The 922,746-nt window shown below is 46.0% G+C and carries 779 protein-coding genes, 34 tRNA genes, 9 rRNA genes, 1 other RNA gene, 12 pseudogenes and 5 riboswitches (2 of these 840 only partly in view); of the genes and pseudogenes, 447 read left to right on the top strand and 388 right to left on the bottom strand.

What is annotated here, in order from left to right; genetic code table 11:
• A protein-coding gene (gene bioH / locus AC1HDP_RS11795) for a pimeloyl-ACP methyl ester esterase BioH (RefSeq protein WP_479638914.1) crosses the window boundary here: on the bottom strand, nucleotides 1-398 show its beginning. The gene continues 400 nt to the left of window position 1, outside the view; 398 of the gene's 798 nt are visible here — the first part of the coding sequence; the start codon lies at nucleotides 396-398; its stop codon lies beyond the left edge, outside the window.
• A gap of 44 nt (nucleotides 399-442) precedes the next feature.
• On the opposite strand from bioH, the gene AC1HDP_RS11790 reads away from it, so the two are divergent.
• Nucleotides 443-1,225, top strand: a complete 783-nt coding sequence (locus AC1HDP_RS11790; RefSeq protein WP_479638913.1) for a ComF family protein — start codon at nucleotides 443-445, stop codon at nucleotides 1,223-1,225.
• Between the two features lie 60 nt (nucleotides 1,226-1,285).
• Here AC1HDP_RS11790 and AC1HDP_RS11785 read toward each other — a convergent pair whose 3' ends face one another.
• Nucleotides 1,286-3,829: a M14 family zinc carboxypeptidase gene (locus AC1HDP_RS11785; RefSeq protein ID WP_479638912.1), complete on the bottom strand. Its 2,544-nt coding sequence runs from the start codon at nucleotides 3,827-3,829 to the stop codon at nucleotides 1,286-1,288.
• A gap of 213 nt (nucleotides 3,830-4,042) precedes the next feature.
• Between AC1HDP_RS11785 and nfuA the strand changes: the two genes are divergently transcribed.
• The 14 genes and pseudogenes from nfuA to tnpC (AC1HDP_RS11715) all read left to right on the top strand — a co-directional run bounded on the left by nfuA (nucleotide 4,043) and on the right by tnpC (AC1HDP_RS11715) (nucleotide 21,258).
• A complete protein-coding gene (gene nfuA / locus AC1HDP_RS11780; protein ID WP_140929979.1) occupies nucleotides 4,043-4,621 on the top strand; it encodes a Fe-S biogenesis protein NfuA in 579 nt (192 codons plus the stop codon).
• Nucleotides 4,622-5,168: 547 nt separating this feature from the next.
• Nucleotides 5,169-6,715 (top strand): 16S ribosomal RNA (locus AC1HDP_RS11775).
• 300 nt (nucleotides 6,716-7,015) lie between these two features.
• Nucleotides 7,016-9,908 (top strand): 23S ribosomal RNA (locus tag AC1HDP_RS11770).
• A 100-nt stretch (nucleotides 9,909-10,008) separates the two neighbouring features.
• A 5S ribosomal RNA gene (rrf, locus tag AC1HDP_RS11765) occupies nucleotides 10,009-10,124 on the top strand.
• Together the 16S, 23S and 5S rRNA genes form the textbook arrangement of a ribosomal RNA operon.
• Nucleotides 10,125-10,292: 168 nt before the next feature.
• Nucleotides 10,293-10,646, top strand: a complete 354-nt coding sequence (gene tnpA / locus AC1HDP_RS11760; protein WP_479639808.1) for an IS66 family insertion sequence element accessory protein TnpA — start codon at nucleotides 10,293-10,295, stop codon at nucleotides 10,644-10,646.
• Nucleotides 10,640-10,987 (top strand): IS66 family insertion sequence element accessory protein TnpB, encoded by a 348-nt coding sequence (tnpB, locus tag AC1HDP_RS11755; protein ID WP_479637569.1) that lies wholly within the window; start codon nucleotides 10,640-10,642, stop codon nucleotides 10,985-10,987. The genes tnpA (AC1HDP_RS11760) and tnpB (AC1HDP_RS11755) overlap by 7 nt, the downstream gene beginning before the upstream one ends.
• Nucleotides 10,988-11,066: 79 nt before the next feature.
• Nucleotides 11,067-12,688, top strand: a pseudogene (gene tnpC, locus AC1HDP_RS11750) (IS66 family transposase).
• Between the two features lie 919 nt (nucleotides 12,689-13,607).
• Nucleotides 13,608-15,154, top strand: a 16S ribosomal RNA gene (locus tag AC1HDP_RS11745).
• 300 nt (nucleotides 15,155-15,454) lie between these two features.
• Nucleotides 15,455-18,347 (top strand): 23S ribosomal RNA (locus tag AC1HDP_RS11740).
• Nucleotides 18,348-18,434: 87 nt separating this feature from the next.
• A tRNA-Val gene (locus AC1HDP_RS11735) sits at nucleotides 18,435-18,510 on the top strand.
• Nucleotides 18,511-18,541: 31 nt separating this feature from the next.
• Nucleotides 18,542-18,657 (top strand): 5S ribosomal RNA (gene rrf / locus AC1HDP_RS11730).
• A gap of 207 nt (nucleotides 18,658-18,864) precedes the next feature.
• The gene (gene tnpA / locus AC1HDP_RS11725) at nucleotides 18,865-19,167 is read left to right on the top strand and encodes an IS66 family insertion sequence element accessory protein TnpA (protein ID WP_479638911.1); all 303 of its coding nucleotides are present in this window, start codon (nucleotides 18,865-18,867) and stop codon (nucleotides 19,165-19,167) included.
• Nucleotides 19,168-19,188: 21 nt separating this feature from the next.
• Complete coding sequence (gene tnpB / locus AC1HDP_RS11720; RefSeq protein WP_479638910.1) at nucleotides 19,189-19,536, top strand: IS66 family insertion sequence element accessory protein TnpB; 348 nt, start codon at nucleotides 19,189-19,191, stop codon at nucleotides 19,534-19,536.
• A gap of 79 nt (nucleotides 19,537-19,615) precedes the next feature.
• Nucleotides 19,616-21,258, top strand: a pseudogene (gene tnpC, locus AC1HDP_RS11715) (IS66 family transposase).
• 86 nt (nucleotides 21,259-21,344) lie between these two features.
• Here the strand turns inward: tnpC (AC1HDP_RS11715) and AC1HDP_RS11710 are convergent.
• From AC1HDP_RS11710 to AC1HDP_RS11685, 6 genes and pseudogenes are all read right to left on the bottom strand, one after another.
• Nucleotides 21,345-21,761 (bottom strand): annotated as a pseudogene (locus tag AC1HDP_RS11710) (IS3 family transposase); the annotation flags it as partial.
• Between the two features lie 32 nt (nucleotides 21,762-21,793).
• Nucleotides 21,794-23,325, bottom strand: a protein-coding gene (locus AC1HDP_RS11705) for an IS3 family transposase (RefSeq protein ID WP_479637392.1) whose coding sequence is annotated in 2 segments (ribosomal slippage) — nucleotides 21,794-22,881 and nucleotides 22,881-23,325 — 1,533 coding nt in all. Because the reading frame shifts where the segments join, the coding sequence is not laid out codon by codon here.
• On the bottom strand, nucleotides 23,322-23,552 hold the full coding sequence (locus AC1HDP_RS11700) for a transposase (RefSeq protein WP_479638909.1): 231 nt from the start codon (nucleotides 23,550-23,552) through the stop codon (nucleotides 23,322-23,324). The genes AC1HDP_RS11705 and AC1HDP_RS11700 overlap by 4 nt, the downstream gene beginning before the upstream one ends.
• Before the next feature lie 131 nt (nucleotides 23,553-23,683).
• Nucleotides 23,684-23,941 carry a ubiquinone biosynthesis accessory factor UbiK gene (gene ubiK, locus AC1HDP_RS11695; RefSeq protein ID WP_479638908.1) on the bottom strand — a complete coding sequence of 86 codons (258 nt, stop codon included), beginning with the start codon at nucleotides 23,939-23,941 and terminating at the stop codon, nucleotides 23,684-23,686.
• A 304-nt stretch (nucleotides 23,942-24,245) separates the two neighbouring features.
• Complete coding sequence (locus AC1HDP_RS11690; RefSeq protein ID WP_479638907.1) at nucleotides 24,246-27,347, bottom strand: multidrug efflux RND transporter permease subunit; 3,102 nt, start codon at nucleotides 27,345-27,347, stop codon at nucleotides 24,246-24,248.
• Between the two features lie 12 nt (nucleotides 27,348-27,359).
• The gene (locus AC1HDP_RS11685) at nucleotides 27,360-28,475 is read right to left on the bottom strand and encodes an efflux RND transporter periplasmic adaptor subunit (protein WP_479638906.1); all 1,116 of its coding nucleotides are present in this window, start codon (nucleotides 28,473-28,475) and stop codon (nucleotides 27,360-27,362) included.
• Between the two features lie 247 nt (nucleotides 28,476-28,722).
• On the opposite strand from AC1HDP_RS11685, the gene rep reads away from it, so the two are divergent.
• The 5 genes from rep (at nucleotide 28,723) to AC1HDP_RS11660 (ending at nucleotide 31,573) form a co-directional block, all read left to right on the top strand.
• The gene (gene rep / locus AC1HDP_RS11680; RefSeq protein WP_479638905.1) at nucleotides 28,723-30,735 is read left to right on the top strand and encodes a DNA helicase Rep; all 2,013 of its coding nucleotides are present in this window, start codon (nucleotides 28,723-28,725) and stop codon (nucleotides 30,733-30,735) included.
• Nucleotides 30,736-31,159: 424 nt separating this feature from the next.
• Nucleotides 31,160-31,236 (top strand) — tRNA-Arg (locus AC1HDP_RS11675).
• A gap of 37 nt (nucleotides 31,237-31,273) precedes the next feature.
• A tRNA-His gene (locus tag AC1HDP_RS11670) sits at nucleotides 31,274-31,349 on the top strand.
• A 27-nt stretch (nucleotides 31,350-31,376) separates the two neighbouring features.
• Nucleotides 31,377-31,453 (top strand) — tRNA-Pro (locus tag AC1HDP_RS11665).
• Nucleotides 31,454-31,496: 43 nt separating this feature from the next.
• A tRNA-Pro gene (locus AC1HDP_RS11660) sits at nucleotides 31,497-31,573 on the top strand.
• 106 nt (nucleotides 31,574-31,679) lie between these two features.
• On the opposite strand, the gene AC1HDP_RS11655 is transcribed toward AC1HDP_RS11660, so the two are convergent.
• The 11 genes from AC1HDP_RS11655 to hemC form a co-directional block, all read right to left on the bottom strand.
• A complete protein-coding gene (locus tag AC1HDP_RS11655; protein ID WP_479638904.1) occupies nucleotides 31,680-33,602 on the bottom strand; it encodes a bifunctional diguanylate cyclase/phosphodiesterase in 1,923 nt (640 codons plus the stop codon).
• A 5-nt stretch (nucleotides 33,603-33,607) separates the two neighbouring features.
• Nucleotides 33,608-34,309, bottom strand: a complete 702-nt coding sequence (locus AC1HDP_RS11650; protein ID WP_140929964.1) for a transglutaminase-like cysteine peptidase — start codon at nucleotides 34,307-34,309, stop codon at nucleotides 33,608-33,610.
• 16 nt (nucleotides 34,310-34,325) lie between these two features.
• Nucleotides 34,326-34,655: a hypothetical protein gene (locus AC1HDP_RS11645; protein WP_479638903.1), complete on the bottom strand. Its 330-nt coding sequence runs from the start codon at nucleotides 34,653-34,655 to the stop codon at nucleotides 34,326-34,328.
• A complete protein-coding gene (locus AC1HDP_RS11640; protein WP_479638902.1) occupies nucleotides 34,652-36,049 on the bottom strand; it encodes a TolC family outer membrane protein in 1,398 nt (465 codons plus the stop codon). Before AC1HDP_RS11640 ends, AC1HDP_RS11645 begins: the two co-directional genes overlap by 4 nt.
• A 19-nt stretch (nucleotides 36,050-36,068) precedes the next feature.
• Nucleotides 36,069-37,460 carry an HlyD family type I secretion periplasmic adaptor subunit gene (locus tag AC1HDP_RS11635; protein WP_479638901.1) on the bottom strand — a complete coding sequence of 464 codons (1,392 nt, stop codon included), beginning with the start codon at nucleotides 37,458-37,460 and terminating at the stop codon, nucleotides 36,069-36,071.
• Nucleotides 37,457-39,619, bottom strand: coding sequence for a type I secretion system permease/ATPase (locus AC1HDP_RS11630; protein ID WP_479638900.1), 2,163 nt, complete (start codon nucleotides 39,617-39,619; stop codon nucleotides 37,457-37,459). Before AC1HDP_RS11630 ends, AC1HDP_RS11635 begins: the two co-directional genes overlap by 4 nt.
• Before the next feature lie 834 nt (nucleotides 39,620-40,453).
• Entirely contained in the window at nucleotides 40,454-50,482 is a 10,029-nt protein-coding gene (locus tag AC1HDP_RS11625) for a retention module-containing protein (RefSeq protein ID WP_479638899.1), read from the bottom strand.
• Nucleotides 50,483-50,715: 233 nt separating this feature from the next.
• Nucleotides 50,716-51,897 (bottom strand): heme biosynthesis HemY N-terminal domain-containing protein, encoded by a 1,182-nt coding sequence (locus tag AC1HDP_RS11620; RefSeq protein WP_479638898.1) that lies wholly within the window; start codon nucleotides 51,895-51,897, stop codon nucleotides 50,716-50,718.
• Nucleotides 51,894-53,135, bottom strand: a complete 1,242-nt coding sequence (locus tag AC1HDP_RS11615; RefSeq protein ID WP_479638897.1) for a uroporphyrinogen-III C-methyltransferase — start codon at nucleotides 53,133-53,135, stop codon at nucleotides 51,894-51,896. Before AC1HDP_RS11615 ends, AC1HDP_RS11620 begins: the two co-directional genes overlap by 4 nt.
• A 54-nt stretch (nucleotides 53,136-53,189) precedes the next feature.
• Nucleotides 53,190-53,909, bottom strand: coding sequence for a uroporphyrinogen-III synthase (locus AC1HDP_RS11610; protein WP_479638896.1), 720 nt, complete (start codon nucleotides 53,907-53,909; stop codon nucleotides 53,190-53,192).
• Complete coding sequence (gene hemC, locus AC1HDP_RS11605; RefSeq protein ID WP_479638895.1) at nucleotides 53,910-54,842, bottom strand: hydroxymethylbilane synthase; 933 nt, start codon at nucleotides 54,840-54,842, stop codon at nucleotides 53,910-53,912.
• 205 nt (nucleotides 54,843-55,047) lie between these two features.
• Between hemC and AC1HDP_RS11600 the strand changes: the two genes are divergently transcribed.
• Nucleotides 55,048-57,462 (top strand): class I adenylate cyclase, encoded by a 2,415-nt coding sequence (locus tag AC1HDP_RS11600; protein ID WP_479638894.1) that lies wholly within the window; start codon nucleotides 55,048-55,050, stop codon nucleotides 57,460-57,462.
• Nucleotides 57,463-57,552: 90 nt separating this feature from the next.
• Here AC1HDP_RS11600 and cyaY read toward each other — a convergent pair whose 3' ends face one another.
• On the bottom strand, nucleotides 57,553-57,891 hold the full coding sequence (gene cyaY, locus AC1HDP_RS11595; protein ID WP_140933883.1) for an iron donor protein CyaY: 339 nt from the start codon (nucleotides 57,889-57,891) through the stop codon (nucleotides 57,553-57,555).
• A 78-nt stretch (nucleotides 57,892-57,969) separates the two neighbouring features.
• Between cyaY and lptM the strand changes: the two genes are divergently transcribed.
• From lptM to AC1HDP_RS11565, 6 genes are read left to right on the top strand one after another with little or no spacing between them, the layout of a single operon-like run.
• On the top strand, nucleotides 57,970-58,098 hold the full coding sequence (gene lptM / locus AC1HDP_RS11590; RefSeq protein ID WP_240778781.1) for an LPS translocon maturation chaperone LptM: 129 nt from the start codon (nucleotides 57,970-57,972) through the stop codon (nucleotides 58,096-58,098).
• 18 nt (nucleotides 58,099-58,116) lie between these two features.
• The gene (gene lysA / locus AC1HDP_RS11585; protein ID WP_479638893.1) at nucleotides 58,117-59,364 is read left to right on the top strand and encodes a diaminopimelate decarboxylase; all 1,248 of its coding nucleotides are present in this window, start codon (nucleotides 58,117-58,119) and stop codon (nucleotides 59,362-59,364) included.
• Between the two features lie 59 nt (nucleotides 59,365-59,423).
• On the top strand, nucleotides 59,424-60,266 hold the full coding sequence (gene dapF, locus AC1HDP_RS11580; protein WP_479638892.1) for a diaminopimelate epimerase: 843 nt from the start codon (nucleotides 59,424-59,426) through the stop codon (nucleotides 60,264-60,266).
• Entirely contained in the window at nucleotides 60,263-60,907 is a 645-nt protein-coding gene (locus AC1HDP_RS11575; protein ID WP_479638891.1) for a DUF484 family protein, read from the top strand. The genes dapF and AC1HDP_RS11575 overlap by 4 nt, the downstream gene beginning before the upstream one ends.
• Nucleotides 60,900-61,784 carry a tyrosine recombinase XerC gene (gene xerC, locus AC1HDP_RS11570; protein WP_479638890.1) on the top strand — a complete coding sequence of 295 codons (885 nt, stop codon included), beginning with the start codon at nucleotides 60,900-60,902 and terminating at the stop codon, nucleotides 61,782-61,784. The genes AC1HDP_RS11575 and xerC overlap by 8 nt, the downstream gene beginning before the upstream one ends.
• Entirely contained in the window at nucleotides 61,784-62,506 is a 723-nt protein-coding gene (locus AC1HDP_RS11565) for an HAD-IA family hydrolase (protein ID WP_479638889.1), read from the top strand. The genes xerC and AC1HDP_RS11565 overlap by 1 nt, the downstream gene beginning before the upstream one ends.
• 33 nt (nucleotides 62,507-62,539) lie before the next feature.
• Here the strand turns inward: AC1HDP_RS11565 and ric are convergent, their stop codons facing one another.
• Both ric and AC1HDP_RS11555 read right to left on the bottom strand, forming a co-directional pair.
• The gene (gene ric / locus AC1HDP_RS11560; protein WP_479638888.1) at nucleotides 62,540-63,250 is read right to left on the bottom strand and encodes an iron-sulfur cluster repair di-iron protein; all 711 of its coding nucleotides are present in this window, start codon (nucleotides 63,248-63,250) and stop codon (nucleotides 62,540-62,542) included.
• 102 nt (nucleotides 63,251-63,352) lie between these two features.
• Nucleotides 63,353-63,853, bottom strand: coding sequence for an AlbA family DNA-binding domain-containing protein (locus AC1HDP_RS11555; protein WP_479638887.1), 501 nt, complete (start codon nucleotides 63,851-63,853; stop codon nucleotides 63,353-63,355).
• A 463-nt stretch (nucleotides 63,854-64,316) separates the two neighbouring features.
• On the opposite strand from AC1HDP_RS11555, the gene AC1HDP_RS11550 reads away from it, so the two are divergent.
• Together AC1HDP_RS11550 and AC1HDP_RS11545 are read left to right on the top strand one after the other, a co-directional pair.
• A complete protein-coding gene (locus AC1HDP_RS11550) occupies nucleotides 64,317-65,897 on the top strand; it encodes an EAL domain-containing protein (protein ID WP_479638886.1) in 1,581 nt (526 codons plus the stop codon).
• 316 nt (nucleotides 65,898-66,213) lie between these two features.
• Nucleotides 66,214-66,660: pseudogene (locus tag AC1HDP_RS11545) on the top strand (opioid growth factor receptor-related protein); the annotation flags it as partial.
• A 198-nt stretch (nucleotides 66,661-66,858) separates the two neighbouring features.
• Here the strand turns inward: AC1HDP_RS11545 and fis are convergent.
• The 5 genes from fis to trxA form a co-directional block, all read right to left on the bottom strand.
• On the bottom strand, nucleotides 66,859-67,164 hold the full coding sequence (gene fis / locus AC1HDP_RS11540) for a DNA-binding transcriptional regulator Fis (protein ID WP_140933867.1): 306 nt from the start codon (nucleotides 67,162-67,164) through the stop codon (nucleotides 66,859-66,861).
• 17 nt (nucleotides 67,165-67,181) lie between these two features.
• Nucleotides 67,182-68,150 (bottom strand): tRNA dihydrouridine synthase DusB, encoded by a 969-nt coding sequence (gene dusB / locus AC1HDP_RS11535; RefSeq protein WP_140933865.1) that lies wholly within the window; start codon nucleotides 68,148-68,150, stop codon nucleotides 67,182-67,184.
• Between the two features lie 148 nt (nucleotides 68,151-68,298).
• Complete coding sequence (gene prmA / locus AC1HDP_RS11530) at nucleotides 68,299-69,180, bottom strand: 50S ribosomal protein L11 methyltransferase (protein ID WP_479638885.1); 882 nt, start codon at nucleotides 69,178-69,180, stop codon at nucleotides 68,299-68,301.
• A 292-nt stretch (nucleotides 69,181-69,472) separates the two neighbouring features.
• Nucleotides 69,473-70,738, bottom strand: a complete 1,266-nt coding sequence (gene rho, locus AC1HDP_RS11525) for a transcription termination factor Rho (RefSeq protein WP_479638884.1) — start codon at nucleotides 70,736-70,738, stop codon at nucleotides 69,473-69,475.
• A gap of 231 nt (nucleotides 70,739-70,969) precedes the next feature.
• A complete protein-coding gene (gene trxA / locus AC1HDP_RS11520) occupies nucleotides 70,970-71,296 on the bottom strand; it encodes a thioredoxin TrxA (RefSeq protein ID WP_140933861.1) in 327 nt (108 codons plus the stop codon).
• A 152-nt stretch (nucleotides 71,297-71,448) separates the two neighbouring features.
• Between trxA and rhlB the strand changes: the two genes are divergently transcribed.
• Entirely contained in the window at nucleotides 71,449-72,750 is a 1,302-nt protein-coding gene (rhlB, locus tag AC1HDP_RS11515; RefSeq protein WP_140933860.1) for an ATP-dependent RNA helicase RhlB, read from the top strand.
• Nucleotides 72,751-72,757: 7 nt separating this feature from the next.
• Nucleotides 72,758-73,675: a Ppx/GppA phosphatase family protein gene (locus AC1HDP_RS11510; RefSeq protein ID WP_479638883.1), complete on the top strand. Its 918-nt coding sequence runs from the start codon at nucleotides 72,758-72,760 to the stop codon at nucleotides 73,673-73,675.
• Nucleotides 73,676-73,820: 145 nt separating this feature from the next.
• On the opposite strand, the gene AC1HDP_RS11505 is transcribed toward AC1HDP_RS11510, so the two are convergent.
• From AC1HDP_RS11505 to rraA, 13 genes are all read right to left on the bottom strand, one after another.
• On the bottom strand, nucleotides 73,821-74,390 hold the full coding sequence (locus AC1HDP_RS11505; protein ID WP_479638882.1) for a thioredoxin family protein: 570 nt from the start codon (nucleotides 74,388-74,390) through the stop codon (nucleotides 73,821-73,823).
• 160 nt (nucleotides 74,391-74,550) lie between these two features.
• A complete protein-coding gene (gene hemB, locus AC1HDP_RS11500) occupies nucleotides 74,551-75,564 on the bottom strand; it encodes a porphobilinogen synthase (protein ID WP_140933854.1) in 1,014 nt (337 codons plus the stop codon).
• A gap of 34 nt (nucleotides 75,565-75,598) precedes the next feature.
• A complete protein-coding gene (locus tag AC1HDP_RS11495) occupies nucleotides 75,599-77,440 on the bottom strand; it encodes a sensor domain-containing diguanylate cyclase (protein WP_479638881.1) in 1,842 nt (613 codons plus the stop codon).
• A 1-nt stretch (nucleotide 77,441) separates the two neighbouring features.
• The gene (locus AC1HDP_RS11490) at nucleotides 77,442-78,233 is read right to left on the bottom strand and encodes a TatD family hydrolase (protein ID WP_479639879.1); all 792 of its coding nucleotides are present in this window, start codon (nucleotides 78,231-78,233) and stop codon (nucleotides 77,442-77,444) included.
• Between the two features lies 1 nt (nucleotide 78,234).
• Nucleotides 78,235-78,750: a type VI secretion system-associated protein TagO gene (locus tag AC1HDP_RS11485; RefSeq protein ID WP_479638880.1), complete on the bottom strand. Its 516-nt coding sequence runs from the start codon at nucleotides 78,748-78,750 to the stop codon at nucleotides 78,235-78,237.
• 109 nt (nucleotides 78,751-78,859) lie between these two features.
• Nucleotides 78,860-79,615 carry a twin-arginine translocase subunit TatC gene (gene tatC / locus AC1HDP_RS11480; RefSeq protein ID WP_140933849.1) on the bottom strand — a complete coding sequence of 252 codons (756 nt, stop codon included), beginning with the start codon at nucleotides 79,613-79,615 and terminating at the stop codon, nucleotides 78,860-78,862.
• Nucleotides 79,616-79,618: 3 nt separating this feature from the next.
• Nucleotides 79,619-80,035 (bottom strand): Sec-independent protein translocase protein TatB, encoded by a 417-nt coding sequence (gene tatB / locus AC1HDP_RS11475; RefSeq protein WP_479638879.1) that lies wholly within the window; start codon nucleotides 80,033-80,035, stop codon nucleotides 79,619-79,621.
• A gap of 6 nt (nucleotides 80,036-80,041) precedes the next feature.
• Nucleotides 80,042-80,302, bottom strand: a complete 261-nt coding sequence (tatA, locus tag AC1HDP_RS11470; protein ID WP_140933846.1) for a Sec-independent protein translocase subunit TatA — start codon at nucleotides 80,300-80,302, stop codon at nucleotides 80,042-80,044.
• Between the two features lie 63 nt (nucleotides 80,303-80,365).
• The gene (ubiB, locus tag AC1HDP_RS11465; protein WP_479638878.1) at nucleotides 80,366-82,015 is read right to left on the bottom strand and encodes a ubiquinone biosynthesis regulatory protein kinase UbiB; all 1,650 of its coding nucleotides are present in this window, start codon (nucleotides 82,013-82,015) and stop codon (nucleotides 80,366-80,368) included.
• Nucleotides 82,012-82,626 carry a ubiquinone biosynthesis accessory factor UbiJ gene (locus AC1HDP_RS11460; protein ID WP_479638877.1) on the bottom strand — a complete coding sequence of 205 codons (615 nt, stop codon included), beginning with the start codon at nucleotides 82,624-82,626 and terminating at the stop codon, nucleotides 82,012-82,014. Before AC1HDP_RS11460 ends, ubiB begins: the two co-directional genes overlap by 4 nt.
• Nucleotide 82,627: 1 nt before the next feature.
• Nucleotides 82,628-83,383, bottom strand: coding sequence for a bifunctional demethylmenaquinone methyltransferase/2-methoxy-6-polyprenyl-1,4-benzoquinol methylase UbiE (gene ubiE, locus AC1HDP_RS11455; RefSeq protein ID WP_140933841.1), 756 nt, complete (start codon nucleotides 83,381-83,383; stop codon nucleotides 82,628-82,630).
• Between the two features lie 190 nt (nucleotides 83,384-83,573).
• Nucleotides 83,574-84,596, bottom strand: a complete 1,023-nt coding sequence (locus tag AC1HDP_RS11450) for a formimidoylglutamase (protein ID WP_479638876.1) — start codon at nucleotides 84,594-84,596, stop codon at nucleotides 83,574-83,576.
• 241 nt (nucleotides 84,597-84,837) lie between these two features.
• Entirely contained in the window at nucleotides 84,838-85,323 is a 486-nt protein-coding gene (rraA, locus tag AC1HDP_RS11445) for a ribonuclease E activity regulator RraA (protein WP_140933839.1), read from the bottom strand.
• A 209-nt stretch (nucleotides 85,324-85,532) separates the two neighbouring features.
• Here rraA and AC1HDP_RS11440 point away from each other — a divergent pair, with 209 nt between their 5' ends.
• Complete coding sequence (locus tag AC1HDP_RS11440) at nucleotides 85,533-85,790, top strand: YgjV family protein (RefSeq protein ID WP_479638875.1); 258 nt, start codon at nucleotides 85,533-85,535, stop codon at nucleotides 85,788-85,790.
• Between the two features lie 130 nt (nucleotides 85,791-85,920).
• Here the strand turns inward: AC1HDP_RS11440 and AC1HDP_RS11435 are convergent, their stop codons facing one another.
• From AC1HDP_RS11435 to argS, 5 genes are all read right to left on the bottom strand, one after another.
• Nucleotides 85,921-86,304 (bottom strand): gamma-butyrobetaine hydroxylase family protein, encoded by a 384-nt coding sequence (locus AC1HDP_RS11435; RefSeq protein ID WP_479638874.1) that lies wholly within the window; start codon nucleotides 86,302-86,304, stop codon nucleotides 85,921-85,923.
• Nucleotides 86,305-86,580: 276 nt separating this feature from the next.
• A complete protein-coding gene (gene hslU, locus AC1HDP_RS11430; RefSeq protein WP_140933834.1) occupies nucleotides 86,581-87,912 on the bottom strand; it encodes an HslU--HslV peptidase ATPase subunit in 1,332 nt (443 codons plus the stop codon).
• 24 nt (nucleotides 87,913-87,936) lie between these two features.
• Nucleotides 87,937-88,461 (bottom strand): ATP-dependent protease subunit HslV, encoded by a 525-nt coding sequence (hslV, locus tag AC1HDP_RS11425; protein ID WP_140933832.1) that lies wholly within the window; start codon nucleotides 88,459-88,461, stop codon nucleotides 87,937-87,939.
• Nucleotides 88,462-88,639: 178 nt separating this feature from the next.
• A complete protein-coding gene (locus tag AC1HDP_RS11420) occupies nucleotides 88,640-89,239 on the bottom strand; it encodes an SPOR domain-containing protein (protein ID WP_479638873.1) in 600 nt (199 codons plus the stop codon).
• 8 nt (nucleotides 89,240-89,247) lie between these two features.
• The gene (gene argS, locus AC1HDP_RS11415) at nucleotides 89,248-90,993 is read right to left on the bottom strand and encodes an arginine--tRNA ligase (protein ID WP_479638872.1); all 1,746 of its coding nucleotides are present in this window, start codon (nucleotides 90,991-90,993) and stop codon (nucleotides 89,248-89,250) included.
• Between the two features lie 419 nt (nucleotides 90,994-91,412).
• Between argS and AC1HDP_RS11410 the strand changes: the two genes are divergently transcribed.
• Nucleotides 91,413-92,069, top strand: a complete 657-nt coding sequence (locus AC1HDP_RS11410) for a DedA family protein (protein WP_140933827.1) — start codon at nucleotides 91,413-91,415, stop codon at nucleotides 92,067-92,069.
• A 71-nt stretch (nucleotides 92,070-92,140) separates the two neighbouring features.
• On the opposite strand, the gene priA is transcribed toward AC1HDP_RS11410, so the two are convergent.
• Nucleotides 92,141-94,336 carry a primosomal protein N' gene (gene priA / locus AC1HDP_RS11405; RefSeq protein WP_479639878.1) on the bottom strand — a complete coding sequence of 732 codons (2,196 nt, stop codon included), beginning with the start codon at nucleotides 94,334-94,336 and terminating at the stop codon, nucleotides 92,141-92,143.
• A gap of 135 nt (nucleotides 94,337-94,471) precedes the next feature.
• Between priA and AC1HDP_RS11400 the strand changes: the two genes are divergently transcribed.
• The 22 genes from AC1HDP_RS11400 to AC1HDP_RS11295 all read left to right on the top strand — a co-directional run bounded on the left by AC1HDP_RS11400 (nucleotide 94,472) and on the right by AC1HDP_RS11295 (nucleotide 116,880).
• A complete protein-coding gene (locus tag AC1HDP_RS11400) occupies nucleotides 94,472-95,359 on the top strand; it encodes a FimV/HubP family polar landmark protein (RefSeq protein WP_479638871.1) in 888 nt (295 codons plus the stop codon).
• Between the two features lie 191 nt (nucleotides 95,360-95,550).
• Complete coding sequence (gene rpmE, locus AC1HDP_RS11395; RefSeq protein WP_140933825.1) at nucleotides 95,551-95,763, top strand: 50S ribosomal protein L31; 213 nt, start codon at nucleotides 95,551-95,553, stop codon at nucleotides 95,761-95,763.
• A 414-nt stretch (nucleotides 95,764-96,177) separates the two neighbouring features.
• The gene (locus AC1HDP_RS11390; protein ID WP_479638870.1) at nucleotides 96,178-97,422 is read left to right on the top strand and encodes a malic enzyme-like NAD(P)-binding protein; all 1,245 of its coding nucleotides are present in this window, start codon (nucleotides 96,178-96,180) and stop codon (nucleotides 97,420-97,422) included.
• 124 nt (nucleotides 97,423-97,546) lie between these two features.
• Nucleotides 97,547-99,451 (top strand): RNase E specificity factor CsrD, encoded by a 1,905-nt coding sequence (gene csrD / locus AC1HDP_RS11385; RefSeq protein ID WP_479638869.1) that lies wholly within the window; start codon nucleotides 97,547-97,549, stop codon nucleotides 99,449-99,451.
• 222 nt (nucleotides 99,452-99,673) lie between these two features.
• Nucleotides 99,674-100,549: an MSHA biogenesis protein MshI gene (locus AC1HDP_RS11380; protein WP_479638868.1), complete on the top strand. Its 876-nt coding sequence runs from the start codon at nucleotides 99,674-99,676 to the stop codon at nucleotides 100,547-100,549.
• Nucleotides 100,546-101,163, top strand: coding sequence for a PilN domain-containing protein (locus AC1HDP_RS11375; RefSeq protein ID WP_479638867.1), 618 nt, complete (start codon nucleotides 100,546-100,548; stop codon nucleotides 101,161-101,163). Before AC1HDP_RS11380 ends, AC1HDP_RS11375 begins: the two co-directional genes overlap by 4 nt.
• Nucleotides 101,160-101,819 (top strand): MSHA biogenesis protein MshJ, encoded by a 660-nt coding sequence (locus tag AC1HDP_RS11370; protein WP_479638866.1) that lies wholly within the window; start codon nucleotides 101,160-101,162, stop codon nucleotides 101,817-101,819. Before AC1HDP_RS11375 ends, AC1HDP_RS11370 begins: the two co-directional genes overlap by 4 nt.
• Nucleotides 101,806-102,138: an MSHA biogenesis protein MshK gene (locus AC1HDP_RS11365; RefSeq protein ID WP_479638865.1), complete on the top strand. Its 333-nt coding sequence runs from the start codon at nucleotides 101,806-101,808 to the stop codon at nucleotides 102,136-102,138. The genes AC1HDP_RS11370 and AC1HDP_RS11365 overlap by 14 nt, the downstream gene beginning before the upstream one ends.
• Nucleotides 102,138-103,838, top strand: a complete 1,701-nt coding sequence (gene mshL, locus AC1HDP_RS11360) for a pilus (MSHA type) biogenesis protein MshL (RefSeq protein ID WP_479638864.1) — start codon at nucleotides 102,138-102,140, stop codon at nucleotides 103,836-103,838. The genes AC1HDP_RS11365 and mshL overlap by 1 nt, the downstream gene beginning before the upstream one ends.
• An 8-nt stretch (nucleotides 103,839-103,846) precedes the next feature.
• On the top strand, nucleotides 103,847-104,752 hold the full coding sequence (locus tag AC1HDP_RS11355) for an ExeA family protein (protein WP_479638863.1): 906 nt from the start codon (nucleotides 103,847-103,849) through the stop codon (nucleotides 104,750-104,752).
• Nucleotides 104,749-106,158 (top strand): tetratricopeptide repeat protein, encoded by a 1,410-nt coding sequence (locus tag AC1HDP_RS11350; RefSeq protein ID WP_479638862.1) that lies wholly within the window; start codon nucleotides 104,749-104,751, stop codon nucleotides 106,156-106,158. The genes AC1HDP_RS11355 and AC1HDP_RS11350 overlap by 4 nt, the downstream gene beginning before the upstream one ends.
• Nucleotides 106,155-107,900 (top strand): GspE/PulE family protein, encoded by a 1,746-nt coding sequence (locus tag AC1HDP_RS11345; RefSeq protein ID WP_479638861.1) that lies wholly within the window; start codon nucleotides 106,155-106,157, stop codon nucleotides 107,898-107,900. The genes AC1HDP_RS11350 and AC1HDP_RS11345 overlap by 4 nt, the downstream gene beginning before the upstream one ends.
• 11 nt (nucleotides 107,901-107,911) lie before the next feature.
• Nucleotides 107,912-109,129: a type II secretion system F family protein gene (locus AC1HDP_RS11340; RefSeq protein WP_479638860.1), complete on the top strand. Its 1,218-nt coding sequence runs from the start codon at nucleotides 107,912-107,914 to the stop codon at nucleotides 109,127-109,129.
• Between the two features lie 5 nt (nucleotides 109,130-109,134).
• The gene (locus AC1HDP_RS11335; protein WP_479638859.1) at nucleotides 109,135-109,629 is read left to right on the top strand and encodes an MSHA biogenesis protein MshF; all 495 of its coding nucleotides are present in this window, start codon (nucleotides 109,135-109,137) and stop codon (nucleotides 109,627-109,629) included.
• 75 nt (nucleotides 109,630-109,704) lie between these two features.
• Nucleotides 109,705-110,334, top strand: a complete 630-nt coding sequence (locus AC1HDP_RS11330) for a pilus assembly FimT family protein (RefSeq protein WP_479638858.1) — start codon at nucleotides 109,705-109,707, stop codon at nucleotides 110,332-110,334.
• Between the two features lie 92 nt (nucleotides 110,335-110,426).
• Complete coding sequence (locus AC1HDP_RS11325) at nucleotides 110,427-110,906, top strand: type II secretion system protein (protein WP_479638857.1); 480 nt, start codon at nucleotides 110,427-110,429, stop codon at nucleotides 110,904-110,906.
• A 347-nt stretch (nucleotides 110,907-111,253) separates the two neighbouring features.
• Nucleotides 111,254-111,763, top strand: a complete 510-nt coding sequence (locus AC1HDP_RS11320) for a type II secretion system protein (RefSeq protein ID WP_479638856.1) — start codon at nucleotides 111,254-111,256, stop codon at nucleotides 111,761-111,763.
• 135 nt (nucleotides 111,764-111,898) lie between these two features.
• Complete coding sequence (locus tag AC1HDP_RS11315) at nucleotides 111,899-112,378, top strand: type II secretion system protein (RefSeq protein ID WP_140933810.1); 480 nt, start codon at nucleotides 111,899-111,901, stop codon at nucleotides 112,376-112,378.
• Between the two features lie 16 nt (nucleotides 112,379-112,394).
• Nucleotides 112,395-112,946 carry a prepilin-type N-terminal cleavage/methylation domain-containing protein gene (locus AC1HDP_RS11310; RefSeq protein ID WP_479639877.1) on the top strand — a complete coding sequence of 184 codons (552 nt, stop codon included), beginning with the start codon at nucleotides 112,395-112,397 and terminating at the stop codon, nucleotides 112,944-112,946.
• The gene (locus AC1HDP_RS11305; RefSeq protein WP_479638855.1) at nucleotides 112,946-113,800 is read left to right on the top strand and encodes a PilW family protein; all 855 of its coding nucleotides are present in this window, start codon (nucleotides 112,946-112,948) and stop codon (nucleotides 113,798-113,800) included. The genes AC1HDP_RS11310 and AC1HDP_RS11305 overlap by 1 nt, the downstream gene beginning before the upstream one ends.
• On the top strand, nucleotides 113,766-114,251 hold the full coding sequence (locus AC1HDP_RS11300) for an MSHA biogenesis protein MshP (protein ID WP_140933808.1): 486 nt from the start codon (nucleotides 113,766-113,768) through the stop codon (nucleotides 114,249-114,251). Before AC1HDP_RS11305 ends, AC1HDP_RS11300 begins: the two co-directional genes overlap by 35 nt.
• On the top strand, nucleotides 114,241-116,880 hold the full coding sequence (locus tag AC1HDP_RS11295; RefSeq protein WP_479638854.1) for a DUF6701 domain-containing protein: 2,640 nt from the start codon (nucleotides 114,241-114,243) through the stop codon (nucleotides 116,878-116,880). Before AC1HDP_RS11300 ends, AC1HDP_RS11295 begins: the two co-directional genes overlap by 11 nt.
• A 68-nt stretch (nucleotides 116,881-116,948) precedes the next feature.
• Here the strand turns inward: AC1HDP_RS11295 and AC1HDP_RS11290 are convergent, their stop codons facing one another.
• A complete protein-coding gene (locus AC1HDP_RS11290; RefSeq protein ID WP_479638853.1) occupies nucleotides 116,949-117,134 on the bottom strand; it encodes a hypothetical protein in 186 nt (61 codons plus the stop codon).
• A gap of 32 nt (nucleotides 117,135-117,166) precedes the next feature.
• On the opposite strand from AC1HDP_RS11290, the gene AC1HDP_RS11285 reads away from it, so the two are divergent.
• The 12 genes from AC1HDP_RS11285 to AC1HDP_RS11230 all read left to right on the top strand — a co-directional run bounded on the left by AC1HDP_RS11285 (nucleotide 117,167) and on the right by AC1HDP_RS11230 (nucleotide 133,023).
• Nucleotides 117,167-118,216 (top strand): rod shape-determining protein, encoded by a 1,050-nt coding sequence (locus tag AC1HDP_RS11285; protein ID WP_140933805.1) that lies wholly within the window; start codon nucleotides 117,167-117,169, stop codon nucleotides 118,214-118,216.
• A 37-nt stretch (nucleotides 118,217-118,253) separates the two neighbouring features.
• Complete coding sequence (gene mreC / locus AC1HDP_RS11280; protein ID WP_479638852.1) at nucleotides 118,254-119,108, top strand: rod shape-determining protein MreC; 855 nt, start codon at nucleotides 118,254-118,256, stop codon at nucleotides 119,106-119,108.
• A complete protein-coding gene (gene mreD / locus AC1HDP_RS11275) occupies nucleotides 119,105-119,593 on the top strand; it encodes a rod shape-determining protein MreD (protein ID WP_479638851.1) in 489 nt (162 codons plus the stop codon). The genes mreC and mreD overlap by 4 nt, the downstream gene beginning before the upstream one ends.
• A gap of 3 nt (nucleotides 119,594-119,596) precedes the next feature.
• The gene (locus AC1HDP_RS11270; protein WP_479638850.1) at nucleotides 119,597-120,175 is read left to right on the top strand and encodes a Maf family protein; all 579 of its coding nucleotides are present in this window, start codon (nucleotides 119,597-119,599) and stop codon (nucleotides 120,173-120,175) included.
• Nucleotides 120,176-120,289: 114 nt separating this feature from the next.
• Complete coding sequence (rng, locus tag AC1HDP_RS11265; protein ID WP_479638849.1) at nucleotides 120,290-121,795, top strand: ribonuclease G; 1,506 nt, start codon at nucleotides 120,290-120,292, stop codon at nucleotides 121,793-121,795.
• Nucleotides 121,795-125,835: a YhdP family protein gene (locus AC1HDP_RS11260; protein WP_479638848.1), complete on the top strand. Its 4,041-nt coding sequence runs from the start codon at nucleotides 121,795-121,797 to the stop codon at nucleotides 125,833-125,835. The genes rng and AC1HDP_RS11260 overlap by 1 nt, the downstream gene beginning before the upstream one ends.
• Complete coding sequence (locus tag AC1HDP_RS11255; protein WP_479638847.1) at nucleotides 125,780-126,610, top strand: carbon-nitrogen hydrolase family protein; 831 nt, start codon at nucleotides 125,780-125,782, stop codon at nucleotides 126,608-126,610. Before AC1HDP_RS11260 ends, AC1HDP_RS11255 begins: the two co-directional genes overlap by 56 nt.
• Before the next feature lie 36 nt (nucleotides 126,611-126,646).
• Complete coding sequence (gene tldD / locus AC1HDP_RS11250; RefSeq protein ID WP_479638846.1) at nucleotides 126,647-128,095, top strand: metalloprotease TldD; 1,449 nt, start codon at nucleotides 126,647-126,649, stop codon at nucleotides 128,093-128,095.
• A 264-nt stretch (nucleotides 128,096-128,359) separates the two neighbouring features.
• A complete protein-coding gene (locus AC1HDP_RS11245; protein WP_479638845.1) occupies nucleotides 128,360-129,748 on the top strand; it encodes a TolC family protein in 1,389 nt (462 codons plus the stop codon).
• Nucleotides 129,738-130,709, top strand: coding sequence for an HlyD family secretion protein (locus tag AC1HDP_RS11240; RefSeq protein ID WP_479638844.1), 972 nt, complete (start codon nucleotides 129,738-129,740; stop codon nucleotides 130,707-130,709). The genes AC1HDP_RS11245 and AC1HDP_RS11240 overlap by 11 nt, the downstream gene beginning before the upstream one ends.
• 12 nt (nucleotides 130,710-130,721) lie before the next feature.
• Nucleotides 130,722-131,867 (top strand): ABC transporter permease, encoded by a 1,146-nt coding sequence (locus AC1HDP_RS11235; RefSeq protein WP_479638843.1) that lies wholly within the window; start codon nucleotides 130,722-130,724, stop codon nucleotides 131,865-131,867.
• Between the two features lies 1 nt (nucleotide 131,868).
• Complete coding sequence (locus tag AC1HDP_RS11230) at nucleotides 131,869-133,023, top strand: ABC transporter permease (protein WP_479638842.1); 1,155 nt, start codon at nucleotides 131,869-131,871, stop codon at nucleotides 133,021-133,023.
• Between the two features lie 225 nt (nucleotides 133,024-133,248).
• Here AC1HDP_RS11230 and AC1HDP_RS11225 read toward each other — a convergent pair whose 3' ends face one another.
• Nucleotides 133,249-134,241 (bottom strand): TerC family protein, encoded by a 993-nt coding sequence (locus AC1HDP_RS11225; protein ID WP_479638841.1) that lies wholly within the window; start codon nucleotides 134,239-134,241, stop codon nucleotides 133,249-133,251.
• Between the two features lie 513 nt (nucleotides 134,242-134,754).
• On the opposite strand from AC1HDP_RS11225, the gene AC1HDP_RS11220 reads away from it, so the two are divergent.
• Nucleotides 134,755-136,286, top strand: a protein-coding gene (locus AC1HDP_RS11220) for an IS3 family transposase (RefSeq protein WP_479638840.1) whose coding sequence is annotated in 2 segments (ribosomal slippage) — nucleotides 134,755-135,199 and nucleotides 135,199-136,286 — 1,533 coding nt in all. Because the reading frame shifts where the segments join, the coding sequence is not laid out codon by codon here.
• Between the two features lie 60 nt (nucleotides 136,287-136,346).
• Here the strand turns inward: AC1HDP_RS11220 and AC1HDP_RS11215 are convergent.
• Nucleotides 136,347-136,880, bottom strand: a complete 534-nt coding sequence (locus AC1HDP_RS11215; protein ID WP_479638839.1) for a GNAT family N-acetyltransferase — start codon at nucleotides 136,878-136,880, stop codon at nucleotides 136,347-136,349.
• The gene (locus AC1HDP_RS11210) at nucleotides 136,877-137,146 is read right to left on the bottom strand and encodes a type II toxin-antitoxin system TacA family antitoxin (RefSeq protein WP_479638838.1); all 270 of its coding nucleotides are present in this window, start codon (nucleotides 137,144-137,146) and stop codon (nucleotides 136,877-136,879) included. Before AC1HDP_RS11210 ends, AC1HDP_RS11215 begins: the two co-directional genes overlap by 4 nt.
• Nucleotides 137,147-138,067: 921 nt before the next feature.
• A riboswitch (TPP riboswitch) is annotated at nucleotides 138,068-138,192 on the top strand.
• 160 nt (nucleotides 138,193-138,352) lie between these two features.
• On the opposite strand from AC1HDP_RS11210, the gene thiD reads away from it, so the two are divergent.
• From thiD to thiE, 6 genes are all read left to right on the top strand, one after another.
• Complete coding sequence (thiD, locus tag AC1HDP_RS11205; RefSeq protein WP_479638837.1) at nucleotides 138,353-139,198, top strand: bifunctional hydroxymethylpyrimidine kinase/phosphomethylpyrimidine kinase; 846 nt, start codon at nucleotides 138,353-138,355, stop codon at nucleotides 139,196-139,198.
• Between the two features lie 65 nt (nucleotides 139,199-139,263).
• A complete protein-coding gene (locus AC1HDP_RS11200; protein WP_479638836.1) occupies nucleotides 139,264-139,947 on the top strand; it encodes an ABC transporter permease in 684 nt (227 codons plus the stop codon).
• Between the two features lie 107 nt (nucleotides 139,948-140,054).
• Nucleotides 140,055-141,035 carry an ABC transporter substrate-binding protein gene (locus AC1HDP_RS11195; RefSeq protein WP_479638835.1) on the top strand — a complete coding sequence of 327 codons (981 nt, stop codon included), beginning with the start codon at nucleotides 140,055-140,057 and terminating at the stop codon, nucleotides 141,033-141,035.
• 36 nt (nucleotides 141,036-141,071) lie between these two features.
• Nucleotides 141,072-141,734 carry a thiaminase II gene (tenA, locus tag AC1HDP_RS11190; protein WP_479638834.1) on the top strand — a complete coding sequence of 221 codons (663 nt, stop codon included), beginning with the start codon at nucleotides 141,072-141,074 and terminating at the stop codon, nucleotides 141,732-141,734.
• Between the two features lie 38 nt (nucleotides 141,735-141,772).
• Complete coding sequence (gene thiM / locus AC1HDP_RS11185) at nucleotides 141,773-142,573, top strand: hydroxyethylthiazole kinase (RefSeq protein WP_479638833.1); 801 nt, start codon at nucleotides 141,773-141,775, stop codon at nucleotides 142,571-142,573.
• Between the two features lie 56 nt (nucleotides 142,574-142,629).
• Nucleotides 142,630-143,262, top strand: a complete 633-nt coding sequence (gene thiE, locus AC1HDP_RS11180; protein WP_479638832.1) for a thiamine phosphate synthase — start codon at nucleotides 142,630-142,632, stop codon at nucleotides 143,260-143,262.
• A gap of 94 nt (nucleotides 143,263-143,356) precedes the next feature.
• On the opposite strand, the gene AC1HDP_RS11175 is transcribed toward thiE, so the two are convergent.
• A complete protein-coding gene (locus AC1HDP_RS11175) occupies nucleotides 143,357-144,232 on the bottom strand; it encodes a hypothetical protein (protein ID WP_479638831.1) in 876 nt (291 codons plus the stop codon).
• 143 nt (nucleotides 144,233-144,375) lie between these two features.
• Between AC1HDP_RS11175 and ubiD the strand changes: the two genes are divergently transcribed.
• Both ubiD and fre read left to right on the top strand, forming a co-directional pair.
• Nucleotides 144,376-145,857: a 4-hydroxy-3-polyprenylbenzoate decarboxylase gene (ubiD, locus tag AC1HDP_RS11170; protein WP_140933788.1), complete on the top strand. Its 1,482-nt coding sequence runs from the start codon at nucleotides 144,376-144,378 to the stop codon at nucleotides 145,855-145,857.
• 75 nt (nucleotides 145,858-145,932) lie between these two features.
• Nucleotides 145,933-146,631, top strand: a complete 699-nt coding sequence (gene fre, locus AC1HDP_RS11165) for an NAD(P)H-flavin reductase (protein ID WP_479638830.1) — start codon at nucleotides 145,933-145,935, stop codon at nucleotides 146,629-146,631.
• Nucleotides 146,632-146,749: 118 nt separating this feature from the next.
• On the opposite strand, the gene AC1HDP_RS11160 is transcribed toward fre, so the two are convergent.
• The 3 genes from AC1HDP_RS11160 to arfB all read right to left on the bottom strand — a co-directional run bounded on the left by AC1HDP_RS11160 (nucleotide 146,750) and on the right by arfB (nucleotide 147,968).
• Entirely contained in the window at nucleotides 146,750-146,944 is a 195-nt protein-coding gene (locus AC1HDP_RS11160; protein ID WP_479638829.1) for a DUF2986 domain-containing protein, read from the bottom strand.
• 120 nt (nucleotides 146,945-147,064) lie between these two features.
• Nucleotides 147,065-147,499 (bottom strand): type II 3-dehydroquinate dehydratase, encoded by a 435-nt coding sequence (aroQ, locus tag AC1HDP_RS11155; protein WP_140933785.1) that lies wholly within the window; start codon nucleotides 147,497-147,499, stop codon nucleotides 147,065-147,067.
• A 55-nt stretch (nucleotides 147,500-147,554) separates the two neighbouring features.
• Nucleotides 147,555-147,968, bottom strand: coding sequence for an alternative ribosome rescue aminoacyl-tRNA hydrolase ArfB (gene arfB / locus AC1HDP_RS11150; protein ID WP_479638828.1), 414 nt, complete (start codon nucleotides 147,966-147,968; stop codon nucleotides 147,555-147,557).
• 151 nt (nucleotides 147,969-148,119) lie between these two features.
• Here arfB and AC1HDP_RS11145 point away from each other — a divergent pair, with 151 nt between their 5' ends.
• The 6 genes from AC1HDP_RS11145 to AC1HDP_RS11120 all read left to right on the top strand — a co-directional run bounded on the left by AC1HDP_RS11145 (nucleotide 148,120) and on the right by AC1HDP_RS11120 (nucleotide 155,079).
• The gene (locus AC1HDP_RS11145) at nucleotides 148,120-148,491 is read left to right on the top strand and encodes a SpoIIAA family protein (RefSeq protein WP_140933783.1); all 372 of its coding nucleotides are present in this window, start codon (nucleotides 148,120-148,122) and stop codon (nucleotides 148,489-148,491) included.
• A gap of 53 nt (nucleotides 148,492-148,544) precedes the next feature.
• Entirely contained in the window at nucleotides 148,545-148,718 is a 174-nt protein-coding gene (locus AC1HDP_RS11140; RefSeq protein WP_479638827.1) for a DUF3012 domain-containing protein, read from the top strand.
• A 233-nt stretch (nucleotides 148,719-148,951) separates the two neighbouring features.
• On the top strand, nucleotides 148,952-149,338 hold the full coding sequence (locus AC1HDP_RS11135; RefSeq protein ID WP_479638826.1) for a hypothetical protein: 387 nt from the start codon (nucleotides 148,952-148,954) through the stop codon (nucleotides 149,336-149,338).
• A gap of 119 nt (nucleotides 149,339-149,457) precedes the next feature.
• Nucleotides 149,458-150,738, top strand: a complete 1,281-nt coding sequence (locus AC1HDP_RS11130) for a TolC family protein (protein WP_479638825.1) — start codon at nucleotides 149,458-149,460, stop codon at nucleotides 150,736-150,738.
• Complete coding sequence (locus AC1HDP_RS11125; RefSeq protein ID WP_479638824.1) at nucleotides 150,735-151,952, top strand: efflux RND transporter periplasmic adaptor subunit; 1,218 nt, start codon at nucleotides 150,735-150,737, stop codon at nucleotides 151,950-151,952. Before AC1HDP_RS11130 ends, AC1HDP_RS11125 begins: the two co-directional genes overlap by 4 nt.
• Before the next feature lie 10 nt (nucleotides 151,953-151,962).
• On the top strand, nucleotides 151,963-155,079 hold the full coding sequence (locus AC1HDP_RS11120; protein ID WP_479638823.1) for an efflux RND transporter permease subunit: 3,117 nt from the start codon (nucleotides 151,963-151,965) through the stop codon (nucleotides 155,077-155,079).
• 93 nt (nucleotides 155,080-155,172) lie between these two features.
• Here AC1HDP_RS11120 and AC1HDP_RS11115 read toward each other — a convergent pair whose 3' ends face one another.
• Nucleotides 155,173-156,228: an alpha/beta hydrolase gene (locus AC1HDP_RS11115; RefSeq protein WP_479638822.1), complete on the bottom strand. Its 1,056-nt coding sequence runs from the start codon at nucleotides 156,226-156,228 to the stop codon at nucleotides 155,173-155,175.
• Nucleotides 156,229-156,514: 286 nt separating this feature from the next.
• Between AC1HDP_RS11115 and AC1HDP_RS11110 the strand changes: the two genes are divergently transcribed.
• The 3 genes from AC1HDP_RS11110 (at nucleotide 156,515) to AC1HDP_RS11100 (ending at nucleotide 158,919) form a co-directional block, all read left to right on the top strand.
• On the top strand, nucleotides 156,515-157,129 hold the full coding sequence (locus AC1HDP_RS11110) for a DedA family protein (RefSeq protein ID WP_479638821.1): 615 nt from the start codon (nucleotides 156,515-156,517) through the stop codon (nucleotides 157,127-157,129).
• A gap of 177 nt (nucleotides 157,130-157,306) precedes the next feature.
• Nucleotides 157,307-157,876, top strand: a complete 570-nt coding sequence (locus AC1HDP_RS11105) for an LON peptidase substrate-binding domain-containing protein (protein WP_140933776.1) — start codon at nucleotides 157,307-157,309, stop codon at nucleotides 157,874-157,876.
• 110 nt (nucleotides 157,877-157,986) lie between these two features.
• Nucleotides 157,987-158,919: a pseudouridine synthase gene (locus AC1HDP_RS11100; protein ID WP_479639876.1), complete on the top strand. Its 933-nt coding sequence runs from the start codon at nucleotides 157,987-157,989 to the stop codon at nucleotides 158,917-158,919.
• A 50-nt stretch (nucleotides 158,920-158,969) separates the two neighbouring features.
• On the opposite strand, the gene AC1HDP_RS11095 is transcribed toward AC1HDP_RS11100, so the two are convergent.
• Nucleotides 158,970-160,865, bottom strand: a complete 1,896-nt coding sequence (locus AC1HDP_RS11095; protein WP_479639875.1) for an alkaline phosphatase family protein — start codon at nucleotides 160,863-160,865, stop codon at nucleotides 158,970-158,972.
• A gap of 332 nt (nucleotides 160,866-161,197) precedes the next feature.
• Between AC1HDP_RS11095 and AC1HDP_RS11090 the strand changes: the two genes are divergently transcribed.
• Nucleotides 161,198-162,406, top strand: a complete 1,209-nt coding sequence (locus AC1HDP_RS11090; RefSeq protein WP_479638820.1) for a conjugal transfer protein TraF — start codon at nucleotides 161,198-161,200, stop codon at nucleotides 162,404-162,406.
• A gap of 64 nt (nucleotides 162,407-162,470) precedes the next feature.
• Here AC1HDP_RS11090 and metJ read toward each other — a convergent pair whose 3' ends face one another.
• Nucleotides 162,471-162,785 (bottom strand): met regulon transcriptional regulator MetJ, encoded by a 315-nt coding sequence (metJ, locus tag AC1HDP_RS11085; protein WP_479638819.1) that lies wholly within the window; start codon nucleotides 162,783-162,785, stop codon nucleotides 162,471-162,473.
• Nucleotides 162,786-162,989: 204 nt separating this feature from the next.
• Between metJ and metB the strand changes: the two genes are divergently transcribed.
• From metB to AC1HDP_RS11050, 7 genes are all read left to right on the top strand, one after another.
• Entirely contained in the window at nucleotides 162,990-164,156 is a 1,167-nt protein-coding gene (metB, locus tag AC1HDP_RS11080) for a cystathionine gamma-synthase (protein WP_479638818.1), read from the top strand.
• Between the two features lie 3 nt (nucleotides 164,157-164,159).
• Nucleotides 164,160-166,565 carry a bifunctional aspartate kinase/homoserine dehydrogenase II gene (locus tag AC1HDP_RS11075; protein ID WP_479638817.1) on the top strand — a complete coding sequence of 802 codons (2,406 nt, stop codon included), beginning with the start codon at nucleotides 164,160-164,162 and terminating at the stop codon, nucleotides 166,563-166,565.
• 256 nt (nucleotides 166,566-166,821) lie between these two features.
• The gene (locus tag AC1HDP_RS11070; protein ID WP_479638816.1) at nucleotides 166,822-167,883 is read left to right on the top strand and encodes a glucokinase; all 1,062 of its coding nucleotides are present in this window, start codon (nucleotides 166,822-166,824) and stop codon (nucleotides 167,881-167,883) included.
• A gap of 207 nt (nucleotides 167,884-168,090) precedes the next feature.
• A complete protein-coding gene (gene metF, locus AC1HDP_RS11065; RefSeq protein ID WP_479638815.1) occupies nucleotides 168,091-168,993 on the top strand; it encodes a methylenetetrahydrofolate reductase in 903 nt (300 codons plus the stop codon).
• Nucleotides 168,994-169,222: 229 nt separating this feature from the next.
• Nucleotides 169,223-169,810 carry an HdeD family acid-resistance protein gene (locus tag AC1HDP_RS11060; protein ID WP_479638814.1) on the top strand — a complete coding sequence of 196 codons (588 nt, stop codon included), beginning with the start codon at nucleotides 169,223-169,225 and terminating at the stop codon, nucleotides 169,808-169,810.
• Between the two features lie 285 nt (nucleotides 169,811-170,095).
• Nucleotides 170,096-171,502: a basic amino acid/polyamine antiporter gene (locus tag AC1HDP_RS11055; protein WP_479638813.1), complete on the top strand. Its 1,407-nt coding sequence runs from the start codon at nucleotides 170,096-170,098 to the stop codon at nucleotides 171,500-171,502.
• A 97-nt stretch (nucleotides 171,503-171,599) separates the two neighbouring features.
• Nucleotides 171,600-172,220: an HAD family hydrolase gene (locus AC1HDP_RS11050; RefSeq protein WP_479638812.1), complete on the top strand. Its 621-nt coding sequence runs from the start codon at nucleotides 171,600-171,602 to the stop codon at nucleotides 172,218-172,220.
• A gap of 180 nt (nucleotides 172,221-172,400) precedes the next feature.
• Here the strand turns inward: AC1HDP_RS11050 and AC1HDP_RS11045 are convergent, their stop codons facing one another.
• Together AC1HDP_RS11045 and uvrA are read right to left on the bottom strand one after the other, a co-directional pair.
• Complete coding sequence (locus AC1HDP_RS11045; RefSeq protein ID WP_140933766.1) at nucleotides 172,401-174,245, bottom strand: DEAD/DEAH box helicase; 1,845 nt, start codon at nucleotides 174,243-174,245, stop codon at nucleotides 172,401-172,403.
• Nucleotides 174,246-174,447: 202 nt separating this feature from the next.
• Nucleotides 174,448-177,273, bottom strand: a complete 2,826-nt coding sequence (uvrA, locus tag AC1HDP_RS11040; RefSeq protein WP_479638811.1) for an excinuclease ABC subunit UvrA — start codon at nucleotides 177,271-177,273, stop codon at nucleotides 174,448-174,450.
• A gap of 248 nt (nucleotides 177,274-177,521) precedes the next feature.
• On the opposite strand from uvrA, the gene AC1HDP_RS11035 reads away from it, so the two are divergent.
• Both AC1HDP_RS11035 and ssb read left to right on the top strand, forming a co-directional pair.
• Nucleotides 177,522-178,889, top strand: coding sequence for an MFS transporter (locus AC1HDP_RS11035; protein ID WP_140933764.1), 1,368 nt, complete (start codon nucleotides 177,522-177,524; stop codon nucleotides 178,887-178,889).
• Nucleotides 178,890-178,920: 31 nt separating this feature from the next.
• The gene (ssb, locus tag AC1HDP_RS11030) at nucleotides 178,921-179,601 is read left to right on the top strand and encodes a single-stranded DNA-binding protein (RefSeq protein ID WP_140933763.1); all 681 of its coding nucleotides are present in this window, start codon (nucleotides 178,921-178,923) and stop codon (nucleotides 179,599-179,601) included.
• A gap of 139 nt (nucleotides 179,602-179,740) precedes the next feature.
• Here the strand turns inward: ssb and AC1HDP_RS11025 are convergent, their stop codons facing one another.
• The 3 genes from AC1HDP_RS11025 to AC1HDP_RS11015 all read right to left on the bottom strand — a co-directional run bounded on the left by AC1HDP_RS11025 (nucleotide 179,741) and on the right by AC1HDP_RS11015 (nucleotide 181,376).
• A complete protein-coding gene (locus tag AC1HDP_RS11025; protein ID WP_479638810.1) occupies nucleotides 179,741-180,112 on the bottom strand; it encodes a hypothetical protein in 372 nt (123 codons plus the stop codon).
• Nucleotides 180,113-180,237: 125 nt separating this feature from the next.
• On the bottom strand, nucleotides 180,238-180,648 hold the full coding sequence (locus AC1HDP_RS11020; protein WP_479638809.1) for a DUF1801 domain-containing protein: 411 nt from the start codon (nucleotides 180,646-180,648) through the stop codon (nucleotides 180,238-180,240).
• A 158-nt stretch (nucleotides 180,649-180,806) separates the two neighbouring features.
• Nucleotides 180,807-181,376, bottom strand: coding sequence for a DUF502 domain-containing protein (locus AC1HDP_RS11015; RefSeq protein ID WP_479639874.1), 570 nt, complete (start codon nucleotides 181,374-181,376; stop codon nucleotides 180,807-180,809).
• A 567-nt stretch (nucleotides 181,377-181,943) separates the two neighbouring features.
• Between AC1HDP_RS11015 and yedE the strand changes: the two genes are divergently transcribed.
• From yedE to AC1HDP_RS10995, 4 genes are all read left to right on the top strand, one after another.
• A complete protein-coding gene (yedE, locus tag AC1HDP_RS11010; protein ID WP_479638808.1) occupies nucleotides 181,944-183,203 on the top strand; it encodes a selenium metabolism membrane protein YedE/FdhT in 1,260 nt (419 codons plus the stop codon).
• Nucleotides 183,204-183,345: 142 nt separating this feature from the next.
• Entirely contained in the window at nucleotides 183,346-183,588 is a 243-nt protein-coding gene (gene yedF / locus AC1HDP_RS11005) for a sulfurtransferase-like selenium metabolism protein YedF (protein ID WP_140933759.1), read from the top strand.
• A gap of 163 nt (nucleotides 183,589-183,751) precedes the next feature.
• Nucleotides 183,752-184,765 (top strand): NAD(P)H-quinone oxidoreductase, encoded by a 1,014-nt coding sequence (locus tag AC1HDP_RS11000; protein ID WP_479638807.1) that lies wholly within the window; start codon nucleotides 183,752-183,754, stop codon nucleotides 184,763-184,765.
• Between the two features lie 357 nt (nucleotides 184,766-185,122).
• Nucleotides 185,123-185,524 carry a hypothetical protein gene (locus tag AC1HDP_RS10995; protein WP_140933757.1) on the top strand — a complete coding sequence of 134 codons (402 nt, stop codon included), beginning with the start codon at nucleotides 185,123-185,125 and terminating at the stop codon, nucleotides 185,522-185,524.
• 49 nt (nucleotides 185,525-185,573) lie between these two features.
• Here the strand turns inward: AC1HDP_RS10995 and AC1HDP_RS10990 are convergent, their stop codons facing one another.
• The 3 genes from AC1HDP_RS10990 to cutA all read right to left on the bottom strand — a co-directional run bounded on the left by AC1HDP_RS10990 (nucleotide 185,574) and on the right by cutA (nucleotide 189,491).
• Complete coding sequence (locus AC1HDP_RS10990) at nucleotides 185,574-187,193, bottom strand: cation:proton antiporter domain-containing protein (RefSeq protein ID WP_479638806.1); 1,620 nt, start codon at nucleotides 187,191-187,193, stop codon at nucleotides 185,574-185,576.
• Between the two features lie 118 nt (nucleotides 187,194-187,311).
• Nucleotides 187,312-189,159, bottom strand: a complete 1,848-nt coding sequence (locus tag AC1HDP_RS10985; RefSeq protein WP_479638805.1) for a protein-disulfide reductase DsbD — start codon at nucleotides 189,157-189,159, stop codon at nucleotides 187,312-187,314.
• Complete coding sequence (gene cutA / locus AC1HDP_RS10980) at nucleotides 189,156-189,491, bottom strand: divalent-cation tolerance protein CutA (protein ID WP_140933754.1); 336 nt, start codon at nucleotides 189,489-189,491, stop codon at nucleotides 189,156-189,158. The genes AC1HDP_RS10985 and cutA overlap by 4 nt, the downstream gene beginning before the upstream one ends.
• A 280-nt stretch (nucleotides 189,492-189,771) precedes the next feature.
• Between cutA and AC1HDP_RS10975 the strand changes: the two genes are divergently transcribed.
• A complete protein-coding gene (locus tag AC1HDP_RS10975) occupies nucleotides 189,772-190,314 on the top strand; it encodes an FxsA family protein (protein ID WP_479638804.1) in 543 nt (180 codons plus the stop codon).
• On the opposite strand, the gene AC1HDP_RS10970 is transcribed toward AC1HDP_RS10975, so the two are convergent.
• Nucleotides 190,281-192,098 (bottom strand): serine/threonine protein kinase, encoded by a 1,818-nt coding sequence (locus AC1HDP_RS10970; protein ID WP_479638803.1) that lies wholly within the window; start codon nucleotides 192,096-192,098, stop codon nucleotides 190,281-190,283. The two genes, AC1HDP_RS10975 and AC1HDP_RS10970, sit on opposite strands and share 34 nt — an antisense overlap.
• A 321-nt stretch (nucleotides 192,099-192,419) precedes the next feature.
• Here AC1HDP_RS10970 and AC1HDP_RS10965 point away from each other — a divergent pair, with 321 nt between their 5' ends.
• On the top strand, nucleotides 192,420-192,767 hold the full coding sequence (locus AC1HDP_RS10965) for a hypothetical protein (RefSeq protein ID WP_140933751.1): 348 nt from the start codon (nucleotides 192,420-192,422) through the stop codon (nucleotides 192,765-192,767).
• 62 nt (nucleotides 192,768-192,829) lie between these two features.
• Nucleotides 192,830-193,489: a thiopurine S-methyltransferase gene (locus AC1HDP_RS10960; protein WP_479638802.1), complete on the top strand. Its 660-nt coding sequence runs from the start codon at nucleotides 192,830-192,832 to the stop codon at nucleotides 193,487-193,489.
• Between the two features lie 85 nt (nucleotides 193,490-193,574).
• Here AC1HDP_RS10960 and AC1HDP_RS10955 read toward each other — a convergent pair whose 3' ends face one another.
• From AC1HDP_RS10955 to AC1HDP_RS10945, 3 genes are all read right to left on the bottom strand, one after another.
• The gene (locus tag AC1HDP_RS10955; protein WP_479638801.1) at nucleotides 193,575-194,654 is read right to left on the bottom strand and encodes a porin; all 1,080 of its coding nucleotides are present in this window, start codon (nucleotides 194,652-194,654) and stop codon (nucleotides 193,575-193,577) included.
• 184 nt (nucleotides 194,655-194,838) lie between these two features.
• A complete protein-coding gene (locus AC1HDP_RS10950; protein ID WP_479638800.1) occupies nucleotides 194,839-195,870 on the bottom strand; it encodes a porin in 1,032 nt (343 codons plus the stop codon).
• Nucleotides 195,871-196,199: 329 nt separating this feature from the next.
• Nucleotides 196,200-197,243, bottom strand: a complete 1,044-nt coding sequence (locus AC1HDP_RS10945) for a porin (protein ID WP_479638799.1) — start codon at nucleotides 197,241-197,243, stop codon at nucleotides 196,200-196,202.
• A 442-nt stretch (nucleotides 197,244-197,685) separates the two neighbouring features.
• On the opposite strand from AC1HDP_RS10945, the gene tcdA reads away from it, so the two are divergent.
• Nucleotides 197,686-198,483 (top strand): tRNA cyclic N6-threonylcarbamoyladenosine(37) synthase TcdA, encoded by a 798-nt coding sequence (tcdA, locus tag AC1HDP_RS10940; protein WP_479639873.1) that lies wholly within the window; start codon nucleotides 197,686-197,688, stop codon nucleotides 198,481-198,483.
• An 11-nt stretch (nucleotides 198,484-198,494) separates the two neighbouring features.
• On the opposite strand, the gene AC1HDP_RS10935 is transcribed toward tcdA, so the two are convergent.
• Complete coding sequence (locus AC1HDP_RS10935) at nucleotides 198,495-200,081, bottom strand: sensor histidine kinase (RefSeq protein ID WP_479638798.1); 1,587 nt, start codon at nucleotides 200,079-200,081, stop codon at nucleotides 198,495-198,497.
• Between the two features lie 165 nt (nucleotides 200,082-200,246).
• On the opposite strand from AC1HDP_RS10935, the gene AC1HDP_RS10930 reads away from it, so the two are divergent.
• Nucleotides 200,247-200,858 (top strand): superinfection exclusion B family protein, encoded by a 612-nt coding sequence (locus AC1HDP_RS10930; protein WP_479638797.1) that lies wholly within the window; start codon nucleotides 200,247-200,249, stop codon nucleotides 200,856-200,858.
• A gap of 106 nt (nucleotides 200,859-200,964) precedes the next feature.
• Here the strand turns inward: AC1HDP_RS10930 and AC1HDP_RS10925 are convergent, their stop codons facing one another.
• Nucleotides 200,965-201,099: a DUF3149 domain-containing protein gene (locus AC1HDP_RS10925; RefSeq protein ID WP_479638796.1), complete on the bottom strand. Its 135-nt coding sequence runs from the start codon at nucleotides 201,097-201,099 to the stop codon at nucleotides 200,965-200,967.
• 283 nt (nucleotides 201,100-201,382) lie between these two features.
• Here AC1HDP_RS10925 and AC1HDP_RS10920 point away from each other — a divergent pair.
• Nucleotides 201,383-201,468 (top strand) — tRNA-Leu (locus tag AC1HDP_RS10920).
• Nucleotides 201,469-201,590: 122 nt separating this feature from the next.
• Here AC1HDP_RS10920 and AC1HDP_RS10915 read toward each other — a convergent pair.
• From AC1HDP_RS10915 to AC1HDP_RS10890, 6 genes are all read right to left on the bottom strand, one after another.
• Nucleotides 201,591-201,932, bottom strand: a complete 342-nt coding sequence (locus AC1HDP_RS10915) for a YegP family protein (protein WP_479638795.1) — start codon at nucleotides 201,930-201,932, stop codon at nucleotides 201,591-201,593.
• Between the two features lie 119 nt (nucleotides 201,933-202,051).
• A complete protein-coding gene (locus AC1HDP_RS10910) occupies nucleotides 202,052-202,456 on the bottom strand; it encodes a DUF2787 family protein (RefSeq protein WP_479638794.1) in 405 nt (134 codons plus the stop codon).
• Nucleotides 202,457-202,538: 82 nt separating this feature from the next.
• Entirely contained in the window at nucleotides 202,539-203,027 is a 489-nt protein-coding gene (locus AC1HDP_RS10905) for a hypothetical protein (RefSeq protein ID WP_479638793.1), read from the bottom strand.
• A 22-nt stretch (nucleotides 203,028-203,049) separates the two neighbouring features.
• Entirely contained in the window at nucleotides 203,050-204,819 is a 1,770-nt protein-coding gene (locus AC1HDP_RS10900; protein ID WP_479638792.1) for an AAA family ATPase, read from the bottom strand.
• A gap of 268 nt (nucleotides 204,820-205,087) precedes the next feature.
• Nucleotides 205,088-206,020 (bottom strand): tyrosine-type recombinase/integrase, encoded by a 933-nt coding sequence (locus tag AC1HDP_RS10895; protein WP_479638791.1) that lies wholly within the window; start codon nucleotides 206,018-206,020, stop codon nucleotides 205,088-205,090.
• A 254-nt stretch (nucleotides 206,021-206,274) separates the two neighbouring features.
• The gene (locus AC1HDP_RS10890; RefSeq protein ID WP_479638790.1) at nucleotides 206,275-206,973 is read right to left on the bottom strand and encodes a hypothetical protein; all 699 of its coding nucleotides are present in this window, start codon (nucleotides 206,971-206,973) and stop codon (nucleotides 206,275-206,277) included.
• 477 nt (nucleotides 206,974-207,450) lie between these two features.
• On the opposite strand from AC1HDP_RS10890, the gene AC1HDP_RS10885 reads away from it, so the two are divergent.
• Nucleotides 207,451-207,828 carry a hypothetical protein gene (locus tag AC1HDP_RS10885; protein WP_479638789.1) on the top strand — a complete coding sequence of 126 codons (378 nt, stop codon included), beginning with the start codon at nucleotides 207,451-207,453 and terminating at the stop codon, nucleotides 207,826-207,828.
• Here the strand turns inward: AC1HDP_RS10885 and AC1HDP_RS10880 are convergent.
• Nucleotides 207,801-208,960, bottom strand: a protein-coding gene (locus AC1HDP_RS10880; protein WP_479638788.1) for an IS3 family transposase whose coding sequence is annotated in 2 segments (ribosomal slippage) — nucleotides 207,801-208,711 and nucleotides 208,711-208,960 — 1,161 coding nt in all. Because the reading frame shifts where the segments join, the coding sequence is not laid out codon by codon here. The genes AC1HDP_RS10885 and AC1HDP_RS10880 overlap by 28 nt on opposite strands.
• 48 nt (nucleotides 208,961-209,008) lie before the next feature.
• On the opposite strand from AC1HDP_RS10880, the gene AC1HDP_RS10875 reads away from it, so the two are divergent.
• Genes AC1HDP_RS10875 through AC1HDP_RS10865 form a run of 3 tightly spaced genes read left to right on the top strand, consistent with a single transcriptional unit; the run spans nucleotide 209,009 to nucleotide 211,741 of the window.
• Nucleotides 209,009-209,548 carry a hypothetical protein gene (locus AC1HDP_RS10875; protein ID WP_479638787.1) on the top strand — a complete coding sequence of 180 codons (540 nt, stop codon included), beginning with the start codon at nucleotides 209,009-209,011 and terminating at the stop codon, nucleotides 209,546-209,548.
• Between the two features lies 1 nt (nucleotide 209,549).
• A complete protein-coding gene (locus tag AC1HDP_RS10870; RefSeq protein WP_479638786.1) occupies nucleotides 209,550-211,259 on the top strand; it encodes a ThiF family adenylyltransferase in 1,710 nt (569 codons plus the stop codon).
• Entirely contained in the window at nucleotides 211,256-211,741 is a 486-nt protein-coding gene (locus AC1HDP_RS10865) for a Mov34/MPN/PAD-1 family protein (protein WP_479638785.1), read from the top strand. Before AC1HDP_RS10870 ends, AC1HDP_RS10865 begins: the two co-directional genes overlap by 4 nt.
• A gap of 519 nt (nucleotides 211,742-212,260) precedes the next feature.
• Here AC1HDP_RS10865 and AC1HDP_RS10860 read toward each other — a convergent pair.
• Nucleotides 212,261-213,502, bottom strand: coding sequence for a site-specific DNA-methyltransferase (locus tag AC1HDP_RS10860; protein ID WP_479638784.1), 1,242 nt, complete (start codon nucleotides 213,500-213,502; stop codon nucleotides 212,261-212,263).
• Nucleotides 213,503-213,582: 80 nt separating this feature from the next.
• Here AC1HDP_RS10860 and AC1HDP_RS10855 point away from each other — a divergent pair, with 80 nt between their 5' ends.
• Nucleotides 213,583-214,248 (top strand): hypothetical protein, encoded by a 666-nt coding sequence (locus tag AC1HDP_RS10855; RefSeq protein WP_479638783.1) that lies wholly within the window; start codon nucleotides 213,583-213,585, stop codon nucleotides 214,246-214,248.
• Nucleotides 214,249-214,428: 180 nt separating this feature from the next.
• Here the strand turns inward: AC1HDP_RS10855 and AC1HDP_RS10850 are convergent.
• The 5 genes and pseudogenes from AC1HDP_RS10850 to AC1HDP_RS10830 all read right to left on the bottom strand — a co-directional run bounded on the left by AC1HDP_RS10850 (nucleotide 214,429) and on the right by AC1HDP_RS10830 (nucleotide 219,880).
• Nucleotides 214,429-215,125: pseudogene (locus AC1HDP_RS10850) on the bottom strand (IS6 family transposase).
• A gap of 730 nt (nucleotides 215,126-215,855) precedes the next feature.
• The gene (locus AC1HDP_RS10845; RefSeq protein WP_479638782.1) at nucleotides 215,856-216,824 is read right to left on the bottom strand and encodes a DUF4862 family protein; all 969 of its coding nucleotides are present in this window, start codon (nucleotides 216,822-216,824) and stop codon (nucleotides 215,856-215,858) included.
• Between the two features lie 258 nt (nucleotides 216,825-217,082).
• Entirely contained in the window at nucleotides 217,083-217,529 is a 447-nt protein-coding gene (locus tag AC1HDP_RS10840) for a hypothetical protein (protein WP_479638781.1), read from the bottom strand.
• Nucleotides 217,530-217,611: 82 nt separating this feature from the next.
• Nucleotides 217,612-218,706 carry a site-2 protease family protein gene (locus tag AC1HDP_RS10835; RefSeq protein WP_479639872.1) on the bottom strand — a complete coding sequence of 365 codons (1,095 nt, stop codon included), beginning with the start codon at nucleotides 218,704-218,706 and terminating at the stop codon, nucleotides 217,612-217,614.
• A 145-nt stretch (nucleotides 218,707-218,851) separates the two neighbouring features.
• On the bottom strand, nucleotides 218,852-219,880 hold the full coding sequence (locus AC1HDP_RS10830; protein ID WP_479638780.1) for a methyltransferase: 1,029 nt from the start codon (nucleotides 219,878-219,880) through the stop codon (nucleotides 218,852-218,854).
• Nucleotides 219,881-220,052: 172 nt separating this feature from the next.
• On the opposite strand from AC1HDP_RS10830, the gene AC1HDP_RS10825 reads away from it, so the two are divergent.
• The 3 genes from AC1HDP_RS10825 (at nucleotide 220,053) to AC1HDP_RS10815 (ending at nucleotide 224,076) form a co-directional block, all read left to right on the top strand.
• Complete coding sequence (locus tag AC1HDP_RS10825) at nucleotides 220,053-220,460, top strand: substrate-binding domain-containing protein (protein WP_140933739.1); 408 nt, start codon at nucleotides 220,053-220,055, stop codon at nucleotides 220,458-220,460.
• The gene (locus AC1HDP_RS10820) at nucleotides 220,447-221,391 is read left to right on the top strand and encodes a hypothetical protein (RefSeq protein ID WP_479638779.1); all 945 of its coding nucleotides are present in this window, start codon (nucleotides 220,447-220,449) and stop codon (nucleotides 221,389-221,391) included. Before AC1HDP_RS10825 ends, AC1HDP_RS10820 begins: the two co-directional genes overlap by 14 nt.
• Nucleotides 221,392-221,652: 261 nt before the next feature.
• The gene (locus AC1HDP_RS10815) at nucleotides 221,653-224,076 is read left to right on the top strand and encodes a putative bifunctional diguanylate cyclase/phosphodiesterase (RefSeq protein WP_479638778.1); all 2,424 of its coding nucleotides are present in this window, start codon (nucleotides 221,653-221,655) and stop codon (nucleotides 224,074-224,076) included.
• A gap of 13 nt (nucleotides 224,077-224,089) precedes the next feature.
• Here the strand turns inward: AC1HDP_RS10815 and AC1HDP_RS10810 are convergent, their stop codons facing one another.
• From AC1HDP_RS10810 to AC1HDP_RS10785, 6 genes are read right to left on the bottom strand one after another with little or no spacing between them, the layout of a single operon-like run.
• Nucleotides 224,090-225,595: an alkaline phosphatase gene (locus tag AC1HDP_RS10810; protein ID WP_479638777.1), complete on the bottom strand. Its 1,506-nt coding sequence runs from the start codon at nucleotides 225,593-225,595 to the stop codon at nucleotides 224,090-224,092.
• A 23-nt stretch (nucleotides 225,596-225,618) separates the two neighbouring features.
• Nucleotides 225,619-226,569, bottom strand: coding sequence for a glutathione synthase (gene gshB, locus AC1HDP_RS10805; protein ID WP_479638776.1), 951 nt, complete (start codon nucleotides 226,567-226,569; stop codon nucleotides 225,619-225,621).
• 55 nt (nucleotides 226,570-226,624) lie between these two features.
• Nucleotides 226,625-227,356 carry a 16S rRNA (uracil(1498)-N(3))-methyltransferase gene (gene rsmE, locus AC1HDP_RS10800; protein ID WP_140933734.1) on the bottom strand — a complete coding sequence of 244 codons (732 nt, stop codon included), beginning with the start codon at nucleotides 227,354-227,356 and terminating at the stop codon, nucleotides 226,625-226,627.
• Nucleotides 227,357-227,370: 14 nt separating this feature from the next.
• Nucleotides 227,371-228,105 carry an endonuclease gene (locus AC1HDP_RS10795; RefSeq protein WP_479638775.1) on the bottom strand — a complete coding sequence of 245 codons (735 nt, stop codon included), beginning with the start codon at nucleotides 228,103-228,105 and terminating at the stop codon, nucleotides 227,371-227,373.
• A 56-nt stretch (nucleotides 228,106-228,161) separates the two neighbouring features.
• Complete coding sequence (locus AC1HDP_RS10790) at nucleotides 228,162-228,707, bottom strand: SprT family zinc-dependent metalloprotease (protein ID WP_479638774.1); 546 nt, start codon at nucleotides 228,705-228,707, stop codon at nucleotides 228,162-228,164.
• A 40-nt stretch (nucleotides 228,708-228,747) separates the two neighbouring features.
• Nucleotides 228,748-229,935 carry a pyroglutamyl-peptidase I gene (locus AC1HDP_RS10785; RefSeq protein WP_479638773.1) on the bottom strand — a complete coding sequence of 396 codons (1,188 nt, stop codon included), beginning with the start codon at nucleotides 229,933-229,935 and terminating at the stop codon, nucleotides 228,748-228,750.
• Here AC1HDP_RS10785 and AC1HDP_RS10780 point away from each other — a divergent pair.
• The 7 genes from AC1HDP_RS10780 (at nucleotide 229,934) to AC1HDP_RS10750 (ending at nucleotide 236,578) form a co-directional block, all read left to right on the top strand.
• Complete coding sequence (locus tag AC1HDP_RS10780; protein ID WP_479638772.1) at nucleotides 229,934-230,056, top strand: hypothetical protein; 123 nt, start codon at nucleotides 229,934-229,936, stop codon at nucleotides 230,054-230,056. The two genes, AC1HDP_RS10785 and AC1HDP_RS10780, sit on opposite strands and share 2 nt — an antisense overlap.
• 161 nt (nucleotides 230,057-230,217) lie before the next feature.
• Nucleotides 230,218-231,540, top strand: coding sequence for a sigma-54-dependent transcriptional regulator (locus AC1HDP_RS10775; protein WP_479638771.1), 1,323 nt, complete (start codon nucleotides 230,218-230,220; stop codon nucleotides 231,538-231,540).
• A gap of 419 nt (nucleotides 231,541-231,959) precedes the next feature.
• A complete protein-coding gene (locus AC1HDP_RS10770) occupies nucleotides 231,960-232,616 on the top strand; it encodes a hypothetical protein (RefSeq protein WP_479638770.1) in 657 nt (218 codons plus the stop codon).
• 36 nt (nucleotides 232,617-232,652) lie between these two features.
• A complete protein-coding gene (locus AC1HDP_RS10765) occupies nucleotides 232,653-233,756 on the top strand; it encodes a hypothetical protein (RefSeq protein ID WP_479638769.1) in 1,104 nt (367 codons plus the stop codon).
• A 73-nt stretch (nucleotides 233,757-233,829) separates the two neighbouring features.
• The gene (locus AC1HDP_RS10760) at nucleotides 233,830-234,477 is read left to right on the top strand and encodes a C39 family peptidase (protein WP_479638768.1); all 648 of its coding nucleotides are present in this window, start codon (nucleotides 233,830-233,832) and stop codon (nucleotides 234,475-234,477) included.
• A 34-nt stretch (nucleotides 234,478-234,511) separates the two neighbouring features.
• Nucleotides 234,512-235,237 (top strand): hypothetical protein, encoded by a 726-nt coding sequence (locus tag AC1HDP_RS10755; RefSeq protein WP_479638767.1) that lies wholly within the window; start codon nucleotides 234,512-234,514, stop codon nucleotides 235,235-235,237.
• A 69-nt stretch (nucleotides 235,238-235,306) separates the two neighbouring features.
• On the top strand, nucleotides 235,307-236,578 hold the full coding sequence (locus tag AC1HDP_RS10750; protein ID WP_479638766.1) for a transporter family protein: 1,272 nt from the start codon (nucleotides 235,307-235,309) through the stop codon (nucleotides 236,576-236,578).
• A gap of 3 nt (nucleotides 236,579-236,581) precedes the next feature.
• On the opposite strand, the gene AC1HDP_RS10745 is transcribed toward AC1HDP_RS10750, so the two are convergent.
• Nucleotides 236,582-237,493, bottom strand: coding sequence for a LysR family transcriptional regulator (locus AC1HDP_RS10745; RefSeq protein ID WP_479638765.1), 912 nt, complete (start codon nucleotides 237,491-237,493; stop codon nucleotides 236,582-236,584).
• 128 nt (nucleotides 237,494-237,621) lie between these two features.
• Here AC1HDP_RS10745 and AC1HDP_RS10740 point away from each other — a divergent pair, with 128 nt between their 5' ends.
• From AC1HDP_RS10740 to fusA, 5 genes are all read left to right on the top strand, one after another.
• Nucleotides 237,622-242,178 (top strand): ATP-binding protein, encoded by a 4,557-nt coding sequence (locus AC1HDP_RS10740; RefSeq protein ID WP_479638764.1) that lies wholly within the window; start codon nucleotides 237,622-237,624, stop codon nucleotides 242,176-242,178.
• A 111-nt stretch (nucleotides 242,179-242,289) separates the two neighbouring features.
• Nucleotides 242,290-243,573, top strand: a complete 1,284-nt coding sequence (locus AC1HDP_RS10735; protein ID WP_479638763.1) for a porin — start codon at nucleotides 242,290-242,292, stop codon at nucleotides 243,571-243,573.
• Entirely contained in the window at nucleotides 243,573-244,010 is a 438-nt protein-coding gene (locus AC1HDP_RS10730; RefSeq protein WP_479638762.1) for a hypothetical protein, read from the top strand. Before AC1HDP_RS10735 ends, AC1HDP_RS10730 begins: the two co-directional genes overlap by 1 nt.
• A complete protein-coding gene (locus AC1HDP_RS10725; RefSeq protein ID WP_479638761.1) occupies nucleotides 243,985-245,592 on the top strand; it encodes a diguanylate cyclase domain-containing protein in 1,608 nt (535 codons plus the stop codon). The genes AC1HDP_RS10730 and AC1HDP_RS10725 overlap by 26 nt, the downstream gene beginning before the upstream one ends.
• Nucleotides 245,593-245,843: 251 nt before the next feature.
• Complete coding sequence (gene fusA, locus AC1HDP_RS10720; protein WP_479638760.1) at nucleotides 245,844-247,934, top strand: elongation factor G; 2,091 nt, start codon at nucleotides 245,844-245,846, stop codon at nucleotides 247,932-247,934.
• Between the two features lie 246 nt (nucleotides 247,935-248,180).
• On the opposite strand, the gene AC1HDP_RS10715 is transcribed toward fusA, so the two are convergent.
• From AC1HDP_RS10715 to aspA, 12 genes are all read right to left on the bottom strand, one after another.
• On the bottom strand, nucleotides 248,181-249,080 hold the full coding sequence (locus AC1HDP_RS10715) for a LysR family transcriptional regulator (RefSeq protein ID WP_479638759.1): 900 nt from the start codon (nucleotides 249,078-249,080) through the stop codon (nucleotides 248,181-248,183).
• 89 nt (nucleotides 249,081-249,169) lie between these two features.
• A complete protein-coding gene (locus AC1HDP_RS10710; protein WP_479638758.1) occupies nucleotides 249,170-249,430 on the bottom strand; it encodes a DUF5062 family protein in 261 nt (86 codons plus the stop codon).
• Nucleotides 249,431-249,947: 517 nt separating this feature from the next.
• Complete coding sequence (locus tag AC1HDP_RS10705) at nucleotides 249,948-250,376, bottom strand: nitrate reductase cytochrome c-type subunit (RefSeq protein ID WP_479638757.1); 429 nt, start codon at nucleotides 250,374-250,376, stop codon at nucleotides 249,948-249,950.
• Nucleotides 250,373-251,254, bottom strand: a complete 882-nt coding sequence (gene napH / locus AC1HDP_RS10700) for a quinol dehydrogenase ferredoxin subunit NapH (protein ID WP_479638756.1) — start codon at nucleotides 251,252-251,254, stop codon at nucleotides 250,373-250,375. Before napH ends, AC1HDP_RS10705 begins: the two co-directional genes overlap by 4 nt.
• Nucleotides 251,251-251,973 carry a ferredoxin-type protein NapG gene (napG, locus tag AC1HDP_RS10695; RefSeq protein WP_479638755.1) on the bottom strand — a complete coding sequence of 241 codons (723 nt, stop codon included), beginning with the start codon at nucleotides 251,971-251,973 and terminating at the stop codon, nucleotides 251,251-251,253. The genes napH and napG overlap by 4 nt, the downstream gene beginning before the upstream one ends.
• Before the next feature lie 78 nt (nucleotides 251,974-252,051).
• Entirely contained in the window at nucleotides 252,052-254,541 is a 2,490-nt protein-coding gene (napA, locus tag AC1HDP_RS10690; protein WP_479638754.1) for a nitrate reductase catalytic subunit NapA, read from the bottom strand.
• Nucleotides 254,538-254,807: a chaperone NapD gene (locus AC1HDP_RS10685; protein WP_140933716.1), complete on the bottom strand. Its 270-nt coding sequence runs from the start codon at nucleotides 254,805-254,807 to the stop codon at nucleotides 254,538-254,540. The genes napA and AC1HDP_RS10685 overlap by 4 nt, the downstream gene beginning before the upstream one ends.
• A gap of 466 nt (nucleotides 254,808-255,273) precedes the next feature.
• On the bottom strand, nucleotides 255,274-255,999 hold the full coding sequence (locus AC1HDP_RS10680) for a fumarate reductase iron-sulfur subunit (RefSeq protein ID WP_140933715.1): 726 nt from the start codon (nucleotides 255,997-255,999) through the stop codon (nucleotides 255,274-255,276).
• On the bottom strand, nucleotides 255,996-258,005 hold the full coding sequence (locus tag AC1HDP_RS10675; RefSeq protein WP_479638753.1) for a fumarate reductase flavoprotein subunit: 2,010 nt from the start codon (nucleotides 258,003-258,005) through the stop codon (nucleotides 255,996-255,998). The genes AC1HDP_RS10680 and AC1HDP_RS10675 overlap by 4 nt, the downstream gene beginning before the upstream one ends.
• Nucleotides 258,006-258,087: 82 nt before the next feature.
• Nucleotides 258,088-258,813 carry a fumarate reductase cytochrome b subunit gene (locus AC1HDP_RS10670; RefSeq protein ID WP_479638752.1) on the bottom strand — a complete coding sequence of 242 codons (726 nt, stop codon included), beginning with the start codon at nucleotides 258,811-258,813 and terminating at the stop codon, nucleotides 258,088-258,090.
• A 140-nt stretch (nucleotides 258,814-258,953) separates the two neighbouring features.
• On the bottom strand, nucleotides 258,954-260,255 hold the full coding sequence (locus AC1HDP_RS10665) for an anaerobic C4-dicarboxylate transporter (protein ID WP_479638751.1): 1,302 nt from the start codon (nucleotides 260,253-260,255) through the stop codon (nucleotides 258,954-258,956).
• Nucleotides 260,256-260,382: 127 nt separating this feature from the next.
• On the bottom strand, nucleotides 260,383-261,819 hold the full coding sequence (gene aspA, locus AC1HDP_RS10660; RefSeq protein ID WP_479638750.1) for an aspartate ammonia-lyase: 1,437 nt from the start codon (nucleotides 261,817-261,819) through the stop codon (nucleotides 260,383-260,385).
• 953 nt (nucleotides 261,820-262,772) lie between these two features.
• Between aspA and AC1HDP_RS10655 the strand changes: the two genes are divergently transcribed.
• Nucleotides 262,773-263,930 carry a TDT family transporter gene (locus AC1HDP_RS10655; RefSeq protein WP_479638749.1) on the top strand — a complete coding sequence of 386 codons (1,158 nt, stop codon included), beginning with the start codon at nucleotides 262,773-262,775 and terminating at the stop codon, nucleotides 263,928-263,930.
• Between the two features lie 6 nt (nucleotides 263,931-263,936).
• On the opposite strand, the gene AC1HDP_RS10650 is transcribed toward AC1HDP_RS10655, so the two are convergent.
• From AC1HDP_RS10650 to AC1HDP_RS10640, 3 genes are read right to left on the bottom strand one after another with little or no spacing between them, the layout of a single operon-like run.
• Nucleotides 263,937-265,076: a lipocalin-like domain-containing protein gene (locus tag AC1HDP_RS10650; RefSeq protein WP_479638748.1), complete on the bottom strand. Its 1,140-nt coding sequence runs from the start codon at nucleotides 265,074-265,076 to the stop codon at nucleotides 263,937-263,939.
• Nucleotides 265,076-267,748 carry an ABC transporter permease gene (locus tag AC1HDP_RS10645; protein ID WP_479638747.1) on the bottom strand — a complete coding sequence of 891 codons (2,673 nt, stop codon included), beginning with the start codon at nucleotides 267,746-267,748 and terminating at the stop codon, nucleotides 265,076-265,078. Before AC1HDP_RS10645 ends, AC1HDP_RS10650 begins: the two co-directional genes overlap by 1 nt.
• Nucleotides 267,749-267,751: 3 nt before the next feature.
• On the bottom strand, nucleotides 267,752-268,528 hold the full coding sequence (locus AC1HDP_RS10640; protein ID WP_479638746.1) for an ABC transporter ATP-binding protein: 777 nt from the start codon (nucleotides 268,526-268,528) through the stop codon (nucleotides 267,752-267,754).
• Between the two features lie 283 nt (nucleotides 268,529-268,811).
• Nucleotides 268,812-268,955, top strand: a riboswitch (glycine riboswitch).
• Nucleotides 268,956-269,102: 147 nt separating this feature from the next.
• Here AC1HDP_RS10640 and AC1HDP_RS10635 point away from each other — a divergent pair.
• Both AC1HDP_RS10635 and AC1HDP_RS10630 read left to right on the top strand, forming a co-directional pair.
• Nucleotides 269,103-270,458 carry an alanine/glycine:cation symporter family protein gene (locus AC1HDP_RS10635; RefSeq protein ID WP_479638745.1) on the top strand — a complete coding sequence of 452 codons (1,356 nt, stop codon included), beginning with the start codon at nucleotides 269,103-269,105 and terminating at the stop codon, nucleotides 270,456-270,458.
• A 37-nt stretch (nucleotides 270,459-270,495) separates the two neighbouring features.
• A complete protein-coding gene (locus tag AC1HDP_RS10630) occupies nucleotides 270,496-272,211 on the top strand; it encodes a response regulator (protein ID WP_479638744.1) in 1,716 nt (571 codons plus the stop codon).
• A gap of 143 nt (nucleotides 272,212-272,354) precedes the next feature.
• Here the strand turns inward: AC1HDP_RS10630 and ygfZ are convergent, their stop codons facing one another.
• Nucleotides 272,355-273,311, bottom strand: a complete 957-nt coding sequence (gene ygfZ, locus AC1HDP_RS10625) for a tRNA-modifying protein YgfZ (RefSeq protein WP_479638743.1) — start codon at nucleotides 273,309-273,311, stop codon at nucleotides 272,355-272,357.
• Nucleotides 273,312-273,514: 203 nt separating this feature from the next.
• Between ygfZ and AC1HDP_RS10620 the strand changes: the two genes are divergently transcribed.
• A complete protein-coding gene (locus AC1HDP_RS10620; RefSeq protein WP_479638742.1) occupies nucleotides 273,515-274,705 on the top strand; it encodes a class I SAM-dependent rRNA methyltransferase in 1,191 nt (396 codons plus the stop codon).
• A 156-nt stretch (nucleotides 274,706-274,861) separates the two neighbouring features.
• Here the strand turns inward: AC1HDP_RS10620 and serA are convergent, their stop codons facing one another.
• A complete protein-coding gene (gene serA, locus AC1HDP_RS10615) occupies nucleotides 274,862-276,091 on the bottom strand; it encodes a phosphoglycerate dehydrogenase (protein ID WP_479638741.1) in 1,230 nt (409 codons plus the stop codon).
• Between the two features lie 670 nt (nucleotides 276,092-276,761).
• Here serA and AC1HDP_RS10610 point away from each other — a divergent pair.
• The 4 genes from AC1HDP_RS10610 to katB all read left to right on the top strand — a co-directional run bounded on the left by AC1HDP_RS10610 (nucleotide 276,762) and on the right by katB (nucleotide 281,195).
• Nucleotides 276,762-277,988, top strand: a complete 1,227-nt coding sequence (locus tag AC1HDP_RS10610) for a NupC/NupG family nucleoside CNT transporter (protein ID WP_479638740.1) — start codon at nucleotides 276,762-276,764, stop codon at nucleotides 277,986-277,988.
• Between the two features lies 1 nt (nucleotide 277,989).
• Nucleotides 277,990-278,697, top strand: coding sequence for a purine-nucleoside phosphorylase (deoD, locus tag AC1HDP_RS10605; protein ID WP_479638739.1), 708 nt, complete (start codon nucleotides 277,990-277,992; stop codon nucleotides 278,695-278,697).
• A gap of 346 nt (nucleotides 278,698-279,043) precedes the next feature.
• Nucleotides 279,044-279,487 (top strand): PaaI family thioesterase, encoded by a 444-nt coding sequence (locus AC1HDP_RS10600; RefSeq protein WP_140933699.1) that lies wholly within the window; start codon nucleotides 279,044-279,046, stop codon nucleotides 279,485-279,487.
• A gap of 244 nt (nucleotides 279,488-279,731) precedes the next feature.
• Nucleotides 279,732-281,195, top strand: coding sequence for a catalase KatB (gene katB / locus AC1HDP_RS10595; RefSeq protein ID WP_479638738.1), 1,464 nt, complete (start codon nucleotides 279,732-279,734; stop codon nucleotides 281,193-281,195).
• A 114-nt stretch (nucleotides 281,196-281,309) separates the two neighbouring features.
• Here the strand turns inward: katB and AC1HDP_RS10590 are convergent, their stop codons facing one another.
• Nucleotides 281,310-281,867: a TMEM165/GDT1 family protein gene (locus tag AC1HDP_RS10590; RefSeq protein ID WP_479638737.1), complete on the bottom strand. Its 558-nt coding sequence runs from the start codon at nucleotides 281,865-281,867 to the stop codon at nucleotides 281,310-281,312.
• Nucleotides 281,868-282,532: 665 nt separating this feature from the next.
• Here AC1HDP_RS10590 and AC1HDP_RS10585 point away from each other — a divergent pair.
• On the top strand, nucleotides 282,533-283,717 hold the full coding sequence (locus tag AC1HDP_RS10585; protein ID WP_479638736.1) for an amino acid permease: 1,185 nt from the start codon (nucleotides 282,533-282,535) through the stop codon (nucleotides 283,715-283,717).
• A 128-nt stretch (nucleotides 283,718-283,845) separates the two neighbouring features.
• Nucleotides 283,846-286,002: a S46 family peptidase gene (locus AC1HDP_RS10580; RefSeq protein WP_479638735.1), complete on the top strand. Its 2,157-nt coding sequence runs from the start codon at nucleotides 283,846-283,848 to the stop codon at nucleotides 286,000-286,002.
• Between the two features lie 11 nt (nucleotides 286,003-286,013).
• Here AC1HDP_RS10580 and AC1HDP_RS10575 read toward each other — a convergent pair whose 3' ends face one another.
• From AC1HDP_RS10575 to AC1HDP_RS10560, 4 genes are all read right to left on the bottom strand, one after another.
• The gene (locus tag AC1HDP_RS10575) at nucleotides 286,014-286,733 is read right to left on the bottom strand and encodes an RNA pseudouridine synthase (protein WP_479638734.1); all 720 of its coding nucleotides are present in this window, start codon (nucleotides 286,731-286,733) and stop codon (nucleotides 286,014-286,016) included.
• A gap of 22 nt (nucleotides 286,734-286,755) precedes the next feature.
• Nucleotides 286,756-287,433: a hypothetical protein gene (locus AC1HDP_RS10570; RefSeq protein WP_479638733.1), complete on the bottom strand. Its 678-nt coding sequence runs from the start codon at nucleotides 287,431-287,433 to the stop codon at nucleotides 286,756-286,758.
• A gap of 69 nt (nucleotides 287,434-287,502) precedes the next feature.
• The gene (locus AC1HDP_RS10565) at nucleotides 287,503-288,189 is read right to left on the bottom strand and encodes a hypothetical protein (protein ID WP_479638732.1); all 687 of its coding nucleotides are present in this window, start codon (nucleotides 288,187-288,189) and stop codon (nucleotides 287,503-287,505) included.
• Between the two features lie 70 nt (nucleotides 288,190-288,259).
• A complete protein-coding gene (locus AC1HDP_RS10560) occupies nucleotides 288,260-289,591 on the bottom strand; it encodes a Na+/H+ antiporter NhaC family protein (protein WP_479638731.1) in 1,332 nt (443 codons plus the stop codon).
• A gap of 391 nt (nucleotides 289,592-289,982) precedes the next feature.
• Between AC1HDP_RS10560 and mpl the strand changes: the two genes are divergently transcribed.
• The 5 genes from mpl to AC1HDP_RS10535 all read left to right on the top strand — a co-directional run bounded on the left by mpl (nucleotide 289,983) and on the right by AC1HDP_RS10535 (nucleotide 294,297).
• Nucleotides 289,983-291,344, top strand: coding sequence for a UDP-N-acetylmuramate:L-alanyl-gamma-D-glutamyl-meso-diaminopimelate ligase (mpl, locus tag AC1HDP_RS10555; RefSeq protein WP_479638730.1), 1,362 nt, complete (start codon nucleotides 289,983-289,985; stop codon nucleotides 291,342-291,344).
• Complete coding sequence (locus AC1HDP_RS10550) at nucleotides 291,344-291,985, top strand: flavin prenyltransferase UbiX (protein WP_479638729.1); 642 nt, start codon at nucleotides 291,344-291,346, stop codon at nucleotides 291,983-291,985. The genes mpl and AC1HDP_RS10550 overlap by 1 nt, the downstream gene beginning before the upstream one ends.
• A gap of 7 nt (nucleotides 291,986-291,992) precedes the next feature.
• Nucleotides 291,993-292,523, top strand: a complete 531-nt coding sequence (gene hpt / locus AC1HDP_RS10545; RefSeq protein WP_479638728.1) for a hypoxanthine phosphoribosyltransferase — start codon at nucleotides 291,993-291,995, stop codon at nucleotides 292,521-292,523.
• Nucleotides 292,524-292,594: 71 nt separating this feature from the next.
• Nucleotides 292,595-293,530 (top strand): ABC transporter ATP-binding protein, encoded by a 936-nt coding sequence (locus AC1HDP_RS10540; RefSeq protein ID WP_479638727.1) that lies wholly within the window; start codon nucleotides 292,595-292,597, stop codon nucleotides 293,528-293,530.
• Nucleotides 293,527-294,297, top strand: coding sequence for an ABC transporter permease (locus AC1HDP_RS10535; protein WP_479638726.1), 771 nt, complete (start codon nucleotides 293,527-293,529; stop codon nucleotides 294,295-294,297). Before AC1HDP_RS10540 ends, AC1HDP_RS10535 begins: the two co-directional genes overlap by 4 nt.
• Before the next feature lie 134 nt (nucleotides 294,298-294,431).
• Here the strand turns inward: AC1HDP_RS10535 and AC1HDP_RS10530 are convergent, their stop codons facing one another.
• The 9 genes from AC1HDP_RS10530 to sfsA all read right to left on the bottom strand — a co-directional run bounded on the left by AC1HDP_RS10530 (nucleotide 294,432) and on the right by sfsA (nucleotide 303,500).
• On the bottom strand, nucleotides 294,432-296,747 hold the full coding sequence (locus AC1HDP_RS10530) for a methyl-accepting chemotaxis protein (RefSeq protein ID WP_479638725.1): 2,316 nt from the start codon (nucleotides 296,745-296,747) through the stop codon (nucleotides 294,432-294,434).
• Between the two features lie 91 nt (nucleotides 296,748-296,838).
• A complete protein-coding gene (locus AC1HDP_RS10525) occupies nucleotides 296,839-297,345 on the bottom strand; it encodes a DUF4124 domain-containing protein (RefSeq protein WP_479638724.1) in 507 nt (168 codons plus the stop codon).
• Nucleotides 297,346-297,550: 205 nt separating this feature from the next.
• On the bottom strand, nucleotides 297,551-298,399 hold the full coding sequence (panC, locus tag AC1HDP_RS10520) for a pantoate--beta-alanine ligase (RefSeq protein WP_479638723.1): 849 nt from the start codon (nucleotides 298,397-298,399) through the stop codon (nucleotides 297,551-297,553).
• Nucleotides 298,400-298,408: 9 nt separating this feature from the next.
• Complete coding sequence (gene panB / locus AC1HDP_RS10515; protein WP_479638722.1) at nucleotides 298,409-299,203, bottom strand: 3-methyl-2-oxobutanoate hydroxymethyltransferase; 795 nt, start codon at nucleotides 299,201-299,203, stop codon at nucleotides 298,409-298,411.
• A gap of 74 nt (nucleotides 299,204-299,277) precedes the next feature.
• Nucleotides 299,278-299,757, bottom strand: a complete 480-nt coding sequence (gene folK / locus AC1HDP_RS10510; RefSeq protein ID WP_479638721.1) for a 2-amino-4-hydroxy-6-hydroxymethyldihydropteridine diphosphokinase — start codon at nucleotides 299,755-299,757, stop codon at nucleotides 299,278-299,280.
• Nucleotides 299,754-301,121, bottom strand: a complete 1,368-nt coding sequence (pcnB, locus tag AC1HDP_RS10505; RefSeq protein ID WP_479638720.1) for a polynucleotide adenylyltransferase PcnB — start codon at nucleotides 301,119-301,121, stop codon at nucleotides 299,754-299,756. Before pcnB ends, folK begins: the two co-directional genes overlap by 4 nt.
• 146 nt (nucleotides 301,122-301,267) lie before the next feature.
• The gene (gene gluQRS, locus AC1HDP_RS10500) at nucleotides 301,268-302,134 is read right to left on the bottom strand and encodes a tRNA glutamyl-Q(34) synthetase GluQRS (RefSeq protein WP_479638719.1); all 867 of its coding nucleotides are present in this window, start codon (nucleotides 302,132-302,134) and stop codon (nucleotides 301,268-301,270) included.
• Nucleotides 302,135-302,181: 47 nt separating this feature from the next.
• On the bottom strand, nucleotides 302,182-302,625 hold the full coding sequence (gene dksA / locus AC1HDP_RS10495) for an RNA polymerase-binding protein DksA (RefSeq protein ID WP_140933675.1): 444 nt from the start codon (nucleotides 302,623-302,625) through the stop codon (nucleotides 302,182-302,184).
• Between the two features lie 170 nt (nucleotides 302,626-302,795).
• Nucleotides 302,796-303,500, bottom strand: coding sequence for a DNA/RNA nuclease SfsA (gene sfsA / locus AC1HDP_RS10490; protein ID WP_479638718.1), 705 nt, complete (start codon nucleotides 303,498-303,500; stop codon nucleotides 302,796-302,798).
• 103 nt (nucleotides 303,501-303,603) lie between these two features.
• On the opposite strand from sfsA, the gene pepB reads away from it, so the two are divergent.
• The 4 genes from pepB to mrcB all read left to right on the top strand — a co-directional run bounded on the left by pepB (nucleotide 303,604) and on the right by mrcB (nucleotide 312,361).
• Nucleotides 303,604-304,893 carry an aminopeptidase PepB gene (gene pepB / locus AC1HDP_RS10485; protein WP_479638717.1) on the top strand — a complete coding sequence of 430 codons (1,290 nt, stop codon included), beginning with the start codon at nucleotides 303,604-303,606 and terminating at the stop codon, nucleotides 304,891-304,893.
• Between the two features lie 193 nt (nucleotides 304,894-305,086).
• Nucleotides 305,087-307,282 carry a putative bifunctional diguanylate cyclase/phosphodiesterase gene (locus AC1HDP_RS10480; protein WP_479638716.1) on the top strand — a complete coding sequence of 732 codons (2,196 nt, stop codon included), beginning with the start codon at nucleotides 305,087-305,089 and terminating at the stop codon, nucleotides 307,280-307,282.
• 46 nt (nucleotides 307,283-307,328) lie between these two features.
• Nucleotides 307,329-309,869 carry an ATP-dependent helicase HrpB gene (gene hrpB / locus AC1HDP_RS10475; protein WP_479638715.1) on the top strand — a complete coding sequence of 847 codons (2,541 nt, stop codon included), beginning with the start codon at nucleotides 307,329-307,331 and terminating at the stop codon, nucleotides 309,867-309,869.
• Nucleotides 309,870-310,030: 161 nt separating this feature from the next.
• The gene (mrcB, locus tag AC1HDP_RS10470) at nucleotides 310,031-312,361 is read left to right on the top strand and encodes a penicillin-binding protein 1B (protein WP_479638714.1); all 2,331 of its coding nucleotides are present in this window, start codon (nucleotides 310,031-310,033) and stop codon (nucleotides 312,359-312,361) included.
• A gap of 146 nt (nucleotides 312,362-312,507) precedes the next feature.
• Here mrcB and AC1HDP_RS10465 read toward each other — a convergent pair whose 3' ends face one another.
• Nucleotides 312,508-314,694, bottom strand: a complete 2,187-nt coding sequence (locus tag AC1HDP_RS10465) for a TonB-dependent receptor family protein (RefSeq protein WP_479638713.1) — start codon at nucleotides 314,692-314,694, stop codon at nucleotides 312,508-312,510.
• A gap of 375 nt (nucleotides 314,695-315,069) precedes the next feature.
• Here AC1HDP_RS10465 and AC1HDP_RS10460 point away from each other — a divergent pair, with 375 nt between their 5' ends.
• From AC1HDP_RS10460 to AC1HDP_RS10440, 5 genes are all read left to right on the top strand, one after another.
• Nucleotides 315,070-315,780: a DUF3581 family protein gene (locus tag AC1HDP_RS10460; RefSeq protein ID WP_479638712.1), complete on the top strand. Its 711-nt coding sequence runs from the start codon at nucleotides 315,070-315,072 to the stop codon at nucleotides 315,778-315,780.
• 382 nt (nucleotides 315,781-316,162) lie between these two features.
• Nucleotides 316,163-319,837, top strand: coding sequence for an ATP-binding protein (locus tag AC1HDP_RS10455; protein ID WP_479638711.1), 3,675 nt, complete (start codon nucleotides 316,163-316,165; stop codon nucleotides 319,835-319,837).
• Nucleotides 319,838-320,485: a condensin complex protein MksE gene (locus AC1HDP_RS10450; protein WP_479638710.1), complete on the top strand. Its 648-nt coding sequence runs from the start codon at nucleotides 319,838-319,840 to the stop codon at nucleotides 320,483-320,485. It begins immediately after the preceding gene.
• Nucleotides 320,482-321,702, top strand: coding sequence for a phosphoenolpyruvate carboxylase (locus tag AC1HDP_RS10445; protein WP_479638709.1), 1,221 nt, complete (start codon nucleotides 320,482-320,484; stop codon nucleotides 321,700-321,702). Before AC1HDP_RS10450 ends, AC1HDP_RS10445 begins: the two co-directional genes overlap by 4 nt.
• Nucleotides 321,703-322,161: 459 nt before the next feature.
• Complete coding sequence (locus tag AC1HDP_RS10440) at nucleotides 322,162-323,406, top strand: dicarboxylate/amino acid:cation symporter (protein WP_479638708.1); 1,245 nt, start codon at nucleotides 322,162-322,164, stop codon at nucleotides 323,404-323,406.
• A 181-nt stretch (nucleotides 323,407-323,587) separates the two neighbouring features.
• Here AC1HDP_RS10440 and AC1HDP_RS10435 read toward each other — a convergent pair whose 3' ends face one another.
• Nucleotides 323,588-324,580, bottom strand: a complete 993-nt coding sequence (locus tag AC1HDP_RS10435) for a class 1 fructose-bisphosphatase (RefSeq protein WP_479638707.1) — start codon at nucleotides 324,578-324,580, stop codon at nucleotides 323,588-323,590.
• Nucleotides 324,581-324,731: 151 nt separating this feature from the next.
• Between AC1HDP_RS10435 and AC1HDP_RS10430 the strand changes: the two genes are divergently transcribed.
• Complete coding sequence (locus AC1HDP_RS10430) at nucleotides 324,732-326,993, top strand: S9 family peptidase (protein ID WP_479638706.1); 2,262 nt, start codon at nucleotides 324,732-324,734, stop codon at nucleotides 326,991-326,993.
• 266 nt (nucleotides 326,994-327,259) lie between these two features.
• On the opposite strand, the gene arcA is transcribed toward AC1HDP_RS10430, so the two are convergent.
• Nucleotides 327,260-327,976 (bottom strand): two-component system response regulator ArcA, encoded by a 717-nt coding sequence (gene arcA / locus AC1HDP_RS10425; RefSeq protein WP_140933659.1) that lies wholly within the window; start codon nucleotides 327,974-327,976, stop codon nucleotides 327,260-327,262.
• Between the two features lie 643 nt (nucleotides 327,977-328,619).
• On the opposite strand from arcA, the gene AC1HDP_RS10420 reads away from it, so the two are divergent.
• Both AC1HDP_RS10420 and lysC read left to right on the top strand, forming a co-directional pair.
• Complete coding sequence (locus AC1HDP_RS10420; RefSeq protein WP_479638705.1) at nucleotides 328,620-328,997, top strand: DUF3293 domain-containing protein; 378 nt, start codon at nucleotides 328,620-328,622, stop codon at nucleotides 328,995-328,997.
• A gap of 123 nt (nucleotides 328,998-329,120) precedes the next feature.
• A riboswitch (Lysine riboswitch) is annotated at nucleotides 329,121-329,295 on the top strand.
• 140 nt (nucleotides 329,296-329,435) lie between these two features.
• On the top strand, nucleotides 329,436-330,797 hold the full coding sequence (gene lysC, locus AC1HDP_RS10415; protein WP_479638704.1) for a lysine-sensitive aspartokinase 3: 1,362 nt from the start codon (nucleotides 329,436-329,438) through the stop codon (nucleotides 330,795-330,797).
• Between the two features lie 176 nt (nucleotides 330,798-330,973).
• On the opposite strand, the gene AC1HDP_RS10410 is transcribed toward lysC, so the two are convergent.
• A complete protein-coding gene (locus AC1HDP_RS10410) occupies nucleotides 330,974-334,939 on the bottom strand; it encodes a S8 family serine peptidase (protein ID WP_479638703.1) in 3,966 nt (1,321 codons plus the stop codon).
• A gap of 183 nt (nucleotides 334,940-335,122) precedes the next feature.
• Between AC1HDP_RS10410 and AC1HDP_RS10405 the strand changes: the two genes are divergently transcribed.
• From AC1HDP_RS10405 to asnC, 3 genes are all read left to right on the top strand, one after another.
• Nucleotides 335,123-335,428, top strand: a complete 306-nt coding sequence (locus AC1HDP_RS10405; RefSeq protein ID WP_140933654.1) for a hypothetical protein — start codon at nucleotides 335,123-335,125, stop codon at nucleotides 335,426-335,428.
• Between the two features lie 112 nt (nucleotides 335,429-335,540).
• Complete coding sequence (gene rluA, locus AC1HDP_RS10400; protein WP_479638702.1) at nucleotides 335,541-336,218, top strand: bifunctional tRNA pseudouridine(32) synthase/23S rRNA pseudouridine(746) synthase RluA; 678 nt, start codon at nucleotides 335,541-335,543, stop codon at nucleotides 336,216-336,218.
• Between the two features lie 68 nt (nucleotides 336,219-336,286).
• Nucleotides 336,287-336,751, top strand: a complete 465-nt coding sequence (gene asnC / locus AC1HDP_RS10395) for a transcriptional regulator AsnC (protein ID WP_140934187.1) — start codon at nucleotides 336,287-336,289, stop codon at nucleotides 336,749-336,751.
• A 53-nt stretch (nucleotides 336,752-336,804) separates the two neighbouring features.
• On the opposite strand, the gene AC1HDP_RS10390 is transcribed toward asnC, so the two are convergent.
• Nucleotides 336,805-338,787, bottom strand: coding sequence for an alpha/beta hydrolase family protein (locus tag AC1HDP_RS10390; protein ID WP_479638701.1), 1,983 nt, complete (start codon nucleotides 338,785-338,787; stop codon nucleotides 336,805-336,807).
• 176 nt (nucleotides 338,788-338,963) lie between these two features.
• Here AC1HDP_RS10390 and AC1HDP_RS10385 point away from each other — a divergent pair, with 176 nt between their 5' ends.
• The gene (locus AC1HDP_RS10385) at nucleotides 338,964-341,738 is read left to right on the top strand and encodes a TonB-dependent receptor domain-containing protein (protein WP_479638700.1); all 2,775 of its coding nucleotides are present in this window, start codon (nucleotides 338,964-338,966) and stop codon (nucleotides 341,736-341,738) included.
• Between the two features lie 96 nt (nucleotides 341,739-341,834).
• On the opposite strand, the gene AC1HDP_RS10380 is transcribed toward AC1HDP_RS10385, so the two are convergent.
• Nucleotides 341,835-342,230, bottom strand: a complete 396-nt coding sequence (locus AC1HDP_RS10380) for a hypothetical protein (protein WP_168195219.1) — start codon at nucleotides 342,228-342,230, stop codon at nucleotides 341,835-341,837.
• Between the two features lie 350 nt (nucleotides 342,231-342,580).
• On the opposite strand from AC1HDP_RS10380, the gene AC1HDP_RS10375 reads away from it, so the two are divergent.
• Nucleotides 342,581-344,359: a flavocytochrome c gene (locus AC1HDP_RS10375; protein ID WP_479638699.1), complete on the top strand. Its 1,779-nt coding sequence runs from the start codon at nucleotides 342,581-342,583 to the stop codon at nucleotides 344,357-344,359.
• 259 nt (nucleotides 344,360-344,618) lie between these two features.
• The gene (locus AC1HDP_RS10370) at nucleotides 344,619-345,608 is read left to right on the top strand and encodes a 2-hydroxyacid dehydrogenase (protein WP_479638698.1); all 990 of its coding nucleotides are present in this window, start codon (nucleotides 344,619-344,621) and stop codon (nucleotides 345,606-345,608) included.
• A gap of 155 nt (nucleotides 345,609-345,763) precedes the next feature.
• Here the strand turns inward: AC1HDP_RS10370 and AC1HDP_RS10365 are convergent, their stop codons facing one another.
• The gene (locus AC1HDP_RS10365; RefSeq protein WP_140933648.1) at nucleotides 345,764-346,300 is read right to left on the bottom strand and encodes a DUF3332 domain-containing protein; all 537 of its coding nucleotides are present in this window, start codon (nucleotides 346,298-346,300) and stop codon (nucleotides 345,764-345,766) included.
• A 312-nt stretch (nucleotides 346,301-346,612) separates the two neighbouring features.
• Here AC1HDP_RS10365 and AC1HDP_RS10360 point away from each other — a divergent pair, with 312 nt between their 5' ends.
• Together AC1HDP_RS10360 and lpxL are read left to right on the top strand one after the other, a co-directional pair.
• The gene (locus tag AC1HDP_RS10360) at nucleotides 346,613-347,356 is read left to right on the top strand and encodes a spermidine synthase (RefSeq protein WP_479638697.1); all 744 of its coding nucleotides are present in this window, start codon (nucleotides 346,613-346,615) and stop codon (nucleotides 347,354-347,356) included.
• Between the two features lie 274 nt (nucleotides 347,357-347,630).
• Entirely contained in the window at nucleotides 347,631-348,560 is a 930-nt protein-coding gene (gene lpxL / locus AC1HDP_RS10355) for an LpxL/LpxP family Kdo(2)-lipid IV(A) lauroyl/palmitoleoyl acyltransferase (RefSeq protein WP_479638696.1), read from the top strand.
• 73 nt (nucleotides 348,561-348,633) lie between these two features.
• On the opposite strand, the gene AC1HDP_RS10350 is transcribed toward lpxL, so the two are convergent.
• On the bottom strand, nucleotides 348,634-350,046 hold the full coding sequence (locus AC1HDP_RS10350) for a TonB-dependent receptor (protein ID WP_479638695.1): 1,413 nt from the start codon (nucleotides 350,044-350,046) through the stop codon (nucleotides 348,634-348,636).
• Nucleotides 350,047-350,330: 284 nt separating this feature from the next.
• Between AC1HDP_RS10350 and ppnP the strand changes: the two genes are divergently transcribed.
• Together ppnP and AC1HDP_RS10340 are read left to right on the top strand one after the other, a co-directional pair.
• Complete coding sequence (gene ppnP, locus AC1HDP_RS10345) at nucleotides 350,331-350,642, top strand: pyrimidine/purine nucleoside phosphorylase (RefSeq protein ID WP_479638694.1); 312 nt, start codon at nucleotides 350,331-350,333, stop codon at nucleotides 350,640-350,642.
• Nucleotides 350,643-350,922: 280 nt separating this feature from the next.
• Entirely contained in the window at nucleotides 350,923-351,216 is a 294-nt protein-coding gene (locus AC1HDP_RS10340; protein WP_140933643.1) for a DUF3144 domain-containing protein, read from the top strand.
• 394 nt (nucleotides 351,217-351,610) lie between these two features.
• On the opposite strand, the gene AC1HDP_RS10335 is transcribed toward AC1HDP_RS10340, so the two are convergent.
• Complete coding sequence (locus AC1HDP_RS10335) at nucleotides 351,611-352,987, bottom strand: GntP family permease (protein WP_479638693.1); 1,377 nt, start codon at nucleotides 352,985-352,987, stop codon at nucleotides 351,611-351,613.
• A 188-nt stretch (nucleotides 352,988-353,175) separates the two neighbouring features.
• Here AC1HDP_RS10335 and AC1HDP_RS10330 point away from each other — a divergent pair, with 188 nt between their 5' ends.
• Nucleotides 353,176-353,691, top strand: coding sequence for a gluconokinase (locus tag AC1HDP_RS10330; protein ID WP_479638692.1), 516 nt, complete (start codon nucleotides 353,176-353,178; stop codon nucleotides 353,689-353,691).
• Between the two features lie 141 nt (nucleotides 353,692-353,832).
• Here the strand turns inward: AC1HDP_RS10330 and AC1HDP_RS10325 are convergent, their stop codons facing one another.
• The 20 genes from AC1HDP_RS10325 to AC1HDP_RS10230 form a co-directional block, all read right to left on the bottom strand.
• Nucleotides 353,833-354,840 (bottom strand): substrate-binding domain-containing protein, encoded by a 1,008-nt coding sequence (locus AC1HDP_RS10325; RefSeq protein WP_479638691.1) that lies wholly within the window; start codon nucleotides 354,838-354,840, stop codon nucleotides 353,833-353,835.
• 295 nt (nucleotides 354,841-355,135) lie between these two features.
• Nucleotides 355,136-355,603, bottom strand: coding sequence for a DUF6491 family protein (locus tag AC1HDP_RS10320; protein WP_479638690.1), 468 nt, complete (start codon nucleotides 355,601-355,603; stop codon nucleotides 355,136-355,138).
• 287 nt (nucleotides 355,604-355,890) lie between these two features.
• Nucleotides 355,891-356,523, bottom strand: a complete 633-nt coding sequence (locus tag AC1HDP_RS10315) for a sugar transferase (protein WP_479638689.1) — start codon at nucleotides 356,521-356,523, stop codon at nucleotides 355,891-355,893.
• Nucleotides 356,520-357,731 (bottom strand): glycosyltransferase family 2 protein, encoded by a 1,212-nt coding sequence (locus tag AC1HDP_RS10310; protein WP_479638688.1) that lies wholly within the window; start codon nucleotides 357,729-357,731, stop codon nucleotides 356,520-356,522. The genes AC1HDP_RS10315 and AC1HDP_RS10310 overlap by 4 nt, the downstream gene beginning before the upstream one ends.
• A gap of 2 nt (nucleotides 357,732-357,733) precedes the next feature.
• Nucleotides 357,734-358,837: a glycosyltransferase gene (locus AC1HDP_RS10305; protein ID WP_479638687.1), complete on the bottom strand. Its 1,104-nt coding sequence runs from the start codon at nucleotides 358,835-358,837 to the stop codon at nucleotides 357,734-357,736.
• Between the two features lie 161 nt (nucleotides 358,838-358,998).
• A complete protein-coding gene (locus AC1HDP_RS10300; protein WP_479638686.1) occupies nucleotides 358,999-361,749 on the bottom strand; it encodes a hypothetical protein in 2,751 nt (916 codons plus the stop codon).
• 7 nt (nucleotides 361,750-361,756) lie between these two features.
• Entirely contained in the window at nucleotides 361,757-363,250 is a 1,494-nt protein-coding gene (locus AC1HDP_RS10295; RefSeq protein WP_479638685.1) for a GumC family protein, read from the bottom strand.
• On the bottom strand, nucleotides 363,247-364,743 hold the full coding sequence (locus tag AC1HDP_RS10290) for a glycosyltransferase (RefSeq protein WP_479638684.1): 1,497 nt from the start codon (nucleotides 364,741-364,743) through the stop codon (nucleotides 363,247-363,249). The genes AC1HDP_RS10295 and AC1HDP_RS10290 overlap by 4 nt, the downstream gene beginning before the upstream one ends.
• Nucleotides 364,744-364,911: 168 nt before the next feature.
• Nucleotides 364,912-366,312: an O-antigen ligase family protein gene (locus tag AC1HDP_RS10285; RefSeq protein WP_479638683.1), complete on the bottom strand. Its 1,401-nt coding sequence runs from the start codon at nucleotides 366,310-366,312 to the stop codon at nucleotides 364,912-364,914.
• Entirely contained in the window at nucleotides 366,309-367,748 is a 1,440-nt protein-coding gene (locus AC1HDP_RS10280) for a lipopolysaccharide biosynthesis protein (RefSeq protein WP_479638682.1), read from the bottom strand. The genes AC1HDP_RS10285 and AC1HDP_RS10280 overlap by 4 nt, the downstream gene beginning before the upstream one ends.
• Complete coding sequence (locus AC1HDP_RS10275; RefSeq protein ID WP_479638681.1) at nucleotides 367,749-368,939, bottom strand: glycosyltransferase family 4 protein; 1,191 nt, start codon at nucleotides 368,937-368,939, stop codon at nucleotides 367,749-367,751.
• Complete coding sequence (locus tag AC1HDP_RS10270; RefSeq protein WP_479638680.1) at nucleotides 368,936-370,195, bottom strand: glycosyltransferase family 4 protein; 1,260 nt, start codon at nucleotides 370,193-370,195, stop codon at nucleotides 368,936-368,938. Before AC1HDP_RS10270 ends, AC1HDP_RS10275 begins: the two co-directional genes overlap by 4 nt.
• A 159-nt stretch (nucleotides 370,196-370,354) precedes the next feature.
• A complete protein-coding gene (locus AC1HDP_RS10265; protein WP_479638679.1) occupies nucleotides 370,355-371,392 on the bottom strand; it encodes a glycosyltransferase family 4 protein in 1,038 nt (345 codons plus the stop codon).
• An 85-nt stretch (nucleotides 371,393-371,477) separates the two neighbouring features.
• Nucleotides 371,478-372,947, bottom strand: coding sequence for a sigma-54-dependent transcriptional regulator (locus AC1HDP_RS10260; RefSeq protein WP_479638678.1), 1,470 nt, complete (start codon nucleotides 372,945-372,947; stop codon nucleotides 371,478-371,480).
• A 57-nt stretch (nucleotides 372,948-373,004) separates the two neighbouring features.
• Nucleotides 373,005-376,133 (bottom strand): PAS domain S-box protein, encoded by a 3,129-nt coding sequence (locus AC1HDP_RS10255; RefSeq protein WP_479638677.1) that lies wholly within the window; start codon nucleotides 376,131-376,133, stop codon nucleotides 373,005-373,007.
• Nucleotides 376,123-377,673: a SpoIIE family protein phosphatase gene (locus tag AC1HDP_RS10250; protein ID WP_479638676.1), complete on the bottom strand. Its 1,551-nt coding sequence runs from the start codon at nucleotides 377,671-377,673 to the stop codon at nucleotides 376,123-376,125. Before AC1HDP_RS10250 ends, AC1HDP_RS10255 begins: the two co-directional genes overlap by 11 nt.
• Before the next feature lie 3 nt (nucleotides 377,674-377,676).
• Nucleotides 377,677-378,372: a CpsD/CapB family tyrosine-protein kinase gene (locus AC1HDP_RS10245; RefSeq protein WP_140933625.1), complete on the bottom strand. Its 696-nt coding sequence runs from the start codon at nucleotides 378,370-378,372 to the stop codon at nucleotides 377,677-377,679.
• On the bottom strand, nucleotides 378,372-380,483 hold the full coding sequence (locus AC1HDP_RS10240; RefSeq protein ID WP_140933624.1) for an SLBB domain-containing protein: 2,112 nt from the start codon (nucleotides 380,481-380,483) through the stop codon (nucleotides 378,372-378,374). Before AC1HDP_RS10240 ends, AC1HDP_RS10245 begins: the two co-directional genes overlap by 1 nt.
• Complete coding sequence (locus AC1HDP_RS10235) at nucleotides 380,480-381,442, bottom strand: OmpA family protein (RefSeq protein ID WP_479638675.1); 963 nt, start codon at nucleotides 381,440-381,442, stop codon at nucleotides 380,480-380,482. Before AC1HDP_RS10235 ends, AC1HDP_RS10240 begins: the two co-directional genes overlap by 4 nt.
• The gene (locus AC1HDP_RS10230; protein WP_140933622.1) at nucleotides 381,439-381,780 is read right to left on the bottom strand and encodes an STAS domain-containing protein; all 342 of its coding nucleotides are present in this window, start codon (nucleotides 381,778-381,780) and stop codon (nucleotides 381,439-381,441) included. The genes AC1HDP_RS10235 and AC1HDP_RS10230 overlap by 4 nt, the downstream gene beginning before the upstream one ends.
• A gap of 301 nt (nucleotides 381,781-382,081) precedes the next feature.
• On the opposite strand from AC1HDP_RS10230, the gene yvcK reads away from it, so the two are divergent.
• Nucleotides 382,082-383,029: a uridine diphosphate-N-acetylglucosamine-binding protein YvcK gene (gene yvcK / locus AC1HDP_RS10225; RefSeq protein WP_240778770.1), complete on the top strand. Its 948-nt coding sequence runs from the start codon at nucleotides 382,082-382,084 to the stop codon at nucleotides 383,027-383,029.
• Between the two features lie 302 nt (nucleotides 383,030-383,331).
• On the top strand, nucleotides 383,332-384,843 hold the full coding sequence (locus tag AC1HDP_RS10220) for a hypothetical protein (RefSeq protein WP_479638674.1): 1,512 nt from the start codon (nucleotides 383,332-383,334) through the stop codon (nucleotides 384,841-384,843).
• A gap of 144 nt (nucleotides 384,844-384,987) precedes the next feature.
• Here the strand turns inward: AC1HDP_RS10220 and AC1HDP_RS10215 are convergent, their stop codons facing one another.
• The gene (locus AC1HDP_RS10215; protein WP_479638673.1) at nucleotides 384,988-386,223 is read right to left on the bottom strand and encodes a RidA family protein; all 1,236 of its coding nucleotides are present in this window, start codon (nucleotides 386,221-386,223) and stop codon (nucleotides 384,988-384,990) included.
• Nucleotides 386,224-386,814: 591 nt separating this feature from the next.
• Nucleotides 386,815-387,747: a helix-turn-helix transcriptional regulator gene (locus AC1HDP_RS10210; RefSeq protein ID WP_479638672.1), complete on the bottom strand. Its 933-nt coding sequence runs from the start codon at nucleotides 387,745-387,747 to the stop codon at nucleotides 386,815-386,817.
• Between the two features lie 664 nt (nucleotides 387,748-388,411).
• Between AC1HDP_RS10210 and AC1HDP_RS10205 the strand changes: the two genes are divergently transcribed.
• The 9 genes from AC1HDP_RS10205 to artM all read left to right on the top strand — a co-directional run bounded on the left by AC1HDP_RS10205 (nucleotide 388,412) and on the right by artM (nucleotide 397,224).
• Entirely contained in the window at nucleotides 388,412-389,644 is a 1,233-nt protein-coding gene (locus tag AC1HDP_RS10205; RefSeq protein WP_479638671.1) for a serine/threonine protein kinase, read from the top strand.
• A gap of 257 nt (nucleotides 389,645-389,901) precedes the next feature.
• Nucleotides 389,902-391,122, top strand: a complete 1,221-nt coding sequence (locus AC1HDP_RS10200; RefSeq protein WP_479638670.1) for an arginine deiminase — start codon at nucleotides 389,902-389,904, stop codon at nucleotides 391,120-391,122.
• 38 nt (nucleotides 391,123-391,160) lie between these two features.
• Nucleotides 391,161-392,093, top strand: a complete 933-nt coding sequence (gene arcC, locus AC1HDP_RS10195) for a carbamate kinase (protein WP_479638669.1) — start codon at nucleotides 391,161-391,163, stop codon at nucleotides 392,091-392,093.
• Between the two features lie 84 nt (nucleotides 392,094-392,177).
• Nucleotides 392,178-393,182 carry an ornithine carbamoyltransferase gene (argF, locus tag AC1HDP_RS10190; protein ID WP_479638668.1) on the top strand — a complete coding sequence of 335 codons (1,005 nt, stop codon included), beginning with the start codon at nucleotides 392,178-392,180 and terminating at the stop codon, nucleotides 393,180-393,182.
• A 130-nt stretch (nucleotides 393,183-393,312) separates the two neighbouring features.
• Nucleotides 393,313-394,251 carry a DMT family transporter gene (locus AC1HDP_RS10185; RefSeq protein WP_479638667.1) on the top strand — a complete coding sequence of 313 codons (939 nt, stop codon included), beginning with the start codon at nucleotides 393,313-393,315 and terminating at the stop codon, nucleotides 394,249-394,251.
• Between the two features lie 62 nt (nucleotides 394,252-394,313).
• On the top strand, nucleotides 394,314-395,045 hold the full coding sequence (locus AC1HDP_RS10180) for an ATP-binding cassette domain-containing protein (protein ID WP_479638666.1): 732 nt from the start codon (nucleotides 394,314-394,316) through the stop codon (nucleotides 395,043-395,045).
• A 55-nt stretch (nucleotides 395,046-395,100) separates the two neighbouring features.
• A complete protein-coding gene (locus AC1HDP_RS10175; protein ID WP_479638665.1) occupies nucleotides 395,101-395,841 on the top strand; it encodes an arginine ABC transporter substrate-binding protein in 741 nt (246 codons plus the stop codon).
• A 35-nt stretch (nucleotides 395,842-395,876) separates the two neighbouring features.
• Nucleotides 395,877-396,545: an ABC transporter permease subunit gene (locus AC1HDP_RS10170; protein ID WP_479638664.1), complete on the top strand. Its 669-nt coding sequence runs from the start codon at nucleotides 395,877-395,879 to the stop codon at nucleotides 396,543-396,545.
• Nucleotides 396,526-397,224, top strand: a complete 699-nt coding sequence (gene artM, locus AC1HDP_RS10165; RefSeq protein ID WP_479638663.1) for an arginine ABC transporter permease ArtM — start codon at nucleotides 396,526-396,528, stop codon at nucleotides 397,222-397,224. Before AC1HDP_RS10170 ends, artM begins: the two co-directional genes overlap by 20 nt.
• Nucleotides 397,225-397,513: 289 nt before the next feature.
• On the opposite strand, the gene AC1HDP_RS10160 is transcribed toward artM, so the two are convergent.
• The 5 genes from AC1HDP_RS10160 to AC1HDP_RS10140 form a co-directional block, all read right to left on the bottom strand.
• A tRNA-OTHER gene (locus tag AC1HDP_RS10160) sits at nucleotides 397,514-397,649 on the bottom strand.
• Nucleotides 397,635-398,438: a hypothetical protein gene (locus tag AC1HDP_RS10155; RefSeq protein WP_479638662.1), complete on the bottom strand. Its 804-nt coding sequence runs from the start codon at nucleotides 398,436-398,438 to the stop codon at nucleotides 397,635-397,637. Before AC1HDP_RS10155 ends, AC1HDP_RS10160 begins: the two co-directional genes overlap by 15 nt.
• 325 nt (nucleotides 398,439-398,763) lie before the next feature.
• Nucleotides 398,764-399,531 (bottom strand): hypothetical protein, encoded by a 768-nt coding sequence (locus AC1HDP_RS10150; protein WP_479638661.1) that lies wholly within the window; start codon nucleotides 399,529-399,531, stop codon nucleotides 398,764-398,766.
• A 494-nt stretch (nucleotides 399,532-400,025) separates the two neighbouring features.
• Nucleotides 400,026-401,480 carry a sodium:solute symporter family protein gene (locus tag AC1HDP_RS10145; protein ID WP_479638660.1) on the bottom strand — a complete coding sequence of 485 codons (1,455 nt, stop codon included), beginning with the start codon at nucleotides 401,478-401,480 and terminating at the stop codon, nucleotides 400,026-400,028.
• A complete protein-coding gene (locus AC1HDP_RS10140; protein WP_479638659.1) occupies nucleotides 401,477-401,617 on the bottom strand; it encodes a hypothetical protein in 141 nt (46 codons plus the stop codon). Before AC1HDP_RS10140 ends, AC1HDP_RS10145 begins: the two co-directional genes overlap by 4 nt.
• A gap of 607 nt (nucleotides 401,618-402,224) precedes the next feature.
• On the opposite strand from AC1HDP_RS10140, the gene AC1HDP_RS10135 reads away from it, so the two are divergent.
• Both AC1HDP_RS10135 and AC1HDP_RS10130 read left to right on the top strand, forming a co-directional pair.
• Nucleotides 402,225-403,700, top strand: coding sequence for a carbon starvation CstA family protein (locus tag AC1HDP_RS10135; protein ID WP_479638658.1), 1,476 nt, complete (start codon nucleotides 402,225-402,227; stop codon nucleotides 403,698-403,700).
• A 332-nt stretch (nucleotides 403,701-404,032) separates the two neighbouring features.
• A complete protein-coding gene (locus AC1HDP_RS10130; RefSeq protein WP_479638657.1) occupies nucleotides 404,033-407,332 on the top strand; it encodes a S41 family peptidase in 3,300 nt (1,099 codons plus the stop codon).
• Between the two features lie 111 nt (nucleotides 407,333-407,443).
• Here the strand turns inward: AC1HDP_RS10130 and AC1HDP_RS10125 are convergent, their stop codons facing one another.
• Nucleotides 407,444-407,695 carry a DUF2999 family protein gene (locus AC1HDP_RS10125; RefSeq protein WP_140933605.1) on the bottom strand — a complete coding sequence of 84 codons (252 nt, stop codon included), beginning with the start codon at nucleotides 407,693-407,695 and terminating at the stop codon, nucleotides 407,444-407,446.
• A gap of 288 nt (nucleotides 407,696-407,983) precedes the next feature.
• Between AC1HDP_RS10125 and AC1HDP_RS10120 the strand changes: the two genes are divergently transcribed.
• On the top strand, nucleotides 407,984-409,798 hold the full coding sequence (locus AC1HDP_RS10120) for a DUF3413 domain-containing protein (protein ID WP_479638656.1): 1,815 nt from the start codon (nucleotides 407,984-407,986) through the stop codon (nucleotides 409,796-409,798).
• Nucleotides 409,799-409,938: 140 nt separating this feature from the next.
• On the opposite strand, the gene AC1HDP_RS10115 is transcribed toward AC1HDP_RS10120, so the two are convergent.
• Entirely contained in the window at nucleotides 409,939-411,009 is a 1,071-nt protein-coding gene (locus AC1HDP_RS10115; protein ID WP_479638655.1) for a type I restriction endonuclease, read from the bottom strand.
• A 497-nt stretch (nucleotides 411,010-411,506) separates the two neighbouring features.
• On the bottom strand, nucleotides 411,507-415,247 hold the full coding sequence (gene metH / locus AC1HDP_RS10110) for a methionine synthase (RefSeq protein ID WP_479638654.1): 3,741 nt from the start codon (nucleotides 415,245-415,247) through the stop codon (nucleotides 411,507-411,509).
• Between the two features lie 439 nt (nucleotides 415,248-415,686).
• Between metH and AC1HDP_RS10105 the strand changes: the two genes are divergently transcribed.
• The 13 genes from AC1HDP_RS10105 (at nucleotide 415,687) to AC1HDP_RS10045 (ending at nucleotide 427,490) form a co-directional block, all read left to right on the top strand.
• On the top strand, nucleotides 415,687-416,427 hold the full coding sequence (locus AC1HDP_RS10105; RefSeq protein WP_479638653.1) for a histidine phosphatase family protein: 741 nt from the start codon (nucleotides 415,687-415,689) through the stop codon (nucleotides 416,425-416,427).
• Nucleotides 416,428-416,615: 188 nt separating this feature from the next.
• Nucleotides 416,616-416,765, top strand: a riboswitch (cobalamin riboswitch).
• A 115-nt stretch (nucleotides 416,766-416,880) separates the two neighbouring features.
• Nucleotides 416,881-417,729 (top strand): ABC transporter ATP-binding protein, encoded by an 849-nt coding sequence (locus tag AC1HDP_RS10100; RefSeq protein WP_479638652.1) that lies wholly within the window; start codon nucleotides 416,881-416,883, stop codon nucleotides 417,727-417,729.
• A gap of 67 nt (nucleotides 417,730-417,796) precedes the next feature.
• Nucleotides 417,797-418,795 carry a FecCD family ABC transporter permease gene (locus AC1HDP_RS10095; protein ID WP_479639871.1) on the top strand — a complete coding sequence of 333 codons (999 nt, stop codon included), beginning with the start codon at nucleotides 417,797-417,799 and terminating at the stop codon, nucleotides 418,793-418,795.
• Nucleotides 418,788-419,870, top strand: coding sequence for a nicotinate-nucleotide--dimethylbenzimidazole phosphoribosyltransferase (gene cobT / locus AC1HDP_RS10090; RefSeq protein ID WP_479638651.1), 1,083 nt, complete (start codon nucleotides 418,788-418,790; stop codon nucleotides 419,868-419,870). The genes AC1HDP_RS10095 and cobT overlap by 8 nt, the downstream gene beginning before the upstream one ends.
• Nucleotides 419,870-420,667, top strand: coding sequence for an adenosylcobinamide-GDP ribazoletransferase (locus tag AC1HDP_RS10085; RefSeq protein ID WP_479638650.1), 798 nt, complete (start codon nucleotides 419,870-419,872; stop codon nucleotides 420,665-420,667). The genes cobT and AC1HDP_RS10085 overlap by 1 nt, the downstream gene beginning before the upstream one ends.
• The gene (gene cobU, locus AC1HDP_RS10080) at nucleotides 420,664-421,242 is read left to right on the top strand and encodes a bifunctional adenosylcobinamide kinase/adenosylcobinamide-phosphate guanylyltransferase (protein ID WP_479638649.1); all 579 of its coding nucleotides are present in this window, start codon (nucleotides 420,664-420,666) and stop codon (nucleotides 421,240-421,242) included. The genes AC1HDP_RS10085 and cobU overlap by 4 nt, the downstream gene beginning before the upstream one ends.
• 168 nt (nucleotides 421,243-421,410) lie before the next feature.
• The gene (locus AC1HDP_RS10075; protein WP_479638648.1) at nucleotides 421,411-422,982 is read left to right on the top strand and encodes a cobyric acid synthase; all 1,572 of its coding nucleotides are present in this window, start codon (nucleotides 421,411-421,413) and stop codon (nucleotides 422,980-422,982) included.
• Nucleotides 422,975-423,598: a cob(I)yrinic acid a,c-diamide adenosyltransferase gene (cobO, locus tag AC1HDP_RS10070; RefSeq protein WP_479638647.1), complete on the top strand. Its 624-nt coding sequence runs from the start codon at nucleotides 422,975-422,977 to the stop codon at nucleotides 423,596-423,598. The genes AC1HDP_RS10075 and cobO overlap by 8 nt, the downstream gene beginning before the upstream one ends.
• A 126-nt stretch (nucleotides 423,599-423,724) precedes the next feature.
• On the top strand, nucleotides 423,725-424,612 hold the full coding sequence (locus tag AC1HDP_RS10065) for a cobalamin-binding protein (RefSeq protein ID WP_479638646.1): 888 nt from the start codon (nucleotides 423,725-423,727) through the stop codon (nucleotides 424,610-424,612).
• Between the two features lie 153 nt (nucleotides 424,613-424,765).
• Nucleotides 424,766-425,293: a superoxide dismutase [Cu-Zn] SodC gene (sodC, locus tag AC1HDP_RS10060; protein ID WP_479638645.1), complete on the top strand. Its 528-nt coding sequence runs from the start codon at nucleotides 424,766-424,768 to the stop codon at nucleotides 425,291-425,293.
• Nucleotides 425,294-425,485: 192 nt separating this feature from the next.
• Complete coding sequence (locus AC1HDP_RS10055) at nucleotides 425,486-425,932, top strand: cold-shock protein (RefSeq protein WP_479638644.1); 447 nt, start codon at nucleotides 425,486-425,488, stop codon at nucleotides 425,930-425,932.
• Nucleotides 425,933-426,119: 187 nt separating this feature from the next.
• The gene (locus tag AC1HDP_RS10050; protein WP_479638643.1) at nucleotides 426,120-426,623 is read left to right on the top strand and encodes a YbhB/YbcL family Raf kinase inhibitor-like protein; all 504 of its coding nucleotides are present in this window, start codon (nucleotides 426,120-426,122) and stop codon (nucleotides 426,621-426,623) included.
• 96 nt (nucleotides 426,624-426,719) lie between these two features.
• Nucleotides 426,720-427,490 carry a helix-turn-helix transcriptional regulator gene (locus tag AC1HDP_RS10045; RefSeq protein WP_479638642.1) on the top strand — a complete coding sequence of 257 codons (771 nt, stop codon included), beginning with the start codon at nucleotides 426,720-426,722 and terminating at the stop codon, nucleotides 427,488-427,490.
• Between the two features lie 66 nt (nucleotides 427,491-427,556).
• Here the strand turns inward: AC1HDP_RS10045 and AC1HDP_RS10040 are convergent, their stop codons facing one another.
• The gene (locus tag AC1HDP_RS10040) at nucleotides 427,557-428,576 is read right to left on the bottom strand and encodes a class I SAM-dependent rRNA methyltransferase (RefSeq protein ID WP_479638641.1); all 1,020 of its coding nucleotides are present in this window, start codon (nucleotides 428,574-428,576) and stop codon (nucleotides 427,557-427,559) included.
• A gap of 265 nt (nucleotides 428,577-428,841) precedes the next feature.
• Between AC1HDP_RS10040 and mltC the strand changes: the two genes are divergently transcribed.
• The 3 genes from mltC to chrA all read left to right on the top strand — a co-directional run bounded on the left by mltC (nucleotide 428,842) and on the right by chrA (nucleotide 432,576).
• Nucleotides 428,842-429,930 (top strand): membrane-bound lytic murein transglycosylase MltC, encoded by a 1,089-nt coding sequence (gene mltC / locus AC1HDP_RS10035; protein ID WP_479638640.1) that lies wholly within the window; start codon nucleotides 428,842-428,844, stop codon nucleotides 429,928-429,930.
• Between the two features lie 241 nt (nucleotides 429,931-430,171).
• Nucleotides 430,172-431,323: a 23S rRNA (uracil(747)-C(5))-methyltransferase RlmC gene (gene rlmC, locus AC1HDP_RS10030; protein ID WP_479638639.1), complete on the top strand. Its 1,152-nt coding sequence runs from the start codon at nucleotides 430,172-430,174 to the stop codon at nucleotides 431,321-431,323.
• A 71-nt stretch (nucleotides 431,324-431,394) separates the two neighbouring features.
• Nucleotides 431,395-432,576: a chromate efflux transporter gene (gene chrA / locus AC1HDP_RS10025; protein ID WP_479638638.1), complete on the top strand. Its 1,182-nt coding sequence runs from the start codon at nucleotides 431,395-431,397 to the stop codon at nucleotides 432,574-432,576.
• Between the two features lie 94 nt (nucleotides 432,577-432,670).
• Here the strand turns inward: chrA and fdhF are convergent, their stop codons facing one another.
• The gene (gene fdhF, locus AC1HDP_RS10020; RefSeq protein ID WP_479638637.1) at nucleotides 432,671-436,885 is read right to left on the bottom strand and encodes a formate dehydrogenase subunit alpha; all 4,215 of its coding nucleotides are present in this window, start codon (nucleotides 436,883-436,885) and stop codon (nucleotides 432,671-432,673) included.
• 317 nt (nucleotides 436,886-437,202) lie between these two features.
• Nucleotides 437,203-438,183 (bottom strand): pentapeptide repeat-containing protein, encoded by a 981-nt coding sequence (locus tag AC1HDP_RS10015; RefSeq protein WP_479638636.1) that lies wholly within the window; start codon nucleotides 438,181-438,183, stop codon nucleotides 437,203-437,205.
• 283 nt (nucleotides 438,184-438,466) lie between these two features.
• Here AC1HDP_RS10015 and prfB point away from each other — a divergent pair.
• Both prfB and lysS read left to right on the top strand, forming a co-directional pair.
• Nucleotides 438,467-439,565, top strand: a protein-coding gene (gene prfB, locus AC1HDP_RS10010; RefSeq protein WP_168195217.1) for a peptide chain release factor 2 whose coding sequence is annotated in 2 segments (ribosomal slippage) — nucleotides 438,467-438,541 and nucleotides 438,543-439,565 — 1,098 coding nt in all. Because the reading frame shifts where the segments join, the coding sequence is not laid out codon by codon here.
• Between the two features lie 61 nt (nucleotides 439,566-439,626).
• Nucleotides 439,627-441,138, top strand: coding sequence for a lysine--tRNA ligase (lysS, locus tag AC1HDP_RS10005; protein ID WP_479638635.1), 1,512 nt, complete (start codon nucleotides 439,627-439,629; stop codon nucleotides 441,136-441,138).
• Nucleotides 441,139-441,204: 66 nt separating this feature from the next.
• On the opposite strand, the pseudogene AC1HDP_RS10000 reads toward lysS, so the two are convergent.
• Nucleotides 441,205-442,452: pseudogene (locus tag AC1HDP_RS10000) on the bottom strand (IS4 family transposase).
• Nucleotides 442,453-443,025: 573 nt separating this feature from the next.
• On the opposite strand from AC1HDP_RS10000, the gene cspE (AC1HDP_RS09995) reads away from it, so the two are divergent.
• Nucleotides 443,026-443,238 (top strand): transcription antiterminator/RNA stability regulator CspE, encoded by a 213-nt coding sequence (gene cspE, locus AC1HDP_RS09995; protein WP_140933585.1) that lies wholly within the window; start codon nucleotides 443,026-443,028, stop codon nucleotides 443,236-443,238.
• Between the two features lie 58 nt (nucleotides 443,239-443,296).
• The gene (cspE, locus tag AC1HDP_RS09990) at nucleotides 443,297-443,503 is read left to right on the top strand and encodes a transcription antiterminator/RNA stability regulator CspE (protein WP_140933584.1); all 207 of its coding nucleotides are present in this window, start codon (nucleotides 443,297-443,299) and stop codon (nucleotides 443,501-443,503) included.
• A gap of 70 nt (nucleotides 443,504-443,573) precedes the next feature.
• Here the strand turns inward: cspE (AC1HDP_RS09990) and AC1HDP_RS09985 are convergent, their stop codons facing one another.
• Entirely contained in the window at nucleotides 443,574-443,750 is a 177-nt protein-coding gene (locus AC1HDP_RS09985; RefSeq protein WP_168195216.1) for a hypothetical protein, read from the bottom strand.
• A 135-nt stretch (nucleotides 443,751-443,885) separates the two neighbouring features.
• Nucleotides 443,886-444,308, bottom strand: a complete 423-nt coding sequence (gene trxC, locus AC1HDP_RS09980; protein ID WP_479638634.1) for a thioredoxin TrxC — start codon at nucleotides 444,306-444,308, stop codon at nucleotides 443,886-443,888.
• A 204-nt stretch (nucleotides 444,309-444,512) separates the two neighbouring features.
• On the opposite strand from trxC, the gene AC1HDP_RS09975 reads away from it, so the two are divergent.
• Nucleotides 444,513-445,688, top strand: a complete 1,176-nt coding sequence (locus tag AC1HDP_RS09975) for a type III PLP-dependent enzyme (protein ID WP_479638633.1) — start codon at nucleotides 444,513-444,515, stop codon at nucleotides 445,686-445,688.
• 21 nt (nucleotides 445,689-445,709) lie between these two features.
• Here the strand turns inward: AC1HDP_RS09975 and AC1HDP_RS09970 are convergent, their stop codons facing one another.
• From AC1HDP_RS09970 to codB, 7 genes are all read right to left on the bottom strand, one after another.
• Nucleotides 445,710-446,309, bottom strand: a complete 600-nt coding sequence (locus AC1HDP_RS09970) for a CBS domain-containing protein (RefSeq protein ID WP_479638632.1) — start codon at nucleotides 446,307-446,309, stop codon at nucleotides 445,710-445,712.
• Between the two features lie 168 nt (nucleotides 446,310-446,477).
• Complete coding sequence (locus tag AC1HDP_RS09965; RefSeq protein WP_479638631.1) at nucleotides 446,478-446,951, bottom strand: rhodanese-like domain-containing protein; 474 nt, start codon at nucleotides 446,949-446,951, stop codon at nucleotides 446,478-446,480.
• A gap of 344 nt (nucleotides 446,952-447,295) precedes the next feature.
• Complete coding sequence (locus AC1HDP_RS09960) at nucleotides 447,296-447,544, bottom strand: GlsB/YeaQ/YmgE family stress response membrane protein (RefSeq protein ID WP_479638630.1); 249 nt, start codon at nucleotides 447,542-447,544, stop codon at nucleotides 447,296-447,298.
• A 132-nt stretch (nucleotides 447,545-447,676) separates the two neighbouring features.
• On the bottom strand, nucleotides 447,677-447,910 hold the full coding sequence (locus tag AC1HDP_RS09955; protein ID WP_140933578.1) for a hypothetical protein: 234 nt from the start codon (nucleotides 447,908-447,910) through the stop codon (nucleotides 447,677-447,679).
• Nucleotides 447,911-448,005: 95 nt separating this feature from the next.
• Entirely contained in the window at nucleotides 448,006-449,238 is a 1,233-nt protein-coding gene (gene kch / locus AC1HDP_RS09950) for a voltage-gated potassium channel protein (protein ID WP_479638629.1), read from the bottom strand.
• 111 nt (nucleotides 449,239-449,349) lie between these two features.
• Entirely contained in the window at nucleotides 449,350-450,630 is a 1,281-nt protein-coding gene (locus AC1HDP_RS09945; protein WP_479638628.1) for a cytosine deaminase, read from the bottom strand.
• Nucleotides 450,631-450,645: 15 nt separating this feature from the next.
• Nucleotides 450,646-451,899: a cytosine permease gene (codB, locus tag AC1HDP_RS09940; protein WP_479638627.1), complete on the bottom strand. Its 1,254-nt coding sequence runs from the start codon at nucleotides 451,897-451,899 to the stop codon at nucleotides 450,646-450,648.
• A 323-nt stretch (nucleotides 451,900-452,222) separates the two neighbouring features.
• Here codB and AC1HDP_RS09935 point away from each other — a divergent pair, with 323 nt between their 5' ends.
• From AC1HDP_RS09935 to dbpA, 4 genes are all read left to right on the top strand, one after another.
• On the top strand, nucleotides 452,223-452,894 hold the full coding sequence (locus AC1HDP_RS09935) for a nitroreductase family protein (RefSeq protein ID WP_140933574.1): 672 nt from the start codon (nucleotides 452,223-452,225) through the stop codon (nucleotides 452,892-452,894).
• A gap of 184 nt (nucleotides 452,895-453,078) precedes the next feature.
• Nucleotides 453,079-453,738 carry a CatB-related O-acetyltransferase gene (locus AC1HDP_RS09930; protein WP_140933573.1) on the top strand — a complete coding sequence of 220 codons (660 nt, stop codon included), beginning with the start codon at nucleotides 453,079-453,081 and terminating at the stop codon, nucleotides 453,736-453,738.
• A gap of 28 nt (nucleotides 453,739-453,766) precedes the next feature.
• The gene (locus AC1HDP_RS09925) at nucleotides 453,767-454,816 is read left to right on the top strand and encodes an endonuclease/exonuclease/phosphatase family protein (protein WP_479638626.1); all 1,050 of its coding nucleotides are present in this window, start codon (nucleotides 453,767-453,769) and stop codon (nucleotides 454,814-454,816) included.
• Between the two features lie 147 nt (nucleotides 454,817-454,963).
• On the top strand, nucleotides 454,964-456,370 hold the full coding sequence (gene dbpA, locus AC1HDP_RS09920; RefSeq protein ID WP_479638625.1) for an ATP-dependent RNA helicase DbpA: 1,407 nt from the start codon (nucleotides 454,964-454,966) through the stop codon (nucleotides 456,368-456,370).
• Nucleotides 456,371-456,568: 198 nt separating this feature from the next.
• Here dbpA and AC1HDP_RS09915 read toward each other — a convergent pair whose 3' ends face one another.
• On the bottom strand, nucleotides 456,569-458,023 hold the full coding sequence (locus AC1HDP_RS09915; protein ID WP_479638624.1) for a DEAD/DEAH box helicase: 1,455 nt from the start codon (nucleotides 458,021-458,023) through the stop codon (nucleotides 456,569-456,571).
• 318 nt (nucleotides 458,024-458,341) lie between these two features.
• Between AC1HDP_RS09915 and cydD the strand changes: the two genes are divergently transcribed.
• Both cydD and cydC read left to right on the top strand, forming a co-directional pair.
• Nucleotides 458,342-460,126, top strand: a complete 1,785-nt coding sequence (gene cydD, locus AC1HDP_RS09910) for a heme ABC transporter permease/ATP-binding protein CydD (protein WP_479638623.1) — start codon at nucleotides 458,342-458,344, stop codon at nucleotides 460,124-460,126.
• Nucleotides 460,126-461,859 (top strand): heme ABC transporter ATP-binding protein/permease CydC, encoded by a 1,734-nt coding sequence (gene cydC / locus AC1HDP_RS09905; RefSeq protein WP_140933568.1) that lies wholly within the window; start codon nucleotides 460,126-460,128, stop codon nucleotides 461,857-461,859. The genes cydD and cydC overlap by 1 nt, the downstream gene beginning before the upstream one ends.
• Nucleotides 461,860-462,195: 336 nt before the next feature.
• On the opposite strand, the gene AC1HDP_RS09900 is transcribed toward cydC, so the two are convergent.
• From AC1HDP_RS09900 to AC1HDP_RS09890, 3 genes are all read right to left on the bottom strand, one after another.
• Nucleotides 462,196-462,687: a NifB/NifX family molybdenum-iron cluster-binding protein gene (locus AC1HDP_RS09900; protein ID WP_479638622.1), complete on the bottom strand. Its 492-nt coding sequence runs from the start codon at nucleotides 462,685-462,687 to the stop codon at nucleotides 462,196-462,198.
• A gap of 246 nt (nucleotides 462,688-462,933) precedes the next feature.
• The gene (locus AC1HDP_RS09895; RefSeq protein ID WP_479638621.1) at nucleotides 462,934-464,289 is read right to left on the bottom strand and encodes a DUF5666 domain-containing protein; all 1,356 of its coding nucleotides are present in this window, start codon (nucleotides 464,287-464,289) and stop codon (nucleotides 462,934-462,936) included.
• A 174-nt stretch (nucleotides 464,290-464,463) separates the two neighbouring features.
• Nucleotides 464,464-464,640 carry a helix-turn-helix domain-containing protein gene (locus AC1HDP_RS09890; RefSeq protein ID WP_140933565.1) on the bottom strand — a complete coding sequence of 59 codons (177 nt, stop codon included), beginning with the start codon at nucleotides 464,638-464,640 and terminating at the stop codon, nucleotides 464,464-464,466.
• Between the two features lie 183 nt (nucleotides 464,641-464,823).
• Here AC1HDP_RS09890 and AC1HDP_RS09885 point away from each other — a divergent pair, with 183 nt between their 5' ends.
• The gene (locus AC1HDP_RS09885; protein WP_140933564.1) at nucleotides 464,824-465,735 is read left to right on the top strand and encodes a LysO family transporter; all 912 of its coding nucleotides are present in this window, start codon (nucleotides 464,824-464,826) and stop codon (nucleotides 465,733-465,735) included.
• A 23-nt stretch (nucleotides 465,736-465,758) separates the two neighbouring features.
• A complete protein-coding gene (locus AC1HDP_RS09880; RefSeq protein WP_276613147.1) occupies nucleotides 465,759-465,881 on the top strand; it encodes a hypothetical protein in 123 nt (40 codons plus the stop codon).
• Nucleotides 465,882-466,011: 130 nt separating this feature from the next.
• Here the strand turns inward: AC1HDP_RS09880 and AC1HDP_RS09875 are convergent, their stop codons facing one another.
• The 5 genes from AC1HDP_RS09875 to AC1HDP_RS09855 form a co-directional block, all read right to left on the bottom strand.
• Complete coding sequence (locus AC1HDP_RS09875) at nucleotides 466,012-467,016, bottom strand: CobW family GTP-binding protein (RefSeq protein ID WP_140933563.1); 1,005 nt, start codon at nucleotides 467,014-467,016, stop codon at nucleotides 466,012-466,014.
• Nucleotides 467,017-467,203: 187 nt separating this feature from the next.
• The gene (putA, locus tag AC1HDP_RS09870) at nucleotides 467,204-470,380 is read right to left on the bottom strand and encodes a bifunctional proline dehydrogenase/L-glutamate gamma-semialdehyde dehydrogenase PutA (RefSeq protein ID WP_479638620.1); all 3,177 of its coding nucleotides are present in this window, start codon (nucleotides 470,378-470,380) and stop codon (nucleotides 467,204-467,206) included.
• A 273-nt stretch (nucleotides 470,381-470,653) separates the two neighbouring features.
• Nucleotides 470,654-471,187 (bottom strand): TIGR04211 family SH3 domain-containing protein, encoded by a 534-nt coding sequence (locus AC1HDP_RS09865; protein WP_140933562.1) that lies wholly within the window; start codon nucleotides 471,185-471,187, stop codon nucleotides 470,654-470,656.
• A gap of 160 nt (nucleotides 471,188-471,347) precedes the next feature.
• Entirely contained in the window at nucleotides 471,348-472,619 is a 1,272-nt protein-coding gene (locus AC1HDP_RS09860) for an inorganic phosphate transporter (RefSeq protein ID WP_140933561.1), read from the bottom strand.
• A 24-nt stretch (nucleotides 472,620-472,643) separates the two neighbouring features.
• Nucleotides 472,644-473,324: a TIGR00153 family protein gene (locus AC1HDP_RS09855; protein ID WP_140933560.1), complete on the bottom strand. Its 681-nt coding sequence runs from the start codon at nucleotides 473,322-473,324 to the stop codon at nucleotides 472,644-472,646.
• Nucleotides 473,325-473,549: 225 nt separating this feature from the next.
• Here AC1HDP_RS09855 and AC1HDP_RS09850 point away from each other — a divergent pair, with 225 nt between their 5' ends.
• Nucleotides 473,550-474,689 (top strand): CYTH domain-containing protein, encoded by a 1,140-nt coding sequence (locus tag AC1HDP_RS09850; protein WP_479638619.1) that lies wholly within the window; start codon nucleotides 473,550-473,552, stop codon nucleotides 474,687-474,689.
• Nucleotides 474,690-474,896: 207 nt separating this feature from the next.
• Here the strand turns inward: AC1HDP_RS09850 and AC1HDP_RS09845 are convergent, their stop codons facing one another.
• The 8 genes from AC1HDP_RS09845 to AC1HDP_RS09810 all read right to left on the bottom strand — a co-directional run bounded on the left by AC1HDP_RS09845 (nucleotide 474,897) and on the right by AC1HDP_RS09810 (nucleotide 481,821).
• The gene (locus AC1HDP_RS09845) at nucleotides 474,897-475,766 is read right to left on the bottom strand and encodes a potassium channel family protein (RefSeq protein ID WP_479638618.1); all 870 of its coding nucleotides are present in this window, start codon (nucleotides 475,764-475,766) and stop codon (nucleotides 474,897-474,899) included.
• A 97-nt stretch (nucleotides 475,767-475,863) separates the two neighbouring features.
• The gene (locus AC1HDP_RS09840) at nucleotides 475,864-476,193 is read right to left on the bottom strand and encodes a hypothetical protein (RefSeq protein WP_479638617.1); all 330 of its coding nucleotides are present in this window, start codon (nucleotides 476,191-476,193) and stop codon (nucleotides 475,864-475,866) included.
• On the bottom strand, nucleotides 476,190-476,867 hold the full coding sequence (locus AC1HDP_RS09835; protein ID WP_479638616.1) for a hypothetical protein: 678 nt from the start codon (nucleotides 476,865-476,867) through the stop codon (nucleotides 476,190-476,192). Before AC1HDP_RS09835 ends, AC1HDP_RS09840 begins: the two co-directional genes overlap by 4 nt.
• A gap of 83 nt (nucleotides 476,868-476,950) precedes the next feature.
• Nucleotides 476,951-477,637 (bottom strand): PspA/IM30 family protein, encoded by a 687-nt coding sequence (locus AC1HDP_RS09830; RefSeq protein ID WP_479638615.1) that lies wholly within the window; start codon nucleotides 477,635-477,637, stop codon nucleotides 476,951-476,953.
• A gap of 10 nt (nucleotides 477,638-477,647) precedes the next feature.
• Nucleotides 477,648-478,061, bottom strand: a complete 414-nt coding sequence (locus tag AC1HDP_RS09825; RefSeq protein ID WP_479639870.1) for a YjfI family protein — start codon at nucleotides 478,059-478,061, stop codon at nucleotides 477,648-477,650.
• 89 nt (nucleotides 478,062-478,150) lie between these two features.
• Nucleotides 478,151-479,869, bottom strand: a complete 1,719-nt coding sequence (locus tag AC1HDP_RS09820; protein ID WP_479638614.1) for a polyamine aminopropyltransferase — start codon at nucleotides 479,867-479,869, stop codon at nucleotides 478,151-478,153.
• 6 nt (nucleotides 479,870-479,875) lie between these two features.
• Entirely contained in the window at nucleotides 479,876-480,775 is a 900-nt protein-coding gene (locus tag AC1HDP_RS09815; protein WP_479638613.1) for a DUF350 domain-containing protein, read from the bottom strand.
• Between the two features lie 11 nt (nucleotides 480,776-480,786).
• Nucleotides 480,787-481,821, bottom strand: coding sequence for a hypothetical protein (locus tag AC1HDP_RS09810; RefSeq protein WP_479638612.1), 1,035 nt, complete (start codon nucleotides 481,819-481,821; stop codon nucleotides 480,787-480,789).
• 217 nt (nucleotides 481,822-482,038) lie between these two features.
• Here AC1HDP_RS09810 and glnE point away from each other — a divergent pair, with 217 nt between their 5' ends.
• Nucleotides 482,039-484,903 (top strand): bifunctional [glutamate--ammonia ligase]-adenylyl-L-tyrosine phosphorylase/[glutamate--ammonia-ligase] adenylyltransferase, encoded by a 2,865-nt coding sequence (glnE, locus tag AC1HDP_RS09805; protein ID WP_479638611.1) that lies wholly within the window; start codon nucleotides 482,039-482,041, stop codon nucleotides 484,901-484,903.
• On the opposite strand, the gene AC1HDP_RS09800 is transcribed toward glnE, so the two are convergent.
• On the bottom strand, nucleotides 484,889-485,878 hold the full coding sequence (locus AC1HDP_RS09800) for a sodium-dependent bicarbonate transport family permease (protein WP_479638610.1): 990 nt from the start codon (nucleotides 485,876-485,878) through the stop codon (nucleotides 484,889-484,891). The genes glnE and AC1HDP_RS09800 overlap by 15 nt on opposite strands.
• Nucleotides 485,879-486,065: 187 nt before the next feature.
• Here AC1HDP_RS09800 and AC1HDP_RS09795 point away from each other — a divergent pair, with 187 nt between their 5' ends.
• A complete protein-coding gene (locus AC1HDP_RS09795) occupies nucleotides 486,066-486,347 on the top strand; it encodes a DUF3081 family protein (protein ID WP_479638609.1) in 282 nt (93 codons plus the stop codon).
• A gap of 82 nt (nucleotides 486,348-486,429) precedes the next feature.
• On the opposite strand, the gene AC1HDP_RS09790 is transcribed toward AC1HDP_RS09795, so the two are convergent.
• From AC1HDP_RS09790 to AC1HDP_RS09755, 8 genes are all read right to left on the bottom strand, one after another.
• Nucleotides 486,430-486,900, bottom strand: a complete 471-nt coding sequence (locus tag AC1HDP_RS09790) for a CreA family protein (RefSeq protein WP_479638608.1) — start codon at nucleotides 486,898-486,900, stop codon at nucleotides 486,430-486,432.
• 114 nt (nucleotides 486,901-487,014) lie between these two features.
• Entirely contained in the window at nucleotides 487,015-489,027 is a 2,013-nt protein-coding gene (locus tag AC1HDP_RS09785) for an EAL domain-containing protein (protein ID WP_479638607.1), read from the bottom strand.
• A 370-nt stretch (nucleotides 489,028-489,397) separates the two neighbouring features.
• Nucleotides 489,398-492,001: a TonB-dependent receptor gene (locus tag AC1HDP_RS09780; RefSeq protein ID WP_479638606.1), complete on the bottom strand. Its 2,604-nt coding sequence runs from the start codon at nucleotides 491,999-492,001 to the stop codon at nucleotides 489,398-489,400.
• A 251-nt stretch (nucleotides 492,002-492,252) separates the two neighbouring features.
• Nucleotides 492,253-492,489 carry a DUF3955 domain-containing protein gene (locus tag AC1HDP_RS09775; protein WP_479638605.1) on the bottom strand — a complete coding sequence of 79 codons (237 nt, stop codon included), beginning with the start codon at nucleotides 492,487-492,489 and terminating at the stop codon, nucleotides 492,253-492,255.
• Between the two features lie 146 nt (nucleotides 492,490-492,635).
• Complete coding sequence (locus AC1HDP_RS09770; RefSeq protein WP_479638604.1) at nucleotides 492,636-494,048, bottom strand: glycosyltransferase; 1,413 nt, start codon at nucleotides 494,046-494,048, stop codon at nucleotides 492,636-492,638.
• 521 nt (nucleotides 494,049-494,569) lie between these two features.
• On the bottom strand, nucleotides 494,570-497,251 hold the full coding sequence (locus AC1HDP_RS09765; protein WP_479638603.1) for a family 20 glycosylhydrolase: 2,682 nt from the start codon (nucleotides 497,249-497,251) through the stop codon (nucleotides 494,570-494,572).
• Between the two features lie 248 nt (nucleotides 497,252-497,499).
• Entirely contained in the window at nucleotides 497,500-498,414 is a 915-nt protein-coding gene (locus AC1HDP_RS09760; protein WP_479638602.1) for a L,D-transpeptidase family protein, read from the bottom strand.
• Nucleotides 498,415-498,441: 27 nt separating this feature from the next.
• Complete coding sequence (locus AC1HDP_RS09755) at nucleotides 498,442-499,368, bottom strand: LpxL/LpxP family Kdo(2)-lipid IV(A) lauroyl/palmitoleoyl acyltransferase (RefSeq protein WP_479638601.1); 927 nt, start codon at nucleotides 499,366-499,368, stop codon at nucleotides 498,442-498,444.
• A 103-nt stretch (nucleotides 499,369-499,471) separates the two neighbouring features.
• Between AC1HDP_RS09755 and hldE the strand changes: the two genes are divergently transcribed.
• Both hldE and AC1HDP_RS09745 read left to right on the top strand, forming a co-directional pair.
• On the top strand, nucleotides 499,472-500,899 hold the full coding sequence (hldE, locus tag AC1HDP_RS09750; protein ID WP_479638600.1) for a bifunctional D-glycero-beta-D-manno-heptose-7-phosphate kinase/D-glycero-beta-D-manno-heptose 1-phosphate adenylyltransferase HldE: 1,428 nt from the start codon (nucleotides 499,472-499,474) through the stop codon (nucleotides 500,897-500,899).
• Nucleotides 500,900-500,909: 10 nt separating this feature from the next.
• Entirely contained in the window at nucleotides 500,910-502,010 is a 1,101-nt protein-coding gene (locus AC1HDP_RS09745) for a hypothetical protein (protein WP_479638599.1), read from the top strand.
• 116 nt (nucleotides 502,011-502,126) lie between these two features.
• On the opposite strand, the gene AC1HDP_RS09740 is transcribed toward AC1HDP_RS09745, so the two are convergent.
• Genes AC1HDP_RS09740 through AC1HDP_RS09730 form a run of 3 tightly spaced genes read right to left on the bottom strand, consistent with a single transcriptional unit; the run spans nucleotide 502,127 to nucleotide 504,950 of the window.
• Nucleotides 502,127-503,509 carry an NAD(P)(+) transhydrogenase (Re/Si-specific) subunit beta gene (locus AC1HDP_RS09740; protein ID WP_479638598.1) on the bottom strand — a complete coding sequence of 461 codons (1,383 nt, stop codon included), beginning with the start codon at nucleotides 503,507-503,509 and terminating at the stop codon, nucleotides 502,127-502,129.
• 6 nt (nucleotides 503,510-503,515) lie between these two features.
• Entirely contained in the window at nucleotides 503,516-503,791 is a 276-nt protein-coding gene (locus tag AC1HDP_RS09735) for an NAD(P) transhydrogenase subunit alpha part 2 (RefSeq protein WP_140933540.1), read from the bottom strand.
• 1 nt (nucleotide 503,792) lies between these two features.
• Complete coding sequence (locus tag AC1HDP_RS09730; protein WP_479638597.1) at nucleotides 503,793-504,950, bottom strand: Re/Si-specific NAD(P)(+) transhydrogenase subunit alpha; 1,158 nt, start codon at nucleotides 504,948-504,950, stop codon at nucleotides 503,793-503,795.
• Between the two features lie 262 nt (nucleotides 504,951-505,212).
• Between AC1HDP_RS09730 and AC1HDP_RS09725 the strand changes: the two genes are divergently transcribed.
• The 4 genes from AC1HDP_RS09725 (at nucleotide 505,213) to AC1HDP_RS09710 (ending at nucleotide 511,576) form a co-directional block, all read left to right on the top strand.
• Nucleotides 505,213-507,006, top strand: a complete 1,794-nt coding sequence (locus tag AC1HDP_RS09725) for an assimilatory sulfite reductase (NADPH) flavoprotein subunit (protein ID WP_479638596.1) — start codon at nucleotides 505,213-505,215, stop codon at nucleotides 507,004-507,006.
• Nucleotides 507,007-507,023: 17 nt separating this feature from the next.
• Nucleotides 507,024-508,721 (top strand): assimilatory sulfite reductase (NADPH) hemoprotein subunit, encoded by a 1,698-nt coding sequence (gene cysI, locus AC1HDP_RS09720; protein ID WP_479638595.1) that lies wholly within the window; start codon nucleotides 507,024-507,026, stop codon nucleotides 508,719-508,721.
• Entirely contained in the window at nucleotides 508,714-509,472 is a 759-nt protein-coding gene (locus AC1HDP_RS09715) for a phosphoadenylyl-sulfate reductase (RefSeq protein ID WP_479638594.1), read from the top strand. Before cysI ends, AC1HDP_RS09715 begins: the two co-directional genes overlap by 8 nt.
• Before the next feature lie 502 nt (nucleotides 509,473-509,974).
• Nucleotides 509,975-511,576 (top strand): AMP-binding protein, encoded by a 1,602-nt coding sequence (locus AC1HDP_RS09710; RefSeq protein WP_479638593.1) that lies wholly within the window; start codon nucleotides 509,975-509,977, stop codon nucleotides 511,574-511,576.
• A gap of 119 nt (nucleotides 511,577-511,695) precedes the next feature.
• Here the strand turns inward: AC1HDP_RS09710 and AC1HDP_RS09705 are convergent, their stop codons facing one another.
• Entirely contained in the window at nucleotides 511,696-512,322 is a 627-nt protein-coding gene (locus AC1HDP_RS09705) for a response regulator (protein WP_479638592.1), read from the bottom strand.
• Nucleotides 512,319-514,010, bottom strand: coding sequence for a nitrate/nitrite two-component system sensor histidine kinase NarQ (gene narQ / locus AC1HDP_RS09700; protein WP_479638591.1), 1,692 nt, complete (start codon nucleotides 514,008-514,010; stop codon nucleotides 512,319-512,321). Before narQ ends, AC1HDP_RS09705 begins: the two co-directional genes overlap by 4 nt.
• A gap of 300 nt (nucleotides 514,011-514,310) precedes the next feature.
• Here narQ and nrfA point away from each other — a divergent pair, with 300 nt between their 5' ends.
• Nucleotides 514,311-515,708 carry an ammonia-forming nitrite reductase cytochrome c552 subunit gene (nrfA, locus tag AC1HDP_RS09695; protein ID WP_479638590.1) on the top strand — a complete coding sequence of 466 codons (1,398 nt, stop codon included), beginning with the start codon at nucleotides 514,311-514,313 and terminating at the stop codon, nucleotides 515,706-515,708.
• Between the two features lie 69 nt (nucleotides 515,709-515,777).
• Here the strand turns inward: nrfA and AC1HDP_RS09690 are convergent, their stop codons facing one another.
• Nucleotides 515,778-516,320: an isochorismatase family protein gene (locus AC1HDP_RS09690; RefSeq protein ID WP_479638589.1), complete on the bottom strand. Its 543-nt coding sequence runs from the start codon at nucleotides 516,318-516,320 to the stop codon at nucleotides 515,778-515,780.
• Between the two features lie 208 nt (nucleotides 516,321-516,528).
• On the opposite strand from AC1HDP_RS09690, the gene AC1HDP_RS09685 reads away from it, so the two are divergent.
• The 5 genes from AC1HDP_RS09685 to aroG all read left to right on the top strand — a co-directional run bounded on the left by AC1HDP_RS09685 (nucleotide 516,529) and on the right by aroG (nucleotide 521,229).
• A complete protein-coding gene (locus tag AC1HDP_RS09685; RefSeq protein WP_140933530.1) occupies nucleotides 516,529-516,867 on the top strand; it encodes a P-II family nitrogen regulator in 339 nt (112 codons plus the stop codon).
• 11 nt (nucleotides 516,868-516,878) lie between these two features.
• Nucleotides 516,879-518,129, top strand: coding sequence for an ammonium transporter (locus tag AC1HDP_RS09680; protein WP_479638588.1), 1,251 nt, complete (start codon nucleotides 516,879-516,881; stop codon nucleotides 518,127-518,129).
• Nucleotides 518,130-518,250: 121 nt separating this feature from the next.
• Nucleotides 518,251-518,715 carry a hypothetical protein gene (locus tag AC1HDP_RS09675; protein ID WP_479638587.1) on the top strand — a complete coding sequence of 155 codons (465 nt, stop codon included), beginning with the start codon at nucleotides 518,251-518,253 and terminating at the stop codon, nucleotides 518,713-518,715.
• A 46-nt stretch (nucleotides 518,716-518,761) separates the two neighbouring features.
• Nucleotides 518,762-519,967: a tetratricopeptide repeat protein gene (locus tag AC1HDP_RS09670; RefSeq protein ID WP_479638586.1), complete on the top strand. Its 1,206-nt coding sequence runs from the start codon at nucleotides 518,762-518,764 to the stop codon at nucleotides 519,965-519,967.
• A gap of 197 nt (nucleotides 519,968-520,164) precedes the next feature.
• On the top strand, nucleotides 520,165-521,229 hold the full coding sequence (aroG, locus tag AC1HDP_RS09665) for a 3-deoxy-7-phosphoheptulonate synthase AroG (protein WP_479638585.1): 1,065 nt from the start codon (nucleotides 520,165-520,167) through the stop codon (nucleotides 521,227-521,229).
• Between the two features lie 41 nt (nucleotides 521,230-521,270).
• Here aroG and AC1HDP_RS09660 read toward each other — a convergent pair whose 3' ends face one another.
• Nucleotides 521,271-521,444, bottom strand: coding sequence for a hypothetical protein (locus AC1HDP_RS09660; RefSeq protein WP_479638584.1), 174 nt, complete (start codon nucleotides 521,442-521,444; stop codon nucleotides 521,271-521,273).
• 180 nt (nucleotides 521,445-521,624) lie between these two features.
• Between AC1HDP_RS09660 and AC1HDP_RS09655 the strand changes: the two genes are divergently transcribed.
• Nucleotides 521,625-523,406: an ABCB family ABC transporter ATP-binding protein/permease gene (locus AC1HDP_RS09655; RefSeq protein ID WP_479638583.1), complete on the top strand. Its 1,782-nt coding sequence runs from the start codon at nucleotides 521,625-521,627 to the stop codon at nucleotides 523,404-523,406.
• Nucleotides 523,407-523,479: 73 nt separating this feature from the next.
• On the opposite strand, the gene AC1HDP_RS09650 is transcribed toward AC1HDP_RS09655, so the two are convergent.
• The gene (locus AC1HDP_RS09650; RefSeq protein WP_479638582.1) at nucleotides 523,480-523,674 is read right to left on the bottom strand and encodes a hypothetical protein; all 195 of its coding nucleotides are present in this window, start codon (nucleotides 523,672-523,674) and stop codon (nucleotides 523,480-523,482) included.
• 425 nt (nucleotides 523,675-524,099) lie between these two features.
• On the opposite strand from AC1HDP_RS09650, the gene AC1HDP_RS09645 reads away from it, so the two are divergent.
• The 6 genes from AC1HDP_RS09645 to AC1HDP_RS09620 all read left to right on the top strand — a co-directional run bounded on the left by AC1HDP_RS09645 (nucleotide 524,100) and on the right by AC1HDP_RS09620 (nucleotide 530,690).
• Nucleotides 524,100-524,840, top strand: a complete 741-nt coding sequence (locus AC1HDP_RS09645) for a ferredoxin--NADP reductase (RefSeq protein WP_479638581.1) — start codon at nucleotides 524,100-524,102, stop codon at nucleotides 524,838-524,840.
• Between the two features lie 4 nt (nucleotides 524,841-524,844).
• Nucleotides 524,845-525,444: a glutathione S-transferase N-terminal domain-containing protein gene (locus AC1HDP_RS09640; RefSeq protein WP_479638580.1), complete on the top strand. Its 600-nt coding sequence runs from the start codon at nucleotides 524,845-524,847 to the stop codon at nucleotides 525,442-525,444.
• 292 nt (nucleotides 525,445-525,736) lie between these two features.
• Nucleotides 525,737-526,744, top strand: coding sequence for a Fe(3+) ABC transporter substrate-binding protein (locus AC1HDP_RS09635; protein ID WP_479638579.1), 1,008 nt, complete (start codon nucleotides 525,737-525,739; stop codon nucleotides 526,742-526,744).
• Nucleotides 526,745-526,795: 51 nt separating this feature from the next.
• A complete protein-coding gene (locus AC1HDP_RS09630; protein WP_479638578.1) occupies nucleotides 526,796-528,424 on the top strand; it encodes an ABC transporter permease in 1,629 nt (542 codons plus the stop codon).
• A complete protein-coding gene (locus AC1HDP_RS09625; RefSeq protein ID WP_479638577.1) occupies nucleotides 528,421-529,503 on the top strand; it encodes an ABC transporter ATP-binding protein in 1,083 nt (360 codons plus the stop codon). The genes AC1HDP_RS09630 and AC1HDP_RS09625 overlap by 4 nt, the downstream gene beginning before the upstream one ends.
• A gap of 251 nt (nucleotides 529,504-529,754) precedes the next feature.
• Complete coding sequence (locus AC1HDP_RS09620) at nucleotides 529,755-530,690, top strand: Dyp-type peroxidase (protein ID WP_479639869.1); 936 nt, start codon at nucleotides 529,755-529,757, stop codon at nucleotides 530,688-530,690.
• A 160-nt stretch (nucleotides 530,691-530,850) separates the two neighbouring features.
• Here AC1HDP_RS09620 and AC1HDP_RS09615 read toward each other — a convergent pair whose 3' ends face one another.
• Nucleotides 530,851-531,879, bottom strand: a complete 1,029-nt coding sequence (locus AC1HDP_RS09615; protein ID WP_479638576.1) for a DNA-methyltransferase — start codon at nucleotides 531,877-531,879, stop codon at nucleotides 530,851-530,853.
• Between the two features lie 440 nt (nucleotides 531,880-532,319).
• Between AC1HDP_RS09615 and AC1HDP_RS09610 the strand changes: the two genes are divergently transcribed.
• On the top strand, nucleotides 532,320-532,595 hold the full coding sequence (locus tag AC1HDP_RS09610) for a hypothetical protein (RefSeq protein ID WP_479638575.1): 276 nt from the start codon (nucleotides 532,320-532,322) through the stop codon (nucleotides 532,593-532,595).
• A 433-nt stretch (nucleotides 532,596-533,028) separates the two neighbouring features.
• Here the strand turns inward: AC1HDP_RS09610 and AC1HDP_RS09605 are convergent, their stop codons facing one another.
• The 14 genes from AC1HDP_RS09605 to AC1HDP_RS09540 all read right to left on the bottom strand — a co-directional run bounded on the left by AC1HDP_RS09605 (nucleotide 533,029) and on the right by AC1HDP_RS09540 (nucleotide 543,902).
• Nucleotides 533,029-534,198 carry an HpaII family restriction endonuclease gene (locus tag AC1HDP_RS09605; protein ID WP_479638574.1) on the bottom strand — a complete coding sequence of 390 codons (1,170 nt, stop codon included), beginning with the start codon at nucleotides 534,196-534,198 and terminating at the stop codon, nucleotides 533,029-533,031.
• A gap of 1 nt (nucleotide 534,199) precedes the next feature.
• On the bottom strand, nucleotides 534,200-535,114 hold the full coding sequence (locus tag AC1HDP_RS09600; protein ID WP_479638573.1) for a DNA cytosine methyltransferase: 915 nt from the start codon (nucleotides 535,112-535,114) through the stop codon (nucleotides 534,200-534,202).
• Nucleotides 535,115-535,231: 117 nt separating this feature from the next.
• Nucleotides 535,232-537,352: a phage tail tape measure protein gene (locus AC1HDP_RS09595; RefSeq protein ID WP_479638572.1), complete on the bottom strand. Its 2,121-nt coding sequence runs from the start codon at nucleotides 537,350-537,352 to the stop codon at nucleotides 535,232-535,234.
• Nucleotides 537,353-537,384: 32 nt separating this feature from the next.
• Nucleotides 537,385-537,486 carry a GpE family phage tail protein gene (locus AC1HDP_RS09590; RefSeq protein ID WP_479638571.1) on the bottom strand — a complete coding sequence of 34 codons (102 nt, stop codon included), beginning with the start codon at nucleotides 537,484-537,486 and terminating at the stop codon, nucleotides 537,385-537,387.
• Nucleotides 537,487-537,530: 44 nt separating this feature from the next.
• Nucleotides 537,531-537,800: a phage tail assembly protein gene (locus AC1HDP_RS09585; protein ID WP_479637148.1), complete on the bottom strand. Its 270-nt coding sequence runs from the start codon at nucleotides 537,798-537,800 to the stop codon at nucleotides 537,531-537,533.
• On the bottom strand, nucleotides 537,781-538,581 hold the full coding sequence (gene gpM / locus AC1HDP_RS09580; RefSeq protein ID WP_479637149.1) for a phage terminase small subunit: 801 nt from the start codon (nucleotides 538,579-538,581) through the stop codon (nucleotides 537,781-537,783). The genes AC1HDP_RS09585 and gpM overlap by 20 nt, the downstream gene beginning before the upstream one ends.
• 9 nt (nucleotides 538,582-538,590) lie before the next feature.
• Nucleotides 538,591-538,956, bottom strand: a complete 366-nt coding sequence (locus tag AC1HDP_RS09575) for a phage tail tube protein (protein WP_479637150.1) — start codon at nucleotides 538,954-538,956, stop codon at nucleotides 538,591-538,593.
• A 14-nt stretch (nucleotides 538,957-538,970) separates the two neighbouring features.
• Entirely contained in the window at nucleotides 538,971-540,143 is a 1,173-nt protein-coding gene (locus tag AC1HDP_RS09570) for a phage tail sheath subtilisin-like domain-containing protein (RefSeq protein ID WP_479637151.1), read from the bottom strand.
• A 2-nt stretch (nucleotides 540,144-540,145) separates the two neighbouring features.
• Complete coding sequence (locus AC1HDP_RS09565; protein WP_479637152.1) at nucleotides 540,146-540,319, bottom strand: DUF2635 domain-containing protein; 174 nt, start codon at nucleotides 540,317-540,319, stop codon at nucleotides 540,146-540,148.
• Nucleotides 540,320-540,853: a phage virion morphogenesis family protein gene (locus AC1HDP_RS09560; RefSeq protein ID WP_479639786.1), complete on the bottom strand. Its 534-nt coding sequence runs from the start codon at nucleotides 540,851-540,853 to the stop codon at nucleotides 540,320-540,322.
• Nucleotides 540,840-541,313 (bottom strand): phage tail protein, encoded by a 474-nt coding sequence (locus AC1HDP_RS09555; protein ID WP_479637153.1) that lies wholly within the window; start codon nucleotides 541,311-541,313, stop codon nucleotides 540,840-540,842. Before AC1HDP_RS09555 ends, AC1HDP_RS09560 begins: the two co-directional genes overlap by 14 nt.
• Before the next feature lie 2 nt (nucleotides 541,314-541,315).
• Complete coding sequence (locus AC1HDP_RS09550) at nucleotides 541,316-541,774, bottom strand: head completion/stabilization protein (protein ID WP_479637154.1); 459 nt, start codon at nucleotides 541,772-541,774, stop codon at nucleotides 541,316-541,318.
• 107 nt (nucleotides 541,775-541,881) lie between these two features.
• Nucleotides 541,882-542,916 (bottom strand): phage major capsid protein, P2 family, encoded by a 1,035-nt coding sequence (locus AC1HDP_RS09545; RefSeq protein WP_479637155.1) that lies wholly within the window; start codon nucleotides 542,914-542,916, stop codon nucleotides 541,882-541,884.
• Between the two features lie 62 nt (nucleotides 542,917-542,978).
• The gene (locus AC1HDP_RS09540; RefSeq protein ID WP_479638570.1) at nucleotides 542,979-543,902 is read right to left on the bottom strand and encodes a GPO family capsid scaffolding protein; all 924 of its coding nucleotides are present in this window, start codon (nucleotides 543,900-543,902) and stop codon (nucleotides 542,979-542,981) included.
• Between the two features lie 190 nt (nucleotides 543,903-544,092).
• Here AC1HDP_RS09540 and AC1HDP_RS09535 point away from each other — a divergent pair, with 190 nt between their 5' ends.
• Both AC1HDP_RS09535 and AC1HDP_RS09530 read left to right on the top strand, forming a co-directional pair.
• Nucleotides 544,093-545,841, top strand: coding sequence for a terminase large subunit domain-containing protein (locus AC1HDP_RS09535; RefSeq protein ID WP_479638569.1), 1,749 nt, complete (start codon nucleotides 544,093-544,095; stop codon nucleotides 545,839-545,841).
• A gap of 10 nt (nucleotides 545,842-545,851) precedes the next feature.
• Nucleotides 545,852-546,811, top strand: coding sequence for a phage portal protein (locus AC1HDP_RS09530; RefSeq protein WP_479638568.1), 960 nt, complete (start codon nucleotides 545,852-545,854; stop codon nucleotides 546,809-546,811).
• A 180-nt stretch (nucleotides 546,812-546,991) separates the two neighbouring features.
• On the opposite strand, the gene AC1HDP_RS09525 is transcribed toward AC1HDP_RS09530, so the two are convergent.
• The 15 genes from AC1HDP_RS09525 to AC1HDP_RS09455 all read right to left on the bottom strand — a co-directional run bounded on the left by AC1HDP_RS09525 (nucleotide 546,992) and on the right by AC1HDP_RS09455 (nucleotide 557,458).
• Nucleotides 546,992-547,411 (bottom strand): hypothetical protein, encoded by a 420-nt coding sequence (locus AC1HDP_RS09525; protein WP_479638567.1) that lies wholly within the window; start codon nucleotides 547,409-547,411, stop codon nucleotides 546,992-546,994.
• On the bottom strand, nucleotides 547,401-547,616 hold the full coding sequence (locus tag AC1HDP_RS09520; RefSeq protein ID WP_479638566.1) for a hypothetical protein: 216 nt from the start codon (nucleotides 547,614-547,616) through the stop codon (nucleotides 547,401-547,403). The genes AC1HDP_RS09525 and AC1HDP_RS09520 overlap by 11 nt, the downstream gene beginning before the upstream one ends.
• A complete protein-coding gene (locus AC1HDP_RS09515; protein ID WP_479638565.1) occupies nucleotides 547,613-548,005 on the bottom strand; it encodes a M15 family metallopeptidase in 393 nt (130 codons plus the stop codon). The genes AC1HDP_RS09520 and AC1HDP_RS09515 overlap by 4 nt, the downstream gene beginning before the upstream one ends.
• A complete protein-coding gene (locus AC1HDP_RS09510) occupies nucleotides 548,002-548,238 on the bottom strand; it encodes a hypothetical protein (RefSeq protein WP_479638564.1) in 237 nt (78 codons plus the stop codon). Before AC1HDP_RS09510 ends, AC1HDP_RS09515 begins: the two co-directional genes overlap by 4 nt.
• Nucleotides 548,239-548,336: 98 nt before the next feature.
• Entirely contained in the window at nucleotides 548,337-549,599 is a 1,263-nt protein-coding gene (locus tag AC1HDP_RS09505) for a phage tail-collar fiber domain-containing protein (RefSeq protein ID WP_479638563.1), read from the bottom strand.
• A gap of 125 nt (nucleotides 549,600-549,724) precedes the next feature.
• Entirely contained in the window at nucleotides 549,725-551,512 is a 1,788-nt protein-coding gene (locus tag AC1HDP_RS09500) for a phage tail-collar fiber domain-containing protein (protein ID WP_479638562.1), read from the bottom strand.
• Nucleotides 551,509-552,057 carry a hypothetical protein gene (locus AC1HDP_RS09495; protein ID WP_479638561.1) on the bottom strand — a complete coding sequence of 183 codons (549 nt, stop codon included), beginning with the start codon at nucleotides 552,055-552,057 and terminating at the stop codon, nucleotides 551,509-551,511. The genes AC1HDP_RS09500 and AC1HDP_RS09495 overlap by 4 nt, the downstream gene beginning before the upstream one ends.
• Entirely contained in the window at nucleotides 552,039-553,091 is a 1,053-nt protein-coding gene (locus tag AC1HDP_RS09490) for a baseplate J/gp47 family protein (RefSeq protein ID WP_479638560.1), read from the bottom strand. Before AC1HDP_RS09490 ends, AC1HDP_RS09495 begins: the two co-directional genes overlap by 19 nt.
• Nucleotides 553,088-553,474: a phage GP46 family protein gene (locus AC1HDP_RS09485; protein WP_479638559.1), complete on the bottom strand. Its 387-nt coding sequence runs from the start codon at nucleotides 553,472-553,474 to the stop codon at nucleotides 553,088-553,090. Before AC1HDP_RS09485 ends, AC1HDP_RS09490 begins: the two co-directional genes overlap by 4 nt.
• Nucleotides 553,471-553,668 (bottom strand): hypothetical protein, encoded by a 198-nt coding sequence (locus tag AC1HDP_RS09480; protein ID WP_479638558.1) that lies wholly within the window; start codon nucleotides 553,666-553,668, stop codon nucleotides 553,471-553,473. Before AC1HDP_RS09480 ends, AC1HDP_RS09485 begins: the two co-directional genes overlap by 4 nt.
• A complete protein-coding gene (locus tag AC1HDP_RS09475; protein WP_479638557.1) occupies nucleotides 553,668-554,180 on the bottom strand; it encodes a phage baseplate assembly protein domain-containing protein in 513 nt (170 codons plus the stop codon). Before AC1HDP_RS09475 ends, AC1HDP_RS09480 begins: the two co-directional genes overlap by 1 nt.
• On the bottom strand, nucleotides 554,173-555,117 hold the full coding sequence (locus AC1HDP_RS09470) for a hypothetical protein (RefSeq protein WP_479638556.1): 945 nt from the start codon (nucleotides 555,115-555,117) through the stop codon (nucleotides 554,173-554,175). The genes AC1HDP_RS09475 and AC1HDP_RS09470 overlap by 8 nt, the downstream gene beginning before the upstream one ends.
• On the bottom strand, nucleotides 555,114-556,379 hold the full coding sequence (locus AC1HDP_RS09465) for a DNA circularization N-terminal domain-containing protein (RefSeq protein WP_479638555.1): 1,266 nt from the start codon (nucleotides 556,377-556,379) through the stop codon (nucleotides 555,114-555,116). The genes AC1HDP_RS09470 and AC1HDP_RS09465 overlap by 4 nt, the downstream gene beginning before the upstream one ends.
• Nucleotides 556,380-556,680: 301 nt before the next feature.
• Nucleotides 556,681-556,920, bottom strand: a complete 240-nt coding sequence (locus tag AC1HDP_RS09460) for an ogr/Delta-like zinc finger family protein (RefSeq protein WP_479639787.1) — start codon at nucleotides 556,918-556,920, stop codon at nucleotides 556,681-556,683.
• A 271-nt stretch (nucleotides 556,921-557,191) separates the two neighbouring features.
• Nucleotides 557,192-557,458 (bottom strand): PapB/FocB family fimbrial expression transcriptional regulator, encoded by a 267-nt coding sequence (locus AC1HDP_RS09455; protein WP_479637172.1) that lies wholly within the window; start codon nucleotides 557,456-557,458, stop codon nucleotides 557,192-557,194.
• 175 nt (nucleotides 557,459-557,633) lie between these two features.
• Here AC1HDP_RS09455 and AC1HDP_RS09450 point away from each other — a divergent pair, with 175 nt between their 5' ends.
• Complete coding sequence (locus AC1HDP_RS09450; protein WP_479637173.1) at nucleotides 557,634-558,107, top strand: hypothetical protein; 474 nt, start codon at nucleotides 557,634-557,636, stop codon at nucleotides 558,105-558,107.
• A gap of 60 nt (nucleotides 558,108-558,167) precedes the next feature.
• Here the strand turns inward: AC1HDP_RS09450 and AC1HDP_RS09445 are convergent, their stop codons facing one another.
• From AC1HDP_RS09445 to AC1HDP_RS09420, 6 genes are all read right to left on the bottom strand, one after another.
• Nucleotides 558,168-559,961, bottom strand: a complete 1,794-nt coding sequence (locus AC1HDP_RS09445; RefSeq protein WP_479637174.1) for a rolling circle replication-associated protein — start codon at nucleotides 559,959-559,961, stop codon at nucleotides 558,168-558,170.
• A 134-nt stretch (nucleotides 559,962-560,095) separates the two neighbouring features.
• Nucleotides 560,096-560,575, bottom strand: coding sequence for a DUF7446 family protein (locus AC1HDP_RS09440; RefSeq protein ID WP_479637175.1), 480 nt, complete (start codon nucleotides 560,573-560,575; stop codon nucleotides 560,096-560,098).
• Nucleotides 560,572-560,916, bottom strand: coding sequence for a hypothetical protein (locus AC1HDP_RS09435; RefSeq protein WP_479637176.1), 345 nt, complete (start codon nucleotides 560,914-560,916; stop codon nucleotides 560,572-560,574). Before AC1HDP_RS09435 ends, AC1HDP_RS09440 begins: the two co-directional genes overlap by 4 nt.
• Nucleotides 560,913-561,167 carry a hypothetical protein gene (locus AC1HDP_RS09430; protein ID WP_479637177.1) on the bottom strand — a complete coding sequence of 85 codons (255 nt, stop codon included), beginning with the start codon at nucleotides 561,165-561,167 and terminating at the stop codon, nucleotides 560,913-560,915. Before AC1HDP_RS09430 ends, AC1HDP_RS09435 begins: the two co-directional genes overlap by 4 nt.
• Nucleotides 561,164-561,466 (bottom strand): hypothetical protein, encoded by a 303-nt coding sequence (locus AC1HDP_RS09425; RefSeq protein ID WP_479638554.1) that lies wholly within the window; start codon nucleotides 561,464-561,466, stop codon nucleotides 561,164-561,166. The genes AC1HDP_RS09430 and AC1HDP_RS09425 overlap by 4 nt, the downstream gene beginning before the upstream one ends.
• 226 nt (nucleotides 561,467-561,692) lie before the next feature.
• Nucleotides 561,693-561,932, bottom strand: coding sequence for a DNA-binding protein (locus AC1HDP_RS09420; protein WP_479638553.1), 240 nt, complete (start codon nucleotides 561,930-561,932; stop codon nucleotides 561,693-561,695).
• 95 nt (nucleotides 561,933-562,027) lie between these two features.
• On the opposite strand from AC1HDP_RS09420, the gene AC1HDP_RS09415 reads away from it, so the two are divergent.
• Together AC1HDP_RS09415 and AC1HDP_RS09410 are read left to right on the top strand one after the other, a co-directional pair.
• Nucleotides 562,028-562,306, top strand: coding sequence for a helix-turn-helix domain-containing protein (locus tag AC1HDP_RS09415; protein WP_479638552.1), 279 nt, complete (start codon nucleotides 562,028-562,030; stop codon nucleotides 562,304-562,306).
• Between the two features lie 48 nt (nucleotides 562,307-562,354).
• Entirely contained in the window at nucleotides 562,355-563,323 is a 969-nt protein-coding gene (locus AC1HDP_RS09410) for a phage integrase (protein WP_479638551.1), read from the top strand.
• Between the two features lie 149 nt (nucleotides 563,324-563,472).
• On the opposite strand, the gene argR is transcribed toward AC1HDP_RS09410, so the two are convergent.
• Entirely contained in the window at nucleotides 563,473-563,943 is a 471-nt protein-coding gene (argR, locus tag AC1HDP_RS09405) for a transcriptional regulator ArgR (protein ID WP_140933519.1), read from the bottom strand.
• A gap of 259 nt (nucleotides 563,944-564,202) precedes the next feature.
• Between argR and mdh the strand changes: the two genes are divergently transcribed.
• From mdh to AC1HDP_RS09385, 4 genes are all read left to right on the top strand, one after another.
• The gene (mdh, locus tag AC1HDP_RS09400; protein WP_479638550.1) at nucleotides 564,203-565,138 is read left to right on the top strand and encodes a malate dehydrogenase; all 936 of its coding nucleotides are present in this window, start codon (nucleotides 564,203-564,205) and stop codon (nucleotides 565,136-565,138) included.
• 153 nt (nucleotides 565,139-565,291) lie between these two features.
• Entirely contained in the window at nucleotides 565,292-565,648 is a 357-nt protein-coding gene (folX, locus tag AC1HDP_RS09395; protein ID WP_479639868.1) for a dihydroneopterin triphosphate 2'-epimerase, read from the top strand.
• A gap of 157 nt (nucleotides 565,649-565,805) precedes the next feature.
• On the top strand, nucleotides 565,806-567,104 hold the full coding sequence (locus tag AC1HDP_RS09390; protein ID WP_479638549.1) for a methyl-accepting chemotaxis protein: 1,299 nt from the start codon (nucleotides 565,806-565,808) through the stop codon (nucleotides 567,102-567,104).
• Nucleotides 567,105-567,243: 139 nt separating this feature from the next.
• Nucleotides 567,244-567,618 carry a PH domain-containing protein gene (locus AC1HDP_RS09385; RefSeq protein WP_140933515.1) on the top strand — a complete coding sequence of 125 codons (375 nt, stop codon included), beginning with the start codon at nucleotides 567,244-567,246 and terminating at the stop codon, nucleotides 567,616-567,618.
• 79 nt (nucleotides 567,619-567,697) lie between these two features.
• Here the strand turns inward: AC1HDP_RS09385 and AC1HDP_RS09380 are convergent, their stop codons facing one another.
• From AC1HDP_RS09380 to yjjX, 6 genes are all read right to left on the bottom strand, one after another.
• Nucleotides 567,698-568,024: a cation diffusion facilitator family transporter gene (locus AC1HDP_RS09380; RefSeq protein WP_479638548.1), complete on the bottom strand. Its 327-nt coding sequence runs from the start codon at nucleotides 568,022-568,024 to the stop codon at nucleotides 567,698-567,700.
• Between the two features lie 137 nt (nucleotides 568,025-568,161).
• Nucleotides 568,162-568,602: a SufE family protein gene (locus AC1HDP_RS09375; RefSeq protein ID WP_479638547.1), complete on the bottom strand. Its 441-nt coding sequence runs from the start codon at nucleotides 568,600-568,602 to the stop codon at nucleotides 568,162-568,164.
• Nucleotides 568,599-569,825 carry an aminotransferase class V-fold PLP-dependent enzyme gene (locus AC1HDP_RS09370; protein ID WP_479638546.1) on the bottom strand — a complete coding sequence of 409 codons (1,227 nt, stop codon included), beginning with the start codon at nucleotides 569,823-569,825 and terminating at the stop codon, nucleotides 568,599-568,601. Before AC1HDP_RS09370 ends, AC1HDP_RS09375 begins: the two co-directional genes overlap by 4 nt.
• A 74-nt stretch (nucleotides 569,826-569,899) precedes the next feature.
• Nucleotides 569,900-570,940, bottom strand: coding sequence for an NADP(H)-dependent aldo-keto reductase (locus AC1HDP_RS09365; protein ID WP_479638545.1), 1,041 nt, complete (start codon nucleotides 570,938-570,940; stop codon nucleotides 569,900-569,902).
• 129 nt (nucleotides 570,941-571,069) lie between these two features.
• Nucleotides 571,070-571,987, bottom strand: coding sequence for a GNAT family N-acetyltransferase (locus AC1HDP_RS09360; RefSeq protein WP_479638544.1), 918 nt, complete (start codon nucleotides 571,985-571,987; stop codon nucleotides 571,070-571,072).
• Nucleotides 571,988-571,990: 3 nt separating this feature from the next.
• On the bottom strand, nucleotides 571,991-572,527 hold the full coding sequence (gene yjjX / locus AC1HDP_RS09355) for an inosine/xanthosine triphosphatase (RefSeq protein WP_479638543.1): 537 nt from the start codon (nucleotides 572,525-572,527) through the stop codon (nucleotides 571,991-571,993).
• 296 nt (nucleotides 572,528-572,823) lie between these two features.
• Here yjjX and AC1HDP_RS09350 point away from each other — a divergent pair, with 296 nt between their 5' ends.
• From AC1HDP_RS09350 to AC1HDP_RS09330, 5 genes are all read left to right on the top strand, one after another.
• The gene (locus tag AC1HDP_RS09350) at nucleotides 572,824-575,400 is read left to right on the top strand and encodes an acylase (RefSeq protein WP_479638542.1); all 2,577 of its coding nucleotides are present in this window, start codon (nucleotides 572,824-572,826) and stop codon (nucleotides 575,398-575,400) included.
• 494 nt (nucleotides 575,401-575,894) lie between these two features.
• The gene (locus AC1HDP_RS09345) at nucleotides 575,895-577,175 is read left to right on the top strand and encodes a serine/threonine transporter (protein ID WP_479638541.1); all 1,281 of its coding nucleotides are present in this window, start codon (nucleotides 575,895-575,897) and stop codon (nucleotides 577,173-577,175) included.
• 77 nt (nucleotides 577,176-577,252) lie between these two features.
• Nucleotides 577,253-578,614 carry an L-serine ammonia-lyase gene (locus AC1HDP_RS09340; protein ID WP_479638540.1) on the top strand — a complete coding sequence of 454 codons (1,362 nt, stop codon included), beginning with the start codon at nucleotides 577,253-577,255 and terminating at the stop codon, nucleotides 578,612-578,614.
• A 200-nt stretch (nucleotides 578,615-578,814) separates the two neighbouring features.
• Entirely contained in the window at nucleotides 578,815-579,099 is a 285-nt protein-coding gene (locus AC1HDP_RS09335; protein WP_479638539.1) for a hypothetical protein, read from the top strand.
• A 142-nt stretch (nucleotides 579,100-579,241) separates the two neighbouring features.
• Nucleotides 579,242-580,552 carry a dicarboxylate/amino acid:cation symporter gene (locus AC1HDP_RS09330; RefSeq protein ID WP_479638538.1) on the top strand — a complete coding sequence of 437 codons (1,311 nt, stop codon included), beginning with the start codon at nucleotides 579,242-579,244 and terminating at the stop codon, nucleotides 580,550-580,552.
• 74 nt (nucleotides 580,553-580,626) lie between these two features.
• Here AC1HDP_RS09330 and AC1HDP_RS09325 read toward each other — a convergent pair whose 3' ends face one another.
• Together AC1HDP_RS09325 and AC1HDP_RS09320 are read right to left on the bottom strand one after the other, a co-directional pair.
• On the bottom strand, nucleotides 580,627-581,034 hold the full coding sequence (locus AC1HDP_RS09325) for an META domain-containing protein (RefSeq protein WP_479638537.1): 408 nt from the start codon (nucleotides 581,032-581,034) through the stop codon (nucleotides 580,627-580,629).
• A gap of 88 nt (nucleotides 581,035-581,122) precedes the next feature.
• Nucleotides 581,123-582,079: a GGDEF domain-containing protein gene (locus AC1HDP_RS09320; protein ID WP_479638536.1), complete on the bottom strand. Its 957-nt coding sequence runs from the start codon at nucleotides 582,077-582,079 to the stop codon at nucleotides 581,123-581,125.
• Between the two features lie 134 nt (nucleotides 582,080-582,213).
• Here AC1HDP_RS09320 and AC1HDP_RS09315 point away from each other — a divergent pair, with 134 nt between their 5' ends.
• The gene (locus tag AC1HDP_RS09315) at nucleotides 582,214-582,726 is read left to right on the top strand and encodes a GNAT family N-acetyltransferase (RefSeq protein WP_479638535.1); all 513 of its coding nucleotides are present in this window, start codon (nucleotides 582,214-582,216) and stop codon (nucleotides 582,724-582,726) included.
• 10 nt (nucleotides 582,727-582,736) lie between these two features.
• Nucleotides 582,737-583,060, top strand: a complete 324-nt coding sequence (locus AC1HDP_RS09310; RefSeq protein ID WP_479638534.1) for a hypothetical protein — start codon at nucleotides 582,737-582,739, stop codon at nucleotides 583,058-583,060.
• A 67-nt stretch (nucleotides 583,061-583,127) separates the two neighbouring features.
• Here the strand turns inward: AC1HDP_RS09310 and metK are convergent, their stop codons facing one another.
• Nucleotides 583,128-584,279: a methionine adenosyltransferase gene (gene metK, locus AC1HDP_RS09305; protein WP_140933498.1), complete on the bottom strand. Its 1,152-nt coding sequence runs from the start codon at nucleotides 584,277-584,279 to the stop codon at nucleotides 583,128-583,130.
• A gap of 267 nt (nucleotides 584,280-584,546) precedes the next feature.
• On the opposite strand from metK, the gene tkt reads away from it, so the two are divergent.
• The 9 genes and pseudogenes from tkt (at nucleotide 584,547) to AC1HDP_RS09260 (ending at nucleotide 595,088) form a co-directional block, all read left to right on the top strand.
• Nucleotides 584,547-586,541 carry a transketolase gene (gene tkt / locus AC1HDP_RS09300; protein ID WP_479638533.1) on the top strand — a complete coding sequence of 665 codons (1,995 nt, stop codon included), beginning with the start codon at nucleotides 584,547-584,549 and terminating at the stop codon, nucleotides 586,539-586,541.
• Nucleotides 586,542-586,678: 137 nt separating this feature from the next.
• Nucleotides 586,679-587,692, top strand: coding sequence for an erythrose-4-phosphate dehydrogenase (gene epd, locus AC1HDP_RS09295; protein WP_479638532.1), 1,014 nt, complete (start codon nucleotides 586,679-586,681; stop codon nucleotides 587,690-587,692).
• A 32-nt stretch (nucleotides 587,693-587,724) separates the two neighbouring features.
• A complete protein-coding gene (locus tag AC1HDP_RS09290) occupies nucleotides 587,725-588,900 on the top strand; it encodes a phosphoglycerate kinase (protein ID WP_479638531.1) in 1,176 nt (391 codons plus the stop codon).
• A gap of 105 nt (nucleotides 588,901-589,005) precedes the next feature.
• Entirely contained in the window at nucleotides 589,006-590,073 is a 1,068-nt protein-coding gene (fba, locus tag AC1HDP_RS09285; protein ID WP_479638530.1) for a class II fructose-bisphosphate aldolase, read from the top strand.
• A 101-nt stretch (nucleotides 590,074-590,174) separates the two neighbouring features.
• Nucleotides 590,175-590,984, top strand: a pseudogene (locus tag AC1HDP_RS09280) (IS4 family transposase); the annotation flags it as partial.
• A gap of 131 nt (nucleotides 590,985-591,115) precedes the next feature.
• Nucleotides 591,116-591,850 (top strand): DUF481 domain-containing protein, encoded by a 735-nt coding sequence (locus tag AC1HDP_RS09275; protein ID WP_479638529.1) that lies wholly within the window; start codon nucleotides 591,116-591,118, stop codon nucleotides 591,848-591,850.
• Nucleotides 591,851-592,266: 416 nt separating this feature from the next.
• A complete protein-coding gene (locus tag AC1HDP_RS09270; protein ID WP_479638528.1) occupies nucleotides 592,267-593,007 on the top strand; it encodes a hypothetical protein in 741 nt (246 codons plus the stop codon).
• Nucleotides 593,000-593,530 (top strand): hypothetical protein, encoded by a 531-nt coding sequence (locus AC1HDP_RS09265; RefSeq protein WP_479638527.1) that lies wholly within the window; start codon nucleotides 593,000-593,002, stop codon nucleotides 593,528-593,530. The genes AC1HDP_RS09270 and AC1HDP_RS09265 overlap by 8 nt, the downstream gene beginning before the upstream one ends.
• Nucleotides 593,531-593,675: 145 nt before the next feature.
• Nucleotides 593,676-595,088: a hypothetical protein gene (locus AC1HDP_RS09260; protein ID WP_479638526.1), complete on the top strand. Its 1,413-nt coding sequence runs from the start codon at nucleotides 593,676-593,678 to the stop codon at nucleotides 595,086-595,088.
• A gap of 26 nt (nucleotides 595,089-595,114) precedes the next feature.
• Here the strand turns inward: AC1HDP_RS09260 and AC1HDP_RS09255 are convergent, their stop codons facing one another.
• The 6 genes from AC1HDP_RS09255 to AC1HDP_RS09230 all read right to left on the bottom strand — a co-directional run bounded on the left by AC1HDP_RS09255 (nucleotide 595,115) and on the right by AC1HDP_RS09230 (nucleotide 605,079).
• Complete coding sequence (locus tag AC1HDP_RS09255; RefSeq protein WP_479638525.1) at nucleotides 595,115-597,358, bottom strand: nucleotidyl cyclase domain-containing protein; 2,244 nt, start codon at nucleotides 597,356-597,358, stop codon at nucleotides 595,115-595,117.
• A gap of 64 nt (nucleotides 597,359-597,422) precedes the next feature.
• Nucleotides 597,423-598,031 carry a TatD family nuclease-associated radical SAM protein gene (locus tag AC1HDP_RS09250; RefSeq protein ID WP_479639867.1) on the bottom strand — a complete coding sequence of 203 codons (609 nt, stop codon included), beginning with the start codon at nucleotides 598,029-598,031 and terminating at the stop codon, nucleotides 597,423-597,425.
• 124 nt (nucleotides 598,032-598,155) lie between these two features.
• Entirely contained in the window at nucleotides 598,156-601,401 is a 3,246-nt protein-coding gene (locus tag AC1HDP_RS09245) for an efflux RND transporter permease subunit (RefSeq protein ID WP_479638524.1), read from the bottom strand.
• A gap of 5 nt (nucleotides 601,402-601,406) precedes the next feature.
• Entirely contained in the window at nucleotides 601,407-602,696 is a 1,290-nt protein-coding gene (locus tag AC1HDP_RS09240; protein ID WP_479638523.1) for an efflux RND transporter periplasmic adaptor subunit, read from the bottom strand.
• Between the two features lie 262 nt (nucleotides 602,697-602,958).
• Entirely contained in the window at nucleotides 602,959-604,224 is a 1,266-nt protein-coding gene (srmB, locus tag AC1HDP_RS09235; protein ID WP_479638522.1) for an ATP-dependent RNA helicase SrmB, read from the bottom strand.
• A 129-nt stretch (nucleotides 604,225-604,353) separates the two neighbouring features.
• On the bottom strand, nucleotides 604,354-605,079 hold the full coding sequence (locus AC1HDP_RS09230) for a tRNA1(Val) (adenine(37)-N6)-methyltransferase (protein ID WP_479638521.1): 726 nt from the start codon (nucleotides 605,077-605,079) through the stop codon (nucleotides 604,354-604,356).
• A gap of 481 nt (nucleotides 605,080-605,560) precedes the next feature.
• Between AC1HDP_RS09230 and brnQ the strand changes: the two genes are divergently transcribed.
• The 4 genes from brnQ (at nucleotide 605,561) to recJ (ending at nucleotide 610,645) form a co-directional block, all read left to right on the top strand.
• Entirely contained in the window at nucleotides 605,561-606,883 is a 1,323-nt protein-coding gene (gene brnQ, locus AC1HDP_RS09225) for a branched-chain amino acid transport system II carrier protein (RefSeq protein ID WP_479638520.1), read from the top strand.
• Nucleotides 606,884-606,987: 104 nt separating this feature from the next.
• Nucleotides 606,988-607,905, top strand: a complete 918-nt coding sequence (gene xerD / locus AC1HDP_RS09220; RefSeq protein WP_479638519.1) for a site-specific tyrosine recombinase XerD — start codon at nucleotides 606,988-606,990, stop codon at nucleotides 607,903-607,905.
• 152 nt (nucleotides 607,906-608,057) lie between these two features.
• Complete coding sequence (gene dsbC / locus AC1HDP_RS09215; RefSeq protein WP_479638518.1) at nucleotides 608,058-608,786, top strand: bifunctional protein-disulfide isomerase/oxidoreductase DsbC; 729 nt, start codon at nucleotides 608,058-608,060, stop codon at nucleotides 608,784-608,786.
• A gap of 134 nt (nucleotides 608,787-608,920) precedes the next feature.
• Nucleotides 608,921-610,645 carry a single-stranded-DNA-specific exonuclease RecJ gene (gene recJ, locus AC1HDP_RS09210; RefSeq protein ID WP_479638517.1) on the top strand — a complete coding sequence of 575 codons (1,725 nt, stop codon included), beginning with the start codon at nucleotides 608,921-608,923 and terminating at the stop codon, nucleotides 610,643-610,645.
• A 151-nt stretch (nucleotides 610,646-610,796) separates the two neighbouring features.
• On the opposite strand, the gene rpiA is transcribed toward recJ, so the two are convergent.
• The gene (rpiA, locus tag AC1HDP_RS09205) at nucleotides 610,797-611,456 is read right to left on the bottom strand and encodes a ribose-5-phosphate isomerase RpiA (protein WP_479638516.1); all 660 of its coding nucleotides are present in this window, start codon (nucleotides 611,454-611,456) and stop codon (nucleotides 610,797-610,799) included.
• Between the two features lie 203 nt (nucleotides 611,457-611,659).
• Here rpiA and AC1HDP_RS09200 point away from each other — a divergent pair, with 203 nt between their 5' ends.
• A complete protein-coding gene (locus AC1HDP_RS09200; RefSeq protein WP_479638515.1) occupies nucleotides 611,660-612,559 on the top strand; it encodes a DUF808 domain-containing protein in 900 nt (299 codons plus the stop codon).
• A gap of 42 nt (nucleotides 612,560-612,601) precedes the next feature.
• Here the strand turns inward: AC1HDP_RS09200 and AC1HDP_RS09195 are convergent, their stop codons facing one another.
• The 3 genes from AC1HDP_RS09195 to AC1HDP_RS09185 all read right to left on the bottom strand — a co-directional run bounded on the left by AC1HDP_RS09195 (nucleotide 612,602) and on the right by AC1HDP_RS09185 (nucleotide 613,954).
• The gene (locus AC1HDP_RS09195; protein WP_479638514.1) at nucleotides 612,602-613,387 is read right to left on the bottom strand and encodes a 5-formyltetrahydrofolate cyclo-ligase; all 786 of its coding nucleotides are present in this window, start codon (nucleotides 613,385-613,387) and stop codon (nucleotides 612,602-612,604) included.
• A gap of 33 nt (nucleotides 613,388-613,420) precedes the next feature.
• Nucleotides 613,421-613,599: non-coding RNA, 6S RNA (gene ssrS, locus AC1HDP_RS09190), on the bottom strand.
• Between the two features lie 7 nt (nucleotides 613,600-613,606).
• Nucleotides 613,607-613,954, bottom strand: a complete 348-nt coding sequence (locus AC1HDP_RS09185; RefSeq protein ID WP_479638513.1) for a cell division protein ZapA — start codon at nucleotides 613,952-613,954, stop codon at nucleotides 613,607-613,609.
• 240 nt (nucleotides 613,955-614,194) lie between these two features.
• Between AC1HDP_RS09185 and AC1HDP_RS09180 the strand changes: the two genes are divergently transcribed.
• The 9 genes from AC1HDP_RS09180 (at nucleotide 614,195) to AC1HDP_RS09140 (ending at nucleotide 624,245) form a co-directional block, all read left to right on the top strand.
• The gene (locus AC1HDP_RS09180; protein ID WP_479638512.1) at nucleotides 614,195-614,764 is read left to right on the top strand and encodes a UPF0149 family protein; all 570 of its coding nucleotides are present in this window, start codon (nucleotides 614,195-614,197) and stop codon (nucleotides 614,762-614,764) included.
• An 11-nt stretch (nucleotides 614,765-614,775) separates the two neighbouring features.
• Nucleotides 614,776-615,981 carry a 2-octaprenyl-6-methoxyphenyl hydroxylase gene (gene ubiH / locus AC1HDP_RS09175; RefSeq protein ID WP_479638511.1) on the top strand — a complete coding sequence of 402 codons (1,206 nt, stop codon included), beginning with the start codon at nucleotides 614,776-614,778 and terminating at the stop codon, nucleotides 615,979-615,981.
• Nucleotides 615,982-616,011: 30 nt separating this feature from the next.
• On the top strand, nucleotides 616,012-617,235 hold the full coding sequence (locus tag AC1HDP_RS09170) for an FAD-dependent oxidoreductase (RefSeq protein WP_479639866.1): 1,224 nt from the start codon (nucleotides 616,012-616,014) through the stop codon (nucleotides 617,233-617,235).
• A 298-nt stretch (nucleotides 617,236-617,533) separates the two neighbouring features.
• Entirely contained in the window at nucleotides 617,534-618,625 is a 1,092-nt protein-coding gene (gene gcvT, locus AC1HDP_RS09165) for a glycine cleavage system aminomethyltransferase GcvT (protein ID WP_479638510.1), read from the top strand.
• A 25-nt stretch (nucleotides 618,626-618,650) separates the two neighbouring features.
• Nucleotides 618,651-619,040, top strand: a complete 390-nt coding sequence (gcvH, locus tag AC1HDP_RS09160) for a glycine cleavage system protein GcvH (RefSeq protein WP_479638509.1) — start codon at nucleotides 618,651-618,653, stop codon at nucleotides 619,038-619,040.
• Nucleotides 619,041-619,130: 90 nt separating this feature from the next.
• Nucleotides 619,131-622,028: an aminomethyl-transferring glycine dehydrogenase gene (gcvP, locus tag AC1HDP_RS09155; RefSeq protein ID WP_479638508.1), complete on the top strand. Its 2,898-nt coding sequence runs from the start codon at nucleotides 619,131-619,133 to the stop codon at nucleotides 622,026-622,028.
• Nucleotides 622,029-622,263: 235 nt separating this feature from the next.
• On the top strand, nucleotides 622,264-623,001 hold the full coding sequence (locus tag AC1HDP_RS09150; RefSeq protein ID WP_479638507.1) for a hypothetical protein: 738 nt from the start codon (nucleotides 622,264-622,266) through the stop codon (nucleotides 622,999-623,001).
• A gap of 172 nt (nucleotides 623,002-623,173) precedes the next feature.
• On the top strand, nucleotides 623,174-623,542 hold the full coding sequence (locus AC1HDP_RS09145) for a DUF1801 domain-containing protein (protein ID WP_479638506.1): 369 nt from the start codon (nucleotides 623,174-623,176) through the stop codon (nucleotides 623,540-623,542).
• A gap of 226 nt (nucleotides 623,543-623,768) precedes the next feature.
• Nucleotides 623,769-624,245: a DUF1097 domain-containing protein gene (locus AC1HDP_RS09140; RefSeq protein ID WP_479638505.1), complete on the top strand. Its 477-nt coding sequence runs from the start codon at nucleotides 623,769-623,771 to the stop codon at nucleotides 624,243-624,245.
• Nucleotides 624,246-624,278: 33 nt separating this feature from the next.
• Here the strand turns inward: AC1HDP_RS09140 and AC1HDP_RS09135 are convergent, their stop codons facing one another.
• The 3 genes from AC1HDP_RS09135 to metC form a co-directional block, all read right to left on the bottom strand.
• Nucleotides 624,279-624,992 carry an RluA family pseudouridine synthase gene (locus AC1HDP_RS09135; RefSeq protein ID WP_479638504.1) on the bottom strand — a complete coding sequence of 238 codons (714 nt, stop codon included), beginning with the start codon at nucleotides 624,990-624,992 and terminating at the stop codon, nucleotides 624,279-624,281.
• A gap of 229 nt (nucleotides 624,993-625,221) precedes the next feature.
• Nucleotides 625,222-626,103 (bottom strand): alanyl-tRNA editing protein, encoded by an 882-nt coding sequence (locus AC1HDP_RS09130; RefSeq protein WP_479638503.1) that lies wholly within the window; start codon nucleotides 626,101-626,103, stop codon nucleotides 625,222-625,224.
• A gap of 307 nt (nucleotides 626,104-626,410) precedes the next feature.
• Nucleotides 626,411-627,601: a cystathionine beta-lyase gene (gene metC / locus AC1HDP_RS09125; protein WP_479638502.1), complete on the bottom strand. Its 1,191-nt coding sequence runs from the start codon at nucleotides 627,599-627,601 to the stop codon at nucleotides 626,411-626,413.
• Nucleotides 627,602-628,028: 427 nt separating this feature from the next.
• On the opposite strand from metC, the gene AC1HDP_RS09120 reads away from it, so the two are divergent.
• Genes AC1HDP_RS09120 through AC1HDP_RS09110 form a run of 3 tightly spaced genes read left to right on the top strand, consistent with a single transcriptional unit; the run spans nucleotide 628,029 to nucleotide 630,698 of the window.
• A complete protein-coding gene (locus tag AC1HDP_RS09120; protein ID WP_479638501.1) occupies nucleotides 628,029-629,003 on the top strand; it encodes a DUF2157 domain-containing protein in 975 nt (324 codons plus the stop codon).
• A complete protein-coding gene (locus AC1HDP_RS09115) occupies nucleotides 629,000-630,058 on the top strand; it encodes a DUF4401 domain-containing protein (protein WP_479638500.1) in 1,059 nt (352 codons plus the stop codon). Before AC1HDP_RS09120 ends, AC1HDP_RS09115 begins: the two co-directional genes overlap by 4 nt.
• Nucleotides 630,051-630,698 (top strand): GDYXXLXY domain-containing protein, encoded by a 648-nt coding sequence (locus AC1HDP_RS09110; RefSeq protein WP_479638499.1) that lies wholly within the window; start codon nucleotides 630,051-630,053, stop codon nucleotides 630,696-630,698. The genes AC1HDP_RS09115 and AC1HDP_RS09110 overlap by 8 nt, the downstream gene beginning before the upstream one ends.
• Before the next feature lie 157 nt (nucleotides 630,699-630,855).
• On the opposite strand, the gene trmY is transcribed toward AC1HDP_RS09110, so the two are convergent.
• Complete coding sequence (gene trmY, locus AC1HDP_RS09105; protein ID WP_479638498.1) at nucleotides 630,856-631,461, bottom strand: tRNA (pseudouridine(54)-N(1))-methyltransferase TrmY; 606 nt, start codon at nucleotides 631,459-631,461, stop codon at nucleotides 630,856-630,858.
• A gap of 15 nt (nucleotides 631,462-631,476) precedes the next feature.
• On the opposite strand from trmY, the gene AC1HDP_RS09100 reads away from it, so the two are divergent.
• From AC1HDP_RS09100 to AC1HDP_RS09075, 6 genes are all read left to right on the top strand, one after another.
• Nucleotides 631,477-631,599, top strand: coding sequence for a hypothetical protein (locus tag AC1HDP_RS09100; RefSeq protein WP_479638497.1), 123 nt, complete (start codon nucleotides 631,477-631,479; stop codon nucleotides 631,597-631,599).
• Between the two features lie 78 nt (nucleotides 631,600-631,677).
• Nucleotides 631,678-632,247, top strand: a complete 570-nt coding sequence (locus AC1HDP_RS09095) for a DUF4287 domain-containing protein (protein WP_479638496.1) — start codon at nucleotides 631,678-631,680, stop codon at nucleotides 632,245-632,247.
• Nucleotides 632,248-632,470: 223 nt separating this feature from the next.
• Entirely contained in the window at nucleotides 632,471-633,628 is a 1,158-nt protein-coding gene (locus tag AC1HDP_RS09090; RefSeq protein ID WP_479638495.1) for an iron-containing alcohol dehydrogenase, read from the top strand.
• A gap of 187 nt (nucleotides 633,629-633,815) precedes the next feature.
• Nucleotides 633,816-634,076, top strand: a complete 261-nt coding sequence (locus tag AC1HDP_RS09085) for a hypothetical protein (RefSeq protein WP_479638494.1) — start codon at nucleotides 633,816-633,818, stop codon at nucleotides 634,074-634,076.
• Between the two features lie 49 nt (nucleotides 634,077-634,125).
• Nucleotides 634,126-634,305, top strand: a riboswitch (cobalamin riboswitch).
• Nucleotides 634,306-634,408: 103 nt separating this feature from the next.
• On the top strand, nucleotides 634,409-636,349 hold the full coding sequence (locus AC1HDP_RS09080) for a TonB-dependent receptor family protein (RefSeq protein ID WP_479638493.1): 1,941 nt from the start codon (nucleotides 634,409-634,411) through the stop codon (nucleotides 636,347-636,349).
• Nucleotides 636,350-636,490: 141 nt separating this feature from the next.
• Complete coding sequence (locus tag AC1HDP_RS09075) at nucleotides 636,491-637,216, top strand: HDOD domain-containing protein (protein ID WP_479639865.1); 726 nt, start codon at nucleotides 636,491-636,493, stop codon at nucleotides 637,214-637,216.
• A 47-nt stretch (nucleotides 637,217-637,263) separates the two neighbouring features.
• Here the strand turns inward: AC1HDP_RS09075 and AC1HDP_RS09070 are convergent, their stop codons facing one another.
• A complete protein-coding gene (locus AC1HDP_RS09070) occupies nucleotides 637,264-638,154 on the bottom strand; it encodes a LysR substrate-binding domain-containing protein (protein WP_479638492.1) in 891 nt (296 codons plus the stop codon).
• A 185-nt stretch (nucleotides 638,155-638,339) separates the two neighbouring features.
• On the opposite strand from AC1HDP_RS09070, the gene AC1HDP_RS09065 reads away from it, so the two are divergent.
• Nucleotides 638,340-638,552 (top strand): dodecin, encoded by a 213-nt coding sequence (locus AC1HDP_RS09065; RefSeq protein WP_140933458.1) that lies wholly within the window; start codon nucleotides 638,340-638,342, stop codon nucleotides 638,550-638,552.
• A gap of 46 nt (nucleotides 638,553-638,598) precedes the next feature.
• On the opposite strand, the gene queG is transcribed toward AC1HDP_RS09065, so the two are convergent.
• Entirely contained in the window at nucleotides 638,599-639,762 is a 1,164-nt protein-coding gene (gene queG / locus AC1HDP_RS09060) for a tRNA epoxyqueuosine(34) reductase QueG (RefSeq protein WP_479638491.1), read from the bottom strand.
• A 291-nt stretch (nucleotides 639,763-640,053) separates the two neighbouring features.
• On the opposite strand from queG, the gene AC1HDP_RS09055 reads away from it, so the two are divergent.
• Both AC1HDP_RS09055 and AC1HDP_RS09050 read left to right on the top strand, forming a co-directional pair.
• Nucleotides 640,054-640,551, top strand: a complete 498-nt coding sequence (locus AC1HDP_RS09055) for a phosphatase PAP2 family protein (protein ID WP_479639864.1) — start codon at nucleotides 640,054-640,056, stop codon at nucleotides 640,549-640,551.
• Nucleotides 640,552-640,567: 16 nt separating this feature from the next.
• Nucleotides 640,568-640,999: a DUF3069 domain-containing protein gene (locus AC1HDP_RS09050; protein ID WP_479638490.1), complete on the top strand. Its 432-nt coding sequence runs from the start codon at nucleotides 640,568-640,570 to the stop codon at nucleotides 640,997-640,999.
• A 54-nt stretch (nucleotides 641,000-641,053) separates the two neighbouring features.
• Here AC1HDP_RS09050 and AC1HDP_RS09045 read toward each other — a convergent pair whose 3' ends face one another.
• From AC1HDP_RS09045 to AC1HDP_RS09025, 5 genes are all read right to left on the bottom strand, one after another.
• Nucleotides 641,054-642,742, bottom strand: coding sequence for an NAD-dependent malic enzyme (locus tag AC1HDP_RS09045; protein ID WP_479638489.1), 1,689 nt, complete (start codon nucleotides 642,740-642,742; stop codon nucleotides 641,054-641,056).
• A gap of 136 nt (nucleotides 642,743-642,878) precedes the next feature.
• Nucleotides 642,879-643,343, bottom strand: a complete 465-nt coding sequence (locus tag AC1HDP_RS09040; RefSeq protein ID WP_140933454.1) for a YehS family protein — start codon at nucleotides 643,341-643,343, stop codon at nucleotides 642,879-642,881.
• A 292-nt stretch (nucleotides 643,344-643,635) separates the two neighbouring features.
• Nucleotides 643,636-644,139, bottom strand: a complete 504-nt coding sequence (locus AC1HDP_RS09035; protein ID WP_140933453.1) for a DUF4447 family protein — start codon at nucleotides 644,137-644,139, stop codon at nucleotides 643,636-643,638.
• A gap of 24 nt (nucleotides 644,140-644,163) precedes the next feature.
• A complete protein-coding gene (locus tag AC1HDP_RS09030) occupies nucleotides 644,164-644,571 on the bottom strand; it encodes an SMI1/KNR4 family protein (RefSeq protein ID WP_140933452.1) in 408 nt (135 codons plus the stop codon).
• A gap of 160 nt (nucleotides 644,572-644,731) precedes the next feature.
• Nucleotides 644,732-646,837: a M13 family metallopeptidase gene (locus AC1HDP_RS09025; protein WP_479638488.1), complete on the bottom strand. Its 2,106-nt coding sequence runs from the start codon at nucleotides 646,835-646,837 to the stop codon at nucleotides 644,732-644,734.
• Nucleotides 646,838-647,042: 205 nt separating this feature from the next.
• Between AC1HDP_RS09025 and rsuA the strand changes: the two genes are divergently transcribed.
• Entirely contained in the window at nucleotides 647,043-647,744 is a 702-nt protein-coding gene (gene rsuA / locus AC1HDP_RS09020; RefSeq protein ID WP_479638487.1) for a 16S rRNA pseudouridine(516) synthase RsuA, read from the top strand.
• A gap of 117 nt (nucleotides 647,745-647,861) precedes the next feature.
• On the opposite strand, the gene AC1HDP_RS09015 is transcribed toward rsuA, so the two are convergent.
• Complete coding sequence (locus AC1HDP_RS09015; RefSeq protein WP_479638486.1) at nucleotides 647,862-652,859, bottom strand: S8 family serine peptidase; 4,998 nt, start codon at nucleotides 652,857-652,859, stop codon at nucleotides 647,862-647,864.
• 286 nt (nucleotides 652,860-653,145) lie between these two features.
• On the opposite strand from AC1HDP_RS09015, the gene AC1HDP_RS09010 reads away from it, so the two are divergent.
• Nucleotides 653,146-654,060, top strand: coding sequence for a LysR family transcriptional regulator (locus AC1HDP_RS09010; protein ID WP_479638485.1), 915 nt, complete (start codon nucleotides 653,146-653,148; stop codon nucleotides 654,058-654,060).
• A 120-nt stretch (nucleotides 654,061-654,180) separates the two neighbouring features.
• Here the strand turns inward: AC1HDP_RS09010 and AC1HDP_RS09005 are convergent.
• The 8 genes from AC1HDP_RS09005 to AC1HDP_RS08970 form a co-directional block, all read right to left on the bottom strand.
• A tRNA-Leu gene (locus AC1HDP_RS09005) sits at nucleotides 654,181-654,267 on the bottom strand.
• Nucleotides 654,268-654,304: 37 nt separating this feature from the next.
• A tRNA-Phe gene (locus tag AC1HDP_RS09000) sits at nucleotides 654,305-654,380 on the bottom strand.
• Nucleotides 654,381-654,427: 47 nt separating this feature from the next.
• Nucleotides 654,428-654,514 (bottom strand) — tRNA-Leu (locus AC1HDP_RS08995).
• Between the two features lie 49 nt (nucleotides 654,515-654,563).
• Nucleotides 654,564-654,639 (bottom strand) — tRNA-Phe (locus AC1HDP_RS08990).
• Between the two features lie 49 nt (nucleotides 654,640-654,688).
• Nucleotides 654,689-654,775 (bottom strand) — tRNA-Leu (locus AC1HDP_RS08985).
• A gap of 28 nt (nucleotides 654,776-654,803) precedes the next feature.
• Nucleotides 654,804-654,890: transfer RNA gene (locus AC1HDP_RS08980), tRNA-Leu, on the bottom strand.
• A gap of 37 nt (nucleotides 654,891-654,927) precedes the next feature.
• A tRNA-Leu gene (locus AC1HDP_RS08975) sits at nucleotides 654,928-655,014 on the bottom strand.
• Nucleotides 655,015-655,060: 46 nt separating this feature from the next.
• A tRNA-Phe gene (locus AC1HDP_RS08970) sits at nucleotides 655,061-655,136 on the bottom strand.
• Nucleotides 655,137-655,397: 261 nt separating this feature from the next.
• Between AC1HDP_RS08970 and AC1HDP_RS08965 the strand changes: the two genes are divergently transcribed.
• The 4 genes from AC1HDP_RS08965 to AC1HDP_RS08950 all read left to right on the top strand — a co-directional run bounded on the left by AC1HDP_RS08965 (nucleotide 655,398) and on the right by AC1HDP_RS08950 (nucleotide 659,406).
• The gene (locus AC1HDP_RS08965; protein ID WP_479638484.1) at nucleotides 655,398-655,595 is read left to right on the top strand and encodes a hypothetical protein; all 198 of its coding nucleotides are present in this window, start codon (nucleotides 655,398-655,400) and stop codon (nucleotides 655,593-655,595) included.
• Nucleotides 655,596-655,598: 3 nt separating this feature from the next.
• Nucleotides 655,599-657,401: an MMPL family transporter gene (locus tag AC1HDP_RS08960; RefSeq protein WP_479638483.1), complete on the top strand. Its 1,803-nt coding sequence runs from the start codon at nucleotides 655,599-655,601 to the stop codon at nucleotides 657,399-657,401.
• 130 nt (nucleotides 657,402-657,531) lie between these two features.
• Entirely contained in the window at nucleotides 657,532-658,254 is a 723-nt protein-coding gene (locus tag AC1HDP_RS08955) for a hypothetical protein (RefSeq protein ID WP_479638482.1), read from the top strand.
• A gap of 87 nt (nucleotides 658,255-658,341) precedes the next feature.
• Entirely contained in the window at nucleotides 658,342-659,406 is a 1,065-nt protein-coding gene (locus AC1HDP_RS08950) for a 3-oxoacyl-[acyl-carrier-protein] synthase III C-terminal domain-containing protein (protein WP_479638481.1), read from the top strand.
• Between the two features lie 129 nt (nucleotides 659,407-659,535).
• Here the strand turns inward: AC1HDP_RS08950 and AC1HDP_RS08945 are convergent, their stop codons facing one another.
• Nucleotides 659,536-660,303 carry an outer membrane protein assembly factor BamD gene (locus tag AC1HDP_RS08945; protein ID WP_479638480.1) on the bottom strand — a complete coding sequence of 256 codons (768 nt, stop codon included), beginning with the start codon at nucleotides 660,301-660,303 and terminating at the stop codon, nucleotides 659,536-659,538.
• A 120-nt stretch (nucleotides 660,304-660,423) separates the two neighbouring features.
• Here AC1HDP_RS08945 and rluD point away from each other — a divergent pair, with 120 nt between their 5' ends.
• From rluD to clpB, 3 genes are all read left to right on the top strand, one after another.
• Entirely contained in the window at nucleotides 660,424-661,398 is a 975-nt protein-coding gene (rluD, locus tag AC1HDP_RS08940; RefSeq protein WP_479638479.1) for a 23S rRNA pseudouridine(1911/1915/1917) synthase RluD, read from the top strand.
• 1 nt (nucleotide 661,399) lies between these two features.
• A complete protein-coding gene (pgeF, locus tag AC1HDP_RS08935) occupies nucleotides 661,400-662,122 on the top strand; it encodes a peptidoglycan editing factor PgeF (protein ID WP_479638478.1) in 723 nt (240 codons plus the stop codon).
• 84 nt (nucleotides 662,123-662,206) lie between these two features.
• Complete coding sequence (gene clpB, locus AC1HDP_RS08930) at nucleotides 662,207-664,780, top strand: ATP-dependent chaperone ClpB (RefSeq protein ID WP_479638477.1); 2,574 nt, start codon at nucleotides 662,207-662,209, stop codon at nucleotides 664,778-664,780.
• A 137-nt stretch (nucleotides 664,781-664,917) separates the two neighbouring features.
• Here the strand turns inward: clpB and AC1HDP_RS08925 are convergent, their stop codons facing one another.
• Nucleotides 664,918-665,385, bottom strand: coding sequence for a DUF4124 domain-containing protein (locus tag AC1HDP_RS08925; RefSeq protein ID WP_479638476.1), 468 nt, complete (start codon nucleotides 665,383-665,385; stop codon nucleotides 664,918-664,920).
• Nucleotides 665,386-666,036: 651 nt separating this feature from the next.
• Here AC1HDP_RS08925 and AC1HDP_RS08920 point away from each other — a divergent pair.
• The 5 genes from AC1HDP_RS08920 to AC1HDP_RS08900 all read left to right on the top strand — a co-directional run bounded on the left by AC1HDP_RS08920 (nucleotide 666,037) and on the right by AC1HDP_RS08900 (nucleotide 671,252).
• Nucleotides 666,037-667,583: ribosomal RNA gene (locus AC1HDP_RS08920) — 16S ribosomal RNA — on the top strand.
• A 300-nt stretch (nucleotides 667,584-667,883) separates the two neighbouring features.
• Nucleotides 667,884-670,776, top strand: a 23S ribosomal RNA gene (locus AC1HDP_RS08915).
• A gap of 87 nt (nucleotides 670,777-670,863) precedes the next feature.
• A tRNA-Val gene (locus tag AC1HDP_RS08910) sits at nucleotides 670,864-670,939 on the top strand.
• 31 nt (nucleotides 670,940-670,970) lie between these two features.
• Nucleotides 670,971-671,086, top strand: a 5S ribosomal RNA gene (gene rrf / locus AC1HDP_RS08905).
• 89 nt (nucleotides 671,087-671,175) lie between these two features.
• A tRNA-Asp gene (locus AC1HDP_RS08900) sits at nucleotides 671,176-671,252 on the top strand.
• Between the two features lie 427 nt (nucleotides 671,253-671,679).
• Here AC1HDP_RS08900 and AC1HDP_RS08895 read toward each other — a convergent pair.
• Nucleotides 671,680-672,312 carry a hypothetical protein gene (locus tag AC1HDP_RS08895; protein ID WP_479638475.1) on the bottom strand — a complete coding sequence of 211 codons (633 nt, stop codon included), beginning with the start codon at nucleotides 672,310-672,312 and terminating at the stop codon, nucleotides 671,680-671,682.
• A gap of 160 nt (nucleotides 672,313-672,472) precedes the next feature.
• On the opposite strand from AC1HDP_RS08895, the gene AC1HDP_RS08890 reads away from it, so the two are divergent.
• From AC1HDP_RS08890 to rimI, 6 genes and pseudogenes are all read left to right on the top strand, one after another.
• Nucleotides 672,473-672,549 (top strand) — tRNA-Trp (locus AC1HDP_RS08890).
• Nucleotides 672,550-672,692: 143 nt separating this feature from the next.
• Nucleotides 672,693-673,022, top strand: coding sequence for an IS66 family insertion sequence element accessory protein TnpA (gene tnpA, locus AC1HDP_RS08885; RefSeq protein WP_479638474.1), 330 nt, complete (start codon nucleotides 672,693-672,695; stop codon nucleotides 673,020-673,022).
• Entirely contained in the window at nucleotides 673,016-673,363 is a 348-nt protein-coding gene (tnpB, locus tag AC1HDP_RS08880; protein WP_479638473.1) for an IS66 family insertion sequence element accessory protein TnpB, read from the top strand. The genes tnpA (AC1HDP_RS08885) and tnpB (AC1HDP_RS08880) overlap by 7 nt, the downstream gene beginning before the upstream one ends.
• Before the next feature lie 133 nt (nucleotides 673,364-673,496).
• Nucleotides 673,497-675,085: pseudogene (tnpC, locus tag AC1HDP_RS08875) on the top strand (IS66 family transposase).
• 121 nt (nucleotides 675,086-675,206) lie between these two features.
• Nucleotides 675,207-675,644, top strand: coding sequence for a hypothetical protein (locus AC1HDP_RS08870; protein WP_479638472.1), 438 nt, complete (start codon nucleotides 675,207-675,209; stop codon nucleotides 675,642-675,644).
• Entirely contained in the window at nucleotides 675,634-676,086 is a 453-nt protein-coding gene (gene rimI, locus AC1HDP_RS08865; RefSeq protein ID WP_479638471.1) for a ribosomal protein S18-alanine N-acetyltransferase, read from the top strand. The genes AC1HDP_RS08870 and rimI overlap by 11 nt, the downstream gene beginning before the upstream one ends.
• A gap of 131 nt (nucleotides 676,087-676,217) precedes the next feature.
• Here the strand turns inward: rimI and lipA are convergent, their stop codons facing one another.
• The 14 genes from lipA to leuS all read right to left on the bottom strand — a co-directional run bounded on the left by lipA (nucleotide 676,218) and on the right by leuS (nucleotide 690,482).
• Nucleotides 676,218-677,183, bottom strand: a complete 966-nt coding sequence (gene lipA, locus AC1HDP_RS08860; protein WP_479638470.1) for a lipoyl synthase — start codon at nucleotides 677,181-677,183, stop codon at nucleotides 676,218-676,220.
• Entirely contained in the window at nucleotides 677,180-677,881 is a 702-nt protein-coding gene (gene lipB, locus AC1HDP_RS08855; RefSeq protein WP_479638469.1) for a lipoyl(octanoyl) transferase LipB, read from the bottom strand. Before lipB ends, lipA begins: the two co-directional genes overlap by 4 nt.
• Nucleotides 677,882-678,041: 160 nt before the next feature.
• Nucleotides 678,042-678,314: a DUF493 family protein YbeD gene (gene ybeD, locus AC1HDP_RS08850; protein ID WP_479638468.1), complete on the bottom strand. Its 273-nt coding sequence runs from the start codon at nucleotides 678,312-678,314 to the stop codon at nucleotides 678,042-678,044.
• 98 nt (nucleotides 678,315-678,412) lie between these two features.
• A complete protein-coding gene (locus AC1HDP_RS08845; protein WP_479638467.1) occupies nucleotides 678,413-679,591 on the bottom strand; it encodes a serine hydrolase in 1,179 nt (392 codons plus the stop codon).
• Between the two features lie 190 nt (nucleotides 679,592-679,781).
• On the bottom strand, nucleotides 679,782-680,654 hold the full coding sequence (locus AC1HDP_RS08840) for a septal ring lytic transglycosylase RlpA family protein (RefSeq protein WP_479638466.1): 873 nt from the start codon (nucleotides 680,652-680,654) through the stop codon (nucleotides 679,782-679,784).
• Complete coding sequence (mltB, locus tag AC1HDP_RS08835; RefSeq protein ID WP_479638465.1) at nucleotides 680,635-681,654, bottom strand: lytic murein transglycosylase B; 1,020 nt, start codon at nucleotides 681,652-681,654, stop codon at nucleotides 680,635-680,637. Before mltB ends, AC1HDP_RS08840 begins: the two co-directional genes overlap by 20 nt.
• Nucleotides 681,655-681,665: 11 nt before the next feature.
• Nucleotides 681,666-682,772, bottom strand: a complete 1,107-nt coding sequence (gene rodA, locus AC1HDP_RS08830; protein ID WP_479639863.1) for a rod shape-determining protein RodA — start codon at nucleotides 682,770-682,772, stop codon at nucleotides 681,666-681,668.
• Complete coding sequence (mrdA, locus tag AC1HDP_RS08825) at nucleotides 682,772-684,625, bottom strand: penicillin-binding protein 2 (RefSeq protein ID WP_479638464.1); 1,854 nt, start codon at nucleotides 684,623-684,625, stop codon at nucleotides 682,772-682,774. Before mrdA ends, rodA begins: the two co-directional genes overlap by 1 nt.
• Nucleotides 684,626-684,719: 94 nt before the next feature.
• The gene (gene rlmH, locus AC1HDP_RS08820; RefSeq protein WP_479638463.1) at nucleotides 684,720-685,190 is read right to left on the bottom strand and encodes a 23S rRNA (pseudouridine(1915)-N(3))-methyltransferase RlmH; all 471 of its coding nucleotides are present in this window, start codon (nucleotides 685,188-685,190) and stop codon (nucleotides 684,720-684,722) included.
• Complete coding sequence (rsfS, locus tag AC1HDP_RS08815) at nucleotides 685,190-685,516, bottom strand: ribosome silencing factor (RefSeq protein ID WP_479638462.1); 327 nt, start codon at nucleotides 685,514-685,516, stop codon at nucleotides 685,190-685,192. The genes rlmH and rsfS overlap by 1 nt, the downstream gene beginning before the upstream one ends.
• Nucleotides 685,517-685,725: 209 nt before the next feature.
• Entirely contained in the window at nucleotides 685,726-686,358 is a 633-nt protein-coding gene (gene nadD, locus AC1HDP_RS08810) for a nicotinate-nucleotide adenylyltransferase (RefSeq protein WP_479638461.1), read from the bottom strand.
• Between the two features lie 8 nt (nucleotides 686,359-686,366).
• Nucleotides 686,367-687,386 carry a DNA polymerase III subunit delta gene (gene holA, locus AC1HDP_RS08805; protein WP_479638460.1) on the bottom strand — a complete coding sequence of 340 codons (1,020 nt, stop codon included), beginning with the start codon at nucleotides 687,384-687,386 and terminating at the stop codon, nucleotides 686,367-686,369.
• Nucleotides 687,386-687,883 carry an LPS-assembly lipoprotein LptE gene (locus AC1HDP_RS08800; RefSeq protein WP_479638459.1) on the bottom strand — a complete coding sequence of 166 codons (498 nt, stop codon included), beginning with the start codon at nucleotides 687,881-687,883 and terminating at the stop codon, nucleotides 687,386-687,388. The genes holA and AC1HDP_RS08800 overlap by 1 nt, the downstream gene beginning before the upstream one ends.
• A 19-nt stretch (nucleotides 687,884-687,902) precedes the next feature.
• Nucleotides 687,903-690,482, bottom strand: coding sequence for a leucine--tRNA ligase (gene leuS / locus AC1HDP_RS08795; RefSeq protein ID WP_479638458.1), 2,580 nt, complete (start codon nucleotides 690,480-690,482; stop codon nucleotides 687,903-687,905).
• A 118-nt stretch (nucleotides 690,483-690,600) separates the two neighbouring features.
• On the opposite strand from leuS, the gene AC1HDP_RS08790 reads away from it, so the two are divergent.
• The 4 genes and pseudogenes from AC1HDP_RS08790 to AC1HDP_RS08775 all read left to right on the top strand — a co-directional run bounded on the left by AC1HDP_RS08790 (nucleotide 690,601) and on the right by AC1HDP_RS08775 (nucleotide 695,390).
• Nucleotides 690,601-691,101 carry a zinc ribbon-containing protein gene (locus AC1HDP_RS08790; protein ID WP_479638457.1) on the top strand — a complete coding sequence of 167 codons (501 nt, stop codon included), beginning with the start codon at nucleotides 690,601-690,603 and terminating at the stop codon, nucleotides 691,099-691,101.
• Nucleotides 691,102-691,252: 151 nt separating this feature from the next.
• Nucleotides 691,253-692,576: pseudogene (locus tag AC1HDP_RS08785) on the top strand (IS4 family transposase).
• Between the two features lie 192 nt (nucleotides 692,577-692,768).
• Entirely contained in the window at nucleotides 692,769-694,025 is a 1,257-nt protein-coding gene (locus tag AC1HDP_RS08780) for an EAL domain-containing response regulator (RefSeq protein ID WP_479638456.1), read from the top strand.
• Nucleotides 694,026-694,196: 171 nt separating this feature from the next.
• Nucleotides 694,197-695,390, top strand: coding sequence for a pyridoxal phosphate-dependent aminotransferase (locus AC1HDP_RS08775; protein ID WP_479638455.1), 1,194 nt, complete (start codon nucleotides 694,197-694,199; stop codon nucleotides 695,388-695,390).
• A gap of 83 nt (nucleotides 695,391-695,473) precedes the next feature.
• Here the strand turns inward: AC1HDP_RS08775 and lnt are convergent, their stop codons facing one another.
• From lnt to miaB, 5 genes are all read right to left on the bottom strand, one after another.
• The gene (gene lnt, locus AC1HDP_RS08770) at nucleotides 695,474-697,060 is read right to left on the bottom strand and encodes an apolipoprotein N-acyltransferase (protein ID WP_479638454.1); all 1,587 of its coding nucleotides are present in this window, start codon (nucleotides 697,058-697,060) and stop codon (nucleotides 695,474-695,476) included.
• A 3-nt stretch (nucleotides 697,061-697,063) separates the two neighbouring features.
• Nucleotides 697,064-697,939 carry a CNNM family magnesium/cobalt transport protein CorC gene (corC, locus tag AC1HDP_RS08765; protein WP_140933424.1) on the bottom strand — a complete coding sequence of 292 codons (876 nt, stop codon included), beginning with the start codon at nucleotides 697,937-697,939 and terminating at the stop codon, nucleotides 697,064-697,066.
• A gap of 34 nt (nucleotides 697,940-697,973) precedes the next feature.
• A complete protein-coding gene (gene ybeY / locus AC1HDP_RS08760; protein ID WP_479638453.1) occupies nucleotides 697,974-698,438 on the bottom strand; it encodes an rRNA maturation RNase YbeY in 465 nt (154 codons plus the stop codon).
• Nucleotides 698,428-699,462 carry a PhoH family protein gene (locus AC1HDP_RS08755; protein WP_479638452.1) on the bottom strand — a complete coding sequence of 345 codons (1,035 nt, stop codon included), beginning with the start codon at nucleotides 699,460-699,462 and terminating at the stop codon, nucleotides 698,428-698,430. Before AC1HDP_RS08755 ends, ybeY begins: the two co-directional genes overlap by 11 nt.
• Before the next feature lie 183 nt (nucleotides 699,463-699,645).
• Nucleotides 699,646-701,070, bottom strand: a complete 1,425-nt coding sequence (gene miaB / locus AC1HDP_RS08750; RefSeq protein ID WP_479638451.1) for a tRNA (N6-isopentenyl adenosine(37)-C2)-methylthiotransferase MiaB — start codon at nucleotides 701,068-701,070, stop codon at nucleotides 699,646-699,648.
• Nucleotides 701,071-701,506: 436 nt separating this feature from the next.
• On the opposite strand from miaB, the gene AC1HDP_RS08745 reads away from it, so the two are divergent.
• The 11 genes from AC1HDP_RS08745 to AC1HDP_RS08695 all read left to right on the top strand — a co-directional run bounded on the left by AC1HDP_RS08745 (nucleotide 701,507) and on the right by AC1HDP_RS08695 (nucleotide 707,211).
• Nucleotides 701,507-702,694: an FAD-dependent oxidoreductase gene (locus tag AC1HDP_RS08745; protein ID WP_479638450.1), complete on the top strand. Its 1,188-nt coding sequence runs from the start codon at nucleotides 701,507-701,509 to the stop codon at nucleotides 702,692-702,694.
• A 102-nt stretch (nucleotides 702,695-702,796) separates the two neighbouring features.
• Nucleotides 702,797-703,384, top strand: a complete 588-nt coding sequence (pth, locus tag AC1HDP_RS08740; RefSeq protein ID WP_479638449.1) for an aminoacyl-tRNA hydrolase — start codon at nucleotides 702,797-702,799, stop codon at nucleotides 703,382-703,384.
• A gap of 71 nt (nucleotides 703,385-703,455) precedes the next feature.
• Nucleotides 703,456-704,547, top strand: coding sequence for a redox-regulated ATPase YchF (ychF, locus tag AC1HDP_RS08735; RefSeq protein WP_140933418.1), 1,092 nt, complete (start codon nucleotides 703,456-703,458; stop codon nucleotides 704,545-704,547).
• 203 nt (nucleotides 704,548-704,750) lie between these two features.
• Nucleotides 704,751-704,827, top strand: a tRNA-Met gene (locus AC1HDP_RS08730).
• A gap of 31 nt (nucleotides 704,828-704,858) precedes the next feature.
• Nucleotides 704,859-704,943 (top strand) — tRNA-Leu (locus tag AC1HDP_RS08725).
• 31 nt (nucleotides 704,944-704,974) lie between these two features.
• Nucleotides 704,975-705,049: transfer RNA gene (locus AC1HDP_RS08720), tRNA-Gln, on the top strand.
• 23 nt (nucleotides 705,050-705,072) lie between these two features.
• A tRNA-Gln gene (locus tag AC1HDP_RS08715) sits at nucleotides 705,073-705,147 on the top strand.
• 1 nt (nucleotide 705,148) lies between these two features.
• A tRNA-Met gene (locus AC1HDP_RS08710) sits at nucleotides 705,149-705,225 on the top strand.
• A 42-nt stretch (nucleotides 705,226-705,267) separates the two neighbouring features.
• Nucleotides 705,268-705,342 (top strand) — tRNA-Gln (locus AC1HDP_RS08705).
• Between the two features lie 190 nt (nucleotides 705,343-705,532).
• Complete coding sequence (gene pdxY / locus AC1HDP_RS08700) at nucleotides 705,533-706,390, top strand: pyridoxal kinase PdxY (RefSeq protein WP_479638448.1); 858 nt, start codon at nucleotides 705,533-705,535, stop codon at nucleotides 706,388-706,390.
• Nucleotides 706,391-706,605: 215 nt separating this feature from the next.
• A complete protein-coding gene (locus AC1HDP_RS08695) occupies nucleotides 706,606-707,211 on the top strand; it encodes a glutathione S-transferase family protein (protein ID WP_479639862.1) in 606 nt (201 codons plus the stop codon).
• A 73-nt stretch (nucleotides 707,212-707,284) separates the two neighbouring features.
• Here AC1HDP_RS08695 and AC1HDP_RS08690 read toward each other — a convergent pair whose 3' ends face one another.
• The 3 genes from AC1HDP_RS08690 to lolB form a co-directional block, all read right to left on the bottom strand.
• Nucleotides 707,285-708,232 carry a ribose-phosphate pyrophosphokinase gene (locus AC1HDP_RS08690; RefSeq protein ID WP_140933415.1) on the bottom strand — a complete coding sequence of 316 codons (948 nt, stop codon included), beginning with the start codon at nucleotides 708,230-708,232 and terminating at the stop codon, nucleotides 707,285-707,287.
• A gap of 66 nt (nucleotides 708,233-708,298) precedes the next feature.
• The gene (gene ispE, locus AC1HDP_RS08685) at nucleotides 708,299-709,156 is read right to left on the bottom strand and encodes a 4-(cytidine 5'-diphospho)-2-C-methyl-D-erythritol kinase (protein WP_479638447.1); all 858 of its coding nucleotides are present in this window, start codon (nucleotides 709,154-709,156) and stop codon (nucleotides 708,299-708,301) included.
• A 67-nt stretch (nucleotides 709,157-709,223) separates the two neighbouring features.
• Complete coding sequence (lolB, locus tag AC1HDP_RS08680) at nucleotides 709,224-709,853, bottom strand: lipoprotein insertase outer membrane protein LolB (RefSeq protein ID WP_479638446.1); 630 nt, start codon at nucleotides 709,851-709,853, stop codon at nucleotides 709,224-709,226.
• 260 nt (nucleotides 709,854-710,113) lie between these two features.
• Between lolB and hemA the strand changes: the two genes are divergently transcribed.
• The 9 genes from hemA to AC1HDP_RS08635 all read left to right on the top strand — a co-directional run bounded on the left by hemA (nucleotide 710,114) and on the right by AC1HDP_RS08635 (nucleotide 717,630).
• Nucleotides 710,114-711,364 carry a glutamyl-tRNA reductase gene (gene hemA, locus AC1HDP_RS08675; RefSeq protein ID WP_479638445.1) on the top strand — a complete coding sequence of 417 codons (1,251 nt, stop codon included), beginning with the start codon at nucleotides 710,114-710,116 and terminating at the stop codon, nucleotides 711,362-711,364.
• A gap of 15 nt (nucleotides 711,365-711,379) precedes the next feature.
• Nucleotides 711,380-712,471, top strand: a complete 1,092-nt coding sequence (prfA, locus tag AC1HDP_RS08670) for a peptide chain release factor 1 (RefSeq protein ID WP_479638444.1) — start codon at nucleotides 711,380-711,382, stop codon at nucleotides 712,469-712,471.
• Nucleotides 712,458-713,327 carry a peptide chain release factor N(5)-glutamine methyltransferase gene (gene prmC / locus AC1HDP_RS08665; RefSeq protein WP_479638443.1) on the top strand — a complete coding sequence of 290 codons (870 nt, stop codon included), beginning with the start codon at nucleotides 712,458-712,460 and terminating at the stop codon, nucleotides 713,325-713,327. Before prfA ends, prmC begins: the two co-directional genes overlap by 14 nt.
• A gap of 90 nt (nucleotides 713,328-713,417) precedes the next feature.
• Nucleotides 713,418-713,810, top strand: coding sequence for a SirB2 family protein (locus tag AC1HDP_RS08660; protein WP_140933410.1), 393 nt, complete (start codon nucleotides 713,418-713,420; stop codon nucleotides 713,808-713,810).
• Between the two features lie 11 nt (nucleotides 713,811-713,821).
• Entirely contained in the window at nucleotides 713,822-714,634 is an 813-nt protein-coding gene (locus AC1HDP_RS08655) for a transglutaminase family protein (RefSeq protein WP_479638442.1), read from the top strand.
• A gap of 55 nt (nucleotides 714,635-714,689) precedes the next feature.
• Nucleotides 714,690-715,946, top strand: coding sequence for a DUF819 family protein (locus AC1HDP_RS08650; protein ID WP_479638441.1), 1,257 nt, complete (start codon nucleotides 714,690-714,692; stop codon nucleotides 715,944-715,946).
• Between the two features lie 190 nt (nucleotides 715,947-716,136).
• Nucleotides 716,137-716,985, top strand: coding sequence for a 3-deoxy-8-phosphooctulonate synthase (gene kdsA / locus AC1HDP_RS08645; protein WP_140933407.1), 849 nt, complete (start codon nucleotides 716,137-716,139; stop codon nucleotides 716,983-716,985).
• 65 nt (nucleotides 716,986-717,050) lie between these two features.
• Nucleotides 717,051-717,308: a DUF2164 domain-containing protein gene (locus AC1HDP_RS08640; RefSeq protein ID WP_479638440.1), complete on the top strand. Its 258-nt coding sequence runs from the start codon at nucleotides 717,051-717,053 to the stop codon at nucleotides 717,306-717,308.
• 82 nt (nucleotides 717,309-717,390) lie between these two features.
• Entirely contained in the window at nucleotides 717,391-717,630 is a 240-nt protein-coding gene (locus AC1HDP_RS08635) for a GNAT family N-acetyltransferase (protein WP_479638439.1), read from the top strand.
• Between the two features lie 10 nt (nucleotides 717,631-717,640).
• Here AC1HDP_RS08635 and AC1HDP_RS08630 read toward each other — a convergent pair whose 3' ends face one another.
• Both AC1HDP_RS08630 and AC1HDP_RS08625 read right to left on the bottom strand, forming a co-directional pair.
• On the bottom strand, nucleotides 717,641-718,594 hold the full coding sequence (locus AC1HDP_RS08630; protein ID WP_479638438.1) for a ketopantoate reductase family protein: 954 nt from the start codon (nucleotides 718,592-718,594) through the stop codon (nucleotides 717,641-717,643).
• Nucleotides 718,594-718,956 carry a VanZ family protein gene (locus AC1HDP_RS08625; RefSeq protein ID WP_479638437.1) on the bottom strand — a complete coding sequence of 121 codons (363 nt, stop codon included), beginning with the start codon at nucleotides 718,954-718,956 and terminating at the stop codon, nucleotides 718,594-718,596. Before AC1HDP_RS08625 ends, AC1HDP_RS08630 begins: the two co-directional genes overlap by 1 nt.
• Before the next feature lie 162 nt (nucleotides 718,957-719,118).
• On the opposite strand from AC1HDP_RS08625, the gene AC1HDP_RS08620 reads away from it, so the two are divergent.
• Both AC1HDP_RS08620 and AC1HDP_RS08615 read left to right on the top strand, forming a co-directional pair.
• Complete coding sequence (locus tag AC1HDP_RS08620) at nucleotides 719,119-719,604, top strand: YajQ family cyclic di-GMP-binding protein (RefSeq protein WP_479638436.1); 486 nt, start codon at nucleotides 719,119-719,121, stop codon at nucleotides 719,602-719,604.
• A gap of 151 nt (nucleotides 719,605-719,755) precedes the next feature.
• Nucleotides 719,756-721,080, top strand: a pseudogene (locus AC1HDP_RS08615) (IS4 family transposase).
• A gap of 49 nt (nucleotides 721,081-721,129) precedes the next feature.
• On the opposite strand, the gene AC1HDP_RS08610 reads toward AC1HDP_RS08615, so the two are convergent.
• The 4 genes from AC1HDP_RS08610 to AC1HDP_RS08595 form a co-directional block, all read right to left on the bottom strand.
• Nucleotides 721,130-722,533 (bottom strand): AmpG family muropeptide MFS transporter, encoded by a 1,404-nt coding sequence (locus tag AC1HDP_RS08610; RefSeq protein ID WP_479638435.1) that lies wholly within the window; start codon nucleotides 722,531-722,533, stop codon nucleotides 721,130-721,132.
• A 178-nt stretch (nucleotides 722,534-722,711) separates the two neighbouring features.
• Nucleotides 722,712-723,032: a hypothetical protein gene (locus tag AC1HDP_RS08605; RefSeq protein WP_479638434.1), complete on the bottom strand. Its 321-nt coding sequence runs from the start codon at nucleotides 723,030-723,032 to the stop codon at nucleotides 722,712-722,714.
• Between the two features lie 167 nt (nucleotides 723,033-723,199).
• Nucleotides 723,200-723,790 (bottom strand): peptidylprolyl isomerase, encoded by a 591-nt coding sequence (locus AC1HDP_RS08600; RefSeq protein WP_479638433.1) that lies wholly within the window; start codon nucleotides 723,788-723,790, stop codon nucleotides 723,200-723,202.
• On the bottom strand, nucleotides 723,787-724,359 hold the full coding sequence (locus AC1HDP_RS08595) for a YajG family lipoprotein (RefSeq protein ID WP_479638432.1): 573 nt from the start codon (nucleotides 724,357-724,359) through the stop codon (nucleotides 723,787-723,789). The genes AC1HDP_RS08600 and AC1HDP_RS08595 overlap by 4 nt, the downstream gene beginning before the upstream one ends.
• 300 nt (nucleotides 724,360-724,659) lie before the next feature.
• Here AC1HDP_RS08595 and AC1HDP_RS08590 point away from each other — a divergent pair, with 300 nt between their 5' ends.
• Together AC1HDP_RS08590 and AC1HDP_RS08585 are read left to right on the top strand one after the other, a co-directional pair.
• On the top strand, nucleotides 724,660-725,700 hold the full coding sequence (locus AC1HDP_RS08590) for a DUF2804 domain-containing protein (RefSeq protein WP_479639861.1): 1,041 nt from the start codon (nucleotides 724,660-724,662) through the stop codon (nucleotides 725,698-725,700).
• 103 nt (nucleotides 725,701-725,803) lie between these two features.
• A complete protein-coding gene (locus tag AC1HDP_RS08585) occupies nucleotides 725,804-726,655 on the top strand; it encodes a sterol desaturase family protein (RefSeq protein ID WP_479638431.1) in 852 nt (283 codons plus the stop codon).
• A gap of 35 nt (nucleotides 726,656-726,690) precedes the next feature.
• Here AC1HDP_RS08585 and AC1HDP_RS08580 read toward each other — a convergent pair whose 3' ends face one another.
• Nucleotides 726,691-726,945, bottom strand: coding sequence for a hypothetical protein (locus tag AC1HDP_RS08580; RefSeq protein WP_140933396.1), 255 nt, complete (start codon nucleotides 726,943-726,945; stop codon nucleotides 726,691-726,693).
• A 383-nt stretch (nucleotides 726,946-727,328) separates the two neighbouring features.
• Entirely contained in the window at nucleotides 727,329-728,573 is a 1,245-nt protein-coding gene (locus tag AC1HDP_RS08575) for a DEAD/DEAH box helicase (RefSeq protein WP_479638430.1), read from the bottom strand.
• Nucleotides 728,574-729,124: 551 nt separating this feature from the next.
• Between AC1HDP_RS08575 and AC1HDP_RS08570 the strand changes: the two genes are divergently transcribed.
• Both AC1HDP_RS08570 and AC1HDP_RS08565 read left to right on the top strand, forming a co-directional pair.
• Nucleotides 729,125-729,865, top strand: a complete 741-nt coding sequence (locus AC1HDP_RS08570; protein WP_479638429.1) for a hypothetical protein — start codon at nucleotides 729,125-729,127, stop codon at nucleotides 729,863-729,865.
• Nucleotides 729,852-731,363, top strand: a complete 1,512-nt coding sequence (locus AC1HDP_RS08565; RefSeq protein WP_479638428.1) for an EAL domain-containing protein — start codon at nucleotides 729,852-729,854, stop codon at nucleotides 731,361-731,363. The genes AC1HDP_RS08570 and AC1HDP_RS08565 overlap by 14 nt, the downstream gene beginning before the upstream one ends.
• Nucleotides 731,364-731,447: 84 nt before the next feature.
• Here the strand turns inward: AC1HDP_RS08565 and AC1HDP_RS08560 are convergent, their stop codons facing one another.
• Complete coding sequence (locus AC1HDP_RS08560; protein WP_479639860.1) at nucleotides 731,448-732,620, bottom strand: methyltransferase; 1,173 nt, start codon at nucleotides 732,618-732,620, stop codon at nucleotides 731,448-731,450.
• 122 nt (nucleotides 732,621-732,742) lie between these two features.
• On the opposite strand from AC1HDP_RS08560, the gene AC1HDP_RS08555 reads away from it, so the two are divergent.
• The 15 genes from AC1HDP_RS08555 (at nucleotide 732,743) to dinB (ending at nucleotide 745,442) form a co-directional block, all read left to right on the top strand.
• Nucleotides 732,743-733,324, top strand: a complete 582-nt coding sequence (locus tag AC1HDP_RS08555; protein WP_479638427.1) for an alpha-ketoglutarate-dependent dioxygenase AlkB family protein — start codon at nucleotides 732,743-732,745, stop codon at nucleotides 733,322-733,324.
• 82 nt (nucleotides 733,325-733,406) lie between these two features.
• Entirely contained in the window at nucleotides 733,407-733,712 is a 306-nt protein-coding gene (locus AC1HDP_RS08550; RefSeq protein ID WP_479638426.1) for a BolA family protein, read from the top strand.
• A gap of 325 nt (nucleotides 733,713-734,037) precedes the next feature.
• Complete coding sequence (luxS, locus tag AC1HDP_RS08545; protein ID WP_479638425.1) at nucleotides 734,038-734,547, top strand: S-ribosylhomocysteine lyase; 510 nt, start codon at nucleotides 734,038-734,040, stop codon at nucleotides 734,545-734,547.
• Between the two features lie 543 nt (nucleotides 734,548-735,090).
• Nucleotides 735,091-736,428 (top strand): Na(+)-translocating NADH-quinone reductase subunit A, encoded by a 1,338-nt coding sequence (locus tag AC1HDP_RS08540; RefSeq protein WP_479638424.1) that lies wholly within the window; start codon nucleotides 735,091-735,093, stop codon nucleotides 736,426-736,428.
• Complete coding sequence (locus AC1HDP_RS08535; RefSeq protein ID WP_479638423.1) at nucleotides 736,425-737,624, top strand: NADH:ubiquinone reductase (Na(+)-transporting) subunit B; 1,200 nt, start codon at nucleotides 736,425-736,427, stop codon at nucleotides 737,622-737,624. The genes AC1HDP_RS08540 and AC1HDP_RS08535 overlap by 4 nt, the downstream gene beginning before the upstream one ends.
• Nucleotides 737,617-738,414: a Na(+)-translocating NADH-quinone reductase subunit C gene (locus tag AC1HDP_RS08530; RefSeq protein WP_479638422.1), complete on the top strand. Its 798-nt coding sequence runs from the start codon at nucleotides 737,617-737,619 to the stop codon at nucleotides 738,412-738,414. The genes AC1HDP_RS08535 and AC1HDP_RS08530 overlap by 8 nt, the downstream gene beginning before the upstream one ends.
• On the top strand, nucleotides 738,414-739,046 hold the full coding sequence (locus AC1HDP_RS08525; RefSeq protein ID WP_140933386.1) for an NADH:ubiquinone reductase (Na(+)-transporting) subunit D: 633 nt from the start codon (nucleotides 738,414-738,416) through the stop codon (nucleotides 739,044-739,046). Before AC1HDP_RS08530 ends, AC1HDP_RS08525 begins: the two co-directional genes overlap by 1 nt.
• 4 nt (nucleotides 739,047-739,050) lie before the next feature.
• On the top strand, nucleotides 739,051-739,659 hold the full coding sequence (gene nqrE / locus AC1HDP_RS08520) for an NADH:ubiquinone reductase (Na(+)-transporting) subunit E (protein WP_140933385.1): 609 nt from the start codon (nucleotides 739,051-739,053) through the stop codon (nucleotides 739,657-739,659).
• 43 nt (nucleotides 739,660-739,702) lie between these two features.
• A complete protein-coding gene (gene nqrF / locus AC1HDP_RS08515; RefSeq protein WP_479638421.1) occupies nucleotides 739,703-740,959 on the top strand; it encodes an NADH:ubiquinone reductase (Na(+)-transporting) subunit F in 1,257 nt (418 codons plus the stop codon).
• A 22-nt stretch (nucleotides 740,960-740,981) separates the two neighbouring features.
• Nucleotides 740,982-742,001, top strand: a complete 1,020-nt coding sequence (locus tag AC1HDP_RS08510; RefSeq protein WP_479638420.1) for an FAD:protein FMN transferase — start codon at nucleotides 740,982-740,984, stop codon at nucleotides 741,999-742,001.
• Nucleotides 742,002-742,027: 26 nt separating this feature from the next.
• A complete protein-coding gene (gene nqrM / locus AC1HDP_RS08505) occupies nucleotides 742,028-742,261 on the top strand; it encodes a (Na+)-NQR maturation NqrM (protein ID WP_479638419.1) in 234 nt (77 codons plus the stop codon).
• Between the two features lie 74 nt (nucleotides 742,262-742,335).
• The gene (locus tag AC1HDP_RS08500; protein WP_479638418.1) at nucleotides 742,336-743,286 is read left to right on the top strand and encodes a GGDEF domain-containing protein; all 951 of its coding nucleotides are present in this window, start codon (nucleotides 742,336-742,338) and stop codon (nucleotides 743,284-743,286) included.
• Between the two features lie 75 nt (nucleotides 743,287-743,361).
• Nucleotides 743,362-743,835 carry a bacterioferritin gene (gene bfr / locus AC1HDP_RS08495; RefSeq protein WP_479638417.1) on the top strand — a complete coding sequence of 158 codons (474 nt, stop codon included), beginning with the start codon at nucleotides 743,362-743,364 and terminating at the stop codon, nucleotides 743,833-743,835.
• Nucleotides 743,835-744,314 carry a bacterioferritin gene (bfr, locus tag AC1HDP_RS08490; protein WP_479638416.1) on the top strand — a complete coding sequence of 160 codons (480 nt, stop codon included), beginning with the start codon at nucleotides 743,835-743,837 and terminating at the stop codon, nucleotides 744,312-744,314. The genes bfr (AC1HDP_RS08495) and bfr (AC1HDP_RS08490) overlap by 1 nt, the downstream gene beginning before the upstream one ends.
• 54 nt (nucleotides 744,315-744,368) lie before the next feature.
• Nucleotides 744,369-745,442, top strand: coding sequence for a DNA polymerase IV (gene dinB, locus AC1HDP_RS08485; protein WP_479638415.1), 1,074 nt, complete (start codon nucleotides 744,369-744,371; stop codon nucleotides 745,440-745,442).
• Nucleotides 745,443-745,479: 37 nt separating this feature from the next.
• Here the strand turns inward: dinB and AC1HDP_RS08480 are convergent, their stop codons facing one another.
• The gene (locus AC1HDP_RS08480; RefSeq protein WP_479638414.1) at nucleotides 745,480-746,019 is read right to left on the bottom strand and encodes an ACT domain-containing protein; all 540 of its coding nucleotides are present in this window, start codon (nucleotides 746,017-746,019) and stop codon (nucleotides 745,480-745,482) included.
• Between the two features lie 190 nt (nucleotides 746,020-746,209).
• Nucleotides 746,210-747,661 carry an aminoacyl-histidine dipeptidase gene (locus tag AC1HDP_RS08475; RefSeq protein WP_479638413.1) on the bottom strand — a complete coding sequence of 484 codons (1,452 nt, stop codon included), beginning with the start codon at nucleotides 747,659-747,661 and terminating at the stop codon, nucleotides 746,210-746,212.
• A 1,051-nt stretch (nucleotides 747,662-748,712) separates the two neighbouring features.
• Between AC1HDP_RS08475 and AC1HDP_RS08470 the strand changes: the two genes are divergently transcribed.
• The 3 genes from AC1HDP_RS08470 to AC1HDP_RS08460 all read left to right on the top strand — a co-directional run bounded on the left by AC1HDP_RS08470 (nucleotide 748,713) and on the right by AC1HDP_RS08460 (nucleotide 752,558).
• Nucleotides 748,713-750,002 carry an NCS2 family permease gene (locus AC1HDP_RS08470; protein WP_140933375.1) on the top strand — a complete coding sequence of 430 codons (1,290 nt, stop codon included), beginning with the start codon at nucleotides 748,713-748,715 and terminating at the stop codon, nucleotides 750,000-750,002.
• A gap of 166 nt (nucleotides 750,003-750,168) precedes the next feature.
• Nucleotides 750,169-751,287, top strand: coding sequence for a glutamate 5-kinase (gene proB, locus AC1HDP_RS08465; RefSeq protein WP_140933374.1), 1,119 nt, complete (start codon nucleotides 750,169-750,171; stop codon nucleotides 751,285-751,287).
• Nucleotides 751,284-752,558 (top strand): glutamate-5-semialdehyde dehydrogenase, encoded by a 1,275-nt coding sequence (locus tag AC1HDP_RS08460; protein WP_479638412.1) that lies wholly within the window; start codon nucleotides 751,284-751,286, stop codon nucleotides 752,556-752,558. Before proB ends, AC1HDP_RS08460 begins: the two co-directional genes overlap by 4 nt.
• Nucleotides 752,559-752,682: 124 nt before the next feature.
• On the opposite strand, the gene ybaK is transcribed toward AC1HDP_RS08460, so the two are convergent.
• Together ybaK and AC1HDP_RS08450 are read right to left on the bottom strand one after the other, a co-directional pair.
• Complete coding sequence (gene ybaK / locus AC1HDP_RS08455; RefSeq protein WP_479638411.1) at nucleotides 752,683-753,162, bottom strand: Cys-tRNA(Pro) deacylase; 480 nt, start codon at nucleotides 753,160-753,162, stop codon at nucleotides 752,683-752,685.
• Between the two features lie 85 nt (nucleotides 753,163-753,247).
• Nucleotides 753,248-754,168, bottom strand: a complete 921-nt coding sequence (locus AC1HDP_RS08450) for a DMT family transporter (protein WP_479638410.1) — start codon at nucleotides 754,166-754,168, stop codon at nucleotides 753,248-753,250.
• A gap of 242 nt (nucleotides 754,169-754,410) precedes the next feature.
• Between AC1HDP_RS08450 and dnaK the strand changes: the two genes are divergently transcribed.
• Together dnaK and dnaJ are read left to right on the top strand one after the other, a co-directional pair.
• Complete coding sequence (dnaK, locus tag AC1HDP_RS08445; protein WP_140933370.1) at nucleotides 754,411-756,324, top strand: molecular chaperone DnaK; 1,914 nt, start codon at nucleotides 754,411-754,413, stop codon at nucleotides 756,322-756,324.
• Nucleotides 756,325-756,425: 101 nt separating this feature from the next.
• Nucleotides 756,426-757,559 carry a molecular chaperone DnaJ gene (gene dnaJ / locus AC1HDP_RS08440; RefSeq protein ID WP_479638409.1) on the top strand — a complete coding sequence of 378 codons (1,134 nt, stop codon included), beginning with the start codon at nucleotides 756,426-756,428 and terminating at the stop codon, nucleotides 757,557-757,559.
• A gap of 472 nt (nucleotides 757,560-758,031) precedes the next feature.
• Here dnaJ and AC1HDP_RS08435 read toward each other — a convergent pair whose 3' ends face one another.
• Nucleotides 758,032-759,141, bottom strand: a complete 1,110-nt coding sequence (locus tag AC1HDP_RS08435) for a permease (protein ID WP_479638408.1) — start codon at nucleotides 759,139-759,141, stop codon at nucleotides 758,032-758,034.
• Between the two features lie 329 nt (nucleotides 759,142-759,470).
• Here AC1HDP_RS08435 and AC1HDP_RS08430 point away from each other — a divergent pair, with 329 nt between their 5' ends.
• From AC1HDP_RS08430 to AC1HDP_RS08390, 9 genes are all read left to right on the top strand, one after another.
• Nucleotides 759,471-760,811, top strand: a complete 1,341-nt coding sequence (locus tag AC1HDP_RS08430) for a DEAD/DEAH box helicase (protein WP_479638407.1) — start codon at nucleotides 759,471-759,473, stop codon at nucleotides 760,809-760,811.
• Entirely contained in the window at nucleotides 760,808-761,380 is a 573-nt protein-coding gene (locus tag AC1HDP_RS08425) for a DUF6942 family protein (protein WP_479638406.1), read from the top strand. The genes AC1HDP_RS08430 and AC1HDP_RS08425 overlap by 4 nt, the downstream gene beginning before the upstream one ends.
• A 167-nt stretch (nucleotides 761,381-761,547) precedes the next feature.
• The gene (locus AC1HDP_RS08420; RefSeq protein ID WP_479638405.1) at nucleotides 761,548-762,357 is read left to right on the top strand and encodes a M48 family metallopeptidase; all 810 of its coding nucleotides are present in this window, start codon (nucleotides 761,548-761,550) and stop codon (nucleotides 762,355-762,357) included.
• A 91-nt stretch (nucleotides 762,358-762,448) separates the two neighbouring features.
• Nucleotides 762,449-763,066, top strand: a complete 618-nt coding sequence (locus AC1HDP_RS08415; RefSeq protein ID WP_140933364.1) for a BamJ family beta-barrel-assembly machinery protein — start codon at nucleotides 762,449-762,451, stop codon at nucleotides 763,064-763,066.
• A gap of 49 nt (nucleotides 763,067-763,115) precedes the next feature.
• A complete protein-coding gene (dapB, locus tag AC1HDP_RS08410; protein WP_479638404.1) occupies nucleotides 763,116-763,931 on the top strand; it encodes a 4-hydroxy-tetrahydrodipicolinate reductase in 816 nt (271 codons plus the stop codon).
• 178 nt (nucleotides 763,932-764,109) lie between these two features.
• Nucleotides 764,110-765,258: a glutamine-hydrolyzing carbamoyl-phosphate synthase small subunit gene (gene carA, locus AC1HDP_RS08405; RefSeq protein WP_479638403.1), complete on the top strand. Its 1,149-nt coding sequence runs from the start codon at nucleotides 764,110-764,112 to the stop codon at nucleotides 765,256-765,258.
• A gap of 24 nt (nucleotides 765,259-765,282) precedes the next feature.
• Nucleotides 765,283-768,501, top strand: coding sequence for a carbamoyl-phosphate synthase large subunit (gene carB / locus AC1HDP_RS08400; RefSeq protein ID WP_140933361.1), 3,219 nt, complete (start codon nucleotides 765,283-765,285; stop codon nucleotides 768,499-768,501).
• A 287-nt stretch (nucleotides 768,502-768,788) separates the two neighbouring features.
• A complete protein-coding gene (locus tag AC1HDP_RS08395; RefSeq protein WP_479638402.1) occupies nucleotides 768,789-769,355 on the top strand; it encodes a mechanosensitive ion channel domain-containing protein in 567 nt (188 codons plus the stop codon).
• A 78-nt stretch (nucleotides 769,356-769,433) separates the two neighbouring features.
• Complete coding sequence (locus AC1HDP_RS08390) at nucleotides 769,434-770,075, top strand: LysE family translocator (protein ID WP_479638401.1); 642 nt, start codon at nucleotides 769,434-769,436, stop codon at nucleotides 770,073-770,075.
• A gap of 156 nt (nucleotides 770,076-770,231) precedes the next feature.
• Here the strand turns inward: AC1HDP_RS08390 and AC1HDP_RS08385 are convergent, their stop codons facing one another.
• On the bottom strand, nucleotides 770,232-771,242 hold the full coding sequence (locus AC1HDP_RS08385; RefSeq protein WP_479639859.1) for a nucleoside hydrolase: 1,011 nt from the start codon (nucleotides 771,240-771,242) through the stop codon (nucleotides 770,232-770,234).
• A 193-nt stretch (nucleotides 771,243-771,435) separates the two neighbouring features.
• Between AC1HDP_RS08385 and AC1HDP_RS08380 the strand changes: the two genes are divergently transcribed.
• Both AC1HDP_RS08380 and AC1HDP_RS08375 read left to right on the top strand, forming a co-directional pair.
• The gene (locus tag AC1HDP_RS08380; protein WP_479638400.1) at nucleotides 771,436-771,843 is read left to right on the top strand and encodes a globin; all 408 of its coding nucleotides are present in this window, start codon (nucleotides 771,436-771,438) and stop codon (nucleotides 771,841-771,843) included.
• Between the two features lie 118 nt (nucleotides 771,844-771,961).
• Nucleotides 771,962-772,732, top strand: coding sequence for an MBL fold metallo-hydrolase (locus AC1HDP_RS08375; RefSeq protein WP_479638399.1), 771 nt, complete (start codon nucleotides 771,962-771,964; stop codon nucleotides 772,730-772,732).
• A gap of 121 nt (nucleotides 772,733-772,853) precedes the next feature.
• Here AC1HDP_RS08375 and AC1HDP_RS08370 read toward each other — a convergent pair whose 3' ends face one another.
• The 5 genes from AC1HDP_RS08370 to AC1HDP_RS08350 form a co-directional block, all read right to left on the bottom strand.
• Entirely contained in the window at nucleotides 772,854-775,220 is a 2,367-nt protein-coding gene (locus AC1HDP_RS08370) for a phosphoketolase family protein (RefSeq protein ID WP_479638398.1), read from the bottom strand.
• A 455-nt stretch (nucleotides 775,221-775,675) separates the two neighbouring features.
• On the bottom strand, nucleotides 775,676-776,293 hold the full coding sequence (locus tag AC1HDP_RS08365; RefSeq protein WP_479638397.1) for a MarC family protein: 618 nt from the start codon (nucleotides 776,291-776,293) through the stop codon (nucleotides 775,676-775,678).
• Between the two features lie 249 nt (nucleotides 776,294-776,542).
• Entirely contained in the window at nucleotides 776,543-777,910 is a 1,368-nt protein-coding gene (locus AC1HDP_RS08360; RefSeq protein WP_479638396.1) for a TrkH family potassium uptake protein, read from the bottom strand.
• Nucleotides 777,907-778,569: a potassium channel family protein gene (locus tag AC1HDP_RS08355; protein WP_479638395.1), complete on the bottom strand. Its 663-nt coding sequence runs from the start codon at nucleotides 778,567-778,569 to the stop codon at nucleotides 777,907-777,909. Before AC1HDP_RS08355 ends, AC1HDP_RS08360 begins: the two co-directional genes overlap by 4 nt.
• A gap of 203 nt (nucleotides 778,570-778,772) precedes the next feature.
• A complete protein-coding gene (locus AC1HDP_RS08350) occupies nucleotides 778,773-779,495 on the bottom strand; it encodes an SDR family oxidoreductase (protein WP_479638394.1) in 723 nt (240 codons plus the stop codon).
• Between the two features lie 137 nt (nucleotides 779,496-779,632).
• Here AC1HDP_RS08350 and AC1HDP_RS08345 point away from each other — a divergent pair, with 137 nt between their 5' ends.
• Nucleotides 779,633-780,460, top strand: a complete 828-nt coding sequence (locus AC1HDP_RS08345; RefSeq protein ID WP_140933352.1) for a LysR family transcriptional regulator — start codon at nucleotides 779,633-779,635, stop codon at nucleotides 780,458-780,460.
• A gap of 87 nt (nucleotides 780,461-780,547) precedes the next feature.
• On the opposite strand, the gene AC1HDP_RS08340 is transcribed toward AC1HDP_RS08345, so the two are convergent.
• Together AC1HDP_RS08340 and mutY are read right to left on the bottom strand one after the other, a co-directional pair.
• Nucleotides 780,548-780,820, bottom strand: coding sequence for an oxidative damage protection protein (locus tag AC1HDP_RS08340; protein ID WP_479638393.1), 273 nt, complete (start codon nucleotides 780,818-780,820; stop codon nucleotides 780,548-780,550).
• Nucleotides 780,821-780,823: 3 nt separating this feature from the next.
• Nucleotides 780,824-781,887: pseudogene (gene mutY / locus AC1HDP_RS08335) on the bottom strand (A/G-specific adenine glycosylase).
• 262 nt (nucleotides 781,888-782,149) lie between these two features.
• On the opposite strand from mutY, the gene trmB reads away from it, so the two are divergent.
• The 4 genes from trmB (at nucleotide 782,150) to AC1HDP_RS08315 (ending at nucleotide 785,082) form a co-directional block, all read left to right on the top strand.
• Nucleotides 782,150-782,866: a tRNA (guanosine(46)-N7)-methyltransferase TrmB gene (gene trmB / locus AC1HDP_RS08330; protein WP_140933349.1), complete on the top strand. Its 717-nt coding sequence runs from the start codon at nucleotides 782,150-782,152 to the stop codon at nucleotides 782,864-782,866.
• Nucleotides 782,867-782,967: 101 nt separating this feature from the next.
• A complete protein-coding gene (locus AC1HDP_RS08325; protein WP_479638392.1) occupies nucleotides 782,968-783,294 on the top strand; it encodes a 50S ribosome-binding protein YggL in 327 nt (108 codons plus the stop codon).
• Nucleotides 783,294-784,208 (top strand): glutaminase B, encoded by a 915-nt coding sequence (gene glsB / locus AC1HDP_RS08320; RefSeq protein ID WP_479638391.1) that lies wholly within the window; start codon nucleotides 783,294-783,296, stop codon nucleotides 784,206-784,208. The genes AC1HDP_RS08325 and glsB overlap by 1 nt, the downstream gene beginning before the upstream one ends.
• 85 nt (nucleotides 784,209-784,293) lie before the next feature.
• The gene (locus tag AC1HDP_RS08315) at nucleotides 784,294-785,082 is read left to right on the top strand and encodes a DUF2884 family protein (RefSeq protein ID WP_479638390.1); all 789 of its coding nucleotides are present in this window, start codon (nucleotides 784,294-784,296) and stop codon (nucleotides 785,080-785,082) included.
• On the opposite strand, the gene AC1HDP_RS08310 is transcribed toward AC1HDP_RS08315, so the two are convergent.
• Nucleotides 785,058-785,324, bottom strand: a complete 267-nt coding sequence (locus AC1HDP_RS08310) for a hypothetical protein (protein ID WP_479638389.1) — start codon at nucleotides 785,322-785,324, stop codon at nucleotides 785,058-785,060. The two genes, AC1HDP_RS08315 and AC1HDP_RS08310, sit on opposite strands and share 25 nt — an antisense overlap.
• Here AC1HDP_RS08310 and AC1HDP_RS08305 point away from each other — a divergent pair.
• Entirely contained in the window at nucleotides 785,323-786,264 is a 942-nt protein-coding gene (locus AC1HDP_RS08305) for a LysR family transcriptional regulator (protein ID WP_479638388.1), read from the top strand. The genes AC1HDP_RS08310 and AC1HDP_RS08305 overlap by 2 nt on opposite strands.
• A gap of 461 nt (nucleotides 786,265-786,725) precedes the next feature.
• Here AC1HDP_RS08305 and hemW read toward each other — a convergent pair whose 3' ends face one another.
• The 7 genes from hemW to AC1HDP_RS08270 all read right to left on the bottom strand — a co-directional run bounded on the left by hemW (nucleotide 786,726) and on the right by AC1HDP_RS08270 (nucleotide 791,619).
• Nucleotides 786,726-787,865: a radical SAM family heme chaperone HemW gene (gene hemW / locus AC1HDP_RS08300; protein WP_479638387.1), complete on the bottom strand. Its 1,140-nt coding sequence runs from the start codon at nucleotides 787,863-787,865 to the stop codon at nucleotides 786,726-786,728.
• Nucleotides 787,865-788,464 carry an RdgB/HAM1 family non-canonical purine NTP pyrophosphatase gene (rdgB, locus tag AC1HDP_RS08295; RefSeq protein WP_479638386.1) on the bottom strand — a complete coding sequence of 200 codons (600 nt, stop codon included), beginning with the start codon at nucleotides 788,462-788,464 and terminating at the stop codon, nucleotides 787,865-787,867. The genes hemW and rdgB overlap by 1 nt, the downstream gene beginning before the upstream one ends.
• A gap of 88 nt (nucleotides 788,465-788,552) precedes the next feature.
• The gene (locus AC1HDP_RS08290; protein WP_479638385.1) at nucleotides 788,553-788,993 is read right to left on the bottom strand and encodes a DUF4426 domain-containing protein; all 441 of its coding nucleotides are present in this window, start codon (nucleotides 788,991-788,993) and stop codon (nucleotides 788,553-788,555) included.
• Nucleotides 788,994-789,090: 97 nt separating this feature from the next.
• Nucleotides 789,091-789,390: a DUF167 family protein YggU gene (gene yggU / locus AC1HDP_RS08285; protein WP_479638384.1), complete on the bottom strand. Its 300-nt coding sequence runs from the start codon at nucleotides 789,388-789,390 to the stop codon at nucleotides 789,091-789,093.
• Between the two features lie 4 nt (nucleotides 789,391-789,394).
• The gene (locus AC1HDP_RS08280) at nucleotides 789,395-789,943 is read right to left on the bottom strand and encodes a YggT family protein (protein WP_140933340.1); all 549 of its coding nucleotides are present in this window, start codon (nucleotides 789,941-789,943) and stop codon (nucleotides 789,395-789,397) included.
• A 46-nt stretch (nucleotides 789,944-789,989) separates the two neighbouring features.
• On the bottom strand, nucleotides 789,990-790,808 hold the full coding sequence (gene proC / locus AC1HDP_RS08275) for a pyrroline-5-carboxylate reductase (protein ID WP_479638383.1): 819 nt from the start codon (nucleotides 790,806-790,808) through the stop codon (nucleotides 789,990-789,992).
• Nucleotides 790,809-790,914: 106 nt separating this feature from the next.
• Nucleotides 790,915-791,619 carry a YggS family pyridoxal phosphate-dependent enzyme gene (locus AC1HDP_RS08270; RefSeq protein ID WP_479638382.1) on the bottom strand — a complete coding sequence of 235 codons (705 nt, stop codon included), beginning with the start codon at nucleotides 791,617-791,619 and terminating at the stop codon, nucleotides 790,915-790,917.
• Between the two features lie 35 nt (nucleotides 791,620-791,654).
• On the opposite strand from AC1HDP_RS08270, the gene AC1HDP_RS08265 reads away from it, so the two are divergent.
• From AC1HDP_RS08265 to hemH, 4 genes are all read left to right on the top strand, one after another.
• Nucleotides 791,655-792,692, top strand: a complete 1,038-nt coding sequence (locus AC1HDP_RS08265; RefSeq protein ID WP_140933337.1) for a type IV pilus twitching motility protein PilT — start codon at nucleotides 791,655-791,657, stop codon at nucleotides 792,690-792,692.
• Nucleotides 792,693-792,704: 12 nt separating this feature from the next.
• A complete protein-coding gene (locus tag AC1HDP_RS08260; RefSeq protein ID WP_479638381.1) occupies nucleotides 792,705-793,823 on the top strand; it encodes a PilT/PilU family type 4a pilus ATPase in 1,119 nt (372 codons plus the stop codon).
• Between the two features lie 140 nt (nucleotides 793,824-793,963).
• Nucleotides 793,964-794,515 carry a glutathione peroxidase gene (locus AC1HDP_RS08255; protein ID WP_479638380.1) on the top strand — a complete coding sequence of 184 codons (552 nt, stop codon included), beginning with the start codon at nucleotides 793,964-793,966 and terminating at the stop codon, nucleotides 794,513-794,515.
• A gap of 36 nt (nucleotides 794,516-794,551) precedes the next feature.
• Nucleotides 794,552-795,565 carry a ferrochelatase gene (gene hemH, locus AC1HDP_RS08250; protein ID WP_479638379.1) on the top strand — a complete coding sequence of 338 codons (1,014 nt, stop codon included), beginning with the start codon at nucleotides 794,552-794,554 and terminating at the stop codon, nucleotides 795,563-795,565.
• A gap of 130 nt (nucleotides 795,566-795,695) precedes the next feature.
• Here hemH and ruvX read toward each other — a convergent pair whose 3' ends face one another.
• From ruvX to yciH, 3 genes are read right to left on the bottom strand one after another with little or no spacing between them, the layout of a single operon-like run.
• Nucleotides 795,696-796,112 (bottom strand): Holliday junction resolvase RuvX, encoded by a 417-nt coding sequence (gene ruvX / locus AC1HDP_RS08245; RefSeq protein WP_479638378.1) that lies wholly within the window; start codon nucleotides 796,110-796,112, stop codon nucleotides 795,696-795,698.
• A 55-nt stretch (nucleotides 796,113-796,167) separates the two neighbouring features.
• Nucleotides 796,168-796,731, bottom strand: a complete 564-nt coding sequence (locus tag AC1HDP_RS08240; protein ID WP_479638377.1) for a YqgE/AlgH family protein — start codon at nucleotides 796,729-796,731, stop codon at nucleotides 796,168-796,170.
• 30 nt (nucleotides 796,732-796,761) lie between these two features.
• Nucleotides 796,762-797,091, bottom strand: coding sequence for a stress response translation initiation inhibitor YciH (gene yciH, locus AC1HDP_RS08235; RefSeq protein WP_479639858.1), 330 nt, complete (start codon nucleotides 797,089-797,091; stop codon nucleotides 796,762-796,764).
• A gap of 290 nt (nucleotides 797,092-797,381) precedes the next feature.
• On the opposite strand from yciH, the gene AC1HDP_RS08230 reads away from it, so the two are divergent.
• From AC1HDP_RS08230 to AC1HDP_RS08220, 3 genes and pseudogenes are all read left to right on the top strand, one after another.
• Nucleotides 797,382-797,963: a DUF4136 domain-containing protein gene (locus AC1HDP_RS08230; protein WP_479638376.1), complete on the top strand. Its 582-nt coding sequence runs from the start codon at nucleotides 797,382-797,384 to the stop codon at nucleotides 797,961-797,963.
• Between the two features lie 531 nt (nucleotides 797,964-798,494).
• Nucleotides 798,495-799,648 (top strand): IS3 family transposase gene (locus tag AC1HDP_RS08225; protein ID WP_479638375.1). Its coding sequence is split into 2 segments (ribosomal slippage): nucleotides 798,495-798,738 and nucleotides 798,738-799,648, totalling 1,155 coding nucleotides; the frame shifts between segments, so codons are not numbered across the junction.
• Between the two features lie 22 nt (nucleotides 799,649-799,670).
• Nucleotides 799,671-800,429 (top strand): annotated as a pseudogene (locus AC1HDP_RS08220) (mechanosensitive ion channel family protein); the annotation flags it as partial.
• 63 nt (nucleotides 800,430-800,492) lie between these two features.
• Here the strand turns inward: AC1HDP_RS08220 and AC1HDP_RS08215 are convergent.
• Nucleotides 800,493-801,134 (bottom strand): trimeric intracellular cation channel family protein, encoded by a 642-nt coding sequence (locus AC1HDP_RS08215; RefSeq protein WP_140933330.1) that lies wholly within the window; start codon nucleotides 801,132-801,134, stop codon nucleotides 800,493-800,495.
• Between the two features lie 211 nt (nucleotides 801,135-801,345).
• Between AC1HDP_RS08215 and ltaE the strand changes: the two genes are divergently transcribed.
• Together ltaE and AC1HDP_RS08205 are read left to right on the top strand one after the other, a co-directional pair.
• Nucleotides 801,346-802,371: a low-specificity L-threonine aldolase gene (gene ltaE / locus AC1HDP_RS08210; protein WP_479638374.1), complete on the top strand. Its 1,026-nt coding sequence runs from the start codon at nucleotides 801,346-801,348 to the stop codon at nucleotides 802,369-802,371.
• A 387-nt stretch (nucleotides 802,372-802,758) separates the two neighbouring features.
• Entirely contained in the window at nucleotides 802,759-804,519 is a 1,761-nt protein-coding gene (locus AC1HDP_RS08205; protein WP_479638373.1) for a SulP family inorganic anion transporter, read from the top strand.
• Nucleotides 804,520-804,528: 9 nt separating this feature from the next.
• Here the strand turns inward: AC1HDP_RS08205 and recN are convergent, their stop codons facing one another.
• Entirely contained in the window at nucleotides 804,529-806,187 is a 1,659-nt protein-coding gene (recN, locus tag AC1HDP_RS08200) for a DNA repair protein RecN (RefSeq protein ID WP_479638372.1), read from the bottom strand.
• A gap of 211 nt (nucleotides 806,188-806,398) precedes the next feature.
• On the opposite strand from recN, the gene AC1HDP_RS08195 reads away from it, so the two are divergent.
• The gene (locus AC1HDP_RS08195) at nucleotides 806,399-807,301 is read left to right on the top strand and encodes a LysR family transcriptional regulator (RefSeq protein WP_479638371.1); all 903 of its coding nucleotides are present in this window, start codon (nucleotides 806,399-806,401) and stop codon (nucleotides 807,299-807,301) included.
• Between the two features lie 298 nt (nucleotides 807,302-807,599).
• Here AC1HDP_RS08195 and AC1HDP_RS08190 read toward each other — a convergent pair whose 3' ends face one another.
• Nucleotides 807,600-808,220, bottom strand: coding sequence for a YjaG family protein (locus tag AC1HDP_RS08190; protein WP_479638370.1), 621 nt, complete (start codon nucleotides 808,218-808,220; stop codon nucleotides 807,600-807,602).
• Nucleotides 808,210-811,158 carry a two-component sensor histidine kinase BarA gene (barA, locus tag AC1HDP_RS08185; protein ID WP_479638369.1) on the bottom strand — a complete coding sequence of 983 codons (2,949 nt, stop codon included), beginning with the start codon at nucleotides 811,156-811,158 and terminating at the stop codon, nucleotides 808,210-808,212. Before barA ends, AC1HDP_RS08190 begins: the two co-directional genes overlap by 11 nt.
• Nucleotides 811,159-811,272: 114 nt before the next feature.
• On the opposite strand from barA, the gene rlmD reads away from it, so the two are divergent.
• The 13 genes from rlmD to rpoS all read left to right on the top strand — a co-directional run bounded on the left by rlmD (nucleotide 811,273) and on the right by rpoS (nucleotide 825,291).
• Nucleotides 811,273-812,607 carry a 23S rRNA (uracil(1939)-C(5))-methyltransferase RlmD gene (gene rlmD, locus AC1HDP_RS08180; RefSeq protein WP_479638368.1) on the top strand — a complete coding sequence of 445 codons (1,335 nt, stop codon included), beginning with the start codon at nucleotides 811,273-811,275 and terminating at the stop codon, nucleotides 812,605-812,607.
• A 159-nt stretch (nucleotides 812,608-812,766) separates the two neighbouring features.
• On the top strand, nucleotides 812,767-814,974 hold the full coding sequence (relA, locus tag AC1HDP_RS08175; protein WP_479638367.1) for a GTP diphosphokinase: 2,208 nt from the start codon (nucleotides 812,767-812,769) through the stop codon (nucleotides 814,972-814,974).
• Nucleotides 814,975-815,011: 37 nt separating this feature from the next.
• Nucleotides 815,012-815,821, top strand: a complete 810-nt coding sequence (gene mazG / locus AC1HDP_RS08170) for a nucleoside triphosphate pyrophosphohydrolase (protein ID WP_479638366.1) — start codon at nucleotides 815,012-815,014, stop codon at nucleotides 815,819-815,821.
• Between the two features lie 118 nt (nucleotides 815,822-815,939).
• A complete protein-coding gene (locus AC1HDP_RS08165) occupies nucleotides 815,940-817,580 on the top strand; it encodes a CTP synthase (protein ID WP_140933320.1) in 1,641 nt (546 codons plus the stop codon).
• Between the two features lie 212 nt (nucleotides 817,581-817,792).
• Nucleotides 817,793-819,088, top strand: a complete 1,296-nt coding sequence (gene eno / locus AC1HDP_RS08160) for a phosphopyruvate hydratase (RefSeq protein ID WP_479638365.1) — start codon at nucleotides 817,793-817,795, stop codon at nucleotides 819,086-819,088.
• Nucleotides 819,089-819,184: 96 nt separating this feature from the next.
• Entirely contained in the window at nucleotides 819,185-819,469 is a 285-nt protein-coding gene (gene ftsB, locus AC1HDP_RS08155) for a cell division protein FtsB (RefSeq protein WP_140933318.1), read from the top strand.
• A 27-nt stretch (nucleotides 819,470-819,496) separates the two neighbouring features.
• Nucleotides 819,497-820,219: a 2-C-methyl-D-erythritol 4-phosphate cytidylyltransferase gene (gene ispD / locus AC1HDP_RS08150; RefSeq protein WP_479638364.1), complete on the top strand. Its 723-nt coding sequence runs from the start codon at nucleotides 819,497-819,499 to the stop codon at nucleotides 820,217-820,219.
• A 16-nt stretch (nucleotides 820,220-820,235) separates the two neighbouring features.
• Nucleotides 820,236-820,727 carry a 2-C-methyl-D-erythritol 2,4-cyclodiphosphate synthase gene (gene ispF / locus AC1HDP_RS08145; protein ID WP_479638363.1) on the top strand — a complete coding sequence of 164 codons (492 nt, stop codon included), beginning with the start codon at nucleotides 820,236-820,238 and terminating at the stop codon, nucleotides 820,725-820,727.
• Nucleotides 820,728-820,748: 21 nt separating this feature from the next.
• Entirely contained in the window at nucleotides 820,749-821,840 is a 1,092-nt protein-coding gene (truD, locus tag AC1HDP_RS08140) for a tRNA pseudouridine(13) synthase TruD (protein WP_479639857.1), read from the top strand.
• Complete coding sequence (gene surE, locus AC1HDP_RS08135; protein WP_479638362.1) at nucleotides 821,824-822,570, top strand: 5'/3'-nucleotidase SurE; 747 nt, start codon at nucleotides 821,824-821,826, stop codon at nucleotides 822,568-822,570. The genes truD and surE overlap by 17 nt, the downstream gene beginning before the upstream one ends.
• Complete coding sequence (locus tag AC1HDP_RS08130) at nucleotides 822,567-823,202, top strand: protein-L-isoaspartate(D-aspartate) O-methyltransferase (RefSeq protein WP_479638361.1); 636 nt, start codon at nucleotides 822,567-822,569, stop codon at nucleotides 823,200-823,202. The genes surE and AC1HDP_RS08130 overlap by 4 nt, the downstream gene beginning before the upstream one ends.
• Nucleotides 823,203-823,303: 101 nt before the next feature.
• A complete protein-coding gene (locus AC1HDP_RS08125) occupies nucleotides 823,304-824,230 on the top strand; it encodes a peptidoglycan DD-metalloendopeptidase family protein (protein ID WP_479639856.1) in 927 nt (308 codons plus the stop codon).
• 83 nt (nucleotides 824,231-824,313) lie between these two features.
• On the top strand, nucleotides 824,314-825,291 hold the full coding sequence (gene rpoS, locus AC1HDP_RS08120) for an RNA polymerase sigma factor RpoS (protein ID WP_479638360.1): 978 nt from the start codon (nucleotides 824,314-824,316) through the stop codon (nucleotides 825,289-825,291).
• 291 nt (nucleotides 825,292-825,582) lie between these two features.
• Here the strand turns inward: rpoS and mutS are convergent, their stop codons facing one another.
• Nucleotides 825,583-828,165, bottom strand: coding sequence for a DNA mismatch repair protein MutS (mutS, locus tag AC1HDP_RS08115; RefSeq protein WP_479638359.1), 2,583 nt, complete (start codon nucleotides 828,163-828,165; stop codon nucleotides 825,583-825,585).
• A 270-nt stretch (nucleotides 828,166-828,435) separates the two neighbouring features.
• On the opposite strand from mutS, the gene recA reads away from it, so the two are divergent.
• Both recA and AC1HDP_RS08105 read left to right on the top strand, forming a co-directional pair.
• Nucleotides 828,436-829,494: a recombinase RecA gene (recA, locus tag AC1HDP_RS08110; protein WP_140933311.1), complete on the top strand. Its 1,059-nt coding sequence runs from the start codon at nucleotides 828,436-828,438 to the stop codon at nucleotides 829,492-829,494.
• A 4-nt stretch (nucleotides 829,495-829,498) separates the two neighbouring features.
• Entirely contained in the window at nucleotides 829,499-829,951 is a 453-nt protein-coding gene (locus AC1HDP_RS08105) for a regulatory protein RecX (protein ID WP_479638358.1), read from the top strand.
• A 235-nt stretch (nucleotides 829,952-830,186) separates the two neighbouring features.
• On the opposite strand, the gene tnpC (AC1HDP_RS08100) is transcribed toward AC1HDP_RS08105, so the two are convergent.
• From tnpC (AC1HDP_RS08100) to AC1HDP_RS08090, 3 genes are all read right to left on the bottom strand, one after another.
• Entirely contained in the window at nucleotides 830,187-831,668 is a 1,482-nt protein-coding gene (gene tnpC, locus AC1HDP_RS08100) for an IS66 family transposase (RefSeq protein WP_140929968.1), read from the bottom strand.
• A gap of 80 nt (nucleotides 831,669-831,748) precedes the next feature.
• Nucleotides 831,749-832,099 (bottom strand): IS66 family insertion sequence element accessory protein TnpB, encoded by a 351-nt coding sequence (tnpB, locus tag AC1HDP_RS08095; protein WP_140929967.1) that lies wholly within the window; start codon nucleotides 832,097-832,099, stop codon nucleotides 831,749-831,751.
• Complete coding sequence (locus tag AC1HDP_RS08090) at nucleotides 832,096-832,440, bottom strand: IS66 family insertion sequence element accessory protein TnpB (protein WP_140929966.1); 345 nt, start codon at nucleotides 832,438-832,440, stop codon at nucleotides 832,096-832,098. Before AC1HDP_RS08090 ends, tnpB (AC1HDP_RS08095) begins: the two co-directional genes overlap by 4 nt.
• 355 nt (nucleotides 832,441-832,795) lie before the next feature.
• Between AC1HDP_RS08090 and alaS the strand changes: the two genes are divergently transcribed.
• The 18 genes from alaS (at nucleotide 832,796) to AC1HDP_RS08000 (ending at nucleotide 844,905) form a co-directional block, all read left to right on the top strand.
• Nucleotides 832,796-835,420, top strand: coding sequence for an alanine--tRNA ligase (alaS, locus tag AC1HDP_RS08085; protein ID WP_479638357.1), 2,625 nt, complete (start codon nucleotides 832,796-832,798; stop codon nucleotides 835,418-835,420).
• A 9-nt stretch (nucleotides 835,421-835,429) separates the two neighbouring features.
• Nucleotides 835,430-836,665 (top strand): aspartate kinase, encoded by a 1,236-nt coding sequence (locus tag AC1HDP_RS08080; protein WP_479638356.1) that lies wholly within the window; start codon nucleotides 835,430-835,432, stop codon nucleotides 836,663-836,665.
• A gap of 118 nt (nucleotides 836,666-836,783) precedes the next feature.
• Complete coding sequence (gene csrA / locus AC1HDP_RS08075; RefSeq protein ID WP_140933309.1) at nucleotides 836,784-836,978, top strand: carbon storage regulator CsrA; 195 nt, start codon at nucleotides 836,784-836,786, stop codon at nucleotides 836,976-836,978.
• Nucleotides 836,979-837,332: 354 nt separating this feature from the next.
• A tRNA-Ser gene (locus AC1HDP_RS08070) sits at nucleotides 837,333-837,424 on the top strand.
• A 23-nt stretch (nucleotides 837,425-837,447) separates the two neighbouring features.
• Nucleotides 837,448-837,524 (top strand) — tRNA-Arg (locus tag AC1HDP_RS08065).
• 25 nt (nucleotides 837,525-837,549) lie between these two features.
• A tRNA-Arg gene (locus tag AC1HDP_RS08060) sits at nucleotides 837,550-837,626 on the top strand.
• Nucleotides 837,627-837,651: 25 nt separating this feature from the next.
• Nucleotides 837,652-837,728, top strand: a tRNA-Arg gene (locus tag AC1HDP_RS08055).
• Nucleotides 837,729-837,769: 41 nt separating this feature from the next.
• Nucleotides 837,770-837,846 (top strand) — tRNA-Arg (locus AC1HDP_RS08050).
• Nucleotides 837,847-837,870: 24 nt separating this feature from the next.
• A tRNA-Arg gene (locus AC1HDP_RS08045) sits at nucleotides 837,871-837,947 on the top strand.
• 30 nt (nucleotides 837,948-837,977) lie between these two features.
• A tRNA-Arg gene (locus AC1HDP_RS08040) sits at nucleotides 837,978-838,054 on the top strand.
• Between the two features lie 22 nt (nucleotides 838,055-838,076).
• A tRNA-Arg gene (locus AC1HDP_RS08035) sits at nucleotides 838,077-838,153 on the top strand.
• Nucleotides 838,154-838,162: 9 nt separating this feature from the next.
• Nucleotides 838,163-838,254, top strand: a tRNA-Ser gene (locus AC1HDP_RS08030).
• 43 nt (nucleotides 838,255-838,297) lie between these two features.
• Nucleotides 838,298-838,374 (top strand) — tRNA-Arg (locus AC1HDP_RS08025).
• Nucleotides 838,375-838,613: 239 nt separating this feature from the next.
• Nucleotides 838,614-839,039 (top strand): YqaA family protein, encoded by a 426-nt coding sequence (locus AC1HDP_RS08020; RefSeq protein WP_479638355.1) that lies wholly within the window; start codon nucleotides 838,614-838,616, stop codon nucleotides 839,037-839,039.
• Nucleotides 839,040-839,189: 150 nt separating this feature from the next.
• A complete protein-coding gene (locus AC1HDP_RS08015; RefSeq protein ID WP_479638354.1) occupies nucleotides 839,190-842,045 on the top strand; it encodes a M16 family metallopeptidase in 2,856 nt (951 codons plus the stop codon).
• A 187-nt stretch (nucleotides 842,046-842,232) separates the two neighbouring features.
• Complete coding sequence (gshA, locus tag AC1HDP_RS08010; RefSeq protein ID WP_479639855.1) at nucleotides 842,233-843,804, top strand: glutamate--cysteine ligase; 1,572 nt, start codon at nucleotides 842,233-842,235, stop codon at nucleotides 843,802-843,804.
• Between the two features lie 6 nt (nucleotides 843,805-843,810).
• Nucleotides 843,811-844,203 (top strand): hypothetical protein, encoded by a 393-nt coding sequence (locus tag AC1HDP_RS08005; RefSeq protein ID WP_479638353.1) that lies wholly within the window; start codon nucleotides 843,811-843,813, stop codon nucleotides 844,201-844,203.
• A 75-nt stretch (nucleotides 844,204-844,278) separates the two neighbouring features.
• Entirely contained in the window at nucleotides 844,279-844,905 is a 627-nt protein-coding gene (locus tag AC1HDP_RS08000) for a transglycosylase SLT domain-containing protein (protein WP_140933305.1), read from the top strand.
• A 141-nt stretch (nucleotides 844,906-845,046) separates the two neighbouring features.
• On the opposite strand, the gene AC1HDP_RS07995 is transcribed toward AC1HDP_RS08000, so the two are convergent.
• The 12 genes from AC1HDP_RS07995 to rdgC all read right to left on the bottom strand — a co-directional run bounded on the left by AC1HDP_RS07995 (nucleotide 845,047) and on the right by rdgC (nucleotide 858,231).
• Nucleotides 845,047-846,249 (bottom strand): sensor domain-containing diguanylate cyclase, encoded by a 1,203-nt coding sequence (locus AC1HDP_RS07995; RefSeq protein ID WP_479638352.1) that lies wholly within the window; start codon nucleotides 846,247-846,249, stop codon nucleotides 845,047-845,049.
• Nucleotides 846,250-846,337: 88 nt separating this feature from the next.
• Nucleotides 846,338-847,423, bottom strand: coding sequence for a 5-(carboxyamino)imidazole ribonucleotide synthase (gene purK, locus AC1HDP_RS07990; protein ID WP_479638351.1), 1,086 nt, complete (start codon nucleotides 847,421-847,423; stop codon nucleotides 846,338-846,340).
• A gap of 1 nt (nucleotide 847,424) precedes the next feature.
• Nucleotides 847,425-847,913: a 5-(carboxyamino)imidazole ribonucleotide mutase gene (gene purE, locus AC1HDP_RS07985; protein WP_479638350.1), complete on the bottom strand. Its 489-nt coding sequence runs from the start codon at nucleotides 847,911-847,913 to the stop codon at nucleotides 847,425-847,427.
• Nucleotides 847,914-848,026: 113 nt separating this feature from the next.
• The gene (gene hydF / locus AC1HDP_RS07980) at nucleotides 848,027-849,247 is read right to left on the bottom strand and encodes a [FeFe] hydrogenase H-cluster maturation GTPase HydF (RefSeq protein ID WP_479638349.1); all 1,221 of its coding nucleotides are present in this window, start codon (nucleotides 849,245-849,247) and stop codon (nucleotides 848,027-848,029) included.
• A complete protein-coding gene (hydE, locus tag AC1HDP_RS07975) occupies nucleotides 849,240-850,343 on the bottom strand; it encodes a [FeFe] hydrogenase H-cluster radical SAM maturase HydE (RefSeq protein ID WP_479638348.1) in 1,104 nt (367 codons plus the stop codon). Before hydE ends, hydF begins: the two co-directional genes overlap by 8 nt.
• On the bottom strand, nucleotides 850,340-850,945 hold the full coding sequence (locus tag AC1HDP_RS07970; RefSeq protein WP_479638347.1) for a hypothetical protein: 606 nt from the start codon (nucleotides 850,943-850,945) through the stop codon (nucleotides 850,340-850,342). Before AC1HDP_RS07970 ends, hydE begins: the two co-directional genes overlap by 4 nt.
• Nucleotides 850,942-852,375 carry a [FeFe] hydrogenase H-cluster radical SAM maturase HydG gene (gene hydG, locus AC1HDP_RS07965; RefSeq protein WP_479638346.1) on the bottom strand — a complete coding sequence of 478 codons (1,434 nt, stop codon included), beginning with the start codon at nucleotides 852,373-852,375 and terminating at the stop codon, nucleotides 850,942-850,944. The genes AC1HDP_RS07970 and hydG overlap by 4 nt, the downstream gene beginning before the upstream one ends.
• 80 nt (nucleotides 852,376-852,455) lie before the next feature.
• Entirely contained in the window at nucleotides 852,456-853,127 is a 672-nt protein-coding gene (locus AC1HDP_RS07960) for a cytochrome b/b6 domain-containing protein (RefSeq protein ID WP_479638345.1), read from the bottom strand.
• A gap of 10 nt (nucleotides 853,128-853,137) precedes the next feature.
• Nucleotides 853,138-853,458, bottom strand: a complete 321-nt coding sequence (locus AC1HDP_RS07955) for an iron hydrogenase small subunit (RefSeq protein ID WP_140933296.1) — start codon at nucleotides 853,456-853,458, stop codon at nucleotides 853,138-853,140.
• Nucleotides 853,459-853,469: 11 nt separating this feature from the next.
• On the bottom strand, nucleotides 853,470-854,702 hold the full coding sequence (gene hydA / locus AC1HDP_RS07950) for an iron hydrogenase large subunit HydA (protein WP_479638344.1): 1,233 nt from the start codon (nucleotides 854,700-854,702) through the stop codon (nucleotides 853,470-853,472).
• Between the two features lie 434 nt (nucleotides 854,703-855,136).
• Complete coding sequence (gene dauA, locus AC1HDP_RS07945) at nucleotides 855,137-856,864, bottom strand: C4-dicarboxylic acid transporter DauA (RefSeq protein ID WP_479638343.1); 1,728 nt, start codon at nucleotides 856,862-856,864, stop codon at nucleotides 855,137-855,139.
• 455 nt (nucleotides 856,865-857,319) lie between these two features.
• Nucleotides 857,320-858,231 carry a recombination-associated protein RdgC gene (gene rdgC / locus AC1HDP_RS07940; RefSeq protein WP_479639854.1) on the bottom strand — a complete coding sequence of 304 codons (912 nt, stop codon included), beginning with the start codon at nucleotides 858,229-858,231 and terminating at the stop codon, nucleotides 857,320-857,322.
• A 312-nt stretch (nucleotides 858,232-858,543) separates the two neighbouring features.
• On the opposite strand from rdgC, the gene AC1HDP_RS07935 reads away from it, so the two are divergent.
• The 7 genes from AC1HDP_RS07935 (at nucleotide 858,544) to AC1HDP_RS07905 (ending at nucleotide 866,603) form a co-directional block, all read left to right on the top strand.
• Complete coding sequence (locus tag AC1HDP_RS07935) at nucleotides 858,544-859,473, top strand: porin (protein ID WP_479639853.1); 930 nt, start codon at nucleotides 858,544-858,546, stop codon at nucleotides 859,471-859,473.
• Nucleotides 859,474-859,735: 262 nt separating this feature from the next.
• Nucleotides 859,736-860,425: a phosphate regulon transcriptional regulator PhoB gene (gene phoB, locus AC1HDP_RS07930; RefSeq protein WP_479638342.1), complete on the top strand. Its 690-nt coding sequence runs from the start codon at nucleotides 859,736-859,738 to the stop codon at nucleotides 860,423-860,425.
• Between the two features lie 44 nt (nucleotides 860,426-860,469).
• A complete protein-coding gene (phoR, locus tag AC1HDP_RS07925) occupies nucleotides 860,470-861,801 on the top strand; it encodes a phosphate regulon sensor histidine kinase PhoR (protein ID WP_479638341.1) in 1,332 nt (443 codons plus the stop codon).
• Between the two features lie 86 nt (nucleotides 861,802-861,887).
• Nucleotides 861,888-862,853: a PstS family phosphate ABC transporter substrate-binding protein gene (locus AC1HDP_RS07920; protein ID WP_479638340.1), complete on the top strand. Its 966-nt coding sequence runs from the start codon at nucleotides 861,888-861,890 to the stop codon at nucleotides 862,851-862,853.
• Between the two features lie 1,115 nt (nucleotides 862,854-863,968).
• Nucleotides 863,969-865,345, top strand: coding sequence for a magnesium transporter (locus tag AC1HDP_RS07915; protein WP_479638339.1), 1,377 nt, complete (start codon nucleotides 863,969-863,971; stop codon nucleotides 865,343-865,345).
• 90 nt (nucleotides 865,346-865,435) lie between these two features.
• Nucleotides 865,436-865,948, top strand: a complete 513-nt coding sequence (locus tag AC1HDP_RS07910; protein ID WP_479638338.1) for a GNAT family N-acetyltransferase — start codon at nucleotides 865,436-865,438, stop codon at nucleotides 865,946-865,948.
• 118 nt (nucleotides 865,949-866,066) lie between these two features.
• Complete coding sequence (locus tag AC1HDP_RS07905; protein WP_479638337.1) at nucleotides 866,067-866,603, top strand: YfaZ family outer membrane protein; 537 nt, start codon at nucleotides 866,067-866,069, stop codon at nucleotides 866,601-866,603.
• A gap of 110 nt (nucleotides 866,604-866,713) precedes the next feature.
• Here AC1HDP_RS07905 and AC1HDP_RS07900 read toward each other — a convergent pair whose 3' ends face one another.
• From AC1HDP_RS07900 to AC1HDP_RS07890, 3 genes are all read right to left on the bottom strand, one after another.
• The gene (locus tag AC1HDP_RS07900) at nucleotides 866,714-866,866 is read right to left on the bottom strand and encodes a hypothetical protein (protein WP_479638336.1); all 153 of its coding nucleotides are present in this window, start codon (nucleotides 866,864-866,866) and stop codon (nucleotides 866,714-866,716) included.
• A 217-nt stretch (nucleotides 866,867-867,083) separates the two neighbouring features.
• Entirely contained in the window at nucleotides 867,084-868,430 is a 1,347-nt protein-coding gene (locus AC1HDP_RS07895; RefSeq protein WP_479638335.1) for an RsmB/NOP family class I SAM-dependent RNA methyltransferase, read from the bottom strand.
• Between the two features lie 179 nt (nucleotides 868,431-868,609).
• Nucleotides 868,610-868,864 (bottom strand): putative hemolysin, encoded by a 255-nt coding sequence (locus AC1HDP_RS07890; protein WP_479638334.1) that lies wholly within the window; start codon nucleotides 868,862-868,864, stop codon nucleotides 868,610-868,612.
• 220 nt (nucleotides 868,865-869,084) lie between these two features.
• Here AC1HDP_RS07890 and AC1HDP_RS07885 point away from each other — a divergent pair, with 220 nt between their 5' ends.
• On the top strand, nucleotides 869,085-869,426 hold the full coding sequence (locus AC1HDP_RS07885) for a zinc ribbon domain-containing protein YjdM (protein WP_140933284.1): 342 nt from the start codon (nucleotides 869,085-869,087) through the stop codon (nucleotides 869,424-869,426).
• Between the two features lie 88 nt (nucleotides 869,427-869,514).
• On the opposite strand, the gene AC1HDP_RS07880 is transcribed toward AC1HDP_RS07885, so the two are convergent.
• Together AC1HDP_RS07880 and queF are read right to left on the bottom strand one after the other, a co-directional pair.
• A complete protein-coding gene (locus AC1HDP_RS07880; protein ID WP_479638333.1) occupies nucleotides 869,515-870,258 on the bottom strand; it encodes a sporulation protein in 744 nt (247 codons plus the stop codon).
• 210 nt (nucleotides 870,259-870,468) lie between these two features.
• On the bottom strand, nucleotides 870,469-871,326 hold the full coding sequence (queF, locus tag AC1HDP_RS07875; protein ID WP_479638332.1) for an NADPH-dependent 7-cyano-7-deazaguanine reductase QueF: 858 nt from the start codon (nucleotides 871,324-871,326) through the stop codon (nucleotides 870,469-870,471).
• Between the two features lie 49 nt (nucleotides 871,327-871,375).
• On the opposite strand from queF, the gene syd reads away from it, so the two are divergent.
• A complete protein-coding gene (gene syd, locus AC1HDP_RS07870) occupies nucleotides 871,376-872,032 on the top strand; it encodes a SecY-interacting protein (protein ID WP_479638331.1) in 657 nt (218 codons plus the stop codon).
• A gap of 26 nt (nucleotides 872,033-872,058) precedes the next feature.
• On the opposite strand, the gene AC1HDP_RS07865 is transcribed toward syd, so the two are convergent.
• The 3 genes from AC1HDP_RS07865 to AC1HDP_RS07855 form a co-directional block, all read right to left on the bottom strand.
• The gene (locus AC1HDP_RS07865) at nucleotides 872,059-872,832 is read right to left on the bottom strand and encodes a Zn-ribbon-containing protein (protein WP_479638330.1); all 774 of its coding nucleotides are present in this window, start codon (nucleotides 872,830-872,832) and stop codon (nucleotides 872,059-872,061) included.
• Nucleotides 872,832-873,155, bottom strand: coding sequence for a hypothetical protein (locus AC1HDP_RS07860; RefSeq protein WP_479638329.1), 324 nt, complete (start codon nucleotides 873,153-873,155; stop codon nucleotides 872,832-872,834). The genes AC1HDP_RS07865 and AC1HDP_RS07860 overlap by 1 nt, the downstream gene beginning before the upstream one ends.
• A 129-nt stretch (nucleotides 873,156-873,284) precedes the next feature.
• Nucleotides 873,285-873,515: a DUF2789 family protein gene (locus AC1HDP_RS07855; RefSeq protein ID WP_140933278.1), complete on the bottom strand. Its 231-nt coding sequence runs from the start codon at nucleotides 873,513-873,515 to the stop codon at nucleotides 873,285-873,287.
• 147 nt (nucleotides 873,516-873,662) lie between these two features.
• Here AC1HDP_RS07855 and AC1HDP_RS07850 point away from each other — a divergent pair, with 147 nt between their 5' ends.
• Both AC1HDP_RS07850 and AC1HDP_RS07845 read left to right on the top strand, forming a co-directional pair.
• Nucleotides 873,663-874,298 carry a GNAT family N-acetyltransferase gene (locus AC1HDP_RS07850; protein ID WP_479638328.1) on the top strand — a complete coding sequence of 212 codons (636 nt, stop codon included), beginning with the start codon at nucleotides 873,663-873,665 and terminating at the stop codon, nucleotides 874,296-874,298.
• Complete coding sequence (locus AC1HDP_RS07845) at nucleotides 874,279-874,605, top strand: Mpo1-like protein (RefSeq protein WP_479638327.1); 327 nt, start codon at nucleotides 874,279-874,281, stop codon at nucleotides 874,603-874,605. Before AC1HDP_RS07850 ends, AC1HDP_RS07845 begins: the two co-directional genes overlap by 20 nt.
• 1,375 nt (nucleotides 874,606-875,980) lie before the next feature.
• Here the strand turns inward: AC1HDP_RS07845 and AC1HDP_RS07840 are convergent.
• The gene (locus AC1HDP_RS07840; protein WP_140933275.1) at nucleotides 875,981-876,382 is read right to left on the bottom strand and encodes a DUF3301 domain-containing protein; all 402 of its coding nucleotides are present in this window, start codon (nucleotides 876,380-876,382) and stop codon (nucleotides 875,981-875,983) included.
• Complete coding sequence (locus AC1HDP_RS07835) at nucleotides 876,379-877,389, bottom strand: DUF3549 family protein (protein WP_479638326.1); 1,011 nt, start codon at nucleotides 877,387-877,389, stop codon at nucleotides 876,379-876,381. The genes AC1HDP_RS07840 and AC1HDP_RS07835 overlap by 4 nt, the downstream gene beginning before the upstream one ends.
• Nucleotides 877,390-877,499: 110 nt before the next feature.
• Between AC1HDP_RS07835 and AC1HDP_RS07830 the strand changes: the two genes are divergently transcribed.
• Genes AC1HDP_RS07830 through AC1HDP_RS07820 form a run of 3 tightly spaced genes read left to right on the top strand, consistent with a single transcriptional unit; the run spans nucleotide 877,500 to nucleotide 879,107 of the window.
• Nucleotides 877,500-877,811: a YqcC family protein gene (locus AC1HDP_RS07830; protein WP_479638325.1), complete on the top strand. Its 312-nt coding sequence runs from the start codon at nucleotides 877,500-877,502 to the stop codon at nucleotides 877,809-877,811.
• On the top strand, nucleotides 877,808-878,635 hold the full coding sequence (truC, locus tag AC1HDP_RS07825; RefSeq protein ID WP_479638324.1) for a tRNA pseudouridine(65) synthase TruC: 828 nt from the start codon (nucleotides 877,808-877,810) through the stop codon (nucleotides 878,633-878,635). Before AC1HDP_RS07830 ends, truC begins: the two co-directional genes overlap by 4 nt.
• Before the next feature lie 22 nt (nucleotides 878,636-878,657).
• Nucleotides 878,658-879,107, top strand: a complete 450-nt coding sequence (locus AC1HDP_RS07820; protein WP_479638323.1) for a flavodoxin — start codon at nucleotides 878,658-878,660, stop codon at nucleotides 879,105-879,107.
• A gap of 97 nt (nucleotides 879,108-879,204) precedes the next feature.
• On the opposite strand, the gene dapD is transcribed toward AC1HDP_RS07820, so the two are convergent.
• From dapD to map, 3 genes are read right to left on the bottom strand one after another with little or no spacing between them, the layout of a single operon-like run.
• The gene (gene dapD, locus AC1HDP_RS07815) at nucleotides 879,205-880,029 is read right to left on the bottom strand and encodes a 2,3,4,5-tetrahydropyridine-2,6-dicarboxylate N-succinyltransferase (RefSeq protein WP_479638322.1); all 825 of its coding nucleotides are present in this window, start codon (nucleotides 880,027-880,029) and stop codon (nucleotides 879,205-879,207) included.
• A 17-nt stretch (nucleotides 880,030-880,046) separates the two neighbouring features.
• Entirely contained in the window at nucleotides 880,047-882,620 is a 2,574-nt protein-coding gene (gene glnD / locus AC1HDP_RS07810) for a bifunctional uridylyltransferase/uridylyl-removing protein GlnD (protein WP_479638321.1), read from the bottom strand.
• A 20-nt stretch (nucleotides 882,621-882,640) separates the two neighbouring features.
• Nucleotides 882,641-883,438, bottom strand: a complete 798-nt coding sequence (map, locus tag AC1HDP_RS07805; RefSeq protein WP_140933268.1) for a type I methionyl aminopeptidase — start codon at nucleotides 883,436-883,438, stop codon at nucleotides 882,641-882,643.
• A 370-nt stretch (nucleotides 883,439-883,808) separates the two neighbouring features.
• Here map and rpsB point away from each other — a divergent pair, with 370 nt between their 5' ends.
• The 18 genes from rpsB (at nucleotide 883,809) to tilS (ending at nucleotide 903,711) form a co-directional block, all read left to right on the top strand.
• Nucleotides 883,809-884,537: a 30S ribosomal protein S2 gene (rpsB, locus tag AC1HDP_RS07800; protein ID WP_479638320.1), complete on the top strand. Its 729-nt coding sequence runs from the start codon at nucleotides 883,809-883,811 to the stop codon at nucleotides 884,535-884,537.
• A 119-nt stretch (nucleotides 884,538-884,656) separates the two neighbouring features.
• On the top strand, nucleotides 884,657-885,508 hold the full coding sequence (gene tsf / locus AC1HDP_RS07795; protein WP_479638319.1) for a translation elongation factor Ts: 852 nt from the start codon (nucleotides 884,657-884,659) through the stop codon (nucleotides 885,506-885,508).
• Between the two features lie 67 nt (nucleotides 885,509-885,575).
• Nucleotides 885,576-886,304, top strand: a complete 729-nt coding sequence (gene pyrH / locus AC1HDP_RS07790; RefSeq protein WP_479639852.1) for a UMP kinase — start codon at nucleotides 885,576-885,578, stop codon at nucleotides 886,302-886,304.
• Nucleotides 886,305-886,360: 56 nt separating this feature from the next.
• Nucleotides 886,361-886,882 (top strand): ribosome recycling factor, encoded by a 522-nt coding sequence (gene frr / locus AC1HDP_RS07785; RefSeq protein WP_479639851.1) that lies wholly within the window; start codon nucleotides 886,361-886,363, stop codon nucleotides 886,880-886,882.
• Between the two features lie 81 nt (nucleotides 886,883-886,963).
• Nucleotides 886,964-887,776 (top strand): polyprenyl diphosphate synthase, encoded by an 813-nt coding sequence (gene uppS / locus AC1HDP_RS07780; protein WP_479638318.1) that lies wholly within the window; start codon nucleotides 886,964-886,966, stop codon nucleotides 887,774-887,776.
• Between the two features lie 49 nt (nucleotides 887,777-887,825).
• Entirely contained in the window at nucleotides 887,826-888,683 is an 858-nt protein-coding gene (locus AC1HDP_RS07775; RefSeq protein WP_479638317.1) for a phosphatidate cytidylyltransferase, read from the top strand.
• 4 nt (nucleotides 888,684-888,687) lie between these two features.
• On the top strand, nucleotides 888,688-889,872 hold the full coding sequence (gene ispC / locus AC1HDP_RS07770) for a 1-deoxy-D-xylulose-5-phosphate reductoisomerase (RefSeq protein WP_479638316.1): 1,185 nt from the start codon (nucleotides 888,688-888,690) through the stop codon (nucleotides 889,870-889,872).
• A gap of 15 nt (nucleotides 889,873-889,887) precedes the next feature.
• Nucleotides 889,888-891,252: a sigma E protease regulator RseP gene (rseP, locus tag AC1HDP_RS07765; protein WP_479638315.1), complete on the top strand. Its 1,365-nt coding sequence runs from the start codon at nucleotides 889,888-889,890 to the stop codon at nucleotides 891,250-891,252.
• A gap of 31 nt (nucleotides 891,253-891,283) precedes the next feature.
• Nucleotides 891,284-893,764 (top strand): outer membrane protein assembly factor BamA, encoded by a 2,481-nt coding sequence (gene bamA, locus AC1HDP_RS07760; RefSeq protein ID WP_479638314.1) that lies wholly within the window; start codon nucleotides 891,284-891,286, stop codon nucleotides 893,762-893,764.
• Nucleotides 893,765-893,820: 56 nt separating this feature from the next.
• The gene (locus AC1HDP_RS07755; protein ID WP_479639850.1) at nucleotides 893,821-894,318 is read left to right on the top strand and encodes an OmpH/Skp family outer membrane protein; all 498 of its coding nucleotides are present in this window, start codon (nucleotides 893,821-893,823) and stop codon (nucleotides 894,316-894,318) included.
• A gap of 3 nt (nucleotides 894,319-894,321) precedes the next feature.
• Nucleotides 894,322-895,341 carry a UDP-3-O-(3-hydroxymyristoyl)glucosamine N-acyltransferase gene (gene lpxD / locus AC1HDP_RS07750; protein ID WP_479638313.1) on the top strand — a complete coding sequence of 340 codons (1,020 nt, stop codon included), beginning with the start codon at nucleotides 894,322-894,324 and terminating at the stop codon, nucleotides 895,339-895,341.
• Nucleotides 895,342-895,371: 30 nt separating this feature from the next.
• Entirely contained in the window at nucleotides 895,372-895,833 is a 462-nt protein-coding gene (fabZ, locus tag AC1HDP_RS07745) for a 3-hydroxyacyl-ACP dehydratase FabZ (protein WP_140933257.1), read from the top strand.
• Nucleotides 895,830-896,600 (top strand): acyl-ACP--UDP-N-acetylglucosamine O-acyltransferase, encoded by a 771-nt coding sequence (gene lpxA / locus AC1HDP_RS07740; RefSeq protein WP_140933256.1) that lies wholly within the window; start codon nucleotides 895,830-895,832, stop codon nucleotides 896,598-896,600. The genes fabZ and lpxA overlap by 4 nt, the downstream gene beginning before the upstream one ends.
• A 1-nt stretch (nucleotide 896,601) precedes the next feature.
• Nucleotides 896,602-897,747 (top strand): lipid-A-disaccharide synthase, encoded by a 1,146-nt coding sequence (gene lpxB, locus AC1HDP_RS07735; protein WP_479638312.1) that lies wholly within the window; start codon nucleotides 896,602-896,604, stop codon nucleotides 897,745-897,747.
• Complete coding sequence (gene rnhB, locus AC1HDP_RS07730; protein ID WP_479638311.1) at nucleotides 897,747-898,370, top strand: ribonuclease HII; 624 nt, start codon at nucleotides 897,747-897,749, stop codon at nucleotides 898,368-898,370. Before lpxB ends, rnhB begins: the two co-directional genes overlap by 1 nt.
• A gap of 9 nt (nucleotides 898,371-898,379) precedes the next feature.
• Nucleotides 898,380-898,583 carry a hypothetical protein gene (locus AC1HDP_RS07725; RefSeq protein ID WP_479638310.1) on the top strand — a complete coding sequence of 68 codons (204 nt, stop codon included), beginning with the start codon at nucleotides 898,380-898,382 and terminating at the stop codon, nucleotides 898,581-898,583.
• A gap of 88 nt (nucleotides 898,584-898,671) precedes the next feature.
• Entirely contained in the window at nucleotides 898,672-902,145 is a 3,474-nt protein-coding gene (gene dnaE / locus AC1HDP_RS07720; RefSeq protein WP_479638309.1) for a DNA polymerase III subunit alpha, read from the top strand.
• 48 nt (nucleotides 902,146-902,193) lie between these two features.
• A complete protein-coding gene (gene tilS, locus AC1HDP_RS07715; RefSeq protein WP_479638308.1) occupies nucleotides 902,194-903,711 on the top strand; it encodes a tRNA lysidine(34) synthetase TilS in 1,518 nt (505 codons plus the stop codon).
• A 108-nt stretch (nucleotides 903,712-903,819) separates the two neighbouring features.
• Here tilS and AC1HDP_RS07710 read toward each other — a convergent pair whose 3' ends face one another.
• Nucleotides 903,820-904,704, bottom strand: a complete 885-nt coding sequence (locus AC1HDP_RS07710; protein WP_479638307.1) for a GGDEF domain-containing protein — start codon at nucleotides 904,702-904,704, stop codon at nucleotides 903,820-903,822.
• A 203-nt stretch (nucleotides 904,705-904,907) separates the two neighbouring features.
• Between AC1HDP_RS07710 and AC1HDP_RS07705 the strand changes: the two genes are divergently transcribed.
• Entirely contained in the window at nucleotides 904,908-906,848 is a 1,941-nt protein-coding gene (locus AC1HDP_RS07705) for a monovalent cation:proton antiporter family protein (RefSeq protein ID WP_479638306.1), read from the top strand.
• 36 nt (nucleotides 906,849-906,884) lie between these two features.
• Here AC1HDP_RS07705 and AC1HDP_RS07700 read toward each other — a convergent pair whose 3' ends face one another.
• Nucleotides 906,885-907,478 carry a TetR/AcrR family transcriptional regulator gene (locus AC1HDP_RS07700; protein WP_479638305.1) on the bottom strand — a complete coding sequence of 198 codons (594 nt, stop codon included), beginning with the start codon at nucleotides 907,476-907,478 and terminating at the stop codon, nucleotides 906,885-906,887.
• A 130-nt stretch (nucleotides 907,479-907,608) separates the two neighbouring features.
• Between AC1HDP_RS07700 and AC1HDP_RS07695 the strand changes: the two genes are divergently transcribed.
• Genes AC1HDP_RS07695 through AC1HDP_RS07685 form a run of 3 tightly spaced genes read left to right on the top strand, consistent with a single transcriptional unit; the run spans nucleotide 907,609 to nucleotide 910,734 of the window.
• Nucleotides 907,609-908,508: a virulence protein gene (locus AC1HDP_RS07695; RefSeq protein ID WP_479638304.1), complete on the top strand. Its 900-nt coding sequence runs from the start codon at nucleotides 907,609-907,611 to the stop codon at nucleotides 908,506-908,508.
• Nucleotides 908,505-909,614 (top strand): BamA/TamA family outer membrane protein, encoded by a 1,110-nt coding sequence (locus tag AC1HDP_RS07690; RefSeq protein ID WP_479638303.1) that lies wholly within the window; start codon nucleotides 908,505-908,507, stop codon nucleotides 909,612-909,614. Before AC1HDP_RS07695 ends, AC1HDP_RS07690 begins: the two co-directional genes overlap by 4 nt.
• A gap of 1 nt (nucleotide 909,615) precedes the next feature.
• A complete protein-coding gene (locus AC1HDP_RS07685) occupies nucleotides 909,616-910,734 on the top strand; it encodes a DUF4056 domain-containing protein (RefSeq protein ID WP_479638302.1) in 1,119 nt (372 codons plus the stop codon).
• Between the two features lie 77 nt (nucleotides 910,735-910,811).
• Here AC1HDP_RS07685 and AC1HDP_RS07680 read toward each other — a convergent pair whose 3' ends face one another.
• The 11 genes from AC1HDP_RS07680 to AC1HDP_RS07630 all read right to left on the bottom strand — a co-directional run bounded on the left by AC1HDP_RS07680 (nucleotide 910,812) and on the right by AC1HDP_RS07630 (nucleotide 921,618).
• Nucleotides 910,812-911,930 carry a patatin-like phospholipase family protein gene (locus tag AC1HDP_RS07680; RefSeq protein ID WP_479639849.1) on the bottom strand — a complete coding sequence of 373 codons (1,119 nt, stop codon included), beginning with the start codon at nucleotides 911,928-911,930 and terminating at the stop codon, nucleotides 910,812-910,814.
• A 529-nt stretch (nucleotides 911,931-912,459) separates the two neighbouring features.
• Nucleotides 912,460-912,918, bottom strand: coding sequence for an FKBP-type peptidyl-prolyl cis-trans isomerase (locus AC1HDP_RS07675; protein ID WP_479638301.1), 459 nt, complete (start codon nucleotides 912,916-912,918; stop codon nucleotides 912,460-912,462).
• Between the two features lie 151 nt (nucleotides 912,919-913,069).
• On the bottom strand, nucleotides 913,070-914,785 hold the full coding sequence (locus AC1HDP_RS07670; RefSeq protein ID WP_479638300.1) for a proline--tRNA ligase: 1,716 nt from the start codon (nucleotides 914,783-914,785) through the stop codon (nucleotides 913,070-913,072).
• A gap of 82 nt (nucleotides 914,786-914,867) precedes the next feature.
• Nucleotides 914,868-915,518: an acyltransferase gene (locus AC1HDP_RS07665; protein WP_479638299.1), complete on the bottom strand. Its 651-nt coding sequence runs from the start codon at nucleotides 915,516-915,518 to the stop codon at nucleotides 914,868-914,870.
• A gap of 8 nt (nucleotides 915,519-915,526) precedes the next feature.
• Entirely contained in the window at nucleotides 915,527-916,243 is a 717-nt protein-coding gene (gene tsaA, locus AC1HDP_RS07660) for a tRNA (N6-threonylcarbamoyladenosine(37)-N6)-methyltransferase TrmO (RefSeq protein ID WP_479638298.1), read from the bottom strand.
• Nucleotides 916,244-916,245: 2 nt separating this feature from the next.
• On the bottom strand, nucleotides 916,246-916,632 hold the full coding sequence (gene rcsF, locus AC1HDP_RS07655; protein WP_140933243.1) for an Rcs stress response system protein RcsF: 387 nt from the start codon (nucleotides 916,630-916,632) through the stop codon (nucleotides 916,246-916,248).
• Nucleotides 916,633-916,685: 53 nt separating this feature from the next.
• Nucleotides 916,686-916,925 carry an amidohydrolase family protein gene (locus AC1HDP_RS07650; protein ID WP_479638297.1) on the bottom strand — a complete coding sequence of 80 codons (240 nt, stop codon included), beginning with the start codon at nucleotides 916,923-916,925 and terminating at the stop codon, nucleotides 916,686-916,688.
• Nucleotides 916,922-917,086: a hypothetical protein gene (locus AC1HDP_RS07645; protein WP_479638296.1), complete on the bottom strand. Its 165-nt coding sequence runs from the start codon at nucleotides 917,084-917,086 to the stop codon at nucleotides 916,922-916,924. The genes AC1HDP_RS07650 and AC1HDP_RS07645 overlap by 4 nt, the downstream gene beginning before the upstream one ends.
• A 93-nt stretch (nucleotides 917,087-917,179) precedes the next feature.
• Nucleotides 917,180-917,902, bottom strand: coding sequence for an amidohydrolase family protein (locus AC1HDP_RS07640; RefSeq protein ID WP_479638295.1), 723 nt, complete (start codon nucleotides 917,900-917,902; stop codon nucleotides 917,180-917,182).
• 104 nt (nucleotides 917,903-918,006) lie between these two features.
• A complete protein-coding gene (locus tag AC1HDP_RS07635) occupies nucleotides 918,007-921,066 on the bottom strand; it encodes an amidohydrolase family protein (protein WP_479638294.1) in 3,060 nt (1,019 codons plus the stop codon).
• A 159-nt stretch (nucleotides 921,067-921,225) separates the two neighbouring features.
• On the bottom strand, nucleotides 921,226-921,618 hold the full coding sequence (locus AC1HDP_RS07630) for an H-NS histone family protein (RefSeq protein WP_479638293.1): 393 nt from the start codon (nucleotides 921,616-921,618) through the stop codon (nucleotides 921,226-921,228).
• A gap of 455 nt (nucleotides 921,619-922,073) precedes the next feature.
• Between AC1HDP_RS07630 and AC1HDP_RS07625 the strand changes: the two genes are divergently transcribed.
• Nucleotides 922,074-922,746: the 5' portion of an electron transfer flavoprotein subunit beta/FixA family protein gene (locus tag AC1HDP_RS07625; protein ID WP_479638292.1), read on the top strand. Its footprint extends 77 nt past the window's final position; the window shows 673 of its 750 coding nt (coding positions 1-673); the start codon lies at nucleotides 922,074-922,076; its stop codon lies beyond the right edge, outside the window.

Here is a 922,746-nt window from a genome sequence, read left to right as displayed (position 1 = left end):
TGAAACAAGCTCAGCACTTGTGGTTTTATCCCCGGCCAATCTTGCTCTGCTTGAGCTAAAAAGCATGGCGATGACGCCACGGTAATTAAGCCTTGGTAATGCTGAGGATGTTGATGCACCAGTAAACTCGCTAGCAACCCGCCTAACGACCAACCCAAGATAATGGCATTGCTTGGCATCACGGCTTGTAATTGTTCTAACCACACATTTAACTCGTTACTAGTGAGCTGGCTATGGCCAAAGCCCGGCAGGTCAATTAAATGCACTTTATACTGAGACAATTGCGCCACTAAGGGCATAAATACGCCGCTATTGACTCCCCAGCCGTGCAATAACACTAGATTTGGGCCTTCACCTATTATGTTGACGGCAAGCGGGGAAGATACAGGCAGAGTCACGGCGAATTCCTTGGTTTATGTGGGGTTTGAGGGCGGAGTTATCAGTGCGACAATCACTTCACTATTATTGGCGCCAGTATTGGCACAAGTTCATCCATACAAGCTTAGTGCGCGCTGTCGTTGCCCCAGTGCTTGCCAGTTTACCCAACCGCTGCCTCTTGTGTCATCAAGCAATTGTCCATCCCGGCAAAGGCTTATGCGGATTTTGCTTACATGCGTGTTTATATCAGCAAGAGACATGCTTAGGCTGTGGCAGGGAGTTAACTTGCTACAGCGATTTTTGCGGGAGTTGCCAGCGCTTGCAGCCTGCTCGCATAGTCGCGCCCATGAGTTATCACACCTTACTTGGCCCTTGGGTGGCCGCAATTAAATATCGCCGGCAGTTTGTGGCCATTCCACCGTTATGCAAAGCCTTGTTAATTCGAGTTAATCACTTATTAGCTTTAGGGTATGTGCGGCCGGTGCAAGCACTAATTCCTGTGCCTTTGCATCCTAATCGATTAAAGGCGCGGGGGTTTAATCAGGCGCGGGTGATTGCAACTGAGCTTGGAGCAATAAGCGGTTTGCCAGTGCTCACTGACATACTTGTGAGAGTGCGTGATACCTTGCCGCAAGCTGGGTTAGATGGTCGGCAGCGTCGCCATAATATGCAGCATGCTTTTATGCTTAAGCAGCGCCCCGCAGTGTTTAGTGTGGCGCTGATTGATGATGTGGTCACTACCGGTGAAACTGTACGTGAAATTATTACCCTACTTGAGGCCGAGGGAATCTTGGTGCAAGTCTGGTGTCTTGCTCGCGCCGAAGCCCCTGAGCTAAGTGCTCGCTAACTTGGTAAGTATTGCTAGCTAAACTCTAAAGGCTTAACTGCACACTACATTGTGTAACAGCTATTTAGTCATAAAGGTTGGCACCATAAATAAGGCGTTATCAATAATCTTCTCATTTTGCGGCCAAGTATTTCTAAACAATAAGTTATCAGTTAATAGCACTAGGGCGCCTTGGCCTTGTTGCTCAACGCGTAATGCCGTCATACCCGCAAAGCTTTGCTGATATTCTGGCGCTAAATAGCCGCTTGAAAGTAAGTCATCACTATAAGTCGCTGCGCTTAAAAATGGTTCTATGCCTGGCTCGATGGCGAGCACTTGGTTTTTAAGCACGCGGATCTGCGCCGACTGAATGCCAAAGTTAAGTGGATGGCTGTTATCAAGCTCGAGCGTCACTATGGCGCCACCAATATTTTTTTTGGCAGCGAGCTTAGCTTGCTCGCTATAACTTAAGCCTAGGGAGTTAAATTGCGAGGCTAACTGCTCGTGACTAATCAGGTTGGCACGAGTCAAATTTTTGCTTTTAAGCCAGCTTAAGGCGCCTTGATTGGCGATGAGAACTCCGCCTTGAGCCACAAAGGTTTGCAGCTTAGTGGTGACATCGGCTTTAAGTTCCTGATAGCGACCATCAGCGAGAATAATATGGCTAAAATCCGATAAGTTAATCTGGCTATTGTTATTGAGCTTGTCGATATCTATGCGCTGCGCAGTTAATCCCAGTTGCTTATCAAGATAAAACCACCATTCACCCACTTCACTTGGATTCGTGCCTTGGCCGCTGATGATAAGCGGCGTGACACTGGCTATGGCGGCAATGTTCTCACTACCAAGATCTATGCCTTTTATGCTGGCAAAGCTAGTGCTGCTATACACTGGCAGTGAATAGCGCGCGCCTAACTCCTGCACTTGGGCAAGGAGCTCGGCTTTATCCATTAACGGCTGCGTTTGAAAAATAATTATCGAGCCAGCGCTAAAGGCTACATCACCGGCGTTGGTTGAGAGCGTAAAAGCTTGATTGCTAGTCCTAACTTTAATGCCTAGTTGCTGCAATTGAACTAATAACTGGGCACTGGCATGGGAGTGCCAATCTATGATGAGCGCAGCGCCTGCAGTTAAACTAACAGGCTTACTCGCAGGGCTAGCGCTTAATTGCTTGTCGGTGAGGCTGGTCGCGGCAACATCTAAGTTAAAGGCCGCACTAATGTCCCAGCTTGAGACATCATAAAAAGTGGCATCCTTAAATTCTGTGGTTTTATCAAAGAGCGCATTGACTAAGCTTGCTTGCGGCTGCGCCTCAGGAATAAAAATGCTGGTCTCAGGCGTAAATTGAATCTTGTTTAGTGCAATGGTTTGACTGAGGTAGCGCCAACGAATGTGGTGCTGCGTCAGCAGTTTACCTAAAGCTTGTAAGCGCGAACTATCACTTTGGGTCCCGACTAAGCGGCCTGCGTAGCTCGCTTGTGGCTGAAATTTCTTGCCTTGATAAAAATCTTGCTGATGGCTAAGTAGCGATTTTTTCAATGCTAACGCGCCTTGTAAGCTTGAGATTGAGGTCGCGAAGTGATTGCCTATGGCTATGGTTAGGCTCACTTCGCCATCGCTAGAGTGTTGACGCTGACCGCGCGCGCTCGCTTGCTCAAATAAAATGCCAATGGCGCCATTAATGTCAGGATAAGTTGAGCCTTTGCCGTAATAGAAATCATCAAATGACTCGCGGCTAAAATAAGGCTGATCGAGCTTATCTAAGGCTTGGCGATGAAATTGTGCCAATTGATTGGTTAGAGTTTGGTTGTTAGCTGAGGTGAGGGGGTGAGTGCGCTCAGGCACGCCAGGTTGAAAAAAGTAACTTTGGTGATGCCCCATCTCATGAAAATCAGCCACTAAGTGCGGCATCCAGCGATGAAATAACGCTAAACGCCCCGCGGTTTCGGGGTGCGATACCGCCAACCAGTCGCGATTAAGATCGGCTAAATAATGGTTAAATCGCCCGCCAGGCCAAACTTGATTGTGTTCTCTATCATCAGGATGGCTTACCGCTTGCTGGCTTTTATTATCATTAGCCCAAGTAGCAAATCTATCCATGCCATCTGGGTTTTGACTCGGGGTGATAATAATTACCGCATCATTAAGTAACTCTTGCACCCAAGGCTCTTGGCTATGGCTCAGGTAATAGCTTAATGCCATGGCCGCATGGGCACCACTCGCTTCATCGCCATGAATAGAATAGGCAAGCCACAGTACTAACTTATCTTGCTCCCCCGTTGGTTTAACTTGTTGGCGTTGCTGTTTGATTTGCGCCAAATTGGCTTGGTTAGCAGCAGATGTGATGATTAACGACAGCTGCTGCCTGTGCTGGTGGCTATGGCCTGTGGCCTCGATACTCAATCTTGGGCTGGCGGCCGTTAATTGCTGTAAATACTGATTAAGTTGGTCGTGACGTAAATGCCACTCGCCTAAGGGGTAACCTAAAAATGCCTCGGGACTTGGCAGCTCAGGCTGGTGCAGCGACAGTTGCTGCCAAGGCTCATTGGCTGCTAGCGCGTCACTGAGCATAGCTGCCAGTAACAGCAGGGATGCGATAAGGGGCTTACAGCTCAAAATAGGCATGCTTTTATTGTCCCGAACTCATAACAAATTCATTGCAAATTAACAGTTTGTTTACCTTGGTGGCAAGTGTTGTTGTATTTGTGTTTATTCGACAGATAGCTCAAAATACGCCGATAATCTCAGGTCAGGACTACAAAGGTGACTTGAGTCAGCGTATGATAGAGTTAATTCTTACTAAATCACTCAGGTATTAACCTGTAGAGCAGGATTCAGATGATTACGATTTCCGATGCCGCCCAGGCACATTTTGCGAAGTTATTGGCCGATCAACCTGAAGGCACCCATATTCGGGTATTTGTGATAAGCCCAGGTACCCCTTCAGCTGAGTGTGGTGTGTCATATTGCCCACCCGATGCCGTTGAAACCGATGATGTTGAAATAGAATTCAATGGTTTTAGTGCCATGGTTGATGAAAAGAGCGCGCCATTTTTGGCTGAAGCTAGCATCGACTTTGTGACCGACCAACTCGGTTCACAACTGACATTAAAAGCTCCTAACGCCAAAATGCGTAAAGTGGCCGATGATGCATCGTTAAATGAGCGGATTGAATACATGATCCAATCGGAAATCAATCCACAGCTTGCCAGCCATGGCGGCAATATTATGCTGGTAGAAATCACCACCGATGGTGTGGCTATTCTGCAGTTTGGCGGTGGTTGTAATGGTTGCTCTATGGTTGATGTTACCTTGAAAGATGGTATCGAAAAGCAAATGCTAGAGCGCTTTGCTGGTGAATTGACGGGGGTGCGCGACGTGACTGAGCATCAACATGGCGATCACTCTTATCAGTAATCACTTGCCTGATATCAGGTTACATAAGTAAGTAGCCCAAAGTGATGACTTAACTTACTAATGGCTTAGCCTACTATAAGTAAGCAGTTACTAAGTGATTTAGTCATTACTTAATACCGAGTTCCCATTGTGGACTCGGTTTTTTTATATCCACCTTGTATGCGTTAGATAACCGTCCATGTAAGGAGTGCCTTTACTTACCTATCTCTGTTTTATCTTAGCTGCTTTATCTCGGTATATTAAGGAAGGCGTTTTTTAATCGCCAGTAGCGAAGAAAAACTAAATGCAGATTATTTAAATAAAAACACTTGACGCTAAAGATAAAATACGTAGAATACGCACTCTTGGCCCAGCGAGGCAACGTTCTTTAACAAGTAGAAGACAAGCAAATCTGTGTGGACATTCACAGTAGTTGATAAATCGACAACGATTTAAAACGTCTCGCAAGAGACTTCAACGAAGATGTCCGCATAACATGCAAATTCGGTGATTTATCATCGAATCGACAGAATTCATTGAGCAGGACCTTTGGGTCCGAACAAAACTTTAATTGAAGAGTTTGATCATGGCTCAGATTGAACGCTGGCGGCAGGCCTAACACATGCAAGTCGAGCGGCAGCGGGAAGTAACTTGTTACTTTGCCGGCGAGCGGCGGACGGGTGAGTAATGCCTGGGAATTTGCCCATTTGTGGGGGATAACAGTTGGAAACGACTGCTAATACCGCATACGCCCTACGGGGGAAAGCAGGGGAGCCTTCGGGTCCTTGCGCTGATGGATAAGCCCAGGTGGGATTAGCTAGTAGGTGAGGTAAAGGCTCACCTAGGCGACGATCCCTAGCTGTTCTGAGAGGATGATCAGCCACACTGGGACTGAGACACGGCCCAGACTCCTACGGGAGGCAGCAGTGGGGAATATTGCACAATGGGGGAAACCCTGATGCAGCCATGCCGCGTGTGTGAAGAAGGCCTTCGGGTTGTAAAGCACTTTCAGTAGGGAGGAAAGGTTGACGGTTAATACCCGTTAGCTGTGACGTTACCTACAGAAGAAGGACCGGCTAACTCCGTGCCAGCAGCCGCGGTAATACGGAGGGTCCGAGCGTTAATCGGAATTACTGGGCGTAAAGCGTGCGCAGGCGGTTTGTTAAGCGAGATGTGAAAGCCCCGGGCTCAACCTGGGAATTGCATTTTGAACTGGCAAACTAGAGTCTTGTAGAGGGGGGTAGAATTTCAGGTGTAGCGGTGAAATGCGTAGAGATCTGAAGGAATACCGGTGGCGAAGGCGGCCCCCTGGACAAAGACTGACGCTCATGCACGAAAGCGTGGGGAGCAAACAGGATTAGATACCCTGGTAGTCCACGCCGTAAACGATGTCTACTCGGAGTTTGGTGTCTTGAACACTGGGCTCTCAAGCTAACGCATTAAGTAGACCGCCTGGGGAGTACGGCCGCAAGGTTAAAACTCAAATGAATTGACGGGGGCCCGCACAAGCGGTGGAGCATGTGGTTTAATTCGATGCAACGCGAAGAACCTTACCTACTCTTGACATCCAGAGAATTCGCTAGAGATAGCTTAGTGCCTTCGGGAACTCTGAGACAGGTGCTGCATGGCTGTCGTCAGCTCGTGTTGTGAAATGTTGGGTTAAGTCCCGCAACGAGCGCAACCCTTATCCTTATTTGCCAGCACGTAATGGTGGGAACTCTAGGGAGACTGCCGGTGATAAACCGGAGGAAGGTGGGGACGACGTCAAGTCATCATGGCCCTTACGAGTAGGGCTACACACGTGCTACAATGGTCGGTACAGAGGGTTGCAAAGCCGCGAGGTGGAGCTAATCTCACAAAGCCGATCGTAGTCCGGATTGGAGTCTGCAACTCGACTCCATGAAGTCGGAATCGCTAGTAATCGTGGATCAGAATGCCACGGTGAATACGTTCCCGGGCCTTGTACACACCGCCCGTCACACCATGGGAGTGGGCTGCACCAGAAGTAGATAGCTTAACCCTTCGGGGAGGGCGTTTACCACGGTGTGGTTCATGACTGGGGTGAAGTCGTAACAAGGTAGCCCTAGGGGAACCTGGGGCTGGATCACCTCCTTACCTATGCGATTTAGCATTACTGTTGAGTGTTCACACAGATTGCCTTGTCTTGTTGACGAGCAAAACATTACCTTCCTTTGAAGGGATGTCGTTCTTTAAAAATTTGGAAAGCTGATAGTAGAACTTAATGCGCGAGCATTAGGTGATACAAAATTGAGTTCTCAAAATACTTTAATCAAGTGTTTTGGATATTCTTTAACTTCAGAAATGAAGTAAATCAAGGCGTTCTTTTGCGAAAGCAAGAGACAGTAAAAACCAGCTAGTTGCAATGCGCTCAAGTGAAACTCATTTGGGTTGTATGGTTAAGTGACTAAGCGTATACGGTGGATGCCTTGGCAGTCAGAGGCGATGAAGGACGTAGTAACTTGCGAAAAGCGTTGGCGAGCTAGTAACAAGCATTTGAGCTAACGATGTCCGAATGGGGAAACCCGGCCACATAAGTGGTCATCATACAGTGAATACATAGCTGTATGAGGCGAACCTGGGGAACTGAAACATCTAAGTACCCAGAGGAAAAGAAATCAACCGAGATTCCCTAAGTAGCGGCGAGCGAACGGGGATTAGCCCTTAAGTCTAGGGGGTGTTAGTGGAATGGTCTGGAAAGTCCAACGGTACAGGGTGATAGTCCCGTACATGAAAACTAACCTTAGATGAAAACGAGTAAGGCGGCACACGTGATATGTTGTCTGAACATGGGGGGACCATCCTCCAAGGCTAAATACTCCTGACTGACCGATAGTGAACCAGTACCGTGAGGGAAAGGCGAAAAGAACCCCTGTGAGGGGAGTGAAATAGAACCTGAAACCGTATACGTACAAGCAGTGGGAGCGGTTCTTGAGACCGTGACTGCGTACCTTTTGTATAATGGGTCAGCGACTTACATTTAGTAGCGAGGTTAAGCGAATAGCGGAGCCGTAGGGAAACCGAGTGTTAACTGCGCGTTTAGTTGCTAGGTGTAGACCCGAAACCCGGTGATCTAGCCATGGGCAGGTTGAAGGTTGAGTAACATCAACTGGAGGACCGAACCGACTAATGTTGAAAAATTAGCGGATGACTTGTGGCTGGGGGTGAAAGGCCAATCAAACCGGGAGATATCTGGTTCTCCTCGAAAGCTATTTAGGTAGCGCCTCGCACGAATACCATTGGGGGTAGAGCACTGTTAAGGCTAGGGGGTCATCCCGACTTACCAACCCTTTGCAAACTCCGAATACCAATGAGTACTATGCGGGAGACAGACAGCGGGTGCTAACGTCCGTTGTCAAAAGGGAAACAACCCAGACCGTCAGCTAAGGTCCCAAAGTACTAGCTAAGTGGGAAACGATGTGGGAAGGCTTAGACAGCTAGGATGTTGGCTTAGAAGCAGCCATCATTTAAAGAAAGCGTAATAGCTCACTAGTCGAGTCGGCCTGCGCGGAAGATGTAACGGGGCTAAGCTAGTCACCGAAGCTACGGGTGCATTTCATTAGAGATGCGCGGTAGAGGAGCGTTCTGTAAGCCGTTGAAGGTGAAGGGGTAACCCACGCTGGAGGTATCAGAAGTGCGAATGCTGACATGAGTAACGATAAAGGGGGTGAAAAACCCCCTCGCCGGAAGACCAAGGGTTCCTGTCCAACGTTAATCGGGGCAGGGTGAGTCGACCCCTAAGGCGAGGCCGAAAGGCGTAGTCGATGGGAAACGGGTTAATATTCCCGTACTTGTGCTAACTGCGATGGAGAGACGGAGAAGGCTAGGCTAGCGCGGCGTTGGTAGTCCGCGTTTAAGGTGGTAGGCGGTATTCTTAGGCAAATCCGGGAATACATACGCTGAGAGCTGATGACGAGGTCCTACGGGACTGAAGTAGTTGATGCCATGCTTCCAGGAAAATCTTCTAAGCTTCAGGTTAGCAGGAATCGTACCCCAAACCGACACAGGTGGTCGGGTAGAGAATACCAAGGCGCTTGAGAGAACTCGGCTGAAGGAACTAGGCAAAATGGTACCGTAACTTCGGGAGAAGGTACGCTCCTGCCGGTGATGAGACTTGCTCTCTAAGCTAGCGGGAGTCGCAGATACCAGGTGGCTGCAACTGTTTATCAAAAACACAGCACTGTGCAAAATCGCAAGATGAAGTATACGGTGTGACGCCTGCCCGGTGCCGGAAGGTTAATTGATTGGGTTATCTTCGGAGAAGCTCATGATCGAAGCCCCGGTAAACGGCGGCCGTAACTATAACGGTCCTAAGGTAGCGAAATTCCTTGTCGGGTAAGTTCCGACCTGCACGAATGGCGTAATGATGGCCACGCTGTCTCCAGCCGAGACTCAGTGAAGTTGAAATTGCGGTGAAGATGCCGTATACCCGCGGCTAGACGGAAAGACCCCGTGAACCTTTACTATAGCTTGGCACTGAACATTGAACCTACATGTGTAGGATAGGTGGGAGACTTTGAAGCATGAACGCTAGTTTGTGTGGAGTCGTCCTTGAAATACCACCCTTGTAGTTTTGATGTTCTAACCTAGGTCCCTTATCGGGATTAGGGACAGTGCCTGGTGGGTAGTTTGACTGGGGCGGTCTCCTCCCAAAGAGTAACGGAGGAGCACGAAGGTTGGCTAAGTACGGTCGGACATCGTACGGTTAGTGCAATGGCATAAGCCAGCTTAACTGCGAGACAGACACGTCGAGCAGGTACGAAAGTAGGTCATAGTGATCCGGTGGTTCTGAATGGAAGGGCCATCGCTCAACGGATAAAAGGTACTCCGGGGATAACAGGCTGATACCGCCCAAGAGTTCATATCGACGGCGGTGTTTGGCACCTCGATGTCGGCTCATCACATCCTGGGGCTGAAGTCGGTCCCAAGGGTATGGCTGTTCGCCATTTAAAGTGGTACGCGAGCTGGGTTCAGAACGTCGTGAGACAGTTCGGTCCCTATCTGCCGTGGGCGTTGGATGATTGAGGGGAGCTGCTCCTAGTACGAGAGGACCGGAGTGGACGAACCGCTGGTGTTCGGGTTGTCATGCCAATGGCATTGCCCGGTAGCTACGTTCGGAATCGATAACCGCTGAAAGCATCTAAGCGGGAAGCGAGCCCCAAGATGAGTCATCCCTAGGACTATAAGTCCTCTGAAGGGCCGTCCGAGACTAGGACGTTGATAGGCAAGGTGTGTAAGCGTTGTGAGGCGTTGAGCTAACTTGTACTAATGACCCGAGAGGCTTAACCATACAACCCAGATGGGTTTTACTGAACAAGCCTGAAAGAATCGAAAAATACTTGATTGAAGATTGAGTACTCAATAATTAGCTTTCTGAATTTCCAAATTTGTCTGGAGACCATAGCACTGTGGCACCACCTGATCCCATTCCGAACTCAGAAGTGAAACGCAGTCGCGCCGATGGTAGTGTGGGGTTTCCCCATGCGAGAGTAGGTCATCTCCAGGCGCCTAATTTCTCGTAAGAGAGTCGATAAAGCCCGTTGCCATGCAACGGGCTTTTTTCGTTTAGATTTTTGATTAACTTGCGTTCACAACGTCTGACGCTAGAGCTTGCTATGTAAGCGTCCGGGCAAGTACATCTTCACCTTATATTGTTGAACCTCTATCTTAACGACTGACCATTTCATCAGGAGTTAATATAGCTAAACGTTCCCATGAAGACTGGGCTGTTTTGATACAACAACAACCCGCTAGCGGCTTAACGATTACCGCTTTTTGCCGTCAGTATAAGCTTAGTCTTAGCGGATTTTACGCCCGTAAAGCCGATATGACTAAAACAAGCAGTCCAAAGGTTACGCCGTTTGTTCAGGCCACCGTGACCTCGCCGACAGCGATGACGACCCAAGCTCAACCTGGCCCTCCTCAACAAAGTATCTGCTTACAACATCAAACAGGTTTATGGACTTTTCCCTGTTCATTACCCGCAACTTATTTGCTTGATATCATCAAAGGCCTGCAAGCATGTTGATGTTTCGTGAGCTTCCTCGCGTGTACCTGCATCGAGCACCAGTGGATTTTTGTCAATCAATAAATGGCTTAGCCGTTATCGTTGAGCAACAATTGTCGCTATCAGCCACCGATGGCAGCGTGTTTGTGTTTTGTAATAAAGCCCGTGACAAACTCAAGATTTTGTATTGGGATAACACCGGTTTTGCACTTTGGTACAAGCGCCTCGAACAGGCTAAATTCAAGTGGCCAACTCAAAGCGAAGATGAGTGTATGAGCTTATCTGAGCAGCAGTTTCATTGGCTACTTTCAGGATTTGACGTATTAGGCCATCAACATATTAAGGGCTTGAGTTACAGTTGATCGCCATTACGTATGCTGTTTCCCATAATTAGATCACTGTTTCACCCTTATCTAAGGAGCGTTTTGGTATAATCACACCATGAAATTAAGCCCTGAAAACCTACCCAACGACGTTGATTTACTTAAGCAATTATTGCTTGAGACGTTGGCGGCTAAAGAGGCGGAAATCGCGGCGCTCAAACAATCGGTGCAACGTTTGCTGGAGCAGTTTAGGTTAGCCCAGCAAAAGCGTTTTGGTGCCAGCAGTGAAAGCCATGATTATCAAGGTGAGTTGTTTAACGAAGCTGAAGTCACGGTTGATGAGCCCGTTGAATTAACGGCAGATGCTGATGTGTCAGTACCGCCTAAACAACGGGCCAAGCGTAAATTATTGCCTAAAGACCTGCCGCGAGAAATTATTATCCATGACATCAGCGATGAAGATAAGCAGTGTGATTGCTGTGGACATCAGCTGGCGTTAATGGGCCAAGATAGCAGCGAGAAGCTTCAGTTTATTCCGGCACAAATCAGTGTGATTGAACACGTTATATTAAAATACAGCTGCAAGCATTGCGAAACGCAAGGCACTCAGGCCAATATTAAACAAGCGCCGGTGCCCGCCAGTCCTATTCCTAAAAGCTTTGCCACTCCAAGCCTATTAAGCCAACTTATCACCAGTAAGTATCAGTACGCATTACCGCTGTACCGGCAAGAAACCTTGTTCAAGCAACATGGTATCGCCTTAAGTCGGCAAACCATGGCAGATTGGATGATGAAATCGGCCGCGCTGTTTAAACCCTTATATGATTTACTGCACCAGCATTTGTTAACACAAGAAGTCATCCATGCGGACGAAACCACGCTCAACGTGATTAACGATGAGCGGGTGAAATCCTATATGTGGGTGTATTGCTCCGGTGCGGATGGACCAAGCACTGAGCCTAGATATCAAGGTTTACGCAGCATTGTACTGTACGACTATCAAGACGGTAGCCGTGCGAGCTCGTGCGTGAGTCATTTTCTGGCCACCGAGCAAACGGTGTTTAATGGTTATTTACCGGTCGATGGTTACGCAGCTTACCAGCAGGTAAGTCATAAACTTGTGGGCTGTTCGGCTTAGTCTCCTGAGTCGCTCTACCTCCTGCATCCATGCAGTCGTGGGCACACGCGCGGCGTAAGTTCAAAGAAGCGATAGTGGCACAAGGAAAAAACAAAACAGGCAAAGTCAGTAAAGCAGATATGGCACTGAGCATGATAGCCAAGCTGTACCGGATTGAAACGCAAATACAATCACTGAGTTTACAGGAACGGCTGTATTTTAGGCGCACGCACTCAGCTGCCCAACTGGCGTTATTTAAGCAATGGCTGGATAAATCAGCGCAGCAAGTGTCAAAGCAAAGCCCTCTGGGCAAAGCCATCCATTACAGCCTCAATCAATGGTCAAAGCTGAGTCTTTATACAGAAGACAGCCGACTGAATATCGACAACAACCGTGCCGAACGCGCAGTAAAACCGTTTGTGATAGGGCGTAAAAATTGGCTATTTAACCACAACCATCGTGGTGCTGAGGCGAGTGCTATTTTATACAGCATCATAGAAACGGCCAAGGCAAATGGGCTAACGCCATTCGATTACATTGAACACTGTTTAGAGCAATTATCTCACCCTCACTGCGACCTCAATAGCCTCTTACCTTGGCAGGTTGATCTAGGCAAGGTGTAGATCACCGGACGTTTACTTTGTAAAGAGTGGTATTTATCAATAAATCAGGTCTTGGTGAGCCATTGCACCTTCTTTATTTAAACGTGTGGCGGCTTGAGTCTCGATAGCATGGATTACTTGGATAAGTCCATAGCTGCAACAATCAAGTTAACTGCTCAGTGAAGGATGGTTATCCGTAGCTTAATCTTCGGCACGATGATTGGCTCTAGGCATAGTCAATACTGCTCCTCAGCTGGTGATAATGCTGTAATGCTCCCTGTGCTTTACTTTAGGGATGGATTGTCATGTTAAAAAAAGCTTGGTTAGCGGCTTTTATTGCACGATAAGTAAATTATGGTGCTATTTGATGATGGTGGCTTAGCGAAAAATAAAGGGATTAGCCCTTTCACTGGGGAAGTTCGTCATGGATAACCTTGATAGAACGATAGAGTCGCGAGGTCTAGCCTACTGAGTTTATGAGTGTGCAGTGGGTAACTCTGTGGGTAAGCTGTGCGCCTCATGGTCGTAAGTTGAGTGTAAATAAATAATGACACTTTATGGCGAAAAGCGCTTGCACAATAGCGAACACTCCCTATAATGCAGCCCATCGACACGAGATGGTGCGGCAACGCAGTAGATAGTGACGACTTACTGACTACTTAAGGTATTCAGTAGTGACGACAAGTTGTTGAATAAAACACTTGACGCACAACAGGAAATGCGTAAAATACGCATCCCTAGCCCGTAGCGGCAACGTTCTTTAACAAGTAGAAGACAAGCAAATCTGTGTGGACATTCACAGTAGTTGATAAATCGACAACGATTTAAAACGTCTCGCAAGAGACTTCAACGAAGATGTCCGCATAACATGCAAATTCGGTGATTTATCATCGAATCGACAGAATTCATTGAGCAGGACCTTTGGGTCCGAACAAAACTTTAATTGAAGAGTTTGATCATGGCTCAGATTGAACGCTGGCGGCAGGCCTAACACATGCAAGTCGAGCGGCAGCGGGAAGTAACTTGTTACTTTGCCGGCGAGCGGCGGACGGGTGAGTAATGCCTGGGAATTTGCCCATTTGTGGGGGATAACAGTTGGAAACGACTGCTAATACCGCATACGCCCTACGGGGGAAAGCAGGGGAGCCTTCGGGTCCTTGCGCTGATGGATAAGCCCAGGTGGGATTAGCTAGTAGGTGAGGTAAAGGCTCACCTAGGCGACGATCCCTAGCTGTTCTGAGAGGATGATCAGCCACACTGGGACTGAGACACGGCCCAGACTCCTACGGGAGGCAGCAGTGGGGAATATTGCACAATGGGGGAAACCCTGATGCAGCCATGCCGCGTGTGTGAAGAAGGCCTTCGGGTTGTAAAGCACTTTCAGTAGGGAGGAAAGGTTGACGGTTAATACCCGTTAGCTGTGACGTTACCTACAGAAGAAGGACCGGCTAACTCCGTGCCAGCAGCCGCGGTAATACGGAGGGTCCGAGCGTTAATCGGAATTACTGGGCGTAAAGCGTGCGCAGGCGGTTTGTTAAGCGAGATGTGAAAGCCCCGGGCTCAACCTGGGAATTGCATTTTGAACTGGCAAACTAGAGTCTTGTAGAGGGGGGTAGAATTTCAGGTGTAGCGGTGAAATGCGTAGAGATCTGAAGGAATACCGGTGGCGAAGGCGGCCCCCTGGACAAAGACTGACGCTCATGCACGAAAGCGTGGGGAGCAAACAGGATTAGATACCCTGGTAGTCCACGCCGTAAACGATGTCTACTCGGAGTTTGGTGTCTTGAACACTGGGCTCTCAAGCTAACGCATTAAGTAGACCGCCTGGGGAGTACGGCCGCAAGGTTAAAACTCAAATGAATTGACGGGGGCCCGCACAAGCGGTGGAGCATGTGGTTTAATTCGATGCAACGCGAAGAACCTTACCTACTCTTGACATCCAGAGAATTCGCTAGAGATAGCTTAGTGCCTTCGGGAACTCTGAGACAGGTGCTGCATGGCTGTCGTCAGCTCGTGTTGTGAAATGTTGGGTTAAGTCCCGCAACGAGCGCAACCCTTATCCTTATTTGCCAGCACGTAATGGTGGGAACTCTAGGGAGACTGCCGGTGATAAACCGGAGGAAGGTGGGGACGACGTCAAGTCATCATGGCCCTTACGAGTAGGGCTACACACGTGCTACAATGGTCGGTACAGAGGGTTGCAAAGCCGCGAGGTGGAGCTAATCTCACAAAGCCGATCGTAGTCCGGATTGGAGTCTGCAACTCGACTCCATGAAGTCGGAATCGCTAGTAATCGTGGATCAGAATGCCACGGTGAATACGTTCCCGGGCCTTGTACACACCGCCCGTCACACCATGGGAGTGGGCTGCACCAGAAGTAGATAGCTTAACCCTTCGGGGAGGGCGTTTACCACGGTGTGGTTCATGACTGGGGTGAAGTCGTAACAAGGTAGCCCTAGGGGAACCTGGGGCTGGATCACCTCCTTACCTATGCGATTTAGCATTACTGTTGAGTGTTCACACAGATTGCCTTGTCTTGTTGACGAGCAAAACATTACCTTCCTTTGAAGGGGTGTCGTTCTTTAAAAATTTGGAAAGCTGATAGTAGAACTTAATGCGCGAGCATTAGGTGATACAAAATTGAGTTCTCAAAATACTTTAATCAAGTGTTTTGGATATTCTTTAACTTCAGAAATGAAGTAAATCAAGGCGTTCTTTTGCGAAAGCAAGAGACAGTAAAAACCAGCTAGTTGCAATACGCTCAAGTGAAACTCATTTGGGTTGTATGGTTAAGTGACTAAGCGTATACGGTGGATGCCTTGGCAGTCAGAGGCGATGAAGGACGTAGTAACTTGCGAAAAGCGTTGGCGAGCTAGTAACAAGCATTTGAGCTAACGATGTCCGAATGGGGAAACCCGGCCACATAAGTGGTCATCATACAGTGAATACATAGCTGTATGAGGCGAACCTGGGGAACTGAAACATCTAAGTACCCAGAGGAAAAGAAATCAACCGAGATTCCCTAAGTAGCGGCGAGCGAACGGGGATTAGCCCTTAAGTCTAGGGGGTGTTAGTGGAATGGTCTGGAAAGTCCAACGGTACAGGGTGATAGTCCCGTACATGAAAACTAACCTTAGATGAAAACGAGTAAGGCGGCACACGTGATATGTTGTCTGAACATGGGGGGACCATCCTCCAAGGCTAAATACTCCTGACTGACCGATAGTGAACCAGTACCGTGAGGGAAAGGCGAAAAGAACCCCTGTGAGGGGAGTGAAATAGAACCTGAAACCGTATACGTACAAGCAGTGGGAGCGGTTCTTGAGACCGTGACTGCGTACCTTTTGTATAATGGGTCAGCGACTTACATTTAGTAGCGAGGTTAAGCGAATAGCGGAGCCGTAGGGAAACCGAGTGTTAACTGCGCGTTTAGTTGCTAGGTGTAGACCCGAAACCCGGTGATCTAGCCATGGGCAGGTTGAAGGTTGAGTAACATCAACTGGAGGACCGAACCGACTAATGTTGAAAAATTAGCGGATGACTTGTGGCTGGGGGTGAAAGGCCAATCAAACCGGGAGATATCTGGTTCTCCTCGAAAGCTATTTAGGTAGCGCCTCGCACGAATACCATTGGGGGTAGAGCACTGTTAAGGCTAGGGGGTCATCCCGACTTACCAACCCTTTGCAAACTCCGAATACCAATGAGTACTATGCGGGAGACAGACAGCGGGTGCTAACGTCCGTTGTCAAAAGGGAAACAACCCAGACCGTCAGCTAAGGTCCCAAAGTACTAGCTAAGTGGGAAACGATGTGGGAAGGCTTAGACAGCTAGGATGTTGGCTTAGAAGCAGCCATCATTTAAAGAAAGCGTAATAGCTCACTAGTCGAGTCGGCCTGCGCGGAAGATGTAACGGGGCTAAGCTAGTCACCGAAGCTACGGGTGCATTTCATTAGAGATGCGCGGTAGAGGAGCGTTCTGTAAGCCGTTGAAGGTGAAGGGGTAACCCACGCTGGAGGTATCAGAAGTGCGAATGCTGACATGAGTAACGATAAAGGGGGTGAAAAACCCCCTCGCCGGAAGACCAAGGGTTCCTGTCCAACGTTAATCGGGGCAGGGTGAGTCGACCCCTAAGGCGAGGCCGAAAGGCGTAGTCGATGGGAAACGGGTTAATATTCCCGTACTTGTGCTAACTGCGATGGAGAGACGGAGAAGGCTAGGCTAGCGCGGCGTTGGTAGTCCGCGTTTAAGGTGGTAGGCGGTATTCTTAGGCAAATCCGGGAATACATACGCTGAGAGCTGATGACGAGGTCCTACGGGACTGAAGTAGTTGATGCCATGCTTCCAGGAAAATCTTCTAAGCTTCAGGTTAGCAGGAATCGTACCCCAAACCGACACAGGTGGTCGGGTAGAGAATACCAAGGCGCTTGAGAGAACTCGGCTGAAGGAACTAGGCAAAATGGTACCGTAACTTCGGGAGAAGGTACGCTCCTGCCGGTGATGAGACTTGCTCTCTAAGCTAGCGGGAGTCGCAGATACCAGGTGGCTGCAACTGTTTATCAAAAACACAGCACTGTGCAAAATCGCAAGATGAAGTATACGGTGTGACGCCTGCCCGGTGCCGGAAGGTTAATTGATTGGGTTATCTTCGGAGAAGCTCATGATCGAAGCCCCGGTAAACGGCGGCCGTAACTATAACGGTCCTAAGGTAGCGAAATTCCTTGTCGGGTAAGTTCCGACCTGCACGAATGGCGTAATGATGGCCACGCTGTCTCCAGCCGAGACTCAGTGAAGTTGAAATTGCGGTGAAGATGCCGTATACCCGCGGCTAGACGGAAAGACCCCGTGAACCTTTACTATAGCTTGGCACTGAACATTGAACCTACATGTGTAGGATAGGTGGGAGACTTTGAAGCATGAACGCTAGTTTGTGTGGAGTCGTCCTTGAAATACCACCCTTGTAGTTTTGATGTTCTAACCTAGGTCCCTTATCGGGATTAGGGACAGTGCCTGGTGGGTAGTTTGACTGGGGCGGTCTCCTCCCAAAGAGTAACGGAGGAGCACGAAGGTTGGCTAAGTACGGTCGGACATCGTACGGTTAGTGCAATGGCATAAGCCAGCTTAACTGCGAGACAGACACGTCGAGCAGGTACGAAAGTAGGTCATAGTGATCCGGTGGTTCTGAATGGAAGGGCCATCGCTCAACGGATAAAAGGTACTCCGGGGATAACAGGCTGATACCGCCCAAGAGTTCATATCGACGGCGGTGTTTGGCACCTCGATGTCGGCTCATCACATCCTGGGGCTGAAGTCGGTCCCAAGGGTATGGCTGTTCGCCATTTAAAGTGGTACGCGAGCTGGGTTCAGAACGTCGTGAGACAGTTCGGTCCCTATCTGCCGTGGGCGTTGGATGATTGAGGGGAGCTGCTCCTAGTACGAGAGGACCGGAGTGGACGAACCGCTGGTGTTCGGGTTGTCATGCCAATGGCATTGCCCGGTAGCTACGTTCGGAATCGATAACCGCTGAAAGCATCTAAGCGGGAAGCGAGCCCCAAGATGAGTCATCCCTAGGACTATAAGTCCTCTGAAGGGCCGTCCGAGACTAGGACGTTGATAGGCAAGGTGTGTAAGCGTTGTGAGGCGTTGAGCTAACTTGTACTAATGACCCGAGAGGCTTAACCATACAACCCAGATGGGTTTTACTGAACAAGCCTGAAAGAATCGAAAAATACTTGATTGAAGATTGAGTACTCAATAGCAAAAAATCCCAGGTCGCTTAGCTCAGCTGGGAGAGCACCTCCCTTACAAGGAGGGGGTCACTGGTTCGAGCCCAGTAGCGACCACCAATTTTTGACAGCTTTCCGAATTCCAAATTTGTCTGGAGACCATAGCACTGTGGCACCACCTGATCCCATTCCGAACTCAGAAGTGAAACGCAGTCGCGCCGATGGTAGTGTGGGGTTTCCCCATGCGAGAGTAGGTCATCTCCAGGCGCCTAATTTCTCGGAAGAGAGTCGATAAAGCCCGTTGCCATGCAACGGGCTTTTTTCGTTTAGATTTTTGATTAACTTGCGTTCACAACGTCTGACACTAGAGCTTGCTATCCTAATCGTTGGGTTGTAAGCGTCCGGGCAAGTACATCTTCAGCTTATATTGTTGAACCTCTATCTTAACGACTGACCATTTCATCAGGAGTTAATATGGCTAAACGTTCCCATGAAGACTGGGCTGTTTTGATACAACAGCAACCCGCTAGCGGCTTAACGATTACCGCTTTTTGCCGTCAGCATAAGCTTAGTCTTAGCGGATTTTACGCCCGTAAAGCCGATATGACTAAAACAAGCAGTCCAAAGGTTACGCCGTTTGTTCAGGCCACCGTGACCTCGCCGACAGCGATGACGACCCAAGCTCAACCTGGCCCTCCTCAACAAAGTATCTGCTTACAACATCAAACAGGTTTATGGACTTTTCCCTGTTCATTACCCGCAACTTATTTTGCTTGATATCATCAAAGGCCTGCAAGCATGTTGATGTTTCGTGAGCTTCCTCGCGTGTACCTGCATCGAGCACCAGTGGATTTTCGTCAATCAATAAATGGCTTAGCCGTTATCGTTGAGCAACAATTGTCGCTATCAGCCACCGATGGCAGCGTGTTTGTGTTTTGTAATAAAGCTCGTGACAAACTCAAGATTTTGTATTGGGATAACACAGGTTTTGCACTGTGGTACAAGCGCCTCGAACAGGCTAAATTCAAGTGGCCAACTCAAAGCGAAGATGAGTGTATGAGCTTATCTGAGCAGCAGTTTCATTGGCTACTTTCAGGATTTGACGTATTAGGCCATCAGCATATTAAGGGCTTGAGTTACAGTTGATCGCCATTACGTATGCTGTTTCCCATAATTAGATCACTGTTCCACCCTTATCTAAGGAGCGTTTTGGTACAATCACACCATGAAATTAAGCCCTGAAAACCTACCCAACGACGTTGATTTACTTAAGCAATTATTGCTTGAGACGTTGGCGGCTAACGATAATGCTCTCGCGTTAAAAGAGGCGGAAATCGCGGCGCTCAAACAATCGGTGCAACGGTTACTTGAGCAATTTAGGTTAGCCCAGCAAAAGCGTTTTGGTGCCAGCAGTGAAAGCCATGATTATCAAGGTGAGTTGTTTAACGAAGCTGAAGTCACGGTTGATGAGCCCGTTGAATTAACGGCAGATGCTGATGTGTCAGTACCGCCTAAACAACGGGCCAAGCGTAAATTATTGCCTAAAGACCTGCCGCGAGAAATTATTATCCATGACATCAGTGATGAAGATAAGCAGTGTGATTGCTGTGGACATCAGCTGGCGTTAATGGGCCAAGATAGCAGCGAGAAGCTTCAGTTTATTCCGGCACAAATCAGTGTGATTGAACACGTTAGATTAAAATACAGCTGCAAGCATTGCGAAACGCAAGGCACTCAGGCCAATATCAAACAAGCGCCGGTGCCAGCCAGCCCTATTCCTAAAAGCTTTGCCACGGCAAGTCTATTAAGCCAACTTATTACTAGCAAATACCAATATGCGTTACCACTGTACCGGCAAGAAACCTTGTTCAAGCAACATGGTATCGCCTTAAGTCGGCAAACCATGGCAGATTGGATGATGAAATCGGCGGCGCTGTTTAAACCCTTATATGATTTACTGCACCAGCATTTGTTAACACAAGAAGTCATCCATGCGGACGAAACCACGCTCAACGTGATTAACGATGAGCGGGTAAAATCCTATATGTGGGTGTATTGCTCCGGTGCGGATGGACCAAGCACTGAGCCTAGATATCAAGGTTTACGCAGCATTGTACTGTACGACTATCAAGACGGTAGCCGTGCGAGCTCGTGCGTGAGTCATTTTCTTGCCACCGAGCAAACGGTGTTTAATGGTTATTTACAGGTCGATGGTTACGCAGCTTACCAGCAGGTAAGTCATAAACTTGTGGGCTGTTCGGCTTAGTCTCCTGAGTCGCTCTACCTCCTGCATCCATGCAGTCGTGGGCACACGCGCGGCGTAAGTTCAAAGAAGCGATAGTGGCACAAGGAAAAAACAAAACAGGCAAAGTCAGTAAAGCAGATATGGCACTGAGCATGATAGCCAAGCTGTACCGGATTGAAACGCAAATACAATCACTGAGTTTACAGGAACGGCTGTATTTTAGGCGCACGCACTCAGCTGCCCAACTGGCGTTATTTAAGCAATGGCTGGATAAATCAGCGCAGCAAGTGTCAAAGCAAAGCCCTCTAGGCCAAGCCATCCATTACAGCCTCAATCAATGGTCAAAGCTGAGTCTTTATACAGAAGACAGCCGACTGAATATCGACAACAACCGTGCCGAACGCGCAGTAAAACCGTTTGTGATAGGGCGTAAGAACTGGCTGTTTAACCACAACCATCGTGGTGCAGTGGCGAGTGCTATTTTATACAGTATCATAGAAACGGCCAAGGCAAATGGGCTAACGCCATTCGATTACATTGAACACTGTTTAGAGCAATTATCTCACCCTCACTGCGACCTCAATAGCCTCTTACCTTGGCAGGTTGATCTAGGCAAGGTGTAGATCACCGGACGTTTACTTTGGGTTGAAGAATGTTGGATATGTGGTTTTAAATGGCGCTAAGGTAAGGCCTAGGATAACTAGACACTTTATAATGTCCTAAAATAACGATTTTCATATTCAGTGGGTGAAACCCTGCCATTAGCAGTGTGACGCCGTTTCGGATTATAAAACATCTCAATGTATTGAAAAATATTTAACCTAGCTTCTTCTTGTGTTTTGAACTGAATACGTCTGACTTTCTCTTTCTTTAAGTTACTGAAAAAGCTTTCTGCGACAGCATTATCCCAACAATTTCCACGCCGGCTCATGCTTTGCTCAATATTTAATGTCGCCAGTAATTTCTTGTATCGACGACTCGTGTATTGGCTGCCTTGATCAGAATGAAGCTTAACGGTGTTAGTTGGTTTTCGCCGCCAGTAAGTCATCGTTAACGCATCGAGCACTAAATCATCTGTCATTCGATTCGACATCGACCAAGCGACAATATTCCTGGCATACAAATCGGTGTTTTTCAAGGTAGTTGTCGCTTGAGCTATTAAGCTGCCTCTTTTTTCCTCTCCGGATTTAGATCCACATCGCCAACATGATCCCAGTTCCTAACCTCTTTGGACCAGCGATTTGGATTCAGTGTTCTTGCCTTTGCATACAACTCTGAACGATTAGCCAGTATTGCCTGATCCTCACCTTTATGTCGCTGCGCTGGGGTGACAAATTTTATCCTGCTGTGACGATGCTCAGTGTTGTACCATTGAACAAAGTCTCTGACCCAGGCCCTGGCATCGTCCAGTGTTTTAAAGCCTTCACTCGGCCATCGACGACTGTATTTGACTGTGCGAAACAGGGATTCTGAGTAAGGATTATCATTGCTGACACCTGGTCGGCTACGTGAGCCAACAACTCCCATTTCCATCATCTTTGCTTGCATGGTCAAACTCTTCATTGGGCTGCCATTGTCAGAGTGCAAAACAATCTTTTCATTGACGCATTTCTCAGACCATAAGGTGCGTTCCAGAAGGTTGGCTGCATGCTCACCCGACTCGCTGTCATGCACTTCCCATCCCACCACTTTGCGGCTAAATATATCCATTATCATATACAGATAGAAAAACCGACCAATGACTGTTGAGGGGCAATACGAAATATCCCAAGTCCACACTTCACAAGGCCCTGTAGCGGTAAACCCATTTGGTTTTGCTATGCTCCCTTTAGGTTTAGCCTTGCCCCTGTGTTTCAGCTGATTATGGGCTTTGAGGATACGATAAAAGCTCGATTCCGAACCCAGATACACGGCTTCATCAGCCAATATCGGTACGATTTGGCTGGGTGACAGGCTGGCAAATCGCTCCTGGTTACTGATGTCTAATATGGCTTGTTGTTCCGCTTCTGTTAACTTGTTAGCAGGCACGGGTCTGGCCGCCTCTGGCCGTTTATCTGCACTGACACAACCCGTTTCCAACCATCGTTGTAATGTGCGTAGGGATAATCCGATTTCCGCACAGGCTTTATGCTTTCTCGCACCTGCGCTGACAGCATCATCAACCAAAGATACATAGTATTGCCTATCTGAGAGCGTGGTTAATTGTCCTCGTCTTCCCCCCAGTAGGCATTTAACTTTTTTCTGAGCACCAGAAGAGCTGCGGTTTCGGCCAAGGCTGCATCTTTCCGTTTTAACTCTCTCTCCAACTCTTTAATGCGTTTTTTGTCGGCTTTACGCTCTTGTGCCTGCTGCTTGCGCTTCTGTGCCTCGGTCTGATTACCTGAAATACAGCTCAGTTTCCATTGCTGGATTTGCTCAGGAAACAGTCCTTTCTTGCGACAATACTCACTTAACTCAACTGCCGACATTGCGGCCGTTTCTATCACCGCAGAAAACTTCCGCTCCGCGGACCAATCATCTGGTTCATTACTTTTTGTCAAACTGAAATCGGCCTCTGCATACTTTTCCCGCCAACCATACAGAGTAGAAAGACTAATACCTTCTCTCTGTGAAAACTGACGCAATGATAAACCGCTTTCCATCAACTTACTAACGACTGCTTTTTTGTGCGCTTCAGGATAATGTCTCACTCAAACCTAACTTCCGCCTCCTGTCCAATAGTATTAAAAACTGAGGCGACAACTATCCTGACACAGGGGGTTTTTGAGGATTTTGAGAATGTTTTGGTCCAAACATATAAGGTTTTATAACTGATCCCTAAACGCTCAGATACATCGTTGACAGAATAACCGTGCTTAATGACTTGATTGACGGCTTCTTGTTTGAATTCAGTGGTATAACGAGTGCCTTTACTCATGATTGACCTCTTATGGTTTAAGTTACAATTTTTACCATAAAAAGTGTCTACAAGTCTCAGGCCTTACCACTAACGCGTTGATTGGCATGAGGCATGGCAGTCGCTAATGCTGACTGCCAATGCCATAGGAACTATTTATCTGACTGTTTGATAAGTTCTTCTAGCTCATTAACCTTGCCTTGTAAGGTTTCAAGTTTTTCTCGAGTTTTGATCAATACATGCTGCTGGATTTCAAATTCTTCTCTGCTAACCATATCAAGTTTCAATAGCTGCTGTTGTAGAATTTGTTTGGTCTTATCTTCAAAATCTGCGGCCGCTTGTTTTAGCCCTGAGGGTAAGTTGTCGCTAAGCTGTTTGGCCATTTCTTCAATTTTCTTAGGATTTAGCATAATGCACTCTGTACTAGATTGAATCTAGCTAGTGTACCTTAGGGAAGATGAAACCCCAAAAGTGGCTGACTAAAGTGCTGGCACTAGCTAGATTGTCATTGATGACGCGTATGAATCAAACCATGAATAGTTACCGCTTCTTAGTATGTTAGCTATGTTGGAAGATTACAGGGGGGGGCTGAGTTTTTAAGGTCGTCGCCATGAGCTTATGGGTCTATATGCAGACGCTCTATCTACAAATATAGGGTAATCAAAAGCGTCTAATTGAGCTGCCAGAATGGATTCACTCTGACAGCCCATAGGCCTACTTTGTTACTGCTACTTCTTGTGGACTAGATTCTAGAGTTTCATCAAACTCAGTCAGAGGATGGTGTTTTTCGGCGATAAAGGTATAGATCACAGGTAAGACGAACAAGGTGAAAATAGTACCTATGCCAAGGCCTGCGACTATGACTATTCCTATGTTAAAGCGTGATGCAGCGCCTGCGCCCGAGGCAAATAGTAAGGGTAATAAGCCGGCTATCATGGCTGCGGTTGTCATTAATATCGGCCGTAATCGGATTGCGGCGGCGTGCATGATGGCATCTTGGCGATTGAGACCATTATTCATTTGCTCTTCTTTAGCCACTTCACACATCAAAATACCGTGTTTACTGATTAAACCCACTAAGGTTATTAGTCCCACCTGGGTATAGATATTTAAGGATGTGAGTCCAAAAATATGGGTCCAACCTAATGCGATTAATGCGCCACTCACGGCCAGTGGTACAGAAATAAGAATCACTATGGGGTCGCGTAGACTCTCAAATTGGCTGGCAAGCACTAAGAAAATAATCAATAAGGCTAGGCCGAAGGTGGTGTACATGGCATTACCTTCTTGGACAAACTGACGGGCTTCACCGAGGAAGCCGTAGGTGTAGCCTTTAGGTAATTCATTGTCACCAATATTTTGTAGGAAGTTGATGGTGTCACCCATAGCAACCCCTGGTGCGGGCACTGCAGCAATGGTGATTGAGTTCATCTGATTGAAGTGTGGTAGCGATCTCGGTTCAGAAATAACATCCACGTTGACTAAGCTCGACAATGGCACCGCCATGCCGTCGGCGGCCACTAAGTAATAATCTTTTAAGGCCTCAGGATTGGCACGATATTTACGTTCAACTTGAGGGATGACCTCATAGGCCCTGCCATCAATGTTGACGCGGTTGACGTAACCATCGGTGATCATAGTGCTTAGGGTTGTACCTATATCTTGCATAGTAATACCGTAAGCACCGGCTAAATCACGATTAATTTTGATTTTCATCGTACCAGAATCATATTTTAAATTGATTTCTGAATAGACGAACAGCGGATTCTTTTGCACTTTGTCTAACACGCTACTGCCAATTTGAAACAGGCTTTCAAATGAGCTTGAGCTAGTAATAACAAACTGAACAGGTAACCCACTAGAAGCTCCTGGTAAGGACGGCATGTTAAAGGTGGTTACTGCTATGCCAGGGATATCTTTGACTTCTTTACCTATGACAGCTTGCAATTGTTGCTGGCTCAAGCTGCGATCGCTCCACGGCACTAACGGGGCTATGCCCATGGCTTGGTTAGAGGATGGAATACCAATAAATGCCAATGAGGCGGCCACTTGTGGGTGGGTTTTAATGATATTGGTTACTAGCTCCATGTTGCTTTGAATATAGTCAAGGTTAGCATCAGATTGCGCTGTGCCCATTAACATGACTACACCTTGATCTTCCGTTGGCGCTAACTGCGATGGAATAAACTTGAACATAATAGGTAGCGAAATAAACACTATGACGGCAAAGGTAATTATCACAGGTTTATGATTCATGATGGCTTTTAATGCCTGACTATAGCGACTTGCGAGTGTCTCAAGAAAATGCTCAATCCTACGTTCAAACGCATTCGGTGTAGCATTAGCAAGCAATAACTTGGAGCACATCATAGGTGATAGCGTTAAGGCGACTATTCCTGAGATAAATACTGCCCCTGCGAGCGTAAGTGCGAACTCCTTGAATAATGAGCCTGTAACTCCCCCCATTAAAGCAATAGGTGCGTACACTGCCGCAAGGGTAATAGTCATGGAAATAATGGGGACGGCAATCTCACGAGTACCAATAATGGCGGCTCTAAATGGCGGCTCCCCAAGCTTGATATGACGGTCAATATTTTCAACTACCACAATGGCATCATCAACCACTAGACCAATGGCAAGCACCATAGCGAGTAGCGTCATGAGGTTAATGGAAAAGTCGAATAGCTGCATCACCATAGCCACGCCAATGAGCGATAGCGGAATAGTGACTATTGGGATCACCACCGCGCGCAGCGAGCCCATAAATAACATGATGACTACTATTACAATCAGTGCGGCTTCGATAATGGTCTTAGCGACTTCATCGATAGAGTCATTAATGGCTAATGATGAGTCATACAAAATACTGGCAGACATAGATGATGGCAAGTTTTGCTGAATTTCAGGCAGCATGGCTCTCGCATCGGCCGCAACCGTTAATGGGTTGGCGGTAGGCGTAACATCAAGGCCAACTACCACAGCTTCTTTGCCATTGGCTAAGGCACGATAAATATCATGGCTTTTAGCAAGGCTGACAGAGGCAATATCTTTTAGCCTAACTATGGCGCCTTTTTTACTGCTAATGATCAAGTTTTCAAGTGCTTCCGCGGTTGTTACCTGGGTATCAGCAGTGCCGTTGAGCAAGGTAAAGAAACTGTCAGTTTGCCCTACTGCGGATTGGAAGTTATTGGCTTGCAAGACTTGCATTAATTCAGTGGAACTAATGTTAAATGCACCCATGCGAGCGGGATCTGGCCAAATTCTTAAGGCGTAAGGGGTGCCACCATATAGGTTAACTTTGGATACACCATTGATAGTAAAGAATTGTGGCGTTACCACCCGCTGTAAATAATCGGTAATTTGGCTGGAGTTGATTTCTTCACTGGAAAAAGAAATATACAGCGCTGAGGTTTGTGACCCGGTTGACATAGTCACGGTCGGATCTTGCGCTTCTTTGGGCAGCTGTGAGGCCACTGAGTTTATTTGTGATAACACATTGGCAAGTGCGGCATTTGGGTCAGTATTCAATTTCATATTGACTGAAATTGATGATGTGCCAAGAAAGCTTTGCGAGCTCATAAAGTCGATATTTTCAACTTGAGCAAGTGCTTGTTCTAAAGGTTGAGTGATAAAGCCTTCAATCAAGTTAGCATCGGCGCCGTAATAACCTGTACTAACAGTAATAACGGTATTGGTCATCTTTGGGTATTCGCGCACCTGCATGCCAAGCAGCGCATTAATGCCTAATACAAGCATTAATATGCTGATAGACGCGGCTAAGACAGGGCGACGAATAAAAATATCAGTAAAGCGCATATCCGCCTCCGTCTACAGTTGTGGCAAGGTCGTTGGGGTGGTGATTTCGTCGGGTACAATCTTTACTTTGCTTTGATTGCTTAAACGTACTAAGCCTGAAGTGGCAATCTGTTGACCTGCCGTCAGCTTACCTTTGACAAGTGCCTGACTTCCGCTGCGCTCAAGCACTTCCACGTTCACTTGCTCGACTCTATCAACTGCTTTTCCTTGTTCATCGCTGCGATTAATCACATACACAGAATTACCATAGAGGGCAAAGTTGATAGCCGTTTGTGGTAACACCAGTTGGTCAGTTAATTCAGGTAAAATAATCGAGACTTGCGCGAACATACCGCTGCGTAATTCTGCGCCTTCATTAGGTATGCTGGCCTGCACTTGAATTAAACCACTTTGGTAAAATACCGCAGGTTCAATGGCGCTAATTGTGCCGCTAAAGGCTTTATCTGGGTAAGCATCCACAAATACTTGTAGTGCTTGGCCGACGCGAATTTTAGAGAGTTGGGTTTGTGGAATTGTGAAGCGGATTTTCATGCTACTAAGGTCTTCTAAGCGCACTATATCAGTACCAACTTGCAGATACTGACCTAAATTAACGCTTCGAATACCAACTAAACCCGCAAACGGCGCTTTTATTTGGCGCTGGGCAATGGTGGCTTTTAGGCTCTCAATATTGGCTTGCATAGAAAGATATTGCGACTGCGCATTGTCTAAGTCTTGGCGCGACACAGAGTTTTGCTTATAGAGACGATTTAAGCGTTCATAGTCGGCTTGGAGTGCTGGTAACTGTACTTGGCTGGTTTTTAAGTTAGCGAGTTGTACTTGGCTATCTAGACTAATCAATAGGGCCCCGGCTGCAACTCGGCTGCCATTGTCAAAGTTGATATTAGTGACTATGCCGGCGACTTCGTTTTCTAGCTCAACACCTTGATTAGGTTCAATAAAGCCGATGGTATTTATCGTTGGCTGCCAGCCTTGTGGTTGCAATGTCATGGCGGTTACAGGAAACTCAGCTTCAGGAATATTAGCAATGGCCTCGGCCGTTTTATGTTCCACAAATAGATTGAATGCAATCACGCTCCCAAAAGCGAGGATTGCAATAATGATCATCACACTGAACCACTTCTTCATAGCAGAAGCCTCTTGTTGTAAATAGATAAACATATCGAATGTAAGCTTAGTTCAAGAATGGTAGCAGGTAGGTTGAGTTTAAAAATTATCTTATTTTACAGATGTTAACTGGAACATCGGTATGAAGTAGGTTTCACTATCCATTTAGCTTCCGCTCACTAAAATCAGTGAAATGATGGCTTTTAGTTATAGTCGAAGGTGGATCTGATATGATCACGACAGGTCAGGTGTTTTAGGTTATACGTCAATGAAATTGAATGCTGCGCAAGATGATGCGGTTCACTATGTGTCAGGTCCATGCTTAGTGTTAGCGGGGGCCGGTAGTGGTAAAACTCGAGTTATTATCAATAAAATTGCGTATTTAGTGCAAAAGTGTGGCTACCAAGCCAAACACATTGCTGCGGTAACATTTACTAATAAAGCCGCGCGTGAAATGAAAGAGCGTGTCGCCAGCACCATGGGGCGTAAAGAAGCGCGTGGATTATGGATTTCAACTTTCCATACTTTAGGGTTAGAAATCATTAAGCGTGAATATAAACACCTGGGTTTGAAACCTGGTTTTTCATTGTTTGATGATCAAGATACTTTAGCCTTGCTCAAGGAATTAACTGAAAAAGAATTACAGGAAGATAAAGACTTACTTAAGCAGTTAGCGACGGCTATATCGAATTGGAAAGGGGCATTAGTCATTCCTGACCATGCGCGAAAAATCGCTAAAGGCGAGCAAGAGCAGCTGTTCTCCTTGCTATATCAGCGTTACGCCCTGCATATGAAGGCCTATAACGCTTTAGATTTTGACGATCTTATTTTACTACCAACCTTACTATTAAGGCATAAAGATGAAGTGCGCCAGCGCTGGCAGTTACGTATTCAATACTTATTAGTGGATGAATACCAAGACACTAACACTAGTCAGTATGAATTAGTGAAGTTGCTGGTTGGTGAGCGTGCTCGTTTCACTGTGGTAGGAGATGATGATCAATCCATCTATTCATGGCGTGGCGCTAAACCACAAAACTTGGTATTGCTTGGAAAGGACTTCCCACAACTTAAACTGATTAAACTTGAGCAAAATTATCGCTCGAGTCAGCGTATATTGCGCGCCGCCAACATATTAATTGCCAATAATCCGCATGTGTACGACAAAGCCTTGTTCAGTGAGTTGCCTTATGGCGAGCCGCTGCGGGTACTGACGGCAGCCAATGAAGAACAAGAAGCGGAGCGAGTCGTCGCTGAAATTGTTCGCCATAAGTTTGTCAATCGAAGTCAGTATGGCAGTTATGCGATTCTTTATCGCGGCAATCATCAGTCGCGTTTGTTGGAGCGCGCCTTAATGACTAACCGTATTCCTTATAAATTAAGTGGCGGCACCTCATTCTTCGCGCGCGCTGAGATTAAAGACATCATGGCTTACCTCAAACTAGTGGTGAATCCTGATGATGACAATGCCTTCCTGCGCATTGTCAATTTACCTAAACGTGGCATAGGGCCAGCGACGCTGGAGCGCTTAGGTAATTTTGCGAATGAAAAGCATATCTCTATGTTTGATGCAATTTTCCAAGCTGAGTTGAATCATCACTTGCCGCCGGCAGCCATGGGCACCTTGTACGAGTTTGGGCGCTTTATTGTGGATACTAGCGAAATCGCTAAGCGCGGCGAGCCAGTTGATGCCATCAAACAGCTTATTCGTAAGATTAACTACGAAGATTATCTTTACGAGACAAGTACGAGTGCCAAGGCCGCCGAAATGCGGATGAAAAATATTTCTGAGCTTTATCGCTGGGTCACCGAAATGCTTGAAGGTGATGAGCTAGATGAAGGCATGACCTTACCTGAAGTGGTCACCCGCTTAACGCTGCGAGACATGATGGAGCGCAATAGTGAAGATGAAAGCGGTGATCAAGTGCAATTGATGACTCTGCATGCCTCGAAAGGGCTTGAATACCCTTATGTGTTTATGGTCGGAACAGAAGAGCGAATATTGCCGCATCAAACCAGCATTGATGAGGATAATGTTGATGAAGAGCGACGCTTAGCTTATGTGGGGATTACCCGTGCTCAGCGGGAGTTATGGTTTACTATGTGCCGTGAGCGTCGGCAATTCGGTGAGACCTTGCGCTGTGAACCGAGTCGTTTCTTGATGGAATTACCCCAAGATGACTTAATTTGGGAAAACCGCAAATCGACTCAGTCTGCAGAAGAGCGCCAGCAGTCAGGTAAAGCCAATATCGCCAACATTCGCGCCATGCTGAAAAAGTAATCGTGAAGCTGTTGATGACTTAGATTTACAAGGTTCAAGGTTATTGCTCAATGTTTAGAAAAGGATAATGCTCAGATTTGAACTGACATTATCCTTTTTTGATCTTATTTATTGGAAAGCGATATGGTTATTGACGGCTTTTGAACTTAAGAATGTCTTGACCAATGGTAAATATTCTCATTTTTTTGAGGATTTATAGCCAAGGGTAAAATTATTACGCGGCAGCGCGAGTGTTTTGCGTCCAATCATTTACCTTTCGCTTTCAATTTCAACAAGATTTAGTTACCAGTCAGTTAACTTTGCCTATTGGAGGATACTATATTGGTGCCAACTAGCTAAATCTTGAGCAAACGAACAAGAAGTTACAATCAGTGCTAGACGTAGGCGTGATTTGCCCATACTATATGCCTCGTTGACACGGCAAGCGCCCATAGCTCAGATGGATAGAGCGCACCCCTCCGGAGGGTGAGGCCGAGGGTTCGAATCCTTCTGGGCGCACCAGAAAAGATTCGGCGGTTAACAAATTAGAAAGTCAGTGGTGATTGTAGCTCAGTTGGTAGAGTCCCGGATTGTGATTCCGGTTGTCGTGGGTTCGAGCCCCATCAGTCACCCCATTCTAATGTGTCATAGTTTTACAATTTCGGTGATTAGCGCAGTCCGGTAGCGCATCTGCTTTGGGAGCAGAGGGTCAGAGGTTCGAATCCTCTATCACCGACCAAATTTTTAAGCTTAATTTCGATTGAGTTTGACACACCAGTTTTCGGTGATTAGCGCAGTCCGGTAGCGCATCTGCTTTGGGAGCAGAGGGTCAGAGGTTCGAATCCTCTATCACCGACCACTTTTAACAAAAAAGCCTCGCATTGCGAGGCTTTTTTGTATCCATTTTTCACGAATTATTTTTTGTGAGAACTAACCACTGATAGTGCTTCTACCAGTGGCCATCATTAGTCTTCTTTTATATCTTGCGGTGGCGATATAAATCCTTGATACGCCTGAGTGTATAAGGACTCAAATCGTTGTAATTGCGCCTGTTCTTGAATGCCAGTAACAATCACTTGAATATTAAGGCCTTTAGCCACATTAATCAGGGCGCGGCATAATTCGCTGTTGTGTTGGCTTTCATCGTAAAAGGCAAAGGATTGATCGAGTTTGACATAGCTTGGTCGTAAGGTTTGTAAATAAGTCATAGAACCAAATTGACGGCCAAAGTGATCAATACCAAAGCTTGAGCCAGAATCGCGAATGATTTGGCACAAGGCTTGGCAAGCCTCGGGATTGCTATACACCCCAGCCTCAGGAATATCAAAAGCAATTTTGTGTGGGTGTTGTTGCTTTAAAAATTGCCCAAGCCATTGATGGAAGCTAACATCGGTTAAGCTCTGATGGGTTAAGTTAATGGCTATCGACTCAGGGAGTTTAGTGAGGATACCGCGCTGAGCTACTGAGCTAATCAGGCATTTATCTAATAACGATCCTAATGACAGTAACTCTATATAAGGCATAAATTGCCCCGCATGCACGGTTCTGCCTTGCAGTTGTAACTGGCAATAGATTTCTCGCTGTAATACTCCAGCTTCGGCATTGAGGCACACTTCTTGCCAGCGGAACTGGAAAGCATCAGATGTAATGGCGCTATTGAGTTCAGAGCGCCATTGCTCGCGGGTATAAAGCTGTTTAGTGTCAGTCTCAAACCAGTGAAAGGTTTTATTGGCTTGCAAGGCTTGCTGCAAGGCATTATCTGCTTGTGACAAGATATCTGACACTGTCATTTGGCTATGGCGCTGCGCAATACCAATAGCAAAGCCCTCATTGGGGTTGCTACCTGCCTTAGCGATTTCCTGATTGACCGCTCTGACTAAGGTTTGCAGATAAGTCACGATTTTGTCGTGCTCAACATCTGTCAGTAAAAATGCGAATTCATAGGCGGAAATTCGGCAAATAACCGATTGGGACACTTGTGCTAACTCGTCTTGCAGCGCCTTAGATAATATACGTATGGTTTCATCTCGAACTTGATAGCCATATTTATTGTGCACTTCATCAAGCCAGTCCATCTTAACCATGAAAAATGCACCTGAGTTAGGTTCACTGACCCATGAGCTCAGGCGTCCCATCATGTATTGCCGATTAGGCAAGCCAGAGGCGTGATCCATCAAGTTTTTTGTGCGTAAGGATGACACTTCCTCATCCAATGAATCGAAAATCATTTTCAGCTGGGAAGACATGCTATTAAAAGCTATTACCAGCTCTTTAAGTTCTTCGGTTTTAGGATGTTCCATTTCTGGGCCGAACTGGCGCTGAGCAATATTTTTGGCATGAATTGAAATTTGATGCAGAGGTTTTAGAATCCAAGTTAACCCAAAGCGGGCGATAACAATGGCAATCAAAAACAGAATCGAAAATAAGATCACCATATTACTGAGGATGCGCCAGAGTTCGAGATAACCAAAACCTGGATGCGCGACAATTTCGAGTTCGGCCAGTTGCAGCCAACCTGAAGTAATGGTCGACTTATTGGAAATGACATCAAAAAGGCCAAGATCAATAAACCATTGCGGTACGCCTTCAATGACTAATTCATTATTCCACACTTGCTGGTGGCCATCGACATTCCACAATAAGATGACTTTTTGATAATAGCCGCCTTCAAAAATCACGTTGATTAATGTTTCTGCTGTCACATTGTCGCCAGCCTCTAATGCTGGGGATAACATCAATCCCAGAGAGTGACTGGTATTATTCAGATCCGATTCCATTTGTTTAGTTAAAAACTCTTGGGTTTCAGTAAACTGAACATAGCCAGTGGTGGCAATGACGAGAATAAACAAGCTAAATAACAGCGCATAAAGCTGTCTAAACAGTGTCATGTCAATTACTCCAATAAATGTTTGGGTTTTCTCAGTTGTTTTACGTTCAACCTTTGTTTCAGGTTGGTCCATTTTTCCAGTTTTGATGATGAACCTGCCAATTTACCTTGGCCTTTTTCTTTGTTTAACCATAATTGCTTACCATTAAAGCTATACACAGGTAACAGGTCTTTACGTTTAGTGGCTGGTTTTAATTTGGGATCGAGGTTATCGAGTACTAACGGAATTGAGCCTGGGGTTTCATAGTAAGTTAAAACCATATGGTATTGATTTACGGTGGTGGCCTTAACCATGGTAATCCGCATTTTCTCTTCGGGGATGCCTAGCTGCAATAATGAAAAGAATTTAGCGATAGCAAAATCTTCGCAATCCCCACCATTAGCGCCAATAAACTCAAGCGGAGTCGCCCAATAGTTGGCTTCTCCCCAAAGCTTAATGTCATCCACAAATTGAAATAGATTGAAAAAACGATTAACGGCAGTCAGCTTTTCTAACTCACTACTGGCTTGATGGCTGGCTAGGACTTTAAACCAAGCGGCAGAGCGCATGCCAGCTCTTTCACCGTAACGAGAGATTAGGGCTCGATTGATAGTGCTTTCATCCAGCCAGGCGAGTGATGCTTTGACTGGGCCTATGAGGCCCTGAGTTGCCAACATCAAGCAGCAACTCAGGATGAATAAACTGAACTTCCGTTGTCGTTTATGCATAATCCCTTAGTGTTAGTTATTCTTTTTTTACTTCATCTGTTTCAACAGCTTCAGCCGCTTCAATAGGTTCCGCAAGCTCAACCGCTTCAAGGTCATCTTCGTCATCAACACTAAAGATAGTCCATTTCATTTCGGCAGTCGTATCTTCTGCCATTTTGCCGCAGCCAAAGTTATCGATAGCGGCGCCTTTAGTGGTATCTTTACAGCGCTCTCTCGCGTCAATGACACCATCTTGGTCAATATCGGTGAGATTGTTGGCTTGCGTGGTCCCATTGATTGTATGTATATCTCGCATGCCACATGCGCTGACTAGCAAGGCCATACTTACGATTAATAACGTTCTCATTGGGTGACTCCTCCTTCATAAGTATCTTCGCCAAGCCATTCTTGTGGTCTAGATACCCGCAAAGAATTTAGCAATTGCCCCGTGGCATTTAATACTCGGTACTGAGCAATAATTTCATCGTACTCAGCTTGTAAATAATCTTTTCTTGCTTCGAATAATTCATTCTCAGTATCGAGTAAGTCGAGTAAGGTGCGTTGTCCAAGATTAAATTGCTGGGTGTAGGCCGATTGAGTTTCTTTTGATGCAATCACATGTTCTTTAATGAAGTTTTTTTGTGGCCCCAAGGATTCATAAGCATTCCACGCCAGATTTGCGCCTTCAATCACTTGTCTATAAGCGCGCTCTCTGATTTCTTTGGATTCACTTACCTTGTAAGCCGCACCTTTTTCTTTGGCGAGATCTCGTCCGCCATCAAACAGGTTGTATCTCATTTTAACCATGGCGACTAAATCGTTGTTATAACCACCGACTTGAGCCGAACCTATGCCCGAGCCATCCTCACCATCAAGATTATTGTTCCAGTTACCATCAAGCTCTAGCGATATTGTTGGGTAATAATTAGCTTGTGCCGAGTCTTTTTGATTCTCAGCCGCTTGAATATCGGCCGCTGCTGATTTGAGGATAGGATGATTTTCTTGCGCTAATACTGAAACATCAGCGAAGGTCTTAGGTAGTAAATCCGTATCCGGCACAGGTGTTATTAGGCTGTCAGGATCGAGATTTGCGACTTTGGCAAATTCAGCTTTAGCATCAAAAAAGTTATTTCTAGCAGAAATCACATTGGCGTTAGCGCGGGCTAAACGGCCTGAAATTTGTGATAAATCTGCGGTAGAACCTAGGCCTGAGTCGGTTCTTTCTTTGATTTGATCATAAATGCTTTGATGGGTCTGTAAATTTTTCTCCGCCAGCGTCAATACTTGTTGGTTTCTGAGGTAATTGATATAGACCTTACTGACTTCTAACGCCATATCTTCAGCGGCAGAATACAGTGCCCATTGCTCAGCACTTGCTTCATATTGAGTTCTATCCAATTCACTGAAACTATAAAAGCCATCGAAAAGTATTTGGCGAATAGTTAGGCCGGCTTCACCGCGTTTCAGTTCCACATCGCCATTATTTCTACCATTGCTTCTTCTTGAGCTTGGGCTATCGGTATTTTCAACCCCGTAGCCAGCGCTAACATCAACCGTTGGCAAAAAGCCGCCGAAGGCTTGATTGACTTGTTCTTCTTTTTCTTTAAAACGGTTAAAGGCGATGCGCAGATCAGGATTGGTATCCAAAGTATGAGCAACGACTTGTTCTAAGGTTTGGCTATGTGCAGCTGCAGGCAATAGTAAAGCTAACCACATTGCCAGAATGCTTTTTTTTGCGCCAAGATATCGCTTGGTTTTCATTTCATTTCTCCAGTAGTACCTATCGCTCACGAAGAGCATTTTCCTTGGCTCTTAAAATTGGATTTAAGATGTATTCCATAATAGAGCGCTTACCTATGATGACATCCACAGTGGTTAGCATTCCTGGAATAATGGGCATGCGAGTTCCATCATCTTTTTTTATTAAACTCGACTCATCAGTTCGAACTTTAATGATATAAAAACTATTACCTTCTTCATCTTGAGTGGTGTCTGCGCTGATATGCTCAACTACACCAGTTAAACCTCCATAACGAGTAAAATCATAGGCTGAAATTTTGACAATTGCAGGTAAACCCGGATATAAAAACGCAATATCTTGCGGCAATATTTGAGTTTCAATTAATAACTGATCTTCTGATGGCACAATTTCAATAATATCGACACCTGGCTGAATAACTCCACCGAGTGTATTGATATTGACACTTTTTACTGTGCCATTGACCGGGGAGTTAATAATGGCCTTGCTTACTTTATCTTGAGCGCCAAGCTTAGCTTGATTGAGGCGGGATAAACGCGATTGCTGTTCATTGAGTTGTGCGCGCGTGTCTGAAATATACACTAGTGCGGCTTCGCGGCGCTTTAAAATCGCCTCATCTAATGCTGCTTTTATTTTAGGCAGCATTAAACGCATCGAGGCCAGTTCACCTTGAATTTCATTGACAGCACGCTGCAATTTAAGCAGTTCAACTTCAGGAACTATGCCTTTTTTGGCTAAGGGTTTAGTCATTTCTAACTCGCGACTAATGAGCTGAAAGCTATTCGTCATAGTGCGGATTTTGGAATTAACTTCCTCGGCTTCTTGCTGGCGTTGCTGAATTTGGCGCGCTTGAATTTCTAATTGATTGTGTAAATTATCTAGGCGGCTATTGTATTCTTGAATTTGACTGGCGATTAATGCCGCCTGTGATTCGATTAAATTCTGAGGAAATAACAGGGCTTGTTTGTTGATTTTTACCTGTTCGCGCCAATTGGTATCCACTTCTACTAAAGTAATACTCAATAACTCTGTCGCTAAGCGCACTACATTGGCTTGCAGGCTATCGACTTCTTGTTCTTGCTGTGAATAATCAGAGCGAAATCGCGTGTCATCGATCCTAACTAAAGGTTGTCCCTTAGTGACGAGATTACCTTCTTGAACAAAAATATTTTGAATGATGCCACCATCAAGGCTTTGAATGACTTGAATTTGCGATGAAGGGATCACTTTGCCAAGACCTGAGGTGACGCGATCAAGCTTAGATAGCGAGGCCCAGATTAAAAAACTCACCACAAAGCCTGCGATAGCCCAGATAATATATTTATGACCCTTGGAGGCGTCGGTAAGCATGGCGCCATAGAGGTCATCGACCATTTCAAGATCTTGATTTGAAAGCGGTTGGTTTTTTTTCATGACAATTTTTCCGCTAATAAACCAAGACTTAATTGCCTTAATACTTCATCTTTATTGTCATCGGCTAAGATCTTGCCTTTATCAAGCACGATAACTCTGTCGACTAACGACAATAATTGCAGCTTATGGGTGATTAAAATGAGGCCGCGATTATTGGTCGCTTGCTGCATAGCGCGAACAAATTGTTTTTCTGCGCGTGAATCTAGGCTCGCTGTAGGTTCATCCATAATGAGCGTCGGCGGGTCGTTTAAGATGGCGCGAGCCAAAGCGACCGTTTGCCTTTGACCGCGAGATAATGACAGGCCGCCTTCACCCACCTGTTGATCTAATCCTTCAGATTCCAAATTAGTAAATAAGCTTACCCCCGACAGTTGCACGGCGCGGATTAATTGATGCTCAGTCACCTGGCGGCTACCAAATAAAATATTATCCCTAATAGACCCATGAAAAAGCACTATATCTTGCGGGAGGTAACCAAAATTACGGCGGATATCGCATGGATGAATTTGATTGCTATGAATACCATCATATCTCAGGCTGCCACCACTGGGTTGGTAAAGCCCTGCGAGCATTTTGGCTAAGGTCGATTTTCCTGAACCATTGCGGCCAATGATGGCGACTCGCTCATTGGGGGCGAAACTAAAGGAAATTGGATGCAGAATAGGTTTAGTTGACTCTGGATAGCTAAAACTAATATTGTCGGCATCAATCTTGACATTGAGTTTTTGAACATTGATCAGATGGCCCTTACTTTCGAGTTCATCGTCAAAATTCATTATGGTTTCAATTTGCTGTAATGATGCTTGCGTCTGATTAGCTTTGGTCATTAAATTGGCTAGCTGCGCCATAGGTGAAATGGCACGGCTGGACAACATAACCGCGGCAATTATACCACCCATAGAAATATCGCCATCAGCTACTCGGTAGACTCCTAAAATCACTACCGCGACCACGACTAGTTGCACTACCACATTCGCCACATTACTCACTGAGTTAGACAGGTTTTTGGTTTTTAACTGCCAGTTAGCGGTATGGCCAATCATTTGCTGCCAAGTTCGTTGTACTATTCCTTCAGCGCCGTAGGCCTTGATTGATTCAAGAGCGGCGAGAGTTTCAATTAGATGGCCATGTTTTAGCATGGAATACTTGCTGCTTTCTTCTATCGCGGCCTTGAGTTTTGGTTGAATGTAGAGGGTGTAGCCAATAATAATGAGGCCACCGACGACTGGAATAGCGGCTAAGTCTCCGGCCACAATGTAAATAATAAATACAAATAACAAGGCAAAGGGTAAATCGACCAAGGTTGTTAATGTCGCTGAGGTTAAAAACTCCCTGATACTGTCGAATTCGCTGAGTTTTTTGGCCATAGCCCCAATGCTAGGCGATCGTTGTTGCAGTGGGATACCTATGGCTTTAGCAAATAGTTTAGAGGAGATAATGATGTCCGCTTTTTTGCCGGCGACATCTATGATGTAGCTACGCAATTGCCGCAAAATAAAATCAAATAAATAGGCAACTGAAGCACCAATAGCAAGAACCCATAAAGATTCGAAGGCAAGATTAGGAACCACCTTGTCGTAAATGTTCATGATAAAAAGGGGGGAAACTAACGCAAATAAATTGATCATTACTGAAGCGATTAAGGCATCACGATAAATGGAAGAAGAGTCTTTGACGGTTTGCCATAACCAGTGAGCTTTTGAGTCATGCAGGTAGGCTTCCATGCCTTTATCAGAACGAAATTGCTGTTTGATAAGAAATAAGTAACCAACATACAGGGCTTCTAGTTCTTCAATCGTGAAAATTTGCTCGCCGCCAGTTTCTGGTAGCTGCACCACGGCTTTATCATTTTCAGTATCAATATCTCGGATCACGCAGGCTTGCTTGTCTTTAAGCAGAATAATACATGGCAGCATTATGCTGTTAATTTGGGTTAAATTTTTTCTAAACAGTTTAGCGCTAAAGCCAGCTCGCGCGGCAGCTTGAGGAAGTAAGTCAGCAGAGATAACCGTTCCCGACAAGGGTAGTCCTGCCGCTAATGAGTCGCTAGAGCAAGGGCTTCCATAGTACTCAGTGATTAGTACTAAGGAGTCTAATAGAGGATCGCAAGTCACACGTTGTGATGCTGAGATCGTCCATTGTTCAGAGTTATTACTCATGGGTTGCTGCACGTAAACATAATCCCTTATTACGGCGATAACTAATGGTTCATTGTAGTTGTAATTATGTTGCATTTGAAGCTATTTAGTTGCTAGCGCACTCACCATTCGTGTGGTGATTGTTGTTTGTATAATGTAGCTATTACTTTTAGTTGGGTTAGTGCAAGCAACTATCCTGACTTTGATTGCCCAATATAAACTAAAATGTAGCCTTAAAATCGAGTGGATATATAGCCTAATCTTGAGTGGTTAGTGGATTATGCTATTTTTATCTCTCAATGCGATATGAGCATCTGACGTGGGGTAAAATTAAAAGGTCGATAAGTTGGGGATTTTGGCGTGCTAGGATTTATATGTAATGACAGGTAATTTAAACTTTATGCTGCGTCAACATTGGTATTACTTAACATGATTCGGTAAAAGCTTTTTAGTTTAGTCATTTGTTTGATGAGTTATTTGTTTTATCCATAAACCTTATAGCAATAGTTAATGAAATTTTTGTTTCCAGCAAAGTTTAGATTCATTTTTATGTGTAAGTAGAGTTTGGCGTTTTACTATATTGGCATGATTTGGTATTGGCCGGTAGGAACCGCAATCATAATTTAGATGTGATTATATCTTGATATTGGCTGCGCTATTGAAATCAGTGCTCCTCCGCAAAATTGAGTATTATTTTTAAAACTAAATTTTTTATAAAACTTGTAATTGATTAGTTAATTATCAAACTTTGGCTATTTCCTCCTGTTATTTATTCACTTCATTCTGGAGCATCACTATTATGTTTTTGGCTAAAATGGGAGCGCAGAAAGGTTACCTGCGCCCCCATCGAGATAGTTATGGGATCACATTGGTAATATCATCCAGTTTCAGTAAAGTGCTATCTGTGTAACCAGGCACACTTTTTCCTGAGTCTAATTGGGACTCTAATATTAATGGGCCATCACCATTTAAACCGATTAAACCATTGATGATATCTTCTTTATCTAATCCATATATTTCAAATAAGTTTACGCCATCAAGTATGATTTCTTGCTGTATCGTGCCGCTGCCTTTTCCATCGGCATCGAGAAATATTGTAGAGCCATCAATGCTGAAGCTTAAATAGTCTTCTAAGTTTTCTGCATCTTCGCCTTGTAGCAGATCGCTTAAATCTAATTTATCTTCCTTAATGTTGAAATCGACAATATGGTCAGAACCAGTTTCAGCATCTCGCCATACGAAGGTATCTGCACCGCTATTGCCTCTTAATACGTCATCGCCTAGGCCGCCGATCAGAGTGTCGTTACCTTCTCCACCGCGAAGAACATCGTTCCCTAAGTTTCCGGATAATGTATCATTTCCCGCACCACCTTGAGTTATAAGGTTATTACTGTCGCTGTCAATCTTGTCGTCTTCACTACCTAAATTGATTGGATCGTCTTGTATAAATGTGGTGTTTTTAGTCAGTAGTGACTTGCTAACCTTCAGAATCGTGACTGGGATGACGGCAGTACTTGTGGCGCTATCCTGGTTGCTGCTTTCCGTCGTTGTCGCCGATACCGTGATATTAAAGCTACCGCTAGTCGCCACTTTAATTTGTAAACTAGTATGATCCCAGTGCGTGATATCGACTTCACCGTTGACACTCACTATGGCTAATTTTCCATTACCATCTTTTAAGGTTGAGCCTTCAGGCAGGCCTTGCAGTTTAATGAGCAAAGACTCGGAATTATCAGTATCTTTTAGTGATGCAGAGATATCACTTAGGTTGATAAACTCCTCGGGATATCCCATATTGTCGACAACCTTGAAGGCTAAGTTATCTAAAATAGCGCCATAAGAGTCAGCGTTATCGCCCTCAAACAGCAAGCGATATTTACCCGTTTGAGAGATAGGTAAGGTGACTTTTATATCTCTTAACCAATTAGCGTTAGTAGGGTCAAAATTATATAAAACAATGGCTTTAGAGTTGATTGGATTACCACTCTCATCAAGTGGGATGAGCTTAATAGTCAGCCCCGAGCTGCTCACGCTACCTGAGCGTGCTGTAATATCAAACCCAAGTTCATAGAATCTGCCTGCATCGGCTTGAATATCGGTATAAAGCGTGTTGTCACCGCTATTAAATTCTATTTCCATCACTTTATTGCTGCTGGAGCCGCCAGCAACGTAAGTGTTTTCGTAGCCAACCTCAATTTTCCCACCAGAATTACTGGTATGCCAAGTACCTATGGTATTTAGGCCTTTAATATCATTTGCTTTTACCCCACTCCAACCGCCTGTAATGACTGCATCCTCAAAATTGATAGCAGCAGCAGAGGAAAAACCATTAATGTTAAGCGTCGGTTTATCGGCAACGGCAGTCACATTGATATTTAGCGTGGCTGTAGCGCCAGAATTGGTTGTGTAAGTAATTTCTGGTAGCTCGCCACTCCAGTTGTCCTTGGGGTTAAAACTATAGTTACCATCGGCGTTGAGCGTGAGTTCACCCTGAGTTAAGGTAACTTTACTACCAACCCCATGCTGAGTGGTATTGTTCCCGACAGTAAAGTAAGTAACACTGGTATTGGGTTTACCATCGTTAGTTAGCACATTACCGCTTACCATATTTTCTTCAACGGCACTGCCGGTATCGTCATTCACATAGGAATTAGCTACTGTCACTGGGTTAACATTGATAGTTAAATCTGCGCTTGATGTGTCACCGTCGTTGTCTTTGATAGAGTATTTAAATATTTCAACTGCATCTTTGGGGATCAGACTGCCCACTGTGGTGACTTGATAGCTATAACTGCCATCACTTTTAAGTGTCAGGGTGCCGTAGGTGCCTTTTAGTACAAAGTCACCGTTAGATAGAGTTGCGCTGCTACCGCTGTGTGATAGTGCATAGATTTCAATGTCACCATCAGCACCCTGAATATCGTTCTCTAGTACATCGCCCTTAATTTCTGGCAGAGTAAATCCAACCCCTGGAATTAACTGCACCACTAATGGGAAACTGGTGGATTTGTCTTCTGCGGTTTGAATGCTTGTCACTACTTGCCCATCACTATTTAGGAACCCCAATACCTTTAATGTGTATCGAGCACCATCGTAGGTGAATTCGGATGTAGTATTGGCAACTGTCACTATATCCGGTGGGTTACCGTTTCCCCCTGTCTCATCATGGTTAAAATTAAGGGTTATTTTTGCGGGCACGCCATTAATCATTAGAGTGACTTCAAGCGCCGCATTAGTGATTGATGAATTGGAGTTAATGGTATTATTCACATGGGTAAAGTTACCTAAAACAATATTCTGGTTAAGGCCAAGATTACCCACTTGGATATTAGTATTTTCGTCAAAGTTATAACCAGAACGAGGTGCGCCGCTATCGACTTCACCCCAGCGAATCTTATCGTGGGCTGAATCATCATCTGGACCATCAGAGGTTTTAACGTTGGATTTATTTGATTGTACAGTCCAATTAGTCCACTTAGCTGTGACCTCGCGTAATTCAAAGCTATCAGTTAGCACCTTGACTTCATTGGTGTCATTAACAGCAGTGTGTTGGCTGTCGGCCACAGTGACAGTAACATCAGCTTTTGCAGTTTGATTGCTAGTATCCGTTGCCACCACTTTAATGCCTGTCACCGACAGGGAATTTTCATCCACATTATGTGGCAGCTTTCCAAGGAGCTCTGCTTTAACCACAACAGAACCTTGCTGACCGGCTTTGATTGCGGCCCAATCCAGAGTTAGCTTTAGTAAATCACCCTTACCAGGCATTGAGCCTATAAGTGTACCTGCCTCCATCCTCCAACTCATTGATTGGTTAATGCCTGCAACACGAATATTGCTCAGATCGGCGCTGAAACTGACGCTGTTGATATCAGCGATACCCGCTTTGAATACGAGGTTGTCAGTGTCGGTATCCTTAGATGCCGCTTTCAATACGCCTTCATCAAGGCTGGTGAAGGCTGCAGATGTAATAGCTGCCGGTGAAGTGGGTGGGGTCAGTGTTATTTTGAATGGGTTATCGGTGTCAGCATCGCCGTCACTATCTTTGATCGTGACGTTAAAGTTTAATACTGATCCTAATGGATTAACTACTATGCTGTTGGTGCCGAAGCTCTTAAGATTAAAGTCACCGCCACCAGTGGCCTTGGAAAGCTCAATCGTACTAAATGAGGCAAAGCCTTCAGCTGTAATCTTATTTACCACATCAGCAGAAGTGGTGACAAATGTCTTGGTTATGCTATTACCAGCTGCATCTTTACCGACAACGGTAATAGTAAATACACCGAGATAAGCACCACCGCTGTTAGTGGATAGGCCAAATTCAGTAAAGTTGGTGACAGACTGGGCGAAGCTAAGTTTCAGCGTATCCCCGTCCCCAATGTCTTTGCCTGAGCCTACGCCAATACCGTTGGGGCTGGTATTTACTGTACTAACACCTTTTGAATCTGTTGCTGTGATAGCGCAAAGTAGAGGGTCTCCGGCATCTAGTTCGCCTTTAATCGTGTTATTAAGTAATACAAACAAGTCTGCATCATTCCCGCCGGGAATGCTGTCTTCAATGATAACGCTGCTACTTTTGATTTCAGTGATCGGAGTATGTAGAACCAAATCATATTTGCCAGTATTAGGATCCAGCGTCAGAGTAAAGACTTTAGTTTGAGTCGCACCAGCTTCGCCCCACTTGGCTGGTGGGTTACTGGTACTAGTATAGGCAATTAGTACAGAAGTGTCAGCAGGATCCACATAGTAGTAAATTGCCTTGCCGCCTGTCAGTAAGCCAGAGTCAGCGAAGTTTGATGTGTTACTCCAACCTGCAATATTAACCGATAGATCTGCGGTATATTTATCATCAGCTTGGTTATCATTTCCATCCGCACCTTGAACAGAGATAGTTCCATTAATTAGGATATCTTTGATATTCAGGCCGCTACTGTTTGTAGCCGAGGCAGAAATTAAGTCATCAACCACAGTCACAGTAATATTCTGAGAAATAACACTACCATTACTGCCCACCGCCTCAATCACAATACCATTGATTAATGAATTAAGGTTGTCTGCTTTTAGGCCATTCACTTGCTTAATGTTATCCAGCAACTCGACATTAACTGTAATCTTGCCAGTGGAATTAGCGAGGATGCCATTAGTATTGGTTAAGCTCAACTTGATAACTTCAATTTTGTTGATAGAACCCACCAAATTTCCATTTGGTGCCAGACTCCAATCAATGTTTACCCCAGAGGCAAGATTGGTGGCTTGAATGTTAGCAATAGCACCAAATGTGAATACGGTTAGTGCTTCGTTGCCAGCAGTAAAGTTAATGTCGGTTGTTACAGTGTTTAGCACATTATCACGCAGGTCAGACTCGTTAACTGCTATCTCACTGGTTTCCGTGATAGTAGCTGTGCCAGTACTGCCACTACCGTTGATAATCGCAGTTAGTTTATAAGTTTCGTTGCCTTCTTTATTGGCGCTGTCATTGAGAGTGTTGACCTTCACCTGGAAGCTAGTTTGGCCGGCAGGCACACTTACGCTGAAGCTGCCATCTGTACCCATTGTCACTGTTTGACTCGCGCCATTGATGACCACGATCACTGAGTTGCCGGTGAAGTCAACCTCCTTGGTGGCGCTGCCACTGGCCAAGGTGAAGGTGACTGTGGTGGCGGTGGTGCTGGCGTTGGACAGGCTCACGGTAAAGGTGTTGATACCGCCTTCGGTGATGCTGTCACCCTCCACGCTGCTGACTTTGGGCAGGTCAGCAGTATCTGTAATGGTAGCGCTGCCTGTGACACCGATAGCGCCATTGGTGGTGATCCCTCCGGCCTCGGTAACCTTGAGGCTGAACGTTTCACTGCCTTCATAGGTTGTATCTTGATTAGTGGGTACAGTGACGGTCAGGCTGGTGATGCCCGCGGGCACAGTGATGTTGCCATTGGCGTCCACGGCTAAGGTCTGAATGATATTTTGGCCATCCACATAAGTGACGGTCATCGAGCCCACATCAGACGCTTCCGCTGTGCCATACACCAGTCCCAAGTTGATGGTTAGCGGTGCTTCAGAGGCGTTGCTAAGGCTGACGGTAAACGCGGCATTGCTGCCTTCATTTATATTGCCAGCATTGGTAACGGCCAGGGTAGGCTTGTCATTGTCCGGGTTCTCGCCGGGGCCGCTGCCATCGTCTTTAATGGTAGCGCTGCCTGTGACACCGATGGCGCCATTGGTGGTGATCCCTCCGGCCTCGGTAACCTTGAGGCTGAACGTTTCACTGCCTTCATAGGTTGTATCTTGATTAGTGGGTACAGTGACGGTCAGGCTGGTGATGCCCGTGGGCACAGTGATGTTGCCATTGGCGTCCACGGCTAAGGTCTGAATGATATTTTGACCATCCACATAAGTGACGGTCATCGAGCCCACATCAGACGCTTCCGCTGTGCCATACACCAGTCCCAAGTTGATGGTTAGCGGTGCTTCAGAGGCGTTGCTAAGGCTGACGGTAAACGCGGCATTGCTGCCTTCATTTATATTGCCAGCATTGGTAACGGCCAGGGTAGGCTTGTCATTGTCCGGGTTCTCGCCGGGGCCGGTGCCATCGTCTTTAATGGTAGCGCTGCCTGTGACACCGATGGCGCCATTGGTGGTGATCCCTCCGGCCTCGGTAACCTTGAGGCTGAACGTTTCACTGCCTTCATAGGTTGTATCTTGATTAGTGGGTACAGTGACGGTCAGGCTGGTGATGCCCGCGGGCACAGTGATGTTGCCATTGGCGTCCACGGCTAAGGTCTGAATGATATTTTGGCCATCCACATAAGTGACGGTCATCGAGCCCACATCAGATGCTTCCGCTGTGCCATACACCAGTCCCAAGTTGATGGTTAGCGGTGCTTCAGAGGCGTTGCTAAGGCTGACGGTAAACGCGGCATTGCTGCCTTCATTTATATTGCCAGCATTGGTAACGGCCAGGGTAGGCTTGTCATTGTCCGGGTTCTCGCCGGGGCCGCTGCCATCGTCTTTAATGGTAGCGCTGCCTGTGACACCGATGGCGCCATTGGTGGTGATCCCTCCGGCCTCGGTAACCTTGAGGCTGAACGTTTCACTGCCTTCATAGGTTGTATCTTGATTAGTGGGTACAGTGACGGTCAGGCTGGTGATGCCCGCGGGCACAGTGATGTTGCCATTGGCGTCCACGGCTAAGGTCTGAATGGTATTTTGGCCATCCACATAAGTGACGGTCATCGAGCCCACATCAGACGCTTCCGCTGTGCCATACACCAGTCCCAAGTTGATGGTTAGCGGTGCTTCAGAGGCGTTGCTAAGGCTGACGGTAAACGCGGCATTGCTGCCTTCATTTATATTGCCAGCATTGGTAACGGCCAGGGTAGGCTTGTCATTGTCCGGGTTCTCGCCGGGGCCGCTGCCATCGTCTTTAATGGTAGCGCTGCCTGTGACACCGATGGCGCCATTGGTGGTGATCCCTCCGGCCTCGGTAACCTTGAGGCTGAACGTTTCACTGCCTTCATAGGTTGTATCTTGATTAGTGGGTACAGTGACGGTCAGGCTGGTGATGCCCGCGGGCACAGTGATGTTGCCATTGGCGTCCACGGCTAAGGTCTGAATGGTATTTTGGCCATCCACATAAGTGACGGTCATCGAGCCCACATCAGACGCTTCCGCTGTGCCATACACCAGTCCCAAGTTGATGGTTAGCGGTGCTTCAGAGGCGTTGCTAAGGCTGACGGTAAACACGGCATTGCTGCCTTCATTTATATTGCCAGCATTGGTAACGGCCAGGGTAGGCTTGTCATTGTCCGGGTTCTCGCCGGGGCCGCTGCCATCGTCTTTAATGGTAGCGCTGCCTGTGACACCGATGGCGCCATTGGTGGTGATCCCTCCGGCCTCGGTAACCTTGAGGCTGAACGTTTCACTGCCTTCATAGGTTGTATCTTGATTAGTGGGTACAGTGACGGTCAGGCTGGTGATGCCCGCGGGCACAGTGATGTTGCCATTGGCGTCCACGGCTAAGGTCTGAATGATATTTTGGCCATCCACATAAGTGACGGTCATCGAGCCCACATCAGACGCTTCCGCTGTGCCATACACCAGTCCCAAGTTGATGGTTAGCGGTGCTTCAGAGGCGTTGCTAAGGCTGACGGTAAACGCGGCATTGCTGCCTTCATTTATATTGCCAGCATTGGTAACGGCCAGGGTAGGCTTGTCATTGTCCGGGTTCTCGCCGGGGCCGCTGCCATCGTCTTTAATGGTAGCGCTGCCTGTGACACCGATGGCGCCATTGGTGGTGATCCCTCCGGCCTCGGTAACCTTGAGGCTGAACGTTTCACTGCCTTCATAGGTTGTATCTTGATTAGTGGGTACAGTGACGGTCAGGCTGGTGATGCCCGCGGGCACAGTGATGTTGCCATTGGCGTCCACGGCTAAGGTCTGAATGATATTTTGACCATCCACATAAGTGACGGTCATCGAGCCCACATCAGACGCTTCCGCTGTGCCATACACCAGTCCCAAGTTGATGGTTAGCGGTGCTTCAGAGGCGTTGCTAAGGCTGACGGTAAACGCGGCATTGCTGCCTTCATTTATATTGCCAGCATTGGTAACGGCCAGGGTAGGCTTGTCATTGTCCGGGTTCTCGCCGGGGCCGCTGCCATCGTCTTTAATGGTAGCGCTGCCTGTGACACCGATGGCGCCATTGGTGGTGATCCCTCCGGCCTCGGTAACCTTGAGGCTGAACGTTTCACTGCCTTCATAGGTTGTATCTTGATTAGTGGGTACAGTGACGGTCAGGCTGGTGATGCCCGCGGGCACAGTGATGTTGCCATTGGCGTCCACGGCTAAGGTCTGAATGATATTTTGACCATCCACATAAGTGACGGTCATCGAGCCCACATCAGACGCTTCCGCTGTGCCATACACCAGTCCCAAGTTGATGGTTAGCGGTGCTTCAGAGGCGTTGCTAAGGCTGACGGTAAACGCGGCATTGCTGCCTTCATTTATATTGCCAGCATTGGTAACGGCCAGGGTAGGCTTGTCATTGTCCGGGTTCTCGCCGGGGCCGCTGCCATCGTCTTTAATGGTAGCGCTGCCTGTGACACCGATGGCGCCATTGGTGGTGATCCCTCCGGCCTCGGTAACCTTGAGGCTGAACGTTTCACTGCCTTCATAGGTTGTATCTTGATTAGTGGGTACAGTGACGGTCAGGCTGGTGATGCCCGCGGGCACAGTGATGTTGCCATTGGCGTCCACGGCTAAGGTCTGAATGATATTTTGACCATCCACATAAGTGACGGTCATCGAGCCCGCATCAGACGCTTCCGCTGTGCCATACACCAGTCCCAAGTTGATGGTTAGCGGTGCTTCAGAGGCGTTGCTAAGGCTGACGGTAAACGCGGCATTGCTGCCTTCATTTATATTGCCAGCATTGGTAACGGCCAGGGTAGGCTTGTCATTGTCCGGGTTCTCGCCGGGGCCGCTGCCATCGTCTTTAATAGTCGTGGTCGCGCTGCCATTATTGCCAACACTAGCATTACCACCAGTTACATTACTGATGGTAATGATTAAATCTTCAGATCCTTCGTAAATATTGTCGTTAATTGTATTTACACTAAAATCAACACTGGTTTGTCCTGCAGGGATTACAACGCTGGCAACACCAGTAAAGTCACTACCGTCGTTTGCTGTGCCGGTATAAGTAAAAGTAATGGTAATATCTTCTTTCGTCGAGGCTTGGTCTAGGCTAACTGTAAAGCTTGCAGAGTCACCTTCGCTGACGTTGGTTTGATTGGCTACAATGCTTACTTCTGGATATACAACATCCCCATTGTCACTATCGGTACCAATATTGCCCGCGGGGTCGGTCACACTGGCAACGGCAGTGTATCCACCTTCTGGTAATGATTTTGTTACATCAATTGCGTAGGTGCCATCGTCCTTGACTGTAGTGGTCAGAATTTGAGTGTCGCCATTGTTGTCGGTTATAACAATTGTTACAGTGCTGTCAGGGCTAGCATTGGTAGTACCTGTAATGGTTGGAGTATCGTCAGTGGTGTTATCAGGCGCTTCTACTGAGATTGTGGGCGGGGTGATGTCGACATTGCCATTAGTATTGCCAACAACTTGATTGTTATTAGGATCAGTCACTACTGCATCAACGGTAAAGCCCCCTTCTGGTAAAGGTGCTGGTACATCCACAGTGAAGGTGCCATCAGGGTTAACCACAGTGATTATGGTTTGCTGATTGCCATTACTGTCAGTCACCACGAGTTCAACTTGACTTCCGGGCACAGCATTGGTGGTGCCTGTAATTGTAGGGGTGGTATCGTTTGTTTGAGTTGGAACGGTAACAGTTATGGTCAATTCGGCATTATTAATGATACTAGTATCGAGCGGTTCATTGTCAGTACTGGTATTGCCAAGTGTGCTGGTATCGGTTTCAAACCCTGCAGTTGCAAGTGTTTCACCACCGCTTCTGCCTACAGTGATAAAACCATTATTACCTTGGCCACCACCGGCAGTGCCAGCAGCGGTATCAGGTAAACCTGCGGTTGGGTCTTCGCCTGATTCAATCAATTGCTGTAACTGCGCAATTTCATCCAAACTGGCTGCATCGGCATCAGAAGGTGCATCGGCCTGCGCGGTTTCTGCCGTATTTTCTTGTTCTGCGGTGTTTTCTTGATCGGTTGGCATGCCATTTAATGATTCAGTGGTGCCATCATTAAAAGCGATTTCGAGGGCTGCGTTGGCGGCTAAGGAGATTTTGGCGCCGTTGGTTATGATGTCGCCAGCCTGCAAAACTACATCTTTATCGGCGATAGTAATAGTTGCTTCGCCGTCGATAAACTTAAGCATCCCAGCTTTGGGTGAAACATAAATGGCCATAACAAACCTCGAAAACACACACGCAATTAGAAAGCAAATACATACTGGTTGTACATATTTGCAACATATATGGGCTGAGTTTAGTCGTGTGGCCAAGCCGAGTCAAATTTATGATGGCTTATAAGTTGGTGTTTTTAAAAAGTTTATTCTTAGATTTTTTAGAATGCGCCTAAATTGACTACCAATAATTAACCTTCTACTTAATAAGGAGTTTTTGTTATCAGATGGTAGCGTCAACCCTTTTTTAATACTAGGTCGCTGGCACGATGGAAGCTTATCAAGGCATCTTGATTGTTGCCGAGACGCTCTTGGATAGTAGCTAAATTAAACCAATGACTGGTTTCCATCGGTTCCAATTTACATAGTTTTTGATAGTGAGTAATGGCTGCTTTAAAGTCGCGATTAAGTAGCGCTAATTGCGCTAAGCAAGAATGCAGTTGTGGGTTGTCATAAAAGCGTTCTAATAGCTTATATAAATGTGGCAACACTTTGACGTCATCAGTGCGATACACATGGGTTAACTGTTTAAGAATGACAGTGGGCGCTGCGTTATCACAAGCTTTTAATAGCAGTTTGATGGCCTCGCTATGTTTGTCCAAACGGGATAAGCCAAGAGCATAGGCGCTGATAAACGCCGCTTGCTGCCGCTGCGTCCGTGTTAGCCAATGCCAGCAGGTTTCTAGCGCGGTAATATCGTGCTGGGCGGCTTGCAGTAAACTGACTAGCGTCGTGGTTTCTAGCTGCTCATATTGTGCTTTTGAAACTACCTTGTTGTTTTTTAGAAGTGGTAGTAACAACTTTAATTCATGCCAATTTTGATGAGCGTTATACACATCACTTGCCAATTTAAGCAGGGTGTTCGGGCTCTTACTCGTTAATGATAATTGCTGCAGGCTTGCGTTGGCTTTAATCAATTCCCCTTGTTGCAACCAGTAACGCAGCTGCGTAATTTTGGCGCCTAATTGTGCTTCTGGATATTCGATGGCTTTAGCTAAATAGCTGTCTCGCTCTTGATTTTTACCTAAGTGATGAGCAGCGCTGGCCGCCGAAAAGTAAGTGATCGCTGGGAACTCGCTAGAATCTGCCGCTTTGGCAAAAGAGTGTTCAGCTTGCTGCCAGTTTTCTTCAGCTAAGGCTAGTGCACCAGTATAGTTGTGCTTTTTAGCGGCCTGCTGGCGCCAGCGCACAGGTAAATAGCGACTGCGAAACATTAATCCTAACAGGCCAACGACTAACATTTCGAGCAGTTTAACGGCGGACATAATCACAAATAGCGCGACCGCGGCAAAAATCAGGCTGGTTTCTAATTGCCAATCACCAAAGGCTATATATACATAGCCGCTATTGCCAAAGATATAAGGGCTTAAGCTCAGGCCAATTAAGATGACCATTAGATAAACAAGGGATTTAATCATTGTACTGCCTCGTTAACTAAAGGTGCTTCATCTTGTGCCATAGGTAATTGTCCATAACTTGTCAGCTGTTGCAATGGCTGGGTTGATTCAAGTTGAGGAATGGCCACCGGCTTGATTTCGAGAGCGGATAACTTGTGCAAGGTATTGATGATGTGAGCGACTTGCTCATTATTGACGTCATAATATTGCGATACCCATAAACTTGCGGTCTTAAGTGACGCGCTAAAGTTCACTTGGTCATTGCGATATAAGGCTAATTGCGCCTGCAGCAACTTATTCTTAATATTCTCAGTAAGATACCAGCGCTGATCGGACGATAACAAAGGGGTGATATTATTGGTTCTATGACTGATAGTGACAAAATCTTTGGTAATAGTGTGCCAAGACTTAGCTAAATTAGCGCGCCAATCAGACCATGAAGAGCTGAGCTCTTGATTAGTATCTTCGGCGTTTGATTTGGTAATCTCGCGGTTTAGCGGCAATTGGTTAAGCATCTCAATGACTTGCTCAATTCTTAGGGCTGAACTTGCCACATCCACAGGTGTGATGGATTGCACCATAGCTATATCTTTGGCGAAGGCTTTGCGTAAAGGAATTAACGCTGGATCATTGATGGCGGCAATGCGCTGATCAGCCGCGATTAATAACTGCGCCGCTGTGGCAGGGTCTTGCTCTAGCAGCAGTTTTCTGCCGGCTAATGAGCTTAAGTACTGAGCTTCGGCCGCTATCCAATGGGTTGGGCTGCGCTGCGCCAATGCTGACACTTTTTGGGTTAAGCCTTGTTGATTCTTTTGCAGATTATCAACTTGAATGGATGTTTTTGATATGGCTTGTAGTTGCTGGCTGAGTTCTGCAATTTTAGCTTGCGGCGCACTCAATTCTTGCTGGAATTGACTCTGCTGCTCACTAAGTTCAGTCATAAATTCAGATTTTTGTTGAGTGATTTGCTGATATAGCCAAGCGCTAACTGCTAATGCCCCGAGAGATATCAGCAGTAGCAAGAATAAAACCAGCCATACCAGTTTGTTAGTTTTGGTTGCCGCTTGAGTTCGCACGCGGGGAGTTGTGGCCTTGCTGGCCTCAGGAATTGTCTTAGAACTAACCTCGTGGCTGGGTTCATGACTGCTTTCATGAGTGGCTCCATGATTAGGCTCGAGTTTATCTGACTGAGCAGAAGCGTCATTAGTGTCTACGGCTTCAGTACTCATAGGGCTATTCTCGACCTGTGGTTTTTTCATGAAAGCAATCCTTGATGCTTAGATTGAATAATTTGCTAGGCATCAAGGCAATGATTACAAAGCTGCCATCATGGCTTGGCTATGCGCTCCACCTGCGTTGGTGACCTTTAGCATGCCTAAGGCAATTGCCTGGCGTTCGACTCGGTTACTCGGAACTATAATATGACATGCTTGCAGCCAAGGAAATAATTCTTTTGGCACCAAGGTGATAAGGTTTTCCAGCACGGCACCACTAGTGACAATTATGGTATCTATGCCAAATTGGTACCAAGCTAAAGCCGCACCTGTTGTTAATGCTGGACACACTCTTTGATACACTTGCCAGAAGCTAACCTTGGCGCCACGCTGCTGCAAGATGATGCCTAAATCTTCTCGGCCACCATTACCGCGCACTATCACGACTTGTTTATTAGTGACTTGATTGAGCTCTGCTAATGTCAGCAGTCCTTCGGTTTCTTGGCAATCAATAGGGGCTTGCAATGCTTCAATATCATCGGCTTTTAGCGCCGCCCAAGTGGCTTGGCCGACGGCAAAATATTGCTTATCTTGCGGCCACTCTTGCCCCAAGGCTTGTTTACCAAAAGTAACGGCATTCGTGCTAACAAATATCAATATATCTGAGCCCAGCACTTGCTCTTTGGTGAGCAAATGTTGACTTGCTGGCACCTCGGCTACCGCAAGTAAAGGCGCCACCAGATGCGCAATGCCACGGGCGGTTAAGCTATCTATCATGTCTTGATTGCGGCCGTGAGGCCGCGTCAATAAGACTTTCATTTACGCCGTCGCGTATACGGCATCTAAAATAGTCTTGGCGCCTTTCGCAAGTAACTCATTGGCTAAGTCGATACCCATTTGCACGGCATCTTGCTTATGACCTGTGATTTCAGCAGTAATTATCTGGCTGCCATCTGGGCTGCCCACTAAACCACGTAAGTGCATGCTATCGCCATCAATTACAGCAAAAGCACCAATAGGCACTTGGCAACCGCCTTCTAAACGGGTGTTCATAGCGCGCTCGGCTAATACGCGGTAGCGAGTTTCAATGTGCTCAAGTGGCGCAAGTAATGCTTTAACTCTCACGTCATCGGTGCGGCATTCAATGCCCACAGCACCTTGGCCGTTGGCTGGCAGCGAATCTTCGGCGCTAATAAAGCTAGCAATGCGTGAGTGTAATTCAAGGCGAATTAAGCCTGCAGCCGCCAAGATAATCGCATCATATTCGCCATTATCTAACTTGCCTAAACGAGTGCCCACGTTACCACGTAAGTCTTTAATCACTAAGTCTGGACGACGAGCGCGCAGTTGGCACTGGCGACGCAGGCTTGAGGTACCGACAATGGCGCCTTGTGGTAATTCTTCAATGGTTTGGTAGTGATTAGATACGAAGGCATCGCGTGGATCTTCGCGCTCACAAATCACTTCTAAACCTAACCCTTCAGGGAAATCGACTGGCACATCTTTCATTGAGTGCACGGCAATATCGGCTTGATTTTCTAACATTGCCACTTCGAGTTCTTTAACGAACAAGCCTTTACCGCCTACTTTAGCTAAAGGCGTATCGAGAATGATGTCACCTTTGGTGCTCATAGGCAGCAATTCCACTTGCAACCCTGGGTGAATACGCTCTAATTCGGCTTTGACAAATTCGGCTTGCCACATAGCCAAAGGGCTTTTACGGGTGGCAATGCGGATAAGTTGTTGTGACATGCTTTCTATTCCATCAGGACGATTAATTTAGTTAATGCTATCACCGTGGCTAGGGGGATGTCAGGAAGCGCTGCCGAAATCTTTGAAGTAGAAAGAGTCTATTCACGCTATTTATAGTGATTTAGTTCACAAATATTCCAACAGCGTGAGTATTTTTGTTAAAATGCGCCTTTGGAACTTCATAGCAATATCAAGGACATTACTATTGCAAACAACTGGGTTGCTCAACTCGACCAGCTTGCGGGACAAAATTCAGCTTTCAGCGCGCCTAAATCGGGTGCGACTTGCCCGTGCCAAAGCCTTGATGACCCCCTTGCAGCGGCAGTTATTGCATCTTATTCCTTGGGTGTTTCATCATAACGATCCTCAATTACCTGGCTTTAATGGCCCGCTCACACCCCATGGGGTTGAAGCTTATATGGGCGGAGACATTGAAGACAATGTGGCTAAGCTTTTCGACTTTCCAGCCATTAATAATAACGCCCAAGGTGCGCCTGCCATTGCCGGTGTATTTGCCATGGGAAGCACGGCGACTTTTGGTCAAAATCAGCAAAGCGATCTCGATATTTGGTTGGTGATAGAGCAAGAATTTACCGATACCCAGACGCACGCCTTAATGGCTAAAGCCCGCAGTATCTGCCAGTGGTACGCTGAATTTCAGCTCGAGATGAATTGTTATCTAGTGCATGCCGATCAGTTTATTACTAAGGGCAGTGGTCAGCGGCAATTACTCGGCAAAGAGCATAGCGGCAATGTGCAGCATTGGTTATTGCTGGAAGAATTTTATCGCAATCATATTCATTTAGCTGGGCGCCCCATCGCTTGGTGGCCTAACGCGTCTTCTGACTCTAGCGTGTTGTATTTGGGTGATGTGTCGCAATTGCCAGCCAGTGAGTATTTTGGCGCCAGTTTATGGCAGCTCTATAAAGGGTTAGTCAAACCCCATAAAGCCTTGTTAAAGGTGATGCTACTGGAGGCTTATGCCAGTCAATTTCCGCGCACCGCCTTAATTAGTGAGCAAGTGTGGCAAGGCTTAACTCAAGGGGATTTTTCATCGGAAACTGACCCTTATCTGCTCTTGTATCTGTCGATAGAAAAGTACTTAGTTAAACGCGAAGAACATAAGCGCCTTGAAGTTGTACGTCGCTGTTTTTATTTAAAATGTGGCGTGCGCCTAAGCGATAGCCAAAATAGCAATGACTGGCGCTTTCATAAGATTAAGAGTTTAGTGACTAGCTGGGGTTGGCACAGCGATTTAATTGAGCTACTGGATAATTGCCATCAATGGGATAGCGTGCAGCTGCAATGGTTTAATCAGCAGCTTAACGAAGTGATGCTCGAGTGCTATCAAGTGCTGCTGCAATTTGCTTCGTGTCAGCAATTAAACGAGCGCTTACGTTTTAGCGAACTTAATATGTTGTCGCGTAAGTTATCCACCTATTTTGTTGAGTCAAAACACCAAATTGTAAAACTCAACATGCTGTGGAGTCAGTCGATTTGGGAGCAAAAACTCACCATAGTGGGCGACCCTGGTAAGTATCAATTATGGAGCGGTGAGGGCGAGCATGCCCAAGTTGTGGCGCGCGCAGAAACTAAGGGCGCCTTATTGTGCTGGGCTTGCCTTAATGGTGTGGCCGATCAGCGCACCTTATGGGTACGCCAAGCGCATCGCTCCGATCCGAGTGTGTTAATTGATTATGCCCGCCTGTGCCGCGAGTTAGTGCAAACCATCAAGGTGGGCTCGAATCTAATTTCAGGGCGCGACTTATCTATTCCTTGGTATTTTAAACAGCTGATTTTTATTCTTAATTTAGAAGATGATCCGACTGCGCGCTGGCAAGGACAAGAAATGATGGTGGATTACACTCAAGGCAATGTCTTGTCTTTGGGGTTAGCCAAGCAGAATATGCTCGCCAGTATTGATGTCTTTAGCGTTAATAGTTGGGGTGAGTGTCACTGCGTGCGCTATTCAGGTAATAGCGCCATCTTACAAGCCTTGCATAAAGTCAGTCATGGTTTGCGCCGCGCCCCTAAAAAGGTAGATATCTCGGTTATTTGCCACAGTCAGCGCTTAAAGCAGCAGTTAAGTCTTGCGGTCAATTGCATAGCGCAGCAGGCGGCGCGTTTAAGTCATCATCAAGGCGGTACTTATTTAGTGCGCCATCTATTTATCGGTCCAAGTTGCTACAAGCTGACCTTTGGTTCTGATGGCATGTCTTACAGTATTGAGCCGGATATCAAGCATCTTGATACGCAAGCACAAATTAAGTTTGAAGAAATTGCGCGTCCCAATTTAGGTGAGCAGCCATTATCTGTCTTGCCCATTGCCGCGCGCGAAATGGCGAGCTTTGGCGTAGTGCAATACTTCTTGCGCGAGCGTGAAACTGGAATTTATGTGTTTGTACTCAATGAGCAAAATGAGCTCAGTCATTATGTCGAGTCGAACCTTGATATGGTGACGTTAGTGCGCAACATCAGTAGTGAGTCAATATTTGAAGATAAAGCCATAGCCGCGCTTGGCTTTAATTTGCCGCAGTTTTACTCATTAGAGCAAGGAGACGGCGAGCTTGCCGTCTTACCCTTTGGTTTTTCAAGTGCTGAGCTTAACGGTCAGTTTTAATCGCCCAAGTTACAAAGTTACAAAGCGACAAAGCGACAAAGTTACAAAGTTACAAAGTTACAAAGCGACCAAGCTAAGCGCACTCACTCATCAAGATTGGATCTTGATAGTAATTTGGGCTTGGCGGGCAATGGAGTGCTCAATGAAAGGAATAAACTCACCCACATCACTGCGGTTATCAAGCCATAAGCCTTGTTTTAACTCAAAGTGATGACCACCAAAACGGGTTGCTACCCAAATCTGATGCAATGGCTCTTGCTTGTTGATGACAATTTTTGAACCGTCTTCAAATTCAAGCTGCAGCACGCCACCGCTCGCATTAATATCAACATCGGCGCCGTCATTATCAATAGCGGCTTCAATAGCATTTTCAATTTGCTGAAAAATTTCATCGGCTAAACGGTGAAACTCAGTGTCTGTCATCGTCATGATTATCTGTCCTTTGCATTCTTGCTGATGAATGCGATTATAAGCGCATTCATTGACGCTGCACAGAAGATGAGAAAAATGAAACTGCTTTTAATTGCATTGCTTGCTAGCCTAACGCTGGCAGGTTGCGGCCAGATTGGCCCGCTGTATAAGACGCCGGCGCCAGAGACGAATAAGACGCAAGCGCAAGGTTTACCCCAACAATAACGAGTAAGGAGGCTGGCATTGGATCACTTTGGATATCGGGACGGCGCCCTATTTGCCGAAGACGTAGCGGTTAAGGATATAGCCGCAGAATTTGGCACGCCTGTGTATGTCTATTCTCGAGCGACCTTAGAGCGCCATTGGCATGCCTTTGATTCTGCTGTCAGTAGTCATCCTCATTTGATTTGTTATGCCGTAAAAGCCAATGCCAACTTGGCAGTGCTCAATGTGCTCGCGCGCCTTGGCAGCGGCTTTGATATTGTTTCAGGCGGCGAATTAGCCCGTGTAATAGCAGCGGGCGGCTGCCCTAGTAAAGTCGTGTTTTCTGGGGTGGGTAAAACCGTCAGCGAAATGCGCGAAGCCCTAAGCGTGGGTATTCATTGTTTTAATGTTGAATCAGCGGCTGAACTTGAAGTGCTCAATGAAGTCGCTGCCGAGATGGGCGTTAAGGCGCCGATTTCACTGCGCGTGAATCCTGACGTTGATGCTGGCACTCATCCTTATATTTCTACCGGCCTTAAAGAAAATAAGTTTGGCATTGCCATGGAGCAAGCCGAAGCCATTTTTGCGCGCGCGCAGCAATTAAGCCATCTCGAGATTAAAGGTGTTGATTGCCATATTGGCTCACAGCTAACCGAATTAAAGCCCTTCCTTGATGCCATAGATAAGATGTTGGCCTTGATTGATCGCCTTGCGCTGCAGGGCATTAGCATTCAGCACTTAGATGTTGGCGGCGGTTTAGGCGTAACTTATGACAATGAAACGCCGCCTCATCCTAATGATTATGCTAAAGCCTTATTAGCTAAGGTCGCTGATAGGAAACTCAGTTTAGTGCTGGAACCAGGGCGCGCCATAGTGGCAAATGCCGGCATCTTTGTTACCCAAGTCTTGTATCTTAAAAATAACGCCGACAAGCATTTTGCCATTGTCGATGGCGCTATGAATGACTTGCTGCGCCCGTCACTTTACAGTGCTTGGCAAAAAATTATTGAAGTAAACCAGAATCTTGAGCGCCATCAGCAAGTCTATGATGTGGTAGGCCCTGTGTGTGAAACCGGTGACTTTTTAGGTAAATCAAGGCCATTATCAATTGCCAGTGGTGATTTACTCGCGGTGCGAAGCGCCGGCGCTTATGGTTTTAGCATGTCATCTAACTACAATTCTCGCCCACGCGTGGCGGAGGTCATGGTAGATGGCGCACGCAGTCATTTAGTGCGCCAGCGAGAAAAGCGTGAGCAACTGTGGCAAGGCGAACAGCTCCTGCCGTAAACTAGCGATATTAAGCGCACTGAGTCGCTAATTTAGCTGAGCTAATAAGGACATAACTTTTGATCCATTTCACCAAGATGCACGGATTGGGCAATGACTTTATGGTGATTGACGCCATCACCCAAAATGTTTTTTTCTCACCCGAACAGATCCGCCGGTTAGCAGACCGGCACCAAGGCGTGGGCTTTGATCAAATGCTATTGGTGGAGCCGCCTTACGATCCGGATCTCGATTTTCATTATCGAATTTTTAATGCCGATGGTTCTGAGGTTGAGCAGTGCGGTAATGGGGCGCGCTGCTTTGCGCGCTTTGTGCATAACCAAGGCTTAACCCATAAAAGTAAGATTCGAGTGAGTACTACGGCTGGCAAAATGACCTTGCGCCTAGAGCGTGATGGCAATGTCACAGTCAATATGGGCGTACCTAATCTTGAACCGAGCAATATTCCATTTAAGGCCAAGCGCGCCGAAAAAACTTACTTATTAATGACCGAAGTGCAGACCTTTTTATGTGGCGCGGCTTCTTTAGGTAATCCGCATTGCGTCATTGATATCAGTGATTTAAGTGTGAACTCTTTAGATGAAGTCGATGTCGATAGAATTGGTTCATTACTGACTAAACATGAGCGTTTTCCTAAAGGCGTGAATGTCGGCTTTATGCAAGTCATTAGCCCAGAGCACATTAAGCTGCGGGTATATGAGCGCGGCGCCGCCGAAACTATGGCGTGCGGCAGTGGTGCTTGCGCTGCTGTGGTGGTTGGACATTTTCAGGGTAAGTTAGCGCAGAAAGTAAAAGTAGACTTACCGGGTGGCAGTTTGCTTATTCATTGGGAAGGCGAGGGTAAGCCGTTATGGATGACTGGCCCTGCGGTTACCGTGTTTGATGGGCAAATTCAGTTATGAAAGATGTGACTATTTCCGCGGCCGCCTTGTTTGATGGCGAATTTATTAAAGAATATCTGCAAGATAATCCAGATTTTTTTAATCGGCACCCTGAGTTATTACTGACGCTGCGCATTCCTCATGGCGAGCAAGGCACAGTGTCTTTAGTTGAGCGTCGTCAACAGATGTTGCGCTCACGGGTGATGCAGCTTGAAGAAGAAATTACTCTGCTGCTTGGCACAGCAAGGCGTAACGAGCACATTTTTAATGTCTTAAATGAGCTGTGTTTTGCACTACTAAAATGCAAAGAAATCGGTGAAGTGCATCAGTTACTCGCCAAAGGCCTGCGGCAGCACTTTGGCTTTAGTCATGTGCGCTTAATTAGCGTGCCTAAGGATGATGCCGAGCTAACTACGCTGTGGCGCACCCGCCTCATTCATAGCCATTACTTTGGGCGTTTAACCATGAGTGAATCTAAGCGCTTATTTGGTAGTGAAGTAGGCTCAGCGTCATTAAGCCGTTTAGCGACTGACGATGGTCAGCTGATTTTTGCCATCGCCAGCCCAGATGCTATGCATTTTCATCCCGAGATGGACTCCTTGCTACTTAATCAGTTAGTGCGTTTGCTCAATCATGTGTTGCCGAGTTTATCCCATGGATAACATCATCTATCTTGATGATTTTTGTCGTTATATAGCAACCGAGCGCCGCCTTTCAGCTTATACCTTACGCAATTATGAGTTCGAGCTTAAGCGTTGTCAGCAGTTGTTAGAAGGCACGCCCTTATGGCAGGCCAATAGCAAACAACTACAAAGCTTGCTGGCTAAATTGCATCGCCAAGGCTTAAATGCCCGTTCCATTGCTTTATGTGTGAGCGCCCTTAAAGGGTTTTATAGCTTCTTACTTAAGCGCGGCCACCTTAAATTATCTCCAGCGGCTGGCCTTAGCGCTCCTAAGCAGGCCAAAAGTTTACCTAAAAACCTTGATGCCGACGCTGTGTCGCACTTACTTACTGTCAGTGATGATGAGCCGTTAAGCCTTAGGGATAATGCCATGATGGAGTTATTTTACTCAAGCGGCCTGCGCTTAGCGGAGCTGGCGGGGCTGGATATCAAGGATATAGACGTGCAAGCCGCGCAAGTGCGGGTATTGGGTAAGGGCGATAAAATGCGCATAGTGCCTGTGGGTAAAATGGCATTAAGTGCCATTGCCACTTGGCTTAAGGTTCGCCCTAGCATAAACGATGAAACCGCTTTATTTACTAGCATTAAAGGTGAGCGTTTATCCCATCGCAGCATTCAAGCGCGGCTTAAGTTACGCGGTCAGCAACAAGCGCTTGATGCGCCTTTGCACCCACATAAACTTAGGCATTCATTTGCAACCCATATGCTTGAATCCAGTGGTGATTTGCGTGCGGTGCAAGAGTTGTTAGGTCATAGTGATTTAGCCACTACCCAGATTTATACCCATGTCGATTTTCAGCATTTAGCTCAGGTTTACGATATGGCCCATCCGCGCGCGAAAAAAGGCGGTAAGTGATGAAAATTCTACTGCGCCCACAGCCGTTTACCGCTATCAGTTTTGACTTAGATGATACCTTGTATGACAACGGCCCGATTATTCGCCAGGCGCAGCAAAGCTTAGATGAGTATTTGCGCTCAAAATTCCCAGCCTTGATGGCGTGGTCGAGCGTGGATTGGTTGGCGCTGAAGGCGCTGCTAATTCGTCAAACCCCTTGGTTAGGTAACGATGCGACCGCCGCAAGAACGGCGGTGCTAACCCATGCATTGCAGCAGATTGGCGTCAAAGACGTTAAGGCAGAAGTTGCTCATGCCATGGCGGTATTTTTGCATCATCGCAGTAATTTTAAGGTTGCGTCTGAAGTGATAGCGCTCCTTAATCAGCTAGGGCGCTATTATCCTTTGATAGGCATTACCAATGGCAATGTTGATCATGTCGCCATTGGTTTAGGTGAGTTGTTACGTTTTGTTATTCACCCTTCGCAAACTGTGGCGAAAAAGCCTGCGAGTGACATGTTTATGCTGGCGTGTCAGCGGCTTAATATAACTCCTGCAGAGCTGCTGCATGTAGGCGATCATCCTGAATCTGATGTTATGGGCGCGCGCTGGGCTCAGTGTCAAGGTGTGTGGCTAAGCCCAGCCTTTGGTGGCAAGCAACGCGCCGAGCCCAAATTACTGCCAACTTTTCAAATTCAGCAATTAAGTGAGCTTAGTCAGCTGTTACCTACAGCAAACAACTAGTACCTACAGCAAACCACTCGTTGAACTGACAAGCTATTGCGCCGTTAACGCTAAGGCTTGTGGAAATAACAGATTATTTTCAATATCAATATGTTGAAGTAAGTCTTGCTCAAATTCAGCCAGACTGGCGTAACATACCCGCCAAGTCGTGCAAGCATGGCTTGGCGGCTGAAAATCTTCAGTCAGGGCGCGGATTTTAGCCATGATTTGCAGCGCTTCATCATGTTCATAACTCATGGCATTGATGGGATGGCTTAAGTGCGTAAAGCAGTGCTGCTTGATCACGCCTTGGTGTAAATCGCGAATGGCGGGAAACAAGATTTGCTCTTCTTTGTTTAAGTGCGGAATAAGATCGGCCACCAAGGCACGTATCCAACCCGCTAGCGGTTTAATCTCAGCATATTTCTCGCCATGAGCACGCACCATTTTTTGGCTGTAATCTAGCAATAGCTCTGCTTTTTCTCGCACAAAACTGTGGTGAGTCGCCTCGATATAGTTGATGAGTTGCGGCAAGGCTAATTGATCTAACCCTTGCTGCTTATCACCTGTCACCATAAGCGAACTAAGGGCTTGCAATAGTGGCTCTTTGTCGGCATTAAAACGGCTAATGGCACGCTCCAGCGTAATACCGCCACCACAACAAAAATCTATGCCAAATTGACTGAAGATATGGGCACTGCGAAAGTCATTAGCGACTAATTCGCCCACTCGTGAGTTCAACAAAATATCCTGTTCTTGAAGCATGGCTAAGCCTTAGATAAAAATAATAGATGCATTTTAATTGCATCTTTTGTTTCGCACAAGCAGTACTTGAGTTGATTGCTCGGGTAAGGCTTTTAGCCAAGCTTAATGGGGGGGAGCCAACTGAGTCGTTTTAGCTTGCAATAACATGCGCGCGACTTGCTCATGACTGGCACGCATATCGGCATCATTAATGCGAAAGTAACTACCAGAATAAGGGTCTTCACCAATAAAAATTGGGCGAAAGGCTAAGGGCGCTTGTGGCACGCGAATGCGAATAAGGGTTTTATCTTGAATGCGAATAAGCTGAATATCATTAACGGATAGTAAGTTATGGCTAACGTGGTGTTTATCGTTAAAACGCTGCCACAAGTGTTCTAGCAGAGGCTCAGGTTTAGGTATGCCTTCGAGGGTGAAATGCCCTTTAACTTCTCTAACCCCTAAGATGATTTCACCGCCAATGGTATTGGCAAAGGCACTATAACTTTCCCACATATCTTCAGGCACTTTGCCTTGACCATCTCGGCCGCCAGCGAGTTTAAACTCCACTTGCACTGATTCTGCTAACTCATTGATATTATCCAACGCATAGGTATGAAATGTCATAGCAAACCTCCGATGTTGTTAGAGTCAAGATAGCGCCTTTAGTGGCAGGTGACTAGCAAGATAACTGCACTAGGTTTACTCCCCTTTAGTTTACTAGCCTTTAGCATGGCAGGTTTAGGCTTAGGTTTAGGCTAGGGTTAGGCAGTTTCACTGCCTGTATTGAATTGGCCAGGGCGGGCGTTTGGGCTATCTAAGGGTTAAATGGAGCGCATCAATAGTGAGTATAATCCCATGAGTCGAAATACTTATCCTTGTGAGTGACTTGTTCATGTTGCAAAGCTGCCATGAATAACACACTGTTGCAGCAATTGCGTAACCTTTGGTTGGGTGAGTTTCGTGGTTGTTTTAACTTGATTATGGGAGTGCAATTGCTGCCATCGAGAGGAATATTCCAAGGCTCATGGCTGAGGGGGGGGGAGTCATTTAGTATGACGCTAACGAACGACAAAATAATGGATTAACTATGGTTAGGTTTAAGGATAAGCTTAAGTATCTATTGGTTTTTTTAGTTTCGTTCTCGCTCGGAATGACGTTAGTGGCTGTGGCCGATAGATTTATCGCTAAGCGCATGATTGAGCGCGACGCTACAGTGCTTGCCGATAAATTTCATATGTATCTGTCTGAATCAGCAGATAAATTGCTGGAATTGCCAAGCTTAACCACACCGAACGGTTGCACCGCCGATATCGAAAAACTACTCAAACAAACCACCTTTGACGCTAACTTTATTCGCTGGGTTGCCATCACTAAAGATAATCGTGTGGTATGCCAAATCGATGAAACTAACCACAATATTGAAACGATTAGTAGCCATAAAATCAAAGAAAGCATCAGCATAGGTGTGGCCGCAGAAATTAAAAACTCGCATCACGAGATATTTATTATCCGCCATATGGATGGTTACGATTACATGGCCAGCATTACGCCGTTGCGGCCTTATTTTTTTGTACCGCTTGATTGCAGACGATGCCTTGAATATCGAGTGTCTTTGGATTCAGAGCCGTATTTTGAATTTGGGTTAAATAACTTTGACGATGAAGAAGTGGTGTCTTCTAGCGTCGTGCATCATGGTGATTTTTATCGTGCCACTTTCTCATTGTCCGGCAATCAACTCTTTTTAGATCAATACTCGCAAATGGGATGGGAAATCAGCCTGATCACCGGCTTGTTATTGGCGGCTTTAGCTTGTGTTATGTATTGGCGCTGGCTAACGGTGAGAATGTCTTTGCTCGGAAAAATAAATCGCGGCATAGCTCGTGATGAATTTGTGCCTTTCTATCAACCTATGGTGGATGGTATTAGCGGCCAGATGGTGGGAGCCGAAGTGCTAGTGCGCTGGCAACGTCCAAATGGTAGTTATATACCACCGAATCATTTTATTCCCTTTGCTGAGTCTCATTATGTCATCATACCTATGACTGCAAGCATGCTGCGCCTAGTGATTGAAGACATAAAGCAACATGGTGCCGCGCTGCCTGAGTTATTTTTTAGCATAAATATTGTGCCGGCCCATCTTGAAGATGATCGTCTATATCAGCAGTTACAACTGATAGTTGCTAGTGGCGTGTTAGGTCAGCACCAGTTATCGCTGGAAATTACCGAGCGCATGCCGATTAATGATATGGAATTGGCTAAAACCACTCTCAACAAAATATTTTCGCTGGGAATTGACTTAAAACTTGATGATGCCAGCACGGGTTACGGCTGTTTTAGCTATGTGCAGAACCTAGGAATTAGCACGCTTAAAATCGATAAGATGTTTGTTGATACCATAGGGCATGAGCAAAACTTTAGTCGTAAGACTTTAGATGCCATCATCTTGTTTGCTAAAGAGTCGCATCTCGAGATGATTGCCGAAGGCGTAGAAACAAAGCAGCAGCAAGCCTATTTGCATGGATTGGGGGTGCGGTTAATTCAAGGTTACTGCTATGCCAAACCGTTACCGGCTGATGAGTTTTTTACCTTAGCCAGAAACTGGCTGCCACTTCCTACGTCTGCGCCGGACATAAACGTAGCCAAGGTAAAAGTACCGATGGAGAGTTAAATTGGCTACTACTTAGCAACATAAGCCTGTGTGATAGCAGTGAATGTATAGAAAGCAATATTCACTGCTAGTTGCCATACCGATTGTCAAGAAATGCTAAAGATAATCACATAACCGAATGATAGTTGAGACAAAATATGGCAGTAGTTGTAATGTTAATCATCAGCAACGCTACATGGTTCGCCTTCGCCTTATGACTCTATCTACACAACAACATACCGACTTAACCGTAAAATTCTTTAAAAGCGAAATTGCCGATAATCGAGGTAATTTGATTGATACCTATTAGAAATATGATGACTTTTGGTTAGAGCATGACCATAAGTTTATTCAGTTATTGTTCCCCATTGATACTGGTACCCGCTTTAATCGCCATGCGCCATTAGTGAATGAGTTGACGATAGCCGCCTTTGAGCAAGACCCCGCCCTAAAGGCTGCGCACCTAGCAAACCTTGATCGCTTACTGGCTTATTATTCTATGCAGCGCAGCGGCAGTAAGATCAGTGCAGCGCGCGCGATTAATCCGAAAAACTGCGCTTGGCTTAAATGGCATGATCATAATCAACTACGCCTTACCCGCATCATGCGCTCTATCTGGCTATTAACCGACAAACCACTGGCCTACGCCATCCGCGATTTTATCGTGCATCACGCCACCTCTTATCAAGGCAGTGAAGTGCGCGATATCACCATACAACACTGGCAACATTTTGATGCCGAGTCGTCGGACATTCGCGCAAAAATTACTGAGCACGGGGATTAAGGCTGGCGCGAATAGATGCAATAAGTATCATCAGCGCTAAGTAGTATGGCGGCTAAGGCCGGTGGTGAGGGGCAGGACATCAAGTTGTTAGCTATGGTCATAATTTAGGTTGGTGTACAACTTGGGGTACATATTAACAAAAACGGGCTTTCCATCGCTGAAAAACCCGTTATTAGACAATTGCTTAGACTTAGGGTCTTAGTTCATGCCGTATTTCTTTAATTTCTTACGCAAAGTACCGCGGTTGATGCCCAGCATGTTCGCTGCGCGAGTCTGGTTACCACGGGTGTGCTGCATAATGATGTCCAGCAGAGGGGCTTCAACTTCACAAAGCACCATTTCATAAACTTCTTGTGCTTCCTGACCGTCCAACTGAGCGAAGAAGTTGCTTACGGCACGCTTTACAGCGTCACGTAATAACTGTGGCTTGATGGTGCCGTTAGCGGTTTCAATTTTACCAACGGTAAGCTGATGAACTTCTGTGTGAGTTGTCTGATCAAACATTCGTATTCTGCTCTTTATTAATTTTGCACTAATTCGTCAAAAAATTTTTCAACAAGGGAAGCTTGTTCTTGTGGCGTTTCGAGTTGATTAAAGTCAGCTCGAAATTGCCGTTCAGAATCGCCATCCAGATACCAGCCCATGTGTTTTCTGGCAAAACGGACACCTTTGTATTCGCCATATAACCCATATAATTTGGACAAGTGTTCCAACATTACCTGCCGTTTCTCTTCAAGTGAGATTGGCGCTAGCTCTGTCCCTGTCTCCAGGTAGTGTTGGATTTCTCTGAAAATCCAGGGTTTCCCCTGAGCTCCCCGGCCTATCATCACGGCGTCGGCACCGGTGTAATCCAGCACATGGCGGGCCTCTGCCGGTGTCCTAATGTCGCCATTTGCGATAATAGGTATCGTGATTGATTGTTTTATCGCCTTGATAGTGTCGTACTCGGCATTACCCTTGTACATGCACTGTCGAGTTCGGCCATGAACGGCGAGCGCAACAATGCCACTGTCTTGAGCTATTTGGGCAATTTGAACACCATTTTTATGTTCAGGATCCCACCCCGTGCGAATTTTCAGTGTGACTGGTACATCAACCGCATTGACCACAGCTTTAAGAATTTCTTCTACCAACTCTGGACTTTGCATTAATGCAGAACCAGCAAACTTCTTATTCACCTTTTTGGCTGGGCAGCCCATATTGATGTCGATGATGTGCGCGCCTTGTTCAACGTTGAACTGTGCGGCCATCGCCATCAGATCTGGATCTGCACCGGCAATTTGTACTGAGCGTATGCCTTCCTCACCAGAATGTGTCATACGCTGGCGGCTTTTGGCGCTATCCCAGACTTCTGGGTTGGCCAATAGCATTTCTGACACCGCCATGGCAGCGCCATAACGGATACAGAGATTTCGAAAGGCTTGATCGGTGACTCCCGCCATTGGGGCCACGATCAGCTGATTGGTCAGTTGATAGGGTCCAATCTGCATTGTTAGATCACCTTGCGCTTCAAAGGGGCGCTATAGTACGACTTTTTCCGCGCCGAGGAAAGGTTAATAAATAACCTGGGAATAACTTTTTTGCTTGACATTTAATTGTCAGAAGTCAATAGCGGCGCGGGGTTGCGTTGCTAAAACGTTATTTTCGTACACCTGTCAAGCGTGTCCAGTCTTCTTTGTGAACAGCTTCATCCATGTTGAACCACTGGCTGTAACATTCACTAATTTCATCTGCTTGCTCACGCAGCAGGCCAGAAAGGGCTAACACGCCGCCAGTTCTTACTTTTTCAGCAATCAGTGGCGCTAATTCACGCAGAGGACCTGCTAGGATGTTAGCTACTAGTACGTCGGCCATTAAACCATTAGGTTGATCTTCTGGGAGGTATAACGCCAGTTGATCAGCCACGCCATTGCGCTCAGCGTTGGCTTTAGAAGCGTCTATGGCTTGATAGTCGATATCAACGCCAGTCACTACCTTGGCGCCGAGTTTTAAGGCGGCAACGGCCAAGATGCCTGAGCCACAACCAAAGTCGATGACGTCTTTATCTTGCAGGCTTAAGCTGTCTAACCACTCTAAACACAGGGCGGTGGTTGGATGGGTACCAGTACCGAAAGCTAAGCCTGGATCTAAAATCACATTGACGGCGTTCTCGTCAGGGATTTCACGCCAACTTGGGCAAATCCACAGACGCTGGCCAAATTGAATCGGGTGGAAGTTTTCCATCCATTCACGCACCCAGTCTTTATCTTCAATTTGCTCAATTTTGTGAGTGAAGTTTTCGCCTAAATAAGGCAAGGTTTTCAGCATGTCGATGACTGGTGCTAAATCCATAGCGGCATCGAATAAGGCGATGACTACCGTATCGCTCCACAGTGGGGTTTCACCCAGCTTAGGTTCAAAAATTGGCTCATCCTGACCATCTTCAAAAGTGATGGAGACAGAACCTAGCTCCATAAGTAAATCACTAAGTAATTCGGCTTCTTGTTTACCGGTGTGGATGCGCAGTTGGATCCAGGCCATATTGTTTGCCCCTGTGGCGAGTCATTTGACGAAAACCTCTATTCTAATACAAACCTAGGGTAGCAGGCGACAAATGCCGCATTTTAGCGCTTAGATGGGTAACTTAAGCGCTAATGCGTGCTTAAGTGTTGGAGTTGCTTGTCGCAATAAGAGAATAATGGTTTGAATAAGAGCGTTGCTTAAATTCAGCCGTGATTTAAATTAGGTTGTTGCTTAAATTAAATCGCCGTATGTAGATAATAAAAAAGCCACCGAGTAGGTGGCTTGATTGGCATCAGACGTTAGCGAATGATTAAGACTTAGCGCGTTTCATCGCGGTAAAGAATTCTTCATTGGTCTTAGTCATAGCTAATTTATCGATTAAGAATTCCATCGCGCTTACTTCATCCATAGGATTCAAGATTTTACGCAGAATCCACATCTTTTGTAATTCATCAGACGTGGTTAATTTTTCTTCACGACGAGTGCCGCTGCGGTTGAAATCAATCGCTGGGAATACGCGCTTTTCAGCCGCTTTGCGAGACAGGTGTAACTCTTGGTTACCTGTACCTTTAAATTCTTCGTAGATCACTTCGTCCATCTTAGAACCTGTATCTACCAGAGCGGTTGCGATAATAGTTAAGCTGCCGCCATGTTCAATGTTACGCGCCGCACCAAAGAAACGCTTTGGACGGTGCAGGGCGTTAGCATCAACACCACCAGTCAGAACCTTGCCTGATGATGGAATAACAGTGTTATAAGCACGAGCCAGACGAGTAATAGAATCTAATAAGATAACTACGTCTTTCTTGTGTTCAACTAAACGCTTAGCTTTTTCAATCACCATTTCAGCAACTTGTACATGGCGGCTGGCTGGCTCATCAAACGTAGAAGCAATAACTTCACCTTTAACTAGGCGTTGCATTTCAGTTACTTCTTCAGGACGTTCGTCGATCAGCAATACCATCAATACCACTTCTGGATTGTTGTAGCTGATTGACTGAGCAATGTTTTGCAGCAGCATGGTTTTACCGGCTTTAGGAGGAGCCACGATCAAACCCCGTTGACCTTTACCGGTAGGTGAGCATAAATCTAAAATTCGGGCGGTAATATCTTCAGTTGAACCGTTACCACGCTCCATGCGAATACGTTCTTCAGCATGTAAAGGGGTTAAGTTTTCAAATAAGATTTTATTACGAGAGTTTTCAGGCTTATCGAAGTTAACTTCATTGACTTTCAGCAGTGCGAAATAACGCTCGCCTTCTTTAGGCGGTCGGATTTTACCAACAATGGTATCACCGGTTCGCATATTAAAGCGGCGGATTTGGCTTGGCGAAACATAAATGTCATCTGGGCCAGCTAAATAAGAACCGTCGGAACTTCGCAGGAAACCAAAGCCATCTTGGAGGATTTCAAGAACACCACCACCGAAAATATCTTCCCCACTTTTGGCATGGGCTTTCAGGATAGAGAAAATGATATCTTGCTTACGTGCACGAGCCATATTTTCTAGGTTCATGCTATCAGCTAAGGAGACTAATTCAGAAATCGGTGTATCTTTTAATTCAGTTAAATTCATCTTGATGGGTCTTGTTGTACGCGACAGAGCTTACCGCGCTCAATCTAGTTCGAGTGGATGCAATGAGTGTGATTGAACAGCGAGAGGTGAAAATATGTTATCTGGTTATTAAAGTAGCACCATAGCGTTGCAGCGTCCAGATATTTGCGAGCATGACGACACAATTTTATGAATTAACTGCGTCGCCATGTCCAAGGTTGGCGATTTTGTGATCGCCAACCTTAATTTGGATTAAATTTGAGCGTCAATAAACTCTTTTAATTGAGTTTTAGATAAAGCACCAACTTTAGTCGCTACTAATTCGCCTGCTTTAAATAACAGTAAAGTAGGGATACCACGTACACCATATTTCGCAGGTGATACGCTATTTTGATCGACGTTTAATTTACCGATAACCAGTTTACCTTGGTACTCACCGGCAACGTCGTCAAGGATAGGAGCAATCATCTTACAAGGACCACACCATTCAGCCCAAAAATCGACCAAAATTGGTAATTCTGACTTTAATACGTCGTTTTCGAAGCTGTCGTCGCTCAGGGTAATAATTTTATCGCTCATGATATTCTCCAGTTTGGTTGCCATTGCTGGTTTGTTAATGGCTTACGCTGTATATTGGGGACAAATTACGGATTTTCAAGTGACCGTTTTTACTTGCCGCTATTTCAAACGATCAAGTATCTTATTGCAACCCCAACAGGTAAAATGCCGCTATGAGCGAAACACATTTATCTACACAAAAATTTGCCAATTTGCCTTTGCACCCACAAGTGCTGGAAGCGTTAAATGAAAACGGCTTCGAATTTTGTACGCCAATTCAGGCAATGTCATTACCTATCTTACTGAATCATCACGATCTTGCCGGTCAAGCACAAACAGGTACTGGTAAGACAATGGCGTTTTTAGTGGCTACCTTTAACCACTTATTGACGGTTGCCGATGTTGAAGGTCGTCAAACCAATCAACCTCGCGCCATTATCATGGCACCGACTCGCGAATTAGCGATTCAGATTGCTAAAGATGCCAATTTATTGAGCAAGCACACCGGCCTGAAAACGGCGATTATTTATGGTGGCGAAGGTTATGATGCGCAATTAAACGTATTAAATCAGGGCGTTGATGTATTAATTGGCACCACTGGCCGGATTATTGATTTTGTGCGTCAAGGGGTGATTAACCTGAGCTGCATTCAAGCGGTAGTATTAGATGAAGCCGATCGTATGTTTGATCTGGGCTTTATTAAAGATATCCGTTTCTTATTTAGACGTATGCCGGATGCTAATACCCGTTTGAATATGCTGTTCTCTGCTACTTTGTCGATGAAAGTGCAGGAGTTAGCGTATGATCATATGAATGATCCGCAAAAAGTTGAAATTGCTCCGTTAGAAAAAACCTCTAAAAATATTAAAGAAGAAATCTTCTATCCATCAATGGAAGATAAGAGTCGTTTATTACAGAGCTTGATTGAAGAAGATTGGCCTGAAAAAGCGATTGTGTTTGCCAACACTAAACACATGTGTGAAAAATTGTGGGCCGCATTAGAAGGTGATGGTCACAGAGTTGGCTTATTAACCGGCGATGTTCCACAAAAGAAACGTCTTAAAATTCTTGAGCAGTTTACCGAAGGTCAATTAGATCTGTTAGTAGCCACCGATGTTGCGGCGCGCGGCCTACATATCTCTGATGTGTCACACGTCTACAACTATGATTTACCTGATGATTGCGAAGATTATGTGCACCGTATTGGTCGTACTGGTCGCGCTGGTCAAAAAGGTGTGTCAGTGAGTTTTGCCTGTGAAGAATATGCGCTTAATTTGCCTGCCATTGAAGAGTACATTAGCCATCAGATACCGGTGAGCGAATACGATAGAGAAGCACTATTAGATGATATCGCGCCGCCTGTGGCCATTCATCGTAAGCATCCGAACCCTCGCACGTCGCGGGATCGCAATAGTGCCCCACGAGGAGCGAGTCCTCGCAATCGTAACAGTCACACCCGCCAACGTAGGGCTTAATCTCCATATGCGAGTTGATTTGTACGCTGCTATTACTTTGGGTTCTAACAGTTTCAATATGTTAGTTGCACGAACCCGTGGGCATCAGCCGCAGGTGATTGCAAAATATAAACGTAAAGTCCGCCTTGCTGAAGGCGTGGTTGATGGTCGCTTGAATGATGAAGTCATGCAGCGGGGACTGGACTGCCTAGCTATGTTTGGTGACATGCTTCAATATCATCAAGTGCCCCACGGCAATGTCGCCGTAGTGGCGACCGCGACGTTAAGAACCATTAATAATGCCGATGATTTCAGCGCTAAAGCTGAGCCTTTATTGGGCCATCCCATCGAGGTGATTTCCGGCATGCGTGAAGCTGAGCTCATTTATCAAGGAATGGTGGCCAATACTAAAGGCTATGGACGCCGTTTAGTGCTTGATATTGGTGGCGCCAGTACCGAATTTATTGTGGGCGAAGGTCAAGAAGTGCTGTTTAAAGGCAGTGTCGGTTTTGGCTGCGTTACTTTTACCCGCCGCTTTTTTGCCGATAGCCCTTATCAGTTGCAAGATTTTGATGATGCCGCTGTGGCGGTTGAAGAAATTCTTGGCAGTGATAAGGCACGCCTCAAAGAGCTAGGTTGGCATGGTGTGGTTGGCGCTTCTGGTTCAGTGCAATCTGTGATTGAATTATTGGCGCACCGTGAAGTACCTCAGCTTATTACTCGGGAAGTGTTAGTCAGTTTGCAGCAAGAAATCTTAGCGGCCTCTGATAGTCACTTGAGTCATATCCGTGGTTTGAATCCTGAACGTGCGCCGACGTTTGCCGCTGGGGTTGCTATCTTACTGGCATTATTCAACATCTTAGGGCTGGAAAAACTGCATCTTTCTGGCGGCGCTTTGCGCGAAGGGGTGTTGCAGTTATTGGCCGATCGTTTGTTAGATGACTAATATTGCCGCATAAAAAAAGCCAGAGCATGCTCTGGCTTTTTTGTGCGTCATTTTTGTTGAGTCGTTAGTTGCTAGTTGCTAGTTGCTAGTTGCTAGTTGCTAGTTGCTAGTTGCTAGTTGCATTAGTTGCAGGTACTTATTGTCACTAGGCTTTATTAACTATCGTCACTAGATCTTGCTCAAGGCTCACTTGTGGGCGCTCAATAATGCGGCCAATTTCAGTATTCTCTTGCTGGATAATAAAGGTAGGAATGCGGCTAAATTCATACTGACTGCTCAGACCATTGGGATCTTGTTTTTGTCTATCAACCCCTAAATAACGCACGCTAATGTTGGGGTTATTGACTGCTGCCATTAATTCAATAAATCGCGGTGTTTCGCGGTGGCAATCTGGACACCAAGTGCCAATAATCACTATGACTTCTGTCGGCTTATCAATGGCTTTTAATGCCGCTAACGCGTTGGCGTCGGCTTGATAGCTTTGCTCATGGCTAAAATCATCTAACGCCATTAAGGCTTGTGGGCTAACCTCTCCGGTTAAAATCACTTCGTCTTGCTCCTCTGCGCAAATGGCAAATAGGTTTTGTTCTTGATCATTGAATCCGCAACCACTGTTGGCCAGTGCTAATGGGGAAACTAGTACACTGGATAATAGCAGGCTGGCGATAGTCGTGGCTTGAGTTGTTTTCATGTTCATTATTGTTTTTTGGCTCATCGAAGGCTCCATTGCAACTTGATGACCTATCGAACCATGGATAGCTGCTAAGGTATAGCCAGAGCATTAGTGGCTGTTAAGCAGATCACTCTTTTAGCGGCTAAATTTAAGGCAGCAAAAAGGCTACACTAGGTAGCCTTTTGGTAAGCATGATAAGTACTTAGACTTTTTCTTCCTGCAGCCACTGCGCCGCACGTTTGGCGAAGTAAGTTAAAATGCCATCGGCGCCTGCGCGCTTAAAGCATAATAAGGATTCCATCACTATGGCTTTTTCTGCCAACCAACCGTTTTCAATGGCCGCCATATGCATGGCATATTCACCACTCACTTGATAAGCAAAGGTTGGCACAGCAAGTTCGGTTTTGACGCGATGCACTATGTCTAAGTAAGGCATACCAGGCTTAACCATCACCATGTCGGCGCCTTCTTGAATATCTAATGCTACTTCGTGCAAGGCTTCATCTGAGTTGGCAGGGTCCATCTGGTAGCTGTGCTTGTTGCCACCTTTAAGATTGCCGGCTGAACCCACGGCATCACGGAACGGGCCGTAGTAGTTAGACGAATACTTGGCGCTATAAGCCATGATCTGAGTATTGACGTGACCTGCGGCTTCTAAGGCGGCGCGAATAGCACCAATGCGGCCATCCATCATGTCAGATGGCGCCACAATATCAGCGCCAGCTTCGGCGTGAGACAAGGCTTGCTTTACTAAGATTTCAGTGGTGATATCGTTAAGGATATAACCCTCGTCATCAATAATGCCGTCTTGGCCATGAGTGGTGAAAGGATCAAGTGCCACATCTGTCATGACTCCCAGTTGCGGGAATGCTTGCTTTAGGGCGCGTACAGCGCGCTGGGCTAAGGCATCAGCGTTATAGGCTTCTTCGGCCAATAGGCTCTTCTTTTCAGCCGGCGTGACTGGAAACAGGGCAATTAAAGGAATGCCTAGTTTTACCAATTGCTCGGCTTCTTTGAGTAACAAGTCTATGGTGTAGCGCTCTATGCCAGGCATAGAAGCAATTTGCTCAGTGCGGTTGTCGCCGTCGATAACAAACATTGGATAAATCAGGTCGTTAACCGTTAAACGGTTCTCGGCCATTAAGCGGCGGCTAAATTCATGTTTGCGCATGCGGCGCATTCTGCGATTTGGAAAAGCACTGGTAATGATATTCACATTCGACTCCTGAATAAAATAACAAATCGCATCTCTAACTTGCGAGACAGACGCGATTTCGACCCTGATTTTTAGCTTGATATAAGGCGTTATCCGCTTGCTCAAGTAATTCAGCGGCTTGATCATCATTGCTGATAACCTTGGTACTGATACCTATGCTGACGGTAAGCGCAATAGCTTGCCCACGCCTATCTAGTTGTAAATTTGCCACGGCCAAACGAATGCGCTCGGCAATATGCTGCGCGCCGCTTACGTCGGTATTGGGCAGAAGAATAGCAAACTCTTCACCACCAAAACGTGACAATAGATCGGTTGGGCGTTTAAGTTGCTGCTGGATAGCTATGGCTATGGTTTTGAGGGTTTCATCCCCCGCCATATGACCAAAGGTATCATTGATGGATTTAAACTTATCAATATCTATCATCAGCAGGGATAGCTGGCTCTGTTGGCGGCGGCTGATACGGCATTCAGCTAAGATGCGCGCATCAAATGCTTGGCGATTTCTCACGCCTGTAAGGCTATCCGTTTCTGTCTGCACTGTGAGCTTATGATTGGCTTCACCGAGTTCTTTAAGAGCAATTTCAAGCTCTAAGGTGCGTTGCTGCACCATATCCTCTAACTCTTCGGCGCGTTTCGCCTCAGTGCGCAACGCCTCTAAACGCACCTTTTGCAGATGATCGCTTTGCTCCTGCGCCAATTGCTGCGCGTGCAGAGTCGCCTTTGATTGCAAGTGGAAACGATAGGCCATTACACCAGCTAATAATACGATTTCAGTAGACATGGCCAGTAGCAGCGGTGAGGTGGGTCCGCCTTGGAAATAGATAATGTTGAGGTAAGACAGGCTACTGCCAAGGGTTCCCAATAGAATCAGGGTCCAAGCGATCAAAGATAAGGTGGCTAAGGTATGGCCGCGGCGAGTTAACACCCAAGCGGTATAAATCATTAAGCTGCAACTAGCGATGGCCGCAATCAGCTGCAGCTTGAGTGTCATAAGGCTTTGATCTACCAAGGCAACTAACATTAATAGCAGCCACACGGCCACGGCTGTACGCAGCGCTCGTAGTAAGGGAATATCATGGCGCTTTAAGCACAAAAGCTTCTCGGTAAAAGTGAGACCGAAAATAAGCACTAAGGGGATGATGAGCAGTAACGCATAGTGTTGAATTAACGGCGATTCAGGCCAAAGATACTGAAAGCTGTAACCGCGTAGTGTCGCAACCAGCATAGACATTGCCAGCACATAGCCGGCGTAATAACCATAAGTGCTTGAGCGCATGGCTATCGCCAAAAATACCGCAAAAATACCGATAGCTAATAAGATGCCTATCTGCATGCCGGACTTTAAATTTTGGGTTTGCGCAATTTCAATATAGTGGGCGCGACTATAGAGGGTAATCGGCAGCTTACTTATGCCTTGGGTATTGAGCTTTAAGTAGAAATCGTAGCGATCGTTATGGCTTAAGTATAGCGGCAGTAAAAATTCACTAATGTTGACGTTTCGCTCGGTAAATACTTGGCTGTCGCCTAGGCGCCATTGCTTGATAAGCTGCTTGTTCTTCAGCAAAAAAACTTCGATATTATCTAAGTGAGGGTTATTAAGCTCAAGGCTCCATGCGGGCTTGTAGCCAGTATTAACGATAGAAAAAGTTAGCCATAAATGACGGGCGCCAAGCTTAGGTAAGGAGTCGCTAGGAAGCGCTTGCCACAGCAGGTCTTGCGACAGTAGCTCATTAATTTCAATATCTTGTGACTGCTGATTAAACTGCACATAGCTATTGAGCGGGTAAGTGTCAGTGTTGTTATGATCTAACAATAACGGCTCAGCTTGGCTGACGCCAATACCGCTTAATACCAATAAAAGGAATAGCTTAAACATATCAATCAAGTTTAAAAAATCGTTGGCTATTAAGGTAGCATTGCTCGGCAAACTCCTGTGAGTCTTGCTGTCTTAAGCTTGCAATACTATCGCTTATAAAGGGGAGGTACTTAGGCTCGTTGCGGCTAGATGTTGGCTTAGGACGCATGGAACGCGGTAACAAATATGGGCTATCGGTTTCGATAAGCAGGCGATTAGCTGGGATGTGTTTTACTACTTCCGCGAGCTCTTGGCCGCGGCGTTCATCGCATACCCAGCCAGTAATGCCAAGGTATAAGTCTTGTTCTATATAGGCTTCCATCTGTGCCTGCGTGCCAGTAAAGCAATGCAGCAGTGCTCGGCTAAGCTGTGGGCGATATTCTTTGAGGATAACCAAAAAGTCGTCATGGGCATCACGCTCATGCATTAATACCGGTAAACCTAATTCGCAGGCTAGCGCTAACTGCTCGCTAAAGGCTTGGCGCTGCATCGGCCGCGGTGAAAAGTCGCGATTATAATCAAGGCCACATTCCCCCACAGCAACTACCCAGGGCTGTTGGCAAAGCTGGCGCAATTGCTCCTGGCTGTGTTGACCCCATTGACTGGCATGGTGTGGATGGGTGCCAGCGGTTGTCCAAATCTGCTTTGGAAAACGCTGACACAACTCAAGGCTCTCTTGGCTCTCAGTTAAAGAACTACCAATATTGATGATGGGGCTAACCCCCACACTGGCGGCATCCGCGAGCACTTGCTCAAGGCGAGTCTCCATGGAATTGCCAATAATATTAACGGCAATATCTATGTAACGCTTCACGTTAGTCAACTCGCTTAACCCTCACTGCGCCATTTCTATCATCTTGCCCGAGCAGGAAAGAGCCGAGCGCGCCGCGCTCAATATAAACCTCTTGGCCAACGCTTATTTTATAACGGCGACCGTCCACTTGTCGCCATGCTTGGCCGTTGGTAAAGGTGACAACCAGATCGCCGCGGGCATCGCTATCGACTTTTGCCACAGTTAAATACACTTTTTGAAGCTCATCGCTCGTGCTTTTTTTAGTTTTACCAAAATCAGCACTGGTGTCGGCATTGATGGTTGCTGCCTGACTTGTTACTTGAGATGTGGCCTGAGTTGCAGTATCTGCTGCGCTCGCTTTAGCCGCTGGCGCTAAGGCTAATGCGGGGTCGACATTGGCGGCTAATTCATCAAAACAAATCAGCCGCTCAAGCTTGTCGCTAATGCTGCTGCATTGACTTAACTGCTGATGGATATTGGCAACGGCTGGGGTCGCGATAAAGAGAATTGCTAGAGTGGTGAGCGTGGGTGTCTTCATGGTACGTCCTTGTTATGTGATTCAGCGGCATGGCAGATTAAAACAAAACGCAGCATTCACCAAGGATGAATGCTGCGAAAACAATAGACTAACAGTCTATTGGTATTAGTTACTTATCTGTGCTTTCTGGCTTGTCAGTGTCGTCTTCATCATCGTTTTTGCTATAAAAACGCGCTGCTAATAATCCCGCTTCAAATAAAATCAGCATAGGAATGGCTAGCATGGTTTGCGAGATGATATCTGGCGGCGTTAATATCATGCCGACCACAAAGGCGCCAACCACTATGTAAGGACGCTTAGCTTTAAGATCCGCAACCGTGGTTACGCCCGCCCAGCATAGCAAGATAACTGCCACTGGGATTTCAAAGGCGAGGCCAAAGGCAAAGAACAGCTTCAATACAAAACTGAGGTAGCTATTAATATCGGTGGCGATATTAACACCTTCTGGTGCCACGCTGGTGAAGAAACCAAACACCACAGGGAAAACTACATAGTAAGCAAACGCTATCCCTAAATAGAACAGCAAGGTACTGCTGACTAATAAGGGGATGACTAAACGCTTTTCATGCTTATAGAGCCCAGGCGCCACAAAAGACCAAATTTGGTACAGCACGTATGGCACGGCAACAAAAAATGACAGGACTAAAGTCAGCTTGAAAGGTGCAAAGAAAGGCGCTGCCACATCAGTTGCAATCATACTGCCGGTTTCTGGCAAGACTTGCAGCAGAGGGGTTGCCATATAGTGGTAAATATCTTGTGCCCAATACACTAGGCACACAAATACCAGCAATACACTGCCGACGGCGTGCAACAGCTTGGTTCTTAGCTCTAACAAGTGGCTAATTAAAGGTTGTTGTTGCGACATCAATTATCCGTTAGCTTTTGGAGATGAGTCATTATTATTTGCACTCGGCGCAACCGTGTCTGCCGCGCTAGGTTCAACCTTAGGTTGAACGCTGTCAGCAGGGGTTGGAGTCTTAACGTCTTCCACCTGATAAGGACGGTTAACTGACTGCGCCGCTTGCTTAAGTTGCTCAATAGATTCTTGCAACTCAGGCGACAAATTGGATAATCCCTTATCTTCAGCTTTCTTTAGGTCTGAATGCAATTGCTCAATTTTGAGTTCATGCTCCAGCTCATCTTTGACTGAGTTGGCCATGCGTTTCATCGCACGGATCCAACCTGAAATGGTGCGAACGGCTACCGGTAAGCGCTCAGGGCCTAGTACAACTAGGCCTATGATGCCTATGAGTAGCAGCTCCATAAAGCCGATACCGTCAAACATAGGATTTTACGCCTGCTTTTCAGTGTCTGGCTTCTTGTCAGCGGCCGGCGCACTTGATTGAGCGGTTTGAGTAGGTTGAGCTGACGCCTGTGTGGCAGCAGTTTGCTCTTCGATAGCTTTCTTGTCTTCTTCGCTAGACATGGCGTTTTTAAAGCCTTTTACTGCGCCGCCTAAGTCACCGCCCAATGAGCGCAGTTTCTTAGTACCGAATAACAGCACTACGATCAGTGCGATAATCAAAAGTTGCCAAATGCTAATACCACCCATGTGTAGGTTTCCTCTCAAGAATATACTTGGTTCTATTATGAACCTGTCGTTATTTAGTGCTAGCTAAAGTTTGCGATTATTTGGTCTAGATCGCCATCCCCACAACCATAATATTGCGGCTGTGCTGAGGCAGACGATTGCCGGCCATAGTGTAACCTGCTGATTGAAAAATATTGTGCCACAGATCAATAAACTGGCGCTCGATATCAGCAGGTAATTGCTTTTATGTAACTGTCTTTGGTGTTTTATGTAGTGGTCGAGCAGTTTCTGCTGGCTACCTAACAACTTTTTACCCATGGTTAAGTTGTCATAAATCAGCTCTGGTAACTCAGGCATCTTGTCTGACCAAGAAGGCAGATTAGCCTTTACCTTATTGAACATGGCTTTAGGACCAACTTGCTCAGTCATCCATTGTTCAAGAAACGGTTTTGCTGTTTGCCATAAATCCAGCTGTGGGTAGAGTTGTCGCCCTAAGCCTTCAATATATAACAAGGTTTTTTCTATCAGCACCAGTTGCGGTTGCACCACAATTTTAAATTGGCGCGCAGTGCGAAACAGTTCTAACAAGACATGACCGAAAGATATTTCATTCAGCGGTTTGTTAAACATCGGCTCGCACACAGCTTTTATTGCTTGCTCAAACGCTTGAGTGTCAGTGTCACTCGTCACCCAGCCTGAATCTAAATAGACTTCGGCAATGCGGTGATAATTACGATTGAAAAAAGCCAGTAACACTTCGGCTAAATAGCGCTTATCTTCATCGTTCAAACTGCCCATAATGCCACAGTCTAGGCCAATGTAAAATGGGTCGTTTGGATGCTCCCGCGAGATAAAAATATTGCCAGGATGCATATCAGCATGGAAAAAATTATCACGAAATACTTGTGTGAAAAACAGTTCAACGCCGCGTTCAGCCAGTAATTTTAAGTTAGTGCCTTGGGCTTTTAAGGCGGCAATGTCAGACACTGGAATGCCATAAATACGCTCCATCACCATGAGGCGTGGAAAGCATAAATCTTCATAGACATAAGGAATGTATAAGGCGTTAGAGTCAATGAAGTTATTGCGCAGGCGCACAGCATTGTGGGCTTCAAGCTTTAAATTGAGCTCACCTAAAATGGTAGTGCGATAATCGGCCACCACTTCAATCGGGCGTAAACGGTTATCATCACCGAGCAACCAGTTAAGCAGCTTAGCGCTTTGCTCCATGAGCTCAAGGTCGGCTAAAATTTGCTGCTCAACATTAGTACGCAGGACTTTAAGCACCACGGCTTCGCCGGTGGATTTTAACGTCGCGGTATGCACTTGGCTAATGGAGGCCGATGCTAGCGGGGTATCGTCAAAATCATCAAACAAGCTAGCAAGCGGCGCTTGCAGCTCAGCTTCAATGGCAGCGCGAGCAAGTTCCGCGGCAAATGGCGGCACTCTATCTTGCAGCATGGCCAGTTGCTCAGCCCATTCATCATCGAGTAAATCGCGGCGTGTAGATAACATTTGCCCCAATTTAATGTAAACGGGACCAAGCTCTTGCATGGCCAATTTCAGCCGTTCAGCATGGTGCATATCAGGATGCTGATCGCGCACCCAAAATAAGGCGCATTTAATTAAGGTTAATGATTTAGGGCGCTGCTTGGCAGGAATGGCTTTATCTAGCCCAAAACGTAATAAGGTGCGCAGCACATGGTAGCCACGGCGAATACTAGCGAGAGTCATGAGCTTACCTTAGCAATCAACTGGCTTATTCTTTGTTGTAACGCTTGGGTGTCACGTTCAAGTTGTTCAATTTCATCGCATCTGTGAATAAATTCAATGCGATGCGGAGCGATTCGATATTCTTCGGTCGCTAATTCACCCATGTGTTGCCAGCTGGCTTGCCATAAGTATTGAGAGAACTCGATAGCCGAGCGGCCCGCTTGCTCAAGATGATGCACGGGGACATCGCCAATTAACTGCGATAATGGCTCGGCTAAATCAGGTGGGTTCATTTGTAGATAGCGGCTTAATGCTTGCAACACCTGAATATCGCCTTCAAGCACTAACTTATCTTGCTTGATTAAGTCAGTAACGCTCTCGCCGCGAGTGAGGGCGATTAAAGTGGCGATATCTGTGCGTAAACGCACATCGTGCTGAGCTTTGTAGTCGCTCAGCACTGCTATGCTATCGTGACAAATCAAACATAATGGGAATGGCAACTGGGCAAGCTCAATGACGATCACCTTGCCAATAAGCTGACTGCTGCGATATTCATGGGGGGCTTGCTTTTGTAAGCGCTCTAGGCCGGTTTCTACCAAGCCGCACACTAACATAGGCCATTCAATCAACATGTTAGAATTTGAATCCTTTATGTAATGCCACAACACCGTCAGTCATGTTGGTGTATTCCACTTGCTCAAAACCAGCATTTTGCATCATAGCTTTTAAGGTTTCTTGATCTGGGTGCATGCGAATCGATTCAGCCAGATACTCATAGCTGCCAGCATCTTTAGTGATGAAGTCACCCATCTTAGGTAGCACTTTGAAGCTATAAACATCATACACTTTGCGCATGATTTCATGCTGCGGAGTTGAAAACTCTAACACCAGTAATTTACCGCCTGGCTTTAAGACACGCTGCATAGAGCGCAGCGCCGCATCTTTATCAGTGACGTTACGCAGACCAAAGGCGATGGTAATGATATCAAAATGATTATCAGGAAATGGCAGGGCTTCAGCATTGGCTTGCACATAGCTAACATTGCCGATAATGCCGCGGTCGCGCAGTTTACTGCGGCCCACTTTTAGCATGGAATCATTGATGTCAGCTAACACCACTTGGCCTTTGTCACCGACTAACTTAGAAAACTTAGCGGTTAAATCACCAGTACCACCGGCCAAATCTAACACCTTCATGCCAGGGCGAGCGCCCGCAGTTTGAATGGTGAAACGCTTCCACAAGCGATGGATCCCAAAGGACATAACATCGTTCATGATGTCGTATTTAGCTGCAACCGAGTGGAAAACCCCAGCAACTAACTCGGCTTTCTTATCGGCATCAACGGTTTTATAACCAAAATGAGTGCTATTTGGCTTGTCCTCAGACATGGCAATGTATCCTATTCGCTTCAGAAGTAATGGGGGAGTGTAAGATAAAGCCAGCACGGGCAAAATCCTTAAACCAACACTCTGTGATCCAGTCCTTGATTCCGGTACTTGACCTTTAGATTGGGCATTAGACCATAAAGCGGCGGCGGGGTGAACCTATCCCCTAAGCTAAATGCTTGTAGTCGCTAAATTAGCGCGGTAATAAGTGACTTAACCGCCCCTGAATATAACTCATCACCAGTTCTGCTAATGCTTGGCCGCTATGGCGCATACCAGCCTCAAATCCTGCGGGGTGACAACTAGGCGCCGCCTCAGCCAAGTGACAATAGTGCGGCTGACATTCGCGGCCAAAACGGTATAGATAATAACAAGCATCCGCCAAAGGCACGCCAGCGCAGGTCATGGCGCTTGATGGCATGTCATTAATCGCATCAACATCTAGCTCTAAGGCTAATGGCGCGCCTTGGTGTAAATGCTTGATGATGTCGGCAATAGCATCCGTTAGGCTCAGTTGGCGGCGCTGCCAAATCGCCTGATAGCTGTGAAAGCGGCCATTGAACTGGGCTAATTGCTGCAAACTCGCGCGGCTGTTTTTGTGTTCATGTAGCCCAAGTATTTGATATTGGCCTAAGGCGCCGCTTTGTGCGGCATAACTAAAGCCGTTACCACTGTGGCGCCCTTCGGTTGGTCTGAAATCACTGTGAGGGTCAAGATTAACGGCGGTGACGGGAAGGGATGTGACTTGATAGAGGGCATCTATCAATCCAAAAGCATTGTTATGGCCGCCGCCGATGATAATAGGCTCAAGCCCAGCGCGCAGTAATTGTTGAGTCACGTGACTCACAGTTTCATCAAGTAGTGGTAGTTGCTGGCGTAAATCCTCAGCGCTGCCAACGGGTATAGACAAGTTGATTTCACCCATTATCAGCAGTTGCTCTGCTTGAAAAAAATCATTAGCTTGCCAATTGAGTAGTTGTTTTAGACAGGCTAAAAACCCAGGGCCACTGCCGCCGCGACCAAGATTTGCCCGCGGGCCTATGTCTTCGTTAATACCTAACAGTGCAAAGCGAGCGCCTTGCTGCTTAGCTTGGCTTAACGCTGCTGGGTTTAACTCGGTTAACCACTGACATTGCTCGCCAATATGAGTTTCTAGCGGGCGCTGACTGACCATCTCGCTGATGTGGTTTGGGCTTATGTGAGCTAAATGAATCATGGGCTATCCGTGTCATGATGAGATGGCTCATCATAGCCCTTAGCGCGGATAAAAAAAATAACAGGGAGCGAATGCTCCCTGATGATGTCACCGAGTTAACGGTGCGAGTAGGCGTATAGACTCTAGTGCGAGTATCGATTGCTCATATCTATTGTTTATATCTATTGTTCATATCTATTGCTTGAAGCTAACGCTAATAGCTGAAGTAAGTAGATAGCACTAGTGGATATCGTTCATTAGTTTATTCAAGATCGAGCGGTTCTGGCGATAAAATTACGCCGGTATTGTCCGCATAAAGGTGATCGCCAGGCAAGAAGGTCACGCCACCGAAATTGACCGGCACATCGACTTCACCCACGCCATTGGCATCGGCGCCGACAGGAATCGAGGCAACCGCTTGAATACCAATGTCTAATTCTTCTAAAGCATCGACATCGCGCACTGAACCATACACAAGTATGCCTTCCCAATTATTATTAACGGCTAACTGGGCTATGCTGGCATCCACGAGTGCGCGGCGCAGTGAACCACCGCCATCGACTAATAACACCTTACCTTGACCATCTTCAGAGAGAACCTCAGTAATCAAGCCATTATCTTCATAGCATTTAATGGTGCTAATGGCTCCGCCAAAGGAGCTACAGCCACCATAATTGCTGAACATAGGTTCGACCACATCAACCACATCAATGAACATGTCACACAGTTCTGAAGTGTTGTATTCCATATAAATTCCCCTTGCCGGTTAGGCAGAATAATCAAGAGTCTTGAGCCAGTATATAAGGCTTTATTGAAAAGAAAAGCGTTATCAATCACGCAATGGCTTGGAATAGATAAGAGTGAAATTAGCGAGGGCGGTAGTTTGGCGAGTCGAGCCAAATGATGCCAATCTTTAATGATAATTAAGATTGCCAATATTGAGTGACTGAGGGCACGATGGAGCATAACCTGTGGGTTGACATTCTTGGCTATTTTGCCTCGGTGATGGTGGCCATTTCATTAATGATGAAAGACATCATCTGGCTGCGCTGGCTAAACTTTGTCGGCTGTGTGGCTTTTACCGTTTATGGCGTGCTGATTTTAGCTTGGCCTGTGGCTGTGATGAATGCTTTTGTGGCTGGAATAAATAGTTATCATTTAATTAAAATCAACCGCCAAAAGCAGGCGTCAAGTGAACGAAACAACCCGCTTTGAGTCTATCTCAGATGCAATGCGCTAGCATGTAGCGCCGCAAGGTTTAACGCCCAAGCTTTAACACACCCAAGGTTGAACGCTGCAAAAATTGCAGGTGCAAGTTTAAAGAAACCATAGCGGCTAATTTTTATTAATCTGAATACTTAATATTCATAGCAATTAGCGGTTCGCGCGAGCCTTTAGCGGCGCGTAAACGGGCTAAATATTGCGGCCATAACTCAGTTTGATGAGTAGCTAAGTCAAACAGCACTTGCCATGAAAACAACCCAGTATCGTGGCCATCATCAAACACTAACTTAACGGCATAATTGCCAACGGGTTCAATGGCACTGATATTGACGTTTTTTTTGTGCGTGACTAACACAGGATTACCATGGCCGTGCACTTCGGCAGACGGTGAGTGTACTCGCAAGAATTCACAGGTCATTTGATGTAAGCTGCCATCGCTAAAACCTACTTCAAGAATGCGAGACTTTCTTTTTAATTTTAACGAGGTCACAAGTGGGGTTGTCATAAACAATATCCATCAGCCTGAGCTCAAGTGGCTACGAATGAGGCGTGCTCATCGCTCTCTTCTTGAGAACTTTGCATTGGTTGAAAATAGGAGCGTCATAGTATAACTCGCTGTGTGACAGTGCAAGTTGCTGGCATTTCTAGGTCTATAGTGGCTTTACTTAAGATAGATTAACGATTGAATTTGGAAGTGGTGGGTAACGGCTTAGGTCGGCATTAACAAAACGCCGCACTCTCAAGTGTCAAATACTATCGAGCGCGGCGCATCAGAGCAGTATTAGAGAATAAAGCGGCTTAAATCTTCATCTTCTACTAACGCATCTAAGTGAGCATCAACATATTCAGCATCAATAACTATGCGGCTGCCAGATTGTTCAGAAGCATCATAAGAGATATCTTCAATCAGCTTTTCCATCACAGTATGCAGACGTCGAGCACCAATGTTTTCGGTGCGCTCGTTCACTTGCCATGCTGCACGCGCAATGCGTTTAATGGCAGACTCTGCAAATTCAATGTGCACGCCTTCGGTGGCCATCAGCGCAATATACTGAGTGGTGAGTGAGGCATGTGGTTCAGTTAAAATACGCTCAAAATCTTCAGCGCTTAGCGCATCAAGCTCAACACGAATTGGCAGACGACCTTGCAGTTCTGGAATTAAATCCGATGGCTTAGCCATTTGGAATGCGCCAGAAGCAATAAACAGAATATGGTCAGTCTTTACCATGCCGTGCTTAGTGGTTACTGTACAACCTTCCACTAATGGCAGTAAATCGCGCTGCACGCCTTCGCGAGACACATCAGGGCCTGAGCTTTCGCCGCGCTTACAAATCTTATCGATTTCATCTAAGAAGACTATGCCGTGCTGCTCAACTAATTCAATCGCTTGCTCTTTTAAGTCTTCTTGGTTCACCAACTTAGCCGCTTCTTCTTCAATCAATTGCTTAAAGGCATCTTTGATTTTTAGCTTACGGCGTTTAGTCGGCGCATTACCCATGTTCTGAAACAGGCTTTGTAACTGGTTAGTCATTTCTTCCATGCCAGGTGGCGACATGATGTTTACACCGGCTTGTGGCTGAGCTAAATCCAGTTCAATTTCTTTATCGTTAAGCTCACCTTCACGTAATTTCTTACGGAAAATCTGGCGAGTATGAGACTGGGTATCGCTCTTGCTGTCATTGTCCCAGTCATCTTTTGGTCTAGGCAATAAGGCATCAAGAATACGCTCTTCGGCGGCTTCTTCAGCGCGCGTGCGGCACTTAACCATTTGTTGTTCGCGGGTCATCTTAACTGCGGAATCGGTAAGATCGCGGATAATTTGTTCCACTTCTTTACCCACATAACCCACTTCGGTGAATTTAGTAGCTTCAACCTTAATAAATGGCGCTTTGGCAAGTTTGGCTAAGCGGCGGGCAATTTCTGTTTTACCAACACCGGTAGGGCCAATCATTAGAATATTTTTAGGGGTGACTTCTTGACGAAGATTGGCGTCTAACTGCATCCGGCGCCAGCGATTACGCAGGGCAATGGCAACAGAGCGTTTGGCCTTGTGCTGACCAATAATGTGAGCATCTAACTCGTGTACTATCTCACGTGGAGTCATTTCAGACATGGTAATACCTCTAACGCTCTAAGATTAATAGTTAATTTCTTCAATCGTTTTGAACTGATTGGTAAACACGCAAATATCACCGGCTATGGTGAGCGCTTTTTCGCAGATGTTGCGAGCGTCAAGTTCAGTGTTTTGTAATAAGGCTAACGCAGCGGCTTGGGCATAGTTGCCTCCTGAGCCAATGGCGATTAAGTCATGCTCTGGCTGCACGACATCACCATTACCTGTGATGATTAATGAGCATTCAGTGTCAGCAACCACTAGCATGGCTTCGAGTTTTCTGAGCATGCGATCGGTGCGCCAATCTTTAGCGAGTTCAACCGCCGATTTTAACAAGTGACCTTGGTGCATTTCGAGTTTGGCTTCAAAACGCTCAAATAGAGTAAAGGCATCAGCGGTACCCCCGGCAAAACCGGCTAAAACTTTACCGTGGTAAAGGCGGCGTACTTTTTTGGCATTGCCTTTCATTACCGTGTTGCCGAGTGACACTTGGCCATCACCAGCAATAACGACTTGATTGTTGCGGCGTACAGATACGATAGTGGTCACGATAATTCCTCTTTAAGTGCCAGCCAATATAATCATTGGCGGTGCGATAACTATAAATATGGGGGTATCTTAACGAATATCAAGGGGGGAATTGTGAGGGGTTGAGAATAAACAAACGCCGAGCACATAAGGCTCGGCGTTAGGAGTATAACGGTAACAATTGCTGACTAAAACTCGCCTATCCTTCCCACAGCCACACTTGACAACCATTGATGCCAACTTTTTGCAGCTTGTGGCGCTGGCGTTCAGCCTCACGCTTGCGCTCGTAAGGACCTAAGACCACCTTAAACCAAGTACCTTTAGCACCATCGGTTCTGCGCACTTGCGCTTCTAACCCTTGAAAAGCGATAACCGCTTTCATTTCATTGGCTTGAGATTCAGAGCGAAATGAACCGCATTGCATCTGATAAGGTCTGGTGGGTTTAGTCTCAACCGGCAAGTCGATAATCACTTGCTTATTTTCCAGCTCCTTTTGATAGCTCCACTCTTCCTTAGGTTTAGGCGGTAGTGCATTCGGATCGGGTTTTGCCGCAGGCTTAGTGGCCTTGACTGGCGCTTCAGCCGTTACAGGGGCTGCTGGAGTATCACTGCCAGACTTGAGGAAATATAAGAAATAGCCAAAGCCCCCAATCAAGATAACTGCGATAACAATCAACAAAAAGTTAGGCTTTTGTCCATTAGCTGCAGCCGAACTGCGTTTTGCAGTCCGACCACCAGTCGCTTTGCGGGGGGTGCCTGTGCTGCGCGGTTTTCTATTGGCGTAGTCACGGTTTGTCATTAGTCGCCTTACATCCTTTCAAGCGTTTCAATGCCAAGTAAATCTAAACCTTGCTTTAAGGTCTTGGCAGTTAATTTAGCTAACAACAATCGGCTCTTCATTTGTGTTTCACTTTCAGCGGCCAAAACTGGGCACGCCTCATAGAAGCTTGAGAAGTTACCGGCCAGTTCGTATAAATAGGCGCATAAGGCGTGAGGTTGACCTTTAGCGACCATGCGATTTAATACTTCACCGAACTGAGCTAACTTGTTGCCAAGCTCTTTCTCTTTGTCGTGAGTTAATTCAATGCTGGCATTGCTTAAATCAATGTTTTCGGCGCGCTTAAAGATGCCGGCAACACGAGTAAAGGCATACAGTAAGTAAGGCGCGGTATTGCCTTCAAAGCTAAGCATTTGCTCAAAGCTGAAGATATAATCGCTGGCGCGGTTCTTGGATAAATCCGCATACTTCACTGAGCTAATGCCAACAACGCGGGCGATATTTTCCAGCGTTTCTGCATCCATGTCTGGATTCTTGCTGCGAACTAATTCCAGCGCGCGGGTGTTAGCTTCAATCAGCAAATCAACCAGTTTAACTACGCCGCCAGAGCGAGTCTTAAACGGACGACCATCTTCACCGTTCATTGTGCCAAAACCTAAGTGCTCTAAGCTCACAGATTCTGGAGCAAAGCCGGCTTTCTTCGCCAGTGAAAACACTTGCTGGAAGTGCAGGGCTTGGCGTAAGTCAACAAAGTACAGTACGCGATCGGCCTTAAGTACATTAGCGCGATAGCGAATAGAGGCTAAATCGCTAGTCGCATACAGATAACCGCCATCAGCTTTCTGGATGATAACGGGCAGTGGCTCGCCTTCTTTAGTGCGGAATTCTTCTTGGAACACCACTTTGGCACCGTTGCTTTCAGACAGCAAACCTTCGGCAGCTAAATCGCTAACAATCACTGGTAAGTCATCGTTATAGGTGCTTTCACCTTTAACATCGGCGCGGGTCATGCTGACGCCTAAACGCTGATAGATATCAAAACAATGGTTGAGTGAGATATCGTTAAATTGCTGCCACAGTTTATGGCAATACTCATCGCCTGATTGCAGCTCAACCACTAAATTACGAGCGCGAGTGGCAAAATCTTCAGACTCATCAAAACGTAACTTGGCAGCGCGGTAAAAACCTTCTAAATCAGATAATTCTAATTCGGCATGCTCACCGTGTTGGGCGCGCAGCTCTTCCATATAGGCCAGCAGCATACCAAATTGGGTACCCCAGTCGCCTACGTGGTTTTGACGAATGACCTTGTGGCCTAAAAACTCTAACGCGCGCGCGCATGCATCACCAATAATGGTGGAACGTAAGTGGCCTACGTGCATTTCTTTAGCAAGGTTAGGGGATGAGTAATCCACTACGATAGTTTGACGTTCAGGCAGGGTAATCCCTAAATGATCGTCCGCCAATGCGGTTTGCAGTTGCTTAGCTAAGGCGCTGTCATCGATGAAAAAGTTGATAAAGCCTGGTCCGGCAATTTCTACTTTAGAAACATAGCTTGAGGCTGGCAGGTTATCGATAAGCAACTGGGCTAATTCGCGTGGATTTTTACCTGCGGCTTTGGTCAGCATCATTGCTAAATTGGTCGCCAAATCTCCGTGGCTCTTGTCTTTGGTTCTATCGACCAGAATACGTGCTTCAAAGTCAGACGGCAAAATGCCTTGTTGTTTCAATTGATCGACAGTTTGTTCGAGTAAAGAGTGGATATGTGATTTCATTGGCTTAACCGACACAGATGGCAAAAATAGGAACAGAATGATCAAGCATTCTAGCCTCTTGTGATGGTTAAAAGCCATCTTCAGGATGAAATTTTGTCAACCTAGTCGATTTCAGTGACTAATTTCAAGCTAAACACAGCTGGGCTTAGGTCTTGCCCTATGATTAAATTGCGTTCACTTAATCATAGGGCAATACTGCGTTAGCTATTGTTGTGCTTGATTTTTATAAGATTTGACGGTAAAAGACTTGAGATGAATTTTGCCTTAGAAGTACTTGTTGTTTGGCCTTGTTGGCTCATACTGTGTCTGAGTTTTTATTCTGTGTTCTCATTGTTTTCGCCATGCAGTAATGCTCCCTAAAAGAGCGGCTCTGATGTTGTTTTGTGCCAATCGGCAGCTTCTAAATTTGGAGTATGATCATGCTGGACTCAGTCGGCAGTGTGTTACAAGCCTTATGGCATCATGATTTTGTCGCGCTGCAATCCCCTGGCAGCGCGTTAGTGATTTATGCGTGTGTCGCCACGTTGATTTTTTTAGAAAGTGCTTTTTTGCCCGCGGCACCTTTGCCTTGCGATAGCGTCGTGATTCTTTCTGGCACCTTAGCGGCAGTTGGTGTGCTCAATCCCTTGGTCATTTTGTTGCTGATATTTATCGCCGCGGGCTTTGGTAGTTATTTGGCTTTTGTGCAAGGGCGATTACTGAATCGTTTACCGCGAGTTCAAGGTTGGGTCAATGCTGTACCGAGTAACAGGCTGCAAACCGTTGATAAGCTACTTAGTCGTCATGGCTTAATTGCCTTATTTTGCGCCCGTTTTATTCCTGTAGTGCGCTCATTGTTGCCGTTAATGATGGGCATGCGTATGCACAATAGCGTTAAATTTTATGGTTTTGCTTGGTTAAGTGCTTTGCTGTGGACGGCGCTGCTGGTGGGGCTTGGCTATTTATTGCCGTCTTTACCTGAGCCTGTAAGTAAAGTGGCTACCATGATTTTAATGGCAGCCCCTGTGATCACGCTTATTTTGGCTATTAGCAGCTGGCTGATTATTAAGTTTCGCCATAAGTGGCGTAAAGGCTAAGCTTGTTTCGAGGCAGTTGGTGCAGACCAACTGCCCATTGCTCCCCCACTATTTGTTATTACTGCTTCCCATTACAACAAGTCTTGTGGATCTCTATCAAAACTCCAGCGGCAGCGCTTGGTCTCTGGCAAGTGAGTCACCAAAGGCAAAATGCGCTCGCACTCTCGTTGTAATCTTTGTCTATCTTTGGCTTGAAACATCAGTTGTCGTCTAAATTTGCCGGCTTTGCGATCTAATGGTGCTGGCAGTGGGCCAATAATTTCAAATTCCCTGTCATGGGGGAGTAAGTTAGCGATGGCATTTAACAGGGCATCGGCATCTTCTGCGCGATGCGCTTCCGCTCTCACTAACACCATGTGCCATACTGGTGGCAACAAGGCCATAGTTCTTTCTTGCAGTTGCTGTCTGGCAAAATCACCATAGCCTTTATGCAATAACTCTTTAAGCAAGGGATTATCATGCTGATGGGTTTGCAGTAGCACAGTGCCTGGTTTTGCCGCGCGGCCAGCGCGACCCGCCACTTGTGTATACAACTGCCCGAACCGCTCTGGCGCCCTAAAATCGGCACTAAAGAGCGCGCCATCAACATCTAATAGTCCAACTAACGTGACATCGGGGAAATGATGACCCTTGGCCAACATTTGCGTGCCCACCAAGATCTTAAATTCACCGCGATGAATGGCGCCTAAGTGCCGCTCTAATGAACCTTTGAGGCGCGTGCTGTCTCTGTCTATGCGTACCACAGGATATTGCGGGAATAATTCTGCTAAGGTTTGCTCTAATTGCTCTGTGCCTATGCCTTGGCCTGCGAGCATAGTGCTGCCGCATTGATGGCACTGCTTGGGAATGGGGTGTTGGTTGCCGCAGTGATGACAGCAGATTTCATTTAAGGCTTGATGCACAGTAAAAAAGGCGTCACAGCGATCGCATTCGTGTAAATGGCCGCATTCATGGCAGATAAGCGCTGGCGCAAAGCCGCGGCGGTTAAGAAACAGCAAAACTTGATTGCCTGCATCAAGATGAAGGCGCATTTCATTGATAAGGGCACTCGACATGCCGCAATTAAGCGGTTGATTGCGAATATCAATAATGCCCTGACGCACTTTTTTAGCCTTGCCAGCGCGCTCATTTAAGCTTAAATGGCCATAACGCCCAGATAAGGCATTGTTGAGTGTCTCTAGAGATGGCGTAGCTGAGCCCAGTACCACGGGAATTTGCTCTAATTGCGCGCGCATAACCGCTAAATCTCGGGCGTGATAACCCACACCTTCTTGCTGCTTAAAACTGCTATCGTGTTCTTCATCCAGAATAATAATGCCGGGATAGCGCATGGGGGTGAATAACGCCGAGCGCGTACCAATAATAATGGCGGCCTCACCACTGCGGGATTTTTGCCACGCATGTAGGCGCTGATTATCAGTTAATCCAGAATGGATAACGGCGACATGCACCTTAAAACGGCTGCGGAAACGATCAATAGTTTGCGGCGTCAAGCCAATTTCTGGCACTAATATTAAGGCCTGTTTGCCTGCAGCCAATACCTTTTCGAGCAGGGATAAATACACTTCGGTTTTACCCGAACCAGTAATGCCTTCGATTAAGCTTGGATAAAAACCAGTGCGGCTATTAATGGCGGCGACCGCCACCGCTTGCTCGGTATTTAAGTGTAACGGGGTTTCCAGCAGAATAATGTTGTCGCGCCAACTAAGATCCTCAATAGGCGCCACTTCAATAGTTTCAAGCCAACCTTTTTGCTCCATAGTCTTAAGCGATGGTGCGCTTAAACCTAATGCTTGGCATTGCTCTTTGGCGAGTTTATCAGTGCTTAACGTTTGCCAAATTTTAAGCTGGCTGGTGGCGCGTTTAAAATCAGTATCTTTAAGGACTTGGCCAGCGGCGGTTAATTGATAATAAATTTCAGTTTTTGCATCACTGCTAGCACCTTTTCGCAGGGCGGTAGGTAGCGCCTGCGTAAGCATTTGCCCAAGGCTCGCTAGGTAATAACGGGCGCCGCGCTCAATTAACTGTAATAAAGGTGGTGCTAGTAAAGGTTCAAGGTCAAGCAAGCTAGTCACTGACTTGATTTGTGTTGTTGGTAAGTTACAGTGATCGGTTATAGCGGCAATAATGCCAATAAGTTGCTGACGACCAAAGGGAACTCGTACCCGGCAGCCTGGCTTGGCATCTATGGCTTGTTGGCTAGTGAGGCGATAACTAAAGTTTTGTCGCATGGGAACGGGAAGGGCGACGTCGGCAAACTTTTCTATCATGATACAAATAATCTCTTAGAATAAAATACGCTAGATTGGCAAGCGGTTAGGTCGGTACTCAGGCAAGTAGGCTAGGCCATAAGCGATTGGCATCAGTGTATCGAGTTGTGTAAGTGAGTGAAAGGAAGAATCATGAAAACCATTATGGCTAACGGCCTAGGTATTTTGTTATGGATGACAGCAAGCTGCGCTTTAGCCAGCGTTGAGCATATTAGTATTCATTCCAAGCAATTTAGCTTAGGGCAATACCCACAAATCCATGTCAATATTGTCTCAGATAACAAGGCTATGAATCGGCTCGCTTTTTTTGTAGTGCAGGCCCAAGGTGAAGAGAAGTTGATGGTGCATGAGGCCAATGATTTTAAAGTCTCTTTAGTGGGAGTTGAAGATGTGACTGACCCAAACGCCCTATTATTGGTGCGAGAATATCAAATCGAGCATTGGTCAGAAGTTGCCAGCATCGCCTTATTTACTGACGCTGAAGTACAGCAAGCCGTTAAGACGAGTAACAGGTTGGCTAATAAAAACCCTGGGCATAAAGCTAATATGAAGGGTGCCGCTGATGGCCTGAACTCGCAGGGGGCGGCGACTCTTTCTATGACTTCGATGGCAAGTGGCGCTAACTCCCCCCTATCATCTAGTTCATCTAATTTAACTAACGGAACTAACGGAACTAACGGAACTAACGGAACTAACGGAACTAACGGAACTAACGGAACTAACGGAACTAACGGAACTAACGGAACTAACGTAACTAACGTAACTAACTCAGCTCAGCCTGCTTGTTTGCTGGTGAGTGATGGTACGTTGTGGCGCATAGCAACACGTTATGCGGTAAGTCAGCAAACTCATGTCTATGCCGCTGTGTTAGCGATTTATGAGGCTAACCCCAGCGCCTTTGTGCGTGGCCAAATCAGCCAGCTGCGCGCTGATGCTGACTTGACCTGCCCTAAGGCAGAATTGCTGGCGAAATATCAAGATGTGAGCGCTGCGCGAGTGCAATTTGAACTGCTGAACTAATACCATGAACTTAGCCATGTATGAACATTAAAAACGGACGAACAAGCGGCAATAGTCGCTTAAGATGTCTACTTGTCAGTTGCTGAGGCTTGCTGTAGAATCCCGCCGCTTAAACCTATTCGATTTTTAATATCATGTGGTACCCAACTTAGGGTTGGGAGAGCGACATGGCCTTATTTGAGGTAATCCCTATGAAACCAGGTATCCATCCTGAATACGCTGAAATCACTGCAACTTGTACTTGCGGTAACGTTATCAAAGTAAATTCAACTGCTGGTAAGAGCCTGCACTTGGACGTATGTGGTGCATGTCACCCATTCTACACTGGTACCCAGAAAGTTACTGATACCGGTGGTCGTATCGACAAGTTCAACAAGCGTTTCGGTATGCTTGGTAAGAAGTAATTACTTAGGTAATTATTTTGAAAAGACGCCTTCGGGCGTCTTTTTGCTTTTAGGGCCAAATAACTTTTTCATGGCGTTATTGCGTGCGCAAGCCTCAAGGTAGTAATTCATCCAAAATTATCATCAATTTATCGCGTAATTGAGCCAATTAGCCGAGTTTTGATGTTATCTATCAACATTTATGTGGGCGGTTTTTGCTCTTGTAGCTATAGCAAACATTAATAAATAAAAGCTTGAGCAACAATCTGATGTTAAAGCTAAAATTTCTCTTTGAATGGTTTAAATAACCAGCGCTATCGCGTATTGTTAGCCCGATGACTGGGCGGTAAAGTCACTAAGCAGTTCCTAATAAGGTGACAACGGCCAGCCTCTCGACCTCATAAAGACTTTTAGTGTGTATTCTAGGACCTCAAGATGACTGACTTTCGTCAACAAGCGCTCGATTATCATGAATTTCCAATCCCCGGCAAAATGGCGGTCGCTGTTACTAAGCCTGCCAATGACAGTAAAGATCTGGCGCTCGCTTATAGCCCTGGCGTTGCCGAGCCTGTGCGTGAAATCGCGGCTAACCCAACCGATGCTTACCGCTATACCAATAAAGGCAATACAGTTGCTGTGATTTCAAATGGCACGGCAATTTTAGGTTTAGGTAACTTAGGGCCGTTAGCATCTAAGCCAGTAATGGAAGGCAAAGCATTATTGTTTAAGCACTTTGCTAATATAGATGCCACAGATATTGAAGTTAAACATCGCACCACCCAAGGCTTTATCGATACGGTTGAAGCTATTGCCGATACCTTTGGCGGCATCAATTTAGAAGATATTAAAGCGCCCGAGTGCTTTGAAATCGAAAAAGCCCTGATTGAGCTGTGCCAAATTCCGGTATTTCATGACGATCAACATGGTACTGCCATAGTTACGGCGGCAGGCATGATTAACGCACTTGAAATTCAAGGTAAAAAAATCGAAAACGCCATTTTTGTGTGCTTAGGTGCAGGTGCGGCCGCCATTGCCTGTATGACCATGCTAGTTAAATGTGGCGCTAAGCGCGAAAATATTTATATGCTTGATAGAAAGGGCGTTATCCATACTGGTCGCGATGATATCAACCAATATAAAGCGCAATTTGCCAATAACACTGATAAGCGCAGTTTAGATGACGCTATTAATGGCGCGGATGTCTTTTTAGGCTTATCGGGCGCGAATTTACTTCGTCCTGAGCAAGTCGCTTTAATGGCCGCTAACCCGGTGATTTTTGCTTGCTCTAACCCTGACCCTGAAATTAAACCTGAGCTAGCTCATGGGGTGCGCAGTGACATCATCATGGGAACTGGTCGCAGTGATTATCCGAACCAAGTTAATAACGTCTTATGTTTCCCGTTTATTTTTCGCGGCGCATTGGATGTACGCGCCAATAAAATCAATGATGAAATGAAGATTGCGGCAGTCTATGCCATTGCTGCCATTGCCAAGGAAGAAGTTCCTGCGAGCGTCTTAGCCGCCTATGAAGGCATTAGCTCGCTAAGCTTTGGCCCAGAATATGTGCTGCCAAAGCCGATGGATCCAAGATTGTTACCGCGAATTGCTAAAGCGGTAGCACTCGCCGCCATTGAATCTGGAGTTGCTGCTATTACCACGGTACCGGATTATGTTGTCTGATTATACGGCAGCACATTAACGCACTTAAAAACAGGAGCATTAAGCTCCTGTTTTTAGTTGTTTGCCTTTTGTTGCAGAGTCAGAAATAATCACACTTTAGTATTGCTTTTCAGGGATGGCATAGATGCAGTTGACGCGACTGTTAACTAAACAATTAACTGGCTTTTGGTTTATCACCTTAAGCGCGGTCGCGGGGGTGATGATGTTGTCATCCTTATTGGCTTTTGACCATTTCACTCAATCATTTCAGCAGCAGCGTTTAATCAATCTGCAGCAAAGCATCTTTAACCAATATTATGGTAAAGGCGATCTTCACGATGCGCCTTGGCTGTCAGATATGTTGGCGGCGTTACAAGTTAAAGAATTACAAGTGTTTGATGGTAAACAGCGCATCTTCTATTACCTGCCAGAAATTGCCCAAGAGATGCCAACGTATAAGCAACACAGAAAGCAGCGAGGCAATATTACAATTGTGATCGGCATGGATGACCCCAGCGTCTGCTCATTACTGGATGCGACCGAATACACAGTGCTGGCGATATGCTTATTATTGGTGTGCGCCTTAGTCATGGGCGGCTATTATTGGTTTCGCCGCCAATTACAAGGGATTGAAGCATTAGCTGCTCGCAGCATGTTGATTTTAAAGAATGATTTAATACAAGCCGAAAACTTCCACGATAAAGCACGGCCGCGGGTGGCTAATCGCGCCATAACTCAGTTATTGGCCAAATTACAGGATGCCAGTCGCGAGCGCGCCCGGTTTGATACCTTTATTCGCTCTAACACTTTCCTTGACCCACAAACCGGCGTGGGTAACCCGATGTTTTTCACTAGTCGTTTAGAAGCCTTAAGCCTCAATCAAAAGATGATCTTGCCTGGGGTGTTATTTGTGCTTGAACTGGAAGAGCTTGATTGGCTGCAGCAAAATCATGGTGAGGGCGTGTTGGTGCCATTATTAAGCCAGTTATGTGAAGCTATCAACCATTTGCTCAGTGGCTTACCTAACAGCATAGTGGCGCGCCGCAGTGATAATCAAATTGCTATGATAGTGCCGCAAATCTCGTTAGCTGAGGCCGAAAACTTAGCTAAAAAGCTTATCAAAATATGTTTAGCCCAAAATTTACCTCAGGTAGAAGAGCCAGATAATTTCTTCCACTTAGGTTTAGCTTATTTCAGAGAAGGTGATAATCAGCAGCAACTGTTAGAAGAAGTGGCCATGGCGCTGCGAGCCGCGCAGTTGCAAGGTAATAGCAGCTGGTTTATGTATGACAAGGGCGCCATAGATGAAGAATTTGCTAAAGGCTCAGTGCGCTGGCGTTCAATCTTAGAAAATGCGTTAGAGAGGCAGCAGATTAAAGTGTTTTGTCAGCGGGTGGAGGCCACAGATAAACAAGAGCTGCATTCAGAAGTCTTTACCCGAATAGTGGATCAACATGGCAGTTTAATTCGCGCCACCTTATTTATGCCGATGGCACAAAAATGTGGCTTGATGCCCATGATTGAAAAGCAGGCCATTCAAATTGTTGTCGCCAAACTTGGCCGCGAACGCCGAGGTAAGCCTGTCTATAGTTTGAATCTCAGTGTCGACTCGCTCTTAAATAAATCCTTTATTAAATGGTTAACAAATTTTTGTATGGAGCATAGGCCGCTAACGCCGCAATTAATCTTTGAAGTGTCAGAAGATATTGTGGTGAAGCATAAGGATGATCTGCGTGAACCGCTTGCTATGATTAAAGCCATGGGCTGCAAGCTCTGTGTCGATCACGTGGGTTTACAAGTGCAAGACAGTGAATACCTGCATGATTTGGGCGTTAATATTATTAAATTGCATCGCTCAGTGATTCGCCAAGTCAATCAGCGCCCTGAGAATCAATTATTCATTCGCAGCTTAATGGGCGGGGTGTTTCGCACCGATATTAAGTTACTGGCCGAAGGCGTCGAAACTTTTGAAGAGTGGCAAACATTAAGCATTCTTGGGGTGGATGGCGGTCAAGGCGGCTTTATTGGTGAACCGCTGTTATTGACCTAATAGCAGCGTCTGAAATTTGACGCTTACGGTGATTTACTAGCCTAAATATGTTAACTTGTAAAAAATTAAAGTTTATTTATTAGTAGTTTGGCTAAATCTTCACTAAAATTTACAATTGGATATAGGTGTGCGTCCTATAGCGATCAATATTTGAACACAGATAGCGGCCGTTATGAACCTTGGGAAAAGGCACGTTAGTTAAGCTAGCGTAGATAAAATAATATGGAAAAATCATGGTGGCAGAGAATTTTCTTCTGGCATAAAAAGACTATTCAAACATCACTGGGCATTTATTTGGCTAGCGATGGCCTGTGGGTGCACCAAATTGATTCTGACCAAGACGATATTGAATACCCATTAGTCAACGACAACCTCGAAGCCGTTATTAGCCAAATTTTGCACGATTATGGCCCATCCCGCTGCTATATCATTTTATCAGCCCAGCGTTACCAATTATTGCAAGTAGATAAGCCTGCAGTCGATGGCCCCGAGCTGAATCAAGCTCTATTGTGGTCTGTTAAAGACATGGTTTCTTTGCCTATCACTCAGTTGCATATAGATTATTACGAATCGCCAGCGCCAGCGCCAGCCAAGCTCAGTGTGGTGGTGGTGGATAAAGATTATATCAAGCGTTTGGTTCACTGCTTCTTTGATAAAGGCTCGGAAATAGCGGCCATTAGCACAGAAGAAATTGCCATGAGTTTATTGGCGAGTGAAGAGCCGCAGGCGCAGATGATATTGAGTCATTATCGCGGCCAAGACTTGTTATTAACGGTAATTAAAAATGGTCAGCTGTATTTACAGCGCCGCGTTAGGGGCTTTCAAGAGTTAGAAACCGTGAGTGCGGATGAATTAAATTTCGGCGCTGCGGATAACTTGAGTCTCGAATTGCAACGTTCTATGGATTATTTTGAGAGCCAATTACGTCAAGCCCCAGTTTCTTCAATTAGCATTTTGACCGATGGTGCCAGTGATAAATTAGCTGAGTTAGTCGGTGTGAATTTTAATCAGCCGGTAGTGTCACTGCCAAAATCATCGGTCGGTAGTAAATTTGCGCAATTAGCCTGCGCTAATTTATTAAATGAGGTCGATCATTGAAAACAAAAATAAACTTATTTAATGAAGATTTATTACCACCAAAATTGCTGCTGTCATTTCAACATCTAGTGATGGGCTCGGCTGCCCTATTGGCTATTGGTGTATTAATGGTGACCTTCGCCAGTTATTGGATTCATCATCAGCAGCAGCAGCTACAAACTCAGCAAGCTATGGCCAGCGAATTGCAAACTCAAGTGCAGACTATGGAGCGGCAATTAGCTGAGCGCAAACCTGATCCCGCCTTAGTCGCTGAAGTGGATTTATTAACTCAGCGCTTACGAGTAAAGCAGCTATTACTGACTGAACTCGATAGACGCAGCACTATCACTAGCGAGGGATTTTCACCGCTGATGACTGAGCTTGCCAGCGTGCCGCAGCAAGGCGTGTGGCTCAGCAAAATTCAAGTTCAAGGCCAAGCCGTGAGCTTATATGGCTTTGCCCTTAAAGCCGAAAATGTGCCGACTTGGATTGATGAATTAAAGCAAACCAGAAGTTTACAAGCCTATGCTTTTTCGGCCATGACCATGTTAAGAGATGATGCTAAGCCTTTAGCCTTTAGCTTAACCTCCCAACCAGAAGCTCCTGTTGTGGCTGCTGGAGGTGTGGGTAAATGAATAAGAATTTGAAAAAGTGGCATGAGCTTAGCGATAAGTTTGATTTACTGAGCCAGCGTGAGCGCGGCATGATAACTTTGGCTGTGGTTGTTGTCCTCTTTATGCTGTGTTACCTGCCGCTTGATAGCTATTTTCAGCAATACACTAAAGAAAAGGCGCAGCTAGAGCAGCATCTTAAGCAGATCAAGATTGCAAAGCAGCAGGTTGCGCTTTATCAAGAGCGCTTAGCCATAGACCCCAACACAGATTTTAATCAGCGCAAACAATTGCTTGAGCAGCAATTGCTGGCAATTGATAATGATTTTGCTAGCCATAATATTGTGCCTGCCAATCATATGCCCAAGCTCTTGAGTGGTTTGTTGTCAAAAACCAAGGGACTTGAAGTCACTAGCTTTAATTCGTTAACGCCTAAGCCGCTTTTGGTCTTAGAAGATGATCACGGCACCAATTTGAACTTGTATAACCATGGGGTTGAAATCAAGTTTAAGGGTGACTACTTCGCTGTGCTCAATTTTGTGAAAGCGGTTGAAGCCTTGCCCGACAAGCTTTATTGGCAGCGTTTAGATTATGACGCCACCAATTATCCTAAGGCCGAGGTGATACTCGAATTTTACACCTTAAGCATCAATAAGGACTTCATCAGTGTGGCGAATTAATCTGTCGTTGAGTTTGTTGCTGCTAGTATGCTGCTCGCACAGTGCGTGGGCTGAGATGCTGCGCGACCCAACGCGGCCGTTAGTGTCTTCTGGCGCTATGTCGGGCGCACATGCAACGGCCAATCACGGTTTAAAGCTGCATTCGATTGTGACTTCAGCGTCGCGGCGCTACGCCTTAATAAATAATCAGTTATATCAGGTGGGTAGCAAGATAGCTGATACCCAAATTCAACGAATTACCGATAATAGCGTGATACTGGCCGATGGTCGGAAATTGGTTGTTTTCCAAGGTGTCACTAGTCAGTTAGGAACCCAATAATGATAAAAAAAACTGCGATTTCCGCGCTACTCTCTTTGTTAGTTTTGGGGTGCCAAACCACAGATAGACCTGAGCCTGTTGCTGCAAAAGAAGCGATTGCCGGCATACTGCATCCAGAGACGCCGCAGCCGCCAAAAGAAATTCCTCCAGCGGTGATGCCAGATGAAGTGCAAAAAGAACTGGCGTCATCACAGCTATTGGCCGGGTTAAGCCAATTTCAGCCAACCGAGCGTCGCTTTGATGTGGCCGCTAATGATGTGCCAGCCAGCGCCTTTTTCCCAAGCCTAGTGGCAGGTTCGCCAATTAGCGTTGTGGTGCATCCCAATGTGAGCGGCGCTATTACGCTGTCACTTAAAAATGTCACCTTAAATGAAGTGCTGCAGGTAGTGGAAGACATGTATGGCTTTGACGTGAATATCAGTGGCAATATCATGCGCGTATTTCCATCGGGTATGCGCACCGAAACCTTCCCGCTCAATTACTTGTATATGCAGCGCCAAGGCTTATCTATGACGTCAGTGTCGGCAGGGCGCTTGTCTGATAATGGCAACAGCAATTCGAGCAGCGGCAATAATGGCTCTAACGGAAGTTCAAGTAACAACAGTTCGAACTCATCCAATGGCAGTAACAGCAATGGCAATAGTAATAGCCAAGAAACCAATGGCACCTTTATTCGCTCAGTAACAGAGACGAACTTCTGGGGTGAATTAAAAGAGAACTTAGTCAATATCATAGGTGAAACCGGCGGTGGTCGGCAGGTAGTGCTGACACCGCAGGCAGGCTTAGTGACAGTGCGCGCTCTGCCCAATGAATTGCGCCAAGTGCGTAATTTTTTAGAAACGGCAGAAAATCATCTGCAGCGCCAAGTCATCATCGAAGCCAAAGTACTAGAAGTGACTTTGGGAGATGGTTATCAGCAAGGTATTCAATGGGATAACGTGTTAGGCCATATTGGCAGTACCGATGTTGAATTTGGTACCAGTGCCACAGGCAGCGCTAGCGATTCTGTGACTGCTATCTTAGGTAATTTGACCTCAATTAAAGTCTCCAATAAAGACTTTAGCGCCATGATTACCTTACTCGACACCCAAGGCGATGTGGACGTGTTATCAAGTCCGCGAGTGACAGCCTCTAACAATCAAAAGGCCGTGATTAAAGTTGGCACCGATGAGTACTTTGTCACTAACGTGTCATCGACAACCGTAGCTTCTGCCACGCCAGTCACTACTCCGGATGTTGAGCTTACGCCATTTTTCTCGGGTATCGCGCTCGATGTCACGCCGCAAATCGATAAGTTAGGCAATGTGTTACTGCACATTCACCCATCGGTTATCGATGTGACTCAGCAGACTAAAATCATCAAAATTAGCGATAGCATCTTAGAGTTGCCATTGGCGCAAAGTGAAATTCGTGAGTCTGACACCATCATTAAAGCGGCTTCGGGCGATGTGGTGGTGATCGGTGGTTTGATGAAGGCTGCCAACAAAGAAATCACCTCTAAGGTACCCTTTCTTGGGGATATTCCTTGGTTAGGTGAGATTTTCACTAACCGTAAAAAGAGCAAGCAAAAGACTGAATTAGTGATTTTATTAAAGCCGATTGTGGTGGGGGCTGATACTTGGCGCCAAGAATTGCTCAAAACCGAAGCCTTATTAAATCGCTGGTATCCTCAAGAGCAAGCTACTAAGCCGCAGGAATAAGGCCGCCTATGTATCTGCAGCACTTTGGCTTTACGCAGGCGCCTTTTACCTTAACGCCCAATACAGAGTTTTATTTTGGCCTGCCGCCTCATCATGAGGCGCTGCAGGTGCTTACTACTGCCTTGCTGACCGGCGAAGGATTTATTAAAGTCACAGGTGAAGTGGGTACAGGTAAAACATTAATTTGCCGCAAATTAATGAATGACTTACCCGCTAATTATTATTGCGCCTATTTACCCAATCCTTTTCTTGAGCCAGATGAATTGCGCTGGGCGCTGGCGATGGAGCTTGGGGTTGCAGCAACCACAGCCACCGACCGTCAGCAATTAGGCAGCTTAATTCAGCAAAAATTATTAGAGATGGCGGCGCAAGGTTTACGCATAGTGTTAGTGCTGGATGAAGCGCAGGCGTTACCTGACCAATCCCTCGAAGCACTGCGGTTGTTTACCAATCTTGAGACTGAAAAAACTAAGCTGCTCCAAGTGGTATTGTTTGGCCAGCCAGAATTAGATGAGCGTTTAGCCACAGATAAATTTCGGCAATTACGCCAACGAATTACCTTTAGTTATGGCCTGCGGCCACTGACTGAAAATGAAACGCGAGATTATATTCACCACAGATTGTCGGTGGCGGGTAATCGCACTCAAGCCTTATTTTGTCCTAAAGCCTGCCGCTTAGTATTTGAGGCGGCTAGAGGCATTCCACGGCTTATCAATGTGATTTGCCATAAGTCTTTATTGGTGTGTTTTGGTGAAGGTAGTCAGCAAGTGAGTCTGCAACAAGTGCGCTCGGCCGCTTCAGATACTGAAGATGCCAATCCGACGGCGTCCCCCTTGTGGCGTTGGTTAGGTATATTTGGCTGCGCCGCCGTTGCAGCGGCTGCTGCAAGTGTTATGACTGGTCGATTATTATGAGCGTTATCAATAAAATGCTAAAAGATCTCGATGAACGAGGTCAGCTAAAGCCGCCGATCACTGACGATACTCATGATCACAATCATAACAGTCAAGCCGATGCCGCTTTAATCTCGGCCGTTAACGTTAATCATCAAGCCTTAGCCAAAGCCTATGGTGCCCAACTGGCCAGCGCCCAAGCTAAAAAACCTTGGTCACTGATAGTCTTAGTCACTGTTGCGTTGGTGCTTATGTTAGGCGCGGCTTGGATGGGCATGCGCTTACCTGGTTTAATGCAAGGTACGCCGCAATCGGCTGTGCCTGAGTCATTAGCATCATCTGAATCTTTGCCTGCTGCGGACATACAGCAAGCTAGCTCACAGCCTACTTATGCGGCGCAAATGGCGCCAATTACTGCGCCAACCGCAGCACCAAAAGAGCTCGCGCCAGCAGAAGCCACTGCTGCCAATACGCTTGCGCGGCCAAGCGCGCCAAATAGTGATGGGGTGAATATTCAGCCGCTGACACAATTGCAGACTGATAGTGTTAACCCGGTAGCAGCGACAGCCATGGCTGCTGTACCTATTCAAGCCGTATCAACTCAAGCAGTTGTGACAGGCACTGAGCCAGAGCACTCTGCTCAAGAATCGATTGGATCTGATGATAGTTATGCCGATAACGGCAATCATATAGACGTGCTGAGTGAAGATGAGAGCATGGCTCACAATGATGAGTTTAATGGCTCTGAAGCGAGTGAAAGCGCAGTAGCTCACGAAACCAGTATGGTCGCCGTGCCAGCTAAACCTGCTCGCTATGAGCCCGTAACCATCACGACCGTGACTAAAGCGCCAGCGCGCATGGCGGGAGCTTATATGGATAAGGCTTATGCGGCCAATCAAATGAATGATGTACCTGCGGCGATTAATGCTTATCGGCAAGCCTTAGTGTTAGACCCAAGCTTAGTACCCGCTCGAATTCAGCTGGCCGTGCTTGAATTTGGCCAAGGGCGCTTGGTGCCAGCGCAGCAAGTGCTCAATGAAGGTTTACGATTAACGCCCACTAACAGTGACTTACTTATGCTGTTAGCGCGGATAGAGCACGCCAATGGTCAGGTTATCCAAGCGCTTAGCACGGTTGCAAAAATCCCTGATGCCAGCGCAATGGCGCTACAAAAATGGATCCAACTCGGTGATTGGGCGCAAAATGCCAAGCAATTTGAGCAAGCTGAACAAGCTTATCGCCAGCTCGTGGGGATTGAACCTGATGTTGGCCGCTGGTGGCTGGGATTAGCGTATGCCATGGACGCGCAAGCGCGTTATCAAGATGCTGCTCAAGCCTATCGTAATGCGCTGCAAGCGCCTGGGTTGTCGGCCTCAGCGAGAAATTACATTGAAAATCGTTTATCCCAGTTAGGAGGGAGCTTATGAAGCCTAAGTTAAAGATGCGTCTAGGTGACCTCTTAGTTCAAGAACATATTATTTCTGAAGAAAATCTGCAGCAGGCATTGTCAGAGCAAAAGGTATCGGGCAAAAAGCTTGGCCGTACCTTGATAGATTTAAAGCTGATTGAAGAAGATCAATTACTACGATTTTTATCACAACAGCTTAATCTGCCATTTGTCGATGTTAGCCGCCGCGCCATTCCATCTCAGGTAGTCAATTTATTATCCGAAGTACAGGCGCGCCGTTTTCGCGCCTTGGTATTAGAAGATCGCGGTAATTCCATTTTAATCGCCATGAGCGATCCTGCCGATCTGCAAGCGCTTGATCATTTAGAGATGTTGTTTGCGCCTAAAAGCTTAGATATCGCCGTATCGCCAGAAGGGCAGTTGCTCAGTGCCTTTGATACTCTTTATCGACGTACCGATGAAATTGCGGCCATTGCCGGTAAGCTGGAAGAAGAATACGCTGCTGATGATATTTTCGATCTTGGCGCCTTAACCGCCGCCGATAGCGACACTGATACGACGGTAGTGCGGTTACTGCATTCCATTTTTGAAGATGCAGTGCAAATGCGCGCATCGGATATTCATATTGAGCCTGGCGAAAAAGTGCTGCGTATTCGCCAACGGGTCGATGGTCTGTTGCATGAAAACACCCTCAATGAAGTCAATATTGCCGCTGCCTTAGTGCTGCGCTTAAAGCTGATGGCAGGATTGGATATTTCCGAAAAACGTTTGCCACAAGATGGTCGTTTTCGCATGGAAATCAAGGGCCATAAGATAGATGTGCGTATGTCGACTATGCCCATTTATCATGGCGAATCTGTGGTAATGCGTTTACTTGACCAGTCGGCAGGTTTATTAACGCTCAATGAAACCGGCATGCCGCCCGCGATTTTAGCGCGGGTGCGTAAACAGATTAAACGCCCCCACGGCATGCTGTTGGTAACAGGCCCCACAGGTAGTGGTAAAACTACTACCTTGTATGGGATTTTATCTGAGTTGAATCAGCCCGAAAGCAAGATAATTACCGTAGAAGATCCTGTGGAATATCAATTGCCGCGGATCAACCAAGTGCAAGTTAACCACAAAATAGGGTTAGATTTTTCTAGCGTATTGCGCACCACGTTACGCCAAGACCCTGACATTATCATGGTGGGTGAGATGCGCGATCGGGAAACCGTAGAAATCGGTTTGCGCGGCGCGTTAACGGGTCACTTTGTGTTATCCACCTTGCACACCAATGATGCCATCACCAGCGCCTTGCGTTTACTGGATATGGGCGCTGCCAGTTATCTGGTCGCGAGCGCCTTGCGGGTGATTATTGCTCAGCGCCTCGTTAGGCGAGTGTGCCATAACTGCGCTGCGCCTTATCAAGTTACGCCGCAAGACAGAACTTGGATTATGAACGTGACTTCGCGGCCCATTCCAGAGCATAAGTTTCAGGTGGGTTTAGGTTGTCAAAGCTGCAATGGCAGTGGCTATCGTGGTCGTATCGGTATTTTTGAAATTCTGGAACTCGATGAGAGCATGGTTAACGCTATGCGTAGCGGTAATCCGCAAGATTTTGCTGAGGCGGCCTATCGCAGCCCAAGCTTTACCCCGCTGGCAGAGTCCGCCATTGAATATTTATTTAATGGCATGACCACCTTAGAAGAAGTTGCCAAGCTGGTGGAAGATGTTGAAGATTCGCAAAGTGCTAGCAAGCCTACGTCAAATGCTGAATAAGGATACCTCTGATGCCGAGCTTTAGTTATAAGGGCCGCGATAAGCAAGGCGCCTTAGTTAAAGGCGAACTGGAGGCGCTTAGCGTCAATGCGGCCGCCGATGTGTTGCTGTCGCGCGGCATTATTCCTCTGGAATTATCCGAAAAAAAGCCAGCGACAGGCATAGATTTTAAGGCGTTAATGGCTCCCAAAGTGGGATTAGATGAGCTGCAAATTTTTACTCGGCAAATGTATTCGTTAACGCGCTCCGGCATTCCTATGCTTCGAGCTATTGCAGGCCTAGCAGATACCACTTCATCCAAGGTGCTTAAAGAAACCTTGCATGATATTTCCAGTCAGCTAACGGCGGGTCGGCCATTATCATCAGCCATGAATCAACACCCCAAGGTATTTGAATCCTTATTTGTCTCTATGGTTCATGTGGGCGAAAACACAGGTAAGTTAGAGCAAGCGTTTTTGCAGCTTTCTGGCTATATCGAGCGCGAAATGGAGACTCGTAAGCGGATTAAATCGGCGATGCGCTACCCAGTATTTGTGCTGGTGGCCATTAGCCTTGCTATGGTGATTTTAAATATCATGGTAATCCCTAAATTTGCTTCCATGTTTAGCCGCTTTGGCGCCGATTTACCTTGGGCCACTAAGGTACTCATTGGCACTTCCAATATGTTTGTTAACTACTGGCCGCTGATGCTTGCCGTCGTCGTCGGCACTATTTTTGGCATTAAGTCTTGGCTTAAGACAGATGCCGGCGAGAAAAAATGGGATCAATGGAAATTACATATGCCGGCCGTTGGCAGCATTATTGAACGTTCAACCTTGAGCCGTTATTGCCGCAGTTTCTCTATGATGTTAAGTGCTGGCGTGCCTATGACGCAGGCACTGAGCTTAGTGGCAGACGCCGTAGATAATGCTTATATGCATGACCGCATAGTTGGTATGCGCAAAGGGATTGAATCGGGCGATTCACTGCTGCGGGTGTCTAATCAATGTAAGTTGTTCACTCCCTTGGTATTGCAAATGGTCGCCGTAGGTGAAGAAACCGGGCAGATAGACCAATTACTTAATGATGCTGCTGATTTTTATGAAGGCGAAGTTGATTACGATTTAAAAAACTTAACCGCCAAACTGGAACCCATTTTGATTGGGATTGTGGCCGCGATTGTGCTCGTACTCGCCTTAGGGATTTACTTACCTATGTGGGACATGCTCAACGTAGTTAAAGGCGGCTAGTTGATATGGGTGTGACGCCTTCGGAAAAAATCAATCCACTCACTGCCTATCGGCGCATGGTGAGTGTGACTGTCATCTTATTGCTGCTTGGTATTTTAGGAAGTAAGTATTTTGATGTGTTACCTAGCATGGCCGCGAAAGGGCTTGAAATAGAGCATCCGCGCTTGCTTAACGTATTAGCTATGGTGCGCGCGCAGTGGCTCGGCGTTAACCGCCCGCAAGTGCTACACCTTGATTGGTTCGCCATCAATAATGAGGCAAAGCCAACCAGTAACATCGTTATCACTATGTCCACCGGCGGCTGGCCATTACCTGATAGTCATGACAATGCTGGCTGTCAGCGATTATGGTGGCAGTTATTGGGGAGTGATCTAGCCACTGATGAGCTAATGGCGATATATGTTGCTGATGCTAACGCGTGTAAATATGAGTCTGTAAATGGTTCGTTAATTCTTTATGATCTTGATAGCGGTGCAGTCAGTTTTTTGGCGGGTTTATAGTTTAGGCTGCCGAAATGCTTTAGTTTGTTGATAAAAATGAGTAGAATATATCCATATTCGACATAGGGTTAGTGTATGACACAGCAATTATTTAGAGTCGGTCGGGTTAATAATCACGGCTTTTCTCTTATTGAACTGGTGATAGTAATAGTGATTTTAGGAATTTTGGCGGCGACTGCTATTCCTCGCTTCCTTAATGTCACGGATGATGCTGAAAACGCTAGCGTTGATGGTATCGCGGGTGGGCTTGCAACTGCCGTAGGTTTTACTCGCTCACAGTGGGAAGTTGATGGTCGCCGTAATGCTAATGTGGTGTTAGATGGTACCAATATCGCGATTGACCCAAGATTTGGTTTTGCGACCGATGCTGTCAGTGGCGCCAATACCGATGCCACGGCTATGAGCCAAGACAGTTGTCAGCGTGTATTTAATGCCGTGCTGCAATCGGCGCCGCGTAACGTGATTCAAGGGCAAGATGCCCGCAAAGTCCGCTTTATTGTTTCCATGATAGGCGGTGCAGGTGGTAGCGGCACCGCCATTGATGGCACTCTCGTTCCAGGAGTGGATTTATGCGTGTACCATCAAAGCGCGGCCGTAAAATTAGACCCTCAGACGGGCATACCGACTGAGAGCCTGACCTTAGAGATAGGTAATGGCGTGGTGTACAACCCTGGCACGGGGCAAGTGTTAAGTTTTACCAACTAATTGTCATATAGTATTAACTTGTGATATTACAATAATTTATTTAGGTATTGTGGCGTTTGCCATAGTCGTATTGCTGTCCTAAGGGGATTATTATGCAACAACAAAAAGGTTTCACACTGATTGAATTGGTCGTGGTTATTATTATTCTGGGTATTTTGGCCGTGACCGCCGCGCCTAAGTTTATCAACCTGCAAACCGATGCTCGCGCTTCGGCACTGCAAGGCTTAAAAGGCGCCATTCAAGGGGCTAATAGCTTGGTGTACTCGAAGGCATCTTTAGTCGGCAAACAAAATGCCGACACAGCAGAAGTTAATATTGGTACTAAAGAAAGTGTTGTTGACGTATCAACAATCTTTGGTTACATGGCAGCAACTGAATCCGCTATTACAGCGGGTACTGATATTGACGCCAATGATTGGAAATTTGAAGGCACTGCTCCATTGGTCATCGTTCAGACAGGTTCACCAGACGATGGTACAGCGGGATCCAAATCAATGTGTCGTGTTACTTACGAAGCTGCCGATGCGGCGGGTAAGTTACCGGTAATTACAGTGGATAAAGAAGGCTGTTAATCTAGTGATCGTTAAAAAAACCGACCACAGGTCGGTTTTTATTCGCTAAATATTCAGCCTTGCTATGACTGTAACTATTTTGCTGATATGTCTTGTTGCGGGAATCGCAGCAAAGCACTGCGCGGTTTGATTGATAATTATTGCGGTATGTTGTTATTTTGTGTTTCAAAGGTTATTGTTAATTAATGCAAATCTTTAGTTTAATGCGTTAATTAATGGTGTTAATCAAGGTAAGGCATTGGCTTAACTCAACAGGGGTAGGCTAATACTGTAAAGGAATGGATTTGTGCCTAACCTTTTCTGCTAACCTGACCTCACATTTTAATCTCTGTGTAGACTGGTGATATATGAAACAACAAACAGGTTTTACCTTAATTGAGTTGGTCGTAGTGATTATTATCTTGGGGATTTTAGCCGTCACCGCCGCGCCTAAGTTTATTAACTTGCAAGCGGATGCCAGAATTTCGGCGTTAGAAGGTGTAAAAAGTGCGATTCAAGGTGCCAATAGCCTCATTTATTCTAAGGCTTCATTACAGGGCATTCAGGGTTCTGCCACTGGTTCTGTGGATGTTAATGGCGATTCACCTACTACGACTTCTGACGATGTGGCTGTTGTCTATGGTTATATGGCTGGGAGCTTGGCAGCCATCACGGCTGGCGCCGATATCAATGCCTCGGCTGGCACTTCGCCAACTGCGGCAGGTACAGGTGATTGGATTATTGATGGTACTACCGCTGGTAGCGCTAAAATTTGGCAGCGCGGCGCCCCTGTAGCCTGTTTTGTAACTTATACCCAGTCAAGCGGCGTTGGTGTTTTACCGACATTTACTGCTATTCCAGCTGCTAGTGCTTGCTAGAGGTAGAATATTAATTAAAGGCCTGCCTTGCAGGCCTTTTTTGTTTTTACTCAAGACATTGGCCATAATCAATAGGTAAAATATTCGCTAAAATATTGATTCAATTCAATCTAGCGAGCTAGGAGATAGGGCCGTATGACAAGGGATGCCCCTCAGCTAGTCAAAATGCCAGGCTTTACCTTGGTTGAGCTAGTAGTCACCATAATGCTCATCAGTATTTTGGCTGTGACCGCACTGCCACGATTGTTATCCAGCCAATCTGTGAGTGCTTACACCTTAAGAGATGAACTGATTAGTGAGCTGCGTAAAGCGCAGATCATGGCCTTGAATAATGCCGATCGTTGTTATCGGGTGGCTATTACCGCTACTGGTTATCAATTACAGCACTTTAACGATACTTGCACTGGACAGGCAGTACGCACTGAAAGTTTGCAAGCCTTTGATGCGGGCTCCTCGGTCGTTTTCACGGCCACAGGTAGCGCTAGTGTCAATCTTGATTTCAATAATTTAGGTCAAGTATCTCCGGCCTGCGCCGGCCCTTGTTTAACCGTGAGTGGGGGAGATGTGCTTGGCATTAGCATTGAATCGCAAGGCTACATACATGACAGTAATTAAGAGCGTGGCGCGCGGCATGCAAGCGCAAAACAGCTTAAGTTCTGGTACTCGCGGTAATCGCCAGTTGCGGCTTAAGTCAAAGCGCACTCAAGGCTTTAGCTTAATTGAGTTAATTGTTGGCATGTTAGTGCTGGCGATAGCGTTAGTCATGATAGCGAGCATGTTATTTCCACAAGCTAATCGAGCCAGTGAAACCTTGCATCGAGTGCGTAGCGCTGAGCTTGCCCAAGCCGTGATGAATGAAATCTGGGGTAAGCGCTACGATCAGAACACCAATCCCGCCAGTGGCAATCCTTGTGGCCTCAATCCAAACCCGTGCTCAACGGTTATGGGCCGCGACAAAGATGAAACCCGTCAGCAATTTAATGATGTCGATGATTATAATGGCATGATTCAAGAGGCGACTATGCTCAACTCTTCGTTAACCTATAGCGATGTTTACACTGACTATCAATTGCAAGTCACAGTGACTAGCACTGATAGTAGCGTCAGTAAACTCATCAAAATCACAGTTACCACCCCTTTTGGTGAGCAAATAATATACAGCGCTGTGCGGAGTAACTTTTAATGGTGCGCCTTCAACCTAAGCGCTGTACTCGGCCAAGCTCACAAGCAGGTTTTACCTTAGTTGAGTTAGTCACTGTCATAATTATTTTGGGTATTTTAGCCGTAGGTGTTAGTAGCTTTATTATTTTTGGTACCCAGATTTTTGTGCAAGCCAATTCCGTTGAAAAAATGTTGGGGCAAAGCCGGTTTGCCATAGAGCGCATGAGCCGCGATATTCGCGCTGCTGTGCCTAATAGCGTGCGTTTTGCGAAAAGCAGCAATCAGTGGCAGTGTGTTGAATTTATGCCGATAAAGGCGAGCTCAAGTTATATTGCTATTCCTGCTTACCCAAGTCCAGCAAGCAATAGCGCTACGGTGATAGCCGCAAGCCAAGATATTAACAGCAATGACAATATGCTGGTGTATCCACTGACTCCCGCCGATGTGTATGCGAGTCCTGATGCCAGCACTGGCAAGATTTTTGCGCTGGCAAGCACAACCATTGCGGGTTCGATTCAAACGATAACCTTTAAGCGTAATGTGCAATTTGCGGCGCAATCACCGCGCCAACGCTTTTATATTGCCGCACAGCCCATTAGTTATTGTTTTATTCGTGCGCCAGGCTCAACTACGCTTGAACTAAGGCGATATGCTGATTACGGCATACAAACCAGCCAGCCAGAGCCAAGTAATGGCCTTAATGCTGGGGTCTTGATGGCTGAGGACATAGTTAATGATTTAATAACAAGTCCTGCCATTACCGTTACCCCAGCCAATTTAATCGACAACGCCTTAGTGTTGTTGACCCCCGAATTTAGCGTGGCAGGAGAATCGTTCAGGTATGAACAGCAAGTTCAAGTTATCAATGCGCCCTAAACCTTTTAGCCATAAAGCCTTGCGTCACCAAGGTAGCGTATTAGTTATCGCCATTTTCATCATTACTGTGATGTTTCTACTCACTGGCGCCTTAATCCGCGTACTTAATGATGGCGATGATAGCTTAGTGCTGGAAGTGTGGGGCGCGCGCGCGTTATTTACGGCTAACTCTGGGGTGGAGGTTGGTCTTGCGCGCTTATTTCCACTGACGGGCGGCGTCACCGATTGCGCCGCGGTAGGTAGTGCGTGGACGCCGCCCAATGAAATAGGTTTTAGTGATTGCCAAGTGGAATTAGCTTGCACTAAAACCACAGTCGCGGGCATGACCCAGTTTGCTATTAGTAGTAATGCTGTGTGTCAAAGTGGTCAGTGTGATGGCGGAGTATCTGGGGATGCGAGTCAATGCATTCGGGTTAATCGTCAGGTTGAGGTGCAAGCCCGTGTTAATTAGAAGCTTAATTTTGGTCGCGACGTTAGTCGTCACTCATGGGGCATGGGCCAAATCTTGTGAAGAGATTTTTACTGATCCTCCGAGCGGTGGCCATGGTAATAATGCCTTAAATTTACCGGCGGGGATTTTTAACAATGTTAAGGATTTAAATTGCGGAAGGAGAGGTTGTAGTCCGGTTAGTAGCGCTTTTTTACCTGGGGATTATGGCTTTGATCATGGTGACTTTGATATTGGCAGTCGGATCACCACTAATGGCGCCACCACGCGCTTATATTTTAAGAGTTTATCGTTAACCAATAGTAGTCTTAACATTAATGGCGATGAAGGCGACCTTATCATTTATGTTGATGGTGACTTAAGTATTGCCGGTCAAAATACTATCAATGGCATAGTGTATGTTAAGGGAAATGTCTCCATTACTGGTAATGCGACGATAGATGGCGCGTTAGCCGCCGGTGGCAGTCTTAATATCAGTGGAAACGGAGACGTTGATTTTGACGATGATATCTTTGAAGACGCTGATTTTGGTGGCTTGTGCCCTAATCGTTCGCAGACCGATTTCCATTTTCAATTTGAGTATTCAGGCAGTCCGCTGGCCTGCGCGCCGCTGCAAGTTACAGTTAAGGCTTGTAAAAACGCGAATTGCTCGCAGCTGTTTAGTGGCAATGTCATAGCGAATTTAACCCCAGTCAATGGCACTGGGCTTAACTGGCTTGATGAAAACAAGAATACGATTGGTAATCAGGTGACCATAGTTAATGGCGCACGCACGCTGTTTTTAAAGCAATTTAATCAAACACCTATAATCCTTGGGGTGTCGTCATCGTCACCTTCAAGCGTTGCCTTCGCGACTACCCTATGCAGTAATGGCAGTTCACTAAGCGCCGCTAACTGCACCGTCAGTTTCGCTGAAGCAGGTTTTATCATTGATGATGTTGAAACCTATGCTAATAAGCCCGTGAGCGCAGCTATCATGGCGGTAAGACGTAGCTCTGGCGCACTTGAATGTCAGCCCACTTTTGCTAATCAAACTAAGTCCTTAAGTTTGTGGAGCAGTTATCTTGACCCGAATCCCGCATTAACTGGCGAATCCCTAAAGGTTGACGGCACTGCCATAGGTAAAAATCAGGCTGGCGCGACGTCTAAGTCGCTAAGTTTTGATGCAGAAGGTAAGGCAACTGTAAGTGTGTTGTACGCCGATGCGGGTAAAGTGGCGCTGAACGCTAGGTATGTCGGGCAATCGGGTAGTAGTGATTCGGGCCTTATCATGGCGAGCACTAATGGCAATATGATCAATGTGCCTGCGGGTTTATGTATAGTTCCAGAAGCTAGCTACAACGCTGGTAGCAATGGCGTTTTTAAACCGGCGGGGGATAGTTACTCTGTGACTGTGTCTGCGCGGGCGTGGCTGCAAAATGGCGATAGCAATTTTTGTGATAACCCCATCACGCCAAGCTTTACTATGGCAAACCTTGCCCTTAAAAGTCAGCGTGTTACTCCTGCTTTAGGTGTTGATGCTGTCGTTACCCCAAGCGTTTATAGCCAAACGCTTGGTGGCGAGATGCGGCTAAATCAATCTCTCAATGAAGTGGGTATTTATAAGTTAATTGCATCGCAACCGAAAGCTAGCAGTGGCGCTCCATTAGAGGCCCATAAATATTTAGGTTCAATCTTACCTATTGCTGATGGTATCAGTGCCGATGTCGGCCGCTTTGTACCCGCCAAGTTTAGGATTAGCGGTCAAAGCTTATTGCCTGGCTGCAGCACTGGCGACTTTAGTTATATGGCTCAGCCGATGACCTTAGGGCTAACGCTAACGGCTGAAAACGTGCAAAACCAAAGAACTTACAATTATTTAGGCTCGCTTGCCAAGGCTGGCGCTGCTGCTGTCGCTGAAAATAACAATGACGGCATAAGCTTATCGCCACGCCTATCTGCATTGCCTGCATTAGTGTGGGCAGAAGGCCAAAGTGCGCTGCCGGTCACCACTGAACTTAACTTTGCGCGGCCGCTCGCCCCTGCCATTGATGGTCCCTTTGATAATCTTGCGATAGGGATAATGGTGAATGATAACGATGGCGGTCATGGCATAGTGGCGGATCCCGATATGGGCGTGAACTCAATGGGTGATTGCAGCGCCGCCTCCGGTGGCTGCGATGCGCTGCAGCTGCTAACCACTAAAGTGCGGGCTGGGCGCGTGGTGATGGATAATACCTATGGCCCTGAAACCGCAGAATTAACTATGCCTAGCCGCGCCGAGTACTGGGATGGCACCCTGTGGCAAACCAATAACTTAGATGTGTGCACTAACCTCAATGCGAGCTTAACCTCAAGCGTTGATAATCCGAGCTTAGGCTATGGGTTTGATCCTGATTTAACGGCGGGTCAATCGGTAACTCGCACGCGAAACAGTGCGATTAACCAAGGGCAGTTTAGTTTGATGTGGCAGCAGCTTGGTGGGTATCGCGGCCAAGTTACAGCGCCGCTTATTGTGCCTACTTGGTTACAGTGGTATTGGAGTTGGGATGGTAACTCGCCGACTGTATTAGCAAATCCCCGTGCCAGTGCTTTTTTTGGCAGCTATCGCGGCAACGATAAAGTGATTTATTGGCGTGAGCGTAGTGAATAATGCTCACTTGCTTAAAATAGCGCGCTTTCTTTAGGATTTTGCGCGGTATTTAATGAAATTAAGCAAATTTATTGCCTGGCCACAGGCGGCGCATCGCCTTGAGCGGTGAGCGTCACAGATTTGCTAAGGCGTAAAAGATGTGAAATTAGCTTAAATGGGGGTTTTTCAAGTTCAACAACAAAAAAAAACGCTTCATTCTGGATGAGGGGTTGTGGAAAGAGGGTGGCATTGATAAAGTTAGCTGATTTTTTCATTTCTTCTGACTCCACAGATACAGGCTAGTTACATGTTCAAGAAGCTGAGAGGCGTTTTTTCCAACGATCTGTCGATCGACCTAGGCACGGCTAATACTCTGATTTATGTGCGTGGCGAAGGCATAGTCCTAAACGAGCCTTCTGTGGTCGCAATTAGAGGTGAACGCAATAGTCCAGGCCAAAAGACTGTGGCCGCCGTGGGCACCGAAGCTAAGCTAATGCTCGGTCGTACCCCAGGCAATATTCAAGCAATTAGACCGATGAAAGACGGTGTGATTGCCGATTTCTATGTGACTGAAAAAATGCTGCAGCACTTTATCAAACAAGTGCACAACAACAGCTTTTTCCGTCCAAGCCCACGCGTACTGGTATGTGTGCCAGTAGGTGCTACCCAAGTTGAGCGCCGCGCGATTCGTGAATCAGCCATGGGCGCTGGTGCACGTGAAGTGTATTTGATTGAAGAGCCAATGGCTGCGGCTATTGGTGCTGGTTTACCAGTATCAGAAGCGACCGGTTCTATGGTGGTTGATATCGGTGGTGGTACCACTGAAGTAGCCATTATTTCATTGAACGGCGTAGTGTATTCATCATCAGTGCGTATTGGTGGTGATAAGTTTGATGAAGCCATTATCAATTATGTGCGCCGTAACTACGGTAGCTTAATTGGTGAAGCCACGGCTGAGCGCATCAAGCACACTATTGGTACTGCTTACCCAGGTGATGACGTGCTTGAAATTGAAGTGCGTGGTCGTAACTTGGCTGAAGGTGTACCAAGAAGCTTCACCCTTAACAGCAATGAAATTCTGGAAGCGCTGCAAGAGCCATTATCTGGCATTGTTAGTGCAGTGATGGTGGCCTTAGAGCAATCACCACCAGAATTAGCCTCAGATATTTCTGAGCGCGGCATGGTACTTACGGGTGGCGGCGCGCTGTTAAGAGACTTAGACCGACTGTTAATGCAAGAAACCGGTATTCCTGTGATGGTAGCCGATGATCCACTGACCTGTGTGGCTCGTGGCGGCGGTCGTGCATTAGAAATGATCGACATGCATGGCGGCGATCTTTTCTCTGAGGAAAACTAACAAGTCCGAGGGCGGCTTAAGCCGCCCTTATTGATCTATGAAGCCTATTTTTTCCCGCGGTATCTCAAATCAATTTCGCTTAACACTGGCAGTGATATTGTCGGTGGGTTTATTGCTGGCCAATGATAGATTAGAGCCAATTAGACAAACCTTATCCTCCTTTTTAAGCCCGATTCAGTACTTAGCTAACGTCCCAGGCCTTGCCTTGGATTGGTCGGCTGAAACACTAGCTACCCGCAGCATGTTAGAAACTCAAAATAAAGAGCTCTTGCGCCAGCAATTGCTAATGAGCGAACGCCTGCAGCGCTTTGAACATCTTCGCCAAGAAAACCAACGCTTACGCTCTTTGCTAGGTTCACCTGTGCATATGGACGCGAAGAAGATGGTGGCCGAAGTGATGTCGGTGGCAAGCGATCCTTATCATCATTATGTGGTGCTTAACCATGGCAGCAACAGTGGCGTATTTGTTGGTCAACCTGTGGTGGATGCTTATGGCGTCATAGGCCAAGTGGTGGAGATAAGTAAGCTCACCAGTCGAGTGTTGTTATTATCCGATATTAGCCACGGCTTACCGGTGCGTAATACTCGCAATGATGTGCGCTTAGTGGCCAATGGCACTGGCGTACTGGATGAAATTGAGCTTAGACATGTTGCTAAGAGCACAGATATTCGTGTGGGTGACTTACTCGTGACCTCAGCCCTTGGCCATAGATTCCCTGAAGGCTATCCGGTAGCGCGAGTCACATCGGTGCAAAAAGATGACGGTCAAAGTTACGCCAATGTCATTGCGCAGCCGTTAGCAGCATTAGATAGAATTCGTTATGTGTTATTGATTTGGCCAGAAGAAAATGAAGCGGCCGAGTCTTTAGTGCCAGTGGAGGCTCAGCCATGAGTTTACAAGCGGCCAATGGCCGACTGGTAGTGTGGGTGAGTTTACTCGTCGGCATGCTGTTTCAAATCATGCCATTACCTGCATCAGTAGAGCAGTGGCGTCCAGACTGGCTATTGCTGGTTATGATTTACTGGGCCGTGGCTTTGCCCCACAGATACAATATTCTCACTGCCTTTACCTTCGGGGTATTGCTCGATATTTTATTGGGCGCCAACTTAGGCATTCGCTCGCTGGCGTTTTCGTTAGTGATTTATGTGGTGGTGCTGCATTTTCAAAAATTACGCAACTTCCCTATGTGGCAACAAGCCATGCTGGTGGCGCTGTTAGTGGGCCTGTATCACTTGCTGATATTTTGGGCTGAGTTTGTGATTGAGCGTAGCACGTTCCAATGGTCGCTATTACTGCCAGCCATATCCAGTTTAATTATTTGGCCTTGGGCATTTTGGGCCTTAAGGCGTCTACGCCGTCATTATAAAGTGAGATAATTCATGACCTTGGTTTTGGCCTCAAGCTCGCCGCGCCGTAAAGAGTTACTCGCGCAGGCGTTATTTTCTGCCGAGCAGACTGAATTCTCTATCGTTGTGCCTGATATTGATGAGACGCCTCATCAAGATGAAGCGGCCAGTGCTTATGTAGTGCGCTTAGCCATTGAAAAGGCGCAAGCCGGTGCTAAGTTATGTGAGCATATCGCCCATCCTGCCGTGCTAGGTTCAGATACAATAGTAGTGCTAGATAATCAGTTATTAGGTAAGCCGCAAGATGTTAGCGATGCTAAAGCCATACTGAGAGCCTTATCAGGGCGCCGCCATCAAGTTATGACAGCCGTGGCCTTAGTGACAGAGAACTCGGTTGATAGCCGCTTAGTCACAACCTATGTGCAGTTTTGTCAGCTCAGTGAGGCCGATATTGCTGCCTATGTAGCTACAGGTGAGCCTATGGATAAAGCGGGCGCTTACGGCATTCAAGGACTCGGTGGTTGTTTTGTTGCTGCCATTGATGGAAGTTATTCCGCTGTGGTTGGCTTGCCTTTAGTGGAAACTCGAGAATTATTAGCCCAGTTGGCCTAATTCCGGTTGCACGACAATGGATGTCAAGATAACGGCTAGCATGCTTCGCCCTACGTGAGTTGCGGTTAAGCTCATTTATATTGCATTCGTTTTTAATCCCAGACGGGGTGTGTTGTGCCAAATCGATTAAATACCGTAAGAAATAGCGCCAAGTTAGGCTCAGAATTATTGATCAATGTGACCCCAAATGAGGCTCGTGTGGCTTTAGTGGAGCACGGGGTCTTACAAGAAGTTCATATTGAGCGCCGCTTAAAGCGTGGCCTAGTGGGTAATATCTACAAAGGTAAAGTGAGCCGGGTATTGCCTGGCATGCAAGCAGCCTTTGTTGATATTGGTCTGGAAAAAGCCGCGTTTTTGCATGCCTCAGATATCATGCCCCATACCGAATGTGTCGATGATAACGACAAGCATAACTTTGTGGTGCGCGACATTGCCGAGTTAGTGCGTCAAGGCCAAGACATTATGGTGCAAGTGGTCAAAGACCCCTTGGGCACTAAAGGCGCGCGCTTAACGACAGATTTAACCTTACCTTCGCGCTACTTGGTATTTATGCCAGGCTCTAGCCATGTGGGCGTATCGCAGCGGATTGAATCTGAAACTGAGCGTCAACGTTTACGCAATATTACCCAACCTTATGTGGATGCTGATGGCGGCTTTATTATTCGCACCGCCGCTGAAGGTGTAGGTGATGAAGCGCTGGCGCAAGATGCCGCCTTTTTGAGACGGGTGTGGGCCAAAGTCAGTGAGCGCCGTAAACGCCGTGGTGTGGCTTTGCTGTATCAAGATTTACCGCTGCAAGTGCGAGTAGTGCGTGACTTTGTGGGTACTGAACTTGATAGCATTCAAGTGGATTCACGCCGCACTTATGACGAGCTGCTAGAGTTTGCCACTGAATTTATGCCAGAAATTGCGGCCAACCTCAGTTACTACACAGGTCCTGCGCCGTTATTTGATCTCTACGATGTTGAAAACGAAATTCAGCGCGCTTTAGGGCGTAAGGTGGAGCTTAAATCTGGCGGCTATTTGATCATAGATCAAACCGAAGCCATGACGACTGTGGATATCAATACCGGCGCCTTTGTCGGCCATCGCAATCTTGAAGAAACCATCTTTAACACTAACCTTGAAGCGACCCACGCCATAGCGCGGCAACTGCGCCTGCGTAACCTTGGCGGCATTATCATTATCGACTTTATCGATATGCTCGATAAAGACCATCAAGAGCGCGTGCTAGATAGTTTACAGGCCGCGTTAAGCCCAGATAGGGTTAAGACCAATGTCAATGGTTTTTCTGGCTTAGGTTTAGTGGAGATGACGCGCAAGCGCACCCGCGAAAGCTTAGAGCATGTGTTGTGTGGAGAATGCCCAAGCTGTAAAGGCACGGGTAGCATGAAAACAGTTGAAACGGTGAGTTATGAAATCTTCAGAGAAATCATTCGCCTTGATCGTACTTATAAGGCGGATGAGTTTTTGCTGTATTGCTCACCCTTAGTGCATGCCAGTTTAAGTGGCGATGAGAGTCACTTATTGGCCGAACTTGAAGTTTATGTGGCTAAGCGGATTCGTTTGCATTCAGAGCCTATGTACGCTCAAAGCAAATACGATGTGGTAATGATTTAGTGACTCAGGCTGCTCGACCTTGGCTTAGCCGAGGGTTATCCATAGTCAGTGTGTGCTGGAAGACCTTAGCTGCCTTGCTGGTGCTATTTGCCTTAATGGTCAGTCTTGTGCGCTCGTTATTGCCACAGGTTGAGCAAGTGCATCAGCAGTTAGTGCAACTGTTAGAACGTGAGTTTCAACTTAAAGTTGAGCTTGCCAGCATTCAAGCCGATTGGCAAAGTCATGGGCCAGAGCTTAGGTTAGTTAAGCTTGCTATCCCTAAGCAAGATGGCGTGCCGCTTAGCCTTGAGATTGATAATGTTCAGGTCAAACTTAACTTCTGGCAAAGCTTAATCAATCTTGAGCCTAGAGTACAAGATGTGAGCTTTAATGGGGTTAAGTTAGCCCTAGATACCGATGCGCTGGCCTTATCGCAGCCGCAACAAAAGCATAATGTGGACTGGCTGTACTCCTTGCTATTAGGGCAATTGGAGCGTTATTCCATCACCAATTTACAGCTTGATATCATCAGTCGCCATCGACACTTTAATCCCATTCATATCGACACCTTAAATTGGCGCAATCGCGGCGATCATCATCTCGGTCAAGGGGTGGTGTATTTAGACAGTGGCGCTAAAGATCTGGAATTACTGTCGCTGCGGGTGGATATTAACGGCGATAGCCGCAAACCCGATAGCCTAGTAGGTGAGATTTATGCGGTTGCTAGCGATCTTAATCTAGCCGAATGGGCTGCCACTCAGGCCAATCCTTATCAGCCCGATGAAAGCTTGCCACTCTCTGGTGTGGTTAACTTTGAAGCTTGGCTTGCTATCAAGGGGCGCGCTTTTGGCAATGGTCTGGTGGATTTTGGCCACAGCAATTTACGTTGGAATTTAGCGGGTAAGCCGCAAGATTTGGCCATCGAGCAAGGGCAACTGCAATGGATACCCAATGCTGACGGTTGGCAATTTTTCAGCCATAACCTTGATCTTTTTACCAATAAGCAGCTGTGGCCGCAGTTAGATGTGTTGGTGAGTAGTAATCATCAAGGCTTGCATGCTCAGCTTGCTACGCTTGAGCCTGCATTACTATTGCCGTTATTGCCGCTGGTGCCAAACATGGATTTGGCAAGCTTGCTGCAATATCAACGCTTAGCGCCACACGGCCAAGTGTCGGATATTGTGTGGCAGAGTCAATACCAGAGCGATGCACCAGGCCAAACACAAAGCCAGCCGTGGCAGTTATCCCTTAAAGCCAAGCAGTTAGGATGGAACCCCAGTGGCAATATTCCTGGAATTAATAGCGTTAGCTTTGATGTCAGTGCCAGCCAAGACGCGCTAGCGTTAGCCTTAGCGCCGCAGCCGTTAACCTTAGATTATCCTGCGCTCTTTAGTGACAAGCTTAACCTCAATGTCGGCGCCACTAACATCCACTATGGGTTTGCTAGCCAGAGTGTGACTATTGCTGATATCGCACTGCAAAACGCTGAAGTATCACTTAATGCCGCCTTGCAGCTAGATTTGTTAGATACCCCTAACTTAGCCTTGGCCGCCACAGTGAGTCTTAATGACGCCGCTAAGATAAAGCCGTTGCTCCCAGCCGATGCCATGGGGCAAGAGTTAGCCGATTACTTGGCCGATGCGCTGCGCGCAGGTGAAAGTCATGGGGCGCAAGTGGTGTGGCAGGGGGCGTTTAGCGATTATCCGTTTAGCGATAATCAAGGTAAGTTTCAAACCGCTTTTACCTTAGATAAGGCCGAATTTGCCTTCCAGCCCGATTGGCCGGCGGTGACTGATATTCGCCTCGATGCCTTATTTGATAACGATCGCATGGATTTATGGCTGCGCCGCGGCAAGATATTGCAAGTGGATGTTAGCGGCGCCCATATTGCCATTCCAGAGCTTGGCGAGCGCAGCTTAGTTGAGATAACCGCTGATGTTAAAGCCAAGGCGCAAGATGCTACGGCTGTCATGCTGCAATCGCCACTGCATGACAGTGTCGGCGAGACTTTAAAAGTGGTGCAAGTTCAGGGTGATGTCAGCGCTAAGCTTGATTTAGCTATCCCCATTTATGATGAAGAGCCAGTACTTAAAGGCATAATCACCCTTAATAAGGTGCCTGTGTATCTAAAAGAGCCCGGCCTACAGCTTGATGAGGTCAGCGCCACACTTGCCTTTGAAAACGATGTAGTGACAGGCAATAAGCTAACTGCCAAATTATTTGGCCAGCCATTACAGTTTGATATTGCCACTAAACCCGTTAAGCAAGACTACGCCTTAGATGTAAAGCTTGCCGGTCAATGGCAGCTAGCTAAGTTACCGCCTGAGCTGCACACTCAGTTAGCCCCGTATTATCAAGGAAATGTTAATTGGAACGGCAAACTCGGTATGGTGTTTGATGATGGCGGCTATCGCATTCAAGCCAATATTAAGAGTGATTTGCGCAATACCCAATTAACTTTGCCTGCGCCTTTAGTTAAAGCTAAGGGTGAAAAGCTCATTTTAACCGCTGAATTTATTGGCGATAATCAAGAATCTCACCTTGGCATTAAGCTTGGCAAATTAGCTGAGTTTTGGGGCGGCTTTAATGCTAAGTCGGGTAAAAACTTGGCTTATTACGACTTAATGCTGGGGCGCAATTTCAAGCTCGGGCAAAACTTAGCGAAACAGCAAGGCGCCATTTGGCTCGACTTAGATAACGTAGACTTAGCCCCTTGGCTCGAAGTAATAGATGCCCTTAGCCAAGGGCGCAATAGCAATGTTTTTCCGCCGCTTGAGCAAGTGCAAGGCAAGGTTAAGCAGCTCACCGCCTTTGGCCAATTATTTGAAAATATCACTGTTAATGCCAAACCTTTGCCAGACTCTTGGCAAATGGATGTGGATAGTGACGCACTTGCGGGCACCATCCATGTGTATCCAGATTGGTTAGCCCAAGGGGTTAAATTGTCGGCGCAGCATTTATATTTAACGCCAGTACCGCCCCTTAGTGCGCAAATAGCGGCAACTAATAGCAAGACGGCTAATACCAGTCGTCAAACTGCGCCGCTGCAAGCCTTGAGTTCGCAACTGCCGCCCATTGCCTTAGATGTGAATGATTTTCGCTATCAAGATAAGCAGTTAGGCCATTTAGTCTTGCAAGGCGCGCCGAGCGAGCTTGGCTATCAAATCCAAACCGTATCATTAACTGCGCCCGGCATAAATCTGCGTGGTAATGGGGTTTGGCATAATACCCTTGAGCAAAACACTACCGAGCTAGATGTGACCCTTAAGGCCAAAGCCTTTGATTTATTATCAGATCGCTTGCAGATAGACCCAGGTGTGCAAGACGCGCCGCTGTCGCTTACTGCTAAGCTTAATTGGCACGGCTCGCCCTTTGATCTGCATTTAGATAATCTCAATGGCGCCGTTAGTTTTGATATGGGTAAAGGCCACTTATCGCAGGTGAGTGATAAAGGTGCGCGCATATTCTCACTCTTTAGCTTAGATTCGTTACTGAGAAAATTATCTTTCGATTTTTCAGATGTTTTTGGTCAGGGTCTGTATTTCAATGCCTTTAGTGGTAATCTAAAAATTGATAATGGCGTAGTCAAAACCACCGACAGTGAAATGGATGCCATCGCCGGCAACATGAAGGTGCGTGGTTACACAGATCTTGCCACCGAAAGCTTAAATTACGATATTCGCTTTGTGCCGCAATTGGCCTCAAGCGTACCTACTGTGGTGCTACTGAGCACGAGCGCTTGGACCATGGGTGTCGGCGCATTTGCTCTCACTAAGGTGCTTGAGCCTGTAATAGAAGTGATAGCCGAAATTCGTTTTCGAGTATCTGGGACTATGTCAGACCCTAAGATTGATGAGCTTGAGCGTAAGAGTAAAGAAATCGTGATTCCAGATGCTATCTTATCGACTCAGCCGCTGGCGATAGCTCACGATGGTATGGCGCCAAAGGATAGCCGCGCTGCAAACGCGGCAATGAACCAACCCAACACGGATGGGCGTAAAGCAAATGAAAGTCAGTCTGTTACAGTGTCAGAGCAGTCGCAGCCCCCAAGAAAATCTTGAGTTTATCTATGCGCAATTGCGCGCCTTAGATAACTGCGCTGAGCCAAGATTAGTGGTTTTGCCTGAATGCGCCTTATTGTTTGGCGGCATTGAATCTGAGCAGCAGCAATTGGCCGATGACTTAACTATGCTTGCCAAGCTTGCCAGCCTAGCCGCTGAATTTGCTATCACCTTAGTGGCAGGTACCTTACCTGTGCGCGCCAGTGATGGCCGCTGTTACAGTCGCTGCCATGTTTTTGGCCCACAAGGTCAATTACTGGGAGATTATGACAAGCTGCATTTGTTTGATGCCACCATTGGCGATGCCACAGGTCGCTATTGCGAGAGCCATACTTTTTATCCAGGCGATCATATCAGTGTTATCGACACTGAATTTGGCAAGTTAGGTCTCGCCATTTGTTATGATTTGCGCTTTCCAGAATTATTTCGGGCGTTAGCGCAGGCTGGTTGCGATGTGATAGTCGTGCCGGCAGCCTTTACTGCGGTGACAGGCGCCGCCCATTGGCAAACCTTAGTGCAAGCGCGCGCGCTCGACAGTCAGTGCTTTATCTTAGCCACAGGCCAATGGCACCCTCAAGGGGTGAGGCAAACCTGGGGGCAGAGCATGGTGGTTGGCCCTTGGGGCGACATTATTGCGCAAAAGCCTACGGGCGTTGGTTGGCTGCACTGCCATATAAATAAAGATGAGTTAGCCAAAGTGCGCGCCGCCTTACCGTTAGCGGCCCACAATAGATTTCAATTGCCGTCGCTTAAATCGACGTCAGTTCAGGATTAATTACCAAGAGATCAAACCGATCTTAAGCGAGAGCGAATGCCATTATTAACCCAAGTCAGTGCCAGTTTATTACGCGATAATTTGAGTCTTGAGGGCTTGAATAAACATCTTGAGAGCTTGTTTGCCCATAAAATCGATTTCGCCGACTTGTATTTTCAAGGCTGTCGCCATGAATCTTGGGTGCTAGAGGATGGCATCATTAAAGAAGGCAGCTTCCACATTGAACGCGGCGTTGGTGTGCGCGCCATTAGTGGTGAGAAAACTGGTTTTGCTTATGCTGATGATATAACTAGCGACGCCTTAGCTAGCGCCTGCGCTGCCGCTCGCGGTATTGCCATGGCAGGTCAGCAAGGTTCAGTGCAAGCCTTTAAGCAAACACATGCCCACAGCTTGTATGTTAGCGCCGACCCGATTGCGGCCATGGAAGAAGTTAAAAAGATTCAATTGCTGCGTGAAGCCGATGCTTATATCCGAAGCTTAGATGATCGCATTATTCAAGTAGTCGTGAGCCTCTCAGGCGTCCATGAAGAAATTCTCGTGGCCGCCAGTGACGGCACGCTAGCCGCCGATGTGCGCCCATTAGTGCGCTTTAACTGCTCTGTGATTATGGAAGATAATGATCAGCGCGAGCGCGGCTCAGCCGGCGGCGGTGGTCGTCATGGCTATGAAATCTTCTTTGCTAATGATGATACTCACTTACCCATGTGTTTTGCCTTTGCCCGCGAAGCCGTGCGTCAAGCGCAAGTGGCATTGGTAGCCATCGATGCGCCAGCCGGTGAAATGCCTGTGGTATTAGGGGCAGGTTGGCCAGGCGTGTTACTGCACGAAGCTGTTGGTCATGGCTTAGAAGGTGACTTTAACCGTAAAGGTAGCAGCGCGTTCAGTGGTAAGGTCGGTCAACAAGTGGCGTCATCATTAGTGACAGTGGTGGATGATGGCACGCTGGCTAATCGCCGCGGCTCATTATCTATTGATGATGAAGGTACCCCAAGTCAGCGCAATGTGTTGATTGAAGATGGTATTTTAAAATGCTACATGCAAGATAAGCTTAACGCCAGACTCATGGGCGTTGCGCCAACCGGTAACGGTCGCCGCGAATCTTACGCGCATCTGCCTATGCCGCGTATGACTAACACTTATATGCTGGGCGGCCAGTCAAAGCCTGCGGACATTATCGCCTCAGTTAAAAAGGGCCTGTACGCGCCTAACTTTGGTGGCGGCCAAGTGGACATTACTTCGGGTAAGTTTGTGTTCTCAGCCTCTGAAGCTTATTTGATTGAAGATGGTAAAATCACCACGCCAGTTAAAGGCGCCACCTTAATTGGTAACGGCCCAGAAGCCATGAAGCTTATCTCTATGGTCGGTGATGATATGGCGCTGGATCAAGGCGTTGGCGTATGTGGTAAAGATGGTCAAAGCGTGCCTGTGGGCGTGGGCCAGCCAAGCTTGAAGTTAGATTTATTAACGGTTGGCGGCACAGCATAAGCTTAATGTATTCCTATGCTTGTTAACGGCTAGCGCGACTTGACTATACAAGTGGTAAAGGCTGGACTTAAGTCTGGCCTTTTTTATTGCCGCTGTTTTTAAGCAATGTTCTGAACGCATGTTTTTAACGTATGATTTTAAGCCATGTTTTAACGACTAATTTCCAAGATTTGGCCGCCTGCATGAGTTAAATAATTATTCATCTTAGCCAAGTGTGGTTTGTGTACAATACTGCCAGTTAGAGCAAGAACTCTAGAGGAACTTATGCGACTGTTAGCCCTAGCATTATGCGTGTTGCTGCCCTTGCCTGTAATCGCCACCGAGCTCAGCTTTGATGCTGCTTGGACACAATTACAACAAGTGAGCGATAAGCTTAAGGCGCAACAACAACAACTCGAACGTGCCAATGCCCAGCAAGAGAGTGGTAATGATTTATCCTTACCCTCGATTAATATTGCTGGCAGTTACACTTATCTTGAAAAGCCGATTGAACTGGATTTACGCGATCTTAATCCATTAGCCTCGCTTAATCCTGGCAGTTTACCGCCCGCCATAGGCGGCGCGATAGCCAGCATTCCTAGCAGCTTATTCGTCACGCCTTTTACTCAGCAAGATGTCTTTCGCGCTAGCTTGCAAGCTTTGTGGCCGATTTACACCGGTGGGCAAGTGTCTGCCGCGCAAGGTATTTTAGCGGCGCAAGTCGCTGAAGAGCAGCAAGCGCAGCTATTAGCGTCGCGCGAATTGTTTACTCTGTTGGTGGACAGATATTATGGCGCCATAGTCACTAAAGCTGTGCTTAACACCCAAGAGCAGCTAGTGGTGGCATTAACTGAGCATGTCTCTCACGCTAAGGCGCTAGAGCAGCAAGGGCAAATCGCCGCCGTTGAGCGCCTCAATGCCGAAGTGGCGTTAGATAATGCCAAAGTGGCCACCGCCAGCGCTCGGCGTCAGGTACAAATGGCTTCGATTGCTCTTAATCGCATGCTAAAGCTGTCAGTCACCCCCAGCTCGCCATTATTTATGTTACCGCAAGACCCAAGTTTACCGCGCTTGATGGAGCTCACTATGACTCAGCATCCAGCGTTAAAACTCTTGGCCGCCAAAGAGCAGCAAGCCAAGGGCTTGGAAGATATGGAAAAGGGTAAGTATTACCCCAATGTCTTTTTGTATGGTAATTACAGCCTTTATGAAGATGACAGCTTGATGTCGCAAGTTGAGCCCGATTGGATGGTTGGCGTGGGCGTTAAAATTCCACTGGTGAGCCGCGATGGTCGCAGTGGCAAAGTGGCGGCTGCCAAAAGTGCTATCTTGCAGGCGCGTTACACCCAAGCGCAAACCCGTGAAGATTTAAGCTTATTGCTCGATCAAACCTATCGGCAGATGGAGCAAGCGCGAGAAGAATACCAGTCGTTAGCCACGACTGAATCCTTAGCTAAAGAAAACCTGCGCCTGCGCGAGCTTGCTTTTAATCAAGGTTTATCGACCTCGCTGGAGCGCGTCGATGCCCAGCTTGGGCTGACTTCGGTCATGACTAAGCGCTTAGCTGCTCGATATCGTTATATCCAAGCCTACGCCCATTTAATGTCAATTTCTGGCCAGTTAGACGAGTTTATTGCCCGCGCTCGGGTGTTGGAGGAAACCAATGCGAACTAATAAAATTCTGGCCATAGCGGCCATCTTAGCCTTAGCTGTGCTGTTTGGCTGGGGGCTAGTAAAAGCCTATCAACCTAAGGCCACTGTGCTGCAAGGTCAAATTGAAGCGCGAGAATACCATGTGTCTTCCAAAGTGCCGGGGCGAATTGAGCAAGTCTTAGTGCGCAAAGGCGATAAAGTCGCGGTCGGTGACTTACTGTTTAGCGTGAGTAGCCCAGAGCTTGATGCCAAGTTAACGCAGGCGCAAGGGGGCTATACCGCCGCCAAAGCCTTGCAACAAGAAGCCGATAATGGCGCTCGCAGCCAACAAATCTTAGCGGCCAAAGAGCAATGGCAAAAAGCTAAAGTGGCGTCAGAACTGGCCTCTACTACCTATTTGCGCGTGGAAAACCTGTTTAATGACGGCGTCTTAGCCCGCCAAAAACGCGACGAAGCTTATACCCAGTGGCAAGCGGCTAAATATACCGAGCAAGCGGCTTTGGCTATGTATCAAATGACTGAAGAAGGCGCGCGCCCTGAAACTAAAGTGGCCGCAGCGGGTAAAGCCATGATGGCTAAAGGCGCGGTCGATGAAGTCAATGCTGTACTCAATGACAGCCAAATGCGCGCTAGCCATAAAGGTGAAATTAGCGAAGTTTTACTGTTTGATGGCGAGTTAGCCCCGTCAGGTTTTCCTGTGGTGAGCCTGCTGGATATGAGCGATGCTTGGGCGATTTTACAGGTAAGAGAAGACTTATTAAGTCATTTTCCTATGGGTAAAACCATTAGCCTTACCGTGCCTGCGCTGAATAAGAGCCTTGATTTTAAAGTGACTTATGTAAGCCCCATGGGGCAATACGCCACGTGGCGCGCCACAGAATCAGGTCATGACTTTGATATGCGCACCTTTAGCATTGAACTTAAGCCAGTGACAGCTGAGCCGCTACTGCGGGTAGGTATGTCGGTATTATTGCCTTTATAAGCGGAGCTTAAGATGTCGGTGGCGGTGAGTTGGAGTGATAGATTTTGCCATGAGGCGCGCCATTTATGGCGCAGCCCGTGGCAACTAGCCTTGGTAACTTGGGTGCCTGTGCTGGCCTTATTGTTTCTGTATGGCATTTTTAGTGCCGCAGTGCCGCGCAGCCTGCCGGTGGCCTTAGTTGACCAAGATGCCACTAGCTTAAGTCGGCAATTAGCGCGGCAAATGCAGGCAAGCCCTGCGGTCAGTTTGCAGCAATTTAGCCAGTTGCCCGCCGCCGAGCAAGCCATGCGCGAAGGCCAAGTGTTTGCCTTGATTTTAATTCCGCCGCAGTTTTCTCGGCAATTAATGACGCAGCAACAACCTCAGCTAGTGCTGCACTATAACGGCCAGTTTTTGCTGGTGGGCAAATTGCTCTCTAGCGCCTTGCAACAAGGCTTGGCCGATGCGCTGCAAGGCGTGGCGCGCCAGCAGTTATTGGCCAAAGGCGTGTTACCTGCGGCCACGGCTGTGACTATTAGCCCCATCGCCGTGCAGTTAACGCCGTTATTTAATCAAAGCAGTAATTACTTAGCCTTTTTAATGCCGCCTATCTTGTTGGCGTTATTGCAAATTTCGGCAATGTTGATGTTTGCTAATGCTCTTAATGAAGAGCTCACCCCAAGATTTACTACTTGGGTGCGCCAAGATTTTTGGCCGAGCGTAACCGCAAAATTTGCCTTATATCTTCCCATTGCGCTACTGCAAGGCATGGCGATGCAAGTCTTTTTGTATCACATCATAGGCTTACCTATGGCGGGCAGCTTGCTTGACCTAGCGCTTGCCATGACAGTCATGCTGCTATTTATTGGCTTATGGGTGCTAGTGATTTTCTTGCTGCTGGCCGAGCCTGCCCGCGTGGTTAGCTTTTGCACTGCCTTATTTGCCCCAGCCTTTGCGTTTATGGGTATTACTTTCCCGGTGCACGAAATGCCAATGCTGGCGCAGTGGTGGCGCTTACTCATTCCTAGTAGCCATTACATTGACTCCCAAGTGGCTGTGGTGAATTATGGCCAAGGGCTTGATACCTTATTGCCGCAGCAGCTTAGTTACGGCTTATTGCTAGTGTTATTGCCGCTGTTATTCGGTTTGCTGCGTTTAAGACGCAAAGGGGAGCAATAACATGGATTTACTTAAGCTGATTAGCTTGGAGCTTAAAGCCATTATTAGTGATAAAGCCATAGCTATCACTTTGTTTGGTGGCGTGCTGTTTTACTCTGTGCTTTACCCTTTGCCCTATTTGAATGAAGTGCCGACTAAGCAATTAATCGTGGTAGTAGATAATGACTTATCGTCACTCAGCCGCGAGTTTATTCGCCAAGCGGAAGCTAGCCCTAAGCTTAAAGTCATAGGCATTGTGGCAAGTTTAGTTGAGGCTAAAAACGCCATTATTAACGGTAAGGCCCATGGCTTATTGGCTATACCTGCGGGGTTTGAGCGTGATTTAGTCAGTGGCAAAGGCGTTACTGTGGCCGCGGCGGGAGATGCCAGTTATTTCTTGGTGTACTCCACCATAGCCGAAGGCTTGATTGGCGTAAGCCAAGACTTGGCCGCTAGCCTTAAATACCAAAGCTTACTTGCCCACGGCGTATCGCCACAAAGCGCGAGCATTCAAATTAGCCCAGTCAGCATAGATGCCGTACCTGCCTTTAACTTATCTTTGGGTTACACCCCTTATGTAGTGCCGGGCTTATTCTTACTGATTTTGCAGCAAACCTTATTAGTGGGCACAGGCATTTTAGGCGCAGGCCAATGGCAAAAACGCGGTTATTGGAGTGAGCTTAGTACTGGGCAATTACTGCTGGGGCGAGTGCTGGCCTTTATGCTGATTTACACTTTCTTTGCCAGTTATTACGTGGGTTGGTGTTACTTAGTTTATGACGCTGAGCTTAATGCCACCCTCGCGGAAGTTGGTTTACTCATGCTGCCATTTTTATTGTCGAGCTGCTTAGCGGGCATTGCCTTAAGTAGCTTGTTTGTGCGGCGCGAATTACCCACACAAGCCTATTTAATTTCCTCTATGCCTATCTTGTTTGTTTCAGGATTCGTGTGGCCACTGGCGTTAATTCCTGAGCCGTTAGTTGCCATAGCGCAACTGATACCCGCCGTACCCGCCATCATGGCTATGCTAGCAATGAATCAGATGGGCAGCGGTTTTGGCGCCATTCTCTGGCCTTACTGCCAGCTATGGCTGATGGTGTTAGGCTTTGGCGTATTAGCTTGGCTTGGGGTGAGTTATCGCCTCAAGCGCAATGCCAGTGCTAGCGCGGTTATGTAGGCCAATGCAGTTAGCGCCGATGCTAATGTTAAGACCAACGCTGATGCTGATGCTGACGCTGATGCTAATGTTGATACTGACGCCATTAAATAACGCCGCGCTTAGCTAGCGCAGCGCTAATAAATCGCCTCGTTAATCACAGAGCCAGACTGAAGCCCTCAGTCTGGCTCTGTTGTTTGGGGCAGCGCTTATTAGCGCGGCCTTAATGAGTTTATCGCTTGCCTCTTAAGGCTTATCTCTTAATGGCTGGTCACTTAAAGGCTTATGGGCGGCGTTGCGACTGAATAGCCAGCTTGCGGCCATAGAGGCACTTAAGATGGTGGCGATCACGGCTAACGACACCCCAATTGAGATATGGTAATACTCAATAATCAGCATCTTAACGCCAATAAAGACTAATATCGCCGCCAGTCCATATTTTAATAAGGCAAACCTGTCAGCCACCCCAGCGAGTAAAAAGAACATGGCGCGCAGCCCCATGATGGCAAAAATATTAGAGGTTAAAACGATAAAAGGGTCAGTCGTCACAGCAAAGATGGCTGGGATACTATCAACCGCAAAAATGATATCGCTGATCTCCACCAAAATAACAACTAACAGCAAAGGCGTGGCATAACGTATGCCTTGTTTTACTACCCAAAATTGCTCGCCCTCTAGCGTATCTGTCACGCGCATGCGGCTTTTTATCCACTCTAATAAGCCCTTGGGCTTGCCTTCGTCATCATCATGGCTGAACAACATTTTGATGCCGCTTACCAGTAAAAACGCGCCAAAGACATACAAAATCCAGTGGAATTGATTGATAAGGTAACTGCCCGCAAACACCATAATGGTGCGCAGCACTATGGCGCCCAATACCCCGTACAGCAGCACGCGGCGCTGCAGTTCAGCGGGTACGGCAAAGTAGCTAAAAATCATTAACCATACGAACACGTTATCAACGGCTAAGGCTTTTTCCAGCACATACCCTGTAATGAATTCCATGGATTTTTGATGCGCAATAACATCGCCCGCTTGGTGTTGGTAGTAAAACCAAATCACCACCGCAAATAGCATAGAGATGCTGACCCAGATAATTGACCAAATGCCAGCTTCTTTGATTGAGACCACATGGGATTTTCCACCACCGACAAATTTAAGATCTATCCATAGCAGGGCTGTGATGATGGCAGCAAAGGTGAGCCACAAAGTGGCAGGGGAATACAAGATTGGTTCCACGACATTCTCCTGAAAAAATAACAGACAAGGCTGTTTCAGAAGAAGTCACCTTGCCAAATGGCAAGGTCTCACTCACTGGCAACATTAACATGATGCAAGCCCGGTAACCGGATGCCAAAGTTGGCAACGAGATGACGACTGACCGGCGGTATCGGCCTTGATACCAGAGTTACTCCCCTTGTAAGCGCGATTATAACGCTTAGCTCACCCAGCTTGGATGAAGATTGGTTAATCTGCATTTTTTGCATTGATGCTATCTATCAGCTAATCGCCTGCGGCGGGCTACTTGTTGTCGATTTCTCGACACGCCGCAAGCACATCCATGTGGGCTCAACGACACAAAATTCATCCATGAACACAGGCCAGATCGACATCCATATCTCGCGTTCGCAAGCATGTTCATCACCGATGAACGTTCACCCTGTTGTCGATGGTCTCGAACTCCCCCTGTGTCAGGATTGTTGTCACCTCAGTTTTTAATACTATTGGACAGGAGGCGGAAGTTAGGTTTGAGTGAGACATTATCCTGAAGCGCACAAAAAAGCAGTCGTTAGTAAGTTGATGGAAAGCGGTTTATCATTGCGTCAGTTTTCACAGAGAGAAGGTATCAGTCTTTCTACTCTGTATGGTTGGCGGGAAAAGTATGCAGAGGCCGATTTCAGTTTGACAAAAAGTAATGAACCAGATGATTGGTCCGCGGAGCGGAAGTTTTCTGCGGTGATAGAAACGGCCGCAATGTCGGCAGTTGAGTTAAGTGAGTATTGTCGCAAGAAAGGACTGTTTCCTGAGCAAATCCAGCAATGGAAACTGAGCTGTATTTCAGGTAATCAGACCGAGGCACAGAAGCGCAAGCAGCAGGCACAAGAGCGTAAAGCCGACAAAAAACGCATTAAAGAGTTGGAGAGAGAGTTAAAACGGAAAGATGCAGCCTTGGCCGAAACCGCAGCTCTTCTGGTGCTCAGAAAAAAGTTAAATGCCTACTGGGGGGAAGACGAGGACAATTAACCACGCTCTCAGATAGGCAATACTATGTATCTTTGGTTGATGATGCTGTCAGCGCAGGTGCGAGAAAGCATAAAGCCTGTGCGGAAATCGGATTATCCCTACGCACATTACAACGATGGTTGGAAACGGGTTGTGTCAGTGCAGATAAACGGCCAGAGGCGGCCAGACCCGTGCCTGCTAACAAGTTAACAGAAGCGGAACAACAAGCCATATTAGACATCAGTAGCCAGGAGCGATTTGCCAGCCTGTCACCCAGCCAAATCGTACCGATATTGGCTGATGAAGCCGTGTATCTGGGTTCGGAATCGAGCTTTTATCGTATCCTCAAAGCCCATAATCAGCTGAAACACAGGGGCAAGGCTAAACCTAAAGGGAGCATAGCAAAACCAAATGGGTTTACCGCTACAGGGCCTTGTGAAGTGTGGACTTGGGATATTTCGTATTGCCCCTCAACAGTCATTGGTCGGTTTTTCTATCTGTATATGATAATGGATATATTTAGCCGCAAAGTGGTGGGATGGGAAGTGCATGACAGCGAGTCGGGTGAGCATGCAGCCAACCTTCTGGAACGCACCTTATGGTCTGAGAAATGCGTCAATGAAAAGCTTGTTTTGCACTCTGACAATGGCAGCCCAATGAAGAGTTTGACCATGCAAGCAAAGATGATGGAAATGGGAGTTGTTGGCTCACGTAGCCGACCAGGTGTCAGCAATGATAATCCTTACTCAGAATCCCTGTTTCGCACAGTCAAATACAGTCGTCGATGGCCGAGTGAAGGCTTTAAAACACTGGACGATGCCAGGGCCTGGGTCAGAGACTTTGTTCAATGGTACAACACTGAGCATCGTCACAGCAGGATAAAATTTGTCACCCCAGCGCAGCGACATAAAGGTGAGGATCAGGCAATACTGGCTAATCGTTCAGAGTTGTATGCAAAGGCAAGAACACTGAATCCAAATCGCTGGTCCAAAGAGGTTAGGAACTGGGATCATGTTGGCGATGTGGATCTAAATCCGGAGAGGAAAAAAGAGGCAGCTTAATAGCTCAAGCGACAACTACCTTGAAAAACACCGCTCTTGAACCGTTTTTATATTCGTAGCCTATTGATTAAAAAGCTGTTCTACCGTTTTCATTGGTAAGAACATACGAATACGCCCATTATGTTCGCATAACACTTCAAAGCCGAACTTCGTATAGAACGCTTGAGCGGAATCTGTCAGACAGTCCACAACAATTGCGTATACCCTCATGTGATGATTCACTTCCCACAAGTACTTCAGCGCGCGAATTAGACTAACTTTTCCGAGCCCAGAGCCATGAAACTCTTTGTGCACAGCTAATTGAGCCAAAAGAAAAACAGGTATTGGATACCTAGGAAGTTTCTTTGCTAGTTGTGTCGGCAATGTTTCTCGACTGATTGAACTCGGTGCAACACTATAAAATGCACAAATAGCGAATTTTTGATTTAACAGTGGTTGAGCACTAGGTAAAACCATTGTTCGGCTAATACCTGCTTGCATGTGCTTTGCAGCTTGAATTTTAATAAATGTGTTTAGCTCTTGCTCACCACAGTCAAATGAGTCGCGGTCATGCTTTGATTTACTAAGTTCTACAAACTCTTTGCCCCAACTCACTTGATACCGCTCTTCTCTGTAAATTTAACAGCTTCAAGCAAAGCTTGATTCGGTGCTTTGACTTTATTACACGCAGCCATAAACTCGTCAAAAACACTGTCTTTAACCATAATACTTTCATGCTCCTCAATAACATGAGTCGCATTTTCATCCATAAGTTTCACCACATATTCAGTGAGACTTTTTAAACCAAGTAAAGCCGATGCTTTTTCGGCTTTTGCCTTGATCTCTTCATCAAGGCGGATATCTAAACGTGCCGTTGCCATAACCCCTCCTGCGTACGGATAGATTCCGTAAGATGAGAGATTATAGTCCAAACTTAAAGCACATTCAATTCGTACGGAAAGTTTACGGAGCTGGTGAGAATATAACGCCGCCATAAACGGCGCGAGCTTGCGATCGTAAGGTACCTGAGTCTACCACTTTAAACCATTGAAGTGTAAGGGTTTGCAGTAATCATTGTCCACATATCGACCACAACTGTTAGGACACAATAAAAAAACCTAACCTCATTTTGCTTGAAATGTTTTCATGGCTTGAATCAGACTGGTATAGAGTGATTCACTAACTCATTTTTGGACATAAACGTGCCAGAACTGATCTGGCTTGACACGAGTTTTGATCAAAGCGCGTGAGCATGAAGCTCAAGCAAAATGCCAGCGTGTTGCGCATGAAACTGACTAGGTAAATTTGATTCACTGACAGTTTTTGGTAGGTGAATTAGCTACTTGCTGTAAACTTTAATTATTAATAGTTGCTTTGAACTTACAGACTCCGCCTGATCCCCATTGAAGCGGCCGAGGGCGTTTGGCATAAATTGCGTGAGCGAGGTATGGATACCGAGCTAGCATCAGTCAAACATGGACGTGCGTCTGATGTGCTAGCGATTTAACCAATAAGACTGAGGGGCTTTCCGCTGAGTTGGGGCGTCAGGGTGGTTGCAAGGAGGGTAGGACGAGCAGTCCTCCTTGCCCGGGGGGGGGATGGAATCCCGCGACTTTATTTCAAACGAAGTTTGAACCTCAAGCGCTCATGTTGAGCCAACAACGATCAGGTCAGCAATCCCACGACTTTATTTCAAACGAAGTTTGAACCTCGGCTAGGCCAATTGCATCAATTCATAATGACTAGTCATTGAAATATTGATAAAAATCATACGATTTTTGAAAGCATAGATGATAGTATGCCCCCATTAGTCGGGGAGCCGTTAGGCTGAGATCTACTGCTAAGAGGGTGTAATCCTCTTAAGTCACATGAACCCGTTGAACCTGATTCAGTTAATACTGACGTAGGGAACTAATGGTCCTGTGACACACTCATTACGAGTCGTATCAACTAGGGATAGGTAGTAACTGCTTGGCGCTGATTCATGGCTTTCATGGTGATGCACAAGGCGATGCGTATAGTTAGCAAGGCTTGTTACCACTTATCTCACTTGGCTATTTTTCCTCTGCGTTAACGAGGAAATACTTATGCCTGCGTTAACCTCTAAAGCTCCTGCCACATCCATAGCTAACACCCCGATTGTTTTAACCATTGCCGGTTCCGACAGTGGTGGCGGTGCGGGAATTCAAGCGGATATTAAAGCGATTTCGGCCACCGGCAGTTATGCCTGCTCTGTGATTACGGCATTAACGGCGCAAAATACCCAAGGCGTGTCTGGCATTTACCCCATCAGCAGCGATTTTGTCGAGCAGCAATTAGATGCTGTGTTCACCGACCTTAATGTGGTTGCGGTTAAAGTGGGTATGCTCAGTGATGCCAACATTATTCGCTCTGTGGCCAAAAAACTCATTCAATACGCGCCGCGCTTTTTAGTGGTTGACCCTGTGATGGTAGCGACCAGTGGCGATCTGCTGCTGCAAAGTTCGGCCATCGATTGCCTTAAGGCTGAATTACTGCCGTTAGCGGATGTGATCACCCCTAACTTGCCAGAAGCCGCTGCCCTCATCAATAAGGACGTGCCAGCTAGCGAAACTGCTATGACAGCCATGATAAGTGAGCTGCGTGCATTAGGCGCTAAGTCAGTGTTACTTAAGGGCGGGCATTTAGAGCAAGATCAAAACAGCACAGATTTATTGATTTTAGCTGACGAGATTATTCGCTTATCGGCCGCGCGCATCAACACCCGCAACACCCATGGCACAGGTTGCACCTTATCGGCGGCCATCGCCTCTTACTTAGCCCAAGGCCATGATTTACCCGCGGCTGTCGCCCTTGGTAAAGATTATATTACCGCCGCGCTTATTCATGCCGATGAGCTCAATATTGGCCAAGGCCATGGGCCTGTGAATCACTTCTTTGGTTTGAAAGCCTAACGGCTTGTGTGCCAGTGACTCATGGCGTGATAGCCATGAGCGGTCGCTAGCTGTAATGGCAATGCTTGGTAATAGCCTTTGCCTTGCCGAGCTTTATTTTGCCAAGCCCGCTGGCGGTATTTAATAAGTTAATTCATCGGCATGAAGTGCTGCTCAGCCATTCTTGGGTGACGGCGCAAGAGATTTTACTGGGCTTAGCCTTAGGCTTATCTATGGGTTTGATATTTGCCCTGCAAATGCTGCTGTTTGAGCCACTGCGGCGCTGGTTACTGCCAATCTTGATTGCAAGCCAAGCCATACCTATGTTTGCCATAGCGCCAATTTTAATGCTGTGGTTAGGCTATGGTATAGCCTCCAAAGTAGTGATGGCGGCCATAATCATCTTTTTCCCGGTGACGACGTGTTGTTACGACGGCCTGCGTAATACCCCCACTGGGTATCTTGATTTAGCTAAAACCATGGGCGCCACAAAGTGGCAAGTATTAAGGCGTGTGCGCTTACCGGCCGCCTTGCCAGCACTAGCATCGGGAATACGGGTGGCCGTGGTGGTTGCGCCCATAGGTGCAGTGGTTGGTGAATGGGTAGGTTCCAGTGAAGGGCTAGGATATTTAATGCTGCAAGCCAATGCTCGCATGATGATAGATGAGATGTTCGCGGCCTTATTTATTCTCGCGGCGCTGTCGGTGAGCTTGTATTTTGTTGCCGATTTTTTGATTCAAAAACTCATCCCCTGGCAACAAGATAAATGATGATAAATGACTGTATAAGCAACTTTTTAAGCCAAGTTATAAGCAACTTTAGCCAAGCGTCTTGGCAGCAATAAACCCAAGTGAATTTACCTGCTAATGAGCAAGATATGAATGTGCAAAATACTAATGAGAAAAATGCAATAAAAAACACCCTAGTAAAATTCGCTCTTGTGGCGCTAATGGCAGGCTATGGCGCCGCGGCTAATGCCGCTGATAATTCCTTAACCTTAATGCTGGATTGGTTTGTGAATCCCAATCATGGCCCTGTGGTTATCGCCCAGCAAAAAGGCTATTTCAACGACGAAGGCTTAAGCGTCAAGATTCAAGAACCCGCAGACCCCAGCATGCCCGCTAAATTAGTGGCAGCCAATAACATCGACTTAGCCATATCTTACCAGCCCAATGTAACCATAGATGTTGCAGCTGGCTTGCCGTTAATTCGCGCCGCAACCCTTATCGCCACACCATTAAATGCCTTAATGGTGCTAGATAACGGCAAGATAAATTCACTGGCAGATTTAAAAGGTAAAACTATCGGCATTGCCATTGCGGGCAATGAAGAGGCGACAATTGGCACTATGTTAAGCCGGGCGGGTGTTGACTATAACCAAGTGAAAATTATCAATGTCGGCTGGGCATTATCATCGGCACTGGCCTCAGGCAAGGTCGATGCCATTTGGGGCGGCTTACGCAATTTTGAAACCAATCAATTGGCCTTAGAAGGCTATAAAGTTAAATCCTTCTTCCCTGAAGAGCACGGCGTGCCGCCATATGATGAGCTAGTGTTTGTGGCCAACGCTAACACCTATGATGCCAAAGCCATCAAAAAATTTACCCGCGCCCTTGAAAAGGCAACGCAATTTATTGTGAATCACCCCGAAGAGTCGTGGCAAACCTTTGTGTCTTACGCGCCCGATACGCTTAACAATGAGTTAAATAAACGCGCTTGGAATGACACGTTGACCCGCTTTGCGCTGCGCCCCGCGGCCATTGATTTAGCCCGTTACGATAATTTTGCCAAGTTCATGTATCAGCACCAGATCATTGCCAGCCTTCCTCAAGCGCAAAATTTTGTACCTGCGCTGTAATGGCAGCCCATGTTTATTAATTTGTAGAGAGTCAGTATGAAGTATCAAGATTTAGTCGCGGCCTGTTTAAGTGATTGGCGCGAATACACAGAGCACAGTTTCGTGCAGCAATTGGCGCAGGGCGAGTTGGCCCATGGTTCATTTTTGCATTACCTCAAACAAGATTTTTTGTTTTTAAAGCAATACACCCGCGCCTATGCGTTAGCCATTTATAAGGCGCGCACTTTAGATGAAATGCGCCTTGCCTTACCGAGCGTGCAAGCCTTGTTAAGCGCTGAAATTGCCCATCATGTGGCGTATTGCGCTAAGTGGGGCATAACAGAAGCGCAGATGGAAGCTGAGCCTGAAGCCTTTGGCACAGTCGCTTATACCCGCTTTGTGTTAGATACAGGAATGTCTGGGGATATCATTGATTTATACGCGGCATTGGCGCCGTGTGCTCTGGGCTATGGCGTGATTGGCGCGCAGTTACTCGCCTGTGATACCACTAAATTTGACGCTAATCCTTACGCCAATTGGATAAAAATGTATGGCGGCGAAGAGTTTCAAGCTGGGGTCGAAAGAAGCATGACTCAGCTAAATCACTTGCTGGCGGATATTGAACTTACGAGTCAGCGCGGTCAGCGCTTATGCCAGATATTTAAAACCGCGACCCGGATGGAAGTGGCATTTTGGCAGCAAGGCTTAGATAACGCTTAGCCTATTCATCATGATTAAAGCAAAAAGGAATAAGCATAATGATAATGAACACTCAAACGATTATTGAAGCCTTGGCCGCCTTGCGGGCGCACAAACCTCTGGTAGTGAACATCACCAATTACGTGGTGATGAACAATAGCGCCAATGCCTTATTGGCCATTGGCGCTTCGCCGATTATGGCCCACAGCCGCCACGAAATGGCTGAGATGATGAATATCGCAGGCGCCTTAGTAATTAATATCGGCACCTTAGATAGCCAGTGGATCCCAAGAATGCAGTTCGCAGTTGAGCAAGCCAATCAATATAACAAGGTGGTGGTGCTTGACCCTGTGGGCTGCGGCGCCAGTGTACTGCGCACCGACACGGCGCGGCTAATTGTCTCCGCCGCCAAGCGCTTAATTGTGCGTGCTAATGCCTCTGAAATTATTGCGCTGGCTGGCGATAACGCCCGCAGCAAAGGGGTTGATGCCCTTGATAGCAGTGATTCCGCCTTAGGCGCGGCGCGCTATATTAGTGAGCATTATCAATGCAGCGTTGTGATATCTGGCGCCACAGATTATGTGGTAACCGCCACTGCGACTTATCAGCTTAAAAATGGCCACGCCACGATGCCGAAAGTTACCGGCATGGGGTGCACTCATAGCGCCCTAACTGGCGCCTTTGCTGCCATAGGTGAATGCTCCGGCGTGGCTGCTACCGCCATTTTAGGGGTGGCAGGAGAGATAGCTGCAACTATGTCGGCAGGCCCTGGCAGTTTGCAGATGAATCTATTAGACGTGCTTTATCAGTTAGATGCGCAAACGCTGGCGCAGCACTTACAACTCACGCGTATCGATTAGCGGGTAAATCAGCCACTTTTCGGGGCACTTATTTTAGGCACTCATTTTAGGTACTTATGATGACGAACAACCCTTACCGTTTGTATTTAGTGACAGACGAACAGCAAGACATTACCACCTTATGCGAGCTAGTTAGCGCAGCCATCAAGGGCGGTGTGACTATGGTGCAAGTGCGTGAAAAACACGGCGATGTGCGCGCCTTTATTGAGCGCGCCGCCGCCATTAAGCAAGTGCTTAAGGGCAGCGGCGTGCCGCTTATCATTAACGATCGCGTGGACGTTGCTTTAGCCGTAAAAGCCGATGGCGTGCATTTAGGTCAATCGGATATGCCTGCCGCGCTGGCGCGCGCCTTAATCGGCCCCAAGATGATATTGGGCTTGTCGGTTGAAAATGACACTCAGCTTAGGGAGGCGCAGACGCTTCCTGTGGATTACCTCGGCATTAGCGCGATATTTGCAACCCCTACTAAGACCAACATCATTAACCAATGGGGCATTGCTGGCCTCACTCAGGCGGTCAATTCTAGTCAGTTGCCGCTGGTGGCCATTGGCGGTATTAATGAAGCTAATATTCAAGAAATAGCCGCGACAGGGGTAGATGGCATAGCGTTAGTCACAGCCATTTGTCATGCCAGCAACCCACAACAAGCCGCGGCTAAGCTAGTGGATTTGATGGGGGCTAAGGGTTAGATAAGCGTTAGTTCGGCATTGGCCTTAGGCTTGCACTTTTACTTTCTAAAGTAAGGTAAGGGTAAGCTAAGGCCAATGCGCTTATTCATATCGGTTAAGGTTTTTGGCATTGCTGACTGGCGGCGGGGAAATAGCGCTCAGTTTTCCAATCAAGGCACCAGACGTTATCTTGCCAGCGGTAGCGATAATGGCCATCAACCACCACCACTTGGGCATCAGTGCCTAAGCGCTCTAGGCCACGGGTTTGCGGGCTAAATGCGCGGGCAGGCTCTGTCATTACTGTGGGCGCTGGCACTGTAATAACTCCCACTTCTGGGCGCGGGCGCTGATAATTATCATAGGGGTTGCGATAGCTATTTCCCCAAGCATTGGAGGCGCGATAAGGGTAGCTATCATACTTGTCATAGGCGTTCCAATTACCATTATGCCAAGCGTTATTATTCCAGTTGCCATTGCCCCAGCCGTTATTACCCCATTGGTTATTGTTATTCCACAGACCTAAGCCACTGCCAATAATCCACGAACTACCAAAGCGACTAAAAGAGTGATTGTAATAAGGGGTATGGTTGAACGAGTTAAATCCACTGCGCCAATAGGAGTTATGCCTTACGGGCTCGCGCCAGCGATTGTCATAGCGATTATTGTAGCGCTGCCGATTGTAGTTGTTACTGTAATTATTGTTGTAATCATAGCTTTGCGGCCGATAATGCGGGCCTTGCTGCTCGATGCCAGCGCCTTGCTGCGCAGCATAAGCGACTTGTTGCACAGTTTGACTAGGCTGCTGACTCAAGGATGGGTTTTCGGCCAGCGCTGGGCTCATAACACTTAAGCTCACTAAGGTCGCAACACTTGCGACTGCAATCGCGCTACTTATCTTAATGCCAGTCAAGGCCAATAGCGGGCTCATGCTAACAGGGGGCTTAGCCTTATCTAGGGGATAGCAGGGGATTAAAGCGAACCAAGTAACCATGATGAGTCTCCCACTGAGTTGTTAATAAGTAGCGACTTTTAGCAAGCATAGCAGCTTGTTGTTTAACGCTTAACTATTAATTATGCCCAGCATTAATGCTATAGTCGCGCTATCAAGGCGAACGATAGCAGGGTTATATCCACATGAGTTTTAAGGATTTACGTAGTTTCATTGACCATTTAGAAGCCAATGGCGAACTTAAACGTATTAGTTATCCGGTTGATCCTCATTTGGAAATGACCGAGATCTGCGATCGAGTATTGCGCGCAGGTGGCCCAGCCATTTTGTTTGAGCATCCGAAAAACAGCAAGATGCCAGTGCTGGCCAACTTATTTGGCACGCCTAAGCGCGTGGCTATGGCCTTAGGTAAAGATGACCCGATTGCCCTGCGTGAAGTCGGTGAATTGCTGGCATTTTTAAAAGAACCTGAGCCGCCACGCGGCTTTAAAGATGCCATAGCTAAAATCCCTATGTTTAAGCAAGCCTTAAACATGCCGCCAAAAACTGTGCGTAACGCGCCTTGTCAGCAAGTCGTAATTACTGGCGATGACGTTGATTTAACTCAGTTACCTATTCAGCATTGCTGGCCGGGAGATGCAGCCCCCTTAGTGACTTGGGGACTGACTATCACTAAAGGGCCAAGACAAAAACGCCAGAATTTAGGGATTTATCGCCAGCAATTACTGGGTAAAAATAAGCTGATTATGCGCTGGTTATCCCATCGCGGCGGCGCCTTAGATTTTGCTGATTTTAAGCAGCAATTCCCCGGTGAAAAATATCCTGTGGTAGTCGCCTTAGGCAGCGATCCTGTGACTATTTTAGGCGCAGTCACTCCTGTGCCAGATACCATGAGCGAATATGCCTTTGCAGGTTTACTGCGTGGTGAGCGTACCGAAGTGGTTAAGGCATTAAGCTGCGACTTAGAAGTGCCAGCTACCAGTGAAATTATTCTTGAAGGTTATATCGACCCCGATGAATTAGCGGTTGAAGGCCCTTATGGCGATCACACTGGCTATTACAACGAAACCGATAAATTCCCTGTGTTTACTATTACCCATGTGACTCACAGACGCGATCCTATTTATCACAGCACTTATACCGGCCGTCCACCAGATGAGCCAGCTATGCTAGGCGTGGCATTAAATGAAGTATTTGTGCCGATTTTGCGTAAGCAATATCCTGAAATCGTAGATTTTTATTTGCCGCCAGAAGGCTGCTCTTATCGCATGGCCGTTATCTCCATTCGTAAGCAGTACCCTGGGCATGCCAAGCGCATCATGATGGGGGCTTGGTCTTTCTTACGTCAGTTTATGTATACCAAGTTTATTGTCATAGTGGATGACGATGTGGATTGCCGTAATTGGCAAGATGTCATTTGGGCCATTACTACCCGTATGGATCCTATTCGCGATACTGTGATGATAGATAACACGCCGATTGATTATTTGGATTTTGCATCACCGGTTGCGGGCCTTGGCTCGAAAATGGGATTAGATGCTACCAATAAATGGGCGGGTGAAACCGATCGCGAATGGGGCACGCCTATTGTCATGGATGACGCTGTAAAGCAAAAAGTCGATGACATTTGGGATGAGCTGGGCATAGATCCTCAGCCTACCTTATAATCACCCTATCAGGATGCAAATACCTCTCATTAATCAATGACACAAACCTTCGCAGAAAGGTAACAAGGAAAGCTCATGCAAACGATTCGCTGCCAAGTATTGGCTGTTACGCCTTTTAATGACTCAGTTTATCAAGTGAAACTGAAGCCAGATGTTGCCTGTGATTTTAAAGCGGGGCAGTACTTGCTGGTGAAAATGGATAAGAATGACAAGCGTGCCTTCTCTATTGGCAGTGCGCCTGGGCAAGATCATATTGAATTGCATATTGGCGCTGCTGAATCAGAAGCTTACCCAATGCAAGTGGTTGAGCGTTTAAAGACTAGCAGCCATATAGACATTGAAATGCCAGGCGGTGACGCCTTTTTACGTGAGCATAGCCAGCGCCCAAGATTATTGATTGCCGGCGGCACAGGTTTCTCTTATATCAAGAGCTTAGTGGAGCACATGATAGCTCTTGGCCAAAGCGTAGAAACTCAGTTGTACTGGGGTTGCCGCACTCAAGATGCCATGTATTTTGAATCTATCGCCAGACAGTGGCATCAAGATCATGCTTGGCTGCACTTTGTGCCTGTGATTGAAGATGCCCGCGAAGATTGGGGTGGCAAGCAAGGCAATTTGCTGGAGCAAATCAAATCAGATTTTATTAGCTTAATGGGATACGATATTTATATCGCTGGCCGTTTTGCTATGGTGGGCGCGGCTCGTGAGCAGTTTAGACAAATGGGCGTTGAAGAAGCGCACTTGTTTGGCGATGCGTTTGCGTTTATTAAATAAGCCGGCCTAAAGATAAAGAGTGCCATAGCTCTATGAGTTAGCACTCAAAAAAAGCGCCTTAAGCCATGAGCTTAGGGCGCTTTTTTTATATAAGTTCGAGCAAACATCCCGCCATAGATTAAACCGATTCGGTTTTTGTCTCTGGCGCAATCTCAGATGGCGTGTCTGAGGCATCTGCGGTTTCAGCTATTAAGGCTAAACGCTCACGTTCGGCTTTACTCACATAGTCAGACTTAGGGCGGCCATTAAGCTTGGCCTTTTTACGCTTGTCTTTAGCGATTAAGGTTTGGTTAATTTTCTTTTTACGATTCATGGGAGTTAGCGATTGAATGAGTACCTATGGCGGTGATTATACCTCAATCCTGACAGGGGGCGGCATGGCTGCTGCCATTGGCTTGAGTGTTAGCGTCATTATTTAGCGCCTGTATTAGTGTTAGCGACTTTGCAATTGCTTAACCGCGGCTTGCAGGCCGAGTTCATAGCCTTGGCTACCTAAGCCGCAAATCACGCCTACGGCCACATCCGATAAATAGGAATGATGACGAAACGGCTCGCGCGCATGCACATTGCTTAAATGGATTTCAATAAAAGGAATGGCCACCCCAAGCAGGGCATCACGCAGCGCCACACTGGTATGAGTAAAGGCGGCGGGATTAATCAAAATAAAGTCAGCATCAGTAGTGTGTATGGCATCCAGTAACTCATGCTCGGCATTAGACTGAAAATGGCTAAGGCTAACCCCGAGTTGGCAAGCCTGCTGCATCAAGGTCGTCACTATGCTATCTAAGCTCTGATGACCATATTTTTCAGGCTCACGTCGCCCCAGTAAATTAAGATTCGGGCCATTAAGCAGCAAAATTTTATACATTTGAGTTCCTTGTGATGAGCTTGCTTGCAAAAATTGTCATGGACTGGCTATGGGGTCAATCAAATTTTTTCTGTCTCAGTTGTTTCACTTGGCCGCGCTGGGTCTTGCTATCCATACGTTTGCGTTGGCTATTACGGCTGGCTTTCGTGGCTATACGCTTCTTTTGAGTAATCATCACGCTTTGCACTAAGGCAATAAATTGCTCTAGAGCCGTTTGCCGATTGGTGTCTTGGCTGCGGCTCTGCTGGCATTTAATGATGATTTTACCGCTTTGGGTAACGCGATGATCCCTAAGCACTAATAGCTTTTGTTGGTATTCTTCCGGTAAGGATGAGTCGGCAATTGAAAATATCAATTGCGCCGCCGTTGATACCTTATTGATATGTTGTCCACCGGCGCCACTGGCTCGTATAAATTGCCATTCGATTTCGTTATCCGAGAGGATGACGCGGTTTGAGATTTTGATCATGATCTAACCTAACTTAATTCAGTAACTAGTGAAGATGCTCACTAAATAAGTTAGCCGCCTTCATAGGTAATTGGCTATTATGGGCAAATTCGCCGGCAAGAGGTACTGATTTGCCTTATGCCGCAGATAAAATTCGACTTGGAGTGTGTTCATGTTGTGTCAAATCCCCGATGTATCCCCAGGCGTGTTGAGTTTATTTGTGAGTGGCCGTATTTCCGCTGCAGATTATCGTGAACGCTTGCAGCCATTAATGGTGAGTTATCAGGCGCAGCATGGCCGCATTGACTTGTATATTGAGGCCGACGTCTTACTTGAAGGCTGGGATAAATCGACCTTATTTGGCGCCGGCCAAGTGCAATTTGCCCCGTTTGATACCTTAGTTATGCTAGGCGGCCCAGATTGGGTGGGTAATGCATTGCAGTTATTTGGGCCGCTTATTCAAGGCCAAGTGGCTTGGTTTCCACTGCATCTTAAAGCTGATGCCCTCGATTTCCTCGCCCATAGACAAGAGTTAAGCCGTTAAATTTATGATACTTGTTGGTAGATAAAATCCTTAAACCTTTGGAGTGAATGATAATGACCAGAATAATAGCAGTCGTTATGGCCATGGTGTGGTTAGCGGCCTGTACGCCAGAAGTGGGCAGTAAAGCTTGGTGCGAACACATGGATAAAAAACCTAAAGGTGAGTGGACGGCAGATGAAGCCGGTAGCTATGCTAAGCACTGCGTCTTTGGCAATACCATTGATTGATAAAGCATAATGAGCCTTAGTGCTTAATGTTAAACCGCTAGGTTTTGCATGATTAACCGTGACGGATCACAAACTGATCACGGTTAATGTCAAGTTAGGTAAAATCGCTTGCTATCATTAATCAATGGCTTATGATTGCGCAGCTAATAAACTTAACTCACTGAAACAACAGGGCTGGTAGCTTGATATCCATTAGGATGTTACACCAATTAACATGCGCTTTGATCGCCATAGTGTTGCTGCAATTTGTCGCAACCAATAGTGGTGCTCATCAGTTGCATCTTGATGTTGGTGTCGCCGCTGATGAAAACTCGCACCCCCACTTGCAATTTGTCGCCCCTGTTTTAGTCACTGAGTTGTGCGTTCAATGCCAATGTAATACTGATGATGGCGCGCCGCGTGTTGCTTCAGAATTAACTTTCTTGAGCCATGAACACCAAAGCGTTGAATGGCAATCCTTTGATTTATGTCTTGATTGCCAATGTCATGGCGGCGCCGTGAGTTTATTATCTTTCTTGCCGCAATTGGCAACATCCCCCATTGAAGCCTTATTACCAGCCGCTAACTTAGGCGCAGTATTAGTGGCTAGCACCACCTTATATCGTCCTCCCATCGTTTAATTCCTGAGTGTTACTTGTTCGCTGTATTCGCATTAGCGACTGAAAACAAATAAGAATTTTTCTTATGGTTTTCGCGCATGCCGTTTTACAGCCTTTGAAGTTACTTTTTGGAAATAACCATGAAAAAATCCATTATTGCCTCCATGGTGCTGGGCTTCGGGCTAATTGCGCCCACGCTCAGTGCTGCTCAATTGGAGACAGAGGCTAGCTTTGAGCGTCAAGCTCAAGCGCATTGGTGGCCGCAGCTACAGACTATTATTGCCGCACTGCCACAAATGCACGCGCAAACTTCGCTGTTAAATCAGCAGCGTTACGCCGTAGAAGCAGCCAATCAAGCCATTTATAATCCCGAGCTTGATGTGAGCTATCAAAATGCCACTGAAGATACCTATGGCATAGGCCTGAGCCAGACCATAGATTGGGGCGATAAGCGCGGCAGCGCGACAGCCTTGGCGCAATTAAGCCTGCAGCAAGCTGAATTACAACAGCAATTAACTCAAGATCAATTATTGGCATCAGCCTTAACGGCGATAGTGGCCCAAGATATTGCCACTAAAGAATATACCTTTGCCAAGCAGCAATTGGAGCATGCCCAAAAGCAATTAGAGATTGGCCGTAAGCGTGTGGATGTGGGGGATTTACCCCAAGTGGCACTGCAGCAGTTATCCCTTGAACTGGCCAGTATTAGCGCTGAATTTGCCTTGGCAGAGCAGGCGCAGTTAACGGCGATGAGTGAAGTGTTAGGGTTACTGGGGCAAGAGCTGACGCTCACTGATTTTATGAAAGAAGTCAGTGTAGCGAGCTCACAAACCGTGGATGCCCGTTTACCTGCGCTGCAAGTGGCCTATTTGCAAGTGCGTCAAAGTCGTCTATTGCAAGATGTAGTACGCAGCACCACCAGCGTTGACCCAACCGTTAGCGTTAATGCGGAGCGCGAAGGCAGCGAGAATAAATTTGGGGTGGGCATTTCTATTCCACTGCAAATTCGCAACAGCTACCGCGCCGAAACCGCAGCCTCAGTTGAAGCTGTGATATTAGCAGAGCAAGAGTATTTAGTGATTGAGCGACAAATGCAGCAAGGCTATCAGCTCTTTAGCACAAGCGTGCCTAAGTTGTTAGCGCGCTACCATGATTGGCGCGAGCTGGTGTATCGCTCGGGCTCCGAAGTGGCCAATTCTTTAGGTCAGCAGTGGCGCAGTGGTGATTTAGCCACAGGTGAATACCTGCAAAGTCAGAGGCAATTAGCCAGTAGCTATCAAGTAGGTTTGCAATTAGAGCAAGCCATTTATAGCCAATGGATTAATTGGATGGCCCAAAGTGGTCAATTATCTCAATGGTTTGAACAGGCTTACAGCCAGTCTCAAGTAACTGCTTCCACATCTTCGGTGACACGCTCATGATTACTACTTCTCTTAATAATTTTCCGCGCATTTCAGCCATTACTTTGGCATTAACCTTAGTGTGGGCCGCGCCGCTGCAAGCCGGCCCTGATCATGATCACGATGAACCCGCAAGCCAAGGGTCAAGCGTTGTGGACGCGCCCAATAACGCTGCGGTCGCGACGTTAACGTCTGTGGATAGCGCATCAAAAGACGCCGCTGAAGATGATCACGAAGAAGGCCTGCATTTATCGCCAGCGCAAATGGCGTTAGCTGGTATTGAGCTGATGCCACTCAAAGACAGTCGCTTTAACTTAGAAGCGGTAGCGACAGCGAGCTTAATTGTCGATCGCGATCAAACTATAGTGTTAGCGCCTGAACTTGCGGTGCGGGTGCAAGAGCGCCATGTAGCGCCCGGTCAGCAAGTGACTCAAGGTCAGCCATTATTAACCTTGGGCGGCGCCGCAGTAGCGCAAGCTCAAGCTGAGTTTGTTAATGCCAGTGCTGAATGGCGCCGAGTGAAAGCTATGGATAATTCAGCCGTGAGCGCGAGTCGGCGTTTATTGGCCGAAGTGGATGCTGAGCTTAAGCGCGCTATCTTGTTTTCGCTTCAGATGACGCCAGAGCAGATTAACGCGTTAGCGACGCAGCCTAAAAATATCGGTGAGTTCCAATTATTAGCGCCCATTGATGGCCGGGTGCAGCAAGATGTGGCCCAGCGCGGTCAGGTATTTACTGGCGGCGAAGCCTTGATGCAACTGACCAATGAGTCGAGCCTATGGGTGGAAGCTCAAGTGACCCCAGCGCAATCAGCGGGTTTAAGCGTGGGCAGTGAAGCCTTAGTGCGAGTGAATGATAAGTTACTACCAGCAACCATTATTGGCCGCTCCCATTTACTCGATAACGTAACGCGCACTGAGCAAGTGTTAGCGCGTATGGATAACCCCGGCCATGTGCTTCATGCCGGGCAATTTGCCGAGCTCTATTTAACCACCTCAGAGCAAATGGGCTTAGTGCTGCCAGATACGGCATTAACTCGCTCTAGCGATGGTCACTGGCAAGTGTTTGTGGCCAAAGGCGATGCCTTTGAAGCGGTTGAAGTGACAGTGAGTCACAGACAGCGCGGTATGAATCTGGTTACTGGCATGCCGAGTGAAGGCGATGTGGTGATTGCAGGCGCATTTTTCTTAGCCTCTGAACAAGCCAAGTCTGGCTTTGATATTCATAACCACTGAGACCTGACCTATGTTAGCTAATATTATTGAAGCGACCATTCGCCAGCGCTTGCTGGTGATTATGGCGCTGCTGGCAGCAATTGTTGCTAGCGCTTTTATCTTGCCACAACTGGATTTAGACGCGTTTCCTGACGTGACTAATGTGCAGGTGACAGTGAATACCGCGGCCGAAGGCTTAGCCGCCGAAGAAGTCGAAAAACTCATTACTTATCCGGTTGAAGCGGCCATGTACGCTTTACCATCGGTAACAGAAGTGCGCTCGTTATCGCGCACCGGCTTATCGATAGTGACTGTGGTGTTTAGTGAGGGCACAGATATTTATTTTGCGCGCCAGCAAGTGTTTGAAATACTTCAGCAAGCAAAAGAGATGATCCCATCTGGCGTCGGCGTGCCTGAAATCGGCCCTAATACCTCAGGCTTAGGTCAGATTTATCAATACGTGCTCAGGGCTGATAAAGATGCTGGCGTAAGCAGTGATGAGTTAAGAAGTCTCAATGACTACTTAGTAAAGCTGCTATTAATGCCTGTTGGCGGCGTTACCGATGTTTTATCCTTTGGTGGTCATGTCCGTCAATATCAAGTGCAAGTTGACCCGAATAAACTGCTGGGTTTTGGCTTAGATTTAAGCCAAGTCACGGCGGCGTTAGAGAGCAATAACCGCAATGCTGGTGGCTGGTTTATGGACCAAGGCCAAGAGCAATTAGTCGTACGTGGCTATGGCATGTTGCCAAGCGGCGATGAAGGTCTTAGCGCCATTGCTTCCATTCCGTTAACTCAGTTTCAGGGCACGCCAGTTAGCATAGGTGATATTGCCAAGATAGATTACGGCAGTGAAATCCGCGTCGGCGCCGTGACTATGTCGCGCCGCACTGATGATGGCGTTGAAAACTTAGGGGAAGTGGTTGCTGGCGTCGTGCTTAAGCGCATGGGCGATAATACCAAGGTGACTATTGATGAAATCAACGCGCGCTTACCGTTAATTCAGCAGTCGTTACCTAAAGGCGTGCATTTTGAGGTGTTTTACGATCAATCCGACTTAGTGACTCAAGCTGTGTCGACTGTGATTGAAGCCTTGTTGATGGCCTTTGTGTTCATCTTGATTGTCTTGCTGTTTTTCTTAACCAATATCCGCGCTACTGCCTTGGTATTACTGTCGATTCCAGTGTCTATTGGTTTGGCATTAATGCTGATGTCGTATTTTGATATGTCGGCCAACTTAATGTCACTTGGCGGCTTAGCTATCGCCATTGGTATGCTGGTGGACGGCTCAGTGGTGATGGTTGAAAACATCTTTAAGCATTTAAGCCGCGACTCTAACGCTACCGTAATGACTAAAGTGGCTGCGGCCGCCAAAGAAGTGTGCCGACCTATCTTCTTTGCCAGCTTAATCATTATGCTAGTGTTTGCGCCTTTGTTTTCACTAGAAGGGGTGGAAGGCAAATTGTTCCAGCCAATGGCGGTCAGTATTATTCTTGCCATGGCTTCCGCCTTAATAGTGTCACTGCTTATGGTGCCAGCCTTAGCTGTGTACTTATTTAATTCCGGAGTAAAGGTTCGCCATAACCCTATGTTAGCAGGGCTTGAAGCGACTTATCGCCGCCTGTTAGTGGCCACATTAGCCGCGCCTAAGCGAGTGTTAATTACGGCGTTAAGTCTATTTATTCTGACCATGCTGTTATTGCCGCGCCTTGGCACTGAATTTGTGCCTGAGTTAGAAGAAGGCACCATTAACTTGCGAGTGACCTTAGCGCCAACCGCCAGTTTAGGCACGGCCATCGACGTAGCCCCTAAACTTGAGGCCATTTTGCTTGAGTTCCCTGAAGTGGAATATGCCTTAAGCCGCATTGGCGCCCCTGAGCTTGGCGGCGATCCAGAGCCTGTGAGCAACATAGAAATCTACATTGGTTTAAAGCCAGTGTCTGAGTGGACATCGGCCAGCGATCGCTTTGAGTTACAACACTTGATGCAAGAGCGTTTAGCCGTGTATCCAGGCTTGTTACTGACGTTCTCGCAACCCATTGCTACCCGAGTGGATGAATTGCTCTCAGGGGTAAAAGCGCAGCTCGCGATTAAGCTGTTTGGCCCAGATTTGGATGTGTTATCAGCCAAAGGTCAGCAGTTATCTGAGCTAGTCGCTGGCATTGAAGGTGCTGTGGATGTGTCATTGGAGCAAGTGAGTGGTGAAGCTCAGCTGGTTGTGCGTCCGTATCGCGATCGTTTAGCTCGCTATGGCATAAGTGTCGATCAAGTCATGACCTTAGTGAGTGAAGGCATTGGCGGCGTCAGTGCTGGTCAAGTGATTGAAGGTAACGCGAGATACGATATTCAAGTGCGCTTAGCTGAGCAATATCGTAACTCCCCGGATGTGCTGGAAGACTTACTGCTAACCGGTACCAGCGGCGCTAAAGTGCGCTTAGGCGAAGTTGCCAGCGTTGCCGTTGAAATGGCGCCTCCGAATATTCGCCGTGATGATGTGCAGCGCCGCGTGGTAGTGCAAGCTAACGTCTCTGGCCGTGATATGGGCTCAGTGGTCAATGATATTTACGCCATAGTGCCACAAGCGGATTTACCGCCAGGCTATACCGTCATGGTGGGTGGTCAGTATGAAAACCAGCAAAGAGCGCAGCAAAAGCTGATGCTGGTGGTGCCGATTTCCGTGGCCTTGATTGCCTTGCTGCTGTTCTTCTCATTTGGTAGCGGTAAGCAAGCGGCGTTAATCATGGCTAACGTGCCATTGGCGCTCATCGGCGGGGTATTAGCCTTGTATTTAAGTGGCACCTATTTATCTGTGCCAAGCTCCATCGGTTTTATTACCTTATTTGGCGTAGCTGTCCTTAATGGCGTGGTGTTGGTGGATGCCATTAATCAGCGTCTTGCGACCGGTGAGTCTTTAGATAGCGCTGTGCTTGAAGGCACAGTAGGGCGTTTGCGCCCAGTATTAATGACGGCCTTAACCTCAGCATTAGGATTAATCCCTATCTTAATGTCATCAGGCATAGGTAGTGAGATTCAGCAGCCTTTAGCTGTGGTAGTGATTGGCGGCTTATTTAGCTCGACCGCGTTAACTTTGCTGGTGTTGCCAGCCTTGTATCGCGCCGCGCATCAAGGGCTAGCTCGCCCTGAATAACTGCGCGAAATGAAAACTTAAGCGTTATGAAAAATGCAGCCCAATGGCTGCATTTTTTTATGTTTCTTATTTTATAACAGCTTTGAAGCAGCGTTAAAACAGCGGCTTAATGCTGAATTTTTGCTGAGTGACAGCCTCATGAAACTCATCGGCCAACTGCTGGCTTTGAGCCACACTTTGACGCCAGTAACGCAGACGCGTGGCCGTATCTAGCTGACTAAAATCAGTGCGATCTGGCAGCTTATGCAATGGTAAACGCTCAATAAATTCACGGCTTGGCGCTAGCACTAAGGCCCTATCAAACGTCTTGGCATGGCGACGCCACGGCAGGGATTTATCAAACCAGCCAGGGCTCATATGCGAATAAAAATGCGGGTACAAGGTTAAGCCTTCGGCAAGTGCTAGCTTGAGCTTAAAGTGATAATCACTGATGCCGCCATCAAAATACTGGCCAGCAGGCAGATGCTTAATGCCGCGCACGCCATCAAGCAATAACGGAATACTGCCGCTTGCCAGCAATACTTGATTGAGGTTATCGCTGTGGTAATGGGCTTGAATACTATTGAGATCATCCACTTGGCTAAAGGCTTGATACTCTTGCTGCGGCGGGCTAACTAGCACTCGCTCAAAACTGTGATTAAGGAGGCGGCGATGCACAAGGTTAGTCATGGCCGCAAAGCTTAAGCCTAATGCCTGCAAGCTTTTATGGCGACTAGCATTAAAATGCTTAGCGCGGCACACCACAATATGATGGTGAATATACGGGTTATTGATGATTTCAGATGCGCCATTATCACCAAGGAAATGACTGACTAACGAGTTAACCTTGCAAGTGACTTCCTGCCTACTTGGGCGCGCGCTATAACTTTGGTCGATATAAGCATCCACTAGGCGATTATAGGCACTGCGGCTATCGTTTTGCGCTAAACAGGCTAAGCGCCACGCGCCCGATGATGAGCCTAAGGTGTGCAGCGGCGTTGTTCTGTCATTAAAAAAGTCACTAAAAAGATAATCATCTAACTTGGCCAAACCTAAAAATTTTGGGCCACCAGAGGCTGCCAGCATTTGGCTAAATAACTGTGGCTGCAATCCTTGCTCACGCAACTGAGTTAAGGCACTTGGGCCTGCGAGTAACTGTAATCCTGCCACTAGGCTTTCCTGTATGAGTTAAATGAAATCGCGCGGCTGTGATTAACTATCAACAAGGGCCGCCTTAACTTAGTCACTAAGTGCAAGAGATTATAGGAATTGTGTGGCGCTGGCGATAATGGGGTTGTGGTAAGTTAACTGTGCTAAGTGATGAATCAAAGGCCAGTGGGCCTAATGCAACTGATAGTCAACATGGGCTAGATGAAGCAATTATCATGGGATTATGCGCGCGCTTCATGATGATTATTAGCTAGAATAATGGCTTAAATGCCTTGGAGATAACCTAATGTTGGAATCAATCAATCATATAGTGGCTGAGCTTAGCCCGTGGCTGCATCAGTATGGTTATCTGGTGTTAGCGCTGGCGGTGGCGGTTGAAGGCTTTGGTATTCCAGCGCCGGGTCAGTCTTTGTTAATCGTGGCGGCTATTTTGGCGGCGGGCGGTCAAATGTCATTGCCATTAGTTATCTTAGTGGCGGCAGTGAGCGCCTTTTGCGGTAACTGTATTGGCTATTATTTAGGGGGTAGATTTGGCAAGGTGCTGCTAGATAAAGGCTGGATAAAGCCCTCCACAGAGCACAAGCTTCATAGTTTTATTGGTCAATATGGCGGCCTTGGCCTACTGATTAGCCGCTTTGTTGAAGGCTTAAAGCAGTATTTATGTTTAGGCTGCGGCATAGCTAAGATGCCAGTGCGTCAATTTTTATTCGGTAATCTATTAGCAACTAGCGTGTGGGCGCTAGTGTTTGGTTTAGGGCCTGCGCTCATTGAGCGCGAATTAACCCCAATACTTAATTTTTATCATCAACATCAGCAGTTAAGCTGGATGATTGCATCCCTTATCGTCTTGCTATTACTTGGACTGTTATGGCGCGCTAAGAATCGCCCGCTGGCTTCTTAACTTATTAAGCGCGACTTAACTGTGCGACTTAAGTACGCGCTTATTTATCTGAGATGGAATAAATTTCGCGGCTTAGCTGTCTAATCTTTACGCTATGCGTTATGTGTTTATAAGCATTTAACCCATGCGTTTACGTTAGCCCTAGTCATCTCGACCGCTATTATGCGGAGGCGCGCCATGAAAATTGAAGCTATGTCATTGTTTTCATCTGATATGCTGATTTTGCCTAGGGGGCGGCGTGAAATTCGAGTGGTGCAACCGCAACATCTAGTGACCATAGTTGAATGCCTTAAACTGCAGCAGCAACTGGCCATTGCCATGGAAAGTGAGTCCAACCCGCCTTGTTACCCCATAGCCACTCAGTGCCATATTATTGATTTCAATCAGTTAGCAGATAATAGCTTATCGATAGTGGTAGAAGGCATTCAGCGGGTGCGCGTGATTTCGAGTATGAAGCAAAAAGATGGCCGCTTCATGCTGCACACTTTACCTAGCCAACACTGGCAGTCTGAGCCGTTAGTGGGGGAATATCATATTGTGAGCTTGGCCTTACAGGAATTTTTTAAGGTGCATCCCGATCTATTCGATCTTTATGGTGATACCCATTTGCAAGATGCCAGTTGGGTGAGTGAGCGTTGGCTGGAATTATTGCCCATGTATAACAGTGATAAACATCAGTTACTGAGCCAACCCGATTGCCATAAGACGATGAATTTTGTCTTATCTTTGATTCAGCATGAGTTTTGATTGGAATGACTTAAGTGAGCGCTGGCTTAAGATCGCTTGAATGAATTTTGATTTTTTGGATTTTTGGGGTTTAGCGGTATGATCGCGCCACTGATTTTTTGCCGTGAATGATTATGACCTCTGCCCGCGCTGCCCAAGCCTCTTATCTGGTATTACCGCAACACCCTGATCCAAGCGTGACTGTGCTGGCTTACTTGTGTGAGCGTTTCCCCCATATAGAGGACGCTATTTGGCGCGATCGCATGAGCCAAGGCTTAGTCACTTGGCAAGATGGCAGCTTAATCGATCCCACAAGCCAATATAGATCGTGCGCGCGGGTGTATTATTTCCGTGAAGTCGTGGCTGAAACTAAGATCCCCTTTAAGGTAGAGATCTTGTATCAAGATGCTGAGATAGTCATTGCCTATAAGCCGCACTTTTTACCTGTGACTCCAAGTGGAAATTATGTCAACGAATGCCTAGTGCATCGCTTACGAATAGCCACAGGCATTGATACCTTAGTGCCAGCCCATCGCCTCGATCGCGAAACCGCCGGCATAGTGTTACTGAGCGCCAACCCTGACACGCGCCATCAATATCATGACTTGTTTAAGTCAAAAACCATTAATAAACAGTATCATGCCATAGCTAAGTTAACCCAGGAATTGATTGAGCAATATCAGGCCGGGCAATTACGCTTGCCTGTGGCGTGGACCATTGAAAATCGGCTCAAACCTGCCGATCCCAGCTTCTTAATGCAAGTGGTCGCGGGGGACGCCAATACTCATTCTGAGATCCGCTTAGTGGCGGTGAAAGGAAACCTTGGCCTGTTTGAATTAAGCCCTATCACCGGTAAAACCCATCAGTTACGAGTGCATATGCTAAGCCTTGGCATGCCGCTATTAAACGATCGTTTTTATCCTGAGTTGCAACCTAAAGGCCCAGATGATTTTGAGCGGCCATTACAGTTATTGGCGCGTGAGTTAAGTTTTTGCGATCCTATTACTCATATAGATCATCACTGGCAAGTGCCAGGGCTTGAACTTGAGCGCTGGCTTAGCTAGTGGGCACAGCAGCACTCTAAGGGATTCATCTAGCTGCCTTGGGGCAGCTCTTACTTGGCGGCATTAGCAGGCTTATTTGAACGCGCCATGGGCGAGTAAAACTCGCTAACACTGAGATCGCTATGCACCACTTGAATCGAGATTGGTGCGCCCTTGTCATCAAAATAAACTCGGCCAAAGCCACTTTTATTGACTAAACGTCGCTGCTTACTGTGGTTCGGCCTTAGGCTTCGAATCACCATGCGTTTACGCCGCGTGAGCCAATTAAGCGGCGAGGCGTAACCAAATAGCCAGCGATTAAACTTATCAAACCAAGGTAGCAATTTTTCTGGGAATTGATTTTTAAAACCACTGGCGGTGATTTGATGTATGTGCGGGCCGTGTTGGCGAAAGCGAATATGGATATCGTAGGCAAAAGAGTAGTGAACATCGCCAGATAAAATCACAAACTCTTCAGGCGTGCGTCTATGGCGAAAAATACTCAGTAGCGTATTGGCAGTGCCAGGATGCGCCATCCAGTTTTCAGCGTCCACTAATAAGGAGCCGCCAATGGCTGTGACTGTTTTTTGGATAACCTCAATTAGTTTCACACCAAACATGGGGGCGGGTGACACTAAGATCACTTGCCTTTGATCTAAAATACTCATCTGCAACTGACTTAAGGCTTCCCAGTCCATTAAGCCTGAGGGCTTAGCTAAGTTAGACTCTCTATGCCAGCGCTGGGTGCGGGTATCAAGTACCACGACTTTTGGCTGAGTGTTGAGCTCATAACCCCAAGCGTTATAGGCTAATAACTGATGGATGATGTTATCTTGCTCAGCCCCAAGCATGGGCGGCAGCGCCTCATAATCGACATTATTTAGCCAAGTGCTCACGCATTTAAGCTCGCGACTAAAGCGCTCTGGGCAATTACCTAAGCATTGAAATAGGCTGTAGCCAATCAAGGCATTGCCAATAATTCGCCTTGAAAAATCATGACCATAGGCCGCTTGCTCCCACTTAGCCGTGAGATTCCAATCATCGGTAATGTCATGATCATCAAAAATCATATACACGGGGACATGGGCTAATAAGCGCCTGACCTGAGTAAGGCCCGCCTTAAATACTAACAGTTGCTGCCATTGCTGTTGCCAGCGGCTTTGATTGGCTGGTGATAAATCGGGTAATTGATGCGGGATATCAAGGAGTTTCCAAAGCTCTGGCGACCATGTCAGCAGATATAAGGCGATGACTTCCGCAAGGCTTACCAGATGATTTTCGGCCATGGACGAGGTGAAAATGGGATGATTGCGATACCAGCGGCTAACACTTGTGATCCCAGCATAATTGGTCGTAGGTAAGAGATTTTTATGGCGGCCATAAAGCGCGCTAGCATCATAACTAAAGGCTTGGCTGTTTGCGATCGCAGCGCTAGTAAAGCTTTCTTGTGGCAAGCCCAGCATCTCAATGACTTTGGCGATCGCAACTAACATGGGACCTGCAATATCATCGACATACACTTGATCGCCGCTCATGATCAAGATATCAGGGCGCTGTGATGGCAAAGCTTGCGCGCCTTGCGCCAAGGTTTCATCGGCGGCCACTAAGGCATCACTACTGTGATGATGAGGCTGACGGCAAGATCCATGGATCACTTGCTCTAAGCGTGGCCGTAAATACAGGGACGGTGAGCTGCTGCGATCGTAAGTCAGATTGTCTATGCCAGCAAAAAGATCGCCATGCAAGCTATCACGCAACTGATATTCAATAGCGCGATCCAAAGCTAGTAGCTGATCGCTGCGCCAATGGAGCAAATATTGCCAAGCGTGCCTGCCTAAGCGCGTGGCCTCAATGTGGCTGCTATCTAGTAAATAGGGCGCATTATCAAGGCTCAAAGTTAATTGCGCTAACGGCTTAGAAGTGACTAGCCATAAACTTATATGGCTGCGATCGCTATGCCTAAGCATGGGACCTGCGAGCACTAATGGCAGCGGCGAAGAGGACAAAGGCTTATCCAGCTTATTATCTGAAGATAGGCTTAGGGTAAACAACGGCGCTGCGTTTGCAAAGTGCTAAGACTGATTATAAAGATTAACTCATTAAAAAAATTTTCCAATAAATTCGCCTTGCTGTTCAATTATTTGATTAATATCTTAGCGGTTTTTTAGCTAAAACTGCCGCTAAAAATAGCTGGATATTACTCTGCCTAAGATTTACTGAGCTAGAGTAAATACAAGGCAGATCTTGATATTTTCAGCATGATTCTTGATGTGCTACAAGCTAATAAATCAGGGAGATAATGATGAAAACTAACCAAGGATGGCTGCTATTTACCACGGCATGTCTTAGTGGCATAAGCGCTAGCGCTTTTGCTGGGCAAGCCAATATAGATGCAAGAGCACTAGCTATGGGCGGCGTTGGCGTGGCTAGTAGTCAGCAGGCGGCATCTGTGTTTTATAATCCTGCCTTACTCGCCAAACCTAGCAGTCGCAAAAATGATATCGATCTTTTACTGCCGTCAGTCATGGCAACTTTTTCTGATCGCGATGATCTGCAAAGCGGCTTTGATCAAGTGCAACAAAGTTATGATGGCCTTAATCAAGCCATAGATAATGCCGATGAGGCGCAGATTGATGCCTATCGGCAGCAATTAATTACCAATCTCGAGCAATTAGCCGGTGACAGTGGCTATGTTAATGCGGCTATTGGCGCCGCAGTGGCTATGCCGTCATGGCGCATTCCTGCCGCTGTATTTTATCAAACCTATGTGGAAGGCATGGCGATCGCCGATGTCACTCAAAGGGATCTTGATGTGTTAGCCGCGCTTGATCCCAGTAATCCGCCCGATACGCGCTCATTAACTTCAAGTGGCACAGCAGTGGCTGGGGCTGTGTCTGAGCTTGGGGTGGCGCTCAGTTATCCCTTATCTATCGTCAATATGCCTGTGACTGTGGGGATAAGCCCCAAAATTCAGCGCTTAGATAGTTTTAACTATGTGGCGAGCGCTAATAATTTTGATAATGATGATATTAGCGATGATAAATACCGCAGTAATGCCACCCATTTTAATTTGGATGTGGGCATGACCATAATGCCTCTGCACAATCTCACTTTAGGACTGAGCGCGCGGGATCTTATTAGCCACAGCTTAGACAGTTTAGCTATTGATGGTCAGAGTTTTAGCTTTAATGTTGAGCCAAAATATACCTTAGGTGTGGCTTGGGATTGGCAGCGATTGATGCTGAGCTCAGACATTGATTTAAATAAAGATAAGCCATTTGAGGCTATGACTGCGAGCCAATATTGGCGCATGGGCGGCGAGCTTAAAGCGACTGACTGGTTATCCTTGCGCTTAGGTTATCGCTATGACATAGAAGCTACCCATGATGATATTTACACCATAGGTTCAGGAGTCAGCATTGGTGATGTTTTTTCGATAGATTTAGCCGGTATGATTGGCTCTGGCGATAGTCTGGGCGCTGCGCTGCAAACCCGTTACCAGTTTTGAGTGATTAACTGTTTGAAACATTAACAAGGGGCCTAGGCCCCTTGTTATTGCCATGAGACCTGGATTACTCCATGTCTTCCCATGCGATTCCCATCTCATCCATAATACGCTTGGCATCTGCCGGAATGCTGTCAGGCTTGTCTTTTGACAGGTCTTCATCATTCGGTAATGGCTGGCCAGTGTAGGCATGCAGAAATGCTTCACACAGTAACTCACTGTTAGTTGCGTGACGCAGGTTGCTAACTTGTCTGCGAGTACGCTCATCAGTCAAGACTTTCAGCACCTTCAAAGGAATAGACACAGTGATCTTTTTCACTTGTTCATTCTTTTTGCCATGTTCAGCATAAGGGCTGATGTAGTCGCCATTCCATTCGGTCATTGATTCACCTGTGATATCAAGAATTCGGGGCAGATTTTAACCCCTTACAATCTCTAGTCAAATTATTGCGGTGTTTTCGGGATCAATGCAAATAGATTTCTTGATGTTTGGATGTCTATCCCGCTAAACGGCTATTGACCTTGATTATTTAATAAGCTAGCTTAGACGTCTAGACATCTATTATGGCATTAAGCGGAGTTGATTATGGCCAACAGATATACAGCAACTGCAGCCGTGCGCCAAGGCATTGAAAGTGATACTCAGCATGGGGCGGTAGTGCCACCATTATACCTGTCGACCAATTACAGTTTTAGTGATCATTTAAGTCCACGCGCCTTTGATTACAGCCGCTCTGGTAATCCTACCCGCTGTTTGTTGGCCGAAGCACTCGCTGAACTTGAGCATGGCGTCGGCGCAGTAGTAACTGCCACTGGCATGGCTGCCATCACCCTAGTCACAAGTTTACTGACTCCTGAGCAGCTGCTGATTATTCCCCATGATTGTTATGGCGGCAGTTATCGCTTGTTTACTCATTTGGCTGCCAAAGGGCATTTTCAACTTAAAGTCATAGATCAAACCGATGCCGCAGCAATTGATGCCGCCTTAACATTACAGCCTGCTATGGTTTGGCTTGAAACCCCATCCAATCCTTTGCTGCGCATTGTCGATATTGCTGCTATTGCCCACAAGCTTAAAGAGACTGACAGCTTATTAGTGGTCGATAACACTTTTCTGTCGCCAGTCTTGCAGCAACCCTTGTTACTTGGCGCTGATATAGTTGTGCATTCCACCACTAAATACATTAATGGTCATAGCGATGTCGTTGGCGGCGCCGTGATTGCAAAAGATGCTGCTATCGCTGATAAGCTTAACTGGTGGTCCAATACGCTAGGCTTAACCGGCGGCGCGTTTGATAGCTATTTAACCTTAAGAGGGCTGCGTACCTTAAGTGTGCGTATGCGCCAACATCAAGAAAACTGCCAAGCTGTGGTGGCCTTATTGCAGCAAAGTACGGCGGTGAGCCAGATTCATTTTCCAGGACTTAGCTCTCATCCCGCCCACAGCATTGCCGTGCGCCAGCAACAAGGCTTTGGCGCTATGGTGAGTTTTGAGCTTAAAGGCGGCCAAGCGCAATTGACCCGTTTTCTCAGTGAGCTTAAGTTTTTCTCGCTGGCCGAAAGTTTAGGTGGGGTGGAAAGTTTAGTGGCCATTCCTGCCACTATGACCCACAGAGCTATGGATCCAGAGGCGCGGCGTTTAGCGGGTATTAGTGATAATTTGATCCGTTTATCAATAGGCATTGAAGATCCACGGGATCTAGTGGCTGATTTGTCCCACGCATTAGCCGTGGCCAGTGGTTTAGAGGAGTAAGGTATGGTGCGTCGTCATTTGCATAAATTTGGTGGTTCAAGCTTGGCGGATGCCGATTGTTATCGCCGGGTGGCTCATATACTGCTAACCCATGGTCAGAGTAACGATCTGGTGGTGGTGTCTGCTGCGGGCAAGACCACCAACAAGCTATATCATTTATTAGCTTTGCGTCAGCAAGGCGCTATTTGGCAAGAAGCCTTAGCGGAATTAATTCAGTATCAACAGCATATGGTGGAGCAGTTACTCACCAATGATAGCGCCCGTGATTTGCGTGAGCGCCTTGGCGCCGATAAAGCTGAGATAGTGACTTTATTGCAGCTCGATGCCATGACCCATTATCAAACCAGTTATCTAGTGAGCTTTGGTGAGCGCTGGTCGGCGCGGCTCATGGCGGCGTTACTGCGCGGCTCAGGGGTTGAAGCTTGTCACGTGTATGCGCCGAGTATTTTAGTCGCTGATGAAGGCATAGTGCCTAAGATCCGTATGGATCAATCGCGGAAACTAGTGCAGCGTTTATTGGATGAATCTGGCGATCAACGTTTAGTGATCACAGGTTTTATATGCAGTAACCCTCAAGGCGAAACCTTGTTATTGGGTCGTAATGGATCGGATTTTAGCGCTACTTTGATCGCCGCGTTAGCGGGCATCAATCGAGTGACTATTTGGACTGACGTCGAAGGCGTGTTTAATGCCGATCCTAATAAGATCAGCGATGCGCAGCTGCTCGATTCCATGACCTTAGCTGAAGCCGATCGCTTGGCGCGACTAGGATCGCCCGTATTGCATGAACGTACTTTGCAGCCTTTGTTTGATACCGAGGTGAGTTTAGCTGTGCGCTCAAGCTATGCATCCCACACTAAATTTACGTTGATTTCTCCTGTGACTCATAGCGCCAGCGCGCCAGTGGTTACTAGCCTGCAACGCGTAAGCTTACTACGCTGCCAAGTAGCAGGCGATGGCAAGGAGTTATTAGCGGCGCTTACTCAGCAAGGCGTGCCCTTGTTAGCCCATTGGCTGCATACCAATGAGCAAGAGGCTTGTGAGCTTAGCTTGGCCTGCACCTTAGATAATGGCCAGCAAACCTTGCTCTTATTGCAGCAGCTGAGCGATGCCTTTGGCCTTAGCGCCATTAGTCGCTGTGATGACTACGGCTTAGTTGCCTTAGTTAGCGCGGATGCCAATGTCTATCGCCGCGGTTTCGCGCGCTTACTTAATCGCCGCGCCTTTGCTTTATACCAAGATGAATTGAGCTTAGTAACCTTAGTGCCAGCCGCGCAGGTGACAACTCTAACTCAAAAGGTGCATAGACGCTGCGCTGGACCACGTAAGCGTATTGGTGTGATTTTACTTGGCGCTGGCAATATAGGTTCGGCTTGGTTGCAGTTATTTGCTAAGGCGCGGGCAAATTTAAGCAATGAATTACAAATCAGCCTTGAGCTATTAGGGGTAGTGAGTTCTACCAAGGCCTATATAGATGCGAAAGGCATAGATGCTAGCGTTGGCATTGAGCGTTTAGTCGAGCAAGGGCAAGAGTGGCAATTTACTGATTTATTTGAGCAATTAACCGCTTTGCCTTGTGATGAGCTGATTGCCTTAGATATTAGCGCCAGCGCCAGTTTAACTTTGCACTATCCGGCATTTTTGGCCCATGGCATTCATATGGTGAGTGCCAATAAACTCGCAGGCTCCAGTCCATTACCCTTTTATCGCCAGTTAAAGCAGCAGCTTAATGTCAGGCGCTTATTTTGGCGCTATAACGCCAGCTGCGGCGCCGGTTTACCCGTGCAACATTCGTTAAATGATTTACATAATTCAGGCGATAAAGTCGAAGCCATAGGTGGGATCTTTTCTGGCACCTTATGTTGGTTGTTTGAGAAATTTGATGGCAGCCAAGATTTTTCACAGTTAGTGCTTGAGGCTAAAGAGTTAGGGATCACTGAGCCTGATCCCCGCGATGATCTTTCTGGGCGGGATATGCAGCGCAAATTATTGATCTTAGCCCGCGAGATAGGCTTGCCCCTTGAGCTTGACGATATTGAGTTAACCTCATTAGTGCCAGATCATTTGCAGCATGTGTCATTAACTGAATTTATTGATCAGTTAAGCGATCTTAATGGCCCCATGGCCACAGCCCTTGCTCATGCGGCGGCGCAAGGGCAAGTGATCCGTTATGTGGCAAGTCTTGATCTACAGGGCGGCAAGTGTCGCGCTAAGGTGGGATTAGAGTCAGTTGCAAGAATGCACCCTTACGCCAACTTAACCCCTGGGGATAATGTGTTTGTGATCCGATCGGCTTGCTATCACAGTAATCCTTTGATCATTCGTGGCCCAGGTGCTGGCCGTGAAGTAACGGCCTCTGCGGTGCAATCGGATCTGGCGCAAATTTGCCACGATCTATTACACGAATAAGACAATAATAAGTTGTGAGTGGCCTTTGATCTTTAGCAACTAAGTTAACTTACTACTTCGCCATTAATAAAAGCCAATGCCCGTTAGGTATTGGCTTTTTTGTTTCTAGATAGCGACAGTGAGTTGTATATTTGGCTGCACCTTTAGATCATACCTAAGCTATAAGTAATTGAAGGGATTCGTTGAAAATACCAAAGAGTGCTTAAAAATCATCAATAATTACTAAATGCCAGTTAATGACGGAAGGATCGCGGCGATGAATAAGGCATGGATCTTAGTGGCAGATATAGGCGGCACTAATGGCCGGTTTGCATTAGTAGCGGCTGACGTTAATAGCAATTTATATGAACCTATGTTGGTGGCTAGTGGAGGGCATTTAGAGAATAAGCCCATGTGCCAACAAGCCCTGACTTTAGCCAGTAAAGGCGCGCGTAGCGTATTGGCATTAGTGCAGCAATATTTGGCATTGATACCTACAGATTTTAAGATAATTGGCGCGAGCCTTGCCTTAGCAGGCCCTGTGATTAATCAGCAAGTGCATCTTATTAACTTAGGTTGGAGCACTTGTGCTACTCAATTAAGCGCGGTGCTTAATATGCATGTGCTGCTGCTTAATGATTTTGTAGCTTACGCCAACAGTGTCCCCGCCTTAGATCCCAAACAGTTATTAACTCTTAGAGCAGGAGAAGCTGTCACTAGCGCCCCGATTTTAGTGCTCGGCCCAGGCACAGGTTTTGGCGCTGCGGTTTTGCATCCTATGAAGCAGCACTTTGTCCCCGTTGGCTGTGAAGCGGGCCATATTTGCCTTGCTGCCACCAATGCTGAGCAAGATGCCTTACTGCTACATGCCCGCCGCCAAGTCAGTGTGGTTAATGTGGAATATTTTTTATCAGGCCCAGGTTTAGTGCGCTTATGTCAAGCAATGGCAGAGCTTATGCTTAGAGAGGCTCAATCTGGAGAGACACCAATCAACGCAATTCCTACAAGCTTACTCGATTCCCCTGCGGCCATTACCGAAGCCGCTTTGGCGGGGAACTCAGTACTCGCAATTCGCACTCTTAGATGTTTTTGTTATTGGCTCGGGCAAGTGGTGAGTGATTTAGTGCTGGCTCATGGCGCCTTAGGTGGCGTGGTACTTTGCGGCGGCATTTTGCCAAAAATAGTGCCCTTGATTAAGCAAGATGAGTTTATAAATGGGGTTATGGCAAAAGATGATGTGCGCCATTATTTGCAGCCTGTTCCCATTCAGTTAGCGCTCAATAGCGATACCGCCCTTATCGGCGCCGCCTTATGGTGGCAGCAACATCAGCTTGAATAAGGCAAATTGCCAATCACAACTTGGCACAGCAAAGCACGTCACAGCGTAGCCTTACTCATGGGGTAAGGTTACAAAACTTAACTGTATGTTGCCATTTAATGGCTTTATTGTGGGTGAATGAAAAATTTACGCTTGACTTAGCTCAAATGCGCTCTAGTATATGGGCGTATAGACGTCTAAACGTCCATCAGCTTAAGGGAATATATTATGGCTTTTCATCATGCGCACTACGCTCAATCTTTGAATCAGAATCTGGCTGAGCTTAAAGACGATATTAATGTTTCATTTGAATTTTTCCCGCCTGCGACCCAAGAGATGGAGCAATTGCTGTGGCAATCGATTGGACGCCTAGCGCCACTTAAGCCTAAGTTTGTGTCTGTGACTTATGGCGCAAATTCTGGGGTGCGGGATCGCACTCACTCTGTGATTGAACGCATTCAGCGTGAAACAGATTTAATCGCAGCGCCCCATCTCACCTTAGTGGATGCCAGTGATGTTGAATTGCGCCAATTAGCGCAAAACTACTGGCAGCAGGGCATTAAGCATATAGTGGCGCTGCGTGGTGATTTACCCGCAGGTAGCCCCAAGCCCACACGCTTTGCCAATGATTTAGTGAGCTTATTAAAGTCTGTGGCGGATTTTGATATTTCAGTTGCGGCTTACCCAGAAGTTCATCCCGATGCTAGTAGCGCCCAGGCGGATTTAATTCACCTTAAACGCAAGATTGATGCGGGCGCCAATCGCGCTATCACCCAGTTTTTCTTCAATGTGGAATCGTATTTGCGCTTTCGCGATCGCTGCACGGCAGCTGGCATAGATGTGGAAATTATTCCAGGGATCTTACCTGTCACTAACTTTACTCAGCTGAAGCGCTTTGCTGGCATGACTAACGTAGCCTTGCCAACTTGGCTGCATAAGCAGTTTGATGGTTTAGAGGATGATGCTCACACTCGGCAATTAGTGGGCGCCAATGTGGCGATTGATATGGTAAAAGTCTTGTGCCAAGAAGGGGTTAAAGATTTTCATTTTTATACCCTTAATCGCGCTGAGCTTAGTTATGCCATTTGCCACACCTTAGGCGTTAGGCCGCAGGCTCATGCCTTGGCCTAATTGAGACAAGTCTAGTGAGGGCTACCTATGGTCATAGTTGCTAAGGGTTAGTTAGGTAAATCATAATTCATCACTAGTTAATTGTAAAAAACTCAATATTTACAATTAGATAGTTTATATTTTTGGACGCGTGCCCATATTGCTCCTGTCAGGCCTGAGTTTATTCTGGTGTTGGAATCTCGCCTTAGCTAAACTCTATCTTCACATACAATTTACATCAGGCAGCACCATGAATGATATGAATCAGTTAATTGCTGGGGCGTCCAAAGCCAGTAAAAAGTGGGGCATAATTACCCTTATTTTTGGTCTTATTGCCTTGGCATTACCTATGGTGATGGGCTTAGCGGTCACTTTATTATTTGGTGTGGTACTGCTTATCGTTGGCTTCGTGCAAAGTTTGGCCGCTTGGCCTGGTGAAGGCCGCGGTTTTAGTGCCCGCTTAGTGTTTGCCATCATTACAGGTATTGCCGGTTTAGTGGTGCTATTTATGCCAAGCCTAGGGCTTGCCACCTTAACCTTATTCTTAGGCATTTATTTTGTGCTAGATGGCATGGCAAGCCTAACCAGCGCCCTGCAAATGCGCCCACGTCATGGCTGGGGATATATAGCCATGGGCGGCGTATCTTCATTAATCATGGCCGGCATTATCATGTGGCAATGGCCAGTATCGACTGAATTTGTGATTGGTATCTTGATTGGGGTTAAGCTGATTATTTTAGGGCTAGTGTTGATTTCAGTAAGCCGCAGTGCCGAGCGTTTAGCCACGCGCCAAGCGCAAGCTGCTGAAAAAACCATTAATCCTGATATTGATCGTTAACTGCTAGTCATGATCCTAGTCACGACTTTTACTATGATGGCGGCCATGGGCATAAGCCTAAGACTTGCGCTTATCATCATTTTTCAACACCCTAACCAGCGCCCGCTGTTTAGGGGGACTTTCCGTCATACCACTAAATTATTAAGCCTTCGAAGTCTGTAGGCCAGCGCTGCTGGCCGTTTCCCCGTTACCCTAAAACATTGTACCGAGTCGTCTACACTTGGTGTGTATAATCCCTGTTGAATCGTCATAGTTAACCAACTATTTGTGCTAAGGAGCACTGCTTTGTCTCATCCTGATAATAAACTCGGCATATTTTCGTTAACTGCCTTGGTCGTGGGATCCATTATTGGTGCTGGGGTGTTTGCCTTACCGCAAAATATGGCCGCAGTCGCGAGCCCTCTGGCTGTGATGATAGGTTGGATCATTTCCGGTGGCGGCATGATTTTTCTGGCCTTAACTTTTCAGCAGTTATGTATCCATAAACCCGAAATTTCTACTGGGGTTTTTGGTTACGCTAAATCTGGGTTTGGTGAGTTAATCGGTTTCTTTTCTTCGTGGGGATATTGGATTAGCGCTGTTGTTGCCAATGTGTCATTTTTAGTAATTATTTTCAGTACCTTAGGCTTGTTCTTTGATACGCCGCAGCACGTTATTTTTGGTAATGGCACCACGGCGGTATCTATTGCCTGCGCGTCGGTTTTTGTCTGGGGCATGTATTTCTTATTGCTGCGGGGAGTGCAAACCGCTGCCTTGATTAACCTCTTAACCACAGTGGCTAAGCTTATCCCCATTTTTATCTTTATTGTGGCTGTGGTCACGGCATTTAAGTGGGAGACTTTTACCCTTAATTTTTCCCATGTGGCCGGTAATCCCAGTGAGTCGTTAATATCGCAAGTGAAAGAAACCATGCTGATTACCGTGTGGGTCTTTATCGGTATTGAAGGCGCAGTGATTTTATCCACGCGGGCGCGGGTGCGCAAAGACGTTGGCCGCGCCACCGTGATGGGGTTATTGTTGACCTTAGTGATTTATGTGCTGGTGAGCTTAATGTCTATGGGGGTTATTTCCACCAAGGAACTGGCGCAAATGCCTAATCCTTCGGCGGCTAAAGTACTTGAATCTATTATGGGGCCCGCAGGCTTATACATAGTGGGTATTGGATTGATTATATCTGTGTGCGGCGCCTATTTAAGCTGGACCATGTTAGCCATTGAAACGCCTTATACAGCGTCCAAAGATAAGATGTTTCCCGCTATTTTTAGTAAGACCAATAAGGTTGGCACTCCGATATTTACCTTATTAATTACAAGCTTAGTCATTCAAGGTATTTTGCTGGCGGTTAACTTACTGGGCGGTGGTTACAATACCTTGTTAAACATCTCATCTGAGATGATCTTGGTGCCTTATTTATTAGTGGCAGCTTATGCCGTTAAGCAAGGGCGACAAGATAAAATTTATAGCATGGCCATCTTTGGCGCTGTGGCTATGCTCTATGGTTTTTGGTTGCTGTATGCTTCTGGGCTACATCACTTATTGCTGGCAACTCTGTTGTATTTCCCCGGGTTAATATTCTTTAGCATAGCTAAGCGTCAGCAAAGACAAGTGTGGTTTGTTGGTGGTAATCGTATGATTGTATTAATTTTAGCGTTACTTGCGTATTTCGCTGCTTGGGTATTATTTAAGTTATAAACTGAGATCGCACCGAACTTAATGTACAAATTTAGCGTATAAACTGACTGTATATGCGGTATAAATAAGTATCAATTTAAGGACAGTGATTTAAGTAATGGTGGCAGTAAATACAGCAAGCACAGTGAATATAGAACTCAGTGACATTAGCGCCGTTATTTTCGATCTTGATGGCACCTTGGCTCATTCAAATCCGGATTTTAGCGGCTTGCGGCGTGAGTTGGGAATTGCTAGTGGCACGGATATCTTGGCGCATCTATCAAGCTTAAGGGCTACTGAGTTAGCGGCGGCAACGGCGCTAGTGCACAGATACGAGTTACAAAGCTCAATGGCGGCTACTTGGATTGATGGCGCGGCAGAGCTGATTGCCTATTGGCAGCAGCAAGGTATACCTCTGGCGATTTTAACCCGTAATATCGCGCCAGCGGCTGAGCTGACCTTAAGCCGTTTAGGCCTGAATTTACCATTATTAACTCGCGATGATGTTAAAGCTAAGCCTGATCCTGAAGGGGTGCAGGTTTTTTGTGAGCAGTGGCAACTGCCAGCTGAACAAGTCCTGTTTATTGGTGATTATCTCTTTGATATCCAAACGGCGCGTAACGCAGGTTGCGTGGCGGCCTTGTATTGCCCCGAAGGTGTGCCTGATTATGCGCATCAAGCCGATTGGGTCTTTCGTTGTTATCACGAGTTACTCTCTGAGCTTAAGGAGCGCTCTTAATAAACTCATTAATAGCTAACATAAGTGACTCAAGTGACTCAGCTAACTCAAGCAGCTCAAGTGATACATAGCTTGAGTCTCGTAAACATTAGTCTCGTAAACATTTAGGCGCAGTAAATCGCAGCCAACAAAAAAGCCCCAGAAGGGGCTTTTTTATTAGTTAGCCAAAGGCTAGCTTAATTAGTCACGTGGACGGCGTGGACGACGCTCACGTTGACCTTCAGCGCTACGAGCGCCTTCTGGACGAGCACCCTCAGGACGCGCGCCTTCTGGGCGACGACGACGAGCTGGGCGGCTGTCAGCAGGGATAACTTCATCACCTACTTCACGAATGTTTAATGGCTTACCACATACGCGTACTTTTTTCAGGTGCAGCATCACATCTTTTGGCATGCCTTGTGGCAAGTCAACAGTGGTCATTTGATCCAGTAACTGGATGTGGCCAATGAAGCGGCTTTCGATGTTAGCTTCGTTAGCGATAGCGCCAACGATGTTACCTACACCAACACCATGGTCACGACCCACATCTATGATGTAACGACACATCTTCAGATCTGGATTGTCTTTCAACGGATCAGCAGCACCTAAACGCTCTGGGCTTGGACGTGGACGACGCTCACGACCACCATCTCGGCTTTCGCGACTACCATCACGGCCGCCTTGACCATCACGACGCTCATCACGAGTGTCACGCTGACGTTCTTGCATCACAGGCAACTGCAGTGGACGCTCTTGCTGTACTTGGAACAACAGAGCAGTAGCCAGTGCATCGCTATCGACTTCCAGTTGTTGACACAACTGAGCCACAGCATCACGCATAAAGTCTAATGACTCATTGTTGATCACGTTAGACAGTTGCTCACCTAAACGAGACAGGCGACGCTCAGCCACAGTTTCTGGGCTAGGAACTTTCATTGGTGAAATACGGCTGTTAGTGGCGCGCTCGATAGTGCGCAGCATGCGCATTTCACGGCTAGTCACAAACAAGATTGCCATACCAGTACGACCAGCACGGCCAGTACGGCCAATACGGTGTACATAAGCTTCTGTATCGTAAGGAATATCGTAGTTAACTACGTGACCAATACGCTCAACGTCCAGACCACGGGCAGCAACGTCGGTCGCGATCAGAATGTCTAACTTGCCATTCTTCAGCTGTTCAACAGCGCGTTCACGAGCTTGCTGGTTCATATCACCGTGCAGCGGAGAAGCTGCATAACCACGGGCTTCTAACTTTTCAGCCAGTTCCATACATGAGTTACGGGTACGAACGAAGATGATGATACCTTCAGTGTTTTCCACTTCCAGTACGCGTACCAGAGCTTCCAGTTTGTTGTGTTGTGACACTTGAACAAAACGCTGTTCGATTGACTCAACAGTGGTGTGGCTCGCAGCAATACTGATATGAGCAGGATTGTTTAAGTGCTTACCAGCAACACGCTTGATTTGCTCAGGCATAGTGGCAGAGAACAGAGCTAACTGTCTGGTCTTTGGCGTGTGCTCAAGGATCCATTCGATATCATCGATGAAGCCCATTTTCAGCATTTCATCAGCTTCATCTAACACTAAGGCGTGCAGTGAATCTAATTTCAGAGTGCCACGGCGCATGTGATCCATCACACGACCTGGAGTACCAACGATAACTTGTGGGCCACGCTTCAGAGCGTTAAGCTGCTGTTGCATGCTCTGACCGCCATAAATAGGCAGTACATGGAAGTTTTTCATATATTTGGCATAGCTGCTGAATGCTTCAGCAACCTGCACCGCTAATTCACGAGTAGGCGCTAACACTAAAATTTGTGGAGCGCTCAGATTAGCGTCGATGGCGCTCAGTAATGGCAGAGCGAAAGCGCCTGTCTTACCTGTACCTGTTTGTGCTTGACCAATAATGTCTTGGCCTTGCATCAAAGGAACAATACTTGCGTCTTGAATTGGAGTTGGTTTTTCATAACCTAACTCGTCAAGCGCGCGCAGAACTGGCTCGGAAAGACCGAGTTCACGAAATGTTTTTTCACTGGATGACATGGGTTGTAGCCTTGTGGATGCGCGATTGCGCTTAGATAACTTCACAGACAGAAAATCAACCCCGTGTCGATTTCCCGCGCCGAAAACGAAATAGTATAGCAGCGGTTTTGCGATTTGACTATGCCTTATGCAATATAACTGCCAAAAGTGCCAACCTTAGCGTTTAAGTGGATAATAGTTAGGCACTTTTGGATTGAAGTCCTTATTTCTGCAGCATAGGTCGCAAGAATCGAGCCGTATGTGACTCTGGATGGGCGGCGACTTGTTCCGGGGTGCCAGCCACTAAAATGGTACCACCACCGGCGCCGCCTTCAGGTCCCATATCGATAATCCAGTCAGCGGTTTTAATCACATCGAGGTTATGCTCAATCACTACTATGGTATTACCTTGTGATTTTAGACGATGCAATACATCGAGCAACAACTGAATATCAGCAAAGTGTAACCCTGTGGTCGGCTCATCTAAAATGTATAAGGTTTTACCGGTATCGCGCTTAGATAGCTCTTTAGCCAGTTTTACCCGCTGCGCTTCACCGCCCGATAACGTCGTGGCACTTTGACCTAAGCGAATATACGACAAGCCCACATCCATTAAGGTTTGCAACTTACGGGCTATGGCAGGCACAGCATCAAAGAATACGCGGGCTTCTTCGACGGTCATTTGCAGCACTTCGTGAATATTCTTGTTCTTGTAACGCACTTCTAAGGTTTCGCGGTTATAACGCTTACCCTTACAGGTGTCGCAAGGCACGTATACGTCGGGTAAAAAGTGCATTTCAACCTTAATCAAACCATCGCCTTGGCACGCTTCGCAGCGCCCGCCCTTAACGTTAAACGAGAAACGCCCTGGTTGATAACCGCGGCTGCGGGATTCTTGGGTGCCAGAAAACAGCTCACGAATAGGAGTGAAAATGCCGGTATAAGTGGCGGGGTTGGAGCGCGGCGTGCGGCCAATGGGGCTTTGATCGATATCGACAACTTTATCGCACAGTTCCATGCCAACAATTTTGTCATAGGGCGCGGGCTCATCGACGGTAGCGCCATTGAGCATGCGATGGGCAATCTTAAAGAAGGTATCGTTAATCAGGGTGGATTTACCTGAGCCAGAGACACCCGTCACGCAGGTTAGTAAACCAATCGGAATAGTTAAATCAACACTCTTGAGGTTATTGCCAGTGGCGCCATAAAGCTCAATCACTTGCTTAGGATCCATGGGCGTGCGCGCGACACTGACTTCAATTTGCTTGCGACCACTAATGTACTGGCCTGTCACAGATTGTTCGCAGTTTATAATGTCCTCAAGCGAGCCATCACAAATGACTTCACCGCCATGCACGCCAGCGCCTGGGCCAATATCGATAATATGATCGGCCATGCGGATAGCATCTTCATCATGCTCAACCACTATCACGGTATTGCCAAGATCGCGTAAGTGCTTAAGTGTGCCTAATAAGCGCTCGTTATCGCGTTGATGTAAACCAATGGATGGCTCATCAAGTACATACATTACGCCCACAAGCCCAGCGCCAATTTGACTGGCTAAGCGAATACGCTGCGCTTCACCGCCTGATAAGGTTTCGGCCGAGCGCGATAAGCTTAAATAATTCAGGCCGACATTGACTAAGAAGCCCAAGCGATCGCGTACTTCTTTTAAAATCTTTTCAGCGATTTGCGCCTTTTGACCGCTAAATTGCAGCTGCTCAAAATAATTCATGGTTTCGCCAATCGACCAGAAGGTTAAGGTTGGCAAATTAATATCGTTGATAAATACATGGCGCGCTTCTTCTTTGAGGCGCGAGCCGCCGCAACTTGGACACGGCTGAGTGGCTATGTATTTAGATAACTCATCGCGCACTGAGTTAGATTCAGTTTCTTTATAGCGGCGCTGCATATTATTAATGATGCCTTCAAACGGGTGATTACGAACCACCACATCGCCTTTATCATTAATGTATTTAAACGAAATACTGTCTTTGCCCGAGCCAAATAACACGATTTTTTTAACTTTGTCGCTGAGCTCAGAAAATGGCACTTCAACATTAAAACCGTAATGCTCGGCTAACGAGGTCAGCATTTGGAAATAATAGAAGTTACGACGATCCCAGCCACGAATGGCTCCGCCCGCTAAAGATAAGTCGGTATTAGTGATAACCCGCTGCGGATCAAAGAAGGTTTGAACGCCGAGGCCATCACAGGTCTGGCACGCGCCGGCCGGATTGTTAAACGAGAAAATGCGCGGCTCTAATTCAGCAATCGAGTAACCGCATTGGCTACAGGCAAAGTTGGCGGAAAACACGAGTTCTTCACCATCACCTTCCATGGGGGCGATAGTGGCTATGCCGCCCGATAAAGCTAAGGTAGTTTCAAAGGATTCTGCTAAGCGCTGCTGCATGTCATCGCGCACTTTAAAGCGGTCAACCACCACTTCTATGGTGTGTTTAATGTGTAAATCTAAGGTTGGTGGGTCAGATAAATCACACACTTCGCCATCAATACGGGCGCGAATATAGCCTTGAGCCGCCAAGCTTTCGAGTAGTTTAACGTGCTCGCCTTTGCGGGCTTTAATGACAGGCGCGAGCAGCATTAATTTGCTGCCTTCTGGCATCTCCAGCACTTTATCGACCATTTGGCTGACAGTTTGCGCGGCTAATGGCTCGCCGTGGGTTGGGCAGCGCGGTTCACCGACGCGGGCAAACAGTAGGCGCAGGTAATCGTAAATCTCTGTAATGGTGCCAACTGTTGAGCGCGGATTATGTGAGGTTGATTTCTGCTCGATAGAAATCGCAGGGCTTAAGCCTTCAATATGATCAACGTCCGGCTTTTCCATCAAGCTCAAGAACTGGCGCGCATAGGCCGATAATGACTCAACATAACGGCGCTGCCCTTCAGCATACAAGGTATCAAAGGCCAGAGATGATTTGCCGGAACCAGATAAGCCTGTGATCACAATCAGCTTATCTCGAGGAATGGTTAGATTTATGTTCTTCAGGTTATGGGTGCGGGCACCACGTATTTCAATCGTGTCCATCGTTCGCTGCAGCTCCTGTAGAGTCAAAAAAAGTGTATTAGTATTGCACAGTTTAGCCGAGGAGTTGCTAGCAAAAACGCGAGTAAATTTGCATCGCCTTAATCGCCCCTCTAGATAAGCGTTCACTCATGGGCGTGGTACATCAACTTGATATCTTGTGAGTTAAGCCTATTTGGGCTGCTTGGGGATCATTTGTGGCTATGCTACTATCCGCCAACTAAAAATTTATCTCAGTACAGGGCAGTCTCATGGCCGCAAACGGTCTTTCGGCAACGGAAAAGAAGGTGGCGTTTTCCCTCGCTAGTATCTTTGGCTTACGCATGATGGGTTTGTTTATGATCATGCCGGTGTTCGCCTTATATGGCCAACACCTCACTGGATTTAGCCCCTTGTGGGTCGGAATCGCCATTGGCGCTTATGGCCTCACCCAAGCCGTGTTACAAATTCCCATGGGCATATTGTCTGATAAAATCGGCCGCAAGCCGGTGATTATTGGTGGCCTTATCATATTTGCCATTGGCTCAGTCATTGCTGCCATGGCCGACTCTATTTATGGGGTAGTGTTTGGCCGCGCCGTGCAAGGCATGGGCGCCATTGCTGCCGCCGTATTAGCGCTAGCGGCTGATTTGAGTCGTGATGAGCAACGCACTAAAGTCATGGCGATTATTGGCATGTGTATCGGCTTATCGTTCGCGCTGTCGTTATTGATGGGGCCGATAGTGGCTGAACATATGGGGCTTAGCGGTCTGTTTGCACTAACCGCTGTGCTGGCGTTAGTCGGCATTGCCATAGTGTATTTGTTTGTGCCAAACCCTATTAGTCAGGCGCCTAAAGGCGATACCTTAGCGGCGCCCGCCAAAATCAAACAGATGCTGCAAAACAGCCAATTGGTACGCCTAGATGCGGGTATCTTTTTACTACATTTGATTTTAACGGCCGTGTTTGTGGCCTTACCGCTCGGTTTAGTCGATGCTGGCCTTGTTAAAGAGCAGCACTGGTTATTGTACTTCCCGACCTTTGTCGGCGCGTTTATCTTGATGGTGCCGCTGATTATTATCAGCGCTAAAAAGAAAACGGCTCGCGGCATGTTTCAAATTGCACTGGGATTACTGTTAACTGCTTTATTGTTGTTAGCTGCGCTGCCCACCACCTTATGGGCATTGGCATTAGCCTTATTGCTATTTTTTACTGGTTTTAACTACCTTGAAGCCTCACTACCTAGCTTAATTGCCAAGTTTTGCCCTGTGGGTGAAAAAGGCACGGCCATGGGCGTTTATTCTACCAGTCAGTTTTTAGGGGCGTTTTGTGGTGGCTTACTCGGCGGCGGCGCTTATCAATTGCTGGGGGCGACCGGAGTGTTTTTATTGGCTGCGGCGTTAGTGGTGCTGTGGCTCATCATTACCTTAGGTATGGCTAATCCTGTGATGCTAAAAAGTTATACTTTAGCGGCAGAAGTCTCGAGCACAGCTGAGGCTAAAAAACTGGCCATGCAATTATCTGAACTGGACGGTGTTGCCGAAGCCATTGTTGTATTGGAAGAAAAAGTTGCCTACCTAAAAGTTGAAGAGCATTTCGATTTGAGACAAGCCCGAGCTGTGTTAGGCTTTGTCAATTAGACTGATTTTTTTGAATTGAGCGGAGAGTTAAATGGCCAGTCGCGGTGTGAATAAAGTGATTCTGGTAGGTAATTTAGGACAAGATCCTGAAGTACGCTACATGCCAAATGGCAATGCAGTGGCCAACATCACAGTGGCCACTAGTGAATCGTGGAAAGATCAGCAAGGACAGCAGCAAGAAAGAACTGAATGGCACCGTGTGGTGTTTTTCGGCAAGTTAGCTGAAATTGCCGGTGAATACCTGCGCAAAGGTTCACAAGTCTACGTGGAAGGCAAGCTGCAGACTCGCAAGTGGAAAGACCAAAGTGGTCAAGACAGATATTCTACTGAAATCGTGGTAGATCAAAGCGGTAGCATGCAAATGCTGGGTGGCCGTCCACAAGGTCAACCAGGTCAAGCCGCTGGCAACTTTGGTGGTCAGAATAACCAGTTTGCTGGCCAGCCGGCTAACCAAGGTTATCAGCAGCCACAGCAGAATTATCAAGCGCCACAACAAAGTGCTCCGCAGCAAGCTTACCAGCAGCCACAGCAGAATTATCAATCTGCTCCTGCCGCGCCAGCTTACCAAGCGCCACAGCAAAGTGCACCGCAGCAATCTGCACCAATGCAACAGCGTCCAGCGCCTAAGCCACAAGCCGCGCCAGCTGCTGCACCACAGCAAAACTATACCCCAGATTTAGATGAGGGTTGGGATGATGATATCCCGTTCTAGCGTTAAGTTTTGCTGAACGATTATGAATATAAAGCCCAGCCCTAGCGCTGGGTTTTGTTTTTTTAGGGTAAAAATTTTCACTTAAGTTCTATGATTTCGCAGCTTTAATATTTGATGGCAATATCCACTGTTATTAAGGCTAATTCAAAATCCGCTTATACACTGATGGTAAATCTTCGGACTCATCTTGTAGTTGCAGTGCATTTTCTTTAAGGCTAAGAATATTGAGTTGAAAGGGCGAAAATTCATTTCTGCGCGGCGTGATAATGAGTTGGCAATCTTTGAACTCCCAGGCAGCATTAACTAGCTCTGGTCTATGATGAAGCCATGAGTTGAAATCTTTTACGCCTGAACTTGAGTCTGATGTAAGTGCAAATTCCTCGAAAAATCCTTGTTCACCTTGCTGGCTCCAAGCGCCGACAATATCATCTTCAGTAACAGAGCAAGTATCTGCATGTAGTGCAGGGCTTATCGCTATTAATAACAGCAAAAATGTGCGGACTATGTTCATAAGCTCAGACAAAATTATGCAAGTGTGCCGTTATAACATCAGGCTCCATGAGTGCTCTATTATTTTTATCTGAGTTAATTGTGACTCTAAATATCATCCATTATTTTATCTAGTACCCCGCAAGATTAACACCCAAGCAAAGGCAAGTGTTTGATGCGCTGATAGCTAAAAGTCAGCTTGATGCAGTGGCGTAATATGTTGATAGGTATGGGCTGCGTTAAAGGCAGGATAATGGCGCGATTGCCTTGCAAGATTAATTGCTCACCGTAGAGTTGCTTAAAAGTGTCAACTAAGCGGGTGTGGCAGATAAAATACAGGGCGACTTGCTCGGGCGCGTTAATAGTCCAGTCCAAGCGCACCGAACTACTGCCTTTGACAGTAAAGCTGACTTGCCCCCATTTAAGGCTGGCAGCCACTTCCCCTAATTGTTGCTCGCTTGCAACCTCATAGATAAGCTGCGTAAGTGCTAAAAGATAAGCTTTGGCCGCACTTGGATAATGATCCCAGCTTGTTGTGAGTAAATAAGTGTTAGTCATATCGAATCCTTAACACCATGAGTGTAGCCATAGCTTTGATCATAGTGGATTCAGCGATTATATCTTGACGCTAGCAAGTCGCCAAGAGTCACTCATAGAGGGCATGATATTAATGCCCTCTATGAGTGACTTAGCTGTTAAGCTAAATCACACTGCCGTTACGACTTAGACAAGCCTGCGGTTAAGTTAAAGCGCATGGCATCTTCAAATGGCCAATCCACAGGGATTAGATCTGCGCGGCGCACTAGGCTAGTTACGCCAGCCATTTGATAGGACAGCTGAAACAGCACAGGCACCCAATCATCATCACCTAAGGCGGCGCTAAGCGGCGCCGGCACAGTATCTGTCATGATAAAACCCACCACATAACCGCCATTAGCTTGTTTGACTAATACCACTTGCTGATTGGTGAGTTTGTCGTCGCGATTCATTAATGAGGCTATGTCGCGAATGCTGCCATAGACAGATTTAAATAGCGGAAAGCGCATTAAAGCGGTTTCGATTTTATGCCAGCCCCAAGCAAATGGACTGACTGAAAATAATAAGCCTGCAATAAACACTAATAAAATAACCAATATAAAGCCGGTGCCAAGAAAAGGTTTCACTCCCGCTAGGCTGATTAATAAGCCGCCTAAAGCATCTAGCGATTCAAATAGTGACCAAAACAACCATAGGCTGAGGGCCATCGGCAGTACATTCATTAGGCCGCGGGTTAGGGTTGCTTTCATACCGTCCTCGTTATTACTCATGGGTTGATGTCATTTATCGGCGTGCATGCTAACACAAGGGCTAGCCGCTTGGGGGCTCAAGTATCAATCAGGTAATGCCTTAGTTTAGTTTTTGCTTAGGTTTGTATTTGCGTGTGTTCAAGTGCGTGCTTAATCAGCTTGTGCGCGGCAGTTAAAAAATGAGATGTCACTCACTTGAGTGGATTGTAGTGCCAAATAACTGATCGCGGTCGTTACTTAAAACTCAAGACTTAAGACTCAAGCTAAGGCCTGAGCGACCACTGAGATCCGCATTCGATCTAGTTTTATTTTAGGGGGGGATCTTACGGCCAGTGAAGGTGAGGTCGCAGGTGGCGAGCTGCAATGATAACTTGTTAGATCGACATAGCGATCTACTCGCAACGCCTCTATTTATCCCATCACCCGATCAAAGCCCAGATCAAATCAATCACTTAGCTAAGTCGTCAGCTAAATTGGATGAATTTTGTTTTATAAACGCGATCTCAAGCCAATTGATCGGGCCATTTTCGCGTATGATGCGCCCTCAATTTAGCGCGGAGAGATTTCATGAGCTGGCAAGCATTCAAGCAAGCCTATTTAATTAAGTTTTGGTCACCCATTCCAGCTGTGATAGCCGCTGGGGTTATGGCGACCTATTTTTTTGGGCTAACGGGTAGCTTGTGGGCTGTCACCGGGGAGTTTACGCGCTGGGGCGGTCATTTATTACAAGGCGTTGGCATTGATCCGACTCAGTGGCAGTATTTTCAGATTATTGGGCTTAAGGGCACGCCTCTTGATAGAGTAGGTGGCATGTTGCTTATTGGCATGTTTGGCGGCGCTTTGGCCGCGGCCTTGTGGGCTAACAATGTTAAGCTGCGTTTTCCGCAGCATAAACGCCGCATTGCCCAAGCCTTAATTGGCGGCATGATCGCAGGCTTTGGTGCGCGCTTAGCCATGGGCTGCAATTTAGCAGCCTTCTTTACCGGTATTCCGCAGTTCAGCGTTCATGCTTGGTTGTTTGCGCTAGCAACCGCCGCTGGCTCTTATGCTGGAGCGCGCTTTTGTTTGCTACCTATGTTACGTGTGCCGTTAAAACTGACCGCGGGCAATAAGAGCATTAAAGCGACGACTATGAGTTCAGGTCAGCGTCAGTTCCGCTTAGGCATTATGTTGTTTGTGGCGCTGGTTGCTTGGGGCATTATTAGTTTATTTGATGCTCCCAAATTGGGGCTCGCCTTACTGTTTGGTGTTGGTTTTGGTTTATTAATCGAGCGCGCTCAAATCTGCTTTACCTCAGCATTTCGCGATATGTGGATCACCGGTCGCACCCAAATGGCTAAAGCCATTATTTTAGGGATGGCGGTATCTGCCATTGGCGTGTTTGCTTTTATTGATCAAGGCGTTGCCCAAAAAATCATGTGGGCAGGCCCTAATGCCGTGATTGGCGGTTTATTATTTGGCTTTGGCATAGTGCTCGCTGGCGGCTGCGAAACCGGCTGGATGTATCGCGCTATGGAAGGACAAGTGCATTTTTGGTATGTCGGTATTGGTAATATTCTGGGCTCAATCTTACTGGCTTGGTGGTGGGATGATTTAGCCACGCCATTAGCGACCAGCTGGCCTAAGTTGAATTTATTGACTGAGTTAGGTCCATGGGGCGGAGTGCTCTTAACCTACGGATTATTAGGCTTATCTTTGGCAGCCATTTTACTGTGGGAGCGTTATTTCTTTAAGCGCGCCATGGCGAATCGAAATCTAGCTAACAGCAATGCGGCAAGCATCAATGTGGCAACGGCTACTGCAATCAATAGCACAGCGACTCATTAAGTTTAGGTCGATGACTTAAGCTGAACTCAGTCTAAAGTATGAGTTCAAACGTCTCAGTGGATAAAGCGCTCATCATGCGCGTTTTATCCATGACACCCCATTAAATAGCGACTGGCATCAGTCATAGAGTGAAATAAATATTATGCAGCAACCATCTTTGCCAAATGCCGATTTTCAATTAGAAATCATGGGTGAGCCTTGCCCGTATCCAGCGGTAGCGACTTTAGAAGCTATGACTCAGCTAGCCAGTGGCCAAGTGTTAGAAGTCGTGACTGACTGTTTGCAGTCGATTAATAACATACCGACAGATGCTAAAAATCATGGTTATGAAGTGTTATCTCTGAGTCAGCAAGGGCCATTAGTGCGCTTCTTACTGCGTAAATAAGCTTATGCGCTAGATTTATTACTCATTAAAACCGCCGTTATTCGGCGGTTTTTTTTGCTGGAATTTAGCCACTCTCATGCTATTAACCATGCTTCTAAATAGAGAAGCATGCTACTAATAGATAAAAGCTAAGCAAGGCAAGTCTCGCACAAGGGTAGTGAATATGATGAATTATGTGGCATGTCAGGGAGTCGGTGGGGTTGAGATGATGGCATTGAGTGAAATGCCCATCCCTAGGCCAAGTGCCATGCAAGTGTTAATCAAGGTAGCAGCGGCTGGTATTAATGGGCCGGATATGGCGCAGCGTCAAGGTCATTACCCGCCGCCCGCTGGAGCATCAGCAGTACTCGGGCTAGAAGTCGCTGGCGAAATCGTTGGTTTGGGCGCTGATGTCAGTTCACATACCACTTGGCAACTTGGTGATAAGGTGTGCGCTTTGGTGGCGGGCGGCGGTTATAGCGAGTATGTCACGGTTCATGCTAATCACTGCTTACCTGTGCCTAACGAATTAACCCTCATCCAAGCTGCCGCTTTGCCAGAAACCTTTTTTACCGTGTGGGGCAATGTGTTTATGCGCGGCCGCCTTAAGACGGGTGAGACTTTACTGGTATTAGGCGCCTCTGGCGGCATAGGGAGCGCCGCCATTCGCTTAGCTAAGGCCTTTGATGTCAAGGTCATTGCCTTAGTGAGCTCTGAGAGTAAGCGTGAGTATTGCCTCAATTTAGGCGCCGATGACGTGCTGTGGGGTGACGCCGATAATGTCAGTGACCAAGTGCTCGCCTTAACACAAGGGCGCGGGGTCGATGTGGTGCTTGATCAGTTAGGTGGGCAGTGGCTTAACGCCGCCATAGATAGTCTGGCCTATGAAGGCCGCTTAGTCTCTATTGCCTGCCAAACGGGCAGACAAGTGACAGTGGATATTTTCAAATTAATGAGTCGGCGCTTAACTTGGGTGGCTTCAACCTTGCGGGCGCAATCTGATGAGGCCAAGAGCGAAATCGCCCAGCAGTTACTGCGCCAAGTTTGGCCCTTATTTGCCACTCAGCCCCTTAGCTTACCCATTTTTCAGACGTTTGCGTTAAGGGATGTGAGGTTGGCCCACCAAGTCTTTGCGACGCGCCAATTTAGCGGCAAGCTAGTGTTAGTCATGGCACCCTCCCATGACTCGCTCGCATGACTAACATCGAGTGGTTAAGATTGACTCATAGCTAACTCATTAGTGGTAATACCAACCAATGCTTGGTCGCAATTGTGAGGCGACTTGATGATTTAGCGAGGTTTTTTTAATAAAAGACTTGCCCAGATGTATTTTTCAGCTAAATTGCAACTAGACATTGAAAATGTGCTGTAAGGCGAAAATTCGCTTAGTTAAATATGAAAATTTGGCATCTGCAGGATTGATTCTGTTTCATATTCTGTAAGAATATCGCCTTAAAAGAGGTCCGGCTGCATAAGTTACTTGACAGCCAATAGCGACAGCGCTATCTAATGGACAAATTCAAAAGTATGTGTTGATTTAAGGGTATTAGCATATATGTACAACACCGCAAAAAAACAGGTTTGGTTTGGTGAACTTCGTACCTCTCGAGGTAACTCAGTGGTTGTTCACGATAATCAGTTACCCGATGCATCTCCAGGACGCATCTACCTTTTCAATGCTCAGCGCAACACGATCATTGAATATGTAGAAGATATTGTGAAGGTCAATTTATATGAATTGGAAGGTGACGCATTAAGTGCCGCCCAAACACAATATGGCGCCGCATGGAAAGAGGCTCGCGCCGCTTTTATGGTAAAGCATCGCAGCCTTGAAGAGCTCGAAGAAAACGCTTATGCCGCGCCTGCACGTAAAGCAAAACCTGAGCCTGAACCTGAGCCCGAAGTGGAAGGTTTAGGGGATGATTTTGAAGATTGGGCCGACGATTTCGACGACTAATCCACCCATAAAAAAAGCTGGCTAAGCCAGCTTTTTTTATCTCTGTAATTTAGTTAGCGGCGCGTGATTCCGGCTGGTTTTCAAGCGCTTGCAAGAATTCAAGCTCCTTAATCACGTGATCAACAAAACCAGCACCCGCGGCCTCGTAGAGGTTGTAAATGCTATCTACGCCGGCCTCTTTTAATGACTCGGCATCATCGTGATATTGCACAATCGCGCTAATACGGCCTTTGTATTCGCGCTGCTTTAATTGCTCGATGGCAAACAAGTTACCGCGGTGATGGGGCATAGCCAGTAGCACTAATTCCACCTCAGTATTGCGCTCCAGTTTATCCCAAAAGTCAGTATCACCGGCATCGCCATGCACGACATTGCGGCCAACGCTTAAGTGGTATTCAACCAACTCATGCTTATGCTCAATCCCCACCACGCCATCGCCATATTTAGCTTTAAGCTCATCATAAGCGCCGCTACCAATGCGGCCCATACCAAAGACTAAGAACTTAGCTTTGCCGATACTGATAGGTCTATCTTCTGGATGCAGTGGATAGTGCTCAAGGCGGCGTAATTTACCTTGGTATTTTTGATAAAACAGACCCACTAAGCTATTAAGTGGCGCTGCCAGTAAGAAACTTAAGCTTAAGGCCACGGCTATAATCACCAGCCATTGCTGTGGTAACCAGCCCTTGGTGGTAGCAACTGCTGCCACAATCAAACCGAACTCACTGTAGTTACCTAAGTTAAATGAGGTTAGAACCGCGGTGCGTGAGCGCAGCTTGAAGAAGGTTAATAAATACAAGAACAAGGCAATCTTAAGCGGAATACAAGCCACTAAAATCATCGCCAAACCAACATCTTCCACACTTGGTAAACCATTAAGGCCTATGGTGAGGAAGAAGGCGACCAGAAATAATTCTTTAAAATAGAATAATGACTTAGCAAGCTCAGATGATTTTGGGTGGCCGGCTAATAAAATACCGACAATCAAGGCACCTAAATCAGGCTTTAAACCCACACTTTCAAATAGCCAAGCACCGACTACGAGCGCCATCACTAAGCCAAACAGTACTAATAATTCACCGTGGCCAGCTTTATCCAGAGCGCGGTAAATCAATGGTTTGGCTAGTGGTAACAGCAGTAGAGCAAAAGCCCAAACACTTGGAATTTCGCCTTTAGAAATAGTTAAAAACGCTACCGCGAAGATATCTTGCATAATCAAGATACCAATGGCAACGCGGCCATAGAGCGACTGCATATCGCCTTTGTCTTCGAGCACTTTGACCGCAAAAACGGTACTAGAAAAGCTCAAGGCAAAGGCTAACAAGCTTAATTGCTCAATTGTGAAATCGGTCAGCTGACTTAGGCCAATTAACCCGAGTAATTTCAGCAGCGGGATAAAGAACAGCATGGATCCAATCAGATGAATACTGGCTCCCGCCCACACTTCGGCCTTAAATAGACTTTTAATGTCGAGTTTCAGACCAATAACAAACAGCAGTAAGGTCACGCCTAGGTTAGCGAGTGTTTCTAGCAGGGGTAAGCTTGCGTCATTGATGCCGAATAAATACAGGGCAAAACCTGCAATTAAGTAACCGATAAGCGGCGGTAAGCCGAGGCGATTGACTAATAGCCCGCAAGAAAGAGTGATAACGAGTATTGCTGGTTCCATGAATTCCACTTATAGCTAAATTTCTTGTGACTATTGTAAATGCCAATGGCAGGCTTTGTCACAACTTAGAAAACAAAAACCCCTCAGAAATGAAGGGTTTTTGTGCGCTTATGTAACATTACTGCGCGTTAAGTTTATCGAGTTGCTCAGCAAAAGCCACAGGTCCCATAAATCCAGTGACGGTTAAGCCATTATCTAAAAGGCCATTGGCATTAAATAGCAATAAGGTAGGTAAGCCTTTGATGCCGTAATGATCCAATAAGGCTTCATCATCGCTGTCCATCTTAGTGACATCGGCCTTAAGCAAACGGATTTTCTGGAATCTTTGCTGCACTTGCTCAGATTTGAAAGTGATGTTTTCAAACTCTTTACAGGCAACGCACCAGTCAGCATAAAAGTCGATAAGCACAGGCTCACCAGCCGCCTTGGCGGCGGCAAGCTCAGTATCAAGTTCAGCTAAGGTTTTAAATTTAGTGAAGCCTTTATTCGGCGCTTTTTCGCCACTAATCACAGGGCTAGCATGACCAAGGGCTGCCATCACAGCTTGGAAGCCGTAAGAGAAGCTGCCAAGCAGGGCTAAGGTTAATAGCACTGAGCGCACGGTTTGTTTCCAGTCAAAGGCGGTTAACTTGTTCTGATGCATTAAGTATGCAATTAAGCTTACGCCCCACACAGACCAAAGGATGTCAGTCACAAGTCCTGGCCAAATGCGGCTAATCATTACCACAGATACAGCAATCAGCAAGAAGCCGAACACAGTTTTAATCACGTCCATCCATTGACCAGCGCGTGGTAGCAATTTACCGCCCGAGGTGCCTATGATGAGTAGCGGTAAGCCCATACCCATGCTGAGGACATATAAGGCCAAGAAGCCTTGCAGTAAATCACCGGTTTGCGCCACATAGATTAAGGCGCCAGATAGCGGCGCAGTAGTGCAAGGAGAAGCCACTAAGCCTGAAATCACGCCCATCATGAATACGCCCGCAAGCTTACCGCCTTGCTGGTTGTTAGCCGCGCTATTCATTTTTTCTTGCCAGCGACTAGGCAGCTTAAGCTCATACACGCCAAACATAGACAAGCTGAGCACGGCAAACATGATGGCTAAGAAAATCAGTACCGCAGGGTGTTGCAGCGCCGCTTGATACTTAAGGCCGGCAGAGGCGACGACTAAGCCAAGGAGCGAGTAAGTAATCGCCATGCCTTGCACATAAGCCATGGACAAGGTGAAGGCTTTAGCGGTGGATAACTGCTGTTTTTGGCCGACAATAATGCCAGACAAAATCGGATACATAGGAAATACGCAGGGGGTTAACGCTAAGCCTATGCCTAAACCGAAGAAAATTAATAAGGTCCAGCCGAGATTGCCATCACTCAATAACTTGCTCAGGCCATCTTGCTCACTGACATGCTCGCTATTACTGGTGTTACTGAAAAAACCTTCGCTGGCATTAGTATCAGTCGCGGCAGCCGCTTGGCTGGTGGCGGCTGTTACTGGCAGTAAGCCATCATTGCTGGCAACTTCGGCCAGTGGCGCATATTGCTTGGTCGGGGGAAAACACAGTTTACCCTCGGCGCAGCCCATAAAGGTGACTGTGAGCTTGGCATCTTTAGCCGCTTCTTTGATGGCAATTGGGATGTCGACATACTGGGTATAGACTTCTTGCTCACCAAAATAATCATCGTGATGCATCACGCCTTTAGGCAATTGGATTTCACCCAAGGTGGCATTATCGGCTGAAAACTTAAGCTTATCTTGATACAGATAGTAACCATCGGCTATGACCCAGCTAACGGCCACTTGATTACCTTGTTGTTTAAAATCAAAAACAAAGGCTTGCTCAACAGGCATTAATTGTGGTTCTTGTTTTAGAAAGCTAAAACCTTTAGAGCCAAAAATACTGTCTGCTTGCGTAAAGGGCGAGGCTAAAAGCGCTACGCTAAAAAGTAGGGTTATCAGTTTCTTCATGATGGGCTGTTTTCTTTTATCCAATTGAAATAAGCGGGTAATCCATAAGACAGGGGAACGGCGACTATCTGTGGTACTTCATAGGGATGAAGTTGTAACAAGGTTTGTTGTAACGGCACATATTGGCTCTGGCTGCATTTAAATTGCAGCGGAATTTCGCTCTCTACCTGCATTTCTCCTTGCCACTGGTAAATCGATTCAATGGCTTGGCCTATTTGCGCGCAGGCGGCTAATTGTGCACTAATCACGGCCTTGGCGATAGTTTGGGCTGTGGCTTTATCTGGACAGGTGGTTAATACCAGTAAATAGCTGTCAAGTTGGGGCTTTTCCATGTGACTTATTCCAACCTAGGGAGTGATTAAATCTGGTTTAAGCCAAATGCCATACACTGATGGCGATTCTTGGCGTTAAGGTTGCGTACTTTACGTGTTTTAGGCTAGATCTGCATCTTTGTTACCAAAAAACAGTGAGCCAGATAACTTGAGCCTTGGGATGTTAACCTGATTAGCTCTTGAAAACAGACAAGTAAAACCCCATTTAGTTTTCAAGAAGCATTAATTTATTTTTATTTTATCTTTGGTTAGTGCTTATTGACCAAAGAAAGAGGTGTGCATGCGTTTACCTTGGTTGCTGTTATTGATTGCTCTGCCGATGGCAGAATTGGCGGTGTTAATTCAAGTGGGTGAAGAGGTCGGTAGTCTAAATACCGTGGCCTTAGTCATCTTAACTGCCATTATCGGCGTGTCGTTAGTTAAGCGTCAGGGGCTCGCAACTTTAATGCAAGCCCAAGAGAAAATGGCCAGAGGCGAAGCGCCGACAGAAGAAATTGTGGGCGGCATGATGTTAGTGATGGCCGGCATTTTATTGGTGATCCCAGGCTTTGTGACCGACGCCTTTGGGGTGTTGTTACTGCTACCTTGGACTCGCCATGCGTTTGCGCGTTTAGTATCGATGCGGATGCAAACTCAATTTAGCCAGCAGTTTAGCTCAAGCCAATTTGGTTCAAGTCAGTTTGGTTCGGGTCAGTTTCATCAAGGCTTTGATCAACCGTCCGCCAATGGCGATATTTTTGAAGGGGAGTTTGAGCGCAAAGATGATAGCCGTCCGCGCTTAGTGTTAGATCAAGAGCCGCGCTCGCCATCAAGCGATAAATGATCTTTGGGATTACGCGGATAAAAGTGATCGCTGCGGCGCGCTTGATGCTCAAAGCGGCGAGTATTTTTATAAGGTAATTTCATAAAACCTGAAACGCCATTGCCGCGGATTTTGTCAACATGGCGTAAGATCCGATCAAGACAGGCGCGAAAGCTGGCCTGTTTTCTCGGATTTAGCAGCCTAAAGTAGCTGTGGATCTTCATGTGATTATCCAGTACTTCAAAAATGATGCAGCCAGTATGATGTATGTGATTGAGATAACTCAGCTCTGCCATGATTTCAGTGGGCAACTCTAAGTTTTCATCGAGATCGCGCCCATCTTCAAAATAGGAATGCAGGCGCGATTTATCTTCAAGGCTTGGCGCATCACTCACTTCAAACGGTAACTGCTGATCGGAACTCGCCACAAACTGTCCCTTAGCATTGCCTTCAATATGTAAGGTGTCTTTGGCATTAAAGAAACAAGCCTTAAAAGTACCAATACGATTTATGCCTTGCGCGAGACTCACTAAGTTATTGACCACCACAGCTAAGGCTGGCCGTAAACTTGGGTCGAACAGGCCAAGGCTTGAATCTATATACACACCTTGCTCTTGCCAGTGAATGGCAATGCCGCCCACTAAAGGGTAATGACCTAATTGACCGACACTGGCGATAAACGCCTTTTCGGTGTCGCCCATCCCCAGCATAAAATTACGGTAATACTCAGGCAGCATGGCCTCAGGAGTATTGGGTAGCTGCGGATTGTGCTCCTTTAAAAAGGATTGCCTAGAGCTGTAACTCACCGTTTCTACTGGCTTATATTTGGCTTGCAGCCAGATAGGAATTTGGGCGCTCGGGATGCTTGGCGTTAATGGCGGTAAGTACCATAAATGGGCGCGCTGCATGCTTTTAATAAAATGATCGCCGCCGCGTGCGCGCGTGGCGCTATCGCTACTGAGCATAGCATCCAGTGTGAGGGCGAGCTCTTTAGGTAATCCAAGACTTAAGGCGGTAATAACGCGGCTACCAAAGCGACTGACTTGGCCAGAGGCGAGGGCGTACAAGCTGCCAGCTATGCCTTGTTCATCAAACCTTGGGTTAGATAAGACGCCGTTAAGTTGATCGTCACCGATAAAATACACATCTCCCATGCGGGCATTGGTGTGCTGTAAGTCTTGGCTGAGTAGCCCCATGGGATCGCGACTTAAACTATTGCCGCTGCGATCTTGCTGAGCAAACACTGCCGATCCCCAATCAATTAAGGCCACTTGGCCAGTCTCAGGGTTATAGACTAAGTTCGACGGTTTAATGTCGCCATGGACTATGCCGCATTGCTGTAAGTAATCTAAAATTTGCGCCAATTGCCTGGCTATATTCACTATGTCAGTCACAGCTAATGGCCCAGTGCGGCGACAATAGAGCTGCAGATCTTCACCATTTGCTCGCGCCATCACTAAGATCCCTTGGCGACTAGGGCGATCGAAACTAATGAGCGGCGGAATATTAGGATGGTTAAGCCGCCCGAGCATATAGGCTTCTTCTTCTAAGCGATCTTGAATATGCTGCGGCAAGGTAATTCTTGAAAACTTAAACACTTGCGACTGGCCATTGGGGCTAATTCCCGCAAATACAAAGCCATAGGCGCCTTTACCTAATAAGCTGATGTCTTGATAACCGAGGCGAGTGAGCTGCTGCTTACACAGGCGGATCCACGCCTTATGTTTGCGGGCATCGTTGGCTTTGAGCAAATAAATCGACTGCTCTTCTGAAATGTAAAATTGCTGGATCTGCGCTGTGCTCAAGCAAGCTCTCCTGTTCCTTCAGTGACTCGATTGCCGCGATCGTTGCGCCGCATAAATAATGTGATCCATCGCCTGCAAATACTAAGGCGTGCTTGTGTTGCTGGCTGTCAATATTAGTATGGAGTGAATCAAGAACGCTGGCCTTAATGGCAGGGTACTTGGGTAAACCAAAAACTGGTGGCTCTATTGATATAAATCAAATAGCTAGGCTCCAGCTATCGTTATGCTTAGTTTATGAGCAGTTTGCTTAAAGTTTGTCAAAATGGCAAATGTTACTGGGTGATGAGCAAGCTTAATGACTCATCGCTAAAGGAGAGGCTAATGGCCGCCGATCACAAAGCACAATTAATTCCTCTGTTTGAATTTGCGCGTCAACGTATTATTCAATCCATGGAACTGCGTCAGTGCCCCCATGCTGGATTTTATAATCCTGTGGATGATGCCTGTACTTTTTGCCATCAGGGCATGGAGTGCGTGTGGATGAATCACAATGATAAATTGGTGTCATTAGAACAAAAGAGCGTGAGCGAATTACGCCAGCAATTACTGATAGCCGTGGATTATATTGACTCTAATTTAACGCCTTACCATTTATCACGCCGCCAATGTCAGTGTGAAAATTGCCTGTGGTTAAAGAAGGTTCAAGCAGTATTAGCTGAAACCGAATAAGCACTTTACTTTAGATGAGCTTATCTTCAACATTGTGGTCTGCAATTTGAGGAGATAAGTTTATGGACGCGGCTTTTTGGCATGAGCGTTGGCACAATCGCCAAATAGGGTTTCATCAGGCTGAAATCAATCCCTTGCTGCAACGCTACTGGCCTCGATTAGCCTTAGCGGCTAGCGGTAAGGTCTTAGTGCCTTTGTGCGGTAAAAGCATAGATATGCTGTATTTAGCTGAGCTTGGCCATAATGTCATGGGTTGTGAGCTCAGTGAGGTTGCAGTAACTGAGTTCTTTACTGAAAATCAACTCGATTACACTCAGCACACTCAGGCACAGCACCAAGTCTTTAGCTGCGATCAAATTCAGTTATGGCATGGCGATTTCTTTACGCTGCCTACTGCTGTAAGTCATGACTGCAGCGCCTTTTACGATAGGGCCGCCATGATAGCTATGCCGGAAACCATGCGCGCGGCCTATGCCGAGCGTTTGGCAATGAGCGTGGCGGCTAACACCCAAGGCTTATTAATTACCTTAGATTATCCTCAAGCTATGCTGTCTGGCCCTCCCTTTGCGGTCAGTGATACTTGGCTTAACACGCATCTCAGTGCTTACTTTGACATTGAATTACTTGAATCAAGTGATGCGCTTGCCGATAACCCTAAGTTTGTCAAAAACCAAGTGCCTTGGCTGACAGAGAATGCTTATCTGCTCACCCGTAAAGCTTGATGGCGAGACAATTAGCGTTATTAATAAAGAACCACTAATAAATAAGCCGCTCATTGAGCGGCTTATTGCTGCTTAACATAACGCGTTAGAAGTAATATCTCAGCCCCAAGGTATAAACGTTCTCAGTGCCGACATCTTGGTCGACGTCGTTAAGATTATAGTCAGTTTTGTAATTGGCCCAGAAAGCATAAAAGATAGCGGCTTGCGAGGCATGATAATTGGCGCCTAAGGTCAGTTGCTCGACTTGCACATCACTAATATTGCTATTTAATGCCACTATGCCTTGAAAATAATCCCCAAGCCCAGATTGATCTTGGCCGTACATAGCTTTTAAGTTCACGCCATCGAGATTGAGTTTATTAAGATTATATTGGGCGGTGACGTAATACATGTTGCCGTCGATATTGCGCAAGCTTATGTGCTCAGAATTTTGAAAAATTGCCCCAAGTTTTAAGTCATTAAAGCGCACCTGCGCGGCGCCGCGATAGCCCTTAAAATCTTCAATATCTTTACTATAGGCTGCTGACACAAAGTACAAGGTACTTTGTAGATCGGGATCGCCTAAAGTGGTGGCCACTGAAAAGGGATAATCTGAAGTGGAATTATCATCATTCATTAATACTGTGCCGCTGACTGCAAATTGCTGCGAGCCAAAGCTTGGGGATACATAGTTCACGCTATTGCTTTGTCTATCTTCCCCTGGCATTAATTGCGCCATCCAAGCGTTAGTATTATCAAACACATCAACATTACCTTCGGCATTATAAAACGCGGTATCGGTGCGGCCAAAGGTGAAAGTGCCCCAAGTAGTATCAAAGCCTAAAAAGGTATTGCGGCTTGAAATGGGATCTTCAACCCCAGCGATATTACCGTCTTGCACTGAGACTTCAATCTGATAGATAACACTAAAATCATCCGTTAATTTCTCTACCCCTTTAAAGCCAACATAAGACCAGTTATTTTCTAAGAAGGTGCCGCTCTCGGGGTTAACCACGACATCGCGCCCATTGCCATTGGGATTAGGATTGATTGCTCGGCCTTGGTCTGTATGGGCCAGCGCCAACTCTAAGCTGCCATAGATGGTAGGGCCGCTGGCGCTTGCTTCCACACTTAAGGTGGCAAGTGCCAATGCTGACAGAGATAACACTTGTTTGATTTGCTTCATATTCACTCTCTCCAGTGCATTCATTATGCGCGCGTGTAGCGCTAAATTATGCTAAGCCCAAAGCTTCTAATGGCCGTTACACATGGCTTGGCACTGGCAAAGTGTAGTCAAGAATCCTTATTTTTCATTGTGTAAAAACAAAAAAGCGGCCTAGGCCGCTTTGGATAAGAGCACGAGTCTCTTTTTAGAAATCGTAACGTAAACCAACAGTCACTACGTTGTCGTCTTTCAGTTCAGTGTTCTTGTTGAGCAGCTTGTAGTCACCTTCGTAGTAAGCGTAGTGACCAAAGACTAAGGTTGATTTGCTCAGACGGTAATCAGCACCAACTGTGTAGCTGTTAACGTTAACGTCGGTGGTGTTAGCACCAACAACACCGGTATTCTTAAAGTAGAGACCTAAGCCTGATTCGTCTTTAGCGTATTCAGCTTTCAGGTTAACACCATTGAGGTTGTAAGCTATATTGACTAAATAGCTGTTACCTTCCATGTTGGATTCGCCTGTTTTTTGGCTTTCTGATTTTTGGAACAAACCACCAATCTTAACGTCGGCCAATTTTACTTGAGCCACACCACGCCACGCTTCAATGCCACTAATGCCATCGTTGTAGGCTGCCGCGACATAATAGTTTTGAGCCTTAAGAGCACTATCACCTAAAGTAGCGCTTAATGCGTACTGAGTGTCACGAGTGTCAGCTTGGTTATCTGCTACTAGATAAGTCGCATTTAAGGTAATTAAATCAGCGATTTTAGGTGAGTAGTACCAAATACCGTCAGCGCTACGGGTTTGGCCTGCCACTAAACGGTCTATATCGGCGTTAGTATTACCAAATAAATCGACGCCGCCTTCAGCTTGCTTAAATACTGTGTCGTTACGACCCACTAACGCAGTACCGTAGTCAGTTTTTAAACCTAAGAAAGTATTACGGGCTTTAAATGGGTTGTTGCCGCCTTCGATGGTGGTGTTTTCTACTTGGAATTCCATCTGGTAGATAACATCAACGCCGTCAAACAGCTTCTCGTTACCATTTACGCCTAATAATGAGAAGTTATTCTCTAAGACAGTGCCTTCTTTACCATTTTGGGTAGTAGCACCTGTATCTGAGTTAGTCACAGATAAATCTAAGCGACCATAGAAATTAGGACCATCGGCCATGGCGGCAGCTGATGACAGTGCCAGTAACGAGGCGATAGTAGCGGAAATAACTGTGTGCTTCATGTATTGCTCCCTAAAACATCCGTAGGTTTGTTAGTTATTTGAATCCTTAATTGCTGCCGATATCCTAATCGGTAACAAATTACCTACTATTCTCACAGTTTTGTTTTGGTGAAATTGTGTGTTAGTTCAAACTTTTAGCTATTTATCACTAAAGTTGAATTAATCTTAATCATTTAGGCGTCTTTTTGGGCAGGTGATTTTTTGCGCAGCGAGTGCGATGCTTTGATGGCACTTGCCCCCTAGGGCAGAGGTTGAATATTTATCTATGTCCATAAAAAAAGCGGCTCAAGGCCGCTTTTTTACAGGTTTAGACGGGCGATTAAGCCGTCTTAGAAGTCGTAACGCACGCCCACAGATAACACGCTGTCATCTAAATCGGTAGTGGCACGGCCAGTCGCCTTAAGATCACCACTGTAGTGAGCAAATTGACCGTACACTAAGGTTGACTTAGCTAAACGGTAATCCGCACCCACGCTGATATTGGTCAGGCTAACGTCAGAAACTGTTGAAAGGAATCCTTTGCTATCAGTTTGATCTGCCGCTAGGTTCTTCACTAAGCCACCTAAACCACTGTCATCTTGACCAAATTGCACTTTCAGGTTCACGCCATTTAGGTTGTAAGCCGCGTTAACAAAGTAAGTGTTACCTTCAAGATTGCTATAAGTTTGGCTGCGAGTATTTTGGAATAAAGCGCCAAACTTGAAGTCATTACACTTAACTTGACCTACCACGCGGTAAGCTTCGATGTTCTCGATACCGTCCATATAGGCAGCAGCGACATAGTAGTTATGAGCCTTCAGGCCTTTATCACCTACAGTGGCACCTAAGGCATATTGGGCCTTGCTGGTTTCGTGGTTATCAGCCATTAAGTAAGTGGCATCAAAGGTGACTAAGTCAGCAAACTTAGGTGAGTAATACCAGATACCATCGGCAACACGGCCTTGGCCAGCCACTAAGCGGTCGATGTCAGCATTGGTGTTGCCGAACATATCAACATTGCCTTCAGACTGTTTGAATACTGGATCGCTACGGCCAATTAATACTGTGCCGTGTGAGGTTTTTAAACCTAAGAAAGTGTTACGAGCTTTGAATGGGGTTTTGCTGCCTTCAAGGCCAGTGTTCTCTACCTGAAATTCCATTTGATAGATGATATCAAAGCCGGTAGCGATAGTTTCGCTGCCTTTCAGACCGATATGAGAGAAGTTGTTTTCTAATACAGTACCGCTTTTTTTGTTTTGGGTAGTGTAGCCATCATCAGCATTGGTCAATGCTAAGTCTAAACGACCATAAAAGCTTGGCTCAGCAGCAAAGGCTGAAGTAGAGGTTAAGGCTAAAGCCGCGATGATAGATGAAGAAATTAATTTGCGTTGCATCTGTTGCTCCCAAAAATCCATAGGATTGTTTTTGTTTTTCAATTAGATGTTGACTCGCAGTCGTATCTGATTGACTTGTCGTGCGCGGGAGTCTGCCTACATTTATGGCTGAAATATGTGATCTAACTCTCTGTCGATGTTGAGGTGGCGCTATATTGAACAGGATTTTACTTATGCAAAACAATTGAGTGTTATTTATTTACTTAATTCATTCATAACTTATTCATTAATTACTTTTCCTATCAGCATATACGGCTGATATGGCTGACATTAAAACTGTTATTTAAGTATTCCCCCTTAAAAAAATCGGATGGTTTGCGCTAGTGGTGAGCTCTGCTAAAATATCGCCTTAATTTTTGCGCCCTCACGCGCGTCCATATTTTCGTTGAGCTGAGTGGTTAAGCCGCTCATTCATTGCAATCCATAGGTGAAATACATGACATTGTCAGCAGGCTATCTTAATCGCTTTGGCGGTATCGGCCGTTTATATGGTGCGAATGCACTAGAGCGCTTTGCCGCGAGTCAGGTATTAGTCATAGGCATTGGCGGCGTGGGGACCTGGGTGGCAGAAGCCCTAGCGCGCAGCGGTATCGGTCATATTAGCTTGATGGATCTTGATGATATCTGCGTGACTAATACTAACCGTCAAATTCATGCATTAGCCTCAACGGTTGGCCAATCAAAAGTGGAAGTGATGGCGCAGCGTATTCTTGAGATTAATCCAGAATGCCAAGTTACTCAGATTGAAGACTTTTTAAGTAGCGATAATTTGGCCGAATATTTACCGACCGATGCCACTAAGCCTGCTTATGTGGTGGATTGTATCGATGCGGTCAAACCCAAAGCGGCGTTAATAGCTTGGTGTAAGCGTCATAAAATTAAGCTTATTACTATAGGTGGCGCTGGTGGCCAAAAAGATCCGACTCAAATTCAGATTGTTGATTTAGCGCGAACGATTCAAGATCCACTGTTAGCCAAGGTGCGTAATATTTTACGGCGCGAATATAACTTCAGTAAAAATGTTGACCGTAAGTTTGGCGTCGACGCTGTGTTTTCCACTGAGCATTTAACTTATCCAGGTCAAGATGGCCAAGTCTGTCACTCTAAACCTGAACAAGGTGGCAGTATGCGCATGGATTGCAGCTCAGGTTTTGGTGCTGTCACTGTGGTCACCGGTACCTTTGCTTTTGTGGCAGTGAGTCGAGTGCTAACTAAATTAGCCGCGGCGGCTAATGCATAAGTGCCGGGCTACTAATCAAAAAACTCAATATCCCCAGAGTAATAGTATTCCGCCGGTATAGTTAAGGTGAAACAAGCGCCAATTGAGCCAGTGCTATAACTCAATTGTCCTTGAAGCTGAGTGGCAGCGTTAAAGGCTGCCGACAAACCTAAGCCAGTATTGCCGGCGCTGCGGCGCGTGGTGTAGAAGGGCTCAAATATTTTACTCTGCTCGATAGCGGATACGCCGGCGCCATTATCTTCAACCGTCACAATTAATTGCGACGCTTCAGTTTGGGCGCTGACAATCAGCTGATTGTCGCGTCCAGCACTAAAGGCGTGGCAATAGCTATTAGTCATAAGATTGCTGATGATTTGGCTTAATAAATTCTGATCGGTAGTAACATGCAGTGACGCATCGATACGCAGCGTTACTTTGACATCAAAGTCGGCAAACTTGCTGTTTACCGCCTGCTCAATTTCTTCCACCACTTGCCATAGGTTTTTACTGTAGCGCGATTCAATGCATTGCTGCGCCGCCACAGTTTTAAAACGCTGGATTAATTCCCCCGCCTTAGTGACATTGTTAATGATGAGCCTGCTGGCTAAATCGCATTCTTGCAATCTATCGGTAATGTCATCCATGCTGGTGCTGGGCAAGGGCAGTAAGGTTTCTATTTGTTGTAAAGATTCTTGCTGACTACTGGCCGCCGTTAAACACACGCCAATTGGGGTATTAATCTCATGCGCCACCCCTGTGACTAAACCGCTTAAGGCCGCCATTTTTTCCTGCTCAACCATGATGCGCTGGGTATGGCTTAACAGTAATAACGACTGTTCCACTTCCTTGGTTTGCTCTTTTATCTGCTTTCTTAGTTCATCTTTATAAGCCAATTCGTTTTGTAATAACTGATTGCGTTCATTAAACACTTCTTCTAAGGTCTGTTTCGATTGCAATAATTGCGCATAAGAATGGCGCAAATATTGCTGAATTTTATTGATAGCCGCTGCTACTTTATTGAAATCAGAATGCCGGCTGACATCGGCGAACACTAAGGCTGGCAGCTTGTCATCGTTCATCAGTTGGTCGCAATACTGGCTTAACTGGCGCAAATGGCGGCTGACAAAATGCCACAGTAAAAACAACGCCATCATCCCCACTAACAAGGTTTGTAAGCTACTGAGTATTAAAGTGGATAAGGCTAAATGGATAAAGGGTTGTTGGTTAAAATGACTCGAGGATTGCAGCATTAACTCGGCCTTACCGGCATTAATGGCTTGGTTCACTTGAAACAAGCGCGCATTGATAGCACCCGCCTGATAGTCGTGCTCACCAAGCTTAATACTGGCGGCGCCCACTTGTGGCATAGCTGTGATGATGGCTAATGTGTGCTCGATTTGTGCGCTAGTCTGTAACTGATTGGATTGAGATAGCTGCTTTGCGAGTTGCTGACTGAGTTGGGTAAGTTGCTGCTGTTGATGCTGTTCATGTTCATGATAAAAGAAGGCCAGCTGTAAGCCTGAAATAATTAACACTGAAAGTAAGCAAGCGAGCATGATGCCAAGCCAGATGCGCTTATCTTTTTTTGAGCCATTAAATTGCTTTAAAAATATCCACATAGCCGCGAAAGGTTTTCCTTAACCTCAGACAATAGACTAATCATAGTCGCCGATAGTGAGCTCTGCTGAGTGAGTCGGTATCAATTTAGCCATATCTTGGCATTTATATTGCTAGATTTGGCTGTAAGTAGCGGTAAGTCAATTCTCTGGCGGTGGATACTAGCAATGTATAAAAATATAGTTAACTCATTCAAACATAAAGGATCGCAAGAGCATCTGGTGACTGTCATGTTATGGTTACTGTTAGCCTCAACCGCCTTACTTATTATGCCAGTGTCCTTGCTGGAATGGCTACGAGTGGCCGATGTGGTGGCGGCTTACGATCATTTTATTGGTTTAGTCATGCTGATTGCCGCAGCCTATTTTGTTAGCCGTATCATGAGTTTTTTGACGGATGAAGCCATAAGCTTATTAAAAGATAAGCGCTTAGGTGAAACCATAGAGCAAAAAGTGGCCGTGCTCGATTTGGCTGAACGCGCAGTGCTACGCGAGTTTTTTTTACAAGCAAAGAGCGTGTTAACTTTGCCCATCAATGATATGGCGGTAAAGGGTCTTGCTAATAGCGGCATATTGCAATGTGTGGGCAATGAGCATCATTACGCAATTCATGGGCCGACCGCTGATTATCGCATCGCCCTTAAAGCACGCAGTTACTTAAATCGTAAAATATTGCGCCTGCCAGCGGGGGAGCCGAATCCTGAAGAGATGCAGTTATTATTGCGCACTCGCCCAGCCTTTATGAATCAACTGGTGCAAAACCGTAAGCATGTTGCTTAAGGCGCTAATAATTAACGGACTGAAACTTAAAGTTAATACTGAAGCCATTAGCACTCAAAGCGTTAGCGCCTATCGATTCAATAATAGGCGCTAAAGGCTATGCTGCTTAAGCCGTAGGATCGGCTGATTTTTTAACTATCATCCAGCCAAGATAACTGATGATGGTGAGTGTGCTAAAAATCACTAGCATAGACAGTAAACCAATCGCGTTGCCAAACATCAAATCCATCCAAAAAGCCATAAAGTCACCTCCATCATCCGTAATAGTGGCAATCCTAAATGACTTATGGCGCAAGCATAATGATCTTGATCAAATGTTTCGCAATTGTTGCGCTGTGGTGTTTTTAACTGGCGCTGAGAGTGATTGCTGCGAACATTCACGCAAGTGAGGGGGTGCTAATAGCCGCTTTGCTGCAAAAGTGCGCACTTGCATCATTGAGTGAAAACAGAGGCTTGTCATTGGCCATAGGCTATGTATAATGCCTGACATTCGCAGTGACACAGTGATTGCGAAACATGTAGATGCCAGTGTGGTGAAATCGGTAGACACAGGGGATTCAAAATCCCCCGCCCTTAAAGCGTGCCAGTTCGAGTCTGGCCACTGGTACCATCTAAATGACCGACATTAAGTCGGTTTTTTTGTATCTAAAATTCAGTCATGTTAGATACTTATAGATATGTAACCTGCCTATCAGAGGCACTCTGTATCCATCTAGTCTTCACCCTACTGGCTTAATTTTCTGATGTCAGATCTTTAATGGTGGTTGCCTTTCCATTCTCCATCACCGACTTTATTCCGTTATCCCTTGCTGCGACACTGGAATACAATTGGCTAGTTCCAATGATCTGGTGGTTTGCTGCTTTCAGATTGAAATACGGCTTATCGTTTTTCGCGACTTCTTTGGCATATCGGGCTTCAATAGGGGAGTTGGTTTGAACGGATTCGATACCATTCATGGCACCACTCTTACCTGTGTAGAGCTCACTGGTGAAGATGATCTCTCCATTCCCCGCCTTAAGTACAAACTTGAATTGATCATTACTGCTTTTACTTAACTCATACCATCCAGACATAGGGTTACTCCTTCTTCATTAATGCTGGGCACCAGCAAATGAAAACCATTGCTTGCCAGTGCCTCAGTTTAGCCCATATTGACGAACGTGATATGACATCCTAGGGCTGATATTGAGGGTCAATCGCTCGACAAATTGACATTAAAAACGTCTAACTCCTGCCAATAGCATAAAAAGTTTTGTTCCCATATTGGGTAAAACTCTGCAGCCGCTTCGATAACCAATAAGCCGCTAATGGATTGAAATACGCCGCTGCTAAAGTCAAAGTCGAGCTCTTTCACTAACTCCCATTGTCCCATTTGACCGACATAGCAAAAGTCGGTGATGTAGCATAAGTGCCACTGGTCCGTGCGCTTCTCTAATCTGATTTCCACAGGATGAAATCCACCTGTTTGTGGGCTGTAATCAGGATCTCGAAAGTTAATGGTGACAGCGTTGCTATCAATGTTTTTCACCAGTTCGGCCAGCGCTATGGCAAAGGCTTGAGAAACGGGTAAAGGTAAATTGGTATTGATGATGCGCATATTGGTTTCCTTTGCACTAATGCCGCACAGGGGGAGTGCAAGCTCCCCTGCCAGCATTGATGTAGTGTGGTGATATAGATTGTTACTTACTGGCTTTGGCAGCAGGTTTATCGGTAGTTATTGCGGGTTTCTCGGTGCTGGTTTTCTGACCTATTTTGGGCGCATTGGCGAGTAGCTGCTCGTCTAACTCGCCTTTTTCCACGGCATCAATGACCACCTTAATGACGTCTGGTAGTTTGGTTTTTTCACCTACATCAATTGCAGGGCAACCTTTTTGCAGTTCGACGGGTTTGTTATTAATCCGCACTTCTAAGTAGTAGTGCTCGTTGCTGTCATAGAACCAAGGACGGACGATATAGCGGCGGCGTACTTTCTTGCGCTCACCAGTCTCGGCATCCTTAACCGAACGCTCTTTGTAGGCTTCAAACTCTCGCCCCTCAATCATGCATTCGGCCAGTGCAAGTTGCTGGTCTAGCTTATCGAGTAGCTTCATCCTTTTGCCTAGCACGGGTGGCTTAGGGGCAATTTCGGGGCGAGCGATTACCTTGAGAGAACTCAATACAGTCGTCATGGTGTGTTTCCTTTGGTGGGTGTTAGCGGATAAATCCGATACGGGGTTGCCCTTGTTTGCGGCTGTTCTCGGCGGTGAGTAGCGCAAGGGCGGTGGCGCGGTGGTCGCGCTTTGGTTCAAAGCGTTGGTGTCTTGCCAAGATGGCAAAGTCCCCGGGCGTTAATTGGTTTAGGGTGTTTAGGGTTGATATTTCGATATGGGTAAGCCGTCTAATCCCAAAGATCTGTCGATAAAGCCCTTGGCGCTGGTCACTCGTTAAATAGTCACACTCTAATTTGAAGTCAAAGCGGCGCATCACAGCGCTATCAATACAGGCAAGTGCATTGGTTGCCGCGAACACTGGCATGGTATTGCACTCAAGCTGTGAAAGCAGTTCATTCACGAGCTGCACTTCATGTAATGCTTGTGCGCTATCGCGTTTGCTGAGCAAGCTGTCGACTTCATCGATGAGCATCAGCTTTTGCTGTCTGTGAGCTTCTCTGAAGAGCCTAGCGATGTTCTGCTCACTGTCACCGACATACTTACTGAGTACGTCAGAGCATTTGATGTGCATTAGCTTAAAGCCGTGAGTTTCAGCTAAGTGATGTACCCATGCCGTCTTACCTGTACCAGGGGGGCCACTGAGCAGCACCCTAATCGGCATGATCTGCTTAACGGCATGGTTAATCGATGCCAGTATCTCCGCAGTGTCACTAATAACGGTATCTTTGCTGGACTTGAAGTTGACCATGTTGCTATCAAACACCAGTTCTCCTTGATACTTTTGCGGTGGTGCTTCTTCTCCACATGCCTCTAGGGTGGCATCAATCACCTCATCAATAATGGCTTCAGCCTTAGTTCCTTTTAGCTTGAGCGTCATTGCTACATGGGCGGCATTACCGACCATTGCGGGAGTGATATTTGGCCGCTCTGCCAAGAGTAGGTGGTAGTCCTGTGACACCTTAAGCGGTGTGAGTAAGTGCTCATTGATGGCATAGGCAAAGGGTTCATCGGGTACAGGGACTTCCATTACTAACTTGAAGCGGCGAATAAAGCTGGGTTCTAACAAGCCAACATGGTTGGTAGTCCAAATGGCAGGGACAGGGTTTTGCTCTAACGCCTGCATCAATTGTTCTTTGGAATACTGTTCATCGGCTTGCACAAATAACGCCTCACACTCATCGACCAGTAACAAGCTGTCATCGCTGTTAGCCAGTAAACCTTGTAACAAGCTCAGGTGAACAAGGCGTATGCTGGTTGCCTTCTCCATACTGTTATCGCTTCGGTATCGTTTTTCAATTAACTGCTGGCTTTGGACTTCCAGTAGATTGCGCTTAATTGTCTTTGCCAGTGTCCGTGCCAGCTCTGTTTTACCTGTCCCCGCTTTGCCATAGAGCAGGATATTGATGCCTACAGAGGGTTGCTTGATGATGGCCGCAAGGTAGTTGGCCAGTAAGTCAGTGTTCACATGCCCAAATTGCGATAGGTTAAATTGTGCCTCTGGGCTTTTGCTGAGCATAGGGGCTAAGAAGTCGACCGCGCTCGTTAACTTCTGCGACACTAAAATGGATACCAGTACGCTCGGGAACAGCAATCGGTAAGGTGCATCCAAGGTTGCTTCAGCAATCAGTTGATAGCGCTCAAACACCGCTAACTGCGACAGAATGACCTCTAAATCGAGCGTTGTTTTACCTAGCAGCATTCGCTCAAGTACACCAACGTCACTATCTAGGAGCAATTCGGTTAACCCCTTGAGTCCGGCGTTGGCATTCATGACAATGAGAAACTCAACGACAGGTTGCATCTGTGGCATTAAGCCAAACAGCTGACAAAGAAACTGCGCATTATGGTTAACAAGCTCGCTGTTAAGCGGTGCTCGGTCTTTGCTTGGTAGCTTGAGTAACGCATCCTCTAAGCTAAAGCACAAAATGGTTCAATCTGCTCACCAGTGATAGTTCTTAGTATCGAGGATGTCACCTCTTCATCGGCAGTAATAACTGCAAAAATCAATGCTTCACTATAGTGAGAGGCAAGATAGTGGCAATGGTGGGCGCGCCATTGGCGCGATGATTTAGCGCGCTTTAGCATGTTGTTTTCCCGCCTCGTTGCTTCGAGCTCGGCGCGTAATGCAGGGCTGCGGCCGCTTCACGCATAAAGGCATCTCCGCGCTTGTCATAAATAGTGGTGGTGCTGATATCCGCATGTCCTGCCATTTGGCGTACCGTGTTGATATCCACGTTTTGCTCAAGTAGCCGAGTAATAAAGGTGCGGCGTAAATCATGGGGTGAAGCGCCGACCACGCCAATGGCTTCGAGCTTGTCTTTCACCAACCGATAGAGGGTGTCACTGCTTACTGGCTCTTCAGGGGCCAGCTGGCCTGTTGCCGTGCACTTACAAATGAGTTTGCCGGGCTTTTTGCTGCGAGACTTAAGCCATTCAATGATATGCAGCTCTACCCATTGGGGTAAGAACAGCACTCGGCTTTTGTTACCTTTGCCTGCAACGACGGTAATGGTTGAAGTAGTGCTGTCGTAATCTGCAATAGTCAGGGCTGCGAGCTCACTACGGCGTAAGCCAGTACCCATGAACAGAGCGAAAATCGCGAGCGTTCGCAGACCATAGATTCCTTTACGCTTGGCTAGTAATTCAAAAAGTTCCGTGACTTGCTCGGCACTGAGGGGATTGCCCTGATGGACACCGTGTTTCATGTTCGCGATGCTGTTGATATGCGCGACTTGCTGCATATCCGCTTCACCCATCAAGGCGGCGACCTTGACGATACTCTTAATCGCAGTCATCGCACGGTTAATCGAGCGTGCCGACCACTGCTCGTGGATGAGCAATGCCCGTATCTGCATTGCTTGTTGATAGTTAATGTTACTGAGCTGCTTGTCTATCGTTGCCTCAGGCCAGTCCATCAGCCGCGCAATACTGCGCATCTGCGAAGCAATCGAGCGCTGACTATTGTGCGCAAGACGGCTCAAATAGAGCGCATAAGGGGTCGCTGTAGTCATAGATAACTCCAGTAAGGATTAGATTGATTTTTTACTATGTAGTTGAAATGGAAGGGAATGGTGATACCATTGCGTAAGAGTATGGTATCACAAATGCGGCTATTTTTCAGCCGCTATATTTGACACGGTTAGGCGTGGAATAATCAAGCTTTCAAAGCAACCTTAATACAATTCGATTTTTAAAGGCGGTTCAAGTTTTATGTTGAGGGGCGCTTATGAAGCATATCTATCTGTGAGATCGACCTGTCACAGAATCATGAACTGCCTCTTTTAAGTTTAATGATTTCTAATTTCAGCTTATGATTTTCTTTGATGAGTAATTTATTCTTTTCATTTAACTCTTTATTGACAATACCTCTTATATTCCTTAACTTATCGAAGTTGGTTATTTTATTTCTCTTTAGCTCTTCCAATATGGCGTGTATGATTTGGTTTGTTTTGCCTTGATAGACGTCGTCTTCAGATGTTAAATTTTTTCCTGAATAACGCTCACTGGTTGCAGCGTTGTATTTGTCTAACTCCTCTATTAGATCGTACATCTCTTTAGTGTCATTGATACCATAGCCGTTCAAATGGATTAATAAAGTTTCGAATACCTCGTTGTCACTTTTTCCTTTGATTTTTTTCTCTTCTGGTGTTAGGCGGATGAATTTAAGTATATCTTCAAATGTTGATTTTTTAATATAGAACTTGGTTCTTTCGGCATCTTTAGGCAGTTGTTTTATTTTCTGAGTCCATTTGCGCCAATAGCCTTCTAGCTTGTCATTGTGATTATTGAGAGTTTGGGTGATCCCATTTAGTTTGGAATCGTTATCATTTCCACTTTCATTGAGCTCTTTAATTAATCGTTCTATTTCATTATATAGTTTGTGCTTTTTTCCGATCATTCTTAATAAGTGGTGCCCATAGTTTTTCCATTCTTCCGTAGTCCGTTCAGACCGGCATCTGCCCATGAAAATCTCCCTTATATACACATGTAGTGATTACTATAACCAAATTCCCCAGCTGATTATATTTAGTTTCATGGCCTATTGCATAGGCTGTAAGTAGTAAGTTTTCTCATAATAAATCGTATGTCCATTTGAAAAAAATTGTTATGTCCATACTGAATTTTTGGTATGTCCATGCAAAATATATCATATGTCCTGACTTGAAAAAAACTAGAGAAAGCTTTGTGCTACGTGATTTCTAGATGGATTTTACTGGTGGATATCATTTTTTTGTATCCTTACAATGCTAAAATCATTAGGATGTTTCAATAATTGTTATCAAAAGCTTCGTGAGCTCATCGGTGAAGATGAATCTGCGATGAAAGGGATGCTTAAGTCGTCCGTACTGGATTTCGATGTCGTGCACAGCTACTGCATGTGGATAATCACTGGGACTTGCTTAAATGTCAGCCCAATATACTGTAATATAGGTATTCAAGGATGAGTAGTTCTAAGCCATATAATAATCATTTCAATAGTTCTAAGAGTGGTGTAGACGAAACCAATATTTTTGAAAACTTTGTTCCAAGTAAGATTTTTGATATCTCAAGAGCAGATGATTACCCATTAGTTCAGCCAGAACTTAATCGTAAAATTGCAGCCCTTATAAATCCCAAGACATTAAACTACACAACAAATATCGCAAAGATTATGGGTGTACTGCAAGATAGAGAGATTGTTCAGTACCAACAAAATCTCATTGAGGCTGCAATCAATAGCATCAGCGAGGATACCGTTGATATAGATTACATCCGCATTGGTTTACATCTGACTGCTAAAGACTGTACTGGTCAACTCAAACTGGACACTTTTAGTTGAGAATTTTCAAACTCTACTGGTGATAAATCATTATTAGCTGAATGAAGGTGCTCTAAGTTGTAATACCTCATATAAGCGGCCACATCCGACTTCATAAACTCATTTGTTGGTTGACTAACCTTAAAAATCCAATCGTGTTTTAAGCTACCAAAGAAACGCTCAACAACGGCATTATCCCAACACGCGCCAACATCACCCATGCTGGCTCGGATACCATAACTCGAGAGCAGCCTACCGAATTGCTTACTGGTATATTGCGAGCCTCGGTCACTGTGAAATACCAACCCTCTTGGCGGTCGGCGCAGGTTGTAAGCTTTCATTAATGCCTTAGATATCAGATCCGTGGTCATGCGTTTGTCTATGTGCCACCCCACAATCCGGCGTGAATATAAATCCATCACCACCGCCAAATACATCCAGCCTTCACCTGTCTTTAAATAGGTCACGTCACCTGCCCAAACCTGATTAACAGATACTGGGTTAAAGTTCATGTTTAGCAGGTTATTAGCCACGGCATCAGAGTGTTTGCGCTGTGTCGTCACCTTATAAGCCCGTCGCTGGGTTGCTTTGAGTCGAAGGCGGTGCATAATTTTACGAACGAGATAGCGACCAACCTGGTAGCCTTCCTTGCGCAATTTCTTCACCATTTCACGATTACCTAAGCTGCCTCGACTTTGCTTAAATAGCTTTCGAACAAGGCGATAAAGCTTCAGTGTTTCAAGACTTATCACGTTTGCAGGGCGTTTATGCCAATCGTAATAGCCTGACTTACTGACACTCATTACTCGGCATAACAGCGCAGTAGGAAACTGGTTAGATAACTGTTTAATGAAGCGAAATTTTACTTCATTTCTCTCGCAAAGAAGGCGCTTGCCTTTTTTAGAATTTCTTTCTCCATGCGTAGTTCTTTGTTTTCTCTACGTAATCTCTTTAACTCATCACGTTCAGATTCTTGTAGGGCGATACCCTGTTGCAATGCTTGGTGTTTTTCCTTCCAGTTATAAAGCAGGCTTGTGCTAATCCCAAGAGACTTTGCTGCCTCAGCAATACTATAGCCCTGTTCTAGCACCATTAAGACGGCTTCGTCTTTGAATGTCTGCGGATAACTTTTATGTGATTTTTTTAAACTCATATCGACCTCTTAATTTATTGACCATACTGTCTCAAAATTAAGTGTCCGATGGAATTAGACCAGAACATTCAGCAGTGGTTTATCGAATCCGTAAAAGAAGTTGGTGAGCACTTACGTTTAGCTTGTCGTTTTTTAAAGGGGTGGCGTGATGTTACGTGGGAAAATGGCGGTGGCCCATCTTCTATTGCTTTGATGAAGTGTGCTGTAGATACTCTTGGCCAATCGCCACTTGACGGTACAGACCTTGGGTTGATTATCAAGGCGGTGGCAAGTAACCTTGCTAAGCAGTTTAATGCTGGTGTCGCAAGCCCTGACCCATCTGATGATCGCCCTTTGTTCCCTGATAGTAGCCAGCATACCGATGAGCTGCGCAAGATTGTACTTGCAGCAAGAAACTTGGACTTATGTCTTCATTCAGCAATGACTGCCAAAAACCGAGATGATGCGTCTAGCAACTTGAGCCAAATTTTCGGTGAACGTGGGGTTAATGTTGCGCTGCTGGTCTCTGCTTTGGCCGCTCCCGTCTATGCGACGCCTGCGGAGAAAAGTAAGCCTGCCGAAATTGAAAAAACAATGACGAGTGGCTAACTTGAAGTTTCGAAGTCATTTGTTACGCGCGGGCTTTGAGTGGTTACAGCCACCGACCCGCGGGCTACCTGAACGGTTTAGAGCGCTTAAAGGAACTAAGTTCATTAAGCGCTATGTGACCGCTGTTGGTGACTTTAAAATATTGCTGATCCGTACTCATCAAGATCTGACTAAGTTACCGCTCACTTATATACTGGAAAAACCAGTTCAGTTTAATGAAGTTGCATTACCTCATATTAGTAATAATGGCTACTTATGCTTTGCTGATAACGATCAGAGCCAATGGAACCCACTAGATGGCGCAAGCTTTGCTGAGGCAATTGATAATAGTATTGCTAAAACGCTAAATATTGCCGTTGATAACTATGAAAATCCAGAAGAATACCGAAATGAGTTCTCCAATTATTGGGAAGGATATTGTAGTGCGTTTAGCTTTGAAGCCTTACCTACGAAGAACAAGGTGCTGAAATATTGTTCGCTTAGGGTTAAAACTGGTCGTGATGTTAAAGAAACGTCAGAGTTTGTTGTCTACACTGAGCAAGATGAACGTAATCGCTGGTTGGAGTTGCGTGGTGAAAAGTCTGCTGTGGAAGATGGTGTAGCGATTGTTGTAACGGTTAAGCCAAATAATTGGACCCCCATTGCAGTTTGGCCTCCAAATAGCCTTGCTGACGTAATCGACTGGTTAGCTAAAGCAGACTGTAGTGCCCGCGATAATCTTATATTCCAGTTAGTAAAATTATCGGTTAAACGAGCGTTAGTGATTCTTCAGATAACCGATGAAGGCAATCTTGGTTTCAAATTGACGTTTAGCGCTCAGTATCAGAAATTACTTGAATCGTGGAGTAGTCGTAAGAAACGTTCGGTCCGGTCAATGATTGCGCCTATCCGTAGTTCAAAGGCGATTGAGTTTTTTGTGCGACTTCACGTTGAGGCCGTTGATCGTGATGCGGTCTTCCTAAGAAATCGGCCTAAGCTAGAAATGGGTGATATACGTGATAAGCGTATCGCTCTAATCGGTTGCGGAACGATCGGTGGTTACGTGGCAGAATATTTGGTTAAGGCCGGAGCGGGAGCTGGAATTCGAGGTAGTTTAACACTCTATGACTCAGATCGGTTGAGTATTGGTAACCTTGGTCGGCATCGTTTACCCGTTAGTTTCGTGGGTTGGAATAAAGCAGATGGACTTGCGAAATTAATCGAGGATGAGGCGTTACACCCTGTATCGGTTTATGTTAAGAAGGAGGATTTTGAAATCTTTGCTGGAAATCTAAAAGATTACGATGTGGTGATAGACGCTACTGGACGCGTACCTGTAAGCCTAGCCCTTGCAGGTGCAGTTAGAAAAATCCCTATGAATCCACCGACTATTATTCATGGATTGAACTATCGCTGGGGTCAAGAGTCAGTTGTATTTATCGACAATGGTAAGGCTTGTTATGGTTGCCTCGATAAATTTACCAAGGCGGAAGCCGACCAGCCAGTTTTCGATACTTCTCGATATTCCTGCGGGAGTGTTTATACACCATACGATGTGAATGTCAGCGTGATTTCTGCTGCTTTGGTAGTTGAGGCCGTATTGAGTACGTTAGAACCGAAACTTAAGTGGACTTATAGCAAGGTAACGAGTGAAAACGTGAAGTCGCAGAAACGATCAGTGCTCAAGCCTTGGAATGATTGTAAAGTTTGTGGCAGAGGAAAAGTTCGTTGAGTAAGTGTGATATTGAATTAGTTTACGAGGTAGAAGGTTCTAACGGTACGCGTTTCGTAGTAATAGAGCCTCTCGCAATTAACTCTATGCGCGCATTACGTCAAATTGATCCTGCCGACCACGAAGCGGGAGGAGTGTTGATTGGCGAGCGAAGAGGGGGAAACTTTGTAATTAAGGAAGTTACGACGCCCTCATTGGACGACCGTGCTTCGCGTTTTCGTTTTGTCCGGAATTTTTTCCACCATCAGTTAGCGGTTGTTAATGCCAATCGACGTTCTGGTGGAACTAGTAACTATTTGGGTGAGTGGCATACTCATCCTCAAGATCTGCCTTACCCTTCAAGTATCGACTTTAAAAACTGGAAATTGAGTTTACGTGGCCAAAAACCTTGCCTAGTGGCAGTTGTTGGCCGCGATGGAGATTGGTGGTCGCTTCACGAAAATGGCAAATTTCATAAATTAGTTGCTTTGAACGCATTTTAGTCATGATCCGATAGAAACTTTATACTGGGAGGAGTCAGCAATATTTTCCCTCCTTGCTTCAAGATAAAGGATCGGATTGAATTAGGGTATTTGAGATACTTTTTTCATCTTACCTATCTGCACTAAAGTAAGTTTTCTAACTCACTTTTGTCCGAAAGTGAGCTTTATGTGTGAATCAGCCTATGAGAGACTGATTCACACATAAAGCTTAGCGATCTCGTGTTAGTTCTTTGCTTACGTGTTTCTGCACACCTAAGCGAGTTAGAAGTCAGAGATGAGTCAAAATCTGACTGTTTATGCAGTTTTATGTGCATAAACGAAGTCTATCGACATAATCTAGCAATTCGCTTCGAAAATAGCTGCATTCTGCTCGTAAACACGCGATTTCAGCATGTTAATACATATTAAAATGCAAAACAGAATCGTGAGCTTTAAATGCTAAGTATCTCGTTTGTAGTGGCCAAGTTTACTATGCCACTACAAAGTGCTGGCTGATAGTTAATGAATGAAGGTTGTAAATTACAAAACCTCATAGCAAAAACTATTGTCATTAGTCGATAGTCTCTTTAATCGATCTTCAGTGATATCTGCAATCGTTTTATAGCCAAAGGCAAAAGCTTCGTGTGATGATGCGATCTTTTGTTCTTGTTCGACTAAGACAACGGTTCTATTTCCACCATCACGAACGTTTAGATTGTGGGCTGCATGTGCTGTAGTTCCTGAACCAGCAAAAACGTCGATGATCTTAGCATTATTATCACAACAGCAGTCTATGATATCCTCAATCAAATCAATTGGTTTTGGTGTATCAAAGATTTTGCTACCAAATATTTCCTTAATTTGATTGGTTGCTCTTTCCGTTAAGTAACGGTTGTCAGTCCATAGGCTCTTAGGTTTAACACGCTTGCCTTCTGTGAAGTAATTTTTAACGTATATAACACCATTAGGGCTAGCATAAAGCTTCCAAGATTCTTGGCTAGCTTTATCACGTCCCCAAAGCCATCTTCGTTCAATACCTTTGCTATCTATGGGATAGGCAGATTTCAAATCGCCAGAAAGATTCTCAGTATATACATTACCTTGCTTGTCAAAGTACAAAGGGTAATACATTGTTGGCCGATCTTCGCGGCGACTCCCATCGCCTTTTTTCCTAAATAGGCCATTGACTTTGAAGGGCCCGTGGATATCTTTCTTATCGTAAGAAGCGTCACAGGCTTCCCTTACTCCTACCAATTTTGAGTCACTGGATTTGCCATATAGGACAACATATTCGTGATTTGTAGAAATCCCAGGTTTACTACCCTTGCCATTCTTACTTCGGCAAATAGCTATACAAGCAATAAAATTGCTCTCTCCAAAAATTTTATCCAAAAGAACTCGTAAATATGGTTGCTCATAGTCATCAATACTGATAGCTATTATGCCACTTTTTTTCAAGATCTTATGAAGCGGGATGAGTCGCTCTGCCATGAACTCTATCCACTGGCAATGGCTTCCCCAAATAGAGTGCCCTTTAGATACTCTCGAGTCATCGTAGATAAATTTGTTTCTGGTGTTGTAAGGCGGATCTATATAGCAAAAATCGAACTCTTCGTGCTGCTCTACAAGGTGTTTTAATACGACAGCGTTATCACCTCTGAACAAACGACATGAAGATCTTCCCAAACTCAGTTTAGGTAAATAATTCATAGGCAATAAGTCTGGTTGAATGTTTAAACTCAACGCAAAGTCTTGATTTAATTTGTTGATTTGATTGTTCATATTGTGCACTATACTCCACTGGCATTGAATTCTAACATATAGGCCTGTTTTCCTAAAGTTGGCCGTTTAAGGGGAGGTTTATGGCTGGTCGTAACGATTACCCAATTGGGAGCGTTGGCAAAACATATTCACAAAAGAGTATCCAAAAGAGGCTGGAAGCCTTTTTCATTGATAATGTTGGCAAGATCGTTACAAATGAAATGTTGATACAAGTTGCAAGAGACCCAATTACAGGAAAGGATCCTGAGAACTGGCACCAACGTCTGTCTGAGCTGAGAACTGACTCGGGTTATACGATTCTGTCTAAAAGAGACAGAAGCTATCTTGCAGTTGGAGAGTATATTCTGATGTCAACTCAAAGACGTGAGAGTGCTGGTAAGCGAGTTTTACCTACAAAAGATACTTGGCAAGCTGTTTTAAATAGAGCCAAAAACTGCTGTGAATGGAATGACAGTGGTGAGCTTTGTCTTCTTAAAGATGGTGAAAAAGATCCGATTGGTGGTGGTACAGTAAAGCTAACACCAGATCATGTGGATCCTCATTCACTAAATCCCAATACCGACCCAAGTGATTCCTCCCAGTGGCAGGCTTTATGCGGAAGGCATCAAGTGATGAAAAAGAATTACTGGAACTCTGCAACTGGAAAGGTAAATACTCAGGCAATCATTCAAGCTGCGCCCCACGACGATAAGGTTTTGGCTTATCACTTGCTGTGTGAATACTTTGGTTACGAACCTCAAAAGTAAAAGTGAGTTTTTGGGGCCCTGAGCTGTATAGCCACGTTTATGGCGCTAGTTAAGGTATTGTTGCCCGCTTAGATACAACCCTTTTGGCGGTAATTGGCTTGCCACTCTTTAAACTGCGGTTCTGTCGCAAACTGAGATCTTGCTGTTATATTTTAAGGGCGCAGGATCTCTCAGATACAATTATGCAGCTAAAGAATAAAATTGTTCCCATGGTGTCATCTTTTCGGTGGTGTTCATTTGCCCTTGCTTAATCATGGACCAAAGTTCAACGCCAGCAAGCGTTGATTCGGCACCTTCCCAAGACTTCCAACCCAAACATTGATGCATTTTATCTTTCACTTTCCGGTGGCTTTGCTCAACAATATTATTCAGATATTTTATGGCTAAAACCTCAATCATAAACAACATGCAACCAGACAGCCAAAGACGAATATTCATGGTGTCTAATGCCGTAGCATTCGCCCTACTTTGATCAATGACGACCTTTTCAGGTAAGCCATGTTGGTTGATAGCTTTATTGAAAAATGCCCGAGCAGCAGGTTCATCACGGGTCTCACTCAAATAAAAATCAATAATAGCGCCGTATGTATCCACGGCGCGATAATAGTAAACCCAGCGACCTTTAATCTTTATGTAGGTTTCGTCCATTCGCCACGCCCCTGATACTCGACGCTTTCTCTTCCTGAATATGGCTTCGAGTTGCGGCGCATATTTGATAACCCAACGGTCGGTTCAGTGTTGAGTGGTCAAAATGGATATTACGTTCAGCGAACATCTCCTCAATTTCACGGTAACTCAGTTTATAGGCCAGGTAATATCGTAGGGCTTGCATGATGATATCTGTTGGGAAATGGCGTCCAGAAAAGTTTAGTGACATTGATGATGTTAGTTAACAGAGCATCGCTCATGATAAACCTGTTCCTCAGTTTGCGACAGAACCGCCCATCCGCTACAGTTTCGGCCTTAATGCCATTAGGCGCTGCAATGGGGATCCCGCCAGGACTATTAGTTGCATTATATCCAGCAACTTGTGGTGATTTTATCGTGCCAGGTGCGGGGCAAATTGGCTGCGTGTCATTTGACCGCACGGGAACCACTAGGCTTGGCACCTACGTGATAAACCACAGCTATATAATGCCCGGATTTGTCATGATTATTTCGTCTGTGGCTGCTGGTTACTTTATATCTAAACTGGTTTTCTAATGTTTTTATAAGAAAACTACATCAGCAATATGCGGGTAAGGTGGTTGTCGAAATTAATATCAAGTAGCCACTCAACTCCAACAAGCAGCTAATTAAAAATTATACTTGGCTGCTTGTTTTTTATAACGCCTCCTAATGTATTCCTATAACTTATATTAAGTGGCTTGGCTTTAGGCGCTAACCTTGGTGATGAGTGCGCGTAATTATTTGATCATACTTGTGGGTGTTGATTTTCTGGAATAGCAACAGTGGTCGAGACTAGCTAACTTAATTTGAGCTAAATCTTGGGGATAAAAAATTGGCTACTTAGTCATAAGTAGCCAATTACACGCTGTTAAAAATACTGAGTCATAGCCGACTAGCGTTTTAGGATATTGATTTTAGGGCTTGAGCTCTTTACAGGTTTAAACAGTTTCGCTCGCGCTTTGCATCAAGTGAGTTAAGCCATTAACGTATGACATTCTTTGCTCAACGCTGGCTTGATTTGGACGCAGTGATATCTTGGCACCTAAAAAGCCTAATGTTGACGGGGCGCTTAAGGCGATACACTGACGGATTTGCTCTAAGGTCAATAATGAACGCTCAGCATAATCTTTAATGCCTAAAGCTTGAGCTGGTGGCATATGAGTGTCTTGCCATTGACCATAAGGGCCTGCGTAATCGCTCGCGCCAGAAAACATTAATCCAGTTAATAAGTTAGCTTTTTTAGCTAGCTCGATATGCTGTAATGGGCCGGCAGTACTACGAGTTTCAATGGCAGAGCGTCCCCAGTTAATGCAGATACCAATATCGCCATTAAGCGCTTTATTTACATTGGCAATAGCCGTGATTTCATCTTCTAAGCGCATAAAGCCTTTCGCTGGCGCTTGACCCGCCATATAGGCATCACAATGCTCAATCACCAACTTTGCACCATGCCAGTTACTAGACTGCAAGCTAGTTAACGAGGCTTCAAGCGCCGCTATGGATGATTGGCTAGCTGCGGTGATCTTAGGCGCAGTATGTATCATGATGGCGCTGACGGCTTGGCGGCCTAAATGATCATTCAGTTTTTTGATAGCTGCTTGCGCTTGTTGATAAAAAGCTATCGCCGCTTGTCTGCCGGCTTCATTGGTGGAGGCAATACCAAAGTGTGGATTTTTGGCTAATTGCGCCATCACACCCGGAATTGAGGTAAAGACAAATTGCCAATCTTTATCGATATTATTAAGAAACCACTCATCATCAAAGGGATGCAAAGTTCCTGTGAACGGGTGTTCGATGCCACCTATGTTATCTTGTGATTTAAGCTGTTGGTAATACTCGGTTTCTAACTCTTTATTCCAGCTCACGCCAGAGGGCGCGCTGGCATAGGCGCCAATAATATACTTCATTAAATACTAGCCTTAGGCAGGAGTTGATAGTCAAAAAGGTGTCGCTCATTACACCATTGCTTTTTTGCTAAAGCAATTTATCTGCGCTTCAGTTGCGCTAATTGAGGCATTTATCAGATGACGTCAGCCTTATGCTAACTGTTGGCAGAATAGATATTTAGATACTTTATCGCGTCAGTAAAGTTACTGGGTTTAGTATGAACACCATGTGGTATAAAAATATTTTAACCGTCATTATTGGTCAAAATAAGCCATTAATTAGTCCATACCAAGTGGCTGCTGATTATCTTTCGCTGTTAATGGCTTATCAGGGGTAACGGTAAGTCCTGTTATCGGCTTCACTTGAGCATAAATACTTACGGCTAATAAGGTGATAATGCCTGCTATGGCAGCGCTTAAACCGTGGTGCAGTAGTAAATGGCTTAAGATGAAAGTGGTGATATCTTGCCAACTATCTATGAGCGCTAACTTTACTAGCAAGCCAAGATACAGGCTGGTGTGCAGCAGCAGTGTGGCCAAAAACACTTGGCGAAACTTCAGTTCAAGCCTCTGCTTCTCTAAGCTTTTATTCCAGCGCTGATACACACTCGTTAACATGAGTCCAAGCAAGGCTAAGCCCATGCTCAACATGGCCATGCCAAGTAGCGAGGTTTTGATGATGAGGATAATTAGCAGTACTAACAACCATTGGAAATAACGGGGCATGATGCTCAGATGAAGTAGATGGCCAAGTCAATATAAGGGCTAAGCTTAGCCATCCAGGCTTAATTGTGAATGAATGGCAAACTTAGCTGCTTAAGATTTTTAATGGCAGGGCTAAGATGTCATCGCCGCTACTGGCGAAATACCAAATGATTGCGATTAAGGCGCCAACTGTCAGTAAATACCAGATGGCTGAAAACACTTGGCCATATCTATCTAAGGGCAATAAATGGCTGTGATGACGACTGCGCCATTCAAATACTATTTCAACACTGCCTATCAATAACAAAAAGCCCAATAAGGCTAATCCCAAGCTGTAACTGATATAAACGCCGATGGCCGCGCCGATAATGCAAGCTGCTAACCCCACTATGCTATTCATAGAAAAGCTGATGCTTTTTAGGATATGGCCACCGTCTAACGGCAAAATTGGCAGTAAATTAAATAGATTTAACAGGGCATTAAAGCTCGCAAGGCCCGCAAAAAAGATATTGCCAGTGATCCAGTAAGCCACTAAAGATAACAGCGACATAAATAGGCCAAAGGTCGGGCCCATGATAGATATCACTACATCTTGCCAGCGGGTATTTATCTTTTCATCACTGAGGGCTAAGCCGCCCATAAAGGGGATGAGATAGATACCTTTGGTTTTCATGCCAAAGTATTTCATGGCGCGAATATGGCCATACTCGTGAAACACTAAGCAAGCTATCAGTGCTAAAGCAAATTGAAATGAAAATAGCCAAGAGTAAGCGGCAATACTGGCGCCAGCGAGCACAACTTTAATCACCTTAGCGCTTTTTAGTAACTTAAAACCTAAAGACGCTAAGCCCACTAAGCTTAATTGCGAGACTTTAACCGGTGCCACCACAGGTGTTTGCTGCTCAATATCGTGCTGGTTGCGCTGGCCTTCTGTGACTAATTTATCTTGCGCGTATAGTTGATAAGACAGGGAAAATGGCTGCCAATTTAGATCTATCTTTAAGGTAATAGTGAGCGTTTGCTCACCGGATTGGAGCTGGAATTGATGACTGCGCTGTCCTTGGTTATCGGCGCTTGCAGGGCATTGTGCCACTAAGGCATTGTCCCAATATACGGCCTGCCAGCCAGCTAACGACGCTTCGAGACGTAGCGGTTTTCCTAAACAATCAATATTCAGCAGTTGCACTTGTTCATCCAGTGAGAAAAAACGTCATTATGCCAAAGTTTTAGCCTGTGGGCGTGCGCTAGTTGTAACTAATTTTTCGCAGCAGTTGAGGGGGCGCTAGGGTTAGCAAGAATGTAAACCAGCTTACTAACCCTATATCTTGACTTGATAAGCTAATTTAGCCTTGTTGGCGATAGAGCTTATATTTATTAGTGCTCGCTATCACGTTAACGCTTTGTTTAAAGGCGCTGGCGATAGCATCGCCATAAGGTAAGTGTCCATTAGCCACAATCTGCCATTGACCACCTTTCGCCAGTTGCTTAGCGCTATCGCTAACAAAGTCGGTGGCAATTTGGGTGGTGCTTTGTAAGCCATCATGAAACGGTGGGTTAGAAATGACCGCATCAAATTGACCTTGAGTCTGAGCCAAACCATCCGATGGATAAACCTTAGCCTGCATGTTATTCGCTTTGAGGGTTAATTCACACGCGGCCAATGCCATGGCATTAATGTCCACACATTCCAGCTGTAATTCTGGCTGAGCTTTAAGTAACGCTGCGGCAATCACCCCGGCGCCACAGCCAAAATCTAACACTCGACCCTTAAGCTGCGGTAAATGCTGCAGTAATAACTGCGTGCCCAAATCAAGCTTAGATTCACTAAATACCCCGACCAAATTGCAAATGGTGAGCTCGCCTTGCGGCGTTTGTAATTGATATTGGCTAGCAAAATCATTGAGATTGAGTGGCGCAGGCGCTGCCATTAACTCACTCACATACAGCAGACTATGACGGGCATTATCGATTTTATGTGCTGGGCTAAACCACGCTGGCATCATCTTAGCGATGGATTTAATACCGCCTTTGTTTTCGCCGGTCACTAGCACTTGACCACCAATATTGAGGTGATGGGCGGCCAGTTGCAGTAAATACGGGAATAAATTCTTAGCCTTAGGAAAATAGATGATCACTGAATCAAACTTATCTGGCTGTGGCCATCTGTGACCAAAATGACAGGTGAGCTGCTTATTCGCCTGATTGTTAAGACCTAAATGGTGATGATAATCCAACGCGAGCGCGCCGACTTGGGGCGTGCTATGGCTGAGTTCCACGGCTAATGAGTCACCTTCATGATTGAGAAGTAACACGCTTTTGCCAGAAACTAGCGAGTGGTTGCGCATAATAAGTTGAGATGGATTAGTGAGCACTTTGGGGTCATCGGTTCAATGAGAATGATGGCAATTATATCCTAACTAAGCCTTTTTTTGACAGCGCCTCACGGATGTCATTATTTTTATCTATGCTTAAGTGGCTAAGATAGAATGTTAATGGCAACAAGGATGTGTTGCTTTATATCCCCTTAGGCATGGAAGTTCTGCTATGTACAAGCTAGCGTTATTGCTGCTGTGTTTATGTGTTAGCAGTAATCTTAATGCGCAATTTTTTGTGATTACTCATGACTCTAACGCTGAGACTCTGTCTGAAAGTGACTTACGGCTGATTTTTTCTAAGCAGCGAACATTTTGGCAAGATGGCCAGCCTATTCGGGTGTTTATTCTGCCGCCGCTATCAAGCTTACATCAAGATTTTTGCCGACAAGAGTTGAAACTAATGCCCTATTTTTTGCAAAAAAAATGGGACCAAAGGGTGTTTTCTGGCACGGGCGACCGGCCTGAAGTGGTCAATAATGAGCAAGACATGTGGCAAAAAGTGAAAGCTACGCCAGGGGCCATTGGCTATTTATCGTCTGAGTATCAAGCGCAAGGAAATCGCAATGGCAGTCATTAATCCACGGATATTCATTTGCTTGTGCGTCGCGCTTATTAGCCCCCATTTACTGGCAACATCTTGGCAGGCCAATGGCTTTATTAGCCAAGCTTATATGCATACCGAAAATAGCCGCTTTATTGTGGGTGATGATAGCGACAGTTTTGCTCTGACCGAAGCTATGCTTGCCGCCTCTTGGCGTTCAGACTCGCCATTACGTTTCGCTGGCACGCTTAATTATCGACAATGGGGCGAATTGACCGACAGTCGCGTTAATTTTGATTATTTGTTCGTGGAATACAATTGGCGCTTATGGCAAGGGCAGCAAGGCATACGCCTTGGGCGCGTGAAAGGCGAATATGGCCTGTATAACAGTACTCGTGATGGGCCTTTTACTCGGCCAAGCATCATATTGCCGCAATCAATTTACCCAGACTTGTATCGGGACGCCCAGCTTAAGATTGATGGCGGCGACTGGTTTGGTGAATATCTGTTAGCAAGTGGGGTGATTAATTGGCATGTCATCGCGGGGTTTCCGGCCTTTGGCGATGACTTAGCCGATAATATTTTTGGCAATCATTCTAGCGGTGAGTTTGAACCAGAACCTTATTATTCCGCCACGGTTAAGTACCAGAGTTCAGCTTGGTATGTAGGCATTTCTTATTATCAGGCTGATATTGTTTTTAACAGCACTAGTTACATGTTAGATGGCAATATAGACATAGATCCATGGATTGCATCCTTGCAATATCGCCAAGACTGGTGGCAATTAACCTCAGAAATTAATCTGTTCGCAAATCTTACTGAAGGCATAAATCCAAATAATACCCAAGGCGATCAAAGAAATGTCCTAGGATTTTGTGTGGAGGGGCGTGTGTTTCTGCCCAAATATTGGCAGCTTTATTTGCGTTTTGACAATTATGATTTAGATAGCAATAACCGTAATGCTTAGGCTGTTAGCGCAGTGCAGGGCGAGCCTAAGTATTTTAGTTACAGTAAAGATTGGACCTTGGGCGGGCAGTGGTTGTTTTCACCGAGATGGATGCTAGCCCTTGAATATCATCAGTTAGATGGAGCGGCATGGGTGCCGTTATTTGTTAATCGTGATCCTCTTACTCAAGCCAAAGGGTGGTCGATTGTGGCAGTTCAACTCTCTTACCGATTCCAATGGTGATCCATGACAATTCAAGGGCGAAGAACCTGGTTTTTTAGTTTGAAATGGAAACTGTTGCTGGCGGTTATTATCATGATGACTTGCATTGGCGGCATTATTGCCAGAGTCGCTTATATCCAGCTGACTGATGAGCGCAATCAGCAGCTTGAAACTCAGCATCAAAGGGTAGCGAATCAGTTGCAGTTAGCCATTAATCAATCGGTTGAACACGCTGTGATTGAAGCTGAACAACTTAACTTTGTGCTTGGCACTTATCCAGAGCCTCCTGCTGCAGTATTAGAGAAATTTTGGAGTGATATCCAAATGTTCTGGGAGTTAGCCAGTTTGGCGATACTCACCCCAAAAGGGGACGTGATTACTCAGTTGGGACTTAATAGTGTCGGTGACTGGGGCGTTAAGCTCGCGGGCTTAATTGAGCCTAAGTGGCGCTTTGTGTGTAGCGATGAATGTCGCTTACAAATGTTGATCCCAACTGTGATCGCAGACAAAGCTGCGATAGTATTTTTTGAGATCAGCATTAGCGAAATCCTTAATCGCATTCGGCATGAAGGCGGCATTGAATTAGCCATTTTAGGGCCAAATGATAACCTTAATAGCAGCGATAACTATTGGGGGCGGCAGCTATTTAGTTTGAGCGATCGCGCGCGGATCCAGCCGATATTGCAACAAATTGAGCGTCAGAGCTCATGGCAGCAAGTGTTTGATCATTATCGAGATGTTTACTCAATCAAGCAGCAGTCTTGGTTGGTGTGGAATTACCCCTTATTTGCCAGTGAAAATGGCCCCATGTTGCTGGTGTTCGCTAATATCAGCGCTTGGGACCAAGCCTTGCAGCAATTTCAGCGCAACATTTTAGGCATACTCTTAGTGGGAGTATTATTGACCTGTGTGTTTATGTTCTTGATTGCTTGGGCGCCGCTGCAACGCATAGCTAATCATGCACACTTATTGCCGTTATTGGTGGAGCGGCAATTTAGTCAAATTCGCGAAGCTATTCCTAAAAATAAGCACCAGATCCTTGATGAGATAGATTGTTTAGACGGATCGATTTTGGATGTCACCTCACAGTTAGAACACTTGGAACTCGAATTGGCCGCTTATACCAAAAAACTGGAGCGCTTGGCCATGCTCGATCCGTTAACTAACTTGCCTAACAAGGCCATGCTGGAGCATGAATTAGAAAAAGCGATCGCTTGTGTGGGCCGAATTCACAATCAAGTCGCCTTACTCTTTCTCGATCTGGATGAATTTAAGCGGATCAATGACACCTTAGGCCATAACGAAGGCGATGAGATGCTGATCATAGTGTCTGAGCGCTTAAGCCGCTGCGTGCGTGCCATGGATACCGTCTTTCGCCAAGGCGGCGATGAGTTTTTGATCTTATTAAGGGGCATAGATCATGAACAAGAAGTGCGTAAGGTCATTCATAAGATTTTTTCCTCCTTGCAGCAACCTGTGGTGCTGAAATCCCACAAACTGATAGTAACCACCAGTATCGGGGTCGCTATGTGTCAGTCGAGTCATATGGCCGCTGCTGAGCTTCTCCAACATGCCGATCTTGCCATGTATCAAGCCAAAGCTGCTGGGCGCAGTAACTATCGGGTGTTTACTTATGATTTACTGCATCAAGCCAATAATCGTTTGATGATAGAGCAAGACATTGGGGCGGCGATTCGTGAGTGTCAGCTTAAGCTGTATTTGCAGCCGATTATCGCGCTTGATACTGGTAAGGTCAGTGGTTTTGAGGGGCTTATTCGTTGGTTTCATCCGCTGCGTGGTCTTATTATGCCAGGGGACTTTATTCCTGATATTGAGAATAGCCAGGCAATTATTGATGTCGGTAATTATGTGTTGCAAGAAGGGGCACGAATTTTAAAACGCTTACAAGCGATAGCGGGGGATGAGTTATATCTCGCCGTCAATTTATCGGCCAACCATTATTTATCACCTTGTCTTAGTCAAAATATCGCAGATCTGTTATCTGAACATCAACTTTCCCCAGGGCGCTTATTACTGGAAGTCACTGAAGAGAGTGTGATGGCGCAAGTGGATCGCGCGCGGATTGTGATGGAAGAACTTAAATTATCTGGGGTGAGAATTGCCATCGATGATTTTGGTACTGGCTACTCGTCATTAAGCTACTTAAAGCAGTTACCCTTTGATGTGTTAAAAATTGATCGATGCTTTGTGTCAGGCATTAATGTTGAGGAAGTGGATACCCATATAGTGGACACTGTCATTAGCTTAGCCCATAACATGGGGCGAAAAGTGGTAGCAGAAGGAATTGAAAATATGGCTCAATTATCTTTCTTACAAACGGTTGGCTGCGAATTTGGCCAAGGCTATTTGTTTGCGCGGCCATTAAGTGAAGAGCAAACCATGAGCATGTTGGCGCAGATTAATTCAAGCTTAGTCTGGCCCATTGCCCAAGACGCAGCGCGTTTTGGGCAATTAGGCAGCTAACGCCTTATTGAATTTAGGCTTGTGGCATTGGTGCTGGCACAGGTTTTGGTGCAGGCTTTGGTACTGGAGCTTGTATTTCTGCAGGTGCTTTTGCTGGAATGGATGTTGGCGCGTTAACTAGTGGTGCTTTAACTTCTGCAGCTTTAGCCTGTGGCGCACTAGCCTTAGAGGCGGCTGGGGCGGCAACTTTTTTAGCATTTTGCACTGGCAATAAGCTAAAGAGTTTAGTGGCAATATCGGTATTATCTTGATGACCATTAAAGAGATTCGCGCCGGCGCCGGCCGCAAATACTTGCACATCAACACCTGTATGACCGCCTGTGGTCCAGCCGGTATGAGTACTGATATCGATAATTTGGGTAAATGTTTTAACTAACGCCTCATGGGCTTCTTGGTCTTGGCTTTTGGCTGCGCTTATTTGCGTGATTTGCTCAGGGCTAAGAGGCGCAGGCCATAAGCGCTGTAACTCATCTTGCCAAGTCGTTGCATCTGTATCTTCAAAGGCCAGCAAGTGCTTGGCTAAGCTATCTGGGGTCATAGTCATGGCGCGCACTAAGCTTGGATCCCACAGGTATTGATCATCGCGCCCTAAAGTTAAACCGCCGGTATCATGATCAGCAGTGACAACAAGTAAGGTATTAGGGTGCTGGCGGACAAACTGCTCGGCCATTTCAATGGCATTGGCAAATTGATGCATCTCACCTAATAAGGTCGCAATATCATTATTATGGCCAGCCCAATCAATTAAGCTGCCTTCGACTAACAGCACAAAACCATTAGGTTGCTGCGATAACAATTCAAGCGCCTTAGTGGTGAGCAGGCTTAAGCTATTGCTCTCTGGCTCATCCAGCGCCCAAGGGAGCTGCACATCGGCAAACAGGCCTAGCACCTTGCCAGATTTGACGCTTTCAAGCTCCTTGATATCAAGCAGTACTTGATAGCCTTGGCTGGCAAATTGGTCGCGTAATTCTGGTGGAAAATAGCGCTGCCCACCGCCAAGTAATACATCAGCCCCAGTGGTGAGATAGCTTTGAGCTAACTCATCATAGTTTTTACGACTGACGTTATGGCTTAAAAAGGCGGCAGGAGTAGCGTGGTTAATCTGCGAGGTCACGGCTACACCGGTCGCCATGCCGCGCTTTTTTGCTTCTTCAAATAAGGTCTGTACTGGCTTTTGCTCGGTATCGACACTCACGGCGCCATTATAGGTTTTGACACCTGTGGCAAGCGCTGTAGCGGCGGCGGCAGAATCTGTGACATAGCCGCTTTGATGGGCTGGAAAGGTGCTAGCATTGCCGACTAACAGGCGATTAAATACTGTTTCTTCGACTTCTTCGCTGGCAGGTTCGTCGCGATATAATCGATAAGCACTGGTGTAAGCCGGCCCCATGCCATCACCTATCATTATGATGATATTTTGAGGACGCGCAGGTAGTTGCGCTAACCCTTCGGCACTTGCCATAGGGGAAATAGAGGTAAGAACAAGTAAAGTTCCTAAAAGCCTTGTCATCATAGACATACTAGCAAATCCTTTTTTATTATTTACTTAGCGGCCAAGCGGCGCTCAATAGCATCCATCAACATGCCAGTAATATCCACCTTAAATGCCGCTTCAATTTCGCGGATACAAGTTGGGCTGGTGACGTTAATTTCAGTCAGCTTATCACCAATGACATCCAGACCGACAAACACTAAGCCGCGGCGTTTAAGCTCAGGGCCAATAGTGCGGGCAATGTGCCAGTCGGATTCAGATAATGCTTGCGCCACCCCAGTGCCGCCAGCTGCTAAGTTGCCACGGGTTTCGCCTTTTGCCGGAATGCGGGCTAAGCAGTAAGGCACTGGCTCGCCATCAACCACTAAAATGCGTTTATCACCGGCACTGATGTCAGGAATAAATTGCTGCGCCATGGCATAACAGCGGCCATGTTCGGTCAAGGTTTCTATGATCACAGCTAAGTTTGGATCGTCTTGTTTAATCCGGAAAATTGAGCTGCCACCCATGCCATCTAATGGCTTAAGAATGATATCGCCATAGGTTTGATGAAAGGCGCGCAGGCGCGCAGCATCACTTGTCACTAAGGTTTTAGGCGTAAACTGACTAAACCATGAAGTAAAGAGTTTTTCATTGGCATCACGCAGGCTTTGCGGCTTATTAATGATTAAGCAGCCTTGCTCTTCTGCGCGCTCTAGCATGTAAGTGGCGTAGATATATTCAGTATCAAATGGTGGGTCTTTACGCATTAACACCACATCTAAACTTGCTAGCGGGGCGATAACTGCCTCTCCCATTTGATACCAATTATCGCTATCCATGGCCACAGTCAGTGGGCGCATGCGCGCCATAGTTTGGCCATCTTCAATGGCAAGGTCGCCCATTTCCATATAATAGAGCTGATAACCACGGGCTTGTGCCGCCAATAACATGGCAAAACTAGAGTCTTTTTTAATATTGATAGAGCTGATGGGATCCATCACTATGCCGAGCTTGATCATGAGGTTGTCCTTGTCATTATGTTGGCTAAGCCAAAGCTGTGGTCGTTTTAGGTGGTTAGCCTAAATCGCCTAAATGGAGTTGCAGTAAGCTGATGGCCGTGAGTGACGCGGTTTCAGTGCGCAGCACGCGTGGCCCAAGGAGCACATCAGTAAATGTATGCTGCTCAGTCATTATGATTTCCTCGCGGGATAAACCGCCCTCAGGGCCAATCAATAAACGGATGCGGCGATTATCTGGCGCCAAACCGCTAATTCCTGTGGCTGCGCGTGGGTGCAGGTTAAGCTTTAAGGCTTGGGTGTCTTCGCTGCACCAAGCTTGTAAGTCCATGGCGGGGCGAATAACTGGTACGCGGCTGCGGCCACTTTGCTCACAAGCGCTAATGGCGATTTTTTGCCATTGCTGAATTTTCTTCTCTAAGCGCTCACCGGTTAACTTAACGCCGCAGCGTTCAGAAAATAGTGGCGTAATCGTATTAACCCCTAACTCTACGGATTTTTGAATGGTAAAGTCCATGCGATCGCCACGGGAAATCACTTGCCCAAGATGCAGGTTTAACGGCGACTCACTTAAGTTATCAGTGACTTCTATGATATCAACCAGTACATGTTTTTTGCCAGACTCAGTGATGCAGGCTAAATAATCACGGCCATCGCCATTAAATAAGCTAATGTGCTCGCCTGCTGTCATGCGTAATACTCGGCCAATATGGGCCGCACCGTCTTCATCTAAGCTCACGCTGCTATTAAGGGTTAACTCTGTGGCTTGATAAATTCTTGGTATTCTCATGGGATACTCTTACTTTATTCCGTTGCAATTTGAGCTAGATTGGCGGCATTACAACGAGTTTGAACAAAAGGATTATGATTGCCTTGATGACGCGCTATGGCTTGATCGCGGCGACACTCGGCTTCAGTCACGGGAAAGGTCTTATCCCAAGCGTGGAATAATTGTAACTGACTCTTAGCGATTTTCAGATGATAAGTTTGCTGCATGTATAAATAAGTTCGGGCGATTGCGCCGCGACTGGCTTTTGGCGGCTGCGCTTTTTTGGCACTAAAATCTACTACCATCGGGCATTGGCCATATTGTTCGGATTTAGCATTCCAATCACTAAAACGATAATTACTGCGATCGCCATTCACTTCACCTATGGCTGGCACTAAGTTGTGAAGATCGGCTTCCATTTTGACAAATTCAGAGTCGGTATGGCATTGGCTACGTCCGCCTGTTTGCCAGCATTGACGCTGGTGGCCAAAATCCCAGGCTGGTACTATATGTTCCCATTCAATCCGATTCGCTCTCACTTCTTGTTTGCGTACTTGATAACCACAAGCGCTGAATGAGGGTTGCCATTTTTTGGTGGCAGTATCTATATCGCAGCCACAATAAAAGCTTTGCACTTCCCCCAGTTCTTTATAAAGCTGCTGGGCTATTTTCTTCGCTTGGCTGAAATTCTTGGGATGCTGCCCAGAAGCGTGTGCAGGCGCGAGCCATAGGAGACCCAAGGCGAGTCCCCACAATAAGTGTTTGAGCAAGGTTTACCCCTAAAAAATCAATAAATGCTTATAGTTATGGCCAAAGTCTATGGCTGCTAGCTCAGCTTGGCAAGTGTTGCCATCTCTGGGGCTAATATTTGTTGGCAGCGGCGACAGCGATATTTCATCTGCTGCTTAACCACCTTGTTGTGGCGGCGTATCGTTAGCATGATAGGGCCGCATTGGCAGTAATAAGTAAATTGCGAGCCACTGACCGACTGCACATCAAAGCTATGGGTAACCCGCGGCGTTAAGCCGTAAATTGAGCGCATTAAGTGCTGCCATTCTTTGCCATGAGGTTTTACCCTGCCAAAGAGTTGAAAGCACAGTAAGTGACAGATTTCATGGGGCACTACTGTAGTAAAAAATTCAGATGAATTTTCTTGTAATAACACCGGATTAAACCTGAGCTTATTTTGCTGCAAATGCGCTGTGCCTGCGCTACGCCCCCGCAATGCCAAGCTGATACTGGCTCTGGGTATTTTTCGCTGTAACTGCTCTTCCGCGCGAAGGTAGCTGTCTTCACACGCTTGTTTAAGCTGGATAATTAAGTCATTGGCAATGGGTACTGGGCTAGGCATTAGCTTTAAGGTTAGAAACACAAACGCCTCATACTAGCCGTTTGCGCTTCTTTGCACCACATTAGTGTGCCGCCGCGGTTTCTATTAATAGTGTCAGTTGCCTGACGATGGCGGCTTCATAATCGCCATCATGCCCTTGAACCTTAGGGGTGTGAATATGGCCAGAGCGCACCTTGCTATTAAGTAGGTCTTTAACTCTTAAGGTGCGATATGTAATTTCATTGGACAAGTAGCCGCCGCCACTGCCTTCAACTGAGGTCATATTCAATATGGAGTCTAAACTTGAAGCTTCCATTGGGCCTTGCTCTAAGGTATTGACCTCACGATTATCATTAACTTGCCATTTGCCACTGATACTTGCCATGGCTGTCACTGGCAGTGAAAATTCATAGAACGACTGGCCCTTGATGGCGGATTGCTCAAACAGTGGCGCTTTAGGTAGTTGCAGACTCGCCCCTGTGATTAGGTTGCGATTATCAGGCGCAGAGGCGCTGCGATTGCGCCCTACAAAACGCTCAAGATCAAAGTGATCGCGTCCCATACTCGTAGTGATCACTAAATCAATATTATTGTCACGAAAATAGGGCGTCATCAGCGCTTCTATCATGCCTTGATCAAAATCATCAAAACGCACTGGGATCATGACACTTTGAATTTCGGCCTGCTTGCCATTAACGCTAAATTTGTGGCCATCTAAGTGAAGCGCGCCTAATCCGGAAGGGTTGCTTTGATCTATATGTTTATCGAGAAAAAACGGATCGAAACCTGTCACTAGTATGCGGATGGAAGACTTGTGATCGAAGCTGACATCGCTCATGCCTCGCGAGGCCAGCTCTATGCTGGTCAATAGTATTTGGCGCTGCCACGGCGCTATGTTAAATCCTACCTTGCCACTAAGAATAATCTCGCGCATGGCTAATCTGGACCAATATAAAGATCTATCGTCAGGATTGCCGGCTTGAACATCACGTACGGCTTGCTGCCATAAACGCCGAGCTAATGCTGCGGTATCTTGAGTGAGAGTTAACTCGTTATTGGCGGCGGTTAATCTTTGTTGTAATTGATAAGGAAATGCCTGATAGCGCTGAGTCACCTCTGGCATGGCTGCTATGGCTTGGGCTAGACGCGCTTCTTCTACTGTATTGGCGGTCGGTAAATTGGGACCTGCCATACTTGGCGTTGCCACGCATAATGTTGCCATAACGACAGCAGACATGGAAAACAGTGAGTTACACAAGGGATTTGGCATGGAAGTTTCCTTTTTTCCAGACAATAACGGTTTCAGTATGCCTGAGCCTGTGATGGAACAAAACCATTGCAATAGCTATTACCGATTGAACAACATTTATGAGGGGTTAACGCAAAGATAACGTGATTATCGGCAGCGCAAGAAATAATAGTTAGCTATGCTTAGTCGGCGTATAAAATCACAATTTTATTTGGAGTTAAGTGGGTTGTTTTATGTTTATACCTATGAAGGGTTATGCCAATTGGAATAAGAGCTTCTAGTTAGGGGCTAAGGAATGGTGGTATGTGCTCAGTACTTATTGTGAGCAATAACAAGAATATGCCATATATCGAATCGTTATTGTCTGCTGATTACTACGTTACTGTATTGACCCATAAACAATTAGGTCAAGCGAGCTCAGCAGGTATCACGATAATAGATTTGCAGCATCTTAATGAACTTGATTGGTTAGAATCTTGGGTTCGTACTGTGCATGCCAATACATTATTGTTGGTGATAGCTGAGCCTAGACATTTATCACTGATTAATATTAACGATGTTATTTCATTGTACGCTTGGGATTACCACACTACGCCTGTTGTCATAGATAGGCTGCTCGTTACTATGGGGCGGATGCGCGGTATTTTACATATGCGTAAGCCTTGGCTAAATCGACGCTTAAGGCAGATTAGCAGTAGCCATCAACCCGTTATTTGCTCGGTTGCTATGCAAAAACTGCAATGTCAGATTTTAAAAGTCGCTCCGACCAATATTCCAGTATTAGTTACTGGCCCTAGTGGCGCGGGTAAAGAGTTAGTGGCTCGTAAAATCCATCAACACTCAGGGCGCGCTAAAGGCGCTTGGGTGGTTGTTAACTGTGGCGCTATTGCAACTGGCTTATCATCCTCAGAATTGTTTGGTCATGAAAAAGGTGCCTTTACTGGCGCGATCCATCGCCATGTAGGTAAGTTAGCTCAAGCCGATGGCGGCACTTTATTTCTTGATGAAATAGGTGATTTGCCAATGGATCAGCAAACGCACTTATTAAGATTTCTGCAAGAGGGTTGCTTCGATGTTGTCGGCGGTAAAAGCTGCCGCGCTGATGTTCGCGTTGTATCCGCGACTCATGTTGACCTATTAAAAGCGATTGACGAGGGGCATTTTAGATTAGATTTGTTCTATCGACTAAATGGCGTCAATTTAGAAGTGCCATCCCTTAGCGATCGCATTGAAGATTTACCTGAACTTGCGCACAACTTGCTACTCGAAGCTGCGACGAGTGTCGGCGGGCCGGTGAAACCGTTATCCGATGAAGCTATGACAGCTATCTTAAAATATGCTTGGCCTGGTAATGTCAGGGAATTAATTAATCGCTTAAGGCGTGCGTTGGTGATGTCTGAAGGTATGGAGATCGGGCCTAAAGATCTTGATCTACCGTTTGAGATCTCAGTGAGTTCTCACCCACTTTCTTGCTCTTTGCGCCATCACAAAGAGCAAGCTGAACGTTTAGCGCTAAGTCAGGCACTGAAACAAACGGGAGGACAAGTTAACCTAGCAGCTAAAAATCTTAAGGTGTCACGTGCTACCTTATATCGATTATTGGAAAAACACGACTTACTTACTTGATATTCATCAGCCTGTTTTAAACAGCGGCCATTGGCTATGGTGCAGGTAATGGATTCTATCTGTGCCATAACGGTAAATACTCACCTCATTGTTGTTTTATCAAGTAATTTCTTATTGCTCACTTTCTAAAATCTCTGTCTATTCATCATTGCCTACTCTATTGGTTAAACGCCGTATGTTAACTCTTGGCGTCTTAAACATGTCTTTTCTTAATTTTAAGAGCGTTCTATTTCCTGTTAATCCTAATTATATTCAATAAGTTAAATAATAACTGTCTTAAATTTGAGATAGTAAAATCTGAGATTCACTATTCAAGTGTTTGAATGTTAACTGTTTTAATTTGTGGCCTGCTACTTGCTCTTATCTATGTACAAGTAGTGGCTGCACCAATATTACAGCGACTATCAAAGGGGAAGGTTATGCAGACTCAGTGTGAATACCGCGGTAGCCATCAGCGCCAGTTAGCGCTTAAATCATTTTCAGCTGTTTTGATGGTAATGACATTACTGATGATGCCATTAAATGCGCTGGCCACAGATGAGATTAATCCTGATCCCTTTGCGGCATTGATGACTAATGCATCGTTAATTGAGGCCAACGCATTTAGCCAAGTTCGAGGTCGGTTGGCGGTCAATCAGGCTGCTGGTGAAGATAATACTCAAACCAATAGTCATGCAATCGGCGCTTTAGCCAGTATTCACCTTAACCTGCAAAACAGTCATCTTGATACACCGACTAACAGTGTCGACATTTCTCAAATAGGTAGTGCTAGTTTTGGAAATGCCGAAGGCTTGCTTAGTATTAATCAAGTCAGTGGACAGCATAACCTACAAGCCAATCTTGGCGTCATCGGCATGGATTTGTCATCCCAAACGCTAAGCGATGCCGACATGCTAACGATTAATACAGCGGCCAAGCTACCTCAGGCCGCGAGTGCATCATCTACTTATATCACAGAAATCGCCACAGATAGCCTGTCGCAGGTACGAGGCTTAGTCCAGATTAATCAAATTTCCGGCAGTAATAATGCGGCCGTGAATCAGTTCTCGTTACAGTTTCTAGTCGGCGGGAATTAACGTGCAAGTGTATAAATCCATACTGAGGATGTAGGAATGAAAAAGTTACCATTAGCTGTGGTTATAGCAACTTTAGTCAGTTTACCTGCTTGGGCCACACAAGAACAAAGCAATGATGATAGTAGTGTCAAGTTAACTAAAAAAGTGTCGGTTGAAAAGGATCTAAAATATAAAGGTACAGTTTTGATTGGAGGCGTAGCCATTGCCAATGGTTTAGGTATGGCGGTTGTTGAAAATGCACAATCATCAACAGCAAATAAAGGTAATAATTATTATCACAGTAACAGCACTTCCATCTCTGATAATAGCTTTCAAAATGCTAGCGGTAATATAGGCGTCAACCAAGCCGCCGGTGACAATAATGTGCAGGCCAACTCTGCTGCTTTAGCTGAAATTGATGCTGACTTTGCTTTTGGCTCTGGTGATGCTGAGATTTTCAGTCAACAGCAAGGCGCTGCCAATCTGACTAGTAACCTAGCTTCAACTAATTCATCTAGTCTCAGTGGTAATGCGTTTAGTGGAGCCTCAGGTAATATTGGCGTTAACGTCACAGCGGGTAATAATAATATTCAAGCAAATAACATGGCTGCAGCCGTTTCTAATGGTCGCCTAGCCGAAGCTAGTGTATCAAACGTGCAGCAATCAGGGCATAACGTCACTAACAATAGCAGTGTAATTGCAGACACCTACGAAACCGTAGGTATTAATCTTAGCTTAGATGGTGATGGTACCTATAAAGGTACCTCGAAAATGACGTCCCAATATTATCCTGAAATTTGGATGGACGCAGATGGTAAACACAACTCTGGTGATGAAAAATTAGTAGGTCATATTGATTTTGATCAAAGCACTCCTTCTGAAGGGCATGCTCCTGCTAATGCTGATGAAACCATGACTTTTGAGGAAGTGGGAACTTTAGCACTGTCAGGTTCAGTCACTGGTCAATTACCTATGATAGTTCAGCAAGTGAAAGAAAGAACTAGTAATAATGCGAGTATCTCTGGTTCTTCATTTTCAGGTGCTAGCGGTAACATCGGGGTGAATATGGCATCAGGTACAGGCAACCTACAAGCCAATAATTTGTCATTAACTACTGTAAATAGCGCGGGAGCAGTTATCTCCGAAGGCGCTAGAAACTAAGTGGAGTTGGGAGAGCTCGCTCTCCCTTTTTTTAATGAAAAATTTCAACGTAATCGCATTGATGGTTTTATCGATGGCAAGCGATGTGACCGCTGCCATTCAAGTACTCGATGGCATGGTGCCTGGTATGGGGAGTTATGAAAAGCCTCTTCAAAGTATTCGCGAACGCAAGTTTGAGTCTATTGTTATGCAGCAAACGGACTTCTCCTGCGGCGCAGCAAGTTTAGCTACCATTCTTAAATATGCTTATGGTCAAGAAATATCTGAGCAGCAAGTCATGCTAGGTATGCTGAAGCATGCCGATATGGCCCAGGTCGAAACCAAAGGTTTTTCATTATTGGATATGAAAACTTACTTACAGCATAACAATTATCGTGGCCGTGGTTATCGATTGGGAATTGAGGAGTTAAGGGTACTTAAGGTACCAGTAATATTGCTTATCAATGATAAAGGTTATAGCCACTTTGTAGTTTTTCGGCAAATAGTTGACCAAAATATATACTTAGGCGATCCAGTTCTGGGAAATAGAATTTTGCCAATGACTGAATTTGTGACGCAATGGAACCAAATAGTGTTTGTGGTGATAGGCCAAAATTATAACAAGCTTAACCCTTTGCTGGCCCCGAGAGAGCGTTTGACATTGTCGCAAACTATGGTGAAGACGCCACTCTCAGATGCTGAGCTTATTGAATACGGTTTTACTTATTCAGATTTGCTATGAGATGCCACAGTGTTTTTCTCTATGGAGGTTGAACATGATTTCACAGATTGGGACGGGAGTTTATGTGTCGATTTTAATGGCTTTGGCTCCTATTAGCTTGGCGGCAGAAAATATTGATAGCGCTTTTATGGCGTTAACAACACAGCCATTACTGACTGATACTGAATTAGCCGAGCAGCGAGGGCGATATATAGAGAATGGCCAAGCTTATTACTTTGGCCTATTGATGCAAACTCAATATCTTGACCATGCTGGCGTGAGTCAAAAGGCGAGCATGCAAGTTGAAATTCGGCCACAAGGCTTGGTAGTGACAGTTGCAGATCAAGGCTTAGTATCTGGTGAGCAAGCTTCACCTGAAGTGTATGGACAGAAGTCTGGCTTACAGCAGCGTATTCAAATTGCAGGAGAAAATAATTCAGTAGGTAATGATTTTCGTTTAGGTTCTGATCAGTTAGCTCCGTTAGCTCAAGGGCAAACTATTGCTCTTGGTCAAGTGCTGCAAAGCCAAGATGGGCAGAGGCAGTATTCTGCCGTAGCTGGGCAGTTCGGTATGCAGGTGCAATTAGGGCAGAACCAAAGCCAGCAAATGTTATTAAATCAAAATGGTGGACGGCAATTACTGCAAATGGCTCAAATATCGGGATCTCATTTTCAAATGATTAATACCACTCAGTTGCATGTGTCAGGTATTAGTTTTGGTCGCCTTAACAGCAGTATGTTAGCGCAGCAATTGTTAGGTAATAATTTTCACGGTCAATAATCACCCTAGTAAATGGTGTTGTGTGGGGTATTTAGTTTAAATGTCACTATGAAAGATAAGGATCTCTCGATGGAGCAGAAAAATCATATTGGTTGGATAGCCAGTGTCATGCTACTTACACCCACAGTATTGGCTGAGCCAGCTCCGGCAGCCATGTCTGCGGAAGCTTTAGCTCAAGAGCAGCAACAGCTGCAATTATTAAAGCGCCAACTAGTCTTGATGAATCAGCAAGTGCAGCAGCAGCAACAAGCGTTGCAAAAGATGGCGCAACAGGTGCAAGCGCGTGAACAAGCGATCAACCCTCAAATCAAGAATGACACTAGCGCACAACAAGTAGTACCTCCGCCGACTCCTCAGCCCCCGCAAGAGGTTGCCACTAAAAAAGCGCCTGATATGGGGCGCAGCACTGAAGATGTATTAGCTGAAACTCATAATGTATTTACTCGTAAATTTACCTTAGAGTCATCAATAAGTTACAGTTATTTCAGCCGTAAAGACCTTATTTTACGAGGTTTTTTGGCGTTAGACGCCATTTTTCTTGGTAACTTAAATCTCGATAGAATTCGTACTAATAATTTGCAATTAGATGTGGTTGGTCGTTATACCTTAACTCCTAATTGGCAATTTGAATTGGCAGTGCCTTATCTTTACCGTATGAATCAATATGACTCTGTGGGGGAGGGGAATTCAAGTCAGCGTTATGAAAGTGCTCAAGTGAACGATGGTTTGCTGGGGGATGTTAGCGCAGGGGTGTATTACCGCATTATGGCCGAGGAGGAAAGTTGGCCTGATTGGGTGTGGAATGTCAGGATGAGAGCGCCAACAGGTAAGCATCCTTATGATATTGAACTCGTGAGTTCAGAATCGGGTAATTTGACTTACCCGATAGAAACACCATCGGGAGCTGGGGCATGGGGGGTATCCACTGGTTTTAGTTTGGCTAAGACTTATGATCCTGCCATTGTATTTTTTAATCTCAACTATGGCTGGAATATCCCGCAGCATTTTGATGATATCTCTGGGCTAGGTGTGGCCGATGTTCCTGGCGAAGTGGATTTAGGTGATTATATTGATTACAGCTTAGGGTTAGCCTTTGCTGTGTCTGAGCGCATGAGCTTGGGGATGAGTTTTAACCAACGCTTTTATGGCCGAACTCAGCAGCGCCTTGATGATCAAGCCTGGGAAAAAATACCTAGATCAGATACAAATACTGCCACTTTAGGATTGGGGGCTACGTTAGCATTAACTGAAAACCTTTCTATGGTGACGAGTGTTGGCGCAGGACTTACCGAAGACACCCCCGATTATCAAATCAGCTTACGTTTCCCGTATCGATTTTAACGCTTAGCACATTAATGACTGAAGTGATTCTTGGGCATTAAAACGTTTGCTTAAAAAATCAAGGAAGGCGCTGATATTGTTTGCAAGTTGGCGCCGACTTGAATAAACCCCGTACACTTTAAATGGCTCAATGGGCCATTCTTGTAATATCGGAACTAAAGCGCCGCTAGCAAGCTCGTTTTTGCAGCTTGAGTAAGACAGTAACGCTATACCAAAATCATCCAAAGCAAGTTGGCGCACCATGACTGCGCTATTAGCGCGGGCTTTACGTTTAAAGCTCGCCATGGTTTTACGGTTGCCTTTTCCGAGCGGCCAAATAGGCGCAGAACGTGAAGTGCCCATTAATATTCCATTATGATGGCTGAGCTCTTTTGGTGTGGCTGGGGTGCCATTATGCTTTAAGTAACTAGGGCTTGCGACCAGTATGGCTTGGCGTTCAAACAGTAATCTAGCCACTAAGTCCGATGATTGTAACGGTCCATATTTAATGGCGATATCGAAACCTTCACCGACTAATCCCACATCATTATCGGTAAATTGCACATCGAGCTCTATCCCAGGATGCAGGCGCATAAAGCCACTGCAAAGATGACTGATTAATTCTTGACTAAAAGAGACGGGAATAGCGACTCGCAGCGATCCTGAAATATTCGAGTGAGTATTTTCTATGGTTGCCTTGGCGGCCTCAACTTCACTATTAATGCTTTCACAGTGCTGATAAAACAGCGCGCCAACTTGAGTCAGACTTAAATTACGGGTATCTCGTTGTAATAATCGCACGCCTAAGTGCTCTTCAAGTTGTGCAACCTTGCGACTAATGGTAGATTTCGGCAATCCAGTTTCTCTGGCTGCTTGTGAAAAACCTTTAGCACGCACTACGGCTGCAAACAGCATCATACCGTTTACGTCAGGCATCTTTTCTCCACTGTCTCATTTTTGGAACAAAGCGTCTACGGCAGTTTAATGGCAATTGCGTTGTGATTAAAGTTTAATTACGGGCTAAAAATGTAAAACATAAAGAGGCTATCGCCGAGGATCTTTAGATGACGAGCAAAAATCAGCCCATGCAAATGACTCAAGTTTATAAAACTGCTGATCCGCTATTTCTTCAGGCGGAACATTTAGCAAAAGACTTTTCACTATTTCCAGAGCACAGTAAACGTAGTCTGTCAGCGGAAGTAGAAGGCCTATTAGATGACGATGCTATTCAGGCTAACTTAAAAAAACTGTCACAGTTAGATGTCGATGGTTATGTGGCTAAGGTTATCCAACCTACCTTAGACAAAAATCGCCCTGGTGCTAAGCGCATCATTGCTGATTTAAAAGGCAAGCTGATCACTGATACCCATATGGGGCCTTTTTACAGTGCTGAAATTGCATTAAATTTTGGTGGTCGCACTCGTCGTATTGGTTTTATTGCTCAAGAGCGAACCACGGCCAATGGTGCTTGGATGCCTGAGCATCACCTTGCTTGTTGTGATGCGATTCGTCATTTCGCCGAATTGTCTATGCCAATTATTTATATGATTGATACTCCTGGCGCTGATGCTGGTGAGTTAGCTAATAGTCATAACCAAGCGCATTCTATTTCTAAAGCTATTGCCGAAAGTGCCAACGTCGATGTACCGACTGTGGGTATTGTTATCGGTGCTGGTTACTCAGGTGGCGCGATTCCTTTAGCGTCTGCCAATATCTTGCTGTCGCTGCGTGATGGTATTTTCAATACTATTCAGCCGCAAGGCTTGCAAAGCATTGCCCGTAAATACAACTTGTCATGGCAAGAATGTGCTAAATCAGTGGGTGTAGCGCCAGAAGAGCTTTACACCTTAGGCTGTATTGACGGCATTATTGATTTCACGCCAAGCGATCGCGATGAGCGTCAACATAACTTACGCCGGGCCATTATTTCATCGATCACCGCCGTTGAACGTGCGGCTATATCGTTTGTTAAAGAATCGCGGGATTTACGTGAGCATCACGACCGCTCACTGCAGCGCTTTTTGACGCCATCAACCAATCTGGCTGCGCTTGAAAACAATGCCAAAATGGCCGTGGCTCAAAACCCGACCATGCACCTTAACTTGTTTGGTAGTGCCTATCGTTATTTGCGCTATCTAACCTTACGCAGCCGTATTCATTCGATTTCTCAAGATCAGTACGGACGTTTATCTAAGGTGAGTGTCCCTGAAGGTGATTTACGTGCTCGAATCACGCAAGAGCAAGAAAAAGTCTTCCAAAGCTGGTTAACTAACCCTGATAAAATTGTCTACGACGAAGAGCTAAACAAGTTGTGGACTCAGTTTATGACTAAGCGTTCAGAGGTGAGTACTGAGCGTAACGTGCTGACGCGCTTAATCTTAGGCGAGCCTAAAGAAAACTATAAGAAAGCCCGTAAGGCTTTGTTATTTAATCTGGGTTGGTCTTTGTATCATCGTTGGAAAAATAACTCAGCCAACAACTTTGTGGGTCTGATTGAGTACCTGGAAAATATCAAGCCAGAAGTGACTAAGCGTCCTTGGCCGGATCTTAACCAGCTGACAGTGCTGGATGTGGTTGTCAATGAAGAGCTGCGTAATGACTTCATTTGGCATTGCCATAACATCATGATATTCAACGCGCTTTATGACAATGTCGTGATTAATCTGGCATCGATTGCAAAAGAAGCCATGTCGACCAAGAGTCTGTCACGCGATTCAGTGGATAGCTTATTACATACTTCTATCGATAAAGCGTTATCCAATGAAAACGTAGCCAACGATAAGAGTAAGTTTTATAAGTGGCTGAAATACTTCATGTCACAGTCAAATCGTGCCGATTTATTGGTGCGCGTTGAGCAGTGGAAGAGTGTTGGTTTCCCACAATTAAACAACTCATTGTTTGTGATTTTGACTTATTTCTTCGAGCGTTTGCTGCCAGAGTATTTTGATAGCGAAGAAGAAAGTGGTAAGTACACAGGCACGATTAACCCTGTGCGTATCGGTCGTCGTAAAGACTTCTGGAACCGCTTAACTATGGGTTATCAGGATTTATTAATCCAAAAAGTGCTGCGTGAAGATAAGCGCGCGGGTCATTTAACTTGGCAAAATATTGTCGCTAAGTTCTTTAAGAACTTCGACGAAATTAATGCCGATAAGATGTCTGCAAACCAATTAAACTTCCCAGGTTTCCGTCTGTCCATTGAAGATGCGCTGGATAAAGGTATTCGTCCTTGTGGTTTGATTACTGGTATAGGCGAGCTTAATCAGCAAGGCAAAAAAATCCGCGCGGGTATTGCGGTATCAAATACGGCCTTCCAAGCCGGCGCCTTTGATATGGCGAGCGCTGAGAAGTTCTCATCATTACTGATTGAGTGTGCTAAGCGCAAGCTGCCGGTGATTTGCTTTATTTCATCGGGCGGCATGCAAACCAAAGAAGGCGCTGCGGCACTGTTCTCTATGGCCGTGGTGAACGATCGTATTACTCGCTTTATTCGTGATAACGAATTACCTGTGCTGATGTTTGGTTTTGGTGATTGTACTGGTGGCGCTCAAGCATCGTTTGTGACCCATCCATTGGTGCAAACCTATTACTTATCTGGCACTAACATGCCATTTGCTGGCCAAATGGTGGTTCCAGCTTACTTGCCATCAACCTCGACCTTATCCAACTACTTGTCTAAGATCCCAGGTTCCATGAATGGCTTAGTAAACAACCCATTTAATGACAGCTTAAATAACCAGTTAGCGAGCATAGACGCTTTAATGCCTATGCCGCAGCAAAATATTGAAGAAGTCATAGCGAAAGCCTTATCAAGCTTAGTGCCTGAAACGGAAGCTGAAGAAGATGAGATAGTGCAAGACGATCCACGTATCTTGATGAAGCCGATTAAGAAAGTGCTGATCCATGCGCGTGGTTGTACTGCGGTTAAGCTTATCCGTAAGGCGCATGATAATGGCATTAATGTAGTGTTAGTGGCATCTGACCCTGACATGACATCAGTACCTGCCGACATGCTCAAAGAAAATGATAAGTTAGTCTGTATTGGTGGTAACACCTCGGATGAGTCTTATCTGAACGCTTACTCAGTACTAAAAGTGGCTGAATATGAGCAAGTTGACGCGCTGCATCCTGGTATTGGCTTCTTGTCTGAAAGCCCACAATTTGCCGCCTTGTGTGTGAATAATGGCGTTAACTTTATTGGTCCTAGCGTTAACTCTATGACCACTATGGGTAATAAATCCAACGCCATTAAAACTTCACAAGCGCAGCAAGTGCCAGTGGTTCCTGGCTCACACGGTATTTTGAACAATGCCGAGCAAGCGGTAAACGTGGCTAACGAAATTGGTTATCCAGTTCTGCTTAAAGCCGTACAAGGTGGCGGTGGTAAAGGTATTCAGGTCGTTAAGCGCTCTGAAGACATGATAGGTCTATTTCAAAAGACGGCCACAGAAGCGGCGGCGGCCTTTGGTAATGGCGACTTGTATTTAGAAAAGTATGTGACTTCACTGCGTCATATTGAAGTGCAGTTACTGCGCGATAAGTTTGGCAATACTAAGGTATTAGGTATTCGAGATTGTTCGGTACAGCGCAATAACCAAAAAGTGATTGAAGAGTCGGGTTCAACTATGTTGCCTGACGATCTCAAGCAGTTGGTGTTGAAATACACTAGTGCTCTGGGGGATGCCACTGATTACATGGGTGCCGGTACCGTTGAGTTTATTTATAACTTAGATGCCAACGAAGTTTACTTCATGGAAATGAACACTCGTCTGCAGGTAGAGCATCCGGTGACTGAGGTGACGTCGGGCATTGATATTGTTAGCGCGCAATTTGATATTGCGGCTGGTCGCTCAATTGCGGACTTAGTGCCACAAGAATTGGGTTATGCCATTGAGGTACGAGTTACCGCTGAAAAAGCTGCACTCGATAGCCAAGGCATACTGCAACTTGTGCCTAACCCAGGTAAGTTGACTGAATGTATTTTGCCTGAGCGTGATGATGTTGAAATCATTGCTATGGTGGCGCCAAATAAAGAAGTGTCACCTTATTACGACAGCTTAATCGCGCAAATCATTATCCATGGCGATAAGCGTGAAGATACCATAGATAAAATGTGTGAGTATTTAGACTCTGTGTCGATTAAAGGCATTGCGACTAATATTCCGCTGCTTAAGCGTATTCTTAAAGATGGCACCTTCCGTGAAGGCGTTTACGACACTAACTATCTGCCGCGCTTATTGGCTGAGTTAGATGTGCCTGAGTTGATTGCGGAGATGGAAGCTGCCGCAGAAACCGGTGGTATTAACACTGAGTCACTGCGTGTTGGTGAAACTAATGAGCTTAAAGTATTAGCACAAGGCGCAGGTATTTTCTATAGCTCACCAGCGCCAGGTGAACCTGATTTTGTCTGTGAAGGCGACATAGTCACTGTCGATCAAGTGTTAGCATTAACTGAAGCGATGAAGATGTTCTCGCAGCTGAATTTAGCTAGCTTTAACCGTAAAGGCGCCGTGTTGTATCCTGAAGATCAGCGTTATCGTATTGAGCGTATTCTTAATACTAACGGTCAGCAGATTTCACAAGGTGACTTGCTGTTTGTGGTATCACCGGTCGAAGCGTAAAGGTTACATTTTGATATAAAAACCGCCGTTAGGCGGTTTTTTTTTGCTTATTTTCCATTTAATCCAACGAGTCATCTATCTTTATAAAAGGAATAAAAGAGGGATGCGATATTGAAATGCTCAAGGAAGAACCGTCACTTATGGGGTGTCGTTTTTTTTGCCTGCGCTTTTAGCTTGGTTCCTAAGGGGGCTATCGCTGAGTCATCGCCTGAAATCGATTGGAGCGGATTTGCCACCTTAGGGGTGACTTATCGCGATCACCATGACCTATTTTTCCATCGTAATTACAGCTTAAATGCCGATGATGAACACTTTAGTGTTAAGTCAGACAGCTTGCTTGGCTTGCAAACCAATGTGCAGCTGAGCGATGAGTGGGACGCCATGGGGCAAGTGGTGTGGCAAGATAGTTTTGATAATGATTTAGCCAACGCGTTGCAATGGGCCTTTGTGCGTTATCGCCCTAATCACCATTGGGCCATTCGCGTGGGGCGTATTGGCTTAGACTTGTACATGATGAGCGAATATCGCAATGTGGATTATGCCTATGTTTGGTCGCGTCCTTTTACAGAATTCTATGGCTTAACTTCTTCTATCTCACGAATTGATGGCGCCGATATCAGTTATTTCACTGCCTTAGGCGAATATGATCTCGAACTTAAACTGGCCTATGGCAGCAACGAATTTAAGCTGCAAGGCGCAGATAACCCTCTTATGTTGTCCCTTGATGGTAATCTGGCCTTTACTGCTTCGCTTCGAAATGAAACCATGCTGTGGCGTTTTGCGATAGCCAAAACGTCCCTTACAGGGGAGTCAGTGGAAAATAACATCCTCCTAGATGCCCTCAATCAAATCCCTCATCCATTCTGGCCGGCGGCCAGTGATATTGCTGCAGACTTAGTGCTGGATGATAGGCAGATCAATTACTTTGCCTTAGGATTTCAATACGACTCTGGTCCTTGGTTATTTCAAACTGAACTTGGTTACACCGACTCAAGCTGGATTTACTTCCAGTCCAACATGAATGGCTATGGCGCATTGGCGTATCGTTATCGCGATTTCACAGGATTTGGCGCTCTCTCTCACATCGAAAATACCGAAGACGCCGCCACAGTTCCGCCGCCATCATCGTTAGTGCAATATCTGCCGCCAAATTTTCAAGCGCAAATTGATGCCATTTATGATGGCACTAGTATTGCCGTTAATTCCACCAGAGTATCGCAAACTGGATATAGCCTAGGGGTGCGCTGGGATTTTTATCCCAAAATGGCGTTAAAGCTGCAATGGGATTATTTTCAGGTAGATGACAATGGCTCAGCCTTGTGGGAGCGAAAAACCGATATTAAGGGTGAGCAAAATGTAAACCTGGTATCACTGAATTGGAACATGGTGTTTTGATGATGCGAATACTAGCCATGGTGATACTTAATTTTACGCTGCTGACCTCTGCTTATGCTGCAGCAGACCTTCTGGTAGTAATGCAGAAAAATGCCCCTGTCGAAAAGCTCGACCAGCATCAAGTGGTCGATATTTTTATGGGCCGCAATAACATGCTCAATAGTGACCAAAAATATCGGGTGTTTGATCAAAATACTGTGACTGGCATCCGTGAGTCTTTTTATCGGCAACTAGTTAATCGCAGTGAGACGCAAATTGATGCCTATTGGGCACGATTACTTTTCTCTGGTCGCACCACGCCGCCAACCATGATCAAGGGCATGGACGAGTTAGTGCAAAAGGTAGTACAAACTCCGGGAGGCATTGCCTATATTTCGCGGGACAAATTAGTGGATGAATTAAAGGTTGTGTATGAATTCTCCGCGCCCCGCCAGTAAACTTTATGTGGTCGTTGCTATAGCCATTGCCGTGGTGGCGAGTATTTTCGCTATCATGGCATCCAGTTATTTTTATTTTGATGTGGCGCAACGTGAGCGCCAAAGCGCTGATAATTTGATTAGCCAACTGGCGTTAACCGTAAAAAAAACCGCCGAAGTGGCAAGCTTTGTTAATAACGTTGAATTGGCGCAAGAGATAGTCGATGGTCTAGTAGCTAATGATTTAGTGGCCAATGCCGCTATTCGTAACAACAACGGCAAGTATTTAGCGGGAGTAGCAGCTGTTTCTAAAACCGATAAAATAGTGTCTTCAGTTAGTTTCCCTTTATATCATCCCTTCTTTGACGATGAACTGCTTGGCAGTTTAGAGATAGCGCCAGATCAAAACTTTATTGCGCAAAAGGCTGAAACACTAGCTAAACGTCAAGCCGTGTTACTGCTCTTGTACACTGCATTAGTGGTATTGGCAGTATCTTACTTAGTGCACCGTATGTTAACTGCGCCCTTGGCCTTATTAACTAAAGAATTTTCCCAGATTACCCCAGGGCAAGATCATCATATCGCCATGCTTAAACATCATCAGCGTGATGAAATTGGCGCGCTTGTCACAGGCATTAATCAGTTGCTCGATTCACTTAATACCTCGATTGTTGAAGAACGGCGTTTACGTCAGAAAACAGAAGTGCTGGAGCAAAAATTTAGACTTATTTTTGAATCTGCCAGCGCCGGTATCTGCTTAATCGATGAGAAAAATCTCCTGCTGGTATTTAACCCCGCGTTTGCCAAATTAGTGTCTGCCGATAACGTGTGCAGAGAAGAAGATGATTTAACCGCGGCGTTTGAAGATCAGCACGAGATAGCTTTATTTCTCGAGCAATTACGCAGTAATGACCTTGAAACTGTGGCCATGGATCTTAAGCTCAAGCGCCATGAGTCTGGCTATTCACGCTGGGTGCATTGTTTATTCTCCAAGCTCACGACGAGTATGGGCCAAGAGCAAATGATGATAGAAGTGTTAATGTACGATGTTACTGAACGCACCATGGAAGAGTCGATGACACGCTTTGAAGCTGACCATGATCCTTTAACTCGGCTCAAAAATCGCCGTAGTGGTGAGCGTTTATTGCAAGACATGCTTAATCGCGCGCAGGAGCAAAGGCGGGTGATGGTGGTCATGCTGATTGATTTAGATGCTTTTAAGCCCATTAACGATAAATTTGGCCATGATGCGGGTGATATAGTCTTAAAAGAAGTCAGTGAGCGCATGGTACTCATTGCTGGAACCGATGCCGTGTGCATTCGCTGGGGCGGCGATGAATTTGTATTAGCATATTTACTCGATGACATTAATCCCCATGTATTAACCGCGGCTTTAGCTCAAGAGCTATTAGCCATTATTGCTTTACCTATCTATTTGGATTCGGGTGTGCAATGTAAGGTAGGCGCGAGTATTGGTATGGCCTTGTATCCCTATAACGGCTTAGAATTAGCTAGGCTTCTGGACGCCGCGGATATTGCTATGTATCAAGTCAAAGAGTCTGGTAAACAAAGCTATGCGTTTGTGCGCAAACTCGAAGCTTAGCTCTAGCGTATAATTGTTATTATCTTAAATCTTCTCATCAGCTTAAATTAAATCCCGCGTGTTTTAACGCTAGTATTTGTCACTATTGCGCTTAAGGTAGGTTTTTTGGACCGTGGTTGCGAAAAAGTGCAAGGGTTATTTGCGCAAGCTCAGGTTCCCCTTTACAATATGCCACTAAATCTGATGTGTGGTTTGCTACGATCTGTGGCATACTCCGTCTACTTTCTAAACTAAGCATATAAAGTTGAATCATGACCGACTTATCAAAATACAGAAATATTGGTATTTTCGCTCACGTTGACGCGGGTAAAACCACGACCACCGAGCGTATCCTCAAGCTCACAGGTAAAATCCACCGTCTGGGTGAAGTGCACGATGGCGCTTCAACCATGGACTTCATGGATCAAGAAGCTGAACGTGGTATTACCATTCAGTCAGCGGCGACTACCTGTTTCTGGAAAGATCACCGTTTTAACGTAATCGACACCCCTGGTCACGTTGACTTCACCGTTGAAGTTTATCGTTCTCTAAAAGTACTGGATGGCGGCGTTGGTGTATTCTGTGGTAGCGGTGGTGTAGAACCACAATCAGAAACTAACTGGCGTTATGCTAACGAATCTGAAGTTGCTCGTATCATCTTCGTAAACAAGTTAGACCGTATGGGTGCTGACTTCTTACGCGTTGTTGGCCAGATCAAGAAAGTATTGGGTGCAAACCCATTAGTTATGACTCTGCCTATCGGCCGTGAAGATGAATTCGTTGGTGTTGTTGACGTTCTGACTCGTCAAGCCTTCGTATGGGATGACTCTGGTCTGCCAGAAAACTTCGAAATCAAAGAAATTCCAGAAGACATGGTTGACTTGGTAGAAGAATACCGTGAAATGATGGTTGAAACTGCTGTTGAGCAGGACGACGATCTGATGGAATCTTACATGGAAGGTACTGAACCTTCTATTGAAGAGCTGAAGCGTTGTATCCGTAAGGGTACCATCAACCTGTCATTCTTCCCTACCTTCTGTGGTAGTGCGTTTAAGAACAAAGGTATGCAACTGGTTCTGGACGGCGTGGTTGATTACCTGCCATGTCCAACTGAAGTTGAGCCACAGCCACTGACTGATGAAGAAGGCATCGCCACTGGCGAAGTTGCTACTGTATCTGTTACTGAGCCTTTCCGCGCATTAGCGTTCAAGATCATGGATGACCGTTTCGGCGCCCTGACCTTTATCCGCATCTACTCAGGTAAGCTGGAAAAGGGCATGACTATCATGAACTCTTTCACCGGTAAGACTGAGCGTATCGGCCGTATGGTTGAAATGCACGCTGATGACCGTAACGAAATCGATAAAGCCCAAGCTGGTGACATTATTGCTATCGTTGGTATGAAGAACGTACAAACTGGTCACACTCTGTGTGATCCTAAGCACCCTTGTACTCTTGAGCCAATGGTATTCCCAGTACCAGTTATCTCTATCGCTGTAACTCCTAAGGACAAAGGCGCTTCTGAGAAATTAGGTGTTGCTCTGGGTAAAATGGTTGCAGAAGATCCATCATTCCTGGTTGAAACCGACCAAGAAACTGGTGACACCATCCTGAAAGGTATGGGCGAACTGCACTTAGACATCAAAGTAGACATCCTGAAGCGTACTCACGGTGTTGAACTGACTGTAGGTGCTCCACAGGTAGCTTACCGTGAGACTATCACTCAAGCTATCGAAGACAGCTACACTCACAAGAAGCAGTCTGGTGGTTCAGGCCAATTCGGTAAGATTGATTATAAGATCATTCCTGGCGAGCAAGGTTCTGGCTTCAAGTTTACCTCTAAAGTTGTTGGTGGTAACGTTCCTAAGGAATTCTGGCCAGCAGTTGAGAAAGGCTTTGAGATGATGATGGGTACTGGTCCTTTGGCTGGCTTCCCTGTTCTTGACGTTGAAGTTGAACTGTTAGATGGTTCTTACCACGCAGTTGACTCTTCAGCTATCGCGTTCGAAATCGCTGCTAAAGGCGCTTTCCGTCAATCTATGCCTAAGGCTAAGCCACAGTTGCTTGAGCCTATCATGAAAGTTGACGTGTTCACTCCAGATGACCACGTTGGTGACGTTATCGGTGACTTGAACCGTCGTCGCGGCATGATCAAAGACCAGGAAGCTGGTCTGACTGGCGTTCGCGTTAAAGCTGACGTGCCATTAGCAGAAATGTTCGGTTATATCGGTCAATTACGTACTATGACTTCTGGTCGCGGTCAGTTCTCTATGGAGTTCTCACACTACGCACCATGTCCAAACAACGTAGCTGAAGTTGTTATTGCTGAAACTAAAGCTAAAGACGCTGCTGCTAAGAAGTAATTATTACTCTTAATAGTTGAGTCAAAAAACCCGCTACTGGCGGGTTTTTTTATGGTTAGTATTTGATAACTAATGCGCTTGAATGTGTTTGAACAAGACGCTTTACTGTGGCTTTGGGATAAATTTCTCAAATAAGCTAAGTGGCTATGAATAGCAATTACAGCCACTTAGCTTACAATTAGTAAGAGCGCCTTCGGTTAGCTGTGAACCGCTATTAGAGCGGCTCAGGACTTGATGCCATCACTATTAATTCAGTGCTTGTGGTTGGCTATACATTTCTTGCGCTAATGCCAATAAGGCCTTAGCGGCGGGAGTTAACGCCAGCTGCTCACGCCAAATCAGCGCTAAGTTCCAAGTGGTTTCGCCGCAAATAGGTTTGAAGGCTAATTTGCGCTCAGGTAATTGCGCACAAATTGGCTCAGGTAAGATTGCCAGCCCCATTTTGGACTCTACCATAGAGGCGATAAAGTCCCATTGGCCACTGCGAAACGCCACATTAAGGTTTACGCCAGCTTGCAGGCTTAAGCGCGTTAACAGCTTAGCCAGCGAGAAATCTTCGTTGTACATAATAAATGGATGATCGGCAAAATCTTGCCAACATAAGCTGCTCTTGCTGTTGAGCGGATGGTCTGTCGGAATGCAGGCCAGTAAAGGATATTCTTTAAGTGGCTGACTTAAAAATTCATCATGGCTGGTCGGCAGTGCGGTAAAGGCAATATCGAGCGCGTCTTTGAGCAAAGCTTGCTCGCAGCCGTAACCGCCGTATTCAGACATTTCTAACTGAATGGCCGGATAGCGGCGTCTAAATTCCGTTAGCAAGTCAATAGTGAGCGAACTCATCATAGGGCATATGCCTAAACGTAATTGTCCTGACTTGAGTCCGCGGCGGTTAGTTAACTCTTCTTGTAGACGATGCCATTGACCAAGCATCTGAGTGGCGCTATCCACCAATAATACGCCCGCAGGGGTCAGGGCTACCCTTTGGTTGTTACGAACCAGCAGCGGCTCCCCTAGGCTCTCTTCTAAGCGCTGTATAAGCTTAGTTAAGGTAGGTTGGGTAAGGTAAAGCTTCTCTGCGGCGCGGGTATAGTTGCCCATCTCAGCTAAGGTTAAAAAACAGCGCAAACTCTTAAGAGGAACATTCATGCCAACATGGAATCCAAAATAATCAGAACATGCAGTTTACGCTGGTGCTTGTTGAATTTCTGCACTATTGCCGCAAAGTGTGATTTGGCTCAATTCAATAACGGGTGTTCAGGTGGCAACTGTTTACTTATCCACACTACCAATCTGTGCTTAATTTGTGGGCCGTCTTCTTTGTCTTGGGGGAGGGCGATAATGAGCTTATCTTGCACTAACAAGCGATAGATGATTTCGGCTTTCTGTGGGTCGCTCAGCGGGACTTCGGGAAGGGAATAACCGCGTTTTAAGGCATAGGCTAAACCTATCTTGATTGCCGTTTTAAATAGCTGCGCATCATGTTTATTTTTCTTCATTGCGTACCACCTTAGGTTTTATTGACACCATACGCTGAACACTGGCTATTGGCCAGTATCAGCGGCTAAGTGATAGGTACCGTGCATTCCAAATGGTTATCATATCTATGGTATTAATTCATTTTACCTATTGCGCGCGGTTGCGTATTATAGCCCCATCTTGATTGAACAAGGGAATGGCAATGCCAATGCCAACATTTGAAGGTTTATGGGTTAGCGCTCTATGGTCGTCAGTGGTGGATATCAGCGCGATTTCCTTACCCTCGGTTCAAGTGTCAGAGGATCCTGTTGAGGACGCTGACAAACTTGCTACAGAGAGTGAATAGCTCTTTCTTGATCGTCGTTTATTTGGTTACATTGCATATTTGGTATAAAAACCTTTTTTCGCCTCAGACTTGTTCTGAGGCTTTTTTTTAAGTTTTTTTTGCCATAAAAAACAACCACCCAAGGGTGGTTGTTGATTAACTCTATAGCCAGCTAAGCTCGGCGCTTAAGGTGGCTTAGTGATGAATATAGCTTAGTGGTTAAAGCTGTTTTCCACTATGGCTTGCTTATTATCGGCTTGCGGCACGTGGCACTGAGTACAGAAGTAGTTCTTACCATTCAAAGTACCTTTATCATCAATCACATGTGACTTAGCAATTGGCGTTGCCTTCATGCGAGTCGCTTTATCCCAGCTATGACAATTCATGCAGCTATTTTTATCTATGGTAATGCTGTAATCGGCTTTATGCGGAATTAATGGCGGCTGCTCTTGATAATCGCGCGCTAATGATTTGCCGCGGCTTGGATACTCAGGCATGGCATCGGCTGGGCGCACATCTTCAATGCGGCTATCGCCACCAAGGGATGTGACTTTCACAGGCTCACCAGTAGCGAGTTTTTCTTGTCCTGAACAGGCGGTTAAGCTTAAGGCGAAAAGTGCCAAGGTAATGAGTTTTTTCATGGTGTAATCTCCGCCTTTTCGGCTGTTGTGTTAACTTGGTTTGACGTCAGCGCTTTGCCGTTGTTAGGCGTGTTGCACTGAAGTCGATAATGAAATACTTGCTGGTGACACACATCGATGCAGCGTCCACATAAGCTGCAATCACTGCTAGTGATCTTAATGGTTTCGCCTTTTAGGGCCGGTTTTAATACCTGCGGCTCAGGGCACACATCAAAGCAATCCATGCACATGTCGCACGCTTTGGGCTTGCTTGCCATACGCACTACACTGAGTTTGCCAAGCAGACTATAAAGGGCACCGGTTGGACATAAATGGCCACACCAAGCGCGCTCACTGATAAATAAATCGACCATAAATATCAGCGCCAATAACCATAAGCTGCTAACACCGCCGAACAATAACGCGCGATATAGCAAAGGCACAGGATTGAGCCACTCCCACGCCAGTACTCCAGTCAGCAAAGGTAAGCCTAATACCAAGGCTAAGAGGTAATACTTAAGGCGGCGATCAAGCTTAGTGGTTTTAGGTAAGCGCCAGCGCAATCGTAAATAGGCCGCCAAATCAGTGACTAGATTCACTGGGCACACCCAACTGCAAAAGCTGCGACCGCCTAACACCCCATAAAAGCCCGCAATAATGCCAGCACCTAGCAATAAGCTTGGGGCCCAGTGACCTGCCATTAAGGTTTGCAGGCTCACTAAAGGATCGCTCAATGGCACAGTATCTAAAATGATACTGGCCGATAAGTTACCTTTAATCAGCCACCAACCGCACCAAGGGCCAATGGCGAAAGTGCTAAACACTATGAGCTGACTGAGCCTGCGCAGTATTAGCCATTTTGGCCAACGTGGCTTAGTGCTTACTTGTGGCTGACTCATGGTTTAAACCCCTGATTTAGCATGTCTAAGGTTGTGCTTTCAGTGTCTTGGTAAGTGTCGTGTTCATCAGCCTTACCTGTGGCTAACGCCGTAGGTAATACCTTGATGGCAGGCGTGCTGAGTACGCACGCATGCTCGCACTTACCGCAACCTGTACACAATTCAGGGTTCACTGTGGGAATAAACTCAGCGTGGTGACCACTGCGCGCATTATGCTGCTTGATAAGCACTATGGCTTCATCTATGAGTGGGCAGACGCGATAACAGACATCGCATCTTAATCCCCTAAAGTTAAGACAATTAACTTCATCGATTAATACCGCTGTCCCCATTTTTGCCGCAGTGATATCGGTCAGAGTTGGGTCAAGCGCCTTCGATGGGCAAGCTTTAACGCAAGGAATGTCTTCACACATTTCGCATGGCACGCTGCGCGCCGCAAACCAAGGCGTGCCAGTGGCTGCGCCATCAAACCAGCGAGCAAGATGCAAGGTATCGTAAGGGCAAGCCTCTACGCATAAGCCGCAGCGCACGCAGGCCGATAAAAAATCGGCTTCCGTGCCAGCCCCTGGCGGGCGCAGTGCTTGCGCCGCTAACGGGCTTGATAGCGCAAGGCTAGTGATACCGCTACCGGCTAAAGCAAGCACGCAACCCGTTTTAGCCGCAGACGCCAAAAATTGGCGGCGGTTAACTTGGGTTGGGGTGAGTTTGGCTTTAGACATCAAGATTCTCGTCGGGTTTGCGTTTAAGAGGCCAATCAAGGCCTCTTATCTTGTGATTGCGCTGGTTTTACACTGAGATTACGCAGTGATTTTAGTGACTTTTACCGGGCACTTCTTATAGTCGGTTTCTTTTGATAACGGGTCGGTAGCATCAAGGATTAACTTGTTGACTAACTGACGGGCATCAAAGAACGGCATGAAGACTACGCCTTGTGGTGGCTTGTTACGGCCTTTGGTCTCAACGCGGGTACGCACTTCACCGCGAGGCGAGGCCACCATTACTTCATCGCCGCGCTGCAGACCGCGATCTTTAGCATCTTGTGGGTGCATAAAGATTTGGGCGTCAGGGTACGCGCGGTGCAGTTCAGGGACGCGGGCCGTCATTGAACCTGTGTGCCAATGTTCAAGTACGCGACCAGTACTCATCCACAAGTTGTATTCACTGTTTGGCTCTTCAGCAGCAGGCTCATATGGCAGGGCGAAAATCACTGCTTTACCATCTGGCTTACCGTAGAAGTTAAAGCCTTCACCTGCTTTAACATAGGGATCTGAACCTTCGACATAACGGCGCAGAGTCTCTTTACCGTTAACCACTGGCCAGCGCATACCACGGCTTTCGTGGTAAGCGTCAAAGTTCGCTAAATCGTGGCCATGGCCACGGCCAAAGGCTGCATATTCTTCGAACAGGCCTTTTTGAACATAGTAGCCAAAGTGCTCACTTTCATCGTTAAGCTTTGACTTGCAATCACTTTGTGGGAATTTATCAATCACGCCGTTTTTGAAGATGACGTCATACAGAGTCTTAGTGGCAAGTTCTGGCTGCTTAGCAATTAGTTCAGCTGGCCAGACTTCAGCCACAGTAAAGCGCTTGGAAAATTCCATTAATTGCCACAAGTCTGACTTAGCGCCAGTTGGGGCATTAACTTGCTGGTGCCACATATGAGTGCGACGCTCAGCGTTACCGTAGGCACCTTCTTTCTCAACCCACATAGCGGTTGGCAGAATTAAGTCAGCACTCATAGCAGTAATGGTTGGGTATGGATCTGACACTACGATAAAGTTTTCTGGGTTACGGAACCCTGGGTAAATTTCATCGTTAATGTTCGGGCCAGCCTGCATGTTATTGGTACACATGGTCCAGTAACAATTAAGCTTACCGTCTTTGAGCATACGGCTTTGCAGTACGGCGTGGTAGCCAGGTTTTGCTGGAATAGTGCCGCTTGGCACTTGCCAGGCTTTCTCACAAATTTCTCTGTGCTTGTCGTTGGTCACAACCATGTCAGCTGGCAGGCGGTGAGCAAAGGTACCTACTTCACGGGCAGTACCGCAAGCGGATGGTTGACCTGTCAGTGAGAATGGGCTGTTACCTGGGGTGGCAATCTTGCCGGTCAACAAGTGTATGTTATACAACATGTTGTTAGCCCATACGCCGCGGGTATGCTGGTTAATCCCCATGGTCCATAGACTCATGATCTTAATGCTTGGGTCAGCATAGGCTTGAGCCATTTGCTCTAACTGTTCAATCGGTACGCCACTCATTCGTGAGGCGTAATCGGCCGTGTATGGCTTTAAGAATTCAGCGTATTCAGCAAAGCTAATGGCACTTGAGCCACCGTCGCCTGGATTTTTGGCTTTTTGCTCTAATGGATGCTCAGGGCGCAGGCCATAACCAATATCATCGACGCCTAAGGCAAACTTAGTGTGCTTGTTAACGAAGTCTTTGTTAACTGCGCCGTTTACTATGATGTAGTTGGCAATGTAGTTAAGGATCACTAAGTCAGATTGCGGCTTAAACACCATGGCGTTATCGGCCAAGTCAAAGCTGCGGTTAGTGAAGGTTGAAAGTACATGTACCTTGCCATTAGGATTGCTCAGGCGGCGATCCGATAAACGCGCCCACAATACTGGGTGCATTTCGGCCATGTTAGCGCCCCACAATACAAAGTGGTCAGCGGCTTCTAAGTCGTCATAACAACCCATAGGCTCATCCATACCAAAGGTACGCATAAAGCCCACTACGGCCGATGCCATGCAGTGACGAGCATTGGGGTCTATGTTGTTGGTACGAAAGCCTGCTTTGTGCAGTTTAGCGGCGGCATAGCCTTCCCAAACAGTCCATTGGCCTGAGCCAAACATACCAATGGCAGTCGGGCCTTTAGTGGCTAAGGTGTGCTTCCACTTTTGTGCCATAACATCAAAGGCGGTATCCCAGCTCACTGGCGTAAACTCACCTTCTTTATGGTATTGGCCATCTTTCATGCGCAGTAACGGCGTCGTTAAACGGTCCTTGCCATACATGATTTTTGATAAGAAATAGCCTTTGATACAGTTCAGCCCGCGGTTTACTGAGCTTTCTGGGTCACCTTTAGTGGCCACAACTTTACCCTCACGGGTACCCACTAATACGCTACAACCGACACCGCAAAAGCGGCACGGGGCTTTATCCCAGCTGATGTCATTGTTTTGCTCGGCGGCCTCAACCATACGGATTGGCAGGCTCACTCCGACAGCGGTAGCTGCGGCAACGGCGGCATTGGCTTTTATAAACTCGCGACGACTGATGCTCATGGTGTGATCTCACTTGGTTGTTCCAGGTTATCGACCTGGTGATATATCAAACTGCTAGACAGGACGCCGGGCAGGGAGTTGATGATTTCCACATTATCTAAAATCAGCCCTTGCCGATTGGCCTCTAGCGTCACAATTAACTTGCCCTCAGGGGAAGTGGCATGCAACTCAGCACCTTCAAGCGCACTGATTTGTCGTTGTAATTCGGCCAGTTCATTGACGCTGGCGTGCACGACTAAGCTGGTAATATGGTATTCGCCTGACATTGGCAATCCTCGAAAATAGGCAATCTCAGCGCTTAGTAATTAAGCTGCGAGAAAGAATGAGTTAAGTGTATGCCAGCGATAGCGCAGCGATATACCTAATCAGAGATAATAGAAATGTTTCTTGATTGTGATCATGTTTTTGGGTGTGATCACCATCAAAAATATCAATATTAACGCTGAATTAGCTAATTTTTACGGCTTGAATTTGAGCATTTAGCTAAGTGCTAGAACACTTATTTAGCGGCCAATTTATAAGCTTGTTTGATAGTTGTGCTGGCGGGGTTTTATGCCTTGTTGGCGAAGGCTATGCTAGGGCGCCTAAGTGTAACACTTGGCTCTGGGATGGGGCTTTCGAGTACCAGCTTAAATAAAAACACACTAAAAATCAGGGGTGACTTTTAGTGTGTTTATTAATGTGAATTGCGGCATTAAGAGTGAAGACTCTTAAGCCTCTTAAGCCTTGCCATTAAAGAATAGTCGAGGCCATTTTGCGGCGCAGATAAGCAATTTGCTGCATGTGCGGTAAATCTTTCGGACAGTTATCTTGGCAACCCAGTAAGGTCATGCAGCCAAATACGCCATCTTGATTACCAATCACATGGTAGAAATCATCAGCGGTGCGGCTATCGCGGCTATCCATTTCAAAGCGCGCGATTTTCATCAGGCCAACGGCACCGACAAAGGTATCGCGCATTTGCTTAGTGGCGCAGGCAGATACGCACACGCCACATTCAACGCAGCGCTCAAGCTCATAAATCCGCGCCGCTTCTTCTGGAGCCATAGGATCTTCCAGTCTATGGATATCTTGATCTTCAGGCTTAGGGTGCAGCCACAGCTGTAAACGCTCGGCGATTTCGCGCATAAACTTACCGGTATTTACCGATAAATCACCAATCAATTCAAAGCCTGGCAGTGGCATCAAGATGATTTCGCCATCAGGATAATTGGCGGTTAAGGTGCGACACGCCAGTGTCGGCAAACCGTTAATCACCATAGCGCAGCTACCACAAATACCGGCGCGGCAAACAAAATCAAATTGCAGCGATGGGTCTTGATGCTCGCGCAGTTGATTTAAGGCGATGAACACTGTCATGCCTGGCGTTTCAGTGATCTGATAACGCTGCATCTTCGGCTTATCTTGGCTATCTAACGGATCGTAACGGAAGATGTTGATATTAATTTGACGGCTCATAATGGTTGATTTCCTGCCGGTTGAGATGGAATTGTGGTTAAGGTATCGGTTAAGCGCTCGTTCGGCGCTTGCAAATGGCTTGGCAAGTCAAAAGGCATTAATGCCCGTTGCACGGCATATCTATCGGCATCGTTACCTAAGTCAGCAAGCACTTCTTTGATAGCTTGCTGGCGCTTTTCAGTGTCAGGATGAGGGATAGTATTGTCGTTGCCATAACCGCGATATCCAGGTGGCAATTCCATTTTCATTACATCTAAGGCTTCATAATGCAGTACTGGCTCTAAGGCGTTGGCATCTGGCCAAGTGGCCAAAGTGCGGTTGAGCCAATCTCTATCGTTACGCTGCGGATAATCTTCCCGTGAATGGGCGCCGCGGCTTTCAGTGCGGGCAGCTGCGCCGCAAGCAACGGTTAGGGCTACGCGTAGCATACGAGTGACGCGCAGCGCTTCCACTAGTTCAGGGTTGGCGTGGCGTTTTTTACAGGTGAGACCAAGATTTTTAGCGCGTACTAATAAGGCTTTAAGCTCAGTCACAGCTTTTTCAAGCTCTGGGCCATTACGGAAAATACCCACGTAATTCATCATGATGCGCTGCATTTCATGCTTAATCTTGAATGGGTTTTCTTCGCCATTGCCATCGACCAGTTGATCGATTTCGCTCTTCAGCTGAGTGCCAAACTGTTCAATCAGCTTAGTATCGATTTCTAAATGGTTTTGCTCACAAAAATCAGCCACGTATTTGCCGATGATCATGCCGCCTACCACAGTTTCGGCCACCGAATTACCGCCTAAACGGTTAAAGCCGTGCATGTCCCAACAAGCCGCTTCGCCAACGCTAAACAAGCCTTTTAACTGCGGGCTTTCACCGGTGGCGTTAGTGCGCACGCCGCCCATAGAATAATGCTGGGTTGGGCGCACAGGGATCCAGTCTTTACAAGGGTCGATACCTAAGAAGTACTCGCAAATCTCTTTCACTTCACGCAGGTTATTTTCAATATGATCGCGGCCAAGCAAGGTGATATCTAGCCATAAATGCGGGCCATAAGGGCTATCAACGCCTTTGCCTTTACGCATATGTTCAGTCATGCGCCGTGATACTACGTCCCGTGAGGCAAGCTCTTTCTTTTCCGGCTCGTACTCAGGCATAAAGCGATAACCGTCTTTATCCCGCAAAATACCGCCATCACCGCGGCAACCTTCAGTGGTTAAAATGCCTGCTGGCACAATAGCGGTGGGGTGGAATTGCACCGCTTCCATATTGCCTAAGGTGGCAACACCGGTATCGAGTGCTAAGGCTTGGCCTATGCCTTCACAAATAGTGGCGTTGGTGGAGATTTCATAAATCTTGCCATAACCGCCAGTGGCGATAGTGGTAGATTTGGCCACATAGGCACGCAGCTCACCTGTGATTAAACAGCGAGCAATTACGCCATGGCAGCGCTTGCCGTCATGAATAAGCGATAAGGCTTCAATGCGCTCATGTACTGGTACGCCCATGGAAATCGCTTGGTTATCTACCGCGTACAGTAATGAGTGACCTGTGCCATCGGCGGTATAACAAGTACGCCATTTTTTGGTGCCACCAAAGTCGCGGGCATTGATTAAGCCATGGGCTTCTTCCGCTTCATTCAGTGTGACCTTTTGGGCGTTCATGATCACTTCGCGTGGGCCTGCGGAAATTCGTGACCAAGGCACGCCCCAGTGAGTTAATTCGCGAATGGCTTTAGGCGCGCAGTGGGCAAACATTCGAGCTACGTCTTGATCGCAGCCCCAGTCAGAACCTTTGACGGTATCGTGAAAATGCACATCTTCGTTATCGCCCATGCCCTTGACAGTATTGCCAAGGCTGGCCTGCATGCCGCCTTGCGCGGCGGCTGAATGTGAGCGCTTAGCGGGAATTAACGATAACACTAAGGTGTCAAGGCCGCGCTCCTTGGTGGCGATAGCAACTCGTAGGCCTGCTAAACCGGCACCAACTACTAATGAGTCTGTATAAATGATTTTCAAATCAAATCCTTATCTAATAATTTAGATAGCTTTTTATTAATCTATCATCGCTTGGTAGCGACTAATGGCTGTAGCTACTACTTCACTTAGGGGAATAAGGCACCACTGGCTGAGTTAACTCACTGCCAATGGAGATATAAGTGATAAGACTGAGTGAACCTAAGCACAATAAATAGACCAGCAGCACCTTAGCGATATTACGCACTAACGTACGGTTATTACTGAGACCCCATTTCACTATCACTCGGTATAAACCAAATAAACCGTGGATAAGTACTATGGGTAATAGCAGCACATACAGTAACCAAGCGTTGTCGTGGTAGACGCGCTCAGCCGACAGATGTGGGCCAATTTCTGGGTTTAAAATCATGGTTCCAAGATGCACTGACACTAAGAAAAACAGCAAGAAGCCGGTCACCATCTGCCAAAACCAAATGCGGGTGTCACCATGTTTAATGTTGACCATAAAGCCACGCAGCGCGCGCCATTGACCAATTTGGACGGGAAAGCGGCGTAAGGCAAAGGCCGCGTGAATTAACACTATGGCTAAAATCACCACAGAAAATATTTGAGTCACTACAGGGATACCATGACCACTTTCAGTAAACATGCCGCCTTCAAGTAGTTGCACTACGTGATAGAAGGCATCTTTACCTAATAAAATGCTCGCCTCAAAATGCATATGCACTAACAAGAAAGCGCCCAGAATAATACCGGTTAGACTCTGTAAACCATCGGCTTTCGCCGACCATGCTTGGCCAAATGGCCCGCCATTAATCGCGGTAGGGACTCGGTTTTTGGTTGACATCAATTCACCTTTTACTGGCTTGGACTAGGAGTTAATCGCCGCCCCTAGACCCAAGTTTTTCCTGGTTGAGTTAAGCCGTCATCCTGCTTGCATGGGTTGACGGCTCGCTTGACCCCTTGATAGCAGGTCACAATATGGCGCTATAACATCATGCCGCCAAATACGAAGCCTAAGGCCACGCTGGTTGCAATAGTGATAACACCTGGGATGAGGAACGGATGGTTAAATACTGCCTTACCAATACGGGTTGAACCGGTATCGTCCATCTCAACCGCTGCTAACAAGGTTGGGTAAGTTGGTAATACGAACAGGGCGCTAACGGCAGCAAATGAAGCAATAGCCGTTAATGGGCTAACACCGATAGCTAATGCCGCAGGCATTAAGGCTTTGGTGGTGGCGCCTTGTGAGTAGAGCAGCATAGAAGCAAAGAATAAGGCAACGGATAACATCCAAGGTTGGGTTTCCAGTAAGCTGCCTGATAACTCTTTAATTTCGTTGATATGATTAGATACGAAGGTATCGCCTAACCAAGCCACACCTAATACGCACACACAAGCAGACATGCCTGATTTAAAGGTGGCAGCGTTAGAGATTTCACCAGCATCTAAGCGGCAGAAAATGGTGATGGCGGCAGCGGCAGTCAGCATGATCACCATAATGGCTGAGTCACGTGGCAGCACAGGGTTAGTGATTAAGCCAACCATGTCAGAAATCGCAGTGGCGTAAGCCATAACGGTGGCAATCGCCACTAAGAAAATGAGCACTGAACGCTTGGCGCAAGGCTGGATTTCTACTTTAGTTTTGCCGCGGATTTTCACTAAGCCTTTAGCTAAACGATCTTGATAGATAGGATCGTCAGCCAGTTCCTTACCCATTAAATTGGCAACGACAGCGCCGACCATACAAGCGATAAAGGTTGATGGAATACAGATAGCCAGCAGCACTAAATAATCAACGCCAAGTGGATCTAAGATGCCAGAGAAAAATACTACAGCGGCAGAAATCGGTGAGGCAGTAATCGCAATTTGTGATGCAACCACAGCAATTGATAATGGGCGTGATGGACGAATGCCTTGCTCTTTAGCCACTTCAGCAATTACAGGTAAGGTCGAAAATGCTGTGTGACCAGTACCTGCGAACAGGGTCATAAAATAGGTGACCACAGGCGCTAAAAAGGTGATTTGCTTTGGGTGACGACGCAACAACCTTTCAGCTTGTGCTACTAAATAGTCCATACCGCCAGAGACTTGCATAGCAGCAATGGCAGTAATTACCGCCATGATGATAAGGATTACATCGATAGGAATAGAGCCTGGGGTTAAACCTAAGCCCATAGTTAAAATAAGAACGCCCACACCGCCAGCAAAGCCTATGCCCATGCTGCCCATGCGAGCTCCGAGGAAAATCGCGCCGAATAGTACGACTAATTCTAGTATTATCATTATTTTAGCTCTTTTTTGTTGTTTTTATCCTTGAGCAGTTTCGAATGCCTGCTAAGGTCCCTCTGGTTTGTTCATCCGTTGCTTTAAGTGGTGGGCTGAGAGTTATCTCAGCCCGAGTCATCAAGAGTTACGCTTTGCTTAACTTGCGCTTGGCCTGATATTTAGGGTTCATGAGGTTTTCAACTGACAAAATCTCATCAAGTTCTTCGGCGGTTAATAGGCCGCGCTCTAGTACGACTTCACGCACATTCTTGCCGGTTTGAGCGCAAATCTTGCCAATAATGTCGCCTTCATGGTGACCTAAAATTGGGTTCAGATAAGTTACAATGCCGATAGAGTTCATCACATGGCTCATGCAGATTTCTGGATTAGCGGTAATGCCAGATACGCATTTCTCGCGCAGCGACACACATGCATTGCCCAGTAAACTTAACGACTCAAACATGGCCTGACCAATCACAGGCTCCATCACGTTAAGCTGTAATTGACCGGCTTCTGCCGCCATAGTGATAGTGATGTCATTGCCAACAATCTTAAAGGCCACTTGATTGACAACCTCAGGGATCACAGGGTTAACCTTGGCTGGCATGATGGATGAACCGGCTTGCAGTTCTGGCAGATTAATCTCTTTAAGGCCGGTGCGTGGACCAGATGACAGTAAGCGTAAGTCGTTACAAATCTTCGACATTTTAACTGCCATGCGCTTAATGGCACTGTGCAGCATGACGTAAGCGCCGCAATCTGAGGTCGCTTCAATTAAGTCATCGGCAGGCACATAAGCGCGGCCAGTGATTTCAGCCAGACGCTTAATAGCTAAGCTTGAGTAGCCTAATGGCGTGTTAAGACCTGTACCAATTGCGGTTGCGCCTAAGTTCACTTCCAATAACAAGCCTTGGCACAGCTTGATAGACTTAATTTCTTCGCGCAGAGTCACGGCAAAGGCATGGAACTCTTGGCCTAAGGTCATAGGCACAGCATCTTGCAGCTGGGTGCGGCCCATCTTTAATACAGTTTTGAATTCTTTGGCTTTAGCATCGAAGGCATCGATGAGATCAGATAAAGTTTCAAGCAACAGATCGGTACTATTGATGACGGCAATACGGAAACCCGTTGGGTAAGCGTCGTTGGTAGACTGGCTCTTATTGACATGATCGTTAGGGTTAATCACATCGTAACGGCCTTTTTCAAGACCCATGAGTTCAAGCGCTACGTTGGCAACCACTTCATTGGTGTTCATATTGACTGAAGTACCAGCGCCGCCTTGATAAACATCGACAGGGAATTGATCAATAAATTTGCCAGTCGTTAAAATTAAATCGCATGCCGCAATAATCTTATCGGCAACTTCTTGGCTTATTGCGCCTAATTCACTATTGGCCATGGCGGCCGCTTTTTTAGTGATAACCATACCGCGGACTAATTCAGGAACATCCGAAATTTTTTGATGACTGAGCTTAAAGTTCTCGATGGCACGCAGGGTGTGAATGCCGTAATAACACTGATTGGATACTTCTTTGGTGCCCAATAAGTCTTCTTCTAACCGTACGCTATTAGTATCTTTCATTTCAATCCTATTAAATCAGGTTAATAGTAAAATGCTTATCCGAATATTGAGTGTCGGGAAGTGTTACTTAATTCAGATCAACACTTAAATTACTCATCGAATTTATGAAGGAGGAGTGTCTCCTTAGCAACGCAAAACAAGCTTACCTTGATTGGAATAACAGAATGTCGAGCATGATCACTTAACTAAGCTTAATTGGTTATTTGTTGTATTTGTTAGATAAAGCTCGCAACTTCGCGGCTAATGTGAGCCGTTACTTAATAATGACTAATCCTTAAGTGATAGTGCTATCTATTGCCTGAAAAATGGTTTAATCCGCGTGTTAAGGCTAATTTCACCGAATATCTAGGCGATTATTTACGGTTTCAGTTATTTTTTCATTAAATTTAAGTCACCTTCAGTACTTCTCATTCGTTAATTTAGCGTTATCCTCTTAAATTGTGTGCCTTAAGTATCATTAGTTAGCATAATTAACTGCTAAGGCGTTCTGTTTTAAAAAATAATTTATGACAATAAGTGACAGCAAAAAATGGCTAATTAAAATAAATTGCCAATGCGTAAATTAGTAGTGACTTATGTTTGGCACTCTATTAATGGTTAAATTATGGTTTATACCGCAATGGCATAAAGTTAATTTGAAAAAGGTATTAATAAAGGCGCTGCAAATTAATTGAGTTAGCTAATGCTAATTGTTGAAAGTGATAGTTTATTTGGTGCAGACTGCATTTTATTCATTATGATAAGTTTTATTTATGAGTTTTTTATATTTAATGCAATCAACTTCCGTGAGTGACTCATTAACCTCAAAGTCAACATTGGTATTTTAAGCAATTAGCCGCCGGCTTTTAATCCAAGCCATCAATCTTGGACTCGCAGTTATGCGCTGGCATTTAAGTCTTGGCCATCTACAGTTTAACTAACCAAAAACTTAGTACTAATTCGCTGAGATATTTATGCCAACTCCTGACATTGCTCAGTACAGCAAAGAAATCGGGCCTAACTGGTTTGCCTCTGTCATGGGCACAGGCATCATTGCCAATGCCGCAGTGGGATTACCGCTATTTGGTGAAAGACTCCAAGGTTTTGCCTTAGTGGTATGGATAATCGCCGCGCTAATGTTAGTGCTATTACTTGTGCTTAAAGTGACTCAAGCCATAGCTCGCCCCCATGTATTGCGTCGCCAATTTAATGATGGCGTGATGGCGCAGTTTTTTGGCGCGCCGCCTATGGCGATGTTAACTGTGGCTGGCGGCGCTGTGCTGGTGGGGCATCACGTGTTGCCACCAAATATCGCTATTAATATTGCCTGGGTGCTATGGTCACTTGGCACTATCACAGGCGTGCTGACCGCGATTGTCATCCCTTATTTGCACTTTACCCGTTATGAAATGCAACAGGATGCGGCCTTTGGCGGCTGGTTAATGCCTGTGGTCCCGCCTATGGTGTCGGCCACGATTGGCGCCTTGTTAATTCCCCATGCGAGTAGTTTAGCGTTGCAGCAAAGCTTGCTCTATGGCTGCTACGCCTTGTTTGGCTTAAGTTTGCTGGCATCCCTTATTATTATCACCTTAATTTGGAGCCGCTTAGCTCACTCAGGTTCTTCAGGTAGCGCCCGTGTGCCAACCTTATGGATAGTCTTGGGGCCACTTGGTCAGTCCATCACGGCCATAGGCAGTTTAGGTGTGGTTGCTATGCAGGTCTTACCTGCGCCATTAAGCGTTAGTTTTCATACCATGGCGTTACTCTATGGCGTGCCTGTGTGGGGATTTGCTGTGTTTTGGTCCATGATAGCGGCGCTACTGACGCTGCGGGCAATCTATCGCAACATGCCGTTTGCTTTAACTTGGTGGGCATTTACCTTTCCTGTGGGCACTTGCGTGACGGGAACGACGCAATTGGCGCACTACACTGGCCTTGGTATGTTCACTTGGGGCGCAGTAGCCTTATTTATTGGCTTATTGTGCGCTTGGTTGATTGCCACGCTTGGGACCATTCATGGCTTAAAACACGGTGGGATTTTACTGGTACCGACGGCGGCGCCTGCGGTTAAGGCGCAAAAAACTGCGCCTAAGCCGACTAAATCACTCAGAACACCTAAGTCTAAGTCCTAGCGCCTTTTAATAACCTGTGAGCTCCATATAGCCAACGCCTTGGTGAGTGCCGGTAAGGGTGACCGGTCCTTCCCAATAGCGAATCGATAATGGCATTAAAGCGTCAGGGTTGAGCGCACTGACAGTGACATCAATCTGATGTTTAGCGACTTCGACTTGCCATGCTATGGGGATGGTTTTGCCATCTATGTCATGGGTTTCTAGTGCTGTGACTTTTATGTCACTTGATGCCAAGCTTTCGCCTTGACCGTCGCGGTGCATTAAGCGGCCTGCATAAAAGTTCGCTTGTTCACTGCCATCACCTCGTAGCTGAAATAGCATTAGCGCTGTATCTTGATTTAAGCGCAGTGCAAACCAGTCCCAGCCTTGCTGGCCTTGGGTTAAAAATTGCGAGCTCCACTCTCTATCAAGCCAAGCTTGACCTGTCACTGGCACCACTTTGCCTTCAATAGTCACTTCACCACTAACATCAATAAACGGCTGGCTGTAATAGTGCGAGGCAACAGTGCCATCGTCGCTTTTAATGCTATAGCCATTAGTGCCTTGCAATTGGTAAGGCGCCTGACTGCTTAGTTGCAGTTGATAGCTAAAGGCTTCATCGCGACCATTGAGTGTGGCGGGAAATAAGTCATCGCTAGCGCTTCGCCATTGCCAATCATCAATAAAAACGCGTAGCGGCGAGCTAGCCACCCCAGCTAATTGGGGGTGGCCGCGGGACCAAAGTTCACTGGCAAGATGCTGCTTGTGGGTGGTGACAGCACTATGGGCTAGGTATAGCTGCTCAGTCGCCCAAGCATTGGGGCTGGGAGCATTAACACTTTCGCGCTCTGGTGCTGGGCTTGTGGCCGTCGCGATTCGAAACTGCGTCCATTGTAGCCCCAAGCTTTCACCTTGCTCTGTCGTCAGATTCGCGGTGAGATACCACCACTCAATACGATAATCATTATGGGCTTGATGGTCTTCTGGAAAAATAATAGGAGTTTGCGGCAAGACCTTGGCATAGCTTGCTTCATTTGGGTCGAGAGTCCCTGACCCCATAAACTTACCCATGCTGTTACTTTCTGGGTTACTTATGTCACTTAGATTGTCTATTGGTTCGCAGGCTGTGGTTAACAGTAGCGCGCTAAAGAACAGTCTCTTAAGCATTAGAGCACCTCCTGCTGCAAGCTACTGATTAATGGTCGGCGGGTTTGGCGGATTAACGGAATAGCAACGGCAATGGCGCAGGCCAATAACGCCAGTAGGCTCACCTGCACATAGGCCCACCAATCCCACACCATGACTATGCTCCAGCCAAACGCTTGCAGGGTGACTTTATGTATGAGTAACCAGCCAAAGATGGCGCCTGCCGGTAATGCCAAGAGGCAAGTCATTAATACCATTAACAGCATTTGTATGCTCACCATGGCAAATAGTTGCGGGCGAGGCACACCTAAGGCGTAGAGGCGCGCCAGTGGCGCTTGGCGGTTTTGCATGAGCATCATGCTGGCACTAAAGAGACCAATGGCGGCAACGATTAAGGTCAAGCTGTTAAGCACGACGGTAATAGAAAAAGTGCGTTTAAACAATTTAATCGCTTCGGTTTTTATCTTGCCTTGGCTGTACATCATGGCGCTAGCTATGCCTTGCTGTTGCAACTGTAATTGCAATTGCTCGATATCGCCTTGCCAGTTCACGGCAAAGTTGCGCTGCTTATTGGATAGCCCTGCCTTTTGCCATAGGTCTTCACTTATCATCACTTCGCCTAAGGGTTTGCCATAGTCATAATAAATGGCGCTAACCATTAGTCCTTGTGGGAATAAATGTTCAGTAGCACCCAGTTGCAGGCGATCACCAACCTTGATGTTATGCCTTAATGCCAAAGGCTCGCTTAGCATTAGGCTTTGACCTTGAAGCAGTTCTTGCCAGTGAGTAGCACTCGCCTCCTTGATGGACACCGTGGCCTGCATGGCATCATTATCGCGGGATAGCAGCATGATGCGATGACGCGGCAATGCTAGCGTGGCGCCATTTTTGGCTAATGAGCTTTCGCCTTGAATATCGCTTTGATGAGAGAGGCTTATATGGCTAAAGCCTTCCCATTGAATAGATACGCTATCAATGCCTGGGGTTTGGTGCAGCCACTGCTCAATCTTATCGGTGTCATCAGGGTTAGGGCGTATGTATAAATCCGCATGGAGGCGATTATCCATCCAAGTTTTTAAGGTTTGCTCAAAGCTGTCAACCAAAGTATTCATCGAGATATTAGCGCTTAGCGCCAGTAGCAGCGCCATCATGGCAAGGGCGAGCGGCGCTGTTAGCTCACGGGTTTCGGCCAATAAATACTGAGTGAGTCCCTTGGGCGCAAATTTCTCCAGTACATTGACTAGCCATAACATCAGCTGAGGTAATAGTAAGGGCATAGCTAACGTCAGTACGCCAAGGAGCGCTAAGCTGTAGCGATAATCCGTACTGAAAGGAATGAGCGCAGCTGCGCCAGACATTAAGATGCAAGCCGTTATAAATTGCAGTTTGTGGCTGCGATACTGAATAAGGCTTTGAGTATATTGAGTGCCAGCGCGGGCTAATGATTGTGTTGTGAGCGCGCGGTATAAAGGAATGCAGGCAAGCAGCGCCGCAGCTAAGGTTAGCGCTATGGCTTCACCTAACCAAGCAAGTTGCCAGTAACCTGGCAGCAAACGCGCACCATAAAGTTGCTCTAATGTGATGGCCACCATAGGTTGCAACCATTGGCTCAGCTGCAGCCCTAAAACAAATCCAAGGCTCGCGCCAACGAGCACAAGTAGCAGCAGCTCCAGCAGCAATGCCAGCATTAAGGCGTGGCGCGTGACCCCAGCTTGTAGCAATTTAAGCAATAAGCGCTGGCGCTTCATTAAGCTGTAGCGAATGCCGTTATAAGCAATAAATAAACCGACCACAAATGCCAGCATGGCCATGGCTTGTAAATTAAGGTGAAAACTGGCGGTGAGCTCAGTTAATGCCTCACCTTGGTCGCCCATTTTTAAACTGTTACCTGCACGCAGTAAGCGCTCGACCTGCGCGAGCATTAGCGGGTCGTCAGTCATCACCGCAATATAGCTAAGCCGCCCCGGTAAATTTAATAATTGCTGTGCCACGCCTATATCTAGCAAGATATTGAGGCCAAGTCCCGCGCTGTCAGGCAATGGTTGCAAGCTGATGATTTGGCCTGCCAGCACTAATGAGGCTGAATTATTACTGGTTTTGTTAGTGGTTTGATTGCCAGCAGTACTGTCTCTTGGGGTATCCGCGAGCTTTGCATTTAACCTATCTGCCAGACTTTGGCTAACAATGGCGAGCATTTGCCCTTGCAATAAGCGCCCTAAAGGCAAGTCCGGCATGGCATCTTGCTGTTTATCAATATGGCTGTTGGCTGATGCTGAACTATCTTGGTGGCTAGTTTTTGCGCTTCTTAATAATGCGGTGGCAGCTATGATGTCGCTGCCATTAATTTGCCAGCGTTGCCCTTGATCATCAACAACTTGGCCGTCTAATACTGCAAGCACGGGTAAACCTGCTTGTCGCAACACAAAATATTGCGACTCATCTAAAGTGCCTGTCGAGCTTGGTGGCAAGATATGCGCTGTGGCTTGGCGACTTAAAAGTTCAGTGGCTTCGCTGTAGCTGCGCACCGCATTTTCATTGGTGGCTTTAACACCTATGAGTAAAGTGACAGCTAAAACAATGCCGAGCAGAATTGAGCACGCTTGCAGCGGCTTGTGGCGATAGTGGGCTAGAAACACCTTAAGGCTCATCAAGCTAAGGGTGAGCGACTCTTTCGTGATGAGCATGACGTTCATGATTTAGGCCTTGAGCACTTGAGTCGGGTAGGCGTTAGTCTCTGGGCTTAAGTGCTGCAGTATTTCAACTTGAGGCAATTCAACTTGAGGTAATTCTAGGAGTTTGCCTTCTCTTAATTGCCAATGACGCTGCATAAAGCTGGCGCACTCCATAGAATGCGTCACCATTAAGATGGAGCTGCCAGCTTCTGCGGCTAGTTCTCGCAGTAGCTCAATGACTTGCAGACCTACTTGTCTATCAAGATTACCGGTGGGCTCATCGGCCAGTAACAACTTAGGTTGATGGGCTAGGGCGCGCGCGACGGCAACACGCTGTTGCTGGCCGCCAGACAGTTGCTCTACGCTGCGATGACTAAGATTGGTGAGTTCAAGTTTATTGAGGAGATGATCGCACCAAGGGGTCCATTCTTGACCAAGTAAGTGCAGGGGAAAGGCAATGTTATCTTTGACGTTAAGGGGGGTCAATAAGTTAAATTGCTGAAACACTACGCCAAGGTGGCGGCGGCGAAAATCGCTCCAGCGGGCATCTTTCCAATGCAAGGTGGATTCACCGTCTAAAAACAGCTGACCGCTATCAGCAAATTCAAAGCCAGCCATTAAGTTAAGTAAGGTGCTTTTTCCGCTACCACTGGGGCCAGTAAGCGCCACAGTTTGACCTTGAGCTAAGCTCAAGCTGACATCATTTAAGACGCCATGATAATCCGCACCATCATTAAAGCCCTTACTGACACTATCGACTATCACAAGTTCAGCCACGACCACTTCCTGTGTTGAGAGCATTCACTTATAAGATAACTGAATGATTTTTATGCGCCAACTAATTATTTTGTGATGATTGTTTGATTTTTGATCGGCAGGTTTTGCGCGGCTGCATTCTTGCTTGTCATTAGGGGGCAAACGCGGCACTATTCTCACCTTGTCGCTTAGGCGACTATCCGTTCGGATGAAGGTAGCAGGAGAGTGGGGAATTGACCCCACACCGACGAGGCAACTTCTTGCCACTGCGACAACGCAGCAGGTAAAGAAGCACTCTTTCAGGTGCCGCAAGGCGTGGACTGTTACTGGACGAGCCTCTGGAGAGACTGGCATAGCTTAACGCCAGCGCCGAAGGCGCAAGCTGGAATAAGGTTAACTTATCTTGATGACTATCGAGATGATGTGAGCTTGTTTCAGTGAAACGCTCAGGCAAAAGGACAGAGGAGAGGGTGACTGCTTTGCCTGTTTGCCTAGAGGCTGGACTTTGGTCTTTTGCTCTCGGTCTAAACTGCATCTGCCTATTTGTTGGGCGGATTTGCCAGCCATTTCTTTTCCTCCTCGTTTATTACTTAGGTTGTTTTGTAAACTGAGGATTTGTATGAATTTGCACGATGTTATTGCCCACATTAACGCCCTTGTCTGGGGGCCTGCTACCCTAATTTTACTGGTTGGTACCGGTGTTTACCTGACGTTACGTTTAGGTTTTATGCAGGTATTTCGTTTGCCTATGGCCTTAGGTTTATTGTTTAAACCATCCCAAGGTAAGGGAGATATCAGCCCATTTGCCGCGTTATGCACTGCGTTATCGGCCACCATAGGTACAGGTAATATTGTGGGTGTGGCCACCGCCATTAAAATTGGTGGACCTGGGGCCTTATTTTGGATGTGGTTAGCCGCCTTTTTTGGCATGGCAACCAAGTATGCCGAATGTCTGCTCGCCGTAAAATATCGCACAGTTGATAGCAATGGCCGCATTGCTGGTGGCCCTATGTACTACATAGAAAAAGGACTCGGCCTGCCTTGGCTGGCTAAAACCTTTGCAGTATTTGGGGTTGGGGTCGCCTTTTTTGGTATAGGTACCTTTGCCCAAGTAAATGCCATTAGTGATGCTTTAGATATCGCCTTTAAAATCCCTCATGAAATGACCGCCGTGGTGTTGACCAGTGTGGTGGCCTTAGTGGTGCTTGGGGGTGTGAGCCGCATTTCCGCGGTGGCGCAGCGCTTAGTGCCAGCCATGGCAACAGGCTATTTACTTGCTTGTGGCTGGATTTTGGTGAGCTTTTACGATCAAATTATTCCAGCACTAGAGTTAGTGCTGCACGCGGCATTCACCCCTATGTCAGCTACTGGCGGCTTTTTAGGTGCAGGCGTAGCGCAGGCCATTCAAATTGGTATTGCCCGCGGCGTGTTTTCTAACGAGTCAGGGCTAGGTAGTGCGCCGATTGCAGCGGCTGCGGCCAAAACCAACTCTCCTGCCGAGCAAGGCCTAGTCAGCATGACGGGCACCTTTTTCGATACCATCATTATCTGCACTATGACTGGCTTAGTATTGATTATCACTGGGGTGTGGAATGGCGACGCTTCGGGCGCGGCTATGACTAGCGCTGCATTTGCCACAGGCGGAAATGCAATTATTGGTCAATACTTAGTTACCATAGCCCTAGTGTGTTTTGCTTTTACCACTATTTTGGGCTGGAATTATTATGGTGAGCGCTGCTGGCATTATTTAACTAAAGGTCGTGGAAGCCGAGTCTATCAGCTGATATTTCTGACCTTGATTGCTGGTGGCGCCTTTATCAAATTGGATTTAATTTGGTTACTGGCAGATACAGTCAATGGCTTGATGGCGATACCTAACTTGATTGCCATTATCGGTTTAAGACAAGTTATTTTGGCTGAAACCTATGACTACTTTAAACAATTGAAATCAGCTACTGGATTAGCGGCAAGTTAAGCTTCCTGTGGCGACAATATTGTAATGGAGGACATAATTGCGCCCACTTCCCCCCTCAGCGCCGGTGCCTGCATCGGCCGACAATAGTGCGCCCTTACTGGGCCAAATGCGGTTATGGCTGGCATCACTCAATGACGATTTAAAATCGCCCATGCATACTATCAATGGCATGACGCAGTTGTGCCTGCAAAGCTCGCTTGAACCCCAAAACCGCACCGAATTAGAAGCCATCAATTTAGCCAATCACCAGCTTGAGTGGCAAATTAATAACTTACTTATGCTGGCGGAACTTGATAGTCAAAAATTCACTTTCGACAGCCAAGCCTTGTATATTCTGGGCTTAAAACAAGGGCTAGAAGAACAGTGGCGGTTGTGGGGGCGAGATCTACAACAGTTGATTTTTGATTGGCCGCAATGTGGCAAGATAGTGGCGGATGGCACTAAGTTGCAGCGTTTGCTGAGCTGTTTACTGCATTTTGTGGCTAAGCAAGGCGGGACACCTGTGTGTAGAGCCAGGTCGATGGCGGATATTAATCAAGTCAATTTGCAGGTGGAAATCATTCCAAGCCATTGGGGTGGCAATGGTAATTTAAGTCAGTTAGAAAAAATCTTCGATATGTCATCGGGCCTATCGCTGGCGAAGAAGCTTGCTGGCGTGCTCGGTGGTCAACTGCGATTATTATCTTTTGAGGGCGAATTTGGCTTTCAATTTGAACTTAATTGCGAGCGTCCACGCGACGGTGGTGGCACCGGCATTATCCCTCAAGCCGATCAGGATTTACCTATATTACTGGTTGATGATCACGGTCTTAATCGACAACTCGTCATGGCTATGTTTGAGCGCTTACAACTGCCATTACCGGCGATTGCTGAAAATGGCTTGGAAGCGCTGCAATATTTGGCAGAAAATCGCGTCCAACTGGTGTTAATGGATATTCAAATGCCAGTCATGGATGGAGTAACAGCCTTAAAGCGGCTGCGCGCTCAACCAAAATGGCAACACTTAGCTGTGATTGCGCTTTCTGCTAATCATACCGACAGCCATGTGCAAGGTTACTTAAACATAGGTTTTAATGCCGTGCTGCCTAAGCCATTTGATTTTTGCTACCTAAAGCAAGTGCTGCATCAATTTGGAATAGACTGCGAGGAAGCGCAAAGTATTGCTGACATTGATAAAGGTGTGTGGCCAGCGCACGCCGCGCTGGATTGTCATAAGGCCTTGGCGCGGCTTAATTTTGATGGTGAACTCTACGCCGATTTATTGGTGCGCTTTGCAACCGGACAGCCACAATTATTAACCCAAATCCCAGAAGCTTATGGCGCCGGTGATTGGCAAACCTTAGCGCGTTTGCTACACACGCTTAAAGGTGTGGCCGCAAGCTTAGGCAGCGATCGCTTGTCGCATTTAGCCACTGAAGCGGGCGATATTATTAATCAAGGCAAAGAGTGGTCAAGTGAGTCCATGCTGAGCTTATTAATGGACATTATTATGGCCATTAATTCGTGGCGAGAATTGCAGCATCTCAATGAGCTTGGCGAGTCGATTAGTGATTTGCAGTTGCACCAGTGCCTGCTAAAGCTGCAAGTGTTTTTGCAGCAATCAGACGCCGCCGCAGTCACTTTAGTGACGCAGTTGCAAGCTTGCCGACATGAGCATTTGGCAGATTATCAGTCAGTGTTTGGATTAATCAGTAAGTTTGAATTTGATAAGGCGCTGCAGGAATTGCAACCGCTTATGAGTAAGCCTAAGTAGATGAATACTAAGTGACGCTATGTTTAGCGTCGCCACAAGGCTAATGCCTTGATTGATACATGTTAAATAATTGGGGGCGCTATTTTAGCGCCCCTAACTTTTTTCATTTTAAACTTTTTTCATTTCAAATCATGCGCGCTTACTTATACGCTTTCTTCTAATGAGTATGGCAGAGCTTGCAAGGATAAACGCACATCGGTTTGGGTCGATAGGCGCAGCAAGCTATCCATGGCTGTATCATTCGGCAGAACCGCGCTGCACCAGAAATGACCATCAATGAAGCTTGATTCTATGATGCTACCCACTTTGCGCCAGCTTTCACCCATGTCCATTTCCAGTTCGGCATCGCTTGTTGGCGCTTGCGCTAACTGACCAGTCACTACATAGAGGGCGCGCTTATTACCACCGCGATATTTCATGCGCGCTATGGTTTCTTGCCCCATGTAACAGCCTTTAGTAAAGCTAATACCGTCAATGGCTTGGATGTTGGCCATTTGCGGCACAAATTGCGCACTATGATTAGCGCCAATGTTAGCTATGCCTGCGCTAATTTCTAAGGCTTGCCATAGGCTTGAGTCTTGAATGCTTTGCTCATGACTAATACGCTCGCTTTGCTCTTTAGTGAGCATTAACAAGTAACCGTAATCGCATTTAAGCAGAGTGCTGCCATCGGCTAAATAATTGACTGAGTGCGGCAATTCACCAAAATGCTTGGTAATAAAGGCGTCACTATCGCGGCCAGTCACACCTAAAATCTGCCACTGCTCAGATACATCACTGAGCTCAACCTTGCTAAATACTGCGTACTTTTGCATCTGCGGTAAATCAATGGCTAAGGTATCTTTTGGCATTAATAGCTGCAGGTAATCATCGCGGCCAAACACGCGAAAACTTGCGATCATCTTGCCTTTAGGGTCGCAGTGCGCGCCAAAGCGCCAAGTCTCAGCGTCTAAACGAGTAATATCTGCAGTGACTTGGCCATTTAAAAAAATCCGTGCCTGCTCACCCATAAGCTGTAACACACCAAAGTGAGTCAGCTGACAAATGGCTAGGGTGGGTTGGGATATGGCTAATGGCCAACAATCAGCGACGGTTTTCATGGCAAGTTCCTACAAATATATGAATGACAGCGATTGTATGCTTAAGGGGTTTACAGCTCAAGCAACATAACAAGCTGCTGATGATTAAGGCGAATTGCTCACTGCTTAGGATTAATCTGATTTTATCCCTCTAACCTAGTAGAATATTGGCCAATTTGAGCGCGGAAGCTAATTTCTGCGCAGGGTAATGATTAGGATTAACTATGGCCATTCGTATTAAGCTTCACCCAAAAAGGGAGAAATCCCTAGAACGTCATCATCCTTGGGTGTTTGCCAGTGGTATTCACAATATCAAAGGTAAGCCAGTCAATGGTGATACCGTTGATGTGGTTGCCCATGATGGCAAATGGTTGGCCAGAGGGGCGTGGTCAGAAGCCTCACAAATTCAAGTGCGGGTTTGGACTTTTGATAAAGAAGAACAAATAGATAGAGACTTCTTTATGCGCCGCATCATTCGCGCCCAAGCAGGCCGCGAGCATGTGATTGCTGAGCAAGGCTTAACGGGTTATCGCTTAGTGGCGGCAGAATCTGATGGCTTACCTGGCATTACCATAGATAAGTACGCCAATGTGCTGGTGTGTCAGTTATTAAGCGCTGGCGCCGATTTTTGGCGTGATACCTTAGTGTCTGTCTTGGCTGAGCTTTATCCTGATTGCGCCATTTACGAGCGCTCAGACGTAGAGTCGCGCAAGAAAGAAGGCTTGCCATTGGTCACTGGCTTATTGCACGGTGAATTGCCAGCTATGCCTGTGATTATTGAAGAAAACGGCATCAAGATAGCTGTGGATGTGATTAAAGGCCATAAAACAGGTTTTTATTTAGATCAACGTGATAACCGCGCCATCGCTGGCCGTTTTGTCAAAGGTAAGTCAGTACTTAACTGTTTTTGCTATACCGGCACCTTTGGTTTATATGCCGCTAAAGCTGGCGCCAGCAGCATTGAGAACGTTGATGTATCAGCGTTAGCATTAGCCACTGCCCGCGAAAACATGGCGATTAACGCCATTGATGACGCTCATGTCAATTACAACGAAGCCGACGTGTTTAAGTTGCTGCGTGATTATCGCGACCAAGGTAAAACCTTTGATGTGATAGTGCTCGACCCACCTAAGTTTGCGGATAACAAGGCGCAACTTAACGGTGCTTGTCGCGGTTACAAAGATATCAACATGATTGCTATGCAGTTACTGAACCCTAACGGCATATTATTGACCTTTTCGTGCTCAGGATTAATGCCGGCTGACTTATTCCAAAAAGTAGTCGCAGACGCGGCGCTTGATGCTAAGCGTGATATTCAGTTTATCGAGCGTTTAAGTCAGGCATCGGATCATCCGATTGCTGGCGGCTTCCCTGAAGGATTTTATCTTAAGGGCTTAGTGGCGCGCGTGTGTTAATCGCCCGAGCACTAGTCGCTAAGTAATCGCCAGACTAGCTGGTTTAACCTTCTGTCTTGCAATAAAAAAACACCCAGATTCAGCATCACTGACTCTGGGTGTTGTTGTCTCTGATTGCCATTAATTCATGTGCTACAGCAGGCCATCAACTCAGGCTTAGTGTAACAGTCGGGTGCGAATGGTGCCGTCAATCACTTGCAGTTGCGCTAAAGCTTCTTCAGCATCGCTAGTATCAACTTCCATCACTACATAACCTATGTCGGCGGTGGTTTGCAGGTACTGGGCAGCAATGTTGATGCCTTTTACCGCAAAGGCTTGGTTGATTTGAATTAATACCCCTGGGCGATTGCTGTGAATATGCAGTAATCGCGAAGTACCTGTGTGCTGTGGTAATGACACTTCAGGGAAGTTAACCGCAGATACGGTTGAGCCATTGTCTGAGTATTTAGCGAGTTTGCCCGCGACTTCAATACCAATGTTTTCCTGTGCTTCGGCGGTGCTGCCGCCCACATGCGGGGTTAAAATGACATTGTGTAAACCTTGCAGCGGCGATACAAAGGCCTCGTCATTGGAGGTTGGCTCGACGGGGAACACGTCAATGGCGGCGCCGCTAAGCTTGCGCTCCTTTAATGCCACGGTTAAGGCATCAATATCTACGACTGTGCCGCGCGAGGCATTGATCAAAATACTGCCTTGGCGCATAGACGCTAATTGCTCTGCGCCTATCATGTTGCGCGTTGCATCGGTTTCAGGCACGTGCAAACTAACCACGTCAGAGTTGGCTAATAATTGCGTCAGGCTATGGATTTGCTGGGCATTACCGAGCGGCAATTTATCTTCAATATCATAGAAAGTAACCCGCATACCTAAGGTTTCAGCCAATATGCCAAGCTGAGTGCCAATATGGCCATAACCTATGACGCCTAAGGTTTTGCCTCGCGCCTCAAAGCTGCCAACGGCACTCTTAAGCCAACCGCCTTGATGCGCTAAAGCATTGCGCTCAGGAATGCCCCGAAGCAGCATAATAATTTCACCCAGCACAAGTTCCGCTACGCTGCGGGTATTAGAAAATGGCGCGTTAAACACTGGAATGCCAAGCTTTTCTGCGACCTTGATATCCACTTGATTAGTGCCAATACAAAAGCAGCCAATGGCAATTAATTTGCTGGCATGCTGCAAGACTTCAGCGCTCAAATGGGTACGAGAACGTATGCCGATAAAGTGAGCATCACTAATGGCGGCAATGAGCTCATCGCCAGTTAATGAGCCTTTGTGGCTAACAATATTGCTGTAGCCCGCTCTCTTTAACACTTCCATGGATGAAGGGTGCAGGCCCTCAAGTAACAGAATTTTTATTTTATCTTTATTAAGCGAGTGTTTCGCCATAGGGCACCTTCAATTGAGTGTTTTATGTCTTTGCCAAGAGCCAATAATGGGAGAAATATCAGCTTAACGCGTGTAAATCAATTGCACTGTTACCTGTATCACCTTGTTGCGCCATTGGTGGTGATTACAGTTAAAAATTAACTTATCACTTTTATCTTGAGTTGTAGAGGTCTAGATGGCTGAAGTAATAGTTTTTTATGGCGAACAATTGGCGGTAGCAATCTAGCCACACTGGCTATCACTGGCTAAGTGCTAGTGGCTGGGGCACGTTTACAAGCAGTAGCAACTAAACATAGCGAAACTGTCCCGTGGTTTTGCGACTAATGATGGCGATACTTCTTAGATTTTTTATTTCATTTTGGTAGTTTAATTTCAGAAAGTGGGGCGGGATCTGGCGTAAGGCCCAATGATTAGCAATATTTGTGGCGCTGGATTTTTGCGCGCACATGTTGTGTTTGTTTGGTTAAAACTTTGCGCTTGCTGTTGGTTTGTTGTTGGTTTGTTGTTGGTTTGTTGTCGAGCGCCTAGCAGTTAACAACAAAAAATTGATAAACCAGTGGTTAATGTTGGATATTCTAATATTCATTTAAACTAAGTGATCTTTGTCTCTTGTCCTTATTATTTCACTGGTTACACTGCTGCCATTGCGAAGACATGGGGTGTAATTTGTATGGAAGTTTTCATCAGTTTGGTTGGCATGATGTGCTTAATTGGCTTAGCGGTGATGTTGTCGGAAAACCGCCGCGCCATTAAATTACGCACTGTGCTTGGGGCCTTGATATTTCAAGTGTTCTTTGGTGCTTTCGTGCTCTATGTGCCAGCGGGGCAAGCTGTGCTTGATAGCGTGTCATCGGGGGTGATGCAGGTTATTGGCTACGGTAATCAAGGCTTAAGCTTCTTATTTGGCGATTTAGCTAATTTTAGCTTGGGCTTTATCTTTGTGATTAACGTGCTGTGCGTGGTGGTATTCATCAGCTCATTAATCGCGACCTTGTATTATCTTGGCATAATGCAATTGGTGATTGGTGTTGTGGGCGGCGCCTTATCGCGCATTCTTGGCACCAGCCGTGCTGAATCCTTATCAGCCACCGCCAATATCCTAGTAGGTCCTATTGAAGCGCCATCTATGGTGCGCCCTTTCATCAAGCGCATGACGCGTTCTGAATTATTTGCAGTAATGACCGGCGGTCTAGCCTCAGTGTCTGGCGGCACTATGATAGGTTATATCCAAATGGGCGTTGATGTTAAATACATACTCACAGCCGCCTTTATGACGGCGCCAGCCGGTTTGTTATTTGCCAAATTAATGTGGCCTGAAACTGGCACCGTTGAGAACGACATCAACAAAATCATCGACGATCAAGAAGACAAGCCTGCCAACGTATTAGACGCTGCTGCCAATGGCGCCGCCATGGGTCTGCAACAAGTGCTGTCAGTTGCCGCGTTATTGCTTGCATTCGTGGGCTTGATTTCGTTAGTCAATGGCCTGATTGGTGGCGCTGGCGCTTGGTTTGGTATTGAAAACTTAACCATGCAATACCTACTCGGATTCGTTTTAGCACCGCTCGCTTGGGTGATGGGCGTGCCTTGGAGTGAAGCTCCACTTGCGGCCTCTTTCATTGGTCAAAAGATGATTATTAATGAGTTTGTGGCCTACATGGACTTCTTAGCCATCAAAGAGCAACTTTCTGAAAAAACCCAAATTATTATCAGTTTTGCCTTGTGTGGCTTTGCCAACTTAGGCTCGCTTGCCATGGTGATTGGAGGGTTGGCGGCGCTGGCCCCTGAGCGTCGTAAAGATCTCAGCGCTATGGGTATCAAGGCTTTAATTGCAGCCGCAATGGCCAACTTAATGAGCGGCACCATTGCTGGCTTATTGTTTAGTTTAGGAGCGTAACATGACACCACATATTAATGCCCAGAAGGGTGATTTTGCTAAGACACTGTTGATGCCAGGCGACCCACTGCGCGCTAAATACATTGCTGAGAACTTCTTAGACAATGCCCGTTTAGTGACAGATGTGCGCAACATGTTAGGTTATACCGGTGAGTATCAAGGTAAGCCAGTGTCTGTGATGGGTTCTGGTATGGGCATTCCTTCTATCTCGATTTATGCCAAAGAGTTAATCACTGAATACGGTGTTGAAAATATTATCCGTATCGGTTCGTGTGGCGCCATTAGCGAAGATATCAAGCTGATGGACGTAGTGATGGCCATGGGCGCGAGCACGGATTCGCAGGTGAACCGCAGCCGTTTTGCTAACACTGACTTTGCTATGATTGCTGACTTTGGTTTGCTGCGCCGCGCAGTAGATGCCGCTGAGCAGCAAGGCGTGAATTACCGTGTAGGTAACTTGTATTCATCGGATTTATTCTATTCAAGCGATGATAATCGTTATGATTTAATGGAAAAATACGGCATTTTGGGCGTTGAAATGGAAGCCGCTGGTTTATATGCCGTTGCTGCTGAATACGGTGCTAAAGCGTTGGCCATGATGACTGTCACTGACCATATCCGTTTAGGCCAGCACTTAACGGCAGAAGAGCGTCAGCATACTCTCAATGAAATGATTAAGCTGACCTTAGCGGCGATTCATACCTTATAAAAAAGTGAAGATTTACCCTACAGGTGTCAGCGTACCCATCCCAATAAAAAAGGGGCGTTGACACCACCCCTGCTATTTTTTGCTGCTGTTCTGGCTGATTGTGTTTGATTAATTGATCTCACATTCATCATGAGTTCAAATTCTGCGCGAGCATTGCCACTTTTTACTCCTCATTTTTTTCTGTTTGCTGACGATTGCAGGCGCAATCTTGGCGCTATAAACACGCATTTTTACTATTTTTTCGAGTAATCAGTGCGCTGCAAGGTCTCAAGTCGTGTAAAAGCGCTAGCATCCCCTTAGCTAAACCCATTACACTGTTTTCTTTTTCATGCTCTAGGATGCAAATATGAGTATCTGGTTTCAACCTGTCACCATAGAACAATGTGAACAATTAGATATGGGCATCAATGGTAAAGGAACCTTGATGCAAACCATGGGCATTCGTATCACTGAGATTGGCGATGATTACATGACAGCCACTATGGAAGCGACTCCAGCTGTGCATAATCCCTTGGGGATAGTTCACGGCGGCGCCAATGTGGTATTGGCCGAAACTGTGGCTAGTTATGCTGCTAATTTTGCGGTGGATTTCACTCGCTATTTTTGTGTGGGTCAGGAAATTAATGCCAATCACATTAAAGCGGCGCGCAAAGGCCTGTTAACTGCAACGGCTAAGCCGATTCATTTGGGCAAACGCACCTCAGTCTGGGAAGTGCGCATTACTAATGCGGCCGGTGAATTAACTTGTATTACGCGCATGACAGCTGCCGTGGTTAAACGTGCGCAATAACTAAGCGTTCTTGCAAATAATTGTCATTTACCACTCTAACTTGATACACATCAAAGTATTAACAAAAATTTGAACTTATTCTCTAGATTGGTCTTTTAATCTGTAATTGCGATTGCTTTCATTTGTTTTAATCGTTTTGTATAAAATCGATAACTCGCTATTCTAATTGCAATCAGATTGAAGCCAATAATTTGGCTTAGGAATTCAAATTTTTAGCATCATAAATGATGCATTGGAGTGTTAAATGGACAAGCAACCTCAATATCTTACTTCTCAAAATGGTGCACCGATTAGCGACGATCAAAACTCGCTGTCTGCCGGTGAACGTGGCCCGTTATTACTGCAAGATTGGCACTTAATTGAGAAGCTCGCGCATTTCAACCGTGAACGTATTCCTGAGCGAATCGTGCATGCCAAAGGAACCGGTGTATATGGGGTGTTTACCTTAACCAAAGACTTGAGTGACTATACGATTGCCGACCATTTCAATGGTGTCGGTAAGCAAACCGAAACTTTCGTGCGCTTTTCTACCGTTGGCGGCGAAATGGGTTCTGCCGATGCTGAGCGCGATCCGCGTGGCTTTGCGGTGCGCTTTTATACTGAGCGCGGAAATCACGACATTGTGGGTAATAATACCCCGACCTTCTTTTTACGCGATGGCATTAAGTTTCCAGACTTTATTCATACCCAAAAGCGTAATCCGCACACTAATTTAAAAGATCCACAAGCGATGTGGGATTTCTGGGCGCTGAATCCAGAAGCTATGCATCAAGTCACCATCTTAATGTCAGATCGCGGCATTCCAGCTAACTATCGTCAAATGCACGGTTATGGCTCCCATACTTTCTCATTATGGAATGCCAAGGGCGAGCGTTTTTGGGTGAAGTTCCATTTCAAGAGTCAGCAAGGCATAGCTAACTTAACGGCTGAGCAAGCGGATATTTTAAAAGGCATAGATCCAGACTCAAGCCAGCGCGATATGGTGGTTGCTATCATGGATAAGCAGTTCCCACGCTGGTCGGTGAACGTGCAAATCATGCCAGAAGCGGATGCTAACCATTACCGTATCAATCCGTTTGATTTGACCAAAGTGTGGCCACATCAAGATTATCCGCTGATGGAAATTGGTGTGTTGGAACTTAACCGTCTGCCCCAAAACTATTTTGCTGAAGTTGAGCAAGCGGCAATGGCGCCAAGTAACTTAGTGCCAGGTGTGGGTGCCTCACCAGATAAAATGCTGCAAGCGCGTTTGTTTGCTTATGCCGATGCCCAGCGTTATCGCATCGGAGCTAACTACAATCAATTAGCGGTTAACTGCCCACATGCAACAAGCAGCAATCATTACCAGCGCGCTGGTGCTATGGCAGGCAGTCAGTGCCCATATCATAGCCATCAAACTGGCGGTGATAGCAGCGCTAACTATGGTCCAAACACTCAAGATACGTTAATGGAAGCGCCAAACTTGAGCGAGCCACCATTACGCTTAGAAGGAGAAGCGGCGCGATACAGCCGTTACGAGCAAGATGACTATAGCCAAGCCGGTAACTTGTACCGCATCTTTAGTGAAGATGAAAAGCAGCGCTTGGTGAGCAATATTTGCTCTACCTTAAGCCAAACTAGCTTAGCGGTGCAGCAGCGTATGGTTGAGCATTTTACTTACGCGGATAGCGATTATGGCCTGCGCGTTAAGCAAGGCTTAGCTAAGTAAAACTAGCTAAGTAAAATTAGCCAAGTAAACAGCAGCTAACTTAATAGCTAAATCCAATGCCAGCCTATGCTGGCATTGTTTTTTAGGTTGCAGTAATAGCTCGCTTAATTGGTCTTAGCGCCACAATAAGGTCACTATGCCAATTAAGGTAAAGAGGATTGCGCAGCTGCGTCTAATCAAGGTTAATGGCAGTTTTTCCGCGCTATAATCGCCCATCATCACCACGGGTACATTGGCAAGTAGCATGCCGATGGTCGTCCCTAAAATTACCATAGCTAAATCATCAAAACGGCCAGCCAGTACGACTGTCGCCACTTGAGTTTTATCGCCCATTTCGGCCAAGAAAAATAACACGAAGGTGGCAATAAAGGCGCCATAGCGGTAAAAGCCGGTTTGCTCATCATCCATTTTATCTGGCACTAATACCCATAAGGCGATGGCAAAGAAAGAGGCGGCTAATAGGTAGTGCGCCATCTGCTCGGATATGAAGCCCATGGCCCAATGGCCAAGACTGGCAGCGGCGGCATGGTTGAGTATGGTGGCAAATAAAATACCGGCAATAATGGCAGTTTTATTGCGAAAACGCGCAGCTAGCAATAAGGCCAGTAATTGAGTTTTATCGCCAACTTCGGCGATAGCAACAGCGAATGTTGAGGTAAGTAGGGCGTCCATAAATCATCTTTCTCGGGGGGCGCTCATAATGAGGCAAGAAAACAAAAGCACAATGATCCCGCCACCCCAATAGTGCGGATCTTGTGCTCAGGTCTTGCTGGGCGCGGATACATAAGGCTATGTATGCTTGCTATGAATACCATGGCATGTGGCCAATTGTGTTGATATCCATCCCTACACTGACGTTATCCATTGGAATTGTCTGTCTAGGTTAGCTACTCCCCCGAAGCGGCGAGCATTGTAATCAAGCCATGGCGCTTTGCCAATCAAAGATTGTAATTATTCACCCTGCCAATGCCTGACTGTAATTTTTGAGCATTTGCGCCTAAAAAACCCATGAGATGGGTTAAAACCTAACAATAGGGTAAGTCATTGGACTTGTGCCGATGAAATAGCTTTGCTATGGTCGCGATAGTCTTCAAAAAAATATATGTGATATGTCAATGTTGAAAGAATGCGTTAAGCGATTTAGTCAGCCCCTGTGGCTGAGATAGATCTCTCTAGGATCCACTTAGCTATAGGGGCCAATTGTCACACTAAATATTGTATTTAGTGGTATACGATTGGGGATAAGTGCTTCCACAGCGATATTAATATCAATACGCTTTTGTGCAGTTCTGATGTCCTTTCTCAAAATAAATAATAAATAAAACAGGACGTAAACTTTGAATTCAAAGATATTAGGCTCAATCGCCATAGTGGCAGGCACTGCCATTGGTGCTGGCATGTTGGCATTACCCTTAGCAACAGCGGCTCTGGGTATCATACCTGCCATGGTGTTACTACTGCTGGTATGGGGTGTATCGGCTTATACCGCCTTACTTATGTTAGAAATTAACTTACGCTCAGGCGTAGGTGATAACGTCCATGCCATTACTGGTAAAATCCTCGGTAAAAAAGGCCAACTTATTCAAGGGGCTTCCTTCTTAAGTTTATTATTTGCATTAACCGCGGCCTATTTAACTGGCGGCTCGTCGTTATTGGTATTAAAAGCGCAAAATCTATTCGATATGCAGCTTGATAACCAATTAGCTGTGATTATTTTTACCTTGGCCTTAGGTGGTTTTGCTGCCTTAGGTGTGTCTTGGGTTGATAAAGTCTCACGGGTGTTATTTTCACTCATGATAGCCTTACTCATCTTAGTGGTGTTGACTTTACTGCCTGAAGTTAACTCAGTATCTTTATCGCAAACGGTAGTGGGTTCATTCACTAATAGCTGGATGATAGCCATTCCTGTGATCTTCACCTCCTTTGGTTTTCATGTATGTATTGCCACCTTAGTGCGCTATTTAGACGGGGATGCCAAGAGCCTAAAGCGAGTCTTATTAATCGGCTCAACCATACCATTACTGTGTTATATCTTATGGTTACTGGTGACCTTAGGCACAGTTGGCGCCACTCACATAGATTCATTTTCAGGTTCATTAGCGCAGTTAGTTACGGCTTTGCAGCAAATTGTGGCAAGCCCTATGGTGAGCAAAGCCATTTCATTCTTCGCCGATCTCGCCTTAATTACTTCTTTCCTTGGGGTGACCTTAAGCCTGTATGATTTTGTGGCTGAACTAATTCGAGCTGATAATAGCATTAAAGGTCGCAGCTTAACTTGGTTACTGACCTTTGTGCCGCCGTTAGCCTGCGCGCTCTATATTCCAGAAGGCTTTGTGGCTGTGCTAGGTTTTGCGGCTATTCCATTAGTATTTATGATTATTTTCTTACCAATTGTGATGGCACTTAAGCAGCGTCAGCAGCAGACTTCTGGCTATCAAGTGGCCGGTGGCAAGTTAGCCTTAGGCTTAGCTGGGATTGCCGGTGTCGTTATTATCGCTGCACAATTGTGGGTTGCTTTGTAACGATATTTGTAAAACAGTGTAATCACTAGGTTTTGATATGATAAAGTCGGGTAGAAACTCGGCTTTTTTTTGTCTTTAATTTGGCAGCGTTAGGGAAAGCTAATAATAGGTCTAGATGGAAATTACTAATGAAAAAATGGTTACTAACAGTTGTGGTCGCAACTAGTTTACCGGCCTTCGCTGATGAGGGCATGTGGCAGCCGCATCAATTGCCGGCAATGGCTGATGAGCTTAAGGCGAAAGGCTTAGAAATTGATGTTAACAACATAGCCAAACTCACCGAATATCCTATGAATGCTGTGATTAGTTTAGGGGGGTGCACCGCATCCTTTGTGTCCCCTAAAGGCTTAGTGGTCACTAACCATCACTGCGCTCATGGTGCAATTCAATATAATTCGACCCCAGAAAAAAACTTGCTGAAAGACGGTTTTCTAGCCAAAACCTATGCTGAGGAATTACCAGCAACCCCTGGCTCACGTATTTATGTCACTGAAGACATTAGCAATGTGACTCAAGAGGTTTTGGCTGATGTTGCCGCTAAGCAAGGCAATGAGTATTACAAGGGCGTTGAAGCGAAAGAAAAGCAGTTAGTCGCTAATTGCGAGCAAGGCGGCGGTTATCGTTGTCAGGTTTACAGCTTTCATAATGGACTAGAGTATTACTTGGTTAAGCAATTAGAAATTCGTGATGTGCGCTTAACCTATAATCCAGCCGGCAGTGTCGGTAAATATGGCGGCGATATCGATAACTGGATGTGGCCGCGCCACACTGGCGATTTCTCGTTTTATCGCGCCTATGTGGGCAAAGACGGTAAGCCTGCTGACTTTAGCAAAGATAACGTGCCTTATGAGCCTAAAAGCTTCCTTAAAGTCTCGGCCAAAGGTGTGAGTGACGGCGATTTTGTGATGGTTGCGGGTTATCCTGGTCGCACTAACCGTTATCGCACTGCGCAAGAAGTAGAAAACCAATTTATTTGGGCTTATCCCCGTGGTAAAGAGCTGCGCGAAACCTTTATCGATATCATCAAGTCAACCGCGCCTGAGGGCAGTGATGAGCGAATCAAGTACGAAAGTACCTTGGCAGGTCTTGCCAATTACGCGAAAAACTTTGGCTCTATGATAGAGTTTTACGGCAAATCTAACATGCTCGCCGAGCGCCAAGCTCAAGAAGCGGCATTGGCACAATGGATTAAGCAATCACCAGAGCGCAGCTTGCAATATGGCGATGCCTTAAATGAGCTTGAGCGTTTAGTTGAGCAAAGCCAAGACAATCAAGACCGCGACTTGCTCATGAGTTATTTGAACTCAAGCACTATGCTGCCCACCGCGCGCAAGTTATATCGTCTCGCCAATGAAAAGCTGCTGACCGATATGGAGCGTGAGCCTGGGTATCAACAGCGCGATATGGTTAGCATTAAGTCTGGCATGGAGCGTATTGATCGCCGCTACGCCGCGAGTGTGGATAAAGCCTTGATGCTCGAAGTGCTGAGCCGTTATCAGTTGTTATCAGCCGATCAGCGACTCCCTGCCTTTGATAAAGCCTTCAAAATCAATCAAAGCACGACTCCTAAGCAGCTCGCAAAAATCGTCGATAAGCTCTATGCCCGCACTGAGCTTAATGATCAGGCAACGCGGTTGGCGTGGTTAGATAAATCAGTTAATGACTTTACAGCGTCCAATGACAGTTTTATCCGCTTAGCTGTGGCCTTGTATGCATCTGACATGGCAGAAGAAGCTAAGGCGAAAGAATTGGCGGGTAATTTAATGAAGGTGCGGCCGCAATACATGGACGCCATCATTGCCTATAACCGTGAGCAAGGTAAACCTGTGTATTCTGATGCTAACTCAAGCCTTAGAGTCACTGTCGGCCACGTTAAAGGCTATCAGCCAAAAGATGGTTTGCAGGCACTGCCTTTTACCCGCTTAGAAGGTATTACGCAAAAAGATACTGGCGCTGAGCCATTTGATGCACCCGCTAAGCAGTTACAACTGATTAATGACAAGCAATATGGTGATTACTATATGGCCGCCATTGATTCTGTGCCGGTTAATTTCTTATCGACCTTAGATACCACGGGCGGCAATTCAGGCTCGCCGACCTTAAATGGCCGCGCTGAATTAGTGGGGCTGCTGTTTGATGGCGTTTATGAAAGCATCATAGGCGACTGGGGTTACAATAATGACATTAACCGCTCGATTCAGGTCGATAGCCGTTACATGTTATGGGTAATGCAATATGTAGATAATGCTGACAACTTACTCAATGAAATGGTGATAGTTAAGTAAGGGGGGGGCAGCTACGTAAGCTTGAGCCCACAGGCGCGATAAAGCGCCTTGATTTCAGCGGCCTCTAGGGGCCGCTTATTATTTTCATCCAACCCATCCAGACTTAGGGTCATCATGCCGATTCGCTGTAAATTTATCACTTTAAAACCAAGTGCCTGACACATGCGCCGAATCTGGCGATTGAGCCCTTGAGTGAGGCGAATGCTAAATTGGGTAGCACTAAGTTTTGCGCACTCACACGGCAAGGTGGTGACTTCTTGATAGCTCACTCCGCGCGCCATAGCATCAATAAAGGCCTGATTGATAGCAGGCGTCACAGTCACTAGATAATCTTTGTAATGACCAAAGTCAGGATGAAGTAAGTGCTGAGTTAAGTAGCCATCATTAGTCAGTAGCAATAAGCCGCGAGAATCCTTATCTAAGCGCCCAGCGGGATAAACGCGTGTGGGTAAATCCAGTTGATGGATGATGCTGCTGGGCATATGGGGCAGTAAGCGGCAATCAATGCCCACAGGCTTGTGATAAATCCAATAGCTGTAATTGGCTATGGGGCAAATCGGGCGACCATCAATCTCGACCTGCAATAACACATCATCGCCATGACAATATTCAACGATATCAGTATGGCTGGCACTCTTGCCATTAAGGCGCACATGTCCAGCCTCGATTAAGCGGCAGGCTTGGCGGCGCGAATGCTCGCCGCACAGGGCTATATATTGGCTTAATCGCATGATGGCATTCTCATCAAAGGGGTTACTTACTAAAGTGTTGTGGCACTAGTTTGCGCACTTTAAGCGCTAAGGCAATATCCCACAATAGATGGGTGATGACTAAGCACCAAGCGAACATTGGGTCGAAGCAGAACTCATCATGGCGCACATGGGGTGATAATAATTGAGGGTCACTGATATCTAAGTGGCTAATATGGCTGATGCTAAAAAATAATAATAAAAAGCTACATAGCATTAAAAACTTACTGAAATAGGCGCGATACATTATCCCCGCCAATAAGCTAGTGCAACCCAGTAGCGTGGTGGCGATTACGGCATTGTAGTGAGCTACAAAGTGCCAATGGCCGACATTCAGGGGCAGCACGCCCAGCATGAATAAACAAATCGATGAATAAATACCAATCCAAGCGACTAATTTAGTGAGGCCGCCGATAGGCAATGACATTAGCCCTATCATGGCAATAAACATGCAGGTGCTGGCAATAATTAACGAGCCGTTAAAAATGAAGGCCAACTTAAAAGTGCTATAGTTACCCAGTTGCTCGGGTCTAAAGTGGAAGGCATTGAACCCTATCGTGAAATACTGCTCTAGCAGCACGACACCTATGCCAATACAAGCCACTATGGTACTGGCAAAGATTAGCAAAATAATTAAATGATGCAGGTCGCAAAATTGATAGTCTTGATGGTGGTCAGGCAAAATGATTACTACAGGCTAAGGAGGCAGCGGGACATTAACATTATCAGTCGAAGTGAATAGTTATAACTGTCACAATTTAAGATGTACATTATACCTTTCCAGCATCAATCTGTGGACAGCTAAGGCTAAACCAAGGCCAGTGAATATGGTCATAATCGCGTGGATCCAGGTTAAGCTACCCATAGATACCCACAAGTAAGGTTGGTCAATTTGAATGAAGCTGAGCTTATTTAGATCAAAATGAAAAGACAGAGCTAACACGCACAGTAAACCGATAAAGCTGGTGATGGATAAAAAGGGATGACACCAGTTAGGATCTAACCTGCGGGAAATTAATAGCAAGCCAAAAAACACCCCTGTGGCAATATGAAAAATCAGCATGGCCATTTGGTGGGGGAAAGTGTCATTTACCGGAAATAGCCCTAATAGCATGATGCTAACGCCCGCGAGAATACCCACATAAGCGATAGCTTGGCATAAGGCGTGCAGTCTTAAAAAAATCAAGCTTATCATAGCTAAAATAAAACAACAGCCTGTGAGTAACAGGCTGATGTTGTAGATAATAGCTAAGGGTGATTGCAAGTAATCACCCAAGATATCGATATTGACAGTAAACAAGCTGAAACTTAATTTTTGGAACATCAATAAGGTAGTGATCGACATACCTATGCTTGAGATTAATACGCTAACCAGTGTCATATGGAACACTAGTCGGTATGGGTCAAAGCTATCGAGTTCAAAAGGCGGCGGCTGCACTGAGTTATTCCTTCATCAAGTATTCACTGAGTATAGCAAGCCGCGGCTTACTGTCTTTTCTCTCGCGTGATTAGTGGCGCTTACGGAAGATAACAATCGCAATCGCTACTACCGCTAAGATCATGCCGTACCAAGAGTAAGTCACTACGGCCAGCGGGCTGATGGTAAAGATAGACGCCAATAACAAGGCTTGAGCGCCATAAGGCAGTAAACCTTGAATAATACAGGCGAAAATATCTAATACACTGGCGGCGCGCTTTGGTGATACCCCGTGTTTTTCGGCTAAGTCTTTAGCTATATCACCTGTGACTACGATAGAAACTGTGTTGTTAGCCACACAAGCGTTAGTGGCTGCAACTATCGCGGCCATACCAAGCTCAGCGGCGCGGCATGAAGCTTCGCCTTGGGCTTTAGAAAAGCGAGCAATCAGCTTTTCAATTTGAGCACTCACAAATGTCAGGCCACCTTGCTGCTGCATTAATGCCGCTAAACCGCCAACCAGCATAGATAGGATGAAAATTTCCTGCATGTTGGTAAAGCCAGCATAGATATCTTTACCAAAGGTAATCACGTCATATTGACCGCTAATTAGCCCAGTGCCGCCTGCCAGTAAAATACCAATAGCCAGCACCACAAACACGTTAAGCCCTGCCACAGCCAAAATCAGAATAGTTAAATACGGAATAACTTTAACAAAATCGATAGGTTGGCTTGCTAGTTCAACATGGCCCTGACCTAAGAGAGTAAATACCACTAAGGTGATGAGTGATGCTGGTAAGGCGAAGATTAAATTCTCACGGAATTTATCTTTCATTTCACAGCCTTGAGTCCGAGTGGCCGCAATTGTGGTATCAGAAATAATCGATAAGTTGTCACCAAATAAAGCGCCAGACATTACGGCACCAGCCATTAGCGGTAAGCTGATCCCTGCTTGAGTGGCTACCCCTAGGGCGATGGGGGCTACTGCTGCAATAGTGCCCATCGAGGTACCCATGGCGGTGGCAATAAAAGCGGCGATGACAAAGAAGCCCGGCAGCAGTAACTGAGATGGAATTAACGATAAGCCTAATGCCACAGTCGCATCGACGCCGCCAGTGGCTTTAGCCACAGAAGCGAATGCACCTGCTAATAAATAAATCAAACACATAGCAATAATGTTGCTATGGCCTATGCCGGCAATAAAGGTCTCAATGGTTTGATTCAAGCGCTGCTTAGATAACAACACGGCAATGATAATGGCCGGTAAAATCGCGACTACGCTTGGCAGTTGGTAAAAGGCAAAATCTACGCCTTGGGCTTGGAAATATAAACCAGCGCCGATAAATAGCACTAAAAATACGGTTAATGGTAACAGGGCAATAATCGAGCCCGATTTAGGTTTGGCGATAACAGGATTGCTCAATGGTCTTCTCTCTTATTGTAGTAGGCCTAACACACGAACATCCATGGACTGCTGTGACGGCAAATTCGGAAGATCAAAACACATTCTGACCTTAATTTACGGCAAGAATAAGTGAATGATCGGTCTCTGTCAATTTAGCCGTCTAGATGTTTTTACTGCTGCGACGCTTTTGTGAGCTAAATCGGATAAATCCGTAAGGCTTTTTGAGCTTATAAATTGTTAATACTGATTTTTATGGTGGCCCCCTTGCTATTAAGCTAGCCAAATCCACGAGCATGTCCTTTAAAAACCGCGCGCCAGTTGGCATTTATATGGTCTTGGGTAAATTTGCTGTTTGTGTCGGCATCGATGCTGCGTACAATAGTTGTTAAGTCAATCTAATGAGCACGATATGCATATTCATATTCTCGGTATTTGTGGCACTTTCATGGGGGGTATTGCCTTGCTAGCAAGGGCTATGGGTCATCAAGTGACTGGTAGTGATGCCAATGTTTATCCTCCTATGAGCACTCAGCTTGAAGAGCAGGGGATCAGCTTGATCCAAGGCTTTGATCCTGCGCAACTAGATCATGGCCCCGATCTGGTGGTGATAGGCAATGCGATGAGTCGCGGTAATCCTTGTGTTGAAGCCGTGCTCGACCGCGGACTTAAATATACTTCTGGGCCGCAATTTTTAGCCGACTATATTTTACCGAATAAATGGGTATTAGCCGTGGCGGGCACCCATGGTAAAACCTCAACGGCGAGCATGCTGGCGTGGGTGCTGGAAGCTGCGGGTTATCAACCTGGCTTTTTAATTGGCGGCGTGCCGCAAAATTTTGGGGTTTCAGCCAGATTAGGCGCTACCGACTTTTTTGTGGTCGAAGCCGATGAATATGACAGCGCCTTTTTTGATAAGCGTTCTAAATTTGTCCACTACCACCCAAGAACCTTTGTTATTAATAACTTAGAGTTTGATCACGCCGATATCTTTGCCGATTTAGCGGCCATTCAGCGCCAATTTAATCATGTTATTCGCACCATTCCTTCCCAAGGCAAGGTCATTTGGCCAAGCGCGAATAATGCCGTGCGTGACGTGATTGCACAGGGCTGCTGGAGCGAGCAAGAAACCTTAAATCTAGATAAGGCCAATGCTGGCTGGTATTTAGAAGCCTTGTGTGATGATGGCCATGAGTTTGCCGTGTATCTTGATGGCGAGCTTCAAGGGGTTGTTAACTGGAGCTTAATTGGTCGCCATAATATGGAAAACGGCCTGATGGCGATTGCGGCTGCGCGCCACGTTGGGGTTGCTCCTGCTATTGCCATTGAATCCTTAGCGCAATTTGTTCCACCAAAGCGTCGCCTTGAGCAGTTAGGCGAGGTTAATGGCGTGACTGTATATGATGACTTTGCTCATCATCCTACCGCTATCGCAACTACCTTAGCGGCGCTGCGCGCCAAAGTGGGTTCTGAGTCTATTAGCGTGATTTTAGAAGCGCGCTCTAACACTATGAAAAGCGGTGTTCATAAAGATACCTTAGCTGGCTCACTGGTGTTAGCTGACAAAGTTTATTGCTATCAATCAGATGCCGTGCAGTGGGATATTCTCGCCGCTATGAAGGCTGCCAATATCGATGCTGAAGTATTAACTCAGGTGGATGAAATTGTGGAACGCGCCTGCAGCGCTCCATCTAAGCATATTTTAGTCATGAGTAACGGCGGCTTTGAAGGCATACATGGCAAGATTTTAGCTAAATTGGCAGGGAAGGCTTAATGGAGCACCATGTTAAAAGTATTAGCCTTGGCTGGACAGGCGCCTCGGGCGCCCCTTATGGCTTAACTTTATTAAAGTGTTTGCTGGATGCGAATTATCGGGTGTTTTTGATGATTTCATCGGCTGCGCGCGTAGTTCTTGCGACTGAAGAAGGGCTTAAACTGAGCGCTAATCCTGAGCAAGCTAAGGCGCAAATCTTAGCGCGCTTAGGTTGTCAAAGCGGCGATCTGGTGGTGCTTGGCAAAGATCAATGGTTCTCGCCGCCCGCATCCGGCAGCGCCGCCCCTAAGCAAATGGTGGTGTGTCCGTGCTCTACTGGCTCATTAGCCGCGATTGCCACTGGTATGAGTAACAATTTATTAGAAAGAGCCGCCGATGTCATGCTTAAAGAGCGCGGTCAATTAATCTTAGTGCCGCGGGAAATGCCGTTTAATAGCATCCACTTAGAGCACATGCTTAAGCTTACTCAAATGGGCGCTGTGATCATGCCTGCGTCGCCAGGCTTTTATCATGATCCCAAATCAATTCAAGATCTGGTAAACTTCGTGGTCGCCCGAATTTTAGATCATTTAGGCGTTGACCATGTATTAAGCCAACGCTGGGGCTATGACTCAGGCGTTAAGGCTGACACCGACAATTGAGAATGATATGAAACACACCATTGAAGAGATGATCTCAACCGCAGAGATTAATATTAAGCTGGACGAGTTGGCCGAGAAAATCAACGCCCATTACGTCAACAGTGAGCGTTTATTAATGGTGGGCTTACTGAAAGGCTCGGCTGTGTTTATGGCAGATTTATGCCGTCGTATTCAGGGACACGTTGAACTCGATTTTATGGCGGTTTCTAGTTATGGTTCAGCCATGACCAGCTCTCGTGATGTAAAAATCCTCAAAGACATACAGTCAGACATTCAAGGTCGTGATGTATTAATCGTTGAAGACTTAATCGACTCAGGTAACACCCTTAACAAGATCCGCGAAATGCTGTTGCTGCGCGAGCCTAAGAGCCTAGCCTTATGCACCTTGTTAGATAAGCCTGAGCGTCGCGAAGTCAATGTGCCTGTTGATTTCGTTGGCTTTACCATTCCTGATGAGTTTATTGTTGGTTATGGTATCGATTACGCTGAGCAATACCGAAATCTACCTTATATCGCTAAGGTTATTCCACTGGAATAAACCTAAAGACTCCCGCTGCTGCGGGAGTTTTTTTATCTAGGCTTCATTTTGACTTTTGTTAGGATAACTTCATGACTCAGGCCGCGCTTGAAATAATCGGATTACAAAAAACCTATAAAACGGGTGTGCATGCCGTCAAAGGCATTAGCTTAAGCGTGCCACAAGGCGACTTTTTTGCATTATTAGGTCCTAATGGTGCTGGCAAGTCGACCACCATAGGCATTATTAGCTCATTGGTGCAAAAGAGTGCTGGCGCGGTTAAAGTGTTTGGCCATGACTTAGATACTGAGTTAGAACAAGCCAAGTTATGTATCGGTTTAGTTCCGCAAGAGTTCAATTTCAACCAGTTTGAAACAGTACTGCAGGTGGTTGTCAATCAAGCCGGTTATTATGGTGTGCCGCGTTCTATCGCCATGGATCGCGCTAAAACTTATTTAAGTCAGCTCGATTTATGGGAAAAACGCAATAGTCAGTCACGGGAGTTATCGGGCGGTATGAAACGCCGTTTAATGATTGCCCGCGCGTTAATGCATGAACCTAAGTTATTAATCCTCGATGAGCCTACGGCTGGGGTTGATATTGAGCTGCGCCGCTCTATGTGGGACTTTCTACGCAACCTTAATCAGCAAGGCGTCACTATTATCTTGACGACTCATTATCTTGAAGAAGCTGAAATGCTGTGTCGCCACATAGGCATTATCGACAAAGGCCGCTTAGTTGAATGCACTAGCATGAAGAAGCTATTAAGCCAGCTCACCAAAGAAACCTTTATTTTAGATTGTCCACAAGGGCTTGAAAGCGCGCCTGTGCTTGATGGTATGGAGTGCCGCTTAGTTGATAAGCATACTGTCGAAGTGGATATTGAAAAGCATCACAGTCTTAATCAATTATTTCACGCCTTAACAGAGCAGAGCATATCCATTGCCTCCATGCGTAATAAGTCCAATCGTCTCGAAGAGTTATTTGTCCGTTTAGTGCAGCAAGGCGAACAGGGGAGTGCCTCATGAACCACTTATATTTAGTGGCATTTAAAAGTATTTTGGTAAAAGAGATTAATCGCTTTACCCGTATTTGGGTGCAAACCTTAGTGCCGCCAGCGATTACTATGACCTTATACTTCCTGATTTTTGGTAATTTAGTGGGCAGTCGCATCGGTGAAATGGGCGGCGTATCTTATATGTCGTTTATTGCGCCGGGTCTTATCATGATGTCGGTGATCACTAACTCTTATTCCAACGTGGCCTCGTCATTTTATAGCGCAAAATTTCAACGTAACCTTGAAGAACTGATGGTGGCGCCTGTGCCGCATTATGTGATGATTGCGGGTTATGTTGGCGGCGGTGTTGCCCGCGGCCTATGCGTGGGCTTGATAGTCACCTTAGTGGCGAGTTTCTTTGTGGACTTGCACGTAGAACATTGGGGTTTAGTCGTGCTGACCGTGTTACTTACCTCGATGATGTTTTCGTTAGCCGGCCTCATTAATGCGGTCTTTGCTAAGAGTTTTGATGACATCAGTATCATACCTACCTTCGTGTTAACGCCATTAACTTACCTTGGCGGCGTATTTTATTCCTTATCACTGCTGCCTGAGTTTTGGCGCGGCGTATCGACGCTAAACCCTGTGGTTTATATGATTAACGTATTTCGTTATGGATTTTTAGGCATTGCCGATATTAGCGTGCCTTTATCTGTGGCGATTATGATGAGCTTTTGCGTGGTGTTTTGGTGGCTGGCTTATTATCTAGTGTCGCGCGGCATTGGCCTTAGAAGCTAAGTGCTAGCGCCAAAGAATTAGTGGTTAACATCGGCTAAACAGAGTAATAAACAAGGGGAGCATTGGCTCCCCTTGTGTTTATCTGCTTAAAGGTTGTGACCTTGCGGCGTGACTTGGCGTGATGAATTAACTAGTTAAAACCTAAAGTTAGATAACTGCTTCATCAATAAGTTAGCTTCAACTTCTAGGTCTGATGACAAGCCCTCTGAGGTCTTAGTTTTATTAGCAATATCATCGGCAGACAGCGAAATGTTGTGGCAACTTAAGCCTATCTCCTTGGTCTGCAGTGCTTGTTGCTTGGCTGAACTGGCAATTTGTAAATTCATGGCGTTAAGCTTTTCTATCATGCTGACAATATCATTAAGCATTTCACCATTGGTGACACAAGCCGTTTTACCCTTAGCCGCCATAGTGCTAACAGTGCCCACTTGCTGTACTACATTTTGCGTTTCATTTTGTAGGCGCTCAATTTTCTTGCGGATTTCTTCGGTCGAGCTTTGAGTGCGGCTAGCTAAGGTACGCACTTCATCAGCAACCACAGCAAAGCCGCGTCCTTGCTCACCGGCTCTTGCGGCTTCAATGGCGGCGTTTAAGGCGAGTAAGTTAGTTTGCTCAGCAATGCCTTGAATGACATCAAGCACTGAGGCGATAGATAAACTCTCTTGCGCGAGATTATTAATCGATAGCGTCACCTGACTCATGCGACTCGTTAAGCTATCCATCTCATCGCCTAGGTCTTGCGCCACCACAGCCGTTTGCTTGCACTTGTTATTAGCAATATCTACGCCTGTCGCCGCTTGCTCGGCAGACATGGCCACGCTTTCTACCGATGTAGTCAGCCTATCTATGGAGTGAACAACAGTGCTCGCTATGGCTGATTGCTGCTCTGTGGTGGAACGCGCAGTTTTCATGTCTTGAACGATAAGCGAGCTGTGCTTAAAGATGTTTTTTGATGTGTTGTCTGATTGCCCAAGTAACGATTGAATTTCCGAGAAAAACTGATTCAAGCCATGACTTAATTTACCTAGCTCACCACTAGTATTGGTATCTAAGCGAGTGGAAAGGTCTTTGTTGGCGCTGATAAGACTAATTTTATCGATAGTTGCCACTATTGGGCCCGCAATGCTGCGGCCAATGATGGTGCCGACGACTAAGGCGACTAGCAGTAATACCAAGCACACGAAGGCGAGTGTCTGGTAGGTAGAGGTTTTTAATTGTTGTAAGTCTTGAACGGCTTCAGCTTCATCGATTTCACTTAATATGGCCCACTCAAGGCCGAGTATATGCATAGTGGCAAACGCTGAAATAACATTGTTATTGCGAAAATCCTTGATGATTTCTACGCCATTTTCACCTTTAAGGGCGCGGCGCGCGCTTGGCGTATCTACCGCTTGAATACCGATAGCCGTATTTTTAGCTGACAGGTTAGCGATAGTATCTGCGGATGCATTACTTTGACGCATGGCCTGTAAATAACTGTCTTTATTTTCCAGTAAGAAGCGGTTTTGGCTGCGTAATAAACCATCAGCCCCGACTAAGTAGACCTGACCGCTGTCACCTAAGCCGGAATTTTTCCAGTGTTGGTGGAAGGTCATGATGCCATTGATGTAATCCACTGGCATTTGGAAAATAAGCACGCCAATGGCGCCGGAAGCATCGTGGATTTCGGTAGCGATAAATGAGGCAGCATTTTCATAGGAAGGGTAGTACTTAGCAAAATCTTCTAATACCACTTTGCCTGGCTCGGCTAAGGCTCGCTTAAAAACCTTGCCTAAACCAGAGTCGGCATAGGGGCCTGAGACTAAGTTAGTGGCAAAATCTAATTCTTTAAACACTGAGTAGACCACATTACCTTCACGATCGACTAAGAAGACGTCGTAGTAACCAAAGGCCTGTAAAAACTCATTGATATTGGGATGATATTTAGTGTGGAACTTAGTGTAGTCAGTATCGTCATTGGTCGCATTAAGCTTATTTTTTTCGCCTAAGGGGTTAGTGTTACTGGCGATATAAGCGGTTTGAACTAGCTTGGCATTGTCTGACAATTGTGTGAGCTTAGCGCTGGCATTGCTGTCATAATCCTGATTAAGCTTGCGATATTGCTGGCTAAAGTCGTTATCGTAATAAGCAGTTAGGCTTGAGACTTGATTATCGTAGTTGCCATAGGTCTGTTGACCAAAGTCGGCGAAACCTTGGGAAAAGCCCTTCATGGCTTCTTGGATCATGGGTGATGACGCCATAGTCGTCACTTGGCTCGCGATAGTCCCGAAGTAAGCTTCGATTTCTTCTTTTTTGATTTCACGGATGGAGAGCAGTTGCTCACTGGCACGGTTGGTGATGGCATCTTCTGAATGGATATAAGTGCGCCAACTAATAATGCCGCCAGCAGCAAAAATACCTAAGCTACACATCAACATACAGGCCAAAATGATTCGATTTGCGATTGTCATAACTATCCTTGTCGCACTATTGTTCCTAAGTTCAGTATAGTCATGAAAATTAAATATCAATTTAAAGTGTATGAAAAAGAGAGAATTATCCTTAGTTAGGATTTTCAACAATAGAGTTTTTATGCTCTAACAGTTGTTCTATGGCAGTTTGGTTTTCAGTCGTTAATTCATTGAAATGATTTTCTAACTGAGCTTGAGCCTTCACGTATTCCGGGTGGGTCTTTTCTTGTTTCTGCCAAAAACGGTGCCGTTCGAGTTTTTGGAGTTCACTGCGTTTAAGAATTTTGTAATAGGCAATTTCTTGTTTAAGCCTAAATACTTCATCATCGACTAATTGCAGTAATTTATCTTTCGATAAGGTTTGTTGATTAAGCAGCACCAGCAGGGGATCTTTAGGTTGCTTAAGTTTGTCGCTGTCTGTGACTTTGGTAAAACCGAGTTGGAATTCAATTTCGTGCTGACGGAAATCATTCGGGCAGGTGGTTTGCGAAAAGATGACTTTGCCTTCTTTAATGCATTTATAAATTGCTCCGTGGCTAGATGAACTTATTAGTCCAATAGCAACAATAGTCAATAAGCTCAGTCTGGGATCGCTCATTTTGCTGAAAATCCTTTTTTAGCTACTGATATTACTGGCGTCAAACTAGAGCGCTTAGTATCATGATATTTAACTATCGGTTAACATTATGCGTGATGATATTGAGTAATACCAGCTTTTTAACTTAGTAAGGGCTAAGCCTCATAGCTAAATATGTGTTTGAATACATAGCCAAAGGCTTGAGCTGGGCTTGAATTAGTTTGATTTAGTCGCGAGTAAACTCGAGATTATCAATTAGCCGAGTCTTACCTAAGTAAGCGGCGGCTAAAATCACTAAGTGTTTATCAGTAGGCTCTGCGGGGTGTAAATTGCTAGCATTACACACGGCCAAATAATCGGGCTTAAAGCCCAATGCTTGCCATTGCTGCAAAGTGTTGGCAATGGCGTTATCTATATCCAGCCCTTGAATAACCGCCTGCTCTAGCCTATCTAGCCCTTGCTTTAATTGTGGAGCTAGTTGCATTTGCTCGGCGGTCAAATAGCCATTACGCGAGCTTAATGCTAAGCCAGACTCTGCTCTTTGAGTGTCAATGCCAACAATTTCAATGGGTAAGCATAGGTCGGCCACCATAGTCTTAATGACTTGTAATTGCTGATAGTCCTTATTGCCAAATAAGGCTATATCGGGCTGCACTAAGTTAAATAGCTTAGCAACCACAGTCGCAACGCCGCGAAAATGCCCTGGGCGACTGGCGCCGCACCAAGCTTCACTAATGCCTGGCACATCAACCACAGTTTGCGCTGCTAACCCCCTTGGATACATGGTTGACACTTGTGGGGTAAATAGTAAATCGGCGCCAACAGCCGTTAAGGCTTGAGTATCTGCGTTTAAGGTTCGTGGGTAGGCATCTAAATCTTCGTTAACGCCAAATTGCATGGGATTAACAAAAATCGACACTACCACTTTATCGGCGCGGGCAAGCGCTGAGGTCACTAAATGTAAATGACCTTGATGTAAGTTGCCCATGGTCGGCACCATAGCTATGGTTAAACCTTGCTGGCGCCAAGTGCGGATTTGTTGACGTAACTGCTGGATATTGTCTAAGCAAATCATAGTACTGCCTTAATTAAAGGTATGCTCTTCACTAGGAAAGGTGCCAGCGGTTACTTCGTCAATATAGCTTCGAACCGCAGCGCGAATATCGCCACTTTGTTGTAAGTAGTTTTTAGAAAAACGCGGAATATAACCGCTAGAAATGCCTAACACATCATGCATCACTAAGATTTGACCGTCAGTGTCTTTGCCTGCGCCTATGCCGATAACCGGAATGCTGAGGGCTTCAGTGATTTGCTTGGCAAGTTTGGCGGGAATACATTCGAGCACTAACAATTGCGCGCCAGCAGCTTGCAGCGCTTTGGCTTCACGCAATATGCGCTGACTATTATTCTCATCACGTCCTTGGACTTTAAAGCCGCCAAACACATGCACAGATTGAGGCGTTAAGCCAAGATGACCACACACAGGAATACCGCGCTCAGTGAGGCTGGTTACCGATGGCAATAACCACTCACCGCCTTCAACCTTAACCATGTTGGCACCCGCTTGCATCAGCAAGGCGGCATTGTGCATGGTTTGCTCGGTTGTGGCATAACTCATGAAAGGCATGTCGGCAATCAGCAATGCACGCTGGGCACCGCGGGCGGCGCAGCGGGTGTGATAGGCAATATCAGCCACTGTCACAGGTAAAGTGTCGCTGTGTCCTTGCAGCACCATACCTAATGAATCACCGACCAATAATACATCGACGCCTTCGGCATCAAAGGCAGCGGCAAAGCTCGCATCATAGGCGGTCAGGGCCGTGAATTTGCGGCCTTCTTGCTTAAATTTTTGCAGACTGGAGCTGGTGACTTTTGACATTGTTGTCGATTTCCCTATGTTGGCACACTCAGTTTGGTTGTTATAAGCGATTGCCAACGCAAGGGCAATCTTAGTCAGTCGAGTTTTTCGAGTTGTGATTGATATTGAGGAGTGAGCAATGAGGCTAAGCTCACGCCGTTTGGCAAGATGAGTTCAGGGGCTAATTCAAATAATGGGACTAGCACAAAGCTGCGCTGATGCATGCCGTAATGGGGTATGGTAAGACGCTCACTGGCCATAGTGAGTTGACCATAGAGCAAGATATCTAAATCTAAGGTACGCGGCCCCCAACGCTCTAAGCGTTGACGACCTTGCTGTAATTCAATGTGTTGCAGCGCATCAAGCAAGGCAAGAGGCGCAAGACTCGTGTCAAAGCTTGCGACCGTATTGATATAGTCAGGCTGCACTACATCGCCCATAGGCTTAGAGCGATACAGACTTGCCACGGCAAAACTGCCCGGCGCGGCTATTTGCTGTAAAGCTAAGCACGCGTCGGCTAATTGTTGCTGTGGCTCATCAAGATTAGCGCCTAGGGCGATATAGACTCGATTCACTCGCTATCGGCCTTAGGTTTTCTTGGCTTTTTGCGACGCTTAGTATTGCGACTACGACTATTGCCACCTTCGCGATTACCGCCTTTAGCCAGTTGTAATCTTTGCTCTTCATCGCTATCGACAAATTCTTGCCACCAAGTGGCTGTCTTAGCCACTTGACCGCCTTCGGCGGCGCCGCGCAGTAACAATAAGTCATAAGCTGCGCGGAACTTTGGATTTTCCATCAGCTTAAACGCGCGAGTATTCAAGCTGCGTTCAAAGCGTAACTGCATTTGCCAAATGTCTCTGGCTGGCGCAGTAAAGCGGCGTGGAATGCTAATAGTGCGGCACTGATCTTCAATAATGTCGCCCATGGCGGCAAAGTAAGCATCGTACTTAGGCAAACCACTTTCTAAGGCAATATCATCACCGCGCTGGGCTAATGGATACCAAAGCAAGGCGGCATAGAAGAAGGCCGGAGTCACACTCTTTTCTTCTTGTATGCGAGTATCGGTATTAGCCATCACTAACTCAACCATCTTGCAGGCTGGACCTTTCGGATATTCTTTCAGCAGCTTATCTAAGGCTGGGAATAACGGCGTGAATAAGCCGTATTCTTGCATCATTAAATAAGTGGCTTTCGCTTGGCCAGAGAAGAAGAGTTTTAATACTTCTTCATACATGCGCGCGGCAGGAATATCGCCGAGTAAATGCGCCAATTCAGGAATTGGGTCGGCCGCAGGCTTGTCGATAGTCATAGACAATTTAGTGGCAAAACGCACGGCTCTTAGCATACGCACTGGATCTTCACGGTAGCGCTTTTGCGGATCGCCAATCAGTTTCAGCTGACCGCGTTCAAGATCGTCAATACCGCCACCATAGCTATGGATGGAGTAATCGGCGATATTGTAATACAGGGCATTCACAGTAAAGTCGCGGCGCTCAGCATCTTCATCGATATTGCCATAGACGTTATCTCTTAGCAGTCTGCCAGTAGCATTGGCTTTCGAGGTTTTGTCATCGCCATCTTCATGGTGACCACGAAAGGTCGCCACTTCAATCACATCGCGACCGAAGACTATGTGCGCCAGACGAAAACGGCGGCCAACTAAACGACAATTACGAAAGAGTTTTTTGATTTCCTCAGGCGTCGCATTGGTCACAACGTCAAAATCTTTAGGGGCTAATCCCAGCAGAATGTCACGCACGCCGCCGCCAACTAGATAGGCCTGATAGCCAGATCTATTTAAGCGATACAACACCTTAAGAGCATTCTCACTGATTTGTTTGCGAGAAATAGTATGGCCATCGCGAGACACGATTTGCTTGCTTAGGCCTGCAGGCGCTGATGCCAACACTGAAGTCGGCTGGGCTGGTTCTGTCATTGTCACCTTGGAAGGTGCAAATAGCTGTTTACAGAATTGACTAATACGGCGAAAAATGGGACACCTCGTCACTGTCTGGGTAAAGGGTAAGATCAGGCGCTATGATATAACATCTGACAAGATTTGAGTATATTCACGCACTCTGACTAACGCAGGAGAATTTCCTTTTGCTTAGGAATCGCCTCAAGATCAAATTGAGCCACAGCTTCTGCTAGCATATCGCCTATATTACCAGTCATTGTCACTGGAGTTTGACCTAAAAACGCTAATGCTGCACTGAATGCGGCATGGGGATGCTGTTTATCCACTGGAGTGGCATGATTTTGCTTGGAAAGCTTACTGCCAGGTTGCTGGCAAGCTAAGGGTAAATGAAGCCAGTCAGGCGCTTTGGCATCTAATGCTTGGTATAAACTGATTTGCCGCACTGTGGCTTCAAGTAAATCGGCGCCGCGTACAACTTCTGTAATGCCTGCAGTAATATCATCCATCACTACGGCTAACTGATAGGCGTACAAGCCGTCACTGCGACGAATAATAAAATCTTCTTGAGCAAAAGCATGATCGGTAGCCACATGTCCTTGCAGTTGGTCATTAAACTGCTGACAACCTTGGTCATTGTGCCATCGAATAGCGCCATGCTGCTTAGGTTGACTCTGGCAGCGGCCATCATAGATGCCGCCCATGGTACGAATTTGCTGGCGGCTGCATTGGCAGTAATAGGCATGACCTTGTGCTAACCAAGTATCGATTTGGGCTTGATAGTTAGCTAAACATTGGCTTTGGTAAACCACTGCGCCATCCCAATGCAAGCCAAAGGCTTCTAAGGTTCGCAGTATGTCATCAGCGGCGCCGGGTACTTCACGCGGAGGGTCAATATCTTCAATGCGCACTAACCATTTGCCACCTAAATGACGGGCACGCAAATAACTGCCTAGGGCAGCGACTAAAGAACCAAAATGTAAGGCACCAGAAGGAGAGGGCGCGAATCGGCCATGATAATGAATATTTTTCACAGTTCAATATTTTACGGGAGCTTAAGCTCCCGTAAATGAGGACAGAATTAACCAGCCATTTGCTTTTCTTTGATTTCAGCTAGCGTCTTACAGTCGATACATTGATCGGCCGTTGGACGAGCTTCTAGACGACGAATTCCGATTTCGATACCGCAGGTATCACAGAAACCAAAATCATCTTCTTCAATTTTTTGAAGTGTCTTTTCAATCTTTTTGATCAGCTTACGCTCACGATCGCGGGCACGTAACTCTAAGCTAAACTCTTCTTCTTGAGCTGCTCGGTCAACGGGATCGGGGAAGTTTGCGGCTTCATCCTGCATATGGTTCAGAGTACGGTCCACTTCTTCGCGCAGCTGATTACGCCAAGCTTCGAGGATCTTCCTGAAATGGCCCAGTTGAGCAGAGTTCATGTACTCTTCACCAGGTTTTTCCTGGTAGGGTTCTACACCTGCGATAGCGAGAACGCCGAGTTTTTTAGTGCCTTCAGGCATAACGCATCTCCTGTAATCTTTTGCGTCGTGGGGCGTCGGTATTTTAACGGCCGCTATCTATATCAGAATCTTTACACGGAGGCAATTTTTTTACATTCACTTGTATCAATTATTTGACTATGTCCTTTAATTCAAGGAATTTCAAATTTTATCACAAAAAAGGTGACTGATTAATTTTCAAATCGACACTTATGGCTAAGAGTGATTTCCGTGGCGGAAATATTGACATTATAAGCAATGACCTCAACCCCCATGGCAATGGCTTGGCGCAGCAGTTGACAGTAAAGCGGGTCAATATGTTCTGCGGCGCGCATTTGGCTAATACCTGTGTGCTGAATAACAAACAGTAACACGGCTCTATGACCTAATAGTGTCATGGCCATTAATTCGCGCAGATGCTTTTGGCCGCGCGTAGTGACAGCATCGGGAAAGTATCCCCATTCTTGTTCTAATAAAGTGCAGCTTTTAACTTCAATGTAGCAATCGGCTTTATCTGGGCTGGTTAGCAGTAAATCAATGCGGCTATTTTCATCCCCATATTTCACTTCGCGCTGGCAGCGGCTGTAGCCACTTAGTTCACTAATCACGCCTTTCTGTATCGCTTCTTCTGCTAACGCATTGGCGCGGGTAGTATTTAAGCCAATTAAGTGGCCTTGAGGCGTGGTCATGACTTCAAAGGTGCCAGGGTATTTACGCTTGGGATTATCTGATAACGAATACCACAGCACTTCATTTTCAAATAGGCAGTTTTTCATTGAGCCAGTATTGGGGCAATGAATTGTGATTTCACTGCCGTCATCGAGTTTGACGTCAGTTAAAAAGCGTTTGTAGCGTTTAATCAGGCGGCCTGATTGCAATGGCGGAGAAAAATGCATAGGGGATAATTATCAATAAAAGATGTCTGCTAGGGTAGGTGGCATTAGCACTGCGAGCAAGTTAGAGTACCAGACAATCATAAGCAACAACGAAGGATATGTTATGCAAGTAGTTACCATGCAGGTTAGTTTAAGTCGCGATCCCGTGCCGTCTTCTTGGGGGAAGGCCGATGTGATTTTTGGCGCCGATGCTAAAACGCCCACAGCCACCATACATCTAGCGAGCGGTGATGAACTGCGCCAAATTCAAAAAGTGGCGCGAAAACTGCGCACTTTAGGGATAAATCAAGTGGCCTTAGCGGGCGTTTGGTCACTCGAGCAGCAATGGCGTTTTGGCCAAGGCTATTATTGCGCTAAAAATGATTATGAACTGACATGGACGGGTTCAGATAACGACATTAGTGAACTTAAACTGCGCGCGGCTTGCACTGGTTTTGCGCGGCAGCTGGTTAATGAAACCCCTGAGAATCTCTCGCCGTTAGTATTAGCGCAAAGCGCGGCTAACTGGCTTACTGAGTTAGCCCCCAAGCAAGTGACTTATCGCATTATTGAAGGCGAGGCTTTATTAGAGCATGGCTGGATTGGGATTCACGCCGTTGGCCGTGGCAGTGTTAGATCGCCCGCTTTGCTTGAGCTAGATTACAATCCGCTGGCTGAAGATGCCCCAGTTGCTGTGGCGCTTGTGGGTAAAGGCATTACCTTTGATTCTGGCGGTTACAGCATCAAGCCATCAGAAGGCATGCTGACCATGAAGTGCGACATGGGCGGCGCGGCGACTGTGACTGCGGCCTTAGGTCTTGCCATTAGCCGCGGTTTGAAGCAAAGAGTTAAGTTGTACTTATGCTGCGCCGAGAATTTAATCAGCGGCGGCGCCTATAAGCTTGGCGATATTCTTACCTATAAAAATGGTGTAAGTGTAGAAGTCGTTAATACCGACGCTGAAGGCCGTTTAGTGTTGGCCGATGGTTTACAAGCGGCCTGTGAGTCCGGCGCTAAATTAGTGATAGATGCCGCTACGTTAACCGGCGCAGCTGTAATGGCACTTGGTCGCAGCTATAACGCTATCTTTTCACCGCACACTGAATTACTTAGTCTGACACAACAAAAAGCCGCGCAAGTGGATGAGCAAGTGTGGCCCTTGCCATTAGCCCCTTGGCATAAGGACATGTGTCCATCAGCCTACGCTGATACCGCTAATAGCCGGCCAATAAAAGGTGGCGGTGCGGGCGGCGCTTCTAATGCCGCGGGCTTCTTGTGGCGTTTTGTCTCTCCAGATTGCCAGTGGTTACATATGGATTTGGCTGCGGCCTTTGAAGATTCAGCGACGTCACTTAATTCTGCGGGCGCTACCGCCCATGGCGTGTTGACAGTGGCCGAGCTACTTAAGCAATAGGCGCAGTTATACACCCAAGGCGAAGTATTCGCCTTGAGTAATATTGAGCGAGACAATGTGGCTTGCAAGCCACATTTGCAGCTTAAACATGCCATAGCTAAATGATTATTTCCCCTATTCAATCCAAGGTTAAAAGTGCACATACATTTTTAAAGACTATGCTTATCCAAAAGGACTTTTATAGATATTGTTCATGGAAAGTATGCAAGGACAGCTATTACAGCAGGTGCTGAAAGACATTTTTAGTCACAGCCCCAGCGCGACACTCCAGCAAAATGTCGACAAGGCATTGCAAGCCATTACCGAGCAATTAGATTGCGATGGGGTGTTTGTGCTTGGTTTGCCTAATCAAAATGGCCTGCATAGATTACGCCCTCATCATTTATACACTAAACACTCAGAAGGTATGCTGGGCCGTGATTGGCCATTGGCTCGATTAAATTATTTTAGAGAACTGATTCGCGCTGGCGAACAAGTATTAATCCCTGATGTTAATCTCTTGCCGGCACTGGCCCGCCAAGAAAAGATGCTGCTTAAAAAGTGGCAAGTACAATCCTTATTAGTCTTATCTCCCATCAGTTTTGGTAGTACTAAGCTGGCATTGGGCGCTGTGAGTCGCAAGGCGCGGCCATGGTCTGACAGTTTCATTCAAGAACTTAATCATACCCAGACCTTGATATCGTCTGCCTTAGAGTTGACGCGCATTGCCAATGCCCTGCTAGCCAGCGAACATAAATACCAGATGCTATTTAATCAGTTACCGCTGGCGTGCGCTGTGGTTGATAACCAAAATCGCTTGTCTTTACTTAACCAAGTGGCGCGCCACAGCCTAGGCGTCTTTGAGGGGCAAGACTTAACCAGCTTGCTGCCTGATGATGATAAAGCGGTATTAACTGAAGCTATTAACATGGTGCGCGATGGTATCTTGCATCAGTCTTGGTGTGAGGTGGCGTTCAAAATCAATAAGACCAATCACACCTCACTGCGCCAAAGTTGGCAGCGCTTGAATTTCAGCCGCATGCAAAGCTCGCCAGATTCTATCGTGCTGTTAGCCGAAGATATTAGTGAGCAACATAGGTTGGCGGCTGAGTTATCGTTTCAGGCCAATTATGATGCCTTAACTGGTTTACCTAATCGTTGTTACTTTGAAACTTCCTTAGGGCAAGTGATGCGTGAAGAGGTTTCAGCTCCCGCTTGCGTGGCTTTTTTGGATTTAGATCAATTCCAAGTAGTGAATAATATCAGTGGCCATATGGCAGGAGATAAGCTCTTGTGTCAGGTGGCGATGCGCCTTAAACAACTGATTCGCCGCGGCGACATACTTGCCCGTATTGGTGGTGATGAGTTTGCTATTTTAATGCACCAAGCCAATAGCGAGTCAGCAAGTTTAATCGCGTCACGCATTTGTCAGCAGATCTCAAGCCATGAGTTTAGCTGGCAAGGGCGGCAGCATAGCGTCAGCATTAGCATTGGGTTGGCGAAAATTGATCGCACTGATCCCGATATTTACCAAGTGATGAGCCATGCGGATGCCGCTTGTAGCCTAGCTAAAGAGTTAGGCCGCAATGGTTGGCATTTTTATGATAATCACGACCCCAGAATGAATAAGCTTCACAATGAAATGCTGGCGAGTACCGATATTTTATCCGCATTAAATCGGGATAATTTTGAGTTGTTTTTTCAGCCAATTATCCCGTTGCAAGGCTTAGAAGCCGGCCTGCATTTAGAAATATTACTGCGTTTATCGGCGGCCGATGGCAAGGTGCTATCTCCTGATACGTTTTTACCTGCAGCCGAGCGCTATAACTTGGCGGCTAAGGTTGATACTTGGGTGGTTGATCACTTGTTGCAATGGGCTGAAAACAATAGCCAGATTTGGGACGGATTAAGTATGGTGTCGGTGAACTTGTCCGCCACCTCCTTAGGGGATAGAGGCTTTTTACAATGGCTGGAATTAAAGCTGCAATCTTGCCCGCAGTACGCCTCTAAGCTCTGTTTTGAAATCACAGAAACTGCGGCCGTGAGTCAGTTAGAGCTTGCCAGCGACTTTATTCTTATGGTGCGCCAGTATGGTTGTAAGTTAGCGCTTGATGATTTTGGCGCTGGCTTTTCAAGTTTTGCTTATCTTAAACGCTGGGATTTAGATGTAGTCAAAATCGATGGGCAGTTTGTAAAACACCTTTGCAGCAGTAAAGATGATCAAGCGATTGTGCGCGCCATACGTCAACTTGGCCAAGACATGCATTTTCTAACCATAGGTGAATTTGTGGAAGATCAAAATATCAGTAACCTGTTGACTGAAATTGGCGTGGATTATGGCCAAGGTTATCATTTTGCTAAACCTATGCCGCTAAGCTCACTCATCAACCCTAAGCAAGCCTATGGCTAATCGCCAATAGCGCGTAGCATTCGCCGCGTAGCATCTGCGCCTGAGAATGAGTACACTGAGGCCAATCTCAGTTAAAAAAGTCGCGATTTTGTCACATCTTCCTATTTATGATCTTTTGCCTGCTCTGCGCAAGGCGCTTAACGAATCCACTCAAGTTATTCTAGAAGCCTCGACTGGCGCGGGTAAGTCCACAGCCTTGCCTTTGGCTATGTTGGATTGGCCTGAAATTATTGGCCGGATCATAATGTTGGAACCAAGGCGAGTAGCGGCGCGATCGATAGCCCATTTTATTGCCAAGCAGCGTAAGCAAAGCGTTGGCGATGAGGTCGGTTTTAGGGTGCGTGGTGAAACTAAAGTGGGTCGCAACACTCGTTTGGAAATTGTGACTGAAGGCGTGCTAACCCGCATGATCCAAGCCGATCCCGAGTTAACTGGGGTTGATGTGGTGATTTTCGATGAAATCCATGAACGTCATCTTACGACCGATCTCTCCCTCGCATTAGCCTTAGAAGTGCAGGCCAGTGTGCGCGAAGATCTACGAATTTTGGCGATGTCAGCCACCTTATCAGGTTTACCCTTAAATGAGCTGATGCCAGATGCGCCCCATATACAATCCCAAGGGCGCAGTTATCCCGTTTCTATTAGTTATCAAGCGCCTAAAACCGCTGCCGATTGGCTGACCCATATGGGGCGCACTATCACTGAGCTACTTAGCGCGCCGCCTCTGGCGGGTAACTTGTTGGCATTTTTGCCAGGTAAAGGTGAAATCAATAAGTTACAACAGTACCTTAACGATCGCTTAGATAGCCGCCAATTTTTAGTTACGCCTTTATATGGCGCCATGTCATCGGCTGCCCAAGATTTAGCGTTGGCTGAAGATAGCCAAGGGCGAGTAAAAGTGGTGCTAGCTACCAATGTCGCCGAATCGAGTTTGACTATCCCAGGCGTCACTATGGTGGTTGATAGCGGCTGGCATAGGCAAGCCAGTTACCAGCCGCGATCTGGGGTTAATTTATTGCGACTTAACCGCATTAGTCAGGCGTCTGCCGTGCAGCGCAGTGGCCGCGCCGGTCGAACCGCCGCCGGTTGGTGCGTGCGTTTATGGCCCGCTGAAACTTTTGATCGCCAAGCACTTGCTGAAGATCCCAGTATTTTGCATGCCGATCTCACCGCTATGGCGCTGGACGCCAGTCTCTGGGGCGTGCATCAATTAACTGATTTGCCTTTATTAACGCCGCCGCCAAGCGTGCATGAAGCGCAGGCGTGGCAGTTACTGCAAGACTTAACCTTAGTGGATAGCCAGCGCAAACTCACCCCCTTAGGGCGACAAGCCCACAGTTTAGGCTGCGATCCAAGGCTTGCGCACATGCTGCTGGCATCAGTAACGCTTGCGCAATCGCAGCCGCATTTGCCGGCCTTAGCTTGCTTGCTGGCAAGTATTATTGAGGCGCGCGGCTTACCTAATAAAGGCGCAGATATTTTTGATTATTTAGGCGTAGCGCAATCAGGGCCATTATTGCAGCAAGCACGCCAGTGGCTAACTAAGCTTGGCGTTGGTGGTGATTTTGCCAAGGCGGCCTTGGCCACGCATCCTTCTGATATCGGTTTATTACTGGCTTTAGCCTTTCCCGATCGCATTGCTAAACGCCGCTCTAGTGATGGTTTTTTACTGGCCAATGGCACTGGAGTGACAGTGGACTGCGCCGCGCTGTCGCAGCAAGCTTGGTTAGTGGTGGCTGATTTTCAGTTGCATCAAGGCCAAGCGGCGGGGCGGGTATATTTAGCGAGCCCTTTAGATCTAGCCCATTTTGATGATGCGCTCGCGCATTTAGTGACGCGCCATTCAATGCTAGGTTTTGATGATAATACTCAGAGGGTTAGCGGTAAAAATGAGTGGCGCATCGGCCAAGTGTTATGGCGCGAGCAAGCCTTAACCACCTTTGATCCCGCTATGGTGCAACAAGCCTTGTTGCAGCAAATTGCCCGTAAGGGGTTGAATCTTTTAACCATCACCGATGATGTGAAGCAGTTGCAACTGCGCCTTGCGATTGCGCGCCAAAAGGATACTAATCATTCTTGGCCAGATTTTAGTGATAGCGCCTTAATGGCAAGTCTTGATACTTGGCTCGCTCCTTATCTGATTAATATCAATAGTGTGGCGCAGCTCGCTAAGCTTGATGTGTTAGCTATGTTGCACAGCGCTCTGCCTTGGCCGCTGCTTAATAACCTAGATAACTATTTACCTGTGTCATGGAAAATGGCGACCGGCAGCCGCGCGCCCATACGTTATGATGATGCGGGGCGCGCCTTATTAAGCGTGCGTTTGCAAGAAGCCTTAGGGTTAGCCGCTAGCCCTAAAGTGGCTAATGGTGAACTCACTGTGACTATGGAATTACTCTCTCCAGCAAGACGGCCTTTAGCCTTAACTCAAGATCTTGCTAGTTTTTGGGCAGGGCCTTATGTGGAAGTTAAAAAAGAAATGAAGGGGCGCTATCCCAAGCATTTATGGCCAGATAACCCCCAAGACAGTGAGCCTACTAAACACACCAAAAAGCGCAGCCAAGAGCTAGCGGCCAAAAAGAGTTAGTGACAATTTAGCTACAGCCTTGTGATGGGCGGAGCCTATCTCAAGGCCAAGAGAGCTTAACTATCAAGTTACTGGATGTTCTGGGATAATCGCCTTTAACGCCATGGTTCAGTGGCCTTGCGACTTAAGCCATTGCCATATCAGTGTAAAAGACAGGATTTATGACAGTTAAAAAAAATACCTCAGAAAAACCAAGCCCTAAAGCGCGTAAGCCTAGGGCCAAGTCAGCCCGTCAGTCTCCTACTATGATGAAGCGCTTATGGTCTATTAGTTGGAAATTGGCTTTAGTAGTGACCACAGTCGTGGCTAGCTATTGCATTTATTTAGATCAAATCATCGCCAGCAAGTTTGAAGGGCAGAAGTGGTATTTACCGGCGCAAATCTTTAGTCGGCCAATGAGCCTATATCCTGGCGCCGCCATTAGTCATCAACAAGTGCTGCAAGAATTAGCTGTGCTTGGGTATCGCAAGGTGGCCAATCCCAGAGAAGTGGGTGAGTATTCTGCCTCTGCGACCCGTATTCAGTTATGGCGTCGCCCGTTCTTGCATCCCGACGGTAAGCAGCCCGAGCAGCAAGTAATGTTAACCTTTGATAGCCAAGGGGTGACTAGTGTGGCGCGCATGTCTGATAAACGCGAGCTAGCGGTGTTTTATTTAGAGCCAGTGCTGCTAGATAGAATTATTGCATCGGATGCAGAAGACCGAATTTTTGTACCAACGGCCGAGATGCCTAAGTACATAGTTGAGTCATTATTGCTGGTGGAAGATAGAAGTTTTTACGATCATCACGGCATTAACCCCATAGCTATTTTACGCGCGGCGTTAGTTAACGTTAGCGCCGGTCGAACTGTGCAAGGCGGCTCGACTATTACTCAGCAGTTAGCTAAAAACTTCTTTTTAAGCAGTGAGCGCTCCCTTGAGCGTAAAATTCGTGAAGCCTTGATGGCAGTGATCATAGATTTTCGTTACAGCAAGCAAGAGATCTTAGAAGCTTACTTAAACGAAGTGTATATGGGTCAAGATAAGTCGCGATCTGTGCATGGTATCGGCTTAGCATCGCAGTTTTATTTCGGCAGACCGGTGGCTGAACTGACCTTGGCTCAGCAAGCATTTTTGATCGCTAGCATTAAAGGGCCGTCTTATTACAATCCGTGGCGATCGCCAGCGCGCGCGTTAGAGCGGCGCGATCTGGTGCTTAAGTTATTGATGGAAAATAATAAAATTTCTGTTAATGAATACACTGTGGCCGTTGAATCGCCATTAGGAGTTCGCAAAGAATCTAAACCTGTGCGCGCGCGTTTACCGGCGTTTTTTGCCCAAGTAAAACGGGAACTTACCAGCCGTTATGGTGACGCTTTACTTAAGCAATCAGGTATTAAGGTGTACACCACTTTAGATCCTATTGCCCAGCAAGCGGCAGAAAAGGCGGTATCGCACACCTTAAAACAGTTAGATAAGCGCGCCAAAGATATCCAAGCTGGCATGGTAGTGACAGATAAATACAGCGCTGGTATCGCGGCCATGGTGGGTGATAGACAACCTGAGTTTGCAGGGTTTGATCGCGCCTCGGATATTCGCCGCCCGATAGGATCTTTAGTTAAACCTTTTGTGTATGCCACTGCGCTTGAGCAAGGGCAGCGTTATAACTTAATGTCACCCCTTAAAGATCAGCCGATTACCTTAAACAATGGACAAGGCAAAAGTTGGTCGCCGCAAAACGTGACTAAAACCTTTAGTGGTGAAGTAAGCCTAATGCAGGCATTGGTGCAATCTATGAACGTACCAACTGTGAATTTGGGCATGGCACTTGGGGTGGATGCGGTTAAACACACGTTAATGCGCTCTGGCTGGAATGGCCCCGTCAGCAACTATCCATCGATTTTCCTTGGCGCCGTTGATGGCTCGCCGTTAATGGTAGCGCAGGTGTATCAGACCTTAGCCGATGGCGGGCGTTATCGACAATTGCATGCAGTGACTCATGTTATCAATAAGCAAAATGAGGCCATTGAAGGCAGCAGCTTAGCGTCAGCAAGTGCAATTCCTCAAGGCGCCGATTACTTAGTGAAATATGCTATGACGCAAGTTGTCGCTAATGGCACGGCTAAACGTTTAGGTCAGCAATTTCCAAATGCCACCATAGCCGGTAAAACTGGGACCAGTAATGATGGCCGTGATGCGTGGTTCGCAGGCTTTGATGAGCGCAATGTCGCCGCTATTTGGGTGGGGCTTGATGATAACGGCAAGACCAATCTTTATGGTAGCAGTGGCGCCATGGCGGTTTATCAGGCATATTTACAAGCCCATGCGCCTATAAGTTTACGGATGCAACCGCCGCAAGGGGTGATTAACGCTTACTTTAATCGCAAGAGCGGCGTGGCTATGCAAGCGGGCTGCGCTAATGTGTCAGCTGTGCCAGCTTTACTTGATAGTTACCAGCCTGCGGCCAATTGCGGCGAGCCACTTAATTGGTGGCAGAACCTGATAGGCGGCTAACACTGTAAACCGCAAATGAGCACTCATAAACATAAGGCGACCACAGGGTCGCCTTATGTTTATGAGTGCTCAGAGTTTTAAGCTTTGGTATTAAGCTTTGGTTTTAAGCTCTGCTATTAAGTGCTGGTCTTAGGGAATTCGCTCGGTTAGAACTGATAGCTATAACCTAAAGTCACAGTTCTAGGTTTTCCTGAGAAAATCGAGCCATGAATGCGAGTTGTCATATAAGTCTCATCCAATAAGTTCTCAGCTTGCAGATACACTTCTTGCTGCTTGGTAATAAAGTAGCGCGCGGATAAATCGACCACAGTTTTAGCGGCAATCAACTCATTGCTGGCTATGCTACCTTGCCCCGCTTCCGTGCGCATATCACTGGTATAACGGCCAGCAAGGGTAACTTGCCAGTCATCGGTTTGCGCGCCTAAGCCTAAATACAACTGATTGGTAGGTAAATACGGTAATTCATCACCCGCATTCACTTGTCCCCAGAAGTCAGAGGTAAAGCTATTGCTAAATTCGGTGTGGGTGTAAGTGTAAGCAATCTTCACTGGGAAGCTTACTTGTCCGTCGGCATTAAGCTCATAGCCTGCGCTCACTTCTAAGCCTTTAACATCCACTTCGCCAGCATTGTACTGATTACCTATGTTGTCATCAGCGCAGCCCTGCGCGGCTGTGCAGTTACCATGCATATTGCTGTAATCACTGTAAAAGGCCACTGCTTCGGCAGTAACTGCCTCTTGGCTGAAACGCGTGCCTAACTCATAGTTCCAGCTCTTTTCTACTTCCTCGGCTTCATTGCCAGGCGCTGCGGGCGCAAAGCCTTTTTGCACCCCAGTAAATACTAGCCATTCATCTGTGATGGTGTAACTCACAGCCAAGGCTGGCAGTAAGGCATCAAAGCTATTACTGATATCTTTAATTGGCGCGCCGATACGCCCTGGGTTAGCTTTACCCCAATCTTGGCGCTGAGTGGTGATGTCTTCATAACGTAAACCTGCGGTCACAGTAAACTTGTTAAAGCTCATCTTGTCTTCAGCGAAAAACGCCCAAGCCTTAGCGTTATCGAGCAAGTTAGCATCTGTGCCCGGCACGCCGGCATCACTTGGCGCTAAGGTCATTTGATATTCTTGGGTTAACTGATAATTATCGACCCACTGGAAGCGCTCCATTTGATCTTCATGGTAGCGCACGCCAAAGGCGAATTGATGTTGCTCTAAGTCCCAGTTGAGCTGAGTTTGCAGGCCTTGAGACAAGTAATCACGATTATTGGCCTTAACTTCAACCTTCATGCTGCTTAATGGTGACAGACCTGAATCGAACAAAGCCGCCGCGTCTATGCCGCCACTACTTAAGCCTTTGCCATTGACCTTGTTGGTTTTGTACCAGTTGCGGTGGAATTTATTGTAGTAAGCAACCGAGGCGAGATTAAGGGTATCGCTCCACTCAATCACATGATTGACCTGAATTTGTTGATGATCTGTGGTCATCTTATCTTTTTGCGAGGCGCTATAGCGGCTAAATGGCGCGCTGTTGTAGTCGGCCTCAGTTAATCCCATATAAGTTTCGTTTGAGGTTTCATCTGAATATTTAAGTTTAATTTGTAAGGCTTGGGCGTAAGTTGCGCTTTTGTCGCTATTAAAACTGACTTTAGCTAAGGCATCATTACGCTCAAAGCCGGTGTTACCGCCGACATGGTTAATGTCCCGAAAGCCATCGGCTTGATAGCGGAACACTTCAGCCACAGCGCCCACTTGCTCGCCTTGGCCGCCGCCATACACATGGCCTTTAGCAAAGCCATCTTGGCCAAGGGCGACATCAATTTTTCCGGCCATATCTTCATTGGGAATGCTGCGCGATATCAAGTTAATCACGCCGCCTGTGGTGCGCGGGCCGTACTTAATGGTTGAGCCGCCTTTCATGGCTTCAATCCGCTCCATTCGCCCAGGCGTTGGGAAATAATAAGCTTCAGGTGAGGCGTAAGGCGCGGGCGCGGCTAAGACGCCATCTTCCATGACAGTAATTTTTTCTGAGCGATTCTGCCCTGTGCCGCGCATACCAATATTGGGGCGCAGGCCATAACCATCTTCTTCCTGAATATAAATGCCAGGAATAGTCGCTAGGGTACGCATGATATCTGTGTATTTAAATTTATCTAACTCAGCTTGGGTTATCTCATGGCTACTTGATGGTGACTTATTGAGTGGGTTCTGCTGCCCAAAAATAGTGATGTGTTCAGACACATTAATATCGTCATCAGCCAGCAAGGGCGATGAGAAGCTCAGCAGTAATGCCGAGGTTAATATAGACAATTGAAGTGGTTTCGCCGCAAACATGAAAACTCCTAATAGCTAACTCTAAGGTTGCTGATAACGATAATGATTCGCATTATAGGTGCAATCACACTTATGTAAACAGTTTGTTTTGTTTGTTGCGTTTGTTGAGGTTGGTTTTGGCGATTTAATTACTGGCGCGGTTAATTGTTTTGTTGGTTGTTTGAGCAATTTACATTAGCCTAATGCTGCGGGACTGATTGATCCCCAAGGATGCAAAATTATTGCAGCCGTTAGCAACTCACTAAGGCTAAGGATTAGCCGTCATTCATGGCCAAGCCATCAAGGGCTGATTGTGGCTAAGGGTTAAGTCATCGGCTCTGTGTTTGCGTGATTCACGGTTACACTGTGGGCCAATCTGGGATGGATAAGAGAATCATGATGTTTTTAAATAAGTTTTTTAATGAGCGCCAAGGCTTTATCGATATTGATGCAGAGCAAGCGAGCTTGTTTGCTAAGTCGGTCGCAGGTGACTTTAATCCCATTCATGATATTGATGCTAAACGCTTTTGTGTGCCTGGCGATTTACTGTTCGCCATCTTATTAATGCATAACGGTTTACGCTCGCACATGGATTTTCGGTTTGCCGATATGGTGCCGGCCAATAAAAGCTTACGCTTACCGGCGGCGCAAGACTGCATGCAGTTACTAGATACTAACGACAAGTTGATTTTACAAGCCGATGCAAGTGGCGATATCACCAAAGAAACTCGCCAAATTGAGCAGTTTATTCGCCGTTATGTGGCATTTTCTGGGCTTAACTTTGTCCATATCATGGTGCCATTAATGCGTGAGCAGGGCGTGATGATTAATGCCGACCGACCCTTAGTCATTTATGAGCGCATGGGTTTTAGCTTATCGACGCTTGATTTTGAAGATATTGAACTGACATTAGTCGATGCGCGCCTTAGTCATGAAGGTAAGCGCGGCCAAGTGGATATTGATTTTGCCATTCATGCCAATGGCGCCTTGATAGGTAAGGGCTATAAGCGTTTAGTCTTAAGCGGCTTAAGGCCTTTTGAAGAAGAAAGCGTAGCGGCCATGTGTGATGAATACGCCCTGCGTACCGCCAATTTTATGGTGAAGTAATTTTCCATCATGCCGCTGTGATGGGTGAGCTTGCCCATCACAGTGCAGCGCTTAAGCCAAAGCGCAAGCCTTCATTCCCTTATTTAATACGCCTTTCTCTATTTGCCAAAACTTAGTCATGCCATAGTCATTTTTACTCAGCAACTAGAGTTTGTTATAGCGCTTGGCTATTAGATAGCGCGATAAGCCACTTAACTCTCAGTTTTGTCGGCAAAAACGGCAATTACCTTGAGGTAATTTGCTTGCACACTGGCTTTGGATTACCTTATTCACCTTTGAATATCAGTGACGCTTAACGTCATAGTTCACAACGGAATAAAGTGGTGTTTCAGTCGCCATTTAAGGTTTTGTGCCAGAGTTTGATGGCCATGCAAGGAATACCATGTCGAGCCTAAATCGTATTATTTTAATAGACACTCATTTGCCAGGTGTCGTAGAGCTGGCCCTTGATGGCCATACCAACATTTGTGGTACCAATGCCTCGGGTAAAACCACATTGCAGCGCCTAGTGCCGGTATTTTATGGTGAATACCCAAGCCGCGTTGTGCCATCAACTCGTGACAGCTTTGAGCGTTGGTATTTACCTAATGAAGCGAGCTACATCATTTATGAATATCGCAAGAGCGATAATCAGCTCTATCAAGCGATTTTATCCTCAGCCGGTGACGGCAAAGGCGTTAACTATCGCTTTGTGGCCACAGGTTTTGAGCTTGAAGATTATATTAAGCAGCGCCAAGGCAATGAAGTTATTTGCTACCCAGCCTCTGAGCTTGGGCGGCAATACAAGCGCTTGCAGGTAGCCACCACCAATTTACTTAATACCCGTGAATATCGCGCCATTATTCAAAACGATCGCGCGCTGTTAAGCACGGGCACTAATCGTCAAGAGCTGCGCGCTTATGCTCGCCAGTTTGCCTTATGCGATCCTGAATTTTCCCTGCGCCATATTGAAAAACTCGCTAAAGCCGTGCATTCCAAAGAAGGCAAGATGGAAACCGTCAAGTCGATGGTAGCCGCGATTTTAGAAGAAGACGGCGTTAATCCGCCAAGCTCGCGCTTAAATCCGCAGCGCGTGGAAGCCTGGATCCGTGAAAGTCAGCTTATTGCGGGATTTGAGCAAATTCGCCCTGAATTTGACAAGTTGGCCGATGAATTTGAGCAGCTGCAAGGCACTGAAGTGCGTCTGGCCAGCTTACATAAAGGCTATCGTCACGACGAAAGCTTAGAAGTGCAGCGACAAGATCAAGCGCAGCTCGATTCTAAAGCCACTAATCTCGCACTGAAACAGCTTGATGAAGAATGGAAAGACAGCCGCGATGAATTAAACCTTGAGCTCTCGGCGGCCAAAGGCGATATCAACAAGTTTGAAGATGAGTTAGATGCCATTGAAAATCAATATCAAAGCTTTATGGATGCAGATATTGATGCGGCAAAAGCGGCGTTAGCGACGTTGCCGCAGTGGCGCCAAGACTTACAAACCCTTAATGATAGACATAAGCTGCAAACCGAACAGCATCAAGACATAGAGGCCGCTTACAACGCCCGTCGCAGTGAATTAGGTGAGCAGTTAAATAGCGAATTAGAAAAGCTACACAACCAAGTCGATAAAAGCCGTGAGCAGCGCGATAGCCAAAAAGAATTGGCGCGCGCTGAACTGGAAAAGCTCGCCCAAGCTAACCGCGACGCTGAGCAGCAAGGTGTAGCGCGCTTTAACGAGCAAGAATATCAGCTCAAATTAGCCATGGCCGCTCATCAGTTAAAAATTGATAGCGTGAGTTATACCGAAGAAGAAAAGATGGCCTTGGCCGTGCTCGATGAGCGCATTAGTCTTGCCGATGAAGAGCAAGAAGTGTGCGCCGCTAAGCTTGAGCGTCTCAGCGCGCAGGAACGTAAGCTCAGAAGTGAGCGCGATAGAGCCGATGATGGCCTGCGTTTAGTCAGTAAGCGCGTAAATGAGCGCTTGTCTCAGCTCGATAACATTAAGCATGTGTTATTCCCTGAATCTCATACCTTACTTGAGTATTTGCGCCGTGAAGCGCCAGGCTGGGAGCTTGGCCTAGGTAAAATCATCGCCCCTGAATTATTGCATCGCACTGATTTGCGCCCTGTGCGTAGCAGTGAAGCTAATCAAGAAATCTTTGGTTTAACCTTTGATTTAAAAAGTTTAGATGTACCAGCCTACGCCGCCTCTGAACAAGATTTACGCCAGCAATTGCAGCAAGCGCAAGAGGCATTAGCCGCCGCACACTTAGCCCAGCAGCAAGCTGAAGACATGCTGGTATCAAGCAATCAAGCCCTTGAGGCTATTGGCCGAGAGCTCACCCAAGCGCGGGCGAATAATCAGCATAGCCGTGAAGAGCTGCGCCGCTTATTAGATGAAAAACGCACGCTGCAAGCGCAAGTGAACGCTGCCTTAAGTGAGCGTAAACAGCAAGCCGGTAAGCAGCTTACCTTGCTGCAAGCTGAAATAAAGCAGCTTATTAGCGACAAGCAAGCTTGGTTGGCTCAGCATCATGATGATGCTATGGAGCTGAAGATGGAGAAAACCGCGTTCTGGCAAGAAATTATCGGCGCGCTGGAATTAACCTTAACTCAGCAACAACAACAAATTAGCCATAGACGCGAGCACGCCAAAAGCGAGCAAAAGGCGTGTGACAGCTGGTATAAGAGCGAGCTTAAATCCCGCGGTGTCGATGAAGACCAAATTCTGCAGCTCAAACGCGACATCAAAGCCATTGAAGCTAAAATGGCGGGGGCTGAGCAAGGTCGCAGCCAAGTATTGCGCTTTGATGATTGGTATCAACACAGTTGGCGCCAGCGCAAACCTAAACTGCAAACCCAATTGGCCGACGTTAAAACCAGTTATACCCTGTTAGATCAACAGCTAAAAACCAAAACCGCCGAAGTTAAGCATAAGCGCGGCGAATTAGAAGCCGCCAAGCGCCTATCGGATAATAGCCAAGTCGAAGCGTCAGAAAACTTAACTAAGCTGCGCTCGTTATTAAGAAAACTGGCGGATATTAAGTTACCTAAAAACCTTGAAGAAGCGGCCGGTAGCATTGCCGAGCGCCTGCGCCAAGGTGATGAGTTACTGCTTAAACGTGAAAGCCTATTAAGCTCGGTAAAACAGTACGTTGATCACTTTGATAGCGTGATTGTTAGTCAATCTGGCTCAAGCCTAGCTGAAACTTGGGAGCGCGCGCGCACAGAAGCCACCCTCATCAACGACAAGGGCATTCGCTTACTGGATTACCGTAAATTGGTGCCAGCCTTGGCGCAGTTGCTTAATGTTATGGTGCCGCAATCTATTACGGCGCTGCGGGAACAAGGCCGAATTTTCGGTGTGGATTTAACGGCTTATTACGATGTGTTGGCCGATATTGACCGCCGTATTGCCAGTCAAAGCGCCCGTATTACCCGCGAAGTGGGTGAAGAGTTATTCCTAGATGGCGTGTCAGAATCGGCGGTGCGCATTCGCTCGCGCATCAGTGAATTAGAGTTCTGGCCCGAGCTTGAGCAGTTTGTTAAGGCGTTCCGTCAATGGCAAGCCGATGGCTTTAGCGGTCTGCCGGCTGAAGATTACGTCAACAGCATGCGCCGCGCGTTAGATATTATTGGCCGCAGCGCACTTACGGGCGGCGTAGCTAAGTTGCTGGAAATTGAACTGCGCCTTAAAGAAGGTCATTCAGATTTGATTATCCGCACTGACCGTCAGCTTAATGAATCCTCAAGTCACGGCATGGCCTATTTGATTTTATGTAAGTTTTTGCTGGCCTTTACCCGCTTATTGCGCGGCGATGCCGAAGTGACTGTGCATTGGCCGATAGATGAGCTCGGCACCTTGCATCACAACAACGTCAAAAAAATCTTTGATGCCTGTGAAAACAACAACATTAGTGTGCTTGGCGCCTTCCCGAATCCTGAATCGGAAGTGCTTAATTTGTTTGCGAATCGCTACATTATCAATAAGCAGACCCGCAAGTTACAAGTCGTTAAACCTAAGGTGAATCCGCTGGCGGATAAATTAAAAGCCTTAGCCGCACAAGAGGTGGTGTAAATGGAACAAGTCACTTTGATGGCGAGCCAAGGCGAGCTGGTTGAGCGTTTATTAAAAGGCGAGTTTATTTGCCGCACTAGCGGTGAAGATCAATGGCGCGCCCTTAAAAACCCAGCTAACCGCGAGCAGATTGAGCATTATCTTAATCAAATCAATCGCACTTTATGTAGCGCCGCCGAAGGCGAAGTATTCTTTTGCGGTTATCTGCAACTGGGTGAACACGAGCGCAAAGTTATTTCCGCGCAGTTTAAGGAAATCTGTCAGACACTCATTCCTATGGTGGAATGGTTAGTGCTGATGCAAGAAGCTTCAGGCCAAGATGCCTCATTAGTCGAAGGCTCAGCGTTACGCTTGACTGAATTGCAAACTCGCATTGAAGATACCCCTGCGCTGCGCGAGCAGCTTACAACGTTAAGTCAGTACCGCTTATTTGGCTCAACCTCGACCAATGTGGACGCGCAAATTAAGTTAGTATTTAAGCGCTTAGTCGAGCTTGGCTATTTGCTTAAACCTAACCCAGAAAAGCAAATTTATCTGGCCACGGGCAAGGTTGATTATCTTTATGAAGTGATCCGCTTTATTGATGAAACCGAAGGTTTGCAGTTAGAGGCTCAAGCAGAAACTGCCACCCAGAGGGATTTGTTATGAGTACTAACTTGCATCAGGCTGGGGTCAAACTGCTAAAGCAGCTTGGCCGCCACAGTGATGTGATCATGGACGTGTATTTAGCCGGTTCCCTTAGCGACAATCAGCATGATCCTGCTGTAATAGATAAGCTGCAAAAGGCGGGGATTTTGTGGCGCCCAGAGCCGCAAGAACCGCTGCGCCTAAAGCGTACTTTACGCGCCTTGCTGGAAGAGGGCTTAAGTGATGATCGCAATCGTCAAATCGATGCCAATGCGGGCTCAGCACTAGCTACCATTAAGACCTTGGCAGAGCACTATAAAGAAGCGCGCCATCAGCTGGATTTTAGCGCTGCAGAAGCCTATCTCAATGATTTAAATGAGCATGTGTATAGCTTTACCGAAGGTTTACGTTATGCCATTCGGGTATTGTGGAGCCGGATTAACAACGAGTTTGGTTATGTCGGTACTATTAGTGCCAAAATTCGTGAAAATGAATTAGCCCAAAGCCAAGTGACTGAATTACTTAATGGCTTAGCTATGCTGCATTTTGATGAGCTGGCGACGATAGCGGGTGATATTCGCGAGCTTAGGCGTTTATTGGTCACTAGCCTGCAAGATCAAATGAGTTACTGCGCGCAGGAACTGTCGGTCGTGCAAGGGCGCTTGCTTGAGCTACTTGGGCGTTTTCGTCAAATTCAGGGGCGTACGCGATTACTCAAGGGCTTTTTGTTACACACGGATTTACACCCAGATTATCGGGTTGAAAATCATGTGGCCCATCAACAGATAGCCAATTTGTTTAATCGCGCCGATGCCATTTTAGCCCCAGCCCATGTGGATGTGCATAACAGCCTGCATGAAACCGATTTGCTTGAAATCGTCTCTAAAATCAAAAGTATTAGTCATTTAAACTTGGCTGATAAGGCGAACGCTGAGCCGCAGTTGATGTCCCTTGGCGAAAATGATGATTTTACTGTGGCTGACGACCCGCTGAAACTCGCGGTTGAGCAATATTTCATGGCCGTGATTGATTCAGGTGTGCGCCAATCGGCGCTTGAGTATCTGCAATCGCAACAGCTTACTTGGGGCAGTGAAGCATGGTTATATCAAGTGATTTGTGGCTATGACGGCTTGGCCGATGAGTATCGCCAATTTTTCGAGCTTGAACCAATAGGTGATAATCATCCTGTATATACAGGTAATTTTATCATTCGCGATGTGGAGTTGTGGATGGCGTAAGCCATTTGCATTTGGCCATCATCTAGGCCTTTAGCACTAAGCGATTTAAGAAAAAGCAGTCAATGACTGCTTTTTATTGAGCGAAATTTAGCGTGTATTGCACTCATTAATCGCGTTAAATCTCGCTCCAAGACTAGCGGCTTTACTATTGCTAGCTTATTTCACCTTTACTTATGCTTACTTTAGTTGTTTTCACTGGTTAGTTGTTAAGTTATTCCTGTTAAAGCAAGCGCTTAGCCCACTCTGACACTCATGATTATTTTTAGCACAAAATCATACTTGAATAATTTTATTTAAAATCAAGGTGTTACTTCTTTTCTAATTGCTGCGCTTAAGCTTTGGTTGCTTGCTTGTTGGTTTTTTGGGTTGAAATTTATGGCCGCATGTTTCACTATCCAAGACCTACAAACATAAAAAATAATAATAAAAACGGGCACTTCTGCTGTTTGAAGGGATTATATGACTAGTCGTTCATTATCAGTTCGTATCTTTTTGGGGTTACTTTTGGGTCTGTGCTTAGGCTCAGTAGTGCAATATGTCTTAAGTGATATTGGCTTCTTTGGCAATGACTTGGTGGTGTTGGCAGGTGGCTTAGGCACTATGTTCGTCAACATGATCATGATGCTGGTGGTGCCCTTAGTCTTTGTCTCCATAGTGTGCGGCGTGTGTGAGCTGCAAGATTTGAAAAGTTTTGGCCGCTTAGGTACCAAAACCTTTAGTTTTTATGTGATTAATACTGTGCTTTCCATAGGCGCCGCCTTTACTGTGGTCATGCTGATTAACCCAGGCTCCGGGGTTGATATGCGCAGCGGCACCGAGGTGACATTAAGCTCGACTGAGCTGCCAAGTTTAATGACCTTGATAGTCAATATAGTGCCGAGCAATCCTATCGCTGCCTTTACCTCGGGCAACATGCTGCAAATCATTTTTATGGCACTGCTCTTTGGCGGCGTTATGAAATCCATGGGCGAGAGCGTAGTTGGTGCGGTTGATGGCTTTCAAATCCTAAATAGCATAATGATGAAACTGATTGGCGTGGTGATGTCGCTAGCGCCTATTGGGGTGTTTTGTTTGATGTTTAAGTTAGGTGCCACGTTAGATGCCGCGGTATTTACTAGTTTGCTGCAATATTTGCTGCTTAATATTGGCTTGTTAGTGCTGTGGGTGTTTGTGGTGTATCCCGCCGCCGTTGGTATATTTACCCCCATTAGCGCCGCTGAATTTAGGCGCCAAACCCGTGAGCAAATACTGTTTTCATTATCAACTGCCAGCTCAAACGCCACCATACCAGTCACCATGCGCACCTTAACCGACAAACTTGGCGTGAGCCGCGCCGTGGCAGGTTTTGGGGTGCCGCTTGGCGCGACTATGAACATGGGCGGGGTGTCGATTTACATTACTGTCGCTACTTTCTTTATTGCCAATGCTTTTGGTATGCCAATTACCTTGGAGCAAGTACCAACCGTGTTGTTTAGCGTGTTCTTGTTATCAGTAGGTGCAGGCGGCGTGCCTGGCGGCGGTATGGTGATGATAGGTGTGCTTATCTATCAAATGGGCTTACCCATTGAAGCCTTTGCCTTTGTGGCAGCCCTTGATAGATTAATTGATACCATAGTGACGTCGTGCAACGTCGTCGGGGATACCGCAGTGCTGACTATCGTTGATCAAACCGAAAAGCAGCATAATAGCGCGCAGGGAGTTTGAGGGGTAAGCGGCTTTCTTTGAGCACTTTAATGGGCGCTTAAATTAGCGGTTTGATTCGCCTCAATTCACGGTTCCATTTATGGTTTAACTCACTTTAGGCGCTGCAATAAAAAATCCGGCACTGGCCGGATTTCTATTGAGTTCACATACTATTTATTAGCGCTATTTTTAGGGCTTTTTATTAGCATTCTGGCTCTTGGTCATCGTAATGCTGACCATGATATTCAAGGCAGGCATTCACTTCGTTGGCTGAGCCTAAAATCACGGCTACGCGTTCATGAATATGCTGTGGCTCAATATCTAAAATGGTTTCGTAACCGGTTGAGGCTACGCCGCCCGCTTGCTCTACCAAGAATGCCATAGGGTTGGCTTCATACATAAGGCGCAGCTTAAAAGGTTTTTTAGAGTCTTTGTTGTCAGCCGGATAAGTAAAAATCCCGCCGCGACATAAGACGCGGTGCACGTCGCCTACCATAGCTGCAATCCAGCGCATATTGAAGTTGCGCTCACGAGGGCCAATTTTACCCAGCAATAAGTCACTGATATAACTTTGCATTGGCGCTTCCCAGAAACGCTGATTTGACATGTTAATGGCAAATTCGCTGGTATCTGGGCTGATGCTCATGGCGGCGTCAGTCAGTAAAAATTCATTGGTGCTCGGATCTAAGGTGAACAGTTGCACGCCATGACCTGTGGTTAAGGCCAACATAGTTGATGGCCCATAAAGGACATAACCGGCAGCCACTTGGGCGCGGCCAGATTGCAAGAAACTCTTAGCGCTCACATCCCCTGCTGGCGCTGGCAGTACAGAAAAAATAGTGCCCACTAAGGAGTTAATATCAATGTTTGATGAGCCATCCAGTGGGTCGAAACACACTAAATAACTGCCTTGGCTATTGAAGGCAACGATATCATCTTCTTCTTCAGAGGCTAAGGCTTTGACATGGCTGTCTTGGGCTAAGGCATCTTTGAGCATGTCGTTAGTGATGATATCCAGTTTTTTCTGAGTTTCACCTTGCACGTTTTCTTGCTCTGTCGCACCAAGTACGCCGGCAAGTGCGCCTTGTCTAACGGCGCTGCTAATGTCTTTAGCACTGTTAGCCAGAGTGTGTATGACTTGCGTCAGTGAAGCGTTAAGTGGCTGTGAAGCTAGCACTTGAGTCAAGGTTTGCATCTGAAATCCTCATTTTCATTATTAAAATAGGGTCATTCACGCGAGATGGTGCGGATAATAACGCAGACAAAAGTAAAATTCAGCGACAGAGTTTGGTTTTTACCCAAATTCAGGCAGAATCAGGCGAAGATAAAATCATCAGGGAATAATAATGACTAGAAAATGGATCCCGCTGGCAGCGCTTGCCATGCCCTTTGCGCTCTCTGCCGAGGCGCTTACCCCCGTATTAACCGCGCCTATGGGAGATTCGACCCCATTAGCCATTGCTAGAATGCATGACTCGCCAGCTTTAGAAGGCAATAGTCCGCGCGGGCTAAAATTATCCCCTGATGGCCAGCGAGTAACCTATTTAGCGCCGCGCAGCGATAATCAGCATTTTTTTGATTTGTGGCAGATGGAGATAAGTTCAGGTAAACATTCACGTTTACTCGATGCCAGTTTACTTAAAGCTAACGAGTTGTCTGACGAAGAAAAAGCTCGGCGCGAGCGCCAACGTATTTATGGCGCCGGCATTATGGAATATGACTGGTCGAGCGATGGCAAGAGTGTGCTGATTCCTTCTGCCGGTAACCTGTATTTATATCAAGTTAACACAGAGCAATTACAACCCTTAGCAATTACAGGGTTTGCCACCGATGCCAAAGTGTCGCCCCAAGGCAAATTTGTGTCTTACATTAAAGATCAAAATTTGTTTATTTATGAGTTAGCCACAAACAGCGAACGGCAACTGACCTTTGATGGTGGCGAGCACATTAAAAATGGCATGGCAGAATTTGTGGCCCAAGAAGAAATGGGGCGCATGACAGGTTACTGGTGGGCGCCCGATGATAGCGCGCTTGCCTATACCCGCATTGATGAATCGCCAGTGGAATTAGTTACGCGTAATGAGATTTATGCTGATGGCATTAAGCTCACTGAGCAGCGCTACCCTTATGCGGGCAAGGCCAATGTGTTGATTGAGCTTGGCGTATTATCTCTGGGCTCTGGAAAAACGACTTGGCTGGATTTAGGTGCTGATACCAATGGTTATTTGGCGCGAGTCGACTGGTTGCCTGATGCTTCTGGTTTAAGTTTTCAGTGGCAAAATCGCAGTCAGCAGCAGTTAGATTTACGCTTAGCCAGTTTGAAACCGGCAGCAACAGAGTCGCAAGCAGTGACCACATTGAGCACTGTAACCTTACTCACGGAAAAGAGTGATGCTTGGATTAACCTCAATGACGACTTAACTTTTTTAACCCCATCAGGTTTTATTTGGGCGTCAGAGCGCAGTGGCTATAAGCATTTATATCTGTATGACGCTAAAGGTCAATTGCAAAAGCCATTAACCTCTGGCAAGTGGGCGGTGGATAAGATTGAATATGTCGATGAAGCCAATGGTTGGGTGTATTTTACCGGCCGTAAAGATACTGTCATTGAAAGCCGAATTTATCGGGTTGCCATAGCCTCAGGTGCCATTGAAGATGTTGGCGTGCGTGCTGGCATGCACGCCCCAGTATTTGCTAAAAATCGCGCTATTTATCTTGATTACTTTAGCTCCCTTGCGCAGCCGCCTCAGGTGAGTTTGCATGATGGCGCTGGCAAGTTATTAACTTGGGTTGAGCAAAATACGGTTGATAAACAGCATCCTTTATATCCCTATTTTGGTTTATGGCAATTGCCAGAGTTTGGTACCTTAGCGGCTGCTGATGGCCAAGCCTTAGTGTACCGCTTATTTAAGCCCGCAGATTTTAATGCAACTAAGCAATACCCTGTAGTAGTGCGGGTTTATGGCGGCCCCCATGCACAATTAGTGACTAACAGCTGGAGTAATCATGATTATTTTACGCAGCATTTATTGCAGCGCGGCTATTTAGTCTTTCAGTTAGATAATCGCGGCAGTGCTAATCGCGGTACTCGATTTGAGCAGGTGATTTATCAAAACTTAGGCGAGCTTGAAGTTATCGATCAGCAGCTTGGGGTTAAGTATCTGCGTAATTTACCTTACGTGGCCGATGATCGGATTGCTATTTTTGGCCATAGCTATGGCGGTTATATGGCGTTAATGAGTAAGTTTAAAGCGCCGCAGGATTTTAAAGTTGCAATTTCAGGGGCGCCAGTCACAGATTGGAGCCTATATGATACGTATTATACTGAGCGTTATATGGGGCATCCACTGACCAATGCCGCTGGATATCAGCGCGCCTCGGTATTGCCTCATGTCGGCCAATATGACAGAGGTTTATTGATGTATCACGGTATGGCGGATGATAATGTGTTGTTTGAAAATAGCACGCGGGTTTATAAGGCCTTACAAGATCAAGGCAAATTATTCCAAATGATTGATTATCCTGGCTCAAAGCATTCAATGCAGGGCAATGCGGTGCGCAGTCATTTATATTTATCGATTGCGGATTTTCTTGACCGTGAGTTATAAACTGCCCTAAGGCGTTTAGCTTAAAGTATTAAGGCGGCTAATCGCCGCTTTAATAACGTTTATAATTGGCGATTATTTTTAGCGATTATGTTCAGAGTTAGTTTTCTGGCTTAATTATTTGGTTAATGACTGACTTAATAAAGGCTTAAAGGCTTAAAGGCTTAAAGGCTTAAAGGCTTAATTAATAAAAGCTTTAAACAAAAACTTAAATGTAAGCCAATAAAAAAGCCGCTAATCATAGCGGCTTTTTTGTATCACCGAAGTGATTAATCTTCTAAGTTACCGCAAAAACGGTAGCCTTCACCATGAATGGTGGCGATGATTTCTGGAGTATCAGGCTGGCTTTCGAAATGCTTACGGATACGACGAATCGTCACGTCAACAGTACGATCGTGTGGCTTAAGCTCACGACCAGTCATCTTCATCAGTAAGTCAGCGCGGCTCAGAATCTTACCTGGGTTCTCAACAAAGTGCAGCATAGCGCGGAACTCACTGCGTGGCAGCTTGTATGATTCGCCTTGCGGGCTCACTAATGAGCGGCTGTTGATTTCCAAAGACCAGCCATTGAAGCGGTAGAATTCAACTGAACTCTTTTCTTCAACGTCTTGGCCAGTGCTGCTTACGCGAGTCAGCAGGTTACGAGCACGAATGGTCAATTCTCTTGGGTTGAATGGCTTAGTGATATAATCATCAGCACCAATTTCCAAACCTAAGATTTTATCAACTTCATTGTCACGGCCAGTTAAGAAAATCAGGCCAATGTTGTTGATTTCACGCAATTCGCGCGCTAACAGCAAACCATTTTTACCTGGCAAGTTAATATCCATCACCACTAGGTTGATTTTATTTTCCTGCAGGGCTTTATGCATTTCTGCGCCATCATTGGCCTCAGTTACCACATATCCTTCTGCTTCAAAAATACTTCTCAGCGTATTGCGGGTAACTGCTTCATCTTCAACGATCAGAATGTGCGGGTTTTGCATGTCATTTACCTAAAAAAATTTAATCAAATTATCGCTAACGATAAACAGTTACGAGTCAATATTTCACTCAGCTAAATTGCAATAACAACTAGCCAGTCCCTATCAATAATTGAAGGGGCTAAACAGCACTGTATAAGGTTAGTAAAATCTGCAATATCCATGGAGTTTTTTTGAAACTCCCAGGGAAAATACGATAGTTGCTTACACTTCGAGTAACAATTAACGAAATAAGTTCCGTCACAGTTGTAGGTTTGTGAAGGTTATTAAATCATCAATTCAAAAATGAGTTTCATTGCAACTGAGTTGCCATCCTTTTAAACCGATTCGTGAAATGTGAGTGTCGGTGTTGACGCCCTAGGATGGTGGTTAGCTAATCAACCCTAATAGTGTACTCGTTTTAGGCATTTGTTAACAAATTAATTGTTAAAAAAATCGTGAATTGACGTGATCTTAATCAATTTTTGCAGAAATCGTTTGCAAAAGCACCATGCCCAAGGGGTTGCCATAGTGAGCTTGAGCCAGTTTTTCTGAATTTGCTGCTAAAGCAGACTAAACTGTGGATGCATTTTTGTTCATTAAAAGGTATTTGTCTATGACACAGATCACAATTGAACTGTGGCGGGCTTATTAGAGTAGTGTGTTCATGTTAACACAAGCGCTAACCCCCAGTATTGATTTTGCCATTATTACCGCGGCCAACCCTTTAGGTGTACCTCATTTACCCGGTCAAAACCGCCTCTATGATAGGCAATTGCAACAAGATATTGATGAGCTAAGAGTGCCATATCGGCGCATTCTTGGGGCTAGCCCAGATTTATCTCATGTTGAGGCGAGTTGGGCGGTAATTTTACCTTTAGCCGATGCCTTAGATTTAGGGCGGCGCTGGCAACAATTAGCCATTTACTATGTGAGTGGTAATCGTCTGGGGTTATTTAGCTGTAGCGATGCTAATTCTCGGCTTGATTTAGGGGCTTTTAGTGAGCGCGTAACCTTAGTCAATGAGTTACCTAGCTATAGCTGATGATTAATCTGGGCATTGTTAATTTTCTATTGGTCATCAACACAAGTTATTTTTTGACCTCCTTTGTTTTTTGTTGACCTCGAGTATAAACAATTGTTAACGTTCAGGTGTTCATTGTAATGAACATTCAGAAGAGGCGCGTTGACCAGGTACGCAATAATAAGGGCACATTCCCTGATTATTATTGCGAAGGGGGAGCAACGCCGAGTGAGACGCACGAATGTGAGTGCTGATTGCGGTCAAGTGGGCTGAATCCCACTGATTGTCACCTGAGTTTAGGTGGAGAGCTTCTGGTGGCAATTATCTCCTTCTGTTGCTTTAGCAGGCTGTTGATCTCATTTCGCCCCAGGCTCTTCGAACATTTTTGGGTTCGGAGTGTGTTATGTCTAACAATCTTAATATATTGTCTATCCTCGCTCATAGGTTGGAGGGTGATTTATGTCTATCGATAAACTAGTAGTCGCTAAGTTTGGCGGCACATCCCTTGCCAATAGCGATGCCTTAACACTCAGTGCCAAGATAATTTTAAATGATGCGAGTCGCCGTGTAGTAGTGGTGAGCGCGGCCGCCGGAGTCACTAATCTGTTAGTCGAATTAACGACTGTGACAGATGATGAGCAGCGCTTTAAACTATTAAAAGATATCGCCGCCATTCAATATAAAATTTTAGATGCGCTGCATCGTCCCAACGATGTTGCTGCTAGTATCGATGGTCTATTAAGTCGCATTGCCGTATTGAGCGAGCGTTTATTAATAGAAAGCACTAAAGCGCTTAAAGATGAGTTGCTCGCGTGCGGCGAATTGTGTTCATCACAATTGTTTGCCGCCACCTTAAGAGAATTAGGCGTAAACGCGATTAGTTTCGATGTGCGGCAAATTCTGCGCACAGACAGTCACTTTGGCCGCGCTGAGCCACAAATTGATATGATAGCTCAGTTGGCACAATTACATTTAGCGCCTCTATTTGATAAGCAAGTGGTCGTCACTCAAGGCTTTATTGGCAGTGATGACCACGGCATGACGACTACCTTAGGTCGCGGTGGCAGTGATTACTCAGCGGCGTTATTAGCTGAAGCCTTAGGCGCCAATGCGGTTGAAATTTGGACCGATGTTGCGGGTATTTATACTACTGACCCAAGACTTGCGGCTAATGCTAAGCCACTGGCTGAAATCAGCTTTAATGAAGCAGCGGAAATGGCGACGTTTGGCGCCAAAGTACTCCATCCTGCCACCATTTTACCTGCGGTGCGCCGCGGTATTGAAGTGTTTGTGGGTTCAAGTCGTGAGCCAGAGCGCGGCGGCACTTGGATTCGCAATCGCATCGATAATCCTCCTTTGTATCGCGCCATTGCGGTAAGGCGCGATCAAACCTTATTAAATTTGCACAGTTTACAAATGTTGCACGCTCGAGGCTTCTTAGCTGAAACCTTTGCGACGTTAGCGCGTCATAAGATAAGCGTTGATTTAATTACTACTTCAGAAGTGAACGTGGCGCTTACCTTAGATAAAACCGGTTCAGATTCGAGTGGTGAAGGCTTGCTAAGCGATCATTTACTCACTGAATTAGCTCAGCATTGCCGGGTGCAAGTGGAGCAGGGGTTAGCGTTAGTCGCGATTATCGGTAATCGTATTGCGACAACTCCTGGTGTGTGCAAATTGGTTTTTGAGGTGCTGGAAAACATTAATGTGCGCATGGTTTGCCAAGGCGCGAGTCCACATAATTTATGTGTGTTAGTGGCAGAGGCCGATGTGCCGCAATTAGTCGCGACCTTGCATCAACGCTTATTTGATGTGGCTTAAGATACCAACTTAATGTTTTTAGTCTCTAGCGAATATCGTTTTAGTTAATTAGCTTGGCTCAGTGATGTGACTGAGCCAAGCGCCTTCTTTCAAATCCGTAAGCTCAAACCTATCAACTCATATAAATCCAGCTTTCCAGAAGCCAACCATTATCAATCAAATTAACACCCATCAAACTAGCGCAGGGCTGGTGTTCTTACCTGCCTAAATATCCATAAACAGGCTAACAGCAGTAAGGTGCTCCCCATACTACCGCCACCGCCACCGCCTCCGCCATTATCAGTCGGTGGGGAAGTCGCTGGCGTGATACTGATGCTAACTGTCACTGGCGGCGAATTTTGCTGACCGTCATTGGCGCTAAGGGCAAAGCTTAATGGGCCAGAACTTGGGGCGATAAAGCTTAGGTTGCCAGCGCCATCCACATTAATAGTCACTTGCGAGCCTGATACTTGTTGCCATTGATAGCTGAGTGTATCGCCATCAATATCGCTACCGTTGGCGCTAATATTGACTGTGGCGCCAGCATTGACGGTTTGCGTTAAGGGGGCAGGGTTAACACTTGGCGCATCATTGACTGAGTTAATCACTAAATTCACAGTCACGGCTTGGCTCGGCTCATTATTGGCGTTGGTTGCTTTATAGCTAAAAGAGTCGGTGCCAAAGTAATTGGCCTGTGCTTGGTATCTCACAGTGCCTGCATTAATCACACTTAATTGGCCATGGCTTGGCGCACTATTAATGCTAATTTGCTCAAACGTGCTCATTGGCACAATAACGAGTGGCAGCACTGCGGTGGCGTTATCACTGCCAATAGTAAGCTTGGTTGTCAGTAGCTGCTCAAGACGATTGTCATTCGTCAGTACATTAAATTCCAGCGAGCTATCTTCGTTAAGCGTGACGGTATCTGGCGTTGGAAACACCACGTTGATGGGGCTGACATCAACACTTAATTGCAGTTCGCCTGGGGAGGTAGAAGCGAGTCCCCACACATCGCCATTATTGGGTAACACGCCATCGCCATTATAATATTGCTGACTTGCGTGAGTGCCGCGGCTATTTTCTGCGCCTATGGTTAACGTACTTGGCGCATTGGTGACATTAATATAGTTAAAATAAATTTGTTGATGAGCGCCTAAGCCAAGCCAGAGGGCAAAGCTAAAAGTTTGGTTAGTGGTATTGTCAAAAAGCGCCGCATTTGCCCATTCAATCACGAAATAATCATTGCCAGCGAACGTCATAGTGCGGCTATAAATGTTACCGCCACTGGTTTCCGCAGATCCCTGTAAATCAAAATCTGTCGAGAAGGGGGCAATAACATTATTGGAAGTGTGCACTTGAGGTATGGCTTGGTTGGTGGTGTCATTGCTTAGATTGTGATCGCCAGGTACCACAAATCCGTTATCAGATACTGAGATGGCTTGATAGTTAACACCTTGATAGTTAAAGCTTGGTGTCGTTAGGGTGAAACTCACATCATCGCAGGTGCCTGTGCAAGACAGCGGCGCGACTGTGCCGCTGATACTCGGCAAACTCATGGCAGCAGGACTAATAGCGAGCGCACCACTGCTTAATTGCCCCTGCCAACTTAAGGAGTGCTCACTGACGTTAAGTTTGTCAGTTTGACCATCTTGTAAGTTTATGGACGCGCTTTGGCTATCAAAGACAAGATTCGCGGGCGCCTCTGCCGTTAACGTCACATTGCTGGCAGCTAATAAATTAGTGACTTGCCAGCGTAATCGGGCGCTGCCATCTGGGGTAAGTGTGGCGGCGTTACTGCTAAAGCTAAGAATTTCTGGACGCGTATTTTTACCAAACTTAAGCAAGAGTGGCAATTGCTGCGTTGCTCCCGTATTTGGCGTAAATAATAACCGGCCAAATTGCCAGTTACTATTGCTGGCCTCTAAGGTGCTGACATTAAACGCTAATTCATAACTGCTAGTGGGGGCAATTGTGATGTTAGTCGCGGTAGGAGTGATAGTCAGTTGATTACTGATGCTACTGATACTAACGCTACTCGCGGTTGCGCTATGGTTATAGATTGTGAGGCTAGCGGCGCAGTCAAAAGTGCACTCATCATTGATGATGGCTAAGCTTGCAAAACTTAAAGGGGCGCTTGCGGCATTATCTAGGGCTAGGCGTCCTGCACCAGTAACAAAGGGCGTGACATCGCTGCCATTGGCGCTGGTTAATCCACTAAATTTACTGCTAGAAACCAATATACTTTTTATCGCGCTAACGCTTAATTGCGGGTAGCGCGCCATCAATAAGGCGCCAGCGCCAGCCACTTGCGGGCTCGCCATACTAGTACCGGTAAATTCAATAAAGTCACTCGCTTCATTGGCCGATAAAATATCCGTACCGGGCGCGCTAAGCTCTGGTTTTAATGCGTTAAGACCTATGACTGGGCCTTGGCCGCTATCAATATTCACTTGATCAGCAAATTCTGCTTGGATAAGTTGCTGCGAATTAGCGCGAATGCTGACAGCGCTGCCTGAGGTGTGATTGCTCTCTAACCATTGGCCATCAAGCGCCGATACCATAAAACCTGGGATACTGGCTTGGGGCATAAACATGGTAAAGGGCGCACTGTTATCATTGTTATAAGTTAATAGCATACGCGCGCCAGCGGCGCTGACATTGGCCGCTTTTTGCTCAAAGGTACAAGTGCCACGCTCAACCAAGGCTATAGCTTGATTAAAGCTTGCTGCCGCAAATGGCTTGCAAGCATCGCGATTATTGGCACTGATGGCGCTGGCATGATTTAGCGGCGCATTAAGGTTAGCGCTTAATTTGGGGCCATCGGCGGCAACGGCCGCAAGCTCTCTATTAGTAGTCGTCAGTAAATGAGCGGTGATTTTACCTGTGCTGGTATTAGCCACAGCTAAGCCTGCATCCACGCAGGCCGGGCAACTAATAGAACTCGCGCCCATAGTGCCATCGTTACCGGCGGCGCTTACCATTAAAATACCGGCAGCTTCTGCGGCGCGAAATACGCTTTGATACGGGCTGGAATTAGGATCTTCTCCCGGCGCGCCGCCCCAAGAATTATTAATCACATCACTGCCATCATTTACAGCATCCTCTAATGCCGCGAGCAGCATAGTGTCTGAACCTATGGCACCTTGGCAGTCATCACCGCTAAACAAGGCTTTGTAAATCATTAAATTAGCACCAGGCGCGACCCCAGATAAATTAATAGTATCAGCGCCTATGGCGGCGCTGACTAAGTTGCCAGCGGCAATGCCTGCCACATGAGTGCCATGGCCGTTGTAATCCCTTGGGCTTAAGTGTTCATCGGCGCAAAGACTAAAGTCAGGTTGATACCAGCGCGCGACAGTAATCTTGTTATTACAAAAGTTAGGATTAGCTTTGCAGTAATCATTGCTGGCAGGGCTGCTTGCGCTAAACCCTGTGCCAGAAAACATCGGGTGCTCAGGGATAATACCGCTATCGATAATCGCAATCTTAATGCCTTCGGCCGCGCGGCTTTGGCCACCGACTAACTGCCACAAGGATTGACTACTCATCAAGGTATTAGCGGCATCCATGGACTGGCGATAGTAACGCACCGGATAAACTGCTTTAACAGCGCTATGTTGGCGTAACGCATTGACTTCTTTGACTGATAATGGGGCGCTAAAGCCATTAAATAGCGTGTGATATTGCTGCTCAATCATCGCCTTGCTACCAAGGATTTGCTTGATAACACTTTGCTGTTGCTGGTTAATTTGCTGCAGTGCTAATGCATTTGCTTGAATTTGAGCTTGAGCCTGAACTTGAGGGGGAGTGCGTGAAGATATACCGGCAGATTGGATGTTACCTCTTTTGGATTGCCTAAAGCTATCGTGCATCGCCATTGGCTTGGCAGTGAGCTCAACAATATAGGAGGGTTTAATCGGCGCAGATACATCGGCAGCAATACTTGTCTGCACAGCGGTTTTGTTGGCGAGTGGCTTGGCATAAAAGCGATTTATTTCAGGGGCGTTTTCAAGATAAGTGGGCGCGGCATTATCACTATTGGCTAATGCATTATTGGCCAATGCATTAGGAGTCAAGGCGCTATGGGTCATGATTAATAGAGCTACGCCTAAGGTTAATCGGCTGCGCTTACTTAGTGTCGCCTTGCTTATTAATCTCGTCATAGTCGTTATTTCACCCTGTTAATATCAACTGCATTCCTTTGATTTAATTCTAGGAGAGAACTGGGCACTTGCGAGGATTATCGGGCAACAACAAAAGTGAAGGGATGGTTAATTATGTTGTGTTTTTAATGGTTTCGTTCCACTCTGGGGTATTTATTATCATTGCTAACCATGGGCATCATTATGAATCCTTATCCTGAAAGTTACCGCCTAGCTGTTCCGCCCTTGTGCAGCCTATTCATGGTGGTTTGGGCGTTACTGACCCCAGTATGGCAATGGTTATCTGTGGCTGAGGCAGGGGCCTTTGCTTGGTATCTGTACCCGTTATTTGCCACCTTTGCCGTGAGTGTGCTGGGCCATGGTTACTTAATTTTGCTTTCGCCCGGAATTAAGCGCTTAGATCAGGCCTTTTATGCCTTAGTGCACTTACCCTTGGCGTTTGTGATTTGGATTTTTGCCATCATGCAAATGTCTGGACGCGGTTGGTAATTGGTTAGACTCGGGATTTGTGTGTAGCTTAAGCGGATAATTTCGAGCTTTTGCTTGCGACTCGCTTGTCCTGCGGGTATCGTGACGCCGCCTTATTTGCCAGAGTATAGTTATGCCGGATTTTATCTATTGCCCACCGACCGACCCGTGGTTATCTCAAGTTCACTGCGACAAAGACATCATAGTTATCGATAAGCCGTCAGGATTATTGTCTGTGCCTGGGCGTGCGCTTGCCCATAAAGACAGTGTTTATAGCCGCGTGTTAGCTGAGCATCCCAACGCGCAAGTGGTGCATCGTCTGGATATGGCAACGTCTGGCATCATAGTATTAGCGCTACGCCGGAGCGCAGAAATTGAATTAAAGCGGCAGTTTCACGACCGTGAAACCCATAAAATCTATTATGCGCGGGTGGCAGGTCACGTGAAGCAAGCGCAAGGCAGCGTTGATTATCCACTGATTTGTGATTGGCCAAATCGGCCTAAGCAAATGGTTGATCACAAGATAGGCAAACCAAGCCTGACCCATTATGAAGTGATTAGTTATGGCAAGCGCTCAACCTTAGTTAAGCTCACGCCGATAACAGGCCGCTCACATCAACTGCGGGTGCATATGATGGCCATAGGTCACCCTATTCTTGGGGATAATTTTTATGCCGATCCGCTAGCAAAACGCTTGGCGCCAAGGTTGTTATTGCACGCGGCAGAACTGCAAATAACCCACCCTTATTCAGGTCTGGCCCTAACTTTTACGGCAGCGGCCCCTTTTATGGAAGCTGAAGCTGATCAATAATAGGGTTGTTAAATTCGTAATATCCCTACAAAAACATTAGAAGAAAATCAATAATCCCTATGAATACTATTGATCACTCATTTCAACGCGACCAACTAGATAATCAAATTCTAGAAGCCTTGATGCAAGATGCGCGCAGCCCTTTTGCTGAATTAGCTAAGCGCTTTGGCGTTAGCGCTGGCACTATTCATGTACGGGTCGAGAAAATGCGCCAAGCCGGTATCATTACCGGCGCGCAAATCTCAGTGAATCCTAAAGCGCTGGGATACGATGTTTGCTGTTTTATTGGCATTAATTTAAAGAGTGCCGGGGATTATCCCGCCGCGATTGCCAAGCTTAATGCCTTAGAAGAAGTGGTTGAAGCGTATTACACCACGGGTCATTACAGTATTTTCGTCAAAGTCATGTGTCAGTCGATTGATGGCTTGCAACATGTATTGATTAACCGCATTCAGTCCATTGATGAAATACAATCGACAGAAACCTTAATCAGTCTGCAAAACCCTATCAGCCGTGCGGTAAAACCGACCTAATTGCCTTTAAAAAAACACCGCGATAAACATCGCGGTGTTTGATCTTAGCTCAATTAATTCAGATATTTTCCCAAAAAGCTTTGCATTTGAATGTACAAATCTTTACGGTTGTCTTCATCATAAAAACCATGGCCTTCGGTTTCTTTCCACACCCAGACAGGATCTTTACCGACCTTCTTTAAGGCGTCGCGCATCACATAGGCATTTTCATAATGAGCCTGCTCGTCACGGCCGCCATGCACTATCATGACTCCCGCTTTTATCTTGTCAGCATTATGGGCGGGTGAGTGGCGTTTCATCTCTGACTCTGAACCACCAAAGGCTTGTTCCATATAGCGTTTGCCCCAACCTAAGCGTTCAGCCACATTGCCCTTTTTAAACATCAAAGGTAAATCGTACACACCAACATAACCGATAGCGCACTTATACAGATCTGGCTCTTTAACGACTCCCATTAATGAGGCATAGCCGCCATAACTGGCGCCAGAAATACAGATTTTATCTTTATTGGCATAGCCTTGTGTTATCGCCCACAAGGTGCCATCGGTTAGGTCATCTTGCATAGCTCCGCCCCATTGGCCATAACCACTATCTTCAAATTCGCGGCCATAGCCACCAGAACCGCGGAAGTTGATTTGCAATACGCTATAGCCTTGGCTGGCATAAAACTGAACTTCATCATTAAAGCCCCAATAGTCGCGTGGACCGTGAGGACCGCCGTGGGGATGGACGATCAAAGGCATATTTTTACCGTCACTGCCTTTGGGGGTAGTTAAGTAGCCATGTAGCTCTATGCCATCACGGGTTTTAAAGCTGATAGGCTGCATGTTTGCCATCTTAGCTTCATCTATCCATGGGCGTGATGCCGATAAAAATGAAACCTTATTATTGGCTTTATCAAACAAGTAAAACTTACCTGGATTGACATCTGAACTGGCAGAAATCAACCATTTTTGGTTGTCACTAGTTGTTGAGGTGATCTTGATAAAATTGCCTGCAAAGGCTTGTTCTAACGCGCGGTAATCTTTAGCGAACGCGCTGTTTTCATCAAAGAAGATGACCTTAGGAATGCCGTCGTACACAACAGCGCCTATTGGCTCTCGAATACGCTTACCCTCGTCACTGTAATAGGTGTTGATAAAAGGGAAGGCATCAACTGTGTCATGGCGATACATAAGTTCACGCTTGCCATCGGCGAGTTTAATTCGATAAATTCCGTCAGTGCTGGCCTCAGTATTATCGCTGGTAAACATGTATTGATTATCAGCGCTAAAGCCTATGATGCTGGTGGCGCCTTTGGCACTTTGGCGAGTCATATCGACTATGGATACCGCTTGCCAAGGGGAGGCGGTATCAGCGCGTAAATAGGTAATCATTTCGCCTGAGGCTTCTGCGCTTTGCAGGCCTTTGCGTTCTGTCTTACTTGATTGCGATGCGCGCCATACATCTTTATTGTCTAAGGTAATGGCTGCATTTTCGTGCTCAGCCTTTTCGACTAAACTGCGCTTGCCGTTATAGATATTGAGCTTATAGAGATTGCTATATTGTTTTTTATCAAGATTGGATGAAATTAGAATATGTTTAGGGTCATCAGACAGTAGGCTTTCGATATTTGCGGCTGCGCCATCGTTGTTTCGCGCGCCAAATAATTGAATGCGCTCACTGCAATCGGCATTGCCAGCAAACAACTCACCCGTCCAGAACGGCGAGGCATATTGGCCCGATTGTTTGGAAATCGTCATTAATATCCGCTCAGGGTTAGCCCACCAAAATTCCATCACAGATTCATCGGATTTGAACACAAAATTACAGATAATTTTTTGATTGGCATTATTAATAATGGCCAAACGCTTATGCTCTTTATAAGGGTAAGTGGCTGCTAAAAATTCGCCGGAAGGGGAAATTTTAACATTGCTAAACATGCTGTGTTTAGCAAAATCATCGATAGACACTCCAGAGTCAGATGCCGCATAAACACTGATGGGAGCGCCAAGTAAGGTGAGTGGCAGAAGCCAGCTAGACATTTTTTTCAACATTGTAAACCTCATCCCCTAAAAAAACTTTGGTAACATCAGCGTAACATTGTTTACATGGCGTAAACAATAGGGTAGCGTCTTACCTGCTGCTGTCGTGGCAACAACAAAAAAATCATAAATAACGAGTTACTTGCTTGTGAGACTTCTTAGAGAGTCAGCAAGATTGTGGAGGATGTATGTTGAAGATTTCCAAAATGGCCAAAGCAATTCACTTAGGTATTGTCTCATCAAGCTTAATGTTTGCGGGCGTTACCATAGCGGCTGATGACGTAAAAAAAGAAGATGAAAAAGTTGAACGCATTGAAGTGACGGGCAGCCGTATTAGCCGCTCCGATTTAGAAACGGCGCAGCCGATAGTCGTTCTTACCGCTGAAGACATGAAAAACGAAGGCTTTAGTACGGCATTTGATGCGCTGCAAGGTTTGTCACAAAATACTGGTACCGTTCAAGGTAACGAGTTTGGCGCCCAAGGCGGCTTTACCCCTAACGCTGACGTGATTGACTTACGTGGCTTTGGCCCTGGCTATACCTTAGTGCTGCTCAATGGTCGTCGCATTGCTGAAAACCCAACCCCGTATAATGGCCAAAGTAACTTTGTTAACTTAGCCGGTATTCCGTTTGCAGCCATTGATCGCATTGAAATTGTCACCGCTGGCGCATCTGCCATTTACGGCTCTGATGCGGTAGCTGGTGTTGTTAACATCATTTTGAAGAAAGATATCGACGCTACAACTGTCAATGCCATGTATGGTACTACCTATGAAGGCGGTGGCGATCAACAGCGCTTCTCGCTGACATCTGGCACCACAGGTTCAAATTACTCGATTGGCGGTACCTTAGAGTTTTATAAGCAAGAGCCCATTTATTCACGTGAACGTGACTTTTTGGATTCTGTTGATGATAACCCTGCAGGTGCAAGCCCATTAAGCCGTGGTATCTTGTTGTTAGACAATAAAACCCGTAAGTATCGCGACCCCGGCGCGCAGGCGTGCGCCGATTCTGGTTCGGGTTATGAGCATACCTCTCGTGAAAAATTTGGTAACTATTGTGGTGTTGATACCACAGGCGATAACACTATTCGTAACGAGCGTAAAAACACCACAGGTTATGTCTTTGGTACCTATGATATCAGCGACAGCCTGCAATTCTTTGCTGATGGTATGTATACCACTATTGATTCAGCGGTTTATGGTTCGCGCCATTTCTATAGCGAAAACTTATTAGTTAATACTCCAAACGGCACGGGCAACATGTTTGGTGGTAAGCGTGATTATGTCTTGCATCAGCGTTTATTTAGCTTTGATGAAATGGGGCAGCGCAATACCGAATTTGATGAAGATGTATATAACTTTACCGCGGGTTTAAAAGGCAGCGTCTTTAGTGATTACAACTGGCAGGCTTATTACTCTGAAAGTCGTTATGACTATCAAAGTGCCCGTGACTGGATGAAGGAAGAGAAAGTTAAAGAAATGTTTTTAGGTACCATAGATAACTCTTTTGGTCTGTATAACGGCGCCGGTAAAGTGGGTCTTTATGACAAAATTACGCCAGATATTCGTAATGAGTTAATTGGTACCCAAATCATTAACGGCGATTCATATGCTCGCACTTTCTCCGCCGATATCAATGGCGACCTATTTGAATTACCTGCAGGTATGGTGGGCTTTGCTGCCATTATTGAATACAACAAACAAGGTTACAGCTTAGAGGTTGATGAGCGCACCTTAAACCAAACGGGTATGGGGTGGCAGGGCTTAACTGGCACTGAAGGTGGCGGTGATCGCAATCGTTATGCCGTGGGCGCCGAGTTATTAGTGCCTGTGATTGAAGGGTTAGATTTAGGATTAGCGGGTCGTTATGACCAATATGATGATGATACTACCGATGTTGGCGGCCGTTTATCGCCATCAGTGAGTTTAACGTATCAACCGATTGAAGAAGTGAAGTTCCGTGGTAACTGGGGACAAAGTTTCCGCGCGCCAGATATGCATTATGTGTTTGCCGGTAAGTCTGGTTTCTTCTCTAATGCCTTTGACTGGACCAGTTGTCGCCGTGATGATTTCAACGATGACCCAAGCTTTGTGCCATCAGAAAGCGCCTGCGATCCGTCTAATTTTAAAGGTAGTCGCTCAGGCAGTTTAACCTTGGAAGAAGAGAAGGGTACCAACTGGGGTCTTGGCGTTATCATAGAGCCGATTGAAGATTTGAGCATGACTATTGATTTCTACGATATTAAGCTTGAAGACTTAATTCGTGACGAAAGTGCGCAAACCTTGCTGGATTTAGAGTATGACTGTAATTACAGCTTAAATGGTAAGTCACCTAATAGCCCTGAATGTCTTGCTAACTCGGCCAAAATTAATCGAGCGCCTGCTGGTAGCCCAAATGCGGGTGAAATTGAAACCATTAACGTTACTCCTGAAAACAAAGCGTTATATCAGCAGCGAGGTATAGATACACAAATTAGCTATGGTTTAGATACTCAATACGGTGATTGGGGCTTCAACTTAGGTTGGACTCATATTTTAAATACCCGTTATCAAGCCAATAGCGAAGCCGAACTGCAAGAATTACGTGATGATAAAGATAACAGCGAGCCGCGCTCAAAAGTGAACTTAACTGTGAGCTGGGATTATCAAGAGTGGCAAGCTGCGATTCGTGGCGATCGTATGGGGAGTATCCCTGTATGGGAGCAACCTGCCGGCAACTACGACCCTGTGACGGGTGATGTTGTTAAAGTTGACCGTTTACAGCAATATTTCACGGTTAACATGTCTGTGGGTTATCAATTTACTGACAACCTGACAGTGCAGTTAATTGGTGAGAATATTCTTAACGAACGCCCAGAAGTCGACGTAACTCATAACAGCTGGCCGTATTACAACAGCTTCTCTTATCCTGGAGCTGCGATTGGCGCCGCTTATCGCGCAGAAGTGTCGTATCGCTTCTAAGCATTAAGTCAATGTGAGTCGCTAGTGATTTTGAAAAAAGCCCTCGAGTAGTCATGTTCGGGGGCTTTTTATTGGCAGCTGTTCAGCCTAGGCCTATTAGCCTTTAATCTCTTTTTTGCTATCTAAGCGGCGGCGATGAATGATGGAGTAATGCCTAAGCCCAGATGGGCCGTGTGACACAATCACAGACAATAAAATGATGGCTATGATGAGCGCAGGTTTCGCGCTCGCCAATGGAATGAACAGCAGTAATAACCCAATCTTCACTAAGGTGAGTACGCCCTTTAGCTGGATAAGCCAGCGCCAATCGCGAATAACTTCCCACAGCATCAAGATTAAACCCGTCACCATGGCGATAATCCAGTAGGTGAGCCAAGCATCCATGGGTACTGCTAATAAAATGCCGCCCGCGGCGCCGCACACACCGACGATATGCAGGGCTCGCAGACCAGTTTTTGCCAAGCGTTGCAGCCAGAATTGAGTCTCAGTCACAGGTACACCTAAGGTAAAAATAAAGCCAATATGGCGGATATCATGGAGTTAAAGCGGCTTAAAACGCAAGAATTGCCGTGAGCCAAAGCAAAAATTGTGAGATGACCATGAAAAGGATGAAATGACTAGCGCTGAGTTAGAGGCAGACTATTCATGCTAACAATGTGAGCTTGCTTGGATTTTTAACGGGTTAAAATTAACAATAGATAATCTGTGATACGCATAAATATATACCTCTTTTGGTAGTGGTACATTTGCGCCAATAAGCAATATGCCTGTAAATAAAGGCTTTTATTAGGCGGCCTTAATATATTGCAGTTGGTGTATTTACTACTAAATGGGTGGAATAGATGATTCGTATCATGCGTAAAACGGTATTAGCCGTGATGGTTTCTGGAGTTATGGCGGGCAATGTGTGGGCTGCCGCTGATTACTTGGCAGATTTTCATACTGAAATGGGTGGTTGTGAAACTTGTCACGCCACTGAAAAGGGCCCTACTGATGATAATCTCAAGCATGAGAACAGTCAGTGCGTTAGCTGTCATGGCACGCTGAAAGAAGTGGCGCTAAACGATCCTAAAACCATAGTCTCCCCCCATAGCTCGCACCTCATTGGTGATATTGCTTGTACCGCATGTCATAAGGGCCATGAAAAATCAGTCGCTTACTGTGATGCTTGCCATAGCTTTGACTATAACATGCCTTATGAAGGTAAGTGGGAGCGCAAGTTTGTTCCGGTTGATGCCGATAAGAAAGCGCAAGATCAAGCCATTGCTTCAGGCCCAAGCGAATCAACCGATGTAGTGGTTATTGGTTCAGGTGGCGCAGGCTTAGCGGCTGCGGTCGCTGCGCGTAACCATGGTGCCTCTGTCATAGTGCTGGAAAAAGAGCCTATTGCGGGCGGTAACACTAAGCTGGCTGCCGGTGGTATGAATGCTGCTGAAACTAAGCCGCAAGCTAAGCTTGGCATTGAAGATAAGAAAGCCATCATGATTGAAGACACCATGAAAGGTGGTCGCAATCTTAATGATCCTGAATTAGTCAAAGTGTTAGCCAATGAGTCATCAGACTCTATAGATTGGTTAATGGCCATGGGCGCGGACATGAATGATGTCGGCCGTATGGGCGGCGCTAGTGTTAACCGCTCTCACCGCCCAACGGGTGGCGCTGGTGTTGGTGCTGAAGTCGCGCAAGTATTATGGGACGCCGCCACTGAGCGCGGTACTGACATTCGCTTAAATAGCCGCGTGGTGCGTATTTTAGAAACGGGTGGCAAAGTGACTGGCGTGCTGGTTAAAGGTGAGCACACAGGTTATTACGTCATTAAGGCCGATGCCGTAGTGCTAGCAACTGGCGGTTTTGCCCGTAACAATGAGCGCGTGGCTCAGTACGATCCGAAACTGGCTGGCTTTGCTGCCACCAATCACCCAGGTGCTACCGGTGATGGCCTAGATGTTGCTATGCAAGCGGGCGCGGCAACGCGCGATCTTGAATACATTCAAGCGCATCCAACTTACTCGCCAGTTGGCGGCGTCATGGTAACAGAAGCTGTGCGTGGTAACGGCGCTATTCTTATTAACCGTGAAGGTCAGAGATTCGTTAACGAAATCACCACTCGCGATAAAGCCTCTGCCGCTATTTTGGCACAAAAAGGTGCTAGTGCTTACTTGGTATTTGATGATGCCGTGCGTAAATCATTAAGTAAGATTGAAGGCTATGTGCATTTGCATATCGTTGAAGAAGGCCAAACTGTAGCGGATTTAGCTAAGAAGATGGGCGTACCGCCGGTTAACTTAGAAGCCAGTATTGCTAGCTATAACAAGGCAGTATTAGCAGGTAAAGATGATGCCTTTGGGCGCCCAGATTTACCAAGAGAGCTTAATAAAGGCCCTTACTATGCCATGGAAGTGAAGCCTGCTGTGCATCACACCATGGGCGGCGTGAAAATTGATACTAAGGGTGAAGTACAAGGTCAAAATGGTCAAATCATCAAGGGCTTGTATGCTGCTGGTGAAATCACAGGCGGCGTGCATGGCGCTAACCGTTTAGGAGGTAACGCCATTTCTGATATCGTCACCTTTGGCCGTATTGCTGGTACAGATGCAGCGGCTTACGCTGAGAAAAACTAACGGCTTAGTATGAGTTAATCAACGGGTCCTTAGGGGCCCGTTTTGCTAAGCGGGGCGTTAAGTGAATGCTGCTTGTCATTGACTTACTGCGATTAACACCTTAGTGGTCACTTGTTTCATCTTCACCGCATTTGGGACATGAGTCATAAATTATCTTCAGTTAACGTGACCGTTAGTTGAGCACATCAGCGTTATCGCCTGCCAATTTCGTTTAGACTAAGTAGCAACAGCCAGCCCAGTCGTCATCAAGGAGTAGGACATGAGAATTGGTTTCTTTAGCGCTAAACATTACGACATTCATCACTTTAATCAGAGCGCGGCTCAATTTAGCGCTGAAATAGAATATTTTGATTTACGCTTAAGCTCGAAAACCGTGCCTTTGGCCCATGGCTTTGAAGTGATTTGTGCCTTCGTTAATGATGATCTCAGTGCTGAAGTACTGACTGAATTAGCCGAGCATGGCACTAAGATTATTGCCATGCGCTGCGCTGGGTTTAACAATGTGGATTTAGTGGCAGCTAAGCGCTTAGGCATACATGTAGTTAACGTGCCAGCTTACTCACCGGAATCGGTCGCTGAACATACCATAGCCTTGATTTTGACCTTAAACCGCAAAATCCATAAAGCCTATCAACGGACCCGCGACGCTAACTTCTCCCTCGATGGTTTAGTCGGTTTTAACTTATTTGGTAAAACCGTTGGCATTATAGGCACAGGTAAAATTGGTTTAGCCACCATCAAGATTATTCAAGGCTTTGGCTGCAAGGTGTTAGCTTTTGATCCTTATCCAAACCCTGCGGTCATCGCCTTAGGGGTTGAGTATGTGAGCCTAGATGAGATGTTCCCAGTGTGCGACATCATCAGTTTGCATTGCCCATTAACTGCTGAAAATCATCACCTTTTGTGCCAAGCGAGTTTTGATAAGATGAAACCTGGGATGATGGTGATTAACACCAGTCGTGGCGGCCTACTGAACGCCGTTGATGCCATGGAAGCCTTGAAACTTGGGAAAATTGGCTCGTTAGGGCTTGATGTGTACGAGAATGAAAAAGACTTGTTCTTCCAAGATAAGTCTAATGAAATCATTCAAGATGATGTCTTTAGGCGTTTATCGGCTTGCCATAATGTGGTCTTTACTGGTCATCAGGCGTTCTTAACCGTCGAAGCGCTCGACGCTATTGCTGAAACTACCTTAACCAATGTGCAGCAGACCTTGGCTGGAGAAGTGTGTCCTAACCTGTTGTGCTAATCAGTGGATGACTCGGTGCGATAAGTGGCTAAGCAACTAGCTCACAAGTCATAAGAATAAACCACTAGATAGCAATAAGGCTGCCATTGGCAGCCTTATTGTTGTTGCGTGCAGTAAGCTTGAGCATTTAGCCATGGCTTACTGTTAGTAAGATTTTAGCTTTGACGGCTAGCGTAATAAGCTTGCAGCTCAGCCGTTGACGCTGTGGCTACGATTTGACCGTCAAGATAGAAGTTAACGTTATCGCCAGTCTTCTCGCCAGACATGATTTGTTCGCTACCATCTTCATAAGTCAGCAGCATATCCAGTTTGTTAGCATTCACTGGAGTCACAGTCGCTTTAGTTAACTTAACGCCAGTTAAAGGAGCCTTAGTTAAGTCTTTATCTAAGTGTTGGTTTACTTTGAATACCGCTTCAACAGGCATATCTACTAAGGCTGGTGATTTACCAGTAATAGGGTTAGTACCAGTCCAGAATTCGATAGTGTTGAAAATGAACAAGTCACCGGTAGCAGCAAAGGCATACACAGGCGCCAATAAGATATACACACCAGCACGGCCAAAACGGTTGTCAACCACACTCAGGTTACCCTTAGTGACTAAACCACTAAGACCCATGGTACCCATGCAACCTGCCAGTTGAGTACAGATAAGTAGTGAGGCGCCGATGGCCAGTTTTTTTGTAGAAGTCATTGGTTGTCTCAATGGTTAATAAATTGAGCGCGAATTTTAATCAGTTGGTAAGATTTTCCCGTGATCAAGATCAAAGTTGCGAGTAAATGAACTGTTGATCTTGTTGTTTTATTTTGGTTTGTTTTGCTGGCTTGGTGGTTTTGGGGTTGGTTGTGGTCTGTTGTGGGCGCTATTTAATCAATCTATGGCTTTTTGTTGGCCTTGTGTGAAAAGTAATCTTTCAATATCTTGCGCTTAAATAGCCTTACGTTAAATATGCGAGGATTAAGCCAAGCTGTGGCAAAATAGCTTTTTTCTTTTCGAGCAAGACGCATGAGTGACTATCACTGCTTGTGGCAGGGAGAGGATCAATTTGGTCCTATCAGTGTGGTTGAAGACAATGATTATCGATTGTTGGCCTTTGGCGATAACGATGAGCAAAGTAAGCAATTAAAAAGTGCGCCCCATATCCCGCAGCATACTTATGTGCAGGCGATGCTACTCAGTCTGTTATTTATTAAACCTAAATCAGCCATAGTGCTAGGGCTAGGTGGCGGTGCCTTACTGCATTCACTTAAACATTATGATCCCGCGATTAAGCTCACTGCCGTGGAATTGCGCCCGCAAGTGATTGAGTTAGCGAAGCGTTATTTTCGGGTGCAGCCCAGCAAAAAATTGCAATTGATTGAAGCCGATGCCATGAAGTTTTTAGCTGCTGGCGATCATAAGCGCTGTGACGTGATATATGCCGATATCTATACCGATGCTGGCATAGATGAGCAGCAGTTATCGCAAGTTTTTATCGATAATGCCTTTAACTTGCTAAAAGCCGATGGTCTGTTAGTGCTTAATTGCTGGAAAGAGCATAGCCGCGATTTGGAATTACTCGCCCGACTGCAAGCAAGTTTTGCTGACGTTTACGCGTGTCTCACCTCTGGCAGTAACTGGGTGGTCTTTGCCGCTAAGCAGCCTGGTATATTGCGAGACCATGGCTTAAAGGTCGGTATAGATGAGTTATCGAGCCGCTTAGATTTTAGTGTATCGCGCTCCCTTACTCGCTTTGGTCCTTGGCTGTAATAGGGTCACTTAACTGGGATAAACACTGGCTAGTTATTACGCGCATTGTAGCGTTTAGGCTTGCATCAGCGGCGCCAACTGGGCTGAATCATTTAGCCAATGTAGTGTAACTTGCGCCATAAGGCGCGAGTTTGACCAAAAAATGGGCGCGAGCCGCGCTTTAAGGGTTAAGCGCCTTGTTATTTTAGCTGAGACGAATAAAATGCCGCTCCTTTGTTGTGATTTGCCCCGCTTGCTATTGAACTAGTGAGCTCATCACTGGGCCTGAGGCATTATGAGTAAATATACCGCACCAACATTCACCCTCAAATTGTTGCATCCGCGCTATTGGGGCACCTTGTGCTTAATGGCTGTCATGTATCTCATGAGCTTATTGCCTTACGCCGTATTATTTCGTTTAGGTAAGGTGTGTGGCCGTGTGGCAATGCGCATGATGCCTAAGCGCAAACGCACTATTGAGCGCAATTTGAGCTTATGTTTTCCGCACATGAGCGAGCACGAGCGCGCGGCGCTAGTCAAACTCAATATCGACAATACTGGGCTAGCCTTATTTGAAACTTGCATGGCATGGTATTGGTCAGATAAGCGCGTATCTAGCCATGTGGAAGTGGTTGGTCTTGAGCACCTGCAAGCACTTGAAGCTCAAGGCAAGGGCGCTATGCTGCTGGCTATTCACTCCCTTAATTTAGAATTGGGAGCTCGCGCCTTTGGTATTCATATGTCGGGCATGGGGGTTTATCGCCCTAACAATAATCCATGTTTTGATTACTTTCAGTATCGTGGTCGCTCGCGCTCCAACCGCACCTTAATCGATCGCAAAAACCTTAAATTTATGCTTGATTCGCTGCGCCAGGGCGCGCGGGTATGGTATGCCCCTGATCATGACTATGGCCGTCGCCGCTCGACGTTTGCGCCGTTATTTGCGGTTAAGCAAGCCTGTACTACCACAGGTACCAGCATTTTAGTGGATGAAACCGATTGCGCTGTAGTGCCGTTTTCCATGGTGCGTAAGCACGACAGTGGCCGTTATGTGCTGACCTTTGGCGAGCCGTTAATTGATAAGTTCCCTAAAGGTGATGTGGAAGCTGCGGCCGTGTTTATCAATGGCATGGTAGAAGACGCCATTATGGCAGCGCCGAGCCAATACATGTGGCTGCATCGCCGTTTTAAGACTCGCCCTGAAGGCGAGGCGTCACTGTACTAAGCTGCCATTGTAATTGGCATGATTAAACGCTAAGGCAATGTTAATAGCCGTTGTTATTACTATGTCTTAGCGTTTAACGGCGAAAGCCAAACAACTTAGCGCTCATTATGGTTTCGCTCACAATCGGCGGTAGCGCATGTTGCCAGTCGTCTAAGCCTTTGGTGAGTTGCTGCAAGATTTCGCGGGAGTAGATATTAAGCAGCTCTGGATTACTGGATTCTATGCCAGTAAAAAAGCCATTGGCCAGCAAGTGCTGATATAAATAGCGTAAGTTATTGGGCACAGATATTTGAGATAAATCACTTGCTTGCCCTTGAGCATTAAGCTCAGGGTAGACAAATAAGCGGGTATGGTCGGGAAACAACTTACCAAAGCCTTCTAAAATACCGCCTTCTAAACCATCGTAAAACTTCTCATCAAAAATCTGTTGAATATTGACCATGCCTATCACTATGCCGATTTGCAGCTTAGTGTATTGGCGAAAATAGGCGCGCAGCGAAAAGTAGCGAGTATAGTCAGAAATCATCACATGGTAGCCGAGCAGATTCAGTAAACGCACGCGCTCGATAATATCGGTGGCAGCAATATTGGCATCTTTGCCGTGGCGATCGTTTAAGGAAATCTCAGTGATCACGACCGTATTGCTGGCGTTGACATTTTCTAAGCATTCAAAGGCTTTTTGGCCTTGCTCTATCATATCGACATTGAGGCGAGTAACCGGCTTAAAGGCGCCGCGAATAGTGAGCACATTTTTTTTATACAGCATCTCGGCGGGCACAGCGACACTGCCATCGGGCTTAAACATCACAGCGCGAGTTTTATGGCTACGAATGAGGTGAATATTTTGCGCCTGATTATTGATGTCATCAAAATAAGGCCCTTGAAAATCAATACAATCAATCTCAATGCGGTTTGATTTCAAGTTGTCGCTTAAGGAGTCTATGATGCGTTTGGGGTCTTCAAAGTAGTAATAGGCGGCGTAAATCAGGTTAACCCCAAGTATGCCTAAGGCTTGCTGCTGCGCCTCGGCGTTATCATCAAACATGCGCACATGCACCACTAAGTTAGAGGGCTCAGCCCCTGGGTACATTTGAATGCGTACGCCGCACCAAGCGTGGCATTCATTGTTGCGATTAAAGCTTTTGGCGGCCACAGTGGCCGCGTAAGTAAAGTAGCGAGATGATTTTGAGCGCACATTCGCTACACGTTCAACCACTAGGGCAAACTCTTGCTCCATCATGGCGATAACTCTGGCCTTGCTGACATAGCGGCCATCTTGCTGCACCCCGTAAATTGCATCGGAGAAGTTCATGTCATAGGCTGACATGGTTTTAGCTATGGTGCCCGCGGCGGCGCCAGCGACAAAAAAATTACGTGCAACTTCTTGGCCTGCGCCAATTTCAACGATAGTGCCGTATTTTTTTTCATCGAGGTTGAGGCGAAGGGCTTTATCCTTAGTGCTGCGTGAGCTGACCTGCTTATCCATAGCATCTCCAAGCGGTAACGAGTTAATTTATTGTTATAGCTAGTTATTCATTCTATCGTAAAAGCCGCGAGACGCTAGTCTGACGTGTATCTTGGTGCAGATGTTTAAGCTTAATGCGTTGACTTAACTTAAGGTATGGCGCTCGCTAAGTGCTGCTAGTTAGTGACTAAGCCTGCTATTATGGCGCGGCTTAGGCTTGCTAAACAGGCGCTTATAACCATGTGGTTATCTGATAGCGCGCAGTCAACACTGAGTCCCCATTACTATTAAAGGAGCTTGTTACCATGTCACAATTTGATCATGTCACCGTCGTTAAGGCCGCCAATATTTACTTTGACGGTAAAGTTACCAGTCGCACGGTTAAGTTCAGCGATGGCAGCCATAAGACCTTAGGGATTATGTTGCCTGGGGATTATGAGTTCAGTACTGCCGCCAAAGAGTTAATGGAAATTTTAGCCGGTGAGCTTGAAATTCAATTAGCCGGTGAAGCGTGGCAAACCATAGTGGCGGGTCAATCTTTTGAAGTGGCGGCTAATTCTAGCTTTAAATTAAAAATTCATACCGTGACTGATTACTGCTGCAGCTACTTAGCTTAAATCTTGCTGCTATTTGGGATGTTTTAGCTATTCCTAAAAGCAAATAGGCTAGCTAGAGGTTCACAGCTTCAAGCTCGTTTGAGGCTGTGAAACACACGTTTTTTTAACTCCGCTTAACTTCGCAATTTACCTTTCTCTTAAATTGAGATTCTGCGCATCATTTTTAAGTCATAGTCATCAATAGTGTGAAGCTGGTTACTGTCTCTTTTACCCAAAAATGAGTAGGGTATTAGGCATAGGTGAGGTCATGGCGATCTCGCGGTTGCTACAGGAATTTAGGATGTCTGAGTTAGATAAAGCGTTTTACCAGCGTGCCAGTGAATTAATCCAAGTTGCCAATCAGCAGAATCAAGATCCCAAGCTTAAAACGGGCGAAATTAGCGCTTCATTTATGTATGGTTTAGCGCGCTACAACGCTTGGTTTGGCTCAACTAGCTTTGATTCTAAAGAGCAAATGCAGTCGAAAAAGCAAGAAATGATGGAATACTATATCGAGCGCTACAAAGAAATGCTGGAGTCCAATATGGATGACTATATCGAGCATTTTGATCATTACCGCGCCAGCCAAAAGTAAGCCGCTATTGCTGTTGCGATCATGATATTTGGTCGGTGCCTGCCGACCAACACTTCTGCTGTTTATCCCGCGTATTTGTCCCCAATTATTGCTAGCCATTAGCCATTAGCCATTAGCCATTAGTTTTGCCTTTGTTTGGCAGCATTGCTCGCCTAAGGTTTTGCTCTCATTTCGGCCTTTTAATCATTTAACTGGCTATTCTCTAGACCACAGATGCTATTAAGTGCTTGCGCTGATGGGGTACAGCTAACGCTATGGCGCTAACGAGTTTGGTTATTCGCTAGGTTAAGCTGGAGGCTTTAACGGGGGGGGAAGTGTTTGCTGAGCTTTGAAGGAAAAAAAGAGTGTGGCGCAGCGCCACACTCTTTTCTATTGGGAAGCTTAGCAATTGGGCTTAAAGCACAAAGCTTAAGGCGGCAACTATGATAAAGGCGATGGTGCCAAGCAGAGTTTCCATCACGGTCCAAGTTTTTAAGGTAGTTTTCTCATCCATCTCTAACAGACGAGATACCAGCCAGAAGCCTGAATCGTTAAAGTGCGACAGTACTGTGGCGCCACTGGCAATCGCAATCACGATAAAACATAAATCCAAATCGCTAAGGCCAGTCGTAACTGCTACCACTGGAGCAATTAACGCCGCCGTAGTGGTTAAGGCCACGGTTGCTGAACCTTGAGCTACACGTAAACAGGTAGCAATAACGAAAGCTGCGACAATGACTGGCATGCCGGTATCAGTTAATACGCCCGCGAGCGCATCACCAATACCGCTTGAGCGCAGTACGCCGCCAAACATGCCGCCAGCACCTGTGACTAGCACTACGCCGCAAATGGGGGCTAATGAGTCACCGCACAGTTTTTCAAGTTTCGCCATGCCGTAATCTTTGGCAAAAATCACTAAGCACACCAATAAGGTGATAAGTAATGCCACCGGAGTTTTACCTAGCATGCGTAAAAACTCGACCAGGGGTGTATTGCCATCAATCACGCCAGCAACCGCTAAGGTATGCAGGCCAGTATCAAGACAGATAAGAATAACGGGCAGCACTAAGATGCTCATTACTGTCGTAAATTTAGGCAGTTTCGAGGCATCAACAATGGTGTCGGCATTAAAGAATGCTTTCGAGAGTGGAATGTTGAATTTCTTGCCGGCGTACTGACCAAAGAGATAGGCGCCAATATACCAAGTCGGAATAGCGACCAATAAACCCACCACCAACAGCAGTCCAAGGTTAGCGCCTAAAAATTCAGAGGCTGCTACTGGGCCTGGGTGCGGCGGCACAAAGGCGTGCATTACCGCAAAGGCGCCAGCGGATGGCAGGGCGTATTTAAGCGGTGAACCACCAAAGCGGCTGGCGACACTAAGAATAATGGGCATCATCACCACTAAACCGGCATCGAAGAAAATAGGGAAGCCAAACATCAGTGAGGCCACTCCGAGTGCCATGGGCGCTTTTTTTTCACCAAAGCGGCCGATAAGGGTGTCAGCCAATACTTGGGCGCCGCCACTGATTTCGAGAATTTTGCCTATCATGGCGCCGAGCCCAACCAGTAGCGCGACTGAGGCTAAGGTGCCGCCAAAGCCTGACATCATAGTCGGAACTACTTTGTCTGAGGCTACGCCTGTTGCTATGGCTGTGCCTAAACTCACAATGGTGAGCGACACAAAGGCATGGACTTTTAATTTAATGATTAATATCAGCAATGCGGTAATCGCTAGCGCGGCGATTGTTAACAGCATTAGCGGATCTGCGGGTTGAACTAACTGCTCCATAGTTACACCTTTTAGCATAGTTATTGTTTGCGCATGAGTTCACATGGCTTGGGTTGCTGTTTGTGTGCAAGTTCACATTTTTTGAGGTTACGGGTAACATGTTACCGATAACATTCGTAAGATAAACAAATATTTCAACGTGAATGTCAAAATTGAGATCACGCGCAGATTCGGGAATAGGAGTTATCATGGCGGGAAGTAGTGTCATAGTTATGGGTGTATGTGCCAGTGGCAAGACCACAATTGGTGAATTAGTGGCCAAGCGTCTTAAGCGCAAATTCATTGATGGCGATGATTTGCATCCGCGTGCCAACATTCAAAAAATGAGCTCTGGCGAACCGCTCAATGATGACGACCGTAAGCCGTGGCTGGAGCGTATTGGTGATGCGGCTTACAGCCTTGAAAGTAAAAACGAGCATGGGGTGATAGTGTGTTCGGCCTTGAAAAAGTCTTACCGCGATCAAATCCGCGCCGGTAATAGCAATGTTAGCTTCTTATTCCTTGATGGCGATTATGATTTGATCATGGCGCGGGTACGTGCACGCAATGGTCATTTTATGAAAGAAGTGATGGTCAACAGCCAGTTCGCAACCTTAGAGCGTCCAGACGACGAGCCTAAGACCATAGTCGTAGGCATAGATTGCGATATTGAGACTGTGGTAGAGCGCGCGGTAGCCGCTATTTTGGCGCAGTCTGCTAACTAGTTTTTAGCATCAGGGGTAGTGCGTTGGCCGTGTTGTTTGCATAAATTCGACAATTGTTGGCATAGAGCCGGCAATCAAAAAGGCAATGAGTTAACTCCTTAACTCATTGCCTTTTTTTGTTTTTGCCATATTAGCGAGCGATTAATGGCTGGCGCCATCTGTGATGCGATAACCCATATCCACAATGGTGGACTCTATCGCTTCACCGCGAAGCTTTGCTAGTAGTAACTCAGCGCTTTTTTGGCCAATGGCAAAACGCGGGGTATCGACACTGGTGAGTTTTGGCAGCACGCTTTGACCAATATCTAGGGCATTATAGCCAACCACCGCCAAATCATCTGGCACCTTTAAGCCTAGTTGCTGCGCCCGCAGTAACGTGCCTATGGCGATATCATCATTAGTGCAAAATACGCCATCAAGTGTTGGATGCTGGGCTAATGCTTGGTCGAGTAATTTAGCCGCCAAGGAATAGCTTGAATGTTCACCGGTCAAAACATGTATCAGAGGTAAGCCCGCCGCTGTCATGGCGTTATCAAAGCCTGTCATGCGCAGCTTAGTGCGGCTATCAAGGCGCGCGCCAAAATAGGCAATGGAGCGCTTGCCGCTGGCAATCATCATATTTACTACTTCAAATGAGGCTTGGACATGATCAAGGCCGACCACCATATCAATGGGGTTTGGCGGTAATTCCATGGTTTCCACCACAGGAATGCCTGCATTACGGATCATTTGTAAGGTGCGCGGCGTGTGCTGACTGGCGGTTAAAATCAAGCCATCTACTTGATAGGCTAACAGCGCGGCAATTCTTTGCTCTTCTTCATGTTCATCATAACTAAAGTGTGCCAATAAGGTTTCATAACCATGAGCCTTAGTGACAGCTTCTATGCCGTGTACTAGCGCTGAAAAAATCTGGTTAGATAACGATGGAATGAGCACGCCAATGGCGCGGCTTGAGGCTTTAGACAGCATGGCTGGCGCTTTATTTTCGATATAGCCTAATTCTTCAATCGCTTGCGCTATTTTCTCGCCGGTTTTGGCGGCTACTGCCTTAGGATTTCTTAAATAACGCGAAGCCGTCATTTTAGTGATGCCCACTTGATTGGCGACATCTTGTAGTGTGATGCGATTATTTTTATTTTTTTTAATCATGGGCTTAAACCAAGAGTGAGCGTGACTGCCACAGTATTGGGGAAATAGACGTGGGGTACAAGCAACTTACTTAAGGCGCGCCTTTTTTGCAGAGGGGTATCACATAAGTGTTTGTTAGCTAAACCTTAAGCCTAATGATTGGTTTAAGGTTTAAGGTTTAAGGTTTAAGGTTTAAGGTTTAAGGTTTAGCTTTTGGCGTAAGGCTTGGCAGTCGCAGGAGTAGCATGTGTAGCCACTCCCAAAGATAAGTGATAGCGAATGAGGATGTAGAGCGCTATTGCCGAGTTAGCATGGCTTAGGGATAACTCACGCTGTTAGCATTCACATCTGGGCTGGCGTCGGTATCTATTGGGCTATCTAAGCCTACGAGTGCTTTATCTTGCTCGCGCGTTAACGGATAAATTTTACTGATCTGGCAGCTAAGCCCAGCCTCTCCCGGAATAGCGATGGAATCAAATTTAGCGCTAAGGGAAGTGCTTGAAAACTGATTGGTTACAATGGCGTTGGCAAAGCTCAGCCCTGGGCAGCGAGCATTTAGTTCAATCAAGTAAGGGGTGAAAGGGTTAGTTCTTAGAATTAAGTATTTTTCGCCAAGGGATGACCAGCTGCTGAGACTAAACGCGGTAATGCTATCAACGGTTTCTAGTTGCCACTGCGAAACTTTTTCCGTCACTTCTGCTTGCCACTGCTGATTACTAAGTAGTGGCCGAGAACTGCAACTGATAAGCAGAATGACTAATACTGCTAATACGATGTTTTTCATGGATGTATCTCCAAGTGTTTATTGTGCCTAGCTGTTGGTGACTGCTGGTATTAGGTCTTGATATTAAAACTAAATACAGCAACTGCGACACTGTTTTAAAGGCTTGGTTTAAAGGCTTGGTTTAAAGGCTTGCTTTAAGGGCTTGCTTTAAGCTCTTGTTTGGGCGCGGATGTTAACGCGCTTAAGCTTAACCGCTAAGTCGTGGTCGCCCGTTAAGTGTAGCCCTTGTCTTCTTGCAACCGACTCTGAACTTAGCTCTTTAACTTACTTCTAATCCTGCAGGCATCCTACTGGCCGCGGCCGTGAAACATTACATTTAAAGTGGCAAATACTATGTAGGTATCCATTTTTATCCAACCGCTTAAGCTGGTTAAGGCGAGGCAGTAACTATGGTCATAACCTACCTTGCTTTTTACATCATCAATGCAAGTGTCATAGCCTTGTTTTACTTGCGCAAGTCCGGTGATCCCGGGCAGCAAGCCATAGGTGCGATCGGCAAAAAAGGGAATAGCATCTTCTAAGGTTTGATAAAAACCTGGGCGCTCAGGGCGCGGGCCTATCATGGACATGTCGCCTTTTAACACATTAAAAAACTGCGGAATTTCATCAAGGCGAGTTTTACGTAAAAATAACCCAACCCGAGTAATGCGGGGGTCGCACTTACTGGCCCACACGGCGCCGCTCATGCTTTCGGCATCTATGCGCATGGTGCGAAATTTAATCATATTAAATAATAAGGTGCGATCTTTAAGGGATTGGCCAATGCGCAGTTGCTTATAAAACACCGGCCCCTTGCTATCAAGTTTTATGGCCAGAGCTATGACTGGGAGTAGCGGCAAAGTGAGCAGCAAACCTATGCTGGCAAGCAAAATATCACTGCAGCGTTTTATCTTAGCTGTGACTGGATGGATAATATTCATTGTGACTTTTCCCTTGTCGATGCGCTGACCTTTTGCCAACGTCCTTGCTCAAGACCACACAAGTATCTGAGACTTCCAATAAATATAGCAAAGTGGCCAGAGACCAAATAACTCATGGCTTGGATTGCTGCGTATTTTTGTAATTTAGGCGCGCACAAACCTAATATGGCTACGCCATAGCAACTGAGTTGCAGCGCCGCTAATCCGGCAAATAGCATGGATGATGGCGCTAAGTAGAGTGAGCCAAGGAGTGCCAGTAGCATTAAATAACTGCAGGCCACCCGTAAGGTTTTTCCTGACCAAAAGATAAAGCTGATGCGGCCATGTTTAGCAGGCCATAGCAAATGACTTAAACGAATGATTTGCTGCATATTGCCAGCGCCAATGCGTCTGCGTCTGGCAAAGTTTTGCTCTTGAGTGCTGCCTTCCTGCTCGAGGGCGTGAATGCGATTATCCTGCACCCCAAGATAGCCTTGCGCCACAATCGACATGGGCAAGATAAAGTCATCATTGATAGTGTCACTGGCCAACGCGCTGAATAATTCGCGGCGAAATAAGTAAAAGGCGCCATGAGTTCCCATGGGGCTGCCCATGCTAGCTTCAAGATTCTTAATAGTATTTTGATATTGCCAATATTTAGTTTCCCCCGCATCCGTAGGAGTTAGCAGTAAATAATGGCTGTTGACTATGCCAACCTGTGGGTCCGTAAAATGGCTGCCACCTAGCAATAACGCATCGATAGATAACAGCGCTGAGGTATCACTTAAGCCCACCAACTGGCTATCGCACTGGGCTATGAGTTGATTAAGCACGGCGACTTTGCCGCGATTGTCACTGAACTCATGTAACTGGCAATTAAGGAGCGCGCACAAGGGTTCTTGTAAGGTTTGACGCGCTATGGCGGCGCTGTCATCGGTGCAGCCATCAAAGCCAATATGCACGGTAAGTTTGTCGCTGGGATAATTAAGGCTGGCAAGATTACGAATCTTATCGGCAATCCATGCGCTTTCGTTATAGGCAGGCACTATCAGGCTAATGCTCGCAAGCTTGCTGGCATCATCATGCGCCTTAGGGGTTGCGCTCATATCACCCTTAGCCGCCACTAATCGGCGCCGCGCTAACCACTTAAGTAACAGTGGGAATAAGGCGTGGTGATAAATAATGAGCGCGATACTCACTAAGGTGATGACGGCGATAACCTGGTTCATGATTAGTGCTCCAGCGGCGTAGAGGTGTCGCGATAACCTTGATGACAAACATCATCATAGGCTTTGGCCATCTCGCGCACATCAAAGTGGCGGGTGATAAAATTGCGGGGCGAAATCGACATTTTGCCATTGAGCATAGTGTTAATTAATTCGGCCGCTTCTTTAGCGTGATGGCTAGGTAACAGCTTGCCGCTTTCTGGGCATAAGGTTTCTTTGGCGCCGCCCACATCTGTTACTAAGGCGCGAATATTACAGGCCTGCGCTTCAAGCGGTGCTAGTGGAAAGCCTTCATTAAGGGATGGCAGGCAAAATAAATCTAAGGCGAGGTAGAAATCCCGCATGTTATCGGTAAAACCGACAAAGTGAACCCTGTGGCTTAAGCCTTCAATTAAGGTGCGATATTTAAGTGCCTCAAAGCAACTGCCATGGCCTGCAAGCGCTAAGTGCACATCTTCGGGTAAATAGCGCATGGCATAAATCAGCAGTTCTTGATTCTTAACTAGCTCCATGCGGCCGCTGCAACCAATGAATTTGACATCAAGCGGCAGGCCTAAACTGCGGCGCGCCTTATGCTGTGATCCTGGGAAAAACTTATTGGTATCTATGCCATTGTGAATGGTTTTTACCTTATCAAGCCCAAGGTGGTGATCTAAGCTTGCGGCCACGGCATGGCCATCGGCAATCACTATCGGGTTAGCGATTTTTAAGGCACATTTTTGAATGAGTCTTTGCTTCATATCATCTAAATGCCAAGCATCATGCTCGGTATGAATGCGCACTTTGACGCCGCTATGCTTAGCGGCCGTACTGGCATAAAACAAGGGGCCGATATGGTGGGTATGAACCACATCAGGCTGGTGCTCAGTAAATAACTGACACAATTTGTGATAAGTACTGGCGGTGAGTCCAGGCTGTTTATTCATAAAAATCAGCCTATCGGCGCAGTGCTTAAGTTTAGGCCAAGCGGCGATGGCAGTTTCAAGCTCGCCTTCTAGGCTCACTATCCAAGTATTTTGATTGAAATCAGAAAACTGCTGGATATCTAACACCATATTTTCAAGTCCGCCGGGACGAAGATGTTGTACCACTTGGAATACTTTTAACATGGCGCCACCTCAATATTGCACGATACATAAGTGAAAAAAACCTAAGATACTTAGGTAAAGCATTTGCCGTGCCAACACTTAAGGTATTGTAATTTAGCGGTTTATTTTTGTGTGGCTTTAGGTGTTCGCCAACTGAGCTTGCAGTTTGCAAATGGCGATTCTCAGTTTGCATGCTTGGTTTGGCCCGTAGACTGTGCATAAAGCGTCATGATTTGTTGGCGCCAGTCATCTAAACGCGAAGACGGTATGGCCGCCATGGCTTGCCATTCTTTGGGCACTTGATGTTGCAATTTAACTAATAAGGCGCGGGCGGCCGCTTGGCCTGTAAGATGGTTATTACTGACACTCGCTTGCTGCTCAAGCCATAACAACCATTGCAAATCTGTGATGCCATCGGTGAGATCAAAAAGTGCCAAGTTTACATCTGGCTCTAACGGGCAAGGCATGGCGCTTGGGTATAAAAATTGAATATCAGACTCGCGGCCATCAGTTGGGTTAAAGGGGTCGGCAGTGGGCATTCGCCCGTGCCATAGCATTAAGCCTTCGGCTTGGGATTGCCACAGATAAAAACCCGCGGCGTGGCGCGTTGGCGTTAAGTTATACAGCCATACCTCAAGGGCCTCTGGTAGCTTATTTAACTCAGCTTGATTAATCCCAAAGCCATCATTGAGTAAGACTAAATCAAAAAAATTCAGCCATTTACTATCGCCTTGATGATTTAAATGACCGGCTAAGCGCGATTTTGGCGAAAACGCCCGCATATAGCGAAAGCTAGCTTCAAGATGGTTGAGGCCGTCAGGGTTTGAAGGTTCATCGGCGCTGACCCAAATAGGTTCACTTAACCCCAAAGCGCTTAGCTGTTGGCTCACATCGGCCAAAGTTGCTGTGGCTTGTTCGACCCCTTGGCTGGCAATTAAGCGTTTTAGTGGGGTGTAGGCCAGCACTGGGGCGGCAAAACCTTGCTGTGTTAACTCTTGCAATTCACTGATTAATTTTTGAATTTTTGCTTTATCTGTGGGGGTAGTTAGTGGCGGCGCGACCGAAGGTAACCCTTGTTGCTTTAAAAAGGCGAGATCGCAGCTTATGCCTTGCTCTAACATAGCTTGGGTATCGTTAAGCCAGCCAAATTGCACTTGTGGCTCAAGATACACGCCTATGGATTGCTTAACATGGGGCAGCGCATCAGGCATCACTTCCACTGCAATCGGCAGGCTAATAGTGGCAGTGCCCTTATTTATATCCACTTGACCAAGGTAGCGGCCGGGCGCTGCGCTTGATGGCACTTTAATGCGTAAATGCAGCATTCGTGATGGCGTGTGCGGGGCGATTTGCTGCGCGCGCCGCTGACCTAAATACGTATTTTGCGGCGTGTGTTGAGAAGCGTATTGAGAGGCTTTTGGTGGTAAGCCCGACTTAAGCAACTGATCATCAGCAACTAACAAGGTGGATTTAAGTCCGCTGCGCTGCCACTGCCAATGGCCATAACGAATTTGAGTGGGTAGTGACGTGCTATTAAGGCGCGGCGCCTGCACCATTATATCGCTGTCACTTAAGTGTTCATCGAGGCGATAACTGACATTAAACCAAGAGCCAGGCGCCACTAGGCTGGGCGCTTTGCTCAGCATAATTACGTCGTTTTTGTAATTGTGAATACTGTTAGCACCATCTGCTTTGGTTATGGCTTTCGCTTTATTGTCGGCTTTATTTGTTAGCTTATGTTCTGGCTTATGTTCTTGCTTAGACTGGGGCTCTGGCCAAGGCGCTAGCGGCCAATTGCTTTGCCACCACAGCGCGCGCGCCTGCTCTATGCCCGCTAACACTTTAAGTTTATCGGCACTGATTTTTTGTGGCAGTAAGTAGCTTGGATTGCTTGGATTGCTTGGATTGCTTGATGATTGAGTGATAGGTTCAGCCAAAATGGCGGCAATAAAACCGGCTTGAGGTTGATTGCCACTGAGATTGATAGTGACGCCTTGGCCTTGGCTTGCCGCTATTACTTGCAAACTATCAAAGGGACTTAAGGCAAAGCGCTGATAACTATTGTCATTGGCATCCGCTTCTGGCCATTGGCGGCTAAGATAAACCTTGTCAAACCACTCTTCACTGCTTAGCTTGAGCTCATCCACTGTAGTGCCATTAACGCTAATGCTGCGCGTCGTTACTGCTGGTAAATATTCCCATTCACCTGGGTCTCTTAACCATAAGCTGATGCCCCAAAGCCCTGGGGCTAAAGGTAAATGCACTTGGGTGATGCCATTAATGCCATCGGTCGTCAGCCCTTCGTTCGCCTGCATTTTACTGCCTCTATCGATAGCCAACATTTGCCCGCCAGTTATCATAGAGTCAGTAATAGTTACCGCTTGAAACCCTGGCCACAGGGCACTGCCTGCGGGGCCAAAGTCCCAGCCTATGCTGCCAGCAGGCAAGGGCGGATGGGTAATAAGCTCAGCGCGCTCAAGACTAATGGCGTTATCGTCACTAAAAATAATGATTTGCTGAATTTGGTTAAGGCTTAACTGGCGCTGACTTGCTGTGGTAAGGCCGCCAAGTAACTGACTGATAGTAAATGGCCCTGGGGCAATGACGCGCTCGAGATTAATGCGATCGTTATAGGGCGGATTGTCTTTATCATCGACTCGTAACACTAAGATGGCAGGCTTTGCGCTGTGATTTATGCCGCTGATGACTATGTCTGTGGCTTTAGTTATTTGCTGACTATCGCTACGGCTCAGGCTTAAGGTAATTTTATGGGCAGAAATGTCAGCATCTTGCGTAAGTTCAAGGCGAGTCGCGCTGCTGGCATTAGCAGTGCTTATGCTTGCCCCCAAGAAAGCCTTGAGCATCAAGCTACTTATGATCGCAAGCTGAGTCATGGCAATAAGCTTAATGATGCTGTGAATGTGATTATGCATACCGACCTTAAGTGTTAGCACTATTGCGACTGCAACTTGTGACTGGCGCAGGCCCAAACGTAAGCTCGCTGGTTCTTGGTACGATAAGAGGAATGCGGCACAGCACAGTGGCGCCAGTTAACTCTTCCACGTCTTGGCGCAGGCGAATGCTAGTGTCGGTAAGCTCTCTGACTGTGCCAATACCAGCACCGATAAAGAAGCCGCCAAAAAGGCCGCCAATTACGAATAACAAAATATGTGGATTAGATGGGTTAGTGGGAATGTAAGGACTGTCGATGACGCGAATACGTTTATCTTGCTCAAACACCCCAAAGGAGCTGGTCAGGCGCGCCATCTCGTAGCGCTCCATTAAGTCATCATACATTTGGCGCTTAATCACTAAGTCGCGCTCAAGTTTCGCCAGTTGCTGTTGGCGCGAGCCTAAACTTTTAGTGTCTTGCTCTAATTCTGTAATCATGGCCGTTAGGCTGCTCACTTCTTCGATTAAGCTACTCACTTTTGAGCGCCCTAACTGCAAGTGCTCTAATTGCGATATCAGTAACGGCTGCTGACCATCAAGTTTGCCTGAGCTTGCCACACTCGCTAAATCAAATAGCTGGGTGGTATCTAAAGTGACTTGATGCTGAGTTAACAGTGCGGCGCGCTCATTTTCTAATTCTGATAAGTTACGTTTAAGCCCTTGAACCTTACTGTGATTAGCCGTGTATTTGGCTTGCAGCAAGGTTAATTCACTGCGCAGCATTATGATTTGTTCTTCTAACTTTCCTATCACAGGGTTGGTGCGCGAAAGCTGCTGATCTAAGCTGCCTAAGCTTTTTTCGGCGCCAGCCAGTTCAGCTTTGCGCTCTGATAAGGTTTGTTTGAGTTTGGCTAAGCGGGTGAGCTTATCCATTTGCATCTCTGGCATATCGGCGGCATTGGCGCTGCGGTATTCTGCCAATTTTTGTTCGGCTTGTTCTAACTCCTTACGGCGGGTATCTAAGTTTTCCGATAAGAAGCTGCTGGAATCTTTCATGGATGAGCGCTCGGGCGCCAACATTTGCTCGATGAAGTGTTTACTCACGCTCTCTAAGGTTTCACGCATGCGCTGCGGATGACCAGAGACTAGCTGAATGCTAATTAACTCTTTGCCCGCCATTTGTACGCTAAGGCCAGCCGATAGCGCCGCAATAATCTCATTGGCATCCTTATCTGAAGTGTCTTCCGTAATTTGGCCCATATCTTTAGCCACTAATGCCAGAATATGGCGGCTATGGAGCAAGGTGGTTAAGCTATCCATCCTTTCTTTGATCATGGCCGACATGCCCAAATCTTTTAAGAAGGGGTTCATGTTGGCGGTTTCTTGCAGCAACATACTGGTGTGCGAAGTGTAAATTCTTGGGCTTAAGGTACCAATAGCAAGACCCACGAGCGGAAAGAATAAGGCCGGCACCACTATGATATAGCGTTGGCGCCACGCCCCGCATAGCAACACCATGAGTCGATAACTTAGGCCTTTCATATTTGCTCCAATAAGTGGTGGAGCGAGGTGGCACGCGCCTCCCAGCTGTGTTGACTCAAATCCACTTGGCTGGCAACCCTTAGTGGCTGGCGCAATTGCTGCAAGGTGCGGATCATATCGCCGGCGTTATTCACTAGGTGTACTTGCTCTGGCCATTGCTGCGCTGCCGGAAACTCAGTGCTAACAATCGGGCGACCGCAGGCAATATATTCAAGGAGCTTTAACGGATTGCAGGCCTGAATTTGCGGAGTATTGCGAAATGGCAGTAGGGATACTTGCCAATGCTGGCTATAACTGGGCAGCTCTTCATGGCGCCTAGCCCCAAGAAAGCGCACATTGGGTAGCGCCATTAAGGCGCCTATCTCGGTTTCAATGTTGCCGATAAATACAAAATGCCAATCGGGTAAGTGACTTGCCACTTGAAACAGCAATTGATAATCCAGCCAGCTAGATAGGCTGCCATAAAAGCCTGCTATGGGTTTGCCATCTTTAGGTAAATCAGGGGCGCGCAGGCTTGCGGTGCGAAACAAACTAACATCAACCCCATGGGGCATAAGCTCGGTTTTAGCGTGCGGGAATTTTTTAGCAAGCGCTGGGCTTGCCGCCAAAATCAGCTGAGCTTTTGCGACTAAACGCTCTTCATCACCACTGACAGTGTGATGATCAACCCCTGCTAATGCCGAAAAATCATCACCGCAATAGTAAACAATTCGCTCTGGATTTAACGCCTGACAAATATCCACGGCAGTAGGCAGGGATGTCCACACTAGAGGTTTCACAACCTTAAAGCGCGTTAATACCGGCTTGATTTGCTGCAGCAATAGCCAGTTTGCGAGTAGGCGAGCCAATCGCCCTTGGGGCGCCGGAATAGTCAGCGGCTTGATGATGATGGGGCAATAGTCTGAATGTTTGTCATCGACATTGGCGGCATTGAGTGTTGAAGCCTGATTGCTTGTGCCGTGTGTTTCATTGGTAGCGTTTGCTTTATTTGAGCCGCGGCCATCATCACGGGAGCGCCCTTTACTTATGGCCGCCAGCAGTTTTTGCACAATGCGATAGCTATCGCGCCTATGCCATTGTGGCTGACGTAACCCTATGGAATTAACCCAAAAAACGCGGTAATGCTGACTTAATCGAGCAATTAAATGCTGAGTACTCGACGGTAAGCCGCCCCAATCTTCACCAAATACGACTAAATCAGCGCGAGTTCCCGCTTGGCCTAAAGCTTGGCTATAAGGCAGGCTTAAAGGCTGATTTGTAAGCTTATTGGGGGGCTGAGTTAAGCTTGCAGCTTGAGTCTCGACATTATCCGTCATGGGGTTGGCGCTATCCTTTGCAAATGAATTAATGTCAGTGCGCGCTGAAAATGGACTGCAATCATCCGCTGCAGTCAGTTTTATTATAGAAGTGGAGTGCGCAACTCGCTGAGTTACTGCAGTATCTTCTGCAACCTTTGCCTTTTTGCGGCTATCAATGGGGATGATATTGGCCATAGCTGCCTTCTTGAGCGGATAAGTGAACTTAAGCTCATGCAGCAAGTGTTATGCCATTAGTTGGTGATTAGTTGATTGTTAATGAAATCATTAAGTTAGTTTGGTGGCAGCTTAGGCTGCGGGTAAAAGACTAGTGCTGGTGTTGCAATTTGCAATGACGAGTCGTGGCTATTTAGGTTTTGCCAAAAATTCATCGGTGGCGCGAGTGAGGGCTATCACTAAGCCTGATAACAGATAAATCGGCCAGTTAAAGCCTTGAGTTAAAAAGGTGCCAGAGACGATAGTCGCGGCAAGTCCGCCAAGGAGCGCCTGCGCCGAGCAATAAAAGCTGATGGGCAGTTCATTCACATGGGCTTCTACTTTTTCAAGGGTCGATTTAGCGCTCAGCATAGCCGAAGTCACAAAGACGATAAAAATGATTAAGCCCAAAAATCCGGTTTCGGCTAAAACCCCAAACCAAGTGCTATGCACCGCATGATTTAAGCCATCCCAGTGAGGCGAGTAAAAATAGTAATTCACGTAAAAATTATCAAGGCCAACGCCTGTCAGCGGATTATCCAACGCCATGCCAAAGGCGGCTTGCCATGCATAGATGCGCCCCATGGCTGAGGCATCTACGCCTTCTTCATGGGCGCCGCCAGATGCGCGCTCGCTAATACCGGCCACAGCGTAGAGCAGTATCGCGGCAACGCCCGCGGCGCCAAAAAATAGGGTTTTTGAGGGCACGCGCCGATAGATGATTACCCCCATAATGGTCAAAATCCCCAGCAAGCCGCCGCGGCTTTGAGTGGCAATAATGGCGTAGAAAATAAGCGGGAAAGTCACTAGGCCTAAGAGTCTTGACGCTATGAATAGCTTAGAGGTCATGATTAAGCTTAATGAAAATGAGGCGGGAAACATCAGCACTAAGGCTAAATCGTTAGGATCGCCAAGCATGGAGCCGATATCGCGCCCAATAGTCACCCTTGTGCCTTCCACTAGACCGATTTCATTGATTTTATTATAAATAGCTACGCAGGCGACTAAGATGCCAGCCCCTGCGATTAAATGATTGGCGCGGTTAAAATCATTGGCTGTGCGGGTAAGATACGCCACCGCAAAAGTCATTAAGATAATCTTCCAGTAAATCTCCATAAAATAGGTAATGGCCACAGGGCGATTGGCTGCGAGCACTAATCCCACTATGACTAGCAAGGTAAATAACGACAACAAACCTAAGCTCTTGGTCCAGTAGAGTTTGATATTTTGACTAATCACTAAGTGCCAAAATAAGGTGATGAGTGAGGCCGCTGACAGCATTAAGGGAATTTTAAAGTTATACAGCTGCGGAATGACTTCGTGGATGCGAAAAAATGAAAAAATCACAAATAACAGCACCATCAAAAATGCTTCTTTGATGACCAGCAGTAAGGCAAAAGGAATAAGGCCTAGCACTAACATTAATAAGGGGTGAGGCAGGAAAAACCAGGCCGCGGCGATAAGTAAAAAGAGTATGACTATGCCTAAGGGTACAGGCCATGGCGCCTGCGAATCTAGCCACTTACCTAGAATAGAGTCGCGGCTAATCATACTGACCTTGACGCCAGTTTCCAGCGCCCACGCTGGTTAAAGACTAGGCCGGAACTCACTAGCAAAAATCCTAAGGTAGTTACTCCAATCACGCCTAGGCAGAGGCGTTGCCACAGGGCTAAATCCAGCATGCCAAGCAGTAACAAGCCAAAGGTCAGTAAAATCATGGCGATTAAAGTAAGCGCGGGATAAGGCAGTGGCAGCATCTTATGGCCAAGCCAAGTCAGCAGCACCAGTCGTAACCCTTGGGCGAATACTAAGCTCATGCTAAGCCCTAATACCCCATGGTTTGGGGTTAGAGCTAGCATAAGCGCGACGCCAATCATGGATGCTAATATATTGATATAAAGCTGCTTTTCACTCGACCCTTGGCTTAGGCTTGCAAGGTTCATCAGTTCTGCACTTTCTTTAAACAAGGCCGCCATGATAAGTATCATGGCGATATTAATGGCAGGAGCGTAGGCGCTTGGCATAACGCTTACAATCAGTGCAGGGGTGAGGGTGCCAAGGGTAATGGCAAGTACACATAAAATCCCCACGCCAAGGCTAGTCGTTTTTACGGCGGCTTGCTGACCTTGATTAAACAGCACATCAAAGCGGCGCGGAAACCACCAGAAGGTAAAAGGTTGCTGCAATAGCACTAAGCCAATGGCAAATTTTGCAGCTACCGCAAAAATCGCTACGCTTTCGGCCGAGGTAAAAGCTTGCAAAATCCAGCGATCTAAACCATTCAAAGTAAAAGCCATTAAGCCGGTGGCGATAATCGGCAAGCCATAAACCGCTAATGGCCGCAAAAAACGGCGGCTTAGCCGGACGCCTGTGGCTTGACATTGATAGCCAGTTAAGATGATAAGCTGGCAAAGGGCAGCGGCTGAGCCCGCTTCCACTATGCCATCAAGGCCGCGGCCAGCCTCCGTGAACGCTAAAATTAGCACTACGTTTAATAAGGCGCGGCTGGTGGTGGCTAAGAAAAATAGCCAAGGTTTATCAGCCATACGCATCCAAGTAAGCGGCAAGCTGATACAAGACTCAAACGCCAGTAAGCTCAGCACTAACCCCAATTGATACAGGCTAAATAATGCGGGAAACTGCTGACTGATAAACCAAGCCAGCCCAAGCAATAGCGGCAATGACAATAGGGCTATGAGTAGGGCTAATCCATAAAATTCAGCGGCGATAGTGCGCTTGTGCGCGGCATCGGTGGCATCGCCAATAAAGCGGCACATGGCTTCTTGTAGCCCCATGCCAGCTACTATGCTGCTAAACATGGCGATACTCATAATCAATTCTAAACGGCCAAAGTCCGCTTGCGGCAACACCTTAGTGAGCCAAGGCAGCATCAGTAACGACACGCCTTTCATAATGCCAAGCCCTAAGCCATAGAGCACCATGGCCTTTAAGGCGGGATTGGTTGATGTTAATCGCCTGCCAAACATCTAGATAACGCCAGTTATTGATGCTTGAGCTTTGCTTGAGCCCGCGCCTAAATAGCTATCAATGACTTGCAATTGCGGCAGGTACACTTGCTCAGCATGATAATTGCGGCTGATAAACATAGCGTGGCGGCCAAGGCTTATCATCAATTGCGGATGCTTAATTAAATGCTCAAGTTTTTGGCGTAAATCTTGGCTATCCCCTGGGCGATATTTAATGCAGTTAGCGCCATCAATTAAGGCTAAATCCCAATAACTCGCATCACTTGGAATAACCACGCATAAACCGGCGGCCATGGCTTCTAAGGTTGATAAACCAAAGGGCTCTTGCTGGCTGGTGGACACATAGATGCTGCTTTGGCGGCGCAGTTCATCAAGATTGGTTGGCTGATTAAACCAATGAATGTTGGCGCTATCATCCTCAGGCTCATCATACTCAAGGGCAATATCTTTAGGCTGGATATAACATATATTGGCGCTAAAGCCTTGTTCAGAGCCGTTTGCCTCAGCATTTAGTTCGGCAGCATTTAGCTCTTGCAGCGCCTGTTTAAGAATGGATAAGCCTTTCCATTTAAGTAACGATGCCGCCCAAAAAATCACCGGCCGCGTAGGTTCACTGCTGTGCATTAAGGCCTCACTTGGCCACTCACTTTTATCTAAGCCGTTAAGCATGGGCGTGAATCTTGGCTCATTAAGCATCATGTCAGTGATGCCATATCTTGCTAGCGCGGCCACCATAGAGGCGCGGCTACTGGGCAAATAATGGATGCTATCGGCGCGCAGCAAACAGCGAGCATTGGTTTTAGAGCAAGCCACGCCTCCATGCACCAGTTGCATTAGCGTAAATCCCAGCAGCGGCTTTAACATGTATAAGGCTAAGTCGACACTTGGGCCTGATGCGCCTACTGCGAGGGTTATCTTGCCAAGGCTTGGTTTGCGTAGCAGCACTTGCAGGGCAATTAACAGGTACTTGATAAAGTAGATAATTCTTTGGTCTTTATTGATAAGCCAGCGCGGCATATACAAGGGATAAAAACGGGCGTTTAATCCCTGCCAGCTTTGCGGGGTCTGAGTAAAAATACATAACTGATGCTCAGTGGTTAGTTCATGCAATAAGGTGCGGGTGGCTACTTTTGAGCCGCCCTGAAACGGAATGGCATCAATTAGCAGTATGTTGGGATAGTTTTGGCTCATTTAAATACCCTGCGCTGAGTGGTTTTTCGGGTCAATTTATTCACTATCAACCTGCCAGCAAATTTGAGGCTGGCTTTTGCCAAGGCCCGCATTTTTTGGAGTAGGTAAGGGTTATCAAATTGACCGTGTTCAAAAATAAGTTTTTGGTATAAATCGCTGAACTGCTGATAAAAATAGTGGGAATTAAAATGATAGAGCACGCGCTCGGCGCCGCACTTGCCTAAATGGCGCCTAAAGCTCGGCTGGCTAATTAAACGCTCAATCGCGGCGCTAACATCTTCTAACTCTGTGGTGGTAATTAGCCCAGTTTGTCCAGAAATGATGACCTCAGCTGTGCCGCCAATATTGGGGGCAACGACGCTTAAGCCCATTAATTGCGCCTCAATTAACGATAAGCCAAATACTTCTTCATCAGGGCCAGCCAGATAAATATCGACTCCGCCTTTAAGGTAACTTACGACTTGGGTGGGCTCGGCAATAAAGTGCACTTGCTCACTGACGTTAAGGCTTTGGGCGTGGGCTTGTAATGCGCTCATTTTGGCGGCGCCTAAGATCAGCAGTTGCACTGGATAACCTTGGCGGCGCAAGCTCGCCGTAATGGTAATGAGCTTATCTATGCTTTGATGTGGGTTTTGGCTGGCAATACTGGCCAGTAAAATATCTTGTGGCTTTAAGTTAAATTTGGCGCGCATATCTTTGCCGGGCTGGGCGAGTAACTGCTTGGTATCTATGCCGTTATAAATAAGTTCAGTGCAAGACTGCGGGTAGCCATCATGAATAAGCGCGTCATTTACCACTTGATTCACCCCAACTATGACTGGGCATAAATACACGCCGAGCGCTAATTTGCCGCGGGTGGGAAAGCGCGAATGTAAATGATAAATAATCGGAATATTCATGGTATGCGCCGCCAAAATTGCCCATTGCAAAGGGCCTGCGCTATTACAATGAATAAGGTCGACCAAATATTGATTAATCAACTGACAGCAAGCTTGATATTGCCGATACCTAAGACGCAGGCCTAATCTGGGGGTGTACCAAGGGTTAAATAGGCAGTGCTCATCAAATTGGGTGCATATGCCAAGTAGTTGCAGTTGAGTAACCAACTTTGGCTGATTAGTCCACACAATTGGCTCATAGATGTCTTTATCAAGCTGATTAATCAGAGTGACTAGGCTTTGCTCGCTGCCATAACTCCAAGATTCACTGTAGTGAATATAGAGAATAACTATTTTATGTTTATGGTAATGCTTCATGCCTATGTCCAAACGAGTGCTGCATTCATTATGCTATTCAAGCTTTAGGCCAAGAGTTAACTAATTGTTTATATGTGCCTTTTAATTTCATCTCGCTCGCATTAAGCCCTAAACTGCAAATTGCTTTGCAAAATAAAACATCTGTCTTTAGCGGTCGTGTTAGCTCGAACTAACGGGCTCATGGGCTTGGTGATACAGGGCTAGCATGCTGGGCATTAAGGCGCTGAGTGAATATTCCTGCTCTATCTTGGTTTTGGCTGTCTGCCCAAGTAATAAGCGCTGGCTTGGCGTTAATTGCAGCCAGTGCTCAATGGCCTGAATTAATTGCAGATAATCTGGCTCTGCCACGACATAGCCACTCATGCCATTATTGATAAGCTGACTTAAATCACCGACCTTAGTTGCAGCCACGGGGATGCCGCGGGCCATAGCTTCAAGGGCGGCCATGGGCAGTCCTTCATGCCGTGATGGCATCACCATTAACCCTATGTTTTGCCAATGCTGACTCATTTGGCAAAAGCCATGAAAGTGGACATTGCTGCTGGCCACTGCTTGTAGGCCATTGGCATCAGGGCCGTCGCCATAAATATGAAAATCAACCTTAGGTAAGGCGCGGGCAAATTCAATTATCCTATCGCCGCCTTTTTCATGGCTAAGGCGGCCAACGAACGCCACTTGCTGGCCACAACTTAATGGCAAATGCTCGGTATCAATAAAATTGCGAAATACGTGGGCACGAGCCAAGGGTAAGCGCATAGCGATTTCTTGACTGACGGAAAGCACTTCACTTGCTAAAAAATGGCTATATCTATCAATAACATCGTAGAGACCAAGCTTGCCGTGAGAGATTTCGCCGGCATGATAAGTGCTGATGGTCGCTACGCCTTGCCATTTGGCGATAATGCGCCCAAGAATGCCGGCCTTATAGCCATGGGTATGCAGTATCCAAGGCTTAATAGTGGCAAGATAGGCATAAAGCGCCCTTACGCCTGACGGCAGGTAATCCACTGTGACTCCCGCATGTTTTAGCGCTGCGGCTATGGGATGCTCAGCGTCATAGCGGCGCATAAAGCACACCCGCACCATAAGGTTGGCGCGCACTAGCCCTTTAGCGAGTTCCACCACATGGGTTTCTATGCCGCCTTGACTGCGGCTATCAAGCATTAGCACTACTGTGTGGGGTTGCTGAGTTGTCATGGCTTGACTCTGTTGATCGCTGTGATTTATGGGTTAGGTTTGGTGGGCGTTTAAGGCGCGCACCATAGCGTTGTTCGCAGCCTCATCAATTGGCAGATTCATTGCCACATGAATTGGCCATGTCATCCCAGCTTTGTTTTTTGCGATATATGGTTGATGGGCTGACTTCAAGCAAGTTGGCCGCCTTTTGAATATTGCCATCACAGAGGCTAATGGCTTGCTCAATCACATCTTTCTCGATTTCAGCCAAGGGGCGGATTTGGTGCAACTCAAGAATTGGGTGCGCTTTGGGGCGCTCCCTTGCCGCGCTAACACTAGCATTAGCGCTTAACGATTCTTGATTGATAGCGCTGCTATTAACCGGCATAGGCTGGGCTAACAGGGCATTTAAGGGCGCAGGTAAATGATCGGTGAGAACCGTGTCGCCTTGATTCAGTACCACTATGTTGCGGATGACATTTTGTAATTGACGCACATTACCAGGCCATTGATAGCGCTTAAAAATCTGCATAACATCGCTGGCAAACTGAGTGAAATGTTTACCATCGTCTTGGCTATATTGGCGCAGTAGATGAGTAGCAATATCAATAATGTCGTGGCCGCGCTCGCGCAGAGGCGGCAAATGAATGGGCACCACATGCAGGCGATAATAGAGATCTTCACGAAAATGCCCAGCTTGCACTTCCACTAATGGGTCGCGATTGGTGGCGCATAAAATACGTACGTCCACTTGTAACTCTTGGCTGCTGCCGACGCGCTGAAAGCGCCCAGTCTGTAAGAAACGTAATAATTTCTTTTGTAGTTCAACGTCCATTTCGCAGATTTCATCGAGAAATAGCGTGCCACCATCGGCCAGTAACGCTGCGCCTTTTCTATCGCTAATGGCGCCAGTAAACGAGCCTTTAATGTGGCCAAAGATTTCACTTTCCATTAAATCTTTAGGAATGGCGGCGCAGTTTAAGGCGACAAAGGCGTGATGCTTGCGTTGGCTTTGTTGGTGTATAGCCTCGGCGCACACCTCCTTGCCTGTGCCGCTTTCACCGGTAATAAAAATGGTGGCCTGACTATTGGCGGCGCACTCTATGATGCGATAGACGGTTTGCATGGCAAGGCTCTTGCCGATAAAGCCATGAAAATGATCGCGATGGCCAGACTCTGTCAGTTGCTTGAGCTGCTTTTTTAGTAACCCCTTGTCTAAATGGGTATTAATGGTGGTGCGCAGGCGCTCGGCTGACACTGGTTTTTCTAAAAAGTCATCAGCGCCGAGGCGCATTAAATCCACTGCAATATCGACAGAACCATGACCTGTGGTGACTATCACTATGGATTCAAAGGGTTGCTGCTTAAGCCACTTTAAAATGTCTTGGCCTTGCATGTCGGGGAGTTTAAGGTCGAGCAAGATGATTTCAGGGCGTAGGCGCTCAATCAATTGTTTAGCGTCTTCGCCCGTGGCAGCTATCTCAATATTGGCATGTAGATATTTCAAAAAGAAACGATATTGGGTCGCTATGGGCGCCGCATCTTCAATGATGACAATAGTAATAGCTGCACTCATGGTAATCCTTAACCTTAGTGTACTTAGGGTTAAGTCTAAGAGAATATTGAGATTTTGCTAGCCAGCGGCGGCGATAAATCCGCGCTTAATGCGAATTTCTACGGCGATAAATGAGCGCGTAGCTATTAAAATTGCCTGCTCGGCCTGCAACTTGGCGCCCACAATATCGCCTTGCTGACATAAGGCTTCGACGCTGCGCATAATGCGACATAAGCTAGCGTTGCCGTGGGCCGCGGCGCTGCTGCCTATGGTGTGGCCTTCAAATTCAAGGCGCGCTATATCGTTTTGCTGCAAGGCTTCGGTAAATTGCTGCAAGCGTTGACGGGTATCTTGCAAATAGAGGGTGAGAATTTCAGGCATATCTTGGGCATCAATATCGCTGATTAATTGATTTATTACCTTTTCATCAATAAGAGCATCACTCTGGCTATCATGGCTAATGTCAGGAGTCTCGCCACTTGCGCCACTACGCTGAATAAATACCTGAATATGCTGCTCAAGTAGCTTGCGATTAGTAGGCTTAGATAAGTAATCATCCATACCCGCGGCGATAAAGCGCTCTTTATCGCCGCTTAAGGCGTGGGCAGTGAGCGCGATGATGGGCAATTGCCCAAACGGCGCTGGCATAGCGCGAATAATGCGGGTGGTTTCCATGCCGTCCATCTCGGGCATAGAGATATCCATTAAGATGGCTGCGGGTAAGCGCGATAACTCGCTGCGCTCGCCTTGAGTCATTAAATCCTTTAATAGCTCAATCGCCTTAAAGCCGTTATTGGCTATCATAAAATCATAATTGGCTTTGGCTAATTGATGCTGTACTACCATGCAGTTAGCTAGGTTATCTTCCACCACTAAGATCAGCGGTTTTAATGATGGGTCGCTATTAATGTCGTTAATGAGGTTACTGGCTTCCAATGTGTTTTCGGAGCCATTAGCTTGAGTCACTTCTTGATAATGACTGGGTGCAAAGCCTAATAGCAGTGGCAGGCTAAAGCTAAAGCAGCTGCCATGATTGAGCTCACTTTCCACGTGAATTTCGCCGTGCATTAGATTGATAAGCCTGGCGCTAATAGCAAGCCCTAAGCCTGTGCCTTCTTTGCTCCGAGCAAAGCTTTGATCTGCCATAGTAAATTCATTAAATAAGTTAGGCAGTAAGTCCTCAGCTATGCCTATGCCGGTATCTGTGATTTTGCACATGGCCTCTATGCTATTGGCGCCCAGCGGGCGGTAGCTGAGCTCAACATTGACATAACCTTTATGAGTAAATTTAATGGCGTTATTGGTGATATTCATCAGCACCTGCGCCAATCTATCGGCATCGCCCTCAACCCATGGCGGCAAGGTATTATCTAAGTTGAATCGCAGCGCTATGCCTTTGCGGTTGGCTATGGGCAGCAGTAGCTCTAAGGTTTGCTTAAAGGTGTCGCGGATATCAAAGGGCTGCGCCACTAAGGATAAATTTCCCGACTCCATTTTTGAGAAATCGAGCACGTCATTAATGATAGAAAGCAGCATCTTGCCTGAGGCTTTAGCGGTATTAACTATGTTTTGCTGAGCGGCATTTAGCTGCGAGTCTTCAAGCATGGTCAGCAGCCCCAACACGCCATTAATGGGAGTGCGAATCTCATGGCTCATGGAGGCTAAGAAGCGGCTCTTACTGACGCTAGCACGCTCGGCATCAATTTTAGCTTGCTGCAAAATCGCTTCTGATTGTTTTTGCTTAGAAATATCAATGAAATGTGCCACGTAATGGGTGGTTTTATATTTAGCGCCTTGCACCGCCGAAATAGTCACTAACGCCGGAAAATTGCTGCCATCTTGGCGTTTAACTAACACTTCGCCTTCCCAGCGCAATTTCTCCCACAATTTAATCCAAATGCTGCGATACACTATTTTGTCTGTGCCTTTGGCGGCAAGGTGGCGCAGATGCTGATTAAACACTTGCGCCTCGCTAAAGCCGGTCATGCGAGTAAAAGCGTTATTACAGCGGATGACCTTATAACTTAAATCGCAAATAAACATGGCATCGCTACTGGCAAAGGCGTGAGCGGCTAATTTCAGTTCAGTATCAACTTTATCGCGCTCAGTAATGTCGCGGATATTGGCGATAAACAGATAACCATTGTCGGTATTAAGGGATGAAATACAGATTTCAATGGGAAAGGTTTCACCGTTTTTACGCAAGGCGCACAGACTCAAACGCTGACCTATGACTACGCTTTTACCGCTACTCATAAAGCGCTCAATCCCAGCTTTATGGGGCTCGCGATAGTGGGGCGGCAGAATTAAATCCATCATGGGCTGATTGAGCACTTCTTCTTTGGTGTAGCCAAAGATTTCCTCTGCAACCTTGTTATATTCAACCACTTGCTGCTTTTCATTGATGGATATGATGGCATCAAGTGAGGCGTCGAGAATGGCCCTTTGTTTGATTTTTTCATCAGAAATGGTGCGATAACTGTCTTTTTGTTTTTCAAGGTTTTCTTGCAGCATCTCTTGATCGATTTGCAAACTCTTAGACATGCGATTAATGGCAAGCTCGATATCGGAAAACTCATCGGCATTGGCAATATTCATTTGCGGGCCAACACCAAAGCGCGACAAGGTATTGATGGCGTGAATAATTTTACGTTTGCGCCTATGTATTACCAGATAGATGAGTACAGTCGCTAACACAATAAAGGCCAATTGACTGATAAACAGCACCAATGCTTGGCGCGCTGGCAATGGGGTGAATGCCGCTTGATGATAGCTAATGATTAAGCGCCCAAGGCCAGCTATGTCTTCTTGATATAACCAAGGGGCAGCTATGTCTGCGCCAGACATAGCACTTGAGCTATAAATTGCGCCAGAACCAGAATCAAAACCAGAACTAGGCACAGCACCGGCACCTAAGCCGGTTTTTGCATTCAAGTGCGGCGCCTGATAGAGGTTAATGGGCTCTCTGCCCCGCGGCGTGAATTCAATGCGAGTAATAGGGCTTGCGGGTAACTGCGCCCTTAAGGATTCGGGTAAGGTTTTTGATAATGCTCCATCAGAATTAAGCCACTGCGGGCTAAACTGCGCCGCTATGCTGGGCACTAAGGGCGGGGTGGCGCTAGGGCTGATGGGGTAGGTGGTTAGCAGCAGTAAAAATAGCGCTTCGAAGACGATTAAGTAGCATAAGGCTTTAAGCTTAATTGACATTTTTGGTCACTCCGCTGTTTGGCTCTATGAGTAGCAATAGAGCGTCGTCGCGCGCTGGCACGCCGCCATGGCGATCAAAGGTTTGCATGCAACTTTCGGCTGCCGCTTGAATATCCATAGACAAGGTATCAACTAAGCGTTTCTTGATAATGGTTTCTAAGCTTTGGCGCCGCTCTATACTGCCGCCAGACTCAAACAAGCCATCTGTATATAAGGCCACGCGCTGGCCTTGGTGCAATTGCAACTTATGCTCAGAAAAATGAATGTCGGCAATTAGCCCAGGCAGCGTGCCTTGGCTGGGGATAGGGATAAGTTCAGACTCAGTAATCAATAATGGCGGCGGGTGACCGGCGCAACTAAAAAGTAAGGTGTGGTTAGCAAACAGAGTGCAAGCGCAGCAGGTCATTAAAGTCTGGCTTAACATGCTGTCTTGATAAGCCGCGTTAGAAATTGCCGCTAGTAAGGCGCTAGGGGATGCTTGCTGCTTATGGCTCAATAAGCCGCGCATATAGCCGGCATAGGCGTAGGAGAAAAACTTAGCTTCGATGTTATGCCCCATAATATCGACCAGCAGCACGCTTAGGGCTTCATCCTTGGCTTCATCTTTAACGCAGTCATGGCGCTGACATAACACAAAATCACCACCGCCACTGCCCGCCGAGCGACTAGCATACCCAAGCGACCAGTCTTGAAAGTGACTTGGCAGATTAGGCAGTAACGAACGGCTAATTTGCTGATTAATATGCTCATTGACGCTGGTATACACTTGCGCCGATCGGCTTAATACCCGGGTGATAGTTTGCAGAAGCTGACTTTTAGTCACAGGTTTAGTCAGTAAGTCATCAAAACCTAAGCTGTAATTCATGCTAGTGCGCTTAGTGTCTTGGGTAATAAAAATAAATGGAATGAGGCGGCGATTGCCCGCTTGATTAAGCCGCTCCCGTAAAGTTAAGCCATTCATTTTTGGCATGTTTACATCAGAGAGAATCAAATCTATGGGCAGCCTATCTAGCAGGGCTAGAGCTTGCTCGCCATCAGACACGCAGTCGACCTGATATTCATCTTTTAAATAGGCGCGCAGCAATCGCTGCTGACTGCTGTCATCTTCGACTATCAATACATGGGGTTTGTTTTGGCTAAAGACTCGTGGCCACTGCAATTTAGATAGATTTAGTTTTCCAGCAATGTATTGATAGTTATCGCAATAATGAGTAATTAACGACAGGCCGCGCCCGCCAGTAGCGCTCACCTCGTGCTCATCAAGCGGCACTATGTCGCAGGCTTGCCAACTGCCGCCATCATCTGTGATATGAATTTGCCATTGATGATTGCTAAGCCATAACTGCACTCCGATGGCGCGGGCAGGGGGCGCGCTGTGGCGCACTATATTGGTGGCGAGCTCCGAAAAGCACAATAACATGCGCTGCAATTGCTGTGGATGTTGCAACTGCTGAGTTAATACCCGTTGCAGTAATTGGCGCATATCGCGCACGGCTTCTAGGCTGGCGGGGCGAGTATCATTAATCAGGCATTTATCCATGAGTTAGACTCCCATGGAAATAAATTTGTTATTAAACAACCACTTTTTTATGCGTTGCTGCCAAGTGGGGGATATGTTTTTAAGGCGGTCGGCTTCGCGTAGCATTTCGGTTCTTAAGCTTGGATTATGCCAGTCATTGATGATGCAGCCACCTAAGGTGGCCTCGGCTTGTTTAAGGGCATTGCAGGACTCAGTCAACATAGCTTTAGTAGTGATACCTGCCATCATCACCAGCAAGGTTTGATCGCAAGCCGCAGCCACTACATCGGCCGAGATATTATTGGCGTTATTTCTCAGCAGGGGCGAGGTATCAAAAATGATTAAACTGTAGTCTTGCTGCCACTGCTTGATTAACTCACCTAAAAATTCGCTTTGGCGCAGTGACATGACGGCCTCCTTGCATTGCGGCGCAGTAATTCCTTGAAATGCTAATGTTTCGTTGCGAAGGCTGACCAACACTGGGGTACGGTAATCATGTTTTGGTTGCAGCTCTAAATCCACTAAGGTCGGGCGAAACAAATTAAAATCCACCACTAAGGTAGAGTGACCCGATAACAAATGCCGCTGAGCTAGCGCTATGACCACAGAAGTGCAACCTTCGCCAGGGTTGGCCGAAGTTACCGCCACTGAGCGCGCTTCAAGGCGATGCAGATGGCTGTAGATATGCTCGACTTCATTGTTGGTCGGCGGCAATAACATTACAGCGCCCCTAATACGGCAATGCCAAGGATCACTTGCAACGAGTCTTGGAAGTACTCAAAGAAGGTTTCACTCTTTTCAGGGACAAACACAGTATCGCCCGCCCGCAGCACTGGCAGCATGCGATAGTTACCGGTTTTGGCAAACTTAAGTAAGTTAAAGCTGGTGGCTTGATCGGCGCAGCAGCTCATATTGACCACAGTAATTTTTTCTATATAGGCGTTGGAGTTAGTGCCGCCCGCTTCGGCAAGCACATCCAGCAGCGTCATAGTATCGTCAAAGCGATAACGGCCGGGGCGATTCACTGCGCCTAAGACCTTAACCGTTCGGGCGCTCGGTTCATCAAGCCATTGCTTGTCTTTTTCTGGCACAAATATAGTGTCGCCGGGTTTGACTATGGGCAGCAAGCTTTCATCGCCAGTATCAAAATAGCGATTAAGGTTTAATTGGCTGACTCTGGCATGGCCATCGCTTCTGTGGGTGATGCGGATATTGTGTAAGTCAGCGCTACCCGTTGGCCCATCGGCGGCGGCGAGAATATCAAGAAAATGCAGTTCTTCGGTAAAGCGATAGCGCCCAGGAGCGCCCACTTGGCCAAAGACGTAAATCGAACTATCACTGCTTTGGCGCACCCACTGCGATTTATTGTCGCTCGGGTCATCAGGCAGGTTTGATACCCGAATGGTGGAGCCCGCTTTAATAAAGGGCAGGGCGGAATCAGGCTGCCCTTCTTTCATAAAGGTATCTAAGTTGAATTGGGTGCGAGTGATATTGCCATTATCATCGGGCGTTAAGATTTCAATATTGGCAGTATCAGCCTTGGGATTGGGGCCGCCCACATGAGCTAACAATTCCAGCAAGTTCATTTCCGCCGACCATTCGATACGCCCCGGCGCTACCACTTCACCAAACACTCGTACGGCGCGATTGGGCGCAATTTTTAGCCACGACTTTTCATTCATATCGGTTTTTTCGGGCACAAAGATAGCGTCTCCCGCGGCGATTGTCGGCATTTCTTGCACAACTGTGCCTTCAGTGTAACCGGCTAAATCAAAGCTTTTAATGGTGCCATCGGCCTTAATAACCCGAATTTGGCGCGATTCAGCAAAACGGGTCGGACCGCCGGCATTGGCCAAAATATCCATAAAAGTGGTGCCCGCTTTATTTTCAAAGGCGCCGGGTTTATCGACCTCCCCCATGATATAGACGGTATTGGCGCCCGATTTCACTTCTTCCACTTGAATCGGCACAAAGATGGTGGTGCCGGCATGTATGTTGGGCAGCAGCTTTTCATTGCCACTGTCTAAATAGCCCTTAAGGTTAAAAATAGTGGGTTCGTTATCGGCGATAACGCGGATTTGCTCAACGCCTGCGTAGCGGGTTACGCCGCCCGCGCGCATTAATAAATCCACTAAGGTCACGCCTTCTTTATAGGAAAAACTGCCGGGGCGGTTCACTTCGCCAAAGACTTTGACGGCGCCAACATCATCGGCGGCATCGCCGCCATCGGCAAGATTGAGAGGATTAAAGGTTTGCTCGACATTGCCCATAATCGGCGATGCTGGGATAAACAACACATCTAAGGGTTTAAGCTCAGGCAATAAACTCATATCGCCGCTATCAAGAAACGCCTTGTAATTGAAAATATTGGTTTCGCCATTGCGCTGTAATTGCAATTTATCTAGCTGCGCGCCCGCTCTTAAACCACTGGCGGCATGAAGCGCCGTTTGCACCGTGGAATTGGCCGGCAGGGTAAATTCCCCCGGCTGATTGACATAGCCTTGAATGCTTATCAGTAATTGCCGCTTATTGATGAAGACTTGCAGGTTGGTTAAATCACGAAAAATGGCGCTGAGCGCGAGTCTTACGGTTTCGGCTAACTGCTGCTCGGTTTGATTGACCACTTGCACTGCGCCTACTTCCGGCAAAATAATTCGGCCTTGGCGATCGATTTGATAGTTTTGATTAAGCTCAGCTTCCCCTGGCAGTAAGATTTTAATCTCATCCCCGACTTGGGTTTGGTACTCATTGGCGTGCGCGCTTGAGGCTAACATAATGAGCGTTAACATCATGATAGCTAAGCTAAGAGAAAGATTGCGGCAAAGGTTCATTGTCTATCCTCCTTAAGCGTAGCGGCAGGTGGTAAAGGGGTCGCTGGATAGCTTTGGGTTGAGCCAGACGATGAATTTGAAGTTGAATTAGACTTGGAATTTGCTCTTGTATTTTTTGCGGGCTTCTTGGCACTGGTTGCTTGTGCTGGCGTGAGCTCGCTATCAATCACAGCGATAGTGACGCGTCTATTGGTGAGGCGCACTTCTTCTTGGGTGCCTTTTAGCAGGGGCTCATCTTCGCCCACAGAATCTAGGGATATCTGCTCGCCATTCAGGCCAAAAATCATTAAGTAGCGTTTTACTTGCTCAGCGCGCGCATTGGCTAATTGGAAGTTATATTCCAAGCTGCCTTGGTCATCGGCATGACCGGTAATGAGGAGTGAATACTGCGGCAGTTCAGTAAGCTGCGCCGCGGCTTTAGCTAAATTGCCAATAAACTTGGGGTTTAATTGATAGGAGTTAACCGCAAATTGATTGTCGTGATTAAGTAAATTGCTGAGTTCATTAGCAACATTATTCGCTGCCAAGTTAGTGTTATCAATGGCATCAAGCTCAGCCAATTCGCCCGTGTCGGGCAGAATACATTTACCTTCTGTGGTGGCAATGTCTAATCTTTGTTCAAGGCGCGCGAGTAATTGACGCTGGGCTATGATGTCGGTGGCAGCATCGTATAACAGGCCACCTTGCAGTTGCCGCACTATGCGTTTTTGATTGAGCTCAGCTTGAACTATGGTGGCAGGGAAGCATAACTCAGCGCCTTGCAGCACGAGCACGTCAAGCTTGCGACCGCTTAACTCCCATTCAAAGCGTAATCCTTGCTTTGGGCCTAAATCTTGCTGGTTATTGACTGGATAAAGTTCGGCGCTGTACAGCTCTGCCATTCCGCCTTGGCCGTGCTCTGGCCAGGCGGTGCATCCATAAAGGAATATCAATAGACATCCACAGAACCAAATTTTCATAAACAATCCCTGTAAGCATTAGCATGTTTGCTATGTATGGCTATCGCGCTATCGATTCTAAGTAATTGCATTAACTCTAAAGGCTGGCCTGAGACGTTATGCAGACTAATTACCCGATCAACTTCCTTTAACCTTTTATAAAGATAGACTATTGCGCCAATACCGGAGGAATCCATGAAATTTACTTGCTCCAGATCCATGGTGATTTCACCATTGAAATTCATAGTAATTATGCGATCGACCACTTCTTTGATTTCTTTGCAGCCGATGGCATCCATATCGCCGCTGATTGCTACCTTGAAACCTTGGTCTGCTTGGTTGTCGAGTGTAATGTTCATATGCGTGCCTCGCTATCAGTAGTGCCATCGTTGTCGGTTTTGCTGGGTTCTGCTTTCTTGCTTATAGATAAGCGATTATCGTGCCAACAAATAAAATCATTGTTTTTCAATGTCATGGCTTTTTTGAGTGACTAAGTTGAAGCGCAAACTGACTGGCAATTGCATTTTGCATTGCAGCCTAGATAAATCATCGAGCGTAATGGCAAGGATGATGAAGGTGGGTACAAGGCATTGATCTGCGTCGTAACCTGCACTAAAGCGGCTTGGCATCTATGCTTAGTTGGAAAGAAAAGGAGGAATTATGGCAAGGATGGGTAAGTTAGATGCTATGACGCGGGTAGTGGCCATAGGCGGCGGCCATGGGCTCGGGCGCGTAGTCAGCGCTTTATCTGAGCTGCAATCACGCTTAAGCGCCATAGTGGCGACTACCGATAATGGTGGCTCGACCGGTAAATTGCGCGCCGCCGATGCTTGTATTGCGTGGGGCGATTTACGCAACTGCCTATCGCAACTCAGCGAGCACCCCTCCATAAACACCATATTGTTTGAATATCGCTTCACCATAGCCAACGAATTGCATGGCCACTCCTTAGGTAACTTGATGCTGTACGCCTTAGATCAGTTATCGGTGCGGCCATTAGAAACCGTGCGGATTATTTCTAAAATGCTCGATGTCACCGTGGAATTGCTCCCCATGGCCGAACAAGCCTGCCATTTAACCGCCATAGATAGCCAAGGGCGGCGCGCTTTTGGTGAGGTCGCCGTGGATGAGATGACATCGTTACCCAAGCAATTGGCCTTAACCCCACCAACTAACGCCACGCCAGAAGTGGTGACGCGTTTGCAACAAGCCGAGCTGATTTTGCTGGGGCCCGGCAGTTTTTTTACCAGCTTAGTGCCGCCGTTATTGTTAACCGAAGTGGCTAACACCATAGCGTTAAGTCCCGCAACTTTAGTGTTTATTGATAATTTGCAACCTGAACACACACAGGTAGATAAGCTCAGCACCGCCCAAAAGGTCGACTTTATTGAGCATCTGCTTAATGGCCGCCCTATTGATAAAATCTTGTGCCATGGCACACAAGCAATGGCCAGCCAGCCAGAGTTCTGCCAGCCAAAGCCTTGGCAACCAAAGCTCTGCCAACACGAGCACAGCCGCTATTACTACCGACCATTAGTGCAATCGACAACGGATGGTTTACATGACCGTAAGCTATTGCTGCAAGCGCTTGAAAGTTTGCTGGAGTGAGAGGGATATCATTCGATGAACATTGTTCTGTAAGTATTAAATCAAGGCGGCGCGTATTAATGCTAAAGCGCCGCGGCAGCTAACTTTTTATTTCCGAGCATTTTATCACTTACCCATAGTGCCTAAACCCTTCATTCTGCCTGCTATGCACCACGCTTAAGGCTTTTTCATCTGTGGTTAATTAGCTTTTACTCTCTGATTTTTCTAGCAAGTTAGTTATTATGGCGCCCATTTATGGGTGAGCTTTGACATGCTTGTCGCAAGAACCTCCCTGTTTTAGTTGCGACTTCCTTAGGAATAGAATGAAATTATCAAATTTAGTGACTGCCATTATGTGCAGCTCAGTACTTTATGGCTGTGGTGGCAGTAGTGCTAGTAATGACGATAGCAATACGTCTGGCGGCGCTTTTTATAATAAAGACACTGTCTTAACTGAGTTGCCAGAGGTGGCGACTGACAGCCTAAGCTTTGCCCGTGAAACCTCAGATTCTTATAATCTGGAGTCAAGCAAAGGCAAGGATAATGGCAGTACCAAAAAAGAAGATTTGATCACTTGGTATAACGCCATTCGCCATAGCGATAACAGTGATATTTTCCGTAACTTTGATGGTTCCGATTTCGTGTTTCGTGAAGTACCAAGCTGGGAGACTAGCCATAAAATTGGGGTCTTTAGTCAGCCTTATGCTGAAAATGCCCTCGATTATTATAACTTTATGCGCGCCTTATTCGGTGCTCAGCGCGTTTATATGTCGGGCTATAAGCAAATATCGGCGCAGGCGTCTTCTTGGTCTGATTTGGGGGGCGGGCATTATCCCTCAGCAGAAATGGGACAAGCAGCAGGTCTTAGCACTGAGCTTTATAAGGTGGCGCGTTTTGGCCGTGAAAGTGGCAACTTAATGGGCGGCAAGGTCAATAAAACCGCTGATTATGAGGTCATGAAACAATTACCGCGTAATGGTGATTTGACCCGTATTTGGAATGAAGGTGAGTGGGACGGTATCGCAGGCCTAGGTCATCGTAATTCGTTTATGTTTGCTCCCGGGCGCGATGTGGGGATTGGCTTAGTGGCAGGTTTTCATACTTGGGTGTCTTGGGGAAGTAACCCTATGGCCAATGATGGCGCTGGTTTAGGCGGCGCTGAGCAAAAAGCTATTTTTGATAGCTACCCAGTAGGCGCTACGCCAACGGGTGTCACCATGCACCCATCCCATGGTTATTATCCATTTTTTGCCTTAAGTCAGAATAACCAGAGCGTGTCAGTTAAGTTCAATACTGATTTTGTCAGCCCAATTGCTAAAGCTGATAAGGCTGAAACCCAAGAAACTATCAGCGTAACTATGGAATATTTTATCCATGAACAAGATGGTGATTTAACGGCATTATCGCAGCCAGTTAAGACTATTACCCTGAGCGATCTTGTTGGTACGACTCAAGATACTGGTGGCACTAGCCCTGGCAGCAAGGGCGCTGATTGGGTCGCGCCATGTAAAGGGGATGCCAGTCTATGCCCTGAGGGCGTGCAAGATCTTGGGGGTTATCATTTAACTACGGCTCATGGCAGCATGCCGCTAGTGTTTCGCATGCCGTATGCTTGGTATCAATCCATGGCAGCAGACTTTAAGGCGGCTGAGTTAACTGATGTTGCGCCTAAATATCACACAGTGCGTTATCGCTTTTCAAGCCGCAAGCCTGATGGCAGCAAAGGCGAAAGCTTAGTGGTGAAACAGCCTTTTTATATGAATCCGCAGGTGGGTGAGTATTTGGTGCTGCAAACCACTCATTTCGATATTTTGCGCCATGGCGCCGCTAATTAAGACGGCGGGGCAAAAAAAATCTGTGTCATTCCTTTGTTGTGTATGAAAGTGGAATGACACAGACGGTGGACGATAAAGGTCGCAAATGGTTAAGTCGCGTCACCAGTGCAGGAGTTGATGGCGCGTAACTTAACCAAATGCGATTTACGCTTGTGGCGGCGTGCCTTCGCAGTTAGATACTACCGCATCTATTTGCACTAAGGCGCCCATAGGAATAGCACCTACGGCGTAGCAAGTGCGCGCGGGTAAATCACCACTAAAGAAGGTGGTATATACATCGTTAATGGCTTCCATATCGGCGATGTTTCTCACTTGAATGTTCACTTTGACTATATCGTCCATGACGTGATCAACACTTTCAATAATGGTCTTGATGTTGTTAAGGCACTGTCTTGCTTGCTCATTGACGCCACCACTGACTAATTGTCCGGTTTTAACATCCAGCGGTAACTGGCCAGAAATATGGTTGTAATGCGAGAAAGCCACAGTATGGGAGTAAGGCTGAGCTGGCACTTTAGGCGTGTTATTGGCTTCAATCACTAAGAAGCGAGTATCTTCTGGCAACTGCGGCGGGGTGCCATCACCATGAGATACCACAGTATCAATTTGCACCAGTGCATCCATAGGTAAGGCGGCGACATTAATGATGGTGCGCGCTGGAACATAAGCTGGGAAGAAAGCATTACAAACCTGATTAACCACGTCAATATCGGCAATGTTGCGCACGAAAATAGTCGTCTTCACTATGTCTTCCATCGAGTGATCTATGCTGCTCAGCACGGCTTTGATATTGATTAAGCACTGATGAGTTTGCTCTTTTACACCGCCGCTCACTAAGGTGCCGGTCAGAGAGTTAAGTGGTAGCTGTGAGGCAAGGTTGTTGTAATGAGAGAAAGCCACAGTTTGTGAATATAAGCCGAGCGGCGCCTTATCTGTGTTTCTGGAGATTTTAATCAGTGGGCATGGCGCTTGTGGAGTCGTGCCTTCGCCGTTAGAAATCAGCGCATCAATTTGTACTAAGGCCTCTTGCAGTGGCAATGCTGCAACAGCAACTGTAGTACGTGTTGGCAGTGGCCCCTCGAAATATGAACTATAAACCTGATTAATCGCTTCAACATCTTCGATATGCTTAACAAAAATATTGAGTTTAACCACATCGTCCATCACATGATTAATGCTCTCAACTATGGCTTTAATATTATTGAGACACTGTTTAGCTTGCACGGTAATTCCGCCCATCACCACTTTGCCTGTGATTGGGTCAATGGGTAATTGCGCTGAAATATTATTATAATGCGAGAAGGCGACCGTTTGGGTTGAAAACGGGCTTTGTGGCGCACGCTCGGTATTTCTTGAAAACTTAATGATATTGCCGCTCATAGTATTATTTCCTATTGATCAGTATGAAATAGCCATTAATCGTTAATAAGTTATCATCAAGAATGATTAATGAATTTCGAGAGTAACGAGTGTTTGATATTAATTAGTTGCCTTGGCTGTTATTGGTATTATTTAAAAATCGTTAATAACCATGAGTAATAACAGCCATTAGGCATAAATAGCCATGGCTACCTAAACATAAAATAATGGCCGAGCTTGGCCATTATTTGTCATGTCTATGGATAGCATTGAATTGGAACGGTTCGCCTTTTCAATGGTGATTATAATTACTGGAAAATGGCATGGTGAATATCGAAATCATGCTAAGTTTTACCGAAATTCTGCTGGTAATGATAATAAGCTTTTAAGGTGCGCTATTAGTATGCGGCGAGTTTAGTCGACGTTTATTTGAAATCTATGGCCAGTGTATTGAGCCTGTTACTCGTTAAAAAATCGTTGGGCTAAAAATGCGCTCAATTAACTAATTCGCTCAATTAATCAATTCAATGCAAACGATAGCAAGACTCAGGCTAGGCCTAAGTCTTGCTCATTTATGGTATTGAGGGCTAATGCTAAGGACAGGGCTGGGGCTTAGTGAGATTCAGCTTGCGCCTGCATGCCTTGATTATTGAGCATATTGGCTTTGAGATTCACGGTTTCTGGGCTAACGCTGTCACTGCGCATATTTAAGTGGTTTTTGCGATATTGCTTAGGGGTAATGTTAAGCAACTCTTTGAATTTAGTATTAAATGATGAAATTGAAGTAAAGCCCACTTCGGCGCTGATATAGGAAATGCTGTTATCCGTATTGATCAGTAAGCGCGCGGCTTGGCGCACTCTTTGTTCAATCACATATTGCCAAAAAGTAATGCCCATATTGGCATTAAAGAAGCGCGAAAAAGTGCTTTCGGCCATGTAAATTTGCCCTGCGACCATAGCCACAGTCAAAGGCTCATTTAAATGCTGTTGTATATATTCCAAGCTGGTATTGAGTTTATCTTCGGTCTTTTTAACGTGACAAATATCAGTCGCAGCCTCTAGCAACTGCTTAGGCGCTTGCTTAGATAGGCGTTCAAGTATGGTTAAAACGTTAAGTATCTGGCAGAAATCAAAGGAATTTTCGATTGAATCAAAGATGTTACCTATCTCAGCAATAGCATCGCCTTCATACAAGAGACCAAGCTTAGCGTCATCGAGCATGGTTTTGATTTCGCGAAATTGCGGGCTATCCACAAAGGTGAGGCCTATGCCATTGAGTCTAAAATGCAGCACATCGCAATCGACCTGGGTATCACGCGAGGTGTGCTTATCAAGGGATAATCTAAACGGATTAAACGGCGCTAAAAGGACAACTTGGCCTTGGGTGAGTCGGAACTTGGTATTGGTTAAATGGAGCGTACAGCCCTTAGTCATGGGCCTGATGAGAACGTAGTCGGCTCCAAAAATAAGATGCTGCGTTTCAGATAACTTCTGTAAATCAAATACCACAAACTTAGGTGTGTTAGCGACGATTTTAGTAGTCATGATATCTCTCCTTGATACTCTTGCGAGTGTAAATCCTTATTTCACTAATGCAATGCTCTACACTTTCAGGGTGTGAGTTATCGCACCTTTATTGTGTGTTTTTTGCGAGATACATCAATATCTACTTAATTATTCGCGCCCCCTACAAACCGGTGTTGAATAAGTCAATTTCAACTAAATTAATTAATTATTTTTTGCTGACATTCATGGCTGTGAAAATACGACTAGGTTGCTGGAATGAATATATTTGGAAAATCATATTGCTTTGTAATTCATGGTGTTATCTTAGGTTGCGCGCTCGAATTATACGTTTATTGCGTTAATCTCATCGTCATCAATGCCTCAGCCAAGCCCGCGGGTTAGCTCAAAAAAGTGATCGTGATTAACGCTAATTCATGGCTAGCAGGATTTCGGTAATAGTTAGCGCTTTTCCGATATTAACCATGATTTTTTAGGATGATGATAGTCGCCATTGAAACGGAAAATATTATCTACCCTTTCAATCTACTTTATTGAGATATAGCGCTATCGAATTATTGGTTGCCATTGTTTGATGCTGATATGCAAATGATTACTTATTGCTAAACAGGAATGGCGAATAATTCAATGATATATATCAATCAATTATTTTATTACTATGTTTCCTTCTTTTGGAGAGTTTGCAATGAGCGTTTCTAATGATCTATACCCAAATGCTTCAGCCCCACTAGAGCGTAAAGAATCTGGTGTTCCATTAGTCCGTAAAGGGCTGAAAGTTGAATCATACAATGATTTTGATCCATTAAAGCACGTGATTGTTGGTATTGCGGATAACCAGCAAATTCCAGAAGCTTGCCCTGCTAGTAATGAAAAAATCCCTGCTGATTCACCAATGCGTGGTGGTAAAGCCGGTCGTCGTACTCAAGAAAGTATTGACCAAGCCAACGAGTGTTTAAATGGTTTTGCCAAAATGCTTGAAGGCCGCGGCATTATTGTTGACCGTCCAGGCGCTGTAGATTGGAATGCTCGTATTACTACTCCAGATTTCAGCATCAGCTCAGGCTTTGGCGTTATGCCACCACGTGATTGCTTATTAACTATGGGCAAGAGCATTTTAATGGCGCCAATGAGCTTCCGTAGCCGTTATTTTGAATATCTGGCCTATGTTGACTTACTGCGTGAATATTTTGAATCTGACTCTGAGTGTTTAATTGAGCAAGCGCCACGTCCACGTCTGTCTGATGACAGCTTCCGTATGGATTATGTTGCAGCTTACGAATTCCTGTCAGACGAAGAAACTATGGCACGTTCATGCCGTAAAGAATATTCAACTAAAGAAACTGATATTCTGTTTGATGCCGCTGACGTTATGCGTTTAGGTAAAGACATCTTCGTTCAACACGGCTTAACCACTAACTTAGCCGGTATTCGTTGGATTAAACGTAAGTATGAGCCACAAGGATACCGTGTTCATACCTTAAGCTTTAAGGATAACCACCCAATCCATATCGACGCGACTTTCTGCCCACTGCGTCCAGGTTTGATGCTGTTGAACCCGCACCGTCCACTGTTTGAAGGCCAGCGTGAAATCTTTGAAAAGAATGATTGGCAGATTGTGGAAGCCGTGGCTCCAGCGTGGGATACCCCGCCACCACTGTGCTACTCAAGTACTTGGTTATCAATGAATACCTTGATTCTTGACCATAAGACAGTGTGTGTTGAAGCCACTGAAACTGCGCAAATGGAACAGTTTGATAAGCTTGGCTTTGAAGTGTTACCTGTTAACTTGCGTGATGCTTATGCCTTCGGCGGCGGCTTACATTGTGCGACTGCTGACGTACATCGTGAAGGTACTCGTGAAGATTACTTCGGTAGCCAGTTCAAAGGCGCTCACAATATTGATCACTGGACCTATTAGTCCATAGTGGTTAATGCCTAAGCATTAATAGTGTTCATGTCATCTGGCCCCTTATTTTAGGGGCTTTTTTTATGGCTCCAATTTAACCATTACACTCGGCAGAAATTCGTTAATTGCCAGCGTAATTTCGATATTAACCCCCGCCAGAACAGGCAAAATGAATAAAAGGTTATGAGTTGAGTCGGTAAGGGCAAATATTCATGCTACCTATTTAATCTTGTAATTACTCAATTTAGTCGATAAAAAGAGAATAGATCATGGTTAAAAATTATGTGGGTTCCGAAGTTGGTCAACTACGAAGTGTATTACTTCACTACGATAGTTTGGCATTTGAGCGCTTAACGCCCTCAAATTGCCATGAGTTATTATTTGATGATGTCTTGTCAGTCAATAAAGCGGCTGAAGAACATAATCAATTTGCGACAATTTTAGAAGAACAAGGCGTTAACGTTTTATACCTCAATAAATTATTGGATGAAACTTTAGATATTCCAGAAGCCAAAGCGTGGTTGTTGGATACGCAGCTCAGTGATTATCGCTTAGGCAAAAGTTTAGCGCACAGTGTCAAAACCTGGTTAGGTGAATTACCCCATGAGCAGATAGCGCGCTATTTAACCGGTGGTTTAGCTTATAGCGAAATTCCAGAGCCATTCTTTAAGCCGTTATTTGATTCCTATGATTGGGAACACTTTGTATTAAAGCCGCTGCCCAATCATTTATTTACCCGTGATACCTCATGCTGGATATATAACGGTGTCTCTATTAACCCCATGGCGAAAGCGGTTCGTCGCCGTGAATCAAATAATTTAAAAGCCATTTATCGCTGGCATCCATTATTTGTTAAGCAAGATTTCAATTACTACTTGGGCAATGAAAGCGTTAATTACGACAACACCACCATTGAAGGCGGCGATGTCTTAATTATCGGTCGCGGCGCGGTATTAATTGGTTTGTCAGAGCGCACTTCGCCAGAAGACATTGAAGCCTTAGCCCAGTCGTTATTTAACACCGGCCAAGCCAAGAAAGTAGTCGTGATTGAGCTACCCAAAGATAGAGCCTGCATGCACTTAGATACTGTGCTGACTCAGCTAGATATCAATGTGTTCTCTGCCTATCCCGCAGTGATTAATGATTCAACCCGCTGCTGGACGTTAACGCCAGGCGTGAATAACCGCTTAGGCATTAAGCAAGAGTTAGGTTATCGCCAAGCCATTATGAGCGCGCTGCAATTAAGCGATCTGAAAGTGATTACCACAGGCGGCGACATTTACGGTCAAGAACGCGAGCAGTGGAATGATGCTAACAACGTACTGACGATTCGCCCAGGGGTAGTGATTGGTTACGAGTGCAACACCTTAACCAATGATAAATATCTGGAAGCTGGCATAGAAGTTTTAAGTTTTGAAGGTGATCAATTAGGACGTGGACGCGGTGGGGCTCGCTGTATGAGCTGCCCAATTGAGCGCGACGGCATTTAATTTTTAATCATAAATTGTATTGTTAGAGGAATTGAAAAATGACTAAACCAACACTGGTAGTTGCTTTAGGCGGTAATGCCTTGTTATGCCGAGGCGAGCCTTTAGAAGCTGATGTACAGCGGGTAAACATAGGTGTAGCGGCTAAGGCTATCACTACTTTGACTCAAGACTGGAACGTAGTATTAGTTCACGGCAATGGCCCTCAGGTCGGTTTACTGGCCTTACAAAATGCGGCGTACAAGGCAGTTAAGCCTTATCCATTAGATATTTTAGTGGCCGAAACCCAAGGCATGATTGGCTGCATGTTAATGCAGGAACTGAAAAACGAACTGCCACAGACCAATGTCGTCACTTTGCTGACTCAGGTAGAAGTGGATAGCAAAGATCCCGCCTTCTTATTGCCAACTAAGTATATCGGCCCTGTGTATGACCAAGCCGAAGCCAATCAATTATCGTTAGATAAGGGCTGGGAATTTAAGCAAGACGGTAAATATATTCGCCGAGTCGTGCCATCGCCTAAGCCACTTAATATTGTGGAATCAGAATCGATTAAGCAATTAATTGCGACCGGAAGCTTAGTGATTTGCGCAGGCGGCGGCGGTATTCCAGTCATACGTAAGAATAATAAGATGGTTGGTATTGAAGCTGTTATCGATAAAGATTTATCAGCCGCTTATTTAGCGAAGCAAATTAAGGCTGACGCCTTATTAATTTTAACTGATGCCGATGCCGTGTATTTAAATTGGGGCACGGATCAGCAAAAAGCGCTGCGCAATGCTCAGCCAGCATTATTAGAAACTATGGAGTTTGATGCCGGCTCCATGGGGCCAAAAATTAGCGCCGCCTGCGAATTTGTTAATGCCACTAAGGGCATGGTAGGTATCGGTTGTTTAAAAGATGCTGCCGCTATTTTAACAGGGGTTAAGGGTACGCTTATCACGGCCAAACCTATTGCTAAAAGCTTAACCTAAAGCGAGTAGCAGATTACTACCTAGCGATTCATTGAGTGATATTTGATTAGTTCATAATTATTATTTTATTTAAGGATATTTATCATGGCTTTTAATTTAAAAAATCGTAATTTCTTAAAGTTATTAGACTATACCCCAGCCGAAATCATGTTCTTATTGAATCTGTCGATTGACTTAAAGAAAGCTAAATATGCCGGCGTTGAGCAAAAGAAATTACTTGGCAAGAATATTGCGCTGATTTTTGAAAAAACCTCTACTCGTACTCGCTGCGCCTTTGAAGTAGCCGCGTTTGACCAAGGCGCCTTAGTCACTTACTTAGGCCCAAGCGGTTCGCAAATTGGCCATAAAGAATCCATGAAAGATACTGCCCGCGTATTAGGCCGTATGTATGACGGTATTGAGTACCGTGGTTTTGGACAAGAAATCGTGGAAGAGCTGGGTAAATATGCCGGCGTACCCGTATGGAATGGTTTAACCGATGAATTCCACCCAACTCAAATCTTGGCCGACTTTATGACCATGATGGAGCACTTACCAGGCACGCCACTCAATAAAATCAAGTTTGCCTATATGGGTGATGCCAGATTCAACATGGGTAACTCCTTGATGGTGGGCGCGGCGAAGATGGGTATGGAAATTCGCTTAGTGGCTCCTAAGGCTTACTGGCCAGAGCCAGCGTTAGTCAAGCAGTGCATGGAAGTGGCCGCGACCACTGGCGCTAAAATCATTCTGACTGAAGATGTGAGCGAAGGCGTTGCTGGTGTTGACTTCATTTACACCGACGTATGGGTATCTATGGGCGAGCCAAAAGAAGTGTGGGCAGAGCGCATCCGTGTGATGACTCCTTATCAAGTCAACATGAAAGTGATTAAGCAAACCGGTAACCCAGAAGTTAAGTTCCTGCATTGCTTACCTGCTTTCCATGATGAGCACACCACCATGGGCAAAGAAATTGCTGCAACTTATGGCATGAAAGGCTTGGAAGTGACTGATGACGTGTTTGAATCACATCACTCAATCGTGTTTGATGAAGCCGAAAACCGCATGCACACCATCAAAGCTGTGATGGTTGCTACTTTAGGTTCGTAAGCTCAGCAGTCGCCGCCACATACTTGTGGCGGCTTTGGACTGTTCAGCTCATCGATATGCGTTTGCCTCATTGAGTATCTAAGCCTTTTGCGCTCATAGAGTTAGGCCTAGATATGCTAGGAATTCTATTATGAATAAAACCAAAATAAATGGCTTATTGGCTGCCTTTGGCGCCGCGACTCTGATGGGTTTTGTTGGATTTTTTGCCCGTCATATTAATGCCCAGGGTGATGTCATTGCCTTCTCGCGTATGCTGTGTGGCGCAGTATTGTTTTTCTTTATTTTACTGGGAATGGGGCGTCTTAAAGACCTAACTCGCTACCGCATTTCGCCATCTATGGTGTTTAGTGGCATTTTTATGGGCACCTGTTTATCAGCCTATATTGCCGCAACTCAATTAACCTCCATCGCTAATGCCGTGTTCTTTATTTATATCGGCCCCATCATTTCCACTATTTTGGCGATTATCTTCCTCAAAGAGCCCTTTAAGCCGATCACCATGTTTGCCATTAGCATAGTGTTTGCAGGCATGATGCTGATTGTGGGCTTAGTGCAATTTAACGATGGCGCGGTTACGGTGGGCTTGTCCTTTGATGCTAAAACCTTTGCTGGCGACATGCTGGCCTTGGCCTCTGGGGTGGGTTACGGCTTGTTCTTATTTTTAGGGCGCTATCGTCAAGATGTACCAAGCGATGTGCGCTCGTTCTGGAACTTCTTATTTGCGCTAGTGGGCATTGGCGCCTTGTTTATTTTCAGTCAACCGACCATAGCGCAAATGACCGCCAGTGATTGGATGTGGTGGATTGCCATTGGCATAGTCTGCGGTTTTGGCGCCTTAACCTTATGCACCATAGCCACTAAAAATCTATTAGCGGTGGAGTTTGCCACTATCTCTTACTGGGAGTGTGTGGTGGCATCCCTGATTGGGATTGTGGTGTTCAGTGAGCCGTTATCAACCATGCAGTTTGTGGGTGGCTTCTTAATTATTTTGGGCGGCACCAGTGAAATGGCGGTCAATGGCATTAAGGGTTATCTCAATAAGCAAACTGCCGCTGCTAAAGCCATCTAATGGTGAGTCATTAACCCGCATCTGCGGGTTAATGTTTTTTAGGCCGCCATTAAGGAGTCACTATGACCAATATTCAGCTGCAACAAGTGAATTGTTTTTACGGCCAAACCCAGTCGCTGTTCGATATCAATTTTACTGCTAAATCTGGCGATGTGATTGCGCTACTAGGCGCCAGCGGCGCGGGCAAAAGCTCATTGCTGCGGGTATTTAACCTCATGGAAATACCGACCGCAGGCACCTATCAAGCAGGCGAACAACGCTTTAATTTTAATGACAAACCCAGCAGTGATGCGGTGCGCAAACTGCGCACCAATGTCGGCATGGTGTTTCAGCAATATCATCTGTGGCCGCATTTCACTGTGCTAGAAAATCTGATTGAAGCGCCATGTAAGGTACTTAAGTTAGATAAAGCCGCCGCCATTGAGCAGGCCATGGCGTTATTACTGCGTTTACGTTTGCATGATTTAGAGCACAGATACCCAGTGCAATTATCCGGCGGTCAGCAGCAACGAGTGGCGATAGCGCGCGCCTTGATGATGTCGCCGCAAGTGATTTTATACGATGAACCTACCGCTGCCCTTGACCCACAAATGACGGCCCAATTTGCCGACATAGTGGCTGAACTCAGTGCCGTGGGTATTTGCCAAATCATAGTCACCCATGAAGTGGCTTTAGCGGCCAAAGTGGCCAATCGGGTAGTGTTTATGGAGGCTGGGCGCATCGTCGAGCAAGGCGGGGTGAGCGTATTAACCACTCCGATGACGCCCGCATTAACGCGCTATTTATTCCACTAGGTTTTTTATTAGCAGCTCAATTAGTTAATTGATTTACATATAAAAAGGTGACGACATGAAAAAAGGACTACAAATTTCATTAACCCTAGTAATCACTATGCTGTTGTCATGGGCGCCGCTACAGGCGCAAGAAATTCGCTTTGCCATGGAAGCCACCTATCCGCCGTTTGAATTTACCAATGATAAAAATGAAGTGATAGGCTTTGATGTCGATTTAGCTAAGGCCTTGTGTACTGAGCTCAACAAGCAGTGCAGCTTTCATATTCAACCGTTTGACAGCTTAATTGCCAGCCTTAAATTTCGCCGTTTTGATGCCGCGATTTCGGGCATGGATATCACCGCCGATCGCGAAAAACAAGTGCTGTTTACTGAGCCTTATTATCAAAATGCCGCCATAGTGGTGGCCGCGAAAGACCGCTTTACCAGCATGGCGGATTTAGCCAAGCACAAGATTGGCCTGCAAAACGGCTCGACCCATCAAAGGTACATTCACGATAACTACCCAAAGCAAAAGACTTCCGCTTATACCAGTGTCCAACATGCCTTTATTGATTTGCAAAATGGCCGCGTCGATGCGGTATTTGGTGATACTGCGGTGGTTGAACAGTGGTTAACCCGTAGCGCTAACTATGAAGGGGTAGGGGAGATAATTACTGATACTCAATACTTTGGCCGCGGTTATGGCATAGCCGTTAACCTGCAAAACCATGCACTGCGCGATGAATTAAATCAGGCGCTCACCACCATCATGGCCAATGGTACCTATCAGCACATCTATCAGCGCTGGTTTCAATAAGCGAGTAGTGATTACCTTTAAGCGAGTGGCTACTTATGAATGACTTACTCTTGTTATTACTCTTGGCATCATTCACTACCATAGCGCTGGCGGTGGTTTCAGCCATGCTCGGCTTAGTGATGGCGATTATTTTAGCCTTACTAGAATCCACCCCCATAGTGTGGCTTGGCAAACTTACCCGCGTTTATATCATGGTGTTAAGGGGCCTGCCTGAACTGCTAGTGGTGCTGCTAGTGTATTTCGGCTCAAGTCATTTGCTGTTTTTAGCCACTGGCGTCTTTATTGAAGTGAGCGCCTTTGCTTGCGGCGTGTTAGCACTTAGCACCATTTTTTCTGTGTACGTGTCGCAAATTTTGCGCGGCGCGTTACTTGCCATTCCCGCAGGACAGTGGGAAGCCGGCGTTGCCTTAGGCATGGGGCGGTTATCGATATTTTTTACTATCTTACTGCCGCAAGTGTGGCGCCACGCCTTGCCCGCCTTAGGTAATCAATGGTTAGTGTTATTAAAAGATACTGCGCTAGTGTCACTGATTGGCGTTAATGACTTAATGAAGCAAGCGCAAATGGTGGCGTCCTCCACTTGGCAGCCGTTTACTTGGTTTGCCTGCGCGGCGCTAATTTATTTAATCATCACCTTAGTGAGTCAATACGGCCTTAAGCGCGCCAGCTGGTATGTCACTCGCTATGAGCGTGGAGATCATTAATATGCTGATTAACTTACTCGAATATTTGCAAGTTTTAGGTCATGGCCTAGTCATGACCTTAGGGCTGACGGCGATTTCCTTGCTGATTGGCAGCTTACTTGCCCTGTTATGCACCTTAGCCTTAACCTCAAGTAATCGCTTGATTTACTTAAGCGTTAAGGGCTACATCACAGTCTTTACTGGTACGCCCTTATTGGTGCAGATTTTCTTGATTTATTACGGCCCAGGTCAGTTTGCTGGCTTAACCGCTAGCGTGTTTTGGTACTGGTTATCTGAGCCGTTTTTCTGCGCCGCGCTTGCCTTGTCATTAAACTGCGCCGCGTACACAACCTTATTGTTTTATGGCGCGTTAAACAGCATCAATCAAGGCCAGTGGGATAGCTGCGCCAGCTTAGGCATGAGCCATAAGCAAACCTTAAGCGTATTAATGCCTTATGCGCTGCGCCGCGCGCTGCCTGCCTATTCCAATGAAGTGGTATTACTGCTTAAAGGCTCATCGTTAGCGTCCACCATTACCATCATGGATATCATGGGCTGGGCGCAGCGACTTAACTCGCAAACCTATGACACTCTAGTGGTGTTTTCCGCCGCAGGTTTACTCTACTTAAGCCTAAATTTGGTGATTACCTTAAGCATGAGCCGCATCGAAAAACGAGTGCTAGCCTTTGAGCAGGCTTAAGCCATTGAGGGATTGATGGCACCGCACTAAGCCATGTCATCTAGGGCGTAAAGCTAGCTAAAAAAAGAAAGCCAGCACGAGTGCTGGCTTTTTGATGTATTCATTCAAAGGCGTTCATAAGTGAACTGCAGCTTTGATGATTAATCGTCCGATCTCAACTTGATACAACCTAGCTCATTTTTGGACATTTCTGAGTTAGCGACTTTACTAAATTAGAATTTTACGGATAATTTCAAGTATCGCGATATGTACTTTTTTTCATTACGTTGGAGCAAGGAGGAGGATATGATGGCAGGACGAGGATTCGAACCTCGGAAACCTCTTCCAATAGATTCACATAAACATAAATCTATTGGAAGGTTGTCCCTCTCTACCAAAGTAAAGTAGAGAGGAACCAAGGTGCTTTACCACTAAGCTACCCAGCCATTTGTCTGACTGCGAAGCTTACTGATGTCGTGTTCATTTTGCAAGTAATCAGCCCTTAATTTATTTGAGATTGCTTGATCCCGTCTCTGCTTAGAACTTTCTTTGTATTTAGTACATAGATCATGAATTATTGGTTCTAATTCTACCATGTTTTTGCATAAATTGACTGCTATTGACTGCCATGTCTGGGAGTATAAGATGACATCTCTAATAGACAGATTTTCTGGCTTTTGTGGAATATATCCATATTTTTTATAGATAGATTTATTTTCTAAATCTGAAAAATCTTTCAACTCAGACCTATCTAGCCCGCCGTGAAACTCAATATTTCTAATTCGTCTATAGTAGTCATATATTTTTAATTCAACCTCCCCTGTATAATTACTATAAACATCATCATTGATAGATTTTACTGTTATTGAACCACTGCATTTCTGTGCATGTAGGTGAAAGATAATACGTCTGAGCTTATCGAGTTCCTTAAGGTTTGGGGATGACTTATCTTGGTGTATTTCCTTATGATGTTCCCTATACTCATCACAAAATTTTTCAGCCCTACTGTGAATGAAAGCTAGGTGTGAAAGATGAACGAAAAAGGGGATCTCATTCAAATCCAGATGATTTACAGCAAGCCTCTTATGCCCATATATTTTGGAGAGTTCAGAGATCCTATTTCTATCATTTTGCTCGATTAACTCTTTTGAAGCTATATCGATCAAGGAAAGATATGGACTCACTGCGCCAAGTTCTTTACGAAATTTAGTTTCTAAATGTCTAGGTGGTTTCATAGATGTTGACAGTTATATTCTCTTAACAGTGCGTTGGTCTGAATTCTCAATAGCATCCGTCTATCACTGAGAAGCTTATCAAGAATCAAAATAAACTTAACTTATCATAAAATCACCAGGGAGAATAGGTCAGTTTGTCATGTGGATAGAGGTCAAATAGAGCATTGATCATATGGGATTATATTTCATCTCTGAATTGGAAAAGGTTAGTCAACCAAACACATAGTGCAGTATCAGAAAAACTTGGACGATGTCATTAGATGCAAAATGTCTTGTTTGTTATTTAGCAAAAAAGGAATAACCTTTAAGAATGAAAATCCCACCATTATAATTTAACTTGCCCTTTCTCTTTCTTATCAATTGCAGCCACGCCCATATGAACAAACTCTGGAATTTTAATTATATCTAGATAATGAAATAAAAATGAGTTCTTATTGTAACCTAAGAAAGATGATTTATCCTTAGGCGTAGTAATTTTAATATTATAAAAAAACTCGAAATAATAACCCAGAAAAACGAACACCCAAGCCTTGGCCCCCTCATTATAAGTGATATGATGAGGCTGAATAATGAGGCTACGTAGCTTATCTTTATCGATATAACCTGATACATCTGTCAGTCTTCGACAATCGATATGCAAGTGCTTATCTTTAAACTCGATACCTGAATTTAACGATACTCTGAGTTTTTCGGATAGCAAATCAGGTAATTTTATTTTTTTGTATGCATCTACATTCGATACAGAACATCGCCAAAGTATAGATAACAAACACACTTTTACTCTTCTTGTATCAAGGTTCTCAAAAAGAACTCCTTCATCAGTCTGGCTAACAGTACATTGGCCTTTATTAGTTAAGACTTTATGTAAATAATCTTCATATTTTAAGTTTAGTTTTGTTTCACAATCATCACATAGTTGATAACTAGCCCAGCTATCTGCACAAGGTATTACAGGGATACCCTCTTCAGTATTTACCAATATACCTTTGCCTTCACCTTGTCTAAATATAAACTTGAAATATGCATTTGGTATTGCGTGTGAATACCTTAAGTCACGAGGGAACCGACACAATTTACATTTAGGTTTAGCCATAAAATCCTCAAGATAACTTTACTTCTCTCAACACTATACATACATTTTTTAATGATGTATGAAGAAAATCTTAGAATTTTTTAGGAGAAGTTCCCTACCGTATTACTAATGCGGGCAAATATTCAACACAAAAGCCAAACACCATGATAACGATAAATTTATCGGATAAGTTTCGGTAGGGTAAATACACATTAACAGCATTTGAATGATCTTCAACTCTAAACGATAAAGGGGCAATAGCTTTTTAGCTAAACGAGCAGCAGAAGTGTTAATTAAGATTGGCATTGTTGCAACTGTGACCGTTGGCGGCATGGATGCCGTCATCGAGCCCTCAGGGACGAGTTTATGGCGAGTCACAGGGGAAACAATGACAATTCATGCTGCAAACTGACAATAAAGTTATCTTGCTTTGGGGCAACATTGAGTTAAAGCAAGCTGCCAACTCAGATTGCATAGTGATTTGAAAATGGCCGTTTAAGTAACAGCTAATTGAATTACGACTTACAGTGAGTGGCGACTTGGTATTGAAAGCCTTTAACCACTAAGGCGTAACTTAGGCAAGCAAGTATTGATGAATATAACGGCGCTTCAACCCAGCCTAAATCAAAGCAGGTAAATAAGAGGGCGCCGCTAATAAAGCCGGTAAGCAAGGATGTGAGCGCCGCGTATATATTACCTGGCAGCCAGTGCGCCAATAAGGTCGGGGCAACTAAGGCGGCCATTAAGGTGCCTGAACCTAAAATCGCTAACATAGAGAGCATGACGGGCGGCGCAAACAGCATTAACACAAAACCTAACAGGCCAAGGGTGACCACTGCGCTGCGATTAAGCACTAATACTTGGGTGCTATTAAGCTTTTTATGCGGCCAAATGGCTTGGCGCAAATCGTGGGAGGCAGCGCTTGCTATGGCATGCAGCACTGAATTAGCGGTAGATTTCATGGCGAACAAAATAAATAAGGTGACGATTGCCGCAAGGCCGGGTGATAAAAACTGGGTTAAAAATACCGGCATGGCATCATCGGGATTGGCTAAATTCGGTACTTTAAGGCGGATATAGCAGCCGACAATCGGCACTAAACTTAATAATAATGCCATCGGGGTAATATAAGCGGCGACGTGATGCACCTTAGTGGTATTGGCAAAAGCCATAAAGCGCGACGACATATAAGGCAGGGTCGCACTATAAATAAAGGCATAGGGCAGCACCATAAGTACATGCCAGCGGCTTGAACCATAGGGGCCAGAATGATCGGGGGCGAGTAAATCACTGTCGATGGCGTGAAGCTGATTAAATAAGTCTAGCGGGGCAATATCACTAAATACTGTGGCGACAATAATAACCGCCGAAATACACATGCCCATGACCATAAAGGTATCAGTAAATGCCACCGCCGCTAATCCGCCTGTGGCCGTATATAAAATAATAATACTGACCATAATAATCGAGGCGGTGGTGGGGCTAATACCTAACCATTGGCTGCCTAATAAGCCTAAGGCTTTAATTTGCCCGACCAGAAATACCAGTAGTAATAAAATAATAATAATGGCGGCAAACGCTTGGGTAATGCGTTTTATATGGCTTGGGCCATCGTGACTATTGGCAATATATTCAGCTATGGTGAGGGTGCCCATAGATTGCGCTTTTTGATGTAAGAAGCGCGCACATAATAAGACCGCCAGCACTATGGCTGGCGCGAAAAAGAAATTACCTAAGAGTTCTATCATGCCGTATTTATAGGCCACCCCAGGTGAGCCCATAAATCCCCAGCCAGAAAAGGCGGTAGCGACTATGGTGGCGGCGCCGATAAATGGCCCTAAACAGTTAGAGGCTAATAAGAATCCACTTTCACCTTTGCCTGAGTGCATGACGCGATTGCTATAAACCGATAAGCCTAACATGATGGCGACTGTGATCAGTAATAGCAGCCAATTGAGTAAGAAATTCATGCTAGTTCCTTGGCCACATAGGGCGCCAATTCTCCGCTGCCGTGATATTCATGGTAAGAAAAAATCACTATGACAAAAATACAAAGCAGTAAACTGGCAATAATAAATGCATCTAACGTCCAATAATTGGTAAACATTAGCTCGTCCTTATTGTATTTATTCTTATGCAGCAGAACGCCATCTAAATACTAGCATTCATGTACTTACATTCCTTTGGCTGGAATTCATCTTTATAGATTACCCCCATCAAAACTAGCGAATTTCTGCCGCAAACTATCGGAAAAATGCCGAGCATTAGCGGAAGATGTTAATTAATAGCGATTAGTGTTGTGATATGAACGCTGGCTAATTGAGTGGCGGTATTTATCAGTATTTGGGCGAGATAAATAAGCGTTATTAATGCAATTGGTAGTATTTAATCGCGGCTATCGACGCTGTCATTTAATGCAAGCTTGGTTGATGAATAGCGTATAAGCACATGCTACATAAGCCTTTTACATCAATATCTTAGCTGTTATTGCTAATATAGACTTTAGTCTAATGGCTAAGCTATTGACCAAATGCAGCAAGTCGTTAACACTAGGCCAACTTTTTATAATGGCTCTGTGGTGCTTACCTGAATAGTTAATGTCTAGTTTCTGACTACCTTTGCCAACCTTGCCCCGACAAGTTAAAGGCTGGCGATAGTGAATATCCAAAAAAAATGAACAAATAATACATCGCCAATAACACTGGATAATAATCATGCTGATTTTCTTTGGTTGCCTTGCCTTGCTAGTTCTAGCGTATAAATTTTATAGCCCCTTTGTGGAGCGCCAAGCGGGGATGGATGAACATGCCAAAACCCCGCAGCAACGCTTTAATGATGGGGTCGATTATGTGGAAGTGAGTCCGATAAAAGCCTTCCTTATTCAATTTTTGAACGTCGCTGGCGTGGGTCCAATCTTTGGTCCTATTTTAGGCGCGTTATACGGCCCGATTGCCTTAGTGTGGATTGTGATAGGTAATATTCTTGGCGGCGCAGTGCATGATTACTTCTCTGGGGTATTAAGTATTAAGGAAGATGGTAAAAGCTTGCCTGAAATTGCCGGTCACTACTTTAACGTATTCTTTAAAGGCTTAATGTTAGTGTTTACTGCCATGCTGCTGTTTTTTGTGGGCGTGGTATTTATCATGAGCCCAGCGGGGCTGTTAAGTAACTTAAGTTATTTTGAAGGTACCTTTTTAAGCGGCAACACTTTTTGGGTATTAGTGATTTTAATTTACTACTTTTTAGCCACCTTACTGCCGATTGATAAAATCATTACTAAGTTATATCCAGCCTTTGGTTTATTAATGATAGTGATGACAGTGTCCTTAGCTGTGGCGTTATTATTTAATGCACCGCACTTACCTATGCCGGCCGATTTTCTTGCCTATTTCGATCACAGTCATTACAACGAAGAGTTATTGCAACCTAACCCAGACGGCTTACCTGTATGGCCCTTGTTATTTGTGACTATTACCTGTGGCGCCATCAGTGGTTTCCATTCAACTCAAGCCCCAATTATGGCGCGCTGCTTAACCAATGAAAAATATGTGCGCCCTGTGTATTTTGGCGCCATGATGTCTGAAGGCGTAGTGGCTTGCGTATGGGCACTGGCGGGTATTGCTGCTTTCCCAGGTGGTTATGTTGAATTAAAGCAAGTGCTTGACCAAGGTGGCCCAGGTCTAGTGGTTAATCAGATTGCTACGAGTTATTTAGGCGTAATGGGCGGCGTAATGGCGATTATTGCCGTGGCTGTATTCCCTATTACTTCGGGTGATACCGCCTTTAGATCGCTGCGTTTAACCATGGTAGACGCCTTTAATATTCCTCAAAATCTGCGCAACCGTTTATTGTTGTCAGTGCCTATTTTAGTCATTGCTTACTTTATGACTAAAATCGATTTCACCTTAATTTGGCGTTACTTCGCGTTCTCTAACATGCTGTTATCAACCAGCGTCTTGTGGTTGGCCACTAAGTATTTATTAGACCGCAATGCCTTCCATTGGGTGGTGAGCTTACCGGCTGTGATTGGTACCAGCGTTACCTTCTCTTACATTATGACCGCAGGCATAGGTCTTGGATTAGCCCAAGAGCTAAGCCGACCCATAGGTATTGCTGTCGCTATTGTCTGCTTGATAGCCGTAGTGTTAGTGGATAGAAAATACAAGCTTGCGGCTGCCGCTGCGGCGTAAGTAGCTGTTAATTAGTGATTGTTAACTAAATAAGACCTCGCTTGCGAGGTCTTTTTTTAAGGTGTATTTATCGAGCCCTAGTCACTTAATGGCAGCAATGAATCGTCATCAGTCTGTTAATTAGCTCGGTTATCACGAAAATGATGAATTCACTGTATTTATCTTGTTGCTAACAAGTTGTTGGCTTGACGATTTGTCGTTATCAATTCAAAGTGTGGGCTGAAGAATAAGCACCACTAATGAGCCAAAGCCAACATAGATCAATAACGACTCATTAGTTGCAATACCAGCTTAGCGGCTACTGGCCCTAAGTGATAAGAAGTTAGGGGATCATGATGAAGAACAAGCGCTTTATTATCAGTGCGGTTGCGGCGGCCTGTTTGGCGGCGAGCGCCCATGCTGAGACCTTTTTATTGCAAGAGCCAAGTTTGGCTAAAGGCAACTTAGCCTTTGTGTATGGGGGTGATATTTATGTGGCCGATAAGCAAGGATTGCAAGTCAAACGCGTCACGTCACATCCTGCCAGCGAAACTAACCCGCATTTATCTCCCGATGGTCAGTGGATTGCCTTTACCGGTGGCTATGATGGTAATCAAGACGTCTATATAGTGCCAACGGCTGGTGGGCAACCGCAGCGCTTAACATGGCACCCCGGCATTGATGAAGTGAAAGGCTGGTCGCCCGATGGCAAGCAAGTGCTCTTTACCTCGCACCGCGATATCGCCCATAACCGCACTGGCCAATTATTTACCGTAAGCATTCATGGCGGCATGCCAGCCAAAGTGATGCAAGCGGCGGTATTTGATGGTGAGTTATCCCGCGACGGTAAAAAATTAGCTTACAATCCTGAACGTTTAGCCCATGGCGGCAAAAACGGTTGGCGTAATCATAGGGGCGGCACTACGCCGCCCATTTGGATTTATGACCTAGCGCTACACAGTTATACCGAAATCCCTCACGGCAACTTTAGTGACTGCTCTCCTATGTGGGTGGGCGATGATGTTTATTTTATTTCTGATCGTAATAACCATAAAAACCTCTACCGCTATAGCGCGGGTAAAGTCAGCCAAGTCACAGAATTTACCGATTGGGACATTGCCAACGCCGATGCCTATGGCACTGAAATTGTGTTTGAAAAGGGCGGTGCCCTGTTCATCTTTGATACTGTCACTGGCCTAAGTAAAGCCATAGGCATAGATATTCAAGCAGATTTACCCCAGCGCCGGCCGCAGTGGAAAGATGCGATGAAATCGTTAACGAGCAGCCAACTGTCTACCACTGGCAAGCGAGTGTTAGTGAGCGCGCGCGGCGATGTGTATAGCGTGCCAGTCAAAGATGGCAGCACTTATAACTTAACTAATAATGCCGCCGCCAATGAGCGCGACGGCTTGTGGTCACCTAAGGGCGATAAGCTCGCTTACATCACAGATAAGAGCCGCAGTTATCAGCTGGTATTGAGTGACCAATTTGGCAAGGTGCTCAAAACCGTTAATCTTGGCGGCGATCTCGGTGATGCCTTCTTGTTTGAATGGCTTAATGATGGCGATCATATTGTCTATGGCGATGCTGAAGCGGGATTATGGCTACTGAATATCAATTCAGGTAAAAGCCAGTTAGTGGCTAAGAGTTTTGGCATTAAAGCCTCTGGTGTTGCTAGCTCGCCCGATAGCCAGTGGTTAGCCTATACCAAGCTTAATCCTAATTATTTAAGTGACTTATATTTATATAACATTAAGTCGGCCAAGCATTTTAAAGTCACAGATGGCATGAGTGATAACAGCGAACCTGTGTTTAGCCGTGATGGTCAGTACTTGTATTTTGCCTCATCCACTAACCAAGGGCCGTCAGCCTTTGACTTAGATTTATCCAGCCAAGAGCAACCAAGGCGCTATGGTTTATACGCCTTAGTGTTGCAACAAGATGGCAAGTCGCCCTTACTGCCTAAGCTTAGCGATGAAGCTGAAATTAATGCCACTGAAAAACCAGCAACCCCTGCAACCCCAGCGGTTGCAGGCAAAACTGCTGAGTCAAGTGTTAGCCCTAAAACTCCAGAAGCGGCAGCGCCTGTGGTTATCGATACTGACAACTTAGCGCAGCGCATAGTCGCGCTCCCTGTTGCCCAGCGTAATTATTGGGATTTAGTCAGCGCCGATGATAATCATCTCTACTTTATTGAAGGCGTGCAGGCTGGCGCCAGTATTGAAGTTGATGGCCAAGGTTTAGCGAGCTCAGAGCTTAAGCGTTTTAATCTGACCGAGCGCAAGGTTGAAAGCTTAGCGCCGGATGTTAGCAGCGTAAGCGTGTCGGGTGATGGCAAACAGTTATTGTTAGTCAGTAAGGATAAGACACTGTCGACGGCTGCCGTTGGTGAAACCATTAAACCTGAAGTGTTAGTCACTACCGATGTTAAAGCGCTTATCGATCCACAAGATGAATGGCAGCAAATCTTTGATGAAGCCTGGCGGAACGAGCGGGATTATTTTTACGATGCCAATATGCATGGCCTAGATTGGCAAGCGGTTTACCATAAATATCAACCGCTAGTGAAGCATGTGGCGCGCCGCGAAGACTTAAACAGCTTAATGCGCGACATGATTTCTGAAATGCAGGTAGGCCATAACTACATAGTGGGCGGCGATATTCATCAAGAGCCGAGCGTTAAGGTTGGGCTATTAGGCGCGGATGTCGCTATTAACAAAGGCTTTTATCAACTCACTAAGATTTATAACGGTGAGCGCTGGAATCCGCATTTAAAAGCGCCGCTGGCCGTGCCTGGCTTAGATGTTAACGTCGGCGATTATATTTTGGCGGTGGATGGCAAAAACCTAAATACAGACGTGAGTTTTTACTCTTATTTTGTCAATAAGGCCGATAAGCAAGTGCGCCTTACCGTGAGTCATGATGGCAGCTTTGCTAACAGCAAAGTGGTGGTGGTTGAACCCATAGCAAGCGAGAGCGAATTGCGCCATGTGCATTGGGTAGAAACCAACCGCCAGTATGTGGATGAAGCCTCCAAAGGCCAGATAGGTTATGTGTATTTACCTAACACCACGACCGCGGGTTACAGCAGCTTTAACCGCATGTATTTTGCCCAAGTCGACAAGCAGGGCATGATTTTAGATGAGCGCAGTAATGGCGGCGGCCAAGCGGCCAACTATATTACCGATGTCTTGAGTCGCCAGTATTTATCTGGCTGGAAATATCGCTCTGATGAGATGATGTTCTCTACGCCATCGGGCGCCATGTACGGCCCGAAAGTGATGCTGATTGACCAGGATGCGGGCTCTGGCGGTGACTTTTTGCCATACGCCTTTAAACGCTTAAAGCTTGGCACCTTGATAGGTAAAACCACTTGGGGCGGCTTGATTGGCATTTATGCTAACCGTCCATTTGTCGATGGTGGCACTGTCACTGTGCCTAACTTCCGCTTCTTTACCCCAGATCATGAATGGCGTATTGAAAACGAAGGGGTAGCGCCAGATATCGAGGTGGAGTTAGACCCTGTCGCAGTCAATCAAGGCCGCGACCCACAGCTTGATAGCGCCTTAGCCGAAGTAACCTTGCAGCTAAAAACCGCTAAGCCAGTCGTGCACCAGCAAGCGCCAGCATTTCCCACTGAGCTTGGAAAATAGCAGGCAAATAGCGCGCTAAATATGGCCTTGGTCATTAACAATAAGCCACTCAATTGAGTGGCTTATTTTATGGGGCGCGGCTTAGCTAGGCGGGCAGGTTTTCCGTTGAGCTTACTTTTGCAGTTGAGCTTTTGCGGCTTCAACCTTGGCAAAATCTAATCCTAGCTCTTCCACGGCTTGCTTAATCAAGCCTGGATTTTGCATGACCATAGCCATTAATTGCTGCAGTTTTTCAGGCGCTATGCCTAACTGACTGATCACACCCATGGCCATTAATGGGTTTTCGGTCAAGGTTTGAAATAATGACTGAATTTGGCTATCACTGACTTGGTGTTCTTTTAACATAGCAATAATGGGATTCATCGCGGACTCGTTATCAATAGTGAATGGGTTTTGACTGCGCCAGATGTTATCACAGCTTAAGCACAGGCGCATATCAGCGCTTAGGCTGCTGTAACGCTTGTTGATCGCGTGTTCTTCGTTTGATTGGGCGGTTAGTTTTGCGGCTAACGGCACCATAGCAACACTAGCTCATCCTGAATTAACTATTGATTATTATCCTAAAATTAATGTACCTGTCAGTCATTTCAATCCATAATCGCGCGATTTTAATAAGATTGCAGATATTGATTTTGGCTTGGAGGATGTGCGGTGCAAGATAAATTAAGTAACTATGGGCGCTTTGTGATGGTGAATGCGCTAATAGCTATGGTCATAGCGTGTCATTATTTGGCTTATTTACCCCAGTGGCCAGCAGAGTTATTGGCGCAAGTGTTCTTGGTGAGTTCCAACATCAGCCATTTCATGGTGTTAACTGCAGGCTTAAGCTTAGTGGGCCTGCCGTTATTATTACTGCCCGCTCGGGCGCGCTTATTGAGTCAGGCATTGTTAGCGACCTTACCCCTGACGGCCTTGATCATAGATACCTTTGTATTTGCTCAGTATCGCTTTCATATTAATGCCGTGGTCTTAGAATTAGTGCTCTCTGGGCAAGTGGTTAGTTTTCCAGTCGTTATGTATCTGGCGACTGCCGCCACCATAGCCGCTATTTTTGTGGCTCAAGTCTTGCTGCTTATAGGATTGGCCAAACCGCAAAAAATTCGTTTTCGCATCTTAGCCGCAATAGGTGTTGTGTGTTTGCTGGCTAGTAATGGCATTCACATTTGGGCCGCTGCCCACGGTTATCAACCTGTGACTGTGTTAAAACGGTATTTTCCTCTGTTTTATCCGTTAACTGCCAATGGCTTACTGGCTAAGTATGGACTAGTTAATGCAGATGAAATTGCTGCGCAAAAGGCGCTGAATATTAAGCGTCAGGGCGATCTTAATTACCCGAAAGCGCCATTACTGCTTGAACCCATAGAACAGCCCATGAATATCATGATGATAGTGGTTGATTCATGGCGCTTTGATACCTTTAACGCGCAAAATACGCCGCATATGTGGCAATTTGCCAAGCAAGGGCAGAATTTCAACCAGCATTACGCCACAGGTAACTCTACCCGCACTGGTATTTTTGGCTTGTTTTATGGCGTGCATGGCACCTATTGGCACAGCTTTTTAGCCAATCAAACGTCACCATTATTGGTCGATAGAATGCAGCAATTGGGTTATCAAACCGGTATTTTTGCTGCCGCCCATTTACGCTCGCCTGAATTTAATCAAACCGTATTTAGTAAAATTAACGACTTACGCCTTGAGTCCGATGGCAGTCGCCCTGCGGAATTAGATCAAGACATCACCCAAGATTGGCAAGCATGGTATGGCGCGCGCGATGTTAAGCGTCCAAGCTTTTCCTTCTTATTTTATGATGCGCCCCATGGCTTTGATATGCCAGATGACTACCCCTTAGTGTATGAACCGCAGGCCAGTGGCGTGAATTTCTTAGCGTTAAACAACAGCTCTGACCCTAAGCCGCTGATTAATCGCTACAAGAATAGTGTTCATTATGTCGACAGTTTAGTGCAGCAAGTACTAACAACCTTAGAGCGCAGTGGCGATCTCGCGAATACCTTAGTGATTATCACAGGCGATCATGGCCAAGAGATTAATGACAATGGCTTAAACTTTTGGGGTCACAACAGTAACTTTACCTCAGTACAAGTGCATGTTCCCTTTGTTATGGTCGCGCCTAATATCAGTGCCGATAAGTTTTGGCCTGCCGATACTGTAACGACTCATTTAGATGTGGCACCAACCTTAGCTAAGCATTTTTTAGGGGTGCAAAATCCGGTCTCAGATTTTGCACAAGGCGCGGATTTACTTGGCCCAGTGGTGGAGCGACCATTTGTGATGGCTTCCAGTTACAGCAGTTATGCCATTATGACGCCCGATCGTATTTTAGAAGTCGGTGCCGGTGGGCAAATGCAGCTGCTAGACAATCATAATCGCCCTGTTCCTAACGAGAAATTGCAGCCAGAATATTTGCAGCAAGCATTAGCAGAATTAAGGTCGTTTTATCTTTAATCATTAAATGTTTAATTGATCAAACTAGCCCAAAGTAAGTTGTTCGCTTCGGGCTAAATATCACGGCAATGCTTGGCAAATCGTGTGTCTAGTGGCTTTTATGTTACATAAAAGAAGAAGGCCCTTACCGGGCCTTTTTGTTATTCATATAAAGAAACGGTATTTAGTAGTTGCTCAGTAAAATTGAAAATGTCATCGACAGTTTCTATAGGATGGCGAGTTTCATTTTTATCATAATCAAGAATCCCTATGTACTTTTGTTTAGCATTGAAGTGAAGTCTACATAATGGCTTTCTATTATTATCGTCAAGTAAGATGCCAAAATAGCTTTGGGTGTCTCTACTGGTAATTCGGCTAACATCCACTTTCTGCCTTAAAATTGCTTTTGTGATGTTAAAGCCTTCAATCTCTTCTGCAGTTGTATTTATTTTTGACTTTTCATCTTCGTCAGTAACTTTTGACTCGATAATTGGTGTTGTTTCAGTCTCAGCTTTGTCATTACCTAATGCAGACTTAAGACGCTCATTAATGCTGTCATTGAGGAATTGTCTAAGTGCTTTTTGCGTAATTTCATAGAACTGCTGTTTTACTTTTGCAGTCAGCGTTCCATCATAGGCTCTTGATGCAAAAAATCTCACAAACTCATCTTCGGGATCTTTGAATTGCTCAGAGATTATTTTCTTTATTTGGCTGAGATATTTCAATTCACCCGCAGAGCTTACAATTGAATCAATGTCAAAAACGGTTTTCGATAACTTTTTGATTTCAACTATGATGTGCTCGTCTATATCTTGGATATTGAATTCTAAATATGGCTTCTCGTCCATCTTGTTTGGCGCGTCCATATCTGTAAATACTTGATATTCAATGCCATTGGTAAGTATTGCTAATCGAGCATTTGTGACTGAAAAATATCTAAATAGCTGTGCTGCATGTTTTATGGAAAGTTTTTCACCATACTTTTTGCACTCGATTAATATTTGCACTTCATTATCTTTCATCAGCGCATAATCAACTTTTTCAGCCTTTTTACCGACCGTATCAGCGGTAAATTCTGGAATGACCTCTGTTGGGTCAAAAACATCCCATCCCAATACTGTGCCAAGAAATGGCATAATTAAGGCGTTTTTTGTTGCTTCTTCGGTCTGCAACTTATCCTGAATTTGCGGGATTCGTTTTGCTAATATGTTGACGCGTTCAATAAAGTCCATTTTATTACTCTTGTTTTGCATTAGTAGGCTTGTTTTATATCAGCCAGCTAATAAATTATCTAGACTGATAAATGCTAATTGTCGTCTTAACCATTTAATTTCTATTGACGACCACTCAATTTAAGTTTGCTAATTTAAATGACTACTAATTTATATATAGCAATATTAAGTTAAGACGATGGTAAAAAGAATATTAGAAAGTGGACGGTTGGAATAGATAGTGTGTTGTCGAGTTCGAGACCATCTGCGGCAAGGATGCCGCAGTTGAGCCTACAAGGATGTACTCGCGGCGAGTCGAGAAATCGACAACACGGTAGCCCGCCGCAGGCGAATAGCCATGACAAGTTAATGAGTATCACTCATCATAGTTGCCAGCAAAACTTGGTTTACACGGCAAGTGAAACTAACCTCCACATCCGTGTAAACCATACCAACAGCGAAACTCATAACCACACCATCAGCAGAAAAATTCCGAACCTGTTTACACTGGGCGTTGATTACTCTGGATCATAATCAAGCACAGGTGCTAACCACTTCTCGGTGTCTGTCACTGACATGCCTTTGCGCTTGGCATAGTCTGCCACTTGATCGCGACCAATATTGGTGATGCCAAAGTAGCGCGATTGTGGGTGGGCAAAGTACCAGCCAGAAACCGCGGCTGTGGGGTACATGGCATAGCTTTCTGTAATGTTAAGATTGATAGTTTCATCGGGCTTAAGTAAGTCCCACAATAAGCCTTTTTCGGTGTGATCAGGGCAAGCGGGATACCCTGGGGCTGGGCGTATGCCTTTATATTTTTCGCGAATTAAGGCTTCGTTATCAAGCATTTCATCACTGGCGTAACCCCAAAACTCTTTGCGCACACGCTCGTGCATCCGCTCAGCAAAGGCTTCGGCTAAACGGTCTGCTAAGCATTTAAGCATAATGGCATTGTAGTCATCGTGATTGGCTTCAAAGCGCGCCACATGCTCATCTATGCCGTGACCTGTGGTAACTGCAAAACCGCCCATGTAATCAGCAATGCCGCTGTCTTTTGGTGCCACAAAATCGGCAAGGCAGAAGTTATGGTTGCCGACGCGCTCGATTTGCATCCGCAGGTGATGAGTCGTTAACTCAAGCTCAGTGCGGCTGTCATCGGTATAAAGTTCAATATCATCAAAATTGACTGTATTGGCTGGGAATAAACCGATAACGCCTTTGGCGGTCAGCCATTTTTCTTGGATTATGGTATTAAGCATGGCCTTGCCATCGGCAAACAGTTTTTGGGCTTCTTCGCCGACTACTTTATCGGTAAGGATTTCGGGGTAATGGCCGTGCAATTCCCACGCGCGGAAAAACGGTGTCCAATCGATGCGCTCCACTAAATCGGCGAGCGGATAATCATCAAACACTTGGCGGCCGAGTACCTTAGGCGTAACTGGGGTGTAATTGGCCCAATCATGCTGGCAGCTATTAGCGCGAGCCTCTTCAATGGAGACGATATTTTTGCGTTTAGCCTGAGCTAAGCGCTTTTCGCGCATATCCGCATATTCGGCATAGGTTTGATCTATGGTGGCTTGGCGCGTCTCATTGCTAATCAGTTTACTGACCATAGGCACAGCGCGGGACGCATCGGCAATGTAAATGGCGCCATGGGGATAATGGGGGGCTATTTTTACTGCGGTATGAATTTTCGAGCAAGTGGCGCCGCCAATAATCGCCGGTATAGTTAAGCCTTCGCGGTGGAAGGTTTTAACGTTATGCACCATTTCATCAAGGCTTGGGGTAATTAAGCCTGACATGCCGATAATATCAATCTTGTGGGTTTTCACTGCTTCTAGAATCTTATCAACCGATACCATAACGCCTAAATCAAACACTTCAAAACCGTTACAGGCGAGCACTACGCCGACGATATTCTTGCCGATATCGTGCACATCGCCCTTGACTGTCACCATTAAAATTCTGCCGTTAGACTGACCTTCGGCTTTTTCTAGTTCTATATAAGGGTTTAAGTAGGCCACCGCCTTTTTCATGACGCGCGCCGATTTAACCACTTGGGGTAAGAACATTTTGCCTGAGCCAAAGAGGTCACCGACTATGTTCATGCCATCCATTAATGGCCCTTCAATCACATCGAGCGGACGGGTGGCAAGTTGGCGCGCTTCTTCGGTATCTTGGTCGATAAACTCGGTAATACCTTTAACGAGTGCGTGGGCGAGGCGTTGCTTGACTGGCCAAGTACGCCACTCAAGATCTTCTTTTTTACTCACAGTGGCTCCATCGCCGCGGTACTGCTCGGCGATTTCTAACAGTTGCTCGGTATTGCTGGAGTCCGCCACTTTACATGGCAAATTAAGCACTACATTTTCAACCCGCGCTTTTAATTCGGGGTCAATATCATCATAAATCGCTAACTGCCCAGCGTTGACTATGCCCATGTCCATACCGACATTAATGGCGTGATATAAAAACACGGCATGTATGGCTTCGCGCACCGGATTATTACCGCGAAACGAAAACGACACATTCGATACGCCGCCAGAAATCATGGCGTGGGGCAGGGTGGCCTTAATTTCTTTAATGGCATCAATAAAATCGACGGCATAGTTGTCGTGCTCATCTATACCTGTGGCGATGGCAAAAATATTGGGGTCAAAAATAATGTCTTCGGGCGGAAAACCAACCTTATCAACTAACACCCGATAAGCGCGGGTACAAATTTCAATTTTGCGCGCCTTAGTATCGGCTTGGCCTTGTTCATCAAACGCCATGATGATGGCCGCGGCGCCGTAGCGCTTCACTAAGGTGGCTTGCTCAATAAACTTAGCTTCGCCTTCTTTTAAGGATATAGAGTTAACTATGCTCTTGCCTTGAACGCATTTAAGCCCAGCTTCTATCACTTCCCATTTAGAGGAGTCGATCATAATCGGCACGCGGCTAATATCTGGCTCAGAGGCAATTAAATTTAAAAACTTATGCATGATTTCAGCGCCATCGAGCATGCCTTCATCCATGTTGATATCAATAATTTGCGCGCCGCTTTCTACTTGCTCGCGGGCAACATCGAGCGCTTCTTCAAATTTTCCTTCTTTAATCAGGCGTAAAAACTTAGCTGAACCTGTGACGTTAGTGCGCTCCCCCACGTTTACAAACAAGGTTTTGGCAGCGATAGTCAGTGGTTCCAAACCTGCTAGGCGGCATGCAACCGGAATATTTGGTATCAGTCTTGGCGGGTGTTTAAGCACAGCGTCACGAATAACGCGGATATGCTCTGGGGTACTGCCGCAGCAGCCGCCAATAATATTCAGTAAGCCTTCGGCCGCCCATTCTTTAATTACCCGCGCCATGTCGTGGGGCGTTTCATCATAGCCACCAAATTCGTTAGGTAAGCCGGCATTCGGGTGCGCCGATACAAAGCATTCGCTAATGCGCGCTAATTCTTCCACATAAGGGCGCAGTTCTTTTGGGCCAAGGGCGCAGTTAAGGCCAATGGATAGCGGCTTGATATGGCGCAGTGAATTATAAAAGGCTTCTGTGGTTTGGCCGGTTAAGGTGCGACCCGAGGCATCGGTAATAGTGCCAGATATCATTACCGGTGGGCGATTTGGTGAATGCACCCCAAAGAGTTCATCAAAGACAGTTTCAATGGCAAATAAGGCGGCTTTCGCATTTAAGGTATCAAAGATGGTTTCAACTAAGATAATATCGCTGCCGCCTTCGATGAGGGCTTTGGTAGATTCAGTGTAAGCGGTCACTAACTCATCAAAGCTGACGTTGCGAAAGCCAGGGTCATTAACATCAGGGCTAATGGAGCAAGTACGGTTAGTGGGGCCTAACACACCCGCCACATAGCGGCGAACTCCGGTTGCGAGTGTGACTTCATCACAGGCCTCACGGGCTAAGCGCGCGCCTGCAAAGTTAATCTCGGCCGACAGTGACTGCATGTCATAATCAGCCATAGCGATAGTAGTGGCGTTAAAGGTATTAGTTTCAATAATATCGGCGCCAGCAAGCAGGTAATCTCGATGAATTTGTTTGATGATCTGTGGTTGAGATAATACCAAGAGGTCGTTGTTACCTTTAACATCGGTATGCCAATCCTTAAAGCGCTCACCGCGGTAATCGGCTTCTTGTAATTGATGGCCTTGGATCATAGTGCCCATGGCGCCATCGAGCACCAGAATGCGCTCGGTCAATGCTTGGGTTAATGCCGCGCGTACAGAATTACCTTGTTGAGCTTGAGATTCGCGTTCCATGATCATCTTCCTGCTAGTTATTATCGTGCTAACTGTTATTTATCTTATAGTTATCGGCCAATCCACTATGGAGTAGCCGCGCTTTAGATGCCAGTTTTTGTTGTGATCTTGTTGTGGTTATTGCCTTGTTCGGTAATCTTACCCACCTAGTTTTGTGTCTCTGGTCTAAAATGTTTTGGATGTTTAAACGTATAGACGTCTATAATCATGTTTTTTGATGGCTAATGCAAGTAGGGGCATCACAGTACCAAGCTCAGCTTAATTGGTGGAGACTGGCTAGCTTAAGTTGGCTTAAATTGGCTTAAGTGAGTTTTCCGGAGTGAGTTAACTGGAATGAGTTAGTCAGATTAGCTAACTGAGATGGCGCTAATACTGGTAGCCAATGGCACTTGGCTACCACTGTTTTTAATTGATTGTTTTATGCAACTGCGAGGGGCTAATGCCAAGAGCTACTACTAGTGCTACAAACACCACCATTGATGCTACAAAATCAGATGGGGATAGCACTGAGTTTACCAACGTGCGCATTATGCTGTTTCGACACGGGCAGTGTCATGGCGGCGCAATCTTTCGTGGCCATAGCGATGTCGCGCCGAGCGCGCTTGGCTTGCAACAATTGCAGCAAGCCCTGACTCATAGCTATGCGCGCTTGGGCGCACCTCATTTGATTGTGAGCTCAGATCTTGGGCGCTGCCGCCAAGGGCTGATGACGTTTTATCAGCAGCATTGGCCGAATGGCGCAGGGCCCAAGGTTGAAGTGACTGAGCAATTACGTGAGCTTAATTATGGCGATTGGGACGGGCAGTTAATTAGCAATATTTATCAGCACACGCCAAGCGCCGTTGAAGATTTTTATGCCGACCCTTGGGCATTTGCGCCGCCAAATGCTGAAACCATGGCAGCCTTTGCCGCGCGGCTTGATAGCCTGTGGCAGCAAGTGTTGACCAGTGTTCTTACGCGCGCGCCTGCTAATCGCCATAATCACAGTACGCCGTGTGTGTGGCTAGTCACTCATGGCGGCGTGATGCGCTACTTAATGGCTAAAGCCTTAGGGCTTGGGCAGCATGCCGGTATTTATAGTCAGTTACAGCTAGGCTATGGCGCTGAGGTGGAAATCATGGCTTGTTTAGATAAAGGTCAGTGGCATTTACGCTTGATTTGGCCAAGCGCGGCTGGCTGAAGCTAAAAAGGGCGTGGTATCTGAGTTTACAGCTTAACAGTGCAAGGTTTAGCACCTAAGGGTGATAGCGCTTAACACTCAACACTCAACACTTAACAGTAACTTGAGCGCAAAAATTACGTTAGAATTGCCCGCGGCTTGGCTTGGGCTTTCGCTAAAAATACAAACACAAACTCGAACTAAGCTTGCCACACAATCGAGTCAAAGGTGCCAAGGCAGCATGCTGCAACTTGGCGATAAAGGGAATCGGGGAGCGTTAGCTCATAAGCCCGAACTGTACCCGCAACTGTAAGAGCTTAGGCTCAAGTCAGAATACCTGCCTTTGACAACCACTTATCATGCTAGGCGGGTCACCTAGCCGGAGAGACACAGTGAATCACAGCGCAATTTCAATGGCTCGCGCCCCTCTTGACGCCAAGCTTGGCCGCACCGCTTATTTGCTCGGGGCGCGCCATGGCATCGCTTGAGGTTAACGGCTTACACTGGCAAGTGGGCGATCGCGCCTTACTCGATGCTATCGCTTTTTCTGTAAAGACAGGGCAAATGCTTGGCATTATTGGCCCCAATGGCGCGGGTAAGTCATCATTGCTGCGCTGCCTTTACCGCTATATAGTGCCAACAGCGGCCACTATTGAGCTTAATGGCGAGCCGATTGCTCAGTATTCTGCCAAGGAATTTGCCCGTAAAGTCGCTGTGGTGCAGCAAGATACTCCTGTTGAACTGGATATGACGGTTGAGCAACTAGTGGCTCTAGGGTTAACGCCGCATAAAGGTTGGTTTGCTTCACTTACCGCCAGCGATAAAGCCAATATTGCAGCCGTGCTTGAGCGCGTGGGCATCTCCCTATTAGCAAAGCGCCCTTATCACGGCCTATCGGGCGGCGAGAAACAGCGCGCCTTAATTGCCAGAGCCTTATTGCAGCAACCGCAATTACTCATCTTAGATGAACCCACCAATCATCTGGATATTCGCTATCAAATCCAAATTATGGAATTAGTGCATTCGCTGGATATGACAGTCATAGCCTCGATTCACGATCTCAATTTAGCCAGCGCCTTGTGCGATCAGTTATTAATGCTTAATCACGGCCAAGTAGTGGCCATGGGCACGCCCGCAGAAGTGCTGACAGAAGCGCGCATTGCCGATGTCTTTGGTGTGTGCTGTCAGCTAGTTAAGCATCCGCAGCACTCGCGCCCATGTATTCAATATTTTTACGGTTATGAATTTCAAAATCGATCGCCTAACCAAGTCTCTAGCCAATCACTTCATCAAGGGATTAATCAGCACAAGGTCAATAACTAACATGCTGTTTAAGACACATATCAAAGCAAGCACTCTGGCTGGGCTCAGTTATAGCGCCGCCTTAGTGATGATGTTACTGGGCTTGTTATTGAGTTTATTATTGAGCTTATTGCTGGCCAGCAGTTTCGGGGCTGTGCCTTTATCTATGAGTCATATTCTCAAGGATGTAATGAGTTTTATCACAGGTGCCGCGCCGGATTCATTAAGCTGGCAAATATGGTGGCAACTGCGTTTACCGCGGGTTTTACTCGCCTTTATCGCAGGCGCAGGCTTATCCATAGCGGGCGCCGTATTACAAATGGTGACTCGTAACCCATTGGCCGACCCTTATTTATTTGGTATCTCATCGGGGGCCTCATTAGGGGCTGTGGTTGTTATGACCTCGGCGCTCGGTAGCGCGGCATTGTCTTGGTTAAGTTTGCCCATAGGCGCTTTTATTGGCGCGAGTCTATCAGCGCTTTTAGTGTTAGGCGTTAGCGGCAAAGGCTTGCATGGACAGGTGGAACGCATGCTATTAGCTGGGGTGGCCACATCCTTTATGTTTGCCGCCTTGGCGAGCTTATTGCTGTATTTCTCTGATCCTATGGCTGCGGCCTCTGTGCTGTTTTGGACCTTGGGCAGCTTTAGCGCTGCTACTTGGCAAGGGTTATTACTGCCAAGCGTGGTAGTGCTTGTGAGCCTTGGCATATTGCTAGCGATGAAACGGCAGTTATTAGCCATGTTAGGCGGCGATGAAACTGCCCATACTTTAGGCTTGAACGTCGCCAATTTACGGCTTAAGGTATTGTTATTATGCTCATTAATTACAGCTGTGCTGGTTGCCACTTGTGGCGGCATTGGCTTTGTTGGCTTGATGATCCCACACACAGTTAGGTTATTGCTCCCCGGGCGGCAGCCATTATTGCTGATAGCTCTTACGGGCGGCATTTTTATGGTATGGGTGGATGTTTTAGCGCGTTTATTAATCCCTAATCAAGAGTTACCTGTAGGCGTTATTACAGCCGCACTAGGTAGCGTATTTTTTCTCTTTGTACTTAAGCGGCGGCAACAGGAACACGATGTTTAATATCAAGTCATTAGATAAGAGTAATCAAGCAAGCATTCAGCATGTTATCAATCAAAAAACTAAGCCGTTAGGCGCGCTTGGTAAGCTTGAATCCTTAGCGCTGCAAGTGGCATTAGTGCAAAACCAAGCTAAATTAGCAATTTCATCACCAACCATGTTGGTGTTTGCAGGCGATCATGGCATAGCCAATGAAGGTGTATCGATTGCGCCGCAAGCGGTAACGCGCCAGATGTTGCAGAACTTTTTAGCCGGCGGCGCCGCGGTGAATGTGTTTTGTCGGCAAACGGGCTTTAAGCTGGGCTTAGTGGATGCTGGCATAGTTAAACCGTTAACGGCACCTGAGCAAGTCACCAATCAAGGGGATTTCTTTAGCTGCCGTTTAGGGGCGGGTACTCGCGCCTTTCATTTGCGTGATGCCATGAGTTTAGAGCAAGTGGAGCAAGGCTTAACGCAGGCGCGCACCTTAGTGAATCACTATCAAGCTCAAGGCTGTAATTTATTGGCCCTTGGCGAAATGGGCATAGGTAATACCTCATCGGCCGCCGCCATTTTAGCGGCCTTAACCGATTTGGACGCCAAAGATTGTGTGGGACGCGGCACTGGCATAAGCGATGATGCCCTTGAGCATAAAGTGCGTTTAGTGCAATTAGCCTTAAATACTCACCGCAAAAAAATGAAAGATGCTAAAGCGATTTTAGCTGCCGTGGGCGGCTTTGAAATAGTCATGCTGACGGGCGCCATTTTAGCGGCCGCTGAGCAAGGCATGCTGGTGATTATTGATGGTTTTATTGTTACCGCCGCTGCGCTACTTGCCGTGAACATGCACCCAGAGTGCCGCGATTATTTAATTTTTGCCCATAACAGCGCCGAGCGTGGTCATCAGCTGATGCTGAACTTATTAAATGCTGAGCCGATTTTAGATTTAGGCATGCGCCTTGGTGAAGGTAGCGGCGCCGCCTTATGTTTACCTATGGTTGAGGCCGCAGTGAATTTTTATAACCAGATGGCAAGCTTTGATGATGCTAAGGTCGATGCTGTGGTTCCTGCCAATGCTAACGATGACAGCGCGCTGTGATGGCGCGTCTCATCAAAGAATGGCAATTAATGCTGGTTGCCATCGGCTTTTTCACCCGCATTCCTGTGCCTGCCAGCATACAAGTTGATAGCGACAAGCTTAATCATGCCAGTCGCTACTTTGGTTTAGTCGGTATTTTAATGGGCGCCCTGTGCGGCCTAGCATTAGTGATATTGGCCCAGTGGTTACCTATCTCAGTCGTGGTCATTATTGTGATGCTGCTGAGCGTGCTACTCACCGGCGCCTTTCATGAAGATGGTTTAGCCGATACTGCCGATGGTTTTGGCGGCGGCTGGCAAGTGAGCGATAAGCTTGCGATCATGAAGGACTCGCGTCTTGGCACTTATGGCGCGGTCGCCATATTGCTTATTTTATTGCTGAAATGGCAAGCCTTAACCTTACTGGCTGAGCATTCGTTAATGGCTGCGGTCGTGGCGCTCGTGCTCGCTCACGGTTTAAGCCGCGTATTAGCGGCGAGCCTTATTTACACTGAAACTTATGTGCGTGATGAAGGTAAATCTAAGCCGCTGGCTAATCAGCAGCAACCTATTGATTTAGGTGTATTATTACTCACGGCATTAGTACTGGTATTCTCGCTGCCGTTAAGCACTATTATGGTGTTAGGCATAGGTCTTATTGCCTGTCGGCAACTGTTGGTCTTATGGTTTCGCCGCCAAATTGGCGGTTATACCGGCGATACCTTAGGTGCGGCGCAGCAGCTTAGTGAAGTGTTGATTTATCTGTTGCTACTTGCCATTACAGGCAGTCAATTAATGCCATGGATACCACTTATATGAAGCATTTAGTCATAGGCGGCTGTCGCAGTGGTAAGAGTCGCTTTGCTGAGCAGTGTATTGCCGATTTAGTGCAAACTTATCCTGGCTATTCTTGCCATTATGTGGCGACAGCCTTGGCACTGGATGATGAAATGCGCGCGCGTATTGAGCGCCATCAAAAAGACAGGCAAGGCGGCGCCATCAAGTGGCACACCCATGAAGTAGGCACTGAATTAGCGGCGACGTTACACGCCTTAAATCATCCCCAGCAACTAGTGCTAGTGGACTGTTTAACCTTGTGGTTAAGCGGCTATTTATGTGATGAAGCTAATTTATGTGATGACGCTAAGCATCTAGTGGCCGATACAGAGCATTTTAACCAAGTTAAGCAGCAACTGCTGGTGGCCATCACAGATTTTAGTGGTCACTTAGTTATCGTCAGTAATGAAGTGGGCTCAGGCATAGTGCCTTTAGGCGAGTTATCGCGCCGCTTCACTGATGAAGCCGGTTGGCTCAACCAAGCGGTAGCCGCGTGCGCTGATAAGGTTACTTTAGTGGTGGCAGGACTGCCTTTGCCACTTAAATCAAGGCCTTAACGCTATGTTCGCAAAGACAGCAGTGTTAGCACCGAAGTGATAAAACCGTATCGATAGCATCCTATCGATAAGAGCTGTGTCGATACTAACAGTAGCGACACGTAAGCGCTGAGCCCAAAAGGCCTTGGCGCTGATAGCAAATTATCTAAAAAATACAAAGGATTGTGTATGAACACATTGGTCCCCATTATGACTCAAAGCTCTCAAAAGCGCGCAGCTCGCTGCTTAATGGTGCAAGGCACCACGTCCGATGCCGGTAAAACCACAGTGGTTGCAGGTTTATGCCGCGTCTTTGCGCGTCAAGGCCATAAGGTTGCCCCTTTTAAACCGCAAAATATGGCGCTTAATAGCGCTGTTACTATTGATGGCGGCGAAATTGGCCGCGCCCAAGCCTTGCAAGCGGCGGCTTGTTATCAAGCGCCGCGTAACGATTTTAATCCGCTGTTGTTAAAGCCTCAAAACGATACTCAAGCGCAAGTGGTTGTGCAAGGCCAAGTGCTCAGCTCAGTTGCCGCTAAAGAGTTTTTTGGACCCCATAGCCTTAAAGCCAAGGCGCAAGTGTTTGAAGCCATTTTAAGCTCGTACCGTAACTTGCAGCAGCAATTTGAAATGGTGCTGGTGGAAGGCGCGGGCAGCCCAGCGGAAATCAATTTGCGTGCGGGTGATATGGCAAACATGGGCTTTGCAGAAACCGTGGATTGCCCGGTGATCTTAGTGGCTGATATCGATAAAGGCGGCGTATTTGCCCAGTTGATTGGCACCTTAATGCTGTTATCGCCGTCAGAGCAGGCGCGCATTAAAGGCTTTGTGATTAACCGTTTTCGCGGCGACATTAGTCTGCTAGAGCCAGGCCTTAAGATGCTAGAAGAGCGCACCGGCAAACCTGTGATTGGGGTGCTGCCTTATTTGGATAATCTGCAGCTTGATGCTGAAGATGGTTTTGCCGATTTACCTATGCCAACAGAGCAGCAAGACTGCATCAATGTGCTGGTGTTGGTGACGCCGCGCATTAGTAATCACACCGATATTGATGCCTTGCGTCAGCACCCGCGAGTAAACCTCACCTTAGTGCATGCCAGTAGTGAGCTAAGCTCGCTGCCGGCGGCGGATTTAATTATTATTCCTGGTAGCAAGCAAGTGCGGGACGATTTAGCGTATCTGTATCAACAAGGGTGGGATACAGCGATTAAGCGGCATTTACGTTATGGCGGTAAGGTCATAGGTATTTGCGGCGGCTATCAAATGCTCGGGCTTGAAATTGATGATAGCCAAGGCATTGAAGGCGAGGCAGGGGTCAGTGATGGTCTAGGTTTACTGCCTATGGTGACCGAGCTTAAGCCACACAAGCAACTGCGCAATGTTAGCGGTGAGCTGCAATTAAATGGACAAACCGCCGCTGTTGACGGCTATGAAATTCACTGCGGCGTGAGTCAATTACTGCGCCCTAATGTGCAGGCCATAGCGCTTGAATCTACAAGCGATACGCAGGCGCGCCTTGATGGTATGGTTTCTGATGATAATCAAATTCTCGGCACTTATGTGCACGGCCTATTTGATAACCCAGAGGCCGCTAACTTATTGCTGCAATGGGCAGGTCTTGGCAATAGCCAGCAAGCCATAGATATGGACAAGCTGCGCGAAGATAACCTTAATCGCTTGGCTGATACCTTAGAGCAACACTTAGATTTTTCACTGCTACAACTCTGCCTAGATACTGGAAATCAACAACATTATGGATAAGCCGACTGAAATGCCAACGACCGACACTAACGCTGAACGTCATAAACAGCGCCAGCAAAAACTTAAAGCTGGCGTTGATGTCAAGATTGCCGCCGCCCAAGATGAAAAGGGCATTTTATTGGTGCTCACAGGTAACGGCAAAGGTAAATCTAGCTCGGGCTTTGGCACTGTGGCGCGCGCTGTCGGCCATGGCAAACGCGCGGCGGTAGTGCAGTTTATTAAAGGCGCGTGGGAGTGCGGTGAGCGTAATTTGCTAGAAGGCGCTGGGGTGACTTTTCATGTGATGGCCACAGGCTTTACTTGGGAGACTCAAGATAAGCAAAAAGATACCGCCGCCGCAGAAGAGGCTTGGCTTGCGGCTGAGCAGTTACTGCAAGATGAAAGCATAGATTGCGTGATGCTTGATGAGCTCACTTATATGCTGAGTTATCACTACCTTGATGTTGATAGAGTGATTAAGGCGCTACAAAATCGCCCGCCGATGCAGCACGTCATCATTACTGGCCGCGCTTGTCATCGCGCCGTGATTGAGATTGCCGATACTGTGAGTGAAGTGCAATCGGTTAAACATGCCTTTGATAATGGCATTAAGGCGCAGCCAGGCTTTGATTACTAAGCACTGATGACTAAATATTGATGACTTGGCTGAGGTGGTGGCTAAGGCTAAGCTTTAGCGTTAATCCTCAATGTTGGCCGAAAACGTAAGTAAGCGTTTTAAAAAAGAATAATCATGGAAAAGATAATGACAGGGTTGGTTAATCGTTGTGTGTTTTTATTAGTGTTACTTATGGGGCTGCAGGCAGTTGCTGAAACCGTGGTTGACACAGAAGCTAGTCAAGCTGATACGCCAGTTGTGGCAGCGCGCTCGCCTGCCATGACAATTGTGGCCTTATCGCCCCACAGTGTTGAGCTGCTTTATGCCATAGGTGCGGGGAATCGCATTGTGGCGACCATAGATCATGCGGATTTTCCTGAAGACGCCAAAAAAATCCCAAGCATTGGCGGTTATTATGGGATTTCCATTGAAAAAGTGGTGTCACTTAAGCCTGATCTCGTGGTGTATTGGCAAACAGGCAATCGTCCAGAAGATATTGAGCGCCTAAAAAGCCTTGGCATTACGCTTTATAATTCAGACGCTAAGACGCTTTCATCTGTTGCTACTACCTTAAGCGAGCTTGGGCAGCTAACAGGCTTACAAGCTGAGGCTGATAAGGTGGCGGCTGATTACTTAGCGCAATTGGCTATGATAGAACAGCAATACCAGATGATCCCTCCTGTGAGCGTGTTTTATCAGTTATGGCCTAAGCCATTGATGACAGTCGCTAACGGCAGTTGGATCCAGCAAATCATCAGCATTTGTCATGGGGATAATATTTTTGCTGATTCCATGTCTGAGTACCCACAAGTCAATGTAGAGCAAGTAGTGATGGCTATGCCGCAAGTGATTTTGCAAAGCGAAAATCATGGTAATGTATCAGGGATAGATTGGGGTAAATGGCCCATGATCCCCGCGGTAAAAAATAAGCATATCACCCAGTTAAATGCAGATTTACTGCACAGGCCTACGCCACGCGCCTTACTTGGTATTCGTTCTCTGTGTCAGGCGTTAGATGCTGCTAGGAAAAAATAGTTACCCTGATGGCTAAGCTCAAGCTAGGCTCAAACTGGGCTTAAGCTTGGCACCTATGCACAACTAACCCTGTGCTGGCTAGCCGCTTGGAAAGTATCGATTGGATGTAACCCACTTGATGTAAAATACCTAATGTAAAAAAAGGAGCTTTAAATGAACAAGATGTTGGTAATTGGCACACTCGTATCTAGCTTAGGTTTTAGCGCCGCTCATGCCGCCGATGTCAGCGTGGTCGACATGGCTTTATTAAGCGCAGATGGCAATCAAGCAATCGGTGAAATCGTAATTAGCGAAACTGACTATGGCTTAGTATTCACGCCTAATCTTAAAGGCTTAAGCGCGGGTCAGCATGGATTCCATGTGCATGCCAATGGCAGCTGCGACCCTAGCACTAAAGAGGGTAAAACTGTATTAGGCGGCGCCGCTGGTGGTCATTTCGACCCAGATAATACTGGTAAGCATGGCTATCCTTGGACTAAAGATAATCATAAAGGCGATTTACCTAGCTTAAGCGTTAATGCCGATGGCACAGCGACCACACCTGTATTAGCGCCGCGCTTAACCGCCAGCGATATTAAAGGTAAGGCGATTATGGTGCACATAGGCGGTGATAATCACTCAGATCATCCTGCGCCATTAGGTGGTGGCGGCGCGCGTATGGCTTGCGGTGTTGCTAAGTAAGCGAGATGAGCCTTTAGCTGTCACTCAAGTGATGCTTTAGTGGATTAAGGGGGGAGTTTGGGGGGCGCCAATTGCTTGCTGCCAAAAATAAGCCTAGCTAACCCCTTGTAAGCTTTCATGTGTCCTGACAGACTGTCATTCTAATTTAAGAAGGTGCTAACCATTTAATGCCTTCCCACTGTTGGAGGACGTTTGGGCAGCTTACTCAAAGGAAAACTGGTTCGTTGGCATCATAACCAAGGTTATGGCTTTATTAAGCCTGACGTTAGCGTTAATGCTGGCCGCGAAGTCTTTATTCATATCTCGTCGCTGAAACAGCCAAGTCGCCCGCCTGAAATTGGTGATATTATTTTGTTTCAGTTAGATAGGCAGGCCGACGGTAAAGTCAAAGCCATTAATTCCGCAATTGATGCTTGCCAGCAAACCAAACCTCAGCCCATTGAACCCCAAGCTGTTGTTGCCGCTGTAAGCCAGCCTACTTGGCTGTTTAGCTTTGGGCGATTAATCGTAATAGCTGTGGTGATTTTAGTTTGCGCCGCCCTCTATCGGTTATACACCAATGATTCAACACCTGCTGCGCCAAGCTCAGCACTCCAATCTCAAGCCATCAGCAGCAGCGCTGCACCTTCTTTAGTGTAAAGTTCCCTGTCTTAGGCGCTGATGTATCTAGTCAGCGCTTACTTAGTTCTGATTTATCATAGCTAGTCAGTTTTAAAGGCTCTAAGGCTCAAAATTATTCATATTTAATTAGAATTGAGCCTTTGCGTAATACATTGCTATTAAAATAGGACTATTCTTTGGCTATCAAATCAAAGAGGATAGCGTGATGAGAGCAATACATGTATTGAGCGAAAACAGCGTTGGCATGACGTTAAGCAGTGATGACATTTTTGAAGGCCGCCCCATGGGAGATGATTTTACCTTTGGTGATGGCCAGCTCAACTTATCCCCCCAGTTAAGCTGGCAAGGTGCCCCTGCTAATACTAAAAGCTATGCCATTACTGTGTTTGACCCAGATGCTCCTACAGGTTCAGGCTGGTGGCATTGGCAAGTGGTTAATATTCCTGCCAGCGTTATCTCTATTGGCCGCGGCGCTTCAGGCACTATTGCGGGATCGCGTGAGTTAAGAAATGATTACGGCAGCTTAGGTTATGGCGGCGCTTGCCCTCCAGCAGGCCACGGTATGCACAGATACCATTTCACCTTATGGGCATTGCCTGTGGCTAGCTTAGATTTACCAGAAAATCCATCGGCGGCTATGGTCGGCTTTATGCTTAACGCCACCGCGAGCGCATCTGCCACCTTGACTGCCATTTATGTGCAAGAATAGCCTTAGTATTTAAGCTGTTTGTATAAGAGGCTGTGGTACAACAAGCCTCTTATAACAGCATCATAGGTGAGCAAATGTATTTAGCTGGGGCTATCGATGTCAATCTGTCAGTTTTCAACCTTTAAGAGTCGGCACCCGCAGCATTTGCACAATGTGCAAATGTTCGCCCCCACTATTACTTGGGTGCAAAAGGGCAGTAAGGCCTTATGGTGGCAACAGCAAGAATTACCGCTCACTAAAGATGTGTGGCTCTTGAGCTCTGCTGGCCAGTATTTAACTTTCGTAAATCACCCGCATCAAGGCGAGTTCTACTCGCGCACCTTAAGTTTATTAATGCCGCCCCCCAGTCATTTATTGGCGCAATCAAGCCAAGTACAACTTGAGTCGATTACGCTAAGCGTCGGCTCTAATTTAGCTTGGTGTTTTGAAGTGTTATGGCAGATGCAAAAACAAAGCTTAAGTGAAGACACCCAAGCGGCATTTTTGCTGGGGCTATATAGCGAACTGGCTAGCGTTGGCGCCTTATCTATGCTGTTTAGCTTTCAGCAGCAAAGCGTTAAACACAAGCTTTGTCGCTTACTGATGAATGAGCCGAGCGCCGAGCATACTTTAGCATCCGCGGGCCAGCAGTTAGGCATGAGCCGCGCCACCATAACCCGCAAGTTAGCGCAAGAAGGTGAGCATTTTAGTGATTTATTAGCGCAAATTCGGATGAATCACGCCTTAGGTTTATTGCAGCAACAGCAATCTTTAGGTGATGTCGCTAAAGCCTGCGGTTATCTGTCGGATAGTCGCTTCAGCGCGCGCTTTAAACAGCAGTTTGGCGTCACCCCGAGTCAATATGCCCATACCTTAGTTAACCATTAGGGTTAAGTTGGCTTGTTAACCTCCCTCGCAAAGCATTGGGAGGTTAATTCATGCAACTTAGACAGATTATTCCAGGTTATCAACAATCGTCAGGGCGACGATTTTAAGTGGGTGATTATCATCAAAGGCTGGGAAATCTGGATGACAATCAAGCCATTCTACCTTGCTCACGCTTAAGCCTTGCTTGTTAACGCAGCGCACTAAGCTATCAAACCACGCGGTTTTATCGACTTTAGCGACGTTATTACAGCAAACGATAGTGCCACCTTTTTTAGTGGCAAGTAGCGCAGGTTTAAACAAGCTTTGATAGTCATTGATTAAATCTACTATGCCAAACGGGCTTTTGGCGTATCTTGGTGGGTCAAGAAACACTAAATCAAACTGTTGCTGCTTAAGCTTGGGATAGCTTGGTAATTTCTGCTGGCGACGTCCGCCCACTGTTAATCCTGCTAACTGACGTATGGCAGGGAACACATCACTTTGCACAAACTCGCACACATCAGAGACTTGGTTTAGGTTGGCATTGCGTTGCCCAGCCGCCAGTGCAAACGATGAAAAATCAACGTTGATGACTTGCTTGGCGCCGCCAACGGCCGCGGCTGTGCCTATGCCGCAAGTATAAGAGAATAGGTTTAATACGTTTTTATCTTGGGCGTGGCACTGCATGTATTCGCGGCCAATACGCATATCTAAAAACAGCAGCGGATCTTGGCCTTCGTGGCGTAAACGGCTAGTAAATTTAATGCCATTTTCACGCATGATCTGCTCATCATGAGCTAAAGCATCATGCTGCGGGCTGAGATCGTTGTTAATGCGCGAATTTCCCCGTGAGCGATCGTTATAGATCACAGGCAAATCTAAATGAGTGGTCAAACATGCGCTGATTTCATCCAGCTGCGCAGCATCAAGCGGATCGTGAAAACTTTGCACCAGCCAAGCATCACCATAGCGGTCAATATTGAGACCATTACAGCCTTCGACTGTGCCATGGAATACTCGATAACAATCGGTATCTTGTTGCTGGGATAGTGAAAAAAAGGCCTGGCGTTGCTGCAAAGCTTGTTGCAGTGCCTGAGTAATGGACATGGAGGATGGCTCTTTAGCTGGAGGATGTCGATGTTGACTGGGTCATGATAGCAAATCTGCGGCTAAAGATCCTGACAAGCCTAGCGCTCAGTGGTCGCGAGGGGAGACGCGCATGTTACTTGTTGCTAAAACGTAGTATCTTTAATGAGTTTTTAATGGTTTGTTGGTTAATGTGGCGGTAATTCAAGCCGTTATATTAGTGGGATACCCGTAAATTAGTGCTTGGTGTTATTATCTCGACTTTCGGTGGATATAGCTAAATACGATGAAGAAATTATTATTTGTGATTGCTGCGCTCTGGCTTACCGCCTGTAGCCAAACGCCCGATGCGATTAAGCCGCCCATTAAAGGCGGTGGAAGCCCGCTTGACCCTGGGGTTGAAGTGCTAATGGCATCCTTTGCCAAGGGCGTTAAAAAAGAGTGGGGCGATGACAATTATCTTGAGGCCAGTCGTCATCACTATGTCAAATATATCGATGGCTACCGTACCCGTGCCCATATCGATTTTAATCAAGGCAAAATCTATATAGGCACAGTTGATAATAAAAAAACTCAAGCGAGTTTACGTCACGCGATAATTGAAACCTTGCTGATGAGCGGCGATCCTAGCGAGGTGGATTTATACACAGATTCTAAAGTCGCTGTGAGCCAAAAGCCGTTTTTACTGGGGCAAGTGGTAGATCAAAATGGTCAGCTAATTGAGTGGGAGTGGCGGGCTGAGCGTTTTGCCGATTACTTGCTTGCCAATAAGTTAAGTCATCAACAGCAAGGCGATATCAAGGTGCACTACATAGTGATTGATATGGTGAGCGATCACTTATTGCAGCGCGAACGCCAATATGCGCCCTTAATTACCGCAGCGGCTAAGCGTTACGGCATTGCTGAAGATTTGATTTATGCGATTATCAAAACCGAAAGTAGCTTTAACCCTTATGCCGTGAGTCGCTCTGGCGCCTATGGTTTGATGCAAGTCATGCCCAATACTGCGGGCGCGGATGTGTTTAGGTTAGTGAAAAATCGCAGCGGCGTGCCAAGCCGTGCTTATTTGTTTAATCCAGCCAATAACATAGATACCGGCGTGGCTTACTTTCAAATACTTAAGCTTAGGTATTTAAAAGGGGTGACCCATCCGACTAATTTGCAGTACAGCATGATTTCCGCTTACAACGGCGGCGCGGGCGGCGTGCTGACAACCTTTAATAACGACAGAGTGCGCGCGGTTGATGATATTAATCGCTTAAAACCTGAGCAGTTGTACTGGGCGTTAACGACGCGCCACCCTAAGGATGAAGCGCGGCGCTATTTGCAAAAAGTACTGCAATTTAAGCAAGAGTTTAATCAAGGGCGTTTATAGCCATAGTGGTCGGCTAAACATTGCCTAGTGCATTTTTAGCCGACTCGCTTAATCATCTAATTCAATCTTCAAACTCATTCTTAACTATCCCTCTTAAAACTCATTTTTAAAACTCGGGCCACAAGGCTAACACCTTAAAATTTAAGGTATAAAGCTTAAGTATCAAACTCGATATCCAAGACTTGAGCCTTAAATATAAAAACGGTAAAGTACGCCGCAACTTTTATTATGAGTCTAAGCTATGCCTGTTTGTCGTCATTTTGCCGCCGCCGAATGTCTATCTTGCCCCCTTCTCGACCAGCCTATGGTGTTGCAATTACACACCAAAATGACAGAGCTCAAGAGCCTGTTGCCGCAAGTAGACCCAAACGTATTTTTAGCGCCCGTAACAGGTCCTGAATTGGCGTTTCGCAATAAAGCCAAAATGGTGGCCTTAGGTGCGGCTCATCAGCCGCTGTTAGGCATAGTGAGCCCGCAAGGCCAGAGCATAAGTTTATGTGATTGCCCGTTATATCCTACCGATATGCAAGAGTTATTGGCGCGCCTACAAGTGTTTGTGCAACAAGCGGGCATTCCGCCTTATCGAGTAGATAAAGCCAAAGGTGAGCTTAAATTTGTGCTGTTAACCCGCAGCCAAGTCAATGGCGAATATCTGCTGCGCTTTGTGCTGAGAAGTGAGCAAGCTATTGCCAGAATTGAGCGTGAATTACCTAAGTTATTAAGTGAATATCCGCAAATTAAAGTGGTGTCAGTCAATCTGCAGCCTGTGCATATGGCGCGTTTAGAAGGCGATGAAGAGATATTTCTCACTGAACAAACCCGTTTAGCGGAAGTATTTAATCAGGTGCCTTTATACATTCGCCCGAAAAGCTTTTTTCAAACTAACCCGCAAGTGGCTGAGCGCCTATACTCTACCGCCCGCGATTGGGTGGCAGAATTAATGGCCGTTGACTCAGCACCTAAATGTGTGTGGGATTTATTCTGCGGTGTTGGCGGCTTTGGCTTGCACTGCGCGAGTCAAACTGTGGCTGTGACCGGTATTGAAATTGAAGCTGAAGCGATTGCCTGCGCGTTAATGTCTGCCCAAGAGTTGGGCCTGAGTAATGTCAGTTTTAGCGCGTTAGATTCGACCCAATTTGCGGCCGGCAAAGAGGCTAGCGACGTGCCCGATATCATCATAGTGAACCCGCCAAGACGGGGCATAGGCGCCGCCTTATGTGAGTCGTTAAGTGAATTTGCGCCCGCTCATATTATTTATTCAAGCTGCAATGCTAAAACCATGGCGCAAGATTTACAGCATATCCGTGGTTACAAGGTGACTCGGGTACAATTATTCGACATGTTTCCCCATACCCATCACTTTGAAGTAATGGCGCTGCTGGAGCGAATTTAAACATCAGTTAGGTCATTGAATTGTCATCAAAGTGTCATATGCTAGCCCTTCTATAATGGCGGGGATGCAATATGACGTGGCAAGTATTGGTGCGATTTTTTACCTTAGGCTGGGTGTGCTTTGGCGGGCCTGCCGCCCACATTGGTTATTTTCGCTATACCTTTGTTGAGCAATTGCGCTGGCTCGATGAGCGTGAATTTGCCAACTTAGTGGCCGTTAGCCAGTTTTTACCGGGCCCTGGTTCGTCGCAATTAGGCTTTGCCATAGGTCATCATAAAGCTGGGCTTAGCGGCGCTATCGCCGCATTTATCGGTTTTACCCTGCCATCATTTCTACTCTTATATTTATTTGCCATCACTAGCAGTCAATTTTTACATCTAGCTGCCGTGCAAGGCGCAATTCATGGGCTGAAGCTGCTCGCCGTAGTGATAGTTGCTGACGCCGTGATGGCGTTATTTGCGCAGTTTTGCCATAAGCTCGCCGCGCGTTTGATCATGTTAAGTGCCACAGTGGCTTTACTGCTAGTGCCAGGCACCGCCGCGCAAATGCTAGTGCTTGCGCTCGCGGCATTGGCGGGTTGGCGCTGGTTATCAAGCGATAAACATTCACCCAAGGGTCATGATTTACCGAGCCTGAGTGGCCATGGCATGACTGGTATCAACTGGTGGTGGTTATTGGCGTTTGCCTTGCTGTTAATGCTCAGTCTGTGGCAATTAACGCTGGCTAGTAATGGCTTGATGTCGATATTTGCAGAGTTTTATCAAGCCGGTAGCTTAGTATTTGGTGGCGGTCATGTAGTACTGCCATTACTTGAAAACAGTGTTGGCCGAAGCTTAAGTGCCGACACTTTTTTAAGTGGTTATGCGCTAGCGCAAGCAGTCCCAGGCCCCATGTTTAGTGTGGCGAGTTTCTTTGGCGCGCAAATGTGGCCACAAGCACCACTTATGGCAGCCTTGGTGGCTACGGTGGCCATTTTTTTACCGGGATTTTTACTGTTATTGGCATTGATTGGTGCGTGGCAAGCGCTTTGCCGCAGACCCCAAGTCATGGCCGCTGTGGCTGGATTAAATGCCGCTGTGGTGGGGTTATTAGTGAGTACCTTGTATGACCCAGTATTTACTAGCGCAGTGACGGATTCTTTGGATGTGGCCTTAGTGCTAACGGGCTTGGCTTTATTGCGCTGGTTTAGGTCATCAATTTTACTGCTAGTAGCAAGTTTTGTGGTGACAGGCGCTGTGCTGGCCATGATTTAACTGTATACAGATTTAAAGGTTTAACGGTTTAAGGCTTAACTATCAGTATCAGGCGGCCATTAGTGTGGCTGCCTGATACTTATGATTAGCTGTGTTAAGCGCTTACTGGCTCTTCAGCTTTTCTAAGCTTCACCGCGCAGATTTTATATTCTGGAATTTTAGCCACAGGGTCGAGCGCATTGTTAGTGAGCTTATTGGCCGCCGCTTCAGCAAAGTGGAACGGCAAAAACAGCACTCCTACCTGAGCGCGTTTACTCACAAAGGCATCAATGGTAATGGTGCCGCGGCGAGTGCTGAGCTCTAAAGTATCGCCATTATTAATGCCATAGTGCTCGGCGTCATACACAGACATCATCACCTTAGGGCTACCGAGTAAATCAAGCCCTGGGGTCTTACGGGTAAGCGTGCCTGTATGGAACTGCTCAAGTAAGCGGCCGGTTGATAAAATTAGCGGATAATCATCACAAGGCATTTCAGCGGGCAGGCGATAACTTACCGCCTCAAGCTTAGCTTTACCGCGGATAAAACCGCCTTGATGCAGCACTTTAGTGCCAGCATGGCTAGTATCTGGGCATGGCCACTGCAGGCCTTGTTTACCCGTGAGTGTAATAGGACGTAATCTGTCCCAAGACATACCGCGGTACTGCGGCGTAGCAATAATGGCTTCAGTCCAGATGGTTTCTTCTGAGTCATAGCGCCAGTTAGCGTCCATGGCATTGGCAATTGCCTGAATAATGCGCCAATCAGCGAGAGCTTGCCCCGGCGGATTTACTGCTTGCTGCAATTGCTGCACGCGGCGCTCAGTATTAGTGAAATGCCCACGTTTTTCGGCAAACGCTGCTGCTGGCAATACCACATCGGCGTAAGCTGCGGTTTCGGTTAAGAAGATATCTTGCACCACAATAAATTCTGCGCTCGTTAAGCCTTGCAGTACGTGGGCTTGATCTGGGTCGCTCAATACTGGGTTTTCCCCCATGATGTACATGGCTTTAAGCTCGCCTGAACTTAAGGCTTTCATCATAAAGGTCGCGGCAATGCCTTCATCTGTGCTTAATGGCGCTTGCCATAACTCAGATAAGCGCGCGAGATTGTCACTGTCATGATAACGGCGATACCCAGGTAAGTAGTCGGGCAGGGCACCCATGTCACAAGCGCCTTGCACATTGCTTTGACCGCGCAGGGGATTAATCCCCGCGCCTTCTATGCCAATATTGCCTAGCAATAATTGCAGGTTAGCAATGGCGGTAACATTGTCATGTCCAGAAGTATGCTGGGTAATGCCCATGGCATAGAAGACAGCAGTTTTGCTGGCAGTGCCGAGCATGCGGGCTAATTTTGCGAGATTATCTTGCGATACGCCGGTAATGTTTGCCGCCGTCTCTAAATTGTAATCTGGCTTCATCAATTCAGTGTAAAGCGCCTCAAAGCCTTCAGTGCGCTCATTAATATAATCAAGGTCATGCCAGTGATTGATTAAGATTTGCTGCATCAGGGCATTAAGGAGCATGACATCTGTGCCCGGTTTATGGCTGATATAAAACTCAGCTTTATCGGCAATCGACACTTTTTTCGGGTCAGCGACCACTAAGCGCGCCTTGTGATAATTCACCGCTTCTTTAATTCTGGACGCTATGATGGGGTGCGCCGATTCAGTGTCAGAGCCTAAAATAAAGATTAAATCCGCCTGCTTAATGCCTTGGATATCATTGGTCATGGCGCCGCTACCTAAGTTGGCATTGAGGGCGCTAACGGTTGATGAATGACAAAGACGGGCGCAGTGATCTATGTTGTTGCTGCCTAGTACGGCGCGCACAAATTTCTGCAGTAAATAGTTTTCTTCGTTAGTGGCTTTAGCTGACGATAACGCCGCTATCGCTTTGGCGCCATGCACAGCCTTAATGTTGCTAAAACGCTTAGCTATCAAGCTAATGGCGTCATCCCAACTGGCGGGTTCTAACTTACCATTGCGCCGAATGAGCGGCGTAGTTAAGCGCAAGTCGCTACCGATAAAGTCAAAGCCAAAGCGGCCTTTAACGCATAGCATGCCTTCATTGACTTGAGATTCCACATCACCTGAAACATGTTTAATCACATTGTTGGCTTTATCGACATGCATGACTAAACGGCAACCGACGCCGCAATAAGTGCAGACGCTTGATACGGTTTCAAGCTTAGTGATGCGCGCTTGGGATTTATCGCGGGCATCGGTTAAGGCGCCTGTTGGGCACACTTGCACGCAGTTACCGCATTGCACGCAGTCGCTATCTGCCATGGTAGCGCTAAAGCCAGCCCTTGGCGCGCGGCGCATGAGAGGGGGATTTGCATCTGGCACGGCTGAGAAATTATTAGGCTCAAAACAAATGGCATTGTGACCACTTTGGCGCTGACACATATCGACGCAGGCACCGCAGCTAATGCAGCGATTGGCATCAAATTGAATGAAAGGGGCGCTCTTATCTACCGTAAAGCGCTGACTCGCTTCACTGGTTAAATTGGCGCTATCCACTTTATATTCAGTGGCATAGTCGCGAAGTGAGCATTGAGTGTTGGCTTGGCAAGCACATTCTAAACAGCGCGCCGCCTCAGCTAAGGCATCATCTTCACTAAAGCCACGCTCAACTTCGCTAAAGTTTAATTGCCGCTCTAAGCCTGATAATTCTGTCATTTTTTTGCGCGGCTGATTAACGACGTTGGCGTACAAATCAGCATCAAGCTGCTGACTCTTAAGCGGCCCTTTACTGGCATTAAATGGGTGCGGTACTAGCTCGCACACTAAGCCTGTGGTGAGCTGCTTATGTATGGCTTCGCTGGCGCGCCGACCATCACCAATGGCGGCAACTGCAGTGGCAGGGCCGCGGCGCGAATCACCAATCACAAATAACTTCTCAATACCGGCCGACATAGTATGCTCGCAGCCCGCAAAGGTATTCCAGCGCGTTAATGCTAATTGGCCATTGGCTAATTGGCTTTGTGGTTGCTGTAAAAAGTCCATGTCGGGCATTTGCGATACTGCGGCAATCACGGTATCAAAGGCTTCGGTAAAGCTTTCACCTGTGGCTTTGGGTGAGCATCGCCCTGAGGCATCGGGCTCAGTTAAGGCCATTTTACTTAACGTGATGGCGCTGACGCGGCCATGTTCATCACTATGATTTTCAAGTGGGTTCGTTAGAAAGTGAAACTTAACACCTTCCACTTCCGCTTCATGAATTTCATAAGGCTCGGCCGGCATATCGGCGCGGGTACGGCGATAAATCAAGGTGACATCGGCGCCAGTGCGCACTGCGGTGCGCGCGCAATCAATGGCAGTATTGCCGCCACCAATAACCGCGACCTTTTTACCTGTGATGAGATGGCGCTCAGTGCAAAAATCTTTAAGGTAATCCACACCTAAATAGCAGCCAGCTAGTTCGCTGCCGGGGTAATCCATAGCTACCGCTTTTTGCGCGCCAATAGCTAAACAAACAGCATCGAAATTAGCCACTAAATCCGGCAGTTGAATGTGCTCGCCCAAGCGGCAATTGGTCTCGATTTTTAGGCCGTTACGGCACATAAGCTCGATTTCTTTATCTAAAATCGCCTTAGGTAGGCGATATTCTGGTATGCCATAGCGTAACCAGCCGCCAGCTTTGGGCATGGCATCAAAAATAGTGACGTCATGACCTTGGTTAGATAAGAAATAACCCGCGCTTAAGCCAGCCGGCCCAGCGCCAATAATCGCGACTTTTTTACCTGTGTCAGCGGCGCGCATTGGCATCCAAGGCTCTTCACTTTCAAGGTCGATATCGGCGGCGTGGCGCTTTAATTGGCGAATCGCTAACGAGTCATCGACTAAGTTGCGGCGACATTCAGTCTCACAAAAGGCGGGGCACACGCGGCCAATGGATAACGGCATAGGTAAGGCTTGCTTAATCACTTTTACCGCTTGCTGATGATTTCCTTGGGCCATGTGATACAAGTACGATTGCACATCAACCCCAGCGGGACAGGCCTGCTGACACGGGGCTTCACAGTCAGCAAAGTGATCGCTCAATATCAGTTGCAATGCCTTTTGGCGCATAGCACTTAAGGCTTGAGATTGAGTGGTGATAGTTAAATCGGCCATCACTTGGGTCGAGCAGGCTTGGCGATATTGGATGCCATCATCAAAATGCAAGGCCACAGTACATAAGTGACATTCTTGCGGGGACTTATCGGCTCCTGGATTGGCGCATAAATGGGGAATATCTATACCGGCCTTGAGGCTGGCTTGCAGTATGGTGTCAGAGGCGTGTGCCTGAATAGTCTGACCATCAATAATGAGAGTAACCATTGTTTGGACCTTAATCTTTTATAAAACAGCGCGATAAGAAGACGATAAGTCGTTGATGTATAGCTGATGATGCATACATTGGTTTCAGTATACCTAGGGGAGGTCGGCACTTTGGTCATGCCAGTGCATCTTTGTGGTGAAAAAGTGGTGTGCTTCACGCTTTACGCCATAGCGTGCTTAGGGTTTTATGTTAGCTATTGATTGTGTGAACTGGTGCGTAATCTGCGGGGTGGGTAGTGATTGCAAAACTGACTTTAAAATAAGATAAGTCGTTTGATGGCGAAACCAGTAATAGCCATTTAACATGAATTTTGGGGTTAACGGGTCATTTTATTCACAAACACCACCACGAATAAGGCTATGGTAAAGCTGCCAGTAAATGCCTCAAAGGCGGCGACAGCTTTGGAGTAACCTATGGGCGTAAAATCGCCATAGCCTAAGGTGGTAAAGGTGACGACAGAGTAATAAACGCAGTTAAGAAAGAGTGATAGATACTCACCCCATTGCATAGTGTCGGTAGCCACATGTAATTGGCCGCCAAACATTAGGCCGGTGAAAAAATACACACAAGCGCAGCCCAAGATTAATGCCATTGAAAAGAAAATTACCCGCAGCGGCGCTTCACCGTAACCACAAAAAATATCAATAAGCTTAGATATCATGCGTCTCTTGCTGTATTTGGGCATTTGCATGCGGCGCATGACTAGCTCTTTTTGTATGTATTCGCCCGCCATGGAAAATAGCCCTTCATGTTCAGCCGCGCGGCGCAGATCGCGATAAATCTCTTCGGCTTGCTCAAAATAGTCTTGGGCGATTTCTTGTTCACCGACAGTTTCGGCGCGATAGGCTTGTTGTTCTTGAATAATATGTGGGCCGATATGAACGTTTTCTATTTTAGCGCCAGTCCACTTGGCACCTAATAAATTGGTTTGATGCAAGCGAGTGAGATGCAAATTAGCATCGCGTAAGTCAGCCTTCATGACGTTGGCGTGTTCAAGATTGAGGTTAAATAAATGCGCCCCATGCAAGTTAGCGCGATATAAATCTGCATGACTCATGTCATAGCCTGTTTTGCTGTGATGATGAACGAGATCTATACCCTTGAGTTGGGCGTGACGTAAATGAATACCTCTAAGCATGCCGCCGCTGCGAGCGTGCTCTTCGAGTTGGTGGACTATATCGGGACCATCTTTGACTTGTTTGGCGTCGTGCCAAAAACATAAGTCGGATGCCAACGCAGGCGCGTGGCACTCATGTCCTATATCTTCCTTGTAACAACATGTTTTTGTATTTTCCATGTAGTTAAGTATAGCCACTGCTTAACAAACTACTCGTCCAGCGCCATAAATTTTTTTGGACTTAAGTTTACAAGGTCATGAATAAATGATGATTTATTATTAATCAGGTGCAGAAGTCACACTTTTCAGTGTTTTTTTAAGCCAAGATAAAGCCGTGGGATGCTAGCGAGTTAGCTCCATAAAGTTGAGTATTTTTGATGGCTATTCAACTGGGATTTGCGAGTTAATTGAGGTAAAATGCCGTCTTTATCGCCTTTTAACTCCAACTCAAAAGTAAATCATCATGTTTGAAGTCAATCCTGTGAAATTTAAGATTAAGGAGCTGGCCGAGCGCACACAGCTTCTTAGGGGGTATCTTTGACTATGACGCCAAAAAAGAGCGTCTAGAAGAAGTTAGCCGCGAGTTAGAAAGCTCTGAAGTTTGGAATGAACCTGAACGTGCTCAAGCCTTAGGCAAAGAGCGTTCAAGTCTGGAAGCTGTGGTGGAAACCATAGACGCATTAGACACTGGTCTTGAAGATGTGGAAGGTCTGCTGGAATTAGCGATTGAAGAGCAAGATCAAGAAACTTTTAATGATGCGCAAGCGGAATTAGATGATCTTGAAGCTCGATTAGCTGAACTGGAATTCCGCCGTATGTTTTCTGGCCCTCATGACAGCAATGACTGTTATTTGGATATTCAATCTGGCTCGGGCGGTACCGAAGCGCAAGATTGGGCCAATATGGTGCTGCGGATGTTCTTACGTTGGGGCGATGCCCACGACTTTGCCCCTGAGCTGATTGAAGTATCAGACGGTGATGTTGCCGGCATTAAGAGCGCTACCATTAAGTTTTCTGGTGAGTACGCCTTTGGTTGGCTGCGCACTGAAACGGGTGTGCACCGCTTAGTACGTAAGTCACCTTTTGATTCAGGTGGACGTCGCCATACGTCATTCTGCTCAGTGTTCGTCTATCCAGAAATTGATGATGATATTGAGATTGATATCAACCCTGCCGATTTACGGGTTGATACTTACCGCGCCTCAGGTGCGGGTGGTCAGCACGTTAACCGTACTGAATCGGCGATTCGTATTACCCACGTTCCAACCAATACTGTGGTGCAGTGTCAAAACGACCGCTCGCAGCATAAAAACCGTGATACAGCCATGAAGCAATTGAAAGCTAAGCTGTATGAACTGGAAATCCAGAAGCAGAATGCTGAAAAGCAGGCCGCTGAAGATGCCAAGTCAGATATCGGTTGGGGCAGTCAAATTCGTTCATACGTGCTCGATGATTCACGTATTAAGGATTTGCGTACTGGGGTTGAAACCCGTAATACCCAAGCGGTATTAGATGGTGACCTAGATAAATTTATTGAGGCCAGCCTGAAGTCCGGCCTGTAAGGGCTATTCAGATTGACCAGGTGGTCGGTTCGCCGGCCAATGTTGGCACAGAGAGAAAGATATGACTGAACAAGTGCAAGTAATCCAAGATGAGAACAAGCTGATCGCCGAGCGTCGCGCTAAGCTTGAACATGTCCGTCAGCAGTGTCCTGCTAACGCTCACCCAAATACTTTCCGTCGCACCCATAAAGCGGCTGAACTGCAGGCTGAGTATGGTCACAACACTAAAGAAGAACTGGAAGCATTAGGCTTTAAGACCAGCATTGCTGGCCGTATCATGGCTAAGCGTGGTCCATTCTTGGTGATCCAAGATGTGTCTGGTCGCATTCAAGCCTATGCCGAAAAAGGCGTTCAGGCTGATATTAAAGAGCGTTTCCAAGGTTTAGATATTGGTGACATCATAGGTGTAACCGGTCAACTGCATTTGTCAGGTAAAGGCGATTTATACGTCAACATGGAAGAGTATCAGTTGCTGACTAAAGCGCTGCGTCCTCTGCCAGAAAAATTCCACGGCCTGACTGACCAAGAAACTCGTTATCGTCAACGTTATGTTGACCTGATTGTGAACGAAGATTCTCGTCAAGCTTTCATTATGCGCTCTAAAGTGGTTGCGGCAATCCGTAACTTCATGGTTAAAAAAGAGTTCATGGAAGTTGAAACCCCTATGATGCACGTCATCCCAGGTGGTGCTTCTGCCCGTCCTTTTATTACTCATCACAATGCTTTAGATATGTCTATGTATCTGCGTATTGCCCCTGAGTTATACCTGAAGCGTTTAGTTGTTGGTGGTTTTGAGCGTGTGTTCGAAATTAACCGTAACTTCCGTAACGAAGGTTTGTCGCCACGCCATAACCCAGAATTCACTATGATGGAATTCTATATGGCGTATGCTGACTATAATGATCTGATTGATTTAACTGAAGAAATGCTGAGCTCAATCGCTAAAGATTTATGTGGCGATACTAAGCTGCCATACGGCGAGCATACAGTAGATTTCGGTGGCCCTTACGCCAGAATGAGCATGCTGGAAGCGATTCAGCATTACAATCCTGACAATGCCACTATTCAAGCCATGACTTATGAGCAAGTGAAAGATTTAGAATTCATGCGTTCACTGGCTAAGAGCTTACACATTGACGTTGAAACTTTCTGGAGCTGTGGTCAGCTGTTAGAAGAAATCTTCGGTGAAACCGCTGAGCCTAAGTTAATGCAGCCAACCTTTATCACGGGTTATCCAGCTGATATTTCACCTTTAGCTCGTCGTAGCGATGGCAATGATTTCATTACTGATCGTTTCGAGTTCTTCATTGGTGGTCGTGAAGTGGCTAACGGTTTCAGCGAGTTAAACGATGCTGAAGACCAAGATGCACGCTTTAAGGCTCAGGTTGATGCTAAAGACGCGGGTGATGATGAAGCTATGTTCTATGACGCTGACTACATCACAGCGTTAGAGCACGGTTTACCACCAACGGCTGGTCAAGGTATTGGTATCGATCGTTTAGTGATGTTGTTCACTAACACTCACACCATCCGTGACGTGATTTTATTCCCAGCTATGCGTCCGCAAGCTTAATCATTTCTCATTTTTGATTAGCTAAGTGCGACTCATAAAAAAAGCCAGAGCATGCTCTAATGCCGTTCACTTAGTGTGAACGGCATTTTTCTTAGGCTTAATGGGATACTTGTTTTTACTCATTTTTAACGCACATGGATAGGCTCTATCCCGTTTCCCATCAAGCTTGAACTGCCTCGCATTACGCACTATGTCCAAGACATCTCTCGGAACATTCCCTGGCGTTTGAGATGGCAGCTGAGTCAGTTTGAAAATGATATAACTCGACGCATCTCTAAAGCTTAATTGGTTCGGATGTAACGACGGTAAGCTTTTAGCCATCAACACCATCTTGTATCTGATGAGGTTATAGGCCAACAGTACCCCCCACAATTCTTGGATAACCAGCTCTGGTAATTGACTGCGTAGCGTAAAGCGACTCTCCAGCAGATGCTGCTTCATCTCCCGATAGCCCACTTCTATCTCCCATCGATGGGCATATAAATCCACTATCTCGGCCCCCGGATAACGTAAGGGGTCAGTTAATCAGGTCAAAATGGAAACCAACTTACCTTTTACCGTCTTCGTCAGTAAGCGAGCTTCAATATTGTCAGGCAATAGGCCATTTCTTTCTGGCTTGAGGTGTGGTGGTTAACTGCACCAGTTGGTCGTGTTTTCCTAAAGAGCGTACCACTTCATATTGTGTGCCTTTCTTCAACGGCAGCAGCCAGTGGCTGTTAGGTTGAGCCTGTTGCCAGGCGTGCAAAAGCCCTAACGAATAGAAGCCTCTGTCAAACAGAGTCAGGCTGTTATTGGGTATGCTGGATATCAGTTCGGCGGCTAAATTCATTTCACTGACAGCAACAGAATCAAAGGCGCTGTTCAATACCAAGTGGCTGCTTGATTGTTTTGCTCACTATCAGGTGTTCGCCACACGACACCATCGACACCGTAGAGGTTGAGTCCACACCAATGAGGATGCTCTGCTCTCTCATGCCAGGTTTTGGCACTTCGCTTAAACACATCCTGAACAACGTCAGAGCCTAGCCACTTACGCGCTTGCGTGACAGCACTGCGAGCCACGTAATCCACTTCTTGAGGTAAGACGATAGCAAGCTTATTGATGAGAGAGCGGACGGACTCGCCTCTGAACAGAGCCATACCAATCACCGCCCAAATCATGGCATCCATAAGTAACTTACGTGGCTGTAAACTGGCAACACCATGAGAATCAAGGCACGACTGAATTAAATCAGGCTCAAGCACATCGGCCAGACAGGTGAATTCGGTATGGCGATTGATATGAGTACGCGCCAAAGCGTCTGAAAGTTGCATAAAAAAATCCGATGACATGGGGTCATCGGATTTTGATCCTTTCAGTGAGATCGTCAAGCAATCTGTCTTAACTGATCGGCATTACAGAAATTTCTGGGCTTTTTAATGTCTGAAACATGATGTTTTTTGCTGAAGAATTGGGGCGTACTGACATCTTACTTGCAAGTAATGCATGCTTTTCAAACTTGTCTTATCTCCTCTGACACGCCTGAAAGCATCATAGGCTATCAAGATGGCATAGGCCGACCTTTTAGATATTAACGGCTTAGTTGCACTGATGGGCGCAATGGCGCAAAGCCTGATGAAACCTGAAGATTAGACAGCTAGAAGGCTATCAAAAAATAAACAAAATACTGCTTTACTTTGCGAAGGTCACACTGCTATTATTCTGGCGCTACTTGAGAGTAGAGTTATTAAAATAAGCATAAGTTCAAGCAAAACCCTAAGACGCATTCTCGTTTCGTTTTTGTCCTCAGTGTTTCTTTCGCTTCTTCGTAAATATTAATAATTCGAGCTTTAGCATTCCAAATTTTTTGGAAATTAATTTAATTATTTATTTATAAGGGACATCAAATGTCTAATTCAAACACTGGTTCAGTAAAATGGTTTAACGAAGATAAAGGTTTTGGTTTTATCGCTCAAGACAATGGCGGCCCAGATGTATTCGTACATTTCCGCGCTATTGCTTCTGAAGGCTTCAAGACTTTATCTGAAGGTCAGAAGGTTTCTTTCATGCTTGAGCAAGGTCCTAAGGGTCCTCAAGCTGCTAACGTTGTTGCTCTGTAATTACAGAATTACTTCGACAAATAATTTTTTAGTTTTTTTATAATTAAAGGGACATCACATGTCTAGCACTGGTTCAGTAAAATGGTTTAACGAAGAGAAAGGTTTCGGTTTCATTGCTCAAGATAACGGCGGTCCAGATGTATTCGTACATTTCCGTTCAATCGTTTCTGAAGGCTTCAAAACCTTAGCAGAAGGCCAAAAAGTGTCTTTCGCTCTGGAACAAGGTCCTAAAGGTCCTCAAGCTTCTAACGTTGTTGCGCTGTAATTAGCCGGCAATAAGAAGTTAAAAAGGTCGCCTCGAGCGACCTTTTTTGTACCTGTAATTTGAGTTATTGTCACTTAAGCTTAGGCGTAACACTCATCTCAACATCATGTTGTTGTTCGACCACTTGTCCATGACGCTGTTTGGCAATAGCGGTAAACATAGTCACAAAATCATCGGCCATTTGCTCGTAATTAAGCTTAGAGGCTTTAGGCTCGAAGTGATTGTTAGCGGGTGAGCGTGTACTCATAAATCTCGTCCTGTAGGTTACTTTGGCTGGCGAATTTTTATCCTTATCCCCTGAAATTAGCAAGCCTATCATGTTTGATCAAGTGGATTATCACCAATTAGTGTCAATTAACCTGTTATGGTCACAAGTTTGAGCTTAGGCGTGTGCATTTAACCAATGTTGAAAATCTTGGCCTGACATGGCACCAGCTTGCTGCGCCACAATTTGACCTTCCTTAATGATCATGAGTGTTGGAATTGACCGGATCCCAAATTGATTGGCAATTTCCACTTGGGTTTGGGTATCAAGCTTACCAAAGCGAAAACGCCCTGCCATGGTTTGCGCTACAGCGCTAAATGTTGGCGCAAAGCTCTTACAAGGGCCACACCAATCCGCCCAAAAATCGATAACTAAAGGCAGTTGTGACTGATTAGCATGGCGGGTAAAGTTTTGCGCCGTTAAGGTGACGACTTGACCGCTTACCAGTGGTGCTTGGCAGTGACCACACTTAGGTTGCTGCGACATTGTTGTGTCTGCGACACGATTGAGTCCTGCGCAATTGGGGCATGAAATTAACATAGCTTATCCTGTGCATTGATAATTGGCTGTGATGATTTTAACGGGATAGGCCATCGGATAGAAAGTTAAATCGAATGAAACCAATGTCATACCAAATTCAATAATAAATTAATTTTAATGAATAAATAGTCATTGATTATTTCAATGAAATATCGTCTACTGCGCGAACATTCACTATTGCTAACCCTAGGAGATATCGTTTTTATGAGTCATTTTAAGACAATTGAGATTGATGATTACTATGAACAGTCAAGGTTTGAGCGTATAAAGCAGTTTTCCGCCAATAAGCCAACCCCGTTTGTGGTGATAGATACAGCAATCGTTGCCGAACAATATGACGAAATGACTAAATATTTCCCTTTTGCTCATATTTATTATGCTGTAAAAGCCAATCCGGGAGCGCCAATTCTGCAATTGCTGCAGCAAAAACAAGCCAACTTTGATATTGCCTCTATTTATGAGCTTGACGCCGTTTTGGCCCATGGGGTTAGTTGCGATCGCGTTAGTTTTGGTAATACCATCAAGAAGCGTAAAGATGTTGAAGCTTTTTATGAGCGCGGCGTGCGCCTATTTGCATCTGATTCAGAAGCGGATATCCGCATGTTGGCAGAGGCTGCCCCAGGTAGTCGCGTTTATGTGCGAATTTTAACGGCTGGCAATGATACGGCTGATTGGCCATTGTCACGTAAATTTGGTTGTCAGCCAGAAATGGCTTACGACTTATTGGTATTGGCACAATCTTTAGGGTTAACGCCTTACGGTATCTCTTTTCATGTGGGCTCACAGCAACGCGACATCGGCGCTTGGCAAATTGCGATTAACCAAGTAGCTAACTTATTTGCGCGCTTAAAAGCAGATGCCGGCATTGAGTTAGCCATGATTAATATGGGCGGGGGGTTTCCAGCTAATTACTTGGATAAGACTCAAGCGCTTGCTCGTTATGCTGATGAGATTATTAGTTATTTACATCAAGCCTTCCCCATTAAATTGCCTGAAATCATATTAGAGCCTGGGCGTTCACTGATTTCTAATGCTGGCGTATTGGTATCAGAAGTTGTGCTTATTTCTCATAAATCTAATGATGCCAATGAGCGTTGGGTATTTGCGGATGTAGGTAAATTCTCAGGGTTAATTGAAACCTTAGATGAAGCGATTAAATTCCCGATTGTTACCGATAAACAAGGGTCATTAGGCGCTTGTGTAATCGCCGGGCCTACCTGTGATAGCGCTGATATTATGTATGAGCATTACCGTTATGGTTTGCCGCAAGATTTAGCCATAGGCGATCGTATGTATTGGTTAACGACAGGCGCTTATACCACGACTTATTCGGCCGTTTGCTTTAATGGCTTTCCCCCGCTTAAAGATTATTATCTCTAAGCAGGAGTAAGTATTGGCTGCTTATAAAGCCTGATGCGCTTCTTTTAGCTGAGCTAAGCGATGACTTAAGTGCTTAAAGATGCTAAAGAATGAGGGTTTTTCTTCGGCTGTTGGCGGCGCAATATGTAAGCGCGCTGCTATATCGGCTGAATTGAGTAAGCCGCGAATTTGATGATTACTAGCATCCACCACTAAGCAATGATGAACGCCGCTCTGCTTAAGAGTGTTAAGTATGTCGCCCACGTTGGCCGCTAATACTTGCTCATAGTCTAAGGCCAGTAACTGCTCACGAGGTATCATCAAGTCTTCAACTGTGATTTCCCGCTTGGGCGTGAATTTGTTCTGATGAGTGGTAATCGCCTGCGGTGATAGGGCATCTTGAGTGATAATACCGATTAATTCTTGATTGATATCTATCACCATTTTAATTTGGCTATGTTCGTGCAGCATCATTTCTAGTGCAGCCACCACTTGGGTATCGGCATCTATCATACTCGGTGGGCTATGGTGAAAATCGACTAAAATTTCGCACGCCGCTGAACTCAGATTTATATCATCAAAATGGTTGGGTTGGATGAGATGATCAATTTCGCTGATAGGATGTGGGTGTAGAGTTTTCATTGTTAAGTTCTCTGAAATGTGGCTGATTAAGCAATGTGCCAAATTCATCAACAGCTATTCCTATCACTTACCATAGTCGTTAAGCAGTCCTCTAGCCACTATTTATCAGCCGCTATTGATATGCTAAATAGGGCATGCCAAGGGTCATAAATAGTGGCAATCATGCTGTTAGCCTTGATTCGCTTCAACTGGTCCTAAATACGCACTTAAGCCTTTAAACCCACCCTTTAGAATCTTTACATTATCAAAACCAGCGTGGCGCAGCGCTGTGCCAATAGCAGTAGCTCGCGCCCCTGATTTACATATAATCACGACAGGTTTGTCGGTTGGCAGTTTAGCTAAGTTCTCTGGCAAGAATACAGTTTCAGCTGACATTGCAAGGCTGCCAGGCAAAGCCAAACCAAAGATATCCATTTCAGCTGGGGTTCTTATATCCACGGCAACCAGTTTATTACCAGCCTTAATGCTGTTTACAAATACTTCAGGGCTCATTAATCCGAGATTTTTACCGGCAGCAGCGCCTTGTATTGGCGCAAAATGCTCATAATAGCTAGCGGCAAGTTCGGCATTATAGTTAGCGGCATTGACGGCGCCAGTAAATAAAGCAGTTAAGGCTAATGCACTGATAATTCTAATTTTCATTATGGTTATTTCTCATGTGGCTTGATTGAATGCCACCATATTGGTCAGACAACAATTCCTTCGCAAGGATGCGGGCAGCAGTTCACCAAGCTTTTAGCAAAAAATATTTGTAAAAGCATAAGCTTGCTGTTTATCGTAAATATTTGGGATTTAATGCGCTGAGCTAACTATTTTTAGTCACTTTTTGGTATGTGAAAAGTTATAAAAACATATTGAGGGATAGGAAAGGGTAAAGGCTTATGCACATCCCTGTGCAGGGGTCATGGGCAAGGGTATGGGCATGGTTATTATGGCATGGTTATATAAGTGCGTGAGCTTTTAGGCTAATGCAGTGAGTGTCAACGTTAGCTTTTCACTTTCTGGATGATATATAGCAGTAATACTGCGCCCACAGTAGCACTAATAATCGAGCCAATAATGCCGATGGACGCAAATCCCAGCATGCCAAATACTAAGCCTCCAAGAAGAGAACCCACAATTCCGACAGCAATATTACCAAGCAGGCCAAAGCCTTGGCCTTGCATGATTTTTCCTGCTAACCAACCGGCAATGGCGCCTATGATTAGCATGGCTAAGATTGATGATACTGACATATTGTTTCCTCAATGATTATTTGGCGGTAATGAGTATAGGTCAGTGTATGAGGAAGTGATGGTGCGCTAAGTGTTGAACTCGGCATCAAGTGTTGGTGAGTTCAACACCACTTAAGAGGGGATATGTGCGCTTTAGCCAAAGACTATGATGCCAAGGGGGATGAGTGCTGCGGCCACTAAGGTTGGCCAAAACCAGCGATTAGCACACCAAGTTAAGGCAATTAAGCCACTAAATACGCCAATGACAGGCCAAGGTGAGTTTATGCCAAATTGCGCTAATACCTGACGACTGCCATCGATAGCGTAAATGCCAAAGCCAATAGCCACTATGGCAAGTATAATTAGACCGATTTTTTCTTTATTCATGGGTGTTGTTGAGGTAGTCAATCAATAATGCTGGCTATATTAGCGCGCCTGCGCGTTTGAGTCATGATCAAGCTGCCACCTCAAGCATAGAGGGTTTAGCTCTTGGTGGGCTCAGGCGTCACTTTTTTATCAAAAATGCCATGGCCAGAATTTAATAGCATAGAAATCAGAACCTTATTGTCGATTTCTTCACCGTTAAGCATTCTCGCTAGCACTTCGCTGCCAAACAGTTGTGGCGATAAGATAATATCCGGCTGCACCATCTTTATCTTATTGATATTTTTACTATCGTTCACTATTACGACAGTTTTTACATCGGCAGATAAGTCTCTTGCCGATAATAAGATAAAGGCGTTGTCGGCATCGTTTTCAGCGAGGGCTAAAATGGCTCGGCAGTTTTCAAGCCCAGCCTTTTTGAGTACCGCGCTGTCGCTACTATCCCCTGAAATAATATCGAATTTACCTTCAAGACTTTGTTCTATCATGGCAAATTCATCTTCGGGGCGCACAGTAATTATGGTGACATCCAGGCCGCGCTGATGCAGTTGGTTAATGGTATTCATGGCCATCATAGAGGTGCCACAGACAATAAAATGGTCTTCACGTTTCATTAGGGTCTTGTTTCCTTTAACCAGTTTATCAAGTCCACCGCGAATAAGCGGCCCAAAAATAGTCGTCACTGAGGTGGCAAATACAGTAATACCTGAAATGATGACCGAAATAGTAAAGAGTCTCGCAGCCTCACTTACAGGTAAAATATCGCCATAACCAACGGTTGTCATAGTAACCATGGAGAAGTAAAAGGCAGTCATAATATTATCGATTTTAGGCGCAAAACCATCACCGAAATACAGGCTGCCATAAGTAGCGTAAGCCACTAAAATAACGAAGGTAATTAACGAAAATATGCCGCCTGCGGTGGCGCTGCTGCGGGTAAAATCTTTGCGCAGCAATAACAATAACCCTAATGTAAAAATACACAGATTAATACTGTGCTGCTGATCGGGTATGAAATGGAAAGTAAACAGTAGGGTAGTGACTAGTAGCACTAAGCTCATGACCCAAGCGATACGCGCCCTAAAGACTAATCCAGCGGAATTTAAGACTAAAAACACACCCAGCATAAACCAAGGTGCATTAGTTAATGCAGTAATGCTGGCTTCGGAGAAGTTAGCGATATGCAGCAGTTCAATGATATTGCTTGAGGTGCCGTAGACGGTTTTAAAGATTAATAAACCATTGAGCAGAACCGCTAACGCCACTAAGTTGTGGCGTATGGCGATCCAGAAGTTTACGGCCTTTTTTATCAAATGCTTAAAGTGTTTCAATTGCCAGTCGCATCGTAGTTTTTTTGCCAGTATAGGTTAAAAACTAAGTCGGCTTAAGTTTCCTGACAATATTTAATCTGCCCTTGATTGTATGGCCAAAGACATGGGTCATTAACGGCGAAAATCGATACGCTGCTCACCATCATGGTAAATATGACTCACCGCAGGTTGTGTGCTGGCAATTAGTTTGCCGCCTCTAATGGAGTAACGCACAGGCACTTGGCGGCGCAGGGCATCAAAATCACTATCAGCCGGTAGTATGATTAAGTTGCCTGGACGGCCAATTTCAATACCGTATTGCTCACCTAAAGCTAAGGCTTTGGCACTGTGGGTACTGATTAAATCCAAAGACTTATCTAATTGCTCATAGCCCATGATTTGACACACATGCAGCCCCATGTGCAGTACTTGCAGCATGTTGGCAGTGCCCAGTGGATACCAAGGGTCAAACACATCATCATGGCCTAAACACACATTGATATTGCTGGCCAGCATCTCTTTAACTCGGGTTACACCGCGGCGTTTTGGATAATCATCAAAGCGGCCTTGCAAGTGAATGTTAACTAGCGGGTTAGCCACAAAACTAATGCCCGCCATCTTAAGTAAACGGAACAAGCGTGAAGCATAGGCACAGTTATAAGAATGCATGGCGGTGGTGTGGCTAGCCGTGACCTTGTGGCCTATGTCATATTTGTGGGCCAGGGCTGCTAAGGTTTCGATAAAGCGCGATTGCTCATCATCAATTTCATCGCAGTGCACGTCGATTAAACGGTCATATTTTTGCGCTAATTCAAAAATATAGTGCAGAGATTCAATGCCGTATTCACGGGTGAATTCAAAGTGCGGAATCGCGCCAATCACATCGGCGCCAAGCCCTAAGGCTTCTTCCATCAAGGCCTTGCCATTTGGGTATGACAAGATACCTTCTTGCGGAAATGCGACGATTTGCAAGTCAACTACGTCTTTCATCTCAGCTTTAACTTCTAACATAGCGCGCAGCGCCGTCAAGCTTGGATCTGATACATCCACATGGGTACGCACATGTTGAATACCGTTAGCAATCTGCCATGACAAGGTTTGCTTAGCGCGCGCTTTAACATCTTCAATGGACAGTAATGCCTTGCGCTCAGCCCAGCGCTCAATGCCTTCAAATAAAGTGCCTGAAATATTCCAGTTAGGTTCACCAGCGGTTTGAGTGGTATCTAAGTGAATATGTGGTTCACAAAAAGGCGCCATGGCCATGCCGCCTTCACCATCAATCACAGTGGCATTGATCTCAAGCGGGGCGTCGGCTGGATAAATGGCGCTGAAGCGACCATTGTCAATGACAATTTTCTTAAGCCCAGTCTGACCGCGCACTGTGACATTGGTAATGAGCAAGGAGTTATTCATAACGTTTCCTGAAATTTAGGCTTGTTTGGCTTGAATCGGCAGTTGGCGAAAATGGCGGCTCAAGGTATCGAGTAATAAGTAACTGCCAGCACCAGCCAGCACGGCATTCAGTGGCACTATGCCAGGTAATAAATGGCCAGCGGCGACACCTATGGCAACCCCTATAATGGCGGACCAATTAACCATCACTTGTTGGTGTAACGTGTTGGCAATGTCGCTATAGCGCTTGCGGTTCTTAATAAAATCAGCAATCAAAATACCACCGATAGGCGGAATAGCTGCGGATAAAAAGGTTAACCAACCGACGAAATTATTATACAGCCACAAAGCGCAAAAGGTGCCGATTACGCCATTGACTATGGATAAGTATTTGCTTGAAAGACCAGTGATGTTGGCAAAACCTAGGCCAGAAGCGTAGAGGGCATTATCGTTAGTGGTCCAGATATTTAGCCCTAACACGATAATGGCGGGGATAAGTAGGCCTTGGGCTATCATCACTTCTGAAATATCCGCATGCCCAGTGGCGGCAGCGCCCGCGGCGCCAAAGATAAACATCAAGGTATTGCCCATAAAAAAGGCCACCATAGTGACCACAACCGCTGTTTTAGCATTACGTCCGAAACGGACAAAATCGGCCGTTAAGGTGCCAGCAGAAATAAATGACCCCACTACCATGGCGATGGCTAAGGTTAAGCTCATTTGCTCACTTGGGGCGAGTTCTTGTAACGCTGATATGCCGCCCATGCTGGCAATGGCTTCAATCACACTATAACCGCCGAGCATAGCGATGGCAGGCACAGCTATGGCCGATAAGATCATTAGGGCTTTAATGCCAAAGTAAACAGTGGCTGTCATTAAGGCGCCAGAGACTAAGATCAGCACTTGGGTATCTATGCCTGTGGCCTTGTGTACGGGAATGGCAAACATGGCGACGCCAACACCAAACCAACCGACTTGAGTGCCGCCAAGCAGCAATGAGGGTAACCACGAGCCTTTTTCGCCGAATGAGTAGCGCGCCAGTAAGTGCGTAGATAAGCCAGTCGATGCGCCGATATAGCCTAAACAAGAAGTGTAAATACCTAAGATTAAGTTGCCTATGATCACGGCTAGTAGAAAGTCATTGAGATTAAGACCTGTGCCTAAAGTGCCGCCGGTCCACATACTTGCTGAGAAAAACGTCAGTCCTAACATCACCATAGTTAAGGACAGTGTACTTTGCCGTGCGTGTTGCGGCACCTGACCCAAACTGAAATTATTATCACTGCTCATTTTCCCACCTCTTATTTTTTTGTTGTCACAAATTTTTAGGCAAATTTTGCGCATTTTATGGATTTAAACGCTGAGGTCAATGTAAAAAATGAATAAGTTGCTCGTAAAGTTCAATTAACTTTTTAACGCATTGTTTTTAATTGATTTTAAATAACATTCAGAATCACTTAAGTTCTATTTCTGTGTATTTGCGCTGCAAGGTTTTGCTGGAGATTTGCGTTCATGGTCGATGCTGACATAGATAAGTTCCATATTGATGTTGCCCGCGCCTTGGCTTAGTGTGGTGTTATCGCTATAAAAGTAACCTGTCACATGGAGTCGTAATGAGTGAGCACCAAGCGTTAGTCGATTTTATTGAGTACTCAGCAGCAGAGATGCTGATGCGCGCCGAGCAAAACTATCAAGACATTAAGCGGCGCCATTCCATTCGTAAATTTAGCTCGCGCCCGGTGGCTGCCGCCATTATCGAGCAATGCTTATTGGCAGCAGGCACGGCGCCTAATGGCGCTAATCATCAGCCGTGGCATTTTGTGGCGATTCAAAGCGCTGATGTGAAAGCCAAAATCCGCGCGGAAGCTGAAGCCATTGAGCGCGCCTTTTATGAGGGGCGCGGCGGCGAGGAATGGCTAACGGCGCTAAAACCTTTAGGCACCAATGCCAGTAAACCTTATTTAAGCGAAGCGCCGTGGTTAATTGCGGTATTTAGTCAAAAGCGCGGCGGCGCGCAGCAAGATGGCCACAGCCAAAACTACTATGTGCATGAATCTGTAGGCATAGCCACAGGCTTTTTGATTCAGGCGCTGCATCATGCTGGATTGGCAACCTTGACTCATACCCCTAAGCCTATGAGCTTTTTAACTGAGATTTGCGGCCGCGATGCCGACAATGAGCGGCCCTTTATCTTGATAGTGGCAGGCTATCCAGCCCCAGATGCGACTGTGCCAGAGCATGCACTCCAGAAAAAAAGCTTGGCGCAGTTAGCGACCTTTTTATAATGATGGGCTTTAGGTTGTGCTCGTTAAAGTCGTGATTCATTTAAGCCGTAACTCACTTAAGTCGTGATTTTTCTTTTGAGCAACACGCTTTGGCCGCGACTTATCTGGGGCATGTGGATTTAATGCCCCATAACACTCAGCATGAGCTAACCATTGCGCTATTTATTACCATCAAGGAAGTCCCATGACGCAAACATCTGCCAATGTTTTTGCTAGTTGGCTGAGCGGCCAAGCCTTAGCCGAGCATGTCACTCATCCTAATATTCAAGTAGGTGAATACAGTTATTATTCTGGCTATTATCATGGCAAATCTTTTGAAGACATTTGTGTGCGCTATTTACTTGGCGATAGCGTCACCCAAGATGTTTGGGAAGCGGGAATTTATGGGGAAGTTGATAAACTTATTATAGGTAAGTTCTGCTCCATTGCCTCTGGCGCCACCTTTATGCTGGCTGGTAACCAAGGCCATCGTCTCGATTGGATATCGACTTTTCCTTTTGATGCTAAGCAATTTGGTGAGCAAGTCAAAAGCGGCTTTGAGCGCTCAGGTGATACTGTCATTGGTAATGATGTGTGGATTGGCACTGAAGCTATGATCATGCCGGGCGTGCATATTGGCGATGGCGCTGTCATCGGTGCCCGTGCTGTTATTACTAAAGATGTGCCGCCTTATGCCATAGTGGTTGGGCAAAATCGACTATTACGCTATCGCTTTAGTGAATCACAAATAACAGCCTTATTAGCGCTTAAATGGTGGGATTGGCCATTAGCAAAGTTGCAAGCGCAGATGCCGCTAGTTTGCAGTGGCGATATAGATGCCTTTATTGCCTCCGCCAAGTGCTAAGTGAAATAATCAAAGGACATATTGGCTAATGACTGCTGTTGATGTGCTCTCTGCGCCCATTAGAATTGCGACCCTTAATTTATTTAATTTTATTGCGCCGCCCTTGGCTTATTACGAGCAATTTAATATCTATTCTGAGCCGCAGTGGCAGCAAAAGTGCCACTGGATAAGCCGTTATTTGGCTGAGCATCAGCCCGATATCATAGGCTTTCAAGAAGTGTTTAGTGTTGTTGAGTTGCAGCAATTACTGCTGCAAGCGGGTTACCCCTATTTTGCTGTAATCGATAATCCAGAGCTAATCGATGCCTATATCTATCAGCAACCAGTTACAGCGCTTGCTAGTCGTTATCCCATAGTAAATTCTGATGCCCTTAAGGTAGCGCCGCAAGCACGCGCGCAACTTGGGCTGAGCGCTGATTTTAGCTTTAGTCGCAAGCCCTTATGGGCACAAGTTAATATCCCAGGGCTTGGCTTGTGCGATTGCTACGTGGTGCATTTTAAATCAAAGCGATCGCAATTTAATGAGTGTGAAAACGGCAATATCAATGCAGATTTTGGTGATGCCGCTGCCAGTATTCAGCGCTTAGCGGAAGCTAGCTTAGTGCGCAGCGCCTTGCGTAGCCGTTATCGTGAATGCGGCTTACCTATGATATTGATGGGGGATTTTAATGATGCGCTCACCAGTGACTTATTGCAGGGGTTAGTCAGCCCCAATAGGGTAACTAAAGCCAATGCGCCGCACGCTCAAACCCAAGCGCAATCAACAGCGCAAACGTCATCACAGCCACAAGCGCAATCTCAGGGCGCGGCCTTACAACTCTTTGATAGCTTTCATCTGTTTGAACAAGAAACCGGCCAAACGTTAGCGGCGATCCCAACCCACTATTATGGCGGCCATGGCCAAGTGCTTGATTATATATTGTTAAGCCAAGATTTTGCGCCTAGCTATTGCTGGCAACTGGCTTGTGTTGAGGGCTATGAAGTGTTTGATCGCCACCTATTGCGCCCAGATTATGCCTTAGATAGTCACAGCACAGATCATGGGGTCGTGATGGTGACAGTGCAATTGCGGCAATAAGCTCGTAGCGCCTTCGAGGAATTTATCGGGATAAGCCAGTTAGTCATGGCTGATAGGGTGCCAATTTGCTATGATTGCGACCGTGTGCGGCGCCTTGTCGGCGCCGTTTTTATGTTTATAACTCGCCTTCGGGCTAGAGGTTTACCCTTGACCGCTCCAGTTTCTGATACCTGTTTATTTGCTACTTTGCCACTGCGCACTGAGTTGCTGACTAACCTGACGACCTTGGGTTACACCCAAATGACGCCAATCCAAGCCGCCTCTTTACCTTTGACATTGAATGGTAAAGATCTGATTGCTAAAGCCAAAACTGGTAGTGGTAAAACGGCTGCCTTTGGTTTGTGCTTACTCAATAAATTGGATGTGCAGCGTTTTCGCATTCAAACTCTGGTGTTATGCCCAACGCGCGAATTAGCCGATCAAGTAGCGCAGGAAATCAGAAACCTCGCGCGCGGTATTCACAACATTAAAGTGCTGACCTTATGTGGTGGCATGGCTGTTGGCCCACAAATTGGTTCATTAGAACATGGCGCCCACATTATTGTTGGCACCCCAGGTCGCGTATTAGATCATTTAGATCGCGGCCGTTTAGATTTAAGCCATCTGACCACTCTGGTATTAGATGAAGCCGATCGCATGTTAGAAATGGGCTTTGAAAAGCCGCTGCAAGCGATTGTGGATAGCACGCCGCATTATCGTCAAACCATGCTGTTTAGCGCGACCTATCCTGAAAAGATTAAGGCCATGTCAGCGCGTTTCATGACTAAGCCTGAAATGGTCGAAGTGGCCGGTGGCCATGACAATTTAGCCATTGCCCAGCATTTTTATCAGTTAGATCGCAGCGAGCGTTTAGACGCCTTGCGCTTATTGTTACTGGCCGAGCAACCAGAATCTGCCGTGGTATTTTGTAATACCAAAAGTGAGTGTGAGCAAGTGGCCACTAGCTTGCAAAACTGGGGTTTTAGCGCCTTATCACTTAATGGTGATTTAGATCAGCGCGATCGTGACCGCACCTTAGTGCAGTTTGCTAACAAGAGCATCAACGTGCTGGTAGCTACCGACGTAGCCGCCCGTGGTTTAGATATCGATAATCTTGATGCGGTATTTAACTTTGAGTTAGCCCATGAGCCTGAATTGCACATTCACCGCATTGGTCGTACTGGCCGTGCTGGCGCCCAAGGTAAAGCCTTTAGCTTTTGCCGCAGCAATGATGACTACAAGATTGCCTTGCTGGAAGAAGCTTTAGATATCAGCATTCAATATGATCATTTGCCAAGTGATAGCGTGTTAAGCCGTATGCCGGCTGAGCCACAAATGATTACTGTGCTGATTGATGGCGGTAAGAAAGATAAGTTACGCCCAGGTGATGTGCTTGGCGCATTAACCGCCGACAAGCAGTTAACCGGTGATGATATTGGTAAAATTATGATTACTGATATCCGCAGCTTTGTGGCTATCAAGCGTCCTTCAGCCCGTATTGCGTTAGCGATTCTGGCCAAAGGTAAGCTTAAGGGTAAAAACTTCCGCGCGACCTTAATGCAAAATCGCGACTAGTATTGGCTTTGCTAGCGTTAACTTGATTAACGCTAGCGCTTGGCTTCTAGTGCAAGCTTCTAGACATTAGTCACTAGCGCCTGAATTAATCCAGCTCATAAAAAAACGCCGATAACTGAGTTATCGGCGTTTTTTTATGGGCGTTCATCGGGGGGGTACTGATTTAAGCAGTAATCCCCCATGACAGCCTTAAGGCTATTAGGCAGAGTGCGAGCGACGCTGGCCTTGAAAGTTACCTTTGTTGGCTTTAGGCGCAGGCTTAGCATCAGAGCGGCTGCCTTCAGCTTGACGCTGCGGCTTGCTGTTAGCGTATGGGTTTTCACCTTCGCTTTTAGCTCGTGCTGGGCGCGGCGCTTGGCTCTTGCTAGCCGCACTGGTGCGGCTATTGCCATTACCGGCATTAGCATTGCTTGAGCGACGCTGACCTTCAGCATTAGCTCTTGGTTTAGCTGGGCCGCGGCCTTGGCTTTGCTTAGGCTTGGTTGAAGTGCTAGTGGCGCCTGGGCCAGTTGGTACTTCTTGAGTCGGCTCATAACCTTCAAACACCTTACGGGTTAAGGTTTGACGAATTAGCTTCTCAATGTCGCGCAGCATTTTAGTTTCTTCGCTGCTCACCAAAGATACGGCATGACCAGTGGCGCCTGCGCGGCCAGTACGGCCAATACGGTGCACATAGTCTTCAGCCACTTGTGGTAAGTCAAAGTTAACTACTTGCGGTAATTGCTCGATATCTAAACCGCGGGCGGCGATATCGGTTGCCACTAAGGCTTTTACTTTACCGGCTTTAAAGTCAGCTAAGGCTTGAGTACGAGCATTCTGGCTCTTGTTGCCATGAATGGCCGCGGCAGAAATACCGTGGTCATCTAAATAACGTGCCAGACGATTAGCGCCATGCTTAGTGCGCGAGAACACTAATACTTGGGTCCAGTCATACACTGCAAACAGTTCAGTTAACAGGGCAGCTTTGCGGCTTTTATCAACGGTAGTGATCCACTGAGTGACAGTCGTTGCTGTGCTATTTCTTGGGGTCACAGAAATTTCAACCGGATCGTTCACTAAGCCTTTAGCCAGTTCACGAATGTCATCGCTAAAGGTGGCCGAGAACATTAAGTTCTGACGCTTAGGCGGCAACATTTTTAAGATGCGGCGAATATCGTGAATAAAGCCCATGTCCAGCATGCGGTCGGCTTCATCTAATACCAGAATTTCGAGTTTATCGAATTTCACAGCGCCTTGCTGTTGCAAGTCCAGTAAACGGCCTGGGGTGGCAACCAGTACATCAACGCCACGACGCAATTCAGCGATTTGTGGATTGATAGACACGCCGCCGAATACGACTGTGCTTTTTAACGGTAAATACGCACTGTATTGCTTAACGTTTTCGCTAATCTGTGCTGCTAACTCACGAGTTGGAGTCAGCACTAAGGCACGGATACTCACGCCGCGAGTTCGCCCGCCACTGCTTAATAACTGTAACATTGGCAGGGTAAAACCTGCAGTCTTGCCTGTCCCCGTTTGCGCAGCCGCCATAATATCACGGCCAGTTAATACGGCTGGGATGGCTTGTGCTTGGATTGGGGAAGGAGTTTGGTAACCTTGTTCAGCTACCGCTTTTAAAATCGGGGCCGACAGACCCAGGGAGGCAAAGCTCATGCATTAATCTCTTGTTGCGTAGTGCTAATAAGCCCCTACGCCAAATACGGCGGCAGCATTAAATTAGCAATGCGGCCTGAAGGTCGGGCAGCTTACCCGATCTTGGGCTTAATGGCTATCAATTAAACAGTCTTGGCCTTAGCTGTGGCCATAAACAGCGGCACTTCCAAGCTTAATGGCTGCATTTACTGTGTTTTTTTGATCTACATCAATTTATGTGAGTCGGCTAACAAAAGTCAGCGTGATGGTTTATCTCTGGCCTGTGGCCTGCGATACTGGCGGCAATACATAAGTAGTTAAAGTAGTAAGTAAGGTTTCATGGATAAGTCGCGGGAAAAACAGCTGATCCAATGGCTCAAGCAGCAACAAAAGGCTTGTGGTCGTTTTGTGCAGTTAACGGTACTACTGGGGTTAGTAAACGGTGTGGCCTTAGTGGCTCAGGCGTATTTGCTGGCAAAAGTGTTAGATGGTGTGGTGATGGCAGGCCGTAGCGCCGCTGATTTTAGCGAGTATTATCTCGCCTTTGTCGCCTTATTATTAGTGCGCGCCGCCTTAGCCTACGGGCGTGAGCGTTTAAGCTTTATGGCAGGAATGCGCCTTCGGCAAACATTGCGCGCAGCAGTGCTTGATAAGCTGGCGCGTTTAGGCCCTGCCTACATTAAAGGGCGACCTGCCGGCAGCTGGGCCAGTGTGGTGCTTGAGCAAGTAGAAGACTTGCAAGATTTTTATGCCAGATATTTACCGCAAATGAGCCTAGCGGCATTCATCCCTGTGATAATTCTGGCGGTGGTTTTTCCGTTAAATTGGGTGGCTGGCGCGATTTTATTGCTGACAGCGCCGCTCATACCACTGTTTATGATCTTAGTGGGCTGGGGCGCAGCGGAAGCGAATCGTCAAAACTTTCAAGCCTTAGCGCGCTTAAGTGGCCACTTCATGGATAGGCTTGCCGCCTTAGCTAGCCTTAAGTTGTTCTATCGCGGTGACAGTGAGTTACAAGCCATTTCCAATGCCAGTGAAGAATTTAGAAGCCGCACTATGTCAGTGCTAAAGCTGGCCTTTTTAAGCTCGGCTGTGCTTGAATTCTTTGCGGCGGTTTCCATTGCGGTATTGGCTGTGTATTTTGGTTTTAGCTATTTAGGCCATTTGAATTTTGGTCATTATGGCGAGCCCATTACCTTGTTTATCGGGCTATTTGTGCTGATTTTAGCGCCTGAGTTTTATCAGCCGCTGCGTGATATGGGCACGCATTATCATGCTAAAGCGCAAGCGGTGGGTGCCGCTGAATCTTTACTTGAATTGTTATCCCACGATGAAAGCCTTAACTCTGGCACCGCAAGCGTAGATGGGCCGATTGCTATTAGCGCCAAAGACTTAGTGGTGTATAGCCATGAAGGTCAAACTTTGCTGGGGCCGATTAGTTTTGAGCTGGCAGCCAATCAATCTATGGCGTTAGTTGGGCCAAGTGGCGCGGGTAAAACTAGCTTAATCAATGCATTGCTTGGTTTTTTACCTTATCAGGGGTCACTTGTTATTAATGGGGTTGAGCTTAATCAATTAGATATGGCGGCATGGCGCGCTAAGCTTGCTTGGCTCGGGCAAGAGCCGCAGCTATTTTTTGGCTCAGTGCGCGACAATATTGCCATGGGGCAAACTGAATTAAGTGCTGATGAGTGCCGCAAGTTATTAACGGCGGCGCATATTAGCGAATTTAGCGACAAGCTCGATTGCATCATCGATGAGCACAGTGGCGGCATTTCTGTGGGGCAAGCCCAGCGCATTGCCTTAGCGCGCGCCTTGGCGCAATCGCCGCAGTTGTATTTACTCGACGAACCTACCGCCAGTTTAGATTTTCATAGTGAGCAACATGTAGTGGCGGCGCTAAATGAGGCGACGGCGGCGCGCTCCTGCATAATGATCAGCCACAGATTAGATTTGCTGAAACAGCAAAGCGATATTTTAGTGCTAGATAAAGGCTTGTTAGTGCAGCAGGGCAGTTATGCTGAGCTCGCGCAAACTCCTGGGGTATTTAACGATATGTTAAGTGAGTTGTCGCTAAGCTCGCAGTTAATGACGAGCGTGGCTCCAAGCAAGGAGAATAACTAATGCGCGTATTATTGCCGCTAATTAAATTGTTCTCGCGCCAATCATTATTGATGAGTTTAGGTATTTTACTGAGCTTCACGACGTTGGCCACAGGCTTAGGCTTGTTGTCGTTATCGGGCTGGTTTTTATCAGCAACGGCAGTGGCGGGATTAACGGTTGCTACAGCGCAGGCGTTTAACTTTTTTACCCCAGCGGCTGGGGTGCGTTTTTTATCGATATCGCGCACTGCAAGCCGTTATGGCGAGCGTTTAGTCACCCACGAAGCCACTTTTAGATTACTGACTGAGCTTAGGGTTTTTGTCTGGCAAAAAATTCTGCCATTAAGCGCGGCCAACCTTAAAGGCTTGCGCCAAGGCGATATGTTGAATCGCCTAGTGGCGGACATTGATACCTTAGATCATCTCTATTTACGCTTGCTGACGCCATTAGTGGCAGCATTAGTGATGATTGCTTGCTTGTATGGTTTGATGTCATGGATAGATGCGAGCTTAGCCTTAGTGATGGTGTCATCGTTGCTATTGGCATGGGGGCTATTACCCGCATTATTTTATTGGTTAGGCAAAGATCATGGCCGCGCCTTAGTTGATACTAAGCGCCAATATCGCATTCAACTACTTGAATTTATTCAAGGTCAAGCAGAGCTAACCTTGTTTGGCGCCGATAAACGTTATCGCCAGCGCTTAGATAAGGCGGAGCAGGCCTTGTTAAGTAGCCAAGTGAAAATGGCAACTGTCACGGCTTGGAGTCAAGCCGCCTTAGTTATTGCCAGTGGCACCACTATTTTACTGATGTTGGTGTTGGCAGCCGATGGCGTGGGTGACAATGCCGCGCCTGGCCCAATGTTTGCCTTAATGGTGTTTGCCGCCATGGCTTGCTTAGAGATGTTGATGCCGTTAGCGGGCGCGTTTCAGCATTTATCTTCATGCGTTTTGGCGGCGCAGCGTTTAGATGAGCTGACATCGCAAACCCCTGCGGTCACTTTTGGTGATAGCGATAAGCTTATTAGTCGCGGTGAGATTGAGCTTGCTAATCTCAGCTTTGGCTATCTTGCCAATACTCCTGTGCTTAAGGGCATTAATCTCACCGTAAAAGCTGGCAGTAAAGTCGCGCTACTTGGGCAAACAGGGTCTGGTAAATCAAGCCTGCTAGCCTTATTAACCCGTGATTGGTTGGCGTCCATTGGCACTATCAGCATTGATGGCACAGAGCTTCAAGATTACAGCGAGCATAATCTGCGCCTTGGCATGTCGGTCATGAGTCAGCGTGTGGTGCTGTTAAGTGCAACCGTGCGCGATAACCTTAAGCTTGCGCTTATGCCACAGCAACAAGTCACCGACGCTGAACTGATTGCCGTGCTTGAGCGAGTCGGTCTTGAAGTATTAACCCAAGGCGATGATCCGTTAGCTGAATGGCTAGGGGATGGTGGCAGACAATTATCGGGCGGTGAGCGCCGGCGCATAGGTATTGCGCGTTTGCTATTGCGTGATGCGCCGTTATTACTGCTGGATGAACCAACAGAGGGCTTAGATAAGCGCACAGAGCGTGAAATTCTGGCACTACTATTTGAATTTGCTAAAGATAAAACCTTGCTGATGATTAGTCATCGTTTAACGGCCATGGCGCATATGGATGAAATTCATTTGCTGGATGATGGCGTGATAAGCGCAAGCGGCGATCATACGAGTTTGCTTGCAAGCAATGAATATTATCAGAGCTTATATCAACGTATTTAATCAGTTATGCAGTGTGAATGATGCAGTCTTGGAGAATGCTCGGCGCTGCATTGACATGCTTTAGCTCGAATGGTTTAGTGTATTGGTTTTAGCTTGTTGGTTTTAGCTTGTTGGCTTTAGCTTGTTGGATTTAGTTTTCTAGATTTAGCGGGTTGGAACTAGGGGATGGTTAATCGTCTTGAGCTATGGTCGCTAGCCTGCACTAAGACTAAGTCTATGCACTAAATATTAAGTCTTAAGCATTAAGAGAAAGTGAGTGTGGCAAAAGTCGCACTCACTTTTTTTATCGCTAAAATTCGGCGACTAATTTGGAATTAGTGGCTGCGGCTAAACTTTTTAGCGGCTGCGGGTAAACTTGTTAAAGGATAACTGTCCTACAGGCTCTGGCAGCGCTACTGGCGCTGTTATCAGGCTTGGCGCTGTTTCATGACCGCCGCAACCACAACCGCCGCCACAGCCACCTTTTTTGGCATGATTAAGCGATGGCCGCGCATCAGACATAGCTATCAGGGCTAATTCACCCGCCATATATTGCGAGCGTAAATTATCTATGCCTTGGCGGTAATCGCCTTGATACACCTTAATGCCTGCGCTGTGTAATTTGCCGAGCATACGCTCACCAATATTCTGCACTATGATGGCTTTGGCGCCTTGGCGCTTAATCAGGTTGAGCATAGCTTTTTTGGCCGCGCAGCCGCTTTTAGCATCGGGTGCTACTGCTGGGTTATCAAATTCGCTAATGGCGCCATTGGCATCATAAAGAGCAATAGTTTTAGCCTTAGTAAAGTGAGTGGCCATATGATTGCGACTGATGGGGATTGCTAGCATGGTTACCTCGGTAAATGTTGCAGCTTGGGCAGTGATGGCCAATTGGCAGCAGGGAGCAATAACAGAGCGGTTATTTTGCCCAAGATAAGGCTTAAGGTCTGTGGCTACCTTCTCATTTTACGGCTCTGAAGATGAAGCTTATTGAGCATTTACAAGCTGGATTTTACTGCGCGGCGCTAATAATTGCAGAATAACAAAAAAGGCTGCCACGGCAGCCTTTTACTAGGTGATTAGTAAGAAATGAAATTAATCGTTGTCGATTTCTACTTCGCAATTTGAAATTTGGTTGATACCAACTATTTCACATTCAATTTCAACCCGTTTGCCCACGTACTGCTTTAAGGCGCCATCAACATCTTTATAACCGAAGATAGTTGGGATGCCATCAGTACCAGCCTGAACCACACCCTCAATTTCTATGTTGCTCTCGTCATCGCCGCGCTCAATTTCAACCACTATATACTGGTCATTTTGCTCGTAGCCAGAGAGTTCAACCCATTGAGTGCCATTCACTTGATTTGACGGAATGTCATCAAACTGGATATTTGCTGCTGCAATGAACTCAATACCATTCATGGTGATTTTATTCAGTGTGTTATCGTATTGAGCCTTACCTGGCACTTCAAATTCAGCGCTTTCGATACCAGTGACCTTGTGATCGGCATCATCAAATTCAATTTTGGAAGCTTTAATATTGGCAGCACTTAAATCCCATGTGCCTTCAACTTCAATGCTGACACCAGGTTTAAGGCTGTTTATATCGCCATCTTCGAATTTAGTTTCTTTGGGAATGGCAACTGAGCGGTTTTGGTTGATCACTAAGTGATCTTTATTTGGGCTAACCCAGCTAATGATGCCTTCAACTTCTAATTCGTTGTCTTCACCAAGCAAGTCTTTGTAGTTTGGGTTATCGATTTCAACGTCAGTCGCTGTTAAGGTAAATACATCATTTTCCTCAGTTAATACACCTTCAACTTCAACCCAATCACCTTGCTTAATATCGTTCAATTCGCTTAGGCTAGCAGTTACAGTCACTTTGCCTAATTTGAAGCTATTACCCTTAAGTTCAGTTACTAGGCCTTCGAGTTCAGTCTTAGGGTTAGCATCATCTTCGAGTTCAATATAGGTCGCTTGAATGATGTTGCCATCGATAGCATAGCCACTGATCTCAACAAATTTGCCAATGATTTTTTCATCTAAAACGCCATCGAATTGGGCATTCTTGGTCAGCACTTTCATGCCAGCGATCATTAGGTTGTTATCAGCATCAATAGTGCTAACTGGCGCCGTCATCAAGCTATCAAAGATGATGGTTTTAGCATCACTTGAAATAGTTAATTGCATGCCAACTTTTAAGTTAGCCAAATCCAGTGGTGGTTGCGTGCGGCTAGGTACTGGATTAATGGTGGCACCAGATACATTCACTTCTTGCTTGTTGATGGTCAAGGTGCTTTTTTCTAAAGATATCTTAGTCAATTCACCAGAGATCACCTTAGCTAATGGGGTTGGTGTTGGTGGAGTTACAATAGTGTCATCACTACCTGAACCACCACAAGCTGATAAACCCGCGACTAAAGGTAAAATATAAAGGCTGCGCTTCATGATAAATGCTCTTGGCTAATTGAAATTGGCATAATCTTACTCTTTGATAATGCCATTATCTAGCGAATGAAGCTGAGTTCATCAAATTGTAAGATTAGGGTATCATTTTGATACGTTTGTGTGTTTTGGTGGGTTTGCCCGCGCTAGCGGGCAGGTCAGCGTCAAAATATTAAACTAGCCTAGGCGTTTGGCAAAATCTAGATAACGCATCACTTCAGCTTCCGGAAAACGTATTTCATTCCCTTCGCTAACACTACTGAGTAAATTTTCACGAGCATAACGTTTGATGGTCGCTGGGGATTTATCCAAAATTTTACACACTTCTTCCAATGTCAGTAACTTGTCACTCATGATTCCATTTCCTCTGTGATCCTGTGGGGCTAAGACCTGCGATTTATCCAAAAACTAGGCCTGTGGCAAGTATAGTCAAAGAATGCTGAGCTCACTTAGCTTGCGCCCATTTCGCCATGCTAAGGTTTTACTTGTTTGAAAACACTCGGTAAAGTAGCGCATCGGTTTTTGTTAGGCGGTGCTATGTTGTCAGGTTTGTTATTTGTATTAGTCCCTCTGTTACTTGGCTATTTAGTGGTGTTAAAGCGCGCTAAATGGCTTGAGCTTATTAATAGTGTCTGCGGTTACTTGGTGATAGTGATTTTGTTTTTGATGGGCATGAGCCTTGCCAAATTAGATCAATTGGGGCAAAACCTGACGCAAATTGTCACCATAGCGGGCACCTTATTTGTGTGTATCAGCGTGGGTAACTTGCTGGTATTACCGTTACTTGACCGCTTATGGCACCCTAAAGTCGATGCCCATAAAGTGCCGTTACCGTTTAAATCTATGCTTAAGGATTCCGGCAAACTGATTGGCTCTGTGATAGTAGGGCTTCTGGTTGGTTTAGTCGTAGTGAGTGTGGTGGCTAATGGCTTGTTTTGGGTCGAGCGCGGTAGTGAGCTAATTTTATTGTTTTTACTGCTGCTTATTGGCATTGGGCTGCGTAATTCAGGCATGTCACTTAAGCAAATTTTGGTCAATCCCAAGGCGATGATTTTAGCTGGCGCCGTTATCTTGTCATCTTTGCCGGGCGGTTTAATTGCCGCTTGGATATTAGGCTTTAGCTGGAATCAAGGCTTGGCCTTAGCGTCTGGCTTTGGCTGGTATTCGTTAACTGGGATTTTAGTGAGCGATCACTTAGGGCCTGTGATTGGCACTGGCGCGTTTTTAAATGAACTCATGCGCGAACTGGTGGCCTTGCTACTAATCCCTGCACTCATTCAGCGCTACCCTTACACTACTGTGGGTTACGCGGGGGCCACGGCTATGGATTTTACCTTACCAGTTATTCAGCAAGCGGGCGGTAATCAGTTTGTGCCTATTGCCATTGTCAGCGGCTTTATTTTGAGTTTGGCTGTGCCCATCCTAGTAGTGTTTTTTATGACCTTGTAGTAATTCACGCGCCAGCAAAGTTTATGGCCATGTTAGTGGTGACCTTGATTATTCCATTTGTTATTTATCAGCGAATGCGTAGCAAAAATCCACTGTCAGCGGGCGTGTTTATGCTGGATGATGCCGCTATGGATAAACAGAGCTAAACGTTAGACTTAAAACGACATGCCTAATAATAAACGCCAGCTTAGCTGGCGTTTATTTATTGTGACTTTTGGTATGCAAGGTTTAGAGCTAGTGCTTAATTGTTAGCGCTTAATAGTTGGCACTTAAGAGTTAGCACTTAAGCGCAATCAAGGCTGACAGTATCTCTTGGCTGTTAATGGCTTGGTCGCTAATGATTTCAATGCGCGAATCCATGGCATCGTCTAATTCTGTAATAGTTAAATCACTCTCTAAGCGATTAAAAGCCGCAATGCCATCTGGGGTAATAAATACCGCCTTGAGTCTTAGGCTGGTAATGCCATCGATAGTGGCTAATAAGCCGCGTAAATCAAATTGCCACTGACTATTAAACATCCAGCCAGAGCTGAAATGGCCATCAAGCTGCTGCTGATAACTGGCTATGCCTTGAGGGTTAAATGTTGGCAGCTCGGTGGCGCTATTTTCAGCAATGGCTGGGCGTAATAAATTCGCGCTGGCCGCTTTTGAACTTTTGAGGTTCACCGTGGTTGCTTGCGCCAGTGTTTGCAGAATATTGGCAATGGCGGACTGCTGATAACCATGGGCTAAAATCGGCGCCTTAAGTGCTAGCTCTGTGGTTAATTGTTGCAGCGCCGTCAATTCATCCGCTTGATAGCTATCGGCTTTGGTGGCAATGATTAAGTCACTGATAGAGAGCTGTTCTAAAAAGTGCGCAGATTGCAGGTAGCGCTCATCGCTAAGCTTAGTGGCATCGACTAAACACAGGCTGGTTTGCAGTTTAAGTACGTTGGCAAAATGCTCTGATTGCAATAATTTAAGGATTTGTCGGGGATGACCAAGACCAGAGGGTTCAATCAACAAGCGGTCGGGACGCACTTGGCGTAAAATCTGATTAATGGCGATATGGGTCGGCACGCCACTGGCGCAGCACATACAGCCGCCAGAGACTTGCTTAATATGCACTTGGTGTTTGGATGAAAGTAATGCTGCATCTAAGCCCACTTGGCCAAATTCATTGACCAGTACCGCCCAGGTTTCATGGTCAGGTTTTTCAGCCAAGAGCTGCTGAATTAGGCTAGTTTTACCTGCTCCCAAAAATCCGGTAATCACATTTACGGCCACAGCTTGAATGATCATGCTTACTCATTATTAACGGCAAATTGCGAGAGGATAACATACATGGCTGGTAAAATTTTGCCACTTTTGCTGAGGATTATGTGGCTGGTTGTTAGCAAAAAAGCAGCCCGTAGGCTGCTTAGGTATAATCACTACTATCTATCAAACATTATTAGCAGCATGGCCGTTAACGCTTGATGGAGAGCGATTAACTATCCCCCAATGACAGCAAGGTAGTGTTACCGCCAATGGCCGTGATGTTGTTAGTGCGGGTCTTTTCAGTCACAAAGCGGCTTAAGTAATGTGGGCCGCCAGCTTTGGGGCCTGTGCCCGATAAACCTTGGCCACCAAAGGGTTGCACGCCAACCACCGCGCCAATTTGGTTACGGTTAATATAGACGTTACCCACATTAAGGCGGCTGGCTAAATTAAGGGCGTGACCTTCGTTGCGGCTATGTATGCCCAAGGTTAGGCCATAACCTGTGCTGTTGATTTCGTTAATCACGGTATCTATCTTGTCGGCTTGATAACGAATGACATGCAAAATTGGGCCAAAATGCTCTTTCTCTAGCATTTTAATCGAACTAATTTCAACGGCATAAGGGCTGACAAAATGACCATGCTCACAGACACTTGGCAGCGCTAGCTGTTTAATGGTGCGACCAACTTGTTGGATGTGATTGATGTGCGCATTCAAATTCGCTTTAGCGGTAGCATCAATTACAGGGCCAACATCGGTTTGATAGTCACTCGGATTACCTATCACCAATTCATCCATAGCGCCTTGCAGTAACTCAAGTACTCGCTCGGCAATTTCTTCCTGCAGATAGAGCACTCTAAGGGCTGAGCAGCGCTGGCCCGCACTGGTAAATGATGATGATACAACATCGTTCACCACTTGCTCAGGCAGGGCGGTGGAGTCCACTATCATGGCATTTTGACCACCGGTTTCTGCAATCAAAGGTAAAATGGCGCCTGGGCGCTCCGCTAACGTCATATTGATGCGCTTAGCAGTTTGGGTGGAACCGGTAAAACACACGCCAGCAATGCGGGCATCAGAGGTTAACTGCGCGCCAACGTCGGCACCGGTGCCGGGTAAAAATTGCAATACATTGCTTGGAATACCGGAGGCGTGCGCCAGTTGCACCGCGCGATAGGCGATGATACTGGTTTGCTCAGCAGGTTTAGCTATAACGCAGTTTCCTGTGGCTAAGGCGGCAGATACTTGGCCTAAGAAGATAGCGAGTGGAAAGTTCCATGGGCTAATACACACAAAGGTGCCGCGCCCAAGCAAAAATAATTGATTAAGCTCGCCCGTTGGGCCTGCTAATAATTCAGGTTTAGCCATCATCTTTTTGGCGTTAAGGGCGTAATAGCGGCAAAAATCCACGGCTTCACGCACTTCATCAATACTGTCTTGTAAGCTCTTGCCAGCTTCGCGCACACATAACGCAATTAACTCATCGCGATTTTCTTCCAGTGCATCGGCCAATTTTTGTAAGGCTTGGGCGCGCTGCTCAACTGGAGTATCGCGCCAGCTGGCAAAGGCGGTATTAGCGCTCGCCAGAGCCATTTCTACGGCTTGTTTGTCGGCAAAATCGATGGTGCCTACTTGTTGGCGAGTATCAAAGGGGCTTAACACCGGGTGACGCGCGCCTGATAACACTTCGCCATTGACCACGGGACCTGCTTGCCATTGATGCTGCTTAAACTCTTCAATAGCGCTGAAAAATGGCGTGGCTTGGGATTGAATGTTCATGTTAAGTCCTTTTGAATTACGTCGCTCCTCGCCAAAAATATGGGTTGGCAGGGCAATCTTAGTATTAGCTAAACTGGCAAATCCGTTAAGTGTGATGAGTGGGTGGGCGACTAAGGTCTCTATCGGGGTTTTTGGGTCCACCAGTTTATGCACGAACGAGGTATTAGCACCATTTTCTAATAAGCGTCTGACCAAGTAGGGCAGTAAATCTTTATGAGCACCAACTGGGGCATAAATGCGTACTGTTTTGATTAACTTTTGGCTGAGCATAGTGTCATACAATTCTTGCCCCATGCCATGCAGGCGCTGGAATTCAAGCGGGCGCGCGCCATCATACATGTGCAAAATTGAGGCGACAGATTGGGCGTTGTGAGTGGCAAATTGCGGATAAATGGCACCAAGTGTGTGTTCGCTTAATAAGTAGCGAGCGCAGGCTAAATAGGATACATCGGTTGAGGCTTTACGGGTAAATAGCGGGTAGCCGCCTTCGCCTGCCACTTGTGCCCACTTGATTTCACTGTCCCAATAGGCACCTTTGACTAAACGCACCGGGATGATGTCGCCATGCTCTTTGGCTAAGCGGGTAATCCAGCACAATACTGGCAGCGCACGTTTGGAATAGGCTTGTACCACTAAGCCTAATAAGCCCCAGCCACGCACAGCGCTGGATTCAAACAGTTTTTGGAATAAGCGTAACGACAACTCTAATCTATCGACTTCTTCGGCATCTATCGAAATACCGACATTCACGCTGCGAGCTATGGTGATAAGTTGCATCACGGTGGCATAAAGTTCAGTGAGAACTCGTTCTTGATTGGCGACTTCATACCTTGGGTGCAGCGCCGATAACTTGATAGAAATGGTGGGGCGCGGCGACTCTTGCTCGTTATATTCATGACGGCCAAGGGTGCGAATGGCTTCGGCATAATCGTTAAAATATTTACGCGCATCGGCGGCGGTTAAGGCCGCTTCCCCAAGCATATCGTAAGAATGGGTATATCCCAGTTTACGAGTATCTTGGCTGTTGCTAATCGCCTCAGTGACAGTGCGACCAAGCACAAACTGTTTGCCCATGATTTTCATGGCGGCATACATGGCTTTGCGAATAACGGGTTCACCCAAACGATTGATTAGGCGATTAAGTAAGTGACTTGGAGTGCCATCGACTTGCTTGTCCATAGCCACTATTTTGCCCGTCAGCAGTAAGCCCCAGGTTGAGGCATTGACTAACACAGAGTCACTTTGCTTGATGTGTTTATCCCATTTGGCGCCAGATAACTTATCTTCAATTAATGCATCAGCCGTTGCGGCATCAGGGATACGCAGTAAAGCTTCGGCAAGGCACATCAAGATAATGCCTTCATCGGTTTCCAGGGTATATTGCTGCAAAAAGGCATCGACGCCTATCATCATGCCTTTCTTTTCAAACTGCCGAACTTTAGTCACTAAATGACTCGCATTGCGAGTGATAGCTTCTATGTCGTTGGCATCACTAGGAAGCAGTGTGATGAGTTGTTTAAGGTATGATTCTTCATCGACGATATAGTTATTACTGATAGCGTTAAATAGCTCATCGAGAGGGGCTTGGGCATATTGCCCTGCCAGTACAGTACTCGCATTGAACATGGTCATGATCCTTTGGCCTGTAAGTCGATAGGGACATTTTGTGTGGTTAGTTGTTTTGTTTTGTATCTAAAATGTATAAGCTTGCGGCGATTATAACCTGAGAATGTGAGCTTGGACACTTGAGTGTTACGTGTGATTTTGCGCTGTTTTACGCTTGGTATGACGGATGTTTTTGTTGACGCTGTTGTTTGTGATGAGTGGCAATCAGGCATAAAAAAGCCGCAGTAGGAACTGCGGCTTAAGTGTTAAATTTGGCAATTTGACGCGACTAACTTACATCCAGCGATTTTTTTTACGACGCTGAGGTTTTGGCAGGTAGACTAAGAATATCCCTAAGACTAAGCCAACAAACGCAATCAAGGCGCCTTCTTGCCACAGCTTATATTCTTGGCTGTCTTTGATTTGCTTTAACTCAGACGCCAGACTATCGCGCTCTTGCGTGGTAGTCGTGAGTGTTTGATTAAGCTCAGCCAGTTGCGCCGACATCTGACTATTGTCAGAAGAGGTTGACGCTTTATCTTCAATCAATTGCTTAACTTGTGCTTGGCTCGCTGCCAGTTGCTTTTCAAGCTCAGGCACACGGACTCTAAAGCTTGGTTGACTATTGAGTTCTGCGCTCTTAATCCAACCTTCACGACCTTTGTGGTCAATGATTTTAGTGTAAGCACCGCTGACTTCACCGAGCTTTTTCACTTGTTGGCCGGCTTCAACGCTGCCTAGAATACGAAACTCTTTGCCTGGACCACCATGGATGTAAGTGAAAATATCTTCTGAAACGTAGCTGGTTTGCGGATTAGCCAATGCCATTGGGCTGGCCAAAAATACACATATCAAAGAAAGCACTCTAAACACTTTTTTGTCTCACAGTCATAAAGTTGCACACATGCTAGGGATTGTCAGGCACCAATGCAAGAGGGAAGTCGTTAGACTTCCCTCTTGTAAGTGAGTTTTTGTGGCCTAACAGACGTTAGGAGCCAAAAATACCCTTAATGATGTAGAAGAAGATGATGGCCAAGCCAGCACCCGCAGGCAGGGTAACAACCCAAGACACTACGATATTACGCACTACACCTAAGTTAATCGCAGCAATACCACGAGCCATGCCCACACCTAACACTGCACCTACTAAGGTTTGAGTGGTAGAGATAGGTAAACCAGTACCAGATGCAATAACTACTGTGGTAGCAGCAGCCATTTCAGCAGCAAAACCACGGCTTGGGGTTAAGTGAGTAATGTTCTTACCAATGGTTTGCATTACGCGCTGACCAAAGATAGCCAGACCCAACACAATACCAAAGGCGCCCAGTGGTAAAATCCACCACACCAGAGTAGATGTTGATGAAATAACGCCGCCGCTTTCAACCACAGATACAACTGCAGCCAAAGGACCAATAGCATTAGCAACATCGTTCGAACCGTGAGCAAATGCCATAGAACAAGCAGTAACTACCATTAGGATAGCGAATACTTTTTCAACGTTGGCATACAAGGTTGCACGAGTACTGTTTGAATCCATTTTTAAGCGTGAAATCATTATCTTACCTATTAAACCCACGACGATAGCAATTGCTAATGCCAGTGAATAAGCTTCGGTATTAGATAAGTTCAAGCCAATATGGGTCAAACCTTTAGTGATAGTCACTAACGACATGATGAAGCCTGCGAATGCCATGTAAAATGGCACATAACGCTTGGCATTCGCCAGAGGATCATCAGTGTTGAAAATTAACTTCTGTACGCTTTGGAAAATCAAGAATGCGAGGAAACCGGAGATCGCCGGCGTAACCACCCATGAGCCAACAATACCGCCTACTTTGCCCCAAGATACTGCATCCATACCCACGCCGACTGAGGCGAAACCTATGATGGCGCCAACAATAGAGTGAGTAGTAGATACTGGCCAGCCTAATGCCGAGGCTACAACTAACCAAATACCCGCAGCCAGTAAGGCTGAAATCATACCGTAAACTAATAGTTCAGGCTGAGCCGTAAAATAGGAGGAATCAATAATACCATTGCGTATGGTACTAGTTACTTCACCACCGGCTAAATAGGCACCGGCAAATTCGAAGATCATCGCAATGATAATCGCTTGTTTAATCGTGATGGCGTTGGAACCTACTGAAGTACCCATGGCGTTAGCCACGTCGTTGGCACCAATACCCCAAGCCATTAAAAAACCAAACAGTGCCGCGAGACCAATCAGCATCGGTCCATTGGTTACTAATACTTCAACCATGTTATTACCTTGAAAATCAAGTTATTAGACACGAGCCAACAACAGCTCTAAACGGGAACCGACACGTTCTGACAAATCTGACAGATCGCCAACCCATTCAATAATTTTATAAAGGAACATGACATCGATAGGGTTCAGCTCGGCTTCCATGGCAAACAGTTGACGACGCACTTGGATCTGTAAGTCGTCGGTATCTTCTTCGATGACATCGAGTTCAGCAATCATTTTAGCCACTAAGTCTACTTCGCGTCCGCGAAAACCTGTTTCTAATAAATCATCTAACTCATTGATGGCACTTTTTGCCAAAGCAGTCGCATCGATACAACGCGCTAAATAAGCTAAAAACGGCGCTTGCATACTGGCAGGCACTTGTAATTGACGGCCGATAACACGACCAGAAATATCTTTGGCTTTATTGGCGATTTTGTCTTGCTGAGTTAAAAGCTCCAGCAAATCGGTGCGTTCTACAGGCATAAATAAGCCGCTAGGCAGAGTTAAACGAATTTCTCTTTTAAGGAGGTCGCCTTCTCTTTCTAATTGGCTGATTTGTTTTCTCAACTCAACTGCTTGATCCCAGTCACCCGACATCGAAGCTTCGAAAAATGGGACTAGTAATGAAGCGCAGTCATGTACTTTGTCAATGTGATCTAGCAGAGGTTTAATTGGCGATTTTGCAAACACGCCTAAAATAGAGTTTACTGGCATAGCCGTTACCTATTTTGGTTATTCCATCTTTGGAAAAAGCGGGCGCATATTAACCCAAGCGACCGCGCATTGAAACTGTGTTTTTCTCTCTTGAACACAGTTTTACCGTTTTCGAGCTCTAAAGCACTCTTGGGACGCATCCTAAGGTCGCTTTGTGACAACAATATTACAATATATTCATAAGGTGAATATTTTATGAATATCTTATTACATTAAGACGAACCTATGCCTGCAGAAATTGAATTAAAGCTATTTTTCCCACCACAAGTTCGAAGCGATATTATAACTCACTTTAGTCGCTTAGAGGCTGCAATTAGCCAAGAGCCGATATATTTAGCTAATGCTTATTTTGATACGCCGCAGTTGGATTTACGCGCGCTCGACATGGGGCTTAGAATTCGCAGCGGCATAAACGTAAAGGAACAAACCATTAAAACCTCAGGCAAGGTAGTGGGCGGTATTCATAGTCGCCCAGAATATAATGTTGATATTAGTGGTCACTTTCCTGAATTAGCGTTATTTCCGCCCCACATATGGCCATCCTCTGAGTCTGCTGCAAGCTTACAGACGCAATTATATTGCTTGTTTAATACGGATTTTGAGCGGCGCTGTTGGCATATTCCGCTGGGCGAGAGCTTAGTTGAAGTAGCATTAGATTTAGGCAGTATTAGCTCAGATAACGCTAAGGGCGAGGCTGCAGTGAGTCATGTTAGTGAGCCCATTTGTGAACTTGAGTTTGAATTATTAAGCGGTAAGCCCGCGGCGCTATTAACGTTAGCTCAAGACTTAGCGGCCAAGGTTCCGGTGGCGATTGCCCGAGCGAGTAAGGCGCAGCGCGGTTACCGTATCGCAGGTCTTGGCGCTCTGCCTAAACTTAAAGCCATTGCGGATATTAGTGAGTTATCTCAAGGGAGTGGTGCCATCGCAGTACTTGAATATGGGCTGGATGCTTGGCCATTATTACTTGAAAATTTAACTGTGTTAACGCCGTTAATGAACGACGTAAATTTAAGCGCCATTATTGACGCTTGGAGTCAGTTAATTAGCGTGCTGGAATTATTGCAAGGGGCTGTGGTCACAATTTCACCCAAGATTGAGCCGGCAAAACTTGCTGCAGTTAACTTGGAGTTTACTAAGGTTAAAGATTGTTTATCTCAAGTGATTGAATTACTTAATACGCTTGCTAACGCTTCAGAAGCGCCAAACGCTTGGCCGCAAATTACCTCAGAACAAACGCCAGAGCAGACTCAAGAGTTGCTGCAATTTAATTGGCTAGAGCAACTTAAGCAGTTACAGCACAATCTTGTGATGGGGCAATTGCAGCTTAATTTATTAGGTTTGCTATTGGCAGGTAGCGGCAAATAGTGAAGGCTAATCTGCAAGAGCAAGTTAACTCATAAAAAATAATGCCAAGGTTTAAGAGTTTAAGAGTTTAAGGCTTAATGAACCTAATTATGCTTAATCTGGGTAATGAGTGAGTCACTTACCCCTTGGCGATTATTTGCCCGCAGCGCGGTATGTTTGCGCTGTGGGGAATAAGTTTCATCATCAAATTTTTATCATCGCGCTACACTACTGCGGCATATTATCTTTTGTATCTTGTGCATTTGCCGCGTTATTTTGATTATTGTCATTTGCCGCTAACTTTTCGTTAAGCGCTGTCATTTGCGCCATTAATTGGTGTTGGTTCTGCTCTAACCTTGCAATAGTGGCGTATAACTCTTGGCGCATTTGCGCTTGGTGTTCATCGTTTTCACTGTCATTAGAATTAACAAATACAGATGCCATATAGCCTGAAATCACCCCGAAAAAACTGACCCCGCAAATAATAACTATGGCGCCGATAACATGGCCTGCGGTAGTTACGGGATAAAAATCGCCATACCCTACGGTTGAGACCGTCACTAATGACCACCATAAGGCTTCTTGCGCGGTAGTTATATTGGCGCCAGGCTCACCACTTTCCATTAATAAAATCATTAATGATGACAAGGCCAAGATGGTAAACATGGCAAACATTAGGCTGACGAGCGTAGTTTGTTTTCTTTGTTTTAACAGTGGAATAAGAATATGGCGCGTAGTGCGAATGAGTCGGATAACCCGTAGCACTTGAAATAAGCGCATCATCCTTAAGGCTTCTATGGTGGGGATACTCGCTACGAAATCTATCCAATGATGCTTAACATAAAACACTTTATCGCGGGCGCGAAATAAGCCGTAAAAAAAGTTAGCTAAGAAAATAAAGCAGATGCCGGTATCTATCATTAACAGTAATTGATGGGTTTGCGGCGCAAGATTGGCAAAGGTGAGGCTCAGCACTAGCAATACTGATACCAGTGACATCACCATCATGGCTAACTCAAACGGGGTTGGCGTGACTATGGCGCGTATTTTACTGGGACGATTTTCTGCAGTGCCGCCGCTATTTGGCGTATTGGACATGGCTATTCCTATGACTCTTATTTTAATTCTTATTCTTTAGGCTTAGTGAGTAGTAACTCTTGATCAAAAGGTGCATTTATTTAAGCAAGCTCTGCATTTATTCTGCGGCTAGATGAACATAGTCAATTAAATCATCGAGCACTCTTTTTTTTATTTCGAGTTGATCGTCAATGCCGTACTTTAAGGCTAAGGCCTGATAATCGTTGGCGCTAAGAGAGACAGTCAGTCTCGGTCTTTTAGGGCGTTTAGGGCCCGCCAGCCCTAAAATTGAGCGAATTTGATCCGATGGACTCACTCCTGCCTCTAACGCAGCTTTACGAATGGCGTATTGAAATTGCTCATCTAAATCAAAAGCAATTTGCGATGCCCGCGCGGCTTGTTGGTTCTGTTGCCAGCTTGGCGGCAGGGCATTTTTGTCTCGGCTCATGGATTACCTCTTGGCCAAAATTCATGGATATCTGTCATGGGGCGCGCCATTGCTAGATATACATCAGTGTCTCCCGATGTCATTACTTGTGCCAATAATGCGTGCTGCTCGTCATTGGTTTCAAGATAATAACTTTCAAAGGCTTGGCCACCTTGGCGATCATCCGATTGCGGTGGTGTTCGCTGCCGATAATCCTGCTGATGGCGATAACCAAATTCGGCAAAGCGTACTCGATGGTATTGCTGTCCAAGCCAAGCACTTAAATCGCTGGCAAATGCAGTGGTTAACGGGGTCAGTGCTGTATGGCTATCTATATCAAACAGATAACTAAATTCATCCAGATTAAATAGTTGTTCAACTTGGGCGCGCGTTAATGGTAAGTACAATAGCAGTTTATCCTTGTGCTCTACTAGTCTTAGGGTTTGATCTTGCTTGGTTTTAAACCAATATACCGCCTCTAAGCGGTATTGATATTCATCGCAATAGACATGTTCTAGCATTAACGTTTGGCCGCGCACCATGGGCGGTAAACCAAAGCCGTTATCTAAGGTGATCATATCTTGGCGGTTTAGTTGATCGAGGCGCTCAATGGCAGCGGTGTTTACAGGATGATTAGAACTATCAGAGCTATTGCTAGATTTATCTGCGCCAAACCATTTGCTGAAAAATCCCATAGTGACTCCAAAGATGACTCAAAAGCGGTTAACACTAGAGTTTAACTGACGCCGAACTCATAAAAGTTCGGCGTTCAATTAAGTTAACTCTTAGCTTTGAGCCTATCGAGTACTGATTGCGCTGACTGCTTAGTTTCGCCTATACCTGCGGCTTGAAGTTTAGCTTGCAGTGAGTTATCGCTATTATCAGCTTCTAAGGTTTCTGCGGCTTTCAGCTTGTCATCAAAAGCTTGCTGGCGGGCTTTAATACGCTCGAGTGATTCTTTGGCATTCATCAGCTTAGAATTGCTATCGGCAAATGAGCTAGAGATAGACGCCGTTGCCTTTTGCACACTGTCGGTGGTTTTTACCATGGACAATTGTCTTTGATAATCAGCGAGTTGCCTTTCAGTTTGTGTTACTAAATTTTTAAGGCGGGTGGCGTTCGCGCTAAAACTGTCGTTCGCGCCTTGCCGCTCGCCAAGTGCTTGTTCTAGCTCGGCAATTTTAGCGGCGACTTCTAAGGCCAATCCCTCATTATTTTGCGCTAACGCTTGGGTGGCATAGCCTTCATGCTCAGCTATGCTGCGCTTTAAGCTGTCAATTTCTCGGCCAGCCTGCATTTCTTTAGCCATAACTTCAGTTAAGTCGCGCTTGGCTTTATTGAGATGACGCTCAGCATCGCGAATTTCTTGCTCAAAAATCCGAGTGGAATTGGCATCGACTATGGATTGGCCGACTTCAGTGGCGCCGCCACGAAACGCGGTCAGAATTTTGTTGAGAATGCCCATGAGCGTCTCCTTAAATGAGGTAGTCTGCCATTTCGTCTATGACTTCTAGACAATTGTCAGAGAGTACTGTGAGTTCTTGTGCTATTTGCTGGATATCGGCCTGAGTCGACAAGGCGCCATACAGCACATATTTGTTGTCTATGCTGGCAAACGCTGACAATGGCATAGGTATGTTGAGTTCTAACATGGCCGACATCATTTCAAACTGCTTATCGGCAATGACTTCGTCTTTGCCCCACAGGTAGGTGATACACAAGATTTGATTGTCAGTGACCGACAGGAAAATAGGCAGTTCTTCGCGGCCTAAAATATTGACCTGTAACACTTCAACGTCACCCGCTATGGGGTAACAATCAAATTGCATTGAGAGTGCTTGCTCGGCAGGCAAGGCGTTCAGTTTATTCGCTATGGCATGCAGATTCATTACTGTCCTCGTTGACATGATATGTCTCTAAAAAAGATATCACCTCGACATATTATGTCAAGGTGGTGTTCGTTATTTAATCGGTTGCGTTAAAATAATCCTAAACCTCGAGTTTCTTCACTCCAGGCTTCTTGGTGATATTGATAGAGCATCATCGAATCTAAGGTATTGATTTTTATCTGCTCGCTATCTAAATATAGATTGCTTGGTGCGGCAAAACTTGCTTGCATAAGTTCAAGTGAAAACCACGTCTGGGCATGATTGAGCACTTTTAATGCCTTAAGACGCTCGCGGCCACTAACACCACTTAAGGTGGCAAGGCTCCAGCCCCATTGTCCAAAACTTGGCACATTGTATTGATATTGATCTACCTTAAATCCCGCCGCGGCTAAGGTTTTTCCTATGGCGATAAAGGCTTTACGGGCATGAAATGGCGACGTGGATTGCACTGTCATGGCGCCATCGGCATTAAGAAGTTGCGCCAATTTTCGATAAAACACATCGCTGTAGAGCTTGTTAAGGTCGGGATGATTAGGATCGGGTAAATCAACAATAATCACATCAAAGTGGCGCTGCTCTGCTAGAAGATTATCAACGCCATTAAAGGCATCATCAAAAACAAGCTCAAGCCTAGGGTCGTTAAAAGCATCTTGATTGAGGGCGCTGATGGCATTCGCTACCCGCGGCGGTAAATCGTTAATCTGCTTGGGTTGCTTAAACAGCTGCACTAACTGCTGGTCTAAATCTATTAAGGTGACTTGTGTGGGTTGCCATTTAAGAACATCCCTAAGCGCTAGGCCATCACCGCCGCCAATAATTAATACTTGCTGCTGGCGCGCGCTGGCATGCATGGCAGGTTCCACTAAAAAGCTGTGATAAATATGCTCATCATCGCCAGAAAATTGCAGCCGGCCATTAAGATACAAGCTATATACCGGCGCTAAACCGCCGCCGCGCAGGCGCTCAGTAATGGTGTGCTGAGCAAAGCGGCTCGCTTGATTAAACACTACTTGGTCGCGATAAATTAGGTTATTAAAATCTTGCTGCCATCCAGGGCCAAGCCTAAATAGCATGACCACTAGTATGGCAATCATGCCATGGCCAAACAGCAGTAACTTAGGGCGGTGAATTTGCTGCCAATAGCGAATTAAGAATAAGAGACCTGCCGCTAGATTGATGCAAGCGGTTAAAGCGGCGGCGCGCTGAATTTCCATCGACAGCATTAGGCTGACCCAAATGGCGGCGCCTATACCGGCGCCAATGTAATCCGCGCCATAAATAGTGCCAGCATTGTGGAGCAAATGCTGCTCGCTCAAAGATTGGCGCACCCTAGCTATGAGTGGAATTTCCATACCAATCATAAAACCTAACACTGCGCCAAACACATACGGCAGATAACTGCTAAGGGCTTGCAATTGGGCAATGGGGGAGCCAAGTGGCAGCATGTCACTTGGCAGCAATAAGATATTGGCTAAATAGATAGGTAAGTACTGAGTAAAGCCAATAACGGCGGCAATCATAATTACCGCAGAGGCGCCAATGAAGGCAAGCCCGAGCTCTAATTGGGCAAAGCGGCTAAAAGGGTCGTGAATGGTGCGCGCGGCTAAGGCGCCTAAGCCCATGAACACTATCATCAGGCCAATCATGGTATAGATGGCCGCTTCCATCGCGCCTAGAATGCGGCCCGCGTAATGAGACAGTAAATACTCGTAAATTAAGCCGCAACCAGCTAATGCCGCCATGATCAGCAATAAAATGGCATCATCAATCACGGCCAGCTTAGCGGGACGAGGCTGCGCGCGGCTCATTAATGGTTAACTCATCAGAGACGTAAGCAGTAAAGCAACCACTATGCTAACTGCCATTTCAACTGTGGCTATGCCGACGTTATGTTGCTGCTCAACCTCAGTATCAGTATTAATATTGGCAAGTACTAAGCGTTTTACGAGCCAGAGTAAGAGGTTAAGTATGACTAGCATTATGATGGAGAACGCCAGCCAGCCAAAAATATTCATGGCATAGGCTTTGGGATCATAAAGCAGAAAATAGCTGGCCGCTTTAAAGGTTAAGCCCAGAGAGATTAAATAGCCGCTGTGGCGAATGGCGAGGGCTAAGCTGTCTTGCGCTAATGCTTCTTGCATTGAATCGCCTTGGTTACCGCGCCGATAGCGATATTCGCGGATGCGTGTTAACAGCACAAATAAAAACTGCGCGATCACAAATACGCTGATAACGGCGATTAAAGTATCAAGGGTGAGTCCTTCGGCCCACAACAGCACTGAGCGAATAATTAACGCGGTAGCAATAGTGGCGCTGGCATCCACTAACGCGACTGACACATTGCCTGCTCGAATTTCAGCGTTTTTATCCACTTCAGTGAGCGCAAATTTGTCATGGATATAGCGCCCTGTGCGTATGAGTAATAAGCCAGTCAAGCCGTAGGCTGTCATGCCTATGACTTCAACTAAGTAAGATGAGCCTGCTGCGCCAGTAATAGCCCCTGTGAGCACTATCCCCATGGCTGTGATTGAGCCCGCCGTACTAATACCAAAGGCAAAGTTATCGCGCACCGCAAGCTCAGAGGTACTGTTAACATCTATGCTCCAGCCCGACAGATAACGCATGAACACCAACAGCAAGATAGCTATGGCTAAATCTATGCCCAAGAAAATCAGTAAGTCTTGGCTTAGGCCGTATTCATTTAAAAAATTCATTATGCTTTCCATTATTTTCCTCGTCTCAGGCTGAGCTTGGTGCGCGAGCTTGAAGTGCGCATACTGCTGCTTTTACTGTAGTTAGAGCGAAATTGCGCAGGACTGCTTGGGGCTTGGCGACTGGCGGTAGATAAAGATGCCGAGCCGCTGCGATTTTTGGCGTAAGGGCTAACAAAAGGTTTTCCTTGTGATGAAAATTGCTTTTGTCTTTGGGCGCTAAAATTATCTTGGCGGCGAATTTGTTCAGGGGATGAATAGCGATAGCGGCCAACGTCGTTGTAATAACTATACCCGCGCCGCCCAGACCAAGAATCATAACTGATAGGGCGAATAACATTCGATAGCATGGCATACATGCCATACCAGGCCCAAAAAGAGCTGCCATTACTGGCGGTTTGCCATTCGCCATAACTGGGATTACCCACAAGTTGGCTACCAGGGCCAAAGTCATCGGCTTGGTTGGCGAGCATTTCAGCTTCTTTACTCATGGCATTCACCCGTGGCAATTGGCCTTGAGATAAATCGGCAATCACATTGATAGGGTCTGATAATAAGTCGTTAAAGATGGCTGGGTTGGCCGCTTCGTAGATGTTTTTAAGTTCCTGTAATTGATCTTCTGGCGCCACAAAATTAGTGGCTGATTTTGCGGCGCTAAGACGACGCATTAACGCTTGATATGATGCGCCTTGGGTAGTGGCATCTAAGCTTAGCTGTTGCAGTAAGGGTTGATATTGCGGGTCTTTTTGCGCTAAAAGCTGGGCGTATTGGCTCAAAATCCCGGCATTTCGCACTTGATTGCTATCAAGCAGTCGGCCTAATTCAGTGACTTGCTCGCTTGCCAGTTGCTCATATTTAGCGATTTGTGCAGCTTGATTATCTGAGCACGCTTGTAGCAGCAAGAGTGCCGCGGTGAGTAATGGCAAGCGCGCTAACAAGCTCAGCCTTAGCTCAAATGAGTCAGCAAACAATGCATTAAACCATCCAGCAACCAATTCATAAAACAATGGCTTAGGCGGTAAATTGTGCTGGTAAAACCTAGTCAACATAGAATGTTCGCCTCATGGTTTGCCTATCACATCTAGAGTAACTTTAGTCGGGATTTGCGCCCTGGATTTAGGCCTCGGCCGCAAAAGTTGGCATTAAATCTAAGCAGCATAAATACAAGTGCATAAAATATAAGTACCATAACTTTATTTGTTGCTGCCAAGCGCCACTTTTATTCAGCGTCTACAGCTAAGTTATTACACCATAACAGGGATTATTATGGCTGACCGAAATTTTAGCATCGATTCTCTGCCCCAAGCCTTATCTCAACTCGCTGACGATAGATGGCAACAGTTACAGCGACAGCAACCAGACATAGTGGCGCAGCTTGATACTCAAGCCCAAGCGCAAACCCGAGTGATGTTGGCGCTCAGTGATTTTATTGATACCCAAATTCAGCGCCACCCAGAGTGGCTATTGTGGCTGCATCAAGGTGGGCTTGGCGCCATGGCGCGCCAATGCTATGCCGAGCAAATAGCCTTGTTAATGGGCGATGCCCATGATGATGCCAGTGCCAAAAGAGTCTTGCGTCAATATCGCAATCGGCAAATGGTGCGCCTTGCTTGGTTAGATTTTTGCGGCGAGCTCACTATTGATGAGCAGCTGTTAGATTTAAGTGTGCTGGCTGAATCCTTGATTATTGCTGGCCGCGATTGGTTGTTTTCCCAGTTATGCCAGCAATATGGCACGCCTATGGATAGCAATGGCAAAGTGCAGCCGTTAATGATTTTAGGCATGGGTAAACTTGGCGGGCGCGAGCTTAATTTCTCATCTGATATTGATTTGATTTTTACCTTTCCTGAACACGGCGAAACCCGAGGTGGCCGGCGCGCCTTAGATAATCAGCAGTTTTTTATTCGCATGGGGCAGCGCTTAGTTGATTTACTCCATGACACTACTATGGATGGCTTTGTCTATCGGGTGGATATGCGCCTGCGCCCTTATGGTGATAGCGGCCCGCTGGTGGTGAGTTATAGCGCCCTTGAAGATTATTATCAGGAGCAGGGGCGCGATTGGGAGCGTTATGCCATGGTCAAAGCCCGCGCGTTAGGGCCTTGGAGTCGTCATAGTGATGAGCTCCATCAGTTGCTGCGCCCCTTTGTTTATCGCCGCTACATTGATTTTTCTGCCATAGATGCGCTGCGTAAAATGAAAGCCATGATTGCGCGGGAAGTAAGGCGGCGCCAGCTTACCGATAATATTAAGCTTGGGGCCGGCGGCATTCGTGAAGTGGAGTTTGTGGTGCAAAGCCTGCAATTAATCCGCGGCGGGCGCGAGCCAAGTTTGCGTCAGCAAAGTATATTTGCCGCATTAGCTGCGTTATATCAATGCGATCAATTAAGTTTTGGCAATTATGATGAGCTAAAAACTAGCTACATTATGCTGCGGCGGATAGAAAACATCCTACAAGCCTTTAATGATGAGCAAACCCAAACTTTGCCCACTAACACCCTAGACTGGCAGCGTTTGTGCTGGGTATTAAATCACGTCAACGTGATGGATTTTCGCACCCATTTAGAAGCCGCTATGAATAAAATTCATCAGCATTTTCGTGACACTGTGGGCGGTGAAGGCTCTGATGATACTGTGCATTGGACCTGCGCCTTATGGCTTGAGCAAGACATAGCCGTAGTGCAAGAAATGCTGCATCAACACGGCCAAATTGATGATGAGTTTTTAGTGGGCTTAACGGCTTGGCGCCAGCAAGCTATGCAAAAATCTATGGGGCCAAGAGGGCAAGAAACCTTAGATAAATTAATGCCTAAGCTTTTGGATGAAGTGCTACAGATATCAAGCCCAGCCACTGTGTTTAAAAGCATGAGTAAGGTGCTTGATAGCATATTAACTCGCACGACTTATTTAGAGCTTTTGTGTGAAAACCCAGGCGCACGCTCACAACTTGTGACCTTGTGCAGCGCGAGTCCTTGGATTGCCAAGCAATTATCGCGCTTTCCTATGTTGCTGGATGAATTAATTGAACCCAGTCATCTTTATGATATTTGCCCATTAACTGAATATGGCGCCTTGCTGCATCAAAGTCTGTTACGAGTGGCCGATGATGATATGGAGCAGCAAATGGAATACTTGCGTCAGTTTAAGCTGGCGCAGCAACTAAAGATTGCGGCGGCGGATGTCACTGGTGTCTTGCCTGTGATGAAGGTGAGCGATCATCTTACCTATTTGGCCGAAGCCATAGTTGCCCAAGTCGCGCGCCAAGCGTGGCAGCAAATGACGTTACGTTATGGTAAGCCGCCTGGGCTTAGTGATGACGATATGGGCTTTGCGGTCATAGCTTATGGCAAACTTGGTGGGCTTGAGCTTGGTTATGGATCAGATTTGGATCTAGTGTTTTTACATAACGCTGATTTGCAAGTCATGACCACAGGTGACAAGGCCATTGAATGCGGTCATTTTTATTTAAAATTGGCGCAGCGTATTTTGCATTTGTTCTCGACTCGCACCAATTCTGGTGAGCTGTATGAGGTCGATATGCGCCTTCGCCCTTCTGGCGCGTCAGGGCTTATGGTGAGCGAGATTGAGCGCTTTGGTGAGTATCAATGCCAAGAAGCTTGGACTTGGGAGCATCAAGCGTTAGTGCGTACTCGCTGTATCTTTGGCGATGCCAGTTTGCGGCAACGCTTTGATAGCATTCGCGCGCAAGTGATAGCTAAACCGCGGGAGCCGCTTGGCTTGGCAAAAGATGTTCACCAAATGCGCCTTAAAATGCGTCAGCATTTATTGCATGCTGTAAGCGGTGAGTTTGATTTAAAGCAAGGCGTGGGCGGCATTACCGATATCGAGTTTATCGCGCAATATCTAGTACTACTGCATGGCTATCAATATCCAGAATTAGCCACTTGGCCTGATAACGTCAGAATATTTGAATTGTTGGCTCAGCTGTCGTTATTGCCGCAAGCCACCGCCGAGCAATTAACCTCGGCCTATTGTTTGCTGCGCGATGAGAGTCATAGGCTTACCTTGCTTGGCTTACCAACTCAATTACCTATCATAGAGATAGCTGACCACGCCGAGCATATTGCGACTATTTATCAGTTGATCGTAGCTAACTCAGCCATGGATTAAGGCTTGGATCCAACTGTGATACAAGGGTAAACCAATCAGCACATTGATAGGAAAAGTGATCCCAAGGGCGGCTAACATGGCTAAGCCAATATTGGCCTCTGGGATCGCAGCCTTGATGGCTGCTGGCGCCGCAATATAAGAGCCGCTAGCGCTAAGGGCGGCCAATACCAGAATGCTGCCCGCGGGTAAGCCTAATAACAGGCCTACGCCAATACCGAGCCAAGAGAGCACAAAGGGCGCGATCGCCGCAAACAGCATCAGGCGCCAGTGCTGCCAAGGTAAGGGGCGGCATACTTTGGCGGTCGATAATCCCATTTCCAATAAGAACAAAGCTAATAAGGTTTTAAAGCCGCCCAGTAAAACAGGGGTAATATCCGCTAACCCTTGCGGCCCATAAGCCCAGCCTATGATAACGCCCCCGAGCAATAACACTACGCCGCGACTGGTGAGCGCCTCATGCCAAATGCTGCCATTGCTGATCTGCGCTGTGTCTTTATATTGTTTGCTATCCCCTTGCTTGCGATCATTGGCTGCTCTGGCCAATAGCCATCGGTGCAGCCACAGCATGATAATGATCGCAGGCAATTCTAATAGCACGAGATAAAGCGTGGTTTCAGGCGCCAATTGCCAACCTAGGTGATCGGCCATAGCGATTACGACGGCAAAGGTTCCCGCACTAACCGAGCCATAATGAGCGGCAATACTGATGGCATCGGCCTGTTTTAGCTTGATAACTTGAGTGAGCAGTGGATATAAGGCAAGCGGTGTTAGCACCCCAAGACTGGCAATCAAGGCCAGTGCCCCTAGATTGAGGCTATCGCTATGGCCATGCAGCGCCATGCCACCTTTCACGCCTAAGGTCAGCATCAATAGAATCGATAAGGTCTCGTAAATGGACTGAGGCACTTTGAGATCGGACTTAATCCAACCAGCGAGCAAACCTAACGCGAAAAATGCGATAACTATATCTGGCATGACAGCTCCTTGCTAAATTGCGCCTATTTTGCCTAACAAAGCCATGAATAAAAATAAAAAATTAACAAACTACAACTAAATAGGTAATAACTCGATTAACAAAAGTTCAGCGCTGTGATCTTGGTTGGCATTTGTTTGCGTAAAAAATAGTTAATATAAGTACAAATAGTCGACACAAGGATGACGTATGCACAATGAACTAGATATACGCTGGGCATTAACACTGGCTGGTAAAATTCGCGATCAAGGCACTCTCATTAGTAACTCAGATGATCCCACCCTTGAATATCGCTTAGGAACCATCACCTTAGAAACTGATATTGACGGCTACACCATTAAGCTCACTGATGGCCGGGCTAAACTCACGTTATTTTTCCATCATAAATATGAACTGGAATATCCTGATGTCACTGCGTTAGAAGGCTTTATGGCAAGGCTGCATGAGCTAGATAAACAGTCGCTGGAGTAACTCTTATTGGTTGAAAGCGAGGCTCATAAACATAACGTCCAGTGGCGGCGTTATGTTTAATGAAATAATAAGCTTCAAGGCGTTAGCGCGGTTGAACTTGAGGCTGAATATAGGCTGCCGTGCCCCATAATGGCACAGTCGATAAGCTGTGTTTAAAGCTACCTGAAGTTTCTTTGGTGGAATAAGATAAATACAGCAGTGATTGATGCTCAGCATCAAAAATACGTCTGATTTTCATCGATTTAAAAAAGATACTTTTGGACTGAGAAAACACCACAGCGCCCGATTTACTCTTATCTATGGCATTGATCATAGCTTGAGTAATTTCACCGGTTTGCCGACATGAGATTGAGCTATCACTTGGGTCAGCCAAACTAAAATTTGCTTCGATTGAGGCGATATGACAAGTCACCCCTGGCACTTCTGGGTCAATGAGCGAATTGAGTTTAATGTCTTTTAAAGTAAACATGCCCAAAGACACGTCCCCCACTTCATTATCTGAGCAGGCCACTAATAACAAAGATAATCCGGCAGCGATAAAACGTTTATTCATGGTTAGCATCCAATGTAAGGTTTTGGATTAGTCTACCATGAGAGTCCGCTTGATTTTTGCGCTTTAATGGCAAGCGATTGAATTGCGCCTTATTTTAGCCAGTCGTCACTTAAGTTAACTGCGACTTAAACGCTCTAACGGCATAGGTTTGGCAAAATAATAGCCTTGCACTAAATCGACGCCACAGGTCTTAATAAAATCAAATTGCTCTTGAGTTTCAATGCCTTCAGCCACAATTTTACAATGAGCGACTTGGCCTAACTGCGCCACTAATCGATAGACTTCCTCGCCCTTGCGACTGCTGGCATCAAGTAGTAAAGATCTATCGATTTTTACTTTATCAAACGGGTATTTAAGTAAGTGCGGGAATGAGGCGTAACCCGAGCCAAAATCGTCCATGGCAATGGTAATGCCTTGCGCTTGAATATCTGTCATCACTTGATTGAGATACAGTTTATTGCTGAGCATGGCTTCTTCGGTGATTTCTATTTCAACTGTTGTCGGGGCAATGGCGTATTTTTGTAATAGTGCCATAAAGGTATCAATAAAATCAGCTTGGCTTATGGATGCCACCGAAATATTGATAGAAACCCGGCTACCTTCTGGTAAATACATGGTTTGCATGTCGCGCAATACTAATTCAATTACGAGCTTATCGAGAATTGGCATAGCATCGAGTAACTGGAAATCACTAATAAAAGTGGGCGGGCACAGCTTACCATCATCATCAATATAGCGAATTAAAGCTTCATAATTGTATTGTTCTTGATGAGCTACATCTTGTATCTTTTGATAAAAAACAACTAACTCGCCTTGATTTAAAATCTTGCTCATGCGCTGGTGCGCACTTGAACTTTTAATATTAAAGGCGGTGGACTTTCTCACCTTCTTTAATATGTGGGCGAACATAGTGCTTTCGGCGGCAAAATTAGTGTCGGTGTTATTACACGTCACAATATACTTGCCAGCATAAGCTAAGTAAAATGGTCGATAGATGAATATGCCTAAGCTAATAATCACAGCTTGTAATATCACGCCATCCCAACACTCACCCATGGCCAGATAACCACTAATAAATGGCGGAGTCATCCAATTAACTATGCTAGTAACGGGGGTAACTAGACCGAAATATATACTGGCATAGACAAGCATGAAACTCACTAATGGCACCAGAATAAAAGGGATGATCATTATCGGGTTAAATAATATGGGTAGGCCAAATAATAGTACTTCATTGATATTAAACATCACCATAGGTATAGCGATAATGGCAAGCATGCGATGATTGTTTACGCGGCTAAAGCATAATATGCATAACAATAGGCTGATGCTGTTGCCTGAACCACCCATAGACAAAAACGCATCATAGAAGCCTTGGTTAATGATATTAAGTGAGGCTTCCCCCGCCTGCCAGGCATCAATATTGGTGAGCGTATCAGCATAGATTTGCTGCTTTATCGTAAATAAAAGATTATGACCGTTAATACCAACCGCTCCCAGCATACCTAGGGTGCTTTGGTAGAGCATGCCACCACTAAAGGTCAGAGGATCAAATTTTGCAGCTATGATGCCATCTGTGATTAATGCACTGGTCAATACCACTAGCTCAGAGAGTGCTAAAGCTATCAAGGTAAAGCCAAAAATATGCAATATATGCTTAGCAAGCCGTGAGCCAAAATCAAAGGCGTTTGGGTCTAGTAAGCGGATTGGGAAATGCGAATAATAAATGTAGGTAACAAACGCACTTAGTAGCGCCAACAAGGGATTGTTAGGTAAGGTACAATCGGACGCTAAACTCTGGTTGTTTACCGATAATATATAAAATAGTACCAGCGCGTAAATAATGAAGAGTGCATTTGACGCTTTAGTTTTTTGCGACAGGTAATAACTGGCGGTAATACAGAATGCTATCGGGTAGATATCAATTAAGATATTTGAAGTGTAAAAAGATAATTCCGATAATTCATTAAGTTGTAGCAGCTTAAGTCCGTGACCTAATAAAATAGTCAGTGAGCTTGCTAAGGTGAGAGGTAATAACAACAGAGCAATGGCTGCGAGATCCGTTAAATAGAGCTTAGAATCTTTGCTCCAATTGGAAAATATCCCATAGACATGGCGTGTAAACATCAATTAAACCTAGCGGGTGCGACAACAAAAAGGCTGCGTAAGATATTTCATTTTCGCTCGTTTGTCATCCATAATCATATCGGTTTGGTTGGAACTCCTTCGCTTGTTAATTAATCTGACTCGCCTTGTGTTTGGTTTGTTTTGGCTGGGGTTAGGGTTAACCATGATGTTACAATTTGTTTTTTTATTGACGCCATTTAATAGGGCGTAATGAATGTTTACATTTGCGATTTTTTGCTGTTTTTCAATAGGAGGTATTAGCAGAACAAATGTTGCAGCCGCTTGCTAGCATCAGCCAGAATTCAGATAATAACTAGTAAAATACGATTAAGCCATGGAGTGCTAATAGACAGTTTTGTATGCTGGCTTTTTAAAAACGCATGGCTATGCCTAATTTATAATGAGCTTCACCTTCGGCGCTAAATACAGGATAGTGATTCTTAAGTTCAGGTTTAATCTCTGCATGATTAGGCGCTATTCCTATTTGAATACTATCTTCTGCCAATAGGTTAGTGACTTCAAACGTCAGTGCTAAATAATCTGTGATTTGCATATGGCTACTAAAATCAAGGGTGCCATAAGCCTGATGCTCACGGTTACCATAATATCCTGGAAGTTCGCGGATCATATAAGCGCTGCGCCAGTTATAGGCAAGGCGCGCACTAACATCCTGATTTTCATAAAAGCCAACCAGATTCACTGTATGTTTAGAAGAATCAGAAAATACGCTAACTTGGTCGGGGTAATAGTGCGCGGGCGCATAAGATTGCGCAAACGTATAGTTAGCTGCGTAGCCAAAACCATGATCAAATGATGTTTGCAGCTGTAATTCTATGCCTTGAATATTACCGCCAGAGCCATTCTTTTTGGTCGATACCGTCCAGTTATCTTCGCCAGTAACCGGGTCGATAATACCTATACTCTGATTAAGAATTTGCTCAGTAGTAATAAATGAGCGTATGTCTTTAATAAAATAGTTCGCGGATACTAAACTTTCATCGGCAAAATACCATTCCACGCCAATATCGGCTTGGTGGGCTTTAAATGGATTAAGGCCAATATTACCTTGGTCAAGTACGCGCGCATCTGATATTGCGCCTTTATAACCAGAGAGTGCTGCGGAGGCAAACATGTCATCATAATTCGGTCTAGCTATGACTTGTGCGGCCGAGGCTCGAACTATCACATTATCGCTAATATCATAGGCCAGATTAATGCTAGGTAAAAAATCATCATAACTGGCAGTCGCGGTACTTAAGGTATTGGCATAAGTGCCATCAGCCATTAAGGGATAATAATCAGAAGCGAGTTGGCTAGATATATAGCGCAGGCCGACATTGCCTCTAAAATTATCCCCTGAAAAGTCAGCCATAACATACATAGCCAAGTTATTTTCATTAATAGTGCCATAGCCAGATTTATAAACTGCCCCTGTGCTATTAAAGCCTGACATGGCGGCCTTGGCATCATTGAGCATGGCATCTAACATAGGTTTGGGCAGTATAAATCCGCCCCCTGATGACACTGTGCCAGCGTAATAGGCCGATGGATGTTTAGCCATGACACTTGGGTCAAATATGCCCTCAAAGGATTCTTGCTTAACATTGTGGTCAGAATAGCTAATGCCAGTTTTAATGGCGCTAATCAGGCCGTAATCAACAGGGGTAATCACATCCAATTGCACAAATGATTCGTTATCGGAATTGGGCTGCTTGCGCAGTGACCAAGCGGCCGGCGCTAATGACTCATGAATATCACCTACGCCAAAATGTTTATTAGCAATATCTATAGTTATGGTGTCGCCCGTAGCGTCATAAATACCCGCATAATCACTACCTTGGCCTATGTTGGCACTATAGTTGCCTGTGGTATTGGTGCCACCATTGGCGCGAGTGTGGCCAATTAAGCCCTTGAGGCTGAAGCTATCGGCTTGATAGCTTAGGTCCGCGGTATAAGTCTTGGAATCCATGCTGGCTTCACGTACCCAAGTTTGCAGCATGCCTGGGGCGTGATTCGTTTCATCTCGACGATAAAAGATACAAGTGCCGGCCGCATTGTATTGCTCGCAGCTGGCATCTATTACTTCTTTACCATTGCTATCTTTGGTTTTGGTTAACAGGAACACAGAGGTGTTGGCATTATTGGCTTGCATATCGAGTTGCAGCATATTAAAGCCAAGGGCTAAGTTATCTGTCGGACGATATTGCAGGGTGGCATTAATAGCGCTGCGCTCACGCTCTTGCTCAAATGTGGTGGGGACTATTTCACCAAAACCAATATTCGATTCAATCCCATTGCGCTGATAATGGCTGCTCGCATCTGTGGCTGCGATTAACACCCCAAAGGTTTCATTGGCATTTTTCCAGCTATAGAGGCCGGAATATTCAGGGTCTATTTGTTCTGAAATGCTGCCATAGTCTTGTTTATGATTAACAAACAGCGTGTTGCTGTCTAAATCTAGAGGCTTGAGGCTATTAATGATCACCGTACCGCCAATACCGCCTTCGTTGATATCGGCTTGCGCTGATTTATAAACTTCAATATCACCAATCAGCTCAGGGGGCAGCAGTGAGTAGTTAAAGCTTCTATCTGTGCTTTGTTGATCGAACCAGCCCGTCGATGCCACTGAGTGGCCATGAAGTAAGGTGCTAGTGAGCTGATTTGATGCGCCGCGAATCGATACTTGTTGCCCTTGGCCAAATTGACGATTGACGGCAACGCCAGGAATGCGTGCCAATGATTCTGCCACGTCACTGTCGGGAAACTTGCCAAGATCTTCTGCCGTCACGGTATCGAGCGCGGCATTTGAATAGCGTTTGGCATTCATAGAGGCATTAAGGGACGCACGAATACCGCGCACCTCAATGGTTTCCATCATAGCGGTATTATCATAGGCGCTAGTCTCGCTTGCATGGGCGTGGGTTAAACTTAAAAGGCTGATAGCGATAATGATGACGTGGCTTAGTACTAACATGTGACTAAATAATGTTTTGATAAATAAGGCTCTGGTAAAAATTGTTCGAGAACATGACGTTATGGCCATGGGGCATTTAAGACAAGGGAGTTTAGCGTAAATTGAAGGTCAAGAATATTATTAGCGCTAAGCGAGTGGCAATATTGGGAGTAATGTGGCATTTATTGAGGCGAGCGTTTGGTGTTTAGCTTGCATGGCTTAATCAAATTAACTGTTAGTATTTTGGCCTTGATTGTGCGAGTAACACGCCGTTATTGGCGCTCAATGTGACTACGTATTCTGCTTAACACTAGGGCGCATAGGGCTAAAGTGAGCATAAATAAGCCGATGAACACCAATGTAAATCCTAAAGGTAGCAACAAACTTTCGTGCAATAAGCCAGTATCGTCCACGTATTGATAGCAGATATTCTCAATGGCCAACAAAACTAAGCCAAGGGCTGCGAATATCCAGCCGGCCCAAGCGTTAAACCTTATCCAGCGCGTCATGAGTTAGAACCTGTTACTGATTTTAGAGGCTGTTAGAGTCTTCACTTAGATCAATATTGAGGCGGCGCATTCTGGTATCTCAGTCACTAGGAACCTAGCTCACGCCGCCTCTCTATTTTATGTTTAGTTATGCCTAGCTATGTCTATTAGGCCTTTTTAGCGATTTCTTCTTCTTTGCTTTCAAGTGGTGAGTTTGTATCTGGTAGGGTGCGGGTTAACCAACCAGAATTGCTGGCGGTAAACATGCCCCATAATGGGATCCAAGATAAACAGAACAACCAATATAAGGTATAAGGCAATGCCCAGCGATAACCAAAGGTGGTGCGGTGACGTAAATAGTACACAGTACCAGGAATGATGGTTGCAAATAGGCTGGCGTACAAAATGGCCTGTAGTGCGCTGGCAGTATTCATGATGATAGCCACCACTAAGGCGCATTTCATCGCTTCAAATACGGTTAAGCGGAATACTTGGGTTACGCTGAAAAAGCGGATCCAATTGGCGCCTTCGCCACTCTTTCTGAAGTTTTTAAACACAAAGCTAAACATCACTAAACTTTCGCGCACACTGCTGCGAGACCAGCGAGTTAACATGCGGCGCAGTGAACCAAAATTAGATGGCGCTTTGGTGAGTACTACAGAATTGCGCTGATATACCACGCGATGACCATTGGCTAAGACTAAATTGGTTAGCGCGCGATCTTCACCGATAGTGGCATGTTTGCCCATAAAGGTTTGCTTTGACCACTCATCTAACAGTGGCATCAAAGCGCTACCGCGATAGGCTGATAATGCGCCTGGGGTACAAAACACACCACCATAAACGCTTTGGCCGGCGCGAATAAAATCAAAGGCACTGGTAAAAGAGACTTCAAGAATTTTAGGAATAAAGCCTTGATCTAAATTCAATACTCGCACGTGCCCGGCAACCGATGCGACGCGTTTATCCAGTACAAACGGGCTGGCAATATTAGCTAAGGTATCTGTTAATACTTCAGAATCCGAATCAATAGTGACTATGACATCACCAGTCGCCTTAGCGAAACCTACTAATAAGGCGCAGCGCTTGCCTTGGTTAAACGGCTGTTTAATGATGGTAATGCCACTAAATTCTTGATGTGCAGCATTTATCCACTTCCAAGTGTCATCTTTAGAGCCGTCATCCACACAAATCACTTGTAAGCGATCTTTGGGATAGTCACTGGCCATAACGCTGCGGACAGTATCTAGAATTTGTGAACCTTCGTTATAGGCCGGAATAACCACAGTCATAGTCGGTAACTGTTCGTTCGCAACGCTTGGAAAAGCCTTATAACGCACGGCAAAGCTCACTTGCCAAATCAATAATACTAAGCTGAAACCTACTAAGAATAACGCGAATGCATCATGCAGCACCCATTGCAATAGACTGTCTGCCGACGAGATCGGCACGTTAATTTGTCGATACACCAAAATAGCGCTGGTGATAGTGACCACAAACAACAATGGCAAATACAGCCAGTCGGCGGCACGATAAAAAGATTTAGCGCTTTCATCAGTTTTATATTTATTTGACATCATAAAATAATCCAATGTTCACTGACGCATGAATAAAAGTGTTAATAAAAGCCGGCATTTTCTTTGCCAAACAGGTTGTTAGTTGTCTCAATTGTATTCTTTTTTTTAAATGATGTCCGAGAATGCCGCGGATTTTACACAAGTCATTATTAATTAGCTATTAATTTGGGATCTGCGTCACATTCGTGGGGGTTAAGCTGCGACAAATCACTCGTTTTTTGAGCAGTTTGCGTGGTTTTTCGCTGTGGTGGTTGGCATTTTGCGACTGGGGGAAAGCTATTTTAGGTATGGGTAATTTAGTGGTGGTTAATGTGTACTGCTGGTTAAGTCAATGATTTTAAACAAAGGGTATGGGTTTCACCTAAGGGGGTTATTGTCGCCAATAACTCCCCCTAAACGACATTTCTGGCGTGGCTAGTTGATATGTTAACGCTGCCTAGTAATCGTTAACATATCTAGGCAGTATCAAGCCAGCCGATAGATTAGCGATATGAATGACCTCTTGCTGCTGGCTCGCTGTCAGCCTATTGACTGACAGAAGGCACACTAATAGCGCGGCCAATGCGTTTGCCATCGGCACTTAAAGCTCGCACCCATACCTTGCCATTAATCTCTGGCGGCGCCTTGGCACTATAGTCTAGCCAGTCACTGTTATTGAGAGAATATTGCAGTGGTAATCCCGGCAGGCTGAGGTTGATATTAAGTTTACCCTCAATAATCTTGGCACCAGGCACCGGCACGCGATATTGCACTTGATGTTTATCTAACGTAAGCAATTGCCGCTGACCTAAAATATTGGCAAAGCGGCTCCAGTCGCTCAGTTGCGCCTCGTCATCGACCCGTGTCGTTGCTTGATTAAATTCAATACCCACCTGATAAGGCAATTCCCAGCTGGCTTGATGCCAAGCACGCTCGGCGGCCGCTAGCAGGCGCGGAAACACCATGTATTCGTATTGTTCATCGGTTCTAACGGTTTCACTCCATAACTGCACTGATAGTCCATGAAATGGCGGGGCATTTGTTACGCCTTGGGCGTTAAAGCTGTGACCGTCTCTATCTACTGATGTCTCGGCATTTTGTGGCAAGTTGGCCGGGGCAAAACCAAACATTTTGCGCTCATCGGTAGCGCGCGTCGCCCAGTAATAGCCACGCTCTTTAGGGTCAACTTCATAGGGCATGTCGACATAGACATAATCTGGGTTTGAGATCACTACTTGATACCCTTTGTTAGCCCATTCGTAGGCCGCTTTGGCGCCATCTGAATATAAGGTTTCCCAGATGTTGACCCGAATGACATCGCTGTCAAAGGCGGCAGCGTCTTTCGCGTATTTGAGTCCATCTTGCCAAGCTTGGAAATGACCTATGCCTTGATTGCTGGCGATGGCGGACACTTGTTTAGCAAAATAGCTTGGCAAGTGCGCGGCATCTGTGACGGCGCCACTGGCAATCAGCTGCTGACACACAGGCGATTTAGCAAAAGGTTTATCTTGTGCGCTCAAATCTATGGTGCCGCGCCACGTGTCGGGCGCAGCGGCATTAGTATCTTGAAAGCCTTGACCAAGTTGAATGTTTTTAGCTTCATCACCACCAAAATGCCAAGTGGTTAAGGGCGCGCCAGCCTCAAGATGCATGGCGTTAACTTCGCTGATGATTTTACTGGCAAAGCGAGTCGATGAGGCCAGACAAGGATTGATAAAGCTGGTTTTATCATAAAACTGTACTGTCATAACATTGGAGGTATCTAAGGGGTCGATTAAGCGATATTCATTGGCCGCTTGTGTGTTGCCTTGCGCCATTAAGCGCTGATATCTCGCTTCCATAGAAACTACGGCGGCGCGAGAATGTCCAGGCATATCAAATTCAGGAATGACTTCAATACCGCGAGCGGCGGCAAAGCGGACTATTTCAATATACTCGTCGCGACTATAAAAGCCGCTGCCTTGATTGTTAGTCGCAGGCCCTGAACCTAATTGCGGCAACAAGCAAGTGCGCTCACTGAGATCATGGCAGCGCTTAGCGCCGATAGTGGTTAATTCAGGTAAATCAGCAATAGCAAGACGCCAGCCCTCATCATCACTTAAATGTAAATGAAGCTTATTGAGTTTAATTGCTGCCATTTGCTCTATCGTGCGCAGTATTGCTGCTTGGCTTCTGAAGTTGCGAGCGACATCCACCATCAAGCCGCGGTATTGATAGCGCGGTGCATCCATCACTTGCATCGAAGCAATTTGCATCGGCTTAAGTGTGCTCGGATTAAATTCAATGGCATTGAAGAAAGACTGCACCCCATAAAACGCGCCTATGGCATCAAAACCAATGACTTCTACGCCTGCTGGCGTAACTTCGAGTTGATAAGCGCCGGGTTGCTGTAACTTGGCCTCAAAGCTTGCACTATCAAGGCGAATATTAACGGCTAACTTACCTTGCGCAATGCCTAAAGTGCGAGCCTGCTGGGATATTGCCTCTAACATAACAGGGCTTAACCCCTGATGAGTAAAGTGAATGCCAGCTGTAAGCATGACATCTTCGCTGCCCAATGTTTGCGCTAATGGGGTTGGTAAGATTTGGCCACGCAGTTGGCTTGTGCTTAATAAGCTTATGTCACTATTGTTATCAAAACGGCTGTGGGCGGTGGCGATAATATTGCTGTCATCTGGAGTGCGTAACTGACCATTAGCAGCAATGGGGCTCACCAAGGCGCTTAAGTCTTCTGTATCTGTGGCGCTTAGCAGCTTGGGCTCACTATCACCCGCTATGATATATGCCCTTGGCATAAAGTCAGATTCAAACAGCGACCAAAATTCAGCCACTAACGGAATGCTGATGGTGGCGCCGCGACTAAAGCCTGTAAAGCTCTTGGTCGGTTCGAGCTTATGTAAATCGCCTGTGATGCGAGTGACGCGAAAATCTGGATTATCAACGGCTAATACGCGCCGGACGCTATGAAAATACAGGCTCCAATCTGTTGTTGGGGCGATAGTGTCGCTGGCATGCAAGTTAAGCTTGATGATATGGCAATTGCCCCATTCGGCGCCAAGGCGCTGACAGCTTGGGTCTTGATGCTCGCCATTAATGGTGACCACTTGATAATTAAGCGATAAAGTTTCAGCTAAGTGATTGGCCGTACTTGGTGAACTGCGGGGAACTTGACTGCAGGCGGTTAGCAGTGACAGCAGGGTGCAGGTAACTAAACTTTTTCGCATCATCACACTCCATTATTGAGCTTGTTAGTAGCCAAGCGCTTGATATCTAACCTTTAGTTCATCATGCGGCCACATAATTGCGCTCAATGTTAAATTGTTGTGTTTGTTAATGCTAATAATTTAACGCATTTGGTTGTGATTAATTTGACTAACTAACAATATGATTGCTTTATGATTTATTAAAAAACTCCCCGCAAAGTAAAACGCCTAAGCAGGGCTTAGGCGTTTGCGGCATTGAGCAGCGTGAACTATTACTGGCTAATACGGGTAGGTATGCCAGATCTATCTTCTAATGCGCGCTTTAAGGCAAACGAGTCAGTGTCTTTATGGGCAATAATGGCGGTGATATTTTTAGGAATATCTAACGGCACCACAGCGTCTGATTCAAACTCTTGCTCTGAGCGCGATAATGGCTGATGCACTTCAACATAGCGATTACCATTAGGCTCAACACTGGCCTTAATTGGCACATTGATAAATTCTACGCGGGTGCCCACGGGCACTTCAGCGAATAATTCAGCGATATCATCATTACGCAGACGCACGCAGCCTTGGCTTACGCGCAAACCAATACCGAAATCGGCGTTAGTGCCGTGAATGGCATAGAGATCGCCCACATATAAGGCGAATAATCCCATCGGGTTATCAGGACCTGCCGGCCAAACGTCCGGTAAAATCTCGCCTCTGGCGGCATATTCTTTGCGCATTCTAGTGGTTGGCGTCCAAGTTGGATTGGCGCGCTTACGGTACACCTTAGTGACCCAGTTTTCAGGAGTATCACGACCAATTTGGCCTATGCCAATAGGTAACACTTGCACTATGTTTTTACCCTTAGGGTAATAGTACAAACGCATTTCGGCGGTATTAATCACCAAACCTTCACGTTTAGTGGCCGGCAAAATCAGCTGCTGCGGAATGATTAAGGTGCTACCTGGGCGCGGCAAATATGGGTCAACCCCAGGGTTGGCCTCGATAAGATTGGTTAAACCCAGTTGAAATTCGGCCGCGATACTTTCAAGGGATAACTTACCCTCAGGGACAGTGTAATAGATGTTTTCACCCACTAGGCTGCTACCTTTACTTGGCAACGCATAGTCGACAGCTAGCGCCTGAGCGCTGAACATAGCAAGCCACCAACAGCCGATGGCACTTAGATGTTTAAACATAGGTAGCAATTAATCCTCTCGAGTGGGTTAATGGTAAAGTGAAGGGGTATCGATATCTGGGCGGGTTTTAAAGCGGCGATGCAGCCACATATATTGCGCCGGATTACGACTGATGATTTGCTCAACGATGCGATTACCACGCGTTGCATCTACGACTTCATTTTCACCAGGAAAGTCGGTCAATGGTGCCATTATTTCTATGTTATAGCCACTATCATCATGATTGCGCTCTACAAAGAAAGGTAATACTTTGGCCTTACCTAATTTGGCTAAGGTCGAAGCACCTGTGATGGTCGCCGCGTCTTTAACCGCAAAAAAGGGAATAAAAATGGCGCTTGAACGGCCAAAATCTTGATCTGCCGTGTACCAGATAACATCTGTGGATCTAAGGCTGCGTACCATTTGGCGTATATCGCGTTTAGGCACTAGCGCCTTGTTGGAACGCAGTCGCCCTTTGACTTGTAGGTATTCAATCACAGGGTTGTTATGGGGACGATAGACGCCAACCCCAGGTTGAAATTGCCCAAAAATACGTGCGCCCATCTCAAGCGGCAGGCAGTGCACAGCAAATAGAATAACGCCATGGCCTTGGGCACGCGCCTCTTCCACAAACTCTTGGCCGTTAATCTGCATATGACGATGAATTTTACTGTCTGGCCACCACCAAGCACTCACAGTATCAAAAATGGCCTTGCCCGTTTCTTCAAAATTACGGGTGAGCAGGGCTGTTTGCTCTGATGGACTTAAATGGGGGAAACAAAGCTCAATATTGCGTTTGGCAATATTGACGCGACTTTTAACGAATTTCATGGCAAGACGCCCAATCGCGGCGCCGATTTTCATCTGCCAGCGTAGGGGTAATAGTAGGAGTAATCTCGCAATCCCCACTCCAAACCACACTAACCAAAAGCGCGGATGCAGGAGTTTGGCGGAGAATTTAGCTTGTTCAACCACAGCATTCTCTCAAATTAGGCAAAAATTAGCCGTTATACTAACGCATTTTTGTTAGAAAATTAGGTACAATTACGTTTAATTTCTGAATTATATATAGAGCCTTATGAAGCATTCCTTACCAGCCTTTGAGCAAGCCCGCGTGCTAGTTGTGGGTGATGTGATGTTAGATAGATATTGGGTGGGACCGACGGGTCGTATTTCTCCAGAGGCTCCCGTCCCTGTCGTTCAGGTTGAACAAATTGAAGATAGACCGGGCGGCGCGGCGAACGTGGCGCTCAATATTGCAACCTTAGGTGGCCAAGCTATATTGTGCGGGCTTACCGGTAATGATGATAACGCCACTATTCTCTCCCGCGCCTTAGATGCTGTGGGTGTCGATAGTCATTGGCATACGGTTGCTGACAAACCTACCATCACCAAACTTAGGATTTTATCAAGAAATCAGCAGCTTATCCGTTTAGATTTTGAACAAAAATTCAGTCAAGCCGATAGCCAATGTTTGTCTGCGAGCGCCGAAGCTAAGCTCGATTCGTGTCAGGTGATGCTGTTGTCTGATTACGCCAAGGGCGCTATCGATAATCCGGTTGAGCTGATTGCCAGTGCTAATGCCAGGGGCGTTAAAGTGTTAGTCGACCCTAAAGGCAGTGATTTTGGACGTTACCGCGGCGCGTATTTACTGACTCCTAATATGTCAGAGTTTGAAGCTGTGGTTGGTAAAGTCACTAACGAAGCTGACTTAGTCGCTAAAGCGCAAGGCTTATTGGCTGCCTTTGATATTACCGCATTATTAGTGACGCGCTCGGAAAAAGGCATGACCTTAATTACCCGTGACGCGCAGGAATTACATATTCCCACAGTCGCTAAAGAAGTCTATGACGTGACAGGCGCTGGGGATACAGTAATTTCCACCTTGGCCTGCGCGTTAGCGGCGGGCAGTGATTTAGCTAAAGCCTGCGCCTTAGCCAATACTGCGGCTGGCATTGTGGTAGGTAAGCTTGGAACATCAAGCGTTACTCGCATTGAATTAATCAATGCCTTAGCCGTAGTGCAAGAATCTGGTCTTGGAGTTATCAGTGAAGATCAGCTGATGTACGCCCTTGAACAAGCGCGTTTACGCGGCGAAAAAGTCGTATTAACCAACGGCTGCTTTGATATTTTGCATGCCGGCCACGTCAGCTACTTGCAGCAAGCGCGCGCCCTTGGCGATCGCTTAATCGTGGCAGTAAATGATGATGCTTCGGTTAAGCGCTTAAAAGGCGAAGGACGTCCTGTTAATCCAACCGATAGACGCATGGCGGTATTAGCCGGCTTAGCGTCAGTCGATTGGGTCGTGCCTTTTACTGAAGATACGCCGCAGCGTTTAATTGCGCGCTTACTGCCAGACTTATTAGTCAAAGGCGGCGATTATAAAGTGAATGAAATCGCTGGCGGCGCCGAAGTGATAGCCGCAGGTGGGCAAGTGCAAGTTTTGTGCTTTGAAGAAGGGGTTTCCACCACCAAGATCATTGAGCGCATTATGGCGCGTCAATAATGGTATTGGCTTGATAAGCGCGTTTGCTCGCAGCCCTTATCAAGCTAGGCGCCAACGCGCCTTGATATCGCTATTACTATTTCTATGGGCGCCCGCTGTTGCTGTGGCGCCTTTTTTATGCGCCCATGCTGAGGATGGAGCGAATGCGTCTGTTGCTTCAGATAAGACGGATATCGACACTTGGCTCGCCCAGCAAGTAAAGGTGTGCGCCGCTAAAGAGCTCAACTTGTGTTTGGCGCAGTTGCCACGCTCTTGGCAGCAAGCCTTGCCGAGCGTTGATGAGATGCTGGCAAGCTTTGGATGGCATGGCGCCATGAGTATCAGCGTGAGTTTGCCGCCATCAACACAAGGGACTAGCACATTTCAGCAAGATGTTGGCTTGATCTTATTGGCGCCCCACAATATTCCCACTGAAGTCTCTACTTATTGCCGTGGTCGCTATTGGCAATTGCCGTTAACCGAGCAAGCGCTAATGAGTGAGTGGCATGAAATTGGCCATTTGCTGGTGGAAAAAATGCAAGGTGAGGGAGTGTTGCCCGAAGCCTTGGCATTTGCGGCTCACGCCAGTCTAAGTCAGCAAGAAGCCGTTCAGCATGAAGTTACTCAACACGAGGCTACTCAGCATGAGGCGGTTCAACATGAAGTTGCTCAACATGAGGCTGTTCAACATGAGACCTTGGCCGATATCTATAGCATTTGGCGCAGCGTGCAGCATGTTGGAGATTTACGTTTAGGTTGGCAGCAATACCATAGGCGTAATTTAGCATTATTAAACTCAAGGGCTAATGCATCGCACTGGAGCGTGCCTGTGCTGTATGGCTTATTAACTGAGGTGCCGCTGTCAGCGTGGCAAAATCCATCCTTTAGCGACTTTATGCGCTTTATTGACAGTGAAGCTTCTCACTGGCGATTACCACCAAGGGCTGAATTAAGTGAACTGCAAAGTTTGATATCTCAAAGTTTTGCACCGCACAAGGGCCCAGTCTTGAGCCAATATTTATTGTGGCGGCGCGAGCAAGCTTGGCGTTTACTCTCGCCAACCTTTGCGCATTTTTTGTCGGCAGATGAATTGCAGCAGTGGCAGCAAGAGTTTAAGGGATTTATTCACTAGTCTTTATTGGCGAAGGTGTCAGGCATAAAACAAGCCGCTGAATACAGCGGCTTGTTATTATTGATGTCTATGCTTGTTTGCTTAGGTTTTAAACTCAAACGTAAGCGAATTCACCATTAATCGGCTTCATTCAAGCTTTGGGTCACTTCCACGATAGCCTTTTTACCATCACCGAATAACATCAGGGTGTTATCCATAGCAAACAGCGGGTTAGGTAAGCCAGCAAAGCCTGGGCTCAGTGAGCGCTTAACCACAATGACGTTACGCGCTTTATCGACATTCAGAATTGGCATGCCATAAATTGGACTGCCCTTGTCTTCACGTGCCATAGGGTTGGTCACATCGTTGGCACCAATCACAATGGCAACATCGGTTTGCTCAAATTGTGGGTTAGCTTCATCCATTTCCAGCAGTTGATCGTATGGCACTTCAGCTTCTGCTAACAGTACGTTCATGTGTCCTGGCATACGACCTGCCACTGGGTGAATAGCGTAAGTCACTTCAGTGCCGCGCTTTTGCAATACTGAGGCTAATTCACGCACTGCGTGCTGCGCCTGCGCCTGCGCTAAACCATAACCTGGCACGATAATAACCTTAGTGGCTGTTTCCAGCATCATGGCTACTTCTTCCGCTGAGGTAGATTTAACTTTACCGGCATAGACTTCATCAGCATCGGCGACTTCACCCGCTTCAGCCATCACGCCAAACAACACGTTAAACAAGCTGCGGTTCATGGCTTTACACATGATTTGCGTCAGGATAATGCCAGATGCGCCCACTAACGCACCAGAAACTATCAGTACTGTGTTACCTGTGATGAAACCAGTAGTGGCTGCGGCAATACCTGAATATGAGTTAAGTAAGGCAATAACTACTGGCATGTCTGCGCCGCCAATAGGCAACACTAAGAAGATACCTAGCAGTATGGCGACAACCATCAAGCTATAAACCAATGCGTGGTTGCTTGGGTCTAACACTAGCATCACAGACAAGACTAAGCTTGCCACTAACAATGCGGCGTTAATCAGGCTGTTACTTGGAATGCGAATAGGATTACCAGACAGTAATTCTTGCAGTTTACCAAAGGCAATTAATGAGCCGGATAAGGTCACGCCGCCAATCACTACAGTCGCAGCAATGGAAATTAAGGCCACTAAGTGGGTGGCTGCCGTCGGGTCAACAAAGTTAGCTAAGGCGACAAATAACGAGGCGCCGCCACCAAAACCATTGAGCAAGGCCACCATTTGCGGCATTGAGGTTACTTGAATGCGTTTAGCCATGAAGAGGCCAATAGCACTACCGACCACAAGGCCTGCGATAATCCATTGATAATCAACGATGCTCTTATCAACTAAGGTCACAACTACAGCGATTAACATACCTAAGGCTGATAACTGATTGCCGCGCACCGCGGTTCTTGGCTTAGTTAATCCTTTGATACCTAAAATGAATAAACATGACGCCACCAAATAGGCGAGGTAAATAATAGTGATATTCATCTGGGCTTATTTCCTTTTGAACATGGCCAGCATGCGGTTGGTGACCATATAGCCACCGACCACGTTGATGGTGGCTAAAGTAACGGCGACAAAGCCAAAAATGTTTACCCAAATACCTTGCTCGCTGCCGGCAGATAACAGTGCGCCGACAATAGCAATCCCTGAAATCGCGTTAGAGCCAGACATTAATGGCGTATGCAAGGTTGGAGGCACCTTAGTGATAAGTTCTACACCAAGAAATACCGCCACCACAAAGAGGGTGATAAGAAGTAGCAGTTCCATATTATTGTGCTCCTACTGGGGATAATAAGCCTTTCAGGCGTTCGTTAACTAACGCACCTTGATGAGTCACTAAGGTATCGCGAATGATTTCATCTTCAAGGTTTAACTGCAGCACGCCTTGCTTATCTATCAATAAATTCAATAGATTTGACAGGTTAGTGCCGTACATCTGGCTGGCATGGTTAGCCGCAGATGAGGCGATATTGCTTGGACCTAAAATAAGTACGCCGTTGTGCTGCACTTCTTGACCTAATTGAGTGAGCTCGCAGTTGCCACCGGTTTCTGCCGCTAAGTCGATAATCACAGTGCCAGGCTTCATGGCTTCAACCATAGCCTTAGTCACTAAGATAGGCGCCTTACGACCAGGAATCGCTGCGGTAGTGATTACTACATCTTGCACTGATAATACTTTGCTCATGGCTTGTTGCTGCTTAGCTATAAACTCAGCGCTTTGCTCTTTAGCGTAACCGCCTGCGGTTTCAGTGTTTTCAGCTTCTAGGTCAAGCTCAACTGGTTTCGCGCCCACAGATAAAATCTGCTCACGCGCCGCAGGGCGAATATCATAAGCTTCAACGACGCCGCCAAGACGCTTGGCCGTGGCGCATGCTTGTAAACCGGCAACCCCTGCGCCCATCACAAACACTCGACTTGGCTTTAAGGTACCTGCGGCTGTCATTAACATAGGAAATAAGCGCGGCGCTTTATGGGCGGCTAAAATCACGGCTTTATAGCCAGCAATGGTTGCCATGGATGATAAAACATCCATGCTTTGCGCGCGGGTGATGCGTGGAATTAATTCCAGCGCCATAGTGGTGACCCCAGAAGCGGCGGCATCATTAAGCGCCTTAGCATTCATTAACGGGTCCATCATGCCTATGATGATTTGTGATGGCTTAGCTTCAGCGCATAAGCGGCTTAAGTCATCATCTTGCACATTCACGGCGGCAACGATGTCAGCCTGTTGGCTAACACTTAAATTATTTGCCAGCACACTGGCTCCGGCGGCTTGATAATCAGCATCACTGAAACCCGCGGCTTCACCGGCACCTTGAGTAACTACCACTTGATGCTGTTTCTTAACAAGTTGTGCTACCTGCGCGGGGATCATCGCCACTCGCCGCTCACCGGCGAGAGTTTCTCTCACTATTCCAATAATCAAAGGACCACCTCTATTTGGTTTGTGTGTGTCATCACAAAAATTCACTTATTGTGGCAAGCCTAGCTTTTAGAGCAAGAATAATTTGAATGAACTTGAGTTTTTATCCTGCGCTCATACAAAAGGTTTGCTCTAAGTCACACTTTTGTAGCGTAAATCATGAACAATTCATATAGCCAAATAGAATAATGTTGCAGTTTTTATTCTTTTTGCTTTTTTAATGAGTCGCTAAGCTAGGCCAATCATTCATGTTACGAGCCTGCTTATGCTGTTAACACTTAATCATCAAGAGTTGCCCTTATTATCCGACAGTCAAAAGCAACTGGTGAGTCAGTTGACGACTCAGTTGTCGCCATTACAGCAAGCCTGGCTTAGTGGTTATCTTGCGGCCAGTTGCCAGCAAGCAAGCGTAGACACCTTAACTTATGCCGCGGGCGCAAGTGCTACATCCGCTAAATTGACCTTGCTGTACGGCAGTCAAACGGGTAATAGCCGCGCCATAGCCACAGACATGGCCAAAGTCATTGCAGCCCAAGGCATAGCGGTCACTTTATTGTCTATGGCTGACTATTCAGTGCGGCAATTAAAAAATGAGCAGTGGTTAGTTGTTGTAGTGAGCACTCATGGTGAAGGCGAAGCGCCGGATGATGCCATTGAGTTGCATCAGTTTTTAGGCTCTAACCGCGCGCCTAAACTCGATGGCTTACGTTATGGGGTGATAGCTCTTGGTGATTCTAGTTATGAATTCTTTTGCCAAACAGGTAAAGACTTTGATGAGCGTTTACAACAGCTAGGTGCCAGCGCAATGCTGCCTAGGCTTGATTGCGACGTTGATTATCAAGCTCTGGTTAATCAGTGGCAGCAGCAATTACTGTCTTTATTAACTGAATTAGCTGGCGCTAAGCCGAGTGCTGTGAGCGTAGCCGTAACCTCAGCGCTAAGCGCGACTGCATTTACTAAGGCGCAGCCTTATCAAGGGCAATTACTGTTAAATCAGAAGATCACCGGGCGACATTCCAGCAAAGATATTCGCCATATTGAAATTGATTTAGGAGAGTCTGAGATTAGTTATCAGCCAGGTGATGCCCTTGGCGTGTGGTTTAGTAATGATCTGGAATTAGTGTCTGAAATTGTTGCGCTTGGCAAGTTAGATGGCAGCGCTTTGGTGCAAGTGGGCGATAGCACTGTGAGTTTGCAGCAAGCCTTGTTAACTCAGAAAGAACTCACCCAGCTTACGCCTGCCACTATTGCTTGGTGGGCACAGTTAAGTGAGTCAAAAACCTTAACTGCATTAAGTGATGATAAAAATCAGCTGCGCACTTATTTAGCCACTCATCAACTTGCTGACATTATGACTGAGTTTCCCGCCGCCATCAGCGCGCAGGCGTTAGTGGATAACCTGCGCGCGCTGACGCCAAGGCTTTACTCCATAGCGTCGAGCCAGTTGGAAGTCGGGAGTGAAGTGCATTTAACTGTGGCTGTGGTGCAAGATGAGCGTGACGGTAAGTCAAGATTTGGCGGCGCCTCGCACTTTCTAGCCCAAAGCGCTGGCGATCAAGCCATTAAGATTTATGTGGAAGCTAATCATAACTTTCGTTTGCCGCCAAACCCTGACACCAAAATCATTATGGTGGGGCCAGGAACCGGAGTAGCGCCTTTTAGAGCCTTCTTGCAAGAGCGCGCCGCCAGCGGAGTGCAAGGCAGCGCCTGGTTATTCTTTGGTAATCCGCATTTTGAGCAAGACTTTTTATATCAAATCGAATGGCAGCAATACCTTAAATCTGGCGTATTGTCCCGCTTAGATGTGGCCTTCTCGCGCGATCAGGCAGAGAAAGTCTATGTTCAACACAGATTGTTAGCTCAAGGCGCGCAGGTATGGCAATGGTTACAAGAGGGCGCGCACTTTTACGTGTGCGGTGATGAAAAACGTATGGCCAAAGATGTGCATCAAGCCTTACTTAGCTTAGTGGCAGAACACGGCGGATTATCGAGCGAGCAAGCGTTGCAGTATGTTGATAATTTGCGTAGTCAAAAACGTTATCAAAAAGATGTTTATTAAGGTTAAGGAAGTCTGTGATGAGCGAGAAAAAATTAGCAATTAATGAATATCTAAAGGCTGAAAGTGACTATCTGCGCGGCACAATTAAGCAAGGCTTGGCCAGTCAACTGACCGGCGCCTTTAGTGATGCCGACCAACAGTTGATTAAGTTTCACGGCTTTTATCAGCAAGATGACCGCGATTTACGCCAAGAACGTAAGGCGCAGAAATTAGAACCTTTATATAGCTTTATGCTGCGCGCCCGAGTGGCTGGTGGCATTTGTAGCCCAGAGCAGTGGTTGGCCGTGGATAAGATAGCCTCAGATCTTACTGAATCTGGCAGCATACGTTTAACGACTCGTCAGACGTTTCAGTACCATGGTATTCCTAAACGTAATTTAAAAACCTTAATTAAAGACTTAGATAGACAAGCCCTAGATTCGATTGCCGCTTGCGGCGATGTTAACCGCAACGTTATGTGTAACCCTAATCCGCAGCAATCGAGTTTGCATCAGCAAGCCTATTACTGGGCTAAGCGTTTATCCGATGAATTACTGCCCCATACCAAGGCTTACGCTGAGATTTGGCTAGATCAAGACATGCTAGTATCGAGCGAAGACACGACAGTAGAACCCGTATATGGCAGCACTTATTTACCGCGTAAATTTAAAATGGCCGTAGCCGTGCCGCCTGATAATGATGTGGATGTGTATACCAATGATTTGGGTTTTATTGCGGTTGCCGATAACGACAAGCTGATTGGCTTTAACTTGGTGGCGGGCGGCGGCATGGGTACCACTCATGGCGATAACCGCACTTACCCAAGGCTAGCGTCTGACTTTGGTTTTATTAACGCCGAAGATACCCTCGACTTTGCCAAAGCTGTCATGACAGTGCAGCGCGACTGGGGCAATCGGGAAGATAGAAAATTATCGCGCTTAAAATACACCATAGATAAACATGGCTTTGAAGCCTTTAAGGCCGAAGTTGAGCGTCGCGCGGGTAAAGCTTTTGCGCCCACGCGCCAAGTGATTATTGGCGATCGCGGTGACAGATATGGTTGGGTGCAAGGGCTTGATGATAAATGGCACTTAACTTTATTTATTGAAGGCGGGCGGATCATCGATACCCCGAGCGCTCGCTTAATGACAGGTATGCGCGCCATCGCCACTATTCATCAAGGCGATTTTAGAATGACGGCGAATCAAAACATCATCATTGCTGGGGTGGCTCGTAAAGATAAAGCTGTGATTGAACAGCTTGCTAGGGTACATGGCTTGTGGCGTGATGAGTTGAGTTTAAGCCGCGCGCGGTCGATTTCGTGCGTGGCGTTGCCAACTTGCCCGCTGGCGATGGCAGAAGCTGAACGCTATTTCCCAGAATTTATGGATAGGATTGATGAGTTGCAACTGGCCAATGGCTTAGGGCAATTGCCGATTGTGGTGCGTATGACAGGTTGCCCTAATGGTTGCGCGCGCCCATTTGCTGCTGAAATTGGCTTAGTGGGCAAGGCCCCTGGGCGTTACAACTTATATCTGGGCGCCAATTTTACTGGCACGCGCCTTAATAAGCTTCATCAAGAGAATATTGATGAAGCGCAAATACTTGCGACTTTAAATGATTTGTTTGCTGCGTATCGAAGCCATGCCGAAACAAACGAAGGCTTTGGTGATTTCTGCGTGCGCACTCAAGTCGTGAGCGCCATTGTTGATGCTGCGAGGGATTTTCATGGTTAATCACATTCATTGGCACGACCCCGAGCAAGTCTCTTGGCTTCTTAGTCAAGAGACTGAAGTACAAGCGCAGCATTTGGCGGTTATCAATCAAGAGTTGGCGCGCATGGACGTGAGTTCGCGTCTTGCGTGGGCGCAGCAGTATTTGCCGCAAACCCAGGCGTTATCATCAAGCTTTGGTATTCAATCGGCGTTAATGCTGCATTTATTAACCCGCACTCAGCCTGATATTGCCGTATTACTGACTGATACCGGATATTTGTTTGCTGAGACTTACCGTTTTATCGATACCTTAAAAGCTCGGCTTCAGCTTAACTTGCACGTAGTGCGCGCTGAGTTATCACCAGCGTGGCAAGAAGCGCGTTTTGGTCAGTTGTGGCAGCAAGGCAAAGCGGGGTTAACTCAATATAACCGCCTTAATAAGGTGGAGCCTATGGAGCGCGCCTTAAAGGAACATCAAGTGCAAACTTGGTACGCGGGTTTACGCCGTACTCAATCCAGTACCCGTGGTCATTTAGACGTGCTATCCATTCGAGCGGGGCGCTTTAAGTGTTTGCCTGTGATTGATTGGAGCAATAAGCAAGTGCATGAATATTTAACTTTGCATGATTTACCGTATCACCCTTTGTGGGAACAAGGCTATGTGTCAGTTGGCGATTGGCATTCAAGCCAACCCCTTAGCGCCGGTATGTCTGAGGAAGATACTCGTTTCAATGGCCTCGGCCGTGAGTGTGGTTTGCATTTCGATATTTAACTGATGAATTATCCACAAGTGGCACATAAGTACTACTTGTGGGTAAGTTTTAGCCTGTCATATTATTGTCATCATCTTGCTTTAACTTCATAAACTAACAGGTTTGCCGATAGTTAATTGCAATTTGTACAACTTTTGTACACATTTTTCCACAGGGTTATGCACATGTTATTTTATGTGTGTAGACTTTGAAGTTCCCGTAGATGGTTTTGAAATGCGCTGATGGCAGTCAAGGATGACTGCAGTGAGATAACGTTAACTGATGGAAGCTGCGAATTAATTTGATTTGCCTGACGATGTTGCGATTTCTCCTTAAACTTCAGCGCTTAGAAACCACCCTTGCTCTGCAAGGAGCTTGGTTGACTTGCTGGCGCAGTCAATCTTAATTTCCCCGATTGACTGACGTGTATGTCAATCGGGGAGAAACCCTTGAAAATTCATTGACCTCTGCTTAATTATCCCCCTATGCTGTACTCAAAATCACCTTGGTTCGGATAGCCTTATGGAATTTGATATTTGCCATCAGTTAGTGCAAGAACGATATAAGTCTTTGGTTGATATGATAGAAATATCATGTCAACGCTATGCCGAGCACACAGCGTTTGCCTGCTTAGGTAAAACCTTCACCTTCAGTGATATTGAGCGTGACTCTCGACATTTTGCGGCTTATCTGCAACATAACACTAAGCTCAAACCGGGTGACAGAATTGCCATTCAATTACCCAATATCACTCAGTTTGTGATTGCAGCCTTTGGCGCGTTGCGAGCTGGCTTAATCTTAGTCAACACTAATCCTTTATACACAGAGCGTGAATTGACTCATCAATTTAATGACTCAGGGGCTAAGGCCTTAGTGGTGTTGTCGGACTTGTTGCCGACCTTAGCTAAAGTCGTGAATAACACGGCAATTGAGTATGTCATTTCGACGCACGCACTGGATTTGATTAGCCCACAGGTGCAGCCCAAAACTGGGATTAAAAATATTGAATTGCTGAAGATGCTATCCATTGGTGCCACTCTGGAATATCAAGCTGTGGATAGTCAAAGCAGTGATATCGCGGCGCTGCAATATACCGGCGGAACCACGGGTATCTCTAAAGGCGCCATACTAAGTCATGGTAATTTGCTGGCTAATGCTTGGCAGTGTCATTCGCGCTTGGGCGGGCGCATTATTGCGGGTGAAGAGATTTTTATTGCTCCTTTGCCGATTTATCATATCTACGCCTTTTTGGTGAATCTAGTCCTGTATTTTGAGCAAGGCGGTTGCTCGGTATTAATTCCTAATCCGCGCGATATTCCTGCATTAATTGCCACTATGGCTAAATACAGGTTCACTGGCTTTGCTGGCATCAATACCTTGTTCGTCGGTTTATGCCATCACCCAAGCTTTAAAAGCTTAGATTTTAGCCAGCTTAAACTCACTATTTCTGGCGGCGCCGCATTAACGCCAATTGCAGCCAAACTGTGGCAAGCCACGACGGGATGCTCGATTAGTGAAGGTTATGGTTTATCTGAAACATCCCCGGTAGTGTCGCTCAATTGCCCAGGCAAAGAAGTGCTTGGCACTATTGGCCGGCCAGTACTTGGAACCGAAGTTCGTATTCTTAATGGCGAGGGTATTGAAGTCGCTTTAGGGGAAGCGGGGGAGCTTGCCGTCAAAGGGCCACAAGTGATGCAAGGCTATTGGCAGCGCCCTAAAGAAACCGCAGATGTTATGACCGCCGATGGTTTTTTTAGAACTGGGGATATCGCCATTGCTGATGCTAATGGCATGCACACCATAGTTGATCGCATAAAAGACATTATTATCGTATCGGGCTTTAATGTTTACCCTAATGAAGTGGAAGGGATTTTATCTTCGCATCCCAAGGTGCTTGAGTGTGCTGTGGTTGGGGTTAGCGATGATAAAAGCGGTGAAGCGGTGCGCGCTGTGATTGTCTTAACGCCAGAAACGGCTGCTTGCGATGAGTTAAAGAGTGAGATTAAAGACTTTTGCGCTCAGCAGTTAACCGCCTATAAATTGCCTAAAATCATCGACTTTGTTGAGCAATTACCTAAAAGTACGGTCGGCAAAGTATTGCGGCGTCAATTACGAAGTGAGTAGCTTAAATTTACTGAATAAAAACAATCAATTGTTTGGCTGGCATTTCAATAAGAGTAACCAAGGCAACAACCTTGGTTACTCTTACGCAGTTAAGCCATTACTGATAATTAGCGCGCAGGCTAATTATTGAGGTAGCGCACTGCCATCTCAGTGCGAGATTTAGCATTGGCTTTACGCAGTAAATTTTTAACGTGAACTTTAACCGTGCCTTCGCTGATATGCAGTCTTTCTGAAATATCGCGATTGCTCTGGCCTTCAGCAAGTTCCTGCAAAATCTGCAACTCTCTTGGCGTAAGCTGTGCAATCCAGTCTTCTTCACTTGGCTGCAGTGGTTCATATTGATAATCACGAATCGCTTCACTGATGACCCTATGGCCTTGCATGGCTTGCTTGAGTTGTTCCAGCAGTAAATCAGACTCAGTGTCTTTCAGCAAATAGCCATCAGCGCCGGCGCGTAGCAGCTTTAATACATCCGCTTTGGCGTCAGAGACGGTCAAGATGACAATACGTGCAGTAATACCTTCTTGACGCAGGGCGTTAAGGGTATCTAGGCCGGTCATGCCTTTCATATTCAAGTCGAGCAAGATAATTTCCGGCTCTTGGGTTTGCAAAAGATTCAGGGCTTCCAAGCCACCGCTCGCTTCACCAAATAAGGTGAAATCATCATCTGAGGCGATCAGCTGACAAATACCGCGACGTAAAAGGGGGTGGTCATCGACCACCAAGACTGAATAAGGCTTACTCATGAAGCAAACTCCTGAGAGGGAAAGCGCAAACTGACGCAGGTTCCGCCAGAATTGTTAGTCCGAAATTCTACCACACCACTTAACTTTGCGGCGCGCTCTTGCATAATACTAAGGCCAAAATGGTGATCCCGCTCGCGAACGTGATCAATTCCTATGCCATCATCATCAATTTGGATGTAGATCTCATCCTCAGTCATGTTAGCCCTCACTGTTATGTTGTCAGCCTTGGCATGCTTAATCGCATTTAGCACAGCTTCGCGAGTAATTTGAATGATATGGATATGCTGATTACTGCTAATTTGCTGAGTGGTGAGTTGATAATCCACTGTTATTTTTGCCGTGGTTTGGCTTTGCAATTGCTCAATGACTGCATTAATTGCATTACCTAAATTGGGGTCGCTGATGGTGAGCCTGAAGGTTGATAGCAATTCGCGTAATTGGCCATAAGCGGTATTAATACCATCATTGATTTCTTGCAGCTGGCTATCAATTAAATCGCTGTGCACTTCTTTTTTGAGTGATTTACTGAGGAGGCTAATTTGGATTTTCAAAAAGGCCAAGACTTGGCCTAAAGAATCATGCAATTCGCGCGCGATAATGCCGCGCTCTTCTAATAACGCCAGTTGCTGCTGTTTATCATCTAATTGTTTAATGATTAAGGTGCGAGCCAACATCAAGGCAAAGTTAGTCAATAAGGCTTGATTGGGTTCATGCTCGCAATAAGCATGTAAGCTGCCAAGTTGCACCCCTTCAAAATCTAATGGGAAATCATGACGTTGAGCGTATAAGCTCAGATTGCTATCCCCTAAGGTAATGTTCAGCTTGCCATCATAAATGACTAGCTGCACGCCAATAAAGTCTTCCTGAGTCTTCAACTGAGTAATAGCTTGCTTAATCGCATTAAAATCAAACTTATGGGTATGCAAAATCCATAAGGTATCGTATAGAAAACTAAGTTCATTATTGGCCTTACTTAAGGCAATGGTTTTTTCAGTGACTTGATGCTCAAGCCCTTGATATAACTTGTATAATTTATCGGCGGTACTCGATAGTGCGTCACCTAGTGAGCTCAGTTCAATAAAATCAGATTGCGGCATAGCTGCCTTAAATTGACCTTTAGAAATAGCGTTAGCGGCATCCATCATGGCTTGTAACGGCCCCACCACTTTTTTACGGGTATAGCGCACGGCGAGTAACGTTAATAGCAACATAATACCGAGCCCAATCACTTGGGTAATGGCTAGGAGCTTGAGCTTAAATTCGGCGTGCTGCTCCATTTCTCGCACCAGTAAATCTATGCTTGCCACAAAGTTTTGCAGCGACTGGCTATAAGCTCTGGAATTCTCATTGGCTGCATAATGGCGCATTTGCTGCCATTTAGAGATAACTAAATGGTATTGGTCTGCCAAGGCTTGGGTAGAAGACCAATCAATTAATTGCCGTAATTCCTCTGAATGTAAGGTTTTCTCAAATTCATCGATATTGGCTTGCAGTTTATCACTGCCGGCATTGGCAAAAAAAAGTAAGCGGTAGCTTTGCATTCTTAACGAGCCTGAAGCGTTAATGGCTTTAGCATCACCTAGGCTATAGCTTAAGTTTACTAAGGCGAAACAGGCCAGAGCGCTCGACAGTAAAATGAAGACCATCATCAAGTTTAAAATGGTGGACGTGAGACTATGTTGTTTCATGAAAAGTCAGATGACGAAAACAGGGCTCTAGGATATGCATACTTTAGAGCTACATCAAGTTGAGTGATCACGAGTCTGGTGAAAATGAAAGTGTACAAAAAATGCGCGCTTCAAATATTAGTAATTACTTAATAAGTTAACTGTTTGTGAAAATTGTGAGCGGCGACACATTGGCTTTTTGATCTAGCGCATACTTCTTTTAGTATACCCCCTTGTGAGTATATTTTTAGTTTGGTTATCCATCTATTTTTGCCTTTAGAAGACACCTTTAAGGTGGAATACAATAAGATGGGAGAGAAGATGATGAGCAAAGGTAAATTATTTGCGTTAAGCGCTGTAGTTGCCGGCTGTTTCATGGCAGCAGGGGCCATGGCCAGCGATAAGACTGAACCGCGTAATGAAGTTTATAAAGACAAGTTCAAGAATCAATATGAAACTTGGCACCAGACCAGTGAAAGCGTTGAAATTGTAGATGCACTGGCGCAAGACCCTAATTTAGTGATCTTATGGGCAGGTTATGGTTTTGCCAAAGACTATAACAAGGCTCGTGGTCACGTCTATGCCATTACCGATGTTCGTAATTCTTTGCGTATCGGTGGACCTATGACAGATACCGATGGCCCTATGCCGATGGCTTGTTGGAGCTGTAAGAGCCCAGACGTGCCGCGCATGATTGAAGAGCAAGGTGAAGACGGTTATTTTAAAGGTAAATTAGGTAGTGGCGGCGCTGAAATCGCTAATACTATCGGTTGTAGCGATTGCCATGAAAAAGGCTCACCAAAATTACGTGTCGCTCGTCCATTTGCTGAGCGCGGCCTTGAAGCTCTAAATACCCCATTTGCAGAAGCCTCTCGTGCTGATAAGCAATCTATGGTGTGTGGTCAGTGTCACGTTGAATACTATTTCGAAGCGAAAGGCGATAAGAAAGGCTTTGTTAAATTCCCATGGGATAACGGTACTACCGTTGCTGACATGGAAGCTTATTACGATGCCATCGAATTTAGCGATTGGACTCACGCCTTATCTAAGGCGCCAATGTTAAAAGCGCAGCACCCAGAGTATGAAACTTGGAAAGCTGGCGTTCACGGTAAAAACAATGTCAGCTGTACTGCTTGTCACATGCCAAAAGTGACTGCTGAAAATGGCCGTAAGTTTACCGACCATAAAGTGGGTAACCCATTTGATCGCTTCGAGGAAACCTGTGGTACTTGTCATACTCAAGACAAGGCCTTCATGGAAAACCTAACCAAAGAGCGTCAAACCAAAGTTAAAGAGTTACAACTGAAAGCTGAGAAGCAATTAGTTCAAGCTCACTTTGAAGCGGCTGCGGCTTGGAAAGCGGGTGCGACTGATGCTGAAATGGCGCCAATCCTTAAAGATATCCGTCACGCTCAGTGGCGCTGGGATTATGCTATCGCCTCACACGGCGTTGCAGCGCACGCTCCTGAGGAAGCCTTAAGCGTATTAGGCTCTGCAGTAGATAAAGCGGCTGATGCTCGCGTTAAGTTAGCGCAACTCTTAGCGACTAAAGGCGTGAAGCAACCAGTAGCTATGCCAGACATTTCTACCAAAGCCAATGCACAAGCGGCTCTGGGGATGGATATGGAAGCGATGAAGGCTGAGAAAGAGCAGTTCAAGCAACAAATCCTGCCTAAGTGGGATGCTGAAGCCAAAGCGCGTGAAGCAACTTACAAATAATATTGACTAATAAAGTAAAACGCCCAGCTGTGCTGGGCGTTTTTTTGCCTGATGTAAAGCGTTTAGCCACTACTTAATGATTTTAAGTAGCTGCTTAAATCTCTCGCCTGTGGCTTCATGCTGCAACTCAAACACCATAGATTCAACCGTATGCAGCTTAGCACCTAAGGCCTGCATCATTTGAATGCCGACCTGATAATCTTGTTTGTTGCGCGATGACATGGCATCAACCAAGATAAACACTTCAAACCCCGCATGAATTAAATCGCGACACGTCTGATAGACGCAAATATGGGTTTCAATGCCAGCCAATACGACTTGCTTGCAACCATTAGCCTGTAAGCGCTCGACAAATTCCGCATTGGCCATAGCGCTGAAATGCTGCTTGGCTATCACAGGCGCATAGTGGCTCAATAATGGCTGCAGCACCTCACTGGTATGGCCAAGCTTATCGGGTAGTTGTTCGACCCATAATAAGGGGCGGTCGAACACAGACCAAGCACTGATAGCCTGTTGTAATTTGTGATGCAACTCTTTGGAGTGCCGCACGCTTTGCGCCAATTTGCCTTGCACATCGATTAAGACCAATACGCATTTATCTAACTGCAACATAGTGTTACTCCCACAATGAATTTACCTGAGTGTGCACCTTGCTCGAAATAGGTGCAAGTGTTTAATAAATGCACATATTTAGTGCGTAAGTTGGCACTATTTACCGACTAAAAATGACTAACTCATTATAAAACATGCTGTTGCATACTTGGCCTAAGGTTTGAAGTGCATAGTTATCACCAATCAATCCATGATAGTGGAGATAACGATGAAGCTAGTTACTGCAATTATTAAACCTTTCAAATTAGATGATGTACGCGAAGCCATTGCTAGCCTTGGTATTGAAGGCATGACAGTGACTGAAGTTAAAGGATTTGGTCGGCAGAAAGGACATACTGAGCTTTATCGCGGCGCCGAATACCAAGTGGATTTTCTGCCTAAGGTGAAGCTTGAAATAGCCACTCGTACTGAAAATGTTGATCATTTAATTGAGGCCATCATAGCGGCGGCGCACACGGGCAAGATTGGTGATGGCAAAATATTTGTCACCTCACTTGAGCAAGTGATCCGTATCCGCACCAGTGAAACCGACTGCGACGCTTTGTAAGGGGAATGGCCATGGAACAATTAACCGAATTGGGCTTAAGCCTTACCCAAGTAAAATATGCATTAGATACCTTTTACTTATTGATATCGGGCGCGTTAGTCATGTGGATGGCGGCCGGTTTTGCCATGCTCGAAGCAGGCTTAGTGCGCTCTAAAAACACCACTGAAATTTTAACTAAAAACCTGTGTTTATATTCGATTGCTTGTATCACCTTCTTGCTGGTGGGTTACAACATTATGTATGTCGATAACCAAGCGGGCGGTTGGTTACCGAGTTTTGGCAGCTTAATTGGTGAAGAGAGTGGTGAGCTTGGTCATGCGCTTGAATCGGATTTTTTCTTTCAAGTGGTATTTGTGGCAACGGCGACCTCAATCGTGTCTGGCGCTGTGGCTGAGCGCATGAAATTATGGGCCTTTTTAATATTTTGCGTATTTATGACAGCAGTCATTTACCCGGTAGAAGGTTACTGGACTTGGGGTAAAGGCTTTGTGTCTGCCATGGGGTTTGTGGATTTTGCGGGCAGCGGCATAGTGCACATGGCTGGCGCATCTGCTGCTTTAGCTGGGGTGTTATTACTGGGCGCTCGTAAAGGTAAATATGGCGCCAATGGTCAGGTAAATCCTATTCCTGGTTCTAACTTGCCTTTAGCCACCTTAGGCACCTTTATTCTATGGATGGGCTGGTTTGGCTTTAATGGTGGCTCGCAGCTGGCAATCAGTGATGCCAGTAACGCCAGCGCTGTGGCTAAGATTTTTGTCAATACTAACTCAGCAGCTGCCTTTGGCTCGATTGCGGCCTTAATAGTGTGCAAGCTTATTTGGGGCAAAGCTGATCTCACCATGATTTTAAACGGCGCGTTAGCAGGATTAGTGGCGATTACAGCCGATCCATTATCACCTTCAATATTACTAGCCGCATGTATCGGCATAGTCGCAGGCGGCGTAGTGGTATTCTCTATCGTGATGCTAGATAGATTTAAAATTGATGATCCCGTGGGTGCGATTTCAGTGCATGGAGTCGCAGGATTTTTAGGCTTAATGTTAGTGCCTTTATCTAATACTGATGCCACTGTGGTGAAGCAATTACTGGGCGCCTTAGTGATTTTTACTTGGGTGTTTTCAAGCTCATTATTGGTGTGGTGGCTGTTAAAGCAAACCATGGGCATTCGGGTGTCAGAAGAAGAGGAATACCATGGTATGGATGCCTCGGATTGCGGCGTAGATGCTTACCCTGAGTTCGTTTCTATAAAAAATAGCCATTAAGCTAAACTGTTAATAGTAGGGCTTTTATCACTAAGGCAACCCTAATGGTTGCCTTGTTTTTGATGAGTCATAAGTGATTACCCCATAAACAGTTAGGAGTTAACTTATGCCAAGGGAAGGTATGTTTAACCGTACACTTAAGTGTAAATTTAGTGCGCCCAAGCATAAGCCGTTAGTGGTTGGTGTTGCTGCATTGATGCGGCAAGCGGCATTCATGTTAACGGCGCTGGTATTAGCGGTTATTGTGTTAGTGGCCATGGCAGCGCTGGCAAGTAGCACTGCCTATGCAGGCAAAGTGGTAGTGCATGATGCGACTGAGTCTTTTGATGCCTTTGCCGTAAGAAATGCCCTGCGAGAAGAAAAGCAGTGGCAACAGACGCTTGCCTTTGAGCGGCAGTTAAGAATTTTGCAGGCCTTACCTATCAATTGCGTGTTAGTCGCGCCGCGCCGACCTGAGCCAAGAGCTAGCGGCCATAATAGTGCCAACAGGGATTACCAATGCGGTCAGCAATTTTATCGCCCTTATCAATATCAAGGCAAAGAGCTTTATATCGGTATTCCAGCGCCTGAGGTTACCGCCCCTTAAGCGGGTTTTCTTCTATAGTCAAAAGAGGGCTATGGAGGAATGAGTCATGCAATACTTCACGCGCTTATGGTTAATTCACTGGCTTATGGTTGGCGTTTTGGTGGGATGCGCGAGTGAGCCAATTGTGCCATCGTGGCGCACGTTACTGATTGATGATGCCTTAATTGTTGCGGCGCCAGATGCTTCTCATGCAAGTTCTGCGGCAACAGCGATTGAAACCCCAATTCCAACTCCAGAACAAGTGTTTGCCTTAAGCGAGGCCGCGCAGCAAGCGTTACTTAAGGCCATGCGTCAGGCGCAGCTTAGCAAGGGCAGTCGTTTTCAAGCGTATCAATGGTTAGCCTCTGAACTTGATTCTAGCAAGGGGCGTTTTTCTTACTATGGCTATGTGACTCAAACCGCCGAGCAAACCTTTGCAAGTCGCCAAGGGAATTGTATGTCACTGGTGGTTCTGGCATCGAGCATGGCAAAAGTGCTCGATATTCCGGTGACTTATCAAGTGGTGGAAGTCAGCCCCCATTGGGATAGACAAGGTCAATTTTATTTACTCAATGGCCATATCAATATTCGCCTTAGCGCGCCGCAAGACGTTAATCGGCTTAATTTTAGTGATGATATTCAGTTAGACTTTTTACCAGAGGCCACAATGCGCCAATACCGGGATTATCAAGTGCAGGAAAATACGGTATTGGCCTTGTTTTATAATAATTTAGCCGCCGAAGCCTTAATTAATAATGATGCGCCTAAGGCTTACCGCTTGATTAAACTCAGTTTGACTCACGACCCATTGGCTATTGCCATCAATACCTTAGCACTCATTTATCGCCACCAAGGGTTAGATAAAGAGGCGGAAACTGCCTATCACTATGGTCGCTTACTCGAACCCGATGATATGAGCTTGCTGCATAATCTGGCGATATTATTGTCATCTCAAGGCAGGCTCGATGAGTGGGCGCAAATCCATCAAAAGATAGAGCTATCAAGAATTGCTAACCCTTTTTATTACTTTGATATGGCAGAGCAGGCCTATCGCGATGGCGACTACAATAGCGCGATAGACTGGTACCAAAGAGCGTTAGGCAAGGCTGATTATCGTCCTGAGTTTTATCATGGTCTTGCTAAAAGTTACTTTCGCCAAGGGCAAGTGCAGCAAGCACAAAACTATCTTCAAAGGGCGTTGCAATTGAGCCTTAACGATAAAGAGCGGCAGCGCTATCGCGATAAATTAGACTCGTTAACTCATGTTGATTGAGCACTAAATCAACTGACTTGTAGACCAATTCTGGTCATATGCAATCTAAGCATTAAGCCTAAGGGGTATGAAAAAAACTATTGATGTCAGGTATCTGGGTTGCAATGTTAGTGGCTGCTGGTTAGATTGCTAGACTGGCGTGGTTATTTGCTGCGCGCCAATAGTTGTTTAGTCGCTGCACGTAACGGAGTTTTGCCATGCACTTTAAGAATGATGATGTACGCATCAATGAGGTTAAAGAGTTACTGCCACCGATTGCCGTGCTCGAGCGATTTCCTGCCACTGAAGCTGCATCTGCGACTGTGTATTCCACGCGTCATGCCATTGCTGAAATTCTTAACGGTAATGATGATCGTCTGCTGGTGGTCATAGGCCCTTGTTCAATTCACGACCCCAAGGCTGCCCTAGAATATGGCCAAAAATTACTGGCATTAAGACAGCGTTATCAAGATGATTTGAACATTGTGATGCGGGTATATTTTGAAAAACCGCGCACCACTGTGGGGTGGAAGGGGCTAATTAACGATCCTTATCTCGACAATAGTTTTCAGCTCAATGATGGCCTGCGCGCCGCGCGCCAATTATTGGCGCAATTGAATGACAGTGGCATGCCCACTGCGGGTGAGTATCTCGATATGATCACTCCGCAATATGTGGCCGATTTAATGTGTTGGGGCGCTATTGGCGCTCGCACCACTGAGTCGCAAGTTCACCGCGAATTAGCCTCTGGCTTGTCTTGTCCTGTGGGCTTTAAGAATGGCACAGATGGTACGATTAAGATTGCCATAGATGCCATTGGCGCCGCTGCTGCGCCCCATCACTTCTTGTCTGTGACTAAGTTTGGCCATTCCGCCATAGTCTCCACCAAGGGCAATCCTGATTGCCATATCATTTTGCGTGGTGGCCGTGAGCCAAATTACAGCCGCGCCGATGTTAGCCGCGTAAAAGCTGAACTCATTGAAGCCGGATTAGCACCTAAGGTGATGATTGATTGCAGCCATGCTAATAGTCAAAAAGACTATAAGCGCCAATTAGTGGTGGTTGATGACATAGTGTCGCAGTTGGCAGCAGGTGAGGATGCCATTATAGGGGTAATGATTGAAAGCAATTTAGTCGCGGGTAATCAGCAGCTTAAATCGCCTGTTCAATTAACCTATGGGCAGAGTATTACCGATGCTTGTATCGGCTGGCAGGAAACTGAACAAGTGATCAAATCCTTGGCTCATGGAATTCAATTTCGCCGAGTCGCAGGGCGGGGGTAATCAGCATCCCCTCACTCCCTGAGGGTAAATGCTTGGGGAGTTTACTGCTGTTGCTCGTTTAAATAGCGGTTAGCTTCTGCGAGGCTGCCGAATGAAGCGATTAAATTGTTGCGTCCTTTATCTGCAATTTCAGGATTACCTGATTCTAGCATCATCCAAATCCACGTTTTAATCAGAGGTAGTGGTGGATACATAATTTTTGCTGTGTCTAACATAACTTTCCTTCACTCTATTTTGTTGTTTGCACTCACTAGCGTTATTTTTGTATCAAATTGGTATGCGCTAGGTAGGTAAATCGTATCAAATTAACTGTGATTGTGAAATCAAAAACGAGTTAATAACCTCTGCTGCTCCCTTGTTTGCGCGATTTTTAAACTTTTATGATAAGGATACTTATGCGCTCGGTGATTTCCACAGATCCGCGTCCAGAAAAATTACACTGGTCGGTAATACGTTTGCTTTGGCCATATTTATTAGAGTTTAAAGGTCGGGTGTTATTGGCGTTGGCATGCTTAGTGGTGGCGAAACTTGCCACCATAGCCATGCCCTTTGTGCTCAAAGACTTAGTGAATGCCTTAAGCCTCACTCCTGAGCAAGGTCTATTACTGGTGCCGCTGGCCTTAGTGCTGAGTTATGGCGCGCTGCGGTTTATGTCAGTCATCATAGGTGAAATCCGTGACACCTTGTTTGGGCGAGTGACCGAGCGCGCTATTCGGCGCCTTGGCCGCAAAGTATTTGATCATTTGCATCAGCTGGATTTAAGTTTTCATCTCGATAGGCAAACCGGCGGTTTGTCGCGCGATATTGAGCGGGGTACTAGCGGCGTCTCATTTTTACTGCGTTTTATGATTTTTAATATAGTGCCAACCTTGTTTGAAATTGTGGTGGTTATCGGTATTTTCTGGAGTAAATATGGCGTTGATTTCGCGCTGGTCATTCTCTTGGCTGTGGCAGGTTACGGGGTCTTTTCTGTGGTAGTTACAGAATGGCGCACGGATTATGTGCGCGACGCCGCGGTGGCTGATTCCAATACCAACACTCGCGCCATAGACAGCTTACTCAACTATGAAACAGTTAAGTATTTTAACAACGAGCACTATGAATCTAATCAATACGATAAATCCCTAGCTCAGTGGGAAATTGCTAAGAGAAATAACCGCTTGTCGCTGTTAGTGTTAAACGGTGGCCAGGCGCTGATCATTGCTGCGGCTATGACGATTATGATGTTTATGGCGGCCAAAGCCGTCACCCTTGGCAAGATGAACATTGGTGATTTTGTGCTAGTGAACGCCTTCATGTTGCAACTGTTTTTACCATTAAACTTTTTAGGCTTTGTGTATCGCGAAATTCGCGGCGCTTTAGCCAATATTGAGCGCATGTTTGGTTTATTAGCCTTAACGCCAAAAATTGTCGATAAAGAGAATGCCATTACCGCCACCATTGGCGCGGCGCACCTCAAGTTTGATCGTGTAAATTTTAGCTATGGTGATAAGCGCTTATTAGATGAAGTCAGTTTTGAATTAGCGCCAGGCACTAAAGTCGCCGTGGTTGGCGATTCGGGCGCAGGCAAGTCAACCCTGATTAAACTCTTGTTTCGTTTTTATGATGTTTCTGCCGGCGCAATTTTACTCGGTGGTGTGGATATTCGGGAATTAAGTCAGCTCAGTCTAAGGCAGCAATTGGCGATAGTGCCGCAAGATACCGTGCTATTTAATGACACTATTTTAGAAAACATACGTTATGGCAGACCGGACGCAAGTGATGATGAGGTCAAAGATGCCGCCGATATGGCGTACTTGACTCACTTTATCAATAGTATTCCCCAAGGCATGGCGACTAAGGTCGGTGAGCGTGGCATGAAATTATCGGGCGGCGAGAAGCAGCGGGTTGCTATCGCGCGGGCGATTTTAAAGGGGGCGCCGATTTTAGTGTTTGATGAGGCAACATCGTCATTAGACAGTGGCGCTGAGCAAGCGATTTTGCAGGCAATTAATGCGGTAGCGCGTAAGCGTACATCTTTAGTGGTGGCGCATAGGTTATCGACCATAGTCGATGCTGATAGGATTTTAGTGATGCATGATGGGCGGATAGTTGAGCAAGGGCATCATCAACAATTGTTAGCGCTTAATGGGCATTACGCGCGGCTGTGGACGATTCAGCACCAGCATCAAGATTAATGGCTGCCTGTGGCGCTTATTTTTTATAGTGATGAATGCTAAAGACTGAAATTTAAGCGCTAAGGGTTAATTGCTAAGAGTGCTTAATAGTGCCTTGCTGCCAACCATCACAGATAAGCGCATTGGCATTGGTTTTGACTGGGGTGAGATGAAAAATCTTCCCTTGTCTAAAACACAGCATTTGACCTTCAAGCTCAGTGAGGCGACTGCAATTTCTACAGCTAACGCTGGCGATTTTATTGACAGATATCATTGGATCTATGTTCATGAGGGCTCTGCGCTTATTAATGGTTTGCTCATCTAATCTTGCTCGCAAAAGTGCTTTTGGTTGTGATGAAGTGCACACTTTTTTGGGGATGATATAAACATTTCCGTACAAATACAAATCAAAAACGCCTTAACGTGATAATTAATTCTGATTGTTTCACTTGTGTTTTTACCGTGTTGCAATTTGCGTTTGTCGTGGTTGCGATAGTTGATTGTCTTGGTTGAATTCGTGTTTTTTGTGTGCGACGGCAATGTATTTATTTATGGGTAGTTGGCGGCAGTTGCGAGCTGAGCCTGTGAAATGCGTTTATTAAAAAGCCGCTAGATAGCAAATGAGTCAGTTTTAGTCTTCTGCTTAAATTATGCGCTTGTTAGCAGAGTCATTCTTGCCTTATGCTGAATCATCATAGGCTTATAGGGGCTGATATGTGGGTCAAGGCGAAAGTGCTTGAACGGCGAGACTGGAATAGCCGGCTATTTTCTCTGAAAGTAAGCGCAGGAGTAACGGATTTTATCGCTGGGCAATTTATTAAACTCAGCATAATGCGAGATGATAAACGTATTGCTCGGGCTTATTCGCTGGTCAATCCGCCCGGGCGAGATTACTGTGAAATCCTCGCGGTTGCCGTTAATGGCGGCGAATTATCGACTCATCTGCAATCATTAGTTGCAGGGGATGAGATAGAGATGACGGTCAGTGCCGCCGGCTTTTTGACCTTAAACGAAGTGCCTAACGGCTTTAAGCATTTATGGTTAATTGCCACAGGTACTGCGGTCGGCCCATTTATCTCTATGATGTTAACAGCTGAGCCTTGGCAGCGATTTGACAAGGTGGTGCTAGTTTTTGGGGTGCGCCAAGTGGACGATCTCGCTTATTTAGCTGAGCTTAGGGCACTAGAGCAGGCGTATCCGCAGCAGTTTAGGTTAGTGATTAGCGTAACCCGTGAACCCTTTGCCGGCGGTCTATCTTGTCGTATTACCCAAGGGTTAATCGCTGGCGAGATTGAAGCTCAAACCGGGCTGACATTGAATGCTGCAGATTCACAAGTCATGTTATGCGGTAATCCCGAGATGGTAAAAGAGGCAGATATCTATTTGCAGTCTTTGGGGTTAACCAAAAATTTACGGCGTGCGCCAGGCAATATCACCTTAGAAAAATATTGGTAGGATCATGATTACTTTACTTTATTCTCAAACATCACCCTACGCTCGCATGGTCAGAGTCATGGCCGAAGTCTTAGAGCTTACTGCTATCCAAACCGAGATGGTTAATCCGTTTGATAATAGCCAACGTTTATTAGAAGCCAATCCTCTGGGTAAGATCCCGTGCTTACTATTAAGTGACGGCAGCTCGTTATTTGATAGCGAAGTGATTGCCAGATATTTAGATAGCCTTTCCCCGCACGCAAGTTTATTCCCTGAGCCGGGTCACGATTGGCAGCGTCAATGTCAGTTCTCGTTAGTGAAAGGATTACTTGATGCGGCGGTGGCGTTAAGGCAAGAGCAAATGCGCGCGGCTGAAGGCCTGTCGTCTGATTTCTGGCGCGGGCGCTATGAGCAAAGCTTACTGCGCGGCCTGCGAGAAATCGAAAGATCAGGCATTATTGCTAGCAATTCCCTCAATGCGGAGCGGATTGCTTTGGTGTGTTTGCTTGATTATCTGGATTTTCGCCACAGTAACTTAGCTTGGTACAAGGTAGTGCCGGCGGTAGCTAAGTGGCACCAAGGGCTGATGGATTCTGCAGTATTTTTAAGCTCACGCCCAAGTTAACTGTGTAGCGAGCGCTAGTCTGCCCCTTAGCGCTCGCTGATATCACTCTGGTGTAAGCTAATATCTGCTCACACAAGGAATATCCCTCTTTGGGTGGTTAGCTGTTATTCCCTAATAACGACGCTTAATAAGGCGGTAACCGAGTGGGTTAGTGGATGTTAAAAATCCTTTATTAATCCCCATGCTATGTGATTGCAACTTGTTATACTTTGGTTTAGTATTCGCGATATTGATAACCATTATCATTAGCGTGCGCGTTAACACTTACCATCTTGCACAGGAGTTGTACATAATGAGATTACTATCTGGACTCGTGTTGGCTATGGCTACTATCTCTGCGCCCCTGATGGCAGCCCCTGATAGCGTGACAGTCTATTCCTATCGTCAGCCGTTTTTAATTGAACCTATTTTGAAAGACTTTACTGCTAAAACAGGGATTAAGGTTGATGTGGTATTTGCCAAAGATGGTATCGCAGAGCGCATTAAGCGCGAAGGCCGATTATCTCCTGCCGATCTAGTGTTAACGTCTGATTTCTCACGTTTAATGGAATTGGTTGAATTAGATTTAGTGCAACCCGTCGCGAGTGATAGCCTGAGCGCTGCCATTCCTGAACAATTTCGCTCTCGCGATGACTTATGGTTTTCCCTCACTAAGCGCGTACGTAACATTTATTCATCGAAAGAGCGCCTTGGCGCCATTGATGTTTCTTATGAAGACTTAGCCTCACCGCAATTTAAAGGCAAAATCTGTACCCGCAGTGGCAAGCACCCTTACAACATTGCCTTAGTTGCCTCTATGTTGTCCCATCATGGTGAGGCCCAAACTCGCGCATGGTTAGAAGGCTTTAAAGCGAACTTAGCCCAGCGCCCACAAGGTAACGATAGAGCGCAGGTAAAAGCGGTTAAAGAAGGTTTATGTGATATTGCCATAGGTAACAGTTACTACTTAGGCAGCATGATGATGGACCCAGAGCAGCAAGCTTGGGCTGAATCTGTGGTGATTAATTTTCCTAACCAATCTTCTCGCGGCGCTCATATTAATGTCTCGGGTATGGCTATGACTAAGCATGCGCCTCATCAAGCATCGACCCTTAAATTGATGGAATATTTAGCCTCTAATGAAGCTCAAACTAAATATGCCGAGGTCAATTTCGAGTACCCAGTCAATCCACAAGTACCAGCATCAGCTATGGTCGCCTCGTGGGGTAAATTCAAAGAAGATCATTTACCTATTCAAGCGCTGGCCGATAACCATAGCGCCGCGGTTAAGCTGCTTGATGAAGTGAAATTTGATTTGTAAATTGCTGAAAATGCTTAATCGTCTGATTTTTCAGTTGTATTCGGAAGATTCATGATCCTTACCTTGTCACGGCGCTGGTCATTCAGCGCCTTATTGATAGTTGTTATTATTGCATCGCCCTTGGCAGCTTTGGTGTTTCAAGCCTTACTGCCAAGCGCTGATGTGTTTACTCATTTGCGCGATACCGTCTTATCCCAATACATAGTTAATACCTTACTCTTAGTCGGCCTCGTGGCGGTTGGCGCCTTGCTATTGGCTTTGCCAGCTGCCTTTTGGGTTGCCCGCTGTGATTTCCCTGGACGCTCATGGTTGCAGTGGGCGTTATTGCTGCCCTTATCTATGCCCGCCTACATAGTGGCTTATGTCTACACTGACTTGCTGGATTACGCAGGCCCAGTGCAACGCACCTTACGCTCCGTACTTGGTTGGCAAACTAGTCATGATTATTCCTTTTGGCAAGTGCGCTCGTTAAGTGGCGCCGCGGTTATGCTGGCATTGGTGTTATTCCCGTATATTTACTTGCTCGGGCGCGCTGCCTTTATGGAGCAATCTGTGCATTTGCCGCAGGCGGCCAAAGTGATGGGCGCGAGTTCATGGCAAGTGTTTTGGCGAATCTCCTTGCCGCTTGCTCGCCCCGCTTTAGCGGTCGGCGTGGCATTGGTTGCCATGGAAACCGCGGCTGACTTTGCCACTGTGAGCTACTTTGCCGTCCCGACCTTAACCACTGGTGTGTATGATGCTTGGCTTGGCTATGGCAGCATGACAACCGCGGCGCGTTTGTCCTTGATGATCCTCATGTTAGTGCTGCTATTAGTAGGCAGTGAGCGCTTTGCTCGGCGAAAACAGCAGTTATTTCAAAAATCAGGGCAGGTTGCTGCCATTGAATTGTTGCCCTTAGCACGCTGGCAAGCTTGGCTAGTCACAGCCTACTGCTTGCTATTATTGCTGCTGGCATTTGCTATCCCCATGGCGGTACTCATTTCCTACAGCATTCACTATTTCGCGGTTAGTTGGCATAGCAATTTTTGGCAATACAGTCTTAACAGCTTAGGGTTAGCGGCTGTGGTGAGTGTGTTGTGTTTGTTGTTCGCCTTGTTCTTACAGTTTGTCTCACGGGTAAGCCCGCGTAAGCTTGATACTATGCCAGCGCGTTTATGCACTCTGGGTTACGCCTTACCTGGCACTGTGCTGGCCATTGCTGTGTTAATCCCTTTGACTTGGCTTGATTTTGCTATCAACGATGGTATGCATTTTTTGGGACTGCCTGAACCAGGATTACTGTTAACTGGCTCGTTAGTCGCCTTAGTACTGGCGTTTTGCATTCGTTTTGCGGCCATAGCCATTGGGAGTATAGAGGGCAGTTATAAGCGCATTAGTCCAAGCTTGGATATGGCGGCGTTAACTATGGGTAGCCAACCTTGGCGCTTATTTGCCCAAGTACACTTACCTTTGCTGAAAAAAGGCGCTGTGGTGGCTATGTTATTAGTCTTTATTGAAAGCATGAAAGAGTTGCCTGCCGCCTTATTGCTGCGACCCATAGGTTATGAGAATTTAGCCACGTATGTGTTTCAGTATGTCTCTGATGAACAGTTAGAGCATGCAGCCTTAGGGGCAGTCGTGATTGTGTTAGTAGGTTTATTGCCGTTATTTTTATTGAATCGTTCCATGGAGCAACAATGACCAGCTTGCCGCCGCCACTGCATTTTCCTCTTAAAGAAGAGTTAGCGCTGACAGTCAGTGACTTAAGCTGCGCATATCAAGGCCATAAGGTATTAAATCAATTAGGGTTTAGCTTAGAACGTGGGCAAATCCTCGCGTTATTGGGCCCAAGTGGCTGCGGTAAAACTACCTTGCTGCGCGCCATTGCTGGACTGCAACCGATAAGCGCTGGCACTTTAGTGTTAGCAGGCAAAACCTTATGTAATAACGATGTCTTTGTGCCCGCTGAAAGGCGCGGCATGGGCATGATATTTCAAGATTATGCGTTATTCCCGCACTTAACTGTGGCGCAAAATATAGTCTTTGGCCTAAAAGCTAAGTCTGCCCGTGAGCAAAGGCAAGTGACTGAAGAGATGCTTGCTTTAGTCAGGCTTGACGGTTTAGGCCATAGATATCCGCATCAATTATCGGGCGGGCAGCAGCAAAGAGTCGCCATCGCTCGCGCCTTAGCGTATGAGCCAAGCTTATTATTACTTGATGAGCCGTTTTCGAATATTGATGCACAGGTGCGCCACGCGCTTATGATGGAAATGCGCGATATTTTAAAAGCGCGGCAAGTCAGTGCCATTTTCGTGACCCACAGTAAAGAAGAAGCCTTTGTTTTTGCAGATCAATTAGCGATTTTAAGCTCAGGTAAAATTTTGCAGCAAGGCAAGGCTGAGACCCTGTATGCGCGGCCAGCAAGTCAGTATGTGGCTGATTATCTGGGCGCGGCCAATTATCTCGATGCTAAGGTCATATCGACTCACGATGTGATGACCGCCTTAGGTAAGGTTTCAAGCCCTGAAGCCTTAACTCAGGCTATTGGGGTTAAGGGGCGTTTATTATTGCGCCCTGAATATATTGGTTTGCAGCCCAACCCCAATGGCGCCGCGCACATAGTATCGCGCCAGTTTTTAGGCTATGGCTGTGAATACCGTTTGCACTGGAATGGCGAGTTACTGATAGCGCGTAGTCAGCAAGAATTTCAATGTGGAGAGCAGGTCGATATCAGCGTATTAGTTCATCCATTAGTGGTTTTTGAAAGTGCGGTAGTGTAAAACAGATCAACTTGTCATTTTTTAGGCACTTGCAGTTATTGCATCGCAGATGTTAGTTTGAACTGATAGGCAGCGCTGAGATGGAAAGGAGCAGACTCATCTCAGTGTGAACGCCTAAAAGATGATCAAGGGTAAATGATGGTGTGTGCCAGAGTTCACACTTTTCTCGGCTAGTTTGATCTTTATACTGCGTGCATAGTCAAAGTTATTGATAATAATAAAAAAGTAACTTTGATAGGAATGCAATGACCATGGATAACCAGCTTATGCCTCGTGAGCAGCTTGGGATTTGTGCCGAAGGAAATCTGCATAGCATTTATTTGATGCTTAATGCCAAAGAGGGCGCTGAGCCCGCGTTAAAAGCAAGCTTAGCTTCAGTGGCGCAGCATCTGTTTGAAAGTTCAGATACTCATAGTGATTGCGCCTTTAATGGCTTTGTTGCCATAGGAGCCAATTACTGGGATAGCTTGTATCCCTTAGCTCGTCCTGCCCAATTAGCACCATTTCCAGCGATGAGCACCACTCATACTGAAGCGCCTGCGGTTGAATATGATTTGTTCGTGCATTTACGCTGCGATCGCTACGATGTACTGCATCAAATTGCTAACGAATGCTGCCAAATGTTAGATGGGCTAGTGAACATTAGTGATGAAGAGCGCGGCTTTAGATATCAAGATAGCCGTGACTTAACCGGCTTTGTCGATGGCACAGAAAACCCTAAAGGTCAGCACAGACAGCAAGTGGCTTTAGTGGGTGCAAATGATAGCGAATTTAAAGGTGGCAGTTATATTCATGTGCAGAAATATGCGCATATGTTGCCTAAATGGCAGCGCTTAGCGATTAAAAAACAAGAAGATATTATTGGTCGCACTAAGCAAGATAATATTGAATATGCCAGTGCTGATAAGCCATTAACTAGCCATATTAAACGGGTTAATCTGAAAGATGCTGACGGTAATAGTTTAGAAATTTTACGCCAAAGCATGCCTTATGGCTCAATGACTAACCAAGGTTTGATGTTTATTTCTGTGTGCTGTAATCCAAGTCACTTTGAATTGATGCTGCGTAGCATGATCCATGGTGACGGTCACGGGCATCACGATCACTTACTGCACTTTACCCGTGCAGTCACAGGTTCAGCGTTCTTCGCGCCGTCATTAGATTTCATGCTAAGAGATCTTGATTGAACCTAGACTGATGTTTTAGAGACTAAAAACGCACCATTAGGTGCGTGAGAGTATCGCTTGGAACCCTTGATGCATAAGGGATTGCAAAAAACATTGTCCACACATCGACCACAACTGTTAGGACACAATAAAAAACCGCCTTCATTGGCGGTTTTTCTTTCTAGCGAATATTTGACGCTGTTTGATTGAAAATATCACTATCCATTTCAATCCCTATGAACCTGCGCCCTAATTTTAACGCCGCTTTACCTGTTGAACCACTACCCATGAAACAATCCAGCACAACATCGTTTTCTCGACTGCTTGCCTTAATAATATGCTCAAGCATTGGTGCTGGCTTTTCGCATGGGTGCTTGCCAGGATAATACTGAACGGCAGCAAATGACCAGACATCAGTAAACGGCACTTCTTTAGTTACACTGAACGGCCTTTTAAGTCGATGATATTCTTCTTTTAAATCATCATGCTGACGAACCAACGTCAAGTAGTCATCATTTAACGCAGTAAATTGACCGGATAACTCCTCGTGAGAAACCTCAAGCGCTGGGTGTTCATACTGTCTAAACAGTGCCTGCAGTTGTTTATATTGCTCTTTAGATGGTAATTTCCACTGTGAACAACTAAACCAATGTGAGGACATTTGAGTGCCTGTCACCTTATTGATCTCTTTAGCTGGTACGTTCAGTCGCTCTTTAGCATCTTTGAAGTAATTTATAAGAGGAGCAAAGACTTTGGTTTTTAAGTCCTGGCACTTTGCTTGATAATTCGATGCACCTTTAGCGAAACCTTCAGAGCCATAGTGGCCACACATGATAACTCGCTCTGTTGCGGGGAAAAATGTGCGTAGAGCTTCTTTGCAAGTACGATTCCAAGGGCCACTTGGCTTTGTCCATATGATATGGCTTAGTACGTCAAAGCGTTGCTTAAGCAGCATCTCAGTTTCTGCGCCAAGGCGAGAGCTACAGAACAAGTACAAAGTTCCTGATGGTTTTAATACACGCCATAATTCTAAGGCCACATTATCAAGCCAGGACAAAAATTCTGCTTGAGTAGCCCATTGGTTATCCCAAGCATCTCGCTTTACTTTGTAGTAAGGCGGGTCGGTAACAATAAGGTCAATGCTATTATCAGATAAAGTCTTTAATGCTGTTAAGCAATCACTGTTGAGAATCGTTAATTTCTTTGGCATTACTGTAATTTCCAGCGTGGACACTCGGGGTGTTCTGGTCAGTAATAAATTTGCAACGTGGGCATTTTATGTTGATACGGCCATATTCGATATAACACAGTTTTTTGTTACATCGAGAGCAATGTACTGATTTCATGCACAATCTCTGTATGCTGTATAAAAACACAGTTTAGCAGTTTTTTTATAGCGCCAGCACTATAAAATATTGTTGTTAAGAAGGAAAATACGGTATGAGATCGGGTTGTTTAGTCGCTGACGCAAATCAATCTAGGACTGTAGTGGTCAACCTTCCCGCTTTGGATGCAACAAGAAGGCTGGAGGCTAGATATCTCCAGCTACCCGAGTATGCCATTTCATTTTCATCAATTGATTTATATTTGTACAAATATCAGTGCATTTAAGGGATAATCATAAAAACTAATTCATGGATAGGAAAAATAATGCCTTGTAATAATCAACACTTAAGAATTATTGATGAAGATACACTTACGACTCTTGAAGGTCATCAAATGCATCATCATGGACGTCACAAATGCTGCCAATGTGCTTATAATTCAGGCTATGAACAAGGTATTGTTCTAAAAGAGAATATAGTTTTAGATATTGATAATTTAGGCAGCAGTCAAGCCAATATTGATGGTCGTCACAAAAGCGTTCATCAAGCATTTGCACTTGGTTACACTCATGGAGTTCGCGATTTCATAAATAACCAATAATGTACCTTTTGAATTAAGGGGTAATTCAACTATCCCTTCCCCCTAAGAATAATGCCGCTTAATTTGTGAGCAATACATTGTTTCCGCACACGATCTTAAGCACTAAAAATAGCGCATGATAAAAATGTTACGCGTTGCGAATCCGTCTTAAAGCGTTTGTTATGTTTACAATTCAACATTAGGTTCGTGAGAGTATAGCCTGAAACCCTTGATGCATAAGGGATTGCAAAAAACATTGTCCACACATCGACCACAACTGTTAGCACACAATAAAAAACCGCCTTCATTGGCGGTTTTTTATCTAACAAATTCTGATCTTATTTGTTTGAGATGCTTTAATGGCTCAAGACAATTTGGATAGTTAGTTTTCTAACTCTATTCAGCTTGAGTGTTTTCAATACCATTAATGTTTTGGTAGTTATTGCGAAATAGATCACTTAAACCTAAGTTGAAGACAGATATCCAAATAGTGAACATTGTTTTCATTGTAATACAACCCATAATTGAATGAAGCTTTACTACCACGACCCGTTGATGTTGGAGTTTCAAATTTGAGGTTTTTAAATAGGTAGTCTTGTAAGGCGTTCCAATTGTATAAATGGTAACAGACTACATCTCCCTTCGATTTTACAATAATGTAACCACCTGAAGCATCATAAACTCCTGTCCATGCTTTTTTAGGTTGCATACCGAGAGCTGCGTCAACAATAAGTCTCTTCATTTTATATTGATAAAAATCTAATCGTCTTTTAGGACAGCTCGTTTCAAAGTTACATGGATTGCGTTCAGAAACCACATCTACAATTTCTTTTAATCCAGATATTTTATTTTGCATAAACACGAATAAGCATTCGGCTAAAAAAATATCCATTGTTGAATCTATAAGCTGTAAATTTTCTCTAAAATAAATACTTTTTACTGTTTTAAATTTTAAGTCAAAACCTGCTTCGATAAGTTTGTTAATTCTTTCTTTCGGTCCAACCTTTAATTCCGCACCATCATCAGTAGTGGTAATTGGAGCTAACGATTTCTGCATGTCTGCAACGTTAGTGTTTGTTTTGCAGGCTATTTTATATTGAAAAAGAGTTTGGCCAGATGCGTTAATTAATGATGCTGGGCTGCTATGTTGTGATTTTATACTAAAACCAACTTCATTTTCAGCGCCCGTCATTATGTCATGGATAACAATATGGATATCAGCTTTTTGAGCCGAAGATTGTTTTGTTGTTGGGTCGTGTAATTTACTTAGAATATTTGATATTTCTGGAACTGGAAAAGACCCTTTACTTTTTTTATTAGAAATAATTCTAAAAAATTTATCAGCTTCTTCTTTGAGTTCTGACATCTTTATTTCGGAGTCATTGCCATCAGTTGAAACCCTAATAGTTTTTTTGCTTGTATCAATGTGATAATTAATACGTACAGGCTGGTCTTTAGGTTGACCATTTTTTTGCATTTCGATGTTAATTACCGGAAAGTAATTCTGAGCAAGTTTATTTAGATCACCGTCGGCAGCATATAATCTGCCTTCTGACAACACATTTAGCAAAACGTAAAATTCAGCCCATTCGCCAGCATTTTTACATTGATTAGGTTTTGGCATTTTACCCTGCATTCGATTGATTATGCTGATTAAATAAACTTGAATTATCTTCTAAATAAGATGTAATGCTCTGAGCTGTCGCTTTGATGGCATTAACTGCAACACTATTACCTAGTTGTTTCATTGCTTGTGTTGTTGAAACTGGAAATTTAAAATCTGATGGGAACCCCATCATTTTGACCCCTTGAATTGGAGTTAGTCTTCTTTCAACACCATCTACAAGGTAGGTATCCCAGTTACGTCGGTCATGTAAGCCAGAACCTTTACCACCAACTCTTAATGTGTATCCAATTTTTTTTGGACATTCGCCACCCCAAATATCTGACATAGTCAACTGTAATGGTTCTGGTTCAGGGAATTTAAAGGGAGGCATTTCAGCTAGATCTTTTCGAAAGCCGACAATAAAAACTCTAGGTCTATGTTGTGGTAAACCATGATCAGATGCTTTAACCACTTTATAATCAAATGTATAACCGAGACGAGTTTCTAAATAGTCTTTAATGATATTAAATGTTTGCCCATTATCATGCTTTAAAAGATGCCTAACATTCTCAAGAAAAAAAGCTTTTGGACGCTTACTTTCAATAATGGAGCAAATGTTAAAAAACATATTGCCTCTATCATCTTTGTCTTCATCAAACCCTTTTTTGAAACCAGCTTGGCTAAAGGGCTGACATGGAAAGCCAGCACAAAGAATATCAAAATCAGGGATTTGAGTTGCTGGTGTAGTTATTTTTCGAATGTCATCATTATACATTCCAGACTTAAATAGCTTAGGAGATAGCGGTGATAGATTTGCTTCATAAGTAATCCGTGCATTTTTATCTATTTCTGAAGCAAAAACACATTCATGCCCTAACTCATGAAAAGCTAAATGAAAACCACCAATACCAGCAAAAAGATCAATAAACTTCATGTTTCAACTCATAAAAAAATAGCTCAGCTTTATAGCACACTTAGATACGATTTGATAGCAAGGCAATGCAGGTTGCTTCTGCGGTATCCAATTAGCTATCTTAGTATAGGTTTGATTTCAATAACTCATTGCCATGCTGCCAACATCGACATTAAGGCTAGTGCCTTTGTCGCTTTTCACCTTATCCACAATCACGGGCTTGTCTGATTTAATGGTTAGCGCCACTTCAGATTGGCTTTGCACCGCATAGTTCATCAGTGGGGCAATAGGTTTCATTGGGCTAAGCCTGGCAAGTTCTGGTTCATTGCTGCTTTTGTGGTTGGCTGCTGTGTCTTGCGCGTTCGGTTTTCTAATCTCTAGTTGCTGCGCCATTGCTTGCAGGTCGTTAAGCTGGCTTAGTGTCGGGTCTGTGCCGGCGCGTTCAAATAGGTGGATGCTCTTGGTGTTAATTGCTTCATTGGTGGTTATATCCAGTTTTGCGCGTTTGCCGTTGAGTTCATCCATTTTGCTGGATATCTCATTTATTTGATTGATAGGTTCGTCTGCATCACTTCCCCAGCTAAAAAGGTTTTTTACTGAGTCCATGATGTAGCCCAGCCCCACGAACTTATCAATAAGGTATGTCACGGCAACAACTGCTGCCGCAATACCTGTCACGATTAAGCCGATAGGGTTGGCGTACATAGCGACATTAAGTGCGACAAATCCCAGTTTTACCAGCGCAATGGTGGCGATAATTTCTTTGAAGTTTTCACTCAAAAAGAGAATGCCGCCGCCCAGGGATTTAAACACGGTAAACACGCTGCTTACGGTTTCCCTAAGCTGCACTATGGCATCATTGCGCCAGTCCATGTTTTTCATGTTTTCAGCTAGGTCGCTAAATACCACTGATAGCTCTTTCATTACTGGGGTTAGCGCGCTGACCTTGAGCGAGTCCATGATGCGCAGTAGCTTTTTAAGTCCCGCACTAAAATCACTGGCGGCAGTGATTGAGCTTTCATCAGTAGGACCGCCTGTGTCGCGCAGCTCTTGCTTAGCTTTGTTCAGGCCATCAACACCGCCTTTAAGCACTGACAGCATTTTCTCACTGTCACCACCAAAGAACTCGTCCGCCATAAAGTTTTGCTTAGCCACATCAGTTTCTTTGGCAATTTCACGAACGATGACCTCGTAAGCGGCCATGACGTCTTTTGCGTTCTTAAGGTCGTTATAAGCCTGCCTGTTGCCGGTGTCTTTGAAATAGTCATTCATGGCACCTGTGCCTAGGCTTTTCATTTCACCCCAGCGCAAGCTCATTTCTTTAATGGCGGCATCCATGTCATCAACTTCTGCCCCAGCCATTTGTGCCTGTAGGCGCAGGGCTTGCAGTTGTTCTACGGGCATATCAACATCTTTAGCGGCAAGGGATAACTGCTTTACCTGGTTAGCGGTATCGTTAATGATGGCGCCATAAGCGGCAACCGATGCCAGCGCTCCTGCGCCAATGGCCGCGCCGCCTTTGACGGCTTCCATTGAGGGCAGTTTGATGGCGTTATTCATCTTTTTGAGGGGCGCGCCGTACTTTTTCAGCGTGTCATAACGCTTGCTGACTTTATCCACCGCTTTACCGTGTTTATCAAAGCGTTCTGTTAATCGCGCATATTCACTATCAAGCTGGCTGGCATCAATGCCTGCTTTTTTCATGCCCTTGCTGTTTTGCTTAAGTCGTAGCGCGTGGTCATCACTGGCTTGGGTAAGCTTATCGACTCGCTCAGTTTGTCTAAATATCGCCATAGTGAGGGCGTGATTAGGCTTGTTGGCTGCGGCCGCATTCGCCTTTAGCGCTTCAAGTGCTTTTGATTGGGCGATAATTTTAGCGTTAAGCTTACTGCTAGCGGCGGTGGAGTTTTCAGTCCCAGCCTTGAGTTTGGCGAGCTGCTCTGTTTGCCTGGCTAATTGCTCGGTTTGCTCAGTGATAGCATCATTGAGCGCCTGTTTTTTCTTGGCGCTGGCATCTTCTTTGGCTTGCAGTTCGGCTAACTTGTCCTTGGCTTCATTCAGGCTTAAGGTGTTTTTCTCCATTTCTTTATTGATTAGCCGGTGCGAGTCAATCATGTGCAGCGCGGCGCCGGTATCTGATTGCGCTTGCTGCATCTCTTTGATTTTTCTTGTGTGGTGATTGGATTCGCTAGTGATGGCTTTAAGTGGGGCGCTAACTTTATCAATCAACCCCATGACCACTGAGAGGTTCATTTTCATGGTAATTATTCCTTATAAAAAAAGGGAGAGCGTTAGCCCTCCCTTTGGTGGCGAACTCGCGCCAATTCACGAAACAAAATCAAATCATCGAAACTTAATTTATCAATCTCACTGGGTGGCCAGTGAAATACCACCGCAAGGTCGGCATAAAAGTCCTCTACATGATTGAGTTGATGCGCTATTTGTTCGTGTTGACGAAAAAACTGGCAATCTGCAACAGTAGTGGCGTTAAGTTCTCAACATCAAGGTTAAGCAAGTCGCGCTCATTCAGGCAGCTAATGCGCGTTAACAGGGTGCCACAGGCCGCAAAGTCCATTTGCACAACATCGACCAAGGTTAGGCCGCGCAAGTCGCCAGCGCACGGTTTACGCAGCTCAATCGTGTCAATCATGGCGCCCGCCTTCTCAAACGGCTTGGCTAGGGTTACGTTAACTGTTTTTTGAGTCATCAATGTCACCAAGTTCTTCAGTTAGCTCTTGCACCAGGGTTTTACGCCCGCCGCGATTAGGGTCGATGGTCATCACGGCTTTAAATAGGATTAGCGCTTCTTGCTTTCGGCCATCTTCCAGCATCAAATCCCCCACAAGGCGGTACATTTTCACTTTCAGCGCCGAATTAATGGCAAACTTGCCATGAGAAATATCCGCCACCAATTGCACTAAGTTAATGCGGTTAAATTTGCGCTTTTCAATGCGCGCCGCATGAGCATGTTTAAACACGATGTCACAAAAGGCGGTTTGGCCGTTGGTGTTCCAGCGCCTCGGGGTGCTAAGTCCACGCTCGACCGCGGCCTTAAAGTCATCATGCACTTGCTCAAGTTGGCCGCAGTCCACTTGCCACAAGAAGTACCACCACAATAAATCCAGTCCTTCAAAGCTCTTTTTGGTCGCTAATAGCTCTTGCGCGGTGGCTTGGTACTTCTTAATCAGCTCCGCTCTAAAGGCGTTTTTTTCATCAAAGCCTGCCAGTGTGCGCACCAGCTCTAAGTCAACCTCCAGCATGTACTGAATATCACTCCATGACTTACCTTTCAGTGGGTTATGGATAGGCAGATTGGTTGCTGTGTTGCTTGCGCTTTTTCCTGTGCTCACTTCACTGCCTTGCGGTGCGCTTTCTTCGGTGGTTTCACCTAAGGCAAAAGGCGCTGCCGCTGGTGTTGCATTAGCCGCAGCAACTAACGCAGCTTTCACGGCAGCTCGTGCCTGGCGTTTTTTAAGTAACGTCTGCATGGCTATCCCTTATTGTGGAATGAGTTCGGTACCGATAAACGTAACTTCAAGCTGGCCGTCTTTAACCGCCAGCTCTAGCGGGTTACTTACCCAGGCATTCATTAGGGTGTAACTTTTGCCGCTGTTTAAGTTAAGGGTGAGGTTTTCCCCTACAAAGTTAGCAATAGCGGTTTCATCAGTGCTTGCAGCATGGACTATGGTCACTTTAATGCTTGGCGCAGTGCTGAACGATTCAGAATGCCCCAGCACTCCAGCATCACCATAAACAGGCTCGCGGGTAACACCGCCAAAAGACAAGGTGCCGCCGTCTTTGGTAGGTAGGCGCCCAAGGGAGCCTGCATCTAAAAAGCCACGGCTAGTTATTTTTGTGCTCATTGCTTACTCCGTTGCTATTTACGAAATTGAATTTTGCCAGCAACAATAATCAGACCGTTGACGAACTGCGGGCTGTCTTGATAGTTGAGGCGAGTTTTGTTGTTCTTATCGAGTGTGACAATGAGGCTCTTTTTGTAGCCGTCAAAATCCTGCACTATGCCCGCATACTCTAAGGTGCGGTACAGCGCCAGCAATTCACCCTTGACCATGGTTGGGGTGGCAATGGCTTGCCCTTGCGCAAAGCTCGTGCCATCAGCGGCCAATTTGTGGCGACCGTAGCGGCTTAAAATCAATGAACGCTGCTTTTCACGAAAGTACATGGCCGTTGCTGGTGTCATAACATCGAGGTAACTGTCATCACTCACGCCAGCGGCATTTTCGGTGTAGGCAGTAACAGCGCGCTCCACTTGCACCGCGCCGGTCGCGGTCACGGTGTACGTGCTCATGCCTTCATGCAGTAGCAGGTTGCGCTCAGTCCAATCAAACTCACTGGCCGCCATTGAGTACACGCCATTAAGCCCCAAGGTTTGCAGTGGGCGACACGGGTCATTTGCCAGTGATTTCGCAATTTGGCCTGCCCACGCTGCCACAGCTTCGCTATCGGCAAGTAGGACGTTATTTGAGTCGCACAGCGCATTAATCGACAAGATGTTGATTAAAGGGCAATTGGATTTATTGCCAAAGGTGACAAGCTCAGCATGGCTTCCTTTTTTGGGGATATAGGCAATGCCGGGGATCATTTCTAATGCGCTATAACGCGCCTCTAAAAATTCACCTAAATCACGAATAGTAGTGTCATCGTTGAGCGCGCAAATAATATGGTGATATTGCGTGTCACCTAGCGCGGCCAATGCCATCGCAATGTCATCACCCGCCACGCTAATGGCGTAAATCGGCAGCGTGACTTGCTGCTTATCTAAGTAGCGCATCATTTTGGCAATGTCAGAGCCTGCGCCAAATTGCTCAATGGCGGTGTCTTCATTCATGCACAAGACGACTTTATTAGCCGGTGTAGTGGGCGCTGTTTGTTCAGCGTTATTGGGTTTCGTTGAGCCAGCGGGTAGCGCGTTGCCAATCACCAGTATGGATTGCTGCTGCTCGGCGCTATTGGCTAAGCTGTTATCAATTTCAATGTACACACCTGGTACACGGGCATTGCTGGGTACTTCACTAAAGCTAATACTCACGGTTATTCCCCTTGCTTGTTCTTATCATTCATCATGACCACAGAGCCATCCATGATGCGGCGCAACCAATAACTGCTGCGCGGTTTGGTTTCCCCTTTTTGCGCCAATGGTGCGCGGGTGATTGGGTCGCGTACCAGTAAGGTTTTACTGGTCGGTTTAATGTTGAATACAGACATTTAATCCTCCACATTCTTAAGTAATTCAGCGCGCATCATGCTCATGAGTTCACGCTCAAGGGTTGGCGTCCAACCGATAAAGGTTCGCTTGGCCATGCGGTAATTTCGTTTTTGTAGGCGACCGCCGCCCCACTTATTGGTGCGGGTGTCATAAAAACCTTTTACGCGAGTGGCAAATGACAAGGTGGCGCCGTCGTTGTGCTCGCGGCCAATCTTGGCGGCAATGCCTGTCAGGCCAACTTCAAACCCCACAGCATCTGCTTGGGTTCTTAATGAGCGACTTAATCCCGCCAACATGTTTCGTGAACTGTTGGTGTTAATCGCTTCTTTTTGCGCTAAACGGTTGCGCGTTCGTAGCTTGGTTGAGCGCGGCTGATAGGGCGCGCCATCTATATCTCGCTGCTGGCGAATTTGACCACGAAAGAACTTGCGAGGATGGTTGGCCAGCATGCGGTTAAGTGCTATTTTTTGAGTGGGCGAAAGCGCAGCACCTTCCAGCATGTCAGTTAATGGCTTGGGGCTATAAAGCTCCATCACACAGCCCCCCAATCACGCCAACAAACTCAAGGGGCGGCAGCTCTGACTCAATGGCCGCTAGCGCAAAGTCACTCATACATTCAAAGCGGGTGCTGCCTTGCTGCCAAATGCCCGCAGGGTTCTCACTGAGGGAATAGGCTTCGCGCATTGGGATTTTTAAGTACAGGTCAAAATTGCCGTTATCCAGTCGCTGCGTGGCAAATGATGGCGACTCTAGCCCCTTGCTTGAGCGGTCAACATCAAACTGATTAAGCCAGTTCACTAAGTGCATCATCAAAATGTGTGGCTGCACGTTCACATCAGTCATGTTCACGTGCACCAGGTAACTAATATCAAAGCCATCAATGGTGAGCCCTTGAGCGCACTCTAGGCTTCCGTCCTCCGCCCACACTTCAAGGTTCTTAGGGTCAACAATGGACTGGGTAAACAATTCAGTCAGGCTTTGCAGTGCTTTCATGGTTAGACAACCTCAAAGGTGTACATGGGCTTGCCGTTAAGCAATAAGTCCACGGCTTGGCGATATTGCACCAGACAATGTTCGGCTTTGCTCTGCAGTGCCTCTTGCCTGTCGGCGGCTTCGGCGGTCGCGTCTGTGCTGAGTTTGTTGCCAATGACGTTGTGCGCGGCCAGTGAAAATACCGCTTGCTTGTACAGCGCTATCCCAGCGGCAGAATCGCCAAACCAGTGCAGTGATAACGCATCCAGTGAATCATGTTTGGCAATGGCGGCGGCTAACTCTTGATGCACTGTGATGCGCGCTAAACCTAGGCGGTGCAACATGCCGTTTTCGGTTTCATTGCTTAAGAAGTGAAATAGCCCTTGAAACTCAGCCACACTGAGGGTGGGATAGCTATTGGTCGCGGGTAAGCGGCCATCAAAGACTTCATTCTTATCACCCACAAACGCCATACGAGACATAAATAATCCTTTGGAATGCAGGCTCAACGGCAGCGTGTCACAAGAAACGCATTTTCTTGATAGCGCAATCGAGAGCCTACACGGGGTGGAGTCGGTTTAGCGGCGGGTTATACCCACGCGCCATCAATCAAGAGTTTGACGTTATCAAATTCAACGGCAGCGGCTTTGCCCAGCTCTTCAATCACATAGGCCATGTTCATGGACTCAAAGTTTTCTACTTGGTCGCGCTCATCGTTTTTCTTGCCCACAGCACGGCGCACTGAGCCGTTTTGAATGTAAATGGATAAGTTCTTATAGCTAGTGACTAAAATGCCACTGGCAGGAAAACCTGGCACTGTGACCGCAGGTAAGCCGCCGTAAGTACCAATGACCTGTAAGTCTTCAATCTTGGCTTTTTCGCTAGGTGTGTTGCCTTGCGCCGCATAGAACTTGGCTTTTTCATACGCCAGCAAATCCGTACCAATAATGGCCACTAAGTCTGGCGAGTTAGCGCAAGCATCACTCAGTAATCCCTTAACGTTCATGACGGCCAAGTCAAGGTTGAGGTAATCACCCCCTTCACCAATGCGAATTTCACCCGTTGTTGCGCCTTCGGTCATCATGGCGCCTGGGTTGTGCTCACGAATGGCTTGGAACCAGCCTTTGCACACGTCTTCACCATTGGGGTGGGTAGTGGCGTTGGTGTCAGCGGCGCACTCCTTACCGTAAAAGCCAATCGTGATTTGGTTGGCCGCAATCTGGTCACGGGTTTGCGCAGCAATCAGGGGCGCAAAGTTTGGCAGGTGAGCGAACGCATCCAACTGGCTATAGCGAATGTGAGTATCAAAGTTCACTTGCTCGCATAAATACGGCATAGGCGTTAAATCAAACACGCTTTTAGTTTTGCGAATGGCGCCCTCTTTGGTATTGGTGCGACCGGCAATCATGCCTGACACTCCCAGCCCCAAGGCTTCGCCTTTTTGGTTGTTCACTGGAACAATGTTGATGCGGCTTAAAAACCAGTTACTTTCGCGCAGTTTCGCCACAATGTGCTGCGTGGCAGCAGGGGTGACGCTGAATTTTTCGGTGGCATCCGCCACGCCATGTTGCTTTGCCACAGTCTGCACGTACTTGGCTAGCTGAATTTTGGTTGCTTCTTGCATAATATTTCGCTCTGAAAAATATAAACTAATGAATGAGTTGTGCGCTTAGTGCTGGGTGTGGCTTATAGCCAATATTCATGCTCACCACCGCCCGCAAGGGTGCGGTCACCGCCATCATTGATCTTGCTGAGCAATGTTTTCATTTCCGCCGATTCAGCGCTTAACGTCTCAACTTGAGCGGTGAGCTTTTCAAGGGCGGTGGCTTCATCTTCTGGCGGCGTAGTAGTAGTAGCACCATCAGCGGGCGGCGTAGTGAGCACAACAGGTGGCACAGCGGATAGTTTAGTAATGGCGCCAGTTAAAGCGCTTAGGCTCGTTTGGATAGCAGCGTTTTGTTCGTTGTTTTTTGAGAGTAATTCTTTAAGTTCTTTATCCACGGGTTCATCCTCTTGGTTATTTGATTCATGAGCATCTGACTCAGTAAAATCAGGGTGGCTAGTCAGGAAAGTCACAAACCGCTTAAATAGGCTTTTATCTTCACCGTCCAGCGCAGGCGTGTTGGTTGCCGGCTTATGCGGTGTCGCAGGCTTGTGCGTTGTTGCCAATTCGCCATGACCGCCCATTGTGGCGCCAGAAGATAAAAAGGCTTTGCCATCGTCACCCACGCGCTTGGAAGATAGGTGTATTTGGGTAGTCCCCAGTGATGCAGGTTCATCCGTCAGTGCTAAGCCAGTTAAATAGCTTTTGCCCGTATTGCAGTAATTCGGCTCAATTTCGCAGGAGGTATGCAAAAGTTGATCACGTTCTATCGACGCCAACATCTTGGAGTTGGGCTTAAGGACAGCCCATAGTTCGCTGCCTCGCGCCTCAAGGCTCAGCACTGAACCGTACTTCTCACTCCAAAAAGAATGCTCAGCATTAATGCGGGCGTTGTATTTCTTGGGGTCGTACAACTCTGCCATATCATCAATAGCTTTCTGCTCAATATTGCGACCGTCAATAGTTGGGCCTGCCGTCAAGATACAAACCGGCTCTGATTGAAACATGTGTATTCCCTCTGATTGTCGTTATCTCAATTTACCCACTCACCCCTACCTTTTACAGCGGCGCGCATTCTATATAAGCCTTTGTAGAAACAAGGATTACTGAGTGATTTCGCTTTCTGTCGCACACTAAAAGCATTGAAGGCGCGAGTGCGCTAATGGCTGGCGCCCAAAGGATGAATGAAAGGACGGTATGCAGACTGAAACACCGATTTACACCCACGCGCAAACTCAGGCGCTGGGGCTGTATTTACGTCAATACGACACCAAAGAAATTGCGACTGAACTCGGTGTGAATGCGCGCACTGTTCAGCAATGGATCGCTAAATTCGCGTGGAAAAAGATGCGCGATGATTCACCCGTTGAATTAATGCTGCGCCAGCGCATTGCGTATTTGCTGTGGATTGATAGAAAGCATGCGGAGCAAATGCGGGAGCTTGAAATGCTGCTTGAGCAAAAGCACAAGCAGGACGAAGCGGCGCAGCGTAAAAAACGCCACACTCAGCAAAGTGAAGGTCGCAGTGGCGCGACAATTGGCAGACCAACCAACAAGACTAAAAATGATATTTCAGGGATTACCCCTGAAATGCTGCGTGAGTATTACGACAAGAAATACTTTGCTTACCAAAAAGCCATTCACGCCCAAAAGCAGGACGATAGCATCAATGAAACGCGCTTTTATTTAAAGTCGCGGCAAATTGGCTTGAGTGACTACTTTTCATTTGAAGCGTTTGAAGATGCGGTGGTGAACGGTGATAACCAAGTGTTTATCTCGGCGTCACGCAAGCAAGCTGAAATTTTTAAAAACTACATTCGCAAGTTCGCGCTTGAGATTGGTGGGGTGGAACTTAAGGGCAAAGACAGTATCACGCTCAGCAATGGCGCAGAGCTGCATTTCATGTCAACCAACATCTACACCAGTCAGGGCTTTAACGGCCACATGTATTATGACGAAGTGTTTTGGATCCCCAGCTTTCAGCGTTTGGATGATTATGCAGGCGGCATGTCAATTCAAGCCAAGTTCAGAACCACCTACCTATCTACGCCATCATCGACCGCGCATGAGGCCTACCCGAAATGGACAGGACCAAAAGCGCTTGGCATTGATATTAGCCATAAAGCCCTGAAAAAAGGCAGCTTAGGCGCGGATGGTATTTTTCGGCAAATCATCACGGTGGATGATGCCATTAAGGGCGGCGCCACCTTTTTCAACATGGACAAGCTGCGCCGCAAATACCCCATCAAAAGCATTTTTGATAACTTGCTGCGCTGCGTGTTCCTGGATGATTCCGAATCCTTTTTTAGTATCAATAAACTACTGGCCTGTAAGACAGATTCTGCCAAGTGGAAAGACGTTGATTTTGAATCGCCGCGCCCCGTAGGGGATGCGGAAGTGTTGGTGGGTTATGACCCAAGAGGCGGTGGCCAAGGGGAAGGCGCAGATGATGCGGGGCTTGTTATTGCCTTAAAACCCACAAAAAAAGGCGGCGTGTTTCGATTTTTAGAGCGCGTCAGGCTCAAAGGCTCAAGCTATGAAGAACAAGCTAAGGCTATTGAAGCAGTCACCCAAAAATACAACGTGGTGCATTTAGAAATGGACACTGGCGGCGTGGGCTCGGCAGTGGCTGAACTCGTGCGCAAATTCTACCCCAGCCTTAAAGAAGTGGATTATAGCCCCGATGTAAAACGCATGATGGCGTACAAGGCGCGTGAAATTATTAACGCAGGGCGGCTGCAATTTGATGATAGCTGGGATGATGTGGTGCATTCATTTTTGATGATCCGCCAACACACCACTAAGGCCAGCAATCAAATCACTATGGTGTCAGCGCGCACCAAAAAAGGCTCGCATGCCGATTTAGCCTGGGCAGCCATGCACGTATTGCACTGGGAACCCATCGACATAATGAACGACAACGAAACAACAATCGCGTTTTTGTGAGGAACTAGCATTGATCACTTTTGATACCCCTGAAAGCGTCATGGTCGCCGATATTTTAAGTTACATGGAAGTGGCGCTGATTGATGGGCTGTATGCGCCGCCTATCCCACTGGACACACTGGCTAAAGCAGTGCGGGCTAACCCCATGCATGGCTCAGCGCTGTATGTTAAAGGCAATATGGCTTGCAGTGCTGTGGCGTTATCGACCGTACTTAAAAAGCGCGACTTTAGGCGCTTTATGACGGATTACTTAACCTTTGGTAATGGCTATTTGCAGATAGTGCGCAACGGCTTGCAGCAAGTGGTGGCGATTAAGCACTTACCGGCGCTGTATATGCGCAGAAAAGCCAAAGTGGACGAATACACATATAAACCCAGGGAATATAGCGACGAGGGGCAAGTGCATTACCGCCCTGAGCAAGTCTTCCATTTAAGTGAATATGACGTAACGCAAGAGCTGTATGGATTACCGCAATACATAGGTGCCTTAAGCTCTATCTGGCTAAATGAAGATGCGACCTTATTTCGCCGCAAGTATTACCGCAACGGCTCGCATGCAGGTTATTTGCTGTATATGAATGACGCCAATCTCAGCGATGATCAAGAAAAAGAAATTAAGCACAAACTGTCGACACAAGATGCCTTTAAAAATCTGTTTGTGAACGGAAAAGGTAAAGACAGCAAAAAGCCTGAACTTACTCCCATTGGGCAAGTGGAAGCGAAAGATGCCTTTCAGGCCATTAAGAACACCACCACGGCAGACGTGTTAGCCAGTCACCGCATACCACTGGATCTAATGAGCATAGTGCGAGAAGGCTTTAGCAGTAATGGGGACTTAAACAAGGTGGACAGGATTTTCTATAAGAACGAACTGGTGCCACTGCTGGAGTCTGTGATTGAATTAAATGATTTCGTGGGTGCTGAGGTTGTCACGATTAAAGGCTATGAGGGGCTAGAGCCCCTAAAATGACGTGCCGGCTAATGCAAGCATTAAGGCTTAAGCGCCTGTAGCAACGCTCGATGTTTAGCGCGGCATTCCTGGTACAAGATAATGACGGCGGTTTTCCACTGAAAGTGCGCATCTGTTGCTGTGCTGTCAGGGATTGGCAGTGGTGGGCAAGGCGCTGATAGTGCGCTATCAATGTGCCTATCAATAGGCGTTAGCGGCTTGGGTGATATGTTGTAGCTTGCGCAGCTCGTCAGCGTCAATGCCAGGCACACAAACAAGAGTTTGCTGTTTATCATAAGTCACTCTATCTACTGGTTGAGTTAAGGGCGCAGGGGTGGCCTGCGGCTGCGCTAGTTCAAGGTGTTCGGCGGCAATGACCTTATCCACACTGGCTAAAAAGTCCGTTTGATTGTTCATCAATTGATGAACAATCACGCTCTGTTTTTGGGTCTGCTGATTAGCCAGGCTAATGGCCTTATCTGTTTGGCTAATGGTGCCTTGCTGCGCCTGCTGCAATACCGCGCTGGCGCCGCTAGCGTAACCAGTGCGATATGCCCCAAACAGCGCAGCCAGCAATATAGATATTAGCGCTGCGGCCACGACTACCCACTTAATCGGCATGATGCGCGCGTCCCGTGTCCATGTAGAACTTACAAAAACCAATAAACACACCAGTAATGGCGGCGTACTGCACTAGCGCAAATTCGCTATGTTCATTAATTGGGAGTGAGAAAAAATAAGTATTCACCTCAACCCATATCCAACCAACAAACACGCTCATTAAGCGTGGCCATACGCGCCATTGATTAAATTGCTCTGGACTCATAAGCGCAACTCAAAATGCACGAGGTCATCAAAGTTGTTGTCGTTGAGGTCAAAGTCGCCATCCCAATCACCGCCCCAGCGAATAGCAATCCCCATAGAGGCACCAATGCCGATAACGACACCGGCGAAATAACTAAAGCGCTCACGGTCATGCCAATCAATCGGGTAAGGCGCAACATCAACGGCAAGGCTGGGTGAAGCGTTGTGCCCGCCTTTGGGATAGCGCAATTGGGTTTTTCCTTCACTGAATAATGCGTTTTGCTCTGATTCGTTGCGATAGCCGCATAAAATCGTGCAATCACACACTTGTAAGACTTGCGTCATGACAGCTTGCAAGTCTGGGTGACAGGTCGCCAATCGTGAAGCGCTAGTGCGGCTAAAGCGATTCATAAAACCGCCTTAGCAACGCCAAAAGCGCCCGCTATGAGTGAGCCAATGATTAACCGCACCATCCATGTTTTATCAGACTCTAAATTTACTACGCGCTTGGTGAGGTCATCCTGCTTGGTGCGGGTTTCGGTGAGTGACTCAAGCATTTGGCGCATGATGATGTTTTGCTCTTGCGTCAATGCCACCAGGTGTTTCATGGTGGCATCAATGCGAGCAATATCTTTTTCTGGCATATCAATCTCAAATAGGTCATTTGAGATTGATAATAAGGCTTGCGCGAGTACTTAAAAATGATGGGGCTTTCTACATAGCATTTGTAGAAGAATCAATACTATCCCCAATATTTCAGCGTTGATATTTCAGTGATGCGACTTATTACTCGAATTCTGTAAGTCGTATTAGCGGGTATTGTTGCCACACAGGTAGCCATAGCTGTTGTGCCTTGAATTATATCGCTAGCAATTGTGCAGTATTCGCTGCCGCTACCCGTGCTTACGGTGATTGACGCTCTTGGGATGTTGTTACTTGCCAAGGCAATAATAGACACCATCATTTCGCAACCACTATCGTTGTTGACTTCACCACTGTCATAGCTAGTGTGCGAGCTGCCTGTATATTCCTCATACAAAGTTTTGCGCCACCTTCTAGTCATCATTTTATCGGCAGCACTTAAGAAGCTGGGTTTGTCAGTGACACTGTTCCAGTTGTGGGAGTGGGATACGGGCGCGGCTCCCACTTGCTCGGGGGTATGACTGTGAACTGCTGGCGCAGCCCCCACTTGCGCAGGCGTGTGCGCGGCGTGACTCGTTTGATGGTTATTAATCGCGTTTTTATTGCTATCCACCGCCGTGTTGAGCGCGCCAAGTTTAGTGAAGATGGATTTAACGGCGTCACCGGTTTGCAATAGCGCATCGGCCACTTCCTTGATGGTATCAAGCGTTGCGGCGGGTACGCCGCCATAAATATCTTCTTTGACCTTGTTTGCGGTCTGGGTGGCATAGTCTTGCAGTTGCTGAATAAGCCCCTTTTTATTCAGCGTTGCTGGCGTGACAAACTTCTTGTCATTAGCGCTTTGTGCCACTTCATCATGGGTGGCAGCATGAGGGATTTTGCCTTCAACGGACGCAATGGCCACATTGAGTTCATCATGAGTGGGGTGCGTTAATGACGTATCGGTCACCACTACAACATTGGCAGCGTTTGATAATACCGTTTGGATATTGATGATATAGGCCGCGATAACCGAACGACTTGGGTCTATGAGTGTCGGGCGGTAAGCACTGATTAATATCAGCTCCCCATCTTCATCATAAATACCCACGTTGCATATCCAGTGGCCTTTGTGGTCAGGATTATCATTGTTAATGGTAACACCACCGCCAATAAACCCTTCGGTGGATGCACGCTCAAGTTCAATGCGCGCCCACTCATGGGCAATCTCAGTCGCATTTACATCTGGAGCAATATAATTTGCGGGGTCGCCATTAATACCACCAAAGCCCATGTGGGTAAGCTTTAGCGTTTTATCGGCATGGTAATATTCTTCAAGCTTTTGCTGACCGCGCAAGGTCATGATGGTGTAATACAAATTCATTTACGCTCCTATTGATGTTCGCAGAGCGTTCATCATTGATTTAAATTGCTCAGTGTTCTTGATGATAAGGCTTGTACGAGCGCTTAGATATTGGGGGGCATATAGGGTTTGTAGAAGAATCAATGCTATCCCCAATATTTCAGCGTTGATATTTCAGTGATGCGACTTATTACTCGAATTCTGTAAGTCGTATTAGCGGGTATTGTTGCCACACAGGTAGCCATAGCTGTTGTGCCTTGAATTGTATCGCTAGCAATTGTGCAGTATTCGCTGCCGCTACCCGTGCTTACGGTGATTGACGCTCTTGGGGTGTTGTTACTTGCCAAGGCCATAATAGACACCATCATTTCGCAACCACTATCGTTGTTGACTTCACCACTGTCATAGCTAGTGTGCGAGCTGCCTGTATATTGCTCATATAATGTTTTACGCCACCTTCTGGTCATCATTTTATCTGCAGCCGTTAAGAATGCCGGTTTTTGACCAATAGATGCCCAATCATGAGAATGCGCTGCTGGCGCGGCACCCACTTGCGCAGGAGCGTGAGTGTGAGCTGCTGGTGCGGCACCTACTTGCTCAGGTGTGTGACCGTGAACTGCTGGTGCAGCACCCACTTGCGCAGGAGCGTGAGTGTGAGCTGCTGGTGCGGCACCAACTTGTTCATGTGTGTGACCGTGAACCACTGGCGCGGCACCCACTTGCTCGGGTGTATGACTGTGAACCGCTGGCGCAGCACCTACTTGCTCAGGTGTGTGACCGTGAACTGCTGGCGCAGCACCCACTTGCTCGGGTGTGTGAGTGTGAACTGCTGGCGCAGCACCTACTTGCTCAGGAGCGTGAGTGTGAACTGCTGGCGCAGCACCCACTTGCGCTGGTGTGTGACCGTGAACCACTGGCGCGGCACCAACTTGCTCAGGTGTGTGACCGTGAACTGCTGGTGCGGCACCCACTTGCTCAAGTGTGTGAGTGTGAACTGCTGGCGCAGCACCCACTTGCTCAAGTGTGTGAGTGTGAACTGCTGGCGCAGCACCCACTTGCGCTGGTGTGTGTGCAGCACGACTCTCTTGATGGTTATTGATCGCATTTTTATTGTCATCCGCGGTAGCGGTGAGCGAACCAAGCTTGGCGAGGATGGACTTTGTTGCATCACCTGTTTGAGATAGCGCATCAGCCACTTCTTTAATGGTATCAAGTGTTTCGACGGGAACTCCGCCATAAATATCTTCTTTGACCTTGTCCGCTGCCTGGGTGGCATAGTCATGTAGCTGTTGAATCAGTCCCTTTTTATTCAGTGTTTCCGGAGTGACAAAATTTTTGTCATTGACGCCTTGCGCAACTTCATCATGAGTGGCTGCGTGAGGAACTTTGCTTTCAACTGACTTAATGGCTGCATTCAGTTCATCATGAGTGGTGTATTGCTCATGCGGATTGTCCTCTTTAGCATGCTGACTTATTGCCTGAGAGACGTCATCAATAGATGCGAACTTTTTAGCGGTATCCACGACTACAGTAATATGATCCACATCAGACAGCGGTAAATGCACCATAATGGTTCGCTCTGATAATGCCGATACTAAGGTGGAGGCTAGTGCGCCCCATACAATTAAATCGCCCTCACTATCAATGAGTCCCACTTCACGCAACCATTGACCTTGATATTTAGCGGACATGGCAGATGACATAAACACGCCTGCGGCCAGATAGTCGCTTGATTGCTCAGTGATGGCTTCGCGGCCAATCTCATGAGTGAGGCTTTTGCCGTCTGCATTGGGTATGACGGAAGTGCCATTACCATCTCCTAGCACCAACGAGGTGATCACAAGGCGCTGTCCTGCGGCAAGCTGGTTAAGCTTGGTTTTTCCTATGTTGGTAACAATAGCGAATTGTTCGCTATCACTCGCTATTTTTGTCATTTCAATCTCACTTCTATATGTTCAACGGTTGTTAAGTACGGCGCAATAAATAATGAGCCGTACACATCAAGCGGTTTGTCGCCAATAGTAATTTCATGCACCACTGTGTGATAAGCGCCCACATAAGCATTCATTGGCGGCTTAGAGGCGGTAATATCAAACTGCCACTGAAATTCAGTGTGGGGCAAACGCTCTTGATTAAAGGCGCTCACCATCGGGTTGTAGTCCTTACTGGCATCAACCATCACAGTAATTAAGTTCGGTGTATCGGAGCTGTCACTGACAAGGCCATTCACGCCATGCTCAGCCATCAAGCGTTGATAGTCCTTAAGGCGCCATCCAAACAGCTCTGCACCGAACTCAGTCAGTAGTGCTAGCTGCACTTCATCATGCGTCATCTTAAAGTCAGCCCCCATGCCAGCAATTAAGTTATTTAGCTCACTATTGGTGGGGTCTTGCCAATACTGCCCTTGGGGCAATAATTGGCGCAGAGCGAGGGCAAAGTCCTTGTCACTGCGGTCAATGATTAAGTCAGCGGTGTCCATGTGATTTCTCCTAACGTGTGGATTTCGCTGTCAGTGAGGAACAACTCTTCTGTTGGTCGCTTAACCAAGTAGTTGCTGGTGATAGGTGCAATCGCGATGACGATTTCAGTAGGGGACAAGGACACCGGCACCGGCGGCACAACACTATGGTCACGTTGCCCCATTTTGCGCATAAACAGCTCTTCAATGGCTTTAGTGATATTGAGCCTGATGCTTTCATCTTGAACATTTTGGATTTCAATATCGATTGGCTTTTTGGTTGGTAGCATCACATTGGGGTGACAGCCTGCAAGGCGCACATCTTCAATGTATGCCTTGACCGTATCAATGACGGCAGATGGCAGTGACGGGTCGTTTTGCCTGGCACCAATGTACACCTGAACCATGCCACGCTCTGGGGTGTTATCTAGCGCCCAGGCATAATCCACATCAGCATGCGCAGAGCGCGCCCACGCTTCATAATCACTGCGCCGTCCAACCAATACGCCCATGTTAAAAGCAGTACAAATACGCTCGCGCCAATGCTCCACATCTTCAATGTCAGCGCCACCATCAATACCCAGGCTGACAATGTTATTGGGATTAATGCCACTAATGGCTTTTGATAGGCTAAGAGCGGCGCCCGTCTCAAGGTTGAATGCGTTGCCAGCAACAAGGGACATCACTTCAATATCGGTATCACTGAGCTGCGCCTTAGTGGTGACATACTCATGACCCGCCTTACTCACCATCACAGTGCCTTTAGGGATAGGCACTGCGCCGCTCAACTGCTCAAGGCGTACCAAGCCTTGCGCAAAACTTGGCAGCAACCGCTCAACATCATGACGCTTAGCATGAAGGTATAACCATGGCTCAGAGGCGGTTTCTGGCAATAACTCGCGAAACAGTTGGTCTTGATAACCGTATTGGCCGTAACTCACCCCAGCAATGGCGCAAGCAATCGCATCAATGGCAGGGTTGCGTTGCCCTGTTTTGGCTATCAAGGTCGATGTAGCCCGCTCAATCAGTGAGGCTAGGCTGCGCTGCGTACTCATAAAGGCACCTCTAATATTATGCCGGTGTTGGTGGTTATCTTGACGGTGCGACCAATGGCAGTTGGTGATAGGCGTTTCACTTCAACCTCAAAAGAGGCAACGTGACCTTTATCCACCAACCACTGCAGGGCGTCTTCATAAAATCGCTTGGCGCGGCTCAAGGTTTGGTCAGTGAGCTTTTCGCGCTCAAGCGTCCAGTCGCGCGAGCCTACCGCTGGCACATAGGTATCATGCCAGCAGCCGCCACGCTGTTTGTTGCCCATGCGGGCTTGGTCATTGGCGGTGGCGCTGCCATGATTGAGCACACTTTGCAGCACTGCATGCGTTAACCCCTCAAGGCTGGCCAGAGGCGCACTAATGGCGCGTAAGGTGAAATAACTCATGTCACTTTATAACTCCCTGCTGAGCTGCCACTGGTGACATTCACCAGCGCATTGGTGGTGATTTCTTCAACCACGGCGTTGGCGATAGCCTCCGCAAGCTCCGCTGAACGGGCAAACTCGCCCTCAACCACAAAGCCTTTTTTTATCATTTCTGCCACTATCTTGCCCTTGAGCGATTGTGGATTAAGTGCCATTAGGTTTTCCCCGCAAATACTGTGCTTGAGCCATCAACATGAGGGCTGCCGGTGAACGGGCAAATGCTTTCGCAAGTGACAACGCCCGTTCCATCGTTGAGCTTGATGTTTTTGCCATGGGCAATGACATCACCGCCTGCAGTGACGTCCACATTCTTCTTGGCGTTCACCGTGACATTTTCATTAGTGGTGATAACAATCCCATTCTTGGTGAAATGCACCAGATTGCCCTTGTCATCAAGCATGGCGACTTCGCCAGGCTGCAGCTCCATTTCATGCTCTTCATCTTCAACACAAAACGACACGCCACGACTGCGAACGCCACCCAAAAACAACAAGTACGCGCGGGCGCCGATATTGGGGCGACTCATAAAGCCGTAGTTGTGTAGCCGTTTTATGCGGTCTGAGGCGCGACCGGTGGACGTCTTAATCTGCAATACTTTGGTTTCAACACCGGTGACGTCACCCATGGCGAATACGTTCTTAATGCGGCTCATTAATCGGTTAAACATCGGTGTTTTCCTCAAAGGGTCTAAACAGTGATAGCGAGGTTTGCGCATCGGTATCACTGACCGATAGCGACACCGATTTAATCAGCATGATTTCATTAAACCTTTGGCGGGCATCGACCACGCTTACGGTGCGGTTAATGGCGTCGCCAGTCAGTTCAGGGAATAAACCAGGGATAGCGGTTGATACGGTGACACCTTGAGCAATGGCTAAGTCGCGTTCATAGTTCGCGCGAGCCAGGCATGAATCGGCGCTTTGTAATTGGTCAGACACAATCACCAGCTTGCGCTGGGTATTCGCCGGCGCGTAAGTCACCACCGCATGCGCATCATCCCACTGGCCTTGCACCTCAATGTGATAAAACTGCTTGGCAAAGTTGCGCTCAATCGCCAGTGATTCGATATTGACGCCAACCTCAAGGCGAATGCCTGCCAACACTGCGTGGGCTGGGCTCTCTAACACCAACACGCCATTGCGCTCAACCAACACCACGCCTTGCTCCTTGGCTATTTGCGCCAGGTTATCAACCGGCGATTCCGCATTAATTTGAAATTCCTCAACCACTTCAAGAGCGCTTGGGTCAACGTATGACTGCACCGATAAGCCAAAGTCGCTCGCCACACTCGCTAATAGCGTGGGCAATGGCTGGTCATACAGTGCATCCATCGTTATTTTTGAATCAATCATGTTGGCACTGAGCGAACGCCCAGATAGGCGCATAGCGTATTCACTGCTGGCCGTGTTGGTGCCTACCGTGTCTATGGTGCCAATGAATACCCGCGCATGATTGAGCAAGAACTCCACAGGCAAAGGGGAGGTGATAGCCATGGGTTCAATGGTGCAACTAAAGGTGTGCGCCAACTGCTCTATGTCAAAGGTCAGCTCTGCGCTCATAAATACCGTGGGCTTACCCGCTACCAGCAGGGTTAACGTGCTCATGAGGCCACCGCTATCGCTACATCACCACATAAAAACAACGGGTGCAGTGACGGGTTAAGCGCCACCACAAGCGCATCGGAGGCGTGATGGTTGTGAGCCAAGGCTAGCGCAGGCAAGCCGCGCATGAGCGTGTCATATTGCACCGGTGTGCTGCCAAGCTTAACCTTATCCACTTGCGCCCCCACGCTATCCCTGAGCACCACCAAGGCATTGAATAGTGCCAGGCTTTCCACGGTAGACACTTCGGTCGCTTCCACAATGCGCGCATCTATCTGGGCGGTTAAGCGTTGCAAGTCATTGAGCACCACTACGGGTTGCACACCTGACGCCACCACGGAATAACTGTCTCGCTGCTCAAGGGCGGCGATATCCTTATTCATCAAGGCGGCAGCAACGACAAGCTGCACGTTAAAATGATGGCTTGGACTGTCAGGGTTAACGAGGCTTAGCATGGCCGCTTGCGCAATGCGGGCGTTATCAATGGCCGAACTCACTAGCGTCATGCTGGTATCAGCACTAACACCTACGCGCCCACCGCGACCAGCTAACATAGTGCTGGCATGACTGCCTTCACTGCGCACCACTTTGGCCACGCGCTTAATGGTATGGCTTAGCTGCCCCGCAAACTGTGCAGGTGCATTGGCAATGCTTGAAATGGCAACCAAGGCGCTATTAAGTTCAGTGCTCAACTCAGACAGTATTTGACTAGGAATGGCCAACATATTTGATACGCGCTGCAGCTGAGTGACAAGCGCTGTAAAGTCCGCCCGTACTTCATTAATCTGCGCCACACTCGCGGCATAAATCTCCTCAATAAATGACGCCGTTGACACCTCAATGACTGCATCCGCTTGGGCTACAACATGCACCACTTGGCCAGCCACCACAGGGCTGAGCGCTGGGGCTTTGCCGTCCACCACGAAAGATAGAGATAGCGTGACCACGCCGCGCTTGGTGTCGATGGTTAATGAGTGCGTCTTAAACACCAGCGGCAACTCACCTAGCCACGGGTGCTCAAGCTCGCCCTTGGGGGTAGTGGCTAAAGACGCAAGCAGCGCATTGGCATCAACCAATGAGTTAGCCCCCACCATGACCACCTCAAGTGACACATTACTGGCCGCGCTACCCATGACCTTAATCAGAGGTAAATCGGCATACGGGATTTCACTGATATGCAGGCGCTGCCCACCGTCAAGCGTGGTGCTTAAGATGTTCAGCGCTAAGCCGTTCCAGCGTCCCTGTTCATATATTCGTTCCCACATTTAGCAATAAATCTCCAATGGTATGCACTAGCGCACATAGTTATGCGTGACGGAGGCGCGCATGCGTTGCGTCGGCTCTCCCTCCCCTCCACACCGAAAGTGTCCACGTTAAAAAAACGAAAAATACACGACTGCATAGCCACGCTATGAACTGCACGGTAAGCATTTGATTTAATTCACAAACATTTGGCGAAAAAGTAAGTAAATAATGATCGCCTTAGATCGCGATCGTTCGTTTTTGGTGTTATTTACACGGACTTAATTTTTTGGCACCTGTTTTGACCGATTTACTCACTAAAAATTATGCTGAACTTTGAGTAAACATATCCAATTGCTCCTCGCCCTGGCACAGTTCTGGCTGTAACTCTGGGTCAGGTTTTGCGCCGGTGCGTTTCGTGTAGTGCGAAAAAGAAAGATGTAGAACAAACACTTCTGCGCAATTCAGGTTTAGACACTGGCAATACAGTTCGCGCAATCCGGTGGCCAATCGCTTTGATGACGCTATGCGCCCTTGTGATAAACATCGCGGACACTCGACCATAGACTTTCTTGCCAATGAAAAACCCCTTGTTTAATGCAATAAATCAATTGCTAAACTCTCAAGAAAAACAATAAAAAACCAACCAAAACAAGCGAGCTTAATTCATAAAAAGTATAACAAAATCACTGGGTTGAATCATTGTTTGTAGGCGTTTTTCATCGCCTTTTTCATCAAAAAAACAGATGAATAAACTCCCTAAAAACAATGATTAAAATGGTCGGTTTGACATCAATTAAAAGCAAAATTTAACACCATTTAAGTAGTGTTAAATTTATTTGCTTGCGTACCTCATGGCTAAGTCTGCTTTGCGGTTCATCAGCATCAACGCCTTACTAAAATGCTGCTGGGTAACATGAAAGCGAGCGTAAGCTCTGACCGCTGGCACCCCTTCGACTAAATGAGCGCGCAGCGCATTTTTTTTATTTTCACTGGTGATCCCCGTCAGTTGCAGCAATATTTCAAACTGCTCTGGTGATTCACAGCCTTGCACGAGTACCTTCATTGATTTCGCTCCAACAGCTTGCTGTTTTTTGGCCACGCTTTCATTTCTGCAACCAACTCATCTAGCGGAATAGTTCCAATATCGTGGTAGCGGTATGGGTCATTAAGCAGTTGGCCATCATCAACCACCATTTACCACTACCTCCATCTATAGTATTGTTTTGCTCGCTATTTCCTTTTAATTCAACATTTAACTAATTGAGTTTTAAATTATGAACATCTACGAAGCAATAGAATATGCCAAAAAAAACTATCAGAAATTATTAGATTCTGATGAGCAGGTGGTTGGAATTTCCTTCATGTTTGCTAATAACCGTATCTGTTTTCAAACCTTGCAAATATCTCTATGCGAAGAAGCCAAAGAAGATGGAATTGACTATTTCTGCGCATCAATAGCAACTGCATACGCCCCTGATCCCGGATATGGGGATAGTAATTTTGTTAGTGATGCTGACGTTCAAGATTTCATTAGTCAGCTTCCGCCCGTTGCTAAATATTTGTCTTATAACATTTACAGCGATGATGTCGGAAGTTCATTTGATGTACTAGAAACTGTGCCAGCTTTAAAAAATTTCTTCCCACAACTTCCTGAACCTGACAGTGTTGATCTTACTGATTTCATAAAACAAGCAGTTAAGCTTATTCAAGAATTAAACTCACCTGTCACCAATAACATCCCTAAGTAAACTTTTTCAGCCATCAGCAATTGCCCTTAGCTTATTGGCAATTTTTTATGGCTGAATTAATTATGTCTGCTCGACATTTTCATGGCTGCACCAGCTTTCATACTCATTAAAATCCATTCTTTCTGATTGTTCAGGAGGTACCTCACCCATTTGGAAAAGCAAAAGCTTCCATTGCTCTAGGATTGGATTTATTTCGCTAGATAGAATGGCTCGCCACCAATATTGATTATCTTCAAATCGCTGGCGAACGCTGCTAAATGCTCTTACGACCGGTTCGGTATTCAAAAACTCTCCATTGCGTAATCTTGCTGACCAGCTTCTAGCGCCAACTGCCCAGTTAAGAAACTTAGAAAATTCATTTTTCCCCGTAACAGTTAGCTGGAAATCACGCGCCCACACTTTGCGCTTGCGTTCACTAATAAATTCCGCGTTGGTTTTTATTTTCTGCTCAAGATCCCTGATGCGCTTTCGAACTCGCTGCGCCTTATCTGCGTCAATATTTTTTAGAACGGAAAAATCACGCTTGGCCGTTGCCAATTGTTCATTGGCTTTTTTGAGTAGTCGCCTAGTTGGTCGCTCCCTTGCCTCAAGCTTGCTATTCACTTCACCAATAATTGACGCCATATGTTCAGCGTGAAATGACTCGATAAGCTCCCATGCTGGCGCACGAACAGCAGCAGACATGCCGTAACGATTGCCAATGATTTCGCCTTGGTCAGCGCTTTTGTAATCGCCGCCTTTGGTCAAGTATCCAATGGCTTTAATGATGTAACTCCCTGCCGATTCTGGGTTGCGAATGCGCTCAATGTGCGCTGTGCCATGCCCCCACATTTTCTCAATTCGAGCCGCCCAATCACAAAATAGATATGGTTCAACCTCCCACGCAAAAAGCACATGAACGTGGGGGTTATCGTCCCCACTCGCACTCTTGGGGTTTTCGGAAACCCAAATATAATCTAGCGGTTCTTTGCAGCCATTAACCTTGGCGTTAGCGCCTATACACTCAAAGCCATTTTGAGCCTTCAACACTTTATTGCGGCAAGACCAGCCACGCTTACGCATAGCGTTGGCCGCATCCATAAAACGACTAACTTCACCGCCGATAGTGATTTCACCTAAGGTGATACGCTCCCGCGCTTCCTTGTTGAATGTGAAGGTGAAAAATGACTTAAACCCACCGCGAGCTACCGCCATGTATGCTCCCGAATCAATGATTTTACTTACCGCCTTAGGCGTTAACGCTTTGGTAATGCGCTCGCCCGCTTGAGTTGGTGGCGGAGTTGATGGACTAGCCGAGCACTCAACCCTAACGCGCCATTGATTAGACCATTGACGATGCAGAACCCGAAGGACAGCTGAACGCCCCGCGCCAATGCGCAACGGACTACGAATTTCACCCGTATCAAAACAAACTGCGCCATTGCCATGAAAACCAGGCGCAAACGGAATCTCATCAGGCGCAGCATGGCGCACTACATGAGGCGGCTCAATTTCTGGGGCAACCACGCCACGACCCGCCAGATAGTCGCTAAAACTACTCAGTGCGCGGTGCTTAAGAGCGATTTCAGCGGCCTTAGAGTTTTTTGTCGGACTTTTGCACTCCTTGACGAGCCTATTGCCTTTCGCCACTTCGCGGCGCCCTGCGGGGCTAAATTCGGTGTAATTTCCTGAGCGCCAATTAGCAGATAGTCGCCTAACTTCGGCAGTCATTTTTGACGCCGACAATAATTGCGCTTCATCTGGTCTTGCGGAAATAGGCGAGCAAAAAAGAAGCCCGACAGAGTTAGCGGGCTTTTGGGGGAGGGGCGGCAAGGTTTCAGGAACTTGCACTAAATTTATATTTGATTTGTTCAAGTTGCTTTTCTCATTCTGCCAGTAGTTAAACTTCGAGCCATAAAGGGAATGTGATCGTGATTTTTACAGCAGAACTCAGCCTCTAATCACATTCAACAGGCTGAGTAGTGATGCATCTCAAGAGGTTTGTTGCATCAAGCATTCCGAACCCCTACATGGGGCGTGGTCGCTTCACATTTATCTAACGAAATTAATTCTCTACGCTGGAACATCAAATGTGTTCTCTTTACAAGCCCTCGATACAACTCATTAATTGTTTCTGGTGCTCCAACGTGTTCAATTGACATTAAATAGTCACTAATCTCATTACTAATGCATTTACGTAGATGTTCTATACCTTCTTGGCTTAATTTTTGGTGTTGCCATTCAGAACCAGTCAGTACTTCACCTTCAATAATGACTTCGCTTGCAGGTAGTGCTGTGACCAAAAGAAGCCTATCTTTTCCGTCTGCCGAGATAGCTGCGACTGTTGATACCGGATACATAAGTTCAAGCACCTTTAAAAAATCAGATGCCACATCATGTTTTTCCCCAATAACCTTGCCGCTGGCATTTGTTTCAGCAACGTAAATTGATCCAGTTAACTCTGATAAATATAATCTTGGTTGTTTCATGATTGATTTCCGTCTTTTGCCAGCTTGCGGCCGCACATTGGGCAGAAGCCACAGGTGACCTTGATTAGTTTTTTTGTAAGGTTTGCTTTTGGTTGTCTGTTACCCTTGAGTTCACGATAAGTCAGTTCGATTTCTGGATTTACTGGGCAAAAGTCGCCAGTAAGAAAGTAGGAGTAGCCCTGCCAGCTAGCATCAAACTCAGTGACCTCGCCCACATTTTCCTTAAAGTGCTCTTTGGCTCTGGCTAGTGTGTCGGCGAAACAAGTGCAAGTGGTCTTCATTTTTTCTTGAAGCATTAACGTGTCGGTATGGTTTGGATTTTTAGTGTGTGCAGTTTTCATTTTGTTGGTTCCTCAGTTGTTTCTGCTAGGCCTTCTTGCACTTCTTTGATGCAGCTAGGGCAGGCGATTGAACAGCATTCAGAAGGCGTTTCGTAGCTATGCCATCCTTGGGATGCTGCGGTTTTAGCGGCATCACTAACGCTGCCACTACCAAAAAAGTCGATATATAAGGTTTTGTCACACATGAAGCATTTGAGCTCATAAACAGAGGCGATATTGATTTCGCTCTTTTCTACGTCTGCAAGTTTCATACGAACTCCTTGAATTGATGCATGGTTAGCTGGTCGTTCAATGCGCAATTGAGTGACGCACACAAATAGCCAAGCGCGGGGTCGCATAAAACATGGATGGCAACACGCTCAATTCCTTTTCCCATGCCGCGGTATTGAGCAGCATCTAAGGGCAGCTTGCGCTCAAGCGCTCTGGCGTGACGCGCATACACGTCTGCCAATAACTTGCGAATTTTCAAATGAACATGATTGGTTAAATCGAACTGTGGTGACTGGGCTTGCGTATTAATAATGCTTGCTGCTATGCTCTGTTTCATCATTTGATGTTTCTCATTAAGTTCATTGATGATATGAGCCATAACCGTTGGTGCGGTTATGGCTTTCTTGTTTCTGGCTTACTTCGTTTGCCCCCTAATCCATGTCGTTGGCGTAACGCCCTTATTAAAATCCTGCTGCGTTCTCTTTTTTCTGGGCTAAATTCATCTAATGCAGGGATGTACACCCAATCGGGCACCTCAATAGTGGTGCCCTTTATTTTCCGGTAATTCATACCTGATATTCAGTTGATGGCGCTCGCATATCCCACTGAGCTGCTTCTGCGCATGTTTTATACATGGCCACAAGATTGACGTAGGTCTTTTCATTTTTACCTGCCTGCAAAATAGGTAACTTCCCTAACTTTGCTTGTTGACGCACACGGTCAAGACCTTGACCAGATCGGCGGGCATATTCCTCTAATGTCACTGCTGGTATATCGAGCGCAATCACTACTTGAACTGTCTGCATTTTGTTAAACTCCTTAGGTTTACTAATATTTACTACAAACACCGTAAGTTCTTACGGTATTTGCGTATATTCACCGTAAAAAGTAGAGGTGTCAAGTGGAGATAACACAAAGATTAAAATTAATAAGGAAGGCGGAGTCGCTTTCGCAAAAGGGATTTGCAAATGCTTTAAGCATTTCTGTAGGAACTATTGAAAAGTATGAGATGGGCTCGTCCTCTCCAAGCGGGACGATTTTAACCAACATAACAAACCATCCTCGCTTTCAGAAATACACGCTATGGCTGATGACGGGCACTACGGCGCCCGAGTCCGGTCAAATTTGCCCGGCTTTCTCAACTCAAGATGCGCAAGAATCTATAAAGAAAAAAGCTTAACAATAAATGCAACAGCGTTTTATCGCTGGAATATGCAAGGGGGCTGTTATGTCAATTAAATCAGTCCCTAACGGTTATATGGTCGATGTGCGCCCGCAAGGGCGAGATGGAAAGCGCTACAGGAAAACCTTCAAGACGAAAGCTGAAGCGTTACAGTTTGAACGGTGGGTTATTGCCACTAAGAATGCGAATGACTGGATAGAAAAACCTAGGGATGCAAGACGACTTAGCGCCCTGATTGAACTTTGGTATAGCCACCACGGACAATATTTAAAAAGTGGCGATGAAGACTTAAGAAGTTTAAAGCGAATTGATAAGTTATTAAATTACCCAAAAGCGTATCAAATTGAAGTTAGGCACTGGCTTGATTTTCGTAGCAAACTCACCGCTCAAGGTATAAGTCCAAGCACAATAAATCGCAATCAGATGCTATTAAGTAGTGTATTTACTGTGTTGATAAAAGCAGGTGATTTCTACCAAGAACATCCGCTGAAAGGACTAGCTAAGATGAAGATTAGAGCTAGAGAAATGACATTTCTATCTTTAATAGAAATACAAACTCTACTTAATAACTTATCTGGGGATGCTTTGAAAATTGCTAAGGTTTGCTTAGATACCGGTGCTAGATGGAGTGAGGCCGCAAACCTCAAAGGTAGTCAACTGGCAAATGGTAAAATAACTTTCGTAGATACCAAGAATGGCAAGAACCGTACGATTCCTATAACGCTTGAGTTGTTTAAGGAAATCCATACAGGGAAAAATGGAAAGCTATTCATGGCATCTTATAGTGATTTTCGTTCAACGATAAAAAGTCTTGGATTTGAATTACCAAAGGGGCAAGCCGTGCATGTACTAAGACATACCTATGCGAGCCATTTTGTAATGAATGGGGGGAATATTCTGACGCTACAGCGGATTCTTGGGCATTCAACTATTGCACAGACAATGAGCTATGCACATTTGGCTCCTGACCATTTACAGGATGCTATAACTTTTAGGCCACTGTCCACAATTTGACAAAAATGAATGCCTAATAATTACTTTGTATACCAAGGAAAAAGGTATAACTAACTGAAAACAAAGGTAAGCTATTGTTTAGCTTACCTTTAGAATCGCACCATTAGGTGCGTTTTTGTCTGTCATGATGCAGGTGTTATTCGCAGTCATTATTCGCAATAGTTAAACAAAGAACGCACAGTTTCTAACGTAGCATCAATGTGCTTGATATTGGATGGGCTAATAAAGATTGTATCATCCCCTGCGATAGTGCCGAGGATACCTTCAGACTTGCCCATGGAGTCCAGCAGTCGCGCAATTAATTGCGCCGCGCCGGGGCTAGTTTTCACCACTATCATGGCTTGGTTATGATCAACATCTAGCACTAAGTTTTTAAGTGGGCTACCTGCGGTTGGCACGCCAAGCTCAGCAGGCAAACAATACACCATTTCTTGCTTAGCATTGCGGGTACGCACAGCGCCAAACTTGCTGAGCATACGCGATACTTTAGACTGGTTTATGTTGGTAAAACCTTCAGCTTGCAAGGCATGTACAATTTCGCTTTGTGAACCAAATCTTTCTTCTTTTAAGACGGCTTTGAAAGTACGAACTAAATCATCTTGATGCTTTGAGGTCGACATATAGGCTCTATTATATTCATGAAAACTATTACATTTTGAATATAAGGCGGCTATTAGTCAACATAATTGCGATTATTGTGAATAAAAATTCACTGTGAAATTCCTGTTTATATTTTTGTTTTATTCGACAAATTCAATTTGTTATCAACTTACAACCTCAGACTAACGGATAATTGCTATTCTGTTGACGATGAAGTAATGTTGGCGTAACAAGGAATTGGATGTATGTCACAAATATCTTAAAGATACGGAGATTATTATGAAAGTAGCTGTTCTTGGTGCCGCCGGTGGTATTGGTCAAGCCCTAGCTTTACTGTTAAAAACTCAGTTGCCCGCAGGTTCTTCCCTCTCTTTATATGATATTGCTCCTGTGACCCCAGGTGTTGCCGTGGATTTAAGTCATATCCCAACAGCAGTCACGGTCAAAGGTTTTGCTGGTGAAGATCCAACGCCAGCCTTAGTTGGCGCTGATATCGTATTAATCTCTGCTGGTGTGGCGCGTAAGCCTGGCATGGATAGATCGGATTTATTTAATATCAATGCTGGCATAGTGCGTAATCTCATTGAAAAAGTGGCGATTACTGCACCAACAGCCTTGATTGGTATCATCACTAACCCAGTTAACACTACCGTTGCCATTGCCGCTGAAGTGCTGAAAAAAGCGGGCGTGTATGATAAGAAACGTCTGTTTGGTATTACCACTTTGGATATTATTCGCGCTGAAACCTTCGTCGCTGAAGCTAAAGGTCTTAATGTCGCTGACGTTAAAGTTAATGTGATTGGCGGTCATAGCGGCGTGACTATTCTGCCGTTATTGTCACAAATTGAAGGCGTGCAATTTAGCGATGCTGAAATTGCTAGCATGACGCAACGCATTCAAAACGCTGGTACTGAAGTGGTTGAAGCTAAGGCCGGTGGCGGCAGCGCGACTTTGTCTATGGGTCAAGCCGCATTCCGTTTCTGCCAGTCTTTAGTCAAAGGCTTAAATGGCGAAGCGAATGTGATTGAATGCGCTTATGTTGATGGCGGCAGTGAGCATGCACAGTTTTTTGCTCAGCCAATTTTACTTGGCAAACACGGCATTGAAAAAGTACTGCCTTATGGCCAAGTCAGTAGCTATGAAGCTCAGGCTCGTGATGCCATGTTAGATACTTTAAAAGCTGATATCGTATTAGGTGTTGAGTTCGTAAAGTAATAGATTCGCTTTACTAAAGCGCCTACGGGCGCTTTTTTTTTGTGTGCAAAAGCCTAAACATTGTTTAAGTAATAAGTTAGCGTCATTGCATTTAGGGTAAAAGAACATTATTTATGGAGTATTAAGTGTATGAATCAACAGACATCACTACCAATTCATCAAGCAATTATTAAGATCACTAACCTGCGCCTTCGCACTTATATTGGCTTTAATCCCGATGAAATGGATAAGCAGCAAGACGTGATTATTAATATTGAAATTCATTATCCCGTTGGTGAATCCTTTATTAGCGACGATGTTAGCCATGCCTTAAATTATAAAATCATCACTAAAAAGATTATTCAACACGTTGAAATGGGTAAGTTTAAGTTGCTAGAAAGACTGACTGCCGATGTCTTGCAGCTTTGCTGTGAGCCTGCGCAAGTGACATTTGCGCGCGTAACGATAGATAAACCCCATGCTCTTAGGTTTGCAGATTCAGTGTCTTTGACCTTAGAGTTTAGCCGTTAGACCTGATAACAAGATGGTGTCATTGATTTAGGTTGAATCCTCACCATTCATAGTAAGAATTGCCGCAACTGCTATGCTCTATTTACTAGTAGCCATTGATGTTCTTCAGATTCGCACTCGTTGATAATCTTGAATATCAAATCAGGGATGAAACATAATGTTTAATAAAGCATTAAAAGCGCAGCTCGCGGACGCAGAAATCAGGTTGCAAGAGACGGAGTCGTTCATTCAGGCCATTAAAGACAGTGTCGCTTGTATCGAATTTACCCCAGATGGCACAATTTTAGATGCCAATTCTCATTTTTTAGGCGTCGCAGGTTATACCTTGGATGAAGTTCGAGGTAAGCATCACCAAATATTTTGTACTCTTCAATATCGCAACAGCCCTCAGTATCGCCAATTTTGGACGGATTTAGCCTCGGGTCGTCCACAATCGGGAACCTTAAAGCGCGTGAATAAGCAAGGTGAAGACGTTTGGCTCGAAGCGACTTATTTTCCTATCCGCATCAATGGCACTGTCCATAAAGTCATGAAAATTGCAGCTGATGTGACACTGAAGAAGCAACATGCTGATTCTCAAGCGGCAGTATTTGATGCCTTAAATCGCTCGCAAGCTGTGATTGAGTTTACTCCTGAAGGTAAGATACTGACAGCTAACGCTAATTTCATTTCGGCTATGGGTTACAGTCGCGAGCAAATTATTGGGCAACATCATAAGATGTTCTGTTTTGATAAGTTTTATCAGGATAATCCCAATTTTTGGAATGAACTAAAAAATGGTCAATTTAAGACAGGTCAATTTGAACGCAAATTAGCATCTGGCCAAAGTATCTGGTTAGAAGCCACTTACAATCCGGTTGTTGATGAGTTTGGTAAAGTCTGTAAAGTCATTAAATTTGCCTCAGATATCACCAATAAGATCAATCAGGATAACGCAGTGCGTGATGCCGCAGGCATTGCTTATACCACCTCGGAAGAAACTGCCAGAATTGCGTTGCAAGGCGCAAGCTTATTAAAAGCTACGGTTGAAACCTCCAATGTGATTGTTGCTCAAGTGAATAAAACCACAGTGTCTATCAATCAACTCAATGAGCAATCAAAAAGCATTGAAGCGATAGTCTCCACCATTAGCGCCATTGCTGAGCAAACCAATTTATTGGCATTAAATGCGGCGATTGAAGCGGCGCGGGCGGGCGATCAAGGTCGCGGCTTTGCTGTGGTGGCTGATGAGGTGCGGCAATTAGCCGCGCGTACCAGTCAATCGACCGATCAAATTGCTGCAGTTGTGAGTGAAAACCGTGCATTAACGGCAAGCGCGAATGAATTAATGAATAAAGTGGCGCATACGGCTGAAAGCGGTAAGCAGCAAATTAGCGAAGTTGTGGCGGTCATGGATGAAATTAAACGCGGCGCTGATAATGTCTCTAAAACTGTCTCTAATTTAAATATTGGCTAGGCTCCTGATTGAGTCTACCTAGTTAATGATTAACTAGGCTCGCCATTACCCACCTTATTGGTGGGTTTTTATTGGCACAAGCTTAGGTTTTGTAGCTTAATAGCACTTAGGTGTTAATGTTTGGCCAAAGGGAGTGAGTATGAGTTTATTAAATGCCTTAATGGGCAATGCCAGTGCCGTAGATTTAGTGGAATTAGACACTGAACTTAGGCCAATTCTGGCCGATAGTGAAACAATAGCACTGGCTTATAAGATGGTGCGCGACTTGTTTATCTTTACGAACAAGCGTTTAATCTTAATTGATAAACAAGGCGTTACCGGCAAAAAGGTGAGTTATCAATCTATCCCTTATAAGTCGATTACCTTTTTTGAGGTGGAAACCGCAGGCCGATTTGATTTGGATTCTGAGCTAAAATTGTGGATTTCTGGGCAAAAAGAGCCGTTAATTAAAGAGTTAAAGCGCGGCACTGATGTGGTTGAAATTCAGCGCACCATAGCCAATTTTGTACTTTAACTGCTTGAGCTTTAACTAACTAAATCATAAAAAAACGCGACTTAACGTCGCGTTTTTTATGGCTAAAATAGCACTGGCATTAATCTTGGCTGTGAGCAGTTTTATGGTGCTCTCTGCTTGGCTCTTTGTGATCATGCATCTTGGTCTTGTGATGCTTATGTTCATCATGCTCATGGCGATGCGGATGAGTTTGCTCGGGATGCTTGTGTCCTACAGCGTCGCCGCCATGTTGAGTGTGTGGATGGCTTTGCTCGTGCTCACGATAGTCATGATGATCTTTATCATGTTGATGTTGCAAGCCATCATCATAACGGCGCTCCATCTTTTCATGCTCAAATTCAGCAGTGTGTTGAACGCCATGGCTAGTTTGCTGATGCGCGCCTTGCTTGTGGTCATGCTTACTCATAATAACAATCCTTAAATAACCTATGGCTTAAGGCTACGCTTAATCAGCTTGCAAAGTGTGATATATATCAAGTTAGGTGCAGTCATAAATTAAGCTTAATCCATCTGCGGTTCATTATTGTGAGGCTATAGCTTGGGTTATCCTTTAGTGTCACTCAAGTTTTTAATTTTATTAATGACTGCGACTAAGCCGTTGGTTCTTGATGGACTTAGTTGCTGACTTACCCCCAATTGTTCAAAACAGGCGCTGGCATCAAAGCCCGCAATTTGCGCCGCTGTTTTGCCTTGTACGCCGTTTAGCACTAGTGCGATTAATCCTTTAATGATGCGAGCGTCGCTGTCGATTAAGAAGTAATGCTGTTGTTCGATAGCAAGATGGTAAAGCCACACCTGGCTCTCGCAGCCTTGAACTTGGGCGCTGTCAACTCGCCATTGGCCATCAAGGCTAGGTAATTGCTTACCGAGTTGCATCAATAAGCGGTATTTATCTTGCCACTGTTGCTGCAACGCTAATTGGTTCACGGCTTGCTCTAGCGCGGCAGTATTCCACTGAAATTGCTCAGGGGCTGGCATTATCATCTCAATATCTCCAACACTTGCGCCATGGCGTCTAAAAATTGCTGAATGTCAGCTTCTGTGGTGTAAATGCCAATAGATACGCGGCAGCATCCACTTATGCCTAGGCTGCGAATTAAGGGTTCAGCGCAGTGATGGCCGCAGCGAATGGCAATATTCATTTGATCTAATAACATACCAACATCTTGATGATGCTCATTATTGATATTAAATGCGACGACGGCTAGGTTATCGCTATGAGCACCATATAAGGTGATGTTGGGGAAGGCGCTAAGACCTGTTTGCAGCCTGTGCAATAATGCCTGTTCACAGGCTTGCCAGTTATTTGGCAGAGCCTTGATAAAATCTATGGCGCCGCCAAGGCCAATGACTTCGGCAATCGGCGGGGTGCCGGCTTCTAGCCTATGGGGAAGCGCGGCAAATTCACTGTGCTCAAAACTCACTGAGGCTATCATCTCGCCGCCAGTCATCATGGGCGCGAGCGTATCTAGTGCTTGATAGCGGCCATACAGAATGCCAATGCCAGTCGGGCCATACATTTTATGGCCTGAGAATAAGTAAAAATCACAATCAATAGCTGTAACATCGACAGGCATATGGGCAATGGCCTGCGCGCCATCGACAACCGTTAAGGCGCCATGCGCTTTGGCTTGCTGGCAGAGATTTTGAATGGGACTTACTGTACCCAATACGTTAGAGACATGGCTTAGCACTACGATTTTGACTTGATGCTCAGTTAATAGCTGCGCATAGGCGGCGTTATCAACACGCAGGTTAGCATCTAAGCCTATGGCGATTAACTTGGCGCCAGTGCGTTTGGCCAATTGTTGCCAAGGCACAATGTTGGCGTGATGGTTAGCGCTATCAATTAATATGGTATCAGCGTCCGTCAGTAAATCAGTTAAACCAAAGGCCAGCATATTGGCGCCCATAGTCGTGCCTGAGGTAAAAATAATCTCTTCACGGCGCTTAGCATTAATAAATACTTTGGCTTTATCTCTTACGCTTTCAAAATCTTGAGTGGCGCTCGCGGATAATTGATGAGCAGCGCGATGCACATTGGCATTATGCTGACTGTAGTAATTATCCATTAAGCGAATGACATTGCGCGGCTTTTGACTGGTAGCTGCAGTATCTAAATAACAAATAGGTTGGTTATTTAGCAGGGGAAATTGACTGCGAAGATCGCTTTGCCAGCTAAAGTCTGACTCAAGTCGTGTCGGCATAATTGTTAGAAACCAAGAGCATGAAAAGGGCCTCGGGATCTTCAAGGATCTCGAGGCCTATTGCAAGCATGGATTTATGGGCAAGGCACGGGATATTGCTTGGCAAGCTCATTGAGGGCGAGCTTAATTTCAGAGCTTAAGGCGAGCGATAGACTACCTATGTTTTCACTGAGCTGGGCTAAATTGGTGGCGCCAATAATATTACTGCCCACAAAGGATTGTTGATTGACAAAGGCGAGGGCGAGTTGCGCTGGGCTCAGTTGATGTTGATGGGCTAAATCAACATAAGCTTGAGTGGCATCGAGGGCTTGCTGATTGTTTGAATAGCGATTAAAGCGCTTAAACACTGTCATGCGTGCGTCTTCTGGCCATTGGTTATGGCAATATTTGCCGCTTAAGGCACCAAATGCCATGGGCGAGTAAGCTAGCAGTGGCAAGGATTCACGATGACAAATTTCGCTCATACCAATTTCAAAGCTGCGATTGAGTAAGTTATAAGGATTTTGCACTGAAACAATGCGCGGCAAGCTATGCTTTTCAGCCAATTGCAGATATTTCATCAAGCCCCAAGGCGTCTCATTTGACACCCCGATATAGCGAATTTTACCGAGGCGGATCATTTCAGCTAAGGCTTCAAGGGTTTCAAGGATGGGAGTAAAGTGCTCGTTTTCCTGCGCCTCATAATTTAATTGGCCAAAGAAGTTAGTATTGCGATCTGGCCAATGTAGCTGATAGAGATCAATGCAATCAATGCCTAAGCGCTGTAATGAGCCATCAACCGCTTGCTGGATATTATTCCAATCTAGCGCCATGTTCGGCCGGATATAGTCACTCTTGCCACCTGGGGCTGAAATTTTAGTGGCAATAATCAACTGATCGCGGTTACCTCGCTCCTTGAGATAACGCCCTAAAATACGCTCGGTTTCACCTTGTGTTTCGTGCTTAGGCGGCACCGGATACATTTCTGCGGTATCGATAAAATTGATGCCTTTACCTATGGCAAAGTCAAGTTGTGAATAAGCTTCGGCTTGAGTATTTTGTTCACCCCAGGTCATAGTTCCAAGGCAAAGTTTGCTGACATTAAGAGAAGAATGGGGCAGGCGATAATATTCCATTGGCACACCTTTAACTAAATGATCTCTGTGAATTTCAGGCTAACAGGACAAGACACATCTGCCTAGTCTTGGCTGTTTATATGTCTAAAACTTAAACACTTGTCGCTATGGCTAGTCAAAGTGAATGCATTAGAGTTGCTTTAACATAGCCAATTCACAGGAGTTATGGCCAGTATTGCCTTTAGCGGCGCATAAAGATTCAAACCCAAGGGATTGATACAGGGCTATGGCTTCCGTTAAGCGGGCGGTGGTTTCAAGGTAACATTGCTGATAACCCGCATCCTTTGCAAATTGTAAGGCGTGCTGGGCTAAACGACGCGCCAAGCCGCGCCCGCGCATACTGGGTAAAAAGTACATTTTTTGCAGTTCACATATTTTATCCGCGGGATCACTACCTACTAGCGGCGCTATGCCGCCACCGCCGAGTAACTTGCCCTGATAACTTATGACCCAATAACTACTGCCATTGGCTTGATACACAGCTGCCAAGCTATCCAAAGTGACATCCGCTACGGCAAAGCCTTGGTCGGCGCCTAAGCCATATTCAGCGGATACTTGGCGAATGATACTAGCAATGGCCTGATTATCTTTAGGTTCAATCTCTCGTAATTCAAACCCTTGTTGTAATTGGCTTTGACGAATAGCTTTATGTAAGCGCGTTATATGTTCTTGTTGCTGCTGCCATTGCTGCGCTGTGAACTGAGCTTGAATTAAGCCGAAGCGCTTATCCACTTGGCTTTGATAATCTAAATATTGCAGCCTTCCTGCTGGAGTTATCACGGCCATGCGCGCGCGGCCATCACGGTTCGAATCTAGCATGTTAAGCCAGCCGTGCAGCGCTAGCTGCTTGAGTTGGCGACTGGCATTGGATTTATCCACCTTAAATAGTTGCGCTAAGGCACTGACGCCAAGGGCTTGCTGGTTAAGCTGTTTTAGATATTGAAACTGTAACCAGTTAAGTGCATGGGACTCTATTTGCGTGAGTTGAGCGAGGTCGTCTTGCAGTTGCATCACAGTGGTTAGCATTCCTTGTTCTGTGGCTGTCATAAATTAGTATCTCGCAGGATGTAATAACGGCGCCATGGCTAAAATAATGGCTTGCACGTAATTGCTTTGACGGCTCGCTACCCCATTGGTGAGTAGACCGATAGCGCCGCCTGCTTGCTTAACATTGACGGTATTAAACATGGCGTCCATGACATCACCTAGCTCCTCACCTGCAACTAAGCCGTCATAGACTTGTGTTGGCAAGGGCAGGCTAGCACTGCGATTAACGCTGAAGGTGTCTTGGTGGGCTATCACTATATAAGCAAAGGTGGCCGGTCCATCTTCAAACATATCGACGCCGCCTTCCATGGCAAGAAAATAATCCGCCTTGGCATGAGCTTGACAAAATTTGACGCGATTGAGGGCACCAAGGCGAGTTTCACTGGCCGTCATAGGTTGGTCATTAACCCCGGATGGGGCATCAAGTCCGCGGCATTCAATGGGAACATCTGGAAATAGCTCAGTGAAAGCTTGCTGCGCTGCGGCAATTTTCACCGGATTCAGTGAGCCCACTGTAATGGAGATAAGTTGACTTGCCATCTAAAAAGTTACCTTACATTATTTTTCATGCGATTATTTAATGCTTTGTTTGAATATTGTTGCGCTTTAGGTATCTTGCTTATGACATTGTGCCATAGCGCTTAGCTATCCCCAAGTGCTCATCAAGGCCAAGCTTAACTTAGACTTAGCCCCAAAGAGTCGCGAGTGCAGCTCAGTCGCTAAGCACCAGCACGCTGAGTAAACGGCAGCATTTATGCTAACAACAAAGCTTACTGTCAATGGAGTGCGCCCTGTCGGCATTAGGTCGCACGGGTAATCAAATAAGGATAACAATAATGAAATTCAACAGACTCATACTCGCCATGATGGGAGTGACTAGCTCACTCTTATTGGCTGGCTGCAATAGCGATAGCAATGATGCTGTCGGACCTGAAGTCGCCGAGGTGCCAATTTTTGCGCCAGACGGTAAGCTCAGCGCTAGCATAAAGCGCACGACTTACGGTGTGCCCCATATTCAAGCCGATAATTTGCAAAGTTTGGCTTATGGCAGTGCTTATGTGCAGGCGCAAGATAACTTGTGTATCTTGGCCGATGGTTTTATTAAAGCTAACTCTGAGCGTTCACTCTATTTTGGTCCGCACGCCTCACTTGATTTCACCACAGGTATGCCAACGAGTGAAGATAACGGCAACTTGATTTCTGACTTTGGTTATAAAGCTTTAAAAGTCCGATCAATGGCCGAAGCTAAATGGCCAACCATGACTGATAAGTCTAAAGCGTTAATCATGGGCTTTGTGTCTGGCTATAACCAATATTTGGCGGATATCGCTTCTGGTAAAGAAAGTCAGCCAGAACCATTTTGCGCTGGCAAACCTTGGGTTAAGCCGATTAGTGAAGTCGATTTCCTCACTTATATATTCTCGATCACCGCATTACCGGGCGCAGCTAACTTCTTAGATTTAATTTTTTACGCCAACCCTGGCGATGGTGATGAATACTTACCGCGTATTGTTGGACCTGCGCCGGCTAATGAACAGTTAGCTACTGCGCGCCAGCAATTTACCACTGAGCTTGAGGGCAAACTGCTAGCCCATGGCAATAACATCACCTTACCTGAAAAAAATCCAAGAGATTTAGGCTCTAACGGTTGGGGCCTTGGCCGCGATAAAACTGAAAGTGGCCGCGGCATGGTGCTTGGTAATCCGCATTTTCCGCACACAGGTAATTTACGTTTTTGGCAATCTCATACCACTATTCCTGGCCATTTAGACATGATGGGCGGCTCATTAGTCGGTATGCCTGGGCTTATTAATATTGGTTTTAATAAAGATTTAGCCTGGACTCATACTTTCTCAACGTCTGAGCATTTTGTGGTGTATAACTTGGAGCTTAAATCTGGTGATCGCATGAGCTATCTCTTTGATGGCGCATTAAAACCTATCAGCAAAGAAACAGTAAAAATTAAGGTTAATGCTGGGCGCGCTGGGATTTTAGTGGCTGAGAAGGATATTTATCTCACCGCCAAAGGACCTATGCTAGAAGCGCCGGCATCAGTCGCGCCATTTGGTTGGACTGATACTCAAGCCTTTATGGTTCAAGATGTTAACTCAGGCAATAGCGATCCGTTAGATCAATGGCTCGCCATGAATATGGCCACTAACTTGGATGAATTTACTCAAGCCATGAAAGACTATGATGGCTTAATTTTCAATAATACTATGTATGCCGATAAAGAAGGTAATGCCTTCTATATTGATGACTCTGCAGTGCCTGGTTTGTCAGAGGCCGCCGTTGTACTGTTAAAAACCTCACCTGATATCAATGCCGCAAAATCCAAGGCAGGCTTTACCATTTTGCCGGGTAACACGTCTATGTTCGCCTTCGATGGGCCAACAGCTTATCAATATGCGCCGAAAATGCTGCGCAGTGACTTTGTGCAGAACTCTAACGATTCTTTTTGGATGACTAACCCGAGTGAGCCATTAGTCTATTTCTCACCTATGTATGGCAATCTTAATAAGGCGTTATCGCTGCGTACTCGCATGGGACTGAGCTTGCTGCAAACAGGTGGCGGCAGTGATGGCAAATTTAATTTAGATGAACTTGAACAAGTCATGCTAGGTAATCACATCTATTTGATGGACTTAGTTGGTAGCGATTTGATTGCTCAATGCCAAGCGCAAGGCAGTACGCCCGTTGCCGTATCCGCCACTCAACAAGTGGATATTAGCGCGGCATGTGCGGCGCTTACGCAGTGGAATGGCCGTCAAGATACCGACAGTATAGGCGGCGCACTTATTCGTGAGTTTGCGCATTTGTTTGATCAAACAAAGCACTTAACTAGCGTGTTTGATGCCACTAATCCTGTGACTACGCCAAACACCTTAAACAAGGATGGCAGCGCGTTAGTAACCTTAGCGCGCGCAAGTTTAAACTTGGAAGCGGCAGGCTTTACTGTGGCAGCGCCTCTTGGGGATGTACAATTTGTCGAGCGCTCCTTGCCTAATGGATTGCCTAGCGGGCAGCGTTTACCTTGGCCTGGCAGTCATCATGTAGAAGGCGGCTTTAACGTGTTCTCTACCCGTTTAACTGGGGATGACACCTTAATACCTCAGCATAGCTATCCAAGTTCAGTGGATGCGTTAACCAAAAAGCCGCTAGCCTCTGGTCTAACCGCTGAAGGTTATCCCATTCGTTATGGTTCAAGTTGGATTTTCTTGGTTAACTTTACCGATGAGGGGCCAGAGGCTCGTGGGATTTTGACTTATTCGCAGTCGAGTAACATTCAGCGCGCGGAATTTGCCGACCAGACTGAGCGTTATAGTCGCGGTGAAGGCTTAAGGCCGCTGTTGTTTACCTCAGCGGAGATTGAAGCCAACCTAATTTCTAGCATGACGTTAACTAACAAGTAATAGATTACGAGTGGTTGAGCAAAGCCGCAGTCTAGACTGCGGCCTTTGGCATTTATATCTTATTAAGTGTTTGTAATTTAATGATTTATTTTTTTGTGGAGTTAGCGCGGTTGTAAAAGGTGAGGTTAGTTGTTAAATATTAACAGTTTCGATAGTGATGCAGGTCTCACTAATTAAACACCTCTTTGGCGCTCGTCACGAAATTGCTATATTTGTGATCTACAAAGGTTTTTGCTAGGGGCGATTTTTTTGAGTAAGATTGATCGCAAGTCATTTAGGTAATCTCGGTGTTGCGGTTGGTCGTTCTTTTTGTGAATTTAACGCTGCGCCTTTGGAATAAAATAACGTCAAATTGGCGATCTAGATCTCAATATCGGTTTAATCTGAAATTTCATGACTTAAATTAGCGATTCCACATGTTTTTTGCAGCATAAAACGCTATCCTTTGCGCAAATAAAATAAATATTAGCTGTTTACAGTGCAAAGGTAATTATATGCAAAAAAATGCGACCGGTGCTCAAGCACCAACCGAGACCAAGGGCGTTAAACTGCCTTGGACCCGTCAAGATACCACTTGGATGCTGAGCTTGTTCGGTACTGCTGTTGGTGCTGGTATTTTGTTCTTACCTATCAATGCTGGTATGGGCGGTTTTTGGCCGCTAGTTGTGATGGCTATCTTGATTGGTCCTATGACTTATCTGGCTCACCGTGGCTTATCTCGTTTCGTGTGTTCTTCAAAAATTGAAGGCAGCGACATTACTCAAGTAGTTGAAGAGCATTTTGGTAAAGGCGCTGGTAAAGCCATCACTTTACTGTACTTCTTCGCTATCTATCCAATCGTATTAATTTACGGTGTTGGGATCACCAACGTTGTTGATAGCTTCATGGTAAACCAATTAGGCATGGAATCTCTGCCACGTTGGATATTATCTGGCGTTCTGATCTTAGGCATGATGTCTGTGATGATCGCAGGTGAGAAACTGATGTTGAAAGTAACTCAGTTCCTGGTTTACCCATTAGTGGCTATCCTGGCATTTATGTCTCTGTACTTAATCCCTAACTGGAATACTTCTGCATTAGAGCAAATCCCAGCGGCTGGTGATTTCTTAGGTACTATCTGGTTAACTATTCCAGTACTGATTTTCGCTTTCAACCATTCACCTGCGATTTCACAGTTTGCGGTATCGCAAAAGCGTGACCATGGTGTGAATGCTTCTCGTAAAGCGGACATCATTTTACGTAACACTTCACTGATGCTGGTTGGCTTCGTGATGTTGTTCGTATTCTCTTGTGTATTGTCTCTGACTCCAGCGCAGTTAGCTGAAGCAAAAGCACAAAACCTGCCTATCCTGTCATACTTAGCCAACGCTCATGACAGTGCATTTGTGACTTACTTCGCTCCACTGATTGCCTTTATCGCCATCGTATCGTCTTTCTTCGGTCACTACTTAGGTGCTAGCGAAGGTATGCGTGGTCTGATTGTTAAGCAGTGCGAAAGCTCTGGTAAAAAAGTGAATGAAGCCGGTATCAGCAAGTTTATCCTTGGCTTCATGTTCCTAACTATCTGGGGCGTTGCCATCATCAACCCAAGTATCTTGGGCATGATTGAAGCTCTGGGTGGTCCAATCATCGCGGCTATCTTGTACCTGATGCCTATGTACGCTGTGTACAAGGTTCCAGCTCTCAAGCAATACCGTGGTCGTGTAAGCAATATCTTCGTTATTATTGCTGGTCTGTTGTCTATGACCGCTATCCTGTTCGGTTTACTTGGCTAATCCCAAGTCAGTCTAAACAGTGTTCCCAAGGATCGGGCCATTTGGCCCGATTTCTGCGTTTTTGAGGTTATATAGTTATGTTTAGCGCATTTGATATTTTTAAAATTGGTGTGGGCCCTTCGAGTTCACATACTGTTGGCCCTATGAAAGCGGCTAAAGAATTTATTGATGATTTACGTTCGAAAGGAAGCTTACGTGACATTACCAAAATTACTGTGGATGTGTACGGTTCACTGTCATTAACCGGTAAAGGTCACCATACTGATATCGCTATCATCATGGGTTTAGCTGGTAACAGCCCTGAAAATGTTGATATTGAAGCTATTCCTGAGTTCATTCAGCGTGTTGAGCAAACTGGTCGTTTAGCTGTAGGTCTGCATTGCCATACTGTTGATTTCCCAAGTGATGCAATGGTTTTCCATACTGAAGCTTTGGCTTTGCATGAGAATGGCATGAAGATCCACGCATGGGTGGGTGACAAGCTTGAGTACAGCAAGACTTACTACTCTATCGGTGGTGGTTTTGTGGTTGACGAAGAAAACTTCGGCAAAACTGCAGCGACTGATATTACTGTGGCTCATCCTTTTGCTAACGCTGAAGAATTACTGGCGATTTGTAAAGAAACCGGTATGAGCATCAGCGCCATCATGATGGCTAATGAAATGTCATTCCGCACTGAAGAAGAAGTTTATGCTGGCTTTGGTCGCGTATGGAATGTGATGCGTGAAGGTATCGAGCGCGGTTGTCATACTGAAGGCATTTTAGCCGGCCCACTGCGTGTTCCACGTCGTGCTCCTGCCTTATACCGTCAATTAGTTACTGGTGAGCGTTTATCTGCTGACCCTATGGTAATTGTTGATTGGGTTAACATGTTTGCCTTAGCTGTGAGTGAAGAAAACGCTGCCGGTGGCCGCGTAGTAACTGCCCCAACCAACGGCGCTGCTGGTATCATTCCTGCGGTAATCGCTTACTATGACAAGTTCATTCAAAGCGTGGGTCAGAAAGAATCTACTAAGTTCTACTTAGCTGCTGCCGCTATTGGTTCTTTATACAAGCGTAACGCTTCTATCTCTGGCGCTGAAGTTGGCTGTCAGGGTGAAGTCGGTGTAGCTTGTTCTATGGCTGCTGCAGGTCTGGCTGAATTGATGGGTGCAAGCCCAGTACAAGTATGTATCGCTGCTGAAATCGGCATGGAGCATAATTTGGGCTTAACGTGCGATCCAGTAGCTGGTCAAGTACAGGTGCCATGTATCGAGCGTAACGCGATTGCTTCAATGAAAGCGATTAACTCAACTCGTATGGCGATGCGTCGCAGCTCTGAGCCAACCGTGAGCTTAGATAAAGTGATTGCTACCATGTATGAAACCGGTAAGGACATGCTGCCTAAGTACCGTGAAACTAGCCAAGGTGGTTTAGCCATTAACGTCATTAACTTATAATGACTTAATCGCAAGCCTTTGCTTACAAACCACAATCGTTGATTGTGGTTTTTTTTTCCTAAAATTTATGTCGCTAATTAGGCTGCGAGTTCAGAGCTTATCGGGGAATTACGGAGCTGAGTTGTCTAAGTCTGGCATTAGACTAAAGTCGTAAGCTTGCTACACTAACTCTTATGCATGGTCATTAATTAGGTGTAGCAATGAGTAAAGTGCAAGATAAACCCTATCAGTATCCAGCAGTTCCTGCGCCGTCATTTTCCACTCGAATGTTAGTGGTTCATTTTGTGTTAACCATTATTACCTTAGGTTTGTGGGGGCTGGTATGGTGGATACTTGTGCTCAAGGCCGAAGGGCGACAATTTCATTTGTTTTCGGCATTTGATGAGGCTTATTGGCAGCACTTAATCTTAAGGGAGCAACCGCCATCATCCCTGTATCCACAGCAGTTTGATGCAAATCCCGCTAAATCTGAATTTAGCGCATAACCGCAGGGCGGCGCGCCGTTAAATGTGATGCAGATCACCCGCGTCAATTTTGTGTCTGTGGTAGACTTTGCCCCCCTTTTTTGGGCTGACGCTCAACACCATGGATGGACGTCAATTTACTGCATAACAAGGTTTGCCTACCATGACAAAAACTGCTTCTTCACCCCCGCGACCGACGACTTGGGCGCGCTGGTTATCTTTGCCTCTATGGAGCCAAATCTTGATTGGTATGGTCCTAGGTATTCTGGCAGGTATCATCTTAGGTCCTGATGCGGTGGCGTTAAAACCCATAGGAACCTTGTTCGTTAATACCATTAAGATGTTGATTGTACCGTTGGTGTTTTGCTCCCTGATAGTCGGTGTCACCTCAATGCAAGATACAGTGAGCATGCGCCGTGTTGGCTTTAAATCCTTCGCTTTTTATTTGGTGACCACAACCATAGCTATCAGTATTGGTCTGGCTATCGGCGTATTGATTGAACCTGGTGCTGGCTTAGGATTAACCACTACTGTGACCTCTGATGTCATTGTTGCCGCGCCATCACTCATGGATACCTTAATCAATATTGTTCCGACTAACCCCATCGCTGCACTCGCTAATGGTCAAATATTACAAGTAATTGTTTTTGCAGTGGCTCTAGGTATTGCGCTAGTGCTGATTGGCGAACAAGGCAAGCCTGCTATCGCGTTATTTACAAGCTTGGCGGAAGCCATGTATAAGCTTACCGATATGGTGATGAAGCTCGCTCCTTATGGCGTGTTTGGCTTAATGGCATGGGTGGCCGGTGAGTATGGCGCCGCGATGTTACTGCCCTTAATTAAAGTGATTTTTGCCGTATATCTTGGCTGCGCGCTGCATATTCTTGGCTTTTATTCCCTAGTGTTAAAACTGATGGCAGGCTTAAGCCCGCAGCAATTTTTTAAAGGAATTAGTAACGCCATGGCTGTGGCATTTACCACCTCAAGTACTGCAGGGACATTGCCTGCAAGCATGAAGTGCGCCAGTGAATATCTTGGTGTTAATAAGAAGATTTCAAGCTTTGTGTTGCCCCTTGGCACTACCATTAATATGGATGGTACTGCTTTATATCAGGGGGTTACCGCACTATTTGTGGCACAAGCCTTTGGTATCAGTTTGACTTGGGTGGATTACCTGACGATAGTGTTAACAGCAACCTTAGCATCGATTGGAACCGCGGGTGTGCCGGGCGCAGGCTTAGTTATGCTGACCTTGATATTAACTACCGTCGGTTTACCCCTTGAAGGTGTCGCTTTGATTGCAGGAATTGATAGGTTGCTTGATATGGCGCGAACTGTTGTCAATGTATCAGGCGATTTGGTTGCGACTACTGTGATTGCTAAGTCTGAAAATGCGCTTGATGAAGAACATTATAATGCCGATATTCAAGACAGCGTACGTATGGCGAATGAAGCTGAGCAGAAGCAAGCATGAGTCAGTAAAGACAACCGCAAGGTTATCAGTTGTAGCCATTAAAAAACCGCCATCGGGCGGTTTTTTGCATCAAATTACTGCTTAGTTAACACCAGCAATACTTGACCTTCGCCATCGAGCAGGCTCAATTGGCCATTGGCATATTGAGTGCTGGCTACAACAGGCATAGCTTGATTCACTAATTGCTCTTGAGCCATCAAAGCATCAACACAAGCCTTCATGGTCGTGCCAGCAGGCATCAAGGTTAATTGGTTATTCGCAAACTCATATTTGCCAAAGAATTGATTACAGCTGTTGTTACCGGTTAAGGTGCCATCTGCGCTGAAAATTAGTTCTGCTGGGCTGTAATCAACCGTAGGTTGACCCATGATGGTTTCAATTTTCCATTGACCAATCAGCTCTAAGTCACTGCTTGGCGTGGTAGCTTGGCAACCACCTAAAGTGAGAGCCAAAGTGGTGATTGCGAGTACGCGTTTAAACATGAATACATCCCCAATAAAGTGTACTAAGGCCTTAGTGTATCTAAGTATTGCTTGATAGCAAAAAAAGAAAGCGACAATTGTCGATTAATTACACTGGCATCTGAGAATCACTAGTAACACTTGGCTTAGTTTGCTGAGATTTAAGGCCTGCACGGGTGATTTGGATCATAGGCGCAAGCTTAGACGATGAATCTGGGCTAAAGAAGCACGCGTAAGCATCAAGGACAAGATGATCGGCCTGCTGCTGCAGTGATTTTTCGGCACGGCGAATAATGTGCTGTAAATCCCTATCTGAATCAAGGAACACTAACACCACAAAGTCCTTATCAGTGTATCTTGCGGCAATATCTGCGGTACGAATCGTATCTTGGATCACGCGGCCTAACACTTGCTGATCTTTCTCTGTGATTTCGCCATAACTGGAGTTATTCATTAATTCAAAAAATAAAATACCCGCATGAGATCCAAAACGGCGACCTAAGGCTAATTGCCGTGGCGCCATCATTAAGAAGCCATATTGATTGAGCATGCCTGTCAGGCGGTCACGCATAGAGAGTGAGCTTATGCGCTGATTTTGACACATTAAGGCTAAGTCTTGTTGCAGTAAGACTTGAACCGGTTCCAGCATGGCCAATGAGGCATGAGCAGTTAATGGGTCACTTTCAGATAAGACAATTAAGCAACCAAAGTCACTACTGTCAGGCCAGCGGATTGGCCGCGAAATAATATATTCCAGTTGGCCAACTTGCTCAGGCAGGGATAGCTGAGTTTCTGACAGTTTGATTTGTAAGCCTTGCCAAGGTGCTTTTATGCATTGCTCAATAAGAGGGTTAGCTAATTCTATCACCAGGCCTGGGTGCAATAAATGATCGCCTGCGCAAGTAATTACCTCATAACCTGCATTGGTTCTTTGTAAAACTATGATTTTAGATGATTTGTAATAGTCGTTTAGTAATTCACATTGTTGAAACCAACGAACGAGGTTAATCGTATTATGCTCATTTTCTAAAATACTTTGTGACGGGTCGAACTCGCTGGTTAACATCTGTTGCGTCCTTGCATGGCTGTTATTTAATCAGTGTGGGGCAGATGCTGAAATTTGTAAATTAAAAATCCAGATTTTGATATTAATAGCAAGTGCTATCAGGCATATAATGCCTTTTTAAAGAGGAGTGCCTTATGTATCAGCTACGAATTGCGAGCTTAAGTGATCTCGATATCTTGTGTCAGCTTGAGTCCTGTCACGCTCGGCAAGAAAGTCGCGGCCATTGGCAAAGTGAGGCCTTACCTCGGCAACTGCTGAGTCTTCTGCTGGAAAAACATCTGGTGGTATTCGCCACTAAAGAATCCAAAGCGATTGCTTATGGCATAGCCGCTGATTGGCAAACTATGGTGTCTATGCCTCTGTATAAAAAAGGCTTTGATCTGGTTAAGCAAGAACGAAAAGCGGCGCCTTGCTGTCATTGGGGGCCTGTGTGGGTGAGTCCTTCTGAGCGTGGTCATGGCTTATGCGGGCAATTATTTGCTTTCGCCTTAACGCATTTAGAACAACAATACCGCTCGATCCAGGCCATAGTGGCAGAAGATAATGAGGCATCGTTTCAGGCCCATAGCCGCGAGGGCATGATGACAGTCGCAAGTTACTTCTCAAGCCAAGGGCAAGATTATTATTTGCTCAACCGTGATATTTAATGAGGCATAGATGACATCCGAGCAATTTATCGCCTCCAAGTTAGTGCTATCAAGTCAGCATTTGGCTCAGTGTTTATTGTCGCTGTGGAGTCATGAAGGCTTAACCGTTAAGGTATGGCGCCAAGCGCAAGGACAAACTACTCGGCTTGTAATTGAGTCTGATGATGGCTGCTTTGATTGCGGTGATGAGCGCAGTTTGCAATCGAATTTAACGGCGCTTGATAATGAGTCTATGCCAGAGCTTACGACATTAACGGCTGTGACTATGGCCGCCTTACCCTTAAGCCACTTGCCTATGCTAATGATGCAATACAATCATTTTGATCATATCTAAGGTTAGCTCAGCGGTTTTTAGGCACAAAAAAAGCGAACCTAGGTTCGCTTTTTGACTAACAACAAAGTTATAAACCGGCGTCAGTGCGCAGATCATCAGCCTTGTCAGTACGCTCCCATGGGAACTCTTCACGACCAAAGTGGCCGTAAGCCGCAGTCGCTTGATAGATAGGACGAGCCAAATCTAACATTTCAGTTAAGCCGTATGGGCGCAGGTCGAAGTGCTGACGTACCAGTTGGATCAGCTTGTCTTCAGACAGCTTGCCAGTACCGAAAGTTTCAACGCTGATAGAAGTAGGTTCAGCCACACCAATAGCGTAAGACACTTGAATTTCACAGCGATCGGCTAAGCCTGCTGCCACGATATTCTTAGCAACATAGCGAGCTGCATAAGCCGCGCTACGGTCTACTTTTGATGGATCTTTACCAGAGAAAGCACCACCACCGTGACGAGCCATACCGCCGTAGGTATCTACGATGATTTTACGGCCAGTCAAACCACAGTCACCCATAGGGCCACCAATCACAAAGCGACCAGTTGGGTTAATGAAGTACTTAGTATTGGCATTTAACCACTGCTCAGGCAGTACTGGCTTGATGATAGTTTCCATCACGCCTTCGATTAAATCTTTCTGGCTAACGCTGTCGCAATGTTGAGTCGACAACACGATGGCATCAATGCCTACAATCTTGTTGTCATCATAAGCGAAAGTTACTTGGCTCTTAGCATCTGGACGCAACCAAGGTAACAGACCACTCTTACGCACTTCAGACTGGCGCTTAACCAGTGCGTGTGCGTAAGTGATAGGTGCTGGCATCAGCACGTCAGTTTCATTGTTGGCGTAACCAAACATCAAGCCTTGGTCACCAGCGCCTTGCTCTTTAGGATCGGCTCTATCAACACCTTGGTTAATATCAGGTGATTGCTTACCGATAGCATTCAGAATCGCACATGAATCGGCATCAAAGCCCATGTCTGAGTTGGTATAACCAATTTCACGAACTGTTTTACGAGTCAGTTCTTCAATATCAACCCACGCAGAAGTGGTTACTTCACCACCGACCAGAACCATGCCAGTTTTGACATAAGTTTCACAGGCAACGCGTGCCTTAGGATCTTGCTCTAGGATTGCATCTAATACCGCATCAGAGATCTGATCGGCGATTTTATCGGGATGACCTTCTGATACTGACTCAGAAGTAAACAGGTGATTTGCCATATTCACAAAATCTCGTTAAATAAGTTAATTATGTAGAAGCATCTACATCTAGACGGCTATTCTAGATGAAATTTGCCCTATGATCACCCTCAGTGAGCAAAAATTCATGCAGTTTGTGAGCTAGTTGAGTTTTTTCACCCTAAAAATAGCCCCAAACTGATGCGTGAAAATGCGACATTTTCATTTGCTTCAACCTCGTATGTAAGGGAAAATGTGGCTCCATCATTGGTTGTTGCACGCAAGTCTCAATAATAAGCAGGAGAGAGCATGTCTTCCCGTAAAGTACTCGCCAACGCTATCCGTGCGTTAAGTATGGACGCAGTTCAAAAAGCAAACTCAGGGCATCCTGGTGCACCTATGGGCATGGCAGATATCGCCGAAGTTTTATGGCGCGACCATTTAAACCATAACCCACACAATCCTACCTGGGCAGATCGCGATCGTTTTGTATTGTCAAATGGTCATGGTTCTATGCTGCATTACTCGCTGCTTCACCTCAGTGGTTATGACTTAACCATCGAAGATTTAAAACAATTCCGCCAATTGCATTCACGTACTCCAGGTCACCCTGAGTATGGTTATGCGCCAGGGATTGAAACGACTACTGGTCCATTAGGTCAAGGTATTACTAATGCTGTAGGTATGGCGCTGGCTGAGCGTGCATTAGCCGCCCAGTTTAACCGTGACGGCCACGAGATTGTTGATCACCATACTTATACTTTCCTTGGCGACGGTTGCTTAATGGAAGGTATTTCTCACGAAGCCTGTTCGTTAGCTGGCACTTTAGGCTTAGGCAAGTTAGTCGCGTTTTGGGATGACAACGGTATTTCTATCGACGGTCATGTTGAAGGCTGGTTTAGTGATGATACCCCTAAGCGCTTTGAAGCATACGGCTGGCATGTAGTCGCTGGCGTTGATGGTCACGATAGCGCTGCTATTAATGCTGCCATCGTTGCCGCTAAAGCTGACCCACGCCCAAGCTTAATTTGCTGCAAAACCATTATTGGTTACGGCTCACCAAATAAGTCAGGTTCTCATGACTGCCACGGCGCACCATTAGGTGCTGCTGAAATTGCAGCGACTCGTGAATTCCTAGGCTGGGCTCATGGTCCATTTGAAATCCCTGCAGAAATTTATGCGTCTTGGGATGCTAAATCAGCAGGCGCTGCCAAAGAAGCGGCGTGGAATGAGAAATTTGCGGCCTATAGCGCAGCGCATCCTGAGTTAGCTGCTGAGTATTTACGCCGCGTAAACGGTGAACTGCCAGCTGACTTTGCTGAAAAAGCCGATGCTTATATTGCTGAACTGCAAGCCAATCCAGCTAGCATAGCGTCACGTAAAGCATCACAAAATGCGTTAGAGCATTATGGTAAGTTGTTACCAGAATTTATGGGCGGCAGCGCTGACTTAGCGCCATCCAACCTGACTATGTGGTCTGGCTCAAAAGCGCTGACTCATGATGATGCGTCTGGCAACTATATCCATTATGGTGTGCGTGAATTTGGTATGACCGCCATCATCAACGGTATCGCTCTGCATGGCGGTTTTGTACCGTACGGCGCGACTTTCCTGATGTTTATGGAATATGCCCGCAATGCTATGCGTATGGCTGCCCTGATGAAGATTCAAAATATTCAGGTCTATACCCATGACTCTATTGGTCTGGGTGAAGATGGTCCTACCCATCAGCCGGTTGAGCAAATTGCTTCACTGCGTTTGACGCCAAACATGAGCACTTGGCGCCCATGTGATCAGGTAGAATCAGCCGTGGCTTGGAAGTTTGCTATCGAGCGTAAAGATGGCCCAACTTCACTGATTTTCTCGCGCCAGAATTTAGCGCAGCAAACTCGTGATGCGCAGCAGTTAGCCAATATCGCCAAGGGTGGTTACATCCTTAAAGATTGCGCTGGCACACCTGAGCTGATCTTGATTGCCACAGGTTCTGAAGTGGAATTAGCTATGTCAGCTTACGAGCAGTTAACTGCCAATGGCCGCGCAGTACGCGTTGTGTCTATGCCAGCTACCGATATGTTTGATAAGCAAGATAAAGCTTACCGCGAAGCGGTACTGCCAAGCTCAGTGACAGCGCGCGTAGCCATTGAAGCTGGTATTGCTGATTTCTGGTACAAGTATGTGGGCTTAAATGGCCGCATTATTGGTATGACTAGCTTTGGAGAGTCAGCACCAGCGGGTGAATTATTCAAAATGTTCGGCTTTACCACAGAAAATGTGGTTAACGCCGCCAACGAACTGCTGAATTAATCACACTCAGTGAGTACCAGTGTGATGGTGCTTACTGATAAGGTCGGCATTAAGCTGACCTATAACAGCGGCTTACCTAGTGATTAGGATAGGCCGCTGTGCTATATCTGCGTCCGCCATGGAGGAAGTGTCTGCCTATGATTAGAGTTGCGATAAACGGCTATGGTCGAATAGGGCGTTCTTTATTAAGAGCCTTATACGAATCAGGAAAACGCCAGCATATTCAGATAGTCGCAATTAACGAATTGGCGACACCTGAGGCTATGGTGCATTTAACCCGTTACGACACCACTCATGGTCGCTTTCCATTGCCGGTGGAATATCACCAAAACCATATGTGTATTGGCGATGATAACATTGTATTACTGCATGAAGCGCAGGCGCACTTATTGCCTTGGCAAGCGCTAGCCATTGATTTAGTGCTTGAAGCATCGGGTAGCCTTAACGACAGGCAAGCCTGTGAAGCGCATTTGCAGGCAGGCGCTCGCAAAGTATTAATTTCTAACCCTTCTTCAGCTGATGTGGATGCCACCATAGTCTATGGAGTCAACCATGACAGCTTGCAAGCCAGTCACACTATAGTCTCTAATGCATCCTGCACGACTAACTGTATTGTGCCCGTGATTAAAGTGCTTGATGAGCATTTTGGCGTTAAAAGTGGCGCCATCACTACTATTCATTCAGCCATGAATGACCAACCTGTTATCGATGCTTATCATGACGATTTGCGCCGCACCCGCGCTGCCAGTCAATCTATTATCCCTGTGGATACTAAGCTTGCCCGCGGTATTGAGCGCATTTTGCCGCAAATGAAAGATAAGTTTGAAGCCATTTCAGTGCGCGTGCCGACGATTAATGTCACCGCCATTGATTTGTCAGTGACTTTGGTGAGTAAGGTTGATATCGCCACAGTTAATCAATTGCTTGAGCGTTCGGCGCTCGGCATGTTTTCCGGGATTTTAGGTTACACCAATGAGCCTTTGGTCTCGTGTGACTTCAATCATGATCCCCGCTCCTGCATAGTGGATGGTACCCAAACCCGTGTCAGCGCCGGCCACTTGGTCAAATTATTATTGTGGTGCGATAACGAATGGGGCTTTGCGCAGCGGATGCTAGATACCAGCTTGGCTTGGCATCAAATCAAACAATAACGAATTCTATTTACGAAATAAGGAAATAACCCATGCCAATTATTAATATGACAGATTTAGCACTTGCCGGTAAACGCGTACTGATCCGTCAAGACCTCAATGTGCCAGTGAGCGCAGGTAAAGTGACTAGTGATGCCCGTATTCGTGCGTCTTTGCCTACCTTGAAATTAGCCTTAGAGCAGGGCGCTGCTGTGATGGTCATGTCACATTTAGGCCGCCCAGTAGAAGGTGAGTTTGCTGCTGAATTCTCAATGCAGCCAGTGGTCGATTATTTAGCGCAAGCGTTAGATTATCCAGTGCGCTTAGCAAGTGATTATCTTGATGGCATAACAGTTGCTGCTGGTGAGTTAGTGGTATTTGAAAACGTGCGCTTTAACAAAGGCGAGAAAAAGGATGATGAAACTTTAGCTCGCAAACTGGCAAGTCTGTGTGACATCTATGTGATGGATGCTTTTGGCACTGCTCATCGCGCCCAAGCCTCAACCCATGGTGTTGGTTTATATGCGCCGATTGCTTGTGCTGGCCCGTTGTTAGCCGGTGAACTTGATGCTTTAGGTCGCGCTATGGATAACCCTAAGCGTCCATTAGTTGCTATTGTTGGCGGCTCAAAAGTATCCACCAAACTGACGGTATTAGAAAGCTTATCTAAGATAGTTGACCAGTTAGTGGTTGGCGGCGGTATTGCTAACACATTTATTGCAGCGGCAGGCCACAATGTTGGTAAATCCCTGTATGAAGCTGACCTGCTTGATGAAGCTAAGCGCTTAGTGGCTAATGCCCAAAGCCGCGGCGGTGACATTCCTGTCCCTACCGATGTAGTGGTTGCGAGTGAGTTTAGCCCAACGGCGAGCGCTACCTTAAAAGATGTATCAGAAGTCTCTGATACCGAAATGATTTTTGATATCGGCCCAGATAGCGCTGAAGCCTTAGCTGCCATTATTGCCAACGCTGGCACTATCGTGTGGAACGGCCCTGTGGGCGTGTTCGAGTTTGATCAGTTCGGCGAAGGTACTAAGCGTATTGCCCAAGCGATTGCAGATTCTGAAGCCTTCTCAATTGCTGGCGGCGGCGATACCTTAGCAGCCGTTGATAAGTATGGCATTGCCGATAAAGTGTCTTACATCTCTACTGGCGGCGGCGCTTTCCTTGAGTTTCTTGAAGGTAAAGAGTTACCAGCAGTGGCTATGCTGTTAAGTCGTGGTAAATAATAATAATTCTATTGCCACTAAGGAGCCGGCGTAAGTCGGCACAATCAATGTCGAGTCAATCGATAGCGACCTCGGTGAAACATCACCCTATTATTGGAGTTTAAAATGGCCCTTATTTCCCTACGTCAATTGCTGGACCATGCTGCTGAACATAGCTATGGTGTGCCAGCATTCAATGTTAATAACTTAGAGCAAATGCGCGCCATTATGCAGGCCGCAGAAGCCACTGACAGTCCTGTGATTGTTCAAGCATCTGCTGGTGCTCGCAAATATGCTCGTCCACAGTTTCTTAAGTATTTAATGGCGGCGGCGTTAGAGCAATATCCAGATATCCCTGTGTGTATTCATCAAGATCACGGTACTCACCCAGATGTATGTCAGCGTTCAATTCAATTAGGCATGTCATCTGTGATGATGGATGGCTCCTTAATGGCTGATGGCAAAACTCCAGCAAGCTATGAATATAACGTTGATGTGACTCGCAGAACCGTAGCTTTTGCTCACGCTTGTGGCGTTTCTGTGGAAGGCGAAATTGGCTGTTTAGGTAGTTTAGAAACTGGCATGGCTGGTGAAGAAGATGGCATTGGCGCCGAAGGCATTTTAAGCCACGACCAAATGCTGACGACTCCAGATGAAGCCGCTAAGTTTGTTGCTGCCACGCACGTTGATGCCTTAGCTATTGCCATTGGTACTAGCCATGGCGCGTACAAGTTCAGCCGTAAACCTACGGGTGACGTACTGCGCATCGATCGCATCAAAGAAATTCATGCCCGCATTCCTAACACTCACTTAGTGATGCATGGTTCATCGTCAGTGCCACAAGAATGGTTGAAGATCATCAACCAATACGGTGGTCAAATTCCAGAAACTTACGGCGTGCCGTTAGAAGAAATCGTCGAAGGCATTAAGCACGGTGTGCGTAAAGTGAACATTGATACTGATTTACGTTTGGCTTCAACTGGCGCTGTGCGTAAGTTCTTAGCTGAACATCCAGCCGAATTTGATCCTCGTAAATTCTTAAAGGCGTCAATGGATGCTATGGATTCTATCTGTACTGAGCGCTATGAAGCCTTTGGTTGTGCGGGTATGGCGTCTAAAATCAAGCCATTGTCGCTGCAAGCCATGTATAAGCGTTATCAAACTGGCGAATTAGATCCACGCATCAACTTCTAATGTAATCCCTGATGCTATGAAAGCCCGCCTTGGCCTAATGCCGATCAGTTAAGACAGATTGCTTGACGATCTCACTGAAAGGATCAAAATCCGATGACCCCATGTCATCGGATTTTTTTATGCAACTTTCAGACGCTTTGGCGCGTACTCATATCAATCGTCATACCGAATTCACCTGTCTGGCCGATGTGCTTGAGCCTGATTTAATTCAGTCGTGCCTTGATTCACATGGTGTTGCCAGTTTACGGCGACGTAAGTTACCTATGGATGCCATGATTTGGGCGGTGATTGGTATGGCTCTGTTCAGAGGCGAGTCCGTCCGCTCTCTCATCAATAAGCTTGCTATCGTCTTACCTCAAGAGGTGGATTACGTGGCTCGCAGTGCTGTCACGCAAGCGCGCAAGCGGCTGGGCTCTGACGTTGTTCAGGATGTGTTTAAGCGAAGTGCCAAAACCTGGCATGAGAGAGCAGAGCATCCTCATTGGTGTGGACTCAACCTCTACGGTGTCGATGGTGTCGTGTGGCGAACACCTGATAGTGAGCAAAACAACCAGGCCTTTGCCAAAACCGCCAATGCTGCTGGTGATGCTGCCTATCCTCAAATTCGTATGGTTTGCATGATGAAATTAAGCAGCCACTTGGTATTGAACAGCACCTTTGATTCTGTTGCTGTCAATGAAATGAATTTAGCCGCCGAACTGATATCCAGCATACCCAATAACAGCCTGACTCTGTTTGACAGAGGCTTCTATTCGTTGGGGCTTTTGCACGCCTGGCAACAGGCTCAACCTAACAGCCACTGGCTGCTGCCGTTGAAGAAAGGCACACAATATGAAGTGGTACTCTCTTTAGGAAAACACGACCAACTGGTGCAGTTAACCACCACACCTCAAGCCAGAAAGAAGTGGCCTATTGCCTAATGCCGTTCACACTAAGTGAACGGCATTACGCCTTGGCGGGTTTTTTAATGTCAAATTACTAACATTTTGCTAATGTTTAGGTGTTTTTAGTAACTTCCGTTGATTTTCAAGAGGGTGTATTGATGACATTTAAAGCAATGGTAATGGCTGCGTGTTGCAGTTTGCCAATAGCGGCACTGGCTGCCGATGATAATGCGAACAAGACTTTTAGTGGCGCGGCAGAATTAGGGGGCACATTAACCACAGGCAATACCGATACGTCATCGGTCAAAGGCGCAGTTAAACTTGAGCATGACATAGCTAACTGGCACAACACTTATGAGGCCAATGCGCTTTATAGTAAGGATACCGATGTAGTCACTGCTGAGCGTTATTTTGCCGGCGCGCAGGGCGATTACGCCTTAGATGAGCGCAGTTATTTGTTTGTGAACTCAAGTTATCTTAAAGATCCCTTTACCGGTTATGACTATACCATCACGGCGGCCACAGGTTATGGCTATACCGTCTTTGAAGATTTAGCGACTAAGTTAGATGTGCAAATTGGTCCTGGTTATGTATATCAACGTTTAAATGCAGAGCAAGCGCTGTTATTGGGCGAAGAAACTGAGCAAAGCTGGGTGGCGCACGCTGGGGTTAATTTTGAAAGTAAAATCAGTGAAAGCTCGACCTTTAACCAAAGATTGGTGGCGGATTATGGCGATAAGCTTGATGGTCGCAGTGAAACCTCTATTACTGCCAATATTATTGGCGCCCTTGCCATGAAGTTTTCTGTGATAGTGCGTTATAACAGTGAACCGTTAGATGATAAAAAAAGTACAGATACAGAAACTAACATAGCCTTATTATATTCGTTCTAGGCTGTTATCTTTGCAAATGTTAGTTTTTCCTCATTTGACTGGGCTTATTACTGCTGTGTCCATACGTAGTGAAGCATGTTAATCGCGCGCTAAATCAAGCACTGAGTCACACAAGAAATAACACCATAAGTTGCATATCAAATCATGTTCTAAGTCACACAAACAGACATGCGATAAATATAGGGGGGCAGCTCCCTATATTGGCACTAATCTACACTGACTCTTATGAATAGAGAGCACGGTATCGACAACATTCAGTAGCAGCAAGTCGGCTAATAACAATGAATCATTCATAAAACTAAATAAGGATTTATGGCTGAATATTATTTTGAGGTAAAGATCACGAAATAGAATATTAAGCACTTATGCTTTTAACTTCTATTTGTATACTGCTATGCCAAATTTATTGAGATTGAGTGAGTATGCATATTGGCCGCTGTTGGTTAGATAATCAGAAACAGCAATTAATTTCCGATGAAGGCCAGATTTGGCAATTAGATCACACTGAGTTAGCTGTGATTTTTTGCTTGCTGAATAATCGTGACAAAGTGGTTTCACGCCAGACGTTATACGTCTATTTTAACGGCGACAATAAACAACTCCAACTCAACCCCATAATACATAAGTTGCATCATTTTATCGGGCCGAAAGACGCCACCTTACTTGAAATTGTCGGCGTGCAGGGTTACTTGCTCCATGGCCGCAAACCGCCACGTTCGCAGTTAAATGCTTCCCCCTATCAAGCTATCCCTCTGTTAGCGTATAGTATGGTAGTGGTGGTTATTGCGTTATTGATCTTTTGGTTACTGCCAAAAATCGATGATATTGAGGTGACTTTTGAAAATGTCTACGAGCAGCAAATAACCACTGATTATGGCCAAACATTAACCCTGCAAGTCTTTCCCCATGAAAAAGATCAAGTGAATAAAGTGGTCAATAATAGCGATCATTTACAGGAACAATTATTAACCTGTAAACATATTCCTTGGCAAATGATTGGCTATGCGATCTCCAATGATACTTCTATGATTCATTTTGTATTGATGAAGCATAACAATGAGATTCCAGAATACCGCAATATTAAGTTATTTCAGCATGAGCTTAATATTTATGCAATTAATTCAGCTTGGTTAACTGAGGTCGGTATTTGTGGTTAAGTTAAATGATTGGCGCATGGCCTTTGGTATTTGTGTCTTAGCCATAGTATTAGTGGTTGGTGTGGTTTATGGTGGCATAGTTCTGCTTAGTAAATATACAGCTAAGGAGCAGTTTCAGTGTGCCTCTGTGGTGTATAACGATGCTAACAAATTGCAAGGTCATAATAATCTCAAACTTAGCGTCAATATTAATCAGGATAAAGTCATATTTGACTATGACTATTTTTCTGGCCAAGACCGAGTGGGCGGCGTGACTTTACATGGCAGTTTGGAATCTATTCATGTATCAGACATGACTTATCATTTCATCATTCACTCGGGTGAGTTCGATATGGATTTAACCGCTAAGAATATTCCTGCTGAGATAGTGCGTGTGCTCGACCAAGGACGCAAGGCGCTGAACCTCACCAACAACCAACTGCCACTTGCCATGCAAGTTTCGCAAGTATTTAAGCAAGACAATCAAGTATTCATACGCTTTATGCCGGGCAATAATATCTGGAGTTGTCAAAAGCTATATTAAGTCATGAACAGCTACACTTGGTTGTCAAAAACATAATTTAGTAAACCAGTAATCAAGAGTTAAGCGTGAGTAATTCACTAGGTTTAATCTCTGCTTGAGCCTTATACTGTGGCGCAGTATGAACTAATAGCCAGAGGAGTCTTCATTGGCCGATATTCAAGTTAAGCAAGAATCCTCCAATTCGATTAAGTTCAGCCAAGTGCTGGAAGCTGGCGCTGATCAGCGCGTAGATTTATATTTCTCACTGCCGCAAGATTTAGGTATTAACCCTAAGTCGCTCAATGAAGAAGACTTCCACCATAGCGCGGTACTGGGTCGTCGTTCTTATTTTTCGCAAGGCCTGCATTTACCTTTAGTTCAAGGTCGTTTCACTAGTTTTAAAAAGCAAAGCCTTGAGGACTATCGTATTTACCTCAACCTTTTTGCTTATCAATTTGCTGTGGCCATTGAAACCGATAGCAAAGAATTAGCGCGCCTTAGCGATCCTGAATTATTTTACCCATCGCTGCAGGAACAACTTGGGCTATTAGCCGTCATGCTAAAAAAGTTTCGGCGCAGCTCACCTGCCGATCCTAAATGGCAATCCTACTTTGAAAACGCCGATAACTATTTGTCATGGTTTTGCGAGCAAGCGATTTTAAAACTCTTAAGCCATAGCCCGCGCACCAGCGAATTTGCTGAATGCAAAGAACTCGCTTTAGCCTTTTGCCGTGAAGAGTCGAGTTATCGCGAAGTGAATCGCTATAACTCAGCGCAAACCGTTAATGACCCTAACCGCATATCTAATAAGATGCTGCTATTAAGGCGCTTGCTGCAACAAGGGGTGGTACTTAAACAAGAGCAGCGCTCATTGGGTAAGGGCTTAAAAAAGCTGACCACAGGCGTAGCAACAGCGCTAGTGATGATGGTGGTCTATAGCATGGTGTTTCAGGCGCAAGGTATGCTGAGCGGCTTGACCATGGCATTAGTGGTAGTACTCGCCATTATTTACGGTTTTCGCGAAATTTTTAAAGATGATATTCGTGATGCCATTTGGCGCCGCATTCAGCGCGGGCGGCCACGTTGGAGCCGAATATTGCGCGATACTGTCAGTCAAAGCGTGATTGCCAAGCAGCGTATTTGGCTGGATTTTGTCACCAGCAAAGACATGCCTGATACCGTTAGAGATATTTTACAACGGCGCCATAGCCAGAATAAGGTCGAGTCAGAAACCTTACATTATGCGGTGCACGCTAAGGTCAGCAAGACAGGTTTTTTAGCGGGATATCATAGAATTCAAGAATCGATTAACTTCAACTTAGTGCCATTTTTACGTCACTTAGAGCGCAGTAACATTAAGGTGTATCGCGAGCAAGATGGTAACGTCAGTAGTGATTCGGCTGAGCGTCGCTACCAAATCAACGTGGTGGTTTCGTTGCGAAAAGGCAAACAAGCGCCAAGTTATGCCAGATATAAGTTAACCGTTAACCGCTCTGGGATTGTGGAGCTCACCCAAAGCAGCTTACCTGAAAACATCTTGGCGATTAACTCAGAATTAGAAGCGCCAGATACCCATTAATCAGCTTATTCTCTTTAGATTTAAGCCTAAAGAGCGCTTAATGGCCGCGTATAGGCTTGACAAATTTGTTGTTCGCCGGTTTGCTTGGCACGGTGCAAGGCAATGTCGGCGTGGCTTATCAGGGTGGCTAAGTTATCTTGCTGGGTTCCCGCCGCAATCCCTATGTTAAGCCCATCGCCTAAGTCGAATTTAATCAAATAGTTCATTAGGTCACTGGCATAGAGATGCGCTTGATTCGGCAAGGTCTCAGGCATTAACAGTAACAATTGCCCAGTTTGGCCGCGGCACAGCTTAAAATTCGGAGTAATGAACTCAATCAAGTGCATTTCAATACTGTGCTGATGCGTATCCAGCTGATTTAAAGCGCTGATATGATGGTGCGCTATCTCTGGACTGATATCAATGAGTAACAAGCTGGCTGGATGCTTAGATGATTTATCTAGTTTTTCAAAGCAGCGTTGCAGCTCGTGCTGATCACCCAAGAAGTCATCATTATGTTTAGCGCTAGCGATATCCTGCGGGTTTTCAAGGGTATGCTTAGGGCAAGCTGGTAACCAATAACTAGTAATGGCTAAGACTTCACCTGCTGAATCTGTGTGACTCGTTAGCATAAGTTGCCATTCCTGCGCGCTTTGGCTGAATAGAGTAATGACCAGATTGCCGTGCCAATGATCTAAGCTAGTTAACTGCTCTTGCACACGAGTCCATAGCCCTGCTTGCTCGTGATTAACTAAGCTTATTAGATTGATATCATCCATCTCTTGCTTGAGTTGATGGCTAAAGGCGGGATTGACTTCAATTAACTGACCATCGGGTGCAAATAGGGCACCAGCTATGGCGCCATCACTAAACATGGTTAAACGGCTGACTTGCTCGCGACTAAGGCAAAGGTCAGTCTGTTGAGTGATTGTCAGTAGCAAGTAATAATCACGGTGACGGCCAAAGGGGACTTTGCGAATAGTAATGGCTAAGTAATCCCCTTGCTGCTGGCGCAAATCGAGCTCACCCTTCCAGATATTGTATTGATTGAGTGTCGTCAGCATGGCGCTAAACTCTTTATCTTGCAGCTGTAAGCAGCGCTGTAAGCTTCTGTCTTTTAGATCTTCTTCCAACATTAACAAGGTTGTTGCCGCTTGGGCGTTGACTGTGATTATGCGTCCTTGATCTGTACTAATAATTCGCCCTTGGCCGTCATCAAACAGATGCTCGGCTAGCTGCATGCTGAAAAACCCCGCGCGCTTTTGTAAGTGACTGCTATGTTTCAGCCCAATGAAAGCCATAGCTAACAGACCTAAACACACCAATAAAATCAGCACTAAGTAACGTGACACAGCAAATTGGTTATAAAGGTAGGCCTTGTCTATGTAAGACAATAAGAAGTAAGAGTAATCGTTAAACTGGCCATTTTGTAATTGGAATTTTAAAAACACTAAGGTGACATTTTCACCTTGAAATTGGCCGTAATGCTCTTTCTCCATGTTCTTCCACAATGCGGGATAACTATCATTTAAGTTAGTGCCAAGCTTTGTTGGAATGCGACTCGATGTTTGTTGATTGGATGACAGGGTATGCAGCTGGCCATCGACATTAAATAAAAACAGTGATGCGTTAGGATCGCCAAAGCTGTTTTGTAAGCGCGCGAGATTAACGTCCATGGCATGAAAGGTAATGAGGTAGATAGGGCTATTGAATTCGGGATAGTTAATTTTAGTAACTTGATAAACCACAGGTTTTATCTTGCCATTGCCAGAGCTAAAGGTAATTGGCGATAGATAAACTTGGTCGTGCTCTAATGCACTGATTTTAGTTAATAGTTTGTCTGATAAGGTCGCCGCGCCGAGATCATCATTAAAATTGATCAATTGCTGGCCTTTGCCATCATAGACAGCAATGCCTTGTAAGCTATCTAAGTTCGCTTGTAATTCTTGCCAGCTCGATAGCAATTGTTGGTGGAACTCTGGCTGCGGGTTTTGCAAAAATGACTTTAATAAGGTGCTTTTGGCTAAGCTTCGGGTTTGAAAATGCTGAAAATTAATTTGATCGGTAAGATCATTGGCAACACTTTGCAATTCGCTGTAGCGCTGGCTTGCCCGCTCCTTAAGGATAGTTTGTTGGCCTAACTCAATAATGACATTAGCGAGAACCACAATACAAAATAACAACACGGCAATTTGGCTCACTAAGCCTAAAATGCGTTGTTGTGACCAAATAATGCCTTGTTCTGGCATTAATTTTTTAGGTAATCGGGGCGCGTTAGGCTTACTAGGCATTGTTATCGTTAGGCTAAAGATTTGCTGTCATATTAACATGTAAAAAGCTATCTGCGGTAATCAGTTAGCCAACAATATCGAGCTGTCTGAGCTTAAATTCACAACCACTGTTGGCCACAATTTGCCGACATGCCTCAATATCAACACCAGCTAGGCCATTAATCGCCGACACTTGCACCTTGCTTATATAATGCGGAGCTAACTTAATAAAGGTGAGTAGTGCCTGCCAACTGCCCGCCAGTTTAGGTTGGCAGTGCTGTTGATAGAGGGTTTCATTGTGGGCATTAAGGGAAATTGACAAGCTATCAACCCAAGGGGCCAGTTCTGGCAATACATTACGGCGATGAAAATGATTGGCTAAACCGTCGGTATTGAGGCGCACTTTGCCACCGCGCTCTTTAATAGTGCGAGCCACCTCAATCAAGGTATTGAGGTTTAAAGTGGGTTCACCATAACCGCAAAACACATACTCATCAAAATCATCAACTTGACCTAATAGCGCTATGACATCTGCAGCCTTAGGTTGGTGTTGCAGCGCCAATTGGTATTGATGAACTTGCTTACTGCCTTGTTGTTTGGGGCAAAATTGACAGCGCAATGTGCAGCGGCCAGTGATATTTAAATAGCGACTATGGCGAATATCATAAACTAAGGTAGCTGACATGGCAGGCATAAACGATTTGGTTGGCAATTTGTAGCGCAATTGTGGTTATTGGTTAAGCTCAGCGTTGAGACTTAGATCAAGTAAATGGGCAGCGCTGCTACCCATTACTAACAATTAATCGCAGGGTTAAGTGTTATTTACTATCTTCTGGCGACTTATTTAACTGAGTGCTATCTAACCTAACACTGTCTAGCTGAGCACTATCTAGCCGAACATTGGCTAGCGATGAATTATCTACAGAAGCCACAGATTTGGCGGCGCGATAAGCGCTAGGCTGCCACCACCAAGCAAGTAAACGCCGGCCATCATCCATCACTACATACAGCACTGGCACTAAAATCAAGGTCACAAACGTCGAGAACAAGATACCAAAGGCTAAGGAGGTCGCCATTGGGATAACGATTTGCGCCTGTAAACTCTTTTCCAAAATAATCGGCACTAAACCAACAAAGGTAGTGAGTGAGGTGAGTATGATGGCCCGAAAACGGTAGCAACCAGCGTTAACCGTTGAATCCTTTAAGCTTTGGCCTTCAAGGCGCGCACGGTTAACAAAATCAACCAAGATTAAGGAATCATTCACCACTACCCCAGATAAGGCAATGATGCCGCATAGGCTCAAAACGCTCATGGATAAACCTAAGATAAAGTGGCCAAAGAGCGCGCCTATGATCCCAAAAGGAATGACGGACATTATGATGAGCGGCTGACTATAGGACTTAAGCGGCACGGCCATTAAGGCATAAATGGTAAACAGCGCAAAGAAGAAGCCTTGCATTAAGCTCAGCATGGCATTTTGTTCTTCTAAGCTTTCACCGTCGAGACTGGTGGTGATGGCTGGAAATTGCTGTTGTAACTCAGACAAATAGTCTTCTTGAATTTCGTTAACTACCTTGTTGGGTTCCACTTTATTTTTGTCGGCATTGGCAATCACAGTAATGGCGCGGTGGCCATCAACCCGGTTAATGGCTGCATACGACTGCCCAAGTTCAATTTTGGCGACACTGGAAAAGGGCACAGCAAGGCCGGATGGCGTGCGTATCATCATGTTTTCAAGGTAACCTAAGGTGCTGCGCTCTTCTTTGGGGTAGCGCACCATCACCTTGATTTCTTCTTTATTGCGTAAAATCCGCTGTGCCTCAACGCCGTAAAAGCCATAACGCACTTGTTTAGCTAAATCTGCCAAGGTTAAGCCTAAGGCCTCAGCGCCTGGCAAAATACTTAAACGTACTTCTTGGCTGCCCGATGAGAAATCATCAGCAATGTCATAAACGCCTTCATACTGGGCTAATTTGGCTTTAAGCACGGCGGCGGCTTGCGATAATTGCTCGAGATCATTGGATTGCAAACGAAAGGCAATGGCGCCACCGCTGTCATTGGTGCTGGCCGCGATATCGAGTTTTTTCACCGCAGGTAACTGGGGTAACTGCGCCCGCCAAGCGGCTGCAATGGCCACGCCATCAATGTCGCGATCTTCAGCCTTAGTTAATTCGGCAAAAATCATTGCCGAAGTGCGCGAGCTCATATTGATAAAGGTGTGCTTAAGCACTGGGAAGCCGTACTCTTGCTCCATTTTTTCATTCATAGCAAAGAGTGCCGTTTCAATATCTTGCACCACGTTTAAGGTGTTTTGCTCTGAACTGCCATTATCCATTTGTAAGTTAACTTGGATAAAGTCTGACGGTAAATCAGGGAAGAAGACCCAGCGCACCTTGCCACTGGCAACTAATGCTATGGATAAAATGACTACCCCAATGAACACGGCAATCACGTTATATCTGTGCTTAATACAGCGCTCTAAAAAGCCGCGATAGCTGACATGAATAAAGCGCTGCACTTGCTCATTAAACTTGACCTTAGCGCGAGATATGGCATTGGTAGGCGCTTGCTTAGGTTTGACTTTCATATGGGCTAAGTGTGCCGGCAAAATAAACTTAGACTCAACTAATGAAAACAGCAGACATAAGATAACCACCATGCCGATGGATTTCCAAATAATCCCCATAGGGCCTGAAACCAGCAGCATAGGCATAAAAGCGGCGACTGTGGTCAGCACTCCAAAGGTGGCTGGCATGGCCACTTTCTGGGCGCCCACAATCACGTTATTGATGCTGTGACCGTGTTGTTCTATCTCGGTATAGGCGCTTTCACCTATAACTATGGCGTCATCGACGACTATCCCGAGCACCAGAATAAAAGCAAAGAGGGTCAGCAGGTTAATCGATAACGAAAAAGGTTCCAGCGGCATGATCAGTAAGGTGCCCAGGAAGCATACTGGAATGCCCATGATCACCCAAAATGCGAGTTTCAGGTCTAAAAATAGGGCTAAAATCAGGAATACTAAAAGGGCGCCATAAAACATGTTAGACAGCATCATGTTAAGGCGACCCTTAAGGTAATGGGTTAAGTCACCCCAAGTATCAAGCTTAATGTGCGCAGGTAATACCTTGCTCTTATCGGCAACGTATTGCTTAACCTGATTGGCAATATCTATGGCGTTTTGATCGTCAATACTGCTGACTTCTATGATGGCAGCAGGCTTACCATTAAAGCGGGTGTAGTCGAGGCGCTCTTCAAAATCATCTTTAATAGTCGCTACTTGCGGTAGCATAATGCGGCTACCATCGGCCTGAGTGCTGACGACTATATTGGCAAAATCCTCCCCCGTATAAGCTTGGCCTTTAGTGCGTAATAAAATGTCGCCATTTTCAGCGCGTATGCTGCCGCCAGGTAAGTCGATAGATGAGGATTGTACTGCGCTCGCCACTTGAGCAAAGGTTAAGCCATATTCGCGCAGTTTGTTTTCAGATAACTCAATGGCAATTTCATAGTCGCGCACCCCGCTAACACTGGCGCGAGTCACAGCTGGCAGGGCGATAATGTCATCGCGCATCACCTTAGCCATTTCCTTCATTTCTTTGTCTGTCATGTCGCCATAGACCGACACCCAAATGACATTGCTTTCGGGTTTTATCTGAAAAATATCTGGCTTTTCAATATTGACGGGAAAGGTTGAAATCGCATCTATGCGTAATTTTACTTCATCGAGTACATTTTGAGTCTCATAGCCATCATCCACCTCTATGGTGACTGAGCCAACGCCATCACTGGCCACAGATGACACTTTTTTGATGCCGGAGACATCTTCAATGGCTTCTTCAATCTTGATGGTAATGCCTTCTTCAATCTCTTGCGGCGCCGCGCCTGGGTAGGCCACCGAAATCCGTAAATAGTTGAGATCAAAGCTTGGAAAAATCTCTTTATTAATCAGCGCAGCACTTATGAGGCCACCAAGTAACAGCACCAACATTAGTAAATTAGCCGCGACACTGTTATTGGCAAACCAGGCAATAATTCCTGACTGTGATGGTTCAGTTTGCATGGACATTATCCTTGGTTATCAACGGCGACGGCAATATTGGCAGCGTTTGACTCGGCTTTTGACTTAGCCTCTGCCGGCGCATTGGCTTTGGTGTCAGATTCTGATCCAGAGCTAACCTCAGCTTGATGCTTATCTTTCTTGCCTTTCTTGTCTGTCGCGACTGTTACTAACAGGCCAGTATTCATGTCGTTGAGTAAGGTTAAGCTCACTCTATCGCCTAGCTGCAAACTGTCCTTAATATAAATGCTATCAAGATCTTGGCGCACCACGTTGACGCTGCGCATCTCTATGGTGTTATCACTACTGACTAAGGCAATCGTCTGATTTTTTAATAAGTGGCGCGGTAATTTTACTATGCCGCTGACTTCTCGCCCTGTGATGCTAGCGTTGACAAAGGTGCCAAATTTTAGCGGCAAGCCGTGCTGATTGTCCCTTAAACGCTGATAAGGGTCGGGGACTTCGGCCACTAAATACACCATGCGATTGTTGGGATCGATAACGCCTTCACTGCGTACGATTTTTCCTGTCCAATGCACGGTGTTACCGGCCAGATTAGCCTTAAGGGCAACTTGGCTATTCGGGTTATCGATGGACTCTAAATAGGCTAATTCTTCGTTAGCTAATGGCAGTCGAATCTCGGCCACTGAAGTGTCGTAAAGTTCACCTAAAAGATTCCCCATAGTGACATATTGGCCTAAGTCGACTTGGCGGCTGCGCACTAGGCCATCAAATGGCGCGCGAATCGTGGTACGTTCAAGATTACGCTCGGCGCGCTTTAAGGCGGCTTGCGCCGATTTTACGTTAGCTTGCTCTTTTTTAAGCTGCGGAATACGCAGGCCAAGTTCTGGCGGCAAGCCATTGTTGTAATCTTTAAATTCTATTTTAGCGACAGCGCCGCGGGCGATTTCTTCATTGAGCGCCGCTTCTGCCTGCGCTAATCCAGCTTGGGCTTGCATTAAGTCTGCTTGATAATCCGATGGCTCAATTACCGCTAAGGCTTGGCCTTGTTTAACGACGCCGCCCGCTACAAATTCATCGGCTATGGATAAAATTCGCCCTTGGACTTCACTCACCAATTGGGTCTTATTTTTCGGGGAGGCAACTCCATAAGAGTTGAGATCTAAGGTAAAGCTTTGAGGTTCAACAGCCATAACAGTCACGACAGGCGGTTTGGCTTCAGTGCTTTTTTTCTCAGGCTCTTGCTTGCTACTCATAAGTAACGCCGCGCCAATAAAGGCCAACGCTATGATGAGTAATGGACTTAAGCGTCTGAGTATCAGTGTTAATGTAGCCATGTGAATTCTATCCATGCGATCGCGTTATGCCTAAATTAACAGAGTCATTTAAGGCGGCGAAATTGTTTTTGTAACCAAAATGTTTCTAAACATGACTGTGTTGAGGGGAAATGGCAAGTAGCTAATTGCCGCCCTTGAATAGTGCAGGCCAATGGCGAGATACAAAAAAAGCCGCATAGCGGCTTTTTTAGAGTCACAGTAAGGTTAGTTACTGCGCTTTAGTCTGATTGATACTGAATTAGTTCAGATTAATCAGCTGTTTTTAACTTTTCTTCGCTTTTTTAAGCTTCTTCTTAGCGGCCATTTTCGCTTTTTCTTTTGGCGATTTTTTAGCGGCTAATTTTGCCTTTTCTTTTGGCTTCTTCTTGGTCGGAACCTTAGCTTCTTTATTGTTAGGGCGTAAGCCTTCAATAAAGCGGCGCTTCAGGCCCATCTCAATGTAGCGCTCAATCTTAGATAACACGCGCATATCATGAGCTTCAACTAATGAAATGGCAGTGCCTTTGTTACCCGCGCGGCCAGTACGGCCAATACGATGCACATAGGCATCAGCAGTGCGTGGCATGTCAAAGTTAATCACATGGCTAACATTGTCGATATCGATACCGCGAGCTGCAACATCGGTAGCCAGCAAGACTTTAACCTCACCTTTAGTAAAGCGGCTTAAGGCTTGGAAGCGACGTTTCTGCTCCATATCACCACGCATAAAGGCACAAGGAATGCCTTCGTGCGCCAACATACCGTCCAGAGATTGCACTATGTCACGGGTCTTACAGAACACGATAATGCTAGTGGCATCTTCTTGGCGCAGCAAATGACATAACAGAGCAAACTTATGCTCCTTGTTGTCGGCTAAGTGGATCCACTGGTGGATTTTGGCCTTTTCGCTGCGAGGCGGAATGGTAGTGATTGAAATTGGGTCGTTTAACAGTTCACGGGCAAACGAGTTAACACCAAAGCCTTCCAAGGTTGCTGAAAACAGCATGGTCTGCTTACGACCTTGCGCTTCCATTGCAATGGATTTCACTGTGGTGCTAAAGCCCATGTCGAGCATGCGGTCAGCTTCATCGATAACTAAGATTTCAACGTCTTCAGCGGTAAAGCGGCGCTTATCTAAATACTCAAGTAAGCGACCTGGGGTTGCAACCAGAATATCTAAGTCATTAGCCAGCAACTCTTCTTGCGGGCCATATGGCAGGCCGCCAGTAATGATGCCGATATTTAGGCCTAAATCTGTGGCTAAGTGGCAAGCATAACGATGAATTTGACTGGCCAACTCGCGGGTTGGGGTCAAAATCAATACGCGTGCTTGGCCTTGGCGGCGACGCGGAAAGTCGATGAGATGCTGTAATGCTGGCAACAGAAAACTGGCCGTTTTACCTGTACCTGTAGGCGCTTTGGCCAAAATATCGCGCTGTTCCAGCGCCATAGGCAACACTTCCTGCTGGATAGTGGTTGGGGTCAAATGGCCCATTGCCTTAAGGGAATCGAGCAGGTCAGTATCTAAATCAAAGTTGTCAAATTGCATGCGCAGCATCTCAAAAAATATACGGGGCGCATTATAGTTAGCGCCGAGAAATAAAGCTATCGGGTTAAGCTTGGTCGCAGAGTGTACCATTTAGTTACTCGTGCGGCCTTATTTATCACAGGGTAAAGATTAAAAGCTTAAGTAAAAATCCGCCGTTAATGCCCGCATCTCATCACTATAGTCATGGCTTGAGGTGCGGATTAACAAGGGGGCTAATGGCTTAGCTTTGGCAGCAGTATTGGCACTAGCCTCAAAGCCTAAGGCTAATAAATGGCGACTCACAGGCTTGTGCGCCACAGTTTGCACTGTTTGATGGCGCAATACTTGTAAGTCAGAATTGTTTAAGGCCGCCAAAAAATCGCTCAGGCTTGCCTCGGGTAATATCAATGCCGCTTGTGCTTGAGGTTGCATTAAGGCCGTCATGGCGTTAAGCAACTGCGTAAAGCTTAGGCTATCAGTATGGCGCGCTTGTGAACGCCCAGGTTTTTGCGATTGCGGCCCTGAGCCAAAGTAGGGCGGATTACAAATAATGAAATCCGCGGCAGCTTGCCACTGAGTTAATGCGGCTAACTCACACACATCCTGCTCAATCACATCAATGCGCTCAAGCCATGGGCTGTTGGCTGCATTAAGGCGGCAAGCGTTTGCGGCCATAGCATCAATTTCAATGGCCGTGATGCGAGCCAAGCTGCGCTGCGCCGCCATTAAGCTTAATAAGCCACTGCCAGCGCCGATATCAATAATATGGCGGGCTTGGGATAACTCTGCCCAAGCGCCTAAGATCACGCCATCGGTACTCACTGGCATGCCGCATTGGCTATCATCGATATGAAATTGTTTAAAACTAAAAGGCATGGTCGGCTGGATTCTATCGGCTGGGTTAACGTTCAACAAGCGGCGCTAGTGTATCAGAAATTCGAGTCTCTGTATTGGTCAGACCACATAGTGGCGCTGTGGTCACTATGTTATTTTTTAGTTGTTGCTAATGCTTTTTTAAGGGGGGTAACTAACGATTAACTTACAATTAAAACGACTTAAGCTACTTTTCGTGCTCAAACGGGGTAAAAAACTTGTTTTCATTAAACTAGTCTGGTAAAGATTAAACTTGTTACCTAGTTAACAAGCATTGTTTTGGTTGTTTTATGGCTAAAAATAGCAAGATATATAGTAGCAATTGCTCGTTTTGGTTGGAAAATGAACGATAATCAATGAATAATTAGATTAATGTCTGTAAACTTTGATTTACACGTGCAAATTAGGGATGCCTCCCTACGGGTACAAGACTAGATAATCAATTGGTTTTAAAAAATAATATAACAACAAGACGAGGCATTCTGTGCAGAAACAACAACTGACATTTATGGACACCTTAAGTTTAGGCTTTATGACCTTTGCCTTCTTTTTAGGTGCTGGCAACTTAATCTTTCCGCCGCTCGCAGGCTTAATGGCTGGAGAATACATGTTCTCTGCTATGGCGGGCTTTCTAATCACAGCCGTGGGCTTACCTTTGATAGCGTTGGTAGCAGTCGCTAGAGCCAATGGTAAGATCATGGCCATGTTACCTGTATTTGCCGCTACCGCTTTAGCGGTTGCCATTTACATCATTATTGGCCCAGCATTTGCGATTCCGCGTACTGGCTTAGTGGCTTTTGAAATCGGCGCGCGCCCATTTATTAGCGACCCAGATGTAATGATCAATATTGCGGGTGTCGCTTTAAATCAAGCGCAGCTGTGTTACACCTTAGGCTTTTTCGCAGTGACTATGCTGCTGTCTATGTTCCCAGGTAAGTTACTTGATAACGTAGGCAAAATCTTAACGCCGGTATTATTAGTGCTGCTGGTGGGCTTAGCGATTTCTGTGATGCTAGTTGCGGGCGCGGCCCCTGGTATTCCACAAGGTGAATATGCTTCTGACCCATTAATCAAAGGGGTATTAGAAGGCTATAACACTATGGACGCCTTAGCCTCACTGATTTTCGGTATGCTGATTATTGATATCTTGCGTAAAAAAGGCATTGTCGATACCGCTAGCCAGACCTTGTACTTAGTGCGCGCGGCTTTGATTGCTGCTGCAGGTTTAGCCTTTGTTTATGTCGCCTTGTTCTTCTTAGGCGTCAGCGCTGGTGATATAGCGCAAGGTGCAGCTAACGGCGGTCAAATCTTAACGGCTTATGTCACTCATCATTTTGGCACCGTTGGAGTAGCGTTATTAGCCTTAGTTGTAACACTGGCTTGTTTAACTACCGCGGTAGGCTTAGTGAGCGCATGTGCTGAATACTTTAATGAGCTATTACCTAAGCTGTCTTATCGCTTATTAGTGGTGGTTTTCAGTATTATTTGTGCCTTGGTCGCTAACGTAGGTCTGACGGCGCTGATTAGCATCAGCATCCCAGTATTAGTGAGCATCTATCCTGTGGCCATGGCCTTAGTGTTAGTGACCTTCTTGACTGAACGTTTTGCCCGCCCACAATTTGCTCATCGTTTAGTTCTGTCAGTAGCCTTAATTTTTGGCCTGATTGACGGCTTTAAAGCGGCAGGCGTGGATACTAGCTCAGTGAACTTCTTACCTTTGTATGATGTCAGCATGGCATGGTTGTTACCTACTATTTTGGCTGTGGTGTTGTGCTTACTGACCTCAAAGGCTAAAGCAAGCAACTAATACGCGAGTGAGTAATCACCTTTTCGGGGAGTAAATTAAGGGCGCGATATTTGCGTCCTTTTGTTAGACTCGCGAAATTGCTAGCGCTTAAGTTATTTGAGTAAATGATGGATTTGAATTCTGCCCAGCTACAACTTAGTCAAACATCGATTGATGCCTTCATTGAAGAAATGTGGGCGCTAAAAGGCTTAAGTGATAACACCTTAAGCGCATATCGCACCGATTTAATGCACTTAGCGCGCTACCTTGCTACGCAGAATTTATGCTTAACGAGCGCCACACAAGCCGCCTTACTGGATTTTATTGCCATGCGCGCTGAGCTTGGCATGGCTAAGACTAGTAGTGCTCGGCAGTTATCTAGCCTGCGCCGCTATTATCGCTATCTAGTCAATCATCAACTCATCAGCGAAGACCCCTGTGCCTTATTGGATGCACCCAAACTAGGTAAGCATTTACCTGTCAGCTTAAGTGAGCAGCAAGTGGAGCGCTTGCTTAATGAGCCCAATACTGAGGATGCCATTGAGTGCCGCGACGCTGCCATGTTGGAATTACTGTATGCCACGGGTCTGCGGGTAACTGAGCTTGTGAGTTTAACCATGAATATGCTGAGCCTAAGGCAAGGCTTAGTGCGAGTGACAGGTAAGGGCAATAAAGATAGACTAGTGCCATTAGGGGAAATGGCGCAAACCGCCATTGAGCTGTATTTAAAGCAAGCCCGCGCCCAATTGCTGAAAGGGCAAAGCAGTGATGTCTTGTTTCCATCAAGCCGCGCCCAAATGATGACTCGCCAAACCTTTTGGCACCGCATTAAGCTGTATGCGCTGCGGGCTGACATTCAAACTGAATTATCGCCGCACACCTTGCGCCACGCCTTTGCGACTCATTTGCTCAATCATGGTGCGGATTTGCGGGTTGTGCAGTTGCTGCTTGGGCACTCATCATTATCTACCACTCAGATTTATACCCATGTTGCCCAATTAAGATTGGCGCAAATACACAGTGAACATCACCCGCGCGGATGAGAGTTTGCTTGCAGACTTGCTGCTGATTAAAACTAACTGATTGATTTAAATTCATCTGCCGTGTAACTTTTGCGGCAGTTATGCGGTCATAGATAGAAGAGCTAGGCAGTACGTGCCGTAGTTCTCTGACCCGATACCCACAAGGAATAGATATGAAGTCGACCCGAGCCATTTCTTTGCTGTTGGCCTTGAGCCTGGCGCCATTGACCCAAGCTGCTGATTTAACTGATGCACAGATGCAAAAAATCAAGACCAAGCTGAGCGATAGCCTGAGTATTGATGTGGCAAGCATGCAAGAATCACCATTACCTGGCTTAGTTCAGGCCATTACCGATCGCGGTGTGGTGTATATCACGGAAGATGGTACTAAGCTGTTTCACGGCAATATTTACGATCTTGATCAAGGCATGAAAAACTTAACTGAGCTGGCATTAGCCGGTCCGCGCCTTGATATGATCAATAGCTTTACCAATCAGATGTTAGTGTTCCCAGCTAAAAACGAAAAGCATGTGGTGACTGTGTTTACCGACATTAGCTGCGGCTATTGCCGCAAGTTGCATGCTGAGATGAAAGACTACAATGATGCCGGCATTACCGTGCGTTATTTAGCTTTCCCACGTCAAGGTGTGCCATCTAAGAATGCCGATGATATGCGCTCTATCTGGTGCGCGGCTAATCCGAATCAAGCCATGAGCGACGCACAAAATGGTCAAGCCGTACCATTAGCTAAATGTGATGCCGACATTGCTGGTCAATATAAAATGGGTGCGAGCATAGGCGTTAGCGGTACTCCAGCCATAGTGTTAGCCGATGGCAGCATGATCCCAGGTTATCAGCCTGCGAGCGATTTAAAGAAAATGTTAGACATGCGCACTCAGTAATGAGTTGAAGTGCATAGCGTCTGCGTTGATGCCTAACGGCGTTGATCAACGCCTAGCATAGATAAAAAAGGCGAGCTGATAGCTCGCCTTTTTGCTATGGTGCAGCATTAGATTTTCAGTGACAGGATGTGGTTTTGATTCGACACATAATTCGCCGCCCTTGGGTAGACGACTCGCATTTACCCGCCAGCTTACCGCCATTACTTAAGCAAATTTATGCCCGCCGCGGCGTTAATGCCAACGAGGTTGAGTTAGCGCTTGCTAACCTTTTGCGCCCGAGCACAATGAAAGATATGGGCAAGGCTGCGGCCATTGTGGCTGATGCGATTGAGCAGCAGCATAAGATATTGATCATGGGCGATTTTGATGCCGATGGTGCGACATCTACCGCTGTGTGTATTTTGGCGCTGCGGATGATGGGCGCAACCGCCCTTGATTACCTTATTCCTAATCGCTTTGATTTTGGGTATGGCTTAAGCCCGCAAATTGTTGAAGTGGCGCAGTCAATGCAGGCACAGTGCTTAATTACTGTGGATAACGGTATTTCATCCATTGAGGGCGTTGCCGCGGCAAAAGCCGCTGGCATGACAGTTGTGGTTACCGATCACCATTTGGCGGGCAGCGAATTGCCGCTGGCCGATGCCATAGTTAATCCCAATCAAGGGGGTTGCCCGTTTGCCAGTAAATCTATTGCCGGTGTGGGCGTTGCTTTTTATGTGATGTCAGCGCTGCGAGCAGAGCTTAGAGCGCGCGGCTGGTTTGAGCGCCAAGGCATTAGCGATCCTAACCTTGCCAGCTTACTTGATATAGTCGCGCTTGGCACAGTCGCTGATGTGGTGAGCCTTGATACCAATAACCGTATTTTAGTGAATGCAGGCTTAAAGCGCGTGCGCGCAGGTCAATGTCGCCCAGGTATTACTGCCATTTTAGATGTAGCCAAGCGTGACCCTGTCAAGTTAGTGGCCGCTGACTTTGGTTTTGCGGTGGGCCCTAGATTAAATGCTGCTGGGCGCTTAGATGAAATGGCGCTCGGGGTCGAAACCTTATTGTGTGATGATATTAATCGCGCGCGGCGCATGGCATCAGAGCTTGATGGTCTGAATGCCGAGCGACGTGAACTTGAAACTGGCATGCAGCAAGAAGCATTAGTGCATTTGGCTAAGCTTGGGCTTGATGATGCCAACTTGCCTTGGGGCATAGCCTTGTTCCAAGCCGATTGGCATCAAGGGGTGATAGGGATTTTAGCGTCGCGCATTAAGGATAAATATCATAGACCTGTCATCGCTTTTGCCCATGGCAATGATGATGAAATCAAAGGCTCAGCCCGCTCGATTAAGGGGCTGCATATGCGCGATACCTTAGAGCTGATTAATAGTCGCTACCCTGGCATGATACTCAAGTTTGGTGGCCATGCGATGGCGGCGGGGTTAACCATTAATGCCGCTTGTTATGCGCAGTTTGCCGAGGCGTTTGATCAAGCGGTGCGCGAGCAGTTAACGCTCACTGAACTCACAGGTGAATTGCACAGTGATGGCGAATTAAGTCTGAGTAATTTCAACTTAGAAACCGCGCAAATGCTAAGGCAAGCGGGGCCTTGGGGGCAGTCGTTTGAAGAGCCCTTGTTTGATGGCAATTTTCGTTTAATTCAGCAGCGCATAGTCGGGGAAAAGCATCTAAAAATGATGTTAGAAACTGAGTGCGGCGCCATTATGGTGGATGCCATCGCTTTTAATGTTGATACCAAGATTTGGCCAGATGCCAGCATTAAACAAGTGCGCTTAGTGTATAAGCTTGATGTCAATGAGTATCGCGGTAATCAAAGCTTGCAGTTGCTGGTGGAGCAAATCGAAGCGCAGTAGCGTATTAACGGCTTAGCTAGTTACCAAAATATAAGACCCGCAATTGCGGGTCTTGTTGTTAATGGCTTGTGTCACTTGCCGAGCTTAATGGCATGCTCATGCATAAGTGCCATTAACAGGCGTTTATGCATTGATAATTAGACCTTAATCATTAGGCCTTAATTGTTGTCACGCCAGTAGCGGCGCCAACCAGCAAAATATCTGCGCCGCGAGCGGCAAACAAGCCGTTAGTCACAACACCAACAATATTGTTAATCTGCTTTTCTAAGGTTTTAGGGTCAACAATGCTCATGTTGTACACATCTAAAATGATGTTACCGTTGTCTGTCACTACGCCTTCACGATACACAGGGTCGCCGCCTAATTTCACTAATTGGCGCGCCACATAAGAGCGAGCCATAGGAATTACTTCAACTGGCAGTGGGAATTGACCTAACACATCCACTTGCTTACTGACATCAGCGATACACACAAAGGTCTTAGCTACAGCAGCAACAATTTTCTCGCGCGTTAATGCTGCGCCGCCGCCTTTAATCATATCCATGTGAGGATTGATTTCATCGGCGCCATCAACGTACAAGGCCAAGTCATTAACACTATTAAGATCAAATACAGGAATGCCCAGCGCCTTCATCTTGGCCGTTGATGCTTCAGAGCTTGACACTGCGCCTTCAATATCAGCCTTCATTGTCGCTAACGCATCGATAAAGTGGTTAACGGTTGAGCCAGTACCAACACCGACAATGGTATCTTTCTCAACATACTTAAGGGCGGCCCAGGCGGCAGCTTTTTTCATTTCATCTTGGGTCATGCTGTAATCCTTGTTAGCAGTGCTTATGTGTGACCGATTATATACATAATCCCTAGGAAGCGGGCGCCTTTGTGATTACCTAAAGATGAATTATGTGAAGTTTCAGTTTGATTAATAGTTAGTTATCTACCTATGCCGGCAGTGGTAATTTCAATACTATGACTTATGATGGACATTACTTTCATCCATAGTTAGAGGCGGTTATGGCTGCAGCCAGTTTATTAACCTTGTTAGATGATATTGCCAGCATGCTCGATGATGTGGCGTTAATGAGCAAAATGGCCGCTCATAAAACCGTGGGCGTGTTGGGTGATGATTTAGCCCTTAACGCGCAGCAAGTGTCAGGCGTTAGCGCCGAGCGTGAATTGCCTGTGGTATGGGCTGTGGCTAAAGGCTCATTTATCAATAAAGCCATCTTAGTGCCGCTGGCACTAGTCATCAGCGCCTTTGCCCCTTGGCTAATTACGCCGCTCCTTATGGTTGGCGGTTTATATTTATGCTTTGAGGGCGCTGAAAAGCTTGCCGAAAAATGGCTGCATACTGAAATTGAACAAGATGATGATATTCCTGATGATTTAGCGGCGTGGGAGGCTGAAAAAATCAAAGGGGCTATTCGCACCGATTTTGTATTATCGGCAGAAATCATAGCTATCAGCTTAGGAGTCGTCGCCGCTAGCAGTTTTACCTTACAGGCCGTGACCTTAGTGGTTGTGGCTATCTTGATGACCGTGGGCGTTTATGGCTTAGTGGCAGGCATAGTTAAGCTTGATGATGCCGGTTTGTACTTACAGAATAAACCGGGCGCCAGTGCTGGCACCCGCGCCTTGGGCCGCGGCCTTTTAGCCCTTGCCCCTAAATTAATGCACGCCTTAACTGTGATAGGCACTATCGCCATGTTTATGGTGGGCGGCGGTATTTTAGTGCACGGCATACATGCTGTGGGCGATGTGTTTCAAGCGTGGGCGCAGGCTCTGCATGGCATAGCAGTAGTGGGACCCGCCTTAACTTATAGCTTACCAACTGTATTAAATGCGTTATTTGGAGTAGTGTGCGGCGCTATCGCGGTAGTGGTGTTTACCTTAGTGAAAAAACTGCGCGGCTGATAGCAATTGTTTAAATCTCAAAGTTAATCGCGTAAGGCGCGCTTAACTTTGAGTAAAGTCATGAACCTCGCTTGGGGTCACTACATAGTCAAGTCCTTGATCCCACACTTCAATCGGCAGGCTTTCAACCTGCTGCACTTGGTGAGCAAAGCCTATGGTGATGGCTTGGCTATGCACTAAAGTGCGATCATAATAACCGCCGCCCATTCCCATGCGTTGCCCTTGGCGGTCAAACCCGACTAAAGGCGTTAAGATGATGTCGAGCTTTGACGCTGCCATCACTTCGCGGCAATCAAGCTTGGGCTCAGCTATGCCAAATTGATTGTGTGTCATTTTGCTTTCTTTTGAGTATCGCAAAAACAACAAATGGCCTGCGCAAAACGGATGTAAGCGCGGTAAATAAAGCTCGCATTCTGGTAAGTGTTGGCGCAATAAATCGATAAGTGGCAAAGTGTTAAGTTCACTACCTAAGGTATGGTACAAGGCAATACGCTTGATTGGGCGCGGCTTGTTTATTGTTGGGATTGTTACTGTTTGAGAGCTTGCAGCTTGAAGATTTACTTCTTGAGCGCATAAGTGTGTGATGAGCTCTAGGGCTAAATGCGCTGCTTGCTTGGCGCTTTGGGCTTGTTGTTCTGGACTTAGCGCTGCGCGAGCTTGCTTGAGGTTTTGTCTAAGCGATTGCCTAAGAGCTTGTTGCTGTGACTTATCTGTTGGCGCAGTTGTGGTGTTTACTGAGGGCAGCGGCATAGGCTGAGCGCTATTAACCGCTGGCTGGCTAATTGAGTGATGCTTTGGGCTAGCATCTAAGTCCGCAGGTTTATCCATGGCGCTGACTTGTCTCTAGATGTGAAGCTTGGGATGCTCCCCAGAATGCCGTCTCGGGTGTAGCCCTTGAACCGTAGGTTCAAGGCGGGAAACTGATTACCTCCTAAGGCTTCTCGGAAAACCGAGCATGCTCAATGTCAGTAAAAACAGCTACCCTAAGTTTGTAAATATCGGCACAGGGACATTACCTTCAACGAACATCCCAGGGAGCAAAATAAGTTATACCTTAGCGGGCTCATCAGCGCTAGCTTTAGCAGGCGCTGATACAGGTTGACTACGTTCAACCAGGGCATTTTCTAAGGTGGACTGCAGCAAACCGATACGTGTATCCATTTGTTTTATGTAGTCTTGGTTCTTCATTTTTTCTTCATATAGCTCATAGCCAATATTTAAGGCGGCCATGATGGCTATATCTTCGCGACTTAGGCTATTGGTTCTTGCCCGCATCGCATTTAGCTGTTGCTCTATCTTAACGGCTACTTGCTTGAGCGCGGCTTCCTGCCCCACCGGACAGGCAATAGAGTAGGTGCGACCCAAAAGGGTGATTTCTACTGCACGATTACTCATCTAGCGTTATGTCCTGTGATTTGCTCTTGAGGCGGACTATATAAGGGCGCTGGCAAAAGTGCAAGCCAACAAAGCGTTGATTTTAGTATTGATGACTTAATTGCTGCCTGTTTGGTCAGTGTTTGCTTATTTACGAAGCGAGTAATCACGGGGACTTGTAGGCGATGGGATCAAAGTCCTTGGGCTGCCTAGGTCAATCTGCTAGCATTGCTAACAATATATCGTAATTGGAAATTAACTATGGCCACCCCTCCTTCTTTACGCATTGAACATGTGAATAATACCTTGCGCGAGGCTGAAATCGGTCAGGACGCGGTTGAGGTTCATGGCGCCTTGGTTGGCTTAATCTGTGGCGGGGTACAAACCAGCCCACAAGGGTGGCAAAAGCCCTTAAGTGAATTGATGAATGATGGTCAGCCACTGCCTAAGCCATTAGAAGTGTTGGTCAGTGACATGTATCACGATGCGGTGACGAACTTAGCGGAAATGGAATTTGGCTTTACGCCATTATTGCCAGATGAAGAAGAAGCCTTAGCTGCGCGCTTAGAAGCCTTATCGTTATGGGTGCAAAGCTTCTTAACTGGCCTTGCGATTATCCAACCTAAGCTTAAGCAAGCATCAGCTGAAGTACGTGAAGTGATTGATGACTTGTCTGAAATCGCCCGCGTTGAGCTTGACGTCGTTGAAGATGAAGAGTCAGAAGCGGCCTTGATGGAGCTGGTGGAATTTGTCCGCATGGGCGCCATGCTGTGTTACTCAGAGTTTGGTCCTGAGCCTGAAATGGATGCTGAACCAAAGACAGTGCATTAAGGGATAGTGTGATGAAGCAAGACGCCGAACTTTGGGATCTAGTCATAGTAGGTGGCGGCATGACCGGCGCCTTGCTGGCCTTGGCGCTGCGCTCGCTAACGCCCGCCAAAATAGCTTTGGTTGAAGCGCAAACTGTGAACTCGCAGCACCCAGGGTTCGATGCGCGCTCAATTGCCTTATCGCGCGGCAGTGTTGAGCAGCTTAAGCGTTGGCACTTGTGGTCTAATCTGGCGCCCAATGCCACGGCGATTGCTGATATTCATGTATCTGACCGCGGTCATTTTGGCATGACGCAGTTAGCGGCGGCGCAATTTGACTGTGATAGTTTTGGCCATGTGCTGGGGCTAGAAGATGCTGGCAGGCAGTTGCAGCAGGCGTTAATCAATGCTGAGATTGATTTATTTTGCCCAGATCATGTTACAGCGCTTAAAAGTCATTCAGATTATCAAGAAGTCACTTTAGATTCTGGTCGGCGCCTGCGCGGGCGTTTGCTCGTGGCCGCCGATGGCGCGCAATCTTTTGTGCGTCAAAGTCTTAAGCTTGAAAGCGAGCACATAGATTTTAATCAAAGCGCTGTGATTGCCAATGTTAGCCTTGATAGACCTCATGCAGGCCGCGCCTTTGAGCGTTTCACTGAGCATGGGCCGCTTGCGCTATTACCTATGGCGCAAGGCGATGGCAAATGTATGTCCTTGGTGTGGGCGATGAAGGCCGATGAGCAAGCGCGCTACTTAGCATTATCTGACAGTGACTTTTTACACGCATTACAAAGTGGTTTTGGTTATCGCGCTGGCAAATTGACTAAGATCAGCCAGCGTCATGGGTATCCTTTGATTATGTCGGTAATGCCAAGGCCGATTTATCATCGCTGCGTGTTTGTGGGCAATGCCGCCCAAACCTTGCATCCCATTGCTGGCCAAGGGTTTAATTTAGGATTAAGAGACATAGCCACCTTAGTGCAAGTATTAACGCCTGTGCTTAATAGTGGCCAAGATGCTGGCGCGAGTGAAGTCACCCACGACTATTTAGCCCATAGAAGCCAAGATAGACAAGCCACCTTAACGGCGATAGAAAGCCTAGTGCGCGGTTTTTCCAATCAAGCGTTTCCCTTAGTGCTTGGCCGTAATCTGGGGCTGCGCCTCTTATCTTGGTGTCCGCCATTAAAACGTCCTATTGTGAGCGCCGCCAGTGGTTGGCCGCTTCGACGTCTTAGTTAGCAAGGAATAGTTAGCAAGGAATTTTGATTGATGTTTACAACTCAAACCTATGATGTCGCCATAGTCGGCGGCGGTATGGTGGGGCTAACCACAGCCATTGGCTTAGCTGAAGCTGGCCTTAGCGTCGTAGTTATCGATAGCAGTCAGCTGAAAATGGTGACGGGCGAGCCTAAACTGCGCGTTAGCGCCATTAACTTAGGCAGTCAGCAGTTACTGGATAACTTAGGCGCTTGGACTTATATCGACCAGCAGCGTTTAGGGCCGTATCAGTCTATGTCGGTGTGGACTAAAAACGGCATGGGCCAAATAGATTTCGATGCCGATAGCGTGCAGCAACCGCGTTTAGGCTATATCGTCGAGAACGATGTCTTAAGCTTTGCATTAGGGCGGCGGGCCGCTGAGCTTGAAAAACTTACCCACTTGCAGCAGCACAGCTTATTAAGATTAAGCTTTGGTGATCGCGAAGCTTGGCTGCATTTAAGCGATAACCTCGAAGTGAGCGCGCGCTTAGTCATAGCTGCCGATGGCGCAGAATCTGTGGTGCGCAGCCAAGCAAAAATCCCCTTAACCTTTTGGGATTATGGTCATAATGCCATGGTCGCCACCATACGCACTGAATTGCCTCATGATGGCTGCGCGCGCCAAGTTTTTTCTGAACATGGTATTTTGGCTTTACTGCCTTTGGCTGACCCGCATTTATGCTCCATGGTGTGGTCACAACCGCCCATAGTTACTCAAGAGTTATTAGAGTGTGAGGCGCAAACCTTTGGCCGCGCATTAACCGCTGCCTTTGATGGCAAGCTTGGTTTATGTAGCCTTAATAGTTCACGCCAAAGTTTTCCACTGCGCATGCGCTATGCCCGTCATTTTGCCCGCCATCGCTTATTGCTGGCAGGAGATGCCGCCCATACCATACATCCATTGGCGGGGCAGGGCGTGAACTTAGGTTTGATGGACGCGGCGTGGATCATTGAAACCTTAAACGAGTTAAAAAATGCCGGTAAAGATATCGGGGAATATCGGCATTTACGGGCGCTAGAGCGTAATCGTAAGGCCGATGCCATGACTATGATTGCGGCAATGGAAGGCTTTAAGCAGTGCTTTAGTGGCGGTCATCCGCTGAAAAAGTTAGTGCGCGAGCTTGGTCTTAACTTAGTGGATTCATCCTCTGGCCTGAAAACACTGTTTATCGAACAAGCCATGGGGCAACACGGCCGCTTGCCAGAAATTTGCCGCGCGCCGCACTCCTCTTAATGGCGCTAGCCAGCCTAATCAAGGGCTAGCAACTGGTGACGAGCCTTCTCATCGCAAAATATTCACTCTAGTTAGCATTAGCTAATCTAATGCTGCTGGGGTGATGCATAAGATTATTTGTTGTATACAAACTTGTTGCTCAATGTATAATTTTGGCAATTTTTATATTCGGCAATAGTTACACCAAAGCAGATGCTTCCCCTACAAAATCTGCACAACAACACAGCAAAGCACAGCATTTCTGCGGTTTAATCGCAAGATTGAACAACAATTTTTACTCCCAGGATAAGGGCTGAAAATGGCTAAAACTGTACTCTACAATAAGCATCTTGAATCCAACGCGAAAATGGTCGACTTTCATGGCTGGGATATGCCACTGAATTACGGCTCACAAATCGAAGAACATCACGCGGTGCGCCAAGATGCCGGTATGTTTGATGTCTCCCACATGACAGTTGTGGACATCACAGGCGTTGACGCTAAACCTTTCCTGCGCCATTTACTGGCCAACGATATCGCTAAACTCACCCAAGCCGGTAAAGCCCTGTATAGCGGCATGCTCGATGATAACGCCGGGGTGATTGATGACTTAATCACTTACTATCTTACTGAGACCTTTTACCGGGTTGTGGTGAACTCAGCCACCCGAGATAAAGACTTAGCGTGGATCACTCGCCAAAGTGAAGGCTTTAACGTCACTGTGACTGAGCGCGCTGAGCTTGCCATGATAGCTGTGCAAGGCCCGAACGCTAAAGAACGTGCTGCCCGCGTATTTACCCCTGAGCAAATTGCTGCCGTTGCCAGCATGAAGCCCTTTTTTGGCGTGCAAACAGGCTCTCTTTTTATTGCCACCACAGGTTACACAGGTGAAGCGGGTTACGAGATTATCGTGCCAGTGAGTGAAGCTGAAGCCTTATGGCAAGCCTTGCTCGATGCTGGCGTGCGCCCTTGCGGGTTAGGCGCTCGTGATACATTGCGCTTAGAAGCTGGCATGAATCTTTATGGCCAAGATATGGATGAAAGCGTAAATCCCTTAGCCGCCAACATGGGCTGGACTATCGCTTGGCAACCAGAATATCGTGATTTTATTGGCCGCAGCGCCTTAACAAGGCTGCGCGCAACTGGCACAGATAAGCTAGTAGGGCTAGTGATGGAAGCTAAAGGCGTACTGCGCCACGGCATGACAGTACACTTTACTAACGCCCAAGGCCAAGAGGCTGAAGGTGTGATCACTAGCGGGACTTTCTCGCCGACCTTAGGCTATGCTATTGCCATGGCGCGGGTAGGGGCAGATATTGGCGATTGCGCTGAAGTCGCTATCCGCAATAAGCGCGTGCCTGTACGCGTGGTCGCGCCAGTGTTTGTACGCAATGGACAACAAGCATTCTGATTAAATCGAACAAGGAACCAAAACGATGAGCAATATTCCGTCTGAACTTAAGTATGCCGCTTCCCATGAATGGGCGCGTCGTGAAGACGATGGTAGTTATACCGTAGGTATTACCGAGCACGCCCAAGAGTTACTCGGTGATATGGTGTTTGTTGAGTTACCAGAAGTTGGCGATAGTGTCACTGCCGGTGATGATTGCGCCGTGGCTGAATCGGTTAAGGCTGCCTCTGATATTTATGCGCCTTTGTCTGGTGAAATCTTAGCGGTTAACTCGGCCCTCGAAGACTCACCTGAGTTAGTCAACTCAGATGCCTTTGGCGATGGCTGGTTATTTCGCGTCATGCCAAGTGATGAATCTGAAATTGATAGCTTACTTGAAGCCGATGCTTATCAAGAAATTATCGACGAAGAATAGTCGCCCAATTCAAAGCCCCTCTGGGGCTTTGTTGATATTGCCCCCTTATTAAGAGACCGGTTACAGCCGGCAATACATTAAAGGTTACCCATGAGCTCTAATACTCTTACCCAATTGGAACAGCATGACATGTTCCTGCGTCGCCATATAGGCCCTAGCCAAGCTGAACTGCAAACCATGCTCAACTATGTTGGTGCTGAGTCGTTAGAGCAGTTGACCGCTCAAATTGTGCCGGATGATATTCGCTTAACTAAGCCCTTAATCGTTGGTGAGTCGCGCTCAGAAGCTGAAGGCTTAGCCATCATTAAAGATTATGCCAAGCGTAACCAGCTGAAAAAGAACTATATAGGCATGGGTTACTACGGCACGTTAGTACCGAATGTGATTTTGCGTAACGTGCTGGAAAACCCAGGTTGGTACACAGCTTATACGCCGTATCAGCCTGAGATTGCTCAAGGCCGCTTGGAAGCTATTTTAAACTTCCAGCAAGTGTCTATGGACTTAAGCGGTTTAGATTTAGCTTCAGCATCTCTGCTCGATGAAGCCACAGCAGGCGCTGAGGCTATGGCCTTAGCTAAGCGAGTGTCTAAGGCGAAAAACGCCAACATCTTCTTTGTGGCGGATGATGTGTTCCCGCAAACCATAGATGTCATCAAAACCCGCGCCGAATACTTAGGCATAGAAGTCGTCGTCGGTAAGGCTAGTGATGCCAGTCAATTCGAATTATTTGGCGCCTTATTCCAATACACTAACCGCTTTGGTGATATTACTGATTTACCGAGTGTAATCGCGCCATTAAAAGCTAAAAAAGCCATTATTTGTGTGGCCGCCGATATGATGTCGCTGGTGCTGCTTAAATCTCCTGGCAGCTTAGGTGCCGATGTAGTCTTTGGTAGTGCTCAGCGTTTTGGCGTGCCTATGGGCTTTGGTGGCCCGCATGCCGCTTTCTTTGTGACCCGAGATGAGCACAAGCGCTCCATGCCTGGGCGCATTATCGGGGTGTCTAAGGATGCTCGCGGTAACAAGGCGCTGCGTATGGCGATGCAAACTCGTGAGCAACATATTCGCCGCGAAAAAGCCAACTCCAACATTTGTACAGCCCAAGTATTATTGGCCAACATGGCCTCTTTCTACGCCGTGTACCATGGTCCGCAAGGCTTACACACTATTGCTTCACGCATTCATCGCTTAACCGGTATCTTAGCCCTTGGCTTAAGCCGTAAAGGCATTGAGCTCGTTAACCAGCGCTGGTTTGATACCTTAACCTTAAGCGACGTTACCCCTGATGCACTGCGACGCGCCGAAGATGCCGGCATTAACTTACGTCTTGATGGCACACACAGCCAAGGCGCGAGCACTGTGGGTATTAGTATTGATGAAATCACTACCCGCGCTGATATTGCTGAGTTGTTTGATGTGATATTAGGCTGTGGTCATGGCTTAGATGTTGGTGCGCTCGATTCAGAAGTGATGGCCGTCGCACCTACGTTAAGCGCGAGTGAGCTTAGGGATGATGCGATTTTAAGTCATCCAACTTTTAATTCTTATCATAGCGAAACTGAGATGATGCGTTATCTCAAGCGCTTAGAAAATAAAGACATGGCACTCAATCACTCCATGATTTCATTGGGTTCATGCACCATGAAGCTTAACGCGGCAGTGGAGATGATCCCTGTTAGCTGGCCAGAATTTGCTAACATGCACCCTTTTTGCCCACAAGAGCAAGCGGCGGGTTATCGCGCCATGATAAGTGAGCTTGCCAGCTGGCTGGTGGATATCACAGGGTATGATGCCATGTGCATGCAGCCTAACTCAGGCGCGCAGGGCGAATATGCGGGCTTACTGGCCATTCGTAAATATCATGAGTCGCGCGGCGAAGGTCACAGAGATGTGTGCTTAATTCCGCAATCGGCCCACGGCACCAATCCAGCCACGGCGCAGTTAGCGGGCATGAAAGTCGTAGTTACCGCTTGCGACAAGTTGGGTAACGTAGATTTAGACGATTTACGCACTAAAGCGTCCGAGCTTGCCGATAACCTCGCGTGCGTGATGATTACCTACCCATCGACTCATGGCGTGTACGAAGAAACTGCGCGTGAGATTTGCGATATTATTCATCAGCATGGCGGTCAAGTGTATCTTGATGGCGCCAACATGAATGCGCAGGTGGGCTTAACTGCGCCTGGCTTTATTGGTGCTGACGTGTCGCATTTAAACTTGCACAAGACCTTTGCTATTCCGCATGGCGGCGGCGGTCCTGGTATGGGGCCTATCGGTGTTAAAGCCCATTTAGCGCCGTTTGTGGCAGGCCATGTCATAGTAAAAAATGGTGATATTTCCCAGAACAATGGCGCTGTGTCGGCGGCTCCTTTTGGTAGCGCTGGCATTTTACCAATTAGCTGGATGTATATTCGCTTGCTCGGTAGCCAAGGCTTAGTGCGCGCCACCCAAGTGGCCATGCTGAATGCTAACTATGTGGCTAAAAAGCTGTCGGAGCATTTCCCAATTTTGTACCGCGGTCGCAATGACAGAATTGCCCACGAATGCATTATTGATTTACGTCCACTGAAGGAGGCCTCAGGGATCACTGAAATGGATATCGCCAAGCGCTTAAATGACTATGGTTTCCATTCACCGACCATGAGTTTTCCTGTCGCTGGCACCTTGATGATTGAGCCTACTGAATCAGAAGCTAAGGTGGAGCTTGACCGCTTTATCGAAGCTATGGTGTCGATTCGCGCCGAAGTTGCCAAAGTAGAAGCGGGTGAATGGCCTGCCGATAACAATCCGCTGCACAATGCCCCCCATACACTTGCGGACATTATGGACGCTGAGTTTGATGCGCGTCCTTATACCCGCGAGCAAGCAGTCTTCCCATCGAATGCCGTGCGCGCCAATAAGTTCTGGCCATCGGTCAATCGCATTGATGATGTTTATGGTGACCGTAACTTGATGTGTAGTTGTGTGCCGTTAAGTGACTATGAGTAATTAGCGCTGCTAACGCAGAGTGAATCGCTGTCATCAGCTAATTAAAAGCGAACCTTAGGTTCGCTTTTTTATTATGCGACTTTTTTGTTGCACTACTTTTTTGGTGCACTAAAGCGCAGCGGCTTTATTTGCCGCATCCGAGATTGCCTTTTATTTAAAAACTGAGAAAATCACGGCAGTGTTCGCGTTTTAATCAATTGATTGGTCAAGATAGGCCATTGATAGGGAAAGATTAATGATGTTTGTAGAGTCGCGCCGTCTAATGCCATCAGCTTTACTGGCGAGTTGCTTGCTTAGCGTTATGTTGCCTGCTTTTGCCGTGAATGCCGAAGCTATGGATTCGAATGCTAAAGCCCCTGAGCCAAGCCCTGTGGTGACGGACACTTCAGAGTTAACCGCAAAAACCGCGACACCCAGCCGCGAAGTAGCAGATGCGCCAAGCGCTGAAGCCTCTGCAGCATTAGCCACAAAAGCATTAGCTACTGATGCATTAGCTACTGATGTATTAGCCACAGAAGCATTAGCTACTGATGCGTTAATGACAAAAGCATTAGCAGCAGATTCTCAAATAGCCGCAGTACCTAAAAACACAGATGAACCCATAGCCACTCTGGCGGCGTTGGCGTTAAACGGCAGTTGGGAGTTAGTCTCAGGGCGTTATCTTGATGGTGAAGGCCATTGGGTTGATTATACGAGCTTAGATTTAGTGGCTATCAAGGTGTTATCCAATGGCCACTTTAGTTTTACGACGATTCAAAAAGAGGACAATCATAAGCAAATTTGGGCGGCAGGCGCGGGTAAGTACCGAATCGAAGCCAATCAATATATTGAATATCCAAGTCTCACATCCTTTGAAATGCAAGAAAGGCAGAGCTTTAGCTTTGCCTTTGAGCTAATCGGTGATGAATGGCATACCCGCCGCACAGAAGATGGCGAGCTGAAAGAAGTCGAAGTGTGGCGCCGCTTAGATTAAGGGTGGTTATGGCTTAGCGCCACCAGCACTGTTAAACATTCTGTACTGGAATCAGCAGGCTTGGTATAGCGGCTAACGCTAAATCCGACATTTTCCATTAAGAGTTGCAGCTTTGACGGCTAACAAAAGCAGTATTTGGGTTAATTGAAGGTTTACAGGCGTTGGAGGGAGTATGGCAGCTATAACAGTGCAAGCTTTGCTTGATGATATTCGTCTGCTGAAGGGCGAACAATACGCCATAGTGGAAGCGGTTAGGGTGCTAATGGCACGCACCTTACTCGCAGCGGAAGAAGTGAAATACGGCGGCATTTTGTTTTCCACCAATGGCCAATTTGGTGGTGTGTTTGCTTATAAACATCATGTGTCATTTGAATTTAGCCATGGCGCGGATATCTGTGATCCATGGGGTTTGCTTGAGGGCTGTGGCAAAGGGCGGCGCCATATCAAATTGCATTCAATCGCTGATATTGAGGATAAAAAGTTGGCCGACTATTTAGCTTTGGGATTGGCGGCAGCGCAGCAAATGAAATCCCAAGGATAATCTGCATAAGGTTAATCAGCGCAAGGTTAATCACGTAAGTTGCATTACTTAACCCGCGGCCACTTGCTCGGTTGCTTTACTCGATAACTGGCAGGTGTACGGCATTAATAGTCACTTAGGCCAATTATTGGTGTGAAATTGTGTTTTTTTACCGATAAACAAGGTAGCTTAGCTCGCCTTAAACTAATTCACTCACCAAAGTGAATTGCGAGCTGAGGGGTAAGGTATGAAACATCGTTGGCAAGTGGCTATTTCTGCAGGGCTGTTAGCAACGCTGTGGGCGGGCGCGGCCGATGCGCTGCATTTAGTCACTTGGATTGGCTTTTTAAGCTGTAGCACCTTTTTTGCGCAAACCCATGCTGGGGTGAAAGGCATGCTTATGGCGATGGCCACGAATCTGTCTGGCGTATTCTGGGGCTGGCTTATCATCTCAGGTAGCAGCTTGTTTGCTGCGCCTTCAATGGCTTACATTTTAACTGGCATAGCCACTTCGGCCATGTGTTTACAGGCAAGCCATCAGCGTTTGGCCTTCATTCCTGGCGCCTTTATTGGTTGCTGCATTACTTTTGCCTTAAGTGCAGATTTAAGTGCCATTATCCCGCCATTATTAATTGGCTCTGCCCTTGGTTTATGCATGAGTTTATTAACGACTCAACTCGTTAATTTGACTGAAAAAGTCAAAATCATGAGTGTTAAACGCTGATTAGATTATCCATTGTTGGTAGTAGAGCGACACCTAAAATGGGCAGGGGCTGAAACCATGCATAGGTGTGGCAAGGCGTGGATGCTCAAAATACAAGTCGCTGGCGTGTAATTGCAGCCTTGGCGCCATGGCTTGGCTATCAAGCTTTGAATACAAGTCGCAGCCAAGAATGGGGTGGCCAAAGCTTAAGCTATGAATGCGCAGTTGATGGGTGCGGCCAGTGTGAGGCGTGTATTTAACCAAGGTGCGCTTGGGCTCATTTAAGCGCGCTAGAACTTGATAATCACTCATTGCCGCTTTTCCTGTCTCGGCGCAGATTTTTACGCACGGAAACAAGTCTTTATCTTTAGCTATGGCGCCATTAATGCGGCCGTTATCATCCTTAACCCAGCCGGCCAACATGGCCATATATTGCTTACTGACGTTGCGGTCTTGAAACTGGCGATTAAGCTGGCTCGCGGCCTGTGCATTAAGGGCGACGACCATAATGCCAGAGGTGCCAAAATCTAACCTGTGGGGCAATTTGGCATGAATAAAGGCAGGCGTTGCCCCTGCTTGACCATTCACTAAGCGGTAATGCACTGAGTCCCAGTTTTTCTGATTTTTACCTGACAAGCTTAATAAACCGTTTGGCTTATTAATCAGTAAGATATCTTCATCTTGATACAAGATAGTGACTAACTCATGGCATAGGGGCGCGACAAAATCATCCACAAGAATAGTGTTATTGGCGGATATGTTAGGCATGAATGTGTCTCTTGGGATGCAATGGCCGACATCATACCTATATCTGCTTGCTAGCACTTGCTTAAAATTTGCTGCCTTGTGTTAAGTGCTGAGTTTACGGCCGCGCTTGGCATTATTGTTCGCGGCTCAATCAATAGCGACACTTGGTGTTATTTGTGTAACTCACGTAACTCACGTAACTCACGTAATTCGCTTAACCTTAACCTTAACCTTAACCTTAACCTTAACGCTAAAGGCTTTTACTGGTGCGGGTTGTCATATCAATATTACCTTCGGCATTGACTGCCAAGGTTACGGTAATATCCGCCAATGCTTGCAGTGTTGAGATATGAGTGCCGCCGCAAGGAATACTGACCTTGTGCTCATCTAATTGGCATTGCCAGTAACGGGAATCGGTTAAATGAGGGCCGTCACACACTACATCAATCTTGGCGCCGGTTTGTAGCCACAACTGCAATTGCGCATTTACTTGCGCCCCTACATGGGTGAGCGCCGCAATAAACTCATCATTATTAAAGCCGCGCTTTTTTAAGGTTTTACCTAAGCGATAACTATCAAGGCAGACATCTTTACCGACAAAACTGGTTTCTTCGGCGTAACTGTGAAAATCGTAATGGCCTAAGGCATCAAACCTGCTAGGGGCTTTGCGCCAAAAAGCTGAGTGCAGCACTTTATTAAGGGCAAGCGCCGCCAAATGCGCGCCGCTGTGAGCTCGGCTTAAGGCTTGCTGATAGTCACTGTCGACTTTTAAGCTCACCACTGTGCCTAGCGTGATGGATAAGCTGGCATTAATGCGGTGCACGACCACAAACTGCCAACCGGCTTCATCGCGCTTCACTGGAATATCCGCGCCGATAGTAAGATAAGCCTCTTCACTATGCCAAGCGCCAACCAAGCAATCGATAACCTTATATTCTTGCTGGTTGATGACTAGCACGCCTTTGTCGGCGGGGTGATCGGGCCAAATATGAGATATCGGATGAAATGGCGTGGCCGCAGTAATGACAACGCTGCTGCTGTCATCATGTTCACAATAAAGAACTGGGCTATTTTGCTGATATATACCTTGGCTAAAGCTGATTTGAGTAGGGCTAACGGTTAACTGCGTCATGGTTATTATTATGGCTTGGTATGATGGTGACTTGCATGATATCAAAGTTGCAGAGGCGCGGCTTTGGTTAGCGTTAATGCTAGACATCACTCAGTTTAAAAAACGCATAGCTACAGGCGCATATTCATTCCTATGCATACTGCAATATATAGCCGGGTACATATAGGTGCATGCAGCAAGCAGAAAATAAAATGCGCCCAGCAATGAATGGCTTAAGCCGTGCTGGGCGCAGGTGCTAGTTAGAAAACTTAATTATTTAGCTTAGTTGTTAGGCTTGCTTGCAAGCTGCGCTGATAGAAATAAGCGCTTAGCTCTTTAAGCGCTCAAAGCCAGCCGCTAAGTCAGCAATCAAGTCATCACAGTCTTCCAGACCTATGTGAACTCGTACTAAGGTGCCGTTAAAATCCACTTTGCCAGCAGGGCGAATAGCGTTTAACTCTTCAGGCTGGTTGGCTAAAATCAGTGATTCATAACCGCCCCATGAGTAAGCCATGCTGAAGTGATGGAAGTTATCTAAATACTCTGCCAGCTGGGCATCGGATAATTTTTCTTTTAATACAAATGAGAACAAGCCGTTGCAACCCTTAAAGTCGCGCTTATAAAACTCATGACCTTTGCAGCTTGGTAGTTCTGGGTGGTTTACGCGCTCAACTTCTGGGCGCGCCGCTAACCAATGGGCAATCTTGATACTGCTTTCTTGATGCTGCTTTAAACGAACCGCCATAGTGCGCAGGCCGCGGGCTGCTACATAGGCAGTATCGGCATCAACCATTTGCCCCATCAGGTATGAACGTTCTCGCAATTGATCCCAGCTGCGCGCATTAGCTACTGCGGTGCCGAGCATGGCATCAGAATGGCCGACTATGTATTTAGTGCCGGCTTGAATCGAAATATCTATGTCATGCTCTAAGGCTTTAAACAAAATACCCGCCGCCCAAGTGTTATCTATCATGATAATAACTTCTGGGTTTACGCTACGAATGGCCTTAACCATGGCTGGAATATCTTGCACTTCCATAGTCACTGAGCTTGGTGATTCCATGAATACCACTTTAGTGGCTGGCGTCATTAAGTCAGCAATACCGGCACCAATTAACGGGTCATAAAAAGTGGTGCTGATATTCATATCTTTTAAGATGATGTTACAGAAATCTTGAGTTGGCTCATAGGCGGCGCCTGTCATCAATACATGATCGCCACTCTTCACAAAGGATAAAATGCTATTGGCAACTGCTGCTGCGCCGCAAGGATATAACGCGCAACCAGCGCCGCCTTCTAATGCCACCATGGCATCTTGCAGCGCGAAGTGAGTTAAGGTGCCGCGCCGGCCATAAAATAAGGCGCCATTGGTGCGTTTTTTCGCGGCTTCTTTTTTAGCTTTGACCGATGAAAATACTAACGATGATGCGCGCTGAATCACAGGGTTTACTGAGCCTTGGCTTACGCGTTCACTGCGACCCGCAGTCACTAATAAGGTACTTATTTTTGGATTAGGCATATTCATTCTCAATCAAGGGTATTGTCGAGGAAAGCACTCACGGCCTTGGGGCGGTTAAGTATTCATGAGTAAAGCTTGCTGCTACATAAATCACACAAAAAAACCATGCCTAGCGCTATGCTCAAAACTGGCTTGTTTAAGTCAGCCTGCGCGCCGTCATTAGGCTGATAATAACTTTCATGTTACCCCTATTTAAACCGCTTGATAAGTATTCAAATTTTTTATCCTTTTAGTGCTTTGTCTTATCGACATAGCGCAAGCTACAGTCATGTTTTTGCCGTGAGTGAACTCCTTGGTATCGCTATCTAATGGATTACTTGCATGAATTTACGCTCGGTGATTGATGACTCAGCTTGGCGGCTAGGGGCTGTAATGTTAGGAATTATCAGCAATACTTCGTCATGTATATCATGGGGGAGCGTTAAGCATGTCCATCAGAAAGCAACTGCAAGGCTATATAGCGGCCAAAGATATTGCGCCAGAACATGTCGCTGCGGCGCTACAAGTGAGTAAACTCAGGCCGAATCGTGGGCAATGGTTTACCTTTATCGATCAGCTGTTACTGTGGTGCGCCGCATTGGCGCTCGTTATCGCGGCGCTGTTTTTTATTGCTTATAACTGGGATGACTTCGGCCGTTTTAGTAAATTTGCCGGCCTTGAAGTGTTAGTGATACTCGCTGTGGCCAGTTACCTTAAGTGGGGTAAACAGGCGTTAGTGGCGCAAGTGTCATTAATGGCCGCGTCTATTGCCGTCGGTGTCTTACTCGCTTTTTTCGGTCAAACCTATCAAACCGGCGCCGATCCTTGGCAATTGTTTGCCATTTGGGCGGCGCTGATTTTACCTTGGGTCATAGTCGGGCGCTTTTCGGCATTATGGATGTTGTGGCTGGCGCTAGTGAATTTGGCCTTAGTGTTGTGGCTGGTGGACTTAAGGCCGAGGTGGTTATTCTTCCCCATGTATGAGTCACTGCTCTGGGCCATATGTATAGTTAACGGCTTAGCGCTCTTGGCTTGGGAGCTAATCTTGCGCCCGTGTTTAGCGCTGACTGAGCGCTGGTCATTTCGCTTAATTGCGACAGTTGCCGGCACCTCGCTAACCCTATTAGCGCTCGAACCCATCATCAATCACAACGAGTACAGCCAAGTAGACAATACCGCGGTAGTGGTGTGGGGCTTATGGTTATTGGGCTCTGTGGTTTGTTACCGTTATTGGCGCCGCGATTTATTTATGTTGGCGGGCGCAGCCTTATCCTTTGAGACCTTAGTGGTGTGTTTATTTGCGCGCTTATTGCTCAATGACTTTGATATCGGCGGTTTTTTAGTGCTAGCGCTAATCATCATTGGTTTAGGGGTAGGTTCAGCCATATGGCTTAGAAATGTTCAGCGAGGATGGCAGCAATGAGTCCTAATAACGAGAGTCTATGGCGTGAGTTACAGCAGGCTAAATTAGTGGTCGGCGAGGCGCCAGTGCCAAGCATAAGCTCACCTTGGTATGTGAAATTGTTAATGGCGTTATCTGGCTGGTTAGCGGCGATATTCGTGCTGATTTTTTTAGCTGTCTCTTTTGATGTTATCTTTCAAGAGCCGCCTATCTCTGCATTGATTGGTGTTGGCATGATAGCAGCAGCTTCTGGTTTTTTTCGCACACAAGTCAGTGAGTTTATGGAACACATCGCGCTGGCGGTGAGCTTTGCCGGCCAAATGTTAATTGGGTGGGTGATTTTTGAACTCACGATTGAGGCCAATGCTTGGTTACTATTAGCGGCCATGCAATTACTGCTAGCGCTGGTAATCCCTAATACATTACACCGTTGTTTGTGCGCCTTATGTTTTACGCTATGCGCTTGTGCTGGGACTTTGTTAGTCGGCATAGTTGGGATTATTCCGAGCCTATTAATGGCGCTAGCAGCTTGGCTGTGGGTCAATGAATTTAGCTATCCTAAATGGCTTAGCGATATTAATGCGCTTGGCTATGGATTACTGCTGGGACTAGTGATTACCGCTTGCGTAAATTGGTATGGTGACGTGAGTTACTGGTTTAACGCCCCGGACATATTTAGGGTTATCCCGCCGCCTTGGCTTGACGCTGTGCTCACTGGATTAGCGCTCTGTTATGTGGCCAATCACATAGTCAGCCGGCTTGGGTTTCCTCTGGTGAGCCTACTTAGCTTATGGATGTATGTACTTATTGCGCTAGTGTGCGCCGCAACCATGTATGCCCCTGGCATTAGTTTGGCGGTATTAATCTTATTGCTAGGTTTTTATGGCAGTAATCGCCAGTTGTTAGGCCTTGGGATTGCCTCTTTGCTCTGTTATGTCAGTTACTATTATTACCAGTTAGACACGAGTTTATTGCTAAAAGCCCAAAGCTTATTGCTGCTAGGCGTTGTCTTATTGGCGGCGCGCTGGGCGTTAGTGCGAGGAGCTAAGACTCAGCAAGGAGTAACCCATGAATAAGTTAGTGGTTGTCATCACCTTAGGAGTAATTCTTGCGGCGGTTAATTGGTCTATTTATCAAAAAGAGCAGTTGATAGCCCACGGCCAAGGCATGTATTTAGCGCTTGTCCCTGTGGATCCGCGCTCGCTGATGCAGGGCGATTATATGGCATTAGGTTTTGCCTTGGCTGAGCAAGTTGCGGCCGCGCTGCTTGTTACTAATAATACCCGCGCAACCGCTACAGTGGATCTTGCTGAGGGTGTTGATAATAGCGGCAGTATTGAAGGTAGCGACACTAGCGAGAGCGGCGAGATAGCTGACGAGAATCTTTCTACAAGTGCTGAAATCAGCTTTGTTGATAGCTCAAATCATGATGGCTTAGTGTTGGTGGCACTCGATGATAATCAGCAAGCGAGTTTCCTGCAAATTTATAATGGCAAGGCGCTCGGCGCGAAGCAATTACTGATTAAATATCGTTTGCGCGATGGCGAGATTAAGCTTGCTAGTAATGCTTTCTTTTTTGAAGAAGGCCAAGCTGCGGCGTTTGAGTCTGCTCGCTTTGGATACTTTAAAGTCGCAACTAATGGCGATTTATTGTTGGTGAGTTTGCACGATAAAGACTTTCGCAATCTAGCGCCGTCAGTAAGCGCTGGGAATTAAGCGCTGGGAATTAAGCGTTGGTAACTAAGTGCTACGAACTAAGCGCTGTAGGCAGAAATAAACAAAAAGGCGTGAAGCTTATTCTTCACGCCTTTTTTGTTGAGGCAGCGGCGTTAACACCTTTATTTGATCTAGGCTTGCCTGCAGTTAATCGCGGTTAGCGCGCAGCTTCTGCAATATCGAGCTCATTGTGGATCAGTACCACGCACTGAGAAGCAAATAGCATCTTAGGGCCTAGGCTAATTTTCTCTGCGCCTAGACGCTTTAAGGTATTAAAGCTCTTTTTTGGCATAGGAATATGATCTGTCAGTAAAAAACATGGATTAGGCGCAAATTCGACATCACGAATCGAGCTGCCTTTTTTATCCATCATATACAGTTGATAATCTTCTGAGAGATCTTTAACCAACTTTTCAAAGCTAGTGGTGCTGACGGTAATACCGCTTTTAACCTGCCTAACTTGTTCCTTTTCCATGCCTTTTGATAATTGCAGCGCTGTGGCTATGGTGTTGATTAAGGCTTGCTCGTGAAAGCCACCTAAATCATGGATAAGGTTAGGTTGAAAGCAAATGGTTCGAGAGTAATCTTGAGTGCTTTCAAGCACTAAATACACAATCACATCATCACGATGAGACTGGGCCACAAAAATGGTATTCATTAATGTGTGCGCCAAAATTTCGGTATGGGCATCTTGGCCAACGGCGGCTAAAAAGGCTTGATTGTCGGTCGGGGCTGCTCGGGCTCGTAATACAAAGGCACGCATGGGATCTAAGTCCTAATGAGTCAAAATAATAAAATGAATGCAGATGTTGACGGCCTGTCAGCATCAGAGGCTATGGCGCATTATCGCTGTTTTACACCCGCAAGTAACGGTATTAATGGTGCCGCCTGGCAAAATTAGCGCCATATCCTATGGTGTTAATATCAACGGGAGACGGCTTAACTTGCTGACATCTCAATTAATTTAGCGGAGGCGAGTATGGCGGATATGGAAAAGGCGCTGGCAAGTCAATTGGCCAATATTGAAACTCGTAGCGGTAAAACCATGGCGGAATTAATGACGATTGTGAATCAAAGTGGCTTAGTTAAACATAGCGAACGACTCGCTATGCTAAAAACCGCTTATGGTATGGGCCATGGTGATGCCAATGTAGTCGTGCATATGGCAAAGCAATCCCAAGCCGTTACAGCGCCCATACCCTTAAGTGATGAAGAGCTGTTAACTAGCTTATATCCTGATAAAAAAGCGCCGCTACTTATTATTCATCAGGCGTTACTTGTCACGCTTAATAGCTTGGGGCCATTTATCATAGCGCCGAAACAAAACTACATAAGTTATCGGCGGAATAAGCAGTTTTGCATGATAGGGCCTGCCACTAATAGTCAGATTGAAATCGGTCTTAATATTAAGCACTTGGAAGCGGATGAACGCTTAAAAGTCATGCCAGCAGGGCAAATGTGCCAGTATAAACTGCGCTTAAGCTCAGTAGTTGAGATAGATACTAAGGTCATTTCTTGGTTAGAGGCCGCTTATTTGGCGGCGGGTTAACTGCGCCTCCTTTATTAGTGCTAAGCAGCGCCACTCCTTAATAACACTTCTTCAAATCGCACCTTTTTCTCATCAATTCATACCTTAAGTTTGCCATGGCTGGCATGGATTATGGCTAGACGCTCAGCGGCATATCATCTACTCTGCGAGGGAAATTTCTTATTGATTCAATTAGTAGAGCCTATGCGCCATATCGCAGTAACAGGCCGAGTAAAGGACGTACATGTTTAATTTTGATCATTATAATCCGACTCGTATTTGCTTTGGGCAAGGTCAAGTGCAGCAGCTTGATAGCTTAATTCCTCAGGATGCCCAGGTATTGATTTTATTGGGCGGCGATAGTGCGCGGCGCTTTGGCACTTTAGCCGAAGTGCAGCAAGCCTTAGGTGAGCGCATTGTTTTTGAATTTAATGGTATTGAGCCCAATCCCAGTTATGAAACCTTAATGCAAGCCGTAGCGCTAGTGCATGAGCATAAGATTGATTTCTTGCTGGCGGTTGGCGGTGGCTCTGTGATTGATGGCACTAAGTTTGTTGCGGCTGCGGCGCTTTATGACGGTGAGCCTTGGGAGATTTTGCAAAGCTTTGGCGCTAATGTCACAAAGGCGCTGCCATTAGGCACGGTATTAACTTTACCAGCCACCGGCAGTGAAATGAACTGCGCTGCTGTAGTGACTCGCCAATCACTGCAAGCTAAATTGCCTTTTAGAAACCCATGTGTGTATCCGCAGTTTTCGATTCTTGACCCCACCAAAACTTACACCTTACCGCCGCGTCAAGTTGCCAATGGTGTGGTGGATGCGTTTGTGCATATTACCGAGCAGTATTTAACTTACCCAGTGAACGCCGCGGTGCAGGATAAATTTGCTGAAGGTTTGCTGCAAATATTGATTGAGCTTGGGCCGCAAGTATTAAACGACCCACAAAACTACGATATTCGGGCCAATTTAATGTGGACAGCCACCACAGCCCTTAATGGCACCTTAGCCTCCGGCGTACCCCATGACTGGGCGACCCACATGATAGGTCATGAGTTAACCGCGCTGTATGATATCGACCATGCCCGCACTTTAGCCATTATTCTGCCGGCATTGCTGACAGTGACTCAAACGGCAAAACGCGAGAAATTACTGCAATATGCCGAGCGCGTATGGCAGATTCGTGATGGCAGTGAGCAGCAAAAAATCACTCAAGCTATCGCTAATACTCGCGCCTTTTTTGAAACCATGGGGTTACCTACGCGTTTAGCTGCTTATGATTTATCTCAAGCAGCAATCGATAACGTGTTAGCTCAGTTAGAGCAGCACGGCATGGTGGCCTTAGGTGAGCACGAAGATATCGATGTGATTAAGAGCCGTGAAATTTTAACCTTAGCCTTATAAGCCAACGGATAAGATTGTTATAGCTGTAATGGTTGGTGTAATTATTTCTGTAATTACTGTCTTAATAACCAATAGCGCAGTAGTTTAAAATGCGCGCGCTATTGGTAATTTTTTAATAATTTGATAATGTGAGCTCAGCTTGGACAGCATATCGTAATCGCACAGGGATATTTGCAGAGTCATTACTATGGATAGTCAGTCACCCCCAGTTGTTATCGCCAAACAAATAGTGACCATTAAGCCCAGTCTGCTGGCTTGGGCGCTCATCGCCCTCGTCGTAAGCTATTTAAGTGTATTGGGATTCAATCTTCTTATGCCCTTAGGTTATGCCATTTTATTGGTATTTACGGCGGCGTTTACTGCTTGCGCCTTTTATCTCGCTCACTGCGCTAAAAATCATTTAGTTCATATTCAACAAGATGATCGCTGTGATGGCGGTTCAAATTAATTAGACATTCATACGTATAGATGGCTATAATTCGAGCGCAAATTTTTTGCACTCGTCAACTTTAAATGGTGCCTGCTTTTGAGTGGGATAATCGGGAAATCAGTGCGATGCTGATACTGCCCCCGCAACGGTGAATGGTGAGTAAACAGTGCGTTTAGGCGTTAATAACTGTTTACGTGCGTAATAGCAGAACCTAAGTCCGGAGACCGGCCTTTAAAGCGATTTCAGTGATTTCGGTGGGCAGATCCTGAGGTGCGATTTCACGCAGGCTTAATTGACTGTGCGCGGCGATATTGCCCCATTTCCTTAGAATAAAACAGGTAAATGGGAAGATGACACAGATGAAAGCGACTCAACTCGCGGTTTTACTTGGGCTGTTATTAAATGGTCAAGTGGCTGCGAGCAATAACGATGTAGAACATATCTTAGTCTTAGGTCGCAGCGATGCCGACATTATGGCCATGGCTGCCAATGTGCAAGTCATAGGTGAACTCGCTATAGCCAATAGCGGTGCCACCAATCTAATTGACTTACTGCGCGGCGTAAATGGCATCCAAATCTCGGATAATAATACCCAAGCGACTATTGCTATGCGCGGCTTTACAGGCTCGCAAGCGTCCAATAACACCTTAATTTTACTTGATGGCCGCAGACTCAATAATATTGATCTTGCGGCGCCTGCGCTGCGCGCCATTCCCTTAAGTTTAGTGAAAAGCATTGAAGTCTTATCGGGCAGTGCCGGCGTATTATATGGCGACCAAGCGGTAGGCGGGGTGATTAATATCATTACTCGTAAACCTGAAAATAACGGCGCTAATGTGCAATTAGGCGGCGGCAGTTTTGAGAGTTATCAAGGCCAAGGCGACGTTTATGGCCGCTTTAATCAAGACTGGAGTTATTACGGTTCTGCCAGTTTACATAGCTCAGATAATTATCGCGCCCATAATGACTCCGACACCGGCTCTGCTTTAGCGCGCATTAATTATGATGATACTAAGAGCAGTTTTTACGCTGAGGCGAGTTATTTTGATAATAAAGTACAATCTCCAGGCGCGTTAACCGCCGCGCAATTTGCCGCCGACCCAAGGCAAGCGTCTAGTCCTGACACTAAAGACTATCAGCATGATATGACCAATGCTTGGCGTCTTGGCGCTAGTCATCAACTAAATTCTGTGTGGACCTTAGTGGCTGATGCCGATTATAGCGATAGCTTAGTGACCTCTGTGAACTGGGGCAGCGCTGGGCGCAATGAGCGCAGCCTTTTTAGTATCATGCCTAAGGTGTTAGCTAACTTTGCGACCGACCGCGGCCCTATGACCATGATAGTGGGCGGTGATTTTACCCGCGGCACTTCAGAATTTAGTTTTGGGCGTGAAAATACCCAAAGCGTGAGCAGTGGCTATGTGCAGGCCACTGTGCCATTAAACTCAAGCTTAAGTTATGTGGTGGGTGGCCGTTACGCTGAAGCGCGCGATCATTTGTTTGATAATAACGTATACCCAGGTGGGGTTGAGTTATCACAAGATGCGACCGCTTTTGAATTGGGGCTAAATTATCGTCCAAGCAATGATGTGCGTTGGTACATTCGCATGGATGATAACTTTCGCTTTGCCAAAGTGGATGAGCAAGCTTACACCCCTAAAGGTGTGATTGGGCTTAAACCACAAACTGGGCGCTCTTATGAAACTGGAGTGGACTGGGCGTATTCCGCGCTTAATTTAAGCCTTAACCTTTATCGCTTAGATTTAGAAGATGAAATTATCTTTGATAGTAATCCCGAATTAACCCCAGAAGGTGGCGCCTTTAATGGCGCCAATATTAATGCTGAAGCATCGCGGCGCTATGGCGTTAATACCTCAGCGACGTGGCAATTACCGCAAGACTTTGAGCTGATTGGTGAGTATCAATATATCGATGCTAAGTTAACCGAAGGGGTTAATCAAAATAAGCGTTTATCTTGGGTGGCGCCGCACACAGGGCGAGTGCAACTGAGCCAAACACTTGGTGAGCATTGGCAGTGGCAAGTTGAAGGGGTATTTACTTCATCACGCTTTGTGGAAGGTGATAGTGCCAATGTTGATAGTAAATTGCCGTCTTACGGATTAATGAATCTGGCGGCGAATTATTATTTGGATGATTGGAGCTTGAGCATGCGTATTGATAACGTATTGGATAAGCAATATGTGGCTTCTAGTTATTACAGTGCAAACGGCAATGGCTATTATTCTGGTACGGGTCGCAATCTGCAATTGACCCTGCAATATCAGTTTTAACTAAGATTCGCCCGAGAGGATTAGCAAGATTGTTAATATCTCGGGCGCAATACTTGTAAAAGCTTGACCCTATGGTTATTTTTAGGGGAGACACTTGTGTTAGCACACGATAAAAATAACCATAATCAGGCTCCCTCTATCATGACAGAATTAGAGCAGTTGGTGTTCCAGCAAATTCGTTCCATTATGGGCAATGAAGAACAAATTCTTGGCCGAAAAGGAACCTTACTCCCCCTAAAAAAGGCCATTATTGCCGATGGCGATATTCAAAATGTGATTGATATTGTGGCGAGCGATCCCGCACTTTCAGCCCATTTATTATGGCGCTCAAATACGGCCGCAAGCTCTAGCGGTCAAAGTAAAAATCGCAGTATTAAAGAAGCCTTGATTCGTCTCGGTCAAATCAATATCTATCGTTATGCCTTCTCTTTTTATTTAAAAGAGCGGCTGGATGAATTGCCACAACCCTATAAAAAGTTAGTGTTTGGCTATTGGAAGTTAAACGAGAATATTGCTGAAGATGCCATGCTGTGCCTAAAAGAGCTCGAAGGCCTAAAAGTCGATGCCGATGAATTGCAAACCATCGCCTTATTTAGCGTGTTTGGCCAAATTATCGCATTAACGGCTTTTGCCTATTTAAATGCCAAAGCTGAGCAAACCATTCCACTTGAAGTCATGAAAAGTATTATCGATCATGAGCAGCAGTCATTAACCTTAGATGCCTTTGAAGCGCTGCAATTAGATCAAGAACTGATAGATGAGTTTTTGATTGCCCATAATCTCAATCAATCCACTAATCCCAATTCCGCCGGCCTGATTTTACGACGGGTGTTATCGCGCCGCGGCTTATTACTCAATCCTTTGTGAGCTAGCGAGGCTATGCCTAACTAGCTCTATCATGGGTGCTATTTAGCTTAGTGCTGCAGTTCTTGATGACTTAAGGATTGAATGCAGGCTTGCAGCGGCTGATTAAGCGCATCGCTTTTGCGATAAGCGGCAAACAGTGGTCTGAAAAAGCCTTTATCACCTAAACGTAAACTTACTAATGGATAGGCCTTAAGCTCCTTCAGCGCCCAGTGCGGTAGCGCTGCTACACCTTGTGCTTGCAGCAGTAATTTCGCCACTTGCCCTAAGCTATCACAAGGAATTTCCTTGCCCAGAGTAATACCTGCAGGTTCTAAAAAATGCTGCACTAATTCGGTTTTGGCAGGCAAGAGCGGAAAACTAAATAAGGTCAGGCCCGCTAAATCTTGCGCTTGAATTTGTTGGCGCTCTGCTAGTGGATGATTAGCGGCCACCAATAAGCGAATCTCATAATCAAATACATGCTGATAGGCAAGCGCTGGGTCGCGGCTGAGCTTAGAAGTTAATACCAAGTCTTGCTGGCCGCTCACGAGTGAATGTAGCGCCGCTTGTGGATGCTGACTGGTTAACTGTAATTCGCTGCTACTTAATTCCTGACGCTTATTTTCAGCCACTTGGGCTAACCAGCCATTTAATACTGGCCAATGCGCGGCGGCGCGAATTTTAGGGGGCGCTTGCGTTGAGCCATGCTTTAACTGCTGCTCGGCGTGCTGCACTTTTGGCAAGATATCTTCAGCTAATTTCAGCAGCCTTGCGCCTTCTTCGGTAAAACATAAGGGCTTACTCTTACGAATAAATACCGGCGAGTTGATTCTAGTTTCTAGCTCTTTAATCTGATGAGAAAGCGCCGATTGGGTCACAAAACGCAGTTTAGCCGCTGCTGCTAAGCTGCCGCTTTCCTTAAGAGCCAAAAGGGTTCGTAAATGTCTGAGCTCAATCATAAGTCCACTCTTAGCGCTTAGGTTTGGTTCATTGTTGCTCAAGATTAGCACAGCAAACTTCTGGACGTCTAGATGGTTGCCGCTTTAAATTTACAACCACTTAGCTAACTATTAACCATGGTGGGCTTGACTCATTTTTTAAGCGCAGCCGTCTATACTGAGTAAAAAACACCAAGGAGCAAGTTATGAGCCATACCTATAAGATTATTGAATTGACAGGATCGTCGCCCATTAGTAGTGATGAAGCCATCCGCAATGCCATCGCATCGGCAGCCGAAACCTTAGATCATTTACGTTGGTTTGAAGTTATCGAAACTCGCGGTCATTTAGAAAATAATGCCGTGGCTCATTGGCAGGTGACGATTAAGCTTGGTTTTACCTTAACGCCTCACAGTTAAGCATTGGGCTGCACACAAGGCAGCCTAATGGCATTTATCAATAGGATTAGGCGTCGCGGCTTAATCCTTTTTCAATAATGCGAATCAAGCGCGCTGTTTTACGGTCTTGATTAACTTCTGCTTGTAACTGGCGAGTAAGCGCCCAAGTAAAGTGCTCTAGCAGCATGCTATCGTGTGGGTACTGCTCTAATTTAGCCTTAAGCGCCGCAATAATATCGCTATGACTTGGCGCATTGCCGAGCGCTACTGAAATATTTCTTAACCAGCGCCTATGGCCAATGCGCCGAATAGGGCTGCCTTCCGTTTTGGCTAAAAAATATGTTTCATCCCATGCAAATAAGCTTAAAAGATTAGTATCTTGCCAAACATCGCGAGTTTGAAAATCTGCTTCCTGACTTAAAGGCGCGGCGCGGTTGTAAGGGCACACCAATTGGCAATCATCACAGCCATAAATTCGATTCCCTATGAGGGGGCGCAGATGTTCAGCAATCGGGCCATCTAATTCAATGGTTAAATAAGAGATGCAGCGCCTAGCATCAACGGTAAAAGGCGCAACTATGGCGCCCGTTGGGCAGCTGGTGATGCAAGCGGTGCAAGCCCCACAGTCTTGCTGATTGGGTGTATCTATGGGGAGCGGTAAGTTAATCAGTAACTCACCTAGAAAAAACCAACTGCCAGCTTCTTCACTGAGTAATAAGGTGTGTTTTCCCGTCCAGCCAAGACCAGCCTTGTGCGCTAATGGCCGCTCTAATATGGGCGCTGAATCCACAAACGGGCGATAGTCTGTGTGCCACTCACTAAAGGTGGCAAGCTCTGCCGCAATTTTATCGCCAAGCTTTTTAAGGCGTTGCCTTAATAGCTTGTGGTAATCACGGCCGCCAGCATAGCGAGAGATATAGCCATGCATCGGCTCTTTAAGTTCACGGGTAAAACGGGCGTTAGTCGGTAAATAATCCATGCGCGCACTAATGACTCGAACGCAGCCTGGGTGCAACTCATGGGGGCGGGCACGCATCATGCCGTGCTGCGCCATATAGTTCATGTCACCGTGATAGCCTTGGTCTAACCACGCTTGCAGCTTAGGTTCATGGCTGCTTAAGTCGGTATCAGTAATACCGATTGCGGCAAAGCCTAGTTCTTGCCCCCATAGTTTAATTTGAGTGGCTAAGTGGGCTAATTGAGTTGAACTGAGTGGACAAGCTGGCGACATGGCGTACAAGGTATAGAAATAATGTGGCTAGTTTACCTTGCCTAAGGGTGAGCGCCAAATCACAGCCACATGGACATTTAGCCTAAAGGTAAGCGACAGAGTGAGTTCAGCGCTAATAGCTTGTTTCTGTTATAATCGCGTCCTTGTTTATGGCTTAGGTATGACTAAGCCATAGTGATGGTCAAAGCCCTTGATAGTGGCTTGGCCACAACGTACTTAAATTTGATTGGATTTAATTTTTAGGAATCGCGAATGACCTCAGTAAAAAAATGGCTCTTGGCCGTGGGAGCTATGGCGCTCTCAACGCCTGCGTTGGCAAGCTCGAGCTTAGAGACCAGTGGTGACATAGTGCACTTAGCTTTGCCAGTTAGTGCGCTTGCCGCCACAGTGTTTTATGAAGAGGGCGATGCAGGCATGTGGCAGCTCGCAAAAGCTGCGGTATCAGCGCGCTTAATTACTGAAGGCTTAAAACTTGCGGTTTATAAAGAGCGCCCAGATGGCAGTGGCAATGACTCGTTTCCGTCTGGCCACACCACAGATAGTTTTATGGCAGCGACATTTATTCAGCAGCGCTATGGCTGGCAATATGGCGCGCCAGCCTATGTTGCCGCGACTTTTGTGGCTTATAGCCGCGTTGAGAGTGACAAGCATTATGTCGGTGATGTGCTTGCGGGCGCAGCCATTGGCGCATTAGCGGGTTGGTACTTTACTGACCCTTATGAAAATATAAATATCACGCCAATAGTAGGCAATGGCCAGTATGGTCTGTATATTAGCGGCCGTTTCTAATCGTTAGAGAATTCCTATGACTGAAGTAAGTGCTCAATACCGCGAAACCGCTCGCCTCGCTGCCATTAACGTTGCGGCGCAAGTGTTTCCTATGAATGAGATGCCAGAAAGCTTGCATGAAGCTTTTGCCGATCTGTATGAGCAATTAATGCTAGATAGTGATAGCTTGTTTTCCACTCATTATCAGGCCATTCCTGCCAGTGCCCGCGCGTTAATCAGTGACGCTGAGTTTCATGGTTTCTTCATTGGTCACGCTTGGTTAAAGCTGACCATGGCTGGCCAAGAAATCGCTGACCGTCAGGATTCAGAGGATGCTGTTAATGAACAGGCTTATGCGGGTATCTTCGCTAAGCTGATTGAGCAGGCGCTCAAAGAAAGCATTAAGAAGCTGAAAAAAGCCCGTACCGATCGCTCTATGCTTAATGCGATTAAGCAAGTGATTGCGTAAGGCTTGTCAGCATAAAAAAAACCGCCGAAAGGCGGTTTTTTTATGGGTAACGATTTAGAAGGAGGTGCGCTTATAGCTGCGATACTCGGGCTTCCAAAAGTTACTTTCAATCGCTTGTCTTAATATTTCATTGGTGGTCGGCAGTGCTAGGTCTTGATCCATAGCCACGCGGCCAACAGCAAAGGCAATGTATTGGCTCACGGCATGAATATCTTCAAGTTTCGGCAATAAGCCGCCTTCACCATCGCTGGCTAACGGTGAGCATTCAGCCAAGGCGCGGCTGGATGCCATTAGCATTTCATCGCTAACGCGGCGCGCGCCGCTCGCTAATACGCCAAGGCCTATGCCTGGGAAGATAAAACTATTATTGCACTGCGCAATTTCATAGGTTTTACCTTCATACACCACAGGCTCAAACGGGCTACCTGTGGCCACTAACGCCTGACCTTGAGTCCAGTGGATTAAGTCTTTAGGGGTAGCTTCTACACGGCTAGTGGGGTTAGACAGCGGGAAGATAATAGGTCGTGGGCAATGGCTATGCATGGCCTTAATAATTTCTTCAGTAAATAAGCCTGGCGCGCCGCTTACACCTATTAATACGGTAGGTTTTGCGTTATTCGCGACATCAAGTAAAGAGACATTATCATTGCCGTTTTGCCACTGGCCTATCGCATCGGCTTTTTGCCCAAGCTTAGCTTGGAAGCTCAATAGATTCGGCATGTTATCGAGTAATAATCCCCAGCGGTCGACCATGTAGATTTGGCTGCGTGCTTGCTCATCACTGATGCCTTCAGACACCATTTGCGCAATGATGGCTTCAGCTATGCCGCAGCCAGCGCTACCGGCGCCAAGAAAGGCCACTCGTTGATCTTTAAGCTGGCTACCGGCGGCTTTGCAGGCTGCCAGCAATGAGCCAACAGTCACCGCCGCTGTGCCTTGAATATCATCATTAAAGCAGCAGTATTTATCTTTATAGCGCTCAAGTAGTGGCATGGCATTCTTTTGCGCAAAATCCTCAAATTGAATCAGGGCATTAGGCCAGCGGCGCTGCACGGCTTGCATAAAGGCTTCCACAAAGTTGGCGTATTCCTCACCACCAATGCGCGGATGACGCCAGCCCATATACATAGGATCTTCTAATAAATTAGGATTATCCGTGCCCACATCTAAGGTGATAGGCAAGGTATACGCCGGGCTTATGCCGCCGCAACTTGTGTACAGTGACAACTTACCAATAGGAATCCCCATGCCACCAATGCCTTGATCGCCAAGGCCTAAAATGCGCTCGCCATCGGTAACTACTATGACTTTAACTTTATGACGGGTGGAGTTATTTAAGATGTCATCAATGCGGTCTTTATTGGGATAGGACACAAATAAACCGCGGTTACGGCGATAATCCTGAGAGAAACGCTCGCAGGCTTTACCCACAGTCGGGGTGTAGATGATGGGCATCATCTCGGTAATATGGTTTTGAATTAACCGATGAAACAGGGTTTCATTGGTGTCTTGAATATTACGCAGATAAATATGCTTATCGACATCACGACTAAAGCTTTTGAACTGATCGTAGGCACGCGAGGCTTGCTCTTCAATGGTTTCAATCACGTGTGGCACTAAGCCTTCGAGATTGAAAAACATCCGTTCTTCGTGGCTAAATGCACTGCCTTTATTGATTAACGGTGCTTCGAGAATGGCAGGACCTGCGAAAGGGAGATACAGAGGGCGTTTATTATCTTCCATGGTAAACCTTGTTTGGCATTAGAGTTATAGAAAGTTCAATGCGTTAAGGTTAACACGGAATGTGATCTTTGTTGTATTTGTCGGCTGCTTTTTGTGCAAAATCAATCGCAGCCGAGCATCAATGACGATGAGGGTCTTATTTTTCGCGGTGAATTAAGCCTAAGCCTTTAATGGTGTAGCGCAGAATTTGATCGCCACAATTGCGATAATTCTTGTGCTCAGGCTTTTGGAATAATGCGCCTAATTCTGATTTAGAAAGACGAAAATCAGCCATCTTAAGAGCCGCTAAAATATCATCATCTTTTAACTGCAAGGCAATTTTGATTTTACGTAAAATCATATTGTTATTGAGTTCAGTCAGAGGCTTTGGCAATTCTGCGCCTTCTTTCAAACCGCGTTTTTCAATAATAATGCCATCTAAAAAGCGGCATAACAGTTCATCGCTTAGCAATACAAACCCAGCGTCTTCTTCTTTTTTCATAAAGGCCAATAATTCAGCCTCAGTCATAGCCGCACCCATCTTCTTAAATATTTTTAAGGCATGAGTGTTGTTATAGTTGAAGATGTAGCGAATCTGTCTAAATTTATCGTTGTTTATCATGGTTTTCCAGCATTTATATGCGATGACTGAGCAGCATTTATCGCGGCTCTAGCGGGTTGACATAGCTAGTTAAAAAGCTTGTAGAAATATTGCGCGGGATAATAGCACAGATTGCGGGCTGAGATCGATGCAAACGCTGAGCGCGCCTCCAAAGGGCTGCGTGTTGGCGCTTTACATGGCGCATAAAAAAAGCGGCTACAAGGCCGCTTTTTTATATCAATTGAGCCTTATTAAAAAGGATCAATTAATTCAGTCATTTGATTAGTTTTTTAATCGAGTTACTTAATTTGAGTTACTTGATTTGAGTCGCGGCCCACTTGGCGCGATTATTTGGGCTTTCACCTAAGTTATGCTCGGCGCGATAGCTCTTATAAGCTTCAGCGTCCAATTGCACTAAAGTGACTTCCACATCAAGAATTAGCTTACATTCTTTTTTGATGCGCCAAGCGCAAGTAGTGTAAAGCTCAGTTAACGGCAATGAGCTTAAAAATTCTGGATTGTATTGGGTATACACAGCTTGAGTTGGGTACACCACGAACGCTAAGCGGCGCTTAGGCTCCTGCTTAAACAAGGTTTCAATACCATCACAAGTATCAGCAACACGCAGTTCAATGGTTTCATCGATTTCGAGCAGTTTCTTTTGCACTAATTCAGGCGCAATAGTGGTACCCGCTTCCCAAGCAAGCACTTGCTCTACGGTTGTTTGGGTTAACTGTGCAAGTAGCTGTGCATCTAGGCCGAGAGACATGCGTAAATATTGCATCTCAACAGCATTTAAATCAGGTTGCTTTGCCATAATTATTATCCTATTGCTTACCAATTAGCAGTGGGCTAGCCACACGTTGTCCACCCATTCCCAGAAGGATTCCCAAGTGGTTTCTTCGTCAAGATAGCCATCTTGCCATAAATAAACCCTACCTTCTTGATCTATACAATAAAAATCATCACCAACTTGACAAATCGGCAATAAATCCCGCGGCAGGCCAATGGACCAAGCGTAAGAGGCGACTTCAGGTAAATAGGTGTGGGAGCTCGGGTCTGATACTGTTACTGGCTCAATACGGCCAACAATCACATCGCTGGCATACAGCAAAAACTCTTTTAGTTCTCGAGGAAAGCCGATTAATAGTTGTTCTTCGGCTTGCACCAGTTGGTCATACTCAGGTAATTCCAACGGGACGGGAACGGTTTGGTTAAGTTCCTGCAGGCGTTCAATCAATTCATTCATGTGATGTTCCGCTATCTAAATTTGGCGGCAGTATAGCCTTTTGTGGTTAAGGCTGGCTAATCGTTTGTGAGGCGAACTCGATAAAAAGGCTGCGCCAAAATGGCGCAGCCTTAGGGGATTGCTATGGGTTATTACAGCGAATCTGGCGTGATAATCACGATTACCAGATTTTGACTCTTTGGTCCTCAGGCAGATACATGCCATCGCCAGGTTTTACATCAAAGGTTTGATAGAATTCTGGCATGTTAGCGAGCGAGCCAATGGCGCGGAACTTACCCGGTGAGTGCGGGTCAGTGGCAACCCGGTTACGCATGGCTTCATCTTTAAGCTTGCTGCGCCAGATTTGGCTAAAGCCAATAAAGAAACGCTCATTACCACTTAAGCCATCAATGACAGGGGCTTGTTGGTTATTTAAGGACATTTGATAGGCTTTATAGGCGATAGTGACCCCAGATAAATCGCCAATATTCTCGCCTAAAGTAAGCTCGCCATTCACGTGTAAATCATCAAAGACTTTATAGCCATTATATTGCTTGATGAGGGTGTTACCGCGCAGAGTAAACTCGGCTAAGTCTTTTTCTGTCCACCAATCTTTAAGGTTGCCATCACCATCAAATTTAGCGCCTTGGTCATCAAAACCATGGCCCATTTCATGGCCAATCACAGCGCCAATACCGCCGTAATTGACGGCATCATCGGCATCCATAGTAAAGAAGGGCGGTTGCAAAATCGCCGCAGGGAACACGATTTCATTCATGGTCGGGTTGTAGTAGGCATTGACGGTTTGCGGCGTCATAAACCATTCCCACTTTCTTATTGGGCCGCCAAGCTTTTCTAACTCTAATTGATGATTAAGGCGATTGGCGTTGACTATGTTGCCGACCAGATCGCTAGCGCTTATGGTCAGGGCTGAATAATCGCGCCATTGGTCAGGATAGCCAATTTTAGGATTAAACTTAGCCAGCTTTTCTTTGGCAGCGACTTTAGTTTCTGGGCTCATCCAGCTGAGTTCATCAATGCTTTGGCCATAAGCGGAGCGCAGGTTTTCAACTAACTGCTGCATTCTTTGTTTGGCTTCTGGGGTGAAGTGACGCTTGATATAAATCTTGCCGACAATTTCACCGAGCACGCCATTAACGTTATCTACCCCAAGCTTCCATCTAGGTTTTGGCTCGGCTTGACCGTTAAGGGACTTGGCGAAAAACGCGAAGTTTTCATCGTTAAGAGGCGTGCTTAAGTCGCTCGCAAACTGAGTTAATAACTGCCATGTGAGGTAGGTTTTCCACTCTGGCAGAGTATCTTGGTTAATCAGCTTACCCATACCAGTAATAAAGCTTGGCTGGTTAATAATAATTTGAGCTTGTTTATCAACGCCAAGGGCGGTTAAGTAAGCTTGCCAATCAATGCCAGGACTTAAGGTCGCTAAATCTTTAGTGGCAACAAGGTTGTAGGTTTTAGTGCTATCGCGCGTTTCCACTTTATCCCAATGCAGCTTAGCTATGTCGGTTTCTAGGGCTAACACTTGCTTAGCGCTTTCTTCTGGATTGGCTAAGCCTGCCAAGGTAAACATTTTGGCAATATGAGCAAGATAGGCTGCGCGAATTTCTAGGTATCTGGGTTCAGCAGATAAGTAATAATCGCGGTCGGGTAAGCTTAATCCCGCTTGCCAAATGTGGGCAGCATAACGGGTTGAATCTTTGGCATCGGCATTAATATAAAACGCAAATGGTGTGCCGCCGCCCATGATTTGGCTTTGGGCAAAATAGCTCATTAATTGCGATGGGCTGGCGATAGCATTGATCTCAGCAAAATATGGCTTAAGTGGCGTGACACCAAGTTTATCTATGGTGGCTACATCCATATAGGCGCGATATAAGTCGGCCACCTTTTGCTCGTCACTGCCTGGGGTGAGGTTAGGCGTTGCGGCCACTTCTTCAATAATGGTTTTAACGTCTTGCTGGGCTTGCTCACGTAAATCATAAAAGGCGCCAATGCTCACTTGATCGCCAGGAATTTCGGCATTGTTTATCCAAGCGCCATTCACATAGGTATAAAAGTCATCTTGCGGGCGCACTGAACTGTCAAAGTTTTCAAAATCAATTCCGGAGCTCAGCTCTTGCTTAACCGCAGCGGCAACTTTAGATACCGCAGGGCTTGCAGCCTCTGTAGTTGGCGTTGCGGCTTGCTGGCTAATATCGCTTGGATTACAGGCCGTTAACAGCGAGATTGCTGACACACATACGCTGCCTAAGATTAACTTGCGCATAAATATCCCTTGTTATAGTGAGCCCTGACATGGGCAATGACGCCTATGGTATGTGGTGTTGCAATAATGTAAAGCTAATGGGTGTTTTTTCAGTCGTTCTACTGAATAAAAAATGTAACTAAAATTTTGTCGAGGCTTATGGGCGGTATCACAAGCCTTGTTAGCTTAGTTTGGCTATAATCGGCAGCTATTTGATTGGGTGGGTATGACAGTGCGTCTTGATAAATACATATGTGAATCTACTGGCTTGACTCGTTCTTTAGCTAAACGAGCGCTTAAGCGTGGAGAGATAAAGGTTGATGGCATCATGGTAAAAGATGCCTCATTACAGCTAGTGGATGGCAGTATTGTGACTTTCAATGATGAGGTTATCCAAGTGCTGGGTAATCGCTACATCATGCTCCATAAGCCGCAAGGCTATATTTGTTCAACCCAAGATGAAGTGCATCAGTCAGTATTAAATCTGCTGGATGTGCCTCAAGTGGAAAAACTGCATATTGCTGGCCGTTTAGATGTCGATACCACAGGGCTAGTGCTAATAACTGATGATGGCCAATGGTCGCATCAAGTGACATCCCCTAAAAAGCAGTGCGCTAAGCGCTATCGGGTGGAACTAGCTGAACCTGTAACTGAAGAGCTCATCGAACCTTTTGCTACGGGTTTAGCGCTGCGCGGTGAAGATAACCCGACCTTGCCAGCTAAGCTTGAAATTTTGGCCTCCCATGAGGCGTTATTAACCATTAATGAAGGCAAATATCATCAAGTAAAACGGATGTTTGCTGCTGTGGGTAATAAGGTGGTGGCTTTGCATCGTGAACAAATCGGCGCGATTGAACTGGATAGTGATTTAGCTGAAGGTGAATGGCGTCTGTTAACCGCTGCAGAAGTTGCCAGTATCGGCGCTTAAGTTGGCGTGAGTTAATATAAGTGCTTGCGCATTAAGTGTTGTTTAGCATTAACCGCAGCCAATAAAGAAGGGCTTGCCACTGGCAAGCCCTTTTTGTTTTTAAGCCAATATCATTTGTTATGAATGGTATTTCTTATGAGGGCTACGACGGCGAATAGCGGCGCCCAAGCCTAATAGCATCAGCAAACCGCCACCTAAACTACCGCCATCTGGGGTGATTTCAGGGTCTGGCGTTGGCTCCAGAGTTGGTGGTGGCACTGGCGTTGTTGGCGGAACCGTAGTTGGTGGTGGTACCGGTGTTGGTTCTGGAGTAGTTGGTGGCACAGGCGTCGGTGTCGGTTCGACGCCATCAGATACCACAGTTAGGGTAAAGCTTGTAGTCACTGCATCATTGTTGAATGCTAGATCGTAGGCTTTAACGGTGACCTTGGTGCTGCCATGCCAATTAGCTTTTGGCGTCAAAGTCACTCTATTACCTTTCACTGCGGCAGTGATGTTCTCGCCTGTTACTTGGATACCATTGGCACTGTTTTCGCGATCGCGCACCATGACTTCAAAGCCCAGGGCTTTATTTTCAGGGGTTTGCATATCAGCAAGGCTACCAATGCTTAAGTTTGAAGGCACTTTGACCTCGGCAAAATTGGTAACGCTATTACTGCCGGTATAATCACTGGTCATTGCCAGTGTTAACGTTTGACCGACGGCTTTAGCACCGATGCGAGCATCAAAAGTCATAGTAATGGCTGATTGCTCAGGGCCAAAATAGTTACCACAAACCACTAAGCCTTCTTTAATTTTCTGATCTATATCGTTAAAGGCAAAGCTATCGCCAATATAGCCGTAGGATGGACCAAAGGTGCCGCGCGGGCCATGGAAACCATGGGTACCAATTGAACCTAAGTGACCTTTACTACCAGTTAGCTTGTCATAGGCAAAGATAATTTCATGTTCACCTGGCGCGAAGTCTAATTCGGTTGAAGCTAACAGTTCAAAGCTATATCGGGCGTTAGGATCTGGCTCAAAGTTAATCCCAAAGGCAAATTCCTGACGCATGTTATCCCATTCGACTATCAAGTAACGCCCGTCAGTCGTGCTTGCCAAAGACACACCATCAAAGGCTTCGGTGTCCAGGTTAAACTCGGGTACTATCAAACCATCACCACGCCAAAGCGGCGCAATCACAGTATCTGGGAAGAAAGAAGCTTCCATTGGATAGTGAGCTGGCCAGAATAATGGCGTGCTATCGAGTTGAATAAAACCTGCTGGCGAGATGTTAAGCGTGTCGCTTTCCATATAAGCTGGGTCGTTATTATACAAAGGGATCCTGTCGACACCAAAAGCACTTAACGGCAATATTATGCCTTCATTAGCACGGCCTTGAATGCTTGGTATAGGCTCAATGTTAGCTTCGGTGAATAGGTCAAGATAATAAGGATTACTACCAATTGGAATACGACAAGTCAAATCATCATCACTGGTGGTAAATTGATACTGTCGCTTTTGGGCATTACTGGCCATTTGCGTGGTGCTTAGACTCAGCTTTTGTCCTGCAATTACCAGTTGGTCTTTTAAATCTTGGTTATTGCTAGATACTTTGACACTGTCATTTACTAGCTGTAAGCCTTCTGGCAAGGTTAATGCCATATTGACAGTACGCTCTAGACCTAGAGTATTGGCGGCCATATTGACACTAAAGCTAACAATATCGCCCTCGGCGGCTTGGGGTTTACTTGCATGGATGATCATATCATCACCTGCATGAACGAGATTAACCGCCATAGTACCAATATTGCCTATATTGTCCGCGCTGTTACCGACCTCAACTTGGGCATAAAATCTGTCGCCTTTTTTGGCTGCGGCCACTTTCCAATCCATCTGTAGCTGGTAAGGAGTTAAACCATCTGTGGTTTGTGGGCCTGTGACTGTCAAGTTGTTGCTATCAGCATCGCCGATTATGGCTAAGCTAGTGACAACTTCTTTGGTTATTGCTGCTGCATCGTCATTATTACGTTGGTAATTACCGACCATAACCCAGTAGCGACCAGGGATAGGATCGTTGATAGCGCAATACTCTTGCACATCGGTAAATGAATAACAGATGGCTTCATCAAACCATTCAACTAAGCCGTTATTGTTAAGATCCATACCTATATCAAGCGAAGTGGCCATGCCTTTTTGTTCGGATACTTGCTCCCAAACTACACGTTTAGTGCCTTCGGGAATATCAAAGAATTGTACGTTAATCCCTTTGTTGTTCATTAAGGTTTCTGGCTTTCTAAAGCTATAGCTATCAGGCAAACCTAAAGCGTGAGTTTCAAGCTCACCGGCGACTAAGCCACTGACCTTGATATTAAGAGAATCGATTTCTTTGCTTAATAGTTCAGGGGTCAAGATGGTGCCTGTATCGCGATGAATTTGACCTGTGACAATTTTCGGTAAGTCGCTACCGCTAAAGCGCGCCATCACAGGTAAATGCTGTTGGGGTAGGGCACTGGTATTGGTGGGGGTCAGGACTAGTTTGCCAAAGACTTCGTTAAATGCAGATGAAGCATTAACCGACTCGACATCTAAAATTTTGGCTGTGACCATAATGCTCTGGGTTTGACCCGCGCGAACGCTAAAGCTTTTTGGATAAACATCTAGCTGCAAGAATGGCGCGCCTTCGGCGCTCATCACTTCGGTGCCAGCTTGCCATTCACCATCTTCGGTGGCGGTAAAGGTTCGCATCCAAGTACAAGTACCTTGGCAATTAGCATTAGCTAAATATGGCACGTTAAGAGCCGTGACATCACCGCCTTCAGCAGGGTTGGCGGCGCGATAGTTATCGCCGTTTTCATCCAGCACTAAACCGGCTTTTACGGCGCGCTCCAAATTAATAACGCCGCTGCCCATTTCATAGAAGCTTGAATCTAGTAACACTGGCTTATAGTTGTAATCGCGCCCTGGGGTTTTACCTGCACCAGCCGTCATCATTAAGGCTGACTGGATCATAGCTGGTGTCCACTCTGGATGCGCTTGAGTTAACAAGGCCAGCGCGCCAGCTACATGAGGGCCTGACATAGAAGTGCCGCTGATAGCCACATAGTCGCTGGTGGATGGATACTTGCTAAAGGGCATTTCATCAGCGTAGGCGGCAAACACATCAACTCCAGGGGCTGACACATTAGGCACCATTACATTGGGGTTCGTTCGACTTGGGCCGCGTGATGAGAAGTTAGCTAACACATCGGCTTCACGTTCTTTAATCGTGATTTCAGAAGCATAAATTGAAGCTTGGTTAGTTGGGCTGGCAGCAACCCAAGTCACTAAATTTCGTCCTGCGTCAAAATCAACATGTAAACCCGGAATAGGGAAGGCATTTAGATTTAAGCTATTAGCGCCCGTTCCATCATCAACCTTAGTGGCATTATATAAAATAATGGCGCCAGCACCACCGGCTGCAACGTTAACGCCCTTATCAACGCGAGCTATCCCTCCACGCTTACACAATACAATTTGGTTAGCTTCAAAAGTATCTTCTGGGAATGGTTCACTACAGAGTTCATCACCAAAGTCTGCGGCATTCACTACAGTGCCGGTGAAACTGCCAGTAATACCTTGGCCCTTCATTTCACTTGGGGCGTTATCACCCACAAAGTTAGCCAATTTACCAGCAACTGGTTCAATTTTACGGCCATGAGTACTGGCAGCCACAGAAGTTAACCAAGGCGACACGTGGTCAATATAACCATCACCGTATTGTCCCCAGTTACCGGCAGACGCTGCCACTGAGATACCTGCTTCGCGGGCCGCAAGGAAGGCCATTTCAATGGCATCATGCCAAGGCAAGCTTTCTAAACCACCGATGGAGAAGTTGATCACATCAACGCCATCTAAAATGGCATCTTCAATGGCGGCCACTAAGGCATCCCCTGGACAACCGCCAAATTCTTCACCAAAACTGCCATCCCCAGGAAAACATACTTGGTAGGCAATAACGTTAGCTCTAGGAGCGACCCCGGATACTTCGGGGAAAACTAAAGGCGTGTTAAAACCATCGCCTTGCTCTTTAGGTTCAGATAATTTGTAAGGCACGTTATAGAGTAAGTTACCAGCAACGGTTCCAGCCGTATGCGAGCCATGACCGTTATAGTCTTCACCTGTTGGGGCGCGCTTATAGCCGACATCTGATTCAGGTAAGTCAGGTTGGAATAGCGGGTCTTTATAGGTGTCGGTAATGATATCGTAAGAGCGGATACCGATAAGCTTGTTGTTACACATAGCAGGGGATTCGACGCAGTCGCCGACATATTTGCCATTACCTAAAGGGTTAATATGTTGATAACCATCGGCAGCTTCTGCGGCAAACGAAGGATGATCTGAGTTAATACCTGTATCTATGATACCTGCGATTATGCCTTCACCACGCATTGGTACATTACTTGGCACGCCTTGACCTTGCCAAATCTTATCAGCGCCTATGTGTTGAGGGCCAACGTCAGTAAACAGTTCATATTTTTTGGCCCGTGCTATGGCTTTAACGCTCGACAGTTTGGCAATTTCAGCTGCTTGCTCTTGAGTTAAGCTCATCGTCATGCCATTTAAGGCTAGGTTAAAGCGACGCTTAATTTCAGCTTGGGGGGCTAGGCTGCGAATTTCTTCAGCGACGGTATCTTGGCGTTCGGTTAGAAATTGACGATAGCTTTTAACTGCAGGGCTTTTGGCATTCAATACGCCATAGCGTTGATTGCTTCGTATATTAGGTTGTTGGCTGCGAGGAGACGTGGCTTTAAAGCCTGCTCTCTCACCTTGATAAAGAGCGACCGGAGCATCGATTAGCTGGATGATATAGGTCTGCTCGCCATCGATATCTTTTTCCCACTGGAACGGCACTTTAGTGTTACCCGATTGCAGCGCACGGTGGACGTTAACGCCCGATTGACCAGGACGTAAGGCTTGCTCTAAAGCGGGGTGAGATTGTTTTTCTTGTGCTTGAGACAATATTTCAGGCGTGATCTTAACGGCCTTGATGCCATTGACTGACTGTCCTTGTGTGACGGGCGAGGCAGAGATGCTTCCTGCGCCAGCAGCATACAAGGCTGCGAGCGTCATCATGCTGATTTTTTTCAGTTTCATGTGCTTACCTAGGGTGGTTGCAAAATTGTTAATGTCGCAATCGATTGTTGGCAGTAAGCCCAAGATAGTTCCAATGCGTTTTAGCTATTGAGGTAATGCGCGTTAGCTATGACGACGGTGGTTAACATTTTTTTGTTAACATAATTAGTTGCTTGGTTGGCTGGTGGCGTGATAGGTATTGTGCAGCTAGATACAAATTGTCACTGATTGGCAGGTGAACTCACTTGTTAAACAATTGATCTTTGATTACTTTGTTGCTTAATTGTTAGTCGTGGTGGTGAGCAACGTGGAACTTAGACATCTCAAACATTTTATGATGTTGGCGCAGCAGCTGAATTATCAGCAAGCTGCCAATGCGCTAAATATTGCGCAGCCTTCTTTAACTCGCAGCATCCAAAAATTGGAATCATCCCTTGGGGTCACCTTATTCAATCGTAGTCACACAGGGATTAGCTTGACTCAATATGGCAAGTTATTAGGGACTCGCGCTGAACCTATATTGACAGGTGTGTCGCATCTTTATCATGACATCTTAACTTTACAAGGGCGGCTACAAGGGGAAATCGTCATAGGTGCCAGCTCCATAGTAGCCAATGCCTTGATAGGGCAAGCAATTGCGAGATTATTAGTCAAACAACCCCAGATTCAAATTGAGCTGCAAATTGAGGATTGGTCGGTATTATTAAGTCGCTTATTGGCTGGACACATAGGTTTATTTGTCGCGGAAATTGAAGATAGCTTGATGCAAGCTCATGCGGATCTTGCCATTTTACCCTTGCCAGCCACGGCTGCGGTTTTTTGCTGCCGGCCTGATCATCCTATTTTTAGCGTGCCTCAAACAGCTAAAACGCTGCGACATTATCCATTGGCGGTGCCGCGGCAGTTATCGCAACACTGTTTGCAGCAATTTGGCGATCTCTTTAGTCCGCAGCGTTATGATTTTTCTGGCCTGTTACGTTATGACCAATTTGAACCTATTAAAAGCTCGATCATGCAATCTGATTTAATTGCCATTACCCCGAAAATTGCTATCAGTGGCGAGTTGGCTTGCGGCACGCTGCGCCTTATCTGCGCCGATGATCTACCGCAAATCCCGGCTCAATTTGGTTTGGTCATGACTAAGTTTGCCCATGCTACTGGTCTTTATCAGCAATTAATCAATGAAATCACGCTGAAAGGATTACTAAGGGTTGCAGCCTAAATTTGATGACAAAAGAGGAAGGGGGAGTTTGGTTCAAGCGCTAAAGTTTTTACACTCAACTAAGTTATTCAGCAAATTTTAGGCAAAAAAAATCTCGCCTTAGCGAGATTTTTTCTTAATTGGTACAGGTGAGAAGACTTGAACTTCCACGCCCGTTAGGGCACTAGCACCTGAAGCTAGCGTGTCTACCAATTCCACCACACCTGCATTGTACTGATTTCACGTCTTAGTATAGACGAAGAGATGGTGCCCGAACCCGGAATCGAACCAGGGACACGAGGATTTTCAATCCTCTGCTCTACCGACTGAGCTATTCGGGCTAATTCTTGCGCTAAAAAACTCACATCAGCGAGATTCTTAAAATAATTGGTACAGGTGAGAAGACTTGAACTTCCACGCCCGTGAGGGCACTAGCACCTGAAGCTAGCGTGTCTACCAATTCCACCACACCTGCATTGTTGACTGGTTAACGTCTTAGTCTGACGATAGGTCATGCTCAAGATTGGTGCCCGAACCCGGAATCGAACCAGGGACACGAGGATTTTCAATCCTCTGCTCTACCGACTGAGCTATTCGGGCATCTTACTATCTTGTGACTTTTTGCACCTAATATGATTTGCATCAAATTTGGTACAGGTGAGAAGACTTGAACTTCCACGCCCGTGAGGGCACTAGCACCTGAAGCTAGCGTGTCTACCAATTCCACCACACCTGCACTGCGCACACTTTTGATTGTCAGAAATTGGTACAGGTGAGAAGACTTGAACTTCCACGCCCGTGAGGGCACTAGCACCTGAAGCTAGCGTGTCTACCAATTCCACCACACCTGCACTGACAACCTGTGTGTTGTTTAACTTATTAACAAGATGGTACAGGTGAGAAGACTTGAACTTCCACGCCCGTGAGGGCACTAGCACCTGAAGCTAGCGTGTCTACCAATTCCACCACACCTGCGCTGTACTCTTGTTAATATCAACTTTTGCTATAAGCAGAAATTGATTGGTGCCCGAACCCGGAATCGAACCAGGGACACGAGGATTTTCAATCCTCTGCTCTACCGACTGAGCTATTCGGGCAACGGCGTGCATTAAAAAGCTTTTGTGGATTTGAGTCAACACTTTTCTAGTGAGAAATGAAAAAATCAGCGCTTTTGCCTAAGTTTTACGCGAGCTATGTTAATGCTGATGTTTTTATGGTCGCAATTGGTTTTTTGACGGCTTGAAAAGTGAATGGTTAAGCTAAAAACTAAATCAATCGCTCAGTGAATGAATAATCTCTTTGCCTAGGTCTATCTGTGAGTGACTACACTAAAGTACAGCTAACCATAAGTAATTATAATGACTTGGATCTTAACCTTATCTAATCATCGCCTTGGGGTGCCGCTATTTTGGCTAGTGTTAGTGGCTATTATGACCCCAGGATTAGCGAATTTAGAGCTCAATAGTCGGTATGATGCCTATTTTGCTAATGATTCCGCCGATTTTATCGCCAACAGTCAATTTGAGCGGCAGTTTGAACGTACTGATAGTTTATAGTTAGTGCTGCAATCAAGCTTTGATTGGCGTCAGCAACTTGCGTTATTAAGCTCAATAGAGGAGGCGCTAGGTCAGCAAGCGTCGGTTACTTCAGTGCTGAGTGTGGCAAGCCTGTTATCTGCCGATAATGGTTTACCGTTATTGCCTTATAAAGCCTTTCCGCGCTTAAACAGTTTATTATCCAGTGATGGCACTACTTGTTTAGTGGAGATTAGCCTTAATCGCCAAGCGGCCAATCCGCGCCAACTTAATCAATCTATTACGCAGCTCAGTCAATTAGTCGCAGGCTTATTGCCCGCAGAAAGTAGGCATTATTTTTACGGCCCCTTGGCATTAAATTGGCAATACGCCCAAGTGTTGAAAGCCGACTTGTTATGGTTTACTCCCGGTTTATTAGTGCTCATCTTGGTTTGTCTGTATTGGCGCATGCGCTCACTCGTGTGGCTTACGGCAATCATCACTAATGTCTTCATCTGCTTGTATTTAACCTTAGCGTTAGCGGGATTTTTATCACTGACCTTAGCGGCGATTAGCGGCTTTGTGCCAGTCGTCATAGTGACTTTACTTTTAAGTGGCAGCTGTCATTTATATTTAGGCTGGGCGCGGCATGTGCGTTTAGGCGTAGCGCCTTCAGAAGCTATGCACTTAAGTGTAAGTGAACACGGTAAACCTATGGTTTTTGCGTCACTTACCACTGCGGTTGGTTTTGCTTTATTAATGTTGAGCCCATCGCCCGCTATTCAAGGGTTTGGCGTGATGGTGACTTTTGCTGTGCTGCTGGCGTTAGCGCTGAATTTAAGTCTGTTGCTGTGGTTTAGTCGCTGGGCGCGCACTACTTCGATGCAAGCGCCCAAATTATGGTCATTAAGGTGGGCGTTTCTGGCGTGTCGGCAACCCTGTTTTTTTTGGTCAGTATCTATTGTTGCCACTGTAATGGCTTGCGCTGGGTTAACTCAGTTAAGTGTGCGCGACGATCCCGTAAGTTATTTCAGTGCTGATAATCCCTTATCTCAGGCTCGCCAAGTGCTAGAACGGCAATTTTCTGGGGCAAATCATGTCTATTTTCAATTGAATACTCCAACGAAAAGCTCTTATGGCTTGTTGCAGCCAGAAGTAGTGTCTTTTACTAATCAATTTAAGCGATTTTTAGTGAGCCAAGCCCAAGTGGTGTCGGTTGATACTTATGTGGATTGGTTAAAAGCAACCGGCATTAGTGGTAGCACGTTAAAGCGTTTACTGGATAATCACCCTAATATTAGCCAGGTACTGCGGCGCGAGCTTAATGCCGAGTTATCAAAGAGCGCCATTACAGTGCACCTCAGCTCAACAGATACCAGCAGTATGTTGGCATTAGAGGCGAACATTAATACTTGGTTGGCGCAGCAAACGCTGCCAGCGCAATTAACCTTGAGTCAGGCGCTCGGGCCACAAATGATGTTTGCGAGATTAAGCCGCGATAACGGTATAAACATGCTGATGTCGTTTGCTATGAGTGCCTTGCTGTTAGTGGTGTTAGTCGCTTGGCTGCGTCGCTCTATACAGCTTGCCATTCTGGCGTTATTGATGAATCTGTTACCCATTTTATGGGTGTTTGGTTTATGGGGGTTTTTAGGGGGTGGCATTAGTCTAGGTAGCGCTGTGGCTGTTGGCATCATCATGGGGGTTGTTGTAGATGATAGCTTGCATCTACTGCTGAAATTGCCAGCGCAGGGAGCAATACAAAGGCAAGTGATGAACGCCGCATTAGCCAAAATTACCCCAGCAATTACTTTAACCAGCGTAATTTTAGTGGCAGGTTTTGGCTAAGGGGGGTTATCCGATTTTGGGCCCATTCGCGACTTAAGTGGCTTGTCGGCCTTAATGATAGCGGCAGCTTGGTGGGCCGATTTATTGCTGCTGCCTCATCTTTATGGGCGTTTACTGAGGAGCTCTAGTGATGACCACTCCCCGCTGCTTTAGGGCAATTAACTTGGCAGGAGTGCCTAGCTTGGTGCCATCAAGGTCAACAGCTCTAAACCCATTGCAAGAGAAAGGCTGCCTTAACGTTAAACAATGGTGCCAAGTGCATGATAAGCCATTGCATCTTTCAGATAATCTTGCTGAACATTTAGGCTTATTATTGCCTTTGCTATTGTGCGGCGAGCAATCAGCGCAGTGGGTATTTGCCAGCGAAAGTCGCAGGGCAGAGCAAGGCGGTTATCAGCAAGCATCCAAGCAACTCGCGCTGATTGGCCAAGAAGAATATTGGCACGATCAGGCGCTGACCTTAGTGGCTAATCAAGTGCCGTGCCATAGTGAGGCGCAAGTGGCGCAGCAACAAGCCAAGTCTTTTTATCAGCAACTGGCTAAGGGGGAAACCCTCGCGAGCCATTTTGTCAGCATTAGCGTACTTGATACCTTGGTTTCGCAGTTGATGCATCAGTTAGGCTGTAATCAATGGCAAGCTAATCGCGCCTTTGGTGAGTTATGTCTCGCCATTGCCAAAGATGAAGCTAAGCATGTGTATGTCAGTCGTCATTATGCCAAGTTGCTTGGCGCGACAAGCTATGACTTTCATTATTTCCGCCATCAAGTGAATGCTAATTTGGGGCAGTTATTGCTGCCTTATCAACAGCATTTTGAAGCGGTAGGCATCAAGCTTGATGAACTGCTGCATTGAAATCATGTAAACATGCACTGATTTGCTTAGGTTTAGTTAGATTTGCCGTGTCTTATTTAAGATGAATGATCATCTGCGGAGGTTTTAATGAATGTTAGGTTTGCCGAGCAAAGATTAAGTGTCTTAGGTATTGGTCATGCCCTACCAGGGGCCGGGGTTAATAATGAGCAATTATTAACAGCATTAGAAGCACTGACTAATCCAAGAATTGCGCGTAAGGCGCAAGCCCTAGGCGAGCTTATTGGCGTTCAGCACAGGTATTTAAGTCGGCGGCTTGATCAAGTGGCAAGCGCTGCTAAGCCCAATGGCATTGAATTGAGTTTGGCTGCTATAGAGCAAATGTTGCAGCATAGCGCGCAGGTGCAACTGCAAGATTGTCAGTATCTTATTAGTCATACTTGCACGCCGCACACCCAAGTGCCAGGTAACAGCGCTTGGATAAGCGATGCTTTGGCATTTAGCGCGCCCTATTTAGAGCTGCGCCAAGCTTGCTGCGGCTTTGCCAATAGTTTGCAAATTGCGGCGGCTATGATTGGCGCAAGCGCTGCGCCCATAGTGATCACCGGCAGTGAAACCGGCTCAGTGTATAGTCAGTTTAGCGCTGAGTTTTTAGATACGGCGCAGCTGATTAATGTCATGCAAATGGGCGATGGCGCAGGCGCTGTGATGGTAAGTGCTTGGCAGCCTGATAAGCCATATTTAAGCGATATATATATTGGCCATCATGGGATTGGTCAGTCGCCAGGCTTTTATTTGGCGGGAGGCAGTGATTCTGTGTGGCAAGGGGAGTTTAGCCGCTTTTATCATGATGCCAATGCGGTGCGTGCTATGGGGCCTAAATTATTTGAGTTGGGGTTAGAGGCGGTGTTAGCTCGAGGCCATAAGCTTAGTGATTTCACTTATATTTTGCCCCATCAAGCCAATGGTCATATAGATGCTTTGTTAAGTAGCCATTGGCAGATAGCGCGCGAGCGTATTATTAATGATGCCTGCCAGCTAGGTAATTTAGGTTCGGCGGCCATTTGGGTCAGTCTGTCGCGCTTAATTCATTCCGGTAAGCTAGAGGCTGGCGATAAGGTATTAGTGCTCGGGGCTGAGGCGACTAAATATATCTATGGCGGCTTTGTCTATCATCATAGGCAGGCGCCATAAGCAGGATAAAGACCATGAAAAACACAAACAACCAACTCATGGCATTATTAATTGCCTATGAGTTGGTTATTATTGGCGTAATGAGTCACTAATACTTTGCGAAAATGCTTAGCGTGACAACGAAATTACTTAGTTCGCTTGCTTTACTAACTCATTTCCAGGGTAATTAGCCGCTAATACTTGTTCAGCATGCTGCTTTAATTTGTTTTGCCCAAGTTCACCGTAAGCTTCAATCATAACTTCGAGAGCTTGCTCAACCGATGGCGTGCCAGGGAAAGTTTCCAGCACATATTGGGCGCGAATTGCCGCAGCGCTCCAAGCATTCATCTTGATGTAATACTGAGCCACACGAATTGAATATTGGGCCAAACGATTTTTCAAGAACTGCATACGTTTTTGAGCATCAGGGGCATATTTACTATTAGGGTAAGCCTTAAGTAAACGCTCAAAATCCTTAAATGCCGCCATGGCCGCTTTCGGGTCACGATCGGTTCTGTCTATGTCCAACATGTCATGAAACAGGTAGCTATCTGACTGCATATTGACTAAGCCGCGCATATAATAAACGTAGTCAATGTCAGGATGAGTTGGATTTAAGCGTAAAAAACGGTCAATATTGGCAATTCCCGAGGCTGGATCGTTTAGCTTGTAGTAAGCATAAATTAAATCTAGCTGTACTTGAGTCTTGTGAGGGCCGAAAGGATAGCGAGTATCCAAGCCTTCTAAAGAACGTACTGCCTTGGCAAAATTACCTAGCTCCATTGATGTACGAGCCTGATTATAAAGGGCTTCTGGAGATTGTTGGTTGATTAGATCATCCTGTTGATCTGTACTGCTACAGGCTCCAAGGCTCAATGTGAGCACAAGAATGGCAGTGCGCTTGGCAAATTTATACATGCTGAATTCAATTCTTTTATAAGTTGTTGTTAAGAATTTTTCCATTTCGGGATAAAATAGAAAACTCGATAGTATCAGATAGCACACACTTTTGGACCCCAAAAGCGGGGTACGGTTCCTATGACTCAACAGATTAATCTAAAAAGCGAGATCTCAGCAAGCCAAACTGGACTGAGATTAGATCAAGCAGTCGCTGAATTATTTCCAGACTATTCGCGCACCCGTATCAAGGAATGGATTGTATCCGGTGCTGTCTATGTCGATGGTATTGCAGTGACCAAGCCTAGAGAAAAAGTGCTTGAATCTCAAATTATTGAGGTTGAAGCGACTCTTGAAGAAGAAGTGGTTGCTGAAGCGCAGGCCATGGATTTAGATATCGTCTATGAAGATGACGATATTATGGTGATCAACAAGCCTGCAGGCTTAGTGGTTCACCCAGGCGCTGGCAATCACAACGGCACGTTAATGAATGCCTTGCTGCATCATTGTCCTGAGATTGAATTAGTGCCACGCGCTGGTATTGTTCATCGTCTTGATAAAGACACCACAGGTTTAATGGTTGTAGCTAAAACAGTGGAAGCTCAGACTCACTTAGTGGCAGCGCTGCAAGAGCGTGAAATCACTCGTGAATATGAAGCCATTGTTACAGGCACTATGACAGCTGGCGGCACTGTGGATGAGCCAATTGCGCGTCACGCCACTAAGCGTACCCACATGGCAGTTATCCATAATGGTCGTCCATCGGTCACCCATTATCGCGTGTCAGAAAAATTCAGAGCCCATACTCGTTTACGTTTACGCTTAGAAACAGGGCGTACTCACCAAATCCGTGTTCATATGGCACATATCGGCCATGTGCTGGTGGGTGACCCTGTGTATGGTGGTCGTCCTCGTCCACCAAAAGCGGCAAGCCCTGAGTTTATGGAAGTATTGCGTGGCTTTAAGCGTCAAGCGCTGCATGCTGTGCGCTTAGAGTTATACCACCCGATCACAGGGTTCTTAATGAGCTGGCAAGCGCCTATTCCTGATGACATGGTACAACTGACTAAAGCGCTGCGAGCTGACACTGAAGCTCACCCAATGGAATATATCTAAGATGCTGCCAAGTCATTGGTTGTTACCTGCAAATGTCGGTATGGCGTTAACTCAACGGAGTAACGGCCATAGCTTGGCACCTTGGAATAGTTTCAATCTTGGCGATCATGTAGGGGATAACCCTATCCATGTGGTTGCCAATCGTCTGCGCTTACATAAAGACTTGGGCTTATCATCACCTCCGGCTTGGTTAACCCAAGTGCATGGCACTGCCGTGCTTGAATTGCCGTTAGCGGGCGATAATATTGCCGATGGCAGCTATTCGCGCGAACAAGGTCTGGTGTGCTGCGTAATGACAGCTGACTGCTTACCTGTATTGTTATGTGACAATGCTGGCACTGAAGTTGCTGCTTTACATGCAGGCTGGCGCGGTTTATGTGATGGTATTTTAGAGGCAGGCGTTGCCAAATTTATGGCAGAAGCCCATGAGCTTAGAGCCTATTTTGGCCCTTGTATCGGCCCACAAGCCTTTGAAGTCGGCGCCGAAGTAAAAGCCGCTTTTGTCAGTCGTCATGCTGAAGATGCCGCCGCTTTTAAGCCAAATGCCAATGGTAAATTTTTAGCTGATTTAACTTTGCTGGCGCAAAATCGTTTAGCGCGCCTTGGTGTCACGCAGTTTTACCATAGTCATCAGTGTACTTTTGCCTTAGCTGCAGATTATTTTTCCTATCGCCGTGATGGTGTTACCGGGCGTCAAGCATCATTAATTTGGCTTAAAGATTGATGGTATAGCTTGAAATTTCGCTATTAATCTCCATCTTAGTAGGCAAATGTATTCTTATATTTGTTAGTTCGCTGAGGAGGTAATATGCGATTAGACCGTATGACCAATAAATTCCAGCTGGCTATTTCCGATGCTCAGTCACTTGCACTGGGTAGAGATAACCAATTTATTGAGCCGATTCACTTAATGATGGCCTTGCTGAATCAAGATTCAGGGTCCATTCATCCGCTACTCACCCAGGCTGGCATTCGCGTCAGTAATCTTCGCTCCTTGTTAACTCAAGAATTAGCACGTTTACCGCAAGTAGATGGTTCAGGTGGCGATGTTCAGTTATCTCAAGCATTAATTCGTTTGCTTAATTTATGCGATAAGCTCGCTCAAAAGCGTCAAGATAAGTACATCTCAAGTGAGTTGTTCATTTTAGCTGCGCTTGAGGGCAAAGATACCTTAGCTCAATGCCTTATTCAGGCGGGAGCGACTAAAGAGTTAATGGAGAGCACTATCTCAACTATGCGCGGTGGCCAAAATATTGATGACCCAAATGCTGAAGATCAGCGCCAAGCCCTGAAAAAATTTACCGTCGATCTGACCGAACGCGCCGAGCAAGGCAAACTTGACCCTGTGATTGGCCGCGATGATGAAATCCGCCGCACGATTCAAGTGTTGCAGCGCCGCAGTAAAAATAATCCAGTGCTCATCGGTGAGCCGGGCGTGGGTAAAACTGCGATTGTTGAAGGATTAGCGCAGCGAATTATTAATGGTGAAGTACCTGAAGGCATTAAGAATAAACGCGTGTTATCCTTAGATATGGGCGCCTTGATAGCGGGCGCTAAGTATCGCGGTGAATTTGAAGAGCGCTTAAAAGCGGTGCTCAATGAATTAGCCCAAGAAGAAGGGCAGGTAATTTTATTTATTGATGAACTGCATACCATGGTCGGCGCAGGCAAAGGTGAAGGCGCTATGGATGCGGGCAATATGCTAAAACCTGCGCTTGCGCGCGGTGATTTGCATTGCGTGGGCGCGACCACCCTTGATGAATATCGCCAATACATAGAAAAAGATGCGGCATTAGAGCGCCGTTTCCAAAAAGTGCTGGTGGATGAACCTAGTGTTACTGACACCATAGCGATTTTACGCGGTTTAAAAGAGCGTTATGAGCTGCATCACCATGTGGAAATTACCGACCCTGCAATCGTAGCTGCAGCCACTATGTCGCATCGCTATATCTCAGATCGTAAGTTACCCGATAAAGCCATAGATCTTATCGATGAAGCGGCGTCCAGTATTCGCATGCAAATTGATTCTAAGCCTGAGCAACTCGATAGGCTTGAGCGCCGCGCTATTCAGCTTAAGCTAGAAGAGCAAGCGCTGGCCAAAGAGGGCGATGAAGCCAGTCGTAAGCGTTTAGATATTCTGCGTCACGAATTAGTGGACGTCGAAATGCGCGCTGGTGAGCTTAATGAAATCTGGTACACAGAAAAAGCCGCCTTGGCGGGTACTCAACACATTAAGGCCGATTTAGAGCAAGCGCGGATGGAATTAGAAGTTGCAAGACGCGCCGGCGACCTAACCCATATGTCAGAATTGCAGTATGGCCGCATTCCTGCACTGGAAAAGCAGCTTGATTTAGCCTCGCAAGCTGAAATGCAAGACATGACCTTATTAAGAAATAAAGTCACTGACGTTGAAATTGCTGAAGTCTTATCTAAAGCCACAGGTATTCCCGTCAGTAAAATGCTGGAAGGCGAGCGCGAAAAGCTGCTGCAAATGGAAGATGCCTTGCATGAGCGGGTTATCGGTCAAAACGAAGCCGTCGATGCTGTGGCGAACGCCATACGTCGCAGCCGCGCGGGTCTTGCCGATCCCGATAAGCCCATCGGCTCTTTCTTATTCTTAGGTCCTACAGGGGTTGGTAAAACTGAGCTGTGTAAAACCTTAGCGCGTTTCTTGTTTGATACTGAATCGGCCTTAATCCGTATTGATATGTCGGAATTTATGGAAAAGCATTCAGTATCACGCTTAGTCGGGGCGCCTCCAGGATATGTAGGTTATGAAGAAGGCGGCTATTTAACAGAAGCGGTTCGCCGCAAGCCTTATTCCGTGATTTTGCTGGATGAAGTCGAAAAGGCGCACCCTGATGTGTTTAATATCTTGCTGCAAGTACTCGATGATGGCCGCTTAACGGATGGCCAAGGGCGAACAGTAGATTTTAGAAATACTGTCGTGATCATGACTTCTAACTTAGGCTCAGACATTATTCAAGAGTCAGCCGATACCATGAGTTACCATGCGATGAAAGCGCGGGTGATGGGGGTTGTGACTCAAAGTTTCCGCCCCGAGTTTTTAAATCGCATCGATGAAACTGTCGTGTTCCATCCATTAGATAAAGAAAACATAAAACGCATTGCCAGCATTCAAATTGAATCCTTACGTCGCCGTTTGGCCGATAAAGAATTTGAACTTGAAGTCAGTGATGAAGCTTTATCGTATATAGCGGCTATGGGCTTTGATCCGCTGTATGGCGCCAGACCGCTAAAACGCACTTTGCAACAAGCCATCGAAAACCCATTAGCGCAGCGCTTACTGCGGGGGGACTTACTCCCCGGTCGGCCGATTCGGGTTAAAGTAGTGAATGAACAGTTAGACTTCGTTCAATAAGCTAGATTAACTGATGGTAGTTAGTAGTAACTAAACATTAAGGCGCCTCATGGGCGCCTTGTTTATGTAGAGCGAAAAGATTCATCAAAACTGGCACTCAACGACTGGTACTCAAAATAGCGACTTGAAATTATGACTTAAGCTTTGGGGCAAAATTCATCAATACGTTGTTGCTGCGTGGTAATTTCTGCTGCCCGCTCTTGATCGCTTAAGGTCACTTGTTCACCTGATTTTGTGCCTTTGCGGGTCAGTCGATTTTGACTATTAAGTAGTTTTAGTTTTTCCTGCGCCAATTCACACAACATTTTTGTTTGAGCAGGATCTTTGGCCTGAATAAGTAACGCCTCGGCACTGGCTATTTCAGCGGCTGTCGATTGAGTCGGTTGTTTTGTCGGTGCACTGACATATCCCGATTTTTGCGGCTCAATATCATCGTTATAAACTTGAGTGAATTTTATATCGTTTGCGGGCGGCTGCTGACTATAGTGGACTAGGCCATTGGCATCCACCCAAGAGTAAATGACTTCACTTGCCATAACCTGAGTTGATACACTTAAGCTAATGATAAAGAGAGCCCGCTTAGATAAACTTAAAAAGTGTGGCATGTGCAGTTCCTTGCGGCCATATCTCAGTCGTGGTGGTTAAAGTTTACTCAAGCTCAGCAACCTTGCCAACTGCTAACGACACATAACCAAGATTAACCTTAGTCTATTCATAGCTAAATATGCCCATATGGCCAGCTAAAACTCAGAACTAAACATAAAAGCGGGATTAATTGCTCGAAATGGTCGTCAATCGGATGGTTTTGGTTGATATTTGAGCGCTTGGTGTGGTTTGACTCAATAAGCGCTTGCGCAATTGCGGCAGCGCCCTATAATGCGCCCCACTGACACGGAAAACGGCGCTGTAAGGCAACGATACTGGGTCAGGATGGAACTTGCGAAGCAAGTTAACCATGAGTGATTAAGGGTGTTAGGCGAAAGTTTAACCGCGTGAATCCAAGCCTGAAATAAGGGCTTGACCCACTCAGGTTTATGCGTAAAATACGCATCCCTAGCACGTAGCGGCAACGTTCTTTAACAAGTAGAAGACAAGCAAATCTGTGTGGACATTCACAGTAGTTGATAAATCGACAACGATTTAAAACGTCTCGCAAGAGACTTCAACGAAGATGTCCGCATAACATGCAAATTCGGTGATTTATCATCGAATCGACAGAATTCATTGAGCAGGACCTTTGGGTCCGAACAAAACTTTAATTGAAGAGTTTGATCATGGCTCAGATTGAACGCTGGCGGCAGGCCTAACACATGCAAGTCGAGCGGCAGCGGGAAGTAACTTGTTACTTTGCCGGCGAGCGGCGGACGGGTGAGTAATGCCTGGGAATTTGCCCATTTGTGGGGGATAACAGTTGGAAACGACTGCTAATACCGCATACGCCCTACGGGGGAAAGCAGGGGAGCCTTCGGGTCCTTGCGCTGATGGATAAGCCCAGGTGGGATTAGCTAGTAGGTGAGGTAAAGGCTCACCTAGGCGACGATCCCTAGCTGTTCTGAGAGGATGATCAGCCACACTGGGACTGAGACACGGCCCAGACTCCTACGGGAGGCAGCAGTGGGGAATATTGCACAATGGGGGAAACCCTGATGCAGCCATGCCGCGTGTGTGAAGAAGGCCTTCGGGTTGTAAAGCACTTTCAGTAGGGAGGAAAGGTTGACGGTTAATACCCGTTAGCTGTGACGTTACCTACAGAAGAAGGACCGGCTAACTCCGTGCCAGCAGCCGCGGTAATACGGAGGGTCCGAGCGTTAATCGGAATTACTGGGCGTAAAGCGTGCGCAGGCGGTTTGTTAAGCGAGATGTGAAAGCCCCGGGCTCAACCTGGGAATTGCATTTTGAACTGGCAAACTAGAGTCTTGTAGAGGGGGGTAGAATTTCAGGTGTAGCGGTGAAATGCGTAGAGATCTGAAGGAATACCGGTGGCGAAGGCGGCCCCCTGGACAAAGACTGACGCTCATGCACGAAAGCGTGGGGAGCAAACAGGATTAGATACCCTGGTAGTCCACGCCGTAAACGATGTCTACTCGGAGTTTGGTGTCTTGAACACTGGGCTCTCAAGCTAACGCATTAAGTAGACCGCCTGGGGAGTACGGCCGCAAGGTTAAAACTCAAATGAATTGACGGGGGCCCGCACAAGCGGTGGAGCATGTGGTTTAATTCGATGCAACGCGAAGAACCTTACCTACTCTTGACATCCAGAGAATTCGCTAGAGATAGCTTAGTGCCTTCGGGAACTCTGAGACAGGTGCTGCATGGCTGTCGTCAGCTCGTGTTGTGAAATGTTGGGTTAAGTCCCGCAACGAGCGCAACCCTTATCCTTATTTGCCAGCACGTAATGGTGGGAACTCTAGGGAGACTGCCGGTGATAAACCGGAGGAAGGTGGGGACGACGTCAAGTCATCATGGCCCTTACGAGTAGGGCTACACACGTGCTACAATGGTCGGTACAGAGGGTTGCAAAGCCGCGAGGTGGAGCTAATCTCACAAAGCCGATCGTAGTCCGGATTGGAGTCTGCAACTCGACTCCATGAAGTCGGAATCGCTAGTAATCGTGGATCAGAATGCCACGGTGAATACGTTCCCGGGCCTTGTACACACCGCCCGTCACACCATGGGAGTGGGCTGCACCAGAAGTAGATAGCTTAACCCTTCGGGGAGGGCGTTTACCACGGTGTGGTTCATGACTGGGGTGAAGTCGTAACAAGGTAGCCCTAGGGGAACCTGGGGCTGGATCACCTCCTTACCTATGCGATTTAGCATTACTGTTGAGTGTTCACACAGATTGCCTTGTCTTGTTGACGAGCAAAACATTACCTTCCTTTGAAGGGGTGTCGTTCTTTAAAAATTTGGAAAGCTGATAGTAGAACTTAATGCGCGAGCATTAGGTGATACAAAATTGAGTTCTCAAAATACTTTAATCAAGTGTTTTGGATATTCTTTAACTTCAGAAATGAAGTAAATCAAGGCGTTCTTTTGCGAAAGCAAGAGACAGTAAAAACCAGCTAGTTGCAATACGCTCAAGTGAAACTCATTTGGGTTGTATGGTTAAGTGACTAAGCGTATACGGTGGATGCCTTGGCAGTCAGAGGCGATGAAGGACGTAGTAACTTGCGAAAAGCGTTGGCGAGCTAGTAACAAGCATTTGAGCTAACGATGTCCGAATGGGGAAACCCGGCCACATAAGTGGTCATCATACAGTGAATACATAGCTGTATGAGGCGAACCTGGGGAACTGAAACATCTAAGTACCCAGAGGAAAAGAAATCAACCGAGATTCCCTAAGTAGCGGCGAGCGAACGGGGATTAGCCCTTAAGTCTAGGGGGTGTTAGTGGAATGGTCTGGAAAGTCCAACGGTACAGGGTGATAGTCCCGTACATGAAAACTAACCTTAGATGAAAACGAGTAAGGCGGCACACGTGATATGTTGTCTGAACATGGGGGGACCATCCTCCAAGGCTAAATACTCCTGACTGACCGATAGTGAACCAGTACCGTGAGGGAAAGGCGAAAAGAACCCCTGTGAGGGGAGTGAAATAGAACCTGAAACCGTATACGTACAAGCAGTGGGAGCGGTTCTTGAGACCGTGACTGCGTACCTTTTGTATAATGGGTCAGCGACTTACATTTAGTAGCGAGGTTAAGCGAATAGCGGAGCCGTAGGGAAACCGAGTGTTAACTGCGCGTTTAGTTGCTAGGTGTAGACCCGAAACCCGGTGATCTAGCCATGGGCAGGTTGAAGGTTGAGTAACATCAACTGGAGGACCGAACCGACTAATGTTGAAAAATTAGCGGATGACTTGTGGCTGGGGGTGAAAGGCCAATCAAACCGGGAGATATCTGGTTCTCCTCGAAAGCTATTTAGGTAGCGCCTCGCACGAATACCATTGGGGGTAGAGCACTGTTAAGGCTAGGGGGTCATCCCGACTTACCAACCCTTTGCAAACTCCGAATACCAATGAGTACTATGCGGGAGACAGACAGCGGGTGCTAACGTCCGTTGTCAAAAGGGAAACAACCCAGACCGTCAGCTAAGGTCCCAAAGTACTAGCTAAGTGGGAAACGATGTGGGAAGGCTTAGACAGCTAGGATGTTGGCTTAGAAGCAGCCATCATTTAAAGAAAGCGTAATAGCTCACTAGTCGAGTCGGCCTGCGCGGAAGATGTAACGGGGCTAAGCTAGTCACCGAAGCTACGGGTGCATTTCATTAGAGATGCGCGGTAGAGGAGCGTTCTGTAAGCCGTTGAAGGTGAAGGGGTAACCCACGCTGGAGGTATCAGAAGTGCGAATGCTGACATGAGTAACGATAAAGGGGGTGAAAAACCCCCTCGCCGGAAGACCAAGGGTTCCTGTCCAACGTTAATCGGGGCAGGGTGAGTCGACCCCTAAGGCGAGGCCGAAAGGCGTAGTCGATGGGAAACGGGTTAATATTCCCGTACTTGTGCTAACTGCGATGGAGAGACGGAGAAGGCTAGGCTAGCGCGGCGTTGGTAGTCCGCGTTTAAGGTGGTAGGCGGTATTCTTAGGCAAATCCGGGAATACATACGCTGAGAGCTGATGACGAGGTCCTACGGGACTGAAGTAGTTGATGCCATGCTTCCAGGAAAATCTTCTAAGCTTCAGGTTAGCAGGAATCGTACCCCAAACCGACACAGGTGGTCGGGTAGAGAATACCAAGGCGCTTGAGAGAACTCGGCTGAAGGAACTAGGCAAAATGGTACCGTAACTTCGGGAGAAGGTACGCTCCTGCCGGTGATGAGACTTGCTCTCTAAGCTAGCGGGAGTCGCAGATACCAGGTGGCTGCAACTGTTTATCAAAAACACAGCACTGTGCAAAATCGCAAGATGAAGTATACGGTGTGACGCCTGCCCGGTGCCGGAAGGTTAATTGATTGGGTTATCTTCGGAGAAGCTCATGATCGAAGCCCCGGTAAACGGCGGCCGTAACTATAACGGTCCTAAGGTAGCGAAATTCCTTGTCGGGTAAGTTCCGACCTGCACGAATGGCGTAATGATGGCCACGCTGTCTCCAGCCGAGACTCAGTGAAGTTGAAATTGCGGTGAAGATGCCGTATACCCGCGGCTAGACGGAAAGACCCCGTGAACCTTTACTATAGCTTGGCACTGAACATTGAACCTACATGTGTAGGATAGGTGGGAGACTTTGAAGCATGAACGCTAGTTTGTGTGGAGTCGTCCTTGAAATACCACCCTTGTAGTTTTGATGTTCTAACCTAGGTCCCTTATCGGGATTAGGGACAGTGCCTGGTGGGTAGTTTGACTGGGGCGGTCTCCTCCCAAAGAGTAACGGAGGAGCACGAAGGTTGGCTAAGTACGGTCGGACATCGTACGGTTAGTGCAATGGCATAAGCCAGCTTAACTGCGAGACAGACACGTCGAGCAGGTACGAAAGTAGGTCATAGTGATCCGGTGGTTCTGAATGGAAGGGCCATCGCTCAACGGATAAAAGGTACTCCGGGGATAACAGGCTGATACCGCCCAAGAGTTCATATCGACGGCGGTGTTTGGCACCTCGATGTCGGCTCATCACATCCTGGGGCTGAAGTCGGTCCCAAGGGTATGGCTGTTCGCCATTTAAAGTGGTACGCGAGCTGGGTTCAGAACGTCGTGAGACAGTTCGGTCCCTATCTGCCGTGGGCGTTGGATGATTGAGGGGAGCTGCTCCTAGTACGAGAGGACCGGAGTGGACGAACCGCTGGTGTTCGGGTTGTCATGCCAATGGCATTGCCCGGTAGCTACGTTCGGAATCGATAACCGCTGAAAGCATCTAAGCGGGAAGCGAGCCCCAAGATGAGTCATCCCTAGGACTATAAGTCCTCTGAAGGGCCGTCCGAGACTAGGACGTTGATAGGCAAGGTGTGTAAGCGTTGTGAGGCGTTGAGCTAACTTGTACTAATGACCCGAGAGGCTTAACCATACAACCCAGATGGGTTTTACTGAACAAGCCTGAAAGAATCGAAAAATACTTGATTGAAGATTGAGTACTCAATAGCAAAAAATCCCAGGTCGCTTAGCTCAGCTGGGAGAGCACCTCCCTTACAAGGAGGGGGTCACTGGTTCGAGCCCAGTAGCGACCACCAATTTTTGACAGCTTTCCGAATTCCAAATTTGTCTGGAGACCATAGCACTGTGGCACCACCTGATCCCATTCCGAACTCAGAAGTGAAACGCAGTCGCGCCGATGGTAGTGTGGGGTTTCCCCATGCGAGAGTAGGTCATCTCCAGGCGCCTAATTTGCTTGCAAAAGCACGTCTCCTAACGCTGACACGTTAGCGACGCTAAAAGAATTTAGTGAGAAGCGCAAGCCATCACTAAAGGAGCGGTAGTTCAGTTGGTTAGAATACCGGCCTGTCACGCCGGGGGTCGCGGGTTCGAGTCCCGTCCGCTCCGCCAACATTTCGATAAGCCCTAACAGTAATGTTAGGGCTTTTTCGTATCTTAAATTTGATGCTGTGATTTAGTGGGGCTGTCCTGTTCGCCCCAGCTTCGCGATCATAAGCTCATCGCTGCGCAATATTCACCCATCAACATTAAAATCAAAGCCTCAGCAGCAATGCTGAGGCATTTTTCGTTGTGGCATTTTAGCTTTTATGAGGCATTGCTTCGCGCCACTTTAGCTCAAACGAATGATTGGTAGGCTAGCAGTTCACATCACACAATTTCTCAAAACAAAAAGCCCTAACAGCCATGTTAGGGCTTTTTGTTATCTATCAATGAACAGTTTAACTCTCATCACTGAGTGGCTAATTATTGCCGCTAAGTGCTAAGTGCTAAGTGCTAAGTGCTAAGTGCTTTAAAAATTGAGGCTTAACCTTGGCTCTTAAAAAGAGTCATTAGTCACTCGCGTTAACTTACTGGTGCTTAAGGGTACATATTGGCAATCATTCACATCTTGGAAGCACATTTTAGTGTGACGAGTAAATTCAGTGGCTGATAATTGCCAGTGCTCAATGTACTTTGCCGGTCGCTGTTGATACACACCTTGGTATTGAATAGTTAACTGCTGATCGAGTGTGCTGTCGGTATTAAAGGGTAAGCCATTGCTGAGGTTATCTTGCTGCAACTCAGTGTAATTGCTGAGGCCTTGGTTCGGGGTTATCTCAGCCTGACTTAAAGTGCCGCTATGGTCATGAAAGTCGCTGGAGTAAAGTAGCTGTGCTTCTTTATCAAAACTCATTACCTTAACGGCATAGTTTTGTAAGCCATCGGCAGAATAGGTGATGTTAAAGGTCAATATGCCTTGATCTGGGGTGAGGTTGGCTGCGATTTGGGTGGCAACTTTCGTGGGCTCACTTTGGGCGTAGTAGGTGCTTCCTTGCCATTGGCCGGATAGATTTTGCAGCAGTGCCTGCGGGTCGGCATAACTTTGGCTACTAATGAGTGAAAAACTTAAGCACAGTGACGATAATTTCAGAATTTTAGTGATATTTAGCTGAGGAAAAAATACTAACATGGCTGCGGCCTTTGCATAAAATTAAGCGATTAATTTCATTATTATACGCTTACTTGGCGTAATTATCGACGCATCGCTTAAAAGCTCAGCAGTCGGGTCGTTCTTAGTGAAAAAGTACTTTACCTTTACCCCACTTTTACGCATAATCCGTCTCGTCAACAGGGGTGTAGTTCCAATTGGTAGAACAGCGGTCTCCAAAACCGATGGTTGCGGGTTCGAGTCCTGCCACCCCTGCCAAATTCTAGAAAAAGGCCATTCAGCAATGAATGGCCTTTTTTGCATTTACAGATTAATAAATCGTAAGCGTCCGGGCAAGTACATCTTCAGCTTATATTGTTGAACCTCTATCTTAACGACTGACCATTTCATCAGGAGTTAATATGGCTAAACGTTCCCATGAAGACTGGGCTGTTTTGATACAACAGCAACCCGCTAGCGGCTTAACGATTACCGCTTTTTGCCGTCAGTATAAGCTTAGTCTTAGCGGATTTTACGCCCGTAAAGCCGATATGACTAAAACAAGCAGTCCAAAGGTTACGCCGTTTGTTCAGGCCACCGTGGCCTCGCCGACAGCGATGACGACCCAAGCTCAACCTGGCCCTCCTCAACAAAGTATCTGCTTACAACATCAAACAGGTTTATGGACTTTTCCCTGTTCATTACCCGCAACTTATTTGCTTGATATCATCAAAGGCCTGCAAGCATGTTGATGTTTCGTGAGCTTCCTCGCGTGTACCTGCATCGAGCACCAGTGGATTTTCGTCAATCAATAAATGGCTTAGCCGTCATCGTTGAGCAACAATTGTCGCTATCAGCCACCGATGGCAGCGTGTTTGTGTTTTGTAATAAAGCCCGTGACAAACTCAAGATTTTGTATTGGGATAACACAGATTTTGCACTTTGGTACAAGCGCCTCGAACAGGCTAAAGTCAAGTGGCCAACTCAAAGCGAAGATGAGTGTATGCGCTTATCTGAGCAGCAGTTTCATTGGCTACTTTCAGGATTTGACGTATTAGGCCATCAGCATATTAAGGGCTTGAGTTACAGCTGATCGCCATTACGTATGCTGTTTCCCATAATTAGATCACTGTTTCACCCTTATCTAAGGAGCGTTTTGGTACAATCACACCATGTAATTAAGCCCTGAAAACCTACCCAACGACGTTGATTTACTTAAGCAATTATTGCTTGAGACGTTGGCGGCTAACGATAATGCTCTCGCGTTAAAAGAGGCGGAAATCGCGGCGCTCAAACAATCGGTGCAACGGTTACTTGAGCAATTTAGGTTAACCCAGCAAAAGCGTTTTGGTGCCAGCAGTGAAAGCCATGATTATCAAGGTGAGTTGTTTAACGAAGTTGAAGTCACGGTTGATGAGCCCGTTGAATTAACGGCAGATGCTGATGTGTCAGTACCGCCTAAACAACGGGCCAAGCGTAAATTATTGCCTAAAGACCTGCCGCGAGAAATTATTATCCATGACATCAGTGATGAAGATAAGCAGTGTGATTGCTGTGGACATCAGCTGGCGTTAATGGGCCAAGATAGCAGCGAGAAGCTTCAGTTTATTCCGGCACAAATCAGTGTGATTGAACACGTTAGATTAAAATACAGCTGCAAGCATTGCGAAACGCAAGGCACTCAGGCCAATATTAAACAAGCGCCGGTGCCCGCCAGTCCTATTCCTAAAAGCTTTGCCACTCCAAGCCTATTAAGCCAACTTATCACCAGTAAGTATCAGTACGCATTACCGCTGTACCGGCAAGAAACCTTGTTCAAGCAACATGGTATCGCCTTAAGTCGGCAAACCATGGCAGATTGAATGATGAAATCGGCCGCGCTGTTTAAACCCTTATATGATTTACTGCACCAGCATTTGTTAACACAAGAAGTCATCCATGCGGACGAAACCACGCTCAACGTGATTAACGATGAGCGGGTAAAATCCTATATGTGGGTGTATTGCTCCGGTGCGGATGGACCAAGCACTGAGCCTAGATATCAAGGTTTACGCAGCATTGTACTGTACGACTATCAAGACGGTAGCCGTGCGAGCTCGTGCGTGAGTCATTTTCTTGCCACCGAGCAAACGGTGTTTAATGGTTATTTACCGGTCGATGGTTACGCAGCTTACCAGCAGGTAAGTCATAAACTTGTGGGCTGTTGGGCTTAGTCTCCTGAGTCGCTCTACCTCCTGCATCCATGCAGTCGTGGGCACACGCGCGGCGTAAGTTCAAAGAAGCGATAGTGGCACAAGGAAAAAACAAAACAGGCAAAGTCATTAAAGCAGATATGGCACTGAGCATGATAGCCAAGCTGTACCGCATTGAAATGCAAATACAATCACTGAGTTTACAGGAACGGCTGTATTTTAGGCGCACGCACTCAACTGCCCACCTGGCGTTATTTAAGCAATGGCTGGATAAATCAGCGCAGCAAGTGTCAAAGCAAAGCCCTCTAGGCCAAGCCATCCATTACAGCCTCAATCAATGGTCAAAGCTGAGTCTTTATACAGAAGACGGCCGACTGAATATCGACAACAACCGTGCCGAACGCGCAGTAAAACCGTTTGTGATAGGGCGTAAGAACTGGCTGTTTAACCACAACCATCGTGGTGCTGAGGCGAGTGCTATTTTATACAGCATCATAGAAACGGCCAAGGCAAATGGGCTAACGCCATTCGATTACATTGAACACTGTTTAGAGCAATTATCTCACCCTCACTGCGACCTCAATAGCCTCTTACCTTGGCAGGTTGATCAAGGCAAGGTGTAGATCACCGGACGTTTACAATAAATCAGTTTATTAAGTCCGATGCATTAACTCACAGTCCCACTCTTCTGCCTCAGCCGTTAACAGCGTAAACTTCACCGACTGAGTGTTAAGGATAAATATCATGACGCAACGATCTCAACTACTCGCTATGGGTATTACGCCGTTACGACTCAATGAGCGTGGTCGTAAGCAATTTCCTATCACGGGATCTGCAAGTATTGCGTTAACAGAGCAAGGGGCTAGCGCTGCGCTATCACCTTGGGTTGTTAAGTTAGCCGCCGATACGCAAGTAAGCGCTGAGAGCTTGCTAGGACACCCTGTGATGCAAGCATTACTCAAGTTAGCGGATATCGCGCCAAGCACTTGTTCTGCGCAGCCTAATGTTGACGCGGGGCAACACTTGCTATGGGATCTCACCGGCAAAGATGATGGGCTAGTGCATTCTTTAGCGTTACATGAGTTAACTCAGCTCGCTGATGCTGCAACTAAGCGGCACTTATGGGCGTGTCTATGGGAGTGGTTAGCGCAGCAAAGCAGTGGTAAAAATAATGAGCAGTAATAAACAATTAGTCGCGCTGTCGTTAAGCGATGTGAAGGCTATGGCATCGATTGCCAGCGACTTAGGTTATCCGCTATCAGAAAGTAGCTTACAGGGCTGTTTTGGCCCCTTGTATCGAGTGTCAGGGCTTTATGTAGATAAGCAATTGCTTGGTTTTAGTATTTGCCAGCAGATCATCGATGAAGTCACGCTGATGGATATATGTGTCGCGCCGCAATTTCAAGGGCAAGGCATAGGCGCTTGGTTACTTAAGCATATGTATGACGAAGCCAAAGCGGCTAGCGCGGTCGTGATCATGCTTGAGGTTAAGGCATCTAACCATGGCGCTAGGCATCTTTATCAAAAACTTGGGTTTATCGAAACAGGTATCAGAGCTAATTATTATCAAACGCCAGCGGGACGCGAGGATGCGATTCTAATGGATTGGCAAGTTAGCGTTTAAGGCTTGTGATTAATGCTTTAGCTAAGTTTAAAAGACACTTAGCTAAGCACGGGTAAAGATTTTAGTTAGCAATGCACAGATACAAAAAAGCCGCAGTGTTATCACTGCGGCTTTTTTATTGGCGTTTAAAGTTACTTAACTTCTTTGCCTTGAGCTTGTAAGTCAGCGTGATAACTTGAACGCACTAATGGGCCACAAGCGGCATGGCTAAAGCCTAAGTCATCGGCAATGCGTTTGAATTCAGCAAACTCATCTGGCGTGACGTAACGCTCGACCGGCAAATGGAACTTAGATGGCTGCAAGTACTGACCTAAGGTTAGCATGTTGACATTATGGTCACGCAAGTCCTTGAGTACTTGTACTATCTCTTCATTCGCTTCACCCAGACCCAGCATGATGCCGGATTTAGTAGGAATGTTTGGATGACGCTCTTTAAAGCGTTTTAGTAAGTCTAATGACCACTGATAGTTAGCACCGGGTCTTGCCTTGCGATAATGGGCTGGCGCCGTTTCTAAGTTGTGATTGAAAACATCTGGTGGCTCATTGGCCAAGATGTCCAAAGCGGCATCGATGCGACCACGAAAATCTGGTACTAAGATTTCAATCTTAATTTCAGGATTTAACAGACGAATTTCGCGAATACAATCGGCAAAGTGCTGCGCGCCACCATCACGTAAATCATCACGGTCAACAGAAGTAATTACGACATACTTAAGCTTCATGTCGGCAATAGTTTTTGCCAACTTTTTAGGCTCGGCACTATCCGGCTTAAGTGGACGGCCATGAGCCACGTCGCAAAATGGGCAGCGACGAGTACAAATGGCACCTAAGATCATAAAGGTAGCCGTACCATGGTTAAAACATTCAGCCAGGTTAGGGCATGAAGCCTCTTCACACACTGAATGTAAGCCATTACTACGCAAGGCTTGCTTAATGTCATTGATGCGCTGATTCGACGCTGGCAGCTTTACTCGCAGCCAGTCGGGTTTGCGTAACATAGTGTCTTTTTCAGAAGGCACAACCTTCACTGGAATTCGAGCTACTTTGTCAGCATCGCGGAGTTTAACTCCTGGCTGTAATCGTTCTGGCCTGTTCATGTATGAGATACTTCCTCAGTACTTGTAGTGGATAATCCGTGATGATGAATAACTTGGGGATAGGCTAGTTGTTGGCTAAGGGTGTCAGTCAATGCCGCAGCTGCTTGCTCAACCGATTGCGGTCCAGCTAATGCTTGGCATTGGACCATTTCCATCCCAGCATATCCACAAGGATTAATGCGTTGAAAGGGCGCTAAGTCCATATTGACGTTAAGCGCTAAGCCGTGAAACGAGCATCCTTTACGAATACGTAAGCCTAATGAAGCAATTTTGCCCGCGCCTACATACACGCCTGGGGCATCAGCCTTAGCAAATGCGTCAATACCGTAAGACGTTAACATCGCAATTATGCTGTTTTCAATAGCGGTGACTAATTGCCTAACTCCAAGTTTTTTACGCTTTAAGTCAAGTAATGGGTAGGCTACTAATTGCCCTGGACCGTGATAAGTCACTTGTCCGCCGCGATCGACTTGAATGACTGGGATATCACCAGGCGCCAAAATATGTTCACTCTTGCCCGCTTGACCTTGGGTAAATACGGGAGGGTGTTCCACTAACCATAATTCGTCTTGGTCGTGCTCGGTGCGATGGTCGGTATAGTGTTGCATCGCATGCCAGACTGTCTGGTAATCCATGTTGCCTAAATGGCGTACATGTAAACAGCTAGCAAGATCTGCGGTGTTAAGCTCAACGGACACTGTCGCGGCCTCTTTCAACTAAATGTGGGGTCATTATACGCGAGGGGTAAGAAATGTAACAGAGATCACAGCCGACAAAAATCTGTTTGTTAAGCCACAAATTTAATGGGTAAAAAAGGCGAAACTATCGAAAGGAGAGCTTCGCCTGAAAAGGCTTGGATTAAAGTACGCGTTTAACGCCTTCAATAGCTGCTAATTCAGTATATAAACTTTCAATTTGCGGCTTATCTTGCACCATGACACGAATGGTAATCGAGTAATAGGTGCCTTTACTTGAGATGTTGGTGGTTGGGGCGTAATCACCTGGCACATGGCGCTGGACTACGGCAACAATGCGTTCAGCCAAGGTGTCGCTGGCACTGCCAACAACTTTAAAAGGAAATGAGTTAGGAAACTCCATTAATTCATCAAAACGTGTATCTAAATCTGACATGGGATACTCCCTTTAATACTGTTGAACTTAATATGGTGTCGAAATCGAATATTTCAAGTTACACCATAAAAAAACGCCACCTTGCGGTGGCGTATTGATTAACTTATCCAGCTCGCAAAGAGTTGTTTAAAGTAATCCATTAATTTGCTAAACCAGCTGCCTGGCTGCACATCTTCTAAGGCTACCAGTGGGAACTGGGCGATATCTTTGCCATCCAATTGGAAAAATACGCGGCCAACCGTTTCACCTTTAACAATCGGTGCTTCTAATGGCTTAGTCAGTTCAAAGTTAGCTTGTAAATTCTTAGCCATACCACGATTGATAGTGATAGGGGTATCGGTGGCTACGCCAAGTTTTACTTTAGGGCGATCGCCGTACCAAATGTCCTGTTCAACGAAAGTATCACCGGCTTTGTAAGGAGTCACAGTTTCAAAGAAGCGGAAACCGTAGTTAAGTAGCTTCTTGCTTTCAGCCTTACGCGCAGCTTCGCTGCCTGTGCCCATAACCACAGAAATCAAGCGCATACCATCTTTCGTGGCAGAGCTCACTAAGTTATAACCAGCACCTGAAGTGTGGCCAGTTTTAATGCCGTCTACGTTTAAGCTCTTATCCCACAATAAGCCATTACGGTTGTATTGCTTAATGCCATTAAAGGTAAATGATTTTTCACTGTAAACACGGTATTCATTGGGAACGTCGCGAATCAGCGCTGCGCCTAATATAGCCATGTCATAGGCAGTGGTTTTATGCTGCGCTGAATCTAAACCATGAGAGTTTTCAAAATGGCTGTCTTGCATGCCTAATTGCTTGGCCCAAGAATTCATTAAGTCAACGAAAGCATCTTCGGTGCCAGCAATGTGCTCAGCCATAGCTACACAAGCATCGTTACCTGATTGAATGATAATGCCGTGGTTCAGATCGTCTACAGAAACTTGGGTGCCCACTTCAATAAACATCTTAGATGAGTCAGTGAAATTCTTTGACCAAGCATTCTTGCTGATAGTGACTTTGTCATCAGGAGAAATATTGCCGACTTTGATTTCATGACCTACCACATAACTGGTCATCATTTTAGTCAAACTGGCTGGATTTAGGCTCTCATAGGCATTGGTTTCGGCAATCACTTTGCCCGTGTTGTAATCCATTAAAATATACGCTTTAGCGGCGACATTAGGAGCGTCAGGGATCACCATCGGAGCGTTATTGGCACTAGCGGCCACACAAATGCTGGAAAATAACAGTAACGCTGAAATTGGTTTTATCACTAAATTCTTCATCAGTAAGACGGTTCTTTTGGTTTTTGACAACAGTCAGTGTTGAATAATTTGCGGTAACAACTAGGCATTACCGCTCGAAAATGGGAGAAAATTTAGCCACTGGCTAAATGACAGCGTGCGAGTATACCACTAGTAGACAAAGAAATTCAGTATAGGTTCCTTGCATTAGTTAACCATGAATAAATAGTTATTATTGGATTAAGTAACTGTCGGGATAACCTTGCTGCTTCATCTTTTTAAGTAGCTTTTTAGCTTGCTTGGTATTATCAATGGGGCCAAGTTGTAATTGATGCCAAGTGCCCGCCGTTTCTAGGCGATATTCATAGCCCTTTTTACTGGCAAGTTGCTCACCTAATTCAAACAGTCGCTGCCTATTTTTAGACGAGCTAATTTGAATGTAATGACCTTTGCCTTGAGCTTGGCTTTTTGACTGACGGTTAGATTTAGCCGGCGATTTATAATTGGCCAGTGCCGTTTTGGCATTGGCATCTAATTTAACTGCTTCGACTTTAACTTTAGCCGTGCCACTTTGCACCATACCAATCTTATCGGCCGCAGCATAAGACACATCTATGAGGCGACTGCGATGAAACGGGCCGCGGTCGTTAATTTTAACTATCACTGATTTGTTACTAGTTAAATTAGTGACTTTTGCAAAGCTCCCTAATGGCAAGGTTTTATGGGCGGCAGTCAAGGCGTATTTGTCATAGCGCTCACCGCTGGCGGTTTTATTGCCTTGCAGGGCAGCGCTATAAAATGAGGCTTTGCCTGTGGCTTTATAGGCATTGGCTGAGGTGATGACTTGATAGTCAGCGCTTGCAGGCATAGCTTCATTATCAGCTTGCTCTACGATTTCGCTTGGTTCATTGCTAACATCTTGCGTGTCTTGCTCATCTTCTACCTGAGAGTCATCAGCTTGCGCTTCTTCTGACTGGGTTTGAGCAATATCTACATCATTGCTGCTGATATCTCGGGAGTGACTGCTACAGCCTGAGATGGCTAGTGCGACCCATAGAGTAACGGCAGCAGGAGGAGTTAAATGGCTAATTTTTTTGATAGGCATGTTTTAGTTGCTCGCTAAATTGATATACAGCCATGGCATACAATGGGCTTCGGTTGTAGCGGGTAATAACATAAAAGTTATTAAGCCCTAACCAATACTCAGTCATTTCAGGTTGTGCTAACTCAATTAATAACGCTTGCTGACTAACATCAATATCTTTGCTGTGTTTTAACGCTAAGGTAGGGCTTAAAATATCGGCTACCGTCAGCGATAGTGCCTCTCCTGCCCACGGCGCAATAGTGGTTGCTGCGCCCGGTTGTGGTTTATCTATGGCTTTGCCATTAACTAACGCTTGCAGTGGTAAAACCACATCGGCGCCCGCTTGCCAGCCATGTTGGTGGAAGTAATTTGCTACACTCGCAATCGCATCACTTGGGCTTGTGAGTAAATCACGCTTACCATCGCCATCAAAATCTACCGCAAAGTTGCGATAACTTGACGGGATAAACTGACCAAATCCCATGGCGCCCGCGTAGGATCCAAACAAGTTATTGGCATCCAGTTGCTCTTCTTTAAGCAATAGCTGCAATTGACCAAACTCTTTACGAAAGAAGTCGGCGCGCGGTGGGTAATAAAACCCTAAGGTAAATAAGGCGTCACGCACAGGGTATTTACCCATGTACTGACCATAGAAGGTTTCAATGCCAATAATGGCCACTATGATTTGCGGTTCAACCCCAAACTCTTTGCTGGCTTTATCTATGATGCTGGCATGTTGCCGCCAGAAATTAACGCCTGCTTGCAGGCGCTTTTCGGTCAAGAAAATGGGGAAATACTCATGCCAAGGCTTGGCTTCCCAAGGCCTAGAAATGGCATCTAGCACTTGCTGATTAAACTGAGCTTGGCCGATAAAGTCCAAGGTTTGCTGTTGGCTAAAACCTTGTTGTTCTTGGCTTGCCAAAAACTCTTGCTGTAATTGTTGGTGCTTATCATCGGCCTGCGCTGAGGCTTGAATAACCAATCCCGCAGCGAGTAACCACGGCGCAAATTTATGGTACATAGTGAATCCTTTTATCTGTCCACAAAGCGTCTATGGGTGTGAATGCTCATTAAAATACCAAAGCCTATCATCAAGGTGATCATTGACGTTCCCCCATAACTGATAAGTGGTAAGGGCACACCTACAACGGGTAGTATTCCTGACACCATCCCAATATTAACAAACACATACACGAAAAATGTTAAGGTGATTGAACCTGCTAACAGGCGTGCAAAACTGGTTTGCGCGCGCGATGCAATAATCAAGCCTCGAGCAATAATATAGAGATACATGGCCAAAAGGAATAGGGAGCCGAGCATGCCAAATTCTTCACCAATCACGGCAAAAATGAAGTCAGTGTGACGCTCTGGTAAAAACTCCAATTGTGACTGTGTGCCTTCAAGCCAGCCCTTGCCCCAAAAGCCGCCGGAGCCAATGGCAATTTGCGATTGAATAATGTGATAACCCGCGCCAAGAGGATCTTTCTCTGGGTCGAGCAAGGTCATCACGCGGGTGCGCTGATAATCATGCATTAAGAAAAACCACAGAATTGGCAAAAATAGTAAGACGGCGGCGACAGCGCCGCCGACAATAGTCCAGCTCATGCCGGCTAAAAACAGCACGAAAATACCTGAGGCTGCCACTAAGATAGAAGTACCGAGATCGGGCTGACTGGCAATAAGTAATGTTGGCACTAATAAAATCATGATCCCGCCCGCTAAATAGCGTTTTTTCGGCGGCAGTGGATACTTACTTATATACCAAGCCATCATGATAGGGAAGGCGAGCTTCATCAATTCTGATGGTTGGAACTCCATAAATCCTAAGTTGAGCCAGCGCTGCGCGCCCTTATTTATCTCACCGAAAAAATGCACCGCTATCAGTAACAAAATGCCGATTAGATAAATAGGTAAGGCCCAGCGCTTTAATACTTCGGGATTGATTTGGGCGACCAGTAACATAACCACCAGTGAAATACCCATGCGAAATAGTTGTCTATCCATCATGGCCAAATTGCCACCACTGGCCGAGAAAATCACAAATAAACCAAAGGCAAACATAGATAAGATGCCAAGAAATAACGGCATGTCGATATGAAAGCGCTGCCAAAATGTCATTTGATGTGGGTGTTGGCTCATCATTGGTTTTTCCAGTCATCCCTTAACAAGTATTCATCTAATAATGCACGCGCGACAGGGCCTGCACTGGCGCCGCCAAAGCCGGCGTTTTCAATCACCACGGCTAACACTATCTTAGGGTTTTCAAAGGGGGCATAAGCCACAATTAGGGCGTTATCTCGCAAACGCTCATCCACGTTGTCTTTGTCGTATTTAGCATCTTGTCTTACGGTAAATACCTGCGCCGTACCAGTCTTCATTGCCGCAGTATATTTAGCATCGCTAAAGCGAGCTTTGCTAGCAGACTGACGCATGGCTTCATTGACTGAGTCCCAGTGCTTGTTATTTTCAAGCACAATTGGTGGTAACTCTTCAATGGGGGTATCTAAAGTGACATTTTCATCTTTAAGCGCTTTGAGTAAATGCGGGGTAAAGCGTTTACCTTTGTTGGCTAAAATGGCGGTAGCATTAGCTAATTGCAATGGCGTTACTGTCCAGTAACCTTGGCCAATACCCACAGAAATGGTGTCGCCCACATACCAAGGCTGGTTGTAGCGCAAGCGCTTCCAGTCTTTTGATGGCAAGTTACCCTTGGATTCTTCATAGATATCTATGCCAGTTGAATCACCAAAGCCGAAATCGCCCATAAAGTTGGCAATTTTATCTATGCCGACCTTATAAGCGAGATCATAAAAATAGGTATCACAGGAATCTATCAGGGCATGGTACAGGTCAACCCAGCCGTGGCCCCAACGTTTCCAGTCGCGATACTTATGTTCAACCCCTGGGATTTGCCAAAAACCCGGATCCCAAATTCGGGTTCTATCGGTAATGACTTTTTCTTCTAGGCCCAAGATAGCCATCATAGGTTTAATGGTTGAGGCTGGAGAATATTGACCTTGACTCGCGCGGTTAACTAATGGACGCGAGGTGTCGTTCAACAAGGCGTTATAGCCCTTAGAGCTAATACCATGCACAAACACGTTAGGATCGTAACTTGGGCTTGAAACCAAAGCTAAAATGCCGCCATCGCGCGGGTCGATAGCAACCACAGTGCCGCGGCGACCATCGAGTAACTCCATAGCTTTACGTTGTAAATCTAAATCTAAGGTCAGGACTATGTCTTTACCTGGCACGGGCGCTGTAGTGTTTAAAATCCGAATCGCGCGGCCACGGTTATTGACCTCTTCCTCAAGATGACCTGGCTTGCCATGCAGTAAAGATTCGTAAAACTTTTCTACCCCTTGCTTACCGATATCGCGGGTGGCTGGGTAGAATTGCCATTCATCATTGCGCTCAAGGATTTCGCGATCGCGCGGGTTAATCTTGCCAACATAGCCTAAGGCGTGAGTCAGCAAGTGCTCATAGGGGTAATGGCGTTTAAGACCCGCTTCTACATAAAAGCCTGGGAATCTATGCTGATTGACACTAAACGTTGCCACTTGTTCTTCGGTTAGGCGGTTTTTTAGCGGCAAAGGCTTAAAGCGGCGGTGGAATTTTAAGGTCTTGGCAAATTCTTCGCGTTCATCGTCGGTAATTTCAATAATGCTCGCCAGTTCATTTAAGCTGTCATCAAGATTGACGGCTTTTTCTGGGATCACTTCTAAGGTATAAAACGGACGATTTTCGGCCAATAGATGGCCATGCCTGTCATAAATCAGGCCACGACTTGGCGCAACAGGGACAACGCGGATACGGTTATCGTTGGAGCGGGTGGTGTAATCTTTATAAGAGGAAATCTGTAGCCGATATAGGTTGGCCACTAATAGGGATAAAAGAATGATTACACACAAAAAGGTGAAAAGAGCTCGGCTCTTAAACAGTGACGCTTCGGCAGCGTGGTTGTGCATTGTGATGCGCTTTCTCGGGGACACTAATGCTATCTCCTCGGAATAGTTGTCAATATAAGCCGCCAGTGGGCGGCTAATAGACCTAGGCTGAGAGGAAAGGTTCCATCAGCCTAGCCTTTTATTCCCTATGATAGGGGTGGTTATTGTTCACGCTCCATGCGCGATATAAGCTTTCTGCTACGACAATTCTGACCAGAGGATGCGGTAAGGTCAGTGCTGATAAACACCAACTTTGATGTGCCGCTGCCTTGCATTCGGATGCAAGACCTTCTGGACCACCTATCAGTAGACTGACATCTCGACCATCAAGTTGCCATTTTTGCATTTGTGTTGCGAGCGCTGGAGTATCCCAAGTTTTACCGGGAAGATCGAGCGTCACAATATGATTGCCTTTGGGAATGACGGCCATTGTCTGTTCGCCTTCCTTCTGTAAAATCCGGGCAATATCAGCATTCTTACCACGTTTACCTGCTGGAATTTCAATTAACTCCAACGGCATATCACGGGGGAAACGACGCTGATATTCTTCAAATCCACGGGTTACCCAGTCGGGCATTTTAGTGCCGACAGCAATCAGTTGTAACTTCATTAGGCGAAATCTTGCCAAAGTTTTTCAAGCTGGTACAACTCACGAGTTTGCTCTTGCATTACATGCAGGATCACTTCGCCTAAGTCGACTAATACCCACTCGCAACCTTCACGGCCTTCAACGCCAATGATTGGCAGGTTGGCAGTTTTAGCTTCACAAACTAAGTTTTCTGCAATGGCACGGACGTGAGTCTTTGAAGTACCAGTACAAATCACCATAGTATCGGTAATATTTGAATGTGCAGATACATCAAAAACTTGAATATCTTTTGCTTTTAAATCATCGACTTTGTCGAATACGAATTGCTTTAGTTGCTCACTTTGCACCTAAGCGGTCCTCTGGGTGTATGAAATAGCCGAGTATTATAGCAAGTAACGTACGGCAAATATACGCTTTGCCCACTTGCGATTATTTTGAGCTAATTTAAGAGAAAAGTTGAGGTGTTTGAGCATGAAGATTGTGGTGGTTTTGCCTGGGGGTTGAAGTTATTTAGCCTAAGTGTTGAGGGGCGATAACCTGAGTTTTGCAGCGCAAATTAGCGATAAAGATGCTCTGCTGCTATGTAATTTTGCACGCAGTGAGGTAAGCCGGTGACTAAGTCATAGGGGGTATTTGCTTGCAGCTGCGCGCGTATATCGCTAGAGGATATGGGCATGTCTGGCATTATGCAGGGCGTAAAGGCGCCACTGGCGCGCTGCCATATCTTATCTTGTGTCACTAAGTGCGCTTGATAATAGGCGGCCACTTGGGTTTGTGCTTCCAGTTGCCAACCTGGGCGTTGATAAACGCCAATATGGCAAAGCGTTAATAACTCTTGCCACGAGCGCCATAATGGCAAATTCACTAAGCTATCCATTCCCATCAAAAATACCCATTGATGCTGTGGATATAACTTATGCAGTCCTTGCAAGGTTAAATAGGTGTAATTAGGACCCGTTTGTTTAAGCTCATAGTCGCAGACGTTAAGCTCAGGCCACTGCTTACATACCAAGCTCAGCATAGCTAAACGCTGCTGCACATTGGCCTTGGGCTGAGGCTTGTGGGGCGGCGTGGCATTGGGGAGTAGCCATACTTGATCAACCGCTAATTGCGACTTGGCCGCCAGCGCTAATTGAATATGACCTAAATGTATGGGGTCAAATGTGCCCCCCAATAATGCGATTCTCACCTGTTATCCTATTGGCTAAATTGCGGTAGGGCTTGATGGGCCTTAGGGTTAAACAGCAAACAGATGTGGGCTAATAAAATCCAATTTTCTTGCCCTTGTTGTTTTAAGGCCAATTCTAAATTGGATGTCATGGCTAACATGGTTTCAATTTGCGATAAAGTTAGGCGGCCTGCGCTTTGTTTATAGGCCTGCTGGCGTTTATCCCAGACTCTATGCTGATTAAATAGCAGCCTTTGGTCGGCGCCCGGTTGCTTCAGTGCCAGCAATAAGCTCAGTTCCCGTAGTAATCCCCACAGTAAAATTGGCATAGCCGTACCTTCAGCCTTGAGCTGAGCTAGCATATGCATGGCTTTATTGGTGTGGTTTTCAAGTAAGGCATCAGTTAATTGAAAGACGCTAAAGCGCGACTGATCATCAAAATACTCGTGCAGCTTGTGCGCCGGTACTAACTCTTGGCTGTGCAATAACTGCAATAACTGCAGCGCTTGATCGCAGGCTAATAAATTACCTTCATACAGATAGGCAAGTAAGCTCGCGGCTTCTTTATCTAAGGTTAAAGCGTAATGCTTGATGCGCGCAGTGAGCCAACGTAAAAATTGTGGCCCTTCAGGGGTTAGGCAAGGTAAGTAAATTCCGTGATTATCTAACTGCTTAAACCATTTGCTTTTGGTTTGATCGGCTGCAAGTTTTGGGCCTTGCAGAATAAGTATTAAATCAGGATTAGGCGTTGCCAGTAATTGCTGCAAACACTGACTACCTTCAGTGCCAGGTTTAGCTTGTGGCAAGGTCAGTTCAATCACGCGGCGGTTAGCAAATAGGCTTAAGCTTTGCCATTCTTGCTGCAATTCTTGCCATTGAAATTGGCCTTCTTGCACCAGTTGAATATGCTCATCAAAACCTTGAGCTTTGGCAGCGCTAAGAATTTGTTGACGACACTGGCCTAGCAGCCAAGGATCATCACCAAAGAGTAAAAAACAGCTAGCCAGCGATGATAGCTGGCTAGCAAGTTGTTCAGGATAGACCCGCATTAGTTAGTTTCAACCGTCGATAGGGCTTGGATAATTTTATCGGCCGCTTGCGCTCGCATTTCTTTGAGCAGCAATTCCATTTCTTTACTCTTTGCTAATGCAGTACGCGGATCATCTAAATAATCGCGGCGAATGACCACATCAAACTCTTTAGCCTCTTGCTTATCAAAGCGTACTGAAAAGTGGACCTGATAAATCAGTTCATATTCAGCAACATTGCCCGAGGGATACAGGGACAAGGTTGAACGCTCCAAACTATCATGGACTAAACGTAAGGTTGGAATATCGGCCGCGGCATTAACTAAAGTAATGTTATTGAGGCGCAGGCGCTCGCGCACCAGTCGCGTTAATTCACTGTAATTATCACTAGAACTCAAATGCAGAGTTGTTAATGATGCAGGAATAAAATAACTGCTCTGTAAGTGAAAGCCGCAACCAGCACTGGTCAACACGACCAGTGCCAGTACGACGCTACTTATCCGTTGAGTTAACTTCATTTAGCGTCGTATCCTTGGGTTAGTTAGCAACAATGCTCAACAGCTTACCAGGTACAAAAATTACTTTACGTACGGTTAAACCATTAAGATGTTTAGCCACATGCTCATCGGCTAAGCCTAAGGCTTCTACCGTTTCCTTGCTGGCATCGGCCGCTACCGTGATTTTAGCGCGAACTTTACCGTTCACTTGCACCACGATGAGCTTGCTGTCTTCAACCAAGGCATCTTGGTCAACTTCAGGCCAACGCGAATCTTCAATCACGCCTTCATTACCCAGTTGCTGCCATAACTGGAAGCACAAGTGTGGAATGATAGGGTAAAGCAAACGTACCACAGCAGATAATGCTTCTTCCATCAAGGCGCGATCTTGAGCGCTTGCCATTGGCGCTTTTTGCAGGTGGTTCATCAGTTCCATTACCGCAGCAACGGCAGTGTTGAACATCTGACGACGGCTAATATCATCGCTTACTTTAACAATTGTCTTGTGCAGCTCGCGGCGCAGCGCTTTTTGCTCTGGGCTTAAGGCTTTGATGTCTAACGCTTCAGTAGCACCTAAACCAATATGATCGCTCGCCAGCTTCCATAAACGCTTAATGAAGCGATGCGCGCCTTCTACGCCAGACTCTTGCCATTCTAAGGTAAGCTCTGGTGGGGCTGCGAACATCATGAACAAACGCACAGTATCGGCGCCGTATTTTTCCACCATCATTTGTGGATCAATACCGTTGTTTTTCGACTTAGACATCTTGCTCATGCCGGTATACACCAGCTCATGACCTTCTTGGTCAACACAGGCAAGGATGCGGCCTTTGTCATCTTTCTCAAGTACAGTCACGTCAAGTGGCGATACCCATACACGGCCGCCTTTGTCGTTGGTGTAATAGAAGGCATCGGCTAACACCATGCCTTGAGTCAGCAATTGCTTAGCTGGCTCATTGCTGTTTACCAGACCCGCATCACGCAGCAACTTGTGGAAGAAGCGGAAATACAGCAAATGCATACAAGCGTGTTCAATACCGCCGATATACTGATCTACTGGCAACCAGTAGTTAGCTTTAGCGGGATCAATCATTTGATCAGCGTGTGGGCTACAGTAGCGTGCGTAGTACCATGATGATTCCATAAAGGTATCAAAGGTATCGGTTTCACGTAGCGCTGGCTGGCCATTGACTGTGGTCTTTGCCCACTCTTTGTCTGCCTTGATTGGGCTTTGAATACCGTCCATGACTACATCTTCTGGCAGGATCACTGGCAGTTGATCTTCAGGCGTTGGCATCACAGTGCCATCTTCCAGAGTCACCATAGGGATAGGCGCGCCCCAGTAACGTTGACGCGATACGCCCCAGTCACGCAGACGGAAGTTTACTTGACGCTTACCTTTGCCTTCAGCGCTCAGCTTGGCATCAATAGCATCAAATGCCGCTTGGAAATCTAAGCCATCAAATTCAGATGAGTTAAATAACACACCTTTTTCAGTGTAAGCTGCTTCGCTAATATCGACTTCGCTATCAACTGGCTTAATAACTGCCTTGATGTCTAAGCCGTATTTCTTCGCAAACTCATAATCACGCTGATCATGGCCAGGAACTGACATTACCGCGCCAGTGCCATAGTTCATCAGTACAAAGTTAGCAGCCCATACAGGCACTAATTCACCGGTTAATGGGTGAACGGCTTTAAGGCCAGTATCAACACCCAGTTTTTCCATGGTGGCGATATCGGCTTCTGCGGTAGAAGATTCTTTACACTCTTCAATAAAGGCCGCTAAGGCTGGATTATTGATAGCCGCTTCTTCAACTAATGGGTGACCTGCAGCAATAGCAACATAAGTCACCCCCATGACGGTATCAGGGCGAGTGGTGTAAATATCAAAGCTCTGATCGCTGTCAGCGACTTGGAAGGTCATTTCTATGCCTTCGCTGCGGCCAATCCAATGACGTTGCATGGATTTCACTTGCTCAGGCCAGCCGTCTAAGTTATCTAATTCAGATAATAGTTCATCGGCATAGGCTGTGATTTTAATAAACCACTGCGGAATTTCTTTCTGCTCAACCTTAGTATCACAGCGCCAGCAGCAACCGTCTTGTACTTGCTCGTTAGCCAGTACAGTTTGGTCATTCGGACACCAGTTAACCGCTGAGGTCTTCTTGTACACTAAGCCTTTTTCATACAACTTAGTGAAGAACCATTGTTCCCAGCGATAGTATTCTGGGGTACAAGTGGCGATTTCACGGCTCCAGTCATAACCAAAACCCAGCAATTTTAGCTGGTTTTTCATGTAATCGATGTTTTCGTAAGTCCATGGCGCCGGGGCAGTTTTATTATTAATCGCCGCGTTTTCCGCTGGCAAGCCAAATGAGTCCCAACCGATAGGTTGCAGAACATTTTTTCCTTGCAGTCTCTGGTAGCGAGCAACCACATCACCTATGGTGTAGTTACGCACATGGCCCATGTGCAGGCGTCCAGATGGATAAGGGAACATGGAAAGGCAATAGTACTTTTCCTTGGTATTATCTTCAGTGACTTCAAATGTTTTGTTATCGGCCCAATGCTGTTGCACTAAGGTCTCGATTTCTGAGGGATTATATTGCTCTTGCATTAATATTTACCGGCCAAGCCGCCTTTTTTTGATCTCGCGCTGTATATGCGCGGTGGGATCTGCATAGAATAAACCAGATGCGTTGTATTAAAAAGGTTCCAATGAAGGAGTATTCAACATGAGTGATCGAAGTTCACAGATGTTAGCCTTATATCAGACGCTGATTGACAAGGTTAAAGTCGATTTTGGTGATAATAATCAACTCAGTACTAAAGATTTAATGGCGTCAGTGACTAAGGGCACTGATTATTTAAAACTCAAACAAATCGCCGATAGTGAAGAGTTAGCGCTGGTGGAGCATTTTCTTAAACGCGACATTATCGCCTTTCTCAACGAGCAGCATGCCGATGAGCTCAGCTATAGCCCAACCATGATTGCGATGGAAAATACCTTTTGGCACTGGTTAAGTGAAATTACTGACCGTAGCCAAGTAGAGTGGCATGAGCTTAGCCAAGATTTTAAGCAGCATGGCGAATACCAAAGTGGTGACATTATTAGTCAAGGCACACTGACGTGTATTCATTGTGGCCATAAAATGCATATTGAATTCACCGGACTTATTCCTGATTGTCCGCAGTGCGAACAAGGTGAGTTTATTCGCGAAGCCTTAACCCCTTAGCGTTGTTGTTCAAGTTAAGATCGGCTGATTCGAGCGGGTTGTAGTTAAGTTAAAGCACGCATTGGCGTAATGCCGATCAGTTAAGACAGATTGCTTGACGATCTCACTGAAAGGATCAAAATCCGATGACCCCATGTCATCGGATTTTTTTATGCAACTTTCAGACGCTTTGGCGCGTACTCATATCAATCGTCATACCGAATTCACCTGTCTGGCCGATGTGCTTGAGCCTGATTTAATTCAGTCGTGCCTTGATTCACATGGTGTTGCCAGTTTACGGCGACGTAAGTTACCTATGGATGCCATGATTTGGGCGGTGATTGGTATGGCTCTGTTCAGAGGCGAGTCCGTCCGCTCTCTCATCAATAAGCTTGATATCGTCTTACCTCAAGAAGTGGATTACGTGGCTCGCAGCGCTGTCACGCAAGCGCGTAAGCGGCTAGGCTCTGACGTTGTTCAGGATGTGTTTAAGCGAAGTGCCAAGACCTGGCATGAGAGAGCAGAGCATCCTCATTGGTGTGGACTCAACCTCTACGGTATCGATGGTGTCGTGTGGCGAACACCTGATAGTGAGCAAAACAATCAGGCCTTTGCCAAAACCGCCAATGCTGCTGGTGATGCTACCTATCCTCAAATTCGTATGGTTTGCATGATGGAATTAAGCAGCCACTTGGTATTGAACAGTGCCTTTGATTCTGTTGCTGTCAGTGAAATGAATTTAGCCGCCGAACTGATATCCAGCATACCCAATAACAGCCTGACTCTGTTTGACAGAGGCTTCTATTCCTTGGGGCTTTTGCACGCCTGGCAACAGGCTCAACCTAACAGTCACTGGCTGCTGCCGTTGAAGAAAGGCACACAATATGAAGTGGTACGCTCTGTAGGAAAACACGACCAACTGGTGCAGTTAACCACCACAGCTCAAGCCAGAAAGAAGTGGCCTATTGCCTGACAATATTGAAGCTCGCTTACTGACGAAGACGGTAAAAGGTAAGTTGGTTTCCATTTTGACCTCATTAACTGACCCCTTACGTTATCCGGGGGCCGAGATAGTGGATTTATATGCCCATCGATGGGAGATAGCAGTGGGCTATCGGGAGATGAAGCAACATCTGCTGGAGAGTCGCTTTACGTTACGCAGTCAATTGCCAGAGCTGGTTATCCAAGAATTGTGGGGGGTACTGTTGGCCTATAACCTCATCAGATACAAGATGGTGTTGATGGCTAAAAGCTTACCGTCGTTACATCCGAACCAATTAAGCTTTAGAGATGCGTCGAGTTATATCATTTTAAAACTGACTCAGCTGTCATCTCAAACGCCAGGGAATGTCCCGAGAGATGTCTTGGACATAGTGCGTAATGCGAGGCAGTTCAAGCTCGATGGGAAACGGGATAGAGCCTATCCACGTGCGTTAAAAATGAGTAAAAACAAGTATCCCATTAAGCCTAAGAAAATTGCCGTTCACACTAAGTGAACGGCATTACGCATTGGCGTGCTTTTTGGTGGTTAACTTACTGATTGTAAGGTGCTAATTGCTTACTCGAAATTTCAAGTTATTACGCTGTAGCAAAAAATATTGCTTAAGTTTTTTGCACTTTTGCAGAAAAAAATATCTCAGTCTACACTTGATGGACGACACGGATGTGTGATGAAAGTGAGATGTTTCATGGACAATTTAACCCCATATTTTTCATCTGCTAGCGAAAAATATCCCCACATTGATCACGTGTTAGTGATTGATGATTCTAAAGCGATTTTGCTTATCGTAAAAAATATCCTCTCCACCTTTGGTGATTTTCAAACTACTGTGACTGACAATCCCGCCAAAGCGTTGTCTATTATTGCCCGCAACCCTAAGCGTTATAGCTTAATTTTGACGGATTTAAATATGCCGAACATAGATGGCATGGCGGTGCTACGGGGGTTAGGTGAAATCGGTTATCAAGGTACGGTTGGCATAATCTCGGAAATGGAAAAACGAATTGTGCATCTGGCGGCCGATATCGCTAAAGGATATAGACTGCGCCTGATTGGCTGCATAGCTAAACCTTTGCAACCTGCAGATCTCCATGGTTTGTTATTAAAGGCTGATAGCTTACTCGCCAATCAGCATCATTCTCTTGATTTATTAAGTGAGCAGCAACTGCGCGCAGCTATCGCTGATGAGCGAATCGAGGCTTATTACCAGCCAAAAGTGAATATGAAAACTCACGAGGTGAGCTCGGTTGAGGCGCTGATTCGAATTAGGCTTCAAGGCGAAACCGATGCCGTAACTCCAAATCGTTTCTTACCTTTGGCGGTATCGCTTAATTTATTAGATGTTATGACTAACATAATGATAAAAAAAGCGATTGCGGATTTACCTAAGTTAAAGAAACAGTTTGGTGACTCAGTACATCTGTGCATCAATTTAGCGCCCCCACAACTAGAGAACTTGGCGTTAGTGGATGAGTTACAGTTAATGTTTTCAAGTAATGGCGTGAGCCCTGAACAACTAGTGCTTGAAATTACCGAAGATAATGCCCTGCGCAGTACTCATCAACTTGAAACCTTAAATCGCTTACGTATGCGCGGTTTTGGCGTGTCCTTAGATGATTTTGGTACCGGTTTTACTAATATTAATCAGTTAAGGCACTTGCCTTACAGTGAAATTAAAATTGATAGATCATTGATCATTAACATCCATAGGGACGTATTTTGTCAGGCTGTGGTGCACTCTTTGATTGAAATCGCCTCGCAAATGGATGTGAATTTAGTGGCCGAAGGCATTGAGCAGGTTGAAGAGTTAACTTATTTATTTGGTCATTACGATGAAATGCTTATTCAAGGCTTCTTAATCAGTAAGCCGCGCTCACTTTCCAGCTTAATAAGCTGGCATGTGACTTGGCAAAAGCAATTTGCCAAATTAGCCCAAGGCAGTTAATGGCAAACTATATGACCTAAGTCGATTTTCTATTCACTTATTGTGCAATCTAAAGCATGTCGTGAGGCATGCTTTTTTGTTGTTGCTATAAAAATGTCTGATGAAACAGCTCGTTGTTGACCTACTTCACACTTTTTAGGGGTGTCGATAGTAAAGCTTGGTTGATTGAATATGATAATAAAAAGAATAATTATTCACATAGGTGAAGGCGTGGAATTATCAAGACGGGAATTATTAGGCGCAGGCGGCGCGGCGTGCGTATTGGCATTAACGGGTTGTCAGTCTGTGAGTCATGCAACTAAAGCATCGGCCAGTGCTGCGCCTTTATTGCTTAATTTCAATGAGAACGCTTTAGGTGTTCCACCAAGCAGCATGCGGGCATTAAGCCAGCAATTGCCACAAGCATTTTTATATCCAGATGCGCCAAAGGCTGAGTTTATGGTGGCGTTAGCTCAATACCATGGCGTTACCGCCGAGCAGCTGATTTACGGCAATGGCTCGTCAGAAGTGCTTAAAATGGCAGTGGATGCCATGGTGACTAATGCCATTGATAATGCGGGCGCTAAGGTCACTGAGATTCAATTAGTGATGCCAGATCCAAGTTATGGCGTAGTGGCTGATTATGCCAGTGCCCGCGGTGTAAAAGTGGTTGCTGTGCCACTTAACTCAGAGTTACAGATTGATTTAGTGGCTATGCAAGCGCAGGTCGACTCTTTTAATGGCTGCTCTATCATCTACTTATGTAACCCCAATAACCCCACCAGTTTATTGATGGCAACTGATCCGCTGCAAGCTTGGTTAGCTCAAGCATCGGTAAAGCTGCAATTTATTGTCGATGAAGCTTATGGCGAATATGCCAATCCCAAGACCTTTGTATCAGCTATAGGCGCGGTAAAGGCAGAAAATCCGTATTTAGTGGTAACACGCACCTTTTCTAAAATTTATGGCTTAGCTGGACTACGGGTTGGTTATGGCGTAGCTCATCCGCAGATGATAGTGGCGATGACACGTCAAGCCAGCATAGATAATGCTAACTTAGCGGGCTGCGTGGCAGCAACGGCGGCGCTTAGCGATAAAACTTGGTTGGCATTAAGCCTTGCTTCGCAAGCGCGCGCATTAGCGTTAGTGACCCAAACCTTAGATGCCCTAGGGCTTAAGCACCTTGATTGCAATGCTAACTTTATGTTTCATCAGGTGAATGGTGACACTGATTTATATCAGCAGCGCATGAAGGCTGCTGGCATTTTAGTAGGGCGTAAGTTTAATCATACTATTGGTTGGAACCGCTTAACCTTAGGGACGCCAGAGCAAATGGAAAAATTTTGTCGCACCTTAATTCAATTTAGGCAGCAAGGCTGGGTGTAATGCTGAGCTTGAACCCGCTTTAAATAAAAAAGCCAGAGTATGATGACTCTGGCTTTTTTGTTGGTTGTTTCGGCTAGCGTTGTTTATGGTTCGCTATGATTGAGCTTAGCGTTATGCACTCGGCGCTGACGCCAACCTAAGATAAAACCAAACAACACTAATAAGCTGCTTAACCCTAGTATGGGTTTCTCACCCACATAACTAAATAAAGTCTGGCCGGTCACTAATGGCACGGCCACCCTAAGTACGCCAGTTTCAAATTGCGGCAACTTATCAACTACATTGCCTTTGGCATCCACCACAGCTGTGACGCCGTTGTTGGTAGCGCGCACTAACGGCCTGCCTAATTCTACCGAGCGCATTCTAGCAATATCAAAATGCTGCAGTGGTCCATTGGAATCACCAAACCAGGCATCGTTAGATACGGTCAGTAGCATGTCGGTGTGCTCATTGAAGTTGGCACGCAGCAGCTCAGGGAAGACGATTTCATAACAAATAGCAGGCTCAATATGATAACCGAGCGCCGATAGGTTAGTTTGCTGGTAATCACCGCGAGCAAACGATGACATTGGTAGATTGAAAAACGGTGCCAGCGGTCTTAACAGCGACTCTAGTGGAACAAATTCTCCAATAGGTAGTAGTTGATGCTTACGGTATTCATTGATGCCGCCACCCACATAATCCGCTTGCGCTTGTTGCTTGTTATTATGATTGCCTAGCACTATTAACGAATTATAAAAGTCATCGTTATGATTGCTGATAATGCCGGTAATGATGGCAGCATCATTTAAGTTAGCGACTTGATTGGCATTATCTAAAAACGATTGCACCATGTATTCAGGCGCTGGAATGGCAGCTTCTGGCCAAATAACAATATCAGCATCGAGTTCTGGTCGAGATAAATCCATGTATTTAAGCAGTGTCGGCCACAGGGCTTCAGGCTGCCATTTCATGCTTTGGGCGATATTACCTTGAACTAATACGACATTCACGGCTTTGTCTTGCGGTGTCAGCTTAGGTTGCAACTGCGTGGCGAGCGGCGTGATAGCGACTATGACTAGTGCGGCGCTAGCTAAGCGATAACGGCGGGCAGTGACAAGCATGAGTGCGGCCGCGATTATAATCACTAGGTAACTTAAGCCTAAGGTGCCAATGTCGGCTGCGACTGGGCGCAGCGGTCCATCAACTTGCGAATAACCTGCCCATAGCCACGGGAATCCTGTCAGCACCCAGCCCCGGGCCCATTCAGTTAATACCCACAGCGCGGGGAATAAGGCTAAATAGCGCCAAGTGAGAGAATGCGGGCTTAAATAGCGGGCAAGGGCGCCAGAGAGCGCGGGATAAATCGCCAGATAGAGAGCTAGCAGCGCCATTAGGCCGATAGAGGCAATTAACGGCATACCGCCAAATTGCGCCATGCTGACATGCACCCAGCTGATGCCGACGCTAAAGGCGCCAAAGCCAAAGGCCCACCAGTAATAGAAAGTTTGCTTGGTCGTTAAGTGGCGTGATTGCCACATACCAACAGTGATAGCGAGTGGATAAATGACCCAAAGACTGTAGGGGGCGAAGGCGAGGGCTGTACTGGCGCCGGCTAAATAGCCGATCGCCAGTCGTAGACCTGCATTATGGCAAATTGCCATCAAAAAAGTTTGCAGAGTTTTATGCACGAATTAATTTTCAACTGTTTGATTATCTTCGGATTCTGGCCAAGATACTCGTAACTGAATAAGACGGCGGGTATCAGCGTTGACGATTTTAAACTCAATGCCATCTATGGTGATTTTTTCGTTACGTTCAGGTAAGTGACCAAAAGCATGTGACACTAAGCCGCCAACGGTATCAAACTCTTCATCACTAAAGTGAGTGTTGAAGTGTTCATTGAAATCATCGATTGGGGTTAGGGCTTTAACCATAAACACTTTAGGACTGATTTTACGAATTTCAGTATCTTCACTGCTGTCATGGTCAAATTCGTCTTCAATTTCACCGACAATTTCTTCCAGAATATCTTCAATGGTCACTAGACCCGATACGCCGCCATATTCATCGACCACTATGGCCATATGGTAACGTTGTGAGCGAAATTCTTTAAGTAACACATCTACGCGTTTGCTTTCTGGAACAACGACTGCAGGTCGAATGACCTTGTCTAAGCTGAAATCGGCTTCTAAATTAAAGCCATAACGAATGAGGTCTTTGGCGAGCAAAATTCCTTCGATATGATCTTTATCTTCATTAACCACAGGGAAGCGAGAATGCGCTGAACCTATGACGGTAGACAATAATTCTTCGACACTGTTATTGATCTGGACGGCGACGATTTGCGCCCGTGGGATCATAATGTCGCGTACTCGTAAGTCAGAAACTTCCAATACGCCTTTAATCATTTCGCGGGTATCTTCTGTGATCAAATCACGCTGCTCGGCATCATGGATCACGTCCACCAGATCATCGCGATTCTGGGGTTCGCCCTGAAAAATCTGACTTACTCTATCAAGCCAACTTTTTTTGTGGGCGCTGGTACTCGGTGGGATATCATCACTCATAGTATTTCTTAAACTCTTAAGCCAACGGCTGAGTTCAGTTTTGCTCCTTGTAAGGGTCTGGGTAACCAAGAGATTGGATCAACTCGATTTCAAGTAATTCCATTTCTTCGGCTTCTTCATCATTAATATGATCATAGCCAAGTAAATGCAAGCATCCATGGATAACCATGTGCGCCCAATGAGCCTGTAAGGCTTTATTTTGGGTTAACGCTTCATTTTCGACTACCTTAGCACAAATAACAAGATCGCCAAGCAGGGGTAATTCAATTCCTGGCGGCGCTTCAAATGGGAAAGATAACACATTGGTCGGTTTATCTTTACCGCGATAATCGTGATTTAAGCTTTGGCTTTCTGCTTCATCGACAATACGAATGGTGAGTTCTGCTTCCGTCATGGTGTTGCCCAATGCGGCACGAACCCATAATTCAAAATCAGATTCAGACGGTAGCTGGTTGTTATCTGTGGCAATTTGTAAATCGATAAATAACTCAAGACTCATGATGAGTGTCCTGTAATTGGTGCTGATTATCGTGGCCCGCTTTCGCGGTTTTTTGCTCATACGCTTCATAAGCATCAACGATACGCGCCACGACGGGATGGCGAACTACGTCATGGGATTGGAAGAAATTAAAACTAATTTCATTGACGCTATTAAGCACTTCAATGGCATGACGCAACCCTGATTTTTGATGCTTAGGTAAATCTATCTGAGTAATGTCGCCAGTGATCACCGCTCGAGAATTAAAGCCTATTCGAGTTAAGAACATCTTCATTTGTTCTATGGTGGTGTTTTGGCTTTCATCAAGAATGATAAAGGCATCGTTTAAGGTGCGACCGCGCATATAGGCTAAAGGCGCGACTTCAATGACGCTGCGCTCTATCAGTTTTTCAACCTTTTCAAAGCCTAACATTTCAAACAAGGCGTCATACAGCGGGCGTAAATACGGGTCGACTTTCTGACTTAAATCCCCAGGTAAAAAACCTAGTTTTTCACCGGCTTCAACCGCTGGGCGCGTTAGAATAATGCGGCGAATCTCTTGGCGCTCTAAGGCGTCAACGGCGGCCGCGACGGCTAAATAGGTTTTGCCTGTGCCCGCAGGACCAATACCAAAGGTAATGTCATGGGTCACTATATTGGCAACATATTGGCCTTGATTCGGATTACGCGGCTTAATGACGCCCCGCTTGGTTTTGATATGTAGATGCTTGTCATCAGATTCACTCGCAGCCTCAATCGATACTGCTTGTTGAATGGCTAAATGCACAGTATCTGGCTCTAAATCTGGGGTGCTGCCTTTAACTGTTTGAGTCTCGACATATAAATCACGCAGCAAGTTATTGGCAGTTAGGCAGTTTCTCGGTAAACCGACAATCTGGAAATGGTTGTTGCGGTAGCTAATTTTTACCCCGATGCGGCGCTCAAGTTGCTTGATGTTGTCATCAAACGGACCACACAAAGAAGCCAAACGACGAGTTTCAGCAGGCTCAAGATAAAGATTGAGCGTAGTCATTTTACCAGACAAATAAACACTCCGAATTCAGTTTTACCCAGAAGGTATATAGAGATATCTGCGGTGATAATAAGGGATGAATATAACCTAACTTACCGCAATTAGGTATGAAAAAAGGCGACCTAAGCCGCCTTATTCTAGAGCTTATCTTATGGCCGCACGCTAGATGGCGCGCGGCGCTAATGCTCTTAGCAACTAAGGCTTATATGTGGTTACACCTAAAGCATCATCTTGTTTACGCTGCGATAAAATATCGGCTGGGCGCAATTCACGACGTAAGTCCATTTCATCTTCACCGCGGATAAATTTACCGCGAAGTGAGTTAGTTAGCACATCAACAATCTCAACATCCACAAAGCTACCGATATGCTTCATATCGGCTTCAAAGTTTACTACGCGACTGTTTTCAGTACGGCCACGCAGTTCCATCGGGTTTTTCACTGATGGACCTTCAACTAAGATGCGCTGCACTGTGCCTAACATATGACGGCTATAACGCAGGGCTTGCTGAGTAATGCGGTCTTGTAAGATAGCTAAACGCTGTTTCTTTTCTTCCAAGCTAACATCATCAGGCAGATCAGCCGCTGGCGTGCCAGGGCGCGCTGAGTAGATAAAGCTAAAGCTATGATCGAAGTTCACTTCTTCAATCAGCTTCATGGTATCAGCGAAGTCTTCTTTAGTTTCACCAGGGAAACCAATAATGAAGTCAGAGCTGATGTTGATATCTGGGCGCGCGACACGTAAACGGCGAATAATTGATTTGTATTCAATCGCCATATGGTTACGTTTCATCAGGGTCAGAATGCGATCTGAACCTGATTGCACTGGCAGGTGCAAGAAGCTTACAAGCTCAGGCGTATCTGTGTACACGTCAATAATATCTTGAGTGAACTCGATAGGATGGCTGGTGGTAAAACGAATTCTATCAATGCCATCAATCGCTGCCACAAAGCGCAGTAATTCAGCGAAGCTACAGATTTCATCATCATGAGTCGCGCCGCGATAGGCGTTCACGTTTTGGCCAAGTAAATTGACTTCACGCACGCCTTGCTCAGCTAACTGGGCAATCTCAAGGATAATATCATCAAGCGGACGGCTCACTTCTTCACCGCGGGTATAAGGCACCACGCAGAATGAACAGTACTTACTGCAGCCTTCCATAATAGATACGAAGGCGCTTGGGCCATCAGCGCGCGGCTCAGGTAAACGGTCAAACTTTTCAATCTCAGGGAAGCTGACATCGATAACCGCTTTATCACCACGACGCACTTGCTCAATCATTTCTGGCAAGCGGTGCAGCGTTTGCGGGCCAAAAATAATATCAACGCAATGGGCGCGATCTTTAATGGCTTTGCCTTCTTGGGAGGCAACACAACCACCCACACCTATGATTAGGTTTGGGTTTTTATCTTTCAGGGTCTTCCAGCGGCCGAGCTGATGAAACACCTTTTCCTGCGCTTTCTCACGAATTGAGCAGGTGTTCAGCAGCAGGATGTCAGCCTCTTCGGCTGTTTCTGTCAGAGTGTATCCCTGAGCTTCACCCAGCAAGTCTGCCATTTTGGATGAGTCATACTCATTCATTTGACAGCCCCAGGTTTTGATATGGAGTTTTTTACTCATCAGTTAATTTCGCTCTTCGAACCACGGAAAAATAGCGCAGCATTTTACCCCCTCGCACCCAAGCTTTCCAGTGGTCGGACTAACTTTAAGCAATATCTCTTAATAGGCTTGCAATTACTAGGGATTAAGGCGCTGCATTTGATGCGCCATCATAGCGGAAATAATCCTGAACGCATGGGTTGCGCCACATTTATTATTGAGTAAAGGGTCAGAATCCACGTCTGGTATCCGCCGATTTAGTCGCGCTGTGATTTAAGGCATAATCCTACTAATGATAATTGCGTAAAATTGTTCATCAAAAAGGTCTGAGTGATGATAAAGCGCCAGCGTTCTGTGCAAGCATACTCGCGCTTTTAAGCCATCTTTGGTTATTCGACTCGGCCAACAGTTCTAACTATTGTAGCTATGCAATGTTCAATCAATAAGGAAGCACAAGGTGACACAACAACGAGCGCAAACTGATGTCTGCATCATAGGTGGTGGAATGGTGGGCGCCGCGACGGCTGTCGGCTTGGCAAAACTTGGCCTATCTGTGGCGCTGGTGGAAAATCGTCGCCAAGAAGATTATGACCCAAGCCAACCCTTAGATGTGCGCGTATCCGCCATTAGCATGGCATCAGTGCGGTTACTGCAATCATTAGGCGCTATGGATGCCATTTTAGCGATGCGCCATGTGGCTTACACTGGGCTAGAAACTTGGGAAATGGAAGGTGCTGCCACGCGCTTTAGTGCCAGCCAAGTTAAGCTTGAACAGTTAGGCTATATCCTTGAGAACCGTGTGGTTCAATTAGGTATTTGGCAACAAATGGCTAATTATCCCAACCTTAATCTGTATTGCCCTGCGGCCGTGGCTAAATATCAGCGCCATGATAATGGGGTTACTGTGCTACTCGATGATGGCACCAGTATTGATTGCCGCTTGTTAGTGGGTTGTGATGGTGCTAATTCGCATGTGCGCCAATGGGCGGGCATAGGTGTCAGTGGTTGGGATTATAGTCAAAGTGCCATGCTGATTAATATCGCGACCACAGAGGACTTGCCTGCTATTACTTGGCAGCAATTTACGCCTGATGGCCCGCGCTCATTACTGCCGTTGCCAGATAAGCATGCTTCGCTAGTTTGGTATGATACACCGCAGCGCATCGCGCAATTAATGCAGATGAATAATGCGGCGCTAAAAAGCGCGATTCAAACCCATTTCCCTGCGCGCCTTGCTACTGATTTTGAGATTGAAGCCAAGGGCAGTTTCCCGTTAACGCGCCGTCACGCCAGTTGTTATTACCAAGACAATGTAGTGATCCTAGGCGATGCTGCCCACACTATTAATCCGCTGGCTGGCCAAGGGGTGAATTTAGGCTTTAAAGATGTGGCGGCGTTAATTGAAGTGATAGCTAAAGCGCAGCAAGCTGGCCATGATGTTGCCAGCACTAAACTACTGAGTGATTATCAGAGCTTACGTTATCGCGACAATTTATTAATGATGACCACAATGGACGCCTTTTATGCTGGCTTTAGTAATCGAATCTTACCGCTTAAATTACTGCGCAATGCGGCGCTGCGCATTGCTGATAAGTCAGGGCCACTGAAAGATTGGGTGCTCAAATATGCGCTGGGCTTAGTCTAAGCTAATTGTAAATTTGTTGAGCAGTGTTAGCAGTGGTAGAATACTGGGCTTTGTGTCTGAGTGGCGGCCAGATGGCATGCCGGATAGAGTAATAGTAGCGGTATGGATCAGATAAAATTGATTGTTGGCTTAGCCAACCCTGGCGCAGAATATGCGCAAACTCGCCATAACGCTGGCGCTTGGTATGTCCAAGAATTAGCTCGCATGGCGAATGTAAGTTTAGTGCCAGACCCTAAATATTTTGGAATGACAGCAAGAGTCATGTTGTTTGGTCGCGAGGTTCGTTTGTTGATCCCATCGACTTACATGAACTTAAGCGGTAAGTCTGTGTCCGCGCTGGCTAATTTTTTTCGAATTGAGCCAGAAGAGATACTAGTGGCCCACGATGAATTAGACATGCCTCCGGGCGTGGCCAAATTTAAGATAGGTGGTGGTCACGGTGGTCATAATGGCCTCAAAGATATAGTGGCTAAGATGGCCAACAATAATAATTTTTATCGCTTACGGATTGGCATTGGTCATCCTGGCGATAAAAACAAAGTGGCAGCTTATGTACTGAATAAAGCATCGAGTGACGATCAAGAAAAAATCTTGGCCGCGATTGATGAAGCCGTACGCTCCACTGAAATTGGATTTAAAGAAGATATGGTTAAGGCGCAACATAGACTGCATTCATTCAAAGCCGTCTAGTACTAGCCACCATGAAATTTGAACTCAAGCTGCTTTAGTTTGGGTTGTTACGTCAATAAAAAGGTATCGATATGGGTTTTAAATGTGGCATCGTTGGTTTGCCAAACGTAGGTAAGTCTACGCTGTTTAACGCACTGACAAAGGCTGGGATTGAAGCAGCAAACTTTCCTTTCTGTACCATTGAGCCTAATACCGGCGTAGTGCCAGTGCCGGATCCACGCTTAGATGCGTTAGCGGCCATTGTTAAACCTGAGCGTATTCTGCCTACCACTATGGAATTTGTGGACATTGCAGGTTTAGTGGCTGGCGCTTCTAAAGGTGAAGGCTTAGGTAATAAATTCTTAGCCAACATTCGTGAAACTGACGCTATTGGTCATGTGGTTCGTTGTTTTGATAACGACAACATTATTCACGTGGCTAACAAGATTGATCCTGCCAGCGATATCGAAGTCATTAACACCGAATTGGCCTTAGCCGACTTAGACAGTGTTGAGCGTGCGATTACTCGCCAGCAAAAACGCGCTAAGAGCGGTGACAAAGATGCTAAGTTCGAAGTTGAAGTGCTTGAGAAACTGCGTCCAGTATTAGATGAAGGCAAAATGCTGCGTTCATTACCGCTGGAAAAAGAAGAGTTGGAAGCCGTTGCTTATTTGAACCTGCTGACCATTAAGCCAACTATGTACATTGCTAACGTATCTGAAGACGGTTTTGAAAATAACCCGCATTTAGACGTAGTTATGGCCATTGCTGCCGCTGAGAATGCGGTTGTAGTACCAGTATGTGCAGCGATTGAATCTGAACTGGCGGAAATGGATGCTGAAGAGCGTGATGAGTTTATGGCTGACTTAGGCTTAGAAGAGCCAGGTCTTGATCGCGTCATCCGCGGTGGCTACTCATTACTGGATCTGCAAACTTACTTTACCGCGGGTGTAAAAGAAGTGCGCGCTTGGACTGTGCCAGTAGGTGCTTCTGCGCCACAAGCGGCTGGTGTTATTCACACTGACTTTGAACGCGGCTTTATTCGTGCTCAAGTAATGGCGTATAACGACTTTTTAGAGTTCAAAGGCGAGTCTGGCTGTAAAGAAGCCGGTAAATTGCGAGTGGAAGGTAAAACTTATATCGTTAAAGATGGCGACGTAATGCATTTCCTGTTCAATGTTTAATCAAGCAAACATTTGCAATTAAGTGAATTTAAGAGGAAAACATAGTTTTCCTCTTTTTTTTGGCCATCTAATGTTCAGTTTGCTGGTGGAATGAGCAAACGATGCATTTGACGATATTATTCGTAAAAAAGCGGTTGACCTCCTTGGGTCGAATAAGCATAATACGCCCCGTTCCCTGATGAAGGGGACGCGGAAAATAAGATGGCTATGTAGCTCAGCTGGTTAGAGCACAGCACTCATAATGCTGGGGTCGCAGGTTCAAGTCCCGCTATAGCCACCATCTTCTCCAGATGTAAAAAAGAGATTGTTGAGCGGGAATGGTGAAATTGGTAGACACGCCAGATTTAGGTTCTGGTGCCGCAAGGTGTGAGAGTTCAAGTCTCTCTTCCCGTACCATTTAAGTTAAGTTAGATGAGCAACAAACAGTTGGGGTATCGCCAAGCGGTAAGGCACCGGGTTTTGATCTCGGCATTCCAAGGTTCGAATCCTTGTACCCCAGCCAATTTTCCTCTTATTTCCAATGATTGGGGTATCGCCAAGCGGTAAGGCACCGGGTTTTGATCTCGGCATTCCAAGGTTCGAATCCTTGTACCCCAGCCAAGGCTATGTAGCTCAGTTGGTTAGAGCACAGCACTCATAATGCTGGGGTCGCAGGTTCAAATCCCGCCATAGCCACCATCTTTTATCAAGTTGATTGCTTAATCGTCTTGAACAATTTATTGGGGTATCGCCAAGCGGTAAGGCACCGGGTTTTGATCTCGGCATTCCAAGGTTCGAATCCTTGTACCCCAGCCAAATTTAAAAAGCCCGTCTTAATAGATGGGCTTTTTGCTATCTAGAATAAATAAATATTAATCCAGAACTCAGCCATCAAGGCCAATAATGCGATAGTGATTACTATTGCTAATCGTGTATTCGGGTATAATTCAATCCTACACTTGAGTTGTTCGTTGCAATCTCATCTATTTACAATAAGGTTTTGTCCATGAAGCGGATCTTATCCATTCAATCTCATGTGGTATTTGGTTGTGCCGGCAATAGCAGCGCTGTGTTTCCTATGCGTCGTAACGGCATGGAAGTGTGGCCGATTAATACTGTCCAGTTTTCTAACCATACACAATATCAACAAGGTTTTAAGGGAATGGTAATGCCAGCAGGGCAAATTACCGAACTTGTGACTGGACTTGCTAATATTGATGCTTTGAGCCAATGTGATGCCTTACTAAGTGGCTATCTTGGTAGCGCCGAGCAAGGTGAAGAGATTTTAGCGGCTGTGGCTAAGATTAAAGCGGCAAATCCGTATGCCCTCTATTTTTGCGATCCTGTCATGGGTCATCCTGAAAAAGGCTGCATAGTAGCGCCAGGGGTGATGGAATTCTTTAAGCAACGAGCGTTAGCTTGCGCTGACATGATAGCCCCCAACTTATTAGAATTAGAAACCTTGGCAGGTCATAGCATTAACGATCTTAATGGCGTTAAAGCTGCGACTAAGCAATTATTGGATACTGGCATTAAGTTAGTCCTAGTGAAACACTTAAGCCGCGCAGGCAGCAGTAATGAGTTCCAAATGCTATTAAGCTGTGAGCAGGGTGATTTTATTATTTCACGCCCTCTGTATGAGTTTGAGCGCCAACCTGTGGGCGTAGGTGATTTACTGAGTGGCTTGATGCTGAGTAACTTATTGCGTGGTTTTGATGCCGTGACCGCCTTTGAGCGCACTAATGCTGCGGTTGATAGTGTGTTAAAGCAGACCTTTGAGACTCAATCCTATGAGTTGCAATTGATTGCCAGCCAAGAACAAATTGCTGAGCCTGATGTGATTTATCGCGCAGTGGCTTGCTAAGGCGGACTAACTATTGCCATGCACTATTGCTATGAACTATCGCGATGAGTTTTAGTGATGAACCGCGATGAGCTATGTGCCATGGTTTAACATGCTCGATGATCAATAAATAAACGCTGCCGCTGCAGCGTTTTTTATTTTGGGCTAACGAAAGACTATTTTGCCAGAAGCTTGGGTGCTAGTCTGATAACAAGGACAAGCACTTGGAGCAGATAATGTTAGTGTATGGCGATTTGGCTTCTGGAAACTGTTACAAGGTAAAACTTATCTTGCAACTGTTAGCAATTGAGCATCAATGGCAAGCTGTGAATGTATTGGCCGGGCAGACGCATACGCCAAATTATTTAGCCATTAACCCTAACGGGAAAATTCCGGCATTAGTGTTAGCTGATAAACGCGTGCTCTGTGAGTCTAATGCCATCTTGTTGTTTTTGGCCGCAGATAGCGCTTGGATCCCAACTGATAGGTTTGCTAAAGCTAAGATGTTCGAGTGGATGTTCTTTGAGCAGTACAGCCATGAGCCTTATATTGCGGTGGCACGATTCATTAAGCATTATCAGGGGTTACCACCAGCGCGCCGTGCTGAGTTCATTAGCTTACACGCAGGTGGCAATAAGGCGCTAGCGATTATGGACGCGCAGCTTGCTAAAACCGCTTATTTAGTGGGGGATGATCCGAGTCTTGCTGACCTCACTCTATTTGCCTATACCCATGTGGCGCATCAAGGTGGTTTTGATTTAAGCCTATACCCACATATTCAGCGCTGGTGTCAGCAGATATCATCTCTTGGCGGTTTTTATCCTATGCCGAGTAATGATTAAAGCGTAGGGGCTAATATTAGAATTTCAGCCATAAAAAACGCACCCTAGGGTGCGTTTTGATTATCTTTGCGAATTAATGACGAAACATCGCAGAGATAGATTCTTCGTTGCTCACGCGGCGAATAGCTTCTGCTAATAAAGCTGACATGGTCAACTGAGTCACATTAGGCAATTTCTGCATTTCTTCAGATAATGGCACAGTGTCAGTGATGATCACTTCATCAATTACTGAATTTGCAATGTTCTCAGCGGCTTTGCCAGAGAAAACCGGGTGAGTTGCATAAGCAAATACACGATTAGCGCCATGCTGCTTTAATGCTTCAGCTGCTTTACACAGAGTGCCGCCTGTGTCGATCATGTCATCTACGATAATACAATCACGGCCTTGGACATCACCAATAATGTGCATAACTTGGGCAACGTTCGCTTGAGGGCGACGCTTGTCGATAATGGCCAAGTCAGAATCATCGAGCAATTTAGCAATAGCTCGCGCACGAACTACACCACCGATGTCAGGAGATACTACGACTGGGTTATCCAATTTACGGCTCAGCATGTCTTCCAGTAATACTGGGCTGCCAAACACGTTATCAACAGGAACATCGAAGAAGCCTTGAATTTGCTCAGCGTGCAAATCACAAGTTAATACTCTATCAACACCCACGCTCGATAAGAAGTCAGCAACAACTTTAGCGGTAATAGGAACACGTGCACTGCGTACACGACGGTCTTGACGTGCGTAACCAAAGTAAGGGATCACGGCTGTGATACGACCGGCCGAAGCTCGGCGCAGAGCATCGACCATGACGATCAGCTCCATCAGGTTGTCATTGGTTGGAGCGCAAGTTGATTGGATGATGAAAACATCCGCTCCACGTACGTTCTCGTTGATTTGAACACTGATTTCACCATCGCTGAAACGGCCCACCACGGCGTCTCCAAGTTTGCAAAATAAACGATCGGCAATCTTTTTCGCGAGACTGGGGGTGGCATTCCCAGCAAAGAGCTTGATGTCGGGCACTGTAAGAACCTCAGGCGTTTGCTTAATATGTCGTGACTAAAGTGAACATCACTTTAGGTACATGGATTAGAGCGAATCTAGCATTTGCTCTAACGGCGAAATATTTTTTCCTTGAGCAACAAAACCGCGCCAGTGACTTGGCAGGTTAGCCAACGCCGCTTTAGCCGCTTGTCGCTGCTCGAATGACCCAAACACGCATGCGCCCGTTCCGGTCATTCTTGACGGCGCATATTCTAACAGCCAGCCTAAGGCATTGGCAACTTGAGGCTGCTGCCTTGAGACTAGCATCTCACAGTCATTACGCCATGGTGATGACATCAAGCTTGCTAATGTCATTTTTGGGGTGTTACGCACAAGTTGTGGATCTTGAAACACTGCGGCTGTCGACACATGGACATCGGGCGCGATAACTAGGTACCAAGCTTCAGTGGGGGACACTGCTTGTAAATGCTCACCTACGCCTTCGGCAAATGCGGCATAACCATTAATAAAAACAGGAACATCCGCGCCAAGACTTAAGCCAATGGCAGCGAGTTGCGCCTTAGATAACCCCGTCTGCCATAAGGCATTGAGCGCCACTAAAGTGGTAGCTGCATCCGATGAACCGCCGCCTAAGCCGCCGCCCATAGGGATGTTTTTTTCTAATTCAATATGGGCGCCGCCGCGATAACCTGTAGCTAATTTCAATGATTTTGCTGCTTTGAGAATTAAGTTATCGCTATCTGCGACAACCTGATTTAATTCTGAGGCTAAGGTGACTTCATCATTGTCATGGGGCGTGATGGTTAGATAATCACAAAAGTCGATAAATTGGAACAAGGTTTGCAGTTCATGGTAACCATCGGCACGTTGATGATTAATATGCAAAAAAAGATTAAGTTTAGCCGGTGCTGGCCAGCGCATTGAGGGCGCGCTTAGTGTCATTATGTATTCCTTGGGCTAACTTGCGGCTGCTAATTTCGATTGATTACATCCCATCAGCCGTTAATTCTTAATACCGTTTGTTGGTCGTCAAAGTAGCGCTGCTAGGGGCTAGAGGTTGCCAGCGATTGATTTGAATTTTAACTTGTATCGAGTCACTTTGCAGCAGGATTAAGCGTGGGACTTCGCTGCCACCTTGTTGCTGCCACTGCTGATAATTTATGGTCCAGGCCTGTGCGCCTGTGGTTTTAGCTTGCGCTATGCGCCCTTGTTCATCACGGCTAATCACTTGTATATCATCTGTGACTTGCCCGGTGATCCACAGCGGCATTTGGCCAATAGGCAGTGCCCAGCCGGTTAAGGCTTGCAATAACTCTTCCCCATTAGTGCCTTCATAGGTTTCACCGTTAGTGGTTAAACTTGCAACTTTGGGAGTGATAGTTAACGCCAATAAACTTGTGCCTATGGGGCTAATAAGCTGAATATCGGTTAATTGCGGTTGCTCAAGCCAATAGAGGGTACTGCTAACCTTATCATCAGGGGTACGTACTAAAATGTTGCCATTGAGTTGCCAAGCATAAGCCTCGGCGGCGCTCGATACCGACACAGGCTGCAAACTTGGCGGTGGCGACAGGCTACAGCCACTTAAGCTAATCAGTAAAAACAGCAACAACAGCTGCATTTTTGTGAGCAATTTCAAAATCTTTGTCCGCCATTAGCCAAGATATGTTCTTATGATACTGACGCCAGTCACAGAATACCAATACCGATAAGGGATTTTTGTTAAAACCGCCTTGATACAAAGGTTAATGATTGTCGATGACTTCTGGGTGCTAATTGGATTTTTGATTAAGAAGTTAGACCTTTATTCGGTTTTGTTACGCATATTCTGTTTTTAATTGCCTCGATTCAGTAGAATAGCCTAATGATAATGACGCCTAAGAGCCTGAAAATAGTCAGATGAGCCTAGTAGCAATAGGGATTAACCATAAAACGGCCACGGTAGATTTACGTGAGAAGGTGGCATTTGGTCCAGAGATCATTCATGACGCCATGAAGAGTCTCGCAAGTCGCAGTCAATCCGGTGAAGCCGTAATTATCTCCACCTGTAATCGAACTGAATTGTATTGCAATGCGGCCGAGTCCGCTGATGTCATCCATTGGTTAGAGCAATACCATGGCCTAAGCCATGACGACTTGATGCCATGCGTTTATCAGTTAAAGGGTCAGCAAGTTGCGCGCCATTTAATGCGAGTCTCCTCTGGGCTGGATTCGCTGATTTTGGGCGAGCCGCAAATTTTAGGTCAAGTTAAACAATCATTTGCTAAGGCTAAAGAAGCCGGCACTGTGGCTTTGACCTTAGATAGATTATTTCAAACCACCTTTTCAGTGGCAAAAAAGGTCAGAACAGAAACTGATATTGGTGCCAATGCTGTGTCGGTAGCTTTTGCGGCCGTGAGTATGGCAAAGCATATCTTCTCATCATTAGCGCACACTAAAGTGCTGCTGATTGGTGCGGGTGAAACCATAGAGCTAGTGGCGCGTCACTTAAAAGATAATGGTGTTAGTTCAATGGTGGTGGCAAATCGCACGATTGAGCGCGCTCAAGCCATGTGTGAAGAGTTTAATGCCACGGCAATTACCTTGACACAGATCCCAGACTATCTACCTAAAGCCGATATCGTGATATCCTCTACCGCAAGTCCTCTACCTATCTTAGGTAAAGGCATGGTAGAAAAAGCGCTGAAGCAGCGACGTCATCAGCCAATGCTGCTGGTGGACATTGCCGTTCCCCGTGATATAGAGGCAGAAGTGGCCGATCTTGACGATGCCTTCCTCTATACGGTTGACGACCTGCAAAGCATCATCGAACAGAATATGGCCTCACGTAAAGAGGCCGCAGAGCAAGCGGAAGTGATAGCCGAAGAACAGGCGCATCTGTTTATGGATTGGATCCGTTCACTGAGTTCAGTGGACAGTATTCGCCAATATCGGCAGCAGAGTTTAGCGGTTAAAGATGAATTATTAGAGCGTGCCATCAATAAACTGGCACAGGGGGCTAACAGCGAACAAGTGCTGTTGGAACTGGCCAATAAGCTCACTAACCGTTTAATCCATGCACCGACTCAGGCCTTAACCTCGGCCAGTCGTGCAGGGGATGTTAATACTCTGGCGCAACTTCGTTCCGCGCTTGGGCTGGATAAAGAGTAAGGTTTAAATTATTCAATGAAAGATTCCGTCATTCGCAAGCTTGAAGGCTTGCTCGAGCGCCACGAAGAAGTGCTGGCGCTGCTTAGTGATGCAAGCGTTATTAGCGATCAAGACAGATTTCGTGGTTTATCCCGCGAATATGCCCAATTAGAAGATGTCGTGACCGGCTTTAAGGCGTATCAGCAAGCTCAGGCCGACTTAGACACAGCTAAAGAAATGTTGGCTGAAGACGATCCTGAAATTAAAGAAATGGCCGAAGACGAGATTAAAGAAGCGAAAGCGACCTTAATCAGCTTGGAAGATGAATTACAAATTCTGTTGCTGCCAAAAGATCCTAATGATGATCGCAGCGCCTTCGTGGAAATTCGTGCTGGCGCCGGTGGTGATGAAGCGGCGATTTTCGCCGGTGACTTATTCCGTATGTATAGCCGTTACGCAGAAGCCAATCGCTGGCAAGTAGAAATCATGAACCTCAATGAAGGGGAACATGGTGGCTTTAAAGAAGTGATTGCTAAATTTAGTGGCGAGTCAGTTTACGGCAAACTTAAGTTTGAATCGGGCGGCCATCGTGTGCAGCGCGTACCTGAAACTGAATCTCAAGGTCGCGTTCATACCTCAGCCTGTACTGTGGTAGTTATGCCTGAAGTTCCAGAAGCAGAAGCGATTCAAATTAACTCTGCTGATTTAAAAGTTGATACTTTCCGTGCATCAGGCGCGGGTGGTCAGCACGTTAACAAAACCGATTCGGCGATTCGTATTACGCATATCCCAACCGGTACTATTGTTGAGTGTCAAGATCAGCGCTCGCAGCATAAAAACCGTGCTCAGGCCATGAGTGTACTGGCTGCACGTCTGCAAGCGGCAGAAGATGAGAAGCGCCGTAGTGCTGAAGAATCAACTCGTCGTTCACTGGTAGCCAGTGGCGATCGCTCTGAGCGGATTCGTACTTATAACTTCCCACAAGGGCGAGTGAGTGATCATCGTATCAACTTAACCTTGTATCGCTTAACTGAAGTGATGGAAGGGGCGTTAGACACCTTGATTGAACCTTTGATGCAAGAGCATCAAGCTGACTTGTTAGCTGCGTTGGCGGATGACCAGAACTAGAATGCAAGTGATTGAAACCATTCAACAAGCCCTTCGGAGGGCTTGTTTGCTTTTAAGCGATAGTAGCGACAGTGCGGCGTTAGATAGCGAAATTTTACTGCAATTTGTGCTGGCTAAAAACCGTACCTATTTGTTTACTTGGGGCGATAAAAGCCTAACGAGTAGCGAAGCGCTTAAGTTCCAGTTGCTGCTTGAATTGCGCCTGCAAGGCCATCCCATTGCCCATTTAATTGGTGAGCGTGAATTTTTCTCGCTGCCATTTAAAGTCAATGCGACAACTTTGATCCCGCGCCCGGATACTGAAGTGTTAGTGGAAACCGCTCTGGCGTTAGCTTTGCCAGCCAATGCTAAGGTGCTTGATTTAGGCACTGGCACAGGTGCTATTGCCTTAAGCTTGGCCCATGAGCAGCCGCAGTGGCAGGTGAGTGCGGTCGATAAAGTGGAAGCCGCAGTGGCGTTAGCGCGCGAAAACCAGCAAATGCTTGGCTTAAACCAAGTGGTCATTTGTCAGAGTGATTGGTTTAGTGGCATTAGCGGCCAGCACTTTGATCTAATCGTTTCCAACCCGCCTTATATAGATGAAGAAGATCATCATCTTAATCAAGGCGATGTGCGTTTTGAGCCATTAAGCGCCCTAACCGCGCCGGATAACGGTTATCGTGACTTGTTTCATATCGCTGACTTAAGTCGGCAATATCTGCTTAATGACGGTTACCTGTTGATGGAACACGGCTTTGAGCAAGGCGCAATCTTGCGCCAGCAGCTTGAAGATTTAGGCTATCAAGCGGTGCGCACTATTAAGGACTACGGCGACAATGAGCGCTGCACCTTGGCTCAGTGGGTTAATTGCGATTGATCTTGTAGCACTGGCGTTGGGGATACGGTTTGGCCTAGTGCTGGCTTTACGGTACACTAACGCCCTTGAATTTTTTGCCACAGGGACTCTATGCAAGCCTTCTACGATTTATATCCAGCAACCAAGCACTTACATCTTTTATTGATTGCACTCAGCGTATTATTTTTTGTGGTTCGTTTTGGTTTGCATATGGCAGACTCAAAGCAGCTTGATAAGAAATTTTTCAAAATTGCCCCCCATGTGATTGATACCTTCTTGCTCCTATCTGGGGTCATCTTGTGTTTTATGATCAAACAATATCCTCTTGAAGCCCCATGGTTAACTGAAAAGTTAATGGCAGTCGCGGCTTATATCTTACTGGCTTATATGGCAATTAAGTCCAACCGCAATCGGGTGTTTAAAATCTTTGCCTTTTTAGGGGCGATTGGTTGGTTGATGTTTGCTGCTAAGTTAGCGGTATTAAAAACCACAGTATTAGTGTAACAGTGAGCAATATGTCTGTAGTTAATGACTCTTTACTCGAGGCAGAAGATGCCTTGAGTTCAATCTCTTTACCGGAAACGCCATTGGAGTTGTCTATTCACTTAGGCCTAACCCAAGGCGATAGTGCGCAGCAGGCGTGGTTTGAACTGGCAGGCGCGGTACTAAGCCATTACTTAGTAGATCAAGAACAACGTTTTACGGCCTTACTTAAGTGGTTCTATCAAGATTTAGGCTTTAGCGTGCGCGAAGATTATTACGGCGTGCAAGCGGCTGACTTGGCCACCTGTTTGCTTAGTCGTCAGGGCAATAGCACGACCTTATCTTGCTTATTACTCTTGCTCGCTAAGCAGTTAGATTTGCCGTTAGAAGTGGTATTGCTGCCAGGCCACAGCCTAGTGCAATGGCGCCATAATCAGCAAATTCACTATATCGACCCGTTAACCGGTCAATTTGTGGATAAACACTTTATGCACGCCATAGTGCGCGGTGAACTTGGCAATGCGGCGCCGCTGAAACCTAGTTATCTTAAAGCGGTAACAGTTAAGCGATTGTTAACGCGGATGTTGCATGAATTGAAAGCAGGCTGTATTTTGCAGGGGAAGTTTGAAGCGGCATTGGAATGTTGCAATTTATTATTGCAGTGGCATCCTGACGACGCGCATTTAAACCGCGAACGAGCTTTTATTGCTCAGCAACTGGGATGTATCAGTTTAGCCGCGGCGGATCTGACGCACTTTATTGAACATAGTCCGCATGATCCTGTGATTGAACTGGTTAAGCTGCAACTTAAAGATTTAGTGGATAAACCCGAGGTCTATCACTGATTGGTTAAGTTTAGCTCCCAGTAATAATTATTATAAAAACTAGGGAGAGTTAACCATGCAAGTCGCGACGCAAAGCGCCTTGATCACCAATGATGCCGTAACCCTTGGCATATTAGCGGTGATTTTAGGCGCGGTGTTTTATACCAATGCCAGCCCCCATCCATTTTGGCGCAAATTCTATTCGTTTATCCCCGCGTTACTCTTATGTTATTTCTTACCGTCATTGCTCAATACCTTTGGTATTGTTGATGGTGATAGTTCATCGCTCTACTTTGTGGCCTCGCGTTACTTACTGCCTGCCTGTTTAGTGCTGCTTATTTTAAGTGTTGATTTAAAAGCCATTATTGGCCTTGGCCCTAAAGCTATCATAATGTTTCTAACCGGCACCTTAGGGATAGTCATAGGCGGGCCGATTGCCTTGCTGGTGATGTCATATTTTGATCCTAGTCTCACAGCGAATATGGGCCCTGAGTCGGTATGGCGCGGCATGACGACTCTGGCAGGCAGTTGGATTGGTGGCAGTGCCAATCAAGCCGCCATGAAGGAAGTCTATGATGTGGGCGGTGAAATTTTCTCAGTGATGGTGACAGTAGATGTGATAGTCGCCAACATCTGGATGGCCGTGTTGCTCTATTTAGCCTCGCGCGCTAAGGAAATTGATGCGCGTACTGGCGCTGATACCCGCGCTATTGAGGCCTTGCAGCGCAACGTTGAGAAATATCAGGCTGAGAATTCCCGCATTCCAAACCTTACAGATTTAATGCTGATAGTGGCGGTAGGCTTTGGGGTTACTGGGTTTTCGCATTTTGCGGCGGATTTGTTGGGGCCATTTTTTACTGAGCATTACCCTTGGACCGAGCAATACAGTTTAACCTCTAAGTTTTTCTGGGTAGTAGTGATAGTGACTACCATAGGCTTAGCTATGTCATTTACGCCGGCGCGCCACTTAGAGGCGGCAGGCGCTTCTAAAGTGGCCTCTGCTTATCTGTATATCTTGGTGGCAACCATAGGCTTACATATGGACGTGACACGGATTTTAGATACGCCGATTTACTTTATGATTGGGGTTATCTGGATGTTAGTGCATGGCGGCTTAATGTTAGTGGTGGCCAAACTCATTAAAGCGCCACTCTTTTATGTGGCGGTAGGCAGTCAGGCCAATATTGGCGGCGCGGCGTCTGCGCCTGTAGTGGCGGCGGCGTTCCATCCGGCTTTAGCTCCGGTTGGGGTATTACTGGCCGTGCTTGGCTATGCGCTTGGAACTTATATGGCTTGGTTCAGTGGCCAGATAATGCAATTATTCGTGCAATAGTGCTCATGCCGCTGCGCTTTAAGTGATATTAAATAAGCCCATACTTGATGGGCTTTTTATTACTTAGAGTTAAGTGAATCCACTAACGCGGGCTTAGTCACTGCCGCTTAGGCGTAATTGAGGTTATAATCCAGCCTTACCTAAGAGGCTCGATACCAAGGCGGTGTCGGCGAATAAGAGAGACCTTGTGATGATCCAGAAAACCATCCAACTCGGAGCCATTGAAGTGGCCAACGATAAACCATTCGTGCTGTTTGGTGGCATGAACGTGCTTGAGTCACGAGATTTAGCGATGAAAATTGCTGAACATTATGCCGAAGTGACCAGCAAACTCGGTATTCCTTATGTATTTAAGGCCTCATTTGATAAGGCTAACCGTTCATCAATCAATTCTTACCGTGGCCCTGGCATGGAAGAAGGCTTAAAGATTTTTGAAGAAATCAAACGTACCTTTAATCTGCCAATCATCACCGACGTGCATGAAGTGTATCAGTGTGCACCAGTTGCTGAAGTGGTGGATGTTATCCAGTTACCAGCCTTCTTAGCTCGTCAAACGGATTTAGTAGTGGCTATGGCTCAAACTGGCGCTGTCATCAATGTGAAAAAACCGCAGTTTTTAGCCCCCCACGAAATGCGTCACATCATTAAGAAGTTTAATGAAGCCGGCAATGATGAAATCATGCTGTGTGAGCGCGGTAGCAGCTTTGGTTACAACAATTTAGTCGTCGATATGTTAGGTATGGATGACATGAAGAACACTGGCTACCCAGTAATTTTTGATGCTACCCACGCTCTGCAGCGCCCTGGTGGACGTGAAGATTCTGCCGGCGGTCGCCGCGCCCAGGCCACAGAACTTGCCCGTAGCGGTATGGCCTTAGGCTTAGCGGGATTATTCATTGAAGCGCATCCTGATCCAGACAATGCTAAGTGTGATGGCCCATGCGCCTTGCCTTTACATCAATTAGAAGCCTATTTGACGCAAATGAAGGCCGTTGATGATTTAGTGAAATCATTTGCACCGATTGATACTAGTAAGTAATAACAGCTTTTATTCATTAAACGCCCGGATTTCCGGGCGTTTTTGTTTCAAATATGCGAGAAATTATGGCTATCACACCATTAGAGAGTAAAGTTAAGCAAGCGTTAGTAGCAAGCTTGCAAACCTATATAGAAGATGAGCTTAATCAAGATATTGGTCAGTTTGAGGCCGAGTTCTTGCTGGATTTTATTACCGAAAAGGCGAGCGCCCATTGGTACAATCAAGGCTTGCAAGATGCGCGTGTGTTAATGCATTCAACCCTATTAAGCTGCTTAGATGATATTGAAGAAGCCGTGGATGCGCAGCAAATGAAGCTGGGCTAAGGCTGATTTGCACTTTTAGGCGCTGTGGTTTTTGCATGCCAGTGTATATAGCTTTTAACAGGATGAATCACAGAGGTTGAACATGACAGTTGAGCATTTAATTGATAAACAGAGGTTTGTGTGGGATCAGCAAGGCATTGAAGCGGTTCTGGATTATCAGCAGCAAGGCAAGACAATTAATTTTAGTCGCACCTTTGTGCCAGAAGCGCTGCGCGGTCAAGGCATAGCCGAGAAGCTAGTGCGCACTGGGCTTACTTGGGCTAAGCAAGAAGGTTATGAGATAGAAGCTAGCTGCTGGTACGTGCAGAAGTTTTTGAAATAATAGCTGTGCGTTAATGCGCTTGGCGCTGCAAAATGGATGCAAGTAGTTGCTGATTTTGCGGCGCTTCCAGTTGATGGGCTTGGGCTCTTGCCACTATATAGCCATTAATGGCGGCTATTTCTGTTTGTCGCCCGTGCGCCATATCTTGCTGCATAGATGAGTAATTGTTAGCAGTTAAGGCAATCACAGAATATACCCGTGCGAGTAACTCAGCATAATTTAGTGCGACCCCATCAGCCGCTGCTACTTGCACTAATTCAGTCACTACAGCGGTAATTATGCCAGTAAAGCGCGCGTCACTTAGCTCACCATTGCGGCAGTTATGAAGGGCGGTTAATGGGTTAATGGCGGCATTGATGGCGAGTTTTTGCCATAAGGCATTGATGATATCAGTTTGCCACTGACAGTCTGGGATAGCAGAGCTAAACGCTTGCTGTAAGCTTGCGCTAATAGGTAAGCCTGCGTTGATAGCCGGCGCGCTGGCTTGTCCCCACTGGGTAATCCCAGTGCCTGTGTGCGCAATGATATAATCATTTATACGCATGGCGCCTTGAGATGTGGTACCAAGCAATAAGCCAAGGGGTTGAGGCTGCGCGCTTAAATGCGCTTTTAGCGCTAAATGGGGGCCAAGGCCATTGTGTAATAACAGTATTTGGCAATTAGGTGCTAATTTGGGCAGTAGCGGTACTATGGCGCTAAGCACTTGATGAGCCTTAACTGTGACTATGACTAACTGAATGGAGGCAAGCTCAGCCTTAGTAACACTTGCAAGGCTCAAGCCTTGATGATGGCTGTGATGATGCTCGCCTTGACGGTCAATAAAGGTTAATTGCGTTGGAATCGCGCTTTGATCTTTGGGCCACAGCAGTAAGCACTTATGTTGATGGAGATTGAGTTGATGATAAATTAACTGACCAATAGCCCCAGGGCCGACAATGGCGATATGAGCTGGGGCTAAGGACATTAGGATTCAATACTTTTTGGCGCTGGGCTAAATAACTGATAGAGCCAGAGCGATACGTAAAATAAGACAACGCCTGACATATCGGCTATCCAGTCACCAAATTCGGCGCTGCGATAGGGTAAATAGGATTGCACTATTTCAATCAACAAGGCGTAGCCTGCCATTATCATCAACAGAATTGGCCACTTAGGTTTGAAAGCCAAATAGGTTAATAAAGACAAGCAAAAGAAACCGCTTAAGTGACCGATTTTATCGAGATGAGGCACTGATGGCGAATAGTTAGGGCGAGAAAACACCAGATAGCTAATCACTAATACGGCAAGTAATAACGCGAATTTGAAAATAATACGTTTAACTATCACGGCATAACATCGTTAACTAATTGAACGCACATCATATGCAAATAGCTCGATTCTGTCACCTCTGGTGTTGAAATTATCCATGATCTTAGGTTTTACCTTCACCTTGAGGCGGATGGCAGTTAAAATTATCTTCTTGGGTTTTTGATGGTAGGAAAATGAATTATGCCTTCTTTTGATATTGTTTCTGAAGTTGATGAAGTAGAACTGCGTAATGCGGTTGCTAACTGTAAGCGTGAACTGGATTCTCGTTTCGATTTTCGTGGCGTTGAGTGCGAAGTAGAATATAAAGATAATCAGGTGAGCTTACGCTCTGAGTCTGATTTCCAATGTAATCAGATGGTTGATGTACTGCGCAGTTCGTTAAGCAAGCGTAATGTTGACCCTGCGGCCATGGAAGTGGAAGACAAAGCCATTCACTCTGGCAAGTTCTTTACCCTGAAAGTGAAATTCAAGCAAGGCATAGATACTGAAACCGCCAAAAAGTTGGTGAAAGAAATTAAGAACAGTAAGCTTAAAGTCGTGGCCGCCATTCAAGGCGAATCAGTGCGTATTACCGCTAAAAAGCGTGATGACTTACAAGCGGTAATGGCGTTAGCGCGTAATTCTGAGCTGGGGCAACCGTTCCAGTTCAACAATTTCCGTGATTAATGATTACCGTTTCTGCCAGTAACCAAGGCTAACCTTGGTTCACTGCACTTAATGACGGCCCATGGCCTAATGCCGATCAGTTAAGACAGATCGCTTGACGATCTCACTGAAAGGATCAAAATCCGATGACCCCATGTCATCGGATTTTTTTATGCAACTTTCAGACGCTTTGGCGCGTACTCATATCAATCGTCATACCGAATTCACCTGTCTGGCCGATGTGCTTGAGCCTGATTTAATTCAGTCGTGCCTTGATTCACATGGTGTTGCCAGTTTACGGCGACGTAAGTTACCTATGGATGCCATGATTTGGGCGGTGATTGGTATGGCTCTGTTCAGAGGCGAGTCCGTCCGCTCTCTCATCAATAAGCTTGCTATCGTCTTACCTCAAGAGGTGGATTACGTGGCTCGCAGTGCTGTCACGCAAGCGCGCAAGCGGCTGGGCTCTGACGTTGTTCAGGATATGTTTAAGCGAAGTGCCAAAACCTGGCATGAGAGAGCCGAGCATCCTCATTGGTGTGGACTCAACCTCTACGGTGTCGATGGTGTCGTGTGGCGAACACCTGATAGTGAGCAAAACAACCAGGCCTTTGCCAAAACCGCCAATGCTGCTGGTGATGCTGCTTATCCTCAAATTCGTATGGTTTGCATGATGGAATTAAGCAGCCACTTGGTATTGAACAGCGCCTTTGATTCTGTTGCTGTCAGTGAAATGAATTTAGCCGCCGAACTGATATCCAGCATACCCAATAACAGCCTGACTCTGTTTGACAGAGGCTTCTATCCGTTGGGGCTTTTGCACGCCTGGCAACAGGCTCAACCTAACAGCCACTGGCTGCTGCCGTTGAAGAAAGGCACACAATATGAAGTGGTACGCTCTTTAGGAAAACACGACCAACTGGTGCAGTTAACCACCACAGCTCAAGCCAGAAAGAAGTGGCCTATTGCCTGACAATATTGAAGCTCGCTTACTGACGAAGACGGTAAAAGGTAAGTTGGTTTCCATTTTGACCTCATTAACTGACCCCTTACGTTATCCGGGGGCCGAAATAGCGGATTTATATGCCCATCGATGGGAGATAGCAGTGGGCTATCGGGAGATGAAGCAACACCTGCTGGAGAGTCGCTTTACGCTACGCAGTCAATTACCAGAGCTGGTTATCCAAGAATTGTGGGGGGGTACTGTTGGCCTATAACCTCATCAGATACAAGATGGTGTTGATGGCTAAAAGCTTACCGTCGTTACATCCGAATCAATTGAGCTTTAGAGATGCGTCGAGTTATATCATTTTCAAACTGACTCAGCTGCCATCTCAAACGCCAGGGAATGTTCCGAGAGATGTCTTGGACATAGTGCGTAATGCAAGGCAGTTCAAGCTAGATGGGAAACGGGATAGGGCCTATCCACGTGCGTTAAAAATGAGTAAAAACAAGTATCCCATTAAGCCTAAGAAAAATGCCGTTCACACTAAGTGAACGGCATTAGCCCATGGCCGTCATTTTTTTACCTGAAACATTCAATCAATTACAGCCCAGGATTATCACTATGACTGACAGTTTGCTCATCGGTTAACTCTGCGCTCGGCACGCGCTTATTAACTAGGCTAATTAAAATTAACACCGGAAAGCCAATTAAACTGCAGCCAATAAAGAAGTTCACATAGCCAAAGTTATCGACATACACCCCTGAAAACCCCGCGATAAACTTAGGGAATAACAGCATGATGGATGATAACAGCGCATATTGAGTGGCGCTGAAGCCACTGCTAGTGAGACTGGATAAATAGGCAATAAAGGCCGCCGTTGCAATTCCCGCGCTAAAGTTATCAACGGAAATGGCAAAGGTTAGAAACGGCACGTTGTAGCCAATGAGGGCTTGCCATGCAAACAGCAAGTTAGTGCTAGCAACCAGCAGCGCGCCTAAAAATAGGATTTTCATGGTGCCAAAGCGATTGACTAACATGCCACCAAAAGCCGCGCCCACTAACGTCATTATCAAGCCAAAGACTTTGCTTATCGCCGCAATTTCCTCTTTTTTAAAGCCCATATCTACGTAAAACGCATTGGCCATAATCCCCATGACAATATCGGAAATACGATAACAGGCAATCAGCGCCAAAATGAGTAAGGCATTGCGGCCATAACGCTGAAAAAAGTCGATAAAGGGCAGGGCGCAAGCGCTATAAAACCAAGCGTATAAGCGTGCTAGGCGTTGAGGGTGATGCTCGCATAAGCGTAAATACATTTGTTGCTGTATGGCATCGCTTTGCTCGGTATTAACTTTAGGCTCGCGCGCCAGTAGCGTGGCCAATACGCCAACGCCCATTACCATGGCCATGACCCAGTAAGCGTATTGCCAGCCAGATAAGCTGTAAGCGTCACTGTAATTACTGCTCCACGCGGCTATGGTTAGCGCACCTGCGGTGGCTACTATCATAGCGCTGCGATAACCTACTTGATACGCCGCGGCAAGCGCTGCCTGCATGCTAGGCGGCGCGGAATCAATTCGGAAAGCATCGATGACAATATCTTGGGTAGCAGAAGCAAAAGCTACCATTAAGGCAAAGGCGACTAAGTGATTGAGATCTTTTAATGGGTCGCTGCTTGCCATTCCCATGATCGCGAGTATGAGAATGATTTGAGAAAGCAGCATCCAACTGCGCCGCCGGCCGATTAAGCGTGTCAGCACTGGAATCGATATTCTATCGACCAAAGGAGACCATAACCATTTGAACGCATAGGTTAGCGCAATCCAGCTGAAGTAACCTATGGCGGCTCTATCAATGCCAGCTTCCCTTAACCAAAACGATAAGGTTGAAAACACAAGCATTAAAGGCAGGCCTGCTGAAAATCCAAGCAGTAATAAGATCAGGACGCGGCGGTGACAATACACAGAAAAAGGCGCGCAAAGGCGAGAAAACAATGACATATCAGCAATTAGTGACCATTGGAAAACCTAGCTTACGGTGCGCTGCCAGCTTGGGCAAGTAAAACCATGAATAAGCGCTTTGGTTTTCGGCAGGTGTATTTGCCTAAAAAAATAGCCCAGCAAGCTGGGCTAATCATTTACATCTTCAAGGCTTACACCCATGTTAATAGCAATCTTGTTAAGGACAAATACCTACACACGATGACGGTTTATCGCCGCCGATGCTGAGATAGTCAGAATACTGCTGTATTTGCTGGCGCAAAAATCGATTCCCTCTCAACACCCAGTCGGGCCATTTATCAAAGTTATGTAACAGATGCCAGAACGCTTGCTCTATATCTGACTGAGCTTCGCCCTGATAGTCCCATTGTTGCCATTCCTCCAGGGTGTCCCACAGGTAAAGCTGGATTTCATCAAATGCAATTTGATCCATCAAAAAAGCATTAGTATAAAACGCCAGCTGGGGCGCCTTATTGTCGATGAACTCTTCTCGGGTCATCGCGTCGCCTCCATTTGTTGTAAACATGTTGCAAGGTTAATTGCCCGTCCAGTATTAAGGAATATCTCGCATTGCTCAAGCATTAAATGTACGCTTTTTAAGCGTTTATGGCCTTGTAATTTACCTGATATCGACTAGGTAAGCGCTTGAGGTCATTGTCGAATCTATTATTTATCTGACAATAAGGTCGCTTTTTTTAATAGCACAGGTTGTAACGGCACATCTTGCCAATTAAGCGTTTGTTGCTGGCCAGTTTCAACCTTCGCAATGGCATCAATCACCTCCATACCACTCACGACTTCACCAAATACGGCGTAGCCCCAACGCTTAGGGGATGGATCTAAGCGGCTATTATCGGCGACGTTAAAAAAGAACTGGCTGGAGGCCGAATGGGGATCCATAGATCTTGCCATTGCTATGGTGCCAGGCTGATTGGATAAGCCATTGCCCGATTCATTGGCTATGGCGGTGAGAGTTGGTTTTTCTTTAAAATCAGGCGTAACCCCGCCGCCTTGCACCACAAAACCATCAATCACCCGATGAAATATGGTGTTGTCATAATGGCCTTTGGTGACATATGTCAGAAAATTCTTAACGGTAATTGGCGCCTTATTGGCATCAAGCTCAACCACTATTATGCCCATAGTCGTTTCTAATTTTACTTGTGGGAACGAAGTCTCTAGCTGCAACGGCGCACTTGAGTCCTGCGCATAGGCATTACAGCTTAATAATAAGGCGGCAATCATCCATGCTTTCATTGGTTAGCTCCAGTTAAAAAGCGGTTGAGTTCAGGGTCTACAATAATGCTACGGGTGATTTCAGCCAGTAACTTATTGAGCTCAAGTTCAAGGCTAGCATAATCAGCGGTTAATATATCTGAGCGCGAACCGCGGATAGTATATTGTTTAGTAAGAGTTTTATTGCCGCTGGTGGCAGTGACATTGATGATGATATTGCTCTTTGTTTCATAATCAAATGTCGATTGATTGACATCAGTTAGCAAGGTGCTTAGTGCTATGTTCATGTGGGTGCTGCTGGCGGGATCAATTCTATATCCTGCTTGGTTAAGACCTGTGCGCACCATGTTTTCGAGCTGCAAGCTTGGAGATTCCGCTGGGCTCACCAATGTGACTTTGCCATTGGCTTGATTGATTTTCACAACCGCATTATCGCTGCGAGCATCAGAGCTTGAAATCGCAATCGGCACCACTTGATGTAGCTGTTTAGCTATGGGGTCTAACTGCGGCGAGAGCGCTATGATACTAGGCGTGCTTGAACAAGCGCTGAGGAACAGAAGGCTTATCAACAAAAGAGGGTTAAATTTCATAATAAATAATAAGTTGTGAATTTGAGCTGAGCATACCAGAAATTCATAAGGATGAAACTTGCGCCATAGTTACTTGCCTATTCAAAATAAAGCCAAAGCCAAGCTTAGTAGCATCCCAAGCAATCGAGCTCGTGTGATTATTTTTACAAATTGATAACTTAAGGCTTTTTTCAGTGAACGCTTAGGGGTAGAGTAAAAACCCTATTGATGGCGGATGAGAATTCCAAGATGGTACAGCTTGTTAACTTAGCGAATGCTGATGCCCAAACGAGCGCAGCAGGCAGCCTAGCGACAGAACCTATGGATACTAAGAGTTATCCAGAAATCATGACTATTAAGGCACCAGCACAGTTAATTGCCCCAAGCGGTGAGCCGCAGTATGGTTATTTTGATGGCATAGTTGCTGAATTGAATTTAGACGATTTTAACTATCAAACCTGCATGGATAAACCCGCTTCACGCCTAGCTAAACACTTTCATTATAAGCAATTTCAATTTGTTGGTATCAAGACTCGCGATTATGTCATAGGTGTTGCCTTGGCTGATATTGGCTATCTTGGCAGTGGCTTTGCTTATATTTATCACATCAAGACTAATCGGCTCACGCAAATTGATTGGCTTAAACCTTTAGGGCTGGGTTATCAATCCATGCCATCCCCTAAGCAAGGCATAGGCACCATTGCTGATAGGCATGCCAGTGTGCGCTTTACCATCACAGACGGCCAATGGCATTTGTCACTGCAATCGATGGCGATTAACGCTGAGCTTGATTTAATTGCGCCGCCTCTCAGTTTGCCGCTCGCCTTGTGTAATCCCACCGGCTATAGCGGCTGGACCTATACCCAAAAACATAATGCCCTTAAGGTCAAAGGTACATTAACAATAGATGGCGCCGCCGTCAGCTTGCTCGGCAGCTCGGCAGGTTATGATTTTTCCGCGGGCTTTATGCGCCGCGATACCAGTTGGCGCTGGGCGTCGATTAACTCCATTACCGCTGATGGCGCCATTGGCCTAAATTTGGCGGCGGGAGTGAATGAAACGGGTCTGAATGAAAATGTATTTTGGTGTAATGGTGAGCGCCATTTACTCGGCCCTGTGCAGTTTGAATTTAGCCGAAAAAATCTTAACCAAGCGTGGCAAATTAAGAGTATCGATGGTCGAGTCAATCTTAGTTTTCAAGGGCTGAATCAACGCAGCGAGCGGCGTAACTTGTGGCTATTAAAAAGTAACTTTAGACAAAACATTGGGGTGTTTAATGGTTATGTTATTGATAACCAAGGGCGACGCCACATCATAGGTAACTTGTTGGGGTTAACTGAAGATCATTATTCCCGCTGGTAGCCTGCATTTGAATTAGCGCTCGAGTTAGCGCTTGAATTAGTGCCAGAGTTGATTGACGTGTTAACCCTAAGATTTAACAACCAATAATAACAGGATGCTCACTATGGAATGGTTGGTTGCCCACCCAGATTGGCTACTTATGATATTAGCGCCGGTATTTATGTTGTGTATGGTGCTCGAGTGGCGTGTATCAAGGCAAAGCGGCAGATTGCCGCCATCGGCGAGTTATCAATGGCAAGAAGTCAGTTGTAACTTTGCTCTGGGGGCTTTGCATCAATTAACCGACATCACGGTTGGGCTTATGGTGATACAAGTTTATCTGTGGCTATTTGATTGGCGCCTACTGGATATTTCTATGGGGCTGATGAGCTTTATCGCGCTAATAGTGGCGCAAGATTTTTGTTATTACTGGTTTCATCGCGCGAGCCATAGAGTGCGTTGGTGGTGGGCGGCGCATTCAACCCATCATAGCTCTGAGAGCATGAACTTTAGTACCGCATTTCGCCAAAGCTTAATGTACCCCTTTGCCGGCATGTGGTTATTTTGGGTACCGTTAGTCATTATTGGTTTTCCGCCAAAATGGGTGGTGCTGAGTGTGCTGTTGAATTTGGGGTTGCAGTTTATTATTCATACCCAATGGATTAAGAACTTTGGCTGGTTGGATCTCGTGTTTAATTCGCCAAGCCACCACAGGGTGCACCATGGCCGTAATCCGCAGTACATAGATAAAAATTATGCCGGGGTGTTGATCATCTGGGACAAGTTATTTGGCACTTTTGAGCCTGAAGTGGAGGCCGTGGTGTATGGCATCACTAAGCCAGTAAATAGCACTAATCCTATTACCGTGACTTTTGTGGAATGGCAACATATGTGGTGTGATGTTACGGCTAAGGGGCGCAGTTGGCGCCAGCGTTTAGCCGCCATAGTGGCGCCACCATCAGCGCCGCAAGAATAAAAGCTAGGCTAATTCTCTTCATCGGCAGGCTCAGTTCATTCCGGATAATGCGGTAAATCCGCTAATGGACTGTAATTTAATTCATTGAGGCGCGAGTTAATACAATGCAGCATATAAGCATCATGATTAAGAAGTGGCACTTCAAGCTCGATAGCTAAGTCGTGACAGACTTGGGATATGTCCATTAACTCTGTATCTGATACTAAGGCTAATTCCATCACTTTAGTGTCAGTTGCCAAGCTAGCGCCGCTGAACAATAGACTCAGCGCCAGCATTGATTGAAATCTCATTCTTCATCCTTAAGTCGGTATTGCCAAGATACAAATGGTTGGTGATCGTTATCTTGTGTAAGTGTTTTGATTGTCACATGTTGTATTTGTTGGTGGCAACGTAAACTTGCTTGGGGTGTGTTTGTTGCGTAATTTTGCGGCGAATTAGTGGCTAATGAAAGGTCATTGGTTGTTTAAGCGGGCGATGTAGCTATTTATAAGGAAGGAATAAGGGCTAACTGAAGATGACGTGATAATTGAGTGACTGGCCGAAATCAGGTTGTAATGATGGTAAATATGAGAACCCACCATTCACTTTACTCATTAGATTGAAATGATGGGCTGCTATCTCATTCAAATGTGAATTAAAGCCAGCAGCTTAATTTATGGCTATTTACGCAAAATTAGCGACGTTTACTTGATGGTGCGAGCGCCTTTTTACGAGCGGCTTGTTTTTGCGCCGCTTTAGATAAGCTCTTTGGGCGCTCATACTCTTTAGTTAAATCAGGCTCAAAGCCTGGGTACCACTGCTCAGGTAAGCGGCGACCTAAAAATGTTTCGAGATTATGCAGTAACTTTTCATCTTGTGGGTCGAGCAAACTAATGGCTAAACCGCTTAAACCGGCGCGGCCAGTGCGACCAACACGATGAACGTAATCTTCGGTTTTAAAAGGTAGCTCCATATTAATGACCACAGGTAAATCATCAATATCTAAACCGCGGGCGGCAATGTCGGTGGCGACGATGACGTTAATCTCACTATTTTTAAAAGCGTTTAAGGTTTGCTCGCGTTGATGCTGCGTTAAATCCCCATGTAAATCGGCGGCATTTATCCCTTGCTCTCTTAAAACTTGGCTTAATTGCGCCGCATCTTGACGTTGGCGACTAAAAATCAGCACCCGTGGCCATGAGTTCTTGCTGAGCAAATGACTTAATAATGCCAATTTGCGCTCAGGATCGACTTGGTATACCTGCTCAACAATGTTCACCCCAGTGGTATTGCGCTCATCCACTTCTATGATCTGTGCTTGGTGCTGCAGGCGCTTACTTAATTTGAAAATATGGTCATTGAGGGTGGCTGAAAATAATAAAGTTTGACGAGTTTTCGACAGATGCTTAAGGATTTCACGGATCTCATCCATAAACCCCATGTCTAACATGCGATCGGCTTCATCAAAAACCAACATAGACAATTGCTTAAGATTAAGCCGACGTTTTTTGAGTAAGTCGATTAAGCGTCCCGGCGTTGCCACTAACACATCAACGCCTAGTGCCAAGCTGTGGATTTGCGGACCAATACTGATGCCGCCATAAGCAACATTAATGCGCACCTTAGTATTAGCGGCAAGAGCATCGAGTTGACTAAAGACTTGTTGCGCTAGTTCGCGGGTCGGTACCAAGACCAAGGCCTTGATAACGCATGGGCTATTGCCTGGAATGACGCTGAGCTCTTGACCTAACACTTGCTGTAATATTGGCAAGCCAAAGGCCGCCGTTTTACCTGTGCCAGTTTGTGCGCTTGCTAGCAGATCTTGCCCCGCAACCACCAATGGAATAGCTAGGGCTTGAATTTTAGTGGGAGTTGTAAAACCTAAGGTTTGGAGGTTGTGTTGCAGGATTGGCGCCAGCGGCAAGTCGCTAAAAGACATAGTGCATAGTTCTCGTTCTTACGGGGCGAATATTGTAGCAGATGTCGTGTTTGATTTTACTATTTGACTGGCAATCATCAGGGGGCAAAGCGGATTTATGTTGATATTTCAGGGCTATTTTTGTGATTGTTATATAGGGGTTGTGATTGTTGCTGAAGGCCTAGCTGTTACCTAATAGAGCGGATGAGCGCTTTGCTAATCAAGTGAAATGCTAACTTAGCGTTTTTTTTGGTTGGTGCAAACGTTAACCCATGGTTGTCAGAATTCTCGCCATTTTGTTTGGGTGTTTCTGATTTAATCTTTACTTAAGCTAACTGTTTGAAAAACGACTGCTTATAAGGCTTTTTGACACTTAGGTCGGCGCTTATTTGTGCGCTAGTTGCGATTGTTATGCTGCGGCGCTTGTTGTTTGTTATTTGTTGCGCGCTTGCGAGTGGCTTATCTGTTCGTTGTCCGTGATATGTAATAATGCTGCCAATAGAAGGGGCTAAGATTGAGTTCGGTTGTGTTTTTATGTAAATTCCGCCACCGCATAAAATTTGGATAAATTAATGAACTGCATCTTTTCGCATACTTGCTATAAAAATATTGCTGAGTCGCAAGCCTCAGCCTGCAGCAATTTGGATAAGTCTGTATGTGAAGATTGCCATTATCAATCGCGCTATATGATAGATAGAAGTGGTAAGTTATTTGGCGCAGAGATTTATTCAACTTGGTATCAGCACAAATATAGCCAAGCTCAAGGTTATCCCAGCCTCACCCATATTCATGATTTTAAGAAAATGTTGCGTCAGTTATTGGCTAAATTGGAGCAAGGGCAAGACTTGAACCTTGAAGGTTCGCGGTTTTTTTTGACCATAGAGCGCATTCATTTACTGGATATCACCATAGTTAACACCTTGATGGAGCTCTTTAACTATTTAGCTAAGCAGCAAATGACACTGACTTTACTGCTGCATAATAGCAATACGGCATTAGCTGAATTTACCTTCGAGGCCAAGTATTTATTAAAAGATCTGGGCGTGCGTTTATGTTTAATGAATCCCTCGATTGATACTCTTTCCTCAGCCAATTTGCATCTTTTTGAGTGTTTGCTGTTTAACACTACTAGGTTACGTCAAGAATGTACGCGTCTGCCCGAGCAAGTGGTGGTCGATAAACTGTTTATGCTGCGTGAACGTGGCTTTGGTTTAATTCTCGCAGATGTGCAATCTGCTGATGACTATAACTTTGGCTTGAATTTGCCTTTTTCTTATTTTTATGCGGAACATCTACACCATGATGTTGCATAGATCTACGGTTCAATATAGCAGCATACTGTCTCTTGTTGTCGGCACCTTTCTTATCATGCTGCTGACGGCCTCTTTGTGGGCGAGTAAGTACACGTTAACTCAGTTATTAATGTATAAAACTGAGCAATTGAATCTTTTTTACGACCAGCATATGCATAATGCCCATAGGCAAATGATGGCGCTTAAAGAGCAATTAGCCTTAGTCGAAGAAGAGCAGTGCAATAGCGAACTGATTGAATTGTTGCGCCAGCAAATGTATGACAGGGATGAGCACTATGTCCCTATGGTGTATCTCAAAAAACAAGCGTTATTTTGCTCGGCATTAGGGGCTATGCCTACCCCTGAAAACATAGTGGAAATGTCCACCAATGTGGCAGGTCTTGGCCTGTATACCATTAAATATCCTGATGGTAACGTTAAGGTATTTGTGGGAATTGATGATAACGATGTACAAGTATTTAGACGATTATTACTAGGCTCAAGATTTAAAACCTTGCTTAAAAATAGCTGGTTTCTATCCGGTGCTGTCATTAAGGTCGGTGAGCACACTTGGTTTACTGTCGGGGCAACACACGAGCGTGGCCAAATGGTGCATGTTGATAGTGACGAAACGCCATTAGCATTTACCTTGAGTTCAAGCCAGCAGGTTAAGAATCACCTGTGGCTGTTTTATTTCGTGCTGATGTTGGCTATGTCATCTTTTGTCGCTTGGCTGACCTTTCAGGCGCGCGGCGCACTAACCACTAGATACTGGCAACATAAATTCACTAAAGCATTGAATAATGAAGAGTTCAAGCTTGAGTTTCAGCCGGTGTTTGATACCCGCACATCAGAAGTGGCTGGCGCTGAGACATTGTTGCGGTGGCAGCATAAAGGCCACCAAGTACCAACGGTTGATTTTATCGATAAGCTCGAGCATAGCCCGGCTATGGTCGCTGTGACTTTATGGGTCATAGAGAGTGCGCTGCGGGAATTAAAATCCTTATTAGTGTCAGGCAAATTGCGCTGGTGCAGCATTAATATCAGTGCGCAAGATATTGAGTCTGGCTCAGTGCTTAGTATGCTGGATAAATGGCAGCAACAAGGTTACCCATTGGCGAGCATTAATTTTGAGTTGACTGAGCGTTTACCCATTTCTGATTGGCCTCAAGCGCAAGAGTTCGTGGCGGCGTGCCAACATTATGGCTGCGGCGTAAAACTTGATGATGTTGGTACTGGCTATGGCAGTCATTTATACCTACAACAATTGCCCTTTAATGCGATTAAAATCGATAGAGCTTTTGTGAGTTTACTGGGGTCGGCTGAAAGTAAGCTGTCACTTGTGACTACCTATGTGGATATTGCCAAAGAAATGCAGGCCGATGTGATTGCCGAAGGGGTGGAAACTCAAGAGCAGGCCGAGATTTTACAAGAGTTGGGTATTTATCTGCATCAAGGCTGGTATTACGCTCGGTCTATGGATGCCGATGAATTGCGACGTTTTATCTTAACTCGTTAAACGCTTTGTCCTTAATGAATTAGCTAATAAGCATTAAGCTTTTAGACCATGAAATCTATGGTCTAAAAGCAAGTATCTTGATGATTATGATTTAACTGCTCGCAGGATCACGAATTTGCCATTACTGGCAGCCGTTTGGCAATTACCAAACAGCCGTTTTAATTTAACGTGATAATTAAGATGGCGATTGCCCACCACCTGCAATAACCCGCCCTTAGCTAACTGCTTACGGGCATCCACAAACATCTGCCACGCAATATGATCAGTAATGGCCTCGCCTTGATGAAACGGCGGGTTACACAGCACTAAGTCAACAACATCCTCTTGACCCATATGGGTTAAACAATCATCCCAATGGAAGTGACCGCGCTCGGATTCAAACTGATTTATTTGCCAGTTATCCGCGGCGCTTGCCACTGCCATTTCAGAATCATCCACAAAATGAATGTGCGCTTTAGGATAAAGTTGAGCGGCGCGCAGTCCCAAGACGCCATTACCACAACCTAAATCAATCACAGAGCCAAAGTCACCACTTGGCATATTATCGAGCATAATGCGCGCGCCAATATCTAACTTACTGGATGCAAACACATTGGATAGGTTAGTGAGGGTTAACTGATATTCGGGTACGGCCCAAGTTTTGGCTGTGGCTGCGCGGCGCACTCTACCATCAAAAATTGCGGTGATCACTCGCGTCTTTTTAAAGGTTAAACTGGCACTTGCCTCGCCAAAATGCTCTTTAATCAAAGCTAACAGGCTAGCATTGATGACCTTAGCTTTAGCGGCAATCAATACCTTAGCGCCAGGCACTAAACTTTGACTGAGTTGCTGCAGTTGCTCCCGGAAAAAATTAAGGTTTTTAGGAAGCTTCATTAACACTTGAGTGTCAGCTTGGTTAAGGGCTGCGCGAGCATTAAGATAAGTAATCTTTGGATTAAGCCCATTAGCCAGTAAATTTTGCGCTATGCCCAATTGACTGGTTTTAGCATCCGACTGAATACTAATGGCAAGTTCTGGGAAGCGGCGACTTAGGCCACAACACAAGGCACCAAACTGATCATTGATGAGGCTGCAATGAGCTATGGGCGAGTTCGCCATCTCTGTCATAAAGATATTAATTAAATGCTCGTCACCTGCGTCCCACGCTTGAAGATTCGACACTTGATCTTGTGGGTAACGATGCAAGGTGAGTGTGTCTTCACCCAATTGCCACTGGGTTAGACTGCTTGTCTCAGTGCTAGTATTAGCAGACTGAATGCGGCTCTCATTATCGACGGATGACACAAAGCATACCTTTATAAATCTAAAATTAAGCAAGACGGTGATTATCGCAGATAACCCTGTAAGCGCCCACTATTTATCTGCTAAGCGAGGAGCTCATGACTAAACCAGCTATATGTCCCATCAGCCTTTTTCCCCGCTATATTAGCCAAGAGTTCAGTCAGCAATTACAAGATGAATCGCGCACTTACCCTTTTACTCAGCCACAGATACGACTATTTGGCAAAAGTATCGCTATACCGCGCCAGCAAGCATGGTTTGCCGACTCAGGTTGTGATTATAAATATTCATCGTTAATGATTACTGCTAAGCCTTGGCCAAGCATGTTAGCGCAATTGCGCCAACGCTTAATTACAGATTTTGGTACTCCAGTGAATGGCGTATTAGTGAATCACTATCGCCATGGTGAGGAGTCCATGAGCTGGCATAGTGATAATGAAGCTGAAATTGTTGATAGCAGCGATATTTATTCCATCAGTTTAGGGGCCACGCGGGACTTTTTGCTGCGGCATAGTAATGGTGAAAAGCTCACCATCCCCCTGCATGATGGCGACCTCTTAATCATGCATTATCCTATGCAGCAAGAATGGCAACATAGCCTGCCAAAGCGCGCTAGAGTGCAAACCAGTCGCTGGAATTTCACCTTCAGGCAAGTGACGCCCTATTTTCATGAGAGCTAGCGCAGGTGCTATTTAATGCAATTTGATCTTTATCTCATGAGGGTTTACATTGCGCTTGCCAATTTTATTTAGAGATATGGATATGAGTGCCACAGTTGCAAGTAAGATCCAAACTAAGATAGAGCAAGCTTTCGCGCCTCAATATTTAGAGGTGCTTAACGAAAGTAATCGCCATCATGTGCCACCCAATTCTGAGACTCACTTTAAATTAGTGATAGTGAGCGGTGAGTTTGAAGGGCAGAGATTACTGAGTCGTCATCGTAGCGTTAACTCTTTACTCGCGGATGAATTAGCTAACGGCGTCCATGCCTTAGCCATGCATACTTATACACCAACAGAGTGGGCAGAGCAGAGCGGCGCACCTATGTCACCTAACTGCAAAGGTTAAGCTAACTTATTGAGCTCAAAAAAAGCCCCTGATGGGGCTTTTTTATTGGTAAAAAAATGTACTTAGCTATTAATTGGGTAGCTAATAGATTTTTATCTATCACCAAGTAGATTAACAGATAATAAGTAGTTCCAAGTGTTGCTAACTAGATGCGGATGGAAATAAGTTGTTATCGAATGACGGATGCCGTTATCATGAAATATCTGGAGGCGCAGCACAGCATTGGCTCAAGTAGACTGAGCCAATAGATGAGCCCTTACTATTGCTTAAGCTTTAGTAACAAGCCCTTATTATAAAACCCCCTTGATTGTCACTGGAGCTAGGTATGCCGTTACTTGATAGTTTTACCGTTGATCATACACGCATGAGCGCGCCTGCGGTGCGAGTGGCTAAAAATATGAAAACCCCTTCAGGTGATGCCATTACTGTATTTGACCTTAGATTTTGTATCCCTAACAAAACCTTGCTCAGTGAGCGCGGTATCCATACCTTAGAGCATTTATTTGCTGGCTTTATGCGTGATCATTTAAATGGTGATGGCGTTGAAATTATCGATATCTCGCCCATGGGTTGCCGCACAGGTTTTTATATGAGCTTGATTGGCACACCTTCTGAATTAACGGTGGCAGAAGCTTGGCTAGCGGCAATGGCCGATGTACTCAAGGTGCAATCAGAGGCGCAAATTCCTGAGCTTAATCAATATCAATGTGGCACATACGAGATGCACTCCCTTGATGAAGCGCAAGAAATTGCTAAAACCGTGATAGCTGCAGGCATAAGTGTGAATCGTAATCAAGAGTTAAGCCTAAGTGACGAGTTGTTAAAGGGCTTGTAGCAAATGGTTTTGGTGCTGATTTAGTGAAAAAGGGGGAGTTAATTACTATTAGCTTTCCTTTGTTTTTTTTTAAAGGTCAATGTGACCCACTTCAAATCTGGTGTTAAAAAAACCTCCATCTAATTGATATTAAAGTCTACTCAAGTCGAATTCCTACCGTATACTGACATTTGTGAATCAAATGCATTAGTTAAATTGCCAAAAGGTTGCCTGTTGTTGTTTTGGGCTTGCAAGTTGTAAGTGATTAAAAGCTAATGCATTTTCAGCTTATATTCGTTAATTGCTGTGCTTAACTGGGTTTAACGTTCACAAACGCTATTTCCAAAATCAAGTTTTACTTAATTCAAGGACTTGAAGATGAAAAATGGTAATGATTTTCGTAGCAGGAATGCATCAGTTGCGTTAAAATGCGCGCGTGCAGCGTGATTGGGCTCGCATTTCTGTAAATAATCTGCGCTAACTCAACCCTTAACCGAGCAGCTCTTGGTTTAAGAGACAGAAATGTGGCGCATTGTCTTTCCTTCAAATGTAGTGCTTGCGGATATGATTACAATTAACAAAGGATTGGATCTGCCGATTGCCGGTAGACCAGAGCAAGTTATCCATAATGGCCCAGCCATTAAACATATAGCTACTTTGGGTGAAGAGTATGTTGGACTGAAACCTACCATGAAAGTCAAGGAAGGTGATCACGTTCAAAAAGGGCAGGTGATTTTTGAGGATAAGAAAAATCCCGGCGTTAAATATACTGCTTTAGCCAGTGGCACAGTTGTAGCAATTAATCGTGGTGCAAGACGGGTTTTTCAATCTGTTGTTATTGCTCAAGATAATTCTGCAGGTGTTAAATTCAACCAATACCCAGCCAATGAACTTGCCGCATTAGACGGTGAGTTAGTGCGTTCAAACTTGATTGAATCAGGTTTATGGACCGCTATTCGAACTCGTCCTTTCAGCAAGGCTCCCGCGGTGGATTCCGTGCCTGCTGGGATTTTCGTGACCGCCATTGATACTCAACCTTTAGCCGCTGACCCTCTGTTGGTGATTAAAGAGCATGAACAAGACTTTGCTAATGGTTTGACGGTATTGTCACGGTTAACTCAAGGCGATGTGTATTTATGTAAAGCGGCCGGCGCGCAAATGCCAGCAGTTAACGCGAAAGTACATGAATTTGCTGGCGTGCATCCTGCAGGCTTAGTGGGTACTCACATTCATAACTTGTTGCCCGCATCAGCTAAGCGCACGGTATGGCATGTGAATTATCAAGACGTTATTGCCATTGGCTTATTATTCACCACCGGTGAGTTATATACCGACCGAGTGATTGCCTTGGCAGGTCCTAAGGTGAAAACGCCGCGTTTGCTGCGTACTCAAATGGGCGCATGTGTCAGTGAACTCGTTGCTGGTGAAACCCAAAGTCAAAACGATCGCGTTATTTCAGGTTCTGTCCTTAATGGTCGCACCGCGAAAGGACCGGTTGATTACCTAGGTCGTTTCCATTTGCAGGTCAGCGTGCTGGAAGAAGGCACAGAAAAAGAATTTTTAGGCTGGGCTATGCCTGGTAGCGATAAGTTCTCTTTCACTCGTACATTCTTAGGCCATCTTAATAAATCAAAACTGTTTAATATGACTACAAGTACCGGCGGTTCAGATCGCGCCATGGTGCCGATTGGTATGTATGAAAGAGTTATGCCGTTAGACATTTTACCTAGCATGTTGCTGCGCGACTTGTTATCGGGTGATAACGAAGGCGCGATGGCATTGGGTGCATTGGAACTGGATGAAGAAGATTTAGCGTTATGTACCTTCGTATGTCCTGGTAAGTATGACTATGGTGTCTATCTGCGTGATTGTCTGGATATCATAGAGAGGGAAGGCTTATGAGTTTGAAAGATTTTATCGAACGTATTGAGCCGCAATTTGAGAAAGGCGGAAAATACGAAAAATGGTATGCCCTCTACGAAGCAGCGGCGACTATTTTCTATACCCCAGGTAAAGTGAATAAAGGGGCAACCCATGTTCGCGATAACCTAGATCTCAAGCGCATGATGATCTTAGTGTGGGCCTGTACATTTCCAGCCATGTTTGTGGGTATGTACAACGTTGGTCTGCAAGCCCAAGACGCATTAATTACAGGTTTTGGTACGCCGGATATTTGGCAAGTTAGCTTGTTTAGTTTGTTTGGAGCGCAGTTAACTCCCGATGCTGGTGTTGCTACCTTAATGTGGTATGGCGCGTGTTTCTTCCTGCCAATTTATGCCGTGACTTTCGTGGTCGGTGGTTTTTGGGAAGTGTTATTTGCGTCAGTGCGCGGCCATGAAATTAACGAAGGCTTCTTCGTTACTTCCGTGCTGTTCTCCCTGACCTTGCCTGCAACTATTCCGTTATGGATGGTGGCGCTCGGTATCACTTTCGGCGTGGTGGTAGCTAAAGAATTCTTTGGTGGCACCGGCCGTAACTTCTTAAACCCAGCGCTGGCGGGACGAGCTTTCTTATTCTTTGCTTATCCACTGAATATGTCTGGCGATACTTCTTGGGTGGTAGCTGATGGTTTCTCGGGTGCGACTGCTCTGAGTCAAGCCGCCAGTGGCACGCTTGAATATGGCTTTACACCTGCGTGGTGGGATGCCTTCTTTGGCTTTATTCCAGGCTCTATCGGTGAGGTATCAACCTTAGCTATTTTGCTTGGTGGCGCCATTCTTGTTTATGCCCGCATTGCCTCATGGCGCATCATCTTAGGTGTGTTCTTAGGCATGGTAGTGATTGCAACCTTACTGAATGTTGTTGGCAGTAACACTAACCCTATGTTTGCTATGCCTTGGTATTGGCACTTAGTGTTAGGTGGTTTTGCTTTCGGTATGATGTTTATGGCAACCGACCCTGTCTCTGCGTCATTTACCAATCAGGCTAAATGGGCCTATGGTTTCTTGATTGGCGCTATGGTGGTGTTTGTTCGCGTGATAAACCCGGCATTCCCAGAAGGTATGATGTTAGCGATTTTATTTGCCAACTTATTTGCCCCTCTATTTGACCACTTTGTGGTTCAGGCAAATATCAAGCGGAGGATTGCACGTGGCTAGTCAAAAGGATTCGTTCGCAAGAACGCTAATAGTTGTCGTCGGTTTATGTTTGATATGTTCGCTTTTTGTATCAACCGCAGCCGTATTGCTTAAGCCAATTCAAACTGAAAATAAATTGTTCGACCGCCAGAAATATATTCTGGAAGCCGCCAATTTACTCGACAGCAAGAATGCCGATATGACTCGTCAGCAAGTTCTGGCCACTTATGGCAAGTTTGTTGATGCGCGAGTAGTTAACCTTAAAACCGGTGATTTTATTGCTGGCGTTGATGGTAACACTTATGACATGGCAAAAGCGGCGAGAGACCTAAAAACCTCTTTTGTGCCTGAGCATGATATTGCCTCAGTCAAGCGCGTGGCTAATGATGCCCTGGTGTATCTGATTCACGATGAGCAAGGCAAGTTAACCTCAGTCATTCTGCCGATTAAAGGCTATGGCTTATGGTCAACCATGTATGCCTTCTTAGCTCTTGATCCAGATATGAACACCATTCAAAACTTAGTGTATTACGACTTCTCAGGCTCAGGTGAAACACCAGGTCTTGGCGGTGAAGTACAAAATCCTAAGTGGATTGCCAAATGGAAAGGTAAAAAGCTGTTTGATGAACAAGGTGAGTTAGCGATTAAAGTCACTAAAAACCCTGCCGTTGCTGAAACAGTTTATGGTGTCGATGCGTTATCTGGCGCCACCTTAACCAGCAATGGTGTGCAATACTCACTGCAATTTTGGTTAGGCAACGAAGGTTTTGGCAAGTTTATTGACAAGGCCCGTGATGGAGGTCTGAGCTAATGGCTGATGCAAAAGAACTGAAGCAGGTCCTTACCGGACCCATCATTAATAACAACCCAATTGCATTGCAAATTCTTGGGGTATGTAGTGCCTTGGCTGTGACCAGTAAAATGGAAACTGCCTTGGTCATGAGCTTGGCATTAACTGCGGTTACTGCTTTCTCTAACTTATTTATCTCATTAATTCGTAACCAAATTCCGAGTAGTGTGCGGATTATCGTGCAAATGACTATTATCGCCTCGTTAGTGATAGTAGTCGACCAAGTCTTACAGGCCTATGCCTATGACGTGGCTAAGCAGTTATCGGTATTCGTGGGTTTGATTATTACTAACTGTATCGTAATGGGCCGCGCCGAAGCTTACGCTATGAAAACCCCGCCTATGATGAGCTTCATGGACGGTATTGGAAATGGTTTAGGTTACGCCGCAATTTTATTATCTGTCGGTTTTGTTCGTGAGTTATTTGGCAATGGTTCGCTGTTTGGTGTGGAAATTCTGAAGAAAGTGTCTGAAGGCGGTTGGTATGTACCTAACGGTATGTTGCTGTTACCTCCGAGTGCTTTCTTCTTAATTGGTATCCTGATTTGGATCATCCGTACCTATAAGCCAGAGCAAGTAGAAGCAAAAGGATAATAAGATGGAACATTACATCAGTCTGCTCATCCGCTCTATTTTTATCGAGAACATGGCATTAGCCTTCTTCTTGGGGATGTGTACTTTCTTGGCAGTATCAAAGAAAGTTTCTACATCTATGGGCTTAGGTGTGGCTGTGATTGTGGTGCTTGCGATTTCGGTGCCAGTTAATCAAATCATTTACCAAGGTATTCTGGCTCCTGGCGCGTTAGCTTGGGCTGGTTTACCGCAAGCCGATTTGAGCTTCCTTAAGTTCATTACCTTTATTGGCGTCATTGCTGCGTTAGTACAAATTTTGGAAATGGCTTTAGATAAATATTTCCCACCTTTGTATAACGCCTTAGGTATTTTCTTACCTTTGATCACCGTAAACTGCGCTATTTTTGGTGCCGTATCTTTCATGGTTGAGCGTGATTACACCTTAGGCGAGAGTTTTGTTTTCGGTGTGGGTTCTGGCATAGGTTGGGCGCTAGCTATCGTGTTATTGGCAGGTATTCGTGAAAAGCTGAAATATGCTGACGTACCTAAAGGTTTACGTGGCCTAGGCATCACATTTGTGACCGCAGGTTTAATGGCGTTAGGTTTTATGTCGTTCTCTGGCGTGTCGCTGTAAGCGATTGCGTTGGACTAAGTCTACGACCTTAAAGGATAAGTAAATGGATATTCTCGGTATATTTAAGTCGACTCCGCTTGAGGTTTACTTGGGTGTGGGTATGTTCACCGCGATTGTTCTGATACTGGTTTTGGTGATTTTACTCGCCAAGTCAAAACTAGTATCTAGCGGTGATATCACCATTGGTATCAATGGTGATCCTGGAAAAGCGATTACTACAACGGCCGGTAACAAGCTGTTAGGTGCCTTGGCATCGAATGGTATCTTCGTCTCTAGTGCTTGTGGGGGTGGAGGCTCGTGTGGCCAGTGCCGCGTGCATATTAAGTCGGGCGGTGGTGATATTCTGCCGACTGAACTTGATCACATCAGTAAAGGTGAAGCTAAGCATGGTTGCCGTTTGGCCTGTCAGGTAAATATTAAAACTGACATGGAAATCGAGCTTGAAGAAGAAATCTTTGGTATCAAGAAATGGGATTGTGAAGTCATTTCTAACGATAACAAGGCAACCTTCATTAAAGAACTGAAGCTGCAAATTCCTGATGGCGAAACCGTGCCTTTCCGCGCGGGTGGTTATATTCAGATTGAAGCGCCAGTACACCATGTTAAGTATGCTGATTTTGATGTACCAGCACAGTATCGTGGTGATTGGGAACATTTCGGTTTCTTCAAGCTAGAATCGATAGTGGATGAGCCGGTAATCCGCGCTTACTCAATGGCAAACTATCCTGAAGAATTTGGCATTATCATGCTGAACGTGCGGATTGCAACACCACCACCACGTAACTTGACGTTACCTTGTGGTAAAATGTCATCGTATATTTGGAGCTTGAAAGCCGGTGACAAGGTCACTATTTCAGGTCCATTTGGTGAGTTTTTCGCAAAAGATACCGATGCTGAAATGGTCTTTATTGGTGGCGGTGCGGGTATGGCTCCGATGCGTTCACACATTTTTGATCAGTTAATGCGTCTTAAGTCTAAGCGTAAGATGAGTTTCTGGTACGGTGCGCGCTCTAAGCGTGAAATGTTCTATGTAGAAGATTTCGATGGATTAGCGGCCGTAAACGATAACTTCCAGTGGCATGTTGCTCTGTCTGATCCTCAGCCTGAGGATAACTGGGACGGTTACACTGGCTTTATCCATAACGTCTTGTACGAAAACTACCTGAAAAGCCATGATGCTCCAGAAGACTGTGAGTTCTACATGTGTGGTCCACCTATGATGAATGCAGCTGTAATTGGTATGCTTAAAGACTTAGGTGTTGAGGATGAAAACATTCTCCTCGATGACTTCGGTGGTTAATTAAAGAGAGATATTAGGTCCAATGTTTAAGACCTTAAGCTATTGGCCAGCCCTTGTTGGGCTGGCTTTTTTCATGGGTGGTTGCTCACCAACACCTGATATGGTCAAGCTTTCTGGCCAGACCATGGGGACGACTTATCATATAAGCGTGGTTGCTAATGATAAGTTACCGAGTAGCGAACAATTACAGCAACAAATCGATACAGCGCTTGAATTAGTCAACGATCAGATGTCGACCTATCGTCCGAACTCAGAATTGTCGCGCTTTAATCAAGCGGATATCAATACACCTATTGCCGTTTCAATGGATACCATCAAGGTGATTGCCGCTGGCATTGATTTACAGCAAAAGACCGCGGGTGCGCTTGATATTACCTTAGGGCCTTTGGTTAATATGTGGGGTTTTGGGCCAGATAAACGTCCCACCACAGAGCCAAGCCAAGCACAAATTGATGACGCAATGACTCACACCGGTATCGATAAGATAACCATTGATGGTGTGACGTTAGCAAAATCTACGCCTGGGCTATACGTTGATTTATCTTCGATTGCCAAAGGCTTTGGTGTTGATAAAGTGGCTTCGATTTTGGCTAGCTATCAAGTCACGGGTTATTTAGTTGAAATTGGCGGCGAAATCTCTGCTTTTGGCCATAAGACTGACGGTAGTTCATGGCGTGTTGCCATTGAGCAGCCCAGTGATAATGGCCGTGAAGTACAGCAAGTGATTGAGCTTGGTAATATGGCGATGGCTACCTCTGGGGATTATCGCAATTATTATGAGTTTGATGGTGAGCGTTTTTCTCATCTTATCGATCCGCGCACCGGTTATCCTATTAAACATAACCTAGCATCTGTCACTGTATTGTATGAAAATTGCATGATAGCAGATGGTTTTGCGACGGCTATGATGGTGTTAGGTACTGAATCATCATTAGCATTGGCTCAGAAATTGAATTTAGCTATCATGTTGATTGAAAAAAATAACCAAGGTTTTGTTGTGCACTACAGTCCGGCCTTTAAGGCTTACCTGCAAGCTCAATAAGCTGTTGACTCTAGTTGGAGTGTTTCATGAGTACTTTTATTGCTGCATTTGTTGTGTTACTACTCTTTTTCTTATTGATGTCGGTAGGTTACATTGTTAAGCGTAAGGCAGTGGCTGGCAGTTGCGGTGGACTAGGTGTACTAGGTATCGAAAAGGCTTGTGACTGTGACGAGCCTTGCGATAAACGCAAAGCTAAAATGGCCAACGCTGAAGCCGAGGCCGAGCGGGCCGCCAAGTATGATGCTAATCGCATCATATGATGTTAAAAACCGCGACTACGCGGTTTTTTTTTGACTATAATTTTCTTTAATGGAAATAAAGTCATGGAGACGCAATGGCAGGCCAGCCGCAATTTATCCTCAATTCTGTCATAGAGTTGACTCAACAACGTCAAATAATTCCGCTGGCAACATCGTTAGTCAATACTGTCGCCCAAACCTTAAATGCTGAATGGGCGGCCATCATAGACGTGCGCACCGATAGAATATTGGCATATAAAGGTGAAACGCCTAAGTGGCAATGGCATGCTTTGGTGAAAAGTTGTCAGCAAGAGCGGCAATTGTTAGTGGATGATGCCTTAGGGATTGCGGTCGCTATTCCGATTTTTTCCAATCAAAATGTCAGTCATGTGTTGTACGTGGTGTCATCATCGTTAGGCTTAACCCAGCAATACTTACTCAATGGTTTTGCCCGCATTTATGAAAACTTCTTAGGATTAGTGCATGAGAGTGAGTCGGACTCTTTAACCTCATTGCTAAATAAAAAAGCCTATATATCCAACATCGAAAAAATGATTGAGCAGGCTAAAACCTTAGAGCCTTGTGAGTTACAACCTGTCTTTCCTTGGTTAGCTATTTTCGATATCGATCATTTTAAAATGATTAATGATTCTTTGGGCCACCTTTATGGCGATGAAATCCTACTGCAATTGTCTAATGTGATGATGACTACCTTTGCTGAGACTGATGTATTATTTCGCTTTGGTGGCGATGAGTTTGTAGTCTTGTTATCACCGCGCACTAAGCAAGATGCCGATGCCCTGTTTCGGCGCTTTAAAGCTAATGTCCATGGTTTGCGTAACGATAAATTGCCGACATTTTCAATATCTATTGGTATTTCGCAAATAACTGAAGCGACCAATCCTAATCAATTAGTCGCTGATGCTGATAAAGCCTTGTATTACGTTAAAGAACATGGCCGTGATAACTATTGCTTTTTTGGCGATCTCATTCGAGATAGCAAAATTGCTGCCACCATTTACCCTGATGATATCGAGTTGTTCTGATTAGTTTGCCTATTTGTGGTTTGCAAGGTCGCTGTATATGCTTAAGCGTGTCGATAAATTGCTGCTGGAGAAAGTGTGAAAGGACAAACTCAGATACTTCAGGCATTAAATGCCCAACTTACGGCCGAATTGACGGCCATTAACCAATATTTTTTACACGCCAGAATGTTCAAAAATTGGGGTTTAAAATGCCTTAATGACAGTGAATACCATAAATCCATTCAAGATATGAAACATGCAGACTTATTGATTGAGCGCATCTTGTTTCTTGAGGGCCTACCTAACTTACAACGACTAGATAAAATCAATATCGGTGAGCATCCGCAAGAAATGCTAAAGAGCGATGAGGCTATGGTCGAGTCGCAGCTAGTGTCTTTACGGGCGGCTATCGCTTTATGTGAGCAGTTACAAGATTATGTGACTCGAACCATATTAGCTAACATTTTGGAAGATGAAGAGCAGCACCTCGATTGGCTTGAAACTCAAACTAGTTTGCAGCAACAACTGGGATTGGCTAATTATTTGCAATCGCAAATGGGAGATGATTAATGAAAGGCCAACAAGCAATACTGGATCTGCTTAATCGCTTACTAGCTAATGAGTTGTCAGCCATGGATCAGTATTTTGTCCATGCTCGCATGTATCAAGACTGGGGCTTAGATGCTCTGCATCAACGCATAGAGCATGAGTCACTGGATGAGCGTCAACACGCCTCTAAATTGATTGAGCGAATTTTGTTTCTAGAGGGCAAGCCTAATGTCGCTGTTCGGAACGGTTTCGCGATTGGTGCTGATTGTCAGCAAATGTTAGCCAATGATTTAGCCTACGAATGTCAGGTTGCCACTGATTTACGAGCAGGAATACAGCTGTGTGAGCAATTGCAGGATTACCCGACTCGGGAGTTGTTAGTCTGGCTTTTGGAAGAAACTGAAGCCGATCACATGCATTGGCTAGAACAGCAGTTAGGTTTGATTGCTAAGGTTGGTTTAGAAAACTACTTACAATCGCAAATCCGCAGCGCGACTTGAACACTGTTTACTTATACAGTATCGTGATGGCAGTAGAACGATGTTAGATGAGCCATGCGCAAAATTATACACATAGATATGGATTGTTTTTATGCTGCCGTTGAGATGCGGGACAATCCAGAATTACAAGGCAAGCCTATAGCCGTTGGCGGGAATAAAGATAGGCGCGGCGTGATCAGTACCTGTAATTATCAAGCCCGAGTATTTGGGGTCCGTTCGGCCATGGCATCGGCTTATGCGCTGCGTTTGTGCCCAGCGTTAATTTTAGTGCCAGGTCGAATGGCCGTGTATAAGCAAGTATCAGAGCAAATCCGCGCTATTTTTTTAAAATACACAGATAAAGTCGAACCCTTATCCCTCGATGAAGCTTATTTAGATGTGAGCGATAGCCATTACTGTCATGGCAGCGCAACATTAATCGCAGCGGCCATTCGCCAAGAAGTTTTTGAGCAAACAGGGCTTACGGCATCCGCCGGCATTGCGCCGCTTAAGTTTCTCGCTAAAGTGGCCTCAGATTTAAACAAACCTAATGGCCAATACGTCATTCGCCCAGAACAAGTGGATTCTTTTATAAAGCCATTGGTGCTCACTAAAATCCCTGGGGTCGGTAAAGTCACGGCGCAAAAATTGGAGCAATTGGGGTTAGTGACTTGCGCTGATATTCAAGCCTATGACAAACACAAGTTAGTGCATCAATTTGGTAAGTTTGGCCAAAGTTTGTATCAACGTGCCCACGGTATTGATGAGCGCGACGTGAGCCCAGATAGAATAAGAAAATCGGTTGGGGTCGAAACTACCCTAGGTCAAGATATTTTGACCTTAGCTCAATGCCAGCAAGTGTTAGCTAAGTTAATTCCAGAATTAGATAGACGCATTCAGGCGAGCGCTGATGGGCGGGTGATAGCTAAGCAAGTGGTCAAACTTAAATTTAGCGATTTTAAGCAAACCACGATTGAGCACAGGCAAGATCAATTGTCGGTTAAGCTGTTTTATCAATTGTTAGAGCAAGCGCTAGTGCGTAGCCATGGGCGCGGTATTCGCTTAGTTGGGATCGCCGTGGGTTTAGGTGAGAAAGCCATAAGCCAAGTCGATGCGTCATTGCAGTTAGATCTTGGCTTATCTTTTTAATGATCTTTAATTGCTAACGAGTGTTAAGTCTGCGCTGTCATTGATGGCTTGCTCCATAGCTATGCAGCAGTGGTTCAACGGTAACTCGCATGCCGTGTGAGATATTTTCAATGGCGCGGGTTAACTCATCATTAGACATATCTTCCACTAAACGCACGCGAATATTGGCGCGGTATACAGTTTCGCCGATTGAGCTGACCATCATGCGGCTATGCTCAAACTCATCAATTTGCGCATCAATATCCATCAATAAATGCTGAATGTCGTGGGTGAGCCCTTGTCTATCTAAGCAATCTAAGGTTAAGAATTTAGTGATGGTATGCGGTGCTGGCACTGCTGCTATCTCATGGTATTGAAAGATTAATTGCGGCATGGCTTGGGATAATGCCTGTTGCAGCGTTAACAATTTTTCAGTGTCTATTTCTAGTTTAATCAGAGCGCTAAATTGGCCATCGAGTTGGATAAGCTTGCAGGTTAGCCAGTGGGCTCCTGCTTGGCGGCTGACTTTGGCAAGTTCGGTCAAGGTATTGGCAGCTATTTTGCCTTGCACATTAGTGATTAATGTTTGTTGCATCATTTACCTCGTCATTGATGAAAGCATCGGTAGGGTTAAATCGTTAACTCATCATAGCTAGATATTCTGGGTGAAATTGTGTGCTAGCGCATGCTCTGCGACTAATAATCCTAACAGCAACTTATTGTTTACTTCCAACAAAAAGGCCCAAATTATCATTTGGGCCTTTTGGAATAACATAACGCTTATCGCATTAATCTTTGGCTGGAATAGCTTCTAATACGGCTAGCAATAATTGCCAATATTGACCCACAGTGGTGATATTGACCATTTCATCAGGGCTGTGTGGGAAGCGAATGGTAGGGCCAATGGATACCATATCCATGTCTGGATAAGGCTTCTTAAATAAGCCACACTCAAGACCTGCGTGGATCACCATAATGGTTGGCTCTTTATGATAAATCGCCTGATAGGTATCGCGCACTATGGCCATCACAGGTGAGCTATTATCAGGTTTCCAACCAGGGTAAGCGCCATTTAAGGCTAACTTAGCGCCCGCTAACTCGGCTAATGCCTGTAAACGACCTTCAACTTCACTGCGACCTGAGTCGATTAATGAGCGAATTAAGCACAACAAAGTAGCTTGCTGCTGATCAAGGCTCACTACCCCAAGGTTTAATGAGGTTTCAGTTACGCCAACAATTTCATCGCTCATGCGCTCAACACCGTTAGGGCAAGCGTGCATTAAACGAATAAATTGCTGCTGTGTGGCCAAGGTTAATACTTGGCTAGGCATGGCGATTGGCGTCAGGCTCAAGCAAACGGCAGGATCAGCAATGGCTAACTCATCACGAATAATCCCTTGGAAGCTATCCATGGCTTGGCTAAATTCAGCTAAATCGGCTTGGTTAATCACTAGCTGACATTTAGCTTCACGTGGAATGGCGTTACGCAGGGTGCCGCCACTAAAGTTAGCTAATTGCAGCGCTTGGCCATGCCCCATTAAAAAGCGTGCTAACAACTTGTTGGCATTACCGCGGCCTAAATGAATATTGACCCCAGAGTGGCCACCTTTTAAGCCAGTCAGTTTTAATTCAAACGCCTGGGTTGCCGTTGGCGCTTGCCATTCAAGTGGCAGAGTAATGCTAGCATCCACACCGCCAGCGCAACCCATGTAGATTTCGCCTTCTTGCTCTGAATCTGTGTTGATCAGAATGTCGGCATCTAATAAACCCGCTTCCAAACCAAAGGCGCCAGTCATGCCAGCTTCTTCATCTATGGTCAGTAGCACTTCTAATGGGCCGTGGGCAATATCATCCGCTCCTAAAATCGCTAATGCAGAAGCCATGCCTATGCCATTGTCAGCGCCTAGGGTGGTGCCTTTAGCTTTTACCCAGTCACCATCGACATAAGCTTGAATTGCATCGGTAGTGAAATCATGAGTTGTGTCGTCATTTTTCTGCGGCACCATATCGATATGCGCTTGCAGAACAACGATTTTACGGTTCTCCATGCCAGGGGTGGCAGGCTTTTTGATGATGAGGTTACCGACAGCATCTTCTTTAAGAGCTAGACCTTTAGCTTTTGCCCAAGCTTGAATGTGTTGGCTTAGCGCGTGCTCATATTTAGACGGGTGAGGAATCGCGCAAATTTGTTCAAACCACTGCCATAAAGGCTGAGGGGATAACTGACTGATAGCGGTCACAGGCACACTCCCTGAAAGACGAATAAAAGTGGATTGCTATAGGCTCAGCAATCGAGATAAGTCATGGAGTGTATCACAAGCCGAATATCACAGGTAATGGCCGATAACACTCAAGGTAATACTTGTTCATCTTGCCGGTATTTGTAGCTTGCAAGGCTCCTTAATGGAATACAGTGAATGGTGTTGTTTTTAAATTACATGGGATACATTTTATACTTTTACTTATTAAACAACGACTTAAGTTTGCGTTTGACTGGTGGCGATTATCTGTTCTAACTCCTAGTTCTGGTAATAAAATTACAATACAATTAAAAGGAACAATATTTAGCCCAGTATGTTGTAATAAAATTACCAAAGCGTATAATTACCTTCGTTGGTTGAGAAGAGACCTGTTAGGCCCTCAACCCCCTCTAGTCATCCAGGATGGATAATTCTCCAAGGAACCGAGTGACAAGTTGTCTCCAAGGATATGAGAACCTCTAGTTCCAGGGAACCGAGCCAAGCTTCATCTAGAGTATTTTTTTCACAACTTTGTTAGGAGAGCAGTACCATGATTTATCAACCTATGCACAATATTTATTGGCAGAACACTTGGTTTAACCCTGCGGTTCTGCGTGGCGGTATTTACGCCATGGTTTAATCGGGCCACTTGCCCTCACAGCTTGCTGTGAAATTAAGTAATGTTTGACCATTAACCTTTGTTACGTCCATTTGGATGTGTTCCAGATTCAAGTAATGGCGAGTGACCATCGCATTACCTATATGTAAATAGATGTTGTTCTATTTCATATTCATTCCCTTCTAGGAATACTTGAACTGTTTTTTGCCTACTCGTTTGAGTAGGCTTTTTTTTGGGATTTTTTTAACTTGCTTCCAAATTGCTAATAAGCTGTGGCTGTTTTGCTCCCCGAACAAAGTGTTTCTCCAAAACCGTGTAACTTGGCTGGTTTGACCTGGGGTTGCCCCTTATAATTAGCGCCCTTAGATGTAAGTGTCTATTCACATTTTTGGCACTCTCCCACCTTTTGATACCATCAAGGAACCTTGTTCCATGTTAGAAAAATTATTTAAGCTGTCAGCCAATAACACCACCCTTAAACAAGAAGTGATCGCAGGCGTTACTACCTTTTTAACCATGGCGTATATTATTTTCGTCAACCCTATGATCTTAGCCGGCGCGGGCATGGATCAAGGCGCCGTGTTTGTGGCCACCTGCGTGGCTGCGGCGATTGGTTGTATCGTCATGGGCTTAATTGCCAATTATCCAATAGCCTTAGCCCCAGGCATGGGTTTGAATGCTTTTTTCACTTACACAGTGGTAGGTGAAATGGGTTATAGCTGGGAAACGGCGCTCGGCGCAGTTTTCATGTCAGGCATATGTTTTATGGCACTGTCATTAATGCGTATTCGCGAATGGATTATTAACTCCATTCCAATGTCACTGCGCATCGGCATTGCTGCGGGTATTGGCTTGTTTTTGGCGTTAATCGCCTTACAAAATGCTGGCATAGTGGTGAGCAATCCAGCCACCTTAGTGACTATGGGTGATATTACGTCATTCAGTGCTGTGATGGCTGCGTTAGGTTTCTTCTTAATCATTGCCTTAGTGCAGCGCGGCGTTAAAGCTGCGGTCATCATCAGCATTTTAGCTGTGACTGCCTTAGGGGTATTATTCGGTGGCATTGAGTATCAAGGCCTAGTGTCTTTGCCGCCATCGGTGGCACCAACGTTCATGCAAATGGATATCGCCGGCGTTCTTGAAATCTCTATGATTTCAATCGTGTTTGCTTTCTTGTTTGTTGATTTGTTTGACACCTCAGGCACCTTAGTGGCGGTTGCCCAGCGCGGCGGCTTTATGGATGACAAAGGGCGTTTACCGCGCTTAAATCGCGCCTTATTAGCTGACAGCACAGCGACCATAGCAGGCGCGGCCTTAGGCACCTCAACCACCACGAGTTATATTGAAAGTACTGCTGGTGTCAGTGCTGGTGGGCGCACAGGCTTAACCGCAGTCGTGGTTGGCATCTTATTTTTACTGTCGTTATTTATATCGCCACTGGCTGGTATGGTGCCAGCTTATGCTACTGCCGGCACACTGTTTTATGTGGCCATTTTAATGATGTCAGGCCTGGTGAATGTGGAATGGGATGACTTAACCGAAGCGGCGCCTGTGGTAGTTGTTTGTATCTTAATGCCATTAACTTACTCAATCGCCACTGGTATTGCCTTAGGTTTCATTACTTATGGCGCAGTTAAGCTGTTAAGCGGGCGAGTGCGCGACTTAAATATTGGTGTTAGCGCGCTGGCGTTAATGTTTTTAGCGAAATTTATCTGGGGCTAATGCCCGCAGTTATTCACTAAAAAATGCCTTAATTACGGTTTGAAATTGCGGATTAAGATGAATTAATCCGCAATCTTAGATATTTTCACTTGATAATCGGCTGATAGCTACCAATTTCCGCGGGGATTGGGTATAAGAAAGCTTTTGGCTGTTAAGCTTAAATCTCATGAATACCAGTGAAATTGCATACCGCCGCGTGGTGGTAAAATTGGGCACCAGTGTACTAACCTCTGGTAGCCGCAGTCTTGATAAAGCGCAGATGGCAGAGCTTGCTCGTCAAATGTCTCATCTTATGAAAGCCGGCGTTGAAGTTGTATTGTGCACTTCTGGCGCCATAGCCGCAGGGCGCGAGCATCTCAAGCATCCCCCTTTGCCCGATACCATGGCCAGTAAACAGTTATTGGCGGCCGTTGGTCAAAGCCAGCTCATCTTAGCTTGGTCACAATTATTCAGTATTTATGGATTTAACGTGGGTCAATTACTGCTGACCCAAGCCGACTTACATGATCGTGAGCGTTATCTTAATGCCCGCGACACCCTTAACGCCTTATTAGCTAACGGCATTATTCCTATCATTAACGAGAATGATGCGGTTGCAACCAATGAAATCAAAGTCGGCGACAATGACAATTTATCAGCGCGCGCGGCCTTGTTGTGTGATGCTGATTTACTGATTTTGCTGACCGATCAGCAAGGTTTGTTTGATGCTGACCCAAGAACTAATCCTGATGCTAAGTTAATTTGCCAAGTGAACACCATAGACGATAGCCTGCGACAATTAGCGGGTGGCTCAGTCTCAGGTCTTGGCACAGGTGGCATGGCGACTAAATTGGAAGCGGCGGATATTGCGCGCCGCGCCGGTATTGAAGTTGTGATTGCGCCAGGCCATCAAGTTGATGTCATTAAAAAGCTGGTATGTAAGCAAGCCGTGGGTACTCACTTTAGCGCCATTGAACACCCGCTTGAAAGCCGTAAACAGTGGATTTTGGCCGGCCATAAGGCCAATGGCCAACTCATGCTTGATGACGGTGCGGTGAATGCCGTGGTTGCTAAAGGTCGCAGCTTACTGTCTAAAGGCATTACTCAAGTTGACGGTGATTTTGTGCGCGGTGACACCGTACTGCTAGTCAACCAAGCCGGGCGCGAAGTCGCTCGCGGCTTAAGCCGTTATGATGCCCATGCAATGACCTGCATCGCCGGTCATCATTCAGATAAAATCGAGTCTTTATTGGGTTACGACTATGGTGATGCCGTAGTTCATAGAAACGATATGGTGGTGTTATGACAATCGACAAACAAGCCTATTTAGAGCAGTTAGGTCAGCAGGCCAAACTGGCAAGTTTTGAACTCGCAGGTCTAAGTAGCCCTCAAAAGAATCAATTGTTGCAAGCCATAGCTACGTCTCTAAGCGCTGCTAAAGCCACTATTCTGGCTGAAAATGCGAAAGATGTGGCAGCCGCCCGCGCCCAAGGCCTTAATGATGCCATGATTGACAGATTACTGCTCGATGACGCGCGCCTTGATGGCGTAATTAGCGACATTAGTAATGTGATTTCATTAGCCGACCCAGTGGGCAGCGATATCGATAGCAAGCGCTTAGATAATGGTATGCGTTTAAGCCGTCGCCGCGTGCCACTTGGGGTGATAGGGGTTATCTATGAAGCACGCCCTAATGTGACTGTGGATATTGCAAGCCTTGGTTTAAAGACAGGGAACGCCGTAATTTTACGCGGCGGTAAAGAAACGCGTTTATCTAACTTGGCCTTAGCCGCTGCTATTCGCTCAGCATTAGTGTCGCAAGGGATCAGCGCCAATGCGGTGCAGTTGATTGATTCTCCAGATAGAGAACTAGTAAGCGGTCTACTTAAGTTAGATAAATATGTGGATATGATAGTGCCGCGCGGCGGGCATAAATTGCAGCGCTTATGTGCTGAGCAAGCCACTATTCCGGTGATCTTAGGCGGCATAGGTATTTGCCACATGCTGGTGGATAAAGATGCTAACTTAAGCAAAATCGCCCCTGTGGTGATTAATGCTAAAGTGCAGCGCCCAACCGTATGTAATGCCTTAGATACCTTGCTAGTGCATCAAGCGGTTGCAAATGAAGTGCTACCAAGCTTATGCCAGCAATTACAGCCGCATGGCGTACGCTTTTATGGCTGCGAGCAGACCCTAGCCATCACTAAAACTGCCAGTTTAGATATGCAAGCGGCGACGGATGACAGCTTTGCCACTGAATGGTTATCTTTGACCTTGGGCATTAAAGTGGTGGCTGATTTAGATGAGGCTGTGGCTCATATTCGCCGTTATTCTAGTGGCCATTCTGAAGCGATTCTCACCGATAATATTGCAAGCGCCGAGCAATTTGTGAATCAAGTGGATTCTGCGGCTGTGTATGTTAACGCCAGCACTCGTTTCACCGATGGCGCGCAATTTGGTTTAGGTGCTGAGGTTGCGGTATCTACCCAGAAGTTGCATGCCAGAGGCCCGATGGGACTTGAAGCCTTAACCACCTTTAAGTGGGTCGCTTTAGGTGATTACACGGCGCGGACTTAAGCTTAAGCAGCCAATGGCTGATAAGTTTAGCTGTTACCCATAGCATCAAAAAAGGTCGCCGCGGCGACCTTTTTGTTGTTAGCGTTTTAATCAGTAATCAGTAATCAGTAATCAGTAATCGGCATTATTCGGCGGTGGCGATGGCCGCAAACTGGGCTCGCAGCGCTTTCGCTAATTCATTGGCATTGAGTGACATTTGTAGGCCACGCTTGCCAGCACTGATATAAATGATGTCAAAGCTTGCCGCCGATGCATCAATCACAGTTTTCAGCTGCTTTTTTTGGCCTAAGGCGCTAATGCCGCCCACTAAATAACCCGAACTTTTTTGCGCTTCGCTAATAGATGCCATATTAAGCTTCTTAAGCCCTAAGGTTTTGGCCAAGGATTTTAAGTTTAATTGCTGGCTCACAGGCACTAAGGCGACAGCGACGGGTGCGCCGGTGGCCGATTCCGCCACCATTAAAGTTTTAAAGACTTGATGCGGGTCGAGCCCTAATTTTTCAGTAACTTCATTACCAAAGTCGTGGACATCTTTATCGTGATGATACTCATGCAAATTAAACGCGAGTTTAGCTTTTTTTGCGGCGACAGTTGCGGGTGTCATAGTTCCACCTTGTTAAGTTGTGACAGGCGCGCGAGCGTGTTAGCTCGCGGCTTTAAAATGATTCACAGTGGCTTAAAACTTTTTGTCAGCGTTTAACTTGTGCCTGCTTACGGCTTATTTTAACCAACAGCTTAGGCAGTAGTTGCTGTAAGGCGAGGGCGCTTAAGATAAATCCCATGCCGACAAAAGTGGCAGTCACTATTTGCTCTTTAAGAATGAGTGCAATTAACGCCATAGATAAGAGCGGCGTTAAAAATACTAAGGTGCTGAGTTGTGACGCGCTTTTGGCATTCTTTAACGCTAATAGCCACAACACAAAGGTGATGCCCATTTCAAATAAGCCCACATAAATACCCGCCGCTAACGCTTCAAGTGAGAAGCTTGGCAGTGGCTGCGTCAGTGCTAACGCTAAGCTAATAAAAGGCAGACTAATACAAAAGCTTAATAACAAGCTAACGACGGCGTCACCCGTATCTTTGGTATTTACTATCCAATACAAACACCACAATACTGTGCTGGCGAGTGCCAGTAACACGCCAACAGGTTGCTCAAACTGTAAACCTGCCCACTCGCCGCCGGTAGCAATAATCACTACGCCAATATAAGCGGTCACGGCTGCAATTAAATCGCTTTTTCGTAGCGTTTGCCCAAGTAACGGTACGGCTAATAGTGGCAGTAAAATCGCCCAGGTATAATTGAGCGCTAAGGCTTGCTGCGCGGGCAGTAAGTCATAGGCTTTAAATAACACTAAATAATATAAAAAGGGATTGAGTAAGCCGGTTTGCAGGTAAAGCCACGGGCTGCGCATAAATTGCCGAGCAATGAGATGGCGCTTGCCTTGCACTACCACCAGTGCGCCTAAGGTCACAATGGAGGTGACAGTGGCCACAAATACTAATTGCAGCGGGGTAAAAAATCCCAGGGCGATTTTAAAAGCGGTGGCGACCGTTGACCACAGTAAGATGGCGGCGAGACCAAAACAATAAGCAAGATGATGGGGCTTCACACGGAGTCCTTTCACAAACAATTGAGCCGCATTCGCGCTAGCTCAAGGCTAAATGTGGCTGCATTATACCCATTGGCACCCGTTCTTCGTTAAATTAGATAAAAATTTTTAAACCTGCCCTTGTTTTTTAAAATGCTATCCCAATATATCAGTTAACAGAGGTTGAACCTTGAAGTGAGCGGCTATTTTCTCCTTCAGATTTAATCGTCACAAATAATAGTTTGAGTTTTTGGAGATCCCCCATGGGTAAAATTATTGGTATCGACTTAGGTACAACTAACTCTTGTGTAGCCGTTCTTGAAGGTGGCAAAGCTCGCGTGATTGAGAATGCTGAAGGCGAACGCACTACCTCTTCTATCATCGCATTCACTGATGAAGAAACATTAGTGGGCTCTCCAGCTAAGCGTCAAGCCGTGACCAACCCAGCTAATACTTTCTTCGCTATCAAGCGTCTGATTGGTCGTCGTTTTTCTGATGACGAAGTTCAGCGTGATGTAAGCATCATGCCTTACAAAATCATCGCTGCTGATAATGGCGATGCTTGGGTAGAAAGCCGCGGTAAGAAAATGGCTCCACCACAGGTTTCTGCTGAAATCCTGAAGAAAATGAAGAAAACTGCTGAAGATTTCCTGGGCGAGCCAGTGACTGAAGCGGTTATTACTGTTCCTGCTTATTTCAATGATTCACAGCGTCAAGCGACTAAAGATGCTGGCCGTATCGCCGGTTTGGAAGTTAAGCGTATTATCAACGAGCCTACTGCTGCGGCATTAGCCTACGGTATCGATAAGAAGCAAGGCGACAACGTTGTTGCTGTATACGACTTAGGTGGCGGTACTTTCGATATTTCTATCATCGAAATTGATAACAACGATGGCGACCAGACATTTGAAGTGTTGGCTACCAACGGCGACACCCACTTAGGTGGTGAAGACTTCGACAATCGTTTAATCAAGTATCTGGCTGACGAGTTCAAGAAAGAGCAAGGCATGGATCTGCGTAACGACCCATTAGCCATGCAACGTCTGAAAGAAGCCGCTGAAAAAGCTAAGATTGAATTATCTAGCGCTAACCACACCGAAGTTAACCTGCCATACATCACTGCTGATGCTACTGGTCCTAAGCACTTAGTGGTTAAGATCACTCGTGCTAAGTTAGAGTCACTGGTTGAAGACTTAATTCAGCGCACTTTAGAGCCTCTGAAAGTTGCTCTGGCCGATGCTGACTTATCTATCTCTGACATCAATGAAGTGATTTTGGTTGGCGGTCAAACCCGTATGCCAAAAGTACAAGAAGCCGTAACTAACTTCTTCGGTAAAGAGCCACGTAAAGACGTGAACCCTGACGAAGCGGTAGCTGTTGGCGCTGCGATTCAAGCGGGCGTACTGGCTGGTGACGTTACTGACGTACTGCTGCTGGACGTGACTCCACTGTCTCTGGGTATTGAAACCATGGGCAGCGTGATGACTAAGCTGATTGAGAAGAACACCACTATTCCAACTAAGGCGCAGCAGACTTTCTCTACTGCTGATGACAACCAAAGTGCCGTGACTATTCACGTACTGCAAGGTGAGCGTAAGCAAGCCCAAGCTAACAAGTCACTGGGTCAGTTCAACTTAGAAGGTATTGAGCCCGCTCAACGTGGCACGCCACAAATTGAAGTGACTTTCGATATCGACTCTGACGGTATTCTGCACGTGTCTGCTAAAGACAAGAAAACTGGTAAATCACAAGACATCACCATCAAAGCCTCTTCTGGTCTGTCTGATGAAGAAGTAGCACAAATGGTACGTGACGCTGAAGCTCACGCTGATGAAGACAAGAAGTTTGAAGAGCTGGTTCAAGCTCGTAACCAAGCTGACGGTCTGGTTCATGCCACCAAGAAGCAAGTGACTGAAGCGGGTGATGCACTGGGCGCCGATGACAAAGCTAAGATTGACGCTGCCATTGCGGCACTGGAAATCAGCATCAAAGGTAGTGACAAAGAAGCGATTGATAAAGACTCTCAAGCGCTGATGGAAGCTTCTGCCAAACTGATGGAAATTGCTCAAGCTAAAGCACAATCTTCACAAGGCGAAGCTCAAGCTGACAACAGCAAAGCGGCAAGCGACGATGTAGTTGATGCTGAGTTTGAAGAAGTTAAAGACGATAAGAAATAATAACTTAGGCACATAAGTGCCTGCTTATTGTTTCCCGGCGGGCGTTATGAGGTCACTCTAACGCCCGCAAAGCTAAGTTAAGCGCAGAGAAAGCAAAGAATATGTCAAAGCGTGATTATTACGAAGTATTAAGCGTCGGCAGAGATGCCAGCGAACGCGAAATCAAGAAGGCCTATAAGCGCCTGGCGATGAAGTATCACCCGGATCGCAATCCAGATGACAAAGACGCCGAGGCCAACTTTAAAGAAGTTAAAGAAGCCTACGAGATCTTAACCGACGCTGACAAGAAAGCAGCTTATGACCAGTTTGGTCATGCTGGTGTCGATCCTAACCGCGGCGGTGGTGGCTTTAATGGCGGCGGCGATTTCGGTGATATTTTCGGTGATGTGTTCGGTGATATTTTTGGCGGTGGTCGTCGTGGCGGTGGTCAGCGTCAAGCGGCTCGTGGTTCCGACCTTCGTTACAACCTCGAATTATCTTTAGAAGAAGCGGTTCGTGGCTTAACCCGCGAACTGCGTATTCCAACCTTAGCGGGTTGTGATGTCTGTGACGGCACAGGTGCTAAAAAAGGCACTAGCCCAACCACTTGTGGCACATGTCACGGTGCTGGCCAAGTGCAAATGCGCCAAGGCTTCTTCGCCGTTAATCAAGCGTGTCCAACCTGCCATGGCCGTGGCAAGATAATTAAAGATCCTTGCTCTAAGTGTCATGGTGAAGGCCGAGTTGAAAAAACTAAGACCTTATCCGTTAAAATCCCTGCTGGGGTTGATACTGGCGATCGCATTCGTTTAGCTGGCGAAGGTGAAGCTGGCGAATTTGGCGCGGCATCTGGCGACTTATACGTTCAAGTATCAGTGCGCGAGCATCCAATTTTCGTGCGCGATGGTAATAACTTGTACTGTGAAGTGCCTATTTCCTTCAGCAAGGCAGCCTTGGGCGGTGAAGTTCAAGTGCCAACGTTAGACGGTAAAGTAAGCCTTAAGATCCCAACTGAAACGCAAACCGGCCGTATGTTCCGTTTGCGCGGTAAAGGGGTTAAATCAGTTCGTAGCCATGCTATCGGTGATTTATTGTGTAAGGTAGTGGTTGAAACGCCAGTGAGCCTGAGCGATAAACAAAAAGAGCTGTTACGCGAGTTTGAAGCCTCATTAAACGGTGAATCACGCAAGCACAGCCCGAAAGCCGAAGGCTTTTTTGATGGCGTGAAGAAGTTCTTTCAGGACTTAAATAGCTAAGATCTAGATGCGTTAACTACAACCCCGCAGGTCACCCTAGCGGGGTTTTTTATTGGCTTGAATTAAGCCAATGGTCGGTAATTTTTTCAAACGGAGGGGGATGATTTGCTTGTCTTGAAAATACTTTGCTATTTGATGGGCTGCTGCCAATTAGCTTTTGAATTTATGTCACGATTTTTCAGTTATCACCAGTCGCAGACTAATATGTTGTCGATTTCTCGACACGCCGTAAGTACATTCTTTGTGGGCTCCACTGAAGCATCCCCGAGCCTTTGATGTAAATCCGATAAATAAGCGCTATTTATTAAGTGTTATGGTTAATTGTTATCAATAAAAGAAGGGGTAATTCTGGGTTAAAGAGAGTTGGAAATGGGTAAATATAGGAAGGTTGGCACTCAACTTAAGCGTATAAGTGCCAAGGACAAGTAAAACGCAGCAGATTGTAAAATAACAGATTCGCTAAAATATTAGGTTAGCTAAAGACATGGCTATAGAGGTAACCAGCAGCCATCGCCATGCTTAAAATTACCGCCAAGAAAGTAATAATCATCTGATTTTTAAAGATAGCTTTTAGCAAGATAACTTCAGTCAAACTCGCACCAGCACTCCCAATAATTAACGCCATGACAGACCCCATTGCCATGCCTTTTTGCACTAACGCGGCGCTTAACGGAATAACGGCTTCGGCGCGCAGGTACAGTGGAATACCTATGATGGCGGCCACTGGAATGGCATACCATTTGGCTTCACTGGCGTATTGCACTATTAAGTCAGTTGGAATAAAACCGTAGATCATTGAACCCAATAAAATACCCACAAACAGGTAAGGCAGTACTTGTTTAAAATCCTTCCAGGTTGTATTCCACACTCGCATCCAGCGGCTTAACTCAGCGATTTTCGGCGTTTGGCTCGTGCAACCTGCAGTCGCGACAACGGCTGGAGTGCTTTCGCAGCATGAACTGTTTGCAGGCGCTATTGCTGCAGGTTTGGGCGTACAACATGAGTTGCTTGCAGCTGTATTGGCAGCGCCAATAGGTTCATTTGTCTTAGGCGCCGCTTTTGCTTCTACTTCGCAGCAAGGAGTTATCACTGCTTGAGTGTCACAGCATAAAGCTGCGTCTGACTGCGAGTAAGCTTCTTTTCGCACGTAGCGCTCAAAGCCTAACTTTTCAAGTGCATAGCCTGCAATGACAGACACCCCCATGGCTATGGCAAAGTAGAATAATGCCACTTTAACGCCAAAGGTGACCACAAATAAGCCGATAATAATCGGGTTAAGCAAGGGACTTGCCAATAAAAACACCATCATAGGGCCAAAACCCGCGCGGGCTCGCAGTAGGCCCTTTAAGAATGGGATGGTGGAGCAAGAGCAAAACGGGGTAATAGCCCCAAGTAAGGCGGCGATCACATAGCCTTTGCCATTGCGCGAGCTTAATATTGCTTGGACCTTGGCTGGGCTGATATATTCTTGAATAACGCCAACCAGATAGCTGATGGCCAGAAATAACAAGGTTAACTCAACGGTCAAAAAGGCAAACATGCTCGCCGTTTCTTTTGCCATGGCAATAATTTCAGGACTCATGGGACCTCTAGATTAGTTTATTTCTAAGTTTCCGGAATAATAGTTTTTTTCTCGTTCCATTAGCAATAAATGTTTCTGTTTTTGCCGAAATAAGTGTGGAGTAAAATTGCGTGCAATATATCAATCCGTATGGAGATAGGCGTAAGTTCTTGGCGCACTGAGACAATCGTTATGCTGCGCCCGTTAGAATTGATTGGCGAACTAGAAGGGGTTGAACTCGGCAGTAACCATTGATGGCTTAAAAGGCCAAAGGAATAAGCCAAACTAAATTGGTATTCGGGGGTGACTCTGAGTAAACTTCCGCACCCATGTTTTTATCCGGTGTTGCTATGACGACTGCAGAGCTTTGTTCCCTTAATTCATTTACCTTTTCACAGCTTGGAGTCGATGCTGCCATCATAGCAGCGCTTCCTGCGGCAATGACGCAGCCAACTAAGGTGCAGCAATTAGCCATTCCTGTCATTTTAACTCAGCAAGATGTGTTGGCGTTGGCGCAAACCGGTAGCGGTAAAACCTTGGCCTTTGGTTTGCCTGTGCTGCAAGCCATTTATCAAACCAACTCTCAAATAAAGAATAAGCGCTCTGACGCTGATACCGCGCTTGATGCCCCGCTTGATGAATCAGCCGTTCAAAGTTTAATCGTGGTGCCAACGCGCGAGCTAGCAGCTCAGGTCACAGAAGCCTTATTGCCCATAGCCCAAGCGCTAGAAATTGAGATTGCGACTTTGTGCGGCGGGGTTGATATTGAAAAGCAATTGGCAGCGCTCGCAGCCAAGCCGCAGTTAATAGTGGCCACTCCTGGGCGTTTACTTGAGTTATTAAAGCAGGGCGAATTAAGCTGTGATGGTTTGCAGCTGCAGCAGCTAAGCCATTTAGTACTGGACGAGGCCGATAGATTATTAGAAATGGGGTTTTGGCCAGACATACAGCAATTGCTGGAATTTATTCCGCTTGAACGTCAAACCTTATTGTTTTCAGCCACTTTGCCAAGTGGCTTAGAGTCACTATTGTCACAGCTGTTAAAGAAGCAAGCGCAGCGCATCACAGCGCACACCACTAATGCTGTGGTAGCTGAGATTGCAGAAACCTTATATCTAGTTAATAAAGGCAGCAAAGCTAAGGCGCTTGAGGCGTTATTAGTTAAGCATCAATGGCCACAAGCCTTGGTATTTATTAGCGCCCGCGATGATGTGGAAGCCTTTGCTAAAAAGCTTAATAAGGCTGGCATTAATGCGGCGGCACTTCATGGTAAACAAACCCAAGAAGTGCGCAACCAAACCTTAGCGGCATTTAAAGCCGGTAAGATAGCTGTGCTGGTGGCCACAGATTTATTAGCGCGCGGTATTCATCTGGAAGGGTTACCCGTGGTGATTAATCTGGATTTACCTCAGCATGCGCCAGTTTATGTTCATCGATGTGGCCGCACTGGGCGCGCGGGTCTAACTGGGCAGGCTATTTCATTAGTGTGTCATGCCGATGCTCCTGCGCTAGATGCGATTAGAGCCTTAACCCAGCGGGCGTTACCTTTATTGGCCTTAGAAGGCTTTGCAGTCACAGATACTGTGGCAACAGGGACTAGTAAGCGGGCGCCGCGCGATAAGCAGGCCAATCGTCGCACTATGGCTAAAACCGGTATGAGCCAATTTAAATCCACTAAAGGTAAAAAATGAGCCCAAACCAGCAAGGTCTTGGTGAACCCAAGGCCTTATTAAAAGTTTATATTGAAAACCGTCCGCAGTTTATGGGGCTAGAACAGCTTAATTGTGTCCAGCCTTTAGTGACAGGTGAAATCGCTGCCATAGCGGGCGCGTGCGGTAATGGCTGGCGCAAGGTGTTTAGTGTCTATGCCAAACTGATGTTTGCTATCAAATATGATGTTAGCCGTGAGCGGCATAACTATCACTGCTGGCAAGATTATCGCGATCAAGCTTTGCTGCAAGCTGGCAGTGATACCGCACTACTTTTTAGCGCGCCCATGGATGTTACGTCATTATCGCTGGGCGCGTTGCTCAATGAGCCAGAGTTAAGTACTAACTCAGTGCATATCATCATGGGGCGCACTTATGCTAAGCAGTTAATTGCCAACGGGCTGATAACGGCTGAGCTTGATTGGCTTGATCATGAATTTGCCATTGATAGGGCGCAGCGCCTGCTTGTGTGCCCGTATTTTGATTATCGCCAACTCACTAATGTTAAATTAGCTCGGCTTGCGGAACTCATAGATAGCTTGCTGGCATAGAGTTTAAGCATTTATAAGTTTTTGATTGCAAGACTTGGGTTAAGACGCTGTCATCCCCATATCTAAGTTAAGCCTTGCTTACATATTTACACGCTAGGTGTATCGGCACGTACTCATTAAGGTGCCTTGGCTTTTCGCATTGTTTAGCATGGTTGATGGAGGAGTAAATGGCAGTCTTTCGGGCATATCGCCCCTTGATGATAAGTTTATTGACCTTGTTGGCGCTCACGGGTTGCGATGCTTATACCCAGTCGCCCACTGGGCGTAAACAAGTACTGCTGTTTTCTGAGCAAGATATGGCGGCGCAAGGCCAGCAAAGATTTGAGCAAATGCGCGCCCAGTTACCGCAAAACCGTAATGCCAGCGTGAATGCTTATGTTAATTGCTTAGTCACGCGCTTAGTCACGCCGCTTGATACCAATAGGCAGTGGCAGGTACAAGTATTTAAGTCGCATGAAGCTAATGCGTTTGCACTGCCAGGCGGTTATATCGGTATTTATGATGGCATGCTTAAGCTTGCGAACACCCAAGATGAGCTAGCGGCTGTGCTCGCCCATGAAATTGCCCACGTGTTATCGCGCCACGGTAATGAGCAAGTCTCTCGCGGCGAAATGAAGGGGCTCGGGCTTAATGTCGCCAATTTAGTGTTAGATGTGGCTGAGGTTGAAAACCGTGACTTAGTCATGGCGGCGTTAGATATGGGCACAGAGCTTGGTTTAACTTTGCCCTTTAGCCGCGCCCAAGAAACAGAAGCCGATACCCTTGGCATGGCACTCATGGCGCAAGCCGGTTTTAACCCGCAAGCGGCCGTAACCTTATGGCAAAAGATGGACAAAATCAGCGCTTCGCAGCCCCTTGAGTTGCTATCAACGCATCCATCAGCAGACAACCGCATTACTGATTTACAAGCGCTGCAGCCAAGATGGCAGGGCGAATATCAGCAAGCATTAGCTAAAAATCCACTTCAATGCCGATGAGATAAATGATCTGAATATTACTGGCAAGAATTCTTGCTAGGCATGTGTTATCATCGGCCGATTTTTTCACTCACAGACAGAGAGTTTGGTTATGTCTCAACAATTTACCACTGTAGAACAACAAGCTAGTTACGGCGTAGGTCGTCAAATGGGCGAGCAGTTAGCCGCCAATCCATTCGAAGGTATCGATATCGCTGCAGTTCAAGCCGGTCTTGCTGACGCATTTGAAGATAAAGATAGCCAAGTTGCTATGGAAGACTTGCAAGTTGCCTTTACCGAAATTAGCCGTCGTTTACAGCTGGCTCAAGAGCAAGCTGCTGAAGCTGCATCTGCTGCAGGCGAAGCTTTCTTAGCTGAAAACGCTAAGCGTGAAGGCGTATTTGTGACTGATTCTGGTCTGCAATACGAAATCATCACTGAAGGCACTGGCGAAAAGCCAAGCTTAGACAGCACAGTTCGCACTCACTACCATGGTACTTTCACCAATGGTGACGTGTTTGATAGCTCAGTGACTCGTGGTCAACCTGCTGAATTCCCAGTATCTGGCGTAATCGCTGGTTGGACTGAAGCCCTGCAATTAATGCCTGCTGGTTCTAAGTGGAAGCTGTTCGTGCCACAAAACCTGGCTTATGGCGAGCGTGGCGCTGGCGCGGCTATCCCGCCTTACTCTGCTTTAGTATTTGAAGTGGAACTGTTGGATATTATTTAATCCGCAGTGAATACGCCGGCGCTGCCGGCGTTTTTTTAGGAGAAATAACATGAATGAATCTATCAATATCGCCATAGTCGGGGCTGCCGGTCGTATGGGTCGCACCTTAATTGAAGCGGCGGCTAATCATCCACAGATTACTTTAGGTGCTGCCATTGAGCGCCCTGGCTCATCCCTCATTGGCGTTGATGCTGGTGAATTGGCGGGCGTTGGTAAACTGGATGTCACCATTGCGGCCAGTTTAGATGCTGTGGTGGACAGTTTTGATGTGTTAATTGATTTTACTTCTCCTGAGGCGACACTTGGCCATCTTGATTGGTGTGTGAAACATGGCAAAGCCATAGTTATTGGTACTACAGGCTTTAATAGTGCGCAAAAGGAAGAAATATCAGCTTTTGCTGAACAAACCCCAGTAGTGCTGGCGCCTAACATGTCAGTTGGCGTTAATTTGATGTTTAAGTTGCTGGAACTCGCCTCAGAAGTCATGGGCGATTACTGCGATATCGAAATTATCGAAGGCCACCACAGATTTAAGAAAGATGCCCCAAGCGGCACTGCCTTAAAAATGGGGGAGGTGATAGCTGATACTTTAGGGCGCGATCTGGAAAGCTGCGCCGTCTATGGCCGCGAAGGCATTACTGGTGAGCGTGATCGCAATACTATAGGTTTTGCCACGATTCGCGCCGGCGATCTGGTGGGTGAACATACCGCTATGTTTGCCGATATTGGCGAGCGTTTAGAAATAACTCATAAGGCATCAAGCCGCATGACCTTTGCCAATGGGGCAATGCGGGCCGCAATTTGGCTCAACAATCAAGGCCATGGCCAATATGATATGCAGCAAGTTTTAGGGCTTAGTCGCTAGATTTGATACTAAACCGCCAATTTGGCGGTTTTTTTATAATCGCTGCGCTGAATACCTAGACGGTCGTGGTGCGGTGCTGTATAATCCTCGGAATTTGTCAAAATTTCGTATTTACGCGGAAATTGGTAGATCCAAACACATAAAATCAATAATTTCAGTGGATTGTCTCTCGGAGGTCATGTTGACAAAGTCTGCCTTACTTGTACTCGAAGATGGAACCGTATTTTCTGGCATAGCCATTGGTGCGGATGGGATAGCAGTTGGTGAAGTCGTTTTTAATACTTCAATGACGGGTTATCAAGAAATTCTCACTGACCCCTCTTATTCGCGCCAAATAGTTACCCTGACTTATCCCCATATCGGCAATACCGGTACTAATGATGAAGATTGCGAATCCAATGCTGTTCATGCATGTGGTCTAATCATCAGAGATCTTCCCCTCCTTGCTAGTAACTTCCGTAATCAACAATCCCTTTCAGACTATCTTAAAACCAACAATGTGGTTGGGATTGCTGATATAGATACGCGCAAATTAACCCGTATTTTACGTGAAAAAGGCGCGCAAGCCGGTTGCATCTTAGTAGGCGAAGACGATATTGCTAAAGCCTTGGCGGCGGCCAAAGCCTTCCCTGGGCTAAAAGGTCTAGATTTAGCTAAAGAAGTGACGACTAAAGACACTTACTCATGGCGTAAAGGCAGCTGGCGCTTAGCCTCGGGCTTACCATCAGACACCCCAGAAAGTGAACTGCGCTACAAAGTGGTCGCTTATGATTACGGTGTTAAGCAAAATATCTTACGTATGTTGGTTGACCGCGGATGTGATGTCACAGTCGTGCCAGCGCAAACGCCCGCTGACGTTGTATTAGCGATGAAGCCAGACGGCGTGTTCTTATCTAATGGTCCTGGCGACCCAGCCCCGTGTGATTACGCCATTAGTGCGATTAAGCAGATTTTAACCACAGACATTCCTGTGTTTGGTATCTGTTTAGGTCATCAGTTGTTGGCTCTAGCGAGCGGCGCGACTACCGAAAAAATGAAGTTTGGCCACCATGGCGCTAACCATCCGGTCGCGGATTTAGTTAAAGGCACTGTGATGATCACCAGTCAAAACCATGGTTTTGCGGCGGATGAAGCCACCTTGCCAGCCAACATTAAGGTGACCCATAAATCCTTGTTTGATGGTTCGCTGCAAGGCATTCACTTAACTGATAAGCCAGCCTTTAGCTTCCAGGGACACCCTGAAGCGAGTCCGGGTCCGCATGATTGTGCGCCTTTGTTCGATCACTTTATTGAGTTGATTGAAGAATTTCGTCATCACGCCAAGTAATTCATTAGGGAGCCGAATTTAGCCATGCCAAAACGTACAGATATAAAAAGTATTCTCATCTTGGGCGCAGGCCCAATTGTTATCGGTCAAGCCTGTGAGTTCGATTACTCAGGTGCGCAGGCCTGTAAGGCGCTGCGTGAAGAAGGTTATCGAGTTATTTTAGTGAACTCTAACCCGGCCACCATCATGACCGACCCTGACATGGCTGATGCCACTTATATCGAGCCTATCCATTGGGAAGTGGTGCGTAACATCATAGCCAAAGAGCGCCCTGATGCGGTTTTGCCGACCATGGGTGGCCAAACCGCACTGAACTGCGCCCTTGAGCTTGAGCGCCGCGGTGTACTGGAAGAGTTCAATGTCGAAATGATTGGCGCTACTGCCGATGCTATCGATAAAGCCGAAGACAGACGCCGTTTTGACTTGGCCATGAAGTCTATCGGTTTAGAATGCCCACGCGCCGGCATAGCGCACAATATGGAAGAAGCCTATAAGGTTCTCGATATGGTGGGCTTCCCTTGTATCATTCGCCCATCATTCACTATGGGTGGCACCGGCGGTGGTATCGCTTACAACAAGGAAGAATTTGAGGATATCTGTTCGAACGGTTTAGATTTATCGCCAACCAAAGAACTGCTTATCGATGAATCTCTGATTGGTTGGAAAGAGTATGAGATGGAAGTGGTGCGTGATAGCAAAGATAACTGCATCATAGTTTGTGCCATTGAAAACTTCGACCCTATGGGCGTACACACTGGTGACTCAATTACTGTAGCGCCAGCGCAAACCTTAACCGATAAAGAATATCAATTAATGCGTAATGCCTCGATGGCAGTACTGCGTGAAATTGGTGTAGAAACCGGTGGTTCTAACGTCCAGTTTGGTATTAACCCAAAAGATGGCCGTATGGTGCTGATTGAAATGAACCCTAGGGTGTCGCGTTCATCAGCATTAGCGTCCAAAGCCACAGGTTTCCCGATTGCTAAAATCGCGGCAAAGCTGGCGGTAGGCTTTACCTTAGATGAGCTGACTAACGATATTACGGGTGGTAAGACGCCAGCATCGTTTGAGCCAGCGATTGATTATGTTGTGACTAAAGTGCCGCGCTTTAACTTTGAAAAGTTTGCTGGCGCTAATGACAGATTAACCACACAGATGAAGTCAGTGGGCGAAGTCATGGCCATTGGCCGTACTTTCCAAGAGTCTTTGCAAAAAGCGCTGCGCGGCTTAGAAGTGGGCCGTAACGGTTTAGACCCTATCACAGATTTAAATGATAGCGACGCCATGAGCCGCATCCGCCATGAATTAAAAGAGCCAGGATGCGATCGCATTTGGTACATAGGTGATGCGTTCCGCGCTGGCATGAGCATGCAAGAAGTGTTTGCTCAAACCAATATCGACCCTTGGTTCTTAGCTCAGTTAGAGCAAATCATTCAGCTTGAAAATGAGGTTAAACACCTTGGCATGGCGGGCTTAAACGCCACTAACCTACGTCAGTTTAAGCGCAAAGGTTTCTCGGATGCGCGTTTATCTGAACTGTTAGGCATTAGCGAAGGCGAAATGCGTAAAACCCGTCATCGCTTTGATATTTACCCTGTGTACAAGCGCGTTGATACCTGCGCGGCAGAGTTTTCAACCGATACCGCTTACATGTACTCTACTTATGAAGAAGAGTGTGAAGCGGCGCCATCAAACCGCGACAAGATCATGGTGTTAGGCGGCGGTCCAAACCGTATTGGCCAAGGTATTGAGTTTGATTATTGCTGCGTGCACGCGGCCTTAGCCCTGCGCGAAGACGGTTATGAAACCATTATGGTGAACTGTAACCCAGAAACCGTATCAACCGATTACGACACGTCAGATCGTCTCTACTTTGAGCCAGTCACTTTAGAAGATGTACTGGAAATCGTGCGCGTTGAACAGCCTAAAGGCGTTATCGTGCAATACGGCGGTCAAACACCGTTAAAACTAGCGCGCGCGTTAGAGGCCGCTGGCGTACCTGTGATTGGTACTAGCCCAGATGCTATTGATAGAGCTGAAGATAGAGAGCGTTTTCAAAAGGCAATTCAGCGCTTAGGCATGAAGCAGCCTGAAAATGATACTGTGACTACAGTAGAAGGCGCGGTGATCAGTGCTGAGCGTATTGGCTACCCGCTAGTCGTGCGCCCATCGTACGTGCTGGGTGGCCGCGCGATGGAAATCGTGTATGACGAGCAAGACTTACGCCGCTACTTTAATGAAGCAGTAAAGGTTTCTAACTCATCGCCTGTCTTGTTAGACCGCTTCTTAGATGATGCCATTGAAGTCGATATCGATGCCGTATGTGATGGCACAGATGTCGTGGTTGGCGCCATCATGGAACACATTGAGCAAGCCGGGGTGCACTCAGGTGACTCAGGTTGTTCGCTGCCGCCATATACCTTAAGCCAAGACATTCAAAACCAAATGCGCGCTCAGGTGAGAAACCTTGCCTTTGAGCTTGGGGTAGTGGGCTTAATGAACGTGCAGTTTGCGGTTAAAAATAATGAAATCTATATGATTGAAGTTAACCCGCGCGCTGCCCGTACTGTGCCATTTGTCTCTAAAGCTACAGGTGTTCCATTAGCTAAGATTGCTGCACGGGTGATGGCTGGAAAATCATTAAAAGAGCAGAACTTCACTAAAGAAGTTATTCCACCGTATTTCTCAGTCAAAGAAGTGGTTCTGCCCTTTAACAAGTTCCCAGGCGTTGACCCACTGTTAGGCCCTGAAATGCGCTCAACTGGTGAAGTGATGGGCGTAGGGGACACTTTCGCAGAAGCATATGCCAAAGCGCAGTTAGGTTCGGTTAAAGATATTCCTAAAACTGGCCGCGCCTTATTATCAGTGCGCAATAGCGATAAGAAGCGAGTAGTAGACTTAGCCTCTAAGTTAATTGAGCTTGGTTATCAAATCGATGCAACTCACGGCACCGCAGTTGTGCTTGGGGAAGCGGGCATTAATCCACGCTTAGTGAACAAGGTGCATGAAGGTCGTCCACACATTCTTGACCGCATCAAGAATGGTGAATATACCTACATAGTTAATACCACTGAAGGTCGCCAAGCCATTGCCGATTCTCGTCAGTTACGTGGCGGCGCCCTGCGCTATAAGGTGCAATACACCACCACTATGAATGCTGCCTTTGCCACTTGTATGGCTTACGCCGCCGACGACCGCTCTAAAGTCACTTCGGTGCAAGAGTTGCATCAGCGCATCAAATAAGCACTAAGCTTAAGTTGTACTAAAAGGGTCGCACTGCGGCCTTTTTTATGGGCATGTTTTATGATTTTTGCTCTAAAGTCAGTCGCATGTTTAAGTATAAGTTCAAACATGCGCTACATACTGAACATTACTACTCAGTAATCGGCAGCAGTCTTAGTATTGGGCATTTGAGCTGGCATTTTTGCAGTTTAAATTAGCTTCAATATCACTAAGGCACTATGTCACTTGGAATAACTGGCTAATGCCTATATATTTGTGCGATTAATTTCTATGGATATCAATTGATAATGTTAAAGATATTACTGGTACTACTTTATCTCAGCGCATTTTACTTTTTGCAGTCGCGGGTGCGCATTTGGATTAAAGGCTTAGCTAAGCAAAAGCAAGTTAGCCCTGCGCGTGCGGCGCTGGTGACCCGCTTTTTTATTGGCTTATTGATGTTTATGACAGTGTCTTTACTGGCTGTGACTTTGGGCTTTGGCTATCAAGACATTACCGTGTTTGTCTCTTCTATGTTTGCCATCTTAGGGGTAGCGTTTATTGCCCAGTGGTCGATTTTAAGTAATATCGCCTCGGGCGTACTGATTTTCTTCGTTTTTCCTTATCGTATTGGCGAGCGCATTAAAGTTGTGGATAAGGATGAAGATATTAGCGGCACCATCAAAGAAATTGCCTTATTTCATGTACTTATCCGCCGTGATAATGGCGATGTCGTGACTTATCCTAACTCATTAATTTTGCAAAAGCCGGTGTTAAAACTCGCGCCAAAACCTGTGCCAGCGCCAGAAGTTATCGAAGTTAAAAAAGAAGAAACACCAGCGCCAATTGATCCTGTCACTGAGATAAAAGCGTAATTTTTGGCAAGAACCTCTTTATTTGATGGTAAAAATCTCTACAATCGCCACTTGAATTTTTTTCACCTTGTGTGAGTGATGATTGATTTAGCTTTACTTCCCTTATATTTAACTGCGGTTCTTGCCCTTTTACTGATCCCAGGCCCTGATATGCTGCTGATAACGTCTGCCAGCATCACTTATGGTAAGCGCGTAGGCGTTTACGCAAGCCTTGGTAATGCTACCGCAGGCTTAGTGCTGACCTTACTCGCCGCCGTTGGCGTATCAAGCATAATCGCTATGCAGCCTATGGCATTGGAGTTACTAAAGCTTCTTGGCGGCGCCTATTTACTTAAGATGGGCTGGGATTGTTGGCGCGCAGCGCCAGATGATGCCACCACCGAGCTTAGTGGTAGCCAAGGCATGGCTAAGCGTTTGTATCGCCGCGCCGTGTTTAGCAATTTGCTAAACCCAAAGGCATTAATGTTCTTTGTGCTGTTTTTGCCGCAATTTGTGTCAATGGATATTAGCGCATCTTCTGGCCAGCAATTACTGGCGCTAGGTTTAGTGCTCAATGTTGCCGGCTTAAGTTTTAACTTATTGCTGGTGGCCTTGATTGGCGATCATGGTCAGAAATTGTTGGCGAAACCTAAATTTAGGCAATACCAAAATAAAGCCATGAGCTTAGTTTTTATTGTGTTAGCTTTGTGGTTATTAGCCTCACAAATTCCAAGCGCTTAATTGCCCATCTATATCTAACTAATAAAAAGGCCAGCATACGCGTTATGCTGGCCTTTTTTATGACGTACTGACTAAATGTCTTGTGCTAAGTGCTAAGTGCTAAGTGCTAAGTGCTAAGTGCTAAGTGCTAAGTGTTAAACGCCTAGCGATAAGCTCTTAGCATTTTGGTGTGTAAGCCAGCAGCGTAGTGCGATAGAGCTCAAGTACGGCGCTGGCATCAACCTCTACGCCCACTTGCTGATTTGCCGCACTCTCCCAATCATCCAAAGGATAGCGTTTGCCATCAAACTTTTGCAGTGTCATGCCAATAGCTGGCCCTTCGCTGACCACTCGAATTGGGCCTTGGCGCAAACTAAAGAGCTCAGGTTGTATCACATAAGCTATGGCCGATGGGTCGTGCACATGACAGCCCGCGAGCCCAAGTTTATCGGCATAAAAGCGCAAGTAGTAACGGCTAACATCGTGGATAAACTGACAGGCATCAGCGCTCTGTGTGAGTAGCGCATCATTGCGTAATGCATCTAAATAGTCGCTGCTAAAAAAGCTTTGTTGGGTGACATCAAGACCAATCACAACTACAGGCCAAGGCGCACTCAACACTATATCTGCAGCATGGGGGTCATCATGAATATTGGCTTCAGCATAGGGGGTCACATTGCCTCTGTGGCCATGTTCACCAAAGGCGCCGCCCATGATCACCACTTGTTTTACTAACGAGCAAATGCTGGCATCCATTTGCAAGGCTAGCGCTAAGTTAGTTAATGGGCCAACGGCCACCAAAGTGATTTCACCAGGATGCGCGTGAATGGTATCTATTATGTACTGATATGCTGGGCGCACATCAATCGCCACGGTTTGCGGCGGCGCAATCACATCTCCTAAACCATGGGGGCCATGGACTGCAACCGTTGCGCCCACCGCAGGGCGCTCAAGTGGCACACTCGCCCCTGCAACTACCTCAAATTGACAGTTGAATTTGTTTTTAATAAAGAGCGCATTTTGAATGCCATCGTCAAGGGTAGCGTTGCCATAAACGATAGTGAGCGCTTTAAGATCAAGGTTTGGATGCGCCTCTGCAAATAAAATAGCCATAGCATCGTCAATACCTGGGTCGGTATCGAGAATGATTTTATGGGGTTGTGATAATACGTTTGACTTATGAAACATAGGGAACTCTCTTAGTTGTTTAACCATGATAACCCGATGTTTTCTATACGTCCGTGCGCTATTTCACTGCCAACAAGTTAGTTGAGTATTTTAGCTTTAGGCCAGTTTTTTAGTCTAAGATGAATACAGGGCTTGGTTAACTTGCTTGCAAAGCCGCTAGGAAGTAGTGTTAGCGTAATAAAAGGGTTCACGGATGAAAGATTACAATGCGATTTTTAATGCCAGTTACGAGCGGATAACTAAACGCTACTATGATGAATTTATAGAAATTTTTTATTACAAACTCACAAGTAAATGTCCAGATATTAAGTCCCGCATTGAAGCCCTCGATATGAAAACCCAAAGGCATGTGTTTAAACACTCATTGGCCTATATGGTGTATTTCTCATCGGTGCGGGTGAGTGATGACGATTTAGCAAAATTAGCCATGCGTCATCAAACTATGGGGATTAAAGACAGTCAATTCCCATTATGGCTCGATGCCTTTGTAGAAACGCTGCCGCAAGTTGATAGTCGCTATACCGATGATGATGCCGATGCGTGGCGGATTATTTTATCCCCGAGTATAGAATTTATGAAATGCTTTAGCGATAGAATTTAGCCGTGATCTAAAAATGTGAGCCGAGCTTAGCGTTTCACGGCGAAGCAACTGCTAACTAATTGTTGAGTCATCGACTCCCATTCGACATACTCATGCCCTATCCCTTGTGAGTATGACTATGTTTACCCTGCATTATATCCAAGGTTATATTCAGACTATTTATCTGGTGGCTTATAGCGACAAGTTACTGCTGCTTGATGGTTGTAGCCGCGCCGATGTCGCCACCGTATGCCAATTTATTGAAACTGAGTTAAATAGGCCGTTAAGCGATTTGCGCTTAATACTTGTTACCCATATGCACCCAGATCATGCGGGCGGGGCGGCATTATTGCGACGAAAAACGGGTGCTAAGCTTGCGGGTGCTAATATTGCTGGTGATTGGTACTCAGGTTTTGATGGCATTATGATGCACTTAACTGATATCTGGCTTGCCAAGTGGGTGGCAAAGCGCATGGGCAAGCCTAAACGCAACTTATGGTACAGCCGCAGATTAACACTCGATGTTAAGCTTGATGATGGTAACCTATTGCCAGGGTTTGATGATTGGCAAGTGTTGCTGTGTCAAGGCCATACAGACAGAGACTTAGCGCTTTATAGCTTGAGTGAAAACTGGGTGTATGTGGCTGACTTACTGGTGAAAGTGAAGGGGCAATGTATTGCGCCTTATCCATTGTTTTATCCCAATCGATATCGCCAATCGCTAATGAAAATTAAGCAGTTAGCCCCTAAGTTTTTACTGCTTGCTCATGGCGGTCAAGTGCAAGTTAGCGCCGCAGATTTTGATGACATAATCACTAATGCACCCATAATTCCGGTCACTCATTGGCGCTCGGTCAAAGCCAAAACCACAAAGGTGCTAGGAAGTTTATTGGCAGCAGCTAAAGCTTAACTTTTGCGGGATTTTACTAATAACTCAATTTTTGCCATAAAAAACGCCTTCATGATGAAGGCGTTTTATGGTGTTAATGGTTACTGATTCGAGTTAACTATCAGCGCGTTAAATCCAGTTTTTAGCGCGTCCAAATCCAGTTTTCTAAATATTCAGGGTCAACACCATTGGCCTTAATGTAATTCTTATGGTCTACCAAGCGTTGCAGCATATCTGTGGTGATAGCCACATGCTGAGTCTCATCTATGACTCCTTGCTGGAATAACTTGTAAGCCATATCAATCACTAAGTGGTAGCGTGAAGTACCGTTACGCACGCCCATATCAAATGGAGTGGTGGTTGAGCCTTCTTCTTCATAGCCTTTAATGCGGAATCTGTGGCTGCCCTTGTAATCAAACACCAGTTTTTTGATGGTGTTAGGGTAACCGTGATAGTTAAACACCACGCCTTTATCTTTAGTGAAGATGTCATCCATCAACCAAGGTTGCTGCTGGAATTCTTGGCTACCCAGTCCTGAACTGTTGAGCTCAGACACTGACACAAAGCGGATGCGTACTCGTGGCAGTAATTCACGAATTAATACCAGCGATGCCATACACTCTTGGGTGACATAATCGCCGCAACCTGCCAGTACTACATCAGGATTATCATCAGAGGCAAAGTCCCACACCATGATGCCATTGCGCGCCTGGCGTCTGGCTTCTGCCAGGCTTAACCATTGTGGCAATTCTTTTTTGCCTGCCACTAAGATGTTGAGCTTGTCGCGATCATCATAAGCTTTTTCGGTATACACCAAGGTGCTATTACCGTCGGCAGGCAGATAGGCCGAAATAATATGGGGATGCTTTTCTAGCATGGCGCCAAGGAACGATGGGTTCTGGTGCGAGTAACCATTGTGATCTTGGCGTTCAAGCAAGGATGACAATACTACGTTGCATGCGGGTAATGGCTTGCGGAAATGCACGCCTTGGCTGGCATACACATATTTACAGTATTGATCGGCCATGGACGAAATCACTTGCGAGAATGACTCATAAGTAGGGAACATGCCGTGACGACCTGTGACTGTATAGCCGTGTAACATGCCAAACAGTAAGTTTTCAGACAATAATTCCATCACGCGCCCATCACGTGCCATGTCTTGATCCCAAGATTCAATCGGCCATTGCCAAGCGCGGTCGGTTTCTTCAAACACGGCTTGCAATTGGTTGGAGTAAGTTTCATCTGGGCTAAAGATTCTTAAATTCTTTTGATCGCGATTGAGCTTAAAGCAGTCGCGCATCCATTCACCCATTTTCAGCATAGAGAAACCTCTATGGCCTCTTGGGGTTTCGGCGCCATAACCAAGCTGGTTAAGATCTGGCTTAGTGAGGCTGCGTACCACTTCGCCGCCATAAGCTAAGTGCTGACGACCGCAACTTAAATGCTTAGGTGGTAGTAATCCACGAATATCTTCATCAAAAATCAGCTCGCCGCTGCCATTCATTTGGTAAAGGTCGTGGAATTTATAACTCGCAAGCCAAGTATTGAGCGCATCTAAGTGCTGCTTATTGGTGGCGCACTTGTTGACGATCACTTGGTGAGATTCGCAGTTGCCAACTAGCTTAGTGCCGTTATCTTCATGCACGCCGGTCCAACCTTTGGCGGTGCGCATTAAGATCACCGGCCATCTTGGCTTACAAACATCTTCACCATTACGGGCTTTATGCTGGATTTCACAAATCATTTGATAGCTGATATCCATGGCTGAGGTCATCTGTTCATAGACATCTAACGCTAAGGTATCATCGACAATAATTGGGTAGTAACCAAGGCCTGTGAATTCATGGTGTAATTCTTCATGGCTCATGCGCCCCATACGGGTTGGGCCTGAAATCTTATAACCATTGATATGCACAATCGGTAACACAGCGCCATTGGTGGCCGGGTCAACCAAACGGTTAGCATACCAAGAGGCTGCAAGCGGGCCAGTTTCAGACTCACCATCACCAATCAGCACTGTCGCAATCAAATCTGGGTTATCCAGCACAGCGCCCCAGCCAACGGATAATGAATAACCCAATTCACCGCCTTCAAGGATTTGCCCTGGTGCTTCGGGATTAGCATGGGATGGATAGCCATAAGCGGCTGAGAACTTACGGCAAATATCTTCAATACCGGTTTCGTTGTAAGGAATGGTCTCTGGATAAAAATGACTTAATGAACCTTCCATGAATAAGTTCGCTTGAACTGCAGGGAAGCCATGACCTGGGCCGACAAGATAAATAAACGGGCGTTGATGCTTAACAATCAGGCGGTTGATATTAGCGTAAACAAAGTTAATGCCGGGGCAAGTGCCCCAATGGCCAAGTAATCTAGGCTTAATATCTTCATGAGTTAAGGGACGTTTATGAAGCACGTTTTGCTTCAAATAAATTTGGGACGTGGCGAGAAAGTTGGTGGCCCGAACAAATTTTTTCAGGGCGATAATGTCGTGCGCTTGAGTCATAGCTAGCCTCACTGGAGGTTAAATTAATAAATAAAAACTCTCTTGCAAATCACTATATTGGTAACTCAATTACAAAAATGAGGCATGAGTCCAACTTTGCTGTTTGTATAAAAATTAATTATTTAGACGCTTTTTTTATGAAATTGGCAAGGGAATTGCAGTGATTTTTGACGAAAGTGCAAAAGCTTGATTGGCGGTGGCAACCCGTTTGAAAGCATAAGGCAGGTGGTTGACCTGAAAATATAGCGTTAATTATGGGGGTAATAAAGCGCCAAAAGTAACTAGATGCAATCTAAGTATGTTAGTTGGCAGAGCGATTAAATATGGCTTGATTGGCAGGGTGTATCGGCTGAACTGATAGTAAGAATTAATTACTATCAGCGTCATATATGAAATTAATTTTCAGCTCTTGCGCTAAAAAGTACTTGGAGTAGTTTACTTAAGCTTCGCCAAAGTTAGTGGGGCGGCGTTAGATTAAAATAACTAGTAATGCCGCCAAGTACGCTAGATACCGCGACCGATGCCAAAATCATTCCCATTACACGACTAATGACGCTGGCGCCGCCCGTGCCAATAAAGCGTTGGATTTTGCCCGCAATCAATAATAGCCCTAACACTATCAATAAGACCGACAGCATGATGACTGAGGTGATGACTTGCTCTAGCCACGAATGACTGGCGTTTTCTGTCATTAATACTGCCGCTAACATGGCGCCTGGGCTTGCAATTGATGGCACGGCTAAAGGGAAAATCGCAATTTCGAGCGGGCTACTCATGTGCAGTTCTTCGCTTGGTTTACTTTCACCAAAAATCATCGACAGGGCAAAAATAAACAGCACTATACCGCCGGCAATTTGAAACGCTGAAAGTGGGATATTTATCGATTTAAGAATAAATTCACCGGCTATTACAAAAAATAGCAAGATTAGCGCGGCTATGCCGCAGGCTTTGAATGCAATTCTTTTTCTCTTCTCATCTGAATAATAAGAAGTTTTTGCAATAAATACCGGTACTGTGCCGATAGGGTCTATCACAGCAAAAAAGAACACAAATATCGCAATATACTCAGCCATAGTCTCTCCTTAACCTGTTATTGCGGCAATTATACTTGAATCGGCCGTTAAGTGATGATATTTGGATTAATTGCGGTTAATCTTTGCGCGTGTTCATCTTGTCGAGAGCTGCTTTTTGCGTGATTATGGCAAGTGAAAATTATAGCGCCAAGAGGCTAGGAGCTTAGGCACTTTATTTCGGTAGCTTGTAAGTAGTAAGCAAGAAGCCTGTTTGCCTGCTTACGGTCTATTTGTTAGCGGGTTAGTAATTTAGCCGGTCAGCATTGAGTCTTCGGGGTACTTTAAGCAAGAAGGTTTAGGTTTAGACAGCATATAAGCCAAGGTTAAAGGACCTATCCTGCCAATGATCATCACAACTACCATGATAAATTTACCCGGCGTAGTCAGTTCAGCGGTTAAGCCTGAGGTTAACCCCACGGTCGCAAAGGCCGAAATGGTTTCAAACATGATTTGGTAAAAGGGCGCATTTTCGGTGAGCATCAATAAAAACATAGCCATGGTCAATATCAATGCGCTTATAACCATGATAGCTAAAGCTTTAGTCACTAACGGCCAAGGCAAGGTGCGTTTAAAAGCGCTCGCAAAGTTTTGTTGCTGCAAGAAAGCCTTGGTGGCTAGTAAGGCTACCGCAAAAGTTGTGACTTTTAAGCCGCCGCCAGTCGAGGTTGGGCCTGCACCAATCAGCATTAATATCATCATGATTAATAAGCCAGCCTCAGTCATAGCGGCAATGTTAATGGTATTAAAGCCGGCGGTTCTGCTGGTGGCGGATTGAAAAAATGAGCTTAGTAGTTGGTCACTAAGTGGCATATTGCTTAAGGTGCTGGGGTTATTACGCTCCAGCAAAAAGATAAAAATAGTGCCTAATATCAGCAGGCTTGCCGTGCCCACTAGCATTATTTTGCTGTGCAGTTTGAGTTTATGAAAGCTTGGTAAGCGGCGCTTATCTTTGCGCCGCCAAGTTTCGTGCATGTCAGCGACGACAGTAAACCCCAGCCCCCCTGAAATGAACAAGGCGGCAAGGGATAAGCTCACTAAACTATCGCTGTGATAACCCATTAAATTATTACTAAAGAGTGAGAACCCCGCGTTATTAAAGGCAGATACCGCATGAAACATGGCGGTAAATAAGCCATCAAACCAACCAAATTGTGGCACCCAGCGCAGGCTCAACAACAAAGTGCCTATGATTTGCGCCACCATGGAGAAAATCACAATGTTGATGACCAGTTGGCGAATATTAATGTGCTTGTCTTGGCCTAAGGCTTCTTTGGCTAAGGATTGTTGCCTCAGGCTTAGGCGTAATCCAAATAAGTAAAACAGCACGCAAGATAAGGTCATTTGTCCAAGGCCGCCAATTTGCATTAAGAGCATCAGCAGAATTTTGCCGGCTAAGGTGAAATGGGTGCCAGTATCCACCACCCCAAGGCCAGTCACGCTTATGGCTGAGGTCGCCGTAAACAAGGCATCAACAAAGCTTAAGCCGCTGACAGAAAAAGGTGGCAACATGAGTAATAAGGCTGCTGGAAATAACACCGCCAAAAAACTCGATACGATAATATAGGGCTCAGACCAGCGGGGACTGAAGGTTTGCGCATTAAATTCGCCGAACTTCATATGCTTCTCAACTTGGCGGTCAATTCGTATTTGTTGCCCACTAAAATGACTATGTCCCCTTGTTGTAATATGGTATCAGGGTTTGGGCATGAATTAATGGTAGCGCCTTGTTTTACTGCCAGTATTTTTATAGTTTCTTGATGAAACAATGCTAAATCGCCTAACTGCTCGCCTTCATTGCTGGCACCTATCACCCACTCAGTGAGCGCCATATCATCACCAATATCAAGAAAATCAAATACTCTATCGTCAAGCATACTGCGCGCAACCCGAATACCAATTTCACGCTCAGGTAAGATAATTTTATCGGCGCCAATTTTCTCGATAATGCGAGCGTGGAATTTATCATTGGCTTTAACCCAGACTTTGGCTACGCCAAGCTCTTTTAATAACAAGGTGGCTAAGATGGAGTTATTGACCTGATTGCCAATAGCCACAACCACTAAGTCGTAATCGGTCAGGCGCAGCTCACGAATGGCATCTTCTGTGGTGCAATCGGCAATCACAGCTTGATTGACCATGTCAGCCACTTTTTCGACTAATTCTTCCTTGATATCTATGGCTAATACTTGCGCGCCTTGTTCAACTAATTCTGAGCATAAGGCCATACCAAAACGCCCTAGGCCTATGATGGCAAATTGCTTATTATTTGCAGCCATAACATCCCCATAAATGTTTAGAGATAAAAGATAAAATTAGCAGCCTATTGATAATTTAGTTAGTTAAAGCCTATTCATTAATAACGTCAAAAACATTAATTTGGCTGTGAATGTCTATATAGCGCGGGGAGTCACTTGTAGAAACTAACGCCAACATAAGTTGGCGTTAGAGGAGGGGAGGATAAGTTACCGCAATACTCAAATTACGGTTGCTGCTTAGTCGCAGCTAGCACTATTTCACGCACACATACATTTTGCGGTTGTTGCCACGCAAATAATGCCGTGGCCGCTATGGTTTCTGGCAGGATGACGCCGCCCATATCGGTTTTCCAGCTCTCATAGCCAGCTTTAATATCATCATTAGTGGTATGGCTTAATAACTCAGTTTCTACCGCGCCAGGGGCAATGGTGATCACTCGCACATTATCCATGGCCACTTCTTCGCGGATATTTTCAGTTAATGCATGCACTGCAAACTTGCTGGCACAGTAGGCGGCATGGTTAGGGAAGGTTTTACGTCCAGCAATTGAACTGATATTGATTATGGTGCCAGTTTGCGCCGCCTTCATATCCGCAAGCACAGCATGCATGCCATTAAGTACGCCCATGACATTGATATTCATCATTTGTTGCCATTCATTTGGGTTTTGCTCGTGCGCTAAGCCCAGCAACATAACGCCAGCATTGTTAATTAAGCAGCCTACTTTGCCGTACTTGTGCTCGGCGCTTTGAATAGCAGCTTTTATCGCTTCGACATCAGTAACATCAACGCTAACGCAGAGGCTATGGGGCAGTTTAAGGGCTTGCATCGGCTCAATACGGCGAGCCAGTAACAATAACGGATGACCGGCAGCGCTAAACGCTTGCGCCATGGCGGCGCCAATTCCAGAAGATGCGCCGGTGATCACGACTAATTGCTTGTTCATATTGAATACCTTAATGACTATGCCCTGTGGGCTATGGCTGATGACTAGAGTATAGAGATGGACTCAAGTTCACTAAAATACAATTTTCTTAGGGTTATAATAGGTTTTAGTTATGACCTAAGGGCTGGATGATAAGTATGGTGGATTTACGATTATTGCGTTTTTTTATTGCCGTGTATGAAGAGCTTAATATCACTGCGGCGGCTAATCGTTGCTGCGTCAGTCAGCCCTCCATTTCGTCCAGCTTAAAACAGTTAGAGCAACAGCTTGGCGGTGATTTATTTTCGCGCAGCAAAAAAGGCGTGCAAGCCCTTGATAGTGCTCATTATCTGTATCCATTAGCGGTTAAGTTAGTGGAAGAAGCTAAGCAATTGCCTCAGTTATTTCAAGCCAAAGCGGCCCGGCAAAAGCTGACCTTAGCTGTGATGCCAGATCTCAGTCAAAGTAGGCTCGCTGCCTTTTTAACGCGCTTAAAAGATGCGATTCCGTTATTGGATTTACAGCTGGTGGACTACTTAAGCCCCGCCGATTGCCGCTTAACCTTAGATGTACTTAAACATCAAGATGAAGTGTGCCTGCCCTTGTGGGAAGAAGACTATGTGTTGTGCGTGCCGAAAGGCCATCAATTAGCAAAAGCTAGCGTGACCCCTGCAGAACTTAACGGTTGGGACTTTATCGAATGCCCACCGTGTGAAGCGCATCAGCAAACCATAGGTCTGTTGGCCTGCAATAATATGTCGCTCAATTTAGTGGCTAAGGCTGAATCTAAATCATTAGTGATGTCGCTAGTGTTGGCAGGTTTTGGAATTAGCTTTTTACCGGATGGTTTAATTGAAGATGAGCAGCGTTTAGTGCAAGTGAAGTTTGATGGTCCGCGGATGTTTCGCCGCATAGGTTTATGTTATCCAGCGCATCAAACCTTATCGCCCGCACTAATTGCTTTATTGCGATATTTAGCAAAGTAGGTGGCTTTCAAAGGGTAACTATTGATAGATGTCTTTAAGCCGTAAACCAATAAGGCGCCTTGGCGCCTTATTGTAAGTCAAAGCTAGTTACTCGCTTGGCGGTACATAGCCTTCAATTTCAACCTCTTTACCTTCAAATAGAAAATTAGTCATTTGTTGTTCTAAAAATTTTCTATCATCCAGATTCATCATGTTGAGTTTCTTTTCATTGATCAACATGGTTTGTTTTTGCTGCCATAAAGCCCAAGCTTCTTTGCTAATGCTGTCAAAAATACGTTTACCCAGCTCACCTGGATAGAGTTGAAAATCCAAGCCATCAGCGGATTTATTCAAATAAGCACACTGTACAGTGCGGGCCATAGGTTACTCCTTGACTAAATGGGCAGATAAAGCGGCGAGTAAGCGCTCAGTTGCGGCGGCCATTCCCACTTTATCCGGTTGTTGTATGTTATACCAAAGACACTGATTGACTTCCATTACTTGGCGCGCAATCGCGGCCTTTGGCGAAATATCTACCCACAGGGCATTAATATCTAAGTGATAGTGGCTAAAGGTATGTCTGAAATTATCCAGCGGTTGCTGCTTGGCATCAGTTAAGTCGTTATCCACTAAATACTCTTGTAGTTGTGCCTCTGAGCTAAATTCCGGAAAACACCAGAGCCCGCCCCAAATGCCTGTGGGCGGACGCTTAACTAAGTGAACTTCCATGCCTTGGGTCATGATCAGCATCCAAGTGGTTTTAACCGGTTGCACTTTTTTAGGTTTTTTTCCTGGAAAATCGGTTTGGCGACCACTGAGCTGAGCTTGGCAGTCAATGGCTATGGGGCATTGGGCGCATAATGGTTTGCTGCGGCTACAAATATTGGCGCCCATATCCATCATGGCTTGATTGTAAGCGCTGACATCCTGGCTTGGGGTAAGCTCTTCTGTCAGTTGCCATAAGGCTTGCTCGACTTTGCTTTGCCCAGGCCAACCGTCAATGGCTTGTTGCGCGCGAGCACACGTTTAACATTTCCATCCAAAATCGGCTGGGGCTGACCTAACGCTAAGGATAAAATGGCGCCCGCTGTGGAGCGGCCAATACCCGGCAGGGCAATCACTTGATTGATATCGCTCGGAAAAATACCCGCATAGTCATCGCGCACAATTTTGGCTGTTTTATGTAAATTACGGGCGCGGGCGTAATAGCCAAGACCGGTCCAGTGATGCAGTACTTCATCTTCTGGGGCGTTAGCTAAAGCGATGATATCTGGGTAGCTTTGCATAAATGCTTGATAGTATGGGATCACAGTGGCTACTTGGGTTTGCTGCAACATGATCTCTGAAATCCATACCCGATAAGGCGTTTTTTGCTGCTGCCAAGGCAAGTGTTTGCGTCCGTGGAGCTGATACCAGTTCACGATACGTTCGCTAAAACTAATGGTCATAGAAAGCTATAATAGGGTCTGTATTGGCGGCAGTGTAACCACAGCGTAACGGGCGAACAAGTTAAACTCGGGTCTTATTGCCTTCATAGCCATATCAGCAAACTAGGTATTATCTGGTGGCGACAGGTTACTAAAAGGTCATTCCTTGTGGCTAAAGCGTTAATCTTTGCTGCCAACACATGATAGTGCTTGCGCTGGCAAGCTAACTTTGGATAATGCCTTTCTTTTGTTTTTCACAACTAGGCACGCATTCGGGGCAATAATGAGCGAAGTAACCACAGCAGAGTTTAGCGATAACGGTAAGTATCTGCGTAAAATCAGAAGCTTTGTATTAAGAGAAGGCCGTTTAACTAAGGGTCAAGAGCAGGCACTGGAAACTCAGTGGCCGACTATGGGCTTAGATTACACCCCAACTTCTTTAGATCTAGCTGCTGCATTTGGCCGCGAAGCCGATGTTGTGTTAGAAATTGGTTTTGGTATGGGCGCGTCTTTAGTGCAAATGGCTAAAGCAGCACCAGAATTAAACTATATCGGCATTGAAGTTCATAAGCCGGGCGTTGGCGCATGTTTAGGGGACGCCGCTAAAGAAGGCGTGACCAACTTACGTGTTTTCCACCATGATGCGGTAGAAGTGTTAGAGAACTCTATTGCTGATGGCTCTTTGAGCCGTGTGCAATTGTTCTTCCCAGATCCTTGGCATAAAGCCCGTCACCACAAGCGCCGTATCGTGCAGCCTGAATTTGTGCAGTTATTACGTCGCAAATTAAAAATTGGCGGTGTGTTCCATATGGCTACCGATTGGGAAAACTACGCCGAGCATATGCTGGAAGTGATGTCAGCGGCTGAAGGTTATGCTAACCAGTCAAACAGCAATGATTATGTTGAGCGTCCAGATCACCGTCCATTAACTAAGTTTGAGGCTCGCGGCCATCGCTTAGGTCATGGCGTGTGGGATTTGATGTTTGAGCGCACAGTTTAATTAATCTCAGTTAACTATGCTTGCCTCTTAGCTGGCTAAGGGGCATACATGAATGCTGCAGATTTTTCGGTTTTATTTTATTCATCCTTAGGAGAGTGACCATGGCCACAAATAGAAGTCGTCGTTTACGTAAAAAACTCAGAATTGATGAATTCCAAGAACTGGGTTTTGATGTTCATTGGACTTTTAATGACGATGTCAGTGAAGATGCTATCGATGCGGCGTTAGACAAGTTCATTGAACAAGTGATTGAGCCAAGAAACTTAGGTTTCCATGGCGGCGGCCACCGTGGTTGGGAAGGCGTAATTGCAACCCAAAACGTGGGCAAGTGTAGCGATGAAGATCGCGCAGCCGTAACTGAGTTTTGGAAAAACCAAGCTGTTACCAATGTTGAAGTGACTGAACTTTACGATATTTGGTGGGGCTAATGCCTGATAAGGCACAGTTAGAAGCCTTGATTGAGCAAGTAAGACCTTTGCTTAATCAAGGTAAAGTCGCCAACTATATTCCGGCGTTAGCGCAGGTTGATCCCAATAAAATCGGGATAGCGGTAACTATGGCGGACGGCACCACTATTGGTGCCGGCGACTATTTAGAACCTTTCTCCGCTCAAAGCATTTCCAAAGTATTCAGCTTAACCTTAGCTATGGGCTTGTACGATGACGATGAGATTTGGTCGCGCGTCGGTAAAGAACCCTCAGGCCACTCGTTTAACTCCTTAGTGCAAGTCGAGCTTGAGCGCGGCATACCGCGAAATCCCTTTATCAATGCTGGCGCCTTAGTCATTGCCGATTTATTGCAAGGACGCTTAAGTGCACCGAAACAGCGCATGCTGGAACTGGTGCGCGATTTAAGCGGTAACCCACAAATTGCTTATGACAAAGAAGTTGCACGCTCTGAATATGATCACAGTGCCCGCAATGCTGCCATTGCATTTTTGATGAAGTCCTTTGGTAATTTTCATCAAGATGTTGATACTGTGCTGCGCAGTTATTTTCATTATTGCGCTTTGCGTATGAGCTGCGCCGATTTATCCCGCTCAATGTTTTATTTAGCTAATCGCGGCGTAACCTTATCGGGGCGCAAGTTAGTATCTTCAGTGCAAACGCGTCAGTTAAATGCTTTATTAGCGACCTCAGGTTTATATGATGGCGCGGGTGAATTTGCCTATCGCGTTGGTATGCCGGGTAAAAGCGGTGTTGGCGGCGGCATAATTGCGGTGATCCCTGGTGATTTATCCGTATGCGTGTGGTCACCGGCACTCGATGACAATGGTAATTCGCTGGTGGGTACCGCACTACTGGAAGCGCTAAGCCAAGAATTAGGCCGCTCTATTTTTTAGCGTCACTTAGCCATGCTATTGTGGTGCTTAATGCTTAATTTTCTGGCTCAATCTTTATACCCAGTCTTTTTATCAAGGAATCATGATGACTCTACCGTCTGTGTTGTCCCATTTGTCCAAAGGATTGGCGGCGAGTGTATTGCTGCTATCTATTTCTACTCAGGCTCAAGCGACGAGTCCCTGCAATATTGATATGAATTATGATATCGATATGACGCCCACTAAGCTGACATTTACCCAGCAAGGTAAAGAGAGCTATCGCATTGATAATCAGCGGCTGTTTATTAATAACGAACAGATACGTTTAACTGCCCAGCAGCAAGCAAGCTTAAACAATTATACGCAGGCCATGCGTAAGCAAGTGCCGCAAGTCGTGACTTTAGCCAATGATGCCCTAGTGCTAGTGTCAGGTGCCTTAAATGAATCATTAACTCCCTTGTTAGGCCCGCAAAGTCAGCCACAAATAGATAAGCTGTCGCAATCATTAGCTGACAAGGTGATAACCATCGCCGTAAAAAATGGCGATAGTTATCACTTAGGTGGCGATCGCGCTCAAGGCAATGAAACCTTAGAGCAAGCGCTCACTAATGAAGTGCAACAGCTAATACAAAATGCCATGGGAACTGTGATGTTATCTATGGGCGGGAAGATAATGATGATGGAAGGCGATAGTTTCGATCAAAAAATGCTAGCTTTTGGCGCTAAGATGCAAAAAGAAGCGCAGCAAATTGAAACTCGGGTGAAAACCAATGTGCAGCAATTAAAGCAGCAAGCCAACGCTATTTGTGCGCAATTGCCAGAGCTTAAACAATTGCAGCAACAGCTTTGGCAGCAAGTACCTGAATTAGCTCAAGTGCCCGTACCGCTGAAATAAACGACAATTGTTATCATTAAATCGTTTGTGAGATATTTCCCAGCATTAGCTGGGATTTTTTGCCTGTGTGCCAGATTAATATTTGTTATAATATCGAAAACAAAAAAACTGAACTCTAAATTCAGTACGATATGACCAAATTTAGCGGCTGTTTGCATCTTACCAAGATGGCATTTTTTAGGGTGAATTGCAGATAGTTTTAACTTAACGATATTTTGTTTCCCGTTTAAGGCGACTTTCATGCTAGAACTGTTAGAACCCATAGCTATCTTTACCCACGTAGCTCGAGCCGGAAGTTTTAGTGCTGCAGCCCGCCGTCTAGGTATTTCTAAATCTAAAGTAAGTACCCAAGTTGCTGATCTGGAACATAAGCTAGGTGTGCAACTTATTCAACGTACAACGCGCAGCTTAAGCTTAACTGAAGCTGGTCATTTACTGTATGAACAAGGTGAAGAGTTATTGCGTGATGCCGATCAGGCTATTGCCAGTGTTCATAATCTTAATGATGCTACCCGCGGATTGCTAAAAGTTGGCATCTCGCAATCATTTGGTGCTATGCATATTATTCCGGCCTTGCCTGAATTTATGAGCCGCCATCCTGAATTAGAATTACAAATTACTCTTTTAGATCATAAGGTTGATGTAGTCAGTGAAGGCTTGGACTTACTGTTAACTATGTCAGAGCAATTGCCGTTAGGCATGGTGGCGCGGCCATTAATGAAGTCACAATTTATGCTGGTGGCGTCTCCCAGTTATATCGCCCGCCACGGCATGCTGGAGCGCCCTGAACAACTGGTTGAGCATAACTGCTTGGTTTATCAAGGTGAGTGGCATGAACACAGCACTTGGCAATTCCGTAAAGGTGATGATTACTGCGAAATTGGGGTGACGGGTAACTTCAGGGTTGATAACGCTCCGGCACTTAAATCTGCGGCCGTTAGCGGCTTAGGTATAGTCTATTTAGCCAGTTACTTACTTGAAGGCGAAATTGAGAAGGGTACCTTAGTGCCTATGCTAAGAGATTGGCAATTGACTCATCATTTACCTTTGCAGGCGGTTTATCCAAGACGTAAGCATTTAGCCCCTAAGGTCAGCGCTTTTATTGAATTTATTAAAGAGCAAATTGGTACTCCGCCTTATTGGGACGTGCCATACGCGGCTTTATATAGCGAGCGAAAGTAAGGTTTTAGCGGCTCAAGATTAACGGCGGTTAATCTTGGGCAAAAGCTTTGTTACAATTAAGGGCCGGATAGCCTTAGCCAAGGATGATGATTTTCCGTACACTTCTCCTATAGGATTGTTGCCTATATTTGAAACTGAATTCCTTTGCAGGATAGTCATAACCCAACCTAACCATTTTCAGTTTATCCCCGTGGATCACGGGGATTTTTTTTGCCTTCATTTTACTTAACTTCAGTCTGCGGCATGATATTGCTTGGAATTAGCTGGCCAAGAGGTTTGTCATTTTACGAATAAACGGGCAAGGAAAGGCTGATAGAAATAGATGAAGTGGGTGCGCAAAAAAGGCTAACTCAGCAATGCCAAGTTAGCCTTTTTATTCACTAAGGGGTTAATCAAAAACTGTTAGTTACGGGACTCTTGATTAAAGATTAAGTAAACACCGAACTCTTGATCACTGAGCCTTAATCACAAAATTGGGAGAGTAAGTCGTTAACAAACATCTGGCCGCGCTCGGTCAGTTGCCACGCATCACCTAAATCTGTGATTAAGCCCCGCTGCGCGCCTTTAGTCATGCCAGGTAACAGTAAGTCGCTGCTAAGGCCGGTGCGCTCTTCAAATTCACGCTTAGGCATAGGGCTTAATAGTCGCAAGCGATTCATTAAATACTCAAGCGGTCTATCTTCTTCAAGCACATCTGTGACTTCATAGCGAACATCAAGAGCAGCTAAGTATCCTTTGGGATGCTTAATCTTGACCGTTCTAAAAATGCGATTATCACTGGGGACAGTAATTTTGCCATGGCTACCGCAACCTATACCTAGGTAGTCGCCAAATTGCCAATAATTTAGGTTATGTTGACATTGATAACCAGGCTTGGCATAGGCTGAGATTTCATACTGCACATAACCTAATTCAGTTAATAACTTATTGCCTTGCTCATAGATTTGCCATAAGGCTTCATCATCGGGCAAGGTTGGCGGTTTAGAATAAAACAAGGTGCTAGGTTCAATGGTTAATTGATACCAAGACAAGTGCGGCGGCATTAATGCGCCTGCTTGAGTAATATCATCCATGGCTTGCTGCAAGCTTTGCTCGGGCAAGCCATGCATCAAGTCGAGATTAAAACTATTAAAGCCTGCGCCGCGCGCTGAGTTTGCCGCATTAATCGCTTCATCTTTACCATGAATTCGACCAAGAGCTTTAAGCTTTTGGTTATCAAAGCTTTGAACACCCATAGATAAGCGAGTAATACCGGCGGCGCGATAGGCTTTGAGATCGTCATGCTCTAAGGTGCCGGGATTGGCTTCCATAGTGATTTCAATATCAGGCGCAAACGCAATGCGCGCTTCAACACCTGTCAGTAACCTAGCAATTTGCTCGGCACTAAATAACGATGGCGTGCCACCACCAATAAAGATGCTGCTAAGTGCGCGTCCTTGGGCATAAGCTAAGTCGGCGTCCAGATCGTTAAGCAAGGCATCGACATATTCTTGTTGCGGTAACTCACCATGTTGGCCATGGGAGTTAAAATCGCAATAGGGGCATTTTTGCACGCACCAAGGAATATGGATATAAAGGCTCAGGGGTGGCAAGGCTAGCATTAAAGGACACCTTTATCTTGCATGGCCGCAATCAGCATTTGTAATGCTTTACCGCGATGGCTTAAGCGATTTTTATCGTCACTACTGATTTGCGCCGCGCTTTGGCCTGCAGTTTCTGCTGGAATAAATACTGGGTCATAACCATGGCCGTTATCACCTAAGCGCTGATTACTAATCACGCCTTCCCAGCTAGCTTGGCAAATAATCGGGGTTGGGTCTTTATGGTGACGCATATAGACTAAAACACACTGAAAACGGGCGCTAGGCTGTGAGTGGTTTTCTAAGGTTGCTAATAGCTTAGTGACATTGTCTGCATCCGTGGCGTTTTCACCAGCAAAGCGCGCTGAATAAATGCCAGGTGCGCCATCAAGCACATCAACCTCAAGACCCGAGTCATCGGCAATGGCAGCATGACCTGTGATTAGCGCCGCGTGACGGGCCTTAATAATGGCATTTTCCACAAAGGTGGTGCCAGTTTCAGCGACTTCACTTACTTCAAATTGGCTTTGTGGCAACATATTGACGCCAAATGGGGCGAGCATTTGCTCGAATTCGGCTAATTTACCTTTGTTGCCACTGGCTAATACTATGTGTTTCATGAGAGTTCCTTGGCTGGGCTTATGGGGCGACATGATACGCATCCCAGTGAGCCCAAGCAAGGTGACTGCACAGCTCAAGGTGTTGAGCTTAGTCGGTATAGAATTGTTGCTTGAATTTAACGACAGTATTGAGTTGTTTGTCGTACTTAATCGCTATCTGAAAGTTGATTTCTTGATTATCGCGATAAGGTACTTCAGCTAAATAATAGATGGCATCGCCTTCTTTAATTTCTTGAAATTTAAGCGTCATGCGGGCATCAAGTAAGTTATTAGCAATGCCTGTAATTTCAACCGGTACGGCAGGAGAGCCCGCTTTGCTGGTATCTAGCACCGAAATATTGAGCACCCCGATATAGCGACTGCGCTGAATATTATTGGCCTTGGCAATGGCTGGGGTTAAAAACGTACTGCTAAACGCCGAATAATGAATTTGGAAATCTCCAACCTTTTGCTCAGTGGCGTGGGCTGGGGTAATGGTTAATCCAAGTAGTAACAACAGCGCGGCAAAACGTGAGATTAGGTGCGACATGATGACAACCTAGTGGCGGGTGAGCATAGTCACCGAATTGAGATGGTATTAATTATAAGAGCCTCACGGGTATGAGGCTACAAATTTTCGATAAGTGTTAACTTGTTGGTAAAAGTTCTGCTACTTGCGCGGGAATATTTTTAGGATGATGGATAAGCACTTGTTTATGGCGGCCTAATTGCCCTTTAATAATATCCACTTCGCCTTTGGCGACTTTAAATAACTTAGCTAAATACTTAGTCAGATGTGCATTGGCTCTACCATCAATCGGTGGGGCTGTGATGGCGATTTTAATTTCATCACCATGCATCCCCACCCAAGCATCTCTACTGGCCTTCGGCTGAATATATACCCGAATCAATAAGTCCTGCTGCTGCCAATGAATTGCTGCTGACACTGACTTACACCACAGCCCAAAATGGTATGTATTGGGCTAACAAGATATTAAGGAAGTTAAGGCCAATAATCAGTACCATTACAGATAAGTCTAAGCCACCAATCGGTGGGATAACGCGGCGAATTGGGCTTAAAATCGGATCGGTTAATTGGCTAAACACTTGAATGATTGGGTTATAGCCTTGTTGGAACCAGCTTAAAATGGCGCGCAGTAAAAGCATCCAGAATAATAAAACGCCCGCTTGTTTAACCACAGACACTAAAGCGTAAATAAAGATGGTTAGTACATTAATCGCGCCGCCAGCAATCAAGCTTAAAAGCACAACTTTGACCATAACCACAGCAATGGCTAACACTAACGATGCGGTATCTAATGCCCCAATGGAAGGTAATACTCGGCGCATAGGTGAAACAATCGGGTGAGTCGCTTTTACTACAAATTGGCTAAATGGGTTATAGAAATCTGCTTTAGCAAATTGCAGCCAAATACGTAAAATCACCACCATTAGATAGAGATCAAACAGGGTACTTATCAAAAAAGTCATTGCATTCATTACTGTATTTCACCTTGTATCAATGGGATCTAGTCTGTAGTTATTATTAAAAGGTGGCCGCCATGGCATCAGCCCGCTTGATGGCATTATTCATCGCCTCATCCACCAAAGTGCGTAATCCACCTTGCTCAAAGGTGACTATGGCTTCATGGGTTGTGCCACCTTTTGAGGTCACATTTTGACGCAATTGCTGCAGCGATATATCTGGGTTGTTCTCAAGCATTGCTGCGCTGCCAAGCGCGGCTTGCTGGGCGAGTAATCTCGCTTCATCGGCATTCATACCGAGTTTAACCGCGGCATCCACCATAGCTTCAATAAATAAGAAAAAGTAAGCCGGTGAACTGCCAGCTAAGGCGATGACGAGATTAAGCTTATCTTCGCTATCGACCCATAATACTTTACCTATGCTGCTAAGCATTTGCTCGCATAAGTCGCGCTGCGCGGCAGTGACTCCTGTGCTGGCATAAAGGCCTGTCATGCCTAAACCAATTTGACTTGGGGTGTTAGGCATAGCGCGAATTAAGGCTAAAGGCTGCTTGCAATAGCTTGGGTATCTGTCACTTAATACGCCTGCGGCAATAGTAATGACTAGCTTGCTTGATAGGTCAATGGCCGTTAATTCAGTGCATACTTGCTGCATGATTTGCGGTTTGACGCAGAGTACTATCACATCACAATCGGCAGCACTTTGAAGATTATCGGTACTTGTGAGTACGCCAAAATCCTGAGTTAATGCGTCAAGTTTTGGCGTACTTGGATTGGTGGCCGTGATGGCTTGCGGGCAATAACCATGGGCTATCAGGCCGCTAATGATGCTGCGAGTCATATTTCCCGCGCCGATAAAACAAATCTTACTAGCAGACATTCAATTTCCTTACATTATGCCAAAAAGTATGGCTCGCGCATTAGCTATAGTATTTGGGCTGTTTGATGCAAAAACAAGAGCAATTTTGTGCGTTTAGCTTGCAAGACTAATGGTTAGCTCCATAATCGCGCTCACCAAAAATGGCGCTGCCGATGCGTACCATAGTGCTACCACAAGCAATGGCGTTATCTAAATCACCGCTCATTCCCATTGACAGGGTATCAAGTTCAGTAAAACTCTGTTTAAGCGTATCAAAGGCCTGTTTCAGTTGAGTAAATTCTTGTTGTTGTAACTCACTATCCGCAGTTGGTGTGCCTATAGCCATCAAGCCGCGCAAACGCAGCGCTGGCATATTGGCTATGGCGGTGGCTAATTGAGACAGTTCAGTAATATCCACTCCAGATTTAGTATCTTCGGCACTAATATTGACTTGAATACAGACATTAAGCGGCGCCATATCTTGAGGACGTTGATCGTTTAAGCGCTGGGCAATTTTTTCACGGCTTAAGGTATGCATCCAATCAAAATGGGTGGCGACTAAACGGCTTTTGTTAGATTGCAGTGGGCCAATAAAATGCCATTTTATATCGGGATAAGTACTTTTTAAGGCTTGAACTTTATCGACACCTTCTTGCACATAATTTTCGCCAAATTGACGTTGACCAACGTCATAAGCCGCTATGATATCTGCGATAGGCTTAGTCTTACTTACAGCCAATAGACTGATTTCACAACTATTACGGCCGCAAAGCTGCGTAGCTTCAATTATCCTTTGCTGGGCGATTGCCAGTCTGTCTGCTATTGTTGTCATGATGTACTAACTTGTTTGAAGGGATATCCCGAATTATGGAAATAACCGAATTATTGGCGTTTAGTGTAAAGCATAACGCCTCAGATTTGCATTTGTCTTCTGGCGTTCCGCCAATGATCCGTGTTGATGGCGATGTAAGAAAGCTCAATGTGCCAGCGCTCGATCATCAAGGTGTGCATTCATTGGTTTACGACATTATGAATGACAAGCAGCGTAAAGACTATGAAGAGCATTTAGAAATCGACTTTTCATTTGAAGTTCCGAATCTTGCCCGTTTCAGGGTCAATGCCTTCAATCAATCTCGTGGAGCCGCCGCTGTTTTCCGTACTATTCCGAGCACCATTTTATCGCTCGAGCAGTTAGGTGCCCCTGAGATTTTTAAAAAGATTTCAAGCTTTCCCCGTGGCTTAGTGTTAGTCACCGGGCCTACTGGTTCAGGTAAGAGTACCACGCTCGCCGCTATGGTCGATTATATTAACGAAAATCGACATGATCATATTTTAACAATTGAAGATCCCATTGAATTCGTGCACCCCAACAAGCAATGCTTGATTAACCAGCGCGAAGTGCATCGTCATACTCATAGCTTTAATGCGGCGCTGCGCTCAGCCCTGCGTGAAGACCCAGATGTTATTTTAGTGGGTGAGATGCGCGATCTTGAAACCATCCGCTTAGCCATGACGGCCGCAGAAACCGGTCATTTAGTGTTTGGTACTTTGCATACTACCTCAGCCGCTAAAACCATTGACCGTGTGGTTGACGTGTTTCCTGCCGGCGAGAAAGACATGGTGCGCACTATGCTGTCTGAATCCTTACAAGCCGTTATCTCGCAAACCTTGATTAAGAAAGTCGGTGGCGGTCGCGTGGCAGCTCATGAAATCATGATGGGCACTCCTGCCATTCGTAACTTAATCCGTGAGGATAAAGTGGCGCAAATGTATTCAGCCATTCAAACCGGTATGTCCCATGGCATGCAAACGCTTGAGCAGTGTTTACAGAATTTGGTGAATCGCGGCTTAATTACTCGTGAAGATGCTATGAGTAAGAGTTCGAATAAACAGGCGAGTTTCTAAGGAGCTTCACCCATGGATGTGCTTCCATTTCTTAAAATCATGGTTGAGCGCAAGGCTTCGGACTTGTTTGTGACGGCGGGTTTTCCCCCAAGCGCTAAAATCGATGGTGAATTGCAGCCGCTCGGTGAGCAAAGGCTCACGCCGACGCAATCGTTACTGTTTGTTGAATCCTTAATGTCTGACGTGCAAAAACAAGAGTTTCACACTTCTCGCGAGTGTAACTTTGCTTTTGGGGTTAAAGATCTTGGGCGTTTTCGTGTGAGCGCTTTTTGGCAGAGAGAATCCGCGGGATGCGTTATGCGCCGCATCGAGACCAAAATCCCCGATGTTGATGATTTAAAGTTGCCACCAATCCTTAAAGATCTCGTGATGAGTAAGCGCGGCTTAATCATTATGGTGGGCGGCACAGGCACAGGTAAGTCAACGTCGCTAGCGGCACTGGTAGGCTATCGTAACGGCAATGCCCGCGGTCATATCTTAACGATTGAAGACCCGGTGGAATTTGTGCATGACCACAGGCTTAGCATAGTTACCCAGCGCGAGGTGGGCATAGATACCGACTCGTTTGAATCAGCCCTTAAAAGTTCACTGCGCCAAGCGCCCGATGTGATTTTAATTGGTGAAATTCGCACCCAAGAAACCATGGAGTTCGCCTTAGCGTTCGCTGAAACGGGTCACTTATGTATGGCAACCTTGCATGCTAACAATGCCAACCAAGCGTTAGATCGCATTATGCATTTGGTGCCTGAAAGTAAGCATCAACAGTTACTTTTTGATTTGTCATTGAATTTACGTGGTATTGTGGCGCAGCAACTGGTGCCCAAAATGGATGGCCATGGCCGAATGGCGGCCATTGAAATCTTAATTAATACGCCGCGAATCTCGTCGTTAATTCAAAAAAATGAATTACATTTACTCAAAGAAACCATGGCTAAGTCCAATGAACAAGGCATGCAAACTTTCGATCAGGCGTTATTTCACCTTTATCAAAGCGGTGATATTAGTTATGCCGATGCCTTGCATCATGCCGATTCGCCCAATGATTTACGTTTGATGTTAAAGCTTAAAGGTAAAGATTCTGAAGGTGCCACAGTGGGTTTGATGGATAAAGTGACCTTAGATTTAGGTTAAAGCTACGGCGTTTATCCATCTAAAAACTGCTGCTGGTTCAGCAGTTTTTTTATGTGTAAATTAGTTCTATCGCCCTTTGAGTTGAGCAAAATCGCTCAATACAATAATGAACAATAACTCAGTGATTTAAAGGAACTACCATGCCAATTTTGCCATGTCGTCGCAGCTTACTGGTGAGTGCCACAGTACTGTTGTTTAGCCCTAGCGTGTTAGCGAGTGAGTGCGCTGATTATTTAAATGTCACCGTTAAAAAGCTGCATTCTGAGCAAGAGATTAATCTATGTGAACTCACTAAAGGTAAGCCGGTCTTGATAGTTAATACCGCCAGTAATTGCGGCTTTACTCCACAATTTAAGCAGTTAGAAGCTGTGCACCAAGCCTATAAAGATAAAGGCTTAGTGGTGATAGGTTTCCCATCGGATGACTTTTTTCAAGAAGAAGATAAAGAAGAAGAAACCGCCAAGGTTTGCTACATCAACTATGGCGTAAGTTTTACTATGGTGGCGCCATCAAGTGTTCGTGGCAGTGATGCTAATTCAGTGTTTAGCTACTTAGCCGATAAATCCGCCTCGCCAAAATGGAACTTTTATAAATATTTAGTGAGCGCAGATGGTCAAACTGTTATCCAGTTCAATTCTCGCGTAAATCCTAATAGCCCAGAACTTACTCAAGCTATTAATTCTGTGCTTTAATACCGCCTATAAATACAAAATTCAGAAGAGGTTGTTTTGGCTAAATATTCTGGCATGTCCAATGAACTTGGGCACCAAACAAGAAATAAAACCGGCGTGCTGTTAGTGAACTTGGGCACGCCAGATGCACCAACCCCAAAAGCAGTACGTAAATATTTAGCTGAGTTTTTATCCGACCCAAGAGTCATTGAAATTCCAAAATTGGTGTGGCAAGCCATTCTGCACGGGATTATTTTGCGCACCCGCCCGGAAAAATCTGCGGCTAATTATCAGTTAGTCTGGACTGAGGCGGGCTCGCCTCTGATGGATATTAGCCTGCGCCAAACCGCCAAACTTGCAAGTTTACTCAAGAGTGAAGGGCAGAATGTCAGCGTTCATCTTGCCATGCGCTATGGTAATCCTTCAATTAGCAGCGTGATGCAAAATATGCGCGATAGCGGCATTGATAAAATAATTGTGTTACCGCTTTATCCACAATACGCCGCGCCAACTACTGCATCAGTGTTTGATGCGATTGCGAAGGAGATGATGCAATGGCGATATTTACCCTCGTTGCATTTTATTCATACTTATCATGACAATCCGGATTTTATCAAAGCATTGTGCGCGTCACTTAAACGCGATTTTGATGCCCATGGTAAGCCACAAAAATTAGTCTTGTCTTACCATGGTATGCCTAAACGTAATCTGGAGCTTGGCGATCCTTATTACTGTTTCTGCATCAAAACCAGTCGCTTGGTCGCTGAAACCTTAGCCATGGACCCAAATGATATTTTAACGACTTTCCAATCAAGATTTGGCAAGGCAACTTGGTTACAACCTTATACCGATGCCACTATGGCGGCGTTGCCAGCTCAAGGTATTACTGATATTGCTGTCGCTTGCCCAGCGTTTAGTGCCGATTGTTTGGAAACTTTAGAAGAAATTGCCGGTGAAAACCGTGAGATATTTGAGCATGCTGGCGGCGAGAGTTTCCGTTATATCCCTTGCCTGAATGATGATGATTTACACATTGAAATGATGGCAAACTTAGTGAAGCCTTACTTTTAATCTAAAGTAGTCATTGCGGTTTCACTCAATCCTAAACCATAAGCCAAGCATTGCTTGGCTTATGTGTTTCTAGCTAAAGTATTGTGCTTAAGTCAGAGCGCTTTGCTTAAGTTAAAGAGCTGCGCTGAAGTTAATAGCAACTGTCAAAATAGCTCTCAATAATCAGCACGGCAGAGACAGCATCGATTTGATCTTTGGTTAGTGCTTTGTAACCGCCAAGCTCAAATAATCTCGCTTTAGCATCGGCAGTAGTGAGGCGCTCATCTTGAGTATGAATCTTGACACCAAAGCGGCTATTGAGGCGATTAGCAAATTTTCGCGCCCGCTTCGTCATTTCTTGCTCGGTGCCATCCATATTGAGCGGTAAACCGACCACCACCAGATCGGGTTGCCACTCAGCAATAAGCTTGCCTATATCTTCCCAATTTGGAATGCCATCTGTGGCTTTTAAGGATAATAGTGGTCTTGCGGTACCTGTGATTTGTTGGCCAATGGCAACGCCAATACTCTTAGTGCCAAAATCAAAGCCTAAAACTGTTTGTGTCATGAGTTACTTCTTGATGTGACCAGCTAAGCACTTGCTGCTTCGTTGGCATTAATTATTAAGCGTGACCGATTTGACTCGACATTTGCCAGACGTTAAAGCCTAACGACTGCATGGCAAGCTCCCATCGATTTTCCAATTCAGCGCTAAATAGCAATTCTGGGGTGGCAGGGACGCTAAGCCAGGAGTTTTCCGCAAGCTCATGCTCTAATTGATCTTTTGCCCAGCCAGCATAACCTAGTGCCACTAAAAATTTTTCTGGGGCCTTATCACTACCTAATGATGACAAAATATCTTTAGAGGTAGTGAGCATTAAATCGTCGGTCAACTTTTGACTAGTGGTCCAATAAGGCTGCGGGCTATGTAATACAAAGCCTTTATCTGGAGTGACGGGTCCACCAATCAGCACTTGGTTTTGCGGCGAATCGGCAAAATCTGGGATTTCGTCACTGAGTTCCATTTGTTCAACTAAGGTGCCGACATCAAGACCTGCTGGGCGATTAATGATAAGCCCCATGGCACCTGACTTATCATGCTCGCAAATATAGATAAGGCTGCGCTCAAAAATGCTGTTCTTAAGCGAAGGCATAGCGATTAATAATTGGTTTTGAAGACTTAGCATGCGATTTCCTTTATCAGGAGGTTAGGTGGCTTAGCCGCCTGCGAGTTTGACAGTATAATGTTGTTTCTCTAGCAAGGTTTTTAGCAGCTCGCGATTATCTGTTTGGATCTCAATACAGAAATCTTTGACTGTGCCGCCGCAGCCGCATTGTTTTTTGAGCGTTTTTGCTAAAGTATCTAATGCTTTGGCATCTAAGCTGAGGCCTTTAATTATGCTCACCCCTTTGCCTTTTCTGCCCTTAGTATCACGATGAATTCTGATAATTCCATCGCCAGTTGGCGGCGCGACTACCTCAGCTTCAGGCTCAATTCGGCCCTTATCCGTGCTATAGACTAAGGTTACATTTGGATCGATACGCATATAGTGACAGCCTAAATCATCTTCAATCATGAGATTTTACCAAAATCTAGCTATAAACGGGAGTGTTGGTTTTAGGTGAATTTTCAGGTTATCTATTTGTTGTATCGCTGTCAGTTCAATAATAATTAATTGAATTATTTCATTTAGCTACTGGATTTCCATGCTGTTACAACCTAACCTGTGTTGATTAGATTATCGGCTGGTTTGCGCATACATTTAGCGATTTAAGCTTGTGAGCTTAGACTCCTTAATCATAAGTGTGACAGTGTTTATTTCTTCGAGGTAGAAATATGAAAAAGCTATTTTTGGCTGTAATGGTACTGGCACTCAGTGCTTGTAGCAGTGTTAAAACCAGTTGGGACTATAATCCTGAAGTAAATTTCTCGCAGTTTAAAACCTACGCTTGGGTGACATCACCAGGTGATGATTCGCAATATCATCTTGATGGTTTAATGGATGAGCGTGTGCGTACGGCAATTAACAATGAACTGGCGGCAAAAGGGCTAACAAGCACCCCGCAAGCCAATGCTCAGTTATTAGTGAACTACCTCACTAAGGTAGATACTAAGGTCGATGTTGATACCTTTACTAATTATTATGGTTATAACCCTTATTATTCTTACTATGCTCCAAACTGGGGCTGGGGCAATCCTTGGGGACCAGGTACCGCATCGACTCAAACTCAGGTGCGTGAATATGACGTGGGTACTTTGATTGTCGATATTATTGATCAAGCGTCTGGCAAGTTAATTTGGCGCGGTTCGTTATCAAATATTATTCGTGATAAAGATACCCCAGAGCAACGGACTCAATTTATTAATGAAGCGGTTGCTCAAATTCTCGCTAATTTCCCGCCTAAAGTGGGTTCGTAAATTTTAGCATTATCAAACAGCGGCTAAGGCCGCTGTTTTTGTTGCTGGCCATTAGCGTTATCAGCTAGTGGTTGATTATTGAGCATCCGTGCTATTTCTCACTATTTCGATTTCGAATGTACGCTTTTCAATATGGTTACAACCTTGTGTTGCTTGCGTGTCAGTTGTAGTCTTAGGGTTGTAAGTTTTGCGTTGAAATCCGATTGAGTGGTAGGTGTCATTATTTGCAATGAGTCCACCCAGGTTTTAATCAGCTAATACCAATAGCTATTGTTAAGAGTAACTATTGTTAGTGACTAATTCTAATAACAAATTCTTAGAATTAGTCATTAGTGCTAGCGTATTTAACCCGCTTTACCATGTTTACAATTTATAACCAATAAAGAGGCATTAACTATGGATGATTGGAGTCAACTAGTCCAAGAACTACCAGGTTTTGTGGTGACTTATGGGGTTAAGATTCTACTGGTGATCTGATCCAATACTTTTGGACACCACGCTAAGTGAGTAAAATGACTTAACGAGGTGAATATGACAATCAAAAAGCCCCGCAAGACCCACACGGCTGAATTTAAAGCTGAAGCCCTGAAACTAGCCGAACGTGTCGGTGTTGCTGAAGCTGCTAGGCAGCTCAAAATCTACGGATCACAACGTTATAACTGGCGCTCTGCCATTGAGAAGAAATCGACAACTAGCCAGCGCGAAGCCGAGCTTGCTGCTGAAGTTGCCAAGTTAAAACGCCTGTTAGCCGACCAAGCTGAGGATTTAGCCATCCTAAAAAAGGCGGCCACCTACTTCGCGAAGAATCAAAAGTAGAACGATTCGAATTTATGCTCGAACACCAGCACCAGTTTCGCCTAAAGCCAATGGCGACAGTGCTTGGCGTGACGCGAAGTGGGTATTATGTCTGGCGAAAATCAAGCAAAAAGCCGAGTACACGCTTGCGCAAACAGCGCAGCCGTGATAAGCAAATCAAAGCTATTTTTGTCCAGAGCAAGGAACGCTCTGGCGCTCGGCGTATTCAAGTCGACCTCGCCGAAGATTACGATCGCGCTAATTTGAAAACCATGATGAACAGCATGACAAGACAGAATTTAGTGGCTAAAGCAGCCCGTAAATTCAAAACAACAACTGACAGCGATCACCTGCTTTCGGTAGCGCCAAATCTGCTGGAGCAGAACTTCGATGCCAGCGGCCCGAACCAAAAATGGGTCGGTGATATCACGTATCTGATGACAAGCGAAGGCTGGCTGTATCTGGCGGTGATTATCGATTTGTACTCGCGCGCCGTGATTGGCTGGTCGATGAGTAATCGCATGACGGCTAAGCTGGCTTGTGACGCGCTGACAATGGCGCTGTTTCGTCGTGGTTTTCCAAAAAAAGTGATTGTTCATAGTGACCAAGGCAGCCAATATTGTTCACATGCGTATCGAGATCTGATTGAAAAAAATCAGCTTATCCAAAGCATGAGCCGCAAAGCCTGCTGCTGGGACAACGCCTGTGCAGAGAGCTTCTTCCATTCATTGAAGGTTGAGACCATTCAGTACGAGCCGATCATGGACCGGGAAACCATGAAGCACACAGTGTTTGAGTACATAGAAGTTGATTACAATAAAACCAGAAGGCATAGTTCACTTGGCTATTTAAGCCCTGAGAATTTTGAATTGAAAATAGTGCTTAGTTAAGTGTCCAGAGTTAGCGGATCAGATCATGGCGATTGTTATTTTTATCGTTGGTAAGTATGTGGCAAATGTAGCTAAAAAAATCACCTTCAAAACCTTAGAGCGGCGCAAAGTTGATAGAACGGTATCATCCTTTGTATCTAATATCGCTTGGTCAGTGGTACTGGCATTTACCGTGATTGCAGCGCTTGGCCAAATTGGCGTACAAACTGCGTCGTTAGTGGCTGTGATAGGTGCGGCGGGTTTAGCCATAGGCTTAACTTTACAAGGCTCGTTAGCTAATTTTGCCGCTGGTGTCTTGATGGTAATATTCCGTCCTTGCCGCGTCGGTGATTATGTGGAAGCCGCAGGTGTTGCGGGCACAGTTGATGAAATTACTATTTTCTCTACTCGTTTATTGACGCCAGATAATAAAGTCGTGATAGCGCCAAACTCGGCCATGATGAATGGCACTATCACTAATTACTCGGCTATGGATAAGCGCCGTATCGATTTGGTGATTGGCGTTTCTTATGATGCTGATATCGCGGCGACTAAGAAGTTGCTCTGCGAGATTTTAGAACAATCAAATTATGTGTTAGCTGATCCTGGTTATACCGTGGGGTTAACTGCGCTGGCTAATTCATCGGTGAATTTTGTGGTGCGTCCTTGGGTAAAAACCAGTGATTACTGGCCTGCACATTTTGCGATTATGGAAACCATTAAGCTTAAACTGGATGAAGCGGGTATTGGTATTCCGTTTCCGCAAATGGACGTTCACGTTAAGCAGTTGCCATCTAGCTAACTAATACGTTTGCTTGATAGGGTAGTAGTCGTTGCAACTACCCTATGTCATTTAGCTCTGCAATTAATGATTATGTTGATCATTACCCGCTTGATAATCAAAGGTTGGAATTGACCAATGATATTTGAGTGCCAGCATACGCACACTAAAGCCAGTACTAATACAGATAATTAAGTTTATCCATTCGGGTACTGCCACTAATTTAAGTCCGACATAAAGCCCTGCGGTAAGTAGCGATATCACGGCGTATAATTCTTTTCTGAAAATCAGCGGCATTTGATTACATAAAATATCGCGAATAACGCCGCCAAATACACCTGTGACTAGTCCCATGACAATAGCAACTAACGGGCTATAACCTAACATTAAGGTTTTTTGGGCGCCGACAATGGAAAATACGGCAAGTCCCAGCGCATCCAGTGCTAAAAAGAAACTGGAGAGGTAGCGCATAATTGGCGCTATCATAACCGTCAGTAATGAGGCGCAGGCGATAGCTAGTAGGTAATGGACATTATCAACCCATACTAGCGGGTAGTTGCCAAGTAGCATGTCGCGTAAGGTGCCGCCACCAATGGCTGTTGCGCATCCTATGATGACTACGCCCACGAGATCCATCTGTTTGCGACCCGCCGCCAGCGCCCCTGTCATGGCTTCGGCTAAGATACCAATCAGCCAGAGTGCTGAAATAATTTGTGCTTCGTGCATTGGGGATTGTCGTTATTAAGAAAAGGCCGCAATTTTGCCTGATTTTGAGTGGATTTCCAAATGACAATAACTAAAGTTTTGGATTAGATTATCTAATGGTTGTGTTTGGCGGGTGAGTGGCTGCAATGCTTGATAATTATGCAAGTTCGTTAATTGTTCGGCGTTAATTCGACTTGGGTCTCATAATAATTTTTATAAATAAGGACAAACAATGACAACTGAGGTTTTTGATTTTAGAAGTGACACTGTCACTCAGCCGACAGCAGCTATGCGTGCTGCTATGGCTAACGCTCCAGTGGGTGATGATGTTTATGGTGATGACCCGAGCGTTAATCGCCTAGAAGCCTTAGCCGCCGATCTGTTGGGGTTTGATGCGGCGTTATTTACCTCAAGCGGTACCCAAGCTAACTTATTGGCGTTAATGGGGCATTGTGAGCGCGGCGATGAGTATATTTGTGGTCAGCATTCCCATAACTATAAATACGAAGGGGGCGGCGCCGCTGTGCTCGGTAGTATTCAGCCGCAACCATTAGAAAACTTAAGCGATGGCACCATAGATTTGCAATCTATCATTAACGCGATTAAACCTGATGATCATCATTTTGCGCGTACTCGCTTAATCAGTTTAGAAAATACCATAGGCGGCCAAGTACTGCCGCAACAGTATTTGGCCGATGCGCAGCAATTAGCTTTCAATAACCGCCTTAAAATTCATCTTGATGGTGCGCGCCTGGCCAATGCGGCGGTTGCGAATAATTGTGATATGGCAGACATTGCTCAGTATTTTGATTCTGTCTCTGTGTGTTTATCCAAAGGCTTAGCAGCACCTGTCGGTTCCTTGTTACTGGGAGATGAAGCCTTAATTGCTAAAGCGCGGCGCTGGCGCAAAGTGCTGGGAGGTGGCATGCGCCAAGCTGGCATATTAGCGGCAGCAGGTGAGCTTGCACTTACCACTCAAGTCAGCCGATTAACGCAAGATCACGACAACGCCAAGTATTTAGCTGAGCAGTTGCTATCTATTGACGAGCTCATTATCGATATGGCCAAAGTGCAAACCAATATGGTGTTTGCTGGCATAAATGGCGCGCTCAATAGTCAGATGTTAGTTACTCATTTACGTGAGCAAGGCGTGATTATTTCTGGCGGCAATTCGCTGCGCTTTGTTTTACATAAAGATATCAGTCGCGTTGGGGTTGATAAGTTAGTCAGTGGCATTAAATCCTTTTTAAGCTGCTAGCATTCTATGCCTAAGGGTTATTGAAGCCGATAACTTCAATTCTATTGGCCCTATGCAGCGTAAAGATTATGGCTGCAACAGGGCCAATCAGCTGCAATGTGCCGCTGCTGTTTTAGCGACACTGATCCTATGTTTTTCCTGCTAAATGTAGTTATGGCTATCTTGTCATTGCCTTAGCGTTTAGTAATGAAAGTTCGCTTTACGCCTGTTACACGAAATCGCCAATTTAAAGATTAAATATAAATTAACTTCTTGATTTATTGCGACTAATTCACCATATTTAAGCTTCCTTAGATTTTATCAATAGCTAACAAAAGTTAAGCCAGTTTCTGGTTAAGTTTTTTATTTGGCGCATGCTTATTTGTAAATTTAAGCCGTGGAGTGGAAATGTTTTCAAAAGGAATTTTGGCGTGGTTTCCAGGTTTGTCCTTGATTAGAGAGTATCAAAGGCAATGGTTCAAAGATGATCTGCGCGCTGGAATTTCTGTGGCGGCCGTGGCTTTACCTGTGGCCGTCGCTTATGCGCAGCTTACCGGTGTTAACCCGATGGCGGGTTTGTATTCCTGTATTTTACCTATGCTGGTTTATGCCCTGATGGGATCATCAAGGCAGCTCATCATAGGCCCAGATGCAGCCACATGCGCCGTGATTGCCGCAGTTATTGCCCCATTAGCTTCTGGTGACCCAGTTAAATACTGGCAGTTGGCCATGACCATGTCGCTAATGACAGGAATATGGTGCTTAATTGCCAGTAAAGTGCGTTTAGGATTATTTGCTGACTTTTTATCGCGCCCAATTTTGCTTGGGCTGCTTAATGGCGTAGCCTTAACTATTATCGTTGGCCAATTCTCTAAAATATTTGGCATTAAATTTGAACATATTTATTTACTCGAGCGCTTAGCCTCTATTCCTAATATCTTGCATCAAATTCACTGGGCCACCATCAGTATTAGTATGCTGTGTTTATTGAGTTTTATTTTGGTAAAACGTTTACGCCCAGACTGGCCTGCGGCCATGTTTGCTATGTCAGTAGCGGCGTTAGTGGTATGGCTGTTTAATTTAGATAAGGTAGGGGTAGCAGTCGTCGGGCCATTAACTGGCGGCATGCCAAAAATGCAGACCCCAAGCTTTGAGCTCGGTATGCTAAGGGAGTTAGTGATACCCGCCTTAAACTTAGCCTTAGTGAGTTTCGTGAGTATGATGCTGACAGCAAGAAGCTTTGCTGCCAAAAACAATTATGAAGTGGACGCCGACCAAGAATTTAAAGCGCTTGGGGTGGCCAATATTGCCTCGGCCTTATCCCAAGGTTTTGCTATTAGTGGCGCGGATTCGCGCACAGCGGTTAATGATGCCAATGGCGGCCGCACCCAATTAGTGTCAGTTATTGCTGCCATCATAATTGCCATAGTTGCCTTGTTTCTTACCGCACCTTTGCAATTTATCCCGCTTAGCGCCTTGTCTGTGGTGTTAGTTATTGCCTCAATTTCGCTTATCGACCTCAAAGCCATTTGGTTGTTGAAACAAAGGGATAAAACTGCTTTTATCTTATCTGTCGTAACGTTAAGTTCAGTACTGATTATTGGGGTAATTCCTGGGATCACCCTTGCGGTATTACTCGGATTATTTCAATTTATTATGGTGGTGATGCGTCCGACCGATCAGGTATTAGGGCTAGATAGTAAGGGGGTGTTACGCAGCATAGATACGTCCGATAAAGCTAAGAAAATTCCATCAGTGCTTATTTTTCGCTTTAATTCGCCTTTGACCTATTTCAATTCTGTGTATTTTAAACGCAGGATATTATTAAGAATTAAAGAGCAAGATGAGCAAGTGGAGTGTGTAATAGTTGATGCTGTGGCTTGTTTTAGTCATTTAGATTTAAGCGTCATGGCCATGCTGCAGCAGTTGCATCTTGAGCTAAAAAACAAAGGTTGCCGCTTAGTCTTAGCTGGGCGTAAACGTCAACTTTTGTCTTGGTTTGATACTTCTGGTATTCCAACGGGCGATGGCTCTATCTTAGTGCGCTCAGATCTCTACTTAGCGATTCGTATGAATCAAGCTTACAAAGAGGCCTTGGCAGAAGGCGAAGCGCCGCAAATCAGTAAAGCGCAAGACCAACATACTGTGCTGGTGCACAGTATGTTGTAAGTGTCGGGATTATTGCAGTAATTCCTTAGCATTAGCTAAGGTGTTTGCTGTGATGGTATCACCGCCCAGTAGGCGCGCCAGTTCAGAAATTCGTTGCTCTTGATTGAGCGGTTTCATCGTAGTTTCGGTTTGGCCGCCTTTATTGGTTTTATCAACAAACATATGCTGATGACCATTACCGGCAACTTGCGGCAAGTGAGTGACGCACAATACTTGAGTCGATTGCCCTAATTGGCGCAGCATTCTACCCACCACTGCAGCGGTTGAGCCTGAAATCCCGACATCCACTTCATCAAATATCAAGGTCGGAGTGGCTACTTTGCGCGCGGTAATTACCTGAATACCTAAACCAATCCGCGATAATTCGCCGCCAGACGCCACTTTTGCTAGTGCTTGCAAAGGTTGGCCTGGGTTAGTCGTCACTTGAAACTCAACATTGTCACAGCCTAAGCTTGATATGGTTTGCTCGTTGAAATTAACTTCAATCACAAACTTGGCTTTAGGCATATTTAATTGTTGAATCGATTGGCACACCAGCTTTTCTAGTTCTTTGGCGTGGCGAGTGCGGCTTTGATTTAGTTTTTTTGCTTGTTCAAGATAATGGCTGCGTTTAGCGGCCAATACTTGTTCTAACTCAGTTAAGGCTTGATCGTCAGAATCAATAGTCGCAAGTTCAGTGACTAATTCTTGATGGCGTTCAAACAATAACTCTGGCATGACTAAATGCTTTCTGGCCAATTGCATACACGAGGTTAATCGCGCTTCTAATTCGGCGAAATGTTCAGGGTCTAGCTCTAGCTTTGACTGGAAATGATTGAGCTCATTAGCGCTTTCTTGAATGGTAATTAGCGCTTCGTTCAACATGGTGCAGACATTGGCAAGCACAGGGTCAAACTCACTGATCTCATAGGTTAAATTAATCACCTTATTAAGCAATTGCTCAATAGTGGCATCGTCACTGTCTTGGATGAGTTGCAAACTATGCTGACAATTATCAATTAACGCCGAGCCATTGGCTAAGCGTTTATGCTCAGATTCAATTTCCTGAAATTCACCGGCTTGCAGGTTAAATTCATCCAGCTCTTGCACTTGGTATTGCAGTAATTGGCGCCGCGCCAGTCTTTCGTTGCTACTTAAGGTTAAGCGCTTTAGCTCAGCCTCACTTTGACGCACTTGCTGATAAGCATTGATGACAGCTTCTTGTAAGAACTTGTGGTTCGCGTAGCTATCAAGCAAGGCTAGTTGCTGATCGGACTTAAGCATGGCGTGATGGGCATGTTGACCATGAATACCCACCAGTAATTGTCCAAGCGCCTTAAGCTGGGCTAAAGGAACAGGATTGCCATTAATGTAGGCACGACTGCGGCCTTCAGTGGTAATAATGCGGCGTAAAATACATTCAGTGTCGAGTTCGAGATCGTTGTCTTCCAGCCAGCGCTGCGCCGCAGGAACGTCGCTTAAACTAAAGCGTGTACTCACCTCGGCTTTATCGCACCCAGGTCGAACGCTTGAGGCGTCGGCGCGATTACCTAAGCATAAACCTAGCGCATCAATAGCGATGGACTTACCAGCTCCCGTTTCACCAGTGATACTGGTCATACCGGCGCTGAAGTCTAATTCCAAAAAACGGACAATGGCAAAATTGTGAATGCTAATTTGGCTGAGCATAGTGAATTCCTGTCACTGACTAAACACTGTATTGATACACAGTATATACTGATTTTATATACAGTAAATACCATCCCGAACAATTTACATTTAATTAGCATGGCAAGCGTGATTAATTAGGCTGCATGTAAAAGACTAATGCTAATAGCATCATATATTTATCTCAGGTAGGCTGGTAGAATTTTACCACTTTCCTCTAAGGTTAAATGTCATGCGCGAACTCGGCGGTGCTGATTTACATCTAGTGTATTTATTTGTTCACCTAGTGAATGCCGGCAGTTTTTCGCAAGTGGCGAAAGAATTGTCTATGCCGATAGCCACTGTGAGTCGCCAATTGGCCAAGCTTGAGGCCATTTTAGATCAGCAGCTATTAATGCGCAGCACCCGAAAATTTAGGTTAACCGAAGAGGGCTTGGCAGTATTTCAGCGCTATCAAGCTGTGATAAATCAGTTTGATGAATTAAGTGACGGCGGCATAGATAAACCTGAGGGCACCTTGCGCATAGCAGCGCCGATTTCGATTATCTCTATGGTGCTGCTTAATGCCTTAAATGATTTTTGTGACCTTTACCCAGATATTCGCTTACACATAGCTCAATCAAATCAAGAAGTGGATTTGATTGATAAGGCGGTCGACATTGCCATTGTTGGCGGCGCGCAGCCCGATTCCTCTTGGGTTGCGACAACTCTTGGCGTGCTCGATTATTGTTTAATGGCATCGCCGCGTTACCTAGAAAACAATGAGTTAATCGAGCATCCTGCGCAGCTGCGCCAGCACAGATTAATTAAGGTGTGGCCACTATTTAATTGGTCATTAAGTCATGGTAGTGGCGAACGTTTTTATTATGATGGCCCGGCGCGCTTAACCTTGATGGACTTACATGGCGCCATTAAAGCGGCAGCAGCAGGTGGCGGCGTGTTATACGGCCCAGAGTTATTTGCTAAAGATGAGTTTGCCAGTGGCGCTTTAGTTAAAGTCTTGCCTAAGTGGGCAGGGGAGCAGCGGCGTATTGCTATGCTCTATCATCAGCGCAGTCAGCAGCCATTAAAAGTTAAATTGTTTCTTGCCTTTATGCAGGCGCGCGCGCCGGAACTGTTTGATATGGCAAATTAAGCGTAAGCTAAACAGTATAAAAACCATTTGTATTCGTGCCTATTTAGTATTGGTTTTATTGGTCATTATTGGCGTCTTAGTGATGACGACTTAATTAAGCGCAGTATCGAACTTGCTAGTCATGGCTTCAGATGGCTTCGTGATAGCTTTGGTGCAGAAGAGAAGACTAGGGGGCAACTGTGTTGTCAGCACTTAGTTAACTAGCTGAGATTCTTTGGTATTAAATTGATATCCTATTCCCAAGTGCAATGGCTGCTTGGGAATAGGTCACATAGCTTTGAGCTTTGAACGTTAGACGTTATGCGTCTGGTTCTGCTGAAATGCCGATGTTAGACACGCCAGATTCTACTAACTCTTTACGCAGCGATTTAATAAATTCAGCTTTTGCGTAAGGCTCTTTTTCTATGATATCGAGCAAGTTTGATTGCAGCTCACGCTCTTCAACCATCACTTCATGATTGAAAATTAAGTCATCAAGTTCTGATTCTTTAATGCTGTCACTGACAGTGTCTGCAATGCAGGCTTCGATATAGTTAGCCACAGTGCTTGAAGATAATTTTGAAATATTGACCATATCTTCTTCATCTTGCGATTGAATACCGCTAAGTAAAGAAATCACAGCTGATACCGCATCTTGCGCTGGATAAACACCGTACATATCGAAGTCACTGGCATCAGGAACTATGTTTTCCAGACGGTCGATATACATCTCTATGTTAAGTTTTAACTTCTTGTCGTACTGAGCTTGCCACAATAAATTGAGTGTGGTGTCTAATACTTTGGCATCGCCAAACTCAGTCACTTCAGAAAATAATTGATAATTTGGATACATGCGTTGGCAAAGTGCCAAAGCAAATAACTGCTTTTGTGCTGTATTAAGAGCTTTTAAGCGTTTGAAGAAGCCCACTTTATTGGTCATCTAGTGAATCCGCCGATAACTGAGATAATAGATATTTTATGGCAGATTCTACCTTAGTTAGCTCGTCAAGTAACTCAAGTATTTCAGGTTCCAATTCATATATTGGCGTATTGTGCTTAAGCGCTGACTCTATTTGATAGCACAGCGCTTTGGTGTGGGTGACGCCACAATAGCAACAGGCACCATGCAATTTATGAATCACAGATAAAAGTATTGGGTGATCGTGACTCTCGAGCGCCTGATTTATTTGCGCGGCCGTGGCCGGCAAACTATCAAGCATCATGCTCAGGATTTCTTGCGCTAACTGCGGTTTGTTATTGGCTTGGCTTAGGCACAAGTGCCAATCGAGCACCTTAGGATTAGGCGTGCTCAAGTTATTGGCAGTTAATTCACTCTCTTCATTAGCACCAACTTTATTCATGCCAATGTCACTCACATCAGGTTCACTTATATTTGGTGCCCATTCATTAATGGTTTGCTTGAGCGCCTGTTCATCCAGAGGTTTTGATAAGTAAGCGTCCATACCGCAACCAATAATGCGCTGCCTTTCTTCGGCAATGGCGTGGGCGGTAACTGCAATAATAGGCGTGTGTTGATTTAGCGAATGGTCGCGAATTTCTTGTGTCGCTTTAATGCCATCAATATCTGGCATTTGAATATCCATAAATATCAGGTCATATTTATTTTTTCGAGCAAGGGTAATGGCACTGTCACCTCTATGAGTGGTGGTTACATCGCTGACCAACTCATCGAGCAAACTGCGAATGAGCTTAAGGTTGGCAAGATTATCATCAACCGCTAACACTTTAATTGGGCGCAACTCTTTGGCGGAGTCAGGCTCAGTTGTGTGTGACGAGGCCTTGGCTAGCATGTGAGTTAATGGCGCTGCATTAACAGCTTTGGCTACGTCATTTTGCGGTAACAGGTTAGCTTTATGATCTAAACTCGGGCTGATTGGGGCCGTGAGTAAGCGCGCTAATAAGTTCTCATGAATGGGTACCACTAAAACGGCATGCACGCGGTGAGCGATATCATCATTAATTAAATTAGGATCTTTGGCATCATTGATAAGTAAAACTTGTAAACCTTGTTGATTAGCATGATCAATAAGCTTTGATAACTCATCGTAACTAATATTACGGCAACTGAGCAGCAGCGCATCGCCTGCGCGGGCAGTGTGAATCTGCTCTGTGAGTTCATACAGGCTCATGACACGTTTAACGGCCACTTGCCAATGTTGGCAATGGCCTATGATGACATCGGCAGTGAGTTCTCGTGGTTCATAAAGTAATACTGACTTATCAACTAATTGAGTTAATGGTTGATGGTCATTATAGGAAATATCACTGCGCATTAATGGCAATACAAACCAGAAGCTTGAGCCTTGACTGGGCTCTGAGCTAAAGCCAATTTGTCCGCCCATTTGCTTAATTAGGCGCTTAGTAATGATTAATCCAAGGCCGGTGCCACCAAAACGGCGTGAAATGGATGAGTCCGCCTGAGCGAAAGCCTGAAACAGGATTTCTTGCTGGCTCTTGTTAATGCCTATACCAGTATCGATAACTTCGCAGCGTAAACTCAGTTTGTCTTGGTTTTGACTGGTTTGACGCACTTTTAAAATCACATGGCCATTATCAGTAAACTTGATGGCATTGCCCACTAGATTGGTGATGATTTGTCCGACACGTATGCCATCACCGGTAATGTTATCTGGAACATCAGCCGCGACATCGACCACTAGCTCTAAACCTTTTTCTCGAGCGCTGCCAGCCAACAAATTAAGGGTATCGTTGAGCATGTCCCTAAAGCCAAATGGCATGTTCTCTAACACCATTTTTCCAGCTTCAAGTTTAGATAAATCAAGAATATCGTTGATGATATTAAGTAATGTAAGGGCGCTGCGCTCTATGGTACGCACATAATCTTGCTGGCCACTTTGCAGTGGCGTTTTCATGAGTTGCCGCGAAAAACCGATCACGCCATTGAGAGGCGTGCGTAATTCATGGGACATGTTAGTTAAGAATTCAGACTTAATCCGGCTGGCTTCGAGCGCGCGCTTTTTGGCTAAATCGAGCTCAACGTTCTGGATTTCAATCTGCTCTAAGGTTTCGCGTAAATCAGAGGTTGCTTGGTCAATATTCTGTTGCATTTCATTGTGATATTCCTGCAAAGAACTGGCCATGGCATTAATACCGCGTTTAAGTAAATCAAGCTCGCCAATGAGGTTGCCTTGCAAGCGGGTATCAAGTTTACCTTCACGGATTTTAGCCACCACCCGCACCATTTCAGTAATGGGTTGAGTCACGTTTTTGACCAATCTAAAGGTAAACAATAAATTAAATTGCACCCCAAGCAGTACTATGATGAAGGCTGCTACGGCGGCTCTGTGTTGCTCTAGTAAGGCTTGCTCTTTATTCACCACCATGGCCACATAGCCTAAATGGTGCTGACCACGTAAATAGTTATTTTTTAAAGGAAATGGCTTGAGGTTGTTGTGTTGGCTGGCTTCTTTAAAGGCGATATCCGAGGTGAAAATGGGCGTGCGCAAGATAAGGGTATCGCCCAGACTTTCACTTTGAGTCGCGAGCAATTGCTCTAATGGCTGACTGGTGCGCAGCACTTCAAAATCTTTGGTGTAATTGGAAGTAATAAATAAATTATTTTGCTGATCAAAAATCGCAATGGATTTAATTAGTCCCGCTTGGCTTAGCTGGGTGGCGGCCAATAAACGTTTACTACTTTCACGATTACTGGACAGTAATCCGAGTTCGCTGGCAATGGCGAGCGGCTCAATCACATTACGACTTTGAGCGATAAGGCTAGATTCAAGCTCGTAGAAGCGATTTATGGTAAAGTAGCTTCCCAATAAAATGCCCACCAAGACGGTCGGGGCTAATGCGAGCACCAATACCCAGGAGCGTAAGCTGTATTTGGTCATATTGTTGCTGTTGTTCATGGGTAATTAGATATTTTAAAGAGTAGACGACACAGTCCAAATAGACTGCCAGATAGTCGCTCTACTCACCAGTAATTTTATGATTTTGAGAGAAAAATGGCGCAATTTTTTAAACCAAAAGCAAATCAACAAAAGCGATTGTCTCCTAAATTGGTGCTTAATGTTACCGATATGGATCACTTAGGTGCAGGCATGGCATCGCACCAAGGTAAGATAGTGTTTATTCCTGGAGCACTTGCGGGTGAAACTATCACAGCGCAATTGGTCGAGCAGAAAAAATCCTATGCCAAGGCCAAACTCATTAGCATTGATAGCCCATCACCATTACGAATCGAGCCTGAATGCTCGTTTTATCAGCAGTGCGGTGGCTGTGATTTGCAACATGTGGGCATTGAAAGTCAGCGCCAATTTAAAAATGATGCTTTAGCCAATCGCTTGCAGCGCCTTGCGCCTAATGTCAGCGCGGTCGATGCCATTGAATCACAAGCGTGGCATTATCGCCGCCGCGCTCGTTTAGCCACTAGCTTTGATAAGCAATCAGGCCATTTAACTTTAGGGTTTCGTGCCAAAGCTAGCAATCAAGTGGTCGCCATTAGTCACTGCCAAGTGTTGGCGTTGCCGTTAAGTGTATTGATTACGCCTTTAGCTAAGCTGCTAAATCGCTCAAAACTCAAATCTGGCTTAGGGCATGTGGAACTTATTGATGTCGAGCAAGGTCAATTCGCGGTGCTTAGGGTCACTAAAGCCGTGAACGATAAAGACAAGCTTGCGTTAGCGCAATTTGCCACTGAGCGAAATGTGCAAATATTGCTGCAAGACAACGAAGGCCAGTGCCTTGATTTACAAGGGCAGGCGAGTCAGCCGCATTACTGTTTGGGTGATGGCACTGAACTTGCTTTTATGCCGGGCAACTTCATTCAAGTGAATGCCAAGGTTAACCAAGCTATGGTAGCGCAAGCGCTGCAATGGTTAGAGCCTAAAGCGCAAGAGCGTATTTTAGATTTATTCTGTGGTGTCGGTAATTTCAGCCTTGCTCTTGCGAAAACGGGCGCTGAAGTGATTGGCGTCGAAGGTGTGCCCGCTATGGTGGCGCAAGCGAGCGCCAATGCCAAAGCGGCAGGGTTAACCAATTTATCCTTCTTCCATGGTGATTTGAGCGCAGATCTGTCCCATGAGCCTTGGTTAGGCAAGATAGATAAATTGTTACTCGACCCAGCTCGCGCTGGAGCTTATGAGAGTTTGCAGTGGCTTAAGCTCATGCAGCCGCAAAAAGTCGTGTATGTGTCGTGCGATCCCGCAAGCTTAGCCCGTGATAGCCAGTTGTTACTGGATAGTGGTTATGTGTTAGTCAAGTTTGGGATGCTAGATATGTTCCCGCAAACTCATCACATAGAAGCTATGGCATTATTTGAACTGAAAGAGCCTAAATAATCAGCGCTATTGTTTTTTTGTTGGTTTTGAAGCTGTTTGCGATAAAAAGTCGCTGACTATTGCTACAGGGTTTGACAACTTGGCCACATTCTTCAGTATAGTGGCCTAAATGCTATGGGCGCAGGTTCGCGCGCCGTTTTATGGATTAAGGAATACACTATGGTCTCTGTACGTGAAGCACACTTTTATGATCCTGACTTTCAATTGGATGAGTGGGTAAGTCGCTACGTGACTGATAGTGATGATGCGCAGACGTTACTGACGCTTATTCAATCCATAGACAAGTTACCTGTGCCGAATGCTGAAAAAGTAAAACCGCTGTGGCAGCGGGCGCGCGAATTAGTTGAAATTCTCGCGCCGCTCAATATGGACATAGAAACCTTACAAGCCGCCATTTTGTTTGAAGTCAATCAAGCGCAGATGTTAAGCCTTGATGCGATTCGCGAGCAGTTCGGCAATTCATTGGCTAATTTGGTGGCGAGCGTCATCACTATGGATGCCATAGGTAGCTTGCAAGGTGGGCGCGATAATCGCACCAATGAAAGCCAAATTGATAATATCCGCCGGATGTTATTGGCCATGGTCGAAGATGTGCGCGCTGTGGTGATTAAATTAGCTGAGCGCATTTGTTTGCTGCGGGCAGTTAAAAATGAAGATGAAGAAACGCGTGTATTGCTGGCCCGTGAAATTGCCGATATTTACGCGCCGCTAGCTAATCGTCTTGGAATTGGTCAGCTTAAATGGGAACTGGAAGACATTTCATTTCGCTACCTGCATCCTGAGACCTATAAAGAAATTGCCAAGCAGCTCGATGGGAAACGTCTTGATAGAGAAGTCTTTATCGACAATTTCGTCGAAACCTTGCAGCAACGCCTCGATAACGATGATATTCGCGCCAAAGTCTATGGCCGGCCAAAACACATCTATAGTATTTGGCGCAAAATGCGCGGCAAAGATCTGAAATTTGATGAATTGTTTGATGTTAGAGCCGTGCGCATAGTGACTGAACGCCTGCAAGATTGCTATGGCGCCTTAGGCGTTGTCCATACCTTATGGCACCACATCCCCCGTGAGTTTGATGACTATGTGGCAAACCCTAAGCCAAATGGTTATCAGTCGATTCATACGGTAGTGGTGGGGCCTGAAGGCAAAACCGTTGAAATTCAAATTCGTACCCAACAAATGCATGAAGATGCTGAGCTTGGGGTGGCTGCCCACTGGAAATACAAAGAAGGTGGCGCCAGCGGTAAGCAAAGTGGCTATGAAGAGAAGATTAACTGGCTGCGTAAAATCTTGCAGTGGCAAGAAGATGTGGCCGAAAGCGGCAATCTGGTGGATGAAATTCGCAGCCAAGTGTTTGAAGACAGAGTGTACGTCTTTACGCCAAGCGGCGAAGTTGTCGACCTGCCGCAAGGCTCAACCGTGTTGGATTTTGCCTATTACATTCACTCTCATGTGGGGCATAAGTGTATTGGTGCTAAGGTAGATGGCCGCATAGTGCCCTTTACTCATCAGGTAGAAACCGGTGAGCGTATTGAAATTATTACCTCAAAGCATCCCAATCCTAAGCGCGATTGGCTTAATCCTAACCTTGGATATATTAGAACGTCGCGCGCGCGCTCTAAAATTCAGCATTGGTTTAAGCAGCAAGATAGAGACAAAAATCTCGCGGCAGGGCGCGAAATGCTTGAGCATGAATTATCGCGCATAGGTCTGACCCTCAAAGACGGTAATTGCGCCTTTGAGCGCTTTAATATGAGCACTATGGATGACCTGTTGGCTGCCATAGGCGGCGGTGATATTCGCCTCAATCAAGTGGTTAATCATATTCAAAGCCGTAAGCGCTTGGATGAGAAAACCGATACTGATGCGCTTAATGAACTGCTGAAGAAAAATCAAAACAAACCTGTGCGCAGTAATCGCGATCAGGTTGAAGTTAATGGTGTTGGTAACTTACTGAGCCATATTGCTCAGTGCTGCCAGCCAGTACCGGGCGATGACATTTTAGGTTTTATTACTAAAGGGCGCGGCATATCGGTTCACCGTGAAGATTGCGAACAAGTCAAAGAGCTGATGCGCCAGCACCCAGAGCGTACTGTCGAAGTGGTTTGGGGCGAAAATTATTCGGGCGGTTATCAAGCCAGAATTCGAGTGGTTGCCCACGATAGAACTGGCTTGCTGCGGGATTTAACCTCAGTGCTTGCCAGTGAAAAATCCAATGTCTTGGCCATGAATTCCAATTCAGACACTAAAAACCAGACAGCCACCATAGAAATGCAAATGGAAATGTATAACCTCGAGGCGCTTTCTAAAGTGTTAGCCAAGCTCGGCCAAGTGGCGGGCGTGATTGAAGCTCGTCGCTGTTAATTAGTAGTAAGCAATATTAGTCGTTAAGGAAGTCCCCATGTCAACTAGCCATGATATGCAGCAACTTCTCGCCATTATGGCTAAGTTAAGAAACCCAAGCACAGGTTGTGCTTGGGATTTGGCACAAACCTATCAAAGTTTACTGCCTTTTACCCTAGAAGAAGCCTATGAAGTGGCTGACACCATAGAGCGGATGGAGTTAACCCAATTACCTGATGAATTAGGTGATTTGCTCTATCAAGTGGTGTTTTATTGTCAATTAGGTAAAGAGCAGGGCTTATTTGATTTCGATACTGTGACTGAGCGAATTTGTCGCAAGTTGATTCGCCGCCACCCCCATGTGTTTGCCGATGCCATAGGCGCAACCAGTGCAGCGGCGGCCAAACATGATTGGGAGCAAATTAAAATCGCTGAGCGCCAGCAACAACAATTACTATCGCAGCTTGATGATATTCCTAAAGCGCTCCCTCAATTGAAACGCGCCTTAAAAATTCAGCAGCGCGTGGCCCAAGTAGGTTTTGATTGGCCAGATCTTGACCCTGTGGTGGATAAAATTCATGAAGAAATTGCTGAAGTGCTGGCCGAAGTGCATGCCGAAAAAATTGAGCAAGCCAAAGTCATGGATGAAGTGGGTGACTTATTGTTTGCTGTGGTTAATTTAGCGCGCCACTTAAAGGTTGATCCTGAGCAAGCGCTGCAAGGCGCTAATGCCAAATTTGAGCAAAGATTTCGTTTAGTTGAGCAACAAGTGCTGCAATCCGAACGCAAAATTGAGCACCATAGCTTAGAAGAGCTTGAAAATTACTGGCAGCAGGCGAAAAGAGATTTGGTATCACAACGCTCGTAATAAAAGCGATTTTTTACGCTAGAAGTTTGGCGTTTTAGCCAAACTTTGATAGACTACTGCCCCGTCCTGGCGCTCCTTTTCAAGCGCCTTTTTCCTATTCTTATTTCTCAGGTTCAGCATGACTACAAGGTATATCTTCGTTACAGGTGGTGTAGTTTCATCATTAGGTAAAGGCATTGCAGCCGCGTCTTTGGCAGCGATATTAGAGGCACGGGGCCTAAACGTAACCATAATGAAGCTGGATCCTTACATCAACGTCGATCCAGGTACTATGAGCCCGACTCAGCACGGCGAAGTATTCGTGACTGAAGATGGTGCAGAAACAGATCTGGACTTGGGTCACTATGAGCGTTTCATCCGTACTAAGATGAACCGTCGCAACAACTTCACTACTGGTCGTATTTATGAAGAAGTACTTCGTAAAGAGCGTCGTGGTGATTACCTGGGTGCCACCATTCAGATTATTCCTCACATCACGAATGCCATTAAAGAAAAAGTATTAGCCGGTGGTGAAGGGCATGATGTTGCTATCGTTGAGATTGGCGGCACGGTTGGTGATATCGAGTCACTGCCATTCTTAGAATCAATCCGTCAGTTAGCGGTTGAGCTGGGTCGTGAGCGTAGCTTGTTTATGCATTTGACTCTGGTGCCATTTATTGGCCCAGCGCAAGAAGTGAAAACTAAGCCGACTCAACACTCAGTAAAAGAACTGCGTTCAATCGGTATTGCTCCGGATATTTTAGTATGTCGCGGCGATCGCGCTGTGCCTGCTACTGAGCGAGCTAAGATTTCGCTGTTCTGTAACGTTGAAGAGAAAGCGGTTATTTCTCTGCGCGATGTTGATAGCATTTACAAAATTCCAGCCCTGCTACGCTCGCAAGGCTTAGATGAAATAGTGGTACGTCGCTTCCATTTAGATTGCCCAGAAGCGGATTTGTCTGAGTGGGAAAACGTTATTTATCAAGAAGCCAATCCAAATGCCGAAGTGACTATTGGTATGGTAGGTAAATATATTGAATTGCCAGACGCTTATAAGTCTGTCAATGAAGCATTAAAGCATGCGGGTCTTAAGAACCGCGTGACAGTAAACATTAAGTACATAGATTCACAAACTGTTGAAGCCAAAGGCGCAGATGAGATGCTGGCTGGTTTAGACGGTATCTTAGTACCAGGCGGTTTCGGCGAGCGTGGCATTGAAGGTAAAATCATGGCGGCGAAATATGCCCGTGAGAATAACCTGCCATATTTTGGTATCTGTTTAGGTATGCAAGTAGCCTTGATTGAATTTGCCCGTAACGTTGCTGGTATGGAAAAAGCGCATTCAAGCGAGTTTAACCGTAACTCTCCATTCCCTGTGGTTGGCTTAATCACAGAATGGATTGATGAAGACGGTAATATTGAGCAGCGTCATGAAGCTTCTGATTTAGGTGGCACCATGCGTTTAGGTGCACAGTTATGTCACTTGTTACCTGGCACTAAAGCTGCTGAAGCTTATGGCAGTGATACCTGTATCGAGCGTCATAGACATCGCTATGAAGTTAACAACAAGTATGTGGCTGAGCTTGAAAAAGCCGGGTTAGTATTTAGTGGTTTGTCTTCTGACCGTAAACTGGTTGAAATGATTGAGCTGCCAAATCATCCTTGGTTTGTGGCGGGTCAATTCCATCCAGAATTTACTTCGACACCGCGTGATGGTCATCCATTATTTGAAGGTTTCGTAGCGGCGTCAGCCGCTTATCAGAAGCGCCAAAACGACTAAGTTGACTCATAACAAACCGGCCAATTAAATGGCCGGTTTTTTTTTGCTGTATTTTTCGGCATTCGATGCTAATTATCTGTTTATATGACTTGAAAAGCAGAACGTTGCCCTAATATTGATTACACTAGGTAGCGAAAATATAAATCCATGAGCGCTTTATGGATTTATGTTTTTATTTTTACTTTTTATTTTTAATTTATGTTGAGGATTATATGGCGAAGATTATCAATGTGTTAGGTCGTGAAATCATGGACTCACGTGGTAACCCTACAGTTGAAGCAGAAGTTCATCTTGAAGGTGGCTTTATCGGTATGGCTGCAGCACCGTCTGGTGCCTCTACTGGTAGCCGTGAAGCGTTAGAATTACGTGATGGTGATAAAGCTCGTTATTTAGGCAAAGGTGTATTGCAAGCGGTTGCTAACATCAATGGTCCTATTCGCGCTGCCTTAGTTGGTCAAGATGCGACGGCTCAAGCCAACTTAGATCGGATAATGATCGATTTAGATGGTACTGAGAATAAAGACAAGTTAGGTGCCAATGCTATTTTGGCCGTATCGTTAGCGGCTGCTAAAGCGGCGGCAATGAGCAAAGGCATTCCATTATACGCCCACATCGCTGAACTGAATGGTACTCCAGGCCAGTACAGCATGCCTGTGCCTATGATGAACATCTTAAACGGTGGCGAACACGCAGATAACAACGTTGATATTCAAGAGTTTATGGTGCAGCCTGTTGGCGCTAAGAATTTCCGCGAAGCCTTACGCATGGGCGCTGAAATCTTCCATAACCTCAAGAAAGTATTGTCTGCCAAAGGCATGAGCACTTCTGTAGGTGATGAAGGTGGTTTTGCACCTAACTTAGCCTCTAACGCTGATGCATTAGCCATTATTAAAGAAGCTGTAGAAGTGGCCGGTTACCAATTGGGTACTGACGTGACTTTAGCACTGGATTGCGCTGCGTCTGAATTTTACAAAGAAGGCCAGTATAACTTAGCCGGTGAAGGTAAAATCTTCAGCGCCAATGAGTTCTCGGAATTCCTCAAAAGCTTAACTGAGCAATACCCAATTGCTTCTATTGAAGATGGCTTAGATGAGTCTGATTGGGATGGCTGGGCGTACCAGACCAAGATCATGGGCGATAAGATCCAATTAGTGGGCGATGATTTATTTGTTACCAACACTAAGATTTTAGAACGCGGCATTAAGAACAACATTGCTAACTCAATTCTGATTAAGTTTAACCAGATTGGTTCTCTGACTGAAACCTTAGCTGCTATCCGTATGGCTAAAGAAGCAGGTTACACTGTAGTTATTTCTCATCGCAGTGGTGAAACTGAAGATGCCACTATTGCTGATTTAGCCGTAGGTACTGCTGCTGGCCAAATCAAGACTGGCTCACTGTGCCGCTCTGATCGCGTAGCTAAGTACAACCAGTTACTGCGCATTGAAGAGCAACTGGGCGAGAAAGCTCCTTATTTAGGCCGCGCCGAGATCAAAGGCAAAGCATAATCGTTAAATTTTTTCGTTAATATAAAAAAGGCCGCAACTATGCGGCCTTTTTGTTGTAAAATCAGCGCCACTTATACCTTAAAATCTTGAGCCAAGATGAAACGTTTTGTGTTGCTATTAGTGGTACTGCTGGCCATTTTACAATACCGATTATGGTTCGGTGATAATAACGTGCCGCAGTATTTTCAATTAGAACAACAAATTAAGACTCAACAAAACAGCAATGCCAAGCTGGTTGAGCGTAACGACATCTTGCGCGAAGAAATCAATGATTTACGCCGTGGTACTGGTGCGATTGAAGAGCGAGCTCGCAACGAGCTCGGTATGGTTAAAGATGGCGAAACCTTCTACCGTATTGTCGGCTCGACGGCGGCTAAATAATTATCAAGCGCTATTTGGAGATAATCCATGAGTCAAATCGAGTCTAGGCTGGGTGGGGTTGTTGCGGTAGTACCTGCGGCCGGGATTGGAAGTCGCATGGGTGCTGCTATGGCTAAACAGTATTTAGCTTTGGGTCAGCAAACCATATTGGCTCATACCTTAGATGCCTTGTTAGCTCATCCTGCCATAGAAAAAATAGTCGTGGCACTGCATCCACAAGATGATCACTTTCAAGACTTAAGCCAAAGTCGTGATCCTAAAGTCGTAACTGTTATTGGCGGCGGCGAGCGCGCTGACTCAGTATTAGCCGCGTTGCAATGGATAACGCAGCATTACCCGCAAGACAATAATATTTGGGCATTAGTGCATGATGCGGCCAGACCTTGCGTGCGGCGCGTGGATATCGATAATCTGTTAGATAGTCGTCTGACCTTCCCGCAAGGCGCGATTTTAGCCGCGCCCGTGCGCGATACTATGAAACGCGCCAATAGCGATGGCACTATTAATACCACTGAGTGTCGTGAAGCCCTGTGGCATGCCTTAACGCCGCAGTTATTTAAGGCTGATGAATTAGCCAGCAATTTAGTGGCTGCGTTAGCGGCCAAGGTGGCTGTTACAGATGAAGCTTCAGCCATGGAGTGGGCGGGCATAGCCCCAGGTTTAGTGTCAGGTCATAGCGATAATATCAAGGTCACACACCCAGATGATTTAGCATTAGCAGGCTTGTTGCTTAATGCCCAAGGGCGCTAATCCTTAAGGAGTAATGATGAAAATTCGTATTGGTCATGGCTTTGATGTCCATAAATTTGGCGCCGAGCGGCCATTAATCTTGTGCGGCGTGACTGTGCCCTATGACAGTGGCTTAATTGCTCATTCCGATGGCGATGTGGTCTTGCATGCCATTAGTGATGCCTTGTTAGGTGCCTTAGCCTTAGGTGATATCGGTAAGCATTTTCCTGATACCGACGCGCAATTTGCAGGCGCCGATAGTCGCGTACTCTTAAGACATTGCTACCAGCTAGTGTTAGCCAAAGGGTTTGAGCTCGGTAATCTTGATGTCACAGTTATTGCACAGGCGCCTAAGATGGCACCCTATATTGAAGCCATGCGTCACGTATTAGCAAAGGATTTGCTGACGGATATTGAGAATATCAATGTCAAAGCTACGACCACTGAAAAGTTAGGTTTTACCGGTCGTAAAGAAGGTATTGCAGTTGAGGCTGTGGTGCTAGTGAATTCTATTTCGAACATGGCCTAAGTGCCAGGAATCCCAATGAGCATAAACAGCTTAACTTATTTACATGGCAAGCCTGCCATTACTGTTGATATTCGCACTGAAAACGCTGATTTCCAGGTGCAAGAAATTTTACCTTTCCTACCAAGCGGTGAAGGTGAGCATCATTTATTGCACATTCGTAAGAATGGCTTAACCACAGTGATGGTTGCTAAGTTATTGGCTGAATTTGCTAAGGTTCATCCGAAAGAAGTGACCTATGCCGGTCAAAAAGATAAAAATGCTATTACTGAACAGTGGTTTGGTGTGCGTATTCCTGGAAAAGACACGCCTGAGTGGGCGCAGTTAAATTCTGATGAAATCACCATTTTAGCCAGCAGCCGTCACGGCAAAAAACTGCGCATTGGCGCCTTAAGCGGCAACCGTTTTCAACTGGTACTGCGTCAAGTGAGTGATGTTGATGCCTTACTTGAACGAGTGACTGTATTGGCTGAAACTGGCGTACCTAACTATTTTGGTGAACAGCGCTTTGGTCATAATGGCAGTAACTTACGCGGCGCCTTAGCCATGTTTGGTGGCCGTAAAGTTAAAGATAGAAACAAGCGCAGCATGTATTTATCGGCCAGCCGTTCTGATTTGTTTAATCAGGTGGTATCAAGCCGTTTAGCGCAGCACGGTACTCAGCCATTAGCCGGTGATTGCGTGATGTTAAGTGGTAGTCGTAGCTTCTTCACCGTTGAACAATGGGATGACACCTTAACTGAGCGTTTAGCAGAGAAAGATATTCAGTTATCAGCACCTTTATGGGGACGCGGCGCCTTAGCTTCACAAGCTGATGCTTTAGCATTAGAGCAAGCCGCCTTAGTTGATTACGCCGCTCACTGTAATGGTTTAGAGCAAGCTGGCTTAGATCAAGAGCGCCGTACTTTATTACTGCGCCCAGAAGGCTTAAAAGCTAAAGCGTTAAACAATGACACAATACAACTTGAGTTCATGTTACCTGCTGGCTGTTTTGCCACTGCGGTACTGCGGGAATTATGTGAATATCAAGACGTACAAGAAATGCAGTTTCAAGCCCTGATGGCTGAAAAAGACAAGTTGAAACAGGAAGCGCAGCAGGATGCAGATCCTAGTTAGTAATGATGATGGCGTGCAAGCGCCAGGCATTGCCGCATTAACCAATGCCTTGTCGTTATTAGGTCAGGTGCTCACTGTAGCACCTGATCGTAATTGCTCGGCCGCGAGTAATTCATTAACCTTGACCAATCCTTTACGGATCCATAGGTTAGATAACGGCTATATCCAAGTGAATGGTACCCCAACCGATTGCGTCCATTTAGCTATTCGTGAATTATGCCCAAGTGAACCTGATATTGTGGTTTCTGGCATTAATGCTGGCGCCAATATGGGCGATGATACTTTATATTCAGGTACCATAGCCGCAGCAATGGAAGGGCGATTTTTAGGCTATCCAGCCATAGCCATTTCCTTGGTCGGACGCGAGCTCGTTCATTATGATAGTGCGGCGTGGTACGCCCACCGCATAGTGCAAGGGCTATTGTCTCAGCCTTTGAGTGGTAATCAAATTCTGAATGTTAATGTGCCAGATTTGCCGTTAGAGAAAATTAAAGGCATTAAAGTCACCAGATTAGGCGCTCGCCATAAAGCTGAGGGGATAGTGGCTACCACAGATCCCGCTGGGCGGCCAATTTTTTGGCTAGGTCCACCTGGTGCTGTGCAAGATGCTGGTGAAGGCACTGATTTTGATGCGATTAATCAAGGCTATGTATCTATTACACCACTCACAGTGGATTTAACTGCGTATCAACAACTGTCATCACTTAACGATTGGGTGCAAGCATTATGAAGCCAGTGTCGCTTGCGGCGGCTCAGCATTTAGCCACAAAACTCAAGCAGGCAGGGATCCAAAATCCTCAGGTGTTAAAAGCCGTTGCGAGCACGCCAAGAGATTGGTTTGTCGACCCCGCCCTGGTGAGTCGCGCCTTTGATAATACCGCCTTGCCGATTGGTCAGGGGCAAACCATATCTCAGCCTTATACTGTGGCGCGCATGACTGAGATTTTGTTGCATGAAAATCCGCAAACCGTGTTAGAAATTGGTACAGGTTCAGGTTATCAAGCCGCGATCTTAGCCTCGTTAGTGCCGAAGCTCTTTACTGTTGAGCGGATAAAAAGCTTACAAATCCAAGCAAGACAAAGGCTTAAACGCTTAAATCTACATAATGTTGCTTTTAAATATGGTGACGGTTGGCAAGGCTGGGCTAATCGTGGTCCCTTTGATGCGATCATGGTGACCGCGGCAGCGGCGGTTATTCCTGAGGCATTATTGTCGCAACTTGCACTCAATGGCCGTTTATTACTGCCAATAGGCAAGGATGAGCAACATTTATTGTTAATTCGGCGTACTGCTGAAGGTTTTGTGCAGCAACGTATCGAAGCTGTTAAGTTTGTGCCCTTAGTTGCAGGTTCGTTGGCATAAGTGCTTCTAGTGCCACGGTTGTAACTAGAACAACGACTTGCACTACGCGCTATGACAATCACAGCGATAACGATTAAAAGGATAATATTGTTTTGTTAAATGTGAGGGCTTACGGCATTGGCTTATTATTGAGCATATTAATATCTGGCTGTAGCTTACAGTCACATAAGCCTGCACCTGTGGTTAGCTTGTCACATGATAAAAATCGATGGCATCAAAAGGGCTCAATTGCAGGTAAGAGCTATACAGTTAAAAAAGGCGATACCTTGTATTCTATCGCTTGGGGAGCTGGTACAGATTTTGCTGATCTAGCAAAATTAAATAAATTACATAGCCCTTATATAATTTATCCTGGTCAGCAGCTTAGATTAAGAACAAGTGTTAAAAAATCAAAGACTTCAAACAATAAACTTGCGACTAATTCAACGGTTAATAAATCAGTAGTCAGTCAAAAGACTGATAGCAAAGCTGCGAAAAATAACCTGAGTAATGATAAAAATCATAAGCTTGCTGCTAATTCAGCTTCAGTTAATAATTCTGCTCCAACCACAAAGAAAGTGCTTGCGTCAAGTACCTCGCCCACGTACTCTGTTACAAATGCTCAACAAGATGTTAACCGAGATATCAACAGACCTGATCTGACTGTCCCGTCAGCAGTGAGTCGTTGGAGTTGGCCTGTGAAAGGTCGCTTAATTGGTCGGTTTTCTGCTACCGAGCAGGGAAATAAAGGGATAAAAATCGCTGGGAATAGAGGCGATGTGATTGGCGCAGCAGCAGCTGGAAGAGTGGTTTATGCGGGTAATGCATTAAGAGGCTATGGCAACTTAGTGATTATCAAACATAGCGATGACTACTTGAGTGCTTATGCTCACGCAGACAGTACCCTAGTGAAAGAAAAACAGCCGGTACAAGCTGGGCAAGCGGTCGCAAAAATGGGTAGTACAGGCACTAATTCGGTAATGTTACATTTTGAAATTCGTTACCATGGTGCCTCAGTAGACCCACTGAAATTTTTACCTAAACAATAATTTAGTTTAGACGCCAATTTGGCAGCGGAGGAAAAACAAGTGCAGTAGTTTTGTAATTACATGTCAGGTTAGGGAGCTAAAATATGAGCCGTATTAATAATACTGTTAGCGCAGACGAGCTTGTAGATGTGACCCTAGATATGGCCGAAGAAGCATTTGAGGCAACATCTAGAGAACATACGGAAGAAATTGATAATCAAGTGCAGGAAGACCTGCAAAAAAATCTAGATGCAACACAACTCTATCTTAGTGAAATAGGTTTCTCGCCGTTATTAACTGCGGAAGAAGAAGTGTACTTTTCACGCAAATCTCTTAAAGGTTGTCAAAAATCGCGTAATCGTATGATTGAAAGCAATCTACGCTTAGTGGTTAAAATCGCCCGTCGTTATAATAATCGTGGTTTAGCGTTACTCGATTTAATCGAAGAAGGTAACTTAGGCTTAATTCGCGCTGTTGAAAAATTTGATCCAGAACGAGGTTTTAGATTTTCAACCTATGCCACTTGGTGGATTAGGCAGACGATTGAGCGTGCTATCATGAATCAAACGCGTGCAATACGCTTACCTATTCATGTGGTCAAAGAGTTAAACGTTTACTTACGTACAGCGCGTGAATTAGCTCATAAACTTGACCATGAACCGACCGCTGAAGATATTGCCGCTAAGCTTAATCTTGATAGTGGTGATGTTAGTCGCATGCTCAAGCTGAATGAAAAAATTACTTCAGTCGATACGCCCTTGGGCGGTGATAACGAAAAAGCTCTGCTTGATGTGTTAGCCGATGATGATCGCGTTGGCCCAGATTACCAAGTGCAAGATGAAGATATGCGTCATTCTGTGGTCGATTGGCTGAATGAACTTAATAGTAAGCAAAGAGAAGTACTTGCGCGTCGCTTTGGTTTACTTGGCTATGAACCTTCCACTCTTGAAGATGTGGGTGCTGAAATTGGTTTAACCCGTGAGCGGGTGCGTCAAATTCAAGTTGAAGCCTTAAAGCGTTTAAAAGAACTGTTGAGTAGTCAAGGATTGTCGGTTGAGACCATCTTTAGAGAAAGCTTTTAAACACGGATAGGAAATAGGAATTAACTCTTATAAAAATGCTTGAATAACAACCTGACATGCAAGAAATTGTTTTTAGACTAAGTTATCCGTTCTACGAAAATTAAAAACTATTGCGAAGTAAAAGTAGTGTGTAAAACCTAGCCTGTAGCTAATAAAAACCAGTCATAATGTTGACTGGTTTTTTTATTCGTGACGATTAATAACACAGCGATTATGTCGATAGTATCGTCAATGTCAAAGCATTAAGCATTAAGCATTAAGCATTAAGCATTAAGCATTAAGCATTAAGCATTAAGCCATTAGCGCTTTAAGCTCGTAGAGTTTTGCTAGCGCTTGGCGCGGCGATAAACTATCAGGATCAAGTGCGACTAAATAGTTTTCAATTTGCTCAACGTCATTGATTTTCTGTAATTGCTGTAGGCTTAAATTAGTTACTGGGCTTAATGAGTTAGGCTCCTTATGATGAGCCAGCTGCTCCAACTCTTTTAATTTAAGGCTTGCAGCGCGAATAACGCTTTGCGGCACACCAGCTAAGGCAGCGACTTGTAAGCCATAACTTTTGCTTGCCGCGCCTTCTTGTACTGCGTGCATAAAAGCTATGGTGTCGCCATGTTCTATGGCATCTAAATGCACATTTTTCACCTGCGCAAGTTGCTCTGGCAGTGCAGTTAATTCAAAGTAGTGAGTGGCAAATAACGTCATTGAACCAAGCTTTTTCGCCAAGTAATCTGCTGCTGACCAAGCGAGGGATAGGCCGTCGTAAGTTGAGGTTCCGCGGCCAATTTCATCCATTAATACCAAAGAATTTTTAGTGGCATTATGTAAAATATTGGCAGTTTCTGTCATCTCCACCATAAAGGTTGAGCGGCCTGAGGCTAGGTCGTCCTGCGCGCCAATGCGGGTAAAAATGCGATCAATTGGGCCAATAGTGGCACTTTGCGCTGGTACAAAGCTACCTATGTGAGCCATCAAGGTAATGAGGGCTGTTTGGCGCATGTAAGTGGACTTACCGCCCATATTGGGACCCGTTACAATCAGCATGCGCCGCTGCTCGTTTAATTGCACTGGGTTGGCAATGAAGGGATCTTTACTGACGTGCTCAACCACAGGGTGGCGACCTGCCTCGATATTTATGCCTAACTCATCGCTTAATACTGGGCAGCAATAGTTCTGGGTTTCAGCGCGTTCGGCAAAGTTTGCCAATACGTCTAATTGTGCTGATGCTAACGCTGAATCTTGTAATAAGTGTAATTGCGGCAGCAATTGGTCAAATAAGGCTTCCCATAATTGCTTTTCAAGGGTTAAGGCGCGGCCTTGGCTTGAAAGCACTTTCTCTTCATATTCTTTAAGCTCAGGGGTGATATAGCGCTCGGTATTCTTAAGGGTTTGACGGCGCTGATAGCTTAATGGCACTTGCCCAGATTGTAAGCGGCTCACTTCAATATAATAACCATGAACGCGGTTATAACCGACTTTTAAGGTCGAAATACCGGTATTGGCTTTCTCGCGAATTTCAAGCTGCTCTAAATAATCGGTAGCCCCTGTGCTTAATTGGCGCCATTCATCAAGTTCTGCATGATAACCGTCACGAATAACGCCACCATCGCGAATAAGCACTGGTGGATTATCAACAATTGCGCGCGACAGTAATTCAAGCTCAGCAGGGAATTCCCCTAATAGTGAACATAAGCGTTGTAAGTGCGGAGCCTTAGCGCAACTCAGTAATTGCTGCAATTCTGGCAAAATAGCTAATGCTTGTCTGAGACGAGCAAGATCGCGCGGGCGAGCTGTGCGCAGTGCTACTCGAGCCAAAATACGTTCAATATCACCAAGACCTTGTAATGGGCTGCGTAGGTCATGGCTTAAGCCGGTATCTAGCAGCTCACCAACAGCTTGATGACGTGAGCGAATATTGTCTTGATGGGTAAGCGGTTGATGGATCCAGCGCTGTAACATCCGACTGCCCATAGGGGTAGCGGTATTATCTAAAATCCATGCCAGCGTATGCTCTCTGTGACCGGCAAGGCTAATGGTCAGCTCAAGATTACGACGGGTGGCAGCATCAAGAATAATGCTGTCGTTAGGATTCATCTTAGTAATAGCATTAATATGGGGTAGGGCGGTGCGCTGGGTGTCTTTAACGTATTGCATCAAACAGCCTGCCGCTTGAAGCGATAAGCGCGCATCGGTAATGCCAAACCCGTGCAAATCCTTTGTGCCAAATTGATTTAACAGGCTTTGAATACAAGTGTCATAGTCAAACTCCCATTCGGGGCGACGTCTACGTCCTTTGACGTTATCTATAATATTAACTTGCGAGAAATCTTCGTTATATAGCAATTCAACTGGGCGGGTGCGCTGTAATTCGGCTTCGAGCGCCTCATTGCTATCAAGCTCAATAATACAAAAACGACCTGAGGCAACATCTAAGGTGGCGTAACCAAAGCCTTGTTTACCTTCATAAATGGCGGCGAGTAAATTGTCTTGGCGCTCTTGCAATAACGCCTCATCGGTTAAGGTGCCTGGGGTAACAATTCTTACCACTTTGCGCTCAACCGGGCCTTTACTGGTCGCGGGATCGCCTATCTGCTCACAGATAGCAACAGATTCACCTTGATGAACTAGTTTTGCCAGATAACCTTCAACCGCATGGTAAGGAATACCCGCCATAGGAATAGGATCACCACCGCTTTTGCCCCGCGCCGTTAATGAAATACCTAATAATTCCGATGCATTTTTGGCATCATCATAAAAAAGTTCATAAAAATCACCCATGCGATAAAACAATAGCATGTCAGGATGGGCGGCTTTGAGCGTCAAGTATTGACGCATCATAGGGGTGTGCTTTTCCAGTTCAGCGTTAACCATAGTCATTTTGCAAACTTCATCTTGAGTCAGGTGGAGTCAGACCTGAGGCCTGAATTTTTGTCGATTTTAGCAAGCTTTGAGGGTGAATGATGCACAGGGCTTTAACTTTCTTCGTAAGTAGAGTTAAGTCTCGTGCTAAAAAATTTTATGAAACAGGGCTTGATACTGTATGACTGTACAGTATACTAAGCCTAATTAAACGGCGCGTGACTTAATACGCGTTTAGTACCTAGATGACTTACTTGGCACTGCGTGGCCAATAACAAGGGATACACAATGAAGATAGATCCAAACAAAGAGAAAGCACTCAGTGCCGTGTTGAGTCAAATTGAAAAGCAATTTGGCAAAGGCTCAATCATGAGACTGGGCGAAGACCGCTCTATGGATGTGGAAACTATCTCAACGGGTTCATTATCATTAGACGTTGCCTTAGGTGCTGGCGGCTTACCTATGGGCCGTATTGTTGAAATTTATGGACCTGAATCTTCAGGTAAAACCACGCTGACGTTAGAAGTTATTGCTGCAGCGCAGCGCGAAGGTAAAGTCTGTGCCTTTATTGATGCGGAGCATGCACTTGACCCAATTTATGCCAAAAAACTGGGCGTAGATATTGATAACTTACTGTGTTCTCAGCCTGATACTGGTGAGCAAGCGCTGGAAATTTGTGATGCCTTAACTCGCAGTGGCGCAGTTGATGTCATCGTTGTTGACTCAGTGGCAGCATTAACCCCAAAAGCTGAAATTGAAGGCGAAATTGGTGATTCACACATGGGTTTAGCCGCTCGTATGATGAGCCAAGCTATGCGCAAACTTGCGGGTAACTTAAAGCAGTCAAACACATTACTTATCTTCATTAACCAAATTCGTATGAAAATTGGTGTTATGTTTGGTAATCCAGAAACTACAACAGGCGGTAATGCGCTTAAGTTTTATGCCTCAGTTCGTCTTGATATTCGCCGTACTGGCGCCATCAAAGATGGTGATGAAGTTGTAGGTAACGAAACTCGCGTTAAAGTGGTTAAAAATAAAATCGCTGCACCATTTAAGCAAGCTGAATTCCAAATCCTTTATGGTCAAGGTATCAACCGTACTGGCGAGTTAGTTGACTTAGGTGTTGCCCATAAACTGGTTGAAAAATCAGGTGCTTGGTATAGCTATAAAGGTGACAAAATTGGTCAAGGCCGCGCTAACGCGGGTAAGTATTTGAAAGAAAACCCAGCCATTGCAGCTGAAATTGAATCGCAACTGCGCACCTTGTTATTAACCAAGACTGATGGCGTACCAAGTGCTGGCGGCGATGAAAATATCGACTTAGAAACGGGTGAAGTGTTCTAAGAGAATGATTGCTGAGGCAAAAAATGCGCTGTTAGCCATGCTGGCGCGGCGCGACCATTCTTGTAAAGAAGTTGCTGATAAGTTAGCCAGCAAAGATTTTAGCGCTGAAGTAATAGCCAGTGTCATAGGTCAATTTCTTGATAGTGGTTATCTTGATGATGAGCGCTTTGCCAGCGCTCTAGTGAGAAGCCACATCAATAAAGGCCATGGGCCAATACGCATTCAACAAGCCATGTTTCAAAAAGGCATAGCCAAATTATTAATCGCTCAGAGTATTAATGATGCCGATTGTGATTGGTATGAGCTTGCGAAAGCTAAAGCTGTGCGTAAATATGGTGAAGCAGAAGCGCTTGATCCTAAAGAGAAAGCTAAGCGAACTCGTTATTTATTATCTCAAGGTTTCAGTTATGACCAAGTCTCTTACGCGCTTAGTGTTAATGACTCAGATTTTGATTAACGCCATGATGCTCTGAAGCCTAAGTTTGAGAGTGTTTGAGTAAATCGGCGAGCTAATCACTTAGCTAATGGCTGTGATAATAGCTATCTAAAAAATCCTTGTGTAGGTCGTAAGTTAGCTCCAATCTTTTATTATGCCCAATCTGCAAAGCTTGGGCATTTTTGTATCTGCACCATCTCATCTCATCTAATGCTTATTAAAGCTTGATAAGCAGTAAGCGTCTGGGCAACTACACCTATCTTTTAAAGTTCCATGGTAACAGGCTGTCGATATCCGGTGCTGGTTGGCACAGTTCATTAAGACAAGCCATGATGTAATCAAATGGTACTAAGCCATTGACCTTTGCCGTTTCGACAATACTGTAAAGCGTGGCACTGGCATGGGCCCCATTAGCTGTCTGACTGAATAACCAATTTTTTCGGCCAATCACAAACGGTTTTACGGCTCGCTCTGCACGATTGTTATCAATACTCAATCTGCCATCATCAACATAACGAATGAGTTTGTGCCATTGATTAGCCAGGTAATTAGCTGCCTCCATCAGTTTGGTATTACCCACTAAATTGGGCTGGTTTTGCTCAAGCCATGCTTTTAGCTTGCCTAGGATAGGCAGGCTAGCCTCTTGTCTGGCAATGTACTTTTCATCAGGACTTTTATCGTTGATGCGTGACTCTACACCGTACAGTTTTTGGATAAGGCTTAATACCATATCCGCTTTGCCGGTTTTATTTTTGCCTTGCAGCTTTTTTGCCTCGATAAATTTACGACGAGCGTGTGCCCAGCATCCCACTAGGGTTGCCTGTGTTTTTTCATAAGCTTGATATCCATCTACGTGCAAATAGCCTTGATATCCATCAAGATAATTGACCACGCAGGCGGCAGCCCGACTGTTATGGAAGTCGTAAAGCACAATATTAGGGATAGGATTATTCGGGGCTGGTGAATCTCGACCTGAGCAATAGACCCACATGTAGCTGTTTACTTTATCGGATTTCACCACTTTTAATGGCGTTTCATCCGCAAACAACGTGGGCTGTTTTAACAACTCTGTTTTAAGCCGTTCAACTAATGGTGCGAAGAGGGTGGCTGATTTGTCTATCCAGCTGCTCATTGTCTGGCGACTGAGCTCAATGCCATATTGCTTAAACATCGCTTCCTGGCGATAAAGCGGTAACCCGTATTGATATTTACTGGTGATAAGCTGACTGAGTAAACTGCTTGTAGCAATGCCTTTATTGATTGGCATCGCTGGCATTGAGGCTTGTTTAATCGGCGTTTGAGTCGAGGATTTATCACAGTGGCGGCAAGCGTATTTAGGCCTAATGTGCTCAATCACTTTGATTTTGGCTGGAATAAACTCAAGCTTTTCTGATTTATCCTCGCCCATTTTATGTAACTCACCGCCACAGCAATCACAGGTCTTATCGGTGATATCATGGATAACTTGCTCGCGAGGTAAGTCTTTTGGCAGTGGCTTACGCACAGGCTTTTTGCGGGTATAGCTAATGGTTTGTTGCTCGGCCTCAATGGCTTCAACAATCTCTTCCACTTCATTGAATAACTCGCCTTGCCCAACAAAGCCTTCAGCACTTTTGCCGAATTGTTTTTGTTGAGCCAAGCGCCAGCGCTCTTCCAAGGCTGCGATGAGTGCATCCTTCTGCGCTAACAGTTTTTCAAGTTCAGCAATGCGCTGTGTAAGGGCGAGTTCATTTTTCATGACGCCTATGTTAAGGCATATCGAAAGGCTTTGTAGTGCTAATTGACCTTGTTTTGATGATCATCAATTGATCGCAAATATTAAAGTAGTTGCTTACCCGTCACATCAATTTTACTGTGGCCAATGACATCATAACCCCCTAATAACCAGTGTAATTGCTGCTCGGTTAATGTCATTGTGGGTGACATGAGTTTGGGCCATTTGAACTTATGCTTATCTAATCGCTTATACCACAGCGCAAAGCCAGTGTTATCCCAATAAAGTAATTTGAGTTTGTCACGGCCTTTATTACAAAATACAAATAGCGCACCACTGAGCACCGGTAGTTCAAGCTCGGCTTCGACTAAGGCGGCTAATCCATTAATCGATTTACGAAAATCGACAGCATCGGCACATAAATAGACGGAAGGCACATCAACAAACATCCTCATGCCATTAGCCCCTTAATGATGGTAAGGATATCCGTTGTTGCTAAATCCGCTGAAAGAGTGAGTTGGCCAGTTCGGGTATCAAACAGCACTGGGTGTTGATGAGTTTGCGTGCAGACTTCAGTGGTGGTTTGTTTTAGTTGTATAAAGCGTGATTGAGTAACGTGAGATGTTTGCTCTGACACGCTTGGCTGGTACTGTTGCTTACCCAGTAAAGCGCGCTGTTTATAATAGGTGGTAATCGAGACATTATGTTGCTGGCAAAATTCGATATTAGTGCCACTAAAAGTATTGCGTTGTAAAAGTAACTGTCGCCACTGCTGACTTGTTTTGTGAGTTGTCATCACCTGCTCCAAATTTATCAATGAGCAGATATTTTCAAATAATCAGATTAACGATGCGAGGTGTGGTTCGCTGGACGGTTACGATAAGCACAGCAATAATCACTTGCATAACGCTCATTTCAATCCACCGAATATCATCACTGAGAGATGATATTAATGTACGTTTGCAGACGGCATTAGATAGGTATCAATTCCATAACCTACCTAAGCGACAGGAAAATTTAGTGATGCTAGCGATTAGAACATCATGGACTCGCAACTTATCTATGCTTGGGTATATAATGCTGCGCAATATCATAGGCTAGTGCTTACACCAGTTAGCCAAATTTTAGTGTATCCAATTCAGGAAGATTTCATGTATCAAACCACTGCAGAGCTAAGAAGCGCTTTTTTAGCATTTTTCGGCAAACATGGTCACCAGATAGTCGACAGCAGTTCGCTGGTGCCAGGCAACGATCCGACCTTGCTTTTTACCAATGCAGGGATGAACCAGTTTAAAGACCTATTTTTGGGCATGGAAAAGCGTAGCTATAACCGCGCGACATCCTCTCAGCGTTGTGTCCGTGCTGGTGGTAAACATAACGACTTAGACAATGTTGGTTATACCGCCCGTCACCATACTTTTTTTGAAATGCTGGGTAACTTCAGTTTTGGTGATTATTTTAAGCAAGATGCAATCCGATTTGCTTGGTCATTTTTAACTGAAGAACTGAAATTACCGAAAGAAAAATTGTGCGTCACCATTTATGAAACCGATGATGAAGCCTATGGCATTTGGTTGAATGAAATTGGTGTACCTGCCGAAAATATTATTCGTATTGGCGATAATAAAGGTGCAGCATACGCTTCAGATAACTTCTGGCAAATGGGTGATACCGGTCCATGTGGTCCATGTACTGAAATTTTCTATGATCATGGCGAACACCACTGGGGCGGTCGTCCAGGCACTCCAGAAGAAGATGGCGATCGTTATATTGAGATCTGGAATATTGTATTCATGCAGTATAACCGTCAGTCAGATGGCACCATGGATTTACTGCCAAAGCCGTCAGTAGATACAGGTATGGGTCTTGAGCGTATTGCCGCCATTATGCAAGGCGTACACTCAAACTATGAAATTGATATCTTCCAGAAGTTAATTCATAAAGCGGCTGAAATCATTGGTACTGATGATATTAACAACCCATCACTGCGAGTGATTGCTGACCATATTCGTTCATGCGCTTTCTTAGTGGCTGATGGCGTTATGCCATCAAACGAAGGCCGTGGTTATGTACTGCGCCGCATTATTCGCCGCGCTGTACGTCATGGTAATAAGCTGGGTGCGTCAGATGTGTTCTTCTATCGTTTAGTGCCAACCTTGATTGAAGCTATGGGCGATGCAGCTCAATTAATGGCTGCCAACCAAGAGCTAGTTGAAAAAGCCTTAAAGGCCGAAGAAGAGCAGTTTGGTCGTACTTTAGAGCGTGGTTTAGGTATTTTAGATCAAGCTTTAGAAGCGCTGGATGGCAAAACCTTAGATGGCGAAACAGTCTTTAAGTTATATGACACTTATGGCTTCCCAGTGGATTTAACTGCCGATGTTTGCCGTGAGCGTGACATTACTGTTGATGAAGCCGGTTTTGAAGCCGCTATGGCAGAGCAGCGCCGCCGCGCGCAAGCTGCGGGACAATTTAGCGCTGATTACAACGCAGCCCTTAAAATTGATACTCACACAGAGTTTTGTGGATATGAGCAATTAACCGCTAAATCAGTAGTGACAGGCCTTTATGTGGCTGGCGGTGCAGTAAACAGTGTTGATGCTGGTACTGAAGCGGTAGTTGTTCTTAAGAACACTCCTTTTTACGCAGAGTCTGGCGGTCAAGTAGGTGATAAAGGTGAACTGAAATCAGCGTCAGCCTCATTCACTGTGACTGATACCCAGAAATTTGGTCAAGCCTTTGGTCATCAAGGTGTGCTGGCGACTGGCACTATTAGCTTAGGTGATAGCCTTGAAGCGATAGTTGATAACAGCTTACGTCAACGCACTGAACTTAATCACTCAGTCACTCACTTAATGCACGCCGCTTTGCGTCAAGTGTTAGGTATTCATGTGACTCAAAAAGGTTCGTTAGTGGACCCTGAGCGTTTACGTTTTGACTTCGCCCATTTTGAAGGCGTAACTCATGCGCAGTTGCAAGAAGTTGAAGTATTAGTAAATACCCAAATTCGCAATAACCATGAGTTACAGACCGCAACCATGGATATTGACGCGGCTAAAGCCAAGGGCGCTATGGCACTCTTTGGTGAAAAGTATGACAGCAATGTTCGCGTTGTAACTATGGGTGATTTCTCTATTGAATTGTGTGGTGGTACCCATGTGGGCCGCACTGGTGATATAGGCTTATTCAAAATTACTTCTGAAAGTGGTATTGCCGCTGGTGTGCGTCGTATCGAAGCTGTGACTGGCGCTGCCGCTATGGATTATGTTGCTCGCGAAGAAGCTGAGTTAGCCGCTGCCGCTGCCTTATTAAAAGCCGATAGCCATTCTCTGGTTGCAAAACTTAAAGCTCAGCTTGAAAAGTTTAAGCAAATCGAGAAAGAAAACGCTCAGCTAAAAGATAAATTAGCGGCTGCTGCCAGCGCTGACTTAGTGACTGAAGCTGTTAACGTTAACGGTATCAAAGTGCTAGTTAAGAAGCTTGATGGCGTTGAAGCGGGCGCGCTGCGCGGAATGCAAGATGAGCTTAAGCAAAAAATGCATTCAGGTATCGTGCTGCTGGCTGTCGCTAATGAGAGCAAGGTTAATTTAATCGCTGGTGTTACTAATGATTTAACTTCAAAAGTTAAAGCTGGTGAATTAGTTGCCTTAGTTGCTGCGCAAGTAGGCGGTAAAGGCGGTGGTCGTCCAGATATGGCACAGGCTGGTGGTAGTGAACCACAGAACCTTGACCAAGCATTGATTCAAGCTATGTCTTGGATCACTGAACGCCTAGCGTAAGAGGTGGTCGTGGTTAATCAACATAAGCTTAGCTGTTCAGAGCTTATTGTGAAGAAGTTTGGTGGCACTTCAGTAGGCTCAATTGAGCGTATTGAAGCTGTCGCCGAGCAGATAGCACATGCCTATCACAATGGCGAACAACAACTAATAGTGTTATCTGCAATGGCAGGCGAAACCAATCGCTTGCTATCACTGGGTGCTGCTATCAATCCACACGCCAATGCGCGTGAGATGGATATGTTAGTAGCAACGGGTGAGCAGGTGAGCATTGCCCTGATGGCGATGGCACTGCATAAGCGTGGAATTGCGGCGAGATCTTTAATTGCCGGTCAAATCAAAATCACCACAGATGCTCATCATGGCCGCGCTAAAATCGAACGCATTGATACTGAATTGCTCAATGAATTGTTAGCCGCTGATATTATTCCTATCGTGGCTGGATTTCAGGGGGTTCAGCAAGCTGATATCACAACGTTAGGGCGTGGTGGGTCAGATACGACCGCCGTGGCCTTGGCGGCAGTGCTCAACGCCAAAGAATGCCAAATCTATACGGATGTAGCCGGTGTATTTACCACAGACCCTAATCTTGAAGCTAATGCCATTAAGTTAGCCAAAATAAGTGTTGATACCATGTTTGAAATGGCAAGGCACGGCGCTAAAGTATTGCATCCAGATTCAGTGGATTACGCTAGACGTTACCAAGTACCGCTTCGAGTATTATCGAGTTTTGAGCAAGGCAGTGGCACCTTAATTGTCCCAAGTTCATTGGTGGACGAGTCCGGTCAAGTGGTTGGTATGGCGGTTAGTCGCTCGCAAGTCGTGATACATCTCAGCTCAGTACATAATAGTGAGCAGGTGTGGGATAACATCACTACTGAATTAAATGAGTTAGGAATAGAAACTAATTTACTGACTAAATCGAATACTAGCACTTCAAGTTTAAGTTTTACCGTTGATAAGTCGTGGTTAGACGCTGTATTACTTAAGCTAGAAACTATGACGCAGCAGCAAAAAATTGCGCCTGTTAAATATGTGGACAATCAGGTAAGATTGTCATTGATAAGTAATGGTTTACTTAATCAAGTGGATGTAATGAGCAAAGCGCAGGGTGAATTAAACAATATTGATGTTGATGTTAATCTGATGTCGGCGTCAGGCGCTAAAGTTGCCATGGTGTTCTGTGAGAGTAAGCTTAATGTTGCGATTCGTACATTACATAATGCTTTTCAGTTAAATAACCAATAATTAAATCGTTGTTTTAGTGTTGGCTACTATTATTTTGTACTAAGCTGACTTTATAATAAGCTGAACTTAATGAACTAAGTACCAAGCGAATAGCAATTGGAACTAAAGGAGCAATCGAATGCTGATTTTGACTCGCCGCGTAGGTGAAACACTAATGATTGGTGATGAAGTGACCGTCACCGTTTTAGGAGTAAAGGGCAATCAAGTGCGTATTGGCGTGAATGCACCTAAAGAAGTTTCTGTGCACCGTGAAGAGATCTATCAAAGAATTCAAAATGAAAAAGCTACCCCTACTGAAGGCGGTAACTTTTAATTTACCCTACCTTATTAACCCTAGCCATTTGCCAGCGTTAGTAATCCGATAGAAGAGTCAGTCTTTTACTGGCTTTTTTTATACCTGAAATTTACCTATCAGTCGTTTTTAGTCGTTTTATTCCAATCAGCGTTAATTAAACCAGTATTGAACTCGGTTTTATCTGTGCCCTACCTGCTATTTCTTTCAAATGACTTTTTATTGTTTAGCTGTAATTTTAAGCGAATCATGTCTTATTATATAAGGGCTTGCATATATTCTCAGCGATATGATTAAAAACAGGACAAACGAAATTTGTTTTCGAAAAATGGTTTGACTTATTTTCGTCAAACAGTAATATGTGCGCCAAGAAACGGAGAGGTGGCCGAGTGGCCGAAGGCGCTCCCCTGCTAAGGGAGTATGGGCTTTAACTCCCATCGAGGGTTCGAATCCCTCCTTCTCCGCCATTTCTTGATTGTAAGTTTAAGTTGCGCATGTAGCTCAGCTGGATAGAGTACCTGGCTACGAACCAGGTGGTCGGAGGTTCGACTCCTTCCATGCGCACCACTTAACTTATAATGATGATCCGAATGCGCATGTAGCTCAGCTGGATAGAGTACCTGGCTACGAACCAGGTGGTCGGAGGTTCGACTCCTTCCATGCGCACCACTTAACTTATAATGATGATCCGAATGCGCATGTAGCTCAGCTGGATAGAGTACCTGGCTACGAACCAGGTGGTCGGAGGTTCGACTCCTTCCATGCGCACCATCTTAGTTTATCTAAGTGTTTGGTTTCATAATTTCTCAAATGCGCATGTAGCTCAGCTGGATAGAGTACCTGGCTACGAACCAGGTGGTCGGAGGTTCGACTCCTTCCATGCGCACCAGAGAGAACAATTTGATATATAGATGCGCATGTAGCTCAGCTGGATAGAGTACCTGGCTACGAACCAGGTGGTCGGAGGTTCGACTCCTTCCATGCGCACCATCAAATGTTCAATGTATATATTTCTAAAATGCGCATGTAGCTCAGCTGGATAGAGTACCTGGCTACGAACCAGGTGGTCGGAGGTTCGACTCCTTCCATGCGCACCACAGAATACGAGACGATTTAATTGCGCATGTAGCTCAGCTGGATAGAGTACCTGGCTACGAACCAGGTGGTCGGAGGTTCGACTCCTTCCATGCGCACCAAGTTAAGTCGGAGAGGTGGCCGAGTGGCCGAAGGCGCTCCCCTGCTAAGGGAGTATGGGCTTTAACTCCCATCGAGGGTTCGAATCCCTCCTTCTCCGCCATTATTTACTATACTCGTTTGAGTGTGGTGGTTAATGAAAATTCGCGCATGTAGCTCAGCTGGATAGAGTACCTGGCTACGAACCAGGTGGTCGGAGGTTCGACTCCTTCCATGCGCACCAAATCGATAAACCCTGCTAGTAATAGCAGGGTTTTTTCGTATGTGTGGTATCTGCTTTTCACTCTCTCATCTAGTCTAAAAATCTTTGGTCTATTACTGACCACACCATTTGATGATTACGTTCGCTGATAGTTATCTATAGCTTTGTAGGGTATTGATTTATTAGCTGATGCCAGCCTATTTGTCTAAATGCATTCCTTGGCTGCTATACTGCGCTCTATTTTGTAGTTAAGGCGAGCTATGACCCATATTAGTATGATGTTTATGGCCTCATTTTTGGCCGCCACCTTATTACCTGGTGGCTCAGAAGTCTTATTAGCCGCTCTGCTCGCTAATGATGGCGCGCTGTGGTGGCAACTGGTGTTAGCGGCGACTGTGGGCAATACCTTGGGCTCTATGACCAGTTACTTGTTGGGATTTGTGGGGCGCAGAGCCATTACGCCTGAGCAAATGGCGAGTAAAGGGTATCAGCGCAGCTTAGCTGTGATTGAAAAATATGGGGTGTGGTCGTTATTGTTGGCTTGGCTGCCAGTGATTGGGGATATTTTATGCGTCATCGCCGGCTGGCTTAAATTTCCGCCGTTATTAACTGGCAGCTTAATATTTATTGGTAAACTGCTGCGTTATCTTGCGATAGCCGCCATTAGCTTGCATTGGCTTAACTGACTTGTAACACGATGTGACTGCCTAATTGCTAAGCAAGAGCTGCCCTTGTATGGTAAAAGGTCAAAATACTTAGCTGACTGGGAACTCGCTTGAGTGTTTTTAGTCTATTGATACACAAAGAATACTTAGAAAATAATTAAGGAGTTTGCCGTGAAGAAATGGATACTTGCTGCGGCTATTTCTGCAGCGTTAGTCGGCTGTGGTAATCATAATGTCAGTAGCGCCTTAGCGCCTGCGGCAAATAGTGCCCAGTTACCAGCTGGGGTGGTGTTGCTAGAAGATGCCAGCACGCCTTTGGGGCAAGTGGCGATTCCTTATAAAAAGTATCAATTGGCAAATGGCTTAATTGTCGTGTTACATCAAGACAAGTCCGATCCTTTAGTGCATGTGGATGTTACTTATCATGTGGGCTCTGGGCGGGAAGTACCTGGTCGCAGCGGTTTTGCCCATTTATTTGAACACATGATGTTCCAAGGCTCGAAAAATGTCGGCGATGAGCAGCATTTTAAAGTAGTGACAGAAGCTGGCGGTACGCTAAACGGCACCACCAATACTGATAGAACCAATTACTTTGAAACTGTGCCTAGCAACCAGCTTGAAAAAATGTTGTGGCTGGAATCGGATCGCATGGGATTCTTCTTACCAGCGTTAACCTCTGAAAAGTTTGAAGTGCAGCGTGAAACCGTCAAGAATGAGCGCGGCCAAAGGGTTGATAATCAACCTTATGGGCGTATGTATGAGCGCTTTGATCAAGCCTTTTATCCTGCAGGACACCCTTATTCTTGGCCTGTGATTGGTTGGCCTGATGATTTAAATCGCGCCACAGTTGATGATGTACGCAGTTTCTTTAAACGTTGGTATGGACCCAATAACGCGACCTTAACCATAGGTGGTGATTTCGACGAGGCCACCACTCTAGCTTCAGTCAATAAGTACTTTGGTGAGATCCCGCGCGGTCCTGAAGTGGAAACCATGGCCAAAGTGCCAGTCACTTTAGATGCCACTCGCTATATCTCGATGGAAGATAAAGTTCATTTACCTTTGCTGCGCATAGGTTTTCCAACGGTTTATGCTGGGCACCCCGATGAAGCGGCGTTAGATTTACTGTCACAAATCTTAGGTGGTGGTAAAACATCACTATTTTACAAAAACTTAGTTAAAGATGGCGTTGCGGTGCAAGCGGGAGTAGGTCATCCCTGCGCCGAGCTTTCGTGTCAGTTATTCATGTATGGCGTCGCTAATCCCGCCCAAGGCGGCAAGCTTGCGGATGTTGAGCAGCGCATGCTGGAGTCCATCGATGAGTTTGTTAAACGCGGCGTCACCGATGAAGACTTACAAAAAGCTAAAGTCCAGTTTGAAGCCGATACTATTTTTGGTTTGCAAAGTGTTAGCGGCAAGGTGGCAAAACTTGCCTATAATCAAACCTTTTTTGATAAGCCAGATTTAATCGCGGCGGATTTAACGCGCTATGAAAAAGTGACTAAAGCCGATGTTATGCGAGTCTTTGAGCAATATGTGCAAGGCAAGCCTAGGGTTGTCATGAGCATAGTCCCAGTAGGGCGCAGAGATTTAATTGCGGCCGCGGATAACTTTGTGCCGCCACCTGTGACAATTGCCGCGCAAGCTGTGGCCATGACGGTTGCAGCTTCGGATGTAACATCAAGTTTTGATCGCTCATTAATGCCAATATCAGGCGCAGCGCCATTATTGCAAGCGCCAAGCTTATGGCAAGGTAAGCTTGCCAATGGTATTGAGGTTATGGGCAGTATTAGCCAAGAAACCCCAACCACAGAAATCATAGTGTATCTTAATGGCGGCAGCAGGTTAGCGAGCGTTGAACAAGCCGGTGTTGCAAGCTTAACAGCCAGCTTACTGAATGAATCCAGCGCTAAACGCAGCACCGAAGAGTTAACCCAAGCGTTAGAGTTATTGGGCGCGAGCGTGAGCTTTTCTGCCGGTAGCGAGCAAAGCATCATACGCATTTCGGCGCTGACCGAGCAGTTAGTGCCGGTAATGGCGATAGTGGAAGAAAAGCTTTATCAGCCAGGCTTTAATGCAGCTGATTTTGAGCGGGTGAAGCAGCAAACCTTGCAAGGGTTACAGCAAGAGCAGGCCGATCCTAATACCTTGGCCGTTAACGCTTTTAATCAGTTAATGTATGGTGCAAACAACCCGCTTGGGATTAACACTAACGGGACTATCGCAAGCGTCACCGCGTTAACTTTGGCGGATGTGAAGGCTTTTTATGCCAAGCAATATCGCGCTGGCAATGCGGCTATAGTGGCAGTGACTGATTTAGACCAAGATAAACTGATGGCAGATTTAGCGGGACTAAGCCGTTGGAGTGGCGCTAAGGTTGAAACACCAGCCTTAACCTCAATGCCTGAACTTGAAGTTGGTACTATTTATGTGGTTGATAAGCCAGGCGCGGCGCAATCAGTGATCCGCTTAGGTAAGCGCGCTATGCCTTTTGATGCGACCGGGGATTACTTTAAATCTTTCTTGATGAATTACCCATTAGGGGGCGCCTTTAATAGCCGTATTAATCTGAACTTACGGGAAGATAAAGGTTATACCTATGGCGCACGTAGCTACTTTAGTGGCGCCCAAGATAACGGTTTGTTTATTGCGGGGGCTGCGGTGCGCGCCGATGTCACTGGCGCGGCACTGGCTGAATTCATTAAAGAGATAAGCACTTATCAAGCAAGCGGCATTACTAGCGAAGAGCTTACCTTTATGCGCAGCTCAATCGCTCAAGGTGAGGCCCTTGATTATGAAACTCCTTATCAAAAAGCGGGCTTCGTGCGTAAAATTCAGCAATACGGCTTAGATAAAGATTTTACCACTCAGCAGTCAGCCTTAATTAACCAAGTGACTAAGCCTGAGTTAGATGAGCTGGCGAAATCTCAACTAGCACTCGATGAGATGGTAATAGTGGTAGTAGGTGATAAAGAGAAAGTCACTAGTCAGCTTAAAGCCTTGGGATATCCGATTAAACAGTTGTAATCGATCGGTTTACTAAAATGCAGAATAACGGCGATAGTTTAGGCTGTCGCCGTTGCTTTTTATGGGTTATCACTTGCCTAGGCGCATTTTGGCAAGCACAATGATTAGGTTTATTTCAACAGGCAAGTTGCCATTACTGAAGTTGCCGTCACTATAGAAGGTTGACCTTTTGCATTCTTTTGAAGATATGATCACCCATTTTCACGATAGCGCGGCGAGACAAGCGTTAGCGAATGTGAATCGTGGCATTGAGCGTGAGGCGCTGCGCATTAATGCTGATGGCAGCTTAGCGAATAATCCTCATCCTAAGGTGTTAGGCTCGGCGCTCACTCATGCGCGCATCACCACTGACTATAGTGAGTCTTTACTCGAATTTATTACCCCAGTCACCCAAGAGGTTGATGCATTGCTGACTGGCTTAACTGAGACTCATGCGTTTACGGTTAAGCATCTTGATGGCCAGCAGTTATGGCCTGTGAGTATGCCTTGCTATGTCGGTGATGTAGCTGATATCCCCATTGGCCGATATGGGCCGTCTAATATTGGCAAGATGAAGACCTTATATCGCAAAGGCCTGACAAAGCGTTATGGCGCCTTAATGCAAATTATTGCTGGGGTGCATTTTAACTTTTCAGTGTCTGATGAGTTATGGCAGCGTTTATATGATGTCAGTGACAAAACCTTAAGCCTGCAAGATTTTATCAGTGATGGTTATTTTGGGTTAATCAGAAACTATCGCCGTAAAGTGTGGATGTTGCCTTATCTGTTTGGTTCATCGCCAGCGATTTGTCAGTCATTTATTAAGCAAGGTACCGCGCCTTTTGAGTTTAAGAAAATGGGTAAAGGCACCTTGTATTTGCCTTTTGCCACATCTTTGCGCATGAGTGACTTAGGTTATACCAATAAAGAGCAAGAAAGATTAAATATCAGCTACAACTCTTTGGCTGAATACCTTGCGGGTATTAAACGCGCCATCAGAATGCCTTCTGATAATTTTGCCAAAATTGGCGTTAAGCACAATGGTGTATATCAGCAGCTTAATACCAATATTTTGCAGATTGAAAATGAATTTTACGCCCCCATTCGCGCTAAGCGCGTAACGGCGAAAGGTGAAACTCCATCGGCAGCCCTAGATAGAGCTGGGGTGCAATATATTGAAGTCAGAGCCTTGGATGTTAATCCATTTAGTCCTGTAGGCATTGATGCCAATCAAGTGCGTTGGTTGGATTTATTCTTACTTTACTGCTTGTTATCGCCATCAAAACCAAGTTGCGCCAATGAGCAAGTTGAAATTACCGCTAACTTACAAGCAGTGATCCTTGAAGGCCGCAAACCTGGCTTGATGTTAAGTCGGGCAGGCCAAGCGGTCGCCATGAATGATTGGCTAATGGAAGTGTTTGCTGACCTCTCAAGCTTAGCTAGCTTGCTGGATGGCGATGAGGGCACTGACTATCAACAAGCCTTAACTTATTGGTCTAAAGCCATTGATGATCCAGAGCAAACCTTATCAGGGCAAGTGATGGCGACACTTGAGCAGCAGCAGTTAGATCATAATGAGTGGGTGCGAAAATTAGCTGAGCAATATCAGCAGTTTTTCACTGACTATCCATTAAGCCCTGACGTTGATGCTGAGTTTACCGAAGAAGCCACTGAATCTATGTTAAAGCAAGCGCAGATAGAGGCCGCTGATGACATAGATTTTGATCACTTCTTGGCGCAATATTTTGCTAAAACCAGTTGTTTTAAATACGTAGATTAAGAGCTTATGCTGCAAATACTTGCCTTGGCGCTATTAGTCTTGATGACGGGGTGTGTTAATCCTAATCGCAACCTTACTTGTGCCGCATTAGCTAATACGCCAGCGCCGCAAGCTGAGGGGCATTATTCTGTCGTTGTGACTCATATCAATGGTAAGCCTGTGGTCTCGTCGCCGATTTTTTATTTAGCGCCAGGGACTTATAATCTCACAATTATGATGCCTCATGAAACTGTGGTGCGTGGTTATAAACACATGCCTGTGAGTCATGAACTCAGCGTGCATTTGCTGGCCGATCATCGTTATCAATTAGGCGGCGTACTGGTAAGTAAAGGCGTTTGGCATGGCTATATTTGGCAAACCCTTGCAGAGCCTTGCTCTATGGCAGTTCCTTTGGGGTAATCCCATGTTGTTTTTACATGTTTCGTGATTGATTATTAGTATAATCAATCACTTCTTATCTTGAGTGGCGATTCCATGCTTGAAATTAAGGCCCAAAGCGGGCGTAAACTCCCGCTAATTGCGCTGTTGTTACTTACGGGTTGTGCTTCTAGTCCGCCGGAAAATCCTGAAAACATTTGTGCCATCTTCAGTGAGCATCGCCACTGGTACGATGCCGCCAAAGATGTGCGTGATAAGTGGGGCGTACCTGTACATATTCCGCTGGCCATTATGTATCAAGAAAGCTCATTTCGGCATAATGCCGCCCCGCCGATGCAATACTTTTTAGGGTTTATTCCAACGGGGCGCGCCAGTGATGCTTATGGCTATGCTCAAGCCAAATCAGGTACTTGGGGGGATTACGCCAAAGAGACAGGTAATTCTTGGTCGAGTCGGAGTGATTTTGATGATGCCATAGATTTTATGGGCTGGTTTGTCACTAAAAGTCATAAAATCAACGGTGTTTCTAAGTGGGATGCCCGCAATCAATACTTAAATTATCACGAAGGCTGGGGCGGCTATAAACGCGGTACTTATAAGTCTAAGCCGTGGTTGATTAAAGTCGCGGCTAAGGTGGATGATCGCTCTAAGCGTTATGCAGCTCAGTATCGCCAATGCCAAAAAGAGCTCGATAGGTCGTGGTTATCTCGGCTCTTTTTCTGATTAGGGTTTGATTCTTCTTTGCTTGTGGTTGCTGCCATTAGCCTGCATATTGCGCTGTGTTTGCTTTATCAAGTTCAACTGCTGCCGATGGCATAGCCTTTGAATTAATAGGCATGGAATTAATAGGCTTTGAATGCATAACTATAGGGCTAAGGGCTTTGCTCTTAGCCTTTTTTGTTGGTACATAGCATGATCAGCCTCAGCAAAACTGCAGTCAAAATCGCCTTGATAGTGACTCTGACCGACGCTGTAACCAATCACAGGCTGGTGCTGTTGGCACATGGTGCCAAGGGCTTGCAAGCTTAACGCTAACTTCGTGCTATTGCCTGGCTCAAACACCACAAATTCATCACCACCAAAACGGGCGATTAATGCTTTCTCGCTAAAGGCGTGCCGCAGATTATTAGCAAAGGCTTTAATCACATCATCCCCCGCAGAGTGACCTAATTGATCATTAATCTGCTTAAGATTATCAAGATCTATCACAATTAATAGACCTGCTGTTTGCTGATGAATTAGCTTATCAAAGCGCTGCCTATTAATGAGCCCTGTTAAACCATCACTATTGGCGAGCGCGTTAATTTGCTGCGCTTGCTGATATGAGGTCAGGGCATAGCTGGCTTCGCGGCTTAAAATGGCCACCAGATTTCTATCAAAATTACCAAAAGCGCCGGCGCGTGGGCTATCTAAATTAAGCATAGCGTAGAAAGTATTGTTGACATAAATGGGGGCGGATAAGGTTGCCTTAATTGGCACTTCACTGCTGTTATGCAATATACGGCACTGCTGCTCTGATAAGGCATTATTACTATTGAACTTGGTTATGTCATCAATAGATACTACTTGATCGCATTTGCCTGCGGTTAATTGGTAGGTGAAGGTTTGCAATATCGAGAAACGAATACTTTGCAGAGCTTGTAAATCCATATGACGGGCGCACAAAAACTCACACTCTTGCGTCTCTTGGTTGATTTTAATGATACTGCCCATTTGTGCGGCCGGCATTAGCTTGATAGCTTGATCAAGCAAGGATGAGAAAAATTCAGTCTCATTATTAAAATCATGGGCGGTTAAGGTGAGTTCGGCCGTGACTTGGTTAATGTGTAACACCCGCTCTAAATGTTGCCACATTTGGTTGATATGCAAGCGATACAGGAATTGCGCCCCAAGAATACATAAAGTGTAGAGGCCAACAAATAGCAGGATATGTTGACCGATAGCCACCTGAACTTTATTTAAATACAACCATACGCACAAATAAATAAAAGGCAGTGCTAGCAGAAAAAAAATGGCGTATTTATGCTTGCTATGTACTTTTGAATGCTTAATTTTGGAGGCTGACATACCAACTCATCAGAAATAAAAAAGCCACAACCCTGCGATGGCTATGGCTATAGTAACTTTTTTGACAAGGAATTGTTAGTGTTAATACCTACTTGTTATCATCTAACCAAGTCAAAGGTGCTTGATATTGTGACGGTAACCATAGTTTCAACGTCTTTAAGGTTTCGCTTAAACGCTCTGGGTCTGTGGCATTAATATTTAGATGGCCGACTTTACGCCCAGGGCGCACTTCTTTGCCATACCAATAAAGCTCGGCATTGGCTAATGATAACCAGCGCGGGTCATATTCCACCCCAATTAAATTAACCATGGCCACCTGACATTTAACGCTTAACTCTGGAATCGCTAAATTAGCCAGCGCACGCAAATGCAATTCAAACTGATTGATATGGCATCCCATTTGCGTCCAGTGACCAGAGTTATGGACCCGCGGCGCGAGTTCATTGACTAATAAGTCATCGCCGAGACGAAAACACTCCATCGCCATCACGCCAACATAATCAAGGCTATTCATAATGCGGCTCAGCATGGCCTGCGCTTTTGCTTGCAATGGTTTAAGGCGCGCTAACGGTGCTAAGGTCGCCATTAAAATGCCATCTTGATGTAAGTTGAGCATTAATGGGTAAAAATGGCACTGACCGTTAGTATCGCGCGCCCCGACCAGTGACACTTCTTCATCAAACGCTATGGCTTGCTCAGCAATACTCAGTTCACGCCAATCATTGGGGATAGCACTATTATTACTGGCATTTAACCAATGCTGACCTTTGCCATCGTATCCGCCGGTGCGCCGTTTAAGTAATACTCGCTCACCTAATTGCTGAAATAGCTCAGCGTTAGACACATTGCTATCCACTAAGCACCAAGGCGCAGTAGCCACTTGGATATCATCTAATAAGGATTTTTGGCTATATCTATCGGCAAGGCAGGCAAACACGCCGCCATTGATAAAATGAGGATGCTGACTTAATTGCAAACTTAACGACGATTCTGGCCATTGCTCGCGCTCAGCAGTAATCAGATCGTTGGCGCCTAAAGGCAGGCGGGCATCACTTGGGGTCATAATATCAACCGGAGTGATGTTAAGGCCTAAAGGCAGGCCTGCATGCTTCATCATGGCGCCGAGCTGGCCGTCGCCTAACACCCAAATATTGGGCATGCTTATGCTAGACATCTTAGGCCTCACGCGGGTCAGGGTTAGATAACACATCATCGGTTTGCGCTTGACGGAACGCATCGATGCGCGCGGCTAATTCGTCATCAGAGATAGCCAAAATCTGCGCGGCCATTAAGCCTGCGTTAAACGCGCCGGCATTACCTATGGCTAAGGTGCCAACGGCTATGCCTTTAGGCATTTGCACGATAGACAATAAGCTATCCATGCCATTTAAGGCTTTGCTTTGCACTGGTACGCCAAGCACAGGTAAACGGGTTTTAGAGGCGAGCATGCCAGGTAAATGAGCTGCGCCGCCTGCGCCGCCAATAATCACACTAAAGCCGTTATCTGCAGCGTTTGCAGCAAAGGCGATGAGTTTGTCGGGAGTACGATGGGCCGAAACCACTTCTACATGATAACTAACTTGTAAAATATCTAAGATCTCAGCCGCGGCCTGCATTGTTGGCCAGTCACTTTTTGATCCCATTACAATGGCTACCTGATGCATCTGAACTCCTGTTATTGTTATTAAGCTTGGCAGAGGGTCTATCCCCTAATGGCGCGCATCATAACATAACGTCTGTTTAGTATCGTGAACACAGTTTAGGGGAATAACGACAATCACTTAGTGGCTAATAACGGGGTTGAAACCCGCGCTAACACCCCTTGCAGTTTCGCCAGTGCAATGCCGTAATTGCACATTGGCACTTGAGCCATTTGGCACTCTCTTATGCGCCTAAGCATCTCTGCGCGATTAAACATACAGGCGCCGCAGTGCAGCACTAGCGCATATTGCTTAAGATTGGCTGGAAAATCATGGCCAGCAACCACTTCAAATTCAAGCTGTTTCCCTGAGTATTGGGCAATGAGCTTAGGCAACTTATCGCGGCCAATATCATCTTCTTGCACATTGTGACTACAGGCTTCGGCAATCAGGATTTTATCGCCATCTTGCAGGCAATCTAAGGCGTTGGCGCCACTGACCATAGGAGCGAGATCGCCCTTAGCGCGAGCAAATAAGGTGGAGAAAGTCGTTAACGCAATATCATCAGGAACTATGGCGGCCACTTGCTTAATGGCCTGGGCATCTGTGATCACCAATTTGGGCGGCGTCACACATTGCGCTAAGGTTTGACTGAGTTGCTCAGTTTGGCACACCATGGCAATGGCATGCTTATCTAAGGCTTCCCGTAAAATTTGGACTTGCGGCAAGATTAAGCGCCCTTTGGGAGCCGCGCTATCTATGGGGGCAACACAAATAATGGTGTCCCCAGCATGGTAATGATCGCCTGCCAGAACTAAGTCAGCCTTTAGTTCTTTGGGCGCTAAATCAAACAGGGCTTGGCAAAGTAACTCGCGCCGCGCACAGTGACTTGTGGTCATGGCTAACAATGGCAGCTGTTGCTGCTGACACCAATGGCTGTCTTGCTCGCTGATGGCCCCTAAATCTTGCTTGTTAAATATGACTAATAATGGAATGGCAAGTGCTTGATACTGCAGAATATACTGTTTATCCAGTGTGGTGAGGCCAAGGTTATCAACCACATACATCAGCATGTCGGCGTGAGCGATAACTCGCATACTGGCTTCTACTCTTTGTAATCCAAGCTCACCTTCATCATCAAGTCCGGCAGTATCAAATAAGCTCACTGGCCCAAGAGGCAGCAGTTCGTAAGCTTTAGCCACTGTATCTGTGGTTGTGCCTAAGGTGTTGGATACTATAGAGACTTGCTGCTCAGTTAATAGATTAATCAGGGAGGATTTACCGACATTACGTCGTCCTGCCAGCACAATATGATAGCGCAGCCCGCGCGGGGTCTGTTCGGCAATGGCATTACACATGAGTCATCCTTAAGCTGTCACCGCGATGAGATACAGGAATAAAACCTGTGGCGGTAATTTGCTGTTGTAGTTGTGAAATTCGCGTGGCTAAGGCTAAGCGATTAGCATTTTTCCCAGGATAAATGCCGTAGTTTTGCGAGACGCTTGGCGGCGTAAAAGAGGGCATGATGACATTGCTGCCAAGCCTTAATGATGCCAAGCGGCTGCCAGCTTCTAATGCATCCAAAGCGCTAGTAGCAGGGATATTTGCGAGTGGATTCATGAGTCTTAATAGGGCATTAATGCGCTGACTCTTAAGTACGCTGCCATTGGCATAGTGCGCCATAGGTGTTTGCGGATGGGCAACGAAGGGGCCGCAGGCAATCATGTCAAGATTGAGGGCAGTTAACATTAATATGTCGTTTGCCATCATGGCGTCGCTAGTGCCGGGTAAATCGATAATAATGCCGCTGCCTACTTGATACCCAAGTGCTTGCAGTTGCTGTAATTTCAGCAATCGCACTGTGAAATCAGCTTTTGGGCGCGCCGCCGCAAATAGCGTTTTATCAAAGGTTTCCATTTTAAGTAAGTAGCGATCGGCGCCCGCGTGACGCCACAAGGCAAACTCCTCGTGGCTTCTATCCCCTAAGGATAAAGTGATGGCAAGGGCGGTTTGCTGCTTAATGCTTGTGATGATGCGCGCAACGCTAGCTGCGCTATAGCGGCTGTCATCCCCAGATTGCAATACAACTGTGCCCATGCCTAAACGCTCAGCATCAAGAGCGGCTGCTATGATTTGAGCTTCGGTTAAACGGTAGCGTTCAACGGCGCGGTTATTGGCGCGGTTATTGGCGCGCAGGCCGCAATAGTGGCAGTCATTACGGCAAAAGTTAGAAAACTCAATCACGGCGCGTAAAAACACTTGGCGCTTAAAATTGTCTTGGGTGACTGCGTCTGCTTGACTAAAAAGCCAAGCGTCATCAGCGCCTTGCAGCAATTCAACTAATTGCTGCTGACTGAATGTCAGCGCTTTACCTGTATTTGTGCTGTGCTCATTTGGCTCCTTGGGTTGATGCCAAGAAGCAGTAGTGTGTTGATTATGCTCGCTTGGACTCATCGCATATCGCCCTCATTTTCAGCTCTTTGATGGCGCTGCAACACTTGGCGGCATTCATCAAGGTGACGAGATAGCGCTTGTGACCAAGCATCATTAGTTGGAGTAAATGCTAATGAATCGCTACCTAGATCAAGGGTCCGGGGCGCAAGATCCAATTCCAACCAAAACCCCTGCGCCGCAGGGGTGGCGCTGTGGGCATAATGGCCTAAAAACAAGCGACTATCGGTTAAAATCATAGGCTGAGTGGGGAGCTGCTCAGTCTCTATGGCTTGCACTTGCTGAGGGTAGCGGTTAACTAATTGCGACACCCAGCGCGCTGATGCTTGCCATTCGCTGGCAATAGCTGCTGCGCTAGCGCCTTGGCGCAGCACTTGATTAAAATCATGTAGCCAAGTGACTTGAGTGCTGGTGGAAATTAAGCGCAGTCGCTGTAACTTCCCTTGGCTTAATTGCTGTTGCAACACCTCATCGATTACGCCATTTGCAAAGCGCGAATACAAGGCGGCATGCATGATGACATGGCGACTGCACGCCAGCGCTTCGATTAACGCGCCCACGTCTAACCCTGGGCTAACCTTGACCTTAAGTGGGGCAGTATTCACAAGTAAATATCTCGCTTGCCTTCATCTGTCATGGTTAAACATTGGCTAATGTTGCGCCGACGACTTGGGCTCAACTTATCTAACTCTCTTTCAATCAGTTGATTACCAGCTTCGCGGGTCTTTTCGCTGGCATAATCATTAAGATACTCTCGAAAAGTGATTAAGGCGTTAGGCTGACAAAACTTGCCAATAAACTGCTGCTTAGCAAGCCCCATAAAGTGATCGCCAGTGCGCCCTTTGCGATAGCAGCCAGTGCAGAAAGACGGAATAGCATCAGACTCTGTCACTAGATCATAAATGATGTCATCCATAGCGCGATGATCGCCCAAGCTAAATTGCTCAGAATCTTGCTGGTCATCTTGGCTGGCTTGATAACCGCCTGGCGAGGTTTTAGAGCCGGCGCTAATTTGCGACACTCCTAAGCTTAATAATTCGCGCCTAAGCTCTGCGCTTTCACGGGTACTCATAATTAGTCCGGTATAAGGCACTGCTAAGCGGGTAATAGCCACAATACGCTTAAAGCATTCATCATCCACTTCAAACGGCGGCCTTTCTGACAAACTTGAGCCGTGAGCCGGTTCAATGCGCGGGAAGGAAATCGTATGTGGGCCAACGCCACAATCAAGTTCTAGTTGCTTGGCATGAGCCAACAAGGCCAGTAATTCAAACTTGTGATCATACAAGCCAAACAAGGCGCCAATGCCAACATCATCAATGCCTGCTTCCATCGCGCGGTGCATGGCATAGAGGCGATATAAGTAATCTTTTTTCTTGCCCTTGGTATGCACAGTTTCATAAGTTGGGCGGTGATAAGTTTCTTGGAAACATTGATAAGTGCCAATGGCCGCCGTTTTTAGAATGGCAAAGTCACTGGTATCCATAGGCGCGCAGTTAACATTTATGCGGCGAATTTCGCCGCTGTCGCCATGCTTGACGCTATACATAGTAGCTATGCTGTCGACGATGGCGTTGACGTTATTACGGGGATGCTCGCCATACACAGCTAAAATGCGCTTGTGGCCCATGGCTTCAAGCACTTCAACTTCTTTAACTATTTCATCTTGTTGTAGGGTTTTGCGTTTTAACTCATGGTTATCGGCATTAAAGCCGCAATAACTGCAAGCATTGGCGCAATGATTCGACACATATAAGGGCGCAAACAACACAATGCGATTGCCATAAATGGCGTCTTTAATGTCGCGGGCAATGGCGAACATTTGCTGTTCAAGCTCGCGGTCTTGATTTTGTAACAGTACGGCTGTGTCTTCTAGGGTCAGACCTTCATATAGACGCGCTTTGGTTAATACGGCTTGAACCTGAGCTTGGCTCGGGGCGGTATTGGTGTTGAGCAGTTCCCATATTTTATCCTCTTGGATGAAACTAACGCTGGGATCATAAATGGGTTGTTTTAAGTCATGATGGGCTGACATAGAAAAATCTCACAGATAAAAATGGGCGGTACTATCGGCATGCACTGGGCGGCATGCCGATAGCGATACATCAAGGCTAGTTAGCTTGGCTTTTGATTATTGGCATTCACCGCCACGATTTCTTGCTCTACCCATAATGGGGTGTATTCAGCCGCATCGTGATAAGGCACATTGCCGTGGATCATCATGGCCTTAAAGTCATCGAAACGATAAACCGCTAAGAACAAGTGCACTGGTAAGAAGGCCGTTAAGATTAAGCCTGAAACAAGATGGATCATGCCTAAGCTGTAGCCTAAATCGCGCGGCATTACGTGCGGCACTAACCATAAGGCAATGCCAGAAATGATAAGTAAAGTGCCGCCAATTAACACGCAAGCCCCAAACAGTTTTTGGCCTGAGTTGTACTTGTTCATAGGTGGAACCGGAACTTTTTTACCCAGTAAGAACTTCTGTGGATAGCCACCTAACACCATGAACCATTTAACGTCGCGCATTGAAAAGCTGAATACGCGCGCAATAAATAGCACGACTCTATCAAAGGCCATCACAGTAAAGGCCACGGCATCGAGCGCCATCACTACCCCAGCTATGATATGAATATCAAAGGTTAACTGCATGGCGGTTTGCGATAGGGGCTTGAAAAATAACATCAAACCCGTGACGGCCAGAGGTAAAAAGCTTAATAGTAAAATGTAGTGAAAAATCCGAACGTTGAGCGGATGTTTTAAGATTGGGCGAGTATCGTGATGCATGATGGCCTCCTTAAGAATTCAACTTAGTACGATCAACAAAATGGGTGTGGAGTAAATCGTGGGACATGTGTCCTAATGGCTCACCACCAAATTCTTGATAATATTTAGTCACCGCTGGGTTTGCATGGCTCACCCGTAATTTGGCGATGGCATCATCTTTATACAGGCCTTGGGCGCGCGCCTTGATATAGTCATTACGCTTGGCAATGCGGTTAGATATCCAGCCGATGGGCAGAGCTAATACCGCGATAAATGCGCCGCCAATGGCCATAAAGCGGCGACGGGATAAGAAAAAGCTGTCTTCAGCAAATTCGTGAGTTTTTCTAGTCATAACATAATCCCTTAAATATTACCGACCCAAGATGAGCCTGAACCATCGATAGGTTGACCGCCGCCATTGACGCAGCCGCCAGCGCAGTTCATGACTTCAATGAAATGATAAGGCGAGGTACCAGCCATGATGTCGCGTAACATTGGCGCTATGTTGTTACCCATGTCGTGCACTACGGCTAAGTTGATGGTGACTTCCTGACCTAACTCATTATCAAATAAAGTCACTGAGGCTTGTTTAACGCCATCAAGGCCGCGCACTGGCTCAAGTTCAAGTTTCGCCATTTCTGTGCCAGTTAATACTTTGTGAGCGGTACGAACGGCCGCTTCCATCACGCCGCCTGTGTTACCAAAAATAGTGCCAGCGCCTGTGTATTCAGAGAACAAGCTATCGCCGTCATAATCTGGGGTCGTGGCTAAATCGATTTCAAGCAGCTTAAGCAGTTCAGCCATTTCGCGGGTGGTCAATACGGCATCAATATCTTGATAAGGCGCGGCATTGCTGCCTTGAGCTTGATGATATTGCCACGCATTGTTAAATTCTGGGCGTGAGGCTTCCAGTTTCTTAGACGTACAAGGCATAATCGCAACCGTGAAGATTTTCTCTGGCTGCATATCGTAAACCCTGGCGCCATAAGTCTTAGCGACTGTGCCTGCCATTTGCTGTGGTGATTTCGCCGTCGATAAATGTGGCAGCAGCGCTGGATACTGAGTTTCTAAATAGCGTACCCAGCCTGGGCAGCATGACGTAAATTGCGGCAATTTACCGGCATCTGGGTCGCCATTAACATTGGCGTGCAGGCGATGAATAAACTCTGAGCCTTCTTCCATGATGGTTAAGTCGGCGGCAAAGTTACAATCAAAAATGTTAAAGCCAGCTTGGTGCATAGCGCCATAGAGCTTCTTAGTGACTAATTCACCTTGCGGTAAACCAAATTCTTCACCAATGGCCACGCGCACCGCTGGGGCAATAATACCGACCACTTTGGTGGCAGGGTCATTGAGTTTTTTAATCACAGTTTCTAGGGCACTGTGGGTTTCAACAATGGCGCCAAATGGGCAGTTGATTAGACATTGGCCGCAGCTTAGGCACTTTTCTTTATCTATAGAGTGAACGGCGCCTTCATTGCCGTCGATGGCGTTGGTTGGGCAGAATTTTTTACAAGCATCACAGCCTTTACACTTGGACGCCTGGATCTCGATCAGTCCTTGGATTTCTCCTGGTTGATAGCTAGTCGCAGTCATAGCAATATGCGTTCCTTATTTTTATTTTATTCATTGCCTAAGCAGCATGGAACGGCCACTTAGTGAGGTCTTTAAGCTACGACAGTGTACAAAAATGCGTTAAAGGTAAACTTGCTTAACGTCAATGAATTGACTCGATTCAATAGTTTTTAGAAGAATTTAGATATTTATCAGGGTGCTAATGCGATGAAAATTAACCAATTTAGAGTTTATGGCCTAATGCTGGTGGCAATTTGTATAAAAACAGGGGCATTTTGTCCCACCTTGTGAACCCGCGGCTATGGGTTTAGGTTGAACTAAGGTGGTTTTGGCGATTATTGCGAAATGATTGGCGAAAAAGTGGTCAGGATTGAGTGGCAAACAAAAGCAAAAGGGGGCTAATAGATAATAAGCAAGGCTTAAGAGAAGTATCTTAAGCCTTGCATTACATTCAATTAATACTGAGCGAGCGCATCTTGCAAGCTTGGATAAAAGGTTAATACACCCTCTATCGGTTCAATCTTGGCTCTGGCTAAGGTGCGCAGCGGTTGAAATTGCAGCTCACAAATCAGCAGATGGGTTTGATTGCGTCGGCATAAATCAATCAGCTTAGTTAAGGCGGCTAGGCCGCCGGCATCAAGTAAGGTTACGCCTTCTAATTGTAAAATCAGGGTATGCTTGTTCTCACTAAGACGAGCGATTTCACCAAAGACATTTTCCGCCGCGGCAAAAAATAGTGGGCCATCAATCCTTAGTACACTGACATCATCATCGAGTTTTTGACTCATCGCTTCAGACACATAGCGCTTGTCATGGCGAATATCGCGGGTGCGAGTCATTTCTGCCAAATCTTTCATAAAAAGTAAGGCGGCTAAGGCGATTCCGACACTAATGGCGATGACCATATCAAACATCACAGTTAAGCCAAAGCACACTAAAAATACTGTAACGTCACTCATAGGCGCTGTTTTTAATAAATGCACGGCTTTATGGGCTTCACTCATGTTCCAGGCTACTACTAACAATAAGGCGGCCATGGCTGACATAGGTACAAAGGCCAAGATATTAGCGAGCGCCACTAAGGCGAGCAAGACGACTAAGGAATGCACTACGGCTGAAATGGGGGATTGGCCGCCAGATTTTACGTTAGCTGCGCTGCGAGCAATGGCCGCTGTTGCGGGTATGCCGCCAAAAAATGGCGCAATGATATTACCTAAGCCTTGGCCGAGTAATTCACTGTTAGCGCTGTGGCGTTTACCTGTCATGCCATCAAGCACGACAGCGCACAATAAGGATTCAATGGCGCCAAGCATGGCAATGGCAAAGGCGGATGGCAGCAGGGCTTGAATCAAGCTTAAGTTAATAGTGAGCGGCGTATTATCTGGGCCTACTTGTAACCATGGCCATTCAAACGAAGGCAATACTGGCGGAATACCAAAACCTGTGGTGCCATCGGCTAAGGTGTACTGAAAACGGCTGCCTATGGTTTCAATATCCAGCCCATATTGATTCAGCAATAAGGCCAGTAAACTGCCAATAATGACAGCAGGTAAATGGGCTGGCACTGGCAATTTTAATTTAGGCCACAACAGCATGACGGCTAAGGTCACTAAGGCGACAACTAAGCTTGGCCAGTGACTGCTAGGCATAGCTTCCGCTAAGGCCGAAATTTTCTGCCAGTAATGCTCAGGCATTTCGCTGATAGTTAAACCAAAAAAATCTTTTAACTGCAAGGTGGCGATAACCACACCAATACCCGCGGTAAAGCCTAAGGTAATAGATTCAGGAATGTATTGAATCAGGCGGCCAAGGCGCATCATGGCCATCAAAACTAAAATGATGCCAGACATCACGGTTGCCATTAATAGCCCCGCCAGTCCAAATTGTTGCGCAATCGGATACAGCAAGACCACGAAGGCCGCGGTCGGCCCAGAAATACTTAAACGCGAGCCGCCAGTAAAGGCAATGACAACGCCGGCAATAATGGCGGTATATAAGCCGTATTGCGGCGGCACGCCGCTGGCAATAGCGAGCGCCATGGCTAAGGGGATGGCAATAATCCCGACGGTAATCCCGGCCAAAATGTCTTTAGCAAATTTAGCCTTGTTATAGCTGGAATTGAGGCATGCATCTCGAAAAGCAAAACCGAGTTGCAGTGAAAAAAGGTGAGCTCTATGTGGCACTGTGTTTACCTTATGGCCGATGAAATTATAAACAGTTAAGCGGGTAACAAGTGTAGTTAGCAAAATCCCATGGCAATGTGAGGCCTATCGCACTTTGGTTAATGGCAATCTAATTATTTTTAACTGCATGGGTGCTTACGGGGGAAGTTTGTACTCGGGGGTGATTAGCTGTCTATAAAGTGGTTTGCAAATGTTTATTGCTTGAGACTCGATATCACAGATAAGACATGCCGCTTTATTGGGGTGGCAGTATGTAAATGAAAGCTCTCAGATGAAAGCTCTCAGATGAAAGCACTTAGATGAAAGTACTTAGATGAAATATTCAAATGTCAGTGGCGCCAATCGATGAAGCCGAACCGGGAAATAGCTGTGCGACTGAGCACGTAAACTAAGCACAGTCGCGCAACTCTAACTAGAGGGCTCAAACAATTGGCAAGCCACCCCAAAATCAACACTTAGTCTTTTGACTCTAGGCCACCTAGCACGTCAATCAGAGCCTTCATAAAGGCTACTAACTCGCCGCTCATTAAGCTGAAATCAGCATCTAAACGCACCATAGGATCTTCATCATTGACATCATCTGTGCTCGCTCTAAATTCTTCTGAGAATTTAAGGCGCTTAACGCTGGCATCCGATTGCAGCAAAAAGGCAATGGACTGTTCAAAATGCAGCGCTAACTTATGCACTTGCTTGCCGGTTTCTAAGTGCGCCAGCACTTCGGCTTCTTGCAGATTTTGCTGCTTAAAGCGCACTATGCCGCCTTCATCGGCAATGGATTTAAGCTCAGCTTCATCTTGCATCACAAATGGCGCTGGAGCATGGCCTTGAGCTAACCAAGTGGTTAACTGCTGCTCAACTGGCACAGTGAATGTCACTGGAATAACCGGCAAGCTGCCTAACGCTTTACGTAATAAGGCTAATAATTCTTCGGCTTTAGTGGCGCTAGAGCTGTCGACTAAGATCAGTTGCTCATCTAATAAAATCAGCGCTTGGGTTTGGCTGCGACGAGAAAATGCGCGCGGCAATAAAGTGGTGGTCACTTCATCTTTAAGCGCATCTTTTTCTTTCTTGGTGACTTTGCGCTGTTCGGCTTGCTCAATTAACGCCACTTTCTCATCAATGGCTTCTTTCACCACTTGGCCTGGCAGAATTTTTTCTTCTTTGGTAGTGCTAATTAAAAATCGGTTATTAGCGCAATGCACTAAGGTTTGGCCATGTTTACCAAAGGCTTTTGAAAAACCAAATTTGCTGACATCTTGGCTAGTACAAGGGCTAAAGCTGAATTCCGCCAAGGCTGTTTCAAGTACGGCTTCGTCGGTGGTAAAAGGTTTATTGAAACGATAAAGGGTCAGGTTTTTAAACCACATAGCACAGGTATCCATAGCGAAATAATGGCGCAGTTTACGCCAGACCATAAAGAGGGTAAAGCCAACCTTAGGCTGATAAGACGATCCAACCGCAAAAGCACCTAGTTTTGTGCCCATTTACTATGCCGTTTGGCATGGCAATTATGTCGAATTAAGCCATATTTATTGGTTTTCAAAGATTAAGGCTTTAATAAATAAGGCGTTGCTTAATAAATTTTGGCGAAAATTTAATCCTGACATAAAATTGTAATGAAGCTGTTGCATGATGCAGGCAGTTAAAAAAACAAAACAAACTTGCTTTAAAGGATGATGATAATGAAACAGTTCACTAAAACGCTAATCGCGACCTCATTAGTAACGTTAACTATGGCCTCTGCCCAAGCCGCTGATCCTCTAACTGTTTATGGTAAGTTAAATATTACCGCCCAATCTAATGATGAGAAGGGTGAGGAAACGACCACTATCCAAAGTAATGCCTCACGCTTAGGTGTTATGGGCGCGTATGAAATCAGCTCAGATTTAGAAGCGTTTTATACCTTGGAATATGAAGTGGATACCGGGGCTGAGACCAATGATAACTTTACTGCACGCAACCAGTTTGTCGGCTTACGCGGTAACTTCGGTGCATTCTCAGTCGGTCGCAATGATACTTTATTAAAAGTGTCACAAGGCGGCGTAGATCAATTCAATGATTTATCTGGCGACTTAAAAAATCTGTTTAAAGGTGAAAACCGCTTAGCGCAAACTGCCACTTACTTAACTCCAACTATGTCGGGTATTACTTTAGGTGTGACGTATGCCGCTGAAGGTGATGCTGCACAAGAAGATGAAAATGGTTTCTCGGTGGCGGCTATGTATGGTGATAGCAAATTAAAATCAACGCCAATTTATGCCGCACTGGCTTATGACTCTAAAGTCAAAGGCTATGATATTTTGCGTGCCAGCGTTCAAGGTAAAATTGTTGGGGTAGTGCTGGGCGGTATGTATCAGCAGCAAGAAAAAACCGTGAATGGTGATATGAAAAATGGTTATTTGTTCAGTGCGGCTTACGATATTAATGCTGTGACCTTAAAGGCTCAGTATCAAGACATGGAAGATTTAGGTCAGAGCTGGTCGGCAGGCGCCGATTACAGCTTGTCTAAACCGACTAAGTTATTAATGTTTTACACTGACCGCTCTTATGATATCGCCTCACGTGATAACGATAAGTACTTTGGTGTAGGTCTTGAACATAAGTTTTAATGTGCGCTTGCTATTAATCGGCATGGTTTGAACCTTAGCGATTAATACCGCGAAACTTAAGTAAAGTCATAAAAAGGCCCTGCGGGCCTTTTTTTATGGCAAGCCTCAAAGTCCTGGTTAGCTAAATAATAAGGTTTAATAGACTTGGTCATAAATGCTAAAGACATTCGCGCAATGAATATCGTAAACTTGGCCAGACATTCATATTAATGTCATAAAATTGTCTAATAATGCTCATAAACCCAAAGTCGAAAAAATACTTATGCCAGCAAGAATTTTGATTGTTGAAGATGAACTCGCCATACGTGAAATGTTGACTTTTGTTCTTGAACAGCATGGTTTTATCACATCTGAAGCGGATGATGTTGAGTCAGCGCTGTCAATGATGACAGAACCTTACCCAGATTTAATTTTGCTCGATTGGATGCTACCAGGCGGTAGTGGTATTCAGGTGGCTAAGAAAATTAAGCAAGATGAATATTCGCGTCAAATCCCCATCATAATGCTAACCGCTCGTGGCGAAGAAGTAGATAAGCTCAAAGGCTTAGAAGTCGGCGCCGATGATTATGTGACTAAGCCATTTTCACCTAAAGAGCTGGTGGCACGGATTAAAGCGGTACTGCGCCGCAGCGCGCCCACTCGTTTAGAAGAAGCCATTGAAGTCAACGGTTTGTCGTTAGATCCAGTGTCGCATCGAGTTAACGTCGGTGAACATGTGCTCGACATGGGGCCCACTGAATTTAGATTGCTGCACTTTTTCATGACTCACCCTGAGCGCGTTTATAGCCGCGAACAGTTGCTGGATAATGTCTGGGGCACCAATGTGTACGTTGAAGATCGCACCGTTGATGTGCATATTCGGCGTTTACGTAAGGCGCTTGAGAGTCATGGTCATGATAGCTTTATTCAAACCGTGCGCGGGGCTGGCTATCGTTTTTCAACCCGAGTGTAGAGCAATTACTAGCGCGGCGCGGCCGCGACAAGTTAGGACCACTAATGTTTGATTCCTATTCTGGTTATCGTTTAGTTGGCCGCATTATTTTACTGTTAATTTTGATAGTGGTAGTGGGCTTATTATTCGACTCTCTTGCTACAGTCTTATTAGTCAGTGCTAGCGTGTGGTTGATATGGCATTACCGTCAGTTAATGCGGCTTAATTATTGGTTGTGGCGCGATAAAAGACTCACGCCGCCGCAAGGGCGCGGCAGCTGGGAAGGCGTCTTTAATGGTATTTATCGACTGCAGCAAAAGAATCGCAAAAAAATCAGTCAATTAATGGCGATATTAGGCCGATTTCGTCAAGGGGGGGAAGCCTTACCCGATGCTGCGGTCGTCTTAGATGCGGATAGAAATATTTTATGGTGTAACCGCTTAGCGCAATTATTACTCGGGCTTGAGTGGCCCAAAGATAAAGGTCAACGCTTAGATAATCTGCTGCGCCATCCAGATTTCATTCAATACATTAATCATGAAAACTATAACCTGCCGCTGGAGTTACCTTCTCCGATTGCCGATGGCAAATTACTGGAACTGCGATTAATTGCTTATGGTGATAGTCAGCTATTGCTGATAGCTCGCGATATCAGCCGTATTCGCCAACTTGAAAGCATGCGCCGCGATTTTGTTGCTAACGTTTCCCATGAATTAAAAACGCCGTTAACTGTATTGCAAGGCTATGTCGAAGTAATGCAAAGCATGGCGGAAGACGATGATATTAATCAGCGCCCGCTTAAATTGATGCAGCAGCAAACTGAGCGTATGGGGCACATGATTGAACAGTTACTGACGTTATCGCGCATTGAAGCGGCTGAAGACAGTGATTTAAGGCAGCAGGTTGATATGGATAAACTGCGCGCGTTACTTGAACAAGAAGCGCAGGCCTTATCCCTTGAACAGCATAAGATTGAGTTTGATTGGCAGCCTGGCCTGTGGTTGCTTGGTGATAGCGTACAGATGCAAAGCGCGTGCTCTAACTTACTGACTAATGCTATTCGCTACACCCCCGTAGGTGGCAGCATTAAAGTCAGTTGGCAGCGAGTTTATCAAGGTGCGCGTTTTTACGTACAAGATTCTGGTGAGGGCATTGCAAGGAAGCATATATCGCGTTTAACTGAGCGTTTTTATCGCGTCGATAGCGCGCGCTCGCGCCATACTGGCGGCAGTGGTTTGGGGCTTGCAATCGTTAAACACGCTCTTAATCATCATCATAGTCAGTTAGATGTGGTCAGCGCTCTTGGCAAAGGTAGTCAGTTTAGTTTCACTATTTCGCATCAATTACTGACAGCGCCTGGAACATTAACTGCGGAAAATTCGCCGAGTGTCATATAAGTGTCATGACTCAGTCATAGACTTGTCATGTTGAACTTGGATAGTGGCTGTAACAACATCACTAAACTGTAATCTCGGAGATAACGATGAAATTGAATAAGCTGATTAGTGCCATAGCCTTTACTGCAACAGGATTGTTTTCAACAGCGTCAATGGCGGCTCTCGATCCTAACTTAGCTAGCTACGAAAAAACCAGTGGTGTTTCAGGTAACTTATCTTCAGTAGGTTCAGATACCTTAGCGAACATGATGACCTTATGGGCTGAAGAATTTAAGCACATTTATCCTAACGTAAATATTCAAATTCAAGCCGCAGGTTCATCGACTGCGCCGCCAGCATTAACCGAAGGTATTGCCCAGTTTGGCCCAATGAGCCGCAAAATGAAGCCAAATGAAGTTGAAGCCTTTGAAAAACATTTCGGTTACCCACCGACGGCCATTCGAGTCGCTATCGACGCTTTGGCGGTATTTGTGCATAAAGATAACCCTATCAAAGGGCTAAGCATTGAAGATCTCGACGGTATTTTCTCATCGACCCATAAGTGCGGTGATACTAACGTGACTCGTTGGGGGCAACTAGGCTTAAGTGGTAACTGGGCTGATAAAGATATTCAATTATATGGTCGCAACTCAGTCTCTGGCACTTACGGTTACTTTAAAGATGAAGCCTTATGTAAGGGTGACTTTAAGCCCAATGTGAACGAGCAGCCAGGTTCAGCCTCTGTGGTGCAGTCAGTTTCTCAGTCTCTGAACGCTATAGGTTATTCAGGCATAGGTTATAAGACTGCCGGCGTTAAAGCCGTTGCCATCTCTAAAAAGGGTGACAAGTATGTGGAAGCAACCGCTGAGAACGCAGTAAACGGTACTTACCCATTATCGCGTTACTTATACGTGTACATTAACAAAGCGCCGAATAAGCCATTATCACCAATGGATAGAGAGTTCGTGCGTTACATGTTATCTAAAGAAGGCCAAACCGTGGTTAAGAAAGACGGTTATGTGCCAGTGCCTGCCAGTGTAGTCAATAAAGATTTAGCGGCACTGGGATTGTAATCTAGTGTCTAACTAATGACTTAGCTAGTTAGCTTATGTACTTAAACCTCCTGCGGGAGGTTTTTTTATGAGTTGAAACCTAGCGCTAGTTACTAAGCCGTGATTGCTGAGGTTACATCTGTGGTCAGGGCGAACACATGAGTTGAATTAATGTTAACTTTCACAAGCCGTTAACCGTGAGATAGTTGTTTTAAGGTGCTTTTCTTTTATCCCTGTTTGTTTCTTGACCGCATAAATCTGGACTTAAGCAGCTTAATTCTTAGTGGGTTAACAAAGGTAGTGGTTTCAGTTTACAAATAATCTACTCATGCGGTTGCCCTGCATCTGTGGTTTGAATCATTGGTTTGAATCGATAGCTTGTATTGATAGTTTGCTCACCTGCGTTGATATTTTTATCGAAAGCCGCAGGCAAAAAAATGGCGACCAATTAGGTCGCCAACAGTTCAAAAATTCGGAACTAATGATGATTGCGCTAGAAATCATCTGAAGGGAGGATGATGAACGATGAAACACATTAAATGATTCGGTTCATATATTCAGACCGGGCTTATTAGGATTAGTTCAGCGAAAAAGAATAATTTTTTAATTTATTTTCAATTTATGACGGTTTTCTTTTTAAGTGTATGATTTTTAAGTTAAATATATTTGGTGGTATTTGCGGTTTATTATTGCCAGCCAATAATTTCTTGGCCAAAAAAAGCCATAAAAAAAAGCAACCGTTAAGGTTGCTTATTGACTCATAGTAAGTCGAGGGGGACCGCGCTAGAAGTCCCAGGGAGAATGATGAACACAAGAAACTAAATCTGTTGTTCATAGTATTTGAGTCATAGCTAAAGGTTTAGTTCACTACTGGATGCGTTTTTTTGATATTATTTTTTCACCATTGATTTGGTTATGTTTATTTTTAGAATTTTTAGCACAGCGACTTTTTAAAGTGATGGCAGACCATCGAGTGATGGCTTTTTTGTGATGGCAATATTCTTAAGTCAATTTTTTAGTCACGAACATAGTCGCTGTGATACTTGCGCTCGTTATTACCAACAGTCAGCGCCAATCAATATCTGCATTTTCTCGTTAACGTGAGAGTGGCGGTCTGGTTCCGAGGGAGAACTATTTTGATAGAAAACCAGCAATACCAAGATAACACTGAGCCTTTTTCTGGGGATTTTTCTGATTGGATCCAGACATTAACCTTACTGGATGGTGACGCCCAAGCTCAGTGCTTTGCCGAAATGCTCGATGAAGCTGAGCCGGGCTTTATCGCCTTGGCGCTGGAATCCTTACCGCGCGAGCAACGTCTTGACCGTTGGCAGCAAATTGATGGTTTGGCGCGAGTCGCTGTCCTGACTATGATGCGCTCCGATCCTCGACAGAGTATTTTGAATTTACTCGATGACGATGAGGTCGATTTACTCTTTGCGATGTTATCGCCAGAAGAGTTGATTGATTGGAGTGATACCCTCCCCGAAGCGTTAGTTGATCGCGCGCTGCAACAAATGGGCAATCGTCAGCGCGAACGCTATGAAATTTATGATCAATTTAACGAGTCACAAGTGGGTCGTTATGCTGATCACCGCATGTTAGTGCTCAGTGATTCCGCCAATGTGGCGCAGGCACAACGCTTTTTTCGCCGAATTGCCTTAGATTGCGGTGATAACGTGTTTATTACTGATATAGATGATAAATACATAGGAACTGTATCGCGGCAAATGATCTTTAAAGCCGATGGCGACGTTGCATTATTGAGCTTAATTGATGAAGATAAGCCGGTGTTAGCCGCCGACACGGGCCTGTTTGATGCCGCCGAATATTTGCAGCACAGCAATGAAACCGAAATGCCTATTTTAGCTGAAGACGGGCAATTGCTCGGGCGCTTGAGCTTACGCGTTGCGACCGAAATCATTCGTGAGCATTTAGAATCACAGTTAATGGCCGGCGCCGGTTTAAAAGAAGACAACGACTTATTTGCGCCAGTATTAAAGAGTGCGCAGCGGCGCGCAGTTTGGCTTGGGATTAACTTACTCACCGCCTTTTTAGCCTCAGCCACTATTAGCTTGTTTGAGCCAGTATTAGCTCAAGTAGTCGCTTTAGCGGTATTAATGCCTGTGGTTGCCTCTATGGGCGGTATTGCTGGCAGTCAATCATTAACCTTAATGATCCGCGGTATGGCCATGGGGCAAGTATCACGTGGTAACTTGTGGCCATTAATGCGCAATGAAATCGGCATCAGCATAGTTAATGGGGTGGTGTGGTCGATTGTGATTGCTTGTGTGGCGGCGTGGTGGTTTGCTGACCCCTCGTTAGGTTTTATTATCGGCTGCGCCATTATGATTAACTTGCTAGCTGCTGCTGCTTCTGGGGTGCTTATTCCGATGATTTTGGACAAATTTAACCAAGACGCTGCGCTTTCAGGTTCAGTCATTCTGACAACTGTAACTGATGTGATTGGCTTTTTTAGCTTTCTAGGTTTGGCGACTTGGATATATCTCTAAGGCAACAGTGAGTTTTTTGAGGTAAAGATGGTAGGCATTTGCTAGACTCTGCCATCATTTTTTTAGGCCCATTGTTGCGACGAGTTCACAATGTCACTTGCTGACCAATATACATACATTGAAACCCAAGATCTTGACTTAATAAGACAAGCTGCCGCCTTGATAGATAACCGCGATGACAATGCGCATCCCTTAGATCATCAAGGCTATTGTTTATCTCGAGCCGTCATAGTGGCGTTGGCCCCATCGGGGCAATTAGTCGGATGCGCGGCAATTAAACAAGGAAAGGGCGATGTAGCTGAAATGGGCTACTTAGTGGTTCACCCTGATTTCCGTCGCCAAGGGATAGCGCAGCGTTTAACGCAAGAGCGTGTTAGCAGGGCTAAAGCGTTAGGGATAAAGCTGTTGTGGGCGACAGTAAGAGATGAGAATCTTGCCAGCAAAGCCAATCTTAATAAAGCGGGCTGGCAATTCTGGCACAGTTTTTATAGTGCGCGTGGTACAGGTAATATTATTGATTGGTTTTATTTGCCCTTGCATGATGATGTTAATGTTGACGCCTTGATGCAGTCCTTAGTGGGCGACAGGCTTGTTGTTTCTTAATTGATTAACTGGGTTGCCTTAGTGTTAAACCTTGGCTGGCTTGATTGTTTTTCCGATACGCTCGCCAGAGCATAAGGTAAAATCGCGCTATTTTTCACATTGGATGTTTTGAGATTTTATGACACATTTTACTAAGCCATTGTTGCTACTTGCTTTCATGGCGCTACCTGCGTCAGCTGCTGAATTTAGTTTAGGGTTAAATGATGATGTGGTGGCTGCTGAGCTCAGCACGCAGATAGCCCAAAATGCCAATGTTGGCATTAATTACATTTATGGCGATAACGATGGTTATCTCTTGCAAGCCACCACTCATGTGACCCACGATGCGGGTGTTCATCACATGGAGTTTGGTCTGCAGTACTCGCAGTTATGGTCGCTCACTAGCCCTGATGGCAATATGTTAGCCATTGGTGGTCGATATGCCGTTGATTTAGGTTCTAAATTGTCTTGGCACGCGGCGGGTTACTATACGCCATCAGTATTGGCTTTTGGTAAGCTAGATGGTCATTACGAAGCCGATACTAAGATTCAATTTGACTTGACGCCGCAACTTGGTTTTTATGTGGGCTATCGCTATATGCGCTTTAAGTATGAGCGTGTGGCTGACAATACCTTTGACTCAAGTTTTTATCTTGGCATGAAAGTGCGATTCTAAGTTCAAATGATAAAGGCCAGTGCGAACACTGGCCTTTATCGTTTTAAAGCTGATTTTTTGAATTCTGAGATTGATAACAGCAATGATTTCAATCACTGCCATTTGAAGAATTAGTTTTTAGCGTTTTTTTGGTAAATGCCAATCTCCATATCATCAAAGTAACGTTTCTTTCCTGAGCGCTGTCTGGGTTTGATCTTCTTCTGCCGCCCCTTGCTTGTTTGTTCCCAAGGTTCCTGCTCATCGAAGTCTTTGTACTGAGACATATTTCTATCCAAAAAAATGCACTATTGCGTTAATAAGTTTATTTTTTTTAGAGGAACAGGAAAGTGATAAATTTTTGCTCTCAGCGATAATTTTTTTCACTGACTCAGCTAAGTAGCGATTTAACTGAGTCAGAGAGACGTTAATGGCGCTAATCATTCATTTCACTAGTCTTAACGCGCAAGTTAGCGTGAAGCTAGCTAACCATAACTATGTGGATTAGATGCGGCGCATACGGCACACAAACATAGCATCGCTATCGGCCTCATAAGGCCAAATAGTTAACATCTGACTGGCTTCACCTGTAAACGGGTGAGCTATGGTTTCAATGCTAAATTCAGGGTGCCGGGCTAAAAATGCCTTAACGACCAGCTCGTTTTCAGCCGCGGCCACAGAGCAAGTGGCATAGATTAAGACGCCGCCGCCTTTAACTGCGCGGCTACTGCGAGTCAAAATATCCAGTTGTAGCTGAGGCTTTTCATCAACCACGGCTTGAGTATCTAGCCAACGCATATCTGGGTTGCGTCGCCAAGTACCAGTGCAACTGCATGGGGCATCGACCAATACGCCATCAAAGCTGCCGGCTGCAACAGGTAATTCATCACTGCGCCAGCGAGCAATACTGATGTTATTAACCTTGGCACGTTTAGCGCGTTTGATTAATTCATCAAGTGCGTGCTGGCGAATATCAGAGGCCACTATGCTACCACCTTGGCCTTGCGCTTTCATTAACGATGCTAGCTGTAAGCTCTTGCCGCCGGCGCCACTACAAGCATCCCACCATTGTTGGTTAGGTTTTGGGGCACACACTTGGCCAATCACTTGTGAGGCTAAATCTTGAATCTCAATTTTGCCTTGTTGATAGTGGCTTATATCATTGAGGTTAATGCTTTTATGACCAAGGCTTAGGGCATCACTAAAACATTCGCTCGCCTTAGCATCAATGCCTTGCTGTTGTAATTCAGTGACTAAGCTCGCCACGCTAACGCCTTGAGCTCTAGCCCAAATTGGTGGCCGACTGGTCATAGCGGCGATTAAGCGGGGTTTATTGTGCTCACTAATTTCTGTGACTTGCCAAAACCATGCAGGAACTAGTTGCTCAAGAGTTAGCGTCACGCCGCTTGGCATGACTTGTTGTAACATTTGCGCTTTTTGATCAAGAGTCTCGCTTGGCATGTCGGGACATACAAATAAGTCACCTAACTCATGCCAGGCTGTGATTATGTCTTGCCAGGAATGTTGCTCTAACTGGGCGCAGCCACACAATTGCTGAAACCAAAACTTAGGTAATGGCGCTTGCTTACTGACTATTTCGCCATTTGAAAATTGTGCTAACCAACCCCACCATCTAAACATGCTAAATAAGCTTTCACGGATAACTCTTCTGTCTTTGGAACCATGTTTTTTGTTGTCACGAAAATACTGGCCAATCACCCGATCCGCGGGCAGATGAGATGCATGAATATCTGCAAATAAATGTGAAATAGTAACAGCGTAGCTGTAGGCGCGTTTGTGCGAACTCTGAGTAAGAGTTGGTGCGCTTGCAAGGGGAGTTGGATTGCCCATAAATGACCCAGTAACATTAGATGGACAGTCTTAGCTGCCCAAAGAAAATTTAATGGGCAATTGTAGCATTGCCAATAGTAAAGCTCACCCTTAGCAAGCCAGATAGCAAGATTTCTGCTGTTGCGATTTGAGCGTTACTTATATCTGGAGTTAACCCGTGTGTTTAGGGTTAGCGCTCTTTAGTCACTAGAGTCAGTGGCATGTTGGTCACGATACCATTGCCAAGCCTCATACTTAACGCCTTGATAATAGCAATAGCCTATGCTGCCACTGTCTTGATTTTCAATTTCATAGCGCCCGCCTTGTTCAAGACAAAATACCGCTGACGGATTTGCCATACCTATAGTGTTGGCGGGCTGAGTGGGTGTTTGGCTGCAAGCCGCAGTGAGTAAACCACACAGGCCTACTAATGCAATGGAGTGAGAATTAATCATAAGTTATCCTCGAAATGGCAGTAAATTCATGGGCTAAGCCGCCATAATAACAGGAGGTTGGCTGAAACTTTAATCAAAAATTTGATAGAAGCTTATGCTTTTTATCAGAAAAAATAGAGTAAAAACGTTAGATGAATCGCAATTAATGGCTATGTTTGTGCCGCATCACGTTCAAATCGGATATAATTTCCGTTTAATGTGTTTGTTTGAGGTTTTATCCATGTCTGCTATGCCAAATTGCCCTAAGTGCAACTCTGAATACACCTATTTTGATGGTAGCCTGTTCGCTTGCCCAGAATGTGCCCATGAATGGGTTGAAGGCGCTGAAACTGAGGCGACTGAGACTGAAAAAGTATACAAGGATGCTAACGGTGCTATCTTGCAAGATGGCGACACAGTGACTGTGATCAAAGACCTGAAACTAAAAGGTTCATCTTTAGTCGTTAAAGTGGGTACTAAAGTGAAGAATATCCGTTTAGTGGATAGCGATCACGATATCGACTGTAAGATTGATGGCTTCGGTGCCATGAAGTTAAAGTCAGAATTTGTTAAGAAAGTTTAACAATAAAAACGGGTCCCCATGGACCCGTTTTTTATGGGCAGATTTAAGTTATTAGCCCTATACTCGCGCCATTAAGCGTAAAGATTTGTTAGCTCAGTAATGGCTGTAATCGCTGGGCTATGCTGGCGATACTGGCGACATCGTGATTAATGCTCAGGCTGCGAAAGCCATCCCCTTTAAAGGCTCTATCGAGCTCAATTAACACATGAGTGACGTTGTGCGCTGGCACAAAGGATAGCTCGACTTCTTTCACGCCAAATAAGCTAGTACGCAGCGGTCGATATTCAAGTTCTTGATAGCAACCAGAAGCTGAGCGAAATTCGCGCGTATTTAAGTAACCTTTCTCAACGTCTGCTTTAAATAACTGATAGCCCGCATTATTCATGGCTTGCATAAAGGCGGTGGCGACCTCATTGGGGTAGATATACAGAGGGTCTTTGTCACTGGCATCAATCGCCATATCAATATTAAGGCCGGTAGCTAACCACACTTGCGACTGATTCACGCGGGTATCAAGTTGCGTCAGTGGGGTTTCTGGATGCAGAGTCGCTTTAAAGGGGATGCGGCGCTGCTCCTTAGGCGCAATAGTGAATTTGTCGCTAATATGCCAATTTTGCAGCATATGATTGGCAAAATGGTCGCCATTCTCACCTTCCACTTTTACCTTAGTCATTAAGGCGAGATCTAGGCCTGAAATCTCTTGGGCAACATCTCCGCCTATTACTAAAATTTCACCGCTGAATTCTTGTCCTGGATACAAATGCTCGGTATGCAATAAGGTATCGACCTTGGCCGAGCCTATACCAATGGATGCCAGTAATTTTTTAAACATCTCATACTCCTCAGTGTTATTAGTCACAGCCTAATGAAATGCGGCGACGCTGACTAGTACTAAGCGCGATAGTTTTCAATAAGATGATCTACATCGAGTTGAGATAGAGAGAGGAAAGTATAGATATAAAAAGAGCCAAGCATTAGTTGCATTGGCTCTGGTGTTGGTTGGCGTTAATGCATTAATCGTTTGATGTGATCAAAAATGGCTCTATTGCCGCGCCAAGCGATGATTGTCTAAGACATGCTCAAAATCACTGCGGTATGGATTAATGTCTAAACCACCGCGGCGGGTATAGCGCGCATAGACAGTTAACTTAGTGCAATGGCAAAACTGTTTTAAGTCCATAAAAATGCGCTCTACACATTGCTCATGGAACTCATTGTGTTGGCGGAAAGAAATTAAATAGCGTAATAATTTCTCTCTATCAATTTTAGGTCCTTGATAGCGCACCATCACGCTGCCCCAGTCGGGTTGTGAAGTAATTAAGCAGTTAGATTTCAACAAGTTAGAAGTAATGGTCTCTGCCACTACTTGCTTTTTATCTGTGCTATCACTGAGGTAGTTAGGATTAAAACTATAATCTGAGACTTCAATATCAAGCTCATCTATGCATTGGCCTGGTAATTCAACCACCCGCTGATGATTAAAGTGCTTAGGTTCAATGATAGTGACTTTTACAGGCTTACCGGCGCATCCACTTAAATCTTTGATTAACGTTTGTTGCAGCTCATCAACTGAGGCAAACTGAGTTTGATTAAGGCTATTAAGGTAGAGTTTAAACGACTTAGATTCGACTAAATTAGGGCTATCAACGGGCAGGACAAACTCGGCGATAGCAACCATAGGCTTGCCTTTAGCATTAAGCCAAGAAAGTTCATAACCCGTCCAGATATCTACCCCAGTAAAAGGTAATTCTGCTGTTAAGCCAATGGCTTGACGATTAAGGGCTCTTGGCACGCCTTGCAATAACTCTGGCGCATATTGGTCTTTATAGGTGGTCGCTTGACCTAAAGTTAATCCGGCGAGTTCCTTTGCGCCATGATATGGGTCGTTATGTCGTGTCATTAACAGGTATCCGTGTCAAAATATCGCTAAAGTATACTGCAAATTAGGAATGACTTCAGTGTCCTGTCATAGTCAATTACACGATTTTTTAAAGAGATACACCCACAGTTACCAAGAGCAAATGGGGGCGTTACCTCAGTGCTATCCCATGGATATGCCATCACCTTGCATGATTGAACCCTTACCGAGTGATGATTCTCGGGTGCATTGGCAGTGGCATGCGCAAGACCCACAGGCCAGCTTTAAAAATATTGAATTAGCCTTAGATATCAGCTTTTGGCCAGATATTGCCAGCTTTTACGGCAGTTTTTATGCAGGCACCTTGTATTTTCATAGCGAACAAGGCTCTGGCGAGTTATTGCAGACTTGGAGTGCCGACGACTTAGAGGCTCTGCAAAAAAATCTGATTGGCCATATCATGATGAAGCAAAAGCTCAAGCAGCCGCTGACATGGTTTATTGGCTTGTTAGCCGATGGCGATCATATGATTACCGTTAACAATCAAGATGGTAGCGTATGGACCGAAGTGCCAGGCCAGGAGCAAGAGCAAAAGTTAGCCTCAAGCTTGGCTGAGTATTTAACTCTGTTAACCCCGCGCGTAATGCTGCCGGTGGCGCCAGTTCATGAAGAAATGCCAGAACTTAGCCATCCTGGCATGATCAACCGCTTAAAAGTGATGTGGCACAATTTGACGGGTAAGCATTAATTTCCATGAATGGCTAGCGTTTGAAGTTACTGATGATCCCAAGATAAGTTAGACACTATGCGGCAATCATCGCAGCGAAAATGAAACATATCTAATAAGGGTTCAGATAACGCCCAATCAGGATTACCACAGCGAGGGCAGGGACGCTCACGCTCAGATTGTTTATCACTGCCGCCCACTCGGTACACATAATAATAAGTGGGGATTTTAGTTAAAAATTCAACGCGGCCACGTAAATCCCATCCTCGGCGAAATAAGTCACTATCTACAGTGGTGATTTCTTTTAAGGCTGCAAATTCAGCGGCGGTTGCTGCCGCCATTTGTAACTCATCACAAGCTTGCCATTCGGTTTGCCAGCGGATCATGCGTTTATGATCGCCATTAAAGGTGGCTGGAATTCGATACAAAGGAATAGGGCGCAGGTCATCGCCACTGCGAAGTGGTGAGCACATGTGTACATAACTGGTATAGAGTAACTGCCAGCTTGGCGTCTGCGTGCTGGTTTCTTCTGAATTTATGTCTTGGCCTATTAGCTTGGTTCTCGGCGCGAGTATTTTTGCCTCAGTTAAGTGGCTTAACGCTTGCTTCACCCATGGGCTATTGAAGCTGTAATGCAAGCTGTCTTCCTCTGGCAGCAGCAATCTCACTTTAAACTCACCGTCATTAAAGGCGATGGCAAACTCGCGTCCTAACACTTGGCCGTTGGCACGGTAGGCTTCTAATAAACCATTTATGGCTTGCTCAACCGCGGTAAAGCTAGTGTCAGCAAAACATTCAAATCTTAACTCTACGACAAACATTAGGCGCGCTGCTCCAGCTCAGTAATACGTTGTGTTAGTTTTTCTATCATGGTCGTCATGGCTAGTTGCTGCTGCTGTAACTCTGCTATTTGTTGCTCGAGTGACTGAGTCGGCGCCGCTTCAATAGGGTTGATTTGCGGCGCACTTGGTATTTGCGCGCGGCTCGTTATCTCATCACTCGCTAATTGTTTAAATGCCTGTAAGCCTTTAACTAATACTGGCATGGGCATTTTTATCTTAGCTTTTAATAAGGCTAAACTTGGGGTCTTGCCTGCTTGATGAAGTAAGCAGGCTTGATTGATCACTTGTTCGAGTGGGCTCATAAGAAATTGAGAGATAAAAATATAATGTCTAGCAGTTTATTGCATTGCGCGGCTTTGGTATAGCCGTTAGAAACTAACACAAAGTATTGGCTGACTAGGTATTAGGCTTACTTTATGAGTTAGCGCGAGTTAGCCTTGGAGTAAATTCGCCAGTTGATCGACCAGTTCACTCCAGTGGCCATCTGAGCTAATAGCTTCGGCTAAAAAACTTTGTTGTGATGGCGTCCAAAAATGGGCTTCATAAATGTACTCCCCCTGAGCCAAAGCGTGCTTGCCAATAAAGGTTTCAATCGCCAGTTCACTGGACTCAAGACCTAGCTGCTCAAATAAATGCCCTAAGCTTGGAATGGTTGTATCCATAGGAGCCTCAACAATTAAAATTAACTCATAGAGGGTAGCAGAATTAAGGCATCCAAGTGGAAGTCATAGCGCTCAATAACGAGTGAAACATTTTATTAACAACTAAAGAGATCCTTGCTAGAGTATTTGAAAAGCGAGGAGGTCCAAATGGAACAAGAATATCAACATCAATACCGTGTTATGTTTCTTACTGCCGATGATTTGCGCATAGCCGCATCGATAATTTATAACGCTTACCATGATGATCCTGTGTTTCGGGATGCGCTGTATTGCGGCAACGATCACCTCTACGAACAAAAGCTGCGCGGTGCCATCCGCGAAGAATTATCTGAATTATGGCAACAAGAGCAAACCTTAGCTGGTTTGTTTGACCAAGAGCGTCTTATTGGCGTGGTGTGCGTAGTTAATGCCGCCACCGCTGTCGGCCAGCATAAGTTTTGGCATTGGCGCTTCAAAATGTTGTTAAGCACTGGCTGGCAATCCACTCAGAAATGGTTGCACCGAGAGCAAGCCATTCATGATCATCTCCCGAGTGTAAATTCTGGTATTTTGCAATTTATTGCGCTCGCGCCCAGTGAGCAAGGCAAACAGCTAGCTGGCAAGCTCTTAGATGCCATCACCCATTGGTGCGACGAACAGCCAGATATTCAAGGCATAGGAGTGTTTGTTACCAATCAGCACCATGTCGAACTGTTTCATCAATACCAGTTTACCCATTTAACAGCGCTTGATATTGGTAATGTCAGCGGGGAGTTATTATTTTATGGCAACACCAACAGCTGAATCAGGCTCATTTACCAGTTTTGCTGAGTTCTATCCTTTTTATTTGTCGCAGCATCAAAACGGACGCTGCCGTCAATTGCACTTTTGTGGCAGTTTAGCTGTCATTATCCTATTGTTTTTGATGATCTTTTCTGGACAGTGGCATTTGGCTTGGTTACTGCTGTTGTTGGGGTATGGTCCCGCTTGGGTGGGGCATTTTTTGTTCGAGAAAAATCGACCTGCGACATTTAAGTATCCCTTTTATAGTTTGCTTGGGGACATGCTAATGTTTTGGCAGCTTGCTACTGGCAAAATAGCGTTTAAATAATCAAAAGTTAACGTGATGGCAATCACGCCCGCAACTTTGTAAGAGATGTCTTACATTGCTGTAGGTAAATAGCGACTTGACTATTCACGCATAAGAATAAGCTTATTATAAACAAGGGTTTAAGGTTGTTTTTTTAGAGGGTTTAAACTTTATATCTGTTTGCTTAAATTATGACCGCCTCGATTGCGATGTTTTCATTACACTTTGTAGGTATTGAAGCAAGGTGGCTTCAAAGTTATTTGTGGCGATGGCCTGCCAAAGACGAATTGCCGCGTGATGGATGTCACGTTTTAAAAGGATGCTATTTCAGGATGAAATAGATACTGGAAGTAATTAGCAATTCTGAATGACATGGAATGGGACTGGATACCCATACTGAGACCTAATGGATAGTCTCATGCTTGTAGGGCAACTAAAATAAACTTTCAGGATGACCAGGAAGCCTGCAGGATGCGTTAAGCAGCAAGCGACAGTTTATGGAATGAACGCCCAAGGATACTAACTTAGGTTAGCGCTTCTTATCAGGATGTAAGAAGGTTCAAGGATGAAAGTGGCAACACAAGGAATTTAAGGACAGTAGGGACACGGCTAGATGCCAAGACTACGCAAGGATGGTGCAGGGAGCACAATTTAGCGGGAAAGCTAACAAAGAGTAATATAAGAAAGGTGCAGAAATGCACCTTTTTTATTTTCCAAAAACGAACAAAAGCTTAACTTGCTCGCAATCTTGTGGGATATTGCTTACAAACGTGTGAGATTTTTGTATTTCTTTTAGTTAGCAACGGCGCATGCGTTAGATTTAATTGTTTAAAATCAGCCTTTTACATTTGTCTTTGTTTTTTTGCTTTGTTGTTGATAAAACAAATTTTAAAAACACGCTTTTTAAATAGTGGGTTTAAGTTAAAATTTTAATTGTCGAGAGATTAAGGAACATTCATCAGCAGGATAGCTAATCAATGGTTAGCAATGACAGATTTATCGGTGGTGTAGCGACAGTGATGTCACTGATTAACAAATGTTATGGCAAGGCCGCCGACAAGGATGATAACAGTCAGGATGACTGTACGCTAGGAAGCTCAATAAGGATATAGCTATTACTGGATGTAATAGTAAAGAAACCCAAGATGGGATTGGACACGCTCAGGAAAGAGCAAGCCCGCCAAAGGAAATGCCGGGAGTAAGGGAATACGTCTGAAAAGACAAGGAAAAAGACAATAGTCCAAGGATGATGCAGGAGCACAACGTTCGCATGGATGGAGCAGGGAGCACAATATAGCAGGATAGGCTATCACAAGGTGTACCGGGCGCGGCTTTTGCCGCGCCCTTCTTGTTTTTGGATTATGTACTCGCTTTGCTAAGCCCGCTCCATACGTCGTTAACGACAACTCCCTGAACTGCAATTACCTTTACTGCTACCGCCACCACCGCAGCCACCACCTATGCTACCTTTGGCGGTTGGCGCTTGATGCCACTCAGGCTCTGGGAAAATTGGCCACTGAATTTTAGTGATCCGCTTGCCATGCATCCAAACACTGGCTTGATATTGATTTATGCCATCGGTACTAAATTCCAATAAGTATTTAGTCTTCCAACAAATGCCACTGTGGCCACCTAGGCTTGGTTTAGCCGTTTCTTGCGCAAAAGCTAACAGTTGCACGTTTTGCTTGTGACATTCTTGCTCGGCAAATACTTTTGCTTGTTCCGCCATTTGGCGTAACTGCCAGAAGAAAGCGGCAATGACGCCGACTGCTAGCATTAATAATACGTCTGTCATCATGAGGTTGTCGCCTGAAATAGTCCGCCAATAGTGGCAGAAAGAGTTACGCTGCGTTTAGGATCTCTAAGTGCAGCAAGGCATGCGCTACGCAATTCAGGAATGGCCACAATATCAGCAAAAATCTGATTAAAAAAGTGTTGTTCTTGAGTGGCTAAGGCTTCTAGATAAATATTGAGAAGATGATCCTGTTTCAAAATACGCCAGTTACGGGCGGCAATGCTAATGAGTAAGCTTTGATTTAATCCGGGGTGGCTATTTAACGCCACCACAGCTTCACTACTTAATGGCACTGATGAAGCTAAGGCTTGTAAGAAATACTGCGCTTGATTGGTATTGGCCTGTAACTTATTCCAGATAACCTGTAATAAAGCGTTATCAAGTGATAAATGTTCTAGGCACTGACAGAGCGCGATATTCACTTCTAACGGCGCCCGCTGCAAGCCGTTAAGGATCAGCTGCTGATGGTATTGGTCTTGATGACGCACGCAGATATCCGCTAAGCCTTGCATGCCAAGCTTAGGCCATTCATCAAGAGGGATTTCAAGCGCTAAATAACTCACGGCCAATGGGTATTGGCTTGATGTTTCAATGGCGAGTTGCTGGCGCACTAATGCGTTGAAAATGGCCAGTTTAGTCTCGCTGGCTTTAAAGCTAAAAGGGTGATTGGCTAAACGCTCTTGTTGCTGCTCGCTAACTTCTGCATTGGGATTACTGCCAAACGCCTCTGCTACCATGTGTAAAAACTGCTGGGTTGCCGCACCGCTTAATAAACCGCGTTCATCGAGTGGAATTTTTAAAAACCAGATATAATGTTGCGCCGAGCTATTCCAAAACACTATGGCAAATCGGGCATGGCCTTGGATAGGGTAAGGATAAGGACAGTGTTGTTGTTCTATTTGGTCAAATGCCAAGGCATCAATATGTTGGACGCGCCGACCTAAATCGTAAACTTGATATTGAGTGCTAGCCGCATTAAAAAATTGCCCTAAGCTCGTGATCTCTTGCATATGTAATTCATCTTAACGTGATTATGGGCGGTATTATATGTCAAGCCAGCGTCAATGCTATACTGCCGGGCTGTTCAATTGCGATGTCACTCAAGCGCAAAAGGTGAATTATGTTACCCGTGCAAACCTCAGCTCATTTACAGCAATTACAAGCGTTAATGCAGGAGTTATCTCTGTGGCAAGCAACGCCTATTGATGAGTCCGCGTTATTAAGTTCCGCGCCTTTTGCCTGCGACACTATGTCGTTTGCGCAGTGGCTGCAGTTTATTTTCATCCCCAAAATGCAACAATTATTGGCCTTATGCCTGAGCTTGCCCGGCGCCATTGCTTTAGCGCCTATGGCTGAACAGGCGTGGCAAGGACAGGCGCAGTATTTACCATTAATTCAATTTTTACAGCAACTTGATGAGTATTTGTCATGATAAGTATACCTGCTGATAGCAGCGGAAATAGCACCGACTCTAACCTAGATGAATGGCAAGACGCTAATGCCCCCGTCATTTCTGTGTTGTATGAAGATGAGCATCTGGTAGCCATTCATAAACCCGCGGGTTTGTTGGTACATCGCAGTTATTTAGCGCGGCGCGAGATATATTTTGCTATGCAAATGACTCGTGATTTAGTGGGTTGCCATGTGTTTCCTGTGCATAGACTCGATAGACCTACTTCTGGAGTGCTATTGTTTGCTAAATCCAGTGAAGTGGCGCGCCTCTTGTGTGACCAATTTGCCGCCCATCAAGTCACTAAGACCTATTTAGCGTTAGTGCGCGGCAATATGCATGAGGCCGCTACCCTTGATTATCCGCTGAAAGAAGAGCTTGATAAGGTCGCCGATAAATTTGCCAATCCAGAAGGCCAATTTAAAGAAGCTATTACCCATTATCAGCCGCTTCTTAATGCTGAAATTCCATTTCAGTCAGACCGTTATCCGAGCAGTCGTTACGCGCTGGTGGCCTTAACGCCGCAGACTGGGCGTAAGCATCAATTAAGACGCCACTTGGCGCACTTACGCCATCCTATAGTGGGTGATACTACTCATGGTGATGGCAAACAAAACCGCTTTTTTAGAGAACATTTTCAACATAATAGGTTATGGTTGATAGCAAAGCGGCTTGAATTTATTCATCCTGTGACGCAAGAAGCTATGTCAATTACCACTGAACTTGAGCCAGAATGGCTGGAAGTGTTTGACGGCTTAGGTTGGGATGATGATAAAGTACAAGGCGATAATTTACTGCTAGCATAAGGGTTTACCAAGGAGGCGAACCATGAAAGTTAATCTAGTGTTTGGCACTGTGTATGGCAGCGCTCAAGCGGTTGCAGAAGAGTTAGTCGCGACTATTGAGCAAGCAGGCATAGTTGCTGAAATTGTTGAACATCAGCAGTTATCTTCATGGTTACCTGTCGCTGATAACCCTTTGTTAATTGTGACGTCAACTACAGGTCAAGGCGATGTGCCCGATGATATTGCGCCTTGGTTTCAGACATTAAAGCGCAATGCCCCCTATTTACCGGGCGTAAAGTATGCTGTGATTGCCTTAGGTGACTCTAGTTACGATACTTTTTGTGGTGCGGGTAAGCAGTTTGATGAGTTATTAAGTGAGCTTGGGGCGAGACGGTTATTAACGCGATTAGAGTTAGATGCCACTCAAACCATGACGCCCGAGCAAGATGCCATTAAATGGCTGCCAAAATTTATCAGCACTATTAAGAGCTAGACGTTCTCAATTACACTCATGCTAGCGTTAACAAAAAAGAAGGTAAGCCAATGGCTTACCTTCTTTTTTTGCTAATTAACTAATTCAATCAACTAGCTTAATCGATTAGGCGCAGCAGCTCGTTAATACCCACTTTAGCGCGAGTTTTAGCGTCTACTTTCTTAACTATGATGGCGGCATATAAGCTGTAAGTGCCACATTTAGACGGTAAGCTGCCAGAAACTACTACTGAGCCTGCTGGTACTCGGCCGTAATGCACTTCACCGGTTTCTCTATCGAAAATACGGGTGCTTTGGCCAATATAAACGCCCATAGAAATCACGGCGCCTTCTTCAACAATCACGCCTTCCACAATCTCAGAGCGAGCACCGATAAAGCAGTTGTCTTCAATAATGGTTGGGCCAGCTTGCAGCGGCTCAAGTACGCCACCAATGCCCACGCCGCCAGATAAATGCACGTTTTTACCGATTTGCGCGCAAGAACCTACCGTCGCCCAAGTATCAACCATAGAGCCTTCATCAACGCGAGCTCCTAAGTTGACATAAGATGGCATCAGTACGGTATTGCGAGCAATAAACGAGCCTTTTCTTACGGTTGCTGGCGGTACTACGCGAATGCCTTCTTGCTTGAAGCGTGCTTCATCGTAATCTGCAAATTTCAAGGCAACTTTATCAAAATATTTAGTTTCGCCGCCTTCAATAACTTGGTTTTCATAAATACGGAAAGACAGTAATACCGCTTTCTTCAACCACTGGTGGACATGCCACTTGCCATCAATCTTCTCAGCAACACGAACTTCGCCGCTATCAAGCATATTAATAACTTTATCAATGTCAGCACGCAGGCTTGGTGTTGCATTGGTCGGGGTAATATCTTGGCGCTCTTCAAAGGCTACCTCGATACGTTGGCGTAATGCCTCCATGGTATCGTCCTCAAACTTTAGGGAGTGGGTTGGGCTAGCACTGCGGTTAACGCGTCGCTTAGCTGGGTCTGTTGTGCCTCATTCAGCGCTTTGCCGTCTAAGGTCTGTAAAATAAATACGTCTTCAGCACGCTCGCCTATGGTAGTGATCTTGGCGGCCAATAAATTCACTTGGCAGCGATAGAAGGTTTCACCTACTTTGGCGAGCAGTCCGGGTGAATCGAGCGCGAATAACTCCAGCATACTTGTATCATGACGATTGCTCTTTAGAAAACTCACGCTGGTGGCAACCTTAAAAGGTTTCATCTTGCGCGGCAGTTTTCTAAAGGATGGCAACTTAGCGCTGGCATCTTTGGCCAGTGCTTTAACTAAGGTTTTTCTTATGCCTTGTATGCGCGCCAGTTGCTGAAGCGGGGCGCCATCTTGCTCTAAGATCACAAAGGTATCTAAGGCGTAATGGTCTTTACTGCTCATCACCAACGCATCATGGACGTTGATATTTTTATTGTCCAGCACTGCCATCACTGTGGCAAATAATTTTGGTTTGTCTGGGCAATAGATAAACAGTTCCGTGCCGCCGCGACTACTTTGCTTATTAATCAGCACTAAGGCCTCATCGCCCCTGTGCTTAAGAATACCTTCGGCATGCCAAATGATTTGGTTGAGGGTGTGGCGCAAAAAGTAGTCGGCCTTAAACCGCGCCCATAGTAGGTCGATTTCTTTATCTTTAAAACCGCGGCGAATAAGCTCTTTGCGGGCTTTCGCTTGGTTTTCTCGTAAGTGCGAGCGAATATCCACCGGCTTTTCATGGCCACGAGCCAAGGTTCTTTGGGTGGCAAAATAGAGTTCGCGCAGTAATGCACCTTTCCAATTATTCCAAATGGTGTCATTGGTAGCGCACATGTCGGCAACGGTTAAACAATAAAGGTAACTTAAGTGCACTGAGTCGCGTACTTTAGCGGCAAATTCCGCCACTATGTCTGGATCTGAAATATCACGGCGCTGCGCTGTCACTGACATTAATAAGTGATGCTGCACTAGCCAACTGACTAAGCGGCCATCGTGATCGTTAAGTTCATGGCGTTTACAAAAGATGAGCGCATCACTGGCGCCTAAGCTCGAATGATCGCCGCCGCGACCTTTAGCTATGTCATGGAAAATGGCGGCCAGCACCAATAAGCCTTTTTTAGGCAATTGATTGATGAGTACTGAGCCCAGTGGAAATTCATCTTTTTGATCGGGCTGCGAAAAGCGCTCGATATTACGCAATAACCTGTGGGTGTGCTCATCGACGGTATAGGCATGAAACAAGTCAAACTGCATTTGCCCTTCAATGGCGCGCCACTGCGGCAGATACGCAGATAAAACCCCGTATTTATGCATCATAGATAACGCGGGAATGCCGCGCGGATGGCGCAAAATTTCCATAAACACCTGACGACAAGCGGCATGCTCCATCAAAGGCATGGGCTGACTGCGACGCGCTAGGCGTAAACTGCGTAATGTTGGCGCATAAATTGCGGTGATATTGGAATTGCGGGCGCAGTGCAAAAACAACTTGAGAATGACGTGCGGCTCGCTAAAAGCATCCTGCGCTAAGGCTTCAATAAAGCGGCCGCGGCGCTGAAAATGGCTGTCTATTGGCTGAATTTCAAGATCTGGTTGCTGCGGCTGCACAGCGCGCTTAAATAATTGCAGTAACATGTCATTGAGTTCAATGACGCGGCGCACGCAGCGGTAATAGCGCTTCATCATTTGCTCAACGGCTAACTGAGTACCATCTTGGTAGCCCATGAGTTGCGCCACTTGCGGCTGTAAATCAAACAATAATCGGTTTTCATCACGATTACTGATTAAGTGCATGGCAAAGCGCAGTTGCCAGAGAAATGCGCGGCACTCTAACAGCTCATCTAATTCATACTGATGCAAAAAGCCGTGGTCGACTAAATCTTCAAGGTTCGCCGCATCAAAATAGCGCATGGCGACCCAAGCTATGGTTTGGATATCCCTAAGCCCGCCAGGGCAGGTTTTGATGTTGGGTTCAAGATCAAAGGCATTGGCCTTGTGATGACGCTGCAGTTGCTCCTCTTTTTTGGCTAACAGAAACTTTTGGGTCGGCCAAAAGGCTGCAGCGCGGATACTTTGCCTCAGCTCATTAAATACCGGCTCAGAACCAATGAGGAGGCGCGCTTCAATTAGATTGGTGGCGATAGTGACATCTTGCGCGCCAAGCTCCAACGTTTGCGCAAATGTGCGCACACTGTGGCCGATTTCAAGGCCTGCGTCCCACAGGTAAGTAATAAACTCAGATAAGCTGACTTCATTGGCAGGGGAGATCGGCGCTTCAAGCAAAAACAGTAAATCTATGTCAGAGCATGGGTGCAGTTCTCTGCGCCCATAGCCGCCGACAGCAATCAGGGATAGCGGTTGTGAATCCAGACCTAAGGCCTGCCATTGGCGGCGCAATAAATCATCAACAAAATCACTGCGAGTATGAAGTAGCGCACTGATATCACCTTCGCGATTAAACGCTTGGCGTAATACTTGATTGTGCGCTTGTAATTGCAGTTTAGTGCTGAGTGCTTGATTCATTCGCTATCCCTGAATTAAGTTTAGTGGCTGATAATGCGTGGGAAGTTTTCATCGCTGCGCAGAGTCAAGACTTCAACGCCGTTGTCAGTCACTAGTAGTGTGTGTTCCCACTGGGCCGAATTTTTGCCATCAGAGGTAGTGACAGTCCAGCCATCTTTTTGATCTAATTTGGTTTTGTAGTTACCAGCATTGATCATTGGCTCAATGGTAAAACACATGCCAGCGCGCAGCACTGTCTTGTCATTATTTTTGTAATGCATGACCTGCGGCTCTTCATGAAAACCTGCGCCAATGCCATGGCCACAGTAGTCGGCGACTATGCTGTATTTCTCAAGGCCAGTTTTCTTACCCTTGATGCACTTTTCAATCACAGTGCCAATCTCGCCTAGCTTGATACCTGGGCGCACGATTTTGATGGCTTCATACAGGCTTTCTTGCGCCACGCGGCATAAGCGCTTGTCTTTCGGGCTCACGTCACCGATTAAGAACATTTGCGAGGTATCGCCATGGTAACCGTCTTTAATGACAGTGATATCTATGTTGATGATGTCGCCATCTTTCAGAGCGCGATCGCTTGGAATGCCATGACAAATAACGTCATTGATTGAAGTACAGATAGACTTTGGAAAACCGTGATAGTTGAGTGGAGCAGAAATTGCGTCTTGTTCTTCAGTGAACTTAGCACAAATGGCATTGAGTTCATTGGTGGTAACCCCTGCCTTGATAAAGGGAGCTATCATCTCCAATACATCGGCCGCCAATTTGCCTGCAGCACGCATTTTTTCAATTTCTTCGGCAGTTTTGATAACAATACTCATGGACATTTCTCTTACGGTTTGACTACGATTGGCGGCGAAATTTATGGCTAAAAATTTGTGTCTAATCCATAAATATGGTATAAAGCGCGCCGTCTAGTGATATCTCTTCGGACGTTGCCGCAACTTGAGTTATTGAAACGTTAGTCTCTACTTAATGAGTTTCTCATGTAAGTAGTAGCAACGGCTTAACCAATCCAAGTTACCCAACTTAGTTGAAGAGTAAACGATGACGGCCATTATACATGGCAATTAACTCAATACGAAATCACACACGTATCGACACATGCATCGGGGTGCTGCAACAGTAATGTTGTGGTCGATGGGATGGGATACGTGGAGGTTTAACCCCAACCATTTTAAGGTAAATAAAATGACTACTGTTTCAATGCGCGACATGCTGCAAGCTGGTGTACACTTCGGTCACCAAACCCGTTACTGGAACCCTAAGATGAAGCCATTCATCTTTGGACCACGCAACGGTGTACACATCATCAACTTAGAACACACTGTACCTATGTTCAACGAAGCGCTGGCTTTCATCAGCAACGTTGCTTCTAAGAAAGGTAAAGTATTGTTCGTTGGTACTAAGCGTGCCGCTAGCGAAGCCATCAAAGAAGCTGCTATCTCTTGTGACCAGTACTACGTTGATAACCGTTGGTTAGGCGGCATGCTGACTAACTGGAAAACTGTTCGTCAGTCAATCAAGCGTCTGAAAGAACTGGAAACCCAATCTGTAGATGGTACTTTTGACAAGCTGACCAAGAAAGAGGCGCTGATGCGTACTCGCGAACTGGCTAAGCTGGAAAAATCTTTAGGTGGTATTAAGAACATGGGCGGTCTGCCTGACGTTCTGTTTGTGATCGGTGCTGATCACGAACATATCGCTATCAAAGAAGCTAACAACCTGGGTATTCCAGTTGTTGCTGTTGTTGATACTAACTCTGCACCAGACGGTGTTAACTACGTCATCCCTGGTAACGACGATGCTATGCGTGCTATCAAGCTGTACACCTCTTCTGTTGCTGCTGCTGCAAATGCTGGCCGTGGTCAAGATCTGGCTGTTCAAGCTGAGCAAGACGGTTTCGTTGAAGCCGTATAATAAGGCGTGATGCTTAGGCATCTCCCTTATTAACCAATGTGTTAATTGGTTAACAGGGGCCGTTAGGCCCCTGTTTTATATCTGCAAAATATGTCGAATTTTCTATAGAGGACTTAACAATGGCAATTACTGCTGCCCAAGTTAAAGAACTGCGCGACCGCACTGGCGCTGGCATGATGGACTGTAAAAAAGCCCTGACTGAAACCAACGGTGATATCGAATTAGCGATTGATAACATGCGTAAGAGCGGTGCTGCCAAGGCTGCTAAGAAAGCGGGTAACATCGCTGCTGAAGGTACTATTCTGATCAAGAATGGTGAAGGTTACGCAGCTCTGGTTGAAGTTAACTGTCAAACTGACTTCGTAGCTAAAGACGGTAACTTCTTAGCATTCGCTAACGAAGTACTGGACGTTGCTGCAGCATCTAAAGTCACTATCGAAGACCTGAAAACACAGTTTGAAGAAGCTCGTGTTGCTCTGGTTACTAAGATTGGCGAAAACATCAACGTACGTCGTGTTGAGTATATCGATGGCGCTAACCTGTCTTCTTACCGTCACGGCGACCGTATCGGTGTTGTTGTAGCTGGTACTGCTGATGAAGAAACTCTGAAGCACATCGCTATGCACATTGCTGCTTCTAAGCCAGAATTCGTTAACCCAGAAGACGTTCCAGCTGATTTAGTCGCTCGTGAACAGACTCTGCAAATCGAAATCGCTATGAACGAAGGCAAGCCACAAGAAATCGCTGAAAAGATGGTTCTTGGTCGCATGAAGAAATTCACCGGTGAGATCTCTCTGACTGGTCAAGCTTACATTATGGAACCAAAGAAAACTGTTGGTGAAATTCTGAAAGCTAAAGGTGCTACAGTCACTACTTTCATCCGCATGGAAGTTGGCGAAGGCATCGAGAAGAAAGAAGAAAACTTTGCTGCTGAAGTAGCGGCTCAACTCGCAGCGAATAAAAAGGCTTAATAGCCAACGCTAAGACCTTTAAGACCGCAGCAGCCGCTGCGGTCTTGTTATGACCGAGACTAAAAATATGAGCACCAATCCAAAACCTGCATTTCGTCGAATTCTTCTTAAGTTAAGTGGTGAAGCCTTAATGGGCGATGAGGGCTTCGGTATTGATCCGAAGGTTCTTGACCGTATGGCGCAAGAAGTGAAAGAGTTAGTGGAGCTGGGTATTCAAGTTGGCGTGGTCATAGGTGGCGGTAATTTATTCCGCGGTGAAGGCTTGGCTAAAGCTGGCATGAACCGAGTGGTCGGCGACCACATGGGCATGTTGGCCACAGTGATGAATGGCCTGGCCATGCGTGATGCGCTGCACCGTGCTTATGTGAACGCTCGCCTGATGTCGGCAATTCCTCTGAACGGTGTATGTGACCGTTATAATTGGGCGGAAGCTATCAGCTACCTGAAATCTGGCCGAGTGGTAATTTTTGCCGCCGGTACAGGTAACCCATTCTGTACTACTGATACTGCAGCCTGTTTACGCGGCATTGAAATTGAAGCAGAAGTAGTATTGAAAGGCACCAAGGTTGACGGTGTATACTCTGAAGACCCAATGAAAAACCCAGATGCTGTTAAGTATGATGTGCTTGGGTACAATGAAGTTTTAGAAAGAGAATTAAAAGTCATGGACTTAGCAGCCTTTACTATGGCCAGAGACCATGACATGCCTATTTTAGTGTTCAATATGAACAAGCCTGGAGCGCTTCGCCGCGTGGTCATGGGTGAAGAAGAAGGCACTTTGATCAAAGCGAAGTAATGACTTAAAGGATAATTATCGTGATTGCAGATATTCAAAAAGATGCCCAAGAGCGCATGGGTAAATGTGTTGAGTCAATGAAAGGCCAAATGAGCAAGGTTCGTACTGGTCGTGCTCACCCAAGTCTGTTGAACTCAATTCAAGTGTCTTACTACGGTACTATGACCCCACTGAACCAAGTGGGTAACGTGAGCATTGAAGATTCTCGCACTCTGTCTGTGAGCGTATTCGATCGCAGCATGATCCAAGCCGTAGAAAAAGCCATTATGTCATCTGATTTGGGTCTGAACCCAATGTCAGCGGGCAGCAACATTCGTATTCCTCTGCCAGCTCTGACTGAAGAGCGTCGCCGCGATTTAGTTAAAGTGGTACGTGCTGAAGCCGAACAAGGCCGAGTGTCAATTCGTAACGTGCGTCGTGACGCTAACTCTGATGTTAAAGCATTAGAAAAAGCCAAAGAATGTACTGAAGATGATGTACGTCGCAGCGAAGATGACATTCAAAAAATGACCGATACCTACATCAAGAAGATTGATGAAGTGTTAGCGGCCAAAGAAGCTGAGTTGATGGAAGTCTGATTCAACACCTAACTCACTAGAGTTGATACGCCGTGTAGCGTTATACTACACGGCGTTTGTTTATTTTAAGGGTTGTGAGAGATGTCATCCACTACGAGTCAGAATGCTTTAGATAGCTTACTGGCATCAGATATGCCTGGTGAGTTACCTGAATTAGTCGGCTTGGCCATTCCGCGCCATGTAGCCATCATAATGGACGGTAACGGTCGCTGGGCACAGGCAAAAGGTCAGCCACGCGTCATGGGGCACCGAGCTGGTGTCAAAGCAGTACGCCGTGCTGTGACTACCGCCAAACAATTGGGTGTACGTTCGTTAACCTTATTTGCCTTTTCATCAGAAAACTGGCGTCGCCCAGATCAAGAAGTCACCTTACTAATGGAATTGTTCTTCACGGTACTTCAACGTGAAATCAAGCTATTACATAAAAATGGTGTGCGCCTTAATATCATTGGCGATACTAGCCGTTTCTCTGCTAGGTTACAGCAACAAATTTTAACGGCGCAGCAGCAAACTGCAGATAACAATGAATTAATCCTCAATGTTGCAGCTAACTACGGCGGACGTTGGGATATTTTACAAGCCGCGCAAAAGTTGGCTGAGAAAGTCCAGTCAGGCACCATGTCTGCGGATGAGTTTTCTGAAGAAGCCTTAGCACAGCATTTGTCGATGCAAGGGCAAGACGATGTCGACTTAATGATCCGCACTGGCGGTGATTTTCGGATTAGTAATTTTATTTTATGGCAAGCTGCCTATGCTGAGTTAGTGTTTACTGACTTGTTGTGGCCAGATTTCAATGAAGCTGCTTTCCATCACGCGGTCAGCGTGTTTAGTGGTCGGCAACGTCGTTTCGGTTTGACGGGAAGTCAGATTGAAGCCATCAAGACATCAGGTTAATTTTTTGGCAATTTTGCCACCTGAGACAGCAATTAAGTGAGGGAGTCTCTTGCTAAAACAACGAATTATAACAGCATTATGGTTAGTGCTTTTAGTGCTTGCGGGTATCTTTTTATTGTCACCTGCCTACCTAGCTTGGGTATTAGTCCCAATTTTCTTAATCGCCGCCAAAGAGTGGGGCGCACTCATTGACCCTGAGTGCAACGTCACTCAGTGGAGCTTTACTGTCACCATAGGCATTTTGCTTACCACCATTAATTATATTGTCCCAACAACGGCTATCTGGAATGGTGGTTATTTGCACCCTGTCTATCAGGGCATTTTGGGTCTTGGTGCCATTTGGTGGGTTGTAGCGACGGTTTTGGTGGTTATCTATCCAAAAGCTAAAGCGACTTGGGCTAAAAGCCCAATGCTTAAGTCTATGTTTGGCCAGCTAACTTTAGTTCCTTGTTTTGCAGCGTTAATGGCGCTTGAATCTCTGAGCTTAGGCCGCGATCCTTATTTCGGTGGCACCTTAGTATTGCTGGTGATGCTGACCGTATGGGCAACGGATACTGGCGCTTATTTTGCGGGTAAAAACTTTGGCAAACATAAGCTAATGCCAAATGTTAGCCCAGCCAAAACCATTGAAGGTTTAGTGGGGGGTTTAGCCGCAAGCTTACTGGTCGCAGTCGCTGTTATGTATTTATCACCGCAGCAAGAATGGCCGTTAGTAGTCTTAGTGACCTTGTTCACCGCCTTATCGTCTGCTGTCGGTGATTTATCAGAAAGTATGTTTAAGCGCGCCGCCAACATTAAAGATTCAGGCACTATTTTGCCAGGTCACGGCGGGATTTTAGATAGAATCGACAGCCTAACTGCGGCGTTGCCGGTATTTACCTTAATTTATATCGCATTCTGGATGTAGTGATATGCAAAATATGGTGATTTTAGGGGCGACAGGCTCCATTGGTGCCAGCACTTTAGCTGTGATTGCTACCAATGCTGCCGCTTACCGCGTGTATGGTTTAGTGGCAAATTCAAGCGTTGCTAAGATGCTTGAATTATGTGTGGTTCATCAGCCTGTGTATGCACATATGGTTGATGAAACCGCAGCTAACGCCTTAAAAGAGGCGTTGCCAAGTAATTGCGTTACCAAAGTCACCACAGGGGAGGAGGCGTTACTTGAGTTAGTAACGCGCGCCGAAACCCAAGTGGTCATGGCGGCCATTGTTGGCGCCGCAGGCTTAGTGCCAACCTTAGCGGCTGTTAATGCGGGCAAACGCGTATTGCTGGCTAATAAAGAAGCCTTAGTCATGAGTGGCCAGCTATTTATTAATGCTGCGCGTGCCAGTGGCGCGGTAGTGCTGCCGGTAGATAGTGAACACAATGCTATTTTCCAGTGTTTGCCTAGCCAAGTGCAGCAAAGCTTAGGCTATTGCAACCTCGATGATCACGGTATTTCTCATATCTTATTAACGGGTTCTGGCGGTCCATTTTTAACTAAGCCGTTAGCAGAACTTGCAAGTGTTACTCCAGCGCAAGCATGTAAACATCCAAATTGGTCAATGGGTCCTAAAATCTCAGTGGATTCTGCCACTATGATGAATAAAGGTCTGGAATACATTGAGGCCCGCTGGTTATTTAATACCCGTCAAGATCAACTTGAAGTGGTAGTGCATCCGCAAAGCGTTATTCACTCTATGGTGCAGTATCGTGATGGCTCTGTGATAGCGCAGATGGGTAACCCAGATATGCGCACGCCAATTGCCAATTGCATGGCTTATCCCCACAGAATTGCTGCGGGCGTTGAACCTTTAGATTTCTTCAAGGTCGGACAGTTAAGTTTTGTCGAGCCTGATTATGATCGCTTCCCGTGTTTAGCACTCGCCATCGAGGCCTGCCATTTAGGCCAAGAGGCCACGACTGTGGTTAATGCGGCGAATGAAATGGCAGTAGCGGCATTTTTGGCAGGACAAATCAGTTTTACCGATATTGCCAAGATTAATGAAGCGAGTCTTAAACGCTTACATAGCGGCAAACTCAATACCTTGGAAGATATCTTAGCTTTAGATAAGCAAGCTCGAATTTATGCCCAAGAGGCCATCAATAAGTAAGGGAATAGGAAGTAGATGGGCGATTTTTTGTGGAATTTGATGTCGTTTGTGGTGGCGTTAGGATTATTAATCACAGCCCACGAGTACGGTCATTTTTATGTGGCGCGTCGCTGCGGCGTCAAAGTCGAGCGTTTCTCTATCGGTTTTGGTAAGGCTATTTGGCGCAAAATTGGTAAAGATGGCACTGAATATGTCGTTGCCATGATCCCGCTCGGTGGCTACGTCAAAATGCTGGATGAGCGCGTTGAAGCCGTGCCTGAACATTTGCTCGACCAAGCCTTTAATCGTAAATCTGTATGGCAACGCATTGCGATTGTTGTCGCCGGCCCATTAGCTAATTTTCTGTTCGCGATCCTTGCTTTGTACGTTATGTACTTGATTGGCGTGCCAGCGTTAAAGCCGGTGGTGACTGCCGTTGATGCCACTAAACCTGCGGCTGTGATGCAAATTAACACGCCGCAGCAAATTCTAGCGGTTTCAGGGCAAGCGGTTAAAAACTGGGAAGATGTCAATCTAGCGCTTGTAGGCTTAATTGGCAGCGATGAAATCACTATCACCACAGCGCCGCTCGATAGAGCATCTACTTCAACCACCACAGATACTTATCGTTTAGATACCCGCGCGTGGCAGTTTAACCCTGAAAAAGAATCTGCCATTAGCGCCATTGGTTTTGTCGGTTATCGCCCGCAAATTTTACCTATCATTGCTGATTTTTCTGACGGCAGCGCAGCAAAGCTTGCCGGCATGCAGCTAGGTGATGAGATTATTGCCATCAATGGCGCCGCGTATCAAGATTGGCCAAGTTTTGTGGAACTAATCCAGCAATCGTCAGACCAGCGCTTATCCCTGACAGTCAAGCGTAGCGGCGAGCAACTAACCCTTGATGTTTTACCTAAGAGTCAAGAGCTTGCTGGTAAAACCGTCGGTATGATTGGCATAATTCCCACCAGTGAAGCTATCGCTGATAATATGCGTATTGAACAAAAATATGGCATAGTAGACGCAGTTGGTGTCGCGTTAGATAAAACATGGCAACTTACTTACGTCAGCGTTAAGATGATCGGCAAGTTATTGACAGGTGACGTTTCTGTTAAGAATCTCAGTGGGCCAATTTCCATCGCCCAAGGCGCAGGTAACAGTGCACAGTACGGATTAGTGCATTTCCTCGGATTTTTAGCGCTGATTAGTGTGAGTTTGGGCATTATGAATTTATTGCCTTTACCTGTGCTCGACGGTGGACATCTCATGTATTACTTGGTGGAACTCGTAACAGGAAGGCCTGTCTCAGAAAGAGTACAGGAAATTGGATTCAGATTTGGGGCAGCCATGCTGTTCATCTTGATGAGTGTTGCACTCTTCAATGATTTCGCCCGACTCTGAGCAAGGACAGACAAATAATTAGAAGAGCTCTATGAGATTGAATAAACTATTTGCCTCGATGTTATTCGTCGGTGCTTCTATTTCAGGGAATGGTTGGGCTAATGGCTTCCAACCTTTTGAAGTTACTGATATCCAAGTCGACGGTTTACAGCGGGTTGCCTTAGGTGCTGCCTTGCTTAATCTCCCGATAAAGGTCGGTGATGTGGTTGATCAAACTAAACTGCAGCAAGCGATTAAGAGTCTGTATGCGTCAACCAACTTCGAGAATGTTAGCGTGAGCCGTGACGGTGGCGTGTTAATGGTAGCGGTTAAAGAAAGACCGACCATTAGCACTATCACTTTTGAAGGCAACAAAGATATTAAAGATGAGCAGCTGCAAGAATCATTAAATGGCAGCGGCGTTAAGGTTGGCGAGTCTCTTGATAGAACTATGCTGACCGGCATCGAAAAAGGCTTACAAGACTTCTATTATGGCGTGGGTAAATATGGCGCAAAGGTAGAAGCTCAGGTCATTAATTTACCTCGTAACCGTGTTGAGCTGAAATTTACCTTTACCGAAGGCCTAGCGGCAGAAATCAAACAAATTAACTTCGTGGGTAATACGGTATTTACTGATGCTGAGCTGCGCGGTCTGATTGAACTGAAAGACTATGTGGCTTGGTGGGACTTATTTGGCGAGCGTCGTTATCAAAAGCAGAAACTGCAGGCCGACTTAGAGACCATTAAGAACCATTACCGCAATAACGGTTATATTCGCTTTGATGTCACTTCGACCCAAGTCGCTATGACGCCCGATCGCAAAGGCTTATACATCACAGTTAACGTCAATGAGGGTGAACCTTATAAAATTAAAGACGTGAATCTGACTGGTGATTTAATGGGCCGTGAAGACTTAATGAAGTCGATTCTGCCGATTAAAGCGGGCGGCGTGTACGATGGCGGCGATGTTACGTTTGCTGAAGAAATGTACAGCAAGTATTTAGGTCGTTTTGGTTACGCGTATCCAGAAGTCAAAACTTACCCTGAAATTGATGATGCCACTAAAGAAGTGACACTTAACATCAATATTAATCCGGGTAAGCGTGTTTATGTGCGCTCGATTAACTTCACGGGTAACAATGTTACTCAAGATGAAGTGATGCGCCGTGAATTACGGCAAATGGAAGGCGCTTGGTTAAATTCAGATCAAGTGGAGCAATCTAAGGCACGCTTAAACCGCTTAGGTTTCTTTGAAACTGTTGATACTGAAACTGTGCAAATTCCAGGTACTGACGATTTAGTCGATGTTAATTTTAAAGTGAAAGAGCAGCCATCTGGCTCGTTTAATGCTGGCGTCGGTTATGGTACTGAGTCAGGGGTTAGCTTGCAGTTTGGTGTGCAGCAAAATAACTTCTTAGGCACAGGTAACCAAGCGGGTATTAACCTCAGCACTAACAAGTACTCTAAAAACGTCAACTTAAGCTATAGCGATCCTTATTTCACTAAGGATGGCGTGAGCTTAGGCGGTAATGTTTATTGGAGTGAGTTCGATGCTGACGAAGCTAACCTTGAGCAATATAAGAATAGCTCTTACGGTGTGGGCTTAACCACAGGTTTCCCAATTAACGAATTTAACCGCATCAATGCGGGTATTGGTTATAGACACAACACTATTTCTGAAATTTCTGCTTACGAGCAGGCCGTGCGTTTTTACAATATTTACCGTGAAAACGATGACCCTAATGCCGATTTAAGTTTTGATAACTTTGATATCAGTTTAGGTTGGTATCGCAGCACCCTTAACCGCGGCACTTTCCCAACCGATGGTTCATCCCAGCGTCTGTCGGGTAAGATGACGGTTCCAGGTTCAGATCTGCAATATTTCCGTACTGAATTTGATACTAGCTTCTATTTCCCAATCGATCGCGATCAGAACTTTGTGGTCTTGACCCGCGCCCGCGCTGGTTATGGTAACGGTTATGGCACCTTTGGCGATAACGACCAAATCTTGCCATTCTGGGAAAACTTTTACTTAGGCGGTACTAGCCTGCGCGGCTTTAAGTCGAACTCTGTGGGACCGCGCTCCTTCTATCTGTATCGCGGTAGTGAGCCTTGTGTTCCGGATGCCAGTGGTGATGGTTGCAGTTTACCAGGCGACCCTAACTCTGTTCAGGTCAGTGAAGGCCGCAGCATCGGCGGTAACGCCATGGCCGTTGCCAGCTTAGAGATGATAGTGCCAACCCCATTCTTGGATGAGGCCTATACCAATTCTGTACGTACTAGCTTCTTCGTTGATGCGGGTAACGTTTGGGATACTGAGTTTGATTATGATTCATACCGCTATTTGCCAGCTGATCAATTCGCGCAGCTGCAAGACTTTAGCGATCCAAGCAGACTTAGAGCGTCATGGGGGTTAAGTGTTCAATGGCTATCGCCAATGGGCCCTATGGTGTTTTCACTCGCTTGGCCGCTGAAAGAGTACGAGGATGATGATACAGAGATCTTCTCGTTCAATATTGGCAAAACTTTCTAAAACGCATACACTCGGCAGGTTTTGCTGACTCAAAGAAGGAGTTTATAGTGAAAAAGATGTTCAATCGTGCGGCTTTGACCCTGTGTTTATTGGCTGTACCACTGGCTGCCCATGCAGAAAAAATTGCAGTTGTTGACATGCAGACTGTGTTTGAGCAGCTTCCACAGCGTGAGCAAATCTCTCAGTCACTTAAGTCTGAGTTTGGCGATCGCATGGCCAGCGTGCAAAAAATGCAAGAAGAATTGCGTGGCATGATGGAAAAGCAGCAGCGTGATGCGGCGTTAATGAGTGATAGCCAAAAAACTGAAATGGTTCGTAAAATGGAATCATTACAGTCAGAGTTACAGTTAAAAGGCAAAGCGTTAGATGAAGATCTGCGTCGTCGCCAAGGTGAAGAACAAAACAAGTTATTGGTAAAAGTTCAAAAAGTGATTACCGATATCGCTAACAAAAATGACTATGATCTAGTGCTTCAACGCGGCGCGGTAATTTACGCCAAGCCGGATGCTGATATCAGTAGTAAAGTGATTGAAGCCTTAAGCAAAGGCAAGTAATAAATGAAATGTGTGACCTTGAACCAACTGGGTGAGCTGTTAGGCGCCCAGGTTCAGGGTGACGGCAGCGTTGAAATTCACGCTGTTGCCACTCTGGAACAAGCTGGCTTAGGCCAGCTCTCTTTTTTGTCAAACAGCAAATATCGCTCGCAATTAGCAAATTGCTCGGCGAGTGCTGTGTTATTGACGGCCAATGATGCCAGTGAATTTAGCGGTAACGCCCTGATAGTGAATGACCCTTATGTGGGCTTTGCTAAAGTTGCGCAGTTACTCGACACTACGCCTGCGGCCGCGATTGGTATCCATGCTAGTGCCGTCATTGATCCCACGGCTAAGCTTGGGGAAGGGGTTAGCATAGGTGCCAATGCTGTGATTGGCGCAAACGTCATTTTAGGCGAGCAAGTGCAGATTGGTGCTGGCTGCGTGATTGGCCAAGATGTCATCATAGGATCAGGCTCGCGCTTATGGGCCAATGTAAGTGTGTATCATGATGTCCACATGGGCCGCGATTGCATTATCCATTCTGGCGCCGTTATTGGCTCTGATGGTTTTGGTTATGCCAATCAAAAAGGTCAATGGCTTAAAATTCCGCAAACCGGTGGCGTACGTATTGGCCATGGCGTGGAAATTGGTGCCGGCACTACGATTGATCGCGGCGCCTTAAGCCATACCGAAATCCATGATGGCGTGATTATTGATAACCAAGTGCAAATTGCTCATAACGATATTATTGGTGCTCATACTGCGATAGCAGGCTGCAGCACAGTCGCTGGCAGTGTCACCATAGGTAAATATTGTATTATTGGCGGTAACAGCGCCATCGCCGGCCATTTGAGCATTTGCGATGGTGTGCATGTCTCTGGCAGCACCAATATCACTAACTCGGTCAAAGAGCCGGGTCTACTGTCATCTGCCACTGTGGCGATGGACAATAAATCATGGCGTAAGAATACCGTACGTTTCCGTCAGTTGGATGAGTTATTCCAACGAGTGAAAACGTTAGAAAAAGCGTCAAAAGAATAATTTCCGCCCTAGGGTGAGAGGAAAGTGTGAGTGTCTAAACAAATGAACACCATGGATATCAAGGAAATTCTTGAATATCTGCCCCATAGATATCCATTTTTATTGGTTGATCGCGTGCTGGATTTCACTCCCGGTGAAAGTCTGCATGCCATAAAAAACGTGACCTTTAATGAACCGTTTTTTCAGGGACATTTCCCTGTTCAGCCGATTATGCCAGGGGTTTTATTGTTAGAAGCTATGGCGCAAGCCACAGGCTTACTGGCGTTTAAAACCATGAGTGATAAGCCATCGCCAAACGTGTTGTACTACTTTGCTGGCATAGATAAAGCTCGCTTCAAGAAAGTCGTGACCCCAGGTGATCAGCTGCATTTTCATGTTAAATATATCAAAGAGCGTCGCGGGATTGGCGTGTTTTATGGTGAAGTTCATGTGGATGGCGAGCTGGCTTGTTCTGCCGAAATCATGTGTGCCCGTAGAGAGATAGAGCAGTGATAGATAAGTTAGCTGTAGTACACCCTGACGCTAAGATTGGCAATAATGTCACTATTGGACCTTGGAGCTATATCGGCGAAGGCGTTGAAATAGGTGATGATTGCTGGATAAGTTCTCATGTCGTGATTAAAGGGCCGACTCAAATTGGCCGCGGTAATCGCATTTTCCAGTTTGCCTCTGTCGGCGAAGAATGCCAAGACAAGAAGTACGCTGGTGAACCTACTCGCCTCATCATAGGGGATAACAATATTATTCGTGAGTCTGTGACCATACATCGCGGCACGATTCAGGATAATAGTGAGACCCGTATTGGTTCAAACAACTTGCTGATGGCTTATGTGCATATTGCCCATGATTGTGTTGTCGGCAATAACGTGATTATGGCTAACAATGCCTCAATCGCTGGCCACGTTCATGTGGGTGACTTTGCCATTTTAGGTGGCATGACCGGTGTGCATCAGTTCGTGCATATCGGCGCGCACGCATTTACCGCAGGTTGCTCGTTAGTGCTACAAGATGTGCCGCCATTTGTCATGGCCTCAGGACAAGCCGCATCTCCTCGTGGTTTAAACTTTGAGGGCATGAAGCGCCGCGGTTACAGCAAAGAAACCCAGCAAGCCATGCGCCGCGCTTATAAAGCGTTTTATCGCAGCAGCTTAACGGTTGATGAAGCGATAGCCGCACTGACTGAAGATGCCGCTGCGTATCCTGATGTGCAAAACTTTATTGAATTTGTCCGTCAATCTAGTCGGGGAATCATTCGCTGATATGGCCAATAAGCCACTCATTTTCAGCCTAGTCGCCGGAGAAGTCTCCGGCGATATTTTAGGGGCTGGTTTAATTCGCTCGCTCAAGGTGCGCCACCCTGATGCGCGTTTCATTGGTATCGGCGGTCCATGTATGATGGCCGAAGGCTTTGAGACACTTTTTCCCATGGAAGAGCTGGCCGTTATGGGCATAGTGGAAGTGCTGTCGCGCTTACCTAGCTTATTGGCTATTCGTTCATCGTTAATCAAGCAAGTGATTGCGCTAAAACCTGATTGCTTTATTGGTATTGATGCCCCTGATTTTAACTTACCGGTTGAACGTAAGTTAAAGCTGGCTGGAATTAAGACCATACATTATGTCAGCCCGTCAGTATGGGCGTGGCGACCTAAACGTATTTTCAAAATTGCTAAGGCCACCAATATGGTGTTGTCTTTACTGCCCTTTGAAAAGGCGTTTTATGATGAGCATCAAGTGCCTTGTACTTTTGTGGGCCATACCTTGGCCGACGAAATTCCGCTAAGTAACGATAAACTTGCTGCGAGAGCTGCCTTAGGTATAGACGCAGATGCTGAATACTTAGCGATTTTGCCAGGTTCTCGCGGCGGCGAGCTTAAGCAGTTAGCTGAGCCTTTTGTAAAAGCGGCGCTACTTATCAAGCAAGCGTTTCCCGACCTTAAATTCATTACGCCTGTGGTCAATTCACAACGTCGTGAGCAGTATATGGCGGCCTTGCTTGAGCATGCGCCTGAATTATCTATTCATGTGGTTGAAGGCCAAAGCCGTGAAGTCATGATAGCAAGCGATGCCATTTTGCTGGCATCAGGTACTGCGACCTTAGAAGCTATGCTAGTTAATCGCCCTATGGTGGTGGCTTATCGCGTGGCGCCTATGACCTATAGCATTGCCAAACGCTTAATGAAAATTGATAGATTTTCACTGCCCAATTTACTGGCTGGGCGCGATTTAGTGCCTGAGCTTATTCAGGCCGATTGTACCCCTGAAAAAATAGCCAGCGCCGTGACTGACATGCTTAACCGCGATCCGCGCGATTTGATGCACACCTTTAATCAGTTGCATCAAAATATGCGGCTTAACGCCAGTGAGCGCGCAGCCGATGCTGTGCTTAAGGTTATTGCGGAGGATTAATGGCTATTTATCGAGAGTTAACCCCTGAGCAAGCGCAGGAGCTAGGCCAAGGTTTAGTTGCTGGAGTGGATGAAGTAGGCCGCGGCCCATTAGTGGGCGATGTTGTCACTGCGGCTGTGATTTTAGATCCCGCGCGGCCAATTGCTGGCCTTAACGATTCTAAAAAGCTTAGCGAGAAAAAGCGTGATGCCTTATTTGATGACATTATGGCTAATGCTTTGGCTATTAGTGTTGGCCGCGCCAGTCCTGCGGAAATTGATGAGCTTAATATTTTGCATGCGACTATGCTGGCCATGCAGCGCGCCGTTGCAGGCTTAGCTGTGACGCCAGAGCGAGTGTTAGTCGATGGTAATCGCACCCCTGATTTTGGCATAGCGAGTGACGCCGTTATTAAGGGCGATGGCTTAATTGCCTGTATTAGCGCGGCGTCAATTATCGCCAAAGTGATTCGTGACCGAGAAATGGATGAGCTTGATAGTCAGCATCCTGGGTATGGCTTTGCTAAACATAAGGGCTATCCGACTAAGGCGCATTTTGAAGCGCTGGCACAATACGGCGTATTGAGCGAGCATAGAAGAAGCTTTCGCCCTGTGAAAGAAGCGTTAGCAAAGCAAGCGCTTTAGCTTGAGTCATTGAACTCATTAAAAATTAAAAAGTCGCCACTGGCGACTTTTTGGTTATTAGATATCAATAACCCCATAGCTATGTTGCTGCTAGATGGCTTATGTCGATATAACGCGGTGGATGAGTTTATCCTCAAGTTTTATCCGTATTTGTATCATGCTGATTACTATCTGATAGTGGCGCGATATCAAGTTAATAACACCAAGGGTTAGCCCCCGTCTGAACACGCTTTTAGTTTTGGTTAACTAGGCGGCTCATGGTATCTTTTGCCCTTCGATTGGTTAGAGTATTCAAGTTCCCATGTCTGAACCCCGTTTTGTGCATCTTCGTGTCCACAGTGACTATTCCATGAGTGATGGCGTTGCCAAGGTGAAGCCAATTTTGGCGCGCACAGAGGCATTACATATGCCCGCACTGGCATTAACGGATCAGACTAACCTCTGTGGCTTAGTTAAATTTTACAGTGGCTGTCATGATAGAGGCATTAAGCCGATTATTGGCAGTGACTTTGGCATGCAAGTGCCAGGCTTTGAAGGCGAGTTGTGTAGCATTACTATCCTTGCCATGGATAACGAGGGTTATCAAAACTTAACGCAGCTCATCAGCCAAGCGTATTTGCGTGGCCATATTCTAGATCGAGCGGTTATTGATCAAGATTGGCTATTGACCTATGGCAAAGGCCTAATTTTACTGTCGGGCGCTAAAGATGGCGATGTTGGTAAGGCGTTGCTAAAAGGCAACACCACCCAAGCCAATGCCTTGTGTGACTTTTATCAACAGCATTTCCCAGACAGATATTACCTTGAATTACTGCGCACTGGCCGCGCCGATGAAGAGCGTTATTTGCATGCGGCTGTGGCCTTAGCCGATGAGCGCGGCTTGCCTGTGGTTGCCACTAACCAAGTGGTATTTTTAACCCCTGAGGATTTTGAAGCTCATGAAATTCGCGTGGCGATTCATGATGGTTTCACCTTAGCTGACCCAAGACGTCCTAAAAAATACAGTGCTAATCAATATTTACGCACTGAAGATGAAATGTGTGAATTGTTTCAAGACATTCCAGAAGCCCTTCAAAACTCAGTCGAGATTGCAAAACGCTGTAACGTCACTGTGCGTTTATACGAATACTTTTTGCCAAACTTCCCGACCGGTGATTTATCCATTGAAGACTTCTTGGTGGCAAAATCTGAAGAAGGTCTTGAAGCGCGTCTTGAGTTTTTATTCCCAGATCCTGAGGTTAGACGCGAGCGCCGCGGCGAATACGATGAGCGCTTAGCGGTTGAACTTAAAGTGATTAACCAGATGGGATTCCCTGGATACTTCTTGATTGTAATGGAGTTTATTCAGTGGGGTAAAGATAACGCAATCCCAGTGGGTCCAGGGCGTGGTTCGGGCGCGGGTTCATTAGTGGCTTACGCCTTAAAAATTACCGACCTTGACCCATTAGAATACGACTTACTGTTCGAGCGCTTCTTGAACCCTGAGCGTGTCTCTATGCCCGACTTTGACGTCGACTTTTGCATGGATAGACGCGATGAAGTGATAGATCACGTGGCTGAGCTTTATGGCCGCGAAGCGGTATCGCAAATCATTACCTTTGGTACTATGGCGGCCAAAGCCGTAGTGCGAGACGTTGGGCGTGTGCTCGGTCATCCTTATGGTTTTGTCGACCGTATTTCAAAAATGATCCCTGCGGAACCTGGCATGACCTTAGCTAAAGCCTTTGAGGCCGAGCCGAGCTTACCAGAAGCCTATGACGCGGATGAAGATGTTAAAGAACTGATAGACATGTGTCGTCAGCTTGAAGGCGTTACCCGTAACGCCGGTAAACATGCGGGGGGCGTGGTGATTGCGCCTACCAAAATCACTGACTTTGCGCCGCTTTATTGCGATAGCGAAGGTAATTTCCCGGTCACTCAATTTGATAAAAACGATGTTGAAACCGCAGGCTTAGTAAAGTTCGACTTCTTGGGGCTAAGAACCTTAACCATTATTGATTGGGCGCTGAGGATGATTAATCCAAGGCTCGCCACAATGGGTAAGCCGCCTGTGGATATTGAGCGTATCCCAACGGTAGATCCTAAGTGTTTTGCCTTACTTAAGCGTTACGAAACCACGGCCGTGTTCCAGCTTGAATCGCGCGGTATGAAGGATTTGATTAAGCGTCTGCAACCCGACTGCTTTGAAGACATGATTGCCTTGGTGGCCTTGTTCCGCCCGGGCCCTTTGCAGTCAGGCATGGTAGATAACTTTATCGACCGTAAGCATGGTACTGAAGCCGTATCTTATCCCGATGAAAAATGGCAGCACGAGAGCTTAAAACCCATTCTTGAACCGACCTACGGCATTATCTTGTATCAAGAGCAGGTAATGCAGATTGCCCAAACCTTGGCGGGTTATACCTTGGGCGGCGCCGACATGTTGCGCCGTGCTATGGGTAAGAAAAAACCCGAAGAAATGGCCAAGCAGCGCGCCGGTTTTGAGCAAGGCGCCGTTGATAACGGCGTGGACGGCGAGTTGGCGATGAAAATCTTCGACTTGGTGGAAAAATTCGCAGGTTACGGTTTTAACAAATCTCACTCAGCCGCCTATGCACTGGTGTCATACCAAACCTTATGGTTAAAAACCCATTATCCCTCTGAATTTATGGCAGCGGTTATGTCTGCCGATATGGATAACACCGACAAGATAGTGACCTTAGTGGATGAGTGTGACCGCATGGGGCTCACCATCATTCCGCCTGACGTTAACAAGGGCGAATTTAAGTTTACTGTTGATGATGAACTGCGCATTGTTTATGGCATTGGCTCGATTAAAGGCGTCGGTGAAGGTCCGGTAGAATCCATTTTGCAAGCCCGTGAAGCTGGCCCCTTTATTGATTTATTTGATTTTTGTGCCCGCGTTGATTTAAAGAAACTTAATAAACGTGTGATTGAGCGCCTAATTCAAGCGGGCGCCTTAGATAATTTAGGCCCGCACCGCGCCTCCATGATGGCGACGTTGCCAGAGGCGATTCGCGCCGCCGATCAACACGCTAAAGCTGAGGCCATAGGTCAAGGCGATATGTTTGGTTTACTCAATAGTGAGCCTGAAGACAGTAAGCAGCAGTTTGTGGATTGCCCCGCTTGGCCCGATAAAGTTTGGCTCGAAGGTGAGCGTGAAACCTTAGGTCTGTATTTAACGGGTCACCCTATTAATCAGTACTTAACTGAGCTTAAGCATTACACCAGCGGCCGCATTAAAGATGTGCATCCCACTGAGCGCGGTAAAACTGCGAAAGCTGCGGGCTTAGTGGTGGCTACGCGCGTGATGGTCACTAAACGTGGCTCGAAAATGGGCTTAGTGACCTTAGATGATAAGAGCGCGCGCTTAGAAGTCATGCTCTTCACCGAAGCCTTTGAAAAATTTGGTCACTTGCTTGAGAAAGATAAAATTCTGATTTGCGAAGGCGAAGTGAGTTTTGATGATTATTCTGGCGGTAACCGTATGACGGCGCGCAATATCATTGAAATTAGCGAGGCGCGCAGTCATTTTGTTAAAGCGCTGGAAGTGGATATTGATGCTAGTCGCGTTAATCTTGATGGCTTAAATCAATTAACCCAAATCTTAAGCCCATGGAAACAAGGCGCTGTGCAAGTGCGGATTAATTATCAGCAAGCGCAAGCCTTCGGTCAGCTTGTCTTAGGTGATGAGTGGCGAGTCAACCCCACAGATGAACTCGTGCTGGCGCTGCAAGGCTTATTAGGGCCAGACAAGGTACGGATCTTGTTCTAGCACTCAGTGGTAGATGTATTTTTAGATGTAACAATGAAGAGGTTGGCTATGGATTTCGCGTTAATGGCGCCATTATTGGCACAATTTGAACAAGCTATTAAGGCGTCAGAAGTAGCTTTTCCTGTAAGCCCCGCAAGTCACACCCGCACCTTGTTTATTGGTTACAGTGGTGGCATGGATTCTGAGTTATTGGCGGCCACTGCGGCGGCTTTTATGCAGCATCATGGCTGTGACGTAACTGAAGAACGCGTGCGCTACTGTGTGCGCTTAGTGCATGTGCACCATGGCTTAAGTCAGCATGCCGATACTTGGGCTGATCATTGCAGTCAGCGCGCCGCGCTCTATCAATTGCCATTAACTGTGTGCCGCGTCAATCTTGATAATCGTGCGGGCAAAAGCTTAGAAGCTGTTGCTCGTGACGCTCGCTATCAAGCGATTGATGATTTGATGGCAGCAGGCGATGTTTTACTTACCGCTCATCATCAAGACGATCAACTCGAAACTGTGCTACTTGCCTTAGCCCGGGGCTTTGGGCCATTAGGCTTAAGCGCTATGGGCGCAGTGCAAGCCTTTGGTAAGCATAAATGGCAATGCCGACCGTTTTTAGCGTTAAGTCGTGACGAGTTAGAAGAGTTTGCTGCTTTGCTGGCTATCGCCCACATTGATGATGAAAGTAATCAAGATCTCCGTTTTGATCGCAACTTTTTACGCCATGACATTATCCCTAAGCTTAAACAGCGCTGGCCTGCCATAGCCCGCACGGCGTCGCGCAGTGCCAGTCTATGCGCCAATGAATATGGGCTATTAACTGAAGAAGCCGATGTGCGTTTGCAGCGTTTAGAGCAATATTCAGCCATTAATGGCATGAGTCTCTGTGTATCTGGCTTAGCTCAGTTATCACCTGATTGGCAAACGCAAGTGTTAAGGCGCTTTATTCAGCACAGACAATGCCCCATGCCTAGCCAAGTGCAATTGCAGCAAGTATTAATGCAGATCCATTCGGCCAAAGAAGATGCCAAAGTAAGCTTGCATGTTTCTGGCTGTTTATTAAGACGTTTTGGCGATGGCCTCTATGTGGCGACGGCGCCTATTGCGGATAAAACGCGCTTTGATGCTATCAATCAGGCAATAGTGACAACCTTAGGGCAAACGTTGAGGCAGGGAAAAGAGGCGCTGGATTTACAGTTATTGAGTTCACAGGCGCTGAACTCGCAATCACAGAGCGAACCTTCTTTAAGTCTAGAGTTTCCAAGTGTGCAACTTGAGTGGCGCTTAGCCCGTGAGGGCGCGCGTTTACGATTGCCGCATCAGGATGAAGTCGTAAGCGTTGGTTATTGGAGGGATAAAGACATCAGTGGCCGTTTGCGCTGTCATCCGAGTTTTCGCCATCAAGGGCGCGAGCTTAAGAAAATGTGGCAAGAATTAGCCGTCGCGCCATGGATTAGAGAGCAAGTCCCGTTAGTGTTTTATAACCAAACCTTAGTGGCCTCAGGATTATGGGTTGAGCGTCATGCTCTGGCCCAAGACCAAGATGCGGGTTGGCTTGCCTGTGTTACTCCAGGCTAATGGCTAATAGTTTATGTTTAACTTTAGCTTTAATGTTAACGCGTTAGTCCCCAACGACTCATTTCTAGATTGTTCAAGATTGTTAACTGTATTAAACCGCGGCTGATATTAATCGCAAGCGCTACAGGCGGTATGTTTGCCACTGGCTTTAGCAGCGTACAAGGCCTTATCTGCAGTTTCATACAGTTTGGCGGCAGTGGCACTGGCTTGCCACTGAGCTAAGCCTATGCTCACACCTATCTTGGCTTGTTGGCAAGCCTCATTGGCACTCACTTGCGCAAGTATGCGGTTTGCGAGTAAATGGGCGCCAGCAGCATTAGTATCAAGCAAAATGGTAAATTCATCTCCGCCTACTCTAAAACCTCGGTCGGTATCGCGTAGTTGCTGATTGAGAATACTGGCGAAACTTTGCAGCAGTGCATCCCCTTGTTGATGGCCTTGGTTGTCATTGACCTGTTTAAAGTTATCTAAATCCAAAATCATTAAAGATAGAGGCAAACCATTGCGGCGACTGCGCGCTATGGCTTTATCCATGCTTAATTCAAAACCGCGGCGATTACCTAAACCTGTGAGACTATCATGCATGGCTTGATTAGCCACTTGGCTGTGAGTCAGGGCATTATTGATGGCTGGGGCTAACCAAGACTCAAATAATTGTAAGCAGAGTAAATCATCGCTGCTCAGCGCCTTAGCTAGGTAATATTGCAAGGTAACATTGGCTACTATGGGTCTATGAATGTATTGGCCTGACTGATGGCCCCATACCCACTTGTTAGTGGCTGTATGCAATTTTAAGCCGTGGACAGGCAAGAAATTGCCGAGCACTTGGGAAAATGTCGCGAGCACTTGCTCCGGCTCTAAGCTTGCATGTAAGCGCTGCAAGATAGCAATTTGATCTTGGCTAGATAAGGATGACTTAGGGTTAAAGCCAGGCCAAAAGCCTAAGTTGCTGTTAGCTGGATTGATATGTGCTATTTGGGCGAATGAGCTCATGGTAACTCCCTTAGACGTTGGCAATCTCAGTTACGTCTATGATTGACCGATTTGGTTGATATTACTTAGCAATCTCTGTGCCTAGTCATGCATAAATAAATTTGTCTTTACTTGTCATTCAGTTACTATTCACAAGGCGTTAACATTGTGAGTGAGAGCTGTCAGATAAGTCGCACTGACATTTTTTTGACAACGGGAGGTCTATGGAACAAGCATTCTTGGTAAAGATCCTGTTGATGTTAGTGATTGCTATTGCTTCGATTGCTTGGTTTCGACGTTTAGGGCTGCCTGCCATTTTGGCTTACTTATTAACTGGCATGTTAAGCGGCCCTGGCGGCTTTGATTGGTTTAGTCAGCAGCAAATGCAATCGGTCGCTGAGCTTGGCGTTGTGCTCTTGATGTTTACCTTGGGACTGGAATTTTCTTTGCCGCGATTGCTGGCCATGCGCCGCACTGTGTTTGGTTTAGGCAGCGCGCAGGTGATTGTGACATCAAGCGTCGTCGTGTTAGTGTCGCTGGCGCTAGGGTTGTCTTTGGTAGAAGCCATGATAATTGGCGCGGTTATCGCCTTATCCTCCACGGCTATTGTGCTTAAACTGCTTAACGAGCAAGGCTGGTTAAGGCGGCGCCACGGCGAATTGTCGGTCAGCGTATTATTGTTCCAAGACTTAGCGGTTATTCCGTTATTGATTCTGTTACCTCTTATGGGCAGTGAGAGTCAGGCTGCAAATCACTCCGAAATATTTATCGCCTTAGTGAAAGGGATCGTGGCCTTTGTAGCCTTGATGGCCTTTGGCCGCTGGGCGCTCCCTAAATTATTTGATGAAGTGGCGCGCTCACGCTCCAATGAGTTGTTTGTACTCACTACCTTAGTGGTTGCCACTCTGACTGGGGTCTTTACCCATTGGCTGGGATTATCCATGGCGCTCGGCGCCTTTATGGCAGGCATGTTATTGGGGGAAAGTCAGTATCGGCGCCAATTAGAAGCGGACATTAGTCCATTTCGGGATTTGCTGATGGGGCTGTTTTTTATCTCCATAGGCATGCTGCTGGATTTAACCTTAGTGTTGTCATTTTGGTGGCAGGTCTTAGTGATTTTACTCGCGGTAGTTGTAGGTAAAATTGCGATTTTATTCGGCATTTTGCGCCTCAGCGGTGAGTCTACAAAAATTTCGGCGACCAGCGCTATTACACTCGCGCAAGTCGGAGAATTTAGTTTTGTAGTGTTGGCGTTGGCAGTTAATTATCAGCTGCTTAGCAGTGAAATTAGCACCATTTTAGTCATGGTGGCTGTGATATCCATGGGATTAGCGCCAGCGTTAATTCGTCATTGCGGTGAGATAATAGGCGCCTTTGGCGGCATGGGCGCGGATGTTGAAAATCATAGTGTTAGCCCTAAAGTGCGCCAAGCTCAGGTGTTGATCTTGGGGTATGGGCGTGTTGGTCAAACCGTTGCCCGCTTTTTACGCTCAGAAGCTGTGCCTTATGTGGTGTTAGATCTCGACCCTACCCGCGTATCTGAGGCGCGAATGGCAGGGGAGCCAGTATTATTTGGCGATGCCTGTAAACGCAGCTTGTTGTTAGAAGCGGGGTTACTTGATGTAAACATGTTAGTGATTAGCTTTTGTGATGGCCGCGCCTTAGAAGAAGTCTTGCCGCTGGCGCGCGAATTAGCGCCGCAACTCACTATTTTAGTGCGCACCCGTGATGATTCTAACATGACGGAATTTGAACAAGCGGGCGCGAGCCAAGTGATCCCAGAATCCTTAGAAGGCAGCTTAATGTTAGTGTCGCAAGTCTTGTATCGCTGCGGCGTGCCCTTAACTCGAATTTTAAAGCGCTTAGAGTCGGAGCGGCGCAATCATTATCATTATTTGCATGGCTTTTTTAGCGGTCAAGAATCGGATTTTACTTTAGAGCAATTGCATGCAGTGGCGCTGCCGGCATCAGCCTGGGCCGTAGGTAAGCGCTTGAGTCAAGTGCCAACGGCGCGCCTTAGAATCGAAATCCGGGCGATTCGGCGCAGTGGCGAAGAAGTTGAAAACCCACCCTCTGACTGGTTGTTGCAAGCCGATGATATTTTACTATTGCAAGGTAAGCCTAGGCGGGTGGAGCGGGCTGAGATATTTCTGCTGGGAGGTTAATTTTCCTTAATGCTGGGATTCATCATCAAACTGATATTAGCTGCCATAGGCTGCTAAAAACACTCGGCAAATTTCAGCATTACTAATATCGGCGGCGTTGTTATCGCAGTGCGTATCTAATTCGAATAGGCTTGGCCATAAAAACACGCCGTTAAATAGGCTCTTTAAGGTGCGACTCATGGCCTTAATATCCCCGCTGAGTTTGCCTGCCTTCACGGCATCTTTTAGCCAGAGGTCGATACTATTGTCTTGCTCACGCACCAACGAGAGTAATTGCTTAGCCATTTCAGGTTGTTGTAAACACTGAGATAACAGCATGCGAATACTCTGCATACTAGCATCAAGGCACAACAAGGCGCTTTGATGGTTCAATAAGCACATTAGTTGTGGCTCTAATGCTAATTCAGGGTTAAAGCATTCAGATGCAGGCGTTTGTAGCTTAAGGTGTAAAGCTAATAATACTGCCTTGAATAACTCGAGCTTATTATCAAAATGGCGATACAAAGTGCGTTTAGATACGCCTGCGGCTAAGCAAATATGGTCAAGATTAGCGGCTTGATAGCCTTTAGCGAGAAATTCATGCTTGGCTTGCTCAAGTATGGCTTGATGCTTAAGTTCTGATAATTTCATGTAAATTTTTATTAAACTGCCTAAGTTAACTCTCGACTAAAAGTACACTCACAAGTTTACTTTTTCAAGTCGATTATTTAGACTAGCGCCTCACCTTTCGTCTAATTGCCTCAATGCTAATGGAACCCTAATGAGCTCGACTCGCGCCTTTCTTTCGCCGTTATTTATCTTTGCTCTTTTTTCACCAACAGTTAACGCTGAGGCGTGGTTGCCGCTATTTGCTGATGAAGCCATCGCAAAAGGTTACGTGCTGCCAGAGCCTTTTGGTTTGAGCATTGGCACTATGCATGTTGAGCAAGGGATTGAGGTTGATAGCATAGGTTTTGGTGGTTTGAATCATCCCTTGTTTCCAAGTAAGCCGCTAGCACCTGATGCCATAGATATCAGCGCTGAGCACGGTGAGCAGCAAAGCCAAGTGTATACCTTGCGCGCCGATGCTTGGTTGTTACCCTTTTTAAATGTCTATGCCATCGCGGGTAAAATGACTGGCTACACTGAGACCAAGGTGCATATCAATAAAGTGCATATCAAGCCATTCCCGCCTATTACTCAAGGCTTACCTTCGTTTGATTTTCGATTAGATTTAGACGGCTACTTGTATGGTGGCGGTATTGTGATTGCAGGCGGCGTGGGTAACTGGTTTACCTTGATTGATGCCAGCCTTACTAACACCCGCTTAACTGTGATTGACGGCAACATTAACGCTTTCGTGTTATCACCGCGTATTGGTTATGACTTCTCAGAGAAAGGTTTACCGCTGCGTCTGTGGGTAGGCGGTATGTATCAAGAAGTTGAGCAAGAGCTTAGCGGTAAGATAAGTGATTTAGATTTAGGCCCTGTGGGAAATGAGCTCATTAAGGCCGTCGACCGTAATGGCGAAGCGCGTTTTGATGTGGAGCAGCATTTAACTACTCCGTGGAATACCTTAGTGGGTTTCCAATATTTGATTGGTCGCGACTGGTCGCTGGTGGGGGAAGTTGGGCTGGGTGGACGCAAGAGCGGCATGTTATCTCTGGAGTACCGTTTTTGAGGTTAAGCATTCGCTTACTTGCGAGCATAGCGGCCTTATTAAGTCCGCTAGCGCATGCCGACTGGCTTGAAGATATGCTCAAAGAGCTTGGCGGCAGTAAGGACATTGATGTCAGCCAAGGCATTGATTGGGGCGTACTGCCAGGACCTTTTGTCAATCCGGTGCAAGGATTTGGCTTAGGGGTTGCTGCCATTGGTTTATATTCGCCGTCCGGGCGAGAAGATGATGTCCAACTCTCAACCTTAAGCGTTAAGTCGTTTGTATCAAGTTCCGGCTCCTACGGCTTTGGCGTTGAAAATCGCAGTTACTTTGGCGATGACACCTGGCGTTTGGGACTGGATGCTTGGCTAAGTCATTCGCCGCAAGATTATTGGGGCATAGGCAAAGAAGCTGCCAGCAACAGCGCCAATCAAACTGCTTACGATAGCCAAGTGTTAGAGTTATCGCCTAATGTCAGTTATCGCTTACTGCGTAATACCTATGTGCAGCTTGGCTGGGACTTTCAGTCAGTCACTGAGCTGAGTGCCGAGGGTCCTGCGCTTAATACTGAGCAATTGCAAGACAGTCGCATCAGCGGGCTGAGCGTGTCTTTGGCTTATGACAGCCGTGATTTTGCGCCTAATCCCGAGCGCGGCTTATTGGCAGAAATTAAGTATCAACACTATAGCAAGCAATGGGGTTCTGACTTTGATTTTGACAAGATGTCAGTCAATATCCGCCAATATCATAGGTTTAGCCCGCAGTATATTGTAGCCTTTGAGGTCTATGGTGAAGGCTCTAGTGGCGATGTGCCTTGGTACGCCTTGCCAAAGCTTGGCACGGATGGCCGCATGCGCGGTTACTATCAAGGGCAATATCGGGATAACTATTTTCTTAGTAGCCAAATTGAATTGCGCCAAGCGTTGAGCGAGCGTCATGGATTGGTTTACTGGGTGGGAGCTGGCAATGTGGCTCCTGATTGGTCTGGATTATTTAGTCAAGACTGGCTGCCGACCTTAGGCATAGGTTATCGCTTAGCCTTTAAACCTAGGGTGAATATCCGCTTAGATGTTGGTATTGGTAAAGATTCTAGCGGCGTGTATTTCCAAATTAATGAAGCATTTTAAAATGAAACCATCCCATATCCGCTCCCTAATACACACAGTGCTTATTGGCTTAGTGTTGCTGATAAGCATGCCGGCTCGCGCCATCGATGCGCCTGTGGGCGTGCGTCCTTGCTGCGCCTTTGGTACTAACTTAAAGGCGAAAATGGGCAGCGTACCAGTGCCATTTTTTTCTCTCGCCAATGTGGTGGCTATTACTGACTTAGGAGGGCATCAATACAATGATGGCCGCCAAGGAGTAGTGACTAGCTTATTAGGAGTTGGCCGCGAGGCTAATGGCTTAATCTATACTCGCCATGGCGGTTTTATCGATATCGCCCATGTGCGTGATACTGCCGATAACACTTATTATTTGTATCAGCAATTGTGGCCTTATATAGACACTGACTATGAGTTAGCCTTAAGTGCTGAGCTGCGTACCCGTAAAATAGTGCTGCATCAACAAGACTATGCCCTAGATAATGACAGTAAGCGTCAGTTAGGGGTAGAGTTTGCCAGCGTTATGGCCTATCAGTTGGCTCAGTGGCATGAAGTGGCGCAGTGGTTTGGGATGACATCGGTGGGCGGCTGGTCTGAGCTTGCCTCAGCTTTTTCACCAGAAGACTTGTACTCCAATATGTTAGGCGCCATTTTAGCCCGCGATATTTTGCAGCAAGCGCCTAATCTCAGTATTAAGCAATTTAGCGAGCAATTTAGTGTGAGCTTAGCCAAGCGTTTAACTGAGCTTGGGGCAGAGGATGCTGCAACCACTCAAGCCAAGATTAATGCCCTTGATGGCAACTGGTGGAATAGCAATATGCGTCTGCCGGATAAATGGGTGCTGCAAAAGCGTGATTATCAGCTGCATTTTCAATTAATGCCCCACGGCGCGCAGTCACCGGTCATCTTATCTCTGCCCGACCATCTGGATGCTTATGGAGAGCTGCAGCTGGTGGCCGCTAATCAAGAAGCTAACTTTGGCCGCTTAAGCGCAACTCCAACATCTGCGGATGTAACAGCAAAAGCTGCGGCCAATTTAGTCACTAAGCCCGTCTGGACTTATAGCGATATGTTGCTATTAGCGTCTTATGCCAAGCAGCAAGATACGGCTGAACGAGCGGGCGCCGATATTTTGCAGCAATAAGCGTACTTCGATGAACGTCATTAGCTGTTGTTAACAGCAGTTAACGGCTTTAATGACGGCCATTAACTGCTATTGCCTTAACCATTTATTTGAAAAAACTGCTTAATATCATCGAGCTGACACATGGCATCTTGATAACCCAATTGGATTAAGTGGCGGGTATATTCTTTTTCAAATAACAAATACGACAAAATACTCGATTCTGCGTGTTGATTAACCCCTATGACTTTAAGTAATAGCCGCACAGCTTTTGGCATTTCCATATAATACTGCGCCGCAATCAGTGTCATGTCTTCACTGGGTTTAATCACTAAGGTTTCGATAGGCTTGAGTGCTAATTGCTGGCGATATGGCTGCGGTATTAAACCTAAGGTGTTGTTAACTCGCTGCAAGCGCTCCAGATCGGTATTGAGCGTGTCTGAAAATATACTATCCAGTAAATGCCCCATTACGCCCGCGAGCCTTGGGTGATGGGGCAGGGACTTAGACTGATCTTTATGCATGCTTTCAAGGTTTATCACTAGCAGTTTATCGGCGCCTAAATGAATTGGGCTCGACAATGGTGCTTGCTGATGAATTGAGCCGTCCCCATGATAATCTTTGTGAATTTTTACCGAAGGGAACAAGGTCGGAATGGCTGCGCTCGCTAATAAGTGCTCGGTATTAAGGCGCTGGCGCATACCATAGCGTTTATGGCGCTGCCAATTAGCCACTTGATGCTGGGCCTGAAAGAAACAGTAACTGCTGGCATCGTTATAACATGAGGTTTCCACGCTCACCGCGCGCAAAAAACCGTGCTGAATATTCCTATCAATCCGCTGAAAGTTGATCACTTGACTGAGTAGGTGCCTAAGGGGCTCATTATTAAATAAGCTGCTGGCATCCGGGCTGACCTTGTCATCTTGCAAACCGCGCAGCAGCATCTTAATCAAATGACTACTGACAGCGCCTGCAGAGGCGCAGTAAATATGATGAGTTTGCATATTGCGCCACACCCATTCTAATTTACGCACCCCTAAGTGAAAGCAGCTGGCATAACTTGCCATGGCAGTGCCATTAATGGCGCCCGCTGACGTGCCACAAATAACCTGGAATGGTATGCCATGATTGCGCGGATACAGTTGCGCTATCGCTTTGAGTACACCGACTTGATAAGCAGCGCGGGCGCCACCACCACCGAGAACTAGGCCAATCATAGGCCCGAGAGGTGCTGGTGATGACAAGGAATTAATGGTTTCTCGCGTGGAGACATCCAATGTGGTCGTCATACTCACCCCTGAGTCGATTGCGCTACTTAATTAAAACTTAACTCAGCTTGTGCATATCCTCCAGCGTATTAGCAAAACAATTTTTAGTGCTGATGACAGAAGGCTCTGATTTTATGTTTAAAATCCATTGTCATCGAAATCATCACTAGCATCAAATGGGCTAGCGCTTAGGTGAGTGTATATAAGGCATCAGGCAGAGCGCCTATTTCGGTGGCGATTAAATTGGCCGCCTCGCTATCTTTAGCGTTTTCAGGGCTTTGTTTGATTTTGCTGGCAATCGAGAAGATAAGTTAGTGTGCTTTTGCGGTCAGACTGCAAGCTTACAAGCATTAAGGAAGGCAACATTGTAGCGCGAACGGGAGGTGAAGCATCTGGTGTAAAATAGAATTCATCAAGCCCAACGTAGCGACAGGCTTGATGATGAGTTAATAGCTGTTAGCCGATTAACTCGCTTAGATTAGTGCACATGACCGTGGCTAATCTCTTCCATGCTGGCATCGCGTACATCGCGAATAGTGCCGCTGAACGTTAAGGTTTTACCAGCTAATGGATGGTTAGCATCTACAGTCGCTTCGTTGTTATTAATAGCGGTAATAGTCACTGGAATATCGCCATCTGGGCCTTGAGCTGAGAATGACATACCCACTTCTACCTTTTCCACGCCGCCAAAAGCTTCTAATGGCACTTGCTGGACGTTATTTGGGTTATATTCACCATAGGCATTTTCGGGCGCTACAGTCACCAGAAAGCTGTCACCAGCCTTTTTACCTTCAAGGGCTTGCTCTAAACCGCGGATGATATTGCCGACACCGTGTAAATACGTTAACGGTTCACGGCCTTCAGATGAATCAACCAGATGTTCATTTTCATCGACCACCAAATAATCTATGGTGACTACCTTGTGTGCTTGGATCATAGTATTGTCCTATCTTAGCGCGCAATACGCGGCCACAATAATATTTAAAATCAGGCCATTACATAGCTACCTTAAAAGTAACCTTGGCTAAATCATTAAAATAAAAAAGCCTCACACCCTGAGGTCTGAGGCTTAATCACAGCATCACCACTTAACGTGGCAATTGTGACTTAATGAAATCAACGATTTGATCAAACGGGATTTCTTGCTTTTCACCAGTGCGACGATTCTTGTATTCGTACACTTGGTTATCGATATTGCGATCGCCAATCACGATCACGTGTGGCAGACCAATCAGTTCCATATCGGCAAACATCACGCCTGGACGCTCTTTACGATCATCAAATAACACTTCAACACCAGCAGCGGTTAAATCCGCATAGAGCTGCTCAGCGATATCAGTAACTCGATGCGACTTGTGCATGTTCATTGGCAGAATACCCACTTGGAATGGGGCAATTGCATCTGGCCAAATAATACCGCGATCGTCATGGTTTTGCTCAATGGCAGCTGCCACAATGCGGCTTACGCCCACACCGTAACAACCCATCAGCAATACTTGTGACTTACCGTTTTCATCCAGTACAGTGGCGTTCATGGCCGCTGAATAGTTAGTACCTAACTGGAAGATATGACCAACTTCAATACCGCGAGCAAAGGCATAAGTACCTAAGCCATCAGGAGTGGTTTCACCTTCAACTACGTTACGTAAATCAAAGGCTTCAGCCAGGGGTAAATCACGCTCCCAGTTGATACTAAAGAAATGCTTATCTTCTTGGTTAGCGCCGCCGGCAAAATCGCTCATCACAGCTACGCTGTGGTCGATAAATACTGGCATAGTTAAACCGACTGGACCGATAGAACCAGGGCCTGCGCCTACTGCGTCACGGATTTCAGCATCAGAAGCAAATTCCAGTGGCGCTGCCACTAATGGCAGTTTGTCAGCTTTAACTTCGTTCAGTTCATGATCGCCGCGCACGACTAAGGCCACTAATGGGGCCGCTTCAGTGGCGCCGCGCACGATTAAGGTCTTAACAGTTTTGGTGATGTCTAAACCAAATTGCTCAACTAATTCAGCAATGGTTTTCGCATTTGGAGTTTCTACCAATTCCATGGCTACAGTCGCGGCTTGGCGAGTAGTCGTTGGCATTGGCGATTCTGCTTTTTCAATGTTAGCGGCGTAATCGCTGCCAGTTGAGTAAGCAATTAAGTCTTCACCGCTGTTAGCCAGAACGTGAAACTCGTGTGACATGCTGCCACCGATAGAGCCAGTATCAGCCAGTACTGGGCGGAAACCTAAGCCCATACGATTCATGATGTTGCTGTAAGCGTTAAACATGGAGTGATAAGTATCATCCATGGTCTGCTGATCTAAATGGAAAGAGTAAGCATCTTTCATTAAGAATTCGCGTGAGCGCATTACGCCAAAACGTGGGCGTACTTCATCGCGGAACTTAGTTTGGATCTGATACAGGTTCAGCGGTAACTGCTTGTATGAAGTTACTTCTTTACGAACTACGTCAGTGATCACTTCTTCATGGGTAGGTCCCAGAACGAAATCACGGTTATGACGGTCCTTAAAGCGCAGCAATTCTGGGCCAAACTTATCCCAACGACCTGTTTCTACCCACAAATCTGCTGGTTGAACCATAGGCATTAGTACTTCAATGGCGCCAGCATTGTTCATTTCTTCACGAACAATGGCTTCCACTTTACGCAGTACACGCAAGCCTGTCGGCAGGTAGCTATAAAGGCCAGAGGCATTGCGGCGGATCATGCCCGCACGCAGCATCAACTGATGGCTAATAACTTCTGCATTGGCAGGGGTTTCTTTTTGAGTAGATAGAAGGTACTTGCTGACTCGCATTACCGATTTCCCAGTATGAATTTAATGGCGGTCATTTTATCACTAGGAACAGGCTTGTCACCTCTAAAGCCAATATTTATCGTTAATTTGCACTCACTTGATGGGCAAGTTCGGGTTTCTCGCGGCGATCGCCTATCATGCGAGCAGGATTGCCGGCCATAATGGCGTAAGCGGGCACATCTTTGCTGACCATGCAGCCCATAGCAATTACGGCGTGATCGCCAATAGTCACGCCATCGACTATGCCGGCCTGCGCGCCTATCCACACATCTTTACCTATGATGACGCCATGCGAATTAGATTTTTGCTGATAAATCGGGGCATTAGGTGCCATGCCATGATTAAAAGCATAAATGGTGACTTGATTAGCGATGCGGGTTTGATCGCCAATGATAATGCCCTTGCTGCCACCATCTAACGAGCAGCCATGATTGATGGCGACTTCCCGCCCTAAAGTGACGGGGCCATGAATAAAGCACTGGGCAGCAATCATGCATTGATCGTTAATTTTGATATCGCGCCCAGGTTCGGCAAATAGCTCAGCCTCAGGGGCGATAAAGCAATTAGCGCCAATGCTTACGGTTTCAAGGGCCATCAACTGAGCTTGCACTTGCTCTTGCCAAGGCTTAGCCCAAGCCAAGTGCTTAGGTTTTAGGGAAAAATACAGCCATGGCATCCAAGATAAGCGTTTTTTATGCTGAGTTTGGTAGTCAGGTTTAGCAACTTCACTCATGACTTAGCTTACGCCTGCGCTGGGATCACGGCAGTCACTAAGGCGTTACCCCCATCCATTTGCCATAAAATGTCTAAATCATAAAGCGCGACTTGATAGCCTTTGGCATCATCTTTTGCTTTTTTATAGGCTGGGCGCGGGTCTTGAGCGAGAACCGCTTCAATTAGGCTCACTAAATCTGGTCTATCTTCGCTCTTGGCATAACCCAGAGCTTGCTCTTTAGCATCGCGAGTAAATGACACGTTAATTTGCAGCGGCGCGTCATGAGCTATGCCGCCTTTGGCATCAACAATGGCATCAGAAAACGGAATATAGGGCTTAATATCTACCACTGGCGTGCCATCGAGTAAGTCCATGCCGGAAATTTCTAAGCACACTTTGCCTTTACGTTTGACTATGCCGTGCAGTTTTACCACGGACTGACCTATGCCGTTGGGTCTAAAGGTTGAGCGGGTGGCAAATACCCCCATTTTTTCATTGCCGCCTAAGCGCGGTGGTCGCACTGTGGGTTTCCAGCCTTGAGCTAAGTTTTCATGAAAACAAAATAGCAGCCAGATATGGCTATATTGCTCGATACCGCGCACGCAATCGGCATGATTAAAGGGGGCCACTAATTCAACATAACCGCGGGCAGAGACTAATCCCGGCTGTCTTGGTATGCCAAATTTTTGTTTATACGGAGTATGGCATACCGCCACGGCTTGTAACTGACTTGCAAACGACATGATTAATCTTCTTGTGGTTGAACCTTGATGGCTTGACCTAAACATTGAATGCGTGACACGCAACCTTCAGCTTCATTAGTAAAAGTAACGCAATTATTGAGCATTACGCCATTGGCGCCGACATCAGCCGCTTGGCGTCTTAATTCGGTGCGCGCTTCTGCCATAGTCGCAGGTGGCGAGTTAGCTTCTAACTGACAAGATTCGCCAGCGACCATTTTTACACGCTCAAATAAGCCGTTAGGTGCTTGGTCGCGAGTATAAAGCGTGACATCACCCGCTTTGAAATAATCATCAATGGCTTTACCACTAAGATTAGATTGAAAACTATAGTCGCCAGCGCAGCCACTAAGCAGCACTAAGCTTGCGGCCAAAAGAGTGATGTTTCGCATTAGAAATTCCCGTCAATGGGTCGGGGAGTTAAGCTCCCCAAGAAGTGATTAGTTTAGCGATTCAAGTACTTTTGATAAAGCTGCTTGTGGCGGTTATTTAAATCCACTAAGCGACCATCGATAAATAGCGCTTCAACGCCGTGCTGTTTGGGATCAAAAATATCGCCTTTACTGATGACAAGATTGGCGCAATATCCAGGCGCCAATACGCCCATATCTTGTTGCCCCAAAATGATGGCAGCATTCACTGTAATGGCTTGCAAGCTAAGCTCAGAGCTAAGACCATGGCTCATGGCTCATGGCTCATGGCCTGCGCCGCGGCAAAGTGTAAATTACGAGTATCCCAATCGCCACTAAAGCCGATAGCAAAGGGCAGGTTAGCGGCCGCTAACAGACTCGGTATGCGGTAAGGTAAGTCTATGGGGTCATCATGGCGCAGCGGCATAGATAACATATGGGTATATATGATAGATGCATTGATTTCGTTAAGAATATCGGCGGCGCGCCAGGCATCATAGCCGCCAACTATGATGAGTTTTAAGCCATATTAGCGCGCCAATGCCGCCGCTGACTCTATGCTATTAAGTTTATCGGCATGGACAAATAAACTGGCGCGCCGCTCAAATAAGGGCTGCATAGCGTCATAGCTTTGCTGTTTTTGCGCTAAGGCGTCGGATTTGGCAGCTTGATAATAATGAAAGCTCGCCGCAAAGTTTTTATGAATATCACTGATTTGCTCGTTAAGCTCAGTGGCTTGTTTTTCGCGCTCTTCCTGTGTTGCCGCTGGCGCATCTATCACTGGCCATACTAAGTGCTGCCCCGTCGCGGCGACTTTGGCATCCTCTATGGTCCAAGCATCGAGATTGACCAGCACGCTTTGGCCAACTAAGCCGTTACCTGCGGGCACAATGTGGGCGTGAGTAATGCCATTGGCGCGCACTGTAGGGATAATTTCAGAATCCGCATTAAAGGCGGTGGCGGAGGATATTTCAGGATTGAAACTGCCAATTTCGCCGCTATCAACGGTGGAGCGCACCATAGATATTTCATTAAGGCCAATTTGGGTATTAAGGGCGATTAATCCGGGGTAAATATGTTTGCAACTGACATCTATCACTTCGGCGTTATTGGCGGTTAACTGCTTACCCATAGCGACTATTTTGCCGTGTTCAATCAGTAAATCTGTATTTATCAGTACGCCATCGGCGGCAGTGTAAAGCGTACCACCTTTAAGCAGTAACGCTTGGGTTTGCGGCGGCGCTGGCACCATGTCATAGCCGAATACGAGTGGTGATACACAAGTTAGCAGCAGGCATGCTAGTAAATATGAGGGTAAGCATGACGCTAAGCATGAGATTCGCTTAAATCTAGCCATTAGTGATGACCTCCGGTAAACAGATTTTGCGCATGGTTAAATTGATAATGGCTATCGCACTGCCAATCAGGTTCAGCGATGTCAATTTCAGGTTCACCGTCTTTGCGTTTATCATCGGCATTGAGCACTTGTTGGATTAATTGCTCTTTTTCTATGATCATGGCTTGCTCAAGCTGCTGATGTTCTTGACGGTCAAAGTAGCGGCGGCCATCAATCCACACTGCCTGTGTTTTGGCGTAAACCGATAAAGGGTTGTTGTTCCATAACACTAAGTCTGCATGTTTACCCACTTCGATTGAACCCACAAGTTTATCTACCCCAAGCTGCTTAGCTGGGTTAATGGTCACCATGTTCCAAGCTTCCATTTCTGTCATGCCGCAATACATAATGGATTTAGCAGCCTCCTGATTAAGGCGGCGCTGCATGCTGTAGTTATCTGAATTTAATGAAGTTACTACGCCTTTGTTGTTAAGCATGCAGGCGTTTTGCGGTATAGCATCAAAGACTTCAAACTTATAAGCCCACCAATCAGAAAAGGTTGAAGCCCCTGCGCCCGCGGCGGCTAATTCATCGGCCACCTTATAGCCCTCTAACACATGGGTGAAGGCGCTAATACTAAAACCATAGCTTTGGGATAAGCGTAAAAACATCAAAATCTCTGATTGCACATAGGAGTGCACATGGACTTGGCGTTTACCGTTAACAATTTCAGCGATAGCTTGTAAGCGATAATCAATGGCGGGCGCTGGTACTTGTTTTTGCTCGCTGGCGCGCAGTGCATTCCAAGCCTGATGCTTGGCTTGATATTGCTTGGCCGCCTCAAAGGCATCTACCATGACACTTTTAACCCCCATGCGGGTTTGTGGAAAGCGGGTGACAAACTCATCCCCCCAATGGCTTTGCTTAACGTTCTCACCTAAGGCCAATTTAATGGCGGCCGGGGCTTCAGTGAATTTAAGCCCTTCAGCGCTTTGGCCCCAACGCAATTTAATCAACTGCGCTTGACCACCAATCGGATTAGCGCTGCCATGGAGTATTTGACTGCTGGTCACGCCGCCTGCCAGTGACTGATAAATATTGATGGAATCAGGATTCAGTACATCGGCAATGCGCACTTCTGCAGTCACAGCATCTGTGCCTTCATTGGTGCCGCCATTGAGCGCAACATGGGAATGCTCATCAATGATGCCAGCGCTTAGGTGCATGCCACTAGCATCAAGGCGCTTAAAGCCTGACGGAGTTGCTAATTGCTGGCCGATAGCTGTGATTATGCCATCGCTAATCAGCACATCGGTATTGGTTAACACCCCCTCTTTGGCTGATGTCCATACGCTGGCACCTAGGATATGCAGTTTCTCAAACTGAGGTACGGCTTCTCTGCCATAGGCGCCGTTGGGGGAGGTTAACTTAGGTGCGCTGAAGACTTGCGCCGCGTGATCATGGTTTGAGGCGTCAAGCGCGGCGCTATCGGCTTGCGAGTCAAGTTCAGTAACACCAGCAACAGGCTCAGGGCTACCGTCCGGCAGCAACACGCGCCCATACACGCCTGAGTCATCAAACCATAAACTGAAACGATACATTTTATGATTTTGCTCTATGGCGGCGGCAAAACTTAAATGATTTTGGTTGAGAGTTGGCGTGAGTAAATCAATCGTCTCTTCACCTGCTTGCAAATAACTGCTGGATAATTGAGTGGGATTAAGCGTGAGTTCTAGACTGATATCGGCAAATTGTAATTGATAATCACCAGCTAATTTGCGTTGCGCTAATGTGACTTGATTAAAATTGGGCTGCCCTTGTAAATACACACCAACAATTTCGCCATCTGTGAATATATCTCCTTTAGCGACTACTATATCGGCCATAAAACCAGGGGCCAGTTTTCCGACGTTATCATCTATGCCTATCATGGCGGCGGGCGTCGAAGTTAAGGCGGCGAGGGCATCTTGGGCAGCTAGGCCAGATTTTACGGCCAGCTGCACTCTTGGCCAAAAGTCTTTGGCATCAATAGCATGTTGGGTAAAAGCAAAGGGGATTTTAGCTTTGGCTAAAAAACTTGGATTACTCGGGGCGCTGTGCCAATGATGTAATTGCTCTAATGAGGTATCTAACGCAATATTGCTGTCTTGCACATTCGGCGCCTGCGGGAAATTAAGCGGAACGATAAAGCTTGCCTTTAATGCTTTTATTTCATCGATGCGCGCATATTCTCGCCCCGAGGCCACTAATACTGTGGTTAATTTGGGTTCCGCGAGTAAGCGGCCTGCTCTTAATACGTTATTAAGATCGCCAGCATTAACAATCCAAGTATTTGACCATTGGTTCGCTATGGCCTGCCAAGCGCTATTAACTGTGGTGTTTTCTGGAGATTGATTAAACTTAAGTTTATTAACATTGTCTTTTAGCCATTGGCCATAGGTTAAATTCTGGCGGATTAATGCCATGGTACCCATTAATGATTCAGGGTAAGCCATAGGCGATGAACCTTTATTGAAGGATATTAATGAATTGCTATAAGGTTTAAGAATGGTTTTATTAGTTGCCAGTGGCGCTAATGATACGGTGACGGCCTGACCTTGAAAAATACCGTCTTGTTTAGCAGTTTGCACACTAGTGAAACCGTTTTGTTGCCATTTTTTAGCATTATCAACATTAGGGGCAAAATGATGCAGCCATTGCTCTTGTGCATGAACGGCTGAATTAGGCGCTTGCCCGCCTAACGTGTTAATGAAATAAACCGGAGGACTGGTCTCTGGGTATTGATAATTAAATTCGATGCCATATTCACTGAAAGGATCAATAAAACCTGGTAGTAAAGAATAGCCTTGCATATTAATAATTTGAGCGTTAGGAGGAATAGCTTCATTGGCAACAATATCAATAATTTTATTACCCGCTATTAATAAGGTGGCATTAGTGCGCTTTTCTGTCGCTGACAGATAAATATCAGCATGGCTAAGGGCTGTCACTAAGGGGGCGTCTGTGGTTAGATGCTGTTTAGCAAATGTTGCTAAACTCAACAGACATAAACTGATTAACCAATAACGACGAGAGCCCATAAGGAGTGCTAGCTAGCTGTAAATGTGGGACAGATGTTAACGGACTTGAAGTGGAATTGGTATCTTATGCCGAGTTTAATTGTAACTATTTTATACAAATTAATAGATACAAAAAAACCCACCTATGGGTGGGTTTTTAGTGGTATTACAACTTAATGGTTAGATTAAGAAGTCATCCATATTACGGCCTTTGCTTACTTCACTTACGAACACTTTAGGCATACGGCCTTGGCCGGTCCAAGTAATCACTTCGCCGCCAACAGTAATAGTATATTTAGCTGGACGAGGGGCGCGCTTCTTGGTTTGAGTCTTAACAGCAACAACGCCTAAATCGTCAATTGATAAACCCACTTCTAGCATTTGCTTGCGGATTTCTTCAATTTTAGCGATACGCTCTGCCATTAATGCATTTTCTTCTTCAGCACTTGCTTCACGATCAGCAATAATAGCGTGCAGTTTTTCAGCCACTTCACGTAATTCATCTAAAGATAAATCTTTTACGTTGGCTTTGAAGCGACGAGCATGGGTTAGTACTTCTAAGAATTCACTCATAGGTTTTCCACTCAATTCATTTATTTATGATTATAACAACTAGGTAAATAATAGAAACTTATAAGATAGTAATCAAATAAAACTTAATTAAAAACATAAAAAAAGATAATAAATTATAAAAAGTCGGCGTTATTGTAGGAATGCTGCCATTAAATACGCTAAATAAGATTATTTTAAGGCATCAATGAGTCACACCTGCTGAATTTGGCTATTTAAATCCTGAATAAGCTTTCATCAAAAAGTGGCTAAGGTCGCTCTAAAAAGGACTTAATTTATTATTAAGTTGCCTTTTCTTTTTTATCTCTTGGTTTATCTCAGTGGTAAATATTGCAAATTAACATCTTGTTAACTCTAGTTGACGTTAACGTCAACAATGCGTAAAGTGATACTTATAGATAGAACAGGCATAGCACAGCTTTGCTGGAACTTTTTTAGAGCACAATAAAGGATGAACCATGAAAATTTTGGTGCCGATTAAGCGTGTGGTGGATTCAAACGTCAAAGTAAGAGTCTTAAGTGACGGCTCAGGCGTTGATACCAATCACTTAAAAATGGCCATGAACCCATTTTGTGAAATAGCGGTTGAAGAAGCTGTACGTTTAAAAGAAGCTGGCGTTGCGACGGAAGTCGTCGTAGTTACTGTCGGAGATAAAGCGTGCCAAGAGCAAATTCGCTCCGCCATGGCTTTAGGTGCTGATCGCGGTATTCATGTAGAAGCACTAGATACTTTATTGCCAATCGATATCGCCAAATGTTTAGTGGCAGTGCAGCAACAAGAGCGTGCCGACTTACTGTTATTAGGTAAGCAATCTATTGATGGCGACAATAATCAAACGGCGCAAATGGTCGCGGCCTTATTAGATATTCCCCAAGCCTGTTTTGCCTCTGTGGTTAAACATGAAGGTGGGCAATTATTGGTAACTCGTGAAATCGATGGTGGCTTGCAGCATCTGAGTCTGCCATTGCCAGCTGTGGTATCCGCGGATTTACGCTTAAATGAGCCAAGATATGCCAAATTACCCGACATTATGAAAGCTAAGCGTAAGGTGCTTGACGTGTTTAGCCTTGAGTCTCTTGGGGTGACCTTAAAAGCTCATCAACAAGTGATTAATGTAAAGGCGCCAGCCC

The organism is Shewanella sp. ISS20 (assembly GCF_056522965.1).
Note: the sequence above shows the minus strand (reverse complement) of the source record. Positions and strands in the feature narration are given on the sequence as shown.

Bases quoted from the DNA above. Each gene is read 5' to 3' on its own strand.
- AC1HDP_RS09825 (WP_479639870.1), bottom strand. From the start codon at position 478,061: ATGAATCTGCATGCCATAGCGAATAAACTGAACGCCTTGCCTGCCGAG.
- AC1HDP_RS07685 (WP_479638302.1), top strand. From the start codon at position 909,616: ATGAAACCATCCCATATCCGCTCCCTAATACACACAGTGCTTATTGGC.
- AC1HDP_RS09865 (WP_140933562.1), bottom strand. From the start codon at position 471,187: ATGGCATTGGCTAATCCGCAAACCAGCTACGTTTCAGAAGATATTTTC.
- AC1HDP_RS11095 (WP_479639875.1), bottom strand. From the start codon at position 160,865: ATGCTTAGGCATAGCGATCGCAGCCATATAAGTTTATGGCTAGTCACT.
- AC1HDP_RS11655 (WP_479638904.1), bottom strand. From the start codon at position 33,602: ATGACACTGTTTAGACAGCTTTATGCGCTGTTATTTAGCTTGTTTATT.
- AC1HDP_RS09490 (WP_479638560.1), bottom strand. From the start codon at position 553,091: ATGAGTACGCAGCGCAGCCTAGCCTCACTGATTGAGCGGGCTACATCG.
- AC1HDP_RS09830 (WP_479638615.1), bottom strand. From the start codon at position 477,637: ATGGGCATTCTCAACAAAATTCTGACCGCGTTTCGTGGCGGCGCCACT.
- ltaE (WP_479638374.1), top strand. From the start codon at position 801,346: ATGACAACTGAGGTTTTTGATTTTAGAAGTGACACTGTCACTCAGCCG.
- ychF (WP_140933418.1), top strand. From the start codon at position 703,456: ATGGGTTTTAAATGTGGCATCGTTGGTTTGCCAAACGTAGGTAAGTCT.
- AC1HDP_RS11685 (WP_479638906.1), bottom strand. From the start codon at position 28,475: ATGAAGAAGTGGTTCAGTGTGATGATCATTATTGCAATCCTCGCTTTT.
- dnaK (WP_140933370.1), top strand. From the start codon at position 754,411: ATGGGTAAAATTATTGGTATCGACTTAGGTACAACTAACTCTTGTGTA.
- AC1HDP_RS09385 (WP_140933515.1), top strand. From the start codon at position 567,244: ATGAGTTTATTAAATGCCTTAATGGGCAATGCCAGTGCCGTAGATTTA.
- AC1HDP_RS10680 (WP_140933715.1), bottom strand. From the start codon at position 255,999: ATGAGCCGTCAAATTAATATCAACATCTTCCGTTACGATCCGTTAGAT.
- gcvT (WP_479638510.1), top strand. From the start codon at position 617,534: ATGGCTAAAACTGTACTCTACAATAAGCATCTTGAATCCAACGCGAAA.
- AC1HDP_RS09930 (WP_140933573.1), top strand. From the start codon at position 453,079: ATGACGCAAACATCTGCCAATGTTTTTGCTAGTTGGCTGAGCGGCCAA.
- AC1HDP_RS08425 (WP_479638406.1), top strand. From the start codon at position 760,808: ATGAGCCCAAACCAGCAAGGTCTTGGTGAACCCAAGGCCTTATTAAAA.
- mutS (WP_479638359.1), bottom strand. From the start codon at position 828,165: ATGACTATGGTTAACGCTGAACTGGAAAAGCACACCCCTATGATGCGT.
- AC1HDP_RS10445 (WP_479638709.1), top strand. From the start codon at position 320,482: ATGAGTACTAACTTGCATCAGGCTGGGGTCAAACTGCTAAAGCAGCTT.
- AC1HDP_RS11460 (WP_479638877.1), bottom strand. From the start codon at position 82,626: ATGTTGATTGAATGGCCTATGTTAGTGTGCGGCTTGGTAGAAACCGGC.
- AC1HDP_RS10730 (WP_479638762.1), top strand. From the start codon at position 243,573: ATGATGCGAATACTAGCCATGGTGATACTTAATTTTACGCTGCTGACC.
- AC1HDP_RS08870 (WP_479638472.1), top strand. From the start codon at position 675,207: ATGACGCAACGATCTCAACTACTCGCTATGGGTATTACGCCGTTACGA.
- AC1HDP_RS10115 (WP_479638655.1), bottom strand. From the start codon at position 411,009: ATGGACTTTATTGAACGCGTCAACATATTAGCAAAACGAATCCCGCAA.
- AC1HDP_RS10420 (WP_479638705.1), top strand. From the start codon at position 328,620: ATGTTAACACAAGCGCTAACCCCCAGTATTGATTTTGCCATTATTACC.
- AC1HDP_RS09835 (WP_479638616.1), bottom strand. From the start codon at position 476,867: ATGGGATTTTTCAGCAAATGGTTTGGCGCAGATAAATCTAGCAATAGC.
- AC1HDP_RS10270 (WP_479638680.1), bottom strand. From the start codon at position 370,195: ATGAAGCATTACCATAAACATAAAATAGTTATTCTCTATATTCACTAC.
- AC1HDP_RS10180 (WP_479638666.1), top strand. From the start codon at position 394,314: ATGACCAATATTCAGCTGCAACAAGTGAATTGTTTTTACGGCCAAACC.
- AC1HDP_RS07700 (WP_479638305.1), bottom strand. From the start codon at position 907,478: ATGAAATTATCAGAACTTAAGCATCAAGCCATACTTGAGCAAGCCAAG.
- ispF (WP_479638363.1), top strand. From the start codon at position 820,236: ATGAAAATTCGTATTGGTCATGGCTTTGATGTCCATAAATTTGGCGCC.
- AC1HDP_RS09075 (WP_479639865.1), top strand. From the start codon at position 636,491: ATGACAGAATTAGAGCAGTTGGTGTTCCAGCAAATTCGTTCCATTATG.
- AC1HDP_RS09465 (WP_479638555.1), bottom strand. From the start codon at position 556,379: ATGTGGGAACGAATATATGAACAGGGACGCTGGAACGGCTTAGCGCTG.
- queG (WP_479638491.1), bottom strand. From the start codon at position 639,762: ATGTCGCCAGCTTGTCCACTCAGTTCAACTCAATTAGCCCACTTAGCC.
- AC1HDP_RS08565 (WP_479638428.1), top strand. From the start codon at position 729,852: ATGATGTTGCATAGATCTACGGTTCAATATAGCAGCATACTGTCTCTT.
- nqrF (WP_479638421.1), top strand. From the start codon at position 739,703: ATGGATATTCTCGGTATATTTAAGTCGACTCCGCTTGAGGTTTACTTG.
- tatC (WP_140933849.1), bottom strand. From the start codon at position 79,615: ATGTCGCAACAACAACCTTTAATTAGCCACTTGTTAGAGCTAAGAACC.
- AC1HDP_RS09575 (WP_479637150.1), bottom strand. From the start codon at position 538,956: ATGAGCACAAAAATAACTAGCCGTGGCTTTTTAGATGCAGGCTCCCTT.
- AC1HDP_RS10635 (WP_479638745.1), top strand. From the start codon at position 269,103: ATGAATTTGCACGATGTTATTGCCCACATTAACGCCCTTGTCTGGGGG.
- cobU (WP_479638649.1), top strand. From the start codon at position 420,664: ATGAAGCATTTAGTCATAGGCGGCTGTCGCAGTGGTAAGAGTCGCTTT.
- pcnB (WP_479638720.1), bottom strand. From the start codon at position 301,121: ATGACAGAACCAGCCCAGCCGACTTCAGTGTTGGCATCAGCGCCTGCA.
- map (WP_140933268.1), bottom strand. From the start codon at position 883,438: ATGAGTATTGTTATCAAAACTGCCGAAGAAATTGAAAAAATGCGTGCT.
- AC1HDP_RS11650 (WP_140929964.1), bottom strand. From the start codon at position 34,309: ATGCATAAACGACAACGGAAGTTCAGTTTATTCATCCTGAGTTGCTGC.
- AC1HDP_RS09250 (WP_479639867.1), bottom strand. From the start codon at position 598,031: ATGCCTGCCATGTCAGCTACCTTAGTTTATGATATTCGCCATAGTCGC.
- bfr (WP_479638416.1), top strand. From the start codon at position 743,835: ATGAAAGGCCAACAAGCAATACTGGATCTGCTTAATCGCTTACTAGCT.
- AC1HDP_RS10530 (WP_479638725.1), bottom strand. From the start codon at position 296,747: ATGACAATCGCAAATCGAATCATTTTGGCCTGTATGTTGATGTGTAGC.
- nqrM (WP_479638419.1), top strand. From the start codon at position 742,028: ATGAGTACTTTTATTGCTGCATTTGTTGTGTTACTACTCTTTTTCTTA.
- AC1HDP_RS10685 (WP_140933716.1), bottom strand. From the start codon at position 254,807: ATGTCAGGCGAATACCATATTACCAGCTTAGTCGTGCACGCCAGCGTC.
- dinB (WP_479638415.1), top strand. From the start codon at position 744,369: ATGCGCAAAATTATACACATAGATATGGATTGTTTTTATGCTGCCGTT.
- AC1HDP_RS11300 (WP_140933808.1), top strand. From the start codon at position 113,766: ATGAACAGCAAGTTCAAGTTATCAATGCGCCCTAAACCTTTTAGCCAT.
- aspA (WP_479638750.1), bottom strand. From the start codon at position 261,819: ATGAAAGATACTAATAGCGTACGGTTAGAAGAAGACTTATTGGGCACC.
- AC1HDP_RS09610 (WP_479638575.1), top strand. From the start codon at position 532,320: ATGCCTTGTAATAATCAACACTTAAGAATTATTGATGAAGATACACTT.
- AC1HDP_RS11440 (WP_479638875.1), top strand. From the start codon at position 85,533: ATGGAGCATAACCTGTGGGTTGACATTCTTGGCTATTTTGCCTCGGTG.
- AC1HDP_RS09735 (WP_140933540.1), bottom strand. From the start codon at position 503,791: ATGGAACTGCTACTTCTTATCACCCTCTTTGTGGTGGCGGTATTTCTT.
- AC1HDP_RS10170 (WP_479638664.1), top strand. From the start codon at position 395,877: ATGAATGACTTACTCTTGTTATTACTCTTGGCATCATTCACTACCATA.
- AC1HDP_RS11175 (WP_479638831.1), bottom strand. From the start codon at position 144,232: ATGGTTACTTGGTTCGCTTTAATCCCCTGCTATCCCCTAGATAAGGCT.
- glnD (WP_479638321.1), bottom strand. From the start codon at position 882,620: ATGAATCAAGCACTCAGCACTAAACTGCAATTACAAGCGCACAATCAA.
- AC1HDP_RS10075 (WP_479638648.1), top strand. From the start codon at position 421,411: ATGAACACATTGGTCCCCATTATGACTCAAAGCTCTCAAAAGCGCGCA.
- AC1HDP_RS10275 (WP_479638681.1), bottom strand. From the start codon at position 368,939: ATGAGCCAAAACTATCCCAACATACTGCTAATTGATGCCATTCCGTTT.
- AC1HDP_RS07640 (WP_479638295.1), bottom strand. From the start codon at position 917,902: ATGGTGCCAGCGCCGCCGCAAACCCAAGCGTTACTGCTTAAAGGTGGT.
- AC1HDP_RS09485 (WP_479638559.1), bottom strand. From the start codon at position 553,474: ATGAGTTATTTCACCTTACGCGCCATTAGTGCGCCTCTGGCCAGCCTT.
- AC1HDP_RS11510 (WP_479638883.1), top strand. From the start codon at position 72,758: ATGCGAGTTGATTTGTACGCTGCTATTACTTTGGGTTCTAACAGTTTC.
- AC1HDP_RS08635 (WP_479638439.1), top strand. From the start codon at position 717,391: ATGACAGTTGAGCATTTAATTGATAAACAGAGGTTTGTGTGGGATCAG.
- AC1HDP_RS10250 (WP_479638676.1), bottom strand. From the start codon at position 377,673: ATGGATAAATGCCTGATTAATGATACTCGCCCCGCCAGCCTAGAAGCC.
- tkt (WP_479638533.1), top strand. From the start codon at position 584,547: ATGTCTTCCCGTAAAGTACTCGCCAACGCTATCCGTGCGTTAAGTATG.
- rpoS (WP_479638360.1), top strand. From the start codon at position 824,314: ATGAGCCGTATTAATAATACTGTTAGCGCAGACGAGCTTGTAGATGTG.
- AC1HDP_RS08660 (WP_140933410.1), top strand. From the start codon at position 713,418: ATGCAAGCCTTCTACGATTTATATCCAGCAACCAAGCACTTACATCTT.
- cydC (WP_140933568.1), top strand. From the start codon at position 460,126: ATGCGCGTATTATTGCCGCTAATTAAATTGTTCTCGCGCCAATCATTA.
- AC1HDP_RS10990 (WP_479638806.1), bottom strand. From the start codon at position 187,193: ATGGAACCAGCAATACTCGTTATCACTCTTTCTTGCGGGCTATTAGTC.
- ubiE (WP_140933841.1), bottom strand. From the start codon at position 83,383: ATGTCTGAGGACAAGCCAAATAGCACTCATTTTGGTTATAAAACCGTT.
- rluD (WP_479638479.1), top strand. From the start codon at position 660,424: ATGACTCAACAGATTAATCTAAAAAGCGAGATCTCAGCAAGCCAAACT.
- purK (WP_479638351.1), bottom strand. From the start codon at position 847,423: ATGTCTAGCATAAGCATGCCCAATATTTGGGTGTTAGGCGACGGCCAG.
- AC1HDP_RS10260 (WP_479638678.1), bottom strand. From the start codon at position 372,947: ATGAGTGCAGCTATTACTATTGTCATCATTGAAGATGCGGCGCCCATA.
- cysI (WP_479638595.1), top strand. From the start codon at position 507,024: ATGAGCGAGAAAAAATTAGCAATTAATGAATATCTAAAGGCTGAAAGT.
- AC1HDP_RS11195 (WP_479638835.1), top strand. From the start codon at position 140,055: ATGAATGTGCAAAATACTAATGAGAAAAATGCAATAAAAAACACCCTA.
- prmA (WP_479638885.1), bottom strand. From the start codon at position 69,180: ATGGCCTGGATCCAACTGCGCATCCACACCGGTAAACAAGAAGCCGAA.
- tenA (WP_479638834.1), top strand. From the start codon at position 141,072: ATGAAGTATCAAGATTTAGTCGCGGCCTGTTTAAGTGATTGGCGCGAA.
- AC1HDP_RS10240 (WP_140933624.1), bottom strand. From the start codon at position 380,483: ATGAACCTTTGCCGCAATCTTTCTCTTAGCTTAGCTATCATGATGTTA.
- AC1HDP_RS08430 (WP_479638407.1), top strand. From the start codon at position 759,471: ATGACGACTGCAGAGCTTTGTTCCCTTAATTCATTTACCTTTTCACAG.
- AC1HDP_RS10945 (WP_479638799.1), bottom strand. From the start codon at position 197,243: ATGCAACGCAAATTAATTTCTTCATCTATCATCGCGGCTTTAGCCTTA.
- AC1HDP_RS08255 (WP_479638380.1), top strand. From the start codon at position 793,964: ATGCCAATTTTGCCATGTCGTCGCAGCTTACTGGTGAGTGCCACAGTA.
- AC1HDP_RS10200 (WP_479638670.1), top strand. From the start codon at position 389,902: ATGGTTAAAAATTATGTGGGTTCCGAAGTTGGTCAACTACGAAGTGTA.
- AC1HDP_RS09095 (WP_479638496.1), top strand. From the start codon at position 631,678: ATGGCGGATATGGAAAAGGCGCTGGCAAGTCAATTGGCCAATATTGAA.
- AC1HDP_RS08840 (WP_479638466.1), bottom strand. From the start codon at position 680,654: ATGCCTATCAAAAAAATTAGCCATTTAACTCCTCCTGCTGCCGTTACT.
- AC1HDP_RS11615 (WP_479638897.1), bottom strand. From the start codon at position 53,135: ATGAAAAAACCACAGGTCGAGAATAGCCCTATGAGTACTGAAGCCGTA.
- gpM (WP_479637149.1), bottom strand. From the start codon at position 538,581: ATGCAGACGTTACTTAAAAAACGCCAGGCACGAGCTGCCGTGAAAGCT.
- AC1HDP_RS11620 (WP_479638898.1), bottom strand. From the start codon at position 51,897: ATGATTAAATCCCTTGTTTATCTAATGGTCATCTTAATTGGCCTGAGC.
- AC1HDP_RS09820 (WP_479638614.1), bottom strand. From the start codon at position 479,869: ATGAGCCGCGCGCAGCCTCGTCCCGCTAAGCTGGCCGTGATTGATGAT.
- AC1HDP_RS10910 (WP_479638794.1), bottom strand. From the start codon at position 202,456: ATGCGCATCATCAATACCAATTTACCTTTACCCGTTTCTCAAGCCTTT.
- AC1HDP_RS09115 (WP_479638500.1), top strand. From the start codon at position 629,000: ATGAGTCCTAATAACGAGAGTCTATGGCGTGAGTTACAGCAGGCTAAA.
- AC1HDP_RS09055 (WP_479639864.1), top strand. From the start codon at position 640,054: ATGGCGCTCTCAACGCCTGCGTTGGCAAGCTCGAGCTTAGAGACCAGT.
- AC1HDP_RS09635 (WP_479638579.1), top strand. From the start codon at position 525,737: ATGAGATTACTATCTGGACTCGTGTTGGCTATGGCTACTATCTCTGCG.
- AC1HDP_RS07705 (WP_479638306.1), top strand. From the start codon at position 904,908: ATGGAACAAGCATTCTTGGTAAAGATCCTGTTGATGTTAGTGATTGCT.
- ispD (WP_479638364.1), top strand. From the start codon at position 819,497: ATGAGTCAAATCGAGTCTAGGCTGGGTGGGGTTGTTGCGGTAGTACCT.
- AC1HDP_RS09690 (WP_479638589.1), bottom strand. From the start codon at position 516,320: ATGTTGCAGTTAGATAAATGCGTATTGGTCTTAATCGATGTGCAAGGC.
- rlmC (WP_479638639.1), top strand. From the start codon at position 430,172: ATGCCTGTTTGTCGTCATTTTGCCGCCGCCGAATGTCTATCTTGCCCC.
- AC1HDP_RS09505 (WP_479638563.1), bottom strand. From the start codon at position 549,599: ATGAATTTGTATTACACCATCATGACCTTGCGCGGTCAGCAAAAGCTT.
- AC1HDP_RS08350 (WP_479638394.1), bottom strand. From the start codon at position 779,495: ATGAACAAGCAATTAGTCGTGATCACCGGCGCATCTTCTGGAATTGGC.
- AC1HDP_RS09645 (WP_479638581.1), top strand. From the start codon at position 524,100: ATGTGGGTCAAGGCGAAAGTGCTTGAACGGCGAGACTGGAATAGCCGG.
- AC1HDP_RS11290 (WP_479638853.1), bottom strand. From the start codon at position 117,134: ATGAAAAAATCAGCTAACTTTATCAATGCCACCCTCTTTCCACAACCC.
- AC1HDP_RS10145 (WP_479638660.1), bottom strand. From the start codon at position 401,480: ATGAATTTCTTACTCAATTGGCTGCTATTACTGATCACAGTCGCCATC.
- fis (WP_140933867.1), bottom strand. From the start codon at position 67,164: ATGTTTGATCAGACAACTCACACAGAAGTTCATCAGCTTACCGTTGGT.
- AC1HDP_RS07755 (WP_479639850.1), top strand. From the start codon at position 893,821: ATGTTCAATCGTGCGGCTTTGACCCTGTGTTTATTGGCTGTACCACTG.
- ybeY (WP_479638453.1), bottom strand. From the start codon at position 698,438: ATGAGTCTTGAGTTATTTATCGATTTACAAATTGCCACAGATAACAAC.
- AC1HDP_RS09810 (WP_479638612.1), bottom strand. From the start codon at position 481,821: ATGTTGACTAGGTTTTACCAGCACAATTTACCGCCTAAGCCATTGTTT.
- rpsB (WP_479638320.1), top strand. From the start codon at position 883,809: ATGACTACTGTTTCAATGCGCGACATGCTGCAAGCTGGTGTACACTTC.
- AC1HDP_RS07855 (WP_140933278.1), bottom strand. From the start codon at position 873,515: ATGGATACAACCATTCCAAGCTTAGGGCATTTATTTGAGCAGCTAGGT.
- metF (WP_479638815.1), top strand. From the start codon at position 168,091: ATGGCTTTTCATCATGCGCACTACGCTCAATCTTTGAATCAGAATCTG.
- ric (WP_479638888.1), bottom strand. From the start codon at position 63,250: ATGCTTCAAGAACAGGATATTTTGTTGAACTCACGAGTGGGCGAATTA.
- mltB (WP_479638465.1), bottom strand. From the start codon at position 681,654: ATGTACCATAAATTTGCGCCGTGGTTACTCGCTGCGGGATTGGTTATT.
- lpxD (WP_479638313.1), top strand. From the start codon at position 894,322: ATGAAATGTGTGACCTTGAACCAACTGGGTGAGCTGTTAGGCGCCCAG.
- AC1HDP_RS11240 (WP_479638844.1), top strand. From the start codon at position 129,738: ATGCGAACTAATAAAATTCTGGCCATAGCGGCCATCTTAGCCTTAGCT.
- AC1HDP_RS09600 (WP_479638573.1), bottom strand. From the start codon at position 535,114: ATGAAGTTTATTGATCTTTTTGCTGGTATTGGTGGTTTTCATTTAGCT.
- uppS (WP_479638318.1), top strand. From the start codon at position 886,964: ATGTCATCCACTACGAGTCAGAATGCTTTAGATAGCTTACTGGCATCA.
- AC1HDP_RS09680 (WP_479638588.1), top strand. From the start codon at position 516,879: ATGGAACAATTAACCGAATTGGGCTTAAGCCTTACCCAAGTAAAATAT.
- AC1HDP_RS10925 (WP_479638796.1), bottom strand. From the start codon at position 201,099: ATGGCTTTTTGGATGGATTTGATGTTTGGCAACGCGATTGGTTTACTG.
- mreD (WP_479638851.1), top strand. From the start codon at position 119,105: ATGAGTTTACAAGCGGCCAATGGCCGACTGGTAGTGTGGGTGAGTTTA.
- rsuA (WP_479638487.1), top strand. From the start codon at position 647,043: ATGACAGTGCGTCTTGATAAATACATATGTGAATCTACTGGCTTGACT.
- AC1HDP_RS09795 (WP_479638609.1), top strand. From the start codon at position 486,066: ATGCACAATGAACTAGATATACGCTGGGCATTAACACTGGCTGGTAAA.
- napG (WP_479638755.1), bottom strand. From the start codon at position 251,973: ATGTCTAAAGCCAAACTCACCCCAACCCAAGTTAACCGCCGCCAATTT.
- rnhB (WP_479638311.1), top strand. From the start codon at position 897,747: ATGGCTATTTATCGAGAGTTAACCCCTGAGCAAGCGCAGGAGCTAGGC.
- rpiA (WP_479638516.1), bottom strand. From the start codon at position 611,456: ATGACCCAAGATGAAATGAAAAAAGCTGCCGCCTGGGCCGCCCTTAAG.
- AC1HDP_RS10045 (WP_479638642.1), top strand. From the start codon at position 426,720: ATGTCAATCTGTCAGTTTTCAACCTTTAAGAGTCGGCACCCGCAGCAT.
- AC1HDP_RS07835 (WP_479638326.1), bottom strand. From the start codon at position 877,389: ATGCAAGAGATCACGAGCTTAGGGCAATTTTTTAATGCGGCTAGCACT.
- gshB (WP_479638776.1), bottom strand. From the start codon at position 226,569: ATGATCAAGCTCGGCATAGTGATGGATCCCATCAGCTCTATCAATATT.
- truC (WP_479638324.1), top strand. From the start codon at position 877,808: ATGATAAGTATACCTGCTGATAGCAGCGGAAATAGCACCGACTCTAAC.
- AC1HDP_RS10175 (WP_479638665.1), top strand. From the start codon at position 395,101: ATGAAAAAAGGACTACAAATTTCATTAACCCTAGTAATCACTATGCTG.
- nqrE (WP_140933385.1), top strand. From the start codon at position 739,051: ATGGAACATTACATCAGTCTGCTCATCCGCTCTATTTTTATCGAGAAC.
- AC1HDP_RS09915 (WP_479638624.1), bottom strand. From the start codon at position 458,023: ATGAGCTTTGCCTCCCTGGGTCTGTCGGCCCCGATTTTAAAAGCGGTA.
- barA (WP_479638369.1), bottom strand. From the start codon at position 811,158: ATGACCAAATACAGCTTACGCTCCTGGGTATTGGTGCTCGCATTAGCC.
- AC1HDP_RS08775 (WP_479638455.1), top strand. From the start codon at position 694,197: ATGATAATAAAAAGAATAATTATTCACATAGGTGAAGGCGTGGAATTA.
- AC1HDP_RS11625 (WP_479638899.1), bottom strand. From the start codon at position 50,482: ATGGCCATTTATGTTTCACCCAAAGCTGGGATGCTTAAGTTTATCGAC.
- AC1HDP_RS09025 (WP_479638488.1), bottom strand. From the start codon at position 646,837: ATGCGCAAGTTAATCTTAGGCAGCGTATGTGTGTCAGCAATCTCGCTG.
- AC1HDP_RS10645 (WP_479638747.1), bottom strand. From the start codon at position 267,748: ATGAACGTCATGCTCATCACGAAAGAGTCGCTCACCCTTAGCTTGATG.
- rluA (WP_479638702.1), top strand. From the start codon at position 335,541: ATGCCGGATTTTATCTATTGCCCACCGACCGACCCGTGGTTATCTCAA.
- AC1HDP_RS09625 (WP_479638577.1), top strand. From the start codon at position 528,421: ATGACCAGCTTGCCGCCGCCACTGCATTTTCCTCTTAAAGAAGAGTTA.
- AC1HDP_RS10370 (WP_479638698.1), top strand. From the start codon at position 344,619: ATGAGAATTGGTTTCTTTAGCGCTAAACATTACGACATTCATCACTTT.
- thiD (WP_479638837.1), top strand. From the start codon at position 138,353: ATGCCTGCGTTAACCTCTAAAGCTCCTGCCACATCCATAGCTAACACC.
- AC1HDP_RS08310 (WP_479638389.1), bottom strand. From the start codon at position 785,324: ATGAAAGTCGCCTTAAACGGGAAACAAAATATCGTTAAGTTAAAACTA.
- AC1HDP_RS09470 (WP_479638556.1), bottom strand. From the start codon at position 555,117: ATGAGCACGTTAACCCTGCTGGTAGCGGGTAAGCCCACGGTATTTATG.
- AC1HDP_RS08385 (WP_479639859.1), bottom strand. From the start codon at position 771,242: ATGTTTCATAAGTCAAACGTATTATCACAACCCCATAAAATCATTCTC.
- AC1HDP_RS09325 (WP_479638537.1), bottom strand. From the start codon at position 581,034: ATGTTTAAACGCGTACTCGCAATCACCACTTTGGCTCTCACTTTAGGT.
- AC1HDP_RS09985 (WP_168195216.1), bottom strand. From the start codon at position 443,750: ATGAGTACACGCTCACCCGCTAACAATCACTTCGAGCCTAAAGCCTCT.
- AC1HDP_RS10900 (WP_479638792.1), bottom strand. From the start codon at position 204,819: ATGCCACAGATGCAACCTGTCGTTGAGTTTCTCATTGTCATGAATGCC.
- AC1HDP_RS09100 (WP_479638497.1), top strand. From the start codon at position 631,477: ATGAGTCAAAATAATAAAATGAATGCAGATGTTGACGGCCTGTCAGCA.
- AC1HDP_RS10130 (WP_479638657.1), top strand. From the start codon at position 404,033: ATGATGAAGAACAAGCGCTTTATTATCAGTGCGGTTGCGGCGGCCTGT.
- AC1HDP_RS09595 (WP_479638572.1), bottom strand. From the start codon at position 537,352: ATGAAAATGAACCTCTCAGTGGTCATGGGGTTGATTGATAAAGTTAGC.
- AC1HDP_RS10750 (WP_479638766.1), top strand. From the start codon at position 235,307: ATGGAGCAGAAAAATCATATTGGTTGGATAGCCAGTGTCATGCTACTT.
- AC1HDP_RS09275 (WP_479638529.1), top strand. From the start codon at position 591,116: ATGACATTTAAAGCAATGGTAATGGCTGCGTGTTGCAGTTTGCCAATA.
- csrA (WP_140933309.1), top strand. From the start codon at position 836,784: ATGCTGATTTTGACTCGCCGCGTAGGTGAAACACTAATGATTGGTGAT.
- luxS (WP_479638425.1), top strand. From the start codon at position 734,038: ATGCCGTTACTTGATAGTTTTACCGTTGATCATACACGCATGAGCGCG.
- hemA (WP_479638445.1), top strand. From the start codon at position 710,114: ATGAGCCTAGTAGCAATAGGGATTAACCATAAAACGGCCACGGTAGAT.
- AC1HDP_RS07840 (WP_140933275.1), bottom strand. From the start codon at position 876,382: ATGATGACAGACGTATTATTAATGCTAGCAGTCGGCGTCATTGCCGCT.
- AC1HDP_RS11785 (WP_479638912.1), bottom strand. From the start codon at position 3,829: ATGCCTATTTTGAGCTGTAAGCCCCTTATCGCATCCCTGCTGTTACTG.
- mltC (WP_479638640.1), top strand. From the start codon at position 428,842: ATGAAGAAATTATTATTTGTGATTGCTGCGCTCTGGCTTACCGCCTGT.
- AC1HDP_RS09340 (WP_479638540.1), top strand. From the start codon at position 577,253: ATGTTTAGCGCATTTGATATTTTTAAAATTGGTGTGGGCCCTTCGAGT.
- tnpB (WP_479638910.1), top strand. From the start codon at position 19,189: ATGTTGATGTTTCGTGAGCTTCCTCGCGTGTACCTGCATCGAGCACCA.
- AC1HDP_RS09885 (WP_140933564.1), top strand. From the start codon at position 464,824: ATGTTGTCAGGTTTGTTATTTGTATTAGTCCCTCTGTTACTTGGCTAT.
- AC1HDP_RS10460 (WP_479638712.1), top strand. From the start codon at position 315,070: ATGATGTTTTTAAATAAGTTTTTTAATGAGCGCCAAGGCTTTATCGAT.
- AC1HDP_RS09200 (WP_479638515.1), top strand. From the start codon at position 611,660: ATGGCTGCAGCCAGTTTATTAACCTTGTTAGATGATATTGCCAGCATG.
- AC1HDP_RS08580 (WP_140933396.1), bottom strand. From the start codon at position 726,945: ATGAGATTTCAATCAATGCTGGCGCTGAGTCTATTGTTCAGCGGCGCT.
- AC1HDP_RS08695 (WP_479639862.1), top strand. From the start codon at position 706,606: ATGTTAGTGTATGGCGATTTGGCTTCTGGAAACTGTTACAAGGTAAAA.
- tsaA (WP_479638298.1), bottom strand. From the start codon at position 916,243: ATGTCGTTTGCAAGTCAGTTACAAGCCGTGGCGGTATGCCATACTCCG.
- AC1HDP_RS08365 (WP_479638397.1), bottom strand. From the start codon at position 776,293: ATGGCTGAGTATATTGCGATATTTGTGTTCTTTTTTGCTGTGATAGAC.
- AC1HDP_RS09535 (WP_479638569.1), top strand. From the start codon at position 544,093: ATGCAGACTGAAACACCGATTTACACCCACGCGCAAACTCAGGCGCTG.
- AC1HDP_RS10935 (WP_479638798.1), bottom strand. From the start codon at position 200,081: ATGTGGATATTTTTAAAGCAATTTAATGGCTCAAAAAAAGATAAGCGC.
- AC1HDP_RS11575 (WP_479638891.1), top strand. From the start codon at position 60,263: ATGAAAGATGTGACTATTTCCGCGGCCGCCTTGTTTGATGGCGAATTT.
- AC1HDP_RS09975 (WP_479638633.1), top strand. From the start codon at position 444,513: ATGAGTCATTTTAAGACAATTGAGATTGATGATTACTATGAACAGTCA.
- AC1HDP_RS08800 (WP_479638459.1), bottom strand. From the start codon at position 687,883: ATGAAGTTAACTCAACGGATAAGTAGCGTCGTACTGGCACTGGTCGTG.
- AC1HDP_RS08380 (WP_479638400.1), top strand. From the start codon at position 771,436: ATGAAAGATTACAATGCGATTTTTAATGCCAGTTACGAGCGGATAACT.
- tnpB (WP_140929967.1), bottom strand. From the start codon at position 832,099: ATGAGGATGTTTGTTGATGTGCCTTCCGTCTATTTATGTGCCGATGCT.
- AC1HDP_RS10255 (WP_479638677.1), bottom strand. From the start codon at position 376,133: ATGTCAATTAAGCTTAAAGCCTTATGCTACTTAATCGTCTTCGAAGCG.
- trmY (WP_479638498.1), bottom strand. From the start codon at position 631,461: ATGCGTGCCTTTGTATTACGAGCCCGAGCAGCCCCGACCGACAATCAA.
- AC1HDP_RS10535 (WP_479638726.1), top strand. From the start codon at position 293,527: ATGAACCACTTATATTTAGTGGCATTTAAAAGTATTTTGGTAAAAGAG.
- AC1HDP_RS09555 (WP_479637153.1), bottom strand. From the start codon at position 541,313: ATGAAAGCACTGCAAAGCCTGACTGAATTGTTTACCCAGTCCATTGTT.
- AC1HDP_RS09705 (WP_479638592.1), bottom strand. From the start codon at position 512,322: ATGAGTAAGCCTTATTCAGTCTTGGTGGTCGATGACCACCCCCTTTTA.
- AC1HDP_RS08555 (WP_479638427.1), top strand. From the start codon at position 732,743: ATGACTAAACCAGCTATATGTCCCATCAGCCTTTTTCCCCGCTATATT.
- ubiK (WP_479638908.1), bottom strand. From the start codon at position 23,941: ATGCTAAATCCTAAGAAAATTGAAGAAATGGCCAAACAGCTTAGCGAC.
- AC1HDP_RS08650 (WP_479638441.1), top strand. From the start codon at position 714,690: ATGCAAGTCGCGACGCAAAGCGCCTTGATCACCAATGATGCCGTAACC.
- AC1HDP_RS11060 (WP_479638814.1), top strand. From the start codon at position 169,223: ATGAATGATATGAATCAGTTAATTGCTGGGGCGTCCAAAGCCAGTAAA.
- AC1HDP_RS09135 (WP_479638504.1), bottom strand. From the start codon at position 624,992: ATGCCTAACATATCCGCCAATAACACTATTCTTGTGGATGATTTTGTC.
- AC1HDP_RS09775 (WP_479638605.1), bottom strand. From the start codon at position 492,489: ATGACGCGCTGGATAAGGTTTAACGCTTGGGCCGGCTGGATATTCGCA.
- thiM (WP_479638833.1), top strand. From the start codon at position 141,773: ATGATAATGAACACTCAAACGATTATTGAAGCCTTGGCCGCCTTGCGG.
- AC1HDP_RS09855 (WP_140933560.1), bottom strand. From the start codon at position 473,324: ATGCCAGTAAACTCTATTTTAGGCGTGTTTGCAAAATCGCCAATTAAA.
- AC1HDP_RS11315 (WP_140933810.1), top strand. From the start codon at position 111,899: ATGACAAGGGATGCCCCTCAGCTAGTCAAAATGCCAGGCTTTACCTTG.
- AC1HDP_RS09070 (WP_479638492.1), bottom strand. From the start codon at position 638,154: ATGATTGAGCTCAGACATTTACGAACCCTTTTGGCTCTTAAGGAAAGC.
- AC1HDP_RS09380 (WP_479638548.1), bottom strand. From the start codon at position 568,024: ATGAGTAAGCATGACCACAAGCAAGGCGCGCATCAGCAAACTAGCCAT.
- AC1HDP_RS11120 (WP_479638823.1), top strand. From the start codon at position 151,963: ATGTTAGCTAATATTATTGAAGCGACCATTCGCCAGCGCTTGCTGGTG.
- hydE (WP_479638348.1), bottom strand. From the start codon at position 850,343: ATGAGTCCAAGCGAGCATAATCAACACACTACTGCTTCTTGGCATCAA.
- AC1HDP_RS08965 (WP_479638484.1), top strand. From the start codon at position 655,398: ATGACTTGGATCTTAACCTTATCTAATCATCGCCTTGGGGTGCCGCTA.
- AC1HDP_RS10960 (WP_479638802.1), top strand. From the start codon at position 192,830: ATGGACGCGGCTTTTTGGCATGAGCGTTGGCACAATCGCCAAATAGGG.
- argR (WP_140933519.1), bottom strand. From the start codon at position 563,943: ATGTCGACCTCAAAGCATCAAGATGATTTAGTTCGTACTTTCAAAGCC.
- AC1HDP_RS07910 (WP_479638338.1), top strand. From the start codon at position 865,436: ATGTCACTTGCTGACCAATATACATACATTGAAACCCAAGATCTTGAC.
- AC1HDP_RS10745 (WP_479638765.1), bottom strand. From the start codon at position 237,493: ATGCCTGACGTAAACGGTATGATGCTGTTTGCAGCCGTAGTGCGTGCT.
- AC1HDP_RS10105 (WP_479638653.1), top strand. From the start codon at position 415,687: ATGCCAAGAGCTACTACTAGTGCTACAAACACCACCATTGATGCTACA.
- AC1HDP_RS08605 (WP_479638434.1), bottom strand. From the start codon at position 723,032: ATGACCCGAGAAGAGTTCATCGACAATAAGGCGCCCCAGCTGGCGTTT.
- AC1HDP_RS10860 (WP_479638784.1), bottom strand. From the start codon at position 213,502: ATGAACAATCAAATCAACAAATTAAATCAAGACTTTGCGTTGAGTTTA.
- yciH (WP_479639858.1), bottom strand. From the start codon at position 797,091: ATGCGTATCGATCCAAATGTAACCTTAGTCTATAGCACGGATAAGGGC.
- AC1HDP_RS10135 (WP_479638658.1), top strand. From the start codon at position 402,225: ATGCTGATTTTCTTTGGTTGCCTTGCCTTGCTAGTTCTAGCGTATAAA.
- AC1HDP_RS10100 (WP_479638652.1), top strand. From the start codon at position 416,881: ATGGCATCGCTTGAGGTTAACGGCTTACACTGGCAAGTGGGCGATCGC.
- AC1HDP_RS09435 (WP_479637176.1), bottom strand. From the start codon at position 560,916: ATGAAAACTGCACACACTAAAAATCCAAACCATACCGACACGTTAATG.
- AC1HDP_RS10340 (WP_140933643.1), top strand. From the start codon at position 350,923: ATGTCTGAGTTAGATAAAGCGTTTTACCAGCGTGCCAGTGAATTAATC.
- syd (WP_479638331.1), top strand. From the start codon at position 871,376: ATGACTTCAGTGTCCTGTCATAGTCAATTACACGATTTTTTAAAGAGA.
- AC1HDP_RS09770 (WP_479638604.1), bottom strand. From the start codon at position 494,048: ATGATGTCAAATAAATATAAAACTGATGAAAGCGCTAAATCTTTTTAT.
- AC1HDP_RS09685 (WP_140933530.1), top strand. From the start codon at position 516,529: ATGAAGCTAGTTACTGCAATTATTAAACCTTTCAAATTAGATGATGTA.
- pgeF (WP_479638478.1), top strand. From the start codon at position 661,400: ATGCTGCCAAGTCATTGGTTGTTACCTGCAAATGTCGGTATGGCGTTA.
- AC1HDP_RS11090 (WP_479638820.1), top strand. From the start codon at position 161,198: ATGATGAAAACTAACCAAGGATGGCTGCTATTTACCACGGCATGTCTT.
- fba (WP_479638530.1), top strand. From the start codon at position 589,006: ATGGCCCTTATTTCCCTACGTCAATTGCTGGACCATGCTGCTGAACAT.
- prmC (WP_479638443.1), top strand. From the start codon at position 712,458: ATGACCAGAACTAGAATGCAAGTGATTGAAACCATTCAACAAGCCCTT.
- AC1HDP_RS09310 (WP_479638534.1), top strand. From the start codon at position 582,737: ATGACATCCGAGCAATTTATCGCCTCCAAGTTAGTGCTATCAAGTCAG.
- AC1HDP_RS08925 (WP_479638476.1), bottom strand. From the start codon at position 665,385: ATGCCACACTTTTTAAGTTTATCTAAGCGGGCTCTCTTTATCATTAGC.
- AC1HDP_RS10285 (WP_479638683.1), bottom strand. From the start codon at position 366,312: ATGATTAGCCGCGACTCTATTCTAGGTAAGTGGCTAGATTCGCAGGCG.
- AC1HDP_RS07630 (WP_479638293.1), bottom strand. From the start codon at position 921,618: ATGAGTGAATTCTTAGAAGTACTAACCCATGCTCGTCGCTTCAAAGCC.
- AC1HDP_RS11505 (WP_479638882.1), bottom strand. From the start codon at position 74,390: ATGAGCCAAAAAACAATAATGAACATGAAAACAACTCAAGCCACGACT.
- AC1HDP_RS10725 (WP_479638761.1), top strand. From the start codon at position 243,985: ATGAATTCTCCGCGCCCCGCCAGTAAACTTTATGTGGTCGTTGCTATA.
- ppnP (WP_479638694.1), top strand. From the start codon at position 350,331: ATGTCACAATTTGATCATGTCACCGTCGTTAAGGCCGCCAATATTTAC.
- AC1HDP_RS09140 (WP_479638505.1), top strand. From the start codon at position 623,769: ATGAAACATCGTTGGCAAGTGGCTATTTCTGCAGGGCTGTTAGCAACG.
- AC1HDP_RS10765 (WP_479638769.1), top strand. From the start codon at position 232,653: ATGAAAAAGTTACCATTAGCTGTGGTTATAGCAACTTTAGTCAGTTTA.
- proB (WP_140933374.1), top strand. From the start codon at position 750,169: ATGAATACCAGTGAAATTGCATACCGCCGCGTGGTGGTAAAATTGGGC.
- AC1HDP_RS09675 (WP_479638587.1), top strand. From the start codon at position 518,251: ATGTTTAACCGTACACTTAAGTGTAAATTTAGTGCGCCCAAGCATAAG.
- AC1HDP_RS11410 (WP_140933827.1), top strand. From the start codon at position 91,413: ATGCTGGACTCAGTCGGCAGTGTGTTACAAGCCTTATGGCATCATGAT.
- AC1HDP_RS11350 (WP_479638862.1), top strand. From the start codon at position 104,749: ATGAGCGTTATCAATAAAATGCTAAAAGATCTCGATGAACGAGGTCAG.
- holA (WP_479638460.1), bottom strand. From the start codon at position 687,386: ATGCGGGTCTATCCTGAACAACTTGCTAGCCAGCTATCATCGCTGGCT.
- AC1HDP_RS10525 (WP_479638724.1), bottom strand. From the start codon at position 297,345: ATGAGCGATCCCAGACTGAGCTTATTGACTATTGTTGCTATTGGACTA.
- fusA (WP_479638760.1), top strand. From the start codon at position 245,844: ATGACCGACTTATCAAAATACAGAAATATTGGTATTTTCGCTCACGTT.
- AC1HDP_RS11450 (WP_479638876.1), bottom strand. From the start codon at position 84,596: ATGATTCATTTAGCTCACATAAGCCCAAACCACATCAGCGAGATGGTC.
- AC1HDP_RS10155 (WP_479638662.1), bottom strand. From the start codon at position 398,438: ATGAAACCACCTAGACATTTAGAAACTAAATTTCGTAAAGAACTTGGC.
- AC1HDP_RS10480 (WP_479638716.1), top strand. From the start codon at position 305,087: ATGGAAAGTATGCAAGGACAGCTATTACAGCAGGTGCTGAAAGACATT.
- AC1HDP_RS08375 (WP_479638399.1), top strand. From the start codon at position 771,962: ATGTTTACCCTGCATTATATCCAAGGTTATATTCAGACTATTTATCTG.
- AC1HDP_RS09520 (WP_479638566.1), bottom strand. From the start codon at position 547,616: ATGAGTCCAGAGCAATTTAATCAATGGCGCGTATGGCCACGCTTAATG.
- ubiH (WP_479638511.1), top strand. From the start codon at position 614,776: ATGAAGCAAGACGCCGAACTTTGGGATCTAGTCATAGTAGGTGGCGGC.
- AC1HDP_RS09860 (WP_140933561.1), bottom strand. From the start codon at position 472,619: ATGGTTGAAGTATTAGTAACCAATGGACCGATGCTGATTGGTCTCGCG.
- AC1HDP_RS11110 (WP_479638821.1), top strand. From the start codon at position 156,515: ATGTTGGAATCAATCAATCATATAGTGGCTGAGCTTAGCCCGTGGCTG.
- AC1HDP_RS10650 (WP_479638748.1), bottom strand. From the start codon at position 265,076: ATGCTTAAGAGACTGTTCTTTAGCGCGCTACTGTTAACCACAGCCTGC.
- phoB (WP_479638342.1), top strand. From the start codon at position 859,736: ATGCCAGCAAGAATTTTGATTGTTGAAGATGAACTCGCCATACGTGAA.
- AC1HDP_RS07675 (WP_479638301.1), bottom strand. From the start codon at position 912,918: ATGATCCAAGCACACAAGGTAGTCACCATAGATTATTTGGTGGTCGAT.
- AC1HDP_RS10825 (WP_140933739.1), top strand. From the start codon at position 220,053: ATGTACAAGCTAGCGTTATTGCTGCTGTGTTTATGTGTTAGCAGTAAT.
- codB (WP_479638627.1), bottom strand. From the start codon at position 451,899: ATGAGCAGTGATAATAATTTCAGTTTGGGTCAGGTGCCGCAACACGCA.
- AC1HDP_RS10895 (WP_479638791.1), bottom strand. From the start codon at position 206,020: ATGACTACAGCGACCCCTTATGCGCTCTATTTGAGCCGTCTTGCGCAC.
- sfsA (WP_479638718.1), bottom strand. From the start codon at position 303,500: ATGCATTTTTCTCCGCCATTGCAATCAGGCCGCCTGATTAAACGCTAC.
- AC1HDP_RS10125 (WP_140933605.1), bottom strand. From the start codon at position 407,695: ATGAATCCCATTATTGCTATGTTAAAAGAACACCAAGTCAGTGATAGC.
- AC1HDP_RS11550 (WP_479638886.1), top strand. From the start codon at position 64,317: ATGGTTAGGTTTAAGGATAAGCTTAAGTATCTATTGGTTTTTTTAGTT.
- AC1HDP_RS10955 (WP_479638801.1), bottom strand. From the start codon at position 194,654: ATGAAGCAAATCAAACAAGTGTTATCTCTGTCAGCATTGGCACTTGCC.
- lysC (WP_479638704.1), top strand. From the start codon at position 329,436: ATGTCTATCGATAAACTAGTAGTCGCTAAGTTTGGCGGCACATCCCTT.
- serA (WP_479638741.1), bottom strand. From the start codon at position 276,091: ATGGCGAAACACTCGCTTAATAAAGATAAAATAAAAATTCTGTTACTT.
- AC1HDP_RS07995 (WP_479638352.1), bottom strand. From the start codon at position 846,249: ATGTCAGCCTCCAAAATTAAGCATTCAAAAGTACATAGCAAGCATAAA.
- AC1HDP_RS11335 (WP_479638859.1), top strand. From the start codon at position 109,135: ATGGGTGTGACGCCTTCGGAAAAAATCAATCCACTCACTGCCTATCGG.
- AC1HDP_RS08005 (WP_479638353.1), top strand. From the start codon at position 843,811: ATGCTGCAAATACTTGCCTTGGCGCTATTAGTCTTGATGACGGGGTGT.
- AC1HDP_RS11320 (WP_479638856.1), top strand. From the start codon at position 111,254: ATGAAACAACAAACAGGTTTTACCTTAATTGAGTTGGTCGTAGTGATT.
- AC1HDP_RS10435 (WP_479638707.1), bottom strand. From the start codon at position 324,580: ATGCAAACCTTGACTCAAGTGCTAGCTTCACAGCCACTTAACGCTTCA.
- AC1HDP_RS11020 (WP_479638809.1), bottom strand. From the start codon at position 180,648: ATGACTAACACTTATTTACTCACAACAAGCTGGGATCATTATCCAAGT.
- ybeD (WP_479638468.1), bottom strand. From the start codon at position 678,314: ATGTCAGATTTAGATACACGTTTTGATGAATTAATGGAGTTTCCTAAC.
- AC1HDP_RS08500 (WP_479638418.1), top strand. From the start codon at position 742,336: ATGGCAGGCCAGCCGCAATTTATCCTCAATTCTGTCATAGAGTTGACT.
- AC1HDP_RS10840 (WP_479638781.1), bottom strand. From the start codon at position 217,529: ATGCCCCGTTATTTCCAATGGTTGTTAGTACTGCTAATTATCCTCATC.
- AC1HDP_RS10360 (WP_479638697.1), top strand. From the start codon at position 346,613: ATGAGTGACTATCACTGCTTGTGGCAGGGAGAGGATCAATTTGGTCCT.
- leuS (WP_479638458.1), bottom strand. From the start codon at position 690,482: ATGCAAGAGCAATATAATCCCTCAGAAATCGAGACCTTAGTGCAACAG.
- AC1HDP_RS08590 (WP_479639861.1), top strand. From the start codon at position 724,660: ATGGATACTAAGAGTTATCCAGAAATCATGACTATTAAGGCACCAGCA.
- AC1HDP_RS11130 (WP_479638825.1), top strand. From the start codon at position 149,458: ATGAAAAAATCCATTATTGCCTCCATGGTGCTGGGCTTCGGGCTAATT.
- AC1HDP_RS09050 (WP_479638490.1), top strand. From the start codon at position 640,568: ATGACTGAAGTAAGTGCTCAATACCGCGAAACCGCTCGCCTCGCTGCC.
- AC1HDP_RS07900 (WP_479638336.1), bottom strand. From the start codon at position 866,866: ATGTCTCAGTACAAAGACTTCGATGAGCAGGAACCTTGGGAACAAACA.
- AC1HDP_RS08655 (WP_479638442.1), top strand. From the start codon at position 713,822: ATGTCTGTAGTTAATGACTCTTTACTCGAGGCAGAAGATGCCTTGAGT.
- AC1HDP_RS08265 (WP_140933337.1), top strand. From the start codon at position 791,655: ATGGAAATAACCGAATTATTGGCGTTTAGTGTAAAGCATAACGCCTCA.
- prfA (WP_479638444.1), top strand. From the start codon at position 711,380: ATGAAAGATTCCGTCATTCGCAAGCTTGAAGGCTTGCTCGAGCGCCAC.
- gcvH (WP_479638509.1), top strand. From the start codon at position 618,651: ATGAGCAATATTCCGTCTGAACTTAAGTATGCCGCTTCCCATGAATGG.
- AC1HDP_RS10715 (WP_479638759.1), bottom strand. From the start codon at position 249,080: ATGAATGTTCCTCTTAAGAGTTTGCGCTGTTTTTTAACCTTAGCTGAG.
- AC1HDP_RS09615 (WP_479638576.1), bottom strand. From the start codon at position 531,879: ATGCCAAAGAAATTAACGATTCTCAACAGTGATTGCTTAACAGCATTA.
- srmB (WP_479638522.1), bottom strand. From the start codon at position 604,224: ATGCAATTTGACAACTTTGATTTAGATACTGACCTGCTCGATTCCCTT.
- AC1HDP_RS11390 (WP_479638870.1), top strand. From the start codon at position 96,178: ATGACTGACTTTCGTCAACAAGCGCTCGATTATCATGAATTTCCAATC.
- chrA (WP_479638638.1), top strand. From the start codon at position 431,395: ATGACGTGGCAAGTATTGGTGCGATTTTTTACCTTAGGCTGGGTGTGC.
- AC1HDP_RS09360 (WP_479638544.1), bottom strand. From the start codon at position 571,987: ATGACAGCCACAGAACAAGGAATGCTAACCACTGTGATGCAACTGCAA.
- AC1HDP_RS10890 (WP_479638790.1), bottom strand. From the start codon at position 206,973: ATGGGCAGATGCCGGTCTGAACGGACTACGGAAGAATGGAAAAACTAT.
- dnaE (WP_479638309.1), top strand. From the start codon at position 898,672: ATGTCTGAACCCCGTTTTGTGCATCTTCGTGTCCACAGTGACTATTCC.
- AC1HDP_RS09375 (WP_479638547.1), bottom strand. From the start codon at position 568,602: ATGATAATGCCAGCCCCTGAGCAATTTCAGTGGAATACTGCCGCGCTA.
- AC1HDP_RS08280 (WP_140933340.1), bottom strand. From the start codon at position 789,943: ATGAATGCAATGACTTTTTTGATAAGTACCCTGTTTGATCTCTATCTA.
- AC1HDP_RS09390 (WP_479638549.1), top strand. From the start codon at position 565,806: ATGTTTAATAAAGCATTAAAAGCGCAGCTCGCGGACGCAGAAATCAGG.
- AC1HDP_RS10205 (WP_479638671.1), top strand. From the start codon at position 388,412: ATGAGCGTTTCTAATGATCTATACCCAAATGCTTCAGCCCCACTAGAG.
- AC1HDP_RS10235 (WP_479638675.1), bottom strand. From the start codon at position 381,442: ATGAAAATTTGGTTCTGTGGATGTCTATTGATATTCCTTTATGGATGC.
- queF (WP_479638332.1), bottom strand. From the start codon at position 871,326: ATGACACGACATAACGACCCATATCATGGCGCAAAGGAACTCGCCGGA.
- AC1HDP_RS08390 (WP_479638401.1), top strand. From the start codon at position 769,434: ATGATTGATTTAGCTTTACTTCCCTTATATTTAACTGCGGTTCTTGCC.
- AC1HDP_RS09845 (WP_479638618.1), bottom strand. From the start codon at position 475,766: ATGTCCAATACGCCAAATAGCGGCGGCACTGCAGAAAATCGTCCCAGT.
- rseP (WP_479638315.1), top strand. From the start codon at position 889,888: ATGGGCGATTTTTTGTGGAATTTGATGTCGTTTGTGGTGGCGTTAGGA.
- fdhF (WP_479638637.1), bottom strand. From the start codon at position 436,885: ATGGTTACTCTCATTATTGATGGTCAGACTATTCAGGCACACGCCTCT.
- AC1HDP_RS08415 (WP_140933364.1), top strand. From the start codon at position 762,449: ATGTCTCAACAATTTACCACTGTAGAACAACAAGCTAGTTACGGCGTA.
- AC1HDP_RS09510 (WP_479638564.1), bottom strand. From the start codon at position 548,238: ATGCCAGAAAAAGATATTGCTCGCATTGATGCCACCATGAAACACCTG.
- mdh (WP_479638550.1), top strand. From the start codon at position 564,203: ATGAAAGTAGCTGTTCTTGGTGCCGCCGGTGGTATTGGTCAAGCCCTA.
- nrfA (WP_479638590.1), top strand. From the start codon at position 514,311: ATGATGAGCAAAGGTAAATTATTTGCGTTAAGCGCTGTAGTTGCCGGC.
- AC1HDP_RS07865 (WP_479638330.1), bottom strand. From the start codon at position 872,832: ATGTTTGTCGTAGAGTTAAGATTTGAATGTTTTGCTGACACTAGCTTT.
- ygfZ (WP_479638743.1), bottom strand. From the start codon at position 273,311: ATGAAAACCGTCGCTGATTGTTGGCCATTAGCCATATCCCAACCCACC.
- AC1HDP_RS10600 (WP_140933699.1), top strand. From the start codon at position 279,044: ATGAGTATCTGGTTTCAACCTGTCACCATAGAACAATGTGAACAATTA.
- pdxY (WP_479638448.1), top strand. From the start codon at position 705,533: ATGAAGCGGATCTTATCCATTCAATCTCATGTGGTATTTGGTTGTGCC.
- AC1HDP_RS11435 (WP_479638874.1), bottom strand. From the start codon at position 86,304: ATGACAACCCCACTTGTGACCTCGTTAAAATTAAAAAGAAAGTCTCGC.
- AC1HDP_RS08190 (WP_479638370.1), bottom strand. From the start codon at position 808,220: ATGACCAATAAAGTGGGCTTCTTCAAACGCTTAAAAGCTCTTAATACA.
- lpxB (WP_479638312.1), top strand. From the start codon at position 896,602: ATGGCCAATAAGCCACTCATTTTCAGCCTAGTCGCCGGAGAAGTCTCC.
- AC1HDP_RS08950 (WP_479638481.1), top strand. From the start codon at position 658,342: ATGAATGTTAGGTTTGCCGAGCAAAGATTAAGTGTCTTAGGTATTGGT.
- AC1HDP_RS08780 (WP_479638456.1), top strand. From the start codon at position 692,769: ATGGACAATTTAACCCCATATTTTTCATCTGCTAGCGAAAAATATCCC.
- AC1HDP_RS08105 (WP_479638358.1), top strand. From the start codon at position 829,499: ATGATTGCTGAGGCAAAAAATGCGCTGTTAGCCATGCTGGCGCGGCGC.
- AC1HDP_RS09150 (WP_479638507.1), top strand. From the start codon at position 622,264: ATGATGTTTGTAGAGTCGCGCCGTCTAATGCCATCAGCTTTACTGGCG.
- mreC (WP_479638852.1), top strand. From the start codon at position 118,254: ATGAAGCCTATTTTTTCCCGCGGTATCTCAAATCAATTTCGCTTAACA.
- hpt (WP_479638728.1), top strand. From the start codon at position 291,993: ATGAAACACACCATTGAAGAGATGATCTCAACCGCAGAGATTAATATT.
- AC1HDP_RS09540 (WP_479638570.1), bottom strand. From the start codon at position 543,902: ATGTTTCAATCAGAGCCGGTTTGTATCTTGACGGCAGGCCCAACTATT.
- AC1HDP_RS10405 (WP_140933654.1), top strand. From the start codon at position 335,123: ATGAATCCTTATCCTGAAAGTTACCGCCTAGCTGTTCCGCCCTTGTGC.
- cobT (WP_479638651.1), top strand. From the start codon at position 418,788: ATGTTTAATATCAAGTCATTAGATAAGAGTAATCAAGCAAGCATTCAG.
- mpl (WP_479638730.1), top strand. From the start codon at position 289,983: ATGCATATTCATATTCTCGGTATTTGTGGCACTTTCATGGGGGGTATT.
- AC1HDP_RS11340 (WP_479638860.1), top strand. From the start codon at position 107,912: ATGCCGAGCTTTAGTTATAAGGGCCGCGATAAGCAAGGCGCCTTAGTT.
- AC1HDP_RS09965 (WP_479638631.1), bottom strand. From the start codon at position 446,951: ATGAAAATTAGAATTATCAGTGCATTAGCCTTAACTGCTTTATTTACT.
- AC1HDP_RS08305 (WP_479638388.1), top strand. From the start codon at position 785,323: ATGCTAGAACTGTTAGAACCCATAGCTATCTTTACCCACGTAGCTCGA.
- AC1HDP_RS09890 (WP_140933565.1), bottom strand. From the start codon at position 464,640: ATGAGTGACAAGTTACTGACATTGGAAGAAGTGTGTAAAATTTTGGAT.
- AC1HDP_RS09480 (WP_479638558.1), bottom strand. From the start codon at position 553,668: ATGGCACTTAATCCACAATCGCTCAAGGGCAAGATAGTGGCAGAAATG.
- AC1HDP_RS10780 (WP_479638772.1), top strand. From the start codon at position 229,934: ATGGAAGTTTCCTTTTTTCCAGACAATAACGGTTTCAGTATGCCTGAG.
- relA (WP_479638367.1), top strand. From the start codon at position 812,767: ATGGTCTCTGTACGTGAAGCACACTTTTATGATCCTGACTTTCAATTG.
- AC1HDP_RS10710 (WP_479638758.1), bottom strand. From the start codon at position 249,430: ATGAAGAAAAATAAACATGATGCGCAGCTATTTAAAACGGCAATCAAG.
- AC1HDP_RS10085 (WP_479638650.1), top strand. From the start codon at position 419,870: ATGGCGCGTCTCATCAAAGAATGGCAATTAATGCTGGTTGCCATCGGC.
- AC1HDP_RS08290 (WP_479638385.1), bottom strand. From the start codon at position 788,993: ATGTCGCACCTAATCTCACGTTTTGCCGCGCTGTTGTTACTACTTGGA.
- AC1HDP_RS07955 (WP_140933296.1), bottom strand. From the start codon at position 853,458: ATGACTAGAAAAACTCACGAATTTGCTGAAGACAGCTTTTTCTTATCC.
- AC1HDP_RS11485 (WP_479638880.1), bottom strand. From the start codon at position 78,750: ATGAAGACACCCACGCTCACCACTCTAGCAATTCTCTTTATCGCGACC.
- AC1HDP_RS09365 (WP_479638545.1), bottom strand. From the start codon at position 570,940: ATGGAATATTATCGCCTGCCCCATTCTTCTCTTAATGTCAGCAAACTT.
- AC1HDP_RS10590 (WP_479638737.1), bottom strand. From the start codon at position 281,867: ATGGACGCCCTACTTACCTCAACATTCGCTGTTGCTATCGCCGAAGTT.
- AC1HDP_RS08790 (WP_479638457.1), top strand. From the start codon at position 690,601: ATGAGTGATCGAAGTTCACAGATGTTAGCCTTATATCAGACGCTGATT.
- AC1HDP_RS10575 (WP_479638734.1), bottom strand. From the start codon at position 286,733: ATGCGATTAAGCCAATATATAGCCCTGTGCGGCGAGCATTCGCGCCGC.
- rpmE (WP_140933825.1), top strand. From the start codon at position 95,551: ATGAAACCAGGTATCCATCCTGAATACGCTGAAATCACTGCAACTTGT.
- argS (WP_479638872.1), bottom strand. From the start codon at position 90,993: ATGAAATCACATATCCACTCTTTACTCGAACAAACTGTCGATCAATTG.
- clpB (WP_479638477.1), top strand. From the start codon at position 662,207: ATGCGATTAGACCGTATGACCAATAAATTCCAGCTGGCTATTTCCGAT.
- AC1HDP_RS07905 (WP_479638337.1), top strand. From the start codon at position 866,067: ATGACACATTTTACTAAGCCATTGTTGCTACTTGCTTTCATGGCGCTA.
- lysS (WP_479638635.1), top strand. From the start codon at position 439,627: ATGACTGAACAAGTGCAAGTAATCCAAGATGAGAACAAGCTGATCGCC.
- AC1HDP_RS11630 (WP_479638900.1), bottom strand. From the start codon at position 39,619: ATGAGTAATAACTCTGAACAATGGACGATCTCAGCATCACAACGTGTG.
- uvrA (WP_479638811.1), bottom strand. From the start codon at position 177,273: ATGGACACGATTGAAATACGTGGTGCCCGCACCCATAACCTGAAGAAC.
- aroQ (WP_140933785.1), bottom strand. From the start codon at position 147,499: ATGTATAAAATTTTGCTGCTTAATGGCCCGAATCTTAATTTACTGGGG.
- AC1HDP_RS09740 (WP_479638598.1), bottom strand. From the start codon at position 503,509: ATGAATATCACTATTATTTACCTCGCCTATTTGGTGGCGTCATGTTTA.
- AC1HDP_RS09035 (WP_140933453.1), bottom strand. From the start codon at position 644,139: ATGGCAAAGCAACCTGATTTAAATGCTGTTGAGATGCAATATTTACGC.
- csrD (WP_479638869.1), top strand. From the start codon at position 97,547: ATGCAGTTGACGCGACTGTTAACTAAACAATTAACTGGCTTTTGGTTT.
- napH (WP_479638756.1), bottom strand. From the start codon at position 251,254: ATGAGTCAGCCACAAGTAAGCACTAAGCCACGTTGGCCAAAATGGCTA.
- AC1HDP_RS11045 (WP_140933766.1), bottom strand. From the start codon at position 174,245: ATGTCATCCAGTGAAAAAACATTTCGTGAACTCGGTCTTTCCGAGCCA.
- AC1HDP_RS09185 (WP_479638513.1), bottom strand. From the start codon at position 613,954: ATGAGTAATCGTGCAGTAGAAATCACCCTTTTGGGTCGCACCTACTCT.
- kdsA (WP_140933407.1), top strand. From the start codon at position 716,137: ATGATCCAGAAAACCATCCAACTCGGAGCCATTGAAGTGGCCAACGAT.
- AC1HDP_RS10665 (WP_479638751.1), bottom strand. From the start codon at position 260,255: ATGATAATACTAGAATTAGTCGTACTATTCGGCGCGATTTTCCTCGGA.
- AC1HDP_RS10210 (WP_479638672.1), bottom strand. From the start codon at position 387,747: ATGACTACTAAAATCGTCGCTAACACACCTAAGTTTGTGGTATTTGAT.
- AC1HDP_RS09120 (WP_479638501.1), top strand. From the start codon at position 628,029: ATGTCCATCAGAAAGCAACTGCAAGGCTATATAGCGGCCAAAGATATT.
- cspE (WP_140933584.1), top strand. From the start codon at position 443,297: ATGTCTAGCACTGGTTCAGTAAAATGGTTTAACGAAGAGAAAGGTTTC.
- AC1HDP_RS09785 (WP_479638607.1), bottom strand. From the start codon at position 489,027: ATGTTTACACGCCATGTCTATGGGATATTTTCCAATTGGAGCAAAGAT.
- lptM (WP_240778781.1), top strand. From the start codon at position 57,970: ATGAAACTGCTTTTAATTGCATTGCTTGCTAGCCTAACGCTGGCAGGT.
- carA (WP_479638403.1), top strand. From the start codon at position 764,110: ATGTTGACAAAGTCTGCCTTACTTGTACTCGAAGATGGAACCGTATTT.
- AC1HDP_RS09515 (WP_479638565.1), bottom strand. From the start codon at position 548,005: ATGAATCGCTTTAGCCGCACTAGCGCTTCACGATTGGCGACCTGTCAC.
- AC1HDP_RS09550 (WP_479637154.1), bottom strand. From the start codon at position 541,774: ATGTCTCGTATGGCGTTTGTGGGTGATAAGAATGAAGTCTTTGATGGC.
- AC1HDP_RS10245 (WP_140933625.1), bottom strand. From the start codon at position 378,372: ATGTTATTGCCGCCGACCAACAATGAAGTCGAGCATATCTACAGCCAT.
- AC1HDP_RS09650 (WP_479638582.1), bottom strand. From the start codon at position 523,674: ATGAACATAGATCCAATGATATCTGTCAATAAAATCGCCAGCGTTAGC.
- AC1HDP_RS11140 (WP_479638827.1), top strand. From the start codon at position 148,545: ATGACCAGAATAATAGCAGTCGTTATGGCCATGGTGTGGTTAGCGGCC.
- ftsB (WP_140933318.1), top strand. From the start codon at position 819,185: ATGAAACGTTTTGTGTTGCTATTAGTGGTACTGCTGGCCATTTTACAA.
- AC1HDP_RS09090 (WP_479638495.1), top strand. From the start codon at position 632,471: ATGTTTAATTTTGATCATTATAATCCGACTCGTATTTGCTTTGGGCAA.
- tnpB (WP_479638473.1), top strand. From the start codon at position 673,016: ATGTTGATGTTTCGTGAGCTTCCTCGCGTGTACCTGCATCGAGCACCA.
- AC1HDP_RS08470 (WP_140933375.1), top strand. From the start codon at position 748,713: ATGTTAGAAAAATTATTTAAGCTGTCAGCCAATAACACCACCCTTAAA.
- eno (WP_479638365.1), top strand. From the start codon at position 817,793: ATGGCGAAGATTATCAATGTGTTAGGTCGTGAAATCATGGACTCACGT.
- AC1HDP_RS08435 (WP_479638408.1), bottom strand. From the start codon at position 759,141: ATGAGTCCTGAAATTATTGCCATGGCAAAAGAAACGGCGAGCATGTTT.
- trxC (WP_479638634.1), bottom strand. From the start codon at position 444,308: ATGTTAATTTCATGCCCCAATTGCGCAGGACTCAATCGTGTCGCAGAC.
- AC1HDP_RS07895 (WP_479638335.1), bottom strand. From the start codon at position 868,430: ATGGGCAATCCAACTCCCCTTGCAAGCGCACCAACTCTTACTCAGAGT.
- AC1HDP_RS09880 (WP_276613147.1), top strand. From the start codon at position 465,759: ATGGCCATGTTAGTGGTGACCTTGATTATTCCATTTGTTATTTATCAG.
- AC1HDP_RS11035 (WP_140933764.1), top strand. From the start codon at position 177,522: ATGGCCGCAAACGGTCTTTCGGCAACGGAAAAGAAGGTGGCGTTTTCC.
- ispE (WP_479638447.1), bottom strand. From the start codon at position 709,156: ATGACACTAAGCGCGCCCTCAATGCGCTGGCCAGCACCGGCTAAACTT.
- AC1HDP_RS10065 (WP_479638646.1), top strand. From the start codon at position 423,725: ATGACAGGGTTGGTTAATCGTTGTGTGTTTTTATTAGTGTTACTTATG.
- AC1HDP_RS11305 (WP_479638855.1), top strand. From the start codon at position 112,946: ATGGTGCGCCTTCAACCTAAGCGCTGTACTCGGCCAAGCTCACAAGCA.
- AC1HDP_RS07830 (WP_479638325.1), top strand. From the start codon at position 877,500: ATGTTACCCGTGCAAACCTCAGCTCATTTACAGCAATTACAAGCGTTA.
- narQ (WP_479638591.1), bottom strand. From the start codon at position 514,010: ATGAAACAACATAGTCTCACGTCCACCATTTTAAACTTGATGATGGTC.
- AC1HDP_RS10985 (WP_479638805.1), bottom strand. From the start codon at position 189,159: ATGAAGAAACTGATAACCCTACTTTTTAGCGTAGCGCTTTTAGCCTCG.
- epd (WP_479638532.1), top strand. From the start codon at position 586,679: ATGATTAGAGTTGCGATAAACGGCTATGGTCGAATAGGGCGTTCTTTA.
- AC1HDP_RS10430 (WP_479638706.1), top strand. From the start codon at position 324,732: ATGACTAGAAAATGGATCCCGCTGGCAGCGCTTGCCATGCCCTTTGCG.
- AC1HDP_RS10015 (WP_479638636.1), bottom strand. From the start codon at position 438,183: ATGGAAAATACAAAAACATGTTGTTACAAGGAAGATATAGGACATGAG.
- AC1HDP_RS10965 (WP_140933751.1), top strand. From the start codon at position 192,420: ATGGCCGCCGATCACAAAGCACAATTAATTCCTCTGTTTGAATTTGCG.
- AC1HDP_RS07680 (WP_479639849.1), bottom strand. From the start codon at position 911,930: ATGATTGGCCTAGTTCTCGGTGGTGGTGGCGCCCGCGCTGCTTATCAA.
- xerC (WP_479638890.1), top strand. From the start codon at position 60,900: ATGGATAACATCATCTATCTTGATGATTTTTGTCGTTATATAGCAACC.
- AC1HDP_RS10310 (WP_479638688.1), bottom strand. From the start codon at position 357,731: ATGAACCAGGTTATCGCCGTCATCACCTTAGTGAGTATCGCGCTCATT.
- tsf (WP_479638319.1), top strand. From the start codon at position 884,657: ATGGCAATTACTGCTGCCCAAGTTAAAGAACTGCGCGACCGCACTGGC.
- trmB (WP_140933349.1), top strand. From the start codon at position 782,150: ATGAGCGAAGTAACCACAGCAGAGTTTAGCGATAACGGTAAGTATCTG.
- recN (WP_479638372.1), bottom strand. From the start codon at position 806,187: ATGCTCAGCCAAATTAGCATTCACAATTTTGCCATTGTCCGTTTTTTG.
- AC1HDP_RS09630 (WP_479638578.1), top strand. From the start codon at position 526,796: ATGATCCTTACCTTGTCACGGCGCTGGTCATTCAGCGCCTTATTGATA.
- AC1HDP_RS09640 (WP_479638580.1), top strand. From the start codon at position 524,845: ATGATTACTTTACTTTATTCTCAAACATCACCCTACGCTCGCATGGTC.
- AC1HDP_RS07885 (WP_140933284.1), top strand. From the start codon at position 869,085: ATGTCTGCTATGCCAAATTGCCCTAAGTGCAACTCTGAATACACCTAT.
- AC1HDP_RS11070 (WP_479638816.1), top strand. From the start codon at position 166,822: ATGAATAAGGCATGGATCTTAGTGGCAGATATAGGCGGCACTAATGGC.
- artM (WP_479638663.1), top strand. From the start codon at position 396,526: ATGAGCGTGGAGATCATTAATATGCTGATTAACTTACTCGAATATTTG.
- AC1HDP_RS09620 (WP_479639869.1), top strand. From the start codon at position 529,755: ATGGATAACCAGCTTATGCCTCGTGAGCAGCTTGGGATTTGTGCCGAA.
- AC1HDP_RS09935 (WP_140933574.1), top strand. From the start codon at position 452,223: ATGAGTGAGCACCAAGCGTTAGTCGATTTTATTGAGTACTCAGCAGCA.
- arcC (WP_479638669.1), top strand. From the start codon at position 391,161: ATGACTAAACCAACACTGGTAGTTGCTTTAGGCGGTAATGCCTTGTTA.
- AC1HDP_RS10580 (WP_479638735.1), top strand. From the start codon at position 283,846: ATGAAAAAATGGTTACTAACAGTTGTGGTCGCAACTAGTTTACCGGCC.
- AC1HDP_RS09815 (WP_479638613.1), bottom strand. From the start codon at position 480,775: ATGAATTTTTTAAATGAATACGGCCTAAGCCAAGACTTACTGATTTTC.
- AC1HDP_RS11635 (WP_479638901.1), bottom strand. From the start codon at position 37,460: ATGAAAAAAAACCAACCGCTTTCAAATCAAGATCTTGAAATGGTCGAT.
- frr (WP_479639851.1), top strand. From the start codon at position 886,361: ATGGGTAAATGTGTTGAGTCAATGAAAGGCCAAATGAGCAAGGTTCGT.
- rdgC (WP_479639854.1), bottom strand. From the start codon at position 858,231: ATGTGGTTTAAAAACCTGACCCTTTATCGTTTCAATAAACCTTTTACC.
- AC1HDP_RS11105 (WP_140933776.1), top strand. From the start codon at position 157,307: ATGAAAATTGAAGCTATGTCATTGTTTTCATCTGATATGCTGATTTTG.
- AC1HDP_RS09170 (WP_479639866.1), top strand. From the start codon at position 616,012: ATGTTTACAACTCAAACCTATGATGTCGCCATAGTCGGCGGCGGTATG.
- AC1HDP_RS09765 (WP_479638603.1), bottom strand. From the start codon at position 497,251: ATGATGCGAAAAAGTTTAGTTACCTGCACCCTGCTGTCACTGCTAACC.
- AC1HDP_RS10930 (WP_479638797.1), top strand. From the start codon at position 200,247: ATGTATAAAAATATAGTTAACTCATTCAAACATAAAGGATCGCAAGAG.
- lpxL (WP_479638696.1), top strand. From the start codon at position 347,631: ATGAGTAAATATACCGCACCAACATTCACCCTCAAATTGTTGCATCCG.
- AC1HDP_RS09370 (WP_479638546.1), bottom strand. From the start codon at position 569,825: ATGCCGACACGACTTGAGTCAGACTTTAGCTGGCAAAGCGATCTTCGC.
- dapB (WP_479638404.1), top strand. From the start codon at position 763,116: ATGAATGAATCTATCAATATCGCCATAGTCGGGGCTGCCGGTCGTATG.
- AC1HDP_RS08535 (WP_479638423.1), top strand. From the start codon at position 736,425: ATGAGTTTGAAAGATTTTATCGAACGTATTGAGCCGCAATTTGAGAAA.
- ispC (WP_479638316.1), top strand. From the start codon at position 888,688: ATGCAAAATATGGTGATTTTAGGGGCGACAGGCTCCATTGGTGCCAGC.
- AC1HDP_RS11345 (WP_479638861.1), top strand. From the start codon at position 106,155: ATGAAGCCTAAGTTAAAGATGCGTCTAGGTGACCTCTTAGTTCAAGAA.
- AC1HDP_RS08540 (WP_479638424.1), top strand. From the start codon at position 735,091: ATGATTACAATTAACAAAGGATTGGATCTGCCGATTGCCGGTAGACCA.
- AC1HDP_RS09230 (WP_479638521.1), bottom strand. From the start codon at position 605,079: ATGCCTTTTAGTTTTAAACAATTTCATATCGATGATAGCCAATGCGGC.
- tnpB (WP_479637569.1), top strand. From the start codon at position 10,640: ATGTTGATGTTTCGTGAGCTTCCTCGCGTGTACCTGCATCGAGCACCA.
- AC1HDP_RS08570 (WP_479638429.1), top strand. From the start codon at position 729,125: ATGAACTGCATCTTTTCGCATACTTGCTATAAAAATATTGCTGAGTCG.
- AC1HDP_RS09255 (WP_479638525.1), bottom strand. From the start codon at position 597,358: ATGCCTAGTAAGCCTAACGCGCCCCGATTACCTAAAAAATTAATGCCA.
- AC1HDP_RS11230 (WP_479638842.1), top strand. From the start codon at position 131,869: ATGGATTTACTTAAGCTGATTAGCTTGGAGCTTAAAGCCATTATTAGT.
- AC1HDP_RS07850 (WP_479638328.1), top strand. From the start codon at position 873,663: ATGGAACAAGAATATCAACATCAATACCGTGTTATGTTTCTTACTGCC.
- AC1HDP_RS08550 (WP_479638426.1), top strand. From the start codon at position 733,407: ATGAGTGCCACAGTTGCAAGTAAGATCCAAACTAAGATAGAGCAAGCT.
- AC1HDP_RS10905 (WP_479638793.1), bottom strand. From the start codon at position 203,027: ATGACGACTGTATTGAGTTCTCTCAAGGTAATCGCTCGCCCCGAAATT.
- AC1HDP_RS11000 (WP_479638807.1), top strand. From the start codon at position 183,752: ATGATGAATTATGTGGCATGTCAGGGAGTCGGTGGGGTTGAGATGATG.
- AC1HDP_RS07860 (WP_479638329.1), bottom strand. From the start codon at position 873,155: ATGAGCCCACTCGAACAAGTGATCAATCAAGCCTGCTTACTTCATCAA.
- AC1HDP_RS10915 (WP_479638795.1), bottom strand. From the start codon at position 201,932: ATGTCTGGATGGTATGAGTTAAGTAAAAGCAGTAATGATCAATTCAAG.
- AC1HDP_RS08845 (WP_479638467.1), bottom strand. From the start codon at position 679,591: ATGAAGAATTTAGTGATAAAACCAATTTCAGCGTTACTGTTATTTTCC.
- AC1HDP_RS07670 (WP_479638300.1), bottom strand. From the start codon at position 914,785: ATGCGAGTCAGCAAGTACCTTCTATCTACTCAAAAAGAAACCCCTGCC.
- AC1HDP_RS11420 (WP_479638873.1), bottom strand. From the start codon at position 89,239: ATGACAAACCGTGACTACGCCAATAGAAAACCGCGCAGCACAGGCACC.
- AC1HDP_RS08395 (WP_479638402.1), top strand. From the start codon at position 768,789: ATGTTAAAGATATTACTGGTACTACTTTATCTCAGCGCATTTTACTTT.
- metK (WP_140933498.1), bottom strand. From the start codon at position 584,279: ATGGCAAATCACCTGTTTACTTCTGAGTCAGTATCAGAAGGTCATCCC.
- miaB (WP_479638451.1), bottom strand. From the start codon at position 701,070: ATGAGTAAAAAACTCCATATCAAAACCTGGGGCTGTCAAATGAATGAG.
- AC1HDP_RS08340 (WP_479638393.1), bottom strand. From the start codon at position 780,820: ATGGCCCGCACTGTACAGTGTGCTTATTTGAATAAATCCGCTGATGGC.
- AC1HDP_RS09895 (WP_479638621.1), bottom strand. From the start codon at position 464,289: ATGAAGCGCAGCCTTTATATTTTACCTTTAGTCGCGGGTTTATCAGCT.
- AC1HDP_RS10280 (WP_479638682.1), bottom strand. From the start codon at position 367,748: ATGTTTGGCAGGCGATTAACATCAACCAATCCCGCCTTAAAGGCCATG.
- purE (WP_479638350.1), bottom strand. From the start codon at position 847,913: ATGCATCAGGTAGCCATTGTAATGGGATCAAAAAGTGACTGGCCAACA.
- AC1HDP_RS11645 (WP_479638903.1), bottom strand. From the start codon at position 34,655: ATGAGAACGTTATTAATCGTAAGTATGGCCTTGCTAGTCAGCGCATGT.
- AC1HDP_RS10820 (WP_479638779.1), top strand. From the start codon at position 220,447: ATGGCAGTCATTAATCCACGGATATTCATTTGCTTGTGCGTCGCGCTT.
- AC1HDP_RS11285 (WP_140933805.1), top strand. From the start codon at position 117,167: ATGTTCAAGAAGCTGAGAGGCGTTTTTTCCAACGATCTGTCGATCGAC.
- AC1HDP_RS10705 (WP_479638757.1), bottom strand. From the start codon at position 250,376: ATGAAAAAACTCATTACCTTGGCACTTTTCGCCTTAAGCTTAACCGCC.
- rraA (WP_140933839.1), bottom strand. From the start codon at position 85,323: ATGGAATACAACACTTCAGAACTGTGTGACATGTTCATTGATGTGGTT.
- dnaJ (WP_479638409.1), top strand. From the start codon at position 756,426: ATGTCAAAGCGTGATTATTACGAAGTATTAAGCGTCGGCAGAGATGCC.
- AC1HDP_RS09180 (WP_479638512.1), top strand. From the start codon at position 614,195: ATGGCCACCCCTCCTTCTTTACGCATTGAACATGTGAATAATACCTTG.
- AC1HDP_RS11145 (WP_140933783.1), top strand. From the start codon at position 148,120: ATGTTGTGTCAAATCCCCGATGTATCCCCAGGCGTGTTGAGTTTATTT.
- AC1HDP_RS09565 (WP_479637152.1), bottom strand. From the start codon at position 540,319: ATGTCTGTATTCAACATTAAACCGACCAGTAAAACCTTACTGGTACGC.
- putA (WP_479638620.1), bottom strand. From the start codon at position 470,380: ATGTTCAATGCGAGTACTGTACTGGCAGGGCAATATGCCCAAGCCCCT.
- AC1HDP_RS11125 (WP_479638824.1), top strand. From the start codon at position 150,735: ATGATTACTACTTCTCTTAATAATTTTCCGCGCATTTCAGCCATTACT.
- tldD (WP_479638846.1), top strand. From the start codon at position 126,647: ATGCCATTATTAACCCAAGTCAGTGCCAGTTTATTACGCGATAATTTG.
- AC1HDP_RS09800 (WP_479638610.1), bottom strand. From the start codon at position 485,878: ATGCCAGATATAGTTATCGCATTTTTCGCGTTAGGTTTGCTCGCTGGT.
- AC1HDP_RS08090 (WP_140929966.1), bottom strand. From the start codon at position 832,440: ATGACAACTCACAAAACAAGTCAGCAGTGGCGACAGTTACTTTTACAA.
- AC1HDP_RS10140 (WP_479638659.1), bottom strand. From the start codon at position 401,617: ATGTTTACCAATTATTGGACGTTAGATGCATTTATTATTGCCAGTTTA.
- AC1HDP_RS09850 (WP_479638619.1), top strand. From the start codon at position 473,550: ATGCCTGCAGAAATTGAATTAAAGCTATTTTTCCCACCACAAGTTCGA.
- AC1HDP_RS09045 (WP_479638489.1), bottom strand. From the start codon at position 642,742: ATGGAAGATAATAAACGCCCTCTGTATCTCCCTTTCGCAGGTCCTGCC.
- AC1HDP_RS08630 (WP_479638438.1), bottom strand. From the start codon at position 718,594: ATGTCCTTAGCCCCAGCTCATATCGCCATTGTCGGCCCTGGGGCTATT.
- deoD (WP_479638739.1), top strand. From the start codon at position 277,990: ATGACACCACATATTAATGCCCAGAAGGGTGATTTTGCTAAGACACTG.
- AC1HDP_RS08460 (WP_479638412.1), top strand. From the start codon at position 751,284: ATGACAATCGACAAACAAGCCTATTTAGAGCAGTTAGGTCAGCAGGCC.
- AC1HDP_RS10320 (WP_479638690.1), bottom strand. From the start codon at position 355,603: ATGAAAAACATCGTATTAGCAGTATTAGTCATTCTGCTTATCAGTTGC.
- AC1HDP_RS08640 (WP_479638440.1), top strand. From the start codon at position 717,051: ATGGCTATCACACCATTAGAGAGTAAAGTTAAGCAAGCGTTAGTAGCA.
- ssb (WP_140933763.1), top strand. From the start codon at position 178,921: ATGGCCAGTCGCGGTGTGAATAAAGTGATTCTGGTAGGTAATTTAGGA.
- katB (WP_479638738.1), top strand. From the start codon at position 279,732: ATGGACAAGCAACCTCAATATCTTACTTCTCAAAATGGTGCACCGATT.
- AC1HDP_RS08020 (WP_479638355.1), top strand. From the start codon at position 838,614: ATGACCCATATTAGTATGATGTTTATGGCCTCATTTTTGGCCGCCACC.
- panC (WP_479638723.1), bottom strand. From the start codon at position 298,399: ATGATTTGCTTAGACAATATCCAGCAGTTACGTCAACAAATCCGCACT.
- AC1HDP_RS10305 (WP_479638687.1), bottom strand. From the start codon at position 358,837: ATGTTAAAAGTATTCCAAGTGGTACAACATCTTCGTCCCGGCGGACTT.
- hslU (WP_140933834.1), bottom strand. From the start codon at position 87,912: ATGTCTGAAATGACTCCACGTGAGATAGTACACGAGTTAGATGCTCAC.
- AC1HDP_RS10220 (WP_479638674.1), top strand. From the start codon at position 383,332: ATGAAATTATCAAATTTAGTGACTGCCATTATGTGCAGCTCAGTACTT.
- phoR (WP_479638341.1), top strand. From the start codon at position 860,470: ATGTTTGATTCCTATTCTGGTTATCGTTTAGTTGGCCGCATTATTTTA.
- AC1HDP_RS11555 (WP_479638887.1), bottom strand. From the start codon at position 63,853: ATGACATTTCATACCTATGCGTTGGATAATATCAATGAGTTAGCAGAA.
- AC1HDP_RS11330 (WP_479638858.1), top strand. From the start codon at position 109,705: ATGACACAGCAATTATTTAGAGTCGGTCGGGTTAATAATCACGGCTTT.
- AC1HDP_RS09145 (WP_479638506.1), top strand. From the start codon at position 623,174: ATGGCAGCTATAACAGTGCAAGCTTTGCTTGATGATATTCGTCTGCTG.
- AC1HDP_RS10295 (WP_479638685.1), bottom strand. From the start codon at position 363,250: ATGAAAGGCCTAAGTTATCGACTCATGGTGTTGCTATGCGGGGCGTGG.
- AC1HDP_RS10410 (WP_479638703.1), bottom strand. From the start codon at position 334,939: ATGACGAGATTAATAAGCAAGGCGACACTAAGTAAGCGCAGCCGATTA.
- gshA (WP_479639855.1), top strand. From the start codon at position 842,233: ATGATCACCCATTTTCACGATAGCGCGGCGAGACAAGCGTTAGCGAAT.
- AC1HDP_RS10330 (WP_479638692.1), top strand. From the start codon at position 353,176: ATGGCGGGAAGTAGTGTCATAGTTATGGGTGTATGTGCCAGTGGCAAG.
- AC1HDP_RS10950 (WP_479638800.1), bottom strand. From the start codon at position 195,870: ATGAAGCACACAGTTATTTCCGCTACTATCGCCTCGTTACTGGCACTG.
- cutA (WP_140933754.1), bottom strand. From the start codon at position 189,491: ATGGAAAAGCCCCAACTTGACAGCTATTTACTGGTATTAACCACCTGT.
- AC1HDP_RS10620 (WP_479638742.1), top strand. From the start codon at position 273,515: ATGGCCATTCGTATTAAGCTTCACCCAAAAAGGGAGAAATCCCTAGAA.
- AC1HDP_RS11700 (WP_479638909.1), bottom strand. From the start codon at position 23,552: ATGAGTAAAGGCACTCGTTATACCACTGAATTCAAACAAGAAGCCGTC.
- AC1HDP_RS09130 (WP_479638503.1), bottom strand. From the start codon at position 626,103: ATGACGCAGTTAACCGTTAGCCCTACTCAAATCAGCTTTAGCCAAGGT.
- AC1HDP_RS08270 (WP_479638382.1), bottom strand. From the start codon at position 791,619: ATGACAACAATAGCAGACAGACTGGCAATCGCCCAGCAAAGGATAATT.
- AC1HDP_RS08945 (WP_479638480.1), bottom strand. From the start codon at position 660,303: ATGTATAAATTTGCCAAGCGCACTGCCATTCTTGTGCTCACATTGAGC.
- glnE (WP_479638611.1), top strand. From the start codon at position 482,039: ATGGCTGACCGAAATTTTAGCATCGATTCTCTGCCCCAAGCCTTATCT.
- AC1HDP_RS07650 (WP_479638297.1), bottom strand. From the start codon at position 916,925: ATGAGCCATGGTCTTAGCTCTGAGCTTAGCTTGCAAGCCATTACAGTG.
- nfuA (WP_140929979.1), top strand. From the start codon at position 4,043: ATGATTACGATTTCCGATGCCGCCCAGGCACATTTTGCGAAGTTATTG.
- AC1HDP_RS08480 (WP_479638414.1), bottom strand. From the start codon at position 746,019: ATGATGCAACAAACATTAATCACTAATGTGCAAGGCAAAATAGCTGCC.
- AC1HDP_RS09315 (WP_479638535.1), top strand. From the start codon at position 582,214: ATGTATCAGCTACGAATTGCGAGCTTAAGTGATCTCGATATCTTGTGT.
- carB (WP_140933361.1), top strand. From the start codon at position 765,283: ATGCCAAAACGTACAGATATAAAAAGTATTCTCATCTTGGGCGCAGGC.
- hydA (WP_479638344.1), bottom strand. From the start codon at position 854,702: ATGACTGCGACTAGCTATCAACCAGGAGAAATCCAAGGACTGATCGAG.
- AC1HDP_RS09925 (WP_479638626.1), top strand. From the start codon at position 453,767: ATGACTGCTGTTGATGTGCTCTCTGCGCCCATTAGAATTGCGACCCTT.
- ruvX (WP_479638378.1), bottom strand. From the start codon at position 796,112: ATGACACAAACAGTTTTAGGCTTTGATTTTGGCACTAAGAGTATTGGC.
- AC1HDP_RS10875 (WP_479638787.1), top strand. From the start codon at position 209,009: ATGGAATTAGACCAGAACATTCAGCAGTGGTTTATCGAATCCGTAAAA.
- metC (WP_479638502.1), bottom strand. From the start codon at position 627,601: ATGCCTAATCCAAAAATAAGTACCTTATTAGTGACTGCGGGTCGCAGT.
- AC1HDP_RS08575 (WP_479638430.1), bottom strand. From the start codon at position 728,573: ATGTCTTTTAGCGACTTGCCGCTGGCGCCAATCCTGCAACACAACCTC.
- AC1HDP_RS11355 (WP_479638863.1), top strand. From the start codon at position 103,847: ATGTATCTGCAGCACTTTGGCTTTACGCAGGCGCCTTTTACCTTAACG.
- AC1HDP_RS09410 (WP_479638551.1), top strand. From the start codon at position 562,355: ATGTCAATTAAATCAGTCCCTAACGGTTATATGGTCGATGTGCGCCCG.
- AC1HDP_RS07665 (WP_479638299.1), bottom strand. From the start codon at position 915,518: ATGAGTGAAGTTGCTAAACCTGACTACCAAACTCAGCATAAAAAACGC.
- AC1HDP_RS10740 (WP_479638764.1), top strand. From the start codon at position 237,622: ATGACGAGCAAAAATCAGCCCATGCAAATGACTCAAGTTTATAAAACT.
- AC1HDP_RS08000 (WP_140933305.1), top strand. From the start codon at position 844,279: ATGCTTGAAATTAAGGCCCAAAGCGGGCGTAAACTCCCGCTAATTGCG.
- AC1HDP_RS11075 (WP_479638817.1), top strand. From the start codon at position 164,160: ATGGTGCGTCGTCATTTGCATAAATTTGGTGGTTCAAGCTTGGCGGAT.
- AC1HDP_RS08610 (WP_479638435.1), bottom strand. From the start codon at position 722,533: ATGTCATTGTTTTCTCGCCTTTGCGCGCCTTTTTCTGTGTATTGTCAC.
- AC1HDP_RS09760 (WP_479638602.1), bottom strand. From the start codon at position 498,414: ATGTTTAAACATCTAAGTGCCATCGGCTGTTGGTGGCTTGCTATGTTC.
- AC1HDP_RS09065 (WP_140933458.1), top strand. From the start codon at position 638,340: ATGAGCCATACCTATAAGATTATTGAATTGACAGGATCGTCGCCCATT.
- hrpB (WP_479638715.1), top strand. From the start codon at position 307,329: ATGAGTACACTGAGGCCAATCTCAGTTAAAAAAGTCGCGATTTTGTCA.
- AC1HDP_RS09110 (WP_479638499.1), top strand. From the start codon at position 630,051: ATGAATAAGTTAGTGGTTGTCATCACCTTAGGAGTAATTCTTGCGGCG.
- AC1HDP_RS10290 (WP_479638684.1), bottom strand. From the start codon at position 364,743: ATGGCCAATATCATCCCCATTGATAGCCGCAAAAAGGCAAAGGTTGCA.
- AC1HDP_RS09900 (WP_479638622.1), bottom strand. From the start codon at position 462,687: ATGCTAGCAATCCCCATCAGTCGCAATCATATGGCCACTCACTTTACT.
- hydF (WP_479638349.1), bottom strand. From the start codon at position 849,247: ATGTGTAATGCCATTGCCGAACAGACCCCGCGCGGGCTGCGCTATCAT.
- AC1HDP_RS10770 (WP_479638770.1), top strand. From the start codon at position 231,960: ATGCAGACTCAGTGTGAATACCGCGGTAGCCATCAGCGCCAGTTAGCG.
- AC1HDP_RS11160 (WP_479638829.1), bottom strand. From the start codon at position 146,944: ATGAATCGTAAAAAGAAAATTAACCAAACCTTAATCGCTAAAGACAAG.
- yedE (WP_479638808.1), top strand. From the start codon at position 181,944: ATGAGCTGGCAAGCATTCAAGCAAGCCTATTTAATTAAGTTTTGGTCA.
- recA (WP_140933311.1), top strand. From the start codon at position 828,436: ATGAAGATAGATCCAAACAAAGAGAAAGCACTCAGTGCCGTGTTGAGT.
- rhlB (WP_140933860.1), top strand. From the start codon at position 71,449: ATGAGCGAAACACATTTATCTACACAAAAATTTGCCAATTTGCCTTTG.
- napA (WP_479638754.1), bottom strand. From the start codon at position 254,541: ATGAGCATCAGTCGTCGCGAGTTTATAAAAGCCAATGCCGCCGTTGCC.
- AC1HDP_RS08230 (WP_479638376.1), top strand. From the start codon at position 797,382: ATGAAAAAGCTATTTTTGGCTGTAATGGTACTGGCACTCAGTGCTTGT.
- AC1HDP_RS11325 (WP_479638857.1), top strand. From the start codon at position 110,427: ATGCAACAACAAAAAGGTTTCACACTGATTGAATTGGTCGTGGTTATT.
- proC (WP_479638383.1), bottom strand. From the start codon at position 790,808: ATGTCTGCTAGTAAGATTTGTTTTATCGGCGCGGGAAATATGACTCGC.
- AC1HDP_RS09790 (WP_479638608.1), bottom strand. From the start codon at position 486,900: ATGAATAAACGTTTTATCGCTGCCGGATTATCTTTGTTATTAGTGGCC.
- metJ (WP_479638819.1), bottom strand. From the start codon at position 162,785: ATGACCGAATGGAATGGCGACTACATCAGCCCTTATGCTGAACATGGC.
- thiE (WP_479638832.1), top strand. From the start codon at position 142,630: ATGATGACGAACAACCCTTACCGTTTGTATTTAGTGACAGACGAACAG.
- AC1HDP_RS09080 (WP_479638493.1), top strand. From the start codon at position 634,409: ATGACACAGATGAAAGCGACTCAACTCGCGGTTTTACTTGGGCTGTTA.
- AC1HDP_RS08355 (WP_479638395.1), bottom strand. From the start codon at position 778,569: ATGGCTGCAAATAATAAGCAATTTGCCATCATAGGCCTAGGGCGTTTT.
- AC1HDP_RS10855 (WP_479638783.1), top strand. From the start codon at position 213,583: ATGGCTGGTCGTAACGATTACCCAATTGGGAGCGTTGGCAAAACATAT.
- AC1HDP_RS09460 (WP_479639787.1), bottom strand. From the start codon at position 556,920: ATGGTCGAGTGTCCGCGATGTTTATCACAAGGGCGCATAGCGTCATCA.
- AC1HDP_RS10455 (WP_479638711.1), top strand. From the start codon at position 316,163: ATGTCGAGCCTAAATCGTATTATTTTAATAGACACTCATTTGCCAGGT.
- AC1HDP_RS09660 (WP_479638584.1), bottom strand. From the start codon at position 521,444: ATGTTAGACACAGCAAAAATTATGTATCCACCACTACCTCTGATTAAA.
- AC1HDP_RS07845 (WP_479638327.1), top strand. From the start codon at position 874,279: ATGGCAACACCAACAGCTGAATCAGGCTCATTTACCAGTTTTGCTGAG.
- AC1HDP_RS08585 (WP_479638431.1), top strand. From the start codon at position 725,804: ATGGAATGGTTGGTTGCCCACCCAGATTGGCTACTTATGATATTAGCG.
- AC1HDP_RS08130 (WP_479638361.1), top strand. From the start codon at position 822,567: ATGAAGCCAGTGTCGCTTGCGGCGGCTCAGCATTTAGCCACAAAACTC.
- rlmD (WP_479638368.1), top strand. From the start codon at position 811,273: ATGGCGCAATTTTTTAAACCAAAAGCAAATCAACAAAAGCGATTGTCT.
- cobO (WP_479638647.1), top strand. From the start codon at position 422,975: ATGGATAAGCCGACTGAAATGCCAACGACCGACACTAACGCTGAACGT.
- AC1HDP_RS11640 (WP_479638902.1), bottom strand. From the start codon at position 36,049: ATGAAAACCAAGCGATATCTTGGCGCAAAAAAAAGCATTCTGGCAATG.
- AC1HDP_RS09955 (WP_140933578.1), bottom strand. From the start codon at position 447,910: ATGAATAAAGAAAAAATCGGTCTAATTATACTTGCCATAGTGGCTATT.
- AC1HDP_RS11270 (WP_479638850.1), top strand. From the start codon at position 119,597: ATGACCTTGGTTTTGGCCTCAAGCTCGCCGCGCCGTAAAGAGTTACTC.
- aroG (WP_479638585.1), top strand. From the start codon at position 520,165: ATGCACTTTAAGAATGATGATGTACGCATCAATGAGGTTAAAGAGTTA.
- AC1HDP_RS11235 (WP_479638843.1), top strand. From the start codon at position 130,722: ATGTCGGTGGCGGTGAGTTGGAGTGATAGATTTTGCCATGAGGCGCGC.
- AC1HDP_RS09430 (WP_479637177.1), bottom strand. From the start codon at position 561,167: ATGAAACTTGCAGACGTAGAAAAGAGCGAAATCAATATCGCCTCTGTT.
- AC1HDP_RS08525 (WP_140933386.1), top strand. From the start codon at position 738,414: ATGGCTGATGCAAAAGAACTGAAGCAGGTCCTTACCGGACCCATCATT.
- rsmE (WP_140933734.1), bottom strand. From the start codon at position 227,356: ATGAGAATACCAAGAATTTATCAAGCCACAGAGTTAACCCTTAATAGC.
- metB (WP_479638818.1), top strand. From the start codon at position 162,990: ATGGCCAACAGATATACAGCAACTGCAGCCGTGCGCCAAGGCATTGAA.
- AC1HDP_RS11025 (WP_479638810.1), bottom strand. From the start codon at position 180,112: ATGAACATAGTCCGCACATTTTTGCTGTTATTAATAGCGATAAGCCCT.
- AC1HDP_RS07890 (WP_479638334.1), bottom strand. From the start codon at position 868,864: ATGATTAATTCTCACTCCATTGCATTAGTAGGCCTGTGTGGTTTACTC.
- AC1HDP_RS08620 (WP_479638436.1), top strand. From the start codon at position 719,119: ATGCCTTCTTTTGATATTGTTTCTGAAGTTGATGAAGTAGAACTGCGT.
- hemC (WP_479638895.1), bottom strand. From the start codon at position 54,842: ATGTCACAACAACTTATCCGCATTGCCACCCGTAAAAGCCCTTTGGCT.
- AC1HDP_RS10640 (WP_479638746.1), bottom strand. From the start codon at position 268,528: ATGCTCTCAACACAGGAAGTGGTCGTGGCTGAACTTGTGATAGTCGAT.
- AC1HDP_RS09320 (WP_479638536.1), bottom strand. From the start codon at position 582,079: ATGTTAACCAGCGAGTTCGACCCGTCACAAAGTATTTTAGAAAATGAG.
- pth (WP_479638449.1), top strand. From the start codon at position 702,797: ATGGATCAGATAAAATTGATTGTTGGCTTAGCCAACCCTGGCGCAGAA.
- yvcK (WP_240778770.1), top strand. From the start codon at position 382,082: ATGGCAAGGATGGGTAAGTTAGATGCTATGACGCGGGTAGTGGCCATA.
- AC1HDP_RS09240 (WP_479638523.1), bottom strand. From the start codon at position 602,696: ATGGCTACATTAACACTGATACTCAGACGCTTAAGTCCATTACTCATC.
- AC1HDP_RS08600 (WP_479638433.1), bottom strand. From the start codon at position 723,790: ATGAAAGCATGGATGATTGCCGCCTTATTATTAAGCTGTAATGCCTAT.
- AC1HDP_RS09970 (WP_479638632.1), bottom strand. From the start codon at position 446,309: ATGAAAACTCTACACCCACATCCTATCAGCGAAATTGATCATCTCATC.
- AC1HDP_RS10150 (WP_479638661.1), bottom strand. From the start codon at position 399,531: ATGGCTAAACCTAAATGTAAATTGTGTCGGTTCCCTCGTGACTTAAGG.
- AC1HDP_RS09525 (WP_479638567.1), bottom strand. From the start codon at position 547,411: ATGCCGATTAAGTGGGTAGTCGTGGCCGCAGCGCTAATATCTATATTG.
- AC1HDP_RS10375 (WP_479638699.1), top strand. From the start codon at position 342,581: ATGATTCGTATCATGCGTAAAACGGTATTAGCCGTGATGGTTTCTGGA.
- AC1HDP_RS11380 (WP_479638868.1), top strand. From the start codon at position 99,674: ATGGAAAAATCATGGTGGCAGAGAATTTTCTTCTGGCATAAAAAGACT.
- AC1HDP_RS10885 (WP_479638789.1), top strand. From the start codon at position 207,451: ATGAGTAGTTCTAAGCCATATAATAATCATTTCAATAGTTCTAAGAGT.
- metH (WP_479638654.1), bottom strand. From the start codon at position 415,247: ATGGAACGCGAATCTCAAGCTCAACAAGGTAATTCTGTACGCGCGGCA.
- AC1HDP_RS07880 (WP_479638333.1), bottom strand. From the start codon at position 870,258: ATGTTTAAAAAATTACTGGCATCCATTGGTATAGGCTCGGCCAAGGTC.
- AC1HDP_RS07710 (WP_479638307.1), bottom strand. From the start codon at position 904,704: ATGAGCTCATTCGCCCAAATAGCACATATCAATCCAGCTAACAGCAAC.
- dapD (WP_479638322.1), bottom strand. From the start codon at position 880,029: ATGGAGGCATTACGCCAACGTATCGAGGTAGCCTTTGAAGAGCGCCAA.
- tnpA (WP_479638911.1), top strand. From the start codon at position 18,865: ATGGCTAAACGTTCCCATGAAGACTGGGCTGTTTTGATACAACAGCAA.
- AC1HDP_RS07920 (WP_479638340.1), top strand. From the start codon at position 861,888: ATGAAATTGAATAAGCTGATTAGTGCCATAGCCTTTACTGCAACAGGA.
- AC1HDP_RS09545 (WP_479637155.1), bottom strand. From the start codon at position 542,916: ATGCAAGAAGCAACCAAAATTCAGCTAGCCAAGTACGTGCAGACTGTG.
- AC1HDP_RS09030 (WP_140933452.1), bottom strand. From the start codon at position 644,571: ATGAATGAATTGATTGAACGCCTGCAGGAACTTAACCAAACCGTTCCC.
- AC1HDP_RS07695 (WP_479638304.1), top strand. From the start codon at position 907,609: ATGAGCTCGACTCGCGCCTTTCTTTCGCCGTTATTTATCTTTGCTCTT.
- AC1HDP_RS09245 (WP_479638524.1), bottom strand. From the start codon at position 601,401: ATGCAAACTGAACCATCACAGTCAGGAATTATTGCCTGGTTTGCCAAT.
- ubiD (WP_140933788.1), top strand. From the start codon at position 144,376: ATGAGTTTTAAGGATTTACGTAGTTTCATTGACCATTTAGAAGCCAAT.
- mrcB (WP_479638714.1), top strand. From the start codon at position 310,031: ATGACAGTTAAAAAAAATACCTCAGAAAAACCAAGCCCTAAAGCGCGT.
- AC1HDP_RS11495 (WP_479638881.1), bottom strand. From the start codon at position 77,440: ATGTTTAAGCTATTCCTTTTATTGGTATTAAGCGGTATTGGCGTCAGC.
- AC1HDP_RS09475 (WP_479638557.1), bottom strand. From the start codon at position 554,180: ATGTTTAACCGATTAATGAGCCGCATTAAGAACGTATTCGCCATGGGT.
- rodA (WP_479639863.1), bottom strand. From the start codon at position 682,772: ATGAGCCAACACCCACATCAAATGACATTTTGGCAGCGCTTTCATATC.
- AC1HDP_RS09085 (WP_479638494.1), top strand. From the start codon at position 633,816: ATGGATAGTCAGTCACCCCCAGTTGTTATCGCCAAACAAATAGTGACC.
- AC1HDP_RS10550 (WP_479638729.1), top strand. From the start codon at position 291,344: ATGGAGCACCATGTTAAAAGTATTAGCCTTGGCTGGACAGGCGCCTCG.
- AC1HDP_RS10670 (WP_479638752.1), bottom strand. From the start codon at position 258,813: ATGTCAACCAAAAACCGAGTCCCTACCGCGATTAATGGCGGGCCATTT.
- AC1HDP_RS09420 (WP_479638553.1), bottom strand. From the start codon at position 561,932: ATGCAGACAGTTCAAGTAGTGATTGCGCTCGATATACCAGCAGTGACA.
- AC1HDP_RS09495 (WP_479638561.1), bottom strand. From the start codon at position 552,057: ATGGACACCGCTGACTTAATCATTGACCGCAGTGACAAGGACTTTGCC.
- AC1HDP_RS11610 (WP_479638896.1), bottom strand. From the start codon at position 53,909: ATGAAAGTCTTATTGACGCGGCCTCACGGCCGCAATCAAGACATGATA.
- AC1HDP_RS10775 (WP_479638771.1), top strand. From the start codon at position 230,218: ATGTGCTCAGTACTTATTGTGAGCAATAACAAGAATATGCCATATATC.
- tnpA (WP_479638474.1), top strand. From the start codon at position 672,693: ATGGCTAAACGTTCCCATGAAGACTGGGCTGTTTTGATACAACAGCAA.
- AC1HDP_RS10095 (WP_479639871.1), top strand. From the start codon at position 417,797: ATGATGTTACTGGGCTTGTTATTGAGTTTATTATTGAGCTTATTGCTG.
- dusB (WP_140933865.1), bottom strand. From the start codon at position 68,150: ATGCAGATTGGACCCTATCAACTGACCAATCAGCTGATCGTGGCCCCA.
- AC1HDP_RS10385 (WP_479638700.1), top strand. From the start codon at position 338,964: ATGTTGAAGATTTCCAAAATGGCCAAAGCAATTCACTTAGGTATTGTC.
- AC1HDP_RS11370 (WP_479638866.1), top strand. From the start codon at position 101,160: ATGAATAAGAATTTGAAAAAGTGGCATGAGCTTAGCGATAAGTTTGAT.
- AC1HDP_RS10325 (WP_479638691.1), bottom strand. From the start codon at position 354,840: ATGATTAAAAAAAATAAAAATAATCGCATCACACTACAAGATGTCGCC.
- AC1HDP_RS10845 (WP_479638782.1), bottom strand. From the start codon at position 216,824: ATGAAGTATATTATTGGCGCCTATGCCAGCGCGCCCTCTGGCGTGAGC.
- AC1HDP_RS08315 (WP_479638390.1), top strand. From the start codon at position 784,294: ATGACTCTACCGTCTGTGTTGTCCCATTTGTCCAAAGGATTGGCGGCG.
- AC1HDP_RS08595 (WP_479638432.1), bottom strand. From the start codon at position 724,359: ATGAAATTTAACCCTCTTTTGTTGATAAGCCTTCTGTTCCTCAGCGCT.
- AC1HDP_RS10610 (WP_479638740.1), top strand. From the start codon at position 276,762: ATGGAAGTTTTCATCAGTTTGGTTGGCATGATGTGCTTAATTGGCTTA.
- AC1HDP_RS09725 (WP_479638596.1), top strand. From the start codon at position 505,213: ATGCTGTTAACACTTAATCATCAAGAGTTGCCCTTATTATCCGACAGT.
- AC1HDP_RS10465 (WP_479638713.1), bottom strand. From the start codon at position 314,694: ATGTTTGCGGCGAAACCACTTCAATTGTCTATATTAACCTCGGCATTA.
- AC1HDP_RS08240 (WP_479638377.1), bottom strand. From the start codon at position 796,731: ATGCTAAGTCTTCAAAACCAATTATTAATCGCTATGCCTTCGCTTAAG.
- AC1HDP_RS09335 (WP_479638539.1), top strand. From the start codon at position 578,815: ATGAGTAAAGTGCAAGATAAACCCTATCAGTATCCAGCAGTTCCTGCG.
- AC1HDP_RS09350 (WP_479638542.1), top strand. From the start codon at position 572,824: ATGAAATTCAACAGACTCATACTCGCCATGATGGGAGTGACTAGCTCA.
- AC1HDP_RS10265 (WP_479638679.1), bottom strand. From the start codon at position 371,392: ATGACAACTCAGCAACCCCACACAGTAGTGCTAATGCTTGATAGCCGC.
- tilS (WP_479638308.1), top strand. From the start codon at position 902,194: ATGGATTTCGCGTTAATGGCGCCATTATTGGCACAATTTGAACAAGCT.
- AC1HDP_RS11050 (WP_479638812.1), top strand. From the start codon at position 171,600: ATGGTGGCAGTAAATACAGCAAGCACAGTGAATATAGAACTCAGTGAC.
- AC1HDP_RS08510 (WP_479638420.1), top strand. From the start codon at position 740,982: ATGTTTAAGACCTTAAGCTATTGGCCAGCCCTTGTTGGGCTGGCTTTT.
- AC1HDP_RS09440 (WP_479637175.1), bottom strand. From the start codon at position 560,575: ATGAAACAACCAAGATTATATTTATCAGAGTTAACTGGATCAATTTAC.
- xerD (WP_479638519.1), top strand. From the start codon at position 606,988: ATGATGGATTTGAATTCTGCCCAGCTACAACTTAGTCAAACATCGATT.
- AC1HDP_RS10365 (WP_140933648.1), bottom strand. From the start codon at position 346,300: ATGACTTCTACAAAAAAACTGGCCATCGGCGCCTCACTACTTATCTGT.
- AC1HDP_RS09960 (WP_479638630.1), bottom strand. From the start codon at position 447,544: ATGTCAGTATCATCAATCTTAGCCATGCTAATCATAGGCGCCATTGCC.
- alaS (WP_479638357.1), top strand. From the start codon at position 832,796: ATGTATCAAACCACTGCAGAGCTAAGAAGCGCTTTTTTAGCATTTTTC.
- rimI (WP_479638471.1), top strand. From the start codon at position 675,634: ATGAGCAGTAATAAACAATTAGTCGCGCTGTCGTTAAGCGATGTGAAG.
- AC1HDP_RS08345 (WP_140933352.1), top strand. From the start codon at position 779,633: ATGGTGGATTTACGATTATTGCGTTTTTTTATTGCCGTGTATGAAGAG.
- AC1HDP_RS11400 (WP_479638871.1), top strand. From the start codon at position 94,472: ATGAAAACCATTATGGCTAACGGCCTAGGTATTTTGTTATGGATGACA.
- AC1HDP_RS11015 (WP_479639874.1), bottom strand. From the start codon at position 181,376: ATGAAAGCAACCCTAACCCGCGGCCTAATGAATGTACTGCCGATGGCC.
- tatB (WP_479638879.1), bottom strand. From the start codon at position 80,035: ATGTTTGACGGTATCGGCTTTATGGAGCTGCTACTCATAGGCATCATA.
- tnpC (WP_140929968.1), bottom strand. From the start codon at position 831,668: ATGAAAAATGAACTCGCCCTTACACAGCGCATTGCTGAACTTGAAAAA.
- cyaY (WP_140933883.1), bottom strand. From the start codon at position 57,891: ATGACGATGACAGACACTGAGTTTCACCGTTTAGCCGATGAAATTTTT.
- corC (WP_140933424.1), bottom strand. From the start codon at position 697,939: ATGAGTGATGATATCCCACCGAGTACCAGCGCCCACAAAAAAAGTTGG.
- argF (WP_479638668.1), top strand. From the start codon at position 392,178: ATGGCTTTTAATTTAAAAAATCGTAATTTCTTAAAGTTATTAGACTAT.
- AC1HDP_RS10230 (WP_140933622.1), bottom strand. From the start codon at position 381,780: ATGAACATTACACTCGACAACCAAGCAGACCAAGGTTTCAAGGTAGCA.
- mshL (WP_479638864.1), top strand. From the start codon at position 102,138: ATGATAAAAAAAACTGCGATTTCCGCGCTACTCTCTTTGTTAGTTTTG.
- AC1HDP_RS09345 (WP_479638541.1), top strand. From the start codon at position 575,895: ATGCAAAAAAATGCGACCGGTGCTCAAGCACCAACCGAGACCAAGGGC.
- AC1HDP_RS09015 (WP_479638486.1), bottom strand. From the start codon at position 652,859: ATGAAACTGAAAAAAATCAGCATGATGACGCTCGCAGCCTTGTATGCT.
- AC1HDP_RS11310 (WP_479639877.1), top strand. From the start codon at position 112,395: ATGCAAGCGCAAAACAGCTTAAGTTCTGGTACTCGCGGTAATCGCCAG.
- AC1HDP_RS08955 (WP_479638482.1), top strand. From the start codon at position 657,532: ATGACCACTCCCCGCTGCTTTAGGGCAATTAACTTGGCAGGAGTGCCT.
- arcA (WP_140933659.1), bottom strand. From the start codon at position 327,976: ATGCAAAACCCGCACATTCTGATCGTTGAAGATGAAGCAGTTACCCGC.
- trxA (WP_140933861.1), bottom strand. From the start codon at position 71,296: ATGAGCGATAAAATTATTACCCTGAGCGACGACAGCTTCGAAAACGAC.
- AC1HDP_RS10760 (WP_479638768.1), top strand. From the start codon at position 233,830: ATGGCAAGCGATGTGACCGCTGCCATTCAAGTACTCGATGGCATGGTG.
- AC1HDP_RS10315 (WP_479638689.1), bottom strand. From the start codon at position 356,523: ATGAATATTATCCATCCAGTCACAGCTAAGATAAAACGCTGCAGTGAT.
- AC1HDP_RS10390 (WP_479638701.1), bottom strand. From the start codon at position 338,787: ATGTTGAAAAAAATGTCTAGCTGGCTTCTGCCACTCACCTTACTTGGC.
- surE (WP_479638362.1), top strand. From the start codon at position 821,824: ATGCAGATCCTAGTTAGTAATGATGATGGCGTGCAAGCGCCAGGCATT.
- AC1HDP_RS07820 (WP_479638323.1), top strand. From the start codon at position 878,658: ATGAAAGTTAATCTAGTGTTTGGCACTGTGTATGGCAGCGCTCAAGCG.
- AC1HDP_RS09670 (WP_479638586.1), top strand. From the start codon at position 518,762: ATGCAATACTTCACGCGCTTATGGTTAATTCACTGGCTTATGGTTGGC.
- rlmH (WP_479638463.1), bottom strand. From the start codon at position 685,190: ATGAAGTTACAACTGATTGCTGTCGGCACTAAAATGCCCGACTGGGTA.
- AC1HDP_RS08215 (WP_140933330.1), bottom strand. From the start codon at position 801,134: ATGCACGAAGCACAAATTATTTCAGCACTCTGGCTGATTGGTATCTTA.
- AC1HDP_RS08165 (WP_140933320.1), top strand. From the start codon at position 815,940: ATGACTACAAGGTATATCTTCGTTACAGGTGGTGTAGTTTCATCATTA.
- AC1HDP_RS08895 (WP_479638475.1), bottom strand. From the start codon at position 672,312: ATGTTAGTATTTTTTCCTCAGCTAAATATCACTAAAATTCTGAAATTA.
- arfB (WP_479638828.1), bottom strand. From the start codon at position 147,968: ATGATCAAAATCTCAAACCGCGTCATCCTCTCGGATAACGAAATCGAA.
- AC1HDP_RS08360 (WP_479638396.1), bottom strand. From the start codon at position 777,910: ATGAAGTTCGGCGAATTTAATGCGCAAACCTTCAGTCCCCGCTGGTCT.
- AC1HDP_RS09585 (WP_479637148.1), bottom strand. From the start codon at position 537,800: ATGACTCAAAAAACAGTTAACGTAACCCTAGCCAAGCCGTTTGAGAAG.
- AC1HDP_RS07645 (WP_479638296.1), bottom strand. From the start codon at position 917,086: ATGTTATCTATGCCGCTGCGCCATGATGACCCCATAGACTTACCTTAC.
- panB (WP_479638722.1), bottom strand. From the start codon at position 299,203: ATGTCAAAAGTCACCAGCTCCAGTCTGCAAAAATTTAAGCAAGAAGGC.
- AC1HDP_RS10975 (WP_479638804.1), top strand. From the start codon at position 189,772: ATGCGTTTACCTTGGTTGCTGTTATTGATTGCTCTGCCGATGGCAGAA.
- hemW (WP_479638387.1), bottom strand. From the start codon at position 787,865: ATGCTAGCCTTGCCACCCCTGAGCCTTTATATCCATATTCCTTGGTGC.
- AC1HDP_RS08195 (WP_479638371.1), top strand. From the start codon at position 806,399: ATGCGCGAACTCGGCGGTGCTGATTTACATCTAGTGTATTTATTTGTT.
- AC1HDP_RS10300 (WP_479638686.1), bottom strand. From the start codon at position 361,749: ATGCATAATCACATTCACAGCATCATTAAGCTTATTGCCATGACTCAG.
- AC1HDP_RS10785 (WP_479638773.1), bottom strand. From the start codon at position 229,935: ATGCCAAATCCCTTGTGTAACTCACTGTTTTCCATGTCTGCTGTCGTT.
- AC1HDP_RS10185 (WP_479638667.1), top strand. From the start codon at position 393,313: ATGAATAAAACCAAAATAAATGGCTTATTGGCTGCCTTTGGCGCCGCG.
- glsB (WP_479638391.1), top strand. From the start codon at position 783,294: ATGCCTGATAAGGCACAGTTAGAAGCCTTGATTGAGCAAGTAAGACCT.
- AC1HDP_RS10655 (WP_479638749.1), top strand. From the start codon at position 262,773: ATGCCAACTCCTGACATTGCTCAGTACAGCAAAGAAATCGGGCCTAAC.
- AC1HDP_RS07635 (WP_479638294.1), bottom strand. From the start codon at position 921,066: ATGGGCTCTCGTCGTTATTGGTTAATCAGTTTATGTCTGTTGAGTTTA.
- pepB (WP_479638717.1), top strand. From the start codon at position 303,604: ATGCAAGTAGTTACCATGCAGGTTAGTTTAAGTCGCGATCCCGTGCCG.
- rep (WP_479638905.1), top strand. From the start codon at position 28,723: ATGAAATTGAATGCTGCGCAAGATGATGCGGTTCACTATGTGTCAGGT.
- ubiB (WP_479638878.1), bottom strand. From the start codon at position 82,015: ATGACTCTCGCTAGTATTCGCCGTGGCTACCATGTGCTGCGCACCTTA.
- AC1HDP_RS10450 (WP_479638710.1), top strand. From the start codon at position 319,838: ATGGAACAAGTCACTTTGATGGCGAGCCAAGGCGAGCTGGTTGAGCGT.
- AC1HDP_RS09875 (WP_140933563.1), bottom strand. From the start codon at position 467,016: ATGATCATTCAAGCTGTGGCCGTAAATGTGATTACCGGATTTTTGGGA.
- AC1HDP_RS11690 (WP_479638907.1), bottom strand. From the start codon at position 27,347: ATGCGCTTTACTGATATTTTTATTCGTCGCCCTGTCTTAGCCGCGTCT.
- AC1HDP_RS07960 (WP_479638345.1), bottom strand. From the start codon at position 853,127: ATGCATCACGATACTCGCCCAATCTTAAAACATCCGCTCAACGTTCGG.
- rho (WP_479638884.1), bottom strand. From the start codon at position 70,738: ATGAATTTAACTGAATTAAAAGATACACCGATTTCTGAATTAGTCTCC.
- AC1HDP_RS10755 (WP_479638767.1), top strand. From the start codon at position 234,512: ATGATTTCACAGATTGGGACGGGAGTTTATGTGTCGATTTTAATGGCT.
- AC1HDP_RS08325 (WP_479638392.1), top strand. From the start codon at position 782,968: ATGGCCACAAATAGAAGTCGTCGTTTACGTAAAAAACTCAGAATTGAT.
- AC1HDP_RS09500 (WP_479638562.1), bottom strand. From the start codon at position 551,512: ATGACAAAAATAGCGAGTGATAGCGAACAATTCGCTATTGTTACCAAC.
- mazG (WP_479638366.1), top strand. From the start codon at position 815,012: ATGTCAACTAGCCATGATATGCAGCAACTTCTCGCCATTATGGCTAAG.
- rdgB (WP_479638386.1), bottom strand. From the start codon at position 788,464: ATGAAACACATAGTATTAGCCAGTGGCAACAAAGGTAAATTAGCCGAA.
- AC1HDP_RS09945 (WP_479638628.1), bottom strand. From the start codon at position 450,630: ATGAATAACTCCTTGCTCATTACCAATGTCACAGTGCGCGGTCAGACT.
- AC1HDP_RS10335 (WP_479638693.1), bottom strand. From the start codon at position 352,987: ATGGAGCAGTTAGTTCAACCCGCAGATCCGCTAATGCTGTTAACAATC.
- cspE (WP_140933585.1), top strand. From the start codon at position 443,026: ATGTCTAATTCAAACACTGGTTCAGTAAAATGGTTTAACGAAGATAAA.
- sodC (WP_479638645.1), top strand. From the start codon at position 424,766: ATGAACAAGATGTTGGTAATTGGCACACTCGTATCTAGCTTAGGTTTT.
- yjjX (WP_479638543.1), bottom strand. From the start codon at position 572,527: ATGGCAAGTCAACTTATCTCCATTACAGTGGGCTCACTGAATCCGGTG.
- AC1HDP_RS09195 (WP_479638514.1), bottom strand. From the start codon at position 613,387: ATGGATAAACCTGCGGACTTAGATGCTAGCCCAAAGCATCACTCAATT.
- AC1HDP_RS09715 (WP_479638594.1), top strand. From the start codon at position 508,714: ATGGTTAATCACATTCATTGGCACGACCCCGAGCAAGTCTCTTGGCTT.
- AC1HDP_RS09450 (WP_479637173.1), top strand. From the start codon at position 557,634: ATGAACATCTACGAAGCAATAGAATATGCCAAAAAAAACTATCAGAAA.
- AC1HDP_RS09330 (WP_479638538.1), top strand. From the start codon at position 579,242: ATGACAAAAACTGCTTCTTCACCCCCGCGACCGACGACTTGGGCGCGC.
- AC1HDP_RS09560 (WP_479639786.1), bottom strand. From the start codon at position 540,853: ATGGAGCTTTATAGCCCCAAGCCATTAACTGACATGCTGGAAGGTGCT.
- AC1HDP_RS10810 (WP_479638777.1), bottom strand. From the start codon at position 225,595: ATGTCTATGATGACAAGGCTTTTAGGAACTTTACTTGTTCTTACCTCT.
- fre (WP_479638830.1), top strand. From the start codon at position 145,933: ATGCAAACGATTCGCTGCCAAGTATTGGCTGTTACGCCTTTTAATGAC.
- AC1HDP_RS10540 (WP_479638727.1), top strand. From the start codon at position 292,595: ATGACTCAGGCCGCGCTTGAAATAATCGGATTACAAAAAACCTATAAA.
- AC1HDP_RS09655 (WP_479638583.1), top strand. From the start codon at position 521,625: ATGCGCTCGGTGATTTCCACAGATCCGCGTCCAGAAAAATTACACTGG.
- AC1HDP_RS11255 (WP_479638847.1), top strand. From the start codon at position 125,780: ATGAAAGTCAGTCTGTTACAGTGTCAGAGCAGTCGCAGCCCCCAAGAA.
- yedF (WP_140933759.1), top strand. From the start codon at position 183,346: ATGCAGCAACCATCTTTGCCAAATGCCGATTTTCAATTAGAAATCATG.
- AC1HDP_RS10440 (WP_479638708.1), top strand. From the start codon at position 322,162: ATGACTAGTCGTTCATTATCAGTTCGTATCTTTTTGGGGTTACTTTTG.
- AC1HDP_RS11565 (WP_479638889.1), top strand. From the start codon at position 61,784: ATGAAAATTCTACTGCGCCCACAGCCGTTTACCGCTATCAGTTTTGAC.
- AC1HDP_RS09840 (WP_479638617.1), bottom strand. From the start codon at position 476,193: ATGAGCCGAGACAAAAATGCCCTGCCGCCAAGCTGGCAACAGAACCAA.
- pyrH (WP_479639852.1), top strand. From the start codon at position 885,576: ATGAGCACCAATCCAAAACCTGCATTTCGTCGAATTCTTCTTAAGTTA.
- AC1HDP_RS09780 (WP_479638606.1), bottom strand. From the start codon at position 492,001: ATGTTAGTACTAAGCCACGTCATCATTATCGCTATCAGCCTTTTAAGT.
- bamA (WP_479638314.1), top strand. From the start codon at position 891,284: ATGAGATTGAATAAACTATTTGCCTCGATGTTATTCGTCGGTGCTTCT.
- hldE (WP_479638600.1), top strand. From the start codon at position 499,472: ATGAAGCATTCCTTACCAGCCTTTGAGCAAGCCCGCGTGCTAGTTGTG.
- AC1HDP_RS10350 (WP_479638695.1), bottom strand. From the start codon at position 350,046: ATGGATAAGCAGGTCAGCTCACGCAGCACTAAGGATAAAGCCCTTCGC.
- dsbC (WP_479638518.1), top strand. From the start codon at position 608,058: ATGAAGTCGACCCGAGCCATTTCTTTGCTGTTGGCCTTGAGCCTGGCG.
- AC1HDP_RS09040 (WP_140933454.1), bottom strand. From the start codon at position 643,343: ATGATAAACAACGATAAATTTAGACAGATTCGCTACATCTTCAACTAT.
- AC1HDP_RS08205 (WP_479638373.1), top strand. From the start codon at position 802,759: ATGTTTTCAAAAGGAATTTTGGCGTGGTTTCCAGGTTTGTCCTTGATT.
- dksA (WP_140933675.1), bottom strand. From the start codon at position 302,625: ATGCCTGAAGGCACTAAAAAACTCGGCGTTCTCGCTATCGCAGGTGTA.
- AC1HDP_RS09290 (WP_479638531.1), top strand. From the start codon at position 587,725: ATGCCAATTATTAATATGACAGATTTAGCACTTGCCGGTAAACGCGTA.
- cydD (WP_479638623.1), top strand. From the start codon at position 458,342: ATGGATAAGTCGCGGGAAAAACAGCTGATCCAATGGCTCAAGCAGCAA.
- AC1HDP_RS08370 (WP_479638398.1), bottom strand. From the start codon at position 775,220: ATGACTCAAGCGCACGACATTATCGCCCTGAAAAAATTTGTTCGGGCC.
- AC1HDP_RS10995 (WP_140933757.1), top strand. From the start codon at position 185,123: ATGTACAACACCGCAAAAAAACAGGTTTGGTTTGGTGAACTTCGTACC.
- rcsF (WP_140933243.1), bottom strand. From the start codon at position 916,632: ATGCGAAACATCACTCTTTTGGCCGCAAGCTTAGTGCTGCTTAGTGGC.
- gcvP (WP_479638508.1), top strand. From the start codon at position 619,131: ATGAGCTCTAATACTCTTACCCAATTGGAACAGCATGACATGTTCCTG.
- AC1HDP_RS11210 (WP_479638838.1), bottom strand. From the start codon at position 137,146: ATGGCAACGGCACGTTTAGATATCCGCCTTGATGAAGAGATCAAGGCA.
- ybaK (WP_479638411.1), bottom strand. From the start codon at position 753,162: ATGACACCCGCAACTGTCGCCGCAAAAAAAGCTAAACTCGCGTTTAAT.
- AC1HDP_RS10215 (WP_479638673.1), bottom strand. From the start codon at position 386,223: ATGAGCGGCAATATCATTAAGTTTTCAAGAAATACCGAGCGTGCGCCA.
- AC1HDP_RS11245 (WP_479638845.1), top strand. From the start codon at position 128,360: ATGCGACTGTTAGCCCTAGCATTATGCGTGTTGCTGCCCTTGCCTGTA.
- AC1HDP_RS10050 (WP_479638643.1), top strand. From the start codon at position 426,120: ATGAGAGCAATACATGTATTGAGCGAAAACAGCGTTGGCATGACGTTA.
- lipA (WP_479638470.1), bottom strand. From the start codon at position 677,183: ATGAACAGGCCAGAACGATTACAGCCAGGAGTTAAACTCCGCGATGCT.
- AC1HDP_RS08420 (WP_479638405.1), top strand. From the start codon at position 761,548: ATGGCAGTCTTTCGGGCATATCGCCCCTTGATGATAAGTTTATTGACC.
- AC1HDP_RS10040 (WP_479638641.1), bottom strand. From the start codon at position 428,576: ATGTCCATTACTCAGGCACTGCAACAAGCTTTGCAGCAACGCCAGGCC.
- AC1HDP_RS09605 (WP_479638574.1), bottom strand. From the start codon at position 534,198: ATGCCAAAACCTAATCAATGTAAAAATGCTGGCGAATGGGCTGAATTT.
- AC1HDP_RS09425 (WP_479638554.1), bottom strand. From the start codon at position 561,466: ATGATGAAACAGAGCATAGCAGCAAGCATTATTAATACGCAAGCCCAG.
- tatA (WP_140933846.1), bottom strand. From the start codon at position 80,302: ATGGGTGGTATTAGCATTTGGCAACTTTTGATTATCGCACTGATCGTA.
- AC1HDP_RS08260 (WP_479638381.1), top strand. From the start codon at position 792,705: ATGGATGTGCTTCCATTTCTTAAAATCATGGTTGAGCGCAAGGCTTCG.
- AC1HDP_RS09710 (WP_479638593.1), top strand. From the start codon at position 509,975: ATGGAATTTGATATTTGCCATCAGTTAGTGCAAGAACGATATAAGTCT.
- hydG (WP_479638346.1), bottom strand. From the start codon at position 852,375: ATGTCAGCCCATCATGACTTAAAACAACCCATTTATGATCCCAGCGTT.